Annotated in this window: 764 protein-coding genes, 14 tRNA genes, 3 rRNA genes and 3 pseudogenes (2 of these 784 cut by a window edge); 327 read left to right on the top strand and 457 right to left on the bottom strand. The window is 40.6% G+C overall.

All coding sequences use genetic code 11. From position 1 onward, the window contains the following. From nusG to rpsU, 14 genes are all read right to left on the bottom strand, one after another. Nucleotides 1-276 carry the 5' portion of a transcription termination/antitermination protein NusG gene (gene nusG / locus IZT61_RS19365; protein ID WP_115403174.1) on the bottom strand. The gene continues 264 nt to the left of window position 1, outside the view, so the window shows 276 of its 540 coding nt (coding positions 1-276); it begins with the start codon at nucleotides 274-276; its stop codon lies beyond the left edge, outside the window. A 9-nt stretch (nucleotides 277-285) separates the two neighbouring features. Beyond that, complete coding sequence (secE, locus tag IZT61_RS19360; protein WP_196098651.1) at nucleotides 286-483, bottom strand: preprotein translocase subunit SecE; 198 nt, start codon at nucleotides 481-483, stop codon at nucleotides 286-288. Nucleotides 484-590: 107 nt separating this feature from the next. Then, nucleotides 591-661, bottom strand: a tRNA-Trp gene (locus IZT61_RS19355). Nucleotides 662-770: 109 nt separating this feature from the next. Further along, nucleotides 771-1,958 (bottom strand): elongation factor Tu, encoded by a 1,188-nt coding sequence (tuf, locus tag IZT61_RS19350; protein WP_010601091.1) that lies wholly within the window; start codon nucleotides 1,956-1,958, stop codon nucleotides 771-773. A 119-nt stretch (nucleotides 1,959-2,077) separates the two neighbouring features. Then, a tRNA-Thr gene (locus IZT61_RS19345) sits at nucleotides 2,078-2,149 on the bottom strand. A 78-nt stretch (nucleotides 2,150-2,227) separates the two neighbouring features. Beyond that, a tRNA-Gly gene (locus IZT61_RS19340) sits at nucleotides 2,228-2,303 on the bottom strand. Between the two features lie 89 nt (nucleotides 2,304-2,392). After that, a tRNA-Tyr gene (locus IZT61_RS19335) sits at nucleotides 2,393-2,475 on the bottom strand. Nucleotides 2,476-2,558: 83 nt separating this feature from the next. Further along, nucleotides 2,559-2,631: transfer RNA gene (locus IZT61_RS19330), tRNA-Thr, on the bottom strand. 305 nt (nucleotides 2,632-2,936) lie between these two features. Beyond that, on the bottom strand, nucleotides 2,937-3,563 hold the full coding sequence (locus IZT61_RS19325; protein ID WP_196098650.1) for a hypothetical protein: 627 nt from the start codon (nucleotides 3,561-3,563) through the stop codon (nucleotides 2,937-2,939). Nucleotides 3,564-3,756: 193 nt separating this feature from the next. Further along, nucleotides 3,757-4,509 carry a hypothetical protein gene (locus IZT61_RS19320; RefSeq protein ID WP_196098649.1) on the bottom strand — a complete coding sequence of 251 codons (753 nt, stop codon included), beginning with the start codon at nucleotides 4,507-4,509 and terminating at the stop codon, nucleotides 3,757-3,759. Nucleotide 4,510: 1 nt separating this feature from the next. Further along, nucleotides 4,511-5,191, bottom strand: a complete 681-nt coding sequence (locus IZT61_RS19315) for a hypothetical protein (protein ID WP_196098648.1) — start codon at nucleotides 5,189-5,191, stop codon at nucleotides 4,511-4,513. A 586-nt stretch (nucleotides 5,192-5,777) separates the two neighbouring features. Beyond that, nucleotides 5,778-6,125 (bottom strand): ribosome hibernation-promoting factor, HPF/YfiA family, encoded by a 348-nt coding sequence (hpf, locus tag IZT61_RS19310; RefSeq protein ID WP_010601090.1) that lies wholly within the window; start codon nucleotides 6,123-6,125, stop codon nucleotides 5,778-5,780. Nucleotides 6,126-6,139: 14 nt separating this feature from the next. Beyond that, nucleotides 6,140-7,024, bottom strand: coding sequence for a tyrosine-type recombinase/integrase (locus IZT61_RS19305; RefSeq protein WP_196098647.1), 885 nt, complete (start codon nucleotides 7,022-7,024; stop codon nucleotides 6,140-6,142). A gap of 152 nt (nucleotides 7,025-7,176) precedes the next feature. After that, on the bottom strand, nucleotides 7,177-7,371 hold the full coding sequence (gene rpsU, locus IZT61_RS19300; RefSeq protein WP_010601088.1) for a 30S ribosomal protein S21: 195 nt from the start codon (nucleotides 7,369-7,371) through the stop codon (nucleotides 7,177-7,179). A gap of 161 nt (nucleotides 7,372-7,532) precedes the next feature. Between rpsU and IZT61_RS19295 the strand changes: the two genes are divergently transcribed. Next, nucleotides 7,533-7,919: a hypothetical protein gene (locus tag IZT61_RS19295; RefSeq protein WP_196098646.1), complete on the top strand. Its 387-nt coding sequence runs from the start codon at nucleotides 7,533-7,535 to the stop codon at nucleotides 7,917-7,919. A gap of 193 nt (nucleotides 7,920-8,112) precedes the next feature. Here the strand turns inward: IZT61_RS19295 and IZT61_RS19290 are convergent, their stop codons facing one another. The 3 genes from IZT61_RS19290 to IZT61_RS19280 all read right to left on the bottom strand — a co-directional run bounded on the left by IZT61_RS19290 (nucleotide 8,113) and on the right by IZT61_RS19280 (nucleotide 11,189). Continuing rightward, complete coding sequence (locus IZT61_RS19290) at nucleotides 8,113-8,286, bottom strand: DUF6496 domain-containing protein (RefSeq protein ID WP_196098645.1); 174 nt, start codon at nucleotides 8,284-8,286, stop codon at nucleotides 8,113-8,115. 320 nt (nucleotides 8,287-8,606) lie between these two features. Next, nucleotides 8,607-9,758 (bottom strand): acyl-CoA dehydrogenase family protein, encoded by a 1,152-nt coding sequence (locus tag IZT61_RS19285; RefSeq protein ID WP_196098644.1) that lies wholly within the window; start codon nucleotides 9,756-9,758, stop codon nucleotides 8,607-8,609. A 534-nt stretch (nucleotides 9,759-10,292) separates the two neighbouring features. Then, complete coding sequence (locus IZT61_RS19280) at nucleotides 10,293-11,189, bottom strand: ComEA family DNA-binding protein (RefSeq protein ID WP_196098643.1); 897 nt, start codon at nucleotides 11,187-11,189, stop codon at nucleotides 10,293-10,295. A gap of 90 nt (nucleotides 11,190-11,279) precedes the next feature. On the opposite strand from IZT61_RS19280, the gene IZT61_RS19275 reads away from it, so the two are divergent. Next, nucleotides 11,280-13,031 (top strand): lysophospholipid acyltransferase family protein, encoded by a 1,752-nt coding sequence (locus IZT61_RS19275; protein WP_196098642.1) that lies wholly within the window; start codon nucleotides 11,280-11,282, stop codon nucleotides 13,029-13,031. Between the two features lie 147 nt (nucleotides 13,032-13,178). Here the strand turns inward: IZT61_RS19275 and IZT61_RS19270 are convergent, their stop codons facing one another. After that, on the bottom strand, nucleotides 13,179-13,394 hold the full coding sequence (locus tag IZT61_RS19270) for a hypothetical protein (RefSeq protein WP_196098641.1): 216 nt from the start codon (nucleotides 13,392-13,394) through the stop codon (nucleotides 13,179-13,181). 207 nt (nucleotides 13,395-13,601) lie between these two features. Between IZT61_RS19270 and IZT61_RS19265 the strand changes: the two genes are divergently transcribed. Together IZT61_RS19265 and IZT61_RS19260 are read left to right on the top strand one after the other, a co-directional pair. Then, a complete protein-coding gene (locus IZT61_RS19265; RefSeq protein ID WP_196098640.1) occupies nucleotides 13,602-14,753 on the top strand; it encodes a hypothetical protein in 1,152 nt (383 codons plus the stop codon). Nucleotides 14,754-14,880: 127 nt separating this feature from the next. Then, nucleotides 14,881-15,156 carry a hypothetical protein gene (locus IZT61_RS19260; RefSeq protein WP_196098639.1) on the top strand — a complete coding sequence of 92 codons (276 nt, stop codon included), beginning with the start codon at nucleotides 14,881-14,883 and terminating at the stop codon, nucleotides 15,154-15,156. On the opposite strand, the gene IZT61_RS19255 is transcribed toward IZT61_RS19260, so the two are convergent. Further along, a complete protein-coding gene (locus tag IZT61_RS19255; protein ID WP_196098638.1) occupies nucleotides 15,153-15,302 on the bottom strand; it encodes a FeoB-associated Cys-rich membrane protein in 150 nt (49 codons plus the stop codon). The genes IZT61_RS19260 and IZT61_RS19255 overlap by 4 nt on opposite strands. A 151-nt stretch (nucleotides 15,303-15,453) precedes the next feature. Between IZT61_RS19255 and IZT61_RS19250 the strand changes: the two genes are divergently transcribed. Next, the gene (locus IZT61_RS19250; RefSeq protein ID WP_196098637.1) at nucleotides 15,454-15,762 is read left to right on the top strand and encodes a hypothetical protein; all 309 of its coding nucleotides are present in this window, start codon (nucleotides 15,454-15,456) and stop codon (nucleotides 15,760-15,762) included. 232 nt (nucleotides 15,763-15,994) lie between these two features. On the opposite strand, the gene IZT61_RS19245 is transcribed toward IZT61_RS19250, so the two are convergent. The 4 genes from IZT61_RS19245 to rny all read right to left on the bottom strand — a co-directional run bounded on the left by IZT61_RS19245 (nucleotide 15,995) and on the right by rny (nucleotide 23,128). Further along, nucleotides 15,995-17,446 carry a hypothetical protein gene (locus tag IZT61_RS19245; RefSeq protein ID WP_196098636.1) on the bottom strand — a complete coding sequence of 484 codons (1,452 nt, stop codon included), beginning with the start codon at nucleotides 17,444-17,446 and terminating at the stop codon, nucleotides 15,995-15,997. Between the two features lie 187 nt (nucleotides 17,447-17,633). After that, nucleotides 17,634-20,429, bottom strand: coding sequence for a TonB-dependent receptor (locus IZT61_RS19240; protein ID WP_230383771.1), 2,796 nt, complete (start codon nucleotides 20,427-20,429; stop codon nucleotides 17,634-17,636). Nucleotides 20,430-20,746: 317 nt separating this feature from the next. Continuing rightward, nucleotides 20,747-21,262: an Mpo1 family 2-hydroxy fatty acid dioxygenase gene (locus tag IZT61_RS19235; RefSeq protein ID WP_196098635.1), complete on the bottom strand. Its 516-nt coding sequence runs from the start codon at nucleotides 21,260-21,262 to the stop codon at nucleotides 20,747-20,749. 294 nt (nucleotides 21,263-21,556) lie between these two features. After that, complete coding sequence (gene rny, locus IZT61_RS19230; RefSeq protein ID WP_196098634.1) at nucleotides 21,557-23,128, bottom strand: ribonuclease Y; 1,572 nt, start codon at nucleotides 23,126-23,128, stop codon at nucleotides 21,557-21,559. Between the two features lie 74 nt (nucleotides 23,129-23,202). Here rny and IZT61_RS22490 point away from each other — a divergent pair, with 74 nt between their 5' ends. Continuing rightward, a complete protein-coding gene (locus IZT61_RS22490) occupies nucleotides 23,203-23,331 on the top strand; it encodes a hypothetical protein (RefSeq protein WP_262895701.1) in 129 nt (42 codons plus the stop codon). A gap of 115 nt (nucleotides 23,332-23,446) precedes the next feature. On the opposite strand, the gene IZT61_RS19225 is transcribed toward IZT61_RS22490, so the two are convergent. The 3 genes from IZT61_RS19225 to pheT are packed head-to-tail and all read right to left on the bottom strand — an operon-like array spanning nucleotide 23,447 to nucleotide 26,493. Continuing rightward, entirely contained in the window at nucleotides 23,447-23,737 is a 291-nt protein-coding gene (locus tag IZT61_RS19225) for a cell division protein ZapA (RefSeq protein ID WP_196098633.1), read from the bottom strand. A gap of 35 nt (nucleotides 23,738-23,772) precedes the next feature. Beyond that, on the bottom strand, nucleotides 23,773-24,063 hold the full coding sequence (locus IZT61_RS19220; protein ID WP_196098632.1) for a hypothetical protein: 291 nt from the start codon (nucleotides 24,061-24,063) through the stop codon (nucleotides 23,773-23,775). A gap of 30 nt (nucleotides 24,064-24,093) precedes the next feature. After that, nucleotides 24,094-26,493: a phenylalanine--tRNA ligase subunit beta gene (gene pheT, locus IZT61_RS19215; RefSeq protein WP_196098631.1), complete on the bottom strand. Its 2,400-nt coding sequence runs from the start codon at nucleotides 26,491-26,493 to the stop codon at nucleotides 24,094-24,096. 219 nt (nucleotides 26,494-26,712) lie between these two features. Here pheT and IZT61_RS19210 point away from each other — a divergent pair, with 219 nt between their 5' ends. Next, complete coding sequence (locus IZT61_RS19210; RefSeq protein WP_196098630.1) at nucleotides 26,713-27,024, top strand: nucleotidyltransferase family protein; 312 nt, start codon at nucleotides 26,713-26,715, stop codon at nucleotides 27,022-27,024. Nucleotides 27,025-27,129: 105 nt separating this feature from the next. Continuing rightward, the gene (locus tag IZT61_RS19205) at nucleotides 27,130-27,348 is read left to right on the top strand and encodes a HepT-like ribonuclease domain-containing protein (RefSeq protein WP_230383770.1); all 219 of its coding nucleotides are present in this window, start codon (nucleotides 27,130-27,132) and stop codon (nucleotides 27,346-27,348) included. A gap of 272 nt (nucleotides 27,349-27,620) precedes the next feature. On the opposite strand, the gene IZT61_RS19200 is transcribed toward IZT61_RS19205, so the two are convergent. The 8 genes from IZT61_RS19200 to rpsT form a co-directional block, all read right to left on the bottom strand. Next, entirely contained in the window at nucleotides 27,621-27,815 is a 195-nt protein-coding gene (locus tag IZT61_RS19200; protein ID WP_196098629.1) for a hypothetical protein, read from the bottom strand. A gap of 3 nt (nucleotides 27,816-27,818) precedes the next feature. Then, nucleotides 27,819-28,007: a hypothetical protein gene (locus IZT61_RS19195; RefSeq protein ID WP_196098628.1), complete on the bottom strand. Its 189-nt coding sequence runs from the start codon at nucleotides 28,005-28,007 to the stop codon at nucleotides 27,819-27,821. A gap of 1 nt (nucleotide 28,008) precedes the next feature. Beyond that, nucleotides 28,009-29,142 carry a radical SAM protein gene (locus IZT61_RS19190; RefSeq protein ID WP_230383769.1) on the bottom strand — a complete coding sequence of 378 codons (1,134 nt, stop codon included), beginning with the start codon at nucleotides 29,140-29,142 and terminating at the stop codon, nucleotides 28,009-28,011. Nucleotides 29,143-29,151: 9 nt separating this feature from the next. Next, complete coding sequence (locus IZT61_RS22360; protein ID WP_230383768.1) at nucleotides 29,152-29,403, bottom strand: hypothetical protein; 252 nt, start codon at nucleotides 29,401-29,403, stop codon at nucleotides 29,152-29,154. A gap of 8 nt (nucleotides 29,404-29,411) precedes the next feature. Then, the gene (locus IZT61_RS19185; RefSeq protein ID WP_230383767.1) at nucleotides 29,412-30,167 is read right to left on the bottom strand and encodes a prolipoprotein diacylglyceryl transferase; all 756 of its coding nucleotides are present in this window, start codon (nucleotides 30,165-30,167) and stop codon (nucleotides 29,412-29,414) included. 5 nt (nucleotides 30,168-30,172) lie between these two features. Further along, on the bottom strand, nucleotides 30,173-31,012 hold the full coding sequence (locus IZT61_RS19180; RefSeq protein ID WP_196098627.1) for an endonuclease/exonuclease/phosphatase family protein: 840 nt from the start codon (nucleotides 31,010-31,012) through the stop codon (nucleotides 30,173-30,175). Nucleotides 31,013-31,142: 130 nt separating this feature from the next. Next, nucleotides 31,143-31,841 (bottom strand): RadC family protein, encoded by a 699-nt coding sequence (radC, locus tag IZT61_RS19175; RefSeq protein ID WP_196098626.1) that lies wholly within the window; start codon nucleotides 31,839-31,841, stop codon nucleotides 31,143-31,145. A 69-nt stretch (nucleotides 31,842-31,910) separates the two neighbouring features. Continuing rightward, on the bottom strand, nucleotides 31,911-32,165 hold the full coding sequence (gene rpsT / locus IZT61_RS19170) for a 30S ribosomal protein S20 (RefSeq protein WP_010603296.1): 255 nt from the start codon (nucleotides 32,163-32,165) through the stop codon (nucleotides 31,911-31,913). 244 nt (nucleotides 32,166-32,409) lie between these two features. On the opposite strand from rpsT, the gene purN reads away from it, so the two are divergent. The 7 genes from purN (at nucleotide 32,410) to rodA (ending at nucleotide 40,653) form a co-directional block, all read left to right on the top strand. Next, nucleotides 32,410-32,988, top strand: a complete 579-nt coding sequence (gene purN, locus IZT61_RS19165) for a phosphoribosylglycinamide formyltransferase (RefSeq protein WP_196098625.1) — start codon at nucleotides 32,410-32,412, stop codon at nucleotides 32,986-32,988. 167 nt (nucleotides 32,989-33,155) lie between these two features. After that, nucleotides 33,156-34,682 (top strand): bifunctional phosphoribosylaminoimidazolecarboxamide formyltransferase/IMP cyclohydrolase, encoded by a 1,527-nt coding sequence (gene purH, locus IZT61_RS19160; RefSeq protein ID WP_196098624.1) that lies wholly within the window; start codon nucleotides 33,156-33,158, stop codon nucleotides 34,680-34,682. Nucleotides 34,683-34,928: 246 nt separating this feature from the next. Next, entirely contained in the window at nucleotides 34,929-35,951 is a 1,023-nt protein-coding gene (locus tag IZT61_RS19155; protein ID WP_039478263.1) for a rod shape-determining protein, read from the top strand. Between the two features lie 81 nt (nucleotides 35,952-36,032). Continuing rightward, nucleotides 36,033-36,872, top strand: coding sequence for a rod shape-determining protein MreC (gene mreC / locus IZT61_RS19150; protein WP_196098623.1), 840 nt, complete (start codon nucleotides 36,033-36,035; stop codon nucleotides 36,870-36,872). Beyond that, nucleotides 36,865-37,380, top strand: a complete 516-nt coding sequence (locus IZT61_RS19145; RefSeq protein WP_196098622.1) for a rod shape-determining protein MreD — start codon at nucleotides 36,865-36,867, stop codon at nucleotides 37,378-37,380. The genes mreC and IZT61_RS19145 overlap by 8 nt, the downstream gene beginning before the upstream one ends. Next, nucleotides 37,380-39,389 (top strand): penicillin-binding protein 2, encoded by a 2,010-nt coding sequence (gene mrdA, locus IZT61_RS19140; RefSeq protein ID WP_196098621.1) that lies wholly within the window; start codon nucleotides 37,380-37,382, stop codon nucleotides 39,387-39,389. Before IZT61_RS19145 ends, mrdA begins: the two co-directional genes overlap by 1 nt. 1 nt (nucleotide 39,390) lies before the next feature. Then, complete coding sequence (rodA, locus tag IZT61_RS19135; protein ID WP_196098620.1) at nucleotides 39,391-40,653, top strand: rod shape-determining protein RodA; 1,263 nt, start codon at nucleotides 39,391-39,393, stop codon at nucleotides 40,651-40,653. A gap of 556 nt (nucleotides 40,654-41,209) precedes the next feature. Here rodA and IZT61_RS19130 read toward each other — a convergent pair. Then, complete coding sequence (locus IZT61_RS19130; RefSeq protein ID WP_196098619.1) at nucleotides 41,210-42,385, bottom strand: hypothetical protein; 1,176 nt, start codon at nucleotides 42,383-42,385, stop codon at nucleotides 41,210-41,212. Between the two features lie 121 nt (nucleotides 42,386-42,506). On the opposite strand from IZT61_RS19130, the gene IZT61_RS19125 reads away from it, so the two are divergent. Both IZT61_RS19125 and IZT61_RS19120 read left to right on the top strand, forming a co-directional pair. After that, the gene (locus IZT61_RS19125; RefSeq protein ID WP_196098618.1) at nucleotides 42,507-43,088 is read left to right on the top strand and encodes a thymidine kinase; all 582 of its coding nucleotides are present in this window, start codon (nucleotides 42,507-42,509) and stop codon (nucleotides 43,086-43,088) included. 210 nt (nucleotides 43,089-43,298) lie between these two features. Further along, complete coding sequence (locus tag IZT61_RS19120; protein WP_196098617.1) at nucleotides 43,299-44,099, top strand: SDR family oxidoreductase; 801 nt, start codon at nucleotides 43,299-43,301, stop codon at nucleotides 44,097-44,099. Nucleotides 44,100-44,192: 93 nt separating this feature from the next. On the opposite strand, the gene IZT61_RS19115 is transcribed toward IZT61_RS19120, so the two are convergent. From IZT61_RS19115 to IZT61_RS19065, 11 genes are all read right to left on the bottom strand, one after another. Continuing rightward, nucleotides 44,193-47,573 carry a DEAD/DEAH box helicase gene (locus IZT61_RS19115; RefSeq protein WP_196098616.1) on the bottom strand — a complete coding sequence of 1,127 codons (3,381 nt, stop codon included), beginning with the start codon at nucleotides 47,571-47,573 and terminating at the stop codon, nucleotides 44,193-44,195. A gap of 750 nt (nucleotides 47,574-48,323) precedes the next feature. Next, nucleotides 48,324-49,355 carry a GntR family transcriptional regulator gene (locus IZT61_RS19110; protein WP_196098615.1) on the bottom strand — a complete coding sequence of 344 codons (1,032 nt, stop codon included), beginning with the start codon at nucleotides 49,353-49,355 and terminating at the stop codon, nucleotides 48,324-48,326. Nucleotides 49,356-49,552: 197 nt separating this feature from the next. Beyond that, on the bottom strand, nucleotides 49,553-49,810 hold the full coding sequence (locus IZT61_RS19105; RefSeq protein ID WP_196098614.1) for a Txe/YoeB family addiction module toxin: 258 nt from the start codon (nucleotides 49,808-49,810) through the stop codon (nucleotides 49,553-49,555). Next, nucleotides 49,801-50,034 carry a DUF2683 family protein gene (locus IZT61_RS19100; protein WP_196098613.1) on the bottom strand — a complete coding sequence of 78 codons (234 nt, stop codon included), beginning with the start codon at nucleotides 50,032-50,034 and terminating at the stop codon, nucleotides 49,801-49,803. Before IZT61_RS19100 ends, IZT61_RS19105 begins: the two co-directional genes overlap by 10 nt. A gap of 270 nt (nucleotides 50,035-50,304) precedes the next feature. Continuing rightward, entirely contained in the window at nucleotides 50,305-51,684 is a 1,380-nt protein-coding gene (locus IZT61_RS19095) for an FGGY-family carbohydrate kinase (protein ID WP_196098612.1), read from the bottom strand. A gap of 17 nt (nucleotides 51,685-51,701) precedes the next feature. Further along, the gene (locus IZT61_RS19090) at nucleotides 51,702-52,985 is read right to left on the bottom strand and encodes a sugar isomerase (protein ID WP_196098611.1); all 1,284 of its coding nucleotides are present in this window, start codon (nucleotides 52,983-52,985) and stop codon (nucleotides 51,702-51,704) included. A 224-nt stretch (nucleotides 52,986-53,209) separates the two neighbouring features. Next, nucleotides 53,210-55,330, bottom strand: coding sequence for a bifunctional aldolase/short-chain dehydrogenase (locus tag IZT61_RS19085; RefSeq protein WP_196098610.1), 2,121 nt, complete (start codon nucleotides 55,328-55,330; stop codon nucleotides 53,210-53,212). A gap of 27 nt (nucleotides 55,331-55,357) precedes the next feature. Then, complete coding sequence (rhaT, locus tag IZT61_RS19080; protein ID WP_196098609.1) at nucleotides 55,358-56,452, bottom strand: L-rhamnose/proton symporter RhaT; 1,095 nt, start codon at nucleotides 56,450-56,452, stop codon at nucleotides 55,358-55,360. Between the two features lie 295 nt (nucleotides 56,453-56,747). Beyond that, nucleotides 56,748-57,215 (bottom strand): pyrophosphohydrolase domain-containing protein, encoded by a 468-nt coding sequence (locus IZT61_RS19075; RefSeq protein ID WP_196098608.1) that lies wholly within the window; start codon nucleotides 57,213-57,215, stop codon nucleotides 56,748-56,750. Between the two features lie 173 nt (nucleotides 57,216-57,388). After that, nucleotides 57,389-58,507 (bottom strand): glycoside hydrolase family protein, encoded by a 1,119-nt coding sequence (locus IZT61_RS19070; RefSeq protein WP_196098607.1) that lies wholly within the window; start codon nucleotides 58,505-58,507, stop codon nucleotides 57,389-57,391. Between the two features lie 69 nt (nucleotides 58,508-58,576). Then, nucleotides 58,577-59,059, bottom strand: a complete 483-nt coding sequence (locus IZT61_RS19065; protein ID WP_196098606.1) for a GNAT family N-acetyltransferase — start codon at nucleotides 59,057-59,059, stop codon at nucleotides 58,577-58,579. A gap of 176 nt (nucleotides 59,060-59,235) precedes the next feature. On the opposite strand from IZT61_RS19065, the gene IZT61_RS19060 reads away from it, so the two are divergent. Beyond that, nucleotides 59,236-59,835 (top strand): hypothetical protein, encoded by a 600-nt coding sequence (locus tag IZT61_RS19060; RefSeq protein WP_196098605.1) that lies wholly within the window; start codon nucleotides 59,236-59,238, stop codon nucleotides 59,833-59,835. A gap of 34 nt (nucleotides 59,836-59,869) precedes the next feature. Here IZT61_RS19060 and IZT61_RS19055 read toward each other — a convergent pair whose 3' ends face one another. Beyond that, nucleotides 59,870-61,474, bottom strand: coding sequence for a S41 family peptidase (locus IZT61_RS19055; RefSeq protein WP_196098604.1), 1,605 nt, complete (start codon nucleotides 61,472-61,474; stop codon nucleotides 59,870-59,872). A gap of 370 nt (nucleotides 61,475-61,844) precedes the next feature. On the opposite strand from IZT61_RS19055, the gene IZT61_RS19050 reads away from it, so the two are divergent. Next, complete coding sequence (locus tag IZT61_RS19050; RefSeq protein ID WP_196098603.1) at nucleotides 61,845-62,294, top strand: SRPBCC domain-containing protein; 450 nt, start codon at nucleotides 61,845-61,847, stop codon at nucleotides 62,292-62,294. A gap of 100 nt (nucleotides 62,295-62,394) precedes the next feature. Here IZT61_RS19050 and IZT61_RS19045 read toward each other — a convergent pair. After that, a tRNA-Phe gene (locus IZT61_RS19045) sits at nucleotides 62,395-62,467 on the bottom strand. Between the two features lie 298 nt (nucleotides 62,468-62,765). Continuing rightward, nucleotides 62,766-62,838 (bottom strand) — tRNA-Phe (locus IZT61_RS19040). 218 nt (nucleotides 62,839-63,056) lie between these two features. On the opposite strand from IZT61_RS19040, the gene IZT61_RS19035 reads away from it, so the two are divergent. Then, nucleotides 63,057-64,352 (top strand): 4Fe-4S dicluster domain-containing protein, encoded by a 1,296-nt coding sequence (locus tag IZT61_RS19035; RefSeq protein WP_196098602.1) that lies wholly within the window; start codon nucleotides 63,057-63,059, stop codon nucleotides 64,350-64,352. A 177-nt stretch (nucleotides 64,353-64,529) separates the two neighbouring features. Beyond that, the gene (locus IZT61_RS19030; protein WP_196098601.1) at nucleotides 64,530-65,318 is read left to right on the top strand and encodes a (Fe-S)-binding protein; all 789 of its coding nucleotides are present in this window, start codon (nucleotides 64,530-64,532) and stop codon (nucleotides 65,316-65,318) included. 99 nt (nucleotides 65,319-65,417) lie between these two features. On the opposite strand, the gene IZT61_RS19025 is transcribed toward IZT61_RS19030, so the two are convergent. Next, nucleotides 65,418-65,888, bottom strand: coding sequence for a hypothetical protein (locus IZT61_RS19025; protein WP_196098600.1), 471 nt, complete (start codon nucleotides 65,886-65,888; stop codon nucleotides 65,418-65,420). 52 nt (nucleotides 65,889-65,940) lie between these two features. Here IZT61_RS19025 and IZT61_RS19020 point away from each other — a divergent pair, with 52 nt between their 5' ends. After that, nucleotides 65,941-66,420: an ABC transporter ATPase gene (locus IZT61_RS19020; RefSeq protein ID WP_196098599.1), complete on the top strand. Its 480-nt coding sequence runs from the start codon at nucleotides 65,941-65,943 to the stop codon at nucleotides 66,418-66,420. Nucleotides 66,421-66,767: 347 nt separating this feature from the next. Beyond that, nucleotides 66,768-69,248: an AsmA family protein gene (locus IZT61_RS19015; RefSeq protein WP_196098598.1), complete on the top strand. Its 2,481-nt coding sequence runs from the start codon at nucleotides 66,768-66,770 to the stop codon at nucleotides 69,246-69,248. A gap of 28 nt (nucleotides 69,249-69,276) precedes the next feature. Here the strand turns inward: IZT61_RS19015 and fic are convergent, their stop codons facing one another. The 5 genes from fic to mtgA form a co-directional block, all read right to left on the bottom strand. Beyond that, the gene (gene fic / locus IZT61_RS19010) at nucleotides 69,277-69,834 is read right to left on the bottom strand and encodes a protein adenylyltransferase Fic (protein ID WP_196098597.1); all 558 of its coding nucleotides are present in this window, start codon (nucleotides 69,832-69,834) and stop codon (nucleotides 69,277-69,279) included. A gap of 138 nt (nucleotides 69,835-69,972) precedes the next feature. Continuing rightward, nucleotides 69,973-70,329 carry a hypothetical protein gene (locus tag IZT61_RS19005; RefSeq protein ID WP_230383766.1) on the bottom strand — a complete coding sequence of 119 codons (357 nt, stop codon included), beginning with the start codon at nucleotides 70,327-70,329 and terminating at the stop codon, nucleotides 69,973-69,975. 106 nt (nucleotides 70,330-70,435) lie between these two features. Beyond that, a complete protein-coding gene (locus IZT61_RS19000; RefSeq protein ID WP_196098596.1) occupies nucleotides 70,436-70,945 on the bottom strand; it encodes a GNAT family N-acetyltransferase in 510 nt (169 codons plus the stop codon). Between the two features lie 219 nt (nucleotides 70,946-71,164). Then, nucleotides 71,165-71,257, bottom strand: coding sequence for a type II toxin-antitoxin system HigB family toxin (locus IZT61_RS22635; protein WP_196101363.1), 93 nt, complete (start codon nucleotides 71,255-71,257; stop codon nucleotides 71,165-71,167). A 286-nt stretch (nucleotides 71,258-71,543) separates the two neighbouring features. Further along, a complete protein-coding gene (gene mtgA / locus IZT61_RS18990) occupies nucleotides 71,544-72,266 on the bottom strand; it encodes a monofunctional biosynthetic peptidoglycan transglycosylase (protein ID WP_196098595.1) in 723 nt (240 codons plus the stop codon). Nucleotides 72,267-72,378: 112 nt separating this feature from the next. Here mtgA and IZT61_RS18985 point away from each other — a divergent pair, with 112 nt between their 5' ends. After that, a complete protein-coding gene (locus IZT61_RS18985) occupies nucleotides 72,379-73,077 on the top strand; it encodes an SDR family oxidoreductase (protein ID WP_196098594.1) in 699 nt (232 codons plus the stop codon). 69 nt (nucleotides 73,078-73,146) lie between these two features. Here the strand turns inward: IZT61_RS18985 and rplI are convergent, their stop codons facing one another. The 4 genes from rplI to IZT61_RS18965 form a co-directional block, all read right to left on the bottom strand. Beyond that, a complete protein-coding gene (gene rplI / locus IZT61_RS18980; protein WP_196098593.1) occupies nucleotides 73,147-73,590 on the bottom strand; it encodes a 50S ribosomal protein L9 in 444 nt (147 codons plus the stop codon). Nucleotides 73,591-73,603: 13 nt separating this feature from the next. Beyond that, nucleotides 73,604-73,867, bottom strand: a complete 264-nt coding sequence (gene rpsR, locus IZT61_RS18975; RefSeq protein WP_010599582.1) for a 30S ribosomal protein S18 — start codon at nucleotides 73,865-73,867, stop codon at nucleotides 73,604-73,606. Further along, nucleotides 73,867-74,223 (bottom strand): 30S ribosomal protein S6, encoded by a 357-nt coding sequence (gene rpsF / locus IZT61_RS18970; RefSeq protein WP_196098592.1) that lies wholly within the window; start codon nucleotides 74,221-74,223, stop codon nucleotides 73,867-73,869. Before rpsF ends, rpsR begins: the two co-directional genes overlap by 1 nt. Before the next feature lie 304 nt (nucleotides 74,224-74,527). Further along, nucleotides 74,528-75,124 carry a hypothetical protein gene (locus IZT61_RS18965; protein ID WP_196098591.1) on the bottom strand — a complete coding sequence of 199 codons (597 nt, stop codon included), beginning with the start codon at nucleotides 75,122-75,124 and terminating at the stop codon, nucleotides 74,528-74,530. Between the two features lie 172 nt (nucleotides 75,125-75,296). Here IZT61_RS18965 and IZT61_RS18960 point away from each other — a divergent pair, with 172 nt between their 5' ends. Both IZT61_RS18960 and IZT61_RS18955 read left to right on the top strand, forming a co-directional pair. Beyond that, nucleotides 75,297-76,169, top strand: a complete 873-nt coding sequence (locus tag IZT61_RS18960; protein WP_196098590.1) for an AraC family transcriptional regulator — start codon at nucleotides 75,297-75,299, stop codon at nucleotides 76,167-76,169. Between the two features lie 191 nt (nucleotides 76,170-76,360). Beyond that, nucleotides 76,361-78,211: a DNA polymerase III subunit gamma/tau gene (locus IZT61_RS18955; protein WP_196098589.1), complete on the top strand. Its 1,851-nt coding sequence runs from the start codon at nucleotides 76,361-76,363 to the stop codon at nucleotides 78,209-78,211. A 175-nt stretch (nucleotides 78,212-78,386) separates the two neighbouring features. On the opposite strand, the gene IZT61_RS18950 is transcribed toward IZT61_RS18955, so the two are convergent. Then, nucleotides 78,387-78,812, bottom strand: coding sequence for a hypothetical protein (locus IZT61_RS18950; RefSeq protein WP_196098588.1), 426 nt, complete (start codon nucleotides 78,810-78,812; stop codon nucleotides 78,387-78,389). Between the two features lie 369 nt (nucleotides 78,813-79,181). Between IZT61_RS18950 and IZT61_RS18945 the strand changes: the two genes are divergently transcribed. The 5 genes from IZT61_RS18945 (at nucleotide 79,182) to IZT61_RS18925 (ending at nucleotide 82,829) form a co-directional block, all read left to right on the top strand. Next, nucleotides 79,182-79,502 carry a nucleoside triphosphate pyrophosphohydrolase family protein gene (locus IZT61_RS18945; RefSeq protein ID WP_196098587.1) on the top strand — a complete coding sequence of 107 codons (321 nt, stop codon included), beginning with the start codon at nucleotides 79,182-79,184 and terminating at the stop codon, nucleotides 79,500-79,502. 11 nt (nucleotides 79,503-79,513) lie between these two features. Next, nucleotides 79,514-79,849: a nuclear transport factor 2 family protein gene (locus IZT61_RS18940; protein WP_196098586.1), complete on the top strand. Its 336-nt coding sequence runs from the start codon at nucleotides 79,514-79,516 to the stop codon at nucleotides 79,847-79,849. A 170-nt stretch (nucleotides 79,850-80,019) separates the two neighbouring features. Next, nucleotides 80,020-80,889 (top strand): ligand-binding sensor domain-containing protein, encoded by an 870-nt coding sequence (locus IZT61_RS18935; RefSeq protein WP_262895700.1) that lies wholly within the window; start codon nucleotides 80,020-80,022, stop codon nucleotides 80,887-80,889. Between the two features lie 301 nt (nucleotides 80,890-81,190). Continuing rightward, a complete protein-coding gene (locus IZT61_RS18930; RefSeq protein ID WP_196098584.1) occupies nucleotides 81,191-81,928 on the top strand; it encodes a phospholipase D family protein in 738 nt (245 codons plus the stop codon). Nucleotides 81,929-82,394: 466 nt separating this feature from the next. Continuing rightward, nucleotides 82,395-82,829: a hypothetical protein gene (locus IZT61_RS18925; protein WP_196098583.1), complete on the top strand. Its 435-nt coding sequence runs from the start codon at nucleotides 82,395-82,397 to the stop codon at nucleotides 82,827-82,829. A 153-nt stretch (nucleotides 82,830-82,982) separates the two neighbouring features. Here the strand turns inward: IZT61_RS18925 and IZT61_RS18920 are convergent, their stop codons facing one another. After that, complete coding sequence (locus IZT61_RS18920; RefSeq protein ID WP_196098582.1) at nucleotides 82,983-85,202, bottom strand: NADP-dependent isocitrate dehydrogenase; 2,220 nt, start codon at nucleotides 85,200-85,202, stop codon at nucleotides 82,983-82,985. 357 nt (nucleotides 85,203-85,559) lie between these two features. Between IZT61_RS18920 and IZT61_RS18915 the strand changes: the two genes are divergently transcribed. From IZT61_RS18915 to IZT61_RS18905, 3 genes are all read left to right on the top strand, one after another. Beyond that, nucleotides 85,560-86,180, top strand: a complete 621-nt coding sequence (locus IZT61_RS18915; RefSeq protein ID WP_196098581.1) for a hypothetical protein — start codon at nucleotides 85,560-85,562, stop codon at nucleotides 86,178-86,180. A 105-nt stretch (nucleotides 86,181-86,285) separates the two neighbouring features. Continuing rightward, nucleotides 86,286-87,605 (top strand): PQQ-dependent sugar dehydrogenase, encoded by a 1,320-nt coding sequence (locus IZT61_RS18910; RefSeq protein WP_196098580.1) that lies wholly within the window; start codon nucleotides 86,286-86,288, stop codon nucleotides 87,603-87,605. A 74-nt stretch (nucleotides 87,606-87,679) separates the two neighbouring features. Further along, the gene (locus tag IZT61_RS18905) at nucleotides 87,680-89,734 is read left to right on the top strand and encodes a TonB-dependent receptor (protein ID WP_196098579.1); all 2,055 of its coding nucleotides are present in this window, start codon (nucleotides 87,680-87,682) and stop codon (nucleotides 89,732-89,734) included. Nucleotides 89,735-90,425: 691 nt separating this feature from the next. On the opposite strand, the gene IZT61_RS18900 is transcribed toward IZT61_RS18905, so the two are convergent. After that, complete coding sequence (locus IZT61_RS18900) at nucleotides 90,426-90,770, bottom strand: single-stranded DNA-binding protein (protein WP_196098578.1); 345 nt, start codon at nucleotides 90,768-90,770, stop codon at nucleotides 90,426-90,428. Between the two features lie 444 nt (nucleotides 90,771-91,214). Between IZT61_RS18900 and IZT61_RS18895 the strand changes: the two genes are divergently transcribed. The 15 genes from IZT61_RS18895 to IZT61_RS18825 all read left to right on the top strand — a co-directional run bounded on the left by IZT61_RS18895 (nucleotide 91,215) and on the right by IZT61_RS18825 (nucleotide 117,580). Further along, the gene (locus IZT61_RS18895) at nucleotides 91,215-91,568 is read left to right on the top strand and encodes a hypothetical protein (RefSeq protein WP_196098577.1); all 354 of its coding nucleotides are present in this window, start codon (nucleotides 91,215-91,217) and stop codon (nucleotides 91,566-91,568) included. 60 nt (nucleotides 91,569-91,628) lie between these two features. Continuing rightward, nucleotides 91,629-92,384: a helix-turn-helix domain-containing protein gene (locus IZT61_RS18890; RefSeq protein ID WP_196098576.1), complete on the top strand. Its 756-nt coding sequence runs from the start codon at nucleotides 91,629-91,631 to the stop codon at nucleotides 92,382-92,384. 29 nt (nucleotides 92,385-92,413) lie between these two features. Further along, nucleotides 92,414-93,574 (top strand): FAD-dependent oxidoreductase, encoded by a 1,161-nt coding sequence (locus tag IZT61_RS18885; protein ID WP_196098575.1) that lies wholly within the window; start codon nucleotides 92,414-92,416, stop codon nucleotides 93,572-93,574. Nucleotides 93,575-93,684: 110 nt separating this feature from the next. Continuing rightward, the gene (locus IZT61_RS18880) at nucleotides 93,685-94,278 is read left to right on the top strand and encodes a DUF417 family protein (protein ID WP_196098574.1); all 594 of its coding nucleotides are present in this window, start codon (nucleotides 93,685-93,687) and stop codon (nucleotides 94,276-94,278) included. 244 nt (nucleotides 94,279-94,522) lie between these two features. Further along, complete coding sequence (locus IZT61_RS18875; protein WP_196098573.1) at nucleotides 94,523-97,402, top strand: triple tyrosine motif-containing protein; 2,880 nt, start codon at nucleotides 94,523-94,525, stop codon at nucleotides 97,400-97,402. A gap of 355 nt (nucleotides 97,403-97,757) precedes the next feature. Beyond that, nucleotides 97,758-100,778, top strand: coding sequence for a SusC/RagA family TonB-linked outer membrane protein (locus tag IZT61_RS18870; RefSeq protein WP_196098572.1), 3,021 nt, complete (start codon nucleotides 97,758-97,760; stop codon nucleotides 100,776-100,778). A 17-nt stretch (nucleotides 100,779-100,795) separates the two neighbouring features. Next, on the top strand, nucleotides 100,796-102,349 hold the full coding sequence (locus IZT61_RS18865; RefSeq protein WP_196098571.1) for a RagB/SusD family nutrient uptake outer membrane protein: 1,554 nt from the start codon (nucleotides 100,796-100,798) through the stop codon (nucleotides 102,347-102,349). A gap of 22 nt (nucleotides 102,350-102,371) precedes the next feature. Continuing rightward, nucleotides 102,372-103,259, top strand: coding sequence for a LamG-like jellyroll fold domain-containing protein (locus tag IZT61_RS18860; protein ID WP_196098570.1), 888 nt, complete (start codon nucleotides 102,372-102,374; stop codon nucleotides 103,257-103,259). 53 nt (nucleotides 103,260-103,312) lie between these two features. Beyond that, entirely contained in the window at nucleotides 103,313-104,989 is a 1,677-nt protein-coding gene (locus IZT61_RS18855) for a glucoamylase family protein (protein WP_196098569.1), read from the top strand. A gap of 15 nt (nucleotides 104,990-105,004) precedes the next feature. Continuing rightward, on the top strand, nucleotides 105,005-106,363 hold the full coding sequence (locus tag IZT61_RS18850; protein ID WP_196098568.1) for a glucoamylase family protein: 1,359 nt from the start codon (nucleotides 105,005-105,007) through the stop codon (nucleotides 106,361-106,363). A gap of 247 nt (nucleotides 106,364-106,610) precedes the next feature. Continuing rightward, on the top strand, nucleotides 106,611-108,356 hold the full coding sequence (locus tag IZT61_RS18845) for a discoidin domain-containing protein (RefSeq protein WP_196098567.1): 1,746 nt from the start codon (nucleotides 106,611-106,613) through the stop codon (nucleotides 108,354-108,356). 27 nt (nucleotides 108,357-108,383) lie between these two features. Continuing rightward, a complete protein-coding gene (bglX, locus tag IZT61_RS18840) occupies nucleotides 108,384-110,681 on the top strand; it encodes a beta-glucosidase BglX (protein WP_196098566.1) in 2,298 nt (765 codons plus the stop codon). A gap of 425 nt (nucleotides 110,682-111,106) precedes the next feature. Next, a complete protein-coding gene (locus tag IZT61_RS18835; protein ID WP_196098565.1) occupies nucleotides 111,107-111,889 on the top strand; it encodes a carboxylesterase family protein in 783 nt (260 codons plus the stop codon). A gap of 434 nt (nucleotides 111,890-112,323) precedes the next feature. Then, a complete protein-coding gene (locus tag IZT61_RS18830; protein WP_196098564.1) occupies nucleotides 112,324-115,707 on the top strand; it encodes a SusC/RagA family TonB-linked outer membrane protein in 3,384 nt (1,127 codons plus the stop codon). 22 nt (nucleotides 115,708-115,729) lie between these two features. After that, nucleotides 115,730-117,580: a RagB/SusD family nutrient uptake outer membrane protein gene (locus IZT61_RS18825; RefSeq protein WP_196098563.1), complete on the top strand. Its 1,851-nt coding sequence runs from the start codon at nucleotides 115,730-115,732 to the stop codon at nucleotides 117,578-117,580. A 130-nt stretch (nucleotides 117,581-117,710) separates the two neighbouring features. On the opposite strand, the gene IZT61_RS18820 is transcribed toward IZT61_RS18825, so the two are convergent. Further along, nucleotides 117,711-118,439, bottom strand: a complete 729-nt coding sequence (locus IZT61_RS18820; RefSeq protein ID WP_196098562.1) for a YebC/PmpR family DNA-binding transcriptional regulator — start codon at nucleotides 118,437-118,439, stop codon at nucleotides 117,711-117,713. Between the two features lie 299 nt (nucleotides 118,440-118,738). Continuing rightward, nucleotides 118,739-119,683: an NAD-dependent epimerase/dehydratase family protein gene (locus IZT61_RS18815; RefSeq protein ID WP_196098561.1), complete on the bottom strand. Its 945-nt coding sequence runs from the start codon at nucleotides 119,681-119,683 to the stop codon at nucleotides 118,739-118,741. 411 nt (nucleotides 119,684-120,094) lie between these two features. On the opposite strand from IZT61_RS18815, the gene IZT61_RS18810 reads away from it, so the two are divergent. The 10 genes from IZT61_RS18810 (at nucleotide 120,095) to IZT61_RS18765 (ending at nucleotide 130,970) form a co-directional block, all read left to right on the top strand. Continuing rightward, on the top strand, nucleotides 120,095-120,679 hold the full coding sequence (locus IZT61_RS18810) for a gluconate 2-dehydrogenase subunit 3 family protein (RefSeq protein WP_196098560.1): 585 nt from the start codon (nucleotides 120,095-120,097) through the stop codon (nucleotides 120,677-120,679). Nucleotides 120,680-120,705: 26 nt separating this feature from the next. Beyond that, nucleotides 120,706-122,406, top strand: coding sequence for a GMC oxidoreductase (locus IZT61_RS18805; RefSeq protein WP_196098559.1), 1,701 nt, complete (start codon nucleotides 120,706-120,708; stop codon nucleotides 122,404-122,406). A gap of 209 nt (nucleotides 122,407-122,615) precedes the next feature. Then, nucleotides 122,616-123,773: a Gfo/Idh/MocA family protein gene (locus tag IZT61_RS18800; protein WP_196098558.1), complete on the top strand. Its 1,158-nt coding sequence runs from the start codon at nucleotides 122,616-122,618 to the stop codon at nucleotides 123,771-123,773. Between the two features lie 9 nt (nucleotides 123,774-123,782). Continuing rightward, entirely contained in the window at nucleotides 123,783-124,835 is a 1,053-nt protein-coding gene (locus IZT61_RS18795) for a sugar phosphate isomerase/epimerase family protein (RefSeq protein ID WP_196098557.1), read from the top strand. A gap of 72 nt (nucleotides 124,836-124,907) precedes the next feature. After that, the gene (locus tag IZT61_RS22355; protein ID WP_230383765.1) at nucleotides 124,908-125,465 is read left to right on the top strand and encodes a c-type cytochrome; all 558 of its coding nucleotides are present in this window, start codon (nucleotides 124,908-124,910) and stop codon (nucleotides 125,463-125,465) included. 62 nt (nucleotides 125,466-125,527) lie between these two features. After that, nucleotides 125,528-126,985 (top strand): Gfo/Idh/MocA family protein, encoded by a 1,458-nt coding sequence (locus IZT61_RS18785; protein ID WP_196098556.1) that lies wholly within the window; start codon nucleotides 125,528-125,530, stop codon nucleotides 126,983-126,985. An 82-nt stretch (nucleotides 126,986-127,067) separates the two neighbouring features. Beyond that, nucleotides 127,068-127,748 carry a 3-keto-disaccharide hydrolase gene (locus IZT61_RS18780; protein WP_196098555.1) on the top strand — a complete coding sequence of 227 codons (681 nt, stop codon included), beginning with the start codon at nucleotides 127,068-127,070 and terminating at the stop codon, nucleotides 127,746-127,748. 183 nt (nucleotides 127,749-127,931) lie between these two features. Continuing rightward, complete coding sequence (locus IZT61_RS18775; RefSeq protein WP_196098554.1) at nucleotides 127,932-129,161, top strand: nucleoside permease; 1,230 nt, start codon at nucleotides 127,932-127,934, stop codon at nucleotides 129,159-129,161. A 55-nt stretch (nucleotides 129,162-129,216) separates the two neighbouring features. Continuing rightward, nucleotides 129,217-130,089, top strand: a complete 873-nt coding sequence (locus tag IZT61_RS18770; protein ID WP_196098553.1) for a TIM barrel protein — start codon at nucleotides 129,217-129,219, stop codon at nucleotides 130,087-130,089. Nucleotides 130,090-130,100: 11 nt separating this feature from the next. Continuing rightward, nucleotides 130,101-130,970, top strand: coding sequence for a sugar phosphate isomerase/epimerase family protein (locus IZT61_RS18765; protein ID WP_196098552.1), 870 nt, complete (start codon nucleotides 130,101-130,103; stop codon nucleotides 130,968-130,970). Nucleotides 130,971-131,243: 273 nt separating this feature from the next. Here the strand turns inward: IZT61_RS18765 and IZT61_RS18760 are convergent, their stop codons facing one another. Beyond that, nucleotides 131,244-133,781: a lamin tail domain-containing protein gene (locus IZT61_RS18760; RefSeq protein WP_196098551.1), complete on the bottom strand. Its 2,538-nt coding sequence runs from the start codon at nucleotides 133,779-133,781 to the stop codon at nucleotides 131,244-131,246. Nucleotides 133,782-133,830: 49 nt separating this feature from the next. Here IZT61_RS18760 and IZT61_RS18755 point away from each other — a divergent pair, with 49 nt between their 5' ends. From IZT61_RS18755 to dacB, 3 genes are all read left to right on the top strand, one after another. Then, nucleotides 133,831-134,820, top strand: coding sequence for an aspartate-semialdehyde dehydrogenase (locus IZT61_RS18755; RefSeq protein ID WP_196098550.1), 990 nt, complete (start codon nucleotides 133,831-133,833; stop codon nucleotides 134,818-134,820). Between the two features lie 233 nt (nucleotides 134,821-135,053). Further along, a complete protein-coding gene (locus IZT61_RS18750; protein WP_196098549.1) occupies nucleotides 135,054-136,178 on the top strand; it encodes an ATP-binding protein in 1,125 nt (374 codons plus the stop codon). Between the two features lie 70 nt (nucleotides 136,179-136,248). Beyond that, the gene (gene dacB / locus IZT61_RS18745; RefSeq protein WP_196098548.1) at nucleotides 136,249-137,655 is read left to right on the top strand and encodes a D-alanyl-D-alanine carboxypeptidase/D-alanyl-D-alanine endopeptidase; all 1,407 of its coding nucleotides are present in this window, start codon (nucleotides 136,249-136,251) and stop codon (nucleotides 137,653-137,655) included. Between the two features lie 285 nt (nucleotides 137,656-137,940). Here dacB and IZT61_RS18740 read toward each other — a convergent pair whose 3' ends face one another. After that, entirely contained in the window at nucleotides 137,941-140,301 is a 2,361-nt protein-coding gene (locus IZT61_RS18740; protein ID WP_196098547.1) for a mechanosensitive ion channel family protein, read from the bottom strand. A 254-nt stretch (nucleotides 140,302-140,555) separates the two neighbouring features. On the opposite strand from IZT61_RS18740, the gene IZT61_RS18735 reads away from it, so the two are divergent. The 3 genes from IZT61_RS18735 (at nucleotide 140,556) to IZT61_RS18725 (ending at nucleotide 143,746) form a co-directional block, all read left to right on the top strand. Continuing rightward, the gene (locus IZT61_RS18735) at nucleotides 140,556-141,377 is read left to right on the top strand and encodes an alpha/beta hydrolase (protein WP_196098546.1); all 822 of its coding nucleotides are present in this window, start codon (nucleotides 140,556-140,558) and stop codon (nucleotides 141,375-141,377) included. A 601-nt stretch (nucleotides 141,378-141,978) separates the two neighbouring features. Continuing rightward, nucleotides 141,979-143,274 (top strand): phosphopyruvate hydratase, encoded by a 1,296-nt coding sequence (gene eno, locus IZT61_RS18730; protein ID WP_196098545.1) that lies wholly within the window; start codon nucleotides 141,979-141,981, stop codon nucleotides 143,272-143,274. A gap of 175 nt (nucleotides 143,275-143,449) precedes the next feature. Continuing rightward, entirely contained in the window at nucleotides 143,450-143,746 is a 297-nt protein-coding gene (locus IZT61_RS18725) for an FtsB family cell division protein (protein ID WP_196098544.1), read from the top strand. Nucleotides 143,747-143,855: 109 nt separating this feature from the next. Here the strand turns inward: IZT61_RS18725 and IZT61_RS18720 are convergent, their stop codons facing one another. Then, nucleotides 143,856-144,467, bottom strand: coding sequence for a trimeric intracellular cation channel family protein (locus IZT61_RS18720; RefSeq protein ID WP_196098543.1), 612 nt, complete (start codon nucleotides 144,465-144,467; stop codon nucleotides 143,856-143,858). 312 nt (nucleotides 144,468-144,779) lie between these two features. After that, the gene (locus IZT61_RS18715; protein WP_196098542.1) at nucleotides 144,780-146,864 is read right to left on the bottom strand and encodes a hypothetical protein; all 2,085 of its coding nucleotides are present in this window, start codon (nucleotides 146,862-146,864) and stop codon (nucleotides 144,780-144,782) included. A gap of 154 nt (nucleotides 146,865-147,018) precedes the next feature. Between IZT61_RS18715 and IZT61_RS18710 the strand changes: the two genes are divergently transcribed. Then, nucleotides 147,019-147,753 (top strand): L,D-transpeptidase family protein, encoded by a 735-nt coding sequence (locus IZT61_RS18710; RefSeq protein WP_196098541.1) that lies wholly within the window; start codon nucleotides 147,019-147,021, stop codon nucleotides 147,751-147,753. Between the two features lie 215 nt (nucleotides 147,754-147,968). Here the strand turns inward: IZT61_RS18710 and fabG are convergent, their stop codons facing one another. From fabG to IZT61_RS18690, 4 genes are all read right to left on the bottom strand, one after another. Further along, nucleotides 147,969-148,712 carry a 3-oxoacyl-[acyl-carrier-protein] reductase gene (fabG, locus tag IZT61_RS18705; protein WP_196098540.1) on the bottom strand — a complete coding sequence of 248 codons (744 nt, stop codon included), beginning with the start codon at nucleotides 148,710-148,712 and terminating at the stop codon, nucleotides 147,969-147,971. Between the two features lie 195 nt (nucleotides 148,713-148,907). Continuing rightward, the gene (locus tag IZT61_RS18700; protein WP_230383764.1) at nucleotides 148,908-149,117 is read right to left on the bottom strand and encodes a GIY-YIG nuclease family protein; all 210 of its coding nucleotides are present in this window, start codon (nucleotides 149,115-149,117) and stop codon (nucleotides 148,908-148,910) included. A gap of 129 nt (nucleotides 149,118-149,246) precedes the next feature. Next, nucleotides 149,247-149,975: an acyl-CoA desaturase gene (locus tag IZT61_RS18695; RefSeq protein WP_196098539.1), complete on the bottom strand. Its 729-nt coding sequence runs from the start codon at nucleotides 149,973-149,975 to the stop codon at nucleotides 149,247-149,249. A gap of 132 nt (nucleotides 149,976-150,107) precedes the next feature. Beyond that, a complete protein-coding gene (locus IZT61_RS18690) occupies nucleotides 150,108-150,605 on the bottom strand; it encodes a cupin domain-containing protein (protein ID WP_196098538.1) in 498 nt (165 codons plus the stop codon). Nucleotides 150,606-150,780: 175 nt separating this feature from the next. Here IZT61_RS18690 and IZT61_RS18685 point away from each other — a divergent pair, with 175 nt between their 5' ends. After that, a complete protein-coding gene (locus IZT61_RS18685) occupies nucleotides 150,781-151,092 on the top strand; it encodes a hypothetical protein (RefSeq protein ID WP_196098537.1) in 312 nt (103 codons plus the stop codon). A 542-nt stretch (nucleotides 151,093-151,634) separates the two neighbouring features. Next, complete coding sequence (locus tag IZT61_RS18680) at nucleotides 151,635-151,919, top strand: hypothetical protein (RefSeq protein WP_196098536.1); 285 nt, start codon at nucleotides 151,635-151,637, stop codon at nucleotides 151,917-151,919. A gap of 278 nt (nucleotides 151,920-152,197) precedes the next feature. Here the strand turns inward: IZT61_RS18680 and IZT61_RS18675 are convergent, their stop codons facing one another. The 3 genes from IZT61_RS18675 to IZT61_RS18665 all read right to left on the bottom strand — a co-directional run bounded on the left by IZT61_RS18675 (nucleotide 152,198) and on the right by IZT61_RS18665 (nucleotide 156,444). Further along, complete coding sequence (locus IZT61_RS18675; protein WP_230383763.1) at nucleotides 152,198-153,196, bottom strand: NAD(P)H-dependent glycerol-3-phosphate dehydrogenase; 999 nt, start codon at nucleotides 153,194-153,196, stop codon at nucleotides 152,198-152,200. Nucleotides 153,197-153,539: 343 nt separating this feature from the next. Beyond that, complete coding sequence (locus IZT61_RS18670) at nucleotides 153,540-154,883, bottom strand: efflux RND transporter periplasmic adaptor subunit (RefSeq protein WP_196098535.1); 1,344 nt, start codon at nucleotides 154,881-154,883, stop codon at nucleotides 153,540-153,542. 124 nt (nucleotides 154,884-155,007) lie between these two features. Next, nucleotides 155,008-156,444: a TolC family protein gene (locus IZT61_RS18665; protein WP_196098534.1), complete on the bottom strand. Its 1,437-nt coding sequence runs from the start codon at nucleotides 156,442-156,444 to the stop codon at nucleotides 155,008-155,010. Nucleotides 156,445-156,518: 74 nt separating this feature from the next. Here IZT61_RS18665 and IZT61_RS18660 point away from each other — a divergent pair, with 74 nt between their 5' ends. Both IZT61_RS18660 and IZT61_RS18655 read left to right on the top strand, forming a co-directional pair. After that, complete coding sequence (locus IZT61_RS18660; RefSeq protein ID WP_196098533.1) at nucleotides 156,519-157,175, top strand: polysaccharide deacetylase family protein; 657 nt, start codon at nucleotides 156,519-156,521, stop codon at nucleotides 157,173-157,175. A gap of 401 nt (nucleotides 157,176-157,576) precedes the next feature. After that, the gene (locus IZT61_RS18655) at nucleotides 157,577-159,856 is read left to right on the top strand and encodes an aconitate hydratase (RefSeq protein WP_196098532.1); all 2,280 of its coding nucleotides are present in this window, start codon (nucleotides 157,577-157,579) and stop codon (nucleotides 159,854-159,856) included. Between the two features lie 213 nt (nucleotides 159,857-160,069). Here IZT61_RS18655 and IZT61_RS18650 read toward each other — a convergent pair whose 3' ends face one another. From IZT61_RS18650 to IZT61_RS18640, 3 genes are all read right to left on the bottom strand, one after another. After that, nucleotides 160,070-160,459 carry a DUF2007 domain-containing protein gene (locus IZT61_RS18650; RefSeq protein ID WP_230383762.1) on the bottom strand — a complete coding sequence of 130 codons (390 nt, stop codon included), beginning with the start codon at nucleotides 160,457-160,459 and terminating at the stop codon, nucleotides 160,070-160,072. Nucleotides 160,460-160,655: 196 nt separating this feature from the next. Beyond that, nucleotides 160,656-161,993, bottom strand: coding sequence for a GH1 family beta-glucosidase (locus IZT61_RS18645; protein WP_196098530.1), 1,338 nt, complete (start codon nucleotides 161,991-161,993; stop codon nucleotides 160,656-160,658). Between the two features lie 181 nt (nucleotides 161,994-162,174). Next, the gene (locus tag IZT61_RS18640; RefSeq protein WP_196098529.1) at nucleotides 162,175-163,989 is read right to left on the bottom strand and encodes a MutS-related protein; all 1,815 of its coding nucleotides are present in this window, start codon (nucleotides 163,987-163,989) and stop codon (nucleotides 162,175-162,177) included. 132 nt (nucleotides 163,990-164,121) lie between these two features. On the opposite strand from IZT61_RS18640, the gene rlmH reads away from it, so the two are divergent. The 4 genes from rlmH to IZT61_RS22485 all read left to right on the top strand — a co-directional run bounded on the left by rlmH (nucleotide 164,122) and on the right by IZT61_RS22485 (nucleotide 165,502). Next, nucleotides 164,122-164,595: a 23S rRNA (pseudouridine(1915)-N(3))-methyltransferase RlmH gene (gene rlmH, locus IZT61_RS18635; protein ID WP_196098528.1), complete on the top strand. Its 474-nt coding sequence runs from the start codon at nucleotides 164,122-164,124 to the stop codon at nucleotides 164,593-164,595. Between the two features lie 147 nt (nucleotides 164,596-164,742). Then, nucleotides 164,743-165,003, top strand: a complete 261-nt coding sequence (locus tag IZT61_RS18630) for a type II toxin-antitoxin system Phd/YefM family antitoxin (protein ID WP_196098527.1) — start codon at nucleotides 164,743-164,745, stop codon at nucleotides 165,001-165,003. A gap of 17 nt (nucleotides 165,004-165,020) precedes the next feature. Continuing rightward, nucleotides 165,021-165,296: a Txe/YoeB family addiction module toxin gene (locus IZT61_RS18625; protein ID WP_196098526.1), complete on the top strand. Its 276-nt coding sequence runs from the start codon at nucleotides 165,021-165,023 to the stop codon at nucleotides 165,294-165,296. Nucleotides 165,297-165,379: 83 nt separating this feature from the next. Beyond that, complete coding sequence (locus IZT61_RS22485) at nucleotides 165,380-165,502, top strand: hypothetical protein (RefSeq protein WP_262895699.1); 123 nt, start codon at nucleotides 165,380-165,382, stop codon at nucleotides 165,500-165,502. Between the two features lie 59 nt (nucleotides 165,503-165,561). Here IZT61_RS22485 and IZT61_RS18620 read toward each other — a convergent pair whose 3' ends face one another. Then, complete coding sequence (locus IZT61_RS18620; protein WP_196098525.1) at nucleotides 165,562-166,104, bottom strand: DUF5606 family protein; 543 nt, start codon at nucleotides 166,102-166,104, stop codon at nucleotides 165,562-165,564. Nucleotides 166,105-166,272: 168 nt separating this feature from the next. Beyond that, nucleotides 166,273-166,728 carry a peptidylprolyl isomerase gene (locus IZT61_RS18615; RefSeq protein WP_196098524.1) on the bottom strand — a complete coding sequence of 152 codons (456 nt, stop codon included), beginning with the start codon at nucleotides 166,726-166,728 and terminating at the stop codon, nucleotides 166,273-166,275. A 217-nt stretch (nucleotides 166,729-166,945) separates the two neighbouring features. Here IZT61_RS18615 and IZT61_RS18610 point away from each other — a divergent pair, with 217 nt between their 5' ends. Together IZT61_RS18610 and IZT61_RS18605 are read left to right on the top strand one after the other, a co-directional pair. After that, nucleotides 166,946-168,127 (top strand): asparagine synthetase B, encoded by a 1,182-nt coding sequence (locus IZT61_RS18610; RefSeq protein WP_230383965.1) that lies wholly within the window; start codon nucleotides 166,946-166,948, stop codon nucleotides 168,125-168,127. Between the two features lie 315 nt (nucleotides 168,128-168,442). Then, nucleotides 168,443-169,180 (top strand): outer membrane beta-barrel protein, encoded by a 738-nt coding sequence (locus IZT61_RS18605; RefSeq protein WP_196098523.1) that lies wholly within the window; start codon nucleotides 168,443-168,445, stop codon nucleotides 169,178-169,180. A 468-nt stretch (nucleotides 169,181-169,648) separates the two neighbouring features. Here the strand turns inward: IZT61_RS18605 and IZT61_RS18600 are convergent, their stop codons facing one another. The 3 genes from IZT61_RS18600 to lpxK are packed head-to-tail and all read right to left on the bottom strand — an operon-like array spanning nucleotide 169,649 to nucleotide 173,505. Then, nucleotides 169,649-171,655 carry a putative porin gene (locus IZT61_RS18600; protein WP_230383761.1) on the bottom strand — a complete coding sequence of 669 codons (2,007 nt, stop codon included), beginning with the start codon at nucleotides 171,653-171,655 and terminating at the stop codon, nucleotides 169,649-169,651. 1 nt (nucleotide 171,656) lies between these two features. Continuing rightward, a complete protein-coding gene (locus IZT61_RS18595) occupies nucleotides 171,657-172,472 on the bottom strand; it encodes a purine-nucleoside phosphorylase (protein ID WP_196098522.1) in 816 nt (271 codons plus the stop codon). Continuing rightward, a complete protein-coding gene (lpxK, locus tag IZT61_RS18590; protein WP_196098521.1) occupies nucleotides 172,444-173,505 on the bottom strand; it encodes a tetraacyldisaccharide 4'-kinase in 1,062 nt (353 codons plus the stop codon). Before lpxK ends, IZT61_RS18595 begins: the two co-directional genes overlap by 29 nt. A 319-nt stretch (nucleotides 173,506-173,824) precedes the next feature. On the opposite strand from lpxK, the gene IZT61_RS18585 reads away from it, so the two are divergent. Further along, entirely contained in the window at nucleotides 173,825-176,176 is a 2,352-nt protein-coding gene (locus tag IZT61_RS18585) for a TonB-dependent receptor (protein WP_196098520.1), read from the top strand. 91 nt (nucleotides 176,177-176,267) lie between these two features. Here the strand turns inward: IZT61_RS18585 and IZT61_RS18580 are convergent, their stop codons facing one another. Then, nucleotides 176,268-176,714, bottom strand: a complete 447-nt coding sequence (locus tag IZT61_RS18580) for a hypothetical protein (protein WP_196098519.1) — start codon at nucleotides 176,712-176,714, stop codon at nucleotides 176,268-176,270. 235 nt (nucleotides 176,715-176,949) lie between these two features. On the opposite strand from IZT61_RS18580, the gene pruA reads away from it, so the two are divergent. Continuing rightward, nucleotides 176,950-178,584, top strand: coding sequence for an L-glutamate gamma-semialdehyde dehydrogenase (pruA, locus tag IZT61_RS18575; protein ID WP_196098518.1), 1,635 nt, complete (start codon nucleotides 176,950-176,952; stop codon nucleotides 178,582-178,584). A 94-nt stretch (nucleotides 178,585-178,678) separates the two neighbouring features. Next, nucleotides 178,679-180,187: a sulfatase family protein gene (locus IZT61_RS18570; RefSeq protein WP_196098517.1), complete on the top strand. Its 1,509-nt coding sequence runs from the start codon at nucleotides 178,679-178,681 to the stop codon at nucleotides 180,185-180,187. A 413-nt stretch (nucleotides 180,188-180,600) separates the two neighbouring features. On the opposite strand, the gene IZT61_RS18565 is transcribed toward IZT61_RS18570, so the two are convergent. After that, nucleotides 180,601-181,479: an AraC family transcriptional regulator gene (locus IZT61_RS18565; RefSeq protein ID WP_196098516.1), complete on the bottom strand. Its 879-nt coding sequence runs from the start codon at nucleotides 181,477-181,479 to the stop codon at nucleotides 180,601-180,603. A gap of 160 nt (nucleotides 181,480-181,639) precedes the next feature. Here IZT61_RS18565 and IZT61_RS18560 point away from each other — a divergent pair, with 160 nt between their 5' ends. The 7 genes from IZT61_RS18560 to IZT61_RS18530 all read left to right on the top strand — a co-directional run bounded on the left by IZT61_RS18560 (nucleotide 181,640) and on the right by IZT61_RS18530 (nucleotide 190,599). Continuing rightward, nucleotides 181,640-182,407, top strand: coding sequence for an SDR family NAD(P)-dependent oxidoreductase (locus IZT61_RS18560; protein WP_196098515.1), 768 nt, complete (start codon nucleotides 181,640-181,642; stop codon nucleotides 182,405-182,407). A 206-nt stretch (nucleotides 182,408-182,613) separates the two neighbouring features. Continuing rightward, nucleotides 182,614-183,831 carry an enolase C-terminal domain-like protein gene (locus IZT61_RS18555; RefSeq protein ID WP_196098514.1) on the top strand — a complete coding sequence of 406 codons (1,218 nt, stop codon included), beginning with the start codon at nucleotides 182,614-182,616 and terminating at the stop codon, nucleotides 183,829-183,831. Nucleotides 183,832-183,849: 18 nt separating this feature from the next. Continuing rightward, nucleotides 183,850-185,502, top strand: a complete 1,653-nt coding sequence (locus tag IZT61_RS18550; protein WP_196098513.1) for a sodium:solute symporter — start codon at nucleotides 183,850-183,852, stop codon at nucleotides 185,500-185,502. A 457-nt stretch (nucleotides 185,503-185,959) separates the two neighbouring features. Continuing rightward, the gene (locus IZT61_RS18545; RefSeq protein ID WP_196098512.1) at nucleotides 185,960-187,264 is read left to right on the top strand and encodes an alpha-L-fucosidase; all 1,305 of its coding nucleotides are present in this window, start codon (nucleotides 185,960-185,962) and stop codon (nucleotides 187,262-187,264) included. A 5-nt stretch (nucleotides 187,265-187,269) separates the two neighbouring features. Continuing rightward, nucleotides 187,270-187,746: an L-rhamnose mutarotase gene (locus tag IZT61_RS18540; RefSeq protein WP_230383760.1), complete on the top strand. Its 477-nt coding sequence runs from the start codon at nucleotides 187,270-187,272 to the stop codon at nucleotides 187,744-187,746. Between the two features lie 48 nt (nucleotides 187,747-187,794). Further along, nucleotides 187,795-190,236 carry a glycoside hydrolase family 95 protein gene (locus tag IZT61_RS18535; protein WP_230383759.1) on the top strand — a complete coding sequence of 814 codons (2,442 nt, stop codon included), beginning with the start codon at nucleotides 187,795-187,797 and terminating at the stop codon, nucleotides 190,234-190,236. A gap of 102 nt (nucleotides 190,237-190,338) precedes the next feature. Further along, entirely contained in the window at nucleotides 190,339-190,599 is a 261-nt protein-coding gene (locus IZT61_RS18530; RefSeq protein ID WP_196098511.1) for a hypothetical protein, read from the top strand. A gap of 51 nt (nucleotides 190,600-190,650) precedes the next feature. Here the strand turns inward: IZT61_RS18530 and can are convergent, their stop codons facing one another. From can to IZT61_RS18515, 3 genes are all read right to left on the bottom strand, one after another. Then, nucleotides 190,651-191,307 (bottom strand): carbonate dehydratase, encoded by a 657-nt coding sequence (gene can, locus IZT61_RS18525; protein ID WP_196098510.1) that lies wholly within the window; start codon nucleotides 191,305-191,307, stop codon nucleotides 190,651-190,653. Between the two features lie 6 nt (nucleotides 191,308-191,313). Next, on the bottom strand, nucleotides 191,314-192,924 hold the full coding sequence (locus tag IZT61_RS18520; RefSeq protein ID WP_196098509.1) for a SulP family inorganic anion transporter: 1,611 nt from the start codon (nucleotides 192,922-192,924) through the stop codon (nucleotides 191,314-191,316). A gap of 139 nt (nucleotides 192,925-193,063) precedes the next feature. Further along, on the bottom strand, nucleotides 193,064-193,408 hold the full coding sequence (locus IZT61_RS18515) for a hypothetical protein (protein WP_196098508.1): 345 nt from the start codon (nucleotides 193,406-193,408) through the stop codon (nucleotides 193,064-193,066). A 617-nt stretch (nucleotides 193,409-194,025) separates the two neighbouring features. Here IZT61_RS18515 and IZT61_RS18510 point away from each other — a divergent pair. From IZT61_RS18510 to IZT61_RS18490, 5 genes are all read left to right on the top strand, one after another. Continuing rightward, on the top strand, nucleotides 194,026-195,567 hold the full coding sequence (locus IZT61_RS18510) for an acyl-CoA carboxylase subunit beta (RefSeq protein ID WP_196098507.1): 1,542 nt from the start codon (nucleotides 194,026-194,028) through the stop codon (nucleotides 195,565-195,567). Nucleotides 195,568-195,733: 166 nt separating this feature from the next. After that, nucleotides 195,734-195,940: a hypothetical protein gene (locus tag IZT61_RS18505; protein ID WP_196098506.1), complete on the top strand. Its 207-nt coding sequence runs from the start codon at nucleotides 195,734-195,736 to the stop codon at nucleotides 195,938-195,940. 32 nt (nucleotides 195,941-195,972) lie between these two features. Beyond that, the gene (locus tag IZT61_RS18500) at nucleotides 195,973-196,161 is read left to right on the top strand and encodes a hypothetical protein (RefSeq protein WP_196098505.1); all 189 of its coding nucleotides are present in this window, start codon (nucleotides 195,973-195,975) and stop codon (nucleotides 196,159-196,161) included. 104 nt (nucleotides 196,162-196,265) lie between these two features. After that, the gene (locus tag IZT61_RS18495; protein WP_196098504.1) at nucleotides 196,266-197,237 is read left to right on the top strand and encodes an SDR family oxidoreductase; all 972 of its coding nucleotides are present in this window, start codon (nucleotides 196,266-196,268) and stop codon (nucleotides 197,235-197,237) included. 80 nt (nucleotides 197,238-197,317) lie between these two features. Beyond that, nucleotides 197,318-198,118, top strand: a complete 801-nt coding sequence (locus IZT61_RS18490; protein ID WP_196098503.1) for an SDR family NAD(P)-dependent oxidoreductase — start codon at nucleotides 197,318-197,320, stop codon at nucleotides 198,116-198,118. 694 nt (nucleotides 198,119-198,812) lie between these two features. On the opposite strand, the gene IZT61_RS18485 is transcribed toward IZT61_RS18490, so the two are convergent. Both IZT61_RS18485 and IZT61_RS18480 read right to left on the bottom strand, forming a co-directional pair. Continuing rightward, nucleotides 198,813-201,020: a catalase gene (locus tag IZT61_RS18485; protein ID WP_196098502.1), complete on the bottom strand. Its 2,208-nt coding sequence runs from the start codon at nucleotides 201,018-201,020 to the stop codon at nucleotides 198,813-198,815. Between the two features lie 15 nt (nucleotides 201,021-201,035). Further along, nucleotides 201,036-201,590, bottom strand: a complete 555-nt coding sequence (locus IZT61_RS18480) for a YciE/YciF ferroxidase family protein (protein WP_196098501.1) — start codon at nucleotides 201,588-201,590, stop codon at nucleotides 201,036-201,038. 254 nt (nucleotides 201,591-201,844) lie between these two features. Between IZT61_RS18480 and IZT61_RS18475 the strand changes: the two genes are divergently transcribed. The 6 genes from IZT61_RS18475 (at nucleotide 201,845) to IZT61_RS18450 (ending at nucleotide 207,322) form a co-directional block, all read left to right on the top strand. Further along, entirely contained in the window at nucleotides 201,845-202,333 is a 489-nt protein-coding gene (locus IZT61_RS18475; RefSeq protein WP_196098500.1) for a CinA family protein, read from the top strand. A 5-nt stretch (nucleotides 202,334-202,338) separates the two neighbouring features. Next, nucleotides 202,339-203,016 carry a DUF6766 family protein gene (locus IZT61_RS18470; protein WP_196098499.1) on the top strand — a complete coding sequence of 226 codons (678 nt, stop codon included), beginning with the start codon at nucleotides 202,339-202,341 and terminating at the stop codon, nucleotides 203,014-203,016. An 11-nt stretch (nucleotides 203,017-203,027) separates the two neighbouring features. Further along, entirely contained in the window at nucleotides 203,028-203,831 is an 804-nt protein-coding gene (locus IZT61_RS18465) for an inorganic diphosphatase (RefSeq protein ID WP_196098498.1), read from the top strand. Between the two features lie 362 nt (nucleotides 203,832-204,193). After that, a complete protein-coding gene (locus tag IZT61_RS18460; protein WP_196098497.1) occupies nucleotides 204,194-204,751 on the top strand; it encodes a YciE/YciF ferroxidase family protein in 558 nt (185 codons plus the stop codon). 453 nt (nucleotides 204,752-205,204) lie between these two features. After that, nucleotides 205,205-205,714 carry an ankyrin repeat domain-containing protein gene (locus tag IZT61_RS18455; protein ID WP_196098496.1) on the top strand — a complete coding sequence of 170 codons (510 nt, stop codon included), beginning with the start codon at nucleotides 205,205-205,207 and terminating at the stop codon, nucleotides 205,712-205,714. A 60-nt stretch (nucleotides 205,715-205,774) separates the two neighbouring features. Then, a complete protein-coding gene (locus IZT61_RS18450; protein WP_196098495.1) occupies nucleotides 205,775-207,322 on the top strand; it encodes an FAD-dependent oxidoreductase in 1,548 nt (515 codons plus the stop codon). A 424-nt stretch (nucleotides 207,323-207,746) separates the two neighbouring features. On the opposite strand, the gene IZT61_RS18445 is transcribed toward IZT61_RS18450, so the two are convergent. The 15 genes from IZT61_RS18445 to IZT61_RS18380 all read right to left on the bottom strand — a co-directional run bounded on the left by IZT61_RS18445 (nucleotide 207,747) and on the right by IZT61_RS18380 (nucleotide 225,243). Further along, nucleotides 207,747-208,040 (bottom strand): hypothetical protein, encoded by a 294-nt coding sequence (locus tag IZT61_RS18445; RefSeq protein WP_196098494.1) that lies wholly within the window; start codon nucleotides 208,038-208,040, stop codon nucleotides 207,747-207,749. 27 nt (nucleotides 208,041-208,067) lie between these two features. Then, nucleotides 208,068-208,280, bottom strand: coding sequence for a hypothetical protein (locus IZT61_RS18440; RefSeq protein ID WP_196098493.1), 213 nt, complete (start codon nucleotides 208,278-208,280; stop codon nucleotides 208,068-208,070). Between the two features lie 130 nt (nucleotides 208,281-208,410). Further along, nucleotides 208,411-208,851: a hypothetical protein gene (locus IZT61_RS18435; RefSeq protein ID WP_196098492.1), complete on the bottom strand. Its 441-nt coding sequence runs from the start codon at nucleotides 208,849-208,851 to the stop codon at nucleotides 208,411-208,413. A 199-nt stretch (nucleotides 208,852-209,050) separates the two neighbouring features. Continuing rightward, nucleotides 209,051-209,728, bottom strand: a complete 678-nt coding sequence (locus tag IZT61_RS22350) for a glycoside hydrolase family 3 C-terminal domain-containing protein (RefSeq protein ID WP_230383758.1) — start codon at nucleotides 209,726-209,728, stop codon at nucleotides 209,051-209,053. Between the two features lie 2 nt (nucleotides 209,729-209,730). Continuing rightward, nucleotides 209,731-210,525, bottom strand: a complete 795-nt coding sequence (locus IZT61_RS22345) for a glycoside hydrolase family 3 N-terminal domain-containing protein (RefSeq protein ID WP_230383757.1) — start codon at nucleotides 210,523-210,525, stop codon at nucleotides 209,731-209,733. 545 nt (nucleotides 210,526-211,070) lie between these two features. After that, nucleotides 211,071-212,141, bottom strand: coding sequence for a dipeptidase (locus IZT61_RS18425; protein WP_196098491.1), 1,071 nt, complete (start codon nucleotides 212,139-212,141; stop codon nucleotides 211,071-211,073). 9 nt (nucleotides 212,142-212,150) lie between these two features. Further along, nucleotides 212,151-213,263, bottom strand: coding sequence for a D-TA family PLP-dependent enzyme (locus IZT61_RS18420; RefSeq protein WP_196098490.1), 1,113 nt, complete (start codon nucleotides 213,261-213,263; stop codon nucleotides 212,151-212,153). 8 nt (nucleotides 213,264-213,271) lie between these two features. Continuing rightward, the gene (locus IZT61_RS18415; protein WP_196098489.1) at nucleotides 213,272-213,742 is read right to left on the bottom strand and encodes a RidA family protein; all 471 of its coding nucleotides are present in this window, start codon (nucleotides 213,740-213,742) and stop codon (nucleotides 213,272-213,274) included. 14 nt (nucleotides 213,743-213,756) lie between these two features. Further along, nucleotides 213,757-215,073, bottom strand: coding sequence for a gluconate:H+ symporter (locus IZT61_RS18410; RefSeq protein WP_196098488.1), 1,317 nt, complete (start codon nucleotides 215,071-215,073; stop codon nucleotides 213,757-213,759). 1 nt (nucleotide 215,074) lies between these two features. Continuing rightward, nucleotides 215,075-217,357 (bottom strand): glycoside hydrolase family 20 protein, encoded by a 2,283-nt coding sequence (locus IZT61_RS18405; RefSeq protein ID WP_196098487.1) that lies wholly within the window; start codon nucleotides 217,355-217,357, stop codon nucleotides 215,075-215,077. Between the two features lie 342 nt (nucleotides 217,358-217,699). Then, a complete protein-coding gene (locus IZT61_RS18400; protein ID WP_196098486.1) occupies nucleotides 217,700-219,232 on the bottom strand; it encodes a SusD/RagB family nutrient-binding outer membrane lipoprotein in 1,533 nt (510 codons plus the stop codon). 10 nt (nucleotides 219,233-219,242) lie between these two features. Beyond that, nucleotides 219,243-222,656 (bottom strand): SusC/RagA family TonB-linked outer membrane protein, encoded by a 3,414-nt coding sequence (locus IZT61_RS18395; RefSeq protein WP_196098485.1) that lies wholly within the window; start codon nucleotides 222,654-222,656, stop codon nucleotides 219,243-219,245. A 72-nt stretch (nucleotides 222,657-222,728) separates the two neighbouring features. Beyond that, nucleotides 222,729-223,751: a FecR family protein gene (locus IZT61_RS18390; protein ID WP_196098484.1), complete on the bottom strand. Its 1,023-nt coding sequence runs from the start codon at nucleotides 223,749-223,751 to the stop codon at nucleotides 222,729-222,731. A gap of 68 nt (nucleotides 223,752-223,819) precedes the next feature. Continuing rightward, nucleotides 223,820-224,446: an RNA polymerase sigma factor gene (locus IZT61_RS18385; RefSeq protein ID WP_196098483.1), complete on the bottom strand. Its 627-nt coding sequence runs from the start codon at nucleotides 224,444-224,446 to the stop codon at nucleotides 223,820-223,822. Nucleotides 224,447-225,039: 593 nt separating this feature from the next. After that, complete coding sequence (locus tag IZT61_RS18380) at nucleotides 225,040-225,243, bottom strand: hypothetical protein (RefSeq protein WP_196098482.1); 204 nt, start codon at nucleotides 225,241-225,243, stop codon at nucleotides 225,040-225,042. Between IZT61_RS18380 and IZT61_RS18375 the strand changes: the two genes are divergently transcribed. Continuing rightward, complete coding sequence (locus tag IZT61_RS18375) at nucleotides 225,228-226,136, top strand: glycosyltransferase family 2 protein (protein ID WP_196098481.1); 909 nt, start codon at nucleotides 225,228-225,230, stop codon at nucleotides 226,134-226,136. The genes IZT61_RS18380 and IZT61_RS18375 overlap by 16 nt on opposite strands. A gap of 20 nt (nucleotides 226,137-226,156) precedes the next feature. Here the strand turns inward: IZT61_RS18375 and IZT61_RS18370 are convergent, their stop codons facing one another. Then, a complete protein-coding gene (locus tag IZT61_RS18370) occupies nucleotides 226,157-226,804 on the bottom strand; it encodes a DUF1349 domain-containing protein (RefSeq protein ID WP_196098480.1) in 648 nt (215 codons plus the stop codon). A gap of 74 nt (nucleotides 226,805-226,878) precedes the next feature. Here IZT61_RS18370 and IZT61_RS18365 point away from each other — a divergent pair, with 74 nt between their 5' ends. Further along, nucleotides 226,879-227,661, top strand: coding sequence for a response regulator transcription factor (locus IZT61_RS18365; protein ID WP_196098479.1), 783 nt, complete (start codon nucleotides 226,879-226,881; stop codon nucleotides 227,659-227,661). Nucleotides 227,662-227,730: 69 nt separating this feature from the next. Here the strand turns inward: IZT61_RS18365 and IZT61_RS18360 are convergent, their stop codons facing one another. After that, entirely contained in the window at nucleotides 227,731-228,312 is a 582-nt protein-coding gene (locus tag IZT61_RS18360; protein WP_196098478.1) for an HPP family protein, read from the bottom strand. 68 nt (nucleotides 228,313-228,380) lie between these two features. After that, entirely contained in the window at nucleotides 228,381-228,875 is a 495-nt protein-coding gene (locus IZT61_RS18355; protein ID WP_196098477.1) for a DUF6252 family protein, read from the bottom strand. 322 nt (nucleotides 228,876-229,197) lie between these two features. On the opposite strand from IZT61_RS18355, the gene IZT61_RS18350 reads away from it, so the two are divergent. Then, complete coding sequence (locus IZT61_RS18350; RefSeq protein WP_196098476.1) at nucleotides 229,198-230,202, top strand: aldo/keto reductase; 1,005 nt, start codon at nucleotides 229,198-229,200, stop codon at nucleotides 230,200-230,202. Nucleotides 230,203-230,258: 56 nt separating this feature from the next. Further along, nucleotides 230,259-231,149, top strand: coding sequence for a helix-turn-helix domain-containing protein (locus IZT61_RS18345; protein WP_196098475.1), 891 nt, complete (start codon nucleotides 230,259-230,261; stop codon nucleotides 231,147-231,149). Nucleotides 231,150-231,539: 390 nt separating this feature from the next. Here IZT61_RS18345 and IZT61_RS18340 read toward each other — a convergent pair whose 3' ends face one another. The 5 genes from IZT61_RS18340 to IZT61_RS18320 all read right to left on the bottom strand — a co-directional run bounded on the left by IZT61_RS18340 (nucleotide 231,540) and on the right by IZT61_RS18320 (nucleotide 234,285). Then, entirely contained in the window at nucleotides 231,540-232,292 is a 753-nt protein-coding gene (locus IZT61_RS18340) for a DUF3800 domain-containing protein (protein WP_196098474.1), read from the bottom strand. Between the two features lie 195 nt (nucleotides 232,293-232,487). Continuing rightward, nucleotides 232,488-232,561, bottom strand: a tRNA-Ala gene (locus IZT61_RS18335). A 149-nt stretch (nucleotides 232,562-232,710) separates the two neighbouring features. Continuing rightward, complete coding sequence (locus IZT61_RS18330; protein ID WP_196098473.1) at nucleotides 232,711-232,917, bottom strand: hypothetical protein; 207 nt, start codon at nucleotides 232,915-232,917, stop codon at nucleotides 232,711-232,713. A gap of 34 nt (nucleotides 232,918-232,951) precedes the next feature. Continuing rightward, nucleotides 232,952-233,596 carry a chloramphenicol acetyltransferase gene (locus tag IZT61_RS18325; protein ID WP_196098472.1) on the bottom strand — a complete coding sequence of 215 codons (645 nt, stop codon included), beginning with the start codon at nucleotides 233,594-233,596 and terminating at the stop codon, nucleotides 232,952-232,954. Next, on the bottom strand, nucleotides 233,593-234,285 hold the full coding sequence (locus IZT61_RS18320; RefSeq protein WP_196098471.1) for an HAD family hydrolase: 693 nt from the start codon (nucleotides 234,283-234,285) through the stop codon (nucleotides 233,593-233,595). The genes IZT61_RS18325 and IZT61_RS18320 overlap by 4 nt, the downstream gene beginning before the upstream one ends. A gap of 78 nt (nucleotides 234,286-234,363) precedes the next feature. Between IZT61_RS18320 and IZT61_RS18315 the strand changes: the two genes are divergently transcribed. From IZT61_RS18315 to IZT61_RS18305, 3 genes are all read left to right on the top strand, one after another. Beyond that, entirely contained in the window at nucleotides 234,364-234,963 is a 600-nt protein-coding gene (locus IZT61_RS18315; RefSeq protein WP_196098470.1) for a Crp/Fnr family transcriptional regulator, read from the top strand. 66 nt (nucleotides 234,964-235,029) lie between these two features. Beyond that, nucleotides 235,030-235,569, top strand: a complete 540-nt coding sequence (locus tag IZT61_RS18310; RefSeq protein WP_196098469.1) for a flavodoxin family protein — start codon at nucleotides 235,030-235,032, stop codon at nucleotides 235,567-235,569. Nucleotides 235,570-235,587: 18 nt separating this feature from the next. Next, nucleotides 235,588-236,217, top strand: coding sequence for a carbonic anhydrase (locus IZT61_RS18305; RefSeq protein ID WP_196098468.1), 630 nt, complete (start codon nucleotides 235,588-235,590; stop codon nucleotides 236,215-236,217). Nucleotides 236,218-236,972: 755 nt separating this feature from the next. Here IZT61_RS18305 and IZT61_RS18300 read toward each other — a convergent pair. The 12 genes from IZT61_RS18300 to IZT61_RS18245 all read right to left on the bottom strand — a co-directional run bounded on the left by IZT61_RS18300 (nucleotide 236,973) and on the right by IZT61_RS18245 (nucleotide 258,279). Then, the gene (locus IZT61_RS18300) at nucleotides 236,973-237,740 is read right to left on the bottom strand and encodes an SDR family NAD(P)-dependent oxidoreductase (protein WP_196098467.1); all 768 of its coding nucleotides are present in this window, start codon (nucleotides 237,738-237,740) and stop codon (nucleotides 236,973-236,975) included. An 18-nt stretch (nucleotides 237,741-237,758) separates the two neighbouring features. Next, the gene (locus IZT61_RS18295; RefSeq protein WP_196098466.1) at nucleotides 237,759-238,889 is read right to left on the bottom strand and encodes a DUF4861 family protein; all 1,131 of its coding nucleotides are present in this window, start codon (nucleotides 238,887-238,889) and stop codon (nucleotides 237,759-237,761) included. A gap of 427 nt (nucleotides 238,890-239,316) precedes the next feature. Beyond that, nucleotides 239,317-240,156, bottom strand: coding sequence for a 5-dehydro-4-deoxy-D-glucuronate isomerase (kduI, locus tag IZT61_RS18290; RefSeq protein WP_196098465.1), 840 nt, complete (start codon nucleotides 240,154-240,156; stop codon nucleotides 239,317-239,319). 360 nt (nucleotides 240,157-240,516) lie between these two features. Next, on the bottom strand, nucleotides 240,517-241,752 hold the full coding sequence (locus tag IZT61_RS18285; RefSeq protein WP_196098464.1) for a DUF2264 domain-containing protein: 1,236 nt from the start codon (nucleotides 241,750-241,752) through the stop codon (nucleotides 240,517-240,519). Nucleotides 241,753-241,768: 16 nt separating this feature from the next. Next, complete coding sequence (locus IZT61_RS18280; RefSeq protein ID WP_196098463.1) at nucleotides 241,769-242,956, bottom strand: glycoside hydrolase family 88 protein; 1,188 nt, start codon at nucleotides 242,954-242,956, stop codon at nucleotides 241,769-241,771. Nucleotides 242,957-242,979: 23 nt separating this feature from the next. Beyond that, nucleotides 242,980-245,085 (bottom strand): polysaccharide lyase family 8 super-sandwich domain-containing protein, encoded by a 2,106-nt coding sequence (locus IZT61_RS18275; RefSeq protein ID WP_196098462.1) that lies wholly within the window; start codon nucleotides 245,083-245,085, stop codon nucleotides 242,980-242,982. Nucleotides 245,086-245,102: 17 nt separating this feature from the next. After that, nucleotides 245,103-247,379, bottom strand: coding sequence for a glycosyl hydrolase family 95 catalytic domain-containing protein (locus tag IZT61_RS18270; RefSeq protein ID WP_196098461.1), 2,277 nt, complete (start codon nucleotides 247,377-247,379; stop codon nucleotides 245,103-245,105). Continuing rightward, a complete protein-coding gene (locus IZT61_RS18265) occupies nucleotides 247,376-249,877 on the bottom strand; it encodes a beta-galactosidase (protein WP_196098460.1) in 2,502 nt (833 codons plus the stop codon). The genes IZT61_RS18270 and IZT61_RS18265 overlap by 4 nt, the downstream gene beginning before the upstream one ends. Before the next feature lie 272 nt (nucleotides 249,878-250,149). Next, nucleotides 250,150-251,661, bottom strand: coding sequence for an alpha-L-fucosidase (locus tag IZT61_RS18260; protein ID WP_196098459.1), 1,512 nt, complete (start codon nucleotides 251,659-251,661; stop codon nucleotides 250,150-250,152). A gap of 613 nt (nucleotides 251,662-252,274) precedes the next feature. Beyond that, the gene (locus IZT61_RS18255) at nucleotides 252,275-253,198 is read right to left on the bottom strand and encodes a DUF5017 domain-containing protein (RefSeq protein ID WP_196098458.1); all 924 of its coding nucleotides are present in this window, start codon (nucleotides 253,196-253,198) and stop codon (nucleotides 252,275-252,277) included. A 22-nt stretch (nucleotides 253,199-253,220) separates the two neighbouring features. Next, nucleotides 253,221-255,125: a RagB/SusD family nutrient uptake outer membrane protein gene (locus IZT61_RS18250; RefSeq protein WP_196098457.1), complete on the bottom strand. Its 1,905-nt coding sequence runs from the start codon at nucleotides 255,123-255,125 to the stop codon at nucleotides 253,221-253,223. Between the two features lie 19 nt (nucleotides 255,126-255,144). Next, nucleotides 255,145-258,279, bottom strand: a complete 3,135-nt coding sequence (locus tag IZT61_RS18245) for a SusC/RagA family TonB-linked outer membrane protein (RefSeq protein ID WP_230383756.1) — start codon at nucleotides 258,277-258,279, stop codon at nucleotides 255,145-255,147. 673 nt (nucleotides 258,280-258,952) lie between these two features. Here IZT61_RS18245 and IZT61_RS18240 point away from each other — a divergent pair. The 4 genes from IZT61_RS18240 to IZT61_RS18225 all read left to right on the top strand — a co-directional run bounded on the left by IZT61_RS18240 (nucleotide 258,953) and on the right by IZT61_RS18225 (nucleotide 266,787). Next, nucleotides 258,953-261,838 carry a ligand-binding sensor domain-containing protein gene (locus IZT61_RS18240; protein WP_196098455.1) on the top strand — a complete coding sequence of 962 codons (2,886 nt, stop codon included), beginning with the start codon at nucleotides 258,953-258,955 and terminating at the stop codon, nucleotides 261,836-261,838. A 3-nt stretch (nucleotides 261,839-261,841) separates the two neighbouring features. Further along, complete coding sequence (locus tag IZT61_RS18235) at nucleotides 261,842-262,993, top strand: hybrid sensor histidine kinase/response regulator transcription factor (RefSeq protein WP_317193194.1); 1,152 nt, start codon at nucleotides 261,842-261,844, stop codon at nucleotides 262,991-262,993. Between the two features lie 275 nt (nucleotides 262,994-263,268). Continuing rightward, nucleotides 263,269-265,104 (top strand): ABC transporter ATP-binding protein, encoded by a 1,836-nt coding sequence (locus tag IZT61_RS18230; RefSeq protein WP_196098453.1) that lies wholly within the window; start codon nucleotides 263,269-263,271, stop codon nucleotides 265,102-265,104. A gap of 363 nt (nucleotides 265,105-265,467) precedes the next feature. Beyond that, nucleotides 265,468-266,787 (top strand): peptidoglycan DD-metalloendopeptidase family protein, encoded by a 1,320-nt coding sequence (locus IZT61_RS18225; protein ID WP_196098452.1) that lies wholly within the window; start codon nucleotides 265,468-265,470, stop codon nucleotides 266,785-266,787. 245 nt (nucleotides 266,788-267,032) lie between these two features. On the opposite strand, the gene IZT61_RS18220 is transcribed toward IZT61_RS18225, so the two are convergent. Both IZT61_RS18220 and uvrA read right to left on the bottom strand, forming a co-directional pair. Further along, on the bottom strand, nucleotides 267,033-267,686 hold the full coding sequence (locus IZT61_RS18220; protein WP_196098451.1) for a LysE family transporter: 654 nt from the start codon (nucleotides 267,684-267,686) through the stop codon (nucleotides 267,033-267,035). A 16-nt stretch (nucleotides 267,687-267,702) separates the two neighbouring features. Further along, the gene (uvrA, locus tag IZT61_RS18215) at nucleotides 267,703-270,507 is read right to left on the bottom strand and encodes an excinuclease ABC subunit UvrA (RefSeq protein WP_196098450.1); all 2,805 of its coding nucleotides are present in this window, start codon (nucleotides 270,505-270,507) and stop codon (nucleotides 267,703-267,705) included. Between the two features lie 261 nt (nucleotides 270,508-270,768). On the opposite strand from uvrA, the gene IZT61_RS18210 reads away from it, so the two are divergent. The 3 genes from IZT61_RS18210 (at nucleotide 270,769) to IZT61_RS18200 (ending at nucleotide 273,055) form a co-directional block, all read left to right on the top strand. After that, the gene (locus IZT61_RS18210) at nucleotides 270,769-271,353 is read left to right on the top strand and encodes an RNA polymerase sigma factor (protein WP_196098449.1); all 585 of its coding nucleotides are present in this window, start codon (nucleotides 270,769-270,771) and stop codon (nucleotides 271,351-271,353) included. Nucleotides 271,354-271,443: 90 nt separating this feature from the next. Then, a complete protein-coding gene (locus IZT61_RS18205) occupies nucleotides 271,444-271,638 on the top strand; it encodes a hypothetical protein (protein ID WP_196098448.1) in 195 nt (64 codons plus the stop codon). 220 nt (nucleotides 271,639-271,858) lie between these two features. Then, a complete protein-coding gene (locus IZT61_RS18200) occupies nucleotides 271,859-273,055 on the top strand; it encodes an MFS transporter (RefSeq protein WP_196098447.1) in 1,197 nt (398 codons plus the stop codon). 162 nt (nucleotides 273,056-273,217) lie between these two features. Here the strand turns inward: IZT61_RS18200 and IZT61_RS18195 are convergent, their stop codons facing one another. Beyond that, nucleotides 273,218-273,418 carry a hypothetical protein gene (locus IZT61_RS18195; RefSeq protein WP_196098446.1) on the bottom strand — a complete coding sequence of 67 codons (201 nt, stop codon included), beginning with the start codon at nucleotides 273,416-273,418 and terminating at the stop codon, nucleotides 273,218-273,220. Nucleotides 273,419-273,668: 250 nt separating this feature from the next. Here IZT61_RS18195 and nth point away from each other — a divergent pair, with 250 nt between their 5' ends. The 3 genes from nth (at nucleotide 273,669) to IZT61_RS18180 (ending at nucleotide 276,976) form a co-directional block, all read left to right on the top strand. Beyond that, nucleotides 273,669-274,334 carry an endonuclease III gene (nth, locus tag IZT61_RS18190; RefSeq protein WP_196098445.1) on the top strand — a complete coding sequence of 222 codons (666 nt, stop codon included), beginning with the start codon at nucleotides 273,669-273,671 and terminating at the stop codon, nucleotides 274,332-274,334. A 133-nt stretch (nucleotides 274,335-274,467) separates the two neighbouring features. Beyond that, on the top strand, nucleotides 274,468-275,481 hold the full coding sequence (gene recA / locus IZT61_RS18185; protein WP_196098444.1) for a recombinase RecA: 1,014 nt from the start codon (nucleotides 274,468-274,470) through the stop codon (nucleotides 275,479-275,481). A gap of 220 nt (nucleotides 275,482-275,701) precedes the next feature. Beyond that, the gene (locus IZT61_RS18180) at nucleotides 275,702-276,976 is read left to right on the top strand and encodes an NUMOD1 domain-containing DNA-binding protein (protein ID WP_196098443.1); all 1,275 of its coding nucleotides are present in this window, start codon (nucleotides 275,702-275,704) and stop codon (nucleotides 276,974-276,976) included. Nucleotides 276,977-277,041: 65 nt separating this feature from the next. On the opposite strand, the gene IZT61_RS18175 is transcribed toward IZT61_RS18180, so the two are convergent. Together IZT61_RS18175 and tsaD are read right to left on the bottom strand one after the other, a co-directional pair. Beyond that, nucleotides 277,042-277,239, bottom strand: coding sequence for a hypothetical protein (locus IZT61_RS18175; RefSeq protein WP_196098442.1), 198 nt, complete (start codon nucleotides 277,237-277,239; stop codon nucleotides 277,042-277,044). A 120-nt stretch (nucleotides 277,240-277,359) separates the two neighbouring features. After that, nucleotides 277,360-278,364, bottom strand: coding sequence for a tRNA (adenosine(37)-N6)-threonylcarbamoyltransferase complex transferase subunit TsaD (gene tsaD / locus IZT61_RS18170; RefSeq protein WP_196098441.1), 1,005 nt, complete (start codon nucleotides 278,362-278,364; stop codon nucleotides 277,360-277,362). A 75-nt stretch (nucleotides 278,365-278,439) separates the two neighbouring features. On the opposite strand from tsaD, the gene IZT61_RS18165 reads away from it, so the two are divergent. Next, complete coding sequence (locus IZT61_RS18165; RefSeq protein ID WP_196098440.1) at nucleotides 278,440-282,870, top strand: translocation/assembly module TamB domain-containing protein; 4,431 nt, start codon at nucleotides 278,440-278,442, stop codon at nucleotides 282,868-282,870. 421 nt (nucleotides 282,871-283,291) lie between these two features. Here IZT61_RS18165 and IZT61_RS18160 read toward each other — a convergent pair whose 3' ends face one another. The 3 genes from IZT61_RS18160 to IZT61_RS18150 form a co-directional block, all read right to left on the bottom strand. Continuing rightward, nucleotides 283,292-284,503 (bottom strand): bifunctional 3,4-dihydroxy-2-butanone-4-phosphate synthase/GTP cyclohydrolase II, encoded by a 1,212-nt coding sequence (locus IZT61_RS18160; RefSeq protein ID WP_196098439.1) that lies wholly within the window; start codon nucleotides 284,501-284,503, stop codon nucleotides 283,292-283,294. A gap of 183 nt (nucleotides 284,504-284,686) precedes the next feature. Then, nucleotides 284,687-286,117, bottom strand: coding sequence for an LptF/LptG family permease (locus IZT61_RS18155; RefSeq protein WP_196098438.1), 1,431 nt, complete (start codon nucleotides 286,115-286,117; stop codon nucleotides 284,687-284,689). A 30-nt stretch (nucleotides 286,118-286,147) separates the two neighbouring features. Further along, a complete protein-coding gene (locus IZT61_RS18150) occupies nucleotides 286,148-286,528 on the bottom strand; it encodes an START-like domain-containing protein (RefSeq protein ID WP_196098437.1) in 381 nt (126 codons plus the stop codon). A gap of 134 nt (nucleotides 286,529-286,662) precedes the next feature. Here IZT61_RS18150 and IZT61_RS18145 point away from each other — a divergent pair. Continuing rightward, a tRNA-Met gene (locus tag IZT61_RS18145) sits at nucleotides 286,663-286,739 on the top strand. On the opposite strand, the gene IZT61_RS18140 is transcribed toward IZT61_RS18145, so the two are convergent. Together IZT61_RS18140 and IZT61_RS18135 are read right to left on the bottom strand one after the other, a co-directional pair. Continuing rightward, on the bottom strand, nucleotides 286,696-288,249 hold the full coding sequence (locus tag IZT61_RS18140; RefSeq protein ID WP_196101356.1) for a recombinase family protein: 1,554 nt from the start codon (nucleotides 288,247-288,249) through the stop codon (nucleotides 286,696-286,698). The genes IZT61_RS18145 and IZT61_RS18140 overlap by 44 nt on opposite strands. Continuing rightward, nucleotides 288,246-288,401 carry a hypothetical protein gene (locus IZT61_RS18135; RefSeq protein ID WP_196098436.1) on the bottom strand — a complete coding sequence of 52 codons (156 nt, stop codon included), beginning with the start codon at nucleotides 288,399-288,401 and terminating at the stop codon, nucleotides 288,246-288,248. Before IZT61_RS18135 ends, IZT61_RS18140 begins: the two co-directional genes overlap by 4 nt. Before the next feature lie 662 nt (nucleotides 288,402-289,063). On the opposite strand from IZT61_RS18135, the gene IZT61_RS18130 reads away from it, so the two are divergent. After that, nucleotides 289,064-289,369, top strand: coding sequence for a hypothetical protein (locus IZT61_RS18130; protein ID WP_196098435.1), 306 nt, complete (start codon nucleotides 289,064-289,066; stop codon nucleotides 289,367-289,369). 908 nt (nucleotides 289,370-290,277) lie between these two features. Here the strand turns inward: IZT61_RS18130 and IZT61_RS18125 are convergent. Then, nucleotides 290,278-290,478 (bottom strand): hypothetical protein, encoded by a 201-nt coding sequence (locus tag IZT61_RS18125; protein ID WP_196098434.1) that lies wholly within the window; start codon nucleotides 290,476-290,478, stop codon nucleotides 290,278-290,280. Nucleotides 290,479-291,146: 668 nt separating this feature from the next. On the opposite strand from IZT61_RS18125, the gene IZT61_RS18120 reads away from it, so the two are divergent. Further along, the gene (locus tag IZT61_RS18120; protein ID WP_196098433.1) at nucleotides 291,147-292,580 is read left to right on the top strand and encodes a DNA/RNA non-specific endonuclease; all 1,434 of its coding nucleotides are present in this window, start codon (nucleotides 291,147-291,149) and stop codon (nucleotides 292,578-292,580) included. A 511-nt stretch (nucleotides 292,581-293,091) separates the two neighbouring features. Here the strand turns inward: IZT61_RS18120 and IZT61_RS18115 are convergent. Further along, a complete protein-coding gene (locus tag IZT61_RS18115) occupies nucleotides 293,092-293,328 on the bottom strand; it encodes a hypothetical protein (RefSeq protein ID WP_196098432.1) in 237 nt (78 codons plus the stop codon). A gap of 19 nt (nucleotides 293,329-293,347) precedes the next feature. Here IZT61_RS18115 and IZT61_RS18110 point away from each other — a divergent pair, with 19 nt between their 5' ends. Then, nucleotides 293,348-293,587 carry a cold-shock protein gene (locus tag IZT61_RS18110; protein WP_196098431.1) on the top strand — a complete coding sequence of 80 codons (240 nt, stop codon included), beginning with the start codon at nucleotides 293,348-293,350 and terminating at the stop codon, nucleotides 293,585-293,587. A gap of 45 nt (nucleotides 293,588-293,632) precedes the next feature. Here the strand turns inward: IZT61_RS18110 and IZT61_RS18105 are convergent, their stop codons facing one another. Further along, nucleotides 293,633-294,148, bottom strand: coding sequence for an RNA polymerase sigma factor (locus tag IZT61_RS18105; RefSeq protein WP_196098430.1), 516 nt, complete (start codon nucleotides 294,146-294,148; stop codon nucleotides 293,633-293,635). A gap of 1,023 nt (nucleotides 294,149-295,171) precedes the next feature. Between IZT61_RS18105 and IZT61_RS18100 the strand changes: the two genes are divergently transcribed. Then, nucleotides 295,172-295,693: a hypothetical protein gene (locus tag IZT61_RS18100; protein WP_196098429.1), complete on the top strand. Its 522-nt coding sequence runs from the start codon at nucleotides 295,172-295,174 to the stop codon at nucleotides 295,691-295,693. A gap of 464 nt (nucleotides 295,694-296,157) precedes the next feature. On the opposite strand, the gene IZT61_RS18095 is transcribed toward IZT61_RS18100, so the two are convergent. From IZT61_RS18095 to IZT61_RS18080, 4 genes are all read right to left on the bottom strand, one after another. Next, on the bottom strand, nucleotides 296,158-296,406 hold the full coding sequence (locus IZT61_RS18095) for a hypothetical protein (RefSeq protein WP_196098428.1): 249 nt from the start codon (nucleotides 296,404-296,406) through the stop codon (nucleotides 296,158-296,160). Nucleotides 296,407-297,153: 747 nt separating this feature from the next. After that, nucleotides 297,154-298,437 carry an HlyD family efflux transporter periplasmic adaptor subunit gene (locus IZT61_RS18090; protein ID WP_196098427.1) on the bottom strand — a complete coding sequence of 428 codons (1,284 nt, stop codon included), beginning with the start codon at nucleotides 298,435-298,437 and terminating at the stop codon, nucleotides 297,154-297,156. A gap of 142 nt (nucleotides 298,438-298,579) precedes the next feature. Then, complete coding sequence (locus IZT61_RS18085; protein WP_196098426.1) at nucleotides 298,580-300,796, bottom strand: peptidase domain-containing ABC transporter; 2,217 nt, start codon at nucleotides 300,794-300,796, stop codon at nucleotides 298,580-298,582. Nucleotides 300,797-300,937: 141 nt separating this feature from the next. Next, entirely contained in the window at nucleotides 300,938-302,611 is a 1,674-nt protein-coding gene (locus tag IZT61_RS18080) for a vitamin K epoxide reductase family protein (protein WP_196098425.1), read from the bottom strand. Nucleotides 302,612-303,032: 421 nt separating this feature from the next. On the opposite strand from IZT61_RS18080, the gene IZT61_RS18075 reads away from it, so the two are divergent. The 5 genes from IZT61_RS18075 to IZT61_RS18055 are packed head-to-tail and all read left to right on the top strand — an operon-like array spanning nucleotide 303,033 to nucleotide 308,261. Then, the gene (locus IZT61_RS18075) at nucleotides 303,033-303,668 is read left to right on the top strand and encodes a LicD family protein (protein ID WP_196098424.1); all 636 of its coding nucleotides are present in this window, start codon (nucleotides 303,033-303,035) and stop codon (nucleotides 303,666-303,668) included. Between the two features lie 32 nt (nucleotides 303,669-303,700). After that, the gene (locus IZT61_RS18070; protein ID WP_196098423.1) at nucleotides 303,701-304,441 is read left to right on the top strand and encodes a phosphocholine cytidylyltransferase family protein; all 741 of its coding nucleotides are present in this window, start codon (nucleotides 303,701-303,703) and stop codon (nucleotides 304,439-304,441) included. After that, a complete protein-coding gene (locus tag IZT61_RS18065) occupies nucleotides 304,441-305,574 on the top strand; it encodes a pyridoxal phosphate-dependent aminotransferase (protein WP_196098422.1) in 1,134 nt (377 codons plus the stop codon). Before IZT61_RS18070 ends, IZT61_RS18065 begins: the two co-directional genes overlap by 1 nt. A gap of 2 nt (nucleotides 305,575-305,576) precedes the next feature. Continuing rightward, nucleotides 305,577-307,280, top strand: coding sequence for a galactosyltransferase-related protein (locus IZT61_RS18060; protein WP_196098421.1), 1,704 nt, complete (start codon nucleotides 305,577-305,579; stop codon nucleotides 307,278-307,280). A gap of 33 nt (nucleotides 307,281-307,313) precedes the next feature. Beyond that, nucleotides 307,314-308,261 (top strand): lanthionine synthetase LanC family protein, encoded by a 948-nt coding sequence (locus tag IZT61_RS18055; protein WP_196098420.1) that lies wholly within the window; start codon nucleotides 307,314-307,316, stop codon nucleotides 308,259-308,261. Between the two features lie 174 nt (nucleotides 308,262-308,435). Here IZT61_RS18055 and IZT61_RS18050 read toward each other — a convergent pair whose 3' ends face one another. The 4 genes from IZT61_RS18050 to IZT61_RS22340 form a co-directional block, all read right to left on the bottom strand. Continuing rightward, nucleotides 308,436-308,699 (bottom strand): hypothetical protein, encoded by a 264-nt coding sequence (locus tag IZT61_RS18050; RefSeq protein WP_196098419.1) that lies wholly within the window; start codon nucleotides 308,697-308,699, stop codon nucleotides 308,436-308,438. A gap of 46 nt (nucleotides 308,700-308,745) precedes the next feature. Next, a complete protein-coding gene (locus tag IZT61_RS18045) occupies nucleotides 308,746-308,949 on the bottom strand; it encodes a hypothetical protein (protein WP_196098418.1) in 204 nt (67 codons plus the stop codon). A 1,348-nt stretch (nucleotides 308,950-310,297) separates the two neighbouring features. Continuing rightward, the gene (locus tag IZT61_RS18040; RefSeq protein WP_230383755.1) at nucleotides 310,298-310,789 is read right to left on the bottom strand and encodes a hypothetical protein; all 492 of its coding nucleotides are present in this window, start codon (nucleotides 310,787-310,789) and stop codon (nucleotides 310,298-310,300) included. Between the two features lie 27 nt (nucleotides 310,790-310,816). Continuing rightward, complete coding sequence (locus IZT61_RS22340) at nucleotides 310,817-310,972, bottom strand: hypothetical protein (RefSeq protein ID WP_230383754.1); 156 nt, start codon at nucleotides 310,970-310,972, stop codon at nucleotides 310,817-310,819. Between the two features lie 764 nt (nucleotides 310,973-311,736). Here IZT61_RS22340 and IZT61_RS22630 point away from each other — a divergent pair. The 6 genes from IZT61_RS22630 (at nucleotide 311,737) to IZT61_RS18010 (ending at nucleotide 319,716) form a co-directional block, all read left to right on the top strand. Next, on the top strand, nucleotides 311,737-311,925 hold the full coding sequence (locus tag IZT61_RS22630; RefSeq protein ID WP_196098416.1) for a cysteine peptidase family C39 domain-containing protein: 189 nt from the start codon (nucleotides 311,737-311,739) through the stop codon (nucleotides 311,923-311,925). 326 nt (nucleotides 311,926-312,251) lie between these two features. Further along, complete coding sequence (locus IZT61_RS18030) at nucleotides 312,252-312,896, top strand: tetratricopeptide repeat protein (RefSeq protein ID WP_196098415.1); 645 nt, start codon at nucleotides 312,252-312,254, stop codon at nucleotides 312,894-312,896. 1,900 nt (nucleotides 312,897-314,796) lie between these two features. Next, nucleotides 314,797-315,510, top strand: a complete 714-nt coding sequence (locus IZT61_RS18025; protein ID WP_196098414.1) for a DUF3891 family protein — start codon at nucleotides 314,797-314,799, stop codon at nucleotides 315,508-315,510. Between the two features lie 151 nt (nucleotides 315,511-315,661). After that, nucleotides 315,662-315,823: a hypothetical protein gene (locus tag IZT61_RS18020; protein ID WP_196098413.1), complete on the top strand. Its 162-nt coding sequence runs from the start codon at nucleotides 315,662-315,664 to the stop codon at nucleotides 315,821-315,823. A gap of 520 nt (nucleotides 315,824-316,343) precedes the next feature. Then, nucleotides 316,344-317,513, top strand: a complete 1,170-nt coding sequence (locus IZT61_RS18015; RefSeq protein ID WP_196098412.1) for a carboxypeptidase-like regulatory domain-containing protein — start codon at nucleotides 316,344-316,346, stop codon at nucleotides 317,511-317,513. A gap of 973 nt (nucleotides 317,514-318,486) precedes the next feature. After that, the gene (locus IZT61_RS18010; RefSeq protein ID WP_196098411.1) at nucleotides 318,487-319,716 is read left to right on the top strand and encodes a cation:proton antiporter; all 1,230 of its coding nucleotides are present in this window, start codon (nucleotides 318,487-318,489) and stop codon (nucleotides 319,714-319,716) included. A 120-nt stretch (nucleotides 319,717-319,836) separates the two neighbouring features. Here the strand turns inward: IZT61_RS18010 and IZT61_RS18005 are convergent, their stop codons facing one another. Next, complete coding sequence (locus IZT61_RS18005; protein WP_230383753.1) at nucleotides 319,837-321,099, bottom strand: DUF2254 domain-containing protein; 1,263 nt, start codon at nucleotides 321,097-321,099, stop codon at nucleotides 319,837-319,839. A gap of 461 nt (nucleotides 321,100-321,560) precedes the next feature. Here IZT61_RS18005 and IZT61_RS18000 point away from each other — a divergent pair, with 461 nt between their 5' ends. Beyond that, complete coding sequence (locus IZT61_RS18000; protein ID WP_196098410.1) at nucleotides 321,561-321,884, top strand: DUF3891 family protein; 324 nt, start codon at nucleotides 321,561-321,563, stop codon at nucleotides 321,882-321,884. Between the two features lie 177 nt (nucleotides 321,885-322,061). Here the strand turns inward: IZT61_RS18000 and IZT61_RS17995 are convergent, their stop codons facing one another. Then, entirely contained in the window at nucleotides 322,062-322,376 is a 315-nt protein-coding gene (locus tag IZT61_RS17995) for a hypothetical protein (RefSeq protein WP_196098409.1), read from the bottom strand. 261 nt (nucleotides 322,377-322,637) lie between these two features. Continuing rightward, a complete protein-coding gene (locus tag IZT61_RS17990; RefSeq protein ID WP_196098408.1) occupies nucleotides 322,638-323,600 on the bottom strand; it encodes a helix-turn-helix domain-containing protein in 963 nt (320 codons plus the stop codon). 25 nt (nucleotides 323,601-323,625) lie between these two features. On the opposite strand from IZT61_RS17990, the gene IZT61_RS17985 reads away from it, so the two are divergent. Next, on the top strand, nucleotides 323,626-324,879 hold the full coding sequence (locus IZT61_RS17985; protein WP_196098407.1) for an FAD-dependent oxidoreductase: 1,254 nt from the start codon (nucleotides 323,626-323,628) through the stop codon (nucleotides 324,877-324,879). 367 nt (nucleotides 324,880-325,246) lie between these two features. Here IZT61_RS17985 and IZT61_RS17980 read toward each other — a convergent pair whose 3' ends face one another. After that, nucleotides 325,247-325,528: a hypothetical protein gene (locus IZT61_RS17980; RefSeq protein WP_196098406.1), complete on the bottom strand. Its 282-nt coding sequence runs from the start codon at nucleotides 325,526-325,528 to the stop codon at nucleotides 325,247-325,249. 572 nt (nucleotides 325,529-326,100) lie between these two features. On the opposite strand from IZT61_RS17980, the gene IZT61_RS17975 reads away from it, so the two are divergent. The 8 genes and pseudogenes from IZT61_RS17975 to IZT61_RS17940 all read left to right on the top strand — a co-directional run bounded on the left by IZT61_RS17975 (nucleotide 326,101) and on the right by IZT61_RS17940 (nucleotide 334,522). Next, nucleotides 326,101-327,669, top strand: coding sequence for a hypothetical protein (locus IZT61_RS17975; protein WP_196098405.1), 1,569 nt, complete (start codon nucleotides 326,101-326,103; stop codon nucleotides 327,667-327,669). Nucleotides 327,670-327,717: 48 nt separating this feature from the next. Continuing rightward, a complete protein-coding gene (locus tag IZT61_RS17970; RefSeq protein WP_196098404.1) occupies nucleotides 327,718-328,170 on the top strand; it encodes a hypothetical protein in 453 nt (150 codons plus the stop codon). A 254-nt stretch (nucleotides 328,171-328,424) separates the two neighbouring features. Further along, nucleotides 328,425-329,027 (top strand): annotated as a pseudogene (locus IZT61_RS17965) (recombinase family protein). A 212-nt stretch (nucleotides 329,028-329,239) separates the two neighbouring features. Beyond that, complete coding sequence (locus IZT61_RS17960; RefSeq protein WP_196098403.1) at nucleotides 329,240-329,527, top strand: hypothetical protein; 288 nt, start codon at nucleotides 329,240-329,242, stop codon at nucleotides 329,525-329,527. A gap of 352 nt (nucleotides 329,528-329,879) precedes the next feature. Beyond that, nucleotides 329,880-331,955, top strand: coding sequence for an ATP-binding protein (locus IZT61_RS17955; protein WP_196098402.1), 2,076 nt, complete (start codon nucleotides 329,880-329,882; stop codon nucleotides 331,953-331,955). Between the two features lie 283 nt (nucleotides 331,956-332,238). Then, nucleotides 332,239-332,592 (top strand): SNF2-related protein, encoded by a 354-nt coding sequence (locus tag IZT61_RS17950; protein WP_230383752.1) that lies wholly within the window; start codon nucleotides 332,239-332,241, stop codon nucleotides 332,590-332,592. A 178-nt stretch (nucleotides 332,593-332,770) separates the two neighbouring features. After that, a complete protein-coding gene (locus IZT61_RS17945; protein ID WP_196098401.1) occupies nucleotides 332,771-333,544 on the top strand; it encodes an SDR family NAD(P)-dependent oxidoreductase in 774 nt (257 codons plus the stop codon). Nucleotides 333,545-333,604: 60 nt separating this feature from the next. Next, nucleotides 333,605-334,522: a helix-turn-helix domain-containing protein gene (locus tag IZT61_RS17940; protein WP_196098400.1), complete on the top strand. Its 918-nt coding sequence runs from the start codon at nucleotides 333,605-333,607 to the stop codon at nucleotides 334,520-334,522. Between the two features lie 149 nt (nucleotides 334,523-334,671). On the opposite strand, the gene IZT61_RS17935 is transcribed toward IZT61_RS17940, so the two are convergent. From IZT61_RS17935 to IZT61_RS17900, 8 genes are all read right to left on the bottom strand, one after another. Further along, nucleotides 334,672-335,856, bottom strand: a complete 1,185-nt coding sequence (locus tag IZT61_RS17935) for a TlpA family protein disulfide reductase (protein WP_196098399.1) — start codon at nucleotides 335,854-335,856, stop codon at nucleotides 334,672-334,674. Nucleotides 335,857-336,178: 322 nt separating this feature from the next. Further along, nucleotides 336,179-336,958, bottom strand: coding sequence for a hypothetical protein (locus IZT61_RS17930; protein WP_196098398.1), 780 nt, complete (start codon nucleotides 336,956-336,958; stop codon nucleotides 336,179-336,181). After that, on the bottom strand, nucleotides 336,958-338,139 hold the full coding sequence (locus IZT61_RS17925; RefSeq protein ID WP_196098397.1) for a hypothetical protein: 1,182 nt from the start codon (nucleotides 338,137-338,139) through the stop codon (nucleotides 336,958-336,960). The genes IZT61_RS17930 and IZT61_RS17925 overlap by 1 nt, the downstream gene beginning before the upstream one ends. 673 nt (nucleotides 338,140-338,812) lie before the next feature. Then, on the bottom strand, nucleotides 338,813-340,156 hold the full coding sequence (locus tag IZT61_RS17920) for a S41 family peptidase (RefSeq protein ID WP_196098396.1): 1,344 nt from the start codon (nucleotides 340,154-340,156) through the stop codon (nucleotides 338,813-338,815). A 235-nt stretch (nucleotides 340,157-340,391) separates the two neighbouring features. Continuing rightward, the gene (locus IZT61_RS17915; protein WP_196098395.1) at nucleotides 340,392-340,838 is read right to left on the bottom strand and encodes a hypothetical protein; all 447 of its coding nucleotides are present in this window, start codon (nucleotides 340,836-340,838) and stop codon (nucleotides 340,392-340,394) included. Next, nucleotides 340,839-341,585 (bottom strand): hypothetical protein, encoded by a 747-nt coding sequence (locus IZT61_RS17910; protein ID WP_196098394.1) that lies wholly within the window; start codon nucleotides 341,583-341,585, stop codon nucleotides 340,839-340,841. Between the two features lie 641 nt (nucleotides 341,586-342,226). Further along, on the bottom strand, nucleotides 342,227-342,892 hold the full coding sequence (locus IZT61_RS17905; protein WP_196098393.1) for a hypothetical protein: 666 nt from the start codon (nucleotides 342,890-342,892) through the stop codon (nucleotides 342,227-342,229). 386 nt (nucleotides 342,893-343,278) lie between these two features. Beyond that, complete coding sequence (locus IZT61_RS17900; protein WP_196098392.1) at nucleotides 343,279-344,121, bottom strand: hypothetical protein; 843 nt, start codon at nucleotides 344,119-344,121, stop codon at nucleotides 343,279-343,281. Nucleotides 344,122-344,692: 571 nt separating this feature from the next. On the opposite strand from IZT61_RS17900, the gene IZT61_RS17895 reads away from it, so the two are divergent. The 6 genes from IZT61_RS17895 (at nucleotide 344,693) to IZT61_RS17870 (ending at nucleotide 355,510) form a co-directional block, all read left to right on the top strand. Continuing rightward, the gene (locus IZT61_RS17895; RefSeq protein ID WP_196098391.1) at nucleotides 344,693-345,286 is read left to right on the top strand and encodes an RNA polymerase sigma factor; all 594 of its coding nucleotides are present in this window, start codon (nucleotides 344,693-344,695) and stop codon (nucleotides 345,284-345,286) included. A gap of 111 nt (nucleotides 345,287-345,397) precedes the next feature. Then, nucleotides 345,398-348,400 carry an ATP-binding protein gene (locus tag IZT61_RS17890; protein WP_196098390.1) on the top strand — a complete coding sequence of 1,001 codons (3,003 nt, stop codon included), beginning with the start codon at nucleotides 345,398-345,400 and terminating at the stop codon, nucleotides 348,398-348,400. Between the two features lie 188 nt (nucleotides 348,401-348,588). Further along, a complete protein-coding gene (locus IZT61_RS17885; protein WP_196098389.1) occupies nucleotides 348,589-348,969 on the top strand; it encodes a response regulator in 381 nt (126 codons plus the stop codon). A gap of 695 nt (nucleotides 348,970-349,664) precedes the next feature. Next, entirely contained in the window at nucleotides 349,665-353,348 is a 3,684-nt protein-coding gene (locus IZT61_RS17880) for an ATP-binding protein (RefSeq protein WP_196098388.1), read from the top strand. A 783-nt stretch (nucleotides 353,349-354,131) separates the two neighbouring features. Then, nucleotides 354,132-354,350: a hypothetical protein gene (locus IZT61_RS17875; protein WP_196098387.1), complete on the top strand. Its 219-nt coding sequence runs from the start codon at nucleotides 354,132-354,134 to the stop codon at nucleotides 354,348-354,350. A gap of 2 nt (nucleotides 354,351-354,352) precedes the next feature. Next, nucleotides 354,353-355,510, top strand: a complete 1,158-nt coding sequence (locus IZT61_RS17870; RefSeq protein ID WP_196098386.1) for a hypothetical protein — start codon at nucleotides 354,353-354,355, stop codon at nucleotides 355,508-355,510. A gap of 472 nt (nucleotides 355,511-355,982) precedes the next feature. Here IZT61_RS17870 and IZT61_RS17865 read toward each other — a convergent pair whose 3' ends face one another. Beyond that, on the bottom strand, nucleotides 355,983-358,349 hold the full coding sequence (locus IZT61_RS17865) for an FtsX-like permease family protein (protein WP_196098385.1): 2,367 nt from the start codon (nucleotides 358,347-358,349) through the stop codon (nucleotides 355,983-355,985). A gap of 485 nt (nucleotides 358,350-358,834) precedes the next feature. On the opposite strand from IZT61_RS17865, the gene IZT61_RS17860 reads away from it, so the two are divergent. The 4 genes from IZT61_RS17860 to IZT61_RS17845 all read left to right on the top strand — a co-directional run bounded on the left by IZT61_RS17860 (nucleotide 358,835) and on the right by IZT61_RS17845 (nucleotide 363,357). Then, on the top strand, nucleotides 358,835-359,857 hold the full coding sequence (locus tag IZT61_RS17860) for a S41 family peptidase (protein ID WP_196098384.1): 1,023 nt from the start codon (nucleotides 358,835-358,837) through the stop codon (nucleotides 359,855-359,857). An 809-nt stretch (nucleotides 359,858-360,666) separates the two neighbouring features. Next, nucleotides 360,667-361,536, top strand: coding sequence for an SDR family oxidoreductase (locus IZT61_RS17855; RefSeq protein ID WP_196098383.1), 870 nt, complete (start codon nucleotides 360,667-360,669; stop codon nucleotides 361,534-361,536). A gap of 97 nt (nucleotides 361,537-361,633) precedes the next feature. After that, nucleotides 361,634-362,548, top strand: coding sequence for a helix-turn-helix domain-containing protein (locus IZT61_RS17850; protein WP_196098382.1), 915 nt, complete (start codon nucleotides 361,634-361,636; stop codon nucleotides 362,546-362,548). 329 nt (nucleotides 362,549-362,877) lie between these two features. Next, nucleotides 362,878-363,357, top strand: coding sequence for an SH3 domain-containing protein (locus IZT61_RS17845; RefSeq protein ID WP_196098381.1), 480 nt, complete (start codon nucleotides 362,878-362,880; stop codon nucleotides 363,355-363,357). A 350-nt stretch (nucleotides 363,358-363,707) separates the two neighbouring features. Here the strand turns inward: IZT61_RS17845 and IZT61_RS17840 are convergent, their stop codons facing one another. The 6 genes from IZT61_RS17840 to IZT61_RS17815 all read right to left on the bottom strand — a co-directional run bounded on the left by IZT61_RS17840 (nucleotide 363,708) and on the right by IZT61_RS17815 (nucleotide 367,347). Beyond that, nucleotides 363,708-364,379: a formylglycine-generating enzyme family protein gene (locus tag IZT61_RS17840; protein WP_230383751.1), complete on the bottom strand. Its 672-nt coding sequence runs from the start codon at nucleotides 364,377-364,379 to the stop codon at nucleotides 363,708-363,710. Nucleotides 364,380-364,383: 4 nt separating this feature from the next. Further along, nucleotides 364,384-364,737 carry a DUF4180 domain-containing protein gene (locus tag IZT61_RS17835; RefSeq protein ID WP_196098380.1) on the bottom strand — a complete coding sequence of 118 codons (354 nt, stop codon included), beginning with the start codon at nucleotides 364,735-364,737 and terminating at the stop codon, nucleotides 364,384-364,386. A 53-nt stretch (nucleotides 364,738-364,790) separates the two neighbouring features. Continuing rightward, complete coding sequence (locus tag IZT61_RS17830) at nucleotides 364,791-365,549, bottom strand: hypothetical protein (RefSeq protein WP_196098379.1); 759 nt, start codon at nucleotides 365,547-365,549, stop codon at nucleotides 364,791-364,793. A gap of 40 nt (nucleotides 365,550-365,589) precedes the next feature. Then, nucleotides 365,590-366,177, bottom strand: a complete 588-nt coding sequence (locus IZT61_RS17825; protein WP_196098378.1) for a Crp/Fnr family transcriptional regulator — start codon at nucleotides 366,175-366,177, stop codon at nucleotides 365,590-365,592. A 96-nt stretch (nucleotides 366,178-366,273) separates the two neighbouring features. Further along, complete coding sequence (locus IZT61_RS17820; RefSeq protein ID WP_196098377.1) at nucleotides 366,274-366,690, bottom strand: nuclear transport factor 2 family protein; 417 nt, start codon at nucleotides 366,688-366,690, stop codon at nucleotides 366,274-366,276. 342 nt (nucleotides 366,691-367,032) lie between these two features. Next, on the bottom strand, nucleotides 367,033-367,347 hold the full coding sequence (locus IZT61_RS17815) for a hypothetical protein (protein WP_196098376.1): 315 nt from the start codon (nucleotides 367,345-367,347) through the stop codon (nucleotides 367,033-367,035). A gap of 233 nt (nucleotides 367,348-367,580) precedes the next feature. On the opposite strand from IZT61_RS17815, the gene IZT61_RS17810 reads away from it, so the two are divergent. Together IZT61_RS17810 and IZT61_RS17805 are read left to right on the top strand one after the other, a co-directional pair. Then, on the top strand, nucleotides 367,581-368,375 hold the full coding sequence (locus tag IZT61_RS17810) for an alpha/beta fold hydrolase (protein WP_196098375.1): 795 nt from the start codon (nucleotides 367,581-367,583) through the stop codon (nucleotides 368,373-368,375). 14 nt (nucleotides 368,376-368,389) lie between these two features. Beyond that, the gene (locus tag IZT61_RS17805) at nucleotides 368,390-369,493 is read left to right on the top strand and encodes a PAS domain-containing sensor histidine kinase (protein WP_196098374.1); all 1,104 of its coding nucleotides are present in this window, start codon (nucleotides 368,390-368,392) and stop codon (nucleotides 369,491-369,493) included. Between the two features lie 807 nt (nucleotides 369,494-370,300). On the opposite strand, the gene IZT61_RS17800 is transcribed toward IZT61_RS17805, so the two are convergent. The 3 genes from IZT61_RS17800 to IZT61_RS17790 all read right to left on the bottom strand — a co-directional run bounded on the left by IZT61_RS17800 (nucleotide 370,301) and on the right by IZT61_RS17790 (nucleotide 373,588). Continuing rightward, nucleotides 370,301-370,705 carry a VOC family protein gene (locus IZT61_RS17800; RefSeq protein WP_196098373.1) on the bottom strand — a complete coding sequence of 135 codons (405 nt, stop codon included), beginning with the start codon at nucleotides 370,703-370,705 and terminating at the stop codon, nucleotides 370,301-370,303. 58 nt (nucleotides 370,706-370,763) lie between these two features. Next, a complete protein-coding gene (locus IZT61_RS17795; RefSeq protein WP_196098372.1) occupies nucleotides 370,764-371,495 on the bottom strand; it encodes a helix-turn-helix transcriptional regulator in 732 nt (243 codons plus the stop codon). A 398-nt stretch (nucleotides 371,496-371,893) separates the two neighbouring features. Next, nucleotides 371,894-373,588: a recombinase family protein gene (locus IZT61_RS17790; protein WP_196098371.1), complete on the bottom strand. Its 1,695-nt coding sequence runs from the start codon at nucleotides 373,586-373,588 to the stop codon at nucleotides 371,894-371,896. A gap of 647 nt (nucleotides 373,589-374,235) precedes the next feature. Here IZT61_RS17790 and IZT61_RS17785 point away from each other — a divergent pair. Genes IZT61_RS17785 through IZT61_RS17770 form a run of 4 tightly spaced genes read left to right on the top strand, consistent with a single transcriptional unit; the run spans nucleotide 374,236 to nucleotide 378,992 of the window. Then, entirely contained in the window at nucleotides 374,236-375,162 is a 927-nt protein-coding gene (locus IZT61_RS17785; RefSeq protein ID WP_196098370.1) for a tetratricopeptide repeat protein, read from the top strand. A 4-nt stretch (nucleotides 375,163-375,166) separates the two neighbouring features. After that, nucleotides 375,167-376,177 carry a hypothetical protein gene (locus IZT61_RS17780; protein WP_196098369.1) on the top strand — a complete coding sequence of 337 codons (1,011 nt, stop codon included), beginning with the start codon at nucleotides 375,167-375,169 and terminating at the stop codon, nucleotides 376,175-376,177. 42 nt (nucleotides 376,178-376,219) lie between these two features. Continuing rightward, nucleotides 376,220-377,077: a hypothetical protein gene (locus tag IZT61_RS17775; RefSeq protein ID WP_196098368.1), complete on the top strand. Its 858-nt coding sequence runs from the start codon at nucleotides 376,220-376,222 to the stop codon at nucleotides 377,075-377,077. Nucleotides 377,078-377,099: 22 nt separating this feature from the next. After that, nucleotides 377,100-378,992, top strand: a complete 1,893-nt coding sequence (locus IZT61_RS17770; RefSeq protein ID WP_196098367.1) for a P-loop NTPase fold protein — start codon at nucleotides 377,100-377,102, stop codon at nucleotides 378,990-378,992. Nucleotides 378,993-379,072: 80 nt separating this feature from the next. Here IZT61_RS17770 and IZT61_RS17765 read toward each other — a convergent pair whose 3' ends face one another. The 4 genes from IZT61_RS17765 to IZT61_RS17750 form a co-directional block, all read right to left on the bottom strand. After that, nucleotides 379,073-383,413 (bottom strand): caspase family protein, encoded by a 4,341-nt coding sequence (locus tag IZT61_RS17765; RefSeq protein ID WP_196098366.1) that lies wholly within the window; start codon nucleotides 383,411-383,413, stop codon nucleotides 379,073-379,075. Between the two features lie 136 nt (nucleotides 383,414-383,549). Beyond that, nucleotides 383,550-384,749 (bottom strand): hypothetical protein, encoded by a 1,200-nt coding sequence (locus IZT61_RS17760; protein ID WP_196098365.1) that lies wholly within the window; start codon nucleotides 384,747-384,749, stop codon nucleotides 383,550-383,552. A gap of 106 nt (nucleotides 384,750-384,855) precedes the next feature. Next, entirely contained in the window at nucleotides 384,856-385,509 is a 654-nt protein-coding gene (locus IZT61_RS17755) for a hypothetical protein (RefSeq protein WP_196098364.1), read from the bottom strand. A gap of 74 nt (nucleotides 385,510-385,583) precedes the next feature. Further along, entirely contained in the window at nucleotides 385,584-386,033 is a 450-nt protein-coding gene (locus IZT61_RS17750; protein WP_196098363.1) for a hypothetical protein, read from the bottom strand. A 179-nt stretch (nucleotides 386,034-386,212) separates the two neighbouring features. Between IZT61_RS17750 and IZT61_RS17745 the strand changes: the two genes are divergently transcribed. Together IZT61_RS17745 and IZT61_RS17740 are read left to right on the top strand one after the other, a co-directional pair. Then, nucleotides 386,213-387,310 carry a hypothetical protein gene (locus tag IZT61_RS17745; RefSeq protein ID WP_196098362.1) on the top strand — a complete coding sequence of 366 codons (1,098 nt, stop codon included), beginning with the start codon at nucleotides 386,213-386,215 and terminating at the stop codon, nucleotides 387,308-387,310. Between the two features lie 74 nt (nucleotides 387,311-387,384). Then, entirely contained in the window at nucleotides 387,385-388,398 is a 1,014-nt protein-coding gene (locus IZT61_RS17740; protein ID WP_196098361.1) for a DUF6602 domain-containing protein, read from the top strand. Nucleotides 388,399-388,896: 498 nt separating this feature from the next. On the opposite strand, the gene IZT61_RS17735 is transcribed toward IZT61_RS17740, so the two are convergent. After that, nucleotides 388,897-389,136, bottom strand: coding sequence for a hypothetical protein (locus IZT61_RS17735; RefSeq protein WP_196098360.1), 240 nt, complete (start codon nucleotides 389,134-389,136; stop codon nucleotides 388,897-388,899). Nucleotides 389,137-390,267: 1,131 nt separating this feature from the next. Between IZT61_RS17735 and IZT61_RS17730 the strand changes: the two genes are divergently transcribed. Continuing rightward, complete coding sequence (locus IZT61_RS17730; RefSeq protein WP_196098359.1) at nucleotides 390,268-390,438, top strand: hypothetical protein; 171 nt, start codon at nucleotides 390,268-390,270, stop codon at nucleotides 390,436-390,438. Nucleotides 390,439-390,753: 315 nt separating this feature from the next. Here IZT61_RS17730 and IZT61_RS17725 read toward each other — a convergent pair whose 3' ends face one another. After that, the gene (locus IZT61_RS17725) at nucleotides 390,754-391,821 is read right to left on the bottom strand and encodes a zinc-dependent alcohol dehydrogenase (protein ID WP_230383750.1); all 1,068 of its coding nucleotides are present in this window, start codon (nucleotides 391,819-391,821) and stop codon (nucleotides 390,754-390,756) included. Between the two features lie 19 nt (nucleotides 391,822-391,840). Then, nucleotides 391,841-392,587, bottom strand: coding sequence for an SDR family oxidoreductase (locus IZT61_RS17720; protein WP_196098358.1), 747 nt, complete (start codon nucleotides 392,585-392,587; stop codon nucleotides 391,841-391,843). 1,101 nt (nucleotides 392,588-393,688) lie between these two features. Between IZT61_RS17720 and IZT61_RS17715 the strand changes: the two genes are divergently transcribed. From IZT61_RS17715 to IZT61_RS17660, 12 genes are all read left to right on the top strand, one after another. Continuing rightward, nucleotides 393,689-396,709, top strand: a complete 3,021-nt coding sequence (locus IZT61_RS17715; RefSeq protein WP_196098357.1) for a SusC/RagA family TonB-linked outer membrane protein — start codon at nucleotides 393,689-393,691, stop codon at nucleotides 396,707-396,709. Between the two features lie 12 nt (nucleotides 396,710-396,721). Next, nucleotides 396,722-398,287, top strand: a complete 1,566-nt coding sequence (locus tag IZT61_RS17710) for a RagB/SusD family nutrient uptake outer membrane protein (protein ID WP_196098356.1) — start codon at nucleotides 396,722-396,724, stop codon at nucleotides 398,285-398,287. A gap of 23 nt (nucleotides 398,288-398,310) precedes the next feature. Next, entirely contained in the window at nucleotides 398,311-398,991 is a 681-nt protein-coding gene (locus IZT61_RS17705) for a hypothetical protein (protein ID WP_196098355.1), read from the top strand. Between the two features lie 11 nt (nucleotides 398,992-399,002). Next, nucleotides 399,003-400,031, top strand: a complete 1,029-nt coding sequence (locus tag IZT61_RS17700; protein ID WP_196098354.1) for a DUF5007 domain-containing protein — start codon at nucleotides 399,003-399,005, stop codon at nucleotides 400,029-400,031. Nucleotides 400,032-400,066: 35 nt separating this feature from the next. Further along, a complete protein-coding gene (locus IZT61_RS17695; RefSeq protein ID WP_196098353.1) occupies nucleotides 400,067-403,231 on the top strand; it encodes a SusC/RagA family TonB-linked outer membrane protein in 3,165 nt (1,054 codons plus the stop codon). Nucleotides 403,232-403,249: 18 nt separating this feature from the next. Beyond that, entirely contained in the window at nucleotides 403,250-404,731 is a 1,482-nt protein-coding gene (locus IZT61_RS17690; protein ID WP_196098352.1) for a RagB/SusD family nutrient uptake outer membrane protein, read from the top strand. A gap of 1 nt (nucleotide 404,732) precedes the next feature. Further along, nucleotides 404,733-405,476, top strand: a complete 744-nt coding sequence (locus tag IZT61_RS17685) for a fasciclin domain-containing protein (protein ID WP_196098351.1) — start codon at nucleotides 404,733-404,735, stop codon at nucleotides 405,474-405,476. A gap of 32 nt (nucleotides 405,477-405,508) precedes the next feature. Then, nucleotides 405,509-407,197 carry a DUF5008 domain-containing protein gene (locus IZT61_RS17680; RefSeq protein WP_196098350.1) on the top strand — a complete coding sequence of 563 codons (1,689 nt, stop codon included), beginning with the start codon at nucleotides 405,509-405,511 and terminating at the stop codon, nucleotides 407,195-407,197. An 18-nt stretch (nucleotides 407,198-407,215) separates the two neighbouring features. Beyond that, the gene (locus IZT61_RS17675) at nucleotides 407,216-408,994 is read left to right on the top strand and encodes an alkaline phosphatase family protein (protein ID WP_196098349.1); all 1,779 of its coding nucleotides are present in this window, start codon (nucleotides 407,216-407,218) and stop codon (nucleotides 408,992-408,994) included. A gap of 7 nt (nucleotides 408,995-409,001) precedes the next feature. Continuing rightward, nucleotides 409,002-410,936, top strand: coding sequence for a M60 family metallopeptidase (locus IZT61_RS17670; RefSeq protein ID WP_196098348.1), 1,935 nt, complete (start codon nucleotides 409,002-409,004; stop codon nucleotides 410,934-410,936). A 17-nt stretch (nucleotides 410,937-410,953) separates the two neighbouring features. Further along, nucleotides 410,954-412,636, top strand: a complete 1,683-nt coding sequence (locus IZT61_RS17665) for an alkaline phosphatase family protein (RefSeq protein WP_196098347.1) — start codon at nucleotides 410,954-410,956, stop codon at nucleotides 412,634-412,636. Nucleotides 412,637-412,745: 109 nt separating this feature from the next. Beyond that, complete coding sequence (locus tag IZT61_RS17660; RefSeq protein WP_196098346.1) at nucleotides 412,746-414,314, top strand: S8 family serine peptidase; 1,569 nt, start codon at nucleotides 412,746-412,748, stop codon at nucleotides 414,312-414,314. Between the two features lie 191 nt (nucleotides 414,315-414,505). On the opposite strand, the gene IZT61_RS17655 is transcribed toward IZT61_RS17660, so the two are convergent. Continuing rightward, nucleotides 414,506-414,973, bottom strand: a complete 468-nt coding sequence (locus tag IZT61_RS17655; protein ID WP_196098345.1) for a DUF6428 family protein — start codon at nucleotides 414,971-414,973, stop codon at nucleotides 414,506-414,508. Nucleotides 414,974-415,019: 46 nt separating this feature from the next. Continuing rightward, nucleotides 415,020-415,349: an ArsR/SmtB family transcription factor gene (locus IZT61_RS17650; RefSeq protein ID WP_196098344.1), complete on the bottom strand. Its 330-nt coding sequence runs from the start codon at nucleotides 415,347-415,349 to the stop codon at nucleotides 415,020-415,022. A 375-nt stretch (nucleotides 415,350-415,724) separates the two neighbouring features. On the opposite strand from IZT61_RS17650, the gene IZT61_RS17645 reads away from it, so the two are divergent. Then, the gene (locus IZT61_RS17645) at nucleotides 415,725-417,824 is read left to right on the top strand and encodes a tetratricopeptide repeat-containing sensor histidine kinase (RefSeq protein ID WP_196098343.1); all 2,100 of its coding nucleotides are present in this window, start codon (nucleotides 415,725-415,727) and stop codon (nucleotides 417,822-417,824) included. Nucleotides 417,825-418,360: 536 nt separating this feature from the next. Here the strand turns inward: IZT61_RS17645 and IZT61_RS17640 are convergent. Next, a complete protein-coding gene (locus IZT61_RS17640) occupies nucleotides 418,361-433,225 on the bottom strand; it encodes an Ig-like domain-containing protein (RefSeq protein ID WP_196098342.1) in 14,865 nt (4,954 codons plus the stop codon). Between the two features lie 458 nt (nucleotides 433,226-433,683). On the opposite strand from IZT61_RS17640, the gene IZT61_RS17635 reads away from it, so the two are divergent. After that, nucleotides 433,684-433,830 (top strand): hypothetical protein, encoded by a 147-nt coding sequence (locus IZT61_RS17635; RefSeq protein ID WP_196098341.1) that lies wholly within the window; start codon nucleotides 433,684-433,686, stop codon nucleotides 433,828-433,830. Between the two features lie 311 nt (nucleotides 433,831-434,141). On the opposite strand, the gene IZT61_RS17630 is transcribed toward IZT61_RS17635, so the two are convergent. The 3 genes from IZT61_RS17630 to IZT61_RS17620 form a co-directional block, all read right to left on the bottom strand. Next, a complete protein-coding gene (locus IZT61_RS17630) occupies nucleotides 434,142-436,235 on the bottom strand; it encodes a sensor histidine kinase (RefSeq protein ID WP_196098340.1) in 2,094 nt (697 codons plus the stop codon). Nucleotides 436,236-436,269: 34 nt separating this feature from the next. Further along, nucleotides 436,270-436,965 (bottom strand): LytR/AlgR family response regulator transcription factor, encoded by a 696-nt coding sequence (locus tag IZT61_RS17625; RefSeq protein WP_196098339.1) that lies wholly within the window; start codon nucleotides 436,963-436,965, stop codon nucleotides 436,270-436,272. Between the two features lie 565 nt (nucleotides 436,966-437,530). Then, a complete protein-coding gene (locus IZT61_RS17620; protein WP_196098338.1) occupies nucleotides 437,531-438,877 on the bottom strand; it encodes a TIGR00341 family protein in 1,347 nt (448 codons plus the stop codon). A gap of 401 nt (nucleotides 438,878-439,278) precedes the next feature. Between IZT61_RS17620 and IZT61_RS17615 the strand changes: the two genes are divergently transcribed. Both IZT61_RS17615 and cysM read left to right on the top strand, forming a co-directional pair. After that, entirely contained in the window at nucleotides 439,279-440,094 is an 816-nt protein-coding gene (locus IZT61_RS17615) for a serine O-acetyltransferase (protein ID WP_196098337.1), read from the top strand. 1 nt (nucleotide 440,095) lies between these two features. After that, entirely contained in the window at nucleotides 440,096-440,968 is an 873-nt protein-coding gene (gene cysM / locus IZT61_RS17610) for a cysteine synthase CysM (RefSeq protein WP_196098336.1), read from the top strand. 153 nt (nucleotides 440,969-441,121) lie between these two features. Here cysM and IZT61_RS17605 read toward each other — a convergent pair whose 3' ends face one another. The 6 genes from IZT61_RS17605 to IZT61_RS17580 form a co-directional block, all read right to left on the bottom strand. After that, on the bottom strand, nucleotides 441,122-442,885 hold the full coding sequence (locus IZT61_RS17605; RefSeq protein WP_196101352.1) for a S8 family peptidase: 1,764 nt from the start codon (nucleotides 442,883-442,885) through the stop codon (nucleotides 441,122-441,124). 666 nt (nucleotides 442,886-443,551) lie between these two features. Next, nucleotides 443,552-443,663: ribosomal RNA gene (gene rrf, locus IZT61_RS17600) — 5S ribosomal RNA — on the bottom strand. 139 nt (nucleotides 443,664-443,802) lie between these two features. Then, a 23S ribosomal RNA gene (locus IZT61_RS17595) occupies nucleotides 443,803-446,679 on the bottom strand. Between the two features lie 415 nt (nucleotides 446,680-447,094). Further along, nucleotides 447,095-447,171: transfer RNA gene (locus IZT61_RS17590), tRNA-Ala, on the bottom strand. An 88-nt stretch (nucleotides 447,172-447,259) separates the two neighbouring features. Continuing rightward, nucleotides 447,260-447,334 (bottom strand) — tRNA-Ile (locus IZT61_RS17585). A gap of 290 nt (nucleotides 447,335-447,624) precedes the next feature. Further along, nucleotides 447,625-449,146 (bottom strand): 16S ribosomal RNA (locus IZT61_RS17580). The 16S, 23S and 5S rRNA genes sit together here with 2 tRNA genes alongside, the layout of an rRNA operon. Nucleotides 449,147-450,630: 1,484 nt before the next feature. Here IZT61_RS17580 and IZT61_RS17575 point away from each other — a divergent pair. Together IZT61_RS17575 and IZT61_RS17570 are read left to right on the top strand one after the other, a co-directional pair. Further along, complete coding sequence (locus IZT61_RS17575) at nucleotides 450,631-451,590, top strand: lipid A deacylase LpxR family protein (RefSeq protein WP_196098335.1); 960 nt, start codon at nucleotides 450,631-450,633, stop codon at nucleotides 451,588-451,590. 1 nt (nucleotide 451,591) lies between these two features. Then, nucleotides 451,592-452,698 carry an acyloxyacyl hydrolase gene (locus IZT61_RS17570; RefSeq protein WP_196098334.1) on the top strand — a complete coding sequence of 369 codons (1,107 nt, stop codon included), beginning with the start codon at nucleotides 451,592-451,594 and terminating at the stop codon, nucleotides 452,696-452,698. Here the strand turns inward: IZT61_RS17570 and IZT61_RS17565 are convergent. The 3 genes from IZT61_RS17565 to IZT61_RS17555 form a co-directional block, all read right to left on the bottom strand. Continuing rightward, the gene (locus IZT61_RS17565; protein WP_196098333.1) at nucleotides 452,695-453,054 is read right to left on the bottom strand and encodes a CoA-binding protein; all 360 of its coding nucleotides are present in this window, start codon (nucleotides 453,052-453,054) and stop codon (nucleotides 452,695-452,697) included. The two genes, IZT61_RS17570 and IZT61_RS17565, sit on opposite strands and share 4 nt — an antisense overlap. Nucleotides 453,055-453,225: 171 nt before the next feature. After that, the gene (locus IZT61_RS17560; protein ID WP_196098332.1) at nucleotides 453,226-453,693 is read right to left on the bottom strand and encodes a DinB family protein; all 468 of its coding nucleotides are present in this window, start codon (nucleotides 453,691-453,693) and stop codon (nucleotides 453,226-453,228) included. 790 nt (nucleotides 453,694-454,483) lie between these two features. After that, complete coding sequence (locus IZT61_RS17555; RefSeq protein WP_196098331.1) at nucleotides 454,484-456,028, bottom strand: NAD(P)/FAD-dependent oxidoreductase; 1,545 nt, start codon at nucleotides 456,026-456,028, stop codon at nucleotides 454,484-454,486. A 268-nt stretch (nucleotides 456,029-456,296) separates the two neighbouring features. Here IZT61_RS17555 and IZT61_RS17550 point away from each other — a divergent pair, with 268 nt between their 5' ends. From IZT61_RS17550 to IZT61_RS17530, 5 genes are all read left to right on the top strand, one after another. Beyond that, nucleotides 456,297-456,878, top strand: a complete 582-nt coding sequence (locus IZT61_RS17550) for a LemA family protein (protein WP_196098330.1) — start codon at nucleotides 456,297-456,299, stop codon at nucleotides 456,876-456,878. 222 nt (nucleotides 456,879-457,100) lie between these two features. Continuing rightward, nucleotides 457,101-457,550, top strand: coding sequence for a TPM domain-containing protein (locus tag IZT61_RS17545; RefSeq protein WP_196098329.1), 450 nt, complete (start codon nucleotides 457,101-457,103; stop codon nucleotides 457,548-457,550). Continuing rightward, on the top strand, nucleotides 457,547-458,335 hold the full coding sequence (locus IZT61_RS17540; RefSeq protein ID WP_196098328.1) for a TPM domain-containing protein: 789 nt from the start codon (nucleotides 457,547-457,549) through the stop codon (nucleotides 458,333-458,335). Before IZT61_RS17545 ends, IZT61_RS17540 begins: the two co-directional genes overlap by 4 nt. Nucleotides 458,336-458,528: 193 nt before the next feature. After that, nucleotides 458,529-458,915, top strand: coding sequence for a hypothetical protein (locus IZT61_RS17535; protein WP_196098327.1), 387 nt, complete (start codon nucleotides 458,529-458,531; stop codon nucleotides 458,913-458,915). 38 nt (nucleotides 458,916-458,953) lie between these two features. After that, nucleotides 458,954-459,508, top strand: a complete 555-nt coding sequence (locus IZT61_RS17530) for an NUDIX hydrolase (protein WP_196098326.1) — start codon at nucleotides 458,954-458,956, stop codon at nucleotides 459,506-459,508. A gap of 166 nt (nucleotides 459,509-459,674) precedes the next feature. Here IZT61_RS17530 and dnaA read toward each other — a convergent pair whose 3' ends face one another. The 3 genes from dnaA to IZT61_RS17515 form a co-directional block, all read right to left on the bottom strand. Beyond that, on the bottom strand, nucleotides 459,675-461,105 hold the full coding sequence (dnaA, locus tag IZT61_RS17525; protein WP_196098325.1) for a chromosomal replication initiator protein DnaA: 1,431 nt from the start codon (nucleotides 461,103-461,105) through the stop codon (nucleotides 459,675-459,677). A gap of 610 nt (nucleotides 461,106-461,715) precedes the next feature. Next, nucleotides 461,716-463,263, bottom strand: coding sequence for an acyl-CoA mutase large subunit family protein (locus IZT61_RS17520; RefSeq protein ID WP_196098324.1), 1,548 nt, complete (start codon nucleotides 463,261-463,263; stop codon nucleotides 461,716-461,718). A gap of 146 nt (nucleotides 463,264-463,409) precedes the next feature. Continuing rightward, entirely contained in the window at nucleotides 463,410-463,940 is a 531-nt protein-coding gene (locus IZT61_RS17515) for a DUF7935 family protein (RefSeq protein ID WP_196098323.1), read from the bottom strand. An 89-nt stretch (nucleotides 463,941-464,029) separates the two neighbouring features. Here IZT61_RS17515 and IZT61_RS17510 point away from each other — a divergent pair, with 89 nt between their 5' ends. Further along, entirely contained in the window at nucleotides 464,030-464,383 is a 354-nt protein-coding gene (locus IZT61_RS17510) for a HesB/IscA family protein (RefSeq protein WP_196098322.1), read from the top strand. A gap of 253 nt (nucleotides 464,384-464,636) precedes the next feature. Continuing rightward, nucleotides 464,637-465,866 (top strand): ABC transporter permease, encoded by a 1,230-nt coding sequence (locus tag IZT61_RS17505; RefSeq protein WP_196098321.1) that lies wholly within the window; start codon nucleotides 464,637-464,639, stop codon nucleotides 465,864-465,866. Nucleotides 465,867-466,080: 214 nt separating this feature from the next. On the opposite strand, the gene IZT61_RS17500 is transcribed toward IZT61_RS17505, so the two are convergent. From IZT61_RS17500 to IZT61_RS17475, 6 genes are all read right to left on the bottom strand, one after another. Continuing rightward, a complete protein-coding gene (locus tag IZT61_RS17500; RefSeq protein ID WP_196098320.1) occupies nucleotides 466,081-466,818 on the bottom strand; it encodes a tyrosine-protein phosphatase in 738 nt (245 codons plus the stop codon). A 248-nt stretch (nucleotides 466,819-467,066) separates the two neighbouring features. Further along, nucleotides 467,067-467,624 (bottom strand): hypothetical protein, encoded by a 558-nt coding sequence (locus IZT61_RS17495; protein WP_196098319.1) that lies wholly within the window; start codon nucleotides 467,622-467,624, stop codon nucleotides 467,067-467,069. Beyond that, a complete protein-coding gene (galE, locus tag IZT61_RS17490) occupies nucleotides 467,625-468,647 on the bottom strand; it encodes a UDP-glucose 4-epimerase GalE (RefSeq protein WP_196098318.1) in 1,023 nt (340 codons plus the stop codon). 2 nt (nucleotides 468,648-468,649) lie between these two features. Then, on the bottom strand, nucleotides 468,650-469,639 hold the full coding sequence (locus IZT61_RS17485; protein WP_196098317.1) for a UDP-glucuronic acid decarboxylase family protein: 990 nt from the start codon (nucleotides 469,637-469,639) through the stop codon (nucleotides 468,650-468,652). Between the two features lies 1 nt (nucleotide 469,640). After that, complete coding sequence (locus tag IZT61_RS17480; RefSeq protein WP_196098316.1) at nucleotides 469,641-470,951, bottom strand: UDP-glucose dehydrogenase family protein; 1,311 nt, start codon at nucleotides 470,949-470,951, stop codon at nucleotides 469,641-469,643. A gap of 170 nt (nucleotides 470,952-471,121) precedes the next feature. After that, complete coding sequence (locus IZT61_RS17475) at nucleotides 471,122-471,337, bottom strand: helix-turn-helix transcriptional regulator (protein ID WP_196098315.1); 216 nt, start codon at nucleotides 471,335-471,337, stop codon at nucleotides 471,122-471,124. Nucleotides 471,338-471,507: 170 nt separating this feature from the next. Here IZT61_RS17475 and IZT61_RS17470 point away from each other — a divergent pair, with 170 nt between their 5' ends. The 4 genes from IZT61_RS17470 to IZT61_RS17455 all read left to right on the top strand — a co-directional run bounded on the left by IZT61_RS17470 (nucleotide 471,508) and on the right by IZT61_RS17455 (nucleotide 476,514). Continuing rightward, nucleotides 471,508-472,797 (top strand): S41 family peptidase, encoded by a 1,290-nt coding sequence (locus IZT61_RS17470; protein ID WP_196098314.1) that lies wholly within the window; start codon nucleotides 471,508-471,510, stop codon nucleotides 472,795-472,797. A 134-nt stretch (nucleotides 472,798-472,931) separates the two neighbouring features. Further along, nucleotides 472,932-474,011 carry an MAC/perforin domain-containing protein gene (locus IZT61_RS17465; protein ID WP_196098313.1) on the top strand — a complete coding sequence of 360 codons (1,080 nt, stop codon included), beginning with the start codon at nucleotides 472,932-472,934 and terminating at the stop codon, nucleotides 474,009-474,011. Further along, nucleotides 474,008-474,448, top strand: a complete 441-nt coding sequence (locus IZT61_RS17460) for an RICIN domain-containing protein (protein ID WP_196101351.1) — start codon at nucleotides 474,008-474,010, stop codon at nucleotides 474,446-474,448. Before IZT61_RS17465 ends, IZT61_RS17460 begins: the two co-directional genes overlap by 4 nt. 581 nt (nucleotides 474,449-475,029) lie before the next feature. Then, nucleotides 475,030-476,514, top strand: coding sequence for an MAC/perforin domain-containing protein (locus IZT61_RS17455; RefSeq protein ID WP_196098312.1), 1,485 nt, complete (start codon nucleotides 475,030-475,032; stop codon nucleotides 476,512-476,514). Nucleotides 476,515-477,152: 638 nt separating this feature from the next. Here IZT61_RS17455 and IZT61_RS17450 read toward each other — a convergent pair. From IZT61_RS17450 to IZT61_RS17440, 3 genes are all read right to left on the bottom strand, one after another. Continuing rightward, nucleotides 477,153-477,788, bottom strand: a complete 636-nt coding sequence (locus IZT61_RS17450) for a DUF268 domain-containing protein (RefSeq protein ID WP_230383749.1) — start codon at nucleotides 477,786-477,788, stop codon at nucleotides 477,153-477,155. Between the two features lie 80 nt (nucleotides 477,789-477,868). After that, the gene (locus tag IZT61_RS17445; protein ID WP_196098311.1) at nucleotides 477,869-478,879 is read right to left on the bottom strand and encodes a glycosyltransferase family 2 protein; all 1,011 of its coding nucleotides are present in this window, start codon (nucleotides 478,877-478,879) and stop codon (nucleotides 477,869-477,871) included. Continuing rightward, nucleotides 478,876-479,733 (bottom strand): alpha-1,2-fucosyltransferase, encoded by an 858-nt coding sequence (locus IZT61_RS17440; RefSeq protein ID WP_196098310.1) that lies wholly within the window; start codon nucleotides 479,731-479,733, stop codon nucleotides 478,876-478,878. Before IZT61_RS17440 ends, IZT61_RS17445 begins: the two co-directional genes overlap by 4 nt. 79 nt (nucleotides 479,734-479,812) lie before the next feature. On the opposite strand from IZT61_RS17440, the gene IZT61_RS17435 reads away from it, so the two are divergent. Continuing rightward, nucleotides 479,813-480,928, top strand: coding sequence for a glycosyltransferase family 4 protein (locus IZT61_RS17435; protein ID WP_196098309.1), 1,116 nt, complete (start codon nucleotides 479,813-479,815; stop codon nucleotides 480,926-480,928). A 267-nt stretch (nucleotides 480,929-481,195) separates the two neighbouring features. Here the strand turns inward: IZT61_RS17435 and IZT61_RS17430 are convergent, their stop codons facing one another. Further along, nucleotides 481,196-482,230: a hypothetical protein gene (locus tag IZT61_RS17430; protein WP_196098308.1), complete on the bottom strand. Its 1,035-nt coding sequence runs from the start codon at nucleotides 482,228-482,230 to the stop codon at nucleotides 481,196-481,198. Nucleotides 482,231-483,002: 772 nt separating this feature from the next. Here IZT61_RS17430 and IZT61_RS17425 point away from each other — a divergent pair. The 3 genes from IZT61_RS17425 (at nucleotide 483,003) to IZT61_RS17415 (ending at nucleotide 486,594) form a co-directional block, all read left to right on the top strand. Further along, nucleotides 483,003-483,746, top strand: coding sequence for a DUF6261 family protein (locus IZT61_RS17425; protein ID WP_196098307.1), 744 nt, complete (start codon nucleotides 483,003-483,005; stop codon nucleotides 483,744-483,746). Between the two features lie 631 nt (nucleotides 483,747-484,377). Beyond that, nucleotides 484,378-485,313 carry a glycosyltransferase family 2 protein gene (locus tag IZT61_RS17420; protein ID WP_196098306.1) on the top strand — a complete coding sequence of 312 codons (936 nt, stop codon included), beginning with the start codon at nucleotides 484,378-484,380 and terminating at the stop codon, nucleotides 485,311-485,313. A gap of 330 nt (nucleotides 485,314-485,643) precedes the next feature. Then, nucleotides 485,644-486,594: a glycosyltransferase family 32 protein gene (locus tag IZT61_RS17415; protein WP_196098305.1), complete on the top strand. Its 951-nt coding sequence runs from the start codon at nucleotides 485,644-485,646 to the stop codon at nucleotides 486,592-486,594. 22 nt (nucleotides 486,595-486,616) lie between these two features. Here the strand turns inward: IZT61_RS17415 and IZT61_RS17410 are convergent, their stop codons facing one another. The 4 genes from IZT61_RS17410 to IZT61_RS17395 all read right to left on the bottom strand — a co-directional run bounded on the left by IZT61_RS17410 (nucleotide 486,617) and on the right by IZT61_RS17395 (nucleotide 490,529). Beyond that, nucleotides 486,617-487,477, bottom strand: a complete 861-nt coding sequence (locus IZT61_RS17410; protein WP_196098304.1) for a glycosyltransferase family 2 protein — start codon at nucleotides 487,475-487,477, stop codon at nucleotides 486,617-486,619. A 44-nt stretch (nucleotides 487,478-487,521) separates the two neighbouring features. Further along, complete coding sequence (locus IZT61_RS17405) at nucleotides 487,522-488,457, bottom strand: capsular polysaccharide synthesis protein (protein WP_196098303.1); 936 nt, start codon at nucleotides 488,455-488,457, stop codon at nucleotides 487,522-487,524. Between the two features lie 241 nt (nucleotides 488,458-488,698). After that, entirely contained in the window at nucleotides 488,699-489,481 is a 783-nt protein-coding gene (locus IZT61_RS17400) for a glycosyltransferase family 2 protein (protein WP_196098302.1), read from the bottom strand. A 4-nt stretch (nucleotides 489,482-489,485) separates the two neighbouring features. Next, the gene (locus IZT61_RS17395; protein ID WP_230383748.1) at nucleotides 489,486-490,529 is read right to left on the bottom strand and encodes a Stealth CR1 domain-containing protein; all 1,044 of its coding nucleotides are present in this window, start codon (nucleotides 490,527-490,529) and stop codon (nucleotides 489,486-489,488) included. A 289-nt stretch (nucleotides 490,530-490,818) separates the two neighbouring features. On the opposite strand from IZT61_RS17395, the gene IZT61_RS17390 reads away from it, so the two are divergent. Then, complete coding sequence (locus IZT61_RS17390) at nucleotides 490,819-491,796, top strand: glycosyltransferase family 92 protein (protein WP_196098301.1); 978 nt, start codon at nucleotides 490,819-490,821, stop codon at nucleotides 491,794-491,796. A gap of 211 nt (nucleotides 491,797-492,007) precedes the next feature. Here the strand turns inward: IZT61_RS17390 and IZT61_RS17385 are convergent, their stop codons facing one another. From IZT61_RS17385 to IZT61_RS17350, 8 genes are all read right to left on the bottom strand, one after another. Further along, nucleotides 492,008-492,529, bottom strand: coding sequence for a gluconokinase (locus IZT61_RS17385; RefSeq protein ID WP_196098300.1), 522 nt, complete (start codon nucleotides 492,527-492,529; stop codon nucleotides 492,008-492,010). Between the two features lie 6 nt (nucleotides 492,530-492,535). Continuing rightward, nucleotides 492,536-493,546, bottom strand: a complete 1,011-nt coding sequence (hemH, locus tag IZT61_RS17380; protein WP_196098299.1) for a ferrochelatase — start codon at nucleotides 493,544-493,546, stop codon at nucleotides 492,536-492,538. Nucleotides 493,547-494,072: 526 nt separating this feature from the next. Next, nucleotides 494,073-494,747: a fatty acid desaturase gene (locus IZT61_RS17375; RefSeq protein ID WP_196098298.1), complete on the bottom strand. Its 675-nt coding sequence runs from the start codon at nucleotides 494,745-494,747 to the stop codon at nucleotides 494,073-494,075. Nucleotides 494,748-494,875: 128 nt separating this feature from the next. Beyond that, nucleotides 494,876-495,724 (bottom strand): 4-hydroxy-3-methylbut-2-enyl diphosphate reductase, encoded by an 849-nt coding sequence (locus IZT61_RS17370; RefSeq protein ID WP_196098297.1) that lies wholly within the window; start codon nucleotides 495,722-495,724, stop codon nucleotides 494,876-494,878. A gap of 12 nt (nucleotides 495,725-495,736) precedes the next feature. Next, complete coding sequence (locus IZT61_RS17365; RefSeq protein ID WP_196098296.1) at nucleotides 495,737-496,411, bottom strand: carotenoid biosynthesis protein; 675 nt, start codon at nucleotides 496,409-496,411, stop codon at nucleotides 495,737-495,739. Then, complete coding sequence (locus tag IZT61_RS17360; protein WP_196098295.1) at nucleotides 496,381-497,478, bottom strand: glycosyltransferase; 1,098 nt, start codon at nucleotides 497,476-497,478, stop codon at nucleotides 496,381-496,383. The genes IZT61_RS17365 and IZT61_RS17360 overlap by 31 nt, the downstream gene beginning before the upstream one ends. After that, nucleotides 497,475-498,113: a lysophospholipid acyltransferase family protein gene (locus IZT61_RS17355; protein ID WP_230383747.1), complete on the bottom strand. Its 639-nt coding sequence runs from the start codon at nucleotides 498,111-498,113 to the stop codon at nucleotides 497,475-497,477. Before IZT61_RS17355 ends, IZT61_RS17360 begins: the two co-directional genes overlap by 4 nt. A gap of 122 nt (nucleotides 498,114-498,235) precedes the next feature. Next, complete coding sequence (locus IZT61_RS17350; protein ID WP_196098294.1) at nucleotides 498,236-498,742, bottom strand: phosphoribosyltransferase family protein; 507 nt, start codon at nucleotides 498,740-498,742, stop codon at nucleotides 498,236-498,238. Nucleotides 498,743-498,870: 128 nt separating this feature from the next. On the opposite strand from IZT61_RS17350, the gene IZT61_RS17345 reads away from it, so the two are divergent. Continuing rightward, complete coding sequence (locus IZT61_RS17345) at nucleotides 498,871-499,575, top strand: head GIN domain-containing protein (RefSeq protein ID WP_196098293.1); 705 nt, start codon at nucleotides 498,871-498,873, stop codon at nucleotides 499,573-499,575. Between the two features lie 314 nt (nucleotides 499,576-499,889). Here IZT61_RS17345 and IZT61_RS17340 read toward each other — a convergent pair whose 3' ends face one another. The 3 genes from IZT61_RS17340 to IZT61_RS17330 all read right to left on the bottom strand — a co-directional run bounded on the left by IZT61_RS17340 (nucleotide 499,890) and on the right by IZT61_RS17330 (nucleotide 502,104). Next, complete coding sequence (locus IZT61_RS17340) at nucleotides 499,890-500,291, bottom strand: hypothetical protein (RefSeq protein WP_196098292.1); 402 nt, start codon at nucleotides 500,289-500,291, stop codon at nucleotides 499,890-499,892. 81 nt (nucleotides 500,292-500,372) lie between these two features. Beyond that, a complete protein-coding gene (gene rlmD / locus IZT61_RS17335) occupies nucleotides 500,373-501,785 on the bottom strand; it encodes a 23S rRNA (uracil(1939)-C(5))-methyltransferase RlmD (RefSeq protein ID WP_196098291.1) in 1,413 nt (470 codons plus the stop codon). Between the two features lie 208 nt (nucleotides 501,786-501,993). Beyond that, nucleotides 501,994-502,104, bottom strand: coding sequence for a phenylalanyl-tRNA synthetase subunit alpha (locus IZT61_RS17330; protein WP_196098290.1), 111 nt, complete (start codon nucleotides 502,102-502,104; stop codon nucleotides 501,994-501,996). A gap of 191 nt (nucleotides 502,105-502,295) precedes the next feature. Here IZT61_RS17330 and IZT61_RS17325 point away from each other — a divergent pair, with 191 nt between their 5' ends. After that, complete coding sequence (locus IZT61_RS17325; RefSeq protein WP_196098289.1) at nucleotides 502,296-502,754, top strand: DoxX family protein; 459 nt, start codon at nucleotides 502,296-502,298, stop codon at nucleotides 502,752-502,754. Between the two features lie 43 nt (nucleotides 502,755-502,797). Beyond that, the gene (locus IZT61_RS17320; RefSeq protein WP_196098288.1) at nucleotides 502,798-504,501 is read left to right on the top strand and encodes a M28 family peptidase; all 1,704 of its coding nucleotides are present in this window, start codon (nucleotides 502,798-502,800) and stop codon (nucleotides 504,499-504,501) included. 1 nt (nucleotide 504,502) lies between these two features. Here the strand turns inward: IZT61_RS17320 and rhuM are convergent, their stop codons facing one another. Continuing rightward, nucleotides 504,503-505,486, bottom strand: coding sequence for a virulence protein RhuM/Fic/DOC family protein (gene rhuM, locus IZT61_RS17315; protein WP_196098287.1), 984 nt, complete (start codon nucleotides 505,484-505,486; stop codon nucleotides 504,503-504,505). 39 nt (nucleotides 505,487-505,525) lie between these two features. On the opposite strand from rhuM, the gene crtD reads away from it, so the two are divergent. Continuing rightward, on the top strand, nucleotides 505,526-507,004 hold the full coding sequence (gene crtD / locus IZT61_RS17310) for a 1-hydroxycarotenoid 3,4-desaturase CrtD (RefSeq protein WP_196098286.1): 1,479 nt from the start codon (nucleotides 505,526-505,528) through the stop codon (nucleotides 507,002-507,004). A 154-nt stretch (nucleotides 507,005-507,158) separates the two neighbouring features. Here crtD and IZT61_RS17305 read toward each other — a convergent pair whose 3' ends face one another. From IZT61_RS17305 to IZT61_RS17285, 5 genes are read right to left on the bottom strand one after another with little or no spacing between them, the layout of a single operon-like run. Then, complete coding sequence (locus IZT61_RS17305) at nucleotides 507,159-507,662, bottom strand: shikimate kinase (protein WP_196098285.1); 504 nt, start codon at nucleotides 507,660-507,662, stop codon at nucleotides 507,159-507,161. A gap of 19 nt (nucleotides 507,663-507,681) precedes the next feature. Beyond that, nucleotides 507,682-508,128 (bottom strand): DinB family protein, encoded by a 447-nt coding sequence (locus tag IZT61_RS17300; RefSeq protein ID WP_196098284.1) that lies wholly within the window; start codon nucleotides 508,126-508,128, stop codon nucleotides 507,682-507,684. 1 nt (nucleotide 508,129) lies between these two features. Then, nucleotides 508,130-509,185, bottom strand: a complete 1,056-nt coding sequence (locus IZT61_RS17295; RefSeq protein ID WP_196098283.1) for an ABC transporter permease — start codon at nucleotides 509,183-509,185, stop codon at nucleotides 508,130-508,132. Beyond that, nucleotides 509,185-510,336 (bottom strand): BT_3928 family protein, encoded by a 1,152-nt coding sequence (locus tag IZT61_RS17290; protein ID WP_196098282.1) that lies wholly within the window; start codon nucleotides 510,334-510,336, stop codon nucleotides 509,185-509,187. Before IZT61_RS17290 ends, IZT61_RS17295 begins: the two co-directional genes overlap by 1 nt. A gap of 5 nt (nucleotides 510,337-510,341) precedes the next feature. Next, nucleotides 510,342-510,887 (bottom strand): DUF1599 domain-containing protein, encoded by a 546-nt coding sequence (locus IZT61_RS17285; protein ID WP_196098281.1) that lies wholly within the window; start codon nucleotides 510,885-510,887, stop codon nucleotides 510,342-510,344. Nucleotides 510,888-510,984: 97 nt separating this feature from the next. Between IZT61_RS17285 and folP the strand changes: the two genes are divergently transcribed. Further along, nucleotides 510,985-511,842 (top strand): dihydropteroate synthase, encoded by an 858-nt coding sequence (gene folP, locus IZT61_RS17280; RefSeq protein ID WP_196098280.1) that lies wholly within the window; start codon nucleotides 510,985-510,987, stop codon nucleotides 511,840-511,842. 721 nt (nucleotides 511,843-512,563) lie between these two features. Beyond that, nucleotides 512,564-513,355, top strand: coding sequence for a diadenylate cyclase CdaA (gene cdaA, locus IZT61_RS17275; protein WP_196098279.1), 792 nt, complete (start codon nucleotides 512,564-512,566; stop codon nucleotides 513,353-513,355). A 59-nt stretch (nucleotides 513,356-513,414) separates the two neighbouring features. On the opposite strand, the gene IZT61_RS17270 is transcribed toward cdaA, so the two are convergent. The 11 genes from IZT61_RS17270 to IZT61_RS17220 all read right to left on the bottom strand — a co-directional run bounded on the left by IZT61_RS17270 (nucleotide 513,415) and on the right by IZT61_RS17220 (nucleotide 522,844). Continuing rightward, nucleotides 513,415-513,678 carry a Txe/YoeB family addiction module toxin gene (locus IZT61_RS17270; RefSeq protein ID WP_196098278.1) on the bottom strand — a complete coding sequence of 88 codons (264 nt, stop codon included), beginning with the start codon at nucleotides 513,676-513,678 and terminating at the stop codon, nucleotides 513,415-513,417. Further along, nucleotides 513,678-513,920 carry a DUF2683 family protein gene (locus tag IZT61_RS17265; protein ID WP_196098277.1) on the bottom strand — a complete coding sequence of 81 codons (243 nt, stop codon included), beginning with the start codon at nucleotides 513,918-513,920 and terminating at the stop codon, nucleotides 513,678-513,680. The genes IZT61_RS17270 and IZT61_RS17265 overlap by 1 nt, the downstream gene beginning before the upstream one ends. Before the next feature lie 109 nt (nucleotides 513,921-514,029). Beyond that, nucleotides 514,030-514,440: a BrxA/BrxB family bacilliredoxin gene (locus tag IZT61_RS17260; RefSeq protein ID WP_056871840.1), complete on the bottom strand. Its 411-nt coding sequence runs from the start codon at nucleotides 514,438-514,440 to the stop codon at nucleotides 514,030-514,032. Between the two features lie 104 nt (nucleotides 514,441-514,544). Continuing rightward, a complete protein-coding gene (locus IZT61_RS17255; protein WP_196098276.1) occupies nucleotides 514,545-515,018 on the bottom strand; it encodes a CCC motif membrane protein in 474 nt (157 codons plus the stop codon). Between the two features lie 2 nt (nucleotides 515,019-515,020). Continuing rightward, a complete protein-coding gene (locus IZT61_RS17250) occupies nucleotides 515,021-515,341 on the bottom strand; it encodes a DUF2752 domain-containing protein (RefSeq protein ID WP_196098275.1) in 321 nt (106 codons plus the stop codon). After that, a complete protein-coding gene (locus IZT61_RS17245; protein WP_196098274.1) occupies nucleotides 515,325-515,753 on the bottom strand; it encodes a YkvA family protein in 429 nt (142 codons plus the stop codon). The genes IZT61_RS17250 and IZT61_RS17245 overlap by 17 nt, the downstream gene beginning before the upstream one ends. 267 nt (nucleotides 515,754-516,020) lie before the next feature. Further along, nucleotides 516,021-516,239 carry a hypothetical protein gene (locus IZT61_RS17240; RefSeq protein ID WP_196098273.1) on the bottom strand — a complete coding sequence of 73 codons (219 nt, stop codon included), beginning with the start codon at nucleotides 516,237-516,239 and terminating at the stop codon, nucleotides 516,021-516,023. 140 nt (nucleotides 516,240-516,379) lie between these two features. Continuing rightward, nucleotides 516,380-517,903 carry a GH3 auxin-responsive promoter family protein gene (locus tag IZT61_RS17235; protein ID WP_196098272.1) on the bottom strand — a complete coding sequence of 508 codons (1,524 nt, stop codon included), beginning with the start codon at nucleotides 517,901-517,903 and terminating at the stop codon, nucleotides 516,380-516,382. A gap of 199 nt (nucleotides 517,904-518,102) precedes the next feature. After that, nucleotides 518,103-518,843: an LPS export ABC transporter ATP-binding protein gene (gene lptB / locus IZT61_RS17230; RefSeq protein ID WP_196098271.1), complete on the bottom strand. Its 741-nt coding sequence runs from the start codon at nucleotides 518,841-518,843 to the stop codon at nucleotides 518,103-518,105. A gap of 145 nt (nucleotides 518,844-518,988) precedes the next feature. Continuing rightward, nucleotides 518,989-520,689 carry a single-stranded-DNA-specific exonuclease RecJ gene (gene recJ / locus IZT61_RS17225; RefSeq protein WP_196098270.1) on the bottom strand — a complete coding sequence of 567 codons (1,701 nt, stop codon included), beginning with the start codon at nucleotides 520,687-520,689 and terminating at the stop codon, nucleotides 518,989-518,991. A gap of 832 nt (nucleotides 520,690-521,521) precedes the next feature. Then, complete coding sequence (locus IZT61_RS17220) at nucleotides 521,522-522,844, bottom strand: sulfatase-like hydrolase/transferase (protein ID WP_196098269.1); 1,323 nt, start codon at nucleotides 522,842-522,844, stop codon at nucleotides 521,522-521,524. A gap of 195 nt (nucleotides 522,845-523,039) precedes the next feature. On the opposite strand from IZT61_RS17220, the gene lipA reads away from it, so the two are divergent. From lipA to IZT61_RS17205, 3 genes are all read left to right on the top strand, one after another. Beyond that, nucleotides 523,040-523,933, top strand: a complete 894-nt coding sequence (gene lipA / locus IZT61_RS17215; RefSeq protein WP_196098268.1) for a lipoyl synthase — start codon at nucleotides 523,040-523,042, stop codon at nucleotides 523,931-523,933. Between the two features lie 105 nt (nucleotides 523,934-524,038). Further along, nucleotides 524,039-524,590, top strand: a complete 552-nt coding sequence (locus IZT61_RS17210; protein WP_196098267.1) for an RNA polymerase sigma factor — start codon at nucleotides 524,039-524,041, stop codon at nucleotides 524,588-524,590. Nucleotides 524,591-524,592: 2 nt separating this feature from the next. Continuing rightward, nucleotides 524,593-525,447: an anti-sigma factor gene (locus IZT61_RS17205; RefSeq protein ID WP_196098266.1), complete on the top strand. Its 855-nt coding sequence runs from the start codon at nucleotides 524,593-524,595 to the stop codon at nucleotides 525,445-525,447. A gap of 123 nt (nucleotides 525,448-525,570) precedes the next feature. Here the strand turns inward: IZT61_RS17205 and IZT61_RS17200 are convergent, their stop codons facing one another. Both IZT61_RS17200 and IZT61_RS17195 read right to left on the bottom strand, forming a co-directional pair. Beyond that, complete coding sequence (locus IZT61_RS17200; RefSeq protein WP_196098265.1) at nucleotides 525,571-526,275, bottom strand: AIM24 family protein; 705 nt, start codon at nucleotides 526,273-526,275, stop codon at nucleotides 525,571-525,573. 199 nt (nucleotides 526,276-526,474) lie between these two features. Next, on the bottom strand, nucleotides 526,475-527,965 hold the full coding sequence (locus IZT61_RS17195; RefSeq protein ID WP_230383746.1) for an NAD(P)H-hydrate dehydratase: 1,491 nt from the start codon (nucleotides 527,963-527,965) through the stop codon (nucleotides 526,475-526,477). A gap of 135 nt (nucleotides 527,966-528,100) precedes the next feature. Here IZT61_RS17195 and yiaA point away from each other — a divergent pair, with 135 nt between their 5' ends. From yiaA to IZT61_RS17150, 9 genes are all read left to right on the top strand, one after another. Next, nucleotides 528,101-528,508 carry an inner membrane protein YiaA gene (yiaA, locus tag IZT61_RS17190; RefSeq protein ID WP_196098264.1) on the top strand — a complete coding sequence of 136 codons (408 nt, stop codon included), beginning with the start codon at nucleotides 528,101-528,103 and terminating at the stop codon, nucleotides 528,506-528,508. Nucleotides 528,509-529,063: 555 nt separating this feature from the next. Beyond that, nucleotides 529,064-530,377, top strand: a complete 1,314-nt coding sequence (gene eat / locus IZT61_RS17185; RefSeq protein ID WP_196098263.1) for an ethanolamine permease — start codon at nucleotides 529,064-529,066, stop codon at nucleotides 530,375-530,377. Then, nucleotides 530,377-531,738: a glutamine synthetase family protein gene (locus tag IZT61_RS17180; protein WP_196098262.1), complete on the top strand. Its 1,362-nt coding sequence runs from the start codon at nucleotides 530,377-530,379 to the stop codon at nucleotides 531,736-531,738. Before eat ends, IZT61_RS17180 begins: the two co-directional genes overlap by 1 nt. A 299-nt stretch (nucleotides 531,739-532,037) precedes the next feature. Continuing rightward, nucleotides 532,038-533,186, top strand: coding sequence for an iron-containing alcohol dehydrogenase (locus IZT61_RS17175; protein WP_196098261.1), 1,149 nt, complete (start codon nucleotides 532,038-532,040; stop codon nucleotides 533,184-533,186). Nucleotides 533,187-533,645: 459 nt separating this feature from the next. Continuing rightward, nucleotides 533,646-534,359: a gamma-glutamyl-gamma-aminobutyrate hydrolase family protein gene (locus IZT61_RS17170; RefSeq protein WP_196098260.1), complete on the top strand. Its 714-nt coding sequence runs from the start codon at nucleotides 533,646-533,648 to the stop codon at nucleotides 534,357-534,359. Between the two features lie 144 nt (nucleotides 534,360-534,503). Then, the gene (locus IZT61_RS17165; protein ID WP_196098259.1) at nucleotides 534,504-535,868 is read left to right on the top strand and encodes an aldehyde dehydrogenase family protein; all 1,365 of its coding nucleotides are present in this window, start codon (nucleotides 534,504-534,506) and stop codon (nucleotides 535,866-535,868) included. Between the two features lie 6 nt (nucleotides 535,869-535,874). Continuing rightward, nucleotides 535,875-536,255 (top strand): DUF7793 family protein, encoded by a 381-nt coding sequence (locus tag IZT61_RS17160; RefSeq protein ID WP_196098258.1) that lies wholly within the window; start codon nucleotides 535,875-535,877, stop codon nucleotides 536,253-536,255. 330 nt (nucleotides 536,256-536,585) lie between these two features. Next, the gene (locus tag IZT61_RS17155) at nucleotides 536,586-538,535 is read left to right on the top strand and encodes a beta-N-acetylhexosaminidase (protein WP_196098257.1); all 1,950 of its coding nucleotides are present in this window, start codon (nucleotides 536,586-536,588) and stop codon (nucleotides 538,533-538,535) included. Beyond that, entirely contained in the window at nucleotides 538,535-539,005 is a 471-nt protein-coding gene (locus IZT61_RS17150; RefSeq protein ID WP_196098256.1) for a CYTH domain-containing protein, read from the top strand. Before IZT61_RS17155 ends, IZT61_RS17150 begins: the two co-directional genes overlap by 1 nt. A 406-nt stretch (nucleotides 539,006-539,411) precedes the next feature. Here the strand turns inward: IZT61_RS17150 and IZT61_RS17145 are convergent, their stop codons facing one another. The 3 genes from IZT61_RS17145 to IZT61_RS17135 form a co-directional block, all read right to left on the bottom strand. Further along, entirely contained in the window at nucleotides 539,412-540,380 is a 969-nt protein-coding gene (locus IZT61_RS17145) for an FKBP-type peptidyl-prolyl cis-trans isomerase (protein WP_196098255.1), read from the bottom strand. A gap of 379 nt (nucleotides 540,381-540,759) precedes the next feature. Continuing rightward, the gene (locus tag IZT61_RS17140) at nucleotides 540,760-541,737 is read right to left on the bottom strand and encodes an FKBP-type peptidyl-prolyl cis-trans isomerase (protein ID WP_196098254.1); all 978 of its coding nucleotides are present in this window, start codon (nucleotides 541,735-541,737) and stop codon (nucleotides 540,760-540,762) included. Nucleotides 541,738-541,834: 97 nt separating this feature from the next. Further along, complete coding sequence (locus IZT61_RS17135) at nucleotides 541,835-542,848, bottom strand: DHH family phosphoesterase (RefSeq protein WP_196098253.1); 1,014 nt, start codon at nucleotides 542,846-542,848, stop codon at nucleotides 541,835-541,837. A 119-nt stretch (nucleotides 542,849-542,967) separates the two neighbouring features. Between IZT61_RS17135 and IZT61_RS17130 the strand changes: the two genes are divergently transcribed. The 4 genes from IZT61_RS17130 to IZT61_RS17115 all read left to right on the top strand — a co-directional run bounded on the left by IZT61_RS17130 (nucleotide 542,968) and on the right by IZT61_RS17115 (nucleotide 545,429). Continuing rightward, nucleotides 542,968-543,387 (top strand): nucleoside-diphosphate kinase, encoded by a 420-nt coding sequence (locus IZT61_RS17130; RefSeq protein ID WP_196098252.1) that lies wholly within the window; start codon nucleotides 542,968-542,970, stop codon nucleotides 543,385-543,387. Between the two features lie 126 nt (nucleotides 543,388-543,513). After that, nucleotides 543,514-544,290 carry an FKBP-type peptidyl-prolyl cis-trans isomerase gene (locus IZT61_RS17125; protein ID WP_196098251.1) on the top strand — a complete coding sequence of 259 codons (777 nt, stop codon included), beginning with the start codon at nucleotides 543,514-543,516 and terminating at the stop codon, nucleotides 544,288-544,290. Nucleotides 544,291-544,648: 358 nt separating this feature from the next. Then, nucleotides 544,649-544,825 carry a hypothetical protein gene (locus tag IZT61_RS17120; RefSeq protein ID WP_196098250.1) on the top strand — a complete coding sequence of 59 codons (177 nt, stop codon included), beginning with the start codon at nucleotides 544,649-544,651 and terminating at the stop codon, nucleotides 544,823-544,825. A 91-nt stretch (nucleotides 544,826-544,916) separates the two neighbouring features. After that, nucleotides 544,917-545,429 carry a hypothetical protein gene (locus tag IZT61_RS17115; protein ID WP_196098249.1) on the top strand — a complete coding sequence of 171 codons (513 nt, stop codon included), beginning with the start codon at nucleotides 544,917-544,919 and terminating at the stop codon, nucleotides 545,427-545,429. 45 nt (nucleotides 545,430-545,474) lie between these two features. On the opposite strand, the gene IZT61_RS17110 is transcribed toward IZT61_RS17115, so the two are convergent. Both IZT61_RS17110 and recF read right to left on the bottom strand, forming a co-directional pair. Continuing rightward, nucleotides 545,475-545,765 (bottom strand): DUF721 domain-containing protein, encoded by a 291-nt coding sequence (locus IZT61_RS17110; protein ID WP_196098248.1) that lies wholly within the window; start codon nucleotides 545,763-545,765, stop codon nucleotides 545,475-545,477. Then, complete coding sequence (gene recF, locus IZT61_RS17105) at nucleotides 545,758-546,861, bottom strand: DNA replication/repair protein RecF (RefSeq protein ID WP_196098247.1); 1,104 nt, start codon at nucleotides 546,859-546,861, stop codon at nucleotides 545,758-545,760. Before recF ends, IZT61_RS17110 begins: the two co-directional genes overlap by 8 nt. A 106-nt stretch (nucleotides 546,862-546,967) precedes the next feature. Here recF and IZT61_RS17100 point away from each other — a divergent pair, with 106 nt between their 5' ends. The 8 genes from IZT61_RS17100 to IZT61_RS17065 all read left to right on the top strand — a co-directional run bounded on the left by IZT61_RS17100 (nucleotide 546,968) and on the right by IZT61_RS17065 (nucleotide 557,493). Next, nucleotides 546,968-547,378 (top strand): hypothetical protein, encoded by a 411-nt coding sequence (locus IZT61_RS17100; RefSeq protein ID WP_196098246.1) that lies wholly within the window; start codon nucleotides 546,968-546,970, stop codon nucleotides 547,376-547,378. A 119-nt stretch (nucleotides 547,379-547,497) separates the two neighbouring features. Next, nucleotides 547,498-548,163, top strand: a complete 666-nt coding sequence (locus IZT61_RS17095; protein ID WP_196098245.1) for a tetratricopeptide repeat protein — start codon at nucleotides 547,498-547,500, stop codon at nucleotides 548,161-548,163. A 476-nt stretch (nucleotides 548,164-548,639) separates the two neighbouring features. Further along, a complete protein-coding gene (mutL, locus tag IZT61_RS17090) occupies nucleotides 548,640-550,475 on the top strand; it encodes a DNA mismatch repair endonuclease MutL (protein ID WP_196098244.1) in 1,836 nt (611 codons plus the stop codon). Between the two features lie 201 nt (nucleotides 550,476-550,676). Continuing rightward, nucleotides 550,677-551,390 (top strand): rhomboid family intramembrane serine protease, encoded by a 714-nt coding sequence (locus IZT61_RS17085; RefSeq protein ID WP_196098243.1) that lies wholly within the window; start codon nucleotides 550,677-550,679, stop codon nucleotides 551,388-551,390. After that, nucleotides 551,383-552,240: a rhomboid family intramembrane serine protease gene (locus IZT61_RS17080; protein WP_196098242.1), complete on the top strand. Its 858-nt coding sequence runs from the start codon at nucleotides 551,383-551,385 to the stop codon at nucleotides 552,238-552,240. Before IZT61_RS17085 ends, IZT61_RS17080 begins: the two co-directional genes overlap by 8 nt. Further along, nucleotides 552,240-553,349 carry an endonuclease/exonuclease/phosphatase family protein gene (locus tag IZT61_RS17075; RefSeq protein ID WP_196098241.1) on the top strand — a complete coding sequence of 370 codons (1,110 nt, stop codon included), beginning with the start codon at nucleotides 552,240-552,242 and terminating at the stop codon, nucleotides 553,347-553,349. Before IZT61_RS17080 ends, IZT61_RS17075 begins: the two co-directional genes overlap by 1 nt. Before the next feature lie 305 nt (nucleotides 553,350-553,654). Then, entirely contained in the window at nucleotides 553,655-554,287 is a 633-nt protein-coding gene (locus IZT61_RS17070) for a nitroreductase family protein (protein WP_196098240.1), read from the top strand. A 479-nt stretch (nucleotides 554,288-554,766) separates the two neighbouring features. Next, nucleotides 554,767-557,493 carry an Ig-like domain-containing protein gene (locus tag IZT61_RS17065; protein WP_196098239.1) on the top strand — a complete coding sequence of 909 codons (2,727 nt, stop codon included), beginning with the start codon at nucleotides 554,767-554,769 and terminating at the stop codon, nucleotides 557,491-557,493. Between the two features lie 80 nt (nucleotides 557,494-557,573). Here the strand turns inward: IZT61_RS17065 and IZT61_RS17060 are convergent, their stop codons facing one another. The 5 genes from IZT61_RS17060 to IZT61_RS17040 all read right to left on the bottom strand — a co-directional run bounded on the left by IZT61_RS17060 (nucleotide 557,574) and on the right by IZT61_RS17040 (nucleotide 563,985). After that, nucleotides 557,574-558,533 (bottom strand): 2-hydroxyacid dehydrogenase, encoded by a 960-nt coding sequence (locus IZT61_RS17060; RefSeq protein ID WP_196098238.1) that lies wholly within the window; start codon nucleotides 558,531-558,533, stop codon nucleotides 557,574-557,576. Between the two features lie 344 nt (nucleotides 558,534-558,877). Then, entirely contained in the window at nucleotides 558,878-559,681 is an 804-nt protein-coding gene (locus IZT61_RS17055) for a DUF4249 domain-containing protein (RefSeq protein ID WP_196098237.1), read from the bottom strand. A 2-nt stretch (nucleotides 559,682-559,683) separates the two neighbouring features. Next, nucleotides 559,684-562,008 carry a TonB-dependent receptor gene (locus tag IZT61_RS17050; protein WP_196098236.1) on the bottom strand — a complete coding sequence of 775 codons (2,325 nt, stop codon included), beginning with the start codon at nucleotides 562,006-562,008 and terminating at the stop codon, nucleotides 559,684-559,686. A gap of 55 nt (nucleotides 562,009-562,063) precedes the next feature. Continuing rightward, nucleotides 562,064-563,263, bottom strand: coding sequence for a hypothetical protein (locus IZT61_RS17045; protein WP_196098235.1), 1,200 nt, complete (start codon nucleotides 563,261-563,263; stop codon nucleotides 562,064-562,066). Between the two features lie 62 nt (nucleotides 563,264-563,325). Then, the gene (locus tag IZT61_RS17040; protein WP_196098234.1) at nucleotides 563,326-563,985 is read right to left on the bottom strand and encodes a GDSL-type esterase/lipase family protein; all 660 of its coding nucleotides are present in this window, start codon (nucleotides 563,983-563,985) and stop codon (nucleotides 563,326-563,328) included. A gap of 184 nt (nucleotides 563,986-564,169) precedes the next feature. Between IZT61_RS17040 and IZT61_RS17035 the strand changes: the two genes are divergently transcribed. The 8 genes from IZT61_RS17035 (at nucleotide 564,170) to IZT61_RS22335 (ending at nucleotide 571,983) form a co-directional block, all read left to right on the top strand. After that, nucleotides 564,170-565,279, top strand: a complete 1,110-nt coding sequence (locus tag IZT61_RS17035; RefSeq protein ID WP_196098233.1) for a hypothetical protein — start codon at nucleotides 564,170-564,172, stop codon at nucleotides 565,277-565,279. 17 nt (nucleotides 565,280-565,296) lie between these two features. Continuing rightward, on the top strand, nucleotides 565,297-565,812 hold the full coding sequence (locus tag IZT61_RS17030) for a hypothetical protein (RefSeq protein ID WP_196098232.1): 516 nt from the start codon (nucleotides 565,297-565,299) through the stop codon (nucleotides 565,810-565,812). Between the two features lie 164 nt (nucleotides 565,813-565,976). Continuing rightward, nucleotides 565,977-566,498, top strand: coding sequence for a hypothetical protein (locus tag IZT61_RS17025; protein ID WP_196098231.1), 522 nt, complete (start codon nucleotides 565,977-565,979; stop codon nucleotides 566,496-566,498). Between the two features lie 178 nt (nucleotides 566,499-566,676). Further along, the gene (locus tag IZT61_RS17020) at nucleotides 566,677-567,198 is read left to right on the top strand and encodes a hypothetical protein (RefSeq protein ID WP_196098230.1); all 522 of its coding nucleotides are present in this window, start codon (nucleotides 566,677-566,679) and stop codon (nucleotides 567,196-567,198) included. Nucleotides 567,199-568,008: 810 nt separating this feature from the next. Continuing rightward, the gene (locus IZT61_RS17015) at nucleotides 568,009-568,443 is read left to right on the top strand and encodes a cupin domain-containing protein (protein ID WP_196098229.1); all 435 of its coding nucleotides are present in this window, start codon (nucleotides 568,009-568,011) and stop codon (nucleotides 568,441-568,443) included. 372 nt (nucleotides 568,444-568,815) lie between these two features. Further along, nucleotides 568,816-570,105 (top strand): DUF262 domain-containing protein, encoded by a 1,290-nt coding sequence (locus IZT61_RS17010; RefSeq protein WP_196098228.1) that lies wholly within the window; start codon nucleotides 568,816-568,818, stop codon nucleotides 570,103-570,105. Further along, nucleotides 570,105-571,118 carry an AAA family ATPase gene (locus IZT61_RS17005; RefSeq protein ID WP_196098227.1) on the top strand — a complete coding sequence of 338 codons (1,014 nt, stop codon included), beginning with the start codon at nucleotides 570,105-570,107 and terminating at the stop codon, nucleotides 571,116-571,118. Before IZT61_RS17010 ends, IZT61_RS17005 begins: the two co-directional genes overlap by 1 nt. A gap of 1 nt (nucleotide 571,119) precedes the next feature. After that, the gene (locus IZT61_RS22335; RefSeq protein WP_230383745.1) at nucleotides 571,120-571,983 is read left to right on the top strand and encodes a hypothetical protein; all 864 of its coding nucleotides are present in this window, start codon (nucleotides 571,120-571,122) and stop codon (nucleotides 571,981-571,983) included. A 317-nt stretch (nucleotides 571,984-572,300) separates the two neighbouring features. Here the strand turns inward: IZT61_RS22335 and IZT61_RS16995 are convergent, their stop codons facing one another. Next, nucleotides 572,301-572,501 carry a hypothetical protein gene (locus IZT61_RS16995; protein ID WP_196098226.1) on the bottom strand — a complete coding sequence of 67 codons (201 nt, stop codon included), beginning with the start codon at nucleotides 572,499-572,501 and terminating at the stop codon, nucleotides 572,301-572,303. A 200-nt stretch (nucleotides 572,502-572,701) separates the two neighbouring features. Here IZT61_RS16995 and tcmP point away from each other — a divergent pair, with 200 nt between their 5' ends. After that, nucleotides 572,702-573,544 (top strand): three-Cys-motif partner protein TcmP, encoded by an 843-nt coding sequence (gene tcmP / locus IZT61_RS16990; RefSeq protein WP_196098225.1) that lies wholly within the window; start codon nucleotides 572,702-572,704, stop codon nucleotides 573,542-573,544. Here the strand turns inward: tcmP and IZT61_RS16985 are convergent. From IZT61_RS16985 to IZT61_RS16880, 22 genes are all read right to left on the bottom strand, one after another. After that, nucleotides 573,534-574,292, bottom strand: coding sequence for a DUF5131 family protein (locus IZT61_RS16985; RefSeq protein WP_196098224.1), 759 nt, complete (start codon nucleotides 574,290-574,292; stop codon nucleotides 573,534-573,536). The genes tcmP and IZT61_RS16985 overlap by 11 nt on opposite strands. A 118-nt stretch (nucleotides 574,293-574,410) precedes the next feature. Next, on the bottom strand, nucleotides 574,411-574,854 hold the full coding sequence (locus tag IZT61_RS16980) for a hypothetical protein (RefSeq protein WP_196098223.1): 444 nt from the start codon (nucleotides 574,852-574,854) through the stop codon (nucleotides 574,411-574,413). A gap of 637 nt (nucleotides 574,855-575,491) precedes the next feature. After that, nucleotides 575,492-578,620, bottom strand: a complete 3,129-nt coding sequence (locus tag IZT61_RS16975; RefSeq protein WP_196098222.1) for a tetratricopeptide repeat protein — start codon at nucleotides 578,618-578,620, stop codon at nucleotides 575,492-575,494. Between the two features lie 473 nt (nucleotides 578,621-579,093). After that, the gene (locus IZT61_RS16970) at nucleotides 579,094-579,360 is read right to left on the bottom strand and encodes a helix-turn-helix domain-containing protein (protein ID WP_196098221.1); all 267 of its coding nucleotides are present in this window, start codon (nucleotides 579,358-579,360) and stop codon (nucleotides 579,094-579,096) included. Between the two features lie 191 nt (nucleotides 579,361-579,551). Continuing rightward, nucleotides 579,552-580,415: a hypothetical protein gene (locus tag IZT61_RS16965; protein WP_196098220.1), complete on the bottom strand. Its 864-nt coding sequence runs from the start codon at nucleotides 580,413-580,415 to the stop codon at nucleotides 579,552-579,554. A 27-nt stretch (nucleotides 580,416-580,442) separates the two neighbouring features. Next, nucleotides 580,443-580,760 (bottom strand): hypothetical protein, encoded by a 318-nt coding sequence (locus IZT61_RS16960; protein WP_196098219.1) that lies wholly within the window; start codon nucleotides 580,758-580,760, stop codon nucleotides 580,443-580,445. 462 nt (nucleotides 580,761-581,222) lie between these two features. Beyond that, nucleotides 581,223-582,023 (bottom strand): DUF4099 domain-containing protein, encoded by an 801-nt coding sequence (locus tag IZT61_RS16955; RefSeq protein ID WP_196098218.1) that lies wholly within the window; start codon nucleotides 582,021-582,023, stop codon nucleotides 581,223-581,225. 8 nt (nucleotides 582,024-582,031) lie between these two features. Beyond that, nucleotides 582,032-583,150 carry a zincin-like metallopeptidase domain-containing protein gene (locus IZT61_RS16950; protein WP_230383744.1) on the bottom strand — a complete coding sequence of 373 codons (1,119 nt, stop codon included), beginning with the start codon at nucleotides 583,148-583,150 and terminating at the stop codon, nucleotides 582,032-582,034. 89 nt (nucleotides 583,151-583,239) lie between these two features. After that, nucleotides 583,240-583,893 (bottom strand): hypothetical protein, encoded by a 654-nt coding sequence (locus tag IZT61_RS16945; RefSeq protein WP_196098217.1) that lies wholly within the window; start codon nucleotides 583,891-583,893, stop codon nucleotides 583,240-583,242. Nucleotides 583,894-583,897: 4 nt separating this feature from the next. After that, nucleotides 583,898-584,551, bottom strand: coding sequence for a hypothetical protein (locus IZT61_RS16940; protein WP_196098216.1), 654 nt, complete (start codon nucleotides 584,549-584,551; stop codon nucleotides 583,898-583,900). After that, complete coding sequence (locus IZT61_RS16935; RefSeq protein ID WP_196098215.1) at nucleotides 584,548-585,210, bottom strand: hypothetical protein; 663 nt, start codon at nucleotides 585,208-585,210, stop codon at nucleotides 584,548-584,550. Before IZT61_RS16935 ends, IZT61_RS16940 begins: the two co-directional genes overlap by 4 nt. Before the next feature lie 20 nt (nucleotides 585,211-585,230). Then, the gene (locus tag IZT61_RS16930; protein ID WP_196098214.1) at nucleotides 585,231-585,857 is read right to left on the bottom strand and encodes a TraG/VirB4 family ATPase; all 627 of its coding nucleotides are present in this window, start codon (nucleotides 585,855-585,857) and stop codon (nucleotides 585,231-585,233) included. After that, nucleotides 585,854-587,518 (bottom strand): group II intron reverse transcriptase/maturase, encoded by a 1,665-nt coding sequence (ltrA, locus tag IZT61_RS16925; protein ID WP_196098143.1) that lies wholly within the window; start codon nucleotides 587,516-587,518, stop codon nucleotides 585,854-585,856. The genes IZT61_RS16930 and ltrA (IZT61_RS16925) overlap by 4 nt, the downstream gene beginning before the upstream one ends. Before the next feature lie 580 nt (nucleotides 587,519-588,098). Then, nucleotides 588,099-590,039, bottom strand: coding sequence for a TraG family conjugative transposon ATPase (locus tag IZT61_RS16920; protein WP_230383743.1), 1,941 nt, complete (start codon nucleotides 590,037-590,039; stop codon nucleotides 588,099-588,101). Beyond that, nucleotides 590,020-590,316 carry a DUF4133 domain-containing protein gene (locus IZT61_RS16915; RefSeq protein ID WP_196098213.1) on the bottom strand — a complete coding sequence of 99 codons (297 nt, stop codon included), beginning with the start codon at nucleotides 590,314-590,316 and terminating at the stop codon, nucleotides 590,020-590,022. Before IZT61_RS16915 ends, IZT61_RS16920 begins: the two co-directional genes overlap by 20 nt. A 6-nt stretch (nucleotides 590,317-590,322) precedes the next feature. After that, nucleotides 590,323-590,634 (bottom strand): DUF4134 domain-containing protein, encoded by a 312-nt coding sequence (locus tag IZT61_RS16910; RefSeq protein ID WP_196098212.1) that lies wholly within the window; start codon nucleotides 590,632-590,634, stop codon nucleotides 590,323-590,325. Between the two features lie 31 nt (nucleotides 590,635-590,665). Then, nucleotides 590,666-590,977, bottom strand: a complete 312-nt coding sequence (locus IZT61_RS16905; RefSeq protein WP_196098211.1) for a DUF4134 family protein — start codon at nucleotides 590,975-590,977, stop codon at nucleotides 590,666-590,668. Between the two features lie 7 nt (nucleotides 590,978-590,984). Then, a complete protein-coding gene (locus IZT61_RS16900; protein ID WP_196098210.1) occupies nucleotides 590,985-591,311 on the bottom strand; it encodes a hypothetical protein in 327 nt (108 codons plus the stop codon). Further along, nucleotides 591,298-591,678 carry a hypothetical protein gene (locus IZT61_RS16895; protein WP_196098209.1) on the bottom strand — a complete coding sequence of 127 codons (381 nt, stop codon included), beginning with the start codon at nucleotides 591,676-591,678 and terminating at the stop codon, nucleotides 591,298-591,300. The genes IZT61_RS16900 and IZT61_RS16895 overlap by 14 nt, the downstream gene beginning before the upstream one ends. Continuing rightward, nucleotides 591,675-592,310: a ParA family protein gene (locus tag IZT61_RS16890; protein ID WP_196098208.1), complete on the bottom strand. Its 636-nt coding sequence runs from the start codon at nucleotides 592,308-592,310 to the stop codon at nucleotides 591,675-591,677. Before IZT61_RS16890 ends, IZT61_RS16895 begins: the two co-directional genes overlap by 4 nt. Nucleotides 592,311-592,321: 11 nt before the next feature. Beyond that, a complete protein-coding gene (locus IZT61_RS16885) occupies nucleotides 592,322-593,512 on the bottom strand; it encodes a relaxase/mobilization nuclease domain-containing protein (protein WP_196098207.1) in 1,191 nt (396 codons plus the stop codon). Between the two features lie 2 nt (nucleotides 593,513-593,514). After that, nucleotides 593,515-593,925, bottom strand: coding sequence for a plasmid mobilization protein (locus IZT61_RS16880; RefSeq protein WP_196098206.1), 411 nt, complete (start codon nucleotides 593,923-593,925; stop codon nucleotides 593,515-593,517). A gap of 203 nt (nucleotides 593,926-594,128) precedes the next feature. Here IZT61_RS16880 and IZT61_RS16875 point away from each other — a divergent pair, with 203 nt between their 5' ends. Further along, entirely contained in the window at nucleotides 594,129-594,707 is a 579-nt protein-coding gene (locus tag IZT61_RS16875; protein ID WP_196098205.1) for a hypothetical protein, read from the top strand. A 95-nt stretch (nucleotides 594,708-594,802) separates the two neighbouring features. Here the strand turns inward: IZT61_RS16875 and IZT61_RS16870 are convergent, their stop codons facing one another. From IZT61_RS16870 to IZT61_RS16855, 4 genes are all read right to left on the bottom strand, one after another. Continuing rightward, nucleotides 594,803-595,774, bottom strand: a complete 972-nt coding sequence (locus IZT61_RS16870) for a toprim domain-containing protein (RefSeq protein ID WP_196098204.1) — start codon at nucleotides 595,772-595,774, stop codon at nucleotides 594,803-594,805. A 1,346-nt stretch (nucleotides 595,775-597,120) separates the two neighbouring features. Next, the gene (locus IZT61_RS16865) at nucleotides 597,121-597,600 is read right to left on the bottom strand and encodes a hypothetical protein (protein ID WP_196098203.1); all 480 of its coding nucleotides are present in this window, start codon (nucleotides 597,598-597,600) and stop codon (nucleotides 597,121-597,123) included. Between the two features lie 2 nt (nucleotides 597,601-597,602). Next, the gene (locus IZT61_RS16860) at nucleotides 597,603-599,066 is read right to left on the bottom strand and encodes a hypothetical protein (RefSeq protein ID WP_196098202.1); all 1,464 of its coding nucleotides are present in this window, start codon (nucleotides 599,064-599,066) and stop codon (nucleotides 597,603-597,605) included. Nucleotides 599,067-599,295: 229 nt separating this feature from the next. After that, complete coding sequence (locus IZT61_RS16855) at nucleotides 599,296-600,879, bottom strand: NAD(P)/FAD-dependent oxidoreductase (RefSeq protein WP_196098201.1); 1,584 nt, start codon at nucleotides 600,877-600,879, stop codon at nucleotides 599,296-599,298. A gap of 359 nt (nucleotides 600,880-601,238) precedes the next feature. Between IZT61_RS16855 and IZT61_RS16850 the strand changes: the two genes are divergently transcribed. Continuing rightward, the gene (locus IZT61_RS16850) at nucleotides 601,239-602,777 is read left to right on the top strand and encodes a hypothetical protein (RefSeq protein ID WP_196098200.1); all 1,539 of its coding nucleotides are present in this window, start codon (nucleotides 601,239-601,241) and stop codon (nucleotides 602,775-602,777) included. On the opposite strand, the gene IZT61_RS16845 is transcribed toward IZT61_RS16850, so the two are convergent. Together IZT61_RS16845 and IZT61_RS16840 are read right to left on the bottom strand one after the other, a co-directional pair. Next, complete coding sequence (locus IZT61_RS16845) at nucleotides 602,774-604,273, bottom strand: glycosyltransferase family protein (protein WP_230383742.1); 1,500 nt, start codon at nucleotides 604,271-604,273, stop codon at nucleotides 602,774-602,776. The genes IZT61_RS16850 and IZT61_RS16845 overlap by 4 nt on opposite strands. A 78-nt stretch (nucleotides 604,274-604,351) precedes the next feature. Next, complete coding sequence (locus IZT61_RS16840) at nucleotides 604,352-606,361, bottom strand: hypothetical protein (protein WP_196098198.1); 2,010 nt, start codon at nucleotides 606,359-606,361, stop codon at nucleotides 604,352-604,354. A 180-nt stretch (nucleotides 606,362-606,541) separates the two neighbouring features. Here IZT61_RS16840 and IZT61_RS16835 point away from each other — a divergent pair, with 180 nt between their 5' ends. Both IZT61_RS16835 and IZT61_RS16830 read left to right on the top strand, forming a co-directional pair. Next, nucleotides 606,542-607,786, top strand: coding sequence for a hypothetical protein (locus tag IZT61_RS16835; protein WP_196098197.1), 1,245 nt, complete (start codon nucleotides 606,542-606,544; stop codon nucleotides 607,784-607,786). Nucleotides 607,787-608,091: 305 nt separating this feature from the next. Next, on the top strand, nucleotides 608,092-608,520 hold the full coding sequence (locus tag IZT61_RS16830) for a GtrA family protein (protein WP_196098196.1): 429 nt from the start codon (nucleotides 608,092-608,094) through the stop codon (nucleotides 608,518-608,520). A gap of 99 nt (nucleotides 608,521-608,619) precedes the next feature. Here the strand turns inward: IZT61_RS16830 and IZT61_RS16825 are convergent, their stop codons facing one another. From IZT61_RS16825 to ltrA (IZT61_RS16810), 4 genes are all read right to left on the bottom strand, one after another. Then, nucleotides 608,620-609,201 (bottom strand): carboxypeptidase-like regulatory domain-containing protein, encoded by a 582-nt coding sequence (locus tag IZT61_RS16825; RefSeq protein WP_196098195.1) that lies wholly within the window; start codon nucleotides 609,199-609,201, stop codon nucleotides 608,620-608,622. 1,485 nt (nucleotides 609,202-610,686) lie between these two features. After that, on the bottom strand, nucleotides 610,687-611,178 hold the full coding sequence (locus tag IZT61_RS16820; protein WP_196098194.1) for a hypothetical protein: 492 nt from the start codon (nucleotides 611,176-611,178) through the stop codon (nucleotides 610,687-610,689). A 126-nt stretch (nucleotides 611,179-611,304) separates the two neighbouring features. After that, a complete protein-coding gene (locus IZT61_RS16815) occupies nucleotides 611,305-612,672 on the bottom strand; it encodes a hypothetical protein (protein ID WP_196098193.1) in 1,368 nt (455 codons plus the stop codon). Nucleotides 612,673-613,418: 746 nt separating this feature from the next. After that, nucleotides 613,419-614,306, bottom strand: a complete 888-nt coding sequence (gene ltrA, locus IZT61_RS16810; protein ID WP_230383741.1) for a group II intron reverse transcriptase/maturase — start codon at nucleotides 614,304-614,306, stop codon at nucleotides 613,419-613,421. An 824-nt stretch (nucleotides 614,307-615,130) separates the two neighbouring features. Here ltrA (IZT61_RS16810) and IZT61_RS16805 point away from each other — a divergent pair. Both IZT61_RS16805 and IZT61_RS16800 read left to right on the top strand, forming a co-directional pair. After that, entirely contained in the window at nucleotides 615,131-616,366 is a 1,236-nt protein-coding gene (locus IZT61_RS16805) for a tyrosine-type recombinase/integrase (protein ID WP_196098192.1), read from the top strand. Nucleotides 616,367-617,650: 1,284 nt separating this feature from the next. Further along, entirely contained in the window at nucleotides 617,651-618,184 is a 534-nt protein-coding gene (locus IZT61_RS16800) for a PH domain-containing protein (protein WP_196098191.1), read from the top strand. Nucleotides 618,185-618,931: 747 nt separating this feature from the next. On the opposite strand, the gene IZT61_RS16795 is transcribed toward IZT61_RS16800, so the two are convergent. Continuing rightward, entirely contained in the window at nucleotides 618,932-619,213 is a 282-nt protein-coding gene (locus tag IZT61_RS16795) for a hypothetical protein (RefSeq protein WP_196098190.1), read from the bottom strand. A gap of 263 nt (nucleotides 619,214-619,476) precedes the next feature. On the opposite strand from IZT61_RS16795, the gene IZT61_RS16790 reads away from it, so the two are divergent. Continuing rightward, nucleotides 619,477-619,668, top strand: a complete 192-nt coding sequence (locus IZT61_RS16790) for a hypothetical protein (protein WP_196098189.1) — start codon at nucleotides 619,477-619,479, stop codon at nucleotides 619,666-619,668. 11 nt (nucleotides 619,669-619,679) lie between these two features. Then, entirely contained in the window at nucleotides 619,680-619,859 is a 180-nt protein-coding gene (locus IZT61_RS16785; RefSeq protein WP_196098188.1) for a histone H1, read from the top strand. A 576-nt stretch (nucleotides 619,860-620,435) separates the two neighbouring features. On the opposite strand, the gene IZT61_RS16780 is transcribed toward IZT61_RS16785, so the two are convergent. From IZT61_RS16780 to IZT61_RS16760, 5 genes are all read right to left on the bottom strand, one after another. Beyond that, on the bottom strand, nucleotides 620,436-622,808 hold the full coding sequence (locus IZT61_RS16780; RefSeq protein ID WP_196098187.1) for an alpha-L-rhamnosidase-related protein: 2,373 nt from the start codon (nucleotides 622,806-622,808) through the stop codon (nucleotides 620,436-620,438). A gap of 59 nt (nucleotides 622,809-622,867) precedes the next feature. After that, on the bottom strand, nucleotides 622,868-624,340 hold the full coding sequence (locus tag IZT61_RS16775) for a RagB/SusD family nutrient uptake outer membrane protein (protein WP_196098186.1): 1,473 nt from the start codon (nucleotides 624,338-624,340) through the stop codon (nucleotides 622,868-622,870). 66 nt (nucleotides 624,341-624,406) lie between these two features. Further along, a complete protein-coding gene (locus IZT61_RS16770; protein ID WP_196098185.1) occupies nucleotides 624,407-627,631 on the bottom strand; it encodes a SusC/RagA family TonB-linked outer membrane protein in 3,225 nt (1,074 codons plus the stop codon). A 271-nt stretch (nucleotides 627,632-627,902) separates the two neighbouring features. After that, nucleotides 627,903-629,111 carry a FecR family protein gene (locus tag IZT61_RS16765; protein WP_196098184.1) on the bottom strand — a complete coding sequence of 403 codons (1,209 nt, stop codon included), beginning with the start codon at nucleotides 629,109-629,111 and terminating at the stop codon, nucleotides 627,903-627,905. A gap of 79 nt (nucleotides 629,112-629,190) precedes the next feature. Continuing rightward, nucleotides 629,191-629,772 carry an RNA polymerase sigma factor gene (locus IZT61_RS16760; RefSeq protein WP_196098183.1) on the bottom strand — a complete coding sequence of 194 codons (582 nt, stop codon included), beginning with the start codon at nucleotides 629,770-629,772 and terminating at the stop codon, nucleotides 629,191-629,193. A gap of 463 nt (nucleotides 629,773-630,235) precedes the next feature. Between IZT61_RS16760 and IZT61_RS16755 the strand changes: the two genes are divergently transcribed. Then, entirely contained in the window at nucleotides 630,236-630,382 is a 147-nt protein-coding gene (locus IZT61_RS16755) for an SDR family NAD(P)-dependent oxidoreductase (protein ID WP_196098182.1), read from the top strand. Between the two features lie 165 nt (nucleotides 630,383-630,547). After that, on the top strand, nucleotides 630,548-631,078 hold the full coding sequence (locus tag IZT61_RS16750) for a helix-turn-helix domain-containing protein (RefSeq protein WP_196098181.1): 531 nt from the start codon (nucleotides 630,548-630,550) through the stop codon (nucleotides 631,076-631,078). Nucleotides 631,079-631,129: 51 nt separating this feature from the next. Here IZT61_RS16750 and IZT61_RS22625 read toward each other — a convergent pair whose 3' ends face one another. Further along, the gene (locus tag IZT61_RS22625) at nucleotides 631,130-631,222 is read right to left on the bottom strand and encodes an AraC family transcriptional regulator (RefSeq protein ID WP_394370745.1); all 93 of its coding nucleotides are present in this window, start codon (nucleotides 631,220-631,222) and stop codon (nucleotides 631,130-631,132) included. Between the two features lie 490 nt (nucleotides 631,223-631,712). Here IZT61_RS22625 and IZT61_RS22620 point away from each other — a divergent pair, with 490 nt between their 5' ends. From IZT61_RS22620 to IZT61_RS16730, 3 genes are all read left to right on the top strand, one after another. Then, entirely contained in the window at nucleotides 631,713-631,970 is a 258-nt protein-coding gene (locus tag IZT61_RS22620) for an aldo/keto reductase (RefSeq protein WP_196098180.1), read from the top strand. A 1,106-nt stretch (nucleotides 631,971-633,076) separates the two neighbouring features. Then, a complete protein-coding gene (locus IZT61_RS16735; protein ID WP_196098179.1) occupies nucleotides 633,077-633,814 on the top strand; it encodes an SDR family oxidoreductase in 738 nt (245 codons plus the stop codon). Nucleotides 633,815-633,827: 13 nt separating this feature from the next. Next, nucleotides 633,828-634,745, top strand: coding sequence for a helix-turn-helix domain-containing protein (locus tag IZT61_RS16730; protein ID WP_196098178.1), 918 nt, complete (start codon nucleotides 633,828-633,830; stop codon nucleotides 634,743-634,745). Between the two features lie 81 nt (nucleotides 634,746-634,826). Here IZT61_RS16730 and IZT61_RS16725 read toward each other — a convergent pair whose 3' ends face one another. The 4 genes from IZT61_RS16725 to IZT61_RS16710 all read right to left on the bottom strand — a co-directional run bounded on the left by IZT61_RS16725 (nucleotide 634,827) and on the right by IZT61_RS16710 (nucleotide 638,209). Beyond that, entirely contained in the window at nucleotides 634,827-635,570 is a 744-nt protein-coding gene (locus IZT61_RS16725; protein ID WP_196098177.1) for an SDR family oxidoreductase, read from the bottom strand. A gap of 23 nt (nucleotides 635,571-635,593) precedes the next feature. Beyond that, the gene (locus IZT61_RS16720; RefSeq protein WP_196098176.1) at nucleotides 635,594-636,340 is read right to left on the bottom strand and encodes an SDR family oxidoreductase; all 747 of its coding nucleotides are present in this window, start codon (nucleotides 636,338-636,340) and stop codon (nucleotides 635,594-635,596) included. A gap of 114 nt (nucleotides 636,341-636,454) precedes the next feature. After that, nucleotides 636,455-637,198 (bottom strand): SDR family oxidoreductase, encoded by a 744-nt coding sequence (locus IZT61_RS16715; RefSeq protein ID WP_230383740.1) that lies wholly within the window; start codon nucleotides 637,196-637,198, stop codon nucleotides 636,455-636,457. Between the two features lie 93 nt (nucleotides 637,199-637,291). Next, nucleotides 637,292-638,209, bottom strand: a complete 918-nt coding sequence (locus tag IZT61_RS16710) for a helix-turn-helix domain-containing protein (protein ID WP_196098175.1) — start codon at nucleotides 638,207-638,209, stop codon at nucleotides 637,292-637,294. Between the two features lie 294 nt (nucleotides 638,210-638,503). On the opposite strand from IZT61_RS16710, the gene IZT61_RS16705 reads away from it, so the two are divergent. Continuing rightward, on the top strand, nucleotides 638,504-639,409 hold the full coding sequence (locus tag IZT61_RS16705) for a type IA DNA topoisomerase (RefSeq protein WP_230383739.1): 906 nt from the start codon (nucleotides 638,504-638,506) through the stop codon (nucleotides 639,407-639,409). Here the strand turns inward: IZT61_RS16705 and IZT61_RS16700 are convergent. Both IZT61_RS16700 and IZT61_RS16695 read right to left on the bottom strand, forming a co-directional pair. Then, a pseudogene (locus IZT61_RS16700) lies at nucleotides 639,315-640,112 on the bottom strand (YWFCY domain-containing protein); the annotation flags it as partial. The gene IZT61_RS16705 and the pseudogene IZT61_RS16700 overlap by 95 nt on opposite strands. A 211-nt stretch (nucleotides 640,113-640,323) precedes the next feature. After that, the gene (locus IZT61_RS16695; RefSeq protein WP_230383738.1) at nucleotides 640,324-640,671 is read right to left on the bottom strand and encodes a winged helix-turn-helix transcriptional regulator; all 348 of its coding nucleotides are present in this window, start codon (nucleotides 640,669-640,671) and stop codon (nucleotides 640,324-640,326) included. Between the two features lie 119 nt (nucleotides 640,672-640,790). On the opposite strand from IZT61_RS16695, the gene IZT61_RS16690 reads away from it, so the two are divergent. Both IZT61_RS16690 and IZT61_RS16685 read left to right on the top strand, forming a co-directional pair. Continuing rightward, nucleotides 640,791-641,537 carry an SDR family NAD(P)-dependent oxidoreductase gene (locus IZT61_RS16690; RefSeq protein ID WP_196098174.1) on the top strand — a complete coding sequence of 249 codons (747 nt, stop codon included), beginning with the start codon at nucleotides 640,791-640,793 and terminating at the stop codon, nucleotides 641,535-641,537. 56 nt (nucleotides 641,538-641,593) lie between these two features. After that, nucleotides 641,594-641,812: an SDR family NAD(P)-dependent oxidoreductase gene (locus IZT61_RS16685; RefSeq protein WP_196101344.1), complete on the top strand. Its 219-nt coding sequence runs from the start codon at nucleotides 641,594-641,596 to the stop codon at nucleotides 641,810-641,812. Between the two features lie 77 nt (nucleotides 641,813-641,889). Here IZT61_RS16685 and IZT61_RS22530 read toward each other — a convergent pair whose 3' ends face one another. Then, nucleotides 641,890-642,024, bottom strand: a complete 135-nt coding sequence (locus tag IZT61_RS22530; protein ID WP_317193165.1) for a helix-turn-helix domain-containing protein — start codon at nucleotides 642,022-642,024, stop codon at nucleotides 641,890-641,892. Between the two features lie 71 nt (nucleotides 642,025-642,095). Next, the gene (locus tag IZT61_RS16675; RefSeq protein WP_196098173.1) at nucleotides 642,096-642,968 is read right to left on the bottom strand and encodes an SDR family oxidoreductase; all 873 of its coding nucleotides are present in this window, start codon (nucleotides 642,966-642,968) and stop codon (nucleotides 642,096-642,098) included. Between the two features lie 157 nt (nucleotides 642,969-643,125). Here IZT61_RS16675 and IZT61_RS16670 point away from each other — a divergent pair, with 157 nt between their 5' ends. Together IZT61_RS16670 and IZT61_RS22480 are read left to right on the top strand one after the other, a co-directional pair. Continuing rightward, complete coding sequence (locus tag IZT61_RS16670; RefSeq protein ID WP_196098172.1) at nucleotides 643,126-643,488, top strand: winged helix-turn-helix transcriptional regulator; 363 nt, start codon at nucleotides 643,126-643,128, stop codon at nucleotides 643,486-643,488. Nucleotides 643,489-643,647: 159 nt separating this feature from the next. After that, nucleotides 643,648-643,776: a hypothetical protein gene (locus IZT61_RS22480; RefSeq protein ID WP_262895698.1), complete on the top strand. Its 129-nt coding sequence runs from the start codon at nucleotides 643,648-643,650 to the stop codon at nucleotides 643,774-643,776. An 80-nt stretch (nucleotides 643,777-643,856) separates the two neighbouring features. Here IZT61_RS22480 and IZT61_RS16665 read toward each other — a convergent pair. After that, nucleotides 643,857-644,318: pseudogene (locus IZT61_RS16665) on the bottom strand (conjugal transfer protein TraG); the annotation flags it as partial. Next, nucleotides 644,234-644,428 (bottom strand): YWFCY domain-containing protein, encoded by a 195-nt coding sequence (locus IZT61_RS22475; RefSeq protein WP_262895721.1) that lies wholly within the window; start codon nucleotides 644,426-644,428, stop codon nucleotides 644,234-644,236. The pseudogene IZT61_RS16665 and the gene IZT61_RS22475, both read right to left, overlap by 85 nt. A 364-nt stretch (nucleotides 644,429-644,792) precedes the next feature. Here IZT61_RS22475 and IZT61_RS16655 point away from each other — a divergent pair, with 364 nt between their 5' ends. After that, the gene (locus IZT61_RS16655) at nucleotides 644,793-645,725 is read left to right on the top strand and encodes an SDR family oxidoreductase (protein WP_196098170.1); all 933 of its coding nucleotides are present in this window, start codon (nucleotides 644,793-644,795) and stop codon (nucleotides 645,723-645,725) included. A gap of 12 nt (nucleotides 645,726-645,737) precedes the next feature. Further along, nucleotides 645,738-646,664, top strand: a complete 927-nt coding sequence (locus IZT61_RS16650; RefSeq protein WP_196098169.1) for a helix-turn-helix domain-containing protein — start codon at nucleotides 645,738-645,740, stop codon at nucleotides 646,662-646,664. Nucleotides 646,665-646,717: 53 nt separating this feature from the next. On the opposite strand, the gene IZT61_RS16645 is transcribed toward IZT61_RS16650, so the two are convergent. Further along, nucleotides 646,718-647,416, bottom strand: coding sequence for a hypothetical protein (locus IZT61_RS16645; protein ID WP_230383737.1), 699 nt, complete (start codon nucleotides 647,414-647,416; stop codon nucleotides 646,718-646,720). A 172-nt stretch (nucleotides 647,417-647,588) separates the two neighbouring features. Here IZT61_RS16645 and IZT61_RS16640 point away from each other — a divergent pair, with 172 nt between their 5' ends. After that, nucleotides 647,589-647,987, top strand: a complete 399-nt coding sequence (locus tag IZT61_RS16640; RefSeq protein ID WP_196098168.1) for a response regulator transcription factor — start codon at nucleotides 647,589-647,591, stop codon at nucleotides 647,985-647,987. A gap of 92 nt (nucleotides 647,988-648,079) precedes the next feature. Here the strand turns inward: IZT61_RS16640 and IZT61_RS16635 are convergent, their stop codons facing one another. From IZT61_RS16635 to IZT61_RS16620, 4 genes are all read right to left on the bottom strand, one after another. Next, nucleotides 648,080-648,850, bottom strand: a complete 771-nt coding sequence (locus tag IZT61_RS16635; protein WP_196098167.1) for a helix-turn-helix domain-containing protein — start codon at nucleotides 648,848-648,850, stop codon at nucleotides 648,080-648,082. Between the two features lie 7 nt (nucleotides 648,851-648,857). Further along, on the bottom strand, nucleotides 648,858-649,217 hold the full coding sequence (locus IZT61_RS16630) for a hypothetical protein (RefSeq protein WP_196098166.1): 360 nt from the start codon (nucleotides 649,215-649,217) through the stop codon (nucleotides 648,858-648,860). A gap of 12 nt (nucleotides 649,218-649,229) precedes the next feature. Further along, nucleotides 649,230-650,264 (bottom strand): SDR family oxidoreductase, encoded by a 1,035-nt coding sequence (locus IZT61_RS16625; protein ID WP_196098165.1) that lies wholly within the window; start codon nucleotides 650,262-650,264, stop codon nucleotides 649,230-649,232. 244 nt (nucleotides 650,265-650,508) lie between these two features. Further along, nucleotides 650,509-651,318 carry an SDR family oxidoreductase gene (locus IZT61_RS16620; RefSeq protein ID WP_196098164.1) on the bottom strand — a complete coding sequence of 270 codons (810 nt, stop codon included), beginning with the start codon at nucleotides 651,316-651,318 and terminating at the stop codon, nucleotides 650,509-650,511. A gap of 88 nt (nucleotides 651,319-651,406) precedes the next feature. Between IZT61_RS16620 and IZT61_RS16615 the strand changes: the two genes are divergently transcribed. Then, nucleotides 651,407-651,748, top strand: a complete 342-nt coding sequence (locus tag IZT61_RS16615) for a winged helix-turn-helix transcriptional regulator (RefSeq protein WP_196098163.1) — start codon at nucleotides 651,407-651,409, stop codon at nucleotides 651,746-651,748. Between the two features lie 505 nt (nucleotides 651,749-652,253). On the opposite strand, the gene IZT61_RS22615 is transcribed toward IZT61_RS16615, so the two are convergent. The 31 genes from IZT61_RS22615 to IZT61_RS16465 all read right to left on the bottom strand — a co-directional run bounded on the left by IZT61_RS22615 (nucleotide 652,254) and on the right by IZT61_RS16465 (nucleotide 677,904). Next, nucleotides 652,254-652,373 (bottom strand): HNH endonuclease, encoded by a 120-nt coding sequence (locus IZT61_RS22615; protein ID WP_394370744.1) that lies wholly within the window; start codon nucleotides 652,371-652,373, stop codon nucleotides 652,254-652,256. A 517-nt stretch (nucleotides 652,374-652,890) separates the two neighbouring features. Next, nucleotides 652,891-653,244, bottom strand: a complete 354-nt coding sequence (locus IZT61_RS16610; protein WP_196098162.1) for a helix-turn-helix domain-containing protein — start codon at nucleotides 653,242-653,244, stop codon at nucleotides 652,891-652,893. Between the two features lie 462 nt (nucleotides 653,245-653,706). Beyond that, nucleotides 653,707-654,258 carry a hypothetical protein gene (locus IZT61_RS16605; protein WP_196098161.1) on the bottom strand — a complete coding sequence of 184 codons (552 nt, stop codon included), beginning with the start codon at nucleotides 654,256-654,258 and terminating at the stop codon, nucleotides 653,707-653,709. A 4-nt stretch (nucleotides 654,259-654,262) separates the two neighbouring features. Beyond that, the gene (locus IZT61_RS16600; protein WP_196098160.1) at nucleotides 654,263-654,676 is read right to left on the bottom strand and encodes a protein-export chaperone SecB; all 414 of its coding nucleotides are present in this window, start codon (nucleotides 654,674-654,676) and stop codon (nucleotides 654,263-654,265) included. A 676-nt stretch (nucleotides 654,677-655,352) separates the two neighbouring features. Next, entirely contained in the window at nucleotides 655,353-656,216 is an 864-nt protein-coding gene (locus IZT61_RS16595; RefSeq protein ID WP_196098159.1) for a hypothetical protein, read from the bottom strand. Between the two features lie 25 nt (nucleotides 656,217-656,241). Next, complete coding sequence (locus IZT61_RS16590; protein WP_196098158.1) at nucleotides 656,242-656,559, bottom strand: hypothetical protein; 318 nt, start codon at nucleotides 656,557-656,559, stop codon at nucleotides 656,242-656,244. A 459-nt stretch (nucleotides 656,560-657,018) separates the two neighbouring features. After that, the gene (locus IZT61_RS16585) at nucleotides 657,019-657,819 is read right to left on the bottom strand and encodes a DUF4099 domain-containing protein (protein ID WP_196098157.1); all 801 of its coding nucleotides are present in this window, start codon (nucleotides 657,817-657,819) and stop codon (nucleotides 657,019-657,021) included. An 8-nt stretch (nucleotides 657,820-657,827) separates the two neighbouring features. Beyond that, nucleotides 657,828-659,039, bottom strand: coding sequence for an ArdC family protein (locus tag IZT61_RS16580; protein WP_196098156.1), 1,212 nt, complete (start codon nucleotides 659,037-659,039; stop codon nucleotides 657,828-657,830). Next, nucleotides 659,032-659,658, bottom strand: coding sequence for a M23 family metallopeptidase (locus IZT61_RS16575; RefSeq protein WP_196098155.1), 627 nt, complete (start codon nucleotides 659,656-659,658; stop codon nucleotides 659,032-659,034). The genes IZT61_RS16580 and IZT61_RS16575 overlap by 8 nt, the downstream gene beginning before the upstream one ends. Beyond that, a complete protein-coding gene (locus tag IZT61_RS16570; protein WP_196098154.1) occupies nucleotides 659,636-660,058 on the bottom strand; it encodes a hypothetical protein in 423 nt (140 codons plus the stop codon). Before IZT61_RS16570 ends, IZT61_RS16575 begins: the two co-directional genes overlap by 23 nt. Nucleotides 660,059-660,087: 29 nt before the next feature. Next, entirely contained in the window at nucleotides 660,088-662,127 is a 2,040-nt protein-coding gene (locus IZT61_RS16565) for a type IV secretory system conjugative DNA transfer family protein (RefSeq protein WP_230383736.1), read from the bottom strand. Between the two features lie 6 nt (nucleotides 662,128-662,133). After that, a complete protein-coding gene (locus IZT61_RS16560) occupies nucleotides 662,134-662,973 on the bottom strand; it encodes a DUF4138 domain-containing protein (protein WP_196098153.1) in 840 nt (279 codons plus the stop codon). 6 nt (nucleotides 662,974-662,979) lie between these two features. Further along, entirely contained in the window at nucleotides 662,980-664,203 is a 1,224-nt protein-coding gene (traM, locus tag IZT61_RS16555) for a conjugative transposon protein TraM (RefSeq protein WP_196098152.1), read from the bottom strand. A gap of 6 nt (nucleotides 664,204-664,209) precedes the next feature. Next, nucleotides 664,210-664,596: a hypothetical protein gene (locus tag IZT61_RS16550; RefSeq protein ID WP_196098151.1), complete on the bottom strand. Its 387-nt coding sequence runs from the start codon at nucleotides 664,594-664,596 to the stop codon at nucleotides 664,210-664,212. Beyond that, on the bottom strand, nucleotides 664,593-665,216 hold the full coding sequence (gene traK / locus IZT61_RS16545) for a conjugative transposon protein TraK (protein WP_196098150.1): 624 nt from the start codon (nucleotides 665,214-665,216) through the stop codon (nucleotides 664,593-664,595). Before traK ends, IZT61_RS16550 begins: the two co-directional genes overlap by 4 nt. Before the next feature lies 1 nt (nucleotide 665,217). After that, on the bottom strand, nucleotides 665,218-666,348 hold the full coding sequence (locus tag IZT61_RS16540; RefSeq protein WP_196098149.1) for a plasmid transfer protein: 1,131 nt from the start codon (nucleotides 666,346-666,348) through the stop codon (nucleotides 665,218-665,220). Nucleotides 666,349-666,351: 3 nt separating this feature from the next. After that, a complete protein-coding gene (locus tag IZT61_RS16535; protein ID WP_196098148.1) occupies nucleotides 666,352-667,122 on the bottom strand; it encodes a hypothetical protein in 771 nt (256 codons plus the stop codon). An 81-nt stretch (nucleotides 667,123-667,203) separates the two neighbouring features. Beyond that, complete coding sequence (locus IZT61_RS16530; RefSeq protein WP_196098147.1) at nucleotides 667,204-667,866, bottom strand: hypothetical protein; 663 nt, start codon at nucleotides 667,864-667,866, stop codon at nucleotides 667,204-667,206. Nucleotides 667,867-667,870: 4 nt separating this feature from the next. Further along, nucleotides 667,871-668,524, bottom strand: coding sequence for a hypothetical protein (locus tag IZT61_RS16525; protein WP_196098146.1), 654 nt, complete (start codon nucleotides 668,522-668,524; stop codon nucleotides 667,871-667,873). Further along, nucleotides 668,521-669,183: a hypothetical protein gene (locus tag IZT61_RS16520; protein WP_196098145.1), complete on the bottom strand. Its 663-nt coding sequence runs from the start codon at nucleotides 669,181-669,183 to the stop codon at nucleotides 668,521-668,523. Before IZT61_RS16520 ends, IZT61_RS16525 begins: the two co-directional genes overlap by 4 nt. Before the next feature lie 22 nt (nucleotides 669,184-669,205). Then, nucleotides 669,206-669,832: a TraG/VirB4 family ATPase gene (locus tag IZT61_RS16515; protein WP_196098144.1), complete on the bottom strand. Its 627-nt coding sequence runs from the start codon at nucleotides 669,830-669,832 to the stop codon at nucleotides 669,206-669,208. Further along, complete coding sequence (gene ltrA, locus IZT61_RS16510; protein ID WP_196098143.1) at nucleotides 669,829-671,493, bottom strand: group II intron reverse transcriptase/maturase; 1,665 nt, start codon at nucleotides 671,491-671,493, stop codon at nucleotides 669,829-669,831. Before ltrA (IZT61_RS16510) ends, IZT61_RS16515 begins: the two co-directional genes overlap by 4 nt. 580 nt (nucleotides 671,494-672,073) lie before the next feature. Beyond that, nucleotides 672,074-674,014, bottom strand: a complete 1,941-nt coding sequence (locus IZT61_RS16505) for a TraG family conjugative transposon ATPase (protein WP_230383735.1) — start codon at nucleotides 674,012-674,014, stop codon at nucleotides 672,074-672,076. Next, on the bottom strand, nucleotides 673,995-674,291 hold the full coding sequence (locus tag IZT61_RS16500) for a DUF4133 domain-containing protein (protein WP_196098142.1): 297 nt from the start codon (nucleotides 674,289-674,291) through the stop codon (nucleotides 673,995-673,997). The genes IZT61_RS16505 and IZT61_RS16500 overlap by 20 nt, the downstream gene beginning before the upstream one ends. Before the next feature lie 5 nt (nucleotides 674,292-674,296). Then, nucleotides 674,297-674,608 carry a DUF4134 domain-containing protein gene (locus tag IZT61_RS16495; protein WP_196098141.1) on the bottom strand — a complete coding sequence of 104 codons (312 nt, stop codon included), beginning with the start codon at nucleotides 674,606-674,608 and terminating at the stop codon, nucleotides 674,297-674,299. A gap of 33 nt (nucleotides 674,609-674,641) precedes the next feature. Then, the gene (locus tag IZT61_RS16490) at nucleotides 674,642-674,953 is read right to left on the bottom strand and encodes a DUF4134 family protein (protein WP_196098140.1); all 312 of its coding nucleotides are present in this window, start codon (nucleotides 674,951-674,953) and stop codon (nucleotides 674,642-674,644) included. A gap of 7 nt (nucleotides 674,954-674,960) precedes the next feature. Further along, complete coding sequence (locus IZT61_RS16485) at nucleotides 674,961-675,287, bottom strand: hypothetical protein (RefSeq protein ID WP_196098139.1); 327 nt, start codon at nucleotides 675,285-675,287, stop codon at nucleotides 674,961-674,963. Next, on the bottom strand, nucleotides 675,274-675,657 hold the full coding sequence (locus tag IZT61_RS16480) for a hypothetical protein (protein ID WP_196098138.1): 384 nt from the start codon (nucleotides 675,655-675,657) through the stop codon (nucleotides 675,274-675,276). The genes IZT61_RS16485 and IZT61_RS16480 overlap by 14 nt, the downstream gene beginning before the upstream one ends. Next, the gene (locus tag IZT61_RS16475; protein WP_196098137.1) at nucleotides 675,654-676,289 is read right to left on the bottom strand and encodes a ParA family protein; all 636 of its coding nucleotides are present in this window, start codon (nucleotides 676,287-676,289) and stop codon (nucleotides 675,654-675,656) included. The genes IZT61_RS16480 and IZT61_RS16475 overlap by 4 nt, the downstream gene beginning before the upstream one ends. A gap of 11 nt (nucleotides 676,290-676,300) precedes the next feature. Then, nucleotides 676,301-677,491, bottom strand: coding sequence for a relaxase/mobilization nuclease domain-containing protein (locus IZT61_RS16470; RefSeq protein WP_196098136.1), 1,191 nt, complete (start codon nucleotides 677,489-677,491; stop codon nucleotides 676,301-676,303). Nucleotides 677,492-677,493: 2 nt separating this feature from the next. Further along, on the bottom strand, nucleotides 677,494-677,904 hold the full coding sequence (locus tag IZT61_RS16465) for a plasmid mobilization protein (protein ID WP_196098135.1): 411 nt from the start codon (nucleotides 677,902-677,904) through the stop codon (nucleotides 677,494-677,496). Nucleotides 677,905-678,152: 248 nt separating this feature from the next. On the opposite strand from IZT61_RS16465, the gene IZT61_RS22610 reads away from it, so the two are divergent. After that, nucleotides 678,153-678,359, top strand: a complete 207-nt coding sequence (locus IZT61_RS22610) for a DUF6965 family protein (RefSeq protein WP_394370730.1) — start codon at nucleotides 678,153-678,155, stop codon at nucleotides 678,357-678,359. A gap of 155 nt (nucleotides 678,360-678,514) precedes the next feature. On the opposite strand, the gene IZT61_RS16460 is transcribed toward IZT61_RS22610, so the two are convergent. Both IZT61_RS16460 and IZT61_RS16455 read right to left on the bottom strand, forming a co-directional pair. Continuing rightward, nucleotides 678,515-679,486, bottom strand: a complete 972-nt coding sequence (locus IZT61_RS16460; RefSeq protein WP_196098134.1) for a toprim domain-containing protein — start codon at nucleotides 679,484-679,486, stop codon at nucleotides 678,515-678,517. A gap of 567 nt (nucleotides 679,487-680,053) precedes the next feature. Beyond that, nucleotides 680,054-680,893, bottom strand: a complete 840-nt coding sequence (locus IZT61_RS16455) for an RteC domain-containing protein (protein ID WP_196098133.1) — start codon at nucleotides 680,891-680,893, stop codon at nucleotides 680,054-680,056. 293 nt (nucleotides 680,894-681,186) lie between these two features. Between IZT61_RS16455 and IZT61_RS16450 the strand changes: the two genes are divergently transcribed. The 5 genes from IZT61_RS16450 to IZT61_RS16430 all read left to right on the top strand — a co-directional run bounded on the left by IZT61_RS16450 (nucleotide 681,187) and on the right by IZT61_RS16430 (nucleotide 684,617). Next, on the top strand, nucleotides 681,187-682,326 hold the full coding sequence (locus tag IZT61_RS16450; RefSeq protein WP_196098132.1) for a hypothetical protein: 1,140 nt from the start codon (nucleotides 681,187-681,189) through the stop codon (nucleotides 682,324-682,326). A 109-nt stretch (nucleotides 682,327-682,435) separates the two neighbouring features. Beyond that, nucleotides 682,436-682,891, top strand: coding sequence for a cyclic nucleotide-binding domain-containing protein (locus IZT61_RS16445; RefSeq protein WP_196098131.1), 456 nt, complete (start codon nucleotides 682,436-682,438; stop codon nucleotides 682,889-682,891). A 44-nt stretch (nucleotides 682,892-682,935) separates the two neighbouring features. After that, the gene (locus IZT61_RS16440; RefSeq protein ID WP_196098130.1) at nucleotides 682,936-683,502 is read left to right on the top strand and encodes a Crp/Fnr family transcriptional regulator; all 567 of its coding nucleotides are present in this window, start codon (nucleotides 682,936-682,938) and stop codon (nucleotides 683,500-683,502) included. 159 nt (nucleotides 683,503-683,661) lie between these two features. Next, nucleotides 683,662-684,138, top strand: a complete 477-nt coding sequence (locus IZT61_RS16435) for a MauE/DoxX family redox-associated membrane protein (protein ID WP_196098129.1) — start codon at nucleotides 683,662-683,664, stop codon at nucleotides 684,136-684,138. A gap of 101 nt (nucleotides 684,139-684,239) precedes the next feature. Beyond that, entirely contained in the window at nucleotides 684,240-684,617 is a 378-nt protein-coding gene (locus tag IZT61_RS16430; protein ID WP_196098128.1) for a hypothetical protein, read from the top strand. 44 nt (nucleotides 684,618-684,661) lie between these two features. Here the strand turns inward: IZT61_RS16430 and IZT61_RS16425 are convergent, their stop codons facing one another. From IZT61_RS16425 to IZT61_RS16415, 3 genes are read right to left on the bottom strand one after another with little or no spacing between them, the layout of a single operon-like run. Next, entirely contained in the window at nucleotides 684,662-686,035 is a 1,374-nt protein-coding gene (locus IZT61_RS16425; protein WP_196098127.1) for a RagB/SusD family nutrient uptake outer membrane protein, read from the bottom strand. A gap of 20 nt (nucleotides 686,036-686,055) precedes the next feature. After that, nucleotides 686,056-689,286, bottom strand: coding sequence for a SusC/RagA family TonB-linked outer membrane protein (locus IZT61_RS16420; RefSeq protein WP_196098126.1), 3,231 nt, complete (start codon nucleotides 689,284-689,286; stop codon nucleotides 686,056-686,058). Nucleotide 689,287: 1 nt separating this feature from the next. Continuing rightward, the gene (locus tag IZT61_RS16415; protein ID WP_196098125.1) at nucleotides 689,288-690,034 is read right to left on the bottom strand and encodes a TlpA family protein disulfide reductase; all 747 of its coding nucleotides are present in this window, start codon (nucleotides 690,032-690,034) and stop codon (nucleotides 689,288-689,290) included. A 639-nt stretch (nucleotides 690,035-690,673) separates the two neighbouring features. Here IZT61_RS16415 and IZT61_RS16410 point away from each other — a divergent pair. The 3 genes from IZT61_RS16410 (at nucleotide 690,674) to IZT61_RS16400 (ending at nucleotide 693,179) form a co-directional block, all read left to right on the top strand. Beyond that, a complete protein-coding gene (locus tag IZT61_RS16410) occupies nucleotides 690,674-691,054 on the top strand; it encodes a helix-turn-helix domain-containing protein (RefSeq protein ID WP_230383734.1) in 381 nt (126 codons plus the stop codon). Nucleotides 691,055-691,111: 57 nt separating this feature from the next. Then, nucleotides 691,112-691,849 carry a LytR/AlgR family response regulator transcription factor gene (locus tag IZT61_RS16405; protein WP_196098123.1) on the top strand — a complete coding sequence of 246 codons (738 nt, stop codon included), beginning with the start codon at nucleotides 691,112-691,114 and terminating at the stop codon, nucleotides 691,847-691,849. A 661-nt stretch (nucleotides 691,850-692,510) separates the two neighbouring features. Further along, entirely contained in the window at nucleotides 692,511-693,179 is a 669-nt protein-coding gene (locus tag IZT61_RS16400; protein ID WP_196098122.1) for a sensor histidine kinase, read from the top strand. Between the two features lie 282 nt (nucleotides 693,180-693,461). Here IZT61_RS16400 and IZT61_RS16395 read toward each other — a convergent pair whose 3' ends face one another. Further along, a complete protein-coding gene (locus tag IZT61_RS16395; protein ID WP_196098121.1) occupies nucleotides 693,462-694,022 on the bottom strand; it encodes a hypothetical protein in 561 nt (186 codons plus the stop codon). A gap of 82 nt (nucleotides 694,023-694,104) precedes the next feature. Here IZT61_RS16395 and IZT61_RS16390 point away from each other — a divergent pair, with 82 nt between their 5' ends. The 6 genes from IZT61_RS16390 (at nucleotide 694,105) to IZT61_RS16365 (ending at nucleotide 701,928) form a co-directional block, all read left to right on the top strand. After that, the gene (locus tag IZT61_RS16390; RefSeq protein ID WP_196098120.1) at nucleotides 694,105-694,341 is read left to right on the top strand and encodes a hypothetical protein; all 237 of its coding nucleotides are present in this window, start codon (nucleotides 694,105-694,107) and stop codon (nucleotides 694,339-694,341) included. Between the two features lie 4 nt (nucleotides 694,342-694,345). Next, the gene (locus IZT61_RS16385; RefSeq protein WP_196098119.1) at nucleotides 694,346-695,167 is read left to right on the top strand and encodes an SOS response-associated peptidase; all 822 of its coding nucleotides are present in this window, start codon (nucleotides 694,346-694,348) and stop codon (nucleotides 695,165-695,167) included. Between the two features lie 30 nt (nucleotides 695,168-695,197). After that, nucleotides 695,198-696,211: a DUF6602 domain-containing protein gene (locus tag IZT61_RS16380; protein ID WP_196098118.1), complete on the top strand. Its 1,014-nt coding sequence runs from the start codon at nucleotides 695,198-695,200 to the stop codon at nucleotides 696,209-696,211. Between the two features lie 228 nt (nucleotides 696,212-696,439). Beyond that, complete coding sequence (locus tag IZT61_RS16375; protein WP_196098117.1) at nucleotides 696,440-697,177, top strand: ImuA family protein; 738 nt, start codon at nucleotides 696,440-696,442, stop codon at nucleotides 697,175-697,177. A gap of 6 nt (nucleotides 697,178-697,183) precedes the next feature. After that, nucleotides 697,184-698,692, top strand: a complete 1,509-nt coding sequence (locus IZT61_RS16370) for a Y-family DNA polymerase (protein WP_196098116.1) — start codon at nucleotides 697,184-697,186, stop codon at nucleotides 698,690-698,692. Between the two features lie 5 nt (nucleotides 698,693-698,697). Next, nucleotides 698,698-701,928, top strand: coding sequence for an error-prone DNA polymerase (locus IZT61_RS16365; RefSeq protein WP_196098115.1), 3,231 nt, complete (start codon nucleotides 698,698-698,700; stop codon nucleotides 701,926-701,928). A 43-nt stretch (nucleotides 701,929-701,971) separates the two neighbouring features. Here IZT61_RS16365 and IZT61_RS16360 read toward each other — a convergent pair whose 3' ends face one another. Further along, complete coding sequence (locus tag IZT61_RS16360) at nucleotides 701,972-704,251, bottom strand: nSTAND3 domain-containing NTPase (RefSeq protein ID WP_196098114.1); 2,280 nt, start codon at nucleotides 704,249-704,251, stop codon at nucleotides 701,972-701,974. A 160-nt stretch (nucleotides 704,252-704,411) separates the two neighbouring features. Next, on the bottom strand, nucleotides 704,412-706,148 hold the full coding sequence (locus tag IZT61_RS16355; RefSeq protein WP_196098113.1) for a hypothetical protein: 1,737 nt from the start codon (nucleotides 706,146-706,148) through the stop codon (nucleotides 704,412-704,414). Nucleotides 706,149-706,345: 197 nt separating this feature from the next. Here IZT61_RS16355 and IZT61_RS16350 point away from each other — a divergent pair, with 197 nt between their 5' ends. Genes IZT61_RS16350 through IZT61_RS16335 form a run of 4 tightly spaced genes read left to right on the top strand, consistent with a single transcriptional unit; the run spans nucleotide 706,346 to nucleotide 709,456 of the window. Further along, the gene (locus tag IZT61_RS16350) at nucleotides 706,346-707,113 is read left to right on the top strand and encodes a nucleotidyl cyclase domain-containing protein (RefSeq protein WP_196098112.1); all 768 of its coding nucleotides are present in this window, start codon (nucleotides 706,346-706,348) and stop codon (nucleotides 707,111-707,113) included. Continuing rightward, nucleotides 707,113-707,880 (top strand): adenylate/guanylate cyclase domain-containing protein, encoded by a 768-nt coding sequence (locus tag IZT61_RS16345; RefSeq protein WP_196098111.1) that lies wholly within the window; start codon nucleotides 707,113-707,115, stop codon nucleotides 707,878-707,880. The genes IZT61_RS16350 and IZT61_RS16345 overlap by 1 nt, the downstream gene beginning before the upstream one ends. Before the next feature lies 1 nt (nucleotide 707,881). Further along, entirely contained in the window at nucleotides 707,882-708,877 is a 996-nt protein-coding gene (locus tag IZT61_RS16340) for an adenylate/guanylate cyclase domain-containing protein (RefSeq protein ID WP_196098110.1), read from the top strand. A gap of 12 nt (nucleotides 708,878-708,889) precedes the next feature. Further along, nucleotides 708,890-709,456 (top strand): hypothetical protein, encoded by a 567-nt coding sequence (locus IZT61_RS16335; RefSeq protein ID WP_196098109.1) that lies wholly within the window; start codon nucleotides 708,890-708,892, stop codon nucleotides 709,454-709,456. 113 nt (nucleotides 709,457-709,569) lie between these two features. Here the strand turns inward: IZT61_RS16335 and IZT61_RS16330 are convergent, their stop codons facing one another. From IZT61_RS16330 to IZT61_RS16315, 4 genes are all read right to left on the bottom strand, one after another. Continuing rightward, the gene (locus tag IZT61_RS16330; RefSeq protein ID WP_196098108.1) at nucleotides 709,570-709,827 is read right to left on the bottom strand and encodes a hypothetical protein; all 258 of its coding nucleotides are present in this window, start codon (nucleotides 709,825-709,827) and stop codon (nucleotides 709,570-709,572) included. Between the two features lie 605 nt (nucleotides 709,828-710,432). Continuing rightward, on the bottom strand, nucleotides 710,433-710,858 hold the full coding sequence (locus tag IZT61_RS16325; RefSeq protein WP_196098107.1) for a response regulator: 426 nt from the start codon (nucleotides 710,856-710,858) through the stop codon (nucleotides 710,433-710,435). Nucleotides 710,859-710,925: 67 nt separating this feature from the next. Then, nucleotides 710,926-711,840, bottom strand: coding sequence for a helix-turn-helix domain-containing protein (locus IZT61_RS16320; protein WP_196098106.1), 915 nt, complete (start codon nucleotides 711,838-711,840; stop codon nucleotides 710,926-710,928). Between the two features lie 18 nt (nucleotides 711,841-711,858). Further along, a complete protein-coding gene (locus tag IZT61_RS16315) occupies nucleotides 711,859-712,596 on the bottom strand; it encodes an SDR family oxidoreductase (RefSeq protein ID WP_196098105.1) in 738 nt (245 codons plus the stop codon). A gap of 248 nt (nucleotides 712,597-712,844) precedes the next feature. Here IZT61_RS16315 and IZT61_RS22660 point away from each other — a divergent pair, with 248 nt between their 5' ends. From IZT61_RS22660 to IZT61_RS16305, 5 genes are all read left to right on the top strand, one after another. Then, on the top strand, nucleotides 712,845-713,012 hold the full coding sequence (locus IZT61_RS22660; RefSeq protein ID WP_449582147.1) for a YWFCY domain-containing protein: 168 nt from the start codon (nucleotides 712,845-712,847) through the stop codon (nucleotides 713,010-713,012). A gap of 71 nt (nucleotides 713,013-713,083) precedes the next feature. Then, nucleotides 713,084-713,275 carry a YWFCY domain-containing protein gene (locus IZT61_RS22655; protein ID WP_449582146.1) on the top strand — a complete coding sequence of 64 codons (192 nt, stop codon included), beginning with the start codon at nucleotides 713,084-713,086 and terminating at the stop codon, nucleotides 713,273-713,275. 75 nt (nucleotides 713,276-713,350) lie between these two features. Further along, nucleotides 713,351-713,539, top strand: coding sequence for a hypothetical protein (locus IZT61_RS22650; RefSeq protein WP_449582145.1), 189 nt, complete (start codon nucleotides 713,351-713,353; stop codon nucleotides 713,537-713,539). A gap of 437 nt (nucleotides 713,540-713,976) precedes the next feature. Next, on the top strand, nucleotides 713,977-714,123 hold the full coding sequence (locus IZT61_RS22645) for a hypothetical protein (protein WP_449582144.1): 147 nt from the start codon (nucleotides 713,977-713,979) through the stop codon (nucleotides 714,121-714,123). A 586-nt stretch (nucleotides 714,124-714,709) separates the two neighbouring features. Next, nucleotides 714,710-715,447, top strand: coding sequence for a helix-turn-helix domain-containing protein (locus IZT61_RS16305; protein WP_196098104.1), 738 nt, complete (start codon nucleotides 714,710-714,712; stop codon nucleotides 715,445-715,447). Between the two features lie 85 nt (nucleotides 715,448-715,532). On the opposite strand, the gene IZT61_RS16300 is transcribed toward IZT61_RS16305, so the two are convergent. Both IZT61_RS16300 and IZT61_RS16295 read right to left on the bottom strand, forming a co-directional pair. Continuing rightward, nucleotides 715,533-716,345: an SDR family oxidoreductase gene (locus tag IZT61_RS16300; protein ID WP_196098103.1), complete on the bottom strand. Its 813-nt coding sequence runs from the start codon at nucleotides 716,343-716,345 to the stop codon at nucleotides 715,533-715,535. A 76-nt stretch (nucleotides 716,346-716,421) separates the two neighbouring features. Beyond that, nucleotides 716,422-716,979 (bottom strand): Crp/Fnr family transcriptional regulator, encoded by a 558-nt coding sequence (locus IZT61_RS16295; protein ID WP_196098102.1) that lies wholly within the window; start codon nucleotides 716,977-716,979, stop codon nucleotides 716,422-716,424. Between the two features lie 173 nt (nucleotides 716,980-717,152). Here IZT61_RS16295 and IZT61_RS16290 point away from each other — a divergent pair, with 173 nt between their 5' ends. The 8 genes from IZT61_RS16290 (at nucleotide 717,153) to IZT61_RS16260 (ending at nucleotide 723,883) form a co-directional block, all read left to right on the top strand. Then, the gene (locus IZT61_RS16290; RefSeq protein ID WP_196098101.1) at nucleotides 717,153-718,094 is read left to right on the top strand and encodes an NAD(P)-dependent alcohol dehydrogenase; all 942 of its coding nucleotides are present in this window, start codon (nucleotides 717,153-717,155) and stop codon (nucleotides 718,092-718,094) included. A 66-nt stretch (nucleotides 718,095-718,160) separates the two neighbouring features. Continuing rightward, nucleotides 718,161-718,910 carry a pirin family protein gene (locus IZT61_RS16285; RefSeq protein WP_196098100.1) on the top strand — a complete coding sequence of 250 codons (750 nt, stop codon included), beginning with the start codon at nucleotides 718,161-718,163 and terminating at the stop codon, nucleotides 718,908-718,910. A gap of 106 nt (nucleotides 718,911-719,016) precedes the next feature. Next, nucleotides 719,017-719,655, top strand: a complete 639-nt coding sequence (locus IZT61_RS16280) for an NAD(P)H-binding protein (RefSeq protein ID WP_196098099.1) — start codon at nucleotides 719,017-719,019, stop codon at nucleotides 719,653-719,655. 106 nt (nucleotides 719,656-719,761) lie between these two features. Beyond that, the gene (locus tag IZT61_RS16275) at nucleotides 719,762-720,658 is read left to right on the top strand and encodes an NmrA family NAD(P)-binding protein (RefSeq protein ID WP_196098098.1); all 897 of its coding nucleotides are present in this window, start codon (nucleotides 719,762-719,764) and stop codon (nucleotides 720,656-720,658) included. 143 nt (nucleotides 720,659-720,801) lie between these two features. Beyond that, entirely contained in the window at nucleotides 720,802-721,884 is a 1,083-nt protein-coding gene (locus IZT61_RS16270) for an alkene reductase (protein WP_196098097.1), read from the top strand. 49 nt (nucleotides 721,885-721,933) lie between these two features. Beyond that, nucleotides 721,934-722,065 (top strand): hypothetical protein, encoded by a 132-nt coding sequence (locus IZT61_RS22470; RefSeq protein WP_262895697.1) that lies wholly within the window; start codon nucleotides 721,934-721,936, stop codon nucleotides 722,063-722,065. Nucleotides 722,066-722,633: 568 nt separating this feature from the next. Further along, a complete protein-coding gene (locus IZT61_RS16265) occupies nucleotides 722,634-723,404 on the top strand; it encodes an AraC family transcriptional regulator (protein ID WP_230383733.1) in 771 nt (256 codons plus the stop codon). Nucleotides 723,405-723,505: 101 nt separating this feature from the next. Continuing rightward, nucleotides 723,506-723,883 (top strand): VOC family protein, encoded by a 378-nt coding sequence (locus IZT61_RS16260; protein ID WP_196098095.1) that lies wholly within the window; start codon nucleotides 723,506-723,508, stop codon nucleotides 723,881-723,883. Between the two features lie 433 nt (nucleotides 723,884-724,316). Here the strand turns inward: IZT61_RS16260 and IZT61_RS16255 are convergent, their stop codons facing one another. The 5 genes from IZT61_RS16255 to IZT61_RS16235 all read right to left on the bottom strand — a co-directional run bounded on the left by IZT61_RS16255 (nucleotide 724,317) and on the right by IZT61_RS16235 (nucleotide 730,081). Then, the gene (locus tag IZT61_RS16255) at nucleotides 724,317-725,213 is read right to left on the bottom strand and encodes an NmrA family NAD(P)-binding protein (protein ID WP_196098094.1); all 897 of its coding nucleotides are present in this window, start codon (nucleotides 725,211-725,213) and stop codon (nucleotides 724,317-724,319) included. 10 nt (nucleotides 725,214-725,223) lie between these two features. Beyond that, nucleotides 725,224-726,153, bottom strand: a complete 930-nt coding sequence (locus IZT61_RS16250; protein WP_196098093.1) for an alpha/beta fold hydrolase — start codon at nucleotides 726,151-726,153, stop codon at nucleotides 725,224-725,226. 78 nt (nucleotides 726,154-726,231) lie between these two features. After that, entirely contained in the window at nucleotides 726,232-726,801 is a 570-nt protein-coding gene (locus IZT61_RS16245) for a Crp/Fnr family transcriptional regulator (protein ID WP_230383732.1), read from the bottom strand. Nucleotides 726,802-727,168: 367 nt separating this feature from the next. Beyond that, nucleotides 727,169-728,398 (bottom strand): cation:proton antiporter, encoded by a 1,230-nt coding sequence (locus tag IZT61_RS16240; RefSeq protein ID WP_196098092.1) that lies wholly within the window; start codon nucleotides 728,396-728,398, stop codon nucleotides 727,169-727,171. Nucleotides 728,399-728,488: 90 nt separating this feature from the next. After that, nucleotides 728,489-730,081: a L,D-transpeptidase family protein gene (locus IZT61_RS16235; RefSeq protein WP_196098091.1), complete on the bottom strand. Its 1,593-nt coding sequence runs from the start codon at nucleotides 730,079-730,081 to the stop codon at nucleotides 728,489-728,491. Nucleotides 730,082-730,261: 180 nt separating this feature from the next. Here IZT61_RS16235 and IZT61_RS16230 point away from each other — a divergent pair, with 180 nt between their 5' ends. The 13 genes from IZT61_RS16230 to IZT61_RS16170 all read left to right on the top strand — a co-directional run bounded on the left by IZT61_RS16230 (nucleotide 730,262) and on the right by IZT61_RS16170 (nucleotide 742,591). Next, nucleotides 730,262-732,010: an APC family permease gene (locus IZT61_RS16230; RefSeq protein ID WP_196098090.1), complete on the top strand. Its 1,749-nt coding sequence runs from the start codon at nucleotides 730,262-730,264 to the stop codon at nucleotides 732,008-732,010. Between the two features lie 19 nt (nucleotides 732,011-732,029). Then, the gene (locus IZT61_RS16225; RefSeq protein WP_196098089.1) at nucleotides 732,030-732,932 is read left to right on the top strand and encodes a mechanosensitive ion channel family protein; all 903 of its coding nucleotides are present in this window, start codon (nucleotides 732,030-732,032) and stop codon (nucleotides 732,930-732,932) included. Between the two features lie 15 nt (nucleotides 732,933-732,947). Then, nucleotides 732,948-734,786, top strand: a complete 1,839-nt coding sequence (locus IZT61_RS16220) for a glycoside hydrolase family 15 protein (protein ID WP_196098088.1) — start codon at nucleotides 732,948-732,950, stop codon at nucleotides 734,784-734,786. Nucleotides 734,787-734,805: 19 nt separating this feature from the next. Beyond that, complete coding sequence (locus tag IZT61_RS16215; protein ID WP_196098087.1) at nucleotides 734,806-735,870, top strand: AI-2E family transporter; 1,065 nt, start codon at nucleotides 734,806-734,808, stop codon at nucleotides 735,868-735,870. 59 nt (nucleotides 735,871-735,929) lie between these two features. Next, a complete protein-coding gene (locus IZT61_RS16210) occupies nucleotides 735,930-736,403 on the top strand; it encodes a DUF305 domain-containing protein (protein ID WP_230383731.1) in 474 nt (157 codons plus the stop codon). Nucleotides 736,404-736,497: 94 nt separating this feature from the next. Further along, nucleotides 736,498-737,301 (top strand): SDR family oxidoreductase, encoded by an 804-nt coding sequence (locus tag IZT61_RS16205; RefSeq protein WP_196098086.1) that lies wholly within the window; start codon nucleotides 736,498-736,500, stop codon nucleotides 737,299-737,301. A gap of 125 nt (nucleotides 737,302-737,426) precedes the next feature. Further along, the gene (locus IZT61_RS16200; RefSeq protein WP_230383730.1) at nucleotides 737,427-737,843 is read left to right on the top strand and encodes a hypothetical protein; all 417 of its coding nucleotides are present in this window, start codon (nucleotides 737,427-737,429) and stop codon (nucleotides 737,841-737,843) included. Continuing rightward, a complete protein-coding gene (locus IZT61_RS16195) occupies nucleotides 737,844-738,401 on the top strand; it encodes a hypothetical protein (RefSeq protein WP_196098085.1) in 558 nt (185 codons plus the stop codon). Next, nucleotides 738,398-738,979, top strand: coding sequence for a hypothetical protein (locus IZT61_RS16190; RefSeq protein WP_196098084.1), 582 nt, complete (start codon nucleotides 738,398-738,400; stop codon nucleotides 738,977-738,979). The genes IZT61_RS16195 and IZT61_RS16190 overlap by 4 nt, the downstream gene beginning before the upstream one ends. Before the next feature lie 11 nt (nucleotides 738,980-738,990). Continuing rightward, complete coding sequence (locus tag IZT61_RS16185) at nucleotides 738,991-739,281, top strand: hypothetical protein (RefSeq protein ID WP_196098083.1); 291 nt, start codon at nucleotides 738,991-738,993, stop codon at nucleotides 739,279-739,281. Nucleotides 739,282-739,301: 20 nt separating this feature from the next. Next, nucleotides 739,302-740,804, top strand: a complete 1,503-nt coding sequence (locus IZT61_RS16180) for a trypsin-like peptidase domain-containing protein (RefSeq protein ID WP_230383729.1) — start codon at nucleotides 739,302-739,304, stop codon at nucleotides 740,802-740,804. 96 nt (nucleotides 740,805-740,900) lie between these two features. Further along, nucleotides 740,901-741,326, top strand: a complete 426-nt coding sequence (locus IZT61_RS16175) for a hypothetical protein (protein WP_230383728.1) — start codon at nucleotides 740,901-740,903, stop codon at nucleotides 741,324-741,326. Next, nucleotides 741,326-742,591: a DUF2254 domain-containing protein gene (locus tag IZT61_RS16170; protein ID WP_196098082.1), complete on the top strand. Its 1,266-nt coding sequence runs from the start codon at nucleotides 741,326-741,328 to the stop codon at nucleotides 742,589-742,591. The genes IZT61_RS16175 and IZT61_RS16170 overlap by 1 nt, the downstream gene beginning before the upstream one ends. Before the next feature lie 675 nt (nucleotides 742,592-743,266). On the opposite strand, the gene IZT61_RS16165 is transcribed toward IZT61_RS16170, so the two are convergent. The 7 genes from IZT61_RS16165 to IZT61_RS16135 form a co-directional block, all read right to left on the bottom strand. Beyond that, nucleotides 743,267-743,767 carry a YlmC/YmxH family sporulation protein gene (locus IZT61_RS16165; RefSeq protein WP_196098081.1) on the bottom strand — a complete coding sequence of 167 codons (501 nt, stop codon included), beginning with the start codon at nucleotides 743,765-743,767 and terminating at the stop codon, nucleotides 743,267-743,269. 10 nt (nucleotides 743,768-743,777) lie between these two features. Then, on the bottom strand, nucleotides 743,778-744,362 hold the full coding sequence (locus IZT61_RS16160) for a hypothetical protein (protein ID WP_196098080.1): 585 nt from the start codon (nucleotides 744,360-744,362) through the stop codon (nucleotides 743,778-743,780). Nucleotides 744,363-744,405: 43 nt separating this feature from the next. After that, complete coding sequence (locus IZT61_RS16155; protein ID WP_196098079.1) at nucleotides 744,406-745,449, bottom strand: AI-2E family transporter; 1,044 nt, start codon at nucleotides 745,447-745,449, stop codon at nucleotides 744,406-744,408. Between the two features lie 46 nt (nucleotides 745,450-745,495). Further along, nucleotides 745,496-746,035 carry a DUF421 domain-containing protein gene (locus tag IZT61_RS16150; RefSeq protein ID WP_196098078.1) on the bottom strand — a complete coding sequence of 180 codons (540 nt, stop codon included), beginning with the start codon at nucleotides 746,033-746,035 and terminating at the stop codon, nucleotides 745,496-745,498. An 87-nt stretch (nucleotides 746,036-746,122) separates the two neighbouring features. Continuing rightward, nucleotides 746,123-746,701, bottom strand: a complete 579-nt coding sequence (locus IZT61_RS16145) for a hypothetical protein (RefSeq protein WP_196098077.1) — start codon at nucleotides 746,699-746,701, stop codon at nucleotides 746,123-746,125. A 69-nt stretch (nucleotides 746,702-746,770) separates the two neighbouring features. Continuing rightward, on the bottom strand, nucleotides 746,771-747,247 hold the full coding sequence (locus IZT61_RS16140) for a BON domain-containing protein (RefSeq protein ID WP_196098076.1): 477 nt from the start codon (nucleotides 747,245-747,247) through the stop codon (nucleotides 746,771-746,773). Nucleotides 747,248-747,302: 55 nt separating this feature from the next. Further along, on the bottom strand, nucleotides 747,303-747,614 hold the full coding sequence (locus IZT61_RS16135; RefSeq protein ID WP_196098075.1) for a phosphoribosylpyrophosphate synthetase: 312 nt from the start codon (nucleotides 747,612-747,614) through the stop codon (nucleotides 747,303-747,305). 369 nt (nucleotides 747,615-747,983) lie between these two features. On the opposite strand from IZT61_RS16135, the gene IZT61_RS16130 reads away from it, so the two are divergent. From IZT61_RS16130 to IZT61_RS16115, 4 genes are all read left to right on the top strand, one after another. After that, complete coding sequence (locus IZT61_RS16130; protein WP_196098074.1) at nucleotides 747,984-749,060, top strand: fatty acid desaturase family protein; 1,077 nt, start codon at nucleotides 747,984-747,986, stop codon at nucleotides 749,058-749,060. A 260-nt stretch (nucleotides 749,061-749,320) separates the two neighbouring features. Further along, nucleotides 749,321-750,352, top strand: coding sequence for a chemotaxis protein CheB (locus IZT61_RS16125; protein WP_196098073.1), 1,032 nt, complete (start codon nucleotides 749,321-749,323; stop codon nucleotides 750,350-750,352). 69 nt (nucleotides 750,353-750,421) lie between these two features. After that, nucleotides 750,422-755,626 (top strand): CheR family methyltransferase, encoded by a 5,205-nt coding sequence (locus IZT61_RS16120; protein WP_196098072.1) that lies wholly within the window; start codon nucleotides 750,422-750,424, stop codon nucleotides 755,624-755,626. An 86-nt stretch (nucleotides 755,627-755,712) separates the two neighbouring features. Further along, nucleotides 755,713-755,874 (top strand): hypothetical protein, encoded by a 162-nt coding sequence (locus IZT61_RS16115; protein WP_196098071.1) that lies wholly within the window; start codon nucleotides 755,713-755,715, stop codon nucleotides 755,872-755,874. A gap of 372 nt (nucleotides 755,875-756,246) precedes the next feature. On the opposite strand, the gene IZT61_RS16110 is transcribed toward IZT61_RS16115, so the two are convergent. Together IZT61_RS16110 and IZT61_RS16105 are read right to left on the bottom strand one after the other, a co-directional pair. Continuing rightward, nucleotides 756,247-756,726 carry a hypothetical protein gene (locus IZT61_RS16110; RefSeq protein WP_196098070.1) on the bottom strand — a complete coding sequence of 160 codons (480 nt, stop codon included), beginning with the start codon at nucleotides 756,724-756,726 and terminating at the stop codon, nucleotides 756,247-756,249. A 1-nt stretch (nucleotide 756,727) separates the two neighbouring features. Next, nucleotides 756,728-757,084: a response regulator gene (locus tag IZT61_RS16105; RefSeq protein ID WP_196098069.1), complete on the bottom strand. Its 357-nt coding sequence runs from the start codon at nucleotides 757,082-757,084 to the stop codon at nucleotides 756,728-756,730. Between the two features lie 379 nt (nucleotides 757,085-757,463). Here IZT61_RS16105 and IZT61_RS16100 point away from each other — a divergent pair, with 379 nt between their 5' ends. Further along, the gene (locus tag IZT61_RS16100) at nucleotides 757,464-758,120 is read left to right on the top strand and encodes a response regulator transcription factor (protein ID WP_196098068.1); all 657 of its coding nucleotides are present in this window, start codon (nucleotides 757,464-757,466) and stop codon (nucleotides 758,118-758,120) included. Nucleotides 758,121-759,361: 1,241 nt separating this feature from the next. Here IZT61_RS16100 and IZT61_RS16095 read toward each other — a convergent pair. The 6 genes from IZT61_RS16095 to IZT61_RS16070 form a co-directional block, all read right to left on the bottom strand. Next, nucleotides 759,362-760,582: a site-specific integrase gene (locus IZT61_RS16095; protein ID WP_196098067.1), complete on the bottom strand. Its 1,221-nt coding sequence runs from the start codon at nucleotides 760,580-760,582 to the stop codon at nucleotides 759,362-759,364. A 247-nt stretch (nucleotides 760,583-760,829) separates the two neighbouring features. Beyond that, nucleotides 760,830-760,902 (bottom strand) — tRNA-Lys (locus IZT61_RS16090). 112 nt (nucleotides 760,903-761,014) lie between these two features. Beyond that, nucleotides 761,015-761,380: a hypothetical protein gene (locus IZT61_RS16085; RefSeq protein WP_196098066.1), complete on the bottom strand. Its 366-nt coding sequence runs from the start codon at nucleotides 761,378-761,380 to the stop codon at nucleotides 761,015-761,017. A 171-nt stretch (nucleotides 761,381-761,551) separates the two neighbouring features. After that, nucleotides 761,552-763,999, bottom strand: coding sequence for a TonB-dependent receptor domain-containing protein (locus tag IZT61_RS16080; protein WP_196098065.1), 2,448 nt, complete (start codon nucleotides 763,997-763,999; stop codon nucleotides 761,552-761,554). Nucleotides 764,000-764,088: 89 nt separating this feature from the next. After that, the gene (locus tag IZT61_RS16075; protein WP_196098064.1) at nucleotides 764,089-765,828 is read right to left on the bottom strand and encodes a PspC domain-containing protein; all 1,740 of its coding nucleotides are present in this window, start codon (nucleotides 765,826-765,828) and stop codon (nucleotides 764,089-764,091) included. A gap of 14 nt (nucleotides 765,829-765,842) precedes the next feature. Next, on the bottom strand, nucleotides 765,843-766,178 hold the full coding sequence (locus IZT61_RS16070; RefSeq protein WP_196098063.1) for a PadR family transcriptional regulator: 336 nt from the start codon (nucleotides 766,176-766,178) through the stop codon (nucleotides 765,843-765,845). 562 nt (nucleotides 766,179-766,740) lie between these two features. Between IZT61_RS16070 and IZT61_RS16065 the strand changes: the two genes are divergently transcribed. Beyond that, nucleotides 766,741-766,905 (top strand): hypothetical protein, encoded by a 165-nt coding sequence (locus tag IZT61_RS16065; protein ID WP_196098062.1) that lies wholly within the window; start codon nucleotides 766,741-766,743, stop codon nucleotides 766,903-766,905. A 9-nt stretch (nucleotides 766,906-766,914) separates the two neighbouring features. On the opposite strand, the gene IZT61_RS16060 is transcribed toward IZT61_RS16065, so the two are convergent. The 7 genes from IZT61_RS16060 to recO form a co-directional block, all read right to left on the bottom strand. Then, nucleotides 766,915-767,814 (bottom strand): NAD(P)/FAD-dependent oxidoreductase, encoded by a 900-nt coding sequence (locus IZT61_RS16060; protein WP_196098061.1) that lies wholly within the window; start codon nucleotides 767,812-767,814, stop codon nucleotides 766,915-766,917. Between the two features lie 65 nt (nucleotides 767,815-767,879). Next, nucleotides 767,880-768,512, bottom strand: coding sequence for a class I SAM-dependent methyltransferase (locus IZT61_RS16055; RefSeq protein ID WP_196098060.1), 633 nt, complete (start codon nucleotides 768,510-768,512; stop codon nucleotides 767,880-767,882). Nucleotides 768,513-768,683: 171 nt separating this feature from the next. After that, nucleotides 768,684-769,595 carry a UbiA prenyltransferase family protein gene (locus IZT61_RS16050; RefSeq protein WP_196098059.1) on the bottom strand — a complete coding sequence of 304 codons (912 nt, stop codon included), beginning with the start codon at nucleotides 769,593-769,595 and terminating at the stop codon, nucleotides 768,684-768,686. Between the two features lie 142 nt (nucleotides 769,596-769,737). Then, the gene (locus tag IZT61_RS16045; RefSeq protein WP_230383961.1) at nucleotides 769,738-769,986 is read right to left on the bottom strand and encodes a GIY-YIG nuclease family protein; all 249 of its coding nucleotides are present in this window, start codon (nucleotides 769,984-769,986) and stop codon (nucleotides 769,738-769,740) included. A 2,088-nt stretch (nucleotides 769,987-772,074) separates the two neighbouring features. Beyond that, nucleotides 772,075-772,149: transfer RNA gene (locus IZT61_RS16040), tRNA-Val, on the bottom strand. A gap of 47 nt (nucleotides 772,150-772,196) precedes the next feature. Continuing rightward, a tRNA-Val gene (locus tag IZT61_RS16035) sits at nucleotides 772,197-772,271 on the bottom strand. A 219-nt stretch (nucleotides 772,272-772,490) separates the two neighbouring features. Further along, nucleotides 772,491-773,216, bottom strand: a complete 726-nt coding sequence (gene recO, locus IZT61_RS16030; protein WP_196098057.1) for a DNA repair protein RecO — start codon at nucleotides 773,214-773,216, stop codon at nucleotides 772,491-772,493. Nucleotides 773,217-773,339: 123 nt separating this feature from the next. Between recO and IZT61_RS16025 the strand changes: the two genes are divergently transcribed. Beyond that, nucleotides 773,340-775,691, top strand: a complete 2,352-nt coding sequence (locus tag IZT61_RS16025) for an efflux RND transporter permease subunit (RefSeq protein WP_230383727.1) — start codon at nucleotides 773,340-773,342, stop codon at nucleotides 775,689-775,691. A 193-nt stretch (nucleotides 775,692-775,884) separates the two neighbouring features. On the opposite strand, the gene IZT61_RS16020 is transcribed toward IZT61_RS16025, so the two are convergent. Then, on the bottom strand, nucleotides 775,885-776,157 hold the full coding sequence (locus IZT61_RS16020; protein ID WP_196098056.1) for an isoleucyl-tRNA synthetase: 273 nt from the start codon (nucleotides 776,155-776,157) through the stop codon (nucleotides 775,885-775,887). Next, nucleotides 776,141-776,341, bottom strand: coding sequence for a hypothetical protein (locus IZT61_RS16015; protein WP_196098055.1), 201 nt, complete (start codon nucleotides 776,339-776,341; stop codon nucleotides 776,141-776,143). The genes IZT61_RS16020 and IZT61_RS16015 overlap by 17 nt, the downstream gene beginning before the upstream one ends. 82 nt (nucleotides 776,342-776,423) lie before the next feature. Here IZT61_RS16015 and ileS point away from each other — a divergent pair, with 82 nt between their 5' ends. From ileS to IZT61_RS16000, 3 genes are read left to right on the top strand one after another with little or no spacing between them, the layout of a single operon-like run. Then, nucleotides 776,424-779,825 (top strand): isoleucine--tRNA ligase, encoded by a 3,402-nt coding sequence (gene ileS, locus IZT61_RS16010; RefSeq protein ID WP_196098054.1) that lies wholly within the window; start codon nucleotides 776,424-776,426, stop codon nucleotides 779,823-779,825. 30 nt (nucleotides 779,826-779,855) lie between these two features. Further along, a complete protein-coding gene (locus tag IZT61_RS16005) occupies nucleotides 779,856-780,239 on the top strand; it encodes a TraR/DksA family transcriptional regulator (protein WP_196098053.1) in 384 nt (127 codons plus the stop codon). After that, complete coding sequence (locus tag IZT61_RS16000) at nucleotides 780,239-780,841, top strand: lipoprotein signal peptidase (RefSeq protein WP_196098052.1); 603 nt, start codon at nucleotides 780,239-780,241, stop codon at nucleotides 780,839-780,841. Before IZT61_RS16005 ends, IZT61_RS16000 begins: the two co-directional genes overlap by 1 nt. A gap of 829 nt (nucleotides 780,842-781,670) precedes the next feature. On the opposite strand, the gene IZT61_RS15995 is transcribed toward IZT61_RS16000, so the two are convergent. The 4 genes from IZT61_RS15995 to IZT61_RS15980 form a co-directional block, all read right to left on the bottom strand. Further along, entirely contained in the window at nucleotides 781,671-782,033 is a 363-nt protein-coding gene (locus tag IZT61_RS15995; RefSeq protein WP_196098051.1) for a ribosomal maturation YjgA family protein, read from the bottom strand. A gap of 81 nt (nucleotides 782,034-782,114) precedes the next feature. Beyond that, nucleotides 782,115-783,350, bottom strand: coding sequence for a 2-oxoglutarate dehydrogenase complex dihydrolipoyllysine-residue succinyltransferase (gene odhB / locus IZT61_RS15990; RefSeq protein ID WP_196098050.1), 1,236 nt, complete (start codon nucleotides 783,348-783,350; stop codon nucleotides 782,115-782,117). Nucleotides 783,351-783,582: 232 nt separating this feature from the next. Continuing rightward, nucleotides 783,583-786,381: a 2-oxoglutarate dehydrogenase E1 component gene (locus tag IZT61_RS15985; RefSeq protein ID WP_196098049.1), complete on the bottom strand. Its 2,799-nt coding sequence runs from the start codon at nucleotides 786,379-786,381 to the stop codon at nucleotides 783,583-783,585. Nucleotides 786,382-786,703: 322 nt separating this feature from the next. Beyond that, nucleotides 786,704-787,978 (bottom strand): DASH family cryptochrome, encoded by a 1,275-nt coding sequence (locus tag IZT61_RS15980; protein ID WP_196098048.1) that lies wholly within the window; start codon nucleotides 787,976-787,978, stop codon nucleotides 786,704-786,706. A gap of 2,081 nt (nucleotides 787,979-790,059) precedes the next feature. Between IZT61_RS15980 and IZT61_RS15975 the strand changes: the two genes are divergently transcribed. Both IZT61_RS15975 and IZT61_RS15970 read left to right on the top strand, forming a co-directional pair. After that, nucleotides 790,060-790,962, top strand: coding sequence for a TIGR01777 family oxidoreductase (locus IZT61_RS15975; protein WP_196098047.1), 903 nt, complete (start codon nucleotides 790,060-790,062; stop codon nucleotides 790,960-790,962). Nucleotides 790,963-791,053: 91 nt separating this feature from the next. Next, nucleotides 791,054-792,352 (top strand): cryptochrome/photolyase family protein, encoded by a 1,299-nt coding sequence (locus IZT61_RS15970; RefSeq protein ID WP_196098046.1) that lies wholly within the window; start codon nucleotides 791,054-791,056, stop codon nucleotides 792,350-792,352. On the opposite strand, the gene IZT61_RS15965 is transcribed toward IZT61_RS15970, so the two are convergent. From IZT61_RS15965 to IZT61_RS15925, 9 genes are all read right to left on the bottom strand, one after another. Further along, on the bottom strand, nucleotides 792,345-793,256 hold the full coding sequence (locus tag IZT61_RS15965) for an FKBP-type peptidyl-prolyl cis-trans isomerase (RefSeq protein ID WP_196098045.1): 912 nt from the start codon (nucleotides 793,254-793,256) through the stop codon (nucleotides 792,345-792,347). The two genes, IZT61_RS15970 and IZT61_RS15965, sit on opposite strands and share 8 nt — an antisense overlap. A 3-nt stretch (nucleotides 793,257-793,259) precedes the next feature. Further along, nucleotides 793,260-793,640 (bottom strand): FKBP-type peptidyl-prolyl cis-trans isomerase, encoded by a 381-nt coding sequence (locus IZT61_RS15960; protein ID WP_230383726.1) that lies wholly within the window; start codon nucleotides 793,638-793,640, stop codon nucleotides 793,260-793,262. Nucleotides 793,641-793,921: 281 nt separating this feature from the next. Next, nucleotides 793,922-795,715 carry an acyl-CoA dehydrogenase family protein gene (locus tag IZT61_RS15955; protein ID WP_196098044.1) on the bottom strand — a complete coding sequence of 598 codons (1,794 nt, stop codon included), beginning with the start codon at nucleotides 795,713-795,715 and terminating at the stop codon, nucleotides 793,922-793,924. Between the two features lie 348 nt (nucleotides 795,716-796,063). Then, a complete protein-coding gene (locus IZT61_RS15950; protein ID WP_196098043.1) occupies nucleotides 796,064-797,239 on the bottom strand; it encodes an acetyl-CoA C-acyltransferase in 1,176 nt (391 codons plus the stop codon). Between the two features lie 226 nt (nucleotides 797,240-797,465). Next, nucleotides 797,466-799,871 (bottom strand): 3-hydroxyacyl-CoA dehydrogenase/enoyl-CoA hydratase family protein, encoded by a 2,406-nt coding sequence (locus IZT61_RS15945; protein ID WP_196098042.1) that lies wholly within the window; start codon nucleotides 799,869-799,871, stop codon nucleotides 797,466-797,468. 202 nt (nucleotides 799,872-800,073) lie between these two features. Beyond that, nucleotides 800,074-800,508, bottom strand: coding sequence for a MarR family winged helix-turn-helix transcriptional regulator (locus tag IZT61_RS15940; protein WP_196098041.1), 435 nt, complete (start codon nucleotides 800,506-800,508; stop codon nucleotides 800,074-800,076). Nucleotides 800,509-801,810: 1,302 nt separating this feature from the next. After that, nucleotides 801,811-803,124 (bottom strand): OmpA family protein, encoded by a 1,314-nt coding sequence (locus tag IZT61_RS15935; protein WP_196098040.1) that lies wholly within the window; start codon nucleotides 803,122-803,124, stop codon nucleotides 801,811-801,813. 97 nt (nucleotides 803,125-803,221) lie between these two features. Continuing rightward, on the bottom strand, nucleotides 803,222-804,940 hold the full coding sequence (ggt, locus tag IZT61_RS15930) for a gamma-glutamyltransferase (RefSeq protein WP_196098039.1): 1,719 nt from the start codon (nucleotides 804,938-804,940) through the stop codon (nucleotides 803,222-803,224). Further along, a complete protein-coding gene (locus IZT61_RS15925; RefSeq protein ID WP_196098038.1) occupies nucleotides 804,912-806,687 on the bottom strand; it encodes an AMP-dependent synthetase/ligase in 1,776 nt (591 codons plus the stop codon). The genes ggt and IZT61_RS15925 overlap by 29 nt, the downstream gene beginning before the upstream one ends. A 261-nt stretch (nucleotides 806,688-806,948) precedes the next feature. Between IZT61_RS15925 and IZT61_RS15920 the strand changes: the two genes are divergently transcribed. After that, nucleotides 806,949-807,413, top strand: a complete 465-nt coding sequence (locus tag IZT61_RS15920; protein ID WP_196098037.1) for a hypothetical protein — start codon at nucleotides 806,949-806,951, stop codon at nucleotides 807,411-807,413. 930 nt (nucleotides 807,414-808,343) lie between these two features. Here the strand turns inward: IZT61_RS15920 and IZT61_RS15915 are convergent. The 12 genes from IZT61_RS15915 to rhaD all read right to left on the bottom strand — a co-directional run bounded on the left by IZT61_RS15915 (nucleotide 808,344) and on the right by rhaD (nucleotide 827,607). Continuing rightward, entirely contained in the window at nucleotides 808,344-810,125 is a 1,782-nt protein-coding gene (locus IZT61_RS15915) for a M61 family metallopeptidase (protein WP_230383725.1), read from the bottom strand. Between the two features lie 674 nt (nucleotides 810,126-810,799). After that, nucleotides 810,800-812,440 (bottom strand): alkaline phosphatase PafA, encoded by a 1,641-nt coding sequence (gene pafA / locus IZT61_RS15910; protein WP_196098035.1) that lies wholly within the window; start codon nucleotides 812,438-812,440, stop codon nucleotides 810,800-810,802. Nucleotides 812,441-812,505: 65 nt separating this feature from the next. Then, a complete protein-coding gene (locus IZT61_RS15905) occupies nucleotides 812,506-813,825 on the bottom strand; it encodes a ComEC/Rec2 family competence protein (RefSeq protein ID WP_196098034.1) in 1,320 nt (439 codons plus the stop codon). Nucleotides 813,826-813,950: 125 nt separating this feature from the next. After that, nucleotides 813,951-814,814: an endonuclease/exonuclease/phosphatase family protein gene (locus IZT61_RS15900; protein WP_196098033.1), complete on the bottom strand. Its 864-nt coding sequence runs from the start codon at nucleotides 814,812-814,814 to the stop codon at nucleotides 813,951-813,953. Between the two features lie 227 nt (nucleotides 814,815-815,041). Then, entirely contained in the window at nucleotides 815,042-815,989 is a 948-nt protein-coding gene (locus IZT61_RS15895) for a fibronectin type III domain-containing protein (protein WP_196098032.1), read from the bottom strand. After that, complete coding sequence (locus IZT61_RS15890; protein WP_196098031.1) at nucleotides 815,976-817,397, bottom strand: RagB/SusD family nutrient uptake outer membrane protein; 1,422 nt, start codon at nucleotides 817,395-817,397, stop codon at nucleotides 815,976-815,978. The genes IZT61_RS15895 and IZT61_RS15890 overlap by 14 nt, the downstream gene beginning before the upstream one ends. A 6-nt stretch (nucleotides 817,398-817,403) precedes the next feature. Continuing rightward, entirely contained in the window at nucleotides 817,404-820,847 is a 3,444-nt protein-coding gene (locus IZT61_RS15885) for a SusC/RagA family TonB-linked outer membrane protein (RefSeq protein ID WP_196098030.1), read from the bottom strand. Nucleotides 820,848-820,944: 97 nt separating this feature from the next. Beyond that, nucleotides 820,945-822,096 (bottom strand): FecR family protein, encoded by a 1,152-nt coding sequence (locus IZT61_RS15880; protein WP_196098029.1) that lies wholly within the window; start codon nucleotides 822,094-822,096, stop codon nucleotides 820,945-820,947. Nucleotides 822,097-822,583: 487 nt separating this feature from the next. Then, complete coding sequence (locus tag IZT61_RS15875; RefSeq protein ID WP_196098028.1) at nucleotides 822,584-823,192, bottom strand: RNA polymerase sigma-70 factor; 609 nt, start codon at nucleotides 823,190-823,192, stop codon at nucleotides 822,584-822,586. A 456-nt stretch (nucleotides 823,193-823,648) separates the two neighbouring features. Continuing rightward, a complete protein-coding gene (locus IZT61_RS15870; RefSeq protein WP_196098027.1) occupies nucleotides 823,649-824,965 on the bottom strand; it encodes an FGGY family carbohydrate kinase in 1,317 nt (438 codons plus the stop codon). Nucleotides 824,966-824,995: 30 nt separating this feature from the next. Continuing rightward, nucleotides 824,996-826,783, bottom strand: a complete 1,788-nt coding sequence (locus IZT61_RS15865) for an L-fucose isomerase (protein WP_196098026.1) — start codon at nucleotides 826,781-826,783, stop codon at nucleotides 824,996-824,998. Nucleotides 826,784-826,803: 20 nt separating this feature from the next. Beyond that, nucleotides 826,804-827,607, bottom strand: a complete 804-nt coding sequence (rhaD, locus tag IZT61_RS15860) for a rhamnulose-1-phosphate aldolase (protein ID WP_196098025.1) — start codon at nucleotides 827,605-827,607, stop codon at nucleotides 826,804-826,806. A gap of 109 nt (nucleotides 827,608-827,716) precedes the next feature. On the opposite strand from rhaD, the gene IZT61_RS15855 reads away from it, so the two are divergent. The 9 genes from IZT61_RS15855 (at nucleotide 827,717) to htpG (ending at nucleotide 841,816) form a co-directional block, all read left to right on the top strand. After that, the gene (locus tag IZT61_RS15855; protein WP_196098024.1) at nucleotides 827,717-828,616 is read left to right on the top strand and encodes an AraC family transcriptional regulator; all 900 of its coding nucleotides are present in this window, start codon (nucleotides 827,717-827,719) and stop codon (nucleotides 828,614-828,616) included. 421 nt (nucleotides 828,617-829,037) lie between these two features. Next, on the top strand, nucleotides 829,038-830,477 hold the full coding sequence (gene aldA, locus IZT61_RS15850; RefSeq protein ID WP_196098023.1) for an aldehyde dehydrogenase: 1,440 nt from the start codon (nucleotides 829,038-829,040) through the stop codon (nucleotides 830,475-830,477). Between the two features lie 164 nt (nucleotides 830,478-830,641). Beyond that, the gene (fucP, locus tag IZT61_RS15845; RefSeq protein ID WP_196098022.1) at nucleotides 830,642-831,934 is read left to right on the top strand and encodes an L-fucose:H+ symporter permease; all 1,293 of its coding nucleotides are present in this window, start codon (nucleotides 830,642-830,644) and stop codon (nucleotides 831,932-831,934) included. A 468-nt stretch (nucleotides 831,935-832,402) separates the two neighbouring features. After that, on the top strand, nucleotides 832,403-833,497 hold the full coding sequence (locus IZT61_RS15840; protein ID WP_196098021.1) for an efflux RND transporter periplasmic adaptor subunit: 1,095 nt from the start codon (nucleotides 832,403-832,405) through the stop codon (nucleotides 833,495-833,497). Between the two features lie 2 nt (nucleotides 833,498-833,499). After that, on the top strand, nucleotides 833,500-836,610 hold the full coding sequence (locus IZT61_RS15835) for an efflux RND transporter permease subunit (RefSeq protein ID WP_196098020.1): 3,111 nt from the start codon (nucleotides 833,500-833,502) through the stop codon (nucleotides 836,608-836,610). 1 nt (nucleotide 836,611) lies between these two features. After that, on the top strand, nucleotides 836,612-837,922 hold the full coding sequence (locus IZT61_RS15830) for a TolC family protein (protein WP_196098019.1): 1,311 nt from the start codon (nucleotides 836,612-836,614) through the stop codon (nucleotides 837,920-837,922). A gap of 16 nt (nucleotides 837,923-837,938) precedes the next feature. Then, a complete protein-coding gene (locus IZT61_RS15825; RefSeq protein ID WP_230383724.1) occupies nucleotides 837,939-838,802 on the top strand; it encodes an N-acetylglucosamine kinase in 864 nt (287 codons plus the stop codon). Between the two features lie 109 nt (nucleotides 838,803-838,911). Then, nucleotides 838,912-839,301, top strand: a complete 390-nt coding sequence (locus IZT61_RS15820; protein WP_196098018.1) for a response regulator — start codon at nucleotides 838,912-838,914, stop codon at nucleotides 839,299-839,301. Between the two features lie 628 nt (nucleotides 839,302-839,929). After that, the gene (htpG, locus tag IZT61_RS15815; protein ID WP_230383723.1) at nucleotides 839,930-841,816 is read left to right on the top strand and encodes a molecular chaperone HtpG; all 1,887 of its coding nucleotides are present in this window, start codon (nucleotides 839,930-839,932) and stop codon (nucleotides 841,814-841,816) included. 405 nt (nucleotides 841,817-842,221) lie between these two features. Here the strand turns inward: htpG and IZT61_RS15810 are convergent, their stop codons facing one another. Then, nucleotides 842,222-842,731, bottom strand: coding sequence for a type I restriction enzyme HsdR N-terminal domain-containing protein (locus tag IZT61_RS15810; RefSeq protein ID WP_230383722.1), 510 nt, complete (start codon nucleotides 842,729-842,731; stop codon nucleotides 842,222-842,224). 5 nt (nucleotides 842,732-842,736) lie between these two features. Then, entirely contained in the window at nucleotides 842,737-843,108 is a 372-nt protein-coding gene (locus tag IZT61_RS15805; RefSeq protein WP_196098016.1) for a hypothetical protein, read from the bottom strand. A 357-nt stretch (nucleotides 843,109-843,465) separates the two neighbouring features. On the opposite strand from IZT61_RS15805, the gene IZT61_RS15800 reads away from it, so the two are divergent. Then, nucleotides 843,466-844,209: a LytR/AlgR family response regulator transcription factor gene (locus IZT61_RS15800; protein ID WP_196098015.1), complete on the top strand. Its 744-nt coding sequence runs from the start codon at nucleotides 843,466-843,468 to the stop codon at nucleotides 844,207-844,209. A 454-nt stretch (nucleotides 844,210-844,663) separates the two neighbouring features. Here IZT61_RS15800 and IZT61_RS15795 read toward each other — a convergent pair whose 3' ends face one another. Genes IZT61_RS15795 through IZT61_RS15775 form a run of 6 tightly spaced genes read right to left on the bottom strand, consistent with a single transcriptional unit; the run spans nucleotide 844,664 to nucleotide 845,587 of the window. Next, nucleotides 844,664-844,801, bottom strand: coding sequence for a hypothetical protein (locus IZT61_RS15795; protein ID WP_196098014.1), 138 nt, complete (start codon nucleotides 844,799-844,801; stop codon nucleotides 844,664-844,666). A gap of 20 nt (nucleotides 844,802-844,821) precedes the next feature. Then, on the bottom strand, nucleotides 844,822-844,959 hold the full coding sequence (locus IZT61_RS15790) for a hypothetical protein (RefSeq protein WP_196098013.1): 138 nt from the start codon (nucleotides 844,957-844,959) through the stop codon (nucleotides 844,822-844,824). Between the two features lie 16 nt (nucleotides 844,960-844,975). Next, on the bottom strand, nucleotides 844,976-845,113 hold the full coding sequence (locus tag IZT61_RS15785) for a hypothetical protein (protein WP_196098013.1): 138 nt from the start codon (nucleotides 845,111-845,113) through the stop codon (nucleotides 844,976-844,978). Nucleotides 845,114-845,133: 20 nt separating this feature from the next. Beyond that, nucleotides 845,134-845,271 (bottom strand): hypothetical protein, encoded by a 138-nt coding sequence (locus IZT61_RS15780; RefSeq protein ID WP_196098013.1) that lies wholly within the window; start codon nucleotides 845,269-845,271, stop codon nucleotides 845,134-845,136. A gap of 23 nt (nucleotides 845,272-845,294) precedes the next feature. Next, nucleotides 845,295-845,429: a hypothetical protein gene (locus IZT61_RS22465; RefSeq protein ID WP_262895696.1), complete on the bottom strand. Its 135-nt coding sequence runs from the start codon at nucleotides 845,427-845,429 to the stop codon at nucleotides 845,295-845,297. A gap of 20 nt (nucleotides 845,430-845,449) precedes the next feature. Continuing rightward, nucleotides 845,450-845,587 carry a hypothetical protein gene (locus tag IZT61_RS15775; RefSeq protein WP_196098013.1) on the bottom strand — a complete coding sequence of 46 codons (138 nt, stop codon included), beginning with the start codon at nucleotides 845,585-845,587 and terminating at the stop codon, nucleotides 845,450-845,452. Between the two features lie 140 nt (nucleotides 845,588-845,727). Between IZT61_RS15775 and IZT61_RS15770 the strand changes: the two genes are divergently transcribed. Beyond that, complete coding sequence (locus tag IZT61_RS15770; RefSeq protein WP_196098012.1) at nucleotides 845,728-846,843, top strand: sensor histidine kinase; 1,116 nt, start codon at nucleotides 845,728-845,730, stop codon at nucleotides 846,841-846,843. Here IZT61_RS15770 and IZT61_RS15765 read toward each other — a convergent pair. The 10 genes from IZT61_RS15765 to IZT61_RS15730 all read right to left on the bottom strand — a co-directional run bounded on the left by IZT61_RS15765 (nucleotide 846,840) and on the right by IZT61_RS15730 (nucleotide 871,641). Then, nucleotides 846,840-849,638 (bottom strand): lantibiotic dehydratase, encoded by a 2,799-nt coding sequence (locus IZT61_RS15765; protein WP_196098011.1) that lies wholly within the window; start codon nucleotides 849,636-849,638, stop codon nucleotides 846,840-846,842. The two genes, IZT61_RS15770 and IZT61_RS15765, sit on opposite strands and share 4 nt — an antisense overlap. A 490-nt stretch (nucleotides 849,639-850,128) precedes the next feature. Beyond that, the gene (locus IZT61_RS15760) at nucleotides 850,129-850,893 is read right to left on the bottom strand and encodes a hypothetical protein (protein WP_196098010.1); all 765 of its coding nucleotides are present in this window, start codon (nucleotides 850,891-850,893) and stop codon (nucleotides 850,129-850,131) included. Nucleotides 850,894-851,032: 139 nt separating this feature from the next. Then, nucleotides 851,033-851,797 carry a hypothetical protein gene (locus IZT61_RS15755; RefSeq protein ID WP_196098009.1) on the bottom strand — a complete coding sequence of 255 codons (765 nt, stop codon included), beginning with the start codon at nucleotides 851,795-851,797 and terminating at the stop codon, nucleotides 851,033-851,035. 11 nt (nucleotides 851,798-851,808) lie between these two features. Then, entirely contained in the window at nucleotides 851,809-853,611 is a 1,803-nt protein-coding gene (locus tag IZT61_RS15750; protein ID WP_196098008.1) for a hypothetical protein, read from the bottom strand. A 76-nt stretch (nucleotides 853,612-853,687) separates the two neighbouring features. After that, entirely contained in the window at nucleotides 853,688-853,816 is a 129-nt protein-coding gene (locus tag IZT61_RS22460) for a hypothetical protein (RefSeq protein ID WP_262895695.1), read from the bottom strand. 260 nt (nucleotides 853,817-854,076) lie between these two features. Continuing rightward, a complete protein-coding gene (locus IZT61_RS22605) occupies nucleotides 854,077-854,427 on the bottom strand; it encodes a hypothetical protein (RefSeq protein ID WP_394370743.1) in 351 nt (116 codons plus the stop codon). A gap of 55 nt (nucleotides 854,428-854,482) precedes the next feature. Further along, nucleotides 854,483-854,962: a hypothetical protein gene (locus IZT61_RS15745; RefSeq protein WP_196098007.1), complete on the bottom strand. Its 480-nt coding sequence runs from the start codon at nucleotides 854,960-854,962 to the stop codon at nucleotides 854,483-854,485. A 903-nt stretch (nucleotides 854,963-855,865) separates the two neighbouring features. Next, on the bottom strand, nucleotides 855,866-857,869 hold the full coding sequence (locus IZT61_RS15740) for an OmpA family protein (RefSeq protein ID WP_196098006.1): 2,004 nt from the start codon (nucleotides 857,867-857,869) through the stop codon (nucleotides 855,866-855,868). An 8-nt stretch (nucleotides 857,870-857,877) separates the two neighbouring features. Next, nucleotides 857,878-858,879, bottom strand: a complete 1,002-nt coding sequence (locus tag IZT61_RS15735) for a PorP/SprF family type IX secretion system membrane protein (protein ID WP_196098005.1) — start codon at nucleotides 858,877-858,879, stop codon at nucleotides 857,878-857,880. A gap of 36 nt (nucleotides 858,880-858,915) precedes the next feature. Continuing rightward, the gene (locus IZT61_RS15730) at nucleotides 858,916-871,641 is read right to left on the bottom strand and encodes an Ig-like domain-containing protein (protein ID WP_196098004.1); all 12,726 of its coding nucleotides are present in this window, start codon (nucleotides 871,639-871,641) and stop codon (nucleotides 858,916-858,918) included. A gap of 230 nt (nucleotides 871,642-871,871) precedes the next feature. Here IZT61_RS15730 and IZT61_RS15725 point away from each other — a divergent pair, with 230 nt between their 5' ends. Then, nucleotides 871,872-874,463 carry an NACHT domain-containing protein gene (locus IZT61_RS15725; RefSeq protein ID WP_196098003.1) on the top strand — a complete coding sequence of 864 codons (2,592 nt, stop codon included), beginning with the start codon at nucleotides 871,872-871,874 and terminating at the stop codon, nucleotides 874,461-874,463. A 49-nt stretch (nucleotides 874,464-874,512) separates the two neighbouring features. On the opposite strand, the gene IZT61_RS15720 is transcribed toward IZT61_RS15725, so the two are convergent. The 10 genes from IZT61_RS15720 to IZT61_RS15675 form a co-directional block, all read right to left on the bottom strand. Then, the gene (locus IZT61_RS15720; protein WP_196098002.1) at nucleotides 874,513-875,352 is read right to left on the bottom strand and encodes an OmpA/MotB family protein; all 840 of its coding nucleotides are present in this window, start codon (nucleotides 875,350-875,352) and stop codon (nucleotides 874,513-874,515) included. A 184-nt stretch (nucleotides 875,353-875,536) separates the two neighbouring features. Next, nucleotides 875,537-876,196, bottom strand: a complete 660-nt coding sequence (locus tag IZT61_RS15715) for a DUF2461 domain-containing protein (protein ID WP_196098001.1) — start codon at nucleotides 876,194-876,196, stop codon at nucleotides 875,537-875,539. Nucleotides 876,197-876,357: 161 nt separating this feature from the next. Beyond that, nucleotides 876,358-876,753 carry a DUF983 domain-containing protein gene (locus IZT61_RS15710; protein WP_196098000.1) on the bottom strand — a complete coding sequence of 132 codons (396 nt, stop codon included), beginning with the start codon at nucleotides 876,751-876,753 and terminating at the stop codon, nucleotides 876,358-876,360. A 2-nt stretch (nucleotides 876,754-876,755) separates the two neighbouring features. Continuing rightward, nucleotides 876,756-877,028, bottom strand: coding sequence for a hypothetical protein (locus IZT61_RS15705; RefSeq protein WP_196097999.1), 273 nt, complete (start codon nucleotides 877,026-877,028; stop codon nucleotides 876,756-876,758). Nucleotides 877,029-877,319: 291 nt separating this feature from the next. Continuing rightward, complete coding sequence (locus IZT61_RS15700) at nucleotides 877,320-878,585, bottom strand: DUF4302 domain-containing protein (protein WP_196097998.1); 1,266 nt, start codon at nucleotides 878,583-878,585, stop codon at nucleotides 877,320-877,322. An 18-nt stretch (nucleotides 878,586-878,603) separates the two neighbouring features. Then, a complete protein-coding gene (locus tag IZT61_RS15695; RefSeq protein ID WP_196097997.1) occupies nucleotides 878,604-880,037 on the bottom strand; it encodes a substrate import-associated zinc metallohydrolase lipoprotein in 1,434 nt (477 codons plus the stop codon). 17 nt (nucleotides 880,038-880,054) lie between these two features. Then, nucleotides 880,055-881,533 carry a RagB/SusD family nutrient uptake outer membrane protein gene (locus IZT61_RS15690; RefSeq protein ID WP_196097996.1) on the bottom strand — a complete coding sequence of 493 codons (1,479 nt, stop codon included), beginning with the start codon at nucleotides 881,531-881,533 and terminating at the stop codon, nucleotides 880,055-880,057. Nucleotides 881,534-881,550: 17 nt separating this feature from the next. Further along, nucleotides 881,551-885,192, bottom strand: coding sequence for a SusC/RagA family TonB-linked outer membrane protein (locus tag IZT61_RS15685; RefSeq protein ID WP_196097995.1), 3,642 nt, complete (start codon nucleotides 885,190-885,192; stop codon nucleotides 881,551-881,553). A 37-nt stretch (nucleotides 885,193-885,229) separates the two neighbouring features. Continuing rightward, nucleotides 885,230-886,192 carry a FecR family protein gene (locus IZT61_RS15680; RefSeq protein ID WP_196097994.1) on the bottom strand — a complete coding sequence of 321 codons (963 nt, stop codon included), beginning with the start codon at nucleotides 886,190-886,192 and terminating at the stop codon, nucleotides 885,230-885,232. 107 nt (nucleotides 886,193-886,299) lie between these two features. Continuing rightward, nucleotides 886,300-886,896: an RNA polymerase sigma-70 factor gene (locus IZT61_RS15675; RefSeq protein ID WP_196097993.1), complete on the bottom strand. Its 597-nt coding sequence runs from the start codon at nucleotides 886,894-886,896 to the stop codon at nucleotides 886,300-886,302. Nucleotides 886,897-887,480: 584 nt separating this feature from the next. On the opposite strand from IZT61_RS15675, the gene IZT61_RS15670 reads away from it, so the two are divergent. Next, the gene (locus tag IZT61_RS15670) at nucleotides 887,481-887,633 is read left to right on the top strand and encodes a hypothetical protein (protein WP_196097992.1); all 153 of its coding nucleotides are present in this window, start codon (nucleotides 887,481-887,483) and stop codon (nucleotides 887,631-887,633) included. Nucleotides 887,634-887,651: 18 nt separating this feature from the next. On the opposite strand, the gene IZT61_RS15665 is transcribed toward IZT61_RS15670, so the two are convergent. The 22 genes from IZT61_RS15665 to IZT61_RS15560 form a co-directional block, all read right to left on the bottom strand. Continuing rightward, on the bottom strand, nucleotides 887,652-888,995 hold the full coding sequence (locus tag IZT61_RS15665; RefSeq protein WP_196097991.1) for a DUF4302 domain-containing protein: 1,344 nt from the start codon (nucleotides 888,993-888,995) through the stop codon (nucleotides 887,652-887,654). A gap of 11 nt (nucleotides 888,996-889,006) precedes the next feature. Continuing rightward, nucleotides 889,007-890,371 (bottom strand): substrate import-associated zinc metallohydrolase lipoprotein, encoded by a 1,365-nt coding sequence (locus IZT61_RS15660; RefSeq protein WP_196097990.1) that lies wholly within the window; start codon nucleotides 890,369-890,371, stop codon nucleotides 889,007-889,009. 6 nt (nucleotides 890,372-890,377) lie between these two features. Beyond that, nucleotides 890,378-891,841, bottom strand: a complete 1,464-nt coding sequence (locus IZT61_RS15655; protein ID WP_196097989.1) for a RagB/SusD family nutrient uptake outer membrane protein — start codon at nucleotides 891,839-891,841, stop codon at nucleotides 890,378-890,380. Between the two features lie 11 nt (nucleotides 891,842-891,852). Then, on the bottom strand, nucleotides 891,853-895,482 hold the full coding sequence (locus IZT61_RS15650; protein ID WP_196097988.1) for a SusC/RagA family TonB-linked outer membrane protein: 3,630 nt from the start codon (nucleotides 895,480-895,482) through the stop codon (nucleotides 891,853-891,855). A 342-nt stretch (nucleotides 895,483-895,824) separates the two neighbouring features. Continuing rightward, nucleotides 895,825-896,991, bottom strand: coding sequence for a FecR family protein (locus tag IZT61_RS15645; RefSeq protein ID WP_196097987.1), 1,167 nt, complete (start codon nucleotides 896,989-896,991; stop codon nucleotides 895,825-895,827). A 61-nt stretch (nucleotides 896,992-897,052) separates the two neighbouring features. Continuing rightward, nucleotides 897,053-897,652 (bottom strand): RNA polymerase sigma-70 factor, encoded by a 600-nt coding sequence (locus IZT61_RS15640; protein WP_196097986.1) that lies wholly within the window; start codon nucleotides 897,650-897,652, stop codon nucleotides 897,053-897,055. 199 nt (nucleotides 897,653-897,851) lie between these two features. Beyond that, on the bottom strand, nucleotides 897,852-898,394 hold the full coding sequence (locus IZT61_RS15635) for a DUF420 domain-containing protein (protein WP_196097985.1): 543 nt from the start codon (nucleotides 898,392-898,394) through the stop codon (nucleotides 897,852-897,854). A 100-nt stretch (nucleotides 898,395-898,494) separates the two neighbouring features. Further along, a complete protein-coding gene (locus IZT61_RS15630) occupies nucleotides 898,495-899,190 on the bottom strand; it encodes an SCO family protein (protein ID WP_196097984.1) in 696 nt (231 codons plus the stop codon). Further along, the gene (locus IZT61_RS15625; protein WP_196097983.1) at nucleotides 899,190-899,543 is read right to left on the bottom strand and encodes a cytochrome C oxidase subunit IV family protein; all 354 of its coding nucleotides are present in this window, start codon (nucleotides 899,541-899,543) and stop codon (nucleotides 899,190-899,192) included. The genes IZT61_RS15630 and IZT61_RS15625 overlap by 1 nt, the downstream gene beginning before the upstream one ends. A 25-nt stretch (nucleotides 899,544-899,568) precedes the next feature. Beyond that, nucleotides 899,569-900,276, bottom strand: a complete 708-nt coding sequence (locus tag IZT61_RS15620) for a cytochrome c oxidase subunit 3 (RefSeq protein ID WP_196097982.1) — start codon at nucleotides 900,274-900,276, stop codon at nucleotides 899,569-899,571. A gap of 31 nt (nucleotides 900,277-900,307) precedes the next feature. Continuing rightward, the gene (locus IZT61_RS15615) at nucleotides 900,308-900,886 is read right to left on the bottom strand and encodes a cytochrome c oxidase subunit 3 (RefSeq protein WP_230383721.1); all 579 of its coding nucleotides are present in this window, start codon (nucleotides 900,884-900,886) and stop codon (nucleotides 900,308-900,310) included. Nucleotides 900,887-900,889: 3 nt separating this feature from the next. Further along, entirely contained in the window at nucleotides 900,890-901,798 is a 909-nt protein-coding gene (gene cyoE / locus IZT61_RS15610) for a heme o synthase (RefSeq protein WP_196097981.1), read from the bottom strand. Nucleotides 901,799-901,808: 10 nt separating this feature from the next. After that, complete coding sequence (locus tag IZT61_RS15605) at nucleotides 901,809-902,867, bottom strand: COX15/CtaA family protein (protein ID WP_196097980.1); 1,059 nt, start codon at nucleotides 902,865-902,867, stop codon at nucleotides 901,809-901,811. Nucleotides 902,868-902,948: 81 nt separating this feature from the next. Then, on the bottom strand, nucleotides 902,949-904,829 hold the full coding sequence (locus IZT61_RS15600) for a cytochrome c oxidase subunit I (RefSeq protein WP_196097979.1): 1,881 nt from the start codon (nucleotides 904,827-904,829) through the stop codon (nucleotides 902,949-902,951). Between the two features lie 24 nt (nucleotides 904,830-904,853). Further along, nucleotides 904,854-906,083: a cytochrome c oxidase subunit II gene (locus IZT61_RS15595; RefSeq protein ID WP_196097978.1), complete on the bottom strand. Its 1,230-nt coding sequence runs from the start codon at nucleotides 906,081-906,083 to the stop codon at nucleotides 904,854-904,856. 73 nt (nucleotides 906,084-906,156) lie between these two features. After that, on the bottom strand, nucleotides 906,157-907,377 hold the full coding sequence (locus IZT61_RS15590; protein ID WP_196097977.1) for a quinol:cytochrome C oxidoreductase: 1,221 nt from the start codon (nucleotides 907,375-907,377) through the stop codon (nucleotides 906,157-906,159). A gap of 14 nt (nucleotides 907,378-907,391) precedes the next feature. After that, nucleotides 907,392-908,009 carry a c-type cytochrome gene (locus IZT61_RS15585; protein ID WP_196097976.1) on the bottom strand — a complete coding sequence of 206 codons (618 nt, stop codon included), beginning with the start codon at nucleotides 908,007-908,009 and terminating at the stop codon, nucleotides 907,392-907,394. After that, the gene (locus tag IZT61_RS15580) at nucleotides 907,981-908,517 is read right to left on the bottom strand and encodes a DUF3341 domain-containing protein (protein ID WP_196097975.1); all 537 of its coding nucleotides are present in this window, start codon (nucleotides 908,515-908,517) and stop codon (nucleotides 907,981-907,983) included. The genes IZT61_RS15585 and IZT61_RS15580 overlap by 29 nt, the downstream gene beginning before the upstream one ends. Before the next feature lie 2 nt (nucleotides 908,518-908,519). Continuing rightward, nucleotides 908,520-909,992 (bottom strand): NrfD/PsrC family molybdoenzyme membrane anchor subunit, encoded by a 1,473-nt coding sequence (gene nrfD / locus IZT61_RS15575; RefSeq protein WP_196097974.1) that lies wholly within the window; start codon nucleotides 909,990-909,992, stop codon nucleotides 908,520-908,522. Nucleotides 909,993-910,018: 26 nt separating this feature from the next. Beyond that, nucleotides 910,019-913,048, bottom strand: coding sequence for a TAT-variant-translocated molybdopterin oxidoreductase (locus IZT61_RS15570; protein ID WP_196097973.1), 3,030 nt, complete (start codon nucleotides 913,046-913,048; stop codon nucleotides 910,019-910,021). Nucleotides 913,049-913,097: 49 nt separating this feature from the next. After that, nucleotides 913,098-914,393, bottom strand: a complete 1,296-nt coding sequence (locus IZT61_RS15565) for a c-type cytochrome (protein WP_196097972.1) — start codon at nucleotides 914,391-914,393, stop codon at nucleotides 913,098-913,100. Between the two features lie 253 nt (nucleotides 914,394-914,646). Further along, complete coding sequence (locus IZT61_RS15560; protein ID WP_196097971.1) at nucleotides 914,647-915,627, bottom strand: deoxyhypusine synthase family protein; 981 nt, start codon at nucleotides 915,625-915,627, stop codon at nucleotides 914,647-914,649. Nucleotides 915,628-915,904: 277 nt separating this feature from the next. On the opposite strand from IZT61_RS15560, the gene IZT61_RS15555 reads away from it, so the two are divergent. After that, nucleotides 915,905-917,023 (top strand): BamA/TamA family outer membrane protein, encoded by a 1,119-nt coding sequence (locus tag IZT61_RS15555; RefSeq protein WP_196097970.1) that lies wholly within the window; start codon nucleotides 915,905-915,907, stop codon nucleotides 917,021-917,023. A 292-nt stretch (nucleotides 917,024-917,315) separates the two neighbouring features. Here IZT61_RS15555 and IZT61_RS15550 read toward each other — a convergent pair whose 3' ends face one another. The 6 genes from IZT61_RS15550 to IZT61_RS15525 form a co-directional block, all read right to left on the bottom strand. Continuing rightward, nucleotides 917,316-917,669: a HepT-like ribonuclease domain-containing protein gene (locus tag IZT61_RS15550; RefSeq protein ID WP_196097969.1), complete on the bottom strand. Its 354-nt coding sequence runs from the start codon at nucleotides 917,667-917,669 to the stop codon at nucleotides 917,316-917,318. Beyond that, the gene (locus tag IZT61_RS15545; RefSeq protein ID WP_196097968.1) at nucleotides 917,659-917,952 is read right to left on the bottom strand and encodes a nucleotidyltransferase family protein; all 294 of its coding nucleotides are present in this window, start codon (nucleotides 917,950-917,952) and stop codon (nucleotides 917,659-917,661) included. Before IZT61_RS15545 ends, IZT61_RS15550 begins: the two co-directional genes overlap by 11 nt. Nucleotides 917,953-918,349: 397 nt before the next feature. Continuing rightward, the gene (locus tag IZT61_RS15540) at nucleotides 918,350-919,402 is read right to left on the bottom strand and encodes a peptide-N-glycosidase F-related protein (RefSeq protein ID WP_196097967.1); all 1,053 of its coding nucleotides are present in this window, start codon (nucleotides 919,400-919,402) and stop codon (nucleotides 918,350-918,352) included. A 14-nt stretch (nucleotides 919,403-919,416) separates the two neighbouring features. Continuing rightward, complete coding sequence (locus tag IZT61_RS15535) at nucleotides 919,417-920,142, bottom strand: DUF4369 domain-containing protein (RefSeq protein WP_196097966.1); 726 nt, start codon at nucleotides 920,140-920,142, stop codon at nucleotides 919,417-919,419. Nucleotides 920,143-921,168: 1,026 nt separating this feature from the next. Continuing rightward, a complete protein-coding gene (locus IZT61_RS15530; RefSeq protein WP_230383720.1) occupies nucleotides 921,169-922,038 on the bottom strand; it encodes a glycoside hydrolase family 16 protein in 870 nt (289 codons plus the stop codon). 195 nt (nucleotides 922,039-922,233) lie between these two features. Further along, nucleotides 922,234-922,746 carry the end of a PKD domain-containing protein gene (locus IZT61_RS15525; protein ID WP_196097965.1) on the bottom strand. Its footprint extends 891 nt past the window's final position, so 513 of the gene's 1,404 nt are visible here — the last part of the coding sequence; its start codon lies off the right edge, out of view — the gene reads right to left on this strand; its stop codon occupies nucleotides 922,234-922,236.

Below are 922,746 nucleotides of genomic sequence, written 5' to 3'. Positions count from 1 at the left end.
ATCGCCTAAGAAACCAATAACACTGTTAATTCCTTTGATGATATGCTCTAATTCTCCATCTAATTGCGCTTCAATTAAAACATAACCCGGATAGAAGTTACGCTCTTTGGCAATTTTTTTACCGTCTTTCATTTGGTAATATTTTTCCATCGGTATTAATACTTGCGGAACCAAATGAGAGAAACCTAAACGGCTGATCTCAGCATCAATGTACTGTTTTACCTTCTTTTCTTTACCGCTAACTGCCCTTACAACGTACCACTTTAGATCGCTCATTAGTAAATATTAATTAGAAAGTGATTTATAAAAAGTATCTAATACAAAAGTTGAGCCCTTATCCATTGCAAAAATAACCAGTGCAATAATTATCGAAGCTACCAACACAAGAATCGCTGAACTTTGAAGCTCGCCCCAAGTAGGCCATGTAACCTTACTTGTCATTTCTTCGTATGATTCTTTTATAAATTCAACTACTTTAGCCATATCAAAATATTAAATGAGTGAATGATTAAATGAGTGAATGATAATATCTGAAAGCTAGTTTCAAATTCAATCATTCACTCATTCTTGTACTCAATCATTATGTTTAGCACGGGAACAAGGATTCGAACCCTGATCAAAGGTTTTGGAGACCTCTATTCTACCATTGAACTATTCCCGTGTATAAGCTAAAAGCATAAAGCTGAAAGTTAAAATTAACTTATTGCCCAATGCTTTTAGCATAATATGGAAAGCTTTTGGCTTTGGGCCTTAAGCTTTCCGCTTAGAATTTAAGCTAAGATTTCAGTTACCTGACCAGCACCTACTGTTCTACCACCTTCACGGATAGCGAAACGTAGACCTTTTTCCATTGCAATCGCGTTAATTAATTTAACTGTGATTGTAACGTTATCACCTGGCATTACCATTTCTGTTCCTTCAGCTAGTGAGATCTCACCAGTTACGTCTGTGGTACGGAAATAGAATTGAGGACGATATTTGTTGAAGAATGGAGTGTGACGACCACCTTCTGCTTTTGATAATACATAGATCTCAGCTTTGAAATCTGTGTGAGGAGTTACTGAACCTGGTTTACAGATTACCATACCACGACGGATATCAGTTTTCTCAATACCACGTAACAATAAACCTACGTTATCACCAGCTTCACCGTAATCTAAAATTTTACGGAACATCTCAACACCAGTTACTGTAGATTTTAAGTTCTCAGCACCCATACCTAAGATTTCAACTGGATCTCCAGAGTTGATTACACCACGCTCGATACGACCAGTAGCAACAGTACCACGACCAGTGATCGAGAATACGTCTTCAACAGGCATCAAGAATGGAAGATCAGTTAAACGTGGAGGAATTGGAATGTAGCTATCTACAGCATCCATTAATTCCATGATTTTACCAACCCATTTTGCATCACCGTTTAATCCACCTAATGCAGAACCTTGGATTACTGGAATATCATCACCTGGGAATTCGTAGAACGATAATAATTCACGAACTTCCATTTCAACTAGTTCTAATAATTCTGGATCATCAACCATATCCACTTTGTTCATGAATACAACTAATGAAGGTACACCAACCTGACGAGCCAACAAGATGTGCTCGCGAGTTTGTGGCATTGGACCATCAGTAGCAGCAACAACGATAATTGCACCGTCCATTTGAGCGGCACCAGTAACCATGTTTTTCACGTAATCCGCGTGACCTGGACAGTCAACGTGTGCGTAGTGACGGTTAGCTGTTGAATACTCAACGTGAGCTGTATTGATAGTAATACCTCTTTCTTTTTCCTCTGGAGCAGAGTCAATTGAATCGAATGAACGTGCCTCAGTTAAACCAGCATCAGCCAAAACTTTTGTAATAGCTGCTGTTAAAGTTGTTTTACCGTGATCGACGTGACCGATTGTACCGATGTTTAAGTGCGGTTTACTGCGGTCAAATTTTTCTTTTGCCATTTTATTTATAACTAATTAGTAGGTTAACTTTTTATTAATTTATTGTTTGTTATTTCAACACAAAAAACCTTGTCTCTTCTGTAGTATTTAACAGATTTAACAAAGCTTTATTATACCTGAGCCAAAGATGGGACTTGAACCCACGACCTCTTCCTTACCAAGGAAGTGCTCTACCGCTGAGCTACTTCGGCTTTTTAGTTTCCAGTTCCCAGTATTCAGTTTTCAGTTCAAACTGCCAACTGTAAACCGCCAAACTGCTCAACTTTATTTGGAGCGGAAGACGAGGTTCGAACTCGCGACCTATAGCTTGGAAGGCTATCGCTCTACCAACTGAGCTACTTCCGCATTTTCCAAGTGAATGAATGAGTGAATGTTTTAATGAGTAAATGCAAACCATTCTATCATTCGAAAACTCAATCATTTTCATTTTGGTGTGGGGAGAGAAGGATTCGAACCTTCGAAGTCTTGCGACAACAGAGTTACAGTCTGTCCCATTTGGCCACTCTGGTATCTCCCCCTTTTTATTCTTAGACGGACGAGATAAGAATTACGATTGACTTATCAATCTACAACCTAAAATCTACAATCGTAAATAAAAAGAGCCTCCTATCGGAATCGAACCAATGACCTACTGATTACAAGTCAGTTGCTCTACCAGCTGAGCTAAGGAGGCTTTTAAAATTTGTGCAATAATACGAAAAATCTTCATTTCTCATACTACTAAACGTGTTTTTTAAAAATTAAAATCTTTTAAAGAACTTACCCTTTTTTGTTTGGCGTAACGCCCTTTCCGAAAGGGAATGCAAATATACACACTTATATTTCAGTTCAAAATAATTTTTAAAAAAAATAGCGAATTTTTAGGCTCGCTATTTTGTTTTTTATGATTTAAATAAATATTTAGCTAATAATCAGTATGTTTCAATCCCCTGTCCCAAGTCAACTTTTTTAATATCTCCCCTACTGATTAAATAACCTTTATTTATTTTTCGTGCCAAGCTTAAAAATGGCGTTAATACCCGGCATAAAATGCTCAATTAATATCTGATTACTATAAATATCCAGGAAAACACCTATCCGAAGACCAGAGTTGACTTTCGCATCGAGACTAAATCCATTATATAAGGAAATATTAACTCCACGTTTTTCATGATAATTTATGGTTCCACGAATTGGCTCTTCTCTTCCTGTAGCAGGATAATACTCAAATAGGCCACTACGAAATGCTTTATAATCGTAATACTTCAAAGCTGGGCCTATTTTAATCTTGGCATTAATCAAAGAATTTTCGTTTCCGACAATGTATTGGACATCCATATTCAAAAATATAGCGTTGTATCTACGCTCTTCGTCCTCAAAGCTTGTTGGTTTATCCTTATTTTCGTTATAAATATCAGTAGTAAAATAAGTTATTCCAACTTCTGTAGCCCATTTTCTTTTTATTTTTTTGTTTATTGCCAAACCCGCATAAAACGCTGTATTGCCCCAGTTATTTTCCGTTCCATAACCCAACAAGACGGTTAAGTTATATCCTGGTTTCTGCTGCTGCGCCGATAGCTTAAAGCTAATGCTAACTAATATTAAAGCAATTATAGATATTCTCATCACATATGACTTTAAAATAATCTTTAGGTTGATGAAGACTTCACCTACCCAAAGATTAATATTGTTATTGGGTTAGGGTTCTATCTGGGAGGGTGAAGCTTACCTGAGAATTGTTGTCGTAGATTAACCAACCATTACGGGTTGGCTCACCACCGTATCCTCTATTTAAAGCAGAGAAAACATCATATTTAAACTATTTTTTTTGCATCTCTAATTTTTTATTAAATTCTTTTGTACCTTTTCTTTGCATCCATTTTTTATATCTTTTAATTGAATAAAATTTTTTATAGTCTCTTGGAATTTTAAAAATATCAACTGGAACCAATTCTTCTTTCGCCGAAATTATAGTATATGTTTGTGTCCGCCCATTATTATGCTCATACGCTTGAACAATAAAATCTATCTTACCATATTTATATGTCATCCTGTATACCAAATAATTTAGCTCTTTGACAACATATATAGAATCTATAATATTGGAGATTTTATTTGTAACAATTACTTTTTGACATGTATAGCCTGCAATTTTTTTGTATTGATTAGTATAGTGCAAGCTAAAATAGGTAGATGAATCTACAGGTTTCTGTGCTTTTGTTTCCAAAAGTGCAATCTTATACTTCCCATGATCTGATAGAGACCAGCTTTTACCTGTTTTAATTTCAGTTAAGTTATAAGAAGGGAAAATAATAATATTCACTCCTAATTTACTGCCACGGGACTCCTCTCTAAACTTTGCTTTAGCATTACCTTCTAAGGCTGAATCATCAACCATTCCACGCTCCACCTCAGCATTAGAAATAATATTAATCTGATATGGCATTGGGTGATTCTCATCGCCAGGCTGTTGTATTACTACACTTGCTTTAATCATTTGCTGTGCCCTTAGGTTAATAGCGCTTACAAATAAGCAAACCAAAACAGATATTAAAATATATTTATTCTTCATATCAATAGGTACTATCTGTCGTTACAATCAAATTTGGGTTTCCGCCACCACCAGAGTTACCGTAAATATTTATGGGTTTCGAATATTTCTTGCCAAACGCACTATAATAAACACTTCCTGATGAATGGAACGTACACGTAATGGCACCATCATAACTTCCACTATTCTGCCCTTCATCATAATATCCATAATCGCTATTTTGTGATTCTGCTTTACTTATATTTACACGATGTGAGGTGTATTTCCAACCTTTTCCCTTTATTAATGTAAATCCTATACTTACCATTGCATTCATGTTAACAAAATAGTAAAACTGTGTACCTCCATGAAAGTTTTTAGAGCCTATCCCTCCTTCCTCGGGCTCTTCATCGCCAAAAACAACAGATAACTCGTTAGATGTCTTAAATCCTAACTTATTCGATTTCACCCGTAGTGTATTTTGTTGAGGATGTCTTATTGAGATATGGTCAGTTATTGTTCCATTAGCGATATCAGCAATTTCTTGTACTGTAAATTCATACGGGCTTATTCCTTTGGGTAATTCAGTATTACTAACCTTTTTGAAACCAGCTTTCAATAAAGCCTTTTCAAATTTAACTTCTTCGGACTCCACAGCTGCGTCTTTTTTACACCCAGACATTAGTAAAATGATACAGGTTATTAAACTAAAGATTGTTCTCATAGTTTTTGTTTTAATGGTTTATTTATCAATTTTTAAATTATTCTAAATCAAATCGAAAACAAGACCACAACAAAACAAAGCGGTAACTTAATTGCGCATATCTGGCGGTACCCAAATATGTAGCCTTAACCCATGGGTTGAGATTAATCTTGTTCAAGAAAATTTTTGGGATGATAAATACTGCCAAGGGCACTTGGCATAAAACAAAGCTATAGGACTGACAGCCGTATTTTAACAATGACCAAACGTAATAATAAAAATACATTTTTATCTATTTTATTACACGAACCACTAAGTTCCTTACACGAAAGCATGAAAATTATCTTCCATCCACTGATAAAATGACAAAATTATCGATTCGTTGATGCTTTGGTTAACGAAATAAAATTTCATCTACTTAATTAAAGGCCATGGCTGTTAATAAAATATTGTGGTGTAAACCCGGGATGACGACCGGTTACGTCGAATAGCCCGCCCCCGAAGCAACCGAACTCAAGTTTTTGCCAAAGCTTTAAATGTTTTCCCCAATAAAAAACGGCAACAAACTTTCGTATGTTGCCGTTTAGATGAATATGCTTTTGATTAATTAATAATCAGACGCTTCGCTTTCGCTTAAAATTGCTTTGTGCTCACTCAATTTTGCACGGGTTTTTTCTTTATGTTTAGTAATTTGTTTCCTCAGCGATTCGATGGCCAGATCTGTGGCCTCTTCAAATGATTTACATTGTTCTTTAGCAAATAGGGTTCCGCCCGGCACAATGAGTTTAATCTCGCTAATCTTATTGGCCTCGTCCTCTACGTTCTCTAACTTTAAATACACTTCGCCACTAATAATCTGATCAAAAAACTGATCGAGCTTGTTTGCCTTTTTCTGGATAAAGTCTAACAACTTACTGTCTGCACTGAAGTGGATTGATTGAACTCCGATTTTCATTTTTCCTCCTTTTTTTACGCCTTTGGATGGGCTTGTTTATAAATTGTTTTTAATCTTTCGATTGAATTGTGGGTATAAACCTGGGTGGCCGCTAAGCTGGCATGCCCCAGAAGTTCTTTAATGGCATTTAGATCTGCACCTGCATTTAATAACGCGGTGGCATAACTATGTCGCAATACGTGAGGGCTTTTTTTGTCATTCGTCGATACATGGTTTAGGTATGAGGTAACAATGCGGTAAATTAATTTAGGGTAAGCCGGAGCACCTACATTGGTAACGATTAAGTTTGGTACATTGTTATCAAAAGCTTGTAGCTTTTTTTCAGAAAGGTAGTTATTTACCTGATTAGCAAGCTGCTTACTTATCGGTATAATGCGCTCCTTATTTCTTTTGCCTAACACGCGGATTGTGCCTGCGTAAAAATCGATATCGGTATCTTTCAGTTGAAGCAGTTCTGCCAAACGCATTCCGGTACCAAATAGCAACTCAATTACGATATGGTCGCGGGTAGACTCAAAGCCTTCGCCAAAGTAGTTGCCAGAATCGAGCAAAAGATCCATCTTCTGATGATCTACAAATGCCGGTAACCGCTTCGGAATTTTGGGTGCTTTTATTAAAAGTGCCGGATTTTGCTCAATTTTTTCCGTTTTGTGCAAAAACTTATAGAAACTTCTTAATGCAGATATTTTTCGATTAATGGAGCTTTCTGATGTTCCGTCTTCCATTAAATGAACCATGAAGCTTCTTAACTGGCTGTGCTGAACTTCTGTAAAGTCAATTTGGTATGCGCTTTGAATGTAGTCCTTAAATTGACTCAAATCATTTTGATAAGAGTTGATGGTATGCTGAGAATAGCGCTTCTCGTGGGTTAAGTATGTGATAAAGCTTTTTTGCAACATCCAATATCTCCTGCTAGGTTTAGTATGAAGTTACAAAACTTTTGATATAAAGAAAAGGTTAATTTATTGTTTATTGTAAAGATTTCGATAAGGCGGAAAATAAAAAAGCCTTTCAACTTACATCGAAAGGCTTCATTTTATATCGTGAACAACTATGAAGTTGTATCTTGATTCATGTTCTGAATGTAAACAGCATGCTTAATTTCAGTACGACGTGCAACAGATTTCTTCTCGTATGCCTGGCGACTACGCAGTTCTCTCAATACACCAGTTTTTTCAAACTTTTTCTTGAAACGCTTTAGGGCCTTATCTAATGATTCGCCGTCTTTAATGTTGATAATAATCATAACGCTGAAATACCTCCTCTCGTGGTTTTTAAATCCCCCATTCTATCAGGGGATGCAAATGTAAGCAAAATATTGAAACTGAGAAAGAACTTTAAACGAAAAAATTGGTTTAGCTTGAATATCTTATTTATTTGTTACTTTTAGTAACCAAAAAATAAATCATGACAACTGGTAAGAAAATAACCACCATCATTTCTGTTATCGTAATCGCCATTTTGGCCGTAATCTGTTACTACCGCTACTTCTTTGTTTTCGGCGAGGGTGTAAAAGCCGGTGAACTTAACTATGTTGTTAAAAAAGGCTATCTTTTTAAAACCTACGAGGGAAAATTGATCCAAAGCGGCATCAAATCAAAACAAATGGGGACGCTCCAAAACAATGAGTTCGAGTTCTCAATCGCCAACAAACAAATTGCCGAAAGAATGATGAAAAATAGCGGCAAATTTTACGAGCTACATTACAAAGAATATAAAAGTGCCCTGCCGTGGCGTGGTTTTAGCGTGTACGTTGTTGATAGCATTTTAGCCACGAGGGACGTACCGCAGTAAATCTTTAGTCTTTAGTCTTTAGTCTTTAGTCTTTAGTCTTAACTCGCTTTACTTAAAAGTGTTTTAATACACGCTCTTTTATCTGCGCTTGGCCAATGCTTCGCTCGTTGCCTATTGGTCATTGCTTACTTCCGACTCTGGACTTCCGACTCCGGACTTTTGACTTCCGACTCCGGACTTGAAACCCCTTCCTCTACTTTTTCTTCGGCACCTTTGCACCTTCCTTTCTAGCTTCCGATAATCCAATGGCTACCGCCTGTTTTTTTGAGGTAACTTTTTTTCCCGAGCCACTTTTAAGTTTTCCTTCTTTCATTTCGTGCATGGTTTTTTCAACTTTATCACCAGCTTTTTCTGAATACTTTGCCATATCTTTAAGGTTTAAGGTTTAAGGTTTAAGGTTTAAGGTTTAAGGTTTAAGAAAAACATCGGATGATTGGCCCTGGTTTGAAAAATTTTAAACAAAAAAATCCGGAGGCGATTCGGCCGTCCAGATGATTTGTATTAGTTTGTTTAGCTGCTAGAAAGTAAGCACGCTTTGTCTCTCAGCCTCGGTCTTTCACCCTTGATTTCTCAGCTTTGGCCTTTCGACTTTTAGCTTTAGCCTTTTAACTTTGGCCTTTCAGCTTTCGACTTTTAGCTTTGGTCTTTCAGCTTTCGCCTTTTAGCTTTAACCTTTTAGCTTTAGCCTTACGCAAGTATTTCTCTGGCGATTACAATTTTTTGTATTTCGGATGTTCCCTCGCCTATTGTACACAGTTTACTATCGCGATAAAATTTTTCTACCGGAAAGTCCTTTGTATAACCGTAGCCTCCAAATATCTGTACCGCTTCAGTTGCTACTTTAACCGATACTTCTGAGGCGAAATACTTTGCCATAGCCGATTCTTTCGTCATTGGTAAGTGCCTGTTCTTTAAATCCGCAGCCTGGCGAATCAGCAACTCTGCAGCCTCTACTTCTGTGGCCATATCGGCAAGTTTAAAACTGATGGCCTGGAAGCTGGAAATTGGCTGCCCGAACTGGTGGCGTTGTTTGGAGTAAGACACGGCGGCATCAAAAGCACCTTTTGCAATACCCAAAGCCAGTGCGGCGATAGATATTCTGCCGCCATCAAGTACTTTCATCGCCTGTTTAAACCCCTCCCCAACATTTCCAAGCAAGTTTGCTTTCGGCACTCTGCAATTATCAAAAATCATTTCTGTAGTTTCTGATGCACGCATGCCGAGTTTATTTTCCTTTTTTCCTGCCGAAAAACCTGGTGTGCCACGCTCTACAACAATAGCCGAAATTCCTTTCGAGCTTCCCTGTTCACCCGTTCTTACCATTACGACGGCAATATCGCCGCTTTTGCCATGTGTGATCCAGTTTTTGGCGCCGTTAATAATGTAATCGTCGCCATCTTCAACAGCTGTGGTCATCATTCTTAACGCATCCGATCCGGTATTAGCCTCGGTTAATCCCCAGGCCCCAATCCATTCCGCTGTTGCCAGCTTCGGCAGCCATTTTTGTTTTTGCTCTTCAGTTGCGAAAGCTAAAATATGGCCTGTACATAATGAATTGTGTGCTGCCAACGATAAACCAATAGAGCCGCAAACCCTGGCCACTTCTACAATTACATCAACATATTCCTGGTATCCAAAACCCGAACCTCCGTACTCCACAGGCACCAAAACACCCATTAATCCCAATTCGCCCAATTGTTTAAATAATTCGACAGGAAAATGCTGAGCTTCGTCCCACTCCATTATATTAGGACGAATGTTCCTCTCGGCAAAATCGCGAACCATTGCCCTTACGCTTTTCTGAGTCTCTGTTTCAGCAAAATCAAAACTTACATCCATTTGGTTTATATCTTAGTTAGTGGGCAATGATAAACATTTATTTTATAGTAACTGGCCATCAATTATTTGCGCCCATGCAGAATGAATTGGTATTCGGTTCATTTAATAGATCGACAAATTTTAAAGGATAGCGATACAACTGAAACGGATAAATAATTTTTTTGAAATATTTAAAATGGGTTGTATATAATACGTGAAAACAATCAAAAATCGTCATCCGATAGCTATCGGATTCAAGCATGGCCGAGAAATCTTTGGACGTGCCTTTGCAAAAAGATTTCTCTACTCACCTCCTTTTAAAGCGACCCTCGCGATTGATCGTAAAAGCACCGTCATTCCAATCGCTTTTCTGCAATAAAATGGAAATAAGGATGACAGCGAATTTTAAATCGCAATGACGGCAGTGTTGTGTCAACGATATGTTGTCAGGCTGAGCGGAGTCGAAGCCCAATCTACCTACCTTTCGACTCCGCTCAAGATGACAATCGGTACGACATCTGATGTTGACATGGCAGTAGTATCTATCCTAAAAAATTAGAAAGAAATATAAGGCGTTATCTGATCGATAACCTGCTGAGTTAGGATTGCAACTTTCTTTAAATCGGCCGGGCCTTTGTAGCTGCCATGTTGTTTCCGGTATTGAATAATGGCGTTCATTTGTTTATAGGTAAGGTAAGGGTTCGGTTTTAGATCGCTAAACTGGGCCGTATTAATATTGATCGTTTTAAGTGCTACGGAACTCATCGAAATTTGCCCTTTAATCTCGTTGTATTTTGCCGAATCTAAACCATACACCTCCATTAATTGCTCTTTTCTATAAAAACCACCCAATTTTTGCCTGTACCTTAATATACGATTAGCAAAAGCCCCTCCTATTCCCTTTATTTCATCAAGCTGTGCAGAATCTGCAGTATTAATATCGACTATTACTGGTGCTTTTTTCACAAATTCCTTTTTGGCATAAAGAGATTCCTGTTTATTATTTTTTTCGTTCGCCTCAATTTTTACATAAGGCAGTAGCTTTTTATACATTTCTGGCGAAATGGTATACATTTTTTGAAGATCCTCGCGTTTATAGAACCTGCCACCCTTGGCCGTGTAATTTACAATTGCCTGCGCTTGTTTTGGCGACAGGCCCAGGCTGCTCCAACCACCGGCGCTCAGCGTATTCGGATCGAACGTAAACAGCGTGGGAGGCTTTATGAAACGTGAATCAGTTGTGCGTTTGCGAGTGTACGTAGCATTGTGCTCACTGCTGATTTCGATTTTGTTAATCTGCGAAATCAGCTGCAGATCATCTTCTTCCAGCGGCCTGTAAATGCCGTACACTACCGGAAAAAGCTTGAGGCAGGCAATGATGAAAATCAACAGTATTAAACCATTAAATTGACCTTTACTGAAACCAAAATGTGTGTTGAGGAAAATTCTCATGTGTGATATGACGTACGTATTATAAATATAAATCTTATTTTTGGGATTGCAAAACGCACAGGTTTTGCATATCAACAACCAGAAATTTATATGAAGATCATAACTACGTCTGAGTTTGCCAAGGCGACAAAGATAGATAAGCTCGGAGTACCAGGTTTAGCAGGCTTGATGATGGAAATCATGAAACTGAACGACATTAACGATGTTTTTGCTCAAAACCAACACTTTAAGGGCTTAGAGTTCGTAGATAAGATATTGGAAACAATTGGCGTTTCGATCGAGTTTGACGAAGATGATTTAAATAATATCCCAAAAACGGGGCCTTTCATTGCCATTGCAAATCACCCGTATGGCGGCGTTGAGGGCCTGGCGCTTGTTAAGCTTTTATGTACCGTAAGGCCCGATGCCAAGGTAATGGTAAACTTTATTTTGAAGAAGATCCCCAATCTTGACGAGTTTTTTGTTGCCGTTAACCCTTTCGAAAACGTGCAGCACACCTCGAGCATAAGCGGCTTGAAAACTACTTTCGATTTATTGAGAAACGGAACACCCATTGGTATTTTCCCTGCCGGAGAGGTTTCTACCTTTAAACTGGATGCGCAACAGGTTACTGACAGGATGTGGCATCCCGTTGTTGGTAAATTAATAGCAAAGGCCAAAGTGCCAGTTGTTCCTATTTATTTTCATGGCAATAACGGCGTATTATTTAATATTTTAAGTTTCATACACCCTACACTGCGCACCGCTAAGCTACCGTCTGAGTTTTTAAATAAGCAGGGACTGGCCATTAAGGTGAGGGTTGGAAAGGCCATTGCGCCTGCCGAGGTTTCGCACATGAACAGCAGCAACAAACTGATGGATTTTTTGCGTGCCCGCACATATGCCCTCGGTGTTGGCCTCGATCAGGAAAAAAAGCTGTTTAACCCGCTAAATTTGTTTAAGATCAAGAAAAAGCCGACACCGGTAATTGAAGAAACTTCGAGAACATTAATAAAAGACGAGGTTGAAACGCTGGAAAATTTCAGGGTGTGGACGGAAAAGAATTATGAAGTATACATTGTTCCTACTTTAAAAATCCCCAATATTTTACGTGAAATTGGTCGACTGAGGGAAATCACCTTCCGTGAGGTTGGCGAAGGGACAAATAAAAAAATCGATCTCGATAACTACGATATTTACTATAATCACTTGTTTATTTGGGACCGGGAGCTGGAAAACATTGTTGGCGCTTATCGGATTGGCAAAGGCGATGAAATTTTGGAAAGCATGGGTCGCCGTGGTTTTTATCTTTCGGAGCTGTTTAAGATGAAAGATCAGTTTTACCCGATGCTAAGACAGGGTATTGAGCTGGGCCGATCGTGGATCAGAAAAGAATATCAGGGTAAACCCCTACCACTTTTCTTGTTGTGGAAAGGCATTTTAAAGTACCTGATCGATAATCCGCAATACCGTTATATGTTCGGCCCGGTGAGCATTAGCAATAGCTTTTCGAAGTTTAGCAAGGCCCTGATTGTTGATTATATTACAAAAAACCATTTCGATTACGAAATGGCAAAGTACGTAAAGCCACGTAATAAATTTAAAGCAGACTTGTTGCCCATTGCAACCGATACATTGGTAGAAAGTAGCGAATCGTTTAAGGATTTAGACAGCATAATCGGTGATATCGAAAACTCGCACATTAAAATTCCGGTATTGCTAAGGCAATATATGAACCTGAATGCGAAGATTATCTCGTTTAACATCGACCCCAAATTCTCTGATTGCCTGGATGGTTTCTTAGTGGTTGATACACACAATATCCCACCAGAAATGTTGGAAAAACTCGGAAAAAACTTATAGGCTTAAAAATAAAAATACCCAGGCATCCACCTGGGTATTTTATTATCAACTAACCTAAACTTTATAAATACTAACCAAATATTTATGCCACAAATATGAGGTTACGATGTTAACAGTACATTAATTAACTGTTATTATGTTATATTTTCATTCTAAAATGAGCCGCTCAAAATCCTGTTTATCCTCATGTTTGATGAATAGAATATGCGGATTATCGAGATGATTGTATTTTTCTCTCAGTTCGCCTGAAAACTCATTGATATTTACGTTTGCCTTTACGATTACCGTAAGCGCTTCTGCGTTTCCCCTAACCTCGATGATTTTATCCGGGTACAGGTCTTTTAGTTCATGTGGAAATTCCATATCAATGAAACCCCAATAGCGGCAGAAAGTTTTTGTAAATGCACCAATGGCGGTGTTAACTTATGGTAATGTTGTGCTGGCCGACTTAACATAAAGAAATTGTTGATTTTAAGTTAAGAATATGTAAATTTAATCAACCAAATACCCGAGGATTTGATACCAAGGCTAACCGTTTATTTTAAAAGGTCATTTTTTATTTTGTGCCTGATGTTGATGTGCATTTTTACAAAGGCGCAACGGTATTCTTTTGACTTTTACGACGGCACCTTCAATTTTGAAGTGGATTCGACGTTTTTAATACACGTTCCTAACGAAGCCACTGACCTCGGGGTTGCAAAGTTCTATCGAGAAATATCGGTAAGTGACGGCGATCAACTCGTTGAAAACTTAAAGACCTATAGAAAGGAACATGAGCTTAATGACTGGATTTATTATCAGTTGATTAGAAAAACCGCCCAGCAGATCAGTCCCAAGGCCGAAAATTATTTTCGTTACACCCTATATAAGTGGTTTCTATTGAGCAAGTGCGGCTACGATGCCAAAATTGCTGTCGGCAATAAGCAGATCATCTTTTATGTTCGAAACGAGGAAGATATTAGCGATATACCGTTTTTTATGATCGATGGACATAAATATACTTGTTTGAACTACCACGATTACGGAAAATTATTCCAGCAGGCCGATACCTATAAGCCCATAAACCTGGCTTTTGCCGAAGCAAAAAATTCCTTTACCTACCAGGTAACGAGGCTGCCCGATTTTAAGCCTGAAAGCTACGAAGAGAAAGATCTATCTTTTAGCTATAAGCAGAACACGTATCATTTTAAGCTAAAGATAAACGAGGATGTTGAAGCAATTTTTAAGAACTATCCCGGTGTAAATTTCGAAAGCTATTTTAATATCCCGTTGAGCAGGGAAACCTACAGTTCGCTGATTCCTGTTTTGAAACAGAACCTGAAGGGAATGGACCAAAAAAAAGGCGTTGACTATTTAATGAGGTTTACCCGATACGCTTTTCTCTATGAAAATGATGATGAAAACTTTGGAAAGGAAAAGCGTTTATCGCCTGAGCAGACCTTGATAAACAAGTACAGCGATTGCGACGATCGGGCTGCGCTGTTTTTTTATCTGGTAAAAGAGATTTACGATTTGCCGATGGTTGCGCTGCTGTATCCTACACATTTAACCATGGCCGTTCAGTTTGATAAACCCGTTGGCGATTTTGTAACCTACAAAGGTAGAAAGTACTCGTTTTGCGAACCAACGCCTCAACCGCAGGATCTCAAAATTGGGCAAGTTGCAACAAAACTAAAAAATATGCGATTCGAAGTGGTTTATGCCTACGAGCCGGGAAATTAGCAACTGCACAAGCAAGGTTACCATAATGTTAATTAATTATTAACGCAATGTTATCTTATTGCTGCGCTGCATCAATGACAAGGTATTTGCAGTATTTTAGTTGCAACTTATACCCTACATTTGCATTATGGCCATCGTAATTTACACCGTTTTAAAAGAGTTTTTCGTAGAAATTCATGGCCATGCCGTTAAAGCCAGAATATTGTCGCCCGTGCATGATGCGAACACGTTTACTTTTCAGATCAGCTTATTTTTTAAAAGCAAGAGCGCTGCAGATGCAAACGAGCCGGCATCGACCTTTACTTCGTACGCGACCGCTGAGAGGCACCTATTAAGCTATCTGGAAGATTTTCAGAACACGCTCGATCTGGGCGGAGAAGTAGCGCAGGGAAGCAACTTTTAAATGTTTTCTTTATCTTCTTTCGGCGGAAGTTCCGAATCGATTACTTCCTTTTCAAATTCCTTTTTGTCTTTTCGGTTTCGCCTGATCAGAAATACAATCAACAGAGCGACCAACACGATTACTGAAATTAAGATTGGATAGTTCATAACTTGTATCAATAGACTAATTAAACTGCTCGATATCAGCCAATTTACGTCAAAAAATCTTAATGTTAAGTTGCCGAAGATGAGTTAACATAATCATAATATTAATTTAACTTGCCGATCGATTACCTTTGGGAAAATCCCTGAAAATTAAATGAAAAAGCATAAATCCAAATCGAAAAGCACCTCCGAAAACAAAAAATTACGCAAAGAATTAGAATCGAAATTAGTTGTAGCATTTAACGAAGTACTTGGTCAGTTCGGCAAAGCGAAAAAGACCGATAAAGTGATTGAAAAATTCGCCAAACAACTTTCGAAAAAAATCTCCGTACATCCTAAAGACGATTCGATAACAGCATTTATTAAAGATGAGGAAGGGCAGCCAATTGCAACGCCAGATAACGCTTCGGCAGTTAGCACCAAAAAGCCGACGGTTAAAAAGACGAAGCCTGTTGCCATTTAATGACTATTTCGTCCAGTAAGTCATCCGATGAATATATACACAACGCCTATTATTCATCGGATGACTATCTGGCGCAACATCGGTTTTTCATCTGATGAAATACAGTTGAGTAAGTCATCCGATGAATATATACACAATGCCTGTTATTCATCGGATGACTACCCTTCTAAATAATAAAAAAGGGCCAGAAATAACTTCTGGCCCTTTTTAATAGGATATGCTATTGCGTTTCTTATTTTACTGCACCTGGCGTAGTGTAAGCCAACGTTTGCGCATCGGCCGCGGCCCATCCAGCTGCCCAGTTCTCTGTACCAAAAGCACCTTTATAAGCTACTTTATCGAAATATGAACCTGCTACTTTAGCATTGGTGAATGAAGCGCCTGTTGCAGCTGCCGACGATGCTGACAGGGTAAAGTTGGCTACGGCTGCAGATCCACTTGCTGCGAAATCTGTTCCGTAAGCATACGGTGAGCTGAAAAGTGATGCTGCGAAAAGTGTTGGTGCAAATGTATTATCGGCACGCAATTTAGTTTCAATAGCGGCAGCAGCAGCTGTATTGCTTACGCTAACCTCTGCGCCTTTAGTTCCGTAAATTAAGTTGTTGGCAAGAACCATATTACCTGCGGTAAAGTTTGCAGCAGTAGAACCTGCAGTAACTACTTTGGTATCATCGATATAAACCCCAATTGGAAAACCAGCGATTACTGAATTTAAAATGCTGATTGATGAGTTACGACGAATTTGAGCACCGTGATAATAGTTTGCGTTATACGAACCTCCTGCCGCTTTTATCGGGCCTAAAATGGTAACGTTAGAGAAAACCGCAGAAGTTTTAGGGGTTTGATCTGTACCTGTTCCGTTGTTATCAGATTCGAAACCATTCGATTGTGATTGATCGGCCACTGTTGCCACACGTTGTGCCAAAGCAAACTGAACGCTGCCTGAATAACCAAAATCGGTATCAAAATCGTCATCCCATGTGCCAATTGCCAATAAGTGCTTTGCGTTTACAGTACCTCCAAACCACTCGAAAGCATCATCGCCAGAACGATAAATCTGGATATAATCTAAAGTAGTTCCGTTACCTACACCGCCCAATGTTAAACCATTAATCTCATTATCAACCGAGTAAGCAATACCGCCAAACTCAATACGAACGTACTTCATTACGCCAGAGTTATCTGCGGCATCCGCACCACCATAATAAATATATGCTTTTTCATCCTTACCTGTCGGCTGTACCAAACCACCTTCTATCTTCACATCGTTACCTTGGTTAACCGGTGCCTTACCTAAAAGGATAATGCCACCCCAGTCGCCCTGGCTACGTGCGCCGGCAGCTAAAGCCGAAGTAAATACAATTGGCTTGTCAACCGTTCCTGTTGCGTTTATTTTAGAGCCGCGAGTGATAATCAAGGTTGCCTTTGAAGCCTTGTCGCCTTTAATAATTGTTCCCGGCTCAATGGTTAATGTAGCGCCATTGCTTACAAACACAAAACCTTTTAATAGGTAAATCTTATCAGCCGACCAGGTGGTATTTGACGTGATTTCGCCAGATACTTCTACAAGACTTCCATTTGTTGTTGGTTCATCTGTCGATGGACCTTCAATAATTACGTTTTTCTTACAAGAGGCCGAAAATAATACGACCAATAAAGCAAGTACTAGGTATTGATTTTTCATTTTTTCTGTTTTAATATTTTTTACAAAGAGATATTTTTAGTTTTTCTTTAGGATTAATATCCTGTTAACATATTGTGAAGTCCTGCTATGGTGCTAAAGATGCCCTTTATCCTTCTGTCAGGCTGAGCGTAGTCGAAGCCCGCCTCAAATAACCCTTCGACTACGCTCAGGGTGACAGTTTTAATCCCTAAAAAGAGTAGTTAAACGATAACGACACGTTTGTTCCGGTTTTGTACGATGAAAACGTTTCATCGCCGCCATTACCAACGCTGCCGTTGTATTTCTTGTCGCCGTTATAATCGAAGTAAATAATGCTTCTCTGGTTTAAAATATCGCCGACATTTAGCTTAATTTCACCTTTCGACTTAATCACTTTGTAACTCGCCTGGAAATCGATAACATCTCTCGGGTTTTCGTACGTGCTTGGGAAACGAATACCGCCAGCCTGAATAATCCTTCGGCCTACTTTATTGTAAAGGATGTTAAAATTCAACTTATTATCTAAGGCACTATGTTGTAAACCAGCATTAATTACGTATGGAGATTGACCAACCATTGGTCGGGTTTTGTCGATAAACTCCTGATCGGTTGGATTGGTAACCTTCGATTTGATTAACGACAAGTTGAAATAAGCAATGGTGTTTTTAAAGAAACCCTCATCGTTAATGAAGTTCAGGTTCTTGCGACCTTCAAACTCGAGGCCATAAGTATAGGCTTTTGGCGTGTTGAAAAAGGAAACATCAGGCGTTGACAAAACATCATAACGGTACGATTCGATGGCGTTGGTAAAGTGCTTGTAAAATGCCGATACCGAAAATAACTGACCGGCCTCCGGATAAATCTCATACCTTAAATCTGCGTTATCGATAAGCGATCTCTTTAAGTTTGGATTACCTGTGATGTTACCTAGTTGTTCATAATCATAATACGACGACAACGAAAGCTCCCTAAACTCTGGTCGGGCCAAAGTACGGTAGTATGAGGCACGTAAATTAGCTTTTTTGGTTAGGCTGTAAGTTAAGTTTACCGAGGGAAGCACGTCGAGTTGTGTATCATCAACATAGGTTTGAATGGAGTTAAGCACTTTCACATTGTAATTTTCTACCCTTGCGCCATATACTGCCCTAAAGTTTTCGCCAAATTTTTGATCGAGCATCAAATAGCCGTAGTTGGTAAACGAGTTGGCCAAATAATTATCTAAAGGACCGCCAACTTCTGAAATTCTATAAATCCCCGATTCGATTAATGAATGGGAGAATATTTCGGTTACCGGCAATGCCCTTACACGGGTTTGTTCCTCCGGATCGTTTGTAGTTAATTCGGCACCAATAAAACGAGCTGTAAAATCGCGATCGCGGTATTGAGAACCCAAACCAACCTTCATCGTGGTTGAGGCATCGAACAACTTAAATGGCGTGCTATAGTTCACCTCACCAGCGTAGATATCTTCATTTAAATCAGAAAATAAACGTGTATTATCTTTACCCAAAGAAGTAATGTTCGCCTGGTACAAAACCGAAGGATCATTTTGTGCCGCCAGCGGTTTGGTATAATTAATTTTTAACTGATTTGGCTGGTTATTGGTGATATTACTGTACGATGCCGTCCACTTTAATTTGCTGTTGCCCTCACCAATTTGATGATCGCCCTCTAAAGTTGTTTTAAAAAGCGCTTTCTGCATAATATCATAAGCATAAAACTGGTTTAACGAGTTACCATCTTTTATACCGGTACGAACCGTGTAGTTATCGTCGTAATTTTTGTTGTAGATATTTTTAAAGCTGATTTTGTTCTTTCCGAAGCTGTAGGCGAAGTTGGCCAAAGCGCCTAAATTGGTAGAGAACCTGTATTGATTGTCGGTATAATTGTAAACGTAGAAGTTACGTTCAACATCTTGATTGATGTTTTGCGAGTTTCTGTAGGTTGCAGAAATCATAGCGCCAAACTTATTTCCGCTTTCGAAATTCTTAACCCGGCCCAGATTAAACTGATAGTTTTGAGTAGGCAGAGCGCTGTTGTTTCTAATAGAATTATCGACAGGTAACGATTTCAATGCCGCAATGTTTTTTGAGCTCGACAGCGTTCCCGATGAAACCGCAGCAGTACTCGGAAAGTTTTCTGCCAGTTGTTTCGAGCCATCTTCGTAACCCAGGTAAGCCAAAGCGTTTTTCTTTGTGCCAAGGAAATCTTTAAACGTCGATTGACTGTTGTAACCGTACCCAATGCCCAACGACAAGAAGTTTTGATCGGGAATATCTTTAGTTACGATTTGCACCGCACCGCCTGCAAAATCTGCTGGTAAATCGGGCGTAGCGGTTTTGCTGATGGTAATCTTATCCACCAAATTCGATGGAACAATATCAAAGGAGAAGGCTTTTTTGTTTGCCTCTGTACTTGGCAGGGTCGAGTTATCAAGTGTCGCCGTGTTGTATCTGTCGCTCAAACCACGCACAATAACGAACTTATTATCTTGAATAGTGGCACCACTTACACGCTTCAAAACGTCGGACGTGTTTCTATCAGGAGATTTTTTTATTTGCTCGCTTGATATACCATCAGAAATTAAGGCGCTGTTTTTTTGTTGAGCGTAAAGTGTGTTTATAGATTCTTGCTTGTAACTTGCTTTAACCACAACTTCTCCGAGGTTTTGTCCGCTGGCCTCAGCAAGTGTTACGCTTAAATTGGTAACCGAAGGAGCTTTAACTACAACCTCCGAAATCTCTTTTGTTTGGTAGCCCACATACGAAAATTCAAGTGTGTATTTCCCGCTGGCCATTGCTTGCAACGTATAGTGACCATCAACATCGGTTGAAACACCTTTAGTTGTACCTTTAATTTTAACGGTGACACCAATTAAGGTCTCACCAGTTTTCTTATCAGATACAACGCCCGAAATTTTTCCTGTTTGTGCCGAAGCAATTAAGCTTATAAATGAAATCAGCATTACAAATGCCGAAGTTTTAACAATAGCGATGATATTCAATTTGCCTGTATTTAATTTTAGGCAAAGCTATTACCACAATGTTAGCTGTATGTTAGATGTTAATTAAGCTTTGTTTAGCTAAATGTTAATTTAATGTTACTGATTGAGGTTTAGGGTTGAAGGTCAAAGGTGAAGGGGAAGGCTAATGTCATTTAGTTAAGGAAAAGACAAAACACTGTCACCCTGAGCGGAGTCGAAGGGCAAATGTTTCACAAAAAACAACACTCCAATTTAATCTATGGGTTTTTCGCTTTAGTCTTACCCTCTACCTTACACCTTAAACCTTTCTACCTTAAACCTTTCTACCCTCTACCCTTCTAGTATCTAATTCCTGTTTTTTTACAAATGAAGTGCAACAACCAAATCGGGCCGATCAGCAGAAATTTAACATCATCTAAAAACGAAGGTTTCTTTCCCTCGATTTTGTGGCCAATAAACTGCCCTATCCAGGCTGCTACAAAAATTGCTGCATAAATAGCGTAGGCTTTTCCGCTGCCTAAACCTACCGCTTGTTCTATTTTTACAATGATGTAGCTCATTAGGCCCACAACCCAAATCATCATGAAAAACAATACGGGCGATAAGGTAAAATAATAATATAAGCTGAAAGCCAGCAGAAACGAGGCCCAATTGAAAAAGCCGTTATAACTTCCTAAAAATTCGAGATGTGGAAAAGGAATTTGCCAAACCAAGCCGAGTAAACTAAATACAATCAATGGAACACAGATCCAATGCACCAGTTTGTTGGTAGAATTTTGGTGACTTTCGGCATACTTATCGAAAAGTACATCAACAGGCCGTTTTGGCTCTATTTGTTTGGTTTGCTTGCTCATGATGTAAAATTAGAAAAAAATCATCAGGATTATGGGATTTTCAGGATTACCAAGATTAAGATGTATCTGAACAGTCGTCATCTCGACCGCAGTGCTCCATAGGAGCTTGTTTGGAGGAGAGATCTTTGAAACCTGCATTCTGGGTGGTTTTGGCATAAAGATTTCTCCGTTTCGTTGCACTACAGTCGAAATGACGGAAATTGCGCTACGCCACAATGAAATGATCAGCAACAAAAAAAGCGATGGACAGATGCCATCGCTTCAATACTATCGGTATAATCAGTGCAATCAATCTTATTTAGCAAATGCCACCGATCGTGTTTCTCTAATTACGGTCACCTTGATCTGACCCGGATAAGTCATCTCTGTTTGAATACGCGTTGAGATATCGGCGGCCAATAATTCTGCCTGTGCATCAGTAATTCTTTCACTTTCAACAATTACACGCAATTCTCTACCCGCTTGTATTGCGAAGGTTTTTTCTACACCTGGGTAAGATAAAGCCAGTTCTTCCAAATCTTTTAAACGCTTAATGTAGCTTTCAACAACTTCTCTACGTGCGCCGGGACGTGCGCCTGAAATGGCATCGCAAGCCTGAACGATTGGCGAAATTAAAGAGGTCATCTCAATTTCATCGTGGTGGGCACCAATGGCGTTACAAATTTCCGGATGTTCCTTATATTTTTCGGCCAGTTGCATACCCAAAATAGCGTGAGGCAATTCAGGGTTATCATCTGGCACCTTACCAATATCGTGAAGTAAACCGGCACGCTTGGCCATCTTTGCGTTTAAGCCCAATTCTGCCGCCATGGTAGCACAGAAGTTGGCCACCTCTCTAGAGTGATGTAAAAGGTTTTGACCATAAGAAGAGCGGTAACGCATACGTCCAACCATACGAATCAGCTCCGGGTGCAAACCGTGAATGCCTAAATCGATCACAGTGCGCTCGCCAATCTCAACAATTTCGTCTTCAATCTGCTTTTTTGTCTTGGCAACAATTTCTTCAATACGTGCCGGGTGAATACGACCATCTGTTACCAAACGGTGCAGGGCCAGGCGGGCAATTTCTCTTCTTACCGGGTCGAAACCAGATAAAATAATGGCTTCCGGAGTATCATCAACAATAATCTCGATACCAGTAGCGGCTTCTAGAGCACGAATGTTTCTGCCTTCTCTACCAATTACGCGTCCTTTAATCTCGTCGCTTTCAATATGAAAAATGGAAACTGAATTTTCAATCGCTGCCTCGGTTGCAGTGCGTTGAATGGTTTGGATAACCACTTTTTTAGCTTCTTTGCTCGCGGTCAGTTTCGCTTCATCAACAATGTCTTTTACCTGCATCATGGCCTGCGTACGGGCCTCTTGTTTCAGGTTTTCTACCAACTGCTCCTTTGCTTCTTCAGCCGAAAGGCCGGCAATGGTTTCCAACTGCTTCAAATGCTGATTTTTTAACACTTCAACCTCTTCTTGCTTCTTCACCGCTAAATCGGTTTGGCGCTCAAGATTTTGTCGTTGTTTATCAAGCTCTTGTTCTTTTTTGTTAAAATTCTCTAAACGTTGGTTTACCGATTGCTCTTTTTGCTTGATGGTATTTTCGCGTTGGTTAATGGTGTTGTTCTTTGCACTTACTTCTTGTTCGTGCTCGGCCTTAAGTTGCAAAAACTTCTCTTTTGCCTCTAAAAGTTTATTTTTTTTCAAGATTTCTGCATTGTTCTCTGCATCTTTTAAAATCTTTTTCACTTTGTTTTGAGCGGCAACTTCTTGTTGTTTAAGCAAGTTGCGAAGCAGGTATCTACCCACCGCTATACCGATACCTAAGCCAGCTATTAGGGCAAATATGTATCCTAGAATTTCCGTTATCTCCATTTTGTTTTTTAAGTAAAAAAAAACCGCAACTAATTTTTAAAGTCTCATACATTTTAAACCTCAACTAAGCATAATTGGGATTTAAGCCATTTTCAGGTGCCGAAGCAGATGAAATACGCCCTCTTAACCCCATAGATATTGAAGTGTTAAGTTTTATAAATTTTGAAACTCAAAAACTAGCTGCGGCTATGTTTTTATGCTAATGCTTAATAAGTGGTCGCCATGCTGATTTGATACGTATCTGAATAATTTCAGCACCTTATCAATCAGATTCTGGCCTGCGCCAGAATGACGAATACTTAAAAAAAGAACGAACCTTTATTTTGTAAAAAAATCAGTGAGTAAAACATCCAATTGCTCAACTTTATCGGCAACTGCAGTATCTTGGTTTTGCACTTTGTTCTCTGTTCTAAGTACCGCTGTTGCATAATGCAACACGGCCATAGAAAGTAGATCCTGCTTATCCCTAACCGCATAATTATCTTGATAATCTTTTATGCGCTCATTGATCATTTTAGCTGCCCGCCTCACAATTTCTTCCTCTTCGGTATTTACCTTTAGCGGATAAATGCGATCGGAAATGGTTATTTTAATCGAGATTTCTCCCATTTGTTAGCTTTAGTTTCTGATTTCTACGCGTTGTTTTATTTTTTTAACAATGCGATACTCTTATCAATCTCCCGCACAAAATCGTTAATTTTTTGTTTAATGTCAAGCGATTTTTCACTTGTTCCCTCAATACTTTTCGCAAGTTTTGTAACCCTCAGTTTCTCTTCGAATTCTACATTTTTGCCTTTAGCAGTATCGAGTGCAACTTTTAACGATTGATTTTCAAGCTTTAATAAATCATTTTCCTCTTGCAAAGCATTACACAACTCAATTAACCGAGTTGTTTTTTGTACTACCTTATCTAATTGATCTGCAACAGAAGCCATGAATTATTTCTAAAAATACGAATTTATATTTTATTTCCTAATTTCTGCACCCGCTTGCTGGGTTAAATTTGCGATTAATTTCTGCATCGTATTTTCAATCTGCTTCTCCGTCAAAGTTTGCTCCTCATCTTGCAAAATGAAATTCAGTGCATACGATTTTTTACCTTCCGGCAGCTTATCGCCCATATACACATCAAAAACGCCAACTTCCTTAATCAATTTCTTATCCGTTTTAAAGGCAATGCCCTTTAACGTATCGAAAGTTACCGCCTGATCGATCAGTAACGACAAATCTCTTCGCACGGTTGGGTACTTGGAAAGTTCTTTATTTACGATTTTGTTTTTCTTTACAATATCCAGCAAAGCCGCCCAATCGAAATCGGCATAAAAAACCTCGGCATTTACATCGGCCACTTTACGATCGGCCTTACTTGCTGCGCCAAAATTTACCAACGTTTTATTGCCGCGGAAATATTTAATTCCATAAGCAAAGTTCTCATCATTTAAGGTATCTGTTTGGTAGCTCGAAATTCCTAAACGTGAGATAACAGCATCAACAGCAGCCTTTAAATTGTAAAAAGTTGCCGGTTTTGAATTTTGGTTCCATTGTTCGCTTTGCTTTGCTCCAGAAATTAACAACAACAAGCGTGGGCGCTCTACATACTGCCCTTCAATTAAATGATAGGTTTTACCAAATTCGTAAAACTTTACGTCGGCATTTTTTCGGTTTTGGTTATAGGCAACGCTTTCTAAGGCGGGCATTAACAGGTTTTGGCGCATTACATTTAAATCGCTGCTTAGCGGATTTAAAATAAACACAGCTTCATCCAGATTTTTAGAATAGGCCGACTTGGTTAATGAGTTGCACATAATTTCGGCATAACCATTGGCCGTTAAAAGATCTGCAATAACATTATTAGTATTTTCTTTCTCTGGTTTCACGCTGTACGATAACGAGGCGTTTACCTTCGAGGGGATTTCGATGTTGTTGTAACCATAAATCCGCAACACCTCCTCTGTAATGTCACATTCGCGGGTTACATCAACCTTAAAAGAGGGAACTCGCAACGCCAAAGTGTCATCAGATGTGCTGGTTGCCGAAATGCCCAACGCTGTAATAATGTGCTTAATTTCTGCGGACGGAATATTGGCGCCAATCAACTTGTTGATGTTGGTATAGCTCACCTCAAATTCGAACGGACGAATCGGGTTTGGATAAATATCAGAAATTGACGATGAAATTTCGCCGCCCGCCAGTTGCTTAATCAATAATGCGGCATATTTTAGGGCCTTAACTGTAATTTCAGGATCTGTTCCACGTTCGAAACGGAAAGATGCATCGGTTTTTAAGCCGTGCCTTTTAGCGGTTTTACGCACAGAAACCGAATTAAAATAGGCGCTTTCTAAAAAGATGGTCTTCGTATTGTTATCAACACCAGAAGTTTTCCCTCCAAAAACACCGGCGATACACATTGGCTCATCGGCGTTGCAAATCATCAGATCATCGGCGCTAAGTTTACGTTCCACATCATCAAGTGTAACAAAAGGTGTACCTTCATCAACTTTTTTTACAATCACTTTTCCACCAGCAATTTTATCGGCATCGAACGCATGTAACGGTTGGCCAAAGCCATGCAGCACATAGTTGGTAATATCTACCACATTGTTAATGGGGCGCAAACCAATTACCTTAAGTTTATCTTTCAGCCAATCGGGCGATTCGGTAACGGTTACACCAGAAATGGTTAAGCTGCTGTAACGCGGGCAAGCTTGTAAATCTTCAACCTCTACCGCCACAACGCGGTTTTCGTTATCGGTTTTAAAGGCTGATAAATCTGGCATTTCGTACTCGCTTCTGAAATAGGCGGCCAAATCTCTGGCTACACCCAAATGAGAGGCTGCATCGGCACGATTGGGCGTTAAACCGATTTCGAATACAAAATCATCTTCCATTTTAAAATGATCTTTTGCGGCGATACCGATTGGGGTATCATCGGCCAAAATCATAATTCCATCGTGCGATTTACCAAGTCCAATTTCATCTTCAGCACAGATCATTCCCTGCGAAACTTCGCCCCTGATTTTTGATTCCTTGATTTTGAAGGGCTCACCCCCTAAAGGATAAACGGTTGTGCCCACGGTAGCTACAATTACCTTTTGTCCGGCACCAACATTGGGTGCACCACAAACAATTTGCAGATTTTCGGGCCCACCAACGTTTACGGTCGTTACACGCAAACGATCGGCATTGGGGTGTTGAGCGCAAGTTAAAACCTCGCCAATAACCAAGCCCGCCAAGCCACCCACAACAGGCTGAACCTGATCTACACTTTCTACCTCCAAACCAATATCGGTTAAGATTAAGGAAAGCTCTTGAGGCGTTTTATCTATTTGTACGAATTGTTTTAACCAGTTATATGATATTTTCATTTATTGAGATTTGAGATTCCAGACGTGAGATTTGAGATGGATAGTGCTCAAAAAACAATGTCTAAAACGCAAAGATATTATTTAAAGGCCAAAGCAGAAAGTTAAAGGAGAAATATAGACGGAGTGTTACCGGCGGCGAGCTAAAAGTGCGTCCTTTCGACTGGAAATTTGCCATGGCCGTTCGATATACAGTTTGTTTATTAAAAGCTATATTTGTTTATGGCTATAGAGGTAAATACAAAAGCGGCGCTTCTTGCTCAGCTTAAAACAAATGCAGAAAAAATAAAATCATTTGGCGTTGAAAAACTGGGCGTGTTTGGTTCTTTTAGCACAGACAGCGTGACAAAGGATAGCGACATTGATTTACTTATTGAATTTGTGCCCTCGAAAAAAAACTTCGACAATTTTATTGATTTATCATTCTATCTTGAAGAGCTATTTAACAGAAAAGTTGAAATTGTAACTCCGCAATCATTGAGTAAACATATTGGTCCCCATATTTTAAAACAAACCCAATATGTTAGCATCTAATCACGAATTAGTTAAAGACATCGTAGATGAATCAATTTTGTTATTGACCAAATAATTTCTAAAAACAAAGAAAAAGTAATCAACGATCCTGTTCTCTCTAGGGCATTGATTAGAAGTCTCGAGATAATTGGAGAAGCAAGTTCGAAACTAGACGACGAATTTCGCCATAAATACCCTCACATTGAATGGAGAAAAATTCTAAGCACTCGAAATAAGCTTATTCATAACTATTTCGGCATTGACTATGATATTGTTTGGGATATTGTTGTTAACAAGTTGCCGAACCTAAAAATCTTTTTAGAAGAAATATTAGCTGGACATTAGCTTCCGGGCGCCCCGGCAGCCGTCAGTCTTCAAAACAAAAGCTCTCTCCTCTAAGGGAGCTCCTGTGGAGCGCTACGGTCGAGATGACGGGAAGCTAAAAGTTCAATATCTCGACTGAGCACCAAATTTTTTATCGTAAGCGAAAGGGAGAGTTCTCCGAACAGTAACTGTACAACAAACTTAAAAGATCTCTCCTCCAAGGGAGCTCCTGTGGAGCGCTACTGCCGAGATGACGGAGAATGTGTTGTTGATGACAGGAAACGCGATCAATTCTAGTGCCCTATACTCAGGTTAGATAAAATCAATGCACAGGCTCCTGCGCCGATAACCACCAAAATTACGGAAGCGATAATGAGTTTCAATGCGGGCTTTAGGGGTTGATTTTTGGCCGATTTAATAATGAGCTGGATTACGCCAACAATAAACAGCACCACAACGGCCACCCAGTAAACAATAAATATTTCCATAGGTTAAGCGTTAGCTAGTATAACTGCGCAGGCACCACCGCCAATTACAACCATTACAACGGACGCAATCAGCATTTTAACACCAACTTTTGTCGATTCGTTATTTGATGATTTAACAATTATGGTGATAATTCCGCCTAAAAACAGCCCAACAATGGCCAAACCGTAAAGAAGTAGTAATATTAGGAGCATATCAATTCATATTTAGTTTTTCCCTGATTGCATCGATTTTATTATCACGATAAAAAATATTCATGGTTTCGAAAGGCACGATTTTATATTTGTCGCTAACGATGTGCACGCACGACTTTTTAACTGCCCTGACATCGAAATCCAAGGGGTCCATAAAATTCATGATAATAATACGGAAAAGGTTATCATAACTCAAATTATCCGACTGTACGCGGGGCAGGCAGCACATTAGCTCGCCAAAAGTATTTTCGGCACAATCTACCGATACACCTGTGCTAAACAAATTGATCATGTGCTCCTTCAGCTTTTCGTCATGCTCAAAAACAATGGTGTTTTTGGAATTGTTCAGTAAATCCTCGGGGTTGATCAAATGCGTCATCGGGAAAACCTCGTCGCCTACTTTTAATGCATAGGCCATGCAAAGTGCATCAGGATTGCAGGGCACGGGAATTAAATCTTGGGGTGTAAATATGGGCGACTGCTCGTAAATCTTCCGCCTCACCTCGGTTAAAGTAATTCTCCCCTTTTGGTCATTGTAATCGTCATTTCTGCCCGCCACCTGTGTGGGTTGGAAAGTTACTCCGCGAACGCATTTCTGTTTAAGCGCATAGGCCAGTATGTCGCCGATCTCATGATCGTTTAAGCCATTTTGGAGCGTTACCACCAATGTAGTAGATATGTTGAATTGATTTAAATGATCGATGGCTTTTCTCCTCACTTCGGTTAAGTCTTCTCCCCTTAATTTGGTTAAAACCTCTGCACTAAAACTATCGAACTGCAAATAAATTTCGAAATCGGGCATATAAGTGGCCAGTTTTTCAACAAATTTAATGTCTTTAGCAATTCTTATTCCATTGGTGTTCACCATTAAGTGTTTAATAGGCTTGGTTTTGGCCAAATCCAGTATGGCAAAAAACTCGGGGTGAACAGTGGGCTCGCCTCCAGATAATTGGACCACATCGGGCTCACCTTCGTTAGCAACCACCACGTCGAGCATTCGGTTTATTTCTTCGAGGGTACGGTGACGGCCATAATTCGGCGACGACATTGCGTAGCAGGTTGGGCAGGCGAGGTTGCATCGATCGGTAACTTCTACAACGGTTAAACACGAGTGCTGTTCGTGGTCGGTACACAACCCACAATCCTAAGGACAGCCGTAGTGCACCTTGGTATTAAACTTTAAAGGCATTTCCGATTGCTTGTTGAAATTCCGTATTTGCTTGTAATATTCTACATCATCGGCTATCATTACCTTGCTATCGCCATGGGTGCGGCAGTTTTTCAGCATAAAAACTTTTTCATCCTGAAATACGATTTTTGCATCGCAAAGTTGCAAACATGCTGCACAAAGGCTCTTTGTGTAATCGTAGTAAATGTAATCGCGGGTGTTTGCCATAATGTTGGTTAGCTGGGGGATTTAATAATCCTGAAAATGAATTTATAATAATACAGAAAAATAAATATAGCTGACCAATGAATGCTGCTTAAGTGAAGAAAAAGGTTTTGATAGGGCTTTATAAATTCGATCAGGAACCGAAAAAGGAAGTACAGCACCATAAACAGCTTAAAACGGTCGCCGTTGAGCATGTTCCTCGTTCTTATACGGCTAAACATCAGTAACAGACTGATGAGAAACACCATCTCATACAACATAATCGGGTGCCTTTTTATGCCATCGCCCAGGTTCATGCCGGTGAAAAAACTGGTAGGAATTCCGTAGGTTGGTTCGTCAATCCCCATTGAAAAACAACCGATACGCCCGATAAAAAGCGCCACTATTATAGGAACAACATAAATATCGCCGGAAGCTACATTCACCTTGATGGCTTTTTTAATGAGTTCTACCCCGATTAAACCGCCAAGCAGACCGCCTACAATGGTTTTGCTTTGATACAATATGGAAAGTGTAAGATGGTTTAAAACCTCTGGCGTTTCTAAAACGGCAACTATCCTCGAGCCTACAAGGGCACCCAGCATTGCGCCCAGCATAATCCACAACCGATTGTCGTCGCTGATCGGATCAGATATTCCCTTTTTTAAGTAACAGTAAACGCGGATTCCGATAATAAAAGCCAGCGTTTCGAAAATATAATGGTAATGAAAACGCTCGCCAAAAAGCTCGAACTGAAACGGAAACGGTGATGGCTGAATGGCGCTCAAGCTGCTTATTTAATATACAACCTAACAAAAACAGGCAAATGGTCTGAAAAATACCTTTTATCCTTACTATCGGTTAACACAGCAAATTTCTTTACTTTGAAGCCTTTATTTACAAAGATATAATCGATTCTATTTTTCAAATCACTATTAAAATCGAAGGCATTAAAGGTTCCGTTCGGCCCATAAGGCGGTTCTTCGGAAATTTCTTTTGCATCAATCAAAAATGATTTAATTGTGGCGATGGCCTCGGTTTCTGGCGTTACGTTTAAATCGCCGGTAAAAACAACTGGTAATGTTGGCGCAATTTGCTGTATTTTTTGTTTTAATAGTTTAGCAGATTCAATCCGGGCTTGTACTCCAATGTGATCGTAATGGGTGTTAAAAACCAGAAACTCTTTTTTGTTCAATTTATCGTAAAGCCTAACCCAGCTGCAAACACGGTTTAACGCGGCATCCCATCCCTTCGATGGTACATCGGGCGTTTCTGAAAGCCAAAAAGTCCCACCGTCCTTTTTGGTAAACCGGTCTTTATCAAAATAAACTGCCGAGAATTCGCCTTTACGTTTTCCATCCTCACGTCCAACGCCAACAACATCAAAATTAGAGTTTTCGAGCAAGGCATCAAATTGTTCGGGTAGCGCCTCTTGCACGCAAAGAATATCTGCATCGTGGAACTTGACTAAGGCCTTTACGTTATCTTTACGGTTTGGCCAGGCGTTTACGCCATCTGAGGCAACATTTAAACGGATGTTGTAGGTAATTAAATTAATCGGCGCCTCTTTTTTTTGGGCGAGGGCCATGGTTGAGGTTACGAGCAGCGAAACGATGAGTTTAAGGGTTTTCATAAGTTCAATCGATTTTGATTTGCCAATAATACAAATTTAGTGTTAACTTAACCTTAAGCGTGGTACTGTATATAAAGTTGTTACCGAATGCACGGCTATGCTCAGCTCAGCCATCGGCTAATTAACGGTTTTACATGTTATCGTTATCTTTATAGCTGTAATATTTTTCATTGGCAAATATTAAATGGTCAACCACAAGCAGGCTGAGCATTTCGCCGGATCTTATCAATTGTTTAGTGAGTTTATCGTCGCTTTCGCTGGGCTTTAAACTGCCCGATGGATGGTTATGGGCCAGCACAATGCTTGCGGCATTATTTTCGAGTGCGATTTTAAAGATAATTTTCGGATCGGCAATCGTTCCGGCCTGGCCTCCCTTGCTGATTAAATGCTTGCCAATGATGCGGTTGGAACGATTGAGGAGCAAGATCCAGAATTCCTCATGGTTGAGATCGGCAAAAGTTTGCAGCAGATATTTGTGGGCATCGCTTGATGCCGTAACCTCAACAATCTGTTCTTCCTCAGTTTCTTTTCTGCGCAAGCCTAGTTCAAGTGCTGCAACTATCGATAGTGCCTTTGCCTCGCCAATCCCCTTAAACTTCGAAAGATCTTGTATTGATGCCTTGCCCAATTTGGTTAGCTTGTTTTCATAAAAGGATAGAATCCGCTTACTTAGGTCGACCGACGTTTCATCTTTATTTCCCGAACCGATTAATATTGCTATTAATTCTGCATCTGTTAAGTGCCTTCGGCCGTTCTGCAATAATTTTTCACGCGGACGATCTTCTTCGGCCCACATTTTTATACCCAGTTTATGATCGTATTCTTCCATATTTTACAAAAAAAAAGGCATCCCAACTTTTGGTTGGGATGCCTTTACTAATATCGTAAAAAAACTGGATTATGCTAAACCGTTAACGAATTTCGTTAATTTTGATTTGTTGTTAGCAGCTTTATTTTTGTGAATAATGTTCTTTTTAGCTAAACGATCTAACATAGAGATCACTTTAGGCAATAAATCTGATGCCGATTTTTTGTCTTCTGCAGCACGTAATCTTTTAATAAAGGTACGTGTAGTTTTTGCCTGGTATCTGTTGCGTAAACGTTTTGTTGCGTTTGCTCTAATTCTTTTTAATGAAGATTTATGATTTGCCATTTCTATTTAGCCTTTTATTTTTTCTTAATCGTTTCCTATAATTCGGGTTGCAAATATAGAGTTATTGTTTTAAATATACAAAACAATTTAACTTTTTTATTCTCAATTCCATCCTACAATTTTATTGCTCAAAAATACGTTAAAATTATTCATTAATAACACTTTACCTTGTTATAATAAAAAATGAAATACAGTGGCGAAAACACCGTCAAAAATACTATTTTTGGACAAAACGATTTACTGAGTGAAAAAACGAATAGCCATCTTTGCTTCTGGTTCTGGTTCTAATGCGCAAAAGCTCATGGAACACTTTAAAAGAAGTAATGAAATCGAAATCTCCCTGGTTTTGACAAACAATCCCGACGCTTATGTGCTTCAAAGAGCGGATAATTTCGAAATCCCGACTCATATTTTTGATAAAAACGAATTTTATAAAACGGACGATGTAATCGACCTGCTTAAAAATCTGGATATAGACTTTATTGTGCTTGCCGGATTTTTATGGTTAATTCCTCAAAACCTTATTGCCGAGTACCCCGGCCGGATTGTGAATATTCACCCTGCCATTTTACCCAAATTTGGCGGCAAGGGCATGTACGGCGACCATGTACATAATGCGGTTATCAGCGCTGGCGAACTCGAGGGCGGTATTACCATACATTATGTTGATGAAAATTACGACGAAGGTGAATATATTTATCAGGCCAGGTACAAAATTGACAAAGAAGACAACCTCGAAATGGTAAAATTTAAGGGCCAACAACTCGAGCACCTTCATTACCCAAGAATTGTTGAAATGTTGGTAAAAAAAATCAAGAAATAAGTCGTTCTAGCAGAAAATTATACCGCGTACTTTTAGAACTTTAAACATTTCGTGTTCTCGAACGGTACTCCTGATATATAGCTGAACATAAATTTCAATTTTGAGGGCTAAATCTCATTAAAAAACAAACCAGTTTCACTACCTTTGCGGCTCAAAATTTAGTTAGAATGAGTCAACCCATTAAAATCAAAAACGCTTTAATTTCAGTATATTATAAGGATGGTTTGGAGCCATTGGTAAAATTGTTAGCCGCTCAAGGTGTCCAATTATTCTCTACCGGTGGTACAGAGCAGTTTATTAAGGATTTAAATTTACCAGTTACGGCCGTTGAAGATTTAACGGGTTATCCCTCAATTTTAGGTGGACGTGTTAAAACGCTTCATCCAAAAGTTTTTGGCGGTATCTTAAATCGCCGGGGCTTAGCTTCCGATCAGGAGCAAATTTCAACTTACGAAATTCCTGAAATTGATTTGGTTATTGTTGATTTATATCCATTTGAAGAAACCGTAAAAGCCGGAGGAACAGCAGAGGAAATTATCGAAAAAATTGATATCGGCGGAATTTCTTTGATTCGTGCCGCTGCCAAAAACTTTAACGATGTAGTGATTATTGCATCTAAAAACGATTACCCTACTTTACAAGCTCAATTAGAAGAACAAAACGGTGAAACCACTTTGACACAGCGTAAAGCTTATGCCAAAAAAGCGTTTCATACGTCTTCTCATTACGATACTGCGATTTTTAACTATTTTAATGAGGAAGAACCGCTTGATGTATTTAAGCAAAGTGTGGCCGATGCCAAAACCTTACGTTATGGCGAAAACCCGCATCAGGGAGCGGTATTTTATGGCGATTTAGATGCCATGTTTACCAAATTGAACGGAAAAGAGCTTTCGTACAACAACCTTGTTGATGTTGATGCTGCTGTGGCATTGATTGACGAATTTGAAGATCCAACTTTTGCCATTTTAAAACATACCAACGCTTGCGGCATTGCCTCTCGCCCTACTGTTAAACAAGCGTGGATTGATGCCCTGGCTTGCGATCCGGTTTCGGCTTTTGGTGGTGTATTAATTACCAATGTTGAGGTCGATTTGGCAACTGCAGAAGAAATTAACAACTTATTTTTTGAGGTTTTAATTGCACCATCTTACCAGCCAGAGGCCGTTGAGTTGTTCAGCAAAAAGAAAAATCGCGTTATTTTACAGCGCAATAATGTTGAATTGAGCAAAAAGCAATTCAAAACTTTGTTAAATGGGGTTATTGAGCAGGATAAAGATTTAATTATCGAGGGTCCTGAGCAAATGACGACTGTTACTGATAAAGCACCAACCGAACAGGAACTTAAAGACCTTCATTTTGCCAATAAAATTGTTAAGCACACCAAATCGAACACAATCGTTTTGGTTAAAAATGATGTACTGATTGCAAGCGGCGTGGGCCAGACTTCGCGTGTTGACGCATTGAGACAGGCGATTGAAAAAGCAGCTTCGTTTGGCTTTAGTGTTGCGGGTTCGGCAATGGCATCTGATGCTTTTTTCCCATTTCCTGATTGTGTAGAAATAGCTGCCGATGCAGGAATTACTGCGGTTTTACAACCCGGCGGATCGATTAAAGATGCTGATTCGGTTGCAAAGGCAAACGAAAAAGGCATTGCAATGGTAACTACTGGCGTAAGGCATTTTAAGCACTAGAAAGAGCCTCTCCCTGCGAAAGGGAGAATTAATTGAAAAGACAGTGAATCCCTCTCCAAAAGAGAGGGAAATTAAAGTTTGTTCTTTAAACCCAAAGGCTAAACTCAACCACAAGCGTTGATAAGGTGAGGAAGTTGGTCTTTTAGCTTGGTTTTGGCTTAAAATAGCAACTTGAAACAATAAAAAACCTATTTTTACATTAGGAATAGTATAGATTTAACAATTTAAAGAAAATATAACTCGTACATGGGATTATTCAACTGGTTTACGCAAGAAGTTGCCATCGATTTAGGCACAGCGAATACCCTAATTATACATAACGACAAAGTAGTTGTAGATGAGCCGTCTATCGTTGCTTTCGATCGTACAACAAACAAGGTGATCGCCATTGGCCGCCAGGCCATGCAAATGGAGGGTAAAACCCACGACAATATTAAAACCGTGCGTCCACTGAAAGATGGTGTAATTGCCGATTTCAACGCTGCTGAAGCGATGATCAAAGGAATGATTCGCATGCTAAATGGCGGCAAGGGATGGATGTTCCCCTCATTGCGTATGGTAATCTGTATTCCATCGGGTATTACCGAGGTAGAGAAACGTGCCGTTCGCGACTCTGCCGAAATTGCAGGAGCTAAAGAAGTCTACTTAATTCACGAGCCCATGGCGGCCGCTGTTGGTATTGGTATCGACGTAGAGGAGCCAATGGGAAATATGATTATCGATATCGGTGGCGGTACAACTGAAATTGCCGTTATCGCCTTATCTGGTATCGTTTGCGATCAATCTATCCGCGTTGCGGGAGACAACTTCGACTCAGACATTGTAAACTACATCCGCCGTCAGCACAACATTATGATTGGCGATCGTACTGCAGAAAAAATCAAAATTGAAGTTGGCGCTGCTTTACCTGAGCTGCAAGATGCTCCTTCGGACTTTGCCGTTCAAGGTCGTGATTTAATGACTGGGGTTCCGAAGCAAATTACTGTTTCGTACACCGAAATTGCGCATTGTTTAGATAAATCGATCTCAAAAATTGAGGAAGCCATTTTAAAGGCATTGGAGATTACTCCACCAGAACTTTCAGCGGATATTTATCAAACTGGTATTTATTTAACCGGTGGTGGTGCCTTGTTGAGAGGTTTAGATAAACGTGTTGCGGCAAAAACAAAGTTACCCGTGCATGTGGCCGAAGATCCGCTTCGAGCAGTTGTTCGTGGTACCGGCATCGCCCTTAAAAATATTGGCGGCTATAAATTTTTAATGCAATAACCTTTAGTTTGGGGTTTGGGGTTGTGAGCTTGGAGTTTTCCACTCAGACTCCAAACTTTTGACTCCCAACTCGAAACTTAAATGCGTAACCTTTGGATTTTCATTAGCAGATATAACGCATTTTTCCTGTTTATTATATTTTTCACTGTTGGCATCTATCTAACCGTAAAAAACAATGCCTATCAGCGTAGCGTAACCTTAAACTCATCCAACCAGGTTGTGGGCGAGGCTTACGAAAGGCTGAATGTATTTAAAAGGTACTTAAACCTCGGCATGGTTAACGATAGTTTGGCCGCCGAAAATGCCAAGCTGAAAACGAAATTACTTGCACTTACCACGGTTGATACCGCTAAGGATGTAAAGGTAATCGACACAATAACAAACCAGCAATACACCTATTTAGCGGCAAAAGTGGTTAAAAATTCAATCACCCTACGCAATAACGTCATGACGATTAACAAGGGCAGTATTGATGGGATTAAGAACGGAATGGCAGTAATTGCGCCGCAACGGGGCGTGGTAGGTTTTATTCGCGATGTTTCTGAGCACCTGGCCACCATTCAGTCGCTGTTGCACAAAGACACCAAAATTAGCGTAACCCTGAAAAAAAATAATGCTTTAGGCTCGTTGGTTTGGGGCGAAGGCAATTTCGATATCCGAAAAGCATTTATTAAAGAAGTTCCCAACCACATTAAAATGTTGGTTGGCGATACTGTAGTAACTTCAGGCTTTGGCTTTTTTCCATCAGGAATTTTAGTAGGAAAAATTGTTAAGCCTAACGTGGCCACCAACGATAACTTCTTATCGGGCGAATTAAATTTATTTACCGATTTTAGTACCTTACAATATGTATACGTGGTAAAAGATAAAAAAGCGGAGGAGCAAAAAGCTTTAGAGAGCTTAATAAAGCCAAATGAATAGTAAATTAATAATCATAAACGTAATACGGTGGGCAATACTGCTTTTTGTTCAGATTTTTCTGCTCAAAAACATGGGTTTCTACGATCTTTCTACTCCATTTATCTACGTGCTTTTCTTATTGCTTCTTCCCTTCGGCATCCCCAATATACTCCTTTACCTGCTCGCATTTTTTACCGGCCTAACGCTCGATGCCTTTTACGATACCATGGGCGTGCATGCAACGGCTTGCGTAGTTTTGGCTTTCGTTAGGATCTCATTTATTTCCATCAGCTTAAACCGCGATGCGATTGACGATCCCGAACCATCGTTGAGTTATATGGGCTTCCAATGGTTTTCGCTTTATGCCTTTCTTTGCGTAGTTACCCATCATTTAGTGTTGTTCTTTTTAGAAACATTTAAGTTGAGCGAAATTGGTTACACGCTAATGAGATGTGGTTTAAGTTGCGCCTTTTCATTGCTTCTTATATTTTTGGTAGAATCGATATTCTATAAAAGAACATCACGCTAATGGATCAATTATTTAATCGGAAATATGTTGTTCAGGGATTATTCATCGTAATAGCTTTAATTCTATTAGGTAAGCTTTTTTATATTCAAATTATTAGCGATAAAGCATTTTTATCGGCTGAGAGTAACGTACTTAAAAAAAAATACAAGTACCCCGCCCGCGGAGCCATATTGGATAGGAACGGAAAGGTTATTGTACAGAATGTTCCCGTTTACGACTTAATGGTAATCCCGAACGAAGTAAAAGATTTTGATACCGTTGCTTTAGCAAATGCCCTCGAAATTTCAATTGCCGATGTGCGCAAATTTATGCGTAAGGCCAAAGCCAAATCCAACTATCAGGCCACGCCCTTCGTAAAGCAAATTTCGGTTCAGAGCTATGCCCGCCTGCAAGAAATTATGTACCGTTTTCCTGGCTTCGCCACACAAGATCGTACCATTCGCTATTATCCTGATAGTGTTGGCGGCCAATTGTTTGGTTACGTAAAAGAAGTTGATAGTGCCGACATTGCAAACTCAAACGGGTATTACAAACCGGGGGATTATAAGGGTAAAAGCGGACTCGAAAAATCGTACGAAGAAGTTTTAAGGGGAGAAAAAGGCGTGGTAAACACCATTTACGATGTACATAACACCCCGCAAGGAAGCTACGCCAACGGCAAATACGATGTAAACGCGGTTTCGGGGGAGCGCTTGCTCTCGAGTATCGACATGAGGATTCAAAAGCTCGGCGAAGAACTGATGAAGAACAAAGTTGGAGCCATTGTAGCCATTGAGCCATCCAGCGGCGAAATCTTATCGCTAATCAGTAGTCCCGGTTACGATCCCAATTTGTTGGTCGGACGAAATCAGGGCAACAATTACATGGAGTTTATTGTCGGTAATCCCTATCGGCCATCGCTGGTTCGCCCAATTATGGGTTATTATCCTCCCGGCTCTTCGTTTAAACCTGTTGATGCACTTATTGGCCTTCAAGAAGGTGTAATTGATCCGAATACTACCTTTTTCTGTCCGCATTATTATCAGGCCGGAAACCGACGTATAAAATGCGAACACTTTGATGGTTCTATCGCTTTAAGGCGAGGCATCGCCCGCTCGTGCAACACCTATTTTTGCTACGTTTTTCAAAAGCTGATTACGAAAAACGGCATGAAAAACCAACGAAAAACTTATCAAGAATGGAGGGATAAAGTGGCCAAGTTTGGTTTTGGCGATACGCTGGGCATCGACATGCCTTACGAAAGAAAGGGCTACTTTTACACCGCCGAACATTACGATAAGATTTATGGGAAACGATGGGGCTATACCAACGTAATTTCTCAAGCCATTGGGCAGGGTGAAATTACCGCCACGCCTTTGCAAATTGCTAACGCCATGGCCGTTATTGCCAATCGCGGTTATTACATTAAGCCACACTTAATTAAAGGCGTTGGCGATAAAAATCAGGTAAGCGAACAATACGTTAAAAAACACTATGTTGGTGTAGATGCAAAGCATTTCGGCCCGGTGATAGATGGCATGCAGGATGCGGTAAATGAAAGTTGGGGAACGGCAACATTATCAAGGATTCCGGATATATTGCTCTGCGGTAAAACCGGAACGGTACAAAATCCACACGGTAAAAACCACTCTGTATTTATCGGCTTTGCCCCCCGCGATAATCCGAAAATTGCAATAGCGGTTATTGTAGAAAACGCAGGCTTCGGAAGCACCTATGCCGCACCGATTGCCAGTTACATGATCGAAAAATACCTTAAAGGCGCTATAGCCGGCCCTCGGGAGGCACAAGTAGAATGGATGAAAAACCAAAATCTGCTACCTGTTTTAAAAGATAAAACCAAAGCGCCTAAATTGACGAAAGCAGACAGCTTATCGATTAAAAAAGCAGATTCGACTAAAAAGGTTAAGGATAGTTTAAGGATTAAAGCGGCAACAGACAGACAAAGCGTTGCCACAAAACCAAAAAACCCGCAATTGTTAGTCGCAAAAAAACCATTAACAACTAATTAAAATGCAGCAGCAACAGGGAAGCAGATTTTTCTTTAATGTAGATTGGATTAGTATTCTTGTTTACATTGCACTCTGTTCAATAGGTTTTATTAATATCTACGCATCAATCCCCCATCCGGATAATGCGGCTTTCGATTTTGCAAGTAGCTACGGCAAGCAACTCATTTATATCATAACAGGCTTGATTTTGGGCTTATCCATTTTATTATTCGACGGAAGGCTTTTTAACGTCTTTTCTCCCTTTATTTACGGCGGAACATTACTCTTATTGTTGGCAGTACTGGTAGTCGGAAACAAGGTAGCCGGAAATCAGGCGTGGATCGAAATCGGATCATTCAAATTACAGCCGGCCGAATTTGCCAAATTTGGAACCGCTTTACTACTGGCTCGCTACATTGGTGCTTTCAATCCCAAGTTTCAAGATATTAAATCGATTATGATTGCCGGGTTAATTGTACTTGCGCCTTTGGTATTAATTATGTTGCAGCCCGATACGGGGTCGGCGCTCGTTTTCTTAGCCTTTATGTTTCCGCTTTATCGCGAAGGTTTGTCGGGTTATTTCTTACTCATCTTTTTGGGAATGATTGTATTGTTTGTAGCCGATTTTCTGGTGCCAACTTACATTTTAATCACCTTGATTATCGGCATCGCCGGCCTTTTCATCTATATGAATAGAAGGAAGCAGAAGATTATCTTTTCGACCGTTTTGGTTACGTTGTTTGCTATTGGCTATCTCTTTTTAATTAAGGTTGCGTACGAAAAAGTTTTAGCGCCTCACCAAAGAAGCCGGATTGAATTAATGCTTGGTTTAAAAACCGATAACAAAGGCGCAGGATATAATGTAATTCAGTCGCAAATTGCAATTGGCTCTGGCCAGGTAACCGGTCGGGGATTTTTACAAGGAACACAAACCAAATATGGGTATGTACCCGAACAAAGTACCGATTTTATTTTTTCTACCATCGGCGAAGAATGGGGCTTCCTGGGTTGTTCGGTAGTCATTGGCTTGTACATTTTCTTACTGTTACGGCTAATCAATCTGGCCGAACGGCAACGCTCTACGTTCTCGCGGGTTTACGGCTATAGCGTGGCCTGTATCTTATTCTTCCACATTTTCATCAATATCGGGATGACCATTGGAATTATTCCAGTAATTGGCATTCCGTTGCCATTGATAAGTTATGGCGGTTCGTCACTCTGGAGTTTTACAATTTTGCTGTTTATCTTCTTAAAGCTCGATTCGAATAGAATGGGGTTCTTTTAGAGGGTAGAGGGGTAAAAGGTTTAAGGTAGAGGGATAGGGCGCATAAAGTCTCCGCTGGGCAGGATTTACGATTTATCCGTCATTGCGAGGCCGGGCTTGTGTGAGCCAAAGCAATCTGATCAAAAAAAGAGATTGCTTCGTTCCTCGCAATGACGACAATTGAAACCGCTGGGCAGGGTTTGTAACTCTGACTTGTCTAGCTCTGGATTTTAAATCCAGTATTAGATAGGACGAGATTGGAAATCTCGACCAGCACCAGCGCCTCCTATACCGTCCCGCTAGGCAGGATTTGTAATCCTGACTTATCTAGCGCTGGATTTTAAATCCAGTATTAAGCGGGAAGGATTTACGATTTATCCGTCATTGCGAGGCCGGGCTTGTGTGAGCCAAAGCAATCTGATCAAAAAAAGAGATTGCTTCGTTCCTCGCAATGACGACAATTGAAACCGCTAAGCAGGATTTCTAATCCTGACTTTTCTAGCTCTGGATTTTAAATCCAGTATTAGATAGGACGAGATTGGAAATCTCGACCAGCACCAGCGCCTCCTATACCGGCTTACTTACTAAATCGTCTATTCAACAATTCATAAAACTGATCAACCGTTGCTTGTTTGTTTGCCCAATCGTTCTTAATTGCATAGTTACTCTGCAAAAAGCTGTCGGCGATTTCAAAACTGCTCATTTTATTTACAATATCGATTGCTTCAGAATAAGCCAGGTTGTAACCTCTAAAAAGATCCTTAATAAACAATAATTTTTGGTTTAAACTGATGGCCTGTTTCAAATCGGAAATTGGCGCTTTAACAGGCTCGTCGCTTTTCGACTGCGTTTTAGCAAGCAGGTCGTTCAAACTTGGTGCAGGATGACTAACGACAGATTGAGGAGCCGGTTTAACAGGAACTGCCTCGGGCGTAAAAACCGGTCGTTCAACCACTGGCGGAGATATAACAGGCTCGTCCATTTCAACATCTTTAAGCGCTGCAATGGGCTCAGACTTCACCTCAACAGCAGGCACAGGGACTTCTGCTTCCTCAATTGACTGCATATCACCCACCTGCGCTTCCTCTTCATGTGAGATTAAAAACGGCTCAGGGCCAATCTCATCTTCCTCAGGTAAAATAGGCTCGTTAGTGGCATTCAGTGGAGCGTCTTCATGTATTTTCTTCTTTTGGGCCAACACCTCTTCTTCCGCTTTGCTTAACGGACGATCGAAAATCTCTTCTACCGATTTGGCTTCATAATCAAATTGATCATCCTCACTATGGTTACCTAAAACAAACTCGAAAGTATGGTCTTCGTGATCAGGCTTAAAAAAGTCGTTTTGAAGCACTTTTGCACTGGTTTCTTCATGAATTTTTTCATCATCCAAAACCTCTTGCTCCTGCTTTACATCAACCCGTTCTTCTTGTTCTTCGGCAGCAGCCACTTCTTGCAATTCTTCATTTGCAAAATCTTCATCTGCTTCTTCTTCAACTGATGAAACTTCAGACACAACAGTAGTGCCCTTATCTTCAAACACAGGTTGTTGAACCGGCGGAGCTTGTTTTTCAACTGCCGCGTTTAGCTTCTGAACAATCCGAACATGATCGGCAAGGAAATCTGCATTGGCCAGAAAAAGCTCCAATTCCAGATCGTTTAATTGGGCTGGATTTTGCGCAAGAAACTCATATTGCTCATTTAATTCTGCCAGTATATTGCCGACTTTTGTGAAGATATCTCGTTGTTTCATCATAAAGTTAAACGAAAATTTGGTTGATTTATGTTGGTAACTATGTGTTCAAAAATAACACTTAATTCTCATATTTGTTCGGTTTTAAATTAATACAATACAGATACGGCGTAAAAAACAGGGCATGTTATTTAGTGAACAAAATTTTAGGAGAAGGGGCGAATTTTCGGGAAGTATTGAGGTGGTTTGTGGCTCCATGTTTTCTGGCAAAACCGAAGAACTGATCCGCAGGTTAAAAAGAGCCCAAATTGCTAAATTGAATGTCGAAATATTTAAGCCTCGAACCGATACCCGATATCACGATACGGAAGTGGTTTCGCACGATTTAAACTCCATCAATTCAACCCCGGTCGACAGCGCCTCAGCCATTTTACTGCTCGGCACCAACACGCAGGTTGTTGGCATAGACGAAGCACAGTTTTTCGATAACGAACTGCCTGATGTTTGCAACAAGTTGGCATTAAGAGGCATAAGGGTTATTGTGGCAGGGCTCGACATGGACTTTACAGGGAAGCCTTTCGGACCAATGCCTGCCTTAATGGCCATTGCCGAACATGTAACCAAGGTAAATGCCGTTTGTGTATGTTGCGGAAACCCGGCACTTTACAGTTACCGAACCGTAACTAACGAAAACACCGTTTTGCTGGGCGAAAAAGACAGTTACGAACCGCGTTGCAGGGCGTGTTATAATTTAGGGAAAGGATAAGTTGGTTCAATTGTTCATTGGTCATTAGTTCATTAGTCATTGGTTCCACCACTGTCATTCCGAGGGATGAGGAATCCCTAGCCTAAGAGCCACCGCAGCAACCTTACCCACTACCTTTTTAAGCCGATGGTTTTATTCACTGGTTATTGTTCATTGGTTATTGCATATTGCTCATTTCTTATAATTAATTAGTTCCTGTAATTTAGCATTATGGATCAAAAAGTGAAAACTGTTTCTATTCTAGGCTGTGGCTGGTTCGGGCTGGCCTTGGCCAAAAGACTAATTACGTTAAATTATACCGTTAAAGGTTCTACAACCAGCCCTGAAAAGCTTGGCATACTACAGGCTGAAAATATCCAGCCGTTTATGGTCAATTTTACGGCCGAAGCTGTTGTAGCAGATTTAACGTTTTTTGAGGCCGACACCTTATTTATCTGTATTCCTCCTAAGCGCAACTCGAACGAGCTAAAAAGCTATCCCGATAAAATAAATGCAATTATAAGTGCTGCTGAACACCGCAGCAAAAATGTAATCTTAATTAGCTCAACCAGCGTTTACGGCGATGAGAATAAAATTGCAAACGAAAACAGTGAAACCAATCCCGATACCGAGTCAGGTAAAATGGTGCTAGCCGCTGAGGAGATTTTTATGACTAAGTACCCAAGTGATTTTACCATTATCCGCTTTGCGGGATTAATTGGCCCAGACCGTAATCCGGGAAGATTTTTCGCTGGCAAAACCGATGTTGCTAATGGATTGGCACCGGTAAACCTTATTCATCAAAATGACGCAGTAGGAATTGCGGTGGAGATTGTCGAAAAGAGCGCTTTCGGTCGCGTTTACAATGCATGCTCGCCAAATCACCCTCCAAAAATGGACTTTTATGTTGCCGCGGCCAGGGAAACAGGTTTAGAAGAGCCTCAGTTTATTCCAGAGAAAACGAGCTGGAAAATTGTAGAGAGTATAAATGTGCCTGAGTTTTTGGAGTACGATTTCGAAGTCGGAGTGTGAAAAACGAAAAATACATAATCTTGCGACGCATTGCTGGAATAAGATTGCTTCGTCGGCTGAAAAAGCCTTCTCGCAATGACGGAATGGAAAGCCCTAATCTAACAATCCCAACAACTCTTTCTTTGTTAAGCGCTTAAGCAAGCTCCCATCCGTTTGAATAAAATTTTGTACCAGATCTTTCTTGGTAGCCTGCAACTTCATTATTTTTTGTTCAATGGTATCCGGACAAATTAATCTGACGGCCATTACATTTTTATGTTGACCAATGCGGTAGGCCCGATCGATGGCCTGATTTTCTACCGCAGGGTTCCACCACGGATCAACGAGGTAAACGTAGTCTGCTTCAGTCAAGTTCAAACCCGTACCGCCGGCTTTCAGGCTAATCAAAAATACGGCGACATCTTTGTTGTTTTGAAAAGATTGAACCACTTCTTGCCTATCTCTGGTTTGCCCTGTTAAATACGCATATTTTATTCCCGCCTTTTCCAGCCGCCCTTTTATCAAGTCAAGCATGGTTACAAACTGAGAAAATACCAAAATTTTGTGCTTGCCGGCCTTGCTTTGAATTTGCTCGAGCAAAACCTCAATTTTTGACGAAGCCTGAAGATAACTTTTACCATCGGCCAACAATGCAGCTGAGTTACAGATCTGGCGCAACTGCGTAATGCTTTTGAGCACATGCATCGAACTTTTTGGCAGCTCATCTTCGCTTTTGTTTAAGATGAAATCCTGAATTTCCTTCTTATTCGCCTCGTACACTTCCCTCTGCTCCTCGCCCATTTCGCAATACAAAACGATTTCGGTCTTATCGGGCAGTTCTTTTGCTACCTGCTCTTTTGTTCGCCGCAATATAAATGGCCTGATTTTTCTTTGTAGCTCTTCGGCCCTTTTCTTATCCTTAAACTGATCGATTGGCGTTGAGTACAAATCGGCAAACTGCTGTTTACTGCCGAACAAACCCGGACAGGCGAACGATAACTGTCCATATAAATCAAATGTATTGTTTTCAACCGGAGTTCCCGTAATTGCCACTTTGTTTCTCGATTGTAGCATGCGGGCAGCCTTATACCGCTGCGATTCTGGATTTTTTATGTTTTGCGATTCATCTAAAAAGATATAGTTGAACCGGTAGTCTTTCAGGAAACCGATATCAGACAGTAGCGTTCCATAAGTGGTGAGAATAACTTCGTAATCATCAAAATGTCCGGTGCTCTTTACGCGGTCGTTTCCATAAATGGTACTCACTTTTATCGATGGTGCAAACTTTTCAATCTCCGCTTTCCAGTTAAAGATCAGCGAGGCCGGAACCACAACAAGATTGGTGTTATGCGTAACTTTTTCCCTTTGTGTTAATATAAAGGCCAAAATTTGAATGGTTTTACCCAAGCCCATATCATCAGCCAGGCAGGCGCCAAAATTAAAGTCATCCAGAAAATTCAGCCAGTTCAGGCCATCTTGCTGGTAATGGCGAAGCGTGGCTTTCAACGCTTTCGGAACTTCAACTTCCTGAATGGCATCGGTACCGTCAAATTTTTGTTTGTACGATCGAATTTCGTTCTTCACATCGCCATCCAACAGGGCATCCTCATAAAGATCATTTAGGGTTGCAAAATTTATTTTCGGGGTAAGAATAGCGTCTGCCGTTACTTCGCCTGCGTTAAAATAATCGGTAAATTTTTGTAGCCAGGCTTCTGGCAATATCCCTTGCGTGCCATCATCGAGCGTAACAAACTTGCTTTTGTTTCTTATGGATTTATGCAAATGCTTTAACGCTACTTTCTGCTTGCCAAACTTCACCTCCACCTTGGTTTCGAACCAATCGGTTCCGCTTAAAACCTCGATATTGATCTCTGCTTTGTGCTGATTTAGTTTGTTGTTCTTTAACTGATTGAAACCCAAGATATGAATTCCCTTATTGCGCCAGGCCTCAAAAGCATCCAAAAACCAGGCTTCTTCCAAAAACCGTTTACGATGCAAATAAAATGAATCATTCGTTTCCTGCTCATAGAAATAAGGATGCTGCTTTAAGATGCTTCCGATAAATTGCAGCTCCGCTTCTTCGTCGCGATGCACAGTAAAAACATTGCCCAGCTTATCTTGCGCCTGAATTTGCTTTTTGGATAACACAGGAATTTCTTGATTTCCATAGCGCATTACAGGGGTGATGGAAATGAAATCCTCAGATTCAGACAAATAAATCAACTGCTCATTTTCGAGGTCGAACCCCTTTTCTTCGATCTGGCTTTTGGTGGCGGGTTTGAGGTAAGAGTAATCCACATGAATGCTTCCCTCTAACTGAATTAATATCGCTTTTTGAAACTCGGGATATTTCGATTGATGCAAAATTAACCGATTGCTCTGCTTTTGGAAAAATCCGATCACCCTGAGGAGATCGAGCCGCGGAACTAAGTAAAGTTGATTTTTTAGCTTAATAAAATATTGATGAATCAGCACCAATTGATCCAGTTCGTAAGATTTTCCATCGATGTTGATTCGCCCCGTAATTTCGTAGAAATCATCACGCTGGCTTACCGATAAACGCAAATCGATGGCGAGTGCCTGCAACGTTACAGGCGAGATGGTTGATGCCTGAATAGCGGCAGATTGCTTATCATCCTGCAAATAAACACGAACATTCAACGGGTTTTTCACTACGGCCTTTAGCGCCTCAATTTCGATTTCGCTTTGGTCGTTATTGTAATTTTGCTGAAAACTACCAACGCCGCTATAGAATTTAATCTCTTCGCTGTTCTCGGTTTTAAAAATCAAATCAGCCGGATTGATCTCTTTGAGTGGGTTTTTGACTTTCCCATTTTTCGTCGTTTCGGCATTAAAAAGCGATAAGGTTAAGTTGTTGTAGTAACGATGCTGCCCTAAAACCAAAATCAGTTTTTCTTTCTGTTTTTTAAGATCGGAAACTGTGGTTTTTTTTGAGAGCCATAGCTCTTCGAGGCTTTGCCTGGCTTCTTTATTAAAAGGCTGCAAATTGGCCAGTTTCGGTTTTATGTTTACTTCATTCTCACTCCAGCGGAGATCGAACACAGCATCCAGGTTGGGTTCCTTTTCCAAGCCATAATCTAAGGCTATTTTGCCCAGTTTTTGGCGGCGGAGGTTTTCATCAAAGAAAATCAAAAGATCCTGCCGTTGGAGAATGTTAAATAATACCTGTGCCTGATGAGCGCAAAGCTTGGTTTTCGGAGTATCGCAACGGCAAGAAAGCCTCACCTCACTCTCGTTTTGCTGAATCTGTACAATTGGAAAAGGAAGTTCAGCTTCGTTGTGGCTAAACGCAGCGAAATCAATTTCTATCTGCTGGGGAAAAAGTTGGTAAAAGCCCTTTACATCGGTATTGATATGCTGATTTACGTGCTTAAGTATAACAATTGCATTGAGATCTTTCAGATTAAAATCCTTTAAAACGTAATCGTACGGATTGCTGAACGCTGATTGATTTCCTACTGGCTCTTCCCTCATTTAAACTGAAATTGTAGAGGTAAAAATAATAAAATATATAGCGAAAAGCCTAGCATATTAGCATTGACTGAAGTCAACGGCAAATTGGATTTAATCCGCAGTGCAGTCGCCTAAGTTTCAAATCAGGGTTTTGCCACTCTGAATTTGACATACTGTTTTACAACCACTCACAGCAACGGTCGTAATGCTGTCCCGAAGCTTCGGATCAGCATCTTCCTCGCTTGAATGCCCCTGATCCCCTACGTACCTATCGTGTGAACATATCTTTGAAACAGCGTTTTCTGACTAAAAATAATCGAAATAACAAAATTTTTATGGCGTTATCCATGAACGGTCGTCATCCTCAGAGGTCAGTTTTCTTGAAAAAACAAAGGAGTTAGGATGACAGGTTATTAACTCTGTCATCCTGAGTGTAACGAAAGATCCCCAAGCGATGAAACGCAGAACGCCAAAGCCGCGATGCCAAAAGAGGATAAGTTGGTGTGCAAGGACGGTAAGCTGTAGGTTGCGGATGCTTTCCCGATAATCCGATAGCTATCGGATCGGGACAGGCTGTTCCTCAGCATGACAAACCGGTGCTGTCATTAGTAGCCTGTACCGATAGCTATCGGCAGGGGATCTTAATGAGCAAAGATTGGCGCCTTGCATTCAGATTCCCGCGTACGCGGGAACGACGAACGGGAAAAAGGAGATGTGTCCTCCCGACAGGAAAAGTGTGGACAGGCTGTTCCTCAGAATGATAATTAGGTATTACAACGATTTCCGTAAATTCAAATAAAATGGCACCTCGATTTTTTCGGTTTTACCATTGAGCACAAATTCCGCTGCCTGCGTTCCAAGCGCATTAAAATCGGTAGAAATGGTGGTAATGCCATCAAGAATGATTCGTTTAAGCGGGGTTTCATTGTAAGAAATTACGCCGACATCCTTCCCAATCGTAAGGTTTTGCGCAATTAATCGCTCAATTAAAATAACCAAATCGTCTTCCATTAGATTAATATACACCTCGCCGACGTTTATTTCCTCGTCTTTTATGTTATGAATTACCTTATGATTAAAGGCATATTGCTGGCAAAAACGATAAAATCCGGTTAAAATCTCGTGCGGAAAATAGCTGTTCTTTGGGAAGATGATTTTTAAGGTGTTGTATTTTGATAAACGGTTTAAGGCTTGCTCTAAGGCGGCATAAATATCTTGTGCGAAGTTTTCATAAGCCGCAGCGAAATCGCCCGTAATACCAGGCAGAATTTTATCCAGCATCACCAGTTTTTCTTTTGGGATGGTGTTGATGATTTCGTGGGCATTTTCTCCACCTTCTAAAAAATGCGGGATGATCACAAAGTGCGTGTAATCGCCCAACTTTGCAGTGATTAATCTTTTGAAAAGTGCAAAATCGTTGTTGTAGATATAGAAATCAATCGCCGCCCGGTCTCCAACTGCTTTTGTAAACGAATCGTATATAATTTTTTTATGCGTGCTTAGCTTGTTGAACAGCAGGCAAACTTTAAGTTTTCGAGAGAAATCGGTGTTGACAATGAAATATCCCTTTCCGGGAACGGAATCGACAACGCCAAGTTTGCGAAGATTTCTGTAGCCTTTTTCAGCCGTATCCCGCGACATTTCCAAACTAAAGCTCAGCTCGTTAATGGATGGCAAAAGATTTCCTTGGGTCAACCTCCCCATTTCAATAGCCCCTAAAATGGCATTTGTAAGCTGCTTATACTTCGGGGTTGATGAATATTCATCTATCTGGATGTAGGAAATTAAATCTTCTGGTTTCAAATCGAACGGAATTGATTTCGAAGATAAAGAATATTATGAAAGTTGGGATAAAAAAATACTTGTCGTGATGAGTTAATATGTTCATCTGGCGCAAGCGTCTCGCTTGTGCCTATCCAATTATTCATCCACAATGCTCTTCTCTTGAATACAAATAAAGCCTTCATATTATCGTAGCGAGACGCTACGACGAGGTAGGCTTAGTAATGTCCTTTTAGAGACTCAATGTAAATTACCTCATCAGTAACAAGATAAACAATGCGGTGCTCATTGTTTATTCGTCTACTCCATTTACCTGTTAACTCATGTTTTAGAGCTTCGGGTTTGCCAATACCAGTAAATGGATCTTCAAGCATGGCCTGTAACAATTGACTTATCTTTTTTTGAACACCTTTATTTCCAGATTTCTTCCAAAACATTAAATCATTTTGAGCCTGAATAGCATACTCTATTTCCATAAGTCGTCGATCGGAATCTTCTTCGTTTGCCCGTTCTTTATCTCCTCATCTGCCTTTTTAATTTTAGCAACGAACTTAGGATCGTACGGACTTTTTTCCGTTTTTTTAATTTTTACGGTTACGCCCAATTCCTTAAGTAATTGCTTAACCAAAGTCGATTTATTATCAGGTATTTCTATTTCAGCAACTATCATCGTGTAAGCTTTTAATACAAATATATTCATAATTTTGTATTAAAACGCCTTAAAAAAACCCGTCATTTTAAAAATAATTTGGAATTAAGCTAAACCTAGAATACCATCGAAGCGCTCCATAGGAGCTCCTTTGGAAGAGAAATCTTTGAACTTTGGGTAAAGATTTCTCGACTGCGCTCGAAATGACGACTGTCTAGAGAGACTGCGTCCACTCGCTCCCTATTTGGGCTTGTGCTTTTTTGACGTTAATACTTAGTAGCTAGGGGATCCTTCGTGCCCAGGGTGACCGTTTAATAATATCTACAAAGTCCGCTGTATTGCTGAGTAATATTTCAGCTGGATGATATCTGTTGGTGCGGGGTTAGCATTCCAGGCGCTGTTAATGGCCAAGGCTGTGCCAATGGCGGTAGCTTGCGAAACCGATGAGGCATACACTTCAATATCGGGAATGGAGCTCGACAACAAGTGCATGTAAATGTCATTTTTACCAAAGCCGCCATCAACAAAAATACGCCGAACACCCTCGTTTAAAACTAGTTTCAATGAGTAAATCTGCTGTTTTACCAAATCGATGATTAACTGATGATAAGCTTCTTCGGCGGTTTGAAAAACGTTTAAATCTCTTTCACCGAAAGCCGACACTGCTGAAAAGGCAGTTTGCTCCTTTCGATTTTCGGGGATTTTATTAGTCAGCTTTAAAACCAGACTAGGGTTAAATTTTAAGTGTTTAAATAGGTAAGCGGCACGATCGAAATGTGCTGCAATCCTTTTCAACTGGATCTCGTGCTCATAACCAGCAAAAATTCTCGATGCTTTTATCGGCTTGCCCTTAAAGTGCATGTAACAAAGGCAATCTTGCTTCAACTGTTCGGCAATTAGCGGTTCCTGGTTAAACGGATTTAAGCTGATACACCATGTGCCGGTAGAAATTAAAACAAAAGGTGTGTTAAAATTCTCGAGGTATGGAATTAAAGCCGCCGAACTATCGTGCAAGCCTACACCAACTTCAAATGTCGTACCATCAAACGCTGTTTTCAAGGTAGCGTCGGCTGGCGTAAACTCACCAAATTTTGCGTCTAACTGTTCCTCGGTAACCCACTTGTGGTATTGGTTTTTGTTGAAATCCCAAAGCTGGGTGTGGCAGCCAATACTTGTAATATCGGCGAGTGCCTTGCCGGTAATCAAATAGCTTAGGTATTGCGGAAGATGCAAAGCGTATTTCACTTTGGCAAACACTTCGGGCTTTTCCTTTTTGAGCCTAAAAACCTGCATTCCAGAATTTAAACTACCTAAAATCGGTGAAGCTGTTTCTAAAGAAACCTTTTCCTCCCCTCCGTATTTCGAATAAAAATCGCGTTTCAGCCCCTCGGGATATTCTTTTAAATAATTATAAAGCGGCGTTAACGGTTTGCCATGCTCATCGAGGTAGACGAAACTTGCACCGTACGTTGAAAAGTTGACGGCTTTTACATCAAATTCCTTCATCTGCAATACCTGATTTAAGGAATCGTAAACGGAAGATTTAAGGCTTTCCAAATTTTCGCAGGCCTCTCCATCTTCATCAACGGTTTCTACAAAGCGGGCAGATCGTTCGAAAACGATCTCATAATTTTCATCGATAAGAAATAGTTTTTTGTTCGTTTTTCCAACATCAAATATCGCAACAACAGGCTTCGCCATTTTTATCTTTTCCTAAATTATAAACCTGTGGCTATCGTATTTACGCCTCTGCCGTTAACAAGATTTTTTCTCACCTCTAAATCGCGGTATAAACCAATTGGCGATAAAGCTGCACCGGCCTTTAATCTGGCTTCTGCAATTAACGGCCTCAAATCGCTACGGAAAGTGTTTTGCAAAATCTCCTGCGCCTTTGCCACATCGTTATTGTTTTGAGCGGCATTTAATGCCTTGCGGTCTACCAGCAATGCCTGTGCATAAGCGATCATAATGGCCTCTACCGACTGCAGTAAATCCTCAAGCGGATCTTTCACATTGTGCGATGCATCAATCATCCAGCCCAGATCTTTGGCATGGTTCATTCCTTTTGCATCCATTCCTTCAACCAGCTCGTTAAAGATGAGGAATAATTGGTAAGGCTTAATGCTTCCGGCGGTTAAATCGTCATCGCCATATTTGGAATCGTTGAAGTGAAAACCTCCCAGTTTGCCCTCCATCAACAACAGGGCAACAATTTGCTCAATATTGGCATTTGGTAAATGGTGACCTAAATCGACCAAAGTGTAAGCCTTATTTCCGAGTTTGCTTGCATACAGCAACGACTGCCCCCAATCGCCCACTGTAGTTGAGTAGAAGTTTGGTTCGAACGCTTTATATTCTACAAATAGCTTCCAGTCATCGGGCAAGGCCAAATAAATCTCCTGCAAGCTTTCCAAAGTATTTTCAAAGGCTTTGCGGAAATTTAATTGACCGGGAAAGCACGATCCATCGGCCAACCAAACGGTTAAGGCATTAGAACCTAAGGCCACACCTTGCTTAATTACTTCGATATTATGCTCAATGGCCTGTTTTCTGATCTCCTTGTTTACGTTTTGCAGTGAACCAAATTTGTAGCTGTGCGCAGAACCGGCCTGATCTTGAAAGGTATTGGAGTTCATGGCATCGAAAGTTAAACCGTAGCTGGAGGCCAAACTTTTTAAACTTTCGGCATTTTGCGGAATATCCCATGGAATGTGCAGCGAAATTGCGCCGCTTGCGCCGTTAAGGGCATGTAGCAACCCCACATCTTCAATTTTTTCTTCAATGGTTCTTGGCTCACCACCGGTAATGGCAAAGCGACCAAAACGAGTTCCGCCAGTGCCGAGAGCCCAGGATGGAATAGCGATCTGAAAATCGACCAGTTTTTGGATTATACTGTCTAAATCGATATGCGACCAATCTTCTTTTAAAAAATTGAATTTACGCTGATGCGAAGTTAAAAGGGAGTCGTTATGTTGTGCTATTTGGTTCTGCTCAATATTCATTTGGTTGGTTGAATTTAAGTTAATAAATGTAAGCGATAATTTGCTTGTGACCGGCTTTTCACTATCAAAATGCATGCTTCTTTGAAGATAGTGCTTTTTGAAGCCAGTTTTCCATAGCTTAGAGATCCTTCACTGCGTTCAGGACGACAGTGCAGTCGAAGTCGCTTTCTAGTCTGTGGCGAACCACAGACCAAGAGAACAACTCACTAAAACTAATTTTAATTCTATCTTACAAATGCCATGGCAACGCCGCCATCAACATTTAATACGTTTCCTGTCGATTTTTGCAATAAGCCGCCCACGAAAGCGAAACAGGCATTGGCAATATCATCAGGTAAAATAATTTGGTTCAATAAAGTACGTTTTGCATAGTAAGCAGGTAATTCGGCAACGGTAATTCCGTAGGCCTTTGCCCTGCCTTCTGCCCATCCACCGGCCCAAATATTGCTATCGCTAATCACCGCATCGGGGTTAACCACGTTTACGCGAATGTTATCGGCTCCCAACTCCGCAGCATTTAGCCTGCTTAAGTGTAGTTGAGCGGCTTTGGCACTGCCATAACCTGCATTATTTGGTCCACTTACCAGTGCGTTCTTACTTACAATATTAATGATATCGCCGCCAATATTCTGCTTTTGCATCGTTTTTGTTGCAGCCTGGGTAATAAAGAACTGGCCCTTTACCAACACATCGTATAATAAATCCCAATCTTTTTCGGTATGATCGCCAATGGTTTTAGAAATCGACAAGCCCGCATTGTTAACCACGATGTCGATGCCACCGAAAGCCAATGCGGCGGTATCAAATGCATCGTTAATATCTGCCTGACTGGTTACATTTAAAGGTGCAGTAGTGTAAGAGTCCTTGCCAAATTGTTTCTCAAATTCTGCTCCGGCTTCCTGCAAACGTTCGGCATTCATATCATTTAAAATGACTACGCCGCCTTCGGCCACAAACTTTTTGGCAATGGCTTTGCCAATGCCACCAGCGCTGCCCGTAATTAAGGCAATTCTGCCCGTTAACGGTTTTGGTTTGGGCATGCGTTGCAATTTTGCTTCTTCTAACAACCAGTATTCAATGTTGAATGCTTCCTGATGGGGTAAAGATGTGTATTCGGAAATGGCTTCAGCGCCTTTCATTACGTTAATGGCATTGATGTAAAATTCGGCCGCAACCCGTGCCGTTTGTTTATCCTTGGAAAAGGTAAACATGCCGATTCCGGGATAAAGAATTACAACGGGATTGGTATCGCGAATGGCGGGACTGTTTGGATGTTTACAGGTTTCATAATAATCGGTGTACATTGCACGGTAAGCCTCAAAAGCCGGCAACAATCTTTCCTTAATTTGGTTCGTATCTGACAGATCGGTGCCGGTTTCCAAATCCAAAACAAGCGGACTGATCTTCGTCCGCAAGAAGTGATCGGGGCAGCTTGTTCCCATGGGCGCAAGACGCGAAAGATCATTTGAATTGATAAATTCCAATACGCGAATATCATCGGTAAAGTGGCCGATCATGTGTTGATTTGACGAACATAAGCCTCGTAAAACCGGCGCTAACGTTGCAGCTTGTTTTTTGCGGGTTTCGGCATCAGCACTTTCAATTTTTTGTCCACCAAAAACAGGCGCTTTTTTACCGTAGTTTTGTGCCAAATATTCTGAACAAATCTCAATTACATCAAGTGTATTTACATAGCTTTCGTAAGCGGTATTGCCCCAGGTGAATAAACCATGCGAGCCAAGCATAATGCCACGAATGCCGGGATTTGCATCTAAACATTGTTTTAACTGCAAGCCGAGTTCAAATCCTGGCTTTTTCCATTCAACCCAACCAATGGTACCGCCAAAAAGCTCTTCGGTAATTTTTTTACCATCTTTAGCGGCTGCAATGGCAATTGCTGCATCGGGATGCAAGTGATCGATGTGCGCAAAAGGTAAAAAACCGTGCAATGGTGTGTCAATCGATGGCGCTTTGGAGCTTAAATCGAAAATGCAGTGGTTAAATAATTCAACCATTTCATCCTCATGCTCAACACCGCGATAAATATTTTTAAGGCTACGCAAGCGATCTACATAAAGTGCCGCCAACCCGCTTTTTTTCAAGGTACCCAAATCTCCACCAGATCCCTTAACCCACATCACTTCGGTTTCTAAACCCGTAAGCGGATCTTTTTCCATCAGTTTACACGATGTATTTCCTCCCCCGTAATTTGTTAGGCGTAAATCGGCTCCCAATAAATTGGAGCGATAAATTAACAACGCAACTTCATCTCCGGCCAGCTTTGCAGCTTCCTCTTCGTTCCACAAATAGCTTACGTGCTTATAATTTTTCGTTTCGATAGACATTATAATTTTTTCTTGTTTTTTTATGATTTAACCTTTAATAGAATTTCCGTAGCCCACAATTAGTACGGATGCAATAATGGTAAGTATGCCTGCAAGCACAGTTATGAGCGTTTTTTTGGAAACTCCTTTCCATTCTTTTAATACTAGGCCCCAAACATTAGCAATTAAGATGATGAAGGCCATGTGCAGTATCCACGAGCTTGCGCCATTGCCCATTTTGCTTTCGCCCATTCCGTAAAAGAAGAACTGCAAGAACCATGTTGTGCCTGCCAATGCAGAAAATATATAGTTTTTTAATAGTGGCGTAGTCTTGTTTGTATAGTCGCCAAAGGTCTTGTTACGGGCATTTAATATCATGCACCAGATGAAGTTCGTGGTTAATCCGCCCCAAAGTACAATTACGTAGGTTACGTTGTTTGAGAACAGAAAGTTTCCCGTTTCTGATGGATTTGCGGCCTTCCAAATTTCGTTTGCGGCATCGGCCATTGGCTTACCTGCTTCGATGCCAAAGTTGAAACAGGCACTTAAAACGCCAGATACTATGCCTACGAACAAGCCTAAGCCGAACTTGTATTCGGTTTTTACTTCCAGTCCGTGCGGATCGGTGACGTCTGCTTTGATTTCGCGTTCCTTCATCATTCCGGCCCTACCGCAGATTACAATTCCCAATACGCAGACTAATAAGCCAAGCATGACCATCCTTCCCCAATCGGTTTGTAAGAACATGGTGAAAGTATCTTTGCCAGCTTGCGGAAAGATATCGAAATAGATAGACGGCAATATAGAGCCCAATACCATGCAAAGCCCTAAAATGATGCTGCTGCCGAGTGAAACGCCTAAATAACGCACACCGAGTCCGTAGGTTAATCCTCCAATTCCCCATAAAACACCGAAGAAATAGGCTAGGGCAAGGGTTTTCCCCTGGGCTGTTGCAATAATATCAGTAAAGTTTGGTATGGTGAGGTAAGCCGCTAGCGGAGGAACAATGAGCCATGAAAAAATCCCGCCAACAATCCAGTAACTTTCCCATGCCCAACCTTTTACTTTTTTATATGGTATGTAAAAACTACCGGATGCGAAACCGCCGATAAAATGGAAAAATACACCTAAAATTGCTTGCATGCTCGTGTTTAATATTTGGTTGGCCTAAAATATAAATTGACGCAAGCAATACTGTTATGCACTGTTATGATTTTTAGGGTTGAGATTTGAGTTAACGCATCTGGTCGTAGCGTCTCGCTACGTACCTCTCACCTCCCAATTTATATTTAAGTCGTAGCGAGACGCTACGACTAGTGTCGTCAGAATGACAGAAACACAAAAAGCTATTTAAGTCGTAGCGAGACGCTACGACTAGTAATGGGGCAACAAACTACTCATTGCCGTCGGTTTCAACCGACGGATGTTAAAAAAACTCTTATCCCAATTGCGACTTTAAGTCAGCAGGCGAATAATTGATTGATTTTAACGTCTTATCATCCGCTTTCCTAAAAACAAGGAACAATCCATCAATCTCTTTGTAATAAGATTCCGTTCCATCTTTCTCAAAATAGTGCATAATCGTCTGCTCGGCCTCTTCAACTGTTTTGCAGGCTTTGCTCATGTTCGAACGATGAACCTCATCAAACAAAGACTTGAATCTTGTACCCAGGCCGAACTCGTGTATTGCACCGGCTAAAACGTATTGCAAATCGCAAAGCGCATCGGCAACCTCAACCAAATCGTCATTTTCAACCGCTTCTTGCAACTCCTTTAGCTCCTCTGCCAGAAGCGCAATGCGCAAATTTGCCCTTTGTTTAGTAGGAATAGTTGGCGACGCTAAAATAGGGTGCTTGAACGTAGTGTGAAATTCGGCGACTTGATTTAAGGAATTTGTTTCTTGCATGATTTGCTCGGTTTTTTTGTTGCAGCAAACTTAAAAAAATCGGATTGAAATGCCTGGCTGAATTGGTAAAATCGGTTAACTGCTATAATTCGTTAACTAGCCAATTAATTACATAAAAAATCAATATGGAATGATGAGGCTTTGCCGTCTAAACCAGTTCAACCAATTAGCCATTACACCTGCTTCAAAGGAATTACCATATTCCAGGTTTTATCAACTTGGTACATGCCGGGGCCTGTTCCGGTTGCGGCAAATAGATGCGTTGGCTTGCCATTTTCGAACAATAAAAACGGACGTTCGAAATTGGCCATATGAATCGTTTTTCCATCGTCCCATTTGATGTGCCGCGAATAAGCTTTTACGGGACTGGATAATTTCCAGTCGACGCCATCCTTTGATGTTGCATGAATACCACCGCCTTCTTCGCCGCAAATGTGTCCGAAACGATCTTTCATGATCACCTCGTAGTGATCTTTCTCCCACCATACGAAGGGATCTTCAACATCGTTGTTGGGTTGGCCACTGTTGTGAAAACTAAACACGGGGCTTTCTGAAAGACGGTTATAGGGGCCCTTATAGCCCTTTGTACTTAAAGCTGCACCCAGCAATAATGGCGGATCGTAGTTTTTGGCCGACGATTTATACATCAAATAAACACTTCCATCGGGACGAACAACGGGCGACGGGTTCGAAATGATCGATGCATCCCATTTGCCCGGGCGAGGTTCCATTAACGGTTTATCAAGCCGCTTCCATGGGCCTTCGATTGAATTTGCAACAGCTAAACCCGCCCGCTTGCGCATCCACGCCTTATGCGCTCTTTCATCAGCCCAAATATTACCTTTATCTTGTGGAATAGGAAAATCGTAGTTTACGCCAACATAATACAAAAGGTATTGATCTTTATAACGTACAATGCGAGGGTTAAAAGCACCTTTACCGTCGAACCAATCGCCTCCACGGGGCGGTAGCACAACTTCAACAAACGTGTAAGGTCCTTCTGGCTTATCGGCCACCGCCCTTACTATTTCCGAATTGGTTACCCAGTTGCCAAAGCCAACCTCTTTAGACCATCGCGAAGCAAACATATGGTACTTACCGCTTTCGTCCTTAATTACTGCAGGGTCCCAAATCCAATAATCTTCCATCATAAAGCCGCCGCCCACTGGCGCAGGTAACAGGCGATCTAAAAAACCCTCGGGCTCCAAGATATTTTTTAGCGGGTTGGCACCTACTAAACTCGGCAGCAGAATACCCGCAGAGAGCGCTTTCAGGAAGTCGTTTCTTTTCATTCTTGCGATTTTTGGTTAGGTTCAATAAGGCTAATATAAGCATTCGACCCATTTTTAGGGTAAAGCAGCTTACAATACCAACAGCATCCAAACGTTACATGCAAAATGCCCGGAGTTTCCCAGTGGCGCCGATAATCGCTTAAAGCCGTTTTTTTCATACATCGAAATCGCGGTTGTTAAATCGGGGAAAGACTCTAAATAAATCTCATTATAGCCAAAATGCTGTGCCGATTCGATGCTTTTTTGCATCAAGGCTTTGCCTATCCCCTGCCCTCGCACCGAAATATCGGTATAAAGCTTTACTAGTTCAACACAGCCGCTTGGCAAGCCTTCAGTCGGAAAAATACCGCAGCCTCCAACAATCTTCCCGTCGGCCTCTGCCACCCAATATTCGGATCCTTCTACTTTAAAAACCTCCGATAAAAAATCGGTTGTCGGGTCGGTGTAAACCGTGCCTGGTTTATCGAGGCCATAGGCTTTTAACGATGCCCTGATTATTTCGGCTATTGATGTATTATCTTTTTCTTTTATTTTCCGATAAGTCATGGTCATGTTCTTTTTTTTGCCAAAGTTAAAAATCGAGCAGTAAAGCTAAAGAAAATGCACTTTAACGATTAATAATAAAACAACGGTTTTTTTGGACTTAATTTTGCTAGCACGATACGTGATTATCTTTGCAATTGAAATAGATAGTTTATTTTACCGTTAATATAACTTTAGCACATCATATGAAACAAAAACTAATCATCTGCCTATTAACAGTTGCACTGTTTGGATGCGGAATTAATAAACAGGCGCAACAAATAAAGGCGCTCGAAGATTGCAAATACCGCATTACAAGTATAAATCAGGTAACGGTTGCGGGCACGGATGTTAAAAAACTCATCAACGATCAAAATTTTAGCTTAACAAGCTTGCCAGGGGTTGCATTGGGTTTGTTGCGAAAAGATATCCCGTTAAGTGCAAACCTCAACCTCGAGATTTCGAATCCATCATCTAAACTGGCTGCAATTAATCAATTTGAGTATAAGATTTTGGTAAATAATACTGATTTGGCAGAGGGCGTAATCAATCAGAACGTAAGTATCGCTCAGGGCCAGACAATTTCGGTACCGGTACAGCTGAGCAGCAACATTTACGGTTTGGTAACCAACGGCAACGTGCTGAACGATATTATAAAGGCAGCGCAAAAAGGCTCATCTAAAGATGAAAAACTTGGCTTGTTAACCATTAAAATCAAGCCGACTTTTATGCTCGGCAATACGCCATTTAAATATCCGGGATATATTACGATAAATAAGGATATTAGCAGCAAAATCTTACTGTAAATGAAAAGCCTCCAAATTGGAGGCTTTTTTAGTTTCAAAACTTTCTGGTCGGCGTCATAATCATATTTTTAAAGCCGTTCTGATCGAGTTTTTCAGCTGTCAATTTCATTTCTTCTGCCGACAATCTGTTGTGTATGGTTTTCGAAGTGGCTAAACTTGCCGACTTACTGGCGGTGGTTACAAAGCTTCCGGTTTTGGCGTATAACAGGGCGTAGGCCAATAGTATTTCACTTTCATCGCCCCAGGTTTTGGTCAAATCTTCTGCGGCTTCCTTATCCACGGTTAATCCCGAGTAATATCCACCAACGCCATCTTTGTTTTTCGTTTCAAACTCTGGAATATACATATCAACCTTGTCTATCGTTATTGGAAAAAAGCCTACGGGTTTACCATAAGTTGTTCTTCCAATTAGCTTAACATCCATTACCGGGCGCAAACTGTTGATCGTAAGTTCACTCGCCGATGCCGTTGAACCTGTTACAATAAAATATATCCGACTTAAAGCCAACGAACCCGACTTTGCGAACTTTTCTATGTTATCTGCCGATGTTGGCGAATAGTCTAAATCGGCATAAGTAACATATTTACCATTCACCCCACTCGTAAAAGTTTGTAAAGCTCCGGAGGCATCTAAAAGCGGCTGATTCACTAATACTGAGGCTTTTCTCTCCGAAATTGTATTTAAATCTTGAAGGTAGCTGTTATAATAAGTGGTAAACATGGTGTTCCCGGTTTGCGCCGCCGGAGCAGCCAGATTGATTATTTGTGTCGCCGTTGAAACGTAGCCACCACCGTTATAACGCAAATCGACCACAAGCTCGGTTACACCTTGCGAAGCGAAGTTTGAAAAAGTAGAATTTAATGCGGCCGACACATTATTTGTAAAGGCATTAAAAACTATGTAACCCACTTTTTTTGTTCCTACGGTGTACACGTTCGTAAAAAAAATCGGGTTAACGGTATACGTCGAACTTGTTATTACAGCACTTTTAGCCTTTCCATTTAAATCTGTAAAGGCCAGACTCACACTGGGGTTTGAACCGAAAATGGCTGCATTTAGAAAATTGACGGCACTGGGACTAAGCGTTAAATCAGTACGCCCGTTTACGCTGGTGATTTTACACCCACGTGTTAAGCCCTGTACCGCCGCCGGAGAGTTCGGATAAACATATTTTACAACTACATCGGTTCTGCTATTGTAATCTACCGAGAAACCGTAATCGTTTGCCGTCCCATTCAAATCGGCCTTTAAAGCACTTGTTTTCCCTGTGACATCAGCATAATCGAAGTACGAATACTTTGGTTCAGAAGATCCGCTAACATATTCAAACGGCTTACCCGTTGATGGGTCCATAGAATACTGCGTCATCGCATATAATTCGGCCTCGTTTGATGCAAAAGCACGAGGATTAAACGTTTCGTAGCTTGGCAACGAGGCATTCCAATAATACAACTCTTTTGCATACAAAAAAATCGAATCTTTGGTGAGCTCGACACGCGTCCCCGATGCCTTCGGCACCGTTGTAGTTGGAGGTGGTGTTGGAGTGTCGGGTTCGGCCGAAGTTTTTTTACAGGCGTTTAACCCGCAAAAACCTGCAATAGCCAATACCATAAAAACAATAAGTCTATTCTTTCTCATTCAGTTCTTTATCAATATGGTAATATACGAAATTTTTAAGTGCCAGGTTTAAACAAATTCCACATCAACAACTCAATTTAATATAAAATATTGTGCCAGTAAAGTATGTATCGGCGAATAAGCGACGTCCATCTATAAAATTCACATTTTTACGAGATAAAAGATTGTGATTTAAGCAAAAAGAATAATGGCGTATTGTCTGAACAGCCCTTTAATTTGTCGTATTTACACCGCAAAAACCATTCAAATTTTGACCACTTTTGAATAAGAGCTATTGATTTGCGATCACATGAACGAACTTGAATTAAAGGTCGACCTAATGGCGCAAAGTAAATTGCTGGTACTATTATACTCATTTAGAATTTAAGTTATGGAAAAGATCACTTTTAACATTTCGATTGCTGCCCCGGCGAAAAGTGTATGGAATACGCTTTTGGGCGTCGAAACATACCCAAAATGGACGTCCGTTTTTGCCGAGGGTTCGGCTGTAGAAACGGATTGGCAAAAAGGCAGCAAAGCCCTCTTTCACGATGGAACAGGAAACGGCATGGTTTCTAAAATTGAAGAAAATATCCCCTACAGGTTTATATCGATAAAGCACCTGGGCGATGTGAAGGACGGCATTGAAGATTTAAATAAGGGCTGGGGCGACGCTTATGAAAACTACACACTCGAGGAATCGGACGGTAAGACGAACCTGAATATTGAGTTGAATGTAGTTAAAGAATGGGCAGAATTTATGAACGACACCTGGCCGCAAGCACTCGAAAAAGTGAAGGAATTGGCTGAAACAGCCGGAAAAGCACATGTAGAAACGTAGTAACAGGCTACATTTTAGCGATAAGGCAAATTAAATTACATAAAATGCCCGTTGACCAACAAAAAAGCCTTTTGCAGTAATGCAAAAGGCTTTTTAAAAGTGGTGCCACCTGGATTCGAACCAGGGACACAAGGATTTTCAGTCCTTTGCTCTACCGACTGAGCTATGGCACCTCCCGTTTGGGATTGCAAATGTAGTATTCTTTTTTTCAATTACAACATGTGTTTTGAAAAAAAGGGCAGGATTTTTACACCTGTCACGTTGAGCGAAGTCGATTGCATGTAATTTTTCCATTTGTCAGGGTGAGCGGAGTCGAAGCCCCTTTTTATTTCTGCACTTCGACTCCGCTCAGTGTGACATTAAGTGGAGTAGAATTATCGGCTTTAGTTTTTATCCGGGTTGTCAGGGTGAACGGAGTCGAAATGCCTGTAAAACCAAAAAAGCCTCTCATTTCTGAAAGGCTTTTGGAAGTGGTGCCACCTGGATTCGAACCAGGGACACAAGGATTTTCAGTCCTTTGCTCTACCGACTGAGCTATGGCACCATCCGTTTGGGATTGCAAATGTAGCGTTCTTTTTTCAAAAGCAAAATTTTTTTTCCATTAATTTACTCTCATTCTGATTATCAATTAATTAATTTTTTGTTCAATCGCCAAAATCGCTTAGAATGAATACAAACAAAAAATTTATGTCAGATTTTATGCATGCATAGCAATTTATTTAGATTAATAATCATATTTTAGCGTTAAAAATCTAATATTGCATGGTGGCCCAGATTATTTTTTTAGTGATAACACTTGCAGCAATTGCGCTGTTTACAATTAACCTGCGGAAAATTATTCGCAACATCCGTTTAGGGAAGCCTGCTGATCGCAAAGATCAGCCGATGAAACGCTTAACAACCATGCTTAGGGTGGCTTTTGGCCAATCGAAAATGGTTGTGCGACCAATTCCAGCTTTCCTTCACTTTTTTGTTTACATCGGTTTCGTTATTATCAACATCGAAGTGCTCGAAATTATGATCGACGGACTATTTGGTACGCATCGAATTTTTTATGGCTTGGGAGGGTTATATAATTTCCTGATAGGCTCATTCGAGATTTTAGCCTTCACCGTTTGGGTTTCCTGTGCCATCTTTTTGGTGCGCCGAAACTCACTGAAAATCAAAAGGTTTTACGGTGTAGAAATGACAAGCTGGCCAAAATCTGATGCCAATTATATCTTAATTACCGAGATTCTTTTAATGAGCGCATTTTTACTGATGAATGCGGCCGACGCCAAATTGCAGCTTTTAGGTGCAACCCATTACGTTAATGCTGGTGCCTTCCCTGTAAGCCAGTATCTGATGAACCTTTTGCCTTCAACTGAACAAGCACTTATTATTTTAGAAAGAAGTTGTTGGTGGTTCCACATTATCGGCATTTTAGCGTTTTTAAACTACCTGCCCTATTCAAAACATTTTCATATTCTGTTCGCCTTTCCAAACACCTACTTTTCAAACCTCGAGCCCAAAGGTGAATTTACCAATATGCCGTCGGTTACCAACGAAGTAAAGGCCATGCTCGATCCTTCATTTGTGCCGGCCGATGCCGCACCGGGTAAGTTTGGAGCAAAAGATGCTACCGATTTAACCTGGGTAAACCTGATGAATGCTTACACCTGCACCGAGTGCGGCCGCTGTACTTCGGTTTGCCCGGCAAATATCACCGGAAAGCTCTTATCGCCGCGGAAAATTATGATGGATACCCGGGATCGGATTGCCGAAATTGGTAAGAACATTGATAAAAACGGCGCTGAACATCAGGATGGAAAATCATTGCTGGATGATTATATCTCGCGGGAGGAAATTTGGGCCTGTACCAGTTGTAACGCTTGTGTAGAAGCCTGCCCGGTAAATATCGATCCCTTACAAATTATTACTGAGCTTCGCCGTTTCACCGTTATGGAAGAATCGCAAGCCCCATCGAGCATTAATGCCATGATGGGCAACATTGAGAACAACCAGGCCCCCTGGAAATATTCGCCAGCCGATCGTTTTAATTGGGCGCAGGAGAGTTAGTTGAAGAGAGTTGAAAGACTAAAGCGTAAAGCTAAAAGATTGAAGGATAGAAAACAGGATAAATAATTAGATATGACTGAATGTTAGAAAGACGGCTCTAGTCTTTTAGCTTTCAGCTTAATACAGTCGAAAGAAAAAGCTTTTAGCTTTGTTTTTTCTGATTTAAGCTTTATAAAAATGGAATTTAAAGTCCCTACAATGGCCGAGCTGATGGCCGCAGGAGAAGAACCAGAAATACTATTTTGGGTAGGATGTGCAGGCAGCTACGATGAACGGGCGCAGAAAATCACTCGCGATATCTGCAAGATTTTGCATCATGTAGGTATAAAGTATGCTGTTTTGGGAACTGAGGAAAGCTGCACAGGCGATCCTGCGAAACGTGCAGGAAACGAATTTCTGTTTCAAATGCAGGCGATGACCAATATCGAGGTTTTAAACGCCTACAACATTAAAAAAATTGTAACCGGTTGCCCACATTGCTTTAACACCATTAAAAACGAATATCCCGGTTTGGGAGGCACTTACGAAGTTATCCACCATACCCAGCTCATTCAGGATTTAATAAACGAAGGCAAACTAAAGGCTGAGGGCGGCGAAAGCTTCAAAGGCAAAAAAATTACTTATCACGACCCCTGCTATTTAGGCCGTGGAAATGGAATTTACGAAGCCCCGCGTAAAGCCCTCGAAGTTTTAGATGCCCAGCTTGTCGAAATGAAACGCTGCAAAAGCAATGGTTTATGCTGCGGCGCAGGCGGCGCCCAGATGTTTAAAGAACCCGAAAAAGGACGAAAAGACATCAATGTAGAACGTGTGGAAGAAGCGTTACAAACCGAACCACAATTTATTGCCGCCGGTTGTCCGTTTTGCATGACGATGCTTAGCGATGGCATAAAACTTAAGGATAAGGAACAAGAGGTTAAAGTGTTGGATATTGCCGAAATAACCGCAAGGGCAAACGGATTGTAAGTTTGGAGTCGGAAGTTTGGAGTTCTTGGTCTGAAGTCCAAATGACTCAAGACTAAGGACTCAAGACTTATGACTGACGACTAAGGACTAAAGACTTACCTACTGCACCAATTTACTTATTTTAACGAAATTATTCTGGAGCACGTTCAAATCTTCTGCCTCGATATTTTTTAACGGAATTACAACCTGCGTCGCCATCGAATCCACATCGCCGCCCTGATCCTTGTAAGTCTGAACAATCACATCATCGCCCTTGGTGCGCAATAGCAGTCGGCCAGATGCCGTGTCTCCGATATATTCCATACCGCTAAATTTTGAAAGCTTGAAGGCAAAATATTCGGTTTTTCCGCTGTTAAAATAGCGTTTATAACGGCAAAACCCATTGTTAGTAATATTCAGTTCGTACCGCTTAATTGTAGCACTTTCCTGGCTGGTATCGTAATGATCGGTTAAGTATTTTTGCAATACAGTTACCGATTCTATAAGTGTATCGGGTTCGGAAAAAGCACAGAAAAACACGCAGGAAATCGCTGCAAGCGACATTTTCAAGCCAAGTGTAAACTTTTTCATAAGGGACAACGTTTTGAACATACCAAATTAATTAAAATAGTAAATTTGTAACATGAGTTTTTCTCCACAATCAAGAGTTTGGGTGTACCAAAGCGATCGTAAATTTTCTTCAGCGGAGGAAACGGCGATCATCGAAAAATTAGCGGCATTTACAAACCAATGGAAAGCCCATGGTAATGAATTATTGGCCAGAGCCGAAATTCGTTACGGCTATTTTATCATTTTGACTGTTGATGAAACCCAGGCTAACGTTACGGGTTGTTCTATCGACAGCTCGGTGCGGTTAATAAAAGAAATTGAGCAAGATTACCATGTCGATCTATTCAACCGTTTTAATATGGCGTACAAAGTTGATGATCAGGTAATCGTTAACAATAAAGAAGACTTTGAAACCCTGATCAACATTAAACAGATCACTCCCGAAACCATCGTATTTAACAACATGGTGCAAACTTTGGCCGAGCTCGAAAACAAGTGGGAAGTACCCTTAAAAAATAGCTGGCATTCTACTGTGTTTGCACATCTTTTGTAATACACCGCCCGACGGTTAAAACCTCAATTCATTTAGTTATGCAAGATGGTCGTCAGTCTGAGCGGAGTCGAAGACTCTTTTTACACGACGAAACAAATAAACATCGCCTTTCGACTAAGCCTGTATTGAGCGTAGCCGAAATGCTCAGGGTGACAATGTTTTTTGATTTGTCCTTAACTAAACGACATTGGGTTGAAAACGACGGCACAGGCCGATGAGGCATTTCCTATTTCATTGCCGTTGACCTCATTGCCGTTGACTTCAGTCAACGGTAAATTATAATTCTTTTCCAAGTCAAACAATTGTGACACAAAAAACATTATATTGGTTACTCCAAATTAATGTGCATGAAACGCTGGTTCAAAATTCTGCTTAAAATCCTTTCTGTTGTTGTTCTTCTTATCGTGTTAACCTGGCTTGCGGGTGCTTTTTACATCAGCCGCAACAAAAAGGAGGTTTTAACTTCTATTCTTGCGCAGTTAAACAAAAACCTCAATGGAAAAATTACGGCTTCGAGCATGGAGCCTACTTTGCTAAAAAGCTTTCCGGGCATTTCGATTTCATTAAATGAAGTGTTACTTCGCGACAGTTTGTGGGCCAAACACCGGCACGATCTTTTAAAGGCTCAAGATATCGACGTTTCGTTAAATGTGCTCTCGCTCATTGTTGGCAACATCAACATCAACCGAATCGCCATAAATAACGCAAATATCTATATCTATACGGACTCATCGGGGTACAGCAACACCAGCATTTTCAAAAGCAGTAAACCGGCCGACGATAAAAAACCGCCCTCCAAAAATTCGACCCTAGCGATAAAGAAGATCGATTTTAATAAGGTAAACTTAACGGTAGACAATAAAAAAAGGTTTAAGCTCTTCAATTTCAATATTGATCAGATTCAGGGCCGAATGAAATACCTTGATACGGGATGGATGGGCAAAATCAAATTAAAAACGCAGGTTAACAGCTTTGCGTTTAACACCAATAAGGGCAGTTTTTTACAAAACAAATCGCTCGAGGGAACGCTGTCTGCCCATTATAGTCGCAAGCTCGATGCAGTGATGCTCGATCCTGAAGTGCTGAACATTGGCGGTCACCCGTTTAAAATCGGTGCAAAGATCGACCTTGGCAAATCGGCTTTTGCAATTGATATTGCCGTCGACGATATCTTGTTTAAAGATGTGGCTTTGCTGTTATCGCCAAATATATCGTCGAAGCTGCTCAAATTCGGCATCGCGAAGCCGATAAATATCAGGGGAACTATTATAGATGATGGATCGGGCAAATATGGCGACCCCTTAATCAAAGTAGGCATAACAGTTAGAGATAATGTGGTGAGCATACCAGCCGGAACCTTAACCGCAGCAAATTTCGATGGTACATTTACCAATCAAGATACGGTTGGAGGCGTAATCGGCGACGAAAATTCGGCTATCAAGTTTTATAAGCTTAGAGCCAATTATTTTAATGCGCCAATAAAGATTGATACTTTCACGGTTAACAACCTGGCGAGACCCATTGCAACGGGTTTAGTAACCTCGCAATTCCCTTTAACCAACCTAAACAACACCGTAGGAACGGAGGATTTCGAGTTTAAAAACGGTACGGCCGATTTACGGTTGTACTGCAAGGCCGATATCGATAATTTTAGCTTTACCAAGCCTGTGGTATCGGGAAGAATCGACATTGCCAATGCAGATATTGTTTACCTTCCGAGGAAACTTCATCTGGTTAAAAGTGCATTGAAAATGAATTTCAATCAAAACGATCTTTCCATCCAGAACGGCCATTTTCAATTGGGAAAAAGCGAATTAAACGTAAATTGTAACATCGCCAACTTTGCCAACCTGTACTATACCGATCCGGATAAGATTTTGGTTAATTTAACTATGCACAGCCCGCAACTGTACTTAAACGAGTTTCTGCCTATTTTGGGACCACGCATGAAGCAAAAAAGCGCCTCATCTGGCAGTTCGATGAAAGCAGCTTCGAAACAGTTGAGCAATGTTTTAGAGGTGTCAAAAATGAACATTAAGTTAAAAGTTGACAAGGCCATTTACGACAAGTTTGTGGCGAGAAACCTAAATGCCGATATTTCTCTTCGCGGTGAAGGGATTTATTTCGATAAAATCAGCGTAGCGCATGCCGGTGGAACACTTTCTTTGAATGGGAACATCATTCAACAGTCGAGCTCAAATCTGTTTAAAATCAATTCTGTAATTAGCCATGTTAGCGTAAAAGAGTTCTTTTATTCTTTTGATAATTTCGGGCAAAAAACCATTACCAGTAAAAACCTGATGGGTTATTTATCGTCGCGTGTTAACATTACAGGTCGCATTTCGCATGTAGGGAAAATATTGCCCCGCTCGATAAGTGGAAAAGTAATTTTCAACCTCAACAATGCTGCCCTGGTTAATTTTGAGCCGATGGTAAATGTAGGCAAGTTTGCCTTTGCGAATCGCAATTTGGAAAATATAAAAATCAGGAATTTAGATGGAACGTTGACCATTCGGGGAGATAAAATTGATATCAGCCCAATGCAGATTAATTCGAGCGCAATGAACTTCAATGTAAAAGGCACTTATGCACTTGGCGATGGTACCAATATTGCCGTTGATATTCCATTGAGAAACCCCAAAGGGGATGAAAACTTAACGAAAGCAGAGCGCCGGGAAGCCCGAATGCGGGGAATTGTGCTTTACCTCAAAGCAATTGATGATGGAAAAGGCGGCATCAAAATTAGGTGGAACAAGGATCATGATGAGGATAAGGATAAAGGTCAGGATCAGAATAAAAAAAGAGACGTGAGGATTAAATGGGACTAAGTAACGATTTCAAAACTGCAACGGGCGATTATTCGTCATCATCTTCTTTTGTGTAACCTTCATAATAATAGGATTGCTCTATTCCTTTAAAAATGACTTCTCTGTTGTTTATCTCATCGGTTAGGTTATTACCTAACAGGGTTCTTAGTTCCAAATCGTTTATTGGGCTTCTCTCCATGGCTTGTAAATAAAGTGTTTTATCTACAAACTGCCAGTTAACCATTTTTTTAAGTTTTGTTTTTAACAGCATATCCAGCCATATACGCATTGTTCTGCCATTGCCTTCCATAAAAGGGTGGGCAATATTCATTTCTACATACTTGGCAATAATTTCTTCAAAATTATTTTCGGGCATCTGTTCAATTTTTACTAAAATCTCGTTCAGGTATAAGGCAGTTGCAAACCTGAAGCCACCTTTAGCTATATTTTTTGTGCGCACCTCTCCCGCGAAATCATATAAGCCAGCGAATAGATACTCGTGAATTTGTTTAAGGCCCTTTGCGCTTCCAATTTCCATTTTCTCAATGTTATTAGATTCAAACAACCGATAGGCATTTTCTAAACTTTTTCCATCAATATTTCTCATGTAAATTTTCCAGTTTTAAGTACCTAATATACTCCAGCAAAAATAATTTAAAAGTGTATAATTTATTTCAAAGTAACACTTTTCGTAAAACCTTCTAAATTGCAACCGAAAAACATTTGTACCGAATTTGCCTTCAGGCTACCTCACTCCCGGCGAACGCTCAACATACCTTATTGTGAAATCGGCAAAGCTATTTACTATTTTGATTTTAAAGTCTGGCCGAGAGTTTACCATAATCCATTTTCCCGGAGCGTTTGCATTCGACTCGACGATTTTCACCTTCAAATCGCCAAAGCTTTCTACAATCTTTACTTTGTAGTCTGCAAAATGATTCACAATCTGTATTCTCCCATAAATTTTCGATAAATCCAGTTCTGTTGCAGCTATAGGAGTTTCTCCGTCTGCTTTTAACTGGCGTTTCTCTTCTTTATTTAAATTTTGTGCTTTTACAGCGAAGCAAAAGAACGAGCAGATAATAAAAAGCGTAGTTTTCATGTTGTGTTTGTTTAAAGATGTTAATTTATGATGGCGCCTAACCTGCCAAAACATAATATACACAAAAAAACAATCACCTAAAAATAAATACGATAAAAGCTATTAGTTATAATTTCAGCTCAAACAAACAACAATTTGGCTCACGTTGATAATGGCCCGGTAAGGTTGAAGTGTCGGTTAGTTTGAATATGCCCAAAAATTCGAAGCCCGACGATGTATAGTGCTCAATTAATTTGGTGTTGTTTCCCAAGGTGTCCAGCCTTACATATTGTTTCCCTAATTGCCTTGCGTAATTCTTTGCCCACTCAACAACCTTATCGATATATCTATTTCCGCGAAAATTGGGATTGGTACATAAACGATGAATAAAAACGGAATCGTTGTTGTCTTTATCGCCCCAAATTTGTTTATCCTCAAACGTTGTTGCCCAATTACAAGCAATCGTCCCATCAATTACGATTTTCCATTGCCTTCCTTCCCTTATTTCGCTTTCGATAAAAGATTTTTCGAAAACAGGCCACACCACCATTCCCCTTTCAACCTGAAGTTTTCTGGCGGCATCATAAAGCGCTATAATCTGGTCCGAATCGCTTAGTAAACAATTTTCAATTTTCATATTGGGTTAGCTATTTGAATGGTAAGCTGCAAGATAAGGTTTGCTTGCAATTTATAAAATCCAAAACTTGCTTTCTTTATCGCTCATCTTTTATTTGACTAGTTATAGTCAATTTTACCTTCTTCAGTGTCTGGCGCTGCATCAAAAATAACATCCAATCTTTCTAAAGCTCTTTCGTAATCTTCTAAAGATTTGATAGGTTTTGTTTTCATAATCTCTTTAAATTGTGTTGGCGTCAACTGCATCGTACTCGGCATGTGTTTCCACAAACCTTATAAACGCCCATTGTTTTTCGAAGTTAAATTTTACAATTAATGTTTAGATTATTTGTTAATTTAAATAACACAAACCGATTTATCGGGTAGCCAAATGAACGGAACGCCGACTATACGCGATCGTCATCCTCAGCTTGACTGGGGATCCTAATGCGTAGACCTCCGTTTTCGCTTGTAGGATTCCCGCCTGCGCGGGAAAGACGAAAAGGAATATACGTTATTTTAAATTGATTTTTATGCCACACCTGCCCGTATAAGTCAGGCGGGAATTAAAAACTCAGCCCGACAAAGCATCTAACATAACATTCTTAGTATCGCACAGCCTAAAAATCCAGCGGGCCTAATCTGTTCATGTTTCTCAATATTAAATACTGGCGATGCCTGATGTATGGTGTTGCATTTTTTGGTGTCCATCTTCGAGGGTTAGGAAAGCAGGCGGCAATTAAAGCAGCCCGTCTTTTTGTAAGTTTCCTGCACGATTTGCCGTAATACTCCTGCGCTGCGGCCTCGGCACCATAAATGCCATCGCCCATTTCAATTACATTTAAATAAACCTCTAAAATGCGCTCTTTGCTCCAAAACAGCTCAATCAACAAGGTAAAGTATGCTTCGAAACCCTTTCTAACGTACGACCTGCCCGGCCACAGGAAAACATTCTTGGCCGTTTGTTGCGATATCGTACTGCCACCTTTTATTTTCTTGCCCTTTTTATTGCTCGCAAAAGCTTTTTCAATGGCCTTCATATCGAAACCAATATGTTTTAAAAATAGCTGATCTTCGGCCGAAACGGCTGCCCGTTTCATATTGTCAGACATATCTTCAAACTTAACCCATTTCTTTTCGGTTTTAAAGCTTTTTCCATCCGCTTTGCGCTCAATGTTACGCAAAACCATTAACAAGGTAATTGGAGGGTTAATAAAGCGATAAGCAATCACCCAAATTACTGAAACCAGCAAAAAATAAAGGAAAACTTTGGTCGCAATGTTGGTAATCCTTTTTAACAAAGGATGTTTAACTTTTGACTTTGCAGAACGTTTTTTGGTCATGAGGCAAAGGTAGTGAAAAGCGAAACGCATATTTAAGGCTTTTTGATTTTCATTTTTGATTACTATCAGGACAATTACATAAACATTTTCCGATCTCATACGTTAAAACAACATGAAAGTTGCATTAATTACAGGAGGAAGTAAGGGAATTGGCTATGGCATTGCCGAATCACTTTTAAAAGCAGGCTACCGTGTGGCCATAACCAGCAGAACAATTGCAAGCGCAAACGATGCTGCGCAAAAATTGGCTGCCCATGGCGATGTTTTGGCTATTGAAGCTAACGTAGTCGATTTTCAATCTCAACAGGATGCGGTAAACCTCATCGTCGAAAAATGGGGCCAGTTAGATGTACTGATCGCTAATGCTGGTGTGGGTCATTTTGCACCAATTGACGAGCTGGAACCACACCTATGGCGAGAAACGATTGATACAAACCTTACCGGGGTATTTTATAGCATTAAAGCGAGTATTGAAGAACTTAAAAAAGCACAAGGCTACATTTTGACGATCTCGAGCTTAGCCGGAACGAACTTTTTTGCTGGCGGAGCGGCCTACAACGCCAGTAAATTTGGCTTAACGGGTTTTACACAAGCAATAATGTTAGATTTAAGAAAATATGGTGTAAAAGTAAGTACCATTATGCCGGGCTCAGTAGCCAGTCACTTCAACGACCATCAACCAGACGCCGAAAATGATGCCTGGAAGATTCAGCCAGAAGACATGGGGAAACTGATTGTAGATTTATTGGCCATGCCGGCCCGTACGTTGCCAAGCAAGATTGAAATTAGGCCAACAACACCGAAAGGATAATAATGGCAAAAAAAAAGAAGTCAAGTTTTTAAAACTTGACTTCTTTAAAATGATATTTTGAAAGAATGCTTACTCAGCAACTACTTCAAAAGGAACCTGAACTTTAACTTCTTTGTGTAAGTTTAAGTTAGCAACATATTCGCCAACAAATTTAGGTTCAGTTTCGAAAGTAATACGACGACGATCTACCTCAAAACCTTGAGCTTTTAATGCTTCAGCAATTTGGATGGTATTTACCGCTCCAAAAATCTTTCCGCTCTCGCCAGCTTTAGCGCCGATAGAAAGTTTAACATCAGTTAAACGCTCAGCAACACCTTCAGCATCTTTCTTAATTTTATCTTGTTTAAAAGCAGCTTGCTTTAAGTTCTCAGCTAAAACTTTTTTAGCAGAAACGGTAGCCAAAGCGCCAAATCCCTGAGGGATCAAATAGTTACGGCCATAACCTGGCTTTACTGTAACTACATCATCTTTCTCGCCAAGGCCTTTAATATCTTGTTTTAAAATAATTTCCATATCTCTGAGCCTCCTATTTTAATTGATCTGCAACGAAAGGTAACAAACCGATGTGACGGGCACGTTTAACGGCCTGAGCCACTTTACGTTGAAATTTTAACGAAGTACCAGTTAAACGGCGTGGTAACAATTTACCTTGATCGTTAATAAACTTCAACAAGAAGTTTGCGTCTTTGTAATCGATATATTTGATTCCGTTTTTCTTGAAACGGCAATATTTTTTACGATTGTCCTCTACTTTAGGGGCAGTTACGTATTGAATTTGTTCTCTTGCCATTACGCTGCAACCTCCTTAGTTTTTTTGTTAAAAGCACCGCTGCGCTTTTTCTCATTGTAAGCAACTGCGTGTTTATCTAAACGGATAGTTAAGAAACGTAACACACGCTCATCGCGTTTTAATTCAAGCTCTAATTTTGCGATCAACTCTCCTGAAGATTTGTATTCAGTTAAGCTAAAAAAACCGTTTGATTTTTTATCAATCGGATACGCTAATTTTCTCAAACCCCAATTATCTTCCTGGATAATTTCGGCACCGTTATCAGTAAGAACTGCTTTAAATTTAGCTAATGCCTCTTTTGCAGCCTCTTCAGATAACAATGGGGTTAGAACGATAACAGTTTCGTACTGATTCATTGTTATAAATTATGTTTTAATTTTTTTAATCCCGAGGTATATTACGGGGATGCAAAAGTAACAATATATTTCTTAAAATCAAATGATTAATCAGAAAAAAGATCACAAATCCAAACAAGCAAATTAAACTGATGCCCGATGGCGTTAAGTCAAAAACTGTTTCGAAAAGCAAGTCTTACTTACGTCGGTTCCAGAAGTTCTGCTATCCGCTATAGCTCCAATCGAAAAGATTCACTGATGATTTCCTTATACAAAAAAGGGAGATACTTTTTCAAGCATCTCCCCTACCAAATATATGTAAAAATTAGCGAGTTTCTATTGTTTTAATGAACGTTTGATCACCGGTCTTAACCACAAAAGTAAGGTCTTTGCCATCTGCCCGGCTCACGTTAAACTTTTTAGTAAGCTTGGTCTTATTTTTAAAGGTTTCAGCATACAGCTCATCATTACTCTCATTCAAAACGCGAACTTCAACATCGTCGCCTTTCGCTTGTTCAAAACTTAAGGTAATCATATCATCGTTGCTCTTCGTAATAACTGGCTTGTGAAGCTCGGTAACTTTCGGTGCAGAAAAAATCGCCTTTCCATCCGCAATTGCAATCTTATATTGTTCCAAAGTCGATCCCGATTCAACGATCATCGTATAATTTCCGTCAGGAAGCTCATTTAAATCGTAAGTTTTGGTGGAGCTGACTACCGGATGCAACTTCTGTTCAAATAAAAGCTCATTGTTTTCTGCAAAGAGCGATATACTGAAATCGTTAGCCTCATTTATCTGAAAACTGATGGTTTTTTCTGTTTCACTTTTAGACTTCAAAGAAAAGTCTCCATCGTTGGCCTGAGCCGCAAAAGTACTTAAAGAAATGCCTGCAATTAATGCGATTTTGAATGCGTTTTTCATAATAAAATATATTAAAGAGTTAACAATTATTTTATAATGCTAAATTACAGCACGTTGCAAGGCAAAAAAGATTGAATATTTACCAATATATATGCTATATTAACCTAGTTTTAGTACTTTTGATATACAGCCATCAATCCAGCATATTTTGATGAAGTAAATTTTACGATTAATGAAAATATTAAGACCCAGTCTGGAGGTAATTGAACCCTCTTTTGGCAGCTCATTTACCTATTCCAAATATGTGCAGAACGAGAACAACATGGCTCATCTTTGGCATTATCATCCCGAAGTTGAAATGGTTTTTGTAAATGGCGGCGCAGGGAAGCGTCAAATTGGTAGCCATGTTTCGTATTACACCGATGGCGATTTGATGCTTATTGGAAGCAATTTACCGCATTGCGGCTTTACCGATACCAATACGGGCAATAAAACCGAAGTGGTTGTACAAATGAAACCCGACTTTTTGGGCACCGATTTCTTAACGCTTAAAGAGACGAAGGGCATTGCCAGTTTATTTGAAAAAGCCAAATACGGCATCGCTTTTGGCAAAGACACCATGAAGCTTGTTGGCCCCACGTTAGAGAAAATGAACAACGCCTGGCCTTTTGAAAAATTACTTGCCCTGCTGGGCGTGCTGCGAGAGCTGGAGCAAGCCTCTGATTATAAGCTCTTAAACGCCCTTAACTTTTCGCTCGAAATGCAGGTACAGGATAACGACCGCATCAGCATGATCTTTAATTATGTTAAGGATCATTTTAAGGAGCAGATTAGTTTAGAGGATGTTGCCGAAATGGCCAGCATGACCGTTCCTTCGTTTTGCCGATACTTTAAAAAGATAACTAAAAAAACCTTTACCCGGTTCGTTAACGAATATCGTGTGGTACATGCGTCGAAATTACTTGCCGAGAAACACATTGGTATTACTGCTATTTCGTACGAAAGTGGCTTCAACAATTTTAGCCATTTTAATAAGGTTTTTCATGAGTTTACCGGCAAGAGTGCCTCAGCTTATCGTAATGAATTGAAGTCGATTATAAGGTAAGTCGGAAAGTCCGGAGTCAGAAAGTCCGAAGATAAGGCGGAAAACCCCACCGTATTGATTTCATTCAATAAATCAAAACTCAGGAAGCATGAGCGCTATTGCACTTATTAATAATAACCATAAACCCCAACTTTTCCACATTCCAATTTTTCAGCCGTACAAACACCTAAAAAATTCCTATTTTCGTGCCGATGGAAAATTTTATTGTTTCTGCCCGTAAATACCGTCCCGCTACGTTCGAAACCGTGGTTGGACAACAGCATATTACCGGCACTTTAAAAAACGCCATAAAAAATAATCAGCTTGCCCAGGCATTTTTATTTTGCGGGCCGCGTGGAGTTGGAAAAACAACATGTGCCCGAATTTTGGCCAAAACCATCAACTGTACCAATCTTACAGCCGATATGGAAGCCTGCGGACAGTGCGATAATTGTCAATCTTTCCAAAACGGGCATTCTTTTAACGTTCATGAATTAGATGCGGCATCGAACAACTCGGTTGATGATATCCGTAGCTTAATTGAGCAGGTTCGGATTCCACCACAAGCCGGCAAGTATAAAATCTATATTATTGATGAGGTTCACATGTTATCGCAAAGTGCATTTAATGCCTTTTTGAAAACCCTGGAAGAACCACCATCCTACGCTATATTTATATTAGCAACTACTGAGAAACACAAGATTTTACCAACCATTTTATCGCGTTGCCAGATCTTCGATTTTAATCGGATTCAGGTTGATGATATAGCCAGCCACCTGGCTACCATTGCGCAACGCGAAAGCATTGCTTTTGAACCTGATGGTTTACACATTATTGCTCAAAAGGCCGATGGCGGCTTGCGTGATGCGCTTTCGATGTTCGATCAGATTGCAAGTTATGCCAACAAAAACATCACTTACAAATCGGTAATCGATAACCTTAACATTTTAGATTACGATTATTTCTTTAAGCTTACTTCACACTTAACGGCCGCAGAGGTGAGCCAAACGTTGCTTTTATTTGATGAAATTTTAAATAACGGTTTCGACGGAAATAACTTTATTAATGGCCTGGCTACGCACTTCCGCAATTTATTGGTAGGCAAAGATGCAGCAACCATTAAGCTTTTAGAGGTTAGCGAGAACATTAAACAAAAGTATTTAGATCAAAGCAGGCAAACGGAGCTTTCGTTTTTGCTAACTGCTTTAAATCTCGCCAATACCTGCGATTTAAATTATAAGAGCTCTAAAAATCAGCGCTTGCAAGTAGAGTTGGCATTGATAAAGATGTGCCATATTCGGTCCGTCGTCCACTTAGCCCAACAACCCTTAAGCACCAACAACACAGCAACTGATCCAGATCAGGATAAAAAAAAAACTGATGTCGTAGCTGGGAAAGAGTCCGAAGTCCGAAGTCCGGAGTCAGGAGAAAAAGCGCAAAAAGAGTCCGAAGTCCCAAGTCCGAAGTCCGAAGATAAAGCTGAAAGCTTAAAGGGGAAAGGTGAAAGCGTAAAAGAGCCCGAAGTAAAACCCACTGGAGCCTCAAAGCCTGTTATTTCATCGGCTACTTCAATCAGCATTAATATGCCGAAGGCAAACGCTGCAAGCACGCTTATTCCCTCGTTAAATGATTTGGAGCGTGTGGCGAGTGGCGAGGATGACGGGAAACCCAAAACGGCTACCGGCGAGGCTCGCGAACCGTTCACCTACGATCGCTTATTAGAGGTTTGGAACAAGTATATTCAGATTCTCAAAGCTGCGGATAAGATCAATCTATTTACGATTCTAAATAATTTTGCACCAAAACTGGTTAACCCAACACTAATCGAAATTTCGGTTGAGAGCAAAACTCAGGAGCAATTTGTGGTGCAGGAATCGGTTGAATTAATGAACTTTTTGCGAAATCAGCTTCAAAATTTCGCCGTGGATATTACCTTTAAACAGGTAGAGCGCAAAATTGAGAACAGGCTTTACGGCAATCGCGAAAAATACGATTACCTGGTAAACAAAAACCCTAAGCTAGATGAGTTGCGCAGAAGGTTCAATTTAGATATTAATCCGTAAGGCCCCTCTCTCTTAAAGGCAGAATGTTGGCTTGTGACTCGTTGTCTCTCGCCCGAGGGGAGAGGTTTAGCGGATAGCAGCTAAAACCCAATCGTGTACAAAAAGTTAGACGCAAAAACTTTTTTCGCACCGCCCGATGTTTCCCTCCCTTCTGGGGAGGGATGACACTAAATCCTCAATTATCACTGCCTTTCAAAGGGAGAGGCCTATCATTAATGGGATAACCTTCCTCATCCAAATCGTCGCGATTATCTTCGGGCGTACGAGCGAGGATTTCATCTTCGGGATTTAGTTTTACGCTTTCTCCGTTGTCTACATGCATGCCTAATTCGTCTAATCGGTCGTCGGCAATCTCCTCATCGTCGGCATATTCATCACCAACGTAAGGGTTTGCTTCGTCGTAGGTCGAGTCGTCGTCTTTGGCACCTGTGGCAACCGTTTCGTACCCCATCGGATGGTCATAGTCGTTGTCCGTTCCCTTTACATCGTACTCGTAGCTTTCTTTACGCTCGTCGTACGACAGATTTTCTTTATTTACCTCGGCTCCTTCTGTTGTGCTGTGCAGCTTATCTTTTGCTCCGTTATTTTCATTATTTTCCATGTGAGTATCTCCTATTATTATGAATTTACAACAAGTGGAGAAGGAGAAGGTTTGTTGTGGAGAGAGAAAAATTTGTTTTGATTATCTTGGTCTGCATATAGATTCGAGCATCCGTTCCGACTTTTTACGCTGGAATGAAATGGATTTTTTTCAACCTTGGCCAGCCAATGATACACATAACAGTGCTAGACATTTTACACTGCCTTACTGATACCTATTAGTTGACTGCTGTTTTGTTTAGGATTTTAATTTGTTTGGAGGCGTTTTAACCGTTAATCTGGATAGACATGCGTATCTTGGGAAGTTGGCGGCAACGATAACCGCCCGCAACGAGGGACAACAAAAACTCAGATTTAAGAAGGATAAAAAATGGCAGACATTGATTTTAAGCAAATAATTACACGCTCAAAAAAACTCCGAGAAATTTACCATCAGTTAGAGCGACACCATCACGGAAGCGAATGGACGATTGAAGAAGATGCGTTAGCATTTTTAACAGACGCAGGTTTAGTTGGGCGACACACAATGTCGCAACAAAAACGTTGGCCCGCAAATAATACGAACAACGAACTTGAACACAAATTAGGGGAATGTATTTGGTGGTTAACTATTTTGGCAGACCGAATGAACATAAATATTGAAGAAGCGACAGACAAGTTTCTAACGAAAACAGAAAAATTGTTGAAATAAAAATTTATTTTATGGATATCAACGAATTTATAAAAGAATGGCTTTCCAAAAGCAATAATTACGAGACGGAGAAATATTTACAACTATGGCAAGAAAAGGCTGTTTTGGATGACCCGTCTGTTGGACAAATTTTTAAAGGACATCCAGGAATAAGAAACTATTTTGAAAATTATTTTATTGGTTACAAGACACAATCACGACTACTTAAATTGGACATTCTTTCGGACAATGAAGCACATATTGAAGTTGAGTTCACTGGCGAATTTCCAGAGGGAAAAATTAGAGGAACATTTGACTTTACTTTCAAAGATGGAAAAATTAACAAAGCAAAAGCAGCTTTAAAATGAAACCACTACCAGTAACAAGGTATATGTTTATCCTGTGCTACACGTTTTTGATTGTGATAACAACCTCATGTCATAATAAAAGTGCCGTACAACTAAAATACACAAGCGGAGTTCGTTCAGTTTTAGAAGATAGTAAAGGAAACATTTAGTTCGGTAGCTACAACGAAGGGGTGTGTTTACTTCATCATGGAAAGCCCCAGTATTTTACAACAGAGAACGGATTGAGTCACAACCAGGTGAGAAACATTTATGAGGATAAAAATGGTGTAATCTGGTTTGAATGTGGCAAAGGATTAAGTACTTACGATGGGCATCGGATGACCAGCTACAAACAAAGAAATTATAAATCAAGAAATCAGTGGAAATTAAATGACAGCGACCTTTGGTTTAAAGGTGATGAAATAGAGGGCTATAACAAATTTGAAAAGAAGCCGGGGGTGTATCAATACGATGGGCAAAAGCTTTCTTACCGCCTGTTTCCTGTCACGCCTAAACGTGAAGACGGTTTTAAATACTACATTTCGACGCAATTTGTAAAAGGCAAAAACGGAACTTTTTGGTTTGGAGCCTACGGCGCAGTAATAGGATATGATGGTTCGAAGTTTAAGATTCTGGATAATGATTATCTTGGGTTAAAGCCAAAAAATGGTTCACTGCATGTTCGAAGCCTAATGGAAGACAGTAAAGGAAATCTTTGGATTGGTAATAATGGCATTGGCGTTTTGAAATATGATGGAAAAAAAGTTGTCAATTTCACGGCACAGCAGAAATTGCAGAAAAAGTACGCTAAAGGCAACTCTCTTGAAAAGGTTTTTGCAATTGAAGAAGATGCTAAAGGAAACATTTGGTTTGGAACTGTCGGATCTGGCGTATGGAGATATGACGGTAACTCATTGAAAAATTTTGATGGTAGAGATGGACTTGAAAGCAACCACATCTGGACTATATATAAAAGCAAAGAGGGAGAATTATGGTTTGGAGGAACAGATCCAAGTGGTGTCTATCGATTCAAGGACGATTCTTTTGAAAGAATATATTAAGTAGGGCATTATGTAAAACATTGGTTTTTTATTTTAGGTATTTCCTAATTATTATGAATTTGCAACAAGTGGAGAAGGAGAAGGTTTATTGTGGTGCAAAAAATTTGTTTGGGCTTGTAAACAAGGGTTGACGCGTGGAGACTCAGCGGCTCTAAAATCATAATCGGCGAATCGCCTATTGGTTATTGATAACTAAGTGGTTTTAAACGTTTAAAAACGGCTAGACTGAAAAGGTTAGCGTATGTTTAGGGGTTGGTGAAAATCCTAAGACGGCATACCACAAAGCAAACACCAGTGGACAATGGCAAAATTCATAAATACAAGAAAAGCGGTTTCAGAACTTGAAGACCTAATCAAAAATGCGGGTGAAAGATTAATTCTTATTTCGCCTTATCTAAAACTCTCAAACGACTTCAAAGAACTTTTGACGTATCGCAATAGCAAGGACAAAGTCACAACTGTGATATTTGGCAAGCAGGAACTGAATCCTGACGAAATAAAATTCTTGCAAGGCCTTCGTTTTGTGATTTTAAGATACAATGAACCCCTACATGCAAAGTGCTATGTCAATGATGACAAAATGATAATTACATCCTTGAACCTTTATCAATTTTCAATGGCCAACAACAAAGAAATGGGTGTTTTAATTGATAAAAACGACCAAGCAGACACTCAACTTTTTGAAGACGCATTTAAAGAGGTAGATTATATCAACCAAACAAGTCAACGATTTGAATGGAATGGATCAAAACCTATTTTTACCAAGCCGACAAATAATAAAAGCTCAAACGAGAAAATGACTTCATCGGCGACAAGCAAAAGAAAGGGTTATTGTATTCGAACAGGAGTTGAAATTTTATTTAACATTGAAAAGCCATTAAGCTATGACGCATTTAAAAGATGGAATGAATTTGCTGATCCGGACTACCCAGAAAGATTTTGTCACTTTTCAGGTGAACCATCAAATGGTGAAACAAGCGTGAACCGGCCAATACTTAGAAAGAATTGGAAAAAAGCAAAAGAATTGTTTGACTTATAAAATGCCAAGTGAGAAGGACTTATGCTAACGTCACCTTTTCAGCGCAATCGAGACATCCTTTCAAAATCCATATAAACGAAATTTTTATACCTTTAAGAAAAAGTAAAATTATGGGTTTAACATTAAAAAATTCGACGATTGACTTATACTTCGGTTTTCTAACATGACTTGATGGTGTTACAAAAAAACGGCTCATAGCAAAAGCTTATGGAATCGGAGAAAGCTAAAGAAAAAAAATCATTCTGATTTAGAAAGCTTTTACAGAGCGTGGAAAGAAACAAGGAGTGCGGACGAAATAATAGATGATATTAAGGGCTCAAGGGTTGAGAAAATAACGAGATTAATTTATAATTCAATATTTGCTCGACTCTGACATTTGTATCTTTTTTTCGTGGAAAGTCTGTGCAAAGCATAACCTACTTTCCCAAAGCATAAACCGTTAGCAATAACCCAAACAGATAAAACTTTGAATATAATTATAAATTATACATCAGCTGTTCTAATTGCAGTTTTATTATTCGGTTGTCAAGACACATACAAACAGGAATACAAAACCTACGCTGAATTTAATAAAATGAACGCACGAAATAAGAGCTGGTTTCCAAATATAATCAACAATGATGCTTACAACTTGAAGAGTATCTCAGCCTTAGATTCATTATGTGCATTTGGAAGATTTTCTTACTCTGACTCAAACGCCTATAATTCGATCTTTGCAAAAGACAATTTAGATTTAAAAACCTTTCTGAAAAAAGTACGTCAAAATTATAGCAGAAAACCACCTTGGTTCATCGACACAACTAATCTACAAACAAAAAAACCTGAAATAATTCAACAAGAACGTTTTTATCTCCTTAATATCAAAACCGAAAAAACAATCTATTTTATTCTGTCCGACTAAGTAACTTGCCATTGAAATAGCACGCTTTACTCCTTGTTCCACTTTCGCTCCAATCGCGATGATAAAAAAAGCGCTCCGATTTATCATCGAAGCGCTAATATTTACAAGTCACTTTTTAAAGCAATTGCTCCAAAATTGACAACTCATATTCAACTACAAACTTGCCAAAGCAGTATTTAAAGTCTCACTCGGACGCATAGCCTTACCAGCCAATTCATCATTCGGATGGTAATAACCGCCAATTTCTTGTGGCTTACCTTGAGCACCAATTAATTCCTCATTAATTTTAGCTTCATTCTCTTTCAAGGCTTTTGCCAAAGCAGCGAATCTAGCTTGCAATTCTGCATCCTTAGTTTGGGCAGCCAAAGCCTCTGCCCAATACAAAGCCAAATAAAAGTGTGAACCGCGGTTATCAATTGTACCCAACTTTCTTCCCGGAGACTTATCTGTCGCCAAAAATTTAGCATTTGCCTCATCCAATGCATCGGCCAAAACCTGCGCTTTGGCGTTGTTTTGCGTTTGTGATAAATGTTCTAACGAAGCTTGAAGCGCCAAAAACTCACCTAATGAATCCCAACGCAAATAACCTTCGGTAATAAACTGTTCAATGTGTTTTGGCGCAGACCCGCCGGCACCAGTTTCAAACAAACCGCCGCCGTTCATCAATGGAACAATCGAAAGCATTTTCGCAGAAGTTCCCAGTTCTAAAATCGGGAATAAATCTGTTAAATAATCACGTAAAACGTTACCAGTAACTGAGATGGTATCTTCGCCTTTACGAATGCGCTCTAGCGTGAATTTTGTTGCATCAATTGGGGCAAGAATTCGAATATCAAGTCCGTTGGTATCGAAGTCTTTTAAATATTTGTTCACTTTCGCAATAATTTCTCTATCGTGCGCCCTGTTTTCATCTAACCAGAAAACCGCAGGGGTTTCTGATAAACGAGCCCGGTTTACGGCCAATTTAACCCAATCCTGAATGGGTGCATCTTTAGTTTGGCACATGCGAAAAATATCGCCCTGCTCCACCTTTTGATCGAAGAAAACGTTTCCATCAGCATCCGTAACGCGGATTACTCCTGTTGCGGTTGCTTGAAAAGTCTTATCGTGCGAACCGTATTCTTCAGCTTTTTGCGCCATTAAGCCCACATTCGGAACCGACCCCATCGTAGTTACATCGAAAGCACCATGCGCTTTACAGTCATCGATTGTTGCGGTATAAACACCAGCGTAAGAACGATCTGGAATTAGTGCGATTGTATCTTCAGGCTTACCCTCTTTATTCCACATCTGGCCAGAAGTGCGAATCATAGCCGGCATCGAGGCATCCACAATTACATCGCTAGGTACGTGTAAATTTGTAATTCCCTTATCCGAGTTTACCATCGCCAGCGCGGGTCCGTTTTCGATAGCCTGAGCCAATGCGGCTTCAACTTCAGCTTGTTTGGCATTGCCCGCAATTTTAGCGTAAACATCGCCTAAACCATTGCGGGTATCGATGTTGAGTTCTTTGAAAAGATCGGCATATTTAGCAAAAACATCAGCGAAATAAACTTCTACAATTGCGCCGAAGATAATCGGATCTGAAACCTTCATCATTGTGGCCTTCAAATGCGCAGATAATAAAACGCCTGCAGCTTTCGCTTCTTCAATTTCTTTTGCAACAAACGATTTCAGTGCCGATAAGCTCATTGCCGAGCAATCGATCACTTCGCCTACCTTTAATGGCGACAAGCCTTTTAATTCAGTTACGGCACCATCTGCAGCAACAAATTCAATTTTAAACTGGCTTGCGTTTTCGATCGTTACCGACTTCTCCGAGCCATAAAAATCGCCCTCGCTCATGCTGGCCACTTTAGTTTTCGAATCGGCAGACCATTTACCCATCGAATGCGGGTTTTGCTTTGCATAATTCTTTACCGCTTTAGGTGCTCTTCTGTCAGAGTTGCCTTCGCGTAACACCGGATTTACCGCCGATCCAAGTACTTTTGCGTACTTCGCCTTAATGGCCTTTTCTTCGTCAGTTTGCGCATTATCTGGGTAATTAGGGAGCGCATAACCTTGCGATTGCAATTCGCTAATAGCAGCCACCAATTGTGGAATAGATGCCGAAATATTTGGTAACTTAATGATGTTTGCCTCTGGAGTTGTTGCCAAAGCACCCAGCTCGGCTAAAGCATCGCCAATTTTTTGATCGTCTTTTAAATACTCAGGAAAGTTCGCCAAAATCCTTCCTGCTAAAGAAATATCTCTGGTTTCTACATCAATGCCGGCTGACGCTGTGAAAGCTTGTACGATTGGCAATAGTGAATAGGTAGCCAACATTGGCGCCTCATCGGTTTTGGTGTAGATAATTTTTGATGTATTTGACATGTTTAATTGATTTTTACTATTTGTTTAACAAGAAAACCGATTCGAACGAAGCTGGTTTTTTTAAATCGCCTAAAGATAGTAAGATTTACGATTTTAGGTTGACCATTTACGAATTTTTAAAGGAATAATACTGGTTTAAAGGCAAATTATTGATTTGGAAGGCAGAACTAATAACCCGTTAATCGAGATTTTCCGACCTCGTTTTTCAGCTCTTGATTTAAAATCCAGCACTAATTAGGACGAGAATAGAAAGCTCAACCAGCAACGGAGACCGGAATTGGGTTTAAGGGTTAAGACGAATTAAATTTTAAAACGCTACCAAAAAAGACTAAATTTAAAGCATCTATCAATTAACATATGAAATTCCTCTTATCACTCCCTTCCAAAAGTTCTCTCCCTGTTAAGATTTTTAAGCGTTACGCCACATTGTTGTCTATTGCCTCGATATGTGCATTAGCCTACAGCTGCACACCGAAGCTTTACGTTGATGAGGACAAACGTTACGACGCAGGTTCGCTCACCGATTTACAATTGGATTCGCTTCATTTATATCTCAAACAGAATGAAAGGGTAAAATTAAGGGATACCATCATTATTAAGTACGATTTTAATAACGATGCGTGTTGGAATGACCTCAGAAACCAAAACAATGCCTTTTTGAACGATGTGCGTTGGGCGTTTCAAAAAAATATTATCGACAAGGCAGCGAAGCGGCCTAAGGCTTCAATTTATCAATACAAAGAAATTGGCAAAAACTTTAGTCAGATTAAATCGTCGGGCCTGGAGATTGAAACGGATTCGGGTTTTTTAAGGCGCTTACTGTTTAAAGAACCTATCACTTGTGGAACATCGGCCATTGTGCTTCCAGACGGCAAGTTTCTGCTAATCAAATCAGACCCTCAATTTTCGGCATTGCTGCTAAATGCAAAGGATATCGAAGAAAAACTCTTCCAGAATCTGGTTAAAGTCCCAAAATAGCAATCAACAGCATTAAATAAATAAACTCTTCTACTGTTTATTAAAAAACATCTCTTTCATTTTAATGTTATGCTTTAGAATTATCCTAAGTTCTAAAACATCGTTATGAAAAGAAACTTTTTTTACTCAGCAATTGCCTCAACGCTAATAGTTGCCTGCCAATCTAATTCTAAAGACAAGGAAAATCAAGGAGATTCGGCAGTCGTATCAACAGAAACGCAACAGGTAAATTTACCAGCGCCCGACACCACCGCTTCGAAAAATAAATTTAGTAAGGTTATTGGCTGGCCCGACAACAAAACGCCGGTTGCGCCAGAGGGTTTTGTGGTTACGAGGTTTGCATCAGACATTAAAAGCCCGCGAAACACTTACATTGCACCAAACGGAGACGTGTTGGTTGCACTTTCAAATTCTGAACGTAGCGCTAAAGAAACAGTGGTTAATACCGTTACAGGAAAAGCCAAATCGGAGGTGCCGGGAAAAAGCGCAAATACTATTCTATTGTATCGAGACGCGAATAAGGATGGAAAGCCTGAAACAACAACCACTTTTTTGATGGGTTTAAACCAACCTTTCGGCATGCTTATTATCGGCGATAAGTTCTACGTAGCTAACACCGATGGGCTTTGGGTTTATCCGTATAAAACGGGCGACACCAAAATTACCGGGACTGGTAAAAAAATACTGAGCTTGCCTGCTGGCGGCTACAACAACCACTGGACCCGCAATTTGATTGCCAATGCTGATAACAGCAAAATTTACGTTACGGTAGGTTCGGGCAGTAACGTGGGCGAACATGGGCTTGAAAACGAGGTTAGAAGAGCAAACATTTTGGAGATCAACCCCGATGGAACCGGAGAAAAAATTTATGCCAGTGGATTAAGAAACCCGGTTGGGATAGATTGGGCACCGAAAACGAATATGTTGTGGACCGCTATAAATGAACGCGATGAATTGGGCGATGATTTGGTTCCAGATTATATCACCAGTGTGAAAGAAGGCGCATTTTATGGCTGGCCTTTTTCTTATTACGGTCAAAATGAAGATCCTCGCCTCAAAGGCAAAAACCCCGAGATGGTTAAAAAAGCCATTGCTCCCGATGTTCCGGTTGGTGCGCATACCGCATCTTTGGGGCTTGCTTTTTATAAAGGCAAAAAGTTTCCTGCAAAATACCAGGGCGGCGCATTCATAGGTCAACATGGCTCATGGAACAGGTCGGCGCTTTCAGGATATAAAGTCGCTTTCGTTCCATTTTCTGATGGCAAACCAAGCGGAAAACTCGAAGACTTTTTAACAGGATTTATCGCCGATGTTGACAAGGCTGAAGTTTATGGTCGCCCTGTTGGCGTAACGCTTACTCCTGATGGTGCACTTTTAGTGGCCGACGATGTTAGTGGCATAATTTGGCGAGTTGCAGCAAAATAATATGTATCAGGCCACAGATTGGAAGTTAATAACTAATTTTATCTCCGATTTGTGGCCTACTTAATTTCCGAGCATTGAAATCCATTTCTCTTTCCTTTGTTATTATTTTCTTTTTTTCCATTTGTCAGGCTCAAATCGTTCAAAACGATTCTACAAAGAAATTAAATGAGGTTATCATCCGAGGTTATTACAATCCGCAGCCTTTATTGCGTTCGGTTTCGGCGGTTAGTTTGATCGACAGTTCTCTGCTCGGTCGGCAAAACAACAATTCGCTTGTGAGTACGTTGAATACGGTGTCAGGAGTAAGAATGGAAGAAAGATCGCCCGGAAGCTACCGCCTTTCGTTACGCGGCAGTTTGCTACGATCGCCATTCGGAATCAGAAATGTTAAGATTTATATAGACGATTTTCCACTAACTGATGCTGGCGGTAACAGCTATCTTAACTCGCTTGATGTAAATGCCGTTGGCAACATGGAAATTTTTAAAGGGCCGGAATCGAGCATTTTTGGCGCTAATACGGGCGGAGCAGTGCTCATTAATCCTCCTGCTATAAATAGAAACGAAGCAAAGGTATCGGTTACAGCAGGCTCTTATGGCCTTTTCCATCAGACTGCACAACTGCAACATCAGTTTAAAAATTACCGGTTCAGCTTTGGCGAAGGGTACCAGCGAAGTGATGGCTACCGCCAGAACAGTGCGTTGGAACGAAAATACCTTCAAACGATGCATCAGTGGGATTATACACCCGCCGGCAGCTTAAAAGCCTTCGTGTTTTACAGCGACCTGGCTTACAAAACACCTGGTGGATTAACGGCCGCACAATTACAGCAAGACCCTAAACTTGCGCGGCCGGCTACCCCAACCATTCCGGGCGCAATTACTCAACAAGCTGCAATCTACAACAAGACCATTTTTGGGGGATTATCGAATACTTATCAAATCGACAGCCACTTCAAGCACGTGCTGGCTGTTTTTACCAGTTATACTGATTTCAAAAACCCTTTTATAACGAATTACGAAAAGCGTTACGAAAGTACTATTGGACTAAGAACTTTTTTGGCCTACAACCAAACCACCTCAAACTTTGGCTTTAATACGCAAATTGGTCTCGAAACATCAAGAACGAAAAGCGAAATCAGAAACTTCGACAATGAGGCAGGAAAGGCAGCTGATTTGCAAGCTTTTGACCATTTACGGGCGGGTCAGAATTTTGCGTTCGTCAGGTTTAATTTCGACATTAATCAAAAACTGCTGATTGAACTGGCTTCTAGTTTAAACTTTTTTAAGTACAACTACGAAAGCTTCTTTCCTATTGCAATTGCGCAACAGCAGCGAAACTTCGACGCGAAATTTATGCCGAAAATAGCTGCCTCTTATTTATTAAATGATAACATTTCGGTTAGAGGTTCAATCAGTAAAGGCTATTCAACGCCTACCATTGCTGAGGTACGATCATCTGATAACCAGATCAATAACGATCTACAGGCAGAGTCGGGGTGGAATTACGAAGCTGGAATACGTTATCGAACAGCCAACGACCGTTTTTATGTCAATGCAAATGTATTCCAGTTCGAGCTCCAGGATGCCATCGTAAGGCGCCTGAATGAAAATGATGCGGAGTATTTTATTAATGCGGGGGGCACTAAACAACGAGGTTTAGAGCTCGATGCGGCACTATGGCTGATTAAAAACCCTAACCGTTTTTTAACTGGCATACAATGGAGAAGCAATTATACGTATAGCCACTTCAGATTTGGCGAATTTGAAAGCGGAAACGCTGTATACACCGGAAACAGGTTAACGGGCGTTCCTGCGCACACGCTGATCAACAGTTTAAGCTTCGACTTTAAAAAAGGCCTGTATTTGTTTTTACAACACAACCATACCTCTTCCATCCCGTTAAACGATGCAAATTCCGTTTTTGCCGCCAACTACGATTTGATAGAAGCGAAGGCAGGTGTGCGCATGTTAAAAATTGCCCACACTCCTTTCGAAGTTTTTATCGGTGCAAATAATCTTCTCAATCAAAAGTACAGCCTTGGCAACGATTTAAATGCTGCGAATGGAAGGTATTTTAATTCGGCAGCCGGAATCAACTTTTATGGGGGTTTGTCGATCAAAATTTAAGGCTTACTACTTTTAGGTGGAGCTTACGGTCCGCAGGGCTCAAAATAATCAGCATTATTTAAACCATACAGCCCCGTAAAGCATGTATTAATATGCATAGATGCCAACGACATGCCGTGTTCGTTGCATGTTCAAATATTAATAAACCATATAGGCATAGAGAACATAGAGCTAATCGCCTTACATGCAAAACAACATAGCCTGTTTGCATTATGTTCAAATATCGGCACATACAACCACCGTTTTTCAAACCATATAGGCATAGAGAACATAGAGCTAATTGCCTTAGATGCAAAACAACATAACCTGTTTGCCTTTTCTCCAAAATTTGGCACAAATAAGTACCGTTTTAAACCATATAAGCATAGAGAACATAGAGCTAATCGCCTTACATGCAAAATAACATAGCCTGTTTGCAGTATGTTCAAATATCGGCACATACAACCACCGTTTTTCAAGCCATATAGGCATAGAACATAGAGCTAATCGCCTAACGTACAAAACAACATAGCCTGTGTGCCTTTATGTCCAAATTCGGCACAAGTACCGTTTTAAACCATAAAGGCATAGAGAACATAAAGTCAGGCATGTGCTAACTCTATGCCTATGTGCTATATAAAACATGCGGTTCGCTGTCGTCAGGCTCCTGTAGTAATTTGCAAAACGTACGCCAGAAGCCTGAAAACGTTGCTTAATTGACAAGTTCAATCTCCTTAATTGCCAGCTCGTTTACCACAACTTCGGTGGTATAGCGCTTTGTCCCATCTTTTGCTTCGTAGCTTCCCGTTTGTATTTTACCTTCAACGGTTAATCGAGTGCCTTTTTTGATCTGCACTTCGGCAAGCTCTGCCTTTGCATTCCAGAATACCAACGTAATCCATTGTGTTTTTTTGACTTCTTCGCCCTGAAAGTTCTTATAATACTCATTTACGGCAAGATTTACTCTCGCCAGTTTTTGGTTGCCCGAAAGGATTTTTACTTCAGCATCTGCACCGGCAAATCCACTTAATACTACTTTGTTAATTGCACTTTCCATAATTTTAAAATTTAAGTTTCTAAAATGTTTAACGAACAGCAACCACCATGATTGCCGACAGAACAAAGGTGCAAATGCCGAGTTGATTCAGTCGGATAGTAAATATTTATAGTCGTTTATAAGCGTTTAAAAACGGATAATTAGCCTTAGTTGATTGCAAACCGGGTGAAACCACACACACCTCGGCATAAAGTATGATGATTTTTTTGATACAGCACATGTGGTCGCTCCGACACCGAAACTAATTATGTAGGTCTTGATTGGCCAGTGGAGCTGAAAGTTCTGGCGATTAGCAATTACGCAGCAGCCGTAGCAACTGTATCCTTGCCGCCAAATGGTGGATTAGCGACTTTAACTGATAGAAATATTCAATTTATTTCATATTAATAAATAATTTTTTACTTTTAAGACATCATCCCATAATAATAAAAAAACAAAATTGTTATGGAACGATTGTGCTTAGATTGCAAAGAACCTTTAAAGGGAAGAACAGATAAAAAATTCTGCGATGACGCTTGTCGCAACAACTTTAACAACCGCATCAAAAGTGAGGACAATCTTGTTATAAGGCATATTAACACCATTTTAAGAAGAAACAGATCTATCCTGGCCATGCTAAATCCGACAGGAAAAACAAAAGTGAGTCTTAAAAAGCTCCAGCTGGCCAACTTCAACTTTGAGTACCATACCAATATCTATACCACACAAACCGGCAACACTTATTATTTCATTTACGAATATGGCTTTATGAACTTATCTGAAACCGAATTTCTTCTGGTTAAACGCGAAGAAAAGTAGGCCAAAAAATTTGTTCATTTACACTCGTGAAGTTTTTAAAGTGTTGTACCTTAGAAAGCGATGGAAAATGGTTTTTATCTTAAATTTATCGCACCAGAAAACACGCTGACCGACTTTGTGGAGTACATCGGAATTTTCCGCAACGAATCGGAAAAACCAAAAGAAGTGGTCGTGCTGCCTGATGGAAGAATTGATCTGTTCTTTTCGCGGTCGGCCTCCAATCCGTTTCAGGTTACGCTTGTTGGTTTGGAAACTGCGCCGAAGTTAAGAAGCATTCCGCCACAAACCTGCACCTTTGTAATCAGCTTCAAACCGCTCGCCGTTGAGTACATTTTGCATACCTCCATCGCCAGTTTACTAAATAGTGGTACCCATCTTTCGCCGGGGTTTTTAGATTTCGCGGCAGATGATCTTACCGATTTCGACACGTTTTACAGCAGATCGACTGAAAAATTCACAGCACTTTTACCAACTACAATCGATAACAGAAAACGCACGCTTTTCGAGCTGATTTATTCATCAAAGGGCGAAACAAGCGTAAAAGAACTTGCGGACAAGGCAGCGTGGAGTAGCAGACAAATAAACAGGTACTTTAACCAGCAACTCGGTCTTTCGCTAAAAGCGTATTGCAATATTTTGCGTTTCAGAGCGTCGCTTGAGCATATTGCAAAAGGAAAGCTTTTTCCTGAGCTGAATTTCTCCGATCAAACACATTTTATAAAGGAAATTAAAAAGTTTTCGGGTGTTGTACCAACAGAATTATTTAAAAATAAAAATGACCGATTTGTACTATTATCACTTTTAAAGCAAGCGTAGTTTTGCTTTCATAAAAAGGAATTGATAGTATGTTAATAAAAGATAAAACAATCGCCATTGTTGGCGGAGGGCCTGGCGGGCTAACTTTAGCTCGTTTATTGCAAATGCAGGGCGCACAGGTTAAGGTGTACGAGCGAGATGTAAACGCTACGGCCCGCGTACAGGGATCGCCGCTCGATTTGCACGAAGAATCGGGTTTGGCAGCTTTACGAAAAGCCGACCTGCTCAATGAGTTTAAAAAGAACTTTCGCCCGGGGGCAGATCGGATGTTGATTGCCAATCCGCAGGCGGAAATACTTTACAGCGACCACACCCAAAAACCTGAAGAAGATTTTGGCAACAACCATTTCAGGCCCGAAATAGATCGTGGTCCGTTACGAAACATGTTGCTTGATTCGCTACAGCCCGGAACAGTGGTTTGGAACAGCCATTTTATTGCTATGGAACCGCAAAACGAAGGCTGGTTGCTGCATTTCAAGAACGGAGCTAGCGCGAAAGCTGATCTGGTTGTAGCAGCAGACGGTGCCAACTCTAAAATACGCCCATATGTTACAGACGTTAAGGCCATTTATTCGGGCATAACTATGCTGGAGGGTAATGTTTATGACGCGAGCGAAGTGGCGCCATGCATTGATGCAATAATTAACGGGGGAAAGATAATGGCGTTCGGAAACAAAAAGAACCTATTGCTTGGCCAGAAGGGCAATGGCGATTTAGGTTTTTACGCAAGCCTTAAGGTTGATGAAGGCTGGGCAGCAGAAAATGGATTAGATTATGGTGATAAGGCGCAATTAGTTGGCTGGTTTAAAACGGCATACGCCGACTGGAGCAGTATTTGGCTTGAACTATTTGAAAATGCAGCAATGCCAATGGTGCCACGCCCGATTTATTATATGCCCTTAAACCAAACCTGGGAAACGATGCCAGATGTAACCTTACTGGGCGATGCAGCGCACGTAATGCCTCCCTTTGCAGGAGAGGGTGCGAACATGGCCATGCTGGATGCGCTGGAACTGAGTGAATGTTTAACATCAAACAAATACCAAACTTTGTATGATGCCATCTCGCATTATGAAATTGCCATGCAAAAACGGGCAGCACAGGCAGCTAATGAATCGCTTGAAAATGGCGATAAAATGCATGCCGAAGATGCATTGGGTACGATGGTAGACATGTTTGGCAGGCATTAAGCACGAAAGAGAAAACGCGACGGAACAGTGATTAAACGCCAAAAATGGTTCGGGAAAAGGGCCGTGTCGGTTTTGAGAAGCGCTGTCAAATGTGTATATTTATCTGATAGATGAAGAAAATACTTACGTTTTTGGCCAATGGTCAATCTTATTTTATCAATATCTCTCGTGTAGCAGTACTTATTGTAATGGTTTGGATCGGTGGTTTAAAAGCCTACCAATACGAAGCCGATGGCATTGTTCCTTTTGTAGCCAACAGCCCATTTATGTCGTTCATGTACAACAAAAAAGCGCCCGAATACAAAGAATTTAAAAATCCTGAGGGCAAGACTGTTCAAAAAAACATCGACTGGCATAAAGAAAATGGAACCTATATCTTCGCTTATGGGCTAGGAACGGTAATTGTAATTATTGGCCTGTTCACTTTCTTAGGCATATGGTTTGATAAAATTGGCCTTTTAGGTGGCTTGCTCACCTTTGGGATGTCGTTAGTTACATTGTCGTTCTTAATTACAACTCCAGAGGTTTATGTTCCAGATTTGGGCGGAGATTTCCCAACCCCTCAATTTGGCTTTCCGTATCTCTCAGGTGCCGGTCGATTGGTTTTAAAAGATGTAATTATGATGGCCGTGGGTTTAATCTGTGCGTCCGATTGTGCAAAACGCATTTTACAAAAGCAATATAGAAACTCGCCGCTTGCTTAACTAAACTAAAACCAATACCGAAGTATAGCGCTAAACATCAAACAAATTTGGTTTGATATTTAGCGCTACACTTGAGAGCCACCATTTACTTACTGTGATAGACAAATGGACTGTTTTCTTTCAAAATTATGAGTCAAGCTGAAGTGCAAACTTCGGCTTTTTGCGTTACCAAGTTTCGTCGGGTAATGCTCAGTCAACAAATTTTCGTTTACTTTGTACTAATGGGAAACCAACTAACCATTTTATGCTAAAAATTCTTCGTCTATTCTTTGTCTTATCTCTAATTTCATTACATGTAGGTGCCAACGACATAAAAAGCATCGGCGTTCCGTACATCGAAAACTATCCAAAATCGGTATATGCTTCTGGCAACCAGAATTGGAGCGTTGCGAAGGATAAAAATGGCGTAATGTATTTTGGTAATGCCGAAGGTTTGCTCACGTTTGATGGGCGTTACTGGCGAAACTATAAAATGCCGAACAGGCAAATTGTTCGATCGGTTAATACCGACAACAAGGGAAAGATTTACACAGGCAGTTTTGGCGAATTTGGGTATTGGGCGATAAAGGATAACAAATTGCAGTACAATTCGCTTATCAAATTGCTGCCAAAAGGAATAACGATTACCGATGAAATCTGGAAAATTTATATTGACAAGGATCGGGTCATTTTTCAATCTTTTTCTAAAATTTTTATTTATAAGAACAACAAGATTGAGATCATTAAGTCGCCTTCATCCTTTCTTTTCCTCCATCAGGTTAAAAACAGGTATTTTATAGAGGTTTTAGAGAAAGGCCTTTTTGAGCTGGTGGGCAGCAAATTGGTTTACCTGCCGGGAAGCGAAATTTTGGGGAAACAGGGTGTACTTTCTGTTCTACCGTATAGGGGCGATAGTTTTCTGATCGGAACAAGCAAAAACGGACTTTTTGTGTATAATGGAAAATCGTTTAAGCAGCTCAATACCCTCGCAAATAACTATCTCAAAACTTACCAACTCAACAACGGCGTAAAACTTCTGGGCAAATATTATGCTTTCGGCACAATCTTAAACGGCCTGATTATAATAGACGAAGATGGCAAGGTGGTGCAACGGATCAACAAATCGAGTGGGCTGCAGAACAACACGGTGCTCAGTTTATACGCCGATAATGAACAAAATCTTTGGGCGGGGCTCGATAATGGTATCGACCGCATCGAGCTGAACTCTCCACTTTATTTTTACTTCGATAAAACAGGCCAGTTCGGCACCGTATATTCGAGTACTATATTTAAAAATAAAATCTACTTAGGTACAAATCAAGGCTTGTTTTTTAGCGACTGGGCACCCGGTGTGGCCTCGAACTTCAACTTTACACTTATCCCCGGCTCGCAGGGGCAAGTTTGGGAACTGAACATTATTGATAACGAACTGATTTGTGGGCATAATAGTGGCACATTTAAAGTGTTGGGCGATCAAATTGAGTGGATTTCGCGAACGAGCGGCGGCTGGACAATAAAAAAGCTGAACTCCAATCCAAATTATCTTATTCAGGGAACTTACACCGGAATTTCGTTATACCAGAAAGCCGCCGGCTCAGGGCTAAAATTCGTTACTCAAATTGAGGGTTTTAACGCACCATCGAGATTTATTGAACAGGACAATAAAGGCGATATTTGGGTTGGACATGCTTACAAGGGCTTATACAAGCTCACTTTGAACGATAGCTACACCAAGGTAATACATACAAAATACTTTGATGAGCAGCATGGCTTGCCGGGCAACTATAACATCAACATTTTCAACCTCGAGAATAAGATCGTTTTCTCATCCAACAACGGTTTTTACACTTACGATGAATGGAGCAACAAATTCGTTAAAAATGGTGTGCTGAACAAAAAGCTGGGCTCATTTGCAAAATCGAACAACATCATCAGGGCAGCCGGTAAAAAGTACTGGTTTATTAATCATGGCAGAACGGCTATGGTAAACTTTGCCGAGCCTGGTAAAATCGAGATCGACTCAAACCAGTTCAGTCTTTTAGATGGACGCATGGTTCAATATTATGAAAACATTAGCCGAATAGGCGATAATATTTATTTGATCAGCGTTGATGATGGTTTCGCCATTTACAACCCCGAATTGGGCACACCTGCAGCTAGACAAAAAATACCCGGGGTGCTCATCAGACGTGTGGAAGATATTACGGATAAAAATACATTGATAAGTGAAACGGGAAATACGGTTGAACCTACAGAAATAAAAAACAGCAGAAACAACATCAGGATCTCCTTTTCGCTTCCTTACTATCGGCAGGCAAAAGTGAAATATCAATTTTACTTGCAGGGTTATTCTAAAGAATGGTCGGATTGGGATTATGCTACGCAAAAAGACTTTACCAATTTAAGTAGTGGTAAATACATTTTTAAGGTTAGAGCAAAAATAAACGATACCACCATCAGCCAGGATAGCCTGTACGAGTTTACAATACTGCGTCCGTGGTATTTTAGCAATTGGGCAATATTGTTCTATGCACTTCTCTTTGTGGTGGTACTTATCGCAGGAAAGAAACTTTATGAGCAAAAGCTGAAAAAAGACCGACATAAAATTACTTCTCGCCTACAGGCAGAGCAAGATGAACTGCTGAGATTAGAAACTGAGGCCAACGAAAAACAGATTATTAAATTGCAAACTGAAAAACTGCAGGCAGAGCTGGCCTCGAAAAATAGAGAATTGGCGAACTCGGCCATGACCTTAGTTTACAAGAACGAATTGCTCCAAAAGCTAAGCGATGAGATTATGAAGCTGAAAGACGAGAACGGCAAGAAACTTTCGGAAGACCAGACCAAAAAAATTCAAAAAGTGATTAACGATGGAATGAATGATGAAAGGGATTGGCATCTTTTTGAAAACAGTTTTAACGAAGCGCATGAGAGTTTCTTTAAAAAGCTTAAGGCACAGCATCCAGACCTGGTTCCGAACGACTTAAAACTGTGTGCTTATCTACGGATGAATATGAGCAGTAAAGAGATGTCGTCGTTGCTAAATATTAGTTTGCGGGGGGTTGAAATTCGGCGATATCGTCTACGCAAAAAGCTCGAAATACCACACGACAAAAACCTTACTGAATTTTTGATGGAGTTGTAGCATTCAGTTATGCTAAGTTCAAAAATCTACCTGAGTAGGTTTTAGGAACGTTTGCTTGATGTTGAAATGTGGTGTCTTTTCTAACGGGAGTAGCTTTCGTCACTACATCATTACCTCTCATATTGCTTTTATAGGCCACACAATTTGCTTCGTGTATTTTTCACACCACGCTTTTTTTATTTGTTGTGGCTAGGCTCATAAAAACCCGTTTTTAGCCTATATGAAGAATCAGTATTAATCGATTTCCGTCCTTTCCTTTGAACGTGATGTAATAATGTAGAGGTCGCGGAGCTTGCAAAGGCAGTAATTGTATCCCAATTTTATGCCTAACAATTAAATCTAATCAATATAAAGCATGAAAAGAATTTTTACAAGAATTTCTGTTCTGGTCGGAATATGTTTGCTCACAATTAACGTAGCTTTTGCGCAAAACATAACGGTTAGAGGCAATGTAACCGACGGAGGAGATAAATCTACCATCCCTAGCGTAAGCGTTGTCGTAAAAGGAACACAAAATGGAACGCAGACAGATGCGGCAGGCGCTTACAGCATTTCCGCACCGGCAGATGCGACACTCGTATTTACCTATGTTGGATATGTGACACAAGAAGTGCCTGTGAACAACCGCACATCAATTAACGTCGTTTTGGCTTCATCGGCCAATGAGCTGGAACAGGTAGTTGTTATAGGTTACGGTACGCAAAAGAAAAAGGATCTTACTGGATCTATATCAAGTGTCAAAGGCGATGACATTGCGAAAATGCCAGCCGTAAATCCACTATCATCATTACAAGGCAAGGTAGCTGGTTTAACAGTTGTAAATTCAGGTAACCCTGGCTCGCAGCCTGTAATCCGAATTAGAGGGATAAGTAGTACTAATAGCGCCAATCCGTTATATGTTGTTGATGGTTTATTACAAGATAACATTGATTACTTAAACCCAGCGGATATTGAATCGATCGATCTATTAAGAGACGCATCTTCCTCGGCAATCTATGGTTTGCGTGGTGCAAATGGCGTAATTGCTGTGACCACCAAACGAGCGGCACGCGGTCAGACGCGAGTAAATTTCACTTCAAATATCGGTATTCAGAAAGTGATAAATAAAATCGACGTAGCCGATGCAGAAGGATTTAAAAGGTTGTATTCAACACAACTTGCCAATATAGGTGCTAGTCCCTTCGATTTTTCGAACTACACAGGTAATACTGATTGGCAGGATCAAATTCTACGTACCGCATTCATCAATTCAAACAGCTTAAGTTTTAGCAATAGTGGTGAAAAAAGCACTACGTTAGTGAATCTAAGTTATAATAATCAAGAGGGCGTAGTAAAATATAGTAGTTATGAAAAATATGTTTTGCGGCTTAGCGAAGAAATAAAAGTAACTGATAAACTAAAGATTGGAGGTGACATAACAGGTTTTTTAGCTAAACCTAATGGTACCTCTGTCAGCTTAACCAACGCCACATGGGCTGCTCCAATTGTTCCGGTACGATTAGATGAGAACACTTACTACTCGATGCCGTCTTTTCAAAGATCTTCAGTAGGAAATCCAGTGGCGGCTATTATGCGTGGAGACAGAACGTCAATTAACAAATTTTTCCGTTTTAATGGTAGTGTTTTTGGCGAATTAACATTCTTACAAGATTTTAAGATTAGATCGACCTTTTATGGAGATTTTGGATTTGTAAATTCTAGAGGTTACTCGAGACCTCCATTTTCATTTATTAACATCGGAGAAGCCGGGGGGTCAAATGAAGTTGTAAGAGATGATCAATTCCGCTCAACAGTCAATCAAAGTCAGTCTGAAACACATAGATATCAACAAGATCATACTTTAACGTATGAAAAATCATTGGAAGGCGGGCACAGGTTTACAGCCTTGGCAGGTTTCACATCTTTACGCTTTGCAGGTTCTAATGTTAATGCTAGCAGAACTGATAGCACTTTAGTAGTTCCGGGTGATCCAGATCAGTGGTATATTGGTGTAATTAATGCTAATAATATACAAGCAAACGGAGGTGGAGGAAGTGAAGAAACCAACATGGGCGTCTTTGCAAGATTGAGTTATGTTTACAAGGATAAATATCTTTTTAATGGAACAATTAGAAGAGACGGAAGCTCGCGTTTTTCTCCAGAAAACCGATGGGGAACATTTGGAAGTGTTGGTCTAGGATGGGTAGCAACTGAAGAAGATTTTTTTAAAGAAAATATAAAAGGAATTGACTATTTAAAATTTCGCTTGTCTTGGGGCCGACTGGGTAACTCAAATGGCGTTTCGCCGAATCTTTATCAACAAGGGTTAACAAACGGCCAAGTTGCCGTATTTGGTGAAAATGTTTACACAGCCATTCAAAATGCTTACATCCCTGACCCGAATTTAAGGTTTGAGATTGTTCAGGGCTTTGATGTTGGCCTAGACTTACGTGCGTTAAAAGATCGCTTTAATGCAGAGTTAACTTTCTATAATAAAACGACTGATGGTATTCTAACAAGTTTTCCATTATTAGCTGGCCAACTTCCATTCTTTACCAACTTAGGTAAAATTAACAATCGTGGTATTGAAGTAAGCTTAGGATGGGCCGATAAGATTGGAGAACTAAGTTATAGTTTAAATGGAAACTTCAGTTACAATAGAAATCGTGTTGAATCTTTAGGTAATACTACAGAATTCCAAATCACGGGTAATAGTGGTGTAAATCTTACGAACTCAGGCCAGTCTATTGGTTATTTTTATGGCTTAAGACAATTATGTATTTATCAAACAGCCAAGGAAATGCTAAGTCAACCACAATTCTCTAATTCACAAGTTGGCGACATTGCCTTTGAGGATGTAAATGGCGATGGCATTATCTCTGCCTTGGATAGAACCTATTTAGGAACGCCGTTCCCACCATATAGTTATGGATTAAGCCTTTCGCTTGGATATAAAGGATTTGATGCATTAATTGAAGGACAAGGAGTAGCAGGAAATAAAATCTATACCGAACGTCGTACTGCAAATTTTACCACCTTAAATTATGAAAGCAATAGACTAAATGCTTGGACTGGTCCAGGTACAAGTAATGTAGAGCCCATTTTAGATAATACTCGTGGCAACAACTTTCAGTTCAGCTCTTATTTTCTAGAACCTGGCGATTATTTCAGGTTACGCACTGTGCAATTAGGGTACACGTTCGCTCCAGCGTTAATGAATAAATTAGGAGCGCAAAAACTTAGAATTTATGTAAGTGGTCAAAACTTACAAACTTGGACAAAAGCAACTGGTTATACCCCTGAAGCACAAATCGGAAGTATTTTAGGCGGTGGCGCCGACAATGGTGTTTATCCAGTACCTGCTGTTTATTCATTTGGTTTAAATGTTACTTTTTAATCAAAAAAGCTTAAAAAATGAAAATATTTAATAATTATAGAAGAAATATTGCGCTGGGCTTATTAGCTATAACCGCGGTTTCGATAAACTCGGGCTGTCAAAAATTTTTAGATACCCAAAGACAAGGTGAGTATACTGCAGATGATTACCCTTACCCCCAGGGATCAACTCCCTATGATACTTTTTTGTTTTCTGCATATAGTGCATTAAGAGCATATAACTATGTTTCTGATGGTTTTATGGTAGTTACAAGTATTCGAAGTGACGATGCTGACAAAGGGAGTACCGCAAGCGATGGCGGTGCCGATGTTATTGCAATGGATAATTTTCCAGCTTTGACAAACGGTAGGGTCAATACGCTGTGGACAGAGTATTACACAATGATTAATAGATGTAATACAATTATTGATCAAATCTATAATAACAGCGAAATCGTTGCCAATGAACAACAGAAAATCCAGGCTGAAGCAGAGGCGAGATTTTTACGTGGCTACTCATATTTCTTTCTTGTAAGAGCGTTTGGACGGATACCGAAAATTGATAAGGTACTGAGTGTTACCTCAAACATTCCACAAAGCAGCCCTGAAGAAATATATGCTTTTATCGAAGATGATTTACAATTTGCGGCAGCAAATTTGCCCTTGAACTGGCCGTCAAAATTCATTGGCCGGCCGACTAAAGGATCAGCAAACGGAATTCTCGCAAAGGCCTATTTATACCAAAAGAAGTGGGGAATGGCCATGTCTGTAGCCAGCCAGGTAATGAATTCAGGTCAATACGACTTAAGCGTTTCGTACGACGATATTTTTAGCGAAAAAGGCGAAAATAGCAAAGAGTCTGTATTTGAGATTCAAGCTACGGCAAGTGCTACTGTACAAACTGCAAACGGGGTTCAATACGCCAGTGTGCAGGGTACTAGAGGGAGTACTACCGAATGGAATAGAGGTTGGGGATGGAATTCGCCGAGTGCAGCTTTAGAAGCTGCCTATGAACCAAACGACCCTCGAAAAGCAAGAACCATACTATACAGCAGTATAGCAGGAAAAGATAATTTCACAGTATATGGACAGAAAGCGCCATTTTATCCAACTGAGGTTCCAAATCTAAAATATAACCATAAGGTTCTAGCCAATCCGACATACATTGCTGCTTATAATAGCAGAAGCGGTTGGTGGATGAATGTTCGCATTTTACGTTATGCTGACGTGGTATTGATGTTTGCCGAAGCTGCTAATGAAGTTGGTGGTGCAGGAAATATTAAACTTGCACTCGATGCATTAAATAGTGTACGAGCCAGAGCGAGAAAAACTGCGACAGTTGCTGGCACACTACCAAACATTAATACCACCGACCAAGGTATTTTACGCAACGCCATCAGACAAGAACGAAGAATAGAACTCGCAATGGAACATGAACGTTTCTTCGACATTGTAAGGTGGGGAATTGATGCCGAGGCCATGCAAGCTGCTGGTAAAACAAGCTACAATCCGAACAGAGATAGACTACTGCCAATACCTCAACAGCAAATTGATTTAAGTAAAGGCGTTTTGACGCCAAACCCTGGTTACTAATTGGCTTTAACAAATAAAGAATATGAAAAGATCAAACATATACAAATTGAGATACGCATTGGTGTTACTACTACTTTTTTCCGCATTTGCAGGTTGTAAAAAAGATGGTAACCCTAACAACCTTCCTGAATTAGATCCTAAAGATTATGAGGGAACGGTCGGCGGTTTTCGAACTTCAGATGAAATCTTAAAAGACAATCTTGTTGCGTATTTCAGTTTCGATGATACCTACAACGAAAAAATTAGTAATACTGCACCAACAACCAAAACTGGCGACTCATTTGTTGAAGGGTTTAAAGGCAAGGCGTTAAACCTAAGCGCAGGATATTTGTATTACGCCAGCCAGTTCTCTGCTTTCAAAAAAGACGTTTTCAAAAGTTTTACAATAAGCCAATGGATTCAAATATCCAATAATGGTTCAAAAAAAACGATGTTATTGCAACTTGCGAGACCAGGCGTATTTGATGGCAATTTAGACATTAGGCTAAATACTAATAGCTACCCTGCGAGCAATACAGATATTTTGAAAATAGGCCCAAGGTTTTCCACTGTTGGAAACGGATCGCAAGATAATCTAAATGCAACCAAATCACCAAAAATAGGGCCGGGAAACTGGGTCCATCTAGTTTTGAGTTACAATGGTTTAACAGGAAGATTTAATATTGTAGCGAACGGAGAGAATATCGGCAGTTATTCAGATAGAGGGACAGGAAACAATCTTTTCCAATCTAATGAGCCAAATGAATTGATTTTTGGTGCGAACTATAATCTTATCCCTGGCAAAACAGTAAATACAAATGCCGATTTTGGCTTGATGAACGGTAAAATTGATGAGGTAAAAATTTATAATGCCTTTATGCCTGACCCAGTAGTTAAGGCAATGTACGACCTTTATCAGGCCGGCAAGTAATTTTCTCCTAAGCACACGGGTTGCACCGTGTGCTTAATAATCTTTTTAATCCCATGTTAAAATCAAATTCCAACCGGATTTTAGTTCAACTGGCTCTAAAGCTCTTTTTTCTTTTGACACTTGTCGGCAGCTGCAAAAAAACCGATCGCTCCAATTCGAATATAGATACATCCTTATCTTTTACAGTTAATGGGACTTATAATGGTACGTTAACTTACAATGGCCTAAATAACCTCCCAGAGATTAAAATTAACTTTACTGAATCTATCAATAAAACAACCATTTTAGAAGCCATTAAACTTATAGGCCCAACTGGAACTGAGATTCCCTATAATCAACAATTACAATCCTCGGACAAAATAATCATAATTATTCCTAAAAATGCGCTTTCGTCGTTTACAACATATACCGTAAACATTAGTAACGGGTTAAAATCTACGACAAATGGAAGATTAATTAACCCAGTGATCATAACACTCAAAATCGGGCCAGATGACACCGACAAATTCCCCCGCATCGGCGACGACGAGCTCCTAACCCTCGTACAGAAGCAAACCTTTAAATATTTCTGGGATTTTGCCCATCCAACCAGCGGATTGGCCCGAGAAAGAAATACATCGGGCAATACCGTAACCTCAGGTGGCTCAGGCTTTGGTATCATGGCATTAGTAACCGGAATCAGTCGCAACTTTATCAGCAGAGCCGAAGGATTGGCCCGCATGCAAAAAATAGTAGCCTTTTTAAAAACTGCTGAGCGTTTCCATGGCGCTTACCCGCACTGGCTCAACGGTAATTCGGGAAAAGTAATTCCTTTTAGCGCCAAAGATAACGGTGGCGACTTGGTAGAAACATCGTACCTGATGGCTGGTTTAATTACTGCCCGTCAATATTTTAACGGCGCCGACGCCAATGAAACGACTTTACGAAACGACATTAACGCCATTTACAACGGTGTAGAATGGAATTGGTACCGTAAAAACGATAGCAACACCTTATACTGGCATTGGAGCCTGAATTACAATTGGGACATGAACTTGCCGATTAAAGGTTGGAACGAAAGCTTAATAACCTACGTTATGGCCGCCGCCTCCCCTACTCACGCCATTCCCAAATCGGTTTACGATAACGGTTGGGCGCAAAACGGCAATATGAAAAATGGTAGCACCTATTATGGCGTTCAGCTTCCCTTGGGCCCAGCCAGTGGCGGTCCATTATTTTTTGCTCATTATTCATTTATGGGCATCAACCCGATGGGCTTAACCGATGCTTATGCCGATTACGAAACCCAAACAAAGGCACACACTTTAATCAATTATAATTACTGCAAAACAAACCCATTAGGCCACTACGGTTATGGTGAAAATTGCTGGGGCTTAACGGCCAGCGATATCCAAAATGGATATACCGCCAGCTCGCCAACAAACGACGTTGGCGTAATTGCACCAACAGCAGCTTTAGCTTCAATGCCGTACACGCCAACAGAATCCATGCAGGCGCTAAAATATTTCTATTACAAACTGGGCAACAAAACCTGGGGCGAATATGGCTTTTACGATGCTTTTTCATTAAAAGATCAATGGTTTGCCACCTCGACACTAGCGATCGATCAAGGCCCGATTGTGGTGATGATCGAAAATTATAGAACAAAATTAATCTGGAACCTATTTATGAGTGCCCCTGAAGTAAAAGCAGGCATGAAAAATTTAGGTTTCAACAGTCCCAATCTTTAAACAGCACCATCCCAAATGCAAAAAAAACTCCGAACCCTTCTTTACTTATCACTCGTTACCCTAACCCTTACATCCTGCGCTCAAAAGGTAAGCAACCTTTATAATCCGGATTTAACCATTAAAAAAAACCTATCTGATGAGCAGTTACTCGATCTGGTTCAAAAGCAGACCTTCCAATATTTTTGGGATGGTGCCGAACCTACGTCGGGTGCAGGGAGAGAACGCTACCATGTAGATGAGATTTATCCTGAAAACGACAAAAGTACCGTTGCCACCGGAGCAACCGGATTCGGTTTAATGGCAATATTAAGTGGCATTGATAGAGGTTATGTCACCAAAAAAGAAGGTTTAGATCGCTTAAATAAAATTTTGGATTTCTTGGCCAAGGCCGATCGCTTTCATGGTGCATGGCCGCACTGGTTTTATGGAGAAACTGGCAAGGTAAGGCCTTTTGGTAAAAAAGACAACGGCGGCGATTTAGTCGAAACCTCATTTGTTGCACAAGCATTGATTTGCATAGATGCCTATTATAAAAACGGAACCCCGGAAGAAAAGGCCCTCGCCAAAAAAGCCGATGAACTTTGGAAGGGAATCGATTTTGATTGGTATCGCAACGGCAATCAAAATGTGCTTTATTGGCATTGGTCGCCAGAATACAACTGGGAAATGAACTTCCCGGTAAAAGGCTATAACGAATGTTTAATTATGTATGTGTTAGCGGCCTCATCGCCAACGCACACCGTTCCTGCCGAAGTTTACCACGAAGGTTGGGCCCGCAATGGGGACATTAAAACAAGTTTCGAAGTGTATGGTCACCCATTCACTCTGGATTATCAAGGACAAAAAAAGTCGGTGGGACCGCTATTCTGGGCACATTACTCTTATTTGGGCCTCAATCCAAAAGGACTTAAAGATAAATATGCCGATTACTGGCAAAACAATGTAAACCATACCTTAGCCATTCATGATTATTGCGTCGATAACCCAAAAGGATACAAAGGTTACGGCGAAAATAGCTGGGGCTTAACCGCAAGTTATTCCGTAAAAGGATATGCCGCCCATAATCCCAAAGAAGATTTTGGCGTTATCTCCCCTACCGCAGCCATTTCGTCCATTCCGTACACACCCAAAGAATCGATGAAAGTAATCCGTCATTTATATGAAGATTTGGGCGATAAAGTTTGGGGCAAGTACGGTTTTTATGATGCCTTTTCTGAAACCGACAACTGGTATCCGAAAAGATATTTGGGAATCGATCAAGGACCAATGGTGGTAATGATTGAAAATTATAGATCGGGCTTACTTTGGAAATTGTTTATGAGTAATACCGATGTGCAAAAAGGGTTGACGAAGTTGGGTTTTGAAAATAAGTAATTCGTCATTGCGAGGCACGAAGCAATCTATTCTGCAATTAAGTCGCTAATGAGATTGCTTCAATCGATGAAAAATCGATTTCGCAATGACGAAACCTCAATGGCTGGCACGAAGGATCCCCAAGCGATGAAATGTCAACTTAAATAAAAGCACAAGCTGCAAAAGGTAAGTGAGTAACTTTATTTCAGGCGGTAATAGGAAACAGATTCTTCGCTGCGCTCAGAATGACAGCAACAAACAAACAACAATGAAAAAAATACTGCTAATCATATTATTATTTACATCGTTTTCTGCGGCCTACGCCCAGAAGCAAAAAACCTACTGCAACCCAATTAATGTAGATTACGGCTATACCCCGTTTGAATCTTTTACCGAATGGGGCAAGCATCGGGCCACTGCCGATCCGGTTATTGTGAACTATAAAGGCGATTTTTACCTGTTTAGTACTAACCAATGGGGTTACTGGCATAGCCCCGATATGTTGAACTGGAAATTTGAAGAGCGCAAGTTTCTTCGCCCGTGGAACAAGACTAAAGATGAGCTTTGCGCACCCGGCGTTGGCATTGTGGGCGATACAATGGTTGTCTTCGGAAGTACCTACACCAAAAACTTCACGCTTTGGGGAAGCACCGACCCGAAGGCCAATAAATGGTTTCCGCTGGTCGATTCGTTAGAGATTGGCGGCTGGGATCCGGCCTTTTTTACGGATGATGACGGTAGGTTTTACATGTACAACGGAAGCAGCAATGTTTATCCGATGTATGGCGTAGAACTCAATCGCAAAACATTTAAGCCCATCGGCACACGCACACCAATGTACCTGTTACAAGGCTGGCGATACGGTTGGCAGCGCTTTGGCGAACATATGGACAACACCTTTCTGGATGCCTTTGCCGAGGGTGCTTGGATGACGAAGCACAACGGTAAATATTATTTTCAGTATGGGGCGCCCGGAACCGAATTTAGCGGTTACTCGGATGGCGTAGTTGTAGGCGATAAGCCCTTGTTTGATGGCGCTCAAATAACCCCGCAATCAGATCCACTAAGCTACAAGGGTGGTGGTTTTTCTCGTGGCGCAGGTCACGGGGCTACCTTTCAAGATAACAACAAAAAGTACTGGCACATTTCTACCAGCATCATCTGCGTAAAAAACACTTGGGAGCGTAGAATGGGCATCTGGCCAACGGGTTTTGATAAAGATGATGTAATGTGGACAAACACCGCCTTCGGCGATTATCCGCTCTACCTTCCTTCAGAAAGAAAAGAAAATGGCCCGGCGGGTCCGGGGTGGATGCTCATCAACTACAAAAAGCCCGTTACCGTTTCATCAACACTTGGCGCATTCCATGCCAACAACGCCGTTGATGAAAGCATTAAAACCTATTGGAGCGCAAAAACGGCCAACAATGGCGAGTGGATCCAAACCGATCTCGGGAGCTTGGCCACTGTAAACGCTATCCAAATCAATTACGCCGATCAGGATGCCGAATTTATTGGCAAGCAGATCGGCATTTACCATCAGTATAAAATTCTATCATCGGTTGATGGCAAAAAATGGACTACACTAGTTGATAAAAGTCAAAATAAAACCGATGTTCCACACGATTATATCGAACTTGAAAAACCCGTTAAAACAAGGTTCATCAAATTGATTAATATCCACATGCCAACCGGAAAGTTTGCCATTAGTGGCCTCCGTGTTTTTGGCAATGGTAATGGAGAAAAGCCATCGGAAGTTAAAAACCTGATCGTTTTAAGAACCGAGAAAGATAAACGAAGCGCTTATATTAAATGGCAACCCGTTGATAATGCCTTTGCATACAATTTATATTACGGTACAGCGCCCGATAAATTGTACAATTGCATCATGATACACGATTTTAATGAATATTGGTTTAAGGCCATGGATAGCCAAAAACCGTATTACTTCGCCATCGAGGCCATCAACGAAAACGGCGTTTCGAAAAAAACCACTGTAAAAAAGGTCGATTAACGAATTAAAGATTAAAACACACATAGTATGAACAAAGCGAAAATCCTGGTTGTATTTTTAGCATCACTAATGCTGAATGCTACAGCGCAAACGAAAAAACCTGTATCGGCCGAAGAGGCAAAAATGAATACTTTCATCAATAACCTGATGGCGAAAATGACTGTCGATGAGAAGATCGGGCAGCTCAACCTGCCAAGTTCTGGCGATATTACCACCGGGCAGGCAAACAGCAGCGATATTGGCAAGAAAATCAAAGATGGGCAAGTGGGCGGTTTGTTCAACATCAAAGGTGTTGATAAAATTAAGGCCGTACAAAAGGTTGCCGTTGAGGAAAGCAGAATGAAAATACCGTTATTGTTCGGTATGGACGTTATTCATGGCTACAATACCGTGTTCCCGATTCCACTGGGCATGAGCTGTACCTGGGATATGGACGCCGTACAACGATCGGCAAGGGTTGCCGCCATTGAAGCCAGTGCAAGCGGCATCAACTGGACTTTTTCGCCGATGGTTGATATTTCCCGCGATCCACGTTGGGGAAGAATCTCCGAAGGAAGTGGCGAGGATGCTTATTTAGGCTCGCAAATTGCAGCGGCTATGGTTAAGGGCTATCAAGGGAAGCTCCAGGCCAACAACGAAATTTTAGCTTGCGTAAAACATTATGCGCTTTATGGCGCCGCCGAAGCCGGAAGAGACTATAACACAACCGATATGAGCAGGGTGCGCATGTACAACGAGTATTTCCCGCCCTACAAAGCAGCTGTTGATGCTGGTGCAGCAAGTATTATGGCTTCGTTTAATGAGGTTGATGGGATTCCTGCAACCGGCAATAAATGGCTTATGACAGAGGTTCTGCGCAACCAATGGGGTTTTAAGGGCTTCGTGGTAACCGATTATACAGGCATCCCTGAAATGATTGCACACGGCATGGGCGATTTACAAAAGGTTTCGGCATTGGCCTTAAACGCAGGTATTGATATGGATATGGTTGGCGAGGGCTTTTTAGGAACGTTAAAAAAATCGCTCGCCGAGAAAAAAGTGAACATCAACGAAATTAACAGAGCTTGTCGTTTAATTCTTCAGGCAAAATATAAACTGGGCCTATTTAACGATCCTTATAAATTTTGCGATCCAAAACGGGCAGAAACTGAGGTTTTCAGCGCAGCCAATCGTCAAGTCGCCCGCGAAATATCAGCCGAAAGCTTTGTTTTGCTTAAAAATAACAACAACATTCTTCCACTTAAAAAAACTGGAACAATTGGTTTAATAGGCCCTTTGGCTGATAATACGGCAAACATGTATGGCACCTGGAGTGTTGCCGCCCTGTTTGATAAATCGGTAACCGTGTTGCAGGGTTTAAAGAACGCAGTAGGTAACGATGTTAAAATTTTGACCGCCAGGGGCTCAAATTTCCTAGCCGATTCGGTAATGGAACACCGCTATGTAAACGTTCATAACCCCACCTACAAACGCGATGCACGATCGGAAGAAGAATTGATTAAAGAAGCTTTAAAAGTTGCAGAAAAGTCAGACGTAATTGTGGCCACGATGGGCGAAGGATCTGAATTTACAGGCGAAAGCAGCAGCGTAACCGATATTCAGATTCCTGAAACGCAAAAGAACCTGCTAAAAGCCCTGGCAAAAACCGGTAAACCAGTTGTTTTGGTACTATTTACGGGCCGTCCGCTGGCGTTGAAATGGGAGCAAGAAAATATTCCCGCCATTTTAAACGTTTGGTTCCCCGGTAGCGAAGCTGGAAACTCAATTGCCGACGTGCTTTTCGGAAAGGTAAATCCATCAGGAAAATTAAGTACAACCTTCCCGCAAAATGTTGGTCAGGTGCCACTATATTATGCCCATAAAAACACTGGTCGTCCGTTGGCAGAAGGTAAATGGTTTGAGAAATTCCGGTCAAATTATCTGGATGTAAGCAACGATCCATTATATCCATTCGGTTTTGGTTTAAGTTATACCACTTTTAATTATAGCGACGTAAAATTGAGTTCGAATACTTTGGCAAAAGGTAAATCAATTACTGCATCTGTTACTTTAAGCAACACCGGTAAATACGACGGCAAGGAAGTGGTACAATTGTACATTCGCGACTTGGTAGGAAGCATTACCCGTCCGGTTAAAGAGTTAAAAGGGTTCCAGAAAGTGGCGCTGAAAGCAGGCGAAAGCAAAACGATCAGCTTCAACATTACCGAAAACGACCTAAAGTTTTACAACTCTGACTTAAAATTCGTTGCCGAACCCGGCGATTTTGAGGTGTTTATTGGTACAAATTCAAGAGATGTAAAAAAAGCAGCATTTACGCTGAAGTAGGTAAAACGCTGTATTCTACACTGCCCGAACGGACGGTCTGGCAGTGTAGAATTTTATGATTCACTCGTCATGCCTTAGCCCGTTAGCATATCCTTAAATTCGGTAATCCTTAGTTAACAGATTTCTCTCCCGATTAGAAAAAATTCGGCATTCGAAATGACGTAGAATGGGAATGTCGAAAACTAAACAATAGCCCGTCATATCGAAAACCGAGCCTCATCGTTGAGCTATCTCTCTCCCGTTAGCACATACTTAATCTGGTTGTAGCGTCCCGCTACGACCTTTAGTAAAGCCGACGATCCTTTGCTAACACCTGCCCACACGAGGAGGGGCATTCCAACTTTAGTTGCAAAAGGCTAAAGATCGAATGACGTTTTAAACAGACAATTCCTTGCAAAACACCTAACGTTTTCTATTTTTGTTCTATGAAAAATACTTTTCTAACCATTTTTTTGCTGATTACGGCATTTTTCTCAAACGCCCAGGATTTCAAAAAATACGATCGCGGAAGTTTCAATAAAGGACAAGATTCCATCAACTATAGAATTTTATTCCCCGAAAACTTTAATCCTGCACAGAAATATCCGGTCCTGTTTGTGCTTCACGGGCGTGGAGAAAGCGGAAACGACAATGAAAAGCAACTCACACATGGTGCCAAACTGTTTTTGAAGGACGAGGTGAGGAAAAACTTTCCCGCAATAGTCATTTTCCCTCAATGTTCTTCCGATAGCTACTGGGCAAATGTAAATATCACAACAAACGATAAGGGCAAACGCAACTTTAGCTTCGTTGAAGGCGGGAAGCCTACAAAAGCCATGCATGCCTTGCAGGGAATGGTAAAAGATTTTCTGAAGAAACCATTTGTAAATAAAGAACAAGTGTATGTCGGCGGCCTTTCAATGGGTGGCATGGGCACTTATGAACTATTAAGAAGACAACGCAAAACATTTGCTGCTGCCTTTGCCATTTGTGGCGGAGACAATACCAATAATATTCGCAAATATAAAACCGTTCCCCTTTGGATCTTTCATGGCGGGAAGGACGACATTGTAGATCCAGCCTATTCAATGGCCATCGCCGAACGCCTAAAAACGGTTGGCAGAGAAGTGAAATTTACCCTCTATCCTAACGCAAACCACAACAGCTGGGATAGCGCCTTTGCCGAGCCAGAACTGTTGCCCTGGCTATTTTCGCATAAGCGGGACTAAATTCGTTAGAAGATGCTACTTTGACCAGGTCCTGTAAATTTTACTTGCCATGGCATAGAACCGTTTTTGCTTGCTTTACTTCTGTTCCGGAACGAACGCTTCGTAATTATTGGCGGCTGCAGCTCCGCTCGCCCAAATGACCTGCCAGAAACGGAAACCCCAAAGGCCCAATTGCGAGGCCGGGGAGTGGCCATGGTGGCGGGATCGCTGAAAAGCGGATAGCTAAAAACACCAATTCTTTCGCCCATTCTCGGGGCTCCTTTTTATTAATCTTTCGCATTTCTGTCCGATTAAAGGATTTCCCCCCCTATTTCTTTACGATTTTACCCCTCCCCGCTCTGCCATAATCAATACTTTTGTTACCTGCATGCGTCATCATCCCTCCAGCATCGCATTTAAACAAATTATTTTCTAACCAAAAATTAAAATTGCTTATGACGCATTTTACGAACCTGAAAATGGATTGGTGCACTCGTCGCCTCAAATTTATTTTCATCATGTTGCTCACGTTGCCCATGCTGGCACTAGCGCAAACAAAAAAAATTACGGGAACAGTTAAAGATGCCAGCGGCCAAGGCATTCCTGGAGTAACCATATTAATTGAGGGTGGTGGCGCTAAAACTCAAACCGATAGTGATGGAAAGTTTGCCATTTCAGCCAAACCGGGCGACGTATTGGTAACGAAATACATCTCGTATGCCGATGCTCGAACAACGGTAGACGAGAGATCCAATTACAACCTAACTATTAAGGAAGAAGCAAATGACTTAAACGATGTGGTTGTGGTTGGTTACGGTACACAAAAGAGGGTAAACCTAACCGGATCCGTTTCTACCGTTAGCGCAGATAAAATTACCAATCGTCCAATAACCAACATGGCAACTGCCCTAGCTGGAACAGCGGCGGGTGTAAGCGTAACCCAGGGAAGGGGAAATCCAGGAGATGAGAGCGTGGCCATTAGGATACGTGGTGTAGGTTCTTTCAACAACAGTGATCCCTTGGTGTTAGTCGACGGTATCATTGCCGATATGACATCCTTAAATACTGACGACATAGAAAATGTGTCAATCTTAAAAGATGCAGCTTCTGCCGCTATTTACGGATCAAGAGCAGCAAACGGTGTAATTTTGGTAACAACCAAAAAAGGAAGAAAAAATGAATCGCCCAAAATAACCTTTAATAGTTTATTTGCACGCGAACAAGCCGTTACCGATCTTAAATTCATGGCAAACACCGCCGATTGGATGGAATTACACAACATCGCAAAACAAAATGCTAATCCAACTAGCACTTCGCCAGACTATTCGCCGGAGATCATCGCTGATTGGCGTGCTGCAAATACCAATCCGAACGGAACTTTCGTTCACCCCACAACAGGCCAAACGATTCCGAATTCGCTGGCATTTCCAAATACAGACTGGGCGCAAGTCCTTTTCCAGCCAGAATATTATCAGCGCCATGGATTATCAGTTAGTGGGGGTGGAAAAAACTCTACATATCTCATGTCGCTAGGTTATCAAAACAATCCGGGCACATTAAAAAACACAGGGCTTGAACGTTACAACATTCGAGTAAACTTGGAAACAAAAATCGCTGACTTTATCACTTTTGGTACGCAAACTTACGCCACCAGAGAGTTTAAAGAACCTGGCAGTACATCTATGACTTATCTCCTGCAGGCATTTCCAGGTCAAACACCTATCTATCAGGGAAAATATGGTGCGGGCGAAGCTGAAGGTACATCTAATGCAAATAACATCTTACAAAGTGCTGCAGCTACGGGCGGCATGAATAATAAAACAAATATTAACACTACTTGGTACCTGAATGCTGAAATTTGGAAAGGACTTAGTGCAGAAACGAGGTTTAACTATAACGAGTCGTCACGAGCAAATACAAACTACGCTCAAGATTTGCCGCTGTATAGTTTCCGAGAAAGCTTCGATGTACCCAAAGTAGGAATAGGAAATCTGAATCAGGCTACGACTTCGCGTTATTCGGAAGGGACTAGCAACTACACTGCTAATTTTCTATTGCGCTATGCAAACAAATTTGGCAAACATGATGTAAGCGGTTTAGCCGGCTACGAACAATATCGAACCAAGAACAGCGGATTTCGCCTTGCTGTGCGGGGCCTGCTAGATTGGACAGTAACAGACATCAATTCTGCATCGACATTTGAGAACTTTGGAACAGATCAAAATAAGATTGATGACGCATTATCAGAAAACGCTATTTTGTCCTATTTTGGTCGTGTAAATTATGCTTATGATAGCAAATACCTATTTGAGGCGAACTTCCGTTCCGATGCCTCTTCTAAATTTGCGCCAGGCCATCGGGGTAACCTTTTCCCTTCGTTTTCGGCTGGCTGGATAATAAGCAATGAGCCATTTTTTAATTCAACTAAAAAGCACGTTAACTATCTTAAAATCAAGGCATCTTACGGTAACTTAGGAAACAATATAAAAGGTAACTACGACTGGTTAACCTTATATAAAAAGGTAAATAACGTGTTTAATGAGCAGGTATCAAATGGCGTAATCCAGGCAACTTTTCAAAACCTGAACCTATCATGGGAAAAACTGACCACATATAATTTTGGATTTGAATCAAAGTTCTTAAATAATCGGTTAAGCCTTGAGGCAGAAGCCTATTATCGTTATACATCAGATATTTTAGCTGGCGCAGTCGTTTATCAAACGCTGGGTAGCACTAAAGCTCCTTTAATTAATAAAGCTTCCATGAGCAACAAAGGTATTGACCTTAACCTTGGCTGGAATGATCGCGCTGGGGAATTTAGCTACGGGATTAATGTTAACCTGAATTACAATACCAACAAGGTTACCAAGCTGGAGGGAGCGCTTAAATACGAGCGAGATCCTTCAACGCTTGATGTGTTTGGCAACCCTACTTTACGATATACTAATTTGGCAGATGTATCAACGCCGGGCGGAGCAAAAACTGATGATCAAAATACCCGTCGCGTAGAAGGAAAAATGTTTGACGAGTATTTTCTGCGCCGCCCTTATTCCGGAGCTGGGTCTTATACCAATGCCGACGGATCTGTAAACCCTAACGGGGGGCCGAAAGATGGTATGATACGCACCAAAGCTGATTTGGATTGGGTGAAATCCATGATAGCCGCAGGATATTCTTTCAACAATAATACTGTAGGCTCTGGCGCAGCGAACATTTGGTACGGGCAAATGATTATGGCTGATGTGAACGGTGATGGCAAATATGGAAATGATGACGATCGCGAATTTACTGGAAAATCGCAAGCGCCCAAATTCAGTTTTGGTTTAAACTTAACTGCCGCTTGGAAAGGCATTGATTTAAATATGCTGTGGGCAGGTAGATTAGGGTCATACTTTTATATCAATGATAGGGGTGCCAATAGCTCTATTTTAGCTAACACTGCGGATCAGCTACCGGGAGATGCATGGAGTAAATACTATTTTTACGATGCTGTTAAAGCCCATACCGATGCTAACTACGACCCAGCAACAGACCCTAATGCAAAAATTAATGCAAAGTATCCTCGCTTGCTTTCTTCTCCGTCGATAACTCCAGCAAATACGCTTTATCTGAGCAACGCATCATACGCGAAATTAAAGTCTTTACAAATTGGGTATACCCTACCAAAACGTTGGGTAAATCGTGCTAAGATTGCCAATTTACGGGTATTTGTGACTGGTGAAAACCTGATCACAATTAAGGATAAAGACTTTCAAGGAGTTGATCCTGAATTGGGTGGTGGTATCATCATTTACCCTATTGCACAGCTATATTCAGCAGGCATAACACTTACTTTCTAGTTAAAAACTAAATAATATTCAGATGAAAAATAAAATATTCTTAATGGCGATTGTAGGCATGTTAGCCTGTACATCGTCATGCAAAAAAGCACTTGAGCTATATACTGCCGATCAGATCACGTCGAACATTATGTGGACGACCGAAAATTTGGTAGATCAGGGTGTGATTGGAGTTTATTACTCGTTACAACGCCCGGTAAATAGCAGCGGTATTGTTGGAGAGTCTTTACAAATTGGCTACTACGGCTATGAAGCTTATGGCATGAATCCTAATAATTCTACTTTTTCTTTTCAATGGAAATGGTTATTTGATGGTATACACCGTGCTAATGATGCCATCGTAAACATCCCGAATGCCCCTATAAACGACGAAAAGAAGCGGCGTTTATTGGCAGAATGTAAAGTACTTCGTGCGTTTTTCTATATGCGCTTAAACGAGCTATATGGCAGAGATGGTTTGGGGGTACCCATTTATGCCGTACCGATTGCACCGTCTGAAGCAAACAAGGGCCAAAGTCCTGAAGCTGAAGTTTGGGCGTTTATCATCCAAGATCTGACTGATGCCATCAACGAAGCGGCATTGCCCAATAACCAGATCCAGGGCCAAGGCAGAATGAGCAAAGGCGCAGCTTATGCGCTAAGAGGTCGGTCTTATTTATTATCAAAAAAATACGACCTAGCAGTTGCCGATTTTGCCAAAGTAGGCGAAATGGGTTATAGTCTCTTCCCAAATTACAAGCAATTGTTTAAGCTAGCCAATGAGCGTTGTCAGGAAATGATATTAAGCGTACAATATATCGAAGACCCTAGTGGATATGGCAGTAGGTTACAAAAATTTTGTGCTGCAAATCAACAGGGATCGAAAGACAGCCGTGGTTGTTGGACCGATTTACAGGTAACACCTGCATTGGTAAACCTTTACGAGGTAGTTGTAGATGCCAATACCGTTAAACCATTCGATTGGGCAGATTTTATTCCAGAATGGAATGCTGTTAGCGCATCTGGAACGCCCAACCGAAAAGTATTTTTTCTTCGAGATAGAAAAGTAAACGGGGCAGACATCCACGCCAGCATTTCTAACAGTATAAATACTGAGCTAAACAAAATACCAACGGCAAAAGACCTGTATTTGGCCGAAGGCAATGAAGCTCGGTTAAAAAGAGCCTACCAAAATAGAGATCCTCGCTTAGCTTACAATGTAATTACCCCTTATGCAGATTTTCAAGGAGTAAACAGTAACTCTACTGCAGAAGGTATGTACACTTTCAGGTATCCGGTACCCGCGGCATACTATTTTGATCAATCCAGTGCAGAGCCAAACTTGAATAAAAATCTACCTAGCACGTATTTCACTACTGGAAATGCAGGCAATAGAAACGAATTCAAGTACATTCACCGTAAGTTTGTTGGCGAAGGATTAGAGTTTGCCCGTCGTCAGGATAATCCGATAGATGAACCTATCATTCGATATGCAGATGTGGTATTAATGTGGGCGGAAGCCCTAGTTGAGATGGGCAACCTTTCTGGTGCAATGGCTCAAGTAAAACGTGTGAGAGATCGTGCAGGAATCATTACTATGCCATCATCTTTTTCTAGCCAAACAACTGCACGCAATTATGTGCGTGATGAACGTCGACGTGAGTTTGTAGGGGAAGGCGTAAACTTTTTTGACGAAATGCGTTGGAAAACCTTAAAGGAAACCAAGTTTAGTGAAAAATTTGCACAACCAGTTTGGGGAGGTACAGGAGGTACAGAAAGCACCGGTGGAACCACTTATGAGTGGATAGGCGATTTTTGGTACACTTGGCCAGTTCCTAAAGCAGAAATTGAATTAAATAAAAATCTAAAACCGACACCTGGTTGGGTTTATTAGAATAGCAACTTTAAAACAAAACCCCAATTGGTAAATACAAAATCAAATGAAAGCAAAAGCCCGATCGTAAAAATCGGGCTTTGCTTTTATAGAAATTCGTTTAGTTAACTGCTAACTGAAAACTGATCCGTTACTCAGCCATATTGTGATAAACCGCCTGCACATCATCATCCTCTTCCAACTTATCAATCAATTTCAACACATCGGCAGCTTGCTCTTCAGTTACTTCGTGATGCGATAAGGCGATCCGCTCCAACTTTGAGCTTTTTAATTCAATACCCTTTTCCTCCAGTGCTTTTTGTAACGAACCGAAGTTTTCAAAAGCGCCTTGCGCAACTACAATATCATTGCCTTCCTCATCGGCTTCTACATAAAGTTCTTCCAAGCCAGCGTCGATTAATTCAAACTCTAATTCTTCTAAGTCGAGATCTTCGGCTGGAGTAAACCGGAAGACAGATTTACGACTAAAAATGAAATCCAACGAGCCTGTCTTACCCAAAGAACCATCGGTTTTGTTAAAATAACTACGAACGTTGGCAACAGTACGGTTTGTATTGTCGGTAGCGGTTTCTATTAAAACGGCTACTCCGTGAGGCGCATAACCTTCGTAAACGATTTCTTCATAATTGGCCATCGATTTATCCGAAGCACGCTTAATTGCAGCTTCAACCCGATCTTTAGGCATGTTAACAGCCTTTGCGTTTTGTATTGCAGTTCGCAAACGAGAGTTGGTTTCAGGATGAGGTCCCGATTCCTTAACCGCCATTACAATATCCTTACCAATACGCGTAAACTGAACCGCCATTTTGGCCCAACGCTTAAATTTTCTTTCTTTTCTAAATTCGAATGCTCTTCCCATTTTATAGTATTGAAATATAAGATATGAGATATGAAATGTAAAACTTTACACCCTAACCTTCAAATCCTCCACCTTTATAGTGTTTTTTCTTTAATTTTGATTGTAGCCATTTTTCCATCAAGTTGATTATACTCCTTCCTGCCGCAGGCAAGGAGTATAAGATTAAACAACCACATGATTAAACTGGCTATTTTTCTCGCTTTACTCTTTCGGATTTAACCCTCTACCTTATTTCGCTTTAGTCTTTAAGTTTTCACCTCCCAACTCAGGTCTCAAAACTCCCAACTCCAAACTCCCAACTATTTCCTCAAGTTATTCAACATATCCATCGTTAGTTTCGATAAATCGAACTCAGGTTTCCAGCCCCAATCTTTCGCTGCATAACTATCATCAATAGAGCGGGGCCAACTGTTGGCAATTTGCTGGCGAGGATCATTGTCGGCGTAAGTTAACGTAAAATCTGGAATATGTTTCCTGATTTCTGCTGCCAAAACCTCGGGCGTAAAACTCACACCGGCGAAATTATAACTGCTTCTCACCGAGATTTGATCTGCAGGCGCATCCATCAACTCAATTGTACCGCGAATGGCATCCTCCATATACATCATCGGCAACTCGGTTTCCGCATTCAAAAAGCTCTGGTAACTTCCTTTTTTCAAAGCCTCGTGAAAAATATGGATTGCATAATCTGTAGTTCCGCCACCTGGCGCAGCTTTCCAGCTAATTAAGCCCGGGTATCGAATGCTCCGTACATCGAGCCCGTATTTTTGATGATAATATTCGCACCAACGCTCGCCTGCCAATTTACTTATCCCATAAACCGTATTCGGGTCCATGATGCAATATTGTGATGTTTGATCTTTCGGGGAATTTGGCCCAAAAACCGCGATGGAGCTTGGCCAGTAAACCTTTGCCACATGATATTCTAAAGCCAGATCCAGCACATTTAAAAGGCCGTTCATATTTAAATCCCAGGCCAGTTTAGGGTTTTGTTCGCCGGTTGCAGACAGTAACGCGGCCAAAAGATAAACCTGCGTAGGTTTATACTTCTTAAAAATCCCGTTAATCATCTCCTTATCCAATACATTCACAAACTCGAAAGGAGCCGAATTTTTGATATCGTAATCTGGTCGGCGAATATCGCAGGCAACTACATTGTCATCGCCATATATCTTACGTAACATCGTAACCAGTTCGGTACCGATTTGGCCATTTGAGCCTAAAACAATTATTTTTTCCTGCATCGTATAAAGAATTTGGCAAAGGTAAAAAATTGAGGTAAAAGGCAAATATAATATTTAAACTATTGTTTATATTTAAACAAATTCAGCTATCTTTAGGCTGAAGCTTTTCAGTTGGATAAACAGGTGGTGAAACTACTTCAAAATTTGCAAAAAACCCATGTTTGGTAATGGTGGATTCGACGACTGCCATCCGCCTACTAAATGTACTTTTTACACGAAGTGTTTTGCCAAAAAAAACTACGCCAGAACCTTCTCTAACCAAATAAACCGATTCTATTTAGAATGAATCTACTTAGTAACAATCACATTGCAGATGTTAATTTAGCATATTAACCACGATTTTTATGCTTTAAATTTTATAATATTACACCTTAACACATTAATGTAACCAAATTAAAAAATCATAAAACGATGCACAGAAGAGAAGCACTTAAAAACGTTGCATTCTTGCTTGGAGGAGCCATCTCGGCAAGTACAATGGGCGTTTTATTTGAAAGTTTTACGCTCCCCGAAAATGAAAAGAACTCGGTGTCGTTTGCGCTGGGCGATGAAAAGATTTTTGCCGAATTTGCTGATGTTATTGTTCCCACAACAAAATCTTCTGCGGGTGCAAAAGCAGCCGGATTGGGCAAGTTTATCCCAATGATGATGCAAGATTGCTATCCTCGCGAAATGCAATACTCCTTTGCAAAAGGTTTCAGAGAACTTCAGGAAAAAGCAAAAAAAGATTTCGGAAAAAACTACCTATCACTAACCGTTCCCGAACGCACTAAGTTAATGGTCGACCTCAGATTGATGGCCATTGCACAAAAAGAAACCAAAGCGGAGGAAAACAAAGACCTGGTTTACTTTTTTGTTACTGCCCGCGATTTAACCTTGCTTGGCTATTACGCCTCAGAGATAGGATGCACCAAAGCCCGTGAGTACGTTCTCATTCCCGGCCGATATGACGGAAATGCAAAACTGAAACCCGGTCAACGCTCGTGGGCAACCTAATTTCCAAAACTAGACAACAAAACATCATGAATTTAAATACAAATTTAAAAGACGAAAATACTTACGATGCTATTGTTATAGGATCGGGGATTAGTGGCGGCTGGGCTGCAAAAGAACTTACCGAAAAGGGTTTACGTGTTTTAATGCTCGAAAGAGGAATGAACATTGAGCACATAACCGGTTACGAAAATGCCATGAAAAGCCCCTGGGAATTTAAACATGCAGGACGATTAACCGAAGAACAAAAACGTACGCACCCCGTACAAAAAAGAGATTACCCTTACCAGGAAGCTAACGAAAAATGGTGGGTAAATGATTTGGAGTGCCCTTACACCGAAGATAAACGCTTCGATTGGTACCGCGGTTTCCATGTGGGCGGTAAATCGCTGATGTGGGGACGACAAAGCTACCGTTATGGCGAACAAAACTTTGAAGATAACGCCAAAGACGGTCACGGTGCCGATTGGCCTATTCGTTACGCCGACCTTGCGCCCTGGTACGATTATGCTGAGCGTTTTGCCGGCATCAGCGGGTCGCAAGAAAACTGGCCGCTTTGTCCTGATGGACAATTTCTGCCTCCAATGGATTTAAACATTGTAGAAAAATCAGTTAAGGCCCGTATCGAAGAGCACTATAAAAAGGAACGTATCATGATGATTGGCCGCGTGGCCAATTTGACTGTTCCACACAAGGGCCGCGGGAACTGCCAGTACAGAAATTTATGCAGCCGCGGATGTCCGTTTGGCGCTTATTTTAGTACCCAATCTTCTACCCTGCCTGCAGCAATGGCCACCAAGCGCTTAACGTTGAGGCCGTATTCTATCGTTAACCATATTATTTACGATAAGGACACTAAAAAGGCAAAAGGTGTAATGGTTATCGATGCAGAAACCAACAAAACAATGGAGTTTTATGCTAAAATCGTTTTCGTTAACGGATCAACATTAGGCTCTACCTTTGTATTGTTAAACTCAACTTCCGAGGCACATCCAAACGGTTTAGGTAATGGAAGCGGCCAGTTGGGACATAACTTAATGGATCACCATTTCCGTTGTGGCGCATCCGGCGAAGCCGAAGGCTTTGAAGACAAATACACTTACGGTCGTCGTGCCAACGGAATCTATATTCCTCGTTATCAGAATGTTGGTAACGACAAACGCGATTATTTACGCGGCTTCGGCTACCAGGGTGGCGCAAGCCGTTCCAACTGGCAAAGCGATGTTGCCGAGTTATCTTTCGGTGCTGGCTTAAAAGAAAAAATGACCAAGCCCGGAAAATGGAGCATGGGATTGGGCGGTTTCGGAGAAATGTTGCCTTATTACGAAAACAAGGTTTACATTGATCACAGCAAAAAAGACAAATGGGGACAGCCCGTATTGGCAATCGATTGCGAATACAAAGAGAATGAGAAGAAGATGCGTGTGGATATGATGAACGATGCCGCAGAAATGCTGGAAAAAGCAGGCATGAAAAACATCAGAACATACGATAACGGCTGTTATCCCGGCATGGCCATCCACGAAATGGGTACTGCCAGAATGGGTAACGATCCAAAAACTTCGGTACTTAACAAATGGAACCAGATGCATGAGGTAAATAATGTTTTCGTAACCGATGGATCGTGCATGCCTTCAATCGCCTGTCAAAATCCTTCGTTAACATTTATGGCTTTAACTGCCCGGGCATGTGATTATGCCGTAAAAGAATTAAAGAAAAACAATATTTAAGAAAGGTAGAGAGGTAGAAAGGTAGAGGGTCAAAGACTAAAGCTGAAAGCTGAAAGACTAAAACTGAAAGGCTAAAGATTAAAGTTTAGGACTAATAACTCTGTACTAAATACCAAAGATTCAATTCTTTAACATTAACTATAAACTTAAATAAATCACAGGCCTAAAAGTCCTCCCCTCTGGGGAGGATTTAGGTGGGGCTTTAATATATGAGAAGAAAACTAAGAATGGGCATGATAGGCGGTGGAAAAGACGCCTTTATTGGTGCCGTACATCGTTTAGCTGCAAATATGGATGGCTTGATCGAACTTAGCGCAGGCGCTTTGAGCGTCCATCCAGATGTAGCCTACGAATCGGGTAAATTGCTGTTTTTGCCCGAAGAAAGGATTTATAAAAGTTATGAGGAGATGCTTTCAAAAGAAAGCGAACTCCCAGCTGATGAGCGAATAGATTTCGTAACCATTGTTACACCCAACTTTGCTCACTTTGCGCCCGCAATGCTGGCTTTGGATAAAGGTTTTAACGTGGTTATCGAAAAACCGATAACGTTAACACTCGACGAGGCAAAACAATTGAAGGCTAAAGTAGAAGAAACCGGCTTAACGCTATGTTTAACCCATACTTACTCAGGTTATCCAATGGTAAAACAAGCCCGCCAAATGGTGAGCGACGGCGCATTGGGTGCGATCAGAAAAATTATCGTCGAATATCCGCAGGGTTGGCTGAGCAAATTATCAGAACGAGAAGGGAACGCACAGGCTGCCTGGCGTACCGATCCATCGAAAACCGGAAAAAGTGGTAGCATGGGAGACATTGGAACGCATGCGGCACACCTTGCAGAATATATTTCTGGCCTAAAAATTACCAAGGTCTGCGCCGATTTAAATATTGTTGTTCCCGGAAGGGCTATCGACGATGACGGAAACGTATTGCTAAAATTCGACAATGAATCAAACGGTGTTTTAATTGCCTCACAAATTGCTGCAGGAGAAGAAAATGCACTAAAAATTAAAGTGTATGGCGAAAAAGGCGGCATGGAATGGCACCAGATGGAGCCAAATACCCTTATCGTGAAATGGTTAGATGAACCTGCCCAGATTTACAGAACTGGTAACGGCTATATGAGCAGTGTTGCGCAACATAACACCCGCACGCCAGGCGGCCACCCAGAAGGATACCTGGAAGCGTTTGCAAATATTTACCGAAACTTCGCCTTAACCGTTGATGCCAAACTCAATAATGAACAACCCACAATAGAAATGCTCGATTTTCCCGGCGTTGAAGATGGCATAAGAGGCATGGCATTCATCGAAAACGTTGTGGCATCAAGTCAATCAGATCAAAAATGGACAGATTATAAAATTTAACCAGTTATAATGACTACATTAAAAGGACCAGCAGTTTTTCTTGCGCAATTTATTAGCGATGAAGCGCCCTTTAATTCACTCGATAGTATTTGTGAGTGGGCAGCTGGATTGGGTTTTAAAGGCATCCAAATGCCAACGCTCGATACCCGATTTATCGATCTTCAAAAGGCGGCAGAAAGCAAAACCTATGCCGATGAGCTTAAAGGCAAAATCGCCGCTTACGGATTAGAAATTACAGAACTTTCTACCCACCTTCAAGGTCAGTTGGTTGCCGTTCATCCCGCTTATGATGATTTATTCGACGCCTTTGCCCCTAAAGAACTGCATAAAAACCCAAAGGTAAGAACCGAATGGGCCGTTCAACAAATGAAATATGCAGCAAAGGCCTCCCAAAATCTTGGCTTAAACGCCCATGCTACATTTAGCGGTTCGTTGCTTTGGCAGTACTTTCATCCCTGGCCGCAACGTCCTGCCGGATTAGTTGAAGAAGGTTTTGCTGAATTGGCAAAACGATGGATGCCGATTTTAAATGAGTTTGACAACTGCGGCGTAGATGTTTGTTATGAGATCCATCCGGGCGAGGATTTATTTGATGGCGAAACTTACGAAATGTTCCTGGCAGCAGTAAACAACCACCCGCGTGCCTGTTTGTTGTACGATCCATCGCACTTTGTTCTCCAACAGTTGGATTACATTCAATACATCGATTTCTATCACGAACGGATTAAAGCTTTCCACGTAAAAGACGCTGAATTTAACCCAACAGGCAAACAAGGCACATTTGGAGGCTACCAAAGTTGGGCCAACAGAGCCGGAAGGTATCGCTCTCCGGGTGACGGACAGGTCGACTTTAGAACCATTTTTAGTAAGCTGGCTCAATACGACTTTAAAGGTTGGGCCGTTATGGAATGGGAGTGTTGCATTAAAAACCAGGAAGACGGTGCCCGCGAAGGTGCCGAATTTATCAAAAAACACATTATTAATGTAACTGAAAAAGCTTTCGACGATTTTGCAGCGTCGGGCAGCGACAGCGCTTTCAATAAAAAAATATTAGGTTTATAACATTAACAAAAATCTGCGTAAGTAATTATCTTAATACGCAAAATTAACATCATCAATAACAAAACATACACAATGAAAAGAACATCATTTTTAATTTTAGGACTCGTAGTCATATTCATGGCCTCATTCTGCACAGCAGATTCATCAAAAGAAAACGAAAATAACGCAACGGCAACATCGGCGACAGTACCGGCAACAGCAGAAACTACCAAAACAGCAACGCCAGCAGCTACGCAAACCGCAGAGCAACCATCGGCGACAAAAGAAACTGAAACAGCACCTGTAAAGCCAACCGAGGCGGCACCGGTAGAAGCAGAATCAGCAAAGGCAGCGCCAGTAGCACCATCGGCTAGCACCACAGCATTACAAGTGACCGCCGGCGAAAAACTGATCAATAAATCTGACTGTATTGGCTGCCACAACAAAGTGAACAAAATTATCGGCCCTGCTTATATGGACATTGCCAAAAAATATCCCGCAACCGAAAAGAACATCAATTATTTATCTGATAAAATTATCAAAGGCGGATCAGGCGTTTGGGGTACAATGCCAATGACTGCGCATGCCACGCTTAAAAAAGACGATGCCAAATTAATGGTAAAATACATTCTATCATTAAAGAAAAAATAATAGCACCCTAAAGAAAGACCAAAAATATAGTCACATCCCATTAGCAAATCGATTTACTGAATATGAAAACAGAGCAAAACAATAAGAACACGAGTAACCGCCGTGATTTTATTAAGACTTCAGCCATTGCCGCTGCAGCATTTATGATTGTACCTCGCCACGTTTTGGGTGGCCCGGGATACCTGGCCCCTAGCGATCGTTTACTTGTTGCAGGTATCGGCGTAGGCGGAAAAGGCGAAAGTGATCTGAATATGTTTTACAAAAGCGGAAAGGCAGATATTGCTTTTTTATGTGATGTAGACGATCGCCGTGCAGCAAATAGCGTAAAAGCTTTCCCGAAAGCCAAATACTATAAAGACTGGCGGGAAATGTTGGACAAGGAACACAAAAATTTCGACGCCGTTTCGGTGTCCACTCCCGATCATAACCACGCCATACAAGCACTTGCCGCCATGCAGTTAGGCAAACATGTATACGTTCAAAAACCATTAACCCACGATATATACGAAGCACGTATTTTAACTGCTGCGGCAAAAAAATATAAAGTAGTGACCCAAATGGGTAATCAAGGTGCTTCAAACGACGGTCCCCGTCAGATGAAAGAATGGTATGAAGCCGGTTTAATCGGCGATGTGCATACCGTTTACGCATGGACCAATCGTCCGGTTTGGCCACAAGGCATTCCCTGGCCAGATAAAAAAGCAGAGATTCCAAAAGAATTAGATTGGAATTTATGGTTGGGAACTGCGCCTGAAAAAGATTATGTAGACAAATTGGTTCCATTTAACTGGCGTGGCTGGTGGGATTACGGAACCGGCGCACTTGGCGATATGGGCTGCCATTTAATTGAGGCTCCGTTTAGTGTGTTGAATTTAAAATATGCCAAAGAAGTTGAGGCAAGTGTGGGTTCGGTATATGTAGATGAGTTTAAACGTGGGTATTTTCCAGAAAGTTGCCCTCCATCAAGTCACGTAACCCTGAAATTCCCAAAAACCAGCAAAACAAAAGGCGATGTGACCTTACATTGGATGGACGGCGGTATACAACCCGAACGCCCGGAAGAGTTAGAAGCTAACGAGACTTTTGGCGATGGTGGAAATGGAACCTTGTTTATTGGTACCAAAGGGAAAATGATGTCTGAAACCTACAGCGCAAACCCTAAATTGTTGCCGTTAAGCCGAAACAAGGATATTAAAGTGGCTCCAAAATATGCACGCGTACCCGAGGGCGCAAACGGCCATTACAAACAATGGGTAGAAGCTGCAATTGCTGGTTATGGCAAACAAGAGGTAAGTTCGCCTTTCGAAATTGCTGGTCCGCTAACCGAAGCATTATTAATGGCCAACCTGGCAATAAGAAGTTTCGATATTCAGAAAACAGTGAATGGCAAAACCAGCTATCCAGGAAGGTACACCAAAATGCTTTGGGATAACGACAACATGAAAGTAACCAACTTTGATGAAGCAAACCAGTTTGTAAAACGCGAATACCGTAAAGGCTGGAACAATTTAACACTCTAAAAGCAAAAAATCGTCAATTGCGAGGAACGAAGAATCTACTGACATTGCTTCGTTTCTCGCAATGACGACAACTTATAAAAACATGAAAAAAATCTTCCTTTCTGCCTGTATATTACTTGCAGTAACCCAAATATCAAAAGCACAAAAAGGCTTTAAGCCATTATTTGATGGCAAAACAACAACTGGCTGGCACACTTATAACAAAACTGGCGTTGGCAGTGCCTGGCAAGTTCAGGATGGCGCATTACACCTGGATTTAGCTACTAAAGGTAAAGATGGCGGTGGCGATTTAGTAACCGATAAGGAGTACGGCAACTTCCACTTAAAATACGATTGGAAAGTAGCTCCCAAAGCAAATAGCGGCTTAATATTCTACGTTCATGAAGATCCTCAATACCACGCGACATATTCTACAGGGTTAGAAATGCAGGTAATTGACAACGATGGACACCCAGATGGCAAATTTCCAAAACATCGTGCCGGCGACCTGTACGATTTGGTTAAAAGCGCTTCGGAACCTGTTAAACCAGTAGGCGAATGGAATAAAGCAGAAATAATAAGTAAAAATGGTAAATTAACCTTAATTTTAAATGGTGTTACCGTTGTTAAAACTACGCTTTGGGATGAGAACTGGAAAAGTATTGTAGCAAACAGCAAATTTGCAACCTGGAAAGATTGGGGCGCATTTAAAACCGGCAAAATTGCGCTTCAAGATCATGGCGACGAAGTGTGGTACAAGAATATATCAATAAAAGAACTATAAAAAAGGTAGAGGGGTAGAAAGGTTGAGGGTAAAGGGTTTTCTTTCCAACGCAAATGCCTTAAAGCTTTTAAAATTTGCACTACAAACCCTACACCCTTTAAGCCTTAAAATAAACCACAAGCCCAAAAGTCCTCCCCTCTGGGGAGGATTTAGGTGGGGCTCTAAAAACCATATATAAACCAAATGAATACCATCACTCGTTTTAAACTCTCATCCATGATGTTCCTCGAATTTTTTATCTGGGGCGCATGGTTCGTAACACTAGGTACCTTTCTGGGGAAAAATCTGTTAGCCAATGATGTTCAGATCGGTTCGGCCTATAGCACACAGTCGCTCGGTGCCATCATCGCACCCTTTATTATCGGTTTAATTGCAGATAAGTTTTTCTCTGCACAAAAAGTACTGGGCATTTTACATTTAGTTGGCGGCGTATTACTTTGGGTGGCAGGAACATCGCTGAATTTCGAAGCATTTTTCCCATTCATTTTGGGATACATGATCGCTTTTATGCCCACCCTTGCACTAGTCAATTCCATATCGTTTAAACAGCTTAAAGATCCCGGCAAGGAATTTCCATCTATACGTGTTTTTGGAACCATTGGTTGGATCATTGCCGGATTGGTAATTGGATGGTTGAACTGGGAACAATCTGGAAACCTTGTTTTGACGTTCAAAATGGCCTCTGTTGCCTCCATCGCGTTAGGTGTACTCAGCTTCTTTTTACCGCATACCCCTCCGGTAAAGAAAGGTGAAAAAACCTCTATCCGCGATATTTTGGGCTTAGATGCCCTTGGCTTACTTAAAAACAAGTCGTTCTTGTTATTTTTCATCGCATCAATTGCAATCTGTATTCCTTTGGCTTTTTATTATAATTTCACCAATCCATTTCTTAATGAAGTGGGAATGAAAAAAGCAGCAGGTGTGCAGGCTTTAGGTCAGGTTTCTGAAACCTTGTTCATGTTATTAATGCCGTTGTTTTTTGCTCGTCTTGGCGTAAAAAAAATGCTGGCAATAGGTATGATAGCGTGGGTTGTTAGGTATGTATTCTTTGCATTTGGTAACGCCGAAAGCAACTATTGGATGCTAATCGGTGGAATTATTCTCCACGGAATTTGTTACGATTTCTTCTTTGTTACAGGCCAGATTTATACAGATAGGCTTGCGGGAGAAAAATTTAAAAGTGCCGCTCAAGGCTTTATTACCCTGGCAACTTACGGCGTTGGTATGCTAATCGGCTCGATAATTTCGGGCATGGTTGTAAACAAATACGCTGTTCCGGGAACTCACGACTGGCACACCATTTGGTTAATTCCTGCGGGCATTGCCGGTGTTGTGGCGCTATTTTTCATCCTGTTTTTTAAAGATAGAAATGTAGCCCAAACCCAAATTCAGGCAGAAACACAGCAGCGATAACAACCAAAACAGATAAGCAGGTTTTAGACCTGCTTATCTGTTTAAAATCTAATATATGCTTACAAGAAGAAATTTTTTATTAAGCGGCAGCATGGCTGCGGCCGCTGCACTTTTGGTACCATCGTTTGCCTGCATGGGCAGTAAAAAGAATGTCGGTCTGCAACTTTACTCCCTACGCGATGAATTGCCTAAAGATGTTAAAGGAACGATTGAAAAAGTGGCAAAAGCTGGTTTTAATCAGGTAGAAGCTTATGGCTTTTCTATTAAAGATCAGTTTTGGGGTCTTGATCCTGTAAAGTTCAAACAGCTTTTAGATGATAACGGGTTATATGCGCCAAGTGGACACTATGGATTAACCGACTATTTATCAACTGGTGATCAAGCCGAATTAGAAGAAGCAATTGTTGCTGCCAAAATGTTGGGAAGCGAATATATAACCATTCCCTGGCTTAATGAAGAGATCAGAAAAACTGCCGACGATTATAAAAAGGTTGCTGAAAAAATAAATGTGGCCGGTCAGGAATGCAAAAAAGCAGGACTGAAATTAGCCTACCATAATCATAACTTTGAATTCGAAAAGCAGGGCGAAACCAGCGGATATGAGATCCTTTTGGCAGAAACAGATAAAAATCTGGTCAATTTCGAACTGGATTTATATTGGGTGGTACGTGCCGGGCACGATCCGATAAAACTATTTAAAGAAAACCCAGGTCGTTTTACCATGTGGCACGTGAAGGACATGGATAAGGCCAATCCAGATTTAAATGCTGAAGTAGGAACTGGATCAATCGATTTTAAACCGATTTTTGCTGAGGCCAAACTTTCGGGCATGAAGTATTTTTTTGTTGAGCACGAAACCAATTATAAGCCAAACCCGGTTGCATCGGTTACCGCAAGCTGCGCTTATATCAAAAAGGAATTAATTTAAACGTTGTAGCTATGAATTCAAGAAGAACTTTTTTAAAGCAGGCTGGGTTAGCAGCAAGTGCTACTCTGCTTATTCCATCTTTTGCTTTTAATAAAGCAAATAAAAATGTGGGCCTGCAGTTGTACACACTTCGAGATCTTTTACCCAAAGATGTAAATGGCGTGATCGAAAAAGTGGCCGGGGCAGGCTATAAAGAAGTAGAAACTTATGGTTTCGCTAACGGAAAGTTCTGGAATTTATCTATAAAGGAGTTTAAGACGTTACTTGATGCCAACGGATTAAAAGCACCAAGTGGCCATTACGGGATGGACGAGTTTGCAAAAACCGGTAAAACCGATAAGCTTAAGGCAGATATCGATTCTTGTGCAGCAATTGGTGGAAAGTATTTCACCATCGCTGGGGCACATGTCGACATGAGCAAGGGTGCGGATGGTTTCAAAAAAACAGCATCCGACTTTAACAAAGTTGCCGAAATAGCCAAACAATCGGGTTTAAAGTTTGCCTACCATAACCACGATTTCGAATTCAAAAAACTCGATAATCTTACAGGGTACGATCTTTATCTTCAGGAAACGGATAAAAACCTGGTTAATTTCGAAATGGATTTGTATTGGGTGGTGCGCTCTGGCAACGATCCGCTTGCTTTCTTTAAAAAATACCCCGGGCGTTTCCCAATGTGGCATGTTAAGGATATGGATAAAACCAAGCCAGAACTGAATACCGAAGTTGGGAAAGGTTCCATAGATTTTAAATCGATCTTTGCGGGAGCCAAACTGGCGGGAATGCAACACTTCTTTGTAGAGCACGAAAATAACTATCAACCCGACCCAATCGGATCGATAAAAACAAGCTGCGATTATATAAAGGCGAATTTGGTTTAGTATATGCCGTCATTCTGACGAAGGAAGACCTGCGAAACAAGCGTGAGTACCGCTAAAAAACAGCGCTTACCATGAATAATCTCTAACCGATTATCACGGGAATCCAAATTTCCAGCTACGCTCACAATTTTGGTTTGTGGTCTCATTGACGCTAGCATTCCGTAGCTTGGGGGTTCTTCACTAGGTTCAGAATGACAGTACGCCTAATTCAACTTTGCTGCCAGCACACAAGTATTCCTAAAGCGCTTCGCAGTTCCATTTAAATCGAAAACGTCAAATAGGATAACATAAATCCCCTCCTGCTTTTTGCCCGTTTTCATTTAAGCCGTCCCAGGTTAACCTTCCTTTTGTACCAATGGTTTGATTTTTTAGCAACCTGCGGATCAATACTCCTTTGTCTGAAAATACATTAACCGTGGCCAAATTTGCATTTTCAGCAACCTGATAATCCAAATTCATCACATCTTCAAAGCCATCGCCGTCAGGCGAAAAAGTTTTAGCTGCTATCTCGACAAAATCTACATCACCATTGGGTTCTTGTGAGTTTTTATACGTTGGCGTTGCGAAACCAACAGAAGCCGCAGCCGACTTAAAATTTCCAACATCGTTGGCGCCTTTCAAAAAGGAAACACGCTCGAGCGAAACACCGTCCGCATTCTGCAGCAAGGGCATTTTCATTTTGTCAGTGTAATCAAAACGATCAATCATTAAACTTCCACTCAACAATATCACCGTTCCCTTGTCATTATTGTAAACGGGCAAAGTCTTTAACTGAATAAAATGATCTGGATTTTCGCAAAAGTAATTGGACTGAATACTTAAGGTATTTGTACTAATCACCCAATAGCTTTTCGATTCAATAAGCATGCTTTTGGTCGACAATACGTTAATGTTTGCGGGCGCACCAGCCGAATCGGCATTCGCCAGTTGCAAGTCCTTCATATCGAGAACATGATCGGTGTTATTATAAATCTCTACGAAATCTACACTGCCAGCTTTAGGGTTAAACAGCACCTCAGAAATGAGCATATCGTGGACGCCGATTTTCTTCGCGATAAATAATTTGGCCGAATTGGCAGCCGGGCTTACTGGATTACCAGCGCAATCGGTAACATTGCCAACCGTTAAAGTATGTTCAACACCTCTCGCAAATGGTGCCGCAAACTTAAGTGTAACGACCTCGAAACCCTGTAATTTAACACTTGCAGATGATGGATTGCCAATTCCATTGTTCATTACATAATGATCCGGTTGCGCCGCAGATAAACTATCTACGGGCTTAGAAAATTCTACTTCAATCGTAACGCTATCAATTATCGTTGCTGATAACAGCTTCGGAACCGCTGTACTTATTTGTGATCGATAAACTGAATTTTGTTTCCCCGGTGTGCCCCCGGCTGCATCGGTAGAAGCCGACCAGTTTTGTATTCCCCGGCAAATGTTTTTTGGATCAATAAGCTCCAGAGAGAAACCACCCTTTTTCTTCACATCATCCTTATACCAGCTATCAAAATAAGCAACTTTGTCAATTACTCGCCCCGTATGATCACTTAATGTAAGGATATCCTTATCGTTGTTTAAGCTTGGCCAGGGCGACAGCGGAACAGTCTTTCCGAAAGGCTTAAATAGACTTTCATCAGCCTTTGCACATAGCACAACCAGTTCGTTCGGGCTTATAGTGTCAATACCGAAGGTAAATGACGAGGTTTGGTCGGCAAGTTTCCAGCCTTGCGTTAAAATGTATTCATCTGTAGAATTCCAAATCTCTACAAATTCCTTTTGAGGCAAACCAGGGCTGCCCGATGGGTTTGCGAAAATTTCGTTGATCACCACATCGCCATATTGCGCTGTGTAGGGCTTTATATATTTGAAAACCGCTTTGCTATCGGTGGCGATGATATTCCCTTTTTTATCTTTCACATTATTCACAACCAAAGTGTATGCACCCGATAGAAACTTTTTAGCATAAGCTAATCTATAAACAGTTGCCGCAGCGGTTGTACTCACATTTATTGGAGATCCATAGCCATTAGACAGACTGTAGTTACTTAAATCGGATGCAGAAGTTGCATCCAAAGGTTCGGAAAAGGCGACGTCTAAGTGTACCGAATCAACGCTCGTAACGCCAATCAATGTTGGTGGCGTACGATCAGGAACCAGGTCATCGATCTTAAAATCGTCAAAAATATACTGATTAGATCTCGAAGCGGTTGCATACTTACAGAAAACGCCAGCATAGGCCGAAGTAGTGAAAGTATTGTCAAAAACATTTCCCTCGAGGCTGAAGCTATTACCACCCGTAACATCGCTGTACAGGTTCCATTTGCCTGCCTCGTCTCTTGTTACCTTGATTTTAGCGAGGAACAGATTGTTGGCCGCCCGGGTTTTTTGTGGTCCAGTAATAAGTCGCGTTGTAGCTGTTTTCGTTTGTTTATATAAGTGCAATCCGTCTGTTGTGCCGGCCTCCCCTATTTGAACAAAATAGCCATTTAAGCTTCCTTTCAGGTTTTCCTGGTCGGATGTTAAATAGATACGAACGAAATTGGTTGCTGTTGGATCGAAATTAAGCTGCACTAAAAACTCCCAGCTTGCGTTTAAACTGAACTGGCTTGGGGTTGATAACGCAATGGTTTGCGAGGCAAGCTGTTGCCCTTTGGCCTGCAGCCGCATTTTTGCATTGACTTGAAAATAATTGATATCGCCATTCCACGCCGGATTTTTGGAGAAATCGCCGTCAGAAAACGAATCGAAAACCTGAGAAAAAGCAATTTTAGAAAATAACAATAGGGATATAAGCAGAATTTTCTTCATATTTGGGCTTATATCAAATGTTTAATAAATATAATAATTAAATTTTAAAATGAAAGTAGCAGTAGTAGGTGCCACCGGATTGGTAGGTACCGTAATGTTAAAAGTATTGGAGGAAAGAAATTTCCCTTTGACAGAGTTGATTCCCGTAGCATCAGAAAAGAGTGTTGGTAAGGAAATTACTTTTAAGGGTAAGAAGTTCCCAATCGTTAGCATGGATACTGCAATTGGCATGCGTCCGGATATCGCTTTGTTCTCTGCGGGTGGAAACACTTCACTAGAACATGCTCCCCGCTTTAAAGAGGCCGGAACAACGGTTATTGATAACTCTTCGGCATGGCGTATGGACCCGGCGATTAAATTAATTGTTCCTGAGGTTAATGCGCACGAGCTTTCTATCGATAATAAAATTATTGCTAACCCCAACTGCTCTACCATTCAAATGGTGGTGGTTTTGAAGCCTCTGCACGATAAATACAAAATTAAACGTGTGGTGGTTTCTACTTACCAGTCGGTTACCGGAACAGGCGTTAAAGCTGTCGATCAGTTAATGAACGAGCGTAATGGCGTTGATGGCCCGAAAGCTTATCCTTACGAAATTGACTTGAACGTTCTTCCACATATCGATGTTTTCATGGATAACGGATATACCAAAGAGGAGATGAAAATGGTGAAAGAAACCAACAAGATCATGAGCGATGACAACATTAGGGTTACGGCAACTACTGTTCGTATCCCGGTAATGGGCGGTCACTCAGAATCGGTTAACATTGAGTTTGAAAACGATTTTGATTTAGCTGAGGTGCGTAGCATTTTAGAGAAATCGCCGGGCATTATCGTTGTTGATGATGTAGCGAATTTAAAATATCCAATGCCAAAAGATGCGCATGAAAAAGATGAGGTTTTTGTTGGCCGTATCCGCAGAGATGAATCGGCGCCAAAAGCCCTAAATCTTTGGATTGTTGCCGATAACTTACGTAAAGGTGCTGCAACTAACGCCGTTCAAATTGCGGAGTATCTTTTGCAAAAAGAATTGGTTTAATGTTTAACCTAAAAGCTTTTTAACTTTATAGGATTTAATTTATATTAAGTGATGTATAATGCATCACTTTTTTTTATGCCTATGACTAAATAAACCAACCTTAAAACATATAAAAAAGTGATCGTAATCACCGAATTATATATAATTTAGTGACTACGATAGCTGAATTATATATAATTTAGTGATTAGCAATAAGTTTTGTGCTATATTTGGTAATAGATAAAAATACAGAAATGATTATCCGAACTCTGCAAAACCATGTTGAATCAAAATTTTTTAAACAAAAAGCAATTATTATAACCGGTGCAAGGCAAGTGGGTAAAACCACTATGTTGAAACAATTGGTAAAAAAAATGGAATTGCCTTTTGTTTTCTTAAATTGCGACGAAGCGAATATCCGTACTTCATTAGCGGATATAAGTTTAGAGCGATTGAAATCGATCATCGGCTCCAACAAAATCATTTTTATAGATGAAGCACAGCGGGTTACCAATATCGGCTTAACTTTAAAATTGATTGTCGATAATTTTCCAGATGTGCAACTTTTGGTTACAGGTTCCTCATCATTAGATTTAGCAGTTGGCATAAAGGAATCGTTAACAGGAAGAAAATTTGAGTATCACTTGTTCCCATTTTCAGTAGCCGAACTTGTTGAAGATACGAATGTTTTAATTGAGGAACAGGCATTAGAAAAAAGATTGATTTATGGCGCATATCCTGATGCGATCAACTATCCCGGAGAAGAACGGGAACTCTTATCAAATTTGACAAACAGCTATCTCTTTAAAGATATTCTATCACTTGCAGATATAAGAAAGCCTTTGCAGCTCGAAAAACTGGTACAGGCTTTGGCCTTACAAATTGGCAGTGAGGTATCGTATACAGAACTTGGACAAATGATTGAGGCTGATAAGTTGACGGTAGAACGCTACATTGATTTGTTAGAACAGTGTTTTGTTGTATTCAGACTTGGAGCATATAGCAATAACCTACGGAATGAAATAAAAAAAAGCAAAAAAATATATTTCTACGATACAGGAGTGCGAAATGCTGTGATCGGAAACTTCAACAGCCTTGGGCTGCGACAGGATGCCGGTCAACTTTTCGAAAATTATATTGTTTCTGAGTATGTTAAAGCAAATAACAACAAAAGAAAACTTGCCAAATACTATTTCTGGAGAAGCTTTCAACAACAGGAAATTGATTTGGTAGAAGAGATTGATGGTAAGATAAATGCTATTGAAATTAAGTGGAACGAGAGTAAAAAAGTTAAATTTCCTACAACATTTCTGGATGCATATCCAACTAATGAAACCGTTGTTATAAACAAGTCAAATTATACCCGGTTTTTGGCTTAAATATTGTTAATTGGTAGAAACCTATGCCTTTGTTACACGCCATTTTTTTCATTTCGTGTAATTTTGTCAAATGAAATTTTTCAAGCCGACCTTATTCTTTATTCTTCTATCTGTAAATTGTCTTGCTCAAAGTCGAATTCAAAATCTCGAAAAGGCGTTTAACAATTTGTTGGCCGATGAACAGGCCAGACATGCCATCACATCGCTTTGCGTTTTAGATGCGACTACAGGAAAAGTGCTTTTCGCTAAAAATGAGCAGATTGGTTTAGCTACCGCCTCCACGTTAAAAACAATTATCGCAGCAACCGCATTTAGCATTTTGGGTAAAGATTTCCAGTTTCAAACTACGTTGGCCTATACAGGAAACATTACCACCGATGGCACGCTAAATGGAAATTTAATTATCATTGGCAGCGGCGATCCTACTTTGGGCTCGTGGCGATATCAAAACAAAGAGAATGCGGTTTTAACGCAATGGGTTTCTGCAATAAAAACTGCGGGAATTAAAAAAATTGAAGGCGCCATAATTGGCGATGACCGGATTTTTGGAACGCAGACCACGCCGGAGGGCTGGGTTTGGCAAGATATTGGCAATTACTACGGCGCCGGAACGTCGGGGTTGGCGTGGCGAGAGAATCAGTTCGATATTCATTTGCGCCCAGGCACCAGCACAACCGATAATGTAAGAGTTGTAAAAACCGTTCCTGAAACGCCATATATCCAAATTGTGAACGAACTCAAAACCGGTGCATCTGGCTCGGGAGATCGAACCTATGCTTACCTTCCCCCCTATGGCAATCTTGCTTACCTGAGGGGTACCTGGGGAATGGGAATTGGGAAACCTGGCATTTCGGCTGCCCTTCCCGATCCAGCTTTTGACTGCGCCTATCGTTTACAAGATACATTGAAAAGATTAGGTATTGCAAGCAGCCAGCAGCCTACTACCACAAAGTTAATGGCGCTGAATAATCAACCCATTCCTGTGGTTACTCAAAAAATAAGTACCATTACCTCGCCTACCTTGAGCGAAATTGCTTATTGGTTTTTAAAAAAGAGCATCAACCTATATGGCGAAACACTGCTAAAAACCGTGGCGCTAAAATTGGGGAAACCTGCAACAACCGCAAAAGGAGCCGAAACGGAAATTAGTTACTGGGCAAGCAAAGGCATCGATAAATCGGCACTGAATATTATCGATGGCAGCGGACTTTCACCTGGCGACAGGATAACCACATCGGCAATGGCGAGTGTGTTGTTTCAGATTCAAAAAGAAAATTGGTTTCCCGACTTTTACAAGGCCTTGCCAGAATATAATGGCATGAAAATTAAAAGTGGAACCATAAATGATGTTTCGGCGTTTGCGGGTTACCATACCGATGCGAGTGGAAACAAATATGTTATCGTGATCAACATCAATAATTATAGCGGCAGCGGAATAAACAAAAAGCTGTTCAGGGTATTGGATGAGTTGAAGTAAGGTTGTGCCAAAGGCATCCCCTTGGGAGTTAACTGGTTTAATTATATAAAACGGTGGCCTTTTTCCAATTCACGAATTTTGAACTTTGCTTTTTCTGGTAAGAGATAAATCTTCGACCAAGTATTGCCGGGTTCAAAGTCCGCAAGGTTGGCATGAAATATCTACACCGATAAAGAATCGGCCCTCGAGATGAAGGCTGATGGAGGTGCGTTCTTTTTTAACGTCATTTCAACCTTAGCTTATCTGCTAAAGGAAAAATCTGTTTCCTAAAGAACAAATACCAACTTACAACGGCCTTACCTGGAGTTTAATCCCCGCTTCGGTTAGTGTCTTTTTAACCTCAATCATGGCCTCAGTCCTTACTTCCCCTGCCACCGAAAGGTCGGCCACCCAAAACATGGTTCTTATTCCGATTGCATATTCGCCAAAATCCTGAACAATAATTGCAGGTTCGGGCAGTTGCAGAATCCTTTCATTTTCGGCCAGTTTATCGGCAATTAATTCGCGGGCATTTTCGATATCCGTTTCATAAGCGGCACCAATGGTAAACTCCACACGTTTGCTTCTGTCTTGCATCGTCCAGTTTATTAAATGCTGCGAGAGCAAATCGCCGTTTGGCACAATAATATCAGCGCCTTCGGCGCTATGGATTTTACTTGAGCGTACACCGATCTCCTTCACTACCCCTGCTTTAGTGCCAATTTCGATTTGATCGCCAATTTGAATGGGACGCTCAAAAGCAATTATGATTCCCGAAACGAGGTTGTTCACAATGTTTTGAAGGCCAAACCCGATACCAACACCTAAAGCGCCAAGCATAATCGAAAGTTTATCGATCGGAATACCCGCTGCCGCAACGGCGATGATGAAGCCAACCGTCCAAATGGCTAAACGTATAATCAGCATCATCGAATTTAAGCTGTTTCGGCTACTTCCGGCAACGCCGGCTTCCTGGCTAAAAAAGAAACTGATAAAGCTCGATATTACGGACGACAGCCAAAGAATACCGATAAAAATCCCAATACTGAAAAACGTAAACTCGTAAGTACCCAAAGTTCTTGTTTGGTAAAAAAACTGCGAAATGGCGTTGACCAGGAAATCGTAAAGCGTAATATTACGCATCAGCGAAACGAAGAACACAACGATTGCAAAAACCCACAGATACCCCTGCAAACGCGATTTAATCCCCTTGTAATTAATAAAGTCAGAAAATCGACTCGATTGATAGGCTTCTGTTTGCAGGTAAACAGCCTCTAAAACAAGTGCGCAAAATACTTTCAGGCTTAAGCCCAAAACCAAACACTGTACAGCGCTTACGCCGAATATTTTCGCCAATGATAAGCGGCCCGTTAAATTGAATACCATCGATAAAACGACTTGAAATATGGTGAAAACCAGCAAGGCCGTGGTTGCTGGTGAGGGTTCGATGCGGGAGAAAAGCTTATCCTTGTTCCTTAGTATTTTAATACAAAGGAACAATAGCAAACAAGCAGCAGCAAACAGAATCCAGCGCTCTGCGAACGCCGAATCGAGCAAAATATCGTCTAACGCGTAATAAACCCACAATACGGAAAGGCCGTACAAAACCAGCTTCCCAGGCTTTGTTAAAAAAGGGTTCAGCACAAAACATAAGGCTATTAATCGGCACAATTCAATGGCATGCTGCAATGACATGGTCGGATTTCCGAAAAGAAACGGAATGTAGGTAAAAAAAGCAAAAACCGAAGCAAGGACAACGCCCCTCTTCAAAAACTTAAGTTGCGATAAAATACTTCGCGAGTTTTTGAGCTGCTTAACGCGACGCATGTTAGAAAGCATCCAACCGGTTAATATTGCAAAAATTAAAATACTAAGCACTGAGATGCCAATCTTTCCGCCGAGATAGATGACTATAATTTTCCATGAGCGATCGAAAGCCTTCAAAATGACCTCCGAAAAAGCATTCTCGTATTGGTTCGACTTTGCCTTAAACAAGGGCGCTTCTTCCTGCGACCACATATCGATCTTTTTCGAGATGGACAAATAAACCATGTCTGATGATAGATTTTTTGCCTGTAAAAGGTTAACCGAAACGTGGCTGCTCAGCAAGGTTATTCTCCTTAAAATATGCTTTTGTGCTGTATCGAGTTTTTTTCCTTCGAGCAAAACATCTGCCAGTTGGCTTCGCAAAGTAGCGTCTTGCACCTTGCCTTTTAACGTAACATCAGTTAAAATTCCGTGTAGCGTGCCACTGCTTTTACTAAGTTGATCATAATATCCGCTTAAAAGTGTTTGGTAGGCCATTAAATGGTCGGTTACTTCGTTAAGGATAATTACGCCGCTATTCAGCGTTCGCAGGTTGAGTCTATTATTTTTATAGTCAAATTTAGATTTGATGGATTTGATCTGCTTTTCTATTGCGGGCAATGCATGTTCAATCTTCTTAATATCGTAGCCACGCTGCAGCAAAAACTTACTTCGATCGATTGTGAAGTTGTAACTTTCTACCTTCGATACCAGCAGAGGAATTTGAGATTCGTTAATCTTGCCCGATTTAAGCGTCAAAGAATCGGTTTTCTGTTGTGAAAACACCGGGAATGGCAATTGCAACGCGGCTATAATCAAAGCAGCAAACACACAACGTTTCTTAAAACTTGTCAAGTTCATTTTCGAGAAAATTTGTAGGATGTGTTTGTACGGCCAATACAACAATAAGGAAAATCAAATTTAGGATTAATAATCAACTAATCGGCAGCAAAACTTTTTAAATCAGCCACTTTACTATTTTGCTTTTCCGCGCTGCCTGGCGATCGATTACTAAAAGCTTTAAATAATTTTGAGCATAAGTTAGTAAATATGCAACTGCATTAACAACGAATAAACTGCAAACAGAACGGCGAAATTAAATGTTTGATGAAAACATGGATACAAAGATGGCAAACCGGGCAGATTATACTGAACAAGAAACAGAAAACTACAGCTTTGGCGATCATGTACACGTGGTTGACCCAACTTTTTATATTCCTCAATTAGATAAATACCGAAAAATATGGATTTACCTGCCGAAAAGCTATAAACACGGCGAAAAGAAGTATCCTGTAATATACATGCAAGATGGCCAAAACCTGTTTCATGCATCACCTCCACGTAATGATGAATGGGCTGTTGATGCGGTAATGGACGGCTTGATTCGCGAGGGTGCAAAAGAAGCGATTATTGTGGGGGTAGACCACGCCGGCGAAGATAGGTTGAGGGAGTACAATCCATACGATAGCGAACATGGCAAAGGCGAGGGGCGTGCGTATGTACAATTTCTGGCAGAAACCCTGAAGCCTTTTATCGATTCGGAATACAGAACATTTAAGGATGCCAGGAATACCTCAATTGCAGGCAGTTCCATGGGCGGTTTGATTGCCATGTATGCCATTATAACCTATCCGGATGTGTTTGGCTCGGCAGGCGTTTTTAGCCCTTCGTTTTGGCTGGCACCAAAAATTTACGATGATGTTGAAGAAAAATCTGCGTTATTGAAAAACAATAAGGTCTTTTTTGTGGTCGGTGATAAAGAAGGAAGCGCTATGGTTCGGAATATGAAGCGCGTTTACGATATTTTAAATCCAGATGGTAAAAACACAAACGTGGCATTTTTAGAACGGGCAGATGGAAAGCATACAGAATGGTTCTGGCATCGGGAATTTGTTTCTTTTTATCAGTTTATTGCTCCTTTATTTTCAGTTGAGTGAAGTTAAGGGTGTTGAATGCAAATCTCTGGATTCTTTGCCGCCAGTTTCAACTCAATATTTTTAGTGATATAAAACTAAGAAACATTGTCCAACATGAGCGCCCGCCCAATGTCATTTAGTTAAGGATAAAATTATAGAACATTGTCACCCTGAGCATTTCGGCTTGAGCTTGTATTGAGCGTAGTCGAAATGCTCAATACAGGCTTAGTCGAAGGGCGGATGTTAATGGTTCTATCCAATAAAGAGGTCTTCGACTGAGTTTATCTTGAGCGAAGTCGAAAGGCTCAGACTGACACCCGTCCAGCTTAACTAAACGAACGACATTGAGCGTCCGCCTGCCCGGCCGGGCAGGGAGTCGAAGGGCAGATGTTGATGAGATTTATCCTAAAACAAAAGTCTTCGACTCCGCTCAGACTAACAGCTGATGGGCTTAACCAAATAGCATTGAGTTTCAACTGATGGAGAACTAGCCTAATTAGCACCTAATATTAGCGCTTAAAACGCTTTATTTATTTAAAAATTATACTAACTTTGAAGTTATGCTTAGTAATTGTACTTTGTACACTAAGCGGGTTAAAAAATCAACAAAAAATAATTAAAAATGAGCATAATCGTTAATGTCCATGCCAGACAAATCCTCGATTCGAGAGGCAATCCAACAGTAGAAGTAGAAGTAGTTACAGAAGCAGGCGCATTTGGCCGTGCAGCTGTTCCGAGCGGTGCATCTACTGGGCAATATGAGGCTGTTGAATTACGTGACGGAGATAAATCTACATACTTAGGTAAAGGCGTTTTAAAGGCCGTTGAAAATGTAAATACCAAAATTGCTACGGCTTTAAGAGGTGTTGATGTTTTTGAACAAAACGCAATTGATAAATTAATGCTGGAGCTTGATGGTTCCGAAAATAAGGGCAATTTAGGTGCCAACGCCATTTTAGGTGTTTCGTTAGCGGTTGCTAAAGCGGCTGCCGATGAAATTGGCCAACCGTTATACCGTTACATTGGCGGTGTTAATGCCAATACACTGCCAATTCCGATGATGAATATCATCAATGGTGGTTCGCACTCTGATGCTCCGATCGCTTTCCAGGAATTTATGATTATGCCTGTTGGCGCACCATCATTTTCTGAAGCTTTGCGTTGGGGAACTGAGGTTTTTCACAGCTTGAAAAAGATTTTGCACGATAGAGGATTATCTACTGCTGTAGGCGATGAAGGTGGCTTTGCCCCTACTTTCGATGGCACTGAAGATGCGATTGAAACCGTATTAAAAGCAATTGAAACTGCAGGTTATAAACCAGGTTCTCAAATCTGTTTGGCTTTAGATTGTGCTTCATCTGAGTTTTACAAAGATGGTAAATACGATTATACTAAATTTGAAGGTGCTACTGGCGTTATTCGTTCAAGCGAAGAACAGGCGCAGTATTTAGCTGATCTTTCTGCAAAATATCCAATTATCTCTATTGAGGATGGTATGGACGAAAACGACTGGACAGGCTGGAAAAGCTTAACTGATAAAATTGGAGATCGCGTTCAACTAGTGGGTGACGATTTGTTCGTAACGAACGTTACGCGTTTACAACGTGGTATCGACGAAGAAACGGCAAACTCTATCCTGGTAAAAGTTAACCAAATCGGTTCTTTAACTGAAACGATCAATGCGGTTACCTTAGCTCAAAACAGTGGCTATACTTCGGTAATGAGTCACCGTTCGGGCGAAACTGAGGATGTTACCATTGCTGATTTGGCTGTTGCGTTAAACTGTGGCCAAATTAAAACCGGTTCGGCCTCTCGTTCTGATAGGATTGCAAAATACAACCAATTGTTGCGTATTGAAGAGGAATTGGGCGAGAATGCTCGTTTTATTGGCTCAAAATTTAAATACGCGAAGAAATAGTTTCCGTCGGTTGAAACCGACGGCAATGAATTGTTAACAAGTTGAAAAAATGAGTTGCAGAACATCCGGAGATTTTAAATCTTCGGATGTTTTTTTATACATTTACGTCATTGCGAGGTACGAAGCAATCTGCAGTTGAGATTGCCTGGTACACGTAATGACGAATTTGAAAACTATGAAACGTTTAATAGATCTTTTCCGCAATAAATACTTTCTTGCAACAGCTGCTTTTGCGGTGTGGATGTTATTTTTTGATAAAAACGACATGATGTCGCAATTTGAATACCGCAGCCAGGCTAACAAGTTACAAGAGGAAAAGGAATATTTTGAAACTGAAACGGCTCAGGTAAAGAAGGATTTAAGCGAACTGAGCAACAACCTGGGTTTGGCCGAAAAATTCGCCCGCGAAAAGTACTTCATGAAAAAAGACAATGAAGATGTTTTTGTAATTATCCGCGAAGAGAAGAAATAGTTCAGTTGGCAGTTGGCAGTTGGCAGTTCTTAGTTCTCAGTTCTCAGTTGCAATAGGCAATTTGACCAATGAACCAGTGACCAATGAACCACTGAACTAATGAACCTTCTCAATAAACCAACTTTGGAAGCGTCAGCTTGTACTTAACAACGATAATTCTCAAAACAAAAATAAAAGCAATTACGATCAGCTTAATTAAGGTTAAATCGACTTTTAAAAAGGCAAGCAAATAATAAAGCAACCCTCCTGCGATACAAACTGTGGCATAAATTTCCTTTCTAAAAATCAGCGGAATTGTGTTTAACAGTGTATCTCTAATAATCCCTCCGAAACAGCCCGTAATGGTACCCAAGGCAATACAAATACCCGGAGCCAGGCCAAAGTTAATTCCTTTTTGCAACCCTAAAACGGTAAACAGCCCAAGCCCCAAACTGTCGAACAAAAACAGCGTCACCTTAAACTTTTTAACTTGCGTTTTAAATAAGATTGCTCCTATTGAGGTAAACAAGATGATTAAACAGGTTTGAATATCCCGCATCCAGGCCACGGGCGTATCACCAAGAAGCAAATCTCTTACCGTTCCGCCTCCAATTGCCGTTACAAAGGCAATAATAAGTATGCCGAAAGGATCCAATCGCTTTTGCATGGCCGAAAAAGTGCCCGACATGGCAAAGGATATGGTTCCTAAAATTGTGATAACCTCCGACGTGCCTAAATTCATATTCTGATATGTTACACTGATTTAGTATAAACCTGAGTTCGATTAAGACACCACGTCATTCCCACGCAGGTGGGAATCTTAATGCGGTGCGCTGTTTTTTGAATTAAGATCCCCAGCCAAGCTAAGGATGATGACCGTTCATATTAAATATTAAATACGAACCCAAAATATGTACTTTAACTATCGAACTCAGGTTATAAGTAGCAAGAATCAAGTATTAAGACGAAGTATCTAGCCTTTCAAATTTTCGCTTTTGTCTTTCGCCTTTTAGCTTTCACCTTATACCCTCAACCTTTCTACCTTCTACCTCAGTTAAATTTCTCCGTTTCTCTTCCTTAAAAACCATTCTATGGTAAGTAAAATCAGTATCAGCGCAAACAACCATTTGATATTGATCAGCTCATTATACTTGCGATCCTCGTAACTGATCGTTTTAACGTTTTCGCTCTTTACTATCTCATCTACAATGTTTAACAAGTTGGCCGGCATCAACAGTTTTCCGCCGCTTTGTTGTGCAATTGTGTTCAACAACTGATGATTGGCCGTTGTTTGCTGAAATTCGGCTATTAACGTGTTTACATAAAAACTTCCAGATGCGGTAAATTTCTTTCCGCCTAAAGCGCTGTTTGCAACGTAAGTATAATTTCCTGCTGGCATGCTACCGGCATCCAGAAAATAGCCATTTTCAGTTTTCGAAAACACATAGTTAAAGGTTTTTCCTGCCTCGTTTTTTACCTGAACGTTAACTTCTGGTTGGTTTACGGGCTGATAGCTCTCGTTGTATAATGTTGCGTTAAACTGAATAGCTTCATTTTCATCGTAAGCCGCTTTGGAGGTAAACACCTTAAACTTCCGCTTATCATCTTTTACTGATAAATATTGAACCGTTTGAGAAATCAGGTCGTTCAAGGTCGAAGTTTCGTTCTCGCTCTCTCCTTCAGCCAATCGCCAGCGCCAAAGGCCCTCGCCCATTAAATAGGCTGCCTTTGATCCGTTTTCATCAGTAAAAAACAACATTGGCTGCTGCGTAACCACTTTGCCAATGCGCTGATTAAATACCGGTATTGCGCCTGCATTAACAGTTAACCGGCCAAAGGGCATTAACAGGGGATCGAAAGCAGAGAATTGCTTTTGATCAGCTTCCGATACGTTAAAACTAGTAAACCCACTCACGAATTGCGGGTAAACCTCCTGAAGAGCGCCGGTTGCAGCGCTTAAATTAACCTGGGTTTGGATTTGATTAAAAGCATTAACGTTAGTTTGTGCACCCAAAATGTACCAAACGGGTTTTTTGAGATCGGCGATTCGCTGTAGAAACGACGTGGAGGTGTTTTGCAGATCGGGGATTTGATACAGCACGATCAGATCGAACTTTGATGGGTCTGTTGAAGCCAGTTCGTCGGCCAAAGCCAACTTCGCCTCATAATGTTTGTTTACCGAAATGGCCGATTTGAGAACGCCCAAATCGGGATGCGGCGCTGCAGCAGCCAACAGTACTTTTTGCCGGCCATCAATCACCTCGATATAAAAGGTTTGCGAGTTGTTTTTAGTGGTAATTTCGTTTGAAACGGTGCTCAGCTGAACAGTATATTTCTGAATGCCTGTTTTACCGGCATGTAGTTTAACCGGAATAGATTTTACATACGAACTGCCATTGATTGCGATGTTTTGCTGATGAATTTTTGTCTTGTTTTGATTTACGGTTAACGATGTGGTTTCGTTATCGCTTTGAAACGCCTGAACCTGAACTTCAACAGTAAAATCATCATCCAGATAAACAATATTATTATAGTTTACATTGGCGATTAAAACATCACGTTTCGGAACGCTATCGCCCAAAGCTACCGTATAAATCGGCGCATTGATTTGATTAATGTTGTACAGCGGATTGCCCCCATGGTTAAAAATTCCATCGGTTGCTAATACTATAGCTCCAACATTCCGGTTTGTGTATTCATCTTTAACTTTCTGAAAAAAAGCTGAGGCATCAGTAAGTTTTCCTTGGTTATTGAAATCGAAACCCTCACCAACCGAATCGCCAAAATTGTAGGTACGCACTTCGTACTTATCTGATAATTTGTCCCTTAGCGTTTTCAGGTTTTCTTGATACCTCTTCTTGTCGAAGCCAGCAGGCTCAATTTGTCCTACAGAAAGCGAATTATCTTGTCCGATGATGATGATCGGCTTATCTAAAGTATAATTAATCGTTTTAATTAATGGCGCAAACAGCAGCCAGGCCACGGCTGCAACAACAATTACTCTAATGGCCGCTAAACCATACTGCAGTTTTTTATCTAAATTTTTATTTCCCCGATACAGCAGCCATGCATACAACGCACCCAACGCAAGGCAACCAAAAAAATACAAAATAGAAGTACCAGCAAAATCGCCATTCATATTTTATAAAGATGCTAATTTTGGCGAAATTTTCAAGGCGTTGAGGTCAACTTTACCACTGAAGCTGATAAATAGCTTTTTGCAACCGAATGAATTTGTAATCGTTTGCTGTTCATTTCTACTTATTCCTTAGCTTTAGCCAAACAATCCCTAAATGAAATTAATTTACTTCACACTGCTCTTATTTATTAGCACAATGGCCAATGCACAAAATGATTTTAAAGCGGCTCAAATCAAGTTTGAACGGGTAAACGATGCTTATGAGAGCAAATGGGAAAGTTTAGCGCAAAGCATTAAGAGCGCTGGTTATAGCAAACATTTTTCGATGCTGATAAACGCCTACAAAGCAGAGGGGAAATTAGAGGTTTGGTTGAAGCGCAACTCCGATAAGCATTACGCTTTATTTAAAACCTACGATTTTTGTGCGCACTCAGGCACGCTGGGGCCAAAGGTTATCGAAGGCGACAAACAAACGCCTGAGGGCTTTTATTACATCAACGTTTTTAACCCGGTGAGTAGCTTCTATTTATCGCTTGGCATTAACTACCCAAACTCGGTAGATTCGGCAAGAACCGGCGAGGGCAAAAAAACCGGAGGAGACATTTACATCCACGGAAACTGCGTAACAGTTGGCTGTATTCCATTAACCGACGAAAAAATTAAAGAACTGTATGTGCTCGCCGTTGAAGCAACCAATTCTGGCCAGAAGAATATTCCCGTCAATATCTATCCATTCAAAATGACAGCTGAAAACTTTAAGAAATACGCCATTCAGTTTTCCAAACAAGAAGCTTTTTGGAAAACGCTACAGCCAGGTTATTTAGCTTTTGAGAAGCATAACCAAATGCCTACCATTAAAGAAATTAAGGGAAATTATGTGATAAGATGAGTTTAGGGTTTAGGGTTTAGGGTAAAGCCACTCATATTGTTTATTTTTTTTAAGCTTTTGAGAATAAAAAGGAGAAGTAAGCCCCTCAAATTTGAAGTTCTCGCCTAGATAGACTAAACTGGAAGCAAAAGAAGTCAAGTTTTTGAAACTTGACTTCTTTAATGTTAGTTGAAGGAAAACCTTCTACCTTAAACCTTAAAACCCTCCACCTCTATTTACAGCATTCCGCCGCAAACCGATAAAGTTTGGCCCGTAACATAAGCGCTCATGTCGGATGCTAAAAACACGCAGACATTTGCAATATCTTCAGTTTCACCAGCACGCTTTAACGGAATGTCTTTCTCCCAACCAGCAACAACAGCGGGGTCTAAAACCTCTGTCATTTCGGTACGGATAAAACCCGGGGCAACAACGTTAGCACGAATATTTCTCGATCCCAATTCTTTGGCTACAGATTTTGTAAATCCAATAATACCAGCCTTAGATGCCGCGTAATTGGCCTGTCCCGCATTACCTTGTACCCCAACCACCGAACTCATGTTAATAAAAACACCTTTGCGTGCTTTCATCATTACTTTCGAAGCTGCTTTGGTTACATTGAAGATCGATTTTAGGTTAATGTTGATTACATCATCCCAGTTCTCCTCACTCATGCGCATTAATAAACCATCTTTGGTAATTCCAGCGTTGTTTACAACAATGTCTATTGTGCCGAACTCAGCAACAATATCATTAACCAATTTCTCCGCCTGATCAAATTTAGATGCGTCTGAACGATAGCCTTTAACTTTTGTGCCAAAGCTTTGCAATTCTTGTTCTAAAGCTTCGCCTTTTTCAACCGATGATAAATAGGTGAAAGCTACATTAGCGCCCTGTTCTGCAAATTTTTCTGCTATTTTACGACCAATACCTTTAGATGCTCCTGTAACCAGGGCGGTTTTTCCTTCTAGTAATTTCATTCTTTTATTTTATTATTGTCATCCGATAGCTACCGGATCGCGGTTGTTATTGTCAGTCTGAGCCTGTCGAAGACCACTTTTAACAGCTTTTAACTACACTATCTATTTTTCCTTTTTAAAATTTGAAAGCCTCACAATTTCATCCCAGTCTTCTTTAAATAACGCTTCTTTTTTCTTTCTGTTCCACCCTTTAACTTATTTCTCAAATTCAATTGCATGTTCAATTTGGTCAAATCTTTTGTAATATCTTAAAACGACTGGTCTTCTCGTAAATGTATAAGCAGAAATATTTTCGCCACTATTATGTTGTGATATTCTTACTTCTAAATCATTAGTTACACCAACATAGTAGCTCTTATCTGAGCACTCTAATATATAAACGAAGTAGTTATGTATTGCTGGCACGAGAACATTTTGATCAGTTGAAGTTACAAAAAATTATTTTATAGATGGAAGTCACGTTGAGCTCGTCGAAACAACTTTAATTGTCCTTCGACAGGCTCAGGATGACAACGGTCTCGTCAAAGCCAAAAACTAAACTTTCCTGATCTTGATAATCTTCATCCAATGCAATGCCTTCATTACCGGATACGTCGGGTCGAACTCCCACCATTTGGTTGCGAAGTTGGGGCTATTTGGTTTTTTGTGATGGTTGTTTTGAAATAACTCTCCCATGAGCAGAAAATCCCAGGGCAATGAGTTCTTGCTATGGTCGTCATTGTCATGATTAGAATAGCCATATTTATGCCCGCACCAGTTTACTATGGCTCCATGCAACGGACCCATTAAAAAATGGATGGGCAATAAAAGAAACAGCCACCAGTGGTTGGCAAACATAATGTAAAAGCCTATGTAAAATAAGCCACATCCTATTCTCCAGAACCACGAATCGCCAATGCGATCGATTAAAGGCCACTCAGGGTAGTTGCCACGAAAGGCGGGCTCGGGCTCGATCTTAAAATGAAGATAATCCATATACATATTCTTCGTTGCAATCATCATCCCGAAAACATCTTTAAAAAAATGAGGTGAATGTGGGTCTTTCTCCGTGTCGCTATAAGCGTGGTGCATGCGGTGCAAAATAGCATAGGCCCGTGGATTCAAAAAAGACGATCCCTGGGAAATTAATAAAAGCAGATAGAAGAATTTTTCCCAGAAAGGCCCCATCTTGAACATCTTGTGCGATGAATAGCGGTGAAGAAAAAATGTTTGGCTAAATAATGATAGGAACCAATGGCAAAGAAAGAAAAGTAAAATAATCATGTAAATGGTGTGTGTATACTTATAAACGTAATAATGCTACGTTTAGTTTTGGCGGCTAGCGGCCAACAAAGTGCGAACGTTAGGATAAGGTGAATCCCACCTTTGTTTGTTGGCAGGATTCGAAAAAGGATATTATCTTCCGAAGTCGTCTTGTACGCGTACAATATCGCTTTCGTCTGATGGGTTTGAGGCATCGGTATGTTGCCAAATTTCTGCTACAACGCCCCAATCGTCTAAACCGATTAAGCGGTGGCGCTCGCCTTGCTGCAACTTAATCTGATCTTTTGGTGCGTATTTTTTCACTTCGCCCTCTTCGTCAGTTTCGCTGGTTTTAATACCAACTGTACCTGTTACTACTTGCCATATTTCGGCCCTGCGGTGGTGATATTGCCACGATAAACGGGTATTTGGTGCAACAATTAAAATTTTTGGGCTTAATTTACCGCCAATTTTTAAGCTTTCTACATCTAATCCGTCAAAATAAGTATCGGCAAATTGTTGCGCCTGTGCTTCATCAATTACAAAGAAACCTCCCCACGGGCGGGTTTCATCGCGGTTTACTACATTAAAACCTTCAATTTTTAAACGTTGAGCAACGCTATCGAATATATTCTTTTTGTCGTTTTCCATAATTGGTGTAAAAATAATGCTAATTAATTAAAAATGTTCTTTCTCGGCGTTTATTTTTCGAGCAATGGTTATGTTGAGTTATTTACAACCGAACCCTCCAATTAAAATAGCCCTAAATGACTATTTGGGTATACACTGCATTACCCTATCATTGTATACTTTAATTCTAACTTCTATGACCAAAGATGTACTAAAAGAAAACAAAACGATTACTACCTATCAATTAATTGAAATGGTGATGATCAGGATTTTAGATTATAAACCGGTTGCTAACCAAAGGCCAAACGTACTGGAATTTAGAAATACAAACACGGATCTCTGCCATCATCATATTTTTATAGATACGAACGAGGCGATCGATTGCGTATCAAATGCCTCGATTGAAATTGCGTTTTTGAAGAATGAGCCTGACCAATGGAACAAAAAAGAGCAAATTTCGACGATGATAAGTACCGTGTTTGGTAACTTTATCAGAAGCACAAATTAGGGTAGCTGGTGCTACCCTAAAGCCAAAGCTTGATTCCCGCCAAACTTTGGTGTTTACATAGTAAACTTTTAAAACTAGCCATTATAGAAAGATTTAGTTGAAACTATTCCTAAAAATGATGCTTTTATAAAAAAGGAAAGGGTAGCCAACTTAATGACTACCCTTTAGATGTTTGTTTCCAATCATCTAAATTAACGCTCTCATACAAATGTATAACTAATAGCTGATTTTAGATTACGCTGTTGCTGGTTGTTCGCAAAACTGTAAATGGATGCCATTGAATCTGTAAAAACTTGTGAACATTTACCTGTTTTTGGCGTTGTTGCTAGAAGCTTTGTTATAAAAAACCTGAGTTGGATTATTAAACCTCCTCTTCTGGCGTTTCATCAGCTGTCTACATGAACGGTCGTCATCCTGAATTCATTTCAGGATCTTTATAGCGTGACCGCCCAGCATGACGGAATGGCCAACAAATGGATTGGAAGGTTTTTTTCGAAGTAATAATCTAACTCAGGTAAAACATCAAATATGAGGTAAAGCGCATGAAAACTATAGCACCATTCGAAATGCATATCGATCAGGACGGAAAAAGCGAGGTGATTTCCATCCAGCAAGAGCATACACTCTTTGAGATTATTCACCACGGGCGGGTTATTGGCGTACTAAAACCGCCCGGCGAGGATTGGCAGCTTTTACCTTTTGAACAAATTGCTGAAAAGATTCCATTGTTCGAAATCGACCTGAACAGGTCAGATCAAAGTGCAATAGAACTCCACGGGCCGCTCGTAAACCAAATAGTAGGCGAGATTGAAAATCGTTTAAGGTAACTGCAAATTCTAGGGCCTTATCCAAGAGGGATCGCCATTTTAAGAAGTCAGTTTCTTAAAAACAAAGAAGTGAAATAGCTCGGTTTAACGCTGTCATCCTGAGCGTACCGAAGGATCCGCAAGCGATGGAATTCAGAGCGCCAATAACCCACTGCGGTAGGGCGAGTCGGTGCCCAAATAGCATCGCTGCCCGTCCGGTAAGGCGAGCATTCAGAATGAATAACTCTTCGCGCTGAATAGACACTGTTACGAACCAAGTAGCGTACCCAAAAGTTAAATTAATTAAGCTGCTCGGCAAGCCACTTCATTTCGGTTTGGGGCGATCTATTTTCGTATAAAATTTGATGTACGGCTTTGCAAATTGGCATATCTACGCCGTAGGCCCCATTTTTAACGTGTATGCACTTTGCGGCGTAATAGCCTTCGGCAATCATGTTCATTTCCAACTGCGCCGATTTAACAGTGTAGCCCTTGCCCACCATATTGCCGAAAGTTCTGTTTCTGCTAAATTGCGAGTAAGCGGTTACCAATAAATCGCCCAGATAGGCCGATTCCATTATATCGCGGTTTATCGGGTGGACGGCATCAACGAAGCGTTTAATTTCGCGAATGGCATTGCTGATCAAAACGGCCTGAAAATTATCGCCATAACCGATTCCATGGCAAATGCCACTTGCTACGGCATAAATGTTTTTCAACACCGCAGCGTACTCGGTACCGAAAATGTCATCAGAAACATTGGTTTTGATATAACGATTGCTTAACAAAGAGGCAAAAACAGATGCAGAATCGATATCGGTACAGGCCAACGTTAAGTAGGAAAGTTTTTCTAAAGCAACCTCCTCGGCATGGCAGGGACCGCTTATTACCAAAATATCTCGATAAGGAACGCCATACTTCTCGTGCAGAAACTCCCCAATAATGAGGTTATCCTCCGGCACAATGCCCTTAATTGCCGAAACAATTTTCTTTCCTTTTAAATCGTCGGGAGTGATGGTTAATAACGATTCTTTTAAGAACGCCGCGGGCACGTTGAGAATAATAAAGTCAGCCGCTTTTATAATACCATTGATATTTGATGAAATATGGGCTTCCGGCAGCTTGATTTCGACAGAGCTGAGATAGTGCGGGTTGTGCTTAAACTTCTTGATGTGCTCAATGGCCACCTCGTTGCGCATCCACCAAAAAATTTCCTTTTCAGCTACATTATCCGAAAGCATCTTAACAATGGCAGTTGCCCAGCTTCCGCCCCCTATCATCGCTATTTTAGGTACCATATTTAAATAAAAGTGTAATTGTTTAAAAACGTATAAGGCAAAAGGTGTAAGGTTTAAGGTTTTAACTAAAGCGTCTTAACCTTAAACCTTACACCTCAAATTTTAAACCTTGCCTTAAGCATCGCAAGTTACAATTTCTTGCGCTGATAAACAGTTTTGAGCTTCATTTTTATGAATAAGGGTGTGAGGCAAAAGGTTTGGGCGTTAAGGTTCTGATTAAGCGGCTCAACCTTAACTTTACTACTCAAATTTTAACAGCTCCCTGTAAACGAAAAAAGGTGTAAGGCTTACGGGATTGACTACTTACCCCAAACCTTACACCCTAAGCCTTAAGCCTTTGACCTTATTTCTTACCGTCTTTGTTAAACAGTTGGTCTTTAGCTGTTTTTTCTACAATCATGCCATCCTTTAATTTGTTTTGGATTGCAGAATATGGACCTGTTACCACTTCCTGACCAGCTTTAACACCCGATTTTACAGCAATAAACTGATCATTTTGAATACCTGTAGTTACTTCTGTCTTCTTAACTTTCTTGGTTTTGGCATCGTAAGCATAAACGTATTGTTTTATCTTTTTATCTGATAATTTTGATTTCTGCTTATCAGTATTTTCCTGATTGCCGTTGTTGTTATTTGAATTATCAGTCGATTTTCCGGTATCGGTAAATACCGCTTGAATAGGAATCGCAAGGCCATTAACCGATTCGCTTTCAATGTCTACAGTTGCCGACATTCCGGGGCGGAAAATGGACTGTTGCTTACCTTCCATTTCCTCAGTTATTCTAACTTTTACCGAAAAATTGGTTACCTGATCTACCGAGGTTGATGTGGTAGTTCCAACCGCTGTTGATGAACTTGCAATTTCAGTTACTACGCCTCTAAATTTTTTATCAGAAAAAGCATCAACTTCTATTGAAGCCTTATCCCCTACTTTTACGCGGGTGATGTCGTTTTCGTTTACATCCACATTTACCTCCATTGATGAAAGGTTGGAAATGCGCATAATTTCAGTTCCTGCCATTTGTGATGTACCCAAGATACGATCGCCCAGCTCGATTGATAGCTTAGAAACCACGCCGTCAACCGGGGCATAAATAGTGGTTTTGGCTAGGTTTGCTCCTGCTTCTTTCACATTGGCACCTGTTTGCTCTAAAGTGAATTTGGCACCCGTTACATTTTCTTTTGCACTGGCCAAAGTTGCCTTAGCGGTTAAATAAGCTGCTTTTGCTGCATCAAACTCCGATGCTGATATTACTTTTTTGTTAAAAAGCTCTACATTACGTTTATAGGTGGCCTCTGCGTTAACAAAGTTTGCCTGGTTTTGCACTAATTCTTGTTGAGCGGCGGCTACGTTTGCCTTTTGGGCATTATAGGTAGCTACCGTGCGCTCATAACCCGATTGCAATACATCTGGGCGAACTTTACACAACAATTGCCCGGCTTTTACAATATCGCCTTCCTTTACCTTTAATTCCACAACCTCGCCCGAAACCTCAGAGCTTAGTTTCACCTCTGTTTCTGGCTGAATCTTGCCACTGGCAGTTACCGTTTCAACAACAGTTTTATTCGCTGCTTTTTCTGTAGTTACCTTTTCGGTTTTTTCGCCACCAATTACACCGGCCAGTTTCAGTCCGATAACCAGGGCAACGATTACGCCAAGGGCAATTAAAATGTGTTTCAGTTTCATAGTTGTTTATTGTATTTTGTATTGCTTTTTTTTATTGTATTTTGCCAATGTTTTCTTCGGCTTGATTATAATGATCAGGTGACTATAATGATTTCAATTTGTTTTTTAGCCTTCAGATTTTCGACTAAAACGTAATCTGCTTGCCTAAATAGTAATCGATTACTTTCGCTCTGAATAGCAGATCGTATTTTGCTTGTATAAAATCGATTTCAGCTTTGTTTCTGTTGGTTTGCGCCGTACTGTAATCTAATGAGTTGACTAAACCCACATTGTAACGCTGCTCAATTACAAAAAATGCATCTTTTTGAGCTAAAAATGCTTTTTGCGTTGATGAATAGCGCCCCTCAGCCGCCTTCAAATCATAAACTGCCTGTGAAATAACTTTGCTCAAATTATTCTTAGTGAGCTGCTCGTTCACTTGGGTGTTTTGATAGTTGATTTTTGCCCTACGAACGTTTGATCTTGTTAAAAAGCCGTTGAAAATAGGAATCGAGAGATTCAAACCTACATATTGATTAAAATTATCTTTTATTTGAGATCCAAACGTTTGCTTACCTAAAACAGTAGTAAAATCTGGCACAACTACAGATTCATTTGTAACCGCTGTTCTTCCAATTTCAGTAAATCCGTTTGGCGTTACCGACAGTACCCTACTTCGTCCGCTCGAAAAATTTGTACCTAAACCGGCACCGATCGATAATCTTGGATAGTACGAAGATTTAGCAATATCAACGCCTTTTAAAGCCGCCTGAGTCCTTAATGAAGCTAATTTAACATCAGGAAAAGAGTTTAATGCACTGTTAAAAATTGTATTAATATTATAATTGTCTTGCAAAGAATAGTTCTCATTTACTACCGGCGCCTTTACCTCAAACGTATGTTCAGGTGGCATTTCCATCAATTGGTTAAGGGTAAGATAGGAAACAGACAAAGTATTTTCTGCGTTTGTTGTATTCAACTCGGCCGTTGCAACTTGCGATTTTGCTTGAGAAATGTCCGCCAGCGTTTTATTTCCTGCATCCAATAACGCTTGTTCACGTCTCAAAGTTTGCTTGGCGACTTCTAGCTGTTGTTGCGAGGCCGTCAATAAATCCTTATTGTACAAAATTTGCATGTAAGAGGTTACAACTTGCAAAATCAAATCGTTCTTGACCTTTTCAACATTAGTTTGATCGGCGGCGAGCAAAAGTTTGTTTTGCCTGATCTGGTTTAGCTTTTGAAACCCCTGAAATAAGTCGGCACTCGTTGATAAGCTACCATTTGCAGATGAAAATTCTTGTGAGATAAACTGGTTGGTTGATGGATCGATACTGCGACCAAAGTTTTTGTTATAACTTGCCGACCCATTTGCCGTTGGTAAAAGTGCATTTTTCGACTGTCTTAAGTTTTCCTCGCTCAAAGCAGCGCTAAAAGCAGCCTGTTTAATGTTTAAATTGTTTTTTAAGGTGTTTTCAACGGCCTGTTCGATGGTAATGACTTCCTGGGCCTGAATAACCTGGCTAAAACTCAATGTAAATAATAATGCAGTTCCGGTAACTAACTTATTGGTAAAAATCTTCATAATTTGTTTTCAAATCTATATAAACAACTTCAATAATTTCAATCTGTGCAGGCATTTGCTAACTTTGATTACAAATGTACCTGATCAAATCGCCGCTTCTGCTAAAATGGTATTATCCATCGCTACTTTGGAATAAATCACGCACCGAAAAAGTTATTTATTTGACCTTTGACGATGGACCTATACCCAATGTTACAGATTTTGTGTTAAAAACTTTAAAAGCATTTAATGCAAAAGCCACTTTTTTTTGCATTGGCGACAATATAAAAAAACACCCCGACGTTTTCGAACGTGTTAAAAATGATAAACATGCCATCGGAAACCACACTTTTAACCATTTAAAAGGTTGGAAAACCGACGACGAAACGTATATCCAAAACACGCTAAAATGCCAGGAACTAACCCAAACCAACCTCTTTAGGCCACCTTACGGGAGAATAAAAAAGTCGCAAGTCCGAAGTCTTAAGTCACTAGTTTACGGTCCAGAGCCCGACTCGAGACTAAAGACTATCGCCTCAGGACTTAACATCGTAATGTGGGATGTACTCAGCGGTGACTTCGACACGAATCTCAGTCCCGAAAAATGTTATCGAAATGTGATTAAACATGCTGAAAATGGTTCGATAATCGTTTTTCACGACAGTTTGAAAGCTTTCGACCGCCTTGAGTACGCCCTGCCAAGGGTTTTGAAACATTTCGCTGATAAAGGTTTTGTTTTTTCATCGTTGTAGGGCGAAGCGCTATTCTTATGCCAAGATCGATCGGCAAATTTCGTTATTGATTTACAGCAAGTTAAACTGAATTACTGTTATTTTACTGTTCGTAAGCGGACATCCCTGTGCGTTTGTGAACGCTCCTACTAACAAAGACTTGCCAAAACCTTGATACCCCGATTGAACAGAAAGCCCACAGCTTAGCGACGACTTGAAGGCAAAGCCGGAAATAACGATGATTGAAAAACTCCAATTGTGCTACATAAAAAATATTTAGCTTGTTGAAGCCATACCTTTACCTATTTATTTAGAATATTTCCAAATAATACAATCATGGCAGGATAGGATTAAGGGGCGCATTTTTTTTGTAAATTCGCACCTATTAGAATAGAAGTATTACCTTTTAACCAATAAAATCGATGGCTTTTGATATAGACATGATAAAAAAGGTGTATGCAAACTTCGGCAGCCGCGTTGAGGCTGCTCGCAAAGTAGTTGGCAGACCTTTAACCTTATCTGAAAAAATATTGTATGCACACCTTTGGGACGGCGATCCTAAAACGGCATTTAAACGTGGTTCTGATTATGTAGATTTTGCACCGGATCGTGTTGCGATGCAGGATGCAACGGCTCAAATGGCGCTTTTGCAGTTTATGCAAGCTGGTCGCCCGCAAGTTGCCGTTCCTTCTACTGTTCACTGCGATCACTTAATTACCGCTAAAGAGGGTGCATCGATAGATTTACCTCATGCTAAAACTGAAAGTGCCGAGGTTTTTGATTTCTTGTCGTCTGTATCAAACAAATATGGTATCGGTTTTTGGAAACCAGGAGCTGGTATTATTCACCAGGTGGTTTTAGAAAATTATGCCTTCCCGGGTGGAATGATGATCGGTACCGATTCTCACACTGTAAATGCAGGTGGCTTGGGTATGGTTGCCATTGGTGTTGGCGGTGCCGATGCCTGCGATGTAATGGCTGGTTTGCCTTGGGAGCTTAAATTTCCTAAATTAATCGGCGTTAAACTAACCGGAAAGTTGAATGGTTGGACAGCTGCTAAAGATGTTATTTTAAAAGTTGCTGGTATTTTAACCGTAAAAGGTGGTACCGGTGCAATTGTAGAGTATTTTGGCGATGGCGCCACTTCTATGAGCTGTACTGGTAAAGGAACCATTTGTAACATGGGTGCCGAAATCGGCGCAACTACATCTACCTTTGGGTACGATGAGAGCATGGAGCGTTATTTGCGTGCTACCAACAGAAATGAAGTTGCTGATGAAGCCAACAAGATAAAAGAATATTTAACTGGTGATGCTGAAGTTTATGCTGATCCTGAAAACTATTTCGACCAGGTAATTGAAATTGATCTAGATACTTTGGAACCTTATTTAAACGGTCCTTTTACTCCAGATTTAGCTACTCCGGTTTCGCAAATGAAAACTGAAGCGGAAACAAACGGCTGGCCTTTAAAGGTTGAATGGGGATTGATTGGTTCTTGTACCAACTCTTCGTACGAAGATTTATCGAGGGCAGCATCGATTGCTAGTCAGGCGATTTCTAAAGGGTTAAAAACTAAAGCTGATTTTGGTATCAACCCGGGATCGGAGCAGGTGCGCTATACGGCAGATCGCGATGGTTTTTTAAAGACTTTTGAGGATTTAAATGCAACGATCTTTACCAACGCCTGCGGACCATGTATTGGAATGTGGGACAGAACTGGTGCCGAAAAGGCAGAGAAAAATACAATTGTACACTCGTTTAACAGGAACTTTGCTAAACGTGCGGATGGTAACCCGAATACATTTGCGTTCGTTGCTTCGCCTGAAATGGTTGCTGCAATTGCAATTTCTGGTAACCTGGGCTTTAACCCTTTAACCGATACTTTAACGAACGATAAAGGCGAGCAGGTGAAGTTAGATCCGCCTACTGGTGATGAATTACCGACACGCGGTTTCGCGGTAGAGGATGCGGGCTATCAGGCTCCAGCTGCCGACGGCTCAAACGTGGAAGTAATTGTTTCGCCAACATCACACCGTTTACAGTTGCTAGATCCTTTTACTCCGTGGGAAGGCACTGATTTAAAAGGCTTAAAACTTTTAATAAAGGCTAAAGGTAAATGTACAACCGATCATATTTCTATGGCCGGCCCGTGGTTAAAATTCCGTGGTCACTTAGATAATATTTCGAACAATATGTTAATCGGTGCGGTAAACTACTTTAACGATAAAACAGATACTGTTAAAAACGAATTAACTGGCGAATACGGCCCGGTTCCTGCTACTCAGCGTGCTTATAAGGCTGCTGGTTTTGGTTCGATTGTAATTGGCGACGAAAATTATGGAGAGGGTTCATCACGTGAGCACGCTGCTATGGAGCCTCGTCACCTGGGTGTTCGTGCGGTATTGGTGAAATCGTTTGCCCGTATTCACGAAACAAACCTTAAGAAGCAAGGTATGTTGGGCTTAACGTTTGCCGACAAAAATGATTACGACAAAATTTTGGAAGACGATACCGTTGACATTTTAGGCTTAACGGAATTTGCTCCTGATAAACCTTTAACGTTGGTTTTACACCATGCAGATGGTACTGAAGAATCGTTCCTTGTAAACCACAGTTATAATGCGCAACAAATCGACTGGTTTAAGGCTGGTGGTGCATTGAACATTATCAGAGCTGAAGCTGCAGCGAAAGCGCAAAGCTAAAAGACTAAAGCAGAAAGGTTTCCTATCCCCGTCATTGCGAGGCACGAAGCAATCTCTTCACAAAAATCCCGTTTTAAGTAAAATCAAAACGGGATTTTTTTTGTTTACAGCTCCGTTGGTTGAAACCAACGGCAATGAGTTTACAAATTAGACTGACTGTCATGCCTATTTTACTTTGCCGTCTGGCTTCAGCCGACGGATATAAATTAATCCTCATTCAAATTCGAAATCACAATCGTAGCAATGGTGGCATTTTTTAGCAAAAGCCGGAGTTGTAAATGTTAGGAACGAAAGTATGATCGCAAAAAGGCCATGCTTCTGTTTTGTTGCCAGGCCGAAACCTACATTCTTTGAACCGCATCGTCCACAAACAACATTTGTAGCCTCAACATGAGCAAATTCTGACGTTTCCAAATCGAGAGATTCACCACTATCTTCTTGCAATAACTGGTTAATTGCCTCAACATCTCGCTCAAAAACAACTAGCTTAACGCCACCAATAGCTTGATTATACAACGGATTTAGCGTGGCAACATTTTCATCTGCAAGGAAACATGCAAACCCTGAATCTTCAAGCTTTGCCCTGATTATATTGGCTTCCATCGGATTATAGTAAGTGCTATAGACTGTCGTTCTATCATTCATGCAGGCAATTTACATATTTAAAGCGCCAAAGTTCAATCATAAAAACGCAACACGGTTTAAATTTCTACCTCTTTAACAGGTGGTTATGATTTTTTTCTTTTTACCGAGCACCATTCGATAGCTCACCTACCGAGGTGTCTTTGGGCAACCCGTCTTAATTCTTCAAAAACTCATGCCACCAATGGCCCGAATATTTGATGGTTCGTTTTAGCGTTTTGAAATCAGTATGTACCAATCCAAACCTGGCGTTATAGCCCTCGGCCCATTCAAAATTATCCATCAGCGTCCATGCCATGTAGCCCGTGATGGCTATCCCTTCATTTTTCGCCTTCAATAACGCCGCTAAATACAGTTTATAATATTCGATTCTTTCGGTATCTACAATGTTCCCGTCAGCTACTTTGTCGTGATACGCTGCGCCGTTTTCGGTAATCATAATGTTGTTGATGTTCGGATAGGCGGCAAACTGCTTAATAATGTTGTAAAAACTAGCTGCGTTAACCTCCCAGCCCATGGCGGTATGCGGTTTTTTTCTACTTTTTGCTTTAACCTCCCATGCCTGTATTACAGGAATAAAAGCATTGTACTTTACCGTAAGCGGAAAATAATTTTGAAGACCGATAAAATCAAAATCGAATTTCATCCTGTTATTTAATCGCCACGTGCCATATTCAATCTGAAATTTCTCTAGTAAATCCCAATCCGCACTTGGAAATCCCATTCCTAGCGCCGGTTCTACAAAGAGGCGGTTTATTAAACAATCCACCCGTTTGGCCGCCAGCAAGTCGTCATCGCTTTGTGTATAAGGCAAAATCTCAGAACATGAATAAGTGGTCCCGATATTGGCATTTCTTATCTCCGATCGGAGAATATTGCCCCCGTCTGCTTGTGCCAATGCCGTATGTAAAACAGCGGGAAAAAAGTTGCTTAAACCTGTTTTGCCTGGCGCATGAACGCCTAACATGTACCCGAGCGAGGTGTATCCGAAAGGCTCGTTCAGTACGATCCAATTTTTGACTTTATCACCAAATTCTACTGCGCAGAACTTTACAAACCCATTAAACGCTTCATTGATACTAAAACTCGTCCACCCGCCCTCATCCTCGAGTGCCTGCGGCAAATCCCAATGGTAGAGGGTAACGTAAGGAACAATGCCCTGCAATAAACATTCATCAATTACGTCATGATAAAAACGCACGCCTTGCTGGTTAATTTCTCCTCGACCGAGCGGAAATATTCTTGTCCAGGCAATAGAAAACCTGAATACACCGAAACCTAAATGTTTAACAAGGGCAATATCTTCGATGTATTTATGATAAAAATCGCAGGATGGATTCGGTTTGTGACCTTTTTTAATTTTACCGCTTTTGGCCGAAAATGTATCCCAAATGGACGGACCTTTGCCATAATCGGCCGCAGCTCCTTCTATTTGAGCAGCTGCAACAGCAACTCCCCACAAAAAATCAGCACCGAAATCACTGGATTTTATCATTTTATAAATTGATGAGCGTAAGTTGCAAGTTTAATGTTAAGTGAAAATTAACAAGTTATGTTTTAAGCGCTTCATGCTCAAAACTCCATTATTAAGTTATCACCTTAAACCTGGTGCCTATTAAAGTTGCTCAAACCGCATGGTATCTTTCAGCACTCCGTTTTATGGTTATCGCAACGTGTTAATCCAAAGCTAGTCCAATCTCTTTCAATAAAATCGCTGCGTTAAATGTTGAGCAAGGCCCCTGTTTTAATTTATAATCGAACTTCATTTCGCCTTGTATTATCGAAATATCGAAATGGAAGTTCCGCAAGGTTTTTGGGTGGTCTTCTTTTAAATCGGCGAGCTGCAGATCGTGCGTTGCAAAAAGCGCCGGCGTTTTTTCGGCGATAAGCTTTTCAACAAACACTTTCGAGCCCAAATATTTATCGCGGCTATTGGTACCACGCAACATTTCATCGATTAGTACGAAGGTATCTTTATCGTTTACAACATGATCCAAAATCATCTTTAACCGGTTAAGTTCCGCCTTAAATGTTGAGGTGCTTTCGTTCAATGAATCCTTGATACGCATGTAAGTATTGAGCGCAAAAACCGAAAGTCGCATCTTTTTTGCACAAACGGGGGCACCGGCATAAGCCAAAACCATATTAATGCCAAGCGTGCGTAAAAATGTACTTTTGCCGGCCATGTTTGAGCCTGTTATAATATCTACCGTGGGCGCTGTTTCAACCCCAAAACTGTTATTTACCCGAATGTTTGGCGAAATAAGTGGGTGCCCAAGCGCTTCGGCAGCTAGGGCAAACTGATCTGTTATCTCTGGCATGCACCAGTCGGGCTGGTTATAGGCGGTTGTAGCAAAAGAGATCAGTTCCTCAAAATCGCCCAGGTGGTTAAGGCCCGAAACGACATCGCTTGATGATGATCGATGCCATTTATCAAGATTGATACAGCACCTTAAATCCCAAAGAAAAAGCCCGTTTAAAATACCACCTACGAGAATATTTAATCGGGCGTCGAAATTTTGGATCACTTTAGAGAGACTTTTAATCTCGCGGCTTACAGGAACTCTGGAATCGAATAGTTTAGTGATATAATTGCTTTTCCAATCTTGCGTTTCGGCCCAGCGAATTGCACTGGCATAACTGTTTAAAAGGTTTGAGCTGCCACCAAAGCTATAGAACACCAAATTTATTTTGGCATTTAACATTACGTTAAGCCCAATGTGGCCAACAAGAAACAGCACAAGCAATTTCCAAAAAATAGTGCTGAAAAATAGGGCCGCGGCAATAAGTACCAGCGAAATAAATGGTGCAATTGCAACATAGGATTTTAATAAAGGCCCCCGAACAAAGGCCAGTTGTTCGCCGAGCTTAAATTTTAATTGTTCTTTTATTTGCTCAATTTTGCCTGCGTCGTGTGCGTGTAAATTGGCCCTGAAATCGAACGTATGCTGTATCTTATCGTGAATTTCTAATATTGCCTCCTGACGCATCAAAATAGCTGACGGATCGGTTTTATTAGCAAGCTTTTGCGCTAACAGCAAATTCCCTACAACGGTATTGCAGCGATTAACCAATGCGAACAGTGAAGATTGGCCAAAAATATCAAGATCGGAAGTATATGGATGGCTTTCCGATTCGAACTTCGATCCGTTATCATATCCGTTTTGTTCGCCGTTAATAACATTCCATTCGTTTTGATACACCCACAGCAATTGCTTCTGGTATTCGATTTTTCGATCGAGTATACTTTGTTTGCGTACAATAATTACAAACACAACGATGGGCACAATTAAACCGATTTGAACCAGTATGCGCCAACCATTGTCGGCGGAGTTTAGCAGTAAAACGAAGAAAAGTATTTCGGCCAGAAACAGTCCAATCCTCACAAGCGAAAGGTGATCTATGCTTCGTTTTGTTACCTCAATATTTGCTTCAGCAGTTTGTATTTTTAGGTTATAATCTGATAAAATTTCTGATGGCGTTATCGACATGGGTGTGGCTTTTATATGTTTTTGAAAAGCTTCAAAATGCAGCGTCGCAGACTATTTTCAATTCGTGTCCTTAATCGCTCACATTTTTTCTAAGTTTGAATCTCAAAACCATAAAGATAGGCAAATTATTAGATGAAGATTACCTTAATTGCAATTGGCAAAACGGAAGACAAGTACCTTATAGAAGGAATTGAGAAGTATATCAATCGGCTTAAACATTATATAAACTTCAATTTTTTAGCAATACCGGATGTTAAAAATGTTAAAAACCTGAGCGAAGCGCAGCAAAAAGCCAAAGAAGCAGAATTATTGCATAAACAAATCAACAATGGTGATGTTGTAATTTTATTGGATGAAAAAGGGAAGAAATATACGTCTGTTGCATTTTCGGCTTACCTGAATAAACAAATGGTAGGTAGCGTTCAGCATTTAATTTTCATCATTGGCGGGCCATATGGTTTCGATGAAAGTATCTACAAACGGGCGAATGGCATGCTCTCATTATCTGACATGACTTTCTCTCACCAAATGATTCGTTTGTTTTTTGTAGAGCAATTGTACCGGGGATTTAGTATATTAAAGGGCGAACCTTATCATCATGCTTAATTGCTAGTGGGCAATTTGCAATTAACAGTTTAAAGGAAGCATTGTTTATGGTTACAAATCATTAACTACGTCTCTCCCCTTGGAAAAAAAACTTGACAGAGCGTACTTTTAAACGTACGTTAGCAAGTACGTTAAATTATAATAATTATGAAAGCAGTAACCATTTCATCACTTCGAACAAATATGAAAACTTATTTCGATGAAGTAAGCACTACGGAAGATGTTCTGATTATACCTCGAAACAACAACGAAAACGATGCTGTTGTTGTGATTTCAATAAAAGAGTATAATACACTTACAGAAACAGCGCATCTGTTGTCAACCGAGGCAAACCGTAAAAGATTAGAACGCTCCATTGAAAGCTTAAAGCAGGATAATGTAAGATCATTTTCCTTAGAAGAAGATTAAACAGTTGATGTAGAAAGATGGATATTGTATTTACAATTGAGGGCTGGGAGGAATTTGAATATTGGTTGGATAATGACCGGGAGGTAGAAAAAAAAATTAGAGAATTACTGAAGAAAATAAAAAGAACCCCTTTTCACGGTATGGGAAAGCCAGAACCATTGAAATATAATTTAAAAGGCTTTTGGTCGAGGCGCATTACAGGGGAACATCGCTTAGTTTACCAAGTATCGGGAATTAAAGGTAAAGACCAAAAGTGTGCCATTGTTCAATGTCGGTTTCATTACGACCAATAGCAAAAAACGAATTTTTATAAACCAACGGTTTTCTTATGGAATAACCGCTTTCTAACCATCATTAACTAATAAAAACCAATAATATGTACGATAAATATAAACGCAATTACCGATTTAAAAGTAACCAAAGTGGTAGCAACAAAGTGTTTTGGATAAGCATGGTTATTGCTTTGATCATTGTTGCTTTGCTATATTATTTCTTTTAAAGGCATAAAAAAACACCAGATAAAATACCTGGTGTTTCAAATCGTAAAATAAAGGAGCTTTAAACGCCTTTTTTACTTGTCATGTTTGCTTTTTTGGCCGGAGCTGAAGTTTTGGTAGTTGCTTTTGCATTACCTGAACCTTTAGCGGCAGCAGATTTTGTTTTCTTATCGGCAACTGCTTTTTCCTCTGCCAATTTCACCTCTGCGGGCGTTCCTGGTGTTTCAGGAGCATCCTCGGTAAAAAGCGGCAAATCTTTTAAGATAGTATACCAGGTAATAATCTTCTTCATATCAGAAGCATACACCTTTTCTTGATCATGGCCGGGAGCAACTTCCAAAAAATAAGGACGCAAGTTGTCTTTTAAATCAGGAGTAGATCCCTTGGCAGAAATGTTGGCGAAAATATCGGCCAATTTAATTTCGTCCTCTTCGCCGTAAACGGTAATATCTTCTAACGAAGCCAGTTTGGTATTGGTTATGTTGGCGACAATTTTAGTTTTCTGCGCATCAAGGCTTTCTAAAATGTAACCCACTTTATTTTGCCCAACCAGTTTAAACAAACCTGGTCTACCAGAAACGGCAACAATTCCTCTTAAGTTCATATTTTTTTGAGATGTGAGAATTGAGATGTGCGATGTGAGCTGTGAGAAAATTCTCAAACCTCATATCCATTGTCTCAAATCAATTGTTTAATTATTTAAATGATGTGAGAAACGAGATGTGAGGCTGAGCAAACCTCATATCTCAAATCTGGTATCTCATATCTAATTTTAATCAATAATTTCGATTCCTAAAATTTTATCTCCCTGACGGATGTCGTCAACAAGATCTACATTTTCAACGGCTTTTCCAAAAACAGTATGGTTGCGATCTAAGTGCGCAGTGTTTGTTCTGCTGTGGCAAATGAAAAACTGAGAACCTCCGGTATTGCGACCTGCATGTGCCATTGACAATACGCCACGATCGTGATATTGGTTTTCGCCAGTTAATTCGCAATCGATCTTGTAGCCTGGGCCACCTGTGCCCGGCATTCCGGTTGCACCTTCTTTTGAATTTGGACAGCCGGTTTGAACCATAAAATCAGGAATTACACGGTGAAAAGTTACACCGTCGTAAAAGCCTTCGTTGGCTAATTTTTTAAAGTTTGCAACTGCTTTCGGAGCATCTTGTTCGAAGAACTCAACAGTCATATCACCTTTTTCGGTTTTAATTATTGCTTTACTCATATCTATTTATTTGTTGCCACCTAAAAGGGCGTTCTAAAAAGTAGAGGGCAAAAATAGCAAAATTGTGTAACTTATAATACCATTAAATTTTTCTAAACAGTTTAAATGCGGTATTTTAGTGTTTTAAGCCTTTACCATTTTGAAAAAGAAATATTATATCCTTGTTTTTTGCCTGCTTTGTTCCCTCGCACTTCGAGCTTCGTCGTTGCTGATTTACATGGATGAAGATCAGAAAAACCACCTAAAAGCATACGGCATCGCCTATTGGACCATTAGTAAGCAGGTGGAGGTAGATTGGCTGTTAAACTACCGCGGCGGAAGTTTTTTAATTAAGTACAATAAAACCGTTGAGGATGAATTAAAGATAAGGGGCGTTTCTTATGATGTTATGGCAGATGGAAAAGTGATTTCATTATTAAACGAAATCAGCGATCCGTCGGTTAATATGGAAATGGTAAAACTAGAGAAAACGCCGAAAATTGCGGTTTATTCACCAAAAAGTAAATTGCCCTGGGATGATGCCGTGACGCTGGTTTTAACTTATGCCGAGATACCTTACGATGTGATTTACGATGACGATATTTTGCAGGATAAGCTCAGCAAATATGATTGGCTGCATTTACATCATGAAGATTTTACCGGCCAGTTTGGGCGTTTCTGGGCAAACTTCAGGTATGCTAGCTGGTACCAGGAAGATGTAAAAAATCAGGAGGCTTTAGCAAAGAAGATGGGCTTTAAAAAAGTTTCAGAAATGAAACTTTCGGTAGCAAAACATATTAAGGAATACTGTGCCGGTGGCGGCTTTTTGTTTGCAATGTGCTCTGGAACGGACAGTTTCGATATTGCCCTGGCTGCCGATGGCGTAGATATTTGTGCTCAAATGTTTGATGGCGATGCCGCAGATCCTAACGCACAATCGAAAATGGATTTCAATAAAACACTGGCCTTTCAGAATTTTAAACTGGATACGAACCCTATGAACTACGAATTTTCGGATATTGACGTTACCCAGTACAGAACACTTACGAAAACGAACGATTACTTTACGCTGTTCGATTTTTCGGCAAAATGGGATCTGGTTCCCACCATGCTTACCCAAAACCACGATAAAGTAATTAAAGGATTTATGGGCCAAACAACGGCCTTCAAAAAAGACCTCATCAAAACCAGTGTAACTGTTTTGGGCGAAAACAAAGGAGCGGCTGAAGTTCGTTATTTACATGGCGAAATTGGAAAAGGGCAATTTACCTTTTACGGAGGTCACGATCCGGAAGATTATCAACATGCCGTGGGCGACCCACCAACCGATTTGAACCTGCACCCTAATTCGCCAGGTTACCGCTTAATTTTAAATAATGTATTGTTTCCGGCAGCGAAAAAGAAACCACAAAAAACATAGTTCTTTTTTTAAAGTCATCGGGTGAATATAGCAAGGCGCCTCATATTCATCTCATGGCTGGTTTTTTGACATGTACGTCTCAGTTTGTGTAGTCTTTCCTGATATCTATACAAATTAACGCACAACTATTAAGGTTAACGCGATCTACTCTTTTTGCACAGATTAATTAAAAAACCCACTGTAACACAATAACTTAACTATGTAGTTTGTAACACACATGATACTTTGGCATAGCTTTTGGATATGGGGCTTGTAATTAACAAGTAGGCATAAGCCGGATTTTTAAACAGAATTTCTTACCTAAAGAAAAATATTATGAAAAAGTTACTATTAAGCGCATCGGTTATCTTGTTGGCAACTGGCGCTTTCGCACAAACAACAATGACAGGCTCTGATGCAAGATTTGGTATTAAGGCAGGTGTAAACTTATCGAGGTTCCATGCCAGCGATTTTGATGGAAGCACAACTTACAACGACAACATGAAAGACAATGTTGGGTTTAACGTTACTGCTTTTGCCGATTTTGGTGTAGGAAACAATTTCTTTATCCAGCCGGGAGTTTCGCTACAAAACAAGGGTGCCAAATTCGAATCGACAGATGTGACTACAATTGGCAACACCACAACAACAACTGTTGCAACAAATAAAACCAATTTAATGGCTATTGAGGTTCCAATTAATGCGGTTTTCAGAATTCCAACTGGTAGCGCCGGTGCAGTTCAAATTTCTGCTGGTCCGTATGTTGGCTTTAACATTTCTGGAAAAAACAAAAGAGAAGGATCAATTACAACACTTAACACGACCTCGAATACTTCAACTGTAGCGAACTCTTCAAGCGAAGATGATTTATCATTCGGTTCTGCGGCAGACAAAAACTATGCAAGTACCGAATTTGGCGCTAATTTCGGTTTAGCGTACCGTACAAATTCTGGTTTCTTAGTAGGTGCTAACTATGGTTTAGGATTGACGAATTTAGTTCCGAAAGACGCTAGATCTGGTGATGGCAAGTTAACTAACCGTGTTTTAGGTTTCTCAGTTGGTTATTCATTCTAAGAGGATTTAACAATAAAAAAGATCCCGTTCCGAGAAATCAGAACGGGATTTTTTGTTTTAAAATTATTATGGTTTAATTGTTGGTTACAATGCGGTGTTTGGCTTAATATATACCATGTCAGGCTGAGCGAGTAGAAGCCCCGTTTATATCGCCCTTCGACTACGCTCAGGGCGACAATTGAAGCTTGAGTTTTTGACTAATCGCCTTGCCTGAACCATGTCAGGCTGAGTTTGGTGGAAGCCCCGTTTGTACTGCCCTTCGACTACGCTTAGGGTGACAATTGGAGCTTGAGTTTTTTGACTAATCGCCTTGCCTGCACAATGTCAGGCTGAGCGGAGTCGAAGCCCCGTTTGTACCGCCCTTCGACTACGCTCAGGGTGACAACTGGAGGTTAAAGTCATCCGATGAATCTGAACGTACTGCCTATATTCATCGGATGACTGTACGCCAATGAACCAATTGCCTAATTAATCGTAAAAATTCCAGCTTACGCCAAATTTCAACAAGGCATCTTGCATGGGGTAGCGATTAACGGTATAATAGCCTTTTTGAAATAAGCCCTGATTAACAAAATCGTATTTTACAAAAATATTGGCACGTTTAAGGTTCGCCTTTAAAAACACATCGGCAACTGGCCGCGAACTTAACGATACCGGATTGTTGGTGTCGATATAAAACTGCGCCGTTGCGGGCGAGTAAAAGTAATTGGCATATTCTGAATTGTACCTCACATCAAAACCAACATTAGTTTTCAGCACCTTAAAAAACACATTATCAAAATAGAAACTGTTGTAGGTGTAAAACTCAGGCGTCCGCAATACCGAATTTTTATCTGTTTTTTGGTAAGCAATGTAATTCTCGAGAACAAATTTCCCGAAGCGCCATTTCTTCTGAATGTCTATCCTGATCAAACTGATATCGGCCGTTTCCTGCTGAGGGAGAATAGAATTGTAGCCATTAGCATTATCTAACCCGAAATAAAGATAATTGGAAGTTAGAAAATATTTTGCGCCTGCATTGAAGCCATATTTATCATTAATGTAGTTGAACGATAAGTTTGCAACTTTTGTGTTCTTAAAATCCTGATAATCCCATTGGTAGTGGTTGCCATGATAATAATTGAATATGGCGGCAGGCGTTTGATTTTGTACGTAGGCACCCAACTCGATCCTTCCGATCGATTTGCCTAAAAGAATTTTGCTTTTGGCCTCATACAAATAATCTCCGGCGTTTTCACCTTGCAAAATCTGCTGAATATCTAAATTAAAATCAATATTACTGCTAAATCGATACCCCGCAGCACCCAGAACCGTAGTGTTTTGATAATTAAACTTACTTTGCTCGTAGTTTGTTCTATCGGCCTTTACGCCAAAATACTGGTGTTTGTAAAAGTCCTGACGAATGCCGGCATCAACCTTTAACTCATTTTTAATCACCTTTGTGTCTTTCGCCCGAAGGAAGAAGCTATAAATAAATTCGTTTTTAATGTGTTGTACGTGGGTAGAGTCGTTGGTAAATTCAGTGTTGTTAATACCAGGGGGCATTACGTTGTTCGGGTCCGAACCGGTTTTATAAAACGTATAACTGTCATTATCGTACTGCAAAGTGTACGATACTTTATTGGTTGGCAATGCGCCGTTGTTTTCATTTGCTGAGGTATCTATCCGGCCCACATAATACGTCTGCTTTAAAAACAGGGTATTTTTTCGATATAGGTTCCGCGAGGCCTCTAGGTTTACGGGCTCTGCATCCCGGCTGATTTTGTCGTAACCAGGCTCAAATAAGTCAGTAGCTTCCGTCGAACCGTTTTCATAGGCTCGCATGGTATTAAAAATGGCGGATGCCCACATATTGTAGCGTTTGTTTGGCGATTGGTACCACGAAAACACGGCTACGTTAAGGTTATCGCCACGTTGGCGGGCATAAAAACCTTTTGAATCGGCACGATTGAAGTTGACGCCCACATTCCAGTTCTTTTTAACATTTTGGCTGTGGATTGCCCTAAAGAGCTGTTCTTTTTGGCCTGCACTAACAAAGTATAGGCTTGTAAACGGTGCTCTGGCCTGATAGTAGATGATATCCTCGGGCGTAAGGGCATAGTAATCGAGGGAATGAAATCCGGGATCGAAGCCGATACGTTTGCTCGGTTCATACAGCAATGGCCGAGCCGATAAACCCATGTTACCGGTACTGATAGTGGGGTGAAGTGGCTGTAATAAAGGGCTGTAGTTTTGGATGTTTACAGTAGAGGTATCTAAAGGCAACAGCACTATGCTGTCTTTACTGAGCGACAGTTTGGTGTAGCGGATGTATTTGGCGGTAAAAACCACTGAGTCTTTCCCGGCATCGAGCTTGTTCCGCACAGAATCCAGCTCTTTGTTATCGCCAACAGACGTTTTTAAATCCTGCGCAAATGCGCTGTTAACGCCCAAGAGCAGCAAGAAAAATAAGAGAATCCGAACAACTTTGCCCATCTTATATTTCAGCAATTAGTCGTGTCAAAATTTCGGTCATTTTTGGTTCGGCCTTTGCGGCAACCGCTAAAATTTCATCTAAATTAAAGGGTTGCAGATCTTCGGGGAAGCCCTCATCGGTAAGCACCGATATTGCAAACACGGGCAGGCCGGCCTGGTTGGCAACAATTACCTCGGGTACGGTGCTCATCCCTACAGCGTCTCCGCCAATTAACCGCAAATATTTGTATTCAGCTTTGGTTTCTAAATTAGGCCCTGAAACAGCAACATACACCCCTTTGTGGCAGTTAATAGCTACCTCGTTCGCAATGCTTAAGGCTTTAGCAATAATATCACGCTTGTAAGGTTCGCTCATATCGGGAAAGCGTGGACCTAAGGAACTTTCGATTAAACCACGTAAGGGATTATCGGGCTGAAGGTTGATGTGATCTTCGATGATCATTAAATCGCCACGTTTAAATTCGGGGTTTAGCGACCCTGCGGCATTAGAAACGATTAAATTTTGGATGCCAAGCCCTTTCATTACCCTTACCGGAAAGGTGATCTGTTGCATGGTGTAGCCTTCGTAATAGTGTAACCGGCCTTGCATCGCCACGATTTTTTTTCCGCTTAATGTTCCGAAAATCAATTTTCCACTGTGAAACTCCAATGTTGAGATGGGAAAATTTGGAATATTGGAGTACATCAATTGATGCTCAATTTGTATTTCTTTAACTAAACCACCTAAGCCTGTGCCCAAAACTATTCCGATTTCGGGTTTAAAGTTTTCGGTTTTGCGCTTTATATATTCAACGGTTTCTTCTATTGCTCTTAACATAGGTTAAAATAAGTTCATCAAAGGTAACTTTATCTTCTTCAAATAAATCAACCTCGATGGGTAAAAAATATACGGGTAAATTTACCAGTAAATCTTCAAATCCCACAGCTTTTAAACGTTTGCTATCCTTTTCTGTTGTGATGATCACTTTTTCATTTTTGGCCGACGATTGGAAAGCTGATTTAAACTTTTTGATATCCTCGGTTTTAAAGGCGTAATGATCGCGAAATTCCTCGTGTTTTATGGTTTTGGTGTACTTTTCGAGCTCTTCGATAAGTGGGGCAGGATTAGCAATTCCGGTAAGTAAGAAAATCTCGTGGTCTTTTATCGATTCGAGCGATCGTTGCTCGTCTGTATACAGGTGCTGTAACTCGCCGTACTTTAGGTAAGAATGAAGTACTTTTTGGTTATCGTTCGGCTGCAGTTCGTTTATCGAAGCCTGCTGCGCAACATGCAGCAACGGAACTGGCGATTTTGTAACCAGGAGAACATCTGCACGTTTCCGCGACGAAAAAACATCTCTTAAATTGCCTGCTGGAAGCAAAAACTGCAGGGTGCCCAGTTTCCTGAATTCGAACAGCAAAATATTGAAACCGGCCTTAATGGCTCTGTGCTGAAAGGCATCATCGAGTATAATTAAATCGTGGCTGTGCTTTAGTTTTTCAATTCCCTTAACTCGATCTTCGCAAACGGCAACGGTTACGTTTTCAAATTTCTGGTAATATTGTAAAGGCTCATCGCCAATGGTTTCGGCGGTTGCGGCGTCATCAGCAATGATAAAGCCTTTTGTTTTCCGCCCGTATCCCCTGCTTAAAATGGCCACTTTATACTCGGCCAAAAGCCTTACCAAATATTCGGTTGTGGGCGTTTTGCCCGAACCGCCAATAGCCAAATTGCCTACACAAATTACAGGTAAATCAGCAGTAACTGACCGCATCAGGCCCCAATCGTATAATTTTTTGCGCAAGGTAATGGCCATGGCATAAATCAGTGAAAATGGAAGCAATAAAAGACGTAAATAATTAAGTAGCATATCGTCGCGTTCAAAAATACTTATAAATAACAATAAAGTGGTATCGCGTTTCTAACGATCCCTACCTAAAGCAACCGCAGGAGGCTTAAAATGTTTATAAGATTTTGGCGGATTAGTGTGCTTTGGCAACTAAACTTATTATTCGCGAGAGAAACTGATGATTTTATTTTGATTGAATTTTATAAAAGCTATCTTCGTAGCTAATTAATAATTAGTCCAGATAAAAATAAAAACCATTATCCACAGTTCATTTCTTCGTTTGACTCACATCCCAGTGTACATCAAATTATCATTAATTTTTAACACAAAATTTAATTAAATGAAGAAAATTTTTAGTCTGTTGATCACAGTTTTTATCAGTTCGTTGTTGTATGGCCAAACGGGGATTATTAAGGGTACCTTAACTACCTCAAATGGGAAACCAGCAGCACATGTCAGCATTGTTTTTGAAGGCACGGGCAAAGGCACTGTTTCGGATGTGAGCGGCAATTATATCTTAAATGATGTTAAGGCTGGTACGTATATTTTAATAGCAAGTTCGCTTGAATTTGAAACGCAAAAAACAGAGGTGAGCGTTGCAGTTGGGCAAACCACAAACTTAAACCTAACCTTGATAGAAAACCAGGGGCAGCTAAACGATGTGGTTATATCTGCAGGAAGAACTCCTGAAACAATTGATCAAATACCCTCTTCTGTAACTGTTGTGGGGCTCAAAACCCTGCAGGATAACATCAATATTTCGAGCAATATTGCTACAATTCTTCAAACTTATGTACCTGGCCTGGCACCGAGCACGGGTTTGAGCAGTAATGCCGGGCAAACGCTTCGCGGACGTAGCCTATTGATTATGGTAGATGGTGTACCACAATCTACTCCACTTCGTAACGGGGCCATGGATTTAAGAGCTCTAGATCCAGCAGTTATTGAAAGGGTGGAGGTTGTTAAAGGCGCAACCGCTATTTACGGAAATGGCGCCGCAGGTGGCTTAATCAATTATTTTACACGCAGCGCCAAAACCGATAAGGTTATTAACAGCCAAACCTCAATAGCAACAACAGGATCTTTGGTTAACAAGGCCAATAGCATGGGCGGCAGAATCAGTCAGTTATTTTATGGCGACAAAGGTAAATTAAGCTATGCCTTAAGCGGTGTTTACGAGCAAACTGGTGAGCTTAAAGATGCAAAGGGCGATATAATGCCTCCTGTTTATGGGCTTGGGGAAACCGATTCTTATAATGCGTTTGCAAAATTGGGCTATAAATTCAATAGCAAGCATAAGGTTCAGGCAACGTATAATTTCTATTCCAGCAGGCAAGCTACCAATTACATTACAGTAAATGGAGATTATGCCAAGGGCATAAAAACTACGGCAATGCAAGGCCAGGCTAGCGGTGTGCCGCAGGGTGTAAAGGGAAATCACAACGCGAATATATTTTTTGCGGGCGAAACAGGTGTTGCAAACACGACCTACAATGCCGACTTTTACTACCAGAGTGTAGATAATGTATTTTTTTATTCGGAGGCTTTTGTTGATGGCGGTGTATCGAGAGTGCTTTCCAAAAAAAATGGAGCAAGGCTGGTGTTGAATACTCCTTTTTATTTTGCTTCTGCTGATGCCAATGTAACATATGGATTAGATGCACAAAGGGATAGAACCTCTCAACCATTGGTTGATGGGCGCATTTGGGTGCCGGAAATGGATATGGTTAATTATGCACCGTTTGCGCAGGCTCGGTTTACCTTTTTCGACAAACTAATTTTGAAAGGCGGTTTGAGGTTCGAAAGCGTAAACATTGAGGTAAATGATTACAAAACATTACCTTCTAAAAACACGACAACGGGGGTTGTTACGCCATCGATCGATGTAAGGGGCGGCAATCTGCATTACAACCCACTCGTATTTAACGTAGGCTTACGATATAACACTTCGGATTATTTTTCGCCCTACATCAGTTTCTCTCAAGGCTTTACAGTTTCCGACGTTGGCGTAGCGCTGCGTGCGGCGAAGGTGAACGACATTGCCAAAATTAACACAGAGGCAGTTATTGTGGATAGCTATGAAGCTGGCTTTGTGAGTAAAGTCAAAAATCTCCGCTTCGAAGCCACGGGTTATATCAGTAAATCGAGCCTTGGCGCTAATAGTGTATTTAACAACGGCGAATATATCGTGGTTAGAGCGCCGGAACGCATTTACGGCTTTGAGTTAAATGCTGAAATGAAAGTTACAAAAGCTTTGAAGGCAGCCGTAAACTATAGCTTTGTTGAAGGTAAGGCAGATGCCGACGATGATGGCAAGTATAACGGAGAGAAAGACGAATATCTGTCTGGCCATCGTATTGGCGCCCCTATGTTTGGCGCAAACATCAATTACAGCATTTTATCTGGCAAGCTCAACCTGTTGCTACAATACACGGGCATTACGAGCAGAGACCGGTTTGCAAAGAAAGCGAATGGACTGTACAACCCTTTTGAAGGTCCGGTAAAGGCTTATAATTTATTCAATTCTGCTATATTTTATCATATAACGCCTGCTACATCTATTAATTTAGGTGTTGAAAACATGTTCAACGAGGATTATTTTACACCGAGGTCGCAATATACTGCCCGCAACACCGATTATATTAAAGGTAAGGGAGCATCTTACCGTTTAACCTTGAATATCAGGATTTAATTTACGCCAATAACGATGTGGATTGATACAAAATTGGTATCAATCCACATTCTTTCCCGACGCTCCGAAAAACTCATTTTTCAAAGTTTGTCTAATACAGGTTTTCTATAGTATAAGTGCTTTGATTAAATGAAAATGTATCTCCTTTTTTCAATCCTTCCATTACCTTATAAATTGGTGCCTGTTCGGATATGCCTATAAATTCTTTTCCATCAACGGAAAATTTTCCAACAGATACCGAAATGAAAAAGTTTAAATCTTTTGTATACACCACAGCGCCAAGCTCTACCTGGTCGCTAGTTAAATCGGGTTTTATCGAGTTCAACACACTCAACTCCCTTTTAGCAAAAACCAGCTCTTTTTCATAGTTTGCGATAACTTCCAGCTTGCCGGTGTTGCGGTTTTCTGTTTGGCTGGGCGAAGTGTCCTGACTGTTCATATCAGCCTTAATGGTATCTAACCTGCTTTCAAATCGGTCGACCTGGTTTTGTTGAAAATCTACACAAGCTTTTAGTATACTCGGTTTATTGTTATTCATATTATTCTATTTAGTTGCAAACAAAATACAAATTTTAAACCGTTATCATGTCAATTTTATTGACTTTTATCAACTTTTATCTTATCTTACCCTTATTGGTCGGTTGCATTTTGCTACAAAAAACGATCTGTTAATTTAAACCAGGCGATCAAACGTTTGCGCTATTTCTTGACAGAATAATAGAATTGCATCCCTCAAAAAGCCTTATCTTTGCGTAAATCATAAAAAATAAAATATGCTTAAAGGATTTTTTAACATACCTACTCCGGTAAACGAACCTATATTAAACTATGCCCCCGGCAGCAAGGAACGTGCACTATTAAAAGAAGCACTTGCAGCAGCTCGCTCACACCAGCAAGATATTCCGATGTATATTGGAGGCAAGCAAATTCATACCGACAAAAAAGGTAAGGTTGTTCCACCGCATGATCATCAACATATATTAGCCCAATTTAGCATTGGCGACAAAACACATATTACACAAGCCATTGATGCCGCTTTAGCAGCAAAAAACGATTGGGAAAACCTTTCGTGGGAGCACCGTGCAGCCATTTTTTTAAAGGCAGCTGATTTAATTGCAGGCAAATACCGTTATAAATTAAATGCGGCCACGATGTTGGGCCAAAGCAAAAACGCTTATCAGGCAGAGATTGACGCAGCGTGCGAATTGATCGATTTTTTACGTTTTAACGTAAGCTACATGGCCGATATCTACAAACAACAACCTCCGGTTTCGCCTCGTGGCAGCTGGAACCGTGTAGAACAACGCCCGCTAGAAGGCTTCGTTTTTGCATTAACCCCATTTAACTTTACGGCTATTGCGGCAAACTTACCTGCATCGGCAGCGATGATGGGGAACGTAGTAGTTTGGAAACCAGCCGATACACAAGTTTATGCGGCCAACCTTTTAATGGAAATATTTCGCGAGGCTGGCTTGCCTGACGGTGTTATAAACCTGGTTTATGCCGACGGCCCTGAAGCTGGTGAAGTGATTTTTAACCATCGCGATTTTGCAGGAATCCACTTTACAGGTTCTACTAAAGTGTTTCAGGAGATCTGGAAAACTATTGGCACCAATATTCACAAATACAGATCATATCCACGCATTGTTGGCGAAACCGGCGGTAAGGATTTCATTTTAGTGCATCCTTCGGCACAGGTAGATGTTGCAAACACTGCAATTGTTCGCGGTGCGTTTGAATATCAGGGACAAAAATGTTCTGCTGCAAGCCGTGTGTACATTGCCGAAAGCCTTTGGCCGCAAATTAAAGAGCAGATGTTACGCGATTTGGCTACCTTTAAAATGGGCCCAACAGAAGATTTCTCGAACTTTATCAACGCCGTTATCGATGAGCGCTCATTTGATAAACTGGCAAAATATATCGATGCTGCCAAAAATGATAGCGATGTAGAAATTATAGCAGGTGGAAACTACGATAAGAGCAAAGGTTACTTTATTGAGCCTACTGTTTTAGTGGTTAAAGACCCTAAATACACCACGATGTGCGAAGAGTTGTTTGGCCCCGTTTTAACAGTTTATGTTTATGCAGACAAAGATTTCGACTCGATTTTAGAAATTATTGATACGACTTCGCCATATGCGTTAACAGGCGCTCTAATTGCTCAAGACCGTTATGCGATTGAAAAAGCAAGCCATGCGTTGCGCAATGCTGCAGGTAACTTTTATATCAATGATAAGTGCACCGGGGCAGTAGTTGGCCAGCAACCATTTGGCGGCGCCAGAGGCTCGGGCACAAACGATAAGGCCGGTTCGATGATCAACCTTTTACGCTGGGTTTCGCCACGTACCATCAAGGAGGTTTTCGATGCGCCAACGGATTACCGCTATCCATTTTTAGCCGAAGATTAGAAATTAAAAGGCCAGAACTCACGTTTTGGCCTTTTTTTTTGTATATTTCACTTTGACATTTTCTAACCATTTATCCGCTTAACGTTTTCTAACCATGACCCATAAATTTTTGTTATCTTTTATTTTTTGTTTAGCAGGTTTTAGTTTTTATGCCGGAGCGCAGAAAAAACCAAACGTAATTATCATATATGCTGACGATTTGGGCTACGGCGACCTCAGTTGTTATGGTGCAACAAAAATAAGCACACCAAATATCGATGCGCTTGCCAAAAAAGGCTTAAGGTTTACCAACGGACATTCCACTGCTTCGACATGCACGCCATCGCGTTATTCTTTAATGACTGGCAGATATGCATGGCGCAAAAAGGGAACGGGCGTTTTACCGGGCGATGCGGCTTTGATTGTTCCAACGGATAATAGTGCTCTTCCATCAATTTTTCAGCAGGCGGGCTATAAAACTGGTTTGGTAGGCAAATGGCATTTGGGTTTGGGCAATGCGGTTGAAAAGGATTGGAACAAAGAGGTTACGCCAGGGCCAAGGGAAACAGGATTTGATTATTCGTTTATTTTTCCGGCAACGGCCGACCGGGTGCCAAATGTATTTCTGGAGAACCAGCTGGTTGTAGGCTTAGATGCGAACGATCCGATTATGGTCGATTACAAAAATCCTGTTGGCGATGAACCAACGGGCAAAGATCATCCTGAACTGCTGAAAATGCCAGCAGAAGTGGGTCATGGGCATAACCAAACGATAGTAAATGGCGTTGGCCGCATTGGTTATATGAAAGGCGGCAAATTAGCCCGGTGGACTGACGAGGAGCTTCCGTTCACTTTCTTAACCAAGGCAAAAAGCTTTATCGAAGATCATCAGCAGGAACCATTTTTTCTTTATTATGCTTTAACAGAACCGCACGTACCCCGCCTGCCCGCTACCATGTTTAAAGGAAAAAGCGAACTTGGTTATCGCGGCGACGTAATTTTACAATTGGATTGGGCGGTGGGAGAAATTACGAAGCAATTGAAACATCTGGGACTTGATAAAAACACAATTATTATTTTTAGCAGCGATAATGGCCCTGTGGTTATGGATGGCTACGAAGATGGCGGCTTTGAAAAACTAAACGGACATAAGCCCGCGGGCATTTTGCGAGGCAGCAAATATTCTATTTTAGAAGGCGGCACCCGGGCGCCCTTTATTGTATCGTGGCCGGCAGAAATTAAACCCGGCGTTTCCGATGCCCTCGTATCGCAAATTGATTTCCTCGCTTCGTTTGCAGGCTTTTTTAATCTCGAAAATAAAAATGGTATCGACAGCAAAAACATATGGAACGCCTTTATGGGCAAAGATAAAAAGGGTCGCGATTATTTTGTAGAACAGAGCAGTCAATTGGCAATTGTAAAAGACAACTGGAAATATATTCGCCCATCGAACGGATTGGCTACTTATAAACTTACCCATACTGATACCGGAAACCTGCCAACAGCTCAATTGTATAATTTGACTGATGATTTAGGCGAAAAGAATAACGTGGCCGAAAAATATCCAGAAAAGGTAAAGGAATTGGAGGCGCTTTTGAATGCCGAAGAGGCCCGGACGAAGTAATTCATGTCGGGCGTTCATGGCGAAAAAGATCCTGAATCAAGTTCAGGATGACGACCGTTCTTAGAAGGCGCTTCATTGCCGGCTTACATTACCACCACGTCCTGCTGAATTTATTTCAGCATCTTTCCCGTAGGGCGTTCATGGCGAAAAAATCCTGAATCAAGTTCAGGATGACGACCGTTTTTGTAGGCGCTTCATTGGCGACATGCATTACCACGACGTCATGAGCAACCATATGTTTTTTTATCCTTAACTTAATAGCAGAGGCAAGCCCCTGAAATCATAGTTGCAAAAAAATACGTATAAAGTTCGTCAGCTTTGTTTTCGCTACCAGACTCATGACTCTTGACTCACGACTTCGGACTCAAAACTCCCAACTCAAAACTCCCAACTCCCTACTCCCAACTCAAAACTCACCCAACAATCAACATTTTTTTATACTCCTTTGGTGTAATGCCCTTGGCCAATTTAAAAAACTTATTAAAATTGGTTAGGCTATTAAAACCGCATGAATAGGCCAATTCGCTGATTTGCAAATCGGTTTGGGCCATTAATTTACAGGCATGTCCAATCCTTACCTCGTTTACAAAGGTTACAAAGGTTTTTTGCGTACGGTTTTTAAAGTATCTGCAAAATGCCTGTTTGTTCATGTTCGTCATTTCTGCAGCCGTGGTAAGCAAAATCTCTTGATTAAAATTGTCAAAAACGTACTTCAGGATTTTGTCCATCCTGTCGTTATCTTTCAGTTGATAGTTGTTTGTGTATCCTGGGCTTGCTAAAAGCTCGTAACTGGTGGTTGAGCACAATAGGTCCAAAATTTGCAGTAAGGCTATCAATCGTTTGATCTCCGTGGTCTGCGCCGAAACCTTCAACATCGCTTGTTGCAGTTTCTCTTTGATCAAGCCGTCAAACTTCATTCCTCTTTTAGCTATCCGAAAAAAGTTTTTTACCCTTTCAATAGTATCAGGCTCTCTAAAAAGCCCGAGGATTTTATTAGGATGTATGAATATCGAAATGGACCTCGCATAAGCTGTGTTTTCGTTTTCATCTTCGCACTGCTTGTGGTTGTGCCACACATGCGGCAGGTTAGAACCTACAAAAATCAGTTCATCGGAAGTAAAATCTGCAATGCTGTCGCCGATCATTCGCCGACCTTCGCTTTCCAGGGTATAGGTAAGTTGGCATTCTTCATGAAAATGGAACTCGGTTGAAAAATAAGGCGCATCAACAACCTTCAAACTGTATACATCGTTTACTTTTCCATCAAGAATTTTCGCAAAAACAGGCTTCATAAAAGTATTATTGAATTAAGGCAGCTCGATATTACCTTAACGTTGTTCAATATAATAAATAAAAGCTAATATTCTGTTGGTTATAGCGAACCTTATGCCGAGTATTTTAAACTTTGATTAATATTTTAGCTAAATATTAACCAAATATTTAAGTGAGCGCATGCTGAAAGACAAAGTTATCGTAATAACGGGTGGTAGTAACGGCATCGGTTGGGAATGTGTAAAAGCTTATGTAAACGCCGCAGCCATTGTGTGCATATTAGATAAGAACCCATTGACCGAAGATCAGCTGGAAGAAATTAAGACGGCCGAGAAACTCAATTTAACCTGCAATCTGGCTTATGAGGAGCAAGTATCAAACGCTTTTAAGGCGGTTACTGAAAAGTATGGCCGTATTGATGCCATCCATAACAATGCGGCCATTGCCCATCCGTCGAAATCATTAGATGAAACGAGTAATTTGGAGTGGGATTTACTCATGAACATCAACCTGAAGAGCATTTTATACACTACCCGTTACGGTATCGAATATTTAAAGCAATCGGAAGGTTGCATTTTAAATACCAGTTCGGTAGTGGGCAGTATCGGGCAGAACAACCATGCGGTATATGTGGCCACGAAAGGTGCAATTAATGCACTTACAAAGGCAATGGCTTTAGATTATGCACCATACAAAATAAGGGTTAATGCCGTGGCCCCCGCAGCTATCAACACGCCGACTTTACAAGCGTGGAGCGAGGAACAACCAAACAAAAATGAGATTGAAAAATATTTAAACCAGCTACAGCCCTTGGGCAACATGCCGGCTGGCGATGTAATTGCCGATGCCTGTACGTTCCTTTTGAGCGATGCCGCCCGCTTTATTACCGGCACTATTTTACCGGTTAGCGGTGGCGCAGAACTGGGCTACAGGGCATTGATTGATTAACAACTGTCATTCTGGGCATAGCGAAGAATCTCAAACATAGGTGCACTATCCTGCTTACAGCATAACCTCAACTTGCGAGGGGCTTTGAGCCTTCGGGTTTATGTAATAATAGGTTAGAGATTCTTCGGACAACAACGATCTAATAATTCAACAATTAACCAATTTAGACTTCCGACCTCGGTCTTCGGTCTTTCCAACTAATTAAAATGATTGATAAAATACAGATACAAGACAAAAGATTCGAGCTTTCTTCGGGCGCCGGAAGCGATGCCGTACACAAAGATCCGCAATATTCGTATGCGGTAACGCAATTAACTGAGAACGGACAAACTGGTACCGGGTTGGCGTTTACTTTGGGTGCGGGCAACGATCTGGTTTGCAACGCGGCCAGGTTTTATGCCGAAAACTTAAAGGGAATTGGTATTGAAGATCTCATGAGCAACTTTGGCCAAACGTTTAAAACGCTATCAAACGAGCAGCAGTTTAGGTGGTTAGGGCCCCATAAAGGCGTTGTACACCTCGGCCTGGCCTCTGTAACCAATGCCTGTTACGATTTGTGGGCTAAAAAACGGGGCGTTCCACTTTGGAAATTGTTGATCGATCTTACACCCGAGGAAATAGTAAACACGCTCGATTTATCTTACCTTGAAGACGTTCTTACCCGAGCCGAAGCCGTCGAAATGCTGCAAGCTGAGGTAAGCAGCAGAAAAGAACGGACAACCATACTTCAAGCGGGCTATCCGGGCTACGATACGTCTGTGGGCTGGTTTAACTACGACGACGAGAAAGTACGTGAAAACTGTAAAAAAGCGATCGACAATGGCTTTACGGCCATGAAACTTAAAGTAGGCTCTGCAGACCCAACACGCGATATCCGCAGGGCAAATATTGTTCGGGAAGTTGCTGGCGAAGGTGCAAAGGTTATGCTCGATGCCAACCAACAATGGACTTTACCAGAGGCGATTTCAATTTGCGGCGAACTAAAAAACATGAACCCGTACTGGATTGAAGAACCTACCCACCCCGACGATATTTTAGCGCATATGCTCTTGTCTGAAGCTGTTACGCCAATAAAACTGGCACTGGGCGAGCATGTACCCAATCGCATCGTTTTTAAAAATTACCTGCAGGCCGGTTGCACCAGTTTCGCACAGGTAGATGCCGTACGTGTTGGCGGCATCAGCGAATTTATTACCATCAGTTTAATGTGCAAAAAATTTGGTGTTCCGGTAGTTCCGCATGTTGGCGATATGGGCCAATTGCATCAGCATTTAGTCCTATTTAACCACATTGCCATGGGGCACGAAGCTTTGTTTTTAGAGCATATTCCTCATTTAAAACAGCATTTTGTAAATCCAATAAAAATCGAGAACGGCGTGTACATTACACCTCAGGAGCCGGGCAGTAGCTGCGATTTAAAATAATCCAAAACCAAACCAAAGATGATCAGTACCATAGATATCATAATTACCATTGCCTATATTTTGTTTATTGTAACCATTGGATTGTGGACAGGAAGAAGCAAGAAAAAGAACCACGAAACAACAAGCGGCGAATATTTTTTGGCAGGTAAAAGCCTCAAATGGCCCATGATTGGGCTGGCCTTGTTCGCCACTAATATTTCGTGCCTGCACCTGGTAAGTTTGGCGCAAAGCGGATTTGATTCGGGCCTGTTAAACGGTAATTTCGAATGGATGGCCGCGTTTACGCTCATTCTTTTGGCCTTGCTATTTGTTCCGTTCTATATCCGATCGGGAATTTCTACCCTCCCCGATTTTTTGGAGCGCAGGTACAACCGTGCCTGTAGAGATTGGTTGGCCTTTATTTCCATCTTATCGGCAATTGTAATACACATCGCCTTTTCATTTTTGGCTGGAGGCATCGTACTCGAAACCCTCTTCGGTATTAACATGTACACCAGCATTGTTGTAATTGCTGCATTAACCGGGCTTTACACCATTATTGGAGGTTTAAAGGCGGTGGTAGTTACCGAAACCATACAAAGTTTAGTGCTCATTGTGGGCGCAATTATTATTACGGCATTTGCCTGGAATAAAGTAGGCGGCTGGGATCACGCGGTGGCGGTGCTGCACCGAGAAAATGCGATGGACAAAATTAGTATGTTACGCCCCGCAGGCGATTCGAGCGGCATGAGTTGGCTCGCGGTATTTTTAGGTTACCCGATTCTGGGCATCTGGTACTGGTGTGCCGATCAAACCATTGTTCAGCGGGTTTTGGGTGCCAAAGATGAAAATCACGCTCGTGTGGGTTCCCTATTTTGCGGTTTTATTAAAATTTTACCTGTATTTATCTTCGTGTTGCCCGGCTTATTTGCCTACGCACTTTACAAATCGGGCTCCATGGATTTATCATCTTTACAACATATTGATGCCAACGGACACACGGTAATGAATACCAAAGGAATTTATACCTTAATGATTACGCAACTTTTGCCTAAAGGCCTGGTGGGCGTTTTGGTAGCAGCACTTTTATCAGGATTAATGAGCCAAATTGCAGGTGCTTTAAATTCTATTGCCACCTTAAGCAGTTACGACCTTTACAAACGATTTAAACCCGAAACCACCGATAAGCAACTGGTAACCGTTGGGCGCTGGTCGGCCGGCATAGCTTTAATAGTTTCAATAGCCCTATTGCCACTGTTAAACAGTTATCAGAGCTTGTTTGAGGGCTTAAATGATGTCATAGCACACATTGCTCCGCCAATTACCTGCGTGTTCCTATTGGGTGTTTTTTGGAAAAAGGCATCCGGCGAGGCCGCACAATACACATTACTGATCGGTTCGGTTTTGGGAATCGTAGTTTTCATTGTAAACAAGGTGTATGGCACCGAAACCTTTATTGGCCAGATACCATTTATGATGATGGCTTTTTACCTGTTCTGCGTGTGCGTAGTAACACAAGTTGTTTTCTCATACATCTACCCTGTAAAACACACTGCGCAAAGTGAAGTATTGTATTGGAAATCGGTTTGGGAACCCTTACAAAGTAAAGGCTGGACTGGATTGGGCAACTATAAAGTGCTATCGGCCCTGCTGCTTGCCATCATGGGTGTTTTGTATGTCTATTTTAAATAAGCGGAAAGCGGAAAGAATAAAGCTAAAAGCGGAAAGACTAAAGCGGAAAGAATAAAGATTAAAGCGGAAAGACTAAAGCTAAAAGACTAAAGCAGAAAGCGGAAAGTAGGAAGATAAAACTTGGAGGATAAAGGCTGATACAAGTGTAATTTCGGGCCGAGCCCTTCTGCTTAACGAGTAATCCCCGCCTGATGGGACGGGCAGCAATACGATGAAGTTAAGGATGTAACAAAAAATACTGTCATTCTTAAGGATAGCCAATGCGCAACATCAGATAGCTATCTGATAAAAATCGGTTTTTGATATAACGGCTTGTTCACCTTACGCAGCATCGTATGTACGTATTAAAGCTCTCCTTTTTGGAAGGCTTAGGTGCGCTTTTTAACAGCCCGCCTCGATGCTTGATACTTAATACTAACCATTTGATACTTAATACTTGATACTAATTCGAAAAACTATGATACGTATAACAACAATAATCTTACTCATGCTAACGGGCAGTTTCCTGGCCGGTGCGCAAACCAAAAACCAAATGTCACCATCAATAGAAGGCTTTATGGAAAAGCGTTTCGGCATGTTTATACATTGGGGTCCGGTGAGTTTGCGTGGCACAGAAATCGGCTGGAGCCGCGGAAAAGAGGTCGATCAACAAGAATATGATAACCTGTACAAAGAATTTAACCCGGTGCTGTTTGATGCTGATGCCTGGGTAAAAACAGCGAAAGATGCAGGGATGAAATACCTCACCATTACCGCCCGCCACCACGATGGTTTCTGCTTATGGCCGAGTGAATATACCGATTACGACATTAGTAATACGCCCTATAAAAAAGATATTGTTGGCGCACTAAACGAGGCCTGTAAAAAGCAGGGAATTAACTTCTGCATTTATTATTCTGTGCTGGATTGGTACCATCCTGATTATCCGATTCATAATCCGAAAGATCGTAACGGCTCGGGCGACCCTAAAGCCAACATGCCGCGATACGTCCAGTTTATGAAAAACCAGCTAAAAGAACTGATAACAAATTACGACCCTTATATGCTTTGGTTTGATGGCCAGTGGGAAAAACCCTGGACAGAGGAAATGGGCAGGGATATGTATGCCTATTTAAAAAACCTCAAGCCATCGCTGGTCATCAACAACCGTTTGGGTAAGGAAATGGCAGGGGTAAAAAACGTGGCAATAGACCATTCGAAAATGATAGGCGATTACGATACACCTGAACAAGCGGTAGGCAAACTGAACATGGAAATGCCCTGGGAAAGCTGCTTTACCATTGCCAATCAATGGGCCTGGAAACCAAACGACAAATTGAAATCGCTTAAAGAGTGTTTGACTATTTTCTCAAAAACCATCGGCGGAAACGGCAATTTGCTCCTAAATGTTGGCCCAATGCCAGACGGTAGGATTGAACAACGACAAATTGACCTGTTGAAAGAGATGGGCGACTGGCTTAAAATAAATAGCGAGGCCGTTTACGGCACTATGGGCGGGCCTTATCAACCAAACGATAACTTCGCAACTACCCGTAAAGGCAACAAACTGTATGTAAACATCCTGAACACCGATACAACCGCAATTGAATTAAAAGCTATCCCTGACCGGAAAATTGTAAAATCTTATGCAATAACGGGCAGTCCGGTTAGTATTGAGCAAAGTAAAGATAAAATTGTTATCCCCGTAACAAAGTCAAAAAACCCCTATGTTGTTGTTTTAGAACTCAATAAAACAGCCGAATCAATTTCTGTAATCAAATAAACAAAATGAAGAAGATACTCCAAGTTATGGCTATGGCCATGTTGGCGCTTTTATTCAGCGCTGGCTGTTCCGAAAACAACAAAAATGTCAGGGTGGCAACCGAAGTACCCCCTCCTACCGCCGAAAATACTGCAAGCGTTAACGTGATGCGGTTTGGCAGTGTTACCGGCCTTAAGCCCGAAAAAGCAAACTATTACAAAGAATTGCATGCCGCGGCCTGGCCCGATGTACTTAAAAAAATCAAGGAATGTAATATCCGTAATTATTCTATTTACCTTAAAGAAATTGAGGGCAAGCCCTACCTGTTTAGTTATTTTGAATACACGGGGACGGATTTTGAAGCAGATATGAAAAAAATGGCGGCCGATGCCACAACAAGGCGTTGGTGGAAAGAAACCGATCCCTGCCAAATGCCATTGCCCGATGCCGCTGCCAAAGGCGACATCTGGTCGGGTATGGAAGAAGTATTTCATGCAGATTAACTGACGGTTACACCGGCTCAGTAAGTGATTAAAATTAAACCTCGAATAATGAAAAAAATAAACGTTATTATTACGATAATAGGGATGCTAACCGGTACTGTATCGGTTGTTCGGTCGCAATCAAACTACACGGATAAAATCTGGTATAACTCGCCTGCTAACGCTGCTGTGCAAGACACTGCCGCCGGTTGGAAAAGTGACCCTGAATGGCTTAAAGCGCTTCCTGTGGGCAATGGCTTTTTAGGGGCAATGGTTTTTGGCGATGTAAACCAGGAACGCATTCAGCTTAACGAAAAATCTTTATGGAGCGGCAGTGTAGCGGATAACGATAATCCCGAAGCCGCAAAATATATACCCGAAATACGGAATCTTCTTTTCGAAGGAAAATACAAGGAAGCAACGGAATTAACTAACAAAACGCAAGTTTGCAAAGGCAAGGGAAGCGGACATGGAAATGGCGCAAACGTTCCATTTGGCTGTTACCAAACCCTGGGAGATTTGATGCTTGATTTCGATAAAAAATCTGCCTATAAAAATTATTACCGCGAACTTGATCTGATTACCGGAGTAGCTTTAACGAGCTATGAGCAGGATGGTGTAAAATATAAGCGGGAAGTTTTTACGAGTTATCCTGATCAGGCATTGGTTATCAGACTCACGGCGAGCAAACCCAACTCGCTATCGTTTTCGATGGCTTTAAACAGACCTGAAAGATTTAAAACCCAGGCAAAAAACAACCGCTTAATTATGAGCGGAGTTTTAACCAACGGAAAAGGTGGCGATGGCATGCGCTATAAAACCTATGCCATTCCGCAGCTTACCGGCGGAACCTTAAAGGCAAATGGGAATACCTTAAAAATTACCAAAGCAACTTCGGTAACTATTATTTTAACGGCCGCTACCAATTACAGGTTGCATTACCCAGATTATACCAATATAAACTTCGAAAAGGAATTGGATGCAACAACGCAAAAAGTAACCGCTAAAAAGTACGAATTACTTCGCCAACGGCACATCAGTGATTTTTCATCATTTATGAAACGTTCGATTTTGCATTTAAATAACAGCACCAATAATTTGCCCACAAACGAATTGATGCTCAACAATGTACAAAGCCAGAAAGAAGCATCGTTATACGGCTTATATTATCAATATGGCCGTTACCTGTTACTCTCCTCTTCGCGTGAAGGGAGCTTGCCTGCCAACCTGCAGGGCATTTGGGCCAATAAAATACAAACGCCCTGGAATGGCGATTACCATACAGATATTAATGTGCAAATGAATTACTGGCCCGCAGAAGTAACCAACCTTTCGGCGAGCCATAACCAGTTGATCGATTTGGTTTTGTCGTTATTAGAACCGGGAAAACGTACGGCAAAAACGCAATATCAGATGAATGGCTGGGTATTACATCCCATTACCAACGTTTGGGGTTACACATCGCCTGGTGAGCATCCGAGTTGGGGTATGCACGTGGGTGGTGGCGGATGGATTTGTCAGCATTTATGGGAACATTATGCTTTTACAAAAGATGATGCCTATTTGGCCAAGGTGTTTCCCGTTTTAAAAGAAGCGAGTGTTTTTTTTCTGGATTGGTTGGTAAAAGACCCAAAAACCGGCAAATTGGTATCAGGCCCATCCTCCTCTCCCGAAAATTCTTTTTATTCGCCTGATGGCATAAAAGCATCCATTAGCATGGGCCCTGCACACGATCAGGAAGTGATTTACGAATTATTTACCAATACTCTAAAAGCTGCCGGAATTTTAAAAATAAACGACCCCGATTTTCTAAACAAGCTAACAAAGGCCAGAGAAAACCTGGCCCGACCAAAAATAGGGTCTGATGGAAGGCTACAGGAATGGGCAGAAGAATTTAGAGAGGTAGAAGTAGAGCACCGTCATTTGTCGCATTTATATGCGTTTTACCCCGGTAACGAAATTACGATGAGTAAAACACCCGAACTGGCCGAGGCGGTGAGGAAGTCGTTACTGGCCAGAGGCGATGCTGGGGTAGGCTGGACGTATGCATGGAAGATAGCGCTTTGGGCGAGATTGATGGATGGCGATAAGGCATTGCAACTTTTAAACACGCAATTGCGACCATCGTTTGAGATGGATACAAAAAACAACGACGGCGGTGGAACTTATTACAACTTGTTTTGTGCTGGCCCGCCCTTTCAAATAGATGGAAACTTAGGCGTAGTTGGCGGCATGGCCGAAATGTTTCTGCAAAGCCACGAAGATTTTATTTCTTTATTGCCAGCTTTGCCAACCGCCTGGAAAGATGGATCGATAACGGGCTTGGTAGCACGTGGAGGATTGGTGGTGGATTTGAGCTGGAAAAACCACAAATTAGTATCGGCTAGCATTACGGCCAAAAATGGAGGCGATTTTAAACTTAAATACAAAGGCAAAATAACAACCCATCAATTAAAGTCAAATCAAAAGGTAATGCTAACCGATTTTACCAATTCACCGGATAAAGATTAAATGAAAAGTTGCACTTTTTTATGCAAGGCTGACAACGTATTGAAAAAGATTCTAAAACCAATATTTCTTTAGCGTGTTCTATAGAAACATTGATATAAGACTATGGAAAACTCAGCGGATAACAACGAAAACCTCGATAACAAAAACGCCGATAACTCGGCCGATAAATCGAACATGCCCGATCAGCAGGTGCCCCGGCATCACAGCGATGAAAATAACGACAAGAATAAGGTAAAATCTGATGCAGGCCACCTGGGAAGAGATTTTGGTTACAGTGATTTTGGTGCTGAAGAAGCCCGGGCAGATGCCGAGAAAGGCAATAAGGGCCACGCGGGAAACATGCCAAATACCGAGGAAAAATAAAGCCCCGACAAATTGTCGAGGCTTTCTAAAACTAAAAACTAAATTTAAAATCTAGCCTACCTTAAAGGCGGGCGCTACATCGTTAAGGCCGGTACTTGTTACTTTCATATCTTTAATAAGTCCGGTTTTTAAGCTATACACCCAGGCGTGTACCGCAAGTTCTTGTCCGTTTGCCCAAGCCGCCTGTACAATTGAGGTGTTGATAATGTTTGCGGCACCTTCAATGGCATTCAATTCTACCAAACGATCGAATTTCTGTTCAGCATCTTTAATGGTAGCCATTTCACGTTCGTGGGTTCGGTATACATCGCGGATGTTCCTCAACCAGTTGTCAATAATTCCAACCTGCTTATCACCCAAAGCGGCTTTTACACCACCACAGCCGTAATGGCCGCAAACAATTACATGTTTTACCTTTAAAACGTTTACAGAATAATCGAGAACGGAAAGCATGTTCATATCGGTATGCACCACAACGTTGGCAATATTTCTATGCACGAATACGTCGCCTGGTTTAGTGTTCGTAATCTGATTTGCCGGAACGCGGCTATCCGAACAACCAATCCATAACACCGGCGGACTCTGGCCTGCCGATAATTTGTCGAAAAAGGCAGGATCGTTGTCGATCATATCCTTAACCCAGTCTTTATTTCCTTGCAATAACGTTTCGTACGTGATGTCTTGTGTTTCTATTGTTTTTGCACACATAGCTTTTTACTTATTTATATCTTCTACTATTTTATTACTTTTTCTCAACTTCGGAACTGTATAATGTTTTTGAATGTTCTCTAAAGTTACAATAATACCTTTTGTATAGGCATTGTGTTTGTAATTAAAAATGGTTTCCAACACATCAGGATCGATGTATCGGGCATTTGAACCATCAATAACTACGTTTGTTTCACGAGGGATGTTGGTTAAAACTACTTGTATTGCTGCCTTGTTTAAAAACGATACTTCTTCTGCCAGCTTAATGCGGATGTTTTTCTTATCACCCTCATTGGTTATTCTATAGAAATAGGGATTACGCATATTTGTTCTGAGCAGATAAAAAATCGACACCAACAAACCAACGGCCACACCTTTTAACAAGTCGGAAAGTAAAACGGCTACAATGGTAACTACAAAAGGCACAAACTGATCCCAGCCTTTGTAGTACATGTGCTGAAATAAACCGATGCGTGTAAGTTTATAACCCGTTACCAGGAGTATTGCTGCCAAACAGGAAAGCGGAATCATATTGATGATTTGCGGAATAAACAACAGCGAAAGCAATAACCAGCAACCATGAAAAATAGCCGACATTTTGGTTCTTCCGCCAGAGTTTACATTGGCCGAGCTGCGCACAATTACCGAAGTCATTGGCAAACCGCCAACCATTCCACTGGTAATATTACCTATGCCCTGTGCAATAAGCTCTCTGTTTGTTGGCGATACGCGCTTAATCGGGTCGATTTTATCAATCGCTTCAATACTTAAAAGCGTTTCTAAACTAGCCACAATAGCGATTGTAAATGCAACAAAGTACACGTTTTTATTTGCCAGCTGCGAAAAATCGGGCATGGTAAACAAACCAAGAAACTCACCGAAACCGCTAACCACCGGAATTTTCACCATTTGATCGGCACGGAATGGGAAACTTGTATTGGCAAAAATCAGTGTACCAAATACGCCCAACACCACTACCAGCAAAGGAGCGGGTACAATAGCGAGTTTCTTAAACCGGGGCCAGATAATTAAAATGGCAATCGATAAGAGGCTAATTACCACTGCGGCAAGGCTAAAATGGCTTAATGCGGCGGTAATTGCCGTAAAGGTATTCTCGTGGTCTTGCTGAAAAAAACTGTCATCGCCGTTAAAGTCGCTATCTACACCGAGCGCATGAGGCAGTTGTTTCAAGATCAGGGTTAAACCAATAGCGGCCAGCATCCCTTCGATAACGCTCGATGGAAAGTAATTTCCGATGGTTCCGGCTTTCACAAGACCGAGGATGAGTTGAAAAACACCGGCTAAAACAACCGCGAGTAAAAAGGTTTGATAGCTTCCTAACGAAGTTATGGCACCTAATACAATTACGGTTAAGCCCGCCGCCGGGCCACTTACACTCAGTTGCGAACCACTAAACGAGGCCACAACAATACCACCGATAATACCTGTGATTAAACCGGCAAACAAAGGCGCCCCCGAAGCAAGCGCAATACCTAAACATAGTGGCAAGGCCACTAAGAAAACCACAATACTCGATGGAAGATCCTTGGTGAGATTCTTTTTAAGAAAATATTTTTTTATATCCGTGCCCGAAAAAGCAGGGTTCGTCTTTTGCATAACAATATCATATCTAGTAAATTTTAACGAAATAATCGCGTGGAAAGGTGAAGCACAACAAAGTGAATTTCAATAATTTGTGCTCACAAAATTATTCGGGCATCAGATCAACTGACCCCAAAAAGATTCGTTCCAGAAACTAGATAAGGTTGGGTGGCGGTGTAGGTACCGTAGGATGATATGGGTCTACATATCGTTTAAAATGCTCTATAAAACTGCTGTTGAGCACGAAATGGCTCGATAAAAATTCGTAAGAAAAGATGGGATGATTGAGCTCTGTTAGCTTAAAATCAGTAAACTTCGCAGTATCTTTTGCAGTGTCTTTGCCACTGTCGTGCTCTAGCTCAATTTGCATAATTACCGCATTCATAATGTCTTTATCAATACCCGCACAAAAAACCGGCGCACCAGAAATGCCCATCTTAGCCATAAAGATGAACATAAATGTTGTGACGATTAAGTACTTGTATTTTCTTAAAAGCATTTGCTAAATCTAATTGGGCTCACTCCTAATCACAAATGTAAGTGCAGAATTGGCTTTTTCAATGCGCAGGGTTGTAAAAAAAATGTAATATAAGTGATAGAGAGGACTTTAAAAATTCAGCTTGGAACCACTTCCCTATTTACTTTCACTAGGGCTATATTGTTCTCGGCGAGGGTCTATTTGGTAAATGCTAAGGTCATATTTACTTTCGCCAGGGCTATTGATTAAACATATGCTCATATTTACTCATCTTTTGCAAAAACAAAGGAGTTTCAGAGAATGGGTTTTACGCTGTCATCCTGAGTATAACGAAGGATCCCTTACCGATTTTGCACTGTTCTCAGTTGACTCACTTCCCTTATGGGCAGTGGGTTATTGGTGTTTTGCATCCGATAGCTATCGGATCCATCGCTTGGGGATTTCTCGGCTGCGCTCGAAATGACGACCCTTCTTAGGAGAGGTTTTTAGGCAAACCGCTGTTTTATAAGGATGAGCTTTTATTTGTAAAAAACTACCTTCCGGGGATGACGATCATGCTCTCTCTGAATAATAAACCCAACGCAAACCTTGCATTCCCGATACTAATTTTTAAATTTAAAATCTATTACCAACCAAATATGGATAAAAAGATAGCGATACTGCAAGACAAGATTAACCAGGCCCACCTTGGTGGCGGACAGCTACGTATTGACAGTCAACATAAAAAGGGAAAATTAACTGCCCGCGAGCGGATTCATTTTTTGATGGATGAAGGAAGCTTTGAAGAAATTGGCATGTTTGTTACGCACCGCAGTACCGACTTTGGTATGGAAACTGAGAAGTATCTGGGCGACGGTGTTGTTACGGGCTATGGAACAATAAATGGAAGGTTAACGTATGTTTTCTCTCAAGATTTTACCGTTTTTGGTGGGTCACTTTCTGAAACACATGCGGAAAAAATCTGCAAATTAATGGATATGGCGATGAAAAATGGCGCTCCGTTAATTGGCTTAAATGATAGTGGCGGTGCCCGTATTCAAGAGGGGGTTGTTTCTTTGGGTGGTTATGCCGATATTTTTTATAAAAATGTACAGGCATCGGGCGTAATTCCGCAGTTGTCGGCAATTATGGGGCCGTGTGCTGGTGGCGCAGTTTACTCGCCCGCAATTACCGATTTCATCTTAATGGTCGAAAACACCTCGTACATGTTTGTTACGGGCCCCAACGTGGTTAAAACCGTTACGCATGAAGAGGTAACCTCAGAAGAGCTGGGCGGGGCCAATACACATGCCACGAAATCGGGTGTAACGCATTTTGCTTGCACAAATGAGATCGAGGCCATCAACCATGTAAAAAAGCTGCTTAGTTTTATGCCGCAAAACTGCGAGGAACTGGCGGAGCATTTACCCTACGAGCCGGGCGATGAAAGCCGGACGGTGTTGAATACTTTTATGCCCCAAAACGCTTCGCAGCCTTACGATATTCGTGATATAATTGCCGAAGTGACGGATGAAGAGAGCTTTTTGGAGGTGCATAAAAGCTTTGCTGAGAATATTGTAGTGGGCTTTGCCCGTTTGGCCGGCCGAAGTATTGGCGTTGTGGCCAACCAACCAGCCTATCTGGCTGGGGTGTTAGATAGCAATTCATCTACAAAAGCGGCCAGGTTTGTTCGTTTTTGCGATTGCTTTAATATCCCGCTTTTGGTGTTCGAGGATGTTCCCGGTTTCTTGCCCGGAACGGATCAGGAATGGAATGGCATTATTGCCAACGGAGCAAAACTGCTTTATGCTTTTAGCGAGGCAACCGTTCCACGCATTACGGTAATTACCCGAAAAGCCTATGGTGGCGCTTATGATGTGATGAATAGCAAACACATCGGCGCCGATTTAAACTTTGCCTGGCCAAGTGCCGAAATCGCCGTGATGGGTGCAAAAGGAGCGGCAGAAATCATCTTCAAAAGAGAGATCAACTCAGCCAACGACCCCCAGGAAAAATGGCTCGAGAAAGAAAAACTGTATTCCGATATTTTTGCAAACCCTTACCGTGCGGCCGAACGTGGCTTTATTGATGAAGTGATCGAACCTGCGCAAACCCGGGCCAAACTAATCAGGGCGTTTAAAATGTTGGAGAACAAAGTGGTAAACAATCCCCGGAAAAAACATGGTAATATCCCTTTGTAAAAGCTTCAATCGATAATCGCCGGGAAGTTTCCCTGGCTACCGATGTAGGTTACTTCTTTTGGTAGCGTTAATCGCCTCAAAAATTGTTGTATGTTGCCGCATGCACATTGTAAAATAATCAAAACCTTTTATTGTTTTACTGGTGTTTAATAGTAAAGTTAAGGTTATGAAAAAGCTATTCTTTGTATTTGCGGTTACTGCATTGCTGTTTTTTGGTTGCGGTGGTGCGCAAGAGAAAAATGACCGCTTGGGCGATACCACAACAACAACACCAGGCCAATCTTCCACATCTATTAACGACAGTGTGAATTCGGACAGCTTAACGGTAGATTCGGGCGGGGAAACTATGCCTAAGAAACCTGAGCAACCTTAACATTTACGAACAATTCATTTAAACGAACAGATATGACTACGCCAGAAAACGACAAGAAACCTGATGCTGAAAATCAGAACAGCAAAATAAATCCAGAGGAACTTTACTCGGAAAAAGATTCAGAGAAAAAGGAAGGAAAGGATGAAAACAACGACCTTAATGAGCAGATAAAGGGAAGCGATGCGGACACAGATAAAGAGGTGGGCAAGTTTAACGATTAACTGTCCCCCGATTTTTGTGGCAAGTCTGCGCCGACATCGAAACTTCTGCGTACTTAAATGAACTATATGCACAAACTATTTCAAGTCTGAATAGTTAAATCATTGTGGAAAAGAGCAAAAGAACAGTTGTAATTACCGGTGCATCGAGTGGTGCAGGCAGGGCTATTGCCCTTGAGTTTGCAAAAAACCACGATAAACTGGTGATTGCATCAAGGCATTTAATGGCGCTAAAAGAGCTTGCTGTTGAATGTGAATCGCTTGGCGCTGAGGTTTTGTGTGTGGAGGTGGATGTAGCCAATTACCACTCGGTAATTAATTTGGCAGCCGAGGCGCAGGCTTTCGGAACGCAGATTGATGTTTGGGTAAATAATGCAGGTGTGCTCGCCGTTGGTGAATTTGATACCACGCCAATGGAGATTAGCGATCAGGTGATCAAAACCAACTTACTGGGCTACATGCACGGCGCACACGCGGTATTGCCCTATTTTAAGAAACAGCAAAGCGGAATACTAATCAACAATATATCTATCGGTGGATTTTTGCCTGTGCCTTATGGCGCCGGCTATTCGGCAGCTAAATTTGGCCTGAGAGGTTTCTCGGCAGCGCTAAAGGCCGAATTAAAACCTTATCGAAATATTCATGTTTGCGACGCTTTCCCTGGCTTTTTAGATACGCCGGGCATCCAGCATGCTGCAAATTACACGGGCAAGGTGCTTAAGCCCGGCCCAATTGTATATGATCCTGTTCGGCTTGCTCAGGCAATTTTCAGTTTGTCTCAAAATCCTCGGGCTGAAAAAATGGTTGGTAGTTTCGCTGTATTGATGCGCCTATCGTATGGGGTGCTACCCGCGCTAACGCGTGGCGCCGTTGCCATGGTAATTAGCACTTATTTAAAACAGGCGAAAAACATTTCGGTAACGAGTGGAAATCTTTTTAATCCGCTCGAATATGGCCACTCCGTACACGGTGGCTGGGGCTTACCTGGCAAACCGAAGGCCCACCGAAAATTCATCGGCATTGGCGCCCTTGTTGTCCTATCATCCATCTTGCTGCTTAAGCACAAAAAATCGATTTGATCTGGCTGACCGAAAAAATCAATTATATTAAACCTTTTCGAAAGAGGTCATGTTAAAAATGTATATCTAACATGAAAACTATGGAAAGTACAAAACACTATGCTTTAATAACCGGCGCTACAAGTGGCATTGGATTAGAGCTTGCAAAACTTTTTGCGAAAGATAATTTCAACCTGATTATTGTTGCCAGAGACGAACGAGAACTTGAAAGTACGGCTCAGATATTAAAAGGCCAAGGGGTTGATGTCATCACAATTAGTAAAGACTTGTTTATTCCCAATGCGGCTCAAGAGTTGTTTGATGAGATTAAACAACGGGCAATTCAGGTAGATGTTGTGGTAAATGACGCCGGGCAAGGAGCCTTTGGTAAGTTTATAGAAAATGATCTCGAAAAGGAACTTAATATTATTCAACTGAATGTTGTGGCTCTGGTAACTATCACCAAATTGTTCCTTAAAGATATGGTCGCCCGCGGAACGGGAAAGATCTTAAACGTGGCATCTATAGCCGGAAAAGCCCCGGGGCCATACCAGGCCGTTTACCACGGAACAAAGGCATTTGTGCACTCATTTAACGAAGCCATCCGAACCGAGCTGCAAGATACAGGGGTTACCGTTACATCACTTCTTCCTGGCGCAACTGATACGGATTTCTTCAAAAAAGCGGATATGCTGGACTCGAAAATTGTTCATGAACAGGAGCTTGCAGACCCTGCAGTGGTTGCCAAAGATGGCTACGAAGCCTTGCTTGCAGGTAAGGACATGGTTGTTTCTGGATTTAAAAATAAAGTTCAGGTTACAATGGGCAACGTGATACCAGATAGCATGCAGGCCAAACAAATGGGAAAAATGCAGGAACCGCTGAAGGAAGAAGACAGATAGACTTTCCCCTATTCATGGCAGTGCTTTTTGTTCCATCCGTGCATCCCTCTCCTTGAAGAGAGGGAATTTAAGGCATTGCTTGTAAAACCTCTCCCTATGAATGGTAGTGGTTTCTGGCCCGTCCGTGCATCCCTCTCCTTGAAGAGAGGGAAACTTAGTACAGTGGTTTTAACCCAAAACCTCTCCTATTAACGTCGACAGGCCGTTTTACTGTCTGTGAATTCCTTAGGATAAAATTGGAGGGGAAAGCGAAGACTTTGCTTGTAAAACCTCTCCCTATGAATGGTAGTGGTTTCTCGCCCGTCCGTGCATCCCTCTCCTTGAAGAGTGGGAAACTTAGTACAGTGGTTTTAACGCAAAACCTCTACTCTTAACGTCTGTAAGCCAGAGCCTTCCTCCTCTTAATGCCGCTAAGCGGTTGTACTGCCCTTACATCCCTCTCCTCAAAGGAGAGGGAGAGCAAAGGCAATGCCTCACCCAAAACGTTCACAGGAGAGGTTTTTCCTGCCGATAGATCCTTCCGATTTCACAAGGCTAGAGCAAAGCGTTGCTTTTAACCCGAGTTAAAGTCGCGAGCCCCTTACAATTTTTAATTTATGATATCCTATAAACCAAGAGAAGTCAAGTTTTGAAAACTTGACTTCTCTATTATTGAACATACAGTGCAAAGATCACCGAAATTTACAGGGTGAGGTTAAGCCGGAATCTTTCTCGGCACTTCTCTGTCCCAAAAGCGATGCAGGGCAATCATTTTGCTAAAGATCTCTCCAAGTTCGCCGCTATTGTCAGATACAATAACACCTTCACGCAGGGCTGTTTCCTCATCATATTGAGCAGGCAGCTTTTTAAAGAAATAGCTGGCCTCAAGCACCTGCATGGCCGATTGGTCGGCTGCTATTGCTTTGCAGTGCTTAAAGGCTTCATTTAAAAAATGAACGGCATTTGCTTCGGCCTCGAGTGTAGCAGCACAGTTTGCCCCGCCGCATACATAAACGGCATCGTAAAGTACAGAAGCTGCTGTAAGGAAACTTTCATCAACAGGCACCCGTTCATCATTTTCTGCAATAATCTGACCCAGTTTTGGGGCAATTACGTGGCAGGTGGCACCCTTATCTATCAGCACTGCCTTAACTGCATTCAGCGCATCGGCATTTACGCCATCTGCCGCAAGAATGGCAACTTTTCGGGTCTTGATCGAATCTTTAATGGTATCGGCCATGCTCAATGCCGGCGAAATCGCAAGCTCGCCCTCGTGCTGAAAGGGAGCATAATCTTCGGGATCAGCATCAGCGGGAACGCTTCCGTTAAGTTCATTCAACGGAATCTTTTCAACATGCAGCCCGAGGTTAAACGCTACCGCAGCAGCTAAAGATTTGTCAACTTCGGCTAGCAAACTCAGCATTCTTTCCCTCACAAAAATTTCTTTCACTTTTCCAAGCTCAAAGCTAAATGCATCGATCAGGTGATTTTTCTCGGCTTCTGATTGGCTGTTAAGGAACAACCGGGCTTGCGAAAAATGATCGAAAAAGCTTCTGCTTCTGGCCCTTACCTTCCGGGCATCTATACGCTCATTATAACTTACAAAGCCACCCTCCGAAGCTTTCGCCTGTTGAGGATCTTGATTGGCAATTCCGTTGGGGCCGTAACTGGTTTTGCCGCGGTTAATAGTTTGGCGCATGTGGCCATCGCGTTGGTTATTATGAACGGGAACCACGGGCCTATTTATCGGAATTTCGTGAAAGTTGGGACCGCCTAAGCGCAGCAGCTGGGTATCGGTATAAGAGAATAATCGACCTTGCAAAAGCGGGTCGTTAGTGAAATCGATGCCGGGAACAACATGCCCGATGTGGAAAGCTACCTGTTCGGTTTCCGCAAAAAAGTTATCTGGGTTTCTATTCAAGGTAAGCTTTCCGATGCGCCTAACAGGAACGAGTTCTTCGGGGATAATCTTGGTAGGATCTAAAAGGTCAAAATCAAATTTAAATTCATCTTCCTCGGCAACAATTTGCACGCCTAGCTCCCACTCAGGGAAAGCGCCTGCCTCAATGGCATCCCACAAATCGCGGCGGTGGAAATCTGGGTCTTTTCCCGAAATGTTTTGTGCTTCATCCCAGGCCACTGAGTGTACACCGAGTAATGGTTTCCAGTGGAATTTTACAAAACTTGCTTTACCCTCAGCATTTACAAACCTGAAAGTGTGCACACCAAATCCTTCCATCATCCGGTAACTTCGCGGAATCGCCCGATCACTCATTAACCACATAATCATGTGTGCCGATTCGGGCATTTGCGAAATAAAATCCCAGAAAGTATCGTGTGCCGATGCTGCCTGCGGAATTTCATTATCCGGTTCTGGCTTAACTGCATGAACGAGATCCGGAAACTTCAGCGCATCTTGTATAAAAAATACCGGCATGTTGTTTCCAACCAAATCGAAATTACCTTCCTGGGTATAAAATTTAACAGCAAAACCCCTTACATCGCGGGCCAGATCGGTCGATCCGCGAGAGCCCGCCACGGTCGAAAACCGCACAAAAACCGGTGTTTCTGCCGCTACATCGCAAAGAAAGGCTGCCCGGGTATATTCAGACATATCTTCATAAACCTTAAATACACCATGTGCGCCCGAGCCCCTTGCGTGTACAATGCGTTCTGGAATACGCTCGTGGTCGAAATGCGTCATTTTCTCGCGGAAGATAAAATCCTCCAACAACGTTGCCCCTCTGTCGCCCGCCTTTAGCGAGTTCTGATCGTCGTTTATTTTTACGCCGTGGTTAGTTGTTATTTTTTGTCCTGTAGAATCCGCAACAAAAGCTTCGAGTTTTTCGGTTTTGGCATTACTCACTTTCGAGGTGTCTACCTCAGATGCAACTGTTACTTTACTTGTTGGTTTTTTGGCCATTTTTTCCTTTTTTAATTACGCTTTGTCGGCAATTTTATAATCAATTTCTTTATCAGCTAAATCAGCTAGCTTTTCGTCGGCAAGTTTTTCTTCCGAAAGTGTTTCGGCCAGCAACGCCCCAACTTCATTCAGTCCTAACTGTTCCGCAAGTTTAAAAAGGCCGTTGTAAGAGGCGATTTCGTAATGCTCAACTTTTTGAGAGGCCAAAATGATACCCATGTCTCTTGCAACCGTTCCTTGTTCAGTTTCCTCTACCATGCCTTCCCCTTCCTTTGTCAACCCTTCCATGGCATCGCATTTTTTGGCTATTGGCTTTTCATTCAAAAGCGTAAAAATCTGCTCAATCCGCCGTACATGTCCCTGGGTTTCTACAAGATGAGATTCTATTGTTTTTTTCAATTTAGGATCGGTAGCGGCAGAGATCATTTTTGGTAAGCTTTTTACCAGGTGATTCTCTGCCCAGTATAAATCGCGTATTCCGCTGGTGAATAGTTCCAGCAGCGGGTTCTGACTGTCGTTGTTGGTTTTGGTACTGAGTTTTGGCGTTGTACCGCTTTCTTGTTTTTTCATAGTGATGTTTTGTATGCGTTTAGGGATAATGAATGATGCCAACAGCATCATCGTTAATAAAAGGATAACGTTGTTTTTGAGTAATGGTTTTAACAGTTTTACTCATTTTACAGTTGAATAGCGGGTTGTTGTGTATCAGGCCGTAAACAAGTTTAATGCCGTGAGGAAGCCTCTGGCAGATTAGAAAGTTAAAACCATCAAGAATAAACGCATGTTTAGCATACATCTACTAACCACCAATTCATTGATCAGATATGAAAGAGGAAACGATTGAGAATATTACAAAACTCTTGATAGAAAAGAAAATGAACCTGGCTTTTGCCGAAAGTGCTACGGCTGGTGCGCTCTGCGCCCGTTTTTCGTTGATGGATGATGCCGGCTCATTTTTAAAGGGCGGAATTGCCTGTTACGATGCCTGCTTAAAACAAAACTTACTGGATGTTGATGAAGCCTTGCTGAAAAAATACACACCCGAATCGATGGAGGTAACCAAAGCCATTACTTTGGGTTTGGGTAAACTTATCCCTGCGGATATACACATTGGTGTAACGGGGTTAACCTGCCCCGGAGGCAGCGAAACGGCCGAAAAACCTGTAGGTACCATGTTTATTTATGCGGTTCATGGTGGGGAGCACATTTTTTCTGAGCGGATGAATTTTAGCGGCTCGCAGGAAGAAATCGTTTCGGGCACTATAGCACGTTGCGCCGAACTGCTTGAAGATTACCTCCTAAAGTTAAATTGATTATCATGGCAACAAACGAAAGTAAGAGTAAGCGGAGTTGGCTGTACAAAAACGGACTTTCTGTTTTTTTCCTTTTCCTTTTTCTATTTACGCTTGGCGGGCAGGCACTAACCGGATGGCACGAACACAATACGGAACTGCAGGAGCTTGGTGCCGCAAAAATTTCACTAACCACCTACCTTTCAACAGGGCACTTCATTTCGGCGACATTCGAGAATTTTGAAAGTGAGTTTCTGCAAATGATGCTTTATGTGCTGTTAACGATTCATTTGAGACAGATTGGCTCGGCAGAATCGAAAAAAATTGACGAGCCTGAAGCGGTCGATCGCGTTCCGGTAGCCAGCAAAGATAGCCCCTGGCCCGTAAAGAAAGGTGGATGGATCCTCTGGCTTTACGCCAACTCACTTTCGCTGGCCTTCGCAATATTGTTTTTAACAAGCTGGGCGCTTCACTTATACGGAAGCTGGGAATCGCACAATACCGAACAGCACCTAAAGGGCATGGCGGAAGAAAGCTTACTCAGCTATGCTGCCGGGGCAAACTTTTGGTTTGAAACCTTTCAAAACTGGCAAAGCGAATTTTTATCCGTTGCCTCTATTGTCATCCTCACCATTTTTCTGCGCCAAAAAGGTTCTCCTGAATCGAAACCTGTAGACGCTCCTCATTTAGAAACTGGAAAATAAACGAATAAAATATGCCAAAAGAAGAATTGGTTACCGTAATAGTTGAAACACCAAAGGGAAGCCAGCAAAAATTCGACTACTCGCCAAACACCGGCCGCTTTGAGCTGATGAAGCTTTTGCCTGCAGGAATGTACTTTCCTTTCGATTTTGGTTTCATTCCCGATACCATTGGTGAAGATGGAGACCCGATCGACGTGATGGTTATTTCTGAACTAAAAACCTTTACCGGTTGTGTAGTAAAATGTCGGATTATTGGCGCCATATCTGCCGAACAAACGGAACGTGATGGCGCAACGATGCGTAACGACAGGATTCTTGCCATTCCGGAAACCAGTATGGAATATGCTAAAATTAAAACAATGAGGGAATTGCCGAAAGGACTGGTGAATCAAATCGAATCGTTTTTTATCGCTTATAACGAACAAGCTGGCAAAACGTTTAAGCCACTAGCCAATATTACGCCGGCAATGGCAAACAAACGCATAAAAGAAGGTGCGGAAAAGAATCGTGAAAGTAAAACACTTGTTGAAATCTTCCTCCCCCGGGTGAACGATAAAACGGCCGAAAGCAAATTGAACCAGTTAAAAAACAAGTTGATCAGGCAATTCGGTGGGTTAACGGCCTATGACCGTGGTGCGGCGGAGGGCAAATGGCTTGCGAACGATAAAGTTGAACAAGATGCAATTACGGTAATTGAAGTAATGACTAATGAATTTGATGATGACTATTGGAAATTGGTGAAAGCAGACCTCGAAAAATTGCTAAACCAAAGCCAAATACTCATTCGATACTCGAAAATTAATCAGCTGGTTTAATTGGGCGACCTAGTTAAGAGAAGTCAAGTTTCCTATTTCGACAGATAGCACACCCACGGATAAAAAACTGGGTTAAAAGCACTAAGCATCGTTCCCTCTCTTCAAGGAGAGGGATAGCACAACAGCAGAAAAGGCACTCACTTACATAGGGAGAGGTTATGAAACAATCCACCTGCAATAATGAATTCTATTCGCCGCATGACCCCCGCCGATAAGAAAATCGCTATTAGCGACCTAACCAGAGAAGTCAAGTTTTTAAAACTTGACTTCTCTAACGGCCAAGCAGAGTAAAGTAAAAAACCAAAAACTATCTGAAGCGTTGCATGGTTATACACATACAAAATCTATAAAAAACATATACTATGGCAACAACGAAAACAGCGGCAAAAACGACCGCAAAAAAAGCAACGAGCAGTGCGAAAGTGGAAAATTCAGAATTTCGCGAATTTTTTATTGACGAACTAAAAGATATTTATTGGGCTGAAAAGCATTTGGCAACTGCACTTCCAAAATTGCAGAAAGCCGCAACAAGCCCTGAATTAGCTTCGGCATTTGAAAAACATACCAACGAGACCAAAGAGCACGTGCAAACGTTAGAAAAAATTTTTGAATTGCTTGGCGAGAAAGCATCAGCAAAGAAATGCGATGCAATGGCAGGTTTACTTGAAGAAGCTAACTCAATTATCTCTGATACAGACAAGGATACACTTATCCGCGATGCGGGCTTAATTTTAGCCGCACAAAAAGTTGAGCACTATGAGATTGCTACATACGGCACGCTAAGGGTATTTGCGCAAAATATGGGGCAAGATGAAATTGCAGATTTATTAACGCAAACGCTCGAAAATGAAAAAGAGACTGATGTAGCGTTAACAGAAATTGCGGTAACCGCCATTAACGAAGAAGCGGCCGCAGAATAATGCACAGTAAGCTTGCAATTGGCTATTCCGTTAAGCGATCCAATTGAAGCCAAGCTGTAATGGTCAACCCAAAAAGTTGAGGAAAAACAAAAAACACGGTAAGCCGATTGCAATCGAAAAACCGCTGTTCTTTGTTTTTCCTTTAAATGAGCAGTTTTTGGCACCCTGCTGTCTTACAAGGCTATACATGAACGGTCGTCATCCTTCCCGAACTTCAGGAGGGATCTTAATGCTAAGGCTTTAATCCCGAAGATTCGGTACCGCCTGCGCAGGAATGACGACGGCCTTAAAAACGTCATTCATATTGATTTTTTGCTAAAAATTTAAACTCAGGGTGACATTTATTGCAATATTTTACAATTAAGACAACACTGACAATTATTACACAACACCAGGTTATCAAAATAATATTTTAAATAATCTCAACACCAATTCATCTTTAAAACAGCATTTATGAGCAACATTGACTTAGATAAGGTACTGATTCCTGCAACAAGACAGGGAGAAACAGAAGTAGTTCGCGAACTTATTAAGCAGGGCGCAGATATAAATACAAGGGATGAAAAAGGCTATACACCGTTAATTATTGCCTGTTATAATAATCAGCTGGCAACGGCAGAATTGCTTTTAGGGGCAGGCGCCGATATTAATCTGGCCGACTTTGGTGGCAATACCGCATTAATGGGAGCGAGTTTTAAAGGCTATATAGACATTGTTAAGCTTTTGATTGAAGCGGGCGCAGATTTAAATTGTCAGCATGGTAACGGCGGAACCGCTTTAATGTTTGCTGCCATGTTTGGCCGGAATGACGCATTAAAGCTTTTGCTGGAAAACGGTGCAGACACTAATGTTACGGATAACCGCGGAAATACCGCCGAAAGTTACGCCGCTTTACAGGGGAACAGCGATGGATTAGCACTTTTAAGCAGCGCTCAAGATTCAACTTCGCAAACTGCGGTTTAACTAAAGAAATTATATCAATTACCCGTATCAGATGAATGATACGCATAGCACGTTTTTGTTATGAACATATCCTCACCCATGAATAAGCGAGACGGCGAACACATGAGCGCCTGGCAAAACTTTGAAGTTTTAGCAACTGCTACTAACGAAAATAACGTTGAAGACACTTGTGATACACTGATTGTTGGCGCAGGGATAACCGGCCTGACCACAGGTTTGCTACTGCAGCAGCGGGGACAGCGTTGCATTATCGTTGATGCGCAGAACCCTGGCTACGGAACCACCGGCGGTACAAGTGCTCACCTTAACACTTTTTTAGATTCGAGTTATCCCGAAATTGACAGCGATTTTGGCGAAGAAGCGTCCAAACAAATGGCGAAAGCGTCGGCAGCTATGATTGCCCTGATCAAGAAAAATATCGACGACTTTGGCATCGATGCCGATTTTGAATATAAGAAAGGTTATTTGTTTGCCCAAAACGACGAAGAAAGTAAAACGTTATCTGATATTTTATCCTCATCGAAAAAAGCGGGCGTTATTGTAAGTGAGGCTGATACAAACGATTTGCCGATTGATTTCCAATCGTCGCTTTGTTTTGAGCAGCAGGCGCAATTTCACCCATTGAAATATCTTAAAGGCATTGCCGATGAGTTTATCAGGCTAGGTGGGAAGATCTTTACAGAAACTTCCATAGAAGAAAATACTTTCGAGAATGGAATTCACCATTCGAAGTCTGCAAACCGTAGCTTCGTCTCGAAAAACCTCGTTTATGCCACGCACATATCGCCCGGCGTAAATATTCTTTCGCTAAGAAACGCACCTTACAGAAGTTACATTTTGGCAGTAAAGCTTAAAGGCGAAAACTATCCTGAGCACCTGAGTTACGACCTTAAGGAACCGTATCATTATTTCAGGTCGCACGTTATTGATGGCCAGAAACTGCTTCTAATTGGCGGCGCCGACCATAAAACGGGACATGAAGACCCCGAAAAGGCTTTTGAAGAATTGGAAAGCTATGTGCGGACTTATTTCGACATCGAGGAAATTGCCTACAAGTGGTCTTCGCAATATTATGTGCCTGTTGATGGGCTTCCTTATATTGGGCAGCTTCCGGGCGGAGAGCCTGCAACCTATGTGGCAACCGGTTTTAACGGCAACGGTATGATTTTGGGCAGCTTGTCGGCTACAATAATCGCCGATTTGATAACGGAGCAAAAAAACGAATACAGTGAGCTGCTTAGTCCTGCAAGGTTAAAACCTGTTGCTGGCTTTAGCGAGTTTGTAAAAGAAAACGCCGATGTGGCTTATCGTTTTGTGGCCGACCGCTTTGGCAGCGAACTTAAAAACGGCATAGCTGAACTGGCAGCGGGTGACGGAAAAATCTTAAAAGTTGATGATAAAAAGCTTGCTGTTTACAAAGATGATACCGGAAAAATCACAGGGTTGAATCCTGTTTGTACGCATGCCGGATGTATCGTTCATTTTAACCGTGAAGAAAAATCGTGGGATTGCCCCTGCCACGGCGCCCGCTACGATATTGAAGGAAACGTTGTTACGGGCCCAGCTCGTAAGAATCTGGAGAAGATTTCGTTGGAAGACCCGGAATAATTATGCTTATTGTATACAAGGTCGGCATTCCCACGCCCGCCCAATGTCATTTAGTTAAGCTCGACGGGTGTCATCCGATAGCTATCGGATCTGAGCCTTTCGACTTCGCTCAAGATAAACTCAGTCGAAGACCTTTTCTGTAGGAAAAAACAAATAAACATGGCCCTTCGACTAAGCCTGTATTGAGCATTTCGACTACGCTCAATACAAGCTCAAGCCGAAATGCTCAGGGTGATAATGTTTTTTAATTTTTCCTAAACTAAATGACATTGCCTGCCCGCCTGAACGGACGGGCAGGCAGGTGGGAATCGTTATGCCTTGCCAAACACTAGCCTTTTTTGGGCAATGCGTGTTTGGCGTTCTGCATTCCATCGCCTGGGGATTCTTCCTTCGTCAGAATGACAGAAAATGAAAGGTTCGAGTTCTATTCTATCTCACCTTCGGCCAAGCCGTCCAAAAACCATTTTGATTTATATTCGAACTCGACTTCTTCCGAACCGGATTCATTGGTTACTTTGCTCGTAAAATCGTGTGCTATTTCCCGATCACGTTCCAGAGATAATTTGGCAAGCCGGGCGTATTCGCTTAAATCCAATCCATCTTTAATCACAAAGTAAGGTATTCCGTTGTCCGTCCAGAGTGCCTCAGCAACCCCTTGATTAAATTTTTCCAGGTCAGCGTCGCTGAATTGCTGCGTACTTTCGTTTTCAGTTATCATGGTAATTTTTTTGATAAGTGTACGCTATTATTTCCGTTCAGGCATTCTTGGTGCGTTCATGGTTGTATCGTCCAATGCGTTTGCATGTACGCTGTCGCGGCTGTTGGTATCAATTGTGGCCTTATTGGTATCTGTATATTTATACATGGTATCTGCGTTTTCTTTATCAGCCCTGTTTCCAGAGCAAGAGGTAGCGAATACTGAAGCTGTAAGCAATGCGATGATCAAACTATATTTCATGTTGTCTATTTTAAGTTATTTTCTAATAACCAGCTATCGTTAAATTTGTTTTTAAATCTTAATTGGTGTTTTTCCAGGATTCGGGGCCCATCACTCTTCAACACGAATTGAACTTTACTTTGCGAAAAGATTACTTTTTAGTTAACGACTTCAGAACGAAGGCTGTTACTAAAGCGCCGGTAACGTAATAGGCAACAGTAAGACCCTTTGTTTTTTCCGTTCGGGCCACGGTTCTTTCGTTCAATCCTAATGGTTTAGCCAACTTTACGGCACCCAAGCCTGCAGCCAGTCCCGATACAATTGCCCGGGGCCAGATGTAGTTTTGCTTTCCTACGCCAATTGCGCTGTAATATATTGCATTTGATAAGATGTCGCCAGCAAGCGTGGCCTTATAGAGCGTATTCTGATCCGTAATTGTATTTCCAAAAACACCCAGAATATCATTCAATGCTTCCTCGCCGAGCAAATCGACCCGTGGCATGTCTGCTCCCTTCTTTTTAAGGCTCTCGTGAATGATGTTTAGAGCAACAGCTCCGGCCAGGCCAGCCGCAAAATTTTTTATTATTCCCATAAGTATTCGATTATCTCTTATGGTAACATGGAAAAAGGAAGAAGGTTTGCTGAATTAGCATCCCAGGATGGGCAAGACGTTTCGCATAGACTGGCACACGCTGGCGCAAGCACACACACGCTGGCGCAAGCGTCCCGCTTGTGCCTCTTCAATTCTTCTATCATCGTAGCGAGACGCTACGACGAGAAACGGTTTTGTATTACTTTACCTCAAACGTGCCTTCAAGCTTGATCCGGTCAGAACATGAGCCGATCATCACCGAATACTTCCCCGGTTCAACTTTCCATTGCATTTTGGCATCGTAAATTTCAAGGTCGCTGCTGTTCAGTTCAAAGGTTACGCGTTTTTGTTCGCCTGCTTTAAGGAAAATCCTTTCGAATTGCTTGAGTTGTTTAATGGGTAGCACCACTGACGACGTTTTTGCATTGAGGTACAACTGAACAACTTCGTCTCCATCTACAGTGCCTGAGTTTTTCAGATCGAAACTGGCGGTAGCAATGCCGTTTTTGAAGCTTAATTTCAGATGTTCATAATTGAAAGTGGTGTAGCTTAAACCATAGCCGAAACTGTAAAGGGGCTCGGCATCAGTTTCTATATAATCGTGCTTTTCGGGATAACGGGCATTGTAATAAACAGGCAACTGCCCTACCGATTTAGGTACAGAAATGGGTAAACGGCCAGCGGGGTTGTAATCGCCAAAAATAACGTCGGCAATTGCATTTCCACCTTCCTGCCCGGGGTACCATGCATCTAAAATGGCGGGTACGTTCGCTGAGGCCCAGTTGAGGTTCAATGGCCTGCCTTTTATCAGTACCAAAACCACAGGTTTCCCGGTTTTAACCACGGCCTGTAAAAGTTTAACCTGATCTCCCAGCAAATCTAACGTAGCCCGATCAAAGCCCTCGCCACTTTGTGTCCGCCTTCTGGCGCTCCGTATGCGGTAAAATGTTTTAACGTAGATACGACGTTAACGCCAGTGTTGATGCCTTTGCCTTGAAAGCCCTGAACCATGGCCTCGCCCATTCTGCTGTTTAATACATGATCTTCGCCATAGGTTTCTTCCACTCTCGACCAACGGGGCTCTCTTGCTAAATCTAAAACCGGACCGTACCCCACATGTCCGCCCTGTAAACGGGTTTCTTCGGCAATGGTCGTTGCCATGTCTTTAATTAAATCGGGATTAAATGTGCTGGCCTGGCCAATGGATGTTGGAAAAACGGTGGTGCCAATGGCCATATGCCCGTGCGGCGCCTCCTCTGACAGTAAAACGGGAATGCCCAAACGTGTGTTTTCAATGGCATATTTTTGAATCGCATTGGTTGCTTTTGCTGCCAATTCTGGATTTAATCCTGTAAGTAAGGTCTTTTTCGTCCACGGATCGGCCCGCAAGGTTGCCCAAAGCATGCCGGTGTGTTCTTCTTTCAACGCTTTCTTAAAAGCTTCGCTAACCGCTACATTGTTGCCAGTTTTGGTGTACATCGGCCAGCCCAATGGCATTGAAATCTGGCCGACTTTTTCTTCAACTGTCATTCGCGAAAGCAAATCTTTTATCCTGCTTTCTACCGGAGCCTTTGCATTTTTATATAAAGGCAGGTTCGATTTTGTTTGTGCTACAGACGCAACAGCAGCTAACAAAAGGATTGAATTAAGCCAGAGGGTTAGGTTTCTTGTCATATTAATTTATTTCTTATGCCCGTTGACTAAAGTCAACGGCAATGATGCAACTCGCCAACCTAGCACTGCCCAACTTCCTGCTTTTGTCAAAAATGGTTTGGGCGGTTGTTTGCTCCATGCATTTCATTGCCGTCAGTTTCAACTGACGGGAACAAGGCAATCTGCTAGAAAGCCTGTGGTTTATCAAAGTTAGTATTCCATCGTCAACCGTTGACTGAAGTCAACGGCAATGATGCAACTCGCCAACCTAGCACTGCCCAACCTCCTGCTTTTTGTCAAAAATGTTTGGGCGGTTGTTTGCTCCATGCCTTTCATTGCCGTCAGTTTCAACTGACGGAAACAAGCAATCTGCTAGAAAGCCTGTGGTTTATCAAAGTTAGCATTTCATCGCCAACCGTTGACTGAAGTCAACGGCAATGATGCAACTCGCCAACCTAGCACTGCCCAACTTCCTGCTTTTTGTCAAAAATGTTTGGGCGGTTGTTTGCTCCATGCATTTCATTGCCGTCAGTTTCAACTGACGGAAAAATTTCAACTGCCGGAAACTATCCCCAGGCTTTCCGAAGAAAGCGCAACCAGTTTCCATGCATTAAATTTTCTACATCAGCATCGGTATAACCCTTTTCCTTAAATAAACCAGGCACTTTTTGCAAATCGGCAATCGTTTCCAGGTCGTATGGGCACTGTTCTTTGCCGAATGCACCATCCAAATCAGAACCAATGCCAACATGGTCTGCATTGCCTGCCAATTGGCAAATGTGATCGATATGGTCGATCATTACTTCCAAATTACAGTTGGTGCTTTTAGGTGTAGATACGCCACGTTTCCAATTCGGCACCATCATCCAGGCATCAAGCGCCGCCCCGATTACCGCACCGCGATCAATCAGTTCCTTGATCTGCTCGTCGCTATATTGGCGGTTGTGATTAACCAAACTACGGCAATTGTTGTGCGAGGCCCAAATATGACCATTAAAACGACTCAAAGCATCCCAAAAACTATCATCGCATAAATGTGTTGCATCCAAAATGATATTCAGGCGTTCCATTTCTTTGAGCAAGTCGTGGCCTATTGAAGTCATTTTTCCTGTGGCATCTGTTCCCTGTGCGTAGCGCCCGGGGCCATAATGCGCCGGACCAACGGCCCGCAGTCCATTTTGCCAGGCCCTTTCTAAATGGCCAACCGTTACCAGCGAATCTGCACCTTCTAAGCTCAAGATATAACCCACAGGTTTTTTGTCATTCGGTTGATCGTTATTCCAAAGGGCCAAATGGTTTTCCAGTGTTTCGAGGTTAGTTACCTGAGCCATTTCGCCTGCATCTTCCATCGCTTTATACCAAGCCAGTTGCCCTTGTGTTTGCGCCCAGGCTTGTTCTGGCGAGTGCCAACCCGGTAAATGATTATCAGGTGCCACATAACGGGCGATCTGCGTAGCCACAACCAGCCCGATGTTACCTTTGCGCAGCTCCGGTAACGATACGGTTGCCAAAGCACGATCCGGCTTGTCGCTTAATCCTTCCTCTCGTTTATTGATATCGAAAACTTGTTGAGTTAAATCGCGATTCCACTCGAGGGCGTTCATACTTAAATCTAAATGGGCATCTATAGTAAACATGGCTTGGTTTTAAATGGTAATTTTTCGGTTTCGGGAAATAATATCCCAATATTCGAGCGATTTATCGTTGGTTAAACAAAGCGCTTGCTGGTGCAGGGCAACGGTTGGACAAATGTGGTAAGGCAACCCGTACAGCAAATCGCCGATGCGGTAATTATCAGGTTCGGTGGTACTTAACACCAAATGCTCTTCACTTTGGCTTCTAACTTGCAATCTTGAGGCGTTGATAAAAACCACCCGATTTTCTAATGCTTTTTCGGCTGCCACCGCTTTATGTCCCAAATCTGTACAGAGCAAACCCCTGTTTGGGATGGATACAATTCTGCTCAGTACCAAAGCCGCTGTGTTAAATTTTTGTTCTTCATAAGCATCTTGATAGCCTTCATCCCAAAGGATAAAAGTACCGGGACTACATTCAAAAGCTGTATCTGCAGCAAAAATTGGAAAAGACGGTGTTCCACCGGCAACAATTGTAATCTGCTCAGCATTTATTTGTTCAATTTCCTTTTTCAAGGTATTTAGTTGCTCAATAATGGGTTTGCATTTCTGTTTGCGCACTTGCATTGATGAATCGTGAATGTGCCCATCGTATGCATGCAAGCCTTTAAATTTAAGTTGCGGCAAAGCTTCGAGTACCTTAAATAATGCCAGCGCAAATTTCGGTAAAATTCCGGTTCTGTTCATCCCCACGTTTAAGTCAACGTAAACATCAACAGAGGCACCTTGCTCATGCGCTTTTGTGGCCAGCTTCTCCGCCACCCTGGCGTCGTCTACCAAACAGCTAAAAATCGTTTCCGGATATTTAGCTTTCAGCTTAAAAAAGCGATTGATATTTTCGGCAACAGGCTGGTAAGCGAGCAGTACATCTTTCGCTTTCGCCATTCCGAGCATTTCTGCCTCGGCAATTGTGGCACACTTAAATTTTTTGATGCCTGCAGATAAAAGCAAATTGGTTATCTCTAAACACTTATGCGTTTTTACATGCGGTCGCAATCTATCCGAATCGTTGATCATACCTTTCAGTAGCTCAATGTTTTCCCGGAGGCGATCTTCGTAAAAAACAAGTGAAGGCGTTTCTATTTGCTCCTCGTTTGGCAACAGGTACCAGGGTTGCTCTTGCATATCTGTTGTTAAAAAAGTTCGAAAAGGGCTTCTATTTCCACAGGAATGTTATCGGGCAGCGAGCCAAAACCTACGGCACTTCTTACGCCAATTCCATTTTCTTCGCCCCAAACCTTGGCAAAAAGTTCGCTGCATCCATTAATAATGAACGGATGTTTTTCAAACTCAGGGGTGCAATTTACCATGCCCAGAACTTTGATTACACGCTTTACTTTGTTGAGGCTACCAAGGTTGGTTTTAATTGTAGAAAGCATAGTTAGGCCCACTTGTAAAGCGGCAAGTTTTCCTTCATCTTGATTTAAATCAGAACCAATGCGGCCAATAATCAACGATTTATCTTCTTGAACGGGACCATGACCGCTCAAATAAAGGTATTTCCCATCAACGAGGCATGGCTTATAAACGCCGAGCGGTGCAGGTGCGGGTGGCAAATTCAGTTTCAATTGTTCAAAACGCTCGTCGGCAGTTAAATTTTCCATATTTTATTGTTATATTAATTAATGATGATGTTGAGCAAAAGTACGCCGACTAAACCGACTGTACCTACTATGGTTTCCATTAGCGCCCATGATTTGAAAGTATCTTTCAGGGTTAATCCAAAATATTCCTTGAATAGCCAGAAGCCGGAATCGTTTACATGCGAGAACATTAAACTGCCCGCACCAACGGCCAAAACCATTAAGTTTGGATCGGTGTGTGTTTGTTGCATCAATGGGAAGATAATACCTGCAGTAGTTAACCCGGCTACGGTTGCTGAACCTACGCAAAAGCGAATAATGGCGGCAATTACCCATGCAAGTATTAAGGGTTCTATTTGTACATGCTGCAAGTAATCGGCAATTTGATTGCTTACCCCGCTCTCGGTTAAAATTTGTTTTAAAGCGCCCGAACCGGCAATAATGAGCAAAATCAACGCAATATCCTTTACGGCATCAGCATAGATAACCATAATTTCGGTAATCGTTTTTCGCTGCGATAGCCCCAAAAGCCATGTGGCCACAACGAGCACAATGAGCATTACCACCGACGGATTGCCGAGAAATAAAATGTAGGGCAAAACCGGCGAATCAGCGCTTAAAATTAGTGGAAAGAAAGAGGCCGCAGCGAGTAAAATTACGGGTAATAACGCGGTAAAAAAACTTTTTAATCCGCTGGGCAAATCTTCATCGGCCATTTCTTTGGCAGTAAAAGAGGCGAGCGGGGCAACTTTGATTCCTTTTAACGCTTTTGAAAAAAGTGGCCCACCAATAACAATCGCTGGCACCGCAACGGCTAGTCCGTACAATAGTGTTAAGCCCATATCGGCATTAAACTGAATAACGAGGGCGGCCGGCGAAGGATGCGGAGGCAAAAACCCGTGTGTTACGGAAAGGGCTGCAAGCATGGGCAAACCGATGTATAATGCAGGCAACTTGTAACGGTAAACTACCGAAAATATCAGCGGAACCATTAAAACGAAACCCACGCCGTAATAAAGGGGTATTCCGATTAAAAAGCCTGTCAGCATCATGGCCCACTGAATATACTTACGACCGAAAACAGCCATACTTACTTGTGCAATTTTTTGTGCGGCGCCACTTTCGGCTACGAGTTTACCCAGCATTGCACCAGCGGTGATGATGATGGTTAACGAGCCCAAAATGTCGCCCATTCCCTTTTCTATACTGGAAGGAATTTTTGCGAGCGGCAAGCCCAAAGCCATTCCCGTTAAAAACGACACAATCAAAAATGATAAGAAGGCATTTACCTTAAATACCGAAATGAGCACGATTAAGAGCGCAATGCAAAGAAAAACGATTAGTATTGTCATTTTAGTTTATCCTAATTTTATCAACAAGTAACCATGCTTTTGTTCCGGCGCCGTAATAGCCCTGAGGTACAACGCCCAAATTGGTTGCTTTTAATTTAACATATCTTGCTTTTACCGGATTAAGCTTGTGCAAGGCATAATTAATGCCTTCTGCGCCGAATACGGTTTGCCTCGAAACTTCTTTAAAGTTAGTATTATCGATAGAAATTTCTACAGTTAACAACTTTGGCGGATGCATTTTTTGCCATTGGTAGTTCAATGTGTTTAGGCCAACCTCGCTTATGGTGGTTATTTTGGCCAAATCAACTGTAGCTTCAAAATCGGTTCCGCTAAAGCCAAGCCATTCGCCATTGTTGTACAGCGGCGAACCTTGAATGCCGTTGGTTAAAATCTGTTTATCGAGGTTGTAATTTCCTTGTCCGGGGTTGGCAAGCACTACATTTTTTCCGGTAGCTAAGCTCTTTATGATAGCTTGCTCATACAATTTGCCAACAGGCTTTCCGTTTTTATACAATCTCGCTTTTATTGTGGCCGATTTTAGGATTTCAATTGGCGTAGCATACTTCAGGCTGTTTTTTGTAGGTTCGGCTTCGTTGATGGTGTAGCGAATTTCTGCATTTGGCAAATCGGTTGCCAGTTTAAACGCTGATGCGTTGTTAACGCTTTCGCCTGTGATTTCGTAAAATGAAGTGGCGTAGTTTAAGCCTTTCAAAAATCTCAGATTCGCGTTTAAACGAGCGAGGAAATCGCGATAGTTTTTATGTTCTTTTTTAGACCAGGCCATTTCTGCAAGTGCCAAAATACGCGGAAAGATCATGTATTCAGCCTTTTGCGCATCGCTCAGGTATTCTGTCCAAACGTTTGCCTGCACGCCTTTAATATAGCTTTGTTCTTTTTCTGTCAACTCGGCAGGCATGGGTTCGTATTCATATATTTTTTGCAAGGGTAAGTAACCACCGGCGGCAATTTGTTCGGTTTTATTTAACGATTGATAATAATCGAGGTAAACGAACTTTTCGGGTGTCATAATCACATCGTGCTTTAATTTGGCCGCAGCAATACCGCCCTCTAAACCCCGCCAGCTCATTACCGTTGCATCGGGTGCCAAACCTCCTTCTAAAATCTCGTCCCAGCCGATTATTTTCCTGCCTTTCGAGTGGAGGTACTTTTCCATCCTGGCAATAAAATACGATTGCAATTCATGCTCATCTTTCAACTTTTCATCTTTAATTCTCTTTTGGCATTTCGGGCACTCTTGCCAGCGCGTTTTTGGGCATTCGTCGCCACCAATATGGATGTATTTTGAGGGAAAGAGCGCCGTTACTTCGTCTAACACATCTTCCAAAAATTTGAAAGTTTCTTCATTTCCCGCACAAAAAACATCATCAAAAACACCCCAAAATGTGGCAGTTTGATAGGGCCCACCTGTGCAGCCCAGTTGCGGATAAGCGGCTAACACCGCCCTCGCATGGCCGGGCATCTCAATTTCGGGAATGGTAGTAATTTGCCTTTCTGCTGCGTACTTTACAATATCTTTTACTTCTTGTTGAGTGTAATATCCTCCGTATCGCTTGCCGTCAAAAATATGTGGGTTGGCTCGTTTATGACCGATCAACGTTTCATTTCTAAAGGCAGCTATGCTTTGCAGCAGCGGGTATTTTTTAATCGCTATTCGCCAACCCTGATCGTCGGTTAAATGCCAATGAAAGGTGTTTATTTTATAGAAAGCCAATACATCCAACCATTTTTTAATGGCTGCCACACTGAACATGTGCCGGGCAACATCCAAATGCATTCCGCGGTAAGCAAAACGCGGCTCATCTTCGATGTGATAGGCTTGAACGGCAACTGTTTTGCCTGTTTTTTTTATTAGTTGAGTTAGCGATTGCAAACCGTAAAACAAGCCCCGCTCATCACAGGCTTTAATGTTGATACCTTTCGGCGAAACATCAAGCACATAGCCTTCGGGCTCAATATGGACTGTGGTATCAATTAGAAAATTAATGCCGTTTGGCGCTGCTGTTGTGCTTTTGATCAGGCTTAGCCCAGAAAGATCTTTTAAATATTGGTTGAAAAAACTGGTATTGATTTTACTGTTTTTGGCAAAAAATAATTTAGTTGAAGGTTTGATGATAAATGAACCCTGATTTTTAACTTCTTTAACTGGTTTTGGAATAATTCCACTACTTTGCTGTTCCTGGGCAAACGCAGCAATAGTTGTTGCAAATGTTAAACTGGTCAGTATAAGTATGGAGCGAAGTTTTTTCAAGGAGAATTTTATCATACCGTTGTTATTTTCGTTGTTTAAATATATTGCATTAAGATTTAATTAATGCTACTGCTCCCTTTTGTTACAATTGCTTAGCATTTTGATTGATTTGGTGCTGCAGGCTGCAGGCAGCTTTCCAGTAATTTAGTCGGTGTTATTTGTCATCCGCCTGACCGGATGGGCAGGCAGTGAAGAATCTCTAACCTAGCACCACAGAAACTTGAAATGCTCCACCCCTCGCCATTTCGCGGTTTGCTAATGCATAATAGTAGAGAAGTCAAGTTTTTAAAACTTGACTTCTCTTGGTTAGCGCCAAGAACCTAATGCTTTATTGTCCTTCTTATCAAAAATAAGAACTTAAAGCTTATCCCACCAAATTCGGGTTAAAAACTCATCGGGGCCTTGTCTGGCAATGGCGGCCTCTAAAGCAGCTCGGTTTAAGTTTTGCTCAGAAGTTGGATACAACATCCTTCTAAAAATCTTCCCTCCTGTTGCACTACCCACATACATTACAGGTACCAAAGCGGGGTAACCCGTTCTGCGGTAACTTGCAAACGCTTCCTGTGCATCAGGAAATGCGGCCAGCCAAAACTCGGTGTATATCTGCTCCATTTTCTCCTCAAACGTTCCAGTACTTTTAAATGGATGATATTTAATGTAGGTATTAATCTGCAAATCACTAATCAAGCCATCGCCGGGAGCAATTATTGCCCATTGTTTCATGGCTGCACGAATTCCGGCCTCGTAGAGCACCGATGCACTTTGAGCAGCGTACCAGCCACGCAGATTAGCTTCGGCCAATAAGAAACTACCTTCAGCACTACTAAAAAGCAATTTTGCACTACCTTGGGCCAGCACTGTTTTTTGATGCGGTTCGGAGTAGGTAACAAAATTTGCAGGCTTTGAACTCAGGGTTGCAGGCATCCCCTTTTGGATCGCCAACGAAGTATCGGCCACCCCATTTACATACACTACAGATAAAATGCCCAAACGGGGGTCCTTGTTGTCTTTCAGGTGTGCAATGAAAGTATCTTGATATTTACCTCCCTCGGCATTACTTATACCATCGGCTTTAATATAATCCTGATTATACAAGCTCAAAGCGACCGGATTTTTGTTAATGTCTTGTCCCTGACTTAAGTACCTCATCCTGGCAATATCCGCATCGTCGGTAATTACGCCTCCTGCAATTGCCTTTTTGGTCCAGGTTTCGGCCAGTCCAATATCTACCTTGGTCATCCGCATGCCCAAACGTAGCATTAACGAGTAAGCAAACTTTTTCCACTGTGTGGTGTTGCCGGCATAAATTAAATCGGCCCCACCAAAGGTGGTTTTAGCGGCATTTAAGCTTAAAGCCGATTCTTCTAATTCTTTTAACAAATCGAGATAAATACGCTTTTGCGGATCGTAAGCCGGTGTGTAATTTTTACTCGTAAAGCCTTTCGCGGCCTCGCTATAAGGAATATCGCCATACAAATCGGTAAGCCGACTAAAGCAATAGGCTCTCCAGATCCTTGCTGTGGCCAAAAGGTTAATCTTCTCGGGGTCTGCTTTTACTGCATTAATTACCAACGTAATCTCATTAATCTCTTGTTGATAGGCATTGGCAAATACAATGAACGACTGTGGACTTTGACTGGCTACATATTTTGAGCCCCAACCAGCAACGTCGTTAAAACTTGTGGTATACTGCATGGTGCCCAGCAATTGGTTGAGGCTGTTTTTTGCGCCATCGTATTGGGCCTTGGTGAAAACCAATGCGGGTTGGAGTGTTGCCGAGGCCTCGGGGTCTGTATTAATTTCTTTAAAATCTTTAGTACAGGAAGCCAGCATTGCACTTAGCAAAAAGGCACAAAAAGCTGCTTTATATTTTAGTGAATACTTTTTCATTTTCAAATCGTTAAAATTTAACCATTAAGTTTAAACCGAAAGTGCGGGTTCTGGGTAATCCGATAGATTCAAAACCCTGGGCATTACCGTTTGTATAACTCGATTCGGGATCGAAATTATCTGTTTGCTTGTAAAACGTTAGGATGTTACGTGCAACAAATGAAACACTGGCGGATTGGATCTTCAAAAAATCCATTTTTTTAACCGGAATGTTGTACGAGAGAATGGCCTGACGTAGCTTGATAAATCCTCCATCATGTACAAAAAGTTCAGAATAGTTTCTCATATCGTTATAATACGCCCGTATATCGCTCGCTGGAATAAGTGCTGAATACGGGTTTCCGGCCTGATCTACGCCCGAAATAGTTAAACCATTCTCGCGACCAGGCAAAGTACTTTTCATCAAACCCAAACGTGTTGCATAAACCTCTTTTACAGAAAAAACCTTATTGCCAAACTTTCCATCGATGAGGAAGCTCAAATTGAAGTTCCCGAACCTGAAATCTTGCGTTAAACCCATGGTTAATGGCGCTACACCATTGCCCAGTTCTTGCAAACCTGTTGCTACAGGGCGCTTGCTTGCGGCGTTGTACACAATCTGACCGGCATCGTTTCTTAACATGCGGGTTCCTACAATTGTGCCGTAAGCACTACCAACCGTTTGGTTAATGTGCGCCCAGTTGTTAACTGATGAAGCCACTTGGAAGCTATTTGTTCCATCAACCAATTTCACTACTTCACTTTTATTGTAAGCAATGTTATAGCTGATATTCCAACCGAATTTATCCTCCCTCACTGGTGCTCCGGTCAATAAAAACTCAATACCTTTGTTGCTCAGCTCACCCACATTTAAAACTGCACTGGTGTAACCCGAGGTTGATGAAATTGTTGCATTTAAGATATCGTCAGTAGTTTTACGGCTATACCAGGTAAAATCAAGCCCCAAACGACCTTTAAACATCTTTAACTCAAAACCACCTTCGTATGTGGTTGAGGTATAAGGTCTGAGGTTTTCGTTCGGAATTTCGTTACTGGCCACAGCTTGTAAAGGGGGGCCGGAGCTGGGTACATTGCTGTAGCTGAAATTGATTTTGTAAGGATCGGCAGCTCCCCCGCCCACTTCGGCCCACGATCCTCTTAACCTGAAGATATCGATAGTGGATGGCATTTTAAAGGCATCTGATAAAACCAGACTACCGCCAACACTTTGATATAAAATGCTGTTATTTTCGGGGCTTAAGGTCGAGAACCAATCGTTTCTAGCCGTATAAGTCAAAAACACGATGCTTTTGTAATCAAAATCTGCTGAACCAAAAACAGAATTCGTTCTAACCCGTTGGTGAGTCGGAATGGTGGCTGCTGTTGCCAGGTTTTTGTAGCTATAAAAAAACGGAATGATGTAGTCTCTACCATCCATGTTCAGTTGCTTATTTTCGAAGCGACGGCTGTTGGCCCCACCCAGAATTGAAATTCCAAACTTTTCGGCTATGCGGTTACGGTAGTTTGCCGTAACTAACGAATTGGTTTCGGAAACATCAGATTTAATTGCATTAAATTGTCCCTTCGGAAAATAAAGGTCTCCGGTAGGCAAGATGTTCTCATAATTATAATTGTAAAAATCGCGACTGATTACTCCTTTCATCTGAAAGTTTTTTACTACATCGTAGGTAATTGAACCCTGCCCGATAAACCTGTTCTTTACATCGTTTTGCTTATACTTGTTTTTTACAAAATAGCCATTAGTTGCAATTCCGGCATCGTTCCATGGGGTTTGATTGCCCGCTTCATCAAAGCCTGGTGCAAACCACCTTACATCAGCGGTTGTGGCAATTTCGTAAGGGGTCCAGTTCGGGTTGCCCAGCGCATCGCCCGCAAGCGTTCGGTTAAAGCCTCTTTCTAAATTGTACTGGGCCAATCCTTCTACCTTGATTTTATCGTTAATTTTTGCGCTGATGTTTAGGTTGGCCGTTTGGCGCTTAAAACGGGTAGAGGAAATTATTCCCTTACTATCGAGATCGGCAATTGATAAACGGTAAACAATCCCATCGTTACCGCCCGAAAAGGCCAACGTATTGGTAAAATTGGTTCCTGTTGAATAAAAGTTATCGATATTGTTTTTTACGGCGCTGTACGGATGCACCAAGCCATCGGCGGCGATATAATCAGAGCCATCTATCCTTGCCCCAAACGAAAGGCGGCCGGTTGCAATGGCCTCGTTTTTGTTTGCAGGTTTTACTCCGTTTAAACCCTGACCAAATTCATACTGATAGTCATTGTCGTTAATGGCGTTTTCCAAGGTGTAGGTGGTGTTATATTCTATACCAATACCTTTCAGTTTTGTACCTTTTTTGGTGGTGATCAAAATCACACCATTACTTGCCCGCGAGCCATATAACGCGGCGGCAGTACCTCCCTTTAACACAGTAATACTTTCTATATCATCCGGGTTAATGCTACTTATACCATCACCCCTGTCGATGTTGTTTCCAACAGCGTTTGTAGTGGCTGCCCCACCCGGCACGCTATTATCAATAGGCATACCGTTAACCACGTAAAGCGGTTGGTTATTGCCGTTGAAAGAGCCGTTACCACGAATAATTACCCTACTCGATCCGCCGGGGCCGGTAGAAAGCCCTGTAGCGTTAACACCGGCAATTTTACCAGTTAGGGCGTTGGCCAAATTGTTTTCCCGAGCTTGGGTAAATTCCGATCCTTTTACTTCTGTAACGGCATAGCCCAATGCTTTGCTGTCTCTTTTAATGCCTAATGCGGTTACCACCACATCATTTAAGCTGTTGCTGCTTTCTTTCAGTTTTACGCTAATCGGCGTTTTGAAGTCTGTTACCGGTAGTTCCAGCGTTTCATAACCCACCGAGGCGATGCTCAATACAATTGGCTTTCCTTTTAATTCAGACGGAATGTTGATGCTAAACTGCCCCTGGGTATTGGTAGAAGCACCTACCTTAGTGCCTTTAATGTAAACCGTTGCGCCAATGAGCGGCAGGTTGTCGGTGGCAGAAAAAATTGTTCCCTTAATTACATCAGCACTGCTTGCAGCACCTGCGCCAACAATAATATACTGCGAACTGCTGATTTTATCGAAATTTAAGTCAGAGCCATTAAGTATCGATGTTAATGCGGTTTCAGCATCGTCAAAGCTCAAAATCTCTGCTTTGTCGATGTTACTGCCCTTGTTTTCGAGGATGCCCTCCTTGTAGGCAATTTTTATATCAAATTTGTTTTTGATAAGCTCCAGTGCCGTCTTTAACGAAACCCAGCTATCAATTTTGGTTTGCGCCCTAACCTTACCTGAACGAACTGTGTTTTGAGCAATCAGTTGAGCAGAGCAAAATGACGCATATGTACAGAACATCATAGTAAGGAAGCCAAATTTGGCACCCCTGCTAAGGTAAAATATTCTCATAATTTGTTTGGTTTAGTTGGTGGTTTAATTGGTTTTATAGTGGCAGAATTTAAGCGCTTAAATTCTGTTGATCTATTCAGTTATGGTTATCGTGGTATTATTGGTTTTTACGGTTAAATGCAGTGTGTTGGATAAAATGCGTAGCAATTCTTTAACGCTACCAACATTAATCTCGCCCTCAACCTTAAGTTGCTTCAGCTTGTCATCGCCCAGCATCACCTCATATCCAAAATCGTCTTGCAACACAGCAATCATTTCGTCAAGCGTTGCATCCTGAAACATTAACTGTCGGCTTGCCCAGGCAGTTAGTTGTTGTGCATTGGCAATTCGCTGTTGCGCCGGCACCGACTTTGCGCTGTGTTTCACAAGGTCGCCCGGAGCGAGGACCAGTTGTCGGTACTCTTCTGAAACATCGTTAAAATCGATTCTTATCTTTCCCGTTAGCAAGCCTACGGTGGTTTTCTTATGCCTGTTTTTTACATTAAAGGTGGTTCCTAAAACCTCAATGTCCATGTTATCGCAGTGAACAATAAATTTTTCGCCCGGCTTGATGTTGTTGGTGTCGATGTTGATGTGCTTCACTTTAAAAAGTGCCTCGCCGCTGAGCCAAACCTCTCTTAACCCATCGCTAAAATTTGAGGCATAGCGCACTTTGGAATTGCCATTTAAAATAAGTTCGGAACCATCGGGCAGTGTTATTTCTCTGATGTTACCAAAATCTGTTTCTACGGTTTGTTTATGCCAATAATTGAAATACAAAAAGGTCGACAACATGGCCAAAACAAAAACAGCGGCAGCCTTAAAAAACAGCGGGCGATTGAAACGCTTGATTTTGGTTTTTTCTAGCGCAACGGTTGCGGTAATCCTGTCGAAAACGAGCGATTGAGATCTGTCATTCGTAAAAACCTCTTGTTCCCGATATGATGAAATCGTTTCAAACGCAGAAACCGCAATTTTGCTTTTATATGGGTTTTCTTCCTGAAATTTCTCCCAATTGTGCATATCTGATGCTTTTTGCTCGATAACAAAACATATAAAGTCGTCATCGTTCAATAAGCGTTCGCAGGTGTAATTTACATATTTAGAAAAATCCATATTGATAAGGTCCTATACTTACTATATACATCGACCTCGTAAATTATCCCTACGTTTAAAAAAAAAAATTAATTTATTCTCGAAAGGTGGTATTCTGGTGCCAAAAGGCATAAGATCATCATCAACTCGGCGAGTTTAACGCGTTGTTGAAGTTTGCCAACCGCCTTATAAAGCAGCTTGTAGGCAGAACTGACGTTAAGGTTCATAATTTCGGCAGCTTCATCGTAGCTTAAGCCCTCGTAAAACCTCAGGTAAATAATTTCCTGCTGCCTGGCGGACAATGTTTTTACAGCACTTTTTAGTTTAGTTTGCAGCTCTTTTTTGGCTTCATCTTCAATTAGCAACGTATCAAAGGAAACCTCAAAGTGGAAAGCATATTCGTCTTCCTCATTTAAGTTAACAAATTTTTGCCCTCTCTCTAACTTGCGAAAGATTGAGTTCCTCAGCGATTTATACAGGTAATTCCGCACCGATGGCGGATTACCAAGCTGCGCCCGCTTTTGCCACAGGTTTACAAATAAATCGTGTATGCAATCTTCAATTAGCGCTACATCTTTGGTAAACTTGAAGCCATAATTACTCAGCAGTTTGAAATGAGCATCGTAAATATGCCCGTACGCCTCCCAATTTCCCGATTTAAAGGAGTTCCAGTCTTTATGATCGCCATCAATATTTAGAACTTTCTTAATTGGCATAGCCTTTAGTTTATGCTAACATAATAAAATAAAAGCGTTATAAAAATGTTACATTAAATAAATTTGAACAAACTGTTAAGCCAAACTAAATGCAACGTTTTCCAGACTTTCAATTTCACTGTTCTTGCTGAGCTATCAATTTTGCATAGCACAGGCCTCGCCAACACATTTCTTAAAAATTAATGAGCTGGTAAAACGCCTGAGATGAAGCCATTCCTCTGGGCAATGGCATGCTCGGCATCCCGGATGGAAATTATGCATACACAAACTGCAGTATTCTTAAGGAAAGATATAATCAGTGACACCGTTTTACTGAACAGACCCCGCAGCAGCGGTTAGGGCCTAATCACCTCAAACTTGAGCCTAAAAACATCGTGCTTGAACCTAATAACATCAAATCAGAACCTATTAACCCCGAACTTGAACTTAATAACATCAAAATTGAACTTATTAACTGCTAACTTGATGCTAATAACATCAAAATAGATCTTATTAACTGCAACTTTGAACTTTTTAACATAAAATGGCAGCTAATTACCAACAAATCTGCATCTAATAGCCTTTAATATATTGTCGGCCTGCAAATACTACATCTAAATAGGACCAATTTGATCCTTATTATGCATAAGTGTGAAAGGATTGACCAACAAGATATCATCTGCAACTGCCATAAAACCACCACCCAAGGCAAACGGTTTACAATTGAAAAGAACCTCTCCTGTCAAAATCATTTCATTTTGGTGAGCAAGAGGTTTGTTTAATCCAGTAGCAGTTACTAAATATGAAAGTTGTAGCAATAATTGTCACTTTTAATCGATTACCGCTTTTAAAGAAGTGTATAAAGCAGGTGAAAGCGCAAACCCGCAGGCCAGATCTCATTATTGTAATCAACAACGGCTCTACCGACGACACGGCATCGTGGTTAAATGATCAGGACGTAATTGCCTACCACAGCGATAATGTAGGCGGGGCAGGCGGATTCTCATTTGGAATAGCAAAAGCCTACAGCCACGGCGCCGACTGGATATGGCTGATGGATGATGATACTATTCCGAACAATCATACTTTAGAATCGCTGCTTGCTGCGCTCCATAACCTTGAAGAGCACCAAAAGCATGTCGGATTTTTATCGAGCAAAATTTTGTGGACGGATAACAACATCCACGAAATGAACCGTACTTACCGCTTAAGCGATCAGAAGAAATTGTCGAGGTTATCTTTGCCAGCGCAGCCACTGCAGCCTTTAATTCAGTTTGGCACTTTCGTTTCTATGCTGCTATCGGCCAGGGCTGTAGAACAGGTGGGCTTGCCGCTTAAGGAGTATTTTATCTGGAACGATGATGTAGAATATTCGAAGCGGATTATCAACAGCGGCCTGGCAGGCATTGCTGTAGAAGATAGCATTGCCACACACGAAACGCCCATTAACCACATCAGCAGCGTTTTTAAAGATACGCATCAGCATTTATGGAAATACGAATACGGGTTGCGAAATGAACTATTTACCAAGCGCATGCACGGTGGCGAGCTCCAATTTTGGATTACCTGGGTTCACCGCATGTTCATTATGCCTTTTCGCATCATCGTGAACAGAAAAACACACCGATGGCCGTTTATCAAAACCATTTGGAACACCAGCTTACGGGCCGTTAAGTTTAAGCCAGCGATTGACTGGGTTGAAAAACGATAAGTTTTAATCAACCAGAATGGTTACTGATGGTTTTTTAGCCATTCTAATCTCCGCTGATCGGGAAGATGTTTAACTGAAAAATGCTCGAAAGTAGCCTTAAATCCATCTCCATCCGGCGAAGCAGCTGTTAAGCCCACCATCACCGGCGTATTATCGGCCAGTGGCGCATTCCGCGTCATGATGTAAGTTTTATCATCAAGGGAATAAAAAATCTCTATCGCATCCAGCCTGCGCACAGCCTTAATCCATATGAATGGCGGCGCTTTATCGAGTGTTAGTACGCTCCAATCGCTTTTGGTATGCGTTACTACGGTGCTTACATTAAATTTGCCATCTACAAACTCCACGCCCGTTTTGATATAATTTTTATGGTCGATGCGGATCATCAGTCCAGTCTGATCAAATCGGGTTTTATAATCGCCGCTTAATTTGACCTTTGCTTCAAATTCGCCGCCATAACTTCCGTACAAAAACGGTGCATCATCAACAGTAAATCCGTAGTGCGATATGCGCCACAAATCACTTTTCGGCGTAACATGCATCACCAGGCTGTTATTTTTTATTTCCCAATGCTCGGGCTCATTAAACCAGATCATTTTTTCGAGGCTTTGCGCTTTCATATCAATGATGCTAAAAATAAGGATTACTGTTGCGAATAGTTTTTTCATCTTCTCTCAAATAAAAATTGATGACCTACAAAAATGTATTTTTGCAAAGCTACCAACCTTTACTTTAATCATCAATGGCTACTAATAACCATACCGGGATGGACGACCTGCGGAAAGTTTTAGACCGCAAACTGAGTTCACAATCGTTCGCAACCAATCTCGATCAGGCTTCGTCGTTGGATCAGGCTAAACAAATTACCCGATTTTACAATGGAATTGAGGGCGGGATTAGTGTGCTGAGCGACATGAAGGCGAGGAAGAGCTACGCCTACTACGGGGTGCTTGCTGTAAAACTTGGTTTGCAGGAAAAAGAAGTGATCATCAACTCGATATGGGAAGATGAGCTACTGAGCTTGGTGCACAATGATGATTTGAAAAAGAAATACAGCCTCGAATTGCGCTTTTTTCAGTTCTTAAATTCGTTAAATAAGGAAGACCGCCCCGGCTATGAGGCCATTACCAAGTTGAGGGCTACGAATAGCGGGGGAGAATTGTTTTTTTTAAAGCATCGCATCATTTACATTAATCTGGAGGATGGCGACATGAGTTTATCCCTTTGCCAGTACAACCTGATTATTGAACATCCGGGGTTTGATGCGCCCGATGGAATTATACATAACACCAGAACGGGCGAAGTTATAGGCATGGCCGATGCAGATGCTGCGGAAATCTTATCATCAAGGGAGCGCGAAATTATTGGGTTGATTAAACGAGGAAACAGAAGTAAAGATATTGCGTTTAAACTCGGTGTGAGTATCCATACGGTTAACAGGCACAGGCAAAATATTTTTGCTAAGCTTAATGTAACCAATGCCATGGAGGCTTGTAGAATTGCCGAAGCCCTTGGCGTGGTTTAACGCATTTATTGCCGCTTTACATCGTCGCAGTAATTATTTCAAATAACAAGCAGTTTCACACAAGCACTTTTAGCGCCTGTACCTGCGCCAAACCATAAACCATTTTTTGTTGTTCGGATAACTTCGGTGCGATGTTCTGTTGTTGAAGAATATGGCGATGAGTAACAAAATGGTAACTCCGGATAAAACGGGGCTTAAAAGATACCAGTAGCCCAACGCGATGATTTTTGGAGAACCTATATTGGCAATGAGTGCAGTGGCGCCACCGGGCGGATGCAGCGTTTTTGTGATCTGCATGAGTACAATTGATAACGAAACCGACAAGGCAGAAGAAAGCCAGAGCTCGCCGGGCAAGAGCTTGTGAATGGTAACCCCTACAAATGCACAAACCAGGTGGCCGCCAATCAGGTTTCTGGGTTGTGCCAGCGGACTGTTGATTATGCCATAAACCAACACGGCGGAGGCACCAAATGAGCCGATTAAAAACACGTTATCTAACGAAGTGAAAGCACTTGAATTTAATAAACCGATTGCGGCAATACCAACAAATGAGCCCAAACAAGTCCATAAGTGCTCTTTGGCATCGATTAGTGTTTCTTTGTAAACAATATATCTTGCAGTTCTAATATGTCTTTTGAGCCTTTTTTTCATCTTAAATGTATGCGGCAAAAATAAACATCCATTTCTAAAAACGAACAGCATTTAAAGGTTACTAAATCTTAATAGGGGTAATATTGCAGGTTAAATTGCCCGTCAGTTACTTCAGCCACATTATTCGTTTCGGTATCGAGTGCTTTAAAAGAAAACCTGCCGGTAACTGTTTTGCTTCCCTTATCCAGAGAGACAATTTCTATACTGCCATCGTAGCCTTGTTGAGTAACGAACTTTAAATCGTTAGATGGATCGACCAAAACGGCAGAATGAGTCGAGTTTTTGAAATAATAAGTCCCCGGCTCAACATTGGTACCGAGAAATATAGAAATGGTTATCGATTGCCGGCTACCTTCCTGATAGGCCGTAACAAAAAACGTCTTTCCATCATCAATCAAATGTGCTTCGGCCGCGTGGCCGTATTTAAAATCGGTATTTCCTGGCCTCCAAACCTTACCGTTAACCTTGCACTTGAAGTTATCGGTTATTTTGTCGTCCTTTTTACATCCCGCAAAGCAAGTTATTACGAAAAGCAAAACGCCAGCTGTGAAAATTTTGGTCATAATTATTATCGATTTTAGTCTCAAATCCTTTCCGATTCTATTCACTCGCACTTTTTAAGGAACATCCGCCTTCCGGTTTGCATTATCGGCCAACACAAGTATAAAGAAAAAATTCGGAGAAGCGGTCAACCCTGATCTGATTGGCAAATAACTGTTTCGTTAAGGCTAATTGTCGGGTTCAAATAAAGGGGAACATCCACTTTACAGCAAGTGGTTATAACCAATCTGTGGAAGCTTCCTTATTTCGCATACACAATTCGGGGATTTGCAAACATAAATGAGCAAGATCCGGCATAATTTTGATCAACAAAAAAATAACGAAATGGATATAAAGAAAATAGCACTAGGCAACGCAGGATTAATTGTACCGCAGATTGGATTGGGATGTATGGGAATGACAGGCTTTGAAGAGGGACACATGTACGGGCCGGCGGATGAAACGGAAGCGATTGCCACCATACATCGTTCGCTTGAACTGGGAGGCAACTTTTTAGACACTGCAGATTTGTACGGACCGCTGAAAAATGAACAGCTTATTGCCAAAGCGATGGGTGCTGACCGCAAAAAATACGTTATCGCCACTAAATTTGGCTGGGAAATTAATGATGATGATAAAGTAACCTGGGCAATTAATGGCAAAAAAGAATATGTTAAAAAAGCGGTCGAACGTTCGTTAAAAAACCTCAATACCGATTACATCGATTTGTATTATATGCATCGTTTGGATAAAAACACGCCCATTGAAGAAACCGCGGGCGCTATGAGCGAATTAGTAAAAGAAGGAAAGATTGGCTACATTGGCCTCTCAGAAGTGTCGTCTGAAACCGTACGACGGGCGCACGCCGTACATCCGATAACGGCGGTGCAGAGCGAATACTCATTGTTCGAACGTTCGGCTGAGGAGCGTGGCGTGGTCAAAACATTGCAGGAACTGGGCATTGGCTTTGTGGCCTACTCGCCACTCGGCCGCGGTTTTTTGTCTGGCGAGATCAAAAGCCTGGCCGATCTTCCGGAGAATGATTTCCGCAGGGCGATACCCCGCTTTCAGGAAGCGCACTTCGACAAAAATATAGCGTTGGTAGAAGCCATTAAAACCATGGCGAATGAAAAAGGGGTGACGGCACCGCAACTGGCTATTGCCTGGATTATCAACAAAGGAATTGTTCCAATACCGGGTACGAAAAAAAGAAAGTATCTGGAGCAAAATATGGCCGCAGCAGCCATCACACTAACTACGGAAGATTTGGCCCGGTTAGAAAGCATTGTGCCGATTGGTACGAATACAGGCAAGCCTTACGACGAATTTAGCATGGGCCTGCTTGATTAATTTAGCGGCTGCATTTTAATAAATGCAGCCTATTTTTAATTGTTATTAGGAATGATATGAACGCCATCAACTCGATTTCGCAGTTTCACAAACTTTTATCGCTCAATGCGCCCTTGCATCCGCTGGTGAGCGTGATCAATTTGCAGCAGGCTATTTTTCTGGATGACGAAATATGGAAAGGTTTTGTCAATCGGTTCTATTGCGTGGCTTTGAAACGAGAGGCGAAGGGCAAAATCAGATATGGACAGCAACATTACGATTACGATAAGGGTGTACTGAGTTTTACTGCACCAAACCAGGTACAGTATCTCGATTTGAGCAACATGGAATGCGGTTCTGGCTACCTGTTAATCTTCCATCCGGATCTTTTATTGCGAAACAGTTTGGCCAATAGCATTCACCAGTATGGTTTTTTCTCGTATTCGGTAAACGAGGCACTGCATTTATCGGCAGAGGAGGAAGAAGACCTGATTACCATCCTCGATAAGATTAATAAAGAATGTGTACACATCGATAAGCACACGCAGGATATTATTCTCTCGCAAATAGAACTGTTCCTCAATTATTCTAACCGTTTTTATGAGCGTCAGTTCATCACCCGCAAAAATAACAGCCATCAGTTATTAACGAAATTCGAAAATCTGATCGATGATTATTATCGTCACGGGCATGAAAACGGCCTGTTGACTGTTCAGTACCTTGCCGAAAAGATGAACCTTTCTGCAAACTACCTGAGTGATTTATTAAGGGTGCATACAGGGCAAAATACCCAGCAGCATATTCACGAAAAGCTAATTGAAAAGGCAAAGGAAAAACTGTCGACTACGAATTTAACTGTCAGCGAAATTGCCTACGCGTTGGGTTTTGAACATGCTCAGTCGTTTAGTACTTTGTTCAAAAAAAAGACCAATCTTTCGCCTTTGGCCTTCAGGCTGGAATTTAATTAGCGTTTTTATATCGAGCATCTGGAAAAAGAACGAAAAAGACATACAATGGTTCAGAATTTTATTTTAGTAATCTTTTGCAAACAATTCAGGTTTGAGGTCCTTATTTAATGATGATGAAACATTTTTGGGTGACGATTTTCGTCTTAGCGGGCCTTTTTAACTTTTCTTATGCACAATTTGTATCTGATCCGTTAAAGGCATCATTTATTACCAAAGACATTGATCACTTTTGGAACGCATTCGATAAAATCGATGTTGATTCTTACCGTTTATTACTCTTGTTTGTCTGTTGTTATTTGTTTATTTGTTACAAAATATGTAAATTTGTGTATGGATTGGCGTGTCGCCGGTCGGCAAATAAGCCTATGCTAAAGCATGGGCTTTTTGTTTTTACGGGCTAATCTTGAGGCCGTATTCCTTTCCATTTTTCATATATAGGTGATTCTTTACGATATCGTAAGCAGGATTTGCACTTTTAGGATTTAGAATATGCCTTGCTATTGGATAAGCGACCAGGTCAGCAAACTGAAGTCCATTAATATTTTGTTTCTTTTTTCTAAAATGAAGTGACAGGCCAATATACCTCAATCTTTCCGGACTAACGTACCTTGTTCCTACCTGTATCAAACGATTAAAATTCGATTTCAGTTTAGCATCTTCCTTTCTTCCTCTTTCCTCTATTATAATTGTGACCCGCTTTCGAGCAACCGGTATGTCATCAATAAAAAAAACGAGTCTTTCAATTATAAAGGATAAGCACACCTCATAGATATCGGTATGCAACTTTCCATATTTCCCAATAAACTCTTCCTTCCTGACGCCAGAGGCGAAAACTGTATACTTAGATCCAATCATTAATTTGCTCAGCTTGTTAAGGAAACTTTCTCGTATTTTCGGGTTGATTAGTATTTGAAAAGCATCTCTCCATTTTCTGATATCAACGGAATGGAATATAACCTCTTTATCGCCCCAAAACTCTTCCTTGATGCTATTCATTGAATTTCGAGCATCACTATAGTCCTCTGTAGAAAATAGTGTCCCACACAAAACAAAGACGGGAAAGCCGGGATCTATATTTCTTAAGCCATGATCGCCGCTTTCATCAATAAACAAATAAAAATCCTGTGTTCCGCTCTCTACCATAAAAAATTATTCAAGCAGGTATTCTCTTGTAACTCGCTAACGCTATGCGTTTGCCTTCGCTTTTTTTATCTTATGAAAGTTCAGATACGTAAACAATTCTTTATCGGCGAACGCAGGCGACTTGAATATACAGATATCTTTTGAATGGGAATAAAAAAAGCCGATTTAACTTAATAAATCGGCTTTAAATTGATGTGGAGAATACCGGATTCGAACCGGTCACCTCTTGCCTGCCAGGCAAGCGCTCTAGCCAAATGAGCTAATCCCCCATTTTTTAAATGATCAATAATCAAACTTCAATGACCAACTCAAAAAGTAATTTTCGATAACTAATTACCTAATGGCTAATAAATCATGATCGATGAATGATCAAATCATGCGCAAAAATAGCAAATAGTTTTTCTAAAGCAAATGAAAATTAATCTTTCCGCTTAAAAGCGAACAATGCCATAAAACAGAGCACAAACATGGCCGATTGCATGGAATACTCAATAAAAAGGAACACGATAAATGTAAAGATCAACAGTAAAACCAAAAACATCGCTGCTTTGTACACGCCATCCATGCAAAACATGGCAATAAGCGCAAATAAATAAAGGCCAATAATGGTTAGAAGCGGAAACATTAACCGAAGTTAAACGCCCAACATTAAGCCCTCATTAACCTAAAATTAACTCCTGATTTTTGTTCAGCAACTCTTGAAACTGATCTACAAAAGCTGAAACATGGAAGCCATCCATCAAAGCATGGTGCACATGAATTGAAACGGTCATGATTTTCTTTCCGTTTTCGTCCCTCACTTTGCCAAAAGAAATTTTCGGGCAGCTATCCTGATGAGAAAAGCTTCGGGCGTGCGACATTGATTTGAAGTTCAACCATGGCAATGCGGAGAAGTGAATCACATTTTCGCCCGATGATGAGCCGATCAATCCGGTTGTGGCCCGAACTTTTTCTATTTCTTTATTGGCCCCCAGGCAGAAATCGTTAAAATGCTCATCGAAATCGATGTAGCCAAAGCCAAAGGTTCCGTTCGGGCGATTAATTGTTGCCGAAGCGTGAACGGTTTTATACTTCCAAACCTCATCGTCGATAATCCGATAGCGAAAGGGCTCAATCGCATTTGCTGCAACTAACGACTTATGCAAATAAAGCAAAAAGAACGACGCTCCATTTTGCTTCGCCTCCCGGTAGGTTGATGTGCAATCTACATCGACGGTAACGCCGAAAAAAGGCTCTTCGAAGGCATTAAAAAAATTAAAGTGATCTTTTCTGATCCATGTGTTTATGTCTATTTTTTCTTTCATTCAACTAGTTTAAGAATATCGGACAGGCATTGCCCCTGATGAAAATTGGGGTGCTCAATCGTATGATCGATATGCTCGTGCACCCATGTAGTATGATACGGAACGTGCACCGCATGACCGCCAATGGCCAAAACAGGCAAAACATCCGATTTTAAAGAATTCCCGATCATTAAAAACTCATCAGGCTTACAATCCAGGTGCTTAATCAGCTTTTGATAATCGCGTTCTTGTTTGTCGCTCATGATCTCAATATGGTGAAAGTAATGATCGAGGCCCGATTTGGTCAGCTTTCGTTGTTGATCCAACAAGTCGCCCTTGGTGGCAACCACCAATCTGTATTTTCCATGCAGGGCCTTTAGCACCTCTTCAACACCATCTAAAAGCTCAATGGGCTTGTTTAACATTTCCTGGCCAAGCGCAATGGCCTTACCGATAACAGCCGGATCTACGTTTCCTTCAGTAATCCGCAAAACGGTTTCAATCATGCTCAACATAAAACCCTTAATGCCATAGCCGTACAGCGGCAGGTTGGTAATTTCTGTTTTCAGCAGTTCGGCAACGATACTGTGGTGAGGCATAAAATCTTCCAACATCACGGCAAATTTTTCTTCCGTTTCGCGGAAATAAGGCTCATTCACCCAAAGCGTATCGTCGGCATCAAAGGCAATTACTGTAATTTGATTGTTCATCGTTATGCATTAATTTTAGCCCTACAAAAGTAAAACAACCAAGTTTGACAAAAAAGGACATTTGTCCTGCCTAAAAATATGTTAAGAACGAACCTTGCCTTCCTTTCTTTTATTGAAAAGCTGCACAGCGAACAACCTGACTCCGGCATTTTGGTTAAATCCTTTTCGCCCGGCACACGGTTTATCAATCAGGGAGATAAAATCGCCAATGTTTACATTGTGAAGGATGGCATTACGAAGTGCTTTATTTCTGAAGAAAATGGCAAAGATTTCATCATTGAGTTTTTGGGCAAGGGCGAAATTGCTGGCGAACTGGAGGCTATAAAAAAAATCGATTGCCTTTGTAATGTCGAAACAATAAGCGAGGTAACTGTATACGCCATCCCCAATCGTATTTTTATGTCGCTAACCGACACAAATCCGGCCTTTACCCAGATGCTGATGCAAGAGCTGGCCACCCGGATTATACAAACCAGTTCGCGGGCGTCGTTCCAGCAACTTTATGCGCTTGAATATGGTGTATTAAAACTGCTCAAACTGCAAACTGAGGCACAGATCTCGATCGCTAAGGAGGATATGGCGGCTTATCTGGGTATATCCTTAAGAAGTTTCAACAGGACATTGAAACAGCTTATTGATAAGAAATTGACGGATTTTAATGGTGAGGAAATGAATTAATTGACCGATGCGGGGCTTGTTCTCTCAAATTGCTAAACTTTAATTCACGAAACTTGTTAAAACTTTATGCCCGACATCTTAATCATAAATGGAAGCGCCCGCTTGAGTGGTGATACTCAAAAATTCATCAGCAAGCTAACAGAAGGAGTTGATTTTGATCAGTTGAATCTGGCAGAACATTATTGTTTGCCTTACAACTACGATAATCAATATCCGCCAGAAGATCAGTTCGACCGCTTTGCCAAAGAAATCCTTTACCATAAACATCTTATTTTTGCAACGCCTGTGTATTGGTACTCCATGAGCGGACGGATGAAAAATTTTTTCGACAGGCTTACTGATTGGGTAACTTTAAATAAGGAAGTTGGCCGAAATTTAAAGGGCAAAACAATGAAATTGATCGCCGTGGGCACGGATGGAGAGTTGCCCGATGGCTTTGTAACTCCGTTTTTCATGACTGCGAATTACATGGAAATGGTTTTCAGGGGCCATCAATATTTTAACAGCAATATGGAATTACCTGAACAGGAGTTGGCGTTGATCAGAAAATCTTTCTTTAGCTTTATAACTGAAAAGCCTTCAATTGAAGGAAATAATAATCCTTAATAACCTCAATTAAATAACATGAATGTAGAAGACGTTTTTAAGAACAATGAAAAATGGATCGCGGACAAACTGGCGATAGACGAAAATTATTTTACTGAACTTTCAAAAGGCCAAAACCCGGAATTTTTGTATATCGGCTGTTCGGATAGTCGCGTTACCGCCGAAGACTTAATGGGCATTCAGCCCGGACAGGCCTTTGTACACCGCAACGTTGCCAACCTGGTTAATAACGTGGATTTAAATGTAATGACGGTTTTAAATTATTCTGTTCGCCATTTAAAGGTTAACCATATTGTAGTTTGCGGTCACTATAATTGTGGCGGCGTTAAAGCAGCTATGCAACCTGCCGATATGGGCATCCTCAATCCCTGGCTGAGAAATATCCGCGATGTTTACCGAATTCATAGAGACGAACTCAATGCGATTGAAGATGAAGGAAAACGTTATGACAGATTGGTAGAGCTTAACGTGCAGGAGCAATGTGTAAACTTGCTTAAAACCGCAGCTGTGCAAGAAGCAATTACCGAACGCGGCTTAACGGTTCACGGCTGGGTATTCGACATCCGCACTGGTAAACTGATAGATCTTAAGATCGACTTCGATGCAATACTAAAGGGAATTAAGGAGATTTATAACTTGTATTCTTGAAAAAAGTCCGAAAGTCGGAGGTCGGGAAGTCCGAAGTCTGAGCGTATCACAATTAAATCTGTCAGTCTGAGCCTTTCGTCTTCGCTCAAGATAAACTTAGTCGAAGATCCTAGCACTTACCCTTCGACTCCGCTCAGGGTGACAACCCGAGGAACAAGTCGGGAAGTCGGGAGTCCGAAGTCCGGAGTCTGAGCGCATTACAATTAAATCTGTCAGTCTGAGCCTAGTCGAAGACCCTTCACTTACCCTTCGACTCCGCTCAGGGTGACAACCGGAGGAACAAGTCGGGAAGTCCGGAGTCCGGAGTCCGAAGTCTGAGCGTGTTACAATTTGATCTGTCAGTCTGAGGGTCAATTTTTTAGTAAAAAACCATATGAATGACGTTGTTGTTTAGAGGAGGACCCTAGAACAGGTCGTCATTTCGAGCGTAGCCGAGAAATCTCTATTGAACGTTCAAAGATTTCTCCTCCACAGGAGCTTCCACGGAGCAATCGGTCGAAATGACGATTTTTGGATTGTTTCGAAAAACGTCAATAGTAGCGTAGTCGAAGACCCTTCACTTACCCTTCGACTCCGCTCAGGGTGACAACCGGAGGAAAAAAAGTCGGAAAGTCTTTGAAAAAGTCAGAAAGTCGGAAAGTCCGGAGTCTAGGCGCCTGTAAGAACCGTGTGATTTTATTAAACACCCAAACTTCCGACCTCGGACTTTCGGACACCGGACTAAAGACTCAGGACTAAAGACTTCAGACTAAAAACTACCGTCCCATCCAACCGCCATCCACTGTTAAGATCGTTCCATGAACATAATCGCTTGCGCTTGATGCCAAAAACAAGGTCGGTCCTTTAAAATCTTCTGGGGTTCCCCATCTTCCAGCCGGGATCCGTGCTAAAATTGAAGTGCTTCTTTCCTGATCTTCACGCAATGCTGATGTATTATCGGTGGCGATATAGCCCGGTGCAATGGCGTTCACATTTACGCCTTTTGATGCCCATTCGTTGGCGAAGGCTTTTGTTAAGGAGGCAATTGCACCTTTACTCGCGGCATAACCTGGTACGGTAATTCCACCTTGAAACGACAACAATGAAGCGGTAAAAATTACCTTTCCACTTCCCCTTGCAATCATATCGCGGCCGATTTCTCTGGTTAAAATAAACGGCGAACTTTGATTTACGGCAATAACCTCGTCCCACATGTCGTCAGGATGCTCAGCAATTGGTTTACGCAATATGGTACCGGCGTTGTTTACCAAAATATCAATCACCGGATGGTCGGCTTTTACTTGCGCTGCAAAGGCCAAGGTTGCTTCTCTTTTACCGAAATCGCATTGATAGGCATAAAATTTTCTTCCCAAGGCTAAGATTTCTTTTTCTACGGCACTGCTTTGAAGCTCTAAACTTGCCGAAACCCCAATAATGTCGGCACCTGCCTCGGCCAAGGCTAAAGCCATTGCTTTACCAATTCCTCTTTTACAACCCGTTACTAAGGCTGTTTTTCCTGTTAAATCGAATATATTTGATGACATTCCGTTCTATTTTGATTGTTATTTTATACTCACCTTTAATGGCGATTTTAATTCTTCTTTAAATTTTTGCAAGTATTTAAACCATTCAGTCTCGCTGGTAATCTCTTCTGCCTTATTCCATGCAGCACCGGCGTAATATACAAAAGGCACGTTGTTTTTCACTTCGGTTAGGGTTAACATTTGTTTTGGCTGCATAATGGTTTTCTTCACTGCTTTTTCGGTTACCGCACCAACTCCAGTAATTCCATCCTTACCATGAACGGGCTCCCAATACCCCATTACTCCCCTCGTATCCGATAAAACCTTCATGGCTTGCTCGCCACGAGTTGCCAAGCCAATGGCCACGGGCAACTTGCCGCCACCAGTATAGGTGTACAGGCTTTCAATTCGGTTCAGTTGCGAGCCTGCATCAAGCGAAATGGTTTTTACCACATTAACCTTAAATCCGGCGGCGTTCCATTCATCGTAAGTTAATTGAAAAGTAGAGCGCAGTGGGCCGTTATCTAAAACTTTCGAGCTGCGATAATTTCCGGAGTAATATACCGTATCGTTGATAAATGGGGCCATTCCGCCAGCGCCAAGGGTAAAGCCAACACTGTAATAATCTAGTCCATCGCCATGATCGGTGTGATAATCGTTCTTTTTATAGCGATCGTTAACAACCAGTTTCGATGTGCGCTTCACCCAAACATCAATTCCTTTGGCATCTTCCGAGGTACCCTCCAGCGCTTTGCCATACATTCTAAATGCAATTTTATCGTTCTCCCATGCAAAATCGTCTTTACGCTCGGGAACATAACGGGCGAAAGTTTTTGGTGAAACGGACTTTGCTTGCTCGGCGAAGATCAATAATGTTAAACTTTCTTTTGCCTTTACAGACACTTGCAGCAATAGATTTTGAACAGTTTTTTCACCTTTATATTCCAGTTGATGAGGAATTTCGGTTTCGGTAAACTTGTTCATCACCAAAAATTTTGCTGTGTCGATAGTCGGATCGGCCTTTAACACATCAACCCATGGAATTGAAACAATTACGTCCTTTCTTGCTATAGAAGATGGATTGCTAACGGTTATCATCGGGTATTGGTATTGGGCAAAAGATACGCTTGCGATAATCAGCAACAAGATACTAAAGAATGTTGTTTTCATTGATTGATTTTAGGTTGATAAAGATTTTTAGCGCTCTGTGGTGTTAACGATACAATGGGATGAGATAGAAAAATGAACAAATACCCACTGTGTAAACCTCGCTTGCTTGTTAATGAGGGTAAGGGCGTGCGGTGATAGTGCAAACACCCTTTGATACCCGTGATATCGATAAACGATCCTTCATCGGTTGAGATATCCCCGCCTGCGCCGGGCAGATCTTGCCCATTACCATCTACTTTGAGCCAGCGGTGCTTAGCCAACACCTGCACACAGTGGGAGAGATTTCTCTCGCGATAGAAAAAAATCGGGATTCAAAATGACGACCCTCATAATCTGTCATCGCAACTACTGTAGTTGTTAAAACGGATTTTCAATTCACCAATAAACAAGCTCCGCCATGCAGAATATTTGTTTACTTTTCAGTTAATTATTTCAAATCGGTAATAGCGCAGTGATCCATATCGCCATAGTCTAAATTCTCTCCAGCCATGCCCCAAATAAAAGTATAGTTACTCGTTCCTGCACCCGAGTGGATAGACCAGTTCGGTGAAATAACTGCCTCTTCGTTTTGCATCCAAATGTGGCGGGTTTCTTGTGGTTGCCCCATAAAATGACATACGCTTTGGTTTTGAGGCACTTCGAAATAAAAATAGGCTTCCATTCTTCTATCGTGCGTATGTGCCGGCATGGTGTTCCAAACGCTGCCCGATTTTAGTTCCGTCATACCCATTTGCAACTGGCAAGTTGGCAACACACTGTTTACCAATAGTTTGTTGATTATTCTATGGTTTGCGGTTTCGGGCGTACCCAATTCTACAATTTCAGCATCGGCCTTGCTTACCTTTTTTGTAGGATAAGTATGGTGTGCAGGTGCAGAATTGATGTAAAGCTTGGTTGGCGTCGAAGCATCTGCCGATTCAAACGTTACTTCTTTGGTTCCCTTTCCAATGTATAAAGCTTCTTTGAAATCGAGCTCAAAAGTCTCACCGTCGGCAGTTACAATCGCCTTTCCTCCCACATTGATAATTCCCAGCTCCCTACGCTCTAAAAAGTAGGCCGCCTTTAAATCGTCGGGGTTTGGCAAGGCCAATTTTCCATTAACGGGCATAGCGCCACCAACAATATACCTATCGAAAAAGGATAGCGTTAAATTTACCTGATTGGCCTCAAAAATATTCTCGATTAAAAAATTTTCCCTCAATGCCGAGGTATCCATTTGTTTAACTTCTTTGGGGCTTTGAGCGTAACGGCTTTCGAATTTGTTCATATTTTGAATTAGTTTGAGATTGAAAAATCAATTCCTATTGGCAAATATATTTATACCATCGTTATTTAACGAAAATAATGGCCGATAGTTTAGTGCTTTGATAGTCATCCGATGAATATTATTTACTAGCAGCTATTCATCGGATGACTGCTATCGAGATTAGTACTAACTCCAATAATACTTCGAAGCTATTGCGTGTTAATCGGAAAATGCCGTAACAAATGTCACCCTGAGCGGAGTCGAAGGGCACATGATCCATCGGATGACTGCAAAGGCGATGTTAATCGGAAAATGCAGCAACAAATGTCACCCTGAGCGGAGTCGAAGGGCACATGATCCATCGGATGACTGCAAAGGGGATTAATAATCTACCTTATAATCCTTTTTTACCGGTTCACCCGTCCAAGCTTTTAAGCCGGTCCAGGGGGCGGGCTCGTCCGTCCAAAATTTATGGTCGGCTGGCATACCTAAATTTAAAAAGCCCAGTGAGGTTAAGTATAAACTGCCGGTTGAGGTATAATAATCGGCAATTTCGGGTTGATGACCGTTGAAGCCTAAAACCAGCCATCCCTTATCATCAAAGTTTTGGTTTCCATCAAACATGTTATGCATTACGGCTGTTAAGCCACAACGAACCTGCGCTGGCTTAACGTGCTCAGGCAGTTTTTCCATCAAAGCGGTTTGGGCTAATGCTTGGAAAGCACCCATCCTGTAGGTTATCGAGCGACCGAAAGCTGGGTAAGTGCCTTCGGGCGATATCATCCTTTCTAAAAACTCACTGTGTCTGACCATTCTTTGCACGGCCAAATCGTAATCGGCTTGCGAAGCTTTTTTCTTTTCGACCAAAACCTTTAACAGATCAACCAACATGGGATGAATTACGTACGAGTTGTAATAATCCATACTAAATTTTGCGCCATCGCTATACCAGCTGTCGCCTACGTACCATTCTTTCATTTTGTTAATGGAGAACATTACACGGGCAGGGTCATAAGCTTCATCAATACTTAACAAGAAGCCCTCGGTTAAGCCCGAAAACAGTAACCAGTTGTTGTAAGCTCCGGTACGGCTGCGCAGTGCCTTAAACTCTTCTATAAATCTTTTTTTGGTAACCCCATCTAAAGGCTCCCAAAGGGCTTTCGGCGCCCGTATAAAAGCATGCGCTACATAAGCGGCATCAACAATAGGCTGCGATTCGGTTCTGTAATTCATATAATCAGGACTCGTTGGGTTTACGGAGTTTGCAAGTCCTTTTAATAGTTCGGAACGCATGGTTTTGCGAAGTTTCCCTTCTGCCGTATCATCATCTGGGAGCGCCAGCCACGGGGCCAAGCCAGCCATTGTTCTGCCTAAGGCCTCCAAATAAGTCACCTTGGTTAAGTTTAGCCCATACTTGGGTCCTTTTTCTAAGGGCATATTCTTCTTGAGGGTTTCGTTGGCTAAATTATGTACAACCGGATAAGCGATCCGATTTAGGGTCTTCACCCAAAAGGCCCGGTCTTGCTGTCCGGTAACGTTCTTTTTTAGTTGCGCTTCTGCTTGGTTTAAACCAAGGCCGAAAGCAACGATTAAGGTTATTTTAAAGATCATTTTCATTTTACAATATAATAAATTACAAATACCAGTTTTTATATCTCGCCAACGCCTCTAAGTAATAGTAATCGGCATAAATTAATGGCACATCAATTTCGCTGTTTAAAGGATAGGCGCCCGTACTGTGCATCAACAAAAAGCCTCCGTTTTCGCCCAGTTTAGCATGATAGGCATCGCTGGATAACGAGTAGATCATGGTTTCAGCCGAAGTTTTAAACTCGTTTTTCTCCGCTCCGGTGGTGTATTGGCCAAGCTCTAATAATGCCGATGCCATAATGGCGGCGGCGGATGCATCGCGTTTTGCAAATGGAACACCTTGTGCATCAAAATCCCAAAAAGGAACCTTATCTGCTGGCAAGTTGGGGTGGTTTAAAATGAAGTGTGCAATTCCTTTTGCTTGTTTTAAGTACGATTTGTCTTGGGTAAAACGATACATCATCGTATAACCATATAAGGCCCAAGCTTGACCACGAGCCCATGCCGAACAATCTGCAGCACCTTGCCATGTTGCCTTTCTTTTTACGGCGCCAGTTTCTGGGTTGTAATCCACTACGTGAAAAGAGCTGAAATCGGGGCGAAAATGGTTTCTTAACGTTGTATTGGCATGCACAACCGAAATATCCTTATATTTCTGACTGCCACCGTTATCGCTTACCCAGTTTAACATTTCGAGGTTCATCATGTTATCAATAATTACAGGATAATCCCAAAACTTGCTCTTGTTCCACGATTGGATGGCCTTCACATTTTCGTGGTACCTTGTTGAAAGCGATTCTGCTGAACGATTTATAATGGTTTTATATTCAGGCTTGGCGGTAATGCGGTAGGCGTTTCCGAAGCTACAGTACATCATAAAGCCCAAATCGTGGTTGCCCGTATAGGTTTGGTTGGGCTCAATTACCTTTAAGGCACTTTCGGCCTCTTTTTTTATAGCCTCATCTTTGGTTTGCTCGTAAATGTACCACAAACTGCCCGAGTAAAAGCCACTGCACCACCATTTTATATCGTAATTTACGTTCTTGCCGTCTTTAAAACTTTGTGGGGTGAGGCCGGGCTCAACGCCCCTGGCCAGTATTTTGTACTGATCGGCAGCAAACTTAAATTCATCGTTTATCAGTTTTGCCATCGGTTTTCGGCTTGCATCTTGCGCAAATACTGTTGCATTAAAAAGCAACAAAAATGCAATCATCAGGTTTCTTTTATTCATGTTTGATATGTATGTTTATAATGTTAATTAATTTTAAAACTCGCGGTCGATCCAGCCAAGGGCCCAACAGGTAAAGTGCAGTTTAACAGCTTGTTGTTTTCATTTTTCGATAGCTTTACCTCTACCTTAATGTTTTCGTTCTCCTGAGTTGGATCAGCGATGTATAACATGGGCTGAGCGGTATTTAAGCTTTTAATGTAAACCACGCAGGGCTTATCTACTTTTACGCATAAATTATCGGCCTCTAATGTGCCAGCTTTGTAAAAAACCACTTGCAACATATTTAACCCCGTATGTTTTACGGCCTGTATCTCTTTGGTATTCTTCAATATCGCTATCATATCTGTCTTATATTTTTTTACATCGTTAACACTCATTGCCGGCACAACCGTATAGGCGTAATCTGCATGTTGAGGCTTTGCTCCATGATCAATCCACACTTTGAAAACCGAGCCGATAACGGTATCTTTTTGTTGAAAATGGTTGATGCGGTACCAGCTCCCCGACTGCTTTTTTTCGGTTATGTTGATGTTATCCTTTTTCGGAAAAAAGTAACCGATACTGTCGTGAACAATCCATGTTCTATCCCCGAGGCTACCTGAGGTTACTTCGCCCCTCAGCCAAGTTTGGTTAACGGTTGTAGTAATGTGCTCTGGCTGGTTGCTCTTAATGCCTGCGCCGAGGCAAACAATTTCTTTATCAAAAAAGAACCAGCTCTTTTTTCCCTGCACATCATCGTAGTTTAAATCGTAGGCCGAAACGCCGTAAAGCCCATCGCTTGCTCCGCCAACAAACTTTGTTGTGCCTTCAATCCCCCAATCTTTTAAAATGGTTGCGCCGCTAGCGGTGGCATAATCTCGGCTTGTGGTGCCGGGAATTTTATCCCACTCCCAAATCGGCATAATGTTAGCGTACTCCGAGCCTGTTCTTTGAATATTGGTTGCGCCATCGGGCAGAAATTTGCCGAGGATGTTCTCATTGTTACCTCGCTCAGTCCTTAAAGTTCGGGTTGATGCAGTTTGAACGCTGAAAGTATAAGCAGGCCTAACACTTAGCGTATATCCGCTTTTCCAATACTGATTATGGCTTTTGGTCACTCCATACTTGGCGGGCTTTTGCTCAGCGGTTCGTGCTGCTGCTGCTTGCCAAAAACTCAAATGTTGTGGATCTAAAGCTTCAATTTTACTGATCATTCCCGTTATCCGACTTTCTAGCGAATCTCTTCGGCTGATGCCCCTACCGCGTACATTGAAATCGAAAAACGACCCGCGAATGGTTTTTATAAAGGTATGTTTGAGGTATTTCAACAAAATATCGAATTTTGCCTGTGGCAAAGCGTATTCGGTACCGCGGAGGTAATAAGCGGCATTGACCGAATTTCCGACAAACACCTTACCGTAGCTGGCAATGGCTTGTTGTTTGCCGTGTTGATAATAGCTTCCATCTACCTGAACGCCTCCCTTTCCATCGATAATTGAAATCGGCTCGAAAAGATAGGTCGCGGCAGAATCCATTGTGCTTTTGTTTTTGGTTAAGCAAGCGCGGTATAAATAGTGCAGGGCTTCGTCTGATGTGTTGGCCCCGTCTCCTACCAGAAATTTAGCGATCTTCATGCGCTGGATCAAATCTTCTTCCAGCTGGTTTGGCACCTGTTGTTTCGCATTCCGCATCAAAATCAGGATCTGCCCAATGGCCTGTGGATAAAAAATATCGTTAAACCACCAGTTTTTGTTCCTCGGGTTTCGATCTAACCAGTTTTGCAGGGCGCTTACAATTGCCGCATGTACATTGGCCTTAACGTAGAGCGGATTTGATGGACGTATGTAGGCCATTGCCATCTCCTTTATTCGCTTTAAAGGATCGTATTGCAAATTGGCGTAGTCAATATCCTTCCAGCTTCCATCGGGATTTAACGATTCAAGCGCTTCTGATACCTTGTGGGTTAAAACCTTATCACTTATTCCGGTTTGCAAATCGGCGTTTATCCTTTTCATGAGCAAATTAAACGGCTCGTTTTGCGCATAAGTGGTTAAGTGCAAACAGCAAACCAAGCTAAAAAAGAGCAAGCCCTTTAGGTAAGCAGCGTATTTAAAAGGCGTAATGAAGTGTTTTAAATAGGATAAATGCATAAAATAGGTATTTCGGCTTATTTGGACTTGCTGTTTTTCTGTATCCCCCAACTCCAGTTTTCGTAAAGGCTATAATCAACCTTTGCCGATGTTTTTTGCGGATAGTCCTTTGCCCTTACCTGAATTACTTCGGTAGGCGCCATGCTATCGATACGGATTATGGTTTTTCCCCCTTCTGTTGTGGTGATGTAATCGAAGCTTTTTCGTTTGTTTGAAGTGATTGAAAAATTATCCATATCGGTTACCAGCACGCAGGATCCACCTGCCAAGCTTTCTATTTGAATGAACGTAGTGTGATCATTCTGCCGATCGGCATCTATAAGAAAGGCTCCTTCTGCCCGCCATTGCTTAAAGGTGATGTTTTTCCAACTGGATGGTATTGCAGGGAAAACCCTGATCTTATTGCCCCAACTTTGTAAAAGCATTTCTTGAATACTTGCAGCTGCTGCTAAAGGGGTTTCGATTACAGGCCCCGACTCTTTATATAAAGTATTCGGCTGCATATATTTATCAAACAATGTATTTAAACTTTCGTAGGCCTTATCTCCGTTGCCCATACTTGAGTAAATAGAAGAGCTGCCCGTGAAAGAATATCCTGCATGCGCCCCTTTTTGCGATAACCAATTATGCAATGAGCGCTCTATTAAGTCGCGGTTATTCTTTTGTTCCCAGTTTACGAGGTAATAAGGATAAACCATTAATAAGTGCGAATAGTGCCTATGTGAACTGTTTAATGGCACATCTTTTCCAATTAAAAAGCCTGATTCGCCAATTGGATAAGGTGTTAAGTTTTTTAAGATCTCGTTCCATTTATCCACATCGGGGTCTCCTAAATGCAGCTGTGCATTGGTTTTAACCAAGGTTTCTAATGCCCAGTGCAAACTTGCGAGCGTATAGTTGGCATCCTCGGCATCTTTATACTCTGGCGAATGCGACATCGGAAAGTGGTACTTCCCATTTTCATCTTTAGTTAATAAATGGATCAAAAAATTAGTCGATCTTTTTAACAATGGAAAAACTTCATCTTTCAATACTCGCTCATCTTTTGAATAGGCATAACACTGGTAATAGTAAAACATGGTCCAAACTAAATTCGACGGCTCAAAGTGCCCGCTTTTAATGTGCTCTTCGGTAATCGGGCTTACTAAATCGTATGATGAGCTTCTGCCGATGGCGGCCGAATTGTAGCGCCACTTTTGAGGCACGTTGTCAATTAAATTCTGCTTATTTTGTTGTAGGGTTTTAAATAGCGATTGGCCTAACTCTAACTGATTAGCGGTAAAAATAGGCGAATAAGTTAACTGCGTATTTAAATTCCACCAAATTGCCGGCCAAGGTGTAGGTGCGGTCCACGGGCCCACTAAATCGACCATCGGCTTATCGGCACGTGTAACACTGGCTAATTTGTATAACTGGATCCAATAAAAATTCTCCATTCGTTTATCGGGCAGGGCTACAAAGCTCCTTTTATAATAGTTATGCCACCAGTTTTTATGCGAGGCGATTGCATTATTGTCTTTTTCAAACTGTTTGATGCTATTTACCGCTTCTTCATTTTCGTTTAAGGTATTATGCCCATCGTAACCCACGCTCACCAATACCTCACTGTGGTTTTTGGTTCCTGCAATTTTGTAGGCCGTAGCATAGCCTCCTTTGTTTAACAAGGGTTGATTGTAAATTTGAAATCCATTTTGCATGGTTTTCTTTACGGGTGGATTATCAGGAAAATCAGCAGGCTTATCGGTCGGGTAGCTTTGTAATAAACGCGGACTTATGCTTCGGCCGGGGTTCCAGTTCAATATCACTGACGGTTCGCCGTCGGTGGCATCGAGCACAATGCGGATTACATTTTGCGTGGCGGGCACTAAAGCACTAAATTTTATCTGCCCCTTGGAGGTTGAGATTGTTCCTTTTGCTTCTGCATTGTAAATATCGAGCGTTATATCGGCCCCTATAATCTTACCCGAGGTTTTAACGCTGAAATATCCGATGGGTAGGCGTGCTTTTGTATATAAGTTACCCAAATTCGGGTAAAGGTCCCCCCGCTGATCGACCACATCACTTCTACCAATGTCGAACCGAATGGCACTGTCGCTTTTCTTGTAAATGTTTGTTCCCAACAATCCGTTGCCGAGGATCACGCCGCTGTAATAATCGGTACTGATGTTATCCCATTTAAGCGCTTGTTTGGCCATAAAGGCCTCCCAATCTACCTTTGTAATGGGCACTTGGGCAGCGCCGTAGAACGAGGTTAGTAGTAAAAAAATCAGAAGCGTACCTGCGGTCTTTTTCATTTGTTATTTAATTTGATGTTGTACTGCCAGCTGGGCTTTAGCTCAGCTGAATTCAGTATGGCTCTATTCCACGCCTTTTCTTTATCGGGCTTAACGTCGTCTTCAACGTAGATATCGTAATTTGCCTTAAAGGGGCTTAGCTGCAAAAGCCACTGGTTACTAGCCTCAAAATCAGATTCGTTAAGTTTATACGCACAGTTGTTGTTGTAATTAAACTGATCGTAAGCCAACTTTTTATTTTTGTAAAGCGCCATTACATCGGCCGCATAATGCATATTCAGCACCCAGTTTTTGATGTTTGCATTTTGGTTTACCTTAAAGTTTAACCGATATAAATTTTGTTCTGGCAGGTTCTTAAAATTGTATTGGTAAATCGGCCCGGGCTGGCTGGCATTGAAATATTTGCCCTGCGCATACTTCGCTAATACAGAATCCCTCAATCGTTCGGCCTCTTTTATTGGGTAGGCGCTTTTATCATGCACGAAACTTACGTTTCCCTTTGCGGGCTCGTTGGGCGCTATGGTGAAGCGATTGAAGATTGATTTTGCATCAACCGTTTTAATGGTAAACGATTTTGAAAGCGCCGTTAGTGTGGTTGAGGGTGTTGATGGATAAACCCTCAAATCAACTATTCCATTGTCACTTAAATCCTCGATCGAAATTTGATTGTTTTGACTGGTTACATTGGCATCGCTCAAAATTAGCAGCTCTTGGTTGTTCATTTTAACCTTGCTTGCCTTGAGTGCGCTACCTCGCGATAAAAGCACAATTCTGATGCTCTGATTCTCGGTATCTACAACATCAAAAGATTCGTCGCTGCCGGTCATTGCCACTTTAAAATAGCGATTATCGCTGGTTACCTTCGTATTGCCTGCTTTTTTAATCTCCCTTACATTTTGGCTGTCGAAAACAAACTCGCATTCGCCATCGCCAAAGAAAACGAATGTTTTTTGCTGTGGATTAGCTATTATGCATAAGGGTTGCGCCGTTGCATAATGCAGCGTTGCCTTATTGATTTTTAAATTGTATGGCCATATCGAAAAGCTGTTTGCGGCAAATTTTACGGGCTGCGAAGGAACTTTTTCTGTACTGTTCTTATCAATAACTGTTAATTGAAAACTGTTTACTTCATCAAGGTTTACAAAACGCTGGTAATTAGATAGAAAAATGAAGCCGCTATTATCGTGTACCCTGATGGATGTTTGAACGGTATCATAGCTGAAATAACTTTTAACCAGTTCTGAAGGAAAAAAGGCTTTCTGTTTGGCCAACTGACTACCAAAATCGTTCAAAAACAAGTGAAATAGCCTAAATTCGTTATAACTTTTGGGCAATAAACCCATTGCACCCACGGGAGATTGAAAATCGTAATTTTTAATCGGCACGTCATTGGGGTAATTGGTTTCCCGGCTTTCTTGCAGCGTGGTTTCGCCTACCGGGTTTACGCCACCATGAAACATATAATAACCCAAACCGTTAAGTCCGCTGGCCACTTTAACAAAGGCCGTACCTACCACATCATTGGGGCTTACCACCACTCGCCTGTGATAAGTTACCTGCATGCCAGAGCCCAGTTCTGCAGAAAGTTTCGGGTAGGTGTTTCGTACTTTGGTATCAACCTGACCAAAAAGATCCGACCCGATGTCGCTGTCGCCCTCTAACTGCTTGATAAAAAACATGGGCTTGAACATTTTCTTGGTGTGCTGTGCCCAAGGGCTATCGGGGTACGATCCGAGCATGTACAAAAACTCGTCTTGATTATCGGGCCCAGAAGAAAAAGCGGAGTAATACGGAACATCAAAGCCAGCTGCTATGAGCATACGTTTCAACGTTTTCATGTGCTCGTATTTTTCCAGTGCCTTAAACGCGTATTCATTCTCAATTTGAACGCCAATAATCGGCCCGCCATTTTTAAAGTAAAACCCGTTGATCTGTTGGGCAATGGCCTTAAAAAATAAATCGCAATACTTTAAGTAGGTTTGATCATTGCTTCTGAGGGCAATTTTCTTATCAATCAACCAATTTGGGAAACCGCCGTAGTGTGCTTCGGCATGTACCCAAGGGCCCGGGCGTAACCAAACGTACATGTTGTGTTTTTTGCAAAGCGAGAGAAATTTTTTGAGGTTATTATTGTCTTTCCAATTAAAAATGCCTTGTTTCTCTTCGTGATGGTTCCAAAAAATGTAAGAGGAGATAATCTGGATGCCATTGGTCTTCATTTTTAGTATTGACGATTCCCAATCGCTTTCGGCCACCCTCGAAAAGTGCATTTCGCCCATTATTGGAAACCACGGCTGGTTGTTCTTAACCAGATACAGGCTATTGTAAGCAAGCACATCGCCATTTGGAGACTTATTTGTGCCCATTTTTAAAAAGTCACGCTGTAAAGTATACGTTTGGTTAGAAATATCGATTTCATACTGCTTTTGCCCAAAGCTCGATGCAAAGGGACAACAGATACAGCATATCACCAATAAATACTTTACTATTATCTTCATTTACTTATTTTTTATTGTTTTCTTTTTTTAATCCGTTGACTGAAGTCAACGGCAAAGATTGTAATGTGTTAACCTATTCAATTTTTTCTAATTTTTTTAAACCGTTGACTGAAGTCAACGGCAAAGATTGTGATGTGTCGACCTATTCAATTTTTTCTAATTATTTCTTTAAACTGTTGACTGAAGTCAAACGGCAATGATTGCGATGTGTTATTCATATTGGAAAGCCAATATTTATAAGCTTAGGAATCTTCATATCAAATTGGGTAACCTTATTTTGTTGGCGCTAAAAAGTAAAGACCAAATTCGGCCAGTGTGGGGTTCAATCGTGATGATAAAATATTGAACCGCACACGATTGGTATTTATCTCCTCAAGTTTTAACAACCTTTTATAGCCTACGGTCGTGCCCGAGGCAAAAGCAATCCAATGATGGCCGTCGAAATACTCGGCCGAAAATTTTTCTATCCTTTGTCCAACGCTGATATTTTCTTGAAGCGCCAACACATTAAACTTAATGCTTTTATCAAACTTAAATTCGAGCGTAGCCGTTGTGTCTTTTTTAGATGTGGTGAAATAAGTGTTTAGTTTTCCGTCAAAAAGCGTTTCTGTGTTTTTACCAGAAGTAGCTTTCACTATCGCTTTTTTTGCCAGGTTATTGCTAAAAGTGGCTTGCATCTTCTCTGAAAAAGCGTTTAGGTTTTTTACGTCGCTTTCTGCAATCAAGCCCGCGGTGTTTGGTGGAATGTTTAACAGCAGCACACCGTTTCTACCCACCGAAGTGAAGTAGATATTCATCAATTGATCGGCTGTTTTAACCTTTGGGTTTTCTGCGGGATGGTAAAACCAGCCCGGGCGAATGCTTACATCGGTTTCTGCAGGGTACCAAACCAAGCCAGCAGCGTTTCTAATTTTGGGGCGGCTCCCCCGATCCTGATCTTTATAGCTGCCCAAAACGCCGGGAATAACATTGATATCTTTTTGAGACGATTCGGCAATCTTTTCCTGACTTTGCTCTGCAATAGGCAAAACGCTCCATTCGGTTTCACGGCCAACGCCCGTTTCGGTTCCAACCCAACGTACATCGGGGCCTTGAACGGCAATAACTGCCTGCGGCTGAAGCTTACGGATGAGCGAATACCAGCTGTTGAAATCGTAAACTTGCTTCTTTCCGTTTGGTCCTTCGCCGTTTGCGCCATCAAACCAAACCTCGTCAACCTGTCCGTATTGGGTTAAAAGCTCCGTAAGCTGGTTTACAAAATACGTGTTATAGGCATCAGAACCATAGTCGGGAGAGTTTCTGTCCCAGGGAGACAGGTAAACACCAAAACCCACATCATACTTTTTACAGGCATCGGCAACCTCTTTTACAATATCGCCCTTACCATCTTTGTAAGGTGTATTTGCGATGGTGTGCCTGGTAAATTTGCTTGGCCAAAGGCAAAATCCATCATGGTGCTTCGCCGTAATAATTACTTGTTTAAAGCCCGCGTTTTTTACCGTTTTAACCCATTGTTCGGCATCAAGCTGCGCCGGGTTAAACTGCGAAATATCCTCTTTGCCATCGCCCCATTCTCTATTGGTGAATGTGTTGATCCCAAAATGAAAAAAGGCCGTCAACTCCAGCTCTTGCCAACGCAACTGCCTTGCCGATGGAACTACATTGGCCGCTTTGGCAATGATGGTTTTTTCATCGTCGTTCTTATTAATTTTTACAAGATTTCGTTGCTGTGCGTTTGCACCAATGGCGAATAACAGTAAAAATAATATACAAAATTTTTTCATATCTAATTGTTTTGTGAATGGCTCAAAAAAGCCGCCACAGTAGCGGCGACCTCAAACTAACCGATTAACCTCAGTATCAATCTACTTTGTGTTTGGCCTGAGAGCTATATCTTTTTAATTTCTCCGCTTAATGGTTCTTTCCCTCAAGTGAATGCCACATCGCCTATTAATGTTAGCGATTTTCAGTTTTAATTCGGTGGTGAAATCCTTAAATGACATGGATTATTTCCTTTTGTGGATCCTTAGCGGATAATAGCTTCATTTAAAAAATATTCGGTTAAACCAAAATTATTACTTTATGAGCGTACCAAAAGCGTAAAATCCTTAACAAAAAGGGTGAAAATTCTGAACAAGCACAGCAAAACGGTTCTCAAGCGTGTATTGAAACCATAAGCCATGGTGATGACTCCGTTTAACATTTTTTAGTTTTTAGTGAACAGATGGGCTTGCTTAAAACCCTAAGCACTTACAGCAGCAGTACAATATTTTATGAAGTATTCAAACAAAGGTCGTCACCGTAATGACGACCTTGCTTTTAATGTGTGGCCAACCAACCTGGCTTTTGTATTAAAGCGGTATTTTTGGCAATCTGTGTAGTCCAAATTGAGGTTTTTTACATCACAATCTTAATGTTAAATTCCTTTACTTCTAATTTATTCTCACTTAGGGTAGTATTGTAGAAAACAAATGTTGCTTTATACTTACCAACTGAAGCATATTTGTATTCGTAAGCAGTAGTTGCAGATGCTGTGATGTTTTTTACGATAGCCGTTGGAATATCTGGAGAAACACGACCAACGTACATGGGCTTACTTACAATCCAACTGGTATTTGATGGAGCGGTTACACCTCCACCCACAATGGTTAATGCATTAGTTGTCGCAACCCATCTTGCGTTAGTCGGGGTCCAGACATTTCCATATCGGGTCCAAAAAACATTATCGCTAGCTAAGGATGCCAGGTTGAAAGAATACCCTGGCAGCACATTATTTACTGTGTAATTGCTAATTACCCAGGTTCTCTGTGTTGAACCAGTGGTTCCTGTATACTTAAAAGCAATAAAGAGCGAATCATTTTCATTACTTACCAAATCACTCAGGTTAACGCTGCCGGTATTAACTGCTGTAGCGCTTGTTGCCAATGGTGTACGGGAAGTAATATTCGTCCAGTTTGCATTTACTACGGTAACTGAATCGAGAGCTGGAAGCTTATTTGTTGCTAAAACCTGTAAGGTATTATTCTGCGAACCCCATTGAGCGGTTGAGGTAAAGGACAAAGTCGGAATACCCAGCTCCATTGCCCTATCTTTGAACTCATACTTATTTTTATTGGTCCCTGCCCAAAAAACGATATTATCTGCATAGCCATCAAAAGCAAACCTACAGGTGTCGCCGAGTTTAAAAACTAATGTATCGCCTATATTAGAACGGGCATTGTTTAGGGCAACGTTAACCGAGGGAGCATCTGTGCTAAGTTCCTTTTTGCAAGCGCCGAAAAGCAAACTTGCAAATAAACATGTATTGAGTAGATATTTCATGTTGTTTAAATATTGAGATTCATTAATACCCAGGATTTTGGACCAAGGCTTTATTTAAGTTAAGTTCGTAGGTTGGCTTAGGTAAAAGCAAATGTCTTGAAGTAATTCCAGAAATGCCCTGGTAACCATTCGGATTTCCGGTTGACGAAACGCTAATGCCATTTGCAGATGCATAGTTGGCAAACTCCCGCATATCGCCAACAAAGTTCCCCCATCGAACTAAATCAGTCCTTCTATAAGCTTCAAAACACAATTCCCTCATTCTTTCATCTCTTACTGCCAATTGAAAATCAGCTTTACTTAATCCGGGTGTAAGTAGGTATTCTGTACCATTGGTAATGGTTGCGGTAGCGGTAGCGGTTACCCCGGTTGTTGGGGCAGCAATTGTTACCGTTGGCGCCGAACTGAAATATGGGCCGCTGGTGGTTAAACTGCCTCTGCTTGTTAATTTAACGCCAGTTACCTTTCCACCAGAAACAATGGCAATACCTGTAGCGCCCGATCCCCCTCCTCCACTAATAGTTACTTCTGGTGGGTTAGCCGTTGAATAACCAGAACCGCCATTTTCTACGGTAATATCTTTTACAATATTGCCATACATGGTGCCATATCCTCTTTTCCTTACCAGATTAATGGCATCGTATGCCGCAGTAGTTGGCCCGTTGACCTGATTCTCTGCTTCTGCTTTCATCAGCAAAACATCAGAATAGCGAATTACAGGCCAGTTAATATTGTAGGAACCGTTTATTCTAATTTCTTGCGGACAATATTCTCTTCTAAACTTGCCACAAGGCATTTGCCAAGGGTTATTTCTATTTAGCTTATACCTGGTTGATGTGCCATTATTGATCGCGTAAATGTAATCTGCGCAATTCCAATCTCTCCGTGTATCGAGCGATGCTTTATTAACCAAGGTACTGGTTGGGACAACTTCATAACTATCGAATAACTTTTTGGTAATACTTACCCATCCGGCCGACAAGTAAGATGAGGGATCTGGAACGTTATTAACAAAATACAGGGATGAATTTATACCAACAAAATTTCCGATATCGTTCCCTCCTTTATTGGCAACACCCGCAGCAGCCCCTGCAGAACCCCATTCCAAAATATTTTCCTTTACGTCGTACTTATCCTGACATAAATTAATGAAAACCTGTTTATAATCGGGGTTAAGATCGTGTAAACCAGAATTAATTACACTATCCGCATAAACAATCACATCAGCGTATTTGCTGACATCCTTAGTAGGGAAACCAGCCCAATGCAAATATACCCGAGCCAGCATCGCGTGCACTGCGGTAATAGTAACCTGGTCATTATAACCCAAATTACTTGCTGTTCGGCCTTTCAATAAAATTGCTACTTCTTTTAAATCGGCAACAATTTGCTCATATACTTCAACTTGTGAGGCGGCGGGGATATTAGTGTCGGCGATACCTGGTGAGTGCAAAACAATAGGAACTCCGCCAAAATGGGTGGTAAGGATAAAATAATTAAACGCTCTTAAAAACAAGGCCTGGCCTTTAATATAGCCCCGTTCTTTTTCATTCATGGTGGGTTTATTGATGTTATCAAGTAGCACATTTGCATTATTGATTCCTATATACGGCCAGCGCCATACTCCAGCTACATTGTTATGCCCTGCATCGTATGAATAGTATAAACCACGGTTATCGCCATTTACCGAGATGTTCGGCAACATTTCATCAGTGGCACTGGTAAAATTAAAATTTAAAACCTGCCCATACATCGGCCCATACATCATATTGCTATAAATTCCATTGAGCCCAACCTGCAATTGTGCTGCAGTTTCATAATAATTTGAAGGAGTATAAAAATCTGTTGGTTCGGTATCTAAAAATTTCTTGCATGAGGTAGATAATCCCATCACGAATAGAAATGCTAAAATATATTTATTTTTCATTGTCTTATTTTTAAGGTGATTAAAAGGTTGCATTTAAACCAAAAGTTACAGTAAAGGACTGAGGGTAATTTGCGAAATCAAAACCAGGAGTTAAATTACCTGGTCGCGAAGATGATTCAGGATCTGGGCCTGAATAACCCGTAAAGGTTAACAGGTTTTGTGCTGATGCATTTAAACGCAGTTTCGACATGCCTATTTTCGATAAAATCTTTTTTGAAAAATTATAACCCAATTGAAGAGTCTTTAATCTTAGGTAAGATCCATCTTCCACTACCCTTGAAGAATAATTTCCTGACACCATCCCTCCTGCTCGATATATAGTATTAGATGGATTAGTCGGTGACCAACGATTTTGAAAGGAAGCGTATTGGTTAAGGTTTGGATTGTATACAATGCCGCCTTCAAAAACGTAACGGTTTGCATTGATAATATTATTGCCGTACGACCATTGTAAGAAAACGCCTAAATCCCAATTTCTATAAGTAAAGTTATTGCTAAAGCCACCCGTATGAATGGGCAAACCACGACCAATAATGGTATAGTCGTTATTGTTAACCACCAAGTCGCCATTTAAATCTTTGTATTTAATATCTCCTGGCCGAATAGATGCTCGTGTTGCTCCATTTGTTGTGATGTTAGGTTTAAGTACATATGCGCCATTTGGCATTTTATCAAAATCGGCGTATTGATAAATACCATCGAAAATTAAGCCATACATTTCACCAACTGGCCTGCCCTTGACAGAGATATAAGGAGATAAACTGCTGTAATTTGTGTTAAAAAACGTACCTGAGCCAGAAAGCAATGAGTTTTGCCCTTCTGTTAATTCTACTATTTTATTCTGGTTAAAACTGATGTTGAAATTGCTTGTCCAACGGAAATTTTTGGTTTGAATGTTGGTGCTATTAAGTGAAATCTCTAAACCACGGTTTTCGAGGCTACCAATATTTTTAAACCCTGTAGCCCTTTGGATACCACTTGCATAAGGCAATTGTGCATTCAATAACAAATCGTTTGTAACACGTTTATAAACATCAAGTGTTAGGCCAAGTTTATTTTTAAAAAAGCTTAAATCTAAACCTATATTTGTTTGGAGGTTGGTTTCCCATTTGAGATCAGTATTTCCTCCAGCGGTAATTACCGAACCAATGGCAACAGGCTGGCCATTAAAGGAATACCAATATTGAATATCAGCCAAATTTATGGATGGCAAATAGGCAAAATCGTCGACACGATTGTTGCCTGAAGCACCGTATCCTACCCGAATTTTACCATCGGAGAGCCAGGTAACATTCTTCATGAATTTTTCCTGGCTAAATCTCCATCCTGCAGATGCAGAAGGGAAATAGCCCCAACGATTACCTGGTGCAAATTTAGAGGATCCGTCGGCTCTAAAGCTCGCGGTTAACAAGTATTTGCCTTTAAAATCATAGTTAACTCTTCCTAAAAAAGATTGAAGCATCCAACGCGAGCTGCGTGAAGTTACGCTCGAATTTGAAGCAGGCACCAAATCCAAAGCATCAATCCCCAAGCTTTCGTTGGTTACCTGGGTGGCATAAATAGAACGGTAAGAATTTCTGTTTCCTTGCGATGAATAACCTACCAAAGCCGTTAAATTGTGGTCGCTGTTAAAGGTATTCCGATAGGTTAACGTATTGTCATTTAACCAATTAAAATTTGGACTCGTAGCGAAAGTGCCGTTTGGCCCGGTGGCGTTCCATTTACTCCCCGACTGCGTTAGCGAATTATTAAAAATATTGGTCTCGGTGTTTGTATTGGTAAAACCGCCTGCTATTCTCAACTTTAACTTAGGGGTAAATGCATATTCCGCATAGCCATTGGCAACCATTGCAGTTGCCTTATATAGCGTTTTCTGGTTCTGCAAACTGATTAATGGATTTACACGATAATCTTGATTATTAGCAAGATCATTTGTTGGATCATAAAAAGAATCCAATATATTGGTATTTTCATCCCTTCCAGATAGTGCTGCCGCTGGTCTGTAACCCCAAACCGCATAGTACAACGCAGTCGAAGCCCAGAAACTATTAGGAGAAACTGGCGTTCCAAAGGTTTCGGTATAAGCGTAATTTACATTTACACCTGCCTTTAACTTATCGGTAATAGTTTGATCGAGTACAAAACGACCTTGATATCGTTTGAAGCCACTCTCGATTACAATCCCTTTTTGATTATTGAAATTCCCAGAAATCGAATAGGTTGTTTTATCATTTCCACCTCTTAGGGCAATATCGTGGTTTTGATTTTGACCGTTTTGAAAAACATAGTCCTGCATGTCTATACTCGCTACATTTTTATAATCATCAAGGGTAACACCATCTTTGAGATAAATTGTATCTGCATAACTAGAATTAAGTTCTTTTACGTATTTAACAAATTCGAAAGCATTCATAAGTGGAATCTTTGCTGGCGCTTGCTGTGTTCCATAATAGGCGTTGTAGCTAAGCTGTGGTTTGCCCATCTTTCCCTTTTTTGTGGTAATTAAAACTACACCGTTTGATCCACGAGCTCCATAAATAGCCGTGGCAGAGGCATCCTTTAAAATGTCTATACTTTCGATATCGGATGTATTGATCGAATTGGCATTGGCACTTTCGGAGGGGAAGCCATCGATTACATACAAAGGAGAATTACTTTGCGAAATGGAACCTGCACCACGAATAACAATGTTTGCCGTTGCACCCGGTTGACCATTGTTTGTAGATACTTGTACACCTGCCACACGACCTGCCAAAGCCTGGTCGAAAGATTTTACAGGCGCCTGTTCAAAATCCTTCATATTAACAGAACCTACGGCTCCCGTTAAGTCGGCCCTTTTTGTTGTTCCATATCCTATAACAACCACATCATCGAGTCCTGTAACCGATGATATCAGCGAAACATTAATCGTTGTTTTAGCCCCAACCGTGATGGTTTGCCCAACATAACCAATATAATTAAAGATAAGCTGATCGGTTGGTAGAGCCTGAATCCGGTATCGGCCCTGATCATCCGTCTGCGCCGTAGATTTTGTGCCTTTAACAGAAATAGAAACGCCAGGAATGGTTTGTTTGCTTTCATCGGTCACTACGCCAACAATGGTTTTGCTCTGGGCAAAAACACGTGAATTGGCCAATAATAAAATGATGAACAAAGCTAAGAGCTTTGAGCACCTGTGCATCTTTTGACACAGGGACCTGTTGTTCAGAATGTAAATTTTCCTCATATGGTTTAAAAATTTGGTTTATATAGTTCTTCTTTCTTTTCTCCTAAAAGAAAGCAAAAGCTATCGGTTCAATGAGGGATGAATTTTATTGTGTGGCCAATCTTTTTTCAAAGATCTACCAGTTTCAGTGTGGGATGAAGGTCATTTGGCTAATCTTTCTATTGAAAAAGAAAGCAATATCCAATGGTTCAATTTGGGATGAATTATTCTGCTAATCTTTTCGGTTAGAAAAGACAATCATACAGAAGAGTTCAATTGGAATGAATTTTCTTTGACTAAAATTTCTGTAAAAAAAATTCTAAGTTTACTATTTAATGCAGGATAATGTTATTGGCTTGACTTTCTATTAATAAGGGTTTAAGCATCTCCTAAAGGGAGGTTTTTTTATCCAACTAAATGTAATAATAACATTACAAATGTACAAAGTTTTTTTTTTAAAAATAGGGATAAATTTCTAAAAGATTAGGGGGTAAAATCAAAAAAAAATTGTCTTTTCTGCTTTTTCGGTCCTAGATCACTATTGTTATAGAAAGGCCCTATTTCGTTTAATTCAAACATAATTGTACTTTTAAATCGATAACCAAACCTCTTACCCCCTTTAATGAAGTTAAGATTAGTCTTTATATTTGTTTTCATTTCGGCCGTAAGCTTTGCTCAAAATCCGTATGTTTTTAAGCACCTTAATGTTGAAGACGGGCTTTCGCAAAGTTCGGTACTTTCTATTGCGCAGGATGCAAAAGGCTTTATGTGGTTTGGTACTCGTTTTGGATTAAACAAGTATGATTCAAAGAATTTTAAAACCTATTTTCTGGAGAAAGGTAATCCCAATAGCTTAACTTCCTCACAATATATAAACACTATTCTGTGCCTCAAAAATGGCACCCTCCTAATTGGAACACCTGCCGGCTTAAATAAGTATAATGAAACAAGCGACAACTTCGAACGCTTTCAGCATAACGCAAACGACATTGCCGGCATCAGCAATAATCTGATCAGACATATCTACCAAGACCGACAAAACAGGGTTTGGATAGGTACAGGTAACGGATTAAATTTATTAGATCCCAATAAAAAGTACCGATTCAAACATTTTCTGGTAAATAAGGTACATCCGCAGGATGTTTATCAGATCTATCAAGACCATACAGGCACCATCTGGCTAGGTACTTCCAAGGGATTAATGAGCATGCTAATCAACAAGGGCGGAACTCGTTTTAAACACTTCAAGAATTTTAGCGACAGCCTTGATGTTGCGGTTGATAACCACATTACCAGCATCGCCGAAGATGGCAATGATAATTTATGGATCGGAACCAAGCAAACGGGCTTGTACAAACTCAACCTCATCACACACCAAATTACCAACTATACATATTCTATTTTAAATACGAAGGGCATCAGCAGCAATAATATCCGCAAAATAACACAAGATAAAGCGGGCAAGTTGTGGATAGCAACCTTGCATGGGATTAACATTTATGATCCGAAATCGAAAAGTTTTAGTACGATCCAAAATGAGCCCGGCAACCCTTCTAGCTTAAGTCAAAATTCGGTTTACGCCATTTTTCAAGATCGGCAGGGCATTGTTTGGGTCGGCTCCTACTTCGGTGCAGTCAGCATGGTTTATCCAAACTACACTCCGTTTAACGTGTATGCAAGCTCAAATACATCGAGCGGTTTGAGTAGCCAGGTAGTAAGCTCGATAATGGAGGGTGGAAACAGAAATTTGTGGATTGGAACGGAGGGCGAAGGTCTTAACTATTACAACAGCAAAACCAATTCGTACATCCATTATAAATATGACCCGAACAATCGCAATAGCTTAAGCTCAAACTTGGTAAAGGCAATTATAAAGGATAGACAGAACCGAATCTGGATCGGCACGCATTTGGGCGGGCTTAACGAATTTAAACCCGAAACCAACAGTTTTGTAAGGTATACCAGCCATAAAAATGATACTTCATCACTCGGTAACGACGAAATTACTTCTCTTTTTGAAGATAGTTATGGCCGTTTTTGGGTAGGTACAAATAGTGGACTGAATAGCTTCGATGCCTCAGCCGGTAAATTTATCAGAAACCGGATTAATGGGCTCGAAGATGCCGTTAATTATATTTTTGAAGATTCTAAAAGAACACTCTGGGTGGCGACTAATACTGGGCTGCACTATTTGAAAAACAACGAAAGCCGATTTAAGCGCCGTACCGCAGACTCTCCTGAGAAATTAAAATACAACGAAATCAGCTGCATCACCGAAGATAAACTGGGCTTTTTATGGCTGGGAACAGCCCGAAATGGGCTTTTTAAGCTCTACCCCGATCAGCACGCCTATTCCCAAACCACTAAGCTCGACGGATTGCCCAGCAATAACATTATGGGCATTTTACAAGACGACAGCAATAACCTGTGGATTAGCACCGACAACGGCTTGTGCAAGTACAATCCGCAGCAAAAAACGTTTAAAACTTACAATACAAAAGACGGCCTGCCGGGTAATGAGTTTAATCAGAAATCGTTTTTAAGAGATCGATCCGGCACCTTCTATTTTGGAGGCTTGAGCGGTATGATCAGCTTTAGGCCCGACGAGATTAAAGAAAACACAAGTACCCAACCAGTTATTTTTACGGGGCTGAAGTTGTTTGGAAAACCAGTTTCAATTAATGCCAACAGCAATTTGTTAAACGCTAACATCAGCACCGTAAAGTCAATTACTTTTAAGCCCGAACAAGATGTATTTACCGTTGAGTTTACCCTTTTAAATTTTATAAAGCCCGAAAAGAATCGCTATGCCTATAAGTTGGATGGTTTTGAAAAAAACTGGAACTATGTAGCTAATCCGGCGGCAAGTTACACCAACCTTTCGCCCGGGCATTATACCTTGTTGGTAAAGGCCAGCAACAACGATGGCATCTGGACAAAGCAGTTGAGCAGGTTAAATATTGAGGTACTTCCGCCCTATTATCGCACTTGGTGGGCCTATTTAAGTTACGTATGCATTGTTGCCGCAATCTTTATCTTGCTGGTTCGGTACTTGCTCATTCGGGCGGTGCTTACCAGGGAGAAGGAAATTAATGAGCATAAGCTTGAGTTCTTTACCAACATCTCGCACGAAATCAGAACCCCGCTAACACTCATTGTAGGTCCGCTGGAAACGCTGATCGAAAAAAGTCAAAACGAGCCGCAATGGAGCAAAGCGCTTCAGCCGATAAAAAACAATGCAGATCGATTAATGCGCCTGGTTACCGAACTGCTGGATTTTAGAAAAGCTGAAAGCGGCAAAATGCAATTACACGTGAGCCCGGGAAATGTAGTTAAATTTTGCAGAGAAATTTTTATTGCCTTCCAAAATATGGCGATCGCCAAACAGATCGATTATCAATTTACTGCTGAACGCGAAGAAATTGAACTCTATTTTGATAAGGTTCAAATGGAAAAAGTACTGTTTAATCTGCTATCCAATGCTTTTAAGTTTACGCCCGACAAGTGAAAGATCAATTTTGGTATTGCCCAGGCAGGCGACGGGGTTGCTATTACAATTTGCGATAACGGCAGCGGCATACCAACCGAGCACCAATCGAACCTGTTCAACATGTTTTATCAGGCCAATAACCATGCTTCAATCGGCACAGGCCTGGGTTTATCGTTCTCGAAAAGCATTGTAGAACTGCATCATGGCGAAATTTCGTTCAAAAGCACTCCGAAGGCGGACAACTGGCCGGGCTCGACCTGTTTCACCGTACGGTTGAAGACAGGCAAGGCGCACTTTAACGATTCTGATTTTATTAACGATTATCATTATTATGATGACGTTGTAAACTACAATGTGCCCCAAACAATGTCGGTTGCATTGCCGAATAACGAAGAAACAGCTCACGAAGAAAGAAAATATAATGTGCTGGTGGTTGAGGATAATGATGAAGTGAGGGCTTTTATAAATTCATCGCTTGCTCAGCTGTATAACATCTACCAGAGCGTAAATGGTTTAAAAGGATTTGAAAGCGCCATAGAGATTATTCCGGATATTATTATAAGTGATGTGATGATGCCGATAATGGATGGACTGGAGTTGTGCAGAAAGCTAAAAACTGATGAAAGGACGAGCCATATTCCGGTTATTTTGCTCACTGCCCGGTCTGCTTATATCCACCAGTTGAACGGATTCGAAAACGGAGCCGATGCTTACATCATGAAACCCTTTAACCTCAAAATTCTGGAACTGAATGTGCATAATCTGCTAAACGCCCGCGAAACTATAAAACGCAAGTTTGCCCAGGTGATTAGCCTCGAACCAAGCAATATGATTGTTAATTCAACCGAGCAGAAGTTCTTAACCAAGATTATACAGCTTATTGAAGATCATATTGCCGACGCTAATTTTGATGTACCTACGCTTGCCTCGGCCATTGGAATGAGCCAACCGGTGTTGTATAAAAAACTCAGGGCATTGACCGATCTCTCTGTAAACGATTTTATCAAATCGATACGACTAAAAAGGGCAGCGCAACTGCTGCAACAAAATGCCGGCAATATTTCGGAAGTGGCATACGCAGTTGGTTTTAACGACCGCAAGTACTTCAGCATTGAGTTTAAAAAACACTTCGGCAAAAGCCCCAGAGATTTTATGCAAGAGCAAAAAGCGTAGCGAAACACCTTTTATAAACGGTGGTCCTTCCCCCCCACTTCTGGTGGGCAGTGCGTCAATTGGGGCTCTGCATTCTTCAGCTGTCATCCGATAGCTATCGGATCTGAGCCTTTCGACTTCGCTCAAGATAAATTCCAGTCGAAATGCTCAGGATGACAATATTTTTTTGATTTATCCCTCTAATCGCTTTTTTGAGCAAAGCTTGTTTTTTTTACATCAATCCGCATCACAAATCAGCTAATTAGGATAAATTTGTACGATCCTCTTTTCTTTAAATGGCAAAAAACAGAAATACAATCCCCCTCGATAATATCACTTTTAAAGATCGTATAGCTTCGTTAAAAAACTTACCCAGTTTTTTCAAATTGGTTTGGCAAAGCAGCCCCACCAAAACCACTATCAGTTTTATATTAAGGATTTTACGCTCAGCAATGCCCGTTGCGTTATTGTACGTTGGCAAGTTAATTATCGATGAAGTGGTAATGCTGAACGGGAGTGCCGCAAACGGAAATTTGCAGCGGTTATGGGAGTTGGTAGGTATTGAGTTTGCCCTGGCCATAGTAACCGACGGCCTAAATAGAATGATCAACCTAACCGATAGTTTATTGGGCGATCTCTTTGCCAATTATACCTCTATGCGCATTATGGAGCATGCGGCAACATTGGATCTGGATCAGTTTGAGGATTCTGTTTTTTACGATAAATTGGAAAGGGCAAGGCAACAAACCGTCGGAAGAACGGTACTGCTATCGCAAGTGATGAGCCAGATACAGGATTTTATTTCGATGGCTTTTTTAATTACCGGACTAATTGCCTTCAACCCCTGGCTGATTTTACTTTTACTACTCGCTATTATTCCTTCGTTTTTGGGCGAATCGTACTTCAACAGTAAAAACTATGCCCTCTCCAGAAGCCAAACACCCGAACGGAGGGAACTGGATTACGTGCGCTATCTTGGTGCCAGCGACGAAACCGCCAAGGAAGTTAAAATATTCGGCCTTTCGGATTTCATTATCGCCCGTTTTAAAACCTTATCTGATAAATTTTACGCCGATAATAGCAAGCTCGCCGTCCGACGATCGGGCTGGGGCACATTCTTTTCGGTATTGGGCACAATGGGTTACTATGCGGCTTATGGGTTTATCATCTACAATACCGTTCAAGGGAAGTCGACGGTAGGCAGTTTGACCTTTTTGGCAGGCTCGTTCAGGCAGCTAAGTGGCTTAATGGAAACCATGCTGGCCCGATTTACCATCGTTTCGCAAGGAGCTATTTATCTGAATGATTTCATTGAGTTTTTTGAAATACAGCCTAAAATTACCAAAACCAAAAATGCACTTCCTTTTCCAAATCCTATAAAAACAGGTTTTGTTTTCGAAAATGTGGGCTTCCAATATCATAATACTACCCGGTGGGCCAACCGAAACCTGAATTTTGAATTTAAGCCCGGCGAAAAAATAGCGCTGGTAGGCGAAAATGGTGCCGGTAAAACAACGTTAGTTAAACTTCTGGCCCGTTTGTACGACCCCACCGAAGGGCGCATCTTATTAGATGGAAAAGATCTTCGGGCTTACGATCTGGATGACTTGCGCTACAACCTGGGGATTATCTTTCAGGATTATATCCGTTACCAGATGAGTTTCCGCCAAAATATTGCAGTGGGCAATATCAAGGAAATTGATAATATGCACCTAATTAAAAAGGCTGCCGTAGAAAGCCTCGCCGACCAACTGGCACTAAAACTTGGCAACGGTTATGAGCAGGCGCTGGGAAGAAAATTTAACGATGGCGTTGAACTTTCGGGTGGCGAATGGCAGAAAGTTGCACTGGCAAGGGCATACATGAAAAATGCGCAGGTACTGATTTTAGACGAACCCACAGCGGCGCTCGATGCCCGTGCCGAATACGAAGTTTTTCAGCGTTTTGCCGAACTCACCAAGGGAAAATCGGCGGTACTGATTTCACACCGCTTTTCGACTGCCCGCCTGGCCGATCGAATTATGGTGTTAGACAAGGGAACGCTTTTAGAATCGGGTACGCATGCAGAACTATTGGCGGCAAAAGGGAGATATGCAGAGCTTTTTAATCTTCAAGCGAAGGGTTACCAGTAAGGAAAGGTAGAGGGCTGAAAGGTAAAAGACTAAAGCTTAAAGCTGAAAGCTGAAAGCTGAAAGCAGAGAGCTTGTATCGGAAACCCTAACCAAACGCCGTCATATCGAAAAACGATCCTTCATCGTCTGAAGGGACGAGCGTAACCGATTTCTTACTGTCAATACCCGCCAACTATCTCTCTGGCAACGGGTTGCTCCTGTGCTGCATATTATCGCTTGCCGATTCTTCATTGCATTCAGAATGACAGCGTTCAAAATTACATCCGTAACGATGGACCCAATGCCTTTGTTTCCGTTCTCGATTGACATCATAAAGTTGAAACCTTGCCCGAGCATTGTTTGTTATCTGTGAAAATGACTATTATGCGGCTTCGATTTTTACAGGTTACTTTACTCCTTTTGATTTCAACGATTTTACTTTCCTGCAAATCGGGTTCAATCAATCTTTTCAAACCTGCCTCGCCACATGAGCAGTACCTGCGAAAATTAGAAACGGCCGGCCTGGATAAAACGGCAATGGGGGCAGCGTGGATTAGTTCGTCAGCAGCAAGCCTGCAAAAAGCACTAACGATAACTGTTCCGTACAGAGAAACCGGGTATTTCGCAGCCGATAAAGTGCAGGCCGCAGCTTATAAATTCGCGGCAACGAAAGGACAGAAAATAACCGTAAACCTCAAGAAAAAGCCAAGTGAAATAGCGATTTATCTTGATCTTTGGCGCCTATCGGATGAAAATAACCCCAAACTCATCGCCTCTGCCGATACGCTGAACTCGCCAATTGAGCAAGAAATTGATGACACGGGAAACTACCTGATCAGGTTACAGCCCGAACTTTTGCAAAGTGTAGAATACACCTTAGAAATAACAACTGGGCCCTCGCTGGCTTTCCCGATACATTCTAAAAATAGCAGGAATATTCAAAGTTATTGGGGCGATGGCCGCGATAATAATGCACGGAAACACGAAGGTGTAGACATTTTCGGCAGCTTCAGAAGTCCTGTTTTAGCTAGTGCAAATGGTACGGTAACGCGGGTAAACGAAAATAATTTAGGCGGCAAGGTGGTTTGGTTAAGACCGAGCGGAAAGAATTATTCGCTTTATTATGCACATTTGGACGAACAGATTGCAACGGAGGGACAGGAGGTTAAGATTGGCGACACGCTTGGCTTAATGGGCAATACCGGAAATGCCCGCACTACACCTACGCATTTACATTTCGGCATTTACACCTTTGGAGGCGCAATAAATCCGCTACCATTTATTGATCCAATAACCAAAACTCCAACAAAGGTTACCGCAGCGGTTTCTAACCTTAATAAAACACTTCGAGCATCGCACAGTGCAAACCTGCTCACTTCTCCGAAAAACAAATCGGCAGTGGTATCGAAGTTGGCAGCCGGAACAATTATAAATGTAAATGCAGCTACGGAAAGTTATTATAAGGCAGAACTGCCCGATGGAACTGTTGGTTATATTGAGAGCAATGAACTTGTGCAAACCTCCAGGCCGCTACGCAAAATAAAAATCAACGTCCAACAACAATCGGTTTACGATAAGCCCGATAGCCTGGCTCCAGTTAAGATCAATCTGAAAGCCGGTGAAACGGTTAGCGTGTTGGGCAGTTTTAATAATTACAACTTAATTGCCGATGATAATAATGCAGTGGGCTGGATTGTGAGGTAAAACAACTCGCAGCATAAATTTTGACCACATACCTGCCTGACCGACGAGCTGGGGCACATAGGAAATATAGTTTGGCAATAAGGAGAGGCTAAGGCGAGCGACGAGAAGCAGCCAGAGATTTCTCCCTGAATTGTGCCAAAGGCATCCCTTCGGGAAAAAAGTACAAGTTCGAAATGACGTAGAGTTTGCAGTCATCCGATGAATACCTGCGCCTGGCCTATATTCATCGGATGAATGTTATTCATCTAAAAGATAACGATCATTTGTTTTATAACGAGGTACGCCGCCAAAACATAAAGAAATATGGCGATTGATTTATTGATGATCAAACTGCTTAGTGCAAATTTCTCTTGAATAAAAGTCGCAAAATGAGCGTAAACGTACAAGGCCAATGCCGAGCCGAATCCCGAACCAATACTAAAGATAATCAGCGATAGATAATCGGTTTCTATCCACTCGTGTAAAATAACATAGTTGCCAAAGAAAAGCCAAAACGGAATTTGAACCGGGTTTAAAACGCCCAAAATTAATCCGTATAAAACACTTCCACTTCGTTTATCTTCTTTTTTATTGCTGGTTTTAGGAACTTTTTTTCTGTTTACCCAGGTGATGGTTCCCATGGTGATAAACATCAGGATCATAAAACAATCTACCAAAGTGCCGAGCCTCACTTCGCTAACTGCGGCATTGGGGTTAACATCGCTCATGGCCCAGCGGGCAAAGCGCATCATGCCAAAGGTAAAGCAGATTTCTACACACGAAAACGACAAAATAAAGTACCATACCTGCCTCATGCCCTTATTAATGGCCAATTGTGCAACGGTAAGGTTAATATTGCCCGGAGGAATATACCCCATGGCGTTGAGGATGATGCCTATGAAAAATGTTAGAAAAAGCATTGTCGAAATTATGGATTTATTTTAAATGCTCAGCTAAATATTTTCCTGTGTAAGAGTTTTGCTGTTTACCTAAATCTTCGGGCAGACCCTCAAAAACCAACTGGCCGCCGCCATCGCCCCCTTCAGGACCAATATCAATTACCCAGTCTGCACACTTAATCATGTCCATATTGTGTTCAATTACCAAAATGGTATTGCCTTGTTCAATTAAGGTATTTAGCGCTTTTAACAGCTTTTTGATATCATGAAAATGGAGGCCAGTTGTGGGTTCATCGAAAATAAAAAGCGTTTTATTGGCGTTATTTCCCTTTATTAAAAACGATGCGAGCTTAATGCGCTGCGCCTCGCCTCCTGATAAGGTGTTTGATGATTGGCCCAAATGCACATAACCTAAACCAACATCAACCAGCGGGTTTAGTTTATTCAGTATTTTTTGTTCATCCTTAAAAAACTCCACCGCCTCATCGATGGTCATATCCAATATTTCAGAAACGTTTTTTTCTTTGTAGGTTACATCTAAAACCTGTTGTTTAAAGCGCTTACCGCCACAGGCTTCGCACGGCAGGTAAATATCGGCCATAAACTGCATTTCGATCTTAACCTCTCCTTCGCCCTGACAAACATCGCAACGGCCGCCCTCTACGTTGAACGAGAATGCGGCGGGCTTTAAACCGGCAGCCTTAGCCGATGCCTGTCCCGCAAATAAAGCACGAACGTCATCCCAGGCCTTTACATAGGTTACCGGGTTCGAACGGCTCGATCGGCCTATTGGGTTTTGATCGACCATTTCTACGGCACTCACTAAATCGTAATTACCGAAAATGCCATCGTAGGCACCAGTTTGTTCGCCGGCATAGTTGCCAATAGCCTTTTGAAGTGCCGGGTATAAAATCTTTTTGACCAAACTGGTTTTCCCTGAACCTGAAACGCCACTTACGGCTGTAAAAACCCCTAATGGAAATTTAACATCGATATTTTGCAGGTTATTTTCTCTGGCCCCTTTGATTAAGATGTGGTCTTTCCACTTCCTGCGTTTTTGGGGGATAGCAATTTTTTCTTCGCCGGAGAGATAGCGGCCTGTTAAGCTTTTCTTATCTTTTAATATTTCTTCGTAATTACCGCTGAAAACAAGGTTTCCACCATGGGTTCCTGCTTCGGGACCAATATCGATGATGTAATCGGCCGCCCTCATCATTTCCTCTTCGTGCTCTACCACCAAAACGGTGTTGCCAACGTTCCTTAGGGAGATCAAAACCTCAATTAACTTGTTGGTATCGCGGGGGTGAAGGCCAATGCTTGGCTCATCGAGCACATAAATAGAGCCCACCAAACTGCTTCCCAACGAGGTTGCTAAATTGATCCTTTGCGATTCTCCTCCTGATAAGGTATTGGATAAGCGATTTAGGGTTAGGTAACCGAGGCCGACATTATTTAAATAAAGGAATCGATTGTTTATTTCGGCAAGTAAGCGTTTGGCAACTTTGGTATCGGTTGCATTTAACTTAAGCTCATTAAAAAATACCAGTGCCTTTGATAAAGGCATGAGCACCATGTCTATGATCGATTTCTCGGCAATTTTTACGTAAGACGCATCTTTGCGCAAACGCGATCCCTTGCATTCCGGGCAGGTGGTTTTGCCGCGGTAGCGCGATAACATTACCCGATACTGAATTTTATAGGTCTGCTCTTCGAGCTCCTTAAAAAAAGTATCGAGCCCTGAAAAATATTTGTTGCCCGTCCAAAGCAATTGCTGTTCTTTCTCTGTAAGCTGGCTAAATGGCCTGTGAATCGGGAAATCGAATTTGGGAGCAGCTTTAACAAAGTTTTGTAACCACACGCCCATTTTTTCGCCCCGCCAAGGCGCAATGGCGTTATCGTAAACACTTTTGCTCTTATCGGGGATGACAAGATCTTCATCAATGCCAATTACGTTGCCGTAACCCTCGCAGCGTTTACAGGCGCCGTATGGGTTGTTAAAGGAGAAGAAGTTTGGCGTGGGTTCCTCAAATTTTATCCCATCCAGCTCAAATCGATCGCTAAAGTGCTTTGTTTTTCCGTTGGCCTCTACATAGCAATCGCCCTTGCCTTCAAAAAACGCAGTTTGCGCAGAATCGGCCAGGCGGCTTAACGTTTCTTCTTCGTGGTTGGTTACAATTCGATCTATTAAGATTTGTACGGTTTTATCGTCAGTCAGTTCCGCATCTTTAAAGTCTGCATCATCTAAAACAGACTCAATTTTAAGTACCTTATTATCGATCAAGATCCGCAAAAATCCCTTTTGCAATAAAATAGCCAGTTCTTCTTTTATGGTTCGGTTGTTATGCGGATATAAAGGGCAATAAATGGTAACCGTTGTATCATCGTCGAGACCACTAACATAATCAACTACCGAACTTACCGAATCTTTTTTTACCTCTTTACCAGAGATAGGAGAAATGGTTTTACCGATTCGGGAGAAGAGCAGCTTCAGGTAATCGTAAATTTCTGTGGATGTACCTACTGTAGAGCGTGGGTTTGAGGTTATTACCTTTTGTTCAATCGCAATAGCGGGGGCAATACCTTTAATATAATCTACATCGGGCTTGTTCATGCGGCCCATAAACTGGCGGGCGTACGACGACAAGCTTTCTACGTAACGGCGTTGGCCCTCAGCGTATAAGGTATCAAAAGCCAGAGAAGATTTCCCCGATCCCGACATACCCGTTACCACTACCAATTTATTCTTCGGAATGGCAACATCGATATTTTTAAGGTTGTGCACACGGGCACCTTTTATGATAATATTTCTATGCGGATCTTTTTCGGCTTCTTTTTTGCTCATGAATAGTGTCGGATTTAAGACATAACCCTTTTAACAAACATTGGGTTTTTAAAACATACAAAAATAGGGTACTGAGGTGGTTAATTTATTTTTTAACATTTTATTTTTTGTTTTTTGATAAAAAAATAACTTTCTTTGAACAATAACAGCCTCAGAACCAAACTAACAATCAATAAAAAAACATAGGAGAGAAGCTATAGAAATTAAACATCTACAAATTAATTTTTAGCAAACAGTACGGGATTTAGTGTAGGTAAACCTATGAATTTACAATCATATAATGATCAGGACCTGGTAAAGTTATACATTGCCGGGAACGAGAATGGATTGCAGGAGCTTTTACGAAGACATAAAAGTAAAATTTATACCTCTATCTACTTATTGGTAAAAGACCAATATTTGGCCGAGGATATTTTTCAAGACGCTTTTATCAAAGTAATTAACACACTGCGATCTGGAAGATATAACGAGGAAGGCAAGTTCTTACCTTGGGTAATGCGTATTGCGCATAATTTAGTAATTGATTATTTCAGAAAGGAAAAAAGAACACCAATAATTACAAGTTCTGATGGAATGGATGTATTCAATATGCTACACTTCTACGACGAGAGTGCAGAGGAGAAAATGTTGAGGGAACAAACGCATAGAGACTTGAAAGCAATGATTCATTTATTGCCCGATGAGCAGAAAGAAGTGCTTTTAATGCGCCATTATGCAGATTTGAGCTTTAAAGAGATCGCCGACCTGACGGATGTAAGCATCAATACTGCCCTGGGCCGGATGCGTTATGCGTTAAGCAATCTGCGTAAGATGCTGAAGACGAAAGAAGTGACCTACAAAGGGTAGCGAAAATGTTACATATTTTTTTTTGGAGATCGAAATAAAGCAATTAAACAGACGTTAAGGTATATAAAAACCTTTAACATTTAGTTGCTTATGACAAAAACCTCTACATCGAAAACAAATGTAAATTTACCTACCAACAGTATGTTCCAGTCTAAAACAGACATAGCATCTGATGCAGAAATCGACTTATTTTATGATCAGATCAAAAGTAAGTTAGATCGATTGGCTAAAAATCCTCAAGATGAAACCATCACCAAGATTTTAGCATATAGCAGATCGAAGTAAGTTAGCATATGCCAAAAAAAAGCTGTTCCCAATTGGAGCAGCTTTTTTTTTTAACAACTCATTGTTCGATTAATTTAATATTGGTCGTAGCGAGACGCTACGACGAGGTAAGACGCTATGACCAGGTAAGTTCTTGCGAATTTTACTGGTTTAAATATTACATTTCCGTAACTCAAAAACCCCTATCTTTGCTTAGTGTAATTTTAACACTAAGTGCGCTATGAATAAAAATCTTCTTCCATTAACACTCGGCGGTTTGGGCATCGGAATAACGGAGTTTGTAATGATGGGCCTCCTCCCCGACATTGCAACCGATTTGAGCGTGACGATTCCCAAGGCGGGCCACTTGATTTCGGCCTATGCACTCGGTGTAGTAATTGGCGCTCCCTTACTGGTAATGATCGCCGGTAAATATCCACCTAAAAAAATATTGCTTGCCCTGATGGTAATGTTTACTACATTTAATGCCTTTTCGGCCTTCGCACCATCATTTAATACTTTGTTTGTCGCCCGATTTTTATCAGGTCTACCTCATGGCGCCTTTTTTGGCGTAGGTTCGGTTGTGGCCAGCAGAATTGCCGAGAAAGGCAAAGCAGCACAGGCTGTATCTTTAATGTTTATGGGCTTAACTATAGCTAATATCTTGGGCGTTCCGTTAGGTACTTTCATCGGGCACAACTTTTCCTGGCGGATCTCTTTTGCCGTAGTTGTTCTTGTTGGGCTAGTAACTTTGGTAAGTTTGAAATATCTGCTTCCTTCGTTACCTGCAACTGAAAACCGCGACATTAAGTCGGAGCTTAGCTTTTTTAAGAAAAAGGAAGCCTGGATTATTATTTTTATGATCTCTATCGGAACTGGCGGTCTGTTCTCCTGGTATAGTTATATTGCGCCGCTAATGACGAATGTTGCGGGCTTTTCGCCTAACGCTGTAACATATATTTTGATGCTCGCTGGGGTAGGCATGTTTGGCGGCAACTACCTTGGTGGCTTACTGGCCGATAAGTTTTCGCCTGCCAAAGCTTCGGCGGCATTGCTTTTGGTCATGGTGATCACGCTTGTCATTGTTCATTTTACCTCTTTCAGTCAACCGCTGGCGTTAATAATGACTTTCATTACCGGGGCAGTTTCTTTCGCGCTGGCCTCTCCTATTCAAATGCTGATGATCCAATCGGCAAAAGGTTCAGAAATGTTGGCGGCTTCGGCAAGTCAGGCAAGTTTTAATGTCGGTAATGCGCTGGGTGCTTTCTTTGGTGGGCTTCCGCTAGTGTATGGTTTCGATTATACATGGCCAGCTAACGTTGGTGCAGCAATGGCATTAGTCGGAGCTTTCTTTGCTGTCTGGCTAATTAGAAGCAATGCATCGAAACCAGTTGCGCAAAAATTAAAAACCGAACAGGAGTTTGTTGCTATGCATTAATTGAAACCGTCCGCTAAAGCGCGACGGCAATGTTATGCGAACTGACAAAGATAAATTTTTCCTTTGAAACCGTCCGCTAAAGCGAGACGGCAATAAGAATGCATGAGCAATAAAAAGACCTGATGAGTCCTGTGAAATATTAAGCATCATTATTCAAAATCGCTAATCCAACCCATTGCCATAAATCCCGTCCGCTAAAGCGCGACCATTGCCGTCGGTTGCAACCGACGGAACAAGCAGAAGGGCAATAAAATGCATATATAAATACCTGCTTTGTTCTAAATCTATTAAGCGCCATCCATCAAATCGCCAGTCCAACTCATTGCCGTCGGTTTCAACCGACGGAACTAAGCAGAAGGACAATAAAATGCATATATAAATACTTGCTTTGTTCTAAATCTATTAAGCGCCATCCATCAATCGCCAATCCGACTCATTACCGTCGGTTTCAACCGACGGAACTAAGCAGAAGGGCAATAAAATCTATAAATACCTCCTTTGTTCTGAATCTATTAAGCGCCATCCCTAATGGCCAATCCGACTCATTACCGTCGGTTTCAACCGACGGAACTAAAGGAACTTAAAAATTGCCAACTAAATGTTAGTTTTGCCCATGCTTAAAAAAGAACGCTATAAACTTTTTGTTAAACACTTCTCGGCCAAGCAGCCAGACGCAGAAACAGAGCTACATTACAATAACCCATATCAATTGTTGGTTGCTGTGATTTTGTCTGCTCAATGCACCGATAAAAGGGTAAATATGGTTACACCAGCTCTTTTTCAGCGCTTTCCGAATGCAAAAAGCCTGGCAGAAGCAACTCCCGACATCGTTTTTGATTATATCCGGAGCATTAGCTACCCCAACAACAAAGCCAAGCATTTGGTCGGAATGGCTAATATTTTAGTTCACGAATTCAATGATGTTGTTCCCTCGGATATTGCCGACTTGCAGAAAATGCCGGGTGTTGGGCGTAAAACTGCTAATGTAATCGCATCCGTAATTTACAATGCGCCAGCGATGGCGGTTGATACCCACGTTTTCCGGGTAGCCAATCGCCTCGGGTTAACTAACGGGAAAACCCCTTTAGCGGTAGAAAAAGACCTCGTCAAAAACCTGCCCGAGCATGACATTCATATTGCGCACCATTGGTTAATTCTGCATGGAAGATACGTTTGTGTGGCCCGAAGCCCAAAATGTGATGTTTGTGAAATTACTTACATGTGCCGATATTTTGAACGAATGACAGCCAGAAACGCGAAAGAAAAACAACAGCCGTAAATTATTTTCATTTTACTATTGTAATTAGCCAAAAAACTTTTACCTTAGCTAAATATTTTAGCAAATAGTTATAAACATAACCAATATATTAGCCGATAATTCAATTATATTTACCGCAACAAATTAGACAAAAATGGCAAGTGCAAATCCTGATAAATTAAAAGCCTTACAATTAACCCTGGATAAGTTAGAAAAATCTTACGGTAAAGGTACCATTATGAAACTTGGCGATACGGCTGTTGAACCTATAGACTTTATTTCTACAGGATCAATCAGTTTAGATATCGCCCTGGGCATTGGCGGTATTCCGAAAGGCCGGGTAATAGAAATATATGGTCCGGAATCATCTGGTAAAACGACTTTGGCAACACACATTATTGCCGAGGCACAGAAAAAAGGAGGTATTGCAGCTTTTATTGATGCTGAGCATGCCTTTGACCAGTTTTACGCAAAAAAACTAGGTGTTGATACCGATAACCTGTTGATTTCTCAACCCGATAATGGCGAGCAGGCACTGGAAATTGCTGATAATCTGATCCGCTCTGGCGCTATCGACGTAATTGTTATTGACTCCGTTGCAGCCTTAGTACCTAAAAGTGAGATCGAAGGCGAAATGGGCGACAGTAAAATGGGCTTGCATGCCCGTTTAATGAGTCAGGCCCTACGTAAATTAACCGGAACAATATCAAAAACAGGTTGTTGCTGTATCTTCATTAACCAGTTACGTGATAAAATTGGCGTAATGTTTGGCAACCCCGAAACCACAACCGGTGGTAATGCATTGAAATTTTACGCCTCAGTACGTTTAGATATTCGCCGTATTTCTCAAATTAAAGATTCAGACGAGGTTTCTGGTAACCGCGTAAAAGTAAAAATTGTTAAAAACAAAGTGGCTCCGCCTTTCCGTATTGCAGAGTTCGATGTCATGTTCGGAGAAGGTATCTCCAAAAATGGTGAAATTATCGATTTAGGCGTTGATTTCGGAATTATTAAAAAAGCAGGTTCATGGTTCTCTTACGGCGATACCAAATTAGGTCAAGGTCGAGACGCAGTTAAACAGCTTTTGAGCGATAACCCCGAACTGGCCGAAGAGCTCGAAACTAAGATTAAAGCTGAAGTTACCGGCGAACATCTACAGGAAAAATAAAGCTTATTTAACCATATCTAAAAGGTTAGTTGCGTAACGCAGCTAACCTTTTTTGTTTATAGCACTCTTAATCGAGGATATTTTATTAAGGAAAGTTAATTAATAGATTTTCTCTTTCGTCTCGCACGAACATTAACATTCTTGTTAAAAAGTGTTAAAGATGGTTAAGCGGTATTATATTTTAGCTTTTTTACCGTTATATATCCATAATCCAATAATTATGAAATTACATGCTTATACCGACCTCTCAATAGATTCACGGAACAACGAATATTGGAAAGATATAGTCGGCTTAGAAGGATATTTTCAGGTATCAAACCACGGGCGGGTAAAAGGACTTGAACGGGTGATCAAAAACCGACTTGGGGTAGAACGGAAATTTCCCGAAAGAATCCTTAAACAAACACAAAACAAAAGCCTTAACCGCTTTACCGGCGATACCAGAATTTACCTTCACGTATCCATGAGCTTCGGTGGAAAAATAATCAACTATAGCGTGCCCCGATTGGTGTATCACACCTTTGTTGCACCGTTCGATCTGAAAGATAAAAACACTTATATTTTCCCGATTGATGGCGACACACTAAACACAAACGCCGCTAATTTGCTGCTCGGGGACCAGGAAACGAAGCAACAACGAATGACCGCTGCCGGACGTAAAGGCAATGTGTTTGCAACAATAAGCCCCGAACAGCGGAAAGCGATACAACAAAAAATCAATGCGAAACGAGCACTGAATCCTAAAGATGAGATTAGTCGCTACTCTTTATCTGGTAAGCTCTTAGAAACCTATCACAATGCCGAAGTGGCTGCAAAAGGCTTTGGCTGTAGCGCAAATTTGCTTTCAAAAGCTACCCGCGGGAAGCCGTTAACCTATAAAAATTATATCTGGAGGAGAGGTTCGAGTCCAGAAATTGATATTGAGGAGTTTGTAACAAAGAACGGCATTTGGGCTTCGCCACTTTCCAAACACATTCATCGAATTGGCCAGTACGACTTGCATGGAAAACTCATTGCCACATTTGGTACCATTCGCGAAATCGAGGCCAAGTTAGGCTTAAATTACAACCAGCTTTCGGGAAGCTTAAACGGCCGTCATATTACCTGCGGAGGCTACTTGTGGCGCTATGGCACCAAACAAACTATCAATGTTAAAAAGCTCGAAAAACTTAATGGCTACCGCCACTCACCTATTTACGCTGAAAACAATAAAATTAGCCGGTATGACCTGAATGGCCTTTGGAAAGGAACGTACGCCGGCGTAACCGAGGCCAGCAGAAAAACAAATATCGATTCGAAAACCATCCACGTGGTGTTGCGAGGAGATGGACTTACTGCAGGCGGCTACCTTTGGGCCAAAGGCGAAGCTTTAAGATTGAATCCGAACAGCTTCAAACAGCATCCGCATTTTGAGCACTCGCTTTTACAGCGCTTTATGAAACAGAAAGAAAACAAAAATGTATCGACACTGCAACAACGCATGCAAAGTGTTTAAAGAATACCACAAAACGGCCTGCGCTTTACGCTGGCCGTTTTCGTTTTACTACTTTTTTTCTGCCATTAGTTTTGGCTAAAAATGGCATTAAAGTCTTTCGTAACATATACAATTACCAATATAGCGGCAATTACCAAAGCGCCCAAAATAATCACGCCCCAGCTGCCCTTCAGCTTATTTTTATCCTTTCTGATCAGGTAATATAAAACCCCGATAAGCGGTATTGCACAAACAATCCAAAATACTAGTGATGCTCCAGTCATGTTTCAGTTTTCAGTTTTTAATTATCAGTTGCCAATTAACAAAAGCTCGAAGCCCGAAGTTATTGAGTTAAAAATTTTGGTAATCTATCAATCGATGTAATCAAGCACTTGTGTAATCCGCTATCTAAATTCCATTCTCGCCTTTGGTGAAATATCCTGACCCACAAAATCGTTTTTCAAAAATTTATGATAACCTGCTATGGCGATCATGCCGGCATTATCGGTGCAGTATTGAAAAGCTGGAATGAAAACCTCCCAATTCAGTTCATCGGCCAACTTTTGAAGGTCGTTCCGCAGTCCTGAGTTTGCAGATACCCCACCAGCAATTGCAATTTGGCTGATATTAAATTGTTTAGCGGCTTTTTTAAGTTTGCTTAACAAAATCTGAACGATGCTGTGCTGCACAGAGGCGCAAATATCATTCAAATTCTCAGCTATAAAGTTAGGGTTTTCTTGCTCTTTCTTTCTCAAAAAATACAAAATTGATGTTTTAAAACCACTGAAACTAAAGTTTAAATCGGCAATTTGGGGCTCGGCGAATTTATAGGCAAGCGGATTTCCGTTTTTAGCATGCTTATCTATCAATGGCCCGCCGGGATAAGGAAGTTGTAAAATTTTTGCTGTTTTGTCAAACGCTTCGCCAGCCGCATCATCAAGCGTTTCGCCAACTATTTCCATATCGAAATAATCCCTTACCAATACAATTTGCGTATGTCCGCCCGAAACGGTGAGGCATAGAAACGGAAATGTAGGCTTAGGATCGTCGATAAAATGCGCCAATATGTGTGCATGCATGTGGTTGACCGAAATTAAAGGTATATTTAAGGCCAATGCAAATGATTTAGCAAATGAAACACCGACCAATAAAGAGCCAAAAAGGCCGGGGCCTTGTGTGAAAGCAACTGCACTTATGTCCTGTTTTGTAACATTTGCATTTTTTAATGCCTGCGCAATCGTTGGAACAATATTTTGTTGATGTACCCTGGATGCCAATTCAGGGATTACACCTCCATAATTTTCATGAATTGTTTGGTTTGCAATAACATTGGCCGTAATTTTGCCGTTGTTACATATAGCGACTGAAGTATCATCGCAAGAGGACTCGATAGCAAGTATAACAGACAAATTATTTAAATTTTAAGCTGCAAAATTATTAAAAAACTATTTAAAATACTCCTTTGGGTAATTGCATCAATAATTTTGCTGCTAGCGCTTATTATTTTTTCATTACAGTTTAAGTCTGTTCAAACTTATCTTGCCCAAAAAACGGCAGCATATTTATCAAAAGAACTTAAAACTACTGTATCAATCAAGAGCCTTTACATCAAACCTTTCAAATCTATCGTTCTTGAAGATTTACTGGTACTCGATATGCAAAAAGACACTTTATTGCGTACACCTCAGTTTATGGTCGATATTAATCGGTTATCAATCGACAAAAGAATAATCGACATTAATACCGTTCAAATCAATAACGGGCAGTTTTTCCTAAAGGATTTCAAAGATAAGTCTTCTAATCTCGATTTCATCATCAATTACTTCGATTCTGGTAAACCTACTGTAAAGAAAAAGAAATCAGAGCCGTACAATGTAAATTTAGGTCGGGTGATATTGAATAAGTTTGCTTTTAGATACAAAAATTTCACAGCAAAAGATACGGTTCAAGGGCGGAGCGTAAATTTTGATAATGTTGATGTTAAAGATTTGAGCGGCATTTTTGAGGGGCTTGATGTGAAAGACCATTTGTTAAAAACGAACATCAAAAATCTTACCCTTAAAGAAAAAAGCGGTTTTTATTTAAAAAACCTGACCGCTCAAACCACGATTGATAGTAATGCAATCGAGCTTAAAAACCTCCTGCTCGAAACTTCGCGAAGCCGCTTAACTAACTATTATCAAATGAAGTTTAAGACTTATCGCGACTTCAACCACTATATTGATAAGGTTCGGATGAAGGCTGTGTTTAAAGATAGCCACCTGAGCTCGAGGGATGTTGCCTTTTTTGCGCCGGAGCTGAACGACATGAAGCTCGACATCGACATCGACGGACAGATAACGGGCCTGGTAAATAATTTAAGAGCCAAAAAACTTTCGTTAAAAGCTGGTAAGGCCACTTACATTAAAGGAGATTTTGTTTTAAAAGGGCTTCCGAAATGGAAAGAAACCTTTATGGACCTAAAAATTGAGATGGCGGGTACGAACAAGACGGATCTTGATGAAGTTTTGGGCGGAATTACGAACAGCAAAAAGAAATTGATTCCTGTAATTGTAAGTAAGTTCGGCAACATTAATTTTAATGGAAGTTTTACAGGTTTCCAGAACGACTTTATTGCCTACGGCGAATTTAAAACCAAGCTTGGCCGTCTGGTTTCGGATGTTAACATGAAAATTGACAAAAATGAGGTTCCATCTTATACCGGAAATATCAAGTCGTACGATTTTAATATTGGCAGCTTGTTAGATGAGAAAAGCCTGGGCAGGATTACTTCATCATTATATGTTAAAGGCAGGGGAACGGAGCTGAAAGATTTATCGGAGAAGATAAACGGCGATGTTAGCTACATTGATTTCAATGGCTACAGGTACCGAAACGTAAAAATAGACGGCAAGTTTGACAAGAAGTACTTCGATGGGAAACTTACGATAAACGACAAAAACGTTAAGCTGGCTTTTGATGGAGGCGTAAATTTAAATCCAAAACTTCCGGTATTTAATTTTAATGCAACCATTTCGAGGGCAAAGCTCAAGGCTTTAAAATTATTGAAGGATTCGTTAATGGTGGATGCCAAGTTTAGCACGAACTTTTCGGGAACGAACCTTAACAATATTGAGGGCAGTTTAATGGTTCAGGAGATCAGGTTGCAAAATCCGAAAGGCGTTTACAATGTAGATTCCGTGCAATTGATTGCTAATGGAACCGGTGCCAGCCGCAATTTGAACATCAAATCGGATATTTTGGACGCGAGTATTACCGGCGAGTATGATTTGAACTCGATTGTTTCGTATTACAAGGCCATTGCCAAAACGTATATCCCATCTTTACAGGCCGATATTTTTAAGTATAAAAACCAAATTTTTAAGTTTAACCTAAAAGTGAAGAAATTTGAGCCGCTGGCCCAATTAATATCACCGGGACTGGCCTTGGATGATGGCGCAACTTTAATCGGTAATTTTGATTCGAGAAACAATACGGCAACGCTAAACGGTTATGTAAAAACGCTGAAGTATAACGGAATTGTGGTAAATAACATCATCCTCGATGAAAATACTACGCCGCAGCAGCTTCAGTTAATTGTTACCTCCGATCGGGTACAGTTAAATGACAGTTTATTTATAAAGGATGTAAACATTTCGAATATTCTGCGCAACGATAGTTTGGCATTCAACGTGAAAATGTCTAATTCAGATGAAGCCAACCAGCTGGATTTGAATGGGCTGGTAGAATTTACAAAAAATCAAGATACTACAGCCCGGTTGAGTGTGCTTCCATCGATATTAAAAATTAATGATGAGGAATGGCGAATACAAGAAAAGGTTCGCATTGTGCTCAACAACGGCAAAACGCAGATCAGCAATTTCGACCTTACGAATGGCATCCAACAGCTTACTATTGATGGGTTGATCTCAGAAGATCCGAAAGATTTGATTGAAGTGGGCTTTAAAGATTTTAACCTAAAAACCCTTAATCCTTTTACCAAGGGCTTTGGCGTTAAACTGAGTGGTGCGGTTAATGGCAAAACGAATTTATACGGCATTTTGAAAGCACCGAGAGTGAGCGACGACATCAAGATTGATTCGCTGAACTTTAACGATATCTACATCGGAACGTTAACAGATACTTCTTCTTTTAGCAACGCCACCAATAAGGTAACCCTGTTTACAAGGGTGACCACGCGAGATTCGGAAACTTTTAAGCTAACCGGCGATTTGGATTTAAAGGCGAAGGAGATTGATCTGGAACTGAGAATGAACGACAGTAAACTGACGATTTTGGAGCCTTTCGTTAAGCAGCTTGTATCGAACCTAAAGGGCAACATATCTGCCGATTTAACGGTTAAGGGTAATTTTGATAAGCCTAAAATTAACGGTACGCTTGAGCTGGATAAAGGGCAGCTGATGGTGAATTACCTCAAAACTACTTACGTTATTACTGATGAGGTAACCGTTGAAAACAGTGTGATCAACCTCAAAGATTTTAAGCTGAACGACCTTGAAGGACACGAGGCGATAGGTAACGGAAGTGTCGATTTAAACGACATTAACGACCCAACGTTGAATGTAACCTTAAGAGCGAATAGTTTTATGGCGCTGAATACTACCGCCAAAGACAACTCTGTTTATTATGGTAAAGCTTACGGAACAGGCGTTTTTAAGTTCAACGGGCCAACCAGTAAAATGAAAATTGATATTAATGCGAAAACCGAAAAGGGAACGGTGTTCAATTTGCCATTAAATAGCTCCGAAACAATTTCTGACAAGGATTTTATCAATTTTGTAAGCAGAGATTCTACGGTATTGGTTAAAAAAACGACCAACTTTGATGGGTTGACGCTTACATTTAAACTGAGTATCGACCCAAATACCACGGCCAACATTTATACTACTTTAGGTAATTTAAGTGGAAAGGGAAATGCAGACCTGAATTTGAATATTAACAGTTTGGGTGATTTTGAAATGTCGGGCGATTACATTATTGAAACTGGTAGCTTCGATTTTACTGCCCAGGAGGTAATTAACAAAAAATTCGAGATCAGGCAGGGCGGAACTATCCGATGGACGGGAAACCCTACGGCGGCGCAAATCAACCTGAAAGCAGTTTATGCGTTAAGGGCCAATTTGAGTGACCTTTTTAAAGCGGCCAACCGCGACGCGAGTAGCAATGCAAACCAACGGGTCGACACGGAAGTAGAAATGGGACTAACCGGACTCCTGCTTCAGCCGGATATTAAACTCGATATTGATTTTCCGTCGCAGCCTTCAATCAAAGAACAGCTGCAAACGTACTTTAGCGACCAGAACAACCTGAATCTTCAGGCCTTTAGTTTAATTATCAGAAGGAGTTTTGCACCTGGAAACGGGGGCGAATCCATAGGTAACCAACTGAGCTCAACCGCAACAAGCACGGCGACTGAGCTGGTATTTAATCAGTTCAACAACGTGCTTTCGTCGCTTAACCTGAACTTTGTTGATTTGAACGTTCGGTCGTTAAGTGAGGCCAATGCTTCTTTCAAATTCTTTAACGATCGGTTAATTGTTAATGCGGGTATTGTTGACAGAAACAGTTTGAACGATTTTACGGTGATCGATTTCTCAAAAAATAATGTGGGTAGCGAGGTTGAGGCTTTGTTCCTGATTAAAAAAGACGGAAGCCTGATCGGTAAAGTGGCCAATAAACCTCAAACACAACAAAGTATTTTCTTAAACAGTGGTATAAGTCCAACCGCAAACGTGACCTCGTTTGGCCTGGTTTACACGCAGCAGTTCGACACCTTTAAAGAGTTTATTCAGAAAATATCGGGTTCTTATCGCCGTAACTTAAAGAGAAAGCAATCGGAAGCGCCAGCTAAAACGAACAGGCCGATCAATAAAGATGCGATCATCAATCAGGAAAAAAATAAGCAGAGGAGGTAGTTTGGAGCGTGGAGTTTTCAGTTGGGAATTCTCAGTTGGCAGTTTTCAGTTGTGAGTTCTCAGTAAAAAATCAATGAGTTTCCACATTAAAGCAATCGCTTATCAAATGCCGTCAGTTTTCGGCCAGTGCTTTTTAGCGCAATTTGTCATTCTGAGCATCGCGAAGAATCTCTAACCCGATTAGCAGCAAACCAATCGCCTACCACAAGCTCAGTAAGGGTCAGTGCTTTTCTAGTGAAATTTGTCATTCTGAGCATCGCGAAGAATCTCTAACCGATTAGCAGCAAACCAATCGCCTACCACAAGCTCAGTAAGGGTCAGTGCGCTTTTAAACTAACCGACTCTGTAGCCGAGGGATTCTTCCTTCGTCAGAATGACAGGACTAGTTGAAGGAATTGTGAACTGCTAACTGCCAACTGACTTATCCTTTCATAATGGAGTGGCCCATTTTGTCTCTTTTGGTGGTTAAGTAGCGTTCGTTATGCACATTGCTTGCAATTTCGATAGGAATATTTTCTACAACTTCTAAACCGTAACCAATTAAGCCTGCCCTTTTTGTAGGGTTGTTGCTCATCAGCTTCATTTTGGTAACGCCTTCTGAACGTAAAATTTGCGCACCAACGCCATAATCACGTTCATCGCCTTTAAAGCCCAGTTTAATGTTGGCTTCAACGGTGTCAAAACCTGCGTCTTGCAGATTGTAAGAACGCAGCTTATTAATTAATCCGATACCTCGCCCCTCCTGGTTCATGTAAACTACAATGCCCTTGCCCTCTTTCTCGATCATTTCTAGCGCTTTATGCAACTGAGGTCCGCAATCGCAGCGGCACGAACCGAAGATATCGCCTGTTACGCATGAACTGTGCACACGTGCGAGGATGGGTTCGTCAACATTCCAGCTGCCTTTAGAAATTGCCAGATGTGTGGCGTTGTTATCCAATTGCGTGTAGGCGGTCATTTTAAAGTCGCCCCAGGCGGTTGGCAAATCAATAGAAACTTCTTGTTTAATTAAACTATCAATGTTTAAGCGATAGGCAATGAGGTCTTCAATAGAAATAATTTTTAATTGGTGTTGCTCGGCAATCTTAAATAAGTCTGGTAGCCTGGCCATTTCACCATCTTCTTTCAAAATCTCTACCAACACACCGGCGGGCTTCATTCCGGCCAACCGGGCCAAATCAACAGCGGCCTCGGTATGTCCTGCACGACGGATTACACCACCATCTTTAGCTATTAACGGGAAGATGTGCCCCGGCCTGCCCAATTCTTCGGGATTGGTTTTAGGGTTTACAAGCGCCAGCATCGTTTTAGAACGGTCGCTTGCCGAAATTCCGGTTGTGCAACCGTGGCCAACCAAATCAACCGATACGGTAAAATTTGTTTCGTAGGCAGCCGTGTTTTTGCCAACCATTAAATTCAGGTTGAGCTCCTTGCAGCGTTCTTCTGTTAAGGGCGCACAAATTAGCCCTCTGCCGTAAGTAGCCATGAAATTAATCACCTCGGGGGTTGCATTTTCGGCAGCGGTTAGGAAATCGCCCTCATTTTCCCTGTTTTCATCATCAACAACAATGATCACCTTACCGGCCTTGATGTCGGCGATAGCCTCTTCTATTGTATTTAATTTCGTTTGCATTTTAATTAAAGCATATTTTCGCAGCTATAGATTACTGTATATTCTGATGGTTGATAGCGCACTAAGCATCAGACTTTTGTCCATTATAATTAACTTAATTTACAATCTACAAGCTTGCATACAAAGGTACAACCTTATTAAGCATTCTTCTGATTAAAATATCATTTGGAAGTAAAGGTAACTTTACGCTATTTGCTTGTTCCGTTTAAACAACTTTACAAAAAGTTGCTTATAAAAATTGATATCAAACAATGCCGAATCGACTGTTGCTTTATAAGTTAGAAAGGCAGCCAACGGCGAGAGAACAATTGCGGCAGTCCACATAGCCAAAATCGGATTTAAATTTCCTTCTTTAGCCGATTTTTCGGCAACGGTGGTAATAATGTGGTAAATCAAGAAAAAGGAAACGGCCGTAACCACGGGAAGTCCCATTCCTCCTTTTCGGATAATTGCACCCAGTGGAGCACCGATAAAAAACAGCAAAATACAGGATGCGGCCAAGGTAAATTTACGCTGATATTCTATGGTGGTAAAAATGATCTCCCTGTTCAATTCCGTTTGTCGCGGGCCCCAGTTGGGCAGGTTTTGCATAATGCCCGAGACAATATTTGTTGCATTCTCCAGGCTTTGTTTACGCGATCCGTTTGGAATGTCTTTAAGGATCACATCGTTGAGCTGCTTGGGTGCGGTTTTATATTTGGTGTAGCCTTTAGTAATATTAAACTGCTTAAAATTACCCGTTAAGCTTGCGATAGCGTTTGTTTTCACGGTATCGAGTTGCCGTGTTAACAAATCTCTTTTTTTCACAATGCCCTTTAAATCTAACATTGGAGTACTGTTTCCAAACGCATTTGGGTCGGTCCGGTCGGGATCGAAAGAAGACATATCGAACTGGGGGGCGGTTTCCTTAAACCGTCGGCGTGAAAAAATCTGCCGGGGATTGTACATTCCGCTATTTTTGGCCTGCTCTTCGTATTGCACGCCATCTTTAAGCTTAAGAATCAAGAATTTCCCATCGGCGGTTTTCTCCATTTTCCCCTGCTTGGCCAGAATTACCTTTGGGATAGCGCTATTATCTTTATGGTCGTAAATCATAATTCCATGCAACATGCCGTCTTCATCCTTGCTATCTACGCGGATGGAGTAGCCCGGAATTGCGTTGTTAAACACCCCCGGTTTGATCAGGAAAGAGAGTTTTTTATTTCTAACGTCGTATAGTAATGAACCGAATTTTAGATTGGCTTTTGGAAGCATGTAATTCGAGAACAGGAAAGAAGCAACGGTAAGCATTAAAATCACCACGAGAAGCGGTCGCATCGCTTTTTGCAGCGATATTCCAGCCGACTTAATTGCTACAAGTTCGTAGTTTTCGCCGAGGGTACCAAAAGTCATGATGGAGGAAAGCAAAACGGAGAGTGGCAGCGCCATAGAAACGTTTGCCGCGGAGGCATAGTACATCAGTTCTAATATGGTGTACCATTCGAAGCCCTTGCCTATTAAATCATCAATCCACTTAAACAAGAAAAACATCAATAAGATAAACATTACAACAAAAAACGTTGCAATAAATGGCTTAACGAATGCTTTTATTAAAAGAAGATGTATTTTTTTCACCTTACAAAGGTAAACATTGCGTAACTATTATTACGCACCTAAAACACTAATAAGATAATCGATTTGGTTATCCCAGATCAATTTTTTTTCAGCAAGCAGGTCCTCGGTGGCAAAATCGGTAATGGAAAGTGCAACATCGTTGGTGAGCTCGTCTTGAACGATTTCCATTTCGAAATAACACTGCGGTTCATCGTCGAGCCACTTAAACTTCACTAATTTATTTTCTTTTACAGAAACTAACTTGGCCTTTTGCTGCTCGTCGTCCCAGGTGAAGGTATAAACCTGATCACGAAAATTCACATCGTCGGCAAACCATTGCGATAAGCCATTGGGCTCACTGATGAAACTGTACAATATTCTTGGCGACGATTTAACCTCGTACTCTAGCGTAAATTTTTTCTTTTCTGCCATGTTAACTCATTACCAGAACAAAATCCGGATTATTTTTTTATTTATTTTTCTAAAGAAAGGTAAATTATTCTATATTTGCAACTCCAAAAAATAACCACCTAAATATTTGATAATATAAGCAAATATTTTAACTCGGCGGGGTAGCTCAGATGGTTAGAGCGCAGGATTCATAACCCTGAGGTCGGCAGTTCGATCCTGCTCCCCGCTACCATAGTGGGCAAATCAAATTTTTGTTTGGTTTGCCCCTTTTTTTTGCCCTCAAAAACGGCCTTTAAAGTGCCTAGAACGCGTACAGCCTCATTCATTCGAACAGTTCGATGTTGTGTTCCGTCAAAAGTGAGTTTTTGGGGATAGATCGAACTAATTAATCGCCTTTTTCCTTCAGAATCTGCCTCTATATATGTTTCATGAAGGTTTTTAAGCAATCCAGTGGCTTTTCCGATTAATTCACCAATATTCTCTTTTCCCCTGGATAAATCGATGAGTCTATTTTCAAGAATAAGGATATTTCTTTCACAGTCTGATTTTATTTTCCTGTACTCAAAATCAAGAATTACATCATTCAGCATTTTGTCCCTAGCCTTAGAAATTCTATTATTAAACTCCTCCAGTTGTTTTTTTACATTTGACAATTCATTATTATCTTCACTTGCAAAAGCTTGATAAACCTGTTTCAAAATCATAACATAGGCCTCATGCAACAGTGGATCTATAGTATATTTTTTTAACTCCTCCACAAAAAGCTTATTGACTTTTTCCGCGTTATATCTCACTCCACATTTCGAAAAGCAATGGTAATAGTGATAGTGCTTGCTATAACCTTTTGAAGCACTACCTGAAAGCATGTAGCCGCACTTTGGACATATCAGAAAGCCACGCAACGGAAGTGCATCAGGAGAAGATATAGTCGTCCTTTTTGGCTTGTTTCTGCCGTTCAAAACATCCATAGCTTTATAAAAGATTCTTTCCGAAACTATCGCTTTATGTTGCCCCATAACAGTATGGGCTTCCTCCTCCTTATATTTCGCAATGGGTATCCTACCACAGTAAATGGGATTTCTAATGATCTGCCAAAAATTTTTTCTACCTGTCTTCAGCCCTTTATCCGCTGCTGCTTTCCAGATCTGATCGATGAACCACTTTCCAGTAGATAATTCGTCATATACCCACTTCATTATCGACGCCTGGGGCTCTACAGGACAAATATACTTTCGCCCGTCTTCGGTTACTTTGTTAGTATAACCTATGGGAGCAGGCCCCATCCATCGCCCTTCCTTCCTTGCTCTTCTCATTCCATGAAAAGTATTGAGCGCCCTTCTATCATTCTCAACCTCGGGAGCTGCGAGATAGAAAGCCAGCATCATTTTGTTTTCAGGAATGGAGATATCAAGAGGCTGCTCAATGGCCTGAGGTTCTATACCGAGATCAGCCAAAATTTTTATCATCTGGTAGGCGTCCCCCGCATTTCTACTGAATCTGTCCCACTTGGTGAAAAGTACCAAATCCGTTTGTCCTCTCTTCTTTTTTAGATCAGTCAATAATTTTTGCCACGCGGGCCGCACGAAGCTTTTGGCGGAATGGTCCTCAAAAACGACTTTCCTCACTTTGATATCTCTGGCGAAACAATATTTCTGAAGAACCTCCTCTTGGTTGCGTTGCGAATATCCCTTATCAGCCTGTTCATCAGTGCTTACTCTAATATATAAATCTGCTGTAATCATCTTTTTAAAACTTGCTCTACTTCCAAAATAGCTAAAATATATAGCAAATCCAAGATTTCCTTAGCTTGATTTATAGACATTTTTACACCTTTTTTCTTTAACATTTCCATTAATTTCTCAGGGGTAATTCGCTCTATCGGAAGATGTCTCATAAGCTGTGGATAAACCTAAAATTAATTACACGTTAAATGATCATTTGTATATTACGTTCGGGATCCCGTGCTTTTTTGCCATATGTACTACTCTGGAATTATGCAAGTTGGATTTATACCTTTTTTTCAGAATAGTGATTCGGATATTTTTTTGAAATCAAAATTTATCGGTAGAAGCAAATTAGCATTACGCTATGGTGGGGTCCACAAGCCACAGGTGAGTGCTGGCCATTGTAAAAGCATTTTTATAAATTCGTTCCAATCTTGACGATAAATTAAAGCAGATGATAGCAGAACCTAGTCAGGCCTTTAGCTACTATGATGCTAATTTTGCTCGAAACTTAGATAACTTCCGACTTTTCATCTTTTTAGAATACATTACCAATTGGATATTGCAGAATTTTTGGATGATTTATTAGTGTTTTAAGTATTTCCGAGTTCCGAGGAAATACCCGACCTCAAGGGCGCAAGATTTTTTTGTGTATACAAAAATACATCTTGCAAAACACCCGTGTGGTTAAAGTATTTCTTTAAGTGACGTTAGACATGTCAACGATAACCCGATTAAGCTTGAGTCAAATATTTTCAAAAGAAATAAAAAGCGGTCGATTTGTAAGATTCTGATATATGCCTCTGCATCAAACTCAACTGTATCTGCTTTAATGCGCATAATTTGTTTTGTGGCGCTTACAATCACCTCCTCGATCTGGAACCTCATCCCTGCCGATCCATCATTCAATAGCCGTAAGAATGACAAACTGCCAAGGATTGAAGATTACTTTGATGGATATTATCTGCTGCAAAAAACAGCTGTCAAAGTCACGATTGAAAACTATCCAAACGAGCCGATAATGGAAGATTACCTGAGCCTGTTGCCGAATGCTGATGCGCAGCAATTGCGTGAAATAGATTTGAGGAAAAGGTTTTTAAAAAATATACAGCCCGTTGCTTACCATTGCGAACAATAATGGTTTTGAATATGTGAGGAAATTTTTGTAGAAGTAGCCTAGAAAAAACGCAATCCTATTTTCTCCAATATAGCGTTAACCTGATCCGCTGCATACCGGCAGAAAAATCATGTTCAGATCAGCATGCACCGCCTCATTTCCCCAAAGTGTTTCCTGATTGAGGTAGCTTTACCCCTCAAAAGGAACCGTCTTCGGCCTTTCATCAGCCTGGTTAGCTTTGCCGAATGTTTTAACAAGTTATTCGCTGATCCGCAAATATTCACCCAAATAGATTTCCAGTTTCCCACCCTCTTCATTCCGGCTCTGCAGCACGTCTTTCAAGTCTCCATAACGGCCCTTCTCCCAGTCGTAAGAAACTAACCGCAATAGCGAACCCTTTGGCGTATAAAAATATTTTGCATAAACCGGGAGTGCACCAGCCGCCTTACGCTGAACAATAATGGGGTTTACCGTCGATAACGATCTGCAGGAGGATAGTACTCCTTAGAAAGCGACACATTATAGGAAAGAAATTTTGCATCAGGATCAAGCTTCTTTTCAAAAGCAATCACTTCAGCAACTTTGCACTGTTTCGTCCAAACACTTTCTTGGGCAAAAACTGCCCCGCTGCAAAAAACAGTACGAGCATAAACATTATTATTTTCATGGGCATCAAGTTATAAGGTAGGTTCTAAAAAAAATCAATTCATATTCTTTCGGGAATGAAATAATGCTGAAATCTCCTCGTAATGGATAAACTGAAAATTAATCTCTGGGTTTAGCAATATACCCTTATTCTATGGGTTGGGATCCTGGTAATATTGGAAAGGGCCTGATAATAATTAGAAATTGCGGTATATGTTAATATATCAACATAGCCGTTGGCATTCCATTTATCGGTACGGGTTAATCCGCCAAGGCTATCAATTTTAGATATATCGAAGTGGAAACGCCATATCTTTAGGGATAAGCATATCGCCCCCTCCTTTATAGATGCTACTTTTGAGCTGTTTTTCCTGGCTAATTGCTACAGACATCTTTTGCCCAATCAGATTTAGGTAAACGCTTTGGCCGTAACCTGCTATGCCAGCAACCACAAGGGTAATTAAAATGAATAGTTTTTTTAGCATGAAGTGCGTAATTAATGCTCAATAATAATTAATTGTTTCAGGATACTAGGTATACCCTCCTTCTTTTGTTTAGATTTATCGGATTTAAAAAAAACACCTAACAGGTTCCAGATCAAAGGAATAATTTAATTAGAGTTACTTTAGGGCGAATTTGATGAGGTCTGGGTAGTTGACCTTAAGCGACAGAGCGAAAATTACCAGTCTTTTTTACCGAACAGATCACCCAAATAGCTTGCCACTAACAGTAGGCTTACAAACTATCGAACCTAGAATAATTGTATACATTTAGCATTTCTCTTTCTTCAGTTACAATCCGGTTGGTTTTGGTTCGCTGGTATTATATCCTAATACTAAACCTGCTATCTATATTTTTCGTAAGCCTTAAAAACAAGCTCTTTTACAATATCTTGTATGCTTTGCTCACCGTCCTCTTCGAATCTAGACATTATTACCGAAAACAATTGTTCGCCAATATCTTCGCTGCCTTGCGAAAGTTTGCGACCCAAAAATAAGGAGTAAAGGGGAATCGACCTGTAAAAGTCAACGGGCATTTAACCTTTCAAAGGTCTTGTTAATATTAAATTAACATAACAGCTATTTTTTATTGATACCTTCGTCATGCATTTTAAAATGATCTGATTAGCGCCACTCGTTAGACATTAAAAACAATGAAATTTAAAAACATCCTTATCTATTCAGGATTTATTGGAGTCCTGTCCCTGTCTGCCTGTTCAAAAAAAACAGCAGTTGAAGAAGAAACTCCAGTGACCCCACCAAAAGCGGCAACTGCGTACGCCATTACCGAAACATTCGAATCTGGAACCAAAGCGAGTTATGCATTAGATAGTGTACAGCTATTGACCGGTAAATGGACATTGAGCGACGCCCTTTTAGGCAACCTTGCCGCGGATGCTAAGAATGGCGCAAAGTCTGTAAGGCTGAGAACAGGCTACCTTTCTATGAATTTTGATATTACAGGAACCAAAATGATTTATGTATCGCATGCCAAATACGGCACAGATGCCAATTCAACTTGGCAGCTACTGGCTTCAACAGATGGTGGAAAGAGTTATGCTCAGCTTGGGACAGATATTAACGAAACCAGTACCATACTCATAACAGATTCATTTAAAGTGAGTACTACCGGAAAAATCCGCTTTCAGATTAAAAAAGCAGGTACCACCAGAATCAATATCGATGATATTAGCTTTAAAGGTACAGGTGATCCCGGTATAACGGTAGGTGCGCCAGATACTGATCCAACAGACAATGGCAATACCGGAACTGCAGCACCGGGAAGAGGTACCCCTGAAGCCGGTGCAGATGCACCCCCAGCAGGCGGCGACAATTCCAACCTATTATTTGGCAATCCTTCAGGTGCCCAGGCCACTATTGTTTCCGCAGAAAATTACTTCATTGATCAAAAATACTATGTAGAGAGCTATAGTGTGACACGCGGCATACCAAATTGGGTAAGCTGGCATTTGGACCCAAACAATTTCAATGGGGCCGTAACCAGAAAAGACGATTTCGCTTCTTTCACGGGCCTGCCTGCGAATTGGTATCAGGTACAAAGCAATAGCTATTCAGGTTCCGGTTTTGACAGAGGCCATAATTGTCCCAGTGGCGACCGGACCAGTTCGAGCAACGCCAATTCAGCGACATTTCTGATGACCAACATGATTCCCCAGGCACCAAACAACAATCAGAAAACCTGGGAATCGTTCGAAAGTTACCTCCGTGCGCAGGCATTAAACGGTTATGAGGTTTATGTAATTATGGGTAGCTACGGCACTGGCGGAATTGGTTCAGCAAGCGCATCGGTAATCAATACCATCAACAACGGGAAAGTAACCGTCCCGTCGAATGTATGGAAAGTGGCCGTACTGTTGAAAACAGGCGATAATGATTTAAGCCGCGTAACGGCTTCAACAAGAGTAATTGCAATTAATACCCCTAATGTGAACACCATTGGTGCCAATTGGAAAAATTATATCGTAACGGTAAAAGATATTGAAAGCGCAACGGGATATAACCTGCTTTCTAATCTGCCACAAAATATTCAGGATGTAGTGGAGAAAGTTAAAGACCCTGGAAACTAATTTCAACAAGATAGATACCTAAGTATAAGCGCATTCAATACCATAACAGCCGAATCCTTAAAACGGTCCGGCTGTTATCATTGGGGTAACGTAGTAGAGTGGGATTTAAAAAGTGTTAACCCTCTTATACCTGTTGTCCATTAATCAAAAGAGGTTTGGTTAACCTAAGATTTTCTACATCCGGAAACCAAAGAGCGAAACTGCGTTAACATGAGCAGAGTCTATGTGGTAATGCCTTTAACAAGTAGTTTACTTTACAGTGGCCTATAAAAAAATAAAAAACGATCCAAAGGAGTGCACTTAAAAGGAAGGCGGCAGTGGATAAAAGGAGTATGCATTGTTCAGTTGTCTAGTTCCGATCAACGAACACGGTATCAAACAGTCCACTACATCGCTTGAAGTTAAAGGACTTTTTGCAACTGTGACTGTTGAGTTAAAGGCTACAGTGGTAAAGTAACAAGAACGGCAACATAAGTTTTATGCAACAAACCCAGAAGAATGGTTACAATGGTTAGAGCAAATTATATGTCGCAACAATCTGTTTGGTTTGTTGTATACGTTTCTTTCCATACTTGCTTAATAGTGCTCCTTTTCGCCTGCCCTGTAGATCTGCCATGCCTGGGGGATAGCGTTCTTCCTGAAGGCTGATGTTGTTCAAAGCTATAAACGAAGGCACCCTAATTACCTCGCTCATTTTGCTACCCAAAGCCGCAAGGGAGCGATTCGTTGTACCCTGCTTTCTTATCATATGATAAGAAAGCAGCATTATGAAAACTATCTTTGAACTTGGTACGTTTATGGCTTTTTATGCCAAACAAATGAGATTAGGAAAGATAAAAATGGTTGATACTTCTAAAGGTATAGGATTTATAGAAGATGAGAATGAGCAGGATATTGCATTCTGCTTGGAGAATACAAATGATAGTTTATGCGCTGGTGATCAAGTCGCATTTGAAATAGTTCTTGGCGAACATGGTCTGATGGCAACGAACATTAAGCAAATTTAACTGTGCTACAAACAAAAGCCACTTCGTGTGGCTCTTTATACAATTTTAATTCATTCTCTGTTTGTACATCTTTAACATTCTAGCCAACTGCTTGCGAGCCTCATGGATTCTTGTTTTAACAGTGCCGAGAGGAATATTGAGTTCTTCAGCTATCTCGTGATACTTATATCCTTCGACATATCTAACAAATGGTATTGAGAGATGAACCGGAAGTTTAGCTAGTGCGCCCTTTATATCACCCAATACAAAGGTTGTTTCTGAACCGTTTTTTGTAGCACTCCTCATAAGATTTGCATATGAGATCTCATCTTCTTGGGTTACTATTAATTGAGTCTTGATGTTCTTGCGGTAATTGTTAATAAACGTATTCTTCATGATAATATACAGCCAACCCTTAAGGTTTGTTCCCTCCTCGAATTTGCCGTAAAATCTTATTGCCTTCAAAATGGTATCTTGCAATAAATCCTTTGCATCATCGAGATCATTGGTGAATTTGATTGCATATGCTTCTAATTCTAAAGTTTGCTCGTGAATGAGTGTGGTAAATTGGCTTGATGTCATTTTGATTTAGTTTAAGGTTATCAATGTCGTAGCAACTTTGAAGCCATCAACGCAGACAGAAATGTAACATCTTCGTATCGATCCCGTTAATATTCTCTTCATACTTATTATCAGGATCTTTACTGAAGCTAAATGACCAATTATAATCTCTTTGAGGCGTTGTCTAAAGCAATAATTTTATTAAATTGCAATTGCGCAGATATTGGTGATATCCAATTATTAAGCCCTTCGTACTAAACAGTGAACACCTCACCCTTTCGTATTTGGCTAAGTTCATATGAGGCATGGAATAATCATTTCATTCAGTAAGAAAGTTGGTTGGGGCTTTATTAAAGACGCTAACGGACAAAAGATAAGATTCAAGATGGAATCCGCTGACATAAAACTTGACGTTAACGACTTGGTCAGTTATGATCACTTGCAACTATTGAAACAGAGCAATAGCACCTACCTCGTTTATACCATTATAATTACACGGGGGAAAGCCTCGGTTAGACTCGGAAGTGAATATGACTGGTCCACAAGTTATTGGTAATCAGAAAATATAAATTTTAAAGTATAAATAAATATCGCAAAAAACTTTGATAAAAGATTGGGTAGTGCTACTTTAGTCCTCGAGAGCGTTAATTTAGATAGCGGGGAAATGGGCTTCGTTCATTCCCCGTTTATTTCATACTCCTTTCCGGCGCCTGATGTAGTGAAGGAAAATTCGCCATTGACTTTTCTAAAAACCCTAAAAATTGACGATCTGCCAGTCGAGGGAAACTTGCATACTATCTGTCTAAGTAACAAACTTGGGTTTGATGACAGTATGAGTGAATTAAAGGAGCATATCTGTTAATAAACCCTAACTCCTATTAGCAAGAACAGAGTGCGTCCGCCTCTATTCAAAATTCAACGGAGGGACTCAGCTTTTGAAAGCACCAGCTGGAACTAGTAATTATGTTCCAATTAAACCGTTGCTGGATGTGGTCGAAGCCACGGCTTCAGTGACAACTATTAATTGTAATTAAAATATCGCATATGATTAACAAACTTCTAACCATCGCTATCCTCATTTTTATGAGCCTGATGGCAACAGCACAAGAACAAATCAAATTAGGCTCGAATGTTCTTTTGGAATTACCTTCAAACGCAGTAAAATATATTGATACTGCAATAGCTAATAGCTTGGCGAAAATTGACCAATCAAAAGCGCCTGCAGATAAATCACTATTAAATAGGTATCGATACAAAGTAGGAAATGCAAAATATCTGTTTTTTCCTCCCGGAAAAGTATCTGATAAACCCACCATGAATAGATTTACCACACTCACAGTTACCAATCCCAAAAGGATTATAAAAAGTGATAGCAGGAAAATTAATGACAATTTTATAACTACTAATTACGCAGAAGGAAGTACGGGATCCATTTTTCGTTTTGTCTGTTATAACGAAAAACAAAATATGAGTTTCAGAGGCTTTATTACATTTCCAACTAACGAAAAAACAAAAACTTTGAAGGAAATAAATTCCCTTTTAGAAAATGTTAAGTTTTTGAACTAAACAAAAACTCCCTTTCATTTTAATTTCATGCCAACTTTATAAATAAATTGAGGTTGCCTACAAAAGAAGGGTGCCCTTTTTACTTTAAGGATGTAAAGTTCTGGGATCCTATAAAAGTTACATTATTTCTACCTGCCAGCATAAACCTCAACAAGTTGCCCTTATCTAGCGACAGGTTTAAATTAGATCGTTAATCATCCTAGCGTTATAGATTTTGGTGATACCCAGGCAGATAGATTGATTTTCCACAATTGCTTTTTTTCCAATTCTACGGCTGCTACAAAAACAGCGCTTATAAAAATCGATTTTTTTCATTTAACGAGCTGATGGACTATGTACTCTATGCGCTCCTTTTATTTTTTTTGTGCATCAACCGTTTTTTTTGCATAAATTTTCTTTGCTTAGGGTGTTCAATGTTTCTCCTGTTAAGCCGGTGGAACTACGATTCTTCAGTAACATTGCCATCAATGAGGGATATAATAATAATTAGGTGCTTGATTAGGCGCCACTGCCCCCATTAGCACTAAAAAAAGCAATTCTGCGCAGTTAAAGCGCCTCGTCCCTTCTTTTAATCCTTGACGAAGTTCTTTCCAAAAGTTGATCCCTGCATAGTTTGATGAGAGATCTTCATGAAAGAAAACAAAACTGCTTGGGCCGCTCAATTGGTTTTTGATATATTCTGCGGTTTGAGTTGAAAATCCAATAAATTGCACCAGCTTGCTTTGTAAGTATTACTGCATAAAGAGTATGATGCATGTCAGTCTAATTGTTCATACCATGTAAATATCGACTATAAAACCCTTGACGAGTCAAACTTCTTAAAAATTGGGTTTCTCACTCAATCCAAGGATACTCGCGGAGTTTGGCCACGATTACTTACCATCAAAGGTAAATCATGTTTGGAGTCAACTAATTCAAATCCCATTTCGGCTACCAGGAGAACGTTGGTTCAACTTGCAAACCACTTATAATTTTCAACAGCTTGAGAAGGGTGTGGTCTTGCATGAACGGGTAAACCTCCCTTAAAGTTTAGGCCTTGGTCTACCAGATTTTTTGATTTCCATCCGCTTTTTCGATAACTGAATTTAAATCAAATTTCACTGAGGAAGATTTTTAAATCGTCTCGCTAGATACCAAACTATGCTTGTTAGGGATTTTTAAGATCGCCTCTCGAGTACGAGTTTAGTGTTTGTCGATAAAAACCAATTTTCTCAACGACTTCTATTAGCTAATTCACGAGCATATTTTAATACATAAGTCACCCAAATGTAGGCTTGAACCACGCGATTTCTGATATAAAACTAGTCAAGAATGGTAAGAAGGGCAGAAGATATTTCAACCTTAATTTTTTGAATAACTCCATAATTACCGATAATAATAACTATTATAAGAATTTTATAATCCTATTTTCGAGTCCCAGAAGTGCAGTAGCAGAACAAAATGATAGGAAAAAAATATTATTATTGACTATGCATCAATTTCTTTATATTCCTAAAAAATCTTTGCAATAACGAACTTTCCTCAGTTATTATTTCAGCATCTGCCTGCATCCCGTTTTTTAATACGATTTTTCTGTTTGAACCCTTATTCTCAAACTCATCAAAACTTACCTTGGCTATAAATACACTATCGCGGTAAGCCACATCCGAGATGTAGGACAATTTTCCCCTGATCATACCATATTGCTCAAATGGGTAGCTCTTTAGTTTCACCATGGTACGTTCACCTAATTTTATCTTGCCCATGTTATATTGTGGGATTTGAATCTCGCCAAAAAAATCGGCATTGCCGGGATTAACTATAAAAACCTCTTGTCCGGAAGCAACATTTTGGTTCTCCTGAACAATACCCGCGAAAGTCAGTTTTCCATCTACTGGAGACATTAAAACATATTGTAATATCCAGTTATCGCATTCCGTTATACATTGGTTTAAGGCTTGTACAAACTTTAATTGTTCCTCGGCAATTGTATGCTTTAAATCGAGCAGCTCCTTTTCCTTTGAGGCGTAACTGCTGGTGTTGTTTAAGAGTGCAGTCTCCGTTTGTTGCAGTGGGTATTTTGCAGCCAGATACTTATTTTCCTGTTGCAAAAACTCACTTCTTGATATTACCTTGTTCTTGTATAGTTTCTGATAAGCCTTATACTCAGCTTCTTGATTTGCATATTCTAGTTCTTGTGTTTTTTGTTGCTTGATAATCTGATTTTTTAATAAGATAATATCTTTTAGGTCTTTCTCCAAAAAAGCCACTCGTTCTAAATAATAGCCTTTGTTTTGAGTAGATAAGTATTGCAGGTATTGCTGATAAAAATTTTGATAGGCACCTTGAACTTCTCCCAAGTTCAGCCCCGTTGGCAGCTCGGAAATATTGTTGCTGTTGCTGAAAATTTTTTCTTGAAAGGTCTTTAGTGTTTTGGTTATTTGCAAAATATCCGCTGGATCGGCAGTAGTCTCAAAATAAGCTAGAGGTTGGTTTTTCTTTACCATTTGACCATTTTCTATCAAAACAGCAGTTAACTTGCCATTCTGCTTAGCAAGAACTGTTTTTGGAGAGTTTAAGCTGTTAATCTTAAGGCTGGTCTTCACCACATCAGGGTATTCTATGAGTGCCGAAAGCAAGATGATGCTGGCCAATATCAGAAATATCAACGTAATGCCCCATCGTAAAATCCACGACGGAACTGCGGTTATGATCTCATGCACTTCTTCACTGTTTTGATATATATATTCTTGTTCTTTAGGCATATTTTAATTTTTAACAACATTGACTAAATCCCCAAATCCGGCCGATTTGCTATAACTTTAATATCTTAGCCTAAATCGGATATCTAATTTAGCTTTGGTTTTTCAGCTTTTAAACACTTCACTTTCAACCTTATTTTGACAATTAGCTTCCAAGCTCTAGTTGGTTTTTAACGAGATTATAATATTCTCCTTTGCTTTTTGTAAGCTCAGCATGTGTTCCCTGCTCAATTATTACTCCCTTATCGAGCACTACAATATTATGGGCATTTTTAACGGTGCTAAGGCGATGCGCTACAACTATCACCGTTTTACCCTTAAAAAAGCTCTCAAGATTGTCCATAATTACCATTTCGTTATTGGCATCAAGAGAGTTAGTTGCCTCATCAAAGAAGATATATTCTGGATTTTTGTAAACTGCCCTTGCGATAAGAATGCGTTGTTTTTGTCCTGCACTTATTCCATTTCCCTCGGCGCCGATTTTTGTATGGAGCCCTAACGGCAAATCGTCTATCAGGTCATTAATATTGGCGATTTTTATTGCATGTTGTAATCTGGCGGTATCGGGATATTCATCCCCAACGGCAATATTTTTGGCAATACTATCTGAAAAAATAAAGCCATCCTGCATTACTATTCCACACTGCCCACGCCAATAGCGGTAACCAATTTGGTCTATATGGGTCGCCCCAACCTTTATATCTCCTTTTTGTGGAATATAAAATCGAAGTAACAATTTTAAAAGGGTGGTCTTACCGCTACCGCTCATGCCAACAATGGCCGTTGTTTTTCCTTCAGGAATAACAAGATCTATTCCCTTTAACACAGGCTCATTACCTGATCCTGGATAAGTAAAACGTAAATTATTGAGAGAAATATCCTTGTTTGCGGGCAACTCCATCAAAAAGGTTCTATTGATAGGTTCTTCATCTTCGATTTGATGTATTTCATTAAGGCGCTCTAGACTTATTTTGGCATCTTGCAATGATTGAATAAACCCGAGCAATTGCTCAATCGGACTGTTTACTTGACCCACAATATACTGGATGGCCATCATTCCGCCTAAGGTTAAATTTCCATCTATTACCGATTTGGCTACTATGAAGGTAATGAGGATGTTTTTTCCCTCATTAATGAAAAATGCACCAGTTTGCTGTATTTGCCCCAGTGATAGGCTTTTAACACTAAATTTAAATAGGCCTGCCTGTAAACGCTCCCATTCCCAACGTTTTTGCTGCTCACAATTATTTAGCTTAATTTCCTGCATTCCTCCAATTAGCTGTACAATTGAACTTTGATTTTTGGAGGAAAGGTCAAATCGCTTAAAATCCAGCTCTCTTCTCTTATTGAGGAAAGCAATAACCCAAAGTGAATAAAGCACGCTGCTTATCAAAAAAATAAGGAAAACATTTAGGTTGTAATAGGCCAATACACCTGCAAATACGATTAGATTAAACATTGAAAAGATAATACTCAACGTAGAACCCGTCAAAAAGCTTTGTATCCTTCCTTGATCACTCATGCGCTGCATAATATCGCCTGTCATTTTCGTGTCGAAGAAGCTCATTGGGAGCTTCATCAACTTGATCAAGAAGTCGGTTAGGATTGAAATGTTTATCCTTGTACTAATGTGAAGCAGAATCCAGGAACGAATAAAGTCGACGCTCATTCTTCCGAAAAATAGCATCGTTTGAGCGATAAGAATAATATAGACAAAATTTATATTTCGAGTATTGATTCCGATATCAACTATAGATTGGGTTAAAAATGGCACGATAAGTTGCAGCAAACTACCGACACCAAGCCCAGCAAAGAGTTGAATTACTAAGCTTTTATAACGGTAAAGATATCGCAACAGATAGCCCCAGTTTAACCCTTCGCCCTTGTCTCCGTCTTGCCCATATAAGTCTGGTGTAGGCAGGAGAGTAAGCACAATGCCCTTACTTTCTCCGTTTTGATATCCGCTTAACCAACCTTTCACAAATTCATCGTGGTTAAATGTTATTAAACCCTTGGCAGGATCTGCAATGTAATATGATGTCGACTTATTTTTACCCGCCACCTTATTCCTCGTACCTTTTACCTTATAGAGTACGACGAAGTGGTTTTGGTTCCAATGTAAAATCATTGGAAGTTCCATTTCGGCCAACTGGGTTAAGTTTACCTTGCTACCAATGGTTCTGAAACCTATTTTTTCTGCAGCCTCGCTAATGCCCAATAACGATACGCCCTCTTTATTGATACCCGAAATTTCCCTTAATCGCTGCAAGCTAAAATTTTTACCATAGTGTCTAGCTACCATGCGCAGACAGGTTGGGCCACAATCCATACTATCAAGTTGTTTAAATATCTTAAACTTCATTGTAGTGTAATCAAGTAATGCTTGTGAAAAATTTATTTGTGTTTTTTCCCTTTATCTTCAAAGCCCTTGGTTAAAAAAATATTAATAGATACTGAATGTATGTACATCATCTTCATAAATGATTGGAACGGTCACATTAATCTATTGTAAAAAAAAATACTTAAAGTCATTAGGACTATATAATGAAGGCATTTGAAAATATTCATCAATATTACTTTCATTGTCGTTCATTGAGATAAAAAAAGTGGGGGTAAAGTCTATTTGTATCTTATCGCACCAATTTTTCATCATATCGATTTTTTCCACCTGATATTTTAGTTCTTTGTGGATCGGGTGCTTCGCAGCAAAAGATTTGTAATCCATTACATCACTCAGATACCAGTCATCTAAAGCCTTTTTAAGATGCTCTTCATCATATTTTTCTGCTAACGCTAAAAAATGTTTGACTGGAGGGTTTTTAATGTCATTAATGTCATTGCTTGCCGTAAATAAAATCTGTATCTGCAAATCATCATTTTCTTGGAGAAGATTTTCCAAAGGTTTATGAGCATTGGCACATGGCCCACAATAAGGATTACAAACTTTTATTATTTTGTATTTAGCCCTTGGATTCCCTAAAGTTATACCTAGGTTTTCAGGGTTTATAGTAATTTTTCTTTCACCCATTAGCAAGGTTTTAAATATAACAGGATTATTCTTCAGTTTTTGCAGCCTAGTCAAATTATCGTTATTTGCCTTTGCCTTCTGGAAAGCTACTATAATAATATTTATAATCGCTAACGAAAAGGTGAATGCAAAAAATCCCTGGATTACGTGTCCGATAGTAATTGCTTTTAAAGCATAGATACCGTACCAGTTATCCACTGACACAGCTAAGGCCTGTAAAGTCATAATAGCCAAAACGCTAAGGCATAAAATGCACCATTGTTTGGCTACTCTCCACTGATAGTAAATCGAAAATATAAGATATGGCATTACCAATATATTCACCCATGAGAGCATAAATAAAACGATTTTATTCTCGAGGCCACCAAGTATCAGTATTAATAATATGCTATTGAAATAACTGAATCCAATGGAACTCCAGCTAAAACCGACTATTTTAGAGCCATTCGATTGTAAGATAGCCCCACAGTTTATTTTTTTTCCGCCTGTACATATTTGATTCAGAATAGGATTATATCTATCTAGTTCATACCATATCAATAAAATTGTTATTCCACAACCAGTTAGGGTTAAAAGTAAATAAACAAATGGTAGAATCATATCGAATCCACCTTGAAGAAAGTAATATATACCCAATACAATGGAAAGAATTGGAATGCATAAACTTCCCGCATATTGAGCAATTTTTTTTTGTTTTTCTGCTTGCCTTTTTTTATCGTAGTCTTTCTCACTAATTTCAGCTCCGCCCTCAATCAGTAAAACTATTCCGGTAATTTTTTCTAAAAAAGCACCCTGTTCTGAAATAGTCCAAGCATGAATTTGAGGATCAAAATAGGTAATCTGATTGCTTTTGATTTCTCTTACTACGGAGAAAAAAAAATCGTCCTTTTTATTCCCTTTCAATTGAACTATAAAAGGATCTTGTGAATCAGTAAGGGTATCTGGATCTATTTTTAACGCAATATTATCAATCCCATGACTTGTAAAAACATCTCTAATACTTAAAAGGCTCGGATAATCAGGATGCTCTTCAATTTCTTTCTTAAGTGTAGTTTTAGAAATTTTTGCTCCAATAAGGCGGACTATTAAGTCAGCGACTTCTGGGCCATTTGGCGTTGGCTCTATTAGCCTTTTGAAAAAGTTCGTCATGAAAAAGAATGCTAGCTAACTAAGCTTTTTGCTTGGAAAATCCAGGTTGTAATTGGATAAAACTAAAAAAATTAATTTATAATTATATAGTTTGATACATTTTAAAATACAAATATTGTGCGGTATAACGAAATATTTAAGATATATAAAGTCACTTCATAAGCTGAAGCAATATTGATTTATTTTTTTGAACAAAAGTTTATTACCTTTAAAATTAATGAAGACTAACCGGTGAGTTTGTTGATTGATCAAGGTGACGTTTTTACAGAAGTTGACCTTTTATATTTCTTATGTAATAGCATTCTGAAGCCTGGTATGCATTCGAAAAAAAAGACATTGTATGCCGCTGAAGTGAAAACTAGCCATGACACATTGCGACTGGGGTGTATTTGTTAAAGCAGCTATAATATTGTAAGAAAACATGAAGAATATTGATAATCGTAAAATGGTGCATGGAGTTATTTTAAAATTATTAATGGCTTTAAAAAAAATTTGTACTGTACACGACATACCATTTTGGTTAGAGTATGGTACTTTATTAGGTGCAATACGGCATAAAGGATTTATACCTTGGGACAATGAAGCAGATGTTGGCATTTTTAGGGAAGATTTTGACCGGTTAAAAAAAATAGTCGAAGCTGAATTGCCAGGACATATTTTTTTTCAGACAAAAGAAACAGATCCGGCATATGAATCTGCATCCCTTTATATTGAAGCGAAGTTAAGGGATAAATATAGTAGGTATAAAGACTTTGAGAATAGATACCCTAAACACAAATGGCACAATGGTATTCAGGTCGATATTTTTATTTATGACCCGGTAATATTAGATGGGGTTCCTTGCTATATAAATGCGTTTGAAAAAACTTTTACTAGGTGCAAATCATATTTCTTACTTGAAGAAATCGAATTCTTAAAAGAGATTCAATTCGAAGGAGAAGAATTTTTTATTCCAATCGGATATGATAAGTATCTAGAAAGGAATTATGGCGATTATATGAAATTACCCCCAGAATCTGAACGAATTTTTGAACCTGCTGAAATTGACTTACCTTAAAGGTCCTAACCATTCAATCCTTAAATAAATTTATGATAGCTATCATTCTCGCCGCTGGTTCTGGCAGGCGCTTAAAAACTAATAAACCCAAAGGAATGCTTAACATTGGTAATAAACCGCTTATTGACTATTCCATCTCAAGCCTAAAACGAGTCGGGGTGCAAGAAATAATAATAGCTACTGGTTACGGTCTGAATTATTATGAAAGATATTTTTCAATGTCGGGTTTGAAGACAGAACTCACTTTTTGCCACAACCCTGAATTTGAAAACTCTGGGTCATTATATACGCTTTATTTAGTGCTACAATCGCTGAAAAAGTATCAAGACTTAGTTATACTTGATTCAGATATCTTATATAATGTAGATGAGTTTTCAGAATTTATGCAATCTCCTTTCAAGGATGCGGTTTTTGCAACTAATGTCCCTAAAGAGCGCTATGATGCCTGTTATATTGAATCTGATATATCTGACCACTTGGTAAAAATTACAAAGAACATTAATTACATCACCCCTAATAGCTTAAACGAATATTGGGAGCATATTGGTATTATAAAAACATCCGCGGAGTCAATCAAGGATATAATTGGATATGCAGAGAAAAAAATTGCTTTTGGTGGTTCGTTGGATCATGAATATGATTATGCGTTCGAAAGTATAAATCGACCTTATAAGGTAATTAAATTCAAAGATTATGTTTGGAGTGAAGCAGACGACGATACGCAGCTAAATCATATGTTAAATAATGTATATCCCAAACTTAATTTATATTAGTGATATTTTTAACAGAATTAGAAAGTCAATTTTATAGTAAATTCTCTGAACTAAAAAGTGCTTCAGGTAGCCATTCGCCCTCGATCCATCAATTGATCAGAAGTTTTCCCAATGTAAAGATTGATATTGATGCTTGTTACCTTTGCAATCCATATGCTTTTGATCTTTTTATGGATTATTTTGTAAATGCTGATATTGAAAAGTACATCAGATTTTACCCCGCACTAAACTCTGAAATTGCAAAGAATCTAAGTGTGTTCACAGGGATTCCATCTGAAAAAATTTTGGTAGGTAATGGGGCTATCGAGTTAATCAGTTCACTGTTTAGTCAGTTTAAGAAAAAGAAAATACTTATGGTTCTGCCTGCTTTTTCGGCTTATCAGGAACTGGCTGAAGATGACAATATCATTATTCCCTATTACTTGACAAAAGAGTATGATTTTAAACTTAATGTAGATGACTATCTTACCTTACTATTATATCACAAACCTGATGTAATTTTAATAATCAATCCCAATAACCCAACAGGAACATTAATTAAAAGGAATGATTTAATCCGCATTCATACTGAACTTACACCAAGTCAGCTTTTAATTGTAGACGAAAGCTTTATTCATTTTACTGCTGAGGAAGAAAGTATCGAGTTATATGCAACGGATTTTAACAATATTATAATTATACGTTCCTTATCAAAGGATTTTGGTATTGCTGGCGTAAGAATAGGCTATGCTGTTATGCCCGAAAATTACATCGTTAACTTACAGAAAACTGGTTATCTTTGGAATTCAAATGGTTTTGCTCAATTTTTTTCAGAGCTACTGACAAAAACTGAGTTTCAACGGAAATATGCAATTTCTCGCTTGTTATACCATCAATCAAAAAACGATTTTTTTGTAGCCCTTAGTGAATTGCCAAGATATAAGGTCTACCCATCAGAAGGTAACTTTTTCTTAATCGAAACGATGGAAGACCCCTCTTTTGTATTCACTAAATTGCTTTTTGAATTTGGAATTTACTGTAGACTTCTCAGTGATAAAGTCGGGTTGAAAGGTAATTTTATACGTATAGCAAGTAAAAATCAAAGTGATAACCATAAAATAATTCTCGCCTTAAAATCAATTGCTAATTTTTGATTATGATTTTTATTTCAGCACAACCAGATGACTTCTATTTCCTATGGCAACTGCAACTGCAACTGCACAATTTTAACAGACTGGGTATCCAACCAGAAAGCATTCATGTTCTTATCGCGCATCCTAAGGGTAGAGGTTTAAGTTCTTTTTTTAAAGAATTCATTGCAGTAAATAAACAAGCCTCATTTTATTCATATGTAGATGAGAGGGTCAGCAAAAGATATTTATCCTCTGTCAGGCCTCATATCCTTGCTAAACACTTCGAAGAAAATAAATATCTGGAGAAAGAAGATATCTTTTATCATGATTCTGACATTATATTTAAAAGGATCCCCGATTTTTCAGGTATGTTAAAAAATGAAACTTGGTATGCGGCAGATACACGTAGTTATACGGGAGTAACTTACATCAAACAGACCGCGAATGAAGAGGTTTTTCAACAGATGTGTGATCTAGTTGGCGTGAAAAGCAATTTGATTGAGGACAGCGATAAGGAGGCTGGAGGTGCTCAGTATCTTTTAAAAAATGTTCCAGCTTCTTTTTGGCAAAAATTAGAAATGGACTCTGAAAGGTTATTTGTCTTGTTAAGTACTTATAACTCCAGTTTCGGCTTTTGTGATAGCAAGAATAAAATACAGGCATGGTGTGCGGACATGTGGTGTCTTTGGTGGCAGGCAATCTTGATCGGTAAACAAATTGAGATACACCCAGAACTGGGTTTCAATTGGGCACACTCATCAATTTCACTTGAAAAGCGGAACAATATCATCCATTATACTGGGAGTCTATCAGATGGCAGCGAGAAACTGTTTCGTAAAAACAATTATAGCAATTGCAGTCCTTTTTACGATGATCTTGAGCAGATCGATCAGAATACCTCAAGCTATTCAGTAGTAAAAGAAATTAGAGATTATAATCGAAAACACTTAGCTGATCGGATTGATTTAAACGACACGAGTTTTTTAATTCCTGTACGCATCGATTCCCATGAAAGATTAGAAAATGTATATATAGTTTGTCGGTACTTACATCTGTATTTTGATTCTCATATTCTTTTGATTGAAGCTGATAACGCATCTAAGATAAATAGAGATCTGTTGCCTGAAAATGTCCGTTATCATTTCATCAGGGATGAAAATCCAACCTTTCATCGAACGAAATATAACAATATGTTAATTAAATTAGCAGCCACCCCCTATATTGCTCTTTATGATACGGATGTGGTTTTTCCGATATCACAGATAGTCTCGGCGGTGACTTCATTAAGGAAGAATGAATGCCAAATGGCTTATCCCTATGACGGACATTTTTTCGGTGTTGACATTTTGATGAAAGCGATGTTCTCTAAAATGCTTGACCCAAATATTTTTGATAACAATCTAGGTAAATTAAGTGCGGGAAGTGAACGGTCTTTTGGAGGTTGCGCTTTCTTAAATAAAACAGCATATGCATCCGCTGGGATGGAAAATGAATATTTGACAAGTTGGGGTCCTGATGATGTTGAACGTTGGAAACGGATGCTCTTATTAGGTTATAACATCAAACGCTTTAATGGCAATCTGTATCATTTGCCACATCCAAGAACAACAAATAGTGGATATTGCAATTCACAAGCACGTGTAAATTTAGTAAACGAATATCTAAAAGTGTGTTCTATGGAAAAACATCAATTGGAATTATATATTAAGACTTGGAAATGGAAGTAATACAATTTAGACCGTCTGAAAAAAAAATCAATTATGGATGAAATATCTACTTTAAGTTTGAATAATCTACCAAAAGTATTAAATCACGATCTAGGGCTTTATAATGGAAAAATGGGTGCATGTGTTGCATACTATATCAAGGGAGCCTCAAACAGCCGCTATAAAACCATGGCTGCAAAAATGTTTGATGAAATAATCGACAATATAGCAAATGTTGAATGTTACAGTTTTAGCGAGGGCTTATTGGGGATTGGTTGGGCTATAGAATGGTTAAATCAGAATAATTTTATTAAACTGGATACTGATGACTTTCTGGAGGATTTGGATGACGAGATCTATAAATTAATTATGTATAGCAAAGCTAGATCGATCGACCTTAATACTGGTACAGTAGGTCGGATATTGTATTTATACAAAAGAGTAACAGCACAGAATCCAAATCGGAATTTCTATCGTGATATATGTAATAAAGAATGTTTGGTGCTATTGATAGACGAATTGCACGAAAAACTTTTGACTGGGGATAATGCCCTATTAAATAAAAGACTTTCACTACAGCCAGAAAACATAAGTAACATTTCACAGGTTTTAATTATGTTATGCAAGCTAGTAGCTTTAAGATTGAACTATGATTTGGTTAAAGAAATGATTTGTAAAGTAACGTTGAAAATAGAAGAATTTTTAACAGAAGAAACAGTAAAAAATTATGATATTAATGTGATTAACCTGATTGGGGCTTGGCTTGAAGCAGGCGACATACTATTATGCGATGAATGGGTGGCTAAGTCATATTTAGCATACGACAAAATAAAGCACTTGATTTCACTTGAAGAGTGCAGCAGTCAGCAGTTATTTATATCCAGCTGTTTTCAGTCACAATACTGCACATATACAGAGAACGACGTTTTTAGTTGTTTGGCATTATTGACACGGAACAAAAAAACAAGCAGTAGTTTTGCAGAAGCATGGCTTGTAAAGTAGATTCCATAAATGATCGTTGTTTCCTTTAATGGTCAAGATCCTCCAATGCGTTTCGGGCCATGTCATTACATGTTACTGGATTTGCCCTTGTAGTTTCTCATCCAAAAAAGCTTGGTTAATGCTCTTCTGAATGAGATATTTACCTTTTTAGGGTAGGATTGAAACTTCCGTTGGTTATACAGGCAGGCAGGTGCCGTCAATTATTTGTCCCCGAATGTTTACGCAAGCGCATGTTCCTTCTGTATCGACTTGGAGACAAACACCGGATTGAGTAGGCTGTCCGGTAATCGGATCCCGACCTGCGCATGGAGCGGCTGAACAGTTATCGTTTGGCCCGGTATAAGGCACTCCGCCTCCTCCCATGACCTTTTTCATTTGCGTTCTAGTTAGTACCTCGGCACCAGTAAAGTTTGCTTTTTTAAGGTTTAGTTTTTTCATAATGTTTGATTAGTGGTGTGAATTATAAAATATTTGCTCTAAAAATTTATTCCGCAATACGGGATTTTTGCAACTTACATTGTATTGCTTGAAAAATATCATTCTTAATAAATTTTACTGCATTATCATCTAAGCTCAATTCGGATCCTTTTATCGAGTCATACCACTCAAAAATTTCTTTCTTCTCTGCCAATGAAGCTGTATTCGAATTGTATTTTTTCAAAAGACCCAATAAGATATCTCTTTCCATAACCTTTAAACTTATACCAAATATATCTAATTCTTTTTTGAAAAACAAACAGGTGAATTGTAATAAATTGCAAAGTTGTGTTGTTGAAAACACACTGTTAAAACCTGGCCTCCCACCAGATTATCACTTATGCAATACGTGAAGCGCTGTGAACTAAAAAGAGTTGATGACAAAGATTTTCTAAAGCTTCTATTTGAAAAATACCCACAAATGAAGAAATGAAAAAGTTAGTTAAAGCATTAAACCTAAAAGACTAAAAAGGATAGCAAACTGAAAATCTGAATTGAAGCCGTGTTTTAAACAATTTGCTAAAAACCTTTTAAAAGTCTATGATGCAGTAAATAACGCAGTGACAACCAATATAAGGAATGGGCAGGTTGAAGGGCAGGTCAATCATATTAAAGAAGATGTACGGCAAGGGAGGGTTTCAGCTGCTACGAAAATGGTACTTGCAAAATCAGCATAATTCACCAAAAGTGACGGAGAACCAGTATGGGTCGGAACATCCACAACTTTCAATCACAGCCGTCGACTCAGTAGAGCACATAAAGGCTTTATCTTTTGCTACTTGCAGAATATTTTGAGACAGGTGATAGTGGGGAGTTACCGGACTTCACCCGCTGAGGGTAAAGAACTCTTGTTAGCAGGTATATAGGTTGTTGTATATTAATGTATGATGAGAACAAGCAATGACCAAAAGCTTATTTGAAAGAGAACCTGATGTTTAGGATGAGCGTGACCGCGACCGATCCTTGATCTAGTGTTTTGAATTAATAACTTATCAATGATCAGGAACGGCTAAACCTCGATGGATTCGTCGAAACCAGTTACTTTGAGGAAATCCGCTTTTTTTACCCGAACCGAACCGAGCATATCCCTCGGCGGGTTGTATTTTTCATCTCTTGGGGAAATGGTATGGATATAGGACGATATTTGTCTTTTTACAAATTTAGCATTAGCTTAATCTGCAAAACCCACGCCTACCAGATAATCCGCATTAACGTTGCAAATGGTATCTCCCGAAGCAAGTGATAGCTCAACATTTCGAGCATGACTAGGCGTGCATTATGTAGGGCAGTTACCCTGACATAACTTAATCTGCGAGATGATAACTTTTTTTGAAAGTAGTTTTTATCCAATCGCCTGTTCGGTAGGATAAATTATAATCCAAAACCCGGAATACAAGTTTTTGGTAGGAAGAATTATTAGCGATATTATTGATAAGGTTTTTTGTAAATAATGAAGCCTGTTCATCGTGATGGTGCAAAAGGTGATAGCAAATTCCCGTTTTATAGCCATCAATAAAGAATAGCAATAGGTACATGAATATACCTGTGCTTATCAGAAATTATAAATTATTTTTGTTTGAAAACGTGTCTCTTAACTTTCCCCATTGGTTCCAATGGGTTGATATCATATATCCGATGACTCTTCCATTAGGATTTTCCAATCTAAATGTAGGCTCACCAAAAACATCAGTCATTTTCCCTCCTCCCTTATAGCCATCCATTAATTTTAGTTCAGATAATAGACAAGAAAAAGATTTTTCCCCTAACGTCTCAATTTTCAATTCTTTATTGTCACTGAAGGAGAATTCTTTTACAAAAAGTCCAATTGCTGAATTCTTTTTATACGTTCGGTAAATAAACGCATAACACCCAAAGATAAAGACAACAATTGAGGAGAAAAGAAACTGAGGCTTTATCACATTGCTAAAAAAGTTACTCTTGAACATAACAAATATAATTGGTAGAGCAATAGTAAATATTGTTGCTTTTATGACATCTATCTTTCCGTCTACTATTTTTTGATTAAGGAACTCCAGCCCTTCTTCATTCATCTTGTACTCCATCATTAAGTCTAACTGTCAATATAAATGTTCGTAAAGGATGTTTGCAACGTTCCAAAGCGTATCACTCCCCTCCAAAACAAAATAGGTCCGCAATGCACCCTTACTTGTAGAAAATGTTGCCCATGCCGCTGACGCACTACCATATGCACCGGCATGGAGCGCAGCAGTCATACCATCGTTTGTAACTCACCCCATTTTGTCCTCAGGGCTATAAAAGCACCAATAACTCCACTAATTTTGGTTAGATCATTACTGTTCATTGCTAATCCCATTCCTGACAATCCATTAGCAACCATGCAATATGAAACAGCCGATGACAGGCATGTGGTTTGAATTGCCGTGTATACTCCAAAAGCCGTCTCACCTAATCCAAAAAATATTAGCTAGATAATCAAGATGAAACCCAGTATTGACTTTGGTAACGCCATTATGTACTCTTACTCCTGCCCCGCCCTCAAATTCACCACTGCCGCGAAGGATTAGCATCTTGGGATCCGTAGCCTGAAAATCCACCTTGCTCGGATCCGCACATGTGATGCAGGCAGGTGAGTAAATAATTCGTATATCCGCCATCACTTGCCTGACCAGTTACCACCATAATGTCAAGCGATTGAATTGCCGTCCAGGTATTTGATCCTGCCTCTAGATAGTAAAAGTCACATTGATTATCTAATCCGCATTCGATTCGGTATCGTCTTTAATGGACCTTTTTCCTTCAAGACTGATAGCCTTAAAACTTACGATAGCTGATCGAACGTTAATTATAGTTTTTTCATATTCATGTTTAAGAGAAAATTTATGAAAGGTATAATAATCATTTAGAATATAAAAAAATAGACAAAAAAGGTAGTTGGAAATCTTATCGATAATTATATTTAATTTTAAATTTGATATAATTAAAGACAAAAGTTACTTTAGGAAAAATATAGCTAAATATGTCTTTTAAAAGGTTCCCGCATGACAGGCAATTAGATGTGATGGAATGTGGGCCTTCGTGGCTTAAAATGATTGCCCAGCATTTCTGCAAAATCTATTGCCTCCGATATTTCAGAGATAAGTTTGGAATTACGAAAGAAGGAGTCTCATATGATAAGGTGCTAGGTAGGAAAAGGCAGCTGGGGTAACTGAGCAGCCCCGGCACCATTGTCCGTAACACCTTCTATTACCTCTGGCAATTATCAGGCTACCGTAAACGTTCAGGTGATTATTGATAGAGCATTTTGAGCTACATTCGGTATGTCCGATACAACAGACCCATTTGCAGAGTCGGTAATTGATGCGACAGGCAAAAATCTTTATATTAAGGAAAAGTAATGCTGCCAGCGAACTTCCGTTCAAACTCAGCTATTAAATTCAGAGTAAACATCAGTGCGGCAACAAATGCCGGACGAGGAAATCTAAATAGAAACATGAGTCAACTTCTCCAATTACGGATCATTCAATCTAAAATATGTTCAAAAGTAAAATAGCCGGTTTTTTTATCTTAATTTCTTTGTGGTCGATTGTCGCTTGTAACAATAGAAATGATGAAAGAAAAGTGAATTTGCAAGCAAGGGAATTGAACGACTCCGCTTCGCGGATATACTTTAAAGTCATCGGCCTTTTATACCCAAAGGACTCTTTGAAACGATCCATAGCGCTGTTTGAGAAGGCGATCCAGAAAGATTCGGATTACAGGCTTGCTTATCATAATCTTTGGAGTTGTCTGAACTATACTGGTCAGTATGCAGAATCCGAAGAGCTTTGTTCAAAATGGATCAGGCGTCATCCTGGAGACGGAGATTTTTTAATTAAAAGAGGCATACTCAGAGATGTTCTCGGTAAAGAAAAGCTTGCTAAATCTGACTATGATGCTGTTTATAACTTAATTAGCAAAGACCCTCTTCCCTTGATCAGTCCGCAACTGGATCCAGAGTCTATACAAAAAGTTACATCAAGAGCTTACAACCTGATAATCATCACCGGGCATAAGTCAGAAGCAATGAAAATCATGGAAAGCCTTAAAGAAAGTTTTCCCAATAAACCACAAATTAACGCCGCTTATGAGAATATTGTTCACCTTGACCGTAGTCAATATCTACTCGACCTGCTTTAGAAGATAAACAATAACTAACAATTGGAGTGACAGGATTGCTGAGGAGCTATTTTTACTAGTATACTGATGACAGTCATGGATATCTTACTGTCTTTGCTAGACCTGCGTAAATCACAGTTCGCCTGGAGATAATTCAAAATAAAATAGCAGTGGCAGTGGTTTTGCAAGTAGCACTGGCTCTTTTGGAAATCCAAATTATGGTGGAGAAGAGCATAATGGCTGTGGAGAGACGCCGGTTAATCCTGACGGGCACAACATAGAAGCCCAGACACTCTTAAAGGAAAATTACCTTCACCTGGCAAGGTTATGTTTATAGCTCACGATCTGGCAAGTCTTCTTCCTGTAGATCAGGCCTTTCATAAAGCAAATGTTACATCGATGGTAGTGACGAAAATGGAAACTATCTCGTCAGGGGAAAGAATTCGCCTGCTTTTAGCCGAATACACCTACCAAATATCTCAGTTGATGTTACAATGATCCCTATAATGATCAAATATCCAGAATAGTTGCCGCCGGTGCTTTGTTCCTTAAGAAATTTGAAACTTTTCTTTACCTATAGAAAACTGATCCAAACTAAATAACTACTTTCAAACCATTAAAACCAAATAGAATATGCAACTGGCATTGCAGACTGCCCGCAATAATTCGTACGAAATTTAGATCTTAATTATAATATTGATGAAAATTTTTTTTTAATCATAGGTTGTCCCCATTGATACTATTGTTGGGCAATCAAGAACCATTAAGCAAAGTAGCAACAATGAAGACCCCAACAGCAATGGAGTATAAAAAAATACGAGGCATCGGCCCTCGACACGCTTGTTTTAAGAGAGGCGCTATGACAGCCGGGTTGAGAAACCATTTTAGATTAGGAAATATATTCTCTGGATTCGAGGATAAAATGTCAACTGCCAATTCGAATCTAAGAAGGATATTGGAAAGCATGTACGATAATCCTGAATCAAGTAAACGCAATAATGAAGTTGTCAGCTGACATCGTGCAATATAAAAACGCAAAATTTGTCGTTAAGAAATCGTTCATCAAAGATGAGGGGGGGATATCACTTTATAAGTCGAGCAAAAAACGGGAATGGTTTCATAGAATCAATTTGATTCAAAAAGGCTGATGAAATAAGGGCAAAAAGATATGGGATGAATTTTTTAAACAGTTTTAAATTTAAATAAAAATTGCATTCAAAATGAAGCAACTTAGATGGATTCGATAGATTAACTTAACCCAAGTTTGTATTAGAGCTAATTTGAAACGTTTTATTTTGAAAAATCCTAGTCTGATATTGATCTTGTATTTTAATAAAAGAACCTTTACGCATAACACATATGACACACTATAAAAACCAGAAGAAATTGTACTAGAATTAGCGTTGGAAAATTGACTTTTGGAAACATGACAATGATGAAAATTCTATTTTGCAAAGTGACCTTAAAGCAAGTGAAGAGCTTAAAAATCTCATTAGCCGTTATTAACTAGATAGATCGACTGTTTGTAATTGACGGATTTCAGTACCAATGGTGTGTTTGTTTGCCGTTAGAAGTTGAAAAATTAATCACACCGAATTGATCGGTAAACCTATGGGTCTTGAGAGGACTAGCTCTTCAATCTGAGGAGGTCTATTTGTTTATACATAGAAAAGCTCTACTATAATATAACAAAGCCTTGAATTGTTCTCGATCAGCGAAACAAGGAATTTTTAATCATTTCAAGCACTGTGCTAAAATCAGTGACAAGCACTGCGAAAGACAAAATCGGAGCAACTATTGGCCACGTTCAGACATGCAGTTCCGGAACAGGCGTATATCCTATTGCTCATGGAATATCAGGTAAAACCTATCGAACAATATTTTGTTGATTTGGTGAACCATAAAAAACGATTGCTTATAAATGATCGCAAGATATGAGGAAAAAGGCTGGCAAATTATTACCCAGCGGGCGCACGGGCTGCTCGCCGGGCAAATATGCGCCAGGTGGAGGCTCGCGGACCGACCTGAAAAATGGGTGGAGACCATCATCGCCACAGCTGAACATGATGATGTTTTCAATGAATTTGAACGCAATCCCCTGATCGATGATAACGGAGCGCCGATCAATTTCAAACAGACCAGATTTGACCTGGACTGCTCGACTAGATTGATGGACATGGCAACAACCAAGAGCCGGTTTATAGCTTTGCTCATAGCCCGGCACATCTGCTTTGTCCATGGAAGCGATCCATTGGCCAAAAAGTTTATTACAGATCTAAAAAAGCAAGAGCGGCAATGGCTCAAGGATGCGGGAATCACAAAAAAATCAATTGACATGACCTATGCGCTTCTGGAATTTTGCGATGCCCTTTCATTGCTAATCTGTCAGTCGCAGATCCCGCCAGAGGGCCGGCGGGTAGAAATCAGCTCCGGACCGGACGGAATTTCTTATTTCCTCTACCAAAAAGAAGCAGCGATCATTGTGGAGCCCTGGCCTTTTGAAGCAGAGCGTTTTTCAGTCAGTTATGAAATCAGAACGATAAAACAGCTCAGGTTTGGAAGTGATGAAGAGTTCAGATTACAATTGAAAGCTTCAGCTATTGAGAACAATAATCAGGTAATTTCGCGATCATAGCGAAACAAAAAACAGCCAAAAATGGGGAAATCTTTACATTTTTCACGGGACTTTATACAGCAGTTTACAACTAGGCGGTCCATTCAATAATGTTACATATAGGATAATGATTCTACGCCGATAATATCGAACTTATAGGAAAACCTTACTGATGAAAATTATCGATACGCCCTCAAACAATCCCGGAGATGTAAACAAAAGAAAGCATGAACTCCAGGGAAGCCTGGGCGTCTTTAAACTACTGGCCAGTCATCTCTCGAAGGAGAGTGAGCTCGATGAGCGTACTTTGAAAATATTGGAAATGCTGATTTAATTGCTTGAGAGATCGCTGGAGCTGAACGACAGTAAAGACAGATGACCACTAGATAACTGATCTCTTCTGCATGTAAGCAATTACGTGCCCCGAGTCTTCCGTCAAAGCTGAATTTTTGAAAATGATATTGTACTATATTGAAATCTTTCCAGATTACACGAATGACGAATCGGGAATTTCGGCCACATCTAATTGCCTATGTACTCAAAAAGTTTCAAAACGAAGCCTGTGTAAACTGTTGAACTATTTTGCCCAATCGACTGGACTGAAATGCGCTTTCTAACAACCGGGCACTAGATGCTTCATAAGGTTGTTATGGGCGTGCACATGTGAAACAAATCAGTGGCGCACAAACAATATTAATAAATACATCACATATCCTTTAGATACAATATATGAACAATTGATATCGAAATACCTGTAGTGCATAAACCTTTACCGTTACAAAGCGTACGGATAGATTAATAAGCTCGCAGCAGTCTAAACAGTTTCCTCAAAAATGAAGTGAAGATCAATACTTATGAACCGTTTGCTATTTTTACTCTATTTAATTTTCAATATTTTCATAGGCGATGCCCTCTTTGCGCAGGAACTTTACGAAATTTGGGGAACTGTTACGGATGAAAACAATCAACCTTTGCAGGGGGCAACGGTATTTATCAGTGGTTCACAGAAGATTACTGCAACAGGTGTCACCGGTCACTTCGCATTTGCTGAGTTACAGCCCGGAAATTATTTAATCTCAACCAGGATGCTTGGCTATAACAGTCCCTCAATAGACGTTACCTTACGTAATAAATCCCTCAGGCTATTGATAAAACTACAAGCAAAATCCATGATACTTGACGAAGTCTACATCCGGGGAGACAAAAATCGGGAGCGCTACATGAGCATATTCAGTGATCAGTTTTTGGGCAAATCGGCAGATATGGAAGAATGTTTCATAGTGAATCCGGAAATTATTTCCCTAACCGGTAAGGAACCTGATCTCCATAACCTGACTTTAAAAGCGGAAGCTGATGATTTGATCGTAATCGAAAATCGTATATTAGGTTACCGGATAAAATATCTTTTACGTGCATTTGAATATAGTTCCAAAAACAGTATCACTTCTTACGATGGTGAGACTACTTTTGAGGAAATAGAAGGAACTAAGGAGCAAAAAAGAACGTGGGAGGAAAACAGGCTTAAAGCATATGAAGGCTCGCTAATGCATTTTCTAAGGTCTGTGTACAGCAACACGCTTTTGGAAGAAGGGTTTATTGCGAACCAGATGGTCAAGAGCAGTAACATATTCGATCGGCGCGCTTACATGATCCCTACCCCTGTTAAACTGAGTAAATTTGTTGCAAGACTTGACAGCTCCTTTGTCTCCTACAAATTTAACGCCCTAAATATCATCTATAAGCCTAAAAAAGCAGCCCGGTTGCAAAAACAGCTGCCCGAACAAGTGGAGATCGACCTTAAGATCTTAAAGGATAAAATGCCAAATGATATAGGGTTCCCTCCCGTGGATCCGGAAGGAAAAAGTTCGCAATTATTATTATACTTAAACGAAGCACTGATTGATCAGAGAGGTAGTGTTTACACCGGTTACAAAACGTTTCTAATCAGAGGATATTGGTCTAAAAAACGCCTGGCCGACCAGCTGCCATTTGAATACCGCCCTTCAGAAGTTCGTATCCAGTAGTGAGAGTATCGTCTACTTACCAGAAGCCTCCCTGGTTCAAAATTTACACTGGAAAGTTAAAAGAGAAATTAAGAAAGGCATGATTCTTGTATCACTATGAGAGTTAAGCCCAAACTAATATATCGATTAACCTCATATTGATCTGTTTTCGCATGAATTCACAGTATAACCTTCATTACGCATAACCTGAAAACCCTTAATCTAATAATTTCGGGTTCCGATAGAAGTTGGGAGCTGCACGGAAGATGTAGATCACGATATCCTAGTGCCAGAAACACAGTATGAGATCGAGATTCCCCGACGATCCCTTTATATTATGCAGGACGATGCCCGTAGCAAATTCACACATGGCATACCACCACGGAAGAAAGACAATATTAATGGCATCATAATAAAAAGGGATAGAAGGGTTTCAATTACTTACCGAAAGGTTAAGCCAGATAAGGTGCACCAAATCAATCCTACAGGAAAAGTAGCAACAATTTTGAGGGGAAAATATAATTTGAACCGTATATAAAAGAGTGGCAGCTCAATGACAGGATATCACAACAGACAACAAAAAGATGTCAATATAGTTATTGAAATCCGTCTGCTTAAAATAGCGGCGATTACGCTGAGAAGCAATACAACGCCGCTGGTGTACTCAAGATGGATAAACCTGTTCACTGGGGCGATTATTCTCTCGATGGGAGTTTTTTCGGTAACTTTCATATAAGGGATGGATGTTTGGTAAAATTAGAAAAATAATCTTCGATAGGCGGATTTGTTAAAAAATGTGTCAGCATGGTTCCAAAAAGAACCATGTGGCAAACCATGATCTCAGGAAACAGGAAGGACATCAATGTTTACATGACATTAAAAGGAACAAGTAACCATGTTTTATACTCCATTTTGCGGATATCTTACTTATTTATGTGATCAGGCTATGGTATGATGTCCCTGTTTTTGTATCTTTAAAAAGAACCCTTAAAAGATGAATCAGTATATTCTATTAATGCTAATCGCGGGAATTGCTAGTATTGGCATGGCGTTTATTCCTTCGATGGCCAAGAAAATTGGCATATCCTATTCTATTATCTACGTGGGTGTTGGCGTGTTAATTTACCTGATATGGCCGAAAGAGCTGCCCGATCCGCTTCCACAAAAAGATAACAGTCTTGTGCTTCACCTCACAGAGCTGATTGTTGTCATCTCTTTGATGGGGACGGGCATCAAGATTGACAGAAGTTTCTCGCTCAAGAAATGGTCTACGCCGCTCAGGTTGATTCTTATAGCCATGATCCTGGCCATATTAATTTCTGCATTGCTGGGCGTTTTTGTCTTGGGACTTACCCTCTCGGCTGCGCTGTTGCTTGCCGCAGTTCTTGCGCCGACAGATCCAGTCCTTGCTGCCGATGTACAGGTGGGGCCACCCAATGAACGCGGTAAATCTGAGCCCCGATTTGCACTTACCTCGGAGGCGGGACTAAATGACGGAATGGCATTTCCATTTACATGGCTAGCCATTGTAGTGGCTTCCCAAGGGATTAGCACTTCTTCAATGTGGCATTGGACATGGTATTACCTTTTCTATAAGATTTCAGCAGGCCTGGTTATAGGCTGGCTTTGCGGCAAGGTGGTGGGATATTTGGTGTTCTCTATTTCTGAAAAATACCGTTTGTTAAAGGCAACTGACGGTTTTCTTGCTATTTCCCTTACGCTTTTTACCTACGCGATCACTGAATCATTTCATGCTTACGGGTTTATTGCGGTCTTCGTTGCGGGGCTGACATTAAGGCATTATGAGAAAGGCCATGAGTATCATCAACAACTCCATTCCTTCACCGATCAAATGGAACGGATGCTTCTGGCGGTACTGCTGATTTTTTTTGGTGGTTCTTTGGTTGGTGGAGTGCTTGCTCCCCTGACCTTTAAAATGGCGCTAGTATCAGTGGCATTTGTGGTCCTGGTGCGGCCTTTCGCGTCCTACTTGTCTCTATTAGGAAGTTCAACCCCTTTAAAGGAAAAACTTGCGATCAGTTTTTTAGGCATTCGCGGTATGGGTTCGATATATTACCTCGCCTTTGCTTTCAGCCAGGCAACATTCGATCAGCAGGATGTGCTATGGCCAGTTGTATCCTTTACCATTTTGACATCCATCCTTCTTCATGGCGTGACCGCAACAACTATAATGGCAGGTCTTAGCAGCAAAAAGAATAACTGATAGCCTGATGTGGCAAAGAAATTCTCGTGGTACTTATGAAACTTGATGTATAAGCTTTTAGTGATGAATCTTCAAAATGCTGAATGCTTCTAAACAATATTTGCTTTCTGGTGGGAATGGTCAGGTTCCCTTAAAGCCTAGTTCTATATCCTGATACATCTTTGATCGCCTTATTTCGTCAAGCATTTTATCAAAAACCGGCCTGGCTGTCTGCGTCCAAAGTAGTAAAAGAATATGATGCAGTTCCATGGTTAGCAGCCGATCATGCTTTCCATAGTCCCATATAGGATAAATGCATTCGGCAAAAATCTCTTCAAAAGTTCTTTCCTTGACGAAGATCCTGGACACGTTGTCTCGATCAACGATTGCATGTTTCGGGTAGTATTCACTTCGAAATTTTAGTAGATGACCAAGTGCCTGTAGACTTAAAATCGCTGTTCCAGGATCATTAATACCTGGACTGAGTGCTTTCACGGCCACTTCCATCAACTGCCTGAAACCATAATAATAATTGGTATCAATATTTTGTCCGCCATGTATATTAATCATGCCGGTGATTTCCTTACGAAGTTCTTCAGAAATCCCATCCTTGTTCCACACTGATAAAATGGGTGTATTTTTTATGATCATTGTACCAATTGGCCATTCAATATGAACGACAAGGTTTTCTCGTGAGCATAATGCGAGCAGGGGCTTTTCCATGCAGCCCTGATAGATTCCAGAATTGCTGGCATGTACAACCGTACCTGATAATTGATGAGAGGGTGGTTCGCGAACATCCGAAATGACGCATTTCTTCTCAAGACTTTTCTGTGTATCGTTGAAAATTTTATGGATTATGGTTTCATATTTTACCGACTGGGTAACATAGTGAAGAAAATATATGAAAAGGAAAATATCGATTACTGTAAAAGAGATTAACAGATAGGTACTGATGGCAGGCACATATACACCAGAGTCAACATCGCGGATGGTACTGAGGAGGAATAACGCATAAACAATAGTACCGATGTAAAAGCCCAGAACAATCTGCTGAAAGCGGTTACCAATAAGCTTTTCGAGTATCCTGTTACTCATTTGTGAGGCGGCCTGATTTAACAGTATCATCACCATACTAAAGCTGAATACGGTCAACGAAATGATCCCGCCGGTAATTGTCGAGATAATGCTCCTGGCAGTACTTGCATCTTTAAGGGTAAGCCAATGGGAATTTGACTTAATGGCCTTTCCGGATTCGGAATAATCAAACTCGACCATGAATACCGATAAAAATAAGAACAGCAAGGCAACAACTGCCGGGATAAAGGCAATACTGCTGATTGTTTTGGAATATACGATATCCATTGACTTAAGCGTATTCTGGATCAGGAGTTTTACTTTCATTCACTATTTTTTATTTATGAGCTTTCATAAGCGCTAACAGATACGCCGATAATCTATTTGATCTGCTTCAGATTGCTTCACTTAAAGCAATTGATGCGAACCAACATACGAATCCGTGTTATGTCTCAATATTTACCTCTTGGTTAGCTCAATTGGTCCGATTTAGAAACCAAAAATTGGTTGTACGATACCCGATTTAAGTTTTGGTGAGAAAGAGCTTTTTAAGCCGAAGCTTTTCACTAAATTTAGTCGGATTGTTGTATTCAAATACCAAAATAACAATTTTTTCTTCAAACCACAAATCTGAGCCTCAATAACTCAATGAAGAATTGCCCAAATCCACCATCAAACTCAGTAGTAACAAATTACTAAGATAGAATTTACGTGGTTTTCCTTTTCCGATATTGCTTTTTAGGTTTATTTTTATAAGTCTTTTCGAAATTAACAGCCGCTTCGCACTGTTGAAACGTTGTTATCCCGGAGGCCGCTCAGATCGCTTCTGGAATTTTGTGATGCTTTTTTCACTGCTGATCTGTCAGTCGCAGATCCCGCCGGCGGGCCGGCGGGTGGAGATCAGCTCCGGACCGGACGGAACTTCCTATTTCCTCCACCAAAAAGAAGCAGCGATCATTGTGGAGCTCTGGCCTTTTGAAGCAGAGCGTTTTTCAGTCAGTTATGAAATCAGAACGATAAAACAGCTCGGGTTTGGAAGTGACGAAGAATTCAGGTCACAACTGAAAGCTTCAGCTGTTGAAAACAATAATCAGGTAATTTCGCGTGCATAGTGAAACAAATAGCCGTGTTAGATATTTTATAAACAAGGCAGGGTGAAATTATAAATGAAGATATTAGAAGCAATTTTTTCCTATTGTAAATATCGAGGACTTTTATGAAGTTGTGGTTTCATGTAAATCGCAAAATTAAGAGCAAAATATATTATATGTTCATGATTTGCGACCTTTTTATTTGAATATCTTTATTTGTTTTAAATTTATTCCAGCACTTTCGATATAGATTTCATTGATGCCCTTCAAGTCCGTAATTCCAACACCACCACTAGGATGTAAGTCTACATTATCTCCGGTTCTGATTTTATAATTGAAATCATTTATGTTGGAAACTCGTTTCATCTCGCATTGAACCTGTATCACATGTTGAAATTTCTGATCGGCGTGAAAAGGAACAAACCTGCCGCCAATTACCCCCATAGCTTCATCAATCACTTGCAAATTTGCTTCACCAATTGCTATCTCGTCTATAACTATGATACATATCATCACTGCAATATAACAACATTCAAAATTTTTCGTTTTTTGAGACAGAATTTTCTCCGTAAATTTTTTGGCCTATCATAAATCCACCTTGATTTGATAAATAGTATTAAACTAACTAACTCCCATTAACTGCCTCAAAAGAATTCAAGATAACTTGTAATTTGTGATTAATAAGATAAACCTGGTTCATGCGCTTGTAAGACATAATAGAATGCTTTGTAAGTAAAATTATGAGATCAGAAACTTGTGATAAGCAATTTTGTGCTAAGTTTTGCTAATCCATTTTTTAGGTTTGGCACCCATGTGCTCTTCAAATAACCTTCCAAAATGGCTAAGGTTAGTGAACCCAACATAATAACCCGTCTCGGAAACAGAAAGTCGCTCTTCTTTTAATAGTCTTGCTGCTTCCTGCATTCGAAGATGTTGAAAGTAAGGATATAGGCCTTTACCAAATACCTGTGTGAAAAGCTTTCTCAATTTTAATTCGTTCATTCCTGATAGTTTGGCTAGCTCTTTTGCTGGTAATGCTTTGTCTAAAGATGCTGCAATTGCGTTTCTTACTCGGTAAATGGCCTCAATATCCCTGGTAGTCATATGTAGATGGGAAATAGACTCTCTTTGCGAAAGGTTTCTAAACAAAAAATAAAGCAACTCTAATGACTTCAGGCGATAATAAAAGTCCGGTAAAGAAACCGCAGCGGAAGAATTCACAACTTCGTCTACCAGTGCCGCAATTTCCGGAGACATAAACTCGTCGATCCAGAATGTCTTTTCTAAATTAAAAAGATAGCTGAATTTTGTTTGTTCCGTTCCAAGGAACTGCTTTAGGTAAGCTGTCTCTACGAGAATTGTAATCTGCTCGATATGCACTTGCTTCGAAAACTTAACCTCGCTATCCAGGTGTAAGGGAATTATACGAACGTGGGCGCGTTCCCGATCCCAGTTGGTGGCCGGGCACATCACTCCACGATCCTCGTTTCTGCCGTTAAAGACGTTCTGAAAAGAAATGAGCAACCCGCTTTTTATTATAGTAATGGGTTTTCGACGGTAAGAAAATTCTTTTTCAGATAACAGTGAACGGATCATAACCATCATTTCCGGCAGTAAGTCGACTACTTTAATGTTATGAAATTTAAGTAAAGCTATCTCACCTTGTTTCTCCGTAATGGGTGTTCCCATTTTCGCAGCCAATTGAACCATCGTCCGTTTATTAATTTCCTGCGTCATAGTTTTGGACTATTATTACTAGTTAATGGGTTATTTTATACACAAAAGTGCGTATAATTTTACAGCATTAAAAAAAGACATCATTAATATGAAAAAGCGAATTATTATTTCAGGTGGCGGTATTGCCGGCATAACCGCTGCAAAACTTTTAGCGGATCAAGGTCACCAGATAACAGTGATAGACAAAGCAAGTCAATTTAATAATGCAGGCTTTTTGGTCTCGCTTAAAAGTTTTGGCGTAAAAATAATGGATGAGATTGGCCTTACTGGTAATCTTGTTAAAGAGTCTACACCTTCTGAATTTATGCATTGGCTTGATTCCAGTGGCAATATGATTCGAAATATAAGTTACGAGAAGGTAAATCAGAACACCAATCAGTCTATCCTGATCACGCGGGGCGGTCTTCATCAAGTGATATACAATAATGTCAAGAGCGCTATAAACATTATATTCGGTACGACAATTACCGAACTGCAACAAAGGGGACACAAAGTTATCGTCACACTTTCTAATGGAAAGGTAATAGACGCTGATCTTGTGGTAGTATCTGAAGGACTGCGCTCTTCTACGAGAACAAAATATTTTGGCGAAAGTCAACTGGAAGATTTCAATCTGCTGTATATGGGTGGCAGACTAAAAGAAAAGCATCCATATACTGTGGGAACGGTCAAAACATACCTGGATATTAACAAGATGCTTTCCATTTATCCGGTTAGTAATGAAGAGGTAGCAATTCAATGCTATATCTATAATGTTGATGAATTAGCTAACATACATTCCAATGCGAAACAACTTTTAAAGAAAACGTTTGAAAATTACAACTCAGAAGTACAGCATTTAATTGACGGTTTCTTAAAGGAAGGTCTTATGTTCGTTGATAAAATGGGGATGGTACATGCCCCAAACCTGGTGAAGGGACATGTGGTTTTATTGGGAGACGCAGGCTATTGTCCCACCGCTTTGTCAGGCATGGGAGCCTCACTGTCCATATATGGAGCAAAAGCGTTGTCACATTTTCTTGCTAGGTCGCCAGATGATCTTGCGGTTTCACTTGAAAACTACAATGCATTGATGCAACCGATCATAAAAAAGTTCCAAGCCAATGCAAGAAATAATGCGCAATCTTTTATACCTAGAAATGAAGCTGACTTAATTCGGTTCACCAGATTATTTAGTGCCGCCTCTGATGCCGAGGTGAGCAAGATGATGACTGAGCAGCTTGTCCTCACGGAAGATCAGATTAAATTTACCCTTAATTTAAATAACAATGAAATTTAGGAAGATTATATCTATTGTATAGGGGTAGGTGCAATCGGGCTGCTCAGCTCAATTTTTGCCGTTTTACAGGGGAAACTTTACCCCCAAGCAAATGAAATGTTCAGTCACCCGTTGCTAAGTAATCCAGAGGTAATGCAAGTTTTAGTAAAATTAGCCTGCATCTATATAAGTTGCATAATCGGTGGGGTGCTCACAACGAGCTTAAGTGGCAATCTTAAAGAAAGTCTCATTGTCGGGATACTTATCATGATTATTATCGGGTGGCTTTGGTTTAATGCAATATATCCTACATGGTTTTGGCCATTATTGATTGCTGGTATCATTCCATTTGTAATAATAGGATATAAGATCAAACGCTCATTCAGTTCTAATAGATAACACTATTCGAAGGCATCTTTTTAATCGAAGCGGCCTTTAAGTATTGCACCCATTCAGCCTGCAACTCACGATCCAGTAAATATTCCAAATCGATAAACTGTATGTCAATGGCTATACTGGAGAGTTTATCAATAATAAAGTTTTTACTAGGAAAATTCTTTAATACTAAGTGCGTTGTACCATTTTCAAGTCTCCTAGACTGGTAGGTGTTTCCGAAATTGTCAGTGCTATTGATTTGAATACTACTGCCTGTTACAACTTTGTTATCCATAAATACGAGCAATCCGTCCTGAGACAGAATTTTATTAATGGTTGCAAGAAATCTATCGAGATCTTGAAGTAAAATATGACTCCAGATAAAACGCCAAATAGACCTTCAAACCCTTGTTTGGTTTCTATGTTGAAAAGGTCCGCAACCGCAAATATCACATCTTTGCCAAGATGTTTCTGCCGTGCAATTTCGATAACGGCTTCATTAACATCAGACGCATAGATCGACTTTGCGGTTTTTGCGATTTTGTCTGTCCAATATTCTGTTCCACAAAGCGATTTCAAGAAAGTCCTTTCTACTGAATAGGTTTTGTAAAATGCTTTCCGCGGAATACAAATCGGTTTGTCGCTTTGGTATAGTATAAATATGCTCGTATTCCTGCGCCCTTTCCTTATTGTATTGGACTAAATCTTAATTTATATAAACATAGCTTTCCGAAAAATTGATGTAAACTGATAAAAACTTCGAGACTAATGATATCTACAAACATTCTGATAATGGGAAGAAAAATGAATAAGGATTTTATAGATTTAATTTTTTATAATACATATTTAAAAATGAGCTCTTAATTTATGAAATTAAAACATCTAATTTTAACCTGCTTCTTCATCTCTTATGCAATCACAAGTTGTAAAAAACAGGAAGCTGTGCAATCGCCCGAAGTGGCAAAAACCCAAAAATTGGTTTCCAACACCAATAACCCTTATTCAATAAGCAATATGCGAAAGGCTTTTGCAAGAATTCTTAGTGGAGACGTAAAGTTAATTAACAATAAAGCTACTAAGTTTGCTAGAGGAAAAATAATGTTTGGTGGAGGCAATCAACGACTAGCTATTAAAAAGACAATGACAGTAGAGGAAAGCTACGTCATCGCCGAAAGTGGAATTAATGTTTCCCATTATTACATCAAGTTTAAGCCTAGGAATAATTCGGATATGGACAAACTTAAAGCTGATAGGAGCCTAATTATTTATCCTTTTCCACTCGATACAGAAATTGCTCCATACAAAGGCAATTATCGTGATCCAGCGGTTCCGCTAGGAATCCCCACTTACCAATATGCATCTGTACCAGTAGGTTATCATTTTCCAGATGTTCCCTATGAAAAGTTGGCGGATCTGTTTATTCCAGAAGAGCAAGCAAACGAGATGATTACCGTGAACGGACCTGACGGCTCATCGTTCTCTGTTGCTGCTCGATTGCTTTCGGCGGAATCAATTTGCGTAGGTGATCCTGAACCCGGAGAAGAACCCCGCCCAAATGATGAAGATGAGCCGGGTGACGTGCCACCTGAAGATTGTGACACTGGAGGAGGGTCTCCCGGAACACCAGGCGATCCCAATATTAGCGGTGATGAATGCCCCCCCATGGCAGGATTACGGTGTATGATGACGATCATCATGCGGTCGTTGGTGTGCAGGGAATCAAAGTTCGTGCGCGCTGCTGGTTTACCACTTATGAGGGGTATTACTGATGTCCAAGGAAATTATGTAGTTGAGGGATGGTATACCAGGCCGGCTGATTATTGGCTTGACTTTGAGCGCTATGAGTTTTCTGTGAATGACGACACTTCATTATCAGGTGCTCGAGAAATAGGCGGTCCAAAGATTCAGGGCCCGTGGGATGTACAATTTGAGGGATACGACAAGTTCTGCAGCACGATTTTCCGAGCTGCCTATCATTATTACTATAAAGATATTCAAGGTTTGCAACGTCCTCCTCAAAATGGATTTTGGAATACACAAGTAAAATTAGGCGCGAGAAACGAGGCTGGGACATGTAGTACGTTAGCTTTACGTCATTCATTTGGAATAGGGGAAATGATACACATTTTCAACCCTGACAACGACCCTCAAGCAACATATGCGACTACTATTCATGAGCTAGGACATGCCGTAAATCTGGAGTTCGCCGATTTTTACCCAGATACAAATGTGGGTGAGTCGTGGTGTCGTGACGTACAATGGGTGCTCACAAGAATGGAATATCCGAACTATGCCGGCGGCTCAATTTCACTCCCGGCTTATACAAATGTAGTTATGGATCTTATTGATCAGGAATACGATTATAACCCTAGAGGTAAAGCGCTCCAAGCGATCTTGTTACAGGTTACACTATACTACAGGTACAAGAGGCTCTGAGGGGATGTCATAGCTCTTTACAATGGAAAAACAATTTAAAAAATTATTATGCAAATGATACCGAACAAAACCTTGATACATTATTTAATGCTTGGGGCTTATAGCCTACTGCTATGTGTTGCACTTACTTCGTGCAAAAAGGATGTAAGAAGCCGCAACGGCGAATTTTATTATATAAATGAGACAGATCATAATGTGATTGTCAGCTTTGGAAATCGAACGATATTTTCCGTTAAACCTGGGGAAAAATATGTGATCAAAGAAGAGCAGCCAAGTAACAACCGGCGAAAGGATGTAGTCTCGGAAGAATATGTTAATCCCCTAAGCATTAATGATCTTATTATAAGATTTGACAACAAATGTCTGACAGCATCTGCTAATAGCTCAAATAGTATACTGGCCATTTCAAGCTATGAAGCTGAAAAAATTGCAGATGCGCAGTTTAGGTTCACTTACAGGTTCACCCAAGCGGACTACGATCAGGCCGGAAATTGCCCTTAATTTTACCATTATTTTTAATATTCTCGCAAAATCGGGTGCAGTATTTAAAATACTGTGCTGATTTTTTTTGGCTGATTATTTAAAATCGCTAGTCAACTATGAGGGAGGGTTAAGCGAATTATAAAACGGTGGTATTATGAGATTTTATTTTATCTTTAAAACTGTTTAGGATTCAAAATGGGTAGCGTCTCAGAAACTTGTATCATTAAACAAAATTTATTAAAAATATTGATAAAGGTTTTATTGATACAATTATGAAGATTGGATATGCCAGAGTTTCTACGAAAGAACAAAATCTAAATTTGCAAATCGAAGCCCTCGAAAAGGCAGGGTGCGAAATTATTTTTAAAGAAACAATTTCTGGAGCAACGAAGTTTCGCCCTGAACTGGATAGAATGATTGCTCAGTTCCGAAAAGGTGATGAACTAATTGTTTGGAAACTTGACCGGTTAGGAAGAAGCTTAAGACATATTATTGATTAAGTTTTAAGTTTGAGTGAAAAAGGAATACTCATAAAAGGCTTGACAGATGGAGTTGACACTTCAACGATCAATGGCAGGCTTTTCTTAAATATAATGGCTTCATTAGCGGAGTATGAAAGAGAATTGATTAGAGAAAGAACAAATGCTGGTTTGCAATCCGCGAGAGCTAAGGGCCGTATCGGAGGTAGGCCGAAAGGCTTCGCGAAAGATACGATTGCTAAATTGTTGGTTATGCGATCTGTTTATAAGGACCTGGATAAAACTCCAGAGGAAATTTATAAAGGGCTTCAATTGACAAGACCAACCTTCTATAGATATGCAAAGATTCTTGATACCCACACCAATGAAGAAATAAAAAAAATGGTGAAAAGATAGAAAACAATTTATATCGCAAAATAAAGTTTTTATAAACGCGTAACTTATTAATTTTGTAATAAATCAAAACATTAATTAACCTCTCAATGATTGAAGATATACCATTAAATCGAATCTCTAACTTTTGTTGTAGCATATTATTTATGCTGGTGACTTTGGCTTTTCCATTTCTAATTTCGATTCAATATCAAGAACCCATTCAGACTAAAACGATGAACATTGCAATTGGAATTTATGTAATGACAATAGCTACAACATCAAAAAACATGTTTATCTTTTTCTTTTTGTTGATTTATGCGATGTATCTGTTTTCATCTTATGGTGCCTATAAACCCACTGATTATTTCGATTTCTGGAGGGAAATATGGACTTATAAGGGAGGCATTGTTATCATCGCTACGATGGTTGGTATTTGGGAGAAATTCATACTTCATATATTCGAAGGTGTACCATTCGTTCCGCTAAAAACCAATCAAAACAGAAACAGATCAAAATTTTAAATTTACCTATACCAATTCTAAACTAATAAAAATTGATTAACACTCTGTGTATTAGAATGTAAAAAATAATCCCACGGAAAAGATATAAGGTAATTTACCTGCCGAGTGTAACATCTTATCTAGCGGAAAGGATTGTTGATACAAAGGCTAGATGAGACTAAAAACTACAGAAAAAATAAAGAGTTTAGCTGTAAGAGTAACAAACAGGCAGATAACATCTTCTATGGCCACAGTGAAAGCTCTAAAAAGAGATCTTCTATAAAAAAACACATCGCTAAAGTATTGGGAACTTGTCACTAGCGACAGATGATTCACATAATTTCATATATTGGTTAACTAAATATTGTCACAAATGTCAGCAGAGGAATTATTTAAAATATCAAATCCTGATCTACAACCTAAGAGCAACATAGCAAACAAGGTTAGAAATACATCTTTACCCAAAACAAAGCCTTTACTACCTCTTTACGAAGCGATAAGTAATTCAATACATTCAATAAAAGAACTTTCCAGGTTACAAGTAGTTAATGGTCGAATCATAATAAATCTGATTAGAAACGGCAGCTCTGAATTATTAAAGGATTTACCTGAGGTTGACGATTATCCAATTCATTCAATCGAGATAATCGACAATGGTTTAGGATTTAATGATGATAATATGGGCTATTTTATTGAAGCGGACACCGACCACAAAATAGAGATTGGAGGAAAAGGTGTAGGTAGGTTCGTATGTTTAAAAGCATTCAAAAAAATAGAGGTTAAAAGCCATTTCGAGGCTGACGAAAAGTTGATAACAAGAACTTTCGAATACAGGAATACCAAAGAGGGCATACATAATTTTGATCAGAGTGCCGCGGACGAACACAGAGAACGAACCACAAGAATATTATTGAGTGAGTACAGAGAGGAGTATCAAAAACATGTTCCTATGAATCTATTTCAAATAGCAAGGGATATAGTTAGTCACTTTCTATTATACTTTATTGAAGACTCCGTTCCAGAAATTATTGTAAGAAATCAGAACAATCACGAAGTTAATTGTAAAAATCTCTATAATACTGAGTTCCAAAAGGAAATTCAGATGGGTACATTCATTATTCCAGATAGTGAATTTAAACTTTATCTTACTAAAAGCTACAAGTCTCAAAGTCACAAAATTCACTATTGCGCTCACCACAGAAGTGTCAAAGAAGAAGGTTTAATTAGTAAGATACCAGACTTGGGGAAATATTCAATCAAAGAAGGGGAAACACAATTTTATTATCAGGCATATGTAGTTAGTAATTTTCTAGATAACCATGTAGATACTGAACGTGTTGGTTTTGATTTTCCAACTGATGATGATGAAGAGGAAATGACAGTTACCCAAGAAATTACCCTATATAAAATTAGGAATAAAGCTGTGGACAAGATTGAAGAGTTACTGTCTGACTATTTATCCGAGGTTAGGGAGACAAAAATAAATAATTATCGACCTACAGTCAACGATGAGCTTCCACAGTATCGTGCGGTTTTTAAAAATAGATTGGATGAAGTTAAAAAGTTACCTCCAAGTCTACCAAAACAAAAACTAGATATTGAACTTTACCGCATTGAAGCAAACTGGAAGATAGAAGTAAAAGAAGAAGCTGCCAAACTAATTGAAGAAAGGAAGGACATCCAGAATCTAGAAGAATATAAAAATCGTTATGAAAAATTTCTTCAACAATTTAACGAAATAGGCCAAGTGGACTTAGCCAGATATATTGTTCATAGGAAGACTGTAATCGATCTGCTAGACCAATTTTTAAACATCAACCAAAGTGAGAAGTTCCAAGATGAAGACATTATTCACAATATTTTTTTTCCAATCAAAAGCAATAGTGACGAAGTTCTTCCTGAAAACCAAAACTTATGGTTATTAGATGAACGATTAACTTATCATACATTTTTATCTTCAGACAAATCTTTCGATAAAATAAATGAATTGGAGGTTCAAAGTCATGATAGAACTGATTTAATCATTTATAATGATGCTTTAGCCTTTTCTGAAGACAAAAGAGCACCTCACAATTCTTTCACGATTGTGGAATTTAAGAAACCTCAAAGAAACAATTTTCATGATTATGATTCTGAAAAAAATCCGATGGAGCAATGCGAAAGATACATTGAGTCACTTTTAATGGGCAAAGTAAAAGATAGAACCGGTCGATTTATTACCGTCGAGCCCAATACACCTTTTTATGTTTACATTGTGTGTGATATAACCCCATCTTTGGAGAAAATTCTGCGGAATCGAGAGTATATCCAGACCCCTGATAAATTAGGTTATTTCACAGTTAAAAGTCAATATTACAAGGCTTATATAGAAGTTCTTCCTTTTGAAAAGGTCCTTAAAGATGCTCAAAAAAGAAATCGCATATTATTTGATAAATTGGGAATAAGTTGATACGCAGTTTATAATTACATTTATATCGAAAAATTGGAATGTTTTTTGAATTCTGTTTTTTACTATCCTGAAATTGGAAAGTATATACTTATATTTTTAGTACAAACGCAGGACTCTATTTACCCTCCTGGCAGAAAGATGAGGTCATATACATTTGGGAAAGCAAATTCTATCCCTATTATTATTTGATTTTGAATCAGATGTAAACTACATTTTAATTATTTATCTTAGAAGTTATCTCTCGTTGCGAGAAGATTTAATACCATTTCATATATAGAATTGAATGAAGTTAACCTCTTATCACGCTAAATATTTTGCTCATGAACTTACTAGGCAATTGCCATCTAATGATATTGGTAAGTTTACGGCTTCATTACAAGATGCGCAGGTAGATTTAAATCCACACCAAGTAGAGGCAGCTCTATTTGCTTTTCAGTCCCCTTTATCTCATGGAGCAGTTTTAGCTGATGAAGTTGGTTTAGGTAAAACCATTGAAGCGGGTATAATTTTGTCTCAGCAATGGGCAGAACGTAAAAGAAAATTGCTAATTATATGTCCGTCCAACTTGCGTAAGCAATGGAATCAGGAATTAGCTGGACAAACCAATCCATTTGACCCCTTCTCGCCAATTTACTAACATAAGGGGAAACAACCATTTACAATAAATTTAATTCCGGTAAGACGGGGTCAATCTACTCCGGTTTATCCAGCATATTGCATTTCCCTCGATATGGCTTCAACAATCCTTGATTTGGCTACACCCCTATCTTTTTCAATTTTCAAATTTGCTATACAAATTATAATCAATTAAAATTATGCTAAGAAATGAAAAAAAAGTAGCACTCGTATCGGGTGCGAATACAGGAGTTGGTTTCCAAGTTGCAAAGGCTCTTGCTGAAAATGGTTATAAAGTATATGTAGGTTCACGTGATCTTCAAAAAGGGGAAAGTGCTGTTTCAGAAATTGGCGGTAATGCAGAAGCGGTACAGTTGGATATCACAGATTCTGACTCAATTATTTCAGCAGTTAAAATTATTGAAAATGAACACGGATATTTAACATTACTTGTAAATAATGCCGCCATTTCGCATGTCGGCCAATCCGGAAGGACAATGGAAGAAGTCTTAGGTGCGCAGCGTGCAAGCATTGTTCCTATAGAGGAGTTGAAAAATGTTTGGGAAACCAATGTTTTCGGGACTTTATCCCTGACACAAGCTTTTCTTCCTTTATTGCGCCAAGCACCTACCGCCAGAATTGTGACTGTATCAAGTGCATTGGGCTCACTTGGCATAAATTCAAATCCTGAAAACCCCTACCGGTCTGCTTTTGATGCTGCTTATGGCGCTTCCAAAACAGCACTCAATGGAATATTTCTATCTCTTTCCATAGATCTGGAAAAAACAAATATCAAAGTTCATTTGGTGAGCCCAGGCTTTACAGCAACAGCACTCAATAATTTTCAGGGAACGGATACCGTGGAAGAAGGATCTATAGAACCCATTAGAGTGGCGCTTGCTGAAGATCTGCCGACAGGAAGTTTTACAGGACCATCCAATGCGAGCGGCAAAGACAACAAACTTCCCTGGTAATATTTAATTTAGGAAAGCCTGTGATGAAAGTTGTTACAGGTTTTTCTGTAGATTCAAAATATGAAGACTAAAGATGATAATTTGATCCGTTTTATATCCATATCAGAAAGTCATAAAGCTTTCGGCTTGCCTGCACCACAACATCCTTTGGTAAGCCTGATCCATTTCAATGAAAATAATCCATTCAATACAAAGATGGCTCCCATATATGATGTGGTAAATTTTTATAAGATCACCTTTATCACAAAAAACAGCGGCAGACTGAAATACGGACAGGATTACTATGATTTTGATGAGGGCAGCATGTTGTTTCTAGCACCCAATCAATTGGTAGGAAGTACTGATTACAATAGCAAAACTTATTGCTACATACTATTGATCCATCCCGATTTTTTACTGGGTCATCCGTTGGCAAAAAAAATAAGGCAATACGGCTATTTCTCCTATTCTTCCAATGAAGCCCTGCATCTTTCGGCAAAAGAAAGGGAAGTCATTCTTTCCATTTACAAAATAATGGAACAGGAGTTAAACAATGGGGTAGATGAATTTAGCCAGGAGGTAATTATTGCACAAATCGAACTGATGCTAAGTTATGTCAATAGATTTTACAAACGCCAGTTTATCACTCGAAAAGCAGTCAATAGTGACCTGCTGCAAAAAACAGAAAATATTATAGATGAATATTTAAATCAGCAATCCCTTAAACTGGGCCTACCGACTGTAAAATATATTGCCGATCAAATCAATATCTCGCCCGGTTATTTAAGTGATATGTTGCGTTCACTTATTGGTAAAAGTGCACTGCAATATATACATGAAAAGTTAATTGATAAGGCAAAAGAGAGATTAACGACTACGGAGCTGTCTGTCAGTCAAATTGCTTATGAACTAGGATTTGAACATTCCCAAAGCTTCAGCAAATTATTCAAGACAAAAACCAATCAAAGTCCGATGGAGTTTAGAAAGTCATTTAATTAAATTTGCTGGTGAAAAGGCCTAGCTGGCATTTCGGTAGAAATTGTCTCAAAAAACGAAGCATTTTTACATTCTGGGAACTGTAAGATTTAAAAGAAATTCGGCATAACTACTTTATTTTCCGGCTTATTACTGCTTGTAATTAGAATTGACTATAATTTCGTTGACAAATATTTCACTAGGTCTTCTCCCCTTAAGTTCATTGCAACGATTTTTCCAGTATCATCAACTAGATAATTTGTTGGAATGGCGACTACCTGAAGAGTTGATGCTAATCCATATAAGTCGCCACCATTGAATAAATTAATGAAGTCGTTCATTTTATCTTCATTAAGCACTTCTGCCCATTTCACCTTATCCTTTAACTCATCAATTGAAATGGTGATCACATTAAATCCCTTTTCCTTAAAAACGCCATAGGCTTTTATCAAATTTGGAGTTTCTTTCCTGCATGGCACACACCAGGTTGCCCAAAAATCAATTAATGTAAACTTATTTGATATAGTTTGGCTGCTGAAATTATTGTCACGAGAATCTTTTAAACTAAAGGGTGGAAAAATCATTCCAACCGAATATTTGGGCTTCGCCAATTTTTCTGCTGTCAACTGTTTATCTTTAACAATTTTTTGTATATAAATCCAGTAATCAGACTTTTTGATGTTGACTGAGTAGCGCTCAAAAAGTTCCGCAGTCTTTTCAGCGGAAAATTGCTGATCAAACAAAATTGGATAAAAATTCAATAGAGAAACCTCAGAATCAGGATATTTCAGAATCAAACTTTCCATCTTCGACAAAATATTTTTAAAAATGGCACTCGCCTCTCTATTTTTTTGGTTTATCTTTTCATTTTCTGATATGGTGCCGAGATCAATTATTGCGTTTGAGCTGTCTCGTTGTTTAAGAAAAAGAATGTCTAAAGCATGAAATTTGTTTTGGATGTCATTCTTAACACCACCTTGAATCGTAAAAACTCTTGTGTTCCCATTGTAGACGACTTGCACACTATCTTCAACAAAAATCACACAATGATTATAACGTCTTCTAGAGAGCGGGCGATTCGAAAGAACCTGTTCTTGTGTACCATCAACATTTGTTAACAGTAGTTCTAGAATGGCAGGTCCACCAAATCTCCTGTGCATGTCATAGCGCCCAGACAATTCAAAAGTTCTATTATTGATTGTTTGCTTAGTAAGTAGTTTTGATTCACTGTCAAAAACATATGCATACTTGAAATCCTCCGACCCCTCAATTTTGCCTTTTAAATGAAAAGATTTTATTTCAGCAAAGCTTAATGCTGAATACAATAATATAATAATAAATAGAGCAAACTTTTTCATACAACATCTTTAAACTAAAGATAATAAAAAAAGCTGAAAACTAAAACCTTAGTTTTTTTAAAAATTACGCCAGTTTCTTCAAATTTATCCTTAGGCAGCTAAAAATATTAAAAATGAGTAACTATCGGTTGGACTTAAAATTTGCTTTTAAATTATTGTCTCAAAAAACGAAGATTACTTAGCCATACAGTTTTTTCTATTCAAGACATTCAATTTTATAGCAGATGGTATTTATCACTGCATAAAAAATTAGAAGAAGAGGCTGCTTCATTGTGTGATTCACAGCCTCTAGTTTATGGTTTCTCTGAGCTTTAGGTCAGTCCTAACTTCCAAAATTTTCAAATGCCTTTCTTATTTTCATTAATTCTAGAGCGCTTAAAGTCGGTTCAAACATTCTAACATCAATTATTCGACGTGGGATTTCAAGCTTTCTTTTATTTATTTCTTTGTGAATAGGATTAAAAACAGAACGGACCTGAATGAGCTTCATTTTTTTTACTTTGTCGATGTTTTGAGACAAAGTGTATTTTGTTGAATTTTTCCATTTGGGATCAAAAACTAAATAAGTGGTATCTGGATAATTGCCCAATGGACTAGATTTATAAACATAAGTCTCTTGTATTAACCCATCAGGCGTAGTGTTCTTAGATAAAAAAATGCTATTATCGTCGAAATCTGCACTTCCACCCTTCAATATCGGGTTTTGTAACAATAAGGAATCAACATTAAATAAATATTTCTTGTTAACATTAGCGCCATCTTCGAATCTGATTCCTGAGATTTTATTGGTTTTATGAAGGAAATATTGATGAGAAAAAGATTTTGATTTTATGGTTTCAGGGTCATCTGAAATTTGAATTTGACCTTTTGTCAGTGCTCTACTGTTGTATATTGTCGATTTTATTGTGGTACGATATAGGATCACATTGTTTGAATTTGCAATCAAGTTAGTATCATTTTTTAAGTCAAAAATAGCACCTGAGCCATGATCAACAATATACATATTCGTCTCAAGCCCAACTAAGGAAATCTTAGTCATTTTCTTTACCTGACATGAAGCACAAATAAATCCAGAAAGAAGAAAGATTAATATTATTTTCATTAAAATATGTCATTTACGTACCATACTTCACAAACCGCAGTCAAATTCATGCTAACTGCAGGAATTGGGTTTAATTTTGTATCACAAATTGGTTTTGCCTTATAATTGAAATAAGCCTTTGCAATTGAATAATATTTGCCAAGTGTAGGTTGAAGTATAAAATTGTTAATGGTCACTTCAGCTCCCGGCGTCATGCCATCCATGCCTACACTCAGATGCTCCAATCTATCCCATTGCCATTCGTCTCCTACTTTTTTATGATAACCCCGCTCAGTACTTTTCCATGTATATAAGCCAAAACTGTTCCTTAAGAACATCCATTGGTAAATGTAATTGCGGGTGGCACCTGTTTCTGTTCCAGGTTCAGGCTCTATCAAACTATTTTCTCCTGCTATATCCACAGAAAGGGCGTCCTGAGCATCTTTACAATCAAGTTCCTCTTCTTGTTGTGGCTCGCCAGTCGGCGGTTCTGCACCATCCTCTTCATCACACGTATCATATAACCACGTTTGTGATATAAGTCGACCTGTGTATGTTTCCCATACAAACAAATATACGGCGTCACATGCTGGATTGTGGGAACCACCATCCATTAGTTTACCAGAGCCATTTGTTATGGCACTTTTTTCATTAAACCGGAGGTTAGGGTTTTGAATCCTTCGAGAAGCAATGTACTGGCCTTTCTTAAGGGTCCCTTTATGAACCAAAAAAGCGGCAACGTACTTGTTATGCTTGACACTGTACTGAATGAAAGTCCCATCTGTCGTGATTGGTTTACCAATCTTAGCATCATTAAAAGAAGTTAGTATCTTTAAACTGGATAATTGTACATCAGATTTTTTTCCTATAAACTCAACTTTTTGTACTCTTGTAATTTTATTTTTTTTTGTGGTGAAAATCACGCCACTAACCATAGCTATATCATCTTCTTGGTGACCAATGGAAGAATGACCGGCCATTTTTACCACCAGTAGACTGTCTCCTTGAAAGTAAAATTTGTTCCAGTCAATAGCAAAAGGGCCCGCTAAGCCTTCCTTTACGTTAGACTCGTATAACTCCTTAGCAGAGGTAATTATATCAACCCTGCGATTAGAGAGCTTTTCTTCATCACTATTTTTTTTGCAGCTATTAGATATAAGCAACAAAATAGAACAACAAATAATGATTGAAGTTCGAATCATCGAACCCACATTTTTCTTGGAGCATTAAAACTTTTCATAATTTGATTTTGATTGAGTATTTGGTTTTTATTGCAAGATAGTAGCCATAAAATTATCGCATTGTTATTGAATAATTATATTATTGTTAAGAGAATTTCTGCCGTTTTTATGGGTAGTTACATCACTATGTAAATGTTTTGGAAAGCCAATTGTGCTGGGATACATCCCAACACCGCTTTTTGGTATCAATATCTTCTGCCGTCTTCTAAATGCAATGCTAAACCATCTGCAGTCTGCTTGATAGAATTATACTATGACGCACGGGAAATCGTAAGAATATTAAAAATTAGTTTATTATATTGAGGTGTGCACAAATCTACAATTACAGAAATAAATTTGCGTGACCTGCGCGATGGCTTATATTTCGGGATGAGACACCTCGAGCCATACGCTAACGGTCCGGAATCAGATGCAATATTATACGATAGACTGGAATCGCTTTGCCAAAAACATGGGGTCGTACTGAATTCTGCACCAGGAACAAAGTTTTTTTAAAGAGCCCGGCACTAGTAAAAAATATATTTGCTTTATTTTAACAAAAACGGGTTAAATTATTCTCAATAAACGAAGATACTGGAATACCTTATTTTGAGGCACCTATATTTATGGTCAAAACAGTTTATTTTTTAGCCTATTATTTAAGCTTATCTAGGATAATATCTACCCATTCGTTTTCAGGATAAGAGCTTAAATCAATATCTGGCAAAATTCCCTTATTATCTATTGGGCTGGTATCTGTCCAATATGATTTTGTAGTTGGACGCATAAGGAAATAATCTTCACAGGAAAGTTTTTCCGGCTCAAATAATTCGCTATAATCGAGTGTCCCTGCAGTATGTCTTCCATACAGTTTAACTTTTGTGCTATGTTTTGCGAGTATCAAAAAATACTCAGAACTGCTTGCAGAATTTTCATTTACTATAATGCTGATTGTTTTTGGATATTGATAATTTTCCTTAAGCGTAATTATAAGTGAGTCTCTTTGTACAAATCCACCCATGTTAACTCTTAATTTAGGAAGAATAGCCCGCCTAAATGAGTTCGTGGATATTTCGTAATTTTGAATGAGTTTAGGGGAAGCAAACACAAAATCGCCTGGAATAGAAAATGGTTTTTCATATGCAAACCTCATCAGTGATAAAAATGAACTGTTTCCTCCAACATTGTTCCGGAGATCGATAATTAGGTGTTTAATCTTATTTTCTTCTAATTGAGGGATAATCTGATTTACAATAATCGAATCAAAACTTCTGGCGTCTGTATTAAATGATGGTATCCCTAGATAGTAAATATCTTCCTTTACCTGTTTGTACCTAAACTTTTTATTGACAGAATAGGTTGATGTTTTAACTTCTATGCCACTTTGCTCATTATCCATTTTTTGCCAAATACCGTTTGGTTCAATCAGGAGGTTTTTAAGCCTTCGCCCTCGAAGTAAATCTGTGGTTAAAGGCGTATCATAGTTCCTAATTCTAAATTCATGCTCATTTCCGATAAGTTCAAAATGAATTTCCCCTAATCTACCGTTCGGTTTCAAGATGTATCCTTCATACTTATTATCCGAGCCTTTTACAATACTAACCAGCAGCGAATCACTATTTCTGCGCCAGATGCCAATAAGTTGTCTGGACGTTTTCTTAATTGTTCTTCCGGAAAATGAATGCTGTGAGGGTGATGTTTTTCGGTCACTAAAAATAATATGATTGTCCTTAAAGAATTGGATATACTTTTCTATTATATAAAAGCAACTTTCACGATTACTAGTAGTCATTGCTTGTGTGATGACCTTATTTTTCAACTCTTTGTAGTAATTCTTGTTGGCAACATTTACTTTAGAGCGAAAACCTGGATAGTTGCTCTCAATATCGGATATTATTTCCTTTAGGACTATTGTACAATCACAGGTATTTCTGTTTTGAGAATACACTGAAATGAAATTTATGACTAATAAAAAAGTTATTACGATTTTGCTAAGCATTTGTATCTTTTTACATAAGACGTATTTCCCGTCAATAATGTTGCGTATTCATTAGCATTAGTTATCAAAAGAGGTTGATTTTATGTAATATAGCATTATCAATAACGAGGTTAGTCTCAATAAACGAAAGTATTCATCCCCTACTGTATATCTTTCTTTCAGCTGTAAGTTTAATTGCAACAACTACGACAACTAAAAAAAATTCTCACAAAACGAAAGTTTTTTACTAGATTGATCATTTCTTATTTTCGACCGGTGTGACGAAATAATCGGTAATCTTAATTTGATTTTCAAAAAGTGACAATTTAAAATTTTCTAAATAATTTTTATTGTTTCTGACTGTTTCATAAATGACATCACAATTTACAACCGGACCGCTCTTTTTTGTCACTAGGTTGGTATTACTTTTTAATCTCCTAGATTCTATAACGCCGAATCGTTGTTCGCTTACTCCAATGATCTGGTTAACCATTAGATTTACTTGCTCTTTTGTAAATTTAGAGCTTGTTCCAAAAAGACTATGGATGTTAGAATAATTTTTTTTCGAAAGAGATTTATAGAATGACTCGGTAACAGTAAAAGCTTTATCAATGTAAGCTTTTTGGTCCTTCTCAGAGCTAGTAATAGTACAAGATGCGAAGACCGAAATATAAATTAATAATAGATAAAGTGCACGTTTCATTTATTTTTTAGTTAATAGGTTGAATAAGGTAGATGTCTGTTTTGGATGGTGAATAGAGGTTGTTGGTGACAATATCAGCATATAGAATTTGGAATTCTTTTTTATGAACGCAAGCTCTATAGAAAATTTTCGGCCCAATAGTCTATCTGTCTTTTTGTACAGAAAATCGTAAGTTCCATTAGTGGTATAACGCCCTCCTAGTTGGGTTATATCTATAGTCTGACATTGAATAGTATCATTCGAAATTTCCTTATCCAATAGTTTACCAGATATATTTATAAACACATTTTTGTCTCCTGTTGGCTTTTTCTCTAGCTCGCTAAATACAAAATTGGCACTTCTATAACTCCCGTCATAAATATAACTGTAGGAATTTGAAATGTTCGTATTCCAATTGATTTTTACAATGTCTGCCAACCTTGCAGTAGGTTTACTTATCGCTAATTTATAGACCAAAATATTTTCTGTTCCCTGATTGATTTTGAAGGTGCCTCTTGGGGTTCGATAAGCAGAATAGAAGTTATATGAAGGGGTAATTTCCGAATTATCATAATTTGGAAAAACTTCTTTATATGTATCCGATATTTGTGGCATCTTTTTAACTACCGCCGTGCTTTTGTATATACTTACAAAAGCACTCAACCTAGAACCAACAATCCAAATCCCTAGCGCAATGGCTAGAGCCAGAAAAATATAACGGGTCACGCCCTTACTGTTTAATTGTTTTTTTTCAGGTAACTCCATCATACTTAAATTAAGGTGCAACAAGTAACGGAAATTCTATTGCAAAGTACATGGAAAAATTCCCATTGGCAATATTGTTGCTGTGTAACTAAAAACATGTTCAACCAAATTTCTATAAAATCAAATTTTTTCTTGTATTACAAAGCATAGGGATTAAAAATTTATAAAGTTTAACGATTGGAATATAGTGGCTTTTGATGAAATATCATTTATTTACTGGCTGCTATGATCGGATATGTCTATTTTTTGAAAGTACTTAAGTTTAAAATACAAATTCAAAAAGTCATTTAGGGTAGACGATATAAAAGTGAAATCTTTTCATAATCTTTTGAAAAGCAAAGTAACTTGGTGAGAATTATCTTACGTATAATTTCTACGGATCTAATTGATAAATCAATCGATTTTTGATAGGTCTGGAAACTTTTAGAAAACCTTTTCTCACAAAACGAAGATATAATTCACTGTTATAATTTTATTTAAGTTGTTTTTATTAGATGCTACTTTCGGTAAGTTGAAAAACCATCTAAAATCAGAATAGCGATGATGAACTATTATATCTCAATGGGTCTTACATCATCGACTTCTGAAAATTTATACTTTGCCCAGCGATTTATCGGAGTTGTTATAGAAAGCGATTATCTGTCTTATTGTTCACTTGAGGATTCAATTATTTTCAATTCACTCCAAGGAATCGTTACAGTGTAGCCACCTTCTTCATTATAATTTTTAAAGAAATTAAATGTCCAAAATAATTGAGCATATTCCTCATTATATTTAAATATTACCGAATAGTTATCGTAAGAAAATCCACGTTTTGTTACCTCCCTTGAGGCAAATTCATAAATTAATCTTCTATCTAAAAGATTTCGTTTGCTTCCACCATATCCGATTGGCCAATTTAGATCGAGGATTTGTCCATAATCATCTAAATGGATCAAAACATAATATCGAATAATCCCAATCGTTGTGTCTTGTAAGGAGAAGGAAAGTTCATATTTTGGAATAAGCGGTTTTCGCTCACTCATTAATATACTAGGCCGATTGACGTGCTTTACTGCAGATTTAACGTCAATGACCTGTGCCCCGAAGAACCGGATTGAATCCTTTAGGTCCCAAAATACTTCAGCTATTATCGCCTTCATACGTCGTTGAATATCTTTCGGCAAATCATCAACTTTTGATATTTTACTTGAAAATTCTTGCAAGGTAAAAGCTTCCCACACTTCATCTTCCACAATCATTTTGGTTTGTCCAAAACCAAATTTAACACCATTGAGTGATAGCAGAATAATGACATATAATATTTTCATACTGAAAAATAATGATTTATCTTGGATAAATCATTATGCCGAAATCTATTCCCAGATCTTGACTCCTGTAGACCATCATTAAGATGCCTGGAAGTTAAAAACAGATTATTGAATTAAGAAGTGAAGTGTGGGCAGCTGATTCGGTAATCACGGATTGTTGTTTTAGTTATTATGTCTCAAAAAACGAAAGTATTCATTCCCAACGCATATCTTTCCTTTAGCTGTAAGTTTAATTGCACCAATTACGGCAAAGAGAAAAATTGTCTCGCAAAATAGAGGTATGAGCTTATCTCCCCTGGTTTGTTAAACTCACAATCTTTAGGTCCTAAATGCGAAAGATCTAGAAGGTTCTATTTCTAATAACCATAATTATCAGACTAACGGTTCTATTTGCGATATAACGGACACCTTTTCAATAAATATTCAAGTGGTGCTGTGTATGATCCATCTGTATTACTTAAAAAGGCTTTGTGGCTTGCATTATAAATACTGGCATTATTGTCCATATAAATCTGAAGACTTACACTAATATCATAACGCTGGGCTGCGCTACTAAAAGATGAACTACTATTAGAGATTCCTTTCACTTTATCACCATCATTACGCTTAATCTTGGTATCCTCACTATTGGAAGTTGTATTTGTTAAATAACCCTTATTTTGAGTAACTGTACCATCGATGATATATTCTACCCCCAAGATATCACAAAGGTTTTTCATGGTAAAACCCATCATTTTTTCAGGGGTAACACCAGCCTGAATTAATGCCGCATTAGTGGTTCGGGGATCTATAATGGTATAACCAGCCGAATGTTGGCTAAGTAAGCTATAAGCATCCTGCTGTGCTTTTAAACTTATAGCCGCTGCACCTGGTTGATTATCCATTAAATAAGTGAATGGAATAATAGCAATTTTATTGTGATGATCAGCAGGAGTAGCACTCATCGCAATTTGATCCGATTGTCTTGCATTCGCAGGCATATTCATGGAAGAAAAATTTTCCAATCGACCACTGGAATGAACAATTTGAGAGATATCTGCTTTTTTAATTACATATTCCGCGGTTTCGCCGGCATAGACAAAAGATACCTCCGCATCTGTAATTCTAATAATTTTCCCCTTAATTTCCTCGCCATTTGTTTTCTTGATGATATCTACTTTTGGTTGATTTTGCGCAAAACCACAGATCACAATTGAAAGACATAACAATAACAGATAGATTTTTTTCATAGCTTCATAGATATACACTAACATACCAAAAGCGAATCAGTTTTGAAAACGAATATTACATTCGTTACAAATTACTAAAAACCATCCCAAAGATTTTGCATTATTTCTCTAACATACTCCTTAAAGTCCTTTGATTTATAAATAGCTTTACCACATTTATGACTAAATATGGCTACTAGCAGGGTGTTTTTGTTTCGATTCAATACGTTCGGCAATTCCAGCACTTAAGGATGAAAAACTGTATTTTTAATAGCCCTGTGATGATTTGAAAATAAAATAATCATCAAATAAAGATATAGTCAGTTAATTGAGATGTAGCAGGACAAATGTTGTTTTTATATAGATTTGTTACTATTGCTAAACCAAAAAATGCTCGCATGTATCATGGTAGCGCTTGACCGTATTACAGATAGGGTTTTGATACCAAATGAACTTATAAAACAAATATACGGAAAGCCGTTCCATCAGGGAAGCCGCTTTTGTATGTTAACTCTCAACTATTGACTTATAGCTCCTAGGAATAACTAAAACAAAAAAGACATGAACGTCGTTACCAAATCAAAATAAGCCTATGCATGCATTTATACCTACTCATTCTTCCAATCGCAATTGTTTACAATTAAAGCTTAAAACACCAGAGCAATTTTTAGTACAGAGTATATTGAATAAAAAGAAAGGAGCGTTCAATCAACTCTATCAAATGTATGCGGAGAACCTATTAGGCGTGTTGATGAAAATTCTAAACCAACAGGAAACTGCTGAAGATTTATTACAGGAAGTATTTTTAAAAATCCAAAGATATCTGCCATTATATGATGACAAAAAAGCCAGATTGTTTACCTGGATTCTCAATATTGCCAGAAACACTGCCTTTGACTACTTAAGGTTGAAATCGAGCAGACAAAGCAAGTCAACCGTCGAAATGGAAGATCACCATGCTGAACTGGAGAGTTTTAGCCAAAGCGTAAATACGGATGTTATAGGATTAAAGAAAATGGTGCTCGGACTTAATGAGAAACATCGAACGATTCTCGAACTCTGCTACTATCAGGGCTATACCCACAAGGAAATTGCTGAAGAATTGAATATGCCTCTTGGCAGTGTAAAAACATCCATTAGACAAGCTGTATTAATTCTGAGAGGGTTCTTTTTATTACCTAATTAGTCAGCAGGGATTATTTATTCCAGGCCGCTCTATCTTTTTTTGCTCTTTGTCTGCAAGGTTTCGTCTTTGATAGATTAACAATTATATTTGTAATCTATTCTTTCATTGCGCATGATTAACGCCCGTAATATTGTCCCTGCAGCAGAAATGCTGGACATTCTTTTTAAATCTCCAAATGCAACAGCAGTTTATTCGGGCGAGGAACTTACCATTATTACCGCCAATGCGGCCATGCTGAGGCTTTATGGTAAGGATGAAAGCATCATTGGAAAAAGATTCGACCAGGCAATTCCCAAATTTAATAATCAGGCGTTTCTGGGCATTTTAAAACAGGTCTGGTCCTCAGGAGAGACTTATCTGGCCAAGGACAATGCCGCCACCATAGAGGTTGATGGGAAACTCACTGTCTTTTATCTTGATTTTGAGTACCGGGCTATCCTCGGTCAAGATGGCAAAACCTCTTACATTCTTCATACTGCATTTGAAGTATCCGAGCGTATAGCACCCTGGAAGGGGGTGGAAGAAAAATCCAGGGTTGAAAAGCAGCTCAACGAAGAGCTCATGTCAATTAAAGAGGAGTATCAGGCCACTAATGAAGACCTTGCTGCCCTAAACGAGAAATATCAGGCAACTAACGAAGAAATTACCGCATTAAACGAGGAACTTGAATCCATTAATCAGCAGTTAAGGGAATATCAGGAAAAGCTGGAAGGCATTAATTATAACCTTAAGGAAAGCGAGGCACGTTTCCGCTCACTCATTGATATCGCTCCTGTAGCTATAGCTGTTTATCGCGGTCCGGATATGTTAATAGAAGAAGCCAATGAGCATATGCTAGCCATTTGGGGTCAAAGGGCTGAAGTGATTGGCAAATCCATACATCTAGCGAGAGCAGACCTTAAAGGGCATGATTATTTCCACATAATTGAACAGGTCATAGATCATAAAATATCTCATACTGAATATGGCGTCAGAGGGCCTGTAGCTTGGGAAGGAGATTTGATCAATGGCTATTTTGACGTGAGCTGTAAGCCTGTCGCTATTGATGAGGAGGGATTGTCAGGGGTGGTTATCGTGGTAAACGATGTGACCGAGAAAACCCTCGCCCTTATTCGTCAAGAAGAAACCAACGAGGAAATGGCGGCAATATACGAGGAGATGTCAGTTTCTAATGAAGAATTGATGGAATCTCAGGTCCTTCTACGGGAACTCAATGAAGTCCTGAATATAAGTGAGGGGCGGTTTCGTTCTATGATCGAGCAGTCGCCGGTAGCCATGAGCTCTTTAAAGGGTGAGGAAATGGTTATTGAAGTGGCGAACGACGCTGTTCTGGATATATGGGGTAAAGAACGTTCCATTGTCGGACTGCCACTTGCCCTGGCATTGCCAGAACTGGATGGTCAGGATTTTCTGGATATACTGGCAAACGTTTATCAAACCGGCACTCCCTTTTATGGTAAGGAACTTAAGGCTAGTCTTTCCAAAAATGGAATTGTATCCGATCATTTCTTGAACTTTGTGTATCAGCCCGTAGCCGGGTCCAATGGCTTAACCGATTCTATTTTGATTGTGGCCAACGAGGTAACCGAACAGGTAATGGCCCGCCGCATTATTGAAGAAAGTGAACGGAAATTCCGAAATCTCATTGAGCAGGCAGCTGTGGCCATCATTGTATTTCGTGGTGATAACCTAATTATTGATGCGGTAAATCCCAGGATGTTGGAACTGCTTGATAAGGGTCCGGAGATTTATGGAAGACCCTTGCTCGATGCCGTGCCAGAGCTGCATGGACAACCGCCTTACGACTTGCTATACGAAGTTTACACCACAGGAATAACCTACCAGGGTTTTGAAACACCGGTCACACTGGTGCGCAACGGTAAGCAGGAAGAAGGTTATTATAATTTTACTTACACGCCATTGATAGAAAATGGTAAAATTACCGGTATCATAGATATGGCGGTGAATGTAACTGAACAGGTAAATGCGAGCAAGCAGCTGATTACGTTAAACCAGGAGTTGAATGATAAAAACCAAAGTCTCTCTGATACTAACCTTCATCTGAAAGAGGCCAGGGACAGTGCCAACATGGCAATCGCAGCTGCAAACCTGGGTGCATGGTCGGTCGACCTGTTCACCAGCCAGATGACAATCTCCTCCCGGGCGAAAGAGATCCACGGACTTGCCGAAAGTACAGATATCAATCTGGAAGACGCTATAAACATGGTAAACAATGAATACCGTGATGAGGTTTCAAGTGCAATCATGGGCTGTATTGAAAGCAGGAAAGCCTTCAGCGTTGACTATCTTATTCAACCAGCGGACAATAGTGATCCCAAATGGCTCCGTACTAACGGCAAGGCACATTTTGATGATAAGGATACGCTACTGTCTATCATAGGTACCACGCAGGATATCACTGAACAGAAGAAAAGTGAACAGCTTAAGAATGATTTCCTAAGTATTGTGAGCCACGAACTTAAGACACCGCTCACCTCTTTGAACGGATATCTTCAGGTATTAAGTTTAAAGGCAAAGAGATCAGACGATATCACTAACCTTTCCATGTTAGGAAGCGCTGTCAAGCAGGTTGGAAAAATGAACTCGATGATTAATGGGTTTCTTGATGTTGGCAGATTGGAGGCTGGAAAAATCTATATCGATAAAACACGGTTTGATATGGCCATATTGGTAGGAGAAATGGAGGAAGAGACTGTGCCAGGGATCAACACCCATAAAATTATCTTCACCCCGGTGATCACAACCTTTGTTGAGGCAGATAAGGATAAGATCGGTCAGGTAATCACTAACCTGGTCAGCAATGCCGTAAAGTATTCTTCAGCTGGCACAACCATTACCGTGGCCTGCATCACCCAGGAAAATTATGCACTGGTGAGCATCAAAGATGAAGGGATGGGCATAAGCATACTGGATAAGGAAAAACTATTCGACAGGTTCTATAGAGTGGAAACTACCGCAATGAGGAACATCAATGGCTTTGGAATTGGATTATACCTATGCAAGGAAATTATTGAACGGCACCATGGGACAATTGGCGTAGAAAGTGAGATCGGAAAAGGTAGCACTTTCTGGTTCAAGATACCTGTTGCTTAAACATAGCTAACCAAAGCAAGATGGATATATTGGTCTTCGGATTGGGTTTTCATCGGATAAAAACCTCCGAATAATCATCTGGAAATAAAACAACCTAATTGTTTATGATTAAAATTAGATTAAAAAACTAAAAGTCAATTTTATTGTCTTATACATCGAGCCATATACCAGGCGAAGGACCTGCTAATATGGAGACCAAAAAAGAAAAGATCAAAATACTGATTTGTGATGACGAAGAAGATATCCTGGCAATAACAGAATATATCCTGACCGAGAGCGGCTATAACGTGATCGCAATAAACAATAGTTTGATGGTAATTGAAGAGATTGGAAGGGAAATGCCGAATCTCGTTCTTTTGGATTTATCTATGCCAAAGCTGACAGGTGATGAGATCGTCGCAGATTTGAAATCAGACCCGGCGTTTCAAAAAATTCCGGTGATTATTTTTTCAGCCAATCGAAATGGGCGAAAAGTGGCCATGGAAGCAGGTGCCGATGATTTTATAGATAAACCTTTCGATATCGATGTAATGCTCAAAATATTAGAAAATCATACGATATTTAAATAGCTGGTTTAGATTTTCAATTCCAAGCCTAGCATTCAGTCATCTCATTATTATAAAAGCCTTATCAATAAATTGAAAGATTTTTAGATAATTACCATGGGTAATGGGAAGTCGCTAAGCTAAGAACACATTAAGTCTATAATTATGGCCAAAGAAAATGAAATTTAGGTGATGGTGTTTTGTAGATAAAATCAATTATCCAATAAAAGTTAATCCACCGGAGGTTCAATATTCTGAGGCATACATTCAAAAAAACGGTCGATTTTTGATAGGGCTTAAAGATTTACTGTTAGTTATTGTCTCACAAAACGAAAGTATTCATCCCCTACTGTATATCTTTCTTTCAGCTGTAAGTTTGATTGCAACAATTACGGCAAAAAAAAAAATTGTCTCTCAAAACGAAGCATTTTAAATAAAGCCATGTTTTATAGATCTGCTTTTTAGCTTTTTGAAAAGGAAGCGAATAGCTTCAAAATCGTAAATAAGTGTATTTTTTTTACCAAATTCAAAATAAAAATAAATCTGTTTCGCACCATTTTTAATGAAGGTCGCTTGGACAGATTTAGCACAAAGCCCCGGGCTTTTAAGCTTTACCAAGGTGACCGGTCCTGACTCACACTTTTATTAAATCTGCTAGGTTGAGAATGAATAGCGAATCAGCATAAATATTATTTTGATTATTTTTGGGCAGATTAACAATGGAAAATACAAATCAAATAAATAAAGTAAACCATCTTCTGCATGACGGAGGTGAAATGGGAGAACTCATCCGCTCCATGGACTGGTCGAACAGCCCATTGGGGCCTATCGAGAAATGGCCACAAAGTCTGCTGACATCGCTGAATCTATGCCTCTCTTCAACTTTTCCTATTCTGATCGCATGGGGACCGGAAACCATACAGTTTTACAATGATGCCTACAGGCCTATTTGTGGTGCAAAACATCCCGCATCAATGGGCATGAACTTCAGGGTCTGCTGGGAAACCGCACTGCCTGTAGTAGGCGATGCCTTTAGCAAAACGGAAAACGGAGAAGGCACCTATATAAAAGACCAACAAATGTTTCTTGACCGCTATGGTTATCTGGAAGAATCCTTTATGACCTTCTCTTTTGCACCCATCAGGGACGAAGCGGGAAAGGTAGGTGGCATTTTCCATCCCATTACAGAAACCACAGACAAAATGCTCAGCGCCAGGCGTACACAGATACTGCGCAATCTTTCTGCGGCCACAGGAAAGTCAAAGACTCTTTCTGATATTCTGTTTCACGCATCTGAACAATATCATGATTATCAGTTTGATCTTCCATTTCTAGCGATCTACAAATTAAATGGAGATCACGCCTCCGCATCGCTGCTTAGCCTGACAGGAATGAGTGATGAACCGCTATTTCCATCAGAAATAGCCCTTGATGAACCAGGCCAATTCTGGTCATTGCTAACTATTACGAATTCCAACGGCCCAGTTGTCATTGATCAAATGCCGTTTAAGAATATTAACGACCAGATCGGTCCTTTCCCGGAACCACCCATGAAAGCGGTTGCACAGTCTATCCATGTTTCAGGGCAAAAAGAGGCATTTGGCATCATGATTTGTGGGGTGAGTTCAAGAAGAGCACTGGATGAAGACTACCTTAGCTTTTTTGACCTGTTGAAAGGAACCTTTAACACTGCGGTGTCCAATGTCTATGCCTACGAACAGGAACAGAAAAGGGCCGAAGCCCTTGCGGCCATCGACAGATCCAAGACTGCGTTTTTTAGCAATGTTAGCCATGAATTCCGCACTCCCCTGACGCTAATGCTGGGCCCATTAGAAGAACTGCTTGAAAACAGTGATCTATCAGAGAAAGCCATTGCACATGCGGAGGCAGCCCATCGTAATTCATTGAGGTTATTGAAGCTAGTAAACAACCTGCTTGACTTCAGTCGCGTTGAGGCTGGAAGGCTACAGGGAAGCTATCAGCGAACAGATATTGCATCAGTTACTGTTGATCTGGCAAGCTCATTCAGATCCATAATTGAAAAATCAGGAATGATACTGGAAGTGAATGCCAGGCCAATCGATGGTGAGATATATGTGGACAGGCAGATGTGGGAGAAGATTGTTCTTAATCTGCTGTCCAATGCTTACAAATACACACTTAAAGGGTCAATTCAGGTAAATCTATCTGAGTCTGATCGACAGATCATCCTGACAGTCAGCGATACCGGGATTGGGATAGCCAATGACGAGATCCCGCACATGTTCGAGCGTTTCCACAGAATAGAAAATGCCGGTGGCCGGACCCATGAGGGCTCTGGAATCGGTCTCTCTTTAGTAAAGGAGCTAGTGCTGCTGCACGGAGGCGAAATATCGGTGGAAAGCCAATTGGGCGCAGGAAGTAATTTCTCGGTAAGCATTCCAAAAGGAAAAGCTCACCTTCCGCCTTCACAAATCCTCGAAAAGGCTTCTCCAAATGGGACGCCCTCACTGAGAGGCGCATTTATTAAAGAAGCACTAAGCCTATTGGATGAACATCATGATAGCGAGACAATTTCTGTTCCGCAAACCATGGAAACCAGCAGAAGTATTCTTGTTGTCGATGATAACAGAGATATGAGAAATTACCTTTCCGGGCTTTTTGGTTCCACGCATCGGGTCCGCCAGGCATCCAACGGCCAGCAGGCACTTGAACTGATTGCCGATGAAATGCCAGATCTGGTCTTGAGCGACATGATGATGCCAGTAATGGATGGAAAAGAATTATTGCGTCAGCTCAGGTTAAATCCCGCCACACACCGATTGCCTTTTATATTTCTTTCTGCACGTGCAGGTGAAGAAGCCAGGATAGAGGGACTGGAACTCGGGGCGAATGATTACCTCGTTAAGCCTTTTGCAGCTGCAGAACTAATAACCAAAGTGCGCGGTCAGCTGAGGCAACATGCCTCCAATCTTCACGCAGAACAGCAGCTAAAAAATCTTTTCCTACAAGCTCCGGTAGCCATTGCAATTTTCCGTGGTCCAAGTCATATACTGGAGATGGCCAATGATATGATGCTGGGTTACTGGAAGAGATCATATGAGGAAATAATTCTAAAACCATTTGGCGAAGATCTTGCCGATATCATGCAGGAAGGCTTTCCTCGGATCATGGACGAAGTATATCGTAACGGAAAGGGATATATTTCTCCCGAGCTTGCTATCAAAACGGATTCAGTAGAGCCTGAAGAGCCGTGCTATCTCCGGGTGGCGCTGGAAGCCTTGCGGGGTGAAGACGATAAAATCTACGGAATAATGGCCATTGCCACAGACTTGAGTGAACAGGTTAATTCAAGAAAACGCATTGAGCATACCGAGGAAAGGCTGAGGTTAGCCATTGATTCAGCGGAGATGGGTACCTGGGATTTGAACCTCAATCGTTCAGAACTGCATACCTCCTCCCGTACCAATGAACTTTTTGGGCTTGAAGAAGACGAACTAACCCTTGACCGAAAAATGCTACTCGTTATTGACGAGGATCGACAAAGAGTTTCTGAGGCGATGTCCGTAGCGCTGCGCAACCATTCCGACGGACATTACGAGCAGGAGTATGGCATTCGCAAAGCCAATACTGGAGAACTCAGGTATCTCAAAGCAACAGGAAAAACCACCTTTGATGAAAAAGGGGAAGCCAGCCGCTTTTCCGGAACCATTATTGACGTAACTGAAGGCAGGGCCGACCAGGAAAGAAGAAACGACTTTATTGCCATGGCTAGTCATGAACTCCGTACGCCACTCACTTCTATTTCAGCCTATCTTCAGCTAGGTAAACACATGACCTCGGGTGAAGGAAATGAACGCTTGCAGTCCATTATCGACAAAGCCTCACAACAGGCTTCAAAGATGGCGAGACTTGTAACCGATCTTTTAGATATGAGTAAGCTAGAAGCAGGAAAACTAAAGCTTGACATCCAGTCTCTGGAAATTTCAGAGATGGTTAAATCTTCTATCGAAGATCTCCGGCCGATACTGGGCAGGAATGAAATCGTATTTGATGCCGGGATTCAGGCAAGGGTATCAGCTGACAAAGAGAAGCTAGAACAGGTGATGTCCAATCTGCTGAGTAATGCAATCAAATATTCACCAGATGGCGGGAAAATACTCGTTTACATTATTCCCTTAGAAAAAAAGGTAAGGGTTTGCATTAAAGATGAGGGGATTGGCATTTCGCAAAACGATATTGAAAAGCTTTTTCAGCGATATTTTCGTTCAGAAAGCCTTGACCGAAGTATTTCCGGATTTGGGATAGGCTTATACCTCTGCCAAGAAATCATCACCCGGCACGGGGGAGAAATTGGGGTGGAAAGTATGCCTGGGCTGGGCTCTACTTTTTACTTTGATTTACCGGTTTTAGATGCATTCTAATGCGCTTCGTCGGGCATCTGATCATGCTGTTCAAAACTCTGATGGTGCTGGTTCAAACAATGATGATCAAGAGGTAAAGCATTGATAATGTGAGACCTCCTATATTTAATTAATTGCAATAACAATTTTTTTGTCTCAGAAACCGAAGGTATCATCCCCTACTGTATATTTTGCTTTTAGCCGTAAGTTGGATAAACCACAGCCGACTGACATTCCGCCAGGATTTTGATTTATATTATATTCTTGATTATCTTAAAACAATAGATTAGGCGCCATGGGGTAAAATAAATTGGTTTTGGAAGCTATCCGTTTTTGCTGCATTAAATCTATAACATACTGGGAATTATTTAGTTTTTTCGTTATGATTTTCTCTAAACTGATTTGAATAAATCATTATAAATATGCTAAAAGAAAAACTGTAACATTAATATTACTTATAAAATTTTATTTGATTTAAGCTCTTGTTATGCTCATCCAGTAAAGTAGTTGTCTAATAACAAGATCATTAATTGTAGCTCATTATATAGTACAATCACCAGCAATATGTTCTACCAGTAGAACAAAACGAATTTTACCAACACCATAACTATATGCGATATCATATTTGCCACTTACAAAACCACTATTAAGTGAATATACTTTATAACGAAACTATTTTATAAATTAGCCGTTAATAATACGTGCAGTAAAGAATATAGAATATGTTTAGCGACATATTTTTTTTGGACAATAATGTTTTTTAGAAAATAAATTATACTTTTGCACCCCTAAAAAAATCTAAACATGAGCAAAGACAGCATTATAGATAATCTATTTAGAGTTGCCTCGAATATGTTTACTCAGTTTAGCACAGAAGAGCCATTAATTAGTGATGATACTAAGCGTGTACTTAAAAATTCTGAGGCTAGAAAAGAGCTACATAAAATTTTAGATAACCCAAAGACTGGCAAAGTGAACGTAAATGTCAATGGTAAACCCGTTTCGTTTTTTGTTGAGGCATAAGTTTGGAACAGATTGCTCTCAATACGGTAATAGCTGTTATGTTAGCGATTTTTCCGGGTTTTCTTTTTCGTAAATGTTATTACTCCGGCGAATTCACAAAACAGTTTAATCAATCCAATGAATTTGATAAACTGCTTTGGAATGTCTTCTTCAGTGGAGTTTCAATGGCTATTACACTTCTTTCGATTTACGTCTTCAAAGAATTTTTAGGACTAACCGTTTTAGATTCGCTGAACTATGATAAGGTTCGAAATCTTACTTCAACTGTTTCAAAGAACGAATTGCCTGATAGGAAAGTTTTAAATGAGACTTATCGAGACCTAATAATAATTGTCGGTTTGATCTATTTCTTTTCCTGTTTCTTTGGCTTAATGTTTCATTGGTTAGTAAGATCGCTTAAACTTGATGTGCAGTTTAGAATATTAAGATTCAAAAACTACTGGTTCTATTATTTTCACGGTGGAAAAATACTTTATAGTAATCCAAGTAGACGAAAGTTCGCTTTTACTAAGGTTGATGTTTTATGTGAGGTGGCAGGAGAAACTAAGCTATACTCCGGTATTTTATCTCAGTATACCATTAATGAAAGCGATAACAATTTGGAAAATATTTTTCTAACTGATGCCAGAAAACTTAAAAAGGTTGTAAACAGTGAAAGGACAACAGAGGTTGTGCACAATGCCATACCAGGCGCTGCATTTTGCATTCCCTATAAGAATGTCGTAAATATGAATTTGGTTTATTTCTACCGTGATAATGAGTTGAGCATCGCTCGTTATCTTATTTTCATAAATGTTTTATCTTCTCTCGCCATTACTTTTATTATAGTATCTGTTTTCTGGTTCGATCTAAGTGATTTTGGTGTAATAGGTCTCTGGAAAAAAATCTTTTACGTAATTATGGGGTTTGTCGGGATAGCTAATTTAAGATTACTTATTTACGATAAAAACAGAAAAAAACTTGCTTGGATTCCGCAATTACTGCTCTTTATAAGTGCATTGTTATGGTTCCTATACAGCAGCGATATAGTGTCAATGTGGATTGTCATTATCTCTTTCATTATATCAATTGGCGCTTCTGCATTTATAACTCCTGCAGGCAATAATATTTCAAATGGCGATCCTGTCGAAAATGAAGACCCTGATGATGTGATAATTTAATAGAGTTGAAATTTATCATTATCTAACCCAAAGTTTTGAGCTGCTAAAGAATTTTAATTTTTGGACTTGATTACCCTGCCCACCCGCAAAGCAGCCTCAAGGAAAGAAAATATCAATCCCCCTTACCATATATTTTTCTTTCAGCTGTAAGTTAATGCACCAATCACGGCAAAGAGAAAAAAAGTCTTAAAAAACGAACTTTAATTTGTCATTATATTTTATCATTTCTTCATTATAAAACTAAAAATTGAGTTTGATTAATGAAATGAGTTTATGATAATATAGGAAAAAAGCGGAGTACAGCAGTATAATCGTAGACAACTCTGCTAACTATAATCCATTCTTAAGCCCCACCTCCTGAAAACTTATTAAATAACTAGGGAATAGCGAGAAAGATTATTTGCTGCGCCCTATCAGAATCAAGTATCTCTCAAAATAACTAATGAACAAAGAATTAGATCTATACGTAGCTCTATTCTTTAAGATATTTTACTGGGTTTATTCTGATAGCGATAAGTATTTGTGAGGCAATTGCTGTCCAAGCCATCACAAAGGATAAAAAGCCTGCAAGAGCAAAATGCCACCACTGCAAAGATATTCTGTAGGCAAAGCTTTCGAGCCAATTGCCCATTATCAAATATCCTATCGGAAAAGCTATGAAAATTGCAATAAAAATAATTCTGACAAAAAATGTCGATAGCAGAGATATAACACCTAGATCGCTACATCCCAGCGTCTTTCTAATCGCAATCTCCTTTGATCTTCTCTCCACCATAAATGCCGCCAGTCCAAACAAACCGAGACATGAGATGATAATTGCAGTACCTGCAAAATACCTCGATAAGATAGCTATCTTGTTTTCGAACGTGTATTGCACCTGATAGTCATCATCTAAAAATTTATATTCAAAAGGAAGATTTTCGTTAAATTCTTTATATAGTTTTTCAATATTTTCTATGGCCATCTTTTCTGACCCAGATTTAATACGCACTAATATATTGCCACCATTTTCATAGTCAATCTTAAAAAAGAAGGGCTTAACTTTTTCAAAAAGTGATTCGAAATGAAAGTCATCGACAACACCTATTATCTGTCTATTCCCGTAAAAGTTCACTGTTTTACCGATAGGATCCTTTATCCCCATTGTCTTTATTGCAGCTTTGTTAAAAACGATTGCCGAGGTGTCGGAGCCAAATTCGGGCGAAAAGCTTCTACCTTGCTCTATTTTTAGATTAAGGGTCTCAATAAGGCCAAAATCAACATCCAGATAATCAAATTTTGTGTTTTTCTGATCTAATGCTTGTCCCTCCCATGACAGTCCACCTGAACGGGAGCTGATACCACCGGCTAAACTTCCATACATATATGATGCGTTTACCACTCCAGGCGTACTTTTTAGTTGGGAGATAAACGACTTAAAGTTTTTATCTAATTTTCCCTGTTTGGCAAAAGAAATAACATTGTCTTTTTCGTAGCCCAAGTTTTTGTTTTTTACAAATTTTATTTGGTTGTATATTACAGAAACAGATATGATTAATATAATAGAGATAACAAATTGGAATACAACCAATCCCTTTCTAATTAAAAGTTCACTTTTTGTACTGTTTAATTTGCCTTTTAGGGCATTCGCTGGATTAAATCCAGAAAGGTAAAATGCTGGATAGCTGCCAGCAGCCAAACTGGTTAATAGGCTGATGCTGAATAGCGCCAATATTAGCTTCAGGTCAAAATGTAGACTTAAGGATTTACCTGTTATGGAATTGAACTGTGGTAGTAATAATTCTGTGGCAAGCAAAGCAACGAACAGTGAAATACCTGTTAGTAACATTGACTCTCCAATATATTGAACCATTAGCGCTCCCCTTTTTGCTCCCAATACTTTCTTTATGCCCACTTCCTTCATTCTTCTGGAGGCCTTTGCGGTAGAAAGATTCATAAAGTTGATGCATGCTATGCCAAGGATGAACAACGCGATTACACCAAATAGACGCACATAAACCATTCTTCCGACTATTGGAACTCCGTTTTCATAACTACCATAAAGATATCGTTCTGAAAAACGCTGTACGAATAGGGTTTCTTTTGTGTTTTGTCGTTTAGTAAGAAACAGCTCAGTAATTTTGTCATTCACACTTTGGATATCTGCATCTTTCTTTAAAATTAGAAAGGTTGACGGGCCGCCATTAGACCACTCCTTTACTTCAGGCCGTTTTTCTAAAAAGAGGTCATAGCTGAATAGTACATCAAACTTAGTTGAGGCACTAGGCTGAGACTTGAAAATTCCAGATATGATATATTGACCTGCAAAATATTCGTTCTCAAATGCTATGGTTTTCCCGATAATGTTCTTTGTCGTTTTAAACAGTTTATAACCGGTTTCCTCCGAAATTGAAATTGAGCTTTTATGCAATAACACTGAATTCTTATCTCCTTCAATAAATTGATAAGTAAAAACGTCAAAAAAACCCTGATCAGCAAACTGAGGGGTAGTGAAAATTTTTGATCTACCAGCCGAAAGTGCACCCTTGTAGGAAATGTTGGGAGGTACGACTGCTACAGCACGCTCGACTTCTGGAATAGAAGATGCAAGGGCACGGGCCAAGAGTCCAGGAGTGTATTCTTCGGTATTTACCGTATTGTTAAGTGGTTCATTTCTTAATACTTGATATAGATATGTATCATTGTCATTGAACTTGTCAATGTTTAACTCATCCCTGATCCAGAAATAGATTAAAAGAGTACATATCAATCCTATAGATAATCCGATAAGATTTACAAAAAAGGAAATTTTAAACCTCTTAAAATTTCTGTATATAAATAATAAATGATGTCCTATCACAGATTTGAAAGTTTAAATATCACTAATCAAAGCACTTAAATATGATGTGCAAGTTCTATAGTTCGTTTCTATTATTATGCCAAGTAATGCTTACCTCAAATATACCTCCCAAGAGCCTATTTGTAATGCTACGAAAGCGTTAGGTGTTCAATTTCGGACAGTCAGATGAACGCTATCGAACATTCCTTCCAAAATATATGGAGCGGTTGAGCAGTTTCCATTCAGCTTTAATATGTTAAAATTTTGATTTAATTAGATGAAGTTAGGCGTTTAGAACATTTTAGTTAGTAAAATATCATTTATCAAAAAACGGTGAATTTTTGATAGGCGTTCACATTCGCTTTTTAGTTTGTCTCAAAAAAAACGAAGTTATGCATCCCCCTTGTATATCTCTCGTTCAGTTGTAAGTTTAAATGCACCAAATTCGGCAAAGAAAAAAATTAATTGAATGCAACCTCAAATGGCTAATTTTCATCTCAAGTTTTATGAAACGAATTTTAGCAGTAATTATATTTTTGACGCCTTGGATAGTAAAAGCTCAAAATGATAAATCATTGATTGCCGATAGCGTAAGAGCTTACTTAGATAGCAGCTTAAATATAATTAGAAAGCACTCCTTAAATACTAAAGTGAATTGGAATGATTTACGGTCAAATGTTTATGCTAAAGCTATTGGAGCAAAGCGGTATGAAGATGTTCTACATCTATATCCTTATATATTCGAGCAAATTGATGATCATCACGGCAGTTTAAAATTTAGAGAAAAAACATATAGTTGGAATAAAAAGGCAGCTAATCCTATAAACAATATTATAGCCATCGCTACAAAAAAATATCAATCCGTTAATGCAGAAAAGATTACTAAAGATATTGCCTACATTTTAATTCCTGGAAACAACGATTTTAGAGGAAAGCAAATGGATAGCATCGCTAAAGAAATTAAAAATGCACTATCTAAAGTCAATGACAAGAATATCAAAGGATGGGTTATTGATTTGAGAGTAAACACTGGAGGCAATATGTATCCAATGATCGCGGGTTTAAGCGATTTAATAGGAGAAGGAAAAGTTGGTGGATTTCTCACCTCCACATACGAGCCTAATGGATCCTGGATTATTAAGAATGGCACTTTTTATGTCGACTCAGTTAAAGTTTCGCCTATAAAATATAGTGGCTATCCTGTGGGTAAAGATATACCTGTCGCAATTTTGATCAGTGGGAATACCGCAAGTTCTGGTGAAATGACCGCAATCTCATTCATTGGCCGAACGAAATCTGTTATTATTGGCGAGCAAAGTGGCGCTTATACGACGAGTAATCTAGGCTTTAAATTAAATAAGTATTCAGGACTCAATTTAGCTGTAGCTTATGCGGCAGATCGTAATGGAAAAATCTATCCAAAGTATCTAGAACCAGATTTGAAAGTTGTTAATGGTGATAACTTCGAAAACCTGAAGGATGATTTAAAAATCAAAAAAGCATTAATTTGGCTCAGAAAGAATAAATAGTTCATAACTGTCTCAAAAAAAAAGTATTCATCCCCTACTGCTTATCTTTCAGCTGAAAGTTTAATTGCACAAATTGCGGCAAAGAAATAAAATTTGTCTCAAAAAACGAATATTAATTTGCTATTATAAATTACCATTTACTCATTATGAAAAACTAAAAATTAAACTGGATTAATGAAATGAGTTTATGATAATATTGGAAAAAGCAGAGTACAGTAAGATAATAGTAGGCGACTATGCGAGCTATAAAATTCTCAAGTCCTACCTCGTGAAACTTATTAAATAATCAGGGAATTATGATTTTCTAAGGCAGTAAATTAAATCAAGCTAGAGTCATAATGTGGCCTAACTGAAAATTTTGTGTGATTAGTTCTGAGGAAGTAAATCCATATTGTTTTTTAAATGCAACGTTAAAATGGGAAAGACTATTAAATCCCATATCAAGAAAAATTTAGATGGTCTTAGGTTCTCTTCAGTTAAATGAATATGCGCTTCCTAATTTTTTTTAATCAACCAATGGCTTAGTGTATTTTTGAAGATTTGTCCAATTCTTCTTAAAAGCAGAGAGGGTACGAACTGTGACAAATTCAGATCTTTTTACGTTAGTATTAAAAGTATAGTTATGCAAAAGCAAAAAAATAATAATGTATTCTGTGTCTCAGAAAATCTAATACTGTACCTGGTGATAATAATCGCATAGCTTTGTAAAAAAAATGGAAAATGATATATCATGTCATATTTAGCTTCAACAAAGAAAGATTTGAACACAAACGATTAGTATTTTTTGGAGATTTTTGTTAAAAAAAATTATGGAAAGAATACTGGTAACAGGCGCAACGGGACACTTAGGTAGCGCAATTATAACCACACTTTTAAAACGTATATCTGCCAGTCGCATTTCGGTTATTACCCGTCAGCCAGATAAACTAGCAGATTTTGAATCGAAGGGATATAAAGCCTTCTTGGGCAGCTACGATAATATAAAAGTATTGGAAAAAGCTATGAAAGGTGTAGATACGGTATTACTGATATCCTCGGGGGATCAGGGTGACCGAATGCAAGAACATAAAAATGTCATCGATGCCGCAAAAAAAACGGGGGTGCAACGAATTGCTTACACCAGCCGTTCACTTCGTGAGAGAAGTTCGCTGGCCAATCAGTTGATGGAAGAACATTTTCAGACCGAGGATTATATTAAAGCTTGTGGAATGGCTTATACCTTGTTTAGAAATATATTATATATGGATACTATCCCACAATTTATTGGAGGAAATCTAGCCTTGGAACATGGAATTTATTTACCAGCAGGAGATGGTGCCGTTGCTTTTGCCTTACGAAGCGAAATAGGTGAGGCAATGGCAAATGTATTACTTGCCAAAGATACTGAGAACAAGATTTACAATTTCACAGGAAATAGATCTTATACCTTTTATGATATAGCCAGCGCGCTTTCTGAACTTTCTGGAAATACTGTCAACTATTCAAACGTAGAAGAAAATGAATTTAAAGTAATGATGAAACAAAGAAATGTTCCTGAACCAGTAATTGAGAAAATCGTTAACTTTATCACTGATATAAAACATAATCAAGAAGCAGACGTATATCCGGACATGGAAACTAGCCTTGGACGTAAACCTGTATCACTGAAAGAAGGTTTAAGAATTTTGTTCGGATTTTAACCTGGCGGGCTGAACACTATCTGAATAGATGTTGACGGTTTTATTTTTCAGTAGTTGTATCTGCTAAATGAGTGCTCATATTAATAGTTATCTTATCATGACGACAGCAAATCAAATCAAAACTATAGCGGATTACCACCATTTCATGGGGTTAGGTAAACCTCAACACCCATTGATCAGCGTTGTGAAATTCGAAGACATTAAATCGCACCCAAGCAGTATGCCGAGAAGCATTATCCATCACTTTTATTCAATTGCTTTAAAAAAGAATAATATTTCAAAATTAAAGTATGGACAACAGAACCTTGATTTTGATGAAGGTGTAATGCACTTTATGGCACCCAAACAGGTGCTATCTTTTCAGCCAGGCAACAAAGAGGATTTTCAACATACCGGATGGTTATTGCTCATCCATCCAGATTTTCTTTGGAACACGTCTTTGGCTGGAAAAATCAAAAAATATGAATACTTTTCTTACAACGTAAATGAAGCATTACACCTTTCTGAAAAGGAAGAAATTTTGGTGATCGATATTATCCAAAAAATCGAACAGGAGTATAATACCAATATAGATTATTTTAGTCAGGATGTAATAGTTGCACAAATTGAAGTGCTGCTCACTTACTCCGAACGATTTTATCAGCGCCAGTTTATCACCCGAAAAAAAAATAACCATAAAATTTTAGACCAAACGGAAGCTCTGCTTGCAGAATATTTCGCCTCGGACGCCTTAATCACTAAAGGAATTCCCACAGTTCAATACGTCGCCGAGAACCTAAATATTTCAGCCAATTACTTAAGCAGGCTCCTTCACCTTCTAACAGGACAAAGCACTAAACAATTGATTCAAGACAGAATGATTGACTTGGGTAAGGAAAAGCTGTCAACAACTAATCTATCTGTAAGTGAAATAGCTTACGCGCTTGGCTTTGAGCATCCTCAGTCCTTTAGTAAACTATTTAAAGTGAAAACGGATATGTCGCCAATGGTCTTTAGGGCATCATTCAACTAAAATGTTCAAAACAATTAAATGTTTAATAAGCCCACTGAATAACAATCAGCCTATATATTGAAATGTGAGCCTATTTTTTTGCTAAAATCTAGCTAAGTATTGTAAGTAAAAGCGGGATTTCTCACTATAAATATATAACTTCTATCTTTTCTGGAATAGTGTGTATCGTAATAACTTATTTAATCATTACACAATGTTCTTAAAGCGTAACTAGTTTTATTACATCAATAAAAGTCGTTTCTACTTTGTTATCAAAAAACGGTGAAATTTTAATAAAGCCAACAATTGTTCACAGTAAATGTTTAGAGTTTATAATACGAATAAAGGACATGGAAAGAAGATTACGAAAAATACTGGGTCTTTTAATGCTGCTTGCAATATCATCTTTAATGCTTTCGGCCTGTAAAAAGAAAAGTGCCGAGGATGACCAACATGAATCAGTTAGTTCTCTAAAAACTAAATTAGCCGGTAAGTGGCTTTTAATCAAAGGTTTAACCACGGAATATGATGTCGCTGGGAAAGTTGTTCGCCAGGAGGACATTTCAGGAACAAAACCAATTCCAGTGTATGATTTCCGGGAAAACGATATCTTTTACCTCTCTGACTACCGTGGAGAGAAGAACTTTTCTTACATGCCATCAGTCGGTGCAGATGGTCGTTCAAAAATAGTTATTGATGGTGGAGAAGATTATGATATTACTTTACTTAACAAAACTGACATGAAGTGGTTCAGAGAGCGTAAAGTACCAGATGAACAGCCTGGAGTTATCCGGAGAGCAGTTATGGAGGTAGAGTTTAAAAAACAGTAAAGCTTTAAAACCATTTGACTGGTGTGCCTGCCGAAATTAAAATTAATCATTCAACGAGGCAGTTTTGAATTTGCCTTAGTTCTTGAGTAAACAATTATCAAAAAAACGAATATTAATTTGCTATTATAAATTACCATTCACTCATTATCAAAAAATAAAAATTAAATTTGATTAATGAAATGAGTTTATGATAAAATAGGAAAATAGCGGAGTACTTTAGGACAATAGTTGGCGACACTGCTTACTATAATATTCTCAAGCCCTACCTTCTGAAACTTATTAAAAAAGTAGGGAATATTGGGAATTCCAGCTTGTGTGACAAAAGCTTGTTAGATTGCCGTTGTTCTTTGCTATTTGTTTTTAGCAATTCTAAATCCAAGGTCGTCAATCTTAAATTTTAATGGGTGACTTCTTCTGCGTGTCGTTGCCATTACGCTTCTTTCGACATCGCAAAAACCGCCCCCGCGAAAAATACGGTAAGAACCATAAACTTCTGTGTCGTATAGGTCTGAACACCATTCCCAAACGTTCCCAAACATATCATAAAGTCCCCACTCATTTGGCATCTTTTGTCCAACGCTATGTGTTCTGTTTTCCGAATTATCTTTATACCAAGCAATCAATTCCAACTCACCGTATCTAATCCCTGTGGTCCCTGCTTTGCAGGCATATTCCCATTCCGCCTCTGTTGGTAAACGAAATCCATTCGCTGATTTATCAAAGATTATTTCTTCGTTACCAGTTTGAACAACATAACAAGGTGTTAAGCTGTTCCGCTCCGAAAGTTTATTGCAAAAAGTCACAGCTTCTTTAAAAGTCACAGTTTCAACTGGCAGACGATCACCCTTAAAAGTACTTGGATTTTCATTGGTTATTTCAAAATATAAATCCTGTGTTACTTGAAATTTTAAAAGTAAAAAAGACTCAATTTCGACAGTCCATCTCTCTTTAATTCTGTCATCTCGTAATTGAATTGTTCCTTTGGGTATCTCAACCATTTGTTTTATAATAGTCGCATTCATGATCTTAAAGAACATTTATTGCTTCTTTCGTAGAACTAACAAAGTTGATGTTCTTTGCTTTGTTACTTTCATAAATGAAGTCAGTTAAACTTTTACTGTTGAATTTAGAGAAGTCGCCTACGATAGCTAATCGAACACGATAATTTGAAAATTTTTGAAGAATTTCTCCAGCAATTCCATTGTTCAAGCTAAAAAATTTTGAAGTAATGTTCTTTTCGTTTATTACAATCTTGTCGAAACCTTGATAGTATAAATTTCCTAACAGGTCTAACCCGTCTTCGGCTTTGTTGATGATAGTCTCTTCCGAAATTACTTCAGCAATTTTTTCGTCGTTAATATGATGAGATTTAATTTTCATTTTTTTATCTTTTTTGTAAAGTTGATTGCTATGTGGGAATGTATTATTACCTATTATGCTAGTTTATAAAGTATTGGCATTGCAGCAACTTCGTTAGCGTAAAAATTGTCAAGAACGTATGAATGAAATGACTTCTTAAAAATCAAAGAAGGGAGAATATCGCTTATTTTGTTCCAACGGCAGTGATTTATGATTGTGTATTCTGAATTTCTCTGGTCTATTGGCAGTAACACAGTCGAATTATAAAGTCCAGTTTCTTCTTGAAACCAACCTGCGGTATATTCCCAAATACTAAGATTTTTCTGCAAACTGTTGGCTAGAAAATAATTAAATAAAAATACACCTTGCTTTTGGTGATCTACTGGGTTTATATGTCTTATATTGGTAGCAGTTGTCATATGAGTGTTTCTGGATATGTTTTTTATTTCCCCTAATATGTGGTTATAATCTGCAGTATTCTTAATGTCTTCTGCTTTTTGCAAAGATGCAGTTTCAATCAAGATAGCAAAGTCGTATTTAGCTATCTGAACTCTCCCTAACTGTTCTTTCAGAAATTTTCCTATGCCAGGTGGAATGAGGATAGCTTTAAAAACATCCGCACTTACAACTTCATGGTCCTTCTTTAATTCTCTACACCATTGTTTAGCATTGTCAATAAGTCTTTTCTTCCTTGAACCTGTAGTTAAAAAAACAGGAATCCAGAATTGATCTACTTCTGCTGCAATGTGAAGGTAGAAATTTGATGTTGGTTCGGTCAGTGCTACCTTTTTAAATTGTAAGTGTTTGTTAACGACTTTTAAATTGTCTTGCATTGCTTTACTTTTTTAAGCAAGGTAATCGAAAGGAAGGCACCTATTTTTTATCAAATGATAAAATCGATTTTTTTGATCTTATTCTACTGAGTGAAACTTGTGTAATTCCAAGGTAACTTGCTAAGTCACCCAGACTAATGCGCTGCAGAATTGATGCATTAGTATTTAGAAAATTATTATAACTTGTTGTGGCATTTTCTTCAAGCATTTCACTTATTCTTTTCAACATGTTTATCGAAGCGATAGACATAAATTTTCTAAATGCTGTTTCTATGCAGTGATGCTTTTGACAAAGAAATTCCATTTTTGAATGTGAAATATATGAAACCATTGTCGGTTCCAATGTGATAATTGAATATTCGGACTTCGCTTGTGTGATATAACTGTCAAGTCCTGTAAATATCGAATTTTCAGAAAAAAAACGCATAATAAATTCATTTCCATATTTCTGAGAAGACAACTTTAGTAAGCCGCTATTTAAAAAATATAATCGCCTGCAAACCCTGCCAGAATTTAGTATAAAATCTCCTCTCTTATATGATTTATTATTGATTTCCGACTTCAAGTCATCAACAGCTACGGTTCTTAGTGGCGAAAGAGAATTTAAACTATTTATGAAGTCAATCATTCTTTAAAATTGTGTTTTTATTAAAATAGCGCTATAATATAAATCAATTTCCTCATGGCACAGGATTTTTTAGGAGCTCATGGTTCCTGATATGTGTTATCGTTGATCTTCTTTTAATGATAATGAAACGGCATAACTGTCTTCTAAAAGCCTGTATTTCACGATTAAACTATTTTCAACACTAATTTCTATAAAAAACATTGAGTCAACAACCTTATTTGTTTTGAGCATTATAGTGGAAAACTCACCTGATACAATTGCCGTGCTATTGTTCACCATGATATTGTTGACTTTCGCAGATTTTGGTACTGTATTTTTCCAAAGCAATTCATAGAATTCTTCAACTTCATCCCGACTGCTACGTTTCCCTAACCAAGGTGCTAAATCTTTATCTCCGGGGATATTCCAATCAATGTCTTCTGCAAACATTTGAATCAGATTTTTTAAATCTCGTTGGCTTAGAGACTGAAGAAACAGGTTAACAACTTTTTGTGTTAAGGTGGTATTAGTCATAATGGAGTTTATTATTTTGTAATTCGGATTATTAAGGGAATGGTTAGTAAAGCATAATGTAAAATTATTATTTAACGATTGAATTTAATTTATAAAAAATCAATATTTCTGCTAATGTTACACCTATTCAAACTTATCAAAAAACGGTGAATTTTTGATAGGTATTCAGATTCGCCTTTAAATTAGTCTCACAAAACGAAAGTATTCATCCCTCACAGTATATCTTTCTTTCAGCTGTAAATTTAATTGCACCAATTACGGCAAAGAGAAAAATTATCTCACAAAATGAGGGAATAATGATTTCAGGTATCGTTTGTAATTGATAAGTAGTGAATATTGATTTTAAATTAGTATTGGAGCGCTACAACCTTTATCTAAAATAAAACATTGCAAGAATCTTTGTGTAATTAGACCGATGCTGTACTTCAGCATCTTTATTTTAATAACAGTCATGTGATTGGCCAAAATCAAAATTCTTTCAGTCTCTTGAGAAAAGCATAGTCTTAATCCTTCGAGACTGGCGGTGAATAGTGCAAGGTGGGATTCCATTTCAAAAATGGAACCCGGTTCGAACTTATCAAGTCTATCTAAAAAAATAGCAACTGTATCTATACAAAATTCTTTATATTGTTCAATCAAGATCTCTGAGATATCCATGATACAATATCGCAAATAATTTATGAAACATACTAATTTCAAAAAACAAGAAATCAATTTATTCTTGTTAATTTAACGAATTGTAACCGGATTATAAACAGCGCATTAAAAGCGTAAAACATCAAATTAATAGAACTACATATTATAATGAATAAATCGTAATTTTACTGCTTTCTATGTTAACCCGGAGTATAACTCATATTCTGCTGTTTAATATAGCCGTCAAGCCGTAAATGAGTATATTCAAAACAAACAACGTTAATATAAGAGGTAAAGGGACATCGACAATGATGTTCGCCCATGGATTTGGTTGTGACCAGAACATGTGGAGATTTATAACCAAAGCGTTTGAAGAAACACATCAACTAATCTTATTTGATCATGTTGGCGCTGGACAGTCTGATCTTAACGCTTATGACCCGGTGAAGTACCAAGATATAAACGGCTATGTCGAAGATATTATAAATATAGCCAATACCCTGGAATTAAAAGAGGTAATCTTTGTTGGACATTCAGTAAGTGCTATGATGGGAATCATGGCGGCAGAAAAAGAGCCGACACTATTTAAATCCTTAATTCTGGTTTCCCCCTCTCCCTCATATATTAATGATAGAGATTATATCGGAGGCTTCAGCCGGATGGAAATAGAAGAACTCTTGCAGTCCCTTGACGAAAACCACCTCGGATGGTCAATGACCATGGCCCCGCTCATAATGGCAAATTCAGATAGGGCTGAACTTGGCGAGGAACTTACCAATAGTTTTTGCAGTACAGACCCAACGATCGCCAGGCAATTTGCTAGGGTAACCTTTCTCACGGACAGCAGAGCTTTGTTACCGCAGTGCAAAACCCCATCCCTGATACTGCAATGCTCTGATGACATAATAGCTCCTGTTGAAGTTGGTCAGTATATGCATGAGCAGATGGATAATAGCCATCTTGTTATTCTTGAAGCAACCGGTCATTGTCCACACATGAGTGCCCCCAAGGAAACCACAGCTGCGATTCTGAATTTTCTTAATAACTAAGCCAGACACCTCACATGGATTTAATATCAAATGAGCATGATTACGAGGATTTTCTTGAAAATTCTTTATCCGGATACTTCTCCACAGATCAAAACGGAAGAATAAGGAGTGCTAATTCCAAGATGCTTGAATGGCTTGGGTGTGAAATGGAGGAAGTCCTTGGAAAACGTGTTTCATCATTCTTAACAGTAGGAAGCAGAATGTTCTATGAAACCCACCTTTTACCCCTATTGAAATTAAATGGGGCATTTGAAGAGGTTTCCGTTGAGTTATTGGCTTTGGATGGAAGTAAGCTTAAAGTATTAATGAATGCATATGAAAGGAAAAGCGTCGATGGCAAAATAAGTTTCATGCGCATGAACTTTTACCGCGCGACGGAAAGAAACCTATATGAGGAAAATTTGCGCCATTCTATCTATTCTGGTGAAAACACTCTGAAAGAGGAGCGTGAGTTTGCTACATTAAGGGAACAGTTTATTGCTGTACTGGGTCACGATCTTCGAAATCCGCTTGGGGCAATAAAATCTGGCACTTCCCTTTTGAAACGTTCTGCACAATCTGACCGGGAAAAATCAATCTTGGCGACTATTGAAAGAAGTACCTCGCGTATGGAGGAACTTATCACAAACGTAATGGACTTCGCGAGAGTGCGTATGGGTGCGGGAATTTCTCTTGAAAGAAAAGAGGTGTTACTTGAGCCAATACTACGACATATCGTGGAGGAACTGACCATAAAATTTCCCGCCCGGGATGTGATTACTGATTTTCAGATAGAAGATAATATCCTGTGTGATGGTAATCGCATTTCTCAACTTTTATCAAACCTGCTGGCCAACGCCATTACCCATGGTGCAGCTAGTGATCCGGTAACTATCATTGCTAAGCTCGAAAACGGTAAATTTATATTGAAGATTTCGAATGGTGGAAGTCCGATACCGGAAAACACGCTAAAGGATTTGTTCGAGCCTTTCACCAGAGAGGCAACGTCACCCAGCCAGCAGGGCTTAGGACTTGGTCTATATATCGCTTCACAAATAGCCATAGCACATAATGGAACATTAACCGCGAGTTCCGGTCTACATGAGACATGTTTTACTTTCATGATGCCATCCGCTTAATATTGTATTCGACTTCTTCTGCATAATGTTTTGAGTAAAATTTATAATAAACAATATTAAAGCAAGGATTTTAATTGCAGTTACCATTGTCGACAGTTCTGATTGTTATCAAAAAACAGTGGATTTGTGATAGATTGAGCAATTTGTAATTATATTTTTCGTCTCAAAAAACGAACATAAACTATGCGTTAGCTAAAACCTATTAGAGCACTCAAGTTAAAAAGAATAAAAATCCCAGCAAGCTAATTATGCGCAAATCAACAGAAACTTTCGTTCGCAAAACAACATAGCATCTTCGTTATTGATAATCGATTTGGTTAATTCTATTTATGCACCTCAATAGATATCTAAATGTTTACAAATTAAAATCAAAATATTAACTAATAGCAGCCAAAAAATAAAGCCATTATGAAGTTGTTTTTTCTTATATTGAATTCACTGTTGTTTATCATATCAATTATAATAATATGTACTGAAAGAAAATTATTATGTTTTTTTCCTATCAGCTGCTACACTCCTTAATTTTTGGTACTATTACCATCAATATAAAAAAGTCTAAAAAAGAGGTTTTAGTTCTATAGATAAAAAGAGAAAGCGTTTAGATATTTCTCTATGAGAATATAATAAATATTTGTCTCAATATACGAAGGTATCGATCCCCTACTGTGTATTTTTCTTTCAGCTGTAAGTTTATATACACCATACGGCAAATAAAAAAATGACTCACGAAGTGAATATTTTGTTGGTTCCAGACCATAATAGTGTTTCAACCCTATTGCATTTTGATAATGTAGTGGTATATGGGCATTAATTCTTGAATTTTTTAATTGCCTCCGGAGAAATGGGACTGAAAAAATTTACAAGGTTACCATCCGGGTCACGAAACAATAGGGATTTATTTCCCCAGGGCATTATTTTTGGCACTTGCACAATGTAAGGTTGAAGAGAGTCGGCGAGCCTTTGATATTCACTATCTACATCCTCAACCATAAATTCTATGATTGCGGTTCTATTTTGTGCAGCTTTTGCAACTTCGGCACCTCCGAAAAACTGTAATGTTCTTGTACTTCCTATCGCCAATGTTGCTGACCTGGTTTTCAGCTCTGCAAAATCATCAGTATAATGTATTGCTGGCATCCCTGTCAATTGCTCATAAAAACTAACCAGCCCTTTCACATCTTCAGTAATAATTCTAATTGAAATTAAATTCATATTCTTAATTTTTGTATTATTGTTTATTGGCCTTTGCCGTTACAAAGATAAATTAGGGTTAAGACAACAGTGTGTCAGGGGTATCAAACTTTTTTTTCTTTTCGTCTAAATATTCTGCAAGAGTTAGTTTATGTGGTTGAAAACTTGAATTAAGTTTATTAATTTTTACAATTCCCTCTAGGCTGAACATTCTAAAATCTTTTCTTAACCTGCAAAAAGCAATCAATAGCCAACTCTCTTTTAAGCTGTAATACAGCGCAAATGGCTCAATCTCCCGTTGAGTAAGCTCCCCTTTATGATTTGATCGATATGTGATTTCGAGCAGACTAAAAGAAGTGAGCGCATTTTGAATCAATGTCAGTGAACTACTTTGATAGCTATGAAGAATTGCTGGGCTAATCGCTATTCTATTAGATAGCAGGTCTACTTTTTCTTTTGTTAAATGTTGTAGTACCGCCTTTATTTTACTGATCGCTGCCTCGTATTCTCTACTTAGTGAAGTATCAGTGCCTTTTAATAGCATATGTTCTGCAGTGATTAAAGCGTTGGCTTCATTTTCTGTGAACATTATAGGTGGAACCCGGTATCCTTCCATTAGGCTGTAACCTTTACCCTCCTCTTTAATAATAGGAATATCTGCTTGTCCCAATGCTTTTATATCACGATAAATAGTTCTGACACTTACATCAAACCTATCGGCAAGCTCACCAGCGGTCAACAATCGTTTGCTCTGTAGTTGTGTAATAATCGCAGTAAGCCTCGATATTCGCTTTATATCAGCATCATTCATTTTTAAGGCTTTTTAGTGACATGGAATTAACATCTAACGCTTTAAAGATACATAAGACCACCGAAAAATTGGCCAGCGGCATCTCCTTATCACAAACCATGGTTTTTTTGATAGGCCAAAAATTCTATATAAAAATTTCGTCTCACTAAACGAACCTTATTTTAATGTTTAAAATAGTTTGCCACTTTCGTCAATTCCTGTAAATCAGGCAGGAAAAAGTTCGAAATTTGTCCAGTAAGGTACTTAAGGAAACAACACACATGAGTTGTTTCCTTTTTTTATACCCATAAAAAATTGTTAGTCAAAGCATTACCACCTCACCAAGAACAGTTCGATTTTTTATAAAATTTCTTTGGACTAATTTATCTTCTAGACTAAAAAGACACTTTAGTATACCATCAAAGCATTATTTTGCCGTTCGATTTTTCCTTAAGGATATATGGCTTTGGAGATCTATTTAAGAGACTGTAAGTGGTTGCAACAATGTACATCAAGTTTAGAATCATAGCAGCTTCTTTTTCATCGATTTGAATGCCGTGTTTGGCTAGAACACTAATCGCTCGATATGAATTTACCTTTCGATCTAAAAAATTGGTGGTATGGGGCAATATGTAGTCAATATCGGCAACATAAATATTTTTCTTTCTGCATAGTAACTTGCAAATAGCACTATTAGTAGACAGCAATACGCTACCATTTGCTACATCAATTTCTTTGATAGGGAACAAGCCAAGCAAGTGCTTTTTATCCCCCAAATCCAGGTCATCAAAACTTCTAAAAATATCCAAATGCGATCGATCCGCGAATTTAATCTGTTGGCTCAGACATGCAAGTTTAGTGTTCAATACTCTCAATTCCTCATTAAGACTTCCCAAAACAGCCTTAACTTCGTTCTTTAGTGAGATAAAATCATCAAACTTTAGTAGATCTGGCACAAATAGCTTTCTGGTTTTAGAAAGCAATTGTTCTTGTTCATCAATCTGTTTAGTTAGCTTTTTTCGCTCTGTTGAATACTTAATCTTCTTCGTTCCAATATTAAAGTCTTCTAACACGAGTGCAAATAATTCCGTTGTGTGTGTGGAAAGCCTAATTTTTTGCAACTCTTGGACATAACTATCATTTAAGACATCCGCTCTTACCCTTATTTTGCATTTACCTGAACAATGGTAATACCCATACTTCTTATTATAGCCTTTAGAAAAACTACCGCGTAGTTTGTTTTTACAGACAGGACATCTTAAATATCCTTTCAAGAAGAAAACCTTCTTGAGTTCATCTGTCTTACAAAGTACCTTTCTTTTCGTACGAATAACATTTTGAACCTGATAGAAAATATGTTCAGATACAATAGGCTCATGAATTCCTTTGACTAGCTCAGTGTTATTAAGATTGGATGATAATCTTACGAGTCCGCAATAAACAGGATTTTGCAACAGTCTCCAAAAGTAAGATCTAGAGCAACTTAGTCCTTTCGCCTTTGCCATCATTCTAGCTTCTTCAAGTTTATAGGAATTTGTGGCCAATAACTGATAAACCCAAGTCAATATTCCTGCTTCAGGCTGTTTCGGTGAAATATACTTCCTGCCATCTAAAGATGTAAGGTTCATGTATCCTATCGGTGCTTTATTTGGATAACGTCCTAATTGTTTTGCCCTTCGAAGACCATTTATGGTATTCAATGCTCTTCTTGTGTTTTCAGCTTCTGGAATGGAAAGATAAACTGCAAGCATTACTGTGCTTTCAGGAACAGAGAAATCAATTGGTTGATCAATAGCCATTGCATTAGTGTTATATTTCCGCAACAAACCGATCATTTCATAAGCATATTCGATGTTTCGGCTAAAACGATCCCATTTAACAAAAAGGATATTATTTTCTTTAGTCTTTAAACTTTTCTTAACCTCAGCGATTAACTTCTTCCATTCCGGACGATTGAAATTCTTCGCTGAGTAATCCTCGCTAAATATTCCCTTAACCCGGATGTTGTTATGAGTGCAATATTTCAATAACTGATCCTCTTGTTCAGGCAATGAATAACCTTTTCGTTTTTGCTCATCCGTGCTTACACGGATATACAGGTTTGCCGATTCCATAGCGTAAGAAATTTAAGTACTTCTATTTAACGATTAAAAGCCAAGAATATTCATTTTTGAAAATTCGATTGATAATTTAACACCTATTTTTGTTCCATAGTAATGGGCAGTTTCTGAGTAAACTGTACTCACTATTTCTTCTCTCAGAAATTTCGCACAATTTTATAAGTTTAATCCAATAAAGGACTTAGAGGTTTAAATATTCTTGATGTGATTGGAGACGTTAGTTGAAATTTGAGCGTTCTAGAGTTTCCTTTGAGGCCTACTTACCTATGTTTTCAGGATTATCCTTTGTTGACCTTTTAAAAAGTTTTAGTTATCGTCATCGTACAGGATTATTGAGGATGTTAACTGATGGAAGAAAATTTGAGGTCGATGCCTGTTTTTGTTCCGTGGGAAAGGGACAATTTAGGTATCCAGCCGGCAATAGATTTTGCGCAAAGTTTGGCCCGAAATAGGCTGGACTGTTTTTGAAATCTAACACTAAAAAAAATTCACAAGCACCGACCTTTGGATTGAAATTTAATTTGTATATTTTTATTGCTAAACTAAACTACGCTCATCTTATGCTCAATATTATTTTGCCCAAACTCTATTCTGGATTTACAACACACTTCTTCAACCCCTTTAACTAAGCTAAAAGGGCTATGAAATACCTTCCAAAACTCATCCCAGAAAAGTCCAAGGCACTCCCTGATTACTTTAAACCAAAACAAGGAAAGGGAAAAATCAAGCAAGAAAAACATAAACTTGCATTTTCCATAGCGGGCGCATTGTTTTTAGTCCTAGCCTTTTATTTTATCCGTCATCCCATGCTGTTTATCCTGCTGGGATTTCTTTCCTTCATCTCTTTTCCGTACGGCAAAAAATGGATGGAGCGAAAACTCATTTTCAAGCTGACCCCATCCATACTCATGGGAACCTATGTCGCTTTTATTGCTTTACTCATTCCGCTGACCATCCATTATAAAGCAGTCGACAAAGAAACCGACCGCATTGCCCGGATCAAAGTGCAGCAGGAACAACAAGCCCGGGAACTGGCCACAAAGAAAGAACAGCTGAGAAAAGACAGCCTCAACATTTTTATCCAGGCCGCTGAAAGCGCCCAGAACGATACCGAAGCGGCCAAACTACAGCTCAGAAAAGCTTCCCGTTTCCTGCTCACCGACAGCGAAAACGTTCGTTATGCCAATCTGGAACGCAGGGTCATCAATACTGCTGCCAGCCGTTACTTCAAAGCCAAACAGTATAAAAAAGCATTAAATGAATATGCCACACTCATTTCCTTTGACAAAGCCAACCCTGAAGCATACTATCAAAGGGCCTATTGCTATTATAAGCTCGGCAAAGTCAGAGAAGCCGTGGCTGACCTGAACCATTCCAAAGACCTCGGCTACGAATCCGCGTCCACCCTTTACAATAAAGTAAACCCCTTAAAGCGGCGCATTTCCTATTACGTTACCCGCTGCTGCGACGGCAGCACCTCCAGTGCCAAAGGACGTGGCGCCTGCTCATGGCATGGCGGTGTCTGCAATTGGAATGATCCCGTTTACGAAGAATACCGAAAATATTAAGCCTATGATAGCGCCCTTTCAAACCGTAGCCTTAAAGAAACCAAGTTTTCTGCAAAGCATCTTCCGCCAAAACCCCGAAGAAAACGCACTTATTGAACTCAATAACCTTATCGCCAATGGCGGTATTGAAAGCATCAGCCCTGAAATCCTGGAAAACATCGAAGCCAGATATGATTTGTCGCTAAGTGATAGGTTCGGCCTGAACCTGGAAGAATTTTATGCGGTGGCACTTAATTATTATTTAACCAACTTTAAAATGAGCGAACAGGAATCAGCAAAACTGAAACAACTCGCCACCGCCCTGCGGCTAAATGAAAAAACCACCGAATATTTCCGCCTGGAAATCGGAAAGCTCACCTATAGAAAATGCTTTATCAAAACGCTAAATAACGAAGAATTTACCACCGCATCGGAAGACTACCTCAAAGACATTCAGTATCACCTGAAACTGCCCGAAGAAACCGAAAAAGCGATATCCAAGGAAGTCAGAAGCCAGCACCTGCTCGATTATTTCCATAAAATGGTCGCCGATCAGCGCGTGTCCCCACAGGAAGAAGCCGCATTTAAACAAAAGGCCAAAAGCCTTAATATCAACCCTGAGCAAAACCCTGAAACCAGGCAACAACTCAAAGACTTCAGGCAATACTGGTCACTGGAAAACGAAGAACTGACCGCCATTGAGAACATCTTTGAAATCCAGAAAAGCGAAACCTGCTACCTGGTCATCAACCGCATACAATTTTACGAGCCTCGTTCCAACCGCTCCAAATATGGCGGCACCTATGATAAACTGATCGACAGCGGCACCCTTTACCTCACCCATAAAAGAATCTTCGTTATCGGGCTGGAAAAAAACTATACCATCAAACTCGAAAACATCATCCGGGCACAAAAATCAAGTGATGGCATCACCATCCATAAAATGACTGGCCGCAACCCCACCATCAAAGCAAGCCAGCATGAAATTACCCAACTCGTCATCATATTAAAAAGGCTAGGCATTTACAGAAATTAAAATCATTATATAAATTAACTGCAACCAAAACAATTCATTATTATGGCGTTCTCTCTACGTTTTAAATCTTTTTATGAGTGGCTGCAAAAACATATCGGCACCATTGTATTATTACCTACCCTGATTGGCGGAATCTGGCAGATTTTCGAACTTGGAGCACTGGGCACACCATACATTCGTTTTTTTTCTGTATCTCAACTTGTATCTGATGGTTTATTGGTTTGTTATGTATTACTTTGGATGGGCACGATGGCTGCTATCCAAATATATGACAAGGAATTGGCTGGCTTTATCATCAGGAAACGGATTACTTTAGAAAATATTGATCAGGAGGAATCAGAGCCAGTATTTGAAGAAAGCAGAAAGATTAGTTCTATAAAACTCATTGTAAGCTTAACCTTGATCTCCGCCTTCCTCTATTATTTTGCATATCCAAAGGTAAAGACTGTTATAGATACCCAGACACTAACTATATCTTATCTGATGGATTTCACTTATTACAGCATATTTATTTTTGTCGTGTTAAAAGGCATTAAAGTACTTTTCTTGCAGGCCACAGGCAGTCATGCATTCTTTGCAAAACACAATGTCCAAAATGTTTTACGCATCATTATAGCTATAGCGGTTATCGTTTTAATTTATTTTAGCATTTATTTCCTCCACATTTTTCACAATTCTTTTTTAATGCCATCAAGCTTTAGAAACCTAGAATATGTCACATGTAAAATAAAACAAAGTAACCCAGGGATTAAGAAAAGTGAAATTGAGTATTTCAATGACAAATACATCTTCTTTAAACTCACTTACCCAAATAATATCAACAAAATTGAAGTAATTAGCTTTGAGAGTTTTCTTGAGGCTAATTCTTGTCAAGTCACCTCTGGTAATAAAACCAAATAATAACGCTGAATGCTATTTGAACATGTCACAAAAAATCACAACTCCTGAAGATCGTATTGGTGCCCAACTTAGGGATTATGTATATAAGGAATCCAATCTAGCCGTTCTTCTGACAGGCAGCTGGGGGTCTGGTAAAACACATTATATCAAATCTACTTTTTTTCCAAAGCTCCAAGAAGAAACGAGTTACAGAGGATTTATAATTTCCTTATTTGGTATAAACTCCATTGACGATGTTAAGGACAGATTAATGGCAGAACTTTATCCATTGGTGGAAAATAAATACATAAAAGCGGGATCTCCTATTTTTAAAGCTATCGTAAAATCTATCGACGTAACCAAGTTATTTGGACAAGGCATATTTGATTCGGGCATTGAGGCAATTGAAAAGGCTGGAAAAGAACTGAAGACAATTAAAAAAGAGGAACTCGATTTAAGTAATGTGGTAATATGCTTTGACGATCTTGAAAGATCAGGAACTCAGTTTTTATCTGAAAACCAGCTACTGGGATATATCAATGGGCTTACAGAAAATGGCGTTAGGGTAATCATCGTCACCGACGAGAAGAAGTTAGACCAAGAAAAATTCAACATTGTGAAAGAGAAAGTTGTTGGTACAACAATCCATTTCCAACAGAATTTTGAGGAAACCTTTAGTGCAATTATAGAATCATTGGCTTTAGATAACGCCTATTTAACTTTCTTAAGGGATCATAAAAATATTATCCATGATTTCTTGAGGAAAGAAAATCAGCTCCATATCAATTACCGTACTCTCAAATATTTTGCGGTCTATTTTTATGACGTTTGCCATTTCGTTCAATCGGGATGTGAAAATAAAGAACTCAATAACAGGATTGATGATATACTCGACAGCTTGCTTAAATTTTCATTATGCATTGCAATTGAATTCAAAAGAGGTCGTTTGGATTTTCATGAAAATCGAAAACTAAATGATACTTCACAGTACCTGATTCGAAAAATGTATGCAGATGGCAAGGAGAAAGCAGAGCATATTGGGGAAGAAATTCTTGATGACTATTTCCCCCAAGACGACTTTTACTTTTATCAAAGCATCTACAGCTACTTAACTGGCGGAGATATCTTTGATAAAAACTTGCTAGTCGAAGAATTAAAACAAAAATTTCATATCGTAAATGAAAACATTTCTGATGCATACAAAACCTATAACATACTGGCTGCAAGAGATTATTTGGATTTGCACGACAATATTGTGAAAACTGAAGTGCGAAAAATGTGGAAATATGCCTTATCAGGAGACTATTTGAATCGTGACTTTACCACTGTATTTTACTTTATTATTAGGGATGGAAATATTCTGAATCTAAATATAGAAAAGTTAGCAAGCAGATTTGAGAAAGTGCTGATAAGCAATAAAAATCGGCAAGCTTATGATCCGATGCTCAAAAGACATCTATCTTATGCAAGCGAGGGAGAATATGCCGAGCCATCCAATAAAATCAGGAAAAAAGCGATAGAGGTAAATGATCAAACACTTTCAAAATTTCAAAAAATAACTAACAAGCAGATCGAGTTAGATTTCGTAAAAGATTTTGACAGATTTTATGGAAGTATGATTGAAAAGATACAACAACCTTTTGATGTTGCTTCGCTCTCAGCAATTAGACCAAATGTCTTCTTTAATGAGTTTAAAAAGTCGGAAAATAAAAAAAAGCACAAAATACTTTTACTTTTTTCAACACTTTACCTCCATCAACATATCAATCTGGAGAAGAAAGATTACCAATTTTCACTTGCCTTAGACGGGATAATCAAAACATATGTAGACAAGAATAAACAAAAAAATGTAAGCGGAGCACTTGTTTTACAACTTCAGGAAAGTGTAAAAGATCATTTAAACAAAGCTCGTCCATATACTGGTGCCTTGGAATAAACAAATACCGTAGAGTTTAGAAAAAACTCAAAAACGACAAGTAAATTCAGGACGGCACAAAGTATCCATAAAATTCATGATTAGAGGTTTTCATATATATTAATAGCATCCTTTAGGCTTAAACTTGTTGACGAATTTAACTTCAACTGTTCCTGAATTCTTGATATCTGATAGTGTAGAAAATTCAGATTGGAAAATTCATCACCATATTGATTTATAAACTCGTTCAATGCATTGATCACAATGGTGGCATTTTCCTCAGACTGAATACCAATGCTCACGAAAGCCGCCAAAACCCTCGACTCTAAATCATTAAAGATATCTCGCTTAAATTCTGGTTGTTTTGCTAGGTGAAGTAAGCTATAAAGTTTTCCAATAGCCTCAACAGAGTTCAGAATATCAAAATTTCTATATCCGAATCGCGTATCAATACTAGGATCTTTTTTTTCCAGCATATAATCAGCAAGAAAATTGAAACCGGAAATCTCATCCAACTGTATTAAGAAATTTGCGGCCTCTTGTTTATCTGCTAACTGAACATCGTCCCTAAGTAAAAAATTATTCAACAAATCCTTTAGGAATTGGTGTTCCTCAGGGTTTGCCATTAAAATCTTGATACCTTTCCATTTCAAATCCATAGATTTTGTACCTTCAATAATCTCACGCATATCTTGGCTATTCTGAGTCTTTTCAAACCAAAATTTAAGCAATTCCTTATCGTTTACAAAATCCCGATTAGCATCCATTAGTTTTTTTGCTATAAGTGGATAAGCTTCTTTAATTTCTGCTCTCAGTACATATGCGGCATTGTTTGACCAGCTTGCAAGCCCAAGCTCACCATCATTTAGATTTAGGATAAGCTGATCAATGAGCTTAGCTTTATCAATATGCTGGGCGATGATTTCCAATGAACCAAGTGCGGTAATTTTTGTATCACGATTGTGGTTAACAAATTTAGTCAGCCTAAGCAATTGGTCCTCGTCCAATGGGATTTTGCTTACCGTAAAAAAGTACCATAGCAAATTAGGATCGTCACCAATTTCAGAGCACCATTTTTTAATGAAATCGAACTGCTGCTCATCTAAGTTAAGACTGCTGTCCTGTTGTAGAAATCGATGAATGTGCTTGATCTGAAAGTGAGAAAACTCTTCTGGATTTTTCACCCAATTAATAACATCCCCTCGATTTGCAGTTTCGAAATAGTGTATTTTTTCGCGAATAATATTAAAAGCAACCTGACTTACGCTTTTTTCCTCATCATAATAATTAGCTGTCCATAATGATATAAGCTGATCTTTTCTAATCACCTCATCTCCAATCTGGTCGAATACCTTATTTACACCTTGTAGGATTTTTTCTTCAGAAAATAATGCCAAAAAATCTTCTTTCTTACGTTGATCTTCTATAGCAGGCCATTTAGAAGGCTGAGGCCTGATTAACTCAACTGAAGTTCGTTCCTTGAACAAATGTTCGAATAATTCAAGTAGCCCTGGATATGCATATTCATTCCTGTATAGGATTTCATGAAAAGCCTTGATGTCATCATTGCCAATGTCTTTTGACTTGTAAAAATCTATCATCATATGAACAGTTTCTTCATTAAGAATTGTGGTCAGAAGATCTGTCCATCCAAATTCGCTACGATCTGCTTTCTTCCACAAGTATAAAATCAGGTCACGTTTAGTATCAGTTTCTATGAAAAAAATTGAGATATCTTCAAGTATAGTTTTATTATGATCACCCTGTAAAGCAATGTAAAGCCCTAACATTGCATCGAAAAGCTTCCCGTTTTTCGAGAATGCTTCAATGGCATTCTGAACTAGCTTTGGATAAATTTCGCGATGGTCATAGGTTAATTTCAAGCGTTTAAAGTTATCACTCGTTATTCTTTCGATAAATTCCTGAAGTTGTTGTGGATCATTTATGCTCTCAATGGCTAGTCTGAGGTTGAATGACTCGTCGCCAAGATTAATTTCTTCTCGGTCGTTATCACCTTCTTCCATTCTTTCTAAACCCAGTCCGTCAAAAATGATATCCAAATGTTCACCAGCAGTGCCGGTATAATAAAGCAGTCTGTATAGTGCCGACCTAAGGTATTGGTTTCTGCTTTTCCCAAACTTAGCAACAAAATGTTCTAAAGTTTTCTCATCCGCAAGTTTCAGGTGACTAAGAGTTCCAATGAGCGAATGTATCATTGCGGTGTCATCATTGTCGATTTTTTCAATTCTATTAATTAAAATTTCCCTTAATTTCTCTTCAGATCCCGCAATCAAAGTGAGATCGAAATTAATGAGCACATGAAGGGTATTATAGATGGTGATTTTGCTGCTGTTTGGATCATCAAGTTTGTTAAGTAAATAGCCAAGACTTTCCTGGTTGTGTGCAAATCTTGAGAGTTCTTCGTCAGAGAATTTGTTGGAACTTAACCAAATATTACGGTCATTGTAAAAATCGAAAATCTGTTTAAAAACTTTAAATTTTAATTCTTCTGTTAAGCGTTCAGGCTCGAATTTTATTATAACCTCAACATCATGCTCTACAAGCCAATTAATAAGCTCATCCACCTGTTCTTTTTTAGCAATTGATACATAGAAAGATATAGTATTTATCCAACTAGGTCTTAACGAGGAATTTTCCCCGATTTTAAGTGTGGTTACCTCCAATAATTTTTCAAAAGGTAATTTTGCCAATACTCTTGCAGCGAAGTATTCTTGTATATTATTGTGGTCGAAAGACCATTGGTTAGTATCGGAACGGAGAGAAAAAACTGATAGACTCTGACAGAATTCAAAATCGCTGTCATTCGGAAATATATCCCGAAGCTCGTCCGTGCTGAGAAAGTTTCTACCAATCATTTCCATAGCGAAGGATATTTTTTCCAAGAAGATAAATACCTTCTCCTTATGCTCTATTTGTTCCGGCTCAGAACTTTCGGCCTTGTAAGCAAGGGATTTCGAAATCTCCAGCTCAAGGATATCTATCCTGCTTACAGAAAGATTACCATGCTGGAGATAGTGTCCAAGTAATATATTCAGGAAAAAAGGTCTCGTAAGCAAGTCACTAAAGAGGTTTTGCCGAGCTTGGTTAAGAAAATCGTCACCATTTATATGCAGGACGTCATTACAGAATAACAATATATCGTTAAGGTTTATGTCATCGATATGGTAACAGACAAAACCAGGTAAGGTTCCTTGAGTATTCTCTTTTGCGATTTCATAAAAATTAGTCCGGCAGGTCACTACTATTGACAATAAGGGTTGATCTTTGGAGAGCTTTATTATTTCATCTGTCGCCTCCTGAAAGAAATCCGGATGAATTTCATCTAAGCCATCCAAAAACACCACCATTCTTGAGGAATCAGTATCACTGAAATCCAGCTCTACAAAACTCTGTATTGCTCCACCAGAATAACTGTTAAGACGTTTGAAAATTGGGTTCAAAAATTCACCATCTTGAAACTCATATGCCTGTCTCAGTGCTTCTATCGACTTACCTGAACCGGCAGCTCCAAGTAGTACAAGCAGCTTTTCATGCTCCAGAATCTCGCTTAAAGCAATTTTGCTATTTTTCAATTCAAAAAGTAGTTCGGCTATAGAATCTTTATCTTCGTTATTGGTATATGTTCTGGGGATCAATCGTTCCTTGTCGGGCATAGGTGGCAATGGGAATTTCTCTGGAGCAATCTCTGGCCTAATATCTTTATCAACCAAACGAAAAATCATTTCCCCTCCATCATTGTCCTCGCAATCAAGTTCACAGGCCTGTGGAATTTGTTTACTGCGGACGCTTGTAGTTCTAACAACGCTGTCAATCAATTTCGATAATCGAAGTTCCGGTCTCGTATTTTTGAGCAGAATTTCACATAACGATTTGTTAAAAGGCGTACCTAATCCTGCGATACCATCAGAGACAGTTTTTACTTCTCCAGAAGTTAATATAACACGCGAACGCTTTTCGGTTAATTCTTCCATCGTCAAATTAATTCCGGATAGCTTCAACTGTTTTAGTACAAATGTTCCAGAATAGCAACTATCAGAAATCAAAAGGATATGTTTTGCTTTTATTTCTTTGATATGGTCAATGATCGCTGCATTTGAAATCCAGCGATAGCGTTTATCATCACCATCGACTGGGATCCAGTGCCCAGTGCCACTTGGAGATTCATTACCATGGCCAGCATAATATATTATAAGCTCATCAACTTCGTAACAACTCTTCGTTGCCTTATCAAATTCTTCATGAATAAGTTCCAGCGTTGCCTTTTCGTCAAAGACATAGTCATCGAGTAAATTAAAGCCATATTTTTCACACAATATGCTGCCTAAGCGTTCAACGTCAGCTTTTGCATTTGTTAATACAGGCCAAGGATCTTTCTGATAATCATCAATTCCAATTGGCAAAAAAAGCTTAACTCCTTCCATAATTTATTAAGTTGGTTTATTATATATTGAATTAAATACTAAAAAGGGCTTAGAACGTAACCATTTTCACTTTGCAATAGTTGGACATTGGTATCGAATGGATACATGGTTTTTTAAAATGATTACACGCTCCAGGCTAATAGCAGTCGTGTTGAAAATCATCTATGTAGACCCTATATCTAGATGGTCCAAAAGATAATGTTCCAAAATCCCTGTCGGTTAAAACCTCATTTGAAGCATTTGGATTAAGGAAAATACAAGAATCATAGAGCGTATCTATATTACCTAATATTGAGTTGTCATAGATAAAAATGATGCCGGTTATTAGTTTGGATATTTCAGCAACTGAAATATCGTGAGTTCCCTCAAAGTCCTCAAAATAATTGCTCATCATTGAATCATCCTTTGAAAGATCCATAAATATTCGTCTTGCCAATGATCTCATGAAAGCCATTTCAAAATCGCCCACTCCATTATTTAGTTCTTTATTAAACCAAGGGTTAATTACCCAGGTGATAAGGGATGGTCTTGTGATGAGTAATTTGTTATAATAATCTAATATTTTGTATTTATAGTCTTCGGCAAGTTTGTAGGGGTCATATTCTCTTATGGTTTGAAGTACAATATTTCGTCGGTTGCTTTTAGGATAGGATATAGTGAATTTAATATTTTTACCACTTTTTAGTTGATAGCTTAGATAGCCCTTACCCTGCTCAATTGTTTCTTGTAGTTTTGATATCAAGCCGCCTTTGATTTCTGATTTCAGATCTTTGCTTACTCTTAGATAATCTACATCAAACACATCGTCAACGCCTACTAGAAATTTACCAATATTTACTTTGTTCTCAACCTTTTTAATTATAAGGTCAGTAAGTTCATCATGGATTGGAATGAATGATTTCACATCAGTATATATGGTCTTGTGTGCTAATTCTATTCCCAGGTCAAGGTCAATAACTTGCTGCCCAATTTTTCTGGCTATGCTATCATGAAATGTATCTGTATTTTCCTTAACAACATAAGTTACAGAGGGAATATCTTCAAACGAAGTCCAAAAATCGAGGGCAACAAGCTCCGAGTATTTTCCAGACCATTTGTAACCCTGGCTTTCGCCAATGTTCTTTGCCGAGAATATTATTTCCTCAATAATGGAATGCTTATTTTGATAATAGTCTCGCAATCTTTCCAGACGTTCGATAAAATTCTTACGGAAATTTGAATTTTGAGAACTTGCAAGCGCCCCAATACAATTATTTGTAATTGATGTCGGCTTTAGGTCTATGTCTTTATTGAAGATGTCCTCAAGAAGTTTCTTGTACTTTTCAACATGGTTCATGAGAGGTTGATTTAATGATCTTATATTTGGATTGTAGGTAAGAGGTAAAGTTAGTCAACTCAATTGAGAAGTTTTATCACACAAACTCACTTCCAAAGTAAAAAGATCAGAAATTGACTTTTCTTGATGCAATAAGCTCATCTAGTGAAAGGCCCGGGTTTGCCAAGGTTATATTTATCAAGTCTTTCCAGTGTCCATCACTATTTTGACTCCTTCTAATAGTCTGCAATTCCATTTCTCCACGTTTTTTGCCATTATCATCAAATAATTCTATCCCGATGAACGTATCTTCGTGATTTCGGAAGTTGGCTTCATCTGTAATGAAATAGTTAATGGTACTTGCAGTGGCAAGCACATCACAGTGATGTTGGTAACGGTCGTTGAAAATAAAGGGATCATGTTTGTAGATAACATAGATACAATCATCTAAAAAAGAAAAAATATCTTTTCCTCTAAAGCGATAAATAGTGTCGATCTGCTTGGTATGGAGGATGAGTGCATCCCTCCATTCATCTCTAAAGGCATCGTGATATGCTTTTCCATCGCATTCAAAACCAATTCTATATCCATCTAATTCTATGACAAAATCAAGTCTAAATCTCCCTAGTATGGTTTCTAGTTCAAATTGTGGTATTATTTCGGACCGAGGATTAAGGTACTTTTCCAAACTTTGAATAAACTGTTCTTCCAGCGGACTCTCCAGTCTATCTCTGTCGGCACGCGGCTGTCCTGAATTTATATGCCCGGTAAAGTTATCCATGTGTTATTTTAGAAATTAATTGACAAAATATTTTTAAATTAAAAAAACTGAAATCCATATCGTTCATTGAAAAGCTATGCCACTTTTAATACTAGGTTTTTTTTTCTTCCAGTCATAAAAAGTCGAATGTAGAGCTTGGCTTTAGGTTTATTTTTAGGTGGCCAATTAAAACGGTATTGTTCTTCAAAAGGCAGCGATTTACGTTTTCTCGGCTCAAGAGTTAAATGTAGATCCTCATCACTATGCAGATGAATTGGAGATATTGTCTTACCAATTAGAAACCTAGTTTCATGCCACTCTAATTCCCAGTGATTTATTAGGATTGGAATTGAGGATAAGTTAGTGAGATAAATGTAATCTGTACCATTTATATCTCCCGTCCAGGCTGAATTAGTTGCAATGCCACGATTGTCTCGCCAGTATTCCTTAAATTTTAATATAGCCAGTGTTCCAGCAAGGATTAAACTAATAGTAGCTACTGTTGCACTATAAAATGTTATGAACGGGACCTGTAGTATACTCATCTTTAGTCTGTTTTATATTAGAGTAAGCTAAATTATGATTAAATAAGATAAAAACATCACGTTCCTTATTGCTATCAGAAACCAGCGAGAATATCAAATACTTTAAAAAATTCTTGCGTAATTTGATTGAAGCTAATGCTTCACTGAACCAAAAGCGGAACTAACTTCAGAACCATAAAATGTCAGTCAAAACAAAACAGGCAATTACAAAGTGTCTCAATAAAATTGCAGATGACTCTTTCGATGAGGAGACCCTGAGATCACTTCTCATAATATCTCGTGAACATATAAAATCCAATGGTCTTATAAAGGAGCTTGCACATTTTGTTGCCCATAGTGACAGAAATCAAGGCATGTTTCACAAACAGGTTAATAATAGGTATGCCAAACTGAGGCTGATGGATTCTCAAATGAAGGGTGCAGATGCAAAAGCGTTGATGGAAAAGATTAAAACTGAGGACGAGCTAAGTGACTTTCTTTTGGGTGGAATTTCGATCTATAGAATAGAGTCGAAACTATTCCATATTCTTTACTCGGACGGACTGGAAGATATTCCAGAAGCCCATTTAATAAAGTACACAAATTTCACAAAAGCCGAGGTGAAAGAACTTTTTGATCGTCATTATCATAAGCAAGGAGGATTTCACTACCTGAGTACCTTGAAAACTAGGTCGCTTAATAAAAAAATTAGTGAACTGGAGAACTTAAGTGATGAGGAAAGAAAAACATTTGAAGAACATAGGTCAAGTTCAGAAATCTTAATGGCTAATATTGAACGTAAAATCGACCAAATCCAGAAGGTTATTCGAGGTGTTATCCACTATACTTCCGTATTCGATTTAGAAACCTTCAACAATGAAATAGCAGCAACTCTAACTGTAGTTATAAAATCCTTTTCGATAGACCAGAAATATATAAAAGCCATTAAAAGTCGTAGTAGCGATATTTTACTTTGCATAATGTCGCTTTTACACGATAGTAAATTTATACTCTACGATAAAATGGAGGCAAGGAACTTTCTCGGATTCTATCTCCACCCCCAGGATTATAAGAATAGTGAGAGCATAGTTACCCCATCAATCTATGAAAAAGGTTTACTTGCACTATTTACCTGCGGAGCAGACAGTGTTAGTTTTCCTCTATATGTTTCTGATTTGCTTGTGAAGGATTATATAGGCGCTGACGAGTTTAACGAATTTCCTGAGTTAAAAAGCTTCTCGGAATCTTCATGGATTACGGCAGAAAGAATTGATGATAAACTCCGGCTCGTCCGTTAGCGGAAATGTGTTCCATAGATTTTATCAATGGAAAAACTAGTTGTATATTAATACCATAAAACTACGCAAATCAAATGAATACCAATGGCTCCCCACTTCGGGTACAGACACCAAGCCAAGGCTGGAAACAATTCCTTACCGCTAAGACGAGAATGCTTGCCGCCTATGATATAGCGAAAGAACAAGGCAGTAACAGCCATGTAAAAACGAGACATGGCCTGGTCGCAGAAGCTGAATTTAGGAAATGGCTGAGCGAATTTTTACCGAAACGGTATGGTGTTACATCTGGCTTTATCATCTCGCCCGGCATTTCAAGTTCCGAGCACATGGTGCACTATGATGTGATCATATACGACCGGTTGGAATCACCGGTGCTATGGGTTGAGGACAATCCCGATTCCTCTGGCCAGGGAAGATCACTTGCAATCCCAGTGGAATATGTCCGAGCGGTGATAGAAGTAAAGTCTTCATTTAATAAACAATCAGCTAAGAAAGCAGTCGAGCAGCTGTCAAAGCTGAAACCATTATTGGCACGTGTCGATCCTGCAAACAGTCGCGGCAAACTTTATCTTCCTGCTAATTTCTTCTGTGCGACGGTATTTTTTGAACTCCGAAAAGAAGATGAAAAGGATTTTGCTGCATTGGATGAATTGGTGAATGCTACAATGATCAGGAGATTCTTTGGCGGAATAATACTCCGTGCGGAAACAGAACACAAACTTGACAGTGGAAAAATACTCTTTAGAAATGAAGATGTTGCGGTTGAACCGAATAATAGCACTTCGCTAGCCTTTTGGTCCACATCAAAATGCCTGAAATATAAAGAGGATTCTTATTTCAGCTTATTGTTGAACTACTCTGAAACTTATTTTTCAGAATTTGCTTTTGACATCCTGGCCTTGTTAAAAGGTACATATCAGCCACATGTCCTTTCCAGTCTTTACTGTATGGGAGCTACTTATCAGGAAAACGGCAATTCCATTGAAACACGATACTTTGATCCCGAAGCTGTTAAAAAATTCAATGAGGAAACCGCAGCAATCCTGAAAGCAAAGGGATTTGTAGGATTTGAACCGCTAGACCTATAATTGTTATCTTGTCCGTTGAGAATTTTATTTATTCGAAATTTTTGAATTTTCTTTTTTGGCAATGGAAAAACCATTGGTTTTATTTGTAGAATGGCGTACTCTACTGGGGATTATCCAACACATTTCTTCCTAATTGTCATCACATAAATTAATTTGCTGAAAATCACCATAGGCTTGGTTTTGGTCAGAATTCTCTCGGTCCCAAAGTTCAAACCAGCGCAAAGAAAGCTCTCTTTTCGCTATACCGCCCAGACTAAAGGCATCCCCAATCTATCAAGCAAATCATCGTCTTTTCTGTTATCAGCTTACCTATATATATTACTGCAATCTTTAATTTGAATTATTCTAGAAAGGATTATATTTTGGACCATAAGAGCGCTTAAATATTTTACTGACGATATTCCTCATTGATCTCTTGTAAGCTTCCATCCGGAAAGTACTTTCTGGTTATCTTTAACGGTATTTTTCTTAGCGAGAAACCGTATAACCGATTAATGATCAGATACAATAAATATACCATGGCAGAAGAAAAGTCCGATTAAAGTTCTCATAGACCGATTTCTGCTCCAATAGTCCAACAAAAGGATCACCGATTTCATCAATGAGAATTTTATCCTGAAATAGTGCATAAGCGATTTCGAGGATATCTGCAAATTGGTCTAAGCCTCGTAAACGACTTTCACCTTCTGCAGCAATGGTTTTGAAAACAAATGGAAGGGCATCCTTTTCATCCTTCATAATACTTCGACTTAAAAGAGATAACATTAATTAACACTATAAAGATAGCTATATTGTTACCCTGTTACAAAACTAGGTTTCCATCTAAATTTAGTTTTATGGCGTTAATGATCTCAAATAAACTTGATGGCTTTCTTCAAGAAAGAGTTTCTGAAAATCAGCAATCAAAAGATTGGACATCCTGCTATGCCCCTCAATAAATTGATAAGGCAGATGGATCTCTGCCGACTGCGGAGAAGTCTTAAGCGCAAGAGCGCATAATGCAAGACTATGAGGAGTTCTTGGAAAAGGAATACAAACATAACTGCTTTGAGAAAGAGTTTTCTTTTAAGGAAAGTTATTGGGCAATAGGGCTATTACCTCAAGACATTTTAGGACGCATATCTTTACCCATTATTGGAGAAAAGTTTTAAAAGATGACTTACAAACTGCGTAGGTCGGGCTCAAAGTAAACAAAATGCAATTTGGCATATCCAGCTTTTTGACGATACTGGCCTTCGACCTTATTTTTAATCACTTTTTTGAAATTAACGATTGCATCACAGTGATCATAAAAGGTCGACATATCGCCGATACCCCCTATAGTGATTAATTAGTTGCATTGACATATGAAAATATCACTTCGATATTTAGCAATGCATGTTAAAATCGAATGGATTAAATTATATTTTTTGTAGATAATATTTCATGTATCAGAAAGATTGATTTTCTGGTTGTCGAGCATTGTTTACTAATCAAAGTTCGAAAATTGTCTAGTAACCACCCTTTAAATTTTAAAATAGTTTGCAACTTTCGCTAATTCCTGCAAATCAGCCAAGAAAAAATTCGAAATTTGCCCAGTAACGGCTACCAAAACGGCAAAAGAGGCATAATTCAGATTTCATTCTGGTATGCCTCTTTTCTTTTCTATGCTAACTTACTAATAATAAGCCGAGTGTCCATTTCAAAGCGAAATGGCCGCCTTAATTTAAAATGCAGAGTAATTCATTTATAAATTTATTATAAAAATGGTTTGTAGCACGAAACCAAAATTCTATCTCGGTTTATCGTATTAAATTGCCTTGTGAGTATTTACTTTATTTTAAAATCGGTGTTTGTTCCAATTGGCATAGTTATGGCTCATCCATTAATATGAAACGAATATATTTTATTGCGGCTTTATCGGTAATGCTGCTAACCAGCGCTTGTTACACTACCAGAACTGCCGGCCAGAGCGGGAAAGTTCCGCCGGGACAAGCTAAAAAAGGAACGGGTTCAAAATCGGCCAAACCCTTTGCGCCAGGGCAACAGAAAAGAAATTAAAAGGTAGCTTGCCCGAAGCCCCATTACCCGCATAGGTCAAGATATGTTCGAAATTTGTCTGATAACGGCTAATGTTAAAAAAAGTGGCTGCCTCAAAACTCGCCTTTTTGCAAAGGAATGCTTTTGGCGTAAAGTTCCCGCCAAACTAAAACCGATGGATTCAGATTGCCTTTCATAGCTTCTCCCGATCAACGTTTGGATTAAACAAGAGGTCGGAACGAGTAGTCGAAGGACTAGCCGAAATGCTGAAAGGCCGTTTTTGTCGTTTTGAGACAGTCTCATGTACAAACAGATCAAATATAAAGGAACTGTTTCTCACATGGTTAAAGCCACAAAAATCGCTTGTGTCTTTTCCTTTTGCTGAGCAGTTTCAAAAGCTTCGTTAATCTGGTCGAGCGGAAAACTGTGGGTAATCATTTTTTTGGCGTTCATTTTTCCTTTGGCCAGCAGGTCGAGGCTAATTTGCATTTCGGGGTAAATATCCCAATACGAATAGCTGGCACTCATAATGAGCTTAATTTCGGCCATTTGGATGTGGCTCCAGTCTAACGAAATTTGCTGCTCCTTTTCGAAACCCCCAACTACCACCACTTTGCCACCAATGCGTACGCAGGCAACCGCCTCGGGCAAGGTCATAGGCATGGCAACACCGCCTGCGCATTCGAACACAATATCGGCACCACGACCTAATGTAAAGGCTTTTACTTTTTGTTGCACATCGTCTTTTTCTGGGTTAACCACTTCATCGGCACCGAGTTCGGTTGCCAATTGCAGCGCCGAATCTACTTTATCGATAATGAGCACATCGGCACCGCTCAGCTTTGCCAGCTGCAACTGCCCAAGGCCAATGCAACCTGCACCAATTACTACAACTTTATCATTCAACTTAATACCACTTAAATGAATGGCATGCAAGCCCACCGAAAAAGTATCGAGCAATGCGGCTTCTTCAAAACTTACATGATCGGGCAACTTGTAAAATTTACGGCATGGCCCGGCCACATATTCGGCAAACGCCTGCGATAAGGTGCGCATTCTGACCGGGTACAGGTTGGGGCACAGGTTATATTGTTGAATGTTGCACCATTCGCAGGTGTCGTCGCCCAGTAGCGTTTCAATCACCACCCTATCGCCTGGTTTTACGTTAGTTACCTCGGGGCCTACTTCAACCACTTCGCCCGCCAGTTCATGGCCCATAATTTTGCAGGTCAGCTCGTGTTCTGCTTTTTTCCAGTGCCGCAGATCGGTGCCGCAAATCCCGGCTACGCGAATTCGTGCAACCACCCAATCGCCTTTTTCCAGCTTTGGGCGGTCAACGTTTTCCATTTCAAAAGTTCCTTCTGCTGTTTTTAACGCAGCTTTCATTTCTTGTTCTTTTTCCATCGATTTTAATTTGCTATAATCAGATCAGTTGCAATCGTGGCCGCAAACGAATCTCTACCACATCACATCGCTCATCTTGCTCAAGCGCATAACATACCGCCAGGGCAATGTCTTCAGCTTTCAACATCTCGTGTTTTTCTACCGCTTGTTGCTTCTCGTCTGTACTTTGCGCCTGCATATCAGTGTCAACCGCTCCTGGTTCTATTAAGGTAATGCGTACACCGCGTTCGCTGACTTCCTTGCGCAAACTTTCGCAAAAACCTTGTAGCCCGGCTTTGGTAGCAACATAAACAGAACTGTGCGCCTCTCTTACATCGGCGCTCATCGACCCGATCGATACAATATTTCCGCCGTTATCTTTCATCCGGTCGATTGCCATTCGCGAGCAGGCCATGTAAGCCAGCAGGTTGGTGTTGAGCACCCTTTGCCAGTCTGTGTAACTGCCTTCTAACACCGAGCCGTAAGCCAGCGCAGCATTATTGACCAATACATCGAGCCCGTTTTGAAAAATTCCGTCGGCTTCTTCAAACAGTTTGCCAATACCTTCCTCTGTAGAAAGGTCGGTGATTATACCGTTCAGTTCTCCTGTGCCTTCCAACTGCTGCCAGGCCGCTAATGTTTCCTCAAGATGCTCTTGCGATGTGCCGGCGACTAATACCTTAGCACCAAGTTTGGCAAGCCGCAACGCGGTTTCGCGGCCAATGCCTGTTGTACCGCCCGTTACCATAATTCGGCGACCATTGATCGTTTTTGTTAATTCTTCCATATATGTGATTGTTTATTCTAGCAAAAGGCTGTTTTTGTTTTCCATTGTATTTGATCTCAGTTATCTGATCCATTTAGAAAACAAGCTGAAAGGCCGCTAGGTTTGCGTGGAAACTACAGGTCTTATTTGCATAAAACCCCGTTTCGTATCAGGTATTACGCCCGATTAGTTAGCGTATTTTACCATCAAACACCAAGCTGTTCAGCCTGCCAAAACCTACTTTCGGTAGCATTTGGATCTGAACAAATTAAATGCTAATGATACAGGCACGATTTGACTAGCCATTAATCAACTTAGGAAATTTTATCGGATTACCAGGAAGGGAACTTCATCGTTTTTAGGGCCTTATAATTTGGCTTCTCATCGCCACAAAATTTTTTTTTAGTAAAATGATAAGAAAATCGCGGATTTAACATTGAAATGCCTATAAAAACGGCGATTTTTTTACTGAATTATGTTGATTCGACCTGCAATATTTTCGCAAATCAAACGTTTGCGCAACATTTGCATATTTTCTTTTTCAAGGCCGCTGTATGCCGTTTGTAGCGCGAAATAATGCCAAATTCCGAATATTTTCCACTTAATATATACTAATTTTTAATCCGCTTTTTAATACGGTATTGATAACTAGCTGAAATGACGTTGTTTAGATCGGTTTTTTTGGAAGAAATAGCTATTTTTCTTTAGAATTTCACACAATTGATCTCCCGGGATGCACCCCTCGCATTTTTTAGACAAACGTTTGTCTAAAAAAAACGAATACATGTTCTACTCCAATCTTGTATATTGCATTGTACTTCAGCACTAAACAAACTTTTTATTATTTACGGCTACGGATTTCTTTTCAACTAAAAAGATCGGTAGCAGAACAAAATATGAATACGCTGATTGAATTTACTAACCAAATAATACAACAATTTCTATCAATCAAAATTTGATTAGTATTTGCCTTTGGCTTAATAGTTAAAATACCCATCTTAAGTATTTATTGACTGTTAAAAAACTTAGTCAGCCCTAAAAAAATTTAGTTAAGTATTGCTTTTTGCTTACTGCTTAATTAAACACATCCCAAACATTTAATTATTAATTAAAATTAATCAAATGGCTAAAATCATTACAAGGATTTCGTGTGCCTTGTTGTTATGTATTTTTGGGTTTCCAAACGTTCAGGCAAAAACTTACGTAAAGGTGGTAAGAAGCAGCTTTTTCAATGCTTCTCCATTTCAAAGCAAAGATCCGCTTGCTGACACCACTAAAAAACGAAAAGCGACTGTAGTACGGGATACAATGCCGAAAAACATCACGATGGGGAAGACGACTGCGTTAAGCAGTTTATTTAAGAATACCAAAGATTCGCTGAGGACAAGGTATTCGAGGCAGGTACCTAATTTATCATTGCAACAAATGTTAAAGGGAAACGTCGCTGGTTTGTATGTTCAGGAAACTACGGGTGAACCAGGTACGGAGCAAAGCATGATCATTCAGGGAACATCTGCGCCAATTTTCAGCAAAAGGGATATTTATGAAGTACAACCTGCTGTGTATTTAAACGGCGTTCACTTAATTCAGGAAAACCCTTTTGCTTACGATGTACAAAAATACGATTACAATAGAATTGGCCCCGCAACCAACTTATTGGCCAATGTTGATATTGATAATATTGAAGCTATCGAAGTAATAAAAGACCCTGTTTCTTTAGCAAAGCTTGGTCCGAACGCAGCAAATGGTGCGATTTGGATTACCACCAAATCAGCAAGGAGCGGTGCCATGAAGATTAGTGTAAATTCTTATTTCGGTGTAGTTCCATCCGAAAATGTTCAAACAGTAAACGGCGTATTTGAAAATAATTTCCGTGCTCCATTCTATAGAAAGTACGCAACATTGGCTAATTACGATAGTTATGCCAGCTTTTTAAGGGATTCTACGAACGTTGACTATTTCGGAAGTTCAAACTGGAATGATCTATACTATAAAAATGCCGGTATTTATGGTGTAAATATGGGCATAACCGGCGGTAGCGAGCGGGCGAATTTCAGGTTTTATGGTACTGCCGAAAAAAGTGCCAGCAATGCCGATGCCACTTCGCTGGATAAATATAATGCCTATTTCGCCATTAACATGAAGCCATTTGACTGGATGACGGTATCGAGTTTTTTGAACGCTGCGAGAATGGACAGAGACCGGAATAAAAGTTTAAGAGACCGGTTTGCGGAGGTACGTTACCTACCCGATTTTACCAATCCACTATCGCCCAGTGCAGATAATTACCGCACGTTTTTAGATGAATACAAAAAGGCGGTGGATGATAACCGCAGCAACCTGCTAAATGGTTCATTGGCAATTAACGCTGAAATCATGCCTAAATTACATTTTAATACAGCCCTTGTATTTGATTATAATGAAGGCATCCGCGATGCCTTTTTCCCAACCACTTTAATGGATGGAGTGAATTTTGTATCGAACTATTTTGGTTTTAATCAGCGCTTTGGCATAAACAACACATTATCTTATAGTTACCGATTAAACAAATCACATTCCTTTGATTTTATCCTCGGACAATCTGTTCAAAATGATATCTCTAAATATAATTATGCAAGGGGATACGAAGGAAGAAGTGATTTTATCAAATTAAACGTAGTGAACGGGAATGCAGGAAGTTCAAATTATTTAAATGCAATTGATAATTTTTACGTGTTCAGGTATACCGATAAGATGGAAAATGGGCTGATGTCCTTTTATGCTTCCGCTAAATACAGGTATAAAAACCTGTTAAATTTCGGCGCTGTTTTACGGAGGGATGGTTCTTCCAGAGGTCAACCCGACAGCCGTTGGGTTACAACCCCTGCATTCAGTGCGGAATGGAGTTTGAAAAACCAGTTTTTAACCCAAAACACTTTCTTCAACGATTTAAAAGTTGGCGCATCGTGGGGAAGATCAGCAAAAATTTATACTGACGACCGTTTTGCCGCGGGCCCACAATACCGCACAGAATACGGATGGCCGGAAGAACCAACCATTCCATCAAGTAATGGTGTTGGAATCTCACGTCCCTACAATACGGGCTGGGTAGGGTACGGCATTACCCTGCCCTATTCCGATCGTTTAAATATTTCGGCTTCTTCAACCGTGTTAAAAAACCGCCTGACTGCAGCGATCACTTTTTACAACCGCGACGATAAGAATCAATTAATAAATATCCCTTTATCAAGCGAAAGCGGTTATACCAGTATTTTTAAAAATGGCATGGCCATTAACAATAAAGGCATCGATTTATTGCTTTCAGCAGGTATTATCCAGCATAAAGCTTTTAACTGGCGTACATCGGTAAATTTCAACTACAATAAAAATGAGTTAAGGGCATTGCCTGACGGCTTAAACGAATTGGTAATTGGCGATAACAAATTGCAGGTAGGCCAACCTGTGGGTGCCTATTGGTTGTATATCAACAATGGCATTTACAACAGCGATGCCGAGGTACCAACTAATTCGGCAAACGGACAAAAATTAACTTTTAACGGCCAACCGTTAAAAGCTGGTGATCCTAAATGGCTGGATACAAATGGCGATTACGATGTAAATTCTGCTGATAAACAATTCATAGGAAATCGGGCACCAAATTTTATCGGTGGCTGGATAAACGACTTCTCGTACCAAAATTTCGATCTTAATTTCAATGTCTTCTTTGCTTTAGGTCAAAAATCCATTAACCAGTTCGATGTTGCCAGATACGATTTTGCCAACCGCGAATCGAGAAATGATATCAACTCCATTAAAGAAATTACTTCGTGGCAAACCACCGATAACTTAAAAACTTACCCCATTTACAATGCGTGGAGCAACGTAATTCCTTACCGTGCCGATCAGGATTTGTTTTTAGAAAGCACTTCTTATGTAAAGCTTCGTTCGGTAACACTGGGTTACGATTTTTCGAAAGCAAATATTTTGGGGAAAGGTAAAAAGGGTTTCAAAAGAGCATACGTGTACCTCACCGGCAGTAACCTGTTAACCCTATCCAGTTTTTCAGGTACCGATCCTGAGTTGGTAAACTACACGGGTATTTATACAGGCACGAGTTTACCAATTGCCCGAACATACATATTAGGTTTAAAATTAGATTTATAACAGCGCAAATTTATGAGATCATCAAAATATACCGGCGTTAAATTAACTAAGTTTTTAATTGCGCTATTACTACTCTCGCTAAGCAGCCTTAATTTTTCCTGTAAAAAAGTTTTGGATGAAAAATCAACCAGGCTGGTTGCTGAAGAGAACCAATGGAAAAATCAAGAGGATGCCAAAGCGGCATTAATTGGGATGTATGCCTTAATGCGAACGGCATTGGTAGCTGATAATACCCACTGGTTAATGGGCGATTTACGGCAGGGCGATTTTGTTGCTACAAACCGAAGCGATTTAAAGGCCATTATTGATGGTAAACTAAATGCTTCTTTCCCGACATTAAACAGAATTACGAACTGGAGGCGGTTTTATTCGGTTATTAATGCGGCCAGTGTGTTAATCGAGCGTTCGCATGAAATTGTTGACAACGATCCGCGTTATACAGCCATTAACAACCGGGCCGATGTGGCACAGGCCAGAGCCGTTCGTGCTTTTGCTTATTTTTACATGGTTCGGATTTGGGGAGATGTACCCTTATTAACAAGTTCGCACGACGGGCAATTTTCTACAAAGCCGCGTACATCGCAAGATCGGGTGTTGGGTTTTGCCACCTCGGAACTCCTGGCAGCGGCCAAAATACTGCCTTTCAGATACGGAAGTAACGATCCGCTTTTACCAGGCTTATACTATGGAGGGAGCTGGGCTAGCTGGTGCGGCACGGTGTTTACCAAGATGTCGGCTTACGCTGTTCTTGCACATATCGCTGCATGGCAAGGCAAATATCTGGATTGCGATGTTTATACCAAATTTTTTGTTGACAATGTTACGCAGCTCAACGGCGATGGTGTGAACGTCAAATACGTTACCACAAATGAACTTACTGAAAATGATGGCAGTTACAGCCCTTTTGTATATAAGCGTGTACAGCAAATTATTGGTTATGCCTTTGAATATGGCTTGGGCGAGGCAACGGCCAATGGGCATATAGAGCAGCTTACACTGGCCAAACCTTTGATATTAAAAGAGTATCCCGAAATTTTTGTACCAAAAGATACCATTCGGAAAGCCTTTACTGATCCGAAAGATGAACGTTTCAGTATCGATCCTTTAACCAAGTTGTACCGTACAAATTACTTCACTAACTACATCAGCGAACGCCCAATATTTAGCAAAATTAAGGTGATTGGAGATGGACAAACCAGTGGAAACCTGGCTTTCTTTACTTCTGCAGTGGTATTTACCCGTTTAGAAGAAGTACTGCTGTTAAGGGCCGAAGCATTAGCTGTTTTAGGCTCCCGGAACGAGGCAATAAGTACACTAAACAAGGCCGCTGATTTGAGGGGAACCTCGCCTTATACATCGGCTACACCGATCGATTTAATTGATGCAATTTTTGCTGAACGCAGAAGGGAGCTCATGGGAGAAGGGTGGCGTTGGTATGATTTGGTGAGATACAACAAGATTAAACGCAACAACCCCGCATTTAACACCTTAATTAGCAGTGGGGGCATTTATTGGCCGGTATCAAGCGATATCCTGAACGCTAACAATCAAATTAAACAAAATCCATATTGGAATTAAGGACATAAATCATTTAAATAAAGATGATAAATAGAAATAGAAAATTGATGGCCTGGCCAATTGTTGTAGTGGCCTTGCTAGGCACAACCTTTACTGCCTGTAAGAAAAATTCGGAGTATTACGCCTATGAAAACACGGTAAAGGAATTTGATGGAACGGTACTGCAATACTTGCAGGCCCAGCCGGCAAACACATTCGATTCGCTCTTACTGGTACTAAACAGGTTACCGGAAATTAAAGATAGCCTGGAGAATAGTAACATCACGCTTTTCGCACCTACCAATGCAAGTTTTGAGGCGGCGATAAAAAACCTGAACATTTTACGTAAGGATCAGGGAAAAACACCTTTGTATTTAACAGATTGTAACCTCGATTCACTTGAATTGATGACCTGGCGCTACGTTATTCGGGGTTCGAGAACGACTGATGCCTATGTGCCCTTTGCCGATGGCGCTTTGTTCATCAGCTTAAAAAATAGCTATCCGATGCATATCAAGTACAATAAACTGAATGCTTCGGGATTTGTGCAAGGTGGCCCGCAATCCATCATTTACAGCGATCCTAAAAACAGCATTTTCGAAAAGTATTGGCAACGTGCCAATACCAATGCGGTAAATATTAAGGCCAAAAATGGGGTGATCAACATCCTGGCACCCTTGCACGATTATGGTTTTAATGAATTTGTAAGTAGAGTTAATCAATAAGATTTAGCGTAATGAACAACAAAACATATTTATCACTAGCGGGATTCATGGTGTTTAACATCCTGATGATCACAGCCTGTAAAAAGAATCTTCCCAAAGAGCGTTTATCTCTCGGCAGCGATTCGCAGTTTACAACCACCCAATATCAACCGGTTTTGGGGCGAAATAACTTGTTTTCAGACAATTTCTTTATCGGGAGTTCGTCTGTTCCCCTCGATTTTAAAATTGTGAACATGCGCCGTTTCAACGGCGAACCTGCTCCGGAACTAACCGAATATTTTCCGGTTCAGGTTTGGAAAACAGCTTACGATGGCACAGAGAAATCTATTGCCGAAATTGAAGCCAAACGTACAACCGAAAACCACCAGTTGTTCGAAATCCGTCAGCATTCAGGTCAGTTTTTAATGTGGAGCAAGGCCAATTCCAATTTCGTTAAAGCGCAGCCCGATTCTGGTTATGTATTCGATGTAGAAGTTTCAAATTCTGGCGGGCGTAAGTATTTCAAAAATTTTAAGCTACGTCCTTATAAAGAGCGTGCTTACGAACCATCTAACCTAAATGCTGTAACAGGCCAGGCTACAACTACCGGTATTTCTCCCTCTATCATGAGTAATATTCGCGGAGAAAAAACGGGCAGGTATTTATTTGGTTCATCGGATGTAGAGGTACAGTTTAAAAAGAATAATGCCTCAGGCAACTCCCTTTCATTCAAGTTTATCGATACGTTACAGCAAACAATCGATCCGAATATGTTTGCTAAGACAGATTGGGAAAACCTGGTACACGGCTTTAACATGGTTAAAAACAGCGATTCGGTTAAATACGATGTGGCCTACCCGATCCCACTGGCAAGCTACCAAACAAAATATACCACTGGAGGGGGGCGCCAGGCTTCTGCGATTTTCAGATATGAGCGTCAGGGTTTCGGAAACATACAGGAAAGGGCTTTAATTGGCCTCAACTTTAGCCTTTTCGAGCCGGGTAACTGGACCATTATCTTCTGGTTTAAAACAGAACGACCCAAATTTACTAACGAATAATAAGGAGAACCTGAAAGAAAATTAATTTATCGAAGATGAGATATATTTACATATTTGTTCTGTTGGGCCTGTTTTTTGGTATCAATCAGGAATTAAGGGCACAAACAAAAAAGACGGTAACGGGTACCATATTTGATAACCAGGCCGAAATACCGGGTGCAAATATCAGCGTTGATAAAAAAGTAATTGGGGTGACCAACTCAAACGGCGTTTTTACCGTTTCTGTTGCGCCCAACGCAGTTTTAGAGATTTCTGCCGTTGGCTATAAAACAATAAAAATCAGCGTTGCAGGTAAAACCAATTTAGGAACAATTAAGCTGGCCACTGACGTTACAACCTTAAATACTGTTCAGGTATCGGGGGGTTACGTAACCCGCTCCAAAGAAATTTCCTTAGGATCGTCTGTAACCATTTCCGGTAAAGATTTACAAGCCACCCCTTCGGCTAACATTACCGATATGCTACAAGGAAAAGTACCGGGCTTAAATATCCAGCAAAACACTGGTTCGCCGGGAGTGCGTGGTTCGCTTAACATTCGTGGTTTATCCACCATTAGTACCTCTGGTGCGGGTAACGATGCCTACCTACAGCCAACTTCTCCTTTATTTGTAATTGATGGTGTACCGGTTGATGACAACCAGGATTTTAGCTACGGTTTTCAAACGGCTGGGCCGGGTTTAAGCCCGCTTGCACTAATCCCTCAGGAAGATGTGGCCAGTATTGAAGTTTTAAAAGACGCTTCGGCAACTGCATTATACGGTTCGCGTGGTGCGTATGGCGTAATTTTAATTACCACCAAAAGAGGTAACTCAAAAGTGCCTATTGTGCGTTACACGGGTAAATTTTTTGTAAGTACCGTACCAAAGTTAAGGTCGGTTATTGGCGGGAAGGATGAACGTGCATTGCGGATTCAGCAAATTCTGGCCAGTGATACGAGTTATTACCATGCGCTGGGATTAATTAATGGTACGCCGTTTATATCAGACAGTTTGAATGTGTATCTTAATAACTCTACCGACTGGCAATCGTATTTTTACCGCACTACCTACAACCAAACGCACAATTTGGATATCAGTGGTGGCGACCAGGCATTTAACTACAAAGCGGTGCTGAACTATTTCGACCAGAAAGGAATTCAGCAAAATACCGGTTTTAGCCGCTACAGCTTGCGGATGAACATGCAATATCAGCCGAATGAAAAGTTTAAATTATTTGCAACCATAAACAGTGGTTTAGGCAAACAACGAAAGGGTAGCGGGAATGGTTTAATCAATACGGGCATCGCTACAGGTGGGGCCTCTTCATCCTTACTGCCTCCCCCTTCGCTTTATTCTTCGGTTAATTCGGTACTCGGGTCTGTAAGTACAGACAATGATAATAAAACCATCGACTTAAACAGTACCATTGAGTTAAGGTATCAGATTATAAAAAACCTGAGCATTACCTCTAATTTTAACTATACCCTCAATACCGGTACGGAAGATAATTTTCGACCAGCAATTATCAGTGATGGTACTGCCTCATTATTTGCATTCAACAGCGTTAAAAACGCCATTTATAACCGAAATTTGTTGCAATACAATGTTTCATGGGGCGGCATTACCGAAGACGATGACCACAACATTCTGGCCTATGTATTTAATGATGTAACCTCCACCAATTTTAAAGCCGATGCCCTTCAAAACGACAAAATTGTAAACGATTTTTTAAGGGGCCCGATAGTTCCTCAATATGGCTTTAGGCAATCTCTCGGCGGCACTTTGAACAATTTTTATCAAACCAGGGCGGCTTCTTTTGCGGGTAGTTTTACCTACAGTTACAAGAGAAGATATGTACTTAACAGTACCTATCGGTTTGATGGGAGCTCCTCCAATGGTCCCGAGGCGGGCTACACCAAAAGTCCATCCATTGGTTTAAAATGGAACCTGAACAATGAGGCTTTCATGCAGGGCACCAAAAACTGGCTGGATTATATTTTTGCCCAGGTAACCTATGGTACGGTAATACAACCCAGCGGCGGAGTGTACGACGTATATGGACGATATGTATCGGCAGCAAATTATAATGGAACATCTTCTGTAGCTATTTCGAGTGGACGTGCACCGAATACGAATTTACAACCCATAAAAAATACGACCTATAACTTCAACTTTGAGTTTGGAGTTTTAAAAAGTCGGTTGCGTGGCTCTTTTGATGCCTATTACAAACAAACCGATAATTTATTTGGAGCAAAAGCTTTATCCAATGTGAGGGGTTTTGAGGAAATTACAAATAATGAATCGGCTTTAGTAAACATCGGTTATGAAGGGAGTTTAACCGCCAGTCTTTTACCAAATGAAAGTAAATCCAGATTTACCATTAGCGTAAATGGGGCTATTAACAATGATTATTTGGTCGCTTTGCCAAATGGCGTCCGCCAGCGGATCTCAATTGATGAAGCTAACGGACAATCGATTTTAACCAGATTGGGTACCAATGCACTCTCTAACTTTATTTATAATACCAAGGGCGTTTATGCCAATACAGCCGATGTTCCGGTTGATCCATTAACGGGTTTAAGGTACCGTGTGGGTTCAGGTTCAGGTAATTTATTAAATTATTTCAGGGCTGGAGATCCACGATATACCGATGTAAACGGCGATTATATTTTTGATGGGCAGGATTTAGTGGATGCAGGAAGTTCGCAAATTAATTTTAGCGGCGGTGTTACCTTAGATTTTCGCTATGAGCGCTTTAGTGCCCAGGTACAGGGAACCTGCATTTTGGGCAGAGATATCTTAAACAACGCTTTGGCCGCACAGTTTCAGGCATTTAGTAATCCTGTAACGCCAAGTGGTTTAGTCCCGATAAGCGAATACGATATCTGGACACATCCAGGCCAGGTAGCCAAGTATCCCAATCCTTATGATTATTTGAGAAGTGGCATTGTGTTTCCATACCGATATGCACAAACCTTGTTTCAGGAAGACGGATCGTTTTTTAAACTCAATTACATCACTCTGGGCTATACTTTGAATCCTAAGTTTACGCAGCGCATAGGAATGACCCGAATAGCAATAGGTGCAACCGCAAGTAATTTGTTCATGATAAGCAATTATTCAGGTCCCAATCCGGAGGCGGTAAGCGCCTTGGGCAGAGACTCATCGGGAGGCTATCCGGTACCAAAAACCTTCACCGTTAATTTAAATATCGAGTTTTAATTTTTCAATTATTTTATAATGAGAAAATACACAATTATACTTTTTGCAGCATTAACCTTGTCTGGCATGGGTTGTAAAAAATTCTTAAACATTGTGCCAAATGATGCCCTTTCGGGGAACAATTTCTGGCAAACGCGAAATGACGTCGAAACTTTTACCAATGGTTTGTACGCAAGTTTAAGACGCAAAATTGGTTCGGGTTTTGTGCCCGCAGGCGATTTACGTTCGTCCTATATAGCTACTGACGATTCTTATGGAACCTATTTATCACGTAATGATCTGAGAGGTTTACAAGCTAGTTCAGGCCAATGGTCGGGAGGATGGAGCTTTGGTAGCATGACGCGATGGAAGCCTTTTTACGACATTATTTCATCGGCAAATTTATTGTATAAGCAAGTGGATGCCGTTCCGAGTGGTGTGTTGAGCGATGCAGACCGGAAGCGATACAAAGCAGAAGCTGTTTTTATGCGCAACCTGTGTTATTTTTTTATGGTTCGCTTGTACGGCGATATACCTTATTTTACCAGCGATCCGGGCACCAATACTATTCCCCGAGTGCCGATGGTACAAGTATTAAACAATTGCATTGCCGATATGGAAGCGGTAAAGGCCGATTTACCCTGGAGCTATACCAACCCAAACTTAATTGGGGTAAGAGCCATGCGTGGAGGAGCCATTGCTTTAGAAATGCACATGAATTTGTGGGCGGCAGGTTTTGATGTAGATACAAACAAACCAGGGTACTACAATGCCGTAAAACAGTTGGGAATGGAATTGGATTCATCAAAGGATTATGGCTTAATGGCCTATACTGTTGAAGATAACAAACGCTTATTTAAAGGCCGTACCAGAGAAAGCCTGTTCGAAATTTATCAAAGCTTTAATAATGGCGAAATTTTATCTGGTTATGCCAATATCGGGTTTGCATTGAGCCACTACCCTTTATTGGGTCAATCAAGCTTTACAAAGAGCAGGGGATATTATGAAAAAGAGGGTCTTAAAAATATTTTTAACGATTCGGAACCCGATACCAGGAAAAGCCTTTGGTTTGAAAACCTATTTGCGAATAATACCAGCTTTCAGTTTAAAAAGTTTGCCAATGTGTATTTAAATGGAACAAGTATTCGAAACGATGATGATTTAATTATTTTCCGTTTATCAGACGCCTATCTGTTAACGGCAGAAGCACTTGCCGAATTAGGCGAAGATGATGCCGCAAAAGGGTATTTAAACCGGGTTAGAGAGCGTGCCGGAGCACAGGCAATTACCAGTACCAGCGAAAATTTGAAAGATGATATTTATTTCGAACGTGTAAGGGAATTAATTGGTGAAGGACACTTTTATTACGACCTGGTACGTACCAAACGCATTTTAGACGCTGAATTTTGTAAATACCCAATTACAGTGGGCGCATTTAATGCAGGTGCCTGGACCTGGCCAATAGACGCATCAGCATTAACAGATAACCCGGCCATGACTTTAAACGATTACTGGAGATAATATGAAACGTAAACAAATAACCAAGGCGCTAATTTTAGTTGCTGTAAGCATAAGCTTGTTTAGCGCCTGCCAAAAAAAATATTTTTTCGATAGTGGAACCCACAACGGCGTTTACAACGGGAGTATATTGGCCTATTTAAAATCAAAGCCTGCCTATTTTGATACTTTAACCAGGGTAATTGAGTTGGCCGAAATGAACGATGTTTTCGATAAAGAAAACATCACATTCTTTGCGCCAACCAGTTCTACTATTTATAAATCGGTAAAAGTGCTTAACCGGTATCTCAGAACCAATGGCAGAGATACGGTGGCCAGGCTGGAGCAAATCAAACCGCAAGCATGGAGAGAACTTTTATCGCTTTATGTATTTAAAGGCACCAATAAACTTAAGGATTATCCGCAAATCGATACCTTAAACATGCTGGCTTTTCCGGGCCAGGGATATACTTCCCGTAACGGGCGAACGATGAATATCGGGGTGCTTTATAATGATGCACCAGCGGTAAAATATGCAGGCTATCGGCAGCTTTACCTGGCCTATATTCCGAGTTTTGTAGACCCCCAAAAGGATTTAATCTACATACCTGTAGCCAGTTCAGACATTGAGCCGAGCAATGGAATTGTGCATGTACTGGCTCAGAACCGGGCAAGTGGAACCTTCTTAGTCAACAAACATAATTTTGGTTTTACCGATGATGTTTTTATCACTACGGTACAGTCTTATGGCATTTTACCAGCAAAATAACTAATTATTAAAAGCTAAAATACAAAGAAACTATGTTTAATAATTACAAAAATAGGCTCCGGTTTACCCAAATGCTAATCCTGTTTATAGCATTGATACTTTATTCCTGCAAAAAAAAGGAGATCATCGGCGAAGACCCCTATGCCGGCGGAAAGCAGCCCTTAGGCGTAAAGTTTGATGATGCATTCCCGGATCCGGAACTCGCCGCACAAGGCTCGGAAGTAACCGTTTTGATCAGGGGTTTAAAAAAATACGAAGGCAATTTCAAGTTTTACGTCAATGAAACAGAAGCTACGGTATTAAATTTTACCGATAGTACAGCCCGCATTAAGGTACCTGATGATGCCAGCACGGGTGGCTTATCTGTGATTACTAATGAGCAGACCTTTTTTGGCCCAATACTTAAAATCGATGGTAAGGTAAGTATTGATCCCAATTTTTCGAGTAATGGTGCTACTTACCGCAGTGAAGGTGGTTCAAGAACTGCATTGATTTTCGATTTTACAACCTTGTCTAACAATAATTTATTTGTAGTAGGCGGTTTTAACAACTTCGACAATCAGTGGTCAGAAAAATCACCAAATGGCGGGATAGCACAAATTAATAATTCTGGTGCTTATGTTACACCCGGCAGCGTTAATTTTGGAAGAGGCGCTAATGGAATAATAAGCAGTATTACCCGCTTAAGTACAGGCATATATAGTGGAGATTACATCATTTCCGGGGCATTTAACAGTTACAATTCCTTACGCCCCAACCGTTCGAATATTTTTAATATTACCAGATTAAATACCAATGGAACATTGGACAGTATGGTACTGGATGTGATTAACCCTACGCCACTGGACTTGACCAAGAATAGGGACACTGTTCCGAGTTTTAATGGTGGTGTAGATGGTTTTGTGAGGAAATCATTTGTTTACGGCGATCGCTTATATGCTGTAGGAAGTTTTAGAAATTATATCAGAACCTATTACCAAAGATCTACATACGATACCAAAAGAAGAGATCTTGTTAAAATGAACCAAATGGTTTGTTTGAAAATTAACGAGACTGATCCGGCGGATGAGGGCGATCTGGATTTAACTTTCCATTACGATCCGGTAACCAAGCAAAGCCCCGCAGCAGGCAATGGAAATATAAACGATGCGATCCAGATGCCAGATGGTAAATTAATTTTAGTAGGCGCTTTTACAACCTTTAATGGTTTGCCTGCTAACCGCATTGTTCGTATCAATTTAGATGGATCAGTAGATCAGACTTTTAATCCAGGTACCGCGGCTGATGATGAAATAACTTCGGTTACCTACAACGCTAACACCAATAAAATTTTGGTTTCGGGGATCTTCAGAAACTTTAATGGCTCTGCAAAAGCCGGAACAGCCATGCTGGAATCAGATGGAAGTTTAACACCAACCTTCAATTTTGGTACGCTCACAGGTGGGGTTCCTAACTTTGCCGCACAATTAAAAAATGGAAAAGTAATCGTTTCAGGAACATTTAAAACCTACAATGGGATTGTCCGTCAGGGCTTTATGATTTTAAATGCAGATGGCTCATTAGCAGCTGGTTATAACAATACCGGTCAGTTTACCGGTAGAATTTACACGATCTCTGAAACGACTTCCGGTTCCAGCACCAAAGTTACCTTAACAGGCTATATTACCAGGTTTGATAATCGAACCTTTAATGGCATCCTGCGAATAACCTTAAGAAACTAATGCTTAAAAATACTCGATATGAAAAAGCTAGATAAAAAACAATCGTTAACCTGGGTAAGGGGCATAGGCCTGTTAAGCCTGTTCGTCATGCTGGTTTTCATCAGCTCTTGTAACAGAGATTTTGAGAATACCCTTCAACAAGAATATCCAAATGATACAGCGAATGTAAAAGACGGTAAACACAAGGTGTTGTACCTTATTTTAGATGGAGTAAGGGGAAGTGCCATTAAAACATTAAACCCACCAAATCTCGGTCAGATTGTTCGAAAATCGATCTACAATTACGATGGGTTAATAGAAACGAAAAGTAACGCTGTAACCAATGCTTTAGGCTGGGCAACTTCCTTAACAGGCGTAACCAGTGATAAGCATAAGGTTGCAACGGATGATTTTGCCAATAACCAGCTAACGGCGTACCCCACGCTGTTTACCCGTTTAAAGCAGGCAAATCCAGGTTTGCGTACAGCCTCCATTGCTGCAACGGCTGCTTTTAATAGCAATTTGGCTGTAGATGCTACTGCAAAGGTCGACGGACAAAATGATGATGCCAAAGTTAAAGATGGAGTAATTGCTGAATTAAAAAGAGATGATGCTAACTTAGTGGTAGCCCAGTTCCACAGTGCCGATGTGGCGGGCGAAATGGATGGTTATACCGATAGCAGCCCGGCTTATGTAAGCGCAATTGAACAGTTAGACACCTACATTGGCGATATAATTACCGCTTTACGGGCTCGTTCTACTTTTGCAAATGAAGAATGGATGGTGGTGATTACTTCAAACAAAGGTGGGGTGATACCTCCGCAACCGGGCGATGAGGATTTAGGTGCCTTTGGTCAGGCAATCAGAAATACCTTTACTATTTTCTATAACCCTAAATTTTTAGCGCAATTTATTCCTAAACCCGAGGTAAATTCTATTCCTTTTTCGGGCTCTGCACCAAGGCTTTTAAGTAATGCCAATACGCGTAATGTGCTGAGTGCCGGCAACAATACCACCTTTGGAAACTTTGGTACCTCGGGAGATTATACTCTTATTTTTAAAGTGCGTGCCGACCATGCTTCAGTTGGAGGTTATCCGCCAATTATGGGTAAAACAGTGAATTTCAAGACGAATAATTCAGGTTGGGTTATCTTTACCAATGGAAACGATTGGAACTTTAAAGCCAATGGGACCCAGCAATTTGGTGGCCCTCCGTCGGGTACTAATCGTTCGTTCAGAGATGGAATCTGGCATACCATTGCCATTGTAATTTATAAAGAAGGCAATAACAGAAGGGTAAAAGGGTATCAGGATGGGAAGTTGGTGGGTTCGCCATTCACTGTTACAGTAAACATGAGCTCTACCACACCTTTTACATTGGGGAATATTCCAACAGCAGAATCTACCGTGGGCGATTTAAACATCTTATTAAGGGAGGTTGCGCTTTACGATGTGGCTATGCCCGAGGCCACGTTGCTAAAGTACATGCGGAAAACTGAAGTGTTGCCAACAGATCCAAATCATGCCGATTTAATTGCTTACTATCCGCTTAACGAAGGATCTGGCGATACTGTTACTGATCAATCTGGCAAAGGAGCGCCAACGTTAAAATTCTCCAGGGCAGAAAATTGGTCGAGCTTTTTAGATACCAGCCCGTGGTTAAGCCCCCCGGTTACCGATGCCGCTTATGGAGTAGTGATTAACAATGCAGACATAGCGACGCAAATTTATCAATGGATTGGCGTTACACCTCCATCGAGCTGGGAATTAGACGGTAAGGTTTGGAGATTATTATATACTGACATACGCAATAACTAATAAAGCAATGAAACTAAAGATATATTTACCTTTTACGGCGATTGCGGCAATCGTATTGAGTTTAACAGCTTGTAAAAAATATGGCATAGAAGTACCAGATGGTTTTGATGATGCCTCGGGCAATCAAACCAATGTTACCGTTGATACCAATATGAAAAATATCGATCGCTCGGGATATGCCAAAGCACGGATATTTCCGGGTTTGGTAGACCAGTCAGAACCGCGGGTGCAAAATCAGGAGTTTACCCTGGATTTAAACTTTGCCAATCAAACTACCGACAATTTACGCATTTCAGTGGCCCCCAAGCCACGGTTTAGTACGGGCTATTATGCCGCACCCGGTGAATTAATTAAAATTATTGTTCCGGCAGGTGCTAATGGCTTAAACATGCAAATAGGTGGCCATACCGATAATTTATCGGGTAAGTCGCCTTTACTTCGCGACCCGATTATCTACAATATTCAACCACTATACCCCGGCGTAAATTACATGCGCAATATTTATGGAGGCACCATTTATATTAATGCAACTATTGCCATTGCGCAGCCGGTTAAGTTTATCATTTCCGGGGCTGTTGTTTCACCAGATTTTGTTTTGGGCGTAGACAATGATGTATCGTGGCTTGCAAAAGTCAAAGCATCAAAAGTGCCCTGGTTAGAATTAAGATGTAAACGTGTGGTCTTTTTAGTGCCCCTGGATAAAATACAAGCCAAAGTGAATGCCGGGCAGCTAAATAATCCAACTGCATTAATGACCGAATGGAACAACAAATTTGAATTGGATTTTAATGGTTGGATGGGCTTATCAGATAATGCTGCCGAAATTATAGACAGAAGCCCTCAAGGTGCCTGGAGAGGTGTATTGGACATTCAATTATCGGCGGGTTATGGCCACAACGGTTTCCCTTTTGTGGGTTTAAATGATGCCGAGTGGTTTAATGGAATGACCAGTTTATCCAGGTTGTTTACCAACGATGGAATGTGGGGAACATACCATGAGTTTGGGCACAACTGTCAGCAAACCAGGGTTTGGAGTTGGAGTACTTTAGGCGAAACAACCAATAACCTGTTTAATTTTAAAACAGCGAACAGGGTTGGTGCCGATTATACTATTCTTCATCCTGGGGTAACCAAGGGTTTTCCGCTGGCTGTTGCATGGGCATCTAACAGCACCATTCCTAAAAATTTCGACGGGGATAAGGAAATTGATGATCCGTTTAAGCGAATGACGCCATTTATACAGATTTTTGAAAAGTATGGCTATGAGGCAATGACAAAATTGTATACAGAAGCACGTCGGGTACAGCGTTTAGCCATTAATGATATTGATAAGCACGATTTTGTTTATGAACATCTATCAGCTTATACACAAAGTGATTTAGCCGCATTTTTTGATGCCTGGGGTATTACCATTAGTAAACAAACGAATGCCAAAGTTGCAGCAAAATATCCTTTACTGACTAAACAAATCTGGACCTATAACCCTTTAGACAAAACTGGTGGTACAGCTGATATTGTGCCTACAATTTATTCGGTAAGTTCAAATCAATCGAACGAAGGATCACCGGCCAATATGTTAGATGGCAACACGGCAACCTATTGGCATTCGCAATATTCGCCTGCACCGAGCGCCGAGCAAAGTTATCCTCACACCATTGTTTACGGGCAAAACCAACGTTTGCCAATTAAAGGCCTGTATTTCGTTCCAAGAAATTCTACTGCTCAAAGAGTTAAAGATGCTGAAATATTGGTTAGTGATGATAATGTAAACTTTACCAGTGTAGGTACTTTTCGAATACCAAATGCTTTTGCACGGTACGACTTTAATTTTCCGGGTGGTGTTGTTGCCCCTCGCTTTATTAAAATTGTATTCAAAAACTCGTGGGTATCAGGAAATACAAAGCTTGCTGCAGTGGCCGAAATAGGTGTAATTAAACCATAAAATTAATCTCCGACGATATGAAAACTATGTATAAAAATACACTATTGTTTAGCGCCTTAATTACAGGAATCGCCTGCTTTGCTGCTTGTAAAAAATATGCAGATCCGGCTCCTGTTTTTGAAGATCCCATTGAAATATCTCCCATTCAAAGAAAAGTACTGGTAATCAGTATTGATGGCTTAAGTGGTGCTGAATTAAAAACAATTGCTCCGCCAACAATGGAAGATTTAAAGAAAACGGCTAAATATCATTACGAAGTTTTACGTAGCCCTGTAAAAAATGATGTGGCGCCGTGGGCAACAATGATAACCGGAGTAAGTTATGGTAAGCATTTAATTAAAACTGACGATTTTTTACCAACGCCAAAGGGTAATTCGCATCAATCGCCAAACTTATTTCGAAACGTAATCGATTACATTTTACAATATAAAGCGGTAAAAACAGCTGTGGTAACGCCCTGGCTAAACTTACGCAAGTATTTGGGCATTGCCGATTTTGCACCTGTTGTAAGCAGCGATTTAGCGGTTAAAGATTCTACAATTAATATTCTAAACACCCAAACCCAATTAGGCGCCATGGTAGTGAATTTTAGAGAGGTAGAAACAGCAGGCGCAAGTGGCGGATTTGAGGCAAGTAATGTTGCATATAAAAATGCCGTGCTAAAAGCAGATGAATATGTAGGTAACATTTTAATGGCGGTAAAGGCCAGAAAAAACTATGCCAATGAAGACTGGCTGATTATTGTAACAACCAATCATGGCGGAAGCCATGCCGATCCCCAATCCGGTTTTTTATTTGCATCTAATAAAAATTTTATAGGCGAAGAACTTAAAAAAATAGGATTGAATACCGTGTTGTTTACAGGAAAAAATGTTATCGCACAGGTTTTAGAGGATAACGGACTTTATGACCCGGGAGATAAGAAGGATTTTACGGTTCAGATGCAGGTAAAGTTTAATGTTACGACTCAATATCCTGGTTTCCTTTCAAAAGGAACATCATTGATTGACCGAGCTATGACAGGCTGGGTGTTATTCCAAGGGGGTACTGCAGCAGCAGTCGGTTTTGGAGGCACATTAAATGGTGGTACAGGAAAAGGACAGGCTAATTTAGGTTTAGCGGCAGATCTTTCATGGCATACCATTACCCTTACGGTAAAAACGAACAATGCGACAACCAGAACGTTAACCACCTATCTTGATGGTGTACAGAAAGGATCTGCGAATATATTTTCAACCAAAAGTTTATCGACCACAGAAAACCTGACAATAGGCTACAAGAATGTAGATAACAGCGGTGCTGCATCTTTTCAGGCAGCCGATTTATGTTACTTTAATACCGCATTAGATGCCGCTACAATTTTAGCCAATAAAGGGTTAAAGGATATAACCAAGCACCCTAATTATGCGAATTTAACAGGTTATTGGCCAATTAATGAAGGTGCAGATGGGATATTAAATAACCTGGCTCCCGGAGGATATGACATGGAGTTAAGTGGTCCTTTTACCTGGGTAGCAATGGGAAAAGATGTGCCCGCCTCAGTTACTCCCGATGCAGATGTGACGGGTAAATCCATTGTTTTATCGCAAACAACCGTGGGGGCAACCATGCTGTATTGGTTAAACGTTCCTATTTTGCCAGGATTTGGCCTGGATGGAAAACCGTTTTTAGACCAATTTGAAAAAGAATTTTTGAAGTAGTTTTAGTTCGCAACGCCCTTACCAGCGATTGGTAAGGGCTTGCATACCAATTTTAAGCCATACTTATCTTTTGCGGAACCCTAATATTTTTACATAACAACACTAAATTATGAAAAATTTTAAATCAATTTTTATCCTGCAGATTTTTTTTACGGTTTTTGTTTTATCCTGTAAAAAGAATCCAACCTTATTTGAGGCTGACAAAACTTTAAAGAAAGCAAACATTAACGATAAACTTTCCCTAAACCTTCTTCCTATGCCTAATCTTAAGGGACAGAATACATTAAGCCCAGGAGTAGAACGATACAAGCTTTTAGTAAAGTTCAGTCCTGATTTTATCCTGGATTTTAGCGATCAAAAAAAGCCGATGATCGCAAGTGATAAACTGTTGTCGTTGCAAATAACTGCTGAGCAGCAAGCTATTGTAAGTCGCATGAACGCACTACATTATAAACAGGCTATCCCTTTCAGCGTAGCCGAAAAAGCTTCGTTCAGGAATGCAGTTATTCCGAAGTTGGCATCCGGAAAGTTCAACATCTATAAATTTAGAGGCTGGGCGTACGTAGAAGAGGCCTTAAAGATGAGCGGTTCTCAGGTTTTGCAATTAGCAAACGACTTAGAAAAGCTTCCGTTTGTAGAATATGCCGTAGTGGAAGCCGACATAGAGATACCGCCACCAAGTGCCACGCCCGATTTTGCTTCCAATCAGCACTACCGTTCAGCGGGAAATTCAATAATCCCTCTTATTCCTTCAACGAATTCTAATCAAAAAGGGATTGATGCCGAATTTGCCTGGTCTATCGGTATTAAGGGGCAGGGAGTTCGTGTTGCTGATATTGAACATAATGCAAATTTCGATCATGAAGACCTTTCATCTCCAAAATTTAAATACATTGTTGGAGAGGCAACCAGTACCTATCTAAGTCATGGTACTGGCGTGCTGGGTGTTGTTGGCGCAACAGACAATGGTTTTGGAATGAAGGGCATGGTGCATGAAGCAGACAGTTTCCTGTTTGTAAGGGAGCCCACTTTTGGCAGACCCGCTGGGATTGCTATGGGCCTTACTCATTTAAGGGCGGGTGATGTGTTTATGTATGAAATGCAAACCTGGGGACCAAATCCAAAATATATACCGGCAGATTATAACCAAGCGGTATGGGATGTGACTAATGAAGCCAGCAACGCGGGTATCATTATTGTAGCGGCAGCCGGAAATGGAGGTCAAAATCTGGACGGACCAGAATACGCAGCATACAATGCAAGGGGCGACAACGGTTCTATTATTGTCGGAGCTGGTAGTCCACAACAAGTAAGAACCTATTTTTCTACTTATGGAAGCCGGGTAGACCTTCAGGGATGGGGAGATTGGACAGTGGCGACTACTGGGGGTGACGGATTGCTGTATAACGGCGGGGCTAATCAGGATTATACCGGTAGTTTTTCGGGAACTTCGGCTGCCACTCCGATTGTAGCTTCCGCTGTAGTAGCCGTGCAGAGCTGGTATAAACAAAACAATAACGGAAATGTGCTTTCGCCTACGGATATGCGCAGCTTACTGATTAATACCGGCACTTACCCAGCGTCAGGCGATCTCAGCATCGGGCCGCTTCCTAATATTCGTGCTGCTATTTTATCGTTAACTACCAGCTTACCTCTGGGATTGAGTCTTAAAAAATAGATGATGCGTTGGAGCGTGTTGGTGATGACGTAAAAAAGTTTTTCTTTATAGTTACGTTTGGTTTAGGGATGTTCAATTGAGTTGCTTCAATTGACATCCCTTGTTTTATGAGAAAAAATCTGGAACTCAGCTTCTGGAACCAGGAACAGTTTATTTTATTCTTTGTAACTACTTGGCAACCTTTAAACAAATTAACAGCAACCGCTACCCGGGGTACAAGTGCTGCCGCTTGCGGCAAGATTAACGATCGCGGTTTTCGGGGCTTCATCAACTCCGCAGGCTTCGGTTGCAAGGCAGGCAGTATGTTTGGCCCGCAACAGGAAATTCTTCCCGTTAAAATCCAGGTCGTACCTGCCTATGGTATTCGATTGGTATTCCACTTCAATGTCCAGGTCTTCCATGTGAAGCACCCGTTCCGAAAGCGAAATGATATTTAACAGTTTTCTGGCTTTTAAGCGATGTTCGTAATCATCTGCATTCCACAGCTGAAAGTTGGCCACTTTTTCATGGCGTACCTTGCCCCCGCAATCAATAAAATCTTTTGTTACGATGCCTACTTCGGTTACATGAAAGTTTGCAGGCACCATTTCGCCGTTTTCGAGTTGAAAGTTTACGGCTTCAGCCGAAGTGAGGATTGTTTTTATTTCTGATAATTTCATAATTATAGTAATATTGCAATGTAACGATGAATTGATTAAAAAAAAGCTAACAACAGCTTTTAGGATTGGTGTACGAACCCAAAAGGTTTTTCAGGCTCGACTCGAGCAATGCCCATGTTTTGGGTTCAATGCAGTAACAAACCTTTACGCCTTCGATGGTACCCTGAATAATTCCGGCATTTTTAAGCTCTTTTAAATGTTGTGAAATGGTGGCCTGGGCAAGCCCGAGTTCTTCAACAAGATCGCCACAAATACAGGCATTTGCTGAAATAATCTGCTGCAAAATAGCAATGCGGGCAGGGTGAGCAATTGCTTTTAAAAGCATAGCGAGCTCGTTTTGCTCCGGGGTAAATATTTCCGATTTTGTAAGTCCCATATCATGATGAATTGGTAATTTTCAACCTGCAATTAGCAAATAACCAATTAGTTGAACAAACCACCTAATGCATCGTAATATTACGATAAAATTTCCGGATCTCGCAACGTTTTTTAGGTTATATTCGGGCCAACCTTGCAGTTACCTCGTTAAAAGCCTTTTAACACCTTACCATCAATAATAAAAGCCCCATTAATAAACAGAGCCTGTTGTTGTAAAAACCATTTTGATGCTAAATAGCGAAAAAATTTAATATCTTTAGGATGAATAATAAAGCCTATGAACACAATTAAAATTAAAACAATTATAAATGGCACCTAGCTGGCCGACACCAGCGCCGTGCTAAATAATCGCATCCCAACCCCTATTGTTTCGATGAGTAATTTCTTTTTGTTTAGGAATATCAGTAAAGCTTCATTGTTTGGCTCCTATTCTTGCTGTTGCAATAAGCTTAAACCCGTAAATTTCATTACAACAGTACAGCCCATTCTAAAAGGGTTAATCGTTTTTGTAATCTTCATCATTGCCTCTTGTAATCCGACAAAAAAAGACGGCTCGAGTTCGGTTGCGTTTGATAAAGTGATTAATCAAACCGTTCAGCAACCCTTATCTAATGCGGAAATGGTAGCCAGGGTCGATTCTGCATTTAATACATTGGCCAACCCATCAATTGAAGACGAATGCAAAAGGTTATTATTCAGAAATGCCCACTTTTTAGGTAACGAGAAATCATCCACTACCTATCTGGATACGGTTATACATATTATCAAAGAAAACGAAGCGGAAACGAGGTTAGCGAACATTTATAGCGATGCTTTACTGGCCAAAGGCGATTCGCTGATCAAGTATCAGAATTATGATCAGGCATTTGTTTATCTCTACGATGCACTATCAAGTATCCGAACAACCGGCGATAGCTGCCTTTATGCTCATTTCAATATCAGGCTGGCCGATATCGAGTACCGAAAAGGAGATTATTTGAGCTCAGTGAAGTACAACAAAATCATTTTGGATAATTTTGACCACTGTAAAAACAAAAGGCTGATCGATTATCACTATTATCAGGCCACTATAGATAATATTGCACTTTGTTACGATAGATACGGAATGCTCGATAGTGCGGTTTACTATTATCAAAAAGCACTAAAGTCTATCGTTCAATATGAGAAGGTTTTCCCGGGCGAGAAAATCTCGGTAGAAGCGTCGACAGGTGTGATTTATGGCAATATGGGCACTACATTCGAAAAACTGGGAAAAACAGCCGAAGCGGAGGAGTTATACAAGAAAAGCATAGCCATTAATTCTAAAAAGGGATATGAGAACCTCGATGCGCAGATTACGCGGGTAAAGCTGGGTAATTTATACCTGAAGCAATCGGCGATAAACAAAGCGAAAGCAACGATTCAGGAAATTCATGATACGGGCTTGTACTCACCATCGGTAAAGTTAAGGTTGTTTAGGCTGGAGGCCGATTTTAACGATGCAATAAACAACCATCAGCAGACTGCGAAACATTTAAATGCGTTCATTTTGCTCAAAGATTCGCTCGATCAGGTTGAAAAGCACATTTTACACACCAACTTTTCGCAAGAATTTAAAAATTTTGAGCAAGACAAAATCCTGTCTGATCTAAAAAGAGATGCTTACATCAAAAACCTTTACCTGGCCATTGCTACTGCTTTTACTGTTCTTTTAGCTGTTATCGCCTTGTTAATCTGGCAAAACAGAAAGCGGCTAAAGAAAGTCAACATTAAAGTTTCTGCTCAAAATGCTGACATGCAAAGGGCACTGGCTGCATTAGAACAAAGTCAGGATGAAAATACACGCCTGCTGAAAATGGTAGTGCACGATTTGAGGAGCCCAATGGCGGTAACGATAAGCATGATCGATATTTTACTGGACGACGAAACGCTCAGCTCTTCCAGCGCTAACATACTGAACATGATGAAAGCCTCTAACGCCAACACGCTTGAAATGGTTACCGACCTGTTAAATCTTAACATTTCTAAAGATCGGATGAAAAAAGAGAAGGTGGAAATGTACGATTTGCTCCAGTACTGCGTTCAAATGCTCCGATTTAAAGCGGCAGAGAAACAGCAACGGATCATTTTGCATTCTCATGAAACGACGCTCTTTGTTAGCCGCGAAAAAATTTGGCGTGCGGTTAGCAATTTAATCACAAACGCGGTCAAATTTAGCCCCAGCGGAAGTGAAATATTGGTAGAAATGCATAAAGAAAAGGATGCCGTACTTATTAAGGTAAAAGATAATGGCATTGGAATCCCAGAATCGCTTAAGGGTAAGTTATTCGACATCTATTCGGATGCGAAACGACTTGGCACATCGGGAGAAATATCGTTTGGGCTCGGCCTTGCCATATCAAAGCAGATTGTTGAGGCACATGATGGCGAAATCTGGTTTCAGACTGAAGTACATAAAGGTTCAACGTTTTTCATCAAACTGCCACTTAACTAATGGCCGCAATCGATGTGAACGACTGAATTGAATGCTATTTAGTTAGGAAATAAAAAAATATTGTCATTCTTAAAGATAATTATTGCGTAAAATCCGGTAGCTATCAAATGACATTATTCTTGCCGTCTCACTGAGGCTTGCATACACCAATAATTCAAAGTCATTTTCGCGTTCCGGGAGCAGCTCTGGATAAAAACAAGCCCAAGTATTTTGTTAAGGATCATTTTTAAAATTTACAGAAGCAGCTGATAAATATAGATCTGTGGTTGATAATTTGAGGTTGTTCCAAAAAATCAAAACGAAACCCTAAGCGTAGGTCCGATAGCTAGGGAATTTTCTTTGTTGCCTTAAAACCGCCCCGTTTTAGTGGCGGCGGTTTCTGCGCTGTCTGTACATCCCGTTTCTCGAGGAGAGGGAAAGCAAAGGCATTGCTTTTATCCAAACCTTGATAGGAAGAGGTAATAAAAGCAATGCGATTCCGATAGCGCGGCAGAGTTTTAAATTCGACTTTTCGAGATAACCTCGTCCTTTCATTGTTACTTTTTAAATTCTCTGATCAACGTTAACCAGCCTTTGTATACCACCCAATTTGGGTCGTCGCCGTTTCTAGCTTTCAGCAGGTAGTAATACGTTCCTTCGTTCAGTCCGTCGCCTGTCCAGTTATTTTGGTAGCTATTCATGCGGTATACTTCATTGCCCCAACGGCTTAAGATAACCAGGGTATTTTCTTTGAATTGATTAAGACCTATGATCTCGAAAGTATCGTTGTTGCCATCGCCATTAGGCGTAAACAAATTCGGTATCTTTAAATCAATAAAATTAGATTTAATGGTTACTGTAGCTACATTGGTGTAGTTTCCCTGGGCATCTTTCAGTCTATAAGTAAACTTATCAATTCCTGTAAAACCCGGGTTGGGTATGTAAGTAACTGTACCATCGACATTTATGATCAACTTGCCATACACTGGTTGTTCAACAATCTCTATGGTGGTTAAATCAAAGGTAGAGTTGCCCGACTCGTCATCTTCCAAAATACTGATGACGATGGGTTTATTTGCATCGGTTAGTGTCTCGTTATCGTTGGCAATGGGCTTGTTAGGCACCGGAACAGGGGTAGCAGTAGCTGTATTATTCAACATCATTTTATCTACAGTTGCACTGGCTACATTTACCGTGTTCGCATAATTTCCGTCTAATTTTACTGCAGCAACGATAGTTAACGTCGCATTAGCGCCATTAGCTAAATTGCCGATGCTCCATGTTCCATCAGTATAAGTAGTTGTACCGGAGGTACTGGCCGAAATAAATCGGTAGCCGCTTGGTAAATTTTCGCTCACCACCACGCCCGTCGCATCTGCCGGGCCAGCATTTTGCACGGTGATGGTAAAGGTTACATTACTTCCAACCACAGGGGCTGCATTATCGACCGTTTTGATGATGGAAAGATCAGTAACCGGTTTTTGAGGTAAAGATATTGTGGTACTATCGTTGGCCGCTACGGTAGCTGGGTCGTCGGAGCTTGCGGTTATGGCTGTTCCGTCGGGCGCCTTACTGTTGGCCAGTGCCTGGTTGCTTACGCTTCCGGCATCAACATCTGCTTGAGTAATCAGGTAAACTGCGCTGAATGTTGTTGCATCTTCTTTACCGGGCGCAAGGCTTGCGATACGGCCAGCTACTGTTACCAATGGATCGCTGATTGTAATATCGGTTAGGGTTAAACTGCCTGTATTTTTAACCGTAAATGTGTAGGTAATGGTTTCGCCCACCTCTGCACTTCCATTGCTGTCGGTATCGTTAAATTTGGCCCGTTTGAGAACTATAATTGATGCACAAGTGGTTGCCGGGGTAACGGTTACCGTCCGTGTTGCCGTGGCTTTGCTGCAATTTCCTTTGCCGGCCACGCTATAAGTGATCGTTGCCATACCTGCCGAAATACCTGTAATTGCGCCTGTTGAAGCATTCACCGTTGCTACGCCAGAATCTGACGTTGACCAAGTACCACCTAAATCGCCGTTGCTACTAAACATTGTTGTGCTACCTGAGCATACAGTTTGTGTACCGCTAAGTGTTCCGGCCATTGGTGGCGACGTTACGGTCACCATTCGCGTTGCGGTTGCATCGCCGCACCCTCCGGTACCAGCCATGGTATAAGTGATGGTTGCCGTACCGGCCGCAATGCCAGTGATTACTCCCGTTGAGGCATCGATGGTTGCTACACCAGTATGGTCAACGCTCCAGGTACCACCGCTATGGGTCGAGGTAAACGTAGTGGTATTTCCGGCGCAAATCTGTTGTTCGCCATCAAGAGTTCCCGCAACTGGAGGCGCTGCTACCATTACCGTGCGGGTTGCGGTTGCATCGCCGCACCCTCCGGTACCAGCCATGGTATAAGTGATGGTTGCCGTACCGGCCGCAATACCAGTGATTACTCCCGTTGAGGCATCGATAGTCGCTACACCAGTATGGTCAACGCTCCAGATACCACCGCTATGGGTCGAGGTAAACGTAGTGGTATTTCCGGCACAAATCTGCTGTTCGCCTTCAAGAGTTCCTGCAACTGGTGGCGCTGCTACCATTACCGTGCGGGTTGCAGTTGCATCGTCGCACCCTCCGGTCCCAGCCATGGTATAAGTAATCGTTGCCGTACCCGCCGCAATACCAGTGATTACTCCTGTTGAGGCATTGATGGTCGCTACACCAGCGTGGTCAACGCTCCAGGTACCACCGCTATGGGTCGAGGTGAACGTAGTAGTACTTCCGACACAAATCTGTTGTTCGCCATCGAGCGTTCCTGCAACTGGTGGCGACGTTACGGTTACCATTCGCGTTGCGGTTGCATCGCCGCACCCTCCGGTACCAGCCATGGTATAAGTGATGGTTGCCGTACCGGCCGCAACGCCAGTGATTACTCCTGTTGATGAATCTACGGTAGCTATTCCTATGTTGTTCGAGCTCCAGTTGCCCATACTGCTATTGTTTGTTGCAGTAAAAGTGGTTGTCCCACCGATGCAGATGCTTTGCATGCCGCTGAGCATTCCGGCTGCCGGGGGCGCGATTACGGTTAGCATTCGCGTTGCTGTTGCACTGCCGCAGCCTCCCGCACCTGCCACGGTGTAGGTAATCGTTGCCGTACCTGCCGCAACGCCGGTAATCACTCCTGTTGAGGCGTCTATCGTTGCTATCGCCGTATTGTCGGCGCTCCAGGTACCGCCGCTATGGGTGGAGGTAAATGTAGTGGTACTGCCCTCGCAAACCTTTTGTTCGCCACCCAGGGTTCCAGCAACTGGTGGCGCTGCTACCATTACGGTGCGGGTGGCGCTTGCATCGCTGCATCCTCCGGAGCCCGCCATGGTATAGGTGATTGTTGCGGAACCTGCCGAAACGCCGGTGATTACCCCAGTTGAGGCATCTACGGTAGCTATGCCCGTATTGTCAGAACTCCAGCTGCCCATGCCGCTGTTATCAGTGGCCGTAAAAGTCGTGGTTCCACCAACGCAGATACCTTGCATACCATCGAGGCTTCCTGCTATTGGTGGCGAAGTTACAGTGACCATCCGGGTTGCTGTTGCACTACCACAGCCGCCTGTGCCCGCCACGCTATAGGTGATTGTTGCCTTACCCGCAGCAATGCCCATGATTACTCCTGTTGAGGCATTGATGGTAGCTACGGCCGTGTGGTCAGAGCTCCAGGTGCCACCGCTATGGGTGGAGGTAAATGTAGTGGTACTACCTTGGCAAATCTCCTGTTTACCATTGAGGTTTCCAGCAACTGGAGGCGCTGCTACCATTACCGTGCGGGTGGCCAATGCATCGCTGCATCCTCCCATGCCAGGTACGGTATAGCTGATTGTTGCGGTACCTGCCGCAATGCCTTTGATTACTCCGGTTGAGGCATTTACGGTTGCGATACCTGCATCTGAACTAGACCAGGTACCAGTTGCGCTGTTACCGTTTACCGTAAAAGTCGTTGTGCCACCGATGCAAACATTTTGTGGCCCTTTTATCGTTCCCGCTTCGGGCATTGCATACACATGTACCAAACGAGAGACAAAAGCATCGTTACAACTGCTACCGCTGGAAGCAGGTACCGTATAGGTAATGGTCGCTGTTCCGATGGAGATTCCTGTAATTACCCCTGTTGAAGCATCTACCGTGGCGACACCTGCATCTGAACTAGACCAGGTACCGCTTGCGCTGTTGCCGGTTACGGTAAAGCGAGTTGTATTTCCTACACAAACGTCTTGCTTTCCTGAAAGTTTTCCCGCTTTTGGACCTTCGGCGACCCCCACAGTTACAGCGATCATGGAGGTTTCACTGGCACAACCAGCCCCACCAGTCACGGTATAGCTGATGGCAGCCATACCCGAAGTTACGCCTGTTACCACCCCTGTCGAAGCATCAATTGTAGCGACACTTTCATTCGAACTCGACCAGGTTCCTTTACCGTTGGCTCCTACTGGCTTAAATACGGTGTTTCCACCAAGACAAATATTTTGGTTTCCATTCAATGTTCCGGCTGATGGTGCTGCTGTAACCATTACCGTTCGTGTTGTGGCTGCATTGCTGCAGTTCCCTTCACCTGTCACGGTGTAGGTGATGGTGGCGGTACCAATTGATTTTCCGGTGATCAAGCCTGTGCTGTTATCTACCGTTGCAACCCCTGTATTATCAGAACTCCAAACGCCAGTGGCACTGTTTCCTGTTGCTGTAAATGTCGTTGTACCACCTACACAAACCTCCTGTTCGCCATCAAGGGTTCCAGCAACTGGTGGCGCTGTTACGGTTATGGTACGGGTCGCCGTTGCATCGCTACATCTTCCCGTGCCGTGCACAGTATAGATTATCGTCGCCGTACCTGCCGAGATTCCTGTAATCAACCCTGTTGAGGTGTTCACTGTTGCTATGCCCGTATGGTCTGAACTCCAGCTGCCCGACGCACTGTTGCCGCTTACTGTAAAGGTAGTTGTTCCTTCGATGCAGATGGCCTCCATGCCATTAAGGGTTCCAGCGTCTGGCGGTGCCGTTACCATTACCGTGCGGGTGGCTGTTGCATTGCTGCAGTTACCGGTGCCGGCGACAGTATAAGTGATGGTTGCCGAACCCGCCGAAACCCCGGTGATTACTCCTGTTGAGGCATCAATCGTTGCTATTCCGGTATTGGCAGACATCCAGGTGCCACCGCTATGCGTTGAGGTAAAGGTTGTTGTACTGCCCACGCAAACCTCCTGTTCGCCATCGAGGGTTCCAGCAACTGGTGGTGCCGTTACTGTAATTGTACCTGTTGCATTTTCGGTACCACATCCGCCCGTTAAGGCGATACTATAGTTGAAAGTACCACTTTCTGTTGGCGTACCGCTGATAGTTATCACATTTGATGACCAACCGGCAGTTACTCCGGCCGGCAGCCCCATCGCCGTTCCAATGCCCGTGGCACCTGTAGTGCTGTGGGTAATGTTGGGCATTTCTGAATTTTCACATACTGATGGCATTATCGATGCTGCGCCAACGGTATTATTGGGGTGCACAGTTACCATTCGCGATACAAATGCATCATCGCAGCCTCCACTGCCTGCTACAGTATAAGTGATCATGGCCGTTCCCGCTGCAACACCTTTGATTTCTCCAGAACCATTTATGGTAGCAATATCTGCGTCAGAAGTCGACCAGGTACCACTGCCACTGGCGCCATTTGCAGTAAATGTTGTGCTTCCTCCTATGCAAATGTTCGGGTCGCCAGAGAGTGTACCAGCATTTGACCCTGTCGTAGTTCCAACCATTACAGGGACAGTGGAGGTTGAACTTGTACAACCTGCTCCACCCGTTACCGTGTAACTAATGGTAGCCGTACCAGATGAATTCCCTGTTACCACCCCGGTAGAGGGATCGATGGAAGCAACAGCCCCGTTTGAGCTGGCCCAGGTACCACTGCCATTTGCACCTTTTGGTGTAAATAAGGTATTTCCTCCCATACAGATTTTTGTATTGCCTTCCAGCACACCCGCATACGGTTGTGTCATAACTTCTATGTTCCTTGTTGCACTCGATGGGGTTGTACATGGACTGGTGGCTGATACCATATAGGTGATCGTTGCAGTGCCGACCGAATGGGCCGTAACTACACCTGTGGCATCAACGGTGGCGATGCTTGTGTTGTTAGACACCCAACTTCCTCCACTGTCTCCATTGCTTGTAAAGGTTGTCATCCCATCAACACAGATCTTTTGCGCTCCACTTAAAATGCCCGCATTGGGGGGTTCAGTTACCGTTATTGTTGCACTACCACTTAGTGTTTTGCTACAATTCGGCATTTCACCAGCCGCATTAGACACGCTAATCAACGAATAGGTGGTGGTGGTCGTCAGGTTTCCCGTAGGCAAGTTTGCCGCACCACTGCTATTAAGGTTGATCATTTGCGGTGTACCATTGTTCACCTTATAGGTTACAACAGCATTGGGCGTACCACTGATGGTGATGGTAGTTTCCGTGCCCGAGCATATCGTAGCCGTGCCGCTAATCGTAGCCATTGGAAGTTCCTTTACCGTAATGGTTCCGGTAGCGTTCACTTCGCCACAACCGCCAGTTAAGGGAATGCTGTAAGGGAATGTGCCGCTTTCGGTTGGCGTACCGCTGAAGGTAATGGTATTTGATGACCAGGCGGCCATTACGCCGGCGGGCAGGCCCGTGGCCGTTCCGATGCCGGTAGCTCCGGTAGTGGAATGGGTAACGCCAGAAAGGCTGCCGTTGATGCAAATCGTAGTGGTGGTACCTGAACTAACGGTATTGGCTGGGGTTACCGTAATGGTTCCGGTAGCGTTCACTTCGCCACAACCGCCAGTTAAGGGAATGCTGTAAGGGAATGTGCCGCTTTCGGTTGGCGTACCGTTGATGGTGATGGTATTTGACGACCAGGCGGCCATTACGCCAGTGGGCAGGCCCGTGGCCGTTCCGATGCCGGTAGCTCCGGTGGTGGAATGGGTAACGCCAGAAAGGCTGCCGTTGATGCAAACTGTAGTGGTGGTACCTGAACTAACGGTATTGGCTGGGGTTACCGTAATGGTTCCGGTAGCGTTCACTTCGCCACAACCGCCAGTTAAGGGAATGCTGTAAGGGAATGTGCCGCTTTCGGTTGGCGTACCGCTGAAGGTAATGGTATTTGATGACCAGGCGGCCATTACGCCAGCGGGCAGGCCCGTGGCCATTCCGATGCCGGTAGCTCCGGTAGTGGAATGGGTAACGCCAGAAAGGCTTCCGTTGATGCAAATCGTAGTGGTGGTACCTGAACTAACGGTATTGTTAGGCATTACAGTGATTGTTCCGGTAGCGTTCACGTCGCCACAACCGCCAGTTAAGGGAATGCTGTAAGGGAATGTGCCGCTTTCGGTGGGCGTACCGCTGAAGGTAATGGTATTTGATGACCAGGCGGCCATTACGCCAGCGGGCAGGCCCGTGGCCGTTCCGATGCCGGTAGCTCCGGTAGTGGAATGGGTAACGCCAGAAAGGCTTCCGTTGATGCAAATCGTAGTGGTGGTACCTGAACTAACGGTATTGTTAGGCATTACAGTGATTGTTCCGGTAGCGTTCACTTCGCCACAACCGCCAGTTAAGGGAATGCTGTAAGGGAATGTGCCGCTTTCGGTGGGCGCACCGCTGAAGGTAATGGTATTTGACGACCACGCTGCCATTACGCCAGTGGGCAGGCCTGTGGCCGTTCCGATGCCGGTAGCTCCGGTGGTGGAATGGGTAACGCCAGAAAGGCTGCCGTTGATGCAAACTGTAGTGGTGGTACCTGAACTAACGGTATTGTTAGGCATTACAGTGATTGTTCCGGTAGCGTTCACTTCGCCACAACCGCCAGTTAAGGGAATGCTGTAAGGGAATGTGCCGCTTTCGGTGGGCGCACCGCTGAAGGTAATGGTATTTGACGACCACGCTGCCATTACGCCAGTGGGCAGGCCTGTGGCCGTTCCGATGCCGGTAGCTCCGGTGGTGGAATGGGTAACGCCAGAAAGGCTGCCGTTGATGCAAACTGTAGTGGTGGTACCTGAACTAACGGTATTGTTAGGCATTACAGTGATTGTTCCGGTAGCGTTCACTTCGCCACAACCGCCAGTTAAGGGAATGCTGTAAGGGAATGTGCCGCTTTCGGTTGGCGTACCGCTGAAGGTAATGGTATTTGACGACCACGCTGCCATTAGGCCAGCGGGCAGGCCTGTGGCCGTTCCGATGCCGGTAGCTCCGGTGGTGGAATGGGTAACGCCAGAAAGGCTTCCGTTGATGCAAACTGTAGTGGTGGTACCTGAACTAACGGTATTGGCTGGGGTTACCGTAATGGTTCCGGTAGCGTTCACTTCGCCACAACCGCCAGTTAAGGGAATGCTGTAAGGGAATGTGCCGCTTTCGGTTGGCGTACCGCTGAAGGTAATGGTATTTGATGACCAGGCGGCCATTACGCCAGCGGGCAGGCCTGTGGCCATTCCGATGCCGGTAGCTCCGGTGGTGGAATGGGTAACGCCAGAAAGGCTTCCGTTGATGCAAACTGTAGTGGTGGTACCTGAACTAACGGTATTGGCTGGGGTTACCGTAATTGTTCCGGTAGCGTTCACTTCGCCACAACCGCCAGTTAAGGGAATGCTGTAAGGGAATGTGCCGCTTTCGGTTGGCGTACCGCTGAAGGTAATGGTATTTGATGACCAGGCGGCCATTACGCCAGCGGGCAGGCCTGTGGCCGTTCCGATGCCGGTAGCTCCGGTGGTGGAATGGGTAACGCCAGAAAGGCTGCCGTTGATACAAACCGTAGTGGTGGTACCTGAACTAACGGTATTGTTAGGCATTACAGTGATTGTTCGCATAGTGGTTGCATTATCACAGCCGCCTGCGCCCTGCACCGTGTAAATAATATTTGAAGTACCTGCCGATACGCCAGTGATTGCTCCCGTTGTGGCATTTACCGTCGCAACCGCCGTATTGCCCGAGCTCCATGTGCCCGGCGCACTGTTGCCTGTTACCGTTAAGGTTGTAGTTCCACCAATGCAGATATTTGTGGTGCCGCTTAGCGTACCTGCCGTTGGCGTAGCTGTTACGGTGATGGTTACTGTAGCTGAAGTGTTATCAAATGTTGGTGAACATCCGGCTACGTAAGCCACCCTTCGGTAATCGGTAGTTTCGGTCAGTGGACCGGAAAATGTATAATCTTTCGATGTAGCTCCCGATATCATTTCGAAATCGGTAGTCGTACCTGGTATGCGTCTCATCCATCGGTATTGTATGGTCGACGTTGAGGCAGGAGAAAGTGTTGGTACAGACCCTATAAGCGGTTGGGGCGTAGTAGTTGAACATACCGCTTGATTGCTGGCTATTGTATTATCGGCAATAACAGAACAACATGTTTTAACACTTGCATTTAGGGCGTTGGCATAGTCGTAGGTATATTTATAAATACCATTGCCCGAGGTTTCCAAAACATCGGCAAAACCATTGGCACCATAATCACCAGCAATTTTAGCTTGCGGGTTGCTTATTGTTGAAGTGACATTGCCACCCGAGCCGTTTTTAACATCGCCAGCAAGAAGCACAACATCCGTTTTATTGTATGTGCCCGCTTCAAAAGCATCTGTACACCCATCGCCATCGCTGTCTAAATCCTGATGATTTGATATACCATCGTTATCAGTGTCGTTAACACAGTTTGATTTAGGGTAGCTTGATGGCACATACGCACTCGTATTGAAGTCGAAATAAACTTCGGAGGCGTTTTGAGCTGCAATATTAGATGCCGCTACTCCGGTTATCCTAATGTATTTATATGCATTTGCTGTATTCAGTGTTACCGGATACTTTATGGAATTGGCTACAGTTACTGCTCCGTTTGCCGTGGTATTGGTACCAGCCGTTGCAGCAATTGCCGCTGATAGGTCAACCCAATCTGAACCGTTGTTAGAGCCCTGGATTTTAGTGGTGCCTGCGAACTGCGTAGCTGTATTAAACTGCAAATACAGCGCATTTAACCTTACCGGATTTGCAAAGTTAAACAGGTAAACATTTCTGTTTGCAATATCTTGTGCGGGGCTGGCAGAGAACGTTACAGCCGTTACATTACTTACCCCATCAATTAATTGGCTAAAATTACTGGTTGTGGTGGTTAAGGCCGATGAAATGGTTACAGCATAGAAAGGTTTGGCAATGGTATTCCATTCATTTGCGGTATAAAAACACGATGGGCTTTCTGTTGCATCCAATACCCCATCGTTATCATCGTCAATATCTGTTATGTCATTTTTACCATCGCCATCGGTATCTGCGCAGGCAACCAGGTTGTTGGCCAGGGCATAGTGCGGGTAAGTAGAAGGATAATTAGGAATACGATTCCCATCGGGATCAACACTATCATTTAATCCATCATTATTGTTATCAGTCCCAGCAGGGTTTAACTGGCTACCAGTGAGCTTATTTGCAGCAATGCCATAACTTTTTTCAAAATTGTTTGTTGCAGAAGCCGGCGTACTTATATCCGTTGAAGGACTTACGCCGGATTCCGCTAAATCTGAACAGCCATCACCATCACTATCAAGGTCTAACCGATTAGGTACGCCATCGTTGTCCGTATCAATATCGGTACATGAAGAAACGATGTTCATTGGTGCAACATCAAAAAGCCCATTAGAAGTACCTGTTACAAATTGGATAAAAATTTTATCAATACCGAAAAATGGTGTGGCTTGCGGAGCGGTTATTTCTAAAGCGCCCCATGACTGTGGCACGCTTGAAGAAAAAGAAACGTCGCTATTGTTATATGCAATCTGTCCAGCCCAGTTTCCATTTCCTGATAAATCTGGGTATCCCTTTGAGGTCCAGATTGGAGACCAGGCCGGATCGCTCGCACTAAAAAACAACCTACTGTTAAGTGGGCCAACAATAGTTCCATCGTCCAATTGAACAGAAACGGTAAATTTCGATCCCGAATTTATCGAAGAAACCAACAGGCTGACTTTTTGGAATGAATAATCATAATCTATTGTAATGGTACTTGGAGATTCGGGGGCCTGAAAAAAATTGTCATTACGAATGATGACCCCACCGAATGTACTGGTTATAGCGGGTGTGCTTGAAACAGCTGGGCATGTTTGTTCTTTCTCGTCCAATATTCCGTCATTATCATCATCAATATCCTGCAAATCTTTTATCCCGTCTCCGTCAGAATCTGCACAGGTATTTAAATCTGACCTCGTTGCGTTTGGGGTATAAGTTGAGGAATAATTTACTGTCCCCGTAGTTCCGTTTTCAACGGTATCATTTAATCCATTATTATTTGCGTCAGCTGCACCAGGATTTAACTGGCTGCCAGCAAGCTTGTTTGCTGCAATACCATAACTTTGCCCATTGCTGTTTGTGGCAGAAGCGGGCGTACCCAGGTCGGTTAAGGGGCTTACACCCGATTCTGCCAAATCTGAGCATCCGTCTCCGTCGCTATCCAAGTCGCGGTGATTTGGAATAGTATCTCCATCAGTGTCACTAACACAGGTGGGTTTAGGATTTGCAGATGGGATATAGTTACTTGCAAGCGTTGAAGTAATTTCTCCAATTACATTACCTGTTGCAAGCGCTCCCGGTACACTTCCTGTTTGTATTTTATAATATTTATAGGCTTGTGGGGCTGTAATTGTAAAAGAAACAGGTGTAGTATTTATCAAGGTAGCTGCAGTTAAAGCTCCTGACCATATTAAACCATCGTTTGATCCAACTACCACGGCGTTAGCGTTGGCTGTTGAACTGATGTTGTTTGAAACTACAAGCGTAGCTAACTTTACGGGGGTAGGAAATTGAATGGTAAACAAATTACTTCCCGTTGGATTAGCTCCTGCTGCAAAATCATTAAAATTAAACATAAGGTCAGTTGAACCATCATGCAATAGCTCAATATTGCCATCTGCCTGATCATCATCCGGGCTTGTGAATTCTGAGGTAATTTTAGCGATTGTATTAGCTTCTGCCGAAGTATAAAAACACGATGGACTTTCTTTGGCATCTAATATCCCATCGTTATCATCATCAATATCAAGTAAATCTTTTATACCATCGCCGTCAGAATCTGCACAGGCATTTAGCGCTGAGCTTGTTGCGTATGCCCTGTAGGTTGAGGGATAATTTACCCTTCCTGTAGTTCCGTTTTCAACAGCATCATTCAATCCGTTATTATTCGCATCAGCTGCAGCCGGATTTAACTGGCTGCCAGTAAGTTTATTTGCAGCAATGCCATAACTTTGCCCATGGCTGTTTGTGGCAGAAGCCGGGGTACTCACATCCGTTAAGGGGCTTACACCGGCCTCTGCTAAATCTGAGCATCCATCTCCATCGCTGTCCAGGTCGCGGTGATTTGGAACAGTATCGCCATCGGTATCAGTAGCACATGTTGGCTTAGGATTGGCCGAAGCAACATATTGATTTGCAGTGGCGGTAAGTGTAATTTCGCGAACACCGGCATTATTAGACGTTCCAGCCACACCAACAATACGATATTTTGAGTACACCGTGGTTGGATGTAAAGAATTGTTAATGCTGAAATCAATGGCTGATGTATTTGCCATTGCCGATGATAAATCAACCCAAACAGAACCGTCCCAACCCTGAAGTTTAAAGGTAGATGCTGCTCCATTTGAAAAAGGCCAGGTGTATACATTGAAGTTTACCGATGAAATAGCCAGGGCTATCGTTGGCGTAATTTCAAAAAGAGATTTACCCACCCAATCCTGGTTGCTTTGAAATGCAAACCATGTGGCCGTATTATTATCGTAAGAATGAGCGATTTGATAGGTAGACGAAAAAGGCATCAATTCTGTGGTAACAGAAGCGATCTTTCTGGCCTCCGTTTCTGTATAAAAACACGATGGGCTTTCTGTAGCATCCAGCACCCCGTCGTTGTCATCATCAATATCTAACAGGTCATTTATCCCATCCCCATCGGTATCCACACATGCAGCCAGGTTAGCCGAAGTTGCATAGGCATTATACGTTGAAATATAGTTTATTGTGCCGGTAGTACCGTTTTCTATATTATCATTTAATCCATTAGCATTCGCATCAGGAGCGGCTGGAAACTGAAAGTTAGCTGTAGTATTGGTCGTTGCCCCTGCCTCCAAGGCATCGCTACAACTATCGCCATCGCTATCCAAATCCCAATGATTTGGAACAGTGTCACCATCGGTATCATTAAGACATGTTGATTTGGGATTGGCCGAAGCAATATATTGATTTGCCGTAAGTGTAATTTCGTTAACCCCCGAATAATAACAGGTACCTGCCACACCTACAATCCTGAATTTGATATATACCGTGTTTGGGCGAATTGTATTGCTAATGCTGAAATCCACTGTCGAATTGTAATTCGACATCGGTGCAGATAAATCCTCCCAGGCCGCACCTGTCCACCCTTGTAACTTAAAGGTAGAACTACTATTTTCGGATAGGTACCAGCTTCCCAAGTCCAAATTAACCTTAGTTATTGACAAAGGTATTGTAGGGGTTATCTCAAAAACAGATTTGCCTACCCAATTCTGGCTAGGACTAAACGCAGATTGGGTCGCGGTATTCCCATCATACGAATTTGTAATTACAAATGTAGCATATTGAGTTAGCGCTGAGGTTACAGAAATAATCTGTTTGGCTTCAGTTTCTGTATAAAAACACGATGGGCTTTCTGTAGCATCCAGCACCCCGTCATTATCATCATCAAGATCCATAGTATTCAAGACACCATCCGCATCTGTATCCAAACATCCGCCTTTAACAGCGTTGTTTATCCAGTTTGTATTGGGCGGAGATGAACAACCTGAATTAGTAAGGCCATTTGCGGTAGCCGATGGAGCTCCAAAAAAAGTAGTATTAACGGTTCCGATAACCTGAGCTTCAGTAGCATCCGGGCAACCATCCCCATCGCTGTCTAAATCTAAATAATCAGGTTGCGTGTCGCCATCACTTTGCTTTGGCGTGGTACAGCTTTGCATTACGCGACCATCGCGACAACCATCGCCGTTTGCATCGGTATCAGTTCCGGCATTGTAGGGAACACGGCAATTCGTTAATGTAACTGATCTATTTCCGCAGGCTTCTATTGCATCTGGAATACCATCATTGTCACTATCTAAATCGCCGTGATTGGGAACACCATCGCCATCGGTATCAGTATATTGTTCAGCGGTATAAGAAAGATCATCAATCAAAAAATCATCGCTGCCCGCCACTCCATTTGGGCCACTTGCTGCACCATTGTTCCGTTGTACCAATAGTGAACCCATTGTAGCCAGTAAATCGCTATTAATGGAAACAGAAATTGTTGAGAACCAGTTTGTAGCGAAACTGCGTGATGACAAATTGCCATTTACCGATAAATTTTGCACTACGGTTGAATTAATGTCGGTTACGCTAACAGTTGGTGAGTTGATATCTGCCGTAACCTGGTTGTAAACCGTAAATAGTTTCAAAAGTGTACCATCTGGTGCACGAACGAACAAAGTCATTTTTCCCCAACTCTCATTTGTCGGTGTTCCTCCGCCAGCATTTATGGGATATACTCTAATAGAAAAAGTTGTAATTTTTGAAACAAGAGGCGTAGAAATGGTAGGTTTAAACGTTATCGATTGCTCAAGATTTAATCCTTCAGCACCATCATAAAATACCACCGCACCACCTCCGCCGGCTATCCAATTGTGATCTGGCGGGTTTGTTCCGGTGCCATTTGTATTCCAATTTGCTAAGTTACCACCACTTGTTTCATCGGTACCAAAATTGCCATTTACTATTGCATTGGCACTTTTGGTTACACCTTCATTCACATCTAAAATACCATCATTATCATCATCAATATCCACACTATCAGGCACTCCGTCTCCATCTGTATCCGGATCCGAAGCGGTAGCTGCCGGGCATTGCAAATTACCGGGATAACTTTCTAATCCTTTAACTGAAACATATTTACCAACTTCTAAATTCCAGTCGCCATCTTTACCAGTAATATTGTTTGAGGCAGATATCGTTAATCCCAACTTCTTTTCCAAATAGGAAACGGCCTTTAAACCCATTTCACCTTTCGCAAATTCGCATCCGTAAATATTAATTTGTTTTACCTTTTGCAAATCAACATGGCTAGAAAGCCATTTTTCTATCTCGGAAACATTTTTCCAATTGCCATCTATAAACAATGCACCACTTCGGCCGTGTGAAAATAAGTGGAAAACATTTTTTGTCTCATTAATTTGACCGCGGAAATACGGTTTCAAATCGCTGACATTTTGATCAAAGTAGGTATTGCCAAAAATATTTGGGTTTACAGCAGACATACCTGTATTGGCAAAGAGTTCAAAAACTCCAACCAACAAAGTAAGGACGAATGGGACGTAAATCTTTTTCATTTATCAAACAGCGTAATTTAATTGCATGGATGGTTGTTTGTATTGTTTTTACATGAATAGAATTCCATACGGGTAGAGATAGTTATCATTTACCCACTTAGCGTGCATGCTTTATAGATTGTCTCTGTAAACTTGCTTATACTTCTAAGGATGAATTATTCAGTCATTTATCAGGTAACCATGCGGTAGTTAGACGCCAGTTGTTTTTTAACACAATTGTTAATCGAAACAAAAAAGGGGTGGTTTTATTCACATTCTCTCATCTCAGTTAAACATATGTTTATCCTAATAAATGGTAATATAATAAAATTATTCCGATTTGGAATAATTTTTAGGTGCATTTCTTGACTAATTACAATCACAAAAAGAGAAAGATTTGATCAGTTTTGTTTGGGTTTTGCCTCACTTTTCTGCTTACCTGGTGATCGTCACTATGTTGGCTAGCCATTCGGTCGTTTATGAATATCGATGAAAAAAGCAAGAACGCTTATCAATCGAACGGCGGTTACGAAGAAGAAGAAAAAATAGGTGGAGAAAGGTACCTTACGGTTTTATTGCATTTGAATAAGCTGAGGCAATGGGACGATTTTCGTCGAAATTTTTAAAAAAAACATGACAACTGAAATCGCAAGTGATACGCGCTGGCAATGTCTGCCGTTAAATTTTTTTTGGTTATACGACTCCCGCAATTACCGTTGCAACCTGGTAGCGTTTTTGGAAGCATGAAAACCGGGTAGCCTGATCCATAACGAAGGTTGTTTGCATCAGATTTAAACAGGCTTTAAAAATGACAACAGCTTTTAATTTGCAAATTGATGGGCCTAAAGAAAAGCCATTAGGCGCTTAAGCCGGGGTGTAATCTTATTTGCGGTATTTTATGAACCGCTTTTGGGGTAAGTTAAAGCTGTCGACTAAATCACGCCCGTGTTAAATTTGGATTGCATTTTTTTAATGGAAGCCTTACGTAAAAGGTTGTTCCCTCTCCAACGACACTTTCAAACCATATTTCTCCTTCATGCGCCTGTACAATCTGTTTCGATATGGCCAGCCCAAGGCCAACCGGGTGCTCGCCCAAGGTTCCAAATCGTTTGGCCTCAGTAAAAATATCGAAAATTTTATCCTGCAATTCTTCTGGAATACCAATACCAAAATCGCGTACAAAGAAAACAAGGTCGTCATCTTCCCTTTCCATACCAATTTTTATCTGCGAACCGTAAGGGCTAAACTTAATGGCGTTATAAATCAGGTTACTAAACAGTCGCCAGATCTTTTCTTTATTGACTTCAACAACTACCTGAAAAGCAGAAAGCTCGAGATGTTGATTTTTCTCTACGGCCTTAAATTTTAGGAGATTTACACATTGAAATAGAAACCTTTCCATTTCAACTGGCTCTTTGGTAATGTTTTCAGTATCAAGATTGATATTCAGGAGGCTGTCTATCGTTTCCAACGAACGCTGGCTTAAATCTTCAAGTAGCTCAAGTATCTCGAGGTGCTTATCGGGTAGCTTGGCAGACCTCAATATGTCAACCGCATTGATTACCGCTGCAATTGGATTTCTCAAATCATGTGCCGCTATCTTAATCATCAGGTTGTTTTCCTTTTGGCTCAGTTCCAGTACCTTTAACGTCATTTGGAGGCCGGCGTTTTGGGCGGTAATCTCAGCGTTTACCATCGTCAACCTTTTTTTGTTTCTCAACGCCAGCGCCAGCACACCAATGGCAATAGCCGAAAGTATGCCAAAACTGAACATATAAATTTTCTTGATTTGCCGGTCTTTAGCAAGTAAGGCAATCTGATAATTTTGCTCAGTCACCCTAAAGGCAGCATCTAAATCGCTCCGCATCAGGTCGGTTTTCGACCTATAAACAGAATCTCGCAAACTGTTATAACGCTCTATATATTTATAGGCCAAAAAAAAGTTATTTATCTTGCGGTAGTATTGTGATCCGATTTGGTCTAAGTCCATTTCGTCATCAACAGATAAAGGTCGCTCCTGTTTCTGCGATGTTTCTTTCAACTGATCATATAACAACCTGGCCTCATCAATGTTGCCAATCTGGATGTACAGCCTCGCCAGTTTTACCTTAGCTGTTCGGGCATCGCCAAGGTCGCCTTCCGGACGATCGTTTATAGCAATACTTTTTTTCAGGTAAGCTTCATCTAGCTGCAGTTGATTGCGCTTAGCATAAACACCACCAAGGTTTCCGTATACTATTCCGCGGGCGGCGCTCCTAAACCTGGCGTTTTCGGGCAAAGCAGGAACATCATGCTCAATAAAGGCAAGCGATTTCCGGTAGTAATAAATTGCACTATCCAGCATTCCCACCTTTTCAAAGCAAATGCCCAGCGTATTCAGGTACCCCTGTCGCGAAATATAAACCTTATATCCATTCGCCTCGCCTTCACAATACCTGCTTTCGTAAAAAGCCCGCTTAATATAGGGAACCGCCCCAAGGTAACGTTCTTGCTTATACATCACCATCCCGATACGATAGGTATACTCGAAAATATTGCATAAATCGAGGTTTTTCATGGCAAATTCACGACCGCTGTAGTAGAGTTCAAAAGCCTGATTATATCGCATCTCCGTAAAGAGCACATCCCCCTTAAAAAAAACTGCTTTGGTATATCGTAAATTGTATGTTTCTTCCTTTCCTGCCAAAACATACAGCATGCTGTCTGCATACATGCGAGCTTTTGCGGTATTTGCATGATATCTGAGGTATCGGGAGCCCTTAAAATTGTACTTAGCGTAAAGATCGATAAAAGTAGGTGCCTTTAAAGTACGATAAGCAGAATCGAGGTAAACAAAGGTCTTCTTATCGTCCGAAGCAGGCGCCATGGCACTCACTGCTGTTAATATCTTATTGGCCGCGGGCGAAACTTCGAGCTTTTTGTTCGTATCCAACGGTGTACAGGAAATAAACAGCGCTCCTGTTAACAAGAAAATGCTTAGGCGTTTTGCAAAAGCAGACAGACTGGCTATATTTTGTTTAGAAAGCTGCAAGTCAGTCGAATTAGGGTCATGGGCTAAATTCAGGTTAGAGAAACAGCATATGCTTGTTCAGTTCACTTCGATAGGCGCTGGATACCGGGATCATGTGGTGCTTGATGATCAAGGTTTTGCCCTCAGATGAATCGACATTGTTCAGGTTAATGATAAAAGATCGGTGAACCCTCAAAAACACATTAGACGGTAACTTTTGCTCAATGGTTTTCAGCGAAGAGTGGATAATGTAGTGTTTATCCTTTAAGCTCACCTTTACGTAATCGCCTGTTGCCTCAAAGTATAAAATATCTTGAAGACTCAGTTTTCTTACTGTATTCGAATCGCGGATAAAAACAAATTCACTTGTTCTGTTATCCAAAACGAGGCTCTTTGTTTTGAAAATATCCTTGGCTTTCTCAATGGCATTCAGAAACCTGGCTTCTGACACCGGTTTCAACAAATAGTCAACAGCGTTCAAATCAAAAGCTTCTACGGCATGCTCCTTGTTAGAAGTCATAAATACCACCATCGGATACCCCTTTTTCAGGATTTTGGCCAGCTCAAGCCCATCCATCCCGGGCATCGAAATATCCAGAAAGATGAGATCGATTTTTTCGTCTAAAATTTTTTGGTGCGCCTCTATAGCACTTTCACACTCTGCCACCAGGCTCAGCGTGCTATCTAACTCCAATAATCTTTTGATGACCATCCGAAAAATTTTCTCATCATCAACAATCAAGCACTTCATATGAACACAAGTATTTCTCTAAATTAACAATTTTATAATCAGTATACAAAAATATTCCGGTACAGAGTAACATTCATGGAGTATTTATATCAATACATGGAGTATTTATACTCTTTCACCTAATAGGTATTTACCACATACGTAATGAGTAGTAATTTTGGATTATAATCATACAAATTTGACCTCGTCAAATAATAGGGATGGATGATTGCAGTTACACTGCACGGCGTGCGGCATTCTAGGATTAGAATGCCCCACTGACCGTATAAAATGTTATAGCAGGGCACATTTGCCAGTTGCTAACACGCATGATGCTACAATAGCATGTCTTATTATTTTGCCACTTTACTTTTTTAAACGATGTTGTTTATACGACAACCATTTGTGTAAGTTAATTACAAGGATGTCTATTTTTGCTTTTTTGTTTATCATGAATTAATTACAAAGAATAGCCCACAAAAATGTTGCTGCTGATGGGAGCTTACTGCTTGGCAGAAAACGATCGGGCATAACACCTCAATTGATGTTCTCCCATCAAGCAAGTATTCATAATAATAGTTAGTGATTATGGAATAATCAACCTGACCGAATCTACATCCAATCTCGATTTTAGCCACGACCTTAACTTCGTGCGGTCGATCCTTTTAGCAGGCTTTGAAAAGCTCGCAACCACAACCGTAAGTGTATCTCTGCCAGGCGTGTTCAATTTTTCGACCACCGTATTTGCCGCTAAATAATCTGTCATCTCTGGATAGAGCGCTGTAAGTTCTGAGCGGATATCCGGAAGTGCCTTTTGCAAAGCTTTTTTCTTATTCACAGCAGTATTGGCGGTAGAATCTTTTTTAAAAACATCTTCCATAATACTTGCTTTGATTTGCGAGAAATCGATTTCTTGCTTGGCGTCCAATCCCTGCCGGATAAGAAGCTTCGCATTAGCTAGCTTATAATCCTTCATTTTGCCCTTAATAGAATCGATTGTTCTCTTCGGGAGCTCCGTTCCGATGAGCAATAAGTCTATCTCGTTTTTATCTCTGTTATACCGCAACGTTTTATTAATAACCTGCGTACTGGTAAAACGAAACTGATCGTTTATAAATTTTTGTGCATTATTTTCAAAAATGCTTTTGTCTACAATGCCATAAGCCAGGTAAATACTAGGCAAAACAGCTACCGCAACAATAATCAGAATGTACCGATTAACCTTCCGCTCGGTTTCGGCATTTTCGAAATGTTTCTTCGCGAAGCGCAAAAAGCGAACAATTAAATAAGTACTGATGCATATAAATACGCTATTTATAAAATAGAGGTAAATAGCGCCTAAAAAATAATATAAATTACCCGATGCGATGGCAAACCCCGCAGTACAGAGCGGAGGCATTAATGCTGTTGCAATGGCAACACCAGGAATTACATTGCTTTTCTCCTTTCGCGTTTGCGCAACTATGCCCGCCAAACCGCCAAAAAAAGCAATGAAAACATCCCAGAGCGACGGGGTAGTTCTCGAGAGCAATTCACTTTGAGCCTCGTGCAACGGAGTTACCCAAAAATATAGCGCAGAAACGGCAATACTAATCAAGGTAGCGATCATCAAATTCCGAAGCCCCTTTTTTACCAGTTGGAAGTCGCTAATACCTACACCCAGGCCAACACCCATAATCGGCCCCATTAGTGGCGAAATAAGCATCGCACCAATAATAACCGCTGTTGAATTGACATTGAGGCCGATTGAAGCAACCAGAATGGCAAAGATCAGTGTCCAGAGATTTGCACCCCGAAAATCCGAATTTCTTTTAATATAATCCACAACCTCCTCTTCATCAGCCTTATCAAGATGTAGGTCGAATCTCCTCGCAATAGAAAGTTTTATAATTCTAAATAACTGCCCTGCTTTTTTATTTTGCTGTTCTGTCAAAACGTCTCTTAAATATAGTTTGAATGGTGGTCACTTGAAATAGGCCATTTGTCATTCCGGCAAATTTCAGTCATTGAAGATAAGAGAAAAAATCATTCCAATAGAATTTAAACCCGAAAATTAACAAATTCACCTTCTTATTTCCCATAAAAACAGCTACAAAGCAGTCCAATAGTTGCAAGATTTACGGAAAGATTTTTCGCCCGCACTTCGGCAGCAAATAAGCTACCGTATGTGAAAACCACTTAAACAGTCGCCTTTTAGCGCAAGCAAAAAATCTGAGTCGGTAGCAAATTGCAAAAAATTACATTAAAAAGTCTAGGTATTTAGTGGGCATTCTCTTGTTAACGCGTCAAAAATTTTAACTTTGTCTGATACACTGACAATAAAATTAAACGGCAATGGATAACGATTTTTTCACCTTACTCGCCCAACGAAAGGTTTATGGAACCAACATTCCATCAAACAAGGTCATCTCAAACTGGGCCTTGAGCGTTATCCGTTTTCTTTATCCTGATAATATGCCTGTGCAACGATCGCAAAATCAGCTTCGTGAACAGGCATCAGCACTTCAAAGTGAGCTTGCAGACATTATTGCCGCAAATTGCAAAGAAGAGAATATGAGCTGCAAGGAAATTGCCGATCATTTTTTTAACAAACTCCCAGATTTATATAGCATTTTAAATACCGACATTGAAGCGATTTTTAACGGCGATCCGGCGGCTCAGAGCGAGTTTGAAGTAATCCGTACTTACCCCGGTTTTTACGCCATTTGCTTTTATCGCATCGCAAATATTCTTGCTAACTCGAACGTTCCATTAATTCCGAGGATTTTAACCGAGCATGCCCATTCAAAAACAGGAATTGATATTCACCCTTCGGCGAAAATTGGCGCCTACTTTCATATCGATCATGGCACCGGAATTGTGATTGGAGAAACCACCGTAATCGGGAAAAACGTAAAACTCTATCAAGGTGTAACCCTTGGCGCTCTAAGCGTGCGCAAAAACCTCGCAGGAAATAAGCGCCATCCAACAGTAGAGGATTATGTAATCATTTACTCGGGAGCGACGATTTTAGGTGGCGATACCGTAATCGGGCACAATAGCGTGATTGGTGGAAACGTATGGATTACAGAAAGTATTCTGCCCTACTCTACCGCTTATCACTCGCCAATTATCAAAGTAAGAAACATTAACGAAACTAACGAAATTTAAAATGGCTGGCATTATCGATTTAATCGGGAACACTCCGATGGCTGAACTTCAGCACCTCAACCCCAATAAAAACGTAAAAATATACGCCAAATTAGAGGGCAATAATCCGGGCGGAAGTGTTAAAGACAGGGCCTCGCTGAACATGATTCGCAGTGCAATGGAGCGAGGCGAAATTACTGCCAATACCAAACTGGTTGAGGCAACCAGTGGCAATACCGGAATTGCATTGGCAATGATTGCAAGCCTGTTCGGGTTAAACATTGAGTTGGTAATGCCGGCCAATTCAACACGCGAGCGAACTTTAACAATGGAAGCTTTTGGCGCCAAGGTAACGTTGCTGGAAAGTATAGAAGTTTGTCGCGATTATGCAGAGGAAAAAGGAACCCAAAGTGGCTACTTTCTGCTTAATCAGTTCGCAAACAGCGACAACTATATGGCGCATTATAAAACTACAGGCCCCGAAATCTGGAAGGATACAGACAGAAAAATAACCCATTTTGTAAGTTCAATGGGCACAACCGGCACCATCATGGGCTGTTCGAGATACTTTAAGGAGCAAAACAACAACATTCAAATTGTAGGCTGTCAGCCCACCGAAGGGGCATCGATCCCTGGAATCAGGCGTTGGCCTGTTGAGTATCTTCCGAAGATTTTCGAGCCGGAACGTGTTGACCGGGTGATGGATATTACTCAAAACGACGCAGTTGATATGGCCAGGAAGCTTGCAAAGGTGGAGGGAATTTTTGCGGGAATGAGCACTGGTGGCGCCTGTTCTGCAGCAATTAAGCTGGCTTCGGAGCTGAAAGAAGGCGTAATTGTATTTATCGCCTGCGATCGGGGCGACCGTTACTTAAGCAGTGATTTATTTGGATAAATCGTTCTTGATTGCTTAGTAATGCCGAAAGTGCGCACTAGCGTAATTAATCCTTAACAGTTTTGGAACAGGTAAACACTTTCCATTTGCCAGAATACACAGATTTAATTCACCGCATAGTGCGCAGACGTGTGAAAAAATTTAGCGGCGAACCTATTTGTAAGTGGCGGCAAGCTTGAGCGCATTATAAGCATTAACGATGCCACCACTGACGCAAATATCTGAAAAGGGCACGCGGATATTCTCGCCCTTTTCATTTTTATACTTTATTTTATGGGGTACTTTGGCAACCGATTTCATCATAATATCTCTAACCTGTGCAGGCTTTAACTCGGGATAATAACTTAAAATTAACGCCGCCAGTCCCGAAACAACAGGCGCAGCCATACTTGTACCGTCAGCTTCCTCGTACTTATTATCCGGTATCGTCGAATTAATTAAAAACCCGGGTGCAAAAACATCAACCGTATATTTCCCATAATTAGAAAAGTCGGCTTTTAAGTTATCATCATCCTTGTAAGCGCTGGCACCAACCTCAATCCAGTTATTGGCATGTGGCAAATTGAATTTGGCCGAATCTACCGGCACGGGCTTAATCACAGCAGTTCTATTGTACCCGGGGCCCATGCCTCCCATATTGCCATTTTGCGCAGTCGGCAACGGCGGAACAAAATCGGGCTTTAACGGCTTTTTATGAGCCTCGCGGTAAGCATCTGCTTCTTTACTATCAAAATATTTATTGGGATAATTTTCTTCAATGTCATTGTTTTGATTATCATTGCCAGCAGCGTGTACCAACAGTACACCTTTTTCTTCGGCGTATTTTACGGCAGCATCAACCACTTTTTTATCCCATTTATATCCTTTACCGAAACTCATATTGATTACTTTAGCGCCATTATCAACTGCATATCTTATGCCATTGGCGACGTCTTTATCGCGTTCATCGCCAGTTGGCACTACTCTTATTGCCATAATGCGTACATGGTTTGCCACGCCCATAATGCCTAGCGCATTGGTTCGATCGGCCCCTATAATTCCCGAAACATGCGTTCCATGAAAGGCATCAGGTCCTTTAACGTCATTGTTTCCGTAATACCGCTCATTTGAGTTCGAGTAATCATCACCTACCAGCTCCGCACGCATGTCATAGTTAGGGTTCAGGTTATACTTTAACATGGCGTCGTACTGCTTATAGCCATCCTTTACACTCTTGTAGAATTTGTCAAAACCGCCTTCATCTCTCGAACCCCTTCTAATAATCGTTTTAACCTGCTCTTCCGTCTCATCATCCGCCTTATATCGCTCAATGTCCTCATAATCTGGTACGGCTTTATTTGCTGTTTTTGCAGCAGCTTCGAAAACCTTGTTAATTGCGATCAAAACTGCAAAGGTATTGCTAGCATCTTCATACTTTTTTCCGAAATCGCCCACCATTCTTTTGTAAAGCCTAAACTCTTCCTTTTGAGCACTATCAAGCGGAGTTAAGTTGGTAGTCGATTGATATTTTGGCTTATAAATCCTTAATAAACGAACCAATTCCAGATTATCAAATTCCAGGTTGCCTTTCTTCGAACCAATAAAGTTCCAACCATGAATATCGTCAACATAGCCATTTTTATCGTCATCTATTCCGTTGCCGGCGATTTCCTTTTTATTCGTCCAAAGCACATGCTCAAGGTCGGGGTGATTGACATCAACTCCACCGTCGATAACCGCCACAATTACATCCTGCTTTGGCTGCTTGTCCGTTAGCAATTCGCGGTATGCTTTCTCCGTACTGATTCCAAAATAGCCGCTTTCTACTAAATCCAGATTATACCAGTTGGCCGGGAGCTGCACATTTTTACTTTGTGCAAAAACACTCAAATGAAGCGTTACGAAACAAACGATGAAAAAAGATGCCTTTAAGCGCATAATAACCGTAAAATTTATTTTACTACAATAATACAGGTTTCTTGCGGACACTACTTAATAATTTAGATATTTTAACACACCATTGCATACTGAAGCATTTCTATTTTATATTTTGGGAATGAAGATCTCGTTTCCAATCGTTTTAAGATTCTCGCTTGAGTAGGAAAAACGGCAGGAGTGATACTTTTCAAGTAAACTTATAATGCATTCCAAAAAAACTATCGTCATCCGTGGCTGTCATCCTGAGCGCAGCGCCTGTCCCGATACCTCAGATAGTATGGACACATTTCCTTTCAACTCATCGTCATTCCCGCGCAGGCGGGAATCTTAATGCAAGGCACCCAATTATTGCGCATTAAGATCCCCAGTCAAGCTGAGGATGACGGCCTTCATTGCGATGACAGCGTTTACATTTGGTCGGTAGGGACACCAACCAATAAGCAAATAGCGGCGGGAATGAAAATGGCATTATTACGCTGCGCCCGCCTGGTACCGTAAACGACAAAGATCTCTCGGTTGCATTCGAGATGACGGCCTCCATTGCAATGACAGCGTTTGTATTTGGTTGGTGGGGACACCAACCAGTACGGAAAAAAAAGCTTATAAACAAGAAAACCCTCCAGAATAAACTGAAGGGTTTTGCAATTGCCCCTTTGGGGCTTTAAGATTTGGCACCGACCTACTCTCCCACGTGTTACCGCAGTACCATCGGCTCTGGTGGGCTTAACTTCTCTGTTCGGAATGGGAAGAGGTGGACACCACCGATATAGGCACCTAAATATTTTTAAATAAGGTTGAGGGTTGAAAGGTGTAGGGTATAAGGTATTAACCTTACGCCTTAAGCCTTTTGCCTTAAGCCTTAAATGACATATTATTGAAAGAAGTTAAGTTTCGAAGAGCAAACAACGATGTTGTTGCTTTGAAAGCTTCGGGTGATTAGTACTACTCGACTGTGGTGTCGCCACCTTTACATCTGTAGCCTATCAACGTAGTAGTCTGCTACGGCCCTATATGGAATTCTCATCTCGTGGCTAGTTTCGCACTTAGATGCTTTCAGCGCTTATCTATTCCCAGCGTAGCTACTCTGCAATGCCCCTGGCGGAACAACAGATTCACTAGAGGCTGGTCCAACCCGGTCCTCTCGTACTAAGGTCAGCCCCACTCAAAATTCCTACGCCCACAACAGATAGGGACCGAACTGTCTCGCGACGTTCTGAACCCAGCTCGCGTGCCACTTTAATCGGCGAACAGCCGAACCCTTGGGACCTTCTCCAGCCCCAGGATGTGACGAGCCGACATCGAGGTGCCAAACCTCCCCGTCGATATGAGCTCTTGGGGGAGATCAGCCTGTTATCCCCAGCGTACCTTTTATCCTTTGAGCGATGGCCCTTCCATGCAGAACCACCGGATCACTATATCCGTCTTTCGACCCTGATCGACCTGTATGTCTCACAGTCAAGCAAGCTTATGCTATTGCACTCAACGTACGGTTACCAAGCGTACTGAGCTTACCTTTGAAAGCCTCCGTTACCTTTTTGGAGGCGACCACCCCAGTCAAACTACCCATCAAACAATGTCCTCCACTTTGTGGAGTTAGACACCGAATACAGAAAGGGTGGTATTTCAACGTTGGCTCCACGATGCCTGGCGACACCGCTTCATAGCCTCCCACCTATCCTACACATCCTGTACCCAATGTCAATGTTAAATTGTAGTGAAGGTGCATGGGGTCTTTCCGTCCCGTTGCGGGTACCCGGCGTCTTCACCGGGACCACAATTTCACCGAGCTCATGGCTGAGACAGCGCCCAGATCGTTACACCATTCGTGCAGGTCGGAACTTACCCGACAAGGAATTTCGCTACCTTAGGACCGTTATAGTTACGGCCGCCGTTTACTGGGGCTTCGATTCAATGCTTCTCCTTGCGGATGACATCCCCTCTTAACCTTCCAGCACCGGGCAGGTGTCAGGCCTTATACCTCATCTTTCGATTTTGCAAAGCCATGTGTTTTTGTTAAACAGTCGCCTGGGCCTTTTCACTGCGGCTGACATTGCTGCCAGCGCCCCTTCTCCCGAAGTTACAGGGCCATTTTGCCGAGTTCCTTAGCCATGATTCACTCGAGCACCTTAGAATCCTCTTCCCGGATACCTGTGTCGGTTTGCGGTACGGGTTTTTATAACCTGAAGCTTAGCGGTTTTTCTTGGAAGTCTGATTACCTGCACTATCCACTCACCCGAGGGCTCGCGGTACTATCGACTTTCAGCTAGATCGGCGGATTTGCCTACCGTTCTAATACCTACTGTCTTTAACGATCTATTCCGTCAGATCGCGGCAGTGTCACTACTCCGTCCCCACATCGCAGTTATAAAAAGTACTGGAATATTAACCAGTTGTCCATCGAATTTCCCCTTCGGGTTCTCCTTAGGTCCCGACTGACCCTGATCCGATTAGCGTTGATCAGGAAACCTTATCCTTTCGGTGGGCGGGTTTCTCGCCCGCCTTATCGTTACTTATGCCTACATTTGCTTTTCCATAAACTCCAGCACCCATTACCAGGTACCTTCGCTGTCGATGGAATGCTCCCCTACCGATATATTTCAATCCCATAGCTTCGGTGTACAATTTAATGCCCGTTTATTATCCATGCCCGATCGCTCGACTAGTGAGCTGTTACGCACTCTTTAAATGAATGGCTGCTTCCAAGCCAACATCCTAGCTGTCTGTGCAATCGGACCTCGTTAGTTCAACTTAACTGTAACTTGGGGACCTTAGCTGATGGTCTGGGTTCTTTCCCTCTCGGCGCGTGACCTTAGCACCCCGCGCCTCACTGCAGATCATATTTAATAGCATTCGGAGTTTGTCTGGATTTGGTAGGATTTGACTCCCCCGCACCCAATCAGTAGCTCTACCTCTATTAAACTAAATATCCACGCTGTTCCTAAAAACATTTCGGGGAGTACGAGCTATTTCCCAGTTTGATTAGCCTTTCACCCCTACCCACAGATCATCCGGAAACTTTTCAACGTTTATCGGTTCGGTCCTCCAGTACGTGTTACCGCACCTTCAACCTGTCCATGGGTAGATCACAAGGTTTCGCGTCTACCCCCACTGACTATGCGCCCTATTCAGACTCGCTTTCGCTTCGGATCCGTGGCTTAACCACTTAACCTTGCCAGTGAGGAGTAACTCGTAGGCTCATTATGCAAAAGGCACGCCGTCACGCAACTTGTACGCTCCGACCGCTTGTAAGTACACGGTTTCAGGTTCTATTTCACTCCCCTGTTCGGGGTTCTTTTCACCTTTCCCTCACGGTACTGGTTCACTATCGGTCTCTCAGGAGTATTTAGCCTTACCGGATGGTGCCGGCAGATTCCCACAAGGCGTCTCCGACCTCGCGGTACTCAGGATACTGCTAGACTGGTGTTCTATACGTGTACAGGGCTATCACCTTGTATCGCCGGGCTTCCCATCCCGTTCCACTTCTGTTCACCAATGCCACGTTGCAGTCCTACAACCCCCACTTTGCCGTAACAAAATAGGTTTGGGCTCTTTCCCTTTCGCTCGCCACTACTCAGGAAATCATTGTTATTTTCTCTTCCTCTGCTTACTTAGATGTTTCAGTTCGGCAGGTTTGCTCATTATATGTGACTGGTCTTCAACCAGCCGGGTTGCCCCATTCGGAAATCTTCGGATCTATTCCTATTTGCAAATACCCGAAGCTTATCGCAGCTTATCACGTCCTTCATCGCCTCTGAGAGCCAAGGCATCCCCCGTGTACTCTTTCTTACTTTCTTCTACTCATATGCCTTTTGCGCCATATGGTATGCTTTTTTTGCTCTTGTTATGATGTCTCATACTTAGCGGTTTCTTGCGATCCCTCTAAGTGAGCACAAACACAACAGTCGCCTATTGTTGTTTGCTCTTCTTTTTTAACTTCTTCCAATATGTCAAAGAACTTTACTAAGGTGTAAGGTTTAGGGTATAAGGGTGGAGGGTTTCATTGTCCTCTGCCCAAGCCTAAGCTTAACCTTATTAGTAAAAACTGCGGTCTCGAACCGTTTCATGTGCCCCTGTGGCGTTTTTCTTTTTCTTTCAATCTGTCAATGATGATCACCGATCCGGGTGATGTGTGTTTTTTGTGGTGTGGTGTGGTGTGTTTAAGCAATAGGTATTACCCTACACCTTCAACCTTTTAACCCTCAACCTTAATGGTGGAGAATAACGGAGTCGAACCGTTGACCTCCTGCGTGCAAGGCAGGCGCTCTAGCCAGCTGAGCTAATCCCCCAGATTTCAGTCCTTAAGTCTGTAGTCAACAGCCCGAAGTCTTAACGACTCATGACTTAAGACTTATCGACTTATGACTTTCAGTGGTGTAGTCCCGTCCAGATTTGAACTGGAGACCCCTACATTATCAGTGTAGTGCTCTAACCAGGCTGAGCTACGGGACTTCTTGATCTTAGATTGTTGATTTTAGACTTACGATGTTCTTCCGTTGCCGCTTCAATCGTAATTCGTCAATCTTAAATCGTAATTCAATTTCAATCTCGTCTCTCCTTAGTTTTTTTTAATATTAAGAACCTCTCCCCCCGCCCTCTCCTTGAAGAGAGGGAGCTTAGAACTGCTCATTTTGCAGTTTCTCACCTTAAGGCCGTGCATTTAGCTTTGGTCTTTCGGCTTTGGTCTTTATACTTAATGTAGAAATATCATGTTGCGCAGTGAGTAGTCAACTCTACTCCAGAAAGGAGGTATTCCAGCCGCACCTTCCGGTACGGCTACCTTGTTACGACTTAGCCCCAGTTATCGGTTTTACCCTAGGACGCTCCTTGCGGTTACATACTTTAGGTACCCCCAACTTCCATGGCTTGACGGGCGGTGTGTACAAGGCCCGGGAACGTATTCACCGCGTCATTGCTGATACGCGATTACTAGCGAATCCAACTTCATGGGGTCGAGTTGCAGACCCCAATCCGAACTGTGAACGGCTTTGTGAGATTCGCATACCATTGCTGGCTAGCTGCCCTCTGTACCGTCCATTGTAGCACGTGTGTAGCCCCGGACGTAAGGGCCATGATGACTTGACGTCGTCCCCTCCTTCCTCTCTGTTTGCACAGGCAGTCTGTTTAGAGTCCCCACCTTAACGTGCTGGCAACTAAACATAGGGGTTGCGCTCGTTGCGGGACTTAACCCAACACCTCACGGCACGAGCTGACGACAGCCATGCAGCACCTAGTTTCGTGTGATTGCTCACTGATCTATCTCTAGATCATTCACTAACTTTCAAGCCCGGGTAAGGTTCCTCGCGTATCATCGAATTAAACCACATGCTCCTCCGCTTGTGCGGGCCCCCGTCAATTCCTTTGAGTTTCACCCTTGCGGGCGTACTCCCCAGGTGGAACACTTAACGCTTTCGCTTAGCCGCTGACTGTGTATCGCCAACAGCGAGTGTTCATCGTTTAGGGCGTGGACTACCAGGGTATCTAATCCTGTTTGATCCCCACGCTTTCGTGCCTCAGCGTCAATATGACCATAGTAAGCTGCCTTCGCAATCGGTGTTCTGAGACATATCTATGCATTTCACCGCTACTTGTCTCATTCCGCCTACCTCTAGTCCATTCAAGCCCATCAGTATCAAGGGCACTGCGATAGTTGAGCTACCGTCTTTCACCCCTGACTTAACAGGCCGCCTACGCACCCTTTAAACCCAATAAATCCGGATAACGCTTGGATCCTCCGTATTACCGCGGCTGCTGGCACGGAGTTAGCCGATCCTTATTCCCTCGGTACATTCAGCTAAATACACGTATCTAGGTTTATTCCCGAGTAAAAGCAGTTTACAACCCATAGGGCAGTCTTCCTGCACGCGGCATGGCTGGTTCAGAGTTGCCTCCATTGACCAATATTCCTTACTGCTGCCTCCCGTAGGAGTCTGGTCCGTGTCTCAGTACCAGTGTGGGGGGCCATCCTCTCAGATCCCCTAGTCATCGTCGCCTTGGTGGGCCGTTACCCCGCCAACTAGCTAATGACACGCATGCCCATCTTCATCCCATAAATGTTTGATCATTGTACTATGCAGTACTGTGATTTTATGCGGTATTAATCCGGATTTCTCCGGGCTATCCCCCAGATAAAGGTAGGTTGCATACGCGTTACGCACCCGTGCGCCGGTCTCTAGCAGTGCAAGCACCGCTATACCCCTCGACTTGCATGTATTAGGCCTGCCGCTAGCGTTCATCCTGAGCCAGGATCAAACTCTCCATTGTAAAATGTTATTTGATTCTGACCAGTTTTAACTATTGTTAAAAATAGTCTTCTTTTGTTTTGTCTGTTAGACATTGACTTTAAAATGTAATAAGGAACTCTGTACTTGAATTCGTACTTCATTACCCCACTACGCATCATTGACATCTCTTTTAAGAACTTATCGGCATTGAAACCTCACGGTATGCCTTTTTATATATCTTCTAGCTTCAGTTGGGCATAAGTCTTAATGGTCTTTTCCCTGTTTCGGCCAGTTTCAATCTTTTCATTTTTAGTCACCTGCGACATCCGCCGCTGGACTTTTTTTTCCTTTCCTTTCGGTTGGGAGTGCAAAGGTAGAAAACTTTTTCTGAACTGCAAATAAATTATTTTATTTTTTTCGTTCTCCTTTTTTCTTCTCTTCGCTTTTCAATCTGCCTGTCTTTTAACGGGCGTCCCATATCTTCTGATCGGGGCTGCAAAGGTAGTGATCTTTTTGTTTTCGCCAAATTTATTTTAAAATAAATTCTGCGCCTTTTCCCTCTCTACCGTCCCTGATCCACCTTTTCAATACAACCGTTTCCTCCGAAGCGGGATGCAAAGGTAGCAAAAGTTAGCCTGTCTGCAAATGGATATGAGGGTATTTTTTGGAGGTTTTGATAATGAACTGAAAATCAATGAAAAAAAATTGAATGGCAGGGCAAACATTTCAGGGATTGGGGTGTTGGGGGCGGTTTGCAGTTGGGAGTTCTCAGTTGGGAGTTCTCAGTTTTCAGTGTTCAATTGCAAAGAATAAATGACCGAGTGAGCTAATGAACTGATGAACGAGTGAACTAATGAGCCAACTGCCCACCTAGCCCCGAGCCTAACGCTATTATCACCCTGAGCGGAGTCGAAGGGCAGATATTTTTTGTTTCATCCTATAGAAAAGGTCTTCGACTGAGTTTATCTTGAGCATTTGACTAGGCAGTAAGAAGGTTAAATTGGCAGTTTGCAGATTAGGCAGCTAGCTAAATACTAATGAACGAGTGAACCATTGAACCAATGAACCAGTAAACCAACTGCCCACCTAGCCCCGAGTCTAATGCTATTGTCACCCTGAGCGGAGTCGAAGGGCAGATATTTTTGTTTCATCCTATAGAAAAGGTCTTCGACTGAGTTTATCTTGAGCATTTGACTAGGCAGTAAGAAGGTTAAATTGGCAGTTTGCAGATTAGGCAGCTAGCCAAATACTAATGAACGAGTGACCTAATGAACTAACTGCCCACCTAGCCCCGACCGCAGCGGAAAGCCCGCAGGCCGAGGTACGAGGCCGAGGACTTGCAGCACAGGGCGGGAACATACTTATATAGTAGCACTGCCAGTGCGCTCCAAAAAAATAGAATCGGATTAGCGAAACTAGTGAACCAATAGCCAATTCACTACTGAACCCATTATCAATTTTGAAAGTTATCGTTTTAAACAATAATTGATACTTTTGCGAGTAAACAAACTCTGTATTTGCTTAATGAAGTCAAAATTATACGTTACGCTTCTTGTTATGGGCCTTGGCCAGTTGTGCTATGCTCAAAATTATAAAAACGAAATTACCATGGTTTCAGAGAATGACGCTTATGTAGATATTACTAGCGATCGTTACTACACGAACGGCTTTTTCATCAAGTTTAATCATGCGCTAGACCACGACAGATTAAAACCGGGGAGATCGAAGGAAATTATTGGCTTCGAAGTCGGCCAAAAAATATACAACCCCTTTTATAGTTTCGCTCCGGATCCGGCGACGCACGATCGGCCTTTTTCTGCTTATTTGTACGGCGAAGCGAATTTTACGCGGTTTTATGATACTCATCAATCGATCAGGGTCTCTGGCCAACTTGGTATTGCGGGCAAGAGTGCTTTGGGCGAAACCTTTCAAAAGGCATTTCACAGCCTGGTGGGCCAAAACAAGATTGAAGGCTGGGAATATGCACTGAACAGCGAACCAAAATTGAATGTAGCAGCGAATTACAATAAAAGGATTTTTGCCACAAATGATGGCTTTTTTGACTTCACTGGCGGAGCATCGGCGGCATTGGGGAACGTGATTACAAAAGCGGGAGTTGGTGCAATGTTAAAATTGGGGAAGTTTAATGATATGGACGGCTCAGCGGCTTTTAACAGTTTAGTGAGCAGCAACCAAGCAAACGCCGCAAAACGTAAATACGAACTCTTTTTATCGGTAGCCCCGCAGGCTTACGCGGTGGCTTACGATGCCAGCTTACAGGGCGGCCTGTTTATTAAAGATAAGGGACCGATTACTTTTGAACCTAAACGTGTGGTGTTTAATACCCAAGTGGCGCTAACCTTCGCCATTGCACGGTGGACAGCGAGCTATGCGGCAACGTTTACCACAAATGAGGTAAAAAATAGTGCATCAGGATATCGTTATGCTTATTACAGCTTGGCCTATCGTTTTAGTAAAAGTTGATATGAAGAAACAACTACTGTTATTTTGCTTTTTTTTGAGTTTCGCCTATGTTAAGGCTCAAATCGTTAACGAGAATCATTCAATTATCTTCAAACCTGTTTTTGGCACCCATGTAAATGCGGATCAAGGACATCTTTTTCAGGATCGGATAATTGGTTTTGACGCGGCGTATTTTAAGGACATTAGCCAACATAAGGATAAATGGATTGCCCCAATTGGTGCCAAATCGTACGGAATTGGGTTGATTTTTCGAGACATCAGCAACTTGAAAGGCGCAAAAGACACAGCTGAAAACGCTTTTGGGCAGGTTTATGGGCTGGTTGCACAAATGGATTTTCAGTTGTTTAAACTTGGGACCGTAAAAGTGAACTTCACCCCTGGCGTGGGCTTAAGCGTGACTAACAAATATTTTTTTAATAGTGCGAAAAACAGATTTTTGGGAAGCCCGATTAATGAAGCTATTAAGGCCGACTTAGGAATGGAGCTCCCCATAAGCAAGAATACAGACTTGCTGGTTGGCCTTGGGTTCCTGCATCTATCTAACGGCGGCTTAACCGTGCCAAATGGCGGCTTAAACACAGGAAATGTTTACGTGGGGCTAAAATTTGGCAATACGGAAACTTTACCAACTGAAAAGAAAAGCAGCTATGAACCGCTGAGCAGAAATTCTGTTGAGCTTAGCGCTGGCATTGGCGCCCGTGGCGTGTATGAGCAACGGGGAAAACACTTTTACAAAAGCGGATTTTACGCGGGCTATAATTTTTATCTAAATGATATTATGACCCTAAAAGCAGGTGGCGATGCCGTTTATTATTATTCTGTATACGACCCTCAAAAACCGGGAGAAACTTTTCAAAATTACGGAACATCGTTTGATAAGTGGCGAACCGGGCTTAGCGTTGGTGCTGATATTAATTTATGGCGGATTACCGTCGGTGCGCAACTCGGAAAGTACCTCCATTATAATAGGTTAATGAAAAGCGCAACCTGGTACTGGACTTTCGGCCCTACCTATAACATTACACCACGCCTGGGCCTACAAGCCAAAACGTATATGCATTTTGCTCAAGCCGATTATGTAAACTGGGGGCTGCTTTATCGAATTTAGTATTGACCAGTGCTTAGCAATACCAGTGTACAGGCTCTAACGGGTTCGATGTTGTGCTGATCCAACAACTTCTCGAGCTGATAGTTTTCGGTGCCTGGATTAAAAATAACTCGTTTAGGCTTCGTTTGCAGCAGGTAATCTTCGTACTGAGGTTGCAAAGCGGGTCCGATATATAACGTTACCGTATCAATATCCTGATGAATTTCGCCCGGCTTCTCGATTTCTACTCCCGCAACTTCACCCTTTTTTATGCCCACATTCACAATTTCATGATTAAAACGCTTTAACATGTGGGCCGCCTTGTAAGCGTATCGTGTAGGATCTGGCGATGCGCCAATAATTAGTGTCTTTTTCATTTTGTTAGTTGATTACGCCTGTTTAAGAGATATGTCGATTTTTAGGACTCCAATTTTTTGTTCTCTGCTTTCCGTTTTAATCTTTAAGCTTTAGTCTTTTAGCTTTAAGCTTTAGTCCTTTCCTCCCAAAGGGATGCCTATGGTACGAAGGGATGCCTTTGGCACAGCTTTCTAAAACTTCGAAAGCAAAGCAATTTGACCTGAATGATACGCATGATGCTGAACCAGCCCGTTGAGCAGCTCAATTTTTGTTACGCCCGTTCCCAATGCACGGTTCCGTTCCATATTAACGTCGTCATTCCATTCATTTGGTTTTACAAGTTCGCAATGCCTGATTAATTCTTCGTTTGCAAGCTTGAAATTAAAAATGATTTTTTCCCATGCTTGCGGCGTTTTAGCTTCCGGAATCGGCCAATCGCCCATTGCCGGTTCCGCGGCCTGGTTGCCCATTATTCTCGACGTTACTTCCTCAGTCCAGGCGGTTAAATGCAGGGCAATTTCTGCAATTGAGTGGGCATTCGGAACGTAATGTTCGAAAGCATTTTCGGGTTTAACATTGTTTAAAGTCTGCATTACATGGTTTCCATGCCACGCATCACCATTAAAACCCTTTTTAATTTCGTTTGTGATATTAAACATATTCAAACAACAAGTCGAAGTTTATAATGTTTGTTAAAAGGTCTATTTGAGATTAGCTTGTCGAAGGACTAGTCGAAATGCGAAAAAAGGCGTTTCATCCTTCGGTAAACTAGACACAGGCTTAGCTCAACGTAACAGGATCGGATCGATAAAAGCTAAAGTCAAAAGATTTGATTATTTTTTTCTGGAAATGAACGGTTCTGTTCTTTTGGCTCCTTTAGTCCCGCTTTCCCTCCTGCCAATCAGAAAAAGATTTGCATCCGTTCCAATCGGGTTTAGGCATGGCGGTAGGTGCGAAAAAACCTGGTTCATAAACCTGACAGCAGCAGCAGCCCCTGAGTTTTCATCAGGGCTATAGTGCGTGGCTCCAAAAGAGTGCCTTTGGCACAGGGCGGAAGCACAATGTCATTTAGTTAAGGAAAAAACAAACACATTGTCACCCTAAGCATTTCGACTTGAGCTTGTATTGAGCGTAGTCGAAATGCTCAATACACGCTTAGTCGAAGGGCAATGTTTATTTGTTTTTCCCACAAAAATGGTCTTCGACTGAGTTTATCTTGAGCGAAGTCGAAAGGCTCAGATCCGATAGCTATCGGATGACACCGAGCAGGCTCAACTAAATGACACAGGGTGGAAGCACTATGAAATGCTGGTCGTTCATATCCAGAAAAAGAACCATATTCTACTATGCGAAGAGTTTGCAGGTGATAATATAAAAAATGCTAACCACGATTAGCTATGAAACATTTCAAATATTTAGCTATTGTGGTAAATGGGCAGCTCAGACCATTTACGAGGACGCTTTTGTGATGGCGTTGGCGCAATTAATCCCGTCGATAGCTGCAGATACGATTCCACCGGCATATCCGGCACCTTCTGCGCAGGGATAAAGGCCCTGAACCTGCGGATGCTGAAAAGTTTCCTTATCCCTCGGGATGCGAACCGGAGAAGATGTTCGGCTTTCGACACCCACCAGAATCGCTTCGTTGGTGTAGTAACCTTTAATTTTTTTTCCGAAAAGTGGAAGTGCAGCCTTTAAGCTGTCAGAAACAAACTCGGGCAAAATATTATCCAACATGACACTTTTTGTTCCCGGGAGATAAGAATTTCGGGGAAGATCTATCGATAGTTTATTGTTCACAAAATCTACCATGCGTTGTGCCGGAGCTACGAGGTTTCCTCCGCCAGCCTCGAACGAAATCCTTTCTATTTCCGACTGAAAGTTTAACATCCGCAGCGGATCGTAGCCCTGAACATCATCTAATGTTACCTGAACAACGGTGCCCGAATTTGCGAACGGGTTGTTGCGTTTTGAGGGCGACCAGCCGTTTACCACAATTTCATTTTCTCCTGTTGCGCAAGGAGCAATAATTCCACCCGGGCACATGCAAAAAGAAAATACCCCGCGGGCACCAACTTGTTCTACCAAACTATAATAAGCCGGCGGTAAATACTCCGACCGGATATCGCAATGATACTGTGCTGCATCAATTATTTCTTGCGGATGTTCTATGCGAACGCCCAAAGCGAAAGGCTTGGCCTCAATTAAGATGTTCTTTTTGTGGAGTAATTCATAAACATCGCGTGCGGAGTGGCCTGTAGCAAGAATAACGTTTTCGGCAAACAGTTTGTCGCTAAAATTGATTTCGATGCCCTTGATTGTTCCAAATTCGACAATTATATCGGTCATTTTGGTATCAAACAACACTTCGCCACCGGCATTTAATATGGTTTCTTTTATCGAAGTAATGATATTTGGCAGCTTGTTGGTTCCGATGTGCGGGCGGGCATCAATCATAATATCGCGTTCTGCACCGTGATCTACAAAAACCTGCAACACTTTGTTAATGTCGCCACGCTTGTTCGATCGGGTGTATAACTTACCATCCGAATACGTCCCTGCGCCCCCTTCGCCATAACAATAATTAGATTCGGTATTTACCAAACCCTGCTTGTTTATCGCTGCCAAATCTCTGCGCCGTTGCTTTACCTCTTTGCCCCGTTCAATAATAATAGGTTTCAATCCATTTTCTATGCACTGCAATGCAGCGAACAACCCCGCCGGCCCTGCACCAATAATGAGTACAGGCTTACCATCTTTTACATTTTGATAATTTATAGTGTTGATTTGAAGCTGAGGTTCTTCATCCATAAAGGCCCTAACCTGCAATCGGAAAATTACTTTCCTCGAGCGGGCATCAATGGAGCGCTTTAAAATTTCGAACGCTTTAATCCGCTCTCGCGAAACCTTCAGGCCATCGGCCAATTTAACTTTGATGAGCGCTGTTTCGTCAACCTGTTCGGGCAGCAGCGTAATTTCGATGTCTTTTTGCATACAATTCGTCAGGCTTTTATCCTGAATGGTACAAAGATACAATTAGAATTGGATGGTTCATTAGTTCATTGGTCATTTGTTCATTGGTTGGCCATTGGTTCAAAGCGCTGTCATTCCGACGTACAAGGAGTCCTATCAACCGAAATACCCTGACAGTGCACATTTTGTCAGTAATTTACCCAAAATGTAACAAAGGCATGCAATTTGATATCTAATTTGTAAATTGACCTTAATTGTATTTGATCAATAAAAACAGAAGACCACAAAAATGAAAAGATTAGTTTTTGGAATTTTAGCTGCTGTAATTGCAGTTAGCACTTTAAGTTCATGCGGATACAACAGCATGGTTAAACTAGATGAAAATGTAAAATCGAAATGGGGAACCGTGCAAACCCAGTACCAAAGGAGAGCAGATTTGATTCCGAATTTGGTTGCAACCGTTAAAGGGGCGGCTAAATTTGAGCAGGGAACTTTAACTGCGGTAACTGAGGCGAGGGCAAAGGCTACTCAAATGACGGTGAACGCCGATGATCTAACACCAGAAAATATCGAGAAATATCAGGCTGCTCAAGGCCAGTTGAGCCAGGCGCTGGGCAAATTGCTTTCTATTACCGAAAATTATCCCGAGTTGAGAGCAACCCAACAATTTAGCGATTTATCTGCTCAATTGGAAGGCACCGAAAACCGGATTACGGTTGCCCGAAAAGATTTCAATGATGCTGTTCAACAATACAATGGCAAAATCAGATCGTTTCCTACCAACTTAACGGCAGGAATGTTCGGATTTAAACAAAAAGGATATTTCGAAGCGGACGCAACAGCTAAAGATGCGCCTAAAGTAGAATTTTAATCTGGGCAAATAACATTTAAGGGTAATGTGTGTTTATGAGTAAGCATACATTACCCTTTTTAACTTATGGTTCAATGTGCCAAAAGCATCCCTTTGGGAGTTCATTAGTTCATTCGTTTATTGGTTAACTTGCTTATTGCAATTGTTTATTGCCAATTGTCATTTCAATTGCTAATTGCCCATTGCCTATTCATTCATCAATTCATAAAACATCACAATAAAATGTCATTATTTTCAGATCTCGAACAGGAAAGAATTGCGCAGGCAATTGCCGATGCGGAGAATGCAACATCCGGAGAAATTCGGATTGCCATTGATAAACATTGCGCCGGCGACCCTTACGAGAAAGCGATAGAATATTTTGCAAAATTAGGTATGGATAAAACTGCACAAAGAAACGGTGTACTAATTTACCTTGCCCATGCAGACCATAAATTTGCCATTATTGGCGATGCGGGAATTAATAAGGTTGTGCCTGATGATTTTTGGGAAACAACCAAAGTGGCCATGGCTGCACATTTTGCAAAAGGCGATTTGGCTGTCGGCATTATTGCCGGCGTTGCCCTGGCTGGGGAAAAACTGGCCCTGTTTTTTCCACCACAGCACGGTGATATTAATGAGCTGCCAAACGATATTATATTTATGGATAATCAAACAAAAAATAAGGAATGAGAAAATTATTCTTACTGATACTACTCGGCCTAGCATTTACTTTTTCCTTTGCGCAAGATTTTCCTGAGAAACCAACAACTTTAGTTAACGATTATGCCGGTGCTTTGTCTGCCGATCAAAAACAAGGGTTGGAGCAAAAACTGGTTGCCTTCGACGATTCTTCCTCAACACAAATTGCCATCGCCATACTGAAGTCGGTTGGCGATTACGATATTAATGAATATGCACTTGAGCTGGGCAGAAAATGGGGTGTTGGCCAGGGTGGCAAAAATAACGGAATAATGATTGTTGTTGCCATTGGCGATAGAAAAATCTCTATCCAAACCGGTTATGGCGTTGAGGGTGCTTTACCTGATGTATACGCAAAGCGGATTATCGATAATGATATTAAACCCAACTTTAAAAACGGCGATTACTATGCCGGGCTGGATGAAGCCACTACATCGATTATAAAATACACCAAAGGCGAATACAAAAACGACAAACCAAAGGCCAAGAATGCCAAAGAACGTGGAATTGGCAGCGTATTTATAGTCATTTTTATAGTTATTGTAATAATTATCATCTTACGTAAAGGCGGCGGAGGCGGCGGTAGCCAGGTTATTGGTGGCCGTGGCGCATCTAACGCTTTGTTTTGGGCATTGCTTTTTGGCGGTGGTGGACGCGGCGGAAACAGCGGCTGGGGAAGCGGTGGTTTCGGAGGTGGATCTTCTGGTGGCGGAGGCGGCTTTGGCGGTTTCGGTGGCGGAAGTTTCGGTGGCGGCGGATCGAGCGGAAGCTGGTAGGTTTAGTTGGGAGTTTCGAGTTGGGAGTTCGGAGTTCGGAGTTCGGAGTCTTGAGTCGATAGTTAACGGCTGGGGTGTTTAGGCTACCAAAGTTATTGGTTAATTTGCTGTTTTGGATATTGCTCATGCGTAATTGCTTATTGCTCATTGCCAACTGCCAATTGTTTATTGTTCATTGTTTATTCATCAAGAAGTGTTTAGAAAAGATTTAATAACCGCCGAGATACAAAAACTGGCTGAGGTGCTCGCCAGGATCATGGGACTGAAACTGGAAGGCAAGCTCGAGGATGCCCAAAAAATGTTTGAAGAAGCCATGGAGAAAAACTTCCTGCTTCCCATTGATGTTTTGGAAAACCAGGATTTGAGCAGGTTTGAAATTTGGTTAACTTCAAGTGATCTGCCGCCAGAAAAATTGGATTCTTTAAGTGAGTTTTTATATTATGAGCTTGGTGTTAGCGAGCAAAGAAACAAAACAATTGCGCCTAAACTAAACTTAATTTACCAGTACCTTTCTGATAAGCATAAGATTGTGCACCTTGTAAACCTGCATAGGCAGAAAACGATTCAACAATACCTTTAGGATTTACGATTTCAAAATTACGATTTACGATTAAACAAATGATTATAGAAAAGTGGCAGAAAATTGCCTCAAAATATTTAGTGCGAGAGAAATGGGCAACGTTACGTGTTGATGAGGTAAAACTTCCCAGCGGAATTGTTAAAGATGATTATTTCGTTCTCGAATATCCCAACTGGGCCACAGCCATTGCTTTAACCGAAGAAGGAAAGATCATTATGGTGCGCCAATACCGTCATGCCGCCGATATTATTTCGCTCGAAGTGCCAGGCGGAGTCGTCGATGGCGATGAAGGGCCGGAAGCCGGCGTAAAGCGAGAGCTTTTGGAAGAAACCGGCTACACCTTTAAAACCTGCAAGCTTATTGCTGAGCTGTACCCAAATCCGGCAACTGCAAATAACAAAACGTACACTTATCTGCTTACTGGCGGTGTAAAAACCCACGAGCAGCATTTAGATGAGCATGAAATTTTAAATGTTGAAGAATATACCGTAGCGGAAGTGAAACAGTTGTTGAAAGACAATAAGATTGCGCAATGTATTCATGTGGCTGCATTGCATTACGGGTTGGCAGAGCTGGATAAAGTGCGTCTCTAATCCTAAACTGTTTTTTATTTGAAAGCGCCCACCGTTCGCCTATAACCAAGAGAAGTCAAGTTTTTACAAACTTGACTTCTCTCAATATTTAATCAACGCTGGTTTTTACCTTAAACCCTCTGCCTTGCCCAAAGGGATGCCTTTAGCATAAACCCTCTACCTTAATTTAACTCATTTTAAGTTTCTTCTGAATATCTTGCACGTAAGCCTTAAACTTTTTATCCGTGTCGATTAAATCCTCAACCGTTTGGCAGGCATAAATAACCGTACTGTGGTCGCGGCCACCGAAGAAAGCACCAATCGTTTTTAACGATGATTTAGTGTGGCTTTTCGAGAGGTACATCGAAATTTGACGGGCCTGCACAATTTCGCGCTTCCGTGTTTGCGATTTAACCATATCAACCGGAACCTCAAAATACTCACACACCAATTTTTGGATATATTCCATAGAAATTTCTTTGGTGGTATTTTTGATAAAGTTCTTTAACATCTGTTTAGCTAAAGCTAAATCGATTTCTTTTTTGTTCAAAGTAGCTTGTGCAAGTAATGATACCATCGCCCCTTCCAGCTCACGAACGTTATTATCAATGTTATGTGCTACATATTCTACAACTTCGCCGGGCAATTCAATTCCATCGGCATACATTTTCTTCCTTAAAATAGCAATACGGGTTTCTAAATCAGGCACCTGCAAATCGGCAGAAAGGCCCCATTTAAAACGACTTAATAAACGTTCTTCCAAACCAGCCAAATCTTTTGGTGCTTTATCGGAAGTTAAAATTACTTGTTTGCCCGATTGATGCAAGTGATTGAAAATATGGAAGAAAATATCCTGTGTTTTTTCTTTACCAGCAAAGTTGTGTACATCATCCATAATGATCACATCCATTGCCTGATAAAAATTAACGAAATCGTTAATCGTATTATTTTTTAATGAATCTACAAACTGCTGGCAAAATTTCTCGCAGCTTACATAAATCACCAGCCTATCGGGCATGCTACGTTTAATCTCATTGCCGATGGCCTGTGCAAGATGGGTTTTTCCCAAACCTACGCCGCCGTAAATCATCAACGGGTTAAAAGAAGTGCCTCCGGGTTTCGCCGCAACGGCATAACCAGCAGAGCGGGCCAGGCGGTTGCAATCGCCCTCAATATAGTTTTCGAAAGTATAATTAGCGTTTAACTGCGGGTCGACATTTAGCTTTTTTAATCCAGGGATGATAAAAGGGTTTTTGATGTCTTTATTAATGGAAACCGGAATTGGCATCGATTGCACCTTTGCCTCTGCCCCATTTCCATTTGATGGCATATTAGTAGTGTAAGGACTGCCACTGTTAGATGATTTATCAACAACGATATTGTATTCCAACCTGCCGTCCTCTCCAAGTTGTTTTTTTACAGTCTTGCGAAGCAAGCCTACATAGTGTTCTTCAAGCCATTCGTAAAAGAACAAACTTGGCACTTGTATGGTTAAAACCTTACCTTCCAACTTAAGGGCTGTTATTGGCTCGAACCAGGTTTTGAAACTTTGGTTCGGAATATTATCCTTAATGATTTGAAGACAGTTCTTCCACACTTCTGTACAAGTTTTTTCCATTGCGATTTCTATAATTTATTGGTTTCCAGTGCCGATTCGAAATAAAGGAATGATCCGTTTCGGGAGTACGAATATTGAGAAAATTATCAACATTTTAAACAAATTTTTCAAATAAATCGTAACATACTGATAGGGAATTAAGTAGCCTGCTTAACCTCAATTTTTTATGTTGATAACTATTTATTAACATCGGTTTTCCACATTTAGCACTATTTAACGCAGATTTCCTTTCAACATTTCAAATCGCTACTCAAGAAGCAAAAGTCACGCCATTACCGGCGCAAATCGTTAAATTTAATGGTAATCGCTATTCGAACGGAACAAATAACTTAAGATCCGGAACCCTCCTATTTAGCTTAAACAGGTGCTCAAGACAGGCTGAGGTAATATAATAAAAATAGAACAGATAGCCCCGCTTCTTATTAGAATTGTTGAAGTACAAACGTAACAATCTTGCCACGAGAATTTAGCAGGGCCTTAGGCACGACAACCAGTCAGTTTGGAAAGCGTGGCTGATTTAGTTGCCAATCCGCTCCATCGCTTTTTCGGGCGAATAGGTCTCGCTCACAAGTACCGACCACGCAATGTTTTTTAGTTAAATAACCAAGACTTAATATTCGCCAAACACCTTACGCATTACATCGGCTATTTCGCCGAGCGTTGCATATTTTTCAACGGCGTCAATAATGTATGGCATCATGTTCGAACCGTCTTTCGCCGCATTTTCCAAAGCTTGCAAGGCAGTTGAAACATCAACATTGTTCCGTTCCGCTTTTAACAGCCTTAACTTTTCCGTTTGCAGCTTACGGATAGCATCGTCGATTCGTAAGATATCCGTCAAACCCTCTTCTTCTTGTATAAATTTGTTCACCCCAACAGAAACTCGCTCGCCGGTTTCTATCTCCCTTTGGTATTGATAAGATGCGGCAGCAATTTCATTTTGCATATACTCGCTTTCGATGGCATTTACAGAACCACCCATTGCATCAATCTTATCGATATAGGCCCATGCAGCAGTCTCTATCTCATCGGTAAGGCTTTCTACAAAAAATGAGCCTGCAAGCGGGTCAACTGTATCCGTTACGCCACTTTCAAAAGCAATAATTTGTTGGGTACGCAGGGCGATTTTTGCGGCTGCTTCTGTTGGTAACGATAGCGCCTCGTCGTAGCCGTTAGTATGCAGCGACTGCGTTCCACCCAAAACCGCAGCCATAGCCTGGTTGGTCACCCGTATTACATTGTTAAGCGGTTGCTGCGCTGTTAGTGTCGAGCCGCCCGTTTGCGTATGGAAACGAAGCATTTGCGCCTTTTCGTCGGTTGCACCCAAATCCTTCGTAATTTTTGCCCACATCCGCCTGGCGGCCCTGAACTTGGCAATTTCTTCGAAAAAGTTGTTATGACAATTAAAGAAGAACGAAAGTCGCCGGGCAAACACATTAATAGCCAATCCATTTTCAATTGCCGCCTTTAAATAGGTTTTACCGTTTGCCAAAGTAAAGGCCAGCTCCTGTACCGCGGTTGAACCAGCCTCGCGAATGTGGTAGCCGGAAATGGAAATGGTGTTCCATTTTGGTACTTCGCGACTGCAAAACTCAAAAATATCGGTAATCAATCGCATCGAGGGCTTCGGCGGATAAATATATGTTCCTCTTGCGGCGTATTCTTTTAATATATCGTTCTGTATTGTTCCCGAAATCTGCTTCAAATCTGCACCTTGCTTTTTGGCCAGCGCAATGTACATGGCCAGTAATATAGCGGCAGTTGCGTTAATCGTCATCGAAGTGGTAATGTTTTTGAGTTCGATGCCATCAAATAGAATCTCAATATCCTTTAACGAATCGATGGCCACACCTACTTTGCCTACTTCGCCGTCGGCCATTTCATGATCAGAGTCGTAACCAATCTGGGTTGGCAAATCAAAGGCGACAGACAATCCCGTTGTTCCCTGAGCCAATAAATAATGATAGCGCTTGTTCGATTCCTCGGCTGTTGAAAAACCAGCATATTGCCTCATCGTCCAAAGCCTGCCGCGATACATATCCTTTTTTATGCCTCTGGTAAACGGATATTCGCCAGCCCTTTCATTCATCGCATTTGCCGAAGTATAAATTTCCTTAATTTCGATGCCTGAGGTGGTGGTATGCTTTTTTGCGCTCATATTTTTGGTTCAATGGTTCATTGGTCAGTGGTTCATTAGCTCATTGGTTCATTGGTAATTGCAAATTGCAAATTGTTAATTGGTCATTGCTAATCGGTAATTGCAAATTGATAATTGTTAATTGGTAATTGGTCATTGCAATTGCGTTAAAACAACCTTTGAATATCTTTCTTTATCAACTCAACCGTTAAATCGTAAGGATTTTCCTCTATACTCGCCATGTGCTGAAGAATGGCCTTGCTCAATTCTATTCCATTTGCATCTTCAGGTAAACCCTTAACAGCATTGGTAATCATGGCAATGGTATCGTCTTTTAGTTTACGCACCACATTCCACGTTACGCTGTCGATATAAAGTTGCTGCGTAATGTTGTGTTGATATTCGGAGCGGATCTCGGTCAAAATTCCCCCTTGCAAGGCGCCGATACTTATTCCCTGCTGGTGCAATCGTACCAATAAATTGGCCGGGTTAATGCGGTCGACGAAAATGACGAGCCGTTCGTGTGCCTGAAGACGCAGCGGCAAAACGTGCGATCGGCTTTCTTTATTAAGCTCAACAGCCTTCAAATCGAAAAAATGCTGAATATCACCCTTAACAATATAATAAATTGCCATAAAGGCGAGAAATATTCCTGCGAATAAAATAATTACATCTATCGAAATTTGTTGAATATCCATGTTTTGTTTTTCTACGGTAATATATTGCTCCGCTAAAAGCAAAAATGTGCATTATTATTTATATTTGTAACAGATAAATTTGAAATAACATGAGTACAACAGTTGATACATCATTTGCACCGGTTACTTTTTCAGAGGGAGCAGCTAAAGAGCTTTATAAATTAAAAGACCAGCAAGAAATTGGCGACGACTACGGTTTACGTGTAGGCGTTGAAGGCGGCGGTTGCGCAGGCATGAACTACGTTTTAGGATTTGATCAGAAAAAAGAGGGCGATCAGGAGTTTTTTATCGAAGGCATTAAGGTTTTCATGAACAAGGCGCATCAAATGTACCTGATGGGCATGATGATCGATTGGCAAGATGGCTTAAACTCGCGTGGTTTTACTTTTATAAACCCGAATGCAACCAGCACTTGCGGTTGCGGAACGAGTTTCTCAGCATAAAACGATATTTATTGTAACATAAAGTATAGTCCTGATGTCTAAACGTCGGGACTTTTTTGTTTTAAGCGGTGAAAGGTGAAAGCTAAAAGACTAAAGCTTAAAGGCGAAAGCCAAAAGGTGAAAGCCAAAAGGTGAAAGCGGAAAGATTAAAGCTGAAAGACTAAGACCAGTCTGCGAGAGGGATTAAAAACGAAACTTGAAGGTTTAACGTCCATGCTTGATACTTGATACAAAAATCTTGATACTAAAGTAAATGAACTACAGAGAAAATATTAGACTGGCGCTGGAATCTATCAAAGGTAATCGCTTGCGTACCATGCTTACTGCCTTGATTATCGCAATCGGTTTAATGGCCTTAGTCGGTATTTTGACAACACTTGATGCAGTTAAAAAGAGCATGACAGATGCTTTTAGCAGCATGGGTGCCAATTCATTTAACATTCGGAATCGGGGTTCGGGCATCAGAATTGGTAACGGAAAGCGCCCGAAGCCTTTCAAATCAATCCGTTACGAGGATGCGATTAAATTCAAAGATAGCCTTAATGCTCCTGCAACCGTCGCTGTAAGCGTTTTTGCCAGTGGTGGGTCAACGGTAAAATACGGCAGTTTAAAAACCAACCCCAATATTAACGTTCAGGGCATAGACGAAAACGGACTGGCTTCGCAGGGGCTTAACCTCTCGCAAGGCAGAAACTTCGGTGCTTCCGAAGTGGCCATGGGCAGTAATGTTTGTATTGTAGGTGGCGAGGTTGTTGAGCGACTTTTCAAAAATGCAGATCCGATGGATAAGCTCATCAACGTAGGAAACAACCGTTTTAAAATCGTTGGTATTTTGGAGAAAAAGGGCTCGAGCATGGGCTTTAGTGGCGATAGAGCGGTATATGTTCCCTTATTGAAGGCCAAGCAGATTAATGCCAATGCCAATCCATCTTACACCATTACGGTTATGGTTGGCGATAATAATGATCAAGAGAATGTTATCGGCGAAGCCACTGCACTTTTCAGAAATATCCGCAAGGTAAAGGTTAGCGAACCTAATAATTTCGAAATTACCAAGAGCGACGCTGTTGCACAAACCTTATTCGAAAACCTGGCCTTTGTAGCGGTTGGGGGTGTCGCCATCGGTATAATTACCTTAATCGGTGCCTCTATCGGTTTGATGAATATCATGCTGGTTTCGGTAACAGAGCGAACCCGCGAAATCGGGATCAGAAAAGCCATTGGCGCTAATCCAAAGGTTATTCGTCGCCAGTTTTTAATTGAGGCCGTAGTAATTTGTTTAATGGGAGGTGTTTTAGGAATATTTTTGGGGATTGTACTGGGTAACATCATATCGTTGGCCATGGGTGGATCTTTCCTAATTCCGTGGCTGTTTATAATCGGTGGTTTTGTTTTATGTGTACTGGTGGGTATTCTTTCTGGCTATTATCCGGCAAAAAAGGCTTCGAAATTAGATCCTGTTGAAGCATTAAGGTACGAGTAAGGGTTTTTATTAATCAAAGGCCTCCCTACTTGTCATTCTGAACGCAGTGAAAGAATCTCTACACGATGAAATGCTAGCTCAAAAAAAGCACAAACTCAATAATGAATGCTGGTGAGGTATGCAGGTCCCATGCTAATCGGTTGGCGATGCTTCGTACCTCAGCATGACAGTAAAGTTAAGGTAGTTACAACCAAAGAAATACATCTTTCGTTACTTACAACAAAACATTATTAAGCTCACCATTACTAAGCAACTTCTGCATTAACGGTGTGCTTAAACTATTTTCAAGGGCGGCTGCGTGCTTTGGGTGATGCATATCGCTGCCAATAAAATCGACCAGATCTTTTTCCACCATTTCTTCGGCAACCTTTTTTGCACCCGAGCCATAATAACCCGTTAAAGCAATCGAGTTCATTTGCAATAAACAGCCGGTTTCTTTAATTTGAAGGTAACTCTCAAACGAGTTATAAAAATACGGGTACCGCTCGGGGTGGGCAAGCACGGGCTTAAATCCTGCATCTTGCATGAGACTGATCAGATCGACAAGATTTTGCGGTGCGGTTAGGTATGAAAGTTCGAACAGCAGATAATTACTTCCAAAGGTAAGTACATCTTTCTCTTTAATCTTTTTTTCCAGCGTTTCATCTAAATAATATTCCGCAGCTGCATCTACCTCTAAATCGAGGTGTATTTCTTGGATTCCCTTCCGCAAAACTTCCAACCCTCGATTTATCGTATCGGGAGTATTGCGAAAATAATCGGCCATTACATGCGGGGTTGCGATGAGTTTTTGGAAGCCGAGGGATTTAAACTTTCTGGCAAGTATTAATGCATCGGTAAGGGTTTGAGCGCCATCGTCGATTCCCGGAATGATATGCGAATGCATATCTGTTCCAATAGTGGAGAAGTTGAATTCGGGAATTACTTTTTTCCTTTTAAAAAATCCGAACATGAGATATCTTGAGTTTGAGCGTATTAAATTTCCTGCGAGAGGTTGAAAGCTTCCATTTCATCTCTATTCAAACCGATGAGCCTATTACACTGACCATTTTATTTCAACAACCTTCAAATCGAAATGGGGTTGGCTGGCGCAATTTAGCGTTTTTTCTATAATTTGTTCTGGTTCCGACTAGAAGAATTTAGCGCAAACCGCATCAATTCTATGTCGCTTTAAACAGTGATCACGCTCTTTTTGCATCGTTAAGATGTTGGCTTTGGTAAGCTGCTGGCTTCGGCGGCCGCTTTTAAGTTAGATGAGTAAATCTTTTTCAGTAAATCGTTTAGCGAATCTGCTAAATCAAACTGTAAATCTTCGTGTAGTTTTTTCAGCTTATTGATGGTTGTTTCGACAGTTTTAATGTAAAAGGAAGCAAACAAAAAACTGTAATCGCGATAGCCAAAAATAGATCTTTTATAGGTTAAAGGAACTTGTTGAAGAATGAATAGCTTCAGTTCAACCTCTCCTATCGGATCTTTAGTAACCTTATAAAAATGATTTACAGACGCAATTAGCTTTCTAACCCTCGCCAGCGCCTCTTTGGCATTTAATGCCTTAAGTTCGGGAATTATTGCTGTTACATTCGATTTGATGGTTTCCTTTCTATCCTCCAGGTCGCCTTCACTTTCCAATATTTTGTAGTGCAGGTGCTCGGTAAGCACTTTGTCTTTTGCCACCAAACGAAGCAACAGCCTGTCCTTTTCCTTAACAGGCAGTGCTATAATGGCGGCTTTTAAATCCTTGTGCTCCGACAGCTTCATCTAAAAAGGATTCGCTTTAATGTATTTTTCCCATTCCCAGGCCGAGCGCATCATTTCGTCTAGATCAAGTTCAGCCTTCCATCCCAACTCCTGGTTAGATTTCTGTACATCCCCATAAATCTGAACGATATCGCCAGCCCTTCTCGGGCCGATATTGTAATTCAGTTTTTCGCCGTTTACTTTTTCAAACGCAGCAATAATCTCCAAAACCGACGAACCTTTACCTGTGCCGATGTTAAACACTTCGTAATTTGAACTGGCCTTGCTTTCTTCCAATCTTTTTATTGCCGCTACGTGTGCCCTGGCTAAATCTACAACATGAATATAATCGCGAATGGCCGACCCATCTGGCGTATCATAATCGTTGCCATAAACAGTTATCGGGCCTCGTTTGCCAATGGCAGATTGGGTGATAAATGGCACCAGGTTGGCCGGCACACCATTTGGTAACTCGCCAATCAGGGCGGTTTTGTGTGCACCAACCGGATTGAAATAACGCAGGGCAATTACGTGTAAGTCGGGCGTTACCGCAGCAGTTTCCGCTAAAATTTCTTCGGCAATTTGCTTGGTATTACCATACGGAGATTCTGCCTTTTTTACCGGCGCCGCTTCGGTTACAGGTAAGCTATCGGGCTGGCCATAAACCGTACACGATGATGAAAACACGAAATCAATCTTTCTGTTAAATGCGGTTAGCAGGTTAATCAATCCGTAAAAATTGTTCTTGTAGTATTTTAATGGTTTTTCTACAGACTCTCCAACTGCTTTGGATGCGGCAAAATGAATGATCCCGGTAACATCCGTATTGTTTTCGGCAAACTCCTGAACGGCCTGATCATCCTGAAGATCGATCTCATTGAAATCGAACCATTTTCCGGTAATGGCGTGAAGCTGGGTTAAAATTTTAATGTTCGAGTTAGAAAGGTTATCTACAATAACAACTTCATATCCTGCATTGTGCAACTCGACAACGGTATGAGAACCTATATACCCGGTTCCTCCGGTAACTAATATCTTTGACATTTTTAACGGTTAAATGTGGTGAAATCCTTATGTTCAATTTTTTTCAGCGCCTCGGTAGGCAACGATTTAAAATATTCGTAGGTAATTTTTAATCCCTCAGCACGGCCAACCTTTGGCTCCCACCCCAACATCGATTTTGCCTTGGTAATGTCTGGGCGGCGTTGTTTGGGATCATCCTGTGGAAGATCTTTGTAAACGATTTTTTGTGAGGTTCCGGTAAGCTTGATAATCTCTTCGCAAAACTGTTGTATGGTAATCTCATCGGGGTTGCCGATGTTTACGGGCTGTGCATAATCGCTCATCAACAAGCGGTAAATTCCTTCGATCAAGTCGTCAACATAGCAGAACGATCGTGTCTGGCTACCGTCGCCAAAAACAGTCAAATCCTCGCCACGCAAGGCCTGCCCGATAAACGCTGGCAAAACGCGACCGTCGTTCAGACGCATCCTCGGTCCATAGGTATTAAAGATTCTAACGATCCTTGTTTCCACACCATGAAAAGTGTGGTAAGCCATCGTAATCGCCTCCTGAAAGCGCTTGGCCTCATCGTACACGCCACGAGGCCCGACAGGATTCACATTTCCCCAATATTCCTCTGGTTGTGGGTTTACATTCGGGTCGCCATAAACCTCAGATGTTGAAGCAATAAGCATCCGTGCCTTTTTGTTCCTGGCCAGGCCCAACAGATTATGGGTACCCAAAGAACCTACCTTTAAGGTTTGGATGGGAATTTTAAGGTAATCAATGGGGCTGGCGGGCGAGGCAAAATGCAAAATATAATCCAATTTGCCGGGAATGTGAACGAATTTGGAAACATCATGGTTATAAAACTCGAAGTTCTCCAGCTTGAAAAGGTGTTCAATGTTGGCCAGATCGCCTGTAATGAGATTATCCATTCCAATTACATAATAATCTTCCTTAATAAAGCGATCGCATAAATGCGAACCTAAAAAGCCTGCCGCTCCTGTTATTAAAATCCTTTTCCGCTCCATTTTAACCAATTAATTTCCTGCCAATACTATTGTAGTAATAACCCAGATCGATCATCTTTTGCAGGTCGTATAAATTACGGCCGTCGAATACTACCTTGTTCTTCAATATTCCATCTATCTTTTCGAAATCGGGGTTACGAAATACTGACCATTCGGTAGCGATCAAAAGTGCGTCTGCATTTTCGAGTGCTTCGTACTGGTTACTTGCATAACTAACCTGATTGCCAATAACGCTCTTTACGTTTTCCATCGCCTCTGGGTCAAAAACGGTGATTGTTGCACCTTGTTTTACAAGGGCATCAATAATATACAGCGCAGGTGCCTCGCGGATATCGTCGGTTTCGGGCTTAAATGCCAATCCCCAAAGCGCAAAGTGCTTACCTTTAACTTCTCCTTTGTAGTATTTCAGCACCTTATCCACCAAAATCGTCTTTTGTTTTTCGTTAACCTCCATCACCGATTTAAGAATCTGAAAGTCGTATTGATAATCATCGGATGATTTAACGAGTGCCTGAACGTCTTTCGGAAAGCACGAACCTCCGTAACCAACGCCGGGAAAAAGGAACCTTTTTCCGATGCGCTCATCTGATCCAATGCCTTTCCTTACGGCATCAACATCTGCTCCAACCAGTTCGCAAAGGTTGGCTACCTCGTTCATAAAAGTAATTTTCGTTGCCAAAAAGGAGTTTGCGGCATACTTGGTAAGCTCAGAGGAACGCTCATCCATAAAAAGAATTGGGTTGCCCTGACGAACGTAGGGGCCGTAAAGCTCGGCCATTAGTTTTTTGGCTTTCTCGCTTCGTGTACCCAAAACCACCCGATCGGGTTTCATAAAATCATCAACCGCAACACCCTCGCGTAAAAATTCGGGGTTGGAAACTACATCTACCTCGATATTTGTATTTTCAGTAAAAACTGCTTTCACCTTGTCAGCGGTTCCAACCGGAACGGTAGATTTGTTAACAATGATCTTATATTCGGTAATTAACTTCGAAATATCTTTTGCGGCACCCAAAATGTAGGAAAGATCTGCGGCGCCATCGCCGCCGGGAGGTGTTGGCAGGGCCATAAAAATAATTTGGGCTTCTTTAACGGCATCAGCAAGGTTTGTGGTAAAGGTTAGCCTGCCCTGCGCTATGTTTCTGTGGAAAAGCTGGTCGAGGCCAGGTTCGTAGATCGGCACTTCGCCGTTCTGCATCTTCTTAACCTTGGTTTCATTAATATCAACACATATCACGTCGTTTCCTGTCTCTGCTAAGCAGGTTCCTGTAACCAAACCTACATATCCGGTTCCAATAACGGCTATTTTCATTCTGTTCTTAAGCTTATATGTTGCGCCGAAGATAAGAAAATAAGATGAATGATATTGAATTGGAACTTGAAATGCCGCAAGTAATTTATGACCATAAAAAGCGCATGGCTTTTGAAAAGAATCTTGGAAAATCTGGGTCTTTTCAAAGATCTTTTGACATCGTAACATTTCTAAGGATCGTTTATTAAGCTTTCCTTAATGATCTGATCAATAACGATGTTGTAAAACTCAGCAATCTTTTGGAGTTGCTTAACCGTGAATTCTACATCGTTATCTTCCCATTTTCGATAACTAACACGACTAATGCCAATGCAATCGGCGACAAATTGTTGTGTGTATCCGTACTTGTTCCTGTATTTTCTTAAAGTAATCCCTATATCTAACATTTTCGAGCGGTTAAAATAAATTTGATTTATTACATATATATATGATAAATCAGTAAATAATGATAATTAGGGATTATCAAATTTAATATTTTTAATTTGTCTCTTTGGTAAAAACCGTTCAAACATAACAGCTTTCACACTGATTTGTATTTATTCGCCAAGTCTATTATATGTTAAATACCTCTAATTACAGTTTGCCTATCTTGGTGTCTATTTTACTCTGGTCTCCATGCGTTTTAAGCTGTAAGAAAGAGAATAATATAGGTGCTAATGTCGAAGAGACTGTTTCTCCAACCACAGGAACGAGAACTGAGCTTACCATCGATTCGATATTTCTCTATGCGAAACAGATTTATTTATGGAATGAAGTACTACCAGCATATAAAAGCTTTTTGCCTAGAGAAAAGTACGTTCACATAGCGCCAGAGATTATCGCATTTAAAAAGGAGCTTTTTGACATTTCACAATTAAAAATAAATCTGTCGACAGGAGTGCCCTACGAAAAATCGATTAATGGTTCCCCCAAATACTCTTATTTGCAAGCTGGTAGCATAAGCGCCGGCACTTCTCAGGCTGGCCCAGCAACTGGCGAACTAATATCCAGCAACAGTGTTATTGAATCTGGCGGAAAAAAAATCGCTTATGTGGCTTTGACTGGGTTTCCTAAATTGATTGATAGTAAAGCTAAACTTGATGATATTTTTGCTAGATTCTCTATAGAAAAGCCGAAATACTTGATTATAGACTTACGCAACAATAGGGGCGGATATGTAGAAACTGCCGAATACGTAGTTAATTTAATTGCACCTAGCACGCTAAATGGAAAGGTAATGTATTCGGAGCAATTTAATTCGACCCTGCAAACGGGGAAAGCCTCCATTTTAAAGCACCAACCTTACTTAGATGAATATGGAAAGCCTGTGATTTATAAAGGCCGGAATGCAACCATGGCCGATGTAGATTATACGGAGGCGGGCAATACCTATCGATTTGATAAAAAAGGCACGCTCGAAACCGTTGAGGCTGTTTACATCATTGTATCTGGTCGTACAGCATCGGCAAGCGAACTGCTTATCAGTTGCCTTAAACCTTATATAAATGTTAAACTGGTTGGGGAAAGCACATATGGAAAGCCTGTTGGCTTCTTTGCGATAAATATCGATCAATATGCTGTTTATTTAAGTAGTTTCTTCCTAAAAAATGCACAAGGTTGGTCTGAATATTTTAATGGAATGGAGGTTGATATACCGGTTAGTTTAGCCAATGATGCCCCATTTGGGGATGTTAATGAACCTGGGTTAAAAACTGCAATCGCTGCGATAGTAAATAATGGAAAACCTTCAACTAAGAAAACTTCTGTCCCAAGCAAACCTATCATTTTGCAATCTGCTCGCACCCTCTCAGCAAAAGCTAACATTCAGTGGGGCGCTTTTGAGAATAGGCTGAGGCTCAAGCCATAAGCACAGCAAGAATCTTCTTTACTAATTTCGATATTATTCATTATACGGCTTAGTAAAACTTATTTGTTTATTATGATAGCCATAGGTTTACATGTTCGTAATTTTTTTGTTGTCTGTTTGTGAAAAATTAAACAATGAAAAAGAATTACAAAATTAAATTGATCTGCTTGTTATGTGCCTTTACGGCATTATTAAGCAATTGTAAAAAGGGTGAAACGATTGAAGAGAAGGGGTTGAGTGGTAAGCATAATGCAGTTGCAGGCTATGGCAGAGATGGGAAAAATGATTTATTAGGTTATGGCTATAATGTGCTTGGAGAATTTGGGAATGCAAGTGCAGCTACAAGGCCTGTCATCGATGTCGATCGGTTACAAACAGATTATCCCACAAGAGTGGTATATGATCTATCAACTGAAACCAAAGGTTACTTAACTGCCGGCAGTGATGCCGTATCCTATTTAAAAAAGATAACGGCCCGTCTAAGCACTACATTTGGCTATCAGTTTCTGGGAGCATCGCTGTTCAAAGCAACCATCACTGCAAACTATAGTAACAATGATGTTTTTTCAGCTAAATATATTTATAGTAACTACTATTTAAAAGTACAGCAAAAAAGACTCAAATTAAACACAGTGAATGATGTACTACAATCCTATCTAGATCCAGAATTTATATCTTATGTTAATACTCAGACACCTGAAGCTATCGTTAACAGATATGGTACACATGTTTTAGCCGAGATTATATTGGGTGGTAAATTAGATGTTACTTATCAATCACAAACTACTAAATCCGATAAAACCAAAGCAAGTTCGGCAGGTATAGACCTTAATGTAAAAAAGATCTTTAATCTGAATGTAGGATACACTTATGACACTCATGATGTTGAAGAAAATTTTAACCAAACTTTACATTATGCAACTATAGGAGGCGATCCAACTAAAAGCTTGATTGGCGATATTGCTATAGGCAACGCTTCGAATCCAAATCCAACGCCAACAGTTAATATCTCAGCATGGCAAAGTAGCTGCACGCTAGAAAATTCAGTGCTAATTGATATTGCTCCCGATGGCTTAATGCCTATATGGGAGCTAATCTCCGATCCAGTAAAAAAGGAACAAATTAAAAATGTGGCTGAAAAATATATTAGTGATGGGCAGGCTAAGCTTGTAGCTGACGGGCTTAAATATGGTATCTATAAAATAACTAAATAACTAGCAGTCAAGCCTTAACCATCCCTAATTACAAAGGATCATCTTATAAAAACGGAACAGATGCTTGCCAGTGGCCTTGGTATGATGGGAGCGAGCAAAAATGGTCTGTCCAAAAAATAGGAGATGGTACTTACAAAATGACAAACCTAAAAAGCAATCAGGTGTTAACTATCCCCAATTATTCAGGTTCATCATATAAAAATGGCACCAATGCGTGCCAGTGGCCATGGTACGATGGAAGCGAACAAAAATGGAATCTTGAAAAAATAGGAGATAATACCTATAAAATAATCAATGAAAAAAGTAAACAAGTTTTAACCATTCCTAATTACAACAATTCTGCTTCATTATATAAAAATGGAACAAATGCCTGCCAGTGGTCTTGGTATGGTGGAAATGAGCAAAAATGGAAATTTGAACTACTTCAAGAACTTTAAAAGTGTAAAAAGAGCCTCAATAGCAATTGCGGCTCTTTTTCGTTTTTTATCACTAAAAATATGACAGCAAGCTCGTCCCCTAAAAGGCTAAATCATCAACTTCCCAAACGCTGTTAATATGAATTGAATAATTGATTCAGTTTGTGGATTTTGATTAAAAAGGCATCAACTTGTGGGCCTTTTTTATGGAAATTGGAAACTGTGACATGTCAGCCTTCAAAATTTTAAATCCGTAAACATGTTCAGTCATTCTGGAGCCTTTACACTTTTCTATTTCTCGATCTAAGTGGCCGTATTGTTTCGCATAATATGGTCCGTATGCATGAAGGCAGTAGACATTTCTATTATTATTTCAAACCTATCATTTTGCAACCTAATCGAACGCCCCAAGCAATAATCAACATGCACTCGGGTGCTTTTGAAACTAGGGTGAGGCTAAAGCCATAAGCACAGCAAGAATCTTCTTTACTAATTTCGATATTGTTCATTATACGGCTTAGTAAAACTTATTTGTTTATTATGATAGCCATAGGTTTACATGTTCGTAATTTTTTTGTTGTCTGTTTGTGAAAAATTAAACAATGAAAAAGAATTACAAAATTAAATTGATCTGCTTGATATGTGCCTTTACGGCATTATTAAGCAATTGTAAAAAGGGTGAAACGATTGAGAAGAAGGGGTTGAGTGGTAAGCATAACGGTTTAGCTATTGCTGGCGATGGAAAGTGGGATTTATTAGGCCATGGTTATGATATAACTGGTGAGCTATTTGATAGAAATAGCGCTTCTGATGTGTCGATTATCGATATCGATAATTTCAACAAGGATTACCCTGGCAGAATTGTTACGCCAACTGATACAAAAGGTGATCATAATGTTTATTTAGGCGCCACTGCTTACGATTACGTAAAAGACGTAAACATTAAAAGAAATTTTGGACTTAAACAAACTGCGGGGGATGATAAAGGGGGCAAGCTCTACGGTACATCTAATTTTTCATTGACCAACGATGATCAGAATACTTACACTTACAATAGTAGGCACTCATATGCAACTTATGAATCTTGGTTTAGGATAAAAACTATAAATTTTACCGGCGATGTTACTGTTGATTTATTGAAAAACTATTTAACGCCATTATTTATCGCCAATTTATCTAATTATAGTGCAGAAGCATTAGTTGAACGATACGGAACTCATGTTTTATTAGGGATTGACATCGGAGGGCGTTTAAGATACGACTATAAAGGCTCAGTGGTTAAAGAAACTACCCTTCAGGCGAAAAAAGATGCGATAAAAGCAGGCTTCTCAATCGGAATTGAGAAAATATTCAGTGTTGATTTGAGCGCTGATCTAAGCAAAGAAGAAAAAACAACAATTTCAAATGAGACAACGGAAAAATTGTTCAAGGGAACTTTCTTTGGTGGCACAAATTCAGGAACAAGTTTTACAGGAGATAAAGATGGAAACACAAGTGTTTCAATAAATCTTGTTAGTTGGCAGCAAAGTATTAATGTCAACAACGCAACGTTGACAAATATTAACAGGTCAGTTCCTATTTATGATTTTATAAGTGATCCAGGTAAAAAACAGCAGGTTAAAGATGCCGTTGAAAAATATATTGCAGACAGGCAAATAAAAGAGCTGGGTGAAGTTCCGATTCATCAATATTACCATCATACAAACCAAGATTATCTATATAGCTTAAGTGATAATGCAATAGACCCGTCTTGGTCAGGCTGGGCTTATCAAAGGCCTGCTTTTTATGGGTTTAGTTCGGCTAAAAATGGATCGATTCCTATTTATCAATATAGACATCATCAGCAAACTAGAATGATTTATTCATCTAATCCAAATTTAATTCAGCCTAACTGGCCAGGCTGGAGCTCACCAATTGTAGCTTTCTATGCATATTCACAAAGTAATGTTGTTGGCACAGTTCCTATATATGAGTTTTATAACGAAAGAAACCAATGCAATTTGTATTCTTCTGATATAAATGCGGTAAGGGGTTATTCAGGATGGTTAAGAACGGGAATTGCCTTTTATGCATATTCAATTAATTAGGTCTTTTTATTATTGTTGTGTTATACACAGATCACATAAAAAACCACCAAATTAAAAAATGCCCTGTTTGGTGTGGTAATACTCACTAATACGATCAATGGCCGATAAAAATCGGCCATTTTTTGCTCTTTCTTTTATACCCTTAACTTAGCGGTACCTCAGCTGCTGTCGCGATATCTGCCGCGCTCCCCACTACTTACAATTTTATGTTAGATTAGTTTTTAGGATACTAATTCCAAATGAAATCCATAATACCTTTTCTATTCTGTTATTCAAACTCTTTCTACCTTTCAACATGTTTTGTTAATCCGGAAGTTTCGTATTTTTCTATCTCTCAATCCAAATGCCCGTAACTGCTTTGCATAATAGGGGCCGCAAGCATGGAAACAGTATTTGTTTTTTATTAGACCGTATTCCAAGTTTAAATATTTTTAACGGTTGTGATAGCCGCTATCTAAGCAAGTAAAACTTGAATAAAATAGTGTAAGATGGCTAGCCCTTGTCGTTAGGGCTGGTAATGCATTATAGTAACCGCTAGCTTATCTGAAACCAGAAACAACCACATCCATAATGTTGTCTTTCCAATATCGCCTCATCAGGATTAACAATTAACCCACCATCTTCACCATCTTCTGGTATTAGTGCAAATTCTTTAAGCTGCAAATCCGAAAACAGCTCAAAAATGCTTTCTTTAGTATATACACGGTGAGCGTTAAAATGTATCTTGTGGTATTTGCCAGAGGTACTACAAAGAGGAGATTTCCGCCGGGCGCTAATACTCTTTTAAGTTCGTCAATAGCTTTTTTATCTCCGTCATAATCTAAGGGGTCACCATAACGCCCCAAGCCGATATGTTCAACGGTATGCATACAGGATAATGAGTAAACACTGCGGTCTGCGAAAGGTAAATTTAACAAATCGCCACCGAGCGCCTTTAATCCTGTTAGATAAAGTTTTGCAGGCCTATAGTCATAAAATTCTACGGGGATGAAAGCAGATAGTATCGAGCAAAAATGAAGGGTCGACGAAATGTCAATATGCTTTTTGGGGTTATTGGCTTTAATTATTCTTGCAGCCCAAGCCGGATGGTAAACGTAATGCCTATCAAATCCAGTGTATGTAGTCGCATCACTTAAGCAAGGATATAAATCCTTACTATCCAGAACAAAGCGTTTATCTGTTTGCTTTTCTAACGTTATTAACTGGTTAAATTGAAGCTTAAAATTTTTCGTTTTCGCATCATTCTTCAACAATTTTTTTATTTTCTTAATCATAAAGCCGCCAGTTCTTTTCTAAGGTAAATAGAAATGTTTGAATACTGAAAGAAAAAAAAAGACGCTAATCTAGATTATATCTATCTATTGCGCAAAGAAAAGAACGACTGCTTAAATACCTTTCTTACCTGCTTAAAAGTACAAAACCTCCACTTAAACAACCTGTTATCAAAGAACAGAAAGAGTGCTGCCTTCGCCTTTCTTTCTCTTAAAATTTCATACCATTTGTTAAATAGAAATTCATCTAATATATTTTGCTTATATCTTTTTGTCTGTCGATTTGCTAACTTGACTTCACTTAAAAAGGTCGCATATTCTTTAACAGTAAATTGATTTGTTTGCCTTTTGTATAACGATAGATGGATGGCGGACCAAAGTTCATCGTTTGTTAAGCCCAATTGCTTGCGCAGGTTATGGAGGACGCGAATTTCGTTTTTTATCTGCCTGCTGTTATCTTTTATAGATATATTATTTGAATGGATACGGTAATTTACCAAGGTTTGGTTTAAGTTGGCAACTGGGTAATTTTCCGCTATTCTGGTAAACAGCTCAAAATCTTCGGCTGGATCATAATCTTTGTAACCACCCAACGCAAGGAATACATCCTTTTTAAATATCGCTGTTGAGTTAATGTAGGGATTGCCAAACAACATAAACACTTCAATAGTTTCGTCGAACGGTTCGATATAATTAACTCCTGTAAGCTCACCACTTTCATTAATCACCGCAGCATTCCCTCCACATAGGGCGATATCAGGGTGGCTCTCCATAAAAGCCAATTGGAGCTCCAGTCTATCTGGGCTTGCTACATCATCGCTATCTAAAATTGCAATGTATTTTCCGATAGCCAAGTTCAACAGTCGGTTCCGCGTATAAAATACGCCTCGATTACCATCATTATGCACAAGCTTTATTCGAGGGTCTTTTATACTTTCAATTACACCTACCGTATTATCGGTAGATCCATCATTCACGATAAGTAATTGAAAATCGCCAAATGTTTGATTGATGACGCTTAGGATTGATTGACGAATAAATGGCTCAGCATTATACGCGGCCATAAAAACCGTAACTAACGGAGTTTTTATCATATCCTTAACCATGTTTTTGGACAAACCTGGTCATTATTGTCGATGCCATTTGCCCAGATTTTTGGTGCTATAACTATTTTTTCCGAATAACTATTGAGCCAAGCTGCCCACCAACTAAAACTACTGTTTGCAATGATTTGATGTTTACATGCGCTCATCAATTGCATATCTACATAACTTTGTAACCCATGGTTCCAATTAATAGCGCTTGCTTTAGGTAGGTTTAAATGTGCCTTACACCAGTCAATGTCATTCGAAAAAATAAAGTATATTGCATTAGGAATACGCTGTTCAAGTATGGAAATAGCCTGCTGGTAATAATCCAAGCCACATAATCCACCCAAAAGTTCGTTTGTTAAATAATCGCCTCTTCTAACATGTATAGCTACGCTATTGGAGTGTTTAATCTCCTCGTTTACTAACTTGTTTTTTGCTGATAATGGCGGTCTAAACTTAAAGGCGTTGGTAATTTCGTCTGCAATATCAATAAAATAACGTTCGTTTTGCCAATATCCCCAATACAGCCTATTGCTTACATTTTCTTCTAAAGCTTGTTTATCAAAATCAAACAACTTCTTTTCTTCATAGTAAGTCTTTTTCAAACCAAAAACACGCCTTAGCTTCCTAATATTCCACTTATTAAAGGTGGGATCATATATTTTACTCATCACCCCGGAAGCATAATCAGCCTGAATGTTGAAGATATGTTCAAGCTCGAAACCGTTATGCAAGGTATACTCGTCAAAGCTCGCTGTACTAATCTTAACCGTTCCAAAGTTTTTCCGCAAAGCCAAATAAAATGCGTATTGAAACATTTGATTGCCTAAACCGCCTAAAATTTTAACTATTTTCACGTTTTAAATGTAAGTTTATCATAAATAGACCACAAAAATATATTAATAATCTTACAAACACCTTTGCGCTAACAATACGATGAAAAAAATACTATTTATAACGCCGACTCTAGCTAGAACCGGTTCTGAAATGATTTTGTGGCATTTATTGAATAATATAGACAGAACGAAATTTGAGCCCTATGTATATGTATTCAGACAGGGAGAGCTTTTTGATCAACTTCCAAAGAATATAACGAAGTATTTAAATTATAAAGAGGACAAGCGGTTTCATATAAAATTGTTGAGGCGTATTTTAAAAATATTTAAGATAAACCACACTTCTTTCCAGCTTTTAAGAATTCAACGAACCATTAAGGCAGATTTATGGTATGTAAATACGTGTACCTTGAGTGAGCCTTTTATGCCGGCAAAAACAATAGGGGTGAAAGTGGTTACTCATATACATGAAAATTTATTTGGTTTTACCTTACTTAGAAATAGAAACTTAAAAGAGGTTATTACCTGTTCAGACTATCTAATTGCATGTTCAAATATTGTTTACGAGAATCTGAAAAAAATTAAAGACAGTAAAAAACTGTTATTGCAAAATTGTTTTATTGATACAAATCAAATAAAAATTGATCTACAACTACCAGCAAGGCTTCGGAAAGAACTAAATATTCCAAGTGATCGGTTTGTATGGATCATTTCGGGGAGTGTTCACTACATAAAGGGAATAGAATATTTGATTCAGTTACTCGAAATCTTTAAGAACGAGAATGTATGCTTTGTGTGGTTGGGAAAGGAGACTGATGATGGGCTTAATTTTTATTTGAATCAAATAGCCATGAGGAGTAACAATAAGCTGATACTGTGTGGCGCTAAGGATGAGGATTATTATAGCTATATGAAAATGGGTAACGGCTTTTTAATGTTATCAAAAGCAGAGTCATTTTCTCTAGTTATTTTGGAAGCTGCCTATTGTGAGTTGCCAATTGTATCCTTTGATGTAGGAATGGCTAATGAAATTATAAAAAAAGATATGGGAACTGTAATTGATGGTTATGATGTAACTAAACTACAAGAAGCTATGGCTTTTTATCATAAAGGAGGTGCATTTAATCGGAAATCGTTAAAAAGTGCAGTTAAACCATACACTTTAGCAGTTCAAATACCAAAATTCGAACTCCTGCTAACAAACCTACTCAAATGAGAAACGCTTTTTCCGTATTTATTAATGATAAATTGTTAGGTTGTTATAATTTTGTTCTACTATGCATCGATTTGCTTCCGCGAAAAATTGACAATTTGTAACAGAGGGTAATCAGTTGTCCATATTCTCCAAAGAAAAGAATAATCCTCTTTCCACATTTTTATTGTAGTACATTAGTTTTTTAAAGAGTACTTAATAGCCTTTATTTATTCTCGAACGATTATAAGTTTGAACAGACTATTAGCTGATGCATGCAACGGTTGTATCTTATTTTGATTCGGGTAAGTCAATAGAGTCATACCTCCCATAATCCAGCACATATTTAATCCAATTATCAAAGCCGTATTTGTTTTTAACTTTTTCTGATACGGCTTTCATCGGAGTGTTCAAGAAACTTTCTAAATCGCCACTGTTTTCTCCATTCCAAACAAATATATTAGCAGGATCATAAAAGTCATAGCTTTTAATGGCGGCATTGGTTGTAATCAGTTTTTTATTGTAATTTAATGCCTCAAAAACTCGAAAAGATAACCCTTCGTGCACCGGATTTTGCACCTCAACTAAAATCGTGCAATTTTTTACATTTTCGAGATTACTTGAATAGGGTATTATTGAGTCTGCTATAATAGTGAACGATTCTTCTTCTATTTCTTCTCGGAGCTTTTTATTATCGCAAACCAATAAAAAGTTTAGTGGAATGTTTAACGGCTGCAGTGCGTATGCAATAGCTGCTACTTCAGAAAACCTCTTTTTGTTTATATAGCTACCACAAAAATAAGCCTTTTCACCACGGAAGGTGTTGGAATAATTTCTATCAGGAATGAAAAAGTTGGTAAGTGACAGCGTAGCTGTTGTAATATCTGCTTTATCAAAAACAAAAAAACGATCAAAATTCTTAAGATAGTTGTATATTTTCGGATAGCGATCCAAACCATCCCACTGGTACGCCACGGATAACCCTGATTTTTTACATGCCTCTTCGATAAACCGCGAAGGAAACAGGTCGGGTCTTATAAAGAATGAAAAATCAGCTTTTGGAACCTCCATTAAAGAAGTCATCAGCAAATGCTCTATTTCACTTGCTTGTAATTTCTTTTTATTTGCGTAATCTTTAAAGAATACTTTTCGATACACATTATGTATCCGCTGCCAAATATTTTTATATTTAAATTTACTATCCAGAACAGGCGAAAAATCAAATACTTTTAACCCTACACGCTCCAGCTCTGGCTTTATAACCGACGAGAAACCAAAAGTTGTTGGTGCCCCAAAAATGATTGTCTTCCCTTCAAACTCTAACACTTTTCTATCCTTTTACGCTTTTTATTTTTTTTATAAGTACTTAACGTAAAATAAACGTATAACATCTCCGTTTCGCTACAAAAATATACTAATAGTTTTAACATCATAGCATTTATAGATTTATTCTAGGGATAGCGAATGATAGTTATATTATTGGGGTTCAATCTTCAATTCACATCAACTTTGAAGAAACCGTTCAAGGGCTAGTCACAAGAATCTTATCTAAAATTACCGCATTTACAATGATATAATATCTCAATTTCTTTGTATGCAAAATGGTTTAAACAAAATAAAAATCTATTTAATTTAAATGCGCAACTGGAAATTATCTACAACTAAAACCCAAACAATTACGTATCACCGAATCTTTTAGTTAAGTTTGATACAAACATTTCCATATCCCATCTGGATACCCTTTACCAACAAATTTTTTTATCTTCCCTATTTTTTACATCCTACGTATTTTTTTAACCCTTAAAAACTAAATTGTAATGATTTTGGAAGGTATTATAAGAGTTCCGCCTTAGCAATTTTTGTGGGCCTTAAATTAGGTTGAAACCTAGCTCGAAAACTTGTCGCCAAGGGCGACAAACAATGAAACTGATATTGAAAGCTTCCTGCCACCAGCAACGAGGTAGCAAAGTTACTTGGAAACCTTCCCGCTACCTAGCGCGGAGGTATCATAGTTAGTATGAAAGCTTCCCGATACCTAGCGCCAAGGTGGCATAGTAAAATTTTGATTTTAATCTTTAACAATTTTAAAAAACCAAATATGATTGACAGCATCGTACTACAGCCGCTCAGAAACGGCGAATACATCCAGTTTTTAACCGATACGCTAAACACTGTGTTAAAAAACGACCCGGATGACCTTAATGTGAGGGCACAATACGATTTATTAAGAACAGCAACCGATGACATTGAGAAGCTTTTTAAAATAAGCCAAGCAAGTTTAGTTACCAAAGAAATAGAAGCTATAGATGCCCGAAGAGATCAAGCCATAAACGGCATTACTTTTTTGGTGCAAGGTTATACCTACAGTACCGATGCCAACATAAACAAACAAGCAAAAATATTGGCGGCGCATTTAAACTTGTTCGGAACGGGTATAGCTAAAGATAATTACTTAAGCGAAACCACTACCCTGCGCAATATTATTAACGATTGGAATACCAAGGCTGAATTGCAAACTGCTGTAAGCGAGTTGAACCTAACGGACTGGAAAAAAGAGCTGGAACAGGCCAATAACGAATTTTCTGATGCCTATGCTAAACGCAATGAAGAATTGGCAACCGCACCCGCCGAAAAACTGAGGGCGTTACGCAATAGTGCCAATGAGGTGTATTATAAATTGCGTAATAGGTTAAACTCCAATCTCGATATTAGTGATGGCGCAGAACCCTGGGCAAGCACCATTAATTTGCTTAACCAAACCATAACCAATTACAACACCTTATTAAACCGCCGAGGAGTTGTAGAAGCCGACGGTGAACAACCTTCATCGCCGATGGGTTGAGAAAGCAAATGATGTTAAGTTTGCCGACAAAGTCGGTCAACTTGACATCTATTATCCCGTACTACCGGATTCGCACTGCTTTCATAACCTCTCCCTATCAACGTTTGGGTTAAAAGCAATGCCTTTGCTTTCCCTTCTGACTTCTTCGGAAGGGATGTACAGACAGCGCAAGACCCACCAGCATTAAAAGGGAGAGGTTTAGTGCGCCAAACTTAATCCAATAGCTATCGAATCTGTGCTTAGACTTTCATTTAGCTTTTTATGACGGCCTCTTAGGTATACTATATAATCGTTATCCGCTGCGGATGTACTTAAGTAAGTGGATAACTACTTGTCATCATGGTTCATAAATTATTTTAAAAACATACCACAACCAACCCGATAAACGTTTATCACATTAGGAATAACCCCGCAGGCCTTAAACCTGCGAGGTTCGGTTCAATAAAATATCGAGTTTTGAAAATTTTTATTCTATTTTAGAACAAAAATTACTTAAACAGTTAACGTACGAGATATTTTTTTTGATTATAAACCTAATGCTAATTTTTTTCTGACGGTTTTTATGCTGAGCAAATATCTCCTTTGATAAGCCAGACCGGATAGAGAAATCTTATTCCCAATACACCTATCTATGCCTATTATTTCCATTATCGTTCCAAACTATAACCATTCAGCCTATCTCAAACAGCGTTTAGCGTCTGTATTTAACCAATCATTTCAAGACTTTGAAGTCATTATTCTAGATGATTGCTCAACAGATGATAGTAAAACGATTATAGAGCAATATAGATTTCACGAAAAAGTTAGTCACGTAATATATAATGAGATTAATTCTGGATCGCCCTTTGAACAATGGGAAAAAGGCATAAATCTGGCAAAAGGAGACTGGATTTGGATTGCAGAAAGTGATGATGTGGCCGAAAAAGAATTTTTAGAAACCGTATTTAACAACGCAAAAACTGATGACGATATTGTACTCTCTTACTGTGCCTCTTGGTGTATAGATAAGAATGGGAAAAAGGAAACACGGTTGGCATGGGCAGATGATATAAGCGAAAGAAATTGGTTGAAAGATTTTAGAAATGATGGGCTAGATGAGATTAACACTCAATTTTTTTATAAAAATGTGATACCAAATGCCAGTGCAGTGTTGTTTAAAAAAAAATCGATAGATACAGCTGTGTTTCGGCTTATAGCCAACATGAGGTTTGCAGGCGATTGGTTGTTTTGGATAAAGTTGTTGGAGAGCGGTAAGGTTTGTTATTCAGCTAAAATATTAAACAATTTCAGATATCACGATAGTACTACAAGAAACATCAAAAATGCTAGCTCAGAAAAACAAAGATTTGAAGAGTACTTTAGCGTTTTAAATTACTTGAATAAGAATAATAATAAGGTACGATGGAATTTTAAGAAACATAAATGGATTATGAAAGAGTGGCTAGAGCGGTATAAATTAATAAAAGGAAGCACATCCTTACCGTTCAACATTAAATTTCCGTTTACTTATAACATTGCTCTTTTATTCAAATTTATGAAAAGAAGCATAGCATCTGTAAAGCGATAACTGAACAGATTTAGTGTTTGGAAAGTTAGCCAATTTACAATACTTTTGACCCTCCTCTTATAAATCGAAAGTTTAGGATAAATATTTAAATATTCCATTTAGATCTTGTGTTGCGTTAAGCTGGTGCAGAATAATAAATTGATATTTAATAACTGTTTAAGAAGTAGATCGAGAAATAAAAGCGAAAACAACACATAAATAACCTGAGTTTTGGGTCTTTACTTAATGTTTTTGATGCAAAAAATAATAATTAAAATATTGATATAAAGCATTAAACATCCAAAAAGCTCATTAAATTTTAATACTGAAATCAGGAACGATTAAATTACGATGCGGTTAACATTAAATAAGATCAGTGATGAGTTGTGGGTATTTTTAAAAATGCTGAAATGTTTGGTCGTCAATACAATAAAAGGCACCTCTTTACCTCAAAGTTATCCAGTCGAAAAGAAACTAATTATTACAAATAATCCCGATGCAAAGCCGCAAAGCATCCCTAAAATTATTTGGATGTATTGGGAAGAAGATTTCATTCCTTATTCTATTCAGAAAATGATTGATGCTATCCAAAGGTTACATCCCGAGCATAAGATTCATATTTTAAGTAAAAATAAAGTAAGCGCATTTCTTCCAGACTTAGTAATCAAAGGCAAAATGCCTATTGCAAATAAAACCGATATTATAAGATTGGAATTGTTATATAAATTTGGTGGCATATGGATGGATTGTACCATAATTTTAAGAGATAATTTAAATTGGATACACGAAAAGGCCGAAAGCGAAGGTTTTGATATTATTGCGCATTACAATGAAAATCAAACGATAGATGCCGAATACCCAGTGCTTGAATCTTGGTTATTGGCAGCAGCCCCAAATAACCATATAATTAAGCGTTGGTTGGATGTATTGATACCGCTGAAGGATTTAGGTAGCAAAAACTATTTCGAGGACCTTAAAATAAGGCCAGATTATGATTTAATAAAACAAAACATCCCGATACCGCACTATTTGTTAGTTTTTATAGCTTGTCAAATTGCTTTTAGAGAAAGTAAAGATTTTAATTTGTACCTAAAGAGATGTGAAGACAGCGCATTTTACATTCAAGGATATTATGGGTGGGTTAATCATAAAATAAATTTTGCCTTATGCCGATTGGACAACTTTTTACCCCATATTTCAATGATTAAACTTACTTCACGTAATCGACGATTAATTGAAATGTTTAGAAAGTGTGGTTTAATCAAAAAGAACAGTACAATGGGTGAGATAATGAATTCTTAAAATACGCTTACTTTATATCTTATCATTTATCTCTTCGTTGTATAATGCACAGGCCCAAAAAATACCACGCAGCATTACCTTTATCATCGGTCTTTTTTTTCAGCAACAGCATGCCTAAAAACCGATAGCGAGTCCACCTTACAGCATGATTGTTAAGTTTTATATTGTGCATCTTTTCAAAGTTCTTTCTAAAAAGCCGTAAAGGTTTCATCGTTTTCTCCCGTTCCCATTTGCTTTTTTTACGCTGAGTTACCAATGCCGAATCCTGTCTGTATTTATAGTAATAAACCGCACCGGGAGCAGACACAACTTTGTTAGCTAAAAACACAGCTTGTATGGAGAATATCATATCCTCTGCAATATGCGCCGTTTCATCAAACTCCAATTTTTGCTTACTTAAAAAAGATGCCTTAAACAAATACTTGAAACAATAACCGTGGCTGGCTACCTTAGTTAATGCCAACTTATCTTCATTTACAATTGCTAAAAATTGATGCTCAATAGAATACGATGATTTAGGTTCTCTTTCATTAATCATTCCGCAATAGGCAACATCTGCATCATAACTTAGTGCAGGCTTTAGCATTTGTTCATAAAAATCGAGGTTTATTAAATCATCTGCATCCATAAAATGTATAAAATCTCCTGTCGCAGCTTTTAAGCCCATGTTTCTGGCTTTAGATACACCTTCGTTTTTTTTACGAATAAGTTTAACCTGGTATCGCTCCGCAATCTCGGCGGTGTTATCCGTCGATCCATCATCCACAACTATTATTTCGATGTTTTTATGCGTTTGATATAGGATGTTTTCGAGGCATTGGGCCAAATAGGGCGCAGCATTGTAAGCAGGAATGATAACCGAAATGAGATGTAAATTTTCCATAATTATAATTACTGTGTTGGCTATCTTTTTGATCAATGGTTAACTTAAATATACTTGTTGTAAAACAACTTCAATCGCTTCAAGCGATTATCCCTAAAATAGGCCAATTTATGTATCGGGCTTGCCTTTAATATTTCTTCATCGGTAATAGAACTGCTATCTGGATACTTCATTTTTGCTTGTAACAGATGAGGAATGGTATCACTGACAACTACACATTTTTCATTAACAAATTGTGTTTCAATAAGTAAATTATATAAAATTTGAAAGAAAAAGTAATTGATAATTCGATCTTGGGTCTTCCAATAATAAAGTATTAAGTTTTGCATTGCTGAGATAACGGCATTACCTTTTTTAGCAAAGATTATACTATTCAATGTCCGTACTTTATGATTTGGATGCCAGCTCCAATAGTAAACATCTGTATTTTCCCAATAGGCTTTATTTGATGTTGCATAGTCTCGTTGGTAAATAAAATAGTCAAGTTTTGTAAAACGCACAGGTAAAGTATCTGTCAGCAAAATTGTGGCATCTAACCATACACCACCATAGGTATTAAGCAGTGCTAAGCGAAGTAAATCTGAAAAAAAGGTTCTGTTAAATGCAGGATTCTTTCTCTTTTCCCAAACAAAATCAGGTAAATCTAGGTAGTGGCTTACGGTTTCATCACTCAACCTTATTACCTCATAATTTCCTTTGTATTTATCTACAGATCTAAAGCACATCTGCACCACCTCGGGCAATTCGACGTTTTCAATTCCTTGCCCCCAATACTGCCAAATAATACTTCTTCCAGCCAGATCTTGCTTTGGTTTTAGTTCATAAAAGTCACATTTTCCGTCGAAGTAATCAGCAACAACACCCTTCCAATAACTTTCTACATCTTGGTATAGTTTCCAAATCTTGTTGCGTTTATAATATTTTTTTGTTGCTCCTTTTATATATATAAATGTTGCTGATAACTTTTTTAAAATATTCATTTTATGGCTAAATAATGATAACATGAAGTACTAACCTGAGTTCGATTATTATTTCATCCGAAAACTGCCTTAATCACACTACCAAGACACCACGTCATTCCCACGCAGGTGGGAATCTTAATGCAGTGCGCTGTTTTTTGCATTAAGATCCCTCCCGAAGTTTCGGGAAGGATGACGACCGTTCATATTAAATGTTCAATACGAGCCCAAAACATGTACTTTAATTATCGAACTCAGGTTACTAAGTAACCCATTTTTTAATAATATATCGCAACTTTCCAGTAGTTACTCCCGGTATTTCGAAATTATGTTTACGGGCAAATTCCAATGCAGCATCCTTGGCATGTTGCTTATCTTCACGCCGTTTTTTTCTATGCGCCTCATCTTTATTGGTCATAATCGAATTTTCCTGATGGCAATAGGTATACTCAGCCTTCGGTACAACCACCACTTTCTCTGCAAAAAAGACAGCAGGAAGAGAGAACATCAAATCTTCCATCAATCTACCCTCTTGAAAGCGCAAGGCATGTTTTTTTAAAAAGTCAGTGTTAAACAAATACCGCCACACAAACCCCATCTTTCCAACATAGGTGGCCTCCAGTTTATCGTGTGTTGCTGTGTAAACTCTTTCTGTTTTAAACCGCTGCGATTTTTGCGGTCTTGCCTTATTAATAATCTCACTACAGGCAATATCCGCATCCGTATCAACAATTGCAGTATGCATCAGCTCATAGTAATTCAAGTTAACAACATCATCAACATCCATAAAATGGATAAACTTGCCTGTTGCCGCATCCATTCCCGTGTTTCTGGCGAATGAAAGGCCCTGATTCTTTTCGAGGTTAATTAACTTTACGGGGTATTCTTGTATGTATGTTGCAGATTGATCTGTTGATCCATCGTTTATTACAATGATTTCTAAATTGCTATAGGTTTGCCCCAATAAGGCCTCCAAACAGGTTTTGACATACTGTTGGCCATTATAAACTGGAACCACCACCGAAATCAAGTCCTTTTCTTCCATTGTCTTAAATTTCAAAGCTAGATTTTTCGGGCAAGATGCTGGCAAATGCCTGCTCTACCCTCGCCATTGTTTGTTCATAATTTCGCATATGTTCATTATCATTAATGCAAACCAGCGAGTAAGATTGTTCTTTTATTGCTTTAATCGCCTTTTCGGCCTTAAACAATAGTGGAAACATCTTTGTATTTTGATAGGTATTGTAAGAATTAAAGTTTGATTTACAAATCTGCCAGGTTCTGAAAAGCTCCTGCGTATAATCATTGGGGCTACGAAATCTATGTCTTGACATTGCTGTAAGCTCCTGCCCCTCCTTTTCCCACACCTCTTCAAATGTAGATTTTAGATAAGGCTGTGCATTATGTGGCGTTCTGAGCGTTACAAACTTGTTGTAGAAGGATAATTGCTTGGTTAACCTTCCGCGGCTACCATAACTTTCGTCGTACCATTTGTCACGATCTCTCTCCAGCACTTCTTTCTTATCAAAATGTTTATTAATCAATCTGATATTATTTTTTAAACATTTGCTCCATAACGACAGACCAAAATTCATCCTGAAAGCAGCAATATCATTCGGCAAGCCGTTCTTAAAAAATCGTTCCTGTGTAATGGGCTTAATGATGAAAAAATCGTCATTGAAGTAAACAAAATGCTCAGCAAGGTTTGGAATTTTGTGAAGATAGATCTCGATTAAACTGGAATTAAATACTGGAAGAAATTGGTTAGGAATATAATCTTCATGGTTAACAAGCTGCAATTTGGGGTGATTTAAATTTAACCATTCGGGATGCTGACCACAAGTAACAAAGTGGATTTTTCTTACCCATGGTGCAAATTTTTCAACGCCCCTAAACCAATACTTCAAAAGCCCGTGATCACGAAAGCGAGCTTCGGAAACCTCGTTCTTTTTATTATCTATTTTACCCGAGTAAGCAGCGAAATCCTTTTTCCATTTCGGATCGTTCATATCTACCCAAGTAACTACAAAATCAATCTCCATACTGCCTATTAGTTCTTTTAATTGAAAGGGGATAAAGATAGTGAAATTCATTTACAATGATTCGAACCCCAATTAAGATATAGAGAACGGCATTTTTGTTAGAGGCGTAAAAGTAGTTATTTGTTGACACAAAGGTTATGTTGTAAAAGTGTAAACTTATTCAACATTCTTCTCGATTTCTCCATGTATTTCATCGCGCTACTTGACTAGTTGAACGTTTAAGCTAAATTTGCTGTCAATATCTCCCTACGGTATTCTATTATGTGTAATACAAAAACCTGCAAGCGCGGAAAACGTCAATTTAGGATGATGGGAATATTGTATCCCTATTCCTGAAGTAATGAACAAAACAGTCGCAAGCTTCTTAACCACCTTCATTCCTAATCGTTCGAAAAAGGAAAAGTGGAATGAGATCTTAACCAAAATCAACTTAGCAGATGTAACCAAAAAGGGGCTTGCAGAGATTGTTGCGGGCCTGATTCCGCATAAAATGACCAGAAACCAATGGCGTGGGATTTTGCGTTATGGGCCTTTTAGTGCATTAAAACTGATGGCAAGTTTACCCGGCAAAAAGAACATTAAACCAGATTATTATTTGGCAGTTTGTGCAATTGCCAAAAACGAGGGGCCTTATTTTGAAGAATGGATTGAATGGCATCGCAAGTTGGGCGTTGAAAAGTTTTATATTTACGATAACGAAAGTACCGACAATACCCGCCAGATTTTGGAACCGTACATTTCATCGGGAATGGTTGAGTATACCCTTTGGCCGGGCATGAAACAGCAGCTCATGGCTTATGATAATTGCCTCGAGAAACATCGTTTAGATGCCCGCTGGATTGCTTTTATTGATTTGGACGAATTTATTTTCCCTGTTAAGGATAGTTCTATCCCCCGCTTTTTGAAACGTTTCGAGGATTTTTCGGCCGTAGAGATAAATTGGTTAATTTACGGCAGCGGTGGCGCAAAGGTAAAAGAAGCCGGAAAAGTGATGGATCGTTTTAAGCATCATGCTAAGCCCGAAGCGCACTTAAACAGGCATGTGAAAAGCATTGTTAATCCCCGTAAAGTGTTTTCGTTCATTGGTTGCCATGAAGTGGCCAGAATATCGGGAAGTACGGCCGATTCGCACGGTGAAACCGTAACTCAAAACTTTTGGTATCGCGAACCAAAACAAGATATCATCCACATTAAACACTATGCCGTTAAATCGTACGAGGAGTTTTTGGATAAACGTGCTCGTGGTCGAGCGAGATCAATAACGATGCGTAATTTGGATTATTTTAACGATTACGACTTGAACGACATTGAAGATTGAGTAAAACAACAACAATTAAGTGGTTACCCGGATTAGTTACAAGATTGAAATCTTGACCAGCAAATAGTCAACTTGTCATTCTGACGAAGGAAGAATCTTTTACCTACGAAGTTGTTGCTCTTAAAAAAGCAGAAGCCCGTTAGTTCCTTATTTAAATCCAGCGTTAGTTATGATGAGATTGCAAAATCCGACCAGCACTGGTTAAACAACGCTAGCGTAATGATTTAATAATCAAATCAGCGCTTACAATCGCCTGAACAATTTCCTCTACGCTTTGGTCGATTGAGATTTCGATAATATCATTTTCATCGCTTTCCGGTTCTTCCAACGTATTGAACTGACTTTGCAGCAAACTTGAGGGCATATATTGATGCGAACGCTGAGAAATGCGTTTGTTAATCAATTCGAAACTTCCTTTCAAATAAACAAAGCGCATTGATGGATTCTTCTCTCGCAACAAATCGCGATAAGTTCTTTTTAACGCTGAGCAAGCCATAATGCATGTGGTACCGTGCGCCACCTGATCGTGGCCAACTGAGGCAATTAGCTTTAACCAATCGATGCGGTCTTCATCAGTTAAGGGGATGCCTGCCGCCATTTTATCAACATTCCTTTGCGAATGAAGATTATCTCCATCAACAAAATTGGCGTTCTCTAACTTTTCTGCGAGCGCATTTCCGACAACGGTTTTGCCGCTTCCTGAAACTCCCATTAAAACGATAAAACCTGCCATAGAAATTTATTTTACCATTCCCGCCAGCGCCTCAATAAATACCGGACTGTCGTTTAAACTTTCAACCAATTGAACATGCTCCCCGCCCAACGCTCTAAATTCTTCATGATACTCGACAGTAATCTCATAAAGGGTTTCCAGGCAATCGGCCACAAATGCAGGACTAAAAACAAGCAGGCGTTTTTTGCCTTCAGCGGCCAGTTTTTTCAAAACATCTGTCGTATAAGGCTGCACCCAAGGTTCCTTTCCCAATCGGGACTGAAAGCAAACCGTATAATTTTCTTTCGATATGTTGAGCGCTTTGGCAATCAATCGGGCAGTATCATGGCCTTGCGCCGAATAACAAAATTTATTAGTGTCGTTTAACGTTTGGCAGCAATCGGCGCTTTTTAAGCAGTAATTTCCGGTATGATCGCATTTTAACAGCTGACGCTCTGGCAATCCGTGGAAACTGAACAATACATGATCGTAGCTTTCTACCTGATGTTTTCGTGCATTTTCTGCAAAAACTTGAATCATCAGCTCGTTATCATGGAACGAATTAACAAAAGATATGGGAGGAACGGTTGGCCACTTACCCACCAGCTCCATTACCAATTGCAATACTGAGCCTGTGCTTGCCGATGCATACTGAGGGAACAAAGGGATAACCTGAATACTTTCTACCAAGCCGGCCTTTAAGTTTGCCAATGCCGATTCTATTGATGGGCTTTGGTAGCGCATAGCTAATTCTACATGGTAGCCTTCGCCCAAGCGTTGTTGCAGCATTTCTGCTTGCTTACGGCTATAGTACAAAAGTGGCGACCCATTTTCGCTCCAGATTTCTTTGTATAATTTTGCTGTTTTCGGGCTGCGGAAAGGCACAATTATCCCCTTTACCAGCAACGTTCTGTTCAACCTGGGGATATCGATAACTCGCTCGTCCATTAAAAATTGATCGAGATATTTTTTAACATCTGCTGTTGCCGGACTATCGGGCGTTCCTAAATTTACCAGTAAAATCCCCTTTTTGCTCATACTTGAAACGATATGTTTTGTGGCGCAAATATCGCCTTTTTATTATATTTAAGCGATCGTAAAAAGATGATCGTCGACATTTTTTAGTCAAAAAAGCCATAATATTTGAACGGATACCTTTCACATTTTGATTTCTATAACAGGAAATGGACGGCCATTGCCATAAAAACATTTTAGCCCTGCTGTACGCTATAGCCTCGCGAAAAAGCTGGGGTTGCCGCTGCCATCAGGTTTATTTACAACGGGTGACTACAATAAACGAAACAGGCTATAAAAAAAGAGGACTTGAAACAGCGCATCATTGTACTTTTTTACGGTCATCCAGAGTGGTAAATTTTTAGTAAAAATCCACTATAGTGACGTTTCTAAGGCGGTCGTCATTGCAAGGCACGAAGCAATCTCCTTGATTAACTAATATTTCGCATGAGATTGTTTCACTCGATGAAACCGATTTCGCAATGACAGAAATAAAAACATCAATGGCATTGACAACTGTGCGGAACCTTGCTTTCTAAAAGCAAATACCTCAGCCTTTGGTTTTGTGCAGTTGCCACCAGGGCATACCTGGTTTTTGATGATGTTCGAGATGATAACCAAAAAAATAACAGGTTATAAAAGCAATAAAGTGGTTTTTTTGCAAGGTGGAGGAATGGTATTCGTTTTCATGCTCGCCTTTATGCGGTAAATAGGTTCCAAAATAAAACAATTGTAAGGTGCTTAGCAATGAAGGCAAAACCCAAAACAACAATAAGTTTTGCTGATCTACCCAAATTTTAAGCACATTGAAGGCAATGGCCATAATAATTAGTTGAATGACGGTAACATAATTGAGCATAAAACGAAAGTACCATTTCCAAAAACTGTGGGGTGCAAAATCGGGATCTAATTCAGTATGAACATGTTGATGATGTTGATGGTGCTTGGCATAAAGGCGATTATAGAAAAAGCCAGCATAAAGAAAAACGGATATGTAGCCCAATAAGTCATTTACTTTTTTGTTTGGCGATATTGTGCCATGCATGGCATCGTGGGCAGTGATAAAAAGGCCGGTAAATAGGTGCATTTGCACAAAAACCATCACATAAACCAATGGGTTGCGCCAATCGAAATCCCAGTTTAAGAGTAGGTACAGCGAAACAAACCAACACGAAATAACGATTAGGGCGACTACAATTCCGGTATGTGAGTTTTTAGTTTCCAATTTTGATTCTCTTGTTTTGGGCAATTTTAAAAAAAGAAAGGTCCATCCATAAAATGTCACCCTGAGCGTAGTCGAAGGGTAGTATACGGGCTTCGACTACGCTCAGCCTGACAAGCTTCATAACAGGACTAGTATTGCTCCAACGCTGCTTTTACTTTCTCCATTAGCCACATTGGCGTAGAAGTTGCTCCACAAATACCCACTTTATCGTTCTCATCAAACCAGGTATAATCTAGCTCTTCAACGTTTGAGATGAAGTAAGAGTTGTCGTTATACTTTTTACAAACATCGTAAAGTACCTTTCCGTTTGATGATTTTTTGCCCGAAACGAATACGATTTTATCATAGTGGCTTACAAAATCTTCCAGTTCTTCGTAGCGGTTAGACACTTGTCGGCAAATGGTATCGTTCGCCTTCACTTCGTAGCCACGCCCCAGCAACTGATCTTTTATATGGTAAAATTTATCGGTGCTTTTTGTAGTCTGGCTATATAAGGTAAACTTCGATGGCAGCTCAACATTGTCGAGCTCAGCCAAATCCTGAAAAACAATGGCCTTACCGTCGGTTTGTCCTTGCAGGCCAATTACTTCAGCATGACCATGCTTGCCAAAAATCAAAACTTGCTCATCATCATCGTGAGAATTTTTAATTCGGTTTTGCAATTTCAAAACAACAGGGCAAGAAGCATCAATCAAGGTTAAATTGTTTTCTAAAGCCAATTGATAAGTTGATGGTGCCTCGCCATGAGCCCTAATCAACACCTTTTCGTTTGTTAAACCCTTTAGCACTTCGTGGTCGATGATTTTCAAGCCACGGTTGGTCAACCGTTCAACTTCTTCATCGTTATGCACAATGTCTCCGAGACAATAGAGGTAACCTTCGCTATCTAAAATATCCTCTGCCATTTCTATGGCGTAAACAACGCCAAAGCAAAAGCCCGATGATTTATCTATATTAACCTGCAAGTTATAACCCATTGTAATGCAAAATTAAGCAAAAATATTTGTACGGGTTGTCATGTACAAGACAACAAAAAAGAATAACTGCGAAAGGAACATTGCGGTACCGATATATTTTTGCTGCTTTAACCCGAGCGCATAATAAAACTTAAGCAGAATGATGGATACGACGAACCAGGCCACGTAATTTTGAATGGGAATTTGGTGCCAATCCCATTGCCAGTAATCGAATTTTATGGCCACAGGCTCTAAAAAATAATCGAATACAACCAAACTTACCGCCCCACATAAGGAAGCCAAAATACTATTTCTTATTTTAAAGCTTTTCATCATCTGGCCCACACTAAAAATTAAGATTACCCAGTTAACCCCCATTAAAAGTGGCACAGCAAACACCTTGTAACCAAGCGTATCGCCGTAATAGTAACTGCCAAAAATCTTACCGGTATGCACGCCTAAAACCTCGACCAAAAAACCACAAAGAAACACTCCTGATACAAAAAGCAACAAGCGTTTTACATCGGCATTGTAGGCAAATACAATGATGGCAAACATAAGCAATAAGTGAAAAGGAATGAGCTTGATAAAATAAGGTTGTGCCGATGGAACTATAAACCCAATTAAGCCTACCAAATGAAAAATGATGATTACAGCAACTGCGATTTTCTTTACCTTTAAATCGTATTGATCGTTCTGCCTTTCCATGTGCCTGTTTTAGAGATGTGTTTTTTTATTGAGATGAATGAAATAATTAAGAAAAACAGCATCTGAAATGGATGCAAAATCAAATTCATCAAAACATTTTGTCCTGATAAATACGATATCATTGTTCTGCTTAATACAATTAAGGCAACGGGCAATACCAGTAACGAGATGTTAAAATAAAACAACAGCAATACTGGCCCAATTATTACCAAAAGCTGGTAAAATAGCAATATTAACACGTTATTGCCAAAACCTGCAAGTAAATTTTTACTAAAGCCGTTTAGCGCTTCATTCAGGTTTTTGTACATCCGGCAATAAATCAGGCCATTGGCCAAAAGCGCCTCCGCATTAAATTTTTCTTGTTTAACCAGTTTTATAATTTCAACATCCTCCACCACCTGGTGCCTTACCTGCTCGTGCCAACGGTTTTCTTTGTAATTTTGGGCGTTAAAAAACATGCATTGCCCACTTGCCGCAGCAAAGGCCGGGTTTTTAGATAACTTAACCAACCTGAGTGGTAAAAGGTTTAACAAAATGAAATGCATAAGCGGAACGGTAAGCTTTTCGCCAAGCGTTTGCATCACCTGATTGGTAAAGATGCTGAGCAAAGCAAGCTTTCCCATCTCCATGCGGGCAATTAAACTGTTAATTAATCCACGAGCGATCTGTTCGTCGGCATCAACAAATAAAAGGTATTTGCCAGTAGCAAGCTCAGCCAACTGATGACAGGCATAGTTTTTTCCGAGCCAATTTGTGGGAAGCGCTTTACCTTTTACAATTTTAAAGCGGGGGTTCTCCGTGCAGAATTTGCTTACCAGCGCATAGGTGTTGTCGCTGCTTCCATCATCTAAAACAATAACCTCATAATTGGTATAATCTTGTTCCCTGATTGATTTTAATAAATGCAAAATGTCATTTTCCTCATCCCTAACCGGAATAAGGATCGAAACCTCATCGTTATAGTGCTTTAATGACCTCGCCAGCTTCGGATTAGACAGGAAGTTGAATAAGGTAACAGAAAATCTGATCACCAGAAAAACAAGCACAGCATAAATAAAAATCGTCATTCGGTAATTTCTGTTTGTTTAACAACCGATTGATCGTAATGTTTATTGTAAGCGCTTTTTAGTAGTTGTAAACTCACATATTCTTCGGTTTCCCAGGTTTGCAGGTAAGTTTGTACCGTTGGTTTTCGCTTGCCGAAATAATCAACAAAGGTAGCGGCAAAAACAATGGCGATGTTTTTATGACTGGAGTTGATCATTTGCATTACACCCTTTTTAAAATCTATCGACCTTGAATGATTGGAGTGTAATTGGCCTTGCGGAAACACCAAAACGAGGTTTTTTGGGTCATTCAAAAGTTGCCCAGCGTAATTAAGTGTTTGGAGCACATCCCGGCTTTTATTTTCGGATGCAAAAGCGCCCAGATATTTTAAAAAACCAACGCTATTATAGTTTTCGGCATTGACCAGAACATGAAATTGCCTTTTAAAAACCCGTTTGTTGATGTAAAAGATAAAGAAACCGTCCCACCAGCTAAAATGATTGGCCAGAATGAGTATGGCAGCGTCTTGTTTGGTTTCTATCTCATCATAGTTGAAAGCCGCAAAATCTTTTTTGATGATGTATCGGATGTACCAGGAGAAAAATTTATAGATAAAGGTATTTTTTCGCGGCTGATACATGGAGGGAAATTGCAAAAAATTGGGGTTATTTGCAAATATGAGCGCATGATTTAGCGCATTCTTGAGTAAGAGAAAGAAAATTTGGAGTAAAATAGCTTTTTCAAACTAATTTCACTTGGTAGGATCGGCCCTATCCATCAACTAAGATAAACTCTGTCTTCCTCTCCTTCTACGTCGATAATAACATCCACATGCTCCTTTAAAACGGTGGCCATTTCCAGCCCGACAAAGTCGGTTGCGATAGGGAAAATCTTGTGGCTTCTATCTACCAGTACTACGGTGCGAATCTTTTTATGTGGGGTATTTAAAAACACGCCCAGTCCATAGGCCAGCGTTTTGCCACTATTCAAAACATCATCAATAATAATGATTACCTTATTTTTCCAATGGCTCTGGTCGAGATCGGTAGTTTCGATTAATTTGCTACTTTCTCGCTCCAGATCTATGCGAAGCAGTGTGAGTTTAAAATCGGAGATTTCTCTGAGCACCTTCTCCAACCTAATTGCCAATTTGTAGCCACGGTCCCAAATCCCGGCGAGTACAATCTCTTTCTCGCCTAAATTATCCTCAAGAATTTGATAAGCGATACGATCTATTTTCTGCTGGATTTGTTTTTTATCGAGAATTAGGAGTTGCGATGCCATACTATAAAAAGGTTGAATACAAAAAGAACGATTTTAAGGATGAAATTCAAACTATTTGAAAAATAATTTCAATTGCTTGCAACGTTTTTGCATCGCATGCGTCTAATTAATAACCTTAAACCAAAAACATGAAATTATTTGCGAAATCGTCGTTATTTCTCTTGCTCAGTACCTGCGGATTTATAGCGAATGCACAAGACACAAAAAACTTTCCCATAAAAAACTTTAATAGCATTGGCGTAAGCAGCGGTATCGATTTATACCTTACGCAAGGCGGCAGCGAAAGTGTGAGCATCACATCAGATGAGGAAACACTCAAAAACATTGTGGTAGAGCAAAACGGCAACAACATTAATATCAAATTTAAAGATGGCTTTAGCTTAAGCGGTATATTTAAAAATCGCGAAATTAAAGCCTATGTAAATTATAAAACGCTGGCTGCGCTTGCAGCCTCGGGCGGATCGGATGTTTACACTCGCAATCAACTAAAAAGCAACAAGCTGGCTATTCGTTCCTCGGGAGGCTCAGATTTGAAATTGGAGGTTGCGTGTCAGGATGTTACCATTCAATCGAGTGGAGGTAGCGACATCGAAATTAAAGGTAAAGCAACAAATATGAGCATTCAATCGAGCGGCGGAAGCGATATAGACGCTTACGGGCTGATTACCGATTATGCCAAAGTACAGGCATCGGGCGGATCGGACGTGGGTATCTATGTAAATAAAGGATTAGAGGCCGCAGCCAGCGGTGGCGGCGATGTGAGTTATAAAGGCAATGCCGCTTTAAGAAAAAGTGCAACTTCGAAAAGTGGTGATGTTCATCACGTGAATTAAGAACTTAGTTTAGTTAATGATAATTCGCCGCTTTGTGGATGCAAAGTGGCGTTTTGCTTTTTTTACTAGTTCATTGGTTATTGGTCATTGGTCATTGGTTCATTGGTTATTGGTTATTGACGCATTGGTTCACCGTTAGAGAGATTGCTTACCAATGAAAAATCGGCACAGTTCGGCTCGCTTATGCCCAGCCTTGCTACAAAGTAGCCCCTTCGGGGCAGTGACGAGCCCATTAAACTTTCAAGCCCGGGAGTTCTCTCTGCACTTAAACTTCGGACTCCCGACTTTCTGACTCCCGACTCCCGACTTTCGGACTACTTATACGGATAGTAAATAAAGTTAGCGCCTTCTGGTACAACTACAAAAACGCACATAAAATCTTCTGGCTTTTTGTAAGCCTTTAAAAAAGCTTCTTTTTTATCTTTTTTGATGATTCCCTTTTCTACAAATTCTTCTAGCGTTGAAGCCTGAATTGTCCAATTGGTGTTTAATTCTTCTTTGTTTAAAATGAGTTCGCCAATGTTTACCTCATGCTGGTGTGCAATAAAAATCGGATGGGAAGATATGCCCTCAACCATAATTTCTATAGCCACTTCCTTCATTGCATCAGCGTAAAACTCAAGGTCCTTTTCTAAACTTACTAACGGACTCTCTTGCTTTTTTTGCGGCTCTCCGCTATTTTCTGGCGTTGCGCCCAATAATTCTTCTCTATCCATATTCAAAAGGTAAAGGGTGAAAGGTTTAGGGTATAAGGTTAATTTTTAAAGATCGACAAAGTGACCTTAAACCTTTTTATCCTATGCCTTTAACCTTAATAAAACTACATTTTCAACGTGTTGCGTATGTGGAAACATATCTACAGGCTTAATGCGCACAACATCGTATTTCTCTTTCAACATTTCCAGGTCTCGGGCCTGTGTAGCGGCATTACAGCTAACATAAACAATCTTTTCAGCCTCCATTTCAAGCAAGCGCTGCACTACATCGGCATGCATGCCGGCCCGCGGCGGATCGGTTATGACCACATCTGGCTTACCATGTGCCAAAATAAATTCTGCAGTTAAAATGTCCTTCATGTCTCCTGCATAAAAAATGGTGTTGTCTATTCCGTTCAATTCAGAGTTAAACTTCGCATCTTCTATCGCCGTTGGCACATACTCTACGCCCACAACCTGTTTAACATCCCTGGCAATAAAATTCGCAATTGTTCCGGCCCCGGTGTAAAGATCGTAAACCAATTCATCGCCAGTAAAACCCGCAAAGTCTCTTGTAATTTTATACAACTCAAACGCCTGCTCTGAATTGGTTTGATAGAATGATTTTACGCCAATCTTAAATCTGATACCATCCATCTGCTCAAAAATATGATCGCGGCCCGCAAAAACATTCACCTCCTGATCAAAAATGGTATCGTTCTTTTTTTGGTTAACAATATATAAAAGTGAGGTAACCTGCGGAAATCCGTCTTTTAAAAAGCCCATCATCCCATCAATCTCATTGGCCTGCGGGTAAGCAAACACAACGGCAACCATCACTTCGCCTGTGCTCGATGTGCGGATAATCAGATTGCGCAATGCCCCCTCGTGGTTGCGTAAATCGTAAAACGAGATATTATTTTCTAAAGCGTATTTACGCACCGCGTTTCTGATCGAGTTAGACGGCTCATCCTGCAAATAGCAATGTTCAATATCCAAAATTTTATCAAAACGAAGCGGAACATGAAAGCCCAACGCATTCATGTCGAAGTCTTCATCACGTTCTACATCAGTTTTTTCGAGCCAACGCTTATTAGAAAATGTAAATTCGAGTTTATTGCGGTAATATCTATTTTTAGCGGAGCCTAAAATCGGTTCTGCATGCGAAGTATCAATTTTGCCAAGGCGTTGTAACGCAGCCTCCACGTTCTTTTGCTTAAATTTTAATTGTGAATCGTAACCCATATGTTGCCATTTGCAACCTCCGCAAGTGCCAAAGTGAGGACAAAAAGGGTCGGTGCGTAAAGCTGATCCCTCGTGCAACTGTTCAATTACCGCTTCGGCAAAGTTTTTTTTCTTCTTGGTCAACCGAACATCAACCACATCGCCGGGCACAGCCTTGTCTACAAAAATGACCAGTTCATCGGCCTTGCCCACGCCTTTTCCTTCTTCAGCGATATCAATTATATGTACATTCGGAACAATGGTTACCGTTCCTGATTTTCTTCTACTCATTATTTTGCAAAGATAAGGGTAAAAGCTGAAAGACTAAAGTAGAAAGGTTAAAGGAGGAAAGTAGGAATTCCAGAGTCAAAATCTCAAATCTGGTAATCATTCCGAAAGGATAGAAAGGTTGGCGATTGAATGGTGAGCTAAAGTTACAGGTCAATAATATTCCGATCGAACAACTGCTGCCCGTTTCCTATTATTCTGGTTTAGAAGTTTATTCGCCAAAAAATTTAAATGCGGCTGTCCAAAAGCCATTAAGCCAATTAAATTTTAAGTCAAACTTTTCATCTACCTGCACTGAAAATTCTAATATTTCTTTGCTCATCTCGAAAACCTTTGTCTATTTACACAATAATACAAAATTTATACCAAAAACCAAAACGGTATAAATTAAATTTGCATTACTTTGACCTTTTACTCCAATAAGAACATCAACTGATTATCAAGCATTTATTTGATTTGATTGCAAAAAACCGTAACTTGATTCATCATTTCACATAAAAATGGAGGTTCATCATGAACGTTATCCGTAAAATTGAACATTGGGGAGATGCCCATCAGACAAAATGGCTCGACTTTCTTCGCATCATCCTCGGACTGGTTATTTTTGGAAAGGGTGTTTCGTTTATCAGCGATACATCCGTATTGCAAAATCTGATTACTCAAAACAACGTATTTGGTTTCTCTGGCATGATGATCAGTGTGGCCATCCACGTTGTAGCTTTTGCCCATCTGGTAGGCGGAGTTTTAATTACTTTGGGCCTGGTTACCCGGTTTGCGGCGGTTATCCAAATTCCGATTTTGCTATTCGCCGTATTCTTTATTAACCTTGCACCTGGCTTTTCGATGCCAAACTCCGAATTGTGGTTGTCGGTTTTAGTGCTTTTCCTGCTCATTATGTTTTGGGTAGTTGGCTCGGGGCCACTGTCTGTTGATGAAAGCCTGAAGCACAAAGTTGGCAAGCGATACGCTTAATTGAAATTGAATATTCTTAGTATCTTTCGGTTTTAGAACGAAAATGAAAACGAAGATACTTTTTGCGCTGCTTTTAGCGGGATTGACAAGTTACGCCCAAAATACAACTGACAATTATTTCAAGCTGACCCGCAGTGGTTTCAACGCCAAAAACGCATTAGAAACTACCGCTTTTGTCGAAAAGTTTTTTCGTGTTCCCGGAAACGCAGGTTTTAACGCCAGTATTTACCGCGTAGAGAAAATTTTGAAAAAAGCCGGCTTTGTTCTGCAAAAAGAAAATGAGCTTGAGGCACCCCTCACCTACCGGATTGAAAAGCGACCACTAAAAAGCAACACCTGGGAACCGGTTAACGCCAGCATTACTATTGCTGGAGAAACGGCGCCGCTAATTTCATTCAAAACCAACCGCAATATGATTCCGATCAACTGTGGCTCTACCCCGAAGGGTGGCGTTACGGTCGAAGTTGTATTTGTAGATAAAGTCACACCAAGCGAAATTGAAAAACTAGATATAAAGGGAAAGATCATTTTTGCGGAAAGCCATCCGGCGAGGTTATTGGCGCTGGCAACAAAGGCAGGTGCAATTGGCGTGCTTGGCTATTCGATGCCAAAGTACACACAGCCCAAGGTTCATCAAACCTCTATCCAATTCGGCAGTATGAAAGCCAATAGTGAAGTGTGGACGTTACTACTTTCTTATTCGGCAAAAGAAAGGTTAAAGGCCGCCTGCGCAAAAGGCTTAACGAAGATAAAAGTCGATATCGAAACCAAAATTTACCCATCACAGGAATTAACGATTGTTGCCAACCTGCAGGGCAGCGTAAAGCCGAAAGAGCGTTTTGTTTTTAGCGCACACGTGCAAGAACCTGGCGCCAACGATAATGCCAGCGGTGTTGGTACTTTAGCCGAGATGGCACGATTAACCGCTGAACTTTACAAAGCAAAAAAGATTATGCCACAGCGAACCCTCACCTTTTTATGGGGCGACGAGATAACATCAACAAGAAGATATATTACTGAAGATACGGCACGTGCTAAAGATATCATGTGGGGAATGAGCCTGGACATGGTGGGCGAAGACACCAAGAAGACGGGCGGATCGTTCCTGATCGAAAAAATGCCAGATCCTTCGGCAATTTGGACGCGGGGTGAAGATAAACATACGGAATGGGGCGCTGGCGAGGTAGCTGAAAAAGATCTGTTTCCGCACTATTTTAACGATTTTGTTTTTGATATCTGTAAAACTCAGGGCAAATTTGCCAACTGGACGGTTAACTACAACCCGTTTGAGGGAGGAAGCGACCACACACCGTTTCTGCAAAATAAAATCCCCGGCTTATTGATGTGGCATTTCACCGACGTGTTTTACCACACCGATAATGACAGGATTGACAAGGTTTCGCCAATTGAAATGAAAAATATTGGAATTAGCGCATTAACAGCCGCCTACACCTTGATTTCTGCCGACGAAAATACAGCGTCGAAAACTGTTACACAGATTAAAAGTGATGCCTTGACACGCTTAAAAACCGAATTTGAATTGAGCAAGCAGGCAATTGCCGCCGGCAAGGAAGTGGCTAATGAAAAACATATTTTAGAAGTGTGGTGCAAATGGTATGTAGATGCACTCGCTACTGTTAACCAAATGCCGGTTAAGGCTGAAACCACGCGTGTAGGGTCGGCCATAAAGTTTGCCGTTAATGAAATTGAGAAACAAACGAAATTGTACCTTTTGGAATTGAAATAAGTTAATTTTTATCGTTTATTAAATTGGTAACGACTTTTATCATCATTTCTTTTTCCAAAGGATTGCTTTCGGCAATTAATAAAGTGAGCGCAACCAACGCATTGTCGGCAATTCGTTTGCTGCCATCTTCTCGATAAAGCATTTTGTTTCGGTCTAAAAACCAAATGAACAAAAATGCTGCAATCCGTTTGTTTCCATCAGTAAAAGAGTGATTTTTTACAACAAAATAGAGCAGATTTGCGGCCTTCTCTTCCAAACTTGGATATAGTTCTTCCCCATCAAATGTTTGATAAATAGTAGATAATGAACTTCTAAAAGATTGGTCTTTTTGGTTACCGAATAGTTTGCTTCCACCAAATTTATAGCGTAAATCGTTAATAGCTTCGACTGCAGATTCGTAGTCTATTTTAAAATTTCCCTTTAAATTTGATACAGTATGTTCTAGTTTTTGATGATCGTAACGATCCAGTACATCAAGCGCATATACATAATCAACTAGAATTTTGAAAGTGCTTTTCAATTGCTCATCATTTAGCAACTGCTTGTTTTGTACGCTATTTACTAATTTAATAGCTTGTTTAAGTTGGGCCAGTTGCTGGCTTTGTTCTTGCAATTTTTTGTTGTTCAGCGCATAACCATTGATCAGGTAATCTTTTAAAACTTGATTGGCCCAAATACGAAACCTCGTACCTTCTTTAGATTTTACACGGTAACCTACTGAGATAATAACGTCTAAACTATAATGTTCAATTTGATATGTTTTGCCGTCCGAGGCAGTTGTCGCCTTTTTTGCGACAACTGCCTCTCGTAGTAGTTCACCCTCTTTAAAAACATTAATAATATGTTTAGAAATTGTTTTATAATCTTTATCAAATAATTGCGCCATTTGTCTTTGCGTTAACCAAACAGTTTCCCCTTGTAAAGCAACCTCAATTGCTGGCAAGCCCATATCGTTTTTGTAAATAATTATTTCACCCTTGTTCATGCCATAAGTTAATAAATATTTTTATCCTATTTTCGCAGCATGCCTAAACCAAAAGCAATAATTATAGGAGCTGGGGTTGCCGGAATTGCTTCGGCAATTAGAATGGCTGTAAAAGGTTTCGATGTAGCGGTTTTTGAGGCTAACGCTTATCCGGGTGGTAAGCTCGCTGAGATTAAGCTCGAGGGCTTCAGATTTGATGCCGGGCCAAGCCTGTTTACCATGCCACAATACGTTGATGAACTTTTCGAACTGGCCGGAAAAAACCCAAAAGACTATTTCGAATATGAAAAGCTGAATGAAGTTTGCCGCTATTTTTACGAAGACGGGTTAAGGTTGACCGCACATACAGATTTGAATAAGTTTGCGGCAGAAATTGAGCAAAGAACGCAATCAAGCGCGAAAGAAGTGAAACGTTTTTTGAAAAAAAGCGAAACGATTTATGACATCACACATCGGGTTTTTCTGGAAAGATCACTCCACAAAATTAAAAGTTATTTACATTGGGATACGTTGAGATCGGTTTTTAGATTTGGGCAAATAGACGCTTTCAGGACACAGGCGAAGGCGAATGAAAGCTCTTTTACGGACGAAAGAATAACGCAGATTTTTAACAGATACGCTACCTATAATGGATCAAATCCGTATCAGGCACCGGCTACGCTAAACGTTATTCCACATTTTGAATACCATTTCGGCGCATTCTTGCCTAAAAATGGCATGTATGGCATCATCGATGCGCTTGTTAAACTGGCGAAAGACCTCGGCGTAAAATTTTTGATGAATTCGAGGGTTGATGAAATCGTGTATGACAACAAAGTGGTCACCGGTATTAAAATCAGCGACAAACTGATCGCATCGAGCGTTGTAATTTCGAATTTGGACATTTGGTTTACGTACAGAAAGCTGTTAAAGGCTTTTCCAGCTCCCGAAAAATTATTGAGTCAGGAAAGAAGCAGCTCGGCCTTGATTTTTTATTGGGGCGTAAAAAGTAGCCATCCGGAACTGGGTTTACACAACATTTTTTTTGCTAAGGATTATAAAGCAGAGTTCGACTCGATTTGGAAAGCGGAAGCCCCGTATCACGACCCCACGATTTACATTAACATTACTTCGAAACACATTGAGAGCGATGCACCAGCCGGTTGCGAAAACTGGTTTGTGATGATCAATGTTCCGGCAAATAAAGGTCAGGACTGGGATAAACTGATCACCCAAGCGAAGCAAAACATCTTACAGAAGGTCAATAGCATATTAAAGAAAACGATTAACGATGACATCGTTTGCGAACGCGTGCTTGACCCGCGGGGTATTGAACTGAACACAGGTTCGTACCAGGGATCGCTTTACGGCAACAGCTCAAACAACCAGTTCGCAGCATTTTTAAGGCATCCAAATTTTAGTTCACAAATTGAGGGGCTTTATTTTTGCGGCGGCAGTGTACACCCGGGCGGTGGCATTCCGTTGGCCTTGCTATCGGCCAAAATAATCGATCAGGATTTGGGGATTAAAGGATTATAGTATCAAGAAGTGCGTATCAATATCAAGTTTGGCATACTCAACTTTCTGCACTTTTAGTCCTTTCCCTTAGTCTTTCTGACTCCGGACTTCAGACCAGGGATTCTTGCCTCTTTTCGCTTTCAGCTTTTGGGTTAAACCCACTCCCTTCCGCCTTCTAACCCTCCGACTTGATGGCCTGTTCCAGTTTCTCACCATCGAGATCAAAGGCATCAACAATTATCTTTGCTTTGGTATAAAAAGGCGCTCTTTCTTGCAGTTTAACTTTAATAAATTCCAAAAGCTGATCATCATCCAAATCTTTTATCAACGGCCGTTTTTGACGGTTATGCAGTCTCGATACCAAGGCAGCCGGTTCCATCTCAAGATAAACCGTTTCACCATTTGCATTCATCCAGTCCATATTATCAAAAAAACATGGTAATCCGCCCCCGGTTGCTATCACGCAATGCTCAGGATAATCGAATGTTTTAAGCATTTCACTTTCATAATCTCTGAAGCCGCTTTCTCCAAACTCGGCGAAATACTCGGCAATAGTTTTACCTGTTTTCGCTACAATTTCTGCATCTAAATCAATTACAGGACAATTTAAACGATGCGCTAATTGCTTCGCCTTTGTGCTTTTGCCGCAGCCCATATAGCCGATTAGGAAAATTTTCATGCTGTTTATTCTATCCGACCTATAACAAATGGTCGCGTTTTAATATAATATAATCGGTTACCGGAGGTTCAAAGCCCTCTTTTTTCAACAACGTTACTACCTGCCCGCGGTGATAAGTAGAATGATTAAATAAATGAAATAAGATTTGATCTATTTGATTTTCAAATTGGACATTTCTCGAATTGCTGTATGTAATTTGCTTTTCTAAGGAACCCGCTTTCAATATGTTTCTGATTCGCTTAAAATTATCAATAGAGATCTGTTCGAAACTTTCTTTTTGATGGATATCCCAAACCCCGTAAAGCGGTTCTTCACCCGAAATCCGGTACGCCCAAATGTGCTGCGCATTGAGGATATGACTAAATAATCTTTCTGCACCGGGCAGCTGAACGGTTGCCTGTTTAAATATTTTGATAATTTGCCCGTCTGCAAGCTCGGTATAATTAGTGATTTCTTCTTCTTTCATCTTAAGCCAATTTAACCCGTGGGTCGACATAAGCATATAAAATATCGACAAGGATATTGATGACTACAAAAACGAAGGCGATAAACAATATCGATCCCATTACAACCGGGAAGTCAGACATTTCTAACGCGGCAACGGTTGTTCTGCCCAACCCGTTGTAGCCAAAAATATATTCTACAAAGAACGAACCAGCCAAAAGCGATGCAAACCAACCAGAAATAGCCGTGATTACCGGGTTCATGGCATTTTTTAATGCATGCTTATAAATAATTGATCGCCTGCTTAAGCCCTTTGCCCGGGCGGTACGGATGTAATCCTGGGCAAGCACATCTAACATGGCACTTCTGGTAAGCTGAACAATTATCGCCAGTGGCCTTAAACCGAGTGTAATCATCGGCAGCCAAAGATTTCTTAATGTTAAAATCTCACCGTTAAAAGGATCGTAAGAATACAGGCTTCCGCTCATTTTTAAACCTGTATAATCGCTCAGTACAAATCCGAAAAGCCAGGCGATGATGATGCCCGCAAAAAACGAAGGTGCAGAAATCCCCAAAATAGCGAAGGTGTTTGCAGCTTTGTCGATCCACGAATCTTTGTAAACGGCAGAGAGCACACCTAACAATACGCCGATAATGGTGGCGAAGATCATTGCCGTCAAAGCTAGAATAAACGTATTTGGAACGGTTTCGGCGAGTATTTGCGTTACGTCTCGCTTGGTTTGATAAGAATTTCGAAGGTACGGCCATTTTAGCACCAATGCTTTTTCATTGAAATCGATCAATTTGGCGTAATGGTACTTTGTTTGTGTTGTGCTGTCGTTATCGAGCACACTAATGGGCGAAAGATCGTTTACATAAAGTACAAACTGCATAGGCTTGGATCGATCGAGGCCAAACTCTTTACGAACGGCTTCGAGCGACTGTACGTCTGAGCGCTGCCCCATAGTCATTCGGGCCGGATCGCCGGGCAAAATATTAAAGAGCACAAAAACAACCAGCACAACGCCAGCCATAACCAACAGGCCATACAGCAATTTTTTTAGTGCATATCCAATCATTATTTATCGAAGTATTTTCTGCTCAATTGATCAAAAGTGGGTACGTTATGGTAATGCCATTTGTTTACCACTACGCCATTACGCAATAATAAAATTCCGGGGTTTGCCCTCACCATGCTTTTCAAAGGCACTGCATCAGCATAAAAAACCTCCGAGAAAAGGTTGTTTTTCTTGATAAACGCTTCTGCATCCTGCGCTGAGTTGGATGTTAACAGTACCGAACGAATGTTAAACTGTTGCGTAGCGTTTAAAGCAAGCGCATTTAACTTGCCAATTGCTTTTTCGTCAGCATTTTTCAAATCGTAAGCTACAAAGATCAGATTATAGTATGGGTTTTCGATCAACTCTTTGGTGTAGTCGGTACCAGAGGCATCGGTAATAATTAAATCCTTTATTTTGGGCTCAAAACCTTTTTTAACCAGGCGCTTTTGGGGCTCACCAACAATTTCCCAGTTGTCGTCTTTCCAAATTTCCGTCTTTAAATACGCTTTATCGCTCATGTCTTTCTCGGCCTTGGTTTTTTTGTTCTTAAGGTGATACATGATCTCAAATTCATCAGGTTTTTCTCCCGGAGGAATCACCATTAATGACGGGATATGGGCGCCGACTTTATAAGGAAGAAAATCGATAACGGGCAAAACATTGTAGGTAAAAAGGCCGAAACCCAAAGAAAGCAACGTAACCACAATTGCAATGTTCCTTTGCGTTGATTCCTTCTTAAAAATTGGTCGTATTAAATCCTTATTTACAAAGATTATAATAATTAAAACCAGCAGAACAACATCTTTACTGAAAGATTGCCAAGGGGTTAGCGGAATGGCGTCGCCAAAACAGCCGCAGCTGGTTACTACTTTAAACGCAGCAGAAACGAACGTTAAGAGCGTAAAAAATACAATTAGAAGCAATAAACCCCAGGCTACTTTTCTGCTCCAAAAACCAAATAGCAGCAATGCGCCGAGTACAATTTCTAAGGTACATAGCAAAATGGCAATTCCGGTTGCAGCGCCATTTAAAAAGCTTAAATGAAAAACATCGAAATATTCTTGCAGCTTATAGCCGAAACCCAAAGGATCATTAGCTTTTATTAATCCTGAGAATATAAAAAGTACGCCGACAAAAAACCTCGAAAAGCCTAAAACTATGTTCTTCATTTATTTTATTTAACTCCTAATTTAATGAGTGCAAAAACCGAATAGTTGAGCATATCTTGATAATTCGCTTTCACGCCTTCAGAGGCCAGTGTTTGTCCTTCGTTATCTTCGATTTGCTTTACGCGAAAAATCTTCATCAAAATTAAATCTGTAAGCGAACTGATGCGCATTTCTCGCCAGGCTTCTCCGTAATCGTGGTTTTTGGCAAACATCAAATCCTTGGTCTCCTTCACTTTTGCCTCGAACAAACTTTCTACTTGCTCAAACGGAAGTTCGTTGGGTTCGCCATCTGTTAATTCCAGTTGCATCATTGCAATTACACAATAATTAACAATCCCGATATATTCTGAAGTGATGTTTTCGCCAACCAAACTTACCTTTTTCTCTTCTAATGTACGAATGCGTTGTGCTTTTATAAATATTTGATCGGTAATAGAACTTGGTCTGAGAATGCGCCACGCTGTTCCATAATCTTTTGTTTTTTTAAGAAATAAAGATCTGCAAACAGCGATTACTTCATCAAACGCTACAGCGGTATTTGTTTGTGCCAATTCGGTAAATTATTTAGTTTAATGTATTTTTGTTGGGAAAAAACAAAAGCTAAAGATACATTTTTATAGCGAAACACAAATCCCGAAAGGGTTTATTATGGCAGAAAAAAACTTTTTTGAACCGAAGCGGAGCCTAAACATCAAAGGTAAATTAATCGATTTAAGTACGCCAAAGGTGATGGGAATTCTGAACATCACTCCCGACTCTTTTTATCCCGATAGCCGAAACACCACCATTAAAGAGGCCATTGCCAAAACAGAACAGTTTTTAAATGAGGGGGCGGCTTTTATCGATGTTGGTGGATATTCCTCTCGTCCGGGGGCGAAAGATATTTCAACCGATGAAGAGTTGCAGCGGGTAGTACCCATTATTGAGGTTTTGGCCAAAGAGTTTCCCGACGCTGTTTTTTCTATTGACACTTTTAGGTCCCGCGTTGCCGAAGAAGCCATACAGGCGGGTGCGCATATTGTAAACGACATTTCGAGTGGCGATATGGACGAGATGATGTTGAAAACGGTAGCCAACTTACAGGTTCCCTATATGATTATGCACATGCAGGGAACACCTCAAAACATGCACCTTAACCCGGCTTACGGAAATGTTACGCTTGAGGTTGTAGATTATTTCGCAAGGAAAGTAGCAGAGCTAAGAAAGTTAAATGTGCATGACGTGGTTATCGATCCGGGATTTGGCTTCGGAAAAACGATGTCGCACAACTACCAGTTATTGAATGAACTGGAGGCGTTCAAAATATTTAAACTCCCGGTTTTGGTCGGTTTTTCGAGAAAGGGCATGATTTACAAAGCGCTGAACATTACAGCGGCCGAGTCGTTAAACGGAACTTCGGTGCTAAATACCATTGCGCTGCAAAAAGGAGCCGGCATTTTAAGGGTTCATGATGTAAAGGAAGCTGTTGAGTGTGTGAAGTTGGTAGAGCGGATGACGAAAGGTTAACTGGTTTGCTGCCACAGTCTTAATCGTCAATCATGTTGATGTATTGTTTTGAAATCGCAATAAGGTGAGTTGCTGTTGCTATTGGAATCTCGGGAAAGCATCCGCACAAAGTCGTTTAGTTAAAAAGAAATTATAAAACAATGTCACCCTGAGCATTTCGGCTACGCTCAATACAGGCTAGTCGAAAGGCAGATGCTTATCAATTATTCTATGAGAAAAAGTCTTCAACTCCGCTCAGACTGCCGTTTTTAAAGCGTGCCCCCAAAAAGTTAGACACTTTGCTGACTCACTTCTCTTTTTGCTCGGTGGTTTGTTGATGGTCTGCGTTTCATCGCTTGCGGATCCTTCCCCGATGCATCCTATCGTGTGGACACATTTTTGAAATATCGTTTTACGAGCTGAAACCATTAAAATGACAACACATTTTATGGCGTTTTCTAAGAACGGTCGTCATCCTCAGCTTGACTGGGGATCCTAATGCGCAATAAATTGGGCGCCCAGCATTAAGATTCCCGCCTACGCGGGAATGACGGCGCATAAAACGAGATGTGTCCACACGATAGGAAGCATCGGGACACGCGTTACACTCAAGATGACAGCCATAAAACCGGTCATCCCGCGGGACGACGGTTGGTTCGAAGCGTGAGAAATTCTGCAAAAATTTAAAGATTTCCCTTCCAACAAAATAAACAATTAACCGATTTAAACTATCTTGCGCTAAATGAAAGGATTTGATTTTGATTTTCTAAAAATTTCGCCAACTGATGTGGTGGATGTCATACTGGTGGCTCTGCTGATTTACTATGTTTACACTTTAATTCGCAATACACTTGCCGTAAACTTGTTGGTTGGTATGCTCATTATTGCAATCTTTTATCGTGTGGTTGATGCGCTACACATGAAATTGCTAACTACCATTATAGAGAAATTTATGAGCGTGGGGATTATCGCCTTGATTGTGATTTTCCATCCGGAAATCAGACGGTTTCTGCTGCTCATTGGCAAAAATGCTTTCCTGCAAAAAAACAAGGCCTGGTGGGGTTATTTATTTGGTCGCAAAGAAATAGAACGAAATAATCTGACCAGAATTAAGCCTATAATTGATGCCTGCAAAAGCATGAAAAAAACCCGCACAGGGGCGTTAATTGTATTCGTTAAATTTTACGATGAGCAGTATTTCGCGAACAGTTGCGAATTTGTAGATGCAAAAATTTCGAAGCGTTTACTCGAAAGTATTTTTCAAAAGAATAGCCCTCTGCACGATGGTGCTGTGGTAATTTCGGAGAACAAGATTAAAAGCGCAAGTTGCATTTTACCACTGACAGATAACGATCAGTTACCGCCACAATTCGGACTTAGGCATAGAGCTGGGATCGGTGTTTCGGAAACGACGGATGCTGTGGCCGTAATTATTTCGGAAGAAACGGGAGAAATATCTTACGCCAAACAAGGCAGGGTAAGAATGAATGTTTCTTTTGGGGAATTGGAAAAGTTACTTAATAAGGATTTTTAGAAGAGGTTGCGCTAATTTGCAAAATGGATTCAATGGCTATTTCAGCGTTACAAAGTTGCTTAGGTATGACCTTTAAGCGAAATTACATATACTTTATCATCCTCAACACGGTATAACATCCTGTGTTCACGATTGATGCGCCTTGTCCAATGTCCGAAAAGATTGTGTTTTAGTGGCTCAGGCTTGCCAGTACCTGTAAATGGGTGTTCAGAAAGCTCGTCTAACAAAAACCAAAGTTTGCTTAAAAGCGACTTATTCCCTGCTTTCCCATGTTCTTGTATATCTTTCTTTGCTTTTGGGGTAAATTCTAAATCATAAGCCATTATAGACCTAGAAAACTTTTTAAATCCTCCCTTTTTACCCTGGTTGTATTTCCGTTTTTTATATCTTGTTCTGCTTCTTCAACGGTTTTTACCATTTCTATCCCATAAAGGTCTATTCCCTTTTCCCGCTCAGTTTGCTCAGCTTTCGTGCTTGGTCCGAATGGAACTTTCAAAGCCTTGGCAAAGGCCTTAATTGCGTTTAATTGCTCTCTATTTTGTGGGTGTAATGTAACCGTTTCCATAATGCTAATTTAACGATTTTATTTCCTTTTTGCCTAAACCAATTAATTAAAAGGATTACATCGACCGTTTGTCGCTGACCGATGTAATCGCAATGAATCTCCTTTTCAACTAGCAATACTGTTCAAAAGCACCGATTAAGTTGTCGGCTATCATTTGTGCAGGACGGCCTTCAATTTGGTGGCGCTCGATCATGTGTACCAATTTACCATCTTTAAATAAGGCCATGGCCGGAGAAGACGGAGGAAAAGGCATCATATAATTTCTAGCCTGATCTACAGCTTCTTTTTCCATTCCTGCAAAAACGGTAACCAATTTATCAGGATGCTTTTCGTGAGCTGCTGCTGCTCTTGCCGCCGGACGAGCATTGGCCGCGGCGCATCCGCAAACAGAGTTTACTACAACTAATACGGTACCTTCGCCCTTAATTGCCTGATCAACTTCTTCGGCATTTTTCAATTCTTCGAAACCAACATTAGTCAATTCCTTACGCATTGGTTCTACTAAATATTCTGGATACATTATCTTGAGTTTTTGTGTTTACAACTTTGATGGTACAAAAATAACAAAATCGGATGGTATGCATCATCCGATTTATATTTTGAAGGTAAAATTAAGCCTGTATATCAGTTGAATCCGCGGAAAAATTTATCATAGGCCTGTGGATGCGTAATGGCACCTACAACCGCCAAAATAACTAAAGTGATAAACAATGCGCTTATAATCGTCGCAATCATACCGCAAATCTTTCCTGCTTTTGCATTTTTATAGGACGACTCGGTATACCATGCGGGATTAAGCTGGTATTTTTTAACATCGCTACCGCCAAGAATCCAGGCGATTATTCCGAATACCAGACCAAACACACCGTAAAAGCAGCAGGCCGGAAGTGCAATGATGCCCAAAACCAGGGCCGCTGTAGCATTTGGCAGGTTCTGTTGCCCCATCCCCATTCCGCCGGGAAACTGGCCGAAAGGTGGTGGTTGTTGAAAAGGCGGTGGTGTTGCAAAACCCGAGTTTGTAGGTGCCGCTTCGGGGGTGTTGTTTTTATTTAAATCCAGTGGTTCGTTTCCCTGGGAGGTTTCCTGTTCTTCTGACATTTTTAGCTGATAAGTTGGGATGTAAATATTTTATAAATGTAATTGATTAGGATAATTATTGCAACACCGCCGTAAGCGATTTTAATTACTTTAGCTCCCATTTTGAAGTCCATTTTTAAATGGATCAATGTAAAAAGCAGAATCAAAATGAAAGGAATTGCGGCAGGATAAATTCTGAATGAACTCAAAAAATCACCTTTCATTAAGGCAATAATAGAACGTTGAAAGCCGCAGCCGGGGCAATCGAAACCAAAATTAGCCTTAAACGGACAGGTAAAAAGATGACGCTCAACCCAATCTAAAAAGCTATGTTGATGAGCCATCAATACTGATAATTTTGCCCTCGTTATCTTTCCATGCCTTGTACTTTTCAAGGTCTTTAAGCACTTGCTTATAAACGAGGTTGAGCACAAACACATCGTCGATAAACCCTAAGAGCGGCACGAAATCTGGCACAACATCAATTGGTGATAAAAAATAAATCAATCCTCCTAAAATTGCAATTATCGATCGTTTTGGAATTTCAGTATAATTCCCGTTTACAAAGTCTTTCGAAACGGCAAAAAGCAACACCAGCTTATCCCACACCCCTTCTAATTCGCCTTTGTTGCTTACGGCTTTGCCCAAAGCATCCTTTATCGTAGCGTTTGCCTTCGATTTATCGTTCAAGATTACGGTTGCCTTGTTTTCAGATTTTTTGAAAAAATCCAATATTTTTTTCCTGTTTAACTTCATATTAGCTTTTTACGAATTATACCGAGAAAATCATCTATCGACAGCACATTTACCTTTGGAAAAGCGATTTGTTTCAATATATTAAAATGTTGATCGTTAGTTACGATATAGTCGGCATTGCTACTGAATTTTTCGATTAATGATTCTCTTTCCGTGTTGTTATTTAACAGCGCCCGTCGCCATCCTTCGCGAATTTCGGGAGATTTAATGTAACAAAACGTAATGTATTAAGATTCCCACCTGCGTGGGAATGACGTAGTGAATTATTTAACCGCTTGTTCTTAAATGTTCATCTTTCCAAGATTCAATTGTCTTTTCATCCCAACTTTGCTCTTCCCATAATTTGTCCATCTCCGACGAAGCAACGTCGGCAAAATATCGTGCCAACATCCCCTTAATGTCCGTTAACTGTGCGTCTGATAAATTATATTGAAAAAGTTTCAATAACTCCAGTTGCACATTTGTCAGTTTTCCTGTAGCTTCCATATCTTAATCATTAACTGTAACAAATATATCAATAATTGTTCAGGGCTTTCTTGCACTCATTGGCTGATGTTAAAGCTCCTTCCGTTGCGCAGTTAGAGAAGCCTAGCTTTAAAAGCTTGACTTCTCTTTACCAAGATCATTTAAGCGGCTGCAGATTTCAACATTTCTAAAATATCATCCACGTACTTACGTTCATTTGCCAAACGGGGAACCTTGTGCTGTCCGCCCAGCTTATTTCTGGCCTTTAACCAGTTATAAAAAGTATTGGGAGGTACGTTATGCACCTTTGGGCGACAGAGCGCCATGTCTTTAAATCGCTTGGCGTCGTAATCGGAATTTATGTCGCGGAGGGTTTGGTCCATCACGTCGATAAACTTTTCAAAATCGCTTGGTTGCTTGTCAAATTCGATCAGCCATTCGTGTCCGCCCGCCTCCTTACCATGAAAATAGATCGGCCCGGCGGTATAATCTTTAATTTCGGCACCCGTTTCGCAACAGGCCTTAGTAAGCGCCTGCTCTGCATTATCAATAATCACCTCTTCGCCAAAGGCATTGATAAAGTGTTTGGTACGCCCGGTAATTTTAATTCGATAAGGCGCCAATGAGGTAAACTGAACCGTATCGCCAATCATATATCGCCACAAACCACCATTTGTGGTAATTACTATTGCGTAGTTTTTGTTCAGTTGTACTTCTCCAAGCAACAAGGTTTTTGGGTTATCATCGCAAATATTTTCCATTGGAATAAACTCATAGAAAATACCGTAATCTAACATTAAAAGCATTTCATCCGAATCGCCTTGATCCTGAATTCCAAAGAAACCTTCGGATGCATTATAAGTTTCCAGATAATACATATCATTGGATGGGATGAGTTGCTTGAACTGTTCGCGATACGGCGTAAAATTTACTGCGCCGTGAATGTAAACTTCGAGGTTGGGCCACACTTCGAGCAAGTTGCTTTTACCGGTAAGCTCCAACACTTTTTTGGCCAATACGATGGTCCACGTTGGAACGCCAGAAATGCTGGTTACGTTTTCATGAATAGTGGCCTCGGCCATTTTATCCATCTTAATTTCGTAATTGTCCATTAAGGCGATGGCCATATTCGGCGTGCGGTAAAACTCGGCCCAAATTGGCAGGTTTTTGATTAATACGGCCGATAAATCGCCATAAAAACAGTCTTCGTTCAATTGGTTTACCTGATGACTTCCACCTAAAACCAGGCCCTTTCCGGTAAACATCTGATTATTGGGGCGGTTGTTGCAATAAATCGAAAGCATGTCTTTACCGCCCTTAAAATGGCATTCCTCTAAACTTTCGGCAGATACGGGAATAAATTTGCTTCTGTCGCTGGTTGTACCCGACGATTTTGCGAACCATTTGATATCTGACGGCCAGAGAATATTTTGCTCTCCGGCTAGCATGCGTTCTATATAGGGTTTTAACGTATCGTAATTTTGAATCGGAACCCTTTCTTGAAACTGTTGAGGGGTTAGAATGCTTTTATAATCGTATTTTTTGCCCCATTCGGTGTTTTCAGCACTATCGATTAAGGAATGAAACCACTCGAGCTGTACGTCGTGAGGATATTTCATGAAAAGCTCGATCTGATGAATCCGCTTCTTCATTAACCAGGTGAAAATTGAATTTACAATTGCCATATTATTTTTTTGACATGGTTTTTAGCAACAATTTTAACGCCATTTTTTAAGCCCCTCCCAAACTCCCCGAAAGGGGGAGTTAGCGATGAGCTAATTTCGCTTTAGTCTTTCAAGCCCCACCCAACCTCCCCGGAGGGGAGGAGTTAGCCATGAGCCAATTGCGCCTTGGTCTCTTCGCTTTCAGCTTTAGTCTTTAAGCTTAAACCTCAAATTTCTTACGTTTTAATACAAAGTTCGATCCGAGGTAAACCTTTCTCACCATTTCGTTTTCTGCCAACACCTCAGGAACACCTTGTTCTAAAATTTTCCCTTCAAAGAGCAAATAGGCTCTATCCGTAATGGAAAGCGTTTCCTGAACGTTATGGTCGGTAATCAAAATACCGATATTTTTGTGCTTCAATTTAGCTACAATGCTTTGAATTTCTTCCACTGCAATTGGGTCTACCCCGGCGAAAGGTTCATCTAATAGGATAAAGTTCGGATTTGCTGCCAATGCCCGGGCGATTTCCGTACGGCGGCGCTCGCCTCCGGATAGCAAATCGCCACGGTTTTTACGAACCTTGTGAAGACTAAATTCGTTAATCAGCTCTTCAAGCTTATCTCTCTGCTCCTCTTTGGTCATGCTGCTCATTTCCAAAATCGCCAGAATGTTATCTTCAACGGTTAGTTTTCTAAAAACCGACGCCTCTTGGGCCAAATAGCCAATTCCTTTCTGCGCCCTGCGGTACATGGCATCCTCGGTAATGTCTTCGCCCTCTAAAAAAATCCGCCCTTCATTTGGCTTTATCAATCCAACAATCATGTAAAAAGAGGTTGTTTTTCCGGCACCGTTCGGACCCAGTAAACCAACAATCTCTCCTTGGTTAACATTAAAAGAAACGTCGTTAACAACGGTACGCTGCTTGTATTTTTTAACCAAATGTTCGGCTTTTAATATCATTCGTATTTACGATTTTTGATTTACGATTTACGATTTAGCGTAAATCAAATCTTGTTTTTAAATCTTGTTACATTGCGCTTCCCAATAAGCCAGGGCAGGTCGTTCAAATGTCCTTCGACGGCCTCATGATGACACCTTTAAGTATTCAATTAACTTTTATTCCTTTAATATTGAGTTGCAAACGGCGCTTTTCTCGCCACACGTTTTCTTCTATCGTATAACAAACAGAAAACGGAACTTTTGGTTGTAAAAGATTCTGAAATTCTGCAAGCCCAAATGCAATACCTTCAAAAATAGGTGAATTTTGTTGTTTTATATTAATTTTTAAATGATTTCCACCTACGGCCATGGCATGTTGAGCCAGGTAAACATTGTGCGTTACAAAAATGGGCGCCATATTTTCGGGTCCAAATGGGCCCATTTGCGATAGCACCCTGAAAAACTTGCCATCTATTTGCGCCAATTGTATTTCGGCGTCAATTTTGATCATGGGCGTTAACATTTCTTCGGTAATGCTTGCGGAAACAATTTGTTCAAATTTATCTGCAAAGGCATCAACATTTTGCTCTTGCATGGTTAAGCCTGCAGCGAATTTATGCCCGCCATATTGATCTAAGAGATCGGCACAGCCACTTAACGCTTCATATAAATCGAAGCCTACCACCGAACGGCAAGAGCCGGCTACATGGCCGTTACTTTTTGTTAACACGATGGTTGGCCTATAATACTTTTCGGTTAATCGCGATGCGACGATGCCAATTACACCTTTATGCCAACTTTCGTTAAAAACTACCGTTGTTTTTCTGTTGATCAATATTTCGCTTTCCCCAATCAACGCCAGGGCCTCTCGGGTAATGTCCTGATCGTAAGTTTTCCGCTCAGTATTTTTTAGGTTAATGAGCTCGCTTTGCTCAAGCGAATTGCCATCCTCCTGGCAAAGCAGCATGGCTACGGCATGTTTTGCATGGTCTATTCTTCCTGCTGCATTTATCCGCGGGCCTAGTGTAAAAACAACATCGGTAATGGTATAATTTTGCGTTTTACCCGAAACTTCCATCAACGCCCTTAGGCCCTCACAGGGGTTGGTGTTTAATTTTTTAAGGCCGTAATAAGCTAAAATTCTGTTTTCGCCCACCACCGGAACAATATCAGCGGCAATACTTACCATAACCAAATCGAGGTATTGCAAGTAAGTTTCTGCTGGCAGATTGTGCTTTTGAGCATAGGCCTGAGCAAGTTTAAAGCCAATACCGCAGCCGGCCAATTCTTTAAAAGGATATTCGCAATCAGCTCGCTTGGGGTCTAAAACGGCAACCGCTTTTGGCAGTTCATCGCCCGGCAAGTGGTGATCGCAAATAATAAAATCGATGCCCAATTTGTTGGCATAATCAATTTTATCAATGGATTTAATACCACAATCTAACGCGATAATTAATGAAAATCCGTTTTCGTTGGCGTAATCGATTCCTGCTGTAGAAATGCCGTAACCTTCTAAATATCTGTCGGGAATGTAATATTCGATGTTTTGGGTAAGCTGAGAAAAAAAGCTAAAGGCCAGCGCTACGGAGGTTGTTCCATCAACATCATAATCGCCATAAATGAGAATTTTTTCGTGAGTAGCCAAGGCGGTTTCAATTCTCCGAATGGCCTGATCCATGTCTTTCATCAGAAAAGGATCGTGAAGGTGAGCCAGCTCCGGCCTAAAGAAATTTTTGGCCTCATCGAAACTGCAAATATTGCGCTGCACCAATATTCTGGCGAGCGACTTATCTATATTTAACTGTTCTGCTACTTCGTTTACTGTTTCATCATTACAATTTGACGTCAACACCCATCTTTTTTCCATTTATTTTATCTCCGAACAGTAAATATACATTTTAATTGAATACTGCAGAAGCGAATCATCATGGTAGTTAGCCTTTCGCCTTTTAGTCAAATATTTAGATTTTAAACCGACTTGGGTTGTAAATGATCACATGCTTTATAAAGAAACGTTTAGCAGGATAGACTTTTGCTTTTTTTGGAAATGAACAGTTCTGTGCCGATGGCGGCCGATAGTCCTGCTGTCTGCCTGTAGTTCAAATGACAATGAAAAATTGCCATTTAAAGCTACCTGGCAACATCAGGTTTATACCGAGTGTCCAGTGCCAAGCACGTAAATCGGATGGCGTTTAATCTTGCCCTCTTTCCCGTACAGGCGGGAATCTTGATGCAAGGCGCCTAATTTTAGGATCCCCAGTCTAGCTACCAATGACAGCACGGGTTTTGTCATGCTGAGGTACAGCCTGTCCCGATCCGATAGCTATCGGATTCTCGGGAAAAGCATCTGTAACCTACTCTTACCGTCCTTGCGCACCCACTCACCCTCTTTTGACTGTGGGGTGTTGGCGTTCTGCGTTTCATCACTTGGGGATCCTTCGTTACACTCAGGATGACAGCATTGAAAACTGTCATCCCAACTCCTTTGTTTTTCTAAAACTGATCTCTCAGGATGACGACCGTCCATAGTTAGCGCCTTAAAACAGCTTAAATTAATGGCATTGCTGCCTCTCCGGTCAGGGGGACACTCAGGATGACAGCGATAAAAAACTTATTTAATCAATCACTTCTTTCAAAACATCTTAAACCTTGATCCAATCGCTATCCGATTTCTTAAAAAATGAGATGGTGATCGGTCATTATTTGGAATTACCCGGATATTCACCAAAAAGCCTTACCAGATGGTCTCTTTGCTGCTGATATTTGGCGTCGTTGAAAAGATTTACCCGTTCAGATGGATCCCATGCCAGATTATAAAGCTCGCTGCTGTCTTTGTCGCCTTTTTTTGTGATTCGTAGCTTCCAATCGCCGTCTTTTACGCCTTCCAAAACATAATTATGGTAATATATGGGGCGATGCACCTTGCTGTATTTTTTATTTGTAAGTAAGCCCGAAACCGACTCACCATCGAGTACGTTTTGGGGGAGTTTTGTTTTTGTCCATTCAGCAATAGTTGGTAAAATATCGAGATTCGAAAATGGCCTTGTTTCTTGTGTATTTACAATGGTTCGGCCTTTCCAGTAACAAATAAAGGGAACGCGATGCCCGCCCTCGTACGACACACCTTTCCAGCCCCTAAATATGCCAGCCGAGCCTACGTGGTAAAATTTGGTAAATCCATCATCGTACATTCTTTGTGGTGCATTAATCCATGGGCCATTATCGCTTGTAAACATAAATATGGTGTTGTCGGCCTCGCCCGCTGCAACAACGGCATTCCAAATTTCGGCCAGGCTCCTGTCCATTTCCTCAATTACGTCGCCAAGCTCACCGCCCGCTGAATGCACTTTTTTGGCTTTTTGTGCAGCAAATGCAATGGGTAAGTGCGGCATATTGTGCGCCAGATATAAGAAAAACGGTTTTTTTTGTTTTGTACTCTGCTTAATAAAACTGATGGATTCTTTTGTGTAAGCGCTGATTAAAATACTATCGTGAGGCTTATAAATCTCTGGGCTTGTGTTCCGCCAAAGTTTCATCACGGTATCGGTTTTTACATACGGTGGGCGATAATCGTGGCTCCATAACAGGCCATAAAAATTGTCGAAACCCTGCTTGTTCGGTAAAGCGTCGCCATGATCGCCAAGATGCCATTTACCTACCAGCGCCGTATTATAACCTGCAGATTTCAGCATCGTTGCAATGGTAACTTCTGTACTCGGAATACCACGCTTATCGCCGGGACCTATTGGCCATGGCAAATCCATTCGGCTGCAGTACCTGCCTGTCAATAACGAAGCCCTCGATGGGGTACAAGTTGGCGAAACGGTTACAAAATTGGTGGCCTTTATTCCTTTAGAGGCCATTTCATCTAAAAAAGGGGTTTTAATTAGCGGATTGCCGTAGCAGGAAATGTCGCTATAACCCATATCATCTGCCAGTACGAGAATAATGTTCGGACGTTTTTGCGCTTTTAAGGAGAGCATAGAAAACAAAAGCAACAAGAGTGTAAAAAACCTTTTCATGCAAGCAATTTAGCGATGAAATTTGAAAGTAGGAAACATAGTTTTGAGTTGGGAGTTGGCAGTTGGGAATTGGCAGTTGGGAGTTTTCAGTTGAGGGTTGGGAGTAGGCAAGCTAATCAGTGAACCAATTTATTATTACAAGCGCCAAACATTTTATGGTTCGAACTTTTGGATGGGATTGATTAACTTTGCATCATGATTGATTTACCGGTAGTACCTGCTGTAACTGAAGTTAAGCGTAAACCTGATTGGTTACGCGTAAAATTGCCTGTTGGAAAAGAATACGCGGAGGTACGCAGTTTAGTTGATACGCATAAATTACATACCATTTGCGAAAGCGGCAACTGCCCGAATATGGGCGAATGCTGGGGAGCTGGTACTGCAACATTCATGATCCTGGGAAACATTTGTACGCGTAGCTGCTCTTTCTGCGCTGTTGCTACAGGGCGCCCATTAGCGGTTGATGTTGATGAGCCTAATCGCGTTGCCAATTCGGTAAAGCTGATGGGTGTTAAGCACTGTGTAATCACTTCGGTAGATCGCGATGATTTAAAAGATGGTGGTTCAATTATTTGGGCTGAGACTTTACAGGCTATTCGCAGGGAAAGCCCGATTACTACTTTGGAAACGCTGATTCCCGATTTTAAAGGTCAGTGGGATAATCTATATCGTGTTTTGGACGAGCGTCCGGAAGTTGTTTCGCACAATATGGAGACGGTGAAGCGCTTAACCCGTCAGGTACGTATTCAAGCCAAATACGATAGAAGTTTAGAGGCGCTAAAACGGATTTCTGAGTTTGGCTTAAGAACCAAAACGGGGATTATGCTTGGACTGGGCGAAACTGAAGACGATATTTTCGAAGCGATGGATGATTTGGTGGCAAACGGTGTGCATATTTTAACGCTCGGCCAGTATTTGCAGCCTACACGTAATCACCATCCGGTAGTTGATTGGATTCACCCCGATACTTTTGCAATGTACAAAGAAGTTGGCTTGGCAAAAGGATTAAAATATGTAGAAAGCGGTCCCTTGGTTCGTTCTTCTTATCACGCTGAAAAACACCTTTTTCCGATAGAGGGAATAGTTTAACGGCAGCAGATTTAAATTGTTTTAAAAATCGCATTCCAGCTGGGAATAAACAATCAAAACATTTTTTTGGTTTTGTTGTTGTGTATTGTATCTTAGTGACCAATAGTGACTGCATTTAAAAAATTATCCCTAACTGAGCCAGAACTCGTTTTAGCCCTGCAATCGAAAGATCCGGCGGTATTAAAAACGCTATATGGCATGTATTCATCTGCGCTGTATGGCGTAATTTCGCGAATTATTACGCACACGGAGCTTGCGGAAGATGTTTTGCAAGAAACTTTTGTGAAGATTTGGCAGTCTGCCGCACACTACGATGAAACCAAAGGGAGACTGTTTACGTGGATGATGAATATTGCCCGAAACCTCTCTATCGATAAATTACGTTCCAAAGATTTTAAGAATTCACTCAAAAACCAAGACCTCGAAAATAACGTAAGTTCCGTTGATGAGCAAAACAAGGTTACGTTTAATCCCGATGTTCTTGGCGTTAAACAACTTGTGGAAAATCTGAAACCAGACCTACAAGCCGTTCTTGATTTAGTTTATTACAAAGGCTATACGCATGTAGAAGCCGCAGAAAAGTTAGATCTGCCGTTGGGGACTGTGAAAACCCGAATCCGACTGGCTATAATAGAATTGAGAAGGAGTTTTAATTGAGCGTGGAAAATTTAAAAGCATATATCGAATCTGGGGTACTTGAACTGTACGTTCTAGGCGACTTATCGCCAGAGGAAGCGCTGCAAGTTGAGGAAATAGCATCTCAAAATCCTGAGGTGAGTGCTGAAATAGCTGCCATTGAGCAAGCTATGGAGCAATATGCCATGCAAAATGCCATCGAACCCGCTGCTCATGTTGAAACCAGTTTATTCGAAAGATTGGGCATTGACGAAGAAGAGCCTCTAGTAACCGCATCTAATATTGAAAAGCCTAATGAGCCGAAAGTTGTAAGACTTGAAAGCAGTAATGGCAATATAAAAACACTTCGTTATGCTTTGGTAGCCTGCATAGCATTATTAATTATTAGCACCGGTGCTTTAATTGTTACCTATAGTAAATTAAACGATGCAAACGACCAGATTGTTAGCTTAAACCAGGATAAACAAAGGTTTGCCAATGTGGTAAATAAGCTTGAATTTGAGAACAAAGGGCTTAACAATATGGCCGAAATGGCCGAAAGCAAAGAGTGGGCAACTATCCGGATGGCCGGTCAGGCTTTTAGTCCAAAATCAAAAATGAATGTCTACTGGAACAAGAAAGATAAAACGGTTTTGATTAATTACGCAGCCATGGACTTGCCAAAAACCGACGCTGAGCACGAATATCAGCTTTGGGCAATGGTGAATGGGAAACCAGTGAGCCTGGGTGTTTTCGGCGGAAAGGATTCAGTTTCTACAGAGGCCTTACGCAAAATGGAAACTATACAAAATGCACAGGCTTTTGCCGTAACCATTGAGCCAACAGGCGGGAGTGTTAACCCAACGATGGAAAAGTTAATGGTAATGGGCGGTGTTTAGCCTACTTAAAGCTTGTTTGATCAAGCAATATTAAGAGAAGTCAAGTTTCAAAAAACTTGACTTCTCTCGTTTAAAACAATTCGTGAGCTACACCCTTTATATTCTATGTGTGGCTTTGTCTTTTCAGGATTTTTGTGCGTATTTAACCTCTTCGTAAGGCTGAACCAACACCCAGCCTTCGCCAAAAAACTCCATTTGCAACGATTCTCCACTACCACGACCAATGAACGAGCCAAAAGTAAGGTTGGTTTTAATATTTGGCGACAGATTTTGCGACCAGGCAACTGTTGCATTTGGATCGGTGTAAACAGGCTGGCTGGCGCTAACCCGCAGCAATAACGGTTCGCCATGTGTGGTAATGGCAATATAACCACTGCCCGAAAGTTTTACCTGAAACAATCCACCACTCATCATACCTGCCACGCTTTTTAACATCTTGATGTCGTTCCTAATGTTTTCATCTATTGCCAGCACATCGTTACCGTTGACAAAAATAGATTCGTTTTGTAATTTGATGATTTTTACTTTTTTGCCTTCGTCGGCAAGATAGAGCTTACCCGTTCCTTTAGCGTACATTAAGCGGGTTCCCTCGCCCGAAATCGCCTTTTTTAACAAGCCTCCCAAGCCCTTGCTCAACATGCCTTCTCTTTTAAAATCGATGTTGCCCACATAGGCCACCATCGATCCTGCCTTGGCCATAATTTTTTGGTTCTTTAAATTGACTTCGAGCATCGCCGGCTTTTCCAACTCAAAAAAATCATTCTCGTTGGAATTTTCGGCAGATTCCTGAATCAACTCGCTTAGTGTGTACTCTCTTTTAGTATCCATTTGTTTTACGTTTTGGTTTACTAGTTTAGGAAAAATTATCCACATCTATCGAAAAAGGCAGAACAAAAAGCCGCGGAGATACAGCACACACTGAAAGACTTGTTTACTCAAGGCTGGACTTTAAACCCAGGGCTATTAAATTGGGATTACAAATCCCGATTAGCGGAATATATTGGAAAGGTATAAACTAAGGTATAAACTATTGGAATGCTTTAAGTGCTTTAGGCATGTTTTTAGCAACCTCCGAAGCGGTGACCACGGCGTTGTCATCAGCGAGCATGTCGCCAGCCCGCCCGTGGATAAATGTGGCCAAAATTGCGCTTTCGGCGGATGAGTATCCCTGCGCAAGAAATGAAACCACCACACCGGTTAAAATGTCGCCCATTCCCCCCTGCGCCATCGCAGGATTTCCTGTGGGGTTGATATATACTTTCCCATCTGGCAAACAAACAAAGGTAAACTGGTTTTTTAAAATGATAACGATTTGCAAAGCCTGCGCTTGCACTTTAGCGGTCTGCACCCTGTCCCACCAATGCTCATGCTCGCCAAATATCCTGTCAAATTCCTTCATGTGTGGGGTTAAAATTGAGCTTTTTGGTACTTTGGAAAGCAAGGTTTGGTTATCAGCCAAACAATTTAGTCCATCTGCATCAATTACCAGAGGTTTATTGGTTGCGAGCAAACTTTCGAGCAACTTCTCACTTTCGGGCGAAACGCCCAGGCCGGGGCCAATGGCAATGGCTTTAAATTTAGCCGGGTTTTCAATTCTGGTATATTCATCGCGGGGCAAGGCCATCACTTCTGGCAAAAGTGAATTTAGCGCCGTTAATCCGCTTTTTGGAATGCATGCGGTAGTTAAACCAGCGCCAGTATGCAAACAGGCAAGCGATGAAAGCAGGGCAGCGCCCATCGTATCCGCGTTTCCGGCAACGATTAGTGCGTGGCCGTAGGTTCCTTTATGACTAAATAATTTCCGGGATTTGAGTAGCTCCCGAACATCTGTCTCTTCAACCAAATAAAAATCGGCGTCCTGCTGTTGTATAAAATCTTCGTTCAAATCAATATCTACAACCTCATATTCTTGTGTTGCCAAAGCCGACTCGGGAAAGAAAAAGTTAATCTTCGGACGCTGAAAACAAATGGTTTTGTAAGCTTTTATTCCATTGTATTCAGCAGGAATTATGCCCTCGGATGGGAAACCAGTTGGAACATCGACAGCATAAACCTTTTTATTCTGTTCATTTATAAATGCCGCCAATTTTTCATAATCGCCGGCCAGCGGTTTATTCAGGCCAGAACCGAGAATGGCATCGATGATCACATCAGCTTTCATGTTTTTTAGATCATCGACAGTGCTAACGTTGATTTTTTTACAGCGTGATTCATCCAAACGCTGGAGATTGATTGCAAAGTCGTCGCTTTGTTTATCGCTAAAGTTAATCACATACACTTTAACGTTCTCGCACCCATTGTTAAGCAGCAAATGTGCAATTGCCAAGCCATCGCCACCGTTATTCCCTTTGCCACAAAAAATTGCTATACGCTGATTTGCATCAAACTCGTCCCTCAAAAAGCTTTGCACAAATGAGCGGGCGGCTTTTTCCATAAGATCTATTGAGGCAATCGGCTTGTTTTTAATAGTAAACTCGTCGGCCTGGCGCATTTGTGCTGAGGTAAGCAATGTTTGCATATAACTAAGTTAAACATTATTAAAGTTAAATGCGAACGATAACAATTTGTTTGTTAGATGTTTCAATAATTTTATTTCATAGCAATATTTTCTATATCTTACCTCTTATTCTAAATAAATTAAACTCTGATTAAAATGAATCAAAAACCATCAAACGCATTTGTGGCGGCCGCCTGGTTTGCGTTGGGCATCGGAATGATTGGCTTTATTGTTGGCCTTTGGCGTTCGGATATGCTCTTAAACGAAAAAGGATATTACTTCACCGTTTTAATGTTCGGACTGTTCGCTGTAATTTCACTGCAAAAAGCCGTTCGCGATAAACTTGAGGGCATTCCAGTAACTGAAATATACTACGGCATCAGCTGGTTCTCTACGTTGCTGACCATTACGCTGCTGGTTGTAGGCCTATGGAATGCTACACTGTTGCCCAGCGAAAAAGGATTTTATGCCTTTGCGTTTCTCCTTTCGCTTTTTGGTGCCATAACGGTGCAAAAAAACACAAGGGACACGCAGATTTTCAACAAAAACAAGGATTTAAATTAAAGTTCAAGTTGGTGGCTTATACAGCTACCAACTTGTCTTTTCCGTCATATCGAACATCGGTTGGGATATCCCCGCCTTTCGTCGGACAGGCCTTACAGATTGCCACCAACTTAAAGAAGCAGTACCCAGGTGAAAGATTTCTCCTTCCACTGTGCCAAGGGCATCCCTTCGGGAAAAAAGCTTCAATTCAAAATGACGGACGACATATATAGTGAGCTGAACAACAAATCTTTCAATGCAAATAGTACTTTTTACCTCCGAATCGGATAACCTTATAAACAAGCAGTTTATACGCTTGCAACAAATTAACCTGAACTGGTGTTAAGTCACGCACAATAGGTAGGTCGATTGTCACTTTGAGCATTTTGACTCACTTCATACAGGCTTATTCACAAGTCGTTAGCATTGGCTTCGACTCCGCTCAGCCTGACAAAGTATCGTTGATTTAACATTAATGACTAAATTTAAAAAAGGACAAAAATTACTACTATAAAAAACCAAACCTTATAATTTTTCCGAGCAGATTAATTATTGTTTTATGCGTAAAACGTTAAGATGGCAGACACAAATGGCTTGAAAAAAACGCTGACCCCTTTTATGCTCTGGGGCCTGGGCGTTGGTTATGTAATCTCGGGAATGTATTTCGGCTGGAACCTCGGCCTCGAAAAAGGTGGAACATTGGGGCTTGCCATTGCTACCGGGGTAATTATGGTGATGTATGTTACCTTTAGTTTCAGTTACGCTGAGCTGGCTTGCGCTATTCCGAAAGCGGGAGGGGTTTTCGATTATGCAAATACCGCTTTAGGCAAAAACCTCGGCTTTATTGCCGGAATAGCGCAAATGGTGGAGTTTATTTTTGCGCCGCCCGCTATCGCCTTTGCCATTGGCGCTTACTTCAATGCATTTTTTCCTCAGGTTCCTATTCTTACCAGTGCTATTGCGGTGTATTTCGTATTTACGGCGCTAAACATTTACGGCATAAAGGCCGCGGCCTCGTTCGAGGTGATTGTTACCATACTCGCCGTGGGCGAACTGCTTTTGTTTTCGGGAATTACGCTTCCGAAATTTCGTGCAGAAAATCTCGTACAAAACAATTTTCCTAATGGATGGAGTGGAGTTTTTGCCGCAATTCCATTTGCCATTTGGTTCTTTTTAGGCATCGAGGGGGTGGCAAATGTTGCCGAGGAAACGAAGAACCCACAAAAGGACATCAGTAAGGGCTTTGGCTGGGCTATTTTTACGCTGGCCATCCTCTGCGTTTTAGTATTTATATCTACTATTGGTATTGGTGGTTGGGAGGCCATCGTTTATAAAAACGGAAAATCGGGCGAAACCTCAGATTCTCCACTGCCGCTGGCCTTATCAATGATAACCGGCGATAACCATTTAATGTACCATTTATTAATTACCGTGGGGCTGTTTGGCTTGGTTGCATCATTCCACGGCCTGGTTTTGGCCGCTGGTCGTTCTACTTACGAAATGGGCAAGGCCAAAACAATTCCAGCTATTCTGGGCAAAATCTCACCCAAATTTCAAACTCCGGCAAATGCTTTAATTGGCAACATGGTTGTGGGCATTATTGCATTACTGTCGGGCAAAACGGGCGATATTATTGTGATCTCAGTATTTGGCGCTTTAACGTTATACATTATTTCGATGGTTTCGGTTATGGTATTACGCAAGCACAAGCCCGAAATGGAGCGCCCTTTCCGTACGCCGATCTATCCACTATTTCCCATTCTCGCCTTAATAATTGCCTGTGGCTCTTTTGTAGCCATGTTAATTTATAACCTTAAATTAGGGATAATTTATTTAGCTATCGTGCTGACCGTGTTTCTTCTATATAAAATCTTTAAAAAAGCAGATTGATGAGTACAACAAAACAAATTATCGATTATGTTGAAAACCATCCCTCCAAAAAGGTTAAGGTTGCCGTTACGGATATCGACGGTATTTTAAGGGGGAAATACATCGCGGCAGAGAAATTTATCTCATTAATTGAGGGCCGCCTGGGCTTTTGCGATGTAACTTTCGGCTGGGACGTGGGCGACGTAGCCTACGAAAACGGGAAGTTTACAGGATGGCATACCGGTTATCCCGATGCGCAGGTAAAGATCGACTTAACGACTTTTAGAAAAATACCGTGGGAAAATGATATTCCTTTTTTTTTAGGTGATTTTATCGATGATAAAGAGGTTGCAAATTATGTGTGCCCAAGGCAGTTGCTAAAAAAACTGACCGCTGAATGTGAGCAACTGGGATTGTCTCCGTTTTTCTCTCAAGAATTTGAATGGTTCAACTTTACAGAAACGCCAGAATCAGCACAAGAAAAAGGCTTTGCGAACCTCAAACCGCTAACCCCGGGAATGTTTGGTTACTCGATTTTGAGAAGCAGCTATAAAAATGAATTTATGAGCGATTTGTTCGATTTGCTCACTAAATTTAACATTCCGATTGAGGGCTTGCATACAGAAACCGGACCGGGAGTTTACGAAGCGGCAATTAGGTACGCCCCCATTCTTGAAGCCGCCGACCAAGCCACGCTTTTTAAAACGGCGGTAAAAGAAATTGCTTATAAACACGGAATTCTGGCCACGTTTATGGCAAAAATAAACGAAAATTTGCCGGGCTGCAGCGGGCATGTGCATCAAAGTTTGTGGGATAAAGACAATAAAAACAATTTGTTTTATGATGAAAAGGCTAGCGACAAAATGAGCGCAATAATGAAAAGCTACATTGCAGGTCAATTGCATTGTTTGCCTTACATTTTACCCATGATTGCCCCAACCATTAACAGTTATAAACGCCTGGTTGAAGGTGCCTGGGCGCCAACCACAGTAACCTGGGGTATCGATAACCGCACAACGGCGTTACGTGCTTTACCGGGAAGTAAAAAAGCAAGTCGCTTAGAAACACGAATTGTGGGCTCAGACACCAACCCTTACCTGGCGCTTTCGGCATGCCTGGCCGCAGGACTTTACGGCGTAAAAAACAAACTCGATTTATCGCAACCCGTTACAAGGGGCAATGGTTATACCGATTTATCAAACGGAACGCTGTCTGGAAACTTGTTTGAGGCCACACAAAAAATGAAAAACTCCGATTTGGCAAAGGAACTTTTGGGCGCCAGCTTTGTGGAACATTTTACCATGACGCGTGAGTGGGAATGCAAGCAATTTGCCAAAACGGTAACAGACTGGGAGTTAAAAAGGTATTTGGAAATAATTTGAGTTGACCGTTGACGGAAGCCAACGGCAATAGAGAAATTTTGTCATTCTGAGGAATAGCCCGTTCTACCATTGACGCTTTATTTCCGTCATTGCGAGGCCGGGCTTGTGCGAGCCGAAGCAATCTGATTTTGCGAAAAGAGATTGCTTCGTGCCTCGCTACAAAGTAGCCCCTTTGGGGCAATGACGATCCGCCTTAAAATGTCACTTACATTGATTTTTTAGCACGAGTTAAACTCAGAATGATAAGAAAAACACAAACCTTAGCTACCCTAAATGCCTAATCAGTAAAAAACAAACACATGATATTCGATACAATCCATCAGTTCAACTTCCCTACAACGATTCGTTTCGGCGCAGGCGCAGTGAAAGAATTACCGGCCTATTTACAAAAAAACAATTTAAAGGCACCGTTAATTGTAACCGATTCAACCATTGCTCAATTGCAATTCTTTAAGACAATTGTAGAGGATTTAAAATCTAAGCACATTGCTGTAGAAGTGTTTAGCGATATCCACAAAAACCCGGTAAAAAGTGATGTTTACAAAGGTACTGATGCGTGGGATGCAAGTAATCGGGATAGCATTATCGGTATTGGCGGTGGTGCAGCCTTAGATGTTGCCCGGGCAATTGTGCTCCGCGTAAACCATCGCGACGATTTATTTAAATACGATGATTTAATTGGCGGTGATATTTATGTAACCAATGATGTTCCTCCTTTTATTACCATCCCCACCACATCCGGAACGGGTAGTGAAGTTGGTCGCAGTGCGATTATTGCCGACGATGAAACGCATCAGAAAAAGATCTTGTTCTCGCCAAAATTAATGGCTCAGATTGTTTTTGCCGATCCGGAGCTCACTATGGATTTACCTCCATTTATTACCGCCGCAACGGGAATGGATGCTTTAACGCACAACATGGAAGCTTACCTGGCAAAAAATTTCCACCCCATGTGCGATGGAATTGCATTAGAGGGCATTGCACTGATTAACGATTCGCTTGATTGCGCAACCAATCGCCCCGATTTAGAAAGCCGAAGCAAAATGTTACTCGCCTCAATGATGGGCGCCATCGCCTTTCAAAAGGGCCTGGGCGTGGTACACTCGTTGGCGCACCCACTTTCGTCACTTTTAGACACGCACCACGGCTTGGCAAATGCTGTTAATTTACCGTATGGAATGCAGTTTAATATTGCAGGTTTTGAAGATCGATTCCAAAAAATTGCGCAAACCTTAAACCTGAAAGATGAAAATGGCGATGCCGTTGTAAAGTATTTGTTTGATTTAAACTCAAGAGTAAATATTCCACATAAATTGAGCGATATTGGCGTGAAAAACGAGCACATTGAAACATTGGCAGATTTGGCATTTGCAGATTTTGCACATCCGAACAATCCAAAGCCGGTAAGCCGGGAAGATTTTAAACAATTGTATTTAAGTGCGCTGTAAGTTGAAGCTGAAAGGTTAAAGCGGAAAGCGGAAAGCGAAAAGCGAAAAAACTAAAGCTGAGAGCGAAAAGCGGAAAGACTAAAGCTGAAAGCTAAAAGCTAAAAGACCAAAGCAAGGTAGGGAGCAAAAGCATAAGGTAAGTGATAAGTTAAGGATAAAATGAAAAATTATTGTCATCCTGAGCGGAGTCGAAGGACAGATAGCTTTTCATTTTATCCTAGAAAAAGGGCTTCGGCTGAGTTTATCTCGAGCATTTCGACTGGAGTTTAATCTTGAGCGTAGACGAAAGGCTCAATACAAGCTCAAGTCGAAAGGCTCATACTGACAACTGACAAACTTACCTCAAGCATTGGGGAGCCTGAGTTGGGCTTAAAAAAAACTAAAAGATTAAAGCAAAATTGGCTCATTGCTAACTCCTCCTATCGGGAGGCTATGTGGGGCTTAAGTGTAAATAATAATATGTCTGATCAACTAATTATAGGAGTTACCGATTGCAGCAAATTCGATATTTATCGCAATTGGGTTTTATCCTACAATAAAAATGTAGCGGTTATTCAATTAGGCTATAAGCTGAATAATTTCGACGATATTAAGAAATGCGATGGCATTGTGTTAACCGGCGGCGAAGACGTAAACCCGCGGTTTTACAATTTGCCCGAGTATTATCATTATTGTCATGAAGATGATGTTGACGATCAGCGGGATGAATTTGAGTTTAAAGTTCTGGAATACACGGAGGCAAACGGAGTCCCCGTTTTGGGAATCTGTCGCGGCATGCAAGTTGCAAACGTCTTCTTTGGAGGTACTTTAATTCCGGATATCGCTACGTGGGGAAAATTCGATCATTCTAAAATGCCCGATAACAGCGATCGCTATCACGAAATCATTGTCAATCCTTCTTCCTGGTTAAATAGAATCGTAAACACCGATAAAGGTTTAGTAAACAGCAATCACCATCAAAGTACCGAAAAGATGGGAAAAGGTCTGGTAGTGAGTGCCCTGTCTCCCGATGGAATTGCTGAGGCCATGGAAAGGCTTCACCCGAAAGACAAACCATTTCTTCTGCTCGTACAGTGGCATCCCGAAAGATTAAAAGATCAACAGGGTCCTTTCAGTAAAAACCTGCACGAAGCATTTATTCAGGAAGTCAGGAAGTTTGCGAGTCGAAAGTAGAAGAAAAAAGACTAAGGAGAGAGACTAAAGCTAAAAGCGGAAAGACTAAAGCTGAAAGCAAAAAACAATCAGCCACATACATCTGGTTAACCATCCAATCGGTGTAATCAACCTAAAGGAAAATCTGTGTAATCAAACAAAAACATGCAAATCATCAACCCAGCAACGGAAGAGGTAATCGCACATCTCGAAGAAGACCGCCAACCTGCGCTTAACGCGAAGTTTAAACTTTTAAAGCAAGCGCAACCAATTTGGGCAGAAAAGTCGCTTAGTGAAAGAATAAACATCATTTCTACTTTCAGTGGTTTTCTGGAAGCTGAAATCGAGCGTTTGGCTGCCACTTTAACAAGCGAAGTTGGTAAGCCTCTGCAGCAAGCCAGAAACGAAATCAATGGCGCAAGATCGCGAATTAAATGGATGTTAAGCCATGCTGAAAAATACCTGAGCGATGAGATTATGGTTGAGGAACCCGGACTTAAGGAAATTATCAAATATGAGCCTCTGGGCGTAGTCTGCAACATTTCGGCGTGGAATTACCCATATCTCGTCGGCGTTAACGTTTTTATTCCGGCGCTGTTAAACGGCAATGCGGTAATGTACAAACCATCAGAACATGCAACTTTAACAGGTCTCGAAATCGAAAAGTTGTTAAAAAAAGCTGGCGTACCCGATGAGATATTTCAAGTTGCAATTGGTGGCGGGCAAACGGGCGCCGAGCTGTTAAAGCTCGATTTCGACGGCTATTTTTTTACGGGCTCTTATAAAACGGGCAAACTGATTTACGAAGCAGTGGCCACAAAAATGGTTCCCTGCCAGCTTGAACTGGGCGGCAAAGATCCGCTTTATATTGCCGAAGATGTTTCGGACGTTGAAAATGCTGCAATGGCAACAGCCGATGGCGCATTTTATAACAACGGGCAAAGCTGCTGTTCGGTAGAGCGTATTTACGTTCACAAGCAACAATATGATGCTTATTTGTCCGCATTTGTTAAAGAAGTGCAAAGCTGGAAAGTTGGTTCGCCAACAGATAGCGACACGTATCTCGGCGCTTTGACCAGAAAGGAACAGATCGGCGTTTTACAAAATCAGGTTAGCGATGCTTTGGCGAAGGGCGCAAAATTGCTTCACGGCGGAAAGCCCATTGCAAACAAAGGATACTTTTTCGAGCCCACGGTTTTAAGCGAGGTAACCAATGATATGCTGGTTATGCAAGAGGAAAGCTTCGGGCCGATTATCGGTATTATGAAAGTTGAAAATGATGAGGAGGCTTTAAAAATGATGCAAGACACCAATTACGGCCTTACGGCATCGATATATACAGCCGACCAGAAAAGAGCGGAAAGTTTACTAAGCAAACTTGATGCAGGCTCGGGCTATTGGAACTGTTGCGACAGGGTAAGTGCGGCACTCCCGTGGAGCGGACGAAAATATTCGGGCATCGGCGCCACACTTTCGCACCAGGGTTTGCGGGCTTTTTCGAAACCAAAGGCCTATCATTTACGCGGTTAATTCGATATGGAGAACAATCAACTTATTGAAGGCGAAATTGCCGATTACCTTTTAACCGACGAAGGAATTCTGATTTCGTATAGCAAAAGCATTTTGCGCACCGTAAACAATATTACCGCCAATGTAGAATTGGTTAAAAACATTACAGGCAGCAAGCCTGTGCCGTTGTTAATTTATCTTAAAAATTCGCCTATTCCGGATAAGGAAACCCGAAAATTATCAACAGAAAAACTCCCTGAAATTTATAAGGCAATGGCAATGGTTTCAAAGCCGGGCTTATCACAATTAATTATGCGTATACTTTTCAAGTTTCAAAACCCGCCCATACCGATAAAGTCATTTACTGATGATAAGAAAGCCATGGAGTGGTTAAGGAAAAGCCTTTAAGGTCCATCCTAGCAAAGGCAGTGGTCAGGCTTGTTCCTCCTAGTCCCTCCCCAGAAGGGAGGAACTTAAGGGTCTGTCCCGCCCTGAACAAAGTTGACTAAAAAAAGTAGTTAAGATAGGGATTACTTCTCTTCGTGCCAAGTACAGCATGAGCTTCAAACCTACTTTAAACACGGTGGATCAAACCACACACGCTGTTTCCCTCTCTACCGGAGAGGGACTTGCATTGTCAGAACAAATACCACATGCTTTGATAGGGTGAGGCTTTTTCTATTTTTTTTAATAAATTGCGGATTAATATGCATTCGATCCATTTACAATTCTGATTTAATGAAAAAGTTATTCCTGATTATCTCCTGCTGTATTTTTACGGCCAATTTATACGCTCAAACCTTAGTTAACGAAACAGAAATCGGCGATGGTGAACCAGCCATTTCTCCGGCGCCGATCGCTATCATTCCTGAGCCGGTTTCATTAATGAAAAAAGCCGGAACGTTTACATTGCCCGAAAATGTAACCATTCAGACCACAAAAGGCGGTGATGTTAAACAAGCTATTATTTATTTAACAGACAGGATTAAAACAGCAACAGGAAAATTTGTAAGTACCGCCAACGCAGCCAATCATCCAACCATAAAACTGATTTTAAATACGCAGCCGGATGCCCAGCTCGGAAACGAGGGCTATAAACTTAATGTAAATCCTACGCAAATTGTAATTACTGCTAACAAACCTGCCGGTATTTTCTGGGGCGCACAATCGCTTATTCAACTCTTCCCAACCGAAATTGAAAGTAAGGAAGTGGTAGAGCACATTAAATGGAAAGTGCCTTGCGTAGATGTTGTCGATTATCCGAAATTGGGCTGGCGGGGACTCATGTTTGATGTGGCCCGACATTTCTTTACCAAAGACGAGGTTAAGCAATTTATTGATAACATGGTGCGCTACAAATTTAATCTGCTGCATTTGCATCTGGCTGATGACGAGGGCTGGAGAATTGAGATCAAGGGCTTGCCAAAACTGACTGAAGTTGGTGCATGGAGCGTTAAAAAAGTGGGCACTTTTGGCGATTTTACGCCTCCAACAGCCGATGAACCGCGTACTTACGGTGGTTTTTACACGCAAGAAGATATTAAAGAGCTGGTACAATATGCGCAAGATCGCTTTGTAAACATCCTGCCCGAAATTGATGTTCCCGGACATAGTCTTGCGATTATTGCTTCGTACCCCGAATTATCGTGCACACCAGGCGCCGAAAACTATAAAGTGCGCTCGGGCGAAAAAATTATGGATTGGAGCCGCGGAGCCCCGCCAATTGCATTGGTTGATAATACGCTTTGCCCTGCTAACGAAAAAGTGTACAGCTTTTTAGATACGGTTCTTACGCAGGTTGCCCAGTTGTTTCCATTCGAGTACATTCACATGGGTGGCGATGAAGCGCCGCATAACTTTTGGGAAAAGAACGATCAGGTAAAGGCCTTAATGCAGCGTGAAGGACTAAAAACCATTCCGCAGGTACAGGCGTATTTCGAAAAAAGGGTGGAACAAATTGTGATAGCCAAGGGCAAAAAATTTATGGGCTGGGATGAAATCCTCGAGGGCGGCGTATCTCCTACCGCGGCGGTGATGAGCTGGCGAGGCATGAAATATGGCATTCAGGCCGCTAATGATAAACACAACGTGGTAATGAGTCCAACCGAGTTTGCTTATTTAGATTATATGCAGGCCGACCCCATTACCGAACCAAAGGTGTATGCATCGCTGCGATTAAACAAGGCTTATCAGTTTAATCCTGTGCCCGCAAGTGTAAATGCACAGTATGTTATCGGCGGACAAGCAAATCTTTGGACGGAACAGATTTTCAACTTCCGCCAGGTTCAGTATATGGTTTGGCCACGTGCTTTTGCCATTTCCGAATCAGTTTGGAGTCCTGTCGAAAAGAAGAACTGGAGCAACTTTGTCGATCGCACTGAAGAACACTTTAAGCGTTTGGATCTGGCAGAAATAAAGTATTCGCCAGCCATTTATGATCCAATTATTAATGTGAAACGTTCTCCAGACCGTCAACTCATGATTGAATTAACGCCTGAGATTGATGGCCTCGACATTTACTATAGTTTTGATAATTCCACTCCCGATCGTTTCTATCCGAAGTACACTTCCGCCCTCGTTCCGCCGAAAGATGCCAGCATGCTGCGCATTATCACTTACCGCGGCAAACAACCCATCGGCAGGTTGATCAGCATTCCGGTTACAGATTTGCAAAAAAGATCGAAATAATGGGTAAGGAAATTGAGCGCAAATTCTTACTGAACCATGCGGAATGGGAAAAAGTAGAAAAGCCCGCCGGAAAACATTTCAGGCAAGGCTACATCACAACCGATCCTGCTAAAACGATCAGAGTAAGGGCAACGGAAAATACAGGCTGGTTGACCATAAAAGGAATGTCTGTTGGTGCTACAAGATTGGAATACGAATACGAAATTCCCTTAACAGACGCCATAGAGCTGTTGGATAATTTTTCGGAAAGTGAACTCGAGAAAACACGATATGAAATTGAATTCTGCGACAAGCTTTGGGAAGTGGACGTCTTTCGGGGACAAAACCAGGGATTGATCGTTGCAGAAATTGAGCTATCGTCAGAAACCGAACAGTTTGAGTTACCACTATGGGTAGCAGAGGAGGTTACGCATGATAAGCGATATTACAACTCCAACTTAACCGTGCATCCTTTTCAAGATTGGAAATAATTTCCTCATGCTAGTCAGCGCTCGTTTCATGCTAGTGCTCGTTTCATGCTAGCGCTCGTTTCTAACGAGCGCCGAATAGCAAAGCGTTTTCTACGCAACGACGAATCTGTTTAAAGGCAGCTTAAAGATTTCTTCCTCAAAGCTCAGACGCAAATGAGGATAAGCACCGCTTGCTTTCGGCTTCTGCTAATTGGTTACAGATATCTCAACCGATGAAGGATAGGTTATCGATATGACGGCGTTGTTATTTGTTATTCACGCTAGCGCTCGTTTCTAACGAGCGCCGAATAGCAAAGCGTCTTCTACGCAACGACGAATCTGTTTAAAGGAAGCTTAAAGATTTCTTCTCATGCGAGCGCTCGTTTCTAACGAGCGCTGATTAGCAAAGCGTTTTCTACGCGACTACTTATTCTGCTGGCGTAGCAGTATTCGGTTTAATTATTTTTTTCAGCTCAACATCGAACACAAGCGGCGTAAACGGGTTAAACGGACCGCCTCCATTTTCGCCAAAGGCCAGCTTTGAAGGCAAAATCATTTTGATTTTGCCACCGACGCCAATCATTTGAATTCCCTGAATTACCCCTTGCGGTAGTTGGCCCAAAGGCAAGTTTCGCGGCACATATTGAACGCTTTCAGAAAATATGCCTGCATCTCGTGCAACCTTCGCATCAGAAGTATCGAACACATTCAGCTGTCCATTCGATTTTTTGTTAAGAAACTGCCCCGTATAATTCATCACTACCGTATCTAACAAAGTGGCCCGCTCGCTATTTCCCGGGCGCTCGATGATATATCTTAAACCTGAAGGCGCCGTATTCACTTTTAAGTCGTTTTCTTCGATATATTTTTTGATTTTAGCCGGCTCTACAATTTTATTTTTTTCAATCAGGCCTTTGTACTCAGCCTCAAAAAACAGCCGTTTTTTGGCATCAAATATCGAATCCGGATCGTTGCCCTTGTGCAACACCTTCTCAATTTTGATGGTGAAAGTAGCTATTCTTGATTTTAAATTCTTGGGGTTCGGTTGTCCTGAGTACTTCTCCATCGAATCTAAATTCAATTTAAACACCGCACTATCGCCTTCGCCCAATAGTTTCAATCCCGAAGTTAAATCGCCCGGAAACATCGACTTCGTAATGGCAAAAAAAGCAGGCCTTTCGTTATCATACGTATTCACCATCACCGAATCGGGGTTAGTCGTCGTTTCTACCGTTTCTATCCCGTTTAGCTTCACATAATCCCCCTCCTGTATCTTGGGCTTTCCTTCGCTGCTATAAATCTTGTACATCATGCCGCCTTCACCTTTTTCAAACTTGTTGCAAGCAGATAAGCCAAGGGCCACCGCAAATACGAAGAATATACTCTTTCCTTTCATTTAGTTTTCCGTTAAATTAACAAAACGTTCAGATGCCGTTTTTGTTGGGGTATTTTGTAATAATGCAGACAAAGATAGGTGATAATAAGTTTTTAATAAATCTGTACAATGTATTATTTCTACAAATTGCTGTTTCGGTCAGTGCAGACACCAACCGATAAGTGGATTTTCAGCGGTGTTGCACAATGAAGTGCTTTACTTGAGACTGGTGTCTGTCTGAGCCTTTCGACTTGAGCTTGTATTGAGCCTTTCGTCTACGCTCAAGATAAACTCCAGTCGAAATGCTCAGACTAACAATGTTTTTGTTTTTTGCTTACAGGTACAAACAAAAAAATCCTGCCAATTGCTCGGCAGGATTTTTAAATATCCGAATACTTAATTATTTTTTCTCAGGAGCTTCAGCAGCAGCAGGTTTACCCTTAATAATGTCTTTAATCTCTAAATCGAAGGCAATAGGACTGTTTGGCATAATTCCAACCTGTGGAGCGCCTTGTTCGCCATAACCTAGTTTCGATGGAATGATCACCTTAATTTTACCGCCTTTACCAATCATCTGTAAAGCTTCGTTAAAACCGGGAACAGTTTGTCCGATAGCCATTTTTTGTGGGCCGTAAGGTTTTCCGGGGCGTGAGTTGCCTTCTGCCTTATCTAATTTCTCGTCGCTTGTATCAAATATTTTGTATTTGCCGTCTTTACCTTTTTTGGTAACCCTACCAGTATAATCAACCAATACCGTATCGCCAATTGTTGCCCTTTCAGCCGAACCGGGTTTCTCAATTACATAGCTTAAACCACTTGCTGTAGTTTTAACGTCTAGTTTGTTATCTTCTATAAAGCTTTTGATTTTTGCAGGCTCAGCAGCCTTTTGTTTGTCTGCTGTTGCTTTCATATCCGCCTGATATAATTCCATTACCCTTTTTTGGAAGGTAGAATCAGCCTCGCCAGTATTTTTCTTGAAAACCTTTTCAATTTTAACCGTGAAGGTAATGTACTTATCATTTTTAAACTGCTCTGGCTTTGGTTGTTTGCTTTGCGCAGCCATAGTATCTAAATTCACTTTAAAGGTAGCGCTATCGCCTTCGCCAAACAATGTTAACACATCATTCATGTCGCCAGCGTACATTTTCTTTTGTGCAGGAAAAAAAGCAGGCATTTCATTGTCGTAAGTGCTTGCTAGAACAGAATCTTTATCGTTGGTTTGAACAAAGTTCATTTTAACGATATCGCCTTCTTTAATTTTTTCTTTGCCTTCCGAGTGGTGAATGGTGTATAACAACCCTCCGGCACCTTTTTTCTCTTTGTTACAAGCCGCTAAACCTAAAGTTGCCGCTGCTAGAATAATTAATCCTTTTTTCATTTATTTATTTTGACTTTTTTTTTAAAAATTGATTACACTGATTTACTTTTTGCTCTTCAGACTTCGGACTCAACACTCCCTACTCAACACTCCAAACTCAACTAGCAAGCAACTGTTCTTTATATTCTTCTAAAATTGACTTAAACTCGGCTACAACCTCTGCCAATGGTTTTTCCGCAGCTCCACCAGCGGCATTTCTGTGCCCGCCGCCGTTGAAATATTTTTTGCAGATCTCATTGGCCGGAAAATCGCCTGTAGATCTCACCGATAATTTAATCTTATCCGTGCGCTCTATAATTAAGGCGGCCAACTTAATACCGTTAATAGATAACGCATAATTCACTACCCCTTCGGTATCGCCGGTAGCGCTTTGATATTTTGCAAGCTCCTCTTTGGTAACCGAAATGATAGCTGTATTGTACTCCCTGATCACCTCCAACTTGTTGGATAGGCAATAACCTAAAAAACGGATGCGATTTTCACTGGCATTATCGTAAACCAACTGATGGATTTTCCAATGCTCGGCACCTAAATCAATTAAATCTGCCGCGATGCGATAAACTTCTGATGTGGCAGATGGAAAACGAAAGGACCCTGAATCGGTCATTATTCCCGTATATAAACACGATGCAACATCTTTATTGATGCCGTCAACATCTTGCAATTGGTTCACAATAAAATCGTACACCAACTGTGCAGCTGCACAGGCATTGATATCCCAATGGCGATAATCGTCGAAATCTTCCGGCTCCAAATGATGATCGATCATTACTTTTGTCGCCTTTGCGGCTCTAACGAGTTCACCAAGCTCATTAATGCGGCTCAGGGTGTTAAAATCGAGACAAAAAATAATCGAGGCTTCATCAACCAGTTTAGCGGCCTGTTCCTGTGCTTCGGTAAAAATAATTACATCAGCGTTATTGGGCATCCAGTGCAAAAACGTCGGATAATCGGTCGGCGTAATCACCTTAACATGGTGGCCTTTCTGAATCAAATAGCCGTACAAACCTAACGACGAGCCCATTGCATCGCCATCTGGCTTATGATGGGTTGTTATTACAATTCGTTGTGGAGTAGCCAGTAAGGCTTTTAATTCAGTTAGTGTCAACATATATTTTTTGCGAGGCAAAGCTAAGTAAAAATTAATATTAATGTGCGCTTTTAAACGTTATCCTTTTAATATTCATCAATTAAAACGTATTTTTGCAAAAAAATTGATATCAAAACACAATGAGCACTAACAGAACTTTTACCATGATCAAGCCAGATGCGGTTGCAAACGGCCACATCGGATCGATCATAAATGACATTACTAATGCTGGTTTCAAAATCATCGCATTAAAATATACTAAGCTTACAGAAGAAAGTGCAGGTCAATTTTATGCTGTTCATGCCGAGCGTCCTTTCTATAAAGATTTGGTAAGCTTTATGTCTTCAGGACCTATTGTTGCTGCAATTTTAGAGAAAGAGAATGCAATTGAGGACTTTAGAAAATTAATTGGCGCTACTAATCCTGCAGAAGCTGCAGAAGGTACAATTCGCCAAAAATATGCTAAATCTATTGATGCGAATGCTGTTCACGGATCAGATTCTGACGAGAATGCCGAAATTGAAGGCAACTTCTTTTTTAATGCCGACGAGCGCTTCTAAATTTAGCTGAACTTACTGTTAAAACCTCGATTTTTTCGGGGTTTTATTGTTTTTGGCAATTTCGTATCTTACACACCAAAATAATCAAACAAATTAATCGTTAGCAATAACAATACTCACACCTAAATGAAAAGAATTTTCTTAGCGGCTTGCTTATCCGGATTGGCCGCTGCTTCTTTTGCACAAACCAAAACCGCTGTAAGAAAGCCTGTTGCAAAGAAAACCACCATTACCAAAAAAACTACTACCAGCGCTGCTGTAATGAGCTTAAAGTCGAGTTTAGATTCAACCAGTTATGCTTTCGGAACGTCAATTGGCGCCAGTTTAAAATCAACCGGTCTCTCTACCTTAAATTACGAGGTGCTTTTAAGAGGGCTAAAAGATTCATTTGCGGGTGGCAAAGCCATATTAACGCAGGAGCAAGCTCAACAATGCATAAACGAAGCCATCACCAAAGCATCGGCAGTAAAAAACAAGGCTGAGGCCGAAGCCAATAAAATTAAATATGCACCCATGATAAAAGAAGGACAAACATTTTTAGAAGAGAACAAAAAACGTGCTGGCGTACAAACAACGGCTAGCGGCCTGCAATATGAGGTAATAACAGCAGGAACCGGGGTTAAACCTACGGCTACCGATTCGGTATTGGTACATTATAAGGGTACTTTACTAAACGGAAAACAATTCGACAGCTCTTACGATCGTGGCGAACCGATCAGCTTTCCGCTGAACAGGGTAATTGCCGGTTGGACGGAAGGAGTACAGTTGATGCCAGCGGGTTCAAAATACAGATTTTTTATCCCTTACAATTTAGCCTACGGTGAACGCGGTGCAGGTGCCGATATCCCGCCTTATAGTGCATTAATTTTTGAGGTTGAGCTGCTAAAGGTAAACGGGAAGTAACCAAGCGGCCGGGCAAAGGGTCGGGAGCTACCTGGCAACATCACCTGACCTTCCCAATGCTATTAAGTTAAGGATAAAGCGAAAAAATATTGTCATCCTGAGCATTTCGACTACGCTCAACACAGGCTCAGTCGAAGGACAGATATTTTTCGTTTTATCCTATAGAAAGGGTCTTCGACTCCGCTCAGATCCGATAGCTATCTGATGACAATTGACAAGCTTAACTTAATAGCATCACCTGCCCGTCCGCTCAGGCGGGGGTTGTACACAACCTTCTGTAATCAGAACATGAGACAAATAAGGGTCGTGTAAAACTTTTTTCAACGATTAATGTTAGGTTATACAAATTAACATGATTATGAAAAAAGCATCCCATTTAGCACTAATCGCATTTTTATGCAGTACTTTATCAAGTTGTGAACTTGTTGGAGGTATTTTTAAAGCCGGCGTTTGGTCGGGTATTATTATAGTTGTAGTCGTAGTTGCACTACTCATTTGGATCCTGGCCAAAATATTTGGCGGCGGAAGAGGCTAAGTAAAATCCAACCCTTTGGGGGTTTCTGAACGCAAAATAAATAGGCTGATAAATTAGTTTTTATCAGCCTATTTATTTTAATATTGTAGCGATGAAAATATTTAACCTACAGCCCATCACCGTAACCAAATATATTTTTAACGAAGCGCATTTAGCCGAAAGTCATAACGGTCACAGCTATAGTTCGGGCTTTGAATTTAAGTGCAGCGTGGTCGACTCATTAAAAACAATGGTTATTTCGTTTGATATCCTTTCTACTGTTGGAGGAGTAGAATGGGAGGAAACAATTATCTCTAGCGATGATCCAAATGGCTGGACTGTTGAGCTTCATGGCGTGGAAGTAGAAGAGGACGCGGGCGACATACTTGTTTCGTACAAGAGCTCTTGCCGGTTTAACCTCGAAAACCAAGGCTTAGATGCTGATATTAAATCGATGACCGACTTTTTAGGGGAATATTATTTGCACACCCAAAAATTCCTTAATCAATATGGGTTTGAGTCTTTAGAAGCCCAGGAAGAAGAAATGAGGATGAACTATACCTTAAGGGCTGATGCACTCATCGCCATTGAAAACCTGCGGGGAGCTAACATGTACGAGTTTTGATTTCACAACTGGAGAGGTAACAGCGCATGGCACTAGTTTCGGCGTTTATAACAAAACCATCTCCGTAATTACCTCGCTTCCAGCATGCTCATTCAATTTCTGGATAATCCCCTGTCTAACCATCACCAATTCGTTTTTGATTACTGATGATTCTATTCTGATAAATAGTTTCTTATCGCGGATATAAATTTGTGTAGTGCGGTTGGCAATAGCGGTGCCCATAATTTCGGGCCATAGCGCTAAAATAGAGGTTTCATCAAATTTACGACGTAAACGATACACATCGAGCATTTTGCTAACGGCATCTTTCATGGTTAAATCGTTGGGTTTACGCATTTTTTATTTGTCCTTCCGTTACTTCAAAAAACGTTGCATCAACGTCTATTCTATTAAAAATTGATTTTACTCTTTCAATGCCCGTATCGGTAATAAATATTTGACCGAAATCGTGGTGCGACACCATTTGCATTAGCTTTTGAACGCGGTTGTCGTCTAATTTATCAAAAATATCATCTAACAAAAGAAGCGGTTTAAAGCCTTTATTTTTTGCCAAATAGGCATATTGTGCCAGTTTGAGTGCTATCAAAAACGATTTTTGTTGTCCTTGAGACCCAAATTTTTTAAGTGGCATTTCAGCGATCGAAAATACCAGCTCATCTTTATGTATCCCGGTTGTTGTACGTTCTAAAACCCGGTCTTTTTCTACAGATTTCTTTAGCAAATCCTCGAAGCTGTTCTCGTTTAATTGCGATTGATAGTTGAGTTCTACCCTTTCATTGTTATCCGTAAGGTAGATATAATATTGGTTAAACAGCAAAATAAACTCATCCATAAAGGCCTTGCGTGTGGCAAAGATCTTATTGCCGGCCGTTACCAACTGCTCATCCAAAATCTCGAGCAAAGTAGGGTCGTATCTTTTCGTAATTGCAATTTGCTTTAAAAGTGCATTTCTGTTTGCAAGCACGCGGTTGTAGGTAATCAGCTGATCGAGATAATGCGAATCGGTTTGCGAAATTACGTTATCTATAAACTTTCTGCGCTCTTCGCTGCCTTCCATAATCAGGTTGACATCGTATGGAGAAACCATGACCACAGGAAACAAACCGATATGATCAGCGAGTTTTTCGTATTCTTTTTTATTGCGCTTAAATTGTTTTTTCTGGTTGCGTTTTACGCCGCAGCTAACCTTTTCGTTCTTTTTACTCCGGTCGAAATCGCCCTGAATCATGAACACGTCCTCACCGCTTTTTATCTGCTGCCCGTCAATCGGGTTAAAATAACTTTTGCATAAACACAGGTAGTGAATGGCATCGAGCATGTTGGTTTTGCCCGATCCGTTATTACCTGTAAAAACATTCACGGTTTCAGAGAAGTGAACATCAGCATCGCTATAATTTTTGAAATTTAAAAGGGTGACGTTTTTTAACCACATAAATATGTCACAAATTTACCCTTTTTTACCCGCTAAATATCGAATGTTAAAAATAATCGTTGATAAGATTTAAAAAAATTGTACTTTCATTGCGAAGGAAAATGGTATGGTTGCACAAAAAATGTTAGAGGGTAACGTTCTTTGGTCATTTGATCATGAGCTTACCGAAAGTAGAAGCTTAAGCTGGTATAAAAAACTTGCGGGGTTATTTTCGTTTCTAAAGCCCAATCACAGGCACGAGGGAAGCATTTTGCTGGCATCGAACGGTATCTTTATTACCGGCGATGAACAATTGGAAGTTCCCATTTCGCACATCGAAGAGGTTTACATGGGTTTCGACGAACTGTTTCCCGCCTCATCGGTAAAAAACCTGGGCTTATTCTGGCAACCACTCCGCATTAAATCAACAATCAGTCGCACCGAAAGTCAAACCATTTACCTCATCATTAACCATTCGGGCATTTTTAGCGATAACCAAACCTGGTTTAATGCACTCATCAGTCTATTACGAAGATAGCAAATATGTTTTGGTTAGCCTGTTGGCTAATTCATTAATGATTAATCAAATACTTCAAAATAAAGGTTGATACTTTGATTGAAAAATGTATTTTTGCAATCTTAATTTTTTAAACAAACATGTCTAAAACAGATAACCAGACAATTCAACCCGTTAAAAAAGGTTCTTTCTTACAGGAAAATAACAAGAGCTTACTGTTCATTGCAGGTGCTGTAGTTTTATTAATCTTAGTATATCTTTGGTACCAAGGTGTTTATTTAAAAGGCCGTGCCGAAGAAGCTGCAAGCAAAATGTTTAAGGCAGAGCAATATATCGGCGTAGATTCTTTATCGAACAAAGCCGTTAAGGGCGAAAGTGGCTACCCAGGTTTGGAGCAGATTGCTGAAGAATACGACAATACAAAATCGGCTAATCTTGCCAACTTATATTTAGGAGGTATTTATTTGCGCAAAGGCGAATACAAACAAGCGGTTGAGGCGTTAAGCAAATATAGCGCTACTGGCAGCCCGGTTGCAGATCCCTTGGCTTTAGGCTTATTGGGAGATGCTTACAGCGAATTGAAAGATTACAAACAAGCGGCAACTTATTACAAAAAAGCATCAGATAAGGCAAGCAAATTTACTTCGCCGATGTTTTTGAAAAAATTGGGCCTGGTTAACGAAAACCTAAAGGATTTTAGTAGCGCCGTTGATGCTTATACCAAAATCAAAACACAATACCCTGAAAGTGCTGAAGCGCAATTGATAGACGCTTATATTGCCAGAGCACAACAACAAGTTAAATAAACAAAACTCATTATAATTTTAAAAAGACCATCGAACGATGGTCTTTTTTTATGGCCGTTAGTCGGGATTAAAAATCAAAATCTAGATAGGTCAAGATTGCAAATCTCGACCAGCGTGGCGGTTATGATCCGTTCTCCGTCATTGCGAATCCTGATTTTTCCAGCGGGGAGACAAATCTGTTGACTAAGTACTAATGCCAGTTGGATTAAAAATCAAAATCTCGACCAGCGTGCCGGTTATTACCCGTTCTCCGTCATTCTAACCGGAGCTTTTTTAGCGAAAGGAGAAATCTGTTAGCTAAGCACTAGTAAATGTATGTTAAAGAGCCATATCTCCCTATAAAAATCGGGATTCGATCTAACGGGTGGTTATGGTCGGGGTTAACCGTTCCCAGTCATTTACATGTTGAGTTTTAAACAAATCCCTATCCTTAAGCTTATTTTCCATAATTTAGCAAATTCACATTGCCCACATACATGACTGATATTATCCACTTATTGCCCGATGCCGTTGCCAATCAAATTGCTGCCGGAGAAGTTGTACAACGACCGGCCTCTGCAGTTAAGGAATTGCTCGAAAACTCGATCGATGCCGGTGCGGATAAGATTCAGTTGGTAATTAAAGATGCGGGAAAGGCGCTGATTCAGATTATCGATAATGGCTGTGGAATGAGCGTAACCGACGCCCGAATGTGCTTTGAGCGCCACGCTACTTCGAAAGTTAAAAAAGCAGAAGATCTTTTTGCGATCCGCACAATGGGCTTTCGCGGCGAGGCCATGGCCTCCATAGCTGCAATTGCACAGGTGGAGATGAAAACCCGCAGGCACGAAGACGAAATTGGTACGTGTATCTCGATCGAGGGCGCTGTTGTTACCAAACAAGAACCTGTTGCCACCCCCGCGGGTACGCAAATTGCCATAAAAAACTTATTTTTCAATACCCCTGCCCGTCGCAATTTTTTAAAGAGCAATCCCGTTGAGATGCGTCATATTATCGATGAATTTCAACGCGTCGCCCTTGCGCATCCGGCGGTATTTTTCAGTTTGCACCACGATGGAACGGAGATTTTCAACCTGCCAAAAGGGAACTTAAAACAACGTATTGTGCATCTCTTCGGCAATAATTACAACGAACGCCTCGTTCCGGTTGAAGAAGAAACTACCATTATCAACCTTAAAGGTTACATTGGCAAGCCCGCTTTCGCCAAAAAAACGCGTGGCGAACAGTTCTTTTTCGTAAATAACAGGTTTATTAAAGATCCTTACTTAAACCACGCGGTAAGCTCGGCTTTCGACGATCTTCTTCCAGACGACAGTTACCCGCTGTACGTTTTGTTTATTGAGATCGACCCTTCAAAAATCGACGTGAATGTTCATCCGACCAAAACGGAGATTAAATACCTTGATGAAAAATCGATATATGCCATCTTAAAATCGGCAGTAAAACGCTCTATTGGCCGGTACAACATTTCGCCAACCCTGGATTTTGATCAGGAAACAGGCTTTAGCAATATGATTACCCAAAAAGCGGTTGAGGATATTGTTCCGCCGAGTATCAATTTCAATCCCGATTTTAATCCTTTTGCAACCGACAACAGCGGCGCTTCGGGCTATTCATCATCGCCAAGAAATTATGAGGCAAAACCAAGCGCCAAAAACTGGGGTTCGTTATATGAAATTGTAGAGCAACCCGTTGTAGAACAAGCTTCGTTTTATACCGAAGAGCCAATTGAAACCAAACAGAAGCAATACATGCAACTGCACAATCGCTATATTGTTTCGCAAATCAAATCGGGATTAATGGTTATCGATCAACAAATGGCACACGAACGCATCCTTTATGAACGTTTCCTCGTACATTTAGATGATCGCAAGGGCGCTTCGCAACAGAGCTTGTTTCCGCAGACGATTACCCTGAACGCCAACGATTTTGAATTGGCAAAAAGTTTATTGGACGATATAAAAAGTTTGGGTTTTGATGTACGCGAATTTGGCAAAAACACGTTGGTAGTTGAAGGAGTCCCCGTAGATTTGGGCACCAGCAACATTAACGAAACGCAGTTATTTGAGCAATTAATCGAAGGTTTTAAAAACTCTCAACAAGAATTAAAGTTAACAAAAAGAGATAGCCTGGCGAGAACATTGGCCAAGAACAGCGCCATAAAAGCAGGCACAGCCTTGGGCCAGGAAGAGATGAACACCTTAATTGATGAACTTTTCGCCTGCAAAACGCCTAACTTTGGTGTAAACGGAAAACCAGTAATACAAACTATAACCCTGGGCGAGCTGGATAAGAAGTTTGAAAAGGGATAGTTGGGAGTTGGGAGTTTTGAGGGCGGAGTTAGGAGTTGAGAGTCAGAGAGACGAAAGATTGAGGGTGGAAAAGCTGAAAGACGAAAGCTAGAGACTGAAGACTAAAGCTAAAAGATTAGCCTATTTTCTAGCCCTTCATAGCAATGCTGAATGCCTTAATGAAACATCCCGCAAGGGAAACAGTAAAAATATTAAAAATAAATGAACAACATATATATACCACCAGTAGTTAAAAACCTACTGATTATCAATATCTTATTTTTCATCGGAACATTGGCGCTGAATCCAAACAACACCTACCCGCTTGTACAATGGTTTGCGGTATACTATTTCGATTCGCCCGACTTTAGAATTTGGCAGCCCATTACCTATATGTTTATGCATAGCCCGGTAAATTACTTCCATATTATTTTTAATATGTTTGCCCTATACAGCTTCGGTAGCATTTTAGAACAACGTTGGGGAGGAAAAAAATTCATCATATTTTACTTTATTACCGGTCTTGGGGCTTTGGCGCTGCAATGGGCTGTGCAATCGTACGAAATCTATTCAACGGTCGGTCACTTCATTCAGGATATATCTACTTATTCAGCAAAAAGTAAAGAAGAATTTAACTTATTAGGCGATATATATTATGGCCCCATGTTAGGTGCATCTGGCGCCATTTTTGGCCTATTGGTAGCGTTTGGCATGCTTTACCCTAATGCAGAACTGATGATCTTATTCATTCCCGTTCCTGTAAAAGCTAAATATATCATTCCGATTTATATAGTTATTGAATTAGTTTCAGGTGTAGCCCAGGTTGCTGGCGATTCTGTTGCACATTATGCCCATTTAGGCGGCGCTATTATTGGATTTATATTGGTTAAAATTTGGAAAGATAGAAAAGACAATTTTTATACACTTTATGAATAATACTTTTAAAGAATTAAAATTCAAGATATTTCGATCTGGCAACCCTTTGTTTTTTTACATTGGGATAAACGTTATTATTTTTCTAATAACCGCAATTATTGGTGTCTTCATCTTTCTGGGCAATTCGGCTTTAAATCTCGACTGGTTTCTACGTCAATATATCGGCCTGCCTGCCAGCTTTACCCGGCTACCCGAAAGGTTTTATACCATTTTTACCTACATGTTTTTTCACGATGGAATTTTTCACATCCTGTTTAACATGTTGGGCCTCTATTGGTTTGGCAGTATCTTTATGAACTTCTTAAATAACCGACAGTTTCATTTTGTGTATTTAACCGGAGGCATAGCCGGTGGCTTATTTGCTATTTTGGCGTTGAATATATTTCCGGTTTTTGCGAGCAGTTTAATTGCTACAACCATAATTGGTGCATCGGCAGCCGTAATGGCCATAATTTTTGCAGCCGCAACGCTGGTACCGAACTACACAATTATGCTCTTGTTTATTGGTGAAGTTAAAATTAAATGGATAGCCATCATCTATTTTATCCTCGATTTTATAGCGATAGGTTCAGTAAATGCCGGTGGAAGTTTAGCGCATATTGGCGGTGCCCTGTTGGGGTTTGTATTTATAAAAAGCCTGCAAAACGGTAACGATTGGAGCAAAATTTTCGTACGCAAGCCAAAATTACGTGTGGTTAAAAATGAAAAGCCGCCAGTTAAAAAAAGTGAGTTCAAAGGTGGCGTTTCGCAACAGGAAATTGACGAGATTCTCGATAAAATCTCCACATCAGGGTACGATAAACTAACCGCTTCAGAAAAGGAAAAGTTATTTAAGGCGAGCAAGGATTAATGGCAAAACAAAAAAAATATAGTTTCTTCGATAAGCTATTAATGCCTGTTGCAATGCTCGTGGCCATATTTTTGGTATGCGGAATTTTGGCAGGTAGTATGGACCCGCGAGACCATGCCATCATCGCGTTTTTCGGCCTTGCTTATCCTTTTGTTTTGCTCATCAACATCCTCTTTATTGTGTGGTGGCTCATTCGCAAAAAGTATCTGTTTGCTATTGCTACCATTGTTATCATCGCCATTGGCTTTAAAACGCTAAAGGCTACGTTCGCAATCGGTGGCGACACCGGGGGCAAAGAAAAGCCAGAGGGCAGCATCAGAATGATGACCTATAACGTTCATAACTTTAAGCTTTACGGAGGCGATAACGATGAGTCGGTTAAAGCGCAAATGCTGCAGGTGGTTAAAGATCAAAACCCAGATGTAATCTGCTTTCAGGAGTTTTACACCCGCTACACGGGCAAGTTCGATACCATCGATAGCTTAAAAGCGCTTTTAAACACCCGGTTTTACTATTTTGTGCCCACCAATAAAAACGAGTACGAAGCAATCGGACTGGCCATATTTTCCAAATACCCCATTAAAGGAAGCGGCAAAATTCCTTTTATTGAGGGTGTTCCGGGAAACATGAGCATTTATACCGACTTAAAGGTTCAGGGCAAAACCTTAAGAATTTATAATGTCCATTTTCAGTCGATCTCTTTTGAGAAACAAGACTATGATTATCTTGATAAAGTTAAGAAGATGGACACCGACCTGCAGCCTTCGAAACGGATTTTAAGAATGCTTAAAAGTGCTTTTTTAAAGCGAAGCAGTCAGGTAGATATTATGAAAAAGGAAATGGCAACGTGTAAAACGCCTTATTTAATTGCCGGCGATTTTAACGATACCCCTGCATCGTACGTGGTAACCCAAATTACCGCGGGCTTAAATAACAGCTTCATAAAAAAAGGGTCGGGCCTTGGCAAAACCTATAACGGTAAATTCCCAAATTTTCAAATTGATTATATCGCCACCTCAAAAGAACTGGAAGTACTGAATTACAAAATCACCGAAGCTAAATTGTCTGATCATTTTCCGGTTCGGAGCGATTTAAAGTTCATTCGGTAAATAAGACTGAAGATGAAAGCGGAAAGACCAAAGTGGAAGGAATGAGCAAAACAGCTTAACTGTACTAACGCTTTTTAGGTGGTAATTATCTAATTGCCTCAGCTCGATTAATATTTTAATAAAAAAGCATGTTAACCGTATGTTCAAGTCATGTCGTCATGCTGTCCCGAATAACGTAAAAAGGACGTTTTATTAAAGGAACTCAGGTCAATAGTCTTAAAATATTTCCCCATTTCTTACCATACATCAATAAATGGTATTACCGAAATATCCATCTTTGTATCTATAAAGAAAGAAACAACATTATGAGTTTAATAGATGCACTGAACTGGCGTTATGCCGTTAAAAAAATGAACGGTCAGCCGGTAGAACAAGAGAAAGTTGATCAGATTATTCAAGCAGCTTTGTTGGCTCCAACATCATCTGGCCTACAGCCATTCAGGGTTGTTGTGGTAACCAATCAAGAATTAAAAGAAAAGATTGCTCCAATTGCTTTCGGGCAATCGCAGATTATAGATTCTTCACACCTTTTGATTTTTGCAGCTCAGGAAAATTATACCGAAGAAGGAATTGACGCTATTTTCGATAGAATGAATAGCGAGCGTGGCTTACCTTTAAATGGAACAGACGCCTATAAAGCGCAGTTAAAAGGAATGGTTTTATCCAGATCAGCAGAAGAAAACTTCAATCATGCTGCTCGTCAGGCTTATATCGGTTTCGGTATCGCCATTGCTCAGGCAGCCGTTTTAAAGGTAGATGCAACACCAATGGAAGGCTTTAATGGCCCTGATTTAGATAAACTTTTGGGATTAGATACAAAAGGATTAAAAAGCGTAACTTTATTACCATTGGGCAACAGAGACGAATCTGCAGACTGGTTGGCAAACCTTAAAAAGGTTCGTACGCCATTAAATGAATTCGTAATCGAATTTAAGTAAGAAATTCACGTCCTGATTACATACACTGCGAGCCGCTAAATCAGCGGCTCGTTTTTTTTTTGAACATTCTGAAACATGGCCGTCAGTTGAAGCTCAATGTGGATTAGTTAAGCGGCTGTCGTCATTCCCGCACAGGCGGGAACCCTAAAGCGAGCGCATTAGCGTTAAGATTCCCAATTTAATTGGGAATGACGACCGTTCATGGTTGCGATAATCGTTTTCTAACCCAATTTAACGGCTATATATCAACTAATTGCCAAATAACGTCAATAGAAGCATCGAATAACTTTTTTATAAGAAAAACAATCACATCTGTCCTTCGACTCCGCTCAGGATGACAATGCTCATTGCCGTTGACTTCAGTCAACGGTTATAGGCTATGCCTCATTTTATGTAAAAAAATGTTAAACATCACATCTGTTTAGGCGCTCTATTTTTAATTGGATATATTTACAGTCTGAGCCATTAATTTCGCATAAATGAAGATTTTTAGAACAACGCTTATTATATTTTCAATTCTATCAACAATACACCTTTCTTCGTCGGCACAAACCGATACAGTAAGCATTAACACCATCATTGCCAAAACCAATAAGGTGTTAAATGATTTCCCTGCCGAAAAAATTTACTTACACTTCGATAAACCCTATTATGCAGTTGCCGACACCGTTTGGTTTAAGGCTTATGTTACCGAAAATCAGAACTTTTTATCGGGGCTGAGCAAAATCATTTATGTTGATGTAATCAATCAAAACGACTCGTTGATACAAACTTTAAAGCTTCCGGTTACAGGCGGTCTGGCCAACGGGAACTTTCCGCTCGATCAGGTCAACTACAAACAAGGCAATTATCACATCCGTGCCTACACCATGTGGATGTTGAACATGGCGGACCCAGCGTTTTTTAACAAAACCTTTTATGTAGGCGAAGCCATTGATAAAGAAGTTAAAACCCACATTACCTACAAAAATACCTCGACGGATAAATTAGAAAAAATTGATGCCCGTGTGCAGTTTAAAGATGCCAATAACAAGCCTTATGCCAATAAAAACGTAAGCTGGCAGGTGGTAACCAGTTATACGGTTATCGAAAAAGGCCGTGGAACAACCGATGCCAATGGCTACTTAACCATTGCTTTAAGTCATGCACAAAAGGCGGAATATCAGCTCCAAAAAGGCCAGTTGATTACAAGCATAAATACCACCGAAAAAGATGTGGCTACCAGCAGTTTTCAGCTTAAGAACGCAATAATTAGTAAAGACTTTCAGTTTTTTCCGGAGGGGGGAAACCTTATTGCCGGCTTGAATACAAAAATTGCGTTTAAAGCGGTAAAAAGCGATGGACTGGGCATTAGCTCCAAAGGTATTGTAACGGATAACGATGGCAAGCAGGTAGCAACATTTACCGCCCAGCACCTGGGTATGGGGAGCTTTAATTTGTTGGCCGAGGCAGGCAAAACCTACAAGGCCGCGGTAACTTATGCCGATGGAACTACCCAAAGCTATAACCTGCCAGCCGTTGCCCCTAACGGGATTACGCTAACCGTTGATAACACCGGTGCAGATAACATTGCCATTAAAATACAGGCTAATGATGCTTTCTTTACCGAAAATCAGGGCAAAAAATTCTATGTAATTGCACAAAGCAAAGGTGTTATTTGTTACGGCGCTCAAACGGCGCTTTCCAACAAAGAATATCTTACATCGGTTTTGAAATCTAAATTCCCGAATGGAATTGCGCAGCTCACCTTATTTAACGAACAAGGAAAGCCATTGAGTGAGCGCCTGGTTTTCGTTCAGCATAAAGACAATATGGTAGTTACGCTTTCGAGCCCGGCAACAACTTATGGAATTAAGAAAAAGGTAAAAATTAATGTTGCTGCAAAAAAAGACGGTGCGCCAGTAGAGGGAAATTTTTCTGTTGCCGTAGTTGATGAAACCAAAGTTCCATCGAGCGAAGATGCCACAAGTACCATTTTAACAGGTCTTTTACTCAGCAGCGATGTAAAGGGCTACATTGAAAAGGCAAATTATTATTTCAACGCACCCGATGCCAAGAAAAATGCCGATCTTGATGTGCTTTTACTCACTCAAGGTTACCGCAGCTTCAACTACACCGATATTATCGCAGGCAAATTGCCCAAAATCGATTTCTTACCCGAGCAAGGGATAGAGCTTTCGGGTATTTTAAGAATGAACAATGGCATTCCGGTGCGAAAAGGACAACTATTGCTCACCATCCCAGATAAGCGCTTTAATTTAGAGGGGACAACCGATCCAGTAGGGAATTTTAGGTTTAAAAATCTTGTTTTTAACGATTCGTCGAAAGTTACCATTACCGCGAAATACAACCCGAATTATAGAAGCATGACTTTGCAAATGAACGGGTCGCCGGTACCGAGTTTAACACGAAATTTTAGCGCTGCCGAGGAGGTTTTGAACATCGATAGTACCTTAACCACTTACCTGGCCAACAGTAAAAGGCAATACGCCTATTTACACACCTTGAAGGATGTAAACATTCAGGCTACCGCAACGCCAAAAGTTAGCCATAAAGATTATCCGGCATTATCGGGATTAAGCCAAATTGCCGATCACGAGGTTTCCGGCGATCGTTTAAAGGGCTGTGGATTGCTGATTAACTGTTTACAGGGCATGCTTGCAGGCGTAACTTTTGCCGATGGTAATTTTTATGTGAGCAGAGATTATAACGCCGGCAACAGAACACCAATGGGGATTTTTATCAACGGGATGAACGTTGATGTAAATCAGATTAATACCATTGATGTGAACATGCTCGAATCGATAGAAATCTTTTTAAGAGACGATCTTGGCCTGGTAAACCGGACGAATAACGTTAACGGGGTGTTGGTTTTTAATCAAAAGAAAATGCCGAAAGGACAAAAAATATCGAAGGCACAATTAATGGATTTGCTGCCAAAATATTACGAATTGACATTTTCTCCGGGCGGCTACGATAAAGAAAGGCAGTTTTACTCACCCAAATATGAAACCCCAACGAGCATGAATCGCAATGATTTGAGAACCACCATTTACTGGAATCCAAAAATTGTTACCGATGCTACAGGAAACGCTTCATTCGAGTTTTACAATGCCGATGGTAAAGGGCAATACAAAGTTACCATCGAAGGAATTGACGCCAACGGTAACCTTGGCAGATCGATTTTCAAATATACAGTGAAGTAATTCTGATCCCAGATCGGACAGGATTTGAAGAAGTCGAGTTTTTTAGAAACTTGACTTCTTTGTTCGCTAAATTAAGCTGCTTATTCTACCTCATGAGGTAGCTTGTCTCCTTTTAAGCCCGCCACAATATTTTCGGCAATCAGCTCGGCCATTGCTGCACGCGTTTCTACCGTTGCAGAGCCAATGTGCGGCAAAACGGCAACGTTTTCCATGCTTAAGAGTGGATTATCCTTATCCATAGGCTCCGGATTAGTTACATCTAATCCCGCTCCCCAAATCGTACCGTCTTTCAAGGCTTCAATCAGATCAGCTTCGTTATGTATTGCACCCCTTGCCGTGTTTACAAAAATAGCGGTTGGCTTCATCTGCTTGAAAACCGCAGCTGAGAATTTTCCCTCGGTTTCTGATGTTAATGCGGTGTGTACAGAAAGCACATCACTTTCTGCAAGTAACTCTTCAAACGACACATATTTGGCCTCGAGCTCTTTCTCAGCTTCCTCGTTACGCGATCGGTTATGATAAATTACCTTCATTCCGTAAGCGGCAACACACTTTTTGGCCAGCTCCGAACCAATTTTGCCCATACCGAAAACGCCAAGCGTTTTATCATTTAACTCTATGCCCAGTTCGGGCGTAGGCTCATAATTTTTCCAGTCGCCGCTAATAATTTTTTTGTGCAGGTAAAACGCCTTTCTCGAAACCGCAAGCATCAGCAAAAACGCAGTGTCGGCGGTTGCAGCGCTTAATACCCCGGGCGTGTTGCCAATTTTGATCCCCAGTTTTTTTGCTTCACCAACATCTACCTGATCAAAACCTACCGAATGAAGCGCGATAACCTTTAAATGTTTACAAGCGTTTAAAAATTCAGCGTTCAATTTGTTCGGGCCTACACTAACAAGTCCGTCAACATCTTTGCAGGCTTCAATCAGCTCTTCCGCGGTAATTTGTCTGTCTTCATTCCATTGCGTAAACGAAATGTTGTTTTCTTCCAATTGTTTTAATCCAATCGAAGCAATATTGCCACTTATAAATACTTTCATGTTTAATTAACAGTAAAAAGTTGAAGGTGTTTTTTATAAATAAAGAATGGATTGTACCGACGATGTGTTTGTTATTGGAGGCTATCTCAAAAAGCAAAACGACACCATAAGCTCAGAATTTATTTGGCGCCTTAAACCTCTCCCTTTTAATGCCGGTGGTTTTTGCTCTGTCTGTACATCCCTTCCGAAGAAGTCGGAAGGGAAAGCAAAGGCATTGTTTTTAACCCAAACGTTGATAGGGAGAGGTTATCAAACGCAAGGCGAATCCGATAGCTATCGGATTTAATTTGGAGACAGCCTCTATGCAGACAACATTTTGTAGACCTATTGATCTACAAATTGCCCTACTTTACCGTTGCCGTTATTTTTTGGTAGGTGTTAGCACTGAAATACCCCAGCGCATTATTGGAAATGTTAGAGGTTGGGTTTGCTGGCGTTGTGCCCTGATTTGGCCCTCTACCCGCCTGACCACTTAAAGCATACCAATAATCGAAAATATTGCTATCAATGCTTTCCATTTCAACAGCTACCTTGTCTCCGCTTACCAGATCATCTTCATCGTCGTCATCACTGCCGCTATCAAAAAACAGTTGAATGCGCAACTTATTGCCATTCGTAAGTCGATCGTTATTTACGTAAATGCCTTTTGAATTTATCCCGTTTTTGTTCAGGGTGAAGCGGTAAAAATTGGCTTCATCTTCGGGGTCTACTAAATATGCGGCAGTTGTTTTAACTTCGTTACCAAAGAATGAGTTGTTAATAATACCAATCGAATCGATTTTAACGAAGTTGGGCATTTTTGAACTGGCTGTGTAGTTTTTACCTTCTGCCGCAACGTTCATGGTATAGGTAACGCCGTACACCCCTTTCATCCTGCTGGTATAAACACCCGGCGATGTTTCGGTAAAAATGTATTTAACACCTTTACTGTCAGTAACTTTTACTGCAGCGCCCGAAACTGCCGGAAACACACTCGCCTCGGTGTAGCCCACACTTTTTGTGATCTTGATTTGTTGATCGGCTAAACGATCATTAATTTTCCCCTCAATAACGATTTGCGCAGCGGCGTTTTCGGTATCGATGCTGATGATTTTCTTACACCCCAAAAACGAAAGTGCAAAAAGTGCGATGTATACTATTTTTTTCATCGTTAAAATTTAAAGTTCCAGGTAACTGAAGGAATAAGTCCAAAAAGCGAGGTTTGCTCTGCCACCGTTTTAGTCGGGTCGTTCGGGTCATCAATAAACTCAATGGAATACGGGTTTTTTCGAGCAAGGGCATTGTACACTCCAAAGTTCCAGCTCGAATGATATTTACCCCGGTTTTTCCCCTCAAGTGTAGCGCTTAAATCCAACCGCATGTTATAAGGCATTCTGCCCGCATTACGCTGGGTGTAATAGTACGCGGTTTGTCCGCCAATGCCATATTTTCCTGCCGGAAACGTTACCGCGTTGCCCGTGCTGTAAATGAAGCTCGATGAAAACGTCCACCGTTTATTCAAATTGTAGATTCCAACAACCGAAACATCGTGGGTACGATCTTGCCTCGAAGGGAAATAATTGCCGTTGTTCAGTTGCGCAAACTTCCGTTCCGTTCGCGATAAGGTATAGCCGACCCAACCATTTAGCCTGCCAAATTTTTTCTTGAAGAACAGTTCCATGCCATAGGCCCGGCCAACGCCGTAAAGCAATTCCGATTCTACATTTGAGTTGGCCAATAGCTGGGCCGCGTTTTTATAGTCGATTTGATTTTGCAGCCATTTGTAGTAAATCTCGCCAGAAAATTCGTAATTGTTTTCCTTCAGGTTCTTAAAATACCCAATTGCAATTTGATCGGCAATTTCTGGCTTAATGTTATTGCTGCTAAGCACGTACTGATCGGTTGGCGAACTGGAGGTAGCATTGGTTAAAATATGGATATTTTGCGTATTTCTGTTGTACGATGCCTTGATGGAATTTTCATCGTTAAAGAGGTAGCTTACCGAGAAACGCGGCTCGAGGTTCAGATAAGTTTTATAAAATTTCCCACTGCCTACACTTTCTGTCGAAGTTGTGTTTCCTGCCGCATCATAAGTACTAAAATTACCCGGCCCCATTAACGAAAAGGCCGCTAATCGAACCCCATACAGCAAGTTGAGCTTTTCGTTTACCGCCCACTCGTCAGAAATATAAGCTGCAGATTCTAGTCCGTACCGTTTTTCCTGCGTGAGCGGATTCACCTGCGACTCCTGGTTGGTTGTAATGGCAATTGGCGAAATGCGATGCTGTGTTGCGTTAAGGCCAAACCTCAAAATGTGCTTATTGCTGAAATATTGAAAATCTTCTTTTAAATTGAAATCGCGAACCAACGATGTGGCTTTAAACTTTGTCGCATCACTTAGCAGCCGAACAGTATAATTGTAGTTGTTATAAATTAGCGATGTATTGGAAAATAACCTGTCGTTAAAAATGTGGTTTAACCTGATCGTTGTGGTTACATTTCCCCAGTTATTTTCAAACAGATCTTTCACGCCGATATTGTCCTTGCCAAAATAGCCCGAAATATAAATGGTGTTTTTATCATCGATCTTATAATTCGCCTTGGCGTTGATATCATAAAAGTTCAAAGTACTGCCATTGATCGATGAATCAGGCGAAGCCCTTAAAAACAAGTCGATATACGTTCGCCTAAAGCTGACCATAAAAGAGCCACGATCTTTTACAATTGGTCCTTCGGCCTTAAAACGTGAGGCAATTAAGCCAATACCGCCTTGAAACTGATATTCTTTGTTATTGCCGTCGTCCATTTTAACATCCAAAACCGACGATAAACGACCACCGTACTGCGCTGGCATTCCGCCTTTATAGAGGCTAACATCTTTGATGGCATCGGCATTGAAAGTAGAAAAGAAACCCAGTAAGTGTGATGAATTATAAACTACCGCTTCATCAAGTAAGATCAGGTTCTGATCGGCTGCTCCGCCCCGAACATAAAAGCCAGTATTGCCCTCTCCTCCCGATTTTACACCGGGAAGCAATTGAATGGTTTTGAGCACATCTTTTTCGCCCAGCAAAACAGGAATGCTATTTAAAGATTGCATATCCACCTTTTCCAGACCCATTTGTGCACTTTTAACGTTCTCGTTTTTTCGGTTACTGGCACTTACCGTTACTTCTGCCAAATCGTTCGCCGCCCTAAGCTCCGTGTTCAGTTTTAAATCCTTATCTAAATTAATTGTTTTGCTCGTTGTTGCATAACCAGTGTAACTTATGGCCACGGTGTAGCTACCGGCGGGTTGAGTAAGCGCAAAATAGCCGTAAGCATTGGTTAAACCTGCCGCTGTAGTGGCGCCTGTAATGCGAACCGTTGCCCCAATGAGTGTTTCGCCGGTACTTGCGTCTCTCACCGTTCCGCTTAGCGTGAACTTGTTTTGTGCAAAAACAGAAAAATGGAATACAATAAGGAAGAGTACGGCTAAATAATTTTTGTTGGGCATACTTGCTCGATCTGATTTTTGTAAATGGAATCAAATGTACGAATTACCATCTTAGTTATTTACGCTCAGCAGGATAAATGCCAATATGATGCGATCTTAACAGATATGCACTTGCCTCGTTTTTAGTAGCCTGTTTAAATGAAATCAGTTTAGAGGATTCTTTGGGCATATGACAATCGATGCAATTGGCGGCCAAAACGCCTCTGGATAGGGTTTCTTCACTGTGATTGGTTGTTTTATGACAGTTTATACAACGTTGCGAATATATCGCCAGGTTGCCTTTTATATTTTCGTGCGTATTGTGGCACGATTGGCAAGTCATGTTATTGCTTTTTATGTAGCAGTTGCTCCCTGTTAGCATGGTGGTTTGGTTGCCATGAACATCGGGCTTGCCGCCTCCGAAGCCAACAAAATCCTGCACGTAATATTTGTCAATGTCATCGCCCGGCTTAAACTCAAAAACAGATTTTTGCGCCATTAGCGTATTGCCCGAATGGCAAACTCCGCAGGCATCCATTTTCTGCTTCCTGCTTAGCGTTTTAAAAATGGTAATGTATTTAGCTGTTTTTTCTTCCGGGTTTTCGGTATGAAAAACAACGTGTTGTTTTGCCGGGCCATGGCAACGTTCGCAATCGATACCATAAATTATCGAGCCCTGCTTCATCTCCTCATTCATAGAAAATGTCGACTCGTGCTTGAGTTCCTTTTCTACAAACGAACCGTGGCACTCTAAACAGCGACTTGTAATGCCGCGATCGTAATAAAACATGTGTGCCGGAAAGCCAGGGCTGATTGCCCAATTGTTAATGGCCGCAAAATAAGATAGCGGGAGCTCATATAGCTTTTTGCCTCGCCAATAGGCGTAAGTGTAAGCCTTTTCGCCCGAACCGAACTGCATATCGAATCGTTCGGCCCTAACAGCCACGCCATCTTTATAGGCTACCTGATAAAAACCTCCCTTTCGTTTTTCAACAACAACTTTTTCGTTGGCATTGAGCGAAAATGAATTAGAATCTGGAGGAAAAACACCCGTTAAATCGCTGTCGTTCACTTTCTGCGAAGTTAATCCGTGTGGGCTGTGCGCATAATCGGCTGATAGTGATTGATGGCACGTTTTACAGCTTGCTGCTCCTGCATAAGCCTCGCCCCGAATATCGTCTGGCAGTTTATCAGCCGCAGTCATACACCTCGATAGGATGACTATTACAGCAGAGAATGCGCCTAAAATTAGGAGAATGCGTTTTGGGCCTTTCAAAATAGGGATTTGGTTAGCTTTTTAAAACTTGAAGATAGCCAAAATCCCTAAAAGATTAAGATTTATTTAATGAGGTATTTTTCAACGGCTTTTCGCCAAATTGCATAACCATCGGCATTCATGTGCAGCATATCTTTCACAAATAACTCTGGTCTTAGTTTTCCATCTTTGGTTAACATTAACGGATAAATGTCTACAAAAGTTGTATTGGCATCGCCAGCTAAAAATTTCTGAATTAATGCGTTCGAGGCTTCTGCTTTTTCCCTGAACTTCTCCCTGCTCGGGCTTGGTTTCATAGCGATATAAACAATGGGGACGTTTGGCAATTTCGCCCTGATGGCCTTAAACAAAACCTTTGTTCTGTTCAGAACCGTATCGGGTGTAACGTCTTCGTTCGGTAAATCGTTTTCGCCCACATAAAGCACAATTTGCTTGGGTTGGTACGGAAATACAATATCGTTTAAGTAAAAAGTAATGTCGTTAATTACCGCTCCGCCGACGCCTCGGTTTAGTGCATTATATTTTGCGAAAACCTGGGTAAGATCGTCCCATTTTCTTATCGAGGAACTTCCAACGAAGAGCACAGGACTAACCGGCGGCTTATACATCCGGTCGTACTTTTTTATGGTTTGCACGTCATCCCAAAACGGTGGATTTTTTTGAGCAAAAGAAGTTAGAATAAATAAATGAAGAATGAGGATGGTTAGAAATGACTTTTTCATTTTTTGATTTTAATTGAGCGTTCAATATACCAATATATAGGAAAATTAGCGCATGAAAAATTAAAACGCCCGAAGCCGGCGAGCATTTTGTAATTATAAAAAAAAGAAAACCAACAATTTAAGGCTTTTTTATTCCTAATTTGTTTAAAAAATCGTATATTAGAAAATAATCTATTTTTTCTTTATGAAAAATTTTTATAATACATTCGGTTCGCTATCGTTTCTATTGCTGTTTTTATTTGTAGGATCGTGCAAAAAGGAACCAGAAAAGGCACTCAACTTTCTAAAATCGACTTATCGGCCAGATAAACACATACTTCAAAATAATATAGATAAATTAATGGCGGTAGGGGTACCGCCAAAGTTCTGTTACTATTATTATCCATCTATAGAATACACCATTGGATATCCGGCTGGCACCGATCCGCAGCTTTTAGATCGAATTGCCCGCTCTGTTGAAGAAGAGTTGAGTAAAGCGGCAAGTATCTTATACTTAAGTTATCAACAAGCTTTAAATGCCTATCAAAGCGCACAGAACAATGCTTTTCAGTTGGTTACTGGTGCCGGGTTTAACTATTATCCGCCAACAGTGTATGAGCCCTATCAACTATGTCCTGGCGATGACGGCTATATGGCTTTAATAGATCCATGTTTCCAAAAGATGTTGGTAGGCAACATGGCCCGCGATAGCATAATCGCTGCACAAAATTCTACCATACTAACAAAAACAACCAACACCAGTGTAGAATATGGCGCCGAAGTTAAATTGGTAGCCCCTACCTCTTTTTCGCCATATAAAAGTACTACGGTCAGAACTGATAACGCAACCAACAATTTTAACCCAAAATTTACCTGGAGCACTACCGATGGCTTTACCGTTGGCGTTTCACACGGGCATCCGAGCAATTCGGCGCCCTCTCCGGCTGACGCAATTTGGCTAGTAAGCAACATTAATGTACCGGCCCTTCGCAACGCCAGCACAGAGGAAAGGAACTTTTTTAGGTCGAACGTATTCGTAACAGTGGTTGCCTCCTTACATACTTATGTAATTACCGTAAATAACTGGCAAGCGCTCGAAAAGTTATACTTCGAGTTTAAGGCAGATGAAGCTGGGTTTAATGCCAATTACATAAGGCTTACCACGGAACATGGCAGCTCGGAGCATGCACTTTTGAGCCTATTCGGTGAGGCCATTAATCTGTACAAGGCACCTGCTGGCTCAACAAATTTTAAACCTGTTGGTATGGCCTACGGCGGCACCGGCGACTTTGTTATAGAAATATTATGTCCATAATTTAACGCGAAGAAAAAATGAAAACTTATTTAATACTTATACTTTGCTTGCTTAACATAGGGTTAAAGGCACAAAAACTAGCAGTTGGTGATGTGGCACAAATCAATCTACCTAAGGATGCTAAGCAATTAAAAAATGTACAAATATTGGCAAATCCTAACAGTCTGATTACAAAAAGCGACATAGGTTCGACACCTAAAACCCTATACGAAAAGAATGGGGCTGCCGTTGGTTTATGGGGAATTGAACAAGGCTCTTCTAAAAGGACACTTGAGGAGATTCGTGCTGAATTAATTGAGGTATATAAACTCTCTAAAACTTTCCTAGTAATTACTTCTGAAATCAAAATGCACAACGGAGTAAAATATTTGATCTTACAAACAAAAGAAGACAATGAATATTATTATCGCATTATCTCTGAGGCCCACAATAATCGATTAATTAACGGTTTTGTTAAATATAAAAATGGAGATAAGGACAACGCAACTACTATTCTAGCAGAGTTACTTAGCAATCTACAGTTTAAACAGTAGAATTATTATTAAATAAGCAATGTGATTTTGCTCTTCTATTAACGGTTTTCAATGGGTTAGGACTGCTGTCGGCTCAACAGATTTTAAACCTGTTGGTATGGCCTACGGCGGTACCGGCGACTTTGTTATAGAAATATCATGTCCATAATTTAACTCGAAATAATATGAAAATCTATCTAATATCTATGCTTTGCCTATTAAGCCTTGAGCTGAGGGCGCAGCAAATAACAGTTGGTGGTGTAGCAAAAATCAATTCAACTAGAGAACTGCAGCCTCTAAACAGCGCTGAAATGTTAAAAAAGCCAAAAGGTTTGCTCAATGAAAGAGACGTACAATATTTACCCAAGGCCAATAATTTATATGAAAAAGATGGTGTTTATATCGGGCTGTGGCAGGTTACCGATGGAGATGCGAGAAGGACACTTGAACAAGTTCAAAAAGAATTAGAGGGGATCTACAAATTGGTAAACACGATCGCCGTAATTGGTTCCGAGATCAAAACTTATAATAATATTAAGTACTTCATTATAAATGAAATTGATAAGGGAGAATACTACTATCGATTTTTTTCTGAAACACACAATATGCGATCTATTAATGGTTTTATAAAATATAAAAAAGAGGATAAGGACAAGGCCGCTGCTATTTTAAAAGATTTGTTAAACAATGCGAAGTTTAAAAATTAACATCTCATTATTAAATCAAACTTGTTTAAAGAACAGTGCGATTTTGCTCTTCTATTAACGGTTTTCAATGGGTTAGGAGTGCTGCGGCTCAACAGATTTTAAACCTGTTGGCATGGCCTAAGGCGGCACTGGCGACTTTATTATGAAATATCTTGTCCGTATTTTACTCGAAAATGATATGAAAATCTATCTAATATCTATACTTTGCCTATTAAGCCTTCGGCTAAGGGCACAGCAAATAACAGTTGGCGGGGTGGCACAAATTAGTGATACTAAAGAACTGAAACCTTTAAGCAGCGCTGAAATGTTAGAGAAGCCCAAAGGCTTGCTCGATAAAAGTGACGTAAAATATTTACCGAAAGACAATAAGATATATGAAAAAGATGGTGTTTACATCGGCTTATGGCAAGTTATTGAAGGGATTACCAAGAGAACCCTAACAGAAATTCAAAAAGAAAAAGTTTATTTATATAATTTGGATAAAACTTCTACACTTGTTAGCTCTGAGATTAAGAATTATAGCAGTATTAATTATTTAATAATAAATACACAAGAAAATGATGAATGTTACTACCGTTTTAACTCTCAGCCACATAACGGTCTTTATTTAAATGGTTTTATAAAATATAAAAAAGAGGATAAGGACAAGGCCGCTGCTATTTTAAAAGATTTGTTAAACAATGCGAAGTTTAAAAATTAACATCTCATTATTAAATCGAACTTGTTTAAAAAACAGTGGGATTTTGCTCTTCTATTAACGGGTTTCCATCGCCAACATTATGGTTTTTAGCCGCTAATCAATCAAATTTATTACGCCCAATGCCGATGATTGTAACTTATTGTGGTGACCCCTCAGGGGTTCGAACTTAGCCTTAAAAAGGCCATTGAATGTCTGTTTAAGGGCGTTTCTAACTTTGACTCTCCGAATGACGCACCTTTTTGTTAATATGTTTTAGCTGCAAATGCCATTGCATTAAAGGTAGAACTTTTTTGTTAGAAATAAACTAATTTTCCATCATGATTTACCTATATATTAGGTTAATGATACTTAGAATCTGATTACTCTCGGTAGGCTCTGAATGCAATCATGATGAGAGGGAGTCGCTACATAAGGCGAGAACTTGATCCATTTGGGCCTGCTTAGTACCCGTGTATTCCTCCAGTGCGCCTATCTTTGATATGAAGCCCCCCTCATTAAATGGTGGTATTACGAGATTTTGAAATAGTTATGGAACTGAATAAGGTCTAATCAAACAAGCTTCCCAAAAACTTGTATCATAAAAACAAAATCTATTTTACTTACAAATAGAGGGTTTTAGTGATACAAAAATGAAGATGGGTTGCGCCAGAAATTTCTAGTAAAGAACGAAGTTAAATTGGATTTAGTCGCTTCGTCAGGCTGGATGTAAAGTAATTTTAAAGAAACATTAATTTAGGCTCTTTATCACATGAGCTTTAGATGACTAGGTAATTCATAAAATTTTTAGGATATTGTATTATATATTTCACAATGGAAATTTCAACAATCGATCGGCGAAACATTTTAAAATGTTTAGCGCTTGCCATGGGTGTAGCAATCGTTCCAGAATATGCAATTGCGGGGTTAGGAAATCATAACAATATTGAAGTCTCTTCCATTGACGGCTTTCAACCAATACATATAAAAAGTGGAGAAGGGAAAAAGGGAAAAATTGGTGATGGAGATATTATTTTCAAGCTGGATAAGACTCAAACAGATGGTCACTTAGGCGTAACTGAATCAACTTTACCGGTAGGCATACTCGGTGCACCACCTCATTTCCATAAAGGATTTGATGAAATATGCAGAGTAACTCAAGGAACCCTTACGATTCTTGTTGGTGAGAAAATCTTTGAAGTCAATGAAGGTGATTGGCACCTGCGACCAAGAGGAATTGTGCATAGCTTTTTGGAATACTGGCACTAAACCCGCGAAATTTATCGAGATTTACTCTCCAGGGGGACATGAAGCTTATATGAACGAACTTTCGGATCTATTTATTCAAAATCAGAGACCGAAACCAGGCGCACTTGAACTGCTTGCTAAAAAGTATGACATTACTTTCGACTGGCCCAAACTCAAAGTCATTATGGATACATATAAAGTTCATCTATAATTCAATATATCGTAATTTTGTTTGAACTTAAGTGGAATTCGCTTAAACAGTCTCATAATACGAACGCATAGTTTTATTTTTAACACTTAATTTGATAGTTTATGGACTGTTAAATTTTCTGTTATGTATATTTGTTGGTGGTTTCATCTTTTGAACATTTAAAAACCACTTCAATTTACCTTATGATTAACGATCAAGATAATGAAAGTGAAGAAATCGATTTCGAAGGCGAGCAAACTTTAAGCATTGACGCATTAGAAGATACGGAGAGCAATGAAGAAGATGTTTATCCGTATAAAAATATAAATATTGCTCGGGATACTCTTTCTGCATTTCAACTTTTCAGAAAATACAAAAATGATATAATTAAGCTTGATCCTGAGTTTCAGCGGGAGGGTGTATGGAACCAAAAACAAAGATCTGAGCTAATTGAATCTATTATTATAGGAATACCGTTGCCGATACTCTATATTAAAGAAAACAAGGATGGAAATTGGATTTTAATTGATGGTAGACAACGTCTTTCAACTATTTTCGATTTCATGGGCAATCGATTTTCCCTATCTAACTTAAGTATCTTAAAAGAATTCAATGGTAGAAAATTTAGTGAGGAAATAGAGCGGAGTGTTTCACGAGAAAGTAAACACAAAGAGTTTTTAGACTCAAATATTAGAGGTAAAATCGAAGACGTTAATCTTGTCCTACATATAATTAAAGAACCTACCCCAGAAAGACTTACTTATGATTTATTTGACAGAGTTAACCGCGGAGGTACTCGACTAAATAATCAAGAAATGAGAAATGCTATTTACCAAGGAAGTTCGACAAAGTTCTTAAAGGCTCTAAGCAAAATTGATACCTTTAAACTTGTAACTTCAAACATTCCCACAACTCGAATGAAAGATAGGTATTTAGTATTAAGGACAATTTCATTTTATCTTTGGAAGAAAAAAATGAGCAAGGAAAATGGGGCTTTCATAGAATATAGAAGTGATTTGGAAGACTTTTTGTCGAAATCTATGAGATTCTTAAATCAGTACTCTTTTGATATTACCGCATTGGATAAAGATAATTATTCGATTGACGAAATTGAAGAGAAGATTCTTTCGATAGGTTCACCATATTCAAATTTGTTAAAGTCTTTCGATAAAGCTATGCAGAATGCCTACTACTTGTTCGGAGATGATTGTTTTAGACTCCCCAGGGATGGTAAAATCAGAAGACCAATTAACATGGCCTTATTTGAAGTGTTAGTTTACTTTTTTATAGAATTAGAAAATGAGTTTTCTACAAAAGAAGAACAGATAAGACAGGCCTATAAAAATTTGATTGAAAACACGAAATTCAAATCTTCTAATTTAGAAGATGATAATTTTGTAAAAAGCTTAACCTATACTGTCGACAGCAATAAAGCTGTGCAAAGGAGATTTTCACTTGTCGAACAATCCATAAAATTGATAAAAGCGAACTGATGATAAACAAATTAATAGTAGACAATTTTAAATGCTTTGATAAAATAGAAATTGATTTAAAGAATCTAACATTGTTCTGTGGAACTAATTCGTCAGGAAAATCTTCGGCCATCCAATCACTACTTTTGATAGATAATTGCTTGACGACAGATTACTCATTAAATAGTCACTGGCTTAATCTAGGTCATTTTGAAGAGATTAGGAATTTCATTATCCGTAGAGAACGAGTTTATATCGAAATAGTACAGGAAGCCAGCCTATGCAAAATTGAGGTAGCTGAAGATGAAATAATCAGTTCAGCCGAAGGGAACTACAAGGCTATTTACTATATATCTGCAAACAGGGTTGGCCCTAAAGATTTTTATCATAAGATAACCTCAAACAAAAATTTTATTGGGGAAAATGCTGAATTTTTGATTGATTATTTCTATAAAAACTCACGAAACATTGTGGTAAATGAAAGAATGGTCGATAATAGTAGCAGTACCCTAGACTTTCATGTAAACTATTGGCTTAATAAAATTCTAAATGTAACAATCGCACTTGACAATATTATTTCAGGCAATATCATAACTGCAAATTATTCATTCAAAGGAAATAAAAATGTTCGCCCCTACCACGTTGGAGCTGGAACCAGTTACATCATTGGTATACTTATCTTATGCTTAAATATTGAAAAAGGAGCCACTGTAATTCTTGAAAACCCAGAAATCCATCTCCACCCAAAAGCGCAATCTGAATTAGCCTCATTTCTAGCATTTATTGCAAAATCTGGAGTGCAGATTATTATTGAAACTCATTCGGATCATATTTTCAACGGAATTAGGAAGGCAGTTTACAGGAATGAAATCTGTAATGATGATATCAGTATTCAATTTTTCGAAATGAATCAAAACAACCTATCCGATAACATAAACGTTAATTTAAATAGTAGGGGAAAAATTTTGGATGTAAGAGATGACTTGTTCGATCAGTTTGACAATGATCTTGACGAATTATTAGGATTGGTATAATATGGAACTTTTACTAAATGAACTCTCATTTCAAAATCAATTTGATTCTTTTGAACATTTTCAAAACACTGCTTTAATTGAACTTTTGCATTTTTTCAATTTGCAAAAAAGCGGTGTCACCACACTATTGAAAAAATCTGATATATATTCAAAAAGAATTTATGATAAAAAATCTTTACATGAAATTTTAATATCAAAAGATAGAGATGGAAAGTCTGATGAAATTAGAAAATTAAAATCTCAGCTTAGTGCTATAATTAATGATCCATTTTGGGATAGTAATAAGAAATGTGGAGGGCAATATAAATATGAATATTTAGGTAAAGATGTTAATGATAGCTGTTTGGCAGAGGGTTACGAACGAGATTGTCATATTATATCATTAAAACCATCTGACTTCCTAACAGACCAACTTGAGGTATTTAAAGACAAGAAATTAAAAAACCTTCCTAACTATTATTCTTTTATATCTCTGATTGAAACACAGTACAATGAGCAGATTTTAAAATTTGAACAATATTGTAAGTTTTATTTCAAAGACACTAAACTTGATTTTTCTTTAGTAAATACTGAGAAGAGCTTTGAGTTTTTAGGAAAAAAGGCCGATGAAGATGAATTTTTTAACAGTTTCAGGATGTTCCGCGACATGAGTTGGAGTGACATTCTTCAACAGGGTGGCAAGGGTGAAAATAAAGCTGGATTAGCTTATAAGAAATATGAGCATCAAGATTTATTCTCTAGTTATTATCCTAAAAGTCATATCTATAAGTTCAGAACAACACAAAAATATCGTGTATTTGGCTTTAGATCAGAGGATAAATTTTATGTACTTGAATTCGACTTAACTCATAGACTAAGTGATTAACGGAGATTATCATTTTTAAGACATTATCAATGGATGTTACATTGCTAATGCGAAAGGACAGATATTTTTAGTAAAATGGAGCTTAACATATTATTCGACACTCATGATGGTGATGAATTTTTGCTTTAGTGTCTAAGTAACAAATACTATTTCCTGACCGAATTTGTCATCTATATACTTGCTTGAACAAATAACATAACAATGTGTCTCAAAAAACGAAGAATTTTATCAAAAGAACTCCAAAGATCTGACACCCGACTATTCACTTTACTTATCAGCGTAGTATTATTTCTTAAGTCTTCAATCGTATTCATAAGCTAATTCTTGATTAAGTCAACAAAGGTCCAACCCAGAGCATTGTTAATTTTTTCGCGATGAAATATTACAATAAGTGATTGTGGCACAGGCTCATTTATAGTTAAATGAACATTTAAATATTCCTTTTGATTAATTTCTTCTTGATTAAAAAAATCAATTCTAGATTTGGCCGCCTCAATTACTAATTGATCGCTATACATAAATCATTTTTTATTAAGGTATAAATCGGATGGAAATAAAAAGCAATGCTTGTGATTTTGCACGCCTGTCTGCGTGCTTCTTAACATTTATGTTAGTTTTACCCAACTACCTAAGGTTAGGCGATTGGGTACGTCTACCCGTGGGAGTTAGTAAATAGCTAGAATTATTTATTAAGTTTATGGAATTAAACTCTCACACTATGAAAAATGAATTTGGCGGCTCTTGGACCGAAAGAAAAGTCATAATACTTGAAAAGTATGTCCATGCCTATCTTAAGATAATGAATAACAAGAATTTTCACTTGACTTATTTTGATGGTTTTGCAGGTAGTGGAGATATAAAAATCGGGAAAAAAGAAAGTTTCAAAGTGATTGCTGGGGCCGGTAAAAGAATAATACAAATAACAGATCCAATTGGATTTGACATTTACTATTTTGTTGAAAAAAATGAAAATAAGAGGCTTCAATTAGATGCGGACTTGAAGGCAACGAGAAACGATGAAAATATATTTACCGTTACAGATGATTGTAATGATGCTCTTTTAAGGTTTTCAGCCTTTATCTCTTCAACTAAAAAACGGAGAGGTTTGGCATTTCTAGATCCTTTCGGGATGAATTTAGATTGGAACACATTGGAATCATTGAAAGGTTTGGGCGTTGATTTATGGATTTTATGTCCTACAGGTGTGGGGGCGAATAGACTATTGAAGAGAGATAGTGACATTTCAGATGCATGGTGGGAAAGACTTGAAAGATTTTTCGGTATTGGAAGGAACGATATTGCCAATAGTATTTATCAAGAATATACCAATACCAATCTTTTTGGTGAAGAAAGTTTGGCTACTGTAAAAGCATCAAAGGCTAATCAGAAATTATTTGAAATATACAAAAATAAAATGCTTAGTATTTTTGATTTCGTTTCTGAGCCGTATATCATGGTCAACAAGAATAAATCGATAATGTATCATTTTTTTTGCGCATCTAACAACGCTACAGCGGTTAAACTTGCAAACAGTATCATGGGTAGCGCAATCAAGAAATAGTTGGCATAGCTCGATAAATGGTACCATCCAACTCACAACCGCCTTTCGCATGATGAGGATGATTTTTATCAATTGTAGGATCTAGTGGGTTAGAGTTGAATTTTGACTTGCCCCATTGTTTGAAGAAAAAAGGTATTCCAAAATCTTCAGACATTAAACGAATTTTAGTTATCCAATTATGTTCTACTTGTCTTGCTTTATGTCCAGATTCTCCACCTACGATAATCCAATTCATATCTTTTATATTGATGAGAGACACTTCTCCTATTAATGGTTCAATCGATAAAAACTTGGTGACAGCAGGCGTTTTTGCAAGGTAATCAGCTCGGTATGCATAATCTTGATTTTCAATGGAAACTCCCATCCAGATATTATCTGTCCATTTCAGAGAATCGGATAGTTCCAGCAGCCTTTCTGCTCTTTTTGTTAAAACCTGGTACGTGTGTTGAGGAGTATTATTCATAACCTCAAAGACAGCAATTATAAAAGATGCAGGAACTTGTTCGTGAAAAAGGTCACTCATAGAGTTTACAAAAACTACCCTTGGTTTTTTCCATGTAAATGGGATGTTAAGTGTATCAGGATGAGTTCTGATTTTAAAGCCGTCTGAATATTTAGGAAGTCGCATGGACTTAAGTCTCTTCGACATCACTTCTGCATAACAAAATTTACAACCAGGGCTTAACTTAGTGCACCCTGTAACAGGATTCCAAGTTATTTCAGTCCATTCTATGGTTGATGTTGACATTGCTATTATTATTAGTATACAAATATAATCCAAAAAGAACTAATGCGAGAATTTACAAAGTGGATTATATTATTTAGCAGTCATAATAAGCCCCCCGCCTAAAACGAGGGCTTTTATTTTATACTAATCCTTTTCGTAAAACAACCGCTCCCACTCCTCCAAATATCACCAATGTTAAAGGTAATAAATCATCAAGAGGGCATGGAACTATGTCATATGTAACCAAATACCCATTTAACCTATAGTTTCCAGAATTATTAACATTTGTACCTGGTCCAACAAAGTCAGCCCAACACCCTGTCGAAGGCATTGTAGTCGCCAAAATATTTCCGGGATGAGTCGTTGAGGAGGTTGAACCGGATGGACAATTTACGTTGCGGTATGCAGTTCCTGTAAAAAATCTGACAGGAGTATTGCTGGTGCCAGCATATTGCTGGTAATAAACCCTGGTTTCTGGAGCACCACCAACTGTCGTAATGTAGCAGCCATAATCAGCATGACAATCCATGGCAAAGCACACCAACATCGTAATGCCTGCGATTAATCTAGAGGGGAAGTACATTAATGCAAATATGCAACAGTATAAAAGAACACTGGATTAGAATGTTCTAATGTACACACCTTCTATGTTTGACAATGATGTGAAGCTGTAGCATATTCAATACCGCAGTAACAGGTTTATCCTCGATCATATAAACGAAGACACGCTTCGTTACCTCAGACCAAACAAAAGCACTCCCTCAAAAGTAAACCTCTATAAAGTTTATGAAGCTTTGCAAAACTTGAAAAGCTTCTCCGTAATGGATTTTAACGATTAGGTCAATGGTAACCAATCCGCATCTAGAGGACTACTAGTTTAATTAGGCTTGATAGAACAATCCTAAGCAGTGATGATGATTGGAAAAATAAAAAAACAAACAAGTCTACCAATTTGACTTGCCAGAAAAAAGCAGGTCATTCAAAACACTTACCTACATGTAAGCTAACTGAATGCGCTCGGCGGACTTTAATAGGGACACCACCTTAAAACATATCTAAGCAACACTGTTTTAGAAAGAGAAAGTCCATTGCCGCTTCGAGTCTCCTAATTAATACTTTCTAAATGTGGTCAGTTTGTACCGAAACAAAATTATCTTAAACACTAAAATCACTTTATCACTCCCTCTTGAGACTTAAAGTCAGGCATATAAATACTACGACTATAGACCAAAAATAGATTTTGATCTTTCAGTCCCTTCGCCAGAATCGTTAATTGCAATAAACTGTTTGTAAGCCATGAGCGGGGGTGCCTTTTTTGTTTTCTCTTCTTTCAAAATCGTACGCAACTTTTCCAGTTTTTCTAACCAGTATAAATTCGGAACATTCATAGCATCCATCAAAAGCTCGACACAGGTATCAATAAGTAAATTAACTGTTTCACTCATCTTTTTATACGGAATACTTTGAAGACAATACTGAAGATAATTCATAAGATTGAAAGCTTGTTGAATCTTAAGCTTTTCATTTTGATAAAGTTTAAATATTACCTGCAAGTGCAGTTTAAATTCGAACGGCTCATTCACCTGATAATTATTTCTGACCAGCGCGAGTTCTGAAGTACACCCTCTATTGATCATTCTAGCGAGTTCAAACTCAACATCAGAATTAACCATGAGCATATTAATAAGATTATTTTTGATTTTCTCGTTCACATCTGTTCCAACCATTTTCTCCCATATATGAGACAATTCTTCTTTACTGTTATATTGATTAGCTTTCAGCTCAAATGAATCCAAGACAAGCACGTTTTCAAAAGCATGGTCTAGGGATTTCTGTTTTTTAAAGATCATTCCCAATATTTCTTCAGCTTCCAAAAAATAAAGGAGAGGTTGTATATCGTTAAGGAAATTGTCTGGATCTAAATCTGGTTTGATTTTCTCTATGCCGTAAGCAAACATAGGCTCGGTTTCCTCCAGCGCTGAAAGTTCAAAAACCAAGGCGGTAACTTTTTGCGTTAACTTATCCTTTATTTCAGTGGAAATTGCCCCAACATCTTGTTTCCCTTTATTTGCCAACACCTTATATAGAATAACGAGCTGATAATATGCAGGTCTGAAGTCCTGCTTAATCGATTCAAGAATTTCAATCGCCTGCTCAATCTCGCCGCTTAAAAAAATTGTGAGCGCATAATAGTAACTGTCTTTAGGGGATATCAATTTTGCTTTCTTCGCCAAAGAAACTACATACTGCACCTGCTCACTGACGTCTAAACCAATATTCTGAACCATAAGAGCATAATAATAGCACGACATAGTATCCCGTTGATAATAATCCTCACCTATCCGATGAGCAAAAATATTTAACGCATGGATAGGGTCTCCAATGTAAAATGCAGAAACTGCCTCAGCTTTTAATCCCTCATTAATTTTATGACCATTTCGCCAGAAACTAAAAAGTCTGGTAAACGGCTTTACTTTTTCAATAGCCCTATCAATTGCCGCATGAAATTGAATCATATTGTCCAAATCTGATGCAGACCCTTTGCATAGATTAAAAACATGTAGATTCCACTCTCTAGCAATCGAATATTCTAATCTAAATTTTTTAAACGAAGCATTTTCTTGCCCTAATAAATAAGAATAACTCAAAAAGTGTTTATCCTTCTCAGGATTTACATCTAAATTGATGTAACTTAGTATCCGATACCCTTCTGAGGAATCAGGGATAATTTTTATAGCCCTTATCACCATCTCATATGCATCTTCTTCTTTTTCATAACTGAGTCTATTCAAGGCATAAGCGCATAATGCAGTATAGCTCTGCGGATGATGGCTAAGCGCCTTATGATATAGTTGTACCGCTTTTTCCGGTTCAAGACGTCCGTCATGAACAATTCCAAGACCAACTAAACAATTTTCGCCCATTGGGCTATGGGTCAGTCCCTGCTTGAACCAGTACTCAGCATTGTCAAAGTTTTTAAGTTCCAGATAAATATATCCTATTTCACTATGCAGAAGCTCACTTTCCGGAATACTGGCGATCGCCTTTTCTCCCTCAACCAATACCTCGATTAGAGATAAACCAATTCCTCTTAAATGATTTAGGTAATTAGCTCTTAAAGATTCTTCATAAGGGAAATCTTCAATACCTTTTTTATAAAGGCCATTGACATCCTTGCCAGAACCTGTTCTCTCATACATTAACAACAATCTTGTAAGTATTAAAGGTTGATTAGGCTTAATCTCTAAAGAAATCTCCAATTGCTTTATCGCCAAGGCAAGCTTACCCTGCCTGTAGTAATGAAAGAAAAGTTCATAATAAACTCCGGTCTTTCTGGGATGTTTTACTTTAATTTCCTCGAAGATCACTTCTGCATTTTCGACCTCCCCCATTTTAGAGTATACTGTACCGATGCAAAACTTCATTTCAAGGTTATCAGGTTCCAGTTTCAATCCACTCTGAAAACAATCGATTGCTTTTTCGTATCGCCCAGTATCTTCTAAAAGCTTACCATAATAAAAATACATATCTGAGTCAGCTCCTCTTTGGTTAAAAAGAGCGTTAAGAAGCTTTTCAGCCATATCATATTTATCAACGCGGTAATTCAAATATGCCTGAAGCTTAAGTAAATCGAAACTCTCGGGAAACAAAATTAATCCTCGCTCACAGTATTGCAAAGCAGCATTATATCTATGTAATCTGCGGAGAGAACAAATAATCATATTAAACGGCTCAGCAAATTCTTCAGTAACTTTTAACGAGTTTTTTGCATAATTGTAGGCTAAATCGTATTCTCCACGCTCATAATGCATTATTGCCCTATTGAATTGAGCTTGATAAATATTAGGGAAATTTTCCGAATTTCTAATGTGCCACTCATCAGACTCTTCTCTTGCAAATTCGCCCAGATATTTAGCTAAATTAACGCACATATAACCCTCAAGATCAACCAGTTTAATTGCTTCATCCAAATATTCCCTTAGAAGTTTTTCATCTTTCGAATAGTATCCGATTTCAACCAAGAAATAAGCCGATTGATTATTTTTAGGTCTAAGCTGAAAGGACTGCCTAAAATACCCTACCGCCCTTTCCGGATAATCATGAATCAATATCCTCCCGAGAAAAAAATAAGCTTGTTCATAATGAGGAGCAAGTTCCGTAGCATGTACAAGATAGCTAACACCCTTTTCGACATCACCCAGACCCACAAGATTCATACCCATTCCCAAGAAAACAGTCGGATTGGCGTTATCCAGCTCATAAGCTTTGTAGAAAAAATTGTAGCTAATATTGTAATCATCTTGCTGGAGCGCAGCAAAACCCTGATTCAAGAGCATGTCGAGTGTCATAATTTAGAAATTTGAGATGCGTTAAGTTATAAAATATGCAACAATATTTTATAATTTAATTGTCTGTTGCCTGATTTTAATGATTTCAAGAAATCCAAGCTGTCATCTCAAAACATGCAAACTACCTTAAATGCATCAGGGTTTAAAAGTAGTAATATCTGACCTTTCGATCTGCCGCCACCATATCTGACTGGCCAATCTTGGGTGGAAGCTGGGTTTATATCCAATATATCCTCTTTCCAAAAGTTCGCCCAAGCACTTATGGTATGTAGTCTTGGAACCAATCTTGGAGTAGGCCATAAGCACCCGCCTGCTTACCATGAATGGACTCTTAAATCCACTCTCTTGCCAGCAGATAAAGATACTGGTTAATAGACTGACGTGTGTTGTGTTAATCGACCTATCCTCTCCTATTCGTCTTAACGCAGCTTGAAAGGCAATGAACGAAATATAAGTCTCATCGACGTTGAAATTCATTTCAACCCTCCTTCTAGTATTGCAGTAATGTCTTCCTGTTTATAAAAGATAATTGAACCAATGCGTGTGAATGGAAGTGTTCCATTGATGCGGAGGTTCTGCAGCGTTCCGGGCGAGATATTCAGCAGTTTTCTCACCTCGCTGCTTTTTAACCATTTTTTGTTTACTGAGTCTTGGGGCTTTATCATTTCTTTAATATCTTGAAGCAGTTCTTCTTTAAAGTTTTTAAGATCTTCTTTGGTAATAAGTTCAATGGCTGTCATAATTTAAATCGAAATAAAAGGTTAAAAATATAGGTAATTAGGATACTGATTTTGCCCTTAAGAAAGGCTTGCGTACGGCAAAACACTCCGAATGCCAGAAGCATCCGGAGCTTTTCTGCATCCAGGGTTTTAGAATCTTATTCAAAGAAATGGTGTAGATTTGCTGAAAGTTTTTTTACTCTGATAGAAACTTAAAGTCCAATCTCGCTGCCTTGAGAGGCATCATTATCCTGCTGATTTTCCCAGGGAAAGCGTTCCTCTGTTTTTGCTGCGCTGAGATCAACTTCTCTAAAAGTAGCCTGCTCTTGCGACACATCATTTCTCTGTACTTTTTCTTGTTTCGGGAAGATCTCATCCTGACGGATTATAGCCATGTTCTTATCGAAAACATCAAGCCCTTTAAATTGTGGGTTGGCTGTAACAAAGACTGAAACAGTTTTTTTTCCTATCAACATGTCTGCCTGAGCGAGGTTTCCATTTCTCAAAACCCTCATCATTCCATCTTTTTCAAGCTCAGTTAGCCCTTTGAACGGATATTTATCGATAGATTCGGACAGGTCAAACTTAAATTCTGGATAAAACTTTTTTAGTGGATGGTTTCCGTAAGCATCCTGAACATCCAGGTTCAGCTTAAACCAAACCTTTTTCTTTTCAGCTGTTTCTCCGTTTTCAGCTTTAGCATACACATCACGCTCAAGTGAATTTCCGGATAATAACTTATAAGCCTGCAGAGCAGTGATTCGGTTATCCCGCTCCAGGTCAAAGACCTGCTTAATGGGCAACGCGCTTCCTGCCTTAAGGAGTGTTACTTCATAATCATTGAGGAAGTACATGTCGCTTTGTTTGGACCGGTTAAAATTTAACATCACCCGCATTTGATCACTCCCAATTGCAGAATCTTTTTTTGCCTGCGAAGATGTATAGCTTTGGTTTACCCCGAGGGTAAAGGCAGGAATTTCTCTGGATATCGCCGACTCCAGAACATCGTTCAGCTTTGTTCCAAAGCCAAGATAATCCAGACTCTTTTTAAGGTATTCTAAATTTTGCTCATTCATAAATAATAAGATAATTGTTGTTAAAAATTAAAACAGGCTGAGCTGCTGCTCAGGTTCCGGAGGTTCATAGCCGTTTTCTCTGGCCAAATGCTCTCCGAGCGCAGTGCAGAGTTCTTCGATAGAAGTGTATCCACAGTCTTTTAGAAATGCCGAGAAAAGAAAATGCGATTTATAACCAGTTGAAGAGATAACCTTCGAATCTGAACGAAACTCAAGATGCACAGCTAGAGGTTCCTTTCCTTCTGACCTGCGTGATGGCCAATGATAGTGATAATCTACATTTACCTCAAAACCGAAGACACGGACGTTGACTTTTTGATCCTCCCTGAAAATTTCGGGAATCATTGGTTTAAAAAAATTTGGTTAAAGAAAGATACTTACGGTAGTCCTAAACCCGGAAATTCTGCAAAATCTACTCAATGAGAATCTTTCATCAGGACATAAAAACGTTTTAGACCGGTAACGAAAATGAATGGAGGTAGATACGAGCAAAAAGTGAACATCGGTATTTTTAAGCCAGAGGGATATCCGGCATGACAGCACCCGTGCCGGAAGATCCCTACCGAATCCAGTCCTAAATCTTGCGTTGTAAAAAAGTGCGGCAATAGATGCAATGGTTTCCCTATTCGGACAGAAGCTGACCAAAACAATGGCGAACTCGTTATAAGCAGATCTGGTTTTATCAATAAGCTTAACGGGCACATCCCTCTCTTCATAAAAAAGATACGCATGCTTGATGGTGACTTCAGGAAGACCACCAGGAATATGGTAACAAAATCCGTCTAGTTCTACCCATACTCTTTTCAATTACCTCGATGACCCGAGGCCCAGCGGGCTGTGGTAATCATTTTTGAGATCATCAAGCTCAATCTGCAAGCTTTCCTCAGATTGTACACCTTCAGACTTTCTCATTTCCAAAAACGCAGATTCAAACGCCGGCGAGAAAGGCTTCTCTTGAGCACTTGACACTTTCAGTGGCGTAAGGTCCTCTAGGAGAAAACTTGGAGACTTTCCATCATCAGACATTGCCACGATCAACGCTGAGCGGCTGGATACAATCCCTTTGGGAAGAGAGGACATATACTGGAATTTAGTTCCATCACTGAGCTCAACAATTTTTCCGTGTGCAAAATCCTGACGCTGCTTTTCATCAAGCTTTTCGCCGTTTACCTGAAAAGGGACTATTACCTTTAAAGGGTCGTAGGAAATAAATTCCTTTGTTTCGCCGTCATATTCAAATACAAGAGTTTGATCGACCCCTGTTTCAGCGCTATGAACAATCTTAACCAGATTAGTTTGTTCACCCGTCAATATCGGCCAAAGTTCTTCTTCGGCCATTCCCTTGGCCAATGTAATTTCTTTGTAGATAGGATGGAGCATGATCTCAACTCCCCAACGCTCGCTACGATGAAGGGAAAGTTTCACGTCAAGGCTTTCAATAGTGAAAGCCTCACCGATCAGGTTTTTGAGGTTGACAAGGGAGGTACGTCTCCCTGCCAGAAGGGCTGTGATATCCTCTGGGGATAGCAAATGTTTGCCGTCTTCATACAGTCCAAGTCTGGAAAGCTCTGCAACCGGCAAAGCTTCCATGATAATCATTTTTTCCATAATACAGTTTATCTATTTATTTCGGCAGAGTGGTCATCTGACCTATCCGTTATGAAGTGCTCATAGTTTTGGGATTCTTCCTTGCCCATCTGAGTTTTTAAAAAGGAAAGGGCACTGTAAAGCTTGTCTTCCCTAGAAAGGGTGAATGCATTGCCGTTCAGGTTTTCAAGCATTTTCAGGCGTCCCTGTTTTAAGTGTCCAAGCACTTCATAAATTGAGCCATTATATTGGATTTTATCACCCGTAGTCAAATAATTCACTGTTTTTGAGGGCGCGGCCTTCAATGCGCCCAGTGAATGCTCATCTGTCGAAAGCTCTTTTCCTTTCTCCAGGCCAGTTACGTAACCAAAAATCCGCTCGGCATCCATAGAGGCAGAAAATATCTCAAATGGGTTGTTTTCAAGAATTGATATCCAGCTTTCTACATAAGCATAATGCTGCCCCGGATCATGCCCTATGCCCAGTTCCTGCCCCAGGAGCATTGAGGCAATCTCGGCCTTAAGTTCTTCTCTGGCGTAACTTTCACTACCAAAGCCTTTACCCATGTCGCGGTTTAACCTATCCTGTTGACCTGTCCAATGGCCAAGCTCATGTAAGAGGGTGGCATAGTATTTATCCGCCCCGGAAAACCACTCCTTATAAGGAAGAGTAATGGCATCCTTCCGGAGATCATAAAATGCATTCCCTGAATTTATGTGATTGATAATCGCCCCGGAGGAGGTAATCAGCTTTTCGGCACGCTCAATCGGCTCCCATAGCCCGCCAGGTTTTTTCAGCTCAAGCTTTGGCATTCCCTCGATCTGCGCCGCATTGAAAACATAGGCATTGCGCACGATGGCATGGGAAAGCTGGATCTTTTCCGTAATTGGTTTTCCCAGTTCATCATGTAACACCTTACCTGAGGTATCGCGATCGGTCTTTGGATAATTCGGATGGAGCGCCCACGTTATCCAGTATTCTGGGTTAAGGCCCAAAAATCCGGATTTAGGCGTAAACTTACCCGCGTCCCATTGCTTAAAGACCATTCGTTCCTGCTGATAGGTTATGTGTTTGTCAGTTATTTTTTTCTGACCAATACAGTTTATTGCCAGAAAGCATAAAAACAGTATCAAATGTGATTTTTTCATCTTTAATATTTTATTTTTAAAGTGATGAGGATATCATGATATTAATATCCATGGCGTTGCGGGATTGGGCAAATCGAGGTTTCATTGTTTCAATGTCTGGACTTAAATAAGATCTCATTGCCTAAACGCAGGTCCCGATTGATGAAATCCTGATATGGATTTAGTGAACGAAGCAAGCCGTTTGACTTGGCCCAATACATCGATTTTTTCATACTGAACACCAATGCCCTGATTACCCGAAGCTCAAGTGCGATTTTTTTAAGCAGCGCGTCACGCTTTTCAAAATCCATCAGCACGTTTTCTCCCTCCTTCAAAACAAAAGCAGAAACCTCGGAAAACAGGTTGATTCCCCTCTCCTTTAGTTGACGGGACACTTCTTCAGCGAAGAGTAGCAGATGCGGGTCTGATTTGGCCATTTCTGTCATTTCGCTACTTTCCGCAGCAATCTCTGCTACCAGCGAACCGATCTGCCTGACGGCAATGGCGCTTCTCAGCCCCTGATCGACCTGGGTAAGTGAGGAAAGGATTATTGACTGCACGGTCACTACAGCAGATAGATTTATATTAATATCCGATAGCCTGTTATTTATGGCGCTTAAATAACCGTGATAAGTGTTCTCGGCAGCCAGCCTGACAGCGCCATTTTCATTGACAATGTTAAAGTGGCCACGGTCGAATACCACCCGCTGTGCAAGTGCCTCCAATTGAAAAAGGGTTAGAACAAGGCCCAGAAAGATTTTCATAATATCAGTTTTTAAGTTGCTCAGATTTATTCAGGATATCGTTCACCAATTTTTTATCAGTATTGATGAACCCTGAAAAAGGATTAAGTCCCTCGAATATTTTCTTCCGCGAAGAATATTGTAGAGCTGTAGCTAAACCCCTGGATGCTCCGGCAATACTTTTAAGCTCCGTGAGCACATGGGAAAAAAGCAGCTTGCGATCGCTGGGTTTCATCTGATTAATATCTTCAAAGGACAGGCTTAGTGCATATAAAAAATTAATCAGTGAATAGGCCCGCTCACCCATATCTGCTTCTGACTGAATCGCCAAAATCATGAGCGTCGCATCATCCCTGCACATTTCGTAGATCTTCCCCTGACTTGTAGCAATATCATTTAGCAGCGGATAAGCCTCGATCCCAATTTGCGCTGCACTAATGGCCAGACTAACTGTTTTATAACGGGAGTGAATTTCTCTGTACTTATCCTTTAACCTAACCATCAGGGTTTTATTGGTCTCCTCGTTCGCAGATGTTACAGCCTGCCTATCCCTGGCATCAGTCTGTTTACCGTTTTCGGTCTTGCTGTCTGCTACCAGCTGGTGTAAAAGTTCGACATTCAGCTGGGCTTGTGAATGGAAAACCCAGCTTAACAGTATAAAAAGAAGTCCTTTTTTCATTGTCTCAGGGATTTGGAATTCCTAACGATGTCGTCCGCTATTCGTTTATCGATATTGATATACCCCGCATATGGATTGAGTGAGTTCAGAATTCCGCGCTGCTTCGCCCAGTACATCGTTCTGTACATCCCATAAGCTACACCCCTAAGAATGGTGAGCTCTACCACAATTTTATTGAGCAACTTTGCCCGTTCCCCTGCGTCCATCAAAGCCTCTCGCCCGTCCTTTAAAACAAAGGCACTGACCTCAGCAGCCAGGTTGATGGATCTGGTCTTGAATTCCCTGGCGCTGCCTTCAGCAAAAAGAAGCAAAACAGGATCAGAAGAGGCAATACTTACCGCCTTGTTTACATCAATGACGATATCCTGGGAGATCTCATAAATATCCTTGACTGAAAGCAGCGAACGCATCACCCCGGAAACTTCTGAGAGGCCTCTATAGATTGTAGACTGCAAGTCATTTACGATACCGAGCTGTCCGGTGACCGCAAGCTGGGCTCTTTGAACGAGGGTTAGATTATCATTGGTTTTAGATAGGCCGCTGTTCATTACCCCGGCATGCGCAGCAGTCGCTGCCGCTGTGGTCGGGTCAACATAAATCTGCGCGGAGGCAGACTGGATGGAAAGTCCAAACAAAAAATAGATGATTATTTTAGGCATAAGAAATGATTTATAGTGAATTATTCGGCATTTACCTGCATGATGAAATCGGCAAGGCCAAGGCGACTGGATCTCAGGTCTGAAACGAAAGCTTCAAGCCCGGCAGAGTACGATCCGAATCTGGCAACATAGGATTCTACAGCGGTCTTTTCCGGCTTTTCAGTGGTGAAGGTAAGGTACTGGAACAATGAAACCTCTACCCCATAAACTTCTCCAATATTACCCCGCTTGATATAGACCTCCTTAAATTTCCCCCTGCCCGCTTTATTATCAAGGCCATTGATTGTAAATATCTTTCGCTGCTCGACCTCATTTAGGGCAAGGAGCTTTGCCACCTGCTCGTAATTCCCCCGAAACTTGGATTGGTCGAGTAAACAGATAGTATCTGAACTGGCCAGAATGGAATCCTTGATAACCGCATTTCCTAAAATGTCTCCAAGTTCCTGGGTGACCACTATTGGTTCGCCCCAGAATTTCCTCATGGTCTTATAAAGGTATAAAATGTAGTTAGCCATCAGCGGAGAGGCGATTGCCTTATCGGGTAGGTCGGCGGGATTACTCCCGCTTTCCCCCCTAAGAACCGTACGTGAGAGTTTCCCCTCATACGGCTCAAGCAACTTAAAGCCCATATATATGAGCCGGCTCATGTTAACCTCAACTTTAGTTGGTCGTGGCTTCTGCGGCAGGGTTTATGTACCAATGTGATGCGAATGTCTTCACCAAACCTGCGTTTGTTAATAGCCCATTCATCATCCGCATTTATATCCCTACCACATAAATCACATTTACGGTTTTGCTTCAACCACAATGCTAACAGGGTCTTTTTACCATCCAAAGTTTCAAGCATTCTAAATACTTTGCGCTTTTGAAAGTAAGGTTCCCATTCCTGGTCAAAAGGGTTTGCATCCTGTTTGATCTGAATATGCCTAAGTATTTTAAAGTCGTACGCTCGTTTAAGGGAAAAGACTTCGCTTGTTCCTTCGTGTCCAGGCGTATCGGTCGCAAAACACCAATTTCTATTCTTGATCCTGCGGAAATACCTTTCTGAAATCCAGTATCTTCCCTTTTTAGGATGTCTCCTTAATGCCCAAGACCATAGCTTGTGAAACATCAGGAAATCAACTTTTCTAAAGGTATCTGAGGCTGAACTAGTTTTAAAGTAGTTCGCCCAACCAGTTATTACAGGGTTTAATTGTCTGATGAGAACATCCTGGCGACTGGTTTTATTGGCACGAATGATGCCTCCAATCTTTTCGGATAGTTTCAAAAGACCTGCCTTTGATGGTATAGTCATAACAGAACCATTATCATACTCACGAATATTGAAGCCTAAAAAGTCGAATCCGTCAGTAATATGCGTTATCTTGGTTTTCTCGTGCGAAAGTGATAAACCTCTTTCTGCAAGAAATTCCTTAATTAACGGCAACACTTCTGTTTCCAATTGTTCTTTGGTTTTACCCGTGATAATGAAATCATCAGCATAGCGGATCAATTTTACCTTAGGTACAATTGCCACCTTGTTGACTTTTCTGATTTTAAACTTACTTGCAATCAATGACTGCAATCCATCCAGTGCAATATTGGCCAGAGTTGGTGAGATGATACCCCCTTGCGGAGTACCCTCGTCAGTGGAAAAGCGCTCATTCTTAAAGATGAAACCACATTTCAGCCACTTTTGGAGAATGCTTTTGTCCATTGGAACATTAGCAAGTAACCACTCATGGCTGATGTGATCAAAGCATCCTTTGATATCGGCTTCAAGTACCCACTCTGGAGAATAACTCTTTGATAGCAGGCTATGTGCAAACTGCAATGCATCCTGAGCGCAACGTTCCTTACGGAAACCATATGATGGTCCGTCCGCTGTTGTTTCAGCGACTGGCGCTAAGGCCAATAGATACAACGCCTGCATTGCCCTGTCTTTCATAGTCGGAATTCCCAGAGGACGTTCTTTACCATTACTCTTTTTAATATTAACCCGTTTTAACGGTTGAGGTTGATAACCTCTCCTTTTCAGGTCGTTGATCGCCCGAGATTTAGCAATTGGGGTAGACCACAATTTGTTGTCCACTCCCGCCGTATTCCTACCTTTGTTAGAGGTTACCCGCTTTACTGCCAAAGCTTTGGCATAAAACGAATGAGTCAGCAGCCATTGCAAAGCTTTCACTTTGTTATGCCTGGACTCTTTCTGAGCCTTTACAAGTCTAACTTGTAGCTTTCTAACCTCTGATTCACACCTGTCCCAGTCAATACTGTTCCAGTGGAAAACTTGGTCAGAAGGCGCACACGATTTTTCAATTACGTTCATTTGCTTTCCTCCTTTTGAAAGTTCTAATAGTTAATTGTAATAAGTTACCATACGGAAGTCTGCCCGCTTTAGCGTGGGGTGACATTGAAACCCCTATCCAGCCCATTACAGGATGGCCTTCGCTTTTTCCGCGTTCTTATACCCGCACCGCTATCGGCTTCCCTTGCGGTTCGCTTTCCTGATTAAAACAGGAACGGTACAGGCTTACCGAGTTCTACATAAGTGACAAATGAATGGGTTAGGCTCTGTCTATCCACCGGCAGTGCTAATGTTCGTGTATCCCATGCTTGGACTGGGATAACCGACTGCTTCCCTTTTGGGTTATAGCCTATCAGTATCTTTGGCTAGTGCGAAGTTACGATGGTTCAATCGACAGTTCACTTATGTTAGCCATACCATTCAACCTTGAGCCCCAACCTTATGATACTAAAGATTGTTGCTAAGCCTCACGGCTTATGCTCCTTCATCCGAAAGGGCTTTTTTACTCGGCAGCTTCATACAAAACCGTTACCAATAATGCATGTGCCGATAGGTTACTGCTGACGAAACAGCAGGTCTGGTCACATTGCCAGACAATCACTTATGCAACTTCTCGTCGCACCCACGCCTCCTCTAAAATGAGCGCTTTTCTTTGCCCTGTCCGGTGCCTCATTTTCTGCAGAACCAGATCCATTATCACCAGGGTTACGATTGGAAAAAGTACCTTGTTCTCCTTAATTGAATCAATTTCGTAGACAATAAAACGTTCGGAGAAATTGGACGCAGTGGTGCTTTCATTAAGCAGTCTACCATATTCTCCCCCAATACAGAACTTACGGAGCACGTACCTGTACTCATCCAGATCAAAGGAAACCTTTTCATCTTCCTTGATCCGGGCAATCTTTTCTATGGAATAATGATAAAAAGAGTCAAAACTTAAAGACAGCCCTGCATTCTGGTTTCCTGAAAAAAAGTCGGCATAGTAGGCTGAGATCACATTTGAAAAAACGGTATCCTCGATCTGCGAGACGTTGCCATCAGCCCCCTTCAAAAGCAGTCCAATGAGGGTCTTCAAGAAATCCTTTTTTTCACGGTTGTATTCTTTTTCCGAGATCATGAATGGATTCATGGTAATCGGGTTCTGCTCGGTGTATGTATAATATTTGCCATTGAAATAGCTGCAAAGCCCGGAATAGGAATGCCCGACGTCTACGATTACCACATCGTAATTATAAAGCATATACTGTTCCAGCAGGGAATTCATAAAAAAGGATTTCCCTGTTCCCGAACTGCCCAAAACGAACTTGGAGCGGTTGGTAATCCGTCCGTTATCCATCGGGAGGTCGGCCAGATCAATACCAACGGGGATTCCCCTGCGGTCAGTGAACCGCATCAAAAATTTCGAGGGTTCATCCCTCATCAGCCTTTCCTTATAGAACAGGCAAAGTGCAGCATCTGCCGTTGTTAAAAACCAATCGTACTTTTTAAGCTCGGCTCCATTCCCCGGCAGTGCGCACCTGAAGAGCTCCATTTGGTTGTATGCATTTTTCGATGGGATGATCCCCTGTTTAAAAAGATTGGCTTCGATATAGTTGCAGCTGGCGTCAATATTTGCTGCCTGCGAACAGACAATTATTGAATAATGAACATGGGTCAGGAGCTGGTTTTCCCTTGCGACATCAACAAGGAGTTTGTCAATGTCCTCCACGCACATCCTGTTCGCAGGGTCCGGAACGCCTGAATGCCTTTTGCGCTTGAGCCTGAGTTTATTCAGCATAGCCCCTTGGGGAGGAATTTCTAACAGTTGGTTATAAATAAGGGTCTCTACCGCAGGGACAGAAGATAGAAAGGAAAGATTATCCAAGGGGAACTCTTCAAGCCCCTTCCAATCATTTGCCAATAAAAACGGACCGATGGATTCCGGCATGTCGATGGAGTCGATATTGACCAGACTCATGCACCTTACCGAATTTGCACCTATACCAATTTCATTATCACCCGGCCTGAAATTATTCAGCGAAAAATGCTCCGAGGAGAAATTCATAGCCATAATACGCGATACGTAGCGCTCCAGGGAAGACCGGTCAAATAAAGCAGGTGATAATGATGCACCTTTAAGGAGTTCAGTAATTTTGGCAATGTTGGAGATAAAATCCATCAAGGCCTTTTTGTCATAGACGTACATTGCGTTTCGCTTAACCTGACGCGTTATAACAAGGCAAGTGCTATGCTCGATATATTCCCTTCCTAAAAAGTGCTCATCGTACTTCTGCTGCAAGGGCTCGGTTTTATCCTTACCGATAAATTTCCTTTTCGCAAAAACATCCTGCTTTTGAACGATGTAACCCTCACCCAGGATCTTGATTACGTTCAGCAGCAAAAGATGAAAGCCTTGATAGGCGGCCGGGTCGGCAGAATAGATCAGCACGGGGTTCTCAATGGAAAGAACAACTGAAAAGTCCCCAGCCTCGCCATAAAGAATGTTAAGCCCGCAGGTTTCCTCAATCCCGGCATAGGGCAACTTAAATTCCGATTTTCCCATAGCCTCTGCTTAAATAAACTGGGTGGATGTGTATTTTTTCGGATCTTTTCTTATCGTGCAGACCGGATTTCTGTTTGGAGGAAGTATAGAGTAAGCCACCGGTGATAGAGAAAATGGTTACAATTCCCCCGAAGTACATATTAACGAGGGCCCCGCTCAATCCTCCTAGAACCAATCCCAGACCAAGTGTGCAAATCCCGTATGCGATAAACTTGCCCTTAAAGCCGCGATAAACAAGGGGCTTTTGCAGCCCCTTGTAAACTGGATATGTGCGCATAAATTTTTATACGCCAAAGAACGCCTTGATGACAACGGATACCAGCACCAGAAATAGGCAGGATCCGCCCCAGCCCATAATTTCCTTATTGATATCCTGATCACCGGAATTCCATTTGATATAAACGCGGACGCCGCCGATAATGCCTACCACGGCACCAATGGCTAGAGTAAGCGTAGAGACCGGGTCCACATAAGCGGTAAGCGAAGAAGTTGCCGCATTGATGCCTGTCGTACCGCCACCGGTCTGTGAGAAACTGGCTTGCACTGTGCCCAATAGCATAGCCACCAGTAAAAGTTTTTTGCTTTTTATTGTCATAAAAAAAATAAAATAGAAGTTAATTATGTGATTAGAGACCGAAGAGCCCATGAAGAAAAATGCCCATAACGGACAAAAAGATGCAGGAAAAGAACCAGCCCATCACTTGGGCATCAATGTGATGTTTCCCCGTCTGCCAATTTGCGTACACCCTCAGTCCGCCGAGCATTCCGGAAATAGCGCCAATCACCAGTACCAAATCGGAAAGCGAAAAATACCACCGATGAACCTCGGAAGAGGCTGAATAGAATTCGGAGATACCTGGCTGGGCAGCAGCAGAAATAGAGAAAAGCACAAAGATTGAGATTGATATCACATTCACGAATTTTTTAAAAATCTTCATCGGAAGATTAATAGGGTATTGCGCGTGTATGCTCAATCAGGTTATCCTTTGCAAGGGAAAAAAGGTGCTTTAGACTAATGCCACCACTGGCATTGATTGGTGCGCTCGGAAAATAAACTATAGGTTTTTCTTTTTCTGCCTCCTCTATTACCGGCTCTGCCTTTCTATTAGCAGTAATCAGTTCAGGAGTATGGGTTTCGGTGAAAAACAGTTCATCCTCAGAGATTTCTCCAATGGGAACGCGCGGCGAAAGAAATAAATCAAAGAATAGGTTCAGGCAATAGTAAACCAGGTAAATGATAAAGATTACAGTTAAAAAATTAATCCAGCTCATGGGCCATTTGTTTTAGGGTTTGAGAAATGTAGTCGTTTAGCCAGGGATGGGACTTTAGGAAATTTTGCAGCGCAAAGGCAATTACCCTGTTCATTTCAATATTGGTTGCGACTTTCAGCTGCTTTAATTGCGCAATTGTGCGCTTGTCGAGACGGATCAGAATTTTTTCCTGCCCATCCATATTGAAGTCACGAAGCGCTGAAAGAAGTGCTGATATCTTTTTAGCATCCGTGACTGAGTACCTGTCATCGGGTTTGTCCCTTTCTTTCTGAGCCTGACTTGTTTCAGCATCATTAATTACGGGCACACCTTTCTGCTCCTCTAATTTAGATTTAAGCTGCTGGGCTAGTGATTTGATTTGGCTCATGGTGAAGCTCCTTTGCTCATATGGATATTGAAGATAAAATCAAGGGCCGGCATAAAAACCGGAATGAGTACTGCTGGTATATGAACTGTTCCCACACGTTGAAAATCGATCCTGTCCGAGATATTCGGGGAGACCATGCCAAACCTGGCGAGCACCCTATCAACCTCCTCTTTTGTTTCATATTTCACCGTGGACTTGATCCGGTTGGGTACATACACAATTGGCGAGAGCTTGTTTATCTCCTTGCAGACCAAAGAAAAAAGAACAGTACTGTCGACCGAGAATTCATCATAGTTGAAAGGGCAGATTATAAGTTCTGCAGAACTTATAATGGGAATCAATAAATCATCATCCATTTTACCGGGTAAATCAATGAGTACGAACTCCTGGGTATTTTGTGTTAATAGCTCGAGTAAGGCAGGATAATACTTGAGGTCTGATGCGATAACCTCGTAAATTGGTTCATTCTCCAGAATCTTTGCTTTCTCGAACTTTCCCGAGACTGATGCCTGATAATCCATGTCCAGAACGGTAACCTTCGCTTGTTTTATTGTGGAAAGGTAGTATGCCAGTAGCAGGCACAGCGTGCTTTTACCAGAACCTCCTTTTTGGTTGCCTAGTAGTATAACCATATCAAATATTTTTATCGTGTGTTCGTCCTTGGCTTTCCCTTTTTTCTGCGGTTTCGGCCATTGATCTGTTCATCGTCAATATCATCCGCGATATCAAGTCCGAATGAGAAATCGCCAATATGACCTCCTTCTTCAGATCCGGGATACAGTTCCTCCATAACTGGCAGTGGCAGGGATTCAAGCAGCATATTTTCTTCAGGGAAATGTCCGGGTCGCACCGGATCATAAGGCTCAAAAGATACCAGCGACGGGTGGGGTGCTGTCGAGAGCACCTCTGCAAATTTACCCAGCGCCATAATTTCACCGCCCTTGAAAACATTTTTTTTGGCATGGTCAAGAACGGTGTAACCATATGGACCTTTATCATCCTTGAAATGAAAAACAAACTCCAGTCCGAAGTCGGAAGAAAGTCTCTCGCTCAGAGCAGAGTAATACCTTAATATCTTTCCATGTGCACCGCGCAGGTTGTTCTCCACCACCGGGAGAAGCTTAGCGTTGGTTAATGGCCTGTATTTTTCAAATATATTTCTCAACTGAGCTTTCCGCTCTTGCGAAAAGCCATTTTCAGCTAAACTGTTGTGGATTTTCGAAATATCCACTTTTGCAACCAGCTCACCGAATTTTGATACGTTATAAGTATCCCCTACCAATTTGACCGAATATCCTTTTGCCTCCAAGATTATTAAATACTGTGCTACTGTGGAAAATTGATACTGCAGTGCCTTGCTCACCGCTTCACTTGCCGATTTTTTTTCATCCTGGCCGACTAGCCGGTTGAGCACACGGTATGCACGAATCTTTTCGAAAACGTCAGATATTTTATTCCCCTCCCTGTCGACTCTGGAAGAGACGATGTGAATATGATTGTTATCAGTATCCTTATGAAAAATGAGCATATAAGGCTGACTGCCGTATCCCATTCCCATTAACCATTTCTCTGCCAGAAACACCAGGCTTTGTTTATCCGCAGCTCTTCCCTTTGAAGAAATCATGGCGTGGAACTGCGGATACACAACCCTTTTGTTCAACGCTGCAAGTGAGGATAGATAGTTAATATAATCCTGGGGTTTCAGTTCCGAAAATCCGGACAGCGCTTCAAATCCCGAAACTTTTAAAAGCTCACCTTTATCCTTTTCAACCTTATTGGTGTTGTACCTAACTGCTCTGAACGTTTTGGATTTCTGTAATATCTTGACGATCATGGTTAACTCTGCAGCCGGCGCAAAAGTGTTCTGGTTTCTTTTTCAATTTGCCTGAAAAGAAAGATGTATTCTGAGAAAAGTTCGTTGAACTTGACTACTGTTTCTGCGTTAAGCATTCCTCGCTTATTCAAAAAATTCGCATGCCTTGCAAGTTGATTGATGTTGTTTCCAGACCTGCCCAGCTCACCCCCCAGATGATCAAGTAACCTTAGCACTTCATGCGCATTTACTTTGACCTTTAACGAACCAGGCTTCAAAACCATCAAACGCACGTAATCGCTTTCCTTCATCGAAAGGGATTTCCACAGTTGTGTGACCAGGCTATATTCGTTCTCAGTTAGTCTTGCTTTTATGTGTTTTGTTCTTTTGCCCTCAACCTTCAACGGCCTTCCATTCTTCTGCTTAACGCTCATAAGATATTGATTTGATCCTCCAAAAGAAAAACGAGTTGCGAGTTTTTTCCATCCCGCTGCCGATCACCGGCAAAAAAAGGCGGGCAAGTTAAAGGGTTTTTGTGCGACAAAAACACAACTTGCAGAATAAAAAACGACGAGCATTCCTACCAAAAATAAAGTTCAATTATCATATATTAGTCTCAAAAAATTAAATGTCCATTATGTCTCCAAGTGATTACCTCGCAGGTGGTGCCCTGCTGATTTCAGTGCTAACTTTTCTTGATAGCCGAAGAGCGAACAACCGGTCCAGAATCGCCGACTCGCAAAACGTTGTGACTGAATTAGCAAAAATCAGAGCGCTGTTACTGAAAGCATCTAAACTGGATTTCTATCCTAAGGTTGGACTTCATATTAGTGACAGTCAAAGCGCCGCACTCCAAAGTATGATTGAATTGGCTCAAAATATCGATAAATCAAAAATCCCCACTTATCTTAGCGAGAGACTCGTAGATCTCATATCCTATTTGGAAGAGGCTCAGATGCCCGGTCAAGACGAAGAAAACAAACTGGCAAATCTATACGGACATATGATTTTTGCGCTTTGGATGCTGTGGAGATTTACCAAAGAATTTCATGGAAGGCTGATATCAAAAAGGGATGAAATGCTAGATTTCGATCAGTTATATCTCGAACATACAAGCTATAGCAGTAAGCTAATATTTCAACCGTTCGACGAATTCATTTCAAAATATCAGCCAATTATGGATCAATGGGCGGAAGATCAGAAAAACATGGATTAAGATTAAATATGTTTACATATGCTTATATGTCTATATATAAATATGCATGTAATCCTACATCTGAATATTCAGTTAGATGACTAGAGTTATATATACTATCGCTCCGGGATGAACCCAATTTCCGTACTGAATTTCAATTGCGCAAATTTCTGTTCTACAGCGGCATTTGCATCAGTAACTAGCTTTGCATTATAGTCTTTATGCCCTAGATATTTAAAAGAAAAATCCTGGCTACCGCTCACATTGATTATAAAATCATGGGTGGCAGAAATTCCGGCTTTATCATGATCGAAATATACCTGAATGGCGCTGAACTGTTTTGCACGAACCATTGCCGATTGAAGAAAGGACAAAGAATTTAACACAAGTACTGAGGATGGGTCGTTGGAGTTTTCAACCCGCCAGCTCAAAAAGTCGAAATACCCTTCGAACACACAGAGCTTATCGGTGGCTCCCTGTAGAAATGACATCCCTTTATGGCCAAGACAGCCCTTGAAATATTTATTTCTTACCTCCCATCCGCCATTCTCATTAGGCCATCCTGATGCAAAAAAATTCTTGTGTTTATTTTTGCTATCAAGAACTGAATAATGCAGTTCATAAAGATGATCCTTTGCTACAGAAATGATTTCCCTGGATTTAAGATAGGCATTTAGTGCGTCCTTTTTAATTGACTCGTTTATAGCCTCTATTTTATAATTAGGAACTTTTACCGGTTGTAATCTGGCTGGAACACTATTGTTCAACTGCGAAGAGTTTTCAAGTTCGACTTTTGAATATTCTAAGATCTTTCTCAGCACCTCCGGGAAAGTGGACGGATACCAGTAGGCAAGTCCAAAATCAATTATGCTTCCACTTCTAATTCCCGAAACACCAGCTCCGCCGTGGTCATACCATACTCCGAGATCATCATTTACGCACAGGGAAGCTGTATACTCTTCTCTCAGCATACTGAGAAAAAAATGTTCTCCACCGGATTGCTTTTGTGGACTGAAGCCCAAATTCTTTAACAGACTCAACAGAGAAACCTTCTCTTTGATCTCATTTACATTTAGAAAAGCTGACATAACATTAGGTTTTGGGAATTTTAGAAATGAAAAAGGGGCTCATCGCCCCAAGAAAATAGAGACTTAAAGAAGGGCCTCGATATTAATGAATTTGGAATTACTCACCTCAGTTTCTACAAACCGGACTCTCGTCTGCCAATGCGCCTTCACCTTTTTGACGTTATCTCAAAGCTTCGCAAAATTCCCATAGTGTTATGGGTAATGTTTCATTCCTGAATGTCAAAGACCAACTCTTTTGTTGGCTCAAAATTCAGGAAGTATGCTGCGAGCATTTGACACTTTTCAAAAAGTGGGTACGATTTTTTAATTCTTTTAACGTAGCCTAATCGCAGTGGTTTTCGGAATGGAAATGTTTTAGCCTATCGATATTACCGTAAAACCCTCACATCGAAGAGTAAATTCTTGACAAAACTTTAGAACTTGCTAAAATCTCTACAAATCCTGGCAATAAGATTTTAACACTTTTTCAAACTTGTGTTATACTTTCACTACCAAACATTTTTAAAAATTTCTTTCCGGACACATAGCTTTACATTGAATTTGTTAGAAAAAATCCCAGAAGAATCATCTTAACTGAAGCGTTGTTTACTGATAATATGATTGTTGATTGGATAAACCAGAGTAGATTGACCCCCTCTCGCCTATAACAAATGTATTATAACACACTTTTTTCAAAGCACTTACAAATAATTTAAAATTGGTGCAAAGGGGTCAAATAAATTGGTTTGTACATAAACTATCTTTATATATTTTAATGTGATTTTCTAATGCGATAATTTCCTTAATTGCATTGTTGAAGATTTCCCCGTGAGAAGACAGCTCAATTAGACTGCCCTTTAAATTATCTTTCCTTATTGATGTGCAATCACTTAAGGTTATTATTAGTATAATTATATAAAAACTCCTTAACGCCATATTATCCTTTCTCCTAACTAGTATTCCATGAACATACTGGTTGCTGAACTGACCCTAGTGAAAGGCGACCATCAGGGTAATCATTTCACTCTCGCAGAGTTCGGCCCTCCTGTTGCGCTTGACCAGAGAACGGTCATGGATGAACTGTTGTTCAAGTTCTGGCAATTATTTCTTTGCAAAAATCATCAACCTCTAAAAAAATTTCTATAATTTTATCTTTGAGCATAAGGTCATTTTAATTCATTCATAAATTGATTGTCAATTATTTATAAACAAAATCATGCCTTTTGCTCTTATTTTTATCTATCAGTTATTTTTGGAACCGATGCGTGAGTTGGACAGATATTCACAAACGGCATATTAATTTTTTAAAGTGGCAAAAGCATAATAGTGACTACGCTATAGCCGGGGGCTTAAAAATTGAATATATATTAATTCACTGTTTCGTGAATAGTGATTTCTGTCGGCTTTTCCACGATAAGTTTCTTATTTCGAAATTTAGCCTGCTCAGGGATGAGGTTGCTAAAATCACGGCCCAAGTCGGGTAAATAAATGGCAGCAATGTTATTTAGGGGGCGATACAATATAGGAATAATAAATAATGTATTAGAAAACTTTTTCTCTAATTTAGAACTTCTCTTAAAGAAAGTTTTAATCTCAGCAGTATCTAAAACCATGTCAATTGTCAACGGGGGAGACATTTCGGAAAAATAAACAGAATCGACCTTTGAATTTTTATCCGTTGACACCCAGATTGAAAAAAGTACAAGCTTTTTATCAATTGGTTTTCGATATATTTTATTTATTGAGTTAGCTATTGTGTTCAATGTGCTTTTATTAGCTAATTGCGCATACGCTTCCGTAATAATCGCAAATACAAAGAGGTGAAGTAATGTTATTTTTTTTCCCATATTTAATTACAATAAGTACCCAATTTGTCGGCCCGTTCTTTATCACTATAAAGAGTTTGTATAATACCATATGCTGTTTTGTCGGGCTCACTTAAGGTGTCCCAGTACGATGTGCCTTTTAATCCACTCCAAGCCAAAGCCTTAGCATCGGTGATACTTAATCCTAAAAATTGACTTGTCAGAACGGAAGCTAACATGTCTACATAGTTGCTAGCCATGTATTCATGTTGTGGAGGAATTAGTATCTTACCTTCCTGATCCGCTGGGAAATGCGCACCTAGATAGGCATGAAACATTTCATGATATACAGTAGCAACGGCATATTGCTGTGATCGAATGTCGAATGCAGCACTGTTGAATTGCACTGTACTGGTAGCAACTCCATTCAAAGTTACAGTTGTTGTTTTTCCATCTATATTAAGACCCGCGGTCATATCTTTAAAAATAACTGTATTGTTCGTATTTATGCCGAATGCATCGAAGAATAGATTTTTAATATTTGCGGAAGCATCTGAGGTCATTGCCATCGCAAATGCGGCAGCAGTACAAGGGTTTTCAATCAAATTTATTAGATTTCCGGTACTTCCCCCGCCTCCATATTGCGGACTTCCACCCGATCCACTTCCAGAGCCACTTCCAGAACCACTTCCAGAACCACTTCCAGAACCACTTCCAGAACCACTTCCCTCTCCAGGGCAAGTGGTAGCTATATAATTTCTTATGATACTAGCCAAACAACCGTCTATATAATTTGTTTGTTCAGAATACAATACAATACCGCCTTGACAATATGTTGAAGGGAAGCCATTGTTAATAACCACAGTTGCTGGACATTCACTTGAAGATGTCATTAATCCACTCGTACGGTTTAACATTAGTTTGGCGTTTGCATAAATTCCCATTCTGGAAATTTGAATTTGTTTCATTTCCGAAACACTGTTATTTACGATTTCAACCTCGGCATTTGCTTTCTTCTTTCCATCTTCGTAAGATGTTCCTATAATTTTAAGATAATTAATATCATATTGTAATATCGAGCCATTAAACTCCTGAATACTTTCGCTATCAATATTTTTTATCAAATAATTTAGATTTTCTTCAACAGCATAGTTATGGCCCAAAAACTCAACAATACGACCCCCGTTTACATCATTGCCATCGTAGGTGAACACAAAAAATCGTCGTATTCTATTGTTCTCATCAGCCATGAATATTTCGGGGGCAGGTACAACCAAAATATTCCGCTTTCTACTGGTCGTCATTTGCCATGCCCCATCCCATAATGGTTTTAGAACCACTCCTTTGTTTTGAAGTCGTTGCAGCCGCCAAATTTTGGCAGATTCTATTTGAATAGAAGAAGCTTGTTCCTTATTCTCAATATATAAACTTATGTCCTTTCTGCATGCGAATAATAGAAGGCATAAACTAACAATGCCGGTCAAAAACAGGAGGGCGTTTTTCTTCATAAGATTAGTTAGTTGTATCCTGTTCATTAGCTTATGTCAGACACAAACTACGAGAAAATCAGACCACAACCTAGGTTATAATTATATATTTAATTTAAACGATTATTTAACTAAAATAAGAAGAAAATTAATATTTCCAAATAATTTTCGAATAAATGGCTTATTATATTTTTTATGGACTAGAAATTCTAATAGTTTGCGTGGGTCCATAGCAATTTCGCTTTTTAAGCTAGTCGCTGGTTTTCGTCTCATGGTAATCATTTTCCGTATTGATTATCCAAATATTCCCCTTATCTTTTTTGCCTGAGAGAAGGTTGTCGACTGCGACCATTGCCGTTAGCATTGAATGGTCTTGATTATTATATTTATGCATGCCATTTCGTCCAATTAAGAACATGTTGCTAAAAGAATCTGTATATTCACTAACTAGCGGAAGGTCATCGTAACTACCAAAATACGCTGGATATGCTTTGGGTACTTTTATCACAGTGCTATCCAATACCTCATCAGGTTCAATAAAACTTATTTTAACCAGCTCCTCAATTGCGAAAGTAATGAAATCCCTATCTTCCATGTTCCATAGATGATCTCCTTCATTGCAGAAGTACTCTAGTCCCAACCATACATTATTACTATCAGCAACCATGTAGGGACTCCAATTATTAAAAATCTGTAATCTACCAAGCTTCACATCGTTTTCTTGGATATAGATCCAATTATCGGAAATTAATTGATCAGGATTCTGACCGGCTTTATTTGGCATTTTATCCTTAATTTTCAAGCCCTTAAGTAAGAGCCCAACCGTAATAAAGTCCCTGTATGCTAGCCCCTTTGCAACTTCTTGTATCACCAATGGGACTTCATCCCCCATTCCCAAAATAAGGTCCTTAATGGGCATTGTCGAAAAAAGGTAATTCCCTGTGTAAACCAGCTCTGAATCACTTGCAACATCCTTCACGGAAACCTCGACCTGACTTTCGGTAATCCATTTTATTTTTGTTACCCTGGTGCCAAATACAATCTTGCCTCCTAGGGTGCTTACCTTGTCTGCAACTTCTTCCCATAGTTGGCCCGGACCAAATTTCGGGTACATAAATTTATCTATAAGACTCGTTTCAATTTTTTTTTGTTCTATGGTCTCATCCTTTTCGAACATTGATTTTATAGAATGTTTTATTGCTTTTGAGATTGAAAGGCCTTTTATCCGTTGCGAGCCCCACTCCGGCTTTATCTGATGACATGGAATACCCCAGACTTTCTCGGTATAATCCTTAAAAAACGTTTCATATAGAACCCTACCAAATCGATTTACCAGGAAGTCTTCAAGGGTTTGTTCGTTTTTTATAGGGAACAAACGGATTGTGATATAGGCTATACCAATCTTGATTATTCTTATAAAACCCAAGTTTTTTGCTGCAGCGTAATTTAGGCTTATTGGATAATCGAAGAATTTCCGCAGATAAAATATTCGTGAAACCCTTTTACGGATTAACATAACCTTATCCCCTTTTTCAGAATCTGTGGACGCAGGGCCTATTTTAGATAAGTCAAGATCTGTTAGGGGCTGTGAAGCTGGCTCCAGAGGTAGGGTATTGGCCCACCAGTCTAACACTCTGGTGGACTTCGAAAAAAATCTATGCCCGCCTATGTCAATCCTGTTTCCCTTGTAATTGACGGTTCTTGAAATCCCCCCAATCTCATTACTAGCTTCAAGTATGGTCACATCTATGTTTGATCGGGTGGCTAATTCGAATGCAGCCGTCAGTCCGCCTGGACCTGCGCCGATAATAATCGCCGTCTGTTTTTTACTCATTTGGTGGATTAGGAAATCGTTACGTAAACAAAAAACCTTAACTTTTGAAAAAAGACATTCCCTGTTTGATTAAGATAAGAACCGTTGCAACCTCTTTTGAAGTTTTTGGAGATCAACAAGTTTGATTGAGCGTTTTTTTTCATATATCGTTAGGGATTTGACTAAAATATACATTTAAAATTAAAATCCAATCATATCAACTTAATAGTAATGTATTTCTTGGCACCTGCGGTTCTACACTTGAATTCCAAACGACAAAGACTCCTGTTTTGTGAACTCTTTTCTATGCAACTCAAATTAGAGTTCTTCAGAAATCCTATTTTTGTTCAATAAAGCTACAACAAGATATTATACAGAAAATGCTCACTACAATAAAATATTTTTTCCAAGGTAAGACCTATTTAAGGACCATTGCAGAGATATTGTTATATGGTTACCTCCTGTTTTGGTGGTCTTGGAAGCTAAATAGCCTACCCGGTCTGCATGGGGATGAAGCGTGGATGGGAATAATGGCAGATTCCTATAAAACGGAGGGCTTCCATTCAATTTATGGCATGAATCATTACACGGGTATTTTACAAGCGCTGAGTTCATATCTCTCGTTTTATTTCTTCGAATCAGGTGTGGGTCAACTCAGAATCCCAGGAGTATTATTTAACTTGATTGGCGTTATAATAATATCCCGGATACTAAAAGCCTACAGTCAACAATCCTCAATCTTATTCTTACTATTCATCGGTCAATCAGCAATATATCTGATCTTACCCAGAATTGCCTGGGAAGTTAATAGCTTTACAATGATCCTTATGGCCATATACCTTCTTGTGGTAACAAAAATTGTGAAGACAAACGCCAAGCCCAGGCCGATCTTGATAATCTTATTCCTTATGATAAACTTATTGGGGACTTATAATCATATTATCTATGCAAGCGTTTCTTTTGCTGCCCTGTTTGGTTTATTGATATGGAGCGGACACAACAAAACTTATTGTTATAAAAATCTGATCATACTGCTTTTTGTAAATCTATTTAATTTAGCTGCGCTCCATATTCTAATGAGCTTTTTCAATGTTATTTTTGATGTGAAATATGGAATGATATGGGGTAGTTCGATTATTATTCTTGTTTTATTAGAGGTGCATTTATTTGCTTATGCCTTTGAAATGGACTTTAATTTTAAAATTAGAATCCCAAGGTATGTTGTGTTAATAATTGCATCAGCGGGTCTCGCGACATTTGTTTTCTGCCATGGATTAGCATTCTTTGATGTATTGACAAATTATAAGATCTTTCTAAATATTTATTCATACCCGGTAGCATTGGGCATTAAGGCGTTTTTTATATTTCCGGCTATAATTCTCTGTATCTCCTGTATCTATCATCTCTGGAAAGACGTGTTTTCGTTCGGAAAGACCACTGTGCCAGGTATTATTTTAATTAGTTATCTGGGTATTTTTAGCCTCTTTACCGTCCATAATTCGGTTAGATATTACCTTATAATATTCATCCTTATAGCATTATATCTTTCACTAAAAGTTTGCCATGATCCAAAAGCCAGTAGAACATTGTACTTGTCGCTTGTTTTCTCTTTCTTTTTGAGCGCCCTAACTCTCTTTAAAGCATTTTTTCTTGATGTCAAAGGGTACAAAGTTCTTGAGGTGAATATCGGCAATGAACAGATCGAGTCGTCAGGACATTTTCTCCCCAAAAAAAACCTGGTAGATTCACTAAGGAAATACCGTGTTGGGAAAATTGAATATATGACTGATCAATATTTTATAGAAGAGCCGGTTATGTTTTACAAACTTGCAAATCCTTGGAAAGAGGATAAAAGAAACCACGCGATAATAGATTACAGAGGTAGCAGAGGTGGATTTATTATTATTATAAAGAACTAGTTCTTTTGTAGCTCATAAACAAAAATTTCCTGGTCAAAAAAGGACGAATCATAAAATTCAGTGATTATTCTCTCAAACGCATTAAAATTTTCGAACACAAGAGTGAAACCATTATTTTCGAGTAAGGCAAGTGTTCTTGGTCCAGTAATATCTTCTTGCCTTATTAATAGTAGTGTTACATCTCCCAATTGCTGATTAAATGGATCCGGACCCCATATTGTAGGGACTATGATTCGGGATATATTTGAATGAAGATAAAAAGTATCTTTTGGGGATTGCCAATCAATGTAAGGATTTATCCCGTTAACACAGATAAGGTTTATCTTTTGTTGCGCATATTTTTTGTGTATATACTCGCCAACTGCAACCTTTGCATCACCTGCCCCCCTAAAAACGGTAGCCCCAAGACCGATCGAGTTAATTGTTATAAATAAGATTAGTAGTGCTAAGCCAATTCCACGAGGGGGTAATAGTTTAAGCCGGGAAAAGTGCTGAAACCCTAAGATAAGTATTATAGGGACCAAGTTCGCCAATGGAAATAAAAACCTCAATTCCTTGTGGGGAACAATTGAGTGAACAACAAGAAATGGCAAGGTAGTCCATATAAAAACACTCTTTGGTTCATAAAATACCATTATTAAATATGCAATTGAGATGAGGATCCCAAGAGGGCCAGTTGAAAAAAATATGTAGTATAATATTTCGTACCAAGGGGAAGCACCAAACTGTGATGCTACATCCTTGATAAGATTGATATAAACATAATTATATATAGTTAAATTAAAATCGCCATAAAACCAGATGTCAATTACAACTCCTGTTGAAAGAACAGCAATTATTGAAAAAATGATAACTGCCAATCTCTTCTTTGACTCCCCCTCAAAAACAATTAACCACAATATGGCCCCGCAAACCATTATGGCCGTTTGATATCTAAAAAGTATCGAAATCCCCAGGACAATCCCGAGACAGATTCCCTGAAAATTTGTTCTTCTGGGATTGGGTCGTCCTATTAAGCCTAGGGCAAATACAAAACATACGCCAGAACATGTTTCAGATGAAAAACGAACATTTATATATGGCAGGAACCATATAAAATAAGACATTAGGACAAAAAGATTCCGATAGTCGTTAATAACCGCGTGCTTAAATGACTGAATAAAGAACCTAATCGCACTAATGCTGAATACAGCAGTTAGGGCTCGCAGAATGAAAGAGAGTTGATAGGAGTCATCAAGCCCAATGGAATTGCAAATTTTAAATACTGTAAAGCATAAAGCTGGTTGAAAGCTTGATCTTAATCTCGATGAGAATTCCCAGGCAAGATCAGAAGATGAGGTATTACCCATTTTATAATTTGCAAATTCAATAACTTGAAAATGTTCATCGAAATGATAATAGCCAGAACTATTGTATGCCACAACTAGGTACAAAATTAGTACCACAACATAAAAATAAGAATCTGTTGAAAGATCTGTCTTTGATAGTTTTTTCAATAGAAGATCTTTTGTGCTTAATATCGGTTGCATCGATTTGGAGATTGTTAAAATAGGTTGACAGGGAATTCTAACTGTTTAATATTTTAAGCTGTTTAATATTTGGTAAATTGTCGCCAGGCCAATAAATATGGAAATAATGCCTATCGCTGAGTAATTGACAAATCGTATCCTGGAAAGATGGATTTTTCCGCGACCAAGTAATAGGCAAAACAGTAAAACGGCCGGATATATGTACCTAAAGTCGTTAGAAGATGAAAAAGGATATGCTATCCTAAAAATCACCATCGAGCCGACCAAAAGTAAAAGCGACATCAATACTGGTAAATCATTTTTATAGTGTTTTATTGTTACAAAAAGCCCAGTAAGGAATATTGGCAGTAGCAATAAAAAAAATAGGCTTAATGCACTGGCAATAGCTTTTAACACCGGCGACGTTTCACTAAACTCACCCAGCAGGCTTGTTTTAAAAAGAAAGTGCCAAAAGTTATCCCGTCCCCGTTCCGGGTTTATTGCGCTTGTATATGGTACTTTGACAAATTTTACGGCATCAAAGGTCAAAAAGGTTCTTAAATTATTTTCTACCCTCAAATCATTGCCCAGCCCATTGGCATTACTGACAACTAATGGCGCATCTGGATCATACCTAAAGCGGGCAATCTTATCAGAAAGGGTTAAATAGCCAATGAACACCAAAAATATGGCAAATAGGTATGCTTTACTTATATATCTCATTTTAAACAGCTTTATGTCCTGTTTTGTAAAGCATCTTATTGTTAAAAGCGTACCAACCAGACCCAACAGTATAAAACCGTTTGTTTTCGACCATATCGCAAAAGAGGCACAGATTAAAATAATGAGAAAGTCACCTAATTTCTGAGAATGCCACCATTTCAATATGAAGTAAAATGCAATCGCATAAAATAGTTCGAACAGGATATCGTTTCCAATCCTACCGGAAAAAATAGTGTTGACCGGCCAAAACAGAAAAAGGGAAATCACCAAATGATATGAACCCCGAAGAGTATTCTTGTCAACATTCTTTCTTAGGGTCCTGAAAACCAAGTCAACCGTCCTAACAGAAAAATAAGAATAAAATATAAAGATGAATAGTGTAAACGCCTGCATCATTTTCAAGAACTCTTCATAGTTAAAGTGGGCATTCAAGTTTACAAGGCTCCAAAAGAGGGCAGCGCAACGATAATAAAAAGAGGGATGGTAAAACATCCATCCACCAGAGGCAACAGGACTATGGCCCGTGTCCAGCATATATTGTATGTATTGGATGTGCCCCTCAACATCGTAGGAATATTCATCATAAAAGCGGCAAACAAGAAAGGCTGAACAAAGTATAAATGACAAAATAAAGATGCAGCATGAATACTTAGCAAATAAGCAATTCGTGTAGATCAAATGGAGGGAGGGAATTAAGGCTGAACCTAATATGGTCCAGATGATCAGCCATCTATGCAAGCTACTGTTTTTGAGTATGGGCCCGAGAAATAAAACTACCGTAATAACTAGAATGTAGAGGAAAACGGCATACAGTCTGTTCCCCTCGCTTCTTAAAAGATGTTTGAAGTTACCAAAGATGGTAAATGTAAACGGTTTTGGTTTAAATAGAATCATGAAAAGAAACACCAATATCATGAAATAATACTTAGCATAAAAGGTCGTATCGTAAAATTGAAGCCCAAAATGTCCGCTACGATTTTCTGTTTCTAGCTTTAAGACGTTAGCCCCAGAATGAAGCTGTTTTTTTAAATTTATATCGAACCCATTATTGCTATCACATATTTTTTCCAATGCTATGTCTAGCATAATATTCCTGCCATTTAACTCTATGCTTCTGAAGCAATCATCAACGATGACATGGAATTTTCCCGACAACAAGGCCGAGTTATATATTGTTAATTTATAGGTATAAACGCCCGGCTTACCTGCATCCTTGGATTTAAATGGTAGGATAACCCTTGAAGCGGAACCGCTAGCGGTTATAAGATCTGCCCGAAAGGGCTGGCTAGAATAATATATTGATATTGCAAGGACCAAAGCCATAACCATTACAATACAGAAAGATGTTTTCACATTAAAGCGCAGCATGGCAGGGTATTTTTTTGCAAGATAATTCTTTTGCTGATAAAATTTAATTTGTAATGTCCGTAAAGATTTTTGTTAATTATTTTATTCTTTTTCCACACAATTCATATATTGGAGAAAAATCATCGCTTTCATATGAAAAATAAAAATAGCAGAAACATAATATTTATGGCTGCAGTATTTGTATCGTTGTTAATCGTCTATTTTCCAGTTAGTAAATTCGACTTTTTGATTGGTTGGGATGATCAATGGTTTGTAACTAACCATTTTACAGAAGGTGGATTCTCAATTAGTAATATCAGATCAATATTTACAGATTTTTATTACGGTCAATATGCTCCGTTAAACCAGTTATATTATACAACACTCTATCGTTTATTTGGCTATACACCTGGTGTATACCACATTGTAAGTGTAATGATTCACTATATAAACTGCCTATTGGTTTACTATTTTTTGAAAGAATTAATGGGTGATATTGATACGAGGGAAAATTTAAAAAATGTTAAACTTGCTTTCCTTACAACAACAATGTTTGCAATATTGCCCATAAATGTAGAACCCGTTTCCTGGGTTGCGGCATCGAAAGTGTTGATATATGCGATGTTTTACGTTGTTGCTTTAATTTCTTATAGAAAATACTTAAGTTCGGGAGAACCGTCAAGTTATTATTTAACACTAGTTATGTTTCTTTTTTCCTTTGGAGCAAAGGAACAGGCGGTTGTTTTACCTGTATGTTTAGTATTGCTTGATTATCTATATAGTAGAGATCTTCGGAACAAGTTAGTCTGGCTTGAGAAGCTCCCTTTTTTTATCTTGGCAACAATGCTCGGATTGGCAACGCTAGATTCCCAACAAATCGATAGAAGTGATTTTTATACGTGGTTCCAACGTATCCCCTTATTTTTCTATTCTGTAAGTGAGTACATTACCAAATGTATTCTCCCGGTCAATCTTTCATACTTGTATCCTTTTCCATTTCTAAAATCTGAAGATATTCCAGTTTGGTTGTGGGTTCATGTTATATCCATTCCTATAATCGTCGCCTGTTTTTTTAATAAACTGAAAAACAAAATAATTTTGTTTGCTTTGAGCTTTTTCTTTATACATATAGTTTTAACGAGTAACCTGTTCTCATTAGCTCGGTATTCTGTCATTGCGGATCGTTACGCCTACATTTCTGCTGTGGGCTCATGTCTATTTGTTGCAACAGTTTTGTTAAAGTATTCTTCACCAAAATATAGATTAAGCCCCCATTTTACGGCCCTCGGAGCAATATATCTAGTCGCTTTAATCTGGACCTCTCAGAATTATGTCCATGTTTGGAAAAATGCTTTTACGCTTAAGGAAAGATTAAAGATCACTATCGAGTCCAGATCTGATTTTAAAAAAATAAAGGATAATGAAAGATAAAACATCGTTACACATCATCGGATTCATTTTAATTGCGGTAATTTTCTTTATAAATATTTTTATAGCGGTTAACTATTATTTTCTTGATAAGCGTACTCTTCCCCAATTTTATATCTGGCAAACAAATATTAAGAAAAAATAAAAAGTCAAAAATTCTTACTTCTACAGTTTTGATTGCTTATGATAATGACTATATTAGTTTGCATCTAATCTGAAATACCTCAGAGGAAAGAATAATTTTTAGGAAATAAGTCAAGGACAAAAACAAAGAAACTGGGCACACAAAAATTATAAGAATTAAAATAATGTATTTAAACAAATACGTACAGCGTTTTCTCCCGATGGCAATCAAAGTAGTCAAATATGGCGTCATAGGGCTATTTGGAATGGCTATCGATTTCTCCTTGACATATTTGCTGATTGAGTCTTTTTCAATGGACAAGTTTATAGCTTCTACAATCGGTTTTATTATTGCAGTAATTAACAATTATCTTTTAAATTCAAAGTGGACATTTGGAAAACAAAAGAATTCTAGTAACAGCAAATTTATGTGTTTTTTTATAATTGGTCTTGCAGGTCTTGCTATTAATTATCTTTCGATATTTTTATTGCATACCTACGGTCGTGTGGATATTTACCTTAGTAAATTGGTAGCAGTAGGAATTGTTTTCTTCTGGAACTTCATGACGAACTATTATATAACCTTTAAAAATTCCGAAAGAATGTTCACTTAGGTGGACAAACCAACTTGGTTGACCCCTTGCCGCTAATTTACTAAAATACTTAAGAGCAAAACTTTACAACAATTTTATTTCCTGTTATACGGGATCAATCTATTCTGGTATATCCACAAATGACCGTAGAAGATATTTTATCCTATATCCTAGAAGAAAGTTGTCAATAATAATCAAATCATCAGCTTCTCCTTTCAATATCAGATTACCAGTATTGTTTTGTTTGCCAGTCAAGGAAATAACCTCTGGATTGACTATCAAACATTTTTGCTTGTCCGCCGTGTGTCCCAAAAACTGCTCCTGAAATATCTTTAGGTAACGATGGCGGGTTTGATTTGATGTGATGCTAACCTCATCCAAGGTAATAGACTTTATCTCAAGATTAACCAATAAATTTACTGATTTGTCTCGCAATGTAATGGCAACTGAAGGACTGTTGTAACCAAGCATTTTTGTTGAGACCAGGTAGTTTCCAGCTTGCATGTCGACAAACCTAGAAATACCTCCGGCGTCAGTTACTGTAACTTTTTGGGCGCCACTAATAAAGACAGTTGCTCCCTGTATAGGTTTATTATTCTCATCAGTCGCGGTACCGGAAATATTGTAAAGCTCCTCGGCGCGAAGATCGGAACTTATTACAATTTCAAAAATAACAAGTAGCAAAATTACTAAATGCCTCATATGTCTTTGTTTTTTTCCATCATTAAAAATATTTATACTGCGTCTGAAAACCTAATTGATACCTACAGGTTGCTCAATGCTGGCTCCTTACAGCTGACAAGCTCGAATAGAACAAAGTGTAATGTGTTTTTTTGCGTTTCTCAATCGTACTTAAAATTAACAATTCTTTTCTTTCAAAAGGGTAGAGATTTCGGTTTGCATTTTCTCCGTAATCAACCATTTTAACAAACTGAAGTGTGTATAAATGGTTTTGTTCTTGCTGCACCTTTTGTCTATCATATCCTGGACTTTTGGTCAATTATTTTTGGACGTTTGCTAATATCCACACTATCAACGATTTAGGTCCTGCCATTATTTTTATTTTCCCGTCTTATATCTTTTTTCCTTGTTTCGCAGATGTTCGTACAGCTTAACGCCTTGGCGTTTGTCTCCATACATACCTTTAAATAGCCTCCTTGGAAACCATAAAAACAGCTTTCGACCTGCACCATCCCTCTATTTGCTCGGGGCTGTAGTCCGCATTCAGTAATGCCGAAACTTGTGCTTTTAGATGTTCATCGAAGCGGATGTTTTTAGGTTTTTCCCGATGCCTAGAGTCAGCTTTCTTGTCTGCAAGAGCAGCTTTGTACACACCGCTTCTGCCGTCCGAGTTTCTTTATATTTCCAGGGAGATAACAGTTATTCCCTGCCTACATAATCTGAAATTTCAGAGAGGCTTTTATCCTATCGATAGATAAGCCTCTATTTTATACCTTTGTTCTAACGTTAAATGGGCTTTTTTTTTCAAGTGTGGTAACCCAAAATAAGATGAAATTTTTCGGTTATTTTAAAATGCTGTTGTATTATTAGTTGAATCTGAGCAATTATTTCCAAGTGGGATTCCATGATAGGTTAGTTACCAAGTCTTTTTTCCAACGTCAAAAAGTCCTTTTTTAAGGATGGGAACTTCTTTGACAATCTTATAAATTGCTTATCAAAAAGTCAGGACAAGAATTGTAGCAATTCAGCCCACTTCTAAAAAGACATCAGAATAAGAAATTAGAACATCTCCATTTCGGTTTCTCCAAACGAAACAACCATTGAATCCAACCCTGCTTTTCAGAAAGTTAAAACCGCTTAAAATGAGCAGAGTGACCACTTTCAAGCGCGATCGGCCGACAAAGATGCCCACGATGGATGAAAACCAGTGGCCACTTTTAGCAGAACCCCAATTATAACTCTTTTGTTGAAGACTTGAAGTGGATTGCTGATTTGAAAATTTCGAACTAAGACTGCAATGTTACCTTTTTTCTAGAAGAAATACAGATTAGCTATCCATGTAGAGAGAAATTATGATAATCTATTTTAGGAAAGACAGAGACCTCTTTGTTTCAAAAAAAAATCCCACTCAATTTGCTTGACCGGGTTTGGATTGTTAACTTTAAATTTACCATTAAGATGATTTTGTGGGTTTTCGGTATTTTTCTGTAATCAGAATAGCTGGTTTCAATCATACATCTTCATTGATCTTAAATTGTCAATTATCTCTATAGCAATATCGGTTGACGGTCTACTGGCCAATATTTCTCTTTCTTTCTTTTGGACTAACTCAAGCTCAGGGTCTTGAAGAATATGTTGAATATGACTATAAAATTGATCAACAAATGATGTCAATGATGTCACATCGGATTCATATCCCTCACTTAAAAATTTAACCCTACAAGAATAGTTATATATAAATAATATTTTTCCAGACCCTGCTTCGCCAGACAGGTGTACGGACCATTTGTTCGGTTCTCTAGAGGGGATGATTGTATCTTTCCATTTATCTCCGACAGTGTAAATTATTTTAAATACAATTGTAAAAGAATTAGAAGAATTAAAATGATAATAAAAAAAAGATTGATAAGAACTACTGACTTTTAGTTTAGATAAGTATTGTTTATTAAATTTGAATTGATTAACTACAATTGGTTTTAGAATTGTTATTTCCATCATTACATTATTTTTCGGATAAAAATATTAGTTTTTAGTTAAGTCGTTAAAATAGTCGTAAATATTAAACAAATAAAGCGCTTCGTGGTAAGTCCTTAACTAAAAATTGTCGTAAAATGTATAATTGGTCTAATTTATGTAACCGTTATAGTATGCACTATAAGTTCTTTCTATATCGTACGGGGTAGTATAAGAGTTTGATTTAGGCAGTTGATTAGGCTTCTTGACTGTGTGTCTTGAGGTCCTCTTAGTTATCCAGCGCAAGTTAATGACAGGGTACCCAACTGGACTGTGATTATACTGTGGCGTTTGTGATAAAAAATTGTACCAGGAATCTTCTGTTCCATCCAGTAAATGAGTTGTCTGCGATGCATTTACAAGGCTAACCCACATACTAACAACTTCTTCGACTACAGCAACAGGTGCACCCGCACCAAGGTAGGCCGAACATTTGATATCTGCTTCAAAATTAGTCCTACAAGGATTTCTACTCATATAGCCAAACTCTAATGCATCTGCATCCTCACCAGCCCGATCAATATTTTCATCGACCATGTATCCTATATGTTGATAAAAAGTAACAATTGAATTGCTATATGGCGGGTTCTCATCCAGACTGGAGCCACTACCGCTCCCTGAACCGCTCCCTGAACCGCTCCCTGAACCGCTCCCTGAACCGCTACTTGGGCAAGACACTCCCAAATAGGTTCTCTTAAGGCTAATTAAGCATCCATCAGCATATGTGGTTTCTTCTTGTATGTGCACAGTTCCCCCTTCACAATAAGAGGATGGAAAACCTATATTTTGCACAACTGGATCTCCACAGGAACCCGTTGTCATCACTTTTCCTGCAGTTAGAGACATTAATTTACTATTAAGAACGGGATGATTTGGCAAATCTGATTTGGAATTACGTACTTGCATTTGCGATAATACAATACTTTTTTTAGAGGGCTGACCGTTTTCAAAAGTATTGCTGTTTTTAAGGATATAATTCATGTCATATCTATTAACAGCTCCTGTAAATTTATCTATTTTAGCTTCAGCATAATTTTTAAGTAAATGCTCAAGATTAGATTCGATCTTGTAATTTGCTCCAAAAAATTCTACTATTTGACCGTCCATGATGTCATTTTTGGATATTGTGAAAATGAAAAAACGTCTGATCCTGTAATTTTCATTTGTCATATAATGTTCGGGAGCAGGAACTATCAACAATTCCTTATTACTAGTCGACATAATTTTCCAAGAGTCAGCCCATAAAGGCTTAAGTACTTGTGTGCTCTTTTTAAGGTTTTGTAACCTCCAAATTTTGGCATTTTCCATAATCGAAGCATTTACGGATTCTTTGCCATCAACCATAAAAATAATGTCTTTTCTACAGGCAAAAAGAAAAAGGCATAAGCCTGTGAGTATCGTTAGTGTAATTAGAGATTTTTTTTTCATTGAAAACGGATTTAGAGAAAACAAATATATTAAACTTTTTTCAATATTCATTTTATTTTGGATACAATTCCAATTGTCGCATTTAATTTAATTTTATGTAAGCATTTAATAATTTGTTACTATAAAAAGACAATAATGAGCATGAGAAGAATACCTAGAAGCTGCTGGCAAGCGCTACGATCAGCTTCAATTGTTAGACGACGGTCGAGCGTTCTTGTTGGTTAGGTTGTCCATGAATTTTAATTCGCTTTCGGTCATAATCAATCTCAAAGGCAACATTCAAATATTCATCATCCTTCACATCCAAGTCTCTAAAACCTCGTTTATATTTAACAACTAGGCAATAAAAATTATTTTTTGTTTAAAAGCATGGCATTAACGTGTCGAAAAGTCATCATCAGTCGCCTGCTTGAGAATCCGCAATGCATTTTTTGCCTGCTTAGCTGATAAAGCAGCTTTTCTGTTGGACAAGACTCCCAGATTGTAGGCAAGCTTTCTGTCAAATGGAGTGAATTTGTTATGTTCTTTTGTCCATTTGGAAACAGAAAACCAGGTTTCTGCGGTTATTTTCCTTGCTTCTTCAATGATTTTAATCTCCTGGAGGGGTCAGATCCACTGCATCTGCGCCGTCATTCATCTGGTTTTCTCCTTCTTTTATTATATCATCATTGATCAGACTGACATCGATAAACTTATCTTTTAAGGTAAACCAGCATTCCTGTTTCTTACACCATTAACCGATGTTCATACCGACCTTTGCAGGCGTTTTGATGTGTTTCCAGACAACGGGTATCATTTCACCGATAACCGTATTGAGATTTTCGGAGATTGACTGATATTCCCAAATTGCGCTTGGGTTCAGTCCCATAGAATGAAAACCCAAGGAGGTTGCTTTGGCTCGGCCAGCTGACCTTACTCTTCATCCTGTTAACCTTCAGTTTCAGCCCGTCTTCCAGATATACTGAAATACCTGCCATTACCCGCTGTGCCGATTTCCTGCTTCTTAAATAGATACTGCAATCATCAGCATAACGTACGAACCGATGCCCACGCTCTTGGAGCTTCTCATCAAGTTCGTGAAGGATCACATTTGATAATAACGGGCTTAATGGACCGCCTTGTGGCATACCTTCTCTTCTTGGGCTGACCAATCCATCCTCCATGATTCCCGCATTCAGGTAAAGACCGATAAGCTTCAATGTCCGCTTATCTTTTATCTTTAATGAGAGCAGGTACATAAGTTTGTCATGGTTTACCCGGTCAAAGAATTTATCCAGATCAAGTTCCACAATCCAGGTATAGTCTGTATTAAGGTATTGCTGAGCCTTTAGCACTGCCTGACGGGCATTGCGATCTGGCCGGAAACCATAACTATCAGAGGAGAAGTCGCCCTCGTACTTGGGGCTCAGCCATTGAGAGAGGGCCTGTTGGATCAACCGGTCAATGACCGTTGGGATGCCAAGCATCCGCATACCACCGCTGCTTTTGGGTATCTCTACTTTTCTCACAGCGTTTGGTCGATAATCGCCTTTTAAAATATTAGTCCGTAATCTCTGCCAGCTCGTATTCAGGTAGTCGCGAAGTTCATCGGTCTGCATACCATCAATACCACCAGCACCTTTATTGGCAGTGATCTGAATAAAGGCTCTTTGTACATTTCGGATGTCTAATATTTCTTCAAGCATAATACTAAAAAAAAACTCCTTCCCAGGCATTGTGCACATTGGCTGCACGGCTCGGCTCAGCTCCTCTTATACTTTACTCTCGGATTCCGTCCTACCCTCATATAAGCAGTTCGCTAATGTGGTTCCGCTGTAAGCGCTCTGCCATAAACTTCCTGTTTCCTTTGCCATCCTAACATTTGGTCCTTTCTGCATCGGAAAAATGCAGTACTACGACCGCTGCTGACTTCTGATTGAGGCATTTACCATCTCTGCTAAATGTTTCTTCTCCTGTAATCGCGCTTACACTTGACAGAACTCATTCAGATCTCTAGGGTTAAGACAATCTACTTCCTATGGATGTGGTCTCTGTATCTACGTAATAGTCCCCGTGCAGTATTGGGCTTCTGTTTGTTTGGCAACATCACCCGGACCAAATCCGCCTCGTATACAGTTTCTATTCGTAAGCCCCCATACTTGCCTCGGACTTCCTTCAGATTCGCAGTCGCCCACGACACCCTTGTCTCTAGCTAACACTTCCTACTGCAAAGCCTGTTCGGGACTTCAACCCTATAGTAAATTACCATTCCCGACGCACCAAATAAAAAGCCCCACTCGGGCGAAGTGGATCTAACTGATTGATTATCAGATGCCTCTGCTGGGATCGAACCAGCGACCCTCTGATTAACAGCGACGCAAAAGATGTTAATATCTATTAATATTTTGTTGTATTTATTTGTATTTCAAACAGTTATAAAAAATAATGTCTATCTTTAGATTTTGATTTGCACAGTTATTTCGATAAAGTTTGTGCAAATTTTGTGCAAATGAAAACATGATTTTAGACGATGAAAGAAGCTACAATTTCACTTTACCAAGACACACGCCGAGAGCTGGGCAATGGAGATTATCCAATTAAATTGAGAGTGTATTTCCAACGCGCGAAATTATATGATACCGGAATTTCCATGAGCAGAGAAGAGTTCAAACATGCATATCTGAATCCTTCTCCTCGAGGTAGATATAAACGAATTCAGATTAAGCTTAAAGCAATTGAATCGAAGGCTATCGAAGCGTTGAAAAAAGTTGATGACTTTTCATTTTATAAATTTGAAAGAGCATTATTTAAAGTAAGATCCAGTGTGAACAATGTATTCTACTATTTCACCGAGTATATTCAGTTACTGGAAAGTGAAGACCGAATTGGTTCGGCATCCAATTATATTTCCACTGTAAAGTCGCTTAAAGAGTTTTGTGGATTAGGTAGAAAAAAACCACCAGAGAGGATTGAATTTGATTTTTTTGATGTCAATATACTTAATAAATATGAACGATGGATGTTGGGGAGAAATCTAAAACGGACAACCGTTGGAATCTATCTTCGAGCTCTTAGAAGAATTTTTAATCTAGCTATAGAAAATGCAGACATTCCACAGGAAATTTATCCATTTAAAAAATATAAAATACCTACAGGTAGAAATATTAAGAAAAATTTGAGTTCGGAGATAATGAAATCCCTTTTGACAGCAGATGTAGATGGTGATGAATTTATAGAGAAGGCAAGGGATTATTGGTTCTTCAGTTATCAATGTAATGGAATGAACATCAGGGACGTTGCAGAGTTGAGATTCAGAGATCTGGGAGAAGGTTATTTTAGTTTCCTACGCAAGAAAACTTTTAACACAACTAAATCAGATCCAAGACCTATTGTTGTTCCGATAACCTCACATATTGCGAGATTTTTTCTCAAATATGGAATAAAAAATGGGCAGGCAGATGATTATGTGTTCCCTATATTCTCCAAGGATATGGACGCCAAAGAAAAATATAGGGTCAATATGAACTTTGTACGATTCATAAATCAGCACATGGTTCGGTTAGGGAAAAAGTTAGGTATACCATTCAATATAGGAACAATGCATGCTAGACATAGCTTTACGACTAGAGCGGTACGATTGGCGGGACTTGAGTTCGCACAGGAGGCTTTGGGGCATACGACAATCATTACGACTCAAAACTATTGGGCTGGTTTTGAAAATGAAGCGAAGGTCAAAGTTGCAGAGCAATTAATGGATTTTAGCTAACAAAAAATCAACTTATATAACATAGACTAATATTGCTTAATACTAAAATCTTATCTAACTTCCTTAGAAAACAACATTTATATTAATTTGCTTCATTTCCACTGGTGCGATGAATGCAATGACAACGATGCATAATCCAGTAATTTGATTTGCCGAATCGCCTGGACATTATTCATATAACATTCAGCGAGGAAAAAAAAATATAGATTTTGATTTGTAATACCCGATTTGATTGATTGCCATCTAAAGATATTAGTATTCACAAATTTGCCATCCCAAATTAATGCTTACTCTAACAAATGATATTTAAATCAAATGAAGCTAATTAAATATTCAAAACTTCAACTTATTTAATGTCAAATTGAGCATCAAATAATCTCAAAAACGAACCCTTTATTGATAGCCCAGCGGCTAAAGTTTACTTTGGTCGTCAAATAAAAAATATTTTATTAGAAACTGTCTATTAATCGATCACAACAATTTTTTCGGTTTTTTCAATAGGTTGTTTTCATTGAATATAGTCATAGCATCAATATCCTTATCTAAAAATTTATTCTTCCAAAAAACGAGTTTGGCCTTCTCAAATATTTGTTATAAATAGTTCACGAACGGAATGTTTTTTATTCTTATAACAAACATAACAATTTTGCAATGCCATTCAAATTCACCCAGTTAAATTTCCTTGCAGAAGAAAAGGCGTGGTAAAAAGAATATCGTCCTTTGCATACTGAGAATTGAAGCACCGAAAAGTGATTTTTTTAATAAAACTCTGTGCTGAAATAGCTGAGGCTTATGGCAACCATATCTATCAGTACTTCTAGGGTAATGAACATACACTTGTATTTGTCGTCAGAAATGGTCGATTTTAATAAATTGATTAAGGATCTGCGTCAATTATACAGATTTTATCAACATCAAACTGAAATTGGATAAAACGTAAGGTTGAAGGGATTTGAAAAAGAAAGGCAGAAGTTTTATTATGGGTCGATACACGGATTTCAGCATAGAATAACAAGCTGAGCTTATCTTCTGTAAGTTGGAATGAGTCACCCGCAGGTAATCCGCGATTTTAAGAAAGGTGGTAACAGCTAGCCGAAGTGATGCATATAAAACCTATTCCAGTCAGCATTATATATTCTTTTGGATTCTTCGTGCGAAAGATGTATTTTAAGGACTGAATGAAATTTATCGATAGGAATTTATCACTCCTTATAGAAAATACTCCAATAAAGTAAATCTATTTAAAGGAGTTTTAGTATCGGACAATAGAAAAATATAACCAGCATGGATTACAAAGCATCACTTGACACTTTGTGCAAGGGAACAACTATAGGCATTTTAATTCTATTCATCGCAATTGGGCAGAAAAATGTAAGATTACTTATATCAGTAAATGGCGATATAAAATTAATACTAATTCATGGTGGAGTGCTTCTTCTTCTTATTTCGACATTCGTTGGCAGTTATTTATATAGTACCAGCAAATATTCTCTTTCAGGGGAAACACTAGTCATACACCGACCAGTTGGCGAGGTAGTAATCAAACTTTCTGATATTGCAGAGATACGACTTTTAGACTCAACCGATTTTTCGGGAGTGGTGAGAACTTTTGGTAATAGCGGTCTTTTTGGATATTACGGAAAATATTACAATTCTAAAATCGGTAATATGACCTGGTTCGTGACCCAGAAAAAAAATAGAATTCTTCTTCGGACCCATCGTAAAAAAAAGATTATTATTTCACCAGATGACGTTAGTTTGGTTGAGAAAGTGAACCATTACCTAAACCAAAGAAATAATAAACTATCCAATATGTAAATTAATCGTTTATGATCTGATTTAATCCTGGGAAATCTTTGGTTATTTATTTGCTAATTTGATAGTCAAGAAACATTTCTGTGTTTTGATGGTTTTTTTAAAATTGATGATGAATATTTGGTATTGTCTCTTTATCAGAAGTATCTCCCACAACTCGTGCTATAAATTCCTCAGGCACAACGGATATAATAATCGGGCCTTTCATCAGTGCAGGTATCATTAATATTAGAGCAGAAGTAGGCACGTTATTTAAAATGGTAAAACAGCCGTCGTTTACCTGTGTGAACTTCCCAAAATTCAGACCAGTTAAAAGTAGAATTCTACACCGAGTGAGCCCCCTTTAACCACTCCCATACTTATTCCAAATGCTTTCGGAATGGGTTCGTTGATCACCGTTAACGCATCTTAGCAGCAATCGTCGACCTATTCCAAAGGATCGCAAGTCCAAACTTTTCGGTAATTTACATAGTCTCCCTTATCCAACGTAATGGCGTTTTCTGCTACCCAATATCCATATTGTTCCTAATGCGGTGAGTAGTGAAGGTTGACAATATCTGCAGTCTGTTGTCCTGTATAGATGATCATCGCCCTTGTATGGTCGAAGGGATTAATCCAACCAGTCACCAACTGCAAATTAGTTCCATTTACGACTCGATTGGTGGAGATTTCGGCGACCTTGACCAAGTAATTCCGGGTCAGATTGACCATCCCTAGAAAAGACACAAATTATCCATAACATATTATTTATTAGTGTTTTGGAGTGGTCAGTCGAGACCCAAACACACTGACCCTAAGTTCCGAAATAAGTTGATCAGTCTTAGCGAAATCTCCATTCAGGTTGGTAAAGTTTGCAGAACTTGTCGGATTATTAGCAGGGTTCTGAGAAGATGCCGGCACGGCAGCTATCTGCTCAAGGCGGGTATTTGTATATCCAAAATTTGCCTTGGCATTTAAGCCCGGTAAAATGGTATAGCGTAGGTTGGTATTGGCAATTAAATTATTGGTCACCCCATTGTATCGTCTTAACATACTTGCCAGGGGATTTGTAAATCCGTTAGTCCAGAAAAGTTTACCTGCAGAATAAAAGATGTATTATCGTCCCTATCTTAAGGCTTTGATTTGAAATCGGTCCTGGATAAATATGATATCAAAGAACTTCAGCAGGTAAAATCAAGGAACCAGCTGGAATCTGCACTTAGAAACGGCGACGGTCAGCGTGGAAAAAAAATGGCAAAAAAATCAAACTTCACATCGAAGCTATCCCACGATATTCCAATCTCAACATGTTCACCATGGAAGGAAAGCCTGAAAAGCGTGAACAGTTCCTCAAGGTACATGAGAAAGGGCAATCTATGGGACTTTCAAAAGGTAAAAATGAGGAGGCCGCGCAAAGCCAGGGTTTGAGACTTTATTGTATTTTATTAATTTCGCTGTTCCTCAAAGGAAAATTTAATCAAACTGGCGATGCTTTTGCAGCGCCTTAAAAAACAACAATATGGAAAAATTTGCAAGATTAAAAGAAGTGGTAGCGGCTATTGAGGCTGATGTAAAAAAATTTTATGACAACGGAAATGGCGCAGCAGGTACTCGTGTACGCAAGGTCATGCAGGATTTGAAAACGCTTGCCCAGGAAATCAGAATTGAAGTTACTGAAAAGAAAAACAGCGATAATTAGCGCATTTATTGCTTTGGGGATAAAAGCCACCGCATTTGCGATGGCTTTTTCTGTACTGCCCGCGGACCGACCATATCATGGAAGTCAGCGGGATTTTGTGAGCTCAGGATTTAGTTTTCGAGCTTTCAGGATCAGCAATAATAGATCTTGACTATTGCGGTAGACAAATGCATCCCACCGAAACTCATGTTTTTCTGACAAGGCTTGACCCTCACCTGAAAGGCAAAACGTAGGATAATAGATAAAGTGGATTATCATTTTTAATTGTATTTGTCTCTTTTTTTGGTATCGCTTTTCGGCAATGTTTTTTTATCATCCAAAACCGACATTCGGATTTCCTGCGCGGCTAACCTCAATTTTTGGAGTAGATGCCTTAACCTGGTGGCCGCCTGGAGATTTTGAGTGCTTTAAAATTTGCTTTTTTCAATCTCAGCAGCTTCAATGATTTGTTTTAAGTTTCCAAGATTTTCCATGATCAGCATTAACTGGTGAAACGACCCTATCTGCAATACGCGGCAGCGTAAAATAGCCTTAAGTAAAATTAAATTAAGTGAAAACTCTATGTATCCGGTTTTGCTACATGCTTAACCTGTTTAATTGTCCCGGCTTTAATTCAAAGGTTTTTCCTTGCCAGATAAAAGTTCCCGACACCTTTTCCGGTAGCCTAACTGTAATATTCCACCTCTGTCCTACTTTCCGGTAAGAGACCGTCAGATCACCGTTTGGGTGTGGAATAGATCCCTCTGCATGCTTAAGCTTTCCCAGGGCAGGATTTATCCGGACCCTTGAAAACCCAGGGGCGTCACTCTCAATTCCGAGTACGATTCTATACAGTTCTATATTTGGACTGGCCCCCCAGGCGTGGCAATCAGATCGGGTTGTCTGGGTATCACTTATTTCGGCCCAGGTCGTGAGCCCACTGTTAAGGTGCGCCTTCCATACACCGAGCTGATCGAGATACCTATCTGCCAGGCCCACTTCTTTCAGCGCCAGCATTTGATAATACCTGAAGTAAATAGTTGTCTGGGCGATTGAATCATCCGCGAGGATTTTTTCCATAAGATCTTTCGCCTGATTTCCCTCTACCACATGGGTTAAAATTGCCAGTACATTTGCATGCTGGGAAAATAACCCCTTAGTATCTTCATCCGCAAACAGGCCTCTTGACGCAACCCAGTATTTATTTTTGATTGTCAATGAAAGTTTTGCCGCCTGGTTGAGATATTTCTGTGAGAGTTCCGGACGGCCTAATGAGGATTCTAATCCTGAGGCAATCTGCAATGCCCATAAAAATTGAAAATCCAGTAGTGAGCTGTTGCCTTTCTGTCCATTGGGCGGGACCCCGAAAACCCAGCCTTTATGGTTTGACCAGTCCGTAAAGTTCCAGTAGGGCATCGCCCCCAATGAGCCGTCTTCGAGCTGATACTGCTCAAAAAACGAAAGCACCTGCCGGACGCCAGGCATCATACCCCCTACAAATTTTTTATCCCCCCTGTACATCCAATAATCATTTACCATACCAATCCACCATAAGGAGAATGGGGGTATTTGCTGATCATAGTTCGTCGGGAACCGGCTTAATGTCAACCCTTCAGACATCCTGGACTGGTCAAACTGTTTTATAGCCTGGCGCAACAATCGGTCATCACCACTATTGTATAGCGAAACAAGCCCTTGGATTCTAGTGTCGCCAACGTATTGCAACCTCTCATAGTAGGGACAATCCATATAGGTTTCCACCGCACATAATTTTGCTGTCCTCCAGCCCACTTCCAGGAGTGAATCCAGAAACTTATCTTCACTTTTGAATTTTGCATTGTAGTCAAAAGGATATTCTGTTTTGATTGCATGAAAGTCTGAGATTTCAAGTGGCTGATCCGCCGTCTGAATAGTAAGCTTAATGTACCTGAAGGTCCTGAACCATAAAGGCATATATGCTTCAGCTTTCCCCGAAGCTTTAAGGCCGTCCTGGAAGCCGCGGAACATTTTACCTTCAATATCATTACGGTTCCCTTTTTTATTGCTGCTGTCATATAAGGCCTCTGCATACCCAATATTTATCAGGGAACCTTTTCCACTGGTTATTTCAAGGACGGGATAAGCATTTGTCAGTTCCTTTTGATCAATAATCCATTCAACATTGGTGTTTGCCGGTATCCTCAGCGTTTTTTTCTTTTGAAGGTGATTTTCACTGACTTCCACCCCCGAAGATTTCCTGACCGATGAGAAACGGATGGGTTCCATACGCATGGCCGGAATTTCGCGAGGGACGAGCAGGCGCCCTGGGCGGTTGAAAACGGACCACTTGGTTTCACCCCGTTCTCCCTGCCTTGCCTTTTCCCAGCGCAATTCATGATCCGGTTCAGCAGAATTCCAGCCACTGGGGTATTTTTCAAAGTCCACCATTTCAGCAGCGCCGATGTCGGTGCCCCTGCTCCATTTAGGCATGATGGAATAGCCGGAGTTTTTGCAAACCTTCCAGCTGGTATCGCTAGTGAACCCATAGAGATTATCCTGTGCATCCTCTTGAATTATCAGGCCCGTTTTATAAGAGTGGTGTGCCATTGGGCGCTGGGTACCAAAGTTCCAGACCTCGGCGGCAATCACGTTTTTGCCGGGATTCAGGAAGGGCGCGATATTGATGGTTTCAAACTGCCAATGCCGCAGCTCACCTGCTGCAGGCCCGTGGCTGATCCATTTGCCATTGATGTAAAGTCGGTAGCGGCTGTCTGCCGAAACATGAATCCATAGCTGCCTAGGTATCGACTTCATGGAAATCTCTTTCCTGAAGTGATATAATCCATTGGGATTATCCCCCTCTTCGGGGAAACTTATCCATCTCGCGGGCCAGCTTTCCCTCATCAGCTTCGGGTTCAAAGGATCCGCTTTTGTGCACATGGCCTGGATGATCAGGCAAAAAAATATGATATAGGTTGGAATCGGCTTCATATGTATAGTTTCTGATTGAAATACCCGGGAACCGAGGCTCCCGGGATACCTCCGCGGCATTATTGTTCTAAAAGAACTTCCCTGCGTGGATATTGAAATAATAAACGGATGTTATTGTATGCAGCCGCAGGAACATGGCTTTTCAGGGCCTTCTCCCTTGCCGCGTGGGATTGCATTACAGCGGCAGCCCTGCCTGTCCTGAGCAGATCAAACCAGCGGTGGTTTTCAAACGCCAGTTCGACCTGTCGCTCCTTCCACACTGCTTCACGGAAAAGTTCCTGGGTGGATACCTGCTGCGGGCTTAGCCCAGCAAGCCCTGCACGGGCGCGCACCCTATTGATGTGGGTAAATGCCTGTCCGGAAGAAGTATATCCAATTTCATTCAAAGCTTCAGCAGCCATCAGAAGTGCATCAGAAAAGCGGTACACCGGAAAATTATCATTGGTCTGATAGCGGATGCTGTGTGCGCTTCGGAACTTAATGGTATAGGGAACAACCTGATTGGTATTGGGGTCAACAAAAGTCCTGTTTATCGATTTGGCCAGCCTGAGATCCCCTGGTTCATAAGCTGCCAGAAGGTCTGCAGTCGGGATATTCCAGCCCGAATCTGCACCTGTGTAAAGCCCGAAACCGGTGATGCTCGTGCCGGCGTTGTAGGGGGCGAAGGTATACATAAAATTGCTGGCCATTCCAAAAGGACCTTCAAGGAATTGGACCTCAAAAACCGACTCAACGGAATTTTTCGCCAATGGATTGAAATTGCTGGAATAATCCGGGTTTAGTGCCTTTTGCGACTGTAAGATAATATTCAGGTGTTCCATGGCCTGTGAATATTGTTTTTGGACCATATACACCTTTGCCAGCAGCATATGTGCAGCAGTGCTGGTCACCCTGCCCAAGTCTGTAGGGGCAGGGTATGCGGCCGGAAGATTATTTACCGCAACACCTGCATCTTTAATTATGGATTGATATATCTCCGCGACAGGCTTTCTCTTTGCTTTATCGAAAGCGTCATTCGTCGAGGTCACCTCGGTGAGCACAAGCGGAACTTCCCCGAAAAGCTGAACCAGGTTAAGATAATAATATGCCCTTAGAAAGCTCGCCTGGCCCAGGATTTGCCTGGCAGCATTCGCATCGCCGATTTTTGCCTCATCATAACGGTTGAGAATTACATTGCACCTGCCTATTCCGGTAAATGAGTTGGCAAAGAAAGAATAAACAAAGGGATTGTCATCAAGTTCCAGGAACTGATCATTCTGTTCCCGGCCAATCGCTGAGCGGTCGCCGGTATTATACTGGAAAGAAGTATTATCCGACCTCATCTCCCCAAGCTGCCAGAATGAATCGGTAAAAAGCGGTCTCAGTGGCGCGTAAGCACCATTTACAGCTTGAATAAAGTCATTCTTTGACTGGAAAAAGTTTCCCGCATTCTGCAGGTGCTCCGGGCTCGCATCCAGATAATCCTTCTGACAACCGGTCAATCCGGATAGAAACAGGCCCAATAGCGCTATTTTTTTTAATGATTTTAACATTTTATCATATTTTAAAGGCTTTGCACGTAGGTTGCAAAGCCTGGTTTATCGTATTTTTTTAACAATCTACTTCAATGCAAAATTTACGCCCAGCGTATAAGTCGCAGCAACCGGGTAGGCGGTAAAGTTCACCCCCGGAGCGAGTGAATTGGAGCCCGAGAAACTTACCTCAGGGTTACCACCTTTGTAAGGAGTGATGTAGAACAGGTTCTGTCCACTCAGGTATATCCGCATAGAACGGCTAAATGCAGTTTTTAGGTTATATCCCAAAGTGAGGTTTCGCAGGGAAACATATGAGCCGTTCTTCACCCAATGTGATGGACGAAAATCGCGGGCGAGATTGGTATTGCTTACAGTGGTTGGCAAAATCCCTGCACCCGGATTTTCCGGTGAACGGTAACGGTTGATCACTTCCCTTTCCACATTGAAAACCCCGTCAAGATTGGTCGTAAACTGCTTATACTGATCCAGGATCTGGCCACCGTAAGATCCGCTCAACAGGAGCGAAAGGTCGAAGCCTTTGAACTTAAACCGGTTGGTCATACCGAAAATGAAATCAGGATGCGGATTTCCGATGATTGTCTGGTCATTGGCATCGATTCTGCCGTTGCCGTCAACATCCCTGTACCTCACTGTTCCAACTACCTGCCCACTGATATTTGGATACCGGAGCAGCTCATCCTGCGTTAAAAAAAGCCCGTCGGAAACATAACCATAGAACATGCCCATTGGCTGGCCCACCATTGTGATATTAGTCCCTCCTGCTCCGGCTACACCGGTAATGATCCGTTGCTTGCTGCCAATATCAAGCACTTTATTGCGGTTGAAAGAAATATTAAAGTCCGTTTCCCATATTAAATTTCCGGTGGTATTTTTCGAGCTAACAGAAAACTCCCATCCCCTGTTCCTAACATTACCCAGATTGGTTATGCCCTGGCTGAAGCCTGAACTGATTGGGATGTCTATCGTCTGCAGCATCTGCTCAGTATTTCTGGTGTAATATTCTGCAGTGAAATTCAGCCTTCCTTTAAACATGCTCAGGTCAAGACCGATATCCAGTTGTTTGGAAGATTCCCAGCCCAGGGTTTGATTGGCCAGGGAATTCAGTGTCACACCATTAGCCAGGCTGTTTCCGAATGCATAATTACTGGCCGCGATTAATGGGATGGCGGTATAGTTACCGATGGAGTTATTCCCGGCGATACCGAAACTGCCACGGAGTTTCAGATCGTCAATCTGCGGGATATTCGGGAAAAACGATTCTTTGGAAAGCCTCCAGCCAATGGAGCCCGATGGAAATACGCCCCATCTGTTTTGCTGCCCGAACCTTGATGAACCGTCCCTTCTGATGGCAGCGGAAAGAATATATTTGTCGGCAAACGTATAGTTGGCCCTGGCAAGATAAGACAATAGGCGCCATTTCTGCACATCAGCCCCGGAAGTTACCACTGTAGCTGCATTTATGGTCTGCACCACATCATTGGGATATTGCGAACCGTTGATAGAGTTACGTTCCCCTCTTTCCTGCTGAACGGTGAAGCCTGCCAGCACATCAAGGTGGTGGTCTTTCCAGTCCTTAACATAGTTAATGGTATTTTCATTGAGCCAGTTTAAAATGACATTGGAGTCAAACTGCCCACGTGCCGGCTGGGGCGGAGGATTACGGAACGCGCCAACATAAGATGGCTGGAACACTTTGAACTTACCGTCCTGCCAGTCAAAATTAAATGAGGACTTCGCTGTAAGGCCTGGAAGAATTTTCCAGCCAAGGCTCGTATTGAGCAATGCCCGCACGTTGGTAGAGGTGCGGTTGGTATTCATCAATACGTTCAGTGGATTTGAGTTGGTGAACGCATCGGGTGAGGTTACGATTGGATTAAAGCTGCCATCTGCAAGCCTTACCGTAGAAACAGGCGTTGTCAGAAGCGCCTGGGTGAGAATGCCGCTCTCAAAATGCCCCTCTGAATCAGATAGCTTTCTTTTGGTATAACTTGGCGAGAGGTTTAGGCCAAAAGTCAGGTTTTTAGTCAGGTTTGTTTCCAGGTTCATACGGACAGAATATCTTTCAAAACCAGTATTGCGTACCACGCCCTGCTGATTGAAATATCCGGCAGAGGTCATGATCCTTGTTTTCTCCGTGCCGTTTAAAATGGTCACATTATAGTTCTGCATAGGTGCCGTGCGGGTCACCTCGTCCGTCCAGTCTACACCAGCGCCCAAGGCAGCAGGATTTCTGTAAATCTCAGGAACTGAGGATTCCACAAACGGAACGTTGTTGAACCGGGCCAGATCCTGACGGTGCTCTCTACGCCAGGTTGCATATTCTTCCGCGCTCATCATATCTAGTTTCCTGGATTGGGGGATGTGCTGAACGCCGGTATATATCGAAAAATCAACGCTTGAAGCACCGCTCTTACCTTTTTTTGTGGTGATCAGTACAACACCGTTTGCACCCCTTGAGCCATATATCGCTGAGGAAGCAGCATCCTTTAAGACACTGATGGATTCGATGTCGTCCGGATTGAGGGTACTTAAGGGGTTCTGGAATTTATCGTAGTTATTGTTCAGCGGAAAACCATCCACTACATATAATGGATCATCCCCGGCGCCGATTGAGCCTGAACCCCTCACACGGATGACCATCCCTCCTCCGGGGGTTCCCGACGCCTGGTTAACCTGAACACCGGCCATTTGCCCGGAAAGCTTCTGATCGATGCTGGTAACGGGCAAATCCTTTATGTTTTCCTGATTTACGGTCGACACCGCGCCGATGATATTCCTTCTGGACTGGCTACCATAGCCTACCACCACAACATCGTTCAGCGCAGAAGCAGATGGTTTGAGTGATATTTTAAGATCACGCTGACTGCCTACGGCCTTTTCATAACGCTCATAACCCAGATAAGAAAAAACAAGCGTGGCATTTTCGGTTACCTTGATTGTAAATTTACCATTTGAATCGGTCTGTGTGCCGACGTTGGAGCTGCCCGACAAGGTTACAGATACGCCTGGAATGGGCGCGCCGGTTTCATCGGTGACAGTTCCGGTCACCACGACATCCAGTTGGTGGGGAAGCAACCTAAGTGCCCGCTCACGGATGATGATTGTTTTATCATCCTGGTAAACCAAATCAAACTTCGCTGGATTCAAGAGCTTTGGCATGAGCCCGGAGACTTCCTGGTTTTTAACCTGTAAAGTCAGCGGGGGGATCTTAGCAAGGATTTTTGCCTCGCTGATAAAATTGTATCCTGTTTGTTTACTGATCAGGTGCAATACACGCCTGATGGGCATTTCTGCAACATCTAAGGTGACTTTGCTCTGCGCATAGGTTGTGGCATGAACCTGCAGCGCGGTTACAAGGATTACGGCAAATATTCCTTTAATCATAAATAAGCATTTCAGTAGGCCATAGAGGGTCGTGCCGCTAAAAGCCGCATATTTTTTGTACATTTGGTTAAGATTAATTGGTTAGTCAGTTGGCTAATAATTGGATGATGGTTTGGTCAATAAACCTCATCAGGTCTTCCGGGAGTGCTGGTAACACTTCCGGTTCTTCTTCACATTACAGATATTTGATTCTTACAGTAACCCTCCTTTCCTTATTTTTAATATTTTGATTTGATAACATTTCAAATTTTATTTTACCGGTTTGTTCCAGATTTGAAAGCAGGCTTTTCAGTGATTTTTTTCTGGAATAAACCCCGAACAGCTCCAAAGCTTTCCTTTTTCCAACGTACAGGAGATCCACATCATACCACCTGGAAATTTCTTCCATCAGCACTTCGAGCGGCTTATCGTTAAACAAAAAAAGGCCTTCTTTCCAGGCGGTTACCTCTTCCAGGTCAACTTTATTGACCCGGATGTCGCCAAGGGTTGAAACCATCGCCTGCTCCCCCGGATGGAGCACTTTTCCTTCTTTATTATTAATTCCGATTTTAACAACACCCCTTATCAGCGTGGTAAAGTCCTTTGACTGACCAGGATAGGACTGGATGTTGAAGGCGGTACCAAGTACCCTCACGTCGTGATTAAGCGTATGGACTACAAAGGGGGCCTGTGGTTTTCCCGCTCTATCCTTATTTTTCACATCAAAAAATCCTTCTCCCAGAATGGAAACAGACCGCTCCTGTGGGGAAAAGCGTGCCGGAAAGGTAAATTTTGTAGATGCATTGAGCATCACCTCTGAACCGTCGGACAGTGTAATCCTGAATTCACCGCCCTTAGGTGTCTGAATGACATTTTGCAATGACTGGTTGTATAGGTCCGCCGCGGTTTCGAGTTTAATCCATCCCTCGGCCAATTTATGCAGTTTTAGCCCAGCCAGGTCCATCGACTCATTTATTTTCAGCGATTCGAGGTTAATTTTTTTTCCACTGCCCGTAATCAGCATAGCCCTGCTATACCCCGGATCAACATCAGCGATCTGGATTAAAGGTTTCTGGACCGGGCTGTTAAAAGATCTAAAATTTGATGAAATCAGCTGGAAAAGGACAAAAAGACCAAACAGTGAGGCCGCAGCAAGGCCGTAATAGAGCAGCTTTTTCGGTTTTCGGGATTTAGGCCTTTCTAGAATGGCTTGACGGATATGTTCCCGTGGCGAAGATGACTGCAGATTAATTTGACCGTGGTTTTTGTTCCAGGTTTCATCGAATAAATTGCCGAGGACTTCGTCATTTTCCAGTATCCCCATAAGCTCCTCCCATTCCTTTGGGGAACATATGTTGTCCAGATAACGTTGGAATAAGTATTTGCTTCGATCGTCCATAGTCATGAAAGGTGTTTAACCTAAAAAATCAGGGCTTATACACATAAGACCCCGGAAATTATTTTTAGGAGTAATCAAAAAAAAATTATTTTAAAAAATAGTAGATGGTCAGTAGAGTGAGAGCGACATCAGTATTCGCTTTCAGGTATTTTCTGATAAACCTTAAGGCCAGTTGCATATGTGTCTTCACGGTCAGTTTGGATAGCGAAAGCGCCATAGCAGCCTCTTCGTATTTTTTACCCTCTACATGACAAAGCTGATAAACCAGGCCCTGTTGCATGGGAAGTTTTTCAACAGCTTCTTTGAGCAGCTTAGCGGTTTCATTGAAGGCAATTTGCTCCTCGGTAGTGTGGTCTTCGGATTTAATGACAGATTTGATATAAAGATCCCTTTTGGTCTGCAGCTGTAGGCTCCTCCATGATTTTAAAGTCTGGTTTCTAGTCAATACCCGAAGATAGGATTCAATATTATCAACCCTGCTCAGCTTATCATCCTGCCAGATTTTCAAGAATACAGTGAATACAATCTCCTCCGCAATTTCATGTGATTTGATTATCCTGAAAGCTATGGAGTATACAACTGACTGGTACTGGCCGAACAAAATATTAAAAGCATGCTGGCTGCCTTCCTCAATATTTTTCAAGAGTTTTTTCTGTTCATTCAGCATCGCATTCAATAATTGGGCATTTACCCGGAAAGATTTGGTTATGGTAAAAGGATTTACCTAAGTTAGTAAATAAAAATTATTTTGCAATTTATGCCTTCCGGGATCTAAAATTTAAATGACCAGCCAGGGAGTTAGCATACATCACCAGGCTTGAAACACCTTCTTCGACCTTACATTGAACACTGGATAATTTTTCATGTTTGGGAGAATCACCCTGACTTTCCCAGCCTTCTATCTATATCAGACTGCTTGAATGAATTGAATATAAGCAATAGGGCTATAATGATTCACAAGGAGCTTGCACAGTTGAAGTACTTCGCCGCTCATCTTTTTTAATCTTACAGCATAGGGAGTTTAATTGAAATATCTGTTTGCCTGATTTTAAACATAACAATCCTTGTTTTGCATATTTCTATTTGACTGTTGATGTACAATTTTGTGCTATACTTTAAATGTTTGAAAAATGAAAATAACATTGGTCACGGGAGCCTCTTCCGGAATGGGAAAAGCCACCGCAAAACTGTTGGCACAAAGCGATTACACCGTTTATGCTACCGCCAGAAGGATAGAAAAAATGAAGGATCTTGAAGCCTTCGGAGACAAGCTATGATTTTGACGAGGGACTAATGGGTTTTACTGCCCCTAACCAGATTGCCGTAATTGATGAGAATTTTGTTAGCCCCGATAATGGCTGGTTGTTAATGGTGCATCCCGACTTTTAATTCAATTATCCCTTGGCAAAAAAATACCGGAATACGTTTTTTTTGATTACAGTGTGAATGAGGCCCTTATCTTATCAGGAGATGAAGAAAAATCCATAAAGGAAATAATCCGGAATATTCAAAAAGAATTCAATCTTCCTATAGATAAGTTCAGTCAGGATGTGCTGATTTCGCAAATAGATTTATTGCTGACGCTCTGTAACCGTTATTATAAAAGGCAGTTCATTACCCGTAAAAAGCCGACCAACGACATACTTTCAAAATTTGAATTACTTTTTCACAAATATTTTTACAGCGGATTTATGGAAGAAAACAAAAATCCATCTGTCAGGTATTTTGCCGATAAGCTTAATGTTTCTCCCAATTATCTGAGTGATGTATTACGCAGTCTTACAGGGCAAAATGCCCAACAGCATATCCACGAGAAATTGATTGAAAAGGCAAAAGAGTTATTGACATCAATGCATCTTTCCATCGGTGAAATAGCCCATCAATTAGGTTTTGAGTATCCACAATCGTTCAGTAAATTGCTTAAGAGCAAAACCGATTCAACACCCGTGGAATTTCGGGCTTCGTTCAATTGATGTTTGCAGTAGTATCTTCCCCAATACAATTGACAAACTATTGAAGCTATCTTACAATTGTGCTGACCAGCGAGAAGGTGTTATGCCAAACCTTTGTTTAAATGCATTGGAAAAGTGTAGCAAACTTTCAAATCCCAGTTCCAGGTAAATCAGGGTCGGTTTCTTTCTGTTTGTTGAAATCTGGTAGTACGCTTCGGCCAGTCGTTTTTACTGCAACCATTTTCGTGTAGAAGTGTCAAATGCTTTTTGAAAATCTCTTTCAAAGCCTGCCAGACTTTTACCGGTTAGTTTTGCAAATTTTTCTATTTAAACATTGAACTGATAATAGTTTGTTTATATAATTACGATTATTTGAAGTCTATTCTATGTTAGACTATTGAAAAATTGCGCTCTTGAAGAGATTGTAGGCAATTTTTTACAGCATCAGCGGCATAATTTTATCATTTGTACCAAATATACACGGAGCAGTGAAGCTATTCTGGGAAAGAGCAATTCTGGTAGTCATCGCAAGACAATCCAGCAATAGGTAGAAGTCAGTCTTAAAAGATTAAGGATTGGATTATATACATATTTATATGCCGCATTACGATGATGGGCTAACACCGTCTAAGAAATTGTTAGAGGGCTTGAGGATTTGGTAAGCAGCGGCAAAATTCTTTATAGGGAATTGACAAATTTCCCTGCCTGGAAGGTCTCCACAATTGCATCGGCCATAAAATTAACAGTGATACAAATTGAATATAACCTGCTTCAAAGAACAGCCGATAGGGAATTTCGTTCTATGGCTGAATATTTCGGGTTGGGAACAATGATATATTCGCCTTTGGCAGGCGGACATCTGACGGGCAAATATCGAAGGCGAGAAAGGACGGATCAATCGGAATTCGATTGATGATGATAGAGAAAATGAAATGCAGAAAAAATAGTCGATGAACTTATTGTAATTGCTGAATAGCTGAGCGAAACCCCAGGGAAGATTGTTTTTTCCTGGGGTTTACCAAAGGGCCCTTTTCCTTTGCTTGGAGCACGCAATGTTCATCACCAATGATGCTTTATCATCATTGAAAGTGAAACTTACTGACGAACACATTCAGAAATTGGACAAATTAAGTGCTATTACCTTGGACTATCCTCACGACCTTCTTAAGCAGGTTAGAGGGTTTTAAAGGAAAGGTTAAGACTTATTTATCTCCCTATAAAACTTCAATCAATCATCCATTCATTTTCCTAAAGCGCTTCAATATGTGTGCTTTAACAAAACGACAGTATTTCTTCCGAGCCAACGTAGCCAGTCTATTGATTGCAATTGGGTAATATGTTTAAAACCAAATGGTAAATTCATTTACATCCACATGATAAATATGACGTCTTTTATCGCCTAAATCGGTATAAGTGCCAGAGGAATGATTTCTAAATGGCTATTTCGTTATCTCTAAGCGGATGCCGCAAAGAAATTATTCCAACCCATCAAGACTCGCTGCTGAAATATTCGCAGTGCTTTTACAAACGGTGCTTTATTGATCGCTCTGAACTATACAGTAATATGGTTGCAAACTTCCACTGTATTTATCTAAATTATTTTATAGAGAATTACTGCACACTCAAGGATTAGCCACATTTGGTAGTCTTGCGGCTGTGTCAAATTTTCTCCATATTATTTAAGCTATTTCTCAAACAAGAAACAAGAAAAATCCGAAATTGAGTCGATTCATAATTATATGATTGGTGAAATTAAAAATCTATTAAGTGAAAATTGCTACAGTATTCACAATTTGCGTATTCAATATATTTTAAAAATTTCCACTATTTTTCAAGGCTTTTTAAGAAAGAAACCGCCTCATTCCAAATCAATATAAAAAATCATTTGTTAAATCAACGGTGTATTTAATAAATGTATAATCAATTATTTTCATCATTTTGGTTATAAATAAACTCTTTATGGTTACAAATAACACAGAATAAGGCCAGATCTTTGGTAGATAATTTAAAATTTAGAAAATGAAAAAAGTATTAATTACCGGAGCAAATAAAAGTATTGGTTTTGAGGTAGCAAAACAATTGTTAGAAAAGGGATTTTACGTTTATCTAGGGAGCAGAAACATAGAAAACGGTAATGAAGCTTTAGAAGAGCTGAAATCAGCAGGGTTTTCCAATGCTGAGGCTATTGAAATCGATGTAACCAGCGATGATTCAGTAAAAGCCGCCCGGGCAGAAATAGGAAAGAAATCCGATTCATTAGACGTTCTCATTAACAATGCGGGAGTAAGCGGAGGGCAGCCACAGCAGGCTTTAATTGCTACACCAGAGCAGTTTAAACAGGCATTTGATACTAATGTGATCGGTGTTGCAAGAGTGACACAGGCATTTATCGACTTAATTAAAAATTCACCTGAGCCACGTATTGTGAATGTAAGTTCTAGCCAGGGTTCGCTTACTTTGGCCAATGACAAGTCTAATCCATACTACAATTTCAAAGGCGCTGTCTATCAACCATCTAAGGCTGCCTTGAATATGTATTCTATCGCTTTGGCATTTGAATTGAGAGAAACCGCTGTTAAAGTAAATATGGTGGATCCCGGCTTCACAAAAACTGATTTCAACAATCATCGTGGTAGCGGAACCGTAGAAGAAGCGGCAACACGTATTGTAAAATATGCTCTAATTGATAATGATGGACCATCAGGAAAATTCTTTAGTGAAGAATTTTTTCCCGAAGGTGTAGAATGTCCTTGGTAGATAAAACATAAGAATGAGTAAAAAAGAGCATATTCCTTATAGGATCGAATCACTTTCCGAATTAAGACGCGTGCTGGGCTTGACAAAGCCCTTGCACCCGTTGGTCATGATAGCCAACAATATGGAAAAGGACATTGACCTGAGCAGAATGCCCAATCCCCATATAAAGAGCTTTTACAAAATTTCTTTCCTTAAAAACATATCAGGAAAATTAAAATACGGGCAGCGATTTTACGATTTTGAAGAAGGAGGAATGGTATTTATAGCGCCAAACCAAGTAATTGAAAATGATGGTAACCAGAATGACTATGCCGGCTATTCTCTTTTTTTCCATCCTGATTTCTTGCTAAATACTTCATTGGCAATCAAAATCAAGAACTTCGGGTTCTTTTCGTATGATGTAAATGAAACACTGCACCTATCAGAAAAGGAAAAAGAAAGTATTATCGCCATTTTTAAGGTGATTGAAGAGGAATTGCAGCTTCCCATCGACGATTTTAGTCAAGATATTGTGGTAACTCAAATAGAATTGCTTCTACACTATTGTAATCGTTACTATAAACGGCAGTTTGTAACAAGAAAGGCTGTTAGTAATGAGATTCTTCACATATTAGAAAGTCATCTGGAAAATTATTTTGGCAATGAAAATTCTTTAAATAGCGGCATTCCTACAGTACAGGATTTGGCAGAAAAAGTGCATCTGACACCAAAGTATCTCAGCGATATGCTTCGTTCGCTTACCGGAAGAAACGCACAACAGCTTATTCACGATAAGCTCATTGATAAAGCTAAGGAACTCTTAACTATTACCAATTTATCGGCTAGTGAAATTGCGTACAAACTGGGTTTCGAATATTCGCAATCCTTCAGCAGGTTTTTCAAAGCTAAAACCGACCTATCACCCTTGGAATTTCGGAAATCTTTCAATTGATTGGAATATTATTGTTTTAATAAAGAATAAGTAATATTATTTTCGGCAGATCCATTTCCTTTAACTATCCCGTCAGTTTAATCATCCATTCATTTTCTTAAAGCCTTCCGATAGCTGTGTCTTGCCAAACAACCGTATTTCTTCCGAGCCACCGTAGCCGACCTCTTCCTCGCCATTGGCTAATCTGTTTAAAACCGAAGTGGTAAATTCAGTTACATCCACACCATAAGTATGAAGTCCTTTACCGCCTAGATCTGTATTAACTGCCGGAGGAATGATTTCTAAGACGGCTATGTCGGTATCTTTAAGCTGATGCCGCAAAGACAAGGTGAAAGAATGTATGGCTGCTTTGGTTGCGCTATAGACAGGGACAGCAGTATACGGAACGAATGCCAGTGCGGAAGTAACATTTATAATGGCTGCATTCTTTTTTTTATGCAATGCAGGCAGTAGCAAGTTGGAAAGATGAATTGGCGCTTCGAGGTTGGTTTGTATCTCATCCTGATAATCTGCCCATCCATTTTCGGTGAGCAAATTTTCCCTTAAGTTTCTGAAACGTTGTATTCCTGCATTATTGATTAAAACATTTAAGTTGGGGAAGTTGGATAAAAGTTTTGCTGAAAATGCTTTGCGCGCATTGGCATTGCTCAGGTCACAGGTCAGGATATGCAAGTTGGGCATTACCTTTTGGGCATCTTCCAACACTTCAAGCCTTCTGCCGCAAATAATTACCTCGTTTCCATTTTCGTAAAAATATTTAGCTATTTCCAGCCCGATACCAGTTCCACCACCGGTAACCAGTACAGTATTATTTTTCATATTCATACTTAATAACTTTAATGTGAATCCTAATGACTTGCGCCCCCATTTACCAATAAATGTTGGCCGCTTACGAAAGAGGAAAGGTCGCTGGCAAAAAATTCTGCCACATTGGCAACATCATCCACGTGGGCCATTCGTTTCATTGGGTTGGCTTCTATCAACCACTTGATGGAAGGCTCGGTGGGGTCTGTAAAAATACCGGCATCGCTTACTGCATATGGGATTATGGAATTGACGGTAACACCTCTTCCACCGATTTCCTTTGCAAGAACTTCTACCAAATACTTGGGTGCAGTTTTACTACCGCCGTATAAGGCAACACCTTCAAACGGATAAACTGTGGTACTGGAAGAAATATTAATAATCCTTCCTCCATCTGAAACGTGTTTCGCAGCTTCCTGCAAAGTGAAAAATGCCCCTTTTGTGTTGAGCGTAAATAATTTGTCGAATTGTTCTTCCGTAAAGTTTTCCACGGGAACATCTACCAATTCTACTCCGGCGTTAGCAACTACGATGTCTATTTTTTGAAAAGCAGTTTTCGCTTCTTCAAAAAGACGAGTAATCTCAGCTGGTTTGCTAATATCAGCCTGCACGGCAATAGCTTCTACACCCATAGCTTTGATATTAGAAAGCACCTGGTCTGCAGCGTTTTTGTTATTGGTGTAATTCAGTACTATATTGGCACCCAATCCCGCATACCGTTCAGCAATCGCCTTGCCCAAGCCCCTGCTAGAGCCCGTGATGAGGGCAACTTTATTTTGTAGTGAATTCATTATTTTATTTAAAAAATTTTTAAAATAGATTGGATGGATTTATATTTTTCCTGGGCTGTAACGCCTTAAACAGAAACAGCCAAGAAAAATATATAGATAATAATATTAGCGAAATTATGCCATTCCGCCGTTGGCACCGATGCTTTGACCGGAAATCCACTTAGCTTCATCCGATGCTAAAAAAGCAACCACTTTGGCAATTTCATCCGGTGCACCCAAGCGCTGGAATGCATTTGTAGAAGCAATTTGAGCGATTAACTGCTCTGATTTTCCGTTCAGAAATAAATCGGTTGCGGTAGGGCCAGGCAAAACGCAGTTTACATTGATGCCCCGGGAACCTATTTCCTTGGCAAAAACCCGGCTCAGTTGCTCTACCGCAGCCTTGGTAGCAGAATACACACCATATGTTGGAAACACGGTTCTGGTAACGGTAGAAGACAGATTGATGATGCTTCCATTATCTGCCAATTTTGTTGCGGCTAACTGCAAAGAATAAAAAACGCCTTTAAAGTTGATGTCCAGTTGCTTTTCAAGAAGTTCTTCTGAGAGATCTTTTACCAATCCGTTCAACATCACGCCGGCGTTATTTACCCAAATATCTATTTTGCCGAAACGGGCAATGCTTTCCTCAAACAAACGGGCGACTTCCGCCTTTTTACTTACATCGGCCTTAATAGCAAAAGCTTCTCCGCCCAGTGACTCGATGCTTGCAACCACATCATCAGCAGCGCTCTGGTCGCCACTATAATTTACAACAACTTTTGCTCCGGCGTTTGCCAGTTCGTGTGCAATAGCACGCCCTATACCTTTGGATGAGCCGGTTACTACGGCTACTTTTTCTTTTAATAAACTCATCATTAATTGTTTTAAATTGATGATACAAAGATGAAGCTATTCCGTAGGGTAAGGGTTGCGAAACTCTAAGGAAGATATGCGAATTTCTAAGAATGGTTAGCTGAAATGATTTTTGCGATAGCTAGCAGGGCTTTCGCCGCTATGTTTTTTAAAATAATTACTAAAGTGAGCACTTTCGACAAATCCCATCCGGTAAGAAATCTCTTTGATACTGAATGCGTTATCCTGCAACAGGACTTTTGCTGTTGAGATTGCCTTTTCATTAATCCACTGCAGCATAGATCTTCCTGTCTTATTGCTGATGACCTGGGACAGATAGTTGACGTGCAGATTTTGCTTATCTGCGAAATATTGTACCCGTATCTGCTGTTCTGACCCGGTATCTAAAATATCCCTGAAATAACCATCCAGGTCGATTTTAAAGCTTTTAACTATCTGTGAGCTTCTGTTGCCTTCGTAAATGGGGTTGTAATCTAGATAACAATATTCTTTGACAACGTGTAAAAGAGCTACCAGCAGACTTCCGATGATGCGGTTGCGAAAAGGCGATTGGGACATAAATTCTGTTTCAATCAAGGTATAAAGTCTTTCCACACGGGCATATTGGTCGGTACTTAAAGTCCGTGGACGCACGGTTTCGGTAAGCAGGTAGGGAAACTGCTGAAAAATGTCTGCATAAACGTATTCTTTCAGGAACGCTTCATCAAAGGTTATCAGGCAGGCATCAGAAAGCCTAGCCCATTCAAAAGTGCGGAAATTACCCGGATTGGTAAAGTAAATTGTGCGGTTATTTACCGGAAAATATTTCTCATCAATCGTATAACTCCCATCGCCATCCTTACTGAAAAGAAAATTATAATAATCGGGTCTGAAACTTTGCGACCGGAAAGGCAAAACCTTGATAGAATGCTGAACACGGTGAATGGTAAAGCCTTGCGCTGCTCCGATAGACTTCTCTTCGATGCCCATTTTACTATAAAATTCCTGTAAGTTTCCGATGTTATCTGCCGTCATATTCAAACATGCAAGTTAGAAAAAATATCAGTTCAATTTTCACTGCTATGCTCGGCAGAAAGTCAGGCGGCCATTTTGATCCGAAATGGATAGGTCACTTTCTGGTTCTTCCTCAGTTTTGGTGGTTATGATAAATTAAGGTCGTGCTTCGTTAAGCTTTAAAGAATTTATCTAAACTGATTTTCTCATCTATTGATATTTTTAAATTAGTTTCTCTAGATAACCAAACCGATTTGGTCAATATCTAGGTACAGAGCAGCGGGCCAAAAGGGCTTTTTAGATGTTAATATTTATTTGTTATTACAGGTATCGCATTACGACTTTGCGGCAAAAGGCTGTAAAATTCAGGAAGCCGGTTGGCGTTCCATAAAAGGTAGTTTTACCGATGACGGCGAAGAGCCAGTGCAAGAACTACCCGAACTGCATAAAGGCGACGAACTTATCATAAAAGAAGCCTCCGTTTTGGAAAAGCAGACAAAACCACCAGTGCTTTACACCGAAGCCGGGCTTTTGTCCGCTATGGAAACTGCCGGAAAAGAAATCGAAAATGAAGAAGAGCGTAAAGCCCTCAAAAATATTGGTATCGGTACGCCTGCAGCAAGAGCCGCCATTATCAAAACACTGTTTACCCGTAATTATATCCTACGGGATAAAAGCTCTTTAATCCCTACCGAAAAAGGATTGCAGGTTTATGAGCTGGTCAAAGAACGCAAGATTGCAGACGTAGCAATGACCGCCGAATGGGAATTGGCATTGCAGAAAATTGAAAACAACGAAGCGGATGCCAGAACATTCCAAAAAGAAATGGAAACCTATGCCAAATCCATTACCGATGAATTATTGCAAACTTCTATTGCAAGTACCAATCAACCCAAACTGACCTGTCCAAGATGCAAAAGTCAACAACTCATCATCCGTGACAAGATAGTGAAATGCCCTGATGAGGCTTGTAATTGGGTACAATTCCGCACTGTCTGCGGTGTGCAAATCAGTATTGAAAATGTAACAAGCCTTGTCAATAAAGGCAAAACCTCTCTTATCAAAGGAATGACAAGTAAAGCCGGAAAGAAATTCGATGCTTATATCGTACTGAAAGAAAATGCCGAAAATTTATCACATAAAATTTTGGCTGTACTTTGTACTTATCCCTGTGCTTCAGTAAGTGGTTGTAGGCAATCGTGGAAAGGTCGTCAAACTTGAAATCGTAGATGTACATACTAAAGCCTTTCTCTATCTGCTGCTTGATATAGTTGTTTACGATTGCATAAGATTTTCCCGAACCGGGCGTACCCAACACAATTGATGCCCTGAAAGGATTGACGATGTTTATCCAACCGTGGTTCCATTTGTCTTTGTAGTAAAATTTGGTAGGCAGATTGACGGAGTATTCATTTTTCATCAGTTTTGTTTGCTGTTGGAAACTCTCATTTTCTTTATTGAAAACATCGTCCATTAAATTGTTTTTCAGTAACCTTTTCATCCATACACCCGCCATCAGCAAAGCGATATAGCCTAACGAGATAGTTAGCATATAAAGAAATGTGCCTGTTGCAGGAGGTAGTTTTAGCAACGGCGTGTTGAGGAAAAACAATACAAACCCAACGCCCAAAGCCACATAAATTTTAGACCAGGTTATCTTCTCGGTCTTTACGCCCTTTGTGCCTAAGCAGCTTAAAGCCAACAAAACCAAAGCAAATGCTTTGGTGTAAAGGGTATGTGAAAACAAGCCCGCGGTTCGGTCGAAATTGCCCAATATCTTGTTGATTACTTCCAACGTCCAACCACGTTCTAAAAAGAAACCGTAGCAGAACCAATAAAGGTGCATCAGCACCAAAAGAATACTGACTGCCCGCATAAAAGCCATTATCTTGGCTAAGCCTCTTAAATCGTCTTCTCCCTGCATTATTTTGATTTTTAATGTTCGGGCGTGAATTTAAAGGCTCTATTAGTGGCTCTAAGAATGTGGCAGGCTTTGGCGTTGTGTAGCAGTGTTTGGCTAAATTAGATTGTTAACTTTTAGGGAATACAACATTAACAAAATATCTTAATTTCAAAAAAAAGGCTGATACGTCTGAAAAAAATATCGGCCGCTTTTCAATAAGTTACAATCCATACTACCTACCTACAATCTTTTTTCTATGCTGGATGCCCCAATCTGTTAGGTTATTGATAATTGTTTGCAAAGTCTTTCCGTGGTCGGTAAGAGTATATTCTACAGTAATCGGCTGTGTATCTTGAATAGTTCTAACAATCAGCTGATTGATTTCCAATTCTTTTAATTCCTTACTCAACATACGGTTTGAAATACCTTCTACATCATGTAAGATATCCGAAAAACGTCTTTTGTTGTAGTAGCAAATCGATGAAATAATCGGTATTTTCCATTTTCCATTAAGTACATCCATCGAATCCTGGACAGCTCGCATTTCTTCCTTGTGCTGTTGTTGAAAGTGCTTTGCCATGCATTTAAGTTCGCTCTCAATGGGTCTTGTTACCTCCATGTTACTATAACTTTTCAGTACAAAGTTACTAAAAATAACAAATGTAATATAACTTTGCAGTCAACAAATTTTTATTAAAAATGAATTTTACAAACAAAAAAGTTATCATCACAGGTGGTACAACAGGAATAGGGTTTGCAACCGCTAAAGCTTTTATCAATGCTGGTGCAACTGTATGGATTACAGGAAGAAATAACGAAAACCTTACTAAGGCAGCATCTAAAATTGCCAGCGAAAATCTCCAAACTTTGGTTGCAGATACATCACATATGCAAGGAATTGAAACTTTGGAACATGTAGTCATTTCACAGGACATTAAGATAGATATATTGTTTCTGAATGCTGGTCTGGCTGTATTTTCAGGGATTGAGGATGTGACTGAAGCCGATTTTGACCTGCAATTCAACACCAATGTAAAGGGACATTTTTTTACGCTCCAAAAATTAATTCCTCATCTGGCAGAAGGTGCTAACGTATTATTTACGTCTTCTACGGTAGCCACCGCAGCAAATTTGGGATCAAGCATCTATTCTGCGACAAAAGGTGCTTTAAACAAAATTGCTCAAGTAGCGGCAAACGAATTAGCGCATAGAAGTATACGGATAAATATGATCAGCCCTGGTCCTGTAAAAACAGAAGGTTTTGATAGCGCGGTTACGACAGATGAAGCCAAAAATCATTTAACCTCATCGGTTGCGTTAAATCGTTTGGGGCATCCTGATGAAATCGCTGATACTGTATTATTTTTAGCTTCCGAAAAAGCCAGCTTTATAACAGGGACCGAGCTATTAGTCGATGGTGGTTATACAACATTTGCGAGAAAATAATTAGCAGTAAAATATATTAAATCAGATAAAATGAAAAACTAAAAGATAAAGTAGCCATCATCACAGGAGCATCAAAAGGTATCGGAGCGTCTATTGCTAAGTATTATGCAGCGGAAGGCGAAAAAGTTGTTGTGAATTATGCCTCAAGCAAAGAAGGCGCGGATAAAGTTGTTGCCGAAAATGAATCACGAGGTGATATAGCCATCGCATTGCAAGGTGATGTGTCGAAATCTGCAGAGGTAGTTGAACTTTTTTTGACAACCACCTGCCAATAACTTATATCGCTTGTCCGAATAACATAGTTGCATTTGAGGAAATAAAGTGAAGATAACAACCTCCAAAAACTTATTACCTAATTAAAGCTTGCCCGAAATTCCAATGGCGTTTGATTTGTTTTGGATTTGAATAATCTGTTGAACGATTGAGGTTGTTCAAATCCTAATTGGCAAGCGATTTCGGAAAAGGAAAGTGATGTGGAGCTTAGCATCGTTTTGGAAACATCGATCAGCTTACCCTGAATATGGCATTGGGCTCTTACCTGTTGATGTTCTCAAAAGATCACTTAAATAATTGGGTGACATATAATTCTTGGAGTGCTTGCTTTAATAAAGCAGGTTTTCTTCCCAGTAAATACTCCAGATCATTACTAATGATTTCATACTGATGATTTCTAATATCTGTGGTAAAGCCAGATGCCACCATAACCATCCGTTCCGGTACGCCCAATTGTTTTAGTATTTCGGAGAATTTTACAGGATCGGCATTGGTATATGTAATTTCTTTGCCCGATAATTCCGTTAGTGCCTGCGCTATATCTTCATAAGAATACAATTCAGCACCGGTCAATTCGTAGTTTTTATTTTCGCCATTATTTTGCACTAATTCGTTAGCAATGGCTTCTCCCATTTCGCGGCGGAGCGCATAGGCTACTTTTCCATCGCCAGCAGGTAAAAATATCCCTTCCTCAAACACCTTGTCACTTACATACACAGGGATCATATCCATATATAAAGAGTTGCGAAATATGCTATAGGTCAAACCTCTTTCCTTCAGATAATCTTCGGTTTGAAAATGACTTTCAAGATGAGCTTTTACCGGAGAAGTTGCCACATCTTTGATATAAGCACTGGTGTAGGCAATATGTTTAACGCCCGATTTTTTTGCTGCATCGATTAGGTTTTTGTGCTGCTGATAACGGTGATGATCAATGGTAGAAATCAATACGATCTTTTCGATACCTTCCGTAGCTTTTTTCAATGAAGCGGCATCGTCTAAATTACCAATACTTATCCGGACACCTTTTTCTCTCAATACTTCTGCTTTTTCCTTGCTTCTTGCCAAACCGACTATTTCGTTAGCTGGAATTTTCTCTAATAATTGCGCCACTATTGCTGAACCCAAATGTCCTGTAGCTCCCGTTACTAATATCATATCAATTTTTATTATTGTTTTAAATCCTGACACAAAGTTAACTCTTTTAGTTACTAAAAATATAGCTGTTACCTATTGGTAATTAGTTACTTTTAAGTAATCAGGTTGCTTCAAAGTAATTGTTTTACCGTATTTTTGCATAAATGAAATGATCTTTATGAGGGATAAATCAAAATTGACCGAGGCTTGTCGGCAAAATATTCAGGCAGTAAAAGACACCCAGGATCTATTGAGCGGTAAATGGAAATGCTGCATTTTGGGCATGTTATATTTCAGTGGCAAAGCACGCTTTATGGAAATACATCGCCATATTGACGGTATTGCGCCCAAAGTGCTTTCCAAAGAATTAAAGGATCTGGAAATGAACCATCTTGTAAAACGCACGGTGCAGGATACGATGCCCATTACTGTAGAATACGAATTAACAGCGCACGGTGAAAGCCTTAAACCAGTTATTGAAGCGATGGAAAAATGGGGCAAATCTTACAGAAACAATATCATTGTAGAAAATAATAAATAGTCCATTTTCAAATGAGTCTTCTTAGAAACTATAATACTCTCTTGCCAGCAACACGCTTCTCGATAAGAATCGATTTACATCTTTCAATCCAAATAGCAATAATCAATGCCCAAGCCCTTACCTTCCAAAAATAAATCTCCACGAATCTATTAGTGAATTGTGAGTTATTTTTGGCTGTTAGAGAACAGTACGGATTCGGCTCAGGAAGTTGTGATAGCGCCACACGGAAGCTTTGATGTGGTAACCGCTAAAGTCAATAAAATCATTTTCATTGCATTGGTTGCATAAATGAGGTTTGATAATTTTCGATTATTGTCGGATTTTTGTTGCTTAAAATGTAAAAAAGTGCTTTGAAAGCCCTTTTTATTTCACCCCTCTTGCTGTATCAAATGCCGTAAATCCGGGTCATTCTTGATGCGTTCCATTTCACTGACAACAATATTCACGATGTCTGATTTTATCTGTTTGTAATTGCTTTCAATTTCCTGCTTCATCTTATCCTCGCCCTGCTCATCTAGAAAAGATAAGATTTCCGGTATCGTTTGAAAGGCTTTGGTTTCTGCTGCAACCTTTTCATTATCTACCACAATTTTGGCGTGAAATATTTTTTGCTCGATACGTTTATCAAAGTTATCCGATACAGAACCGACAAACATACCCTGTGTTAATGTTGAGATTTTGGAAGCCGGGATAAGGCCGTCTAACTGTATGGAGATAGAGGTAGATTTATCATTTCGGTTGATGGTCATACTTTGGCGTTTCTGTAATACTTTACCAAACCCTTCCAAAAGACTTTTTGCCGTTTCGCCAACCACCTGACCGGTCGAAATTGCCCAATATCCTGTTGATTACTTCTAACGTCCAACCACGTTGTAAAAAAAAAACCGTAGCAGAACCAATAAAGGTGCATCAGTACCAAAAGAATACTGACTGCCCGCATAAAAGCCATTATCTTGGCAAGTCCTCTTAAATCGTCTTCTCCTTGCATTATTTTATATTTTAATGTTCGGGCGTGAATTTAAAGGCTCTATGGTGTGGCGATAAGAATATGGCAGCCAGTGGCGTTGTGTGGCGGTGTTTGGCTAATAATTTGATATATGAAAAATAAGTAAATCAGAGTATTCAAAAGTTACAATGAAGTTACACTGCACACACATAATAAGTAAATGAAGACGTTGTATCACGGTCAAACAATCGTTATGGCTTCCAGTTAATAATTTCATTTCCGGCTACAACAAAGTCAAAATCGGTTACATTGCTTTTTTTATTTCAGTGCAATTTTGCATAAACAAATATTAAAAGAAATGAAAATCATACTCACTGGTTCATTAGGTAACATTAGCAAACCACTTGCAAAAGAATTGATTGCAAAAAGACATTCGGTAACTGTTATTAGCGGCAATCCAGAAAAACAAAAAGAAATAGAAGCATTAGGAGCACATGCTTCTATTGGTAAACTGGAAGATTTACCTTTTCTTATAAATAGCTTTATGGGTGCAGACGCAGTATATTGTATGATACCAATGAATATGAACGAAGCCAACCAACAAGCCTATATGCACAAAATAGCCAACAATTATGTGCAGGCAATAAAGGAAGCAGAGGTAAAACGTGTAGTGTTTTTAAGCGGTTGGTCGGCTGATTTGGTTAAAGGTGAAAATGCTGAAAACATTTTCACCGAACAGCTTAATGTGCCAATTACCATTATGCGACCCGGAGCTTTCTACACCAACTTTTATTTTTCTATGGATATGATAAAAGGCAAAGGTATTATTGGGAAATTTTTGACACTTCGTTATTTGGGATTAAAGGCTTTGCTCAAAGGAGAAACAGGGTTACTAATGGGGAATTATGGCGGGGACGACAAAATCGTTTTTGTTTCACCAAAAGATATTGCAGAGGCAATTGCAGAAGAATTGGTAAATCCGCCAACAGAAAAAGTAAAAATCCGCTATGTAGGAAGCGAAGAAATGACTTGTAACGAAGCCGCAAAAATTATCGGTTCGGCTGTCGGAAAACCTTATTTGAAATGGGTCTTGATTTCGGATAAAGAAATGTTGCAAGGATTAAAAATGGCAAAAATGCCGCAAGAAATTGCACAAACTATGGTAGAAATGCAGTCAGTTATGCACAGCGGAACACCGCTTAAAAATTTCCACAAGAACAATCCAAAAATGGGAAAAGTAAAATTGACAGAGTTTGCAAAGGAATTTGCAAAAGCATACAATCAACAATAATTATCTTTGTATATGGCAAATAAAAAACCAGATAGAATAAAATCAATCAGCGAATTTCATCGGGTAAGAGGTCTGCCCAAGCCCGAACACCCTTTGATTAGTGTAGTTGCAATGGATGATTTTACTGACCTGTCCGACCCACAGGCTTTGAATGCGGTATTTGATTTTTATTTCATTGCTTTGAAACGTATGAAAGGTTTGAAGTATAAATATGGACAACAGCACTACGATTTTGAAGATGATGGCGTGCTGTTTTTTATGTCGCCAAATCAGGTGCTCAATATTGAAATTATTGAAGAAGAAAATTCCGAAGAAACATCAGGTTGGATTTTACTTATACACCCCGATTTTATTTGGAATATGCCACTTGCAAAAACAATAAAACAATACGAGTTTTTTGAATACGCTGTAAATGAAGCATTATTTCTTTCAGAAAAAGAGGAAAAAACGCTAAATGGAATTGTAAAGAATATTAAGAATGAGTATCATTCCAATATTGACAATTTCAGTCAAAATATTATCATTTCACATATTGAAGCTTTACTAAATTACTCCGAACGCTTTTACCATAGACAATTCATTACACGCAAAAAAGCTAGTCATCAAATCCTCGATATTATGGAAAAATTGCTTGCCGATTATTTCATTAATGATGATTTAATTTCAAAAGGTTTGCCGACCGCCCAATATCTTTCAAACAAACTAAATGTATCTGTAAGTTATTTAAGCCGTTTGCTTAAAGTCCTCACGGGGCAGACCACGCAACAACACATTCATGACAAATTGATTGAAAAAGCAAAAGAAAAACTATCCACGACAGACTTATCAGTCAGCGAAATTGCCTACGAACTGGGTTTTGAGCATTCGCAGAGTTTCAGTAAATTATTTAAAAACAAAACGAATCAAAGTCCTTTGGAATTCAGGGCTTCGTTTAATTGAGTTTTTAAAAATAATCGAAAACTTTGTTAATCATTTATCACTAAAAGAATACATTACTTCTGACCTCTTTGGCGTTTCCTTTTCTTCTTCATTTTATTGTCGAAGTCCTGTTCTTCGTAATCTTCGCCCTGGGCTTCGGGCAATAAGCCGCCCAGTGCTTCAATCAAACCATCTTGGTGTTTGCCCGTAGTTAAGAATTCGAACAAATGGTGTGGTTCTTCCGCAGGAAGATCCGCATCATTTGATGTGGATAGTTTGGGTTGTAATACGGCAGGTTCCTTAATATCGGGTTTGATGTTATTGTTCCAATAATCATTAAAGGTATTTGCAGAAAGTTCTGTTGCTAAACGTGAGCCATTCCAAACCGCTTTGGAATTGTGGTCAATAAATGTGATTCCATAAATACGCCCTGTATCATTCCGGCGCACGACTACATTAATACCCTGTTCCGCTAACTGCTTTTTGAATGCCTGCTCATCACTCGTGGTTTTCAGGGCAATGGTAATGGCAGATTTTATGGTCTGTTTAGTTGGGCTGTCTTTCAAAGCTGTTTTGCATTTCGCAAAATGCAGTTCCAAAGCCGGAAGTCCTGCACTCTTTCCAAACAGCGAAGCCTTAAACGCATGCCCGGCTCTTTCGCCTTTTTCATTTAACGGAATATACAATATATGCATTCGGAAAGGAACGAGTTTAGTACCTTTGCTTTCGAAAATATAGAAATACTTAAAGTGTTTTTGCTTTAGGTTCCGCATTAGAAACTGGTAATTTTTAAAACCCCGGAACAGATAAGTAAGAACGCTCACGTCATAGGCGTGGGCGCTCGCTTATTTGGGGGTCAGGCGTACCAGTGCCTTAATGCCAATAAGTGTAGTTGCCTGCGCTTCTTTTTTTGTGCAGGGCTACATCAACACAAAAAGCTATGATATGGAAACTGGTACAACGAAACAAGAAATTACCCTCGCCTTCATCAATGATAAAAGTCCAATTTTGGATTTGACCTGTAACGACCTCATAGCTTCAGGGCTTGAAGTAATATTTCGTTCGTATAACATTGAAGATGGATTATCACAATTGTCCGCCCTCAAAGAACTTCCCGCAGTTTGTATTATTGACATTGATTTCTACAACAAGAATGCGCTGGCACAGCTTCAAAAATTAACAACGCAATATCCATCCATTAAGCTGATTGCGCACACTGATATTGACGAGGAGAAAATTGCCAATACTCTTTTTGATATTGGCTTTTCCAGTTATATATTGATAGGGAATGATTCTGAAGATTTTAAAAGAGCGATAAGCAGACTTACACTTGGTCAACACTAAGATCAAGTCGATATGAATACTTGTGATCACCCCGGCAGAGGGGAGTATCTATAACGTCTTTGTCTAAACCAACTACATTTGGGGGTAAAATTTCATTTATCTGCTTGCCTGGATGGTGCATATCCAAACTTATTTTTATAAGCTACTGAAAAATGCGATAAGCTTTCAAAGCCCAATTCGAGATAGAAATCTTTGGGTTTTCTACCTTCCTTATTAATCAAAAAATGCGCTTCTTCCAACCGTTTCTTAACCAGCCAATGGCTGGGCGTATCATTGAAGATCGTCTTAAAATCTCTTTTGAACGCCGATAAGCTTCTGCCGGTCAATGTGGCAAACCTTTCGTTACTTACATTAAAAGCATAGTGTTTGTTCATAAAGGCTTCCAGATCAATCTTTCCAGGTTTTCGGAAATCGAACAGCGAATCCGCCAACTCCGGATTTACTTTCAAGAGAATGAGGAGCAGTTCTTCGTATTTCACAGTTTCAAATTCTTTTTCGAGTTCCATAATTCCTTTATGGTAGGGCTTTATGGAGGTGATGAAACTATTGATGAACTTATTTTTTGGAAGCTTTACAAAACTGTCCCCGATAAGGCTACCATTGGGCTGTATGTTATGCTTTGCTTTAAATTCTCTCAAAAAATCTTCGTCGAAGCAGAACACAATGGGTTCAAAAGCGTCCTTTTCGTCTGGTAATTCATACTTTGCCAACCTGTTCTTTTGGGCAATGATGGCATCTCCTGTTCTGAAAATGGATTTTTTATTTCCATCGTAGGTCTGTATCGTTCCTTTTGCCACAAATAGAAATATGGTATCCGGTATAAACTGTTCTTTCAATACATTGGCTTCTCTGTCTGCACTCATAACAGTATTATAAGGATAGATTTTTTAAAGGATGGCCTAAATATATCAGGATCAATGGCATCATTATAAATGGAATTTCAATCAATGCAAATTTATAGTTTCCAACTTTAAGGGCCAAGGCCATCATCAGTACTAAGAGTAAAGCCCTGACTGTATTACCCAGGAAAAATGTCTTGGGAAAAAGAATGAGCAATGTTAAAAAAATGGAAACTATGCCAAAGGCAATCCTCATTGGGCTGGTAATTCCCAACGATTGCATCATTTCCAGATACTGTGCACTTGGTTTTTGAAATACCCGAGAGCCGTGGCTGAACCCAAAATAGACGGTGACGACTAAAAGTATTCCGCTGATTATTCTTGTTGTCATTTCGGTCGCTTTTTAGAGTAAATCATATTTCTTCAGTGTGTCTACCGCGGCCAGTATCGTTTCCTCCTGGGTTGCAACAGGCTTCCAGTTAAGGATGCTCTTGGCGTTTCGGGTACTCAGATTGCGGTTCATTTTGGCCAGCAATACACCCTCTTTGGCCTGATGATTAAACAAGGATGCTATGCTAAGCACGAAGTTGGGCACTCTTTTGGACGAAACTTTTCGCGACAGTTCGGGTCTTTCTCTTTTTAAAAGTTCAGCGATTTCGGGCAACGAGATCTGGCCATCGGCCGAAACAATAAAACGCTTTTCGTTGGCTTCCGGTATCTCCATCGCCTTGATATGCAGATCAGCTACATCCCTTACATCCACAATGTTCAGAGGAATGTTCGGAATAGCTTTCATCTTTCCATTTAATAAATTTTGCAGCAGGTGAAAACTGCCCGAAACGTGTGCATCCAGTGATGGACCCAAGATAGCCACGGGATTAATAGTGGCAAATTCCAGGTTGCCGCCGTCTGTTCTGATGAACTCCCAAGCAGCTTTTTCCGCTAAGGTTTTAGATCGTTCATACACTGAAACTGCATTGTTCCGGGTGTCTGTCCAGTCGGCTTCGGTAGTTTCCCGGGACTTGTCAGTTTGCGTGAAACCCACGGCGCCAAAATTGGAGGTCATCACCACTCTTTTTACGCTGGCTTTTTTAGCATATTTCAAAATACGCAAAATCCCTTCCCTGGCAGGGCGAAAGGCTTCTTCTTCATTTTTGGGTGTGTCAAAAAATATGGGCGATGCTACACTCAGTACATAGTTGCAGCCCTGCATCGCTTCTTCCCAATTATTGTCCTGGGTGAGTTCAGCCGCAACAAACGAAAGTTTTTCTAAGGATCGGACGTTATTTTTGCGAAGGGTCTCTCTGACCTTACCTTCACTTTTAACATCCCTTACCGTGGCTTTCACGGTATAGCCCTTTTCTAACAGTTGCAGGATGATTTGCATTCCCACAAACCCGGTTGCCCCAGTAACCAGTACGGTTTCTTTATTTTCCATTTGCTTATTGTCTGTATTTATAGTGCAAATGTCGGGAAGGTGATAGAACTACTGGTTGTCTGAAAAGTCCAAATCCACTTTACTGAGCGGTTCATTATTTTGTTGTAATTAATTTATAGATAAAGTTACAGCACGAGTAACTCGGAGAATGGCTAACCCCGCTTAAAAAGGACTTTGCGTGGACGCAAAAAAGACTATCCCGACCTAAGAAAGGGATAGTCTTTTTATTATGGATTAGGCCTAGCTATTCGAAAAAGGCTTGGATGGCTTGGATGTAATTTTCTTCGAGATTCCCGTCTTTGGTGTCCACAAAAAACTGACAATCTTCACCAATTATATACCTTAATTTATCTCTTTTGTCTGTAACAGCGTTGTAAATTGTTTCGGCTACTTCTTGCAGTGTGGCGGTTTTGCACTGTGCCGTTTTCTTTGGATAATTTTCAAAGAACTTTCCCAAAAACGGATTGTAATCAGCAATGTCATTATCTGTACTTTTTCTGGCATTTCCAAAATTGGTTGGTGATGAACCTGGCTCAATGATCTTTACTTTAATTCCAAAATTGCCAACTTCGAAATGTAATGCCTCCGAGAAGCCTTCAACTGCAAATTTTGAACTTTCATAAATGCTTGCGAAAGGTAATCCCACTCGTCCCGCAACCGATGAAATATTGACAATTACGCCTTTTGCCTGAGTTCGCATAAAAGGCAATATAGCTTTTGTTGTTCGCATCATCCCGAAAACATTCACGTCATATTGATTTTGGATTTGTTCTTCGCTAGCTGTTTCAAAAATGCCCATTACGGCAAAACCAGCATTGTTCAGTAACGCGTCAATTTTTCCATATTTTTCTATTCCTTTCTGAACAGCTGTTTTGATAGAGTTTTCGTCTTGAACGTCTAACTCCAAAACTAAAATGTTCTCTAACTTCGTTAATTCATGTTCCTTTTCAGGCGAACGCATTGTGGCTATTACATTCCAACCCTTTGCTTGAAATAGTTTGGCGGTTTCCTTACCGAAACCCGATGAAGCCCCTGTGATGAAGATTGTCTGCATTTTACTTTGCTTTAATTGTTTACGCATCACAAAGTTAAAATTGAAAAAGTATATATTTGATACCTGTATACAAAAGGATACCTGATTTATGGCAAAAGATGAAAAGCGGTTTCAAGAAAAAGTCAAGGCCATTCAAGACACCATGTTTGTGCTTGGTGGAAAATGGAAACTACCTATAATACTTTCTATTTACAGCGGAAACAAGCGATTTAATGATATTTCTAATTCCATTCCACAGATTACGAACCGTGTTTTATCCAAAGAATTAAAACATTTAGAGGAAAACTTATTGATTAAACGAACCGTGATTGACAATTATCCTGTAAAAATTGAATATTCCGTTACCGATTATTCTTATGGACTTGAAGAAGTAATTTTACCGATGGAAAGTTGGGGTAAAAAGCATCGGAACAAAATCAAAGGGAAATAGTAATAGTTTTTACTCAACCCAGTACAACAAAAGAGATAATGAATATCCCTCAAATAAATCGCAACCTGTTTGGGAAAATGTGTGGGAAGGAATGGTAAGTTGGTATCCAATTTTGACAGAGGGGTTGCACCGCTTTAATGACAAAGACTGCCCCAACCATCGGGAGGGTGTGTCTTTTTGCCACCAATTTTCAGGTGTCACGTTATACAAAAGGCGACCACCTTGGGAGATAGTCGCCTTTGATGATTAATTGAAGTTAAAAATCTCTTTTCCTGCATAGGCAAAGTCTGTACACAGTTCAAATGCATTTTGGGTCTTTAGCTGTGCCGTACCGCCCATTACAATGGATTATAGTTTGGCTTCGCCATCCTTATAATTGCGTACATTCTGAAAGTAGCGCAGGATAAGTACCTGACGCCTTGTCGATATTAATATCGGTAGGTTTTCCTGAACTCTCCCCCGAACCGTACGTACACCTCTCAATGTATACGGCTCTCCACAAATATTAGCAGTCATACTTTCCATCGTGAATATTTCTGTGGCAACCGTGACATATTGCCAAGGTCTTTCTTCTCCTTGCCATCATTACTAACTCCCAAGGTTGTTTCCCTTTGACATCCTTCATTTTTCTAATATGGTGCATTTCCAATTGCTCGGTTGCGCCACATAATTCGCATTTTTCAGCTTTCAATCTGTCAATCAAACTGGTTATAGACCTTGTGTAATAGATGTCAGGAAGCTTAAACTTCAAATTCTCGAATGATGGTCGTTTTTCAAGAATATAAAATGCAGATGGATAGTAATATCAGTTTTCCCAAGCACTATTTCAAATCAAAAAATGCGTGGCGGCCTAGTTTCCTTAAGAAATATTCATTACGATTCCGATACCCAGTCCATTTCGCAAACCAGCAGATCGGCAATCTTATGAAAATCATTCAGCTGATCATTTTGCATGTAATTGTCATTTCGCTCGGAAACTTTGGGGCACAGCAAGAGACTCCGGACGCAAGATGCGACCAGAGTTCTTTCAGCATCCAAAATGCTGTTATTACTAAGTATTTTTTATATGTTTTTGCAAACTTAGTTTTGTCAGATTGCTAGACAAAGGTAGAAGGTCTTATCTACAATCAATTGGTTTAAATTCAAAAAAGACGTCTTGCTTTTCGAAGATGTTTTGCAAGGAATTGAGTTTCAGTTTCGGCCTCAATCAGGCTTGTATTGGATGAGGTTCCGGATTCAACCCAATCAGCGAGTTGGTCTTTAAAAAAGTACAAACGTTTTCCCTTTTTTATATAGGGTATTTCCTTTCGACTAACCTTGCTATAAATTGTATTGACAGCTAAAGATAAATATTGAGCTGCCTGCTGGATATTCAATAGGTTATTCTCAGGTACCTCTGTAGAAATTTCCTTGGGCGACAAAAGCTTTGAAATTCTGTCAAGTTTATCGTGGATTTTTGCAACCTCTTCAGGCAGCTGCTCAAAAGTGAATCTCATAATAACTGTGCAGTTGTGAAACATTGAACATAAACATTTATTTAGAACATTTTAACCTATAAATTTATGAAGACCCTATTCTTATTTCTATTAACCTGTTTTGTATCGACTGCCGCAATGCTCGCTGCATTGACTTTGAAAACTCCACTCATTGGATTTGTAATTGCAGGGATAGTTTGGGTTATATTCTCAAAATATCTAGGGAGGAATAAACGCAGGTTCAAATAAGCTATTTATCGTGGGGATGCGTGTTAGTTAGCTGGCATGATCTGAATATCTCGGCTCTTTGACAATGTAATTTCCGCAGCAAATTGGCCAATTAAATGAAATTGACTTTATGCTTAAATCACTGTAATTACCGATGTCTTGTGATGATCAATTGAAATGAAAAATGTTGACTCAAATTATAGAAGACGGAGACTCCCATTTTCAAATCTCCATCAATCTTGATATTATAGTATTCTATGCAATTTGCTCGAAGTCAGGATATACAATTCTAAATTCCGAAAACAAAGTGGAATCTAAGTCGTAAATGCATATTTGAACAGCAGGGTTCATTACTAGAACAGTTTCTTTGTCAACTTCATATTTCAAAACATCGAGTTTATACTTTTTTCTGAAAGAATCTGTAGTATGTGCCCTAGTGGCTAGATAGCCAAACACTCCCTCTTTCTTTAGAAAGTCAATGATGTGTGCAACGGTAGTTTCTTCTGTCACCAATCCTTCCCCTTTTAAAAACTCGACGGTTTCTTTTAGAAGACGAATATGATGTAGATTGCCGACAAGATCGAATAACTGGTGTTCAAATATTAAACAATCACCTCGTGTAATTATATATTTTTTAGCACACCAGGTTTTGCCCCAATGATGTGCGGGCTCGATAAATTCTTCCCAGAAATAATACCCTTCATGTAGCCAAGCGTTGGATTTATTACAAAGATATGGCCCGTGAGCAACTACCTCATCATTATTATTTCTATCCTTTAACGTTTGGTAAACCGTTCTTAAAGACATAGATTTAATTGCTTTGTGTTGTAGTATTTCCTTTTAGAGGTGTGGTTAACTGTGAAAGATTTAATGTGGGAAGAATCACAGGACGTACGTTTGCCTGAGTGGTAATAAGACTAATAAAAGCCCTTAGATACGGAAAAACGATTGCTATTGCATTTTGATAAAAATAATCAGGTATTTCTTCCAGAGAACCAACATTATCGAATGAGAAGTTGGCTAAGCATGTAACAGATATGAAACTCATTTCCTCCCCTTCGCTTCTCGCTGAAGATTTAAATGTTAATTCATAATTATTTTTCTGAGGAAAGTAAATACCGGCTACATCAAAAGAGATATTTATATCGTTATTTTTTATAGAGGAATTATTGAGATCTACTTTAATGAATTGATAATCTCTTAATTGAAATGAGGCTGATTGCATTAGTTAGAATATTAATATAAAAAAAAAGGTTCGAGTATAAACTCGAACCTAAATTATCATTAATTTTAACATTTTCAAAATTTACCTTCGGAACCTCCACTCCGACCGATATATTTACATGGCTTAGATAATCGTTAGCCTTAGTTTCCTGATTATCCCATTCATTTCCAGAATTCCATGTCTCTAAAATTTCTGCTCTCGACTGGAGTGCAAATTTTGTTTTTAGTTTTTCTAACATCGTTTCCATAATTGAACAATCTTTTCGGTATACATTAATTAACACGCTTCCCGTGAAAAGGTTTGCAAAGGTAAACCTTTTTAACAAATTATCAAGCGCGTCTTTTTAACAAAACAATTCTACCTAAAAAGCGCAATAAATCCAAATCTAATTCAGATTTTAACAAAAAAACAACTGTTGGTTTTCTTGGCCAGCTAGATACATCAATATACGAAAAAAAGACTAAAAAAGTTTATAGCATGTTATCCATTGTAAGAATTAAATTTTAAAGATGTCGCACATTCCCACATGTAAATGATATTTACCGCAATTTGAATTATCCAAATGAATGTAAGGGTAAAATGCCCAAGAGAATTTCTGTATAATAAACAATACGCATCTTAAAAGTAACATTCGTACCTGAAGTGAATCACGTCTGACAACGATACACTACTATATCTACCTACTTATTTGTTCATCTTGAGAAACGTTATCTTGACCATTTTCCCAAAGGAATCTATCCACAATTTCCCTAGCATCGATTTCTTTTTTTTGTGATTCAGTCTCGCTTTCTACAGTAGCGACAACCTTATTCTCCTCAGCCTTTTTGGGAAAGATTTCGTTCTGGCGGATAATGGCCATATTTTTATCGTAAACATCAAGCCCTTTAAACTGTGGATTGGCGGTAACGAAGACCGGAACAGTTTTTTTACCTATCAGCATTTCCGCCTGGGCGAGATTTCCGTTTCTTAAAACCCTCATCATGCCTTCCTTTTCAAGCTCCGTTAAACCTTTGAACGGATATTTATCGATAGAATCCGACAGGTCAAAATTAAATTCAGGATAAAACTTTTTTAGCGGATGATTACCATAAGCATCCTGAACATCTAAGCTCAGTTTAAACCAGACTTTTTTCTTTTCGGGTGCTTCCCCATTTTCAGTCTTAGCGTACACATCTCTTTCCAGTGAATTTCCGGACAATAACTTATAAGCCTGCATGGCAGTAATTCGGTTATCCCGCTCTAGATCAAAGACCTGCTTGACTGGCAACGCACTTCCCGCCTTCACAAGTGTCACTTCATAATCATTGAGAAAGTACATGTCACTTTGTTTGGACCGGTTAAAATTTAACATAACCCGCATCTGGTCACTCCCGATTGTAGGACCTTTTTTTGCCTGCGCAGAAGTGTAGCTTTGGTTCACGCCGAGGGTAAATGCAGGGATTTCCCTGGATATTGCCGACTCCAGGACATCGTTCAGCTTTGTTCCAAAGCCAAGATAATCCAGGCTCTTTTTAAGGTATTCTAAATTTTGCTCATTCATAAATAATAAGATAATTTGTTAAAAATTAAAACAGGCTGAGCTGCTGCTCAGGCTCCGGAGGTTCATAACCATTTTCTCTGGCCAGATGCTCTCCGAGCGCGGTGCAGAGTTCTTCGAGTGAAGCGTATCCACAGTCTTTTAGAAATGCCGAGAAAAGAAATTGCGATTTATAACCTGTTGATGAGATGACCTTCGAATCTGAACGGAACTCAAGATGTACAGCGAGAGGTTCCTTTCCGTCTGACCTGCGTGACGGCCAATGATAGCAATAATTGACATTTACCTCAAAACCGAAGACACGGACATTGATTTTTTGATCCTCCCTGAAAATTTCGGGAATCATGGGTTTGAAATTTGGTTAAAGAAAAATAGCTACGTTAGTCCTAAACCCGGAAATTCTGCAGAATCTGCTCAAAGAGAATATTTCCTCGGGACATAAAAACGTTTTAGATCCGTAACGAAAATGTATGGAGGTAGAAATCAGCAAAAAACGAGCATCAGTATTTCTAAGCCAGAGGGATATCCGGCACGACAGCACCCGTGCCGGAAGATCCCTACCGAATGCTGTTCTAAATAATGCATTGAAAAAAAGTCGGGCAATACTTGAAATAGTTTCTTTATCCGGACAGAATCCGACCAAAACAATGGCGGTATAGTGATCAGCAGATTGGTTTTCGTCAATTAGTTTGACAGGCACATCTCTTTCCTGGTAAAAAAGAAACGCATACTTGATAGTTACCTCCGGCAGACCTGCCGGAATATGGTAGGAGAATCCATCAAATTCCACCCATATCCGTTCCAATTACCTCAATGGTCCCAGGCCCAAGGGGCTATGGTAACTATTTTTGAGATCATTAAGCTCAATCTGCAGGCTGTCCTCAGACCCTACAGCTTCCGATTTTCTCATTTCCAAAAATGCAGATTCAAATGCCGGTGAGAAAGGCTGCTCTTGAGCGCTGGATATTTTCAGTGGCATAAGATCATCTATGAGAAAACTCGGAGACTTTCCATCATCAGACATTGCCAGGATCAGGGCTGATCGGCTAGATACGAGCCCTTTAGGAAGCGAGGCCATATACTGAAATTTGGTTCCGTCGTTGAGCTCAACAATTTTACCCTGCGCAAAATCCTGGCGCTGCTGTTCATCAAGTTTTTCACCATTAACCTGAAAAGGGACCATTACCTTCAGCGGGTCGTAGGAAATAAATTCTTTCGTTTCGCCATCATATTCAAATACAAGGGTGTGGTCTGCTCCTGTTTCAGCATCGTGAAATACCTTAACCACATTCGTTTGCTCACCTGTCAATATCGGCCAAAGTTCTTCTTCGTTCATTCCTTTGGCCAAAGTAATCTCTTTGTAGATCGGGTGGAGCATGATCTCATCTCCCCACCGCGCGCTTTGATGAAGGGAAAGTTTCACGTCAAGGCTCTCAATAGTGAAAGCCTCACCAATCAGGTTCTTCAGGTTGACCAGTGAGGTACGCCTGCCCGCGATAAGGGCTGTGATATCCTCGGAGGATAGCAAATGCTTGCCGTCCTCATAAAGTCCAAGTCTGGAGAGCTCTGCAACCGGCAAAGCTTCCATGATAATCATTTTTTCCATAATACTGTTTATCTATTTATTTCGGTAGCGCGGTCATCGGACCTTTCAGGATTCGAGTATTCATAGCTCTGGGTCTGTTCCCTGCCCATTTGCGTTTTTAAAAATGAAAGTGCACTGTATAGCTTATCCTGCTGGGAAAGGGTGAACGCATTGCCATTCAGGCTTTCCAGCATTTTCAGGCGCCCCTGCTTCAAATGGCCAAGCACTTCGTAAACAGAACCATTGTAGCGGATTTTATCGCCGGTGGTTAAATAATTCACTGTTTTATCCGGCGGGGCCTTTAGAACGCTCAGTTCATTTGCATCCGTCGAAAGTTCTTTTCCTTTCTCCAGGCCAAGTACGTAACCAAAAATCCTTTCGGCATCCATTGAGGCCGAAAATATCTCAAATGGATTGTTTTCCAGAATCGATATCCAGCTTTCCACATAGGCATAATGCTGCCCCGGATCATGCCCGATGCTGAGTTCCTGGCCTAAGAGCATCGAGGCAATCTCGGCCCTAAGTTCTTCTCTGGCGTAACTTTCACTGCCAAAGCCTTTGCCCATGTCGCGGTTCAACCTATCCTGATGACCTGTCCAATGGCCAAGTTCATGTAAGAGTGTGGCATAGTACTTATGTCCCTCGGAAAACCAGTCTTTGTGGGGAATGGTAATCGCATCTTTCTTGGGATCATAAAATGCATTACCTGAATTTTCGTGATTGATAACCGCCCCGGAGGAAGCAATCAGTTTCTCGGCACGTTCAAGCGGCTCCCATAGCCCAACGGGCTTTAAAAGTTCAAGCTTTGGCATTCCCTCGATCTGATCCGCATTAAACACATAGGCATTGCGTACGATGGCGTGGGAAAGCTGGATCTTTTCTGTGATTGGTTTCCCCAGTTCATCATGTAATATCTTGCCTGTTGTATCGCGCTTGGTGCGTTCGTCCGAGGTTTTTACGAACTGAATCATCATTGATTTTTCGCCTTTGCGAACCTGAAATCCGCTTTCCTCTGCCTGCTTGTAGGTCATCCATCTTGGATCCTCACGCCCGCTCATCAATAACGAAATCGAGTTGATACCCCGATAACGCTTTCCACTCTGCAAATTGTAGGGCAACTCAAAAGGCATTCCTCCGGCATCCCATGGAACCTGCCATGGGGCGGTACCAGCCTTCAGAGCTTCTATAACTCTTTCAGCAACCTGAACGTGCATTGGCTTAGTGACCTCCTTCTTATTCATCTTCCGGATCCTCCCGGTCCGCGAGGTCAACGCCATACAGCAACGCTTCCTGCTCGTTTAGCGCCACCTCTTCCATCATGACAAGCAGTTCCAGTTTTTGCCGCAAGCTATAGGTTACTGTGTTTTCCATATTATTTTCTTTATTGGTACTGTCCTGGTAATAGCCACGGATGAAGAGTACCGGGTTTAGATATTTACCATTTTGTCTCAGCGAGAAGTGCAGGTGCTCCCCGGCTACCCGCCCGGTACTTCCCGTAACAGCTACAACCTCGCCAGATCCAACCTGCTCGCCCTTGGAGACCAGCAAAATCGACAGATGCCCATAGATGCACTCCAGTCCGTCTTTTTCAATCCTGATAAATTTTCCCAGGAAAGGGTTATATCCTACCTCGGATATCCTTCCGGCAAAAAATGCATACACAGGCTCATTTCTCGCACGCAGGTCAATCCCGCTGTGAAAATCCGACCTATGCGTGACCGGATGAATCCTTTTTCCAAAGCCGCTATTTATCCTCATTGAGTTCAGCGGCATCGAGAGTTGTGCATTGGCCGTGAGTACCCACACAGAGAAAACAAAAACTAACGGGATGAAACCGCTAGCGTTCAAAAGCCGTTTCATGACTGATATCACTTCCCAGTTTGATAGAAAGATGCTCTCCCAGTGAGACGGTACTCCGTTTTAGTAATTCCGGACTGCTGAGGGCTATCTTCAATGCTGCAGACTGATGGCCATAATCAGCGTGTTCCTGCTTCATGTTGATGTCCAGAAGTTGCTTGAAAGTATCGCCGTCCATTTCCCTTACCCCTATCATAATATCCTGATAGAGATCTCTTTTATCCTTAAGGACCAGTAGAGCATCTGAAGAATACCTGCCCATCTCGCCGGATGAAAAACCAACGCTAACGGTATCGGATTTCAAATCAGCCATTGCGATAATTCCAATTTGGCCCTGCTTAAAGGTCGGATCATTGGTAAGCGCGGGACTAATGGCCACCAGCTTACCTGTTAGTTCTTCCATAAAAAATTGGATTTAAAATTAAAGTTTGTTTACCTTTTCATTCCTCCGGCCAAGGAGGCTTTCGGGGTTTCAGCAACATTACTTCCCTCAGATCTGAACCGCTTCACAAGCTGGCTGACCTCATTGTTGATACGCGTAAAATTCTCTTTTAGGACCTGCTCCTTTTTGCCTCCAAAATCGTAATATACCGGCATCTGCACATAGGACTTTTCTTCTCTTGCGATTGAATCCATGTCCAGATTAACCCTGCAATTGATCGCCGAGGTTTCGTATTTGCCGGTATAGTCCTCAACAGCATCAGCTGCAAGCATCCCAACGAGTTCACCAGCTTTTAGCGAGGCGATTTTGCCTGCGGGAATCAATGATTCCAGTTTTTCAGAAAGCGATACCGAGGTCTTGGTCCGGTCGATAGAAAGGCTTTCCGACTGCTGTTTAACTTTTCCAAAAAGCCGCTCGAGCCACTCCAGGGTATCTTTGTTTCTTACCGAGCCGGAAAGCACATTTCCAACCACTGAGGTGATTGTTGTAGCAGTATCCTTACCATATTGCTGCTGAAACTGCGGCAGTTCCTGAAGCCCCATCAACACCGCAACCTTATTTGATCTGGCCGTTGCGATGAGGTTTTCAATCCTGTGCACAAATAGCGTTGGCAGCTCATCAATGATTAGCGCTGAGGGAAGGTTGCCCTTTGAATTGATGAGCCGGGTGAGCCGGTTCAGGACCACAGAATAGCAGGCAGAATTGATGTTCTGGGTATTGGGATCATTGGCCAGCACTAAAACTGACGGTTCATCCCTTGAAGAAATTTTCAGATTAAAATCATCACCGGAAAAAACCCAAAAGGTTTCTTTGGTCGCGAGCCTGGAAATAAATACCTTGAGCGTTCCTATCTGTCCCTCCAACTGGTTGAAGGCCTTTGCTTGCCAGGCCGTTGCAAATGGCGAAAGCAGGCTTTTAAGCTCCGGGTTTGAGAAAAGTACCGAGAAGATCTGCTCATAGCTGCAGTTTAAAAACGAGAGCACGTGGGGAAAGGTCGAATATCTACCATTTTCGTACTGCGAAAAGAAGTAGATGCATGAAGAAAGAAAGTTCACCGCGCTCTGGGTAAAGAACTGATCGCTGCCCCCTGATTTATCGCCTTTCTTCAGTGCCTCCACCAGCGCCTCCGCGGTCTCGCCGGCATCTGCCAGCGTGACTATGTAATCTGGCCGGAGAACATTTATTCTTCTGCTTCGCTCGACTTGGGTGAGATTGATTACATGAAAATCAAAACCGGAAAGCTTACCCTGTTTCTTTCTAAGCAGGAAATGATAATAGGCTATCTGGCCGAGATCGGGAAACTTGTAATCGTAACAGCATATGCAGAACTGCTTGGCGATGAGCTGCCTGATAAAAGGCATCACAATCCCAAAACTCTTTCCCGAGCCCGGGGTGCCAATCAGCAGTGTGCCCCTGAAAATATTCTCTATATTGATAAACCCCGAATGGATTTTCTTTCCATAATAAAACAGGGATGGAATGGTGACAGAAAAAGGTCCATTTACTGGTTTCTTTGCCTGCATAAACGACTCTTCTTCGGTATTCCATTTATCCTTTCCAAAAGAGGAACTGATGATCTTGGAAACGTTATCCATCGCGACGTGTACCAGAACAGTTCCTGCCAGCAAGCTTAAGATATAGCCCAAGTCATAAAAGCTTGTACGGTAATAAATCTCCCCCCCACCCTCTCCAAAGAAAAAAATGCTGGATCCCATCAATAGAAGTCCAGCTGTCAGAGGATAAATAATGGCTCTCGTAGGTTTTAAATCCTTTTCCTTTTTACTTAAGGTTCCAATAGATACCAGGGAAATAAGCAGCAAAAGGAAAAAGCGGCTATAGAACGGATTTTCATATATCGCTATCCGTGACATGCGAAACAGTAACCCTGACAAGCCATTATGGAAATTGACTTTATCCACCAACAATTTTGGCGCGTAAACGAACATCAATATGTCAAGCAATACTGCCAGATAAATCGCGAACTGCAGGAAGTGGTGCAAACTTTGTTGCTCTTTGCTCTCTTCCATCATGCAGGCCTAAAAAGTATCCGCCTCCAGCATATCCGAGTATCTGAGCGCCACGCGAAGGTTTCGACCTGAAATCTGCTTTTCGGAAAGCTCAATATTGAATATCTTGTCACCGGGAAAAGTTGCCTTCTTCAGCACATAGATATTCCGGTAGGATTTTTTGAACCTTTCAAAAGGATAAAGTTGAAAAACCGGGCTGACCTCCACTGACTGAACATTGGTAGACTTATTGATTTTCCTGTCTTCAATCTTAAACCTGAGTTCATCTACATCAAATGGTAAATTAGTTTCATTGCTAAAGCCAAGGTCCAGCATAACAAAATCTCCCAGAGCGCGTATCTGGTTCACTGTAATTGAAATCCCAAACATTGACTGAATGCTTATGGGTCTCTTATTCGGCTCGTTTAATAACCTTAAGGTATTAATCCTGAAATCGTTTTGGGTAAGACTAATTCCGGAAATATCTAACGGTCTCATGTGTGAGGACAAAATATTTACCTGGGTTGATATTTGCCCCGAATCCGAAGCTTTGAGAAAAACGAGCTTATATTGGGCAATAAAACTTTCCCCGACAACTGTCACTATCCCGGGATCACTCCCGGACAGCAGTGAAGAAATAGAATCCGGAACGGCCTTGACCCTGAGCATATTCTTTTCGGGAAGATCGCCAATCATCGCCGCACTGGACAGATCAACGTAGGAGATTTTTTCCGGAGAAATAAAATGTAGCGAAACCGAGCCTGAGATTCCCACTGTTGGAACCTGGCTGAGATTTACCGCATCAGTCTGCTGCGCCCAAATACTTGCGTTTAGCAGAAGCATATGGGCAACTAATAATAATCTTTTCATAAAAATTTAATAGGTTTGTTGTTTTCTTTTTAGCTCAGAGGGATCAATAAGATAAACCTGGGTATTATACTTTACCTTTACTTTATTTGACCGGATAAGTTTATTAACTGCGGTGGTGGCGGACTGGAACATTTTAGAAAGTACCCCCATCACCATCTGATTGTTATTTTCAGCCATCTGCTGAATGGTAATCCCCTGCGAACTGGAAGCGCCTAAATCCCTGGTAAACTCCCGAAAAGCAGATGAGGGAACATAAATTCCGGGAAGGCCGTCGTTGTCATAAACCTGCAGGTTTACCGGCAGGATTTCTCCATTATAAAATACAGTCTGAATAATCAGTGTTACCCGCTGAGCCGAAAAGCCTGAGATTGTGGCGTAGAGATAAGTACCTTTTCGGATTAGGAATTTTCCTGCCAGGATATCATCAGTCAACCTGATGCGTAAACGGGAACCGGAAAATCCGGTAATATCCTGATCAATAATTGCTGATATCGGCCGCTGCTGCTCGGAGGAAATGATTGTATTAAAAGCGCCTGATGCTGAAATAGAACGCCTGACCGAAATGACTATTTTACTCTTCTCTTCCTTTTCAGCCATACTGCTTTGGCGTTCCCGCTCCCGCTTTTCCGCTAGTGCAGGATCGTTTGCCTTTCCCATACTATCGACAAGGGCCATCTGCTGACGGAAAAGTTGCATGGGATCGGTCTCCAGCTTTTCGGATCTTTGTTCCTGGAAATCTGTTTTCCCGTGTTTTATCTTTGAGAGCGCATCGGCTAACGCTTTGTCCTGCCGGGCGCTGGATAACATCCCGTCACCGGGATACGTTGCTCCGGAATAAAAATGGCTGGTTGCTTTAGAACTTTCGGAGCCCTGCACCCCATATTTTGCCTTCAGCACCTGATCGATGGAATCCAGCATCCGCTTTTCCTTTGAGTTGTAGGAAGAACTTACTTCTGCCCGCTGCATGTTCTCTTCATCAATGGTACCGACTGCGGTATAACCATCGGCCTGTTTGAATTTATTTCTAAAGGCATCAAGCTTGCCCGAAAGCTCCTGGTTCCTGACCTGGGCGGAAACGCCTGCCACACCGGTCTGCAGCGAATCAGTCCCTACCACCTTTACGCCATCTTTGCCATAGCTGCTTTTATAGACATAAAAGAAAACCATTAAAAAAGGAAGGCAGATTAATGGCAGCGCATACCGCGGCTTTTTGAAATCGATTTTTTTCATAATTTATTATTTTTTGTTGGTCATCGACCTATCAATTTCCAGCAGCAGTTGCTCCATTAATAGGGAATCCTTTTTATCCAATGAGTCCTTTGCGAGCAAGACTTGCAAAACCGACCTGATTTCAATGACTCGCTGGAGTTTGCCTGCCGTAGTTCCGATTTCACCAAGATTTCCCTCGATCTTGCTGAGAACTTTTGTTTTTTTAGGTTCCGCGGCATTTTTCAGCCTAAGCAGGGTAAAGCACAGGAAAAGCGAGCAGAACATAAGCGCTACCATTACGCAGAAAATTGGCTTTGGATTTTTTGCAGTGAATGCGGCAAGAACCCTTTGCATTCTTTCAATCAGGCTGGAGAACTCGGCCCGGAGTTCAGATAAAACCGTTACTTTTTTCATTGGAAAGCATTTTTTTCTGTAGTCAAAATATCCCTGTTTTCCAGCGTCTTCCAGCGCGTGATGAGCACCGCGTGGGGATTGTTGTCAGAACGGGTCTCCAGATCCTTCAAATAGCCTTCAGTGATTAGAGATCTGGTGATTGTGGAGCTGCGCCTGTCAATCTTCTGCGTGCCATAAAAACGGAAGTACATGCTCTTCTCATCTAAAGAAATGGAATCAGTACGCATGGTCAATACTGCAGATGAAGAAAGAATGGAGGTAAAAAAACCTTTCTCCTTGAGATTATTATATTGAAGTGCACCGCTTTCATCGATCATGTACATGGCCTGTTTCATCTGGTACTCTATGAACTTATCGTCCGGGACTAAAGAAAAGAAAAGTGAATGGAACCTTGCAATATGCGCCCGGTACTCAGCAGCCCGGTTCAGCTGCACATCAGTTTGCTTTGCCATGACCGGCGTTCCGGAAGGGTCAAGGATATAAATGCTCTTTCTGGAATCTCTCACATAGCCATAGGCAAAAAATGAGACTGTCGCCACCACGCAGAGGCAAAGGATGAAGCTTCCCAAAGAAATAAAGGTCGCCAGGCGGATTTTTGATTCGATATTTCTGATAATCATCTCACAGTCCCCCCATCATTTGTCCGGCAACGCGGGTCATACTGGATGCGCCCCTGCCCATTGAACTTGCTGCCGAAGACACCCCTGAAGTCGAAACGATCCAGGTCGATATGCTTGGCACGGTCAGCATGGTGAGTGCACCAATGACGAAGGTTACAATCACCATCCCAAAGGAGAGCACGCCGTTCCCTGCAAACCAGCCAAGTTTTTCCAGGCTAGCGCCTCCCGTACCAACGAGTTCCTGATACCGGGTGATCTCTGCTTCCAGGGCATAATGCTGAAAAAGTGAGGCAACATACATCACCAGATAGGCGATGCCGGAATAAAGATTGACTGAGATGAACCTTGCGATCCATGTCGAAAACGAATCCCTGAATGCCGGTAAAATTGAGACTGCGACCGAAAATGGCCCCAGAATGATCAGGATTGTTGAAAAGATAATCTGAATGATAAAAATGATATAAGTGCAAACTCTCAGGATCCAAATGGCCAGGGTTTCCAGGAGCGAGGTCGCCAGCAGCTGGAGTCCGACCTGCAACCGGTTTCTCATCTCCACTATCGGATTCCAAACTTCAGAAAATCCTTCTTTTACAGATGACCTAACCGATTCCCAGGCATTCTCATACCAGGTATCCGCTTCGGTCTTTGCGGTCTCGGTCTCTGCCTGGACCTTCAATAATTGATCAGAGACCTCCACCATCAGCTTTGCCCTTTGCAGCCTGAGATCGTTTATCTCTGACTGACTGCCATCGAACATCGCTGAGGTCTTCTGTTCGACCACATCAGTAGGATAGGCAAGAATTCTGGTGAATATGCTCCACCACAAGATTACCATAGTTAAGCCAAAGGGTCGGAGCAGCGGCATGATCTCCAGCTGCTTATCGCCGGAAATCATCTCATAACTCTTGATGGCAAAAAATATCAGCATGAAAATAGCGGCGAGTGCCTGCGCATCTGCGATGAACGCATCGTAGTGTGTCCAGATTGTATTTTTCATCTCATGCAAAAAATGCATCATCCCTTCCTCATATACCCCGTTTCCCTGCAGGAAATTGAATGTTTCCTTAAAGGAATCGGGCGTCGACTCCACAAAAAAACCGGCAGTGCCGGTCAAAATATTTAATAAGTCCATAAATTAGAGTTTGGATTTTTTCAGGATATCGTCTGCAATCTGGATATCGCTCCTGGATATCATGGGCGAACTGGTTTCGCTTCTGAGCTTTTCAGCGACACCTTTTATCTTCAGATAGGTTTTTGTTTTTGACTTTTTCATCTCCCAGACGGCTCTCAGGCTTCGGTACTCATCAAGCATTCTGTGATAGGCAATTATCCGCGATCCACGGTCAATACTTGTAGTTCTTGCCAGCTGAAGTCTTTCCAGTAACGCTTTGCTTTCTTCCATGTACCAGCCATATAAACCGGTGGAAAAAAGATAGTTTTGTTCCGCCAGAGTCAGCCCTGACAGCAGGTCGGAGTCTGTGAAATTCAACAGATCATTAAACTCCTTTCGGTAATAGATTTGCCAGAGGGGGTCTGCAGCGCTTAGCGCTCCAGAATAGTTGACCGCTTCGCTGATAGCGGTGTTGCGCAAGGTATCTGCATGAAGCTTATAGGTGTTGTCTGAGTTTTGCATGGCCGCGGCAAACAAGAGCCGCTGGGTTTGAGGACCTACAGGGCCAAGCGGCCTAAGATCGGTCCTGGGATAATTCGGATGGAGCGCCCAGGTTATCCAATATTCCGGGTTGAGGCCCAAAAATCCGGGTTTAGGCGTAAACTTGTCCGCATCCCACTGCTTAAAGACCATTCGTTCCTGCTGATAGGTGATGTGTTTGTCAGTTATCTTTTTCTGACCAATACAGTTTATTGCCAAGAGGCATAAAAACAGTAGCAAATGTGATTTCTTCATCTTGAATATTTTTATATTAAAAGTGTTAAGGCCATTCTGATTTTAATCTCCAAGCCGCTGCAGGCTTTGATTTAATATGATTCATTGCCTCAATAATCTGGACCTAAATAAAATATCATTGCCCAAACGCAGGTCCTGATTGACAAATCCCTGATATGGATTTAGTGAACGAAGCACGCCGTTTGTCTTGGCCCAGTACATGGATTTTTTCATACTGAACACCAATGCCCTGATTACCCGCAGTTCGAGCGCTATTTTTTTAAGCAGCGCGTCACGCTTTTCAAAATCCATCAGCACGTTCTCTCCCTCCTTCAATACAAAAGCGGAAACCTCGGAGAACAGGTTGATTCCCCTATCTTTAAGCTGCCGGGACACTGCTTCTGCGAAGAGTAGCAGATGCGGATCCGATTTGGCCATTTCAGTCATTTCGCTGCTTTCAGCTGCAATCTCTGCGACCAGCGATCCAATCTGCCTGACTGCCAGTGCACTTTTCAGCCCCTGGTCTACCTGGGTGAGCGAAGAAAGGATTATTGACTGCACGGTTACTACAGCGGATAAATTTACATTGATATCCGACAGCCTGTTATTTATGGCACTCAAGTAACTGTGATAAGTGTTCTCGGCTGCCAGCCTGACCGCGCCATTTTCGTTCACGATATTAAAGTGGCTACGGTCGAATACCACGCGCTGCGCCACGGCCTGCATTTGAAGGGCAATCAGAACAAAGCCCAGAAAAATTTTCATAAGATCAGTTTTTAAGTTGGCGGGATTTGCCCAGGATATCGTTCACCAATTTTTTGTCAGTATTGATAAACCCCGAAAAGGGGTTTAGCCCATCGAGTATTTTCTTCCTCGAAGAATACTGTAGAGTTGTAGCCAGGCCCAACGATGCTCCTGCGATGGCTTTAAGTTCAGTGAGTACGTGGGAAAAAAGCAGCTTGCGGTCACTGGGCTTCATCTGATTGATGTCTTCAAACGACAGGCTCAGTGCATATAAAAAATTCAGCAATGAACTGGCCCGTTCACCCATCTCAGCTTCTGACCGAATGGCCAGAATCAAGAGTGCCGAATCGTCCCTGCACATTTCATAGACTTTTTCCTGACTTTTGGCAATATCATTCAAGAGCGGATAAGCTTCGATCCCAATTTGCGCCACGTTAATAGCGAGACTGACTGTTTTAAAGCGGGAGTGGATTTCTCTGTATTTATCCTTCAACCTTACCATCAGTGTTTTGTTTGTTTCCTCATTAGCAGATGAAACGGCCTGCCTGTCTCTGGCATCAGCCTGTTTACCGTGTTCAGTCTTGCTGTCTCTGACAAGTTGATGTAAAAGCTCGACATTCAGCTGGGCCTGGGAATGGAAAAACCAACTTAGCAGGATAAAAAGAAGTGCTTTCTTCATTGTCTCAAAGATTTGAAATTCCTGATGATATCGTCCGCTATTCGTTTATCGATATTGATATAGCCAGCATACGGGTTGAGTGAGTTCAGAATTCCGCGCTGCTTCGCCCAGTACATCGTTCTGTACATCCCGTAAGCTACGCCTCTGAGAATGGTAAGTTCTACCACAATTTTATTGAGCAGCTTTGCCCGTTCCCCTGAATCCATCAACGCATCCCGCCCGTCCTTCAGCACGAAAGCGCTGACCTCTGCTGCCAGGTGGATGGCTCTGGTCCTGAATTCCCTGGCGCCGCCCTCAGCAAAAAGAAGCAAGACAGGATCCGAAGAGGCAAGACTTACTGCCTTGTTTACATCAATTACAATATCTTGGGAGATCTCGGAGATATCCTTGACCGAAAGCAGCGAACGCATCACTCCCGAAACCTCTGACAGCCCCCTGTAAATGGTGGACTGCAGATCGTTTACAATACCAAGTTGTCCGGTAACTGCAAGCTGGGCCCTTTGAACAAGGGTGAGGTTATCACTGGTTTTAGAGAGGCCGCTGTTCATCACACCGGCATGCGCCGCAGTTGCTGCTGCTGTGGTCGGGTCAACATAAATCTGCGCAGAGGCAAACACAACGGAACAGCCGAAAAATAGAAAGATGATTATCTTAAGCATAAAAAATGATTTAGATTGTGAATTATTCGGCATTTACCTGCCGAACAAAATCAGCAAGGCCAAGGCCACTGGATCTGAGGTCTGAAACGAAAGCTTCAAGCCCGGCAGGATAAGATCCGTATCTTGCCACATAAGATTCTACGGCTGTCTTTTCAGGCTTTTCCGTGGTAAAAGTGAGGTACTGAAACAGCGAAACCTCAACCCCGTAAACTTCTCCGGTATTACCCCGCTTGATGTAAACTTCCTTAAATTTTCCTCTGCCAGACTTATTATCGAGCGCATTGATGGTGAATATCTTTCGCTGTTCTACTTCATCTAAGGAGAGCAGTTTTGCCACCTGCTCATAGTTACGCCGAAATTTCGACTGGTCTAGTAAACAGATGGTATCTGAACTGGCCAAAATGGAATCCTTTATAACTGCATTTCCCAGGATGTCTCCAAGTTCCTGGGTGACCACAATAGGTTCGCCCCAGAATTTTCTCATGGTTTTATAAAGGTATAAAATGTAGTTTGCCATCAGTGGAGAGGCGATCGCTTTATCGGGTAGGTCGGCGGGATTACTCCCGCTTTCCCCCCTAAGAACCGTACGTGAGAGTTTCCCCTCATACGGCTCAAGCAACTTAAAGCCCATATATATGAGCCGGCTCATGTTAACCTCAACTTTAGTTGGTCGTGGCTTCTGCGGCAGGGTTTATGTACCAATGTGATGCGAATGTCTTCACCAAACCTGCGTTTGTTAATAGCCCATTCATCATCCGCATTTATATCCCTACCACATAAATCACATTTACGGTTTTGCTTCAACCACAATGCTAACAGGGTCTTTTTACCATCCAAAGTTTCAAGCATTCTAAATACTTTGCGCTTTTGAAAGTAAGGTTCCCATTCCTGGTCAAAAGGGTTTGCATCCTGTTTGATCTGAATATGCCTAAGTATTTTAAAGTCGTACGCTCGTTTAAGGGAAAAGACTTCGCTTGTTCCTTCGTGTCCAGGCGTATCGGTCGCAAAACACCAATTTCTATTCTTGATCCTGCGGAAATACCTTTCTGAAATCCAGTATCTTCCCTTTTTAGGATGTCTCCTTAATGCCCAAGACCATAGCTTGTGAAACATCAGGAAATCAACTTTTCTAAAGGTATCTGAGGCTGAACTAGTTTTAAAGTAGTTCGCCCAACCAGTTATTACAGGGTTTAATTGTCTGATGAGAACATCCTGGCGACTGGTTTTATTGGCACGAATGATGCCTCCAATCTTTTCGGATAGTTTCAAAAGACCTGCCTTTGATGGTATAGTCATAACAGAACCATTATCATACTCACGAATATTGAAGCCTAAAAAGTCGAATCCGTCAGTAATATGCGTTATCTTGGTTTTCTCGTGCGAAAGTGATAAACCTCTTTCTGCAAGAAATTCCTTAATTAACGGCAACACTTCTGTTTCCAATTGTTCTTTGGTTTTACCCGTGATAATGAAATCATCAGCATAGCGGATCAATTTTACCTTAGGTACAATTGCCACCTTGTTGACTTTTCTGATTTTAAACTTACTTGCAATCAATGACTGCAATCCATCCAGTGCAATATTGGCCAGAGTTGGTGAGATGATACCCCCTTGCGGAGTACCCTCGTCAGTGGAAAAGCGCTCATTCTTAAAGATGAAACCACATTTCAGCCACTTTTGGAGAATGCTTTTGTCCATTGGAACATTAGCAAGTAACCACTCATGGCTGATGTGATCAAAGCATCCTTTGATATCGGCTTCAAGTACCCACTCTGGAGAATAACTCTTTGATAGCAGGCTATGTGCAAACTGCAATGCATCCTGAGCGCAACGTTCCTTACGGAAACCATATGATGGTCCGTCCGCTGTTGTTTCAGCGACTGGCGCTAAGGCCAATAGATACAACGCCTGCATTGCCCTGTCTTTCATAGTCGGAATTCCCAGAGGACGTTCTTTACCATTACTCTTTTTAATATTAACCCGTTTTAACGGTTGAGGTTGATAACCTCTCCTTTTCAGGTCGTTGATCGCCCGAGATTTAGCAATTGGGGTAGACCACAATTTGTTGTCCACTCCCGCCGTATTCCTACCTTTGTTAGAGGTTACCCGCTTTACTGCCAAAGCTTTGGCATAAAACGAATGAGTCAGCAGCCATTGCAAAGCTTTCACTTTGTTATGCCTGGACTCTTTCTGAGCCTTTACAAGTCTAACTTGTAGCTTTCTAACCTCTGATTCACACCTGTCCCAGTCAATACTGTTCCAGTGGAAAACTTGGTCAGAAGGCGCACACGATTTTTCAATTACGTTCATTTGCTTTCCTCCTTTTGAAAGTTCTAATAGTTAATTGTAATAAGTTACCATACGGAAGTCTGCCCGCTTTAGCGTGGGGTGACATTGAAACCCCTATCCAGCCCATTACAGGATGGCCTTCGCTTTTTCCGCGTTCTTATACCCGCACCGCTATCGGCTTCCCTTGCGGTTCGCTTTCCTGATTAAAACAGGAACGGTACAGGCTTACCGAGTTCTACATAAGTGACAAATGAATGGGTTAGGCTCTGTCTATCCACCGGCAGTGCTAATGTTCGTGTATCCCATGCTTGGACTGGGATAACCGACTGCTTCCCTTTTGGGTTATAGCCTATCAGTATCTTTGGCTAGTGCGAAGTTACGATGGTTCAATCGACAGTTCACTTATGTTAGCCATACCATTCAACCTTGAGCCCCAACCTTATGATACTAAAGATTGTTGCTAAGCCTCACGGCTTATGCTCCTTCATCCGAAAGGGCTTTTTTACTCGGCAGCTTCATACAAAACCGTTACCAATAATGCATGTGCCGATAGGTTACTGCTGACGAAACAGCAGGTCTGGTCACATTGCCAGACAATCACTTATGCAACTTCTCGTCGCACCCAAGCCTCTTCCAAAATGAGCGCTTTTCTCTGCCCTGTACGGTGTCTCATTTTTTGCAGAACCAGATCCATTATCACCAGGGTAACGATTGGAAAAAGCACCTTGTTTTCCTTAATGGAATCGATTTCGTAGACAATAAAACGTTCGGAGAAATTGGAGGCACTCGTATTTTCATTAAGCAGTCTGCCATATTCTCCGCCAATGCAGAATTTGCGGAGCACATACCGGTACTCATCCAGATCAAAGGACACCTTTTCATTTTCCTTGATCCGGGCAATCTTTTCTACGGAATAATAATAAAAAGAGTCAAAACTTAAAGATAGCCCGGCATTCTGGTTACCCGAAAAAAAATCAGCGTAGTAGGCTGAAATTACATTTGAAAAAACGGTATCCTCAACCTGTGAAACAGTGCCGTCAGCGCCCTTTAGCAATAACCCAAGCAGGGTTTTTAAGAAATCCTTTTTCTCCCGGTTGTATTCCTTTTCCGAGATCATAAAAGGATTCATGGTAATCGGGTTCTGCTCGGTGTAGGTATAATATTTCCCGCCAAAGTAGCTGCAAAGCCCAGAATAGGAATGCCCGACGTCTACGATTACCACATCGTAATTATAAAGCATATACTGTTCCAGCAGGGAATTCATAAAGAAGGATTTCCCGGTTCCCGAACTGCCCAATACGAACTTCGAGCGGTTGGTAATCCTTCCGTTATCCATTGGCAGGTCTGCGGGATCAATTCCAACAGGGATTCCCCTGCGGTCGGTAAACCGGATCAAAAATTTCGAAGGTTCATCCCTCATCAGCCTTTCCTTATAGAATAAGCAAAGTGCCGCATCGGCCGTGGTTAAAAACCAATCATACTTTTTAAGCTCCGCTCCATTTCCCGGCAGCGCGCACCTAAAAAGCTCCATCTGATTATAAGCATTTTTTGATGGGATGATCCCCTGCTTAAAAAGATTTGCTTCGATATAGTTGCAGCTGGTCTCAATATTTGCTGCCGGTGAACAGACGATGATTGAATAATGTACATTTGCCAGAAGCTGGTTTTCCCTTGCCACATCGATGAGAAGTTTATCAATATCCTCTACGCACATCTGGTTGGCTGGATCCGGAACGCCAGAATGTCTTTTGCGTTTGAGCTTGAGTTTATTCAGCGTTATCCCTTGGGACGGAATTTCCAACAGCTGGTTATAGATCAGGGTCTCAATCTCAGGGACAGAAGAAAGAAAGGAGAGATTATCCAGGGGAAACTCCTCAAGCCCCTTTCCATCGTTTGCCAATAAAAATGGACCAATAGTTTCCGGCATGTCAATGGAATCGATGTTGACCAGACTCATGCACCTGACCGAATTTGCACCGATACCAATTTCGTTATCACCTGGCCTGAAGTTGTTCAGCGAAAAATGGTTAGAAGAGAAATTCATGGCCACTATACGTGATACGTAGCGCTCTAGCGTTGACCGGTCCAATAAAGCCGGTGATAATGATGCACCTTTAAGAAGTTCGCTGACCTTTGTAATATTTGATAGAAAATCCATTAAGGCCTTCTTGTCATAAACGTACATTGCGTTTCGTTTAACCTGACGGGTAATAACAAGATATGTGCAATGGTCGATATATTCCCTCCCCAAAAAGTGCTCATCATACTTCTGTTGCAGGGGCTCGGTTTTAGATTTGCCTGAAAACTTCTTTTTTGCAAAAATATCCTGTTTCTGGATGAGATAACCCTCTCCCAGGATCTTGATCACGTTCAGCAGCAAAAGATGAAAGGCCTGATATGCGGCCGGGTCGGCAGAATAGATCAGTACTGGATTTTCAATGGAAAGAACAACAGAAAACTCACCAGCCTCGCCATAAAGAATGTTCAACCCGCTGAGTTCCTCAATCCCGGCATAGGGTAATTTAAATTCTGATTTTCCCATAACCTCTTCTTAAATAAGTTGGGTGGATGTGTATTTTTCCGGATCTTTTCTTATCGTGCAAACCGGATTTCTGTTTGGAGAAAGTGTAGAGTAAGCCACCGGTGATAGAGAAAATGGTTACAATTCCCCCGAAGTATATATTGACGAGCGCTCCGCTCAATCCTCCTAGAACCAATCCCAAGCTAAGTGTACAGATACCATATGCGATAAACTTTCCCTTAAAGCCACGATAAACTAGGGGCTTTTGAAGCCCCTTGTAAACTGGATATTTGCGCATGAATTTTATACGCCAAAGAATGCCTTGATGACAACTGATACCAGCACCAGAAATAGGCAGGATCCGCCCCAGCCCATGATCTCCTTATTGATATCCTGATCACCGGAATTCCATTTGATATAAACGCGAACCCCGCCTATGATACCAACTACGGCACCAATGGCTAAGGTCAGCGTAGAAACAGGGTCCACATAAGCGGTCAGCGAAGAAGTCGCAGCGTTAATGCCTGTAGTGCCGCCGCCGGTCTGCGAGAAGCCAGTCTGCACCATGCTCAATAGCATAGCCACCAGTAAAAGTTTTTTGCGTTTTATTGTCATATAAAAAAATTGAAAAAAGTTAAATTTTTGTGGTCAGAGCCCGAAGAGGCCCCGGAGAAAAATGCCCATAACGGACAGAAAGATGCAGGAAAAGAACCAGCCCATCACCTGGGCATCAATATGGTGCTTTCCGGTCTGCCAGTTTACGTAAACCCTCAGTCCGCCAAGGATTCCGGAGATAGCGCCAATCACCAGTACCAAATCGGAAAGCGAAAAATACCACCGATGAACCTCGGAAGAGACTGAATAGAATTCGGAGATACCTGGCTGGGCAGCAGCGGAAACGGAGATGATCACACAAACGGCAATTATTGCCACCTTTAGAAAGTTTCTTAAAATCTTCATCGGAAGATTAATAGGGTATTGTGCGTGTGTGTTCGATAAGGTTGTTCTTTGCAAGGGAAAAAAGGTGCTTTAAACTGATGCCCCCACTGGCATTGGTAGGGCCGCTCGGAAAAAAGACTATGGGTTTTTCTTTTTCTGCCTCCTCTTTTACCGGATCTATCGTCCTGTTAGCAGTAATCAGTTCGGGGGTATGGGTCTCGGTGAAAAACAGTTCATCCTCTGAGATATCCCCATTGGGAATGCGTGGTGAAAGGAAAAGATCAAAGAGTAGGTTCAGGCAATAATAAACAAGGTAAACGATAAAGATTACTGTTAAAAAATTAATCCAGCTCATGGGCCATTTGTTTTAAGGTTTGAGAAATGTAGTCGTTTAGCCAGGGATGGGACTTAAGGAAATCTTGCAGCGCGAAGGCAATTACCCTGATCATTTCAATATTGGTTGCGACTTTGAGCTGCTTTAATTGTGCAACTGTGCGCTTATCAAGACGGATCAGAATTTTTTCCTGCCCATCCATATTGAACTCGCGAAGCGCTGAAAGAAGTGCTGATATCTTTTTAGCCTCATTGGCTGAATTGCTGTCATCGGGTTTCTCTCTTTTTTTTTTCTGAACTGGCCGTTTTTCAGCACTAGCGATTAGCTGCACACCTTTTTGCTCCTCTAATTTGGATTTAAGCTGCTCGGCAAGTGATTTGATCTCGCTCATGATGAAGCTCCTCCCTTCATATGGGCGTTGAAGATAAAATCAAGGGCGGGCATGAAAACAGGAATGAGTGCCGCTGGAACATGGACTGTTCCCACACGCTGAAAATCAATCCTGTCCGAAATATCCGGGGAGACCATTCCAAACCTGGCCAAAGCCCTATCGACCTCCTCTTTTGTTTCATATTTCACCGTGTTCTTGATCCGGTTGGGCACATACACAATTGGAGAGTCCTTGTTGATCTCCCTGCAGACCAGTGAAAAAAGAACAGTACTGTCCACAGAAAATTCATCATAGTTGAATGGGCAGACTATGAGTTCTGCGGAGCGAATAATGGGAATCAGTAAATCATCATCCATTTTGCCCGGTAAATCAATGAGTACGAACTCTTGAATGTTTTGTGTCAGCAGCTCAAGTAAAGCAGGATAATATTTCAGGTCCGAAGCGATAACCTCGTAAATAGGTTCATTCTCCAGAATCTTTGCCTTCTCGAACTTCCCGGAGACTGATGCCTGATAATCCATATCCAGAACGGTCACCTTCGCTTTTTTTATTGTGGAAAGGTAGTATGCAAGGAGCAGGCAAAGCGTGCTTTTGCCCGCACCTCCTTTTTGGTTGCCCAGTAGTATAACCATATCAAATATTTTTATCGTGTGTTCGTCCTCGCCTTTCCTTGTCTTCTGCGGTTTCGGCCGTTGATCTGCTCATCATCAATATCATCTGCGATATCGAAACCAAATGAAAAATCACCGGCATCACTCCCCTCTGCAAATTCGGAGTACAGATCCCCGGAGCCGGAAAGCGGTAAAATTTCCAGCAGCATATTTTCTTCAGGAAAATGTCCGGGTCGCATCGGAACACCAGACTCTAAAGGCAGCAGTGACTGATGAGGTACTGTGGAGAGAACCTCTGCAAATTTGGCCAGCGCCATAATTTCCCCGCCCTTGAAAACATTTTTCCTGGCATGGTCCAGAATCGTGTAACCGTATGGACTTTTGCCATCATTGAAATGAAAAACAAATTCCAGTCCGAAGTCGGAAGAAAGTCTCTCGCTTAAGTCAGAGGAATACCTTAATATTTTTCCTTGTGCACCGCCCGAATGTTTTTCGACTACCGGGAACATTTTAGTATCGGTTAACGGTTTGTATTTTTCAAAGATCTTTCTCAGCTGAAGTTTCCGCTCCCCAGAAAAGCCCATTGCGGCTAAGCTGTTTTGTATTTTTGAAATGTCAATCTGTGCAACCAGCTCACCGAATTTTGATACGTTATAAGCATCACCTACCAATTTGACCGAATACCCTTTAGCTTCTAAAATCATTAAATACTGTGCTGCTGTTGAAAATTTATACTGCAGCGCTTTGGTGACAGCTTCGGCTGCCAATTGCTTTTCATCCTGGCCAATCAACCGGTTAAGCACTCGGTATGCACGAATCTTTTCAAAAGCATCAGATATTTTATTGCCCTTTAGGTCCACTCTGGAAGAGACGATGTGGATATGGTTGTTATCGGTATCCTTATGAAATATGAGCATGTAGGGCTGGTTGCCATAGCCCATGCCAGATAACCATTTTTCTGCCAGAAGCAACAGGCTTTGTTTGTCAGCAGCCCTTCCCTTGGAAGAGATCATGGCATGAAACTGTGGATACACAACCTTTTTATTCAATGCTGCAACTGAGGATAGGTAGTTAATATAATCCTGAGGTTTCAGTTCCGAAAATCCGGACAGTGCTTCAAATCCCGAAACTTTTAAAAGCTCGCCTTTATCCTTTTCAACCTTATTGGTATTGTATCTGACTGCGCTGAACGTTTTGGATTTCTGTAATATCTTGACGATCATCGCTAACTCTTCAGCCGGCGCAAAAGTGCCCTGGTTTCTTTTTCAATTTCCCGGAAAAGGGATATGTATTCTGAGAAAAGGTCATTGAACTTGACTACTATTTCTGCGTTAAGCATTCCTCGCTTATTGAGAAAATTCGCATGTCTTGCAAGTTGGTTGATATTGTTTCCTGACCGGCCCAGCTCAGCCCCCAACTGATCAAGCAACCGTATCACCTCCTGTGCATTCACCTTAACCTTTAACGAACCAGGCTTCAACACCATCAAACGCAGGTAATCGCTTTCCTTCATCGAAAGGGATTCCCATTCATTTGTGACCATGGTATATTCATCCTCGGTTACCCTGGCTTTAATATGTTTTGTTTTTTTGCCCTCAACCATCAACGGCCTTCCATTCTTCTGCTTAACGCTCATAAAATATTGATTTGATCCTCAAAAAAGAAAAACGAGTTGCGAGTTTTTTCCATCCCGCTGCCGACCACCGGTAAAAAAGCGGGCAAGTTAAAGGGTTTTTGTGCAACAAAAACACAACTTGCAGAATAAAAAACGACGGGTGGCATCGAGAAGTGGCAGCTTAAATCCATAGGACTCAGAAACAAGCTTTTAGATAATTGTTAAAAGAATTCCGGCAAAAAACAGGAAATGGCACTTAACTTTGCTTGATGGAAATAACGGAATTAGAGGCGTTTTTCAAGACTTGCCAGCGACCTGAAATGCCGGTTTATCTAAACCAGGCAACAAAAGTGAATGACTTTGATTTATTTCTGGAAAGCCATCTCGCGCCATTGCGCAAAAATCCTGACAGTAAGATCAATAAGCCCTTGTTAATCAGATTAAAATTGATGAAACTCATCATCGAATCAAATTAAATCTTTTTATTTCTATAGTTCGATATTCGTATAGATGTATTATGTGATAGATGCCTATATTTCTATAGGTCTAGTTAGCTATAGACATAGCCACCTACAGTTATATTTGTTTAGTGACATAAACAAATATCCTCATATCTATATATACGGATATTTCAACGTCCATTGGAAAAATCATTGTTAACGTTCAATGATAAACCAGAGTCCAACGAATTTTCAATGCTTTTCTTGTTGGCAACAAGGTGCTCATTGTAGTCTTTAAACCCGGCATATTTAAACGAATAATCCTGGCTGCCGCTCACATTGATTATAAAATCTTGAGTAGCGGAAACTCCGGCTTTATCATGATCAAAATATACCTGAATGGCGCTGAACTGTTTTGCACGTACCATTGCAGACTGAAGAAAGGACAAGGAATTTAAAACAAGTACTGAAGATGGGTCGTTGGGGTTATCAACCAGCCAGCTCAAAAAGTCGAAATACCCTTCAAATACGCAGAGCTTATCGGCGGCTCCCTGTAGAAATGACATCCCCTTATGACCCAGACAACCCTTAAAATATTTATTTCTGACCTCCCATCCGCCATTTTCATTGGGCCAGCCGGATGCAAAAAAATTCTTGTGTTTATTTTTACTGTCAAGAACTGAATAATGCAGTTCATAAAGATGATCCTTTGCAACAGAAATAATCTCTCTAGATTTAAGATAAGCGTTTAACCCATCCTTTTTAATTGACTCGTTTATGGCCTCTATTCTATAATTAGGAACTTTTACGGGTTGTGACCTGGCTGGAACACTATTGTTCAACTGCGAGGATTTTTCAAGTTCGACTTTTGAATATTCTAAGATCTTATTCAGCACCTCCGGAAAAGTGGACGGATACCAGTAGGCAAGTCCAAAATCAATTATGCTCCCACTTCTAATTCCCGAAACCCCGGCTCCGCCGTGATCGTACCATACTCCGAGATCATCATTTACGCATAGGGAAGCTGTATATTCTTCTCTGAGCATACTGAGAAAAAAATGTTCTCCACCGGATTGCTTTTGCGGACTGAAGCCCAAATTCTTTAATAGACTCAACAGAGAAACTTTCTCTTTAATCTCATTTACATTTAGAAAAGCTGACATAACATTAGGTTTTGAGAATTTTAGAAATGAAAAAGGGGCTTATCGCCCCTTGATGATAGAGACTTAAAGAATGGCCTCTATATTAATGAATTCGGAACTACTCACCTCAGTTTCTACAAACCGGACTCTCGTCTGCCAATGCGCTTTCACCTTTTTGACGTGATCTCAAAGCTTCGCAAAATTCCCATAGTGTTATGGGTAATGTTTCATTCCTGAATGTCAAAGACCAACTCTTTTGTTGGCTCAAAATTCAGGAAGTATGCTGCGAGCATTTGACACTTTCCAAAAAGTGGGTACGATTTTTTAATTCCATTAACGTTGCTTAATTGTTTTGATTTTCGGAATAGAAATGCTGCAGCTTACCGATTTTGCCTTAAAATCGTCAGAAAACAGAATAAACTCTTGGTAAAACTTTCGAACTTGCCAAAATCTCTATAAATCGTGGCAATAAAATTTTCACACTTTTTAAAAGTTGTGTTATACTTTCACTACCAAACGTTTTGTGAAATTTCTTTCCGGAAATATAGTTTTATGTTGAAATTGTTAAAAAAAATAAGGAGATGCAATTTAACTGAAGCGTTGTTTACCAATGATATGTTCGTTGATTGCACTTCTCATACCATCAAGATAAACTGTATACCCTTTATTCTTCCTTCTGGATATATCAATGAATTTCCGGTATGCAACACCCAGGTCTATATTCAGGCTTCGCTCCAGAATATCCACGACTTGGGAGATGTCAGCTTTTCCATTGTTTAAAGAACCCATAAAATATATTCCATAGGCGAGCTCAACCAGGCTAATTTTGTCGTCAGTCCATTTTAGCTGGGAATTTCTCGCCAGAAAGTGATAAAGGGAAGAATCGGGGTTATTATATATCAATCGAATCCTGGTCAGCAAAAATTCGCGCAGCTGCTCATATGCACGGAATTTTGCAAAAGTATAATCTACATTGGTATCAAATTCGTCGTATTTCAACGCCGGAAGATTCTGCTTGTTTTTTATTAGAAAATACTCTTGGTCCATGGCAGTTTGATTGTTTAGATAATATTGGTAAAGAAATTTATTTTGCTCAAAATATCTTCTCAAGAAATCTATTTCTCGAACATAATAACTTCTAATGGCCTCGTCTGTATCAATAGGAATATTTGATAGAATATTGAATTGCTCAACAATCAAAATTTTACAGCTATAAAATTTCGGTTTGGTTTCCTTAAAGAATAAAATCTCGTCCATTTCGGAAGGGAAACCCAATTGGTTCACCAATGCGTTCAAACGGGTTATATACTTTTCGATAATGTCTAGCGAGGATGAAAATCTGGTCAGGTCACTGATGGGTTCTTGTTTTACAGCATGCAGTTTTGCGGTCATTTCTAAATAAAGCTGTTCAGAAGTTTGGATTAACATAGAGAAAGGATTTAGGTGAAAAGTGGTTTGATTGAACCTGCGATAACGCTACAGGAACTTTCGCAAGTTGTGCCAATTTGTACTCCAAATCAAGTTAACTATCAGTTGCATAATTGATCAACCCCATTTGAATAGGCTATTAACAAACATATTTCAGAGACAAATTCGGTAAATTTTACTTTTGAGAATATGTTTGTCAGCATAATCAAACTATCCGTGTAACTACCAAAGCCCTCGGTGTAAAAATCTCTTTGAGCGCTAAATTCAGTCATAAATTGTGCTAAAAATCAGCTATGAATTACCAATTTATTTTTTTTGAGGAACATCTGACCAGCCTGCAAACGAAAAAAACTTTTGCAAAAAATTATGCAGTAGATACCAAAAAAAGTCTGGAAAGAGAACATTCCCGACTGACCAGAGTTTTCAGGGATATGGCCGTTGAACTAAATACCCACGATAAGTTAAAAGCATATTTCAATTTTCACCAACAGAACTTAACCCTTTTAATGGATAAGGCCAGTAACGAAAAAACGCTCAGGGAAAAAGGTCAGTACCATAAGATTATAATAAACACTATTGACACACTGCTGGACAAAATGGAAGAAATACTTATCTGGATGAAACAAGTTTTCTCGCAGGTTTTCAACGACAAAGGCCGGGTTCCGATAAAGATGATTGAGTCAGAGACTTCAGAAATTGAGGATAGTTTGAGTTTGATCATTGGTGAACTAGAAAATAAGAAATTGGATAAAAAGCTGATGGAAGTAATAAAAAAAGTTTTAAATCTTAGTCAGATAATCAGCTTTAAAGATCTGGAATTTTGGAAAAAATCCTGCTCCAAAATATATCAGGATGTCATCATGCTTGATTCAGTTGATGAGTTTAGCGTGATAAAAATTTTCATTGGTTTTGGAATAAATCATCCGGACTTATTTCTTTATGCCAAACGGTATATTTCAAGCGAGATTGAGAATAATACAACTTTGGGTGAAAAAATCTCGGCTGTCTGTCTTTATCGGAAAGAGATAAGAGTTTTATATAGAGAATCCCAAATGCTTCAGTTTAAAACAAAACCAGACCTTCAGCGCACTATAAAAAAATTTCTTAGAGAAGAACTCCTTTTACTAAGGGCTATCGAATTTGTAAATCATGAAGTTGAGGAAGCTGGAATTATGAACGCCAACTATAAAGTTTCTTTTTCCGTTAAACAACTGGCTTTTTTCGTCCACCTTCAGATGGAGACGGGTATAATTATCTGGCAAAGAGCAAAATTTGCGCACCAATACATTGCCAGGCACTTTAGCACTGTGGAACGCGATTCAATATCTGAAAAAAGTGCCAGGAACGCTCATTATAACCATGCTAGTGAAGATGTTAGGAAAGTGATTGCAAAGCTCAGTGAAATGCTTGCATTAGCCCAGGAAAGATATTGAGCTGTGAGAAAACTGCGAATCTAGGACTTTGATGAGGGGTTGCAAGACCATAAAATTTCTGCAACTTGACAAAGTTTTCAAATAACCGTTCTTTATCCCTAAAAAGATCATGAATGTCGGAAACTACTCACAGAAACTAAATGCATTTCACTCGCTCTCGCATGGACTTACAGCATACATCTCAACCATAGCCAAAAGGACCGCATATAAGGATGGCCACACGGTGTTCCTGACTAAAGAAGATTATAATTTTTATCCCCTGATTGAAAGCGGATCTTTACGGTTAATGGCAATCGATAAGGATAATGACGAAGAAATCGTTATCGGCACTTATAATGCTGGCGAATTCCTGTACCATTTTCCAAACGTTTTGCCAAGATCAAGATTTGAACTCTATGTAGAGTTTCTGGAGGATTCTTTTGTGGTAGCAATTAGCGAAAAGCATTATGCAAACCTTATGAAACTATTCCCTGATGCGTACCTCTTGAATCTATCATATACAGCCTGGCATTTAAACATACAGTTAGAACTCCTTCTCGGCAAAAATAAAATTCCTGATGTGTAATTACTATTTGACACATCCCAAAGCTTAACTTAAACCCTATTCAAATGAAACGACTAATCGAAAAACTGCAAAGTCTTCAAAATGCGAGCGAACCTGTCGTAAGCCAACTGGCCGAAATCTCTGTTTCGAAGACATTCAATAAAGGTTTACTTCTTAGTACACCAGATCATTCATACCCGGAACTTTATTTTATAGAAGAGGGCCTGGCAAGAGGATATTTTATTTTCGAAGGGCAAGAAAACACATCCTGGATATTACAGAGCGGGTTTATTTTCCCGACTACGCCGTTTTTTTCCTACAGTCAAACAAATGAGTATGTAAATTTTTTAAAGGACAGTTCCGGCTATTCAATAAGTCTCTCACAATGGAGTGACCTTGCCAAATCAAATCCGCAATTTCTAATAATACTTCTGGAAATCTATGAGGAACATTATTGGGAAATTAAGCAGAGAGAACAGATGCTAAGGATCAGACATGCGGAAACAAGATTTCTTTATTTTCAGCACAAGTATCCAGAATTAATCGATCTTCCCATTCATAAGATTCTGGCCTCCCTTCTCGCAATCGAATCAAAATATCTATTCAAAATAAAAAGGAAATATCGCAAATGACACGGCAGGCAATCGCATTATTAGACAAATAGGTGTATGATTATTTCTTTTACCAAGGGGTGCAAAAAGAGTAAAAATCGCCGAATTCGAGTAGTAAATATTATTTCTATTGTTTCGAACTTTAATCTACAATCAGATGGTTTTTTTAAAGACTAAAACATGGAAAATAGTTATTCAAATAAATGGGCGCATATAAGCTATGATAGATTGGTATCCCATCTAAATACTGTTGGAATATTGCTGCTCACATTGCTGTGGTCTTATGCAGTTTTTGCAAAGCTCGCAGATCTAAAGCTTTACCAGCTCCAGATGAAAGAGCAGCCCTTTTCCTATTTAATACAGCAGTTACTTACTTTTCTAGTTCCAATTCTTGAGCTAACCGCTGCTGCGCTGCTGATTTTCAATAAACACAAATGGGGGTTATGGCTTTCCTTATCTTTGATATTGGGATTTAGCATATATATCACACTAATCCTAACCCACGTTTTTCCCAACGCCCCATGCAGCTGCGGTGGCTTCATCTCAAAGATGAGTTGGGAAGGACATCTTTACTTCAATATGCTTTTGTTTTCTATAAATCTAGGTTGTCTTATTAAAATCATCAAAAAAGAAAGGAGGTTAAGCGGCAAAGAGTGAAAAATAAATTATAAAAAAATTAATGTAATCAGTGGGCATGGTGCCCAATCCTAAACTAACTTTTTCGCTTGTTTTTTCAAAGTAAAAAGCATCCTTAAATTATGTATACAACAGTAAAAAAAGTGAGCAAAGGCCTAATGGCTGCCGCTCTAGGATTAGTTTTAGTATTTGGTGGTTCTGCATTTAAAGCAGACAGTAAAAGGGTTCAATATACTTTCAAGTATAATTCCGCCAATAAATCTAAAGCACAGGTTGAAACCTTAAGCAATTGGATTTACGATCCAAGCGCAGCTGGATGTAATGAAGTTCAACAAGAAGCGTGTATTATCCACGTGGATCAAGCTTATGTTAATACAAGCGGAACTCCAACATTGGATCCTTCACTGAATTTAGTTGCAACTGCGTTCAACTCTTCACGAGCGTATGTTTCATCAAGCGATGATGATACCATGGAAATTGAAAATAGAACGGCCCAATAGTTGTCCATTAGGTTTAAAGGGGGCATTTTATTTTGCCCCCTTTTTTAATTCTGTTGCATTCCTGAAGACTCTATTATATCGCTGGGTAATGGAAGCGCATAATAGCGGGAATTAGGTTCGAGCGTAAAGACCTGATTTCCAAGCACTCTTCTCAATGTTATATTTGCCCCTTCCTTATTATAGCGCTTTAAATCAGCAAATCGCAAACCCCTCATCAACAGCTCCTTTCTTCTTTCTTCGCGGATTTTCCTGATGGCATCAGTTCTATCGGACGCAGTTATAGGCGAGAACGGTACTGTATTTCTCCACCGCGATTTTAACAAAGTATTCAAAGATTCCATGGCTCCGGGTAAGTCATTTAGAAAGGCTTTGCATTCGGCGCTATTTAAATAAAGCTCATCGGTAGCAAGGCCTGAAAAGTAAATCGTCCCGCTAGCGGTATAATTCCCCTTGAACTGCTGATAAGGAGCAGATGCCCTAAAAAATGCGGTTCTCCTTAAGTCATTCGCATTATAGCTAGCATACAATGTTGTATCAATTCTGGAATTTGTGGTATTATTGACACCGAAATTACTGGAAAGCTCGGCATACCAAATTGTTTCCTTATTAAATTTTTTAATCGGAACAGTACTGGTCAATACGAGCAGATCACTATCACCATTGTAATCCATTAATTTATTATTCAATTTGAGTGCTTCTAATGTATATTTTAAAGAGAGATCATACTCATGACGATACAAATAACACCTGGATAATAATGCCGCCGCAGCACCTTTTGATGGTCTTAGCACATGCTGGGGATAGTCTGGCAATAAAGCCAGGGCTAAAGTTGCATCTTCGATTATTTTCCTATAGCAATCACTTACAGAGGCACGTACTGATGGTACGTTGAAATTGGATGATGTTCGGAGCGCTATACCTAAATCATTCTCGGATGTTTTTTCATCGAATGCTAACCCATATTGGTTTGTCAACATCAAAAAATAAAAGGATCGGTAAAATAAGGCGCTCCCTTTTGCATTATCCCATAGAGAACTGTTTGATGGCGTTCTTTCGATATTTTGCAACAATTCGAGGCAAAGATTACTGTTATACACCGCGGCGTACGCGAGGCTCCAGTCATTACCATACCTATATGGTGTCGGTTTCCATGTATATGCTTCCTGTCCTCTTACAATCAGTGCATTATAACTAGTAAGTGGCAAAAAAAAGTCATCACTCGATGCTTCACCAAATGATGGAGCTATTCTCAGGTTCATCAAATTAGCATCATCCAACAGACCCTGAGCATCAGCTAAGGTATTGGGTACGACTAATCTAGCGTTTGATTTTACTTCAAGGTATTTCTTGCAACTCAAAGTAAAGAGCATCGAAATAAAAATCACAATGCTTAGACCTATATTATATTTTTTCATCATCTTATTACTTGCTGTATTTTTTAAAAAGATCCCCGTAAACCAAATGTTAGCTGACGGGATGGTGCTAGTACATTCGAATACTCTGGATCCAAACCGAAATTATTGGCTCTCCAGATGATCCCTACATTCTGTAAGCCTGAATAGATTTCAAGGTCGCGGAACGGGAATTTCCATTGCACAGTATTTAACTTATAACTTAAACGGATATAATCTAAGCGGATGTGATCTCCAGGCATCACATTAATCTCCGAATAAGCGTAAAATGCATCCCTGGAACTTGAAGAACCATAGATAAATGAAGGTACATTTGTAAGATTTTCATCACCAGGCTTTTGCCAGCGGGATTCATATTCATAATTGCCCAGCCCACTTTCTATGAGCGATGAGTAGGCAAGGGCTGGTTTTCTCACTTTATAACCCAATTTATAGTTAATATTTAGTGATAAACTCAAGCCCTTGAAAAAAAACGTGTTGATTAAAGAACCAAAATATTTTGGACTTGCCGAACCGAGGTACACAACATTTTCCCCTGAATTAAAAGACTCATCAGTTATAGCATCATAGTCTGTACTGAGTTTCCCATTTAAATACCCTTGCGGATTTCCCTTGCTATCCAGCCCTCCCCATTTATAGCCCGCAATTGCATAAAGAGGATATCCTACGATCGGGCTGATTGAATTTCCAGCATTAAGTAGATTATAATACGCCGACGAATTATCCCGGTTATTATACTTTGTAGTTTTATTGGTATTATAACTAATATATAAGTCAGTTCCCCAGTTAAAATTTTGAGTTTGAAAATTTCTACTATGCAGATCAAGGTCAAATCCCTGCCCTTTCATATTGCCAACATTTCGGGTAATCACCTCCCTGGCTCCCCAAGTAGTATAATCATAATTCGTTACACCATATAAATCTGTCCCTTTCTTAATGTAATAAGAAAATGATCCTGTTAAAATTTGCTTTGGAAGTTCAAAATCCAACTTCATATCAACTTGTGAAAGCTGCTCCCATTTCAAATTCGGATTATTTATGGCATTGACCCTCGTAAAAGGGAAACCGGTTAAAGCGTTCACTCCGTAGCTTGCAATTGGGGATGCTGTTTTCGTCAAATCTACATTGCCACTGTAACCAAAGGTTGTGGTTAGCCGCAGTACTGGCAACCAATGTAAATTGTAGCAGGATTCATCCGAAATTTTCCATCCAAAGCCTGATGACCATAGGGGCTTCCATTTGTCATTTATATCAGCACCAAAAATATTTGATCCATCACGCCTTATACTTCCTGATAAAAGGTAACGTCCCTTGAAGGTATAAGCGAAATTGGCATACGTACTTATAAAACGGTATGCGGTTTGAGTCAGGGTGTTAACGCTGCCGATCTGACTTGTGAAGCCCGTTAGGTATTGACGGTAGAGACCAACCTCGTCGACAGGGATGAAATACAGCGGGTCGGATTGATATCCTAGTCTTCTGCTTCCCCTGGAAGAAGTATTTGCACTTCTTGCTTCAGCACCCAAAATTGCAGTGATGCTATGCAAGCCAAAAACGTTATTGTAGTTGAATTGCGCTCTTCCAGTTTGGGAGTTTACTACTGAAGATGAAGAATTAAGGATCCCGCCTTTTGGCACCGGATAAGTAATAATACCCGTAGAGGCATTTACCTGGCTAAAAGAGTTGATCAGATTTCTGGCTGCATAACTTTGTTCATCGGATGTTCGTTCAGTATCTGAACTCTGGCGTTGATATTGATAATTTACCTGCAGATTTAACCCTTTTACGATTTGATACTTAAGCCCGACGTTAGCAAATAAGTCCTGAGAACGGGAATCAGTATAATCATGTTTATAATCTTCTGTGGGATAAAATTTCCAGTCAAGAAGTTTCCCTTTCGCAAGTGTATCGGTATATGCGGATCTGAATTCAGTAGCAAGCCCTCCCGGCTGGGAGAAATTCAAATACGGCGGATACCTTCCCCCGGAGCTAAGGTTATTATAAGCGGGACGCCCGGTCTTTCCGGTAAAATTTGTGTAATAAACATTTGTACTGAGGTTTAATTTCTCAAGCACCTTAAACTCATTGGCAAAATGCAGATTTAATTTACCCGAGGTATTGTACACTTCACCCCTATTTTTATCATAGGCAGCAGAAAGCAGATAAGTATTACGGTCACTACCACCTTTAAGATTAAGGCTATATTGCTGAAGAATCCCACGAGTATAAAAATTGTCCAGATAGGACTGTTGTGTATTATTTCCGACTAATAAATTTATACGATTATCCGCCGTTAATTGCGAAATCTGCCCGTTTCTTCTTGCTAAAAGAAGTTCGACCACAGGGGTTAGTGCCAACCATGGTGTAGTTGATATCCGATCATTGAAATACCCTAATTCGAAAAGCTGTTTTTCAAAAGCAATATAATCACCGCTACTCATTTGCCTAATCGAATTAAATTTTGGTAAATCCTGCACCAGTACATTTGCACTAAAGGCAATTTGCATGGGCTGGTTCTGCCTGCCTTTCTTAGTTGTAATCACTATTACGCCATTACCAGCCCTAGCACCCCAAATTGATGCAGCTGCTGCATCTTTTAGTACAGATACATTCTCTACATCATTAGGGTTAATATTAGAGATATCTCCTTCATAAATAAAACCATCAAGTACGATAAGCGGATCCAGTGGTCCATTGATTGTTCCGAGACCACGTACTGAAATATTGGTCTTATTTTGTGGATTGTTATTACTCTTTCCTAACTGGAGCATTAAGCCGCTATTTTGGCCAATTATCCTTTCCAAAATATTCGAACCTGCACGTTCTCCTAGCGCTTTCTCTGTAATGGAGGAGATTGTTCCGTTAACTTCGTTAGGCTTTAATGTTTGATAACCGGTCTGAACTGTGACATCTTCTAACTGCTGCGATTCATCTGTCATCTTTACAGAAATGAATTTTTCATTTATTGAATAAATCCTGAATATTGTTTTATATCCAGTTGCAGTGATACGAATTGTGTCGCCGACATTTAATTTTCCAATAGTAAAGTTTCCAGCCTCATCAACTATTGTCATATTCTTCTTCGAGCGAACACTGGCCGGGATTACCCTTCCATCGAAGTCGGTAACCTTCCCTTTTAACACATTCGCTTCTTGAGCAAAAGCTGTTATTGCAGAAAGGATAATGATTATCAGAGCCATACAAAACAGTAGAAAATTCCACTTCATTTTTCTAGTGTTGAAATGATTTGCCATCATATTAATCTTTTTTAGTTTTAAGGTTGAGACTTAAACCCGCAATAAGTCGCGAGACGTTTTCTTCTGTAAGTTGATCGGCACGTGTAATCGCTTTAATACGTCCATCTGCACCAATCCAGATATAGTGCGGCATCGTATTGACTGGAAATACGGTTTTTATTTCAGCGTTGTTTACGACTATGGGTAAAGCGAAATCTTTAATTTTTGCTCTTTGCCCAGCTAAAAATTTTTCTAGAACTTCTACAGTATCACTCGCATAGGTATTCATCAATAAAAACTGAATATTTTTACCATATTTTTTTTGCATAGCATCCATTTTCGGAAATTCTGCGATACAAGGAGAGCAGTATGTCGCCCAAAAATCAAGAACAAGCGCTTTATTTCTAAAACTCGAAAATTGAGCGCTTTTCTGGTGAAAATTTAGGATTTGAGAAAGGATAAGATTAGGTATTTTATCGTTGATTGCCAGTTGATGACTTGTCGCCTTTGCCTGCGCGAATAGAGAGGTTGAAAGGAAAAACAAAGCTGCAGTTAACCGAATGATTTTCTTTCTAAGTAATCTTTCTAGATTTATTTCTCTATAGGCTAGTTTAGCAACATTCCTTGTTGTCTGACCATCCAATTGAAAACAGCTTAAGCTTAAATTCCCATAAAAAGGTGGAACACATCTCTTGGGTTTCTTTATAAGGTCGATTCCAAAAAAAAGGCATGGCAGTGCCCTAGCGATAGAGAATATCGTTTTTTTCATTGTTTGTTAGTTTAAGTTAGTTGATCGGAAAATTAAATGAGGAATCTCAAATACTGAACAGAACTAAGGCAGGCCCATTATTAAAGAACCTATTTTCTATCATTAACCGTAGGGTTGACCTGCCTTAGCCTGGCATCTTATTCAGGAGAACAGATAACCAGGCTAATAAGAATTATGAACGCAAAACCACAATAAACAGATTTTTTTGTGTTGAAATTTAAGCAATATCCTCCCGCACATTTCCAATGGAAAAATGTAGATAGATCAATAAATTTCATTCGATGTCTCACGTTTTTTGGTTTATACCAAAAAACCTTTAGAAAATAAAAAGGGTCGCCCTTAGCTTTTCTGAGACGAAGGTGTAGGACCACCAACCGCTTTGCAGCGGCCGAACACAGAATAGCAGGCGACCCAAGTCCTTATGCTATGCAAAGATAGCACAGGATTTGAGTTTTCACCTACTGCTTGTGTTCAAACGTCCTACTTTTCGTCACAAGGTTTTTCGGTAATAAAAAATCAAATCTTGTAGTTAAATGTCATTTAACCAACAATAAATTTTATTAAGCTAATATAAATAAAAAAATTTACTTCCACATGTACCTGTGATAAAATTTTCATTTTATTGTTCCTTGCAATATAATGCAGAACCGGAATTCCAACCCTGAGATTGTAACTGTAGAAATTTCTCATTTGGATTATTTAATTATTGTTAATGTAAAAAACTTGAGGTCAAAGCTTGGCTTATCTCAAGTTTCACTAACGCAAAAGATGGGTTTATCAGAAGGTTTTGTAGGAAAAGTTGAGCTGTTCACTGAAAGAGCAAAATATAGTATTAGACATATAAACTTGTTAGCAAGCGCTCTCAATTGCACTATACAAGATATCCTCCCCTTGGAGCAGCCAAAATATGACATGGTCATATTAACTTTAAGGAGAACAAACAAAATTAACAAAGATGGTTCTTTATCCCAAAAGAAAACCACTGAGGTAATTAAAATCGAACCAAAAGAAAAAAGTTAATTTGGATATGCAAAGTAATTGAGGGATCATTTTTAAGATTACCCTAAACTTTGACATATGGAACAACTTCGTTGCGTCGTAATCGACGATGAAAAACATTCAATCTCGATTCTCTCAGATTACATTGAGACGAATCCCAACCTAAAATTAGTCAAGACTTTTCTTGATCCCCTTATTGCACTTTCAGAAATCAGTATCAGAGACAAAATAGACTTTATTTTCTTGGATATAGACATGCCAGAAATTACCGGTATTGAGCTTGCAAAAAAATTAGTCAACAGGTCCCGATTTATCGTCTTCACAACAGCATTTACAAAATATGCAATAGAAGCTTTTGAGGTTAATGCATCGCGTTATCTGGTAAAGCCGATTTCAAAACCTAAATTTATAAAGACTGTTTGGGACATTTTAGATGCAGAAAGAAAAAGAATAGAAGGGATACGGATTGCCCAAAAAAAATATTTCTATGTCAGCATCGGCGATAGAGGACAGAAACTGAAGATAAAAAAATCCAAAATATTATTTTTCGAAAGCTTGAAAAACTACATGAAAATTGTTACCGAGGAACAGGATTACACAGTTTATTTGACAATGAAGGAAGTTGAAAAAGAATTTTGGGGCACACTGTTTTACAGAGTTCACCGCAGTTACTTCGTGAACGAAGAGAGGGTTGAAAAGATAGCTGGAAATACATTAAAGCTCGGAGCACACATCATTCCGATGGGCAACAACTATAAGCAAGGTTTTATTGAATTTTCGGAGAATAAAACGTTAAGATCCGGCCGGAAGTCTTAAGGATTTAAAAGAGAAACCAAAACTCAACGATGGCTAATCAACGTTTCATTAGAGATGATAATGATGCTGGAAGTAGTCGGATCGGTTTCAGACTTTCGAATTGTTTGCTGCGATCTAAAAACAAATATTGTTTTTTTGACCAGTTTTTTAGGGTTCTGTTTCATGTTTTTATTTTGAAACTAGAGCCATTATTTAGCGTAAAAAAAGTTTTTACACCGCGATAAAATGAGGTTACACAAAGAGCGATTATAGCATGACTAAGAAAATTTTCGAATGGGGCAAAGTGCAGCGCTTGCACCTAATTGGATGGACAATATTCATAACATTAGAGGTCGGACTGATCGGACTTTCAATGGGCTTTTTTGGAAAAGCTTTGAATTATGCGCTTCATTATATTCTTAATATTATTCTGTTTTATACGAATGCGCATTTTGTGCTTAAGAAGAGTTTTACAAAGTCTAAACCCTGGACAAGGGTAATCATCTTAATGATAATTCAGATCTGTTTATATATATTTTTCAGGTCTTATCTTAATTATACGCTGGAAGGAACCCACAAAGGATTTAGCATCCCAGCCATTATAACCAACCATAAAAGTTTTTTTCAATCGCTCTGGAGAGGCTTGTTTTTTATCGTTCTTTCCTGCTTTTACTTTTTGTTTTTGCGTTTCAAAGAAGAACGGCTGAAAAGAGAACAGTCGGAAAGAATGGAATATTTAAACGATTTGAAAAATAAAGAGATGCAAAATGAACTACATGTTGCGAAGTATGAATATCTGCGAGCCCAAATCAATCCACACCTTTTATTCAACACATTGAGTTTTTTATATGATAGCGTCCGAAAATTTAATGAGGACGCCGGAGAAGCCGTACTTAATTTGGCTGAATTGATGCGGTTTAGTCTTGAAACGAAGGAATCACCCGAAGAATTTCCGAAGTTGGAGGAGGAACTGCATCAGATTGATAACCTCATATCCCTTAATAAAATAAGGAAAGACAAAGAACAGTATATTAATCTTTCTTTTCCTGAAGAAGTTAAGGATTTTCGCTTTATACCATTGGTTATAATCACTTTATTAGAAAACATGCTAAAGCATGGAAATTTACAAAAGCCACACCAACCTGGTTTATTAGATATTAAATTAAGTGAAAACGAATTATCAATAAGTACTTCCAATTTAATCAACACCAGGATTCATCATTCAGGTTTTAATAAAGGAATGGACAACATAGAAAAAAGACTGAGTTTAGCTTATGGAGAAAAATTTAGTTTCCGCTATGGGAGGACTGCTAGCAACTATTTCGAGGTAAGTTTAATTTTATCCTACTGACTTCCCCAAGCAAGAAGGTTTTTATAATTGGAACACGACTATTATCAATAATTATTTTTAATTTTAATCCAATGTTTTTAAATAAAGTAATACTAAAGTTTCGCTTATCCCCAATATCATAATAGGTAGGAAAGAAATTATTAAATGCCTCTTGAGGATTTCGGAAGATACGAAAACAGATCGAATGTATATTAGGCACACAATAACATATCCTTATAGGATTAGGAAAAATAAGAAGCTGTCTATGCAGGTTTAAGGTAATCATATAAAGACGAATCAAAATTAAGAAATCCACCAAGGTGCATCATGATCTTGTATCTTCCATTCTATCCCAGTTAGTTTTGTTAACATGGCAAGCTTCTTTTTAACCTCCGAGTGCATATATCCGTCAAGCCATTCAAAAAGCTCCTTCCATTCTTGAGGGGCACCTAGCCAAGTTCCTATTTCTGCTCCCAGAGCTACGTTCAAATGCGTACCCTTATTTTCTATGGAAATATTCGGTTGAATGGATTGATGACCTCCATGGTGAGCATATTTGTTGTTTCTGAGATCAAGAATATGTTTATGCATTTCCCGAAGATTATTAGGGACTATACCTTCATTCATTCTTGTACTTCCGAAGCTAGAATTGAACAAACGCCCGTAGGAAACTATGATACTTGTCATTAAGGCATCCATTTCCATGAGATCTTCATATATATTTTCCGAGATCCTGAAGTGGTCCAACTTCCAATACCAAAAACGGATGTTGGATACCGAAAGGATATTAAGCAACATTTTTTTCAACCTCTCGATATGCTCCTGGTTCTCATTGATGATATTTTTTACGTCTGCGTCGTTCATCGGATTATAGTTTGTGAGCGAATTTAAAAAATCTAATAGGCTTATAGATGGTAATTCCTTAACTTTAAACATATGAGAGAAATTGAAGGACCTTTCGAGTTGGAATGTGGTGGAAGGACACTTCGTATTTGAACATGAACTGGAAGGCAAAAGGGTTTTTCATGTAAACCATGGAGCAGAAATGAAACCGCTGGTGATTGCTGTAGCGGTCGGTGCCAATGACAAAAAGTTCTGGACTTCTATTCCTCTAGGGAGCCATAAGGAAGCTGCCGAAATCGGCAAATTTACAGCGGAACATATCCGCGCTAAAAGGAGATAAGGTTATGTGTTATTACAATGGGCAGAAAGTGGCAAGAGCGGAATTTATCCAGCTCAAACAATTGGAAAAAGCTGTCAAAAATTATGATTTTTTGGACACGGGCGTTCATAACGGTTTCAATTATGCCCCCTGCGCTATTGTAGTGCCCACAGATGATAGAAGGGATTTTGAGATCCAGCAGGCCGAGTGGGGATTTATTCCCGGCTATGCCAAGGATCGCGAAGAGGCCAAAAAATTCAGGGGAATGTACACCACCCTCAACTTTAAGGCGGAGAACCTCTTTGAGAATGAATCAGGTAAGAAGTCCATGTGGGCAGATTCGGCACGGAAACGCAGATGCCTGGTTCTGTCGACCGGAATCATCGAATCGATGCATGTGCCTACCTATGGAAAAAAGGGGCAGCTGCTAAAGGCTACAGATAAAATCCCATATCAAGTTGGAATCGTTGGAAAAGAATATTTCTGGTTCCCTGGGGTTTATAACGATTGGCTAGACAAAGATACCGGCGAAGTGGTCAGAACAGTTGCCTTTGCGACTACAGCCGCAAATGGCATCATGCAGCAGATCCATAATTCTAAGAAGCGCATGCCAACTATACTTACCGATGACCTGGCATGGGAATGGCTGATGCAGGAGCCCAGCGACGAGCGTTTAACCGAAATTGCACTTACACAGATCCCGTCAAAATTGATGGAAGCCTGCACTATTGATAAAGGTTACCGCTTTGCCGGTGAGGCTACCCCTGCCAATTATCCTGACCATCCGGCTTTGGATCTTAGTTTTGTGGATCAGGAAGTTTTGGATTTCGACCACTGGAGGAATTAATATCTAGCATATCTATAAGCACAACAAAAAATGAATACCAATGGATCCCCGCTTCATGCACAGATGCCGACCCAAGGATGGAAACAGTTCCTGGCTGCCAGAACCAGAATGCTCGCCGCTTATGATCTTGCAAAAGATCTGGAAAACAATAAGCTGGTCAAGACCAGACATGGCCGCGTGGCAGAAGCTGAATTTAGAAAGTGGCTAAGCGAATTTCTGCCCAAACGCTACGCCGTTGCCTCAGGATATATCATCTCGCCAGGCATTTCAAGTAAAGAGCACATGGTGCATTATGATGTAATCATATACGACCAGCTGGAATCCCCGGTACTGTGGGTGGAGGAAAATCCGGATGCTTCCCTACAGGGAAAATCACTCGCAATACCCGTGGAATATGTACACGCCGTATTTGAGGTGAAGTCCTCATTTAACAGCCAATCCGCCAAGGATGCAGTTGAACAACTCTCCAAGTTAAAGCCGCTATTGGCCCGGTTAGATCCCCAGCATAGCCGCGGCGAGCTCTATCTTCCTGCCAATTTTTTCTGCGCGACAGTATTCTTTGAGCTTAGAAAAGAGCATGAGAAGGATTTTGCGGCGATGGACAAATTGGTCGAGGCTACAATGCTTAGGGGATTTCACGGCGGAATAATACTTCGCGCTGATACTCTTGATAAATATTATAGCGGGAAAATAAAATTCAGAAACGAAGACGTTGATACTAGCGCCAACACCAGGTCATCATTATCTTTTTGGGCAACATCGAAATGCCTTAAGTATAAAGATGATGCATATTTTAGTCTGTTATTGACATTCTGGGAACAGCATTTTTCCGAATTCGCATTCGACATCATTTCCCTTTTGAAGGGAACTTATCATCCCAACGTGCTATCAAGTCTATATTGCATGGGCTCAACCGCATTGGAAAATGGCAGCTGTGTTGAAACCAGATACGAGGACCCCGAAGCTGTAAATAGATATCAGGAAGAGACCGCAGCAAACCTAAAAGCCCAGGGCTTTATTGGAATTGAACCGTCTGATATCTAATGGTTGTTTAATTTCGTCAGAGATTACGCCAAACCATCATAACAATTTTCTTTTTTTAGCAATCGATACCAGAGATTTTAGGCTAAATTAAGAAACTGAGGCTGGCGGTGAGTTCTCCACCAAAACCACAATCTTTTCAACATTTTATTATTTACTAACAATTTTAGCTTTATGTTTGTTGTTAAATTTTATAATACTAAAAATAATAGTATGAAAATTTAATACGCTATGGATGCTAAAAGGGAATTGTTTCAAAAATTGCAGCAGGATATTCTGCTGTGGCAGGGCTTTAAACCCCTGTCTGCTGGCAAGGCTGAACGCATTGGCCTCGGGGAAATTGAAGATGCCTTTCCGGGCAAGGTCTTTCCCCAAAAAGCCATCCATGAGTTTATCACCGTGCTTCCCGAACACGCAGCCGCTAGCGAGGGATTTATTGCCGGACTGCTTTCAGTGCTGATGGAAAATGGCGCAGCTTGCGTATGGGCAAGCACTTCCCGCGGTTTGTTCCCCGCATCGTTGAGCCTATTTAATGTTGAGCCTGAACGGATCATATTCATGGACGTACAGACCGAAAAAGATGTTCTCTGGATTACAGAAGAAGCCTTAAAGTGCGAAGGCCTCGCTGCAGTAGTAGCCGAGGTTAACAACTTATCGCTAATTGAATCCCGAAGATTGCAGCTTACCGTAGAAAAAAGTGGCGTTACAGGTTTTATCCTCCGCAAAGATGAAAATAAAACCGCCAGTACCGTTGCAACCGCAAGATGGAGAATTAGCCCCTTGCCTTCCCAAACCGAGGAAGGTATGCCGGGCCTTGGCTTTCCCAGATGGCAGGTAGAGCTTTTAAAGGTGCGCAATGGCAACCCTGGCAGCTTCGTGCTAGAATGGGCAGGCGAAAAATTCGAGGAGGTTAAAAAAGCTAAAAAAGAAATCGTTTGGTCTGAACTGGAGGGCAGACAAATTGGATAATATATCATGCAAAGGCGTTTTGTTTCTATATGGTTCCGCCAGTTACTGGCTGACTGGCAGCTTATCCGCAGGCCGGAGCTAAAGGACGTACCCTTTGTTTTTGCAGCCCCCGATCATGGGCGAATGATGATCACGGCAGTCAGCCCATTAGCCCAGGATTTCGGGGTAGAGATAGGGATGCGTGCAGCAGATGCCAAGGCAATATGTCCAGGACTGGAAGTGCTGGATGATAAACCCGGCCGTTCTAAAAAACTGCTCAAAGGACTTGGAGAATGGTGCGTGCGCTATTCCCCTATAGTGGTCATTGATGAATTTGGAATGGATGGATTGCTATTGGATATTTCGGGATGCGCCCATCTATGGGGAGGAGAACGCGGATACCTTAAAGAAATAGTTTCCAGACTAAAAGGCAAGGGATATACCGTTCGCCTGGCTATTGCCGATACGCCCGGCGCGGCCTGGGCAGTATCGCGTTATGGAAAAATCACCCCTTTGATCCCCGCTGGGGAACAGGTTGATGCACTGCTGAACCTGGTTCCAGATGCCCTGCGACTCGAAGAGCCCATACTTGCAAAACTTCGCAAACTGGGATTTTACCAGATCAAGAGTTTTATTGGAATGCCTAGATCCGTGTTGCGCAGGCGGTTTGGAGAAGATTTTCTGCTGCGCTTGGCGCAGGCTATAGGAACAGAAAACGAAGTGCTTGTTCCCTTGCAGCTACCTGTTGCCTTTAGTGAAAGGCTGGCCTGCCTGGAACCTATCAAGACCAGAAACGGGATTGAGATTGCTATCAATAAGCTTCTTGAAAATCTTTGCAAGCGCATGCATGCGGAGGGAAAGGGATTGCGCACGGGACTGCTGACCTGTTACCGCATTGATGGGAAAGTGGTGCGGGTTGATATAGGCACCAGTGGAGCATCCAATAGCCCAGGTCATCTGTTCAAACTTTTTCAGCTTAAAATTGATCAGATCAGGCCAGCCCTTGGTATTGAGCTTTTCGTAATGGATGCACCAAAGGTAGATGAGGTAGAGATCCCCCAGGAGGAAATGTGGACTTCAAAACCGGGATTGGATGACCAGAGCGTAATCAGATTGCTCGACCGCGTTGCCGGAAAAGTGGGATTTCAGGTTATCCATCGCTATCTTCCCGCCAAAAGATATTGGCCGGAACGTGCCCTTTCCAGAGCGGTTTCAGTGAGCGAAAAACCCAACATCGCCTGGCGGGTGGATAAGCCACGGCCTACAGAACTATTGAAATCCCCTGTGCCAATAGAGGTGATGGCCACCATTCCCGATCATCCCCCTAAGTTTTTTATTTATAAGGGCATTCGGCATATCATCGCCAAGGCAGATGGTCCTGAGCGTATTGAACGCGAATGGTGGCTAGATCAGGGTGAGCATAGGGATTACTACCAGGTCGAGGACGAGCTGGGCGGACGTTATTGGCTGTTCCGTTCAGGCCACTATGGGGGCGAACAAAAGTATCAGTGGTTTATTCATGGATTTTTTGCATAACGGAGATGGGATATAGCGAACTACAGGTGACTTCAAATTTTAGTTTCTTACGGGGAGCCTCCCATGCCCATGAGCTGGTGGAGCAGGCAGAAATTTTTGGATATAAAAAAATAGCCATAACCGACCGCAATACCTTGGCTGGCATTGTCCGCGCACATGCGGCGTGCAGGGAAAAACAGGTAAAGCTTATCCCGGCATGCAGATTGGACTTGCTTGATGGGCCGAGCCTTCTCGCCTATCCTACAGACAAGGAAGCTTATGGCAGATTATCGGCGCTGCTTACCCTTGGCAATATGCGTGCAGAAAAAGGGTCTTGCCATATCTCCCGAGCAGATGTCTATGCACATAGCAAGGGAATCATATTTACCCTGATCATGCCCGGCGAGCTTAACCGGAGGTTCGAATACGATCCTGGTTTTATCGATTCCGTTGCAGAGTATAGAGAGGCTTTAGGAGAATCTTTATATCTGGCAGCGACAAGGTCCTATATGGGAAATGATGATAAGCTTATATTTAGGACTTCTCAGCTTTCCAGGTTTTACAATATACCTGTTGTGGCCACAGGCGATATCCATTACCATGATCCCGCAAGAAGGGAATTACAGGATGTGCTGACCTGCGTGAGAGAAAAATGCACCATCCAGGAGGCGGGATTTCGGTTGCACCAGAACGCAGAGCGCTACATGAAAGAAGTAGCCGAGATGGAGCGTTTGTTTAGAAAATATCCTAGTGCTATCCAAAACACAATGGTAATCGCAGAATCCTGTAATTTTTCTTTGGATGAGCTCAAATATGTTTACCCTGAAGAAATCAATAAAAGCGGGCGTTCACCGCTCGAAGAGCTGGAATACCTGACCTGGAAAGGCGCAAATGAATTTTACGGAGAAACCATTCCGGAAAAAGTGGTCAATATGATTAACCACGAAATGGCTTTTGTTAAGCAGATGGATTATGCCAATTACTTTTTGTTCGTGGAAGATATCGTACGCGAGGCCAGATCTCGTGGGATACTTTGCCAGGGTCGGGGATCGGCAGCCAATTCTGCAATCTGTTTTGTGTTAGGCATCACCTCAGTTAATCCCATGAAATTCGATCTGCTTTTTGAGCGTTTTATTTCCCCGGCCAGAAACGAACCCCCTGATATTGATGTGGACTTTGAGCATGAGCGCAGAGAAGAAATCATCCAGTATATCTACAATAAATATGGTCGCGACCGGGCTGCAATTGTGGCAACTGTCACTCAACAGCATCAAAGGGGCGCAATCCGTGATGTGGGAAAAGCAATGGGACTTTCTGTAGATACCATTAACCGGTTGTCAAGTTCCATTTGGGAGTTTACAGATGAATGGTTTGAGGGAAAAAGGGTAACAGAGCAAGGCCTTAATCCAAATGATCCGCATCAAAAAAAAACACTGGAGCTTACCGCGCAGATGATGGGATTTCCGCGCCAGTTGGGTCAGCATACCGGGGGATTTGTAGTGACCCAAGGCAAGCTCACCGACCTGTGTCCTATCCTTAATGCCCGGATGGAAGACCGAACGAATATCGAATGGAATAAGGATGATATTGATGCACTTGGATTTTTAAAGGTTGACGTGCTTGCGCTGGGCATGCTTACCTGCATCAGAAAGGCTTTTGACCTCTGCCGGGACCATTACAGCGTGCAGTACACCATGGCCAATATTCCCCAGGACGATCCGGAAGTTTACGATATGATCTGCCTGGCGGATACCCTGGGGGTTTTTCAGATTGAGAGCCGGGCGCAGATGTCCATGCTCCCCAGGCTAAAGCCCAGAGAATTCTATGATCTGGTGATTGAAGTAGCCATTGTCAGGCCCGGACCTATTCAGGGGGATATGGTCCACCCCTATTTGCGCAGACGAAATGGCGAAGAGCCAGTGGTCTACCCTTCCCCGGAACTGGAGGAAATCCTGGGCAGAACATTGGGCGTTCCGCTGTTCCAGGAGCAGGCCATGAAAATTGCCATCGTAGCTGCTGGCTTTACCCCCGCAGAGGCCGATGGTCTTCGGCGGAGCATGGCGACATTTAAGTTCAAAGGGATGGTAAATCAATATGAGCAGAAATTGATTGACGGCATGATGGCCAAAGGTTACACCTTGGAATTCGCCCAGCGGATATTCAAACAGCTTGAAGGATTTGGAAGTTATGGCTTCCCCGAATCCCATGCGGCAAGTTTTGCTTTACTGGTCTATGTATCCTGCTGGTTAAAGCATTATTATCCGGATGTATTTGCAGCAGCACTTTTAAACAGCATGCCAATGGGATTTTACCAGCCGGCACAGATTGTTATCGATGCCCAGAAGCATACGGTCGAAGTGCGCGAAGTAGATGTTAACCATTCCCGTTGGGACAATAAACTCGAAGAGAAATCGGGCAAATATTTTGCGCTGCGTTTGGGCTTCAGGCAGATCAGTGGGATCAGAGAAGATGATATGGATGTTTTGGTCAATGGTCGGAACGCTGGCTATAAAAGCATTACGGCACTCCGCGATGCAGGTGTATCCATAGTGGCATTGGAAAGGCTCGCTGATGCAGATGCTTTCCGTTCCATGGGAATGGATCGGCGCAAGGCACTTTGGGAAGTTTCCGCTTTGCAGGATATGCCCGTCGAACTATTTAAAGGCCAGGCATCTGAAAGTGTGCTGGAGACGCAGGTTGAGCTGCCTTTAATGGGCAAAGGTGAGCATGTCGTGCAGGATTATGCAACAGTTGGTTTATCGCTAAAAGCCCATCCGGTGAGCTTTGTGCGACCGCAGCTGGATATGCTTAATATCAGAACTTGCCATCATATCAACAACGATTCTACAGATGGGCAGCTTGTCAAAGTAGCAGGACTGGTATTGGTACGCCAGCGTCCCGGTACTGCTGGCGGGGTCTGTTTTATTACTATCGAAGATGAAACAGGCTATTCCAATCTGGTTGTTTTTGAAAAGCTTTTTGAAACCTATAGAAAAGAAATTCTGCATTCGAGGCTTCTCATGGTGGAAGGTAGGTTGCAGCGTGAGGGACAGGTGGTGCACGTGATCGTGAGTAAATGTTTTGATTTTACAAAGATGCTCGGAAAGCTGGTACAGCGTGAAGTAGATGAACTGCCAATATTAACCCTGGCTAGGGGCGATGAAAAAACAGCACCTTATCCTTCACAGAACAAGCGGAGCCAGGTTCGGGAAGAGACTGCGAAAAAAGCATTTCATGAGGGAAGAAATTTCAAATAAGCAATTTAAATAGAAATAATTCGCGTTAATAGAAATCCAATGATCAGGAATCAATATCGTCAAAAATGCTTCTGGTCGTTGTTATCGTCGTCGTTTCATCTCTACTGTCAAGCACTCTTTCTGGCCGCTCATCAGTTTGGTCAAAATCATTCTCACTAGTCCAGTTTTTTGCGTGATTGACCTCGCTTTCAATTGCATTGATGATAGCGTCATTTCCCTCAAATTCTTCCAATAAAATGTTCATTTTATCAAAAAATTCTTCCATGTGCTCCTCCGATGAATCCTTATTATATTTCCGAAATTCACTTTCCCGATCTTCACGAACCTTTGAAAGTTTGGGAATTAACTCATCCACTAATTTCAGTTTTATATCTGCTAATTCATCCGGGGTGAAAACTTCCTGCAAATCGGTATTGTCTAAAAGTTCCAGATCATCTCCAGCTATAGTGTAATGAGAGATATATTCCGTAAAAGCTTTACGACGCTCTTCTGGTAAAAGTTGTTCTTTGTTCAACTTAATTAAAAGTTTGATTTCGTCAGAATATCGAAATGACATGGAAGGCTTTACTATCAAATCAAATAATTCTGGATTTTCTTCAATATATAATTTTAAGAAATCCTTTGATGATCGTCGGGATAGAAAAGTAAGAGCTTTCCTTTTCGCGTCCCACGCTGATAGAAAAGGAGATTTATAATCGTATGATGATTTAAACTGCTGAAGTTTCTTAATCACTAAACCGAACATATTTTTAGGCACAACTACTGTTTTCTCTAAGCCAACGTTACCGCAGGTGACCTGTTCAATAATCCGCTCAACTTCAGTGCCTTCAAGATAAATTTCGAGTTGCTCGGGACTTTTTGCAATTATTCTTGCGTAAGCATCGCCTATTGTTGGATGCTTGAATCTCCAAACTGCATTGTCTTCTATTAAGGTGTATTGAACAAGGCCATCTTTCATAGAGTCCAGTGCTTCAATACATCCTCCGACGTCACATCCAAGTCGAGCCACTGCCTCTGCTTCATTTGGCTTCAGTATAACTGGGCTGTGAAGCTGGCCATTATTCATATATATCAGTGCTAAGGCAGCTTTGCTTTGCTTATCCAGTCCCCTGATAACATCCTCTAAAAAGCTCTCTTGGTTATTCACGAACCTCATAAGCGTTGGTGGCCAAACCTGAAGCGTTTTAGTAAAAGCAGGATCTGCCAAACGGCGGGCTGTTTCGGGAATAAACTGCGGATGGTTAACAATTTCATTAAGGTAAGGCTTGAGTTTGGCAATAAAATCTTTGGACTGCCTGCCCAACTTCAAGTGATTATATAGGATTTGCTCCTTTTCTGAAACTGCCAAATTGTGAACATCTATCACTACGTTGCTTTCATTGAAAAGCGGAAATGCACCTTCTTTAAGATCAGTTCTAGCCCTTTTATAAATGTAGTCCCGAGAAGTCATCACAATTTTTATCCCTTGTTTTAACATGGATTTTACCTGAGGTAAAATATGGTTCCAGTTGGTTACGAGCTCCGATTCATACTGGGTTACGCCAAACGCATCATCTATCCACATAAATTGATTGGGATCTTCTGGATTCCAATGCTTGGTGACCTGGTCAGGGCGATCAAGCTTTAAAGTGAGTGCTTGCCACTGATCAACAGCAGCCATTGCTAAAAGTGAGGCTATTGTTGTTTTTCCAGCAGCAGGTTCTCCTATAATTAATACAAAACCGTGCTCACTTAAAGCTTTAGCAGCCTTATAATAGGCTGAGGTGATTACAACTTTTGAAAGGTCGTCACGCATAGAGAGAAGTAATTGTCTTGCTTGCGCATAAGCCCGTTCATCTAAAATTTGGGAAAGGTCACCAAGGCCATATACTCTAGGCACAAGCATTCTTAGCCTTTTATTTTCATGGATCTGGCTACTTATCCAATTACTCCCGAAGATTCGCCACGATTTTACACCTAGTAACGCCATTTTTTTATTAAATACACCTTCAAAACGTCCCGATACACCCGCGTTAGTTAATAGAAGATAGCAATCACATCTTCCTTCAGCAACAAGCTTTTCAATCTTTTCGAATTCGTCAGACAGACTGCTTAATGTTATTTTATGATCTGCTTGGTTAGTGAACTTACATTGAATTACAAAATTACCGACAAGATCTTCAGATCCCGTTTGTTTCCACGTTCCTGAGAATGCTCCGTCTTTGCCGGCATCATTAGTATCCAAAAAGGCACCGACAGTTTGGCCAAGAATTTCTCGGGTTATCGTTAGGCATAGTTGCTGAAAGGCATGCCATCCTAATAGGTGAAGGTCGTATTTATGCATTTTTTATGGAAGATGTAAGCGTCTGTATTTAGAGTGTTCGGATCAGTTATTATTAGAAGGTCATAAATTCATTTTCTGATAGTAGGGTGGATAAACCGCAACCAATTGACCCCATACCACCAGAAATTGCATTGGAATTAAATCATTGATTATCTTGCGATTATAGATTTAGCGAAACGGGGTCAGTTAGATTGGTTTTTCCATTTTGATATTCGGTGATGCCGAAATCTATTATCTGTAGGTCAAAGGATTCGGTCATAGTTTTTACTGTTTCTTCCAGGGTATCAGGAAGGTTCTTTGCAGAAAGGTAGGCATGGAAGGGCCGTTTTGCAACAAAATAGTTGTGAATGCCGGGATGGGCTTTTAGATTTTGATTTAAAGTTTTCTGGCTTTTGAAATACCCATTTAATAGCTCTGAAAGTAAGGCCGAATTATTTTTTAGCGGGCCAAAATATTTAATTAAAAAGTCTACGTGCAGCAACATCAATGGCTTAATAGACTGGAAGCTTTCCCTACGGTTCTGAAGCTTTTCGTTAAAGATAGCGTTGACATACTGCTGTGCGCCAGAGATATCAACGTTGGAATCAGAACAGATGATTACTGGATAAATGTTTATTTTCTTCAATGACTTTATACCCACCATTTTCAGCAGTTCACTAGCCGGCTCAGTCAGGTTATCTATTTGCCGAATGATCTGAGCCGCACCTTTGTCTTTCTTGCCATTGCTTTTTTCTGAAAGAAAATTTTCATCAAGAAAAATCTTGAATTTTTTATAGTCCATCTGCTCGATAGTCTTGGCATGGACATCTGTCATCTTCACCTCGAATATAAAAACGTCGGTCGAGGACGCTTTTACGATATAGTCTTGATATTTATCGGTGGAAATTATTTTCTGGTTCTGCTTGTGAAATATCGCTTTGAGATATCTTTCAACCAGAAACTTCTCAAAGAAGTGCAGCCCGATGTAGGATTTGAAAGTATTATAATCTTTAAAGCGTTTATCATTTTTCAGCGGACTGTTTTGGTAAAACGAATAAAAAAAGCCTTGTTCAACGGCGTATTGAAAAAAGCTGTAATCCAGGATTATTGCCTGATTGTCATCAATAAAATAAAATGGTTTTGGAACAATATCCATGTTAAGGGAAAGCTGATCTTTGCCAGACAGCTTTGAAATATCTATTGCATATTCTCGCATTAATCTTTCAGGCATATCTTTGACGTTAAGCACATGCTTTCCCTTATTTACTGATGTTAAGGCTAGAGTGAGTACTTCAAGAAAAAATTTTCCGTATAACCATGGATTGCCTAGCTGCATTTCCTTGCAAAATTCGATGGCATCTTGTTTAAGTGCTAAATGCACATCCAAAAACTTACTGATAAAAGCAAACTTCATTAAGGTCATCATCTTCATCGGCCCAGTATTCCTTAAATAGTTTTGTTGCATAATCTCCAGTCTGAAGACCCCTTGTAAGCTCATCATGTCTTCATCACCGTAACGGGAGTAATACAGCTGGTTATAGATAAGTATTGTTTTGAAAAGATTTCTGGAGAACGCTAGTGTATTAATAACCCTATCTTTCTCAACAGTTTTAAAATCTTTCAGAATTTCCGTAATCAGCATTGCAATTGGCGCAGGGGAAAACCAACGTTTTTCACTTTTGAAGTTGTTCTGAAATTCGGCAGGGATTTCAAAGCCCTGGATATCCGCAAAAATTGCGTGTTTAATTATTTCTGAATCCACATTTCTACTGTCGGGATCCTGGAAAAGCATTGCATTTATTTTCGACAGGCGCAACAGCAAAAATTCTGTAGGATAAGCTTCAATGTATGCTAAAGGATTCTCAGGGATATCTTCGTTGAAAACATCTTTGTATCCAAGGACGGCTATATACTGCATAGAAAGGTTCTCCAGTTAAATCCAAAGATAGCATAATAAATTTTAAGGTAGAATTTTCTTAAGCTGGAAGTAGTTAAGCAAATTGACTTTAAATACCGTAAACTAATTTGAAATGTCAGCGTAACTGTTTAAAGTCAACAGACAGATTGGGTTAAGATAAATTCAAATATTATATTTGTTGAGTTAACAACCTCTCAATGGCAAATCTAAATTTAATAAAACGCTTCAACCAGCAATATGGCAAACAAAGCCCGATAAGGAGAGAAACCAAACTATTCGCACTTACAGAATCTTTAGATCCTCAAAAGATTCAGAAAGCATTACCTGATTCACTTGCAAAGCTTGGTTTAGATTATACGATATATTTTGACATGGGTTTGGAAGCTGACGTTGCCCTTCTCTTCATTGATGTCTGCAATTTCTCCAGTCGTTTTAGCGATCTGGATGGCGAGGATATTGGGATTTTTTTTGACGCATACTACGATATAGTAATACCTATAATTTATAAATACAGTGGTGAAATTGATAAAATTATTGGTGATGGAATTATCTGTGTATTTGGTCTGCCTTACATTGACGGTGATGAGGAAGACTTGATCAATCAAGCAAACAATTGTGCCAAGGAGATTATAAAGTCAACGAAGGGAACAAAGTTTTCTAGCAAAATTGCAGCGCACTACGGTACGATAAATTATTTTAAGAACAAAAGTGGCCTTTATACTGAATTTACGATGATTGGCAAACCCTTGACCGAACTTTTCAGACTTGAATCGATCAGTATAAATGAGCGAATAAATTATTACCAGGATACTAAAGTTAAAGAATATTATACAAAACTAATTCAGGGTAAAATCAATCTAAACACCATCTCTGGCAAGGAGTGGTCCCACAGGACACACACCTTGCCACCGTTGCAGGGTGTAGATTACAAGTTATTCAATTCAATTACACTTAAAGATATCTAATGCCGAATCTATTACAAATACAGGCATTTCGTGAAAAATATGCCGCTAAAACCATTGTATCCAGAAATGAGATAAAATTGCTTGCTGAAAATTTTTCAAAGCCTACTCATGCTATTAAAAGCCTCTTTGTTCAACGGGGATTGGACGACCATATAATCGATTATTTTGAAAGTCAAAAATCTGCCAATATCGTGTTGTTGTTTATAGACATCACCGATTTTTCTTCTAAATGCAGATCCTGGCCGAATTCAACATTATCAACCTACCTCGACGATTATTATGACAAAGTAATTAAACTAATATATCATCATGGAGGAGAAGTGGAAAAAATTATCGGCGATGGGATTATTTGCATGTTCGGTGAACCGTTTTTAACAGGAACAAAGGCCCATCTCTTTCAGACGGCGGACGCCTGTGCGAAAGACATTATCGTAGAGGCCAAGGGTTCATCAAGAGAAGTTAAAATTGCTTTACATGATGGGGAAATCATGTACTATAAAAACAAGTCTGAAAATTTTCCGGAATATACGATGATAGGTAAGCCGTTGACCGAACTATTTAGACTCGAAAGCGTGGCAACAAATAATTCAATAAATTATTTTCATGTTTCTGACTACGATTCCTGCTCCTTTTGCACCGAAGGGGTCTACAAATACTCTTTAAATAATACCCATTCATACTGGAAAAAATCGGGAGTGGTGAAAGTGGATCTCAAGGGAGTTGAATGGACCTTTATTAAAAATTTTACCTGCACCTACAAGACATAGCATGGCAAGTATAAAAGATATAATTACAGAGATAGAGACCGACATCACAGATGTGGTTAGCACTAATTTTACTTTTAGTAATACCACCAGTGTACCAAACAGAAGTGATGGGCAACTTACCTTTGAAAGAAATGTAGAGAAAAAGGGCAAGATCTTAAAAACCTGCGTACTGTATGTAGATATAAGAGATTCGGTAGCGCTCACCGAAAAACACCACAATATTACGATGGGAAAGATTTATACTGCTTTCACTAAGGGCGTATTGAAAGCGGCAAAACATCATGGAGGACATATCCGAAATATAATCGGGGACCGGGTTATGATTGTTTTTCCCTCTGAAAACTCCTTTAAAAATGCAGTACATTGTGCAATCACCATCAACCATCTTTCAAAGTATGTCATTAGAAAAAAATTCCCAGCAGTCGATTTTAAATGCGGCATCGGAATTGACCATGGTGAGCTGAGGGTGATTAAAGTTGGACTCCAAAGGCAAGGTCATGAGGGCACTGAAAACAGGAGTCTGGTTTGGGCGGGCTACCCTGCAAATATCGCTTCGCGGTTAACCGATGTGGCGAACAAAACCATAGACGAGACAATCTTCAAAGTGACTAGGAACCCGGTTAATCCTGCAAGATATTTTAATTCACTTGGAGGCTTCCCCTTGACTCAGCCAACCCTTAAAATGAATGAACCTTATTATTTGACTACCGAGGAAACTGTTGAAATGAATGCTGAAGATTTCGCCAAAAACATTTGGAGTTATAAAGGAGGGCCACCGCTGGATTTGTTGGGAGGAAAACTTATAAACTTTTCAAAGGAAAACCGGGCTTACAGATATCCGGAAATATTGATGACAAGAACAGTCTTCAATGGATATACGGCCGCGAACCCTTCAGGGAATGATGTGACTGGAGCATACTGGAAGCTGCAGAGCAGATCGGTAAAAAATGTCAGTGTGGGGATTTATGGTGGTGATATCACCTGGTTAATAAATTAAAAATATTTTTGCATGATGTTAGAACAAGAAGAAAGATTGCATAGGCTGTTTGCCAATGTCAGTGATTGGCTCAAATTTGCGGAAGCTAAAAACTTAGGGTTGATGACCCTTAACGCTGCAGTTGTGGCTGGATTAACACAAATCAACTTTTCTCAGGATAGCCGTTTTGAAAAGATTGGTTTTTACTTTTTCACCCCTTTGGCAACGCTTTCTTTTTTATGTGCATTGATTTCGCTTTTCCCAATCCTTGCAAAGATTGAAAGCGGATCAAAATTCCAGAAATTTTTGAGTCTGATAAGCAACTGGATAACCAAAGAGCTTCATTTTGAGAATATTCATTATTACGGGTACTTGAAAACCCTATCTCTGTCAACTTTTGAGGATAAATTTTTGTCTAAAGTCGGGAGCACAACCCCCTTTTCGGAATACGAGAAGGAGCTTGGGGTGCAAATTCTCTACAACTCACGAATTACCTTTTTAAAATACCAGTTATTTAAAATAGGCGCTACTGTTTTCTTATTTGCATTTCTTATATCAATAGTTCTTTATCTTGTATTATGCATTTTGCCTACTTGTTAACTAATGCTTCTTCTTGTTTTCCCCTGTAACCAGATCTACTATGGTTGTCCGTAAGGCTACGAAAGGAGAACCATTAGGAGTAGGCTAGCTCGATAAACTGCCTTAGTGCCTTTTTAATCTCTTCCTGACCGGAAGGCTCCTGAAGATCTATCCCACAAAAAGGGGTTCTCTTGCATCTTGGCATGTAGTATAAGGTAATATACCCCGCCCATCAATATGGCATACATTGCCCTGAAACTTTTGCCACTACCTTCAAAGTGCTCATCGAAGGCCTCGTTCAGTACCCTGTTACCTATATCTTCACGTTTCAGATCGAGCTCTTTAAGGATGGGCAGATTTTCGCTAAGCCCCCAGGTGATGATCCGTCGCATTTCTTCATTTTTGATCAGGCTATCAAGTTGGTTCTCCAGGACGTTATAGGCAAGCGTTTTTCCGAGGTCCCCTTTGCTTTCCAGTACAATACCCTCAATTTCAATACGCTATCAAGAACTACAAAAGATGTACATTAATAACATTTCTCTGGTGCCATAAAAGGCTCTGAAAATATTAAATATTTTATTCAGCAATTGAGAATGTCATAATTTTTGCTGGCATAACAACGATAAATAAAATAACTATTTCTAAAAATTTTATTTAACAACTGAAATACGTCCTAACCTATAATCCTATCTCATCACTCAAACCTTAAATTTTGTGGTTACCGAATACATATGAGGCTGTGGATACAAATTATCGTCTCCATACTTTTCGTAATAAGCCCCCACTCGATGAATCGTGTCTTCGAAATCAGTATGGAAGTTAGATTTACGAATGTTCGACTCCATGGAACAGGGAAAATTTTTAGTGCAAATTTTGTGCAATGTTTTAGATGATTTGAAATCAATTTACAATCCAAGGGCAAAGTAATAGTTTATTAATATAATGTCTGTATTTACCCTCTGCCTAAAGGTAATTGGAATTTCACCATCCCAGCCTTTCAGAGTTTGCCGTGACTAGTCGTTCCAGTATCGTAGATTTCTCTCAAAGCATCGACAATATTTTTATGATCAATGATCTTATGTAAAAAAGCAACTGCACCGGCTTTTCTTGCCTCATCCACATAGAAAGTTTCGACATCTGAAGTCAGCATTACCACTTTTGAATCTGGCCATCTTTTTAAAATCTGCCTGATTAGTTCAAATCCGTGCATCTTTGGCATTCTCAAATCAGTAAGAAAGATATCTGGTGAGCCGTCAGCCTTCTCCAAAAGCCTAATCATTTCATCGCCATCCTGTGCTACGATGGAAATTTCGAATCCGTTCTGGATAAGTAATTCCACGACACTATCCCTGAACCACAATTGATCTTCGGCATAAGCTACATTAATTTTTTTACAATTCAATTTATCTTTATTATCATCCACGACATATGTTGCAAGTAAATAATTAAGGAATTTTTAAGACAGATAACAATTGAACTTTCTTGAAAACTTAATTAAACGATTTTCTAAACCCTATTGGCGAAAAATTAGTCTTTGTCTTGAAGAATTTGCTAAACGACTGCGAATGTTCGAATCCCAATTCATAGGCAATTTCTGAAACAGATAAACTCGTTGTAGATAATTTTTCTTTAGCTTTTTCTATAACTGCGGTCTGGATATATTGTTGCGTATTCAATCCTGTCAATAAACGCAACATATCACTCAAATAGCGCTGTGAAAGTTTTAATTCTGTGCTAACATACCTTACGGATGACAAGCCGTTTTTCGCACATTTATCTTCTTCGAGATAACTGTCTAAAAGCTTATCCAAAGAATTTATTATATCGTGATTGACTGCTTTTCTTGTAATGAATTGCCTGCTGTAAAAACGATTGCTGTAATTCAGCAATAATTCTATTTGTGAAACTAAAACATCCTGGCTAAAACGGTCAATATTGTTAGCAAGCTCATTTGATATTGTAGAAAATAAATTAGCTATTATCTCTTTTTCTTTGGCTGATAGAAAGAGAGCTTCTGAAACATCGTAAGAGAAAAAACCATACTGATTTATTATCCTTCCTAACTGATAATTTCGGATAAAGTCACAATGGAAATATAATGCGATCCCTTCATAGCTTTGTGTTTCTTCAGGTGAAACAACAATTTGTTTTGGTTTTAAAAATGCCAACCCGCCTTCTTCAAAATCATAGTATCCCTGTCCATATCTTACATGACCTTTGAATGTAGGTTTAAAAGAGATCTTGTAAAAATCAAGACTTACCATTTGACCTTTTGGAAACATTTCAATCGATACATTCTTATAGTCCACCAATGCAATTAAGGGATGTAATGGTGCAGGAACTCCCAGCATACGCATCAATTGTGATATGCTGTCAATATTTTTGATGTTAGATGAGTGCTGCATTTTTATTTACGAATTTAATCAATTTTGTTTTGACGGACGAATAACAATATCTCCAATCTCAACATCATCAGGCTGACTTATTGCATAAATCACAGCGTTCGCAATAGCTATGGGATTTATAGCAATTTGTTGCATTCCTTTTTGAATTGCTGTTTTCATTTCTTTATTCTTGATGTTATCTGCAAAATCTGTTTTTACAAATCCGGGTGAAATGCCCGTAATTCGTATGTTTCCGTCTGACTCCTGACGAAACGCTTCTCCTATGGTGCGAATGGCATTTTTTGTTCCAGCATACACACCCTGCATTGGTACAACCTTTAATCCTGAAGTTGAGATGATATTGACGATGTGCCCGGATTGTTGTTGTTTGAAAATTGGGATGGCGGCCGCCATCCCATATAAAACTCCCCTGAGGTTAATGTCTATCATTTCTTCCCAACCATCCATATCCAGTTCGTCAATGCGACTTAACTGGCTGACACCGGCGTTATTTACAATTACATCTAGTTTTCCATATTGCTCAACTGCTGTATTGCAAAGCCGAACCAGATCAGACTTATTCTTCACATTAATTTGAGCAGAGGCGGCTTCTCCACCATTACTCATAATTTCTTCAACAATTTGTTGTAATTGTTCTGCTCGCCTTGCGCCTAAAATAACTTTTGCCCCGTTTTGTGCTAGTTCTATTGCTATGGCTTTGCCCATTCCACTGCTGGCACCTGTTATAGCAACTACTTTTTCTTTGAGGATTCGCATATATTTTCTTGTTTTAATTCTGATGTAAAATTCCTAATTGTCGAATTGTAAAAAGTAGTCAAATTGGTATTTGTTGTAGTCAGAAAGTCAATTGTAGCATACCAACATCAAATACTGCCACAGAACGCCATTGGAAACATATTTTTATAGCCACTCCATAGAGCTTTTAAGTTCACGCCTGAACATTAAAACTTAAAATAATTCAGATAGAAGACGATTACGGGGACCTGCCAAGATCATGGCTTTTTATGAGAGCAGTAACTATTCTTTTGATGCTGATGCACCTTTATTGGTTCTGCCTCGGTTTCTTTTTACAACTTGGCTGGACCCCAGAAGTAATCAACAGGATATTGGGCAATTTCAACCGGAAGGCGGGTTTATTTCACACCCTCTTTATACCAAAGGATTTGCTTTGATTCTGTTGGCATTAAGCTGTTTAGAAATAAAGGGCGTATAGAACGAGAATATAACCTGATCTAAAATTTACGTGGCTTTGGGTTTAGGTTTGGTACTGTTCTTCCTAAATGCACCGTTGCTAAGGCTTTCTCAGGCAACGGGCACATTTCTGTATATTCTCAATGTCTCTTTATGTTATCTCGCCTTGCTGACGGCGGGCGTATGGATGAGCCGAGTGCTCCGCACTAATTTGATGATCAATGTTTTGAATAACGAGAACTAGAGGTTTCAGCAGGAAACAAAGCTATGGAAAACGAGTATTCAGTCAACCTGCCACCAAAATTTACTACCACGGCAAATGGAACAACGATTGGAAAAACATTGTCAATCCTTTCAGGCCATCAATTGTGTTTGGCACTCCGGGTTCAGGAAAATCTTATCCTTCGTAAATAACTACATCAAGCAGCAGATCGAAAAAGGCTTCAGTATGCACATCTACGATTTCAAGTTTACGACCTATCTGGCATTACATACAGCCATTCATTAGAGCATCGGGATAAATACTAACTTCAGCCGAGATTTTATGCTATAAATTTTGACGACACGCGCAAGAGCCACCGTTGCAACCCACTCAATCCTGATTCTTTGACGGATATTGCTGATGCCTACGAAGCGGCTTATATCATAATACTGAACCTTGACACATCTTGGAGACAGAAGCAGGGGGATTTTTTTTTGTAGAGAATCCAATTATCTTATTGGCTGCCATTATCTAATGGCTGAAAATCTATGATAATGGTAAATAATGCACATTCCCACACGCCATTGCACTGCTGAACAAAATGTATTCGGACGTGTTCAAGATTTTGACCTCATATCTCGATTTGAAAAAAAAATTGTCGCTATTTATGGACGCGTGGCAGGGTGGCGCACAAGACCAATTACAAGGACAAATCTCATCGGCAAAAAATTCCTTTATCAATAATGATTACCCCCCAATTCTATTGGGTGATCACAGGCGATGATTTAAAACTCGATATCAACAACCCGAAAGACCCTAAAATTTTAAGCGTGGGCAATAATCCCGACGGTCAAAATATCTATTCCGCAGCTTTGAACTTGTACAATTGAAGAATTGTAGAGCTGGTAACAAAAAAAGATATATTCGTCGGTTCTGTATCGGATAACTTTGGCGAACATATAGAACAGAAAATATTCCACGCAGATTTCGTAGGGATAATGAAAAGGTAACCGCGGAAACAAAGCCTATCAAAAGAGACCGGAAATCTTATCTTTTATAGATAAAAAGGGCGAGGATAAAATGAATCAGCAGATTGAAAGCATTTATTACCAGATAAAACAAGATATCTGAAGGTTATCGAAACTGAATTGGAGCGTATCAAGAATGATCCGAACTTGCAGCATTCGATAAATCCCCAAAACCTATGAAGCAATAATGTCCGCGGAATCGTTATAGAATGCTTAGATTCATATTAATGTAAAAGCGATAAAGAATGAATTATTTTATTTTGTAAAAACGAAAGTGTTTGATAAAGAGACTTGTGCAAGCGGGACAAGCATAACTAAAAGCAAACACACCATTCCTATTTAGGCTTTTTATATTCGTATATTCATGAAAACGGAGATATAATATTACTCAACAAGTCACTGTTTTATTAGTAAATTTCCAGCTAATAATCGAGATATTTAAACTTATATGAGAAAGCCGATCAACAACCCTTTCATTCTTGCTCTTAGGGCTCGCAACCTCACAGTTGAAATTCATCATCATTCGGCTTATCAAATTGTGCTTTCTAATGACACTCCTTTCAATTCAACTATCAATGGAGTACTTTACGAGGGAATTCATGGTTTTTTAATAAAGCCTCAAGTTAAGCATTTTTGTGAGGCTGAAAATGGAACGTTGAATGTTCTAAATATAGAACCCTATTCGACTATTGGTTTAGAACTGGCAAAGAGGTTTACGGAATATCCAGAGTATATCGTTTTCGACACACCACAGGAAACAAATTCCTTTTTTCAGACAGCCCGTGACAGTTTGGATATTAAAATATTGATTGATGCATTAATACACCAATTACCGTCGATTGAATATGATGAAAGGGTAACTAAAATAGCGGACTACATCAAAGCCAACTATTTTCAATCTGATATTACCCCACAAACCTTTTCAGATATTGTTTTTCTTTCTGCGTCTCGACTAGCATCTCTCTTCAAAGAACAAACGGGAAGCAGTTTATCAAAATATTTGTTATGGACAAGGCTGCGCCAGGCGATCTATCTTACACTTTCTGATAAAGACAGAAGCCTTACGGATGTTGCCTATGATACTGGTTTTTACGACCTCCCACAAATGAATAAGTACATGTACGAAATGTTTGGGATGCCCCCGAAAGCGTTGAAGTTTAATAGTGATTTGATACAGATTTATTAATCTCATATAATAGATATGGGAACGATCAACTATGCACAGTTTGTTATTACCACAATATGTGCATAGCTGTTTAGTTAGTTTAGCTTTACTTTCTGCTACCGAAAAAACGATTGTTCATTTCATTCATCACTACCTCAATTCCGTCTTTTTTTAACCATTCATATTCTTTTGTAGAAAGGCTACCTGCGGTATAATGTAACAGTTTTTTATTGTTTGTGGCAGCGTCGTAAATAACATCGGCGATACTTTCGGGCGTATCGCGTTTGGCACCTGAATCTGCTTTCATTGCTGTAACATATTGATTAAAAACATCTTGATAATCCTGATGTGAAACTATTTGTGCATTATTACCAAAATTAGTTTGCATATAAGCCGGAACTACTGTTTTGATACTGATACCAAACCCATTTAATTCATAACTCATAGCTTCTGTCCAGGTTTCTAAAGCAGCTTTGGTTCCAGCATACACCGCTACAAATGGATATGGAATATTAGCTGTTGAAGATGTTACATTAAGAATTATACCCTTTTCTCGCTCCCTTAAATAAGGAAGAAAAGATTTAGTTACCAAAACGGTTCCTAAAAAGTTGGTATTAATTTGCTGAGCAAGTTGTTCGTCAGTTGTTCCTTCAAGAGGTCCCATTAATCCGTGACCGGCATTATTCAGTACTACATCAACCGGACTTATTTTTTCCGCCTTTGCTGCGATTTCTGCTGTCTGCAGAGCATCGCTGATATCCAATTTTAACACATGTATATTTGAAAACTGGATAAGTTCGCTTTCCTTGTCCGGTTCCCGCATTGCAGCGATGACCGTCCACCCTTTCGAAGCAAATAATTTAGCGGTCGCTTTTCCTAAACCTGATGAAGCTCCTGTTATAAAAATTGTCTTGTTCATTTTTTGTTCTTTAAAATTTACATGACAAAATTCCAATAAAAATAACAGACCCCGTTTACCATTTGTTAAAAACAGATTAGCGGATGCTTTTTCTGATCCTGCTTAAAGATTGCTGTGTAATACCAAGGTATGAAGCAATATATGCCAAAGGAATACGATTGACAAGAGTGGGATATTTTTCCATAAATTCCAAATAGCGGGTTGTAGCATCCTGTGATATAAGCGGACTAACTCTTTCCAATTTTTGAAAAAGGGATTTGTGGGCAATTTTTTGAATGATATGTTCCCAATCGATTATCGTGTCAGCAATTTCTTTCCAATCCTGGTTAGAAAACACCAGCAGTTTACAATTTGTCGCTGCCTGAATATATTCCGTGGAAGGCACATTGCTCAAGTTATAAACTAAATGCTTTTCCTCTATGAAAATTTTGGTGATTTCTTCGCCTTTATTGTTGTAATAACAAATCCGGAGGATGCCATCAATTATAAAACCTACTTGTTTCAGTACTTTTCCAGCCTCAGCAAAATAGTCGTCTTTGTTAAGTTGTAGCTCTTTTGCCTTGGATGTAATCAGGTCAATCTGTTGTTTATTCAAATTGCCATACTGCAATATGTATTGTATAAACTCTTCCATGTCTCAAAATTACTCAATAATTGTTTTGACTCGTTTAACATTTGTTAAGAAGTATTCAGCTATACGATGAATGCAATAATCACTTAATCGTACAATAGTGATCTGATACAAGTTTGCTAGTGCGCTTGTGTGCAACTTTGTAATATCAATTTAGACAATTAAAAATTCATATTATGAAAGCACTAGCATACAACGAATTCGGAACCACAGCTGTTTTACAAACTGTTGAACTGCCAAAACCCACTGTTAAAGCAGATGAAGTACTGGTTAAATTAAAAGCCTTTTCCATCAATCCTATGGATTGGAAAATCAGGAAAGGAGAAATGAAATTAATGTCCGGCTCAAAGTTTCCGAAGCTGACAGGGACAGACTTCGCAGGTATCATTGAAGAAACCGGGACTTCTGTGACCGGCCTGAAAAAAGGCGACGAGGTTTTTGGAGTAGTCAAAAATATGAAAGTGGGTGCTTCAGCCGAGTATGTCGCAGTAACCGCTTCATTGGTCTGGAAAAAGCCCTCCAGTATCAGCTTTACCCAGGCGGCATCTATTCCGGTAGCAGGCATTGCGGCAGTTACATCAATACAAAAAATGGGTAAAATCGACTCGCAGACTACCATCTTGATAAATGGGGCGACCGGAGGTTTCGGTATGTTTTTACTTCAATTGTTAAGACAACAGGGTGCTAATGTAACAGCAGTTTCAAGCCCAAAGGGATTAGCCTATGCAAAAGAATGGGGAGCAGATACGGTAATAGATTATACCAAAGAGAATGTGCTAACTGAGAAAGTTTCTTATGATATCGTTATTGATCTGTCGGGCAAAATGGGTTACAAAAATGCCAAACGCATCATGAATGCTAAGGCCATATTTCTAAACCCAACACCAAAGACGATTGAAATCCCTCTCTCATTTTTCGCCAACCTCTTCACTGCCAAAAAGCACATTGTAATACTTTCCAGCCCATCCACCAAATACACGGATGTTCTACTAAACGAGGTCGAGAATGGATTACAGATCGAAGTTAACAAAGCATTTCCATTTACCCAATACAGGGAAGCATACGACTATGCCGAACAGGGCGGATACATCGGAAAAGTTGCCGTAGAAATTAATTGAATTTGCGCAAAGTGGTGCCCGGCGATCTTTGCTTACTTCACAATTATTGAGATAAAACAAAATATCATGTTAACAAAAATAGACAATACAATTAAATATGGTAAGCAGCGTGACGGATTTGGAATACAAATTTTATATCCAGGGCTTATCCAGCCTGAATTGAAAGATACAGGATTTTCCACAATAGGTAGAATAGATCATGCCCGGATTACACCAGAGACGTTGATCCCAATGCATCCGCACAGGGAAGATGAGATTATCACCTACTTAAGAAGAGGCGAAGTCAAACATCCCGATTCTGAAAAGCATACAGACACCATCTCAAACCGCAGAGTGATGGTAATCAATGCCGGGGCAAACTTTTATCACGAAGAAAAAGTGTTAGAACATGGTGGTGTTTTAGAAGGATTAGAAATATTCATCAGGCCAGAAACCATGGGTCTGATTCCACAAGTTCAATTTCATCAATTAGCCGAAACTTACAGTAACAATCAATGGCGAAAAATAGTTGGAAAAGGCGACGATTACCCGCTGCAAATAAATAGCAATACAAGGTTAATGGATCTGCGATTAGAAAAAGATACAGAAATCATCCTACCCGAATCTCCAGCTGAAAATGCTGCCTTCCTGTTTTATGTATTTGACGGAAAAATAAACATCAATGGTACTATGTCGCTTGTCACTGGAGAAAGTGTGTTGGTTGAAATAGAAAACCCAACATTCCAAGCAACTGAAACTTCTGACATTGTACTGTTTATCACGCAAACAAACGCAGTCCATTTTGACGGTGGAATGTATAGTTGTAATCTCCAATAATAGTTAGCTTAATCAAAAACAGTATAGTGATTTGATACAAATTTCACTATATAAATCACAGCATCTTTGTATAGTAAATAATTAATAACGATTAAAAAATACTAAAATGAAAAAGAAAATAGTAATACTCGGTGCGACTGGAACTGTGGGTAATAAAATTTCAGAAAACCTTATCAATGAAGGTCATCATGTAATACTGATAGCTAGACATATTGAAAAGTTAGAAAGATATCGCAGTCTTGGTGCAGAAATAATTGCAGGAGACATCACCGATGTTGAAACGCTGACAAGTGCCTTTGCTAACGCCGATGGCGCCTTTATATTATTACCTGATAACGTAAAAGCCGAAAACACCAGAGCGTACCAACGGGATGTAACAAGCAGGTTAATAGAAGCCATCGAAAAGTCTGGCAGTAACAATCAATGGCGAAAAATAGTTGGAAAAGGCGACGATTACCCGCTGCAAATAAATAGCAATACAAGGTTAATGGATCTGCGATTAGAAAAAGATACAGAAATCATCCTACCCGAATCTCCAGCTGAAAATGCTGCCTTCCTGTTTTATGTATTTGACGGAAAAATAAACATCAATGGTACTATGTCGCTTGTCACTGGAGAAAGTGTGTTGGTTGAAATAGAAAACCCAACATTCCAAGCAACTGAAACTTCTGACATTGTACTGTTTATCACGCAAACAAACGCAGTCCATTTTGACGGTGGAATGTATAGTTGTAATCTCCAATAATAGTTAGCTTAATCAAAAACAGTATAGTGATTTGATACAAATTTCACTATATAAATCACAGCATCTTTGTATAGTAAATAATTAATAACGATTAAAAAATACTAAAATGAAAAAGAAAATAGTAATACTCGGTGCGACTGGAACTGTGGGTAATAAAATTTCAGAAAACCTTATCAATGAAGGTCATCATGTAATACTGATAGCTAGACATATTGAAAAGTTAGAAAGATATCGCAGTCTTGGTGCAGAAATAATTGCAGGAGACATCACCGATGTTGAAACGCTGACAAGTGCCTTTGCTAACGCCGATGGCGCCTTTATATTATTACCTGATAACGTAAAAGCCGAAAACACCAGAGCGTACCAACGGGATGTAACAAGCAGGTTAATAGAAGCCATCGAAAAGTCTGGCATTAAATACATTGTAAACATGAGTAGTGTAGGCTCTCATATGCACGAAGGAAATGGCATAATGGGTGGCACTGGTGAACAAGAAGTGAGGTTAAATCAATTACAGGATGTAAATGTGTTACATATCCGTTCTGCCTACTTCATGGAAAACTTTTTAAGAACCATCGGCTTGGTGAAATTAAAAGGAATTAACGGAACAGCAGCCGTTGGTGACCATGCTATCCCCATGGTGGCAACTCAGGATGTGGCTAAAGTGGCAGCGGCACATTTAGCAAACCTAAACTTCACAGGTAAAAGTGTGCATGCTGTAATGGGGCCAAGGGATTATACCTATAGAGAATTCACCAATATCGTTGGTAGCGCCATAGGGAATCCTGAATTACCTTACGTGCAAATTCCCGTAGAGCAGGCAAAACAGGTGTTCTTAGAGAATGGTTTTTCAGAAGATTTTGTGAATAATTTATTAGACATGGCGATTGCTATTAAAGCCGGAATGATGAATTATCAAAAAAGAGATCATTCAACTACAACCCCTACAACAGCAGAAGATTTTGTAGCTGAGGTTTACTTGCCACTCTACAATAAGCAATAAGCATATACCAAGAGTGCTCAAAGACATAGAGTAAGGTGGAATTAATTCCTTATCACATTAAAACAGTGATTTGATACAAGTTCCCTTTATTCTATAGAGACATCTTTGTAAGATAATAATGTAGCACTAAAATTAAAAATATCATGAAATTATTAGAAGAAATACAATTAGGAAGTCTAACATTAAAGAACAAAATGGCAATGTCTGCAATGACAAGAAGCCGTGCTGATAATAACGGTGTTGTAGGTGATATGACCGTTGAGTATTATACGCAAAGAGCCAGCGCAGGCCTGATATTTACCGAAGCCATCAGGATAAGCGATGAAGCAACCGGCAGCCCGCTTACACCCGGCATCTTCAGGAACGAACAGATTGAAGCCTGGAAAAAGGTTACTAAGGCTGTACACGATCATGGAGGCATAATTATCGCACAGCTCTGGCATACAGGCCGTGTAGGGCATTCTATTGACAGAAATGGCAAATTACCGCTTGCTCCCTCCAAGGTTGCTATACAAGGGATGCAACATTTTACATCGCAAGGTTTAAAAAATTACGAAACGCCTCAGGAAATTAACATTGCGGAGATAGAGCAAACTATAAAAGATTATGGGCAGGCTGCTAAAAATGCCATCGAAGCCGGTTTTGATGGGGTTGAACTTCATGCTGCAAATGGTTACCTGCCAAGTCAGTTTTTGGCAGAGAGTTCAAATCAAAGAACAGATAAGTACGGTGGCAGCATCCCTAATAAGACACGTTTTGTTATTGAAGTCATGCAGGAACTGATCAATGCCGTAGGTGGGGAAAAAGTTGGAATTAAGATTTCACCTTTCCATCCTTATGGTGATATGATTTTAGATAATCCCTTAGGCACTTACACTCACCTGATTGACGAACTCAACAAATTAGATTTTGCCTACGTCGAGTTAATGAGGCGGAGCCCTTATTTCCCTTCTCCTTCCCACTATCCGGCAAATGATGAGATCGAATTATTTGGCAGTATGATCCAGCAAACGGTCATTGCAAACGCAGGCTACGATAGAGCCTCGGCAGAAGCAGAACTTGAAAATGGTGTAGCTGGACTAGTTTCCTTCGGCTCGCTGTTTCTGGCAAATCCCGATCTGCCAAAACGGTTTGAAAAAAACACTGCACTTAACGAACCGGACAGGGCAACTATGTTTGGTGGCGCAGAACAAGGCTACACAGATTATCCATTTCTCAAAGAATAGGTAGCATGCTGAGCCCTCAAAAACAAATCATCATTTAAACCGATACGATATGGCAAATAACGTAAAACAAATAATTAAAAGTCAGGGAAGCCATCTCTCCGTAGTTGGCGACACCTATCGCATTATTATCCCGGGAAAACAAACCAATGGTGAATTCGCAATTATCGATATGCTGAGCTAACTTTCTGCTGTTTGTTTACCCCGTAGTGACCAAACCTTGGGGTTTAAGTTCTTTGAGTCAATGATACTTATAAAACTATGGATGTCGCCACCTTTCAGAATGGTTACAATATCTCCCTTTTTAGCAGTACTTTTCCCTTCTTCGGTTGGAAAATTCAACTTTTCCGTCCACGACATAAAATGATTCGTGGATAGTTGCATGTGCGTGCAAGCCCAAACCGCCACCCGGATGTATTAGCATATCAGTAATAGCCATTTACAGCATGCCGAAAATTTTTGATAAAAGGCTTGGTAATGCTACATTAGCTTCCAGAGAGCGTAAATTTTGATAGCGGGAATATGGCAGAACTGTATTTCCGTTTTTCATTTAAAAGCTCCTGCTCTTTTGTTAAAATGAACTATTTTATTATTTATTCCGAATGAATAATAGCTCAGCAGACATTTACCGGCGAAGGATCGATCGGGTGATCGACCACCTCAACAATAACCTGCACAGGTCAGTATCTCTTGAAGAATTAGCTTCCGTCGCCTTCTTTTCGCCTTTCCATTTTCACCGCATATTTGTTGCGATGATGGGCGAAACGGTTAAAGCATTCACTAGCAGGATGCGTAACGAAAAAGCTGCGCGTCTGCTTAAATTTTCAAAAAAACCAATCGCGGAAATCGCAATTGAATGCGGTTTTTCTTCCAGTACGACATTGTCACGCTTGTTTAAACAATACTTCGAGGTTTCGCCCAGCGGATACCGGAAAGGCGAAAAAATAAAAAACAGCAAGATTTGCAAAGATTTACAGCCAATAATTGAATATCATTGTGAATGGAAGCAGCAAGAACCGGAACAGCTTTTTCCTGTTGAGATCAAGCAGCTGAAGGAAAGAAGGATTGCATATATCAGGGTGAGCGATGCATTTAGGGAAGGCGTAGTTATTTCGGCATTTGCAAAACTTGTTAGCTGGGCAAAGCAACAAAACCTTTATGAATCGGAGACCATTTTTGGTATGTCAAAAGATGATCCGGAAGTAACACCAAAAGAGAAATATAGGTATGAGGCCTGCATTACCCTACCTGAAAATTTCAAGATGAACTCAGGTAGTCCCGTTCAACATACAGTTCTGCCGGCTTGTAAATATGCATTTATCAGGGTATCCGGCGATATCAATCTGGTTGCGAAGGGGATAAATTATCTTTTTGATAATTGGCTGATTAATAGCAATTATGAATGTGAAACGCAACCGGGAATAGAGGTGTTTTTAGATAAGGAAAATATATGTAACTGGAGTCATTTCGATTTGGATATTGGCATTCCCGTTAAAGCAATAAAAAAATTAAAGGCAAAATGATAATCAAAGCAGAAAAAACAGGGTTACTTACTTTACTGTTGCTTGCAGCCTTTCTGTCAGGTTTTACGGTGAACAAAATGATTAGCAACAATAAAAAAAAAATGAAAAAAGTAACCGGTATCGGGGGTATCTTCTTTAAATGTAAAGACCCGAAAGCAATCAATGCATGGTATAAATTACACTTGGGTTTCGATACAACCCCTTACGGGACGAGTTTTAAGTGGCGGGATGCTGAGGATAGCACAAAAGAGGGCCTCACGCAATGGAACCCGTTCCCGCAGGACACAAAATATTTCGCGCCGTCGGAAAAAGACTTTATGATTAATTACAGGGTTGAGAATCTGGAAGAACTGGTTGAAGCGCTAAAGAAGGAAAATGTAACCATTGTCGATAAAATAGAAAGTTTCGATTACGGTAAATTCGTCCATATTTTAGATCCCGAAGGAAACAAAATCCAGCTTTGGGAGCCTAAAGATTGATTCACAGATTTTGATTAACACCAAAACAACAGAGATAAACCTGAGCATGCATGATTCTTGTTTATCATAAGAAACCTAATTTTTTCATTTTTACTGTTATTTATTGGTTGTTAGGTGTAGCATAAAAATGTTATTTAAAAGGTCTATCTTATTAGCAGTTTCAAATGTGACGTCCCTATAATATTTATATTGATTTCCTTTTTGAAAACCCTGGCGTTATAAAAAGACAACATCAATAACTTAACGGAATTACCAATTAATTGGCCCCACCTAACCAGTATCTAATCACTGGTAAGTATTTTGAGAACAAACCATTTGTAATAAAATTATTTTGAGTGAGGTCGGGTCAATTAACACCGGTTTATCCAATAAATTGAATCCACTATTACGAAATAGAAAAGGCTCCGGGTTTTCGAGAATCCTATTTAATTAATTACTTTATAAATGTTTTCAGATATTCATCCCCGGAAGTCCATTTTATCTCGCCATAATGTTGATTATCCAGCATTGGATGTTGCGTAGTGAACATCGAGTACATGTATTGTGATTGTTGCCATTTGGCATACAACTCCTGCTCACCGGAAGGATTTTCTGACCTCTGTTTTTTTATGTTTGCTGAAAATTCATTCAAGTCCGACAACTTTTGCAAGTTAAAATCCTGTCCACTAATCGCCTTAACACTATCTTTCAACATTTTCGGACTGATTTGAAAACTTGCGATATGTAAATCTCTTGGACTCTCATCCTGCAAAGCTACCAAAGCAGTAAATGCTGCTGTGTTTTCCATTGTTGTGAAATCCAGTTTCCAGTCCGCTTTATCACCCCAATAGGCAATAGATCTATTTTTAAGGTTTAAAATCGGGGTATTGTATTTCAGTATATCAGCAAAGGCGCCGTTAAAAATGGAAGTGGCCTGGATGTCAATTTCATCGATATAATTTTTAAAAGCTCTCCGAAGATCAAAGTTTCTGTTTTCTCCCGGTGTTAATGGCTGGTAATCCGTACAAAAATCAGAAGGAATAAATCGCTTTACTCCAGCAGCAATAGCACCATCCAGAAGTGCGCTCTGCGTATCAATGATCACCTCAGCAAGTCCAGCTAGGGCAGAAACGACGCAATCTATCCCCTCACAGGCTTTTGCGATTTCAGCATTCTTATTAAAATCTACTCCAATCACCATGGCACCTGCTTGCGCAAGCGATTCTTTCTTTCCTGCATCACTTTCTTTTCTTACCAGGGCAATGACATTAGCCCCCTGTTCAGTCAAAGCTTTACAAATCATTGACCCCAGATGACCAGTAGCACCTGCTACCAAAATATTTTTATTCATAGTAATTTGTTTATGATTTTAAAAAATTATAAATGGCTTCGACTACCTGCTCCGGCGTTTCTTCAAACATATAATGGCCGCCAGAAGAAAGAGCCACTAAATGGCTGTTTTGGCAAACATAAGGCATCGACATCTGCATAAACTGATGACTGACATTGCTACCAATTCCTAAAACTGGCATTTGAAGTTGCTGATAGTTTTTCGAATCTTCGATATCCTGGCCAAATGCCTGATACCATGCATTGGAAGCCCTGATACTCCCTGCATCGTTATAAGCTTCAGCATAAATACTGCGCTCCTTTTCAGTCATTTTGGTTTCGTCAATCATTACGTAATCAAAAACATAATCTATCAGAAACCGGAAACGCCCTTCCAGAATTTTTTCAGGTAAACCCTTCACTTGATTAAAACCCATCCACCAGGCATAAGGCATATTGGCATCCATTTTTTCACCAAAAGTTCCGGGTGCAGGTAACAGTGGCATCTTGAGCATGCCCTCGTTAGGATGCAACCCGTCTGCTATAACCAGTTTATCAACAACTTCCGGGTGATTGAAAGCCAGGCTCATTGCAACCATTCCACCAATATCATGACCAATTATAGTTACTTTTTTTAAACCAAGCGAATGTATTAATTGATTAATGTCTTGCGCCATTGTCTTTTTATCATAACCGCTTTCAGGCTTATCAGAAGTACCCATCCCCCTAATATCCACAACAATAACCCGATGCGTATTTGAAAATTCTAAAGCAATGTTTCGGTAAGAATACCAGGTCTGGGGCCATCCCGGCAGACAGATTATCGCTTCACCGGAGCCCCCATCTACGTAATGCAATCGGACTCCATTAACCTCTGCATAATGATTGCTAAATCCCCGAAAATCCTGAATGAGCTCGTCATCTGAAAATTTTTGCTGTGCTGTTCCACTAGATATTGTCATTTGATTTCTGTTTAAATTGAATAAATCAAATGTACGGCAATGAAACAATGGCAAAACTACCAAAAGGTAGAAAATGACTTACCTTATGTTTTTTCTGATACGGCTCAATGCATTGGGTGTGATACCCAGGATAGCAGCAAGTTGCTTTACCGGAATTTTTTGTCCCAGCTCTCCGTTTGTAAGAAACTTAAGATAGCGTTCTTCTGCAGTCAAGGTCTGGAAATTCAATAACTGATCGACCATTCTGGCGGTTGTAGCCTCCCAGATCTTACGCCCGAATTCTTCCCAACTGCTTAGGTGGGCATAGAGAAAGTCCATATCTTTCTTATCGATAACGATCAGTTTCGTTTCCTCGATGGCTTCAATGTTGAACCGGGTAGGTTTTTGCGGATGAAGGCTGGATATTTCAGTAAAAAACTCATCTTTAAAACAAACCCAAGTCGTATTTTCCTGTTCACCCGACGCATCGTAAAACCGAAGTCCGCCAGATACGATAAAGTAATACTGATTGGCAACCTGACCGCATTTTAATAAAAGCTTGCCCTTCGGTACTACTTTTTGCCTGCATTTTGATTGGACCAATTGCAAATCCTGTTCATCGATGGCAACCACACCCTTAACAAATCTCACAAACTTTTCAATGCCCATTGAGTATCCAGTATCAAAGCTAATATTAAGCCAAACAAAATTACTAAACTAAAAATTAAAGCGACATATTTCAAACGCAAAGTCTTTTAAAAATCTTAAGATCTATGTCATTTGTTTATTTATCATTTCAGCTTTTAGATGAATGTTATGTGATATGACAATTATGAATATGAATGCTTAAAGTCATCGCATCTATTGATTATAGACAAAATGCCTGCTCAGAGATGACGAGATATACAGCATGTAATAAAGATTACAAAAATTTCTTGATAACTAGTCTTGTTAACGAACTTAATAATCCTATTTGTACATATAAAACAGATATCAAGATAGGGCTGCTTTGGAGTGAACGATAATTGATAGATACCTAATTAAGCTTTTTCACTATCCGCTCTAAACTAAGTCCCTGCACGATAATCGAGAACAAAACCACTATGTAGGTCACGCAAACAATCAAATTTCTTTCCATTCCGACTGTTAATGATAATGCTAAGGCAATTGATATCCCGCCCCGTAAGCCGCCCCAGGTCATAATAAGAAATGTCTTTTTTGGAAATTCGTATTCCAGCCTAAAAAGGTATGACGGAGTAATCAATGATATAAAACGACTGAGAATTACGATAATAATTGAAACTAAACCTACATATAGAAACGATATCTCAAAAGGTATGATAAGAAGTTCCAACCCAATAACTACAAATAGAATTGCATTGAAAATCTCATCTACCATTTCCCAGAATTTATGAACATAGTCACTTGTCTGCTCTGACATGGCCTCCAAAGCTCCTTTATTGCCAATAAATAAACCCGCTATCACCATAGCCAGGGGCCCAGAAAAGTGAAATAAAGGAGCCAGGGAAATTCCACCCATAACCATAGCCAGGGTTATTAAAACTTCAGTCTGATAATGGTCTATTTTTTTGAGCATAAGAAACCCTATATAACCTAGTGCTAACCCTAATACGATGCCACCTACAATTTCTTCAGTCAAAAGTACCAATATATCAGAGGTAGATACTTCAGAGAAGCCTTTATTTGCAACACTAAAAAGGGTTAAAAAGACAACCACGCCTACACCATCATTAAATAAAGATTCACCAGTTATCTTGGTTTCAATAGATTCTGAAATGCCTGCCTTTTTTAAAATTGATAAAACCGCAATTGGATCAGTTGGAGAAATAAGCGCACCAAAAAGTAAGCAATAAATAAATTCAACTGGCTGATATAAAAACGGCAGCAACAAATAGATTCCAGTAGCGACTAAAAAAGTAGAAATCAATATTCCTACGGTAGCATAGGTCAGAATCGGCCATTTTGCTTTACGAAGCTTTTTCACATCAGTGTGCAATGCTCCGGCAAACAATAAAAACCCAAGCATAAAATCGAGCAGGAAGCCTGAAAAATCAATTTGGGCCATCATATCTTTTACAAAACTTCCTAGTGAAGATGAAGCTCCCACAACTAAAAGTACTAGTGACAACAGTAAAGACAATACCATAATTCCTATTGTTGAAGGTAGCTTAAGGTATCGAATATTAATGAAAGCCAAGCCTGCAGATAATGCAATGATGAGAGATATTAATTGTATTCCATCCATAATAAATTTATTTGAAAAAGGTACACTCAACGAAAAACACTGTATTTAGGCTATTCTTGGTAAAAGTACTATTTCTGTTCAGACATTCAATCAGTGCTCAAACAAATGGGACGCAAGTCTTTTATCGTGTCCATAAATGTCCTTTCTAAAATTCAGTTTACCTGATGAATCTATCCAGGAAGTAAAATACGTTATATATACTGGCACAGGACTATCCAAATTGACCCATAGTTCTAAATTCGAAGACATTGCGTCTTTTATTTTTTTTGAAGTCCATTCTTTCTTTTGGAAGAGAAGATTTGCAGCGAATGCAGAGGGATCTTCTACTCGGATGCAGCCATGGCTAAACGCTCTGGTTGTTCGCTGGAATAATTGTTTGGATGGGGTGTCATGTAAATAGATACTGTATTTGTTGGGGAAAATAAATTTAACTCTTCCAAGCGCATTGCTGGGTCCAGGTTTTTGTCGAATAATTGGTAATCCATTTCGCTGGCCACGAAGCTCCATGTTGTGGTCGATCAAATAGTTTGGATTGCTTTCTAATCCGGGAAGCACTTCATTCTTAACAATGCTTTGTGGTAGGTTCCAGTAAGGACTAAACACAACATGCTTGATCTGATCTGAAAAGATTACTGTTCTGGTTGCTGCTTTGCCTACTACCACATCCATGCTTAGTATATCCTTATTCCCTTCATACACGTGTAACCTAAACTCTGGTATATTTACGACAACTCTTTTGCGTGCTTCATATTTAGGCATCCAACGCATCCTTTCCATGTTAATCAGCATTTGTTCTATTTTTTTTTGAATAGGCATATTTAGCGCTTCCAGAAAATTAGGTCCTATGATCCCATCCATGGTCAATCCATGCCGGACTTGAAAGCCTTTTACAGCATTTAACAATTGATTTGTATAGATCTCTGTCGTATCCCCTATTGTCAGATCGCCAAGTAGTAACAATCTGTTTTTTATAGCCTTAACACTTTTGGAAGTATCCCCTTGTTTTATATTTTTCCCTTCCAACAGCGAAATATTTGTCCATTTTTCTTGTGGAATGCATTTTAACCGCAGTACATGATCCCTCATGGCTTTGTATTCTTCACTAATAGGTAACCAGGAATCGAGGATTAAGTCTTTGGATAAAACAAGTTCATTCAAAAGTCTAGCTACTTCAATTTTTTTTCTAGGGATATGCCATTGAAATTTTTCAGGATCAACTTTACCTGCATAGGCTCGCTTTATAAAATGTATAAAAAAAACAGTGAGTTTTAGTTCAAGTTGTTCATAAGTTTTGAGGGAATCGATGCTCATTCCCTCACTTTGTAGTAGCTCAAGTTGAGAAGCGAGGTGTACATTTTTGAAGGAGGAATCTGCCGAGTATAACCGGTATTGATCGTACAAATTCAAAAAGATCTGCGCATGTTCTGAAAGACCATCTTCGGTTATCCATGCGTTCTGGTAGTCGCGTGTTTTGTAAAACTGCCTGATCTGATCCGCAACGACAGGTCCAAACGGATTTTTTTTGATAAACTCCTCTACATGAACACTGTCAGTGTGAAAAGCGGTAACCAAAATTGAATCTTTCAAATGATGCGCTTTTTTGTTTATGGAATCTGCTTCTGCAGTTTTAAATAAAGAGCAGAAAACCAGAAGAGGAAAAATAAAAAGAAGTACTTTTTTCATAACAATATGATCTCACAACAACACTGCCAAGAAGTACATCTCCAAATCCGTATTTAAATAAACAGCTTCTTTGTTTACATGAAGAAAACCTTTAGGCAGAATAGATGTTATAGAAGTGGTAAATGCCGTAGAGAAGACATACATTTTGTTGAACGCGACTGAGCTGTTTATCAATCGCACATGAAACAATCTATTGAAGCTCCTCACAATAAGCTGAATGAACTTAAAGCCACTTCAATATGTGGGAACGATATCAGTTCTTCATGCTTGTATGTAGCGGCGCTGACCATTACCTACGCTGGCCAGTATGCATGGATTTCACTGCTGATCGTTGGACTGGTACTATTTCTTTTTAGAAAGATATACGGAGAAGTCGTCGGTGCACTACCCTTGAATGGAGGCGCATATAATGTACTCTTAAACACAACTTCTAAACAGACAGCATCTTTTGCAGCGTGCCTTACTATACTATCCTACATGGCAACCGCTGTCATTTCAGCATATGAAGGTATGTTTTACTTTCATGATATTGTACATGGACTTCCGCTAATTCCGGCAACAATACTGTTGCTGCTAATCTTCATAATGCTTGCTGTAATTGGGATCGGGGAGTCTGCCATAGTTGCAGTGTTTATTTTCATTACTCACCTGGCCACGCTTAGCTTGCTGGTATTGGCTTGCTGCTGGTTTCTGTTTAATCATGGGCTGGATGTTTTTCTCAGGAACTGGCACCTTCCTGTACGTTCAGGTAGCATCATAGCTGCGCTGTTCTTTGGTTTTTCAGCGGCTATGCTTGGTATTTCTGGTTTTGAGAGTTCTGCAAATTTTGTGGAAGAGCAAAAGCCTGGCGTATTTCCCAAGACCTTAAGAAATATGTGGCGGGTGGTCAGCTTTTTTAATCCGGTAATTGCGCTGCTGGCATTGAGTATCATTCCTTTGGGTATCATTGATGGTCATAAAGAATCTTTGTTGTCATTTATGGGCCAAACATCTGGAGGCAGTTGGTTGAGTTACCTGATTTCCGTTGATGCAGTACTGGTGTTGAGTGGTGCGGTGCTCACTTCCTATGTTGGGGTAACTGGACTTGCAGAGCGAATTGCCCTGGACAGGATCTTACCCAATTTCTTTCTGGTAAAGAACCGTCGTGGCGTCAATTATAGAATCGTTATCGGCTTTTTTATTCTTTGCGTTTCGATACTGCTGGTTACGCGGGGAAACCTGGTGAATCTGGCAGGTGTATATACATTTTCGTTCCTGACTGTTATGGCGCTGTTTGGTATAGGCAACCTGATGTTAAAAATTAAACGGAACAGACTGCCCCGTATGGAGAAAGCTACCGTACTCTCGGTGGTGGTCGCAATTTCATTTATCATTGCCGCCTTTCTTGGTAATATGCGGCTTAACCCTGATGCATTCTATGTGTTCATTAAATATCTTGGTCCATCAATGTTATTTATCCTGGTGATGCTCAATAGGGCAAAGCTGATCAAATGGATATTGTATTCCTTAACTCACATAGGGAAACCTTTGAAAAGGTTTATACTAACTAATATGAGGTTGCATCGTGGCCTGGTAAAGATAAATTCACAAGAACTGGTTTTCTTCACACGTGGGGATAACGTTTCTATACTCAACAGGGTCATGATTTATGTGGAGGAAAATGAAGCGACCAAGAAGATCAAAATTGTCCATATATCCAATGCGGAAAGCAATAACCAAAATCTAAAAAAAGATATTGAAGTGCTGGACAGGGCCTATCCTGATATAGATATCGATTTTGTAGAAATCGAGGGAGAGTTCGGGCCTGATATTGTCGAGGAATTATCGAGCAAATGGGCGATTCCTAAGAATTTCATGTTCATTGGTGCCCCTGGTGATAAATTCCCCTACCACGTTTCAGAACTTGGCGGTGTCAGGCTGATCATGTAAAACTTATAATTCAGATACTATGGATATCAATCATGCCTATCAATTGATCGTGGACAAGCTCAGCCTCTGGGCAAAGGAACTCATTAAACTGCTGCCAAATATCGCACTCGCTGCAATCATACTCGTTTTTGGTTTTTTTCTGGCAAAATCAGTCAGGAACCTCCTGAAAAAGCTATTGAGAAAATTTATCCATAACGAGACCCTGGAGAACCTGTTCAGCTCGATTATTTATATTTTTTTTTTAGGCATCATAATTTTCATTGCCTTAAGCGTGTTGCAGCTAGATAAAGCAGTTACCTCCATCCTGGCGGGAGCTGGAATACTGGGTCTAGCATTAGCCTTTGCCTTCCAGGATATCGCAGCCAATTTTATTTCGGGAATATTTCTCTCGATTAGAAGACCATTGTTTGTTGGAGACATTGTAAAGATCAAGGACTACATGGGCAAGGTGGAAGAAATCAACCTCCGGGATACTGTCATCCGTACCTATCAGGGACAGATGGTGATCATACCAAACAAGGACGTCTTTCAGAACCCGATAGAAAACTATACGCTACTGGGTAAGCGACGAATTGATTTAAAAGTGGGAATTTCCTATGGCGAAGATTTGGAAAGAGTAAAAGCAATTACCCTAGAGGCTGTCAAAGATATTGAAGGACTGACCAACGACGATGAGGTTACCATGTTTTACACAGAGTTTGGGGACAGTTCTATTAATTATGTGATCAGGCTCTGGATTAGCATCTCTGAACAGATAAATTTTCTTGAGGTGCAGAGTCAGTGTATCATACGTATTAAAAAGGCGTACGATAAGCACAATATCATGATACCGTTTCCAATAAGGACGCTTGATTTTGGTATTAAAGGGGGAGTTGCGTTTAATGAAATGACAGAATCCAGAAACGATAAAAATGACCACTAGATTAATGGATCAATTATGGGATATCAACCAATAGAAAATTACGGAATTATAGGCGACCTGAATACAGTTGCGCTTATTGGGCTTGATGGCGCAATAGACTATATGTGCTTTCCGAATTTTGATTCACCAAGCATATTTGCTGCACTTTTAGATGATAAAAATGGAGGGAATTTTAAGATTAGCCCGCTTTTTCAAAATCCAAGATCAAAGCAAATGTATTTACCTGATACCAATGTACTGGTAACGCGCTTTCTTGATGAAGAAGGTGTGGCTGAAGTTACAGATTTTATGCCTGTTCAGGAATTGTCCAAGGGCAAGGAGCTCATTAGAAGAGTGACCACCATCCGTGGTAAAGTTAGTTACCAGATGAAATGCAGCCCCAGGTTCAGTTATGGCAGAGATTTGCATACCGTGGAACGTATTTCTGATACAGAGGTAATATTTAGAAGTAAAACGAAAGAAAACCAGCCTCAGACCCTATTACGCCTTACAAGCTCTATTGCGCTTACGATTCAGAAAAATGATGTCATGGCCAACTTCAATCTCAATCCAGGAGAGATTGCAGATTTTGTATTTGAGCATATTGATGAAGAATATCCGGAAAAAAGGGACTTTGAAGCATTCATTACTAAAAGTCTCTTTGAAACTGTAAATTATTGGAAGAGTTGGGCGGAACAGTCTACCTATTCTGGAAGGTGGCGTGATATGGTAAACCGATCTGCATTGGTTTTGAAACTATTGACATCGTATAAGTATGGATCCATGATCGCTGCTGCTACCTTTAGTTTACCGGAGAGCATTGGGGGAGCACGCAATTTCGATTACCGGTTTACCTGGATCAGGGACACCTCTTTTTCGATGTATGCGTTGACACGAATGGGCTATACCAAAGAAGCCGGAGCATTTATGAATTGGGTAGAAAATCTTTGTGAAGATATAAAAGGTGAAAACCGTTTGGGAATAATGTATGCCATTAACGGAGCAACTCAGTTGAAAGAGAAAATCCTTACCAATTTTGAGGGGTATAAAAAATCATCCCCTGTAAGAATAGGTAATGATGCTTACGGACAGTTGCAATTAGATATTTATGGAGAGCTTATGGATGCGGTATACCTTTTTAATAAATACGGTGAACCTATATCCTATGATTTGTGGAAAAACCTGGAAAAGCAGGTGAACTGGCTTGCGGAGAACTGGAACCAGCCTGATGAAGGAATTTGGGAGGTGAGAGGTGGCAAACAAAACTTTCTTTATTCACGCCTGATGAGCTGGGTAGCACTTGACCGGGGGATCAAAATTGCGGAAGCAAGGTCGTTCCCGCTTAATCCCCGCTGGCTGGCGGAAAGAAATAATATTTTTAATGTCATCTATGCTGACTTTTGGGATGAAGAAAAACAGGCTTTTATGCAATCCCCGGGATCAGGCACGGTGGATGCTTCTGCATTACTTATGCCACTGGTTCGTTTCATTAGCCCTAAAGATCCACGGTGGTTGTCAACTTTGAAAAAAATAGAGGATGAACTGGTTTCAGATGCCCTAGTTTATCGCTATAGCCAGGATGCTGCACCAGACGGATTTATAAGCCGCGAGGGAACCTTTTCCATGTGCAGTTTCTGGTACGTAGAATGCCTTTCTAAATCCGGACAACTGGATAAGGCCAGGCTTTATTTTGAAAAGATGCTGGGTTACTCAAATCACCTGGGCTTATATGCCGAACAACTTGGGTTTAAGGGAGAACATCTTGGGAATTTCCCGCAGGCGTTCACCCACCTGGGCCTGATCAGTGCTGCGTACAACCTCGATAAGCAGCTCAATAACAGTAGAAATAAAAGTACAGATAACGACAATGATTAACCGTCACTAATGTTTAACGATGCAAAAATCTGATGATTACGCAGCTCAAGAGCGCGGTTTTAAATACAAAGTATGGATAACAGGTGGCATATTGTCATTTATTTTAATCACTTTGCTGTTATTCAAAACGCTTTTCAGCGTCTTATTACTGGCATTGGCGGGAATTCTGATGTCCATCTATTTTCACGGCGGTGCGGGACGGCTTAAAACCTGGTTCCATTTACCTTATAAAGCGGCCTTGGCATTTTCTGTGCTTTTAAATATAGTCCTACTTACAGGTTTTTTCTGGTTTGTTGGCGCAAGGCTTCAGCAACAAGTCGCAGAATTATCCGAAACTTTACCAAAAACTATCGGTAATGCGAAAGAATGGCTGGGCCACTATCCCCTGGGTGCCAAAGTTCTGGACTATTTAAACGCCTCGGGAGACTCGGAAAAGACTTTTTCGGTCGCCAGACAATTTCTATCTTCTTCATTTGGAATTTTGAGTGACTTGTATATTATTCTATTATTGGGTGCTTTTTTTACCGCAAGTCCATCAATGTATAAACGTGGAGTGATTAGTTTGTTGCCGGAAAAGGCTAAGGAACAAGGCAAAAACTTATTGGATGAAATTCATAAGGTTTTAAAAGGCTGGATCAAAGGACAGCTTTTTGGGTTTATGTTTATCGCAGTGCTTACTGGCGTGGGATTGTGGATAATGGATATGCCACTCATTCTCACCCTGGCATTGTTTGCAGGGCTGCTGAATTTTATCCCAAACTTTGGCCCGATCATCGCAATGGTTCCTGCCTCGCTTCTTGCATTGATGCAAGGCCCCACGACAGCTTTAATCGTTGTGGGTCTTTATACCGCGATACAGGTTGTTCAAAGTGCAGTAACACAACCATTGATCCAAAAAAAGATGATCAACATGCCGCCTGCATTAGTGATTTTTGGACAGGTAGCAATGGGTATAGTAGGTGGTTTTTGGGGAGTATTACTGGCCACTCCGGTTGTGGCTATAGTGTTGACTACAATCAATAAGCTATATGTGGAACGTCAGGAGAAGAATTTAGCTAATTCTATTCAAAAACGTGATAATTAAGGCATTTGATCATGTAAAATACCAATTAACTAATTTCATTAATCTAATTTTTTTTTGGAATGAAAAATCAAGAAAACAAAATGGACAATCGCAATTACGGACAGTTTGCGCTAATGCTTGCTATATCCTTCGTCATTATGTATACGATAATGTTTTTAAATGTATTTGAATTAAGCCATATATATATAAGCCTGAACCGACTCTATATGACCCTTTTGATGGTTTCTCCTATGGCACTGTTAATGATGTTCATGATGAGGAACATGTACGGGAATAAGAAACTTAATATTCTGATTACTGCAATCGCTTCAGTGGTGTTTGTGCTGGCATTCGCTGGTCTGCGCACACAATCTGCCGTTGGGGATGTTCAGTATATGAGAGGCATGATTCCGCACCACTCTTCGGCAATATTGACCAGTACCAATGCTAAGATAAAGGATCCTGAAGTACGCAAACTTGCGGATGACATCATTAAGGCGCAAAAAAAAGAAATTGCCCAAATGAAAACTATGTTACAAAGGCTGGAGAAATAGCTGTAAAAAAGGACTTCTATAACAATCAGGGTTATAAGTAAATAAGGCAGTCAGCTCATTTCTGCTGTCCATGCAGATTATAAACGAAACGGATATGAAAAAACAAAGTCAAACAAAAACAGTAGTGGTAACCGGGGCTAGCTCGGGAATCGGACAAGGGGTCGCCGTTGCTTTCGGTGAACAGGGGGCAAACGTGGTCGTAAATTATCATCAAGATGAACAAGGGGCAAGCCGGACAGTCCGTATGATTGAAAAAAAAGGTGGTAAAGGTGCTAGTTTAAAAGCCGATGTAAGCAAGGAGAGCGAGGTGATTGAGATGTACAAGAAAATGGAAGAGCTATATGGTGGACTGGACATTTTAATTAATAATGCAGGTATACAGATGGACAGTTCATTTGCTGAAATGACCTTAGACCAATGGAATACGGTGATCAATGTTAACCTGACCGGACAGTTTTTATGCGCAAGGGAAGCTATTAGATATTTTGAGAAGAAAAAATCTGTCATTGACAGTTCAGCGTGCATAGGGAACATAATTTTTATGAGTTCTGTCCATGATGTGATTCCCTGGGCAGGCCATGTTAATTACGCATCCTCAAAAGGAGGAATTGATATGCTAATGAAATCTCTTGCTCTTGAGGTAGCACCAAAAAAAATACGTGTAAACTGTATCTCACCGGGTGCAATTGCTACAGATATCAATAAAGAAGTTTGGGACAATGAAGAAAGTAAAAAAGCGTTGCTTAAACTCATTCCCTACCAGCGGATTGGAATGCCGGACGATGTTGCCAGGGTTGCAACATGGTTGGCCTCAGACGATAGCGACTACATTACTGGTACAACAATATACGTAGATGGAGGAATGACATTGTATCCCGGTTTTGTGAACAATGGCTGATTTTGAATTATATAGATATTATACTAAAACCAAAACCATCTGCTGGCTGTTGTATATCAAAGGATTTCTAAAGGGTTGTGGTTATTCTTAAATTAACATCTAAACTTCACCTTGAAATCTGTCATATGAAAACATCCAAGTCTTTCCTTTTAATTCTTAGCATACTATTTACACTTGTATCGTGTTCGACTACTCTTAATTTCCTCAATTCATCTGTTGTTCCGGCGGCTAAGGGAGCGGTAAAGATAAGTAAGGATGATAATAGCAACTACGCTATACATGTAAAAATCACTAACCTTGCCGAGCCAGAGCGGCTTCAACCAAAAAAGGAATTATATGTAGTATGGCTGGTTACAAAGAATAAGGTAACCAAGAATATAGGAAGGCTGAACAGCAGCAGTGGGTTTTTCTCCAGCGAATTAGAAGGAGAGCTGAATACTGTAAGTTCCTTTAAGCCTGATTATTTGTTTGTTACTGCAGAAAACAGTGCTGACATTCAGTATCCGGTTGGGACAGTTGTATTAACCACCAAAACCAACTAAATGGATGAACCTATCAATAATACAAATTTGCATTATATCTCAGGACTTTTTTCGGATAAGCATAGTGCTGAAAACGCGTATAACTACCTTTTAAAGAAAGGGTATGTATCTGAGGAAATTAACGTGGCGATGGCAAGTACCACCAAAGATAAGCTTTACAGCATTTCTCAGAAAAGCGGTGAGGTTGATGCTGAGAACGAGTTCAATGCTCCTCTGGAAGGGGGAATAATGGGTGGAATCATGGGAGGTGTTGCTTTTGCAATCGGCGCTCTGGGAAGTAATCTGGGAATACGTGGACTCAACCTTGTAATGATAGGTCCGGTTGCCTCTGGAGTTATTGGCAGCAGTCTTGGAGCCATTGCCGGAGGGCTGATTGGACGTATCCTATCTTCCGATGAGCCGGGCAAGGATTCTGCCCTATTTTCAGAAGGGTTGAAAAATGGAAAAATATTACTGGTATTTATACCACATAATCAAGAAGATGCTTCAGATATCTATAATCATTGGGTAAATCTGGAGGGTATGGTAACTAACAATAATCAAAATTGGATAACATGAGCAGTGAAAAAAAACATTTTAACCCGTTCTTTCTATGGGTAACAGCAGGATTGTCAATTCTGGTTATTGGAGCTTACTTTCTGAAAGTATGGCCTTTTAGAACAGTCGAAACTATGGAGCTCCATCGTCCTGCGGTGAATCTATTGCTAAAGCGGGAAAATAACCCCACGGTCAAAGAATATATTGATTACGTTCAGGATGATCCCGAGAAAATGAGTCTTAATCATGAATTTTCAAACAAGGCTTTACTCAAGCTTTCTGCGGCGATAAAGTCAATGTCAAGTGCCGCCGGATATAGGTTAGTTAATGACCTTGCCGCTGCGGATGCTTATGCAAATCAAATTACTGTAGATCCATTAGCAGTTACACATGCGGACGATATTATCAAGTCCGCAGATATTTTGACCGAAGCATTGACTTCTCTTCAACAAAAGAAATATCCTTCATTGTCAGATGAATCTGGGAAATTGCATAAATCTGCAGATGACATTGACCCAGAAGTGCAGACGCTTGACCAAAGAAAGAAAGTAAAAGCATTTTTTACGAAAGCCGCGGCACTGCTTGAAAAAATGAACTAACTGGTTAGGGTATGCGGGTGCAGATTAGTACAGACCAGGATAGTAACGGTAAGGTAGGTTTGCATGCATTTCTGGAAAGTAAAATTTCAAATGCGCTTAGTCGATTTGAAAGAGACATAAATCTGTTGTTGGTCAGCCTAAGTAGAGGAAATGGTGTGGCGGAAACCCTTTGCCTTTTTGAAATTTGGCAGCAAGGAAGGAAATCTTTGATAGTCACAGCTAATGCCGCTACGTTGGAATCTGCAGTAAACAGTGCCATTGAAAAAATAAAAACAGTGTTGGAATTGCAATCAGATATCTAAAGAAATATGTAAAAGCGAAAATGATGAAAAAATTTGGAATAATCTTAATTACAGTTTTGGTTGCAGCACTGGTTAGTTTTACCGTATTTAAATTAATGGATTCCAAGCAGGACATATTTGGTTCCGAAGGCGATTCGCCCGCACAATCCATTCATTTTGCTAATGTTAAAAGCGACGGGCAGGCAGTTGAAGATCTTCCAGAGTTCACTCAGGCTGCAACCCTAGTTACCCAGTCCATTGTCCACCTTAAGGTTGTTTTAAAAAGATCTTCAAATAACACTCAAACGTATGATCCATATTATGGCTCTGCTGGACGTTCAGCCCCGGCAATGGCTTCCGGATCAGGAGTGATATGGAGTAAAGATGGTTACATTGTTACCAATAATCACGTTGTAGAGGGAGCCACTTCAGTGGAAGTTATCCTGACAGATAAAAGAATATTTGAGGCGAAGCTAGTCGGCAGGGATCCCAACACTGATCTTGCGGTGATCAAGATCAATGCCAACGACCTGACCCAGATTCAGATAGCCAACTCTGATGAGGTAAAGGTCGGCCAGTGGGTGTTGGCTGCCGGATATCCATTTTCTCTGAATACAACCGTTACTGCGGGCATTGTGAGTGCTAAGGAAAGAAGCATAGGATTAATTGGCAATTCAAAAGATCAGTCAGGTACTTCCTCAGCTATGAGCTCAGCAGTTGAAGCCTATATTCAAACAGATGCGGCGATTAATCCGGGCAACAGTGGCGGAGCATTAGTAAACACCAGTGGAAAGCTTATTGGTATAAATGCTGCGATTGCTTCCCAAACAGGAAGTTATGAAGGTTATGGTTTTGCTATTCCTGTAAACCTGGTAGATAAAGTAGTTAAAGATCTGATCCAGTATGGTGAAGTAAAGCGGGGACTGCTGGGCGTAAGTTTTCCGTCTCCAGCTACAGAAGACGAATATCTGATCCAGCAGGGAATTAAACCGGGAAAGGTAAAAGGAGCGTATATTACTGGCGTTCAGACTGGAAGCGCCGCCGCCTCGGCTGGACTAAAACAAGGGGATATCATTCAGGGTATTGACAATGTTAAAATCAACTCATCTGTTGAATTATCCGAGCGCATAGCTAGGCATCATCCTGGTGATGTTATAGAACTTGAATATAAGCGTGGAAAGGAGGTGCTGAATCAAAAGGTTACTTTGAAGGCACAGGAGCCAAAGCAGCAGAGGACCTTAAATCTTGATGCTCAAACAATTTCATCAAAACTTGGAGCCTCATTTGCGCCACTAAATCCTGCATTCAGGCAACATTATCGGATGAATACTGGACTTGCTGTTATTGCTGTTGATCCTGCTGGTCTATTTGCGCAAATCGGGATCCAGCGAGGATCTATTATTTTAAGTATAAATGGTGGCCGAGTCAATAACCTCGAAGACATGAAAGAAGCATTCAAGTCCGCCAGTAATGGAATTGCCCGTTTTGAATGCCTCAATCCGGAAGGTTTGCGGATTGTTTTTAATCTCTCGTTAGGTGCATAAAACAAAATACTATGAAACCATCATGATTTCAAAACCACACAGTGAAATGAATAAATCAATGATAGCTTCATCACAATTAAAAACATATTTGTACAGATGAAAAATAACAATTCAGCGTCCCCACGCGACAAGATGTCAATTAAAAAGAAAATAGTTATTGTAGGAAGCATCCTCCTATTCATAGCTTTGGTATCAACCATTTATTACCGTTATTATTTCGTTTTTGGAGAAGGTGTTAAAGCAGGGCAGCTAAATTATTTTGTTCAAAAGGGATATCTATTCAAAACTTACGAAGGCCGATTGATACTGGCTGGAATACGTACCCAACAACCTGGGAGTATTGCTTCCAATGAGTTTATGTTCTCTGTGAACGATTCGAAAGTTGCGGACACACTAAACCATCATGCAGGGGGATTTATGAAGTTGCATTATAAGGAGTATTTATATGCATTACCCTGGAGGGGAATAAGCTGCTATGTAGTGGACAGTATTTATACAGCAAACCCGGCAATTTCAAGGTAATGATTTTCGGACAAGTCTCTAAATCGCTCAAGATCGCTTACCACAAGACCGTGAGTAGCATTGCATTTTATCCGGCGGTGATTGCCGTTGGATTTTTAATATTTTCGTGGTTGATGCTTGAATTGGATGTTTCCGGTACGGGTAAATATATTAAAGCACATTATAGCTGGGTCAGGTTAAAAGATGCCAGTACCGCAAGAACTATTGTCTCGACCATAGCAGGAGGTATTATTTCTTTGATGGTCTTCAGCTTCTCCATGGTAATGATTTTGTTAAACCAGGCCGCTTCCCAAATGAGTAACCGTATGCTGGAAAGCATGATCGGGAATAGGTTTCAGCAATGTGTTTTAGGCTTATATATCGGAACAATTGTCTACTCATTATTTTTATTAAGTACTATCAGGGACATTGAATCGGGTATCTATGTTCCGGCACTAAGTATCTATTTACTATTAATGATTACTGTAGTTGATATTTTTGTTTTCATCTATTTCCTGCATTACGTTACCCAGTCAGTAAAATTTGAAACGATAATTGAACGTGTTCACAAACAAACATTGGAATCTCTCAAAAATTCCCTGATTACTGCAGATGGTAATGGAAGTTCAGATGACCTACATCAATTAGATCCACAGTTTATTTTCACTCGAGCATCAGGATATTATCAGGGTTTTGACAGGAAACAACTTGTCATATATGCAGCCCATCATGATTTATTAATCGAATTTAAATTCCCCCCGGGCACCTACCTCCTAGAAGGACAGGAATTTTTGAAAGTTTATAGTACTAAGCCTTTGGATGATAAAAATATGGACGAGCTATTGGTGTTTATGGATTTCTATCCAGGACAGCCCGTTGACCATAATTTCTATTATGGCTTTCACCAACTGACAGAAGTAGCATTAAAGGCTTTAAGTCCTGGGATTAATGACCCTGAGACAGCTATACTGAGTTTACACGCGCTATCCGACCTGTTTCTTTACAGGCTTAACCATGAACCGGAAATTTTGTTGAGAGACGATCAAAAAAGGGTTCGGATCATTTTAAAAGACCGGACATTTATCGAACTTTTTACCGATTGTATATATCCTGTATGGGATTATGGATGTAACGATCGTTATATTCAAAATGCTTTATATAACATGATTTCAAAGTTCAGAAAAATGGAATCCAGCGAAAACCTTCAGGAATTCTTCTCTAAAATGCTAGAAGTTATTCAGGTTAAGGTTGTCAGTTCTGAATTACCTAATCAGTTCCACGACTGATACGCAGACAGGGAAACTCAGCTATTTTAGCACTTCAGATTACTATTTAGATCAGCGCAATTTTTCGTGCAATCAATTTGAAAACTTCACTTTTGAAAAATTCTTTACCATTCAAAATACAGAAGAACCAAGGCCCTCTATTGCCTGCACTTATGGTGAACAATTATCGGAATTTTTATCTTTCGTACGTAGAATTTGAAAGGTACACATCGGCCTTGTTCTGCCTTTGCGCATTCATTATCTGCACGCGAAGATAATTGAATCAAGTCCCTTTCGTCTATAACACACATTACCAAAAATTGATCAACAGCCGAAATTCTCATTCTATATGGACGCTCACTGAAGAGATCTGGACATTCAAAGAAAAATTCTTCTATTATGATGCATAACTTAAACCTTATAAACACAAGGATTTGCTCGTTTTCATTTGTCCTTGATAAAGAGAGCGTTCAGATGGTGCGATCGGTTCATTTGGAACAGGTTGAGTGTATTTTGCCCAAAATTAACATCTAAAAAATATTCACTATTGGTACATTGAGAAATTCTATACAATTTTTGGGATATTGCATTTGCAAATAATAGCTTTACCGTTGTTGTAAAGGTAATTATCTATGTCTTCGAAAAAGATAGGACATGCAAAGATGCCCTATCTTAAACAAACGATAACAATAAATTTTAATAAGCTAAAAATTCTTCACGGTCATAAAAGTTTTTTGCTTCGGGGATTGTTTTTTCAGGAAATCCTGGAACAAAGGTCCCATGGACACTAAGCTCATAATCACGGTTGATGGCTATTCCCTTACTGAACCTTTTTGTGCTGGCAAATGTATCATGCGTTATTTTTTTTGACCGGATGATTTTATACGCTTCGTCTATCGTAACCATACCTATTGGCAGTATGAGGTGATCTTCTCCAGCTTTATTCAAAAACTCATGCACTCCTGCGACTTGAGCGCCATAAACTTCATGTCCAGCTGCGATAACACTCTCATTTACCAACACATCCAGGTAGACAACCCTTTTCGCGGACTTGCTAACCAGCAAACTGTCTACTGTGCCAACTTTTCGCTCATCTTTGTCCAGAACATTCCATCCCCTCACATCAGGATTTTCTTTCGCCACCTTAAAATCTGGTAGTTCTTCCAGGTAATATAGGTCTTTATTTTCTTCATTCATAACTACGTTTTTAGTGTTCATTTTCAATTTGGTCCATTTTTTTTAGCAGTATCGAGGCATTAGTAAAAAATGCCCTCACCTTTCTTTTCTGGTCAAGCGTTAATACATCCGTATCTATTTCCTCCCCCGCTTTTCGGACTTGATCAGCTTCATTTCTTAATCCGGTGAACCCCTTTTTCTGTATATTAGCTAAAGCCGTACTGAGAAAAGCCGCTGCCTTCTTTATATTGTCAGCATGCGTTCCAGCATTTGGATCAATTGTAATCAGATTGGCACAATCTATTGCCTGCTGAATGTCATTCTTTGCCGAATATCCGGTTAGAGAGGCAAGATCCCTGATAGCATTCGCGAGTTTCAATATGGCATTGTGGGTATACTTGTGATCGAGCCCCATGGCTGTTGTGTCGCTGTCTACATAACTGGTGTATTCCACGATGGACTCATGAATTTTTCCGCCCTCATTTTTTGTGGAGACATTTATACTCTCTTTGTCCCGGTAGTAAAAAAAGTATATTGCCAGTACCGCAGCGATACCAAACCCGGCAAGTATCCAGGGCCACAACATTTTCTTTCTTTCAATTTTAATTTCTGCCATAATTTTTGATTTTTTGTATTTGAATTTCAGTGTATAGTTTTCTCTAATTGGCATCCTGTACTGACTGCCGCTCGATGTACAATTTATTGGTCAGCGCGATAATAATGATGATCACAGGTGTGGCAAGTAAAATACCCCAAAAACCGGCAAGGATCCCCATTGCCACCTGTCCGAATATAACAAGTGCAGGCGGTATGTCCACCATTTTCTTCTGTATAAGGGGTTGGGTCACCGCACTTTGAACAATTTGTATTCCCGTATAAAGACATACCACAATCAATGCAGTGGTCGTTCCTTCCATCAATGCAAGAAGAACTGCGGGTACAAGCGCTATGATCGGTCCAAAATTTGGGATAAAGTTCATCAAGCCTGCCACGAGTGCCAAGGTCAGAATCAGGGGCATGCCGATGATGAGCAATCCCACTCCGCTGAGCACCCCAATAAATACAAAACCGAAAAGCTGCCCCTTAATCCAGTTTTTAAGTACCTTGCTTATTTCTTCGAGTAACTCATTTCCCTTAGCTTTTGCTTTTAAGGGCAATAACTTAATGATACCTGTTTTATATTCAGCCGGCCCTGCAGTAAAAAATAAACCCAGCAAGACAATAATGTAGACATCACTCAAAATACCAAAGGAGGAAGAGAAAAACTGCTTGGCAACGGCAATCGTTTTGGCAGAATCCGAAGAAAGATCGAAATAATCGAGCACCTTATCTCCCAATGGAGCCTGTTTGAGCCAATCTTTAGCATGGTTTATCGTGCCGGGCAGTGTTTGCGAAAGTTCAGCAACCTGTGCCTGAAGCCTGGCACCTACAAACCAAAAAAAAGCTGATAAAAGAACAAGGTTGAGCAGCACAGAAGCAAGTACCGCGAACTTATATGGTATTTTCAGCCATCTATGGAGCAGGCCGGCACAGCCATGAAAATAGATAGCCATCAGCACACCTGCAAGTACCAGCAACAATATTCCAAAGAGCGCTTTGAAGAGCCATAAAAATGCGATCATCAAAGCTACTACACTACTCGCTATCCACACCTTATGGTTGAAGCTTTCTACCGCTTTGGTATTATTTTTATTCTCTATCATCGAAAAATTACATTTTGCGCCCTTATAATCGCTATGAGTGTTATGGTCATTCAGTTTTATCAAATGAAGAGTGAACGACATCCTCTAGGGTTTGTGCAGGGAAAGCGGAGCCAGGTTTGGAAATCACGGTAATATCACCTGTGGTCTCAAGCACAATTACCTCCACTTCATCCAGGTTAAATATGCTGTTGGCTCTGCAGGCAACATATATCTCCTGCATAGTTATTCTTTCGGCCTTTAACACTTTTGCTAAAATCTTTCCTTTGTAAGCCAGTAATGTGGGCTTTCCCCCTATAACTACTTTAACTTGATTGAAGCGGACAGAAAGCCATGTGATAGAAAACTGGAGCCCGATCAGTGTAGCATAAACTATGATGCCTTCTGACAATGCCACACTCTTATTGAGAGAAACAGATGCCAAACAGGATCCTAAAGCGATGGTTACTATAAAATCAAAGGCGTTCATCTTGGCCAAGGTCCTTTTTCCGGAAATCCGGATCGCCAAAACCAGCGTTCCATAACCTAAAACTGTTATAACGAAAGCACGGAGGATGCTCTGCCAGTTATCGAAAAAAATATTTTCCATCTTGTTAGGTAAGTATAAGTGCTGCTGAAATTTTGCTACTGGAAATTGTTAATTTGCCCATTTGAAGGCAAGAGCTGCTATGCCTGATCACTGAACGTCATTTTTGACTTTCCGTGCCGTGCTTTTCCCAGGAAGATAGATCTGAAAACCAAAGGAAAGACTTAGCGTACTTTGATATCCGGCGTTGCCGAATCCGGCCAGTCCATTATATTTCAGAAGGGTTTCCAAGCCGATCGCCGGTGTGATAAAATAGGCGAAGCCCGGACCAAATCCAATATCAAGACCGTTTGAATGTCCTCCTCCATCGCTTACATTAATCCCGCCAAGCCCCAGGCTTGCCTCTCCAAATATTCTTCCGTGCCTTAATAGCTCCACATCAGATCCTGTATAATACCTGCCCAAAGCACCTATGCCGTAATTCGTGGTCGTGCTTGAGGAGTTAGCAGTCTGGATACCGAGATTGACATATCCACCCAGGGCAACATTGTCCCTCACGAACCAGGCAGCCTTAGGTGTAAGGTCAATACTGATCACATTGGGGTCTTTAAGCCCAAAGCTTAAGTTCGCTAAATTTGCGCCGACAAGCACATTTCCCTTTTGAATCTGCGCATGCGCTGCGAAGGCAAATAAAGCAGAGGCCAGAAGTAATAGTTTGATTTTTTTCATGATTTTCTTTTTTATTTGAAGTTATTGTATTATTGTTTTATTCTTGCTGTCGGTTAAAACCTTTAAGGATTATTTCAAGGCGAGTTGATTATCAAGTTTTCTGGGCTTAAGTGCCTTGAGCTCATCCATCAAAGGCTCCACTTCTCTTTTATCGATTGATCCCCTCAGTACTACTACTCCTGCGGCCACGTCAGCCTGAACGCCCTTGTATTTACTGATAATGGACTGGACTGAGGTACGAAGGGTAAGATCCGTCTCAAGATCCATTTGGACCATGTTCTCCACACGTTTCACCCCTTCCAAATCTTTTAATTCGCTTTCGACCAGACTATCGCAGCCATTGGATGCACAAACTCCCTGTAAGGTCAGCACACCGTCACTTACCGAGGAGGTAATGGACCCGTAATCCGGATTTTCCTGGAGTTGCTTGTCAACTCTTGCCTTGATGTCCTCATCAGATGGTCGGTGAGAACAGGCTGATGCCAAGAACATTACTCCGGTCAATAGTAGAGGAAGGGAAAGCTTTTTAAGATGATAGTTTTTCATAATGTACTAATTTTATACGATTTAAATTTAATGCGGTGTTGTTAGTATTGTAATATTATAGGTCCCTATTGGTAAGTTTTAAGACTACATCATTTGTATTGCTATCTGCAGAAATGCCGTACCCGTTTATTAGAATGCCTTTCAAGTCATGCTTGACCGATGAAATGGCATATAGAATAGATTCATCACCGGGATTTGTAGCACCTTCGAAACGAAATGTTTTATCGATCTTAAAATCTTCAGGAGCAAATGTATCTACATTGCCCTGGCAAACAAGGTTATCCTTAAGCACACTAAAATCAATTGGGTATCCGTCCTTTTTCAAGCCATTAATGGTTTGTGATAATGTTCCGTAACTTTCTTTCATAGCAAACACTGTTTTCACTAACAACTTCGATTGGCGGTATTAGTTTGCTCAGCAAATACCTGAAATAAACCCGTAGTGCACCCCAATAAAATGAGCCGATACTTATTTTTACCATGTAGATCTGGAAAATTTTTTATAAGCTGAGTCCTTTTTTGCATACCCACGCACGCAAGAGCGATATTACCGGCAGGAGAGATCCGCTCTGAAGACTTGCGGCGTATACCTGATTTTCAATAAGTAAAGGTTTACAGCCAAACAATTGCGATTGTTACCTCATTAGATTAATGGAGTCGTAAAGAAATTCCTTTAAACATTTACCACTTTGAGCGCTGAATGATCCCGACTTTCATCCCTAATCTGCCAAAAAATATGAAAATTAAAGCCAAGTTTCCAGCTTCAACAGGAGCGAATTTTTACTCTGAGTTAAGAAAGCGGGTCAGCAGTGATTTTGCAGAAAGGGGTGTTGGCATCAATGGAAATTTTTTGATGTGGATAAAGCTAATTGTATTCCTGACCATTTTTATCGCTCTGTATTTATTGATTCTCCTCTCCGGAATGAGTGTTTGGGCACTTTCAATACTTACATTGGCGCTGGGAGTAGTCTCCGCATTTATAGGCTTTAACATCTGTCACGATGCCATCCATGGATCTTTTTCCGAAAGTAAACGGATAAACCGGGTGTTGAGCATGCTTTTCCATCTAATAGGGGCAAATCCCTATGTCTGGAATATTACCCACAATATTGTACACCATACCTATACCAATATAGCCGGACATGATGAAGACATCGAAATCGCACCAGGATTGATAAGGGTATGCAGAGATGAAAAGCTTAGGCCACACCAGCGTTTTCAGCATCTCTATGCATTTCCATTATATGGTTTGGCTTCGCTTTCCTGGGTATTCAGGAAAGATTACAAGAAATTTTTCCAGCACACGATCGGGAGCAGAAAGAATTTACATCCAAGGATTGAGTATTTCAACCTCTTTTTTTACAAGGCGCTCTATTATTTTATTTTTATCCTCCTGCCTGTGTTGTATATGGATCTGTCCTGGTGGATGGTTCTAAGCGGATTTTTGTTACTTCATTTGGCCCAAGGGATAACTATGGGACTTGTTTTTCAGCTTGCCCATGTCGTCCAAGGTACTGAATTCCCTATTGCGGATGATACAGGCAATATGAAGGAGGCCTGGGCTGAACACCAGATCAGAACGACGGCAAATTTTGCGCCTCATTCCGCTCTGGCTTCATTTTTCCTTGGCGGTCTGAACAGGCAGATTGAGCATCATTTATTTCCGAAGATTTGCCACATACACTATGGCCGAATATCTGTGATCGTAAAACAGACTGCCTTGGATTTCGGGTTGCCCTATCATGAGAATAAGACTTTCCTAAGCGCACTTCGCTCACATTACGTCCTTTTAAAAGAACTGGGAAATTCCTGACGAAAGGGTGTTTGTAACTGAAACATGAGATAGACAGGGACTGGCAAACATGCCGGACTTATGGGCTAGCCCGAAATACCAACTGTTAAGCGTATATTTATCGGGACATACTTTCGGTCTCCCCTGAATTGAAATTTTTAAGGAGATTGTGGACTGAGAAAGGTGTTAGACAGATAAGTTAGGCCTAAATTCTTAGGGAGTTTTTTCCTCTGCTAAAGACAAATGATTTAGATATGGCATTGACCAGTTAATAATAAAAAATGATAAAAAGGAACATTGTCGTGATTGGTGCATCCACTGGCGGATTCGAGGCATTAAAAAAAATAATCAAAAACCTGCCATCTGATTTCCAGGCTTCAATCTTCATTGTTTGGCACATGAGTCCGGATTTACGCGGTATTCTGCCCGATATTCTCAATAAGCTCAATTCGATCCACGCCGCAAATGCATGTGACAGAGAACCGATTTTGCCCAACAGGATATATGTAGCCCCACCGGACTACCACCTGCTGATTGAAGATGGCTGTGTACGGGTTACACATGGTCCTAAGGAGAATCGTTTCAGACCAGCGGTTGACCCTTTGTTCCGCAGTGCGGCATATACTTATCGAAACCGTGTGATCGGAATAATCCTCTCCGGCGGGCTCGATGATGGAACAGCCGGCCTCTGGCGAATAAAAAGCGGAGGCGGTATGGCAATTGTTCAGGATCCTCTGGATGCAGAAGCCCCCTCGATGCCCGAAAGCGCACTGAGGGAGGTAAATGTTGACTACTGTGTTCCCGTTGATGTCATGGCAAGCCTGCTGGTGAAGTTGACAAATGAAGATATTTCGGAAGAAAGACCGCTTATAAGGGATGAAAAAACCAGAATCGAAATTAATATAGCCGCAGAAAAAAATGCAATGGAAAACGGATCATTGGATATAGGTATCCTATCCCCATATTCCTGTCCTGAGTGCAACGGCGTGCTCTCCAAGATCACCGATGGGAAGAGCTTCAGATTCAGATGCCATACCGGCCATGCGTATTCAGCTAATGCGCTAATGTCGTCATTGAGCGTAAAGATTGAGGACAGTCTTTACGGAGCCATCAGGGGAATGGATGAGAGTATAATGTTTTTGAACCAGCTTGGTGACCATTTTGCCGAGCTCAATGAGCTCCAACTGGCAGCCGTTTATTTCCGTAAGGCAATAGAAATTCAGGAGCGTTCAGTGACGATACGCAATGCCGTACATAGCCATGAGCCCCTGAGCCCAAATACGCTCATGGAAGAATTAAAGAATGAATATTGACCAGAAATTATATCTGGATTTAAGATCAAAATTGAGTTATAACATAAATACAATACCACTGGGCATACAATGGGAAAAAGCAAAGTAAAAAATAACAAAGAACCGCTCAACCCTGTTGAGCAGCTACAGCAGAAACCGTCGGAATTTTTAATTGTTGGTATCGGAGCATCGGCTGGCGGTATTCAGGCACTGCAGGAATTTTTTCGCGGTGTACCGGAAGATTCCGGCATGGCTTATGTTGTTATTCTTCACCTTTCACCAGACCATGACAGTCAACTCGCTGCAATACTCCAACAGGAAACCAAAATTAGGGTCACTCAGGTTACCTCCAGGACTACAATCGAAGCTAACCACCTCTACGTTGTACCTCCCGATCGTCACCTCACCATGCAAGATGGTGAGATCGCTGTCTCTCCTAACCTAAATATCGAGGAACGCCGTGCACCGGTGGATATATTCTTTCGTTCGCTTGCCGATCAGCATGGCCCAAGAGCCGTCTGCATTGTTTTATCCGGTACCGGGGCAAATGGATCGATGGGGCTGAAACGGATAAAAGAACGTGGAGGCGCCTGTTTCGTGCAGAATCCACGTGAGGCTGAGTTTAATGAAATGCCCAGGCATGCTATTGCCACTGAGCTGATCGACGAGGTATTGAATGTCGCTGAAATCCCGGCCCATATTATTGCGTACCGTGAAAACGGACGCAATGTGAGAATAAGCGAAGAGTCAGGGAATCGGTCAGAAACGCAGAAAGAAACCCTGCATGAAATCTTCACGCAGCTGCGAATCCGTACCGGACATGACTTTTCCAATTACAAACAGGCAACCCTGCTCCGCCGCATCGAGCGAAGAATCAATGTATATAACCTTCCGGACCTAAGCTCCTATCTAGCTTATTTGCAAGAGCATGAGGAAGAGACCCGAGCCTTATTAAAAGACCTTCTGATCTCGGTTACCAATTTCTTCAGGGATGGAAAGGCTTTCAGCTATCTCGAACAGGAAGTTATCCCTTCAATCTTTCTGGGCAAAACATCGGGTGACCAGGTAAGGATTTGGGTGGCAGGATGCGCCACCGGTGAGGAGGCCTATTCTCTTGCCATGCTTTGTGCTGAACATGCGATAAGAACCCATGATGCGCCGAAAATACAGATCTTTGCTACCGACATCGACGAAGCAGCTATCGCCACCGCCCGTGAAGGCCTGTACACATTGAATGATGCCGCTGATGTATCCCCTGAAAGACTGAGGCAATTTTTTACCCATGATGGAGATGGCTACCGTGCGAGAAGGGAGATCCGGGAGATGATCCTTTTCGCCAATCACAATTTTTTGAAAGATCCTCCCTTTTCCAAACTGGATCTGGTGACCTGTCGCAACGTGCTGATATACCTCAACAGCACTGCTCAGGAACGTGTCATTGAAACTTTCCATTTTGCACTGAGGGCCAAAAAATTTCTTTTCCTCGGCACCTCGGAATCTGTGGATGCTGCAAATGATTTATACACGACCTTTAACCGTGATAGTCATATATTCCAGACTAGAGAAGTTGCCGCCAGAACTTACCCTGTCCCGGACTCCATACCGCAGTTAAAACCAAGAACGAATCTGATAAATAAGTCTGATGATCAGGGGACATTCACAAAGCGTGTTTCATATGGCGAGCTCCACCAAAAAATGCTCGAGCAGTATGCGCCTCCCTCACTGGTAATCAATCAGGATTATGAGATTGTTCATATGAGCGAAAGGGCAGGCAAATACCTGGAATTTGCCGGAGGTGAACCCACAAAAAACCTTTTGAAATTAATCCGCCCCGAAATCAGGCTGGAAATCCGGGCGACGCTTTATCAGGCCATCCAGAATAAGAGCTCAGTTGAATTGAGGAATATCAAACTTTCGATTAACGGGGAAGCGCAATCGTTGAATATTCACGTTCGCCCTGTGATGGAAGAATCTGATCCTGAAAGGGGCTTCATCCTTCTGCTTTTTTTACCATCAGAAGAAGTTTCCCGGGAAAGCAAAACGCTAATGGTAAGTGCTGAGGAACCAATGGCCAGGCAGCTTGAGGAGGAGCTTATAGGACTTAAGACCCAGCTAAGGAATTCCATTGAGCAGTATGAATATCAGGCAGAGGAGCTCAAGGCCTCGAATGAAGAGTTGCAGGCGATGAATGAAGAGCTGCGTTCAGCTGCCGAAGAACTTGAAACCAGTAAAGAGGAATTGCAATCCATCAACGAGGAACTCCGTACGGTAAACCAGGAACTAAAGGTCAAGATTGAGGAAACCAGCATCTCCAGCAATAATCTTCAAAACCTGGTTAATTCTGCCAATGTCGGAACGATATTTCTTGACCGGACTTTTGCCATCCGCCTGTTTACTCCGGCTGTTCTGGAGATATTTAACCTAAAATCCGGAGACTATGGCCGGCCCGTTACCGATATTACCAACAAACTACAAAACGATAATCTCCTTCAGGACGCAGAAATGGTTCTCAAAACGCTTAATGCAGTGGAGAGGGAGGTTAACACTATCGATGGCCGTCTATATATGATGCGCCTTCTTCCCTATAGAACCTCCGAGGACCGGATCAATGGAGTTGTGATTACCTTTTTTGACATTACCTCGCGCAGGACTTCGGAAGAAGCGTTAAAAATATCCGAAGAACGCAATCGCTTATTGATCGAAAGTGCAAAAGATTATGCGATATTCACCATAAATAATAACAGGGAGGTCATCAGCTGGAGTAGTGGTGCCGAGCTTATCCTGGGCTATACCGAAACAGAAATGTTGGGTAAACTTGAAGATATTATTTTTGTTGGTGAAGACAGAGAGGCCGGTGTGGCTGAAAAGGAATTAATCCAGGCAGAGGAAAGTGGTCGTGCGGAAAACGAGGGTTGGCATTTGCGAAAAGATGGCTCGAGGTTCTGGGGCTCGGGAACCACCCAGCCATTAAGGGACATTAAAGGTGATATAATTGGTTATGTTAAGATCATGCGCGACCTTACCACCCAACGGGAACTTTTGGAAGAACTTCGCCTATCTGAGGAAAATTACCGCATTGAGCTCGAGAAAGAGGTTGAAATCAGAACCAGGGAGTTAAAGGAAAGTAAGGAGCAGTATTCCACACTAATTGGTAATACCCCTGATGTGATCACCCGGTGGGACAAGAACCTTAAACTTGTTTTCGCCAACGCCGCTTTTGAAAGGAAGATGGGTGCGGGTATCGATGTCCTTCTCAATAAGACGAATAGTGACTTGGGACTTCCCGATTCCTTTGTTTTGCCTTATACACAAAGCCTTGTAAAGGCATTCGAAACAGGGCAAACGGTTGAACATTTCAGTTCTTCTCAAACAGCAGGAGGTGAGTCCTACTTCTATTCCAGATTGACTCCGGAAAGAAATCCCGATGGGGAACTGGTGAGTGTACTGGCTATTGAAAGGGATATTACGGACCTCAAAAGTTCCGCAATAGCGCTTAAAAGCAACCGTGACCTGCTTCAGTCCATTCTGGACAACAGCTTTATTTCCATGTCAGTTCTGAACGCTGTAAGGGATGAGCGGGGAAACATCTTGGATTTTGAAATCATGCTGACCAATCGCGAATTAAATAAGGAAACCGGCCGCAACGACCTGGTGGGCAAACGTTACGCCCATGAATATCCGGGCATCAGAATTGCCGGATTGTTCCGTATCATGGAACGTGTAATGGAGACGGGCATCGCTGAAGGAATGGAATATTTCTATCCCCACGAGGGATTCAGCAAATGGTATTCCTGTATGTTCTCGAAAATCGATGATGGCCTGGTTGCAACCAATATGGACATAACCGAACGCAAATTGGCCGAAGAAGACCTTAAAAATTCAGAAGAACAGTTCAGAATGTTTGTCATGGCAAGTTCAGACCTGATATATCATATGAATGCAGACTGGACAGAAATGTACGCCATGCAAAGTGACAGCTTTTTATCCAATACACCTTCGCCGGCTCACGAATGGTTGATACATTACATCCCCGCTGAAGAGCACCAGAAAGTCAAAGCGGTCATTGACGAGGCAATCATGCACAAACGTCTATTCGAGCTCGAGCACCGGGTCTTGCTTGCCAACGGACGGATAGGCTGGGCAAATTCAAGGGCAGTCCCGTTATTGGATGACCATGGGGAGATAATAGAATGGTTTGGTGTAGCTAGTGATATCACGGCACAAAGGATTTCGGAAGATGAACGTGACAAAAACTATCTGTTACTGCAACAGTCAGAGGAGGTTGCCACTACAGGTACCTGGGTATATGACTTACAAAGCAGAGAGTTAAGCTGGTCTGAGGGTATGTACCGGCTCTTTAACGTAGATAAAGAACTCGCTATCAAGCCAGATATATATCTTGCCTACGCTATACAAGACTGCAAGGAAGCCGCGGCACGCGTTGTTTCGGACATTACAAACGGCACGGATAAACTGGAGGAAACCCTGACCATTCTCGTGGGCGAATCAGAAAAAAAACTCAGGATCAAAGCTACATTGATCAAGGATGGTGCCGGACAGGTAATTAGGATACTTGGCGTTGACATGGATATAACCGCCAGTTTCAAAGCGGAGGAGCGTCTACGCCAATTTGAAGCAGAACAACAGCTGCAAATTTTTCAGGTTACCCTGCGCACACAGGAAGAAGAGCGAAGAAGAATCTCAGAAAGCCTTCACAATGGTCTGGGGCAACTTCTTTACAGTACCCGGCTTGCCATCAATTATTTAACGGTAGAAAACGCAACAGAAAAACCCGATAAGTTCAATGAATCAAAAGAATACACCACCTCATTGCTTACTGATTCGATTAAAGCGACCCGGCGCATTTCGCACGAGCTGATGCCAACTGTATTGGCTGAATTCGGGCTAAGTGCGGCAATCAAAGATGTTTGTGAGCAGCTCACCTCAGAGGTGAGGTTTGATTGCAGGGTTTTAGTGGAAACTGTTCAGCTGGACAATTATGTAGAACTGGCTATCTTCCGCACCGCGCAGGAGTTGATGGTGAATGTGGTCAAGCATGCCAGAGCGACCCGTGCAAAGGTAAAGATTGTAGCTCAAGTTGACGAGGTTCTGATTGAAGTCAGGGACAACGGTGTGGGTGTAGATCAGAATATTCAAGACAAACCGGGAATTGGTCTGGCCTCTATCCGCAACAAGGCTGATCTTTTAAAGGGGAAGGTCAAGATCAGTTCGACCCCCGGTAAAGGAACGAAGGTTGAGGTCCGGCTTCCGTTGAAATTTGCAAAGTCAAAATGAGGCTACATTAACATTCAACATTTTTTGTTAAAAAATAATAGAGAGAACTTTTTTCAAAAAAATCCGCCATGTAGACAAGCCATCTGATGATTGAAATTGCTGTTTTTTGCGAAGGTGGTTTAGCCAATATCCCTGGCAGCACAAGTTCAATTGATGAGGTGGAGGTAAAAGGCTGCCACCGGCATCAGAAATTTTCTAAAAAAATAAGAGGCCATGCGAAAGATGTTTTATCGTTTGCATGGCTTTGAAAGCTATTTAAAGTCAGTTTTTTTTTACAAAGGAAAGGTATCGACCGGTAAATCTCACAATACAGAGACTTACTACAAATATTATTTAAACCACATCAAAATAGTTCATAATGACACTTTTTTCCTATGGATGATATTTGCCGCCCGACTATTCGGACAACATAATATTATCAGAGGTAACTTTGACAGCGGAAAACTTTACATTTACGGCAACCAATGAGCCATTGCGGAATTCAATTTCAAATGTGACCTCACTACCATTAAGAGGAATTACGCTTATCGTGCTGTGATGGAATAAGATGTGCTGGTGATTTGAATCTCTGATCACGCCTATGCCAACAACTTTGTTATAGGACAATACGATGCCGTTTCTCATAAAAATTGATTTGTAGAATTACCAGTTTGTAAGGGAATCCATAGATTGCCGTTTGATACATTTATTTTTTCCGCTGAATCAAGCTTTTTGATGATAAGCTCACCCAAGGTCTTAGTGAAATCTGAAACCAGAAGCCGACGTTGGACAAAGTGGTCTCCCCCAACCTGAAAAGCCTTGAGTGCAGATTCATTATTATCACCGATAAACACCATGCATGTTACATGATCCCTGAGGGCAGCGGCGATCTCAAAGGCATGTGCGTTATTTACGCCTGTACCAAAAAAAATAACATCCAGGGACTGGTTTTCCGATAAAACTGCCCTTGCTCCACCGGCATCAGAAACAATCCCAAGCAATCTAATCCAAGGCAGAGCGACCAAGCACTTTTCCACCTTATTTGCAGCAAAGCAATCAGCGTCGACAATGAGACATCTGGCTATTGGAATATTTGGCTTTATCATGGTTTCAAATTTCATTTTAATTTATCATTTCATTAACTTTTCTGGTCAGCAGGCTATAGTCAAATGGCTTTAGCATAAGGCAGTCTGCCCGGGAAGTAATTAATAGTGCATGTGATTCCATCATCGCTGTAATAAGTAAGATGGGTATTTGACTGGTCTTACTGTCTGATTTTAAATTGTTGCAAAGCACGCGTCCATCAGCATTGTCCAACAAAATATCCATGATAATGAGCTGTGGTAAAAATTTATCGATTGCTCCGGCAAGTAGATTCGTGCATTGTATGTTCAGCACTTCATGCCGCTCTTCGCGCAAAATCAGTTCAATGACTTCTGCATTACCCACATCATTTTCAAGCACTAAGATTCTTGCCATTCAATTTATTTTTACAAAAATAGTTCAAGTACATACACGGTGAAATAGCTAAGTTCATTTCCCGTATCAGGCAATGGAAATTTGAGTATGGAATATTTTAATACTTATTTAAATAAGCCTTGAGGAAGCTGATTTAAGGGATTTTTAATATGTTTCTTTTTTTAGGCCAGTTAGATAGACTTGCAGCAACACATTTTCCTATCAAGGGGTGTATTTTGTTGGCAACTACGTAAAGTTTTATGAGCGGGTACGCATTAACTAATAAATAGCAGATTACAACTAGAATAACTGTATATTTCAGCTTGTATTTGTACGGTTTGTGAAAAAATCAGTTGTTAATTAGGCACTTCAGATGCATTCAAATAGTAAAACAGAAAAGATGAAAAACCTTAAAATTATTCTTGCAGAGGACCATGCGGTGGTAAGGCATGGAATCAAAAGGCTGATCGATGAGCAGGATGACATGGAGGTGGTTGCCGAAGCGTCCAATGGACAACAGGTCCTTGATTTTCTTTCATCCGGCAAAACAGCTGATATTATTCTTTCAGATGTAAATATGCCGGAGCTCGATGGATTTGAATTGTTCAATCAAATAAGACTTACACATCCTGATATAAGAACTGTTGCCTTATCAATGCTGGATTCGGAGCGGCAGATAAAAAAATGCTTTATTGCAGGTTGCCTTGCATACCTCACCAAATCTGCAGAACCACATGAGCTGATCTACGCCCTGAGGTCTGTTGGACAGGGCAAAAAGTTTCTTTGCTCTGAATCGGTAGAAAAAATGATTCCGTTGAAATATCAGGAAGTCGAAAATAATGGGATTGATTCTGCCGAATTCCCGGAGTTTACTGACAGGGAAATCGAAATTCTGGACCTTATAGCTAAGGGATTTACCAATCAGGAAATCGCAGATAAGATCTTTTTGAGCAAAAGAACCGTTGAGGGACACCGTCAGAGCCTTATCGACAAAAGCAACTCCAGAAATAGTGCTGTTTTGGTTCATTACGCCATCACCCATAATCTAATTACTTAGTTGTTAACCTATTTAAGCTTCAGAATATTATAACCCAATTTAAAAAAGGGTATTCAACATTCCAATCCGTTTCTCAACTTTTGCCTCCGATTCATAAGTATTTATCCACTTTGGAAAGTTAACTTAGGTTGGTCTCTTCTGAGCTAATTTAATAGTTACCAAAAGGTTTCTTTACTCTATTTTCTGTTGAATTGGGAAAAATAAAAAAAATTTGCTGAAATGAAAATCCTGAGTCAGATTCAATCTTTAATCTTCCAGCTTTTATCTTCGATAACAAAACTCTCAAGTCCACCAATGGTTCGGTCGTCTTCGGAGCTTTCTGAACAGTGTACCGAATTAGGTTATGTTTCCGAAGTGATTATAATAATTTATCTCGGTACTTAATTAACCTCGACATCTGGAGCAACCTATCTGATCAGTTCATCAATAAAAAAGGGTTTGGCGACGAAGCTGCTATAAGTGTTGGGTTGTTCAACTATAACTATGCAGGGATGGGCAATTATCATTAAGACAAGGATATATCCGGTTTGTCTTCCTGACTGGACAAACCAATTGATTTAACCCCTTTCCGCCAATTCAATACCAAAATGGCAACCAATCATTTATAACAAATTTATTTCCGGTGAGACGGGGTCAATCTACTCTGGTTTTTCCAAAAAGCCCATTAGTTAAAAGTTTTCTTAATAAAATTTTTATCAAAAAACGATCGTATCTTGATAATACAAAATTAGCTGAAACAATTCATTGATAAAGCTATTGGATTATATTTCAAAATCATGATTCCTTAGTAAAACTTATAGCAAGTTCCTTTTTCCAATACTGCCCTTCAAGCTTATTGTTAATAAATTCTCAAGATTAACCAACGTTTTGCAATAATCTGAAAGGGTCGAATTTTCGGAGATCGACCTTGTACAACCAGCACCAAAATGTGTGCAAATTCTGTGCAAATTAAAATTTGCACTACCAAAATGCTTAAATTTAACATGTCAATTTCGAGTAAAGTAACCGAGGTATAAAATCTAAAAAAATCTTCTACTTTTTCGTTTATAGCAATTTGGAGGAAAAAAATTAGTAGAAATTTTGAAGTGCAAATTTTGTGCAAATAAAAAACCCCACTCGGACGGAGCGGGGCTAACTGATTGATTATCAGCTCCCTCTGCTGGGCTCGAACCAGCGACCCTCTGATTAACAGTCATTTCAAAGAATTGTTATAACTCTATTTAAAAGCTATGCCATTTCAATTATTGGAGAATAGAAAATTTTTCTTTCAATAGCGCCATGTCTGCGCTCACCTTAATATCTAAGATTTTGGCATAAATTTGAGTTGTTTTGATATTGGTATGTCCTAGCATTTTTGAAACGCTTTCGATCGGAACTCCATTTAGTAAAGTCACCGTTGTTGCAAAAGTGTGCCTTGCAATGTGGGAGCTCAAGTGTTTTTCAATTCCACAGAGAATTGCAATCTCTTTTAAATACTCATTCATCTTCTGGTTGCTTGATACCGGTAAAACCCTACCCTTATTCGTACAATACGCATTATCTTTATATCTGTCAAGTATTACAACAGCTGAAGCTAGTAAAGGAACTGCAGAGCGGACACCTGTTTTTGTCCTGTTGGTATAAATCCAGTTGCTCCCATCTATACCTATCTGGATATTTGATAAACTGAGTTTTTCTACGTCTGAATATGCAAGTCCGGTAAGACAACAAAAAAGAAAAATATCCCTCACCTGGGAAAGTCTTTCAGTAGAAAATTTTTTCCTGGCCAAGCTATTAAGTTCATCGTCTGTCAAAAAAGGACGTTCGACAGGTTTCATCTTAATCTTATAACCAAACATCGGATCCCTATCAATCCATCCGGAAGCCAAAGTAATCCGGAGAATTTTCCCAAAGTTCTTTAGGTATTTTGCAGCAGTATTGGCAGAACATCTATTTTCCGTTCTCAAAAAAAATTCAAAATCAGTTATAAAAGGACGATTGATTTTCTTAATGTTCATGTCCTTGGTACGATATTCCTTTTCAAGAAATGCTTGTACATGACGCTCCAACACCTGAAATCTTTTAAGGGTTCCTATGGCATAACCATTCCCGATCAAAGCTTCCATCTTTTGGTTGTGAAGCTTCATAGCGTCCATCACGGTGTGAACTTCCTTTTCAATCCCTAACCACTTACACCTAATACTTTCCGCTGTAATTTCCTCAGATGATTCCGAAAGATTTTTATGTGCCTTATAAATTTCTGATTGAAGATTGTCAAGGTATGCATTGAAAATTTTCACTTCCTCTTTATTTCCGATCTGGCGACCTGTTTTAGGATTCCAGCGGTCGAGATCACAATTTACACCGGTAGTTGTCTCGGATCGTTTTCCTGAAACCGTTATGCGAACATAAACCGGAACAATTCTTTTTTGTTGATTTTTTGGCCTCTTCACGTAAAAGAGCATACTGAAATTAGTTTTCATATAACTGAATAAAGGTTAACAAAGTTAGCTTTACAGTCTAAAAACGACAAGATGTCCATCTCCTGAACTACTTGATTAACAGAAAGTTACAAGCTATTCGGTGAGTCATTTTAAAATTTCAAATGACTCACCGAATGACTCACCTTTTATGTGTGATTTTATGCACATATTAGGTCTTTTAGCCTTTCACGCAAAACACTAATCATTTGATTTATAGCGTTCTAGTGTTTTTTGCTTTTGTTTTCAGTGACCCCTCAGGGGTTCGAACCCTGGACCCACAGATTAAGAGTCTGTTGCTCTACCAGCTGAGCTAAGAAGTCATGTTAAGACAAATATAACATAAATAACCTGATATTTTTAACATGTAAATGTTTCGCAGGTTGATGAATCATTCACTTAACAAAATAGCCATTGCGCTTTGACAATGACAGTTTATCGTTCGGTTAACTTAGCACCAATCCCTTTTGTTAACCGCTTCACCTTCATGTAGCCATTTAGCGAATTTTTACGCTTATCAAAGTTGATTTGCAACCAGCCTTTCTTTGCCTTTAAATTGAATTTGTCACTTCCATTGAGGTTAACCAAAATGTCTATATCCTGATCAAGCGGCAGTTCATTTTTCAGGGCGCTATCCAGGTAATTTTCCAGCCTATCGGTTTTGTACTCATCGTATTTCGCCTCAAACTTAAATTCAGCATTTGAATCGGTTGTATTTATCGACAAATGACCCCGCCCATTGCGACAGCCAGCGCCAAGTACAGCAAGGCAAATTGTTAAACTGTATATTGATTTTTTCATTTTGATGTATCGTTTAATCGGTTAATTATTGAATTGCTAAAATAATTGCTAATTGCATGCTACTTATTGTTAAAAAATCACCAACTTGTTTGGCATTTTACTTCGGACTTCGGACTTTCCCAACGGGATGCCCTTGGTACGGATTCCAAACTCCAAACTCCAAACTATCCCCTACTCCCCTGCACGGCCTTTGATATCATCGGTAGCTGTTTTTCGCGATCGTGCCGACTTTACGTTTTGGTTGCCGAAGCTATAGCTGATGTTAAGGTTTGCCCTTCTGCTGGTGTAATGATTCACTACGTTCAGGTTTACGTTTTGATAAATCAAACTTCCCGCCCAATAGTTCGTTAAAAAAATATCGTCCATCGTTAATCTTAACTTGAGCTTTTTATCGAGCATCGTTTTTTGAATCCCGGCGTTAAGTGCGTATTGGGTAACGGTTGTTTTCTCCACCCCCGAAACTCTCGGTGTGTTCAGCCAGAAATTAAGCTCGATGGAAAAATTTTTAGGCAACGTAAAAGAACTGGAGCTGTACAGGTTCATGGCTACCTTACTTGCTTTATAGGCGGCACCTTCTAAGTTCGGATCGTCGAATTTGCTGTAATAAACACTCGCATTGTTCTGCAAACTCCACCATTTGGCGATTTTTATGGGCACATAAACGCTGGCCGAATAGTTTTGGAACCGCCCAAGGTTTTGCCTGATTACATTAATTACCCTTGTGGCATCGTTTTGCTGACTAATTTGTGTAATCATATCGCGGGTATCAGAATAGTTCAATGCTAATGAAACCTCCTTGTAGCTGTAATTGATCTCGAAATTATCGGTAAACTGAGGCTTTAAAAAAGGGTTGCCCTGATCTACCGCCAGTGGGTCCATATAAAACACAAACGGATTAAGCTGCTGGTAATTCGGACGATCGACCCTCCGGCTATATGAATACCGAATATTGTGGTTTTTACTTATTTTTTGATTTAAAAAAGCTGTTGGAAAAAGCGACAGGTAATTTCGATCTACCTCGTTATTATCGGTAACCGATTTGCCGTTCGAATGCGTGTGCTCAGCCCTTAAGCCCACCTGAATTTGCCACGCTTTCCATTCTTTCGAGAAATTGCCGTAAATGGCGTTTATATTTTCTTTGTAAACGAAGTTATTCGATTTGCCAAGATCGTTTTGCCAGACATTGTTTAAAAACTGCGCCGACAAAAAATCGTTATTGGTAATTACATAACTGCTTTTAAGGCCCGTTTCTATCTTTACTGTTTTCGATACCGGCAAGGTTAAATCTGTTTTTGCCGCATACACATCAATTTGCGCATCCGTATTGTTGCGTAAGTTCGTTTGGTTAGTCGGATCGCCATTCGCATTTAGGTAATTGGCGATAAAACTCTCGTTTTTCTTATTGCTAAAGCCAGAGTAATCTGCATCGAACGTTAAAGTCTTTCCCTTGGTATCGAAATCGTGTTTGATGTTAAAGTTTGCCGTTAAATTACCAACCGGCGATTTCGATAATGCATCCTGTAAAATGTAGCTCAGTGTCGAAACGCCATTCTGCACAGCATTGATGTTCGTATTACTAAAATTTGTCAGCCTGGCATCTACCGTGTTTGCATCGACCATAACACCGTAAACGGTTTTTTCAGTGGCGTAATAATCAGCACCAACTTTTCCCTGGAAGCCAACACCTTTGTTTTTGCGATCGAAGTTTTGCGTTAATGAACTTGCTATACCATCGGATAAGGTTGTTCTATCCAGAAAGGTGTTATTAAAATTCGATTTTCTGGCCACCGCCGCGTTACCAAAAATGTTCCATTTCCCACTTCGGTGGTTCAGGTTTAAGTTTAGGCCGGCACGGTACAAATCGCTGGGCGAATTTGGCATAATCCCACCGCCGCCATTAAACGAGGCCGTTCCATTTGTACCGTACGCTTTGTTTCGCTTCAACTTGATGTTGATGATCCCGGCATTTCCGGCAGCATCATATTTTGATGATGGATTCGTAATTAATTCTATCGTCGAAATTTGCTCCGCACTCATGTTGCTCAACAAGGCCGTAACATCCGTTCCCGACAAAAAATTAGTTTTTCCATCAATCATGATCAAAACGCCAGATTTATTGTTCAGTTTGATCTGGTCGCTCTGCCGATCAATCTGTACACCCGGAGCTTTCTCCAGTACTTCTAACGCCGTTCCGCCCGTGGCCGTAATGCTATTTTCTACATTCAATACCGTTTTATCAATCTGATGTTCGATAAAGGGTTTCTTGCCCGAAATACTCACATCCTGTAGCTGTTTGCTGCTACTTTCAATGGTAATCGGCGGAATTTTGAAATCTGAGGTTACCGAAAAAACAGGTATCCGCTTCGTTTTAAAACCAACTATCGAAACCGACATCACGTAACTTCCGCTCTTTACCTGCTCAATCTTAAAAAGTCCATCCAAATCGGTCGAAACCGTATTTACGACGGTGGTATCGGGATAATTGAGTAACCTTACCACCGCGAACGGTACAGCAACGGCTTTTTCATCAACAATATTTCCTTCAACTCGATATAATTTTTGGGCAAAGGAAGCCCAACACGCCAACAGGCATGCCATTAACAATAACAACTTTTTCATGGCTTTATGAATTAAATCTGACTTGTAAGCATGCCCAACTTTAACAACACCGTTGGTAAAACCGGCCTAAACTACTTTCTAACACGATATTATCTGGATTCTATACCCAGTTCATCCTTAACTTCCCTAATCCTCCTCGAAACAGAATCCTGGTTTACCGTATCAACAGCTGTGTTTCTTTGCAACGATTCTAACTTAAGCAGCTCCTGGTTCAGCGCTTTCTTCTGCAATGCTTCTTCCTTTAACTGGGCAACACATTTTAAACCTTCATCGGTCATGATCCAAACGGTGTAATTATCATTGTCGTTTTCGGCATCGCTACAAGTCCATGCCCAATAATTATTAATGTAGCGGTACGAATCTTGTTTTATAATCACCTTGGTTCCAACCGGAATCTCGAGATTTAGATGCACTTCCTGGTTTCTCCAAATTGCCCCTTTATTTAACTGAAAACGTGGATTGAAAACAAACACCGAATCTTTAAGATCATAGCTGTAATTAATGTTCTGCGCATTTTGCAAAGCCGAAGGAAAAGTTTTACCCTGCGATTCGAACTTGGTGATCAATCTTGAAGCAGAAGTTTCACTTTTGTTGATGTTGATGCGAATCTTATTTGGCGAGACAAACGGTCCATCTTCATAATCATCTACAACAATTTGATTTTTATTATCAGCATCGACATGAAAGGCGATACTATCCTCGCGACTGAAATACTTGCTTTTATCGATGTCAATTACATAGGTTTTGTAGGATTTCAAGTCGACCGTTTCGGTTAACTCTGCGTGTTGTTTAAATTCAGAAGATATTTTAGCCGCCTGATAACCTGTTACAGCTACACCGATTAGCCAAACAATTAACAAAGCGAAAGAAAGCGTTTTATTAATGGCCTGTTTGTTAAACGCCACCCGAATTGAGAATAAAACAAGCGCCAAAATCGGAATGAAAAGTACGATAAAAGCGCCAAGCAAAATTGCTCCCCGGTTGCCATCGTTAATGACCGAAAACGGGAAATACTCATAAATGCTGGCGTCCCAAAAGCCTTGAAATGCCGCGGTTCCGATAATTAATGTGATCAGAAACAGAATGCCGAAAAGAATGATAAATCCGGCAATTACTTTAAAAATAACTTTTCCGGTGCCAGCTATAAAACGGCCAAGCCATTCGAAAAATTCGCCTATAAACATTCCGAGGCGGGCAAATAAGGGCTGGGCGTGTCTGTTTACCTCGTTTAAGCGCTCTTTAACCGCCTGCAGTTCTTCATCGAGGTTCTTTTGAAAACCCTGCAAATTGGCTGGCTCGCCTTTCATTTCCATTTTTTCCAGTCGCGAAGTTGCCTTTGGCATAATTACCCAAAGTATCCCATATATAAGTAACCCTGCCCCGCCTAAAAAGGTGAAAAGAAGCATCGCCAATCTAATCCATTTAGCTTCAGTATTAATATAATGTGCAATACCCGAGCATACTCCAGCAACCACGCGGTCGTCCATATCGCGATACAGCTTTTTCTCGGTATATTGGTGCTGGTAACCGGCATTTATTATTGGTTCATCTTCGTTTTCCTCAACAGAATCAAAATCTTGCACCCGTCCCATTTGGGCAACTACGCTATTTACGTCGGCAGCATCTACCACCTGCTTTTTCTGCTCAGCCAATTGCTCGGCCAACAATTCTGCTATGCGATTTTCGATATCAGTTACAATTTCGAGATCATCGGCGTGATTAGAAAAATGTTGCTTAACCTCGTTAAGGTAAGCTTTTAAGAGTTCGTAGGCACTTTCTTCGATGTGGATAATCGTGTTACCTATATTTATGATGATGGTCTTTTCCATTTCTTTACTGCTATTTATGAATTGGCTCCTTTTTGCGAAACACCTACGGCATAAGCCAATTCTTGCCAGGTTTGATCTAATTGTGATAAAATGCTCTTACCAACCTCGGTAAGCGTATAATATTTACGGGGCGGGCCTGAGGTAGATTCTACCCAGTTGTAGCTTAACAAACCATTGTTTTTAAGCCTGGTTAATAATGGATATAATGTACCCTCAACCACCAATAATTTCGCCGTCCTTAATTCGGCGATAATATCAGAGGCATAAATTTCGCCCCTCGAGATGATTGACAAAACACAGTATTCCAGAATTCCCTTCCGCATTTGCGTTTGCGTATTTTCTGCTATCATAATACAAAGATATATGTTTTATAATGTACTATGCAATACATAGTACTAAAAGAAAAGAGAGTTTTCATTTAAGTCGTTGATAATCAAACAATAATTTTTTAAAGTTTTTTTTTTGTTGAGGTGAAAAAGACGCATTGATGAGGTGCTTTGCCGCGTCTTTATTTAATGAAAAATCGGATTCAGCGAGTAAGAAGCAAGCTGCAAATCTTAAACTTAGCGACAATAGATGATGCGTTCAAATAGTTGGTAAGCCAAGCGAGGAAGACAAAATTTTCATTTTGTTTCGAACAATTTTCGAAAAACAGGGTTATTTATTTAAGTGCCCGCATGAATTTGCGGCCACAAACGCATACAGCTAAGACACTCATTAAGACACTGCTACACATTTTTATTGTATGATTTTGAGGACAAAAGGCATTTTACCCAGTATCGAATTGTAATCGGAATCTTATAAAAGGAAACTAATCAACAAAAAAATCCAAGTTATCAACAATTCAACATTTTGCAGGCATTTTGGCGTAGAAATTGAATAATTCAAATACAATCTATAAAAACATACCCCATGATTATTAAATTAGACACCTCGTTATTCAGGCTGGTAAGGCACAAAGCAGAAACCATAAAAAAAACGGCGACGCCGTTAACCCGAGAACAATGGATAACGGCCGACCGTATTGTTATTGCAATGATGTTTGCTGCGACTATTATTGCCGCAATAGTATTTTAGTGCGATGATTTATCCAAAATCTTCTGAAATCATTTCTTTGTTCATCATTATGGCGGCCAGCGTGCCCGAAGCTGTAATAATGGGTATCGACCGCATTAAGGTTGTGCAATCTCCTGCAGCGTAAACGTCATCAGCAGTCGTTTTTTGCTGTTCATCAACTTTTATCGTATTCAATTCAGTAAGTTCAAATCCTAATTGGAGGTGAAAATCGACATGTTGCTGTACTTCAGCACGAGCGTACACGGCCTTTAAAATCAGTTTCTCCCCGTTTGAAAAAACAACATTTTTTAGCACACCCTCTTCATGTTCGAATTCGGCAATTTCCTCTTCTATTATCTTTATTGATTTCGACGCCAGTTTTTCTGTTTGTTGTGCTGTAAGATTTGATTTCCCATTGGTTAAAACGGTTAAATCCTTATTCCAGTGATTCAGGTTCCTGGCCATTTCAAAAGCGTGGTCTCCATTCATTAACAAGCCGATTTTTTCATCTCTTATTTCGTAACCATGGCAGTATGGGCAGTGAACTATAGATATTGCCCAGCATGCTGCAAAGCCCTTGATAGGCGGCAACAGATCTTTTAAACCTGTGCTTATTAAAAGTTTACGGGCAGAGAAATTTTCGCCGCTAGCCAGTGTTATACCGAAACCAGCACTTTGCTTTTCGGCACCAACCACAGTGCCATCCACAAATTGAACGGTCGGATATTTTAAAACCTCGGCCTTTGCAACAGCAGAAATGTCGGCCGGCTTATCGCCATCATGGGTTAGAAAATTATGCGAATGTGGCGTTTGCCTATTGCAAGGCTGACCCGCATCTACAACCAACACACTTCTTACCGCTCGTGCCAACGCCAACGCAGCAGATAATCCGGCATAACTCCCGCCTATAATGATTACATCAAATTTCATATCGTTCTTTTAAGCAAAGATCGCCAAATTATTTACAAATGCAACATAATTGCATTAAAGGAATGTCATTTTAGTTTTCTATAAATTGTTGCTTTGATAAACCGGCCATAATAAAATGCCTCATGCATTGGTAAATAACTGGCTTTATCGAAATATGTGGTCATATTTACGAGGCTTCGCGCTTCAACGTTTCCAGCCATTTTAAAAAACGTGTACATGATTTTCAGAAACAGCTTTTTCCACCATCGCCCATTTTTATGATCTGTTGTAAAATCGGCCATAAACCATAAACCTTCGTTTTTTAACAATTTATCCAGTTTCTTAAAAATCCCTTCTGCCCTTTGCTTTGAGAAATTATCGAACAAAAACGGGGTTGCAATGATGTCGAAAGCCCGATCGCTTTCAAATTCTTCAATCCCCAAATTAACCAAGATTACCTTGTTGAGCCCACAATGACGTGCTTTTGAAATATCGATCATCTTTTCCGAAATTTCTACATAGGTAATTTCAATTCCCGACGGATAAAGCGCAGCAATTTCTTCGAGGATCCATCCGGTTCCTCCGCCAACAATCAATATGCAGTCGCCCTTCGAAATATACTTCAACTGATTAATCTGCGCATTTACCTGCGATTTTGAAAACACCAAACGACTTAAAAAATCGTAATGTTTGGCTATTTTATCGTAATTATTTAACAAGATTTATTGGTTTAGAGGATTTAAGATTAATAATTAACTGCTGAAACCTACTCAATTGGTTAATTGCATCGCAGGTCGATTAAACAGTTAACACTCGCTTAATAAGTTTCATGACTGTACTATTTAAGATAAGTGTTATTTAAGTTATGTATTTGCTTTCGCCTTTTTGCTTCATCGAACAAACTGCATTCCCACGATACCGCAAATGGCTTTGAAAAAGATCAAACCATCAATCACCATTAAGTAGTAAAGTATGTTTTTTCGTTGGTGCATTGAGTAGGCAATATAAATCGTAAGAATAAAAGGCAAAATGTTGAAAATGGACTGCGGTATGCCAAACCCTTTATAACTGGCGAAAACACCGAGCGATAGGAGACCGATGATGAGCAATGGGATTAAGATGTTAAATATAGTTTTGCGCAGGCCATATCGCACTACAAAGGTGCGTAAATGCCTGTTTGCGTCAGTCGGATAATCTTTGATGTCGAAAATGATTGCGTTAACGGTACAAAACATCCAGTTTTTAACAAATAACCACGTCCATAATACGGAGTCGTGATAATCGATGCCAGTTTCTATCTTAAGCATAATTAAAGGCAGCACGTTGGCGCAACATGCCCAAACAAATCCGATAACGAAAGCCTTTAACCAACCTGTATTGCGGAGATTAAATCGTAGAAACGATTTTGGCAACAGCCCATAATACAATGCCGCGGCGACAATAATTACAATAATGGCCATCCAGTAAACCGCAGGCAACGCCAAAATATGATTGAGGTTGTGATACAGCAGATTGAGTGCCAGCAGCATGCAAAGTACCGATAAAATGAGTTGGCTTCGGTTTACAAATCGCTTATGTTCGAAATACCATTGCGTTCGGGGATTGGTGGCTGATGGCTGGTTCGAAACTTTGTTATAGGCGTAGGTATAGTAAATGGTGGGTGCCAAAAACAGCAACAAATAATAGTTTAGCGAATTAAACGGCAAACGCAGTTGCAGTACCGCCTCTAACGACAACGCAACGGCTAAAAGACCTACGAAATAGTTCCCGAAAAAAATAAACCGTACGATCTTATTAAACATGCCAACGAGGTTTTTGCTGCCGCCAATTTCGCATTAAAAACTTAAAGTATTGAAAAGCACAAAGAAAAAACATCATTTTGGGTTAGATTGATCGGCAGCCCGTATTTCCCCGCACCGCGAACACCAGGAACAATAAAACTGGTCAGCCCTTTTTTAAAATCAATTCCTCAAGCTTTGTCCTGCTTTTCCATGATTTAATTTGTAGTTCCCTGTTACGTGCAAGAAGCTTGGTTTCGTAACTTTCGGTATAAACCAATTCCCAATCGTTTGTGTTACCAGTAAAACTTTTCCCCTTTTGATTATGCCGGATAAGCCGTTCTCCTAAATTTGAAGTATACCCGATATAATATCTATTGCGAGTTTTAGAATGCAGAATATAAGTGTAGAACATCATACAATATAAGGGAATGTTACGAAACAAAAAAGCCACTCAGTTTCCTGAAAGGCTTTAGTGGGAAACGATCCCGATATACGATCGGGACGACCACTTCCGATGAAATCGGAATGCGCTGAACCAGCTGAGCTAATTTCCTATATAAACAAAAAAGCCACTCAGTTTCCTGAAAGGCTTTAGTGGGAAATGATCCCGATATACGATCGGGACGACCACTTCCGATGAAATCGGAATGCACTGAACCAGCTGAGCTAATTTCCTATATAAACAAAAAAGCCACTCAGTTTCCTGAAAGGTTTTAGTGGGAAATGATCCCGATATACGATCGGGACGACCACTTCCGATGAAATCGGAATGCGCTGAACCAGCTGAGCTAATTTCCTATATAAACAAAAAAGCCACTCAGTTTCCTGAAAGGCTTTAGTGGGAAATGATCCCGATATACGATCGGGACGACCACTTCCGATGAAATCGGAATGCGCTGAACCAGCTGAGCTAATTTCCTATATAAACAAAAAAGCCACTCAGTTTCCTGAAAGGCTTTAGTGGGAAATGATCCCGATATACGATCGGGACGACCCTTCCGATGAAATCGGAATGCGCTGAACCAGCTGAGCTAATTTCCTATATAAACAATAAAGCCACTCAGTTTCCTGAAAGGCTTTGGTGGGAAATGATCCCGATATACGATCGGGACGACCACTTCCGATGAAATCGGAATGCGCTGAACCAGCTGAGCTAATTTCCTATATAAACAAAAAAGCCACTCAGTTTCCTGAAAGGCTTTAGTGGGAGATGATCCCGATATACGATCGGGACGACCACTTCCGATGAAATCGGAATGCACTGAACCAGCTGAGCTAATTTCCCTTTTTATTCTGTAGTTAACCCCTGTCCCGACCACTTCCGATATAATCGGAACGCTCTGAACCAGCTGAGCTAATTTCCTATATAAACAAAAAAGCCACTCAGTTTCCTGAAAGGCTTTAGTGGGAAATGATCCCGATATATGATCGGGATGACCACTTCCGATGAAATCGGAATGCACTGAACCAGCTGAGCTAATTTCCTATATAAACAATAAAGCCACTCAGTTTCCTGAAAGGCTTTGGTGGGAAATGATCCCGATATACGATCGGGACGACCACTTCCGATGAAATCGGAATGCGCTGAACCAGCTGAGCTAATTTCCTATATAAACAAAAAAGCCACTCAGTTTCCTGAAAGGCTTTAGTGGGAAATGATCCCGATATACGATCGGGACGACCACTTCCGATGAAATCGGAATGCACTGAACCAGCTGCTAATTTCCTATATAAACAAAAAAGCCACTCAGTTTCCTGAAAGGTTTTAGTGGGAAATGATCCCGATATACGATCGGGACGACCACTTCCGATGAAATCGGAATGCGCTGAACCAGCTGAGCTAATTTCCTATATAAACAAAAAAGCCACTCAGTTTCCTGAAAGGCTTTAGTGGGAAATGATCCCGATATACGATCGGGACGACCACTTCCGATGAAATCGGAATGCGCTGAACCAGCTGAGCTAATTTCCTATATAAACAAAAAAGCCACTCAGTTTCCTGAAAGGCTTTAGTGGGAAATGATCCCGATATACGATCGGGACGACCACTTCCGATGAAATCGGAATGCACTGAACCAGCTGAGCTAATTTCCTATATAAACAAAAAAGCCACTCAGTTTCCTGAAAGGTTTTAGTGGGAAATGATCCCGATATACGATCGGGACGACCACTTCCGATGAAATCGGAATGCGCTGAACCAGCTGAGCTAATTTCCTATATAAACAAAAAAGCCACTCAGTTTCCTGAAAGGCTTTAGTGGGAAATGATCCCGATATACGATCGGGACGACCCTTCCGATGAAATCGGAATGCGCTGAACCAGCTGAGCTAATTTCCTATATAAACAATAAAGCCACTCAGTTTCCTGAAAGGCTTTGGTGGGAAATGATCCCGATATACGATCGGGACGACCACTTCCGATGAAATCGGAATGCGCTGAACCAGCTGAGCTAATTTCCTATATAAACAAAAAAGCCACTCAGTTTCCTGAAAGGCTTTAGTGGGAAATGAGGGGTTCGAACCCCCGACCCCCTCGGTGTAAACGAGGTGCTCTGAACCAGCTGAGCTAATTTCCCTTTTTTGTTATGTTATAAAAAATCTTCTAAATCCTTAAAAGATTGTGTGGGAAATGAGGGGTTCGAACCCCCGACCCCCTCGGTGTAAACGAGGTGCTCTGAACCAGCTGAGCTAATTTCCCTTTTTATTCTGTAGTTAACCCCTGTCCCAACCCTTCCGATATAATCGGAATGCGCTGAACCAGCTGAGCTAATTTCCCTTTTTATTCTGTAGTTAACCCCTGTCCCGACCCTTCCGATGAAATCGGAATGCGCTGAACCAGCTGAGCTAATTTCCCTTTCCTTTTGGGAATGCAAATATAGCGCTATAATCTTGTTTCGCAAATCTTTTTTATTTTTTTTCAGCCGAGTAATGTTTCCAGTATTTTGTGCGATTGCACCTCCCCAAATGATGCTGTATGCAAGGTATAGAAAACCAAGATCTTATCTAACAAAAATCGCCGTTGTCTGTTAGTCATTTTAATTTCCGATATATTTTCGAGCGGCGTAATAAATAAAGCAATAAAGCTAAGTGCATCTTCCAGCTGAAGATAATTTGCATGAATTGGAACTCTCGATACAAATTCCCCTTCTTGCAAGTCGAAATAGATTTGATCTGCTCTCCTCTTCGCATTGGGCGAAAACCCTAAAAACCGCGACAATTTCAACAGAAATGACAGATGGAAGTTCGGGTTAAGCACTTCACTTTCGTCGAACCAGGCCACTGAATTAAAAATATAGTCGAACAAACTATCATCTGCAGATTGCTGGCGAATACTTTTATAAAGCACTTCATTTAAAAAAATTACAATGCTCGATTTTACAATATCGTATGGAATGCTCTTAAAAACCGGCGTTTGCCTAACCTCCGCAACCCGCTGTATATCAACATTGGCTTTATGGTACACAACCATATCAAGTAAATGCAGCGATTGCAACATGTTCATCTTGATTTTGGCCCGCGGCTTTTTTACACCATTAATGAGATAAGACTGCATTCCGAACTTATCAGTCAGCACCTGAACAACTACGCTACTTTCGCTGTAATTGGTTGTTTTTAAAACAATTCCTCTAACCTTATGCAACATACCGCAAAAAACAATTTTTTCAAAAGTATGTTATTTGTACAAAATTAATTGCGCAAAAACACATTCTGATTTATAATAAAGATTAGTTTTGCCTTATCATATCATTAAAAAACTAAACACTACATGTGGGTAAAGCTATCGAGGTTTATTCTTCATAACCGTATTGCGATTATTGTATTTTTTGTGCTGGGCACCGTATTCATGGCTTTTCAGGCCAAGAATGTCAAACTTTCTTATGCCGGAAGTAAGATTCTACCAGTTACCGACAGCGCCTTTTTAAAATATACCCGGTTTAAAACAACCTTTGGTGAGGATGGAAGTGTGATGGTGATTGGAATTCAATCTCCCGATATTTTCAAAAAAGAAATTTACAACCAATGGGTTCAGCTGTCTAATGATATACAGCAACTTAAGGGCATAAAGCAAGTGCTGTCCTCGGGAAGAATATTTCAATTACAAAAGGACACCGTTGAACAGAAGTTTGTACTAAAGGCGATTCCAAATGGCTTGGTGAAAACCGATGTGGAGATGGACTCGATAAAAAGCATGCTATTTAACACGCCCTTCTTTGAGGGCCTGGTGTACAATAAACAGAATGCCACGTTAATGGCGATTACTTTTGACGCCAAAATATTGAATACCGCTGCCCGAAATCCGATTTTGAAGCAGATTGAAGATAAAGCAAAAGCTTTTCAGGAGCGGACGAAAATCCGTACGCATATTTCAGGTCTGCCTTACATCCGCACGGCGGTAAGTAAGTTGGTAAGCAACGAGTTTGTACTTTTCTTAGGGCTATCTATTCTCGTTTCGGCGGTTATCCTTTTCATTTTCTTCAAAAAATTCTATGCCGTTTTCTTCCCCATTCTGGTGGTAGTAATGGGCGTAATCTGGAGCGTTGGAACCTTGGTTTTATTTGGCTTCGAACTCACCATTTTAACAGGCCTGATTCCGCCGCTTATTGTTATTATTGGTATTCCGAATAGCATTTTGCTATTAAACAAATATCAAAACGAGCTGAGAAAAGGTATCGATAAGCAAGCAGCCTTAGCGGTAACCATAGAAAGAATCGCCGTTACTACGCTCATCGCTAATGTAACTGCCGCAATTGGCTTCGGCGTACTTTATTTTACCGGAAGCGAGTTGTTAATGCAGTTTGGAAGCGTGGCTGCCATAAACGTAATGGTTACGTGGCTAATGTGCCTATGCTTAATACCGATCATATTTAGCTATCTTCCTTCACCAAAAATTAAGGCCCAAACGCATGTTGAAAATGGCTTTTTGCACAAACTATTGGTGCAGATGGACAAACTGGTTCAACAAAAAAGCAGCTTGATTTATATAGGTACCATCATCATTTCAATCATTGCCTTTATTGGCGTAATCAAAATTAATGTAAATGGTTATGTGGTAGATGATCTGCCAAAAAACTCGGAAATCTTAACCGATCTGAAGTTTTTCGAAAAAAATTTCGAGGGAATTTTGCCGCTTGAAGTCAGTATTGATACTAAAAAGAAAAATGGCGTCTTCAATTTAACAAACTTGAAGAGAATAGAGAAAATGGAAAAAATGATTTCCGCATACCCCGAATTTTCGCGTTCAATTTCGGTTAACATGGGGCTAAAGTATGCCACGCAAGCCTTTTACAACAACAATTCAACTTTTTTCCGTTTGCCAGATAATATGGAAAAAAACTTCATCCTCGCCTATATTGCCAGCGGGGGAAAAGGAAATGCGAGTTTGCTGACAAATTTTGTAGGCAAGGGAAACCAGACAACAAGAATTAGTTTTCAAATGGCCGATGTGGGCTCGAAACGCCTGGACGCTATCATGGCCGAGCTAAAACCGCGTATCGACAGCATATTGCCACCAGCAAAATTTGATGTAGAACTCACCGGATCGAGTGTAATTTTCTCTAAAGGTACCGATTACATGTTAAGGCATTTGTTCGAAAGCATTGGTTTAGCGATTGTATTAATTTCGCTATTACGCCTGGCGCAATTTAAAAGCCTGGGCATCATGTTTATTTCGTTATTACCGAATATTGTTCCGCTGATTATTACGGCCGGGATTATGGGTTATTTCGACATTTCGTTGAAACCGTCAACAATTTTGATTTTCACAATTGCATTTGGTCTCGCATCCGATCAAACCATTTATTTCTTGACCCGGTACCAACAAGAGTTGAGCCTAACCAATTTTAGCGTTCCACGGGTGATTACCGATACCATTACTGAAACGGGTGTGAGTATGACCCATATTGCGTTGATTTTGTTTTTTGGCTTCGGAATTTTTACCGCGTCAACCTTTGGCGGTACCGTAATCTTGGGTCTGTTGCTATCGATTACCTTATTCGTAGCCCTGATTTTTAACCTGACACTTTTGCCTGCGCTGGTTTTATGGTTAGACAAAAAGAAAGTAAGGAAAATGGTTTCCGATGAAGAATCGGCACGTAATGCCGGAGAATTTGATCATTAAATCCTCTCCTTTCGAAGCTTTTGCATTGGCAAATTGCTGCAATCCTCTCCAAAGGAAACGATAATGAAAGAACAGTAGTTTTAACTGATACGGATTAGATTGTACGCATGCTTAATCCGCTATTTCGCTTTCCGTTGGAGAGGGAGGGATAACGAGACCCACGTTCTACCGCTTACTTTAACTGGGAGAGGATTTACTCCGGTTCCGATTTTTCCTCTTCGCCATCTACCGGCACCTCAACAGTGGGGTCGGTTATAATTTCCGCATTCCCACTATCATCTTTTTTTGCAAAAATAATTGGGTACAGCATCCATAAGGCACCAACCATAACCAAAATACCTGCCAGCATTTGCAGATAACGGGCATGGTTTACCTCATACGCCTCTAAAACCTTATAAGCAATATAAGAGAGCACGCCCAAGATGAGCACAAAAACGGCCTTTTGTAATTTAAGAAGCTTTATCATTGGGTGTTTTTTTTAGTTTGAGAATATGTAATAAAACAAATATAAGGCCAATTAATTCAAGCAGCCCACAGAAATAGAAAGCATAAAGCACAAAGTCTCTGTTAGCCGGTTTAATAATCGCTACAATCGGCAGCGCCACCACAGCCAGAATCATCAATAGAAGACCAGTATTAAATAATTTCAAGTTAAAGTATTTACACCAAAACTACTGAAATTCCCTCATTTTTTTTAACTTTGCAACCTTAATTTTTTGAGGTACTTGATTGATGTATAGCGAATTTAAACAATTAGAACTTGCCAAAATAGGGCAAGAAATATTAGATTTTTGGAAAAAGGAAAACATCTTCGAAAAGAGCATTTCTTCACGTCCAAAATCTAATCCGTTTACTTTTTACGAAGGACCACCGTCTGCCAATGGCATGCCGGGCATTCACCACGTAATGGCTCGTGCAATTAAGGATATTTTTTGTCGATACAAAACCTTAAAAGGCTATCAGGTTAAGCGCAAAGGCGGTTGGGATACCCATGGTTTGCCCATTGAGCTTGCCGTAGAAAAAAAACTGGGTATAACCAAAGAAGACATTGGCAAAAAAATCAGTGTTGATGAATACAACGCAGCCTGCCGTACCGAGGTAATGCGATATACCGATGTTTGGAACGATCTTACCGAAAAAATGGGTTACTGGGTCGACCTTGAAAATCCATACATCACTTACGAAAATAAATACATTGAAACCCTTTGGTGGATCTTAAAACAACTTTACGACAAAGGATTTTTATACAAGGGATACACGGTTCAACCTTATTCGCCCGCTGCCGGAACAGGTTTAAGCTCGCACGAACTAAACCAGCCTGGCACTTACAAAGATGTAAGCGATACCACAATTGTTGCACAGTTCAAAGCAATTGACGAATCTCTGTCTGCGTTCTTAAAAGACTTCGGCACAATTCACTTTTTGGCATGGACAACGACGCCCTGGACGTTACCGAGCAACACGGCTTTAACAGTTGGGCCTAAAATTGATTATGTGCTGGTTAAAACCTTCAATCAATACACTTTCGAGCCAATCAATGTTGTTTTGGCTAAGGCACTTGTTGGTAAGCAATTTGCTGGAAAATACTTTTTATCTGAAAACGACGAAGATTTTAACAACTTCAAGGCCGACGATAAAAAGATTCCTTATGTTATTTTAGCCGAATGTGCTGGTGCAGATTTGGTAGGGATCAGATATGAGCAATTATTGCCTTATGCACTTCCCTATCAAAACGCCGAAAATGCCTTCCGGGTTATTTCTGGCGACTTTGTAACCACCGAAGACGGTACAGGTATCGTTCATACCGCTCCAACTTTTGGCGCTGATGATGCCCGAGTGGCAAAATTGGCCACACCTGAAGTGCCACCGATGTTGGTTTTAGATGAAAAGGGAAATGCAGTACCGTTGGTTGATTTACAAGGGAAGTTTATCGCTTCTTTAGGTGGAAACTATGGCGGTAAGTACGTCAAAAACGAATATTATAAAGATGGTGAAGCTCCTGAGAAATCAGTTGATGTAGAAATCGCGATCCAGTTAAAAGAAGAAAACAAAGCCTTCAAGGTAGAAAAATACGTTCACACTTATCCACACTGCTGGAGAACCGATAAACCGGTGTTGTATTATCCTTTAGATAGTTGGTTCATTAAAACTACCGCTGTTAAAGATAAAATGGCCCAGTTGAACAAAACCATAAACTGGAAGCCCGAATCGACGGGAACCGGCCGTTTTGGCAACTGGCTGGAGAATTTGGTTGATTGGAACCTTTCCCGTTCTCGTTATTGGGGAACGCCTTTGCCTATTTGGCGTACTGCCGACGGTTTAGAGGAAAAATGCATTGGGTCGATCGCAGAACTGAACGCAGAAATAGCGAAATCTATCGAAGCAGGTCTTATGCCTGCAGGTTTCGAATTGAAAGACATGCACCGCCCTTACGTTGATGATGTGATTTTAACTTCATCAAAAGGGGAAAAAATGACGCGTGAAACCGACCTAATCGATGTTTGGTTTGATAGCGGCGCAATGCCGTATGCACAATGGCATTTCCCTTTCGAAAACAAAGAAGAATTTGAAAACGCCTACCCTGCCGATTTTATAGCAGAAGGAGTTGACCAAACACGGGGCTGGTTTTTCACCTTACACGCCATCGCGGTAATGTTGAGCGAGGCGAGCGATGAGATTAGGGAAATTAATGCAAAAACAGGAAACCCGGGTATAGCCTTCAAAAATGTAGTTTCAAACGGATTGGTGTTAGATAAAAATGGCAACAAAATGTCTAAGCGTTTAGGCAATGCTGTTGATCCTTTCAGCACCATCGAAACTTACAGCGCTGATGCCACCCGCTGGTACATGATTAGCAATGCATCGCCCTGGGACAACTTGAAATTCAGCTTAGAAGGATTGGATGAAGTGCGCCGTAAATTCTTCGGCACACTGTACAATACTTATGCATTTTTTGCCTTATACGCAAATATCGACAAGTTTGAGATCGACAAAAACAACCTGAGCAAAGTTGCCGACAGAACGGAGCTGGATCGTTGGATCTTATCTTTATTGCAAAATCTGATTAGCGAAGTAGACGAAAGCTACAATGCTTACGAGCCAACCAAAGCCACCCGTGCCATCCAAACCTTTGTTGATGAGCATTTGAGCAACTGGTACATTAGGTTGAGCCGTCGCCGTTTTTGGAAAGGCGAAATGACAGATGATAAACGTGCGGCTTACGAAACACTTTATACCTGTTTGGAAACGTTGGCCCAGCTGATGAGCCCCGTTGCACCTTTCTTTGCCGATTGGTTGTATAAAAACTTAACCGTAACGGATAAAAATGCACAACAATCTGTTCACTTAACCCTGTGGAACGAGGCTGATAAGAGCTTAATTGATACTGATTTGAACGAGCGTATGGTTTACGCCCAGGATATTTCGTCGATGGTTTTATCGCTGCGTAAAAAGTCGGGCATTAACGTTCGTCAGCCTTTGGCTAAGATCCTGATTCCATCGCTAAATGGCGATTTCGAGCAGAAAATCTCAAAGGTTTCCGACTACATTCTTTCAGAAACCAATGTTAAGCACATCGAGTTTATTACCGATACGCATGGCATTGTAAAGAAAAAGCTGAAGCCAAATTTTAAATCGCTTGGTAAAAAAGTGGGTAAGGATATGAGCATTGTCAAACAGGCGCTGGAAAACATGACTCAAGACGATATTCAACGTTTAGAGGTTGACGGTTACATCAACGTTTTCGGTACCGACAACGTTCAGCATGCGATAGATATGAATGATGATGTGGAGGTTTTTGCTGAAGATATTCCGGGGTGGCAGGTAACCAACATCGGTAGCTTAACTGTTGCCTTAGATGTAACCATTTCTGAGGAGCTGAAACAAGAGGGAATTTCTCGCGAGTTGGTAAACAGGATCCAGAATTTACGTAAGGAACTAAACTTCGAAGTGACCGATAGAATTAACGTGGCTTTACAAAATGATAATCTGATAGCGGCCGCGGTGACGAAAAACATAGCGTACATTTGCGCAGAAATTTTGGCCGACAAACTAGAATTAACAGATACTGTAACTAACGCAAACAAAATCACTATTGATGATGTTGAGTTAAGCATTTCGGTAACTAAAATATAAATCCATATATTAGAAAACTAAATTAAAAACATGGAAAATAATAACAAAACGCGCTACTCAGACAGTGAACTTCAGGAATTTAAAGAGTTAATTCAAGATAAATTACGAATGGCCAAAGAGGAGCTTAACGCACTTACGGCATCATTAAGCAACCCAAATGCAAACGGTACAGAAGACACCTCCGGCGCTTACAAAACGCTTGAAGATGGTTCTGCAACGATGGAAAAAGAGCAGATCAATCAGTTGGCTGCCCGCCAGAAAAAATTTATCGATAACCTCGAAAATGCCTTGGTTCGTATTGAGAACAAAACTTACGGTATTTGCCGCGAAACAGGCAAGTTGATTCAAAAAGAACGCTTGCGTGCAGTTCCACACGCTACTTTGAGCATTGAAGCCAAATTAAAGCAGAGTTAATGAAAGGATATACAAAACCTTTAATCGTTATCTTTTTAGTTTTACTTGCCGACCAAGTGCTAAAAACGTGGATCAAAACCCACATGAACCTTGGTGATGAGTTCAACATTATTGGTGAGTGGTTTATTATTCACTTTACCGAAAACAATGGCATGGCGTTCGGGATGGAGTTTGGCGGCGAATATGGTAAACTTGCCTTGTCATTGTTCCGTATCCTCGCAGTTGGCGGAATAGGTTATGGATTACATTATCTAATTAAGCATAAATATCATAGAGGTTTAATTTTAAATGTAGCACTAATTTTTGCTGGTGCACTTGGTAACATCATCGATTCGGTGTTTTATGGAAAAATTTACGGCTACGAGACGTGGTTTCATGGTCGCGTGGTAGATATGCTTTATTTTCCTATTGCAAAGGGTCACTTTCCGAGCTGGATCCCGATTTGGGGAGGCGACGAATTTGTGTTCTTCAGACCGGTATTTAACCTTGCTGATGCCGCGATTTCTGTTGGCGTGATCCTTATTCTAATCTTCCAAAAAAACTACTTTAAAGAGGATGTAAAAGATGAAGTTAGTATTAACAGTGAAATTGTCGAAGACTAAGAGAATTACGATTGTAGATTGACGAGTTACGATTCGGCAGTGCACAGTTTAAACTTAAATTATTATGGCCCGCTTCTTTAACAGAGGTGGGCTTTTTTGTGCTAGATACTTTCCTTGTCGTAGCGTCTCGCTACGACTTAAATTAATTAATTTATGTTTCTAGAATGTGGAGTCGTAGCGAGACGCTACAACTAGAGGGTGCTCAGCAACTGTCAGTCTGAGCGGAGTCGAAGACCTTTTTCTATAGGATAAAGAAAAAAATATTTGTCCTTCGACTACGCTCAGGATGACAATATTTTTTGTTTTATGCTTAAATTAATAGCATTGGTAGCGTCTCGCTACGACTTAAATTAATTAATTTATGTTTCTTAGAATGTGGCTTCGTAGCGAGACGCTACAACTAGAGGGTGCTCAGCAACTGTCAGTCTGAGCGGAGTCGAAGACCTTTTTCTATAGGATAGAGAAAAAAATATTTGTCCTTCGACTACGCTCAGGATGACAATATTTTTTGTTTTATGCTTAAATTAATAGCATTGGTAGCGTCTCGCTACGACTTAAATTAATTAATTTATGTTTCTTAGCATATGGAGTCGTGGCGAGACGCTACAACTAGAGGGTGCTCAGCAACTGTCAGTCTGAGCGGAGTCGAAGACCTTTTTCTATAGGATAAAGAAAAAAATATTTGTCCTTCGACTACGCTCAGGATGACAATATTTTTTGTTTTATGCTTAAATTAATAGCATTGGTAGCGTCTCGCTACGACTTAAATTAATTAATTTATGTTTCTTAGAATGTGGAGTCGTAGCGAGACGCTACAACTAGAAGGGAATCAGTTATCACTAAACAGCAAACAAATCAAATAACCCACAAAATAGGCTAGCAGATCGTAAATACTAAAAGAAGTGCCGAGAACAGTGCTCCAAAGCCTACTATTTTGTAAACCCAGCCATTCTACATAATGAACCGCCTGTAAAAACTCGATGATAAAGGAGAAAATTAACACGCCAAGAGCGAGCTTTTTATAGTTTGTTTTGAGGAAAATCCGGAAGAAGGCGTAAATCAATATCACCACCAGAACATCGCCACCAAAAGGGCGAATAAATGCGTCGTGTACGAATTTTGCAATTAAGACTTCTACAACAAAAATCGCTACAAAAAGGAACAGGAACTTAAAATTGAAGGTTAGTTTCATTTTTAGGGTATAAAAAAAAGTCAAGTTTTTAGAGCACACCGGCCATTAAAACTTGACTTCTTTGAAAACTTGATTTAGCGATTAAACGCCTAACAACAATCTGGCTGGATCTTCCAACAATTGCTTAACGCGTACCAGGAAACCAACCGACTCACGTCCGTCGATAATTCTGTGGTCGTATGACAATGCAACATACATCATCGGACGAATCACCACCTCACCTTTTTCAGCAATCGGACGCTCAACAATATTGTGCATTCCTAAAATAGCCGATTGTGGCGCATTAATAATCGGAGTCGACATCATTGAGCCGAACACGCCGCCATTGGTAATGGTGAAGGTTCCGCCTGTCATTTCTTCGATAGTCAATTTACCGTCGCGTGCCTTTAAAGCCAGTGCCAGCACAGATTTTTCAATGTCTGCCAAACTCATGCTTTCGGCATTACGAATTACAGGCACGACTAATCCTTTTGGTGCAGAAACGGCGATAGAAATATCAGCGAAATTATTGTAAACCAATTCCTCGCCTTCAATACGGGCGTTCACGGCAGGAAAATCCTTTAGCGCTTCAGTTACCGCTTTAGTGAAGAAACTCATGAAGCCTAAGCCAACACCATGTTTCTCTTTAAACGACTCTTTATATTTCGAACGTAAGTCCATTATTGGCTTCATGTTAACCTCGTTAAAAGTAGTTAACATGGCCGTTTCATTTTTAACAGAAACCAAACGCTTGGCAACGGTTTTGCGCAGTGGCGACATTTTCTCGCGACGCTCAGAACGTGCACCGGCTGGAGCAGGAGCAACAGGAGCTGGAGCTGCTTTCGGGGTTTCAGCTTTAGCTTTTCCGCTTTCTGCTTTAACAGCGTCGTCTTTAGTAATGCGACCATCAACGCCAGTGCCTTTTACAGCAGTGGCTTCGATACCTTTTTCAGCAAGAATTTTTCCAGCAGCAGGCGATGGCGTGCCACTAGCATAAGATTCTTTGCCAGACTCAGAAGCTTTTGGAGCCTCAGCCACCGCTGCCGGAGCTTGCGCATCCGACTTTGGACTTTCGCCTTCGGCCTTTGGACCAGGCGCAGCTCCACCATCTTCAATTTTACAAACTACTGCGCCAATTGCTAAAGTATCGCCTTCGGCAGCAATTGTTCTTAAAGTTCCGGCTTGTTCAGCGGTTAGTTCGAAAGTAGCCTTGTCTGATTCTAATTCAGCAATAACCTCATCCATTTCAACAACATCGCCGTCGCTTTTTAGCCATTGCGATAAAACAACTTCGGTTATCGACTCACCAACTGGTGGAACTTTTATCTCTAAACTCATATTATTTAATATATCTATTTCAAATACTCAATTATAATGACCAATAATCAAATTGCAATGATCAATTAACAAATTATCAAGTTGCAACTATCAATAACCAATTATCGAATTACAATGCTCCATAAACAATAATCAAGTTATAATAACCAATTTTCTAGAACTGACTATCAAGCCACAATACCCAATAAGCATTTGCAGTTGATAATTGAGACTTACTTATTGGTTATTCTTTCTAATCGGCTTCTGCCAACTTCTTGCTTGCTTTTTTGGCAGCGTCTTTTACTTCTTCTTCTTTAACAGAAACCTCTAACGCTTTTGCAAGGATGTAGGCTTGTTGATTGGCATGCTGTTTCGCAAAACCAGTTGCAGTACTGCTGCTTTCTTTTCTTGAAATTACATCGATGCCTTTTAGTCCGGTTTTATATAACTTGCGGAATAAGTATGGCCATGCACCCATGTTTTCTGGCTCCTCTTGCACCCAGAAAATCTCATTCGCATTTTTATACTTGTTCTTAATGGCTTCCATTTGGTCAACCGGTGTTGGATATAACTGTTCAACCCGTACCAATGCAACATGTTTAACCGCGTCTGCCTGTTGTTTTTCGAGCAGTTCGTAGTAGATTTTACCACTACAAAATATAACACGGGTAATATCTTCAACCTTTACATTTTCATCATCGATAACCTCTTTGAAGCCGCCTGTGGTAAAATCTTCCAACTTAGAAACGCAAGCAGGATGACGCAACAAACTTTTCGGTGTAAATACCACTAACGGTTTACGGAAATCGCGTTTAAACTGGCGACGCAAGATGTGGAAGAAGTTGGCTGGCGTAGTACAATTTGCAACTTGCATATTGTAATCGGCGCAAAGCTCCATAAAACGCTCAATACGTGCCGACGAGTGCTCTGGTCCCTGGCCTTCGTACCCGTGAGGCAACAACATTACCAATCCGTTTTCGCGTTGCCATTTGGTTTCGGCACTGGCTATATACTGATCGACAACAATTTGCGCACCGTTAAAGAAATCGCCAAACTGTGCTTCCCAAATGGTTAACGCATTTGGATTTGCCATTGCGTAACCATATTCGAAACCTAAAACACCATATTCAGATAAGTGAGAATTGTAAATATCAAACGGTGCCTGTTGGTCAGAAATATTTGCCAACGGTACATATTCCTCCTCGCTATCCTCTAACGTAAGTACGGCGTGGCGGTGTGAGAAAGTACCCCGCTCTACATCCTGACCACTTAAACGTACGCGTTTACCTTCTGATAGCAAGGTGCCATAAGCCAGCTGCTCGCCCATTGCCCAATCGAAAACGAGGGTTTCGTTAACCATTTTGGTACGCTCGGCGAATAATTTCTCGATTTTTTTGAAAAACTTTTTATTTGAAGGTAAGGTGGTAATACGCTTACCTATTTCTAACAAGGTAGATTTTTTTACTGCCGTTACCGGCGAAGTTTCAAAATCCTTTGGCGTAGCGATACGCAAATCGGCCCAGGCACCACCAAATTTTACTTCGGCATTGCCAGCAACAAACTCTTTGGCTTCATTTAAGCGCTCCTGCAAAATTCCACGGAAATCTTTTTCCATTTCTTTCGCCAAACCCGCTTCCAATTTACCTTCCTTAGTTAACTGATCTATATAAATTTCCCTTGGATTAGGGTGCTTTTCTATTGTTTTGTATAATAAAGGCTGAGTAAACTTAGGTTCGTCAGATTCATTGTGTCCAAAACGACGGTAGCATAAAATATCAATGAAGACATCATTTTTGTATTTCTGACGATATTCCATTGCTAAATTAATGGCATAAACCAAAGCCTCCGGATCATCGCCATTGACGTGGAAAACCGGCGATAAAGTCACCTTTGCAATATCGGTACAGTAAGTACTTGTACGACCGTCTTTATAATTTGTAGTAAAACCAATCTGGTTGTTAATTACCAGGTGGATTGTTCCGCCGGTTTTGTAACCTTCAAGCCCAGCCATCTGGATTACCTCGTAAACAATACCCTGACCGGCAACTGAAGCATCGCCATGAATCAAAATTGGTGCTAAACGACTGTTATCGCCATCGTATTTGAAGTCGATTTTTGAGCGGCTCATGCCCTCAACCACACCATCAACGGTTTCTAAGTGCGATGGATTGGGGCAAAGGCTTAAGTGAACGCTTTTTCCTGCGTTAGTGGTAACATCTGTTGAATAGCCCAGGTGGTATTTTACGTCACCACCAAATGGAGTTTCAGGGTTGTAGCTTTTGCCTTCAAATTCAGCAAAAATATCTTTGTACGTTTTCTGCATAATGTTGGCCAACACGTTCAAACGACCGCGATGCGCCATGCCAATTACAAACTCTTCGATACCCAGTTCTGCACCTTTTTCGATAACCGAATCTAACGCCGGAATCAAAGCTTCTGCTCCTTCTAAAGAGAAACGTTTCTGACCAAGAAATTTTGTTCCAAGGAAATTTTCGAAACTTACCGCTTCGTTTAATTTTTTAAGAATACGTTTTTTCTCATCGATAGAGAAACTAGGCGTACTCCGAACACTTTCCAGCTTCTGCTGAATCCAGTTCAACACTTCTGGTGTGCGTAAGAACTTAAATTCGGCTCCTATTGAGCTTGTGTAAGTTTGCTTTAAAACAGCAAGGATATCCTTCAGTTTCGCCGCACCAATACCAATTTCGACACCTGAATTAAAAACAGTTTCCAAATCGGCGTCAGACAGGCCAAAATTTGCCAGATCTAAAGTTGGTAAGTGCTTGCGTCGTTCGCGAACCGGATTGGTACGCGTAAACAAGTGACCACGGCTTCTGTATCCGTCGATCAAATTTAATACACTAACCTCTTTTAAAAATTGTTCAGGTGTCTCTGCGGTTACTGTCGGGCCTTCAGAAGTTCTGCCGAAATCAAAACCTTCGAAAAACTTCTGCCAACCAAATTCAACCGACTCAGGATCTTGTTGATACGACTGATATAACGACTCTATATATTCGGCGTTTGCGCCATTAAGATAAGATAATTTATCCATTATTAACTGTTTACTATAAGCATTACAAAATTAGAATTTTACCTTATATAAATGGCAAAAAACTCGATTAAATTAAATTATTGGATGAATTATTAAATTGGTGAGTGAATGAGTGATTTAATGAATGAGTGAATTGTTGATTGATAAAGGATTCTTTGCCGAACTAGCTTTAAATTAAGCCTGTGTTTAGCCTTCCGTCTCAACTTGAGGTTACATCTTACCAGCCTGCATGCTGAACGTTGGCGGTCGACGCTTTAAAAATCATTCTGTCATCCAAAATCATACAATTTTCTCATTCAAAAACGCTATCATTCAATCAATCTTACGAAGCCCAGGTTAAGGCATAATTTCCTTTCGGATCTAAGCTTTTTATATTTTTATCTAAATCGAAAACGCTTTTTGATTTCTGATCATTTCCCACGCCTGCAACATTGGCCCAGTTTCCCCAGTTACTTGCCGGATTATAATCAATCAGCTTTTCTTCAAAATAGGCTGCGCCAAATACCCAGCTTACTTCTAAATTATTGATTAAATAGAGGGCAGCGGTTTGACGGGCGATATTAGAAACGAAACCAGTTTGATTCAACTCAGTCATTACCGCATCGACCACTACAAAACCCGTTTGGCCATTTTTCCATTTGGCAAAATTCTCTTGCTCGTTTTCTACATCAACCAAGCCCTGGCTGCCAAAACCATTTGGATGAAAGAATCGGTTGCCGTACTTTTTAAACATGAAGCGATAATAATCCCTCCAAAGCAGACCTAGCAAAATGTGGTTAAACATGGCCTTGGTATTTGGGAAACCTTCCATTTTTTTTATTTCCCAGTAAACCTTACGGGGTGATAAACAGCCCATTGCAAGCCAGGCAGATAACTTTGAGGCTAGAATAAGGTTTTTTGCACTGGCAGCTTGCTGCATGGCTACAATAACCTTTTGTAAGTGCGATAACCCATCCGCCTCGCCACCGGTAAACTGAAAATCAGATCGCTCATCTTTTTCTTGCGGTGAGAGGTTTAACTGCGCCAGCGTTGGGAGCGATCCCCAATCAATTACTTCGGCAACGTTAACGCGATCGGGCGCCAAAAAGCAGGGCTTGATGATCGAATCGCGTTCAATTTTCTTTTTAAATTGATTAAAGGCATCAGGAATATCCTTTATCGGAAAAGGCAGGTCCTCTTTATTATATAACGTGTGGCCGATAAAGTGCTTTAAATTAACACGAAGCTTCCACAGCGCATTTTCTACCAATGTAGAAACATGCGTTTCTTCTCTGGCCACCTCACGATGGTGATAAACCTCCGTTATTTCGTATTCCTGAACCAGTTGTGGAATAATTTCTTCCGGGTTTCCCTGAGCAATGAGTAAATTCCCTCCTATTTGCTTAAGCGAATACCTTAGCCCAGATACGCTCTCTAAAATAAATTGTGCCCGGATATTTCCGGTTTTCAGCGTTCCGTATTTTGTTTCGCCAAACAAGCGGGGATCTAAAATGTAAACAGGTAAAATCGCATCCGATTTAGCAATAGCCTCTATCAGCATCTCATTATCATGCAAACGAAGATCATTTCTGAACCAGACTAAAATTTTTTTGGACATCTCTTGTGGGAAAAGGGTGTTAAGAACGCAATTACAAATTTATCTTATTTTTTGTCGGCATCAAAAAAGCTGAAAATTTCTTTACAAACAGCCAACAAAATGTATCGGGACAACGGTGGTAATTCCTCCGTAATGCGAACTTTACCACATTATACGAAAAAATAATGAGAAATCGGCAGTTTCCCAACAGAAAAACGCCTTGAAATCAATGTTTTGGCTGTTTATAGACTGCTGCGCCCCGTCATTCGCTACTTGATAGGGAATATTAAAGCGCCAAGCTGGTTATGGCATTAAGATTCCCGCATGCGCGAGAATGACGATTTGGTAACAGCTTGTAAGGCTATGCGCCACGTCATTCCCTACTTGATAGGGAATCTTAAAGCGTCAAGCCGGTTTATGGCACTAAGATTCCCGCATGCGCGAGAATGACGATTTGGTGGAAATAAACTTTACGGCGCATTTGCAAAAAAAAAGCATACTTAAGCTATTGCCAGCTTGCAAGGCTCTGCTCCACGTCATTCCCTACTTGATAGGGAATCTTAAAGCGCCAAGCCGTTTTTATGGCATTAAGATTCCCGCATGCGCGAGAATGACGATTTGGTGGAAATAAACTTTACGGCGCATTTGAAAAAAAAAAGCTTACTTAACCTATTAACAGCTTGCAAGGCTCTGCGCCACGTCATTCCCTGCTTGATAGGGAATCTTAAAGCGCCAAGCCGGTTTATGGCATTAAGATTTCTCCTTCGCGAGATTGACAATTTGGTGAAATGGGACTATGGGAATTGATCGAAATCACTTTTGATAGGTGGTCTTTTGCCAGCTTGCAAGGCTATGCGCCACGTCATTCCCTGCTTGATAGGGAATATTAAAGCTTCAAACTGGTTTATGGCATTAAGATTCCCGCATGCGCGAGAATGACGATTTGTGGAAATAAACTTTACGGCGCATTTGCAAAAAAAAGCTTACTTAAGCTATTGACAGCTTGCAAGGCTCTGCCTCACGTCATTCCCTACTTGATAGGGAATCCTAAAGCTTCAAACTGGTTTATGGCATTAAGATTCCCGCATGCGCGAGAATGACGATTTGGTGGAAATAAACTTTACGGCGCATTTGCAAAAAAAAAGCATACTTAAGCTATTGCCAGCTTGCAAGGCTCTGCTCCACGTCATTCCCTACTTGATAGGGAATCTTAAAGCGCCAAGCCGTTTTTATGGCATTAAGATTCCCGCATGCGCGAGAATGACGATTTGGTGGAAATAAACTTTACGGCGCATTTGCAAAAAAAAAAGCTTACTTAAGCTATTGACAGCTTGCAAGGCTATGCGCCACGTCATTCCCTACTTGATAGGGAATCTTAAAGCGCCAAGCCGGCTTATGGCATTAAGATTCCCGCATGCGCGAGAATGACGATTTGTGGAAATGGGAACTATGGGAATTGATCGAAATCACTTTCGATAGGTGGTCTCTTGCTAGCGTAAAAGGCTCTGCTCCCCGTCATTCCCTACTTGATAGGGAATCCTAAAGCTTCAAACTGGTTTATGGCATTAAGATTCCCGCATGCGCGAGAATGACGATGTGGTAGAAATAAAACTTACGGCGCATTTGCAAAAAAAAAGCTTACTTAACCTATTGACAGTTTGCAAGGCTCTGCCTCACGTCATTCCCTACTTGATAGGGAATCTTAAAGCGCAAGCCGGTTTATAGCATTAAGATTCCCGCATGCGCGAGATTGACAATTTGGTGAAATGGGACTATGGGAATTGATCGAAATCACTTTTGATAGGTGGTCTTTTGCCAGCGTATAAGGCTCTGCTCCAAGTCATTCCCTACTTGATAGGGAATCTTAAAGCGCCAAGCCGGTTTATGGCATTAAGATTCCCGCATGCGCGAGAATGACGATTTGGTAACAGTTTGCAAGGCTCTGCGCCACGTCATTCCATACTTGATAGGGAATCCTAAAGCGCCAAGATGGTTTATGGCATTAAGATTCCCGCATGCGCGAGAATGACGATACATCCGGTTTTATGCCGTTTAGACAAGGCAGTTCGAAAACCCTTTCGTATCTTTATTGTTATAAACACATGCCGAAAAAGATTCTCATTACTGGAGCCAGCGGACTTGTTGGCGCTGAACTAAAAAAGCGCCTGTTGAGCAAGGGTTACGAAGTGAATACGCTCTCTCGTAAGAAGGCAAAGGACTCAAACAGCTTTACGTGGAATGTTGCTACAGGAGCCATTGATGCCAATTGCATGAATGGCGTTGAAGCCGTGATTCATTTGGCCGGGGCGCCGATAGTTGATAAAAAGTGGACGGACGAGCGTAAACAGGAGATTATTGATAGTCGCGTAAAATCGACTGAATTGCTGCTGAAAACGATCAGGTCAAACCCTAATCATCAGGTCGAAGCCTTTATTTCTTCATCGGCGGTGGGCTATTATGGCGATTGCGGTGATGAGATTTTATTGGAAGAGACTTCAAATGGTTATGGTTTTTTGGCTCAATGCTGCAAACTTTGGGAAGAAGCCGTATCGCAGGCTAGGAAACTCGGTTTAAGAACCGTGAAACTACGCACAGGGATTGTATTCAGCACAAAGGGTGGCGCTTTGCCGCAACTAGATAAGCCTGTTCGCCTGTTTGCTGGTGCGGCACTTGGCAATGGCAAACAGTGGGTGCCTTGGCTGCATATCGACGATATGGTAGAAATGTATGTTTATGCCGTTGAAAACCCCAACATGGAAAATTGTTATAACGCCTGCGCACCATTTCCGGTTACTAATGAAGCGCTAACCAAAGCAATAGCCAAACACTTGCACCGCCCGGTGTGGCCATTCAATGTACCAAAAAAAGCGCTGGAACTGTTGCTCGGAGAACGGGCAGAAGCGGTATTAATGAGCAGCAATACATCTGCGCAGAAGATTTTAGATGCTGGATTTAAATTTAAATTTACAGATTTGGACAGTGCTTTGACTGATTTATATAAATAGCTAAGCTGTTTAATTGCTCAATTGTTTAACTGGTTATTGTAAATTGCTTATTGCCATTGCCCATTACTCTTTTTAATTAATTCATTCGTTAATGACACCTGTTTCAATATTTTGGTTTCGCAGAGATTTACGCTTACAGGATAACGCAGCGCTCTACCATGCGCTAAAAGGCAAAAACCCTGTGCTTCCGCTCTTTATTTTCGATAAAAACATTTTAGATAAGCTTGCTCACAACGATGCCCGGGTGACTTTTATCTATCAAACGATTGAAAGTTTGAAAAAAGAGCTTCGAAATCTTGGATCAGATTTGTTGGTGAAATATGGAAACCCAGAAGAAGTATGGCCGAAGATATTGCAAGATTACCCTGTTAAGGAGGTGTACACCAATCGCGATTACGAGCCTTACGCCCGGGAGCGTGACGACAACATGTTCGAATTTTTAAGGAGTGAAAAAATCACCTTTAAAACGTTTAAAGACCAGGTAATTTTTGAGAAAGATGAGATCTTAAAAGCGGATAAAACGCCTTACACAGTTTTTACGCCGTACTATAAACAATGGCAAGCGAAACTGAACGATTTCTATGTAAAAGCTTATCCGACAAAGCGATACTTTAAAAGCTTTTTAACAACGAAGCAACTGCCACTGCCTGGCTTAAAGGATATGGGTTTTGAAAAAAGCAACTTGCAATTTCCAAAAATCAGCTATACCGATAAGCTGGATGAATATGCTGCTCAACGAGATTTTCCGGCTTTAAACGGCACAACACACATCGGTTTGCATCTCCGTTTTGGAACGATAAGCATCAGGAAGGCCGTGAGCGATGCCATTGATGCAAAATCAAATGTTTGGCTGTCTGAATTGGCCTGGCGTGAATTTTATATGATGATTCTTTGGCATTTTCCTTATGCAGCATTCAATTCGTTTAAAAAACAGTACGACAAAATAAAGTGGCGTAACAACGAAAATGAGTTCCGGGCCTGGTGCGAAGGAAATACAGGCTACCCGATTGTTGATGCCGGGATGCGACAGCTTAACCAAACAGGCTGGATGCACAACCGGGTGCGCATGGTTGTAGCCAGTTTTTTATCGAAGCACCTGCTTATTGATTGGCGCTGGGGCGAAGCTTATTTTGCCGAAAAACTGCTGGATTACGAAATGGCCAGTAACGTTGGCGGCTGGCAATGGGCAGCGGGATCTGGAAACGATGCGGCACCTTATTTCAGGGTTTTTAACCCCGAGCTGCAAACCAAAAGGTTCGACCCCAAATTTGAATACATCAAAAAATGGGTGCCAGAATTTGGTACAAAAAAATATGCCCAACCAATAGTTGAGCATACGTTTGCACGAGAAAGGGTGCTAAAAGTGTTTAAAGAAGCGTTGGCTACTTAGTTACGCTAACAATCTCTATATCAAAATCCAATACGGCATTAGGCGGAATTGCGCCATTTCCGGATAGGCCGTAACCCATGTCGGATGGGATAAACATCCTTATTTTCGCCCCTGCGGTAAATTTCGGTATTATTGCTTTCCAGCCTTGAATAAGGTACTGCAAGGTTGTAGAGTATGTGCCATCGGTTGACGAATCGAAAACCGTTCCGTCAAGCAATCTTCCGGTATATTTGTAAACTACAGTGCTGGTTTCGGTAATCGTTTCCGTTCCGGTGCCGGCAGCGGTTGTAATATAATACACTCTCGAAGCGTCTTTTGTGGCTGTTAAGCCTTTTGCAGTTAGGAAATTCTGGATTTTCACATCGTCAAACTGCCATTGCTTTTTATATGGATAAGTAGTAATGGTTACATCGAGATTCTCGTTTGATGGAATACCACCAGCGCCATTACGACCAAAAGCCAAATAAGACGGCAGTAAAATTCGTGCAACACCGCCCGGCTTTAAGGCCAGTGTGGCTGTACGCAAAGCGGGAATATTATAAGTTGTTGATGTTGACAGCGATGATTGGAAAAAGTTGTTTAAATAACCAACGTAAGTACCGAGGTTTCCGTTAACAGGCGATTTAAGGTACTGATTACCCGATTGCATCGATTTAATTACTACATCGTACAAAACTGAATCCTTGTTTAAAAACAAGTCTCCGGTAGTTGGGTTGGTTACCTGAAAATAGAACCCGGTTTTATCGGGGTCTTGCTGCATCGAAGTCAGGTTGTTTTTGGCAATATACGATTTAATTGCCGCGTCATCTACCCTCTGAATCGACTCATATTCCTTTTTACACGAACTGAATATTGTTGTAGTTGCCAGAACTGTAAAGAGGCTGAGTTTGGTAAAATTGTTCATTTATTATTGTACGTCAGTAAGTGTAATTGTAAAGTCTAAAATAGCGTTTGCCGGGATTAACGAAGATGGCGAAGTTGTTCCGTAAGCATAATAAGAAGGAATAATCAGCCTGATTTGACCACCTTTTTGAATTTTTTGAATGCCTATTTGCCAGCCGGCAATAACCTGGCCCAAAGTAAACGGAACCGGGGTTCCTTTTGTGCTATCGAAAAGAGCGCCATTTAACAGTCGTCCGTCGTAATTTGCCGTAATTCTTGTACTTCCCTGGTAAGTTACACTTCCTGATCCGGGCTCAATAATTTGATAAAAAATTCCATACGAATCTTTCTGGGCCGGAATGTTGTTAGTTTTAATAAATGCCCTTATCGCCGTTGTATCTGCCATAAATTGTGGATTCGGATCATAATCATCCACAGGGACATTTTTCTTACAAGCCGCAAAGCATCCTGCAATGCACACTAAAAGTATAATATATTTAAACTTTGCCATCATCCGCAAAAATACGCTTTTAATACGGACGGTACAATTTTTAACCTAATTTAACATAATTGAGGTAGAAGGGTGGAAGGTAGAGGGCGTAAGGTAAAAACCCATCGGCAAAAAAGCGCACCGTTGCGAGCACTTTCCGCATAAACCTTCAACCTTTAAACCCTCTACCTTCTACCTTAAAAAATGTACTTATTCGCTTCAATTAACTGTTGCGCAACTCTTTGGCGTGCATCTTTAACATTAAACGGCTCCAGCTTGGTAAAGCGGCGTAAACCAACTAACATCATGCGTTGCTCGTCGCCTTCGGCAAAGGCCCAAAGTGCTTCTTTACCAGCTTTTGAAATTCCGTCGACTGCTTCGACCATGTAAATGCGCAGTAAATCCAGTTGGCCTGCGGCTGCTTCTTCTCCACGCAGTGCCACTAATTTTTCTGTCCTCAATAAAGCAGATTCAAGCACATATACATAACTGGCCATATCGGCAATGTTCATCAGAATCTCTTGCTCTTTGCTTAAAGTCATCATCAGCTTTTGCACCGCAGCACCAGCAACCATCAAAGTCGCTTTTTTTAGGTTGGCCAACACTTTTTTCTCTGCAGCAAATAAGGCGGTATCTTCTTCGCCAAAATCAGGAATACTCATCAATTCAGCGGCGACGGCGGTAGCGGGGGTCATCAAATCAAGTTCACCTTTCATCGCACGCTTCAACATCATATCAACGGTTAACAATCGGTTAATTTCGTTCGTGCCCTCGAAGATTCTATTAATTCGGGCATCGCGATAAGCCCGATCCATTGGCGCATCGGCACTAAAACCCATTCCTCCATATATCTGAACCCCTTCATCAACTGTGTAATCCAAGGCTTCAGAGCCCCAAACTTTCAGTATGGCGCATTCAACAGCGAATTGCTCAACAGATTTCAATCGTGCTTTTCCCGACTCCATTCCTCCCGCTACCAATTGGTCATAAGTATCATCGATGTTTTGACCTGCACGGTAATTGGCTGCATCAACGGCATAAATTTTCGAGGCCATTTCTGCAATTTTATACCGGATTGCCCCGTATTTGGAAATCGGCCTACCGAATTGGCTACGTTCATTTGAGTAATTGATTGCTGTACTCAATGTTGCTTTTGAAGCACCGATTGCAGCGGCCGACAGTTTTATCCGGCCGATGTTTAAAATATTTACGGCAATCTTAAAGCCGTTTTCACGCTCGCTCAGCATATTTTCAACCGGAACGAGGCAATCGTTAAAAAACACCTGACGGGTTGATGAGCCTTTGATTCCCATTTTATGCTCTTCGGGGTTCATTGTAATTCCACCGAAGTCTTTTTCTACAATGAAAGCGGTAAGGTTTTTATCATCGTCGATCTTCGCAAAAACAATAAAAACATCTGCAAAACCGCCGTTGGTAATCCACATTTTTTGTCCGTTGATGATGTAGTGTTTGCCATCATCGCTCGGTTTGGCCTTGGTTTTGCCCGAGTTGGCGTCTGAACCTGAGTTGGGTTCAGTGAGGCAATAGGCCGCTTTCCACTCTCCGGAGCCTAATTTGGGAATATATTTTGCTTTCTGCTCGTCGTTGCCATAATACAATATTGGCAGGGTACCTATTCCGGTATGCGCAGAAAGCGCCACGGCAAATGAATGGCCTGCGCCTACCACATCAGCCACGAGCATTGAGGTATTGAAGTTTTTCCCGAATCCGCCGTACTCTTCGGGAACGGATACGCCCAAAATCCCCAATTCGCCCGCCTTTGTTAAAAGTGTGGGCATCAATTCGGGATCTTCTTGCTTGTCGATCTTCTCTAAGTTGGGATAAACTTCGGCCTCTAAAAAATCGCGACAAGTTTGCGCAATCATTTGTTGCTCTTCATCAAACTCTTCGGGAATAAATACATCCTGATATGCGGTTTCCTTTATCAAGAATTCGCCGCCTTTAATTGTTTTTTTTTCAGTTGTTTCCATTTTTGTAGTATCTAGTAGCGAGTATCAAGTATCAAGACTGGGCTCAAAACTTTAAATCACGCCCATAATTGATTTCAAAATTTGATGCTCCTATCCAAAGTGTAAATCATTTTTTCTATTTCTGTAATTTTTGCTACTAAGTCCGCAGCATGATCGTCATGCTGAATTTAGTTCAGCATCTTTCCTATCAGCGTCCATGTTAGACGGTCATACTTTAAAGGCTCTGAAATGAATTCAGAGTGACGACCGTCCTTACCACTCGTTTAGCATGGCCGTCATTGCGAGGCACGAAGCAATCTGTTTTTGCAAGTGAGATTGCTTCGTTCCTCGCAATGACGAATTTGTGTACTAAAACCGCTCAAAAATCCCTGCAGCACCCTGGCCAGTACCTACGCACATGGTAACCATGCCATATTTTTTATCTTGTCTTTTAAGTTCATTCATCATTTGTACGGAGAGCTTTGCCCCTGTGCAACCGAGTGGATGGCCTAAAGCAATCGCGCCACCATTTACGTTTACGATGTCGGGATTTAAATCTAACGCACGTATTACGGCCAATGATTGCGATGCGAAAGCCTCGTTCAGCTCAATTAAGTCGATATCGGATTGTTTCAATCCGGCCTGCTTAATGGCTTTCGGGATTGCGTCTATTGGGGCAATGCCCATAATTCTCGGCGGCACACCAACAACGCCGTAGCTTACTAACCTGGCAATGGGCTCGGCATTCAGTTCTTTCATTTTCTTTTCTGAAACCACCAAAACGAATGCTGCGCCATCGGATGTTTGCGAGGAATTGCCCGCGGTAACGCTGCCAACGGCATCGAAAACGGGTTTCAATTTTGCGAGTTTTTCTAAAGTCGTATCTGCACGAGGGCCTTCATCGGTATCAACCACGTAAGTACGGGTTTGCTTCTTGTGGTTTTCATCGAGATAATTTTCATTTACGGTAATTGGCAGGATTCCGTCTTTTAAATGACCGTTTTTAATGGCATGAATGGCCTTTTCGTGCGACTTCAAAGAGAATGCATCCTGATCTTCGCGGCTAACTTTGTACTCTTTGGCAACGGCCTCGGCTGTTAAGCCCATTCCCCAGTACCAATCGGGATTTTTCTTGGCCACCTCAGCGTTCGGCACAAGTTTCCAGCCACCAAAAGGCATTCCGCTCATTACTTCCACTCCGCCAGCAATAATACAATCGGCCATTCCAGCCTTAATTTTGGCTACTGCAGTTGCTATTGTTTCCAGGCCCGAAGCGCAATAGCGGTTTACGGTAACACCCGGTACTTTATCTGTATCTAAGCCCATTAAAGAGATCATCCGGCCGATGTTTAGTCCTTGCTCAGCTTCGGGCGTTGCGTTACCCACAATTACATCATCGATTTGTTCTTTATCTAAATTCGGAACCGAGGCCACCAAAGCTTTAATCACCTCGGCAGCTAAATCGTCGGCTCTTGTAAAACGGAATACGCCGCGTGGGGCCTTGCCCACTGCTGTACGATATCCGGCTATAATGTATGCTTCCATTTTTCTTCAGATTTGAGATTTGAGACTTGAGATTTGAGACCTGCTCAAATCCAAATTCAAATCGTACAATTTATTTTTTAATTCGGTCATTTGTCGTCAGTGCGGGGCGGCCAGGCAATTCTAAAGAGAAAGAATATCAAGTAAGATTGCTTCGGCCCGCTCAAATCCGGCCTCACAATGACGAAATTGTTTCTCACATCGAATGTCTAGTCTCTCACATCTGATTCTAATTCCTCAACGGTTTTCCTTTTGTTATAATGGATTGAATCCGTTCCAAGCTCTTTCTTTCTCCTGCAAGCGATAAGAAGGCTTCGCGTTCCAGATCGAGCAAGTATTGTTCACTTACTTCTGTTGGTGCCGATAAATCGCCGCCACACATCACATAGCCTAATTTTTCGGAGATTTTTTTATCGTGTTCGGAAATGTAATTACCTGCGTACATGCTGTTTGCTCCGGCGTACACAATGCCCAAGCCTTGCTTTCCGAGCACCTTAATATCTGTTCTTTGTACAGGTTTGGTGTAACCCGCTTCAGCCAGCTCGATGGCTTTGGCTTTTGCATCGGCCAGTAAACGGTTGCGGTTCATTGAAATCGAAAATTTGTCTTTTTGCAGGTAGCCCAGCTCATAAGCTTCGTAACCCGAAGTAGATACCTTAGCCATGCCGATGGTTAAAAAGCGTTCTTTCAATACGTTTTGAACAATTTGATCGTCTTTAAATTCGTCGGAAGCCCGCAGGGCAAACTCTTTGGTTCCGCCGCCACCGGGAATTACGCCCACGCCAAATTCAACCAAACCCATATAAGTTTCTGCCGAAAGCTGGACGTGATCGGCATGGAGACTGAATTCGCAGCCGCCACCAAGGGTTAAGTTGTGCGGCGCCACTACAACGGGAATTGATGAATACCGAATGCGCATGGATGTATTTTGGAACATGCGAATGGCCATGTTAAGTTCATCCCATTCTTGCTCAACTGCCATCATAAAAATCATACCGACGTTTGCACCGGCAGAAAAATTTGCGCCATCGTTTCCGATCACCAGGCCGCGATAATCTTTCTCGGCCATATCAATCGCCTTGTTTATGCCTGAAATAACATCGCCGCCGATGGTGTTCATCTTGGTGTGGAATTCAACATTCAAAATTCCATCGCCGAGATCGATAATGGATACGCCTGAGTTTTTCCAAAGTGTTTTATTCTCGCGAATGTTGTCGAGAATGATAAATTCTTCTGCTCCGGGTAAGATTTTGTAGGATTTGGTTGGAATATCGTAGTATTTTTTTACGCCACCTTCAACTTTATAAAACGAGGTGTTTCCTGCGTCGAGCATTTCGTGTACCCAGGCAGCGGCCTTATTGCCATATTGCTCCATGCCTGCAAGGGCTTCCTTAACGCCAACCGCGTCCCAGAGTTCAAACGGCCCCAATTCCCAGCCAAAGCCGGCACGCATGGCATCATCGATCCGATACAACTCGTCAGAAATTTCCGGAATTCTATCTGAAACGTATTCGAACAAGCCAAATGAAGAATAACGGAAGATTTCGCCTGCCTTATCTTTACCAGCTGCAAAAATCTTCATGCGCTCACGAAGGTTTTCGACGGGCTTGGTCATTTCTAAAGTTGCCGATTTTACTTTTTGCTGTGGCTTATATTCGAGTGTTTTTAAATCGAGGGCGAGTATTTCTGTTTTGCCCTCGGGCGTTTTTGTCTTTTTATAAAATCCTTGTTTGGTTTTGTCGCCCAGCCATTTGTTCTCTTCCATTTTTTGCACGTATGCTGGAAGTTTAAATAAATCGTGGGCTTTATCGTCGGGGCAATTGTCGTAAAGGCCCTTGGCCACTTTAATCATTGTATCGAGCCCTACCACATCGGATGTGCGGAAAGTAGCCGATTTGGGTCTGCCTAAAGCCGGGCCGGTAAATTTATCGACTTCTTCTACGGTTAAATCGAGCTTTTCTACAAGGTGCAGCAATGCCATGATGGAGTACACCCCAACCCGGTTGGCAATAAATGCTGGTGTATCTTTACATAGTACGGTGGTTTTACCCAAAAACTTATCTCCGTAATGCATCAGGAAATCTACTATTTCTGGCTTGGTGTGCGGCGTAGGAATGATTTCGAGTAATTTTAAATACCGTGGTGGATTAAAAAAGTGTGTTCCACAGAAATGAGCCTTAAAATCGTCGCTCCTTCCTTCTGCCATCAAATGAATGGGGATGCCGGATGTATTTGATGTAATTAATGTACCGGGCTTTCGGAATTGCTCTACTTGCTCGAAAACTTTTTTCTTAATGTCGAGATTTTCGACAACAACTTCTATTACCCAGTCGTAATCTGCAATTTTCGACATATCATCGTCGAAGTTTCCAGTCTTGATTTTATTCAATACTTTTTTTGAATAAACCGGAGATGGATTCGATTTTATAGCAGTTTGCAAAGCCGCGTTTACAATTCGATTTTTTACATCTGGTTTATCAAGAGTCAATCCTTTTGCCTGTTCTTCTGAGGTGAGTTCTTTTGGCGCAATATCTAAAAGCAAAACCGCTACGCCAATATTGGCGAAGTGGCATGCAATGCGTGAACCCATAATACCCGAGCCTAGAACAGCAACTTTATTAATGCTTCTTTTCATCAGTGTTTGATTTTATTTTTTGTTCTAAAGAACTTTTCAAGAGGCTGTCTCATAAATAGATCTTGTCATCCTGAGCTTGTCGCATGACTTGTCTAAATGCTTAAAAAGGCGTTTCGACTACCTGTCCCGATTTCTCGGGAGGCTCAACGTGACAAATTCGGATCGGATATAGCTTTATGATACAGCCTATTCATGTTGTCATTTAATCAACGGTATAAGCGACTGTAATGTCGTTTAGTTTTATTAACAAATTGATGAATGTTTCTTTTTCCTTTTTGGTAAAGTGCTCATCAAGATATTCGTTAAATTTTCGAACTACGCCTTTTGCCAGTTGTTTCTTCTCTTTGCCAAAATCTGTCAGGTACACTTTTACTGAACGTTTATCGCCGATTGAAGTTTCCCGGTAAATCAGGTTAGCTTCTTCCATATTATTTAACATTCGCGATAAGCTTGTGGCTTTAACACCAAGCAGTGCGGCCAGGTTAGAAACAGCGGTACCGTCTTCATCGTTTATGTTAATGAGCATGTATCCAATTGCCTGGGTAATGCCGAAACTAGATGCCATTTGGTTGTACTTATTAAACATGTTTTGCCATGCAAACTTTACATGGTAATCTAATGTTTGATGTTGCTTCATCTTGATTATTTTATTATGCTTGCATAACAAAGCTAATAAATGTATTTTGTTAATGCAAAGGGAAAATTGATTTTATTGTCATAAAAAGTTGTTGTTGACCATATAGGCATAGAGGGCATATAGAGTTGAGGAGGGGGAATATCTCGTATCGATTGGATGCAGTGTTTTTGACCATATAGGCATTTAGGGCATATAGAGGGGTGGCGACCTAGTTCGGCTTAGTGAAGAAACATTCGGCTTCGCTTCACCCGGGGCTACACACGAGAAGATACAGCGTTTTTTAAACTGACATTGTGCTTCTAAAAAAGTTGTTAAATTCAGCAGAGACGCAATATCAACCAATTGTTGAACATATAGGCATAGAGGGCGTATAGAGGGATGGCGATTAGTTCGGCTTTGTGAAGAAGCGTTCAACTTAGCCCCGGGTGAAGCGATACCCTTGTGTCATTTATTTAAGGAAAAAACAAAAAACATTGTCATCCTGAGCGGAGTCGAAGGGCGATGTTTATTTGTTTTTTCCTACAGAAAGGTCTTCGACTGAGTTTATCTTGAGCATTTCGACTACGCTCAATACAAGCTCAAGTCGAAAGGCTCAGATCCGATAGCTCTCGGATGACACCCCTCGAGCTTAACTAAATAACATTAAGCAATACCCTGCAGCGAGGAGGCACGACGAAGCGAAGCGTAATAGCGGAATAGGGGAATAGGGGAATAGGGGAAGATACTGCGTTTCTTACACTGGCGTTGTGCTTCTAAAAAAATATCAAAATTCATCTGAGACGGAATATCAACTAATTGTTGACCATATAGGCATAGAGGGCATATAGAGGGGTAGCGATTAGTTCGGCTTTGTGAAGAAGCGTTCAATTTAGCCCCGGGTGAAGCGATACCCTTGTGTCATTTATTTAAGGAAAAAACAAAAAACATTGTCACCCTGAGCGGAGTCGAAGGGCGATGTTTATTTGTTTTTTCCTACAGAAAGGTCTTCGACTGAGTTTATCTTGAGCATTTCGACTACGCTCAATACAAGCTCAAGTCGAAAGGCTCAGATCCGATAGCTATCGGATGACACCCCTCGAGCTTAACTAAATAACATTGAGCGATACCATGCAGCGAGAAGGACAACGAAGCGAAGCATAATAGCGGCACTCGGGAAGATACTGCGTTTCTTACACTGGCGTTGTGCTTCTAAAAAATCAGATTCTGCTTAATGAACGATAACGTAGCTGGAACCCATCATTCGCCAAACAAAAAAAGCGCCCTTGATTAACTCAAGGACGCTTTGAAAGTATTTAAGGCCGACTAGTAAAGTGTAAACTCTACACGACGGTTTTGCTGACGGCCAGCTGCTGTTTTATTTGTAGCAATTGGCTGAGACTCACCGTAACCGATAGCTTCGATTCTTGAAGCGTTTGCTCCTTGAGAAACTAAATAAGCTTTTACCGATTCTGCTCTGTCTTTCGATAAACGCATGTTCAATGCATCAGAACCAGTGTTATCTGTGTGACCTGCTAATTTTAAGCTGAAGTTTTTGTTAATCAACAAACCTGCAACCCTGTTAAGCGAAGCATAAGATTTAGAACGGATTGTTGCTTTACCTAAATCGAATTCTAAGTTTTTAATTGCATCTGCAACAACTTTACGATCTTCTTCGGTAACGATTACTTTTGTAACAACTTTTTCTGGGGTTGCCAATGGGCAACCTGATCCGTCTACTACTGTTCCGGCTGGTGTACCTGGGCATTTATCCAATTTATCGGCAACACCATCGCCATCTGTATCTTTTAAGATATCGGCCATTTCTGAACGCAGTTTTGCATTTTCAGCTTTTTGTGCATCTAAATCTGATTTTAATGCGTTTGCTGTGTTTTTAGCAGCTAAGGCTTCATCGTAAGTTGCTGCAACCGGGTTGTGGAAAGCCAATTGTTTTCCGCTACCTAAGGCAAACTCTAAACCTGCATAAGCATAGTTATATTTGTCGTTGCTTCCTCTGTAATAACCGTCTAAGTTATCGCCATCTACAAAGTTGATTGTCCAACCTAAATCGAAGTTAACAGCATCAGAGATTTTAAATTTAGCACCTACGCCTACGGGAATAATCAATTCCTGAATGGTTTTATCGCCAGCGTATAAAGAGGTACCTGCCGATGTAGTGATTGTTGGCTTGTAACCTGCTAAACCTGCTCCAACTGAGGTATAGAGTTGTAAAGCATTTTCTTTTTTGAACATGTTGATATTAAACATGTTTACTACGGCGCTTAATGAACCCGAGTATTCTAACTGGGTATCGAAAGCACTTACTGGCGAAGAATTAACTCTTCCACTTTCGAAAGCCTCAGTGTTATCGCCTTTAAGTTTACCACGAACTCCATCTAAACGAAGTGAGAAATAGGGTGTAAATTGTTTTTTAATGTAAAGACCGTAGCCAAAGTTCGATTTGTTGTTACTAAAATCGTTTTTACCACCAAGTGGCGAAAGTGGTGTTAATACACCTGCGTTAACACCGATAGACCAGGTTCTGAACGTGGTTGCCGGAGCTTCTTGCGCCATAGCAGCTGAGCCGATCAATAAACCAGCTAGCGCAACTGGTAGTGTTTTGAATAATTGTAATTTCATAATTTTTAGTTATAACGTTGAATAAGCGTTGCACACTTCTTTACAATTGCCATACCAAAAATACGTTTCCGTAAAAATACTTACTAACTTATCAACATTAATAGCCAATAGCCTTGTCGTCGCCGCGTGGATCTGCCCCTCCCTGGTAATAGCCCCACTTTGTTTTTAAGATGGCATCGACCCTGCCAATCGGTCCGCGTTGTATAATATTGTAGCCTTTTTTCCTTAATTTTTCCACAGTTGTGCTATCAAGGGCATCTTTTTCTACAGCGACTTCATCGGGGAGCCATTGGTGGTGGAATTTCTTCGCGGCTACGGCGCCTTGCATAGACATGTTGAAATCGATTACATTAACGATGGTTTGAAACACGGATGTGATAATGGTTGAACCTCCGGGCGTGCCAACTACCATAAAGAGCTTGCCGTCTTTTTCTACAATGGTCGGTGTCATTGAGCTCAACATTCTCTTGTTCGGCGATATTGAATTGGCCTCGCCTCCTACCAGACCGTACATATTTGGTGCGCCGGGCTTTACGGAGAAGTCGTCCATTTCGTTGTTCAATAAAAAGCCTGCACCTTTTACGGCAACCAGCGATCCGTATGAACCGTTTAACGTTGTCGTGATGGAAACTGCATTGCCTTGGCGATCGACGATAGAAAAATGGGTTGTTTCTTCGTGCTCTGCTCCTTTTATCTGGCCGGCTAATAGCTTGCTGCTGGGTGTGGCGGCGTTCCAGTCGAAAGTGCTCATGCGATTTTTATTGTAGGCGGCATCTAACAAGCCTGTTTGGGGCACGGGATAAAAATCAGGGTCGCCCAGGTGCGTTGCACGGTCTGCATAAACCCGTCGTTCAGCCTCTACTATCACCTGCACGGTAGAATCGGCGTTATGACCCCATTTATTTAGGGGAAAAGGCTCTACAGATTGAAGCAATTGTACCAAAGCGATGCCTCCGCTGGAAGTTGGGGGCATTGTAATTATTTTATAACCTCTGTAGCTGCCGGTAATGGGTTTACGCCATGCTGAGTGATAGTTTTTAAGATCTTCTTTGGTGATGAGACCGTTGCCGCGTTTCATCTCACCTACAATAGAATCGGCAACTGCTCCTTCGTAAAAGCCAGCCCGGCCTTTCTCTTTAATTAAGCGTAAGGTGTTGGCCAGTTCTTTCTGGATCAATAAATCATCGGCTTTCCAGGTCGATTCGAGGTTTACAAATGCGGTTCCGTTGGGATTAAATTCCATCAACTTTCGATGGAGGCCGTTTAGTTCTCCTGCCTGGCGCTGGGTAATTTTGAAACCATTTTGGGCAAGGTTTATTGCTGGCTGCAACACTTCGGCCCAGCTTAATTTACCGTATTTTTTATGGGCTTCAACCATGCCATCTACCGAGCCGGGTACGCCTGCCGCCAAATGGCCATACAGGCTTTTGGTAACAATTGGGTTTCCTGCGGTATCGAGGTACATATCTCTGGTTGCGCTTCCGGCTGCTTTTTCTCTAAAATCGAGGGCGTTCACTTCGCCCGCGGCTGAACGGTAAACCATAAATCCGCCACCACCAATATTGCCTGCATTGGGATAAACTACTGCAAGGGCAAACTGTACGGCTACGGCAGCATCAACGGCATTACCGCCCTTTTTTAAGATTTCTATGCCAACTTCCGATGCTTCCGGATGAGCAGAAACTACCATTCCGTTTTTAAATTCGTCGCTATTGTGTTTACCGAGCTGCCCTGTGGCACAGCCAGAGCTAACGATTACCGTGAACAGGATGGCTGCTATCCTTACATTAACCAGGTGCTTTGTAGTTTTCTGCATCTTTATATATTTTCTCTATTATAGGGTTGTTTTTTTCTGTAATCACCTTTCTTTTCAAGCTGAGCTTGGGTGTTAACTCGCCACCATCTATACTCCACTCTTTTGGCAACAGCGCCAGCCTTTTTACCTGTTCCCACTTACCAAAGCCTGCATTGGCCGCCTCAATAACTTCGTTATACTTGGCCAAAACCTGTTCGTTTTTAATAATCTCTTCGTTGGTTGTAAACTTGATGCCTTTTTTTGCGGCCCAAGTTTTTAGTGTTTCAAAATTGGGTACAACCAACGCGGATGGGAACTTTCGGTTTTCGCCGAGCACCATGATTTGCTCGATAAATATCGACTCTTTATATTTATTTTCCAACGATTGGGGTGCAACATATTTTCCCCCGGCAGTTTTAAACATTTCTTTTTTCCGGTCTGTAATTTTTAAGAACTTTCCGTTGATCAGTTCGCCAATATCGCCCGTATGAAACCAGCCTTCGCTGTCTATCGTTTCGGCAGTTAGCCCGGGTTGGTTATAATAGCCTTTCATTACCTGATGGCCTCGTGTTAACACTTCTCCATCGGGAGCAATTTTTACTTCAACGCCTTTGATAACCTCGCCAACAGTCCCGAACATGGTACCCCCGAAATGATTAACGGTTATTACGGGTGAGGTTTCGGTAAGGCCGTAGCCCTCGAAAACAGGCATGCCAGCAGCCCAAAATATTCGGGCCAAACGCGGATTTAGTGCGGCACCTCCGGAAACGATAACTACAATTTCTCCACCCAGGGCTTCCTGCCATTTCTTAAAAACCAACTTCCGGGCGATGCCAAGCTTAAAGTTGTACCATGGGCCTGCATCAATAGTATAATTTTCTGCCAAGGCGAGGGACCAAAAGAAAATTGCTTTTTTTATGCCGGTTAGCGATTTGCCCTTTTCCATAATCTTATCGTACACTTTTTCGAGCAGCCTTGGCACGGTAGAAAATGCATTAGGTTTTACATGCTGAATATCGGCCACGATGGTTTCCATACTTTCGGCGTAATAAATGGCGGTATGGTTAAACAGATACAAATAGATGATCATTCGCTCGAAAATGTGCGACAAGGGCAAAAAGCTTAAACTTTTGTTTACACCATCGGGCATTACGACGGCCGAGTTTACAAAATTGGCCACGAGATTGTTATGGGTCAACATTACTCCTTTCGGCGTTCCGGTGGTGCCGGAGGTATAAATCAGCGTGAGAATATCTTCTGGCGCTACTTTGCTGCGGTAATCATCGAGATTGATTTGGGTAGCCTTCTTACCTTCTTCTATTAAGGTAGTCCAGCATTCGACATTGTTTATTTTATTGAAGCTAAATATTTTAATATCGGGATTTACGGCATTAACGCAAGGCTTAATTTTTTGGTACAAATCCTCATCAGCTACAAATAAGATGGTAATTTGGGCATCGGTAAGAATAAACTGAATATCGTGCTCGGCCAGCGTTGGGTACAAAGGAATTTGATAGGCACCAATTTGGTTGGCGGCAAAGTCGGCAATATTCCACTCGGGCCTGTTATGGCTCATAACGGCAACCCGTCCGCCCTTGCCGATACCGGCCTTGATTAGTCCGCGGCTCAAATTATCTACAGTATCGCAAAATTCCTGCGTACTATAATGAACCCATTTGCCATTAATTTTTCCACTGATAAATTGCTCTTTTGGTTGATCAAGGCTAATTCTTAACAAATCAAAAACCCTCGTTATTTCTGCAGCCATACGTTTAATATTATTTGGTTAAGTTAAAAAATTGAACTTAAAAATGTGTTCAACCGCTAATTTTTTAAACTAAAAGCGTTGTTGGTATTGCCTTAACAAAATTTAGTTCATCAAAAATTTAGTCCAATAAACTTACCAATAACAAAATTACTATGCAAGCATTGTTCTTTTATCTCAGCGAAGATTTTACGCAAAAAACAGAAACGGCATCAAAATTGTTAGTTCGATAGCTTTAAAAAATCATTTAAAATTATCTCTGTTATGAAAAAGTTATTTACAATTTTAGGATGCATTGCATTGTTCGCAATCTCGACAACAAGTGTTAAGGCACAAAACTACAAAACGGGCCTTGGTTTAGGCATCGATTTTGGTGACGGCGCAACTTTGGTTGGCCCATCTATCAGACACCACTTCAGTTCAAAAGCAGCCATACAAGGCGATGTTTTATTTGGTGGAAACTCTACAATTATTCAGGGCTTTTTACAATACAACTCGGCAATTCCGGGTGCATCGGGCCTTGATTGGTATTTAGGTGGTGGTCCTTCGGTACAATTGTACGATGGTGGATCGAGCTTTTACTTAGTGCCAATGGTTGGTTTAGATTACAAATTCTCGGGCGCACCGTTGGCTTTGGCCTTAGATTGGAGACCTAGACTTTATATCGGCGATAATGATAGCGATTTTAACGCCGGCAGATTTGGATTAGGATTTAGATATACTTTTTAGTCCGAAGTCGGGAAGTCCGAAAGTCCGAAGAAGCTGAAAGACTGAAGCGGAAAGACTAAAAGGAGTCCGAAGTCCGAAGTCTGAAAGTCCTAAGAAGCTGAAAGGCTAAAGCTGAAAGACCGAAGCTAAAAGCGGAAAGACTAAAGAAAGTCCGAAGTTGGGAAGTCTGAGAGTCCGAGGAAGCTAAAAGCTGTTCCAAAGGCATCCCATTGGGCAATTTCATTTGGTTGAGGTAAAACTAAGAAATATTGTCCCCCTGAGCATTTCGACTGGAGTTTATCTTGAGCGTAGACGAAAGGCTCAATACAGGCTCAGTCGAAGGGCAGATGTTAATAGATTTATCCGATAGAAAAAAGTCTTCGACTCCGCTCAGACTGACACCCGTCATGGTTAACTAAATGACATTGCCCTTTGGGAGGAAAATACTAAAGACTAAAGCCGAAATTTATCGAGCGCCTCGCTAATTTACGATTCGCATATTAGCTTATCGCTAACTCTTTCCCTCTGAGGAGGTTGGGTGGGGCTTAAAACAAAAATCCCGTGAGACACAGCTCTCACGGGATTTTTTTTATGAATTAAAAGTGTTGGCAAATAAAAAATTAGCGCTCAAGAGTTACTGATGACGATAACAATTGAGCCACTAATTTCCGAAACAAGATAAAGTTTTGGATGTTAAATTGTTTCTCATTATTTAGATCAACATAACCAACTAGTTCAAAAACTCAGCCAATAAAAAAACAGACTTCAGTGCCATAAAAACGAGGAATAAAGTGGGGTCAAAAAAGCAGCGAATATTTTTTCGCCCCAATTGTTCCCCAAAAATCCCCAATAAAAAAATCCCGTAAGGCATTGATAGCGCTCACGGGATTTTTTATTTGCGAAAAAGGCTAGTGACTGAAGACTTAGAACTCACGACTCCAAACTCCGAACTTAATTCCCCAACCATTTGGCTAAAACCGCTTTTTGAGCTGCTGTTGCGTTTTGGTTGATCGTCGCTTTTAGGCGCACGCTTGGGTTTTCTTTAAGGGTTAAAACAATTTCCTTAGCTAAGCCATCGCGTTTAACTTGTAGCTTTAAAGTTTCGCCAATTTTCTTGTTGGCAACTAATGGCAAGGTTTCCAAAGAAAGCATTGCGCTTCTTAACTTTATAGTAGCCAGTGCATCGAGCACAGTAACGCCGTCTACAGACACAATTTCGTCGTTTACGTTTAAGCCTCCAACCCAGGCGGCAGAATTTCGTGCTATCGATGTAACACTGATTGTACCGTCGTTGGTTAATTGGCCTGAAGCTCCCGTTACAGGTTTATTTGGCGTTGCGTTCTCGGTGCTTACATCAACACCCGCATAACCGAAATATTTTACATATTCAGGGTCTACAACACCGTTAACGTATTTGGCCCAAAAACTATCGAAACTGATGCCAGATACTTTCTCTACCATGGCCTTAAACTCTGCATCGGTATAACCACGTTTAAGGGTTTTGCACTGCAAGTACATGGCTTTCATTACATCATCTAAACTTTTGGCTCCTTTGGTGGCATTAATAATTTCAAGATCCATCAAAATGCCAATTACTTCACCTTTGTTATAATAAGAGATAGAATTATTTCTTGAGTTCTCATTCGGGCGATAACCAATGATCCAGGCATCGTAACTCGATGAGGCTGCAGATTGATATTTTGCGCCGGGCGTGTTCAGGACCGTTGCTATGCCACCAGCCAGGTCGTTTACAAATTTATCGGCATCGTTAAAACCGGCCCTGTGCATAAACTTGTTTTCGTAGTATGAGGTAAAGCCTTCGGCAACCCAAAGGTTTGTTGTATAATTCTCGTTATCGTAATCGAACGGCCCCAAAGCTACAGGACGGAGGCGCTTAACATTCCACAAGTGGTGATATTCGTGCGCAACAAGACCTAAAAAGCCTTTGTAACCTGCTTCGGTATTGTAGGCATTTCTAGATGCGCCGAGTGTTGTAGAGTTTAAATGCTCTAATCCACCTCCGCCTCTTAAAAAGTTGTGTACAATAAAAACATAGTGTTTGTTGGGGTTTTCGCCATAAACAGCGGTTGCCTCTTCAACAATTTTCGCCATATCTACTTTTAGCTTCTCCTTATCGTAATTACCGCCGCCGTACATGGCCACCTCATGGCGCACTCCTGCTGCCATAAACTCGAATACATCCTGGTTTCCAACCTCAATCGGGCTATCATACAAAATATCGAAATCGGGTGCAGTATAGGTAAAAGATTGACCAGCTACGGGCGCTAACCCTGTAGAAACCTTGCTCCAGGTTTTAAAAGGTATTATTTTTACGGTACTTGGCGATTTAATCATGCCTTCGGGATGCATAAAAATCGCGGTCGGAGATAGGAAGGCGTGCGACTCATCGATAAACGGGGTACGCACCGAAATCTCGAATGCATAAACGCGATAGTTGACCTGAATATTTGCGGCCTTATTAGAAAAAATCCTCCAAATATTCTTCCTTACTTTTTCAACTTTTACAGGCTTGCCAGCGGCTGTAGCACTAAATTCTTCTACACTTTTTTCAAATTCACGTATCAAATAAGAACCTGGTGTCCAAACGGGCATCTTCACATCAACATAATCCTTTGCCCATCCAGAAATATTCATCTGAACTTCGGCATAATGGGCCTGTGGTTCTTTAAAAGAAACCTCATAGCCAATTTTTACCTGTGCTTTCGCTGCCATAATACATGTTAGCAATAAAACTAAACTTAAAACTGATTTTTTATTAAACATATTGAGGGTGTTTTGCCACAAATTTATAAAATAAGTCGAGAAAAGTCCGAAAGTCCGAGGTCGAAGTGTCCGAAGTTTATTCGTTCATTAGTTCACTGGTTCTTCAGTCATCGGATGAATTCCTAACAGGGTCGCTAGATTCATCCGATGACTAATTGAATGCATTGGTTCACTGGTTCATTGGTTCTTCAGTCATCGGATGAATTCCTAACAGGGTCGCTAGATTCATCCGATGACTAATTGAATTCATTGGTTCATTGGCTCATTAGTTCACTGGTTCTTCAGTCATCGAATGAATTCCTAACAGGGTCGCTAGATTCATCCGATGACTAATTGAATTCATTGGTTCATTAGTTCGCTGGTTCTTCAGTCATCGGATGAATTCCTAACAGGGTCGCTAGATTCATCCGATGACTAGTTGAATGCATTGGTTCATTAGTTCGCTGGTTCTTCAGTCATCGGATGAATTCCTAACAGGGTTGCTAGATTCATCCGATGACTAATTGAATGCATTGGTTCATTAGCTAATTCGTCCAAAAGTTTGAGGTTGCGTGCAATGCCTCGCAAACAATTTTAGATTATTTCAGCTTCCAGAACTTTAGGCATCGTTATAAGGGCTCAGACTACCGCTCGAAAATTTCTTCGATAGGTTGCGGATTTGATGCGTTTGCCAACGGAATGTTAAGCAAAAAGGAAAGTGTAGGTGCCACTTGGGTTATGCTATGGAGCTTTATCGTCTCTCCTCTTGTAATACCATTTCCAAACCACAGTAAAGGCACGTGGGTATCGCTGTTAAATGCGGTTCCATGTGTGGTGCCAAACGGCAGTTCTTCCATCCAACCCGAATAGGTATGGTAAATAATGTCGCCAGATTGTGCCGGGTTATAGGTATTTTTTATGAAGGTTGAAAGCGTGCTGTTATCCAGGTTCCATTCGGGATCTCCGGGGATGAAAGCCTCCCTGATTCCATCAATCGATTGTAGAAATTTTACTGATGCTTCGAGTACATCTTCTTTTGAAGTATCGGTTTCACGGAAATAAATTTGTGTCTTGTCCATGTACGCGATATACTTATTGGGGCCAAACTCTTTTGATAAATGACTGTTCAATTTTTCTTTAATGGCCTTTGGATGATAAAATCCGCCCGGCAAATTGTTTGCTTGCAAAAAGCGGGGATGATCGCTGCCGGCATGATCGGATGTTAAGAATAAAGTATATTCATTTTTTCCCAGATGTGTGTCCAAAGCATTGAGGAGTAAGGCAATTTCCTGATCCATACGAACATAGGTATCCTCAATTTCTTTAGATCTGATTCCGAAGTTATGCCCTACATAATCTGTGCTGGAATAGCTAATGGTCAAAAAATCTGTTTCGGCTCCTTTGCCAAGGTTTTCTCCTTTAAGTGCAGCCAGGGCCAATGCTGTTAAGATGGTATTTCCGTACGGAACTTCGGTTAACAATGCGAAATCTCCATTTGTTTTGCGCAGTTCTTTTAAATCATAAGGAAAAACACTATTCTGTTTTCCTTTGAAGATCTTTTCGAAATTCTGGTGATCAGCCTTGCTGTTTATATACCTTTCCACAGGTAACGCTGTACTCCAAACCAGGTTTAATAATGAATCGGCCTTTTTCTTCTGATTAAACTGTTGCAGCCAAAGGGGTAATCTGTTCAAATAATAAGAACTGGTTATAAAATTTCCGTTCTTGCTGTTGTACCAAAATGCTGCATTGGCGAGGTGGCCGGCAGGAAAAATTGCTGCCCGATCTTTTAAAGAAATCCCGATAACTTTTGCCCTGTTATTGGTAAAAAGTTTCAGTTCGTCGGTTATGGTGGTGGTTTTTTGGTTTCTAGGGGAGCGAAAAAAGGTTTTGTCTTTCGTATTTTTTTGAGCATCATCATTATCAATTAATGCAGCGGTGGTATCTTCAGCGCAATACATAATTTTCTTCGTATCTCTGTTATACCAATGGTTTGATACGATACCATGGTTGGATGGCGTAGTGCCCGTATAAACCGATGCGTGGCCCGGCCCGGTAGCGGTAGGCACATAATTGTAATGTGTGTTCTTTACATTAAATCCGGTTTTCATCAATCGCTTAAAGCCATTCTCGCCGTAATTGTCCTTAAATCTATAAAGGTATTCTGCCCGCATCTGATCTATAATGATACCCACCACAAGCTTCGGCTTTTTATCTTGTTGGGCGCAAACAGTTTGGTTAAGGCCAAATAGGATGATGATAATAAATTTTAGATGGTGTTTCATTTCTTCTATTGCTCAGGTGCTAATTTTTATGGTTGTTTTTGCCTGGTCTTCGCTTGTTCTTTTCACTAGTCGATGCTATGATATGGGCCAAATACTTTCTTTACACGCGTTTCGGGCAGGCTATCATCTAAAACGATCACTTCGTAGGTTTTACCGCCGGGATGTACCCTTACCAGGATATGCCCTTGCGTACTTTTGTAGCTGTTTACCAACCACGGACCGTAAACAACCTTAAGCTCATCAAATAAATTGGTGGCAAAAATAGCCCGCGGCTCGGCCTGTTCATTACGATCGATAAGACGATGAAAAACCTCCTGCCCGGGATGATCTGAGCACCAGGATTGCTGCACAACAACTTTAGGATTTAGAGTCTTCAAGAAAAAAGCGTTGGTGGCGTCTCTGTTTCCATGATGGTTGAGCGTGGTTACCTCCACTTTCCCGACAGCCTTGGCCATGGGCGTTTCTACATCAAACCAGGCGGGCAGCCCAAATCCCTGGAGCCCCGTATTGTCGCCTCCGGTAAAATAATCAAAAGGTCCGTAAGCGATCTTTATGGCCAGGCTCAAGGTATTTTCGTTGAATTTGCCCTTGTAAAAAGTTGTGATATCATTAGCGGTAAAATGCGGCACTGTATTTTCTCCAAGGCCTGTCCAGATGTCGGCATTGGATTTGACATTGCGCACACTGAATGTTGGATAGCGCTCTGCCCCGGTTTTTAGCGTGATCTGTGTGTTGCTGCCGGCTTTAAGCGACTCGGTTTTAACTTTTGAATGCTCAATAAACGCCAGGTATTTTTTAAAGTCGTTATCTGCTTGTAGGTAGGTTTTTAAATCGACGGGAAAATCGTAATCAGGATAATTGCGGTCTATTATTTTTTTGATTGGGATCGTTCTGCCTAAATCGACCAAGCTGCCATAATGATCATCGTGAAAATGCGATACCAGTGCATAATCAATTTTCGGCTGTTTAATGTTATACAAACGATCTTTGATATACTTGGCGATCCATTGGCTTGCAGAGCGTGAAGAATCAGGCTTTGGTGATGTTGTTTTCATGGGCGCATATTTTGCCCCAAATCGTTTTTGGTTCAGGTTACCTGCGTCAAAAAGCAAAGTTGTTCCATCAGGAAAAATCATAAAACAGGCATCTCCACTTCCGGTATTAATATGGTGGATATCTAAGTAACCATCCTGCCATTCAACAAGCTTCGTATACTTACTCGTGTCACTGGGTTTTTTATGGCTTTCAGCGGCCTGATGATCCTGTTTACCCTTGTAAACAAACCCCTGGTTAGCAATTGGGCTATTACTTTGCGCTTCGGCAACTGTTGCCAGTATACTGATAAACCAAAAAAATAACAGGCCAGTAATTTTGTCTTTTTTCATTTCAGATTGAATTGTGAACGCTAAGAAGACTCAACAATGGATAGCCGCAGCTGAGAACCGAATGCCCGCGTTCTTATTGGCTCTTCGAAACTTCGGCCGCGCTAATCTCTTTATGATCTACCTTTTTATTTGTACAACATTTTAACCCAGATATACGGGTGGTCGGAAATGTTAGCGTCAAATTTGCTATAGCCATCAACTGCTTTTATTTCTGAAGCACCATTGTATAAGATATGATCGATTCTACCTGGCTTGTAAGGGTCTATACGACTGGAAAGATTGGTGAGATCGTCTAATGCATCTTTTAGTCCTTTACCCTTTAGGTAAAGCATGGTTGCGCCTGAGGGAACGTTATTAAAATCGCCCATCACCAATATGTTGGGCGATGTTTCCTTCGAAAGCACCTGATCTGCAAAATACTTGTGAACCGAACCCTCTGCATTGCTGCTGCCTGGCACATGCAAAGCATAAATTGCAAACGGCTTGTTTTTGATCACTGTATTTACCTTAACCACACTTGATGGAGAAAATCCGCTTCCTTGCAAGGCAATATCCTCGGGATTTGAGAGCGGGGTTTTGCTTAAAACGGCCTTTAGTTTACCGTGGTATTTGCCTGAAATATCGGTGCCCCAGTCTTTCCAATGGTTTGCTGATGAAATAGTACCCAGTTTCCAGTAAGGCATATCTAAGGTTTCTGCAACAAGTGCCACAAAATCTTTATTCATCGAATTTTGGTCAATCAACGTTGGGCATTCGGTAAGCGTTAACACATCCAGGTTAAGCGGCTTTAATTTTTGAGCAATTACTGTTGCAGATGCACGCTGCCCTACGCCCACATTTAAGGTAGCTACAGTTAAGCAATTTCCGCTTTTGCAGGGGTCGGCAATAACAGGTTTCTCGGTAAAAGGATCTGTACCCTTACCACAGCCCATGCTTCCCAATAAGACTATTGAAAGCAAGAAAGTCGAAAAAATTTTATTAAGATTCATATCTGTCTTTTTTAGTTATTAATAGGCCAATGGTGAGAACCAATCGGCCGGTTGGTGTTGTTAAAGAAACTGTTCAACAGGTGGAATTTTGTGCGGCAACTTATCGCCGCAGCATGTATCAACCTAATTTGAAACAGCCCTTTCTATTTTTGTCTCGGTGTAATTTTTTAAGCGCTGGCCAGGTTTGCAAATCAATACATCCTAACTTGCTCTGGTAACTCATTTTGCTATTTAGCGCATGTGCCGGTGGCAATTTGCTGTACAGTTGGGTTATATCCATTCTGTGCAATAACCACGGTGCGTCCGCCCGCGGGCAACGAAAACAGGTTTTTCAGTGCACAAAAATCAGTTAGTAGCGGGTTCTTTCCATCGTTGGCAGAAGTACCACGATCTCCGATAAAAACGTCTTTAACCTCTATAAGATTATCAAATCCTGAAAGCGATTTAACAACGGCGTTGTCGTAAAAATACAAGTTGCCTTCAATTTTTGTAAGCTGTTTTAATGCTTCAACAGAAGTTAAGGCTGCATTTTTCCTAATCCATAAATTGCCGCTAATGGTGCGTAGTTTTTCTAATCCGGCCAAACTGGTAAGCGCAGTATTTTTATCCAGAATTTCGAGGTTTTTACCAACGGTTCGAAGGTTTTTCAGCTTTGACAAGTTGGTAATGTCAGCACCGCTTATTCTTAGCCTGCCGCTGATTTTTGTATACAAAAGCGGGAGCGCATCTAACTGCTCTTGTTTTTCAATCGTTAAATCGTCATCGTAAAGCACCTCGGGCTCAACAAATAATGCTTCGGGTTTTGCGTTTACGATGGCCGGCAACGATCTTACCTTATTGTTATCAACCCACACTACGGTAAAGCGATAATCGATATTCGGGTCAAGATCACTAAACACTACAGAGTCTTTTGTTTGTTCTTTGATTACTGATAATCCATCGCCGGGATAATAGCTGATCCAATAAGAACCAAAATTACCGGAGTTAACTGGTGTCCATTTTACCGTTACCTGATCTATTCCCGGCTTAGCTGTTACGGCCAGCGCCTCGGGCTGTGAAATTGAGTCTTTTTTCGAACAAGACCATATGAACATCGTCGCGATTAAGAATGCCATGGTTTTAAATATGGAAATATCCATATTAAATGCCTTTCTGAATTGATTAATATCCTTCATTTTGTTTGATTTTAGTTGGGTTAATATCTATCTGGGCTAGCGGAATCGGATAAACTGCGTTATTTTGTGAAACGGTAAAAGGGCCAGCTTCCTGACTGGAGCTATTCATTACGGAAACAAATTTGCCAGTCCTTACCAAATCAAACCAGCGGTGATTTTCAAAGGCGAGTTCAAATCTCCTTTCTTTTGCCACGGCATCTCTAAAACTGCTTTGATTGGGCAACATTGCCGGGGTGTAATTGCTCAATCCTGCCCTGTTGCGTATTTGGTTGATTAATTTAAAGGCCTCTCCATTTGCGTCGGCACTATAACCTTGCTCGTTAAGCGCCTCGGCCAGCATCAGCAAAACATCTGCATATCTTAAAACAACAACATTCACATCCGAATCGTTAGGCCCTTTGGGTTCGGTAATGTATTTCTTCGGGTATAATTTGCCGTTAACTTCGCCTATGGTTACTGCTTTACGCAAATCGTTGGCTGCATAAGCATCGCGAAGTTCTTTTGTGGGCGAGTTGTGCCCCGAGGGTGTGCCGATGTTGTTTACTATGGAGTTTGCACCAAGTGGCGTAAACAGGTTTGTTAAGGCCGTTCCTTCGCCACCAATACCGCCAGTAAACTGAATTTCGAAAATGGATTCTTTGCTGTTTTCAAACTGAGGGCCGAACACCTGCGCATAACTGCCAACAATCTCATATCCGTAGCCATTAAGGGCCCGTAAAGTGGTAATGCAAGGCCCATATTTATTTTGGGTAAGGTATACTTTTCCTAACAAGGCCTGTGCAGCACCTTTGGTTGCCCTGCCTACCTGCGATTGGGCAATAGGCAAAAAGTTGGCTGCAGTTTGCAAATCGGTTTCAATTTGGGCGTATATAGTGGCTGCCGCTGTTTTTCCAATATCAAAATAATCAAAGGGGTTAACAGTTTCCTTAAGCACCAATGGCACGTCGCCCCAAATCCGCACCAGGTTAAAATAAGTTAGCGCCCTGATAAACAAGGCCTCGCCCTTGCGAACGTCTTTAAGGTTTTGGCTCATCCCCGGGATGGCATCAATCCGGTTTATAACAATGTTGCAGCTTTGAATGCCTTTGTAACAATCCGTCCAGGTTTCGTTCAGCACCGAATTGCTTGGGTTGATATTGAAGACCTCGAACTCGCCAAAGCTTCCTCCTCTTGTCGTTAAACCAGTTTCGACAGAATTGTCTGCACGCACTTCCATAAAAAAATGGAAATTTTCTCCGTATTGTCCTTCAGATTGTAAAAAGGCATAAGCCGAGGTTACTACCTGTTCTATATCATTTTGGTTTCTATAGAAATTTTCTGTCGTAAAACTGGATTGCGGTGCTATATCTAGCTCTTTTTCGCACCCCATAGCCATAATGGACAGCATTATTATTAAAATCTTTTTCATCTTTTCTTAAAAATTTACGTTAACGCCTAAAACAACCGACCGCTCTAAGGGGAAATTACCTAATGTAACGCCGGGCTGAAGTGGATTACCTCCGCTTTGTTCGGGGTTGTACCCTCTGAAACTTGTGAACGTGAAAGGGTTTTTCGCTGTGGCGTAGATCCTGATATTATCTAAAAATAATTTCTTAATCAGTTTTTTATCTAATGTTACGCCGAGCGTAATGTTTCGTACACGCAGGTAAGACGCATCGTCTACAAAAAGATTTGACTCTCGATGTAATATGTTTGAACGCGACCCGGGGGCGGCATATTTGCCTGGATTTTCCAGGCTCCGCCAGGCATTTTCATAATAATCTTTGGTATGGTTGCCCCAGGGTTGGTGGTCGTATAAAACCGTTCCAACCATTCTATCGCGAACGGTTACTCCTTGTACGCCCTGCAAACTGAAGTTGAAATCGAAGTATTTATATTTTAGTGTGCTCGAAAAGCCCCAGGTATAATCTGGCCAGTACGTGCCCAAACTTGTGCGGTCATCGCTGCTTATTATTCCGTCGTTGTTAAGGTCTGCAAAGATGTATTCGCCTATGTTGGCTTCGCCCCCAAACCTGGGGAAATTGACTACTTCCTGTTGTGTTTCATAAATTCCTATGATTTTATAACCATAGTGCGCACCAACGGGCTTGCCTACCTCGGTAATGTTCATACCAGAAATTATTCTGGTTTGGCCCGGCCCCAGCGATATTGTTTTATTTCTGTTGAAAGAAATATTGGCTGTAGAGCTGATTTGTAGCTGGCCAACTTTGGTTTGATAGGTCATACTCGATTCGATACCCTGGTTTCTTATCTTACCGATATTTTGCAACGAGCTTTCAAAACCTGAATATCCCGGCACTGGTACATTTAAAAGCAAGCCATCTGTATTTGTTCGATAGGCATCGATGCTTACCGACAATTTGTTCTTGAAAAAGGAAGCATCGAGCCCTAAATTGGTTGTGGTTGATTCTTCCCAGGATAGATCGCTGTTTGGCGAGGTACCTGGCCTGAGTCCATTGGCTATGGAACCATTAAAAGTGTAGTTGGCCGAGCCTAACAGCGCCAGTGAACCAAAATCTGCGATTTGATTATTACCGGTTACACCCCAGCTGCCCCTGAACTTTAACGAAGAAAAAGCATCGCTCTTTGGAAAGAAATCTTCCTGATCAACCCGCCACCCTACTGAAACCGAGGGAAAAATACCAAACTGGGTATTGTTGCCAAACCTGGACGAGCCATCCCTCCTAATTGCTGCAGATAGCAAATATTTGTTTTCATAATCGTATTGTACCCTGCCCAGGTAAGAAATTAAGGCCCATTCGGTAATGCTTGATTCGGCAGAATTGATAATCGTTGCTGCATTAAGGGTTTCTACTTCATCATTGGGATATCCTTGTCCGGAAATGCCGTTTTTCTCGATGTTCTCTTTTTGTATGGAATAGCCAAGCAGAACTTCGAGGTTGTGTTTATCATTAAATCTTTTTTTGTAATTAAGCGTATTTTCGCTTACCCAATTGTTAATTCGAAAAGTGCTCGACCTTCCCTGGGCAACTGTTGGTGCAGCGGCTCGGTAAATTCCTAAGTAAGAGGGCCTGAAATAATTAGAACGCGAAGAAATGGTATATCCGCCAAAGTAGGTTTTGGCTGTTAAGCCCTCAATAATCTCGTACTCCAAAAAAGCGCCTCCCAATAATCGGCTATCTTCTCTGGTGTCGGTTGTTATATCTGATACCGCCACCACATTTTCGGCATCCGGAAGCCCGTAAAGTGCGGCCTGCTTAATCTGTTCGCTGATGGAATAGGAACCATCAGGATTATAAACGGGGAAAAATGGATGGGAATTGATTCCCATCGAAACCGGTGAATCTTCCCAACCTTCAACAATTTTATTTTGTTTGGAAATGGACGGTGTCAAATTAATGCCGAACGTTAACTTATCGCTAAATTTTGTTTTCAAGTTTACCCGGGCAGAGTAGCGCTTAAAATCAGAGCCCACAACAATGCCTCCTTGATCAAAGAAATTAGCGGAAACAAAAAAAGTTGTGTTCTCATTTCCGCCGCTGGCGTTTATCTCATGACTTTGGATTGGGGCACTTCTAAAGATAGCATCTTGCCAATCGGTATTAATCAATCCCTTTTGTCCATCGAGGTAGGGCAGGATATAGTTTGGAATCAGCACTTCTGTATTGGAGGTGTTGCCTTCTCTTATCTCGTTTGAATCGTTCGCAGAAGCGCCCGGAACTGTGCGCAAATAAACTTTATCGCGTGCTTCTTTTAATAGTTGCGCCAATTCGTAACCATCTAATAAATCGAGCTTTTTGGCCACATTTTGTATGCCGTAAGAGCCGTTGTACGTAAATTTGGTTTTTCCCTGCACTCCCTTTTTAGTGGTGATTAATATTACCCCGTTAGAGGCCCTCGAACCATAAATTGCGGCAGAAGCTGCATCTTTTAGTACTTCAACGGAAGCAATATCGGTAGGATTAATTGATTGTATACTAACATCTTCAGATAAGGGAAGTCCGTCCAGAACAATCAGCGGATCGGTTCCGGCGGTTAAGGTTGCCACGCCCCGAATGCTGATATTGGGTGCCGAGCCAGGTGCGCCCGTATTTTGGGTAACCTGAACTCCAGCTAGCTTGCCAGCCAATGCCTGTGCTACATCTGTAAATGGTACATCTTTTATGGCATCGGCCTTTAATGAAGCTATTGACCCGGTTACCTTTACTTTACTTTGACTTCCGTAGCCAATTACCACAACTTCATCGAGTTTTCCGGCATCTGTAAGCAAAACAATAGCAAGGGTGGTTCGATTATTGAGATTAACCTCCTGAGAAACAAAGCCGAGAAATGAGAAAACCAAAACGGCATCGGGCTTTGACACGCTGATCGAAAACTTACCCGCCAAATCGGCCTGCGTACCATTTTTAGTTCCTTTTTCAAAAACGGTTGCGCCGGGCAAAACCCCACCCTTTTCATCAGTAATGGTTCCGGTAACCCGAATCTGACGCTTGCCTTGAGTTGTTTCGGGTCCGGCTGGCAAAGTGGGTTGCCTTTTTACAATCACGGTTTCATTCGCAGTAAATTCGTAAGTCAGCTTATTGGGCAACAAACATTTATCCAACAAATCATTAACCTTCATTACGCCTTTCTTTAGCGCAACTTTCGGTGCATCTTTAATCAGGTCGTGCCTGTAAATAAACTTATAATTGGTTTGCTTGTTTATGAGCTTATAAATTTCTTTGATGCTTAATGTTTGGTTTTTTTGAATGGTTATCTCTGCATTTTGCGAAAAACCTTTGTTTGAGGCAAACGCAAAACTTATGGTACAGCAGAAAAAAATTAGGATTCTCATAGCAGATTTCAGGAACAGCAGCACGCCATAAAAAGCATGCCCGTTCATAAATTTAAAATTCATAAATTTGGTTAGTTTAGTTAAAAATCGGTTTAATTAAATGTCAGGAGGAAAAAGGTTATTACGGTCCAATGTGTTAGCCTTTTCCTCCTTTGTTGCTCTATTTTATCATTATCGTTTTATTTTTTATTTCAAATTTTACCTCACCTTCGCTGGTTCTTTCAATCGTTTTAATAAGCTCGTTTACAGATTTTGTTCTTTCCAAAACGCCGGTAAAGAGAAATTTTCTTTTTGCCGGAGCTTCAAATTTGAAATCGACGTTATACCACCTGGATAAAATCTTCGTGATATCTTGCAATGAAGCCTCTTCGAAGGTAAAAAGGCCATGCACCCAGGCAATTTCGGCAGCGGCGTCTACCTCGCTCACGTGGATCGAGTTTTCATTTTCAAAAACCACCGACTGTTGATTGGGCTTTAAAATCTTTTTTACCCCATTTTTCTCGATTGAAATTCGTCCTTCTACTAATGATGATACGGTTTTAACATCATCGTTAAAGGCCCTAATGTTAAACTTAGTTCCTAAAACATCTATTGTTTGTTCTTTGGTTGTTACCTTAAAATTACTTCCAAGGTGTTTTTTACTGGTAGCCACTTCAAAATAGGCCTCGCCATAAACCAAATCGACCGCACGCGTTTTGCCTCTAAAAAAGGCGACGGGATACTTCAGTTTGGAATCTGAATTTAACCAGATTTTTGTGCCATCGGATAGCACAAGCTGGAATTGCCCACCCCTGGGAACTGTTAAATAATGGTATCCAACCTGGCTTGCACTTGTTTTTGCCGCATTGTAAACTATCCTTTCGCCATTGCTATTGGCATTGTTTGTTGTTAATGAAGCACCTTTTTCCAATTGCAGCACCGAACCGTCTTCGAGCGTCAACATGGCTTTATCGGTACCTGGTTTAATGCTGGTTTGGTTAGCGATTACATGTTGCAACGGGTCTTGCCGATCAAATAAATCGTTTCTGAAAAGATAAACAATTGAGAGCAGGCCAATTACAATTGCGGCGGCTATTAACCTGAGGTAAGACCTCCAAAGGAACACTTCCTTAGCTGGGGTTTTATTTATTCTGGCTTCTATTTCTAACCACGACCGTTGTTTAAATGCGCTTTCGTTGCCCAATTCTAACTCAGGCCAGGTGTCGTTTAGTTGATAAGATGCTAAAAAAGTTTCTAAGAGTTCAAATTCTTCAGGAGAACATTCGTTTTGGAGATACTTATTAAAAAGCCGTCTTGCGTGTTCTTTATCCATTGCATATAAAAATAATATTTGGTTAGTGGTTTATAATAGTAAGTAACAATATTGGCTTAAAGTACATGTCCGAAGTAAAATATTTTTTGTTATGCTTTCATTTTCGAGCTAAAACGCTCATTTTAAAGGCAATAATTTATCAGATTGCTTCGGCTTGCACAATTCCGGTCTCATCACAAAGTCGCCACTTTTTTGGGTAATGAAGAAATGGCGAGCAAATCCAGCGCTGCTTTTGAATTGTCGTTAACCCGCCAATGTATTTGAAAAATTTTAACCTCTATCGTCGCCATTTTTTTGCTATGGGTTTACCATATTGTCTCATTGTGCCTCGTTGGAGAGGCCTGCAGCAACGAAAAAAGAGCAATACCACTGATGGGAAAGGAATTTTTGTTACCAGAACATCATCGCAAGCAACGAAGCAATCGAAATATAACCGCTATTGAGGTGAGCAGAGCATGAAGCAATATGAGTGGTTTTCCTTTCGCAGTTAATGGGTGGTATTCCCTACAAGCAGCAAATTCGCGATGAAAAAAGAGAACAGCAGGTATTCTTCTTTGCGAAGCTCATCCTTAATAAAGATCAAAGCTCTTGAAATCTGGTTTTTAACTGCTTGAACAGAAATCCCCAATTCGTCGGCAATTTCCTTATGAGATTTAAACTTAAACCTGCTCATTTCAAAAATCTCCTTGCAACGCTTCGGCAATTTGGCAACCATTTCGTTTATCGTTTTTTCTAGCTGGTGGTATTCTATTTTTTGTGAAGCACTGATTGATATATCGATAATATTTAATCGGGTAATGTCTTCGATGGCCAATTTCTGGTTTCTGAAAAAATTAAAAATCTGGTATTTTACGGCTCTGAAAAGATAAGATTCTATGTTATTTATTTCTACATGCGTTCTTTTAGACCAAAAATCAACAAAAATATTTTGGATGATATCTTCAGCAGTTTCTTTATTTTTGATCACATTGAAAGCATAAAGAAGCATTTTTCCCGAATATTTCTCATATAGCGCCTTAAAGGCATCCTGGTTATCGAGTGCCATTTGGGCTAAAGCTTCTTCATCATTATACGTTTTACTGATTTTTAACGACATCTGCATTTCCAATAAAGATACTAATATCGTTTATTAGATTGAATTAAAGTATGAAGAAGTTTTAAATCGCCGGCTCTTTTAACGGTGTAACGGTGACAACCTTAAACCGATAATTCTGACTATAAATTTAAATGCCCGTGCGCTACTCAGTCAATACCTTTTTTACAGCCGGAAAATAAAAACAGCTGCCCTTCGGTTACCCGTTCGCCCCGTCTGGCGGCCGCTCCGTGTTGTTTGGTAAAGCGCAACTGCCTCTCAGGCTGAGCTTGTAGACGCCCTTTTTAATTGCCCTTCGACCCGGCTCAGACTGACAGTGTTTTTTAGTTTTATACCTAAGTAAACGGCACCGGGCGGACGGAACCATTGAGGGCGCTATTTCCGTTTGTGCGCCAAAGGGGTGGTTGTAGCCAAATGATTTTTGATCGAAGGAAGCAATCATCAGTGCTATTAATTGTTCTAACCGTCTATATAATCTTTCATCAGCAAAGCTGCCCCCATTGCACTTGCATTTCCATCCTTGGTAACTATAATGGTTTGTTGTGGCATCATTTGGCCCACATATCGAACAAATAATTGGTTTTTGTTGAAACCGCCGGAAATATAAATATCCTTCAAATCGTTTGCTGTATCTAAAATGTGGTGAATACCTTTGCAAACCCGCCTACTGATCTCAAAAATAAGCTGGTAATAGGCTTGTTCATAATCAACAAACCTGCTCAGCTCTTCTAAGCCGGCCTTTGCGCTTAATGAGTCTTCATCTTTAAAAAAAATGGTCTCTTGTTTGTAAAACGTTTCGTCACTGCGTTTTTCATTTAAGGTAAGCGATAAATAGTGATTGGCCTCTACGCCAAAATAATCGCCCAGGGCTACAGTGTTCAGCTCATGTAAATGGCCCAAAAACTGCATCGACGATTTAATCTGCTTTTTATCAGGGGTTAAAAAACATAAACAATCATTTTGTAATTGAGGTGACGTTAAGGTTTCCTTACTAAAAGGGTTCATGCAAATAATCCAGGTACCGGTAGATAATAGGATGAATTCGCGGCGATTGTGCTTGCTACCTTCCAGCAGTGGAATAATGGACGCAGAACTGTCGTGCAAACCTTTCCCAATAGCCACTTCGTATCCATTAATGGTGGATAAGATGGCCTTTTTGCCCGATTGTGGCTTGGGCAATGCAATGTGTTCTGCGCTTAGCCATTTATGGTATTCCATACAATCAAAATCCCAAAGCGCCGTATGTGCTCCAATCGACGTATAATCGGCCATGATGTGGTTGGAAAACAGATAGCTTAAATACTGTGGATAATGCAAAATGGTGTCAACCTGGCGCCAAACATCTGGCTTGCTGTGCTTAAGCCAATATAGCTGCAAGCCAGAGTTGAGCATCCCATAAGCGGGCGATGCCGTTTTTCGCGAAAACTCTTCTATACCTCCGTTGGCCTGGTAAAATGGGGCAACGTTAACGGTTAAGGGCTTGAGGTAATTGTAAAGTGGCGTTATTCTTTTTCCATCCTTGTTTAAATAAACCAAGGCGGCCCCATGCGTAGAGAAATTAATGGCCTTTATAAAAAACACCTGCTTTTCCTGGATGGCCTTAACCTCATCCTGCACCCAGGTTTCGATGGCCTCCAGATCCTCGCAAGGGAAGTCATCTTCATCAAGGGTTTCCTCAAAACGCATGGCATTTACGTAAACCACGTTAAAATCCCGATCAAACAACAATACCTTCTTATTGGTTTTACCAATATCAAAAACCGCTATAACATTCATCGCTCTATGTTTTTTAAGCCCTGCACGGGGTTACGATTTAAAGCCATAAAGCGGCCCGTAATTGGCACATGCGTTGTAGTCTGCCGACTCCAGGTTTTCGCCAAAGGCAGCCCAGGCGCTGGGGCGGAAAATATCATCTTCGGCTACGTTGTGCATGTTTACAGGGATTCTTAACAAAGCGGCCAGAGCAATGAGGTCGGCACCAATATGGCCATAAGAGATGGCACCATGGTTTGCGCCCCATTTGGCCATTACCGAATACGCATCTTTAAAGAAACCTTTTCCGGTTGTTCTTGGCACAAACCAGGTTGTAGGCCAGGTTGGGTTGGTTCTTTCATCGAGGATGCTGTGGATATCTTCGGGTAGTTCCACACTCCAGCCTTCAACAATTTGCAACACAGGGCCCAATCCTTTTACCAGATTGATCCTGCACATGGTTAGCGGCATGCTGCCCCTGGTTTTAAATTGCGAGGAAAAGCCCCCACCCCTAAAATACTCACCAATTGCGGCAGGCCATTTGGTATGCGCCAAACATTGCTCAACTTCTGCCTCGGTGATTTCCCAGTAAGGCTTCATTGTCGGGTTTCCGTCCGCATCGCTCTGCTGTGCTGTGGCATCTAAAGTGGTAGATCCAGAGTTGATCAGGTGGATGATGCCATCTTTTGCAATACCAGTCAACTTTTTGCCCGTAACCCGTTCAACAGATTCGGGGCTCCAATAAGTCCTCACATCCGAAAATAATTGCGCCGTGTTGGTTAACAAATGACCGAACAGCATGGATACGGCATTTAAACAGTCGTTTTCTGTGGCAAATACAAAAGCCTGCCGAATTCCGTTCCAATCGAAAGAAGAATTGAGTATCGATTCCGTAAAATCTGCATTCGGCTGGTAGTCTGTCCACTGGCGCTGCCCCTGAAAGCCGCCAGTAATGGCATTTCGTCCTTTTGCTTCCTCACCAAACCCTTTTTCTTTCAGTTTAGGGTTACCCACCATTAAATCGCGGCAAATGAGCGTCATTTTTACCACCTTTTCCCATTCCTTATCTTTTACCTCCGCAGATTTTTGCGCATCAGGACTGTTATAATCTTTACCTTCCCTGCAATTTGCTTTGGTCCATTTTAGTGCTTTTTCAAACTCCTCCTCATCATAAATGCCTTCGTCTATCCGCCTCAAAATTTCTACCGATTCTACAAATTCAGCCCTGATGCCAAAGTAATCCTGCAAAAAGTTTACGTCGACCATTGAGCCGGCAATCCCCATGGAACTGTAGCCTATTGATAAATAAGATTTTCCTTTCATTTGCGCTACTGCCAAGCCTGCCTTTGCAAAGCGCAATAGCTTTTCTTCTACATCTTTGGGAATACGCATATCCCCGGCATCCTGAACCTCTCTACCGTAAATACCAAAGGCCGGCAGTCCTTTTTGACTGTACCCTGCCAGGGCGGCGGCCAGATAAACCGCTCCCGGCCTTTCGGTGCCATTGAAGCCCCAAACTGCTTTTGGCATCAGGGGGTCGGTATCCATTACCTCGGTGCCGTAACACCAGCATGGGGTAACCGTTAAAGAAACCTCAACACCCTCTCGCTTAAATTTATCGGCACAGGCCGCCGCGTCTGCCACGCCGCCAATAGTGGTATCGGCAATAACACATTCTACCCGTTCTCCGCTGGGAAAACGTAAGTGCTCTTCAATTAATTTTGCGGCGGCTTTCGCCATGTCCATACACTGGTCTTCCAGCGATTCTCGCACACCAAGTTCGCGTCCGTCAATTACCGGGCGAATGCCTATTTTTGGTAGTCTACCTATTAATCTGTTCATGATGATGGGTTAAATAAGGTTTAAGTAAATTGTTCTAATTCCGTTAACTGCTCGTTCGAAAGTCCGGCGGGCTCAAAACCAGCCGCCCAGCACATTTGCAATAGCTTGGCGCCTTTGTTGGCCACGTCTAAATAATCCCAGGCCTTTTCTACATCTTCGCCCGTAGCCGTTGCGCCATGCTTTTCCCAAAGCGAAACATTCCTGATTTTAAAGGCTTCGATGGTCGCCTTGGCCAATGCTGCAGTGCTGGATAGCGCATAAGGTGTGCAGTGAATTCCCTTGGGAACAAATACGCGAACCTCGGGGCACATCATCCAGATTTGTCTGTTCAGTTCTTCCTCATGAGCAAATAAAGGGTGATGACTCATTACAATTAACTCTGGAGGGTGTGTATGCACAATGGCCAGGTGTTTCGGATTGTTTTCTGCGTTGAATACATGGATGCTGCTGTGCGAAATCAGCTCAGATGTAGGGCCGAAATTCGGGCTCTTGCCGCCCCAGATTAAGGTGTAGCCCGTTGCTTCGTCGTTGATGTAAATAATGCACGCCGCCTCGTCTATGTGGTCTATTAAACTTCTCAAATAACAACCCGTACCCGTAATAAAGAGCACAAGCCCGGCAGCACCCTTGGGGAAATTGAAAAGGGTAAATGTTTTATGCCTTACGTTTTCGAGAACATCCTCAGAATTGAAGTAGGAAGTCAGGTTCATAGAAATGTTGCCTGCATTTCGCTCAGCCCATTCTCTTTGCCAGAGATAGCCGGCAACCCGTGAGATTTTTTTCAGCTCATCGCGTACTTCTGCCGGAAGTATAATATCGCTCATAAATGGTTAGATTTAAATTTATTTTGTTGAGGTAAATGTAACGGCCACAGCAAGAGATTTAAATATTTAAAATTGGTATTATTGTGTACAATTTAAACATCGAACTCAAATGAGATTAATAAACAAGATTGAGTTGGGCGATCCTTCTACTCAGCAACAACGGTTTATAGATGTAAAACTCAGGCTGATGTGTTGCCGATACTGGCATTTAGAATTATGGGACTGCCACAATATGGTTTTTCCGTTTTGGCGCATCTATTGGAACAAAAATGAGGGCGGCGAGCTGAAATTGCAACATCAGGTTTATCAAATGGATCCTGATTTTTTGTACATTGTTTCGCCATTTACCCCTTTCTCCTCCAGTTATTTAAAAAACAAACGATATACATCCGGAATTCATGTTGCCGGAAAAAACCTCTCTTTCGAACACGATGAAACGCATTACGAAACGAAAAGCTTAATACATTTTTTTACCCATTTCAACCTTGGAGCGCCGTTCGACAACGTGCTTCCGGGCATTTTCAAGATCCAACTTACACCGCACCTCCGCGAGGGCCTGATGTATTTAACAAATGAATTGAAGCTTGATAATCAAAACTTTAAAATGACCTTCAACCTGAAGCTGCAGTCTTTTATTAAGGAAACAATTTCCAATATCGGTGCCGAGCTTTGGAAAACAATTAATATAGATGAGCGAGTGCTGATTGTTCACCGATTTATCGAAGCTAATATTACAGAGAAACTAAGTAATGCCGATTTGGCCTCGCTTGTTCACATGGCTCCAAACTCCTTTGCCAGGTTGTTCAGAACTGAGATGAACCTGCCCCTGCACAGCTTTATACAAAACAGAAAGATAGCCAAGGCGTGCGAACTTTTTGGCCACACCAACGAAACCATCGAAAGCATTTCTTTTAACCTGGGCTTCTCTGATCGTTACCACTTCTCCCGTGTTTTTAAAGCGGTAACCGGCATCTCGCCAGCGGCCTATAAATCGGGCAGGTACCTGTAAGTTGTCTAGTTGTTGAAATTGTTTAACTGTTGTATTGTTAATTGCTAATTGCTAACTGTTAATTGCTAATTGCGTATTGTTAATTGCTAATTGCTAACTGTTAATTGCTAATTGTTAATTGCTAATTCGCTATTTTTAAAAGCAGCTTCCTATGTTCCCCTCTCTCCCGGAAAGGGACTGCCACTGCCAGATCAAAAACCACCGACATTCACAGGGTGAGGTTCTTATGTTTAAATTCTACACAAAGTTGCCTGCAATAGATAAAGAGGTGGCAATGCCCAACTCCTATTTTTGATTGTGCAGATACTTGCGATTAATGTTTGTGTACAAATTAAACAATCCGTTTGATGTAAAACCGGGCATTTCATTAAAGACGCAACGTATCCAGCCCATTTTCTAACCATTTATTAAACCATCAATTATGAAAGAATTTGACCAATTCATCAACGGAAGATTTGTAAAATCAACTTCGAGCGAAACTACAGAAGTACTAAATCCATGTACGGAAGCAGTTTTGTCGTTAATTCCCAGGGGTTCTGTGGCCGACGCCGATGCAGCCTTAGCAGCAGCGCAGGCGGCACAATATGCATGGAAATCGCTTACAGCAATAGAAAGAGCCGGCTATTTGAACAAGATGGCGAGCGTAATTCGCGATAACCGATTAACTTTAGCACAAACATTAGCCAAAGAACAAGCAAAAGTAATTGGTTTGGCACAGGTCGAAATTGATGTTACGGCCGATTATTTTGATTACAATGCCGCCTGGGCCCGAAGAATTGAGGGAGAGATAATTCAGAGCGACCGTAAAAAAGAGCATATATTTTTACACAAAGCGCCCATTGGAGTCGCCGTGGGCATCTGCCCGTGGAATTTTCCGTTCTTTGTGATGGCCCGGAAAGTGGCACCCGCCCTTATTACCGGCAATACCTGCGTAATTAAACCAAGCTGTATTGCGCCCAATACCATTATGGAGTTTGTGCGGATGATTGAACATATCGGCCTCCCCAATGGCGTATTAAATGTGGTATGTGGAACCGGCCCCGTTGTGGGTAACGCACTAACCAAAAGCCCCGTTACGGGCATTGTGAGCTTAACGGGAAGCGTTTTAGCAGGACAAAGGATTATGGAGGCCGCAGCAGCGAACATCACCAAAGTGTCGTTAGAACTGGGCGGAAAAGCACCCGCTATTGTATGTGCTGATGCCAATCTGGATTTGGCTGTTAATGCAGTAGTATCCTCAAGAGTGATTTTTAGCGGTCAGGTTTGCAACTGTGCAGAGCGGGTTTACGTAGAAGACGCCATCTACGACCAGTTTATGGAGTCGGTAACCAAAAAAATGGCATCGGTAAAAATGGACGACGCATTTTCGGAAGATAATCCTGATATGAGTAGCCTGGTTTCCAGAGAACAGCTTGCCAAGGTGAGTGAAATGGTCGAGTTTGCCAAAAAAGAAGGTGCTGAGGTTATTGTGGGCGGAAGCCGTTCTGAGCGCTTTACCAAAGGGTACTTTTACCAGCCCACCTTGTTAGCAAACGTAACGCAGCAAATGCAGATCATCCAGGAAGAAGTTTTCGGACCGGTGTTGCCCGTAATGAGATTTGCCAGTTTAGATGAAGCCATTGCACTTGCCAACGATTGTGAATATGGCTTAACATCATCCATTTTTTCCGAAAATTTCAACAAGATTATGTATGCCTGCGAAGAGTTGCAATTTGGCGAAACGTATGTAAACCGCGAACACTTTGAGGCCATCCAGGGCTTTCACGCAGGCTGGAAAAAATCTGGCCTGGGCGGCGCCGACGGAAAACATGGAATGGAAGAGTATTTGCAAACCAAAGTAGTTTATGCCCAATATCGCTAAAGAACGCAGGTAAGCCCGAGATTTTATCGGTGATCTCCTTATTAAAAAGACCCTGACACACCCCATCCAAAAGCTGGCGCTCTACTGATAAAAGCAGATCTACGGCAGTATAAGATCAACGTACAATTTGCTATCAAACCAAAACAACTAACCAAACTATAATAATGAAAAATCTAAAAGTTCCGGTAATACCTAAGGAAGTCTTGTTTCCTTTTATATTAATTACATCTTTGTTTGCCTTATGGGGCTTTGCAAACGATATTACCAACCCCATGGTTGCCGCTTTTGAAACGGTTATGGAAATATCTACCGCAAAGGCCGCTTTGGTACAATTTGCCTTTTACGGCGGCTATGCCACCATGGCCATTCCTGCAGCACTTTTTATCAGGAAATACAGCTACAAAAAAGGAATCATCCTTGGTCTGGCCCTGTATGCCACCGGTGCGTTGTTGTTTTATCCCGCGGCCAAATATGAGGTCTTCGGGTTTTTTCTGGGCTCTTTTTATATTTTAACCTTCGGACTGGCGTTTCTGGAGACTGCGGCAAACCCATATATCTTATCGATGGGCGATGAGCGAACAGCTACCCAACGCTTAAATCTGGCCCAGGCCTTTAACCCCATTGGTGCGCTGTGCGGTATGTTTGTTGCATCAAAGTTTATCCTTACCGCATTGGCATCCGATAAAAGGAACGCCAGTGGAGAACTCATCTTCCCCTCCTTAAGCGATGCACAAAAAGCGGTTGTTCGAACACATGATCTAGCCACCATCAGAGATCCCTATGTAATGCTTGGTGGTGTAGTACTGGTAATGCTGCTCGTAATCCTGATCTCGAAAATGCCCAAACGCGAACAAACACAAGCGCAAGGCTCGGCTATGGATTCTTTTAAAAGATTAATTAAGAATGGAAAGTACAGGGAGGGCGTTTTAACCCAGTTGTTCTACGTGGCTGCACAAATTATGTGCTGGACTTTCATTATTCAATATGCAGGTAACCTTGGCCTTGCAAAAGGGACCGCCCAAAATTACAATATCGTTGCGATGGGACTGTTTTTATTGAGCAGATTTATTACTACTTACTTAATGAAGTTTATGAACGCAAGGAAATTGCTCATGCTGTTTGCCCTCGGAGCCATGTTTACAACCGCAGGCGTGATACTTGTTGAGGGTATGCTCGGTTTGTACCTATTGGTTGCCACCTCATTCTTTATGTCGCTGATGTTCCCTACCATTTATGGGATAGCGCTAAATGGCTTAAGCGAGGAAGATACCTCTTTAGGCGCCGCAGGCCTGGTTATGGCCATTGTTGGTGGTGCATTAATGCCGCTGTTACAAGGGTCGATTATCGATCTGGATAGAATTGGAAACTATGCAGCCGTGAATGTTTCGTTTATACTTCCTTTTATCTGCTTCTGTATCATTGCCGTATATGGATATAGAACGTTTAAGATACACTAACAAGCGTCGTTAAGTCATCGGCGTAAAAGTTCGAAGTTTATTCGTTCATTGGTTCATTGGTTCTTCAGTCATCGGATGAATTCCTAACAGGGTTGCTAGATTCATCCGATGACTAATTGAGTGCATTGGTTCATTAGTTCGCTGGTTCTTCAGTCATCGGATGAATTCCTAACAGGGTCGCTAGATTCATCCGATGACTAATATTCGTTCATTAGTTCACTGGTTCTTCAGTCATCGGATGAATTCCTAACAGGGTTGCTAGATTCATCCGATGACTAATATTCGTTCATTGGTTCATTAGTTCATTGGTTATTGCTAATTGGTTATTGGTTCTTGCTAATTGCTTATCTCAAAGGGTAACATCCTTAATACAACAAATTTAGGTTTAAATTAATTGAATATTTTTGTGCATTATATCTAACATTTAATTGTTTTTAGAGGTTCAGATATACACACACAAATATAAACATGAAGAAGAGGTATATCATTTACGCTGTTTTGGCTTTGGGCTTCGCCTATTTAGTGTATTACAGAATCAACGCAAACAAAAAGCTCGAAGGTAAAGGCGGCGCAGGTAGTGCGCAAGGTAAAGGCGCAACCAAAGGCGGTGGCGCAGGTGCTCCGTTAGCTGTAGATGGCATTGTGGTTAAGCCACGCTCATTTAATGCCGATTTAGAAGTAACTGGCGCTATTGAGGCTAACGAATCCGTTGTTTTAAAAAGCGAGGTTTCTGGTTTAGTTACCGGAATTTATTTTACCGAAGGAACAAATGTTACCAAAGGAAGCGTTTTGGTAAAGGTAAACGCTCAGGATGTTCAGGCACAGTTGCAAGAAGCCCTAACCAAGCAAAAGCTTTCGGGAACCAACGAAAACAGGGCAAAACAACTTTTAGAAAAAGGCGCAATAAGCCAGGAAGAATACGACACTTCATTGGCCGATTTGCGTTCGTTGCAGGCACAATCACAATTAATCAGGGCACAATTGGCCAAAACAACCATCCGTGCACCATTTTCTGGCAGAATCGGCCTGCGTAATATCTCGTCGGGAACCTACCTTACGCCCGCTACCGTAATTGCCAATCTGGTAAGCACTAACCCCGTAAAGGTTACCTTTGCCGTTCCTGAGAAATATGCCGGCCAGATTAAAATGGGCTCCGCCATTAGTTTCACAACCGATGGATCATCAAAACAGCATACCGGAAAAATTTATGCCATTGAGTCCGGAATCAATGCTGCAACAAGAACCCTACAAATCAGGGCCCTGGCGCCAAATGCCGATAATGCGCTGCTGCCCGGTTCATTTGCAAAAATAAAACTGGCCCTAAATACAACGCCAAATGCTATCCTTATCCCCAATAGCGCCATCATTCCTGTGTTAAACGGAAAAATTGTTTACGTACAAAAAAATGGGAAGGCACAAGAGACCAAGGTAGAGGCCGGAACGCGAACAGATGAGGATATCGTAATTACATCGGGCTTAAAAGCTGGCGATACCGTTCTTACCACGGGTGCCATGGCACTGAAAAAAGATGCACCGGTAAAAGTTCATTTGGTTAAAGAATAATTATGAGTATCTCCACAACGAGTATAAAAAGACCCGTTCTCGCCATCGTTATGAACCTTTTGATCGTCCTTTTCGGCATCATTGGTTATACGTTTTTGGGCGTTCGCGAATATCCGTCCATCGATCCAACAGTGGTATCGGTACGTACTTCCTACCCTGGGGCAAATTCCGATATTATCGAGTCGCAGATTACCGAACCATTAGAAAAATCGATCAATACCATTGATGGAATCAGGAATATTTCATCGTCGAGTAACCAGGGAGCAAGTAATATCACTATTGAGTTCGATCTTGATAAGAATATTGAAGAAGCCGCAAATGATGTACGCGATAAAGTTTCGCAAGCCGCAAGAACATTGCCAAAAGATATTGATGGCTTGCCAACGGTAAGTAAGGCCGATGCAAATTCGGACGACATCTTATCGATGACGATTCAAAGTGATAAGAGAAACACGTTGGAGTTGAGCGATTTTGCAGAAAACGTAATTGCCGACCGCATCCAAACCATTCCTGGCGTAAGTACCGTACAAATTCGCGGCCAGAGAAAATATGCCATGCGTATATGGATGGACCCCAATAAGCTGAGTGCTTATGGGTTAACCTCGCAAGATATTGTAACGGCACTTGATAACGAAAACGTCGAACTGCCATCCGGAAAGATTACCGGCGCCACTACCGAGCTTACCGTTAAAACCCTCGGTAAACTAACAAATGAAGAAGAATTTAACAACCTTATCCTCAAATCAGACAGCAATCAGGTAGTAAAGCTCAAAGATGTAGGCTATGCCATTTTAGGATCCGAAAATGAGGAGACTATCTTACGAGAATCGGGCCTGCCAATGGTTTCCATTTCCATTATCCCGCAACCAGGTGCAAATTACATCGACATTACCCAAGAGTTTTACAAGCGTTTTGATAAGTTAAAGGCCGATATGCCCAAAGATATCAAGCTGGCCGTTTCGAGCGATAATACCATTTTTATTAAACGATCGGTAACAGAAGTGGCAGAAACCATAGGGCTGTCGTTAGTGTTGGTAATCCTGATCATTTATCTGTTCTTTAGAGATTGGGCCATAGCCTTCAGGCCATTGATTGATATTCCCGTATCGCTCATCTTCACCTTTTTTATCATGTATGCCTTTGGGTTTTCTATCAACGTATTAAGCTTGCTGGCCATTGTTTTGGCAACGGGACTCGTAGTTGATGATGGTATCGTGGTAACCGAAAACATCTTTAAAAAGGTAGAAGAAGGCATGTCGCCCTTTGAGGCCGCAATAAAGGGCTCAAACGAGATCTTTTTTGCCGTAATCTCCATTTCCGTTACATTGGCGGCGGTATTTTTGCCCGTAATCTTCCTTCAGGGATTTGTGGGCAGGTTATTTAGGGAGTTCGGGGTGGTAATTGGTGCGGCGGTGCTCATTTCCGCCTTCGTATCGCTCACCTTAACGCCAATGTTAAACGCTTATTTAATGAAAAAAGGCGGCCATACACCGTCTCGTTTTTACAACTGGACGGAGCCTTATTTTGTGAAGCTAAACGATTCCTACGCCCACAACCTGAACAAGTTTTTGGATAAAAGATGGCTTTCCATCCCCATTATTATAGTTTGTATGGGCCTCATTTTTCTCTTTTGGAAGTTATTGCCGAAGGAAACGGCTCCATACGATGATAGAAGTGCCATTAACATGACGGCGACGTTGCCCGAGGGGGCATCCTTTACAGCTACGGATGAGTTTATTATGAAACTGAACCAGTTGGTAATTGATTCTGTACCTGAAAAAAACGTAAACATTACCATCACCTCCCCTAATTTCGGTGGCGCAGGCTCTACTAATATGGGCTTTGTAAGGATGGGCCTTGTAGACCCTGAAGACAGAACACGCTCGCAAAAGGAAATTGCCGACATGTTAACCCGAGTGACCAAAAAATATTCGGAGGGCAAAGTAATCATCAGTCAACAACCCACCATTTCAGTTGGTCGCCGAGGCGGTTTGCCAATCAGCTACATTATTCAGGCACAAAATTTCGAAAAGCTCCGCGAAAAGGTTCCATTGTTTATGGAGGAGGTTGCAAAAGACCCCACCTTCACCGTTTCTGATGTCAACCTGAAGTTTAATAAGCCAGAGATCAACCTGACCATCGATCGCGATAAGGCCAAAAACCTTGGCGTTTCCATTTCGGCCATTGCACAAACCTTAAATCTGGGCTTAAGCGGTCAACGTTTTTCTTATTTCTTTATGAATGGAAAACAATATCAGGTAATTGGTCAGTTTGATCGTACCGACCGTAAAGACCCGCTTGATTTGAGCTCAGTTTACGTTCGTAGTGATAAGGGCCAGCTTGTTCAACTCGATAACCTGGTAACCGCCCGCGAGGAAAGTAGCCCCCCGCAGTTATACCGCAATAACAGGTTTATCTCTGCCACAATTTCTGCTGGCCTGGCCCCCGGAAAAAGTATTGGCGAGGGTATCGATGCCATGGACGCTATTTCGAAAAAAGTTTTAGATGAAACCTTCTCTACCGATTTGAGTGGCGAATCGAGAGATTTCAAGGAAAGTTCGTCCAATACATTTTTCGCATTTGGTTTAGCGCTATTACTGGTTTACCTCATCCTCTCGGCCCAGTTCGAAAGTTTTAAAGACCCGATTATTATCATTTTGACCGTACCAATGGCCGTTGCCGGAGCATTTTTATCGCTGTGGTTATGTGGCCAAAGCTGGAATATTTTTAGCCAGATTGGTACCATCATGCTAATCGGTTTAGTTACCAAAAACGGTATCCTCATTGTCGAATTTGCCAATCAGCTCAAAGAGAAAGGTGTAGCCATACCCGAGGCAATAAGAGAGGCGTCTGTGTCGCGTTTACGACCGATTTTAATGACCAGTTTGGCCATTGCTATTGGAGCGCTTCCTATTGCACTTGCCCTGGGCGCAGCAGCAAAAAGCAGAATGAGCATGGGAACCGTAATTGTTGGTGGAACTTTGTTTTCATTGGTTTTAACCCTTTTTGTAATCCCTGCCATTTACTCGTACTGGGCCAAGCCATATAAACCTAATAAAGAACTTAAAGACGCCCATCGTTTTGAACAGGAAGCCTTACATACAGCAGAATAAGATGAGCAAAAGATTGAAAATAGTGTTTTTTCTGCTCAGCCTCTCGATTTCGGGATTTGCGCAGGAAAAACTTACACTGCAAGAAGCAGTTACCATTGCCATGCAGAACAATTATGATATCAAAATCAGCAAAAATGATATCGCAATAGCAAAAAACAATGCCAACATTGGCAATGCCGGAATGCTGCCCTCCCTTATAGGCACTTACTCCAACGGAGGAAGCATTCAAAATACGCGACAAACACCGGCAACAGGCGCCGACAGGGTGATCAACGGTGCAAAAAGTACCAATAACGATTTGGGAGCAGATTTAAACTGGACGGTATTTGACGGTTTTAGCATGTTTGCCAACTACGATCGATTAAAGGAACTGCAAAAACAAGGCGAGGTTGCTTCTCGCTTAACCATCTTAACCACCATTGCCGATGTAATTACGGCTTATTATGATGTGGTTAGGCAGCAACAGCTACTCGTTGCGGCCGATAGTGCAATGGATGTTTCCATCTTACGAACAAATATTGCTAAAACCAAGCTTCAGTTGGGCAGGGGTTCCAAACTGGACGTATTAACCGCACAGGTAGATTACAACACCGATACCTCCAGCTTTTTGCAAATCAAAAATGCCCTTCAGGTTGCCAAAGTGCGTCTGAACCAACTCATGGTAAGAGACATAAGCACCGATTTCTCCGTGATCAATTCAATCGACATCGATGCTGCGATTTCTTTTACCAAACAGGCCGAAATTGCTGAACAGCAGAATCCAAATGTTCAAAATGCATTTATCAATCAGCGGATTGCATCGTTAACATTGAAAGCAATTAGAGGAGCACGATATCCGGTAATTAGTTTAAACTCGGGCTACAGCCGTGCAAATAGCACCAGCCCAACCGGATTTAATCAGAAATTTGCTGCAAACGGATTTACATACGGCGTTACGGCAAGCATCAATTTGTTTAATGGCTTTTTACAGCGACAGCAGGAAAGAAACGCAAAAATTGAGATTGAAACGGCCAGCTTGAACTTGAACAAGACCAAGCTCGATGTGAATGCGCAACTGTTGTCTGCCTATCAAAACTACAGCACTTTTCTCGATTTGGTTAAACTGGAGCAGCGAAATGTGGATATTGCCAAGGAAAATCTGGACATTACCTTAGCTAAATATAGGTTGGGAAGCATTGCCCCGCTAGAACTCAGAGAAGCACAGCGGAATGCCATCGATGCTCAAAATCGGTTCATCGAAATGCAATACCAAGCAAAGATAGCCGAAACGACATTAAAAGAAATTAGTGGAAACATAGATTTATCCAATTAATCTTTATATTTAGTGCATGATAATTGTTGCTGACAGTGGCTCCTCAAAAACCGATTGGATGGGTTACCTTAATGGTGAAGTCATTAAGTTTAATACCCCTGGCATAAATCCTTATTTCTTAAATGAACAGGAAATTAGCAAGCTCATTAAAAAGAATGAAACTATAACCCAATATGCCGACCAGGTAACCGAAATATATTTTTTTGGCGCCGGTTGCTCATCGCCAGATAAGCATGAGGTAGTTTCAAACGGGCTTTCGGATGTTTTCAACAAGGCGTTTATATCCGTCGATCACGATTTGCTGGGCTCGGTGTATGCCACGTGCGGCAATGCCGAAGGCTTAAATTGTATACTAGGTACCGGATCAAACATTTGCTATTTCGACGGAAAGAAAATTCACGATGGCCACCACGGCCTGGGCTACGTTTTGGGCGATGAGGGCTCAGGAACGTTTTTTGGCAAAAAGGTATTGCTGGCCTACCTCTACAACAAAATGCCTGCAGAACTCGCCGTAGAATTTAAAAAATCGTACCCGATAGAGAAAGAGCAGATTATTACCAATATTTACCAAAAGCCGTTTCCAAACATATTTTTGGCCGGCTTTAGCCGGTTTATGGCAAGCCATAAAAACCACCCTTTTATTCAAGAAATTTTAAAGGCCGGCTTTCAGGAATTTGTAGATACCAACGTTAAAGATTATCCGAAGTATAAGAACATTCCTTGCCATTTTGTAGGCTCCATTGCCTACTATTATCAAGAGGAGTTGATTGCTGTGCTCGAACATAATGATATTGAACCGGGTAAAATACTACAAAAGCCCATAGATGAGCTTTTTAGCTTCATACTTCAGAAAGAGGGAATAGCAAATCATGCCAGTTAATCCATCTCATTTTACATATAAAGATATTGTTAAAATATTTTTAAGATTGTAAACATAACAACTTACATTTTGTTATAATTTTGGAGGCACACAAATTTGCGCAGAACATATGAAGAGAATATTAGTAGTAGATGATGATATTGAGGTTTTAGAAACCATACAATTAATACTCGAGATTGGCGGCTTTAAGGTTTCAGCACTTAATGATGGCGAGGAGATTTTTAACAGAATTGAACAATTTAACCCCGATTTAATTTTACTTGATATTTCCTTGGGTCACATTGATGGAAGGGTAGTATGCGAACAATTAAAATCGATTGAAAGCACCTCGAAAATCCCCATTTTGCTGATCTCCGGCCTATACGATCCTAAAGATTTTACCACACTTAATTACGGTCAGGACGATTTCCTTTCGAAACCATTCCAAATGGATGTATTGCTGAAAAAAATCACCAAAATTCTCTCGCTAGAGCAGGATGAAAAATATTTAATGAATTAAAAGAAACAACATATTTATACGAAGGCCGGTTCAACAACCGGCTTTTTTGTTTGAATGGTTGTCATCCTTCGAAACCGGTTTTCCGCTAGTCAGGTGCATTATTGGCGTTTTGTTTCTCATCGCTTGGCGATTTACTTCGTAGCTACTTCGCGGTCTTCGCTGTACTCAGAATAACAGCATTGAAAACCGTCATCTGCACTCCTTTGTTTTTTTTTAAAACTAATCTCTGAGGATGACGGCCGTTCTTGTACAACGCCATAAAATTTGGTCATCATTCCGATTATCCAGGTCGTAAAACAATGTCCTTGAGATGTATCTACACACCATAGCAGAAATCAGGACCAGCTGTTCTTTCAATCAATAGCTATCAGATGTCGATGCGCAAACTCCATATAAAGAGGTCAAGTTTTAAAAATTAGACTTTTTTGGCTTTCAAGCCGTAGCGCTGGATTTCAAATCCAGCATTGGCCAGGTCGATGTTGCAAACCGCAACCCACACTAAAACCCAACAATAAAACTATCGGACGCAAAACACATCAAACCTCAAACCACCCTGTCAATTTGGCAAAGAAAACGCTTTGGAACAAGCCTTGATATGCACTTGCTAGATTAAACAATAACTTTATATATGAGCATACAAGAAAAAGGAAACATTTCGATACATACCGAGAACATTTTCCCGATTATTAAGAAATTTTTATACTCCGATAACGAGATTTTTCTTCGTGAGTTAGTTTCTAACGCAGTAGATGCAGTTCAAAAAATTAAAAGGCTGGGTTCTTTGGGTCAGTTTAATGGCGAAGTGGGTCAACCATTGGTACAAGTTTCGGTTAACAAAGAAGCTAAAACCATTACCATTAGCGATAACGGCTTGGGTATGACGGCCGAAGAAATAAAAAAATACATCAACCAGGTTGCGTTCTCCGGTGCAAGTGAGTTTGTAGAAAAGTTTAAAGATGCTAAAGATGCCAATGAAATTATTGGTAAATTCGGTTTAGGCTTCTATTCTGCATTTATGGTTGCAGATTTAGTCGAAATTCAAACCTTATCCTACCAGGATGGTGCCGAACCAGCACGCTGGGTGTGCGATGGCAGCACGGAATTCGAGATTACCGAAGGCACCAGAGAAACCCGTGGTACCGATATTATCCTTCACGTTAACAAAGATTCTGAGGAGTTTTTAGAAGAGTCGAAACTGCAGGGTATTTTAGATAAATATGCTAAATTTTTGCCCGTTCCAATTAAGTTTGGCACTAAAAAAGAATCGGTTGAAGATGGTGAAGACGCCGAAGGTAAAAAACAATTCAAAGATGTTGAAGTAGATAACATCATCAACACTACAAACCCGATCTGGACGAAAGCGCCTGCAGATTTGTCAGACGAGGATTACTTAAGTTTCTACCGCGAGTTATATCCATTTAGTGAAGAGCCTTTATTCTGGATTCATTTAAATGTTGATTATCCCTTTAATTTAACGGGCGTATTGTATTTCCCTAAGTTGAAAAACGACTTCGAAATGCAACGCAACAAAATCAAGCTATTTTCTCGTCAGGTATTTATTACCGACGAGGTTAAAGACATCGTACCTGAGTTTTTAATGTTGCTACACGGTGTAATCGATTCGCCGGATATTCCGTTAAACGTATCACGCAGTTTCTTACAGGCCGATAGCAATGTGAAAAAAATCAACAACTACATTACTAAAAAGGTTGCCGATAAACTGGCTGAACTGTTTAACAAAGACCGTAAATCGTTCGAAGAAAAATGGAAAGATATTGGTTTGTTTGTAAAATACGGCATGATCAGCGAAGACAAGTTTTACGATAAAGCTAAAGACTTCGCCTTAGTTGGCAATACTAAAAACGAACTTTTTACTTTAACAGAATATAAAGACAAAGTTGCGCCTTTGCAAACAGATAAAAATGGAAACGTAGTTTATCTGTACTCGAACGATGCCTCGAAACAGGATGCCTTCATTCAATCGGCGAACAAAAAGGACTACGATGTTTTAGTTTTAGATTCGCCAATCGACAACCATTTCATTAACCAGCTGGAGCAGAAGTTAGAAAAAACCTCAATCAAACGTGTCGATTCGAGCGTTGCTGATAAACTCATAGAAAAAGATGAGGTTAATGAGCATGTGTTGAGCGAAGACCAGGTAAAAGAGGTAACTAGCATTTTCGAAAAGGCAATTACCAAGCCAGGTATGCAAGTGGAAGTGGTGGCCTTAAACCCCGATGAGCTACCCGTTACCATTACCATGGATGAGTTTATGCGCCGGATGAAAGATATGGCAGCAATGGGCGGCGGAATGGGCTTTTATGGCCAGATGCCAGACAATTATAAAGTAGCTATTAACGGTAACCACAAATTGGTTAGCAAAATATTAAAGGCCGAGGGCGAAGAGCAAACCAACCTCGCTAAGCAAGCGGTTGATTTGGCTTTATTAGCGCAAGGAATGTTAACCGGAGCAGATTTAACGGCATTTGTAAGCAGAAGTGTTGAGCTGATTTAATACAGTAGCCCCTGTTCCGATCAGCTATTTTTGTTCGGGGTTTTATCGGCTATTGAATAAGAGCGGTCGTCGTCCTGAATTTATTTCAGGATCTATTTAGCATGAACGCAAAGCTACAAAATCACTTCTAAATCGAGCTCAGCATGCAAAAGTGCCGACCAATGTAGTTAAGTTATGCTAAAATAACAATCCACCGAAGTGAATAAACACTACAAAGGGAGAAAGCTTAAAAACTTTCTCCCTTTTTTTTTGGCTGTCTTTCAAACTCATCAGATGAATAAAAGCAGCTTGCAGGTAACCATCCGTTGACTGATATTTGAAAATTTCGGGCAAAAAAAAACCCGATCAAGATCAGGGTTTTTAGTCAGAATTTTCGGGAACTCTTAGATTAAAATTAAAGTCTTTTTAGCTAGCTAATTTTGCTTGTTTATGATCAACATTGAAGTAATCTTTATGTTCTTCGATCATTTTTGCAATTGTAGCTGCTTTTGTATCAGTTATTTTGAACTCAAATAATGGTTCTTGATTCTTTTTAGATCTTACCATTTTCTCGGTATAGAAACGATAAACCAAACCGTTGGTTAATAAACCATATTTTGCTTTGGTTTTACGGAAATATTTCGACAAACGAGAATCATGAATATCGAGGCTATCATTGTGATGTTTACACTCTACCAAAATAGTAGGTTCGCCATCTTTCATAATAGTATAGTCAACTTTTTTACTTTTCTTAACGCCAAAATCCACTACAGCCTCAGATTGAACCTCTGAAGGATCGAAGCCTAAAATCTGGATGAAAGGCATTACCAGCGCATTCCTGGTCAAATCTTCCGACTGAACCTGCGGAAGCATTTTTTTGATTCTTACGGCAAATTGCCCAATTTCGTCTTTAAGTTCCATTTTGTTATATTTCAATAGGATTAATTTTTTAAATTGTATTGACTGAACACTGCGTTCGCTGAAGCGATGATTGAATCGAGGCTCTTTTTATCAAAAAATTCTCTATTCAACATGGCAACGATATAAGTTAACTTGGTAATGTCGGCAACTTCCATTTTCAATCGGAGGTTCTTCATTCCATGTTTAATCGCCTGCTGAACATAGTTTCTAACTACTAAGAACGACTTTTTAAATGCATATCCACCGTTCAGGTTCGCCCCTGCTTGCTGGTGGTTGAGGTTGCCATACTCATTCTGCATTTCCTGATACAAAAGGTCATTCATTCCCTGGTTGGTAATACCACCGCGGTAATAAATGCTGTTAAGTAAATACTCGTAACCGTTGTTTTTCATTTTAGTTTTCAGTAGGCACTATGTCTTTTAATTCAAATCTTTAAGTTACTAAACCCAGTATTGTATGGCCTGCTTTTAATTTTCATATCTACAGGCTACACAAGCTTGGGTAGGCAGATGTTTAATATTTAATTACAAGTAATTTCTTACCTCTAATTATTTGTTTTTGGCAAACAGTTTAAAGATTGAAAAAAGAATGAATATGTGTAATTTTTTTACATCAACTCCTCAGTTTTTTACACGAAACCACTAAGTTTGTGTGATGAAACGGGCAAGCCAGTATTTTTTCTATGTGATGGGAACCAAATTTTTACTTAACTTGCATTACAATCCTTCAAACAAACTTATTCAATAATCATGAACTTAAAATGCATTGTTATAGACGACGAGCAGCATGCGATAGAGGTGTTAACTGACCATATTGCGGAAATGCAGGGCCTAACGGTTTTTAAAACTTTTACCAGCCCTGTGCAGGCGCTCAGAGAGATCAGTGTTGATGATGAGATTGATTTATTATTTATGGATATTGATATGCCGGGTATTAACGGGATTGAACTGGCAAAAACGATCAGAGAGAAAACTAAGTATCTGATATTTACCACTGCACATCCGGATTATGCACTTCAGGCATTTGATGTGCAATCAGATCAATATCTCCTTAAGCCAATATCATTTGCAAAGTTTGCCCTGGGCATAGATCGGATTTTAAAGAAAGAGTCTACTACTGCAAAAGCTTCGCCCAAAGAGGTAGAACAGGTAGCGGCCCTTTACATTAAAGGCGACCATAAGTACGCGTTTTCTAACATCGCAATTGATGAAATACTTTACATAAAAGCTTTACAAAATTACATACAGATCATTACTAAATCTGAAACGCACACCACCTACTTAACCTTAAAGGAAATTGAAAAAGCATTAGAAAATAACGCATTTATTCGCGTAAACAAATCAAATATTGTGGCCAAGTCGGCCATTAAAAAGGTAGATGGTAATATTATACGCCTCGTGAATAATGAAATGATTCAGATTGGCGAAGGGTACAAAGACGCTTTTTTTGCGTATGTACAAAGCAGCTTGTTAAAATCTAACAGAAACCAGTAATAGTTATACACTGGCACAATGGGTACATGTATAGCCATTTTCGCGTATCGCAAAATGCTATTTAGTTTAAAGACCCGATATTTGTTATATGAAACCGTTCTTAAAAATCCTGAGATCAACCCTGTTTTTTAAAACGGTATTTGAGCTAACTATAAACGTATAAAACTCGTAGTAATTGATTGGCTCATATCGCCGATTGGGTGTGTGGCAAAATTGTTTGCAGCTTTAATGCTTTTGTAAACGAAAACAGTCTTTTTCCTGAGTCGTAAGCCATTTTGAGTTTTCATGGGATTTTAATTTGAACTTAAAGATACTATTAACTAATGACAAACTAGCAATTGATAAACATATCTTAAGCAGATTGAGTTATAAGCATTTAAGGCAAAATCTTTGGCATTGAAAACAGCTTTTTATAAGCTTTTGGCTATTGTGAGGTAATATGAAAGCTCGACAATTAATGGGCGAGGATACTGGTAGCAATTGATTGGCTCATATCGCCGATTGGGTGCGTGGCGAAGTTGTTGTCCGCTTTCACACTTTTGTAAACGAATACCGTTTTTTTGATAAGCTTTGAATTATTCTGAGTTTTCATGTTCTTTAATTTTTAAATGATTAATAGGCCAGAATACTGGTAGCAATTGATTGGCTCATGTCGCCGATTGGATGTGTGGCAAAGTTGTTTTCAGCTTTAACACTTTTATAAACGAAGACAGTTTTTTTGGTAAGCTTGGAGTTATTTTGAGTTTTCATGTTATTGATTTTTAAATTAATAAGCTAAAATGCTGGTAGCGATTGACTGGCTCATGTCGCCGATTGGATGTGTGGCAAAGTTGTTTTCAGCTTTGACGCTTTTATAAACGAAGACAGTTTTTTTGGTAAGCTTGGAGTTATTTTGAGTTTTCATGTTATTTGATTTTTGAGTTATTAATAAGCTAAGATACTTGTAGCGATTGATTGACTCATGTCGCCGATTGGGTGAGTGGCAAAGTTGTTTTCAGCTTTCACACTTTTGTAAACGAATACGGTTTTCTTAGTAAGTTTTGAGTTGTTTTGAGTTTTCATAATGATATATTTAAGTGTTATAATTAAATGATGAAACTTGTAGCAATTGACTGGCTCATGTCGCTGATCGGGTGCGTAGCAAAGTTGTTTTCAGCTTTTACGCTTTTGTAAACGAAGACAGTTTTCTTGGTAAGCTTCGAGTTGTTTTGAGTTTTCATGTTTTTGATTTTATAAGTTATTAATAAGCCAAAATACTGGTAGCGATTGATTGGCTCATATCACCGATCGGATGTGTAGCAAAGTTGTTTTCAGCTTTAACGCTTTTGTAAACGAAGACAGTTTTTTTAGTAAGCTTTGAGTTGTTTTGAGTTTTCATATTATTAAATTTTTGATTTGTGATTTGTTGTTATTGATTGATGTAAAGGTGCACTGATATGATAAACTCTACCATTTTTTTACACAAACCCACCATTTTGGGCGGTAAAACCCCTAATTAAATTGACATAATACTAAAAAATGACTCTTTTAAAATTCAAATCCTTATACGAAAAGTATAAGCTCCACCTCTTAATCTGGACTATTTTCATTGTTTATGAAGTATTCATACTGGGTTTTATCAGTGGCCGGTTTAGGCAGATTGGGGCGTACGCAATTGTATATATTGCCAATATTAGTTTGTTCTATAGCTATGCCTGGATCCTTAAAAAAATCCTTACACATAAGAACAAATTAAAGTTTCTAAAAATCATTATTCTCATTGCTACAGCTATCGTCGCATACGTGGCTTATAGCATTGCCTTGTTCATCCTATTCGAAAAGATCAACTTACTTTTTTTGCCTGAAGGGACACCAACTTTAGGGCTAGACCTAGTTTTATCAGGCATATATCGCTCGCTAGCAATTATCGGATATTCTACCGGTTATGTTTACCTGATCATATCGTTAGAAGAAAGAAGCAGAGTGGAGGAGCTCGAGCGGCAGTCTCTCGTTACACAAATACAGAATCAGCGGCTTGAGAATGACCTAATTCAATCGCAAAACAATTATCTGCGAAGCCAGATCAACCCGCATTTTTTGTTCAATACCCTGAATTTTATTTACAACGATGCGCGTAAAAAAGCGCCGATGGCCGCCGATGCGATAATGAACCTGGCAGAAATGATGCGGTACGCCCTAAAGCGGCCCGAGGCATCGGATATGGTGCCTTTAAGTGAAGAAATTGAACAGATACAGCACCTGATCAACTTACATAAGCTGCGAACGGCCAATACGATAAACCTCGAACTTGAGGTTGTTGGCCAGTTATTTGGCGTACGTTTCCCGCCACTGATTTTGCTTACATTGGTTGAAAACATTTTTAAACATGGAAATGTATCGCATTCTACACAACCTGCACTCATTAAGATTGCCTACGAAAAGAACAATTTAAACATTACCACCATTAATATGGTAAACGATAACAAGGGAAAGCATACAGAAAGTCATCATGTTGGGATAGACAATATTAACAAGCGACTGGCGAATTTTTATGGAGAGGAGTACATCTTTAGGTATTACCGCGACCCATTGAACAGGTATATCACCGAAATTGATGTTGATATTCCTAGTCCGCTTGCTAAGCTGGGCGCCTAGCGTTGCATGGCGAGTACGCGTTGAATATCTTTAAGCAGAAAGTAATGAATCACCATTTCGTGGGTGCGCTGATCTTTATTGAAAAGTCGGTTTACGTGCATGTGGATTAAGTCCGAAAACAGTTTTTCCCGGTTTTGTTCGCTGGCACTGCCTAACGTAGATACCAGGCTTGTTGCAAATCCCTCGAAATGTTCTGCCTGATACGCAGTTAGCGGCACATTTTCGAGTTTTCTAAATTGCTGGTATTGACTGTTCAGCTTTTTGAAATCTGCCGGTTCAAGTCGATGTTCCTCATTAAAAGCGTCTGATACGTGCTTTATTACCTTGGCCAGCCTATCGGCGCTGAGCACTTTTGACGCCTGAATATGCTCCACCAGGCTCGAACAAAGTTTATACTTGCTAAAATTGTCGGGCTGTGTTTCGATAAGAGACAATATATATTTGCTATCGGCGCAGAAATGTGTTTCTACAGTGCCTATCAAATCTGCCCCATACCTGTTTACTTCGCGTTTGTAGGTCTTAATCTGTATGTCGGATATCAGGCCGGCAGCTAAATATGCATCTAAATCGTTAACGAATAGCGAAGTTAGTTTTTGTCCGTCACGCTCATCGTTTAAAAGGATGCGAAACCTGATGTGATCGCCATTTTCGTTGTAGCGGATAAAGAACCACGATTTAATGTGCTGTTGATGTGCTGTTACAAAGGGAGAAACAATTTCTACAAGGAGCTGATCGGCACGTTGTTGATGGCAAAAAACCTCAAAATAAAGCCATTCTTTTCCCGGAGGAAAGATTTCTTGCACCGCAGGTGCCTCGCTTTGTGGCAAAATGCTGTTGTATATTTTGTTTTGGTGATAAAGGTTTAGAATGAACTGGGCCATATAAGGTTTCCCTGCTTCATCAACTACAGCGCTGTTTATGGGTAAAACCACTTCTTCCAGGTAAACGCTGGTTTGTTTTTGCATGTACTGTAAAAACGCCGAAACATCGTTATCGCTTTCCACATCAAAGCAAAGGGTTTGATCGGACACCCCTGTTTTGAAAAGGCCGTTAACACCCAGCGATTTTAGATACGTTCTGCAATCGTTAACAGAAAAAAACTGCTGTTTCGTGTCGGTTAGGTTTTGTTTATCGATTTTCCATTTCGAGGCACTCAATATGATGTTATGGTATTGCAGCCTTGGGTAATAACGGAGGTTTGGAAACAGGCTTTCGAGCGAAACGGAAAGGTTTGTTTGCTGGCGATGGTGCTGCAAATCGCACAACAGCCTAAAAACCGAAAGGTCTGATCTGCTGTAGTTATAGGCGGAGGCCATTTTGGGAACAATGCGCCTGTTCAGTTTTTTGGAGCGCAAAATAATGTCCGACCCTCGCATAGCGATTTGAATATCGTTGAGTGTCAGTGGCTCTGCCGAAGTGTCGAAATTTAAAATCGAGAGCTGATGATCGTACACGAGCTTACGCCTGTTAATGTTGTCGATATTGGCTTCGACCATATAGGCCACATCGAAAAAAAGTACGTCTTCATTTGCGCTTTGCTCTCTCTGTGCGGTGGCTTTACAATAGGCTTCCACTTTAGAACTGGCCATTGTAAACCGGCCACTTAGTGCATTTGCGGTGGTGCCACCAATTTGATCGATAAAAATTAAATCATCTACAACCGACATCAGTACACTCACCGAATTAGGAAGTGGGTTTACTTTTTCGAGCGGTTTCAGCGGAAGTTTGTTTAACAAAATGGGATCGGCGCTATTGAATTTTTGCGCTGATAGTTGTTGCGAAAGCAGCGATTTGAGGTCGTCCACATCGGCCTCTTTATTCTTTTTACTGCTCAACTGAGCGATAAGGTCATCATTGGTTCCGGCTTGTTCCAAATCGTCATAGCCAACGCCCAGTTCGGGGTCGAGGGCTTGCAGCAAAGGCACTTCTTTATCTTCAAATCTTTTCTTAAAGTTGCGTACAAACTGCTGCAATGCGGTCCGCTCGCCTTGCCGAATGCTGTGGTGCAATAAATCGATCAAACCTGGCAAGGCCCTTAAAATAGGGTTATTTAGTGCGCCAGTCTGTGCATGCCTTTCGGCAATAATGTATTTTGCCGCCTGTTCATCGCTTTTTATTCCAATCCTGTCGAAATAATCCTCGCCGATAATATTTGGGTCGTATGCTGTAAAAATCAGCTGCAGCTCGTGCATATCTTGCAAAAGTTCGTACAATTCGGGCAGGGCCTCGTTTTCTAAACCGAGCTTTGTTACCAGATCGTTAACTCGTAAAGGCGTTAAGCAAGCCGCTAAAATCTGCAACACCTCCTCGTTTTTATCAATTTCTGCCAGCTCAAAAACACCATCGGTACAGGCAATATAACGGCAGCTTTGCGGTGTTAAATAGTAACTGCTGTTGCTAAAAAGCAGGCAGTTTTTATTAAGTAAGTCGTTAATGTTAAACTGAATGTTGTTTTTAAGTGGCCAATCGAGCAACTCAGTCAGTTTTTGGCGCTCATTAATTACAATCTGACTTTTGTTTTCATCGATCGCATTCTCCAAAATGGTGAAACTGGCGAAGGTTCCGTATGGTGTTGAGCGAAATTTGGCCCTGTTAAAGTATTTCCAAATGGTAAAATAGATTTTTGGAGGCAGCGCATCAAGTCCGCTTACGTTAACATCTTTTATTGTTTCGTAAAACGACGTTGAAGACAGGGCAATGGCGGCTTTCAACTCATCCCAGCAATCGCCCAATTCGTCTGTGTACGAAAATTTGGGCGTTCTAAAAATTAAGGTGGAGTCGATGTTAACTTTCATGAGTTTGTTCAGTGAGCGGAAATTACAAAAGATTATTCAATTGGGCCTGTTTTAAAGTGAAAAAGCATGTTTACCGATTTAAGCCGGGTTTTTGGTGAAGAACGGTTTCACGCTAGTCTGAATTTGCAATCCGGACGTGTTTAGCTCTGGGTTGCAAATCCAGTATTATGTAGGTCGAGGTTACAAACCTCGACCAGCACTGGTTCTTTTCAAACAAACTATATCTAATAATTTTGTAAAGATCCAATTGTGTTACCAAATTGGGTCTCGGGTCTGAGGACGTTATACTTGGGAAATAATTATAAGTATCTTCTGGGTCTTTTTATTTAGTTTATTGTTTTTAATTGCACAATCAATATGTTTGAAATATAAAAAAGGGGCCTGTTTGACGGATATGGTTTTCCGTTGTACGTGCAAGTAGGGTTAGTATCTCCGTAGCTCACAGGGATATCTCTTGGATGATGCTCGATAATGCCGTATTGCCCTTACGCTATTTAGGTGGCTCCTTATCTCTCGGTATATAGTTTTCTGTGTCTCTGAAAAGCAGATGGTCATAATAGAGCCCGATTAACGGGGCTCCCTTATCCTTTACAAAACCTGCGATCGATTTTCTTATAAACATTTCGTTCTCGGTTGTTTGTGCACAGGTATCCAAAAAGGTTTTTATATCCATAACATAGCCCACATTCAGTTCATCTCTTAAAAACTTCTTTTCTTTGGCGTTTAACGAAAACCGCTTAATGATGTATTTAATCGCTGCTTTACGCTTCGGCTCCGGCTCGTAATAGCCATGATAATTTTTGGGGTCGATTACGCCCAGGCCACGAAAATCTTCAGGCAGGTAATCATCATCCCGTTCGAAAAGGCTATATTTTATTACCCGGTACAGGTCAATGATCTTGATCGAATGAGGATTATACCGATTAAGCATTGTGACGATTGAATTGTTATAGGTCGTCGTCTGTTTGCGCAAGGAGTCGGTGTTTTCCTTTAATACCCTATTAATATAGGTTAAATAAACCTCGGGCGATTTTTTTACCTTGGCAATAAGCGAAACGTATTGGTAAAAAAGAGAATCTCTAATGGCTTTATTTTTTTCATGATTACTAAATATTTTCTGATTTGGGTATATGCCATATAACTCGCACCATAGTTTAAGGTGGGCTAACTTTCGTAGGTCACGGCCAATGGTATCTTGAGCCAGGGCCACAGCCGAGATCAATGAAAGGGCAATCATGAAAAGAATCTTTCTCATGGGCTATTAAATTACTTTTTTCTATAATAAATGCGGGAAGCTTCCGCTTTGCCATTCACTATAAATGATGGTGCTGTGCTGCCATAATCTGCTGGGATATCTCTTGGGTGATGCTCGATAATGCCGTATTGCACCTGCGTTATTTACGGGGCTCCTTATCTCTCGGCATATAGCCTTCTGTGTCTTTGAGATGCCGGTGATAGAAATAAAGCCCATCTAATGGGACTTCTTTATCTTTTACAAAACTTGCGATCGATTCTCTTATAAACAGTTCGTTCTCTGCAGTTTGTGCACAGGTATCTAAAAAGTTTTTTATATCCATAACATAGCCTACATTCAGTTCGTCCCTCAAAAACTTCTTTTCTTTGGCATTTAACGAAAACCGCTTGATGATGTATTTAATCGCTGCTTCACGCTTCGGCTCCGGCTCATAATAGCCATGATAGTTTTTGGGGTCGATTACCCCTAGATCAACAAAATTTTCGGGCAGGTAATCATCATCCCGTTCTAAAAGGCTATATTTTATTACCCGGTACAGGTCAATGATCTTGATCGAATAGGAATTATAATAATAAAGGGGTGTAGGAGGGAATGGAATTTTATAGACCATCTCCTGCTTGCGCAAGGAGTCGGTGTTTTCCTTTAATACTTTATTAATATAGGTTAAGTAAATCTTGGGCGATTTCTTTACCTTGGCAATAAGCGAAACGTATTGGTAAAAAAGAGAATCTCTACCCCTATCTTTTTTCCTATCACTAAATTCTTTCTGATTTGGAAATACCCCATGCACCTCACACCAGAGTTTAAGGTGGGCTAACTTTCGAAGGTCATGGGCAATAGTATCCTGAGCGAAGGCTGCTCCTGAAATAAATGATAAGGTAATAATTAAAAAAATGTTTCTCATGGTCTATTAAATTACTTTTTTCTATAATAAATGCGAGAAGCTTCTGCTTTGCCATTCACTATAAATGATGGTTCAGTGCTGCCATAATCTGCTGGGATATCTCTAGGGTGATGCTCGATAATGTTCCAATATGGCCCCATTTTACTACGTATTTTAGTGGCATATCCTTGCGCATCAACCTCAATTACCACGCCCGCATGTGCCCAGGCTGGCCCATTCCCTTTATGGTTAGGAACATAGTATCCTATTCTATCGCCAACCTTGATAGGAATACCATTCTTCACTTTTTCCCATTCTGGGCCTAGCTCAAATCTAAGCATCCACTTGGGGCTTCCAGGATATTTTAATGCCCCAGGCACATCACCAAAAGCGTAATAATAACAATTAACCAAATCTTCTGGTTTAGTATCGCCTGGCACAAAGCTTAAATACTTATCAAAATCTTTCGTCTCTTTTAATTTCGGCCTCCAATAATAGCTGGCCGGTTCTCTATCTCTGGGGATGTAAAGTACTTGGCTGGGTTCAAAATCAAAGGGTTTGTTCATTAGCCTGCCTAGTAATTGTTCAAAGGTTAAGGGTTTATTCAAGAATAAATACCCCACCGCCCATCTGCCAAATTCTTTTACCGCTCGATCTTCCGTTTTCAAATGTTCATACAGTTCTGCTGTGACTGACGGGTTGTTATTTAAAAATGTTACCTCTGCAACGGAAAGATGCATCTGCGTGTCGGCGTCTGTATTAAACCACTCTATCAGTATCTCGGCCAACGTTTTGGGAGCCGTGATAGGAGTAATTGGTGGTTCAACTGGTATGGCCAGTTGAGAGCAGGGTAGCACGTACGCTGTGCCCGGGGGTGGTGGGATAGTTGGGATGGTATAATTCGGATCTGGGTTACAGTTTAGCGGCACATAGTCATTTCCGTTGGTTCCGGCTCCACTTATGCTCCCATTAGTACCAATTGTTGTCCCCCCCGAGCTAGTGCCCCCTGTCCCATCAATTGGATCATCCGGTATATCTATGTTGCAATCGTATTCTACTTCTACCTTTGCTGTTTTGTGCGAACCTTCGCTGGGTTTGCCCCTAGGGCAGTCGCAGATATCATATTGCGCATAAGTATGGCCAACACAGGGGCAGGTGTTGGCCTGGGTTTTTATAGTTAAAATTGTGGTTACCAAGCAAAGCACATCGCCACCAGAACTGTCCATAACCTTTCCATTCAGGCTCGCCAGCATGCGCTTTTTCAAGGCGCTCTTTCTTATTATTTCGCCGTTGTCAAATGAGTAGATCTTTTTTATGCTTCCATCCCAGTTCTTAACTATAATGGCACCGTCGTACTTCCTTGATGTTTTGGAATCGATCCACTTTTCGGTTGGCTTCAACTCTACCCATTCGGTTATCATATTACCCTGTTCGTCTTTCCGCATCATCATGTAGTTCAGAAAGCCATAGTGTACCATGCGGCCTTTAGAAATATTTACATAGGTATTGGGCCTGTGCAACGGGGTTAACACGGCGTTTGGGCCTGCGCCGAGCGCTTTGAGCTGGGCGGCATCCCACATTGGCCGATTAGCTTCTGTGCTGTCGTCGTCTGCAGTCCCGGTATCGGCCAGAGGACTGGTTGAAGACAATTTGCGGTGCTTTATCGAGGTGATGTTTTGCTCAAAATAAGCCCTCGCCTCGGCGATGGACAGGCCGTTTTGCAGGTCTTTTGAATTGGGCTGTATAATGTCCTTCTTACACCCCTGCACCAATAACAGGCACATTACACCTAAGCAGGCCGCAGCCTTGCCGGTGGTAAACTTTAATTTCTTCATGACGATCATGTTAAATAATTTTCTATTATTTAGGGATGATCAAAAACTAAAGGTAGGATAATAGAAATGTTATCAACTATAAAATACCCATTATTACATGAAAATAATCTAACACACGCTCTAAAGCGATTAAAACTTCAAAGAATAAATAAAATTTTACACGAAGCGTTGTTTTTACAATACCTGCATGTAGGTAACGTTTCATTAAGCTGATATTGGGCTTGTGCTTTTTTAGGGGCAAGTGCTTCGTAGGTAAGAGATTCTTCCTAACGCTGGATTTAAAATCAAGAGCCAAAGGGCTTGTGCTTTTAAGGGGCAAGTGCTTCGTAGGTAAGAGATTCTTCCTACGTCAGATCCGATAGCTATCGGATGACAACCTCGCTAATAGGGCTTAAAAGATATAATCAGTGACACAGTTTAATGAACAGACCCACTTCTTTGTATCTCGGAGATACCTTTTGCTATCTAAAAGATGCTTTTTACTACCTCAGAGCTACCTTTTAGTACCTCAGAGCTACCTTTTAATACCTCCGAGCCACCTTTTAATACCTCCGAGCTACCTTTTAATACCTCAGAGCTACCTTTTAGTACCTCAGAGCTACCTTTTAGTACCTCCGGGCTACCTTTTAATACCTCCGAGCTACCTTTTAATACCTCCGAGCTACCTTTTAATACCTCCGAGCTACCTTTTAGTACCTCCGAGCTACCTTTTAGTACCTCCGAGCTACCTTTTAGTACCTCCGAGCTACCTTTTAATACCTCCGAGCTACCTTTTAATACCTCCGAGCTACCTTTTAATACCTCCGAGCACCAAATTGGTGCTCGGAGGTACTTTTAAATGCCCGTAAAGGCACTTTATCAAAAATCAGACTTATACAGATGGTGTACTTCCTTTGCCGCGACCGGGAAAACGTTGCTTCAAATCATCGTACATAGCCTGCGTACCGGGAATGTCAGATCGACTTGCACCCTTAATGGAATGATATATGACTAATGCCGCCTCGTAGGCATCGCCACCTGCTACCATGCCCGTGTCTTCTATGCCGCGTACAAGCGTGTTTAGTTGCTGAAAAATGTTGTAACTGTCGGCTGCAAGTTTGTGATCTTTTTTTGCCTCTTCCAAATCGATGTAATTAGGCACCAACGAAGGATTTTGTACGGCATACTCCAGGGTTTTATTTACAAAAGCCAATGTCTTGTCGCCCATTTTTAAAGTGGAGATTCTTTCCTCTGCAGTTAAGTTAATGGTTAAAATTGGCTTTAAAGTGACCTTTAATTGTTCGAGAGCTGCTGAAATGGCTGCTGATTCTTCCGGATTGATCTCAATTGAGATCTTGTTGCTTTGACTCATAATTCATTTTGGTTTTATATTAAGTTCATTCTTAATCAGTTTAAACCACAGCCAAAAATATAGCACTGCAACAATGACTCGTTTAGCTCTGGATTACAAATCCAGTGTTATGTAGGTCGAGGTTACAAACCTCGACCAGCACTGGGCCTCGACCAGCACTGGGAATGCAAACCTCGACCAGCACTGGTTGAAACGCCACTGTGCTAAGTGTACTATTTTTCTAAAAAATGTGGTTTGTATTAATCGTTTTCAACCGTGGGATTAGCTGGGCAAACAATGATTAATGTATAGGGGAGTTTTTTACTGACCTAAATATATGTAAAATTTGTTCAAAGTGATGAGGAAGAAAAAGTTTTTTTGCGCTGTCATCCTGAGGGGTAATTATTAGAAATAAAATCAATATGATCAGATAGCTATCGGACGACTTAAATTATTCTTGCCGTCATTCCCGCGCAGGCGGGAATCCTAAAGCGTTGCGCTATTTTTTTGCATTAAGATTCCCAGTCAAGCTGGGAATGACGACCGTTCAGGTAGTATCTTATAAAATAGCATATTACACAGTTTCGTCAATAGTAGTGCCCGCCTGACCGGACGGGCAGGTAGTGCAAAAAAATCAATATGATCGGATAGCTATCGGATGATGTAAATTATTCTTGCCGTCATTCCCGCGCAGGCGGGAATCTTAAAGCGTTGCGCTATTTTTTTTGCATTAAGATTCCCAGTCAAGCTGGGAATGACGACCGTTCATGTAGTATCGTATAAAACAGCATATTACTTTATAGCATGAAAGATGCTGATCCCGAAGCTTCGGGGCAGCAGGACGACCGTTATCAAACTCAACAAACAAAAAAGCCACCTTCCGTTTTGCAGAAGATGGCTGAAAAATTAGGGAGATGATTGGCTTTATTTTTTGGTAACCTTAAATTCGGTACGCCTGTTTTTGGCCCGGCCTGCAGGGTTGTCTTTTTGTTTTTTGCCTTTACCAATGGTATTGGGCGCAAGGGGCATCGATTCGCCATAGCCTTTAAACGTTAGCCTCGATGCCGCAATGCCTTTACTCACTAAGTACGTTACGCACGATTGTGCCCTTCGGTTCGAGAGATCGAGGTTATACTCGTCTGTTCCTAAATTATCGGTGTGCGAGCCCAGTTCAATTTCCATTTGCGGATTATCTTCCATAATCGGAACCAGAAAATCGAGCACTTGCTTTGATGGTTCTGTTAAATCGGCGCTATCAAACTCATAATAAATATTATCGAGCGCAATTGGGATGCCGAGCTTAAAAGGACTCAAACAATAATCTTTAGTAATTAAGGTATCGGCCTTGGCAAGCTCCTCGTAAGCATAATTTTTGGTAATGGCGAAATAGTTATCCTTTGCAAAAGTGAGCTTAACGGGTCGCTTAGAATCTACCTTGAAACTATATTTTCCATTGGGGCCTGTTACCAGTTTCTGTTGTCCTTCGGCATTTGCAAGCATCACATTGGCTTCTGGCAATGGCATTTTCGTTTTACAATCTGTTAAAATTCCGTTTACGTTGAAAGCTTCTTTCTTTACCTCAAAAAGCTCCATACAGCAGGTCGATTCGCGATCGGAACTGATGTAGCCTCTATTGCCGAGCGCATCAATGGCGGTGAAATAAATATCATCTTTGGATGAGTTAAACGGATAGCCCAGGTTTTTGGGCGTTGCCCAGGTAATCAGGTCGCCTTCGGCTTCAAAAAAGTCGAATCCGCCAAGGCCCACCCGCCCGTCGGTGCTAAAAAGTAACTTCTTCGTATTTACATTATAATAAGGTGCCCGCTCATCATCTTCGGTGTTAATGGTATTGCCAAGGTTTACGGGCTGGCCCAGCGATCCATCATCACGAAGGGTACAAAACCAGATGTCGAACTTTCCATAACCTCCGGGCCTGTCAGACGAAAACAACAGATATTTTCCATCGCCGGTTACAAAAGGCTGCGAAGCATTAAAATCTTTGCTATTTACCTCAAGCCCCAGCGGTTGCGGGTCGCTCCAACTATCGCCCGTTTTCTTCGCGGTATAAATGGCATAATTACTTTTCTCGTGCCAAACGGTAAAATAAGTAGTGTTCCCATCAGGCGTAAATGTGGTTGCGGCAACTTCAACATCTTTGGGCAGCTTAATGTTCATCATTTTTACCGACACATCGTTACCCGCAGCAAAGTCGCTTTTGGCCGAATAGATGTTGTTGATAAATGGATTGGATTTGGTTGACACCTGCACCTCGCCCGTTTCGGTTTTAACGATGTCTTTCTTTCCTGCTACTGCAATTGGCCGCGAGGAAGTGAAATAAAATTCGTTATTAATTTTAACGGGCGCATAGTTAGATCCCAGTCCGTTAAGGTCGTTAGGCAGCTTTTTTACCCGAACCATCCGCGGGAAACGCATTTCGTCGATAGCAAACTTACATGATGCAATTTCCTTTTTGGCATCGCCGGCAAGCGGGTCACCGGGATTTTTTTGAATGTACTGCTCGTACGCGGTAATGGCTTGTGTAAACTTTCGGTTTGCATTTAACGATTTTGCATAATAAAACAGTGCTTTTCTAAACCGGGTGTTGGTAAAGGTTATGGCAATGCTGTAATACTTTTCGGCTTCGGTAAAATCACGATATAAGCGGCTGGCTTCGGCAAGTTTAAAAATCGAGCCTTCGTAATCTTCAATAGTTTTCTCATCTGAACTCGATTTTCTATCCTTCCCGTAAGGTAAAACCGCGTGTGTGCTATCGCCTGTAATTTTTAATGCCTTTTTATAAAAGGTAGCAGCAGCATAATAATCCTGATTTTCGAAATAAGTATCGGCAACCCGCTTGTAATTGACCACATATTGGGCTTGGGCAAAGCTGCCAAAGGCTAGTAGAAAAATGGCTAGTATTTTTTTCATCTGATTGATTATAAACGTGGACAGAAAAAGTTTGGCCCGATAATTCCGTTGCGACCAATTAACGATATAGACAATTCTAACCCACCATTACTGTTAGAAGCGCGATTAAAGCTGGAGGTATTTACATCGTAGCTTAAACCGAACACCATATTGCGGAGCTGCAAACCAACAAAAGCAATGGCAGCATCTTTTACGCGGTAATTGCCGCCGAAAAGGAAGCTTGAGTTTTGGTTAACATTCAGCTGTGCGTAAGTACCAATAGAAATCTCCTGGGTGTTTCCCTGGGTCATGTACAAACCGTTCGGCACAATATCCAACAAATCTGATGCACGGATTCGGGCGCCTCCGTGGGCGGTAAAGCGCATTGGAAGCCGGGAGGCCATTCCTGTAAAATGATCTTTAGGGCGGGTTAAATGCGATACGCTGGCTCCGGCAAACACATTGGCAATGCGATTGGGGTCTCCATCGAAAAACATAATGCCTGCGTTTACATCGGGCATTAAGGATGATTGTGAAGATAAAGTCTCGCCACTCATCATGCTACCATCGTAACCGGAAAGGGGATTAAACTGATCGCCAAAGCGTGCCTGAGAAAAATCGAAACTCCGGTTGATAATGCCTGCCTGCAAACCGAAACTCACCATTTGCAAACCTTCTGCGCCAAACCGCAAACGATAGGAACCAGACACCAAGGCGGTGAGGTAGTTAAAATCTAACTCCCCTGCCCGCTGGTTGAGTACGGTTGCGCCAAAAGCGAAGTTCTTTTTTGGCGCTAAATCGAATGAAGCGCCCCCGGTTACAAAGGGGCTGTTTAATGAGCTCCATTGTTGTTTAAAGTTTACCGACCCGCGGTAGTCGCCATCAATTACACCTGTTAGCGCGGGGTTTAGCCACAGCGGGTAGGCATAGTATTGAGAGAAATGCGGATCGGTTTGTGCAAATGACCTTGCCGTTAACAACACAAGTACGATTACTGCGATATATATTTTTAAAGCCGATAGTAATTTCATGGTCTTTTATTTTAACTGTTTCTGATTTAACTGCACTTATCTAATTAACGTTACTGTTCCTTTTCTTATCGTGGTTGTTCCATCTTTGAAAGTTACTTCGGCCATGTAAACGTACACGCCAATCGGTTGATTTACGCCTTTATAAGTACCATCCCATCCGGCCGACATGTTGTCGCTTTGATAAATGAGTTGGCCCCATTGGGTATAGATGGTCAGTTTGGCACCTGCAATGGCGGTTCCGTAAATCATAAAGGTGTCGTTTTTACCATCGTTGTTCGGTGTAAACGCATTCGGGATGTAAACATCGTTACCAAATGGATTTGCTGCCGTACCTGTAACCGGACTTGAATTGGCACTGGTTTGGCAGTCGATTTGTCCCCTTGCCCTTACAATAATCGTTACGCTTTGATCTGGTTTCAGCCCCGATACCAGATACGATGTACCTGTTGAACCATTGGTTGGATTTACCCAGGTTAAGCCGTTATCTAACGATACTTCGTAAGCGGTTGCACCTGTTACGGGCGACCAGGCGAAGTTTACACTGTTTGCGGTAGTGGCCTGCACAACTACAACTGGCCGCTCTAACACCGGAAGCACATTAACTGTTACCGGGGTTCTTGTTGCACTTAAACATCCGCTTGCTGCAACACTTTCTACATAATAAGTGGTGGTAGCCGTTAATGCCGGGGTAGTAAAGATTGTACCTTCTGCCAGGGCGCTACCGCCAGCGCTTGCTGCAAACCAGGTGTAAATTAGCCCGGCTGTAGGGTTGTTCACTGTAAGTACTGTTGTACTGCCCGAACAAATAATTCCGTTTGCTGCCGTTACCGATGTTGGTGCAACTGGCACTGGCGAGGCAGTTACATTTACAGCTGTTCGGGTTGTTGATACGCATGAACCGTTTGTACCTTCAACATAATAAGTTGTATTTGCGGTTATCGGTGGCGTGGTAAAGTTAACGCCCGTACCTACAATACTTCCGCCTGTTGCGGTGGTATACCAGTTGTAAGTTACTCCTGTTTGTGGGCTGGTAACCGATAATACGGTGCTGCTGCCTGCACAAGCACTCACTGCCGATGAAGCTACAGTTGGGATGCCCGGCTTGGCGTTTACGGTTACCGTAATGCGTACGCGGCCGCCTGTGTTGTTACAACCTCCGGCCCCGGTGGCTATTACATAAAAGTCGGTGGTTGTTGTAAGCACTGCCGTAGTATAGCTTTGGCCAGTGAAGAGTAAATTTCCACCTGTTGCGGCACTGTACCACTGGTAGGTTACGCCATTTTGTGCATTGCTAATGGTTAACGTGGTAGCCTCGCCTGCACAAATATTAGTTCCGGTAGTAGAAACCACTGGGTTTTCTGGTGCTGCATTTATGGTTACAGCTACTGCCCTTGCCGCTGTAGGCAGGTTTTCGCATTTATTATCGCCCTTAACGGTTACATAATAAGTGGCGTTACCGCTTAGTGCCGGCGTAGTAAATACCGAGCCAGTAAACACGGGGTTGGTAAGGGCCGCATCGCTGTACCAGGTAAATACCGGGTTGGTTACCGTTGTAGAGCTTGCTGTAAGTACGGCAACTGCATTACCACAGATGGCGGTAGCGCCGCTTACTGTAATATCGCTTGCAACTGCAGTTGGGCTAACAACTACCGTTACGGCTACGGCATTGGCCGCAGTATTTTCGCATTTATCGCTACCCTTAACAGTTACATAATAAGTGGTTGTAGCGGTTAGGTTAGGCGTAGTAAATATGGCACCCGTATACACAGGCACTGTTAACGAAGCATCGCGGTACCAGGTAAATACCGGGTTGGCTACGGTTGTAGAGCTTGCGTTAATTACCGCAGTTCCGCTGCCGCAAACGATGGTTGGTTGCGATACGGTTAGATCTGCCTGTGTGGCACCCGCATTTACAGTTACCGTTACCACTTTTGCAGTTGCCGAAGCATTCTCGCATTTATTATCGCCTTTAACAGTTAAATAATATTTTGTGGTTCCGGTTAGCGCAGGTGTACTAAACGATGCGCCAACAAAAGCCACCGATGTTAAAGCAGCGTCGTTGTACCAGGTAAATGTTGGGTTGGTAACCGTTGTGCCCGATGCTGAAAGCACCGCATTTGAACCTGCACAAATTGTAGCGTCGGCTGCGGTAATATCTGCGTTAGTGGCTACCGGAGTTACCGTTACGGTAACTACTTTCGCGGTACCCGCTGCATTTTCGCATTTATTATCTCCTTTAACCGTTACATAGTAAGTGGTAGTACCGCTTAGCACCGGTGTGGTAAACGTAGCACCAATATAACTGATGTTTGTTAAAGCAGGATCGCTGTACCAGGTAAATACCGGGTTGTTTACGGTTGGCGAAGTAGCACTTAACACAGCCGGCGAACCTGCGCATGCTGTTGTGCCTCCATTTACGATAATATCGGTTGTGGTTGCTAACGGATTAACCGTTACTGTTACCACCTTGGCGCCTGCGGCCGTGTTTTCGCATTTGTTGGCTCCTTTAACCGTTACATAATAAGTAGTGGTATTGGTTAAACCGGTAACGGTAAACGTTGGCCCGGTAAATACAGGCACTGTTAACGAAGCGTCGCTGTACCAGGTAAATACCGGTTGGGTAACCGTTGTGCTCGAAGCCATTAACATTACAGTCGAACCTGAGCAGATTGCTGCATTGGCTAACGAAATATCAGCAGCTGTTGCAATCTCTTTTACGTTTACGGTTAATGCTTTCGCTGTTGAGTTTTCGCACTTATTGTCGCCCCGAACCGTAACATAATAAGTTTTTGTTGCGGTTAATGCAGGCGTGGTAAAATTAGGACCCACAAAGGCAACATTGCTTAAGGCAGCGTCGCTGTACCAGGTAAATACCGGATTAACAACAGTTGTTGCAGTTGCCGACAATGCTGCTGTGGCACCGCTGCAAATCGAAGTCGACCCACTTAAAGTGATATCAGCATCGGTTGCAACCGGATTCACCGTTATCGTAATCGCTTTTGCAGTAGCGGCGCTGTTTTCGCATTTGTTATCGCCTTTAACGGTTACATAATAGGTAGTGGTTGCGTTTAGGCTTGGCGTAGTAAATACCGGACCTGTAAAGGCAACTGTAGATAAATCTGCAGCGCTGTACCAGGTAAATACCGGGTTGGTTACCGTGGTGCTCGATGCTGTTAATACTACGGATGAACCACCACAGATTGTGCTCGTACCCGATAGGCTAATATCGGCTGCCACGGCAATCGGATTTACCGTAATGCTCACTTCGCTGGCATTGCCCGGCGTATTGGCACATTTATTTGTTCCTTTAACTGTTACATAATATTTGGTTGAGGCTGTAATGGCAGGTGTTGTAAAGGTAGCGCCCTCAAAAACCTGATTAGTTAAACCTGCATCGCTGTACCAGTTAAATACCGGGTTGGTAACCGTTGTGCTCGATGCCGTTAACACTGTTGTACCCGAAGCGCATAACGAGGTGCCGCCTGTTACCGTAATGTCGCTCGCAATTGCTGCTGGATTTACGGTAATTGAAACCGGTGTACGTGTTGCATTTGCGCAGCTGTTGCCATTAACGGCTTCTACATAATACGTGTACACGCCTGGCGCAAGCGATGCAGAAGTAGTAAAACTGCTGTTGTTGCTTACCAACCTGTTGCCGCCTGTTGCCGCATCGTACCAGTTGTAAGTTACACCTGCTACCGCTTGCACACTTAAAGTGGCCGGGCTGTTTACGCAGGTGCTAGCCGGGTTAGTGGTGCTTAGCACTGGTGTAGCCGGTGGAGGCAATATAGTTACGGTTACTGGTGTAGCTGCACTTTCGCAACCTGTTGCAGTGGCCGTAGCAGTTACATTGTAAACGTAAGTTCCGGCGGTTAAAGCTGGGTCGGTAGTAAACGTTGTTCCGTCTTTTCCTGTTTGATATACCGATCCGAGGTACCATTTATACACAATTCCTGCCTGCGGATTGGTTACATTTAAAGTTGCTGTAGCGCCCTCACAAGCTGTTGCCGTTGCAGTTGCTACGGTTGGCTTGGTGATGGTTCTTTGTGCATAATCAAAATTAACCGAGGTTAATGCACCCAAAATGCCCGAATTAAGTCTTAATTCTACCCCGTCGAACCTGCTTGTTGGCACATACGTTAAAATTGCAGTGCTTCCGCCCGCGAGTAAATTCAGGGTGATCAATGGGTTTGAAATTGATGTTGCATCGTTATTGCTGGTTGATCCCTGGAATGTGGTTAAAGTGAGGTTTTGTAACAGCGCCACCGATAATAATTGCGCCGGAACGGTAACTTTTACCCTTAAAGTATCGCCAATGTTCGAAAGCTCAGGGAAACCTACCTGATGATAAACCGAGGCACCCAATGCGCCTACCGGAATAACAAGGCTCGAACCGGTATTGGTATCATTATCAACAGCAAGCGTTGGGTTAATAACACCTGCGCCAACAGCGATACCGGTTACTCCGCTTGCAACGGTGGTGGTAGCCGATCCGCAAGGCGTTGTAACTGGAGGGCCCGATGTTACGGTTACGGTAATGGCCGCCCTACCGATTCCAATACATCCACCAGGCGCACTGGCTTCTGCATAGTAAGTGGTAGTTGCTGTTAATTGTGGCGTTACAAAGGTATCGCCGGTAAATAATAAGTTGCCTGCAACCGGTGCATCGTACCAGTTTATGGTTGCGCCGGCTGTGCTCGATGTTGCTTTTAATATAGCTACCGAGTTGCTGGTAATGGTAATTGATGGCGGTGTAATTACCGGAATATCAATTGTTCCTAAAGTGATGGTTGCTTCGGTTCTGGCCGATGGCGTACCACAAGCATTGGTTGCAGAAACGAAATAGCTTCTGTTTGCCGTAATTACAGGCGTAGTAAAGTTATCGCCAGTGAATAAAACGGTTGTTGATGTTGCCGAATCGTACCAGTTGTAAGTTGTGCCCACCACAGGGTTGTTCACCTGCAAGGTTACCGCCGTGTTTAAACAAGTACTTACATCAGCATTGAGTAAAGTTGGTGCAACTGGTGCAGGGTTGGTGGTTACCGTTACCGGTGTTCTGTAGCTTACACAGCCCGTTGCCGAAACTGCCGCTACATAGAATTTAGTATCGCCGGTTAGCGCAGGCGTTGTAAAAATAACACCATCTTTTCCTGCAAGGTAATTACCTGCTTCGTCGTACCATCTGTAAGTTAAGTCTGATGATGGGTTACTCACCGCAAGCTGTGCTGTAGCACCCACGCAAGCCGTAGCATTTGATACACTTACTGTTGGTGCAGCCAAAATGCGTTGTGCGTAGTTGACATCAATCGATGTAAGCGCACCCAATACGCCGGAGTTTAACCTCACTTCTACGTTGTCGAATATTGCGGTTGGCACGAAAGTAACTTCCGCTTGGGTACCACCGCTTAATAACTGAATATTTAATAAATTGCTGTTTAACAATCGGGCATCGCCGTTGCTGTTTGTACCCAGATAAGTAGTTACCGAAGCGTTTGCTAGAAGCGCCAGTGATAATAACTTGCCGGGAGTTGAAACCACTACACGCACGGTATCGCCAATGCGAGATGCCGAACCGAACGATAACCTTTGGTAAACTGATGCGCCGACTGCACCTACCGGCATAACCAGCGATGAAGCAGTTTGTGTATCGTTATCAATTGATAAGGTTGGGTTAAACACACCCGAAAGCAGCGCTACACCGTTTACGCCGTTCGTTTGAGCGATTGCGCCTTCACACGGTACCGGATTTGGCGATCCGTTTCCGTCAACCGTAATGGTAATCTGAACCCGATTTGAAGAGGTACATCCATTGGTCGAAACCGATTCGATATAATAAGTTGTTGTTGCCGTTAATGGTGGTGTTACATAAATAGCACCTGTATAAATTGGTGTTGTTGCATTTGCAGAAGTGTACCAGTTGAAAGTGTTGGTGGCATCTGTTGAACTTGCAGTAATAATAGCCGTTTGGCCCGCAGCAACAGTGGTTGTATTTGCACTCACTATTGGCAGCTCAGGGCGAGGGTTAACACTCACCGCAGCCACAGCCCGCGTTGCGCTGGTACAGTTTCCTTGCGCTGCTTCTACATAATAAGTGGCATTAGCGGTTAAGGCTGGCGTAGTAAATACTTCACCAGTAAATACTAAGTTGCCACCTGTTGTGGCATCGTACCATCTGTAGGTAGTGCCCGCAGCAGGATTCGCTACCGATAATGTAGCAGGTGATCCTTCGCATACATCGGCAATGGTTGCCAATACTGGTGTAGGCAATGATGGGGTAACGGTTACCACAACCGGAATTCTTGTTGTGTTTGCGCAAGTTCCTTTGCTTACTTCAATATAATAAGTAGTTGTTGCCGTAAGTGCCGGCGTAGTAAACGTTTCGCCAGTTGCTAAAGCGGTGCCTCCGGTTGGTGTGTCGAACCAGGCTAGCGTTGTGCCGCCATTGGCAGTTGCCGTTAAGGTGGCCGTGCCTCCAGCGCAAATGGTCTGGTTTCCGGCGGTAATGGTTGGGGCAGGATAAACCGCAGTGGCGCCGTAAACATCTAAACTGGTTACTGCAGATATAACGCCTCCTAAGCTTACCTGCACTCTATCGTAAGCGCCGCCAGCCGGAATAGTTGCGGTGAACCGGTTTCCAGAAAGCAATTGAAGATTTAGAAGTGATGAATTTAACTGAACGGTTCTTACAACGGTTGTGCCGTTCATTACGTTCAATGTTACATTACTTAACAAACCAACATCTGCAAGGCCGCCAGGTAAGGCTAAATCCAAACGGATGCTATCGGTGGCAGTGCCCGGTGTGTTAAAAATGAGTTGCTGATATCCTGTTGATCCGACACCAACTGCCAATGTAATTCTGGTGAAGTTGCTCGGATTGGCATCGGTAGAGTTTCCGGCACCGGTGATTCCACACAGTAAGCAAACTCCGGTAATGCCCGAATTTTGGGTGCTCGCTGCATTACAGGCACTACCGCCATCGCCATTAATTACGGTAACAGTAACCGGAACACGAGAAAGGCTTGCGCAACCCGATGCGTTTACGGTTTCTACATAATAAGTGGTGGTAGTAGATAGTGCAGGCGTAGTGAACGATGCGCCCGTTGCAAGCGCGGTTCCACCAGTTGTGTCTGCATACCATGAAATTGTGCTTCCGGCATCGGCAGTAGCCGACAGGTTAGCGGTTTGACCAGCGTTAATAACCTGATTGTTGGTAATAATAGTTGCAGGTGCAGCATCGGGATTTACAGAAACCGTAACCGCGGTTCTGGCACTTACTGCAGTTCCGGAAACGGCCTCCACATAGAAAACAGTTTGCGAAGTAACTACCGGAGTCGCAAAAACGCCTGTGTTATTGGTGGCTAACGGTGTGCTTCCTGCAGAGGCATACCAGTTGTAGGTTACACCAGCCTGTAAATTACTTACGCTTAGTGTTGCCGAACTGCCAGAGCAAACCGTTGCTGCGGCCACAACCGGAGCATTTACATTAACAACGAGGCTGTATGTAGAGGTTGCACTGTTGCCTTCAGCATCAGTTGCAGTTAATGAAACGGTGTATGTTCCGCCCAAAGTTGGTGTTCCGGTAATTTCTCGCGTGGCGGTATTAAAGCTCAATCCCGGAGGGATTCCCGTTGCCAGATAAGTATAAGGCCCGGTTCCGCCGCTTACCGCCGGCAGCGTTTGTGTAGGGTAAGAAGTGCCGACAATACCATTTGGCAAAGTGGCGCCCGGTAGCGAAAGCACGCCAATTACTCTTAATGAATAGGTGTTAGAAACAGTTTTTCCTGCGTTATCAGTCGCCGTTAAGCCAATTGAATAATTGCCGGCTTCTGTTGGTGTACCAGTAATCTGTCTGGTTGTTGCATCGAACGTTAAGCCCGCTGGTAAATTACTTGCCACATAAGTATATGGCGATGTACCGCCAACTGCTGCAGGCAATGTTTGCGCTGCATAAACAGTACCCTCCGTTCCATCAGGTAAAGTTGCATTCGGTAATAATAATGGGTCGCCAATTGTAACGTTGTAGCTATTTGTTGCCGTGCGTCCGGCAGCATCGGTAACCGTTACCGGAATGGTAAACGTACCAGCCTGTGTTGGCGTTCCGGTAATTTCCCGTGTTGATGGATCGAAAGTTAAACCAGCAGGAAGACCTGTAGCAACATAAGTATAAGGTGCAGTACCACCGGTTGCCGATGGAATGATTTGCGTAGTATAAACTGATCCCGTTGTTCCGTTGGCCAAAGTTGCCGCAGGTAAAACCAACGGATCTACAACCGCCAATGTAAAGTTAGCGGTAGTGGTGTTACCCGTTGCATCGCTAACTGTTACCGGAATGGTATAATTGCCCGGTTGAGTTGGTGTTCCGGTAATTTCTCTTGTTGTCGTATTAAACGTTAAGCCGGAAGGAAGACTAGTTGCCGAATAAATATATGGGCCAGTGCCACCAGTGGCTGCAGGTATACCGTTTGTAGTATATGGCGTTCCGGTAATACCGTCAGGTAAAGCACCAGGCGTTAGCATTAACGCTGGCGAAGTAGCTAAATTAAATGTTGCCGTAGCTGAACAGTTTTTGCTGTCGGTAACCGTAACCGAAAACGTTGGGTCGCCAGTGGCCGTTGGTGTGCCACTAATTAATCCCGCTGACGAAAGCGTTAAGCCTGTCGGCAAAGTGCTTCCCGAGCTTAGGGCATAAGTATAGCCGGGCGTACCGCCGGTGGCTACAGGTAACTGCACGCTGTATGGCGATGCAATGGTGGCATTGGCTAAAGTTGTACCAGCAAATACAATTGCCGGATTTACCGTTACTGTAACCGGAACCCTGATTGGATTAGGGCACGATGCCTTGCTTACCTGAATGTAATAAGTTGTAGTTGTAGTTAATGCCGGGGTAGTAAAAGTTTCGCCCGTTCCTAATTGCGTACCTCCTGTTGGTGCATCGAACCAGGCCAAAGTTGTGCCGCCGTTTGCCGTTGCCGCTAATGTTGCCGTTGCACCATTACAAACCGTTTGGGCACCCGATGTTAAAGTTGGGGCCGGATAAACTACCGTTGCACCGTAAATATCTAAGCTGCTAAGTGCCGAAACGGCAGCGCCAAAACTCACCTGAACGCGATCGTAAGCGCCGCCTGCCAAAACAGTTGCCGCAAAGCGATTGCCGCCCAACAAGCTGAGGTTTAATAAGCCGCCATTAATAGTTGTTGTGCTAACAACGGTACTGCCGTTAAGTACGGTAACCGTTATGCCATTTAATACGTTTACATCGGCCAGGCCACCTGGCAAAGCCAAATCTAAGCGAATGCTGTCTGTAGCAACGCCTGTAGTTGGGAAAATGAGTTGCTGATAACCTGTTGCGCCAACGCCTACGCCTAACGATAATCTGGTAAAGTTACTTGCGTTTGCATCAGTAGAATTGCCCGCTCCGGTAATGCTACAGGCAACACAGATGCCGTTGATGCCTGTGCTTTGGCTATTTGCTGCATTACATGCGGTTGAGCCGTTATTCGAAATTACGGTAACTATTACAGGCACACGCGTTAAGCTGGTACAACCGGCTGCGCTGGTAGTTTGAACGTAATAAGTGGTGTTGGCCGTTAACGCTGGCGTAGTAAACGATGTTCCTGAACCCACCTGTGTACCGCCGGTTGCCGAGTCAAACCAGGTAATGGTATTGCCTGAATCGGCAGTAGCCTGTAAGGTGGTCGATTGACCGCTGTTAATTACCTGATTGTTGGTTGTTACGGTGGCCGGTGTTGCTGGTGGGTTCACCGCAACCGATACTTGTGTTTTGGTGCTCACCGCTGTACCCGATACTGCCTCTACATAAAAAACAGTTGCCGCAGTTACTGCAGGTGTTACAAAAGTACCATTGTTGTTTGTAGCTAAAGGCGTACTTCCGGTAGAAGCATACCAATTATAAGTTACACCGGCCTGCAAGTTACTTACCGTTAATGTTTCTGTACTGCCAGCGCATACTGTAGCAGATGCCACAACCGGCGCAGTAACACCAACGTTTAATGCGTAGCTGGTAGTAGCCTTGTTGTTATTGGCATCGGTTGCAGTTAAAGCAACGGAGTAGGCACCGCCCTGAGTTGGCGTACCAGAAATTTCTCTTGTAGTGGGGTTAAAAGTTAATCCCGGCGGAAGGCCCGTTACAGCATAAGTATAAGGAGCAGTGCCGCCCGATACCGCTGGTAAGGTTTGCGTTAAGTAGGAGTTGCCAACCGTACCATCGGGCAATGTTTTACCCGGCAAGTTTAATGTTCCCACCACCCTAAGCGCATAGGTATTACTGGCGGTTCTGCCCTCACTGTCAGTTGCAGTTGCGCTAATGGTATAATTACCTGCCTGTGTTGGGGTTCCTGTAATTTGTCTCGTCGACGGATTGAAAGTTAATCCAGCCGGAATGCCAGTTGCTACGTAAGTATAAGGACCAACGCCGCCAACTGCTGCGGGAAGCGTTTGTGCTGCATAAGCCACACCCTCGGTACCATTTGGCAAAGTTGCGGCAGGTAACAGCAGCTGATCGTTAATCACGATCGCATAGTTGGTCGTCACTGTTTTTCCGTCGGCATCTGTTACTGTTACCGCAGTGGTAAAAGTGCCCGAAGCCGTTGGCGTTCCGGTTATGGCCCGCGTTGTCGGATTAAAAGATAGCCCCGGAGGCAATCCTGTAGCCGAATAGGTATAAGGCGTTGTACCGCCGGTTGCCGATGGAATAATTTGCGTGGTATAAACTGTTCCGGTAGTTCCAGCGGCTAAAGTTGCAGCCGTAAGTACCAAGGGATCGGTAACCTTAACGGTGTAGTTCGAAGTAATGGCATTTCCATTCGCATCTGTCACCGTAACCGGGATAGTATATTGCCCCGGAACGGTTGGTGTTCCTGTAATTTCTCTTGTTGCCGGATTAAATGTTAATCCCGGAGGCAAGTTATTGGCAGTATAAGTATATGGGCCGGTACCGCCAGTGGCAGCCGGGATGGTTTGAGTAGGATAAATTGTTCCGGTTATTCCCTCGGGCAATGTACCCGGAGTAAGCGCCAATGCCGTGGTTACGGTTAGTGTGTAACTTGCAGTTGCGGTACAGTTTTTTGCATCTTTTGCAACTACAGAAAAGGTATACGTATTTGGAGCTGTTGGCGTGCCCGTGATAATCCCCGTCGAAGAAAGGCTTAAACCTGCCGGCAGCGAGCTTCCGGGGGCCAGTGCATAAGTAAAGCCTGGTGTTCCGCCTGTAGCAACATCCAACTGTTTGGCGTATGCAAAGCCCGGTGTTGCATTGGTAAGCGTCGATCCGTTGAAAACAATTTGAGGATTAACGGTAACGGCAACAGGAACCCTGCCCGATTCCAATGTACATCCAGATCTTCTGGCGGCAACATAATAAGTTTTATTCGCTGTTAACGCTGGCGTGGTAAAAGTGCCATTGTAAGCAACTGTTGCCAATGGGGTTCCACCCTCAATCGCATCGTACCAAATCAATTCGTTTGTGCTAAGCGTAGTTGCCGTAAGTGCCGCAGGTGTATTATAACAAGCAGCAACGGCGTTTGTTGCAGGCGCTGTAAACGTTGGTCGGCCTGCGGTGCGGGTGACACCATAAATGTTGATGCTTTGCGTAAGATTTAAGTTAACAACAATGCCGAGGCTTACCTTCACACGATCGAAAGTTACACCCGGCGAAAAAGGTACCGTAGTGGGCGCACCGGAGTTGAGCAATCCCAGTAAATCGAGATTTAACAACGAAGCCGCCGAAGCGGTGTAAACCTGTGTGTTGCCGTTATAGGCCGTAACGGTAATATTATTTAAAACGCCAGCAGTTAGCAAGGCTGATGAAGAACTGAACCTGAGGTTAAAATCGTCGCCCGGGTTAGAAGGGTTTAGGAAATAGAAATTCTGACTGACGGTAGCGCCTACGCCCAATATCCCCAAACTCAAAGTAGAATAGTTATTTGGATTGGCATCAATGGCGTTTTGACTGTTTGTTACGCCCGAACCGCCAAGTTGCAAGGCATCGAGTGTAATGCCCGTTCCCTCAAAACCAGTGGTAAAGGCCTGCGCACAAGGATCGTTCCCGGAAGCATGAAAGGCATAATAAACCTTGGTGCTGTTGGTTGTTCCCAATAATAAACTGCTGGTAACATCTCTTACATACACCCTATCGTAAGCCTGCGTAGGTGTAATTGCCACATAAAAATAGCCATTACCATCTTTAACCAAACGTAAATTAGGGCTCGAAAACGCAGCAGTGCTTGAGCCGCTGAGTACAGTGGTTCCGGCAGCGTTTTTTGCCCCGACTTCGAACGAGTGGTTACCTAAAATAACGTTGCCACCAACATTGGCCAGCAATCCGCCCAGGTTGCCCCCAAGCAGTGCATTTAGCACATCGCCATCAAAGTCTAATCTTATATATGTTGTGGTGTTCGCCGGAACAGCGTCGGCAAATTTCAGATCGATCTGACCTGAATAGCCTGCAAGCCCCAGAGCCACCCCGCCAAAAGATTTAACCGTAGCAAACGTATTATTGTCGCTAGTGGTGGCGTTAGTTGCATTATCAACTGTCGGCGTGTTATAACAAGGACCTAATCCTGCAATACCGCAGCCCAAAAGAGACGACATTCCATTGGGAGAAACCGCACTTACAGCATTTGCATAAACTTTGGTTTGAGCATACGATTTAGACTGGAAGAGCGTTAAAAGAATGATGATTGCAAATGCATGAGCAATGTAATAGACTCCTTTCAGGGAACTTTTGGTAAAGATTTTCATCATGTCAGGCGTTAGTTAGGATGATTATATTCGGTGACTTTCGGGTAACGTATTAGGGAACGTTATTTTTTCATGACAAAACTAAGCCTTAAACGATATCAATTTTATCCATTACTATTCATTCTGCCTTGTCAGCTTTCTATTCATTTTATTCATGAGAACGATTATTATGGAAAACATTTTCCCTTTCGTGAAATTATGATGACATTAGCAGAGGTCATCATCCATATATAATGAACACTAATGAGCTCCTTCTTGAACTCAGGAAGTTTGTTCTTATCAAGTCTGGGTTGCGTAATATCGATCCGGCTCATTGTAAGACAATTTCCGAATACGTTTTTCAAGAAACGAAAAACTACGTCAGTGAAACAACTGTAAAACGCTTTTTCGGATTTGCGAACACCCTTCATAAATTTTCACTTTTTACGCTTAATAGTCTATCGCAGTACATCGGCTACGACGATTGGGACTCTTTTTGTCGGGATAAGGAATCGCAAACTACTTCTGCACAAAGCATTTGGCATAACCTAAAGCTAAAGGCTCAGGCGATAACCGAAGTTTCGTTAATTTCGAAAAAAAACAACTCAGGCGTTCCGTTTAATTCCACGGCTAACAGAAGTTTCTTTTATCCTGATTTTGATTATTTCCTTAAGAACAACTATCAATTTACTACAATAAGCGCTCAGCCTGGTCATGGTAAATCGATTTTAATAGCGCACATGGTCGAGCATTTTTTCGTTTCCGAAAATGCGATTTACAAGAACGACATTGTTGTACTTCTGAACTCCATGAGCGTAAATGCGATTACACAAAGTGGCCTATCGCTAAAAGACTGGTTTTTGAAAGAGTTTAAATTCGAAAGCCTGAGCGAAATGATCAGCTTCTTCAAAAAAAACCCTAAGGAACGCAAGGGCCGGTTTGTGATTGTGGTTGACGGCATCGACGATGTTTTAGCAAAAAGCGTCCATTTAAATGTCTTCATCGACTTTTTACACAGTATTGAGGAAAACAATTTTGTAAAACTGATTTTTGGTTTACGCACCAATACCTGGCTTAATCTTCAGCCAACGTTGTCGGGGTCAGCATTCTTAAACAAGGCCTGGTACACCGGGTTGTTTTACGATGAGGATACTTTAAGCAATGTTCCGCCACTAAATGTGGACGAAATTCTTTACACATTAAGCCACATCGAAAATAAAAAGGTAACCAAAGGCGATGTAAGTCCGCTTGTGCTTGCCCAATTTAAAACTCCTTTCTGGATTCAGGTGTACTTTACGCTAAAGATAGAGGATAATATGCTCGAACTAAGCAATCCGCTTCTTTGCTATGAGCTGATTAATTACTTTTTGGAAAAAAAGGTCTTCCTGGCGAAGCAAAGCACCGAAAAGATCTACCTTTCGAAGAAAATAAGCGGGTGCATCTCTGAACGCGATAAAAAGCTAAGCGTACCTAAAGAAAAAATACTTGATTATATAAATTGTTATCCCGAGGCATACGCAGATCTCTTAAAGGCCGGGATTTTAATTGAGGAAAAGCGATTTAGTACCGCAATTCCTACTGAAGTGGTGCGTTTCATCAGTAAAGATGTTTATACTTATTTTTTATTCATTCAAATCACCGAGCAATTTGACTATCAATCATGCAAGGGGTTTTTCGAATATATTTTAAAAACCTTTAGTAAGGAAAACTCTTTGAGAGAGCACATCTTAAATTGGTCGATTCGGTTTTGTATTAACAGAAACGAGATTGCGCAGCTCAAAAATATCTTCAAGCTTCCTTTTACCAACCAAGAAAAAAACGCCTCTTTTGATTTTATCTGTTATGTTTCGCGATACGAACTCAGTAAGCCAAATGCAAACTTTAGCAAGCTGAATGTAGGTATCGATTTTGTAGACCTGATGGCCCACGGGCGCACGATGAGCCAGCTGTATAAGGAAACGATTAAAACAATTTCGGGCAATGTACTGAACGAGGATATTCAAACCATGCTCCACGTTCTGGAATGTAACATCTATCTTGTCGATGTAGATAAGGCTTCGTTGCAAAACACAATGCATCTTTTAAAAAGAAATTACAAGCGACTGAACGATCTGTTTCCGATTAATCCGTACGATTTAATTCTTTATTTCCACAACGTTCTCAATAGCAAACCGACAGAAAGCAAAAACCTCGAAGAAAAGATTATTAAGCTTTGTTATGAAATTGACAAAAGCAAGCCGCACAAAAATGAAGACCTGACCAGCCCAGAGGTATTGTGCTTTAGGTTGGTGCTGATGGTATTGTTCTCGCAGAAAAATTATGCAGAATGCCATCGCTTTATTATGGCGATTTTAAATAAGTACCCAAATATTTTCTACGTCAGGTATTCGGTATTTTCGCCGTTTCTGTTGCTGTATTTGGGCCACACCTACCTAAAGCTGAATTACTTTAAGAAGGCTCAGCGAATTATGCAGTTTTTAGATAAAATTATTGCAAGTGAATATATTTATTATACCAACTTCGTTTTAACGGGCATTAAAATTTTTAAGGCTACTTTCTACAACTGCATTCACAATTACGATCAGGCCTTAACGGAGATTGATTCGGGGCTTGAAATTGCTTCGAAAAATGATCTCCGAATGCTGGAGATTTCTCTGATTTTAAGTAAGATTGATGCACTTAAGCACACCGAATCATCTGAAGAAGTATCGAACGCCATAAAGGAGCTGCTAAATTTCTTGCACGACCATAAAACGGCAATGCCGGAATATTCTAACCTTAACGGCGAGGAGTTTGAGCAGACTTTTAAGATTCTGAAATCGTACCGGCGAAGTCAGAATTGCTAAAAAGCCTTGTGATTTTCATCACAAGGCCCTTAAATTCATTCGGAAGCAATTATTTAATCAGGTTGTACAGCTCATCCAATTTTGGCGACAGTACAATTTCAATTCGTCTGTTTTTGCTTCTGCCGTCGGCCGTTGCGTTTGAGCCTAACGGTTGAAACTCTCCTTTTCCGGTTGCGGTCATCCGTACGCTTTCAACCTTTTCGTTATCTGTAAGGTAACGTACTACCGATGTGGCCCGCAAAACACTCAAATCCCAGTTATCCTTAATCTGACCCAGATTATTTATTTTCTGATTGTCGGTGTGGCCCTCCACGGCGATGTTAATTTCTGGCTGCTGCTTTAATACATTGGCCAGCTGGGTTAAGGCTTGTTTACCCTTTTCATCGATGATGATACTTCCGGATGGAAACAACAATTTATCGGTTAGCGACACATACACTTTACCATTTTTTATCTCTACAGTCAGGCCGCTTTTTGTAAAGCCCAACAAGGCCTGCTGCAATTTTTCTTTAAGTGAGTTGGTGGCGGCATCACGCTTGCGCAAAACCTCCTCCACTTCTTTTAATCTTTTCTCGCGGGCCTCTAAATCACCAGAAAGTTTGCTAATCTGGGTCGACGTATTGCTTTTCAGCTTTTTGTAGTCAGCATCAATATCATTGTAGCTACTTTGAAGCCCACGCAGCTCTTCAGCCATTAATGTAGTATCTTTTTTGAGCCTGGCCACTTCCTTCTCGAGATTTTCAATTTTAATCAAACTTTCGTTAAATGCCGTGTACAATGAATCTTTACTGCCAAGCAAAGCTTTGTACTTTTTGGGCGATAAAATTACACATGAGGTAAGGGATGAAAGAAATAGGAGAACGCAGAAAGCAAAAAAGGTATTCTTCATTTTTTATATTGGGTTAATTGTTATTGGTTTTCCCGATAGCTATCGGGAGGTTCATTGGTCATTGCTAATTGCCAATTGTTCACTGCTAAGTGCTAATTACTTACTGCACATTGGTTATTGCTAATTGCCAATTGTTAACTGTTAATTGCTAATTGTTAACTGCCAATTGCAAATTGCCAATTGCTTACTGACTGATAGCGTTTCGTAAAAATGCAACTAATGGTTGTACCGTTTTAAAAGAAGTTATCAACTTATCAACGATGGCAGGCTTTAGAAATGCCTCATCATCGATTCTCATTGTGGCTTCAAAACTCTTCAACTTTAAAAGCTCAATATTCGGATCGTTGGGATCGTAACCCTTCGGTGCATTTTTCAGGGCATTGTCTACTCCCAATTTAAAGTGCTTTTTGAAGTTTTTCTCTTCTATAATTTCCTTAAAATCGCCAATATTATAATCAATTTCTTGTCTAATTAGTTTTAAATGCACCGGTTCTGGCATCCAGTACCCACCTGCAACGAAACTCTTTCCGGGTTGGATATGCAAATAATATCCCGGTTCGTTACCACCCTTTTTCGACGAGAACCATATTCCAAAGTTGTTTTTGTAGGGGTCTTTGTTTTTGCTAAAGCGAACATCGCGATAAATGCGCAGCAGGCATTTTTTAGGATCGGCCTCTGCAGAGAGTACGGGATCTACTTTGGCGAGCTCTGGGATAATTTGGCCTACAAGGGCAAGAACGTCTGCTTTTGCATCTTCGTAAACCGCTTTGTTCTCGGCAAACCATTCGCGATTATTATTTTCGGCAACGTCTTGTATAAACTGGAGGGACTCTTTTTTTAACATACAGTATGCGGTAATTGATTGATTGATTGATTGTTGTAATCGGTTAATTTTCAAATCACCAATAACTCACAATTAAAATTAATAGGTAACTTGCTTGGCATTTTCAAAGGACTTCGGACTTCGGACTTCGGACTTCGGACTTCGGACTTCGGACTTCGGACTTACTTATCGTAATAAGGTTTGTACTTTATATTTGGCGACAGCACGTGAAGCAAAATGATGCGAGAATAGCGATAGTTGAACGGGTAGAGCACAAAGCAGCCGGCGAAAATAACGATGAGGTAATGCCAAAAGGTTTCATCTGTCAACGGCCCGACAACAAGGTAGGTGATCAAGCTTGCAATCAACATTTCAATCACATTCATGGCGTAGCTTACGTACATTGCTGCATAAAAATAGCCGGGCTCAATTTCAATTCTTTGTCCGCAATGGCCACAAACTTCCTTAGTATGCTGAATATTCCACCCGTACATACTGCCCGTAAAAATATCACCCCTACGGCAATGCGGGCATTTACAATGGATGATGGCATAAAGTTTTGAGGTACCTTCGGCCATGGTTAGTTTAAATTGAATGGCTCTTTTTTCATGTTGAGGTGAATATTTTTCTTGCGGTATTTTTTATACCAAACTACACCCACAACCAAAGCCATTAAATAAGGAACGGCCAACAAATATAACACCCCGGTATTAAGCCCCTCCGATACCGTATTGCCATTCTTTACACCCTGCTCGGCATTAATGCTGCACATAGCGCACTGCGCACTGGCCTGAAGCGACACTGCAAAAGTTAAAACGAACGCAAATAAGATGAAACCGATTTTCTTTTTCATTAGCACAAATATACTGATTTAACGAATGGAGCGGTTTAAAAATTATGTCATAAAAAACCCCCTCGCCTAAAAGGCGAGGGGGGAATGATTTAAGCTTTTAAATATCTTAGCTAGTCTTCTGATAGAATCGCCCAAAGCCGTCATTGATACCGTATTTTGACTGAACAACATCCTTTAGATAAAATGGCCAGAAATTTTTAATCAGCAATCTCGGAATTCTGCAAATGCTAAGTTGATATTATTAAACCCAAATGAAAAATGCGCTCATTATTTAACATCTAGCCAAATAAATTATCGCCGAAATGAAATCCATGTTCTCGCATCACTAACAGATACTAAATCGAACGCTCCACCTTTAACATCGGTTTGAATAGCATAGAAACCTGCGGTTAAAAACAGATTATTTTGCGTATTTGTAACTATGGGCCTTATTTCGGCCGGAGCCGTCCCAAAAAATCCCGCATTGTTAAACTTGATAGTGCCATCGTCGGGAAAAATAGCGATTGGGGCCGGACCATAAGCAGCATATCCGCCATTTACAATAAATCCTAATCTGGAATATTGAGGCCTGTACGCCGAATAGAATATCAAATAATTGTATCCTGGAATTGTTTTAACACCATAGGCATCATCGATGCCGTCAACAGTAAATCCATCGGTAAACCAATAATAGCCGTTTGGCGGGTTATTAAACCATTTCTTTGCAGCGGTAATGTCATATTGCATTGGCTTAATAGCTTCTTTGATTTGAATTATTTCCCCCCCAGCTTTTGTATTAAGAATACCAGTTGCAGAATCGAAACTTAGTCTTTCCAATTTTGATATCGATGTTTTACCTATTACTAAGGGCTCGTATAATTGTATAGTTGTTTGATCAACGTAATAACTAGATTTAACAGTCTTGAGTGTACCACCGTCTAAATAGGAAAGAGAAAGAGTTTGAGCATTTCCATTCAAATTTAATTCACACTCAATGCCACCAATTATCGTTCGTTTAAAATAGGTCTTAACCTTTGAAACCACGTCACTAACATCCTCTACAGAAGTAAAGACTGCCTCACTTTCTTCTTTGGATTTTGATCTGATCAAAAGCAATTTACTTTTGTTAAATGTACCTTCTAATTTAATTGTATCTGCACTTGACGATAAGAAAGCAAATTCAAAATCTGAGGAATAACCTGCAGCGGTAGCACCGCCATAAACATTTGGATTTGGATCTGCTAGTAAATGTAATGTAGAATAGCTGTCAAATAAAAGTGCTGGCTTTTGCAAAGCTTTTAACCGATACGAACTTTCGTTGGCGCCAGGCTCGTAATTTGCTTCCATTGTAACTCTGTTTTTGTTAGTAAAGTTGAACAGAAACGTGGCTGGCGTTTTATTGTTGGTCAACAAATAAGCTTTCCAACCGAATTCCGCCCCAACAAGTTGGGCCTGATAATCGGCAAGCGTACCTGTTAGCCTTTCGTCGACATCCCCAATAATAGGGTCACTATCGTCCTTCTTGCATGCGTTTAACGCCAAAGCAAAGAAGAATAAATATAATAAATGCTTTTTCATCATCTTGGTTTTAAATTATCACAATGTTCCAAATAAGAAAGAAGTTGGGTCCGTTGATTTCACAAGGCCGCCAAATATTCTTTTCGATTGGGGTACAATATCATCTACCCAACGTATATCAAACGATTGGTTGTTGAAATAAGCCAACAAAGTGGGGATAGCGCTTTCTATAGCCCTTGCGTTAGTATCTATTGGTTGCGGATTAGTATAAGTAAGTGTATTTACACCGTTAGCAGTAGTAATACTATAATTAAAATCAGCGGTTTCACCTGCACCCAATGCAGCCGTTGGATCCATATAATTTACTCTTAACGTCATTTTTTTGGCTGTAGTAAAAATTAACGAAATGTTATCGATATAATACCCCTTGTTAGTTTGCAAGCTTGTATTAGCGCTGTTGTACGCTGTTAAGAACTTTGATGATAAACCCGATAATCTTTGTGGGTTTACCGATATTGTTCCATAATCTTTACCTGGCCCCAACAGCGTGTTGAAATTTGGAATTGGCGATTCGGCATCGATTGCCTCTTGTGTTTTTAGTTGTAGAGTAGTTAGGTCTATTCCCCAACTATCCTTCATATAAGCAATAACAATAGCTCTCTTTTTCAATAGCTTTGTTCTTGCATCAGTATTTTGCTCGTATACGCCCTTGCCATTTCTTTTTACGTAGGCTCCGTCATAAATAAAAAGGTTGTTTACAATATTGTCAAAATTAGCTTGCCCTCCTTCTAACAATGAGGACAGCATCTCAACAAAATCATCATCTTTATTTGATCTCGAATAAGGCGTGATAAAACCCATTCCCCAAAAATCATTTTCATAGGCGATTTTATCTAAAGTGGAATTGGATGAATAAGCTCCCCTAAAAATATTAAACCAAGTTGCAGTATAGCCACCAGCAGTAATTCTTTGGTAATCAGGCGTCACTGCAATGTTCTGATTCAAAATATGACCAAACTCGTGGTGCATAGTATGCAAAATTCGTCTAACTGCTGCCTTGTTTGTGGCATCAAAAGTATTTAAATCAAGTAATACAATTTTTCTACCCGCCTCAGCAGTTCCAAGCGTAATAGTTCCATTGCTGTTGTAGGAAGGGCTTCCTGCCAGATAGAATTGCTTATGGGAATAAGTTTTCATAAAATTAGCCCCTTTTATCGCTACGTAAGGGTCTATCCAGGTGTTTTTGATGATCTTCATCACTGGGACCACCAAATCTTCTTGGATAGGAACCACGTTTTTATAAAACTCGCCGAGCTCTGACCGATCCCACTTGTATTTAACCTCAATGTTGTACGGAGTAGTATAATTAATGTTGATCCATTCGTCAACCGAACCTTTGGTCCAAGTATCTCCGCCGAGGCCGACAATGTCGGCGCTCAAATTTTCTTCTTTGCTACATCCAGCTAAAAAGATTGTTGCTAATGCAACTATTGTGAATAATTTCTTTTTCATAATATCTGTATACTATATTAACGGGGGTTGGCAGCTAGTCCGGCCGCTACGGCATCTTGAGGAATCTGAACTACCCTCCTTAGATCATTTGCACCTAGTGAAATCTTTATTTTGCCATCAAGACTGTTGTGTTCAATTGGAATTTTTAACCTAACAATATCCAACCATCTTAACCCCTCATGCATATATTCCTGGCGCTTGAAATTTAAAATAGTGGCCACCAAAGCATCTTTAACCGTTAAGGTTGAAAAGAAATCTGTTGCTTTGGATTCTGTAAATTTATCTGATGTTGCCGAATAGCCTACAATTCTTTTTGATAAATAAATGTCGAGATCAGCAATTGTTTTTGCTCTGCTATCGGTGGTATTAAGCATAGCGTTTGCTTCCGCCCTGTTAAATAATACCTCTTCACTAGTTAGCAACGGAACCATATTATAAGCATCCCCAAAATTGGCACTGATACTTTGCTTTACAAAATGCTCTCTAAACTTAGGGATGTTGTAAACAATTTCGGTACCGCCATAAACCTGCGTTGACATTGCCAAAGCCTTCCCTGTCGGGTTGTTTGCAGCATTAAAAACAGTAGCTCTTACTGCTGAACTTAACCCATAGTTATATCCGCCGTAGCTTCTTCCCCAAACTGACTCAGCTTCTTGTAATAACAGGTTGGCGGGTTCCGTGGAATTAGTGTATATTGCTTGCAACTCATAATACCCGAGTTTGTAGTAATTTGTATTCCAGGGCCTTAATTGGTCGGACACAGTATCACCGGGAAATAATGCATTTGCATGATCTATAACCTTTTGATAGTCTCTTTTAAATAGATAGAAACGAGTTGCAAAAGCGTGGGCGGCTTGGGTTGTAAAATGATACTTAGGTACTCTATATGAGTTATTATTGATTAGCGGAAGTCCTTCCTCTAAATCTTTCTTGATATTATCATACACGCTGGCGACCGTTCCCCGATTATAATCACCTTCAACGACTTTTTGAGGCAAGGTAACATATGTCACACCAGGATCTGAGGCTGCAGTAGCAGGATCATATGCTTTTGCAAAAAAGGTTACCAGCATAAAGTGAGCGTATGCACGTGCAACCAAAGCCTCTCCTCTACTTGCAGCATATTGAGATGTATTGCCTGCTTTGTCAATAGCTTCCAAGGCATAATTTGCTGCTGCAATAGCTTTATAACAAGAGTTCCAATAGAATGGCGGGGTGTCTCCTGATGTTGCATCCACTTGATCTTCATAGTTCCATGCCAATGAATTAGGCAAGCTTCGTCTTGTTGTTCCCTTGTCTCCAGCATTATCGCTCATTGATTCTGCCATTGTTATGTAATTGCCGTGAGGGTAAGCATTTGCCAGAAGCTCGGCAACCTTAACCGGATCATCCAACTCACTACGATCATCGGGCTGATGTTCGAGAAATTTCTTACACCCTGACGATAAAATTAAGGCGGAACACGCTATATATATAAATATTTTATTTCTTTTCATTTTCTTTACAATTTAAATTAAAATCCAACCTTCAAAGAGAGAGTGTATTGCTTTGGAATAGGTAATGCAACACCACCAGAAGCAAAGAATTCTGGATCCTGGCCCTTGAGCTTTTTGTCCGAATAAATTAGCCAAAAGTTATTGGCGACAGCACTTATTGAGGCGCTACCTGCGCCTATATGCTTTAAAATTTCGGCCGGAACTGCGTATGAAAGCGATACTTGTTTTAAACGAATAAAACCTCCATCAGCAACCCTTACCCTTGAGTAGTTATAGGTGTCATAAGGATATCTGCCGTCTATGCCAGCCGCAGCCCCAATATCGACAATTGACGGAATATTCGTTTTAAGCTCATCTCCAGGTAGGGTCCATCTATCTTTAAATTCGTTTGGAAGAGCGTCTAAATCAGAGTATGATGTTGCAAAAACGGGGTTCAATCTGATTTTATTTCCGGCTGAGAAGGTGAACAGTGTATTGAAGGTAAACCCTTTGTAACTAACCGAATTGTAGAAACCTCCTGTCAACTTGGGGTCCGTCGGACCTTCATATTTAAGGTATTTGGTTACCAAACTTTGCATATAAACATTATCGCTACTATCGCCCTTTTCGTTGATAAATTCAGGGATACCGGTATCATGATTTAATCCGGTAAAATCCACAGAATATAATCCACGGTATGGATACCCTTGTTGCGGGCCTCCGTCAGCCGTTACTAAATCGAATATCCGTTGTGGGCTCGAAAGCTCGGTTACTTTATTTTTGTTATATCCAAAATTGAAATTGCTTCTCCAATTCCAATCTTTTGATTTAATGATTGGCCCGCTTATCGTTACCTCGATCCCTTTAGTGTTCATGTCGGCATAGTTGGCAGTTGTTAAGTACTGCCCACCAATACCCGATGTCCGAAGCGGACTAATTAGATCGAATCCGTTTCTGTTATACAAATCGACGGTCAAATTTAACCGATCTTTGAAAAAACCTAAATCAAGTCCAATATTGGTTTCATATTGCTTTTCCCAGGTTAAGTCTCGATTTTCGATATATTGAATATTCATTACTGACTCAACTTCGTTTGAATAGGGTCTTAAAGCACTTCCATTTCTTAATACTATGGCAGAGTTGGTAGCATTACCTAAACTGGCTGTTAATCCATACGTTGCTCTGATGGTGGCACGGTTTAAGATTTTGCTTATTGCGGACTGGGCAGAATTGCCATGGACTTCTGAACCATAAAATTCTTCTTTATCGATGTTCCAAGCTCCGGATATATTCCAGGTTGGCAGCCATCGGGCAGTAGCAGAGCTACCCAATTGATTTGATCCATCGTACCTCCCAGTAGCGTTCACCGAATATTTACCATCATAAGAATAAGCTGCCCTGGTCATAAAAGCGGCAAACCTGTCGTATCGGTTGTTCATCGAAAAGTAGTTCAAGTTACTCAATGAAGCTTGCTTAATAATATTTGGATCAATAAATGGAACTCCTCCTTTATCATATTGATAACCATAGCCAATCATGCTTCTGGTTTGACGGTTTGCGAACCTGGTTTCTTGAGTTGCAAACACATTTATTAAATGTTTTTCGTTGATGGTATTATCGTATTCAACTGAGTTTCGAATCATATATGACCGTAAAAAATCATCATTTGTGTTGTAAAAACCGCCATAAGGCAAAACAACTATCGGCTGTAACTCTGGGTGCTCAGGATCGCGGAACAAAAAACGATTGTTATCTTGAACATAAGAATCCCAATTTGCTCGGTAAGCATTGGCCATATTAGAATTTTCTCTTACCCTATGCTCATTTCCGCTTTTAACATACCTCATCGAGGCGAGGAAATCATATTTGAAATGATCGTTAAACTTGTACCCTAATCCCCCCTGAAGCTTGAAATCCAACAAGCTCAATTCCAAGGAATTGTTTTCTAATTCATCAAGGATATTAAAATCCACAAAGTTTCTGGTAAAATTCTCTCTTTTTCCATTCTGATCGAAAGCAGTGAGCGTTCTACTGGTGTTTAAGGCGTAGCTAAATGGATTGATGTCGAAATCTCTCGAATAAGTTCCTTCTACCGGATTGCTCACGCGACCTATTGTTCCAGGTGCACTTTGATTACGAATTGATCCTGTTGTAATAAAGTTAATCCTTAACTTTTCTGACAGGTTAAAAACAGCATTTACATTAGCTGTATAACGTTCTACGTTGTTTCCAACAGCCCAACCATTGTCGTTTAAATAACTCGTTGAAAAATACAACTGAGATTTCTCTGTACCTGACGACACGCTAATTGCGTGTTCCTGCATGAGCGAGTTTTTAAAAAGCACATCAAACCAATCGGTATTGGCGGTTGCATAACGCGATAAAAATGCATTTCGAGCCTCTGGTGTGTTAGCTAATCCAAACGTGCCTGAACTAGCATCGTAAGTATTAATCAACTGATACATTTTGGTAAACACACCGCCATCTGCCGCTCTTGAGGCACCTGAGTGATTTAACCACCCTTTACGTGCCAACTCTGAATAAACAGACATTTGGTCTGATGAATTCATGATATTATAACTATCATACGTTGGCTTTAAATAGGTGGAAAAATTGCCTGTATAGGAAATCAATGGTTTACCAATTCGGCCTTTTTTCGTTGTAATAACAACCACCCCATTCATTGCCCTTGCACCATATTGGGCAGTTGCTGCAGCATCTTTTAAAATATTAAAACTCTCAATATCATCAGCGTTGATCCCCGCAACCGATGAACCTATTAATGTACTTACATCCCCAGATGACAACTGTTCGTTTGAAATATTAACCACATCTTCTAAAATTACCCCATCTATAACCCAAAGTGGCTTATTTTCACCCGTAATTGATGTTGCCCCACGAACACGGATTTTCGGCGCTGCACCGAAAGTCCCTGAAACATTTTGAACAGACACACCAGCAACACGTCCTTCAAGCATCCGGCTTACGTCGGTAATACCGTCTTGCTTTACGTCTGCCCCTTTTAAGGCTGTGGCGGCCCCGGTAAATAACTTCTTGTTTAAGTTTTGATATCCTGTAGAAACGACATTCACCTCTTTAAGTTGATTCGCATCTTCCTCTAAACTCACATCAATGGTTGTTCTGCCATTAACCGCAACTTCTACGGTTTTATAGCCGATAAATGAGAATGACAATTTTGCGCCATCCTTTACGGTAATTTTATACTCACCTTGTTGATTGGTGGATACAGAATTTCGTGCACCAACTTCTCTAACGCTTACACCAGGCATGGCAGAATTGTCTTTCTTGTCTCTAACGCGTCCGCTTACGGTAACTTCTCGCTCTGCTGATCGTTCAACCTGCAGTTTAAGAATAACCTGGTTACCTACTCTGGAATAGGTTATGTTTTTTTGTTTTAAGTATTCAAGAGACTCTTGAACTGAAGTTAATTTTGCAGGTACATCCAAAATCATTGCTTTACTAATCTCCGTCGCGTCGTAAACAAAGCTCAATTTGTAAGCTTGCTCAATCTTTTTCAGATAGTTCTCTAGTCTTTCGGGTTGCAAGTTAGCCTGCTTATTGTCTGCATTAGCTAAACTGCCCCAAAAGATTGCGCAGATAAGCATGGCCGTTCGGCTCCAACTTATTACGACATTTCTTTTGTAGAAATTTTTCTCCATAGTTTAATTGTTCAGTATTGTATTTTATTTTGTTTGTTTAAGGTTCAATAGTAATTTCATCTCCTCGTCGATCTATTTTTAGATTGTAGGTTTGTTCCAAAATCTTTAAAACATCTTCTAAATCTTCGTGCTCAAAAGTGCCATTCAACTTCTTGCTTGTTTGCTCTCCGCTTTTAAGCCTTATTTGCACGCCATAGCAACTGCCTACTTGCCGGCAAACTTCCTCTAATGGGGCGTCGACAAAAATCAAGTGCTTTGTTAACCACGAATCTGGATTTACGGCCCTCCTGAGTGTTGTTTGTTTTGTACGCCGACTATACGAGAGTCCTCGTCCGGCAGTTAGCATAGCAGAACCCGAGGCTTGGTTTACCGAAAATTGCACCCGGCCGGTTTTTACATCTATATCGATGGTTGTATTTGAAAGATTGACGTTGAAAGATGTTCCAAGAACGCTTACTCTTGAGTCGGCAACATCTACGCTAAAGGGCCGATTAGCGTCTTTGGCGATAAGAAAAAAAGCTTTGCCTTTATTTAGGCGAACTTCCCTTGTACCGTTATCAAACTTGGAAGCGTATTGTAATTCACTGTTCTGCGCTAAAATTACTTTCGAACCATCGGCCAAAAAAATGGTATCTGTTTGATTCTGATTCGTTTTGGCCGTAACGATTTCGACGCTTTTGCCATACTTAAGCCACACAAGCAATAAACCGATCAGTAAAAAGCTGGCTGCAATGCCACTAATCCATTTTTTAAGCGTACCTGTTCGATGCGTTGGACGCCCTAAAGCCAAATGAAATCTTTTTTCGCTTTGTTTTGGATCGAGTAAACTGAGCCTATCTGCTGCCGACGAAAAAAGCCAAATCCGTTCCATTTCCTTAAAATAGGATTCATTTTCAGCCGATTCGGACCTGAAAGACAAGATCCTGGAACAGAGTTCCTTATCCTGAGGGGCATTTAAATACCGAACAACTAAGTTCAGGTATTCGGATTGGTTAAGCATTGGTAAGCTAGTTTGGTCTTGGTTCTATTGCATGTAGACAATTACATTTTTAAAAACCCCTAGTGTTTTTTGAAAAAGAATAAAAATGGGAGATATATACCTGTGTATTAGAACAAATAACTATTAAAAAGAAAGCTTTTGCCCTTTTTATGCAATTGCTTATCATTCATAAAGCGGTTACGTAGCGTCTTTAACGCATGGCCAATGTGGTTCTCGACAGTTTTTTCGGAAATTCCGAGCTCTGCGGCAATCTCCTTATACTTTAAATGCTCAAAGCGGCTCAGCTTAAAGATTTTTCTACACTGAACGGGCAGCCTTTCTATTTCGCGGTGAAGGAGAAGAATAATCTCATTTTCCTCTTCAAGATCGTTTACACAATCGTCAGATAATTCAGCAATGAGCTTTAAGTGATGCTGACCGATGTTTCTTTGGCGGTTCAGGTAATTAATAGATGCATTAATTACTGCTTTATAGAGGTAAGATTTAATTGATCTCACGGCTAGAATTCGGTTTGGTTGCTCCCAAATTTTCAGGAAAACGTCTTGAACAACTTCCTCGGCCACGTAAACATCTTTTACATATTTATCGCTCGCCAATAATAGCTTCTGGAAATAAGAGGTATAAAATCGGGTAAAGACCGCAGGACGGCCCTTCTCAATAATGTGAATTAAGTCTTGTCCCGTTGTTATGGCTAAAACATCCATACACAATAAAATCAAATAACAACCTTGAAATCAAACAATTAATTGTTGATGACCATGTTACCGGAAGAAGACTTATAACAACAGGAATATTATTTTCTGGATGATGTTGGGAGCTGTAGAAAGGTGAGTGCAACACCGATACCCCGATCACATTTAAACATTGCTGCTCTCCTTATTGAGAGTCACAACGTCGGCGCATGCATCAAAGGTGATTAACCAGAAATCATAATAACAAAGGTAAACAAATGAAAGCAACTAAAAAAGAGATTGATGGTGAGTTGCTGCCAATGATTGCTTCGCAACCTCAGAACGGCAGGCGAAGTGGTTGAGAAGTGTTGTTAACATTGGGGCGTAATATCCCCTTTCGAATGTTTTGGGAAATGCTTTTGCTACGTAAGTTACGGAACGAAAAACATCGTCACGATTATCGCAAATGAGACAATAAGGCTTGTTAAAAGATAAAGCCTCGGCTTTGAATGCTTAATAACCAGCAGGTAAAATGAGTATAAAAGTGCAAATACAAGGAATAACAATAATGGGATGGTGAATAGTTCAAAAAGGCCACCCACCAGTTTTGAATCAGCATGTTGAAACACACCGGCGAAAGCCAATACAAAATAGCAACCTGCAAAGAGGGTGATGTAAAAAACGTTTTTTACTTGTTTGATGTGATGTTCCATGATTTAAAGATAGCGATTACTTTTGATAAAAAAGCCCCCGAAATTCGGGGGCTTTAAGAGGGTTAATGATTAAGATTACAATAGAGATCCACTGAAAGTAAAATCGGGATGTTCAATACTTCTAAACTGACCCAGCGTTTCGCCTGTGGTTGGATTAACGAAATAAGCCAAAGTGAATGTATCAACATTTAGTCTCTGCGTGGTTAATGGGGCCATATTGGCAACAATTAATCCTGCATTTCCAGTTGGCGTTCCTGCCGTAAATTTGAATACTCCGGCATCTGTTTTTGTATAAGTAAATGGGAAATCTCCAACAAATCTATTAGCTCCTTGATAAATATCTGTTGTTAATGTCATTCTCTTATTCACAACTGCAAAAGCAAAAGTCATTTTATCTAATCTTAACTGATAAGGGCCTGCTAGCATGGCAGCTGCAGCTGCAGCTCTTCTAGCTGAAAAATCAGATGACCAACCTGGATATGTGGTTGCAAAAGGTACAACAATAGAAGAAAACTTAACTCCTAACAGTAAGTGTACTGGTAATAAAGGAGTTGGAGAATTTTTAATGATGTATTCTTTTTCTGTAGAATCATATAGCGCCAAAGTTGTAGCGTCTTTCCAAGCCATTCTAACAAAAGTAATGCCCTGCCATACCAATCCGCCATTTAGTATTTCGCCACCGAGTAGCGTGAATGCAAACTTTTGTACGCCAGATGATATTGTACCATCTGCTAACATCACCGATAGATCTATTCTTTTACCAGATAAAACATTGTTTGTAAGGTTTGGAGAAACACCAACTCTTGATGCTACACCATTTAAAGTTACATCTATATAGGGGTTAGTATTTATTGCAAAAAAACCCTTTATCTTATCTATTGCTGTTTTTAAACCAGCGGCTTCATAAGTGGCTCTCTGTGCTGCAGTTGCTTTAACCATCTTTAACGGTTGGCGGTATCTTTTTCCAATGAAAACGATGCTATCGCCAGATGATCGGTCGTAAATGAAGTCTACATCGCTTTTGAACCCCGTTCTAAGAAGCCCACCGAATGTTGAAGGATCCGGATCGTTGAGCATGGTGATATAAGTAAACGTATCGAAAACCAGATCAACACCTTGATCTTGCTTAACGCGATAATATGAGGCATATTCCGTTTTAGCAGAAGCATCATTTAAGTCGGCGTACATTTTAACGTTTTCGGTACCATCAAACTTCATAAAGAAACTGTAACCACCACCGTCGGCAGTGGGCGTTGTGGCAATCCAGCCGTTTTCGGCACTGCTTAAAGTATTTTTTACTTTTGCAATGGCCTCACCCATCCTAATTTCGGGATCTTGGTCGAATTTGGCCTCAAACGAAGACTTCTTGCAGCCTGCAAATATCAGTAGACATGCAAATAAAAATAATATCTTTTTCATAACAGTTAAATTTATTGCCCTAAAGCGCCGTAAAAATAGTTTGTTGGTGAACCGCTAACATAAAACCCACCAAAATTGGTGTAGGTACCTGTGTTATATGCAGCTGGCAACCAATCTGCAACGAAATTGTTAGCAGATAAATAGGTTAAAAGTGGCTGTACCGAGGTTAACAACAATGCTGCATTTCCTGTCGGAGCAGTTGATGACAGCGTAAACTTAGTTGCCCCGGTTGCATCAGTTACAGCCATTGCAAAATTGTAGTTGGCCACGTATGCGTTTGTACCCTGGTTAAAGCTCACCTCCATCGTCATTGCTGTTGGTGAAGTAAAGTTCAGCTTAATCGAATTAAAGGTTAATCCGTAACCTGCCAAGGTGTTCACATTGGTTTTAGAGGTTTGATAAGCTGTTTTAAACTGATCAGAAATACCGTAAGTACTGTAAGTAACGTCATTATCCAAATTGATCGACATACTTTTGTATAGATTCCGGTTTAACCAGTATCCGAAAGAAACCGCAGGATCTTTCACGGTATTTTTGATATAATTTTGAACCTCTTTCTGCAATTTTCTGAAATCGATACCAAAAGCGGTGTTGAAGTAGTTTACAACATTGGCCTCTTTCAGCTTAATTCTGCTTTTTGCTGTTGCATTCGACGTATTTGCGTAGTTATCATAATACGATTGGCCCGATACCAATAACGTAGCGGTAGTTTCTGCGTAATCCTCTGTTGGGCTTCCACTTGCGTACGGGCCTAAGAAGCCGTTTTCTTTAGCTGTAGCTGCCGATGTTAATGTCCACGGCTGCTTGTAGGCACCACCAGAAATGGCCTCAAAATCGATAGGAATGGCAACCGTTTGGTTTAAGATGTGTGTAAACTCGTGGTGAATAACAAATAACCTCGAGCTTACGAAGCCTGGCGACAGGCTGAAATAGTTAACGCCATAAAGGGTTACACGTTTACCTCCGGCTGCTGTTCCCGCAATGGCAGAACCATCAGTTTGATACTTATTAGAACCGTATAACACCCACTCTTTAGGGTTGGTACGCTGAACGAAATCTAAGCCAGCTATTTTAAGGTAAGGCGCAATGTAACCATCCAATACGGTTTGCATCATTGGTTGTACATTTTCAGGTTTAAGTGGCGCAACATCGGCTGCAGCGTCTCCGTAGTAATACCTGTTAAACCTGTACACCACTTTCATGTTGTAAGGATCGAGCAAATTTGTATTTAGCCACTTATCCAAGTCGGTATTGGTTTCGGGCATATCCAGATTGTACTTATCAAAGTCTACATCCAGATTTTCAGTTTTACGGCATGAGCTAGCAACGATAAGGAAAATTACTACGGCCAGTGTACTTTTTATAATATTTTTCATAATCATTTATCTTGGATTTTGTTCTACTCCCGATAATTTAACTTCAGTTGGCAATTGAAACAATCTGCGTGGATCGCCTGGTTTAAGCTCCATGAAGCTCTCTACGCCCACATTGCTGTAAACGTTGTGTCTTACCGTAATTCCGGTACGCACAATGTCCATCCACCTGATCCCTTCTTCTAAAAACTCTGCTTTTTTAGAATCCAAAATTGTTCTGATCAACCCTTCTTTTGGATCGTCGATATTGTAAAAAACTTTGATTTTTGCCAATGTTACCACATCGGTGTTGGCGTTATAACCTCTGATTCTCACTTTCATAAAGTCGTTGATATCTTTCAGTGCAGCGTCGTTAAGCCCTAACTGCGCATAAGCCTCAGCTCTGTTCATCAAAGTTTCATCAGCAGTAAGCAAAGGCACTACTAAATAAGGAAACCCGATTCCCGGACCGGTATAGAAGAAATAATATAAATACTTGAGTGTGTTATAGTTTCCTGCACTCCATTGGTAAACTTTATTGGCTAATATTTTTCCGGTTACGTTTGGAGAGGTAAACATGGTAACCAGTTTATTGCCGATACCGTGGTTTGGCGTATTCTCGTAAGTGTAGGTACTGTACGCGTTGCCAAGCATAATTGCTGTTCTTTGCTCGGTTTTGGTATAGTTTGCCCTGAAATCGTTATTTGTCATTTCATATAAGGTTGTAGAAACTGGTCTCATATTATTAACAAAATCGTTGCCCGGTACGGTTAAGTTGGCATGATCGATAACCTTTTGCCACTCGCCAAGAAACAGGTAAAAACGCGATGCAAAAGCATGTGCAGCAGAAGGGGTAAAGTGATATTTCGGAACGGTATAAGCACTTGCTGATAAAAGCGGTAGGCCTTCTTCCAAATCTTTCTTTATCTTATCGTAAGTTTCCTGAACCGTTCCTCTCGAATATTGCTTAATAGGCTGGGTTTCTGGCTCAGTTACATAAGGAATGCCAGGTGATGAATTTGCCCCTCCTTTTTCGTAAGGTTTAGCAAAAAATACGGCCAGCATAAAGTGTGCATAAGCTCGGGCAACAAGCGCCTCGCCTTTGTATGGCAACACGGCATCGCCGAAATTGCCGTCCTGTATTGCCTGCAAAGCCTGGTTGGCCGCAGCAATAGCCTCGTAACAGCCATTCCAGTAAGAGCCGGCGCTGTTTGTAGGCGTTCCGGATAAGTCTTCCCAATAATATGGTTTATCCCAGGCTTCGTTTAATGATCCAACGCCTTTTTCCTTTTCTTCTGTATTATCAGAAGCGGCTTCGGCAAACGTAATGTAATGCGCCGTAGGATAAGCGGTTGCAGTTAACTGTGCTACTTTAGCTACAGTTGTTATTTCTGTTCTGTTATCAGGCACCTCATCTAAGTATTTCTTACATGATTGTAGTGACACCAAAACGGTTACAGTTGATAATATCGCTATTGATTTAATTATTTTCATAGTTTTTCAAATTAAAATCCAACTCTTAATGATAGTGTGAATTGTGTTGGAACCGGTAATGCAACACCTCCGGTTGAAAAGAACTCCGGATCTTCTCCGTTCAATCTCTTGTCGGCGTATAATACAGCAACATTATCACATGCCAGAATAAACGAGGCATTAGTCATTTTAAATTTCGACGTGATTTTTTTAGGAATATCATAGCTTGCGGTTATCCTCGATAGCTTAAGGTAATCTCCACTAACCACACGTTCTGTTGAGTAATTGTAAAGGTTATAAGGGTAAGATGCGTTGGTTGTAGAGCCTGTTGAACTTACGATAGCGGCTGCAGAAACCGGATCGAGCAATGCAGGCACGTTAGTAATTTTTTCATCTCCAGGCATAATCCATCTGTTTAATACATCGCGACTCAAAGTAGTCATATCTGAATAAGAAGCGGCGATTGACGGCGCTAAACGTAGTGCATTGCCTGCCGAAAATTTAAATAATGCAGATAACGCGAAGTTTTTGTACCTGAACTGGTTAAAGAAACCTCCGGTTGTTGTTGGATCGGTTGGACCTTCGTACTTTAAGATCTCAATATCATCATCTTGCAGGCCGATGTAAGTTGTTGCAGCACCATCAGTACCGTAAAAAGTTGGGTAACCGTATTGCGGATTCAAGCCAGCAAACTGAACCGAGAACAATCCTCTCTGCGGATATCCAAGCACGGCACCACCTGTTGCAGATACTGCTCTCCAAATGTTCGGCAAGGCATCTAACCTGGTAATTTTGGTTTTGTTAAAGGCAAAGTTAAAGTTGGTTGCCCATTTGAAGTCGTCGGTATTGATTGGCGAACCCGAAATGGTAAACTCTATACCCTTGCTCGACATTTCTGCGTAGTTGGCCGTTTTTGTAAACTCACCACCGATACCTGAAGTATTTAAACTTCCCAATAAATCGTGAATAGAACGATTGTAAACATCAACAGAGAAATTCACTTTGTTTTTGAAGAATCTTAAATCGAGACCCACGTTGGCATCGTACGATTTCTCCCAGGTAAGTTGTCTGTTTTGAAGTGTAGAAATATAGGTTTGAACTTCCTGATCTTTTAACAGTTGTCTTCTCGAAATCTGATCGTAAAAAACAGGAAGTGCATTGGTTGCATTACCAATACTGGCCGTTAAACCGTACGAACCACGTAAAACAGCGTAAGTAACGATGTCATTTTTAGGCCAGAAGCTTTCCTGATCGGCATTCCACGAACCCGAAACGTTCCAGGTTGGTAACCATCTTGCCTCTCTACTTCTGCCCATTTTATTCGAACCATCGTAGCGTGTAGTAGCGTTAAAGCTGTAAAGACCTTTATAAGAATAGGCGGCTCTTAACATATAAGCCACATAGCGCTCAAAGTTATTGCCCATGCCAAAGTATGCTTTTCCAGCTTCGCCAGATTGCTTGAAGTACAAATAACTTGGATTTACCAAGCCCCCATTTTCATACTGATAGCCTACACCGTTAAAGTATTGATTTTGGCGGTCGATATAACGAACCTCCATTGATCCGAACACGTTAACTAAATGTTTATCGTTGAAGTTTTTATCAAAAACAAGGTCGTGTCTGAAATAGTAATTCGTTAAATTATCACCAGCTGTATTGTAAAAACCACCGGTTGGTAATATACTTGTTGGCAAACCTGTTGGGTTGGCCGAGTCGATATATAAGTACTGATTATCACCATCGCGGGTAGCATCACCACCCGATCTGAATGCCTGGGCCTGGTTCGATTGCTCTAACACATAACTTTGTCTCTCTGATTTAGAGAAACGATAAGCCGCGTTAATAGAGTAAGTCAGCGCCGGAATAATTTTATATTTAACCCCACCCTGTACTTTGATATCAAGCATTTGAAGCGTCGTATAATTATTTTCAAGCTCGTTCAAGATGTTAAATGGCGCATAATTTCTAATGAAATACTCATAATTGCCATTTTCATCATACGGAGTGATTAAACGGCTGGTATTTCTGGCATAGTTGTACGGGTTAACGTCAAACTCCCGGTAGTAGCTTCCATAAACCGGATCCGACTGCCTGTCTGAGTTGCCGCTCGGAGTTCTTTGGTTACGCACCGAGGCCGTAGTTAGCAATTCGAAGCTCAGCTTTTTACTCGGAGCAAAGTTCGCCCTGAAATTACCCGTAAAACGGTCAACATTGCTTCCGATAGTTTGGCCTTTATCATTTAGGTACGATGTAGAAGCATAGGTTTGAAATTTCTCGGTACCTGACGTTACACTTAATGAGTGCTCCTGTTTTAACGAATTTTTGTAAAGCACATCAAACCAATCGGTATTGGCATTGGCATATCGGTTTAAGAAATTAGAAACACTTGCTTTATCGTAGCGCAATGCAAACGTTTTAGTTGCAGGATCATAGTTATAAAGTTCATTGTACATTTTATAAAAGATACCGCCGTTTTGGCCGCTCGAAGAAGATGGAATTTGATAAGCACCTTTGTTGAAATATTCAACCAACACAGCCATTTGCTCATCAGAATTTAAAATGTCGGTGCCTTCATAAGTTGGCTTAGAATAGGTTGTAAAGTTTCCGGTATAGCTTATTCTTGGGTTGCCTTCTGTTTGTCTACCTTTTTTGGTTGTAACAACGATAACACCGTTCATTGCCCTTGCACCGTACATAGCTGTTGCCGCCGCATCTTTCAAAATGTTGAAGCTTTCGATGTCATCAGCGTTCAATCCGGCAACTGACGATCCAAGCAATGTGTTTGCATCACCACTTGAAAGGGCCTCATTTGAGATATTTACAACATCTTCCAAAATAATCCCATCCACTACCCAAAGCGGCTTGTTATCGCCCGATAGCGACGTTGCACCACGCACCCGAATTTTTGGTGCGGCACCGAAAGTACCTGATACGTTTTGTAGGGTAACACCCGCTACCTGGCCTTCAAGCATGCGGCTAATATCGGATACACCAAGTCTTTCAACATCAGAAACCTTTAACTGAGTAGCTGCACCCGTAAACAATTTTCTGTCTAACTGCTGATAACCGGTTGATACTACGTTTACTTCTTGTAGTTGCGCAGCATCTTCCTGTAAAGTGATGTTGATTACGTTTCTGCCATTAACCGTTACCTCCTGAGATTTGTAGCCAATAAAGCTAAAAACCAGGGTAGCCCCATCGTTAACAGTAATGCTATAATCGCCAGAGGTGTTAGTTGAGGCTACATTAGCGCCACCTTTTTCACGAATACTCACTCCTGGAAGCGGAGCGCCACTTTTATCTCTAACCTTTCCTGTTACACGCACAGCCGCGAAATATTCAACAACCTTGTCGATAATTGATTTTTCTCTCGGCTTGATTAAAATGGTTTTGTCCTCAATAACGTAGGTTAAATCATTTCCAGAGGTGATCTTTGCCATCACTTCCTCTACCGTTGCGTTGGTAAAGTTGGCATTGATTGTGGTGGTACTCTTAATTTTATTGGTTGATAACAAAACGTCGAAGCCAGATTGTTTTCTGATCTCTCTGAACATTTTCTCTAATGTTACATTTCTTTCCTTTAATGTAACTAATTGGCCAAATGAAGCAGCACTAACCTGCATCAGGGAAGCAAGCATTATGACCGTTATTAACTTCATCATTAATAGTAATTTAGGGATGTAGCCGCGAAGCGTACATAAAATTCTAATATAAATTTTGTACATTTAATAGTCTGTTTGTGCGAAGCGCAATAAAGTTTGGACGCCTAAAGCGTTTCGCAAGTATTCAAGAAATAATTGGTTTAATCGATCCGGTTTACGGAATAGCTAAACAGATAAAAAAGGGGGTGTTAGTAGCACTCCTTTTTTTTACATCTAACTTTTAATCGTCAGGATTTTTGTCGAGGTGCAGTCATAGTTTGTGTTGGTTGTTTAGGGTTATGATTTATTTAGTTAATTCTTTTTTTATAGATGAAGGTTAGTTATTTCTTCATCTTCGCTTGCTTAAGCTTTGTAGACAATTACTTTATTGCCTTTTATTTCAAAGCGTACTTCTCCGGTTTGTTCGAACTTTCTAAGTACCTTCGATATTTTCTCGAAACGGCTAACCGTTCCATAGTACATTACCTCTTTAGCTTCAGGGTCAACATACTCCACTTCAACGTTATACCACCTGGCCAGTTTTCTGAGAATACTTTCCTGTTTTTCGTTATTAAACATAAAATATCCATCTTTCCACGCCACCGCTTGTTCGGTATCTACGTCTCTAACCTGAAAATCGCCGTTGGTTAAAATAGCCTGCTGGCCCGGTTTAAGAATCTCACTATTCGATTTATCTAAATTTGCTACGCTTACGCTACCCTCCAACAAGGTTGTTCGGGTAACAGGATCGTCCAGATAGCTGCTGATATCGAAATGTGTTCCCAACACTTCAAGCTCTTGTCTGGCTGTTTTTATAATAAAGGGGCGCAATTTATCTTTAGCCACCTCAAAATAAGCTTCGCCAGTGAGTTCCACCTTACGATGCTTCGAAGTGCCAATATTTAAATGATATTTTATGCTCGATGCAGCATTGAGCCATACAACCGAACCATCTGGCAACCTCACCTCCCACTCACCTCCTTTTGGCGTTGATATGGTATTGGTTTGCGAATCGTCTATTGCCTGATTGGCCGACTCAACATTGTAAATCAATTGGCCATTCGCTTTTTTGGTTACCGAGATACCCGATTCCTGGATCACATCTCCTGCGGCAGCATCGGTTAAAGAAATTTTTCTCCCGTCGGCCAATGTAAGAAACGCCTTATTGCCTCCAGGGGCAACATCGGATGTAAAAACATGTTCTTTCTTTTTATTGGTAACAACAAGATAAGTAGCTAATGAAAATACGGTGAATAAAGCTGCTGCGGCCACCCATTTCATTCTCGATACAACCAACTTTAGGCGGTTTGGCTTAGGCTTGTCTATCGATAAAATTTGATCTAAAACAGTTTCCCATTTCGGGTAGGCAGAAAATGGAGCATCAACCTCTTGCGCCGCAATCATTTCGGCAATTTCTGCCGATACCAATGCCGCCTCAGTTTCTACCAAAAAATAAAGCTCCTGCTTCTCTTCTGGCGTAAGGGTTCCTGCGCTGAATTGGTTTAAAAGATAATTTAGGCGTTGCTCCATAAGGGTTCTGATACTAAGAAGCACGAAATTGAAAATAGGACTATCGCAAAAGTATTTTTTTTCATTTTATTTTAAAAAAGCCGAAAAATATTGGGAACATAAATAGAATACCGTGCTCCTCTAGTTGCAATCGTATAAATTTTAGCGAAGTAACGAGCGAATTTTTTACAGTATTTGGCGAAATCTTTAATACTTCGGCAATCTCGGGAATAGTTTTGCCATCATTTCGGCTCAACTGGTAAATTTTCTTCCTTTGAGTTGGTAACTTTTCAATTGCGGCGGAAACTATTCTGGTCACATCCCTCAAATTAATCTCGTCTACTGTATTATTATCGCTATCGGTATGGCTTGCGGCAAAGGATGTTGCCATCTTTTCTTGCTTCAACTTTTTACGCAAATGGCTTAACGCTTCGTTAGAAACGTACTTGTACAAATAGGCCTTTACATTGTCTACGCCGGCCAGCTTATCGCGATTTAGCCATACGCGTATAAACGCATCTTGAATAATTTCTTCAGCACTATCTTCCGATTTGGTAAACCGGGTGGCAAAAACCGACAAAACAGGGAGATACCTGAAAAACAAAACAGAAAAAGCTTTCTCGTTTCCCTCGATAATCTCATTCACTAACTCACGATCAGTCGCTGTATCTTTTTGCATCATATTCACATAAACATAGTTTTAACTAATGTTTTGGCCTAAACAGCAGGCCTATAACAATGGGATGAGGCGGCAGAGCTGAGTATTAGTTCGTTTTTGCTTCTCAAATCAAATATAATACTTACAAAGTCTAATTAAAACGAATTCAAAATAAAAGCCCGGCTTTTTGGGCCAGGCTTCGAAAATGCGCTTTAAATGTGAATTAATACTGATAGTAAGGTGAGATCATCAGATAAACAATAACCCCGGTAATCGCTACATAGAGCCACATTGGAAACGTGATTCGGGCAATTCTCCGGTGTCGATCAAAATTTTTGGCCAACGCCCTGACATAAGTGATCAGAACGAAAGGAATAATAATTACCGATAGACAAATGTGCGTAACGAGTATAAAAAAGTAAACGTATCTAATTACTCCTTCACCACCGAATTTCGTGGAATCTGATGTCATGTGGTAAGCAACATACATCGCCAAGAACGCCACCGATAAGGCAATGGCAAATTTCATCAGGTTTTCGTGAAGCTTTTGTTTGCCATTTTTTATGGCCCATACGGCCGTAACCAAAACAATTGCTGTTAATCCGTTAATTGTGGCATAAATTGGTGGTAAAAAGGAAAGCGGCTTTACATCGTAGCCTAGCTTTCTCAGGTTCACCCCAAATAACAGGGCCACAACCAAAGGAATGGCAACAGATAAGATCAAGATCCATTTATTATATTTTTTCTCTATTGAGTTGTTTTCCATGCTTTGTTTGGTTAATTGCCGAAATTGATCAATTGGTTAATCGTTGGTGCGCTGATTAATAAATTTTGCGCTTCTCCCCTCTGGGGAGGCTGTGTGAGGCTTATCGCCCATCTTTTATATTTCTCAGATACTCGGCAATAAGCACTTTTATTTCGTCTTCTAAGCGCTCCCTCGATTCTTGACGGTCGGCTTCGTAAATGCCTCTGATTCGGTGTAGATTATCGATCAACAATAGTTTATTGCTAAAAATGTAGTTGGCTTTTCCGTCTCGCTCGTCGGCAATTACATCGAGTAACAGCCCCTTTCTAATAAGTGGGTAGGTAGTGGCTGTGTCTCCTGATAACAAATCCCATTTGGATGGTAGCACCCGCAAACTATCAGCAAATCTTTCTAAGTCCGGCGCACTTTCAGGGCTCACCGCGATACTTACAAATTTAACCAGTGGCTTTTTCTCGTAACTATCAGAAAGTTGTTTAATGTACTTGTTGGCCTGTTGAGTAGTCATACCGGGATTGAACAGGTTCAGCACTACGAGCTTATTTTCGAACGATTTCCAGCTAAGGCTGTCTCCTTGTTGGTTTGCGAGTTTAAAATCGGGCACTACATGATAAATCGTATCGGGTATCTGCTTGCCTTTTACACTATGAAAGGTTTTTGCAACCACCTTCTCTCCATAAATGGGAAGGCTCTTGTAACGGTTTTTAGCAAACCGTGGCAATAAGTAAAAAAACAAAAATCCCGGTATAGCTAAAATGCTTACCAGGATTAATACTTTTTTAATCGGATTTCTTTTCATTAATGGCTAAACATATGCAGGTTTAACCAACCGCCTTCTATTAACATTAATACGATAAAGTAACCTATAAATATGAACGAAACGGTTAAGCAAAGCTGTAAGCCTAGCTTCTCGTATTTTAAGTGCATAAAATAGGCAACGATGTAAAATGCCTTTAATAAAGTTAAGATAATGTAGATGTAATTACCGATGTGCTGTGTCATTACACCTTTTGGAATAAGCACCAAAGCGATAATGAATTCAATTACGGTAATTAATAATAATATACCGAACACCTGCCAAATTTTACCTTTCGATAAACCTGCGTGCTCTCCGTGTTCGTGACCTTCGTTAGTATGTGAGTGATCTGACATAAAAATATTTTTATAGTGTGATAAATTAAACCAAATAGAAGAATGTAAATACGAACACCCATACTAAATCTACGAAGTGCCAGTATAGACCAACTTTCTCAACCATTAAATAGTGTCCTCTTTTTTCGAAGGTTCCGTTGATTGTCATAATCAAAATGATAATATTGATTACAACGCCACTAAATACGTGGAAACCGTGAAAACCAGTAATGGTAAAAAACAAGTTTGCGAACTGTTGAGCAGCAATTTCGGAAACAGGACCGTTAAAGAAATGCTTCAATTCTTCTGATGAAGGAATATGACCCCACCAGAAACCATCGTGGTGTAAGTGAGTCCATTCAATAGCCTGACAGCCCAGAAACATGAAACCACCGATAACGGTAGCAACCATCCAGCCGATAACTTCTTTTTTAGATCTTCTGTGGCCTGCTTCAACGGCTAATACCATTGTTACCGAGCTCATGATCAGGATGAAGGTCATGATACCTACGAAAACTAACGGTGCGCCATGTTCGGCAATACCCGGAATAGATTGGAAAACCTTATCTGGTGCTGGCCATGTCGTTTTAGAGAAACGCTGAGCCCCATAATAGATCAATAATGATGAAAAGGTAAAAGCATCTGACAGGAGGAAAAACCACATCATGATTTTACCATATTCTACCGACCACGGAGAACGACCACCATTCCATGGCCCGGTTTTAACTTGATCTAATTGTGATACTGTATTCATTTGGAAATAGTATAATAGTTTGTTAACAATTTTAACGGTTCAAAAGTAAAAAAACATACAGATATATCCATAATATATCTATAAAATGCCAAAAAATAGAGGCAATTTCCATTTTAAATTGGCTTTTGGCAGCAGGGATGTCCCTGTAGCTTCCAACAAGGGCATTTATAATCAGTCCTACCCCGGCGATAATGTGCAAAAGGTGGACTCCGGAAACAACGTAAATGAACGATATGGCTGCATTATTACCAACCAGCGTTGCGCCTGTACGCACCATGCTGCCCCATGCGCTAAACTGCATTACGCCAAACACAATGGCCAAAATAACGGTTAGCCACAACAGGTTTCGCTGTAAACTGAAGTTCAATTTTTTTAGTGCCCTCGAAGCGAGTAACAAGGTGATGCTGCTGGCAATAATAACCAGGCTGGAATAGATAAATGCATCTGGCAAAATCAACCCATGCCCTTTGCCCTTGGAGGCGGAGAACACCAGATAATAACTGGTAAAGCCCCCAAACATAATGGTAGATGATACCACAAACAACCAAACGATAAACTTTCGCGGTTTTGGATCAAATTTATCAGGAATATTTTCCATTGTAATAACCATAATTTATTTTGCAATAAAATTTAATAATAAGCCCAGTTGCACGGCTGGGATGTAGAAGAAAGAACAAAACATTACCTGCTTCGCCGCTTTCAAATCTCTGTTCATTAAGAGCTTAAGCGCCAGCCAACTAAAAATCAACCCGGCTATTAATGATAAGGCTCCGATGTAATAACCTCCAAAACCATAAATGGTTGGCAAAAGGCTTACCGGAATCAAAATTAAAGTACTCAAAAAAGTTAACAAAGCCGAGGTCTTATCTCTCTTTTTTGTTGGCAACAACCTAAATCCGGCTTTCTTATAATCATCATCAAGTACCCAGGCAATGGCCCAGAAGTGGGGAAATTGCCAAACGAACTGGATCAAGAACAATATTGCGGCAATGTAATAATCGATTTCGTGAAACATTTCGGCCTTCAAGCTTCCAAATGCGGCTAAATAACCAATAAGCGGTGGCAATGCGCCGGGTATTGCACCTACAAAAACCGCAATTGGCGATTTCCGCTTTAATGGCGTATAAGCAAAAGCATACAGCAAAATCGAAAAAACAGATAAAAGCCCTGTTTCGAGGTTCAGTTTACCGAGTAACCATGTCCCTAAGAAAGCCATAAATACGCCAAGGATTAATCCCTGTCCCGTAGTCATTCTACCAGCCGGCATTGGCCTGTCTTTGGTTCTGCTCATTAACTTATCCAGATCTTTTTCTATAATCTCATTAAAACAGTTCGCCGCCGCTGTAACCAGAAATCCGCCAGCGATTAAAATAAGCCAGTTGCCCCAGTCAATGGTTGGAATGTTTCCTCGTCCTACCTGCATTTTCTGTCCAATTAAAAAAGAAATGGAAGCAGAAAACACTACCGTAAACGATAATCTGAATTTGATGAGCTTAGAAAAATCTGAAAGTATATGTTTCAATTTCCTTAAATTATTGCTTGTAAGTCCTTGTTCTGTAAACCAGCAAGTACAAATAAAACTGTAAACTAAATAGCAGTGTCGAGAACAAAATATGAACTGCCTGCGCTGCGGGTGGAAATGCGATATAAGCCAAAGCAAAACCACTTAACAACTGAACGAGAAGCGTAATTAAAATGAAACGGGCCGTTAACAATGGTGCGGCTTTACCGCTAAATCGGTCGATGACCATTTTGTAAACTACTGCATTTGCAATGGTTACCAAAATCGCCATATCTCGATGGTAAGAGAAAATTGAACCGACTTTTGTAATCCAGGCTCCTCTATTCTCATAAGAAAACGACTTAGCTATCACATCAATAGCTTCTCTAACTTCAGTACCCAAAACAATTTGAACAATGCTGATCAAAACAGTAAACAACAAAAACCCCTTTAGCCACAATATGCGATACATAATTACCGATGGAGCTTTGTTTAACTGTTTGGCGTAATTATAAGTATAAATAGATATCGCCAAAATTACCAGCGCCAACAGCATGTGTACGGTTACCACCCATTGGGCCAAGTTTGTCGAAACTACTATCGAACCCAACCAGGCTTGATAGCCAACTACCAAAATATTCAAGATGCTCAATACAATTATCCGCTTTGCCGTCTTTCTGTACGTAAATGAATAAATTGCGGTGAGTGCCAAAAATATGCCAGCTAAAACGCCTGCCAACCTATTTATATACTCTACCCAGGTTTTGGCGGCATTAAACTCTTCCGGCAGGGTGATGCTTTTATCGTGCCTTATGCTATCGGCGAGCGCTACGTTCCCCATGCTTTCGAGATACTTTGCAAATTTCTCGTTCTTTTTCAATCTACCGGCAACATATTTTTCTTTGTAGTTTGCCGGAAGCTGAGAAACGTCGGTTGGCGGAATATACCGATCGAAACATTTAGGCCAATCGGGACACCCCATACCTGATCCGGTACTGCGCACAATACCACCAGCAAGTATAACCATCAACGTAACGATGATTGTTATAAAATTTATCCTAATGAAACGCTGCTCTGATCTGCTGACCATATCTTTTTAAGAGGAAAAGGGTATCCGGATAAGCAGAAACTTAATCAGATACCCCTTTTAAATTGTTTGTAAGACTTTTTACTAGCCTTTATTTTCTGTAATAGGATTGGCCAATTCCCAATCTTGTTGTATTTTTTCTGCCGCTTCATTTCCTTCAAAATCGTGAGGCAAGTTAGAGCTCATGGTTTCAGAGAAAGGAACAGTTTGAGGAATAAAATCTACATCATGTCCTGGTTTGCTATAATCATAAGGCCATCTGTAAACTGTAGGAATTTCTCCCGGCCAGTTTCCGTGCAAATGTTCTACTGGAGCAGTCCACTCTAAAGTATTCGCTTCCCAAGGATTTTGAGGTGCTACTTTACCTTTAAATATTGAGTAGAAGAAGTTAAACAAGAACGCTACCTGTGCCAAAGCTGCAAAAATTGCTGCCCAGGTTACAAATACGTTAACGGTTAACCATTTCTTCATAAACTCAAACTCGGTAAATGAATAGTAACGACGAGGTACGCCATCTAAACCTAAAAAGTGAAGGGGAAAGAATACGAGGTAGGCTGCGATGAATGTTAACCAGAAGTGTAAATATCCTAATTTAGCGTTCATCATTCTACCGAACATTTTAGGGAACCAGTGATAAACACCTGCAAGCATACCGAAGATCGCCGCCGAACCCATTACCAGGTGAAAGTGAGCTACTACGAAATAAGTATCGTGCAAGTTGATATCTAACGATGCGTTACCTAAGAAGATACCGGTTAAACCACCTGAGATGAAGAATGAAACTAAACCGATGGCGAACAACATTGCCGGAGTGAAACGGATGTTACCTCTCCATAATGTAGCCAGATAGTTGAATGTTTTTACTGCGGATGGAACTGCAATAATCAAGGTTGTGATCATAAACACACCACCTAATAACGGGTTCATACCGGTTACAAACATGTGGTGACCCCACACGATGAATGATAATACGGTGATACCGATTAATGAGTAAACCATTGCGTGGTAACCGAAGATCGGTTTACGTGAGTTTACAGAAATTACCTCTGATGAAATACCTAACGCTGGCATAATTACGATATATACCTCTGGGTGACCCAAGAACCAGAACAAGTGTTGCCATAAAATTGGCGAACCACCTTCGTTTGGTAAAATGTCGGTTCCCATTACGATATCAGACAAGTAAAAACTTGTTCCTGCGCTACGGTCGAAGATCATCAATACAACGCCTGCAACTAATACAGGGAAAGATAAGATACCCAAAATAGCGGTTAAAAAGAAAGCCCAAATAGGTAAAGGCATTTTCCAAAGATCCATACCTTTGGTACGCATGTTTAAGATTGTACTCACGTAGTTGATACCACCCATTAATGATGATGCAACGAAGAGTACCATACTCACCAACCACAAGGTCATCCCTAAGCCTGAACCTGGTATTGCCTTGGCAACAATAGATAGCGGTGGATAAACTGTCCAACCACCTGATGCCGGGCCTGTTTGGATAAAGAATGAAGACATCATGATTACGCAGGCCATAAAGAAGAACCAGTACGAAAGCATGTTTAAGAATGGCGAGGCCATATCTCGTGCTCCAATCTGCAATGGAATTAATAAGTTACTAAAGGTACCGCTCAACCCGGCTGTAAGTACAAAGAATACCATGATGGTACCGTGAATGGTAACCAGGGCCAGGTAAAACTCTGGCTTGATTCGACCGCCTTCTGCCCATTTTCCTAAAAATGTTTCTAAGAAAGGGAAGGCTTGATCTGGCCAGGCCAATTGAATACGGAATAAAATTGATAAAACCATCGCGATTACGGCCATAATAATACCAGTAATCAAAAATTGCTTGGCAATCATTTTATGATCCATGCTGAAGATATACTTCGAAATCAACGTCTCCTTATGGTGTCCGTGATCAGCGTGGTCGTGCGTGTGTTCGTCGTGTAATGCTATTGTTGACATAATTCTTTTCGCTCCTGCTTAATATTATTTATTTAAAGCCATTTGGTTAGTTGAAACAGCTGCCGAATCGGTTGCTGTTGAATCTGCTTCCACTTTAGCTGGTGCAGGTGCCACTGGCAAGTTGAACGCTTTTCTCAAATCATCGTTCAAGTAAGTTTTTTGCTCTGCAATCCAGGTTTTGTAGTCGGCCTCAGAAACTACACGTACAACTTTTTGCATGTTGTAGTGACCCGATCCGCAGATTTTTGCGCAGAAGAATAAATACTTAAAGTTCGGATCGTTTGTTTCCTGCTGCATCTCCGCAGTAGTTTTGGTTGGCGTAAATTCGAAAATGGTTCTCATACCCGGCACGGTGTTCAACTGAACCCTGAAGTGCGGCATATAGAAACTGTGAATAACATCTTTACTAGTTAAGATCAACTTAACGGGTTTGTTAACCGGAATAACCATTTCATCGGCCATTTCATCATCGCGTGAGTTGATGTCTTTAAAATCGATACCCAATGGATTCGAAGCTGTTGTCAGTTTGTAGTTTTTGTTTCCTACAATACCATCTGCTCCGGGGTAGCGGATAGACCATTTAAATTGCTCTGAAGTAACCTCAATTTGCAATGGCTTGTGGTTTGGATCTTCTACTTTAAAGAAAATTGATCTCCAGGTTAAGAAACCCATCAAAACCAACACGGTTAATACCAAAGCTGGAATAATAGTCCAGATTTTTTCGATGGTATTGTTATGTGGGTAATAATATGCCTTTCTCTTTGCAGAGTATTTGTAGATATAAGAAAATCCAAATAACAGGATGTGTGTTACAACGAAAACGATCGTGGTAATGATCAACGTTAGGTTGAACATTTGGTCAATCTTTTCACCATGTATCGAAGCGGCATCTGGTAACAGCATTGCGCCGTGTACCGTATACTCCCAATACACACCATACAAACCAACAATTAGGAATAATGCAAATAAACTGGCATGTATTCCATTCCAATTAATACCTACAGGTTTTCCTTGTGCTTCGCGGCTCAACTCATATACCTTAATTGCTTTACCAATTACGGCAATGAACAAACATACGGCTAAGAAGACCAGTACATAAAAAATGACTGATTTATAAACCTCACCCATATCAACTTTCGAAACCGCTGCAGCTCCTGCTGCCTCTTGCGCAAATGCACTGGTGTTTGCAAAAACAGTAAGTAGCACTGCTAAAGCTGCGGTCGTTTTATTCGTGATAAACTTTCTTAAACTCATTTTCTTAAAAGTAGTACGCTGTACTGCTAATTGTAATAATAAAATAAATATTTGCCCTTATAAAATCTCCAACTTAAAGTTGATGATGCAAACTTTCTTGTAATAACGGGTGATTTTTTGCGATCAACGGTTTTTTGCTCAAGGCAGATAAGACTGTAAAGGTAAACAATCCTACGAAACCTAGCGCGGTACCGATCTCAACAATTCCAAAACCATTATGTCCTTCAACAGTTCCCGGCATAATCATTTGGTAATAATCTACCCAGTGACCCAATAACACAACGATAGAAACAAATAACAATTTTGCGTCGGTTCTTTTGTTGTCTCTGTCCATTAACAATAATACAGGTGCTAAGAAGTTCATTGCAAGGTTTAAGAAAAACCAAAACTTGTAATATTCAAAGCGTTTGTAGAAATATACCGTTTCCTCTGGCATGTTGGCATAGTAGATTAACAAAAATTGCGCAAACCATACATAAGTCCAAAAGATAGAGAACCCAAATATAAACTGACCAAGGTTATGCAAGTGACTGTTGTTTACCCATTGCATGTAACCTCCTCTTCTTAAAAGAATAAGAATTACCGCAATAATTGCCAACGAACTTACCCACATGGCGGCAAAGTTATACCAACCAAACATGGTTGAGAACCAGTGCGCCTCTAACGACATGATGGTATCGAACGCAAATACCGGCGTAGTAAAGCCGTATATTACGAGGAAGATACAGGCATTTTTGAAGCTTTTTCTGTAAGAGTTTAATCCTCCGGCCAAATCTTCATTGTATGAATATTTTACAAATAGAATTGAAAAGATACTATAAACACCCAGGAAAAGCACCTGGCGACCTAAAAAGAAAGGTACATTTAAAAATACAGATTTACCAGCGATGATAGCGTCGTAATTCGGGCTACTTTCGTCAGTTAAACCTGGCGCATGCCAGTGGTGGTACAGGTTACCGCTAAATAAACCGGCGGCAACGATAACAAAAAGTACAACTGAAGCAATCGGCAATGTTTTGGCCATAGCTTGTGGTACGCGTAAAATTGAAGCAGACCAACCCGCTTGTGCTACATATTGAACAGCAAGGAAAAATGTACCCGACATACAAACGCATGCAAAGTAATAGCCCATAAGCAACAGGTTAGCAAAAGTACGCTCGTGCATGATTTTATCGCCAGCGAAGAAACCGAAAAACACAGCTGCAACACCGATAACGATACCAACAATGCTTAAGGTTTTTACTTTACCTGTAAACTCAAATTGTTCACTAAAATTAATATTGTGAGTTCCCATTTATTTCTACTTTACTATTGTCCTTTTTGTAATTGTTGAACATACATCACCACTTTCCAACGATCTGTTGGGCTGATTTGTGAAGCATGCGACCCCATGTTATTTACACCATAAGTGATGGTATGATAAATTTTACCTGCAGTAAGATCGACCATGTTACCTCCTCTTGATGACGAACCCTCGTGATAGGAAGGAACACCACTAAATTTCTCAATCTTAACCAGGTGGCCTTGACCATCACCTTTTTCGCCATGACATGGGCTACAGAAAACATCAAATAACTGTTTTCCTTCGGCAAGGTTTACGGTATCAACCGGCAATGGGTTAACCATACTTACGCCTGCTGCCTCATATCCTTCTTTGGTATTAGGATATTCATCATACTCGTTAAAACCAACTGGTTTGGTATGTGCTGGTGGCAATTGGGCTGCATGCCCTCTAAAACTAGGCACGCTTGCGGTATCTACTGGTTGATCCGGGTTTAAAGCAATCGGATCATACATATTTCTGGCATATTCTAGGCCAGTACTGCGCTTATCTTTACAAGCAGATAAACTAGCTGCAAAAGCAATAGCTAAAAACGCAGTATAAACAAATTTATTCTTATTCATAGCTAATGTACTTCCTTTCATTATACTTTACTTCTAAAGCACCGGCATCTTTTAACAAACCATCAATTTCTGTGTGCGCTGCGTTGTCGTTTGCATCAATTGCGATTACAAAACGATCGTCGGTTGCACGAAGATCCATTACTCTTGGAGCTCTTCCTGGAAATAAGTGCGTTGAGGCGTAATAAGTTAATACCATACCGAAAGCACAAAAGAGTACAGTAAGCTCGAACATTATCGGAATAAAATCCGGCAATGCAAATGATGGCTTACCACCAATGTTTACTCTCCAATCGATTACTGCGCAAAAATAAATTAATGCAAAAGCTGCGCAGGTTCCGGTAATACCGAAGCAAAATGCTGCGATATCGATCCTCGATCTTTTAATTCCTAATTTAGCTTCTATTCCGTGTATAGGCATTGGGGTATATACATCATAAATACTGATGTTATTTTCCTGAAGCTTTTCGATGCCATGCATCATTTCGTCAGGATCTCCAAAGCTGCCTAAAATATATTTGATATCACTCATTGTTATATTTTTGCGTAATCTTCTTGTTTAACACTATCAAATTTCTCTAAAGATTCTATGTATTCAGCTACATATTCTTTATTCTCATGTCCTTCCTTAATCTGCTTCATCTTAGCTTGCTCACTTGCAGATTTCAATAATAATTTAACCTCTGCAATTGCAATTGATGGCAATACTCTTAAGAATAATAAGAATAAGGTAAAGAACAAGCCAATTGAACCAACGAATACACTGATATCAACCCAGGTTGGATAAAACATTGCCCAACTTGAAGGGATATAATCGCGGTGTAATGAAGTAACGATAATTACGAAACGCTCAAACCACATACCTACGTTTACTACGATTGATAAAATCCAGGTAGCTTTGATGCTTAAACGGATTTTTTTGAACCATAGCAATTGCGGAGAGATTACGTTACAGGTCATCATCATCCAGTACGACCACCAGTATGGACCGGTTGAACGGTTTATAAATGCGTATTGCTCGTATTCTGAACCTGAGTACCAAGCGATGAAAAATTCTGTTAAGTAGGCTACACCTACAATTGATCCTGTTAAGATGATGATTTTGTTCATCGACTCAATGTGGAACATGGTGATGTAGTTTTCAAGACCTAATACTTTACGTGCTACCAATAATAAGGTTAACACCATCGCGAAGCCTGAGAAAATCGCCCCGGCCACAAAGTATGGAGGAAAGATTGTAGTGTGCCATCCTGGAATTACCGATGTTGCAAAGTCCATTGATACAATGGTGTGTACCGAAAGTACAAGTGGTGTTGATATACCTGCAAGGATTAAGGACACGGCCTCAAAACGTTGCCAGGTTTTAACGCTTCCACTCCATCCGAAAGAGAAGATCGAATAAATTTTTCTGCGCATTCCTGTAGCACGATCGCGGATGGTTGCAATATCTGGCAATAAACCTGTGTACCAAAACAATAACGATACAGAAAAGTAAGTTGAGATTGCAAACATATCCCATACCAATGGAGAGTTAAAGTTTACCCAAAGTGAACCGAACTGGTTTGGTAAAGGTAAAACCCAATAAGCTAACCAGGGGCGGCCCATGTGCGATACTACATATGTTGCGGCACAGATAACGGCGAAAATCGTCATCGCCTCTGCCGAACGGTTAATGGAGTTACGCCAGTTTTGACGGAAGAGTAAAAGTACTGCTGAGATTAGTGTTCCAGCGTGACCAATACCTACCCACCATACGAAACCGGTGATATCCCAAGCCCAACCAACTGTTTTATTTAATCCCCATGCACCGATACCTGTCCAAAAGGTATAGCTTACCGCTACCACCCAAAGTAAAGCACCTAATGAGGCTACGATGAAACCAATCCACCAAGCTTTATTCGGCTTGTTCTCTACCGGCATTAAAATATCGTCCGTAATTTTTGCATACGTGATATTATCGCCGGTAATTAATGGTTCTCTAAGTATTGATTCGTTATGTCCTGACATAATTTGTATTTTCTTTATACTAAAGCTTACGCTTGTACTGTTGTATCTGTGTTTCTAATTTTTGTCATGTAGCCGATGCCCGGTTTTACATTGATTTCTTCTAATACGTAGTAGATACGATCTGAACGTAATGCTTTCGAAACCTCTGAATTAGGATCGTTTCCGTCACCAAATATGATTGCATTTGCTGAACAAGCTTCTTGACAGGCCATTTTGATATCGCCATCTCTTAATGGGCGTTTCTCTATCTTGGCTTGCAACTTGCCTCCCTGGATACGTTGAATACACATCGAGCATTTTTCCATTACACCACGTGAACGTGTGGTAACATCAGGGTTTAGAACCAGTTGGGTAAACTCGTTATTTAGGTAGTTATCGAAACGCGAATCGTTCCAGTAGTTAAACCAGTTGAAGCGACGAACTTTATATGGACAGTTGTTTGCACAGTAACGTGTACCTACGCAACGGTTGTAAGCCATGTGGTTTAAACCATCGCTTGAGTGTACTGTTGCCAATACCGGACAAACCGTTTCGCAAGGTGCGTGATCACAATGCTGACATAACATTGGCTGGTGAACCACTGAAACGTGATCTAAATCTTCTAATTTAGCAATCTCCTTTTCCTTGGTTACATCACCATCTTTAGTTTCGTAGCTGTAATAACGATCGATACGGATCCAGTGCATTTCACGACGACGGCGAACCTCATCGCGGCCTACAACCGGAATGTTATTTTCTACGTTACAGGCAACAATACAAGAACCGCAACCGGTACAAGCATTCAAATCGATGGCCATTACCCAGTTGTTACCTGGTTTTTCCCATTGATCCCAAAGATCGTAATCTTTATGTTCGCCTTTTTCGTTACCTGCCGAAGCATCTTTTAGAAATTCTTTAAAAGTAGCCTCTTTAATTACCGCACGTCCTTCGAAAGAGTGGTGAGTTTGTGTTTGCGCCAATTCGTAATAACCGCCTGTTGGGGTAATGGTTACGTTGGTGGCATATTGCATGGTTCCATTTACGAAAGAAATGAAAGGGAATGCATTTTTACCTACATCGTTACCTGCCTTGCCCACTTTTGTACGGCCGTAACCTAAAGCGATTGAGGCAGTACCTTGTGCCTGACCTGGCTGAATCAATACGGGAAGATCAACCGAATATCCGTTGGCTCCTTTAACGGTAACCACATCAAATTCTTTAACTTTTAATTTCTCGGCTGTTTTAGGCGCCAGGGCAACGTAGTTATCCCAGGTTACTTTAGAAACAGGATCTGGCAATTCTTGTAAGAACGCGTTATTGGCATTTTTACCATCACGCATCGGAACATTTTCGTAAACCTGAAGTTCCATTTGGTCGCCACCTTTGGCTAAGGCTTTGCTGCTGTTTACCACTGATGTGGCAACTGCTGCCAACGATAAAGTGAAAGCATAAGCAGTAGCTGGTTTTGGAGCTACCCTTACCACACCCTTATCAAGCACATCGCTCCATTTTAAGCCTAATGCAGGTAACATTTTGGTTTCCCAATTGCTACGAACAAACTGATAATATTCTTTAACCGGAGCATCGGCCCAGGTTAATAAGCTTTCTTCGGCCTGACGGCTGTTGAAAACAGGATTAATAGTTGGTTGTACAATTGAATAATATCCTTCGTAAGCATTTGCATCGCCCCACGACTCTAGATAGTTGTGGTTAATGGCAACAGCATCGCAAAGTGAAGCAGTTTCATCGGCACGATCTGCAAAAGAGATCTTCGCAGGAACTTTTGCCAAAGCATCGGTAAATGCTTTACTGTTCATGAAATCGTAAACCGGATTACTGTTTAAGAACAAAACAGCACCTACTTCGCCACGATTCATTTCTGCAACTAAGCCATTAAACTCAGCATCGTTACCTGCAAATAAGTAACAAGGATTATCTAAATCGATTGTAGTACCATAGCTACCGATAGCTGCGTTGATGGCATTTACCAAAATTTGGGTAGATACATCGTTTGAGCCACAAACTACAAGCGCTTTGCCTTTGTTTTGTGTTAACTCTGCTGCTGCCAGCTTAATTACCTTGCTAGCGGTGGCGTTGTTACCTAAGGTTCCGCCAGGTAACGACTGACCTGTAATTGCATTGTATAATGCGATTAATGCCGGGCCTTGTTCTGAAAGTTTAATTGGAATGCGTGTATCGGCATTTGTACCGGTTAAGCTCATTCCGCTTTCAAACTGAATGTGGCGGCTCATTTTTTTGCCTTCTAACGCTTTGTTATTACGGTTAGAGGCATATTGTGCTGTATATTCTTCGCAATTGATCCAAGTGCCTAAGAAATCGGCACCGAAGCTCACGATTAAATCGGCTTTATTGAAGTTGTATTTTGGTAAAACGGCCTTACCAAAGCTATTTTGGTTTGCCTGAATAATACCTGTATAAGATACGGCATCGTACTGAACCAGTTTTGTAGCGGGATATTTTGCAATAAACTGCGCTAATACTGCGTTTGTAGATGGACTGTTAACGGTAGAAGCTACAATGCGGATTTTTTTACCGCCTGCCTGAGCCTTTGCCAATTCGCCTTTTGCAAAGCTATCGATTTTTGCCCAGGTGGTTTCTTCACCTTTAAGTACCGGTGCTTTCAGCTTAGATACATCATAAAGATCTAAAACAGAAGCCTGCGCCCGTGCATCGGTACCCGAGTTAAATTCGCCCGCATTTGGATTTGGTTCGATTTTAATGGGACGGCCCTCTCTCGTTTTAACTAAAATACTCTGGCCGTTAAAGCTCGAAGTATAATAGTTGGGAATACCTGGTGTAACCTCTTCAGGTTTTACCAGGTAAGGAATAGATTTATGAATCGGGGCTGTTTGACATGCTGCCAAAGTAACCGCACCCAAACCAAAGCCTAGCGCCTTTAAAAAGTCGCGGCGTGGGGTAACGGTACTTAACCCTGCTTCATTTAAAACATCTTCTATTGGAAGTGGCTCGGCAAATTCGTTTTTGTTATTCTTAACAAAATCGGGTGTATTGTTATACTCCTCTAAGCCTTTCCAGTATTTTTTGTTGCTTTCCATTTAAGCTATATTACTGTTTATTCGAACGTTCTTACTAAACTCTACTCTATTAATAGTGGCATTTACCACACTCTAAACCACCCAATAACGCTGGGGTAATTTTCTCGCCTTTTTTGATTTTCTCATGCGCCGCAATAACCTTGGTGTAAAACGCATTGTTTTTCTGGCCAGAAATATCTGTTTCCTTGTGGCAGTTGATACACCATTTCATGGTTAGCGGAGAGTATTGATAAATCTCTTCCATTGTATTAACCGGACCGTGACAAGCAAAACATACAGGCTCGTTTGGTTGTAATCCTTTTGCCTTACGAATGGCTTCTTCGCCCACCACTACGTGTTGAGAGTGGTTAAAGTAAGCAAAATCAGGAAGGTTGTGTACACGTACCCACTCCATTGGTTTAGACTTGCTTTCGTCGTAGGTTTGAGTTTCAGGATCGTAACCCAAAGCATTGTAGATTTTTTTGATCTCAGGAGAAATTTCACCATCATAATTGTCTCTCGCCTGAACCGCTTTATGGCAGTTCATACAAACGTTTAATGATGGAATTGTAGCATTTTTCGATTTGAATGCTCCGTTATGGCAATACTGGCAATCGATTTGATTGGTACCTGCGTGCAACTCGTGTGAGAATTTAATTGGTTGAACTGGTTGATAACCTGTATGAACACCGGTGTTCCACATGCCCATCCAGCCCCACGAGCCCAGTGCAATAATCAAGCACAAAATAAAGAACATTACAAACTTTTTGTTCTTGAACATTTTACGAACGCCCACATTTAATGGAACATCCTCTTCGATCTCAATGCCTTGTTTTTGAAGGATCAAACGCTCTAATAATTTAGAAGCACGACCTAAAATAACTAAAATTACAATAGCAATTAAAACAATAGCAACGATACCAACAATTGACAAGCCTGAAGTTCCACTTTCTTTAGCAGCTGAACTAGTAGCAATACCGTCTTTAGGTTTAGGTTCGCCTTGTTGAATGTAAGCTAAAATGTCTTTTACTTTTTCTTCGTCCAACTCTGGGAATGAAGTCATGGCTACTTTACCGTTCTCATTAAAAAGCTTAACAGCAGCAGGATCACCTGAAGCGATCAAGCCTTGAGAATTCGGAATCCATTTTAATAGGAATGCTTCTGGGTGGCGATCGGTAACACCAGTTAAAGCCGGACCAACCATTTTTTGGTCTAACGCATGGCACGATGTACATTTTGCTTTGAAAAGTGTTCTTCCGTTCGCAGCATCTTGCGCATTAACGGTAGAAACCGCTATTACGGAAATGGCTGAAAACACGAATAACGACTTCCAAACGTTTTTTAAAATCATCGAGATATCTCTCATAATGAACACTTTATACTTATTTAATTTAATTTTTGTTGTGAAATTGATGATTAAACCAAGGTAGCCCCATCAAAACTTGAACAAAAGTATAACTTATTAATAAATCCCATGACAAAATAGTGACTTGAAATACAATTTATAATCATTCTAAACAAATGGCGTTTTGAGGCTATCAGCCAATAAAAATGCCCATTCTTGAGCTTTATCTTGAACGGGCATTATTGAACCGATTTGGTTTTATCTTATTTAATTGTTATTGTTTTAATATCCACGCAAACATTAGCGGCGCCACAATTGTTGCATCGCTTTCAACTATAAATTTAGGAGTATGAATATCGAGTTTGCCCCATGTAATTTTCTCGTTTGGCACGGCTCCTGAGTAAGATCCGTAAGAGGTTGTTGAATCTGAAATCTGGCAAAAGTAGCTCCAGAAAGGAATATTCTCCATTTCCATATCCTGATAGAGCATTGGTACCACGCAAATCGGAAAATCGCCGGCAATACCGCCACCAATCTGAAAGAAACCAATTCCTTTACCATCGCTATTTGCAATGTACCAATCGGCCAACCAACCCATGTATTCTATACCACTTTTCATGGTAGATGCCTTTAACTCTTGCTTCATTACATACGACGCAAAGATGTTACCCATGGTCGAATCTTCCCATCCGGGTACTACAATCGGCAAATTTTTCTCGGCAGCAGCCAGCATCCACGAATTTTTAGGATCGATTTCATAATATTGTTCCAAATCGCCACTCAATAGCATTTTGTACATATATTCATGCGGAAAATAGCGCTCTCCGGCCTCATCGGCATCTTTCCAAATTTTATGTATGTGTTTTTGTAAACGACGGAAGGCTTCTTCTTCAGGAATACAGGTATCGGTAACACGGTTGTAGTGGTTCTCTAGCAGATCCCACTCGTCTTGTGGGCTTAAATCGCGGTAATTGGGTACGCGTTTATAATGTGAGTGTGCTACCAGGTTCATAATATCTTCTTCAAGGTTTGCCCCTGTACATGATATAATCGCCACCTTGTCTTGACGAATCATCTCGGCAAGCGAAATTCCCAATTCAGCGGTACTCATTGCGCCGGCAAGCGTAATCATCATTTTACCACCCTCATCTAAATGCGTTTCGTAGCCTTTAGCCGCATCCATCATCGCCGCAGCATTAAAATGGAGGTAATTACGCTCCATAAACTGAGATATTGGTCCTCTAGTATTGCTCATTTCGTTTTGTTATGTATTGTTTGGTGCAAAAATAGGCATTTCGCCCGAAAGGATAAAATTGGTTTATTGGTCTATAGTCTTTAGTCAAAAGTCCATAGTCTTGAGTCGATAATCTATAACCAATTCAAACCGTTCAACAATTAGCCTTTAGTTAACAGTCCATAGTCTTTAGTCCATAGTCCATAATTGATAGTCAGTGACTATTGACGAATTCAAACAGTTAAGTCAATTCAATCAATTAACCAATCTATTACTAAATTTCCTTTTCTTTGCGGCGATGAAAAAATTTTACCTGATCGTTTTTCTTGGTTTAATTACTGGGAATTCGTTTGCTCAAATGAAACTGATTAAAAAACTGCTTTCGAATGAAAAAGATACCTTGCGCAAGGCGAGTTTTTTACCCATCCCCTCTTTTGGTTATGCTCAGGAAACCGGTTTTCAGTTTGGCGTTGGAGCGATTGTAGGCTTTTACGCCGACCGGTTAGATACCACCAACCGGCCTTCATCGTTAACGCTGAATTTGAATTATTCTACCAAGAAAGCTTATAATATGAGTAGCCTGATCGATATTTGGGGCAAAGGCAACAAGCTACATTATATAGGAGAACTCCGTTTTAAGCGGATGCCGTTCAACTTTTATGGCGTGGGTAACAGTACTCAGCAAGCAAATAGCGACAAACTCATTCAACAACAAATTAAAGTGCTTTTACAAGCCGAGAAGCAGTTGTTACCGAAAGCTTATACGGGCGTTTCTTTAGGTTTTGAAAATTATGAGTATAAGGATTTGGTGCCTGATGGCATTTTTAATAATTATAGCAACAAATCCGGCAGCGTAGCGTATATTGGTGTGTCACAGGCTTACGATACAAGGAATAATAATAACTACACTACGCAGGGTTTCTTCATCAGGGGAACTTATCAGTACGCACCAAATATTTCTTCGCAGGGCGATTTTACGGGAAGTCAGATTAAACTCGATGTTCGAAATTTCTGGCGATTAAGTAACAGCTTTGCCGTTGGGGTTCAGGGGCTGTACAATACCATTCAGGGTAAAAACACGCCTGTTTACTTACTGCAACAAATGGGTAACGATGAAATGATGCGTGGTTATTACAATGGTCGTTTTAGAGATGAAAGTTTATTGGTATTTCAGGGAGAGTTGCGTTATCGCTACAATAGTCGCTTCGGCGCCACCCTTTTTGGTGGAACGGCTACGGTGTGGGGCATCGACGATTTTGCTGTAAACCAATTTAAACCGAATTACGGTGCTGGTTTAAGGTATTTCTTCGATCCGGAAAAAGGCATCAGCGTGCGGCTAGATTATGGCATTGGCGAAAAAAGAGCCAACGAAAAACGCCAGAGTGGTTTTTATATTAGTATTGCGGAGGCTTTTTAGGGTTATTTAGTTTAATAGTCATCGGATGGATATTGGCTACATGCTTATATTCATCCGATGAATAAACAAATTAAATTGCTAATAATTCCGTCAGTTGAAACTGACGGCAACGAATTCAAGAGCTATGGAATGAATAGCAAGGTTGTTCGAGGTTAAAGACGGCGGTAGTCGTCCTGAGATCAGTTTTGGGAACAGTCAATTGATTTTAAGACGATTTGATTAAATAAGTCATCCGATGAATATAGGCGATATGCAGATATTTATCGCATGACTTGATAAAACAAAAGGCAACTCAGTCAGTGCTAATTGACTTAAGAACAATGACGATTTGCTCCTTTAAATCGGGAAAATCATTTTTTGCAATTTCCCAGGTTAGTTGCAAATCGACGCCAAAATATTCATGAATTGAAATATTTCTAAATGCCGTTATCGGCTTCCATGGAATTAGAGGGAATCTGGTTTTTAATTCTTCGGTAATCGCATTACAAGCCTCACCTATAATCTCTATCTGTTTAAGTGTGGCAAACCGTTTTTCAGAATTTTCCAAAAATTGTTCGAAGCTAACACCCTCTAGGTAACTCTCAGTTTCACAAATTGCGTCAAGAATGTGTTGCAATCTAACCCGATCTCCTAAACTACCTTTCATAAATAAGCACCTTGTCTTTGTCTACGAAAGGTTTCACATATTTAGATATACCAGCATAACTTACCACGTCTACTTTCTTTTTTAGTAAGCTTCCAAGTTCTTCACTGTAAGTAAAAAACTGCATACCTATATTCTTCGTGTAATCCAGTTCAACCAAAATGTCCACGTCGCTATATTCCTCCGCTTCATTTCGAGAATATGAACCAAACAAGTAGGCCTTTTTCACCGGGCGGGTGGAGAAAAACTGTCTTATCTTGTCGATATTCTGCGATGAAAGTGTCATTATACAAATATAACTGATTATATAAATATAACTTATCATAAAAGTGTATTTGATTATATAAATATAACTTACTCTTAAACATATAGTCAACTTAGTATATGTCTATCGGTCAAACTTAATGAAGGATTGCTAAAATAAGTGCGTCAGTTGAAACTGACGGCTACGAACTCAATAGCTATGGAATGAATAGCAAGGTTGTTCGAGGTTAAAGACGGCGGTAGTCGTCCTGAGATCAGTTTTGAGAACAGTCAATTGATTTTAAGACGATTTGATTAAATAAGTCATCCGATGAATATTTGCATGGTGCAGATATTCATAGGATGACTTCGAATCGGTCGATATGACGATAAGAGTCAAAGCACTGACTTTAAGCTCCAACTTTGATAGATAGATGCCTTTACTGCGTTACTACATACGCCGAAACGACATAGTAACTCTTTGTTTCAAGCAATCGAGCTTCGGGAATGGTTACTTTAATGCTATGCTCACCAGCTTTTAGCGGGCCTAAATTTATTATTCTTGTAGGTACAGGCGCACCGGGGCACCAACTGCGGCGTTCTTTTGCGATGTTGCCAAAGTAGATTCCGTTTGGCTGGGTATTGTATATTTCATAAGGGGCACAATTTTGGCTCATTTCTAAGCGGCTATGCTCCTCCCCATCAAGGTAAACAACATGCTCCCGCCAATTGTATTCTTCTCCCCCCTCTCCAGCGCCATGCCCCGAAGATATGACATACAACTTTGCCGATTCTACATCTTTTTTAAGGGTGAAAGTCGCTGCCTTTGCATTATAACCGGCAATAGTATCTTCGCCATTCATGGTGTAGTTGCAAAATAGCGAATACAGGTTATTACTTTCCTGGCTGCTGCCTTTTTCGGTAATTAAATCAACCGAAACAGTAAAGGTTAACAGCGATCCATTGCAACCAATCACCTCCTTTTGCCCCGCACCCGTTGTTCCGAACACTTCGCTCATTATCCAGATGTCGCTGTTTTTGTCTTTAAATAAGGGTGCGAGCTGATCTATTTCAGCAATGTACGGGATGTTGTCCGGTTCGCGTGTCCTATACATGAAAGGGGTCATAATGCGCAGCAGTTCATACTGCTCGCTTCCCTTATCATCAAACGATTTTCCCTTTGGAGTTTTGTAAAGGGCAACACTTCCAATTCGGTCATAATTATCGCAACCTGCCTTTACAGCGACTTTTACCGTTAACTTATTGCCTACTGCTTGTTTCTCCTGATCGGTGAGTTTGCGCAGGTATTTTGTATTACTGAGACGGATCAACCCTTCTGCCACAGGTTTGTCAATGGGTTTCGCATAGCCATCATAAAAATCAACGGCATTGAGTATTTTTATCGTGTTCCCACCGTTACCTTGCGCAGCACAAAATGCCAAATTGAAAAACCCGGCAGCAAAAAGGAGGAGGTATTTTTTTATAGAAATCATGAATAGGTTTTTATCTAATTGGGCTTCGTTTTTTTATCAGCAATGGCCTTGATAATGTCATTGGCTTCTTCTGCTTGCTTTTGCTCAGCGGGCAGACTGTCGAAATATTGCTGTGCTTTTTTGAGGTCGAAAGACGAACCATTTGCACGCAAATACATCAAAATAGCTTCTGGAGCGTAAGGTTTAGTGATATTCTGGTCTAAAAACGAAGTTAACAAATTCATTTTCGCATTCCTTACCGAATCAATTTCTCTGTCAACGGCCTTCATTTTTAGAGAGTCATTTTCTTTAACACGTCTTTTTTTCCATCCAAGTAAACGCAAACTGGTATCAATTTTTAAATACGGCTTCTTAAACGCAATGTATTCGTCGTGCATGGCGGAACCCGTAACCTTTCCCCGGCCTAAATAGCCGGTTGCTTTTACCGTTACTTCGCCCTGGTTAACAAAAAGGCTCAAAATATTGGGGTCGGCTGCTGCATTTGGCGAAGTACCTGGTTTAGTGAATTGCAGTTTTACTTTGATCTTAGGATTCAAAGTGGCATTGAAAAGAAACTGATTCTGCTTTACCAGGGCGCTGTCGAGAATCGATTTGCCAGCTTTTTGATAGATAAAATAAATCGTCCGCGAACTTTTATCGTAATCAGGAAAGTTGACTTCTCCTTTCAGATTTACTTTTACATCCTGAGCGAAACCGAATAAGGGCAGCATGCTTAAGAGTAACAACCGGAAGTGTTTCATATACGCATTTTATGTCTGGAAGTAAAGATATTAAATCGATTGCTATTAACACGTAATTACCTTAAATCTTTAAAAAAGCGAAACGTGCGACAAATTGAATTGCCTAAATCGTATTCCGTTATCTACCGTTCGAATTTGGCTAATTTATTTTGACCACATAGGCACATAGAAAACATAGTTTTATATAGCTACGCTATGTGACCTATGTTCCTTTGTGGTCAAATTTTATACTTATGGTTTTAGCTGTCTTAGATGCTGAGCTAATTTTGAGAATTGCCTAAATCGTGTTCCGTTATCTACCGTTCGAATTTGGCTAATTTATTTTGACCACATAGGCACATAGAAAACATAGTTGAATATAGCTACGCTATGCGGCCTATGTTCCTTTGTGGTCAAATTTTATACTTATGGTTTTAGCTGCCGTAGATGCTGAGCTAATTTTGAGAATTGTCTAAATAGTGTTCTGTTATCTACCGTTCGAATTTGGCTAATTTATTTTGACCACATAGGCACATAGAAAACATAGTTGTATATAGCTACGCTATGCGGCCTATGTTCCTTTGTGGTCAAATTTTATACTTATGGTTTTAGCTGCCTTAGATGCTGAGCGAATTTTGAGAATTGCCTAAATCGTGTTCCGTTATCTACCGTTCGAATTTGGCTAATTTATTTTGACCACATAGGCACATAGAAAACATAGTTGAATATAGCTACGCTATGCGGCCTATGTTCCTTTGTGGTCAAATTTTATACTTATGGTTTTAGCTGCCGTAGATGCTGAGCTAATTTTGAGAATTGTCTAAATAGTGTTCTGTTATCTACCGTTCGAATTTGGCTAATTTATTTTGACCACATAGGCACATAGAAAACATAGTTGTATATAGCTACGCTATGCGGCCTATGTTCCTTTGTGGTCAAATTTTATGCTAGGGTTTTAGCCTCCTGGCGTTCTTAGATGGTGAGTTTTATTGTGAAAAAAAAGCCGCTAATTTCTTAGCGACTTCTAATCTAAACTAATCCCAAAGTCTATTTGTCGACCATTTTATAATATCGAACATAATCGACTTCCATTTTTTGGGGCCAAATGGAATCATCAACGCCTTGTGCCCCGCCCCAATCGCCACCTACGGCAATGTTTAACAGCAAATGAAAGCGCTTATCGAAAGGCCACACTTTATAGCCTGTACCCTCGTTGGCAAACTCAAAAACTTTTACATCATCAAAATATCCCCTTATGGCATAGGGCGTCCAATCGACACGGTACAAATGAAAAGCCGTACTTACACCGTCGATTTTTTTGGTGCTTGTTTTTTGTGTGTTGATCTTAAAATAATAGGCTTCGCTGTGCGTAGTAAAGTGAACCATATCCTGATCGTAGCCCACATGTTCCATGATGTCGATTTCGCCAGATTTTGGCCAGTCGCCGTAAAAACGATCGGTTGGCAGCATCCAGATTGCCGGCCATGTTCCTTTACCAAAGGGGAGTTTTGCCTTAATTTCAAAACGGCCATACAATGCGTCGAGCTTTCCCCGGGTTACCATTCGCGATGAGGTGTAAGCCATCCCACCCATGTTTTCTTTCTTGGCTGTGATGGTTAAAACGCCTTTTGCCACGCTTGCATTGTTGGTGGTATTGGTATAATACTCTAACTCTCTGTTGCCCCAACCGCCGCCACCGGTATCGTAATCCCAGTTACTGGCCAAAGGTGCACCCGTGTTTGTAAATTCATCAGCCCAGGTTGGCGTTGTTTCAAATGTCCATCCCTTATCTGTTGGCGGCCCGGCAGGCACCGGAGGAACATACACCGGACCGTCGTCAGTTTTTTTTGAGCATGAACTTAACGCCATCAACCCAACTGCCAAAGCAGTAATCATCTCTCTCTTAAAATACTTCATCGCAATTTTCTAATTAAAACAGTTTTATTTGTCATTCTAAGGCACGAAGAATCTGTTCCGAGATAACTTAATACCCGTGCTTTAGCCACAGGCATTCACGTGTTTGGGCTTGTGCTTCATTAAAGCTAGCATTCCATCGCCTAAAGATTCTTCACTGCATTCAGAATGACATTAATATTAAGACTCGACAACCACCTACTTAAATTCAAAATCATCAACATAAAATATGCCCGGATTTGGATGCCCCTCGCCGCCGAGCTGAACCACTATTTTATCGTACAATGTTTGTGTGCTTATTCCCGAATAATCGAATTCTAACTGCACCCAACTGTTGTATTGCAGAGGCGTAATGGTCTTCACAATTTCCGTTTGGGTTTGCCAGGCATTACCGCCCAGAAGTGAGTTTTGCAATTTCACTGAAACGGTTGCCGGCGTTTTGGTAAAGTTGTTGCCTCCGGGGAAAAACACTTTCAGCCTGATTTTGTTGGTAGTGGCCAGGTTGAAACGGTACGGCAGTGTAACGTTTAAATTTCCATATTGCCCCTCATCACCGGTGCGTTTTTCGTAATAACCAACTTTTGCCGATGTATTTACCGGAAATTTGGCAGGGTTATCATACGGACGGGTAAAGTCGATATTCTCCGTCGTCCACGTAAAGTTTGCCGTGTTTTGAAAATCATCACTCAGGTTGGCCGCTTGTAATGGTTT

It is taken from the genome of Pedobacter endophyticus (assembly GCF_015679185.1).
In the GTDB taxonomy this organism is placed as follows: domain Bacteria; phylum Bacteroidota; class Bacteroidia; order Sphingobacteriales; family Sphingobacteriaceae; genus Pedobacter; species Pedobacter endophyticus.
The sequence above is the reverse complement of the archived record's forward strand: the minus strand, read 5'-3'. Positions and strand labels throughout refer to the sequence as shown.

What these genes read in the sequence shown, in the direction of transcription:
- secE (WP_196098651.1), bottom strand. Translation starts at nt 483, where the DNA reads ATGGCTAAAGTAGTTGAATTTATAAAAGAATCATACGAAGAAATGACA.
- tuf (WP_010601091.1), bottom strand. Translation starts at nt 1,958, where the DNA reads ATGGCAAAAGAAAAATTTGACCGCAGTAAACCGCACTTAAACATCGGT.
- IZT61_RS19325 (WP_196098650.1), bottom strand. Translation starts at nt 3,563, where the DNA reads ATGAGAATATCTATAATTGCTTTAATATTAGTTAGCATTAGCTTTAAG.
- IZT61_RS19320 (WP_196098649.1), bottom strand. Translation starts at nt 4,509, where the DNA reads ATGAAGAATAAATATATTTTAATATCTGTTTTGGTTTGCTTATTTGTA.
- IZT61_RS19315 (WP_196098648.1), bottom strand. Translation starts at nt 5,191, where the DNA reads ATGAGAACAATCTTTAGTTTAATAACCTGTATCATTTTACTAATGTCT.
- hpf (WP_010601090.1), bottom strand. Translation starts at nt 6,125, where the DNA reads ATGAAAATCGGAGTTCAATCAATCCACTTCAGTGCAGACAGTAAGTTG.
- IZT61_RS19305 (WP_196098647.1), bottom strand. Translation starts at nt 7,024, where the DNA reads ATGTTGCAAAAAAGCTTTATCACATACTTAACCCACGAGAAGCGCTAT.
- rpsU (WP_010601088.1), bottom strand. Translation starts at nt 7,371, where the DNA reads ATGATTATTATCAACATTAAAGACGGCGAATCATTAGATAAGGCCCTA.
- IZT61_RS19295 (WP_196098646.1), top strand. Translation starts at nt 7,533, where the DNA reads ATGACAACTGGTAAGAAAATAACCACCATCATTTCTGTTATCGTAATC.
- IZT61_RS19290 (WP_196098645.1), bottom strand. Translation starts at nt 8,286, where the DNA reads ATGGCAAAGTATTCAGAAAAAGCTGGTGATAAAGTTGAAAAAACCATG.
- IZT61_RS19285 (WP_196098644.1), bottom strand. Translation starts at nt 9,758, where the DNA reads ATGGATGTAAGTTTTGATTTTGCTGAAACAGAGACTCAGAAAAGCGTA.
- IZT61_RS19280 (WP_196098643.1), bottom strand. Translation starts at nt 11,189, where the DNA reads ATGAGAATTTTCCTCAACACACATTTTGGTTTCAGTAAAGGTCAATTT.
- IZT61_RS19275 (WP_196098642.1), top strand. Translation starts at nt 11,280, where the DNA reads ATGAAGATCATAACTACGTCTGAGTTTGCCAAGGCGACAAAGATAGAT.
- IZT61_RS19270 (WP_196098641.1), bottom strand. Translation starts at nt 13,394, where the DNA reads ATGGAATTTCCACATGAACTAAAAGACCTGTACCCGGATAAAATCATC.
- IZT61_RS19265 (WP_196098640.1), top strand. Translation starts at nt 13,602, where the DNA reads ATGTTGATGTGCATTTTTACAAAGGCGCAACGGTATTCTTTTGACTTT.
- IZT61_RS19260 (WP_196098639.1), top strand. Translation starts at nt 14,881, where the DNA reads ATGGCCATCGTAATTTACACCGTTTTAAAAGAGTTTTTCGTAGAAATT.
- IZT61_RS19255 (WP_196098638.1), bottom strand. Translation starts at nt 15,302, where the DNA reads ATGAACTATCCAATCTTAATTTCAGTAATCGTGTTGGTCGCTCTGTTG.
- IZT61_RS19250 (WP_196098637.1), top strand. Translation starts at nt 15,454, where the DNA reads ATGAAAAAGCATAAATCCAAATCGAAAAGCACCTCCGAAAACAAAAAA.
- IZT61_RS19245 (WP_196098636.1), bottom strand. Translation starts at nt 17,446, where the DNA reads ATGAAAAATCAATACCTAGTACTTGCTTTATTGGTCGTATTATTTTCG.
- IZT61_RS19235 (WP_196098635.1), bottom strand. Translation starts at nt 21,262, where the DNA reads ATGAGCAAGCAAACCAAACAAATAGAGCCAAAACGGCCTGTTGATGTA.
- rny (WP_196098634.1), bottom strand. Translation starts at nt 23,128, where the DNA reads ATGGAGATAACGGAAATTCTAGGATACATATTTGCCCTAATAGCTGGC.
- IZT61_RS19225 (WP_196098633.1), bottom strand. Translation starts at nt 23,737, where the DNA reads ATGGGAGAAATCTCGATTAAAATAACCATTTCCGATCGCATTTATCCG.
- IZT61_RS19220 (WP_196098632.1), bottom strand. Translation starts at nt 24,063, where the DNA reads ATGGCTTCTGTTGCAGATCAATTAGATAAGGTAGTACAAAAAACAACT.
- pheT (WP_196098631.1), bottom strand. Translation starts at nt 26,493, where the DNA reads ATGAAAATATCATATAACTGGTTAAAACAATTCGTACAAATAGATAAA.
- IZT61_RS19210 (WP_196098630.1), top strand. Translation starts at nt 26,713, where the DNA reads ATGGCTATAGAGGTAAATACAAAAGCGGCGCTTCTTGCTCAGCTTAAA.
- IZT61_RS19200 (WP_196098629.1), bottom strand. Translation starts at nt 27,815, where the DNA reads ATGGAAATATTTATTGTTTACTGGGTGGCCGTTGTGGTGCTGTTTATT.
- IZT61_RS19195 (WP_196098628.1), bottom strand. Translation starts at nt 28,007, where the DNA reads ATGCTCCTAATATTACTACTTCTTTACGGTTTGGCCATTGTTGGGCTG.
- IZT61_RS22360 (WP_230383768.1), bottom strand. Translation starts at nt 29,403, where the DNA reads ATGGCAAACACCCGCGATTACATTTACTACGATTACACAAAGAGCCTT.
- IZT61_RS19180 (WP_196098627.1), bottom strand. Translation starts at nt 31,012, where the DNA reads ATGAAAACCCTTAAACTCATCGTTTCGCTGCTCGTAACCTCAACCATG.
- radC (WP_196098626.1), bottom strand. Translation starts at nt 31,841, where the DNA reads ATGGAAGAATACGATCATAAACTGGGTATAAAAATGTGGGCCGAAGAA.
- rpsT (WP_010603296.1), bottom strand. Translation starts at nt 32,165, where the DNA reads ATGGCAAATCATAAATCTTCATTAAAAAGAATTAGAGCAAACGCAACA.
- purH (WP_196098624.1), top strand. Translation starts at nt 33,156, where the DNA reads ATGAGTCAACCCATTAAAATCAAAAACGCTTTAATTTCAGTATATTAT.
- IZT61_RS19155 (WP_039478263.1), top strand. Translation starts at nt 34,929, where the DNA reads ATGGGATTATTCAACTGGTTTACGCAAGAAGTTGCCATCGATTTAGGC.
- mreC (WP_196098623.1), top strand. Translation starts at nt 36,033, where the DNA reads ATGCGTAACCTTTGGATTTTCATTAGCAGATATAACGCATTTTTCCTG.
- IZT61_RS19145 (WP_196098622.1), top strand. Translation starts at nt 36,865, where the DNA reads ATGAATAGTAAATTAATAATCATAAACGTAATACGGTGGGCAATACTG.
- mrdA (WP_196098621.1), top strand. Translation starts at nt 37,380, where the DNA reads ATGGATCAATTATTTAATCGGAAATATGTTGTTCAGGGATTATTCATC.
- rodA (WP_196098620.1), top strand. Translation starts at nt 39,391, where the DNA reads ATGCAGCAGCAACAGGGAAGCAGATTTTTCTTTAATGTAGATTGGATT.
- IZT61_RS19130 (WP_196098619.1), bottom strand. Translation starts at nt 42,385, where the DNA reads ATGATGAAACAACGAGATATCTTCACAAAAGTCGGCAATATACTGGCA.
- IZT61_RS19125 (WP_196098618.1), top strand. Translation starts at nt 42,507, where the DNA reads ATGTTATTTAGTGAACAAAATTTTAGGAGAAGGGGCGAATTTTCGGGA.
- IZT61_RS19120 (WP_196098617.1), top strand. Translation starts at nt 43,299, where the DNA reads ATGGATCAAAAAGTGAAAACTGTTTCTATTCTAGGCTGTGGCTGGTTC.
- IZT61_RS19115 (WP_196098616.1), bottom strand. Translation starts at nt 47,573, where the DNA reads ATGAGGGAAGAGCCAGTAGGAAATCAATCAGCGTTCAGCAATCCGTAC.
- IZT61_RS19105 (WP_196098614.1), bottom strand. Translation starts at nt 49,810, where the DNA reads ATGGAAATAGAGTATGCTATTCAGGCTCAAAATGATTTAATGTTTTGG.
- IZT61_RS19100 (WP_196098613.1), bottom strand. Translation starts at nt 50,034, where the DNA reads ATGAATATATTTGTATTAAAAGCTTACACGATGATAGTTGCTGAAATA.
- IZT61_RS19095 (WP_196098612.1), bottom strand. Translation starts at nt 51,684, where the DNA reads ATGGCGAAGCCTGTTGTTGCGATATTTGATGTTGGAAAAACGAACAAA.
- IZT61_RS19090 (WP_196098611.1), bottom strand. Translation starts at nt 52,985, where the DNA reads ATGAATATTGAGCAGAACCAAATAGCACAACATAACGACTCCCTTTTA.
- IZT61_RS19085 (WP_196098610.1), bottom strand. Translation starts at nt 55,330, where the DNA reads ATGTCTATCGAAACGAAAAATTATAAGCACGTAAGCTATTTGTGGAAC.
- rhaT (WP_196098609.1), bottom strand. Translation starts at nt 56,452, where the DNA reads ATGCAAGCAATTTTAGGTGTATTTTTCCATTTTATCGGCGGTTTCGCA.
- IZT61_RS19075 (WP_196098608.1), bottom strand. Translation starts at nt 57,215, where the DNA reads ATGCAAGAAACAAATTCCTTAAATCAAGTCGCCGAATTTCACACTACG.
- IZT61_RS19070 (WP_196098607.1), bottom strand. Translation starts at nt 58,507, where the DNA reads ATGAAAAGAAACGACTTCCTGAAAGCGCTCTCTGCGGGTATTCTGCTG.
- IZT61_RS19065 (WP_196098606.1), bottom strand. Translation starts at nt 59,059, where the DNA reads ATGACCATGACTTATCGGAAAATAAAAGAAAAAGATAATACATCAATA.
- IZT61_RS19060 (WP_196098605.1), top strand. Translation starts at nt 59,236, where the DNA reads ATGAAACAAAAACTAATCATCTGCCTATTAACAGTTGCACTGTTTGGA.
- IZT61_RS19055 (WP_196098604.1), bottom strand. Translation starts at nt 61,474, where the DNA reads ATGAGAAAGAATAGACTTATTGTTTTTATGGTATTGGCTATTGCAGGT.
- IZT61_RS19050 (WP_196098603.1), top strand. Translation starts at nt 61,845, where the DNA reads ATGGAAAAGATCACTTTTAACATTTCGATTGCTGCCCCGGCGAAAAGT.
- IZT61_RS19035 (WP_196098602.1), top strand. Translation starts at nt 63,057, where the DNA reads ATGGTGGCCCAGATTATTTTTTTAGTGATAACACTTGCAGCAATTGCG.
- IZT61_RS19030 (WP_196098601.1), top strand. Translation starts at nt 64,530, where the DNA reads ATGGAATTTAAAGTCCCTACAATGGCCGAGCTGATGGCCGCAGGAGAA.
- IZT61_RS19025 (WP_196098600.1), bottom strand. Translation starts at nt 65,888, where the DNA reads ATGAAAAAGTTTACACTTGGCTTGAAAATGTCGCTTGCAGCGATTTCC.
- IZT61_RS19020 (WP_196098599.1), top strand. Translation starts at nt 65,941, where the DNA reads ATGAGTTTTTCTCCACAATCAAGAGTTTGGGTGTACCAAAGCGATCGT.
- IZT61_RS19015 (WP_196098598.1), top strand. Translation starts at nt 66,768, where the DNA reads ATGAAACGCTGGTTCAAAATTCTGCTTAAAATCCTTTCTGTTGTTGTT.
- fic (WP_196098597.1), bottom strand. Translation starts at nt 69,834, where the DNA reads ATGAGAAATATTGATGGAAAAAGTTTAGAAAATGCCTATCGGTTGTTT.
- IZT61_RS19005 (WP_230383766.1), bottom strand. Translation starts at nt 70,329, where the DNA reads ATGAAAACTACGCTTTTTATTATCTGCTCGTTCTTTTGCTTCGCTGTA.
- IZT61_RS19000 (WP_196098596.1), bottom strand. Translation starts at nt 70,945, where the DNA reads ATGAAAATTGAAAATTGTTTACTAAGCGATTCGGACCAGATTATAGCG.
- mtgA (WP_196098595.1), bottom strand. Translation starts at nt 72,266, where the DNA reads ATGACCAAAAAACGTTCTGCAAAGTCAAAAGTTAAACATCCTTTGTTA.
- IZT61_RS18985 (WP_196098594.1), top strand. Translation starts at nt 72,379, where the DNA reads ATGAAAGTTGCATTAATTACAGGAGGAAGTAAGGGAATTGGCTATGGC.
- rplI (WP_196098593.1), bottom strand. Translation starts at nt 73,590, where the DNA reads ATGGAAATTATTTTAAAACAAGATATTAAAGGCCTTGGCGAGAAAGAT.
- rpsR (WP_010599582.1), bottom strand. Translation starts at nt 73,867, where the DNA reads ATGGCAAGAGAACAAATTCAATACGTAACTGCCCCTAAAGTAGAGGAC.
- rpsF (WP_196098592.1), bottom strand. Translation starts at nt 74,223, where the DNA reads ATGAATCAGTACGAAACTGTTATCGTTCTAACCCCATTGTTATCTGAA.
- IZT61_RS18965 (WP_196098591.1), bottom strand. Translation starts at nt 75,124, where the DNA reads ATGAAAAACGCATTCAAAATCGCATTAATTGCAGGCATTTCTTTAAGT.
- IZT61_RS18960 (WP_196098590.1), top strand. Translation starts at nt 75,297, where the DNA reads ATGAAAATATTAAGACCCAGTCTGGAGGTAATTGAACCCTCTTTTGGC.
- IZT61_RS18955 (WP_196098589.1), top strand. Translation starts at nt 76,361, where the DNA reads ATGGAAAATTTTATTGTTTCTGCCCGTAAATACCGTCCCGCTACGTTC.
- IZT61_RS18950 (WP_196098588.1), bottom strand. Translation starts at nt 78,812, where the DNA reads ATGGAAAATAATGAAAATAACGGAGCAAAAGATAAGCTGCACAGCACA.
- IZT61_RS18945 (WP_196098587.1), top strand. Translation starts at nt 79,182, where the DNA reads ATGGCAGACATTGATTTTAAGCAAATAATTACACGCTCAAAAAAACTC.
- IZT61_RS18940 (WP_196098586.1), top strand. Translation starts at nt 79,514, where the DNA reads ATGGATATCAACGAATTTATAAAAGAATGGCTTTCCAAAAGCAATAAT.
- IZT61_RS18930 (WP_196098584.1), top strand. Translation starts at nt 81,191, where the DNA reads ATGGCAAAATTCATAAATACAAGAAAAGCGGTTTCAGAACTTGAAGAC.
- IZT61_RS18920 (WP_196098582.1), bottom strand. Translation starts at nt 85,202, where the DNA reads ATGTCAAATACATCAAAAATTATCTACACCAAAACCGATGAGGCGCCA.
- IZT61_RS18915 (WP_196098581.1), top strand. Translation starts at nt 85,560, where the DNA reads ATGAAATTCCTCTTATCACTCCCTTCCAAAAGTTCTCTCCCTGTTAAG.
- IZT61_RS18910 (WP_196098580.1), top strand. Translation starts at nt 86,286, where the DNA reads ATGAAAAGAAACTTTTTTTACTCAGCAATTGCCTCAACGCTAATAGTT.
- IZT61_RS18900 (WP_196098578.1), bottom strand. Translation starts at nt 90,770, where the DNA reads ATGGAAAGTGCAATTAACAAAGTAGTATTAAGTGGATTTGCCGGTGCA.
- IZT61_RS18895 (WP_196098577.1), top strand. Translation starts at nt 91,215, where the DNA reads ATGGAACGATTGTGCTTAGATTGCAAAGAACCTTTAAAGGGAAGAACA.
- IZT61_RS18890 (WP_196098576.1), top strand. Translation starts at nt 91,629, where the DNA reads ATGGAAAATGGTTTTTATCTTAAATTTATCGCACCAGAAAACACGCTG.
- IZT61_RS18885 (WP_196098575.1), top strand. Translation starts at nt 92,414, where the DNA reads ATGTTAATAAAAGATAAAACAATCGCCATTGTTGGCGGAGGGCCTGGC.
- IZT61_RS18880 (WP_196098574.1), top strand. Translation starts at nt 93,685, where the DNA reads ATGAAGAAAATACTTACGTTTTTGGCCAATGGTCAATCTTATTTTATC.
- IZT61_RS18875 (WP_196098573.1), top strand. Translation starts at nt 94,523, where the DNA reads ATGCTAAAAATTCTTCGTCTATTCTTTGTCTTATCTCTAATTTCATTA.
- IZT61_RS18870 (WP_196098572.1), top strand. Translation starts at nt 97,758, where the DNA reads ATGAAAAGAATTTTTACAAGAATTTCTGTTCTGGTCGGAATATGTTTG.
- IZT61_RS18865 (WP_196098571.1), top strand. Translation starts at nt 100,796, where the DNA reads ATGAAAATATTTAATAATTATAGAAGAAATATTGCGCTGGGCTTATTA.
- IZT61_RS18860 (WP_196098570.1), top strand. Translation starts at nt 102,372, where the DNA reads ATGAAAAGATCAAACATATACAAATTGAGATACGCATTGGTGTTACTA.
- IZT61_RS18855 (WP_196098569.1), top strand. Translation starts at nt 103,313, where the DNA reads ATGTTAAAATCAAATTCCAACCGGATTTTAGTTCAACTGGCTCTAAAG.
- IZT61_RS18850 (WP_196098568.1), top strand. Translation starts at nt 105,005, where the DNA reads ATGCAAAAAAAACTCCGAACCCTTCTTTACTTATCACTCGTTACCCTA.
- IZT61_RS18845 (WP_196098567.1), top strand. Translation starts at nt 106,611, where the DNA reads ATGAAAAAAATACTGCTAATCATATTATTATTTACATCGTTTTCTGCG.
- bglX (WP_196098566.1), top strand. Translation starts at nt 108,384, where the DNA reads ATGAACAAAGCGAAAATCCTGGTTGTATTTTTAGCATCACTAATGCTG.
- IZT61_RS18835 (WP_196098565.1), top strand. Translation starts at nt 111,107, where the DNA reads ATGAAAAATACTTTTCTAACCATTTTTTTGCTGATTACGGCATTTTTC.
- IZT61_RS18830 (WP_196098564.1), top strand. Translation starts at nt 112,324, where the DNA reads ATGACGCATTTTACGAACCTGAAAATGGATTGGTGCACTCGTCGCCTC.
- IZT61_RS18825 (WP_196098563.1), top strand. Translation starts at nt 115,730, where the DNA reads ATGAAAAATAAAATATTCTTAATGGCGATTGTAGGCATGTTAGCCTGT.
- IZT61_RS18820 (WP_196098562.1), bottom strand. Translation starts at nt 118,439, where the DNA reads ATGGGAAGAGCATTCGAATTTAGAAAAGAAAGAAAATTTAAGCGTTGG.
- IZT61_RS18815 (WP_196098561.1), bottom strand. Translation starts at nt 119,683, where the DNA reads ATGCAGGAAAAAATAATTGTTTTAGGCTCAAATGGCCAAATCGGTACC.
- IZT61_RS18810 (WP_196098560.1), top strand. Translation starts at nt 120,095, where the DNA reads ATGCACAGAAGAGAAGCACTTAAAAACGTTGCATTCTTGCTTGGAGGA.
- IZT61_RS18805 (WP_196098559.1), top strand. Translation starts at nt 120,706, where the DNA reads ATGAATTTAAATACAAATTTAAAAGACGAAAATACTTACGATGCTATT.
- IZT61_RS18800 (WP_196098558.1), top strand. Translation starts at nt 122,616, where the DNA reads ATGAGAAGAAAACTAAGAATGGGCATGATAGGCGGTGGAAAAGACGCC.
- IZT61_RS18795 (WP_196098557.1), top strand. Translation starts at nt 123,783, where the DNA reads ATGACTACATTAAAAGGACCAGCAGTTTTTCTTGCGCAATTTATTAGC.
- IZT61_RS22355 (WP_230383765.1), top strand. Translation starts at nt 124,908, where the DNA reads ATGAAAAGAACATCATTTTTAATTTTAGGACTCGTAGTCATATTCATG.
- IZT61_RS18785 (WP_196098556.1), top strand. Translation starts at nt 125,528, where the DNA reads ATGAAAACAGAGCAAAACAATAAGAACACGAGTAACCGCCGTGATTTT.
- IZT61_RS18780 (WP_196098555.1), top strand. Translation starts at nt 127,068, where the DNA reads ATGAAAAAAATCTTCCTTTCTGCCTGTATATTACTTGCAGTAACCCAA.
- IZT61_RS18775 (WP_196098554.1), top strand. Translation starts at nt 127,932, where the DNA reads ATGAATACCATCACTCGTTTTAAACTCTCATCCATGATGTTCCTCGAA.
- IZT61_RS18770 (WP_196098553.1), top strand. Translation starts at nt 129,217, where the DNA reads ATGCTTACAAGAAGAAATTTTTTATTAAGCGGCAGCATGGCTGCGGCC.
- IZT61_RS18765 (WP_196098552.1), top strand. Translation starts at nt 130,101, where the DNA reads ATGAATTCAAGAAGAACTTTTTTAAAGCAGGCTGGGTTAGCAGCAAGT.
- IZT61_RS18760 (WP_196098551.1), bottom strand. Translation starts at nt 133,781, where the DNA reads ATGAAGAAAATTCTGCTTATATCCCTATTGTTATTTTCTAAAATTGCT.
- IZT61_RS18755 (WP_196098550.1), top strand. Translation starts at nt 133,831, where the DNA reads ATGAAAGTAGCAGTAGTAGGTGCCACCGGATTGGTAGGTACCGTAATG.
- IZT61_RS18750 (WP_196098549.1), top strand. Translation starts at nt 135,054, where the DNA reads ATGATTATCCGAACTCTGCAAAACCATGTTGAATCAAAATTTTTTAAA.
- dacB (WP_196098548.1), top strand. Translation starts at nt 136,249, where the DNA reads ATGAAATTTTTCAAGCCGACCTTATTCTTTATTCTTCTATCTGTAAAT.
- IZT61_RS18740 (WP_196098547.1), bottom strand. Translation starts at nt 140,301, where the DNA reads ATGAACTTGACAAGTTTTAAGAAACGTTGTGTGTTTGCTGCTTTGATT.
- IZT61_RS18735 (WP_196098546.1), top strand. Translation starts at nt 140,556, where the DNA reads ATGGATACAAAGATGGCAAACCGGGCAGATTATACTGAACAAGAAACA.
- eno (WP_196098545.1), top strand. Translation starts at nt 141,979, where the DNA reads ATGAGCATAATCGTTAATGTCCATGCCAGACAAATCCTCGATTCGAGA.
- IZT61_RS18725 (WP_196098544.1), top strand. Translation starts at nt 143,450, where the DNA reads ATGAAACGTTTAATAGATCTTTTCCGCAATAAATACTTTCTTGCAACA.
- IZT61_RS18720 (WP_196098543.1), bottom strand. Translation starts at nt 144,467, where the DNA reads ATGAATTTAGGCACGTCGGAGGTTATCACAATTTTAGGAACCATATCC.
- IZT61_RS18715 (WP_196098542.1), bottom strand. Translation starts at nt 146,864, where the DNA reads ATGAATGGCGATTTTGCTGGTACTTCTATTTTGTATTTTTTTGGTTGC.
- IZT61_RS18710 (WP_196098541.1), top strand. Translation starts at nt 147,019, where the DNA reads ATGAAATTAATTTACTTCACACTGCTCTTATTTATTAGCACAATGGCC.
- fabG (WP_196098540.1), bottom strand. Translation starts at nt 148,712, where the DNA reads ATGAAATTACTAGAAGGAAAAACCGCCCTGGTTACAGGAGCATCTAAA.
- IZT61_RS18695 (WP_196098539.1), bottom strand. Translation starts at nt 149,975, where the DNA reads ATGATTATTTTACTTTTCTTTCTTTGCCATTGGTTCCTATCATTATTT.
- IZT61_RS18690 (WP_196098538.1), bottom strand. Translation starts at nt 150,605, where the DNA reads ATGGAAAACGACAAAAAGAATATATTCGATAGCGTTGCTCAACGTTTA.
- IZT61_RS18685 (WP_196098537.1), top strand. Translation starts at nt 150,781, where the DNA reads ATGACCAAAGATGTACTAAAAGAAAACAAAACGATTACTACCTATCAA.
- IZT61_RS18680 (WP_196098536.1), top strand. Translation starts at nt 151,635, where the DNA reads ATGAAAACTATAGCACCATTCGAAATGCATATCGATCAGGACGGAAAA.
- IZT61_RS18675 (WP_230383763.1), bottom strand. Translation starts at nt 153,196, where the DNA reads ATGGTACCTAAAATAGCGATGATAGGGGGCGGAAGCTGGGCAACTGCC.
- IZT61_RS18670 (WP_196098535.1), bottom strand. Translation starts at nt 154,883, where the DNA reads ATGAAACTGAAACACATTTTAATTGCCCTTGGCGTAATCGTTGCCCTG.
- IZT61_RS18665 (WP_196098534.1), bottom strand. Translation starts at nt 156,444, where the DNA reads ATGAAGATTTTTACCAATAAGTTAGTTACCGGAACTGCATTATTATTT.
- IZT61_RS18660 (WP_196098533.1), top strand. Translation starts at nt 156,519, where the DNA reads ATGTACCTGATCAAATCGCCGCTTCTGCTAAAATGGTATTATCCATCG.
- IZT61_RS18655 (WP_196098532.1), top strand. Translation starts at nt 157,577, where the DNA reads ATGGCTTTTGATATAGACATGATAAAAAAGGTGTATGCAAACTTCGGC.
- IZT61_RS18650 (WP_230383762.1), bottom strand. Translation starts at nt 160,459, where the DNA reads ATGGAAGCCAATATAATCAGGGCAAAGCTTGAAGATTCAGGGTTTGCA.
- IZT61_RS18645 (WP_196098530.1), bottom strand. Translation starts at nt 161,993, where the DNA reads ATGATAAAATCCAGTGATTTCGGTGCTGATTTTTTGTGGGGAGTTGCT.
- IZT61_RS18640 (WP_196098529.1), bottom strand. Translation starts at nt 163,989, where the DNA reads ATGTCGATAACGCCATCAGAAATTTTATCAGATTATAACCTAAAAATA.
- rlmH (WP_196098528.1), top strand. Translation starts at nt 164,122, where the DNA reads ATGAAGATTACCTTAATTGCAATTGGCAAAACGGAAGACAAGTACCTT.
- IZT61_RS18630 (WP_196098527.1), top strand. Translation starts at nt 164,743, where the DNA reads ATGAAAGCAGTAACCATTTCATCACTTCGAACAAATATGAAAACTTAT.
- IZT61_RS18625 (WP_196098526.1), top strand. Translation starts at nt 165,021, where the DNA reads ATGGATATTGTATTTACAATTGAGGGCTGGGAGGAATTTGAATATTGG.
- IZT61_RS22485 (WP_262895699.1), top strand. Translation starts at nt 165,380, where the DNA reads ATGTACGATAAATATAAACGCAATTACCGATTTAAAAGTAACCAAAGT.
- IZT61_RS18620 (WP_196098525.1), bottom strand. Translation starts at nt 166,104, where the DNA reads ATGAACTTAAGAGGAATTGTTGCCGTTTCTGGTAGACCAGGTTTGTTT.
- IZT61_RS18615 (WP_196098524.1), bottom strand. Translation starts at nt 166,728, where the DNA reads ATGAGTAAAGCAATAATTAAAACCGAAAAAGGTGATATGACTGTTGAG.
- IZT61_RS18610 (WP_230383965.1), top strand. Translation starts at nt 166,946, where the DNA reads ATGGATGAAGATCAGAAAAACCACCTAAAAGCATACGGCATCGCCTAT.
- IZT61_RS18605 (WP_196098523.1), top strand. Translation starts at nt 168,443, where the DNA reads ATGAAAAAGTTACTATTAAGCGCATCGGTTATCTTGTTGGCAACTGGC.
- IZT61_RS18600 (WP_230383761.1), bottom strand. Translation starts at nt 171,655, where the DNA reads ATGGGCAAAGTTGTTCGGATTCTCTTATTTTTCTTGCTGCTCTTGGGC.
- IZT61_RS18595 (WP_196098522.1), bottom strand. Translation starts at nt 172,472, where the DNA reads ATGTTAAGAGCAATAGAAGAAACCGTTGAATATATAAAGCGCAAAACC.
- lpxK (WP_196098521.1), bottom strand. Translation starts at nt 173,505, where the DNA reads ATGCTACTTAATTATTTACGTCTTTTATTGCTTCCATTTTCACTGATT.
- IZT61_RS18585 (WP_196098520.1), top strand. Translation starts at nt 173,825, where the DNA reads ATGAAGAAAATTTTTAGTCTGTTGATCACAGTTTTTATCAGTTCGTTG.
- IZT61_RS18580 (WP_196098519.1), bottom strand. Translation starts at nt 176,714, where the DNA reads ATGAATAACAATAAACCGAGTATACTAAAAGCTTGTGTAGATTTTCAA.
- pruA (WP_196098518.1), top strand. Translation starts at nt 176,950, where the DNA reads ATGCTTAAAGGATTTTTTAACATACCTACTCCGGTAAACGAACCTATA.
- IZT61_RS18570 (WP_196098517.1), top strand. Translation starts at nt 178,679, where the DNA reads ATGACCCATAAATTTTTGTTATCTTTTATTTTTTGTTTAGCAGGTTTT.
- IZT61_RS18565 (WP_196098516.1), bottom strand. Translation starts at nt 181,479, where the DNA reads ATGAAGCCTGTTTTTGCGAAAATTCTTGATGGAAAAGTAAACGATGTA.
- IZT61_RS18560 (WP_196098515.1), top strand. Translation starts at nt 181,640, where the DNA reads ATGCTGAAAGACAAAGTTATCGTAATAACGGGTGGTAGTAACGGCATC.
- IZT61_RS18555 (WP_196098514.1), top strand. Translation starts at nt 182,614, where the DNA reads ATGATTGATAAAATACAGATACAAGACAAAAGATTCGAGCTTTCTTCG.
- IZT61_RS18550 (WP_196098513.1), top strand. Translation starts at nt 183,850, where the DNA reads ATGATCAGTACCATAGATATCATAATTACCATTGCCTATATTTTGTTT.
- IZT61_RS18545 (WP_196098512.1), top strand. Translation starts at nt 185,960, where the DNA reads ATGATACGTATAACAACAATAATCTTACTCATGCTAACGGGCAGTTTC.
- IZT61_RS18540 (WP_230383760.1), top strand. Translation starts at nt 187,270, where the DNA reads ATGAAGAAGATACTCCAAGTTATGGCTATGGCCATGTTGGCGCTTTTA.
- IZT61_RS18535 (WP_230383759.1), top strand. Translation starts at nt 187,795, where the DNA reads ATGAAAAAAATAAACGTTATTATTACGATAATAGGGATGCTAACCGGT.
- IZT61_RS18530 (WP_196098511.1), top strand. Translation starts at nt 190,339, where the DNA reads ATGGAAAACTCAGCGGATAACAACGAAAACCTCGATAACAAAAACGCC.
- can (WP_196098510.1), bottom strand. Translation starts at nt 191,307, where the DNA reads ATGTGTGCAAAAACAATAGAAACACAAGACATCACGTACGAAACGTTA.
- IZT61_RS18520 (WP_196098509.1), bottom strand. Translation starts at nt 192,924, where the DNA reads ATGCAAAAGACGAACCCTGCTTTTTCGGGCACGGATATAAAAAAATAT.
- IZT61_RS18515 (WP_196098508.1), bottom strand. Translation starts at nt 193,408, where the DNA reads ATGCTTTTAAGAAAATACAAGTACTTAATCGTCACAACATTTATGTTC.
- IZT61_RS18510 (WP_196098507.1), top strand. Translation starts at nt 194,026, where the DNA reads ATGGATAAAAAGATAGCGATACTGCAAGACAAGATTAACCAGGCCCAC.
- IZT61_RS18505 (WP_196098506.1), top strand. Translation starts at nt 195,734, where the DNA reads ATGAAAAAGCTATTCTTTGTATTTGCGGTTACTGCATTGCTGTTTTTT.
- IZT61_RS18500 (WP_196098505.1), top strand. Translation starts at nt 195,973, where the DNA reads ATGACTACGCCAGAAAACGACAAGAAACCTGATGCTGAAAATCAGAAC.
- IZT61_RS18490 (WP_196098503.1), top strand. Translation starts at nt 197,318, where the DNA reads ATGGAAAGTACAAAACACTATGCTTTAATAACCGGCGCTACAAGTGGC.
- IZT61_RS18485 (WP_196098502.1), bottom strand. Translation starts at nt 201,020, where the DNA reads ATGGCCAAAAAACCAACAAGTAAAGTAACAGTTGCATCTGAGGTAGAC.
- IZT61_RS18480 (WP_196098501.1), bottom strand. Translation starts at nt 201,590, where the DNA reads ATGAAAAAACAAGAAAGCGGTACAACGCCAAAACTCAGTACCAAAACC.
- IZT61_RS18475 (WP_196098500.1), top strand. Translation starts at nt 201,845, where the DNA reads ATGAAAGAGGAAACGATTGAGAATATTACAAAACTCTTGATAGAAAAG.
- IZT61_RS18470 (WP_196098499.1), top strand. Translation starts at nt 202,339, where the DNA reads ATGGCAACAAACGAAAGTAAGAGTAAGCGGAGTTGGCTGTACAAAAAC.
- IZT61_RS18465 (WP_196098498.1), top strand. Translation starts at nt 203,028, where the DNA reads ATGCCAAAAGAAGAATTGGTTACCGTAATAGTTGAAACACCAAAGGGA.
- IZT61_RS18460 (WP_196098497.1), top strand. Translation starts at nt 204,194, where the DNA reads ATGGCAACAACGAAAACAGCGGCAAAAACGACCGCAAAAAAAGCAACG.
- IZT61_RS18455 (WP_196098496.1), top strand. Translation starts at nt 205,205, where the DNA reads ATGAGCAACATTGACTTAGATAAGGTACTGATTCCTGCAACAAGACAG.
- IZT61_RS18450 (WP_196098495.1), top strand. Translation starts at nt 205,775, where the DNA reads ATGAACATATCCTCACCCATGAATAAGCGAGACGGCGAACACATGAGC.
- IZT61_RS18445 (WP_196098494.1), bottom strand. Translation starts at nt 208,040, where the DNA reads ATGATAACTGAAAACGAAAGTACGCAGCAATTCAGCGACGCTGACCTG.
- IZT61_RS18440 (WP_196098493.1), bottom strand. Translation starts at nt 208,280, where the DNA reads ATGAAATATAGTTTGATCATCGCATTGCTTACAGCTTCAGTATTCGCT.
- IZT61_RS18435 (WP_196098492.1), bottom strand. Translation starts at nt 208,851, where the DNA reads ATGGGAATAATAAAAAATTTTGCGGCTGGCCTGGCCGGAGCTGTTGCT.
- IZT61_RS22345 (WP_230383757.1), bottom strand. Translation starts at nt 210,525, where the DNA reads ATGACAAGAAACCTAACCCTCTGGCTTAATTCAATCCTTTTGTTAGCT.
- IZT61_RS18425 (WP_196098491.1), bottom strand. Translation starts at nt 212,141, where the DNA reads ATGTTTACTATAGATGCCCATTTAGATTTAAGTATGAACGCCCTCGAG.
- IZT61_RS18420 (WP_196098490.1), bottom strand. Translation starts at nt 213,263, where the DNA reads ATGCAAGAGCAACCCTGGTACCTGTTGCCAAACGAGGAGCAAATAGAA.
- IZT61_RS18415 (WP_196098489.1), bottom strand. Translation starts at nt 213,742, where the DNA reads ATGGAAAATTTAACTGCCGACGAGCGTTTTGAACAATTGAAACTGAAT.
- IZT61_RS18410 (WP_196098488.1), bottom strand. Translation starts at nt 215,073, where the DNA reads ATGACAATACTAATCGTTTTTCTTTGCATTGCGCTCTTAATCGTGCTC.
- IZT61_RS18405 (WP_196098487.1), bottom strand. Translation starts at nt 217,357, where the DNA reads ATGATAAAATTCTCCTTGAAAAAACTTCGCTCCATACTTATACTGACC.
- IZT61_RS18400 (WP_196098486.1), bottom strand. Translation starts at nt 219,232, where the DNA reads ATGAAAAAGTATTCACTAAAATATAAAGCAGCTTTTTGTGCCTTTTTG.
- IZT61_RS18395 (WP_196098485.1), bottom strand. Translation starts at nt 222,656, where the DNA reads ATGAGAATATTTTACCTTAGCAGGGGTGCCAAATTTGGCTTCCTTACT.
- IZT61_RS18390 (WP_196098484.1), bottom strand. Translation starts at nt 223,751, where the DNA reads ATGGATTTTTCTAAATATGTAAATTACACCTGCGAACGCTTATTGAAC.
- IZT61_RS18385 (WP_196098483.1), bottom strand. Translation starts at nt 224,446, where the DNA reads ATGCCAATTAAGAAAGTTCTAAATATTGATGGCGATCATAAAGACTGG.
- IZT61_RS18375 (WP_196098481.1), top strand. Translation starts at nt 225,228, where the DNA reads ATGAAAGTTGTAGCAATAATTGTCACTTTTAATCGATTACCGCTTTTA.
- IZT61_RS18370 (WP_196098480.1), bottom strand. Translation starts at nt 226,804, where the DNA reads ATGAAAAAACTATTCGCAACAGTAATCCTTATTTTTAGCATCATTGAT.
- IZT61_RS18365 (WP_196098479.1), top strand. Translation starts at nt 226,879, where the DNA reads ATGGCTACTAATAACCATACCGGGATGGACGACCTGCGGAAAGTTTTA.
- IZT61_RS18360 (WP_196098478.1), bottom strand. Translation starts at nt 228,312, where the DNA reads ATGAAAAAAAGGCTCAAAAGACATATTAGAACTGCAAGATATATTGTT.
- IZT61_RS18355 (WP_196098477.1), bottom strand. Translation starts at nt 228,875, where the DNA reads ATGACCAAAATTTTCACAGCTGGCGTTTTGCTTTTCGTAATAACTTGC.
- IZT61_RS18350 (WP_196098476.1), top strand. Translation starts at nt 229,198, where the DNA reads ATGGATATAAAGAAAATAGCACTAGGCAACGCAGGATTAATTGTACCG.
- IZT61_RS18345 (WP_196098475.1), top strand. Translation starts at nt 230,259, where the DNA reads ATGAACGCCATCAACTCGATTTCGCAGTTTCACAAACTTTTATCGCTC.
- IZT61_RS18340 (WP_196098474.1), bottom strand. Translation starts at nt 232,292, where the DNA reads ATGGTAGAGAGCGGAACACAGGATTTTTATTTGTTTATTGATGAAAGC.
- IZT61_RS18330 (WP_196098473.1), bottom strand. Translation starts at nt 232,917, where the DNA reads ATGTTTCCGCTTCTAACCATTATTGGCCTTTATTTATTTGCGCTTATT.
- IZT61_RS18325 (WP_196098472.1), bottom strand. Translation starts at nt 233,596, where the DNA reads ATGAAAGAAAAAATAGACATAAACACATGGATCAGAAAAGATCACTTT.
- IZT61_RS18320 (WP_196098471.1), bottom strand. Translation starts at nt 234,285, where the DNA reads ATGAACAATCAAATTACAGTAATTGCCTTTGATGCCGACGATACGCTT.
- IZT61_RS18315 (WP_196098470.1), top strand. Translation starts at nt 234,364, where the DNA reads ATGTTAAGAACGAACCTTGCCTTCCTTTCTTTTATTGAAAAGCTGCAC.
- IZT61_RS18310 (WP_196098469.1), top strand. Translation starts at nt 235,030, where the DNA reads ATGCCCGACATCTTAATCATAAATGGAAGCGCCCGCTTGAGTGGTGAT.
- IZT61_RS18305 (WP_196098468.1), top strand. Translation starts at nt 235,588, where the DNA reads ATGAATGTAGAAGACGTTTTTAAGAACAATGAAAAATGGATCGCGGAC.
- IZT61_RS18300 (WP_196098467.1), bottom strand. Translation starts at nt 237,740, where the DNA reads ATGTCATCAAATATATTCGATTTAACAGGAAAAACAGCCTTAGTAACG.
- IZT61_RS18295 (WP_196098466.1), bottom strand. Translation starts at nt 238,889, where the DNA reads ATGAAAACAACATTCTTTAGTATCTTGTTGCTGATTATCGCAAGCGTA.
- kduI (WP_196098465.1), bottom strand. Translation starts at nt 240,156, where the DNA reads ATGAACAAATTCGAAAGCCGTTACGCTCAAAGCCCCAAAGAAGTTAAA.
- IZT61_RS18285 (WP_196098464.1), bottom strand. Translation starts at nt 241,752, where the DNA reads ATGAAAATGATCTTTAAAATAACCTTAATCGTTGCTTTCGGCCTTGGT.
- IZT61_RS18280 (WP_196098463.1), bottom strand. Translation starts at nt 242,956, where the DNA reads ATGAATAAAAGAAACCTGATGATTGCATTTTTGTTGCTTTTTAATGCA.
- IZT61_RS18275 (WP_196098462.1), bottom strand. Translation starts at nt 245,085, where the DNA reads ATGCATTTATCCTATTTAAAACACTTCATTACGCCTTTTAAATACGCT.
- IZT61_RS18270 (WP_196098461.1), bottom strand. Translation starts at nt 247,379, where the DNA reads ATGAAAAAGACCGCAGGTACGCTTCTGATTTTTTTACTACTAACCTCG.
- IZT61_RS18265 (WP_196098460.1), bottom strand. Translation starts at nt 249,877, where the DNA reads ATGAAGATAATAGTAAAGTATTTATTGGTGATATGCTGTATCTGTTGT.
- IZT61_RS18260 (WP_196098459.1), bottom strand. Translation starts at nt 251,661, where the DNA reads ATGAAAAAATTTTGTATATTATTTTTACTGTTATTCGCCATTGGTGCA.
- IZT61_RS18255 (WP_196098458.1), bottom strand. Translation starts at nt 253,198, where the DNA reads ATGAAATATCTACTCAATACATGTTTATTTGCAAGTTTGCTTTTCGGC.
- IZT61_RS18250 (WP_196098457.1), bottom strand. Translation starts at nt 255,125, where the DNA reads ATGAAAAATAAATATATTTTAGCATTTCTATTCGTGATGGGATTATCT.
- IZT61_RS18240 (WP_196098455.1), top strand. Translation starts at nt 258,953, where the DNA reads ATGAAGTTAAGATTAGTCTTTATATTTGTTTTCATTTCGGCCGTAAGC.
- IZT61_RS18230 (WP_196098453.1), top strand. Translation starts at nt 263,269, where the DNA reads ATGGCAAAAAACAGAAATACAATCCCCCTCGATAATATCACTTTTAAA.
- IZT61_RS18225 (WP_196098452.1), top strand. Translation starts at nt 265,468, where the DNA reads ATGCGGCTTCGATTTTTACAGGTTACTTTACTCCTTTTGATTTCAACG.
- IZT61_RS18220 (WP_196098451.1), bottom strand. Translation starts at nt 267,686, where the DNA reads ATGCTTTTTCTAACATTTTTCATAGGCATCATCCTCAACGCCATGGGG.
- uvrA (WP_196098450.1), bottom strand. Translation starts at nt 270,507, where the DNA reads ATGAGCAAAAAAGAAGCCGAAAAAGATCCGCATAGAAATATTATCATA.
- IZT61_RS18210 (WP_196098449.1), top strand. Translation starts at nt 270,769, where the DNA reads ATGAATTTACAATCATATAATGATCAGGACCTGGTAAAGTTATACATT.
- IZT61_RS18205 (WP_196098448.1), top strand. Translation starts at nt 271,444, where the DNA reads ATGACAAAAACCTCTACATCGAAAACAAATGTAAATTTACCTACCAAC.
- IZT61_RS18200 (WP_196098447.1), top strand. Translation starts at nt 271,859, where the DNA reads ATGAATAAAAATCTTCTTCCATTAACACTCGGCGGTTTGGGCATCGGA.
- nth (WP_196098445.1), top strand. Translation starts at nt 273,669, where the DNA reads ATGCTTAAAAAAGAACGCTATAAACTTTTTGTTAAACACTTCTCGGCC.
- recA (WP_196098444.1), top strand. Translation starts at nt 274,468, where the DNA reads ATGGCAAGTGCAAATCCTGATAAATTAAAAGCCTTACAATTAACCCTG.
- IZT61_RS18180 (WP_196098443.1), top strand. Translation starts at nt 275,702, where the DNA reads ATGAAATTACATGCTTATACCGACCTCTCAATAGATTCACGGAACAAC.
- IZT61_RS18175 (WP_196098442.1), bottom strand. Translation starts at nt 277,239, where the DNA reads ATGACTGGAGCATCACTAGTATTTTGGATTGTTTGTGCAATACCGCTT.
- IZT61_RS18160 (WP_196098439.1), bottom strand. Translation starts at nt 284,503, where the DNA reads ATGCAAACGAAATTAAATACAATAGAAGAGGCTATCGCCGACATCAAG.
- IZT61_RS18150 (WP_196098437.1), bottom strand. Translation starts at nt 286,528, where the DNA reads ATGGCAGAAAAGAAAAAATTTACGCTAGAGTACGAGGTTAAATCGTCG.
- IZT61_RS18140 (WP_196101356.1), bottom strand. Translation starts at nt 288,249, where the DNA reads ATGATTACAGCAGATTTATATATTAGAGTAAGCACTGATGAACAGGCT.
- IZT61_RS18135 (WP_196098436.1), bottom strand. Translation starts at nt 288,401, where the DNA reads ATGAGACATCTTCCGATAGAGCGAATTACCCCTGAGAAATTAATGGAA.
- IZT61_RS18130 (WP_196098435.1), top strand. Translation starts at nt 289,064, where the DNA reads ATGCGCATAATTTGTTTTGTGGCGCTTACAATCACCTCCTCGATCTGG.
- IZT61_RS18125 (WP_196098434.1), bottom strand. Translation starts at nt 290,478, where the DNA reads ATGCTAAAAAAACTATTCATTTTAATTACCCTTGTGGTTGCTGGCATA.
- IZT61_RS18120 (WP_196098433.1), top strand. Translation starts at nt 291,147, where the DNA reads ATGAAATTTAAAAACATCCTTATCTATTCAGGATTTATTGGAGTCCTG.
- IZT61_RS18115 (WP_196098432.1), bottom strand. Translation starts at nt 293,328, where the DNA reads ATGATAAGAAAGCAGGGTACAACGAATCGCTCCCTTGCGGCTTTGGGT.
- IZT61_RS18110 (WP_196098431.1), top strand. Translation starts at nt 293,348, where the DNA reads ATGAAAACTATCTTTGAACTTGGTACGTTTATGGCTTTTTATGCCAAA.
- IZT61_RS18105 (WP_196098430.1), bottom strand. Translation starts at nt 294,148, where the DNA reads ATGACATCAAGCCAATTTACCACACTCATTCACGAGCAAACTTTAGAA.
- IZT61_RS18100 (WP_196098429.1), top strand. Translation starts at nt 295,172, where the DNA reads ATGATTAACAAACTTCTAACCATCGCTATCCTCATTTTTATGAGCCTG.
- IZT61_RS18090 (WP_196098427.1), bottom strand. Translation starts at nt 298,437, where the DNA reads ATGCCTAAAGAACAAGAATATATATATCAAAACAGTGAAGAAGTGCAT.
- IZT61_RS18085 (WP_196098426.1), bottom strand. Translation starts at nt 300,796, where the DNA reads ATGAAGTTTAAGATATTTAAACAACTTGATAGTATGGATTGTGGCCCA.
- IZT61_RS18080 (WP_196098425.1), bottom strand. Translation starts at nt 302,611, where the DNA reads ATGACGAACTTTTTCAAAAGGCTAATAGAGCCAACGCCAAATGGCCCA.
- IZT61_RS18075 (WP_196098424.1), top strand. Translation starts at nt 303,033, where the DNA reads ATGAAGAATATTGATAATCGTAAAATGGTGCATGGAGTTATTTTAAAA.
- IZT61_RS18070 (WP_196098423.1), top strand. Translation starts at nt 303,701, where the DNA reads ATGATAGCTATCATTCTCGCCGCTGGTTCTGGCAGGCGCTTAAAAACT.
- IZT61_RS18060 (WP_196098421.1), top strand. Translation starts at nt 305,577, where the DNA reads ATGATTTTTATTTCAGCACAACCAGATGACTTCTATTTCCTATGGCAA.
- IZT61_RS18055 (WP_196098420.1), top strand. Translation starts at nt 307,314, where the DNA reads ATGGATGAAATATCTACTTTAAGTTTGAATAATCTACCAAAAGTATTA.
- IZT61_RS18050 (WP_196098419.1), bottom strand. Translation starts at nt 308,699, where the DNA reads ATGAAAAAACTAAACCTTAAAAAAGCAAACTTTACTGGTGCCGAGGTA.
- IZT61_RS18045 (WP_196098418.1), bottom strand. Translation starts at nt 308,949, where the DNA reads ATGGAAAGAGATATCTTATTGGGTCTTTTGAAAAAATACAATTCGAAT.
- IZT61_RS18040 (WP_230383755.1), bottom strand. Translation starts at nt 310,789, where the DNA reads ATGAATGAAGAAGGGCTGGAGTTCCTTAATCAAAAAATAGTAGACGGA.
- IZT61_RS22340 (WP_230383754.1), bottom strand. Translation starts at nt 310,972, where the DNA reads ATGACTGCTGCGCTCCATGCCGGTGCATATGGTAGTGCGTCAGCGGCA.
- IZT61_RS22630 (WP_196098416.1), top strand. Translation starts at nt 311,737, where the DNA reads ATGTCTTTTAAAAGGTTCCCGCATGACAGGCAATTAGATGTGATGGAA.
- IZT61_RS18030 (WP_196098415.1), top strand. Translation starts at nt 312,252, where the DNA reads ATGTTCAAAAGTAAAATAGCCGGTTTTTTTATCTTAATTTCTTTGTGG.
- IZT61_RS18025 (WP_196098414.1), top strand. Translation starts at nt 314,797, where the DNA reads ATGATCGCAAGATATGAGGAAAAAGGCTGGCAAATTATTACCCAGCGG.
- IZT61_RS18020 (WP_196098413.1), top strand. Translation starts at nt 315,662, where the DNA reads ATGAAAATTATCGATACGCCCTCAAACAATCCCGGAGATGTAAACAAA.
- IZT61_RS18015 (WP_196098412.1), top strand. Translation starts at nt 316,344, where the DNA reads ATGAACCGTTTGCTATTTTTACTCTATTTAATTTTCAATATTTTCATA.
- IZT61_RS18010 (WP_196098411.1), top strand. Translation starts at nt 318,487, where the DNA reads ATGAATCAGTATATTCTATTAATGCTAATCGCGGGAATTGCTAGTATT.
- IZT61_RS18005 (WP_230383753.1), bottom strand. Translation starts at nt 321,099, where the DNA reads ATGAAAGTAAAACTCCTGATCCAGAATACGCTTAAGTCAATGGATATC.
- IZT61_RS17995 (WP_196098409.1), bottom strand. Translation starts at nt 322,376, where the DNA reads ATGATATGTATCATAGTTATAGACGAGATAGCAATTGGTGAAGCAAAT.
- IZT61_RS17990 (WP_196098408.1), bottom strand. Translation starts at nt 323,600, where the DNA reads ATGACGCAGGAAATTAATAAACGGACGATGGTTCAATTGGCTGCGAAA.
- IZT61_RS17985 (WP_196098407.1), top strand. Translation starts at nt 323,626, where the DNA reads ATGGGTTATTTTATACACAAAAGTGCGTATAATTTTACAGCATTAAAA.
- IZT61_RS17980 (WP_196098406.1), bottom strand. Translation starts at nt 325,528, where the DNA reads ATGGATAACAAAGTTGTAACAGGCAGTAGTATTCAAATCAATAGCACT.
- IZT61_RS17975 (WP_196098405.1), top strand. Translation starts at nt 326,101, where the DNA reads ATGAAATTAAAACATCTAATTTTAACCTGCTTCTTCATCTCTTATGCA.
- IZT61_RS17970 (WP_196098404.1), top strand. Translation starts at nt 327,718, where the DNA reads ATGCAAATGATACCGAACAAAACCTTGATACATTATTTAATGCTTGGG.
- IZT61_RS17960 (WP_196098403.1), top strand. Translation starts at nt 329,240, where the DNA reads ATGAACATTGCAATTGGAATTTATGTAATGACAATAGCTACAACATCA.
- IZT61_RS17955 (WP_196098402.1), top strand. Translation starts at nt 329,880, where the DNA reads ATGTCAGCAGAGGAATTATTTAAAATATCAAATCCTGATCTACAACCT.
- IZT61_RS17950 (WP_230383752.1), top strand. Translation starts at nt 332,239, where the DNA reads ATGAAGTTAACCTCTTATCACGCTAAATATTTTGCTCATGAACTTACT.
- IZT61_RS17945 (WP_196098401.1), top strand. Translation starts at nt 332,771, where the DNA reads ATGCTAAGAAATGAAAAAAAAGTAGCACTCGTATCGGGTGCGAATACA.
- IZT61_RS17940 (WP_196098400.1), top strand. Translation starts at nt 333,605, where the DNA reads ATGAAGACTAAAGATGATAATTTGATCCGTTTTATATCCATATCAGAA.
- IZT61_RS17935 (WP_196098399.1), bottom strand. Translation starts at nt 335,856, where the DNA reads ATGAAAAAGTTTGCTCTATTTATTATTATATTATTGTATTCAGCATTA.
- IZT61_RS17930 (WP_196098398.1), bottom strand. Translation starts at nt 336,958, where the DNA reads ATGAAAATAATATTAATCTTTCTTCTTTCTGGATTTATTTGTGCTTCA.
- IZT61_RS17925 (WP_196098397.1), bottom strand. Translation starts at nt 338,139, where the DNA reads ATGATTCGAACTTCAATCATTATTTGTTGTTCTATTTTGTTGCTTATA.
- IZT61_RS17920 (WP_196098396.1), bottom strand. Translation starts at nt 340,156, where the DNA reads ATGCTTAGCAAAATCGTAATAACTTTTTTATTAGTCATAAATTTCATT.
- IZT61_RS17915 (WP_196098395.1), bottom strand. Translation starts at nt 340,838, where the DNA reads ATGAAACGTGCACTTTATCTATTATTAATTTATATTTCGGTCTTCGCA.
- IZT61_RS17910 (WP_196098394.1), bottom strand. Translation starts at nt 341,585, where the DNA reads ATGATGGAGTTACCTGAAAAAAAACAATTAAACAGTAAGGGCGTGACC.
- IZT61_RS17905 (WP_196098393.1), bottom strand. Translation starts at nt 342,892, where the DNA reads ATGAAAATATTATATGTCATTATTCTGCTATCACTCAATGGTGTTAAA.
- IZT61_RS17900 (WP_196098392.1), bottom strand. Translation starts at nt 344,121, where the DNA reads ATGAAAAAAATCTATCTGTTATTGTTATGTCTTTCAATTGTGATCTGT.
- IZT61_RS17895 (WP_196098391.1), top strand. Translation starts at nt 344,693, where the DNA reads ATGCATGCATTTATACCTACTCATTCTTCCAATCGCAATTGTTTACAA.
- IZT61_RS17890 (WP_196098390.1), top strand. Translation starts at nt 345,398, where the DNA reads ATGATTAACGCCCGTAATATTGTCCCTGCAGCAGAAATGCTGGACATT.
- IZT61_RS17885 (WP_196098389.1), top strand. Translation starts at nt 348,589, where the DNA reads ATGGAGACCAAAAAAGAAAAGATCAAAATACTGATTTGTGATGACGAA.
- IZT61_RS17880 (WP_196098388.1), top strand. Translation starts at nt 349,665, where the DNA reads ATGGAAAATACAAATCAAATAAATAAAGTAAACCATCTTCTGCATGAC.
- IZT61_RS17875 (WP_196098387.1), top strand. Translation starts at nt 354,132, where the DNA reads ATGAGCAAAGACAGCATTATAGATAATCTATTTAGAGTTGCCTCGAAT.
- IZT61_RS17860 (WP_196098384.1), top strand. Translation starts at nt 358,835, where the DNA reads ATGAAACGAATTTTAGCAGTAATTATATTTTTGACGCCTTGGATAGTA.
- IZT61_RS17855 (WP_196098383.1), top strand. Translation starts at nt 360,667, where the DNA reads ATGGAAAGAATACTGGTAACAGGCGCAACGGGACACTTAGGTAGCGCA.
- IZT61_RS17850 (WP_196098382.1), top strand. Translation starts at nt 361,634, where the DNA reads ATGACGACAGCAAATCAAATCAAAACTATAGCGGATTACCACCATTTC.
- IZT61_RS17845 (WP_196098381.1), top strand. Translation starts at nt 362,878, where the DNA reads ATGGAAAGAAGATTACGAAAAATACTGGGTCTTTTAATGCTGCTTGCA.
- IZT61_RS17840 (WP_230383751.1), bottom strand. Translation starts at nt 364,379, where the DNA reads ATGAATGCGACTATTATAAAACAAATGGTTGAGATACCCAAAGGAACA.
- IZT61_RS17835 (WP_196098380.1), bottom strand. Translation starts at nt 364,737, where the DNA reads ATGAAAATTAAATCTCATCATATTAACGACGAAAAAATTGCTGAAGTA.
- IZT61_RS17830 (WP_196098379.1), bottom strand. Translation starts at nt 365,549, where the DNA reads ATGCAAGACAATTTAAAAGTCGTTAACAAACACTTACAATTTAAAAAG.
- IZT61_RS17825 (WP_196098378.1), bottom strand. Translation starts at nt 366,177, where the DNA reads ATGATTGACTTCATAAATAGTTTAAATTCTCTTTCGCCACTAAGAACC.
- IZT61_RS17820 (WP_196098377.1), bottom strand. Translation starts at nt 366,690, where the DNA reads ATGACTAATACCACCTTAACACAAAAAGTTGTTAACCTGTTTCTTCAG.
- IZT61_RS17815 (WP_196098376.1), bottom strand. Translation starts at nt 367,347, where the DNA reads ATGGATATCTCAGAGATCTTGATTGAACAATATAAAGAATTTTGTATA.
- IZT61_RS17810 (WP_196098375.1), top strand. Translation starts at nt 367,581, where the DNA reads ATGAGTATATTCAAAACAAACAACGTTAATATAAGAGGTAAAGGGACA.
- IZT61_RS17805 (WP_196098374.1), top strand. Translation starts at nt 368,390, where the DNA reads ATGGATTTAATATCAAATGAGCATGATTACGAGGATTTTCTTGAAAAT.
- IZT61_RS17800 (WP_196098373.1), bottom strand. Translation starts at nt 370,705, where the DNA reads ATGAATTTAATTTCAATTAGAATTATTACTGAAGATGTGAAAGGGCTG.
- IZT61_RS17795 (WP_196098372.1), bottom strand. Translation starts at nt 371,495, where the DNA reads ATGAATGATGCTGATATAAAGCGAATATCGAGGCTTACTGCGATTATT.
- IZT61_RS17790 (WP_196098371.1), bottom strand. Translation starts at nt 373,588, where the DNA reads ATGGAATCGGCAAACCTGTATATCCGTGTAAGCACGGATGAGCAAAAA.
- IZT61_RS17785 (WP_196098370.1), top strand. Translation starts at nt 374,236, where the DNA reads ATGAAATACCTTCCAAAACTCATCCCAGAAAAGTCCAAGGCACTCCCT.
- IZT61_RS17780 (WP_196098369.1), top strand. Translation starts at nt 375,167, where the DNA reads ATGATAGCGCCCTTTCAAACCGTAGCCTTAAAGAAACCAAGTTTTCTG.
- IZT61_RS17775 (WP_196098368.1), top strand. Translation starts at nt 376,220, where the DNA reads ATGGCGTTCTCTCTACGTTTTAAATCTTTTTATGAGTGGCTGCAAAAA.
- IZT61_RS17770 (WP_196098367.1), top strand. Translation starts at nt 377,100, where the DNA reads ATGTCACAAAAAATCACAACTCCTGAAGATCGTATTGGTGCCCAACTT.
- IZT61_RS17765 (WP_196098366.1), bottom strand. Translation starts at nt 383,413, where the DNA reads ATGGAAGGAGTTAAGCTTTTTTTGCCAATTGGAATTGATGATTATCAG.
- IZT61_RS17760 (WP_196098365.1), bottom strand. Translation starts at nt 384,749, where the DNA reads ATGAACCATGTTGAAAAGTACAAGAAACTTCTTGAGGACATCTTCAAT.
- IZT61_RS17755 (WP_196098364.1), bottom strand. Translation starts at nt 385,509, where the DNA reads ATGGATAACTTTACCGGGCATATAAATTCAGGACAGCCGCGTGCCGAC.
- IZT61_RS17750 (WP_196098363.1), bottom strand. Translation starts at nt 386,033, where the DNA reads ATGAGTATACTACAGGTCCCGTTCATAACATTTTATAGTGCAACAGTA.
- IZT61_RS17745 (WP_196098362.1), top strand. Translation starts at nt 386,213, where the DNA reads ATGTCAGTCAAAACAAAACAGGCAATTACAAAGTGTCTCAATAAAATT.
- IZT61_RS17740 (WP_196098361.1), top strand. Translation starts at nt 387,385, where the DNA reads ATGAATACCAATGGCTCCCCACTTCGGGTACAGACACCAAGCCAAGGC.
- IZT61_RS17735 (WP_196098360.1), bottom strand. Translation starts at nt 389,136, where the DNA reads ATGAAGGATGAAAAGGATGCCCTTCCATTTGTTTTCAAAACCATTGCT.
- IZT61_RS17730 (WP_196098359.1), top strand. Translation starts at nt 390,268, where the DNA reads ATGAAACGAATATATTTTATTGCGGCTTTATCGGTAATGCTGCTAACC.
- IZT61_RS17725 (WP_230383750.1), bottom strand. Translation starts at nt 391,821, where the DNA reads ATGGAAAAAGAACAAGAAATGAAAGCTGCGTTAAAAACAGCAGAAGGA.
- IZT61_RS17720 (WP_196098358.1), bottom strand. Translation starts at nt 392,587, where the DNA reads ATGGAAGAATTAACAAAAACGATCAATGGTCGCCGAATTATGGTAACG.
- IZT61_RS17715 (WP_196098357.1), top strand. Translation starts at nt 393,689, where the DNA reads ATGGCTAAAATCATTACAAGGATTTCGTGTGCCTTGTTGTTATGTATT.
- IZT61_RS17710 (WP_196098356.1), top strand. Translation starts at nt 396,722, where the DNA reads ATGAGATCATCAAAATATACCGGCGTTAAATTAACTAAGTTTTTAATT.
- IZT61_RS17705 (WP_196098355.1), top strand. Translation starts at nt 398,311, where the DNA reads ATGATAAATAGAAATAGAAAATTGATGGCCTGGCCAATTGTTGTAGTG.
- IZT61_RS17700 (WP_196098354.1), top strand. Translation starts at nt 399,003, where the DNA reads ATGAACAACAAAACATATTTATCACTAGCGGGATTCATGGTGTTTAAC.
- IZT61_RS17695 (WP_196098353.1), top strand. Translation starts at nt 400,067, where the DNA reads ATGAGATATATTTACATATTTGTTCTGTTGGGCCTGTTTTTTGGTATC.
- IZT61_RS17690 (WP_196098352.1), top strand. Translation starts at nt 403,250, where the DNA reads ATGAGAAAATACACAATTATACTTTTTGCAGCATTAACCTTGTCTGGC.
- IZT61_RS17685 (WP_196098351.1), top strand. Translation starts at nt 404,733, where the DNA reads ATGAAACGTAAACAAATAACCAAGGCGCTAATTTTAGTTGCTGTAAGC.
- IZT61_RS17680 (WP_196098350.1), top strand. Translation starts at nt 405,509, where the DNA reads ATGTTTAATAATTACAAAAATAGGCTCCGGTTTACCCAAATGCTAATC.
- IZT61_RS17675 (WP_196098349.1), top strand. Translation starts at nt 407,216, where the DNA reads ATGAAAAAGCTAGATAAAAAACAATCGTTAACCTGGGTAAGGGGCATA.
- IZT61_RS17670 (WP_196098348.1), top strand. Translation starts at nt 409,002, where the DNA reads ATGAAACTAAAGATATATTTACCTTTTACGGCGATTGCGGCAATCGTA.
- IZT61_RS17665 (WP_196098347.1), top strand. Translation starts at nt 410,954, where the DNA reads ATGAAAACTATGTATAAAAATACACTATTGTTTAGCGCCTTAATTACA.
- IZT61_RS17660 (WP_196098346.1), top strand. Translation starts at nt 412,746, where the DNA reads ATGAAAAATTTTAAATCAATTTTTATCCTGCAGATTTTTTTTACGGTT.
- IZT61_RS17655 (WP_196098345.1), bottom strand. Translation starts at nt 414,973, where the DNA reads ATGAAATTATCAGAAATAAAAACAATCCTCACTTCGGCTGAAGCCGTA.
- IZT61_RS17650 (WP_196098344.1), bottom strand. Translation starts at nt 415,349, where the DNA reads ATGGGACTTACAAAATCGGAAATATTTACCCCGGAGCAAAACGAGCTC.
- IZT61_RS17645 (WP_196098343.1), top strand. Translation starts at nt 415,725, where the DNA reads ATGAGTAATTTCTTTTTGTTTAGGAATATCAGTAAAGCTTCATTGTTT.
- IZT61_RS17640 (WP_196098342.1), bottom strand. Translation starts at nt 433,225, where the DNA reads ATGAAAAAGATTTACGTCCCATTCGTCCTTACTTTGTTGGTTGGAGTT.
- IZT61_RS17635 (WP_196098341.1), top strand. Translation starts at nt 433,684, where the DNA reads ATGAATATCGATGAAAAAAGCAAGAACGCTTATCAATCGAACGGCGGT.
- IZT61_RS17625 (WP_196098339.1), bottom strand. Translation starts at nt 436,965, where the DNA reads ATGAAGTGCTTGATTGTTGATGATGAGAAAATTTTTCGGATGGTCATC.
- IZT61_RS17615 (WP_196098337.1), top strand. Translation starts at nt 439,279, where the DNA reads ATGGATAACGATTTTTTCACCTTACTCGCCCAACGAAAGGTTTATGGA.
- cysM (WP_196098336.1), top strand. Translation starts at nt 440,096, where the DNA reads ATGGCTGGCATTATCGATTTAATCGGGAACACTCCGATGGCTGAACTT.
- IZT61_RS17605 (WP_196101352.1), bottom strand. Translation starts at nt 442,885, where the DNA reads ATGCGCTTAAAGGCATCTTTTTTCATCGTTTGTTTCGTAACGCTTCAT.
- IZT61_RS17575 (WP_196098335.1), top strand. Translation starts at nt 450,631, where the DNA reads ATGAAGTCAAAATTATACGTTACGCTTCTTGTTATGGGCCTTGGCCAG.
- IZT61_RS17570 (WP_196098334.1), top strand. Translation starts at nt 451,592, where the DNA reads ATGAAGAAACAACTACTGTTATTTTGCTTTTTTTTGAGTTTCGCCTAT.
- IZT61_RS17565 (WP_196098333.1), bottom strand. Translation starts at nt 453,054, where the DNA reads ATGAAAAAGACACTAATTATTGGCGCATCGCCAGATCCTACACGATAC.
- IZT61_RS17560 (WP_196098332.1), bottom strand. Translation starts at nt 453,693, where the DNA reads ATGTTTAATATCACAAACGAAATTAAAAAGGGTTTTAATGGTGATGCG.
- IZT61_RS17555 (WP_196098331.1), bottom strand. Translation starts at nt 456,028, where the DNA reads ATGCAAAAAGACATCGAAATTACGCTGCTGCCCGAACAGGTTGACGAA.
- IZT61_RS17550 (WP_196098330.1), top strand. Translation starts at nt 456,297, where the DNA reads ATGAAAAGATTAGTTTTTGGAATTTTAGCTGCTGTAATTGCAGTTAGC.
- IZT61_RS17545 (WP_196098329.1), top strand. Translation starts at nt 457,101, where the DNA reads ATGTCATTATTTTCAGATCTCGAACAGGAAAGAATTGCGCAGGCAATT.
- IZT61_RS17540 (WP_196098328.1), top strand. Translation starts at nt 457,547, where the DNA reads ATGAGAAAATTATTCTTACTGATACTACTCGGCCTAGCATTTACTTTT.
- IZT61_RS17530 (WP_196098326.1), top strand. Translation starts at nt 458,954, where the DNA reads ATGATTATAGAAAAGTGGCAGAAAATTGCCTCAAAATATTTAGTGCGA.
- dnaA (WP_196098325.1), bottom strand. Translation starts at nt 461,105, where the DNA reads ATGGAAAAAACTTGTACAGAAGTGTGGAAGAACTGTCTTCAAATCATT.
- IZT61_RS17520 (WP_196098324.1), bottom strand. Translation starts at nt 463,263, where the DNA reads ATGAGCGCAAAAAAGCATACCACCACCTCAGGCATCGAAATTAAGGAA.
- IZT61_RS17515 (WP_196098323.1), bottom strand. Translation starts at nt 463,940, where the DNA reads ATGGATATTCAACAAATTTCGATAGATGTAATTATTTTATTCGCAGGA.
- IZT61_RS17510 (WP_196098322.1), top strand. Translation starts at nt 464,030, where the DNA reads ATGAGTACAACAGTTGATACATCATTTGCACCGGTTACTTTTTCAGAG.
- IZT61_RS17505 (WP_196098321.1), top strand. Translation starts at nt 464,637, where the DNA reads ATGAACTACAGAGAAAATATTAGACTGGCGCTGGAATCTATCAAAGGT.
- IZT61_RS17500 (WP_196098320.1), bottom strand. Translation starts at nt 466,818, where the DNA reads ATGTTCGGATTTTTTAAAAGGAAAAAAGTAATTCCCGAATTCAACTTC.
- IZT61_RS17495 (WP_196098319.1), bottom strand. Translation starts at nt 467,624, where the DNA reads ATGAAGCTGTCGGAGCACAAGGATTTAAAAGCCGCCATTATAGCACTG.
- galE (WP_196098318.1), bottom strand. Translation starts at nt 468,647, where the DNA reads ATGTCAAAGATATTAGTTACCGGAGGAACCGGGTATATAGGTTCTCAT.
- IZT61_RS17485 (WP_196098317.1), bottom strand. Translation starts at nt 469,639, where the DNA reads ATGGAGCGGAAAAGGATTTTAATAACAGGAGCGGCAGGCTTTTTAGGT.
- IZT61_RS17480 (WP_196098316.1), bottom strand. Translation starts at nt 470,951, where the DNA reads ATGAAAATAGCCGTTATTGGAACCGGATATGTAGGTTTGGTTACAGGA.
- IZT61_RS17475 (WP_196098315.1), bottom strand. Translation starts at nt 471,337, where the DNA reads ATGTTAGATATAGGGATTACTTTAAGAAAATACAGGAACAAGTACGGA.
- IZT61_RS17470 (WP_196098314.1), top strand. Translation starts at nt 471,508, where the DNA reads ATGTTAAATACCTCTAATTACAGTTTGCCTATCTTGGTGTCTATTTTA.
- IZT61_RS17465 (WP_196098313.1), top strand. Translation starts at nt 472,932, where the DNA reads ATGAAAAAGAATTACAAAATTAAATTGATCTGCTTGTTATGTGCCTTT.
- IZT61_RS17455 (WP_196098312.1), top strand. Translation starts at nt 475,030, where the DNA reads ATGAAAAAGAATTACAAAATTAAATTGATCTGCTTGATATGTGCCTTT.
- IZT61_RS17450 (WP_230383749.1), bottom strand. Translation starts at nt 477,788, where the DNA reads ATGATTAAGAAAATAAAAAAATTGTTGAAGAATGATGCGAAAACGAAA.
- IZT61_RS17445 (WP_196098311.1), bottom strand. Translation starts at nt 478,879, where the DNA reads ATGATAAAAACTCCGTTAGTTACGGTTTTTATGGCCGCGTATAATGCT.
- IZT61_RS17435 (WP_196098309.1), top strand. Translation starts at nt 479,813, where the DNA reads ATGAAAAAAATACTATTTATAACGCCGACTCTAGCTAGAACCGGTTCT.
- IZT61_RS17425 (WP_196098307.1), top strand. Translation starts at nt 483,003, where the DNA reads ATGATTGACAGCATCGTACTACAGCCGCTCAGAAACGGCGAATACATC.
- IZT61_RS17420 (WP_196098306.1), top strand. Translation starts at nt 484,378, where the DNA reads ATGCCTATTATTTCCATTATCGTTCCAAACTATAACCATTCAGCCTAT.
- IZT61_RS17415 (WP_196098305.1), top strand. Translation starts at nt 485,644, where the DNA reads ATGCGGTTAACATTAAATAAGATCAGTGATGAGTTGTGGGTATTTTTA.
- IZT61_RS17410 (WP_196098304.1), bottom strand. Translation starts at nt 487,477, where the DNA reads ATGGAAAATTTACATCTCATTTCGGTTATCATTCCTGCTTACAATGCT.
- IZT61_RS17405 (WP_196098303.1), bottom strand. Translation starts at nt 488,457, where the DNA reads ATGAATATTTTAAAAAAGTTATCAGCAACATTTATATATATAAAAGGA.
- IZT61_RS17400 (WP_196098302.1), bottom strand. Translation starts at nt 489,481, where the DNA reads ATGGAAGAAAAGGACTTGATTTCGGTGGTGGTTCCAGTTTATAATGGC.
- IZT61_RS17395 (WP_230383748.1), bottom strand. Translation starts at nt 490,529, where the DNA reads ATGAATTTCACTATCTTTATCCCCTTTCAATTAAAAGAACTAATAGGC.
- IZT61_RS17390 (WP_196098301.1), top strand. Translation starts at nt 490,819, where the DNA reads ATGAACAAAACAGTCGCAAGCTTCTTAACCACCTTCATTCCTAATCGT.
- IZT61_RS17385 (WP_196098300.1), bottom strand. Translation starts at nt 492,529, where the DNA reads ATGGCAGGTTTTATCGTTTTAATGGGAGTTTCAGGAAGCGGCAAAACC.
- hemH (WP_196098299.1), bottom strand. Translation starts at nt 493,546, where the DNA reads ATGAGCAAAAAGGGGATTTTACTGGTAAATTTAGGAACGCCCGATAGT.
- IZT61_RS17370 (WP_196098297.1), bottom strand. Translation starts at nt 495,724, where the DNA reads ATGGGTTATAACTTGCAGGTTAATATAGATAAATCATCGGGCTTTTGC.
- IZT61_RS17365 (WP_196098296.1), bottom strand. Translation starts at nt 496,411, where the DNA reads ATGGAAAGGCAGAACGATCAATACGATTTAAAGGTAAAGAAAATCGCA.
- IZT61_RS17360 (WP_196098295.1), bottom strand. Translation starts at nt 497,478, where the DNA reads ATGACGATTTTTATTTATGCTGTGCTTGTTTTTCTGGTGATCAGATTT.
- IZT61_RS17350 (WP_196098294.1), bottom strand. Translation starts at nt 498,742, where the DNA reads ATGGCATCGCAACTCCTAATTCTCGATAAAAAACAAATCCAGCAGAAA.
- IZT61_RS17345 (WP_196098293.1), top strand. Translation starts at nt 498,871, where the DNA reads ATGAAATTATTTGCGAAATCGTCGTTATTTCTCTTGCTCAGTACCTGC.
- IZT61_RS17340 (WP_196098292.1), bottom strand. Translation starts at nt 500,291, where the DNA reads ATGGATAGAGAAGAATTATTGGGCGCAACGCCAGAAAATAGCGGAGAG.
- rlmD (WP_196098291.1), bottom strand. Translation starts at nt 501,785, where the DNA reads ATGAGTAGAAGAAAATCAGGAACGGTAACCATTGTTCCGAATGTACAT.
- IZT61_RS17330 (WP_196098290.1), bottom strand. Translation starts at nt 502,104, where the DNA reads ATGAGCAAAGAAATATTAGAATTTTCAGTGCAGGTAGATGAAAAGTTT.
- IZT61_RS17325 (WP_196098289.1), top strand. Translation starts at nt 502,296, where the DNA reads ATGAACGTTATCCGTAAAATTGAACATTGGGGAGATGCCCATCAGACA.
- IZT61_RS17320 (WP_196098288.1), top strand. Translation starts at nt 502,798, where the DNA reads ATGAAAACGAAGATACTTTTTGCGCTGCTTTTAGCGGGATTGACAAGT.
- rhuM (WP_196098287.1), bottom strand. Translation starts at nt 505,486, where the DNA reads ATGAACAAGGGTGAAATAATTATTTACAAAAACGATATGGGCTTGCCA.
- crtD (WP_196098286.1), top strand. Translation starts at nt 505,526, where the DNA reads ATGCCTAAACCAAAAGCAATAATTATAGGAGCTGGGGTTGCCGGAATT.
- IZT61_RS17305 (WP_196098285.1), bottom strand. Translation starts at nt 507,662, where the DNA reads ATGAAAATTTTCCTAATCGGCTATATGGGCTGCGGCAAAAGCACAAAG.
- IZT61_RS17300 (WP_196098284.1), bottom strand. Translation starts at nt 508,128, where the DNA reads ATGAAAGAAGAAGAAATCACTAATTATACCGAGCTTGCAGACGGGCAA.
- IZT61_RS17295 (WP_196098283.1), bottom strand. Translation starts at nt 509,185, where the DNA reads ATGATTGGATATGCACTAAAAAAATTGCTGTATGGCCTGTTGGTTATG.
- IZT61_RS17290 (WP_196098282.1), bottom strand. Translation starts at nt 510,336, where the DNA reads ATGAAGAACATAGTTTTAGGCTTTTCGAGGTTTTTTGTCGGCGTACTT.
- folP (WP_196098280.1), top strand. Translation starts at nt 510,985, where the DNA reads ATGGCAGAAAAAAACTTTTTTGAACCGAAGCGGAGCCTAAACATCAAA.
- cdaA (WP_196098279.1), top strand. Translation starts at nt 512,564, where the DNA reads ATGAAAGGATTTGATTTTGATTTTCTAAAAATTTCGCCAACTGATGTG.
- IZT61_RS17270 (WP_196098278.1), bottom strand. Translation starts at nt 513,678, where the DNA reads ATGGCTTATGATTTAGAATTTACCCCAAAAGCAAAGAAAGATATACAA.
- IZT61_RS17265 (WP_196098277.1), bottom strand. Translation starts at nt 513,920, where the DNA reads ATGGAAACGGTTACATTACACCCACAAAATAGAGAGCAATTAAACGCA.
- IZT61_RS17260 (WP_056871840.1), bottom strand. Translation starts at nt 514,440, where the DNA reads ATGTATCCAGAATATTTAGTAGAACCAATGCGTAAGGAATTGACTAAT.
- IZT61_RS17255 (WP_196098276.1), bottom strand. Translation starts at nt 515,018, where the DNA reads ATGTCAGAAGAACAGGAAACCTCCCAGGGAAACGAACCACTGGATTTA.
- IZT61_RS17250 (WP_196098275.1), bottom strand. Translation starts at nt 515,341, where the DNA reads ATGGCTCATCAACATAGCTTTTTAGATTGGGTTGAGCGTCATCTTTTT.
- IZT61_RS17245 (WP_196098274.1), bottom strand. Translation starts at nt 515,753, where the DNA reads ATGAAGTTAAACAGGAAAAAAATATTGGATTTTTTCAAAAAATCTGAA.
- IZT61_RS17240 (WP_196098273.1), bottom strand. Translation starts at nt 516,239, where the DNA reads ATGGAAGCTACAGGAAAACTGACAAATGTGCAACTGGAGTTATTGAAA.
- IZT61_RS17235 (WP_196098272.1), bottom strand. Translation starts at nt 517,903, where the DNA reads ATGGCAATTGTAAATTCAATTTTCACCTGGTTAATGAAGAAGCGGATT.
- lptB (WP_196098271.1), bottom strand. Translation starts at nt 518,843, where the DNA reads ATGATATTAAAAGCCGAACATTTGGTTAAAAAATACAAGCAGCGTACC.
- recJ (WP_196098270.1), bottom strand. Translation starts at nt 520,689, where the DNA reads ATGGAAAAAAGATGGGTGTTGACGTCAAATTGTAATGATGAAACAGTA.
- IZT61_RS17220 (WP_196098269.1), bottom strand. Translation starts at nt 522,844, where the DNA reads ATGAAAAGGTTTTTTACACTCTTGTTGCTTTTGTTTTCTATGCTCTCC.
- lipA (WP_196098268.1), top strand. Translation starts at nt 523,040, where the DNA reads ATGATTGATTTACCGGTAGTACCTGCTGTAACTGAAGTTAAGCGTAAA.
- IZT61_RS17200 (WP_196098265.1), bottom strand. Translation starts at nt 526,275, where the DNA reads ATGGATACTAAAAGAGAGTACACACTAAGCGAGTTGATTCAGGAATCT.
- IZT61_RS17195 (WP_230383746.1), bottom strand. Translation starts at nt 527,965, where the DNA reads ATGCAAACATTGCTTACCTCAGCACAAATGCGCCAGGCCGACGAGTTT.
- yiaA (WP_196098264.1), top strand. Translation starts at nt 528,101, where the DNA reads ATGAATCAAAAACCATCAAACGCATTTGTGGCGGCCGCCTGGTTTGCG.
- eat (WP_196098263.1), top strand. Translation starts at nt 529,064, where the DNA reads ATGGCAGACACAAATGGCTTGAAAAAAACGCTGACCCCTTTTATGCTC.
- IZT61_RS17180 (WP_196098262.1), top strand. Translation starts at nt 530,377, where the DNA reads ATGAGTACAACAAAACAAATTATCGATTATGTTGAAAACCATCCCTCC.
- IZT61_RS17175 (WP_196098261.1), top strand. Translation starts at nt 532,038, where the DNA reads ATGATATTCGATACAATCCATCAGTTCAACTTCCCTACAACGATTCGT.
- IZT61_RS17170 (WP_196098260.1), top strand. Translation starts at nt 533,646, where the DNA reads ATGTCTGATCAACTAATTATAGGAGTTACCGATTGCAGCAAATTCGAT.
- IZT61_RS17165 (WP_196098259.1), top strand. Translation starts at nt 534,504, where the DNA reads ATGCAAATCATCAACCCAGCAACGGAAGAGGTAATCGCACATCTCGAA.
- IZT61_RS17160 (WP_196098258.1), top strand. Translation starts at nt 535,875, where the DNA reads ATGGAGAACAATCAACTTATTGAAGGCGAAATTGCCGATTACCTTTTA.
- IZT61_RS17155 (WP_196098257.1), top strand. Translation starts at nt 536,586, where the DNA reads ATGAAAAAGTTATTCCTGATTATCTCCTGCTGTATTTTTACGGCCAAT.
- IZT61_RS17150 (WP_196098256.1), top strand. Translation starts at nt 538,535, where the DNA reads ATGGGTAAGGAAATTGAGCGCAAATTCTTACTGAACCATGCGGAATGG.
- IZT61_RS17145 (WP_196098255.1), bottom strand. Translation starts at nt 540,380, where the DNA reads ATGAAAGGAAAGAGTATATTCTTCGTATTTGCGGTGGCCCTTGGCTTA.
- IZT61_RS17140 (WP_196098254.1), bottom strand. Translation starts at nt 541,737, where the DNA reads ATGAAAAAAGGATTAATTATTCTAGCAGCGGCAACTTTAGGTTTAGCG.
- IZT61_RS17135 (WP_196098253.1), bottom strand. Translation starts at nt 542,848, where the DNA reads ATGTTGACACTAACTGAATTAAAAGCCTTACTGGCTACTCCACAACGA.
- IZT61_RS17130 (WP_196098252.1), top strand. Translation starts at nt 542,968, where the DNA reads ATGAGCACTAACAGAACTTTTACCATGATCAAGCCAGATGCGGTTGCA.
- IZT61_RS17125 (WP_196098251.1), top strand. Translation starts at nt 543,514, where the DNA reads ATGAAAAGAATTTTCTTAGCGGCTTGCTTATCCGGATTGGCCGCTGCT.
- IZT61_RS17120 (WP_196098250.1), top strand. Translation starts at nt 544,649, where the DNA reads ATGAAAAAAGCATCCCATTTAGCACTAATCGCATTTTTATGCAGTACT.
- IZT61_RS17115 (WP_196098249.1), top strand. Translation starts at nt 544,917, where the DNA reads ATGAAAATATTTAACCTACAGCCCATCACCGTAACCAAATATATTTTT.
- IZT61_RS17110 (WP_196098248.1), bottom strand. Translation starts at nt 545,765, where the DNA reads ATGCGTAAACCCAACGATTTAACCATGAAAGATGCCGTTAGCAAAATG.
- recF (WP_196098247.1), bottom strand. Translation starts at nt 546,861, where the DNA reads ATGTGGTTAAAAAACGTCACCCTTTTAAATTTCAAAAATTATAGCGAT.
- IZT61_RS17100 (WP_196098246.1), top strand. Translation starts at nt 546,968, where the DNA reads ATGGTTGCACAAAAAATGTTAGAGGGTAACGTTCTTTGGTCATTTGAT.
- IZT61_RS17095 (WP_196098245.1), top strand. Translation starts at nt 547,498, where the DNA reads ATGTCTAAAACAGATAACCAGACAATTCAACCCGTTAAAAAAGGTTCT.
- mutL (WP_196098244.1), top strand. Translation starts at nt 548,640, where the DNA reads ATGACTGATATTATCCACTTATTGCCCGATGCCGTTGCCAATCAAATT.
- IZT61_RS17085 (WP_196098243.1), top strand. Translation starts at nt 550,677, where the DNA reads ATGAACAACATATATATACCACCAGTAGTTAAAAACCTACTGATTATC.
- IZT61_RS17080 (WP_196098242.1), top strand. Translation starts at nt 551,383, where the DNA reads ATGAATAATACTTTTAAAGAATTAAAATTCAAGATATTTCGATCTGGC.
- IZT61_RS17075 (WP_196098241.1), top strand. Translation starts at nt 552,240, where the DNA reads ATGGCAAAACAAAAAAAATATAGTTTCTTCGATAAGCTATTAATGCCT.
- IZT61_RS17070 (WP_196098240.1), top strand. Translation starts at nt 553,655, where the DNA reads ATGAGTTTAATAGATGCACTGAACTGGCGTTATGCCGTTAAAAAAATG.
- IZT61_RS17065 (WP_196098239.1), top strand. Translation starts at nt 554,767, where the DNA reads ATGAAGATTTTTAGAACAACGCTTATTATATTTTCAATTCTATCAACA.
- IZT61_RS17060 (WP_196098238.1), bottom strand. Translation starts at nt 558,533, where the DNA reads ATGAAAGTATTTATAAGTGGCAATATTGCTTCGATTGGATTAAAACAA.
- IZT61_RS17055 (WP_196098237.1), bottom strand. Translation starts at nt 559,681, where the DNA reads ATGAAAAAAATAGTATACATCGCACTTTTTGCACTTTCGTTTTTGGGG.
- IZT61_RS17050 (WP_196098236.1), bottom strand. Translation starts at nt 562,008, where the DNA reads ATGCCCAACAAAAATTATTTAGCCGTACTCTTCCTTATTGTATTCCAT.
- IZT61_RS17040 (WP_196098234.1), bottom strand. Translation starts at nt 563,985, where the DNA reads ATGAAAAAGTCATTTCTAACCATCCTCATTCTTCATTTATTTATTCTA.
- IZT61_RS17035 (WP_196098233.1), top strand. Translation starts at nt 564,170, where the DNA reads ATGAAAAATTTTTATAATACATTCGGTTCGCTATCGTTTCTATTGCTG.
- IZT61_RS17030 (WP_196098232.1), top strand. Translation starts at nt 565,297, where the DNA reads ATGAAAACTTATTTAATACTTATACTTTGCTTGCTTAACATAGGGTTA.
- IZT61_RS17025 (WP_196098231.1), top strand. Translation starts at nt 565,977, where the DNA reads ATGAAAATCTATCTAATATCTATGCTTTGCCTATTAAGCCTTGAGCTG.
- IZT61_RS17020 (WP_196098230.1), top strand. Translation starts at nt 566,677, where the DNA reads ATGAAAATCTATCTAATATCTATACTTTGCCTATTAAGCCTTCGGCTA.
- IZT61_RS17015 (WP_196098229.1), top strand. Translation starts at nt 568,009, where the DNA reads ATGGAAATTTCAACAATCGATCGGCGAAACATTTTAAAATGTTTAGCG.
- IZT61_RS17010 (WP_196098228.1), top strand. Translation starts at nt 568,816, where the DNA reads ATGATTAACGATCAAGATAATGAAAGTGAAGAAATCGATTTCGAAGGC.
- IZT61_RS17005 (WP_196098227.1), top strand. Translation starts at nt 570,105, where the DNA reads ATGATAAACAAATTAATAGTAGACAATTTTAAATGCTTTGATAAAATA.
- IZT61_RS22335 (WP_230383745.1), top strand. Translation starts at nt 571,120, where the DNA reads ATGGAACTTTTACTAAATGAACTCTCATTTCAAAATCAATTTGATTCT.
- IZT61_RS16995 (WP_196098226.1), bottom strand. Translation starts at nt 572,501, where the DNA reads ATGTATAGCGATCAATTAGTAATTGAGGCGGCCAAATCTAGAATTGAT.
- tcmP (WP_196098225.1), top strand. Translation starts at nt 572,702, where the DNA reads ATGAAAAATGAATTTGGCGGCTCTTGGACCGAAAGAAAAGTCATAATA.
- IZT61_RS16985 (WP_196098224.1), bottom strand. Translation starts at nt 574,292, where the DNA reads ATGTCAACATCAACCATAGAATGGACTGAAATAACTTGGAATCCTGTT.
- IZT61_RS16980 (WP_196098223.1), bottom strand. Translation starts at nt 574,854, where the DNA reads ATGTACTTCCCCTCTAGATTAATCGCAGGCATTACGATGTTGGTGTGC.
- IZT61_RS16975 (WP_196098222.1), bottom strand. Translation starts at nt 578,620, where the DNA reads ATGACACTCGACATGCTCTTGAATCAGGGTTTTGCTGCGCTCCAGCAA.
- IZT61_RS16970 (WP_196098221.1), bottom strand. Translation starts at nt 579,360, where the DNA reads ATGACAGCCATTGAACTTATTACCAAAGAAGATCTTAAAAACTTTAAA.
- IZT61_RS16965 (WP_196098220.1), bottom strand. Translation starts at nt 580,415, where the DNA reads ATGAATGAGCAAAATTTAGAATACCTTAAAAAGAGTCTGGATTATCTT.
- IZT61_RS16960 (WP_196098219.1), bottom strand. Translation starts at nt 580,760, where the DNA reads ATGATTCCCGAAATTTTCAGGGAGGATCAAAAAGTCAACGTCCGTGTC.
- IZT61_RS16955 (WP_196098218.1), bottom strand. Translation starts at nt 582,023, where the DNA reads ATGGAAAAAATGATTATCATGGAAGCTTTGCCGGTTGCAGAGCTTTCC.
- IZT61_RS16950 (WP_230383744.1), bottom strand. Translation starts at nt 583,150, where the DNA reads ATGAAAAAATCACATTTGATACTGTTTTTATGCTTTCTGGCAATAAAC.
- IZT61_RS16945 (WP_196098217.1), bottom strand. Translation starts at nt 583,893, where the DNA reads ATGAAAATCTTTCTGGGCCTTGTTCTAACCCTTTTTCAATTGGAGGCA.
- IZT61_RS16940 (WP_196098216.1), bottom strand. Translation starts at nt 584,551, where the DNA reads ATGAAAAAAGGACTTCTTTTTATACTGTTAAGCTGGGTTTTCCATTCA.
- IZT61_RS16935 (WP_196098215.1), bottom strand. Translation starts at nt 585,210, where the DNA reads ATGCCTAAAATAATCATCTATTTTTTGTTTGGACTTTCCATCCAGTCT.
- IZT61_RS16930 (WP_196098214.1), bottom strand. Translation starts at nt 585,857, where the DNA reads ATGAGCCGGCTCATATATATGGGCTTTAAGTTGCTTGAGCCGTATGAG.
- ltrA (WP_196098143.1), bottom strand. Translation starts at nt 587,518, where the DNA reads ATGAACGTAATTGAAAAATCGTGTGCGCCTTCTGACCAAGTTTTCCAC.
- IZT61_RS16920 (WP_230383743.1), bottom strand. Translation starts at nt 590,039, where the DNA reads ATGGGAAAATCGGAATTTAAGTTGCCCTATGCCGGGATTGAGGAAACC.
- IZT61_RS16915 (WP_196098213.1), bottom strand. Translation starts at nt 590,316, where the DNA reads ATGCGCACATATCCAGTTTACAAGGGGCTGCAAAAGCCCCTTGTTTAT.
- IZT61_RS16910 (WP_196098212.1), bottom strand. Translation starts at nt 590,634, where the DNA reads ATGACAATAAAAAGCAAAAAACTTTTACTGGTGGCTATGCTATTGGGC.
- IZT61_RS16905 (WP_196098211.1), bottom strand. Translation starts at nt 590,977, where the DNA reads ATGAAGATTTTTAAAAAATTCGTGAATGTGATATCAATCTCAATCTTT.
- IZT61_RS16900 (WP_196098210.1), bottom strand. Translation starts at nt 591,311, where the DNA reads ATGAGCTGGATTAATTTTTTAACTGTAATCTTTATCATTTACCTGGTT.
- IZT61_RS16895 (WP_196098209.1), bottom strand. Translation starts at nt 591,678, where the DNA reads ATGAGCCAAATCAAATCACTAGCCCAGCAGCTTAAATCTAAATTAGAG.
- IZT61_RS16890 (WP_196098208.1), bottom strand. Translation starts at nt 592,310, where the DNA reads ATGGTTATACTACTAGGCAACCAAAAAGGAGGTTCTGGTAAAAGCACG.
- IZT61_RS16885 (WP_196098207.1), bottom strand. Translation starts at nt 593,512, where the DNA reads ATGATCGTCAAGATATTACAGAAATCCAAAACGTTCAGAGCAGTTAGG.
- IZT61_RS16880 (WP_196098206.1), bottom strand. Translation starts at nt 593,925, where the DNA reads ATGAGCGTTAAGCAGAAGAATGGAAGGCCGTTGAAGGTTGAGGGCAAA.
- IZT61_RS16875 (WP_196098205.1), top strand. Translation starts at nt 594,129, where the DNA reads ATGTCTCCAAGTGATTACCTCGCAGGTGGTGCCCTGCTGATTTCAGTG.
- IZT61_RS16870 (WP_196098204.1), bottom strand. Translation starts at nt 595,774, where the DNA reads ATGTCAGCTTTTCTAAATGTAAATGAGATCAAAGAGAAGGTTTCTCTG.
- IZT61_RS16865 (WP_196098203.1), bottom strand. Translation starts at nt 597,600, where the DNA reads ATGGGAAAAAAAATAACATTACTTCACCTCTTTGTATTTGCGATTATT.
- IZT61_RS16860 (WP_196098202.1), bottom strand. Translation starts at nt 599,066, where the DNA reads ATGAAGAAAAACGCCCTCCTGTTTTTGACCGGCATTGTTAGTTTATGC.
- IZT61_RS16855 (WP_196098201.1), bottom strand. Translation starts at nt 600,879, where the DNA reads ATGAGTAAAAAACAGACGGCGATTATTATCGGCGCAGGTCCAGGCGGA.
- IZT61_RS16850 (WP_196098200.1), top strand. Translation starts at nt 601,239, where the DNA reads ATGCTCACTACAATAAAATATTTTTTCCAAGGTAAGACCTATTTAAGG.
- IZT61_RS16835 (WP_196098197.1), top strand. Translation starts at nt 606,542, where the DNA reads ATGGCTGCAGTATTTGTATCGTTGTTAATCGTCTATTTTCCAGTTAGT.
- IZT61_RS16830 (WP_196098196.1), top strand. Translation starts at nt 608,092, where the DNA reads ATGTATTTAAACAAATACGTACAGCGTTTTCTCCCGATGGCAATCAAA.
- IZT61_RS16825 (WP_196098195.1), bottom strand. Translation starts at nt 609,201, where the DNA reads ATGAGGCATTTAGTAATTTTGCTACTTGTTATTTTTGAAATTGTAATA.
- IZT61_RS16820 (WP_196098194.1), bottom strand. Translation starts at nt 611,178, where the DNA reads ATGATGGAAATAACAATTCTAAAACCAATTGTAGTTAATCAATTCAAA.
- IZT61_RS16815 (WP_196098193.1), bottom strand. Translation starts at nt 612,672, where the DNA reads ATGAATATTGAAAAAAGTTTAATATATTTGTTTTCTCTAAATCCGTTT.
- ltrA (WP_230383741.1), bottom strand. Translation starts at nt 614,306, where the DNA reads ATGCTTGAAGAAATATTAGACATCCGAAATGTACAAAGAGCCTTTATT.
- IZT61_RS16805 (WP_196098192.1), top strand. Translation starts at nt 615,131, where the DNA reads ATGAAAGAAGCTACAATTTCACTTTACCAAGACACACGCCGAGAGCTG.
- IZT61_RS16800 (WP_196098191.1), top strand. Translation starts at nt 617,651, where the DNA reads ATGGATTACAAAGCATCACTTGACACTTTGTGCAAGGGAACAACTATA.
- IZT61_RS16795 (WP_196098190.1), bottom strand. Translation starts at nt 619,213, where the DNA reads ATGTTAAGACGATACAATGGGGTGACCAATAATTTAATTGCCAATACC.
- IZT61_RS16790 (WP_196098189.1), top strand. Translation starts at nt 619,477, where the DNA reads ATGGAAGGAAAGCCTGAAAAGCGTGAACAGTTCCTCAAGGTACATGAG.
- IZT61_RS16785 (WP_196098188.1), top strand. Translation starts at nt 619,680, where the DNA reads ATGGAAAAATTTGCAAGATTAAAAGAAGTGGTAGCGGCTATTGAGGCT.
- IZT61_RS16780 (WP_196098187.1), bottom strand. Translation starts at nt 622,808, where the DNA reads ATGAAGCCGATTCCAACCTATATCATATTTTTTTGCCTGATCATCCAG.
- IZT61_RS16775 (WP_196098186.1), bottom strand. Translation starts at nt 624,340, where the DNA reads ATGTTAAAATCATTAAAAAAAATAGCGCTATTGGGCCTGTTTCTATCC.
- IZT61_RS16770 (WP_196098185.1), bottom strand. Translation starts at nt 627,631, where the DNA reads ATGCCCATCAGGCGTGTATTGCACCTGATCAGTAAACAAACAGGATAC.
- IZT61_RS16765 (WP_196098184.1), bottom strand. Translation starts at nt 629,111, where the DNA reads ATGACTATGGACGATCGAAGCAAATACTTATTCCAACGTTATCTGGAC.
- IZT61_RS16760 (WP_196098183.1), bottom strand. Translation starts at nt 629,772, where the DNA reads ATGCTGAATGAACAGAAAAAACTCTTGAAAAATATTGAGGAAGGCAGC.
- IZT61_RS16755 (WP_196098182.1), top strand. Translation starts at nt 630,236, where the DNA reads ATGAAAATAACATTGGTCACGGGAGCCTCTTCCGGAATGGGAAAAGCC.
- IZT61_RS16735 (WP_196098179.1), top strand. Translation starts at nt 633,077, where the DNA reads ATGAAAAAAGTATTAATTACCGGAGCAAATAAAAGTATTGGTTTTGAG.
- IZT61_RS16730 (WP_196098178.1), top strand. Translation starts at nt 633,828, where the DNA reads ATGAGTAAAAAAGAGCATATTCCTTATAGGATCGAATCACTTTCCGAA.
- IZT61_RS16725 (WP_196098177.1), bottom strand. Translation starts at nt 635,570, where the DNA reads ATGAATATGAAAAATAATACTGTACTGGTTACCGGTGGTGGAACTGGT.
- IZT61_RS16720 (WP_196098176.1), bottom strand. Translation starts at nt 636,340, where the DNA reads ATGAATTCACTACAAAATAAAGTTGCCCTCATCACGGGCTCTAGCAGG.
- IZT61_RS16715 (WP_230383740.1), bottom strand. Translation starts at nt 637,198, where the DNA reads ATGATGAGTTTATTAAAAGAAAAAGTAGCCGTAGTAACCGGCTCATCC.
- IZT61_RS16710 (WP_196098175.1), bottom strand. Translation starts at nt 638,209, where the DNA reads ATGACGGCAGATAACATCGGAAACTTACAGGAATTTTATAGTAAAATG.
- IZT61_RS16695 (WP_230383738.1), bottom strand. Translation starts at nt 640,671, where the DNA reads ATGGCAAAGCACTTTCAACAACAGCACAAGGAAGAAATGCGAGCTGTC.
- IZT61_RS16690 (WP_196098174.1), top strand. Translation starts at nt 640,791, where the DNA reads ATGAATTTTACAAACAAAAAAGTTATCATCACAGGTGGTACAACAGGA.
- IZT61_RS22530 (WP_317193165.1), bottom strand. Translation starts at nt 642,024, where the DNA reads ATGCTAAGCTCCACATCACTTTCCTTTTCCGAAATCGCTTGCCAATTA.
- IZT61_RS16675 (WP_196098173.1), bottom strand. Translation starts at nt 642,968, where the DNA reads ATGATATTAGTAACGGGAGCTACAGGACATTTGGGTTCAGCAATAGTG.
- IZT61_RS16670 (WP_196098172.1), top strand. Translation starts at nt 643,126, where the DNA reads ATGAGGGATAAATCAAAATTGACCGAGGCTTGTCGGCAAAATATTCAG.
- IZT61_RS22475 (WP_262895721.1), bottom strand. Translation starts at nt 644,428, where the DNA reads ATGCGGGCAGTCAGTATTCTTTTGGTACTGATGCACCTTTATTGGTTC.
- IZT61_RS16655 (WP_196098170.1), top strand. Translation starts at nt 644,793, where the DNA reads ATGAAAATCATACTCACTGGTTCATTAGGTAACATTAGCAAACCACTT.
- IZT61_RS16650 (WP_196098169.1), top strand. Translation starts at nt 645,738, where the DNA reads ATGGCAAATAAAAAACCAGATAGAATAAAATCAATCAGCGAATTTCAT.
- IZT61_RS16645 (WP_230383737.1), bottom strand. Translation starts at nt 647,416, where the DNA reads ATGCGGAACCTAAAGCAAAAACACTTTAAGTATTTCTATATTTTCGAA.
- IZT61_RS16640 (WP_196098168.1), top strand. Translation starts at nt 647,589, where the DNA reads ATGGAAACTGGTACAACGAAACAAGAAATTACCCTCGCCTTCATCAAT.
- IZT61_RS16635 (WP_196098167.1), bottom strand. Translation starts at nt 648,850, where the DNA reads ATGAGTGCAGACAGAGAAGCCAATGTATTGAAAGAACAGTTTATACCG.
- IZT61_RS16630 (WP_196098166.1), bottom strand. Translation starts at nt 649,217, where the DNA reads ATGACAACAAGAATAATCAGCGGAATACTTTTAGTCGTCACCGTCTAT.
- IZT61_RS16625 (WP_196098165.1), bottom strand. Translation starts at nt 650,264, where the DNA reads ATGGAAAATAAAGAAACCGTACTGGTTACTGGGGCAACCGGGTTTGTG.
- IZT61_RS16620 (WP_196098164.1), bottom strand. Translation starts at nt 651,318, where the DNA reads ATGCAGACAATCTTCATCACAGGGGCTTCATCGGGTTTCGGTAAGGAA.
- IZT61_RS16615 (WP_196098163.1), top strand. Translation starts at nt 651,407, where the DNA reads ATGGCAAAAGATGAAAAGCGGTTTCAAGAAAAAGTCAAGGCCATTCAA.
- IZT61_RS22615 (WP_394370744.1), bottom strand. Translation starts at nt 652,373, where the DNA reads ATGAAGGATGTCAAAGGGAAACAACCTTGGGAGTTAGTAATGATGGCA.
- IZT61_RS16610 (WP_196098162.1), bottom strand. Translation starts at nt 653,244, where the DNA reads ATGAGATTCACTTTTGAGCAGCTGCCTGAAGAGGTTGCAAAAATCCAC.
- IZT61_RS16605 (WP_196098161.1), bottom strand. Translation starts at nt 654,258, where the DNA reads ATGTCTTTAAGAACGGTTTACCAAACGTTAAAGGATAGAAATAATAAT.
- IZT61_RS16600 (WP_196098160.1), bottom strand. Translation starts at nt 654,676, where the DNA reads ATGCAATCAGCCTCATTTCAATTAAGAGATTATCAATTCATTAAAGTA.
- IZT61_RS16595 (WP_196098159.1), bottom strand. Translation starts at nt 656,216, where the DNA reads ATGAATGAGCAAAATTTAGAATACCTTAAAAAGAGCCTGGATTATCTT.
- IZT61_RS16590 (WP_196098158.1), bottom strand. Translation starts at nt 656,559, where the DNA reads ATGATTCCCGAAATTTTCAGGGAGGATCAAAAAATCAATGTCCGTGTC.
- IZT61_RS16585 (WP_196098157.1), bottom strand. Translation starts at nt 657,819, where the DNA reads ATGGAAAAAATGATTATCATGGAAGCTTTGCCGGTTGCAGAGCTCTCC.
- IZT61_RS16580 (WP_196098156.1), bottom strand. Translation starts at nt 659,039, where the DNA reads ATGAATAAGAAGGAGGTCACTAAGCCAATGCACGTTCAGGTTGCTGAA.
- IZT61_RS16575 (WP_196098155.1), bottom strand. Translation starts at nt 659,658, where the DNA reads ATGAAACGGCTTTTGAACGCTAGCGGTTTCATCCCGTTAGTTTTTGTT.
- IZT61_RS16570 (WP_196098154.1), bottom strand. Translation starts at nt 660,058, where the DNA reads ATGGAAGAACTAACAGGTAAGCTGGTGGCCATTAGTCCCGCGCTTACC.
- IZT61_RS16565 (WP_230383736.1), bottom strand. Translation starts at nt 662,127, where the DNA reads ATGATGGAAGAGAGCAAAGAGCAACAAAGTTTGCACCACTTCCTGCAG.
- IZT61_RS16560 (WP_196098153.1), bottom strand. Translation starts at nt 662,973, where the DNA reads ATGAAAAGATTATTATTAGTTGCCCATATGCTTCTGCTAAACGCAAGT.
- traM (WP_196098152.1), bottom strand. Translation starts at nt 664,203, where the DNA reads ATGAAAAAAATCGATTTCAAAAAGCCGCGGTATGCGCTGCCATTAATC.
- IZT61_RS16550 (WP_196098151.1), bottom strand. Translation starts at nt 664,596, where the DNA reads ATGAAAAAAGTAACGGTTTTATCTGAACTCCGGGCCGAGTTCTCCAGC.
- traK (WP_196098150.1), bottom strand. Translation starts at nt 665,216, where the DNA reads ATGATTATCAGAAATATCGAATCAAAAATCCGCCTGGCGACCTTTATT.
- IZT61_RS16540 (WP_196098149.1), bottom strand. Translation starts at nt 666,348, where the DNA reads ATGGACTTATTAAATATTTTGACCGGCACTGCCGGTTTTTTTGTGGAG.
- IZT61_RS16535 (WP_196098148.1), bottom strand. Translation starts at nt 667,122, where the DNA reads ATGAAGAAATCACATTTGCTACTGTTTTTATGCCTCTTGGCAATAAAC.
- IZT61_RS16530 (WP_196098147.1), bottom strand. Translation starts at nt 667,866, where the DNA reads ATGAAAATTTTTCTGGGCTTTGTTCTGATTGCCCTTCAAATGCAGGCC.
- IZT61_RS16525 (WP_196098146.1), bottom strand. Translation starts at nt 668,524, where the DNA reads ATGAAGAAAGCACTTCTTTTTATCCTGCTAAGTTGGTTTTTCCATTCC.
- IZT61_RS16520 (WP_196098145.1), bottom strand. Translation starts at nt 669,183, where the DNA reads ATGCTTAAGATAATCATCTTTCTATTTTTCGGCTGTTCCGTTGTGTTT.
- IZT61_RS16515 (WP_196098144.1), bottom strand. Translation starts at nt 669,832, where the DNA reads ATGAGCCGGCTCATATATATGGGCTTTAAGTTGCTTGAGCCGTATGAG.
- ltrA (WP_196098143.1), bottom strand. Translation starts at nt 671,493, where the DNA reads ATGAACGTAATTGAAAAATCGTGTGCGCCTTCTGACCAAGTTTTCCAC.
- IZT61_RS16505 (WP_230383735.1), bottom strand. Translation starts at nt 674,014, where the DNA reads ATGGGAAAATCAGAATTTAAATTACCCTATGCCGGGATTGAGGAACTC.
- IZT61_RS16500 (WP_196098142.1), bottom strand. Translation starts at nt 674,291, where the DNA reads ATGCGCAAATATCCAGTTTACAAGGGGCTTCAAAAGCCCCTAGTTTAT.
- IZT61_RS16495 (WP_196098141.1), bottom strand. Translation starts at nt 674,608, where the DNA reads ATGACAATAAAACGCAAAAAACTTTTACTGGTGGCTATGCTATTGAGC.
- IZT61_RS16490 (WP_196098140.1), bottom strand. Translation starts at nt 674,953, where the DNA reads ATGAAGATTTTAAGAAACTTTCTAAAGGTGGCAATAATTGCCGTTTGT.
- IZT61_RS16485 (WP_196098139.1), bottom strand. Translation starts at nt 675,287, where the DNA reads ATGAGCTGGATTAATTTTTTAACAGTAATCTTTATCGTTTACCTTGTT.
- IZT61_RS16480 (WP_196098138.1), bottom strand. Translation starts at nt 675,657, where the DNA reads ATGAGCGAGATCAAATCACTTGCCGAGCAGCTTAAATCCAAATTAGAG.
- IZT61_RS16475 (WP_196098137.1), bottom strand. Translation starts at nt 676,289, where the DNA reads ATGGTTATACTACTGGGCAACCAAAAAGGAGGTGCGGGCAAAAGCACG.
- IZT61_RS16470 (WP_196098136.1), bottom strand. Translation starts at nt 677,491, where the DNA reads ATGATCGTCAAGATATTACAGAAATCCAAAACGTTCAGCGCAGTCAGA.
- IZT61_RS16465 (WP_196098135.1), bottom strand. Translation starts at nt 677,904, where the DNA reads ATGAGCGTTAAGCAGAAGAATGGAAGGCCGTTGATGGTTGAGGGCAAA.
- IZT61_RS22610 (WP_394370730.1), top strand. Translation starts at nt 678,153, where the DNA reads ATGGAAATAACGGAATTAGAGGCGTTTTTCAAGACTTGCCAGCGACCT.
- IZT61_RS16460 (WP_196098134.1), bottom strand. Translation starts at nt 679,486, where the DNA reads ATGTCAGCTTTTCTAAATGTAAATGAGATTAAAGAGAAAGTTTCTCTG.
- IZT61_RS16455 (WP_196098133.1), bottom strand. Translation starts at nt 680,893, where the DNA reads ATGTTAATCCAAACTTCTGAACAGCTTTATTTAGAAATGACCGCAAAA.
- IZT61_RS16450 (WP_196098132.1), top strand. Translation starts at nt 681,187, where the DNA reads ATGAATTACCAATTTATTTTTTTTGAGGAACATCTGACCAGCCTGCAA.
- IZT61_RS16445 (WP_196098131.1), top strand. Translation starts at nt 682,436, where the DNA reads ATGAATGTCGGAAACTACTCACAGAAACTAAATGCATTTCACTCGCTC.
- IZT61_RS16440 (WP_196098130.1), top strand. Translation starts at nt 682,936, where the DNA reads ATGAAACGACTAATCGAAAAACTGCAAAGTCTTCAAAATGCGAGCGAA.
- IZT61_RS16435 (WP_196098129.1), top strand. Translation starts at nt 683,662, where the DNA reads ATGGAAAATAGTTATTCAAATAAATGGGCGCATATAAGCTATGATAGA.
- IZT61_RS16430 (WP_196098128.1), top strand. Translation starts at nt 684,240, where the DNA reads ATGTATACAACAGTAAAAAAAGTGAGCAAAGGCCTAATGGCTGCCGCT.
- IZT61_RS16425 (WP_196098127.1), bottom strand. Translation starts at nt 686,035, where the DNA reads ATGATGAAAAAATATAATATAGGTCTAAGCATTGTGATTTTTATTTCG.
- IZT61_RS16420 (WP_196098126.1), bottom strand. Translation starts at nt 689,286, where the DNA reads ATGATGGCAAATCATTTCAACACTAGAAAAATGAAGTGGAATTTTCTA.
- IZT61_RS16415 (WP_196098125.1), bottom strand. Translation starts at nt 690,034, where the DNA reads ATGAAAAAAACGATATTCTCTATCGCTAGGGCACTGCCATGCCTTTTT.
- IZT61_RS16410 (WP_230383734.1), top strand. Translation starts at nt 690,674, where the DNA reads ATGCAGAACCGGAATTCCAACCCTGAGATTGTAACTGTAGAAATTTCT.
- IZT61_RS16405 (WP_196098123.1), top strand. Translation starts at nt 691,112, where the DNA reads ATGGAACAACTTCGTTGCGTCGTAATCGACGATGAAAAACATTCAATC.
- IZT61_RS16395 (WP_196098121.1), bottom strand. Translation starts at nt 694,022, where the DNA reads ATGAACGACGCAGACGTAAAAAATATCATCAATGAGAACCAGGAGCAT.
- IZT61_RS16385 (WP_196098119.1), top strand. Translation starts at nt 694,346, where the DNA reads ATGTGTTATTACAATGGGCAGAAAGTGGCAAGAGCGGAATTTATCCAG.
- IZT61_RS16380 (WP_196098118.1), top strand. Translation starts at nt 695,198, where the DNA reads ATGAATACCAATGGATCCCCGCTTCATGCACAGATGCCGACCCAAGGA.
- IZT61_RS16375 (WP_196098117.1), top strand. Translation starts at nt 696,440, where the DNA reads ATGGATGCTAAAAGGGAATTGTTTCAAAAATTGCAGCAGGATATTCTG.
- IZT61_RS16370 (WP_196098116.1), top strand. Translation starts at nt 697,184, where the DNA reads ATGCAAAGGCGTTTTGTTTCTATATGGTTCCGCCAGTTACTGGCTGAC.
- IZT61_RS16365 (WP_196098115.1), top strand. Translation starts at nt 698,698, where the DNA reads ATGGGATATAGCGAACTACAGGTGACTTCAAATTTTAGTTTCTTACGG.
- IZT61_RS16360 (WP_196098114.1), bottom strand. Translation starts at nt 704,251, where the DNA reads ATGCATAAATACGACCTTCACCTATTAGGATGGCATGCCTTTCAGCAA.
- IZT61_RS16355 (WP_196098113.1), bottom strand. Translation starts at nt 706,148, where the DNA reads ATGCAGTATATAGCCGTCCTTGGATACAAAGATGTTTTCAACGAAGAT.
- IZT61_RS16350 (WP_196098112.1), top strand. Translation starts at nt 706,346, where the DNA reads ATGGCAAATCTAAATTTAATAAAACGCTTCAACCAGCAATATGGCAAA.
- IZT61_RS16345 (WP_196098111.1), top strand. Translation starts at nt 707,113, where the DNA reads ATGCCGAATCTATTACAAATACAGGCATTTCGTGAAAAATATGCCGCT.
- IZT61_RS16340 (WP_196098110.1), top strand. Translation starts at nt 707,882, where the DNA reads ATGGCAAGTATAAAAGATATAATTACAGAGATAGAGACCGACATCACA.
- IZT61_RS16335 (WP_196098109.1), top strand. Translation starts at nt 708,890, where the DNA reads ATGATGTTAGAACAAGAAGAAAGATTGCATAGGCTGTTTGCCAATGTC.
- IZT61_RS16330 (WP_196098108.1), bottom strand. Translation starts at nt 709,827, where the DNA reads ATGCGACGGATCATCACCTGGGGGCTTAGCGAAAATCTGCCCATCCTT.
- IZT61_RS16320 (WP_196098106.1), bottom strand. Translation starts at nt 711,840, where the DNA reads ATGCAGCACTCATCTAACATCAAAAATATTGACAGCATATCACAATTG.
- IZT61_RS16315 (WP_196098105.1), bottom strand. Translation starts at nt 712,596, where the DNA reads ATGCGAATCCTCAAAGAAAAAGTAGTTGCTATAACAGGTGCCAGCAGT.
- IZT61_RS22660 (WP_449582147.1), top strand. Translation starts at nt 712,845, where the DNA reads ATGAGAGCAGTAACTATTCTTTTGATGCTGATGCACCTTTATTGGTTC.
- IZT61_RS22650 (WP_449582145.1), top strand. Translation starts at nt 713,351, where the DNA reads ATGGAACAACGATTGGAAAAACATTGTCAATCCTTTCAGGCCATCAAT.
- IZT61_RS22645 (WP_449582144.1), top strand. Translation starts at nt 713,977, where the DNA reads ATGATTACCCCCCAATTCTATTGGGTGATCACAGGCGATGATTTAAAA.
- IZT61_RS16305 (WP_196098104.1), top strand. Translation starts at nt 714,710, where the DNA reads ATGAGAAAGCCGATCAACAACCCTTTCATTCTTGCTCTTAGGGCTCGC.
- IZT61_RS16300 (WP_196098103.1), bottom strand. Translation starts at nt 716,345, where the DNA reads ATGAACAAGACAATTTTTATAACAGGAGCTTCATCAGGTTTAGGAAAA.
- IZT61_RS16295 (WP_196098102.1), bottom strand. Translation starts at nt 716,979, where the DNA reads ATGGAAGAGTTTATACAATACATATTGCAGTATGGCAATTTGAATAAA.
- IZT61_RS16290 (WP_196098101.1), top strand. Translation starts at nt 717,153, where the DNA reads ATGAAAGCACTAGCATACAACGAATTCGGAACCACAGCTGTTTTACAA.
- IZT61_RS16285 (WP_196098100.1), top strand. Translation starts at nt 718,161, where the DNA reads ATGTTAACAAAAATAGACAATACAATTAAATATGGTAAGCAGCGTGAC.
- IZT61_RS16280 (WP_196098099.1), top strand. Translation starts at nt 719,017, where the DNA reads ATGAAAAAGAAAATAGTAATACTCGGTGCGACTGGAACTGTGGGTAAT.
- IZT61_RS16275 (WP_196098098.1), top strand. Translation starts at nt 719,762, where the DNA reads ATGAAAAAGAAAATAGTAATACTCGGTGCGACTGGAACTGTGGGTAAT.
- IZT61_RS16270 (WP_196098097.1), top strand. Translation starts at nt 720,802, where the DNA reads ATGAAATTATTAGAAGAAATACAATTAGGAAGTCTAACATTAAAGAAC.
- IZT61_RS22470 (WP_262895697.1), top strand. Translation starts at nt 721,934, where the DNA reads ATGGCAAATAACGTAAAACAAATAATTAAAAGTCAGGGAAGCCATCTC.
- IZT61_RS16265 (WP_230383733.1), top strand. Translation starts at nt 722,634, where the DNA reads ATGATGGGCGAAACGGTTAAAGCATTCACTAGCAGGATGCGTAACGAA.
- IZT61_RS16260 (WP_196098095.1), top strand. Translation starts at nt 723,506, where the DNA reads ATGAAAAAAGTAACCGGTATCGGGGGTATCTTCTTTAAATGTAAAGAC.
- IZT61_RS16255 (WP_196098094.1), bottom strand. Translation starts at nt 725,213, where the DNA reads ATGAATAAAAATATTTTGGTAGCAGGTGCTACTGGTCATCTGGGGTCA.
- IZT61_RS16250 (WP_196098093.1), bottom strand. Translation starts at nt 726,153, where the DNA reads ATGACAATATCTAGTGGAACAGCACAGCAAAAATTTTCAGATGACGAG.
- IZT61_RS16245 (WP_230383732.1), bottom strand. Translation starts at nt 726,801, where the DNA reads ATGGGCATTGAAAAGTTTGTGAGATTTGTTAAGGGTGTGGTTGCCATC.
- IZT61_RS16240 (WP_196098092.1), bottom strand. Translation starts at nt 728,398, where the DNA reads ATGGATGGAATACAATTAATATCTCTCATCATTGCATTATCTGCAGGC.
- IZT61_RS16235 (WP_196098091.1), bottom strand. Translation starts at nt 730,081, where the DNA reads ATGAAAAAAGTACTTCTTTTTATTTTTCCTCTTCTGGTTTTCTGCTCT.
- IZT61_RS16230 (WP_196098090.1), top strand. Translation starts at nt 730,262, where the DNA reads ATGAAACAATCTATTGAAGCTCCTCACAATAAGCTGAATGAACTTAAA.
- IZT61_RS16225 (WP_196098089.1), top strand. Translation starts at nt 732,030, where the DNA reads ATGGATATCAATCATGCCTATCAATTGATCGTGGACAAGCTCAGCCTC.
- IZT61_RS16220 (WP_196098088.1), top strand. Translation starts at nt 732,948, where the DNA reads ATGGGATATCAACCAATAGAAAATTACGGAATTATAGGCGACCTGAAT.
- IZT61_RS16215 (WP_196098087.1), top strand. Translation starts at nt 734,806, where the DNA reads ATGCAAAAATCTGATGATTACGCAGCTCAAGAGCGCGGTTTTAAATAC.
- IZT61_RS16210 (WP_230383731.1), top strand. Translation starts at nt 735,930, where the DNA reads ATGAAAAATCAAGAAAACAAAATGGACAATCGCAATTACGGACAGTTT.
- IZT61_RS16205 (WP_196098086.1), top strand. Translation starts at nt 736,498, where the DNA reads ATGAAAAAACAAAGTCAAACAAAAACAGTAGTGGTAACCGGGGCTAGC.
- IZT61_RS16200 (WP_230383730.1), top strand. Translation starts at nt 737,427, where the DNA reads ATGAAAACATCCAAGTCTTTCCTTTTAATTCTTAGCATACTATTTACA.
- IZT61_RS16195 (WP_196098085.1), top strand. Translation starts at nt 737,844, where the DNA reads ATGGATGAACCTATCAATAATACAAATTTGCATTATATCTCAGGACTT.
- IZT61_RS16190 (WP_196098084.1), top strand. Translation starts at nt 738,398, where the DNA reads ATGAGCAGTGAAAAAAAACATTTTAACCCGTTCTTTCTATGGGTAACA.
- IZT61_RS16185 (WP_196098083.1), top strand. Translation starts at nt 738,991, where the DNA reads ATGCGGGTGCAGATTAGTACAGACCAGGATAGTAACGGTAAGGTAGGT.
- IZT61_RS16180 (WP_230383729.1), top strand. Translation starts at nt 739,302, where the DNA reads ATGATGAAAAAATTTGGAATAATCTTAATTACAGTTTTGGTTGCAGCA.
- IZT61_RS16175 (WP_230383728.1), top strand. Translation starts at nt 740,901, where the DNA reads ATGAAAAATAACAATTCAGCGTCCCCACGCGACAAGATGTCAATTAAA.
- IZT61_RS16170 (WP_196098082.1), top strand. Translation starts at nt 741,326, where the DNA reads ATGATTTTCGGACAAGTCTCTAAATCGCTCAAGATCGCTTACCACAAG.
- IZT61_RS16165 (WP_196098081.1), bottom strand. Translation starts at nt 743,767, where the DNA reads ATGAATGAAGAAAATAAAGACCTATATTACCTGGAAGAACTACCAGAT.
- IZT61_RS16160 (WP_196098080.1), bottom strand. Translation starts at nt 744,362, where the DNA reads ATGGCAGAAATTAAAATTGAAAGAAAGAAAATGTTGTGGCCCTGGATA.
- IZT61_RS16155 (WP_196098079.1), bottom strand. Translation starts at nt 745,449, where the DNA reads ATGATAGAGAATAAAAATAATACCAAAGCGGTAGAAAGCTTCAACCAT.
- IZT61_RS16150 (WP_196098078.1), bottom strand. Translation starts at nt 746,035, where the DNA reads ATGGAAAATATTTTTTTCGATAACTGGCAGAGCATCCTCCGTGCTTTC.
- IZT61_RS16145 (WP_196098077.1), bottom strand. Translation starts at nt 746,701, where the DNA reads ATGAAAAAAATCAAACTATTACTTCTGGCCTCTGCTTTATTTGCCTTC.
- IZT61_RS16140 (WP_196098076.1), bottom strand. Translation starts at nt 747,247, where the DNA reads ATGAAAAACTATCATCTTAAAAAGCTTTCCCTTCCTCTACTATTGACC.
- IZT61_RS16135 (WP_196098075.1), bottom strand. Translation starts at nt 747,614, where the DNA reads ATGAAAGAAAGTTACGGAACATTATCACAAACCATTAATGGCTTGAAA.
- IZT61_RS16130 (WP_196098074.1), top strand. Translation starts at nt 747,984, where the DNA reads ATGAAAATTAAAGCCAAGTTTCCAGCTTCAACAGGAGCGAATTTTTAC.
- IZT61_RS16125 (WP_196098073.1), top strand. Translation starts at nt 749,321, where the DNA reads ATGATAAAAAGGAACATTGTCGTGATTGGTGCATCCACTGGCGGATTC.
- IZT61_RS16120 (WP_196098072.1), top strand. Translation starts at nt 750,422, where the DNA reads ATGGGAAAAAGCAAAGTAAAAAATAACAAAGAACCGCTCAACCCTGTT.
- IZT61_RS16115 (WP_196098071.1), top strand. Translation starts at nt 755,713, where the DNA reads ATGATTGAAATTGCTGTTTTTTGCGAAGGTGGTTTAGCCAATATCCCT.
- IZT61_RS16110 (WP_196098070.1), bottom strand. Translation starts at nt 756,726, where the DNA reads ATGAAATTTGAAACCATGATAAAGCCAAATATTCCAATAGCCAGATGT.
- IZT61_RS16105 (WP_196098069.1), bottom strand. Translation starts at nt 757,084, where the DNA reads ATGGCAAGAATCTTAGTGCTTGAAAATGATGTGGGTAATGCAGAAGTC.
- IZT61_RS16100 (WP_196098068.1), top strand. Translation starts at nt 757,464, where the DNA reads ATGAAAAACCTTAAAATTATTCTTGCAGAGGACCATGCGGTGGTAAGG.
- IZT61_RS16095 (WP_196098067.1), bottom strand. Translation starts at nt 760,582, where the DNA reads ATGAAAACTAATTTCAGTATGCTCTTTTACGTGAAGAGGCCAAAAAAT.
- IZT61_RS16085 (WP_196098066.1), bottom strand. Translation starts at nt 761,380, where the DNA reads ATGAAAAAATCAATATACAGTTTAACAATTTGCCTTGCTGTACTTGGC.
- IZT61_RS16080 (WP_196098065.1), bottom strand. Translation starts at nt 763,999, where the DNA reads ATGAAAAAGTTGTTATTGTTAATGGCATGCCTGTTGGCGTGTTGGGCT.
- IZT61_RS16075 (WP_196098064.1), bottom strand. Translation starts at nt 765,828, where the DNA reads ATGGAAAAGACCATCATCATAAATATAGGTAACACGATTATCCACATC.
- IZT61_RS16070 (WP_196098063.1), bottom strand. Translation starts at nt 766,178, where the DNA reads ATGATAGCAGAAAATACGCAAACGCAAATGCGGAAGGGAATTCTGGAA.
- IZT61_RS16065 (WP_196098062.1), top strand. Translation starts at nt 766,741, where the DNA reads ATGATTATTAAATTAGACACCTCGTTATTCAGGCTGGTAAGGCACAAA.
- IZT61_RS16060 (WP_196098061.1), bottom strand. Translation starts at nt 767,814, where the DNA reads ATGAAATTTGATGTAATCATTATAGGCGGGAGTTATGCCGGATTATCT.
- IZT61_RS16050 (WP_196098059.1), bottom strand. Translation starts at nt 769,595, where the DNA reads ATGTTTAATAAGATCGTACGGTTTATTTTTTTCGGGAACTATTTCGTA.
- IZT61_RS16045 (WP_230383961.1), bottom strand. Translation starts at nt 769,986, where the DNA reads ATGTTCTACACTTATATTCTGCATTCTAAAACTCGCAATAGATATTAT.
- recO (WP_196098057.1), bottom strand. Translation starts at nt 773,216, where the DNA reads ATGTTGCATAAGGTTAGAGGAATTGTTTTAAAAACAACCAATTACAGC.
- IZT61_RS16025 (WP_230383727.1), top strand. Translation starts at nt 773,340, where the DNA reads ATGTGGGTAAAGCTATCGAGGTTTATTCTTCATAACCGTATTGCGATT.
- IZT61_RS16020 (WP_196098056.1), bottom strand. Translation starts at nt 776,157, where the DNA reads ATGATAAAGCTTCTTAAATTACAAAAGGCCGTTTTTGTGCTCATCTTG.
- ileS (WP_196098054.1), top strand. Translation starts at nt 776,424, where the DNA reads ATGTATAGCGAATTTAAACAATTAGAACTTGCCAAAATAGGGCAAGAA.
- IZT61_RS16005 (WP_196098053.1), top strand. Translation starts at nt 779,856, where the DNA reads ATGGAAAATAATAACAAAACGCGCTACTCAGACAGTGAACTTCAGGAA.
- IZT61_RS16000 (WP_196098052.1), top strand. Translation starts at nt 780,239, where the DNA reads ATGAAAGGATATACAAAACCTTTAATCGTTATCTTTTTAGTTTTACTT.
- IZT61_RS15995 (WP_196098051.1), bottom strand. Translation starts at nt 782,033, where the DNA reads ATGAAACTAACCTTCAATTTTAAGTTCCTGTTCCTTTTTGTAGCGATT.
- odhB (WP_196098050.1), bottom strand. Translation starts at nt 783,350, where the DNA reads ATGAGTTTAGAGATAAAAGTTCCACCAGTTGGTGAGTCGATAACCGAA.
- IZT61_RS15985 (WP_196098049.1), bottom strand. Translation starts at nt 786,381, where the DNA reads ATGGATAAATTATCTTATCTTAATGGCGCAAACGCCGAATATATAGAG.
- IZT61_RS15980 (WP_196098048.1), bottom strand. Translation starts at nt 787,978, where the DNA reads ATGTCCAAAAAAATTTTAGTCTGGTTCAGAAATGATCTTCGTTTGCAT.
- IZT61_RS15975 (WP_196098047.1), top strand. Translation starts at nt 790,060, where the DNA reads ATGCCGAAAAAGATTCTCATTACTGGAGCCAGCGGACTTGTTGGCGCT.
- IZT61_RS15970 (WP_196098046.1), top strand. Translation starts at nt 791,054, where the DNA reads ATGACACCTGTTTCAATATTTTGGTTTCGCAGAGATTTACGCTTACAG.
- IZT61_RS15965 (WP_196098045.1), bottom strand. Translation starts at nt 793,256, where the DNA reads ATGAACAATTTTACCAAACTCAGCCTCTTTACAGTTCTGGCAACTACA.
- IZT61_RS15960 (WP_230383726.1), bottom strand. Translation starts at nt 793,640, where the DNA reads ATGGCAGATACAACGGCGATAAGGGCATTTATTAAAACTAACAACATT.
- IZT61_RS15955 (WP_196098044.1), bottom strand. Translation starts at nt 795,715, where the DNA reads ATGGAAACAACTGAAAAAAAAACAATTAAAGGCGGCGAATTCTTGATA.
- IZT61_RS15950 (WP_196098043.1), bottom strand. Translation starts at nt 797,239, where the DNA reads ATGGAAGCATACATTATAGCCGGATATCGTACAGCAGTGGGCAAGGCC.
- IZT61_RS15945 (WP_196098042.1), bottom strand. Translation starts at nt 799,871, where the DNA reads ATGAAAAGAAGCATTAATAAAGTTGCTGTTCTAGGCTCGGGTATTATG.
- IZT61_RS15940 (WP_196098041.1), bottom strand. Translation starts at nt 800,508, where the DNA reads ATGAAGCAACATCAAACATTAGATTACCATGTAAAGTTTGCATGGCAA.
- IZT61_RS15935 (WP_196098040.1), bottom strand. Translation starts at nt 803,124, where the DNA reads ATGAAATTACAATTATTCAAAACACTACCAGTTGCGCTAGCTGGTTTA.
- ggt (WP_196098039.1), bottom strand. Translation starts at nt 804,940, where the DNA reads ATGCAGAAAACTACAAAGCACCTGGTTAATGTAAGGATAGCAGCCATC.
- IZT61_RS15925 (WP_196098038.1), bottom strand. Translation starts at nt 806,687, where the DNA reads ATGGCTGCAGAAATAACGAGGGTTTTTGATTTGTTAAGAATTAGCCTT.
- IZT61_RS15920 (WP_196098037.1), top strand. Translation starts at nt 806,949, where the DNA reads ATGAAAAAGTTATTTACAATTTTAGGATGCATTGCATTGTTCGCAATC.
- IZT61_RS15915 (WP_230383725.1), bottom strand. Translation starts at nt 810,125, where the DNA reads ATGGCAGCGAAAGCACAGGTAAAAATTGGCTATGAGGTTTCTTTTAAA.
- pafA (WP_196098035.1), bottom strand. Translation starts at nt 812,440, where the DNA reads ATGAAACACCATCTAAAATTTATTATCATCATCCTATTTGGCCTTAAC.
- IZT61_RS15905 (WP_196098034.1), bottom strand. Translation starts at nt 813,825, where the DNA reads ATGAAAAAAGACAAAATTACTGGCCTGTTATTTTTTTGGTTTATCAGT.
- IZT61_RS15900 (WP_196098033.1), bottom strand. Translation starts at nt 814,814, where the DNA reads ATGAATCTTAATAAAATTTTTTCGACTTTCTTGCTTTCAATAGTCTTA.
- IZT61_RS15895 (WP_196098032.1), bottom strand. Translation starts at nt 815,989, where the DNA reads ATGAAGGATATTAATCAATTCAGAAAGGCATTTAATATGGATATTTCC.
- IZT61_RS15890 (WP_196098031.1), bottom strand. Translation starts at nt 817,397, where the DNA reads ATGAAAAAGATTTTAATAATAATGCTGTCCATTATGGCTATGGGGTGC.
- IZT61_RS15885 (WP_196098030.1), bottom strand. Translation starts at nt 820,847, where the DNA reads ATGAATTTTAAATTTATGAACGGGCATGCTTTTTATGGCGTGCTGCTG.
- IZT61_RS15880 (WP_196098029.1), bottom strand. Translation starts at nt 822,096, where the DNA reads ATGGATAAAGAACACGCAAGACGGCTTTTTAATAAGTATCTCCAAAAC.
- IZT61_RS15875 (WP_196098028.1), bottom strand. Translation starts at nt 823,192, where the DNA reads ATGTCGTTAAAAATCAGTAAAACGTATAATGATGAAGAAGCTTTAGCC.
- IZT61_RS15870 (WP_196098027.1), bottom strand. Translation starts at nt 824,965, where the DNA reads ATGAATGTTATAGCGGTTTTTGATATTGGTAAAACCAATAAGAAGGTA.
- IZT61_RS15865 (WP_196098026.1), bottom strand. Translation starts at nt 826,783, where the DNA reads ATGAACAGATTAATAGGTAGACTACCAAAAATAGGCATTCGCCCGGTA.
- rhaD (WP_196098025.1), bottom strand. Translation starts at nt 827,607, where the DNA reads ATGAGCGATATTATACTTCCGGCAGAAGTACGCGATGAGCTGAAAAAA.
- IZT61_RS15855 (WP_196098024.1), top strand. Translation starts at nt 827,717, where the DNA reads ATGAGATTAATAAACAAGATTGAGTTGGGCGATCCTTCTACTCAGCAA.
- aldA (WP_196098023.1), top strand. Translation starts at nt 829,038, where the DNA reads ATGAAAGAATTTGACCAATTCATCAACGGAAGATTTGTAAAATCAACT.
- fucP (WP_196098022.1), top strand. Translation starts at nt 830,642, where the DNA reads ATGAAAAATCTAAAAGTTCCGGTAATACCTAAGGAAGTCTTGTTTCCT.
- IZT61_RS15840 (WP_196098021.1), top strand. Translation starts at nt 832,403, where the DNA reads ATGAAGAAGAGGTATATCATTTACGCTGTTTTGGCTTTGGGCTTCGCC.
- IZT61_RS15835 (WP_196098020.1), top strand. Translation starts at nt 833,500, where the DNA reads ATGAGTATCTCCACAACGAGTATAAAAAGACCCGTTCTCGCCATCGTT.
- IZT61_RS15830 (WP_196098019.1), top strand. Translation starts at nt 836,612, where the DNA reads ATGAGCAAAAGATTGAAAATAGTGTTTTTTCTGCTCAGCCTCTCGATT.
- IZT61_RS15825 (WP_230383724.1), top strand. Translation starts at nt 837,939, where the DNA reads ATGATAATTGTTGCTGACAGTGGCTCCTCAAAAACCGATTGGATGGGT.
- IZT61_RS15820 (WP_196098018.1), top strand. Translation starts at nt 838,912, where the DNA reads ATGAAGAGAATATTAGTAGTAGATGATGATATTGAGGTTTTAGAAACC.
- htpG (WP_230383723.1), top strand. Translation starts at nt 839,930, where the DNA reads ATGAGCATACAAGAAAAAGGAAACATTTCGATACATACCGAGAACATT.
- IZT61_RS15805 (WP_196098016.1), bottom strand. Translation starts at nt 843,108, where the DNA reads ATGAAAAACAACGGTTACGAGTATTTACTTAACAGCATTTATTACCGC.
- IZT61_RS15800 (WP_196098015.1), top strand. Translation starts at nt 843,466, where the DNA reads ATGAACTTAAAATGCATTGTTATAGACGACGAGCAGCATGCGATAGAG.
- IZT61_RS15795 (WP_196098014.1), bottom strand. Translation starts at nt 844,801, where the DNA reads ATGAAAACTCAGAATAATTCAAAGCTTATCAAAAAAACGGTATTCGTT.
- IZT61_RS15790 (WP_196098013.1), bottom strand. Translation starts at nt 844,959, where the DNA reads ATGAAAACTCAAAATAACTCCAAGCTTACCAAAAAAACTGTCTTCGTT.
- IZT61_RS15785 (WP_196098013.1), bottom strand. Translation starts at nt 845,113, where the DNA reads ATGAAAACTCAAAATAACTCCAAGCTTACCAAAAAAACTGTCTTCGTT.
- IZT61_RS15780 (WP_196098013.1), bottom strand. Translation starts at nt 845,271, where the DNA reads ATGAAAACTCAAAACAACTCAAAACTTACTAAGAAAACCGTATTCGTT.
- IZT61_RS22465 (WP_262895696.1), bottom strand. Translation starts at nt 845,429, where the DNA reads ATGAAAACTCAAAACAACTCGAAGCTTACCAAGAAAACTGTCTTCGTT.
- IZT61_RS15775 (WP_196098013.1), bottom strand. Translation starts at nt 845,587, where the DNA reads ATGAAAACTCAAAACAACTCAAAGCTTACTAAAAAAACTGTCTTCGTT.
- IZT61_RS15770 (WP_196098012.1), top strand. Translation starts at nt 845,728, where the DNA reads ATGACTCTTTTAAAATTCAAATCCTTATACGAAAAGTATAAGCTCCAC.
- IZT61_RS15765 (WP_196098011.1), bottom strand. Translation starts at nt 849,638, where the DNA reads ATGAAAGTTAACATCGACTCCACCTTAATTTTTAGAACGCCCAAATTT.
- IZT61_RS15760 (WP_196098010.1), bottom strand. Translation starts at nt 850,893, where the DNA reads ATGAGAAAGATTCTTTTCATGATTGCCCTTTCATTGATCTCGGCTGTG.
- IZT61_RS15755 (WP_196098009.1), bottom strand. Translation starts at nt 851,797, where the DNA reads ATGAGAAACATTTTTTTAATTATTACCTTATCATTTATTTCAGGAGCA.
- IZT61_RS15750 (WP_196098008.1), bottom strand. Translation starts at nt 853,611, where the DNA reads ATGAAGAAATTAAAGTTTACCACCGGCAAGGCTGCGGCCTGCTTAGGT.
- IZT61_RS22460 (WP_262895695.1), bottom strand. Translation starts at nt 853,816, where the DNA reads ATGAAACGTTACCTACATGCAGGTATTGTAAAAACAACGCTTCGTGTA.
- IZT61_RS15745 (WP_196098007.1), bottom strand. Translation starts at nt 854,962, where the DNA reads ATGAGTCAAAGCAACAAGATCTCAATTGAGATCAATCCGGAAGAATCA.
- IZT61_RS15740 (WP_196098006.1), bottom strand. Translation starts at nt 857,869, where the DNA reads ATGAAAAAAATACTAGCCATTTTTCTACTAGCCTTTGGCAGCTTTGCC.
- IZT61_RS15735 (WP_196098005.1), bottom strand. Translation starts at nt 858,879, where the DNA reads ATGAAATTACTATCGGCTTTAAAAATATATATCGCAGTAATCGTACTT.
- IZT61_RS15730 (WP_196098004.1), bottom strand. Translation starts at nt 871,641, where the DNA reads ATGATGAAAATCTTTACCAAAAGTTCCCTGAAAGGAGTCTATTACATT.
- IZT61_RS15725 (WP_196098003.1), top strand. Translation starts at nt 871,872, where the DNA reads ATGAACACTAATGAGCTCCTTCTTGAACTCAGGAAGTTTGTTCTTATC.
- IZT61_RS15720 (WP_196098002.1), bottom strand. Translation starts at nt 875,352, where the DNA reads ATGAAGAATACCTTTTTTGCTTTCTGCGTTCTCCTATTTCTTTCATCC.
- IZT61_RS15715 (WP_196098001.1), bottom strand. Translation starts at nt 876,196, where the DNA reads ATGTTAAAAAAAGAGTCCCTCCAGTTTATACAAGACGTTGCCGAAAAT.
- IZT61_RS15710 (WP_196098000.1), bottom strand. Translation starts at nt 876,753, where the DNA reads ATGGCCGAAGGTACCTCAAAACTTTATGCCATCATCCATTGTAAATGC.
- IZT61_RS15705 (WP_196097999.1), bottom strand. Translation starts at nt 877,028, where the DNA reads ATGAAAAAGAAAATCGGTTTCATCTTATTTGCGTTCGTTTTAACTTTT.
- IZT61_RS15700 (WP_196097998.1), bottom strand. Translation starts at nt 878,585, where the DNA reads ATGAAAAAGCATTTATTATATTTATTCTTCTTTGCTTTGGCGTTAAAC.
- IZT61_RS15695 (WP_196097997.1), bottom strand. Translation starts at nt 880,037, where the DNA reads ATGAAAAAGAAATTATTCACAATAGTTGCATTAGCAACAATCTTTTTA.
- IZT61_RS15690 (WP_196097996.1), bottom strand. Translation starts at nt 881,533, where the DNA reads ATGAAAAGAAATAAAATATTTATATATATAGCGTGTTCCGCCTTAATT.
- IZT61_RS15685 (WP_196097995.1), bottom strand. Translation starts at nt 885,192, where the DNA reads ATGGAGAAAAATTTCTACAAAAGAAATGTCGTAATAAGTTGGAGCCGA.
- IZT61_RS15680 (WP_196097994.1), bottom strand. Translation starts at nt 886,192, where the DNA reads ATGCTTAACCAATCCGAATACCTGAACTTAGTTGTTCGGTATTTAAAT.
- IZT61_RS15675 (WP_196097993.1), bottom strand. Translation starts at nt 886,896, where the DNA reads ATGGATGTTTTAGCCATAACAACGGGACAAGACTTAATTCACATTATT.
- IZT61_RS15670 (WP_196097992.1), top strand. Translation starts at nt 887,481, where the DNA reads ATGTTGAAACACACCGGCGAAAGCCAATACAAAATAGCAACCTGCAAA.
- IZT61_RS15665 (WP_196097991.1), bottom strand. Translation starts at nt 888,995, where the DNA reads ATGAAAAAGATATTATTTTTATTTGCATGTCTACTGATATTTGCAGGC.
- IZT61_RS15660 (WP_196097990.1), bottom strand. Translation starts at nt 890,371, where the DNA reads ATGAAAAATATTATAAAAAGTACACTGGCCGTAGTAATTTTCCTTATC.
- IZT61_RS15655 (WP_196097989.1), bottom strand. Translation starts at nt 891,841, where the DNA reads ATGAAAATAATTAAATCAATAGCGATATTATCAACTGTAACCGTTTTG.
- IZT61_RS15650 (WP_196097988.1), bottom strand. Translation starts at nt 895,482, where the DNA reads ATGATGAAGTTAATAACGGTCATAATGCTTGCTTCCCTGATGCAGGTT.
- IZT61_RS15645 (WP_196097987.1), bottom strand. Translation starts at nt 896,991, where the DNA reads ATGGAGCAACGCCTAAATTATCTTTTAAACCAATTCAGCGCAGGAACC.
- IZT61_RS15640 (WP_196097986.1), bottom strand. Translation starts at nt 897,652, where the DNA reads ATGATGCAAAAAGATACAGCGACTGATCGTGAGTTAGTGAATGAGATT.
- IZT61_RS15635 (WP_196097985.1), bottom strand. Translation starts at nt 898,394, where the DNA reads ATGGAAAACAACTCAATAGAGAAAAAATATAATAAATGGATCTTGATC.
- IZT61_RS15630 (WP_196097984.1), bottom strand. Translation starts at nt 899,190, where the DNA reads ATGAAAAGAAATCCGATTAAAAAAGTATTAATCCTGGTAAGCATTTTA.
- IZT61_RS15625 (WP_196097983.1), bottom strand. Translation starts at nt 899,543, where the DNA reads ATGTCAGATCACTCACATACTAACGAAGGTCACGAACACGGAGAGCAC.
- IZT61_RS15620 (WP_196097982.1), bottom strand. Translation starts at nt 900,276, where the DNA reads ATGAATACAGTATCACAATTAGATCAAGTTAAAACCGGGCCATGGAAT.
- IZT61_RS15615 (WP_230383721.1), bottom strand. Translation starts at nt 900,886, where the DNA reads ATGGTTATTACAATGGAAAATATTCCTGATAAATTTGATCCAAAACCG.
- IZT61_RS15605 (WP_196097980.1), bottom strand. Translation starts at nt 902,867, where the DNA reads ATGGTCAGCAGATCAGAGCAGCGTTTCATTAGGATAAATTTTATAACA.
- IZT61_RS15600 (WP_196097979.1), bottom strand. Translation starts at nt 904,829, where the DNA reads ATGTCAACAATAGCATTACACGACGAACACACGCACGACCACGCTGAT.
- IZT61_RS15595 (WP_196097978.1), bottom strand. Translation starts at nt 906,083, where the DNA reads ATGAGTTTAAGAAAGTTTATCACGAATAAAACGACCGCAGCTTTAGCA.
- IZT61_RS15590 (WP_196097977.1), bottom strand. Translation starts at nt 907,377, where the DNA reads ATGGGAACTCACAATATTAATTTTAGTGAACAATTTGAGTTTACAGGT.
- IZT61_RS15585 (WP_196097976.1), bottom strand. Translation starts at nt 908,009, where the DNA reads ATGAAAGGAAGTACATTAGCTATGAATAAGAATAAATTTGTTTATACT.
- IZT61_RS15580 (WP_196097975.1), bottom strand. Translation starts at nt 908,517, where the DNA reads ATGAGTGATATCAAATATATTTTAGGCAGCTTTGGAGATCCTGACGAA.
- nrfD (WP_196097974.1), bottom strand. Translation starts at nt 909,992, where the DNA reads ATGTCAGGACATAACGAATCAATACTTAGAGAACCATTAATTACCGGC.
- IZT61_RS15570 (WP_196097973.1), bottom strand. Translation starts at nt 913,048, where the DNA reads ATGGAAAGCAACAAAAAATACTGGAAAGGCTTAGAGGAGTATAACAAT.
- IZT61_RS15565 (WP_196097972.1), bottom strand. Translation starts at nt 914,393, where the DNA reads ATGAGAGATATCTCGATGATTTTAAAAAACGTTTGGAAGTCGTTATTC.
- IZT61_RS15560 (WP_196097971.1), bottom strand. Translation starts at nt 915,627, where the DNA reads ATGAGCAATACTAGAGGACCAATATCTCAGTTTATGGAGCGTAATTAC.
- IZT61_RS15555 (WP_196097970.1), top strand. Translation starts at nt 915,905, where the DNA reads ATGAAAAAATTTTACCTGATCGTTTTTCTTGGTTTAATTACTGGGAAT.
- IZT61_RS15550 (WP_196097969.1), bottom strand. Translation starts at nt 917,669, where the DNA reads ATGAAAGGTAGTTTAGGAGATCGGGTTAGATTGCAACACATTCTTGAC.
- IZT61_RS15545 (WP_196097968.1), bottom strand. Translation starts at nt 917,952, where the DNA reads ATGACACTTTCATCGCAGAATATCGACAAGATAAGACAGTTTTTCTCC.
- IZT61_RS15540 (WP_196097967.1), bottom strand. Translation starts at nt 919,402, where the DNA reads ATGATTTCTATAAAAAAATACCTCCTCCTTTTTGCTGCCGGGTTTTTC.
- IZT61_RS15535 (WP_196097966.1), bottom strand. Translation starts at nt 920,142, where the DNA reads ATGAAACACTTCCGGTTGTTACTCTTAAGCATGCTGCCCTTATTCGGT.
- IZT61_RS15530 (WP_230383720.1), bottom strand. Translation starts at nt 922,038, where the DNA reads ATGAAGTATTTTAAGAGAGAGATGATTACTGCTTTGGCAGTTGGGTTG.